Below are 910,722 nucleotides of genomic sequence, written 5' to 3'. Positions count from 1 at the left end.
CACAGATGGCCGACGCCACCCATTCGTCCGAACAGCTTCGTCTTTTCATCGAGCGCATCGAGCGCCTGGAAGAGGAAAAGAAGGCCATCGCGGACGACATCAAGCTGGTCTACGGCGAAGCGAAGGCTGAGGGTTTCGACCCCAAGACGATGCGGACGGTCGTCAGGCTGCGCGCGATGGACAAGAACGATCGGCAGGAACAGGAAGCGCTGCTCGACGCCTACAAGGCCGCCCTAGGTCTGGCGGAATAGACTTCGGGGCAGAACGACCCCGGCGAACCAGCCCCCCCCGAAAGTACGAGCGGGCACTTCGTGCTGTCTGCCGTCAGACCCACTTCCCTTCGCGGAACCACTTGGTGACCACATGCTTGCGGCCCATGATGACGTCCGTGCCTTCGTGGAAGGTGTTCGGGTTGGGCGCGCCATGCTGATCCATATTGTTCCACATCAGTAGCCGGCCCACAGCCGGTTTCACCTGGAAGCCCAGATTGTTGAAGCGCGTCTCCCCGCCCGAAATCGGCTGATTGAGAAAGATCATGGCGGTCCATGTCCGTTGTCCGCCCGTCGCGACAACCTGATCCCAGCCGGGCTGGTCGACCTGGAAGAAGTCGGGGTGGGGGCGGAAGAACTGGCCCGGCTCGTACCGCTGGCCTTGCATGGTCTCGCCCTGTTCCTCTGCAATTCCCAGAAGGTCGCAGATCCGCCGGTCGATGCCGCGAATGAAGGGATCCCAGCGATCGAAGTTCGAGGAGTGGCTGGTCCGCCGGTCGTCTATGCCCGTTTCGGTATAGGCGGCCGAACGCTGATTGTTGGCGTCGATGCGCGCGCACAGTTCGGCGCATGTGCCCTCGTCGATGAATTTGTCGATCACCGCGACCTGTGCGCGGCGCGCCTCGACGATCTTCAGGTCTTCGCGCTCCTTGAGGCGCGCCCAGACCTGCCGACCGATTTCCGCCCGCTCGTCGGAGCGCTGCTCTTCCAGCGGTGTTTGCGGTTGATAGCGGCGCATCGTCGATATCCTCCTTCTCGGTTACCCGCTCAGGCTGCGCGTTCCATGGCGAGGAACTTCTCCCGGCGCAGGCGCCGCAACTCCTCGGCAGATTTCGGCTCGAGCGACTTCAGCTCTTTGCGCAGCTGGGCACCGATTGCCTCCATCGCCGCCGCCGGATCGCGATGCGCGCCGCCGAGGGGTTCGCCGATGACCCCGTCCACGAGACCCAGCGATTTCAGGTCCTGCGCACTGATACGCATTGCCTGGGCAGCATCCTGCGCGCGGTCGCCCGAGCGCCAAAGGATGGACGCGCACCCCTCCGGAGAAATGACAGCGTAAAAGCTATGTTCGAGCATCAACACCCTATTGGCCGCGGCAAGGGCAAGGGCACCGCCGGAGCCGCCCTCGCCGGTAATCGTCGCGATCATCGGTACACCGAGGCGGAGGCAGGCGGCGGTGCCGCGCGCCAGCGCTTCGGCAGCGCCCCGCTCTTCGGCCTCGATCCCCGGAAAGGCCCCTGCGGTGTCGACGAAGGTCAGCACAGGAAAGCCGAACCGGTCGGCCATCTCCATCAGCCGAACGGCCTTGCGGTACCCTTCGGGCTTACCCATGCCGAAATTATGCTTCAGCCGGCTCTCGGTATCGCGCCCCTTTTCGTGGCCGATCACCATCACCGGCTTACCGTCGAAGCGGGCCATGCCGCCCTGGATGGCCGCGTCCTCGGCGAAATATCTGTCCCCGGCCAAAGGCTCGAAGTCGGTGAACAGCGCGCCGAGAATATCCGAGAAATGCGGCCTGTCGGGATGGCGTGCGACCATCGCCTTCTGCCACGGAGAGAGGTTCGCGTAGACGCTGCGCAGCTCGGCATCGACTTTCTTGCGCAGGCGCTTCACTTCCTGCCTTACGTCGACGGGCCCGTCGCGCGCGCCGGCCTCCAGCTCTTCAATCTGTTCCTGAAGCGCTGCGATCGGCTTCTCGAATTCAAGAAATTTTACCATGCCGCCCGGCTACGCCCCCTTGGGGTCTCTGGTCAATTCGCCGCGCCCTTTGCGCGGTCAGCTGCGCGGCGCCGATCGGCCAGCGGATGACGCTCGTTGACGAGCCGGATCAGCGTCTCCGGCTGGACATGGGTGTAGATTTGTGTCGTCGAAATGTCCGCATGTCCCAGCATGGACTGGAGGGCACGGAGGTCGGCGCCTCCTTCCAGAAGGTGCGAGGCGAACGCGTGGCGGAGAACGTGCGGACTTACCCGGGCGGGATCCAGGCCGGCTTCCGCCGCCAGAGACTTGACGATCTGGAACAGGCGCACGCGGCTGAGATGTCCGCCGCGGGAAGGAAAGAGATAGGTCTCACCGGACCCGAGGGTTTCCTGCCAGGCACGCGCGGCCTCGGCGGCCACGCTGCCGACGGGGACAAGGCGCTCCTTGCCCCCCTTCCCCCTCAGGATTGCAAAGGGCTTGTCCATCCCGACCGCACGGCGCGGCAAGGACACGAGTTCGGTGGCGCGCAGGCCCGAGCCATAAAGGAGCTCGATGAGCGCGCGGTCGCGCAATGCGCCCGGACGCGCCTCGGCCACGCGTCGCTGCGCCGCCTGCAGAAGCGCCTCCACCTCTGCGGCGCGAAGAACCTTCGGCAGCCTGCGTCCGCTGCTCGGCCCGGTCAGATCGGCAGCCGGATTGTCGTCACGCACTCCGTCCGCCTGCAGGAAGGCGAAGAAGCGCCGGACCGCCGACAGCTTGCGCGCCGTGGAACTCGCCGACAGGTCGGACCAGCAGCCCGGAAGCTCGTCCAAGCCGGATTGAGTCGCGCTGGCTAGCTTCCCATCCAGCGCCTCGCTGGCCTGACGCAGGTCGCGTTCATAGGCGGCAATGGTGTTTTCAGCGGCGCCGCGCTCTGCGCGCATCATGTCGAGAAAGGCCTGTATTCTCGCGCCGTCCCCTTGGCCGCTTTCGCCTGACCGCACGGAGGTCACGCGGCTCACGGGGCCCTCAGCACCGCCTCTATCGCCATCAGGCGAGCCTCTTCGGAAAGGCCAACCTCGTCCAAGGCGGTAAGTACCGGCCGGAGGTCCCGAGGGCGTGCCTTCGCCCAGGGGCCCTGCAGGCCGAGCGCAGACAGGATTGCGACCTCGCCGACCCGGCCGCGCTCCGCTGCCCGGTCAAGGGCCGAGGTGAAGGCGTCCCGTTTGCTATCCACCTCGAAATCTTCGAACACGCTATCCCACTGACCGCCGCCGATCCGCCCGAGACCGGCAAGACCGGCCGCCGTCCACTTCATGCGGCGGCGCGCGGACGCTTCGTCGGCTTCGGCAAGCTGCCGATAGGCCGCACGGAACAGCCCGGGACTCAGCGGGACCACATTCTCGTCGTCAGCAAGGACGAGAAGCGGCCAAAGGCGCATCTGCTGGCCCTCCTCTGCCGCCTCGACTACCGGCCACCAGGCGCGGGCGGCGGCGATCCGTCCGGAGGCAAGCAGAGCTTCGATGAGCAGCGGCGCCTGCTCCAGATAGTCGCTACTGGGAGGAATGAGGGCGGCGGCGGGAGCAGCAGTGAGCAGCCCGGCAAAGCGCTGCCCTTCGGCCGCGCGGTCCTCCACGATGGTCTCGATGGCGGCGAGGCGCTCTGCGACGGTCCGCCCGGTGTAAGCCGCGCGCAGCCGCTCGAGTTCCGACGGAAGGTCATCGGACGCTTCCAGTCGGTCGGCACGGACGCTAGCGATCGCGCTCAGTTCACGCGAGGACACCATTCCATAGGGCGCGGCCCGGCGCGCCGAAGCCGAGCGCTGTTCCAGCGAAAGCTCCGGAGCGCGGAATGCCCAGCCGTGAATGGCTGGCGGCGCGCTGGCCCAGATTTCCTCGGGCACCTCCACGCCGCCGGCTGCCGCAAAGCCGAACCTCAGCGGGCTGAGCTGCTCGGTGTCCTCCCAGTCGACATTGGCAGCCCGGTTCACGCCGCCCGCCAGGCTGGCAATCCGTTCGGCAAGTAGCAGGTCGATGGGCGGCACGGCCTCCTGCCGCCGAAGCTGGTTGAACAGCGAAACCGCCGTCACTTCGTCCCCCTCGATGCCCGAACAAACCGCAGCGGAAAGGTCCCAGAAGGGATCGTCGGAAACGGCGCGTGCCGTTGCCACCATCGGGCAGAGAGCCGGGATATCGGCCGAGGCGAGATGCACGCGCGCGGCAACCCCGTAGAGCCGCGGTGTGTACGTATCCAGGGGCAGGTTCGCGATCAGCAGCTTGGCGCCGTCCGCCTCACCCATGCGCACGAGAAGATCCGCCCGCGCGGCAACCCAGTCGGCATCGCGAATACCCGGGGGCGTGGGCGCCCGGCTGAGGAGTGCGCGGCGCAGGACGATATGCGCCCAGCGCGACGCCAGCGGCGTATCGATGCGGCGCATCCAGGCCGCGAAAAGCGCTCCATTGGTTCCGGAGAACAGACCCGATCCATAACCGCCGCGGGATGTATCGAGCGGTCCCACCAAGGAAATGTCCGCCGTTTCCGCTTCGGTCGCGAGATCGTCGCGATTCGTCGGCTCAGGCAGGGGCGGCGGCAGCGGCGCGGGGGCGGAAATATCCTCCCCCTGTCCCGCGGGGTCATCCTCCGCGGGAGGCGGCTCGCTCTGCCCGGGAACGACCGGTGTCGCCGGGATGGGCTGTGCGGGCTCTTCGGGCTCCTCTTCCAAGAAGCCGGGCAGCAGATTTTCCTGCCCTGCCGCGGCGGCAGGCAGCAGAAGCAAACAGCTGGAAAGCAGCGCGGTCCTAAAGGCCCAGCGTTTCACGATCCACCGGCTGCTCCACCACGGTCCGTTCGACGGTGTCCTCACTGAATCCGAAATAAAAGACCAGGCCCACAAGAGCCACGATCAGCACAATAACAAGCCACTTCAGAACCGAACCCACGTCGCATCTTTCCGAACATTTACAGGACCGACGGCACTTGGCTCGTCAGCGCGGATCGACGCGTGTATAGCCGCGGCTTCCATGCTCACGAAACGAAAAATCTGTCTGGACGGCAAAGCGTGCTCGTTGGCCCTGATCGGGCTGATGGGAACCGGCAAGTCCACGGTGGGTCAGCGGCTCGCCGCCACGGTCGGCCTGCCCTTCGTCGACGCCGACGACGAGATCGAGACGGCCGCCGGCATGAGCATAAACGAGATTTTCGACCGGTTCGGCGAAGCCTATTTCCGCGACGGCGAGCGCCGGGTGATCCGACGCATCGTCGAGGGCGAACCCTGCGTGCTGGCCACGGGCGGGGGCGCGTTCATGGACACGGACACGCGCGGGCTGCTTGCGGCGCAGACGGTCACTGTCTGGCTGAACGCCGATATCGAGACGCTCGCAGAGCGAGTTTCGCGCCGAGACAATCGCCCTCTCGTTAAAGGAAAGGATCCCGCAGCGGTCCTTCGCGATCTCGCTGCGGTTCGCAATCCCGTCTATGCGGAGGCGCGCATACATGTCCGCAGCGGCGCAGGCGCCCCCCAGATCACGGTCGATGCCATTCTGGAGCGGCTGGAAGAGGAGAAGCTGTTTTGTTGACCGTTCCCGTCGAGCTTGGGCCGGACAGCTACGACATCCTCATCGAACCGGGTCTCCTGCGCCGGGCGGCTGCCTATCTGCCGGTGCCCACGGCGGGGCGACCACTGGTGATCGTGACGGACGAGACTGTCGCCGAACGGCATCTTCCCGCCCTTTGCGAGGCTGTCGAAGCGGAAACGAAGGCGGTCGTCCTTCCTGCCGGTGAAGCGACCAAGTCCTGGGCCTCGCTGGAACGCGTCGTCGAGGAGCTGCTCGACCTCGGCGTGGAACGCGGCGACAGCATCGTGGCGCTGGGAGGAGGGGTGGTCGGAGACCTGACGGGGTTCGCAGCCGCCATCCTGCGGCGCGGCTGCGGCTTCGTGCAGGTCCCCACCACGCTTCTGGCGCAGGTCGATTCCTCGGTCGGCGGCAAGACCGCCATCAACGCCGCGGCGGGCAAGAACCTGGTCGGTGCGTTCCACCAGCCGCGCCAGGTCCTGATCGACCCCGAAGTCCTCGCCACGCTTCCGACCCGGCAACTGCGCGCAGGCTATGCCGAGGTCGTAAAATACGGCCTGATCGGCGATGAACCCTTTTTCGCCTGGTGCGAGGCAAATCATCAGACCGTTCTTGCGGGCAAGAGCGATGCGCTGAGCCTTGCGATCGAGACCTCCTGCCGCGCGAAGGCGGCTATCGTCGCCGAAGACGAGCGAGAAACGAGCGGCCGGCGCGCGCTTCTCAACCTCGGACATACGTTCGGCCATGCGCTCGAAGCGGAACTCGGCTTTTCGGACGCCCTTCTGCACGGCGAAGCTGTCGCCATCGGGATGCGCCTCGCCTTTGCCTACTCCGCGCGCCTCGGCCTCTGCGGCGTCGACGAGGCCGAGCGCGTGGAGACGCACCTGCTGGATGCCGGCCTGCCCGTCAGGATCCCTCCGGGGATTGGCAGTGCCGAAGCGCTCGTGGCGCATATGCGCCAAGACAAGAAGGCGAAGGCGGGCGCCGTCCCGCTCATCCTTGCGCGCGGGATTGGAGAGGCATTCGTCTGGCCGGAAGCCGACCTCACGGACGTCCACAACTTTCTGACCGAGGAACTCCGAGGTAAATGAGCCCTCCCTTCCTATCGGCGCAGGAAATATCCGTCCCGCATGGGTTCTTCGGCCGCGAAGGCGGCGTCTCGACGGGAAACATGGCCAGTCTGCAATGCGGACTTGGCGCCGATGACGATGCCGCGTCCGTGCGCAGGAACCGTGGGCTTGTGGCAAAAACCATTGCCCCGGGGACGGTACTTGCCACGCTAAGGCAGGTTCACGGGACCGCCGTCGTGCATGCCAAGGGAGAGCCGACAGACGATGAGCGACCGGAAGCCGACGCGCTCGTTACCGACCGGCCAGGCGTCCTTCTCGGCATCCTGACTGCGGACTGCGCACCGGTGCTGCTCGCCGATGAAGCGGCCGCCGTAGTCGGCGCGGCGCATGCCGGATGGAAAGGCGCACTGGCCGGGGTCACCGACGCTGTGATCGCGGGAATGCAGCAGCTCGGCGCCGACAGGTCGCGGATCGTAGCAGCCGTCGGACCGTGCATCGCGCGATCGAGCTATGAGGTGGACGACGCCTTCCGCCAGCGCTTCCTCGCTGCGGACGAGGAGAACTGGAGGTTCTTTTCCGAAGGACGGCAGGGGCATGCGCAATTCGATTTGGAAGCCTATGTCGCCGCCCGCTTGGCCCGCGCCGGGATCGGCCGCGTCGAATGCCTGGGGCAGGATACATATGCGCAGGAAGAGCGCTTCTATTCCTTTCGACGCTCGACCCACCGCGGCGAGCCATCCTATGGCCGCCAGATCAGCGTTATCGGCCTGCCGGTCACAAACTCGTCATGAATCGTTGCCGAGCGGCTGGCGGGGCTCTAGGCGGGACACGCATTCCGCTTCACCCAGATTAACGCTCGCGAGAGGAACGCCCTTCCCGTGAAGATCATCACCGGCAACAGCAACGTGCCGCTGGCGGAGGACATCTCCCGCTATCTCGAAATCCCCCTGACCCAGGCGAGCGTTCGCCGCTTTGCCGACGAAGAAATCTTCGTCGAAATTCAGGAGAATGTCAGGGGCGAAGACGTCTTCGTCATCCAGTCGACCGCTGCGCCGGCGAACGACAATCTGATGGAACTGCTCATCATGATCGATGCGCTGAAGCGGGCGAGCGCCCGGCGCATCACGGCAGTCATTCCCTATTATGGCTATGCGCGCCAGGACCGGAAACCGGGCCCGCGCACGCCCATCTCTGCGAAGCTGGTCGCGAACCTGATCACAACGGCAGGCGCCGACCGCGTTCTTTCCGTCGATCTGCACGCCGGTCAGATCCAGGGCTTCTTCGATATCCCGACCGACAATCTGTACGGCGCCCCGGTCATGGCGGAAGACATCAAGGCGCGCTTCAGCCTCGACAACCTGATGATCGTTTCGCCTGACGTCGGCGGTGTGGTGCGGGCCCGCGCATTGGCGAAGCGCCTCGACAACGCCCCGCTGGCCATCGTCGACAAGCGCCGCGAGCGCGCCGGCGAATCAGAGGTGATGAACATCATCGGCAACGTCTCCGGACGCTTCTGCATCCTGATCGACGATATCGTCGATTCGGCCGGTACGCTTTGCAATGCCGCCGGCGCGCTGCTGGAGGCCGGGGCGAAGGAAGTCACCGCTTATTGTACCCATGGGGTGCTGTCGGGCGGTGCGGTGGCGCGGGTCGCCGACTCCTCGCTGCGCGAACTGGTAATTACCGATTCGATTCCGATGCCCGAAAATCCGGGCAAGATCCGAAAGCTGACGATCGGCCCGCTCCTGGGGGAGGCAATCCGCAGGATTGCGGACGAGACCTCCGTGTCCAGCCTGTTCGACTAGGCCGATGTCCGGCCATGTCGCGGCGGACACTGGCCGAAAGGGTGAAGTGGCGGTCGTATTCCTGTCGGAGCGCACCGGGCAGGACGTGGACGGATATGCGGCAGCCGCCGAAGCGATGGCCGCGCTTGCGTCCGCTCAGCCGGGTTACAGAGGCATGGATCATGTAGCGGGCAAGGGCCGTGAAGCCGTCACCATCAGCTACTGGGCAAGCGAGGCAGACGCGGTCGCGTGGCGCCGGCACCCGGAACACCGAACCATTCGTGAACGCGGACGCGGCCGTTGGTACGCGCGTTACACGCTGCACGTAACGCGCATCATGCGGTCATATGAATGGGAAGCGCCCGCGGGTCTTGGCGAGAGCTAGCCGAGGCGTTCCTTCTTCTGGCGCTCGGCCAGAACCGGTCGGGCGTCGCAGTCGATGACCACCTCGGGATAGTCGAGTGCGGTAAGTCGATCGAGAATTGCCGGCGCAGCATCGAGACACTGATCGACGGTTTCGAAATCGGGATCCATGATCTTCAGCGTCTGACAGGCGCTGCCGGCATCGCCGCAGCCCAGAATCGCCATCGCCACAAAAACCCCGTCCATCTCGCTTGCCTTCATCGATTCGGTTCGTCGTATGAGACAAACGGTTCATCGACATCAGCGTTCCCACGGGACGAACTCGGTTCGGCTCAACTTCCCGGCTCGACGATGGCGAGGGTCTTGTCGAACGACGCCGAGTCCAGCGAATCCGGCGTCACGACGACGACCGCCCCTCCGGTCAATTCTTCGGCGAGTTGAGCGCGAAACTCTTTCGGAAGCATCAGCTTTGCCCGCTCCGACGGGCTGACTTCTTCCGAATGCTCCCCTTCCTCGAGCGGGACCGAGGCCCAGATAAATTCATCCCAGGCGGCGTCGGACCAGAAGAGCTGATAGATCTCGGTGTGCGTCACCGGACGTCCGATGCCGACGGGTGCCCGGCCGATCTCGACGCCGTTGCGGATGACCCTGATCTGCCGGTCGGCCGCACTGACCAGGATCGAAATCGGTCCCTCTTTCTGCAGCCACGGCCGCCACCGGACTTCTCCCGCCACCTTGCCGCCAGCCGGCAGGGCATCGTCGGACCCGGCCGCCTCCGGAGTGCGCGCCGCCACGCGGGGAATGTCGGGGCTGGCCGTCACGACGACGGTAATGCCGAGATCAGTGACGGCGAAGAGCTTTCGCGCAAACTCCTCGGGCAGACGAATACAGCCATGCGACGCCGGATGGCCCGGAAGCGTTCCCGCGTGAAGGGCAATGCCGTCCCAGGTCAGCCGCTGCATGAACGGCATGGGCGCGTTGTCATAAAGGTTGGAGTAATGCTCGCGCCGCTTCTGCAGAATGGTGAAGACCCCGGTCGGGGTTTCATGACCTTCGCGGCCGGTCGAGACGGTGGAAATGCCGATGAGGACACCGTTGCGATACACATAGGCGCGCTGGACCGGCAGGCTGACGAGAATGGTCACCGGCCCCTCGGGAGAGACGCGGTCGGCCCACAGGAAATCTCCGGGAGCCAGCGCCTCGGCAGCGGGCTCGATCGGCCCCGCCGGAAGCGGCAGTTCCTCCGCTGCCGCCGGTCCCGACCACAGGAGTGCGGCGAGCGGCAGCAGCGGCAGAAGGAAGCGCACCCTCAATGGGCGAACAGCACCGGGTGACGGTGCTGCCGAATCATCGACTGAGTCGCGCCGCCCAGAAGCATCTCCTGCAGACGGCCATGACCATAGGCACCCATCACGATGAGGTCCGCGCCGTACGCGCCCGCCTCTTCCAGAATCTGGTCGCCGATCTTGCCCGAACTCGGCACCTTGATGGTTTCCGCCTTCGCGCCGCCGCGGCTGAGATAGCTGGCGACATCCTTTTCGTCGGGCCGCCCGGCAGGAACGTCCCCGATCGACAGAATGCGAACGTCGGAGGCTCGGTCGATGAGCGGCAGCGCGGCGCGCAGTGCACGGCCCGCCTCATCGGAGCCGTTCCACAGAACGAGTATGCGGCCGTCATCCAGGCATTTCGGCCGGGCAGAGACAGCCATGAAGACCGGGCATGTCGCGTTGGCGAGCATGCGACCCACGAAGGTATCGCCGGCCTGGCCGGAGAAATCGTCTTTCAGCGGGCTGAGCATCAGAAGGTCGCCAAGGACGCCTTCCCGCGCGAATTCCCGCTCGGGCAGGCCGGAACGGATTTCCCAGTCATAAGTGACATCTTCGCCCTTCAGGAGGCGGTCGGCGACCTCGCGAAACTTCCGCTCGTCGGCCTTCAGCCGCTCCTCGGCTTCCGCAAAGGCGGCGCCCGTAAAGAGCCCTGCCGCGTAAGGCTCGCCGACAGAAGTGAAGTCCGGCCGGATATGCATGATGGTGAGATCGGCATCGTAGGTCCGCGCGAAGGCCATGGCAGCCTCCATGCGAGTTTCGAAGCCGGCATCGTCGAACGCGTGAACAATGATTCGCCGCATGTCGTTCTCTCCCCTGTTGAAATGACTCTGTATCTACAGCGTCCATTCTCCGCGAATGTTGCGCTGGATCAAGATGTCGCCCTTTCCCGGCGTGGCGAGAGCGCCCGGCGCTCCCTATGTCTGCTGCCGCATGACGTCCGAACGGCAGCTTTTGCTGCGCTTCCTGCCCTATCTCTGGCCTGCCGACCGCCCCGACCTCAGGCGGCGGATCGTGGGCGCCATGGCATTCGTCCTCGCCTCAAAGGCGGCCGTACTCCTGATGCCGTTTGCCTATAAGGCCGCGGTCGATGCGATGAGCGCCGAGGGGCCCGTTTCGGACGCTCTCATGGTCGGCCTGGCCATGGTCGCGGCCTATGCCGGTGCGCGGCTGGGCGGGACCTTGTTCGACAATCTGCGCAACGCCGTCTTCGAACGAGTCGGCCAGGTGGCCGCTACCCAGTTGGCCATCGACGTCTTCCGGCACATGCACCGGCTCTCCCTTCGCTATCATCTCGAACGGCGCACGGGCGCGCTGACCCGCATTATCGAGCGGGGGACCAAGTCCATCGACATGATGCTGTATTTCCTGCTCTTCAACATCGCCCCCACGGCGCTCGAACTGGTTGTCGTGTGCGGGATCTTCTGGGTGAAGCTCGGCCCTCCCGCAGTGGGAATGATGCTGGCCGCGGTCGCCGCCTACATTCTGTTTACCCAGCGGGTGACCGAGTGGCGGCAGAAGCTTCGCCGCCAGATGGTCGACGACGACAACCGGGCCGCCCAGCGGGCCGTCGACAGCCTGCTCAACTACGAGACGGTCAAATATTTCGGCAATGAGGGTCTGGAAGCGCGCAGCTACGAACAGGCAGCCCGGACCTTCCAGGAAAGCGCCGTACGCAGCGAAACGTCGCTCGCCTGGCTGAACATAGGCCAGGCGGTGATCCTCAACCTCACAATGGCCGGGGCGATGGGGTACACCGTGTGGGGCTGGAGCGAGGGCCGCATGACGGTGGGCGACCTCGTCCTCGTAAACACGCTCCTGATGCAGCTTTTCCGCCCGCTAGACGCGCTCGGCTGGGTCTACCGCTCGATCAAGCAGGGCCTGGTCGACATGGAGGAGATGTTTCGCCTGATCGACACAGAAACGGAGATCGAGGACGCCCCGGACGCCAGGCCACTGCAGGTGACCCGGGGTGAAATCAGCTTCGAGGACGTGGTCTTCTCCTACAGTGAGGAGCGGCAGATTCTCCACGGCGTAAGCTTCGCCGTGCCCGCCGGTGCGACCGTCGCCGTGGTGGGCGACAGCGGTGCCGGCAAATCCACGCTCGGCCGCATTCTCTACCGCTTCTACGAGATCGACAGCGGGCGGGTGAAAATCGACGGTCAGGATATCAGCAACGTCACGCAGGACAGCCTGCGGCGTGCCATCGGCATCGTCCCGCAGGACACGGTGCTGTTCAACGATACCGTGGGCTACAACATCGCCTATGGCCGCGAGGGAGCGACGCAGGAGGAAGTGGAAGCGGCGGCAAGAGCTGCGCAGATCCACGAGTTCATCTCAAGCCTGCCCGCCGGCTATGAAACGCTGGTCGGCGAGCGCGGCCTGAAACTCTCGGGCGGGGAAAAACAGCGGGTCGCCATTGCCCGCACGATCTTGAAGGATCCGCCCATCCTGCTTCTCGACGAAGCTACCAGCGCGCTCGACAGTCGCACCGAGGACGCGATCCAGACCAGCCTCAGGGAAGTCGAACGCGGACGAACGACCCTCGTCATCGCGCACCGTCTTTCGACGATTACCGACGCCGACGAAATCCTGGTCATGCGCGGCGGACGCATTGCTGAGCGCGGGACCCATGGCGAGCTGCTGGCCAGAGACGGTCATTATGCAGAGATGTGGGCGCGGCAACAGGCGGAAGAGCGCACCCGTCAATCTGGCGACTGACATAGCGGACGACTATGGCGCGCGCTTCGTCAGAAGGTCGCCAACACGCCCCGGACGATCATGGTTCCGAGGGCGACCCAGCTTAGGACGAAGACCAGGAATCGGACGATCACCACGTTTACCGACGCCTGGATGATCGAGTGAACCACCCGCAGGACGACGTAGCTCCAAGCGCAGATCACATGCAATTGATCGGCAAAACCGAGCAGGACCACCGCGATCGACACCGCGTAGAACAAGGTCGGCGCTTCGAACAGGTGGTTGTAATTGTCGGCGACCTGTCGAACCGAAGAAGGCAGCTCGTAGGTGCCCGGATGTTTGGCAGCCTGCGGCTTGATCCCGGCCTTGCTGAAGGCCGGCAAGCGCGTAGCGTACATCCACAGAAACATGATCAGCGTCAGCAGGCCCATGCACAGAACGGCCTGAAGCATAAGCGCGGCGTTTTCGGTCAATGGAATCATAGGGCCCCCTCTGTCCTCCATTGAAAACACTGACGTCACGGCGGCAAGAAAAAAGGCGCCGAATCAACATCCCGCGCCTTCTTTCCTGTTTCTTTTGCGAAGCCTCAGGCGCCTTCGGGCAGCCCGTCCGGCTCGTCACCGCCGCGCCGGCCGCTACGCTTGCCGGACTTCGGAATGGCCGAGACGCCGGCAGTTGAGATGACCGGCTTCGCCTTCGCGCTCGAGCGGTCGATCGACCCGCCATCCATCAGCGTCTTGATCTCGTCGCCGCTCAGGGTCTCATATTCCAGAAGCGCCCCCGCAAGAGCGTGGAGCTGCTCCTCATGTCCGCCCAGCACGTCCTTGGCACGCTGATAGCCCTCCTCGATGACGCGCTTCACCTCCGCATCGATCAGCTGCGCAGTGGCTTCGGACACATTCTTCTGCTGGCTGAGCTGTTGGCCGAGAAAGACTTCCTGCTGGTTCTCGGTCAGCATGACCGGCCCGACCTTGTCGGACATGCCCCACTGAGTGACCATGTTGCGGGCGAGGTCGGTGGCATATTGGATATCGCCCGACGCACCGGACGACACCTTGTCATAACCGAAGATGATCTCCTCGGCCACGCGTCCGCCCATGGCGACCGCCATGTTCGCGTGCATCTTGTCACGGTGATAGCTGTATTCGTCACGCTCGGGCAGACGCATAACCATACCGAGCGCACGGCCGCGCGGGATGATCGTCGCCTTGTGGATCGGGTCTGAGGCGGGCTCGTGCAGGGCGACAAGGGCATGGCCGGCCTCGTGATAGGCGGTCATCTTCTTCTCGTCCTCGGTCATGACCATGGTCTTTCGTTCGGACCCCATCATGACCTTGTCCTTGGCTTCCTCGAACTCGGCCATACCGACGAGGCGCTTGCCCTTGCGTGCGGCGAGAAGCGCTGCCTCGTTGACGAGATTGGCAAGATCGGCACCGGAAAAGCCCGGCGTACCGCGCGCGATGGTCCGGGCGACCACGTCGGGCGCCAACGGCACCTTTTTCATATGGACTTCGAGAATCTTCTCGCGGCCCTCGATGTCGGGGCGCGGCACGACAACCTGACGGTCGAAGCGGCCCGGACGCAGCAGCGCAGGGTCGAGCACATCGGGGCGGTTCGTCGCCGCGATGATGATGATGCCCTCGTTCGCGTCGAAGCCGTCCATCTCGACGAGCAGCTGGTTCAGCGTCTGTTCACGCTCGTCATTGCCGCCGCCAAGGCCGGCGCCGCGATGACGACCGACGGCATCGATCTCGTCGATGAAGATGATGCAGGGGGCAGACTTCTTCGCCTGTTCGAACATGTCGCGGACACGGCTGGCGCCCACGCCGACGAACATCTCGACGAAGTCGGAACCCGAAATCGTGAAGAAGGGGACCCCCGCCTCGCCTGCGATGGCGCGCGCCAGCAGCGTCTTACCGGTGCCCGGGGGGCCGACCAGCAGGGCGCCTTTCGGGATCTTGCCGCCCAAACGCGAAAATTTCGACGGGTCCTTGAGGAAGTCGACGATCTCCTCAAGCTCCTCGCGGGCCTCGTTGATCCCAGCGACGTCGTCGAAGGTCACGCGGCCATGCTTCTCGGTCAGCATCTTGGCGCGGCTCTTGCCGAAGCCCATGGCACCGCGTCCGGCACCGTTCTGCATCTGCCGCATAAAGAAGATCCAGATACCGATCAGCAGCAGCATGGGGAGCATGTTGATGAGGATCGCACCGAGCAGACTGCGGCTTTCCTCTGGCTGGGCGTTGAACGTAACGTCCTGATCTTCCAGCCGCTCGACGAGGCCAGGGTCTTCCGGCGCATAGGTCTGGAATTCCTGACCGTTCGTCATGCGCCCGGCGATCTCACGGCCGCGAATTTCGACCGCTTCGACCGAGCCCTCCTCCACTTTCTCGATGAAGTCGGAATAGGCGATGGCGGTGGCGCTGGAACTGCCCGATTGCCCACCGAACAGCGAAACGCCGACGATCAGAGCGAGAACGATGACCGCCCAGATAGCCAGGTTCTTAGTCCAGGGCGGGGGGCTCTTCTTGTTCGGGTCCTGATCGCTCATCGTCGTTACGAGTCCAATTCTGAATGCGTAGCGTCGAACATAGGCATTCCGCCGCCGCTTCCCAAGGCCCGCGACGGAAATGCCCGGCTAGGCACGGCGCGGATCGTTTTCCCGCCGGAAAGTCCACACTGCTCCCCCCGAAGCCTGCACATTGGACAGCGAAGCCCGGCCTCCACGTCCAAGCGTCTCCACGAGGCGCTGAGCCTGCGTCCCGCGAGGCAGTTCCCCGCCGAGGTCCAGGATGACGGAGCGGACGACCCTGAGCACGGTTTCGGAGGGGAGCCCTCGCGCATCGAAGCGAAGCTCGTCGCCCCTGCTCCAACAGCGCGTGCGGCGGGCCTCCTTGGCCAGCCAGGCCAGCGCCTCCTCGGCATCGGCAAGGTGCGATGCGGCGGCGGCCAGGCGCTCTGCGGGCAGCAAGTCCGTCCCCTCCAGAAGGGCGCGCACGCCGCTGCGGTCATAGGAGGGGTCGGAATTACTTGGGTCCTCTATGGGTATGAAGCCGGCAGCACGCGCAGCCTGATGCAATGTCTCACTCCGCATGCCGAGACAGGGACGCAGAAGGACAAGCTCGCCGATCCGCCGCCGCGCCCTGACCCCGGCGAGGCCCGAAAGGCCGCTACCGCGCGCCGCGCGCATCAGGAATGTTTCAGCCTGGTCGTCCGCGTGGTGAGCGGTTGCAAGCCAGGTAAGGCCGCGCTCGGCACAGGCAGCGGTGAGAACGCGATAGCGGGCCTCGCGCGCCTGGGCCTGGCGGTTCGATTGGGGAACGCCGCTGGGCCAGTCCAGGTCGATTCGCTCGGCCGGAATGCCGCGTACCGCGCAGGCGGACAGCACGGCTTCGCATTCCTGTCCGCTCGCGGCGCGCAGGCGGTGGTCGATGGTAAAAACCGTAATGCGATCGGGCAGCAGGTCCGCAGCAAGGGCGAGCATGCCGTAACTGTCGCCGCCGCCAGATACGGCCAGGGCCAGCCGTGCGGACGGCCCGAAGTCAGGAGCAAGCGCGGACAGCGCCGCGCCGAAGTCTCCGGCTAGCTGCAATTGGCCGCGAGACGGGATTCGACGAGGCCCGACGCGACCTCGTCCGACAGGCGGCCCTCATATTCCTCTTCCAGCCGGTCATAGGCCTGGCATGCCCGGTCGGAAACAGGCGGATCGAGGCTCATCAGCGAGCGGCCGACCCACAGCAGGCTGTCGGGCGCCCGCGGGGCATCGCGGTAGGTCTGATAATTCTCAAGAAATGTCCGCACGGCCTGAGCCGGCTGGTCCCGCGCAAGAAGAGACCGGCCGAGCCAATAGCCCGCGGCGCTGGCGCGCTCGTCATCGGGATTGGCTTCGAGAAAAGCGGAAAATCCGACCTGGGCACCCGCATAGTCGCCGCTGCGATACTGGGCGAGCGCTGCGTCGAACGGCCCTCCGTCCCCGGCGGCCGTTTCGGCCTCGCCGCCTGCGGACCCGCCCTCAAGCTGTTCTAGACGGAACGTGGCGTCGCTCTCGAACCGCTCCAGTCGCTCCTGCAACTGGCGAATGGCAAAGGCCTGTTCCTCGACCTGACCGGTAAGCGTCTGGACCTGCTGCTCCAGCGCATCCAGGCGCTCGGTCATGACGGTCGAAGGCGTGGCGGCAGGAACGCCGAAGCCGGGCTCCTCAGCCGGATCGCCGGTCCTCACTTCGGGCTCGAAAAAGCGCTCGTCCCCGCCCGGAAAGACCTCGCGTTGCAGCGCCCGGACTTCCTTCTCGACGCGCGTCACCCGCCGATCGAGCGTATCGACTGTCTGGGCCGAAACGGGGCCTGCGATCAGTCCCAGAACAAGTGCCGTGGCCGCTACGCGCATATTCTCTCTCTTCTCGAACCGTTCGAACTCAATGGCGATGGCGGAAAAGGCCTATCGCCCGGCGCATGACTGGGCGATGAAGATCGCCTCAGCCTTCCTCACCCGCATCGTCTTCATCCAGCGACGAGACATAGTCCTGGAGACCGGCAGGCGTCAGCGGCACCTCGCCGACGACCTCGTCATTGCCGCCGAGCCTGGGAAGCTCCTCCCCGCCTACCAGGATGGTCAACGCCCCTGCACGGCCGGTACGAAGCTGAAGATCATCGCGTCCCTCCGGAACTTCGAAGGTTTCGCCGGCCGTCATGATCCGCATCAGCAGCGTCTCGCCGCCGCCACGGATGCGCACCCAGGCATCCTCGTCGGCGCGAATGACCACCTGACCGCTCAGCGATGCGGACTGCTCTCCGTCCGCCGCTTCGGGTTCCTGTGGAGCGGTCAGCTCGGGCGGGGATGTACCGATCTCGCTTGCGACCTCGGTGGGGTCCGACAGAGGATCGAATTCGGGATCGGCGACATCATTCGGGCCGCCGAAAATCCCGGCCGCCCACAGCAACGCCACGATGACCACGATCGCAAGCAGCCCAAGGCCCAGGAATACCGCAGATTTAGGCGGCACCCGGCGCTCGTCGATCGGATTGATGTTGATCTCGACGGGCTCCCGAACGGTCAGGGTCGTCTCCGCGCGGAACTGCGCTGCGGCCTGGTCAGGGTCGATGCCGACCTCGCGGGCATAATTCTTCACGAACCCGATCGAATAGGGGATCGCCGGCAGGCTGGAATGGTCGCCGCTCTCGATCGCGGCCAGATGGCGGACGGGGATGCGCGTCAGATTGGCGATATCGGACAGTTCGCGCCCCTGTTCCAGCCGTGCTTCCTGAAGGATGGCGCCGATATGTTCGGGCTGGCGCGCCGGGGGGTGCGCGGGTGCATCTTCCATGGTGCCGGCCGCCGTATCTTCTTCCTGCATGAACTAGCCCTTCAACTCGGCCCCGCCAAAGCATCTCACTGCGGTGCGCGCCTATATTCCGTCAAGGGTACGCTTTGGTTTGCGGCGTCCCCCTCGCTTACCTAGTAATGAACCCGCGCGCTTCCCACATGCGGCGGCGAACGAAGGGAGATTTTATCATGGGCAGCCTCAGTATTTGGCATTGGCTCATCGTGGCACTCGTCATCATGCTGCTCTTCGGCAAGGGCCGGATTTCGGAGATGATGGGCGACCTCGGCAAGGGGATCAAAAGCTTCAAGCACGGTCTTGCCGACGACGACGGCACGCCCGAGTCGGAGCGCAAGGCGCTTTCCAGCGACTCCCATCCGAAGCATGCGGAAACGCCAGTCGAGCCCACACAGGCGGCACCGGCCTCCAGCGAGCGCGACCCCCGCTAGGACAACCGGGCCATGCCCTTTTTCGATCTGGGCGGCTTCGAGCTATTTTTCATCGCGATCGTCGCTCTTCTGGTGGTGGGACCAAAGGACCTGCCGCGGGTGATGAGAACGGTCGGCCGGGCCGCTGCGAAGGTTCGCGGGACCGCGCGCCATTTCAAATCCGGTATGGACGAGATGATCCGCCAGGCGGAGCTCGACGAGATGCGCGAGAAATGGGACCGCCACAATGCGGAAATCATGCGCGCGCACCCGAACGCACAGGCACCGGGCCTTCCCGACCCACCGCCCTCCTCAGCTCCCAAGCCGCCGGAAGACGGACCGCCGCCATCTTCGTCCGAGACACCGGGAACAGCGCCTGGCCCATCATCCCCGTCAGCTGACCGGAAGGGCGAGCCGTGAGCGATAGCCGCCCCGACGATATCGACGACTCGCGCGCGCCGCTGCTCGAACATCTGACGGAGCTGCGGACGCGGCTGCTGTGGTCGGTCGCGGCGCTGCTGCTCTTCTTCTTCGCCGCCTTTGCCGTTTCCGACGAGCTCCTTGCCTTTCTCGGCCAGCCGCTGCTGGAGGCCTATGACCGGGTGGGCGACGGAACGCGCCAGACGTTGATCTACACGAAGCTCTACGAGGCCTTCTTCACGAAGATAAAGGTCGCGTTCTTCGCGGCCTTTCTGTTCGCTTTCCCGATCATCGCAAACCAGGTCTGGGCCTTTGTCGCTCCCGGCCTGTACAAGAACGAGAAACGCGCGCTGCTGCCCTTCCTGATTGCGACGCCGGTGCTGTTCTTCCTCGGTGCAGCGCTCGCTTACTACATCGCCATGCCCACCGTGTTTACCTTCCTTCTCGAAATGCAGGGGGAAACGGCCGGGGTTTCGCTGCAGGCCCTTCCCGCGGTCGGCGACTATCTCAGCTTCGCAATGAGCCTGATCTTCGCCTTCGGCCTGTGCTTTCTCGTGCCGATCGCGCTGATGCTGGTCGAACGAGCGGGGCTGGTGACGCTCGAGCAGCTAAGGGGCTTTCGCCGCTACGCCATCGTGGCCGCCTTCGTCATCGCGGCCATTGTCACGCCGCCGGACGTCGTGTCGCAGTTCATGCTCGCCGTGCCGATGATCGTGCTTTACGAACTGTCGCTGGTCGCGATCCTCATCACACACCGCAGGGCCGCAAAGCTGGAGCGGGAAGCCGCTGAGTAGCCTGAATGGCCGCAGGCCATTCAGATAAACACCCATATCAGGGGCAAAGAAAAGGGGCGTACGCCGCACGGCGCCGCCCCTGTTTCGCATCTGGCTCAGTCGAGCTCAGTCAATCGCATCCTCACCGGCTTCGCCGACGGATTCGATGTCCTCGCCGACACCCTTGACCGTATTGCATGCTGCCGTGGCCAGGCCGAGCGCCAGCATCACAGGAAGAACTATCTTACGCATATCGCCTCCTTAGCGGTCCCCCGCCCGGAATGACGCACCGGACAGCGACCAGGTTCCCGGGCCGGGCCCTGCGCAGCCCTTCAGGCTGGCGCACTCGACGAGCAATGAACGCTAGGCGTCGCCGTCATTCACTTCGTCCGTGGCATCTTCGACGGCATCGCCGGCGCTTTCCACATCTTCGCCCATCCCGTCCCAGGTATTGCACCCGGCAAGCGCGAGGCCGAAGGCCATGGCGGCGGAAATATATACCTTTTTCATCGACGTAACTCCCTCTTTCCTACGGAGGTGAACAGCCCCAGGCGGGCATGGTTCCGTGCGTATGGAGGGGCGAGCCTGGTCGAACGCAGGGTCGTGCGCTGCAGGCGAGAGTTGGAAGCGGGGAAAATATGAAGCCCGGGTTCATGCCGGTTGGGGGGGAAGGGGCATGAACCCGGGCCTCTGTTATCAGACAGCGAGAGCGGGGGGGGGATATCATTCGCTATCTGACCCAAAGAACGACAAAAGAGGGCAGGTGTTCCGATCCGGTCCGAAAATTTTCCCCTCGTTCTTTTGTTAGCAAGCTGCCGTGTCGGTTGCTGCGGCCGGCGGCACTTCGGGGAACGCAGGCCCGCGACGCACCGTTCGAGAAACGGAAAGAGAGCGTGACTATGACCGACAATCGGAAACCACCTGAAAGCCCGCCCGAAGTCGAGCCTGCCGAAGACGAGGATGCGCAGCGGCCGAACGAGGAACTGAAGCGCGAGACCGAAAATCCCGGCGAGAGCGTCGATGAGGTTCAGGAAGACGAAAAGGGTCTCCCGCCCGGCAGCAAGACCAGTTGGAACTGAGCCGGTCGGAAAGACGCGCCGACTGGCCTCCTCACAACCCTGTTAATCTGATGCGTGGACCGGGGCCACGCACACGCTCATGGTCGCCCGATAACAGGGAGAGATTGACCATGGACTTCGCGCTACCGGCAGAACTGACGGACTATCTGAAGAAGCTGGACGACTTCATCGACGCGGAAATCAAACCGCTCGAAGAGGAAGACGACAATGATCGTTTTTTCGACCACCGGCGCGAATGGGCGCGCACCGATTTCGACAATGACGGCTTGCCGCGTCCGGAGTGGGAGCAACTGCTCAGGAAGGCCACGCGCAAGGCCGACGAGGCCGGCTTCTGGCGATTTTCCGCGCCGGAAAAGTTCGGCGGCCAGGGCGGATCGCATCTGTGGATGGCCGTCATTCGCGAATATCTCGCCGCGAAGGGGCTGGGCCTCCACAACGACCTGCAAAACGAGCATTCGGTCGTTGGCAACTTCCCGTTCGTCGAGATGTACGAACAGTTCGGGTCCGAGGAGCAGAAGAAAGAATTCATTCAAGGCGGGTTCGACGGCTCCCGGCGCGTGGCCTTTGGCCTGACCGAGCCGCATCACGGCTCCGACGCCACTCATATGGAGACGACCGCCACTCCGGAGGAGCGCGACGGAACGCCCGGCTATCTGGTGAAGGGCGAGAAGATGTGGACGACGGGCATGCACGTCGCAACGCACTGTGCCGTCTTCGCGCGCACTTCCGGCAAGGACGGCGATGCGCGCGGAATCAGCTGCCTGTTGGTGCCCGCAGACCAGATCGAAGTCGACGAGTATCTGTGGACCTACAATATGCCCACCGACCATCCGCGGGTTACGATCCCGGGAGTCTGGGTGCCGGAAACGGCGCTTCTCGGCCCGCTCGACGGCGGCCTCGCCATTGCCCAGAGTTTCGTTCACCAGAACCGCATCCGGCAGGCCGCCTCCTCGCTAGGCGCGGCGGTCTATTGTATCGAGGAAAGCGTGAAATATGCCCGCGCGCGAAAGCCGTTCGGGCAGGAGCTGTCACGCAACCAGGCCATTCAGTTCCCGCTGGTCGAGCTGTCCACCCAGGCCGAAATGCTGCGCTGGCTGATCCGCAAGACCGCATGGGACATGGACAACCTGCCCCATGTGGAGATCGAGAAGCAGATCTCCGACAAGGTGTCGATGTGCAATTACTGGGCGAACCGGCTTTGCTGTGAAGCCGCCGACCGTGCCATCCAGGTGCATGGCGGCCTTGGCTATTCCCGCCACAAGCCGTTCGAGCACATCTACCGCCACCACCGCCGCTACCGCATCACCGAGGGCGCCGAGGAAATCCAGATGCGCAAGGTGGGCGCCTATCTGTTCGGCTATCTCGGCCCCAAACGGAAAGAGCTGTCGGACGTCGACTATTCGGAGGTCGATCACAAGGTCTCCCAGATCCGGCCGCGCATGGGGGCTGCGCCAAAGTGAGTCTGGCAAGGCATTGGCTAGCTGCGTAGAGCCAGCCCATGCCTCGGCTTCTGATCGTCTATCATTCGAAGACCGGCGGAACCGCGCAGATGGCTCGGGCCGCCTTCGAGGCTGCAGACAAGGAGGAGACCGAAGCCCTCCTTGTGCAGGCGGAAAATGCCGGACCGGACGAGCTGCTCGCGGCGGACGGCTATCTGTTCGCCGCGCCTGAGAATCTCGCCGCCATTGCCGGCGTGATGAAGGATTTCTATGATCGCAGCTACTATCCCGTGCTCGGTAAGCTGGACGGGCGGCCATATGCGCAGATGGTCTGCGCGGGCTCGGACGGCGAGAATGCCGTGAAGCAGACGGCGCGCATTGCGAAGGGTTGGCGGCTGAAACCGGTAGCGGAGCCGATCATCATCTGCACTCACGCCGACTCGAAAGAGAAGATTCTCGCCGACAAGACGATCGCTCAGGCGGACCTCGACCGCTGCGCCGAAATGGGACAGGCGCTAGCCGCAGGCCTGGCTATGGGAGTTTTCTGAAGCGCGCTAAAGCGCGCCTGGCATCCTACTGTCAGCCTGCGAACGGATCGGTAACTAGGATCGTATCCTCGCGCTCGGGACTGGTCGAAACCAGCGCCACAGGTACACCGATCAGCTCTTCGATGCGGCGAATATATTTGATCGCCTGCGCCGGAAGATCGGCCCAGCGCCTCGCCCCGACAGTGGACTCGCTCCAGCCCTCGATCTCTTCATAGACCGGTATCGCGGCGAGCTGGTCTTCCGGACTGGCAGGCAGATAGTCGTAGTGGGTGCCGTTGACGTCGTAACCGACGCCGATCTTCAACGTCTCGAAACCGTCAAGCACATCGAGCTTCGTCAGTGCGATCCCGGTCACGCCCGAGACGACCATCGACTGTCTTACCAGGGCAGCATCGAACCAGCCGCACCGCCGCTGGCGACCGGTGACGGTGCCGAATTCATGCCCGCGTTCGCCAAGGCGCCTTCCGACCTCGTCTTCCAGCTCGGTCGGAAAGGGCCCGGAGCCAACGCGCGTCGTGTACGCCTTGACGATTCCGAGCACATAGCCAGCCGCGCCCGGCCCCAAGCCGGATCCGCTCGCCGCCGTTCCGGCAACTGTGTTCGAACTGGTGACGAAGGGATAGGTGCCGTGATCGACGTCGAGCAGCACGCCCTGCGCCCCCTCGAACAGGATGCGCTTCCCTTCGCCGCGCGCCTTCGCAAGGTCGTGCCAGACAGGCGCTGCATAGGGCAGTACCTTCGGCGCGATCTCTCTCAGATCCTCAAGCAGCCGGGCGCGGTCGATAGGCGGCTCACCGAAGCCCGCACGCAGGGCGTTGTGGTGCGCCTCGATGCGGTCGAGCTGCCGTTCCGCCCGCGCGGGATCGGCAAGATCCGCAATGCGAAGCGCCCGGCGGCCGACCTTGTCCTCGTAGGCCGGGCCGATACCGCGGCGGGTGGTGCCGATCTTGCCGACGCCCGACGCATCCTCACGCAGCGCATCTAGGTCCCGGTGAAAGGGCAAAATCAGGGGACAGGTTTCGGACACCCGAAAATTGTCGGGTGTGATCGTGACGCCCTGGCCCTGCAGCTTCTCGATTTCCGAAGCGAGCGCCCAGGGGTCGAGCACGACCCCGTTGCCGATGACCGACAGCGTCCCGCGCACGATACCTGAGGGGAGCAGGCTGAGCTTGTAGGTCTGGTCCCCGACCACCAGCGTGTGCCCGGCATTGTGGCCACCCTGAAACCGGACGACCACATCCGCGCGGGCCGACAACCAGTCGACGATCTTCCCCTTGCCTTCGTCGCCCCACTGCGCGCCGATGACGGTAACGTTGCTCATGAAAATCCTTCGTTTCTGCCCGCTGCGGGCTGCGGGAGCGGGCTAGGCCGCAGAGGGCCGGAGCGCAAGCGCGGAAGCCGGATCGGACGCGGCGGGCGGCGCGTTGAATCGGGGGAATCGAACTAGGCAGGACACAGATATACACATGATACAGACGTTGACGCTCAATGACGGACGCCGCATGCCGCAGCTCGGCTTCGGCACCTACAAGATCGACGATGATGCAGCCCCCGATGCCGTCCGGAGCGCCCTCGGGATCGGCTATGACCTGGTCGACACCGCGGCCGTCTATGGAAACGAGCAAGGCGTCGGAACGGCGCTGCAGGATTCGGACGCCTTCCTGACCACAAAGGTCTGGAACGAGAGCCAGGGTTTCGAGCGGGCGAAGAAGGCGTTCGAGAAGTCGCTGAGCCGCTTGGGGCGTGACAGCGTCGACCTGCTGCTGATCCATTGGCCGTGCCCGAAGCAGGATCTCTACGTCGAGACGTGGAAGGCCTTCATCGAGCTGCGGGAAGCGGGCAAGGCCAAGTCCATCGGGGTCTCGAATTTCCGCGAGGAAGACCTTGCCCGTATCATAACGGAAACCGGCGTGACCCCGGCCGTGAACCAGATCGAGCTTCACCCCGCCTTCCAGCAGCACGCGCTGCGGCGGCGACATAAGGATCTGGGCATCATTACACAAAGCTGGTCACCGCTCGGCCAGGGTGCGGGCCTAAGTGAGGCGGTTATTTCCGACATCGCAGCCGAAACGGGGCAGCCCGCGTCCGCGGTCGTTCTGCGCTGGCACCTTCAACACGGTCTGTCGCCGATTCCGAAGGCGTCCAAGCCAGACCATATGCAGGCAAACTTCACCGCCCTCTCCTTCGAACTGAGCGAAGAGCAGATGGCGCGGATCGACGAGCTCGACGATCAGAATGGGCGCATCGGCCCCGAGCCGGGCAGCTTCGGTTAGTCGCCCTTTACAGCGAGAGCGGCATGAACAGGCCGAGAATCGCGAGCGCGAGCGCCGCCGCAGCAACGAAGATGGCGACCGTCGAAATACTGGAAGCCTTTTGCGCCGTCCGGCGGAGTTCTTCTGCTTCCTCTTCGGTCATGGCGAGGGCTTCACAGTGCCTTTGGTGCGCCGTCCCAGACATGGGTACAGGCATTGGCTTCGGCAGTGTCCTCATCGAACAGCGCAGCTACCGTGACCCATCCGTCCGCGCGAAGCTGGCTTCCGACTTCGGAGCCGGTACCCAGCGGCAGGAAGATACGCGGCGTGTCGAGACTGCCGAGACCGGCTTCGACCAACGGATCGACATAAAGGGAAAACCCCACCGCCGGCTCCTCGCTGCCGTCCGGATGGCGGATCGTATAGGTTCCGCCGCGGCCGATCTCGCCGGCGACGCCCTCGGCATAAAGGCTGAAGCCAGCCCAGCTCTGATACTCGAAGCCCAGCCTCTCGGTGGGGTCGAGCGAGACCGCGCCGTAGCGTCCAGCTAGATCTGCAAGCGATTCGGCAGCCTGCAGCCGCGCATCGAAGTTCGCGCCCATATCGGCAGCGCGCAGCCGCGCCAGCGACCGGCCCACCGGCCCGGCAGCATCGATCAGGAAAGCATAGTCTCCGCCGTCCGCGGCGAGGAGCGCCGCCTGGTCCTTTCCGTCGAGCGCCGCCTTCACAGCTGCAAGATCGGCGACGGGCCAGCGTGTTTCCGCCAGTTCGTCGACCAGCGACGGCAGGGTGAGGTCAACCGAAATGCCGCTCGCCCCGCTCGCCGTCAGCGCCTCCAGCGCCACCATCAGCACCTCCTCGACGGCGCGCAGGTGGTCGCTGCCGATCAGTTCGGCGCCAAGCTGCATCGACTCGCGCGCCGAACTGACCTGTCGGCTGCGGACCCAGAGCACCGGGCCTGCATAGGCCAGGCGGACGGGCCGGGGCCGATGCGCCATACGCGTGGCTGCGATGCGGCCCACCTGGGCCGTAATATCGGGTCGTAGCGCCAGCGTACGCTGAGACAGCGGGTCGATCAGGCGCACCAGGTCCTGGGCCTGCGTACCGGCAAGCCGAGAGACGAGGCTGTCCTCGAACTCGACAAGGGGAGGCGAGACGCGGTCGTAACCGTGCGGCCGGATCGCCTCCAGCATTTCGGTGGTAAGCCGCATTGCGGCTCCCGCCCTGGGCGGGAGCCGGTCACGGAATCCCTCGGGCAGCAACCCGAGGGCGATCGGGTCCGCGCGCTCGTTCAAAATCGCAGCGCTTTCACGTCCTGGACGCCTTCGAGACGGCAGATGTCCCACAGCAGAGGTTCGGAAATCTCTCCGTCGACGGACACTAGCATGATCGCCTCGCCGCCGCCGCCGCGACGTCCGAGATTGAACGTGCCGATGTTGATGTCCGCCTTACCCAGGGTCGAGCCGACGGCTCCGATAAAGCCCGGCTTGTCAGCGTTTTCGACATAGAGCATCTGGCCGGACAGTTCGGCTTCCATGCCGATGCCGAACAGTTCGACGAGGCGCGGGTTGTTCTCGCCGAACAATGTGCCGGCGATGGAGCGGGCACCCTTCGAGGTTTCGACCGTCAGGCGGAGAAGGGTGTGATAGTCGCCCTCGCGCTCGTGCCGGACCTCGGCGATGTCGATGCCGCGATCGCGCGCAAGCACCGGCGCGTTCACCATGTTCACCGAATCCGACATCGGCCGCAGCAGGCCCGCCAGGACAGCGGAGGTGATCGGTTTCAGGTTCAGCTCCGACAACGCGCCCTCGGCCTCGACCGTGACCTTGGACAGACCTTCTTCGATCAGCTGGCCGGCAAGCAGACCCAGCTTCTCGGCAAGAACCATGTAGGGCTTCAGCTTCGGTGCATCCTCGGCACTTACCGATGGCGTGTTGAGCGCGTTGGTGACGGCGCCCGACAGCAGATAGTCGGACATCTGCTCGGCCACCTGGATGGCAACATTCACCTGCGCCTCGGTCGTCGACGCACCGAGATGCGGCGTCGCGACGAAACCGGGCGTGCCGAACAGCGGGTTTTCCTTGGCCGGCTCCTCGGCGAACACGTCGAGCGCCGCGCCCGCGACATGGCCGGATTCGAGGAGGTCCTTCAGCGCCGCCTCGTCGATAAGGCCGCCGCGCGCGCAGTTGACGATGCGCACACCCTTCTTGGTCTTCTCCAGATTCCCGCGGCTGAGGATGTTGCGGGTCTGGTCTGTCAGCGGCGTGTGCAGGGTGATGAAGTCGGCCTGGGCCAGCACCTCGTCCAGCGTACCCTTGCGAATGCCCAGCTCCTGCGCGCGCTCCTCGGTCAGGAAGGGGTCATAGGCAATGACCTTCATTCGAAGGCCAAGCGCGCGGCTGGCGACGATGGAGCCGATATTGCCCGCACCGATGAGCCCCAGCGTCTTGCCGGTCACTTCGACGCCCATGAAGCGGGACTTTTCCCACTTGCCGGCCTGGGTCGAGGCGTCGGCCTCGGGCAACTGACGTGCAACCGCGAACATCAGCGCAATGGCGTGTTCGGCGGTGGTGATGGAATTGCCGAACGGCGTATTCATGACGACGATACCGCGCGCGGAGGCGGCGTTCATGTCGATATTGTCCACGCCGATGCCGGCGCGGCCGATGACCTTCATATTGTCGGCGGCCGAGAGGATGTCCTCGTTCGGCTTCGTGGCGGAACGGACGGCGAGGCCGTCATACTCGCCGATGATCGCCTTCAGCTCTTCGGGGCTGAGGCCGGGCTTTTCGTCCACCTCGATCCCGCGATTGCGGAACACCTCGGCGGCTTTCGGGGACATTTTGTCGGAAATCAGAACCTTGGGCATGACGAAAATCTCCAATCAAGATTTTCGTCATTCCGGCGCAGCTCGCGGGCCGGGTGGCGAAAGGAAAGATACCCGTTCGCCCGCTCCGCCCGGCTGCCGCCGGAATGACTAATCAGTTTGCGTGCGAAGCCTTCACTTCTTCGAAGGCCCATTCGATCCAGGGCAGCAGGCGCTTCACATCTTCGGCGTCGACCGTGCCGCCGCACCAGATGCGCAGCGACGGCGGCGCGTCGCGATAGCCGTTGAAGTCATAGCCGACGCCGCGTTCTTCTAGCATCGAGACGATCTTCTTCGGAACGCCGGCCTTGTCCTCGTCGGACAGCGATTCGTACCAGTCGCCGCCAAAGACCATGCAGACGCCGGTATTGGTACGCTTTGCCGGATCGGAGACCATGTTGCTGATCCAGGGTGTCGCTTCGATCCACGCTTCGAGGATGCGCGCGTTTTCATTCGCCCGCTCGAACATCGCCTGGCGGCCGCCGATCGACTTCGCCCACTCAAGCGCGGCGATATAGTCTTCGGTCGCGAGCAGCGAAGGCGTGTTGATCGTCGCTCCTTCGAAGATGCCCTGGTTGATCTTGCCACCCTTCTTCAGGCGGAACAGCTTGGGCAACGGCCAGTCGGGGTCGTAGCTCTCGATACGCTCGATAGCCTTCGGCGACAGGATCAGCATGCCGTGCTGGGCCTCGGACCCCATGACCTTCTGCCAGGAATAGGTCGTGGCATCGAGCTTCGGCCAGTCCATCTCCTGCGCGAAGATGGCAGACGTGGCGTCGTTGATCGTCACGCCGGAACGTCCGGACTCAAGCCAGTCGGTATTCGGAATGCGCGCGCCCGACGTCGTCCCGTTCCAGGTGAAGACCACGTCGTTATCCTGGGGAATGGATGCCAGATCCGGAATTTCGCCATAGTCGGCATCGAGAGCGGTGAGGTTTTTCAGCTTGAGCTGCTTGACGGCGTCTTGGATCCATACGTTGCCGAAGCTTTCCCAGGCTGCGACCGTCGCGGGCTGCGGGCCGAGCATGGTCCACATCGCGCATTCCAGCGCGCCGGTATCGGAAGCCGGCAGGATACCGACGAGATAGTCGTCGGGGACGCCGAGAAGCTCCCGGCTGAGGTCGATGGCATATTTCAGACGCGCCTTGCCGATCTTCGACCGATGCGACCGGCCGAGCGATTCGGTCTTCAGCTTATCTAGGGACCAGCCCGGGAACTTTGCCGTGGGACCGGACGAGAAAAAGGGGCGCTCGGGTTTGAGCGTGGGTTCATTAGACACTGATATTCTCTCCTTACAGAGAGCGCGCGCCGCGTTGGGACGGCGTGGCCCGCCGCCGCAATTAGGGTCGGCAGTCCGCGAGTCAAATGTTCCTTTCGAGACATCCAAAGGCTGGACGGAGGCATGACGGGCGGAAACGGGCGCGTGCTCGCATTCCCCAAATCGACGAATGGAGCCCGGCGCGGGTTCCGCAGCCCCCAAGCAGATGCAGCAAGCAGATGACGTCGGCGCCTCTCCATTCTATCGAGCGGACATGCGGTCTCTTTCGATGCGTCCGGCCCCCGGCCTTGTTCTCACCGTAGCGCTTGTCGCCCTGGCCAGCGCCTGCGCCGGGCCGCGACCCGTTGTGCGATCGCAGCCCCCCGTCGACCGGCCCGCCGACACTCCGCCGCCATCCGGTGCACCTGCACCCGCCTGCTATGCCAGCCTCGACCGTCTTCCGATCGAATACCGGCCCCTGCCGCCCCGTCGTACGACCGAGGGTTGCGGTTTCGACGACGGCGTCCAATTGCTCGATATTGGCGTGCCCGTCCCCGGCCTGACCGCGATCTCCTGCCCGGCGGCGGCTTCGCTCTACAAATGGATCAGCGAAGACGTTCAGGGCGCGGCCGCAATCCATTTCGGCAGCCGCGTGGTGCGCATCCAAAGCTGGGGGACCTATTCCTGCCGCCCGGTCAATTCCCGGCCCGGCGGGCGGCTGTCCGAGCATTCCTACGGCAACGCCGTCGATATCGCCGCATTTCATCTGGAGAACGGGAAAGTGATTCAGGTGGAAAGCGGCTGGAAGGCAGGGGGCGACGAGACTGCCTTCCTGCGCGACGTTCACAAGGCGGCCTGCAACCGGTTCGAGATCGTCATCGGCCCGGACGGAGATGCGTTTCACCGCGATCATCTGCACATGGATATGGGACCGCGAGGCCCCTATTGCCGATGATCTGGTGCATCATGGCGAACGGGGGCGTCGGCGGGCAATGAGCGCGCCGCTAGCCGCGCCGACCACCGCCCGAGACCGACTCCCGTTCCTAGATGGTCTGCGCGGGATCGCGATTTGCGGTATCCTGTTCGTCAACATCTGGATCATGGGCAGCGTTGCGGGGATCGAGCGCGACCCGCGTATCGGACCCAGCTGGACAGGGCTCGACCAGGCCGTCTGGTGGTTTCAGATGGTGTTCGTGGAAGGGACGATGCGCGGCCTCCTCTCCATGCTTTTCGGGGCAGGCTTCGTTCTGATGGCAAGCCGGGGAATGGGCGCGGCGACCTACTACAGGCGCACCGTCCTCCTGATCCTGTTCGGCCTCGTGCATTCATACCTGCTGCTCTGGCCCGGGGACATCCTTCTCATCTACGGGCTGGCGGGCCTCCTTCTCTGGTTCGCCAAGGAGATGGAGCCGCGCCAGATGATCGGAGCTGGCGTTGCCGGGCTGGTCCTCCTGACCGGCCTCGGCCTCGGCGCAAGCGCCGGCCTCATGAACATGCGCGCGTTCGCGGAGGGGGCGGCAGCGCGCGGCGCGGACGAAACCGATCAGCGCGTGTCAGACTGGAGCGCCTATCTGGAGAAGCTCGCCCCCAGCGACGACCGCGTGGCCGAGTCCCGTCAGGCGCGAGCCGGCGGCGTTGCGGAGAATGTTCACTACAAGGTCGGCATTGCGAACGAGCTCAACAGCCTGTCCGCCTCACGCATCTGGCTGTTCGAGCCGATTGCGATGATGCTGCTCGGCGGCGCATTGATGCAGCTCGGCATCCTTTCGGGACAGGGCCAGCCCTCGGCCTATAGATGGATGCTTGCCGCCGGCTACGGCCTCGGCATTCCGCTCAATATCGCCGAATGGTGGCAGCAATGGCACAGCGGCTTCGCGGCCGAAATTCCCATGCTGCTCTGGTCCGACCAGCCGGGCCGCGTCCTTGTCACACTAGGACATCTTGGCGCGCTGGGCTGGCTCTACACCGCGGGCCGTGCCGACGGGCTCATGCGCCTCTTCGCCCCAGCCGGGCGACTCGCGCTCACGACCTATATCGGCCAGACGATGATCTGCCAGTGGCTGCTGTTCCCCGGCTTCGCCCTCGATCAATATGACCGGTTCGGAATCGCGGCTCTATGGGGCCTCGCCATTCTCATTCTGGGTCTGCAGATAGCGTTCAGCCACATCTGGCTGAAGCACTTCCGTTACGGTCCACTGGAATGGCTGTGGCGCTGGGGGACCTATGGCAGGCCCCCGCCCCTTACTCGCCTTCGCTGACCTCGTCGGCGTCGGTCGTGTCCTGATTTTCGGCAGCGGGGCCACCGATATTGCTCTCAGGCACCTCCTGCGCGTCCGCCAAGTCGGCTTCCGGCACGTCCTCAGCCTTCGCGGCCTCGGGGCCGGTGCCTTCCGGATCCTCGGCGGCGAGCTCTTCCGGCAGCGGCGGAGCGGGCAAGTCGATCTGGCCACCCATGTCATGCAGATAGGCGAAGAGGTTCGCGCGGTCCTGCACATCGGACAGGCCCGCGAAGGACATGACGTTGCCGGGAATCGCGGAACGCGGGCTCTCGATATAGGCGTTCAGCTTTTCCCAGTCCCAGTTGCCGGGCTCTTCCTCGAGCGCGCTGGAATAGGCAAAGCCAGCATGGCTGCCGACATCGCGTCCGACGACGGCCCACAGGTTGGGACCCTGCTTGTTCGCACCGCCCTGTTCGATCGTGTGGCAGGTCGCGCACTTCTTGAAAACGGCTTCGCCGCGGGCCGGATCGGCCTGCTGCATGGCGAGCGCCAGTTCGACCATCGGGTCGACTTCGTCTTCGGCAGCGCCGGCTTCCTCGGGAACGTCAACAAAGAAGCCCATTTCCTCGGGCCGGTCGGTATCGAACGCGGCGCCGGAAACGATGCTGAGGCCCAGGACGGCGATTGCCGCCGCCAGTACCCAGCCGATGATCTTGTTCCACTCGAAACTGTCCACGAGGTGTCGGTCCTTTGAGAAGATACAGGCCTGCGCCGCAACGGGCGCGCGAAATCGCCGCCTTCATAAGGAGACCGTGCAATCTTGCCAAGTCGGTGCGACTTGGTGAGGGAAGGCCGCGCCATGGATACCTACCCGCCGAAAGCCCGAGAGCTAGTATCGCGCCTGTCGCAAACCGCAGAGGCCTCCCCCGAAACCACCGCGGCGTTTCAGGGTGCACCCGGCGCCTATTCACATCAGGCTGTGCGTGAATTGTTTCCCGACTTCGCCCCGCTCCCCTGCGTCAGTTTCGGCGCGGCCATAGATGCCGTGAGCGAGGGCCGCGCACGTTACGCGGTGATTCCCATTGAGAATTCCCAGCATGGCCGCGTAGCCGACATCCACTTTCTGCTGCCCGAAAGCGGCCTGTCGATCACGCATGAGCATTTCGTCCGCGTGTCGCACTGCCTGCTCGCCCGTCCGGGAACGCGGCGCGAGGAGGTGCGCGAGGCGTTCAGCCATGCCCAGGCACTCGGCCAATGCCGCCGCCGCCTGGAAGCGTGGGACATAAAGCCCCGGCCCACATTCGACACCGCCGGGGCGGCCGCGCTTGTAGCCGAAGAGACAGCGCCCGGACGAGCGGCAATCGCGTCCGCGCTCGCCGCCGAACTCTACGGCCTCGACATCCTGGAGCGGGGTATCGAAGACGCAGAACATAATACCACGCGCTTCGTGGCCCTGTCCCGGAAACCGGCAAGTCTGCCGGCCGAAGCGGACGTCATGACCACTCTTATGTTCGAAGTACGCTCCGTTCCCGCCGCGCTGTTCAAAGCTCTGGGCGGCTTCGCCACCAATGGCGTCAACCTGACGAAGATCGAGAGCTACCTGCGCGACGGAGTTTTCCAGGCCGCCGAATTCTACATCGATATCGAGGGACATCCCGATCAGCCGGAAGTGGCCCGCGCCATGGACGAGCTTGGCTATTTCACCAAATGGGTTCGCGTCCTTGGGACATATGAGCGGGCACGCGCTCGGTAGCGCACCGCGGCGAGCCGCCTGAAAGGCGATCCAGCCAAGCGAAGCTACGCCCGCCGGGATTAGTCGAGCAGCGCTTTCACGACTTCCAGCATGCCGGTCCTTTCCCTCGGTTGCACGGGACGGCCCGCCATGTCGCAGCTGAGACACCGTGCCTGCATGGCCGGCCCCGCTGCCACCGCGGCTGCGTCGATGGCGGCCCGCTCAAGAACCGCCCGCTGCTGCGCTAGGCGCGTATCGATGGCGGAGTGGGGGATGGTGGCCGACACGCGCGCCTTCGCATCCATCTCGAGGAAGTCCTCGGCCAGCTGCACGAAGAACGGCTTCGGCTCGCGCACTTCCACGACCGCAAGCTCGCCGACCGAATAACCGGCGGCTTCCTCCGCCGCCGCGACAGCGTCTTCCAGCGAGCCGAACCGGTCGACGAGGCCGAGCTGCCGGGCGGCACCGCCGGACCAGACCCGGCCCTGGGCGATCTCGTCAACTCGCTCCGGGTCCAGGCCCCGGGCTTCTGCGACGATGCCTACGAACCGGCGGTAGATATCCTCAACCGACAGTTGCAGAAGCTCCTCTATCGGAGCGCTTAGTCCGTCGGCGAGGTCGGGAGCGCCGGACAGAGGGGTCGTCCCAACCCCATCGGCGTTCACACCGATCTCGGCAAGCGTGTCCTCGAAGGTCGGCAAGACCATGAAGACCCCGATGGAGCCGGTGATCGACGTCGGCGCCGCCACGACCGTATCTGCCGCGGTCGCCACCCAGTAGCCGCCGGATGCCGCCACCGGACCGAAGCGGGCGATGACGGGCAGGCCCTCCGCGCGCGCCTGCAGAAGCGCCTGACGGATCGTTTCCGAGGCAGTGACCGAACCGCCCGGGGAATCGATGTTGACGACCAGCGCCTTTATATCGCTGTCCGCGACGGCCAGTTCGACCAGGTTCGCGATCGTTTCGCCCCCGGCGGTGCCTGCCGGGGCTTCGCCATCGACGATCGTTCCCGTCACGTCGATGATGCCGACGGCATCGCCGCCCGGCTCGGAGACTGTCTCGAGATACGCCCAGAAGTCGGTCGCGAGATACCCGCCCGGCATGTCGTCGGCATCGCCCACCCGTTCGGCCATCAGCTGCTCGAAGGTCGCCCTGGTTTCGAGGCGGTCGACAAGCCCCGCCTCCAGTGCTGCGCGCGCAAAGTCGCCCCCGGCGTTTCTTACCTGGCCGGGAAGGTTCTCCACATAAGCAGAGAGGTTCGCCTGCGGCCGCGCGGCTTCCGCGTCCTGCAGATAGTTTGCCCACAGATCATCCGCGAGGGCCTGCCGCGCCCGGCGAGCCGGTTCCGACGCCTCGGTGAGCGTATAGGGCTCGACCGCGGACTTGTAGGTTCCCACGCGAAAGACGTTGACGTTGACGTTCAGCTTTTCCAGCGCCTCTCCAAAATAGAGCTGCGAGCCGCCGGGGCCCTGCACCAGCACCGTTCCGAGCGGCGCCAGGGAGACTTCGTCCGCATGGGCCGCGATCAGCCAGCCGGCGTCCAGATAGGCGCTGGCAAAGGCATAAACGGGCTTACCGCTTTCGCGGAACTCCACCACCGCGTCCGCCACCGCCTGCACGTTGGCGAGGCCGCCGCCGAGAAACCCGTCCATGTCGAGAACCACGGAGTCGATACGGTCGTCGCCGGCTGCCCGCTCCAGCATGCGCACCAGTTCGCGCGTTTCGATTTCCGGCGCGATCTCTGCACCTGTGAACAGCGCGACGGGATCGATGTCCTGCCGCTGGGTCACGAGGAACCCGGTCAATGGCACGGTCAGCGCACCGCCACCCGCCACCTGGGGAAGCTCCTCCTCCTGGTTCATAGCCGTGACGATACCGGCAAAGATCAGCACCATCAGGAGGAGGACGAGGAAGTCCTTGATGCCGACAAGAAGCTTCCAGAAGCCTTTTAGGAGAGCCATGGAGGAAATACTGCTTTCGCTAGGGTCTTGCCCACAAGGTAGTCACACACCAGCTTCAGTCCAACCGCGACGTAGCGTCTAGGGCAAATTGCCCGCTGGTTCACTCGCCCGGCCGGGCTGCCGGGTCACGAAAATTTCGCAATCGGCCAATGTTGACAGCGGATGAACTGCTGCACATATCGCTCGCCGTTGGCACTCTCCACGTTGGAGTGCCAACGCCAGTTTTTCACATCCATTCATAACGAGAAGGGTGACGCAACATGAACTTCCGTCCTCTGCACGACCGCGTTCTCGTCCGCCGTATCGAGGCCGACGAAAAGACCGCGGGCGGCATCATCATTCCGGACACCGCCAAGGAAAAGCCGCAGGAAGGCGAAGTCGTCGCTGCCGGTTCGGGCGCGCGCAACGATGCCGGCGAGATTTCCCCGCTCGAGGTGAAGGCAGGCGACAAGATCCTCTTCGGCAAATGGTCCGGTACCGAGGTCAAGATCGATGGCGAAGACCTGATCATCATGAAGGAAAGCGACATCCTCGGCATCATGGCCTGAGGCAGCGGCTTTTCTTCTTTTCTTCCAATCTATTACGAAAGGTAGTCAGACATGGCAGCCAAGGACGTAAAATTCGGACGCGATGCGCGCGAGCGCATTCTCAAGGGCGTCGACATCCTCGCCGATGCCGTCAAGGTCACGCTGGGTCCCAAGGGCCGCAACGTGGTCATCGAGAAGAGCTTCGGCGCGCCGCGCATCACCAAGGACGGTGTGACGGTCGCGAAGGAAATCGAACTTAAGGACAAGTTCGAGAATATGGGCGCGCAGATGGTGCGTGAAGTGGCCTCCAAGACCAACGACGTGGCCGGCGACGGCACGACGACGGCGACGGTTCTGGCCCAGGCGATCGTCCGCGAGGGCATGAAGTCGGTCTCCGCCGGCATGAACCCGATGGACCTGAAGCGCGGCATCGACCTCGCCGTCGACAAGGTCGTCGAGAACCTGAAGAGCCGCAGCCGCGAAGTTTCCGGTAACGAGGAAATCAAGCAGGTCGGCACGATTTCCGCGAATGGCGACGCCGAGGTCGGCGACATGATCGCCAAGGCCATGGACAAGGTCGGCAAGGAAGGTGTGATCACCGTCGAGGAAGCCAAGGGCCTCGTGTCCGAGCTCGAGACGGTCGAAGGCATGCAGTTCGACCGCGGCTACCTGTCGCCCTATTTCGTCACCAACCCCGAGAAGATGAACGTCGAGCTCGACAACCCGTACGTCCTCATCTTCGAGAAGAAGCTGTCGAACCTGCAGGCGATGCTCCCGATCCTGGAAGCCGTCGTCCAGTCCGGTCGTCCGCTGCTCATCATCGCGGAAGATGTCGAGGGCGAGGCGCTGGCCACCCTGGTGGTCAACAAGCTGCGCGGCGGCCTGAAGATCGCCGCGGTTAAGGCTCCGGGCTTCGGCGATCGCCGCAAGGCCATGCTCGAGGACATCGCCATCCTGACCAACGGTCAGATGATCAGCGAGGACCTCGGCATCAAGCTCGAGAACGTCACGCTCGACATGCTCGGCCAGGCTAAGCGCGTCACGATCGACAAGGACAATACGACGATCGTCGACGGTGCCGGCTCTGCCGACGACATCAAGGCGCGCGTCGAGCAGATCCGCGGCCAGATCGAGACCACCACGTCCGACTATGACAAGGAAAAGCTGCAAGAGCGTCTCGCAAAGCTCGCCGGCGGCGTTGCCGTGATCAAGGTCGGCGGTGCCACCGAGGTCGAGGTGAAAGAGAAGAAGGACCGCGTCGACGACGCGCTGCACGCCACGCGCGCGGCCGTCGAAGAAGGCATCGTCCCCGGCGGTGGTACCGCGCTTCTTTACGCCAAGACGGCTCTCGAGGGCCTGGAAGGCGCCAATGACGACCAGACGCGCGGCGTCGACATCGTTCGCAAGGCGCTCGAAGCTCCGGTGCGCCAGATCGCGCAAAACGCCGGATTCGACGGTGCCGTCGTGGCCGGCAAGCTGGTCGACGGCAAGGATGACACGCAGGGCTTCAACGCTGCGACCGACACCTATGAGAACCTGCTGAAGGCCGGTGTGGTCGACCCGACCAAGGTCGTGCGCGCCGCGCTGCAGGACGCCGCATCGGTTGCCGGCCTGCTCATCACCACCGAGGCCACCGTCTCCGAAGTCCCCGAAAAGGACAATGGCGGCGGCGGCATGCCCGGTGGCGGCATGGGCGGCATGGGCGGCATGGGCGGCATGGACTTCTAAGTCCGCCTCCCTCACCGCTCTGTCCATGGCAGAGCCAGTTTCGGCCCGGAAGGACACCCTCCTTCCGGGCCGTTTCATATCCTGCGTGCTGGACGGGTGCCGGACGAAATGCCACAAGGCGCACGGGGTCAAGAATCGGGGCGAATGTTTTGGAAAGGGCCGTGCCCGAGAGGCGCGGTCCCGAGGGAGTATTTCCGCATGGGCCCCCCGGCCAGTCCGAACAATTCGGCGTTCGTACGCGCAGCCATCGGCTTTGCGGTCTATTTCGGACTTTCCGCCGCCACGCTCGCCTTGTCGCGCGTGAATGGCGGTCTCGCGATCGTATGGCTGACGAACGGCGTCGTCGTGGCGGCTCTTCTGACCCTGCCGGCGAGGGAACGCTGGATGCATGTCGGCGCCGCGTTCATCGCCATCTGCATCGCATCCGCACTTTTCGGTATCCATCCCACCGTTTCGGCGCTTCTTGCACCCCTTGCCCCTCTCGAATGCGTCCTCACGGCCGAACTGCTGCGACGGCTGCGGCCGCGCATGGACTTTCTGGAGACGGTCGGCGGCGTCGTCGTTTTCACCTTTGTCGCGGGCGTACTCGTTCCAAGTGCAATCGCAGTACCGGCAGCGTTCGTTACCGTACCCTTCACCGATCAGCCCTTCTTCGACAGCTGGTTCCGCTGGGCGGCCGGTCATGGGCTAGGCACTCTCATCGTTATGCCGCTCGCGATCATGCTATGGCGCGGAGAGGTTGCCGACTGGTTCAGGACGAGCACCCGGCGCGAATATGTGGACGCCCTTGTGGCGTTCGTTGCGCTTTCGCTGTTCGCTCTTCTCGTCTTCCTGCAGCCCTTTCCGCTGCTGTTCGTGGCTGTGCTGCCGATGGTGTTCGCCACGCTCGTCGCCGGCAGGGTGGGCGCGTCTGTCGCCCTGGTGATCGTCGCCGCCATCGGGACGACCACGACCCTGATCGGTGTCGGTCCGATCGCCGCACTGGGTGTCTCCTCACCGATCCAGGTTCATGTCCTCCAGCTGTTCCTAGCGGTCACGTTCCTTACCGCCCTGCCCGTCTCGGCCGCTCTCAAGACTGTCCGCTCGCTCCTGCGCCGTGCGGAGGAAAACGAGTCGCACTTCCGGATGATGGCCAGTCATTCCGCCGACGGCACGCTGCGTCTCTCCGAATCGGGGCGCGTCACATACGCTTCGCCTGCCATGGGAAATCTTACCGGTATCGAAAGCGACCGTATGCTTGGCCGGTCCTTCCTGCTGTTTTTCCCAAGGAAAGATCGCGGCCGTGCAAAGTCTGCCATGACCTCCGCTCTGAGGGCCCCGGGCCGGGATGTGTCGCTGGAGCAGGCGTTCGACCGCGCCGATGGCGAACGAATCTATCTGGAGATGATCGCGCGGGCGGTTGAACATAAGGACGGCGGGAAGACGCTCGTCGGCTCGATACGCGACATCAGCGATCATCGCGAGGCGCAGCAAATGCTGTCGAAGCTGGTGCAGACCGACCCTCTGACGCAGATTCCGAACCGCCGTGCCTTCACGGAGAAGATGGGACAGCTGCTGCAGAATCTCCCGGCTACCAGTCCCGCGACGCTGGCGCTTTTCGACCTCGACCATTTCAAGCAGATCAACGACCGGCATGGGCACGCTTCGGGAGACGAGGTACTGAAGACCGTTGCCGCCACCGTCACATTGCAAAAGCGAAGCGGAGATCTGCTTGCCCGCATCGGCGGCGAAGAATTTGCGCTCATCCTGACCGGTGCGGGTCTGGAAGAGGCCGCCCGCGTGTGCGACCGCGTGCGACGCAAGCTCCACGGTCTGGATATCCTGGACGAGGACGGCGTGCCCATTTCCGTGTCGGCAAGCTTCGGTCTGCGACAGCTATGCCGCGGCGACAATCAGGATACGGTCCTGCGCGCTGCGGATGAAGCGCTCTACGCAGCAAAGGCGGCAGGACGAAACCGGGTCTACTGCGCCGAGATGCCGTTCGACGTACCGCGAAAGTCGAGCGGCGCAGCCTGACGGGCCTTTCCTACAATTCCGGAAGCCGCTGATCGGCTTCGCCCCAGCCCTCGAGCGCAGCCGAGGCTGCGCGCCGCTTGAGGCGGTCCAGGTCGTTGACGGAAAATGTGGCGCCGCTTTTATGATCCTTAAGTTCGTTCCAGGAGATCGGTGCCGCCACCGGTGCCCCTGCCCTTGCGCGCGGGCTGTAGGGGAGAATTGCAGTCGATCCGCGCTGGTTTCTCAACCAGTCGATGAAGATACGGCCCTTTCGCTTCGCCTTCGACATGGTGGCCGTAAACCGGTCCGGCTCTGCCTGCGCGATCGCGCGCGCAAAGCGGCTCGCAAAGTCCTTCACCTCCGGCCATTCGGCTGAGGGCGTCAACGGCGCGACGATATGAACGCCCTTGCCGCCCGTCAGCAGCGGGAAGCTGACCAGGCCGGTATCGGCGAGATGATCCCTAACCTCCAAGGCCGCTTTCCGGACGTCGGCGAAGTCCAACCCTTCGTCGGGATCGAGGTCGATGACCAGCCTGTCGGGCTTTTCCACATCCGCGATGCGCGCACCCCATCCATGAAATTCGATCGTGCCCATCTGCACGCAGGCCAGCAGGCCTTCAGCGGTTTCGACATAGAGATAGTCCTGTTTGTCGCCGTCCTTCTCCACGATGGGAACAGCGTGGACATGCGGACCGAAACTGCCGGGGTCGTGCTTTTGGAAGAAGCATTGTTTTTGGCGCCCCTGCGGGCAGCGGACCAGACTGATCGGCCGCTTTGCCGCCCAGGGCAGCATCATGGGCGCAGCGCCACGAACATAGTCGGCCAGTTCACCCTTGGTCACACCCGCATCCGGAAAGACGACGCGCTCCGCGCTCGAAATCTTCACGGCAGGAGCGTTCGCGACCTTCTCCGCGTCAACGGCCCGCTCGCTCTCGACATCTTCGGCATCCTTGTCGGCGCGCAGACCGAGGAAGCTGGCGTGGCGCGTCACGCCCTCCCCTGTCAGTTCCGCGAAGGCGACTTCCGCAACCAGCTTGGGGGTGAGCCACTGCGCCCCCTTCCCGGCGCTCTTCGGCACGTCCAGCGGTGCGGTCTTTCGCTCCAGCCGGCGCATTTTGCCTGCGAGGTCCTCCATCGTTCCTGGTCGAACCCCGTACCGACCTTTCCGCGATAGACGAGATCGCCGTCGTCATGCTGGGCCAAAAGCAGCGACGCGAACGGCCGTCCCGCCTTCGAACTTTTCGACCAGCCGACGATGACGAAATCCTGGCGCCGTGTGCATTTCACCTTCAGCCAGTTACGTGATCTCTTGCCGCGGTAGGGGGCATCCGCCCGTTTCGAGATGATGCCTTCCAGACCCTGCTCGCACATGGCGTCGAACAGCGCCTCGCCCTTGCCCAGAACATGGTCCGAGTAGCGGAGCGCCCCGAAGTTTTGGGGAATCAGCGCGGCAAGCCGTGCCTTGCGTTCCGCATTCGTCTGGCTTTTCAGATCGCGGCCGCCCTGTCGCAGCAGGTCGAAGGCGAAATAGACGACGTTCTCTGCTGCCTTCGATCCGTCGAGCGCCTGCTGCAGCCCCTGGAAACTCGGACGCCCGTCCTCGTCCAAGACGACCAATTCGCCATCGAGAAGCGCGGTCCCGAGCCCGGCAGCCGTTACGGCGTGAACCACGGCGGGGAATTTTTCCGTCCAGTCCTTGCCGTTGCGCGTGAAGATGCGGACTTCACCGTCCGCAGCGGCCACCAAGGCGCGGTAGCCGTCATATTTCATCTCGTGCAACCAGTCGTCACCCGGCGGGACGGCATCGGCTAGAGTGGCGAGCTGCGGCGATTCATATTTTGGCAGCGGCCGGTGGCTTTCCGTCTCGTTATTACCGCCAGCCGGTTCGGCGCCTTCGGCAATCTCTTCCATGGTGCGCCCGGTCTCGACGCTGGTCAGGTAGCGGCCGGTCAGTCCCTCGCTGCTGCCCTTGTGCTCGTCGTCCAGCTTGCGCAGCAGCCAGTTGTCGCGCTTCTCGCCCTTGCGCCGCTTCATGCGCACGAGCAGCCATTCCCCCTTCATGCGCTCGCCATCGAGGCAGAAGTGAAGATGTCCCTCGTCCAGATCGTTCTCGCTCTTGCCTTCGATCGGCTTCCAGGTCCCCCGGTCCCACAGCATGACGGTGCCGCCGCCATATTCCGCCTTCGGAATCGTCCCCTCGAACGTGGCGTAGCTCATGGGGTGATCTTCGGTCTGGACCGCGAGGCGCTTGTCGTCGGGGTCCAGCGACGGCCCCTTTGTAACGGCCCAGCTCTTCAGGACGCCGTCCTTTTCCAGTCTCAGGTCGTAGTGGAGGCGCGTCGCATCGTGCTTCTGCACCATGAAGATGCGGCTGCCCGCCTCTCCGGCTTCACCCGCCGGCTCGGCAGTCCTGGTGAAGTCGCGCTTGGAGTTATATTCCGCCAGCGGATCGGAACTATCTTTGCGCCTAGCCACTGGCCGCCTTTTTCTTGCGGCTGCGTTTCGGTTTCTCGCCGCCTTCGACAGACTGTTTCAGGGCCGCCATCAGGTCGACCACATTCCCGCGCGAAGCAGGTGCCTCTTCGCCCTCTTCCAGATCGACCTTACCGCTTTTCGACTGAAGCTTCTTGTCGATCAGGTCGTGCAGCGCCTCGGCGTAGCGGTCTTCGAACGCCTTCGCGTCGAACGGTGCAGTCTTCTTCTCGATAAGCGTCTCGGCAAGCTCGAGCAGCTCCTCCTGCGGCTCGTCATCGGATATGCTGGCGAAATAGCTTTCGGCATTCCGCACTTCATCGGCATAACGCAGCGTTTCGATGACCAGACCGCGTCCGCAGGCACGCACGCTCACCAGCGTCTCCTTGCCGCGCATGGCAAGCTGGCCCAGGCCTACCTTGCCGCTCGCCTTCAAGGCGTCCCGCAAAACCGTATAGGCTTCCTCGGCAAGCTCGTCCTGCGGTGCGACGAAATAGGGCTTCTCGAAATAAAAAACCGGAATCTCGCCCAGTTCGACGAACTGCGTCAGTTCCAGCGTGCGCTTCGATTCCAGCTTTACGGCGTCGATTTCCTCCGGGCTCAGAAGGACATAGCTGCCCTTTTCATATTCATAACCCTTCAGGATTTCGTCGCGATCGACCGGTCCGACGCCCGGCACCACCTTTTCATAGCGGATCGGCTTGCCGGTCGGCTCGTGGATCTGGCGAAAGGAGATCGAGGCGCCGCTCTTCGCTGCCGGGTAGAGTTCCACGGGGATCGACACCAGCGCCAGACGGATCTGACCCTTCCATACTGCACGCGCGGCCATGTCCGTTCTCCCGCCATCAACCTGACTCCAAAGAGGTTCCCGCCTCGTTGGTTCCGCCGCGGCGCTTTCCCTCTGGCCCGGCGCCCCGTAAGCGCGCACCATGTCGCAAGATGCAAAGCTGGTGCAGGGGTCGATCCGCAGCCACCTCCTCGAACAAACCCTGCCCATGATCTTCGGCGTCGCGGCGATCAGTTCGGTGGGTATCATCGATGCCTATTTCGTGGGTCAGATCGGCCCGCAGCCTCTTGCGGCGATCAGCTTCGCCTTTCCCGTCACCATCGCATTGACCAGCCTGGGCGTCGGCGTCCTGGTCGGCATCAATTCGGTCGTCTCGCGCGGTCTCGGATCCGGCCGCAGGGACCTAGCCGAACGCCGCGCGGGCCAGGGTGTGGCGCTGGCGGCGCTGGTGGGGTTGGCGCTTACCGCCGTCCTGATGCTGCTTCAGGGTCCGCTGTTTTCGCTCCTGGGGGCGAAAGGCGAAACGGCGGCACTGATCGACCGCTACATGTTCCCCTATCTTGCCGGCTATCCCTTCCTTCTGCTCTCTATGGGCAGCAACGGCGTGCTGCGCGCCCAGGGGGCCGCGAAGCGGTCGAGCGGCGTCCTCATCACGATGGCGGCCGCGAACTGGGTGCTCGATCCGCTGCTGATCACCGGATGGGGCCCCTTTCCCGCCTTTGGCATATCGGGGGCGGCGTACGCATCGGCGGGGTCCTTCGTCATTGCCGGGTTGACGGCCTCCACCTTCGCTGCGCGTAGCCAGCTCGGACTTCATCTCGCCCACCTGAAGGATGGCGACCTGCTGGCAGGCATGCGCGAACTTGCGGCGGTCGGGGCACCCGCCGCGGTTTCGAACGCCATCAACCCTGTCGGACTGACGGTCCTGACCGGCTTTCTGTCCTCTTATGGTGACGATGCGGTTGCCGCCTTCGGCGTGGCCGGACGCATCCAGACCTTCGCCGTCGTGCCGCTGCTGGCCATGTCGTCTTCCATCGGCGCGATCGTAGGCCAGAACTGGGGTGCCGGCCGGCCGGATCGCGCACGCAAGGCGCTGTGGGAGGCGGGGGGCTTCTGCCTCGCCTACGGCACCGCTATCGCCGCGCTGCTGGTCGCGTTCCGGGGCGAAGCCGCGCGCCTCTTCTCCGACGATCCGGCAATCATCGACGCGATCGGCCTTTACCTCCAGATCGCCGCCTGGGGGTTCGGCGGCTATGGCATTCTGATAGTAACGAACGGAGCGCTGAACGGCATTGGCCGCGCCGACCGCTCGTTCCTGCTCTCGGTCATCCGCGTTCTGGCAGTAATGGTGCCGGTCGCCTGGCTGGGCGGACACGTGGCCGCCGAAGCGGGCGTGTATGGCGGCGAACTGACGGCGAATCTCGCCGGGGCGGTCCTGGCCTATCTCTTCGCCAGGCGATACCTCCGCGAAGACTCCTGTCCCGCCGCGCAGAAAACAGCCGCCTGACGCCGGAGGGCGAGCCGGTCAGGAAAAGCCACTGACATGAAAAAGGGCCGCCGACAGAACCCGGCGACCCTCTTCATGTAACGATCCGCCAATGGCGGCGAAGCTTACATCTCTTCTTCGAGTTCCGCTTCCATTTCGTCGCCCATGGCCTCGGCATCCGCCTCGGCTTCGGCAGTGGCGGCATCGACTTCGGCGTCGAGTTCGTCGAACTCGCCTTCCATCTCGTTACCCATGGCATCCATGTCCTGGCCGACTTCATCCATACCGGATTCGATGTCGTCGATCGCTTCTTGGCCGGCCAGTTCCATGTCGTCGCCGGCGCTCTCGACGGTCGCCTCGGCGTTCTCTTCGGTACCCTCGGAGCAGGCGGCAAGACCGAGCCCGGCCACGAGTGCGACAGCCGCGAAACCCTTGGTCAGGTTCTTCATAACAATAACCCCTTTTCAGTCATACAGATGCATCACCTGCGGCGCAGGGTGCACCGCATGCATCATCGGCCCGAACGTTCCGTATGCCAATAGGTTTCACAAATGATGCGGTTGGCGCGACAGCAGACCGGGATCTCGCTCGTCCTACTCGCCGGGGCGCGGCTCATCGCTGGTGGATTCAGGTGCCGGATCGTCGAGGTCATCCGCCGTTTCGGGCATATCCGCACTGCCGGGCATCTCGGCGCCATCGCCAGAGACATCCTCTACGGGCGGCGCGCCATAATCCACCGGCTCGAACTCTTCCATTCCCGCGCCGACGGCGGAGGACGCCTCGCCGTCGGTAATCTGCGCCATGCGATTCTGCAGATAGGCGGACCGCTGGGCGACATAGGGGTCCAGAGCGCCCGCGAGTACGCTGTCGGCGGTACCGAGGAGACCCGCGCGCAGGTCGACGACGTCGATCACGCGCTCTGCCGCCTGTTCTTCGAAGCTGAGGTTGAGTTCGGAGCTTTCGAAGCGTGTCCAGGGGTTGGTCACCGTATCGACGCCGAAGCCTGCCGCATCGCGGAGGCTCGACGGACCCAGGATCGGCAAAACGAGGAAGGGCCCGGAACCGACGCCCCAGACGGCGAGCGTCTGGCCGAAATCCTCCGGCTGCTCCTCGAGGCCGAGCTCCGCTGCCCGGTCGATCGTGCCGAGGAAACCGTAGGTCGAGTTGATGACGAAGCGATCGACAGCACGGAAGGCGCGCTTGAATTTGCCCTGAAGGACGGCGTTCACGAAGCTGAGCGGCTCCTCGACATTGCCGAGGGCATTGCCGATTCCCTTGCGCGCGGGCGCAGGAACTGCGGCGACATAGCCTTGGGCCACGGGTTTGAGCACGGCATCATCGACTGCCTTGTTGAAACTGTAGACCCCGCGATTGAAGTCCTCCAGAGAGTCGCGCTGGGCTGTTTCATAGCCGGCAGGCGTCGTGGCGCAGGCGGACAGGACGGGAAGCAGGATGAGAAGGCTGGCGTAACGGCGCGTCATCCCGCCGACCTAGCGCAGCGCGCGAACGGTTGCGACGTGAAATGCGACCCTGAAGCCCACTTCATGCCGAATTGACATATAAAGATGTCTTTATATGTTCCGGCCGATGATCGCAGGTCCCGACCTTTTCCGCGCGCTTGGCGACGAGACGCGCCTGCGCATTCTGCATCTTGTGCGGCAGCTTGAGCTGACCGTCGGGGACCTGACCCGCGTCCTCGGCCAGTCGCAGCCGCGCGTCTCGAGGCATGTGCGTATTCTGGCGGAAGCGGGCCTACTCGAGCGCAACCGCGAAGGGGCATGGGTCTTCGTTCGCTACGCCGAGAGCGAACTCGCAGCCCGCGTCGCCGACGTGATCGACCTGCTTCCCTCGCAAGAAGAGGATACCGCCCGTCTGAACGATCTTCGCAGCGAACAACTGGAAGCTTCCACCTCCTATTTCAATGCGCAGGCGGAAACCTGGGACCGCTTCCGGCGGCTTCACGTGGCCGACGACGAGGTCGAACGGCGCATCGTGGCGCTATTGTCCGAACGTCCGGTCGGGCGGTTGCTCGACATCGGCACGGGCACCGGCCGTATGCTCGAACTGCTCGCGAACAAAGCGGACAGCGCTCTCGGTATCGACCGCAGCGTCGACATGCTGCGCGCTGCCCGCGCGAAGCTCGACAGTCTGGGCCTTGGAAATTGCGCCGTGCGCCAGGGCGATATGCATTCCCTTCCCTCGCTCGAGCGCGGCGCCGACACGATCATCATTCACCAGGCCCTGCACTTTGCCGAGCGCCCTTCGAAAGCAGTGGATGAGGCGGCGCGCGTCCTGTCGCCCGGCGGCCGTCTGCTGGTGGTGGACTTCGCGCCCCACGACCGCGAGGAACTGCGCAGCGAACATGCTCACTCACGTCTCGGCTTTGCCGATGAGACCTTGTGCCACTGGATGCGCCGCGCCGGGCTGGAACCGCTCGATCCCGAGCACCTGAAAGGTACGCTTACCGTGACAATCTGGACCGCGGACAAGCCCGCCATCGAAACGAGGAAAGTAGCATGAGCCTACAGCGCAGTGAGCGGGAACGTGCGTTCGCCTCACCTCTATTTGCCGATCTGGCCGGAGATATCTCCGTCTCATTCGAGTTCTTTCCGCCGAAGAGCGAAAGGATGGAGGAGACGCTGTGGAATTCGATCGCGGCGCTTGCCCCGCTGAAGCCGAACTTCGTCTCGGTGACGTACGGCGCCGGCGGCTCGACGCGCGAACGCACCCACGCCACGGTCGAACGGATCGTGAAAGAGACGGACCTGACGCCGGCGGCGCATCTGACATGCGTCGACGCCTCTCGCGGAGAGATCGAGGACATTGCGCGCGCCTATTGGGATGCCGGAATCCGTCACATCGTCGCCCTGCGGGGCGATCCGCCGCGGGAGGGGGAACGGTTCAGCGCCCATCCCGAGGGCTATGACTGCGCCGCGTCGCTGGTCGAGGGACTGAAGAAGGTGGCGGACTTCGAGATTTCCGTCGCCGCCTACCCCGAAATCCATCCGGAAGCGGAAAGCGCCAACGGCGATCTGGACAATCTGAAACGAAAGATCGACGCCGGCGCGACCAGGGCAATCACGCAGTTCTTCTTTTCGCCGGAAACGTTCCTCCGCTTTCGCGACGATGCCGTCGCTCACGGAATTTCCGCTCCGATCGTCCCGGGGATCCTGCCGGTGACGAACTTCAAGCAGACCAGCAAGTTCGCCGCGCTCAACGGGACGGACATGCCGGGCTGGCTGGAGCGGCTATTCGACGGACTGGAGGACAAGCAGGACGCTCGCAATCTTGTCGCCGCCACCGTCGCGGCCGAGTTGTGCCGGCGCCTTTACGCAGGCGGTGTCCGCCAGTTCCACTTCTACACGCTGAACCGTGCCGAGCTGAGCTATGCCATCTGCCATATGCTCGGCTTGCGACCATCGTCTCCCAAGATCGAAAGCCAGGCAGCATGAGCGTTCGCGACCGATTCCTGACCGCCGCAAAGCGCCGTATCCTGATCAAGGACGGCCCCTACGGAACGCAGGTACAAGCCCGCAAATTGCAGGAAGCCGACTATCGCGGCGACCTCGACCTGTCGGCCGATCAGAAGGGCAATAACGACCTTCTCAACGTCACCAGGCCCAAGCTGATCGAAGAGGTGGCGCACGACTACATCTCGGCGGGCGCCCACATTCTCGCGACGAACACGTTCAACGCCAACCGGATCAGCCAGGCCGACTATGCCGCCGAACATCTGGTCGGCGAGATCAATCGCTCCGCCGCCAGCATCCTCAGAAAGGCCGTGGATGCGCGGGACGACGGCATCGACCGGTTCGTCTGCGGCGCCGTAGGCCCCACCAACAAGACGCTGTCCATCTCGCCCGATGTAAACGATCCCGGCCATCGCGACGTCGGCTTCGACGAGATGAAAGCTGTCTACCGCGAGCAGATCGACGCGCTGATCGACGGTGGCTGCGACGTCGTCCTGATCGAGACCGTGTTCGATACGCTCAATGCCAAAGCCGCCGCCATGGCGACGATGGAAGCCGGCGAAGAGCTGGGCCGCGACATCCCGATGATGGTCTCGCTCACCCTGACCGACATGGCCGGCCGCAACCTCAGCGGACAGGGCATCGAGGCCTTCTGGTACTCCATGCGGCACGCGCGTCCGCTGACCATCGGGCTCAACTGCTCCTTCGGAGCGACCGAACTGCGCCCGCACGTGGCCGCCCTGTCGAAAATCGCCGACGCCGCGGTAATGGTCTATCCCAATGCCGGTTTGCCGAACGAGCTCGGCGAATATGATGAAGCTGCCGAAACCACCGCCGCGCTCGTGAAGGAGTGGGCAGGAAAGGGCTATGTGAACGCTGTCGGCGGTTGCTGCGGCACGACGCCGACGCACATCCGTGCGATCGCGGATGCGCTGGAGGGATGCTCGCCGCGGCGGATTCCCCAAATCCCGCCCGCGCTCAGGCTTGCCGGCCTCGACGCCTTTTCGGTGGCTGCCTGATGTCCTCCTCCACCAATTTCATCAATATCGGCGAACGCACCAACGTTACCGGTTCCGCCCGTTTCAAGAAGCTGATCATGGCGGACGACTATGAGACGGCGGTGGAAGTCGCGCGTCAGCAGGTCGAGAACGGCGCCCAGATCATCGACGTCAACATGGACGAGGGTCTCCTGGATTCGAAGGCGGCGATGGAAACATTCCTGAAGCTGATCGCGGCGGAACCCGACATTGCCCGCGTGCCGATCATGGTCGACAGTTCCAAATGGGACGTGATCGAGGCCGGGCTGAAATGCGTTGCGGGCAAGGCGATCGTCAATTCGATCAGTCTGAAGGAGGGCGAGGAGGACTTTCTCGCCGCCGCGCGCAAGATCCGCCGCTACGGTGCCGCCACGGTCGTCATGGCCTTCGATGAAGAGGGTCAGGCGGACACCAAGGCCCGCAAAGTCGAGATTTGCGACCGCGCCTACCGCCTGCTGACCGAAAACGGCTTTCCGGCCGAGGACATCATCTTCGATCCCAACATCTTCGCTATCGCGACCGGGATCGAGGAGCATGACAATTACGGCAACGACTTCATCGAAGCGTTGAAGGAGATCAAGGCACGCTGTCCGGGCGCCAAAACGTCAGGCGGCCTGTCCAATCTCAGCTTTTCGTTTCGTGGCAACGAGCCAGTGCGCCGCGCCATGCACTCGGTCTTTCTTTATCATGCGATCCCGGCCGGTCTCGACATGGCCATCGTCAACGCTGGCCAGCTCGACATCTATGACGAGATCGATCCCGAACTTCGTGAGGCAGCGGAGGACGTCGTCCTCAACCGCCGCGCCGACGCGACCGAGCGCATGCTGGCAATCGCCGACAAATATCGCGACGGCGGCGCGAAAACATCCGCGACGGACGATGCGTGGCGCGAGCAGCCGGTCGAAAAGCGCCTGGAACATGCGCTCGTAAAGGGCATCGACGCATATGTCGTCGAGGACACGGAAGAGGCGCGGCAACAGGCCGACAAGCCCATTCATGTGATCGAGGGACCGCTGATGGCGGGCATGAACGTTGTCGGCGATCTGTTCGGCGCGGGTAAGATGTTCCTGCCGCAGGTCGTGAAGTCGGCGCGCGTCATGAAAAAGGCGGTGGCGCACCTCATCCCTTATATCGAGGCGGAGAAGGAAGAGGGCGCGAAGGCCAAGGGCCGCATCGTCATGGCCACGGTCAAGGGCGACGTGCATGACATCGGCAAGAACATCGTCGGCGTCGTGCTCCAGTGCAATAACTTCGAAGTCATCGACATGGGGGTGATGGTCCCGTGGCAGGACATCCTTGAAACCGCGCGCAAGGAAGACGCCGATATCATCGGCCTGTCCGGCCTTATCACGCCGTCGCTCGACGAGATGGTCACCGTTGCGGAGGAGATGCAGAATGCCGGCTTCACCCTGCCGCTCCTCATCGGCGGGGCGACGACGAGCCGGGTGCATACCGCACTGCGAATCGAGCCGGCCTATGACGGCCCCACCTTGCATGTCCTGGACGCCAGCCGCGCCGTAGGCGTTGCCTCGAAACTCGTTTCCGAAACCGCGCGCGAGGAACTGGTCGAGGAAACGAGAAGCGCATATGCCGATATCCGCACCAGCCGCGAAGGCAAAGGCGAGAGCAAGCTCGTCTCTCTTGAGGAGGCCCGCGAGAACCGCTTCGTTCCGGATTTCGGCGGCTACGAGGCTCCGAAGCCCCAAAGTCCCGGGCTGACGCGGATCGAGGACGTGTCGGTAGACGACCTCATCCCCTTCATCGACTGGACGCCCTTCTTCCGCTCATGGGAGCTGCATGGCAATTATCCGCAGATTCTCGAAGATGAGACCGTCGGTGAAAGCGCCCGCTCTCTTTTCTCCGATGCCGAAGCGATGCTGCACCGGATCGCCGACGAAAATTGGCTCTCGCCACAGGCCGTGGCGGGATTCTGGCCCGCTCGTCCAGACGGGGACGATATCATGATCTCCGTCGATGGAGGCGAACGGCGTCTGCCCATGCTTCGCCAGCAGGTCGGAAAACGAGCAGGCCGCGCCAATTTCTGCCTGACCGACTTCCTGATGCCGGAAGGCGACTGGATCGGCGGCTTCTGCGTCACGTCGGGCTCGTTCGAGGAGCAGACGAAACGCTACAAGGCGGACAATGACGATTATTCCGACATCCTGTTGAAGGCGCTCGCCGACCGTCTTGCCGAAGCCTTTGCGGAATATCTGCACCACCGCGTTCGCACCCAGCTCTGGGGCTACGCACCCGACGAACAGCTGTCGATGGACGCGATCATCAAGGAAAAATATCGCGGCATTCGGCCTGCCCCCGGCTATCCCGCCTGCCCCGATCACACGTTGAAGCCAATCCTTTTCGACCTGCTGCAGGCAACGGACGCGACGGGCGTCACGCTGACGGAGTCGATGGCCATGCTGCCTGCCTCTAGCGTGTCGGGCCTCTACTTCGCGCATCCGGACAGCCAGTATTTCGGTGTTGCCACCATCGGCGAGGACCAGCTGACCGACTATGCCGCGCGGCGGGACATGCCGCTGGAAGAGGCTCGCCGCTGGCTGCGTCCCAATCTCGCCTGACGGTCCGCTCGGCAGCTCTGGCTCTAGGTACTTTGCCGCGGCTATAGGACCGTCATGGCGAGGCGGGAACGAAATCTGGAGGAACGACGCGCGCGGCTTGCGCGCCTGCAGGAGGGACTCGAGCGTAAGCGCTCCCGGGCGCACCGTCGGCGCAGGCTCGCCCTTGGCGGACTGGCTCTTGTAGCCGGCCTCGTTCTTGCGGGGCTCGTCGGACTCCAGTTTCTCGACCGACTTCCCTACGGGTCGCGGATCCTCGAAGTCGGGTGGGAACGTCTGGCACGGATACGCAGCAACTATCCCAGTCTGGACCCCGTCTGGACCGCCCTCGGTTGGGTCCTGCCGCAGGAAGGCAGCGGCCCGTTGGCGCACCAGCCGCGCTTTGCCGCGGATGCGCCCCTGCTCGATCCGCCGGTCCCAAACCTGACCGCGCGCGCGGGCACGGCCCGCTACCCGGATTATTTCCCCGTGGGCGGCCTGCTCGCTCCGCCGCTGCGCTATTTCATCTCCTGCGAGAATTCGAACCGCGCTGGCGAGCTGCGCACGCTCGCCGACCGCCCGGTCGATCCGCCGTCCCGCGGACTCCTCCGCGGCATGGAGTTCGTCTACGAGCCATGTCTTTACGACGGCATAGCACCGGCGCGAGTCCCGCGCGGACAATGGGCGGACGGTGCCCAGGTTATTCACCGCAGCGCGCTTGCGGGAGACCCCGCACGCTTCCGCCTCGAACGCGGCGGATCGCTTCGTATCAATCCGGGACGGGTCGGCGTGAACAAGTTCGACGTCGGCCGCTTCCACGCCGAAGTGAGCGATATCGAGGTCGATGTTCCCAACAGCGCAGACAGCGGAGCCCTCTGGTTCGAGGTTTTTCCCTCCGCAACCGATGATGTGCTGACGACTCTGGTCGTGCGCGACAGCAGCTTCAGCGGTGCGCGCAACGCCTTCTTCGTCCCGCCTGGGGCGACGATGCTCTATATCGAGCGGAGCCGCTTCGGACCCAATGGCGGGAGCGACTATGACCAGGAACACACGATCTACCTGAACGGCATCGTGTCCGCGCATTTCGTCGACAGTGTCATCTTCGGACAGCAGGCCAAGGGCAGCATCGGCGGTCATCTGCTGAAGGCCCGGCCCGCCCTTACCATTCTCGAAAATGTTGCCTTCGATACCGGCGGCTCACCGACCACACCGTCCAACCGTCCCATGGCAGACCTGCCTACCCTCGGATGGATCTGGGCGGAGGATCTAGCCTTTCGCCGGCGGCAGCCTGACAGTCCGACGACCCGCAACGCCGTCATCGGCTTGCGGCGAGACCGTTATGTAGGCGGAAGGGGGGCTCGCGGCCGCGTACAGGTGCCCTGGCCCACAGCGGCCGACTGGGAAATGCCCATGGCGCCCGGCGAATGCGACGAGGATGTCAGCGAGGATGTCTATCTACAGGTGTTTCGCGGCGTGCGCATCGAAAGCCACCGCATGGAACCGTTCGGTATTCGTCAAAGCGGTTTCGTCGACACGGAATTCAACGGCCTCAAGCCCGTGACGAGCAAGGAAGAGCTGTTGGGGCATCCACGCCGCAACCGCGCGCTGACACTTTACGGGTCGGTAACGGGGGACATCCGCGCCCCTGCCGCTGCGCAGGGCTATTTCGGTTCCACCTGGGGCCCGCCCTCCTATGTCTGCCCCATTTCGGACGTCACGAATCTCAACATGATTCGCGTCGTGCGCAGCCAGGACGCGTTCGTCGAAACCGCCCTGCGGAAAATCAGCCTGGCAAATGGAGACCTGATTCGCCGCGCCGAGATCAAGCGCTAGCCGGGCTGATCGCGGCAGCCTCTAGCTGCGTCGTTCCCATCCTGCCGGCGTCAGCGCTTCCAGCGGCTTGAACCGGTATTTGTAGTTCATCCGGTCGCAGCCATCGATCCAGTATCCCAGATAGACATAAGGCAGGCCCGCCTCGGCAGCGCGGCGGATATGGTCGAGGATAATGAAATTGCCGAGGCCTTTCCGCCGTTCCAGCTCTGGCTCGTAGAAGCTGTAGACCATGGACAGGCCGTCGGACTGCCTGTCGGTCAGACAGACCCCTACCAGCCGTCCCAGCCGTTTTCCCTCTTCGGGCGCCTCGCGATACTCCAGGATGACGGTGTCGACGGGCGTCTGCTCGACCATGTCGGCATAGTCATAGGCGTCCATCGACGCCATGCCGCCGTCGGGATGACGAATGTCGAGATAGCGCCGCAGCAGCGCGAACTGCTCGCTCGTCGTGCGCGGCGGACAGGCATCGACCACCAGATCGTCATGCTGACGCAGGATACGCCGCTGCGACGAACTCGGTTTGAATTCGCGTGTGAGGACACGGACGGAGACGCACAGGCGGCAACCGTCGCAGCTTGGCCGGTAGACGACGTTCTGCGACCGGCGAAACCCGATTCGCGACAGCGCTTCTGACAGTTGCGCGGCATCGGAGCCTCGCAGCTCGGTAAACACCTTCCGCTCCGTGCGCCCCGGCAGATAGGGGCACGGTGACGGCGCCGTCACGAAGAAGCGGGGAAAGCGGAAACTCTGGTCTGTCACAGGGCGACTATCGCGCGGAGGTTCATATCATGTCCAGAGGACGTTCGCCGGACGCGGACGAACCTATCAGATCAGACGCCAAGATTGGGTTAAGCCAGTTCCACCATACGTACCTCGTACCCGCGCGCCCGCAGGCCCTCGACCAGCCGGTCGAGATGCTCGGCGTCGCGCGTCTCGCACTCGATGTCGGTGATCAGTCCCTTGGCAGGCAGGTTGGTGAATACGCGCTGATGATAAACCTCAAGGATGTTCGCCTGATGCTCCTCGAACAGCCGCGCCACGTGATAGAGTTGGCCCGGCCGGTCCTTGAGACGAATGCGCAGACGGGCAAGACGGCCGTTTCGCGCCAGATCGCGCAGCAGGACGTTGGCGAGCAGGCGGGTATCGATATTGCCGCCACATAGAGGCAGGCCTACTTTGCGGCCGCGGAACTTGCGCGGATGCGCAAGCAGCGCTGCGAGGCCAGCGGCACCGGCGCCCTCGACGACCGTCTTTTCGATGCCGAGGAACAGGGCCACGGCGCGCTCCAGTTCACGCTCGGCCACCAGCACGATGTCGTCGACGAGTTCGCGGATGATCTCGAAGGTCATCTCGCCAGGTTTCTTGACGCTGATCCCCTCGGCCAGGCTGTCTCCATCACACACCACGGTTTCACCGCGCAGCTTGCCGTACATGGAAGGATAAAGGGCCGCCTGTACACCGACGATTTCCATGTCCGGCTTCATCGCCTTGGCGGCGGTCGCACAGCCGGAGATCAGCCCGCCGCCGCCGATCGGTACTACCAGCATGTCGAGTTCCGGCACATCCTGAAGCATTTCCAGGCCGACCGTTCCCTGACCGGCGATCACTTTCGGATCGTCGAAGGGGTGCACGAAGGTCAGCCCCCGCTCGGCCTCGAGCGTGCGGGCGAAGGCATAGGCATCGTCGAAACTTTCGCCTTCCAGTAGCACGTTCGCCCCATGCCCTTCGGTCTGCTTCACCTTCACCACGGGTGTGAACTGGGGCATCACGATGGTTACGGGCACACCGAGCCGAGAGGCATGATAGGCAAGGCCCTGCGAATGATTGCCGGCCGAGGCGGCGATCACACCCTTATCCCTTTGCTCCTTGCTGAGGGAGAGCAGTTTGTTGAGCGCGCCGCGCTCCTTGTACGCGGCGGTAAACTGCAGATTCTCGAACTTCAGCCAGACTTCCGCGCCGGTGATGTCCGACAAGGTCTGCGACTTCAGGCAAGGGGTACGGATAACGCTGCCGGAAATGGCCTCGGCGGCCGCTTCGACGTCGGAGAATGAGACGGGCAGGCCGCCGGTTTCGCTTGCTTTGGTTGCCATGATTCACCGGGTTCTAAGCGCCGGTCCACGCTGTGGCTATGCCCCTTCGCATGGCGGCGTTAGCCGAGCGCATCCCCGATCGAACAGGCTGCCGGACCCAGAATGACGATGAACAGGACGGGCAGGATGAACAGGATCAGCGGCACGGTCATGATCGCCGGAAGGCGCGCCGCCTTCTCTTCGGCCCGCATCATGCGTTCGTTACGGAACTCGCCGGAGAGAACCCGCAGGGCCGACGCCAGCGGGGTGCCATATTTTTCTGTCTGCACCAGGGTGGTGACCACGCCGCGCAGCGATTCCAGATCGACGCGCTGCGACAGGTTTTCATAAGCCTGCCTCCGCTCCTGAAGGAAGCCCAGCTCGATAGCGGTCAGGGCAAACTCGTCCGCCAGCTCGGGGAAACCCTTGCCGAGTTCCTTCGAGACCCGGTTGAAGGCCGCGTCGACGGTAAGGCCCGCCTCCGCGCAAATGACCAGCAGATCGAGTGCGTCGGGAAGCCCCTTGCGAATGGCATCCGTGCGCTTCGACTTCAGGTTCGTGACGAAGATGTCGGGAGCCTTGTAGCCAAGAAAAATGCCGCCCATGACCATGCCTGCCTGCACGGGGTCGGAATATCCCGCGGCAAGGTCCATGCCGTAGACGAGAAAAGCGGCCACTGCGCCGAAGGCGAAGGGGAGGACAAGACGGCAGAAAAGTAGCGTGACGACGGCATCCTTCGAACGGATGCCGGCCTGGGACAGCTGCACCGCCGCGACCTTCGCCTGCTCGTCCTGAAGCACTTTCAGCTTCTTCAGAACCTGCCGCATCTGGTTGGTGGCCTCGGCCTTCGCGGCCACCTTCGTACGGCGGCGCGAGGCGGTGATGCCCGCCTTCAGCTGTTCGCGGCGCTCCTGCAGCGCCTTTACCCGGCCGCGCATGGGATCGCGCACCGTGGCGACGGAATAGACCGCGACCAGCATCGCGAAGGCCGCGATGGCGGTCAGCACGGTGGCAATATCGATCGCCGTCAGCCCGAAAATCAGGGCATGAGTCGTGAGGTCGGTATTGGCTTCCATCCCCGCCCCCTAAATCTCGAAGCTGACCATCTTCGCCATGATGAAGGCGCCGATGGACATCCAGATTAGGCCGAAAATGCCGGCGATGATCAGGCGCGAATCCTCGAAGAAGCCGCCCGTGTAGGTCGGATCCATCGTATGGATCAGGCCGAAGACGATGAACGGCAACGAGCCGACGATATAGGCCGATGCCTTCGACTCGGAGCTCATGGCCTTGATCTTCAGCTTCATCTGCTGGCGCTTTCTCAGCACATCGGCCAGGTTGTTGAGCGTTTCCGCCAGATTGCCGCCCGTTTCCCGCTGGATATTCAGCGTGATGACGAAGAACTGGAACTCGGGAGTGCCGATCCGGTTCGCCGTCTCCTGCAGTGCCTGGTCCATGGTCCGGCCGATCCGCACCTTGTCGGACACCGCGCGGAATTCCTCGCCCACTACGCCCGGAATCTCACGGCCGACGACGATAACCGATTCGCCGATGGGAAGGCCTGAGCGAAGCCCCCGGGTCAGTAGTTCTATGGCGTCCGGGAACCGCGTCGTGAAATCATTGGTGCGGCGGGAAATCAGAAAGCCAACGGTGAAATGCGGGATGAACAGGCCAAGAGCGATGCCCAAGAGCAATGCCAGCATGCCCGGCAGCCCAAGCATGCTGAACACACCCGCAAGGAGCCCCACCAACAGCAGATTCGCCAGCATATATTGACCGACGCCCCACTTCTTGCCGGTCTTCGCCAGTCTGATGCGCAGGACCTCCTTGTTCGGAAGCACCCCCGAGAACATGGAATCGAGCTTCGTCTCGCGAGCAGCGACGATCTTGCGCATCTGCGCCTGCGTCTTCACTTCCGCAGAATCCGAATGACGCTCGCGCACCGCCGACAGGCGCTTGGCGGCCTTCTTCTTCCCGCCATCGCCGGAAAAGGCGAGGATCAGGAGCGCGAGGGTGGCGAAGATACCCCCGGCTACGATCAGTATGAGAACATCAAGGCTCATGCGCGGCCGCTATCCCTTATCTGGCGCCCGCAGCCTTGGCGGTACCCTTGCTGGGCAGAAGCGCCCGCATCTTGCCGAGGACCGACTCCTTCTCGCCTTCATCCTCTTCCTGCGGCGAGACGCTCGTCCGAAGCTGCTCCATCGCCGTTTTCAGCTTGCCAGTTGCGATCGCAGCCAGAGCCTTGCCCTGCTTCGCGGCGGCCGTGCATTGCTTCACGTCGAAGGGCAGCATGATATCCACCTTGCGCTCGATCGAAGCTTCGAAATCCCCCTTCGAGACCTCGGGCGGCGGCGACTGCTGCACCTTGTTGGCGGCGACGACGACCTTCGCCTGAGGCGCATGCTGGCGCAGGAAGCCGAGCAGGCGGATCGTGTCGCGCGTTGCGGCAAGCGAGAGGTCCGTGACCAGAACGACGTAGCCCGACTGGGCAAGAAGGTGCGGATGCTGCACGGCCATGGAGCGCGGCATGTCGACCACCAGCGCATCGAAGGCAGCCAGCATTTCCTCCTCCAGTTGATGCAGCGCCGTACCGTCCGCCAGCATGGGCTGATTGATCGGCGCCTCGGCCGACAGCACCGCCAGCTTGTCGTTCACGCGGGTCATCGCCCGTTCGATGAACAGTCCATCGATGCGGCTGGGATTCTCCAGCGCGTCGGTCAGGCCGCGTCCCGGTTCGAGGTCGAAGCTGAGAGCACCCGTGCCGAACTGCACGTCGAGGTCGAGCAGAGCCGTCGAGGACCCGGCACGGTCCCCCAGCATGAAGGCGAGCGACGTGGCGAGCGTTGACGCACCGACACCGCCGCGGGCCCCGATGACCGTCACACCGAGAGCGGGGCGATCGGCGGTTTCCTCTTCGGCGCCGCGCGGGGCCTGAAGCATGATCTGCGCCTGCAGCAGCGCTTCGCGAAGGACCTCCGGCTGCACCGGTTTCGTCAGGTAATCCTGAATGCCGCTTGCGACGAGGTCCCGGTACAGGCCGACATCGTTCACTGTCCCGGCGGCAAGCACGATGGTGCCCGGTTCGCACACTTCGGCCAGCGCGTTGATCTCGGTAATGGGGTCGGCAGCATCCGACAGATCGACGAACAGCACGGCGGGAGACGCAGTCACCGACAGGGTCTGCACCGCATTCTGCAATCCGCCGAGATTAACGTGGTCGTCGGGCCAACCGAGATCCGGCAGCACCGCCCGCATCGTCGAGGCGAGTTCGTCATCACCGACGAAAGCAGCAAAGACGTCGCGAGCTCCGGCGCTGAGTGGTGAGATGGCGTTCATCGATCTGCTTCCTCGTTTCAGTCGTCGAGCGCAGCGGCCGGCCCGGTTTCCGGAATGATAACCTGCCGCTCCTCCTCATAGGTCTTGCCGCTGAGGAGGTCGTTCGGATCGGCAATCATCTGGGTCAGCGCCGTGCTGGTCGCGCAGCCGAAATTGCTGCTCGTGGCATTGTCGTAATTGGTATCGTCCACCCCGCTATGGTTGGGACAGTCGGGGACGCTTGCCTCAGCGCGAACGAGCACCACGCGGGTCGCGCCGGCCGGTATCGCCGGCGACGTCACCGGTGCGATCCGCTGCAGCACCAAGCCCCGTTCGTTGACGATCGTCTCGACCTGCGCGCGGCGTTCTGGCGCGGCGAGAACGGCCTCCTGGTCGACACTGATCCGGTCGCCGTAGCGCGCTCCCACGCTGTTCAGCCACTCGCGCAGCTCGTCGCGCTGGGCGGCGGTCAACCCGGTGCCGGCAGGAGCTACAAGGTCGTAGGTCATGACATGCTGTTCCACGACCGGCGTATTGAGCGGGAAGTTCGTCTGGTTGAACTCCGGCGTCTGCTGCTGCGGGGCGCAGGCGGCGATCATGACGCCGACGAGGGCAAGGACGGTTGCGGCGGGAAGGACGTTCATCGCTTACCTCTCCTAGTCGATCGAAAAGCCGGGACGGGCCGGGGTCGTGCCCCCGTCCTTCGCGGATACCGGGACCTCTTCTGTCGGTGCGCCGACATCGCCGAGGAAATAGTTTTCCGCCTCGCTGGGGGCGCGCAGGCCGTCGAGCGGGGTCGCGATACGTTCGTTTACCGGCTTCACCAGATAGGGCGTAACGATGACCATCAGCTCGGTTTCGGCGCGGCGAAAGCTCTGGGAGCGGAACAGCGCGCCGAGAACCGGCAAGTCGCCCAGAAGCGGTGTTTTCTCCACGGCACTGTTCGTATTGTTACGGATCAGGCCGCCAAGGACGAAGCTCTGGCCGGAACCCAGTTCCACCGTCGTCGTCACCGTACGGGTCGACAGGGCCGGGATCGAAATGCCGTCGAGGACCACCGCGCCCGCGTCGGTCAACTCCGAGACCGTGGGTTCGACCTGCAGCCGGATGCGATTATCGGCCATCACTGTCGGCACGAAATCCAGCATCACGCCATATTCCTTGAACTGGACGTTGACGCCGCCGAGCCCGTTCGAAACCGCGATGGGGAATTCGCCGCCAGCGGTGAAGGTTGCGCGCGTACCGGAAATCGCGGTCAGGTTCGGCTCTGCCAGCACGGTCGCCAGACCGTCCTGCGCCAGTGCGTCGACAGCGACATTGAAGTCCAGGCCGAACAGGTCGCCGATGCCGTAGAGACTGTTGCCGCCGATTTCGAACTGGCCGCCGGTATCTGGCGTGTTCACGAAGGGATCCCCGGCCGGCCCGGTCACTGCTTCGCGCCCTCGGGTCAGGCCGAAGATGAAGCCGTCTTCCTCGTTGAGCAGTTGCAGGTTCACACCCAGATTCTTCGTCAGGTTACGATTGATCTCGACGAAGCGGACACGAAGGCTGACCTGCTGGGGGGTCGCCGCCTTTACGCGGTTGATGATATTCTGGCTGCCGGTGAAGGCCGTAACGAGGCGCTCGACTTCGCCCACCTCTTCCGGACTTGGCACCGTCCCATTGAGGAAGGTCACGCCGCCAACCGTCTGCACTTCGATGTCGAGACCGGGCATGGCGAGGCGCATCATTTCGCGAATCTGATCGATATTGCGCGTAACACGCACCGTTGCCTCGTAGACGGTCTCACCAGCGGCGTCGGTGGCGTAGAAGCTCGTCTCACCCCCCTGAATGCCGTAGATGAACAACTCGCGCGCCGAGCGCACCTCCACGTCGGCGATGCCAGGCGTCACCACGAAGAGGTCCGTTATGGAACGCGGCAAGGTTACGAACGTCCCCTTGCCCACGCCGACTTCGAGCGATGTGTCGGGGCTTGCCGCGCGCACCACGGTCCGCTGCGCCGCCGTGGGCACCGGCATGGCGACAGCAGCGAGACCGGCAAGTGCCGTTCCCAATGCGATGTCGCGAAAGAATGTCACAAGGTTCATGCGGCCCTCTCGAATTCGGGAATTCTAGTCGGCGATCCGCGGATCGCCGGCATCGGCATAGGCGTCGTCGGGAACGAGGCTGGGGTCTTCGGCTCCCCAGGCATCGGGGTCGTAACGCGAGGGCACGCCGGTCTGGCCGGCCTTCGCGTTTACGGCGGCTGCGAGCGCAGCGACCATGGCCTGCGGCATCTCACTGGAAACACTCGCCGCGGTCGGCCCGGCAGCTTCCTCCGCCACGCGGATGGTCTGCGGCGGACGGCGGCCGGTGCGCACCGTCACCTGCGGCCGGGAGTCCGCCTTTTCGCGGTGCATTTCCGCGAGCCGCTTGCGTACGTCATAGTCGAGCGCGAAGCGGGAGACCTCACCGCCTGTGGTGTAAGTCGGGCCGCGCTCGTCCGCGCCAGCCGTCGCCGCATAGGCCATGGCGAGGTCCTCGGCAGAGGTCTGCTCGTCGCCTACATCGACCTTTCCTTCGGCGATTGCCTGCTCGAGTGCCATGCGCTGATCCTTGATGGAGCGCAGCGAAAGCTGAATTTTCCCCATCATGCGCGCGACGGAGATCTTCTCGACCATCTTCGGGGTGACTTCGAACGTGACCGTTCGGCCCTGCTGGGGCGTCCCCTTCGTATTGTCGGTACGCTGGTCGATCGCGAGAACGCGCACGTTGCGCGCGATGGTCTCCGCCACCCGCAACGAGCTGACGCGAGTCAAAGCGCCGGTTTCGCCGCCCTCACGGATATTGTGCGTCAGCAGCATGTCGACACGGTCGCCCGGGAAGATGAACCCCGCCACGCCGGAAATATTGTCGATGGGCACGGTCACGGCCCTCATCCCGGGATTGAGCGCAGCCGCCAGGAAGCCGCTTTCGCCCGGCCCCACCAGGGCAGTGCGCGAAACGGGCTGCCCTGCGCTGATCGAGATGCGCACCACTTTGCCGATCAGATCTTCGGCCCCGACGGGCGGCGGCGCCGCAAGGTCGACCTTTTTCGCCCCGCGTCCGGCTTTGCCCTGTCCACCCCCCGGCGCAGCGGCTGCGTTCGCGGCATTGGCCTCGGCGGCATCGTCCGACTCGATATAGTACGCCTGCTGGACCATGTCCTTCGGCCATGGCTGATAGGCGATATGCTGGGGCGCGATGATCGTGCCGGTCGGCAGAGTGGTCTGCGCCACCAGAACGCGCGGGCCGTCCGGCTCGGCGACGGCATTCTTGATCGCATCGAGCGGCGCCGCCTCGACTGTCCGCGCACCCTGACCGCCGGACAGAAGCGCGCGAATCGCGAAGGCGGAGCCCGCGGCGACAACCAGCGCGACGACAAGCAGGATGATCTTCTTTACGTCCATGGCCCCAAAGCTCTCAGATTAGGATGACCCATCACCGGTTATGCCCCGAATTGCTTAACAATCAGTTCGCCGTGTACGGCGAACACCCCCGCGACGATCGCGAGGCCGTAGGGAACACGGGTAGGAAGCGGCCGCTTCCGCAGGCGGTTCTCCGCCAGCGCGACCAACGTGACGACGGCGCCTGCCAGCGCCATCCAGAACAGCATTTCCATATAGGGCGCGAGCGGCAGCCACAGCGTCAGGGCGGCCAGCAGCTTCAGGTCGCCGCCGCCCATCAGCCGCCGCCGCAACCAGTAGCCGGCCTGCCAGATCAGCAGCAGCAGCAGGATCGCCGCGCCCGCAAAGACCGCATGGCGCAGCAGGTCGGCATCCGCAGCGCCGCGTCCCAGCCAATAGGGTATGGCGAGAAGCGCAACGGACAGAGTCAGCCAGTTGGGGATTCGCCGGCTCGTCAGGTCGCTATAGACCGTATAGGCGAGCAGAACGGCGAGGCCGGCAATCGCAGTCCAGAACAGGAAAGGCAGCATGCCTTCGGCCCTTAAGAAGCAATCCTAAAGAAGCCGTAACCATGAGCCAGACAGTCGACACCGCGCCTTCTCCCTCCCCCAGTTCGGCACCCCCGAGAACCAGCCTTCCGGACGGCGGTGTGGAGCGCTTCCACCCCATGCCCGACGGCGCGCGCCTGCGCACCATGGAGTGGCCGGACGGTGAGGGCGTGCCGGTCCTGTTCATGGGCGGCAAGCGCGACTTTATCGAACGGCATGCCGAGGCTCTTTCGCGGATTCGCGAACGCGAGCGGCCGCTACTGGCGCTCGACTGGCGCGATCAGGGGCTTTCGTCACGCGCCTCCGTCCCCACCGCGCATCTGTTCGATCGGATGGAAACCGACCTGTCCCATCTGATGAACTATGCTGCCGAACGTATCGGCGCGCCCTTCGATGCGCTCGCCCATTCGATGGGCGCGCACATGCTGCTGAGGGTGTTGGCCTTCGACCCCGCCGCCGCGAAACTGGTGCGGCGCGCTGTCCTCACCGGTCCTATGATGGGTATCGGAAGCGGCGGCGCCGGACGCGCCGGACGTATCCTTATGCGGACAGCCGCCGAGGTCATGACGGGTCTAGGGTTCGGGGAGCACAGGCCGCCCGGTCAACCTGCTTACGGACCTGTTTATCGCAGCGAAGAGAGACGGCAGCGTCTGACGGGCGACACGGCGCGCTTTGCCGAAAGCTTCTTTCACATCGACAGCAACCCGCGACTGGCAGCCGGAGGCGCGACCTGGGGATGGCTACGCGCCGCGGTGCGCTCCATGCGGAAGCTAAGGCGCCCGGGCGTACTCGAAAGGATCGATACCCCCCTCCTCGTTTTCCTGGGAAGCGAGGAGAGGGTCGTGGACCCGGACGAGGTTCGCGCCGCTTCCACGCGATTGCCCCGCGCCCGCCTTCTCGACATCGAGGATGGCCATCACGAACTGTTCCTCGATACCGATGAGGTACAGCAGCTGCTCTGGCAGGAGATCTGGTCGTTTCTGGACTGACGAACACCCGGTTTGACGTTGCAGTCGTAGGAGCGGGGATGGCGGGCATCAGCCTCGCCGCCCTCCTGGCGCCGGAACGCAGCGTCGTCGTTTTGGAGCGTGAGGCCCATCCCGCCATGCACGCGACCGGACGCTCTGCCGCCTTCTACGCCGAAACCTATGGCGGGCCGGGCGTACAGCCCCTGACAACGGCGTCGCGGGACCTGCTCTTTTCGCCGCCACCGGAATTCTCAGAGCAGCCGCTTGTGTCGGATCGCGGCGCGCTTCATGTCGCCCGGCAGGGAAAGGAAGCTTTTCTCGACGCTCTCTCGACCGATTTCGACGGCACCGGCGTCAGAATCGAAACGCTGACTGCGGCGGAAACGGAAGCGAAGGCGCCGCTGCTGCGCGCCGACTGGCGGCGACAGTCTCTCTGGGAGCCAGGTTGCCGCGACATCGACGTCGCGGGACTGCACGCCGCCTATCTTCGGCAGGCCAGGCGCGCAGGGGCCCAGATCCTGACAGAGGCGGAGCTGGAAAGCGCCAGCTTTTTGGAGAATTGGCAGATCGAGACCCGCAGGGGCCGGGTACAGGCTGACCTTCTCGTCAATGCCGGCGGCGCGTGGGCGGATCATGTGGCGGCGGCCTGCGGCGTCTCCCCCATCGGCCTGCAGCCGCTTCGCCGGACGATGGTGGTCGCCGACCTCGACCGGCCGGTCGCGGACGACTGGCCGCTCACCGTCGATGCAGAAGGCGGCTTCTACTACAAACCCGACGCTGGCCGGCTCTGGATCAGCCCGCACGACGAAGTTCCCGCCCCGGCTGGCGATGCGCAGCCTGAGGAAATCGATATCGCCGTGGCTGTCGATCGTTTCGAAAGCGCGGCGGACGCGCATGTTGCCCGGATCGAGCGAAGCTGGGCCGGCCTCCGCACCTTTGCGCCCGACCGGCTGCCGGTCTACGGGTTCGAGGCGGCGGACAACCCCTTCTTCTGGTGTGCAGGTCAGGGAGGTTTCGGCATTCAGACCGCGCCGGCGGCAGCCGACTTGTGTGCCGCCTTGATCCTAGGCCGGCCCGTTCCGCACGGCCTGAACGCCGGGACTTACGCGGCGCGGCGCTTTCGCTGACGGACACCGACGCCGAGAAGTCCTAGTCCGAGCAGCGCAATCGGCGCGGGGCCGGGGACACCCGTAGGCGGCGTCGAGCCCTGCTGGTAAATATCGAAGGTCAGTTCATCGACCTTGAAGTAGTCGTCTTTATAGTCATTCTCGAACAGGTCCGCGGCGACCAGAACGACGTTGCCGGCATCGGCTTCGCCGAAATCGAAGCCGTCCTGAGTGATCCACCCGTTATACCCGCTGCCGCCGCTATAGTCGTTGTCGATGGCGTAACCGCTCTGCCAGTCCTCGAGCGCCTCCAGCGGGTTCGTATAGGCGTCAAGGCCGGTCGGAACATTGCCGATGACAACGGAGACGTCGGAGTCGGGCTGGTCCCCGAACAGCGCCAGCTTGACGCTTTCCAGCGTAACCTGCTCGCTGAATTCGAATGCGATATAGTCGCGCCAGCCGGAATTATCGACGGTGTGGGAATTGTCGCCGTCGCTGTTCACCACGCCAAGACCGGAGCTGTAGCGCTCCAGATCACCGCGCCTGTGCGTTCCGGAATCGAAACCGCTCCCGCCCTCGATGGTCCATGCGGTCGCGCGAACGTTCACCGACTGCCCACTGCCGTAAAAGGCCGTGTAGGTGCAGTCGTTTGAGGAAGAAGAGCAGGACCCGCTGTTCGACAGATCGAGGGTTACGTCGTCCCCGATCTTCGTCAGCGTCGCGCGCGCAGGCAGCGAAACTGCCAGTGCGGCTGCCAAAGCCAATCCTACCTTGCCGAACATCATAATTCCCCGAGACTCGTCTACCTTCTTGGCATGCAAGAGCCAAGCCAACTGCCCAATCAATTGATCTTAAGCGGAATTTCCTTATCAAGAGGTTGAAGGCGTAAAATCCTCCGACTCTTCGATATTAACGTTCGCTGCGCCGTTCGGCTACCGCACGATTGGCCAAGGCGTCCGCACGCTCGTTCCCAGGATCGCCAGCATGCCCTTTGACCCAGCGCCATTCGATGTCGTGCGGTGCCGTCGCCGCCAGCAGTCCCTCCCACAGATCGCGATTCTTCACATCCTTCTTTCCAGCCGTCTTCCAGCCCCGCTTCCGCCAGCCCGGCAGCCATTTCATAATGCCATCTCTGACATAGACGCTGTCAGTCGACAGGACGACGTTGCAGGGCCGTGCCAGAAGATTCAGCGCCTCGATCGCAGCCGTCAGTTCCATGCGGTTGTTCGTCGTGCTGGCCTCGAAGCCGAAAATCTCCTTTTCGGACTCGCCGAATTTCAGAAGCGCGCCCCAGCCGCCCGGCCCGGGGTTTCCCTTGCAGGCCCCGTCCGTCCATATCTCAACCTTGCGGCTCATGCGGCGCGATAATGTTCCAGTCGCCGGGCGAAGGCGAGTGGGTCCTTGCGCGTAACGAGCGCAGTGGGCGGCGTGTTGATCCAGTCGTAGGCGCGCGTCAGCAGGAAACGCAGCGCAGCGCCGCGGCATAGGTCGGGTAGCGCGCCGAGCTCGTCTTCCGACAAAGGACGCACGGCCTGATAGCCCGCGACAAGCGCCTCGCCGAGTTCGGGACGCGCCGCGCCGTCTCCATCGAATGCCCAGGCCGCGTGGGTCACGGCAAGATCGTATGCGAGCAGGTCGGTACAGGCGAAGTAGAAATCGATCACTCCGGAAATCCGGTCGCCGGAAAACAGGACATTGTCAGCGAAGAGGTCAGCATGGACGGTCCCGGCGAGCAGATGCTGCGGCCAGCACGCCGCTAAGTGCCGCAGTTCGTCCCCTACAAGCCGGTCCAGTCCGGGAGAAATGCCTCCGAGCTCCCCCTCCAGTTCATGATGAAGCGCTTGCCAGCCCGCCACCGACAGGTCGTTCGGACGCCGGTCAGCGAAGTCGGCAGCTGAAAGATGCATCTCCGCCAGCATCTGCCCGGCTGCCTGCGCATGGCGGACACCCGGCTCGTCCACCGACACGCCGGACAGGAACTCGATCAAACAGGCCTTGCGTCCGCAAAGGTCTTGGAGTGCGCGCCCTCGCCGGTCTTCGATCGGGGCAGGAACGGGTAACCCCTTCTCGGCCAGATGCGCCGTCAGAGAGAGGAAATAAGGAAGATCGGCCACGTCCACGCGCTTTTCGTACAGCGTCAGGATGAAGCGCGCCTGGCTGGTTTCGACGAAATAGTTCGTGTTTTCGACGCCCTCGGCGATTCCTTTGGCGCTTCGCAGCGTACCGACATCATATTCGGCCAGAAACTCTTCCAGCGTTTCCGCCGACACCTGCGTGTAGACCGCCACGAAAGGGTCAGCCGGCCAGCGCGCGAGGGAGTTTGAAGGTCACGTTCTCCTCAGCGGTTGTCAGCGACGAAACCTCCACGTCGCGGTGGGCGGAAAGGGCTTCGATCACTTCCTGAACCAGAACCTCCGGGGCTGATGCGCCGGCTGTGATCCCGACCGTTGACGCCCCGCCAACCATGTCTTCGGTCAGCGCACTTGCTCGCTCGACCAGATAGGCACGCGCGCCGCTGCGCTCCGCGACTTCCACAAGGCGGACCGAATTGGACGAATTTGGCGCGCCGATGACCAAGACCACGTCGGCCTGCTCGGCGAGCGCTTTCACCGCCTCCTGACGGTTCGAAGTCGCGTAGCAGATGTCTTCGCCGCGCGGTCCCTGAATCTCCGGGAAGCGTTCTTTCAGCTTCGCGACAATCTGCGCGGTATCGTCGACGGACAAAGTGGTCTGCGTCAGGAAACCCAGATTGGCAGGATCCTCGACCGAGACGGCCTCTGCATCCGCAACGGTCTCCACGAGCGTCATACGCCCCTCCGGCACTTGCCCGAACGTCCCGATCACCTCGGGGTGCCCCTCATGGCCGATGAACAGGATGTGCCGCTCCTGAGCGATCAAGCGCTCCGCCTGACGATGAACCTTCGAAACCAGGGGGCAGGTGGCGTCGACATAGAGGAGATTTCGCCGTTCGGCCTCAGCCGGGACGGACTTCGGAACACCATGGGCGGAGAAGATCACCGGAACATCCTCGGGAACCTGATCGAGTTCCTCGACGAAAACCGCACCCTTCTCCCGCAGACTGTCGACCACGAAGCGGTTGTGAACGATCTCGTGGCGCACATATACCGGCGGGCCGAACTTCTGGAGAGCGAGTTCGACGATCTGGATCGCCCGGTCGACGCCCGCGCAGAAGCCGCGCGGATTCGCGACGAGAATTCTCAGCGGAGCGGTGGCGGCGCCATTGCCGCCGCGCGAGGAAAGATTTGGGTCTCTATCTGCCATCTGTCCCGCGGAGATAAGCGTTTCCTTGCCGGTTAGAAACCCGGTTCCTATAGATCGCGGCTGATCAGTTCCGTTCTTCAGTTCGATTTGAAAGCCAAAACATGCGGCTTGTCCTCCTGCCCGTCCTCCTCGCCCCCCTGATTCTTGCCGGCTGCGGCCTCAACCGGAACCCGCTGCGGGTCGAACGCAGCGCCTGCCCGGCCGTCGGAGTGCTCGAATATGCGGGCGAGGCCACGCTCTTCAGCCCGGCCGGCAGCCGCGATGCCGACGCGATCGACGTGACGGCAGCCATCACCAACGTCCGCTCCACCTGCTTCGAACAGAGCGACACCATCGTCAGCAACGCCACCTACGAGGTCGTCGCCACGCGTATGCAAGCGGCAGGGGCGCGCACGGTGACACTGCCGGTTTTCTCGGCAGTGGTGCGCGGGGGCGACCGCCTACTGTCGAAGGACATTGGGTCGGTCACGCTTCAGTTCGCGGATGGCGCCCTGACCGCATCCGCGCAGTCGAGCGCACAATCGAGCATTGCCCGCAGTGCGGCGACGCTGCCGGATGACATCAACCGGGAAATCGACCGCCGGCGCAAACCGGGAGATCCCGACGCGGCGATCGATCCACTGGCGCGCCCGGAAGTGCGTAACGCGGTGCGCGAGGCCACCTTCGAGGTGCTTCTCGGGTTCAATCTCGACGAACCGGCGCTCGCCTACAACGTCGCTAAATAAAGGCGGCGAGATACAAAAAAGGGCCGGACTGCCCTGGCCTGTTCGTCGGGCCTGGGCGCACAGAACAGGCGAAGCTATTCCCGGAGAGCTTCTGCCCTTAGCGAGCTCTGTGCCGCCCACGCATCGCACCGCCAAGAACCGCCAGACCGAGTCCCAAAAGGGCAAGACCAGAGGGGGCCGGCACATCGGCGGAGCGGGCGAAATCGAACCGGACATTGTCCACTAGGACACCCGGAGAAAAGCCGGCAAATTCGATCCTGTCGAACGTACCTGCACTCTCGAAACCGAAAAATTCGAAGAAGCCGGAATTGCTGGTCACCGTCGTCGATTCGACCACGGTGCCGTCCAAAAGGAAGGAAACGGGGAGTGTGACCGCACTGGAGCCGCCCGTGTAGAATCCCGCCCGGAATACAGCCGAACCGAAGTCGATCGCGAATTCTGGCTGCGCGAAGTTTACCAGCGCCGCGGCGGTATCGCCGCAGCAGCCAAGCGTATTCCCCTGTAGATTGGACAGCGAATAGTCATAGGCCTGAAAGCCCGCGAATGTGGCGCCTTGCGCGGCGTAGGTCGCCCCCACGTCGGAATAGGTCGCCAGACCCTCGAAAGTGACGATGTTACCCTGCTCGAAATCACTTTCGAATGCCTGAGACAACGCCGCCTGCGCAGGACTCACTGCCAGGCAGCCCAGCACAACCAGGCCGATGCCAGTCATTGGCTTCATCGATTTCCTCCCCCTTGTAGCGCTCCGGGCCAACACCCCCTGCCGGCCGGTTCGCAAGGCCGTCCTTTACTGGACGGCAACCCCTTTGTCTTTCATCAGATCGCCCAGTTCGCCCGCCTCGTACATTTCCATCATGATGTCGCTGCCGCCCACGAACTCGCCCTTTACATAAAGCTGCGGGATGGTGGGCCAGTTCGAATAGGCCTTGATACCCTGACGGATCTCCGGGTCCTGCAGGACATCGGCACTTTCGAATTCGACGCCGACATGCTCGAGAATCGCGACGGCCCGACTGGAAAAGCCGCACTGCGGGAACAGCGGCGTGCCCTTCATGAACAGAAAGACGTCGCTGCCGCCCACCATGTCGTCAATGCGGGTCTTCGTTGCGTCGGAAAGTTCGGCCATGTCGAATTCTACTCCTGATCGGGTGTCTTGGTCGTCAGCTGCAACGCGTGCAGCTCCCCGCCCATGCGCCCGCCCAGTGCGTCGAACACCATCTGGTGCTGCTTTACGCGGCTGAGCCCGGCAAAGGCGGGCGAGGTCACGGTCGCGGCATAGTGATCGCCGTCGCCCGCCAAATCGGTGATCTCTACCTGTGCATCCGTGACATGCTCTTCAATGAGGGCGCGGATATCGCTGGCGGCCATGGGCATCTGTCAGGCCTGCTCGATGAACTGGCGGCGCGCTTCGACCATCTTCTCGCTCATGGCCTCGCGCACTTCGGCTTCGGTCACGCCGGTGTCCTTGGCGTTCAGATCACCCCAGACCTTGCGGAAAACATCCTCGTCGCCGACTTCTTCGAAATCTGCCGCCACGACAGACTTGGCATAGGCGTCCCGTTCCTCGGGCGTCAGGTCGAGGCGGTCCGCGGCCCATTCGCCGAGCAGGCGGTTGCGCCTGGCCGTAACCTTGAACTGCAACTCGGCATCCTTGGCGAATTTCGCCTCGAAGCTCTTCTTGCGTTCGTCGAAACTGCTGCTCATCGCCCTTGTCCCTGTCCTTGCTCAGCGCCTTCCGTTGCCACCAGATAGGCCGCCCGTGCGCCCGCCGCAACGGAGCCGCTTGCTTGAAATCCGCCGCTGGCTCTCGCAAGGAGGGAGGCGGGACTGCGGAAAGACGCAGGAGCGGGTATCTAATGAGCGAAACAGATGCAGTCGGAGCCTTTGTGACCGCAGGGCTCGTCGCCGGAGAGGTCGACGGCGGGCGCGGGCGCCACGCCTCCCATGCCGGCGTGAAGCACGAGGAATGCCCGAATTGCGGCACGCCCGCGCCGGGGCATTATTGCCCGGAGTGCGGTCAGCATGTTCATGTCGCCCGGTCGGTACGACATATTCTGCACGAGTTCGTTCACGGCGTGCTTCATCTCGACGGCAAGTTCTGGCGCACGCTCCCCAAACTGATCTTCAAGCCGGGGCATCTCACCCGCGACTATATCGAGGGTAAGCGCGCACGCTACGTCGCCCCCTTCGGCATTTTCCTGTTCACCATCTTCGCGATGTACTTCACGTTCGCGGTCTTCGGCCCGCCGGGCGTCGACCAGTATACGATGATCGACGGCGAAACCGGACAGGAGGTCACCGACCCCGCCGCCCGCGCACAGACGGCGGAGGATCTTCGCGCAGAGGCCGAGGGGCTGCGCGAGGCAATTGCGACGCTGGAGGAGACGCGGTCCGACCTTGCCGGAGACGGCGATGCAAACGCCGAAGCGATCGCCCAGATCGACGAAGAACTGCGAGAGCAGCGCTTGTCGCTGCGGATTGCCGAACGCACGATCGAGGCGATCGAGACCGGCCGGTTCGACTGGGAGGGCCAGATAGGCGATGTAATCGGCCTGGCCGCCGAAGGGGGAGAGACATCCGCAAGCTTGGGCGAGGCGGGTCCCGAAGAAAAATCCGAGGAACGCGTTCTTGAAAGCAGCGCAGCACCTGCAGGGCTGGAGGACTTCGACCAGGCCTACGCCGCAGCGCAGGGTTCTGCCGGCGAGCCAATGTCGGAGACGGCCGCCACGGAGGCTGACGCCCCCATAAGCCCTCCACCCGGGAACGAAGGCGAAGCCGATGTGCCAGCCGGCTCGGCACCTAGCGGCGACGCAAGCCCGGAGCCCGCCACCTCCTCAGGTACGGCACAGGAGGAGGAGGAGGAAGCAGCACCCAGCGGAGAAAATTTCGGATGGACGATCACTCCGGGGATCAAAGTGAACGAGAATGGCAGCTCCTTCCTCGGCATTGAGAAGATCGAACAGACGATCGACAGGAACCTGAAGAACAAGGAGTTTTTCTGGTACAAGGTGAAGCAGTCGGCCTATAAGTTCTCCTTCCTGCTACTGCCGATTTCACTTCCGTTCGTCTGGCTTCTCTTTTTCTGGCGCCGTGACCTTCACCTCTACGATCATACGGTGTTCATCCTCTATTCGCTTAGCTTCATGAGCCTTCTGACCATTACCCTGTGGGTCGGCATGGCCACCGGCCTGTGGGGCTGGGCGATTTTCTGGATCGGCCTGGTCTTCATCCCGCCCATCCACATGTACAAACAACTGAAATATGGATATGCGCTGTCGCGGACTGGCGCGCTGATCCGAACATGGTTCCTGGTCAACTTTGCTCTGATCGGCCTGGCGCTCTTCTTCGCGACTGTGGTGGCGCTCGGGGCGCTCTAGTCCGCAGGCCGACTATGGTGTAGGCGCGCGGGACAACCTATCTCTCCCGGGCGCCGGCTCGTCGGCTGCCACCGTCTTGTTTGAAAAGGGCACCCCCGCATGTCGCGCCGCCGCCAGATCTACGAGGGCAAGGCCAAGATTCTTTATGAAGGCCCCGAACCCGGCACGATCATCCAGTATTTCAAGGATGACGCCACGGCCTTCAACAACCAGAAGAAGGGCACGATCAACGGCAAGGGCGTCCTCAACAACCGGATTTCCGAGCATGTCTTCACACTTCTCGGTCAGATCGGCATTCCTACACATTTCATCCGCCGCCTGAACATGCGCGAACAGCTTGTGCGCCAGGTCGAAATCGTGCCGGTCGAGGTCATCGTCCGCAATGTGGCTGCGGGAACGCTTTCGAAGCGGCTCGGGATCGAAGAGGGCACCCCCCTTCCCCGCACAATCCTTGAATATTGCTACAAGGACGATGCCCTTGGCGATCCGATGATCACCGACGAGCACATCGCCTGCTTCGGCTGGGCCTCGCAGGATGAAATGCACGAGATTTCTGACATGGCAATCCGGGTGAACGACTTCCTCTCGGGTCTCTTCGCCGGGATCGGGATCAAGCTGGTGGACTTCAAGCTGGAGTTCGGCCGTGTCTGGGACGGAGATTTCAGCCGCATCATCCTGGCGGACGAGATTTCCCCTGACGGCTGCCGTTTGTGGGACATGAAGTCGAACGAGAAGCTCGACAAGGACCGCTTCCGGCGCGACCTGGGCGGCGAGGTCGAGGCTTATCAGGAAGTGGCCCGCCGCCTGGGCCTGATGCCGGACGAAGGCGCGGGGGCCGATACGGTCCTGAACTTCGCCGACGCCAAGAAGGCACGCGGTCCGGAATAACGGCGCTTATCCCGTCCTCGCGGCTTGCCCGGGGAGGGCTAAGGGCTCATATGGCGCCGCATGAAGGCGCAGATATTCATCACCCTTAAGTCCGGCGTGCTCGATCCGCAGGGCAAGGCCGTCCACCATGCGCTCGGCGCGCTCGGCTTCGAAGAGGCCGAGGATGTCCGCCAAGGCAAGTTTATCGAGATGGAGCTTGCCGACGGCACTCCTCGCGAGCGCATCGAACAGATGTGCGAGAAGCTGCTGGCGAACACCGTCATCGAAAATTACGACATTCGTATCCTTTCCGGCGAGGACGCGGCGTGAAGGCGGCGGTCGTCGTCTTTCCCGGATCCAACTGCGACCGCGACATGGCGGTCGCCATCGAAAAGATCGGCGGGGTGAAGCCGCAAATGGTCTGGCACGGCGAGACCGACCTGCCGGATGTGGACCTGATCGCTCTTCCCGGCGGCTTTTCCTACGGCGATTACCTGCGCACCGGGGCGATTGCCGCGAATTCGCCGATCATGTCGGCGGTGAAGAAGGCTGCAGAGGAAGGCCGACATGTGTTCGGTGTGTGCAACGGATTCCAGATGCTGGCTGAGGCGCAGATCCTTCCCGGCGCCCTCCTGCGCAATTCGGGCCTCGACTATGTCTGCCGCGATGTCGACCTGGTGGTCGAGGATTCCGAGACGCCCTTCACCCTGGCCTATGAAGGCGGCGAAACCATCCGCATCCCAGTTGCCCACCATGACGGCAACTATTTCGCCGATGAGGACACGTTGGACCGGCTGGAAGGCGAAGGTCAGGTCGTCTTTCGCTATGGCGAGGCGGTGAACGGCTCGCAGCGTAATATTGCAGGCATCCGGAACAAGCGCGGCAATGTGCTCGGCATGATGCCCCATCCCGAACGGCTGATCGAGGACGAGCTGGGCGGCGCGGACGGACGGCGCCTGTTCGAGGGACTCGCCAAGACCCTTAGCTAAACGCTCAGGGCAGCCCGCCGGCGATCGCCGCTCCCCCGGCCACCACCGCAGCGGCAAAGCCGCGTTCGAGTAGTTTCTGTCGGCCCGCGAGCCGCTTCTGAACCTGCAAGCCGATGGCCGCGCCGGCCGTACCGCCTGCGACGAGCATCAGTACCGCCGTCCAGTCGACGAGGCCCGAAAGCGCGTAGGAAGCGGCCGTAGTCGCACCAAGCACGGAGATGACCGCCAGCGACGACCCGATGGCCATAGCGATTGGCATCCTTGTGGCGAGAATTATCGCCGGGACGATCAGAAAACCTCCTCCGATACCGAAAAATCCGGCCATGACACCCACTCCCACGCCGAGGGGGAGAAGGCGTGGGAGCAATTCCCCCGCACTCGCACGCGTCAGGCGGACCTCCGCGTTGGCCGCAAGCCTGCGGCCCCGAAACATCAGGCCGCCGACGGCGATCATCAGAATACCGAACAGCGAGAGGAGGAGATCGGGCTCGGTCGCTTTGCCCAGCTCTGCGCCAGCAGCTGCGCCCGCCATGCCGCTGGCTCCGAAAACCAGAGCGCACGGCCATTTGACGGTACCGACGCGCGAATGGCCTATGACCGCGAGGAGGGCATTGAGCGACACGCCGACCGCAGCCGTCCCGATGGCAAGATGGGTGGAAAGTCCGGCAAAGCTTACGAGGAGAGGGACGGCTAGGATCGAGCCGCCGCCGCCGATCAGGGCCAGTACCGCGCCGATCAATCCGCCCACGGCAAGGGTTGCGATGGCGGTCTCCATGCCCGCTAGCTTCCGATCGCTACCGGCCGGTTCCACGGCATGGCCGCAAGCAGCCTCGCCATGCCGCACCATCCGGTGAGGCCGGCAAATGTCAGGCCTGCCCCCACAAAGGCGCTGAGCGCGAAGAACACCGGAGACGCGAAGACGCCGAGGAGCACGCCGGATAGAACCAGAAGTCCGGCGGCGATTTGAACCTGACGCATCAGTTCGAGCGGCTGTCGCCGGTCTTCCTGGATAGGAAGGCCGGTCCTTGCCCACGCTTCCAATCCGCCATGCAGCATGAAAGCACGCCCCCCTGCCGGGCAGGCAAGCCGGTCCGCATTGACCGCCGTACGGTTCCCCGAGCGGCAAAGGTAGATCACTTCGCGTGCGCCCGCCGGCAAAGCCTCCGGCACAAGATTGGTCGACCCCGGAATATGACGGCGAGCAAACTCGTCCGCGCCGCGAATGTCGATCAGCAGAGCGCCGCCAGCCTGCCGTTCAGCCGCCTCTCGGGGCCCGATAGGAGCAAGGTCTGTCATGTGATGTCCTCGCAATAGATGGCATGCAGGGAATCGAGCAGCCTGCCGAGACGCGGATCGGCCACTTCATACCAGAGCGTCTGACCATCGCGGCGAAAGCTGACGATGTCCTCGGCGCGCAGTTTCGCGAGATGCTGCGACGTTGCCGACTGAGACAGTCCGATCGCCTCCGCCAGGTCACCAACCGAGGCGGTACCAAGCTCGGCAAGTTTGCACAGGATCATAAGCCGGGCCCGGTTCCCCAGAAGCTTCAGAATATCCGCAACCTCTCCGGCCCGCGCCGCGAAAGCCTGCAGATCGGCCGTGTCCACCTTTAAGATGTCGAACTCCTTACATTAGATGTTGCTAATTTAGGCTGTTCTAATATATTGTCAAGGAAAGGAGCGTCGCCATGACCGAACCTGCAATCGAAGCTTTCTTTGACGAACCCACTCACACGATCAGCTACCTGGTCAGCGATCCGGAGACGAAGGACGCCGCCGTCATAGACCCGGTGCTGGACTTCGATCTGGACAGCGGGGAGGCGGACGTCCGCTCGGCGGATGCCATTCTGGAAGCGGCCGCACATCAGGGGCTGAACGTCCGCTACATTCTCGAAACGCACGCTCATGCGGATCACCTGTCCGCCGCGCCCTATCTGAAACAGAGAACCGGCGCGCTCATCGGCATCGGCGAACATATCCGCGACGTCCAGCGGATCTTCAGGCCCATGTTCGGCGCCGACGATATGAAGCCGGAGGGCGGCGACTTCGACAGGCTGTTCCGGGACGGCGAGACCTTCGAGATCGGCGATCTGGAAGTAAAAGTGCTTCACGTGCCCGGCCACACGCCCGCCGACATCGCCTATCTTATCGAGGACGCTCTGTTCGCCGGCGATACGATGTTCATGCCGGACTACGGGACCGCGCGGGCAGACTTTCCCGGCGGTGACGCGCGCCAGCTGTACCGCTCGATTCAGCGGTTGCTGGCGCTCCCCGGGGGCACGCGGGTGTTCCTCTGTCACGACTATAAGGCGCCCGGCCGCGACGAGTATCGCTGGGAGACCACGATTGCGGAGCAGCGCGCCGCAAATGTTCATGTCGGAGGAGGTGTCGGCGAGGAGGAATTCGTCGCGATGCGAGAATCGCGTGACGAGACCCTTCCCGTACCGCGCCTGCTGCTACCGTCGATCCAGGTGAACATCCGCGCCGGGAAGTTTCCTCCCGCCGAAGCCAACGGCGTCAGCTATCTGCGCATCCCTGTGAAGGCCGTGGGCAGGCTGAAGACGACGGATTGACCCGACGCGAGGCTTCGCTCCCGCTGGCTGGGATGCTAGCGGGAGCGCATGGACAAGAGCTGGCAATTTTGGATCGACCGCGGCGGCACCTTCACAGACATCGTCGCCCGCGCACCGGACGGGACGCTGCAAACGGACAAGCTGCTGTCCGAAAACCCGGAACAATATCAGGATGCTGCCGTCGAAGGCATCCACCGCCTGACGGGCACGGCCGCCGGGGCGGCCCTGCCGCCGCTTTCGGTGCGCATGGGGACGACCGTTGCCACAAATGCGCTTCTCGAACGGAAGGGGGAGCCCACGCTCCTCGTGGTCACCAAGGGGTTCGGGGACGCACTCGATATCGGCTACCAGGCGCGGCCGGACCTGTTCGCCAAGCATATCGAAAAGCCCGCGCCGATCTATGCAGGCGTTCTGGAAGTCAGCGAGCGCGTGTCCGCAAGCGGCGAGGTTGTCGCGCCCCTCGACGAGGGAGCGGCACGCAAAGGGCTGAAAGCGGCTGCGGAGCGCGGACTCACCTCCTGCGCGATTCTGTGCATGCATGGCTATGCCTGGCCGGACCATGAGCGCAGGCTGGCCGAAATCGCCCGCGAAGAAGGCTTCACCCAAATCTCCGTCAGCCATGAGGTAAACGCGCTCATCAAGTTGATCGGACGCGGCGACACCACGGTGGCCGATGCCTATCTGTCGCCCGTCCTACGGCGCTATGTCGACCGCGTCACGGCTGCGCTCGACGGCGTCGAACCACTCTTCATGCAGTCGTCGGGCGGCTTGACCGAAGGGACCTTGTTTCGCGGTAAGGATGCAATCCTCAGCGGTCCGGCGGGCGGGATCGTCGGCATGGTTCGCACCGGTGAGGCGGCCGGGCGCGAGCTTCTCATCGGCTTCGACATGGGCGGCACTTCGACCGACGTCTCTCACTATGCAGGCAGCTATGAGCTGACGAATGAGGCAGAGGTGGCCGGCACCCGCATCCGCGCACCGATGATGGCAATTCATACCGTTGCCGCAGGGGGCGGTTCGGTCTGCAGCTATGACGGCGCACGTTTCCTCGTCGGACCGGAAAGCGCGGGCGCCGTGCCCGGCCCCGCCTGCTATCGCCGCGGCGGACCGCTGACCGTCACGGACTGCAACCTAGTCCTCGGGAAAATTCAGCCGGCGCACTTCCCCCGCGTTTTCGGCCCGGAGGCCGACCAGCCCCTCGACCGTCAGGCTTCGATCGAACGGATCGAGGAGATTCGAGCGGCCATTGCAGCGTCGGAAGACCGCGATATGCCGGTCGCCGAAATCGCGCGCGGGTTTCTGGCCATTGCCGCCCAGAACATGGCCAACGCGATCAAGAAGATCAGCGTCGGGCGGGGGCGCGACGTCACGCGCTATACCCTCGCCAGCTTCGGCGGCGCAGGCGGTCAGCACGCCTGTCTCGTCGCCGACGCGCTCGGAATCGAGCGCATCATGCTGCACCCGTTCGCCGGCGTGCTCAGCGCGTTCGGCATGGGGCTGGCAGACCGCAGCGCCACGCGTGAACGCACCCTTCGCTGCGGCGCCGGAGAGACGAAGCGTCTGGATCAGGCACGCCGCGACCTCGACGCCGAAGCTCTCGCGGAGCTCGGCGAGGCCCGGCAGGGAGAACGTCCGCCCGAAACGAAGGCCCGCGTTTTCCTGAGATATGAAGGCACCGAACATGCCATCGGCGTCCCCTTCGGCAACGAAGACGACATGGTGGCTGCCTTCAACGAGGCGCACCGGGAAGAGTTCGGCTTCGTCGGTGAAGCGCCGCTTGTCGCAGAGATGATCCGCGTGGAGGCGAGCGCCTCCAGCGAGGCCGAAGTGGATGTCGGCGCTGCCGCTTCGGGCCCTGCCCGCCCTCTCGACCACGCCCGTGCCGACTTTGCCGAAAGCGGAGAGGCGCCGGTCTACGCTCGCGAAGCTCTAGCAGAAGGCCAGCGCGTCGCCGGCCCTGCCCTGATCGTCGATCCCAGTTCTACGACAGTTGTCGAACCGGGCTGGGAGGCGGCCCTCGACGCAGCAGCAAACCTTGTCCTCACGAAGGCCGATCGCAGCGACCCGGTGCGAATTTCTACCGAACGCGACCCCATCCGCCTCGAGATGATGGGCGCCCTGTTCATGGCCATCGCCGAGGAAATGGGCGCTGCGCTCCAGCATTCGGCCTCATCAGTGAACATCCGCGAACGGCTCGACTTCTCCTGCGCGGTCTTCGACGCAGCCGGCGCCTTGGTCGCCAATGCGCCGCACATGCCGGTTCATCTCGGGTCGATGGGCGAAAGCGTTCAGGCGGTCATGTCCGCCCGCGCCGCCGATGGCCGCGGCATCAGACCCGGCGACGTTTACGCGCTGAACAACCCCTATGCCGGCGGCACGCACCTGCCCGACATTACCGTGATTATGCCGGTCTTCCTGGAGACTGCCGATGCCAGCCCGGCATACTGGGTTGCCGCGCGCGGCCATCATGCGGATGTCGGCGGGGTGGCGCCCGGGTCCATGCCATCCGGGTCAAGCGACATTGCCGAAGAAGGGGTGGTCTTCGACAATCTCCTCATCGTCGAGGATGGCCGCTTCCTCGAAGAGGCGGTGCGCAGCGTTCTGGAGGGCGGCCCGTATCCGGCACGCACCCCGGCGCAGAACATCGCCGACCTGAAGGCACAGGTGGCCGCCTGCGCTCGGGGCGCAGCACAACTCGGCGAAGCGGCATCGCTGCACGGCCGCAATGTCGTCGATGCCTATATGGACCACCTGCAGGACTATGCCGCAGAAGCCGTGGGCCGGCTGCTGTCTCGCCTGGCGCCGGGCCGGAAGCGCGTCGACCTCGACAATGGCGCCGCCGTGGAGGTCGAGGTCCGCATCGACGCCGAGGGAGGTGGGGCCGTCGTGGACTTCAGCGGCTCATCGCCCCAGCTAGATTCCAACTTCAACGCACCCTTCGCGGTTACGCGCGCCGCCGTCCTGTACGTCCTACGCGTTCTCGTCGACGAGCCCATTCCGATGAACGACGGCTGCCTGCGCCCTGTGGAGATCGTCGCGCCCGAGGGAACGATGCTGAATCCCTTGCCGCCGGCGGCAGTGGTCGCAGGCAATGTCGAGACCAGCCAGGTCCTTTGCGATGCCCTGTTCGGCGCAGTCGGCGCCATGGCAGCTGCCCAGGGTACCATGAACAACTTCACCTTCGGTGACGGCGAGCGGCAATATTATGAAACCATCGCCGGCGGATCCGGAGCGGGTCCGGACTTTCCCGGCGCCGATGCGGTGCAGACCCATATGACCAACAGCCGGCTCACCGACCCCGAAGTGCTCGAGGACCGCTTTCCCGTCCGGCTTGAAGAATTCTCCATTCGACGCGGGTCGGGCGGAGGCGGCGCCCAGAGCGGCGGTGACGGCACCGTGCGGCGCATGCGCTTTCTCGCGCCCATGAGCGCGAACCTGCTCGCAAACCGGCGACGGGTGCCGCCTTTCGGCCTTGCCGGTGGCGCAAACGGGAAGCTCGGCCGCACCGAGATCCACCGCGCCGAGGGCCGCTGCGAGCAGCATGGAGGCACGGTCACGACCGAGCTTCTGCCCGGGGACGTCTTTCTGATCGAGACGCCCGGAGGCGGCGGCTACGGAACGCCGGACTAGGCCAAACGTCCTGGAAGCGGGACCAGCGTGTACGGCCCGCTTCCCCAACGGTCACGCGCGGGTCAGCCCTGATGGCGCCCGATATGTTCCTCGCGGTATTTTTCGCGCAGCGAAACCTTGTCGATCTTCGCAGAGCCGAGCTTGGGAAGCGGCTCTTTCACCATCCAGATGCGCTCGGGAATCTTGAAATTCGCCAAGTCGTCCGCAAGGAACCCGAGTAGGCTCTCGCGCTCCACCTGTTCGCCCGGCTTCAAATAGATAACGGCGCCGACAATCTCCCCCATGCGGTCATCCGGCAGGCCGAAGACGCTGGTCTCCGCAACCGCCGGATGGGCGTAGATCGCGGCTTCGACTTCCTGCGCCGCGATATTCTCGCCGCCGCGGATGATGATGTCCTTCTTGCGGTCGACGATGTAGAGATATTCGTCCTCGTCGAGATAGCCGATATCGCCGGTATGAAACCAGCCATCGGGAGAAAAGGACTCGGCTGTTGCCTGCGGATTGCGCCAATAGCCGCGGCAGTTGGCCGCCGAGCGGATGCATACTTCGCCGCGCTCGCCCTGCGGCAGCAAATTGCCGTCATCGTCCTGAATTCCGAGCTCGACCATCGGCTTCGACGCGCGGCCGGTGGATGACGGCTTTGCGACATAGTTGTCGCGCAGATTGCCCGCCCCCACGCCGTTCGTCTCGGTAAGGCCATAGCCGATGGCGGGCCGCGCTTCGAACGTCTCCTTCAGCCGCTTCACATGCTCGGCCGGTCGCGGCGCGCCGCCGGCGGCAATGTCCATCAGCGTCGAGGTGTCGTATTTGTCCCGGTCCGGATGCTGCATCAGTTCCAGCGACATCGTCGGAACGCCAACGAAGTAGGTCGCGCGTTCACGCTCGATCAGCTTCAGCGCCTCGGTCGGATCCCATTTGTACATGATGACCAGCTTGCGCCCGATGGCGATCGACACCAGCATGACAGGCACGGACCCGGTGATGTGAAACAGCGGGACGTTGAGCAGCATGACCTGTTGCTCGGGCAGTTCGGTTCCCTCTTTTTCCGCCAGGGCAAGCATCGCCAGTCCGCTGGCAAGATAGTTCATGGCGCCGTGCAGCAGGCCGCCATGTGTCGACACCGCACCCTTCGGATGACCCGTCGAGCCGGACGTATACATGATGGTGGCATCGTCCTCGCGTGTCAGCGGCGGAAGGTACCAGATGTCGTCGGGGCTGGCGGCGAGCGCGTCCTGCAGTCGGCGTGCGCCCAGCTCTTCGCTGATCTGCGCGCTCGTGCGGACCGTCACCACGTCGACCGGAAAGTTCTCGATTTTGCGGATGCGCCGCAGGCGTTCCTCGTCGGCGATGACTAGGCTGGTACCGCTATGCTGCAGGCCATATTCCAGCTCTTCGGTCGTCCACCAGGCATTGATCGGAACGACGACCGCGCCGAGATACATTGCGCCGACATAGGCACTGATCCACTCGGGATAGTTGCGCATGGCGATGGCGACGCGGTCGCCCTTCGCGATCCCATATTCATGCTGCAGCATTGCTGCGATCTGCTTAGCCTCGGCGTAGATATCTCCGAAGGTCCGCCGCTCCTCTTCGTAGACCGTGAATTCCTTCTCGGCCTGGGCTGCAAAAAAGAGGTCGTAAAATCCCCGCATGGAATCCGGTGCGTTCTTGAAGACCGGCATGGAGGTCCCCCGCACATCGCCATCAACCACCTCGAACATCGTGCCCTCGGCGGTCAGCTTGGCGAGTTCCTCCTCCATGGCGAGGTCGAGTTCGGTAGGCATGTCTGAAAGTCTCCCAAGGGCCGATTGTGCGAATTTGCGCTTCTCTTAGGGGATCGAACGGCGCTTTCGCAAACGACTATCATCGCTGCCAATGGCGCGCATATCTTGCGTCGCGTGGCGGTCTCGACGAAACGGGCCGCACGCCATCCTTCCCCCAGTCCGGAAAGCCCCCAGCCGATGTTCGACCCGATGGTCCTGATCGAGTATCCGCAGATCGACCCGGTCTGGTTCACCATCCCGACGCCGTTCGACGGGGTGGGACTTCCCATCCGCTGGTACAGCCTTTCCTACATCGCCGGCATCGTGTTCGGCTGGTGGTATGTGGCGCGCCTCGCCATGCAGCCCGGCTCGCCGATGGCGAAGCGCCACGTCGACGACCTGGTTACCTGGGCGACCATCGGAGTGATTCTTGGCGGCCGCCTCGCCTATGTCCTCTTTTACGACAGCGGCCGTTTCTTCGGGCCCGAGGGCAGCCTGGGGAACATCGTCCGTGTCTGGGAGGGCGGCATGTCCTTCCATGGCGGCGCCATCGGCGTCATCCTCGCCATATTCTTCTACTGCCGCTCACAGGGCCTGAACTGGGTTCGTGTCGGCGACTATGTCTGCTGCGCCGTGCCCGCAGGGCTGTTCTTCGGCCGGTTGGCGAACTTCATAAACGGGGAACTCTATGGCCGTCCGACCGACCTGCCCTGGGCCATGATCTTCCCATCCGATCCGCTGCAGACGCCGCGCCACCCCAGCCAACTCTACGAAGCGGCGCTAGAGGGTCTCGTCCTGTTCACGATCATGGCCGTTCTTTTCTGGCGCACGCGCGCACGTTACCAGCCCGGCTTTCTCGCGGGCACCTTCCTGCTGGGCTATGGTTCGTTTCGCTTTCTGGTCGAGTTCGTCCGCATGCCCGATGCACAGCTCGGCGTCCTTGGCTGGGGCCTCACCATGGGGCAGACTCTCTGCCTGCCGATGATCATCGCCGGCCTGTACCTGATCCTGACAGCGAAGGCGCGGCGCGAGCGCATAGACCCCATTGCCGGGACGACCGCGCAGCAGTGAATTTCACCGCAGATCTAAGAGACCGGATCGCTGCGGAGGGAAGCATTTCCGTCTGCGACTACATGGCCGCGTCGAACACGCACTATTACGCCGCGCGCGATCCGTTAGGCGCTGAGGGCGATTTCGTGACTGCGCCGGAAATCTCTCAGATCTTCGGAGAGCTGGTCGGCCTCGCGCTTGTCGACCTATGGGTGCGCGCAGGGTCCCCAGCACCTGTTTTCCTCTGCGAGCTAGGTCCCGGACGCGGCACGCTGATGTCCGATGCCTTACGCGCCGCCGGGCAGGTGCCGGGATTCCGCGAGGCCGCGCGCACACATCTGGTCGAAACCAGTCCGGCACTTCGCCGCGAACAGATCCGCCGACTGCCGGACGCCGTCCATCATGACCGGCTCGACACCCTTCCGGCGAGCGGCCCGCTCCTTCTCGTGGCGAACGAGTTCTTCGACGCGCTGCCTATCGCACAGCAGGTTCGCGTGGGCAGCGAATGGCAGGAGCGCCGCGTCACCGAGCGGAACGGCGATCTGGTCTTTTTGCCGGAGGGCGCCGAAATCCGCGAAACGGGCGACGCGGCGCAGACTGTCGCGGCAGCGCTCGCGACGCGCCTGACCGCGCAGGGCGGCGCCGCCTTGGTTATCGACTATGGCTATGCGGGCGGGGAAACCGGCGACACGCTGCAGGCGGTGCGCGCGCATCAAAAAGTGTCGCCGCTCGCGTTCCCGGGAGAGGCGGACCTGACCGCCCATGTCGATTTTGCGGCTCTTGCCGAGGCTGCACGCCGGAAAGGCGCAGAGGTCTCCGGACCGGTAAGTCAGGCAGCCTTTCTCTCCGCTCTCGGCATCGGCCTGCGCGCGGAGCGGCTGATGGCCGCCGCTCCCGGGCGCAGCGAAGAGATTTCCGCGGCCGTGCACCGCCTGACTGCGCCCAGCGAGATGGGCGCCCTGTTCAAGGTGCTGGCCTTGAGGGCGCCGGGATGGCCGCCAATAGCAGGAGTTGGGTAATGACGAGCTGGACGATCCGCGAACCCGAAGAGGCCGACCTGCCGGCGCTGAGAGAGGTGGGGCGCCGGACCTTCACGGACACCTTCGGCCCGCTTTACAAACCTTCTGACCTGCAGGCCTTTCTCGACCAGGTTTGGGGCGAGGAGCCTGTACGAGAGGAATACCGGGCGGGCGAACGAACCTTACGGATTGCGGAAACGCCGGACGGGATCGCCGGCTTCGTGAAGATCGGCAAGCCTTACATGGACCTCCCGGAGGCGAGGCCTGGCCGCTCGGCTATCGAACTGTGCCAGCTTTACGTCGACACGCCCTGGCAAGGGACCGGTCTGGCGCAGGAGTTGATGGACTGGGCGCTCGCAGAGGCACGGTCGCGCGGCCATGACGACATCTATCTCAGCGTCTATCACGACAATCTGCGCGCACAGCGCTTCTACAGCAAATATGGCTTCGTCGAAGTCGGGCGGCATATCTTCATGGTGGGCGATCAGGCCGACGATGACAGGATCTGGCACCTGAAGCTGCGGTGAGGCCTAGAGCCCGAGCGTCATCTGGGCGTCGCTTTCTGCGACATCCCGGCTGGTCAGACTGGACAAGGTCAGGCCCAGGAGACGCACACCCTTCGGCACCGGCAGTTCCCGCGCCAGAAGGTCCCGTCCGATCCGCTCGAACAGGCTTCGCTCGCCTACCGGCGTCTCGAACGACCGCGCGCGAGTGATCTGTTGAAAGTCGGCAAATTTCACCTTCAGGGTCACGGTTCTGCCCGCGGCGTCATTGCCCGCAATGCGTTCCCAGACCGCGTCGGTGACGCGGCCTAGAGCCTCCATCAGTTCGTTCTCGTCCGACAGGTCTTCGGAGAAGGTGCGTTCTGCGCCGATCGACTTGCGAATGCGGCTCGGCCTGACCGGACGGTCATCGACGCCCCGCGCCGCGTGATAGTAGTAGCGCGCCGACTTGCCGAAATTCGCCTGCAGGAATTCAAAACTCTGCGCCGCCAGATCGGCGCCGGTTTCGATCCCCAGGCGCACCATTTTTCTGGCGGTTACCGGGCCCACACCGTGAAAGCGCTTTACGGGAAGCTCGGCAACGAAGGCTGCCCCCTGTTCCGGCCGAATGACGCACAGCCCATCGGGTTTGTTCTGATCGCTGGCAATCTTTGCCAGGAACTTGTTGTAGCTGACGCCGGCGGACGCCGTCAGGTTGGTGGCGCTGCGAATTTCCCGTCGGATCGCCTTCGCGATTTCGGTGGCAGGCCGCTCGCTCGCGGTTACATCGAGATAAGCTTCGTCGAGGCTGAGCGGTTCGATCAGATCGGTATGGCGGCGAAAGATGTCGCGAATTTCCGCGCTGACCTCCCGATAGACGTCGAACCGCGACTTCACGAAGATGAGATCAGGGCAAAGCCGGGCGGCCGTCACCGAGGGCATGGCAGAGCGAACGCCGAAGACCCGCGCTTCGTAGCTGGCCGCCGCGACGACGCCGCGTGCCTTCGACCCGCCGACCGCTACAGGCTTGCCGCGCAACTCCGGATTGTCGCGCTGCTCGACGCTGGCGAAGAATGCATCCATGTCGACATGGATGATCTTACGCAGCGGGGGCGGGGCGGTGTCTGCCATAGGCGCAGACTAGCACTGCGGAACAGGGATTTCCCCTCCTTCGGGATCCCTTTCGCCTCAGGTCTTGGTCGGCGTATGCTCGTCGGCATCCTTGGGTGCGATGTCGCGTAGGCGAGCAAGCTCACGCTGGAACGCGGCGAGCTCGGCACCTTCCAGTTCAACACCGGTGGGCAAGCGCTGCGACTTCGGATTGACCCGCTTGCCGGCAACCATGACTTCATAATGTAGGTGCGGCCCTGTGGAGAGCCCGGTGGAGCCGACATAGCCGATCGTCTCGCCCTGCCCGACCCACTTGCCGCGGCTGACCGCAAAGCCTTTCATGTGGCTGTAGCTGGTGACGATGCCGTTCTTGTGCCGGATACGTACCTGGTTGCCATACCCGCCATTGCGACCGGCGAAGATGACTTCTCCCGGTGCGGTGGCCTGAATGGGCGTGCCGGAACGGGCGGCAAAATCGAGGCCGTTGTGCATGCGCCCCCGCTTCAGGATCGGGTGGCGACGCATGCCGAATCCGGAGGATTGGCGCGCGCCCGGAACCGGCGTCGAGGATAGCCCCTCCTTGATGCCGCGCCCGTCGGGGAGGAAATAATGCGGCTGCCCGTCCTTCTCCCACAGCGCGATTTCCAGGTCCTTCCCGTTCCCCTTCAGGCGGGCATAGAGCAGGTCTCCGGTTTGCGTTTCACCGGTTTCGGCAACCTTGTGCTCGACCACCAGGTCATATTCGTCGCTGGCGTAGACGTTGCGCTGGAAGTTAAGCCGCGGGCTCATGGCGCGGATGAAGTTGGCCACGACGCGGCTCGAGAGGCCCTCGGCGCGCGCGGACTGGTAGAGGCTGCTGCCGACGAACCCGCTGACGCGGATCGGCTCTTCCTTGATACGGATGGGTACGGCGCGTGCCTTCAGCACGCCGTCCTTGCTGCGGACAATGTCGATGCGCGTCTCGAAGTCGGCGCGAAAGGACAGTTCCTCCAGCGGACGAGCGGCGCCGGTACCGGGCCGGCGACCAAGGGTGATGTCGAAAGCCGTGCCCGGGCGCAGGCGGGCGATGTCCAGATGCTCGCCAACAAGCCCTGCGGCCAGGTTCATGTCCTTGGAGCTGACGCCGGCACGGCGAAGAGCAGCACCGAAGCTGTCGATTTCGCGCAGTTCGGCCACAAGTTCGATACGGGGACGTTCGGGCGCTTCGGACAGCGGCTTGACGAGGGCCGAGGGACCGCTGCGGCTGCCCGAAAACCCACCATTTGCCAGAGGCGCGATGCTGACCGCCTCGAACGCGGCGAGCTGGTCCTCCGCCGGGGGCAGGCTGGCATAGGCCGGCAGCTTCACAGGACTGAAGGCCAACCAGAAACAAAGAGCGAGCATGCCGAGGAGGGTCGCGACGCCGCGCCACCAATCCTTGCTGCCAATGCCCGTCCCAAGGTCCACGATCAGGCCGGGACTGACCCGGTGCCGGTGAAACTCGAAGTCGGCGAACGAAACCAAACTGACCCCCAATGTTCGCTGCGGACTGCCGCCGGTCGGCAGGTACGCAGAAGTAACAATCTCCAAAGTACCGATAGTTGCAGCCAAAAGTTAATGTCAATTGAAGGGAATCGCATGCGGATTCCCGCTGCGGCGAATGGCATCGTGCGTGCGCCGAGCCGAGCCCCGGGGGGTCTCCGAAGGTGCCGGACGGGCACAGTGCGGAACGCGTTTGCAAGCGTCCGCGCGGACTGGCAAGAATCCGGAATGGCCCAGTCCAGGCTGACGGCGGTCCTCGGACCCACCAATACCGGCAAGACCCATCTCGCCGTGACCCGCATGTGCGGATACGCCTCCGGCATGATGGGATTTCCGCTGCGCCTGCTCGCGCGCGAAGTCTACGACCGGGTCGTGGCGATCAAGGGTGCGCGGCAGGTTGCGCTGATCACCGGCGAAGAGCGCATCGTTCCGGAAGGCGCACGCTACTGGCTGTGCACCGTGGAGGCGATGCCCTCCCATATCCCCGCCGAGTTTCTTGCGATCGACGAGATTCAGCTCGCCGCCGATCCGGAGCGCGGCCATGTCTTCACCGACCGCTTGCTTCACCGGCGCGGAACCGCGGAAACGATGTTTCTGGGCGCGGCGACCATTGCGCCGCTCATTCGGCGATTGGTGCCGGAGGCCTTCATAGAGCAGCGTCCGCGCTTCTCGACGCTCAGTTTCGCCGGACCCCGAAAACTGTCTCGCCTGCCCCGGCGGTCGGCTGTCATCGCCTTTACGGCCGACGAGGTCTACGGCCTCGCCGAGATGCTAAGGCGGCAGAAGGGCGGCGCCGCGGTAGTGATGGGCGCGCTCAGCCCTCACACCCGGAACCGCCAGGTCGAGCTCTACCAGTCGGGAGAGGTCGATTATCTGGTCGCCACCGACGCGATCGGCATGGGCCTCAACATGGACATCGACCATGTGGCCTTCGCGAGCCTCTCGAAATTCGACGGTCAGCGGCAGCGCCGGCTGACCCCTGCGGAAATCGGCCAGATCGCGGGCCGTGCAGGCCGTTATCAGACCGATGGCAGCTTCGGTGCGCTCGCTCTTGGCGAGGATGACGACCCGCTTTTCACAGAGCCGGAAATCGCCGCGATTACGGAGCATGAGTTCCGCCGGCTGAAGCACCTGACCTGGCGCAACGCACGTCTCGACTGGGCTTCGCTTCCGCGCCTCCTTGCTTCCCTGGAACAGCAGCCTGACCATGACGATCTGGTCCGGGTTCGGCGGGCCACGGACGAGGCGGTCCTGCGCGAACTGGCGAAGGAGGAGGACATCGCCGCGCGCGCGTCATCGCCTGCGCGGTTGCAGCTGCTCTGGGATGCCTGCAACCTGCCCGACTACCGGAAGGCGGGCCAGAGGCGGCACGCGGCCCTGGTGGGCAAGCTCTTCACCGAGCTTACGCTGGGTGCGGGCCATGTCCCGCGGGCCTGGATCGGTCGCGAAATCTCCCGCCTCGATGACACCCAGGGCGGTATCGACGCACTTGCCGCGCGCATGTCTGCCGCGCGCACCTGGACCTACATCTCCCACCGGCAGGGATGGCTCGCCGACCAGGCCGAGTGGGCCGAGCGCACGCGCGCTCTTGAGGAGAAGCTTTCCGATGCGCTGCATGAACGACTGACCCAACGCTTCGTCGATCGCCGTACCTCCGTGCTGATGCGCGAACTGGCCGGCGACGTCTCCCGCCTGCCGCTGGAAATCGGAGAAGACGGCACCGTCGAGATGGGCGGCGAGGCTCTCGGTACGGTCGAAGGTTTCCGGTTCCAGGTCGACCCTGGCGCACGTGCGGGTGAGAAAAAGAAGCTGATCAACGCCGCGGAGCGAAGACTGGCGGGCGAATTCGCCGGACGGGCAACCGAGTTGGCGCACGCACCTGCGCACGATCTTTCGCTCACGCTCCCTGACGAGGGGCTACCGGAGGTCCGCTGGCAGAATGTTCTTGTCGGCCATCTGGCAGCCGGCGCCTCTCCGCTCGCGCCCGTGCTGCGCTTCGACGGCGCGCTGCGCAATCTTGAGCCGGAGCTTCAGCGCAAGGTGGATGTCCGCATTGGTGACTGGTTGTCGGACCGGATCGAAGCCGAATTGAAGCCGCTTGCCCGTATTGCGGCAACGGCGGCGCGAGGGGACGTCAACGCTGCGCCGCGCGGGCTGGCCGTGCAGCTTATTGAGGCATTCGGCATTCTCGACCGCGAAGCGGCGGCTCCGCTGCTGGCGACCATGGTCGATGCGGACCGGAAACTGCTTCATCGCGCGGGTATCCGCATCGGTGTCTCGCAACTTTTCGTACCGTCCCTGCTCCGCCCCGGCCCCACCCGTTGGCGGATCGCGCTGTGGGCGGCCTTCGCCGATGTCGCTTCGATTCCAGCGCTGCCCGGTCCCGGCCTCGTGTCCGTGGAACGCCAGGGCGGCGTCCCGGACGGCTTCTACAGGGTGGCCGGCTTCGGCCTCTTCGGCGGCCGCGCCGTGCGCCTCGACATGGTCGAGCGGCTGGCACGTGACCTCGCCAAGCGGCGCAAGGGGGCAGCGCCGCTTGTACCGCCCGCCGACTGGATGCACCGTCTGGGTGTCGATGCGGAAGATTTTTCGGCTGTGATGAAAGGCATCGGTTACCGCCGCACCACAAAGGGAGACAACGCCGCCTTCAGTTGGCGCGGTCATGGCGGCCGCCCGCCACACAAAAGCCGTCGTCGCTCACCGTCGCCGGCACCGCGCCACTCTCCCTTTGCCGTCCTTGCCGATCTGCATCGGGGCGGGGAATGAGTTCAGGCGGGAGTGGCGAGAGCCAGCGCGTCGACAAGTTTCTCTGGTTTTCCCGCCTTACCAAGACCCGCGGCGAAGCGCAGGCGCTGGCCGAAAGCCGTCGGCTGCGGATCGACGGCCGTGTGGTCAGCCGACCGTCCGCGCTGGTGCGGCCGGGATCCGTGCTCGCCTTTACACGCTTCGGGAAAGTCAGAATCGTCCGGGTGGACATATTGCCGACGCGGCGCGGCTCCGCTACTGATTCTCAGTTACTTTATTCAGACCTTACGCAGGATTGACCTCGACCTCGGAGCGCGCTTACGGAGACGAAAATTCGCTTCGAATCCCACGGGGAAGTTTCAGTTTATGACCTACGTCGTCACCGATGCCTGCATTAAGTGCAAATATACCGACTGCGTCGAGGTGTGCCCGGTCGACTGCTTCTACGAGGGCGAGAACATGCTCGTCATCAACCCCAGCGAGTGCATCGACTGCGGCGTGTGCGAGCCCGAGTGCCCGGCGGAGGCGATCCTTCCCGATACCGAGGACGGGCTCGAGAAATGGCTCGAATTGAACACGACCTATTCCGCCGAATGGCCGAACATCACGACGAAGAAGGACGAGCTGCCCGAAGCAGAGGAGCATAAGGGCGAAGAGGGCAAGTTCGAAAAGTACTTCTCGGCAGAACCCGGCGAGGGCTGAGCCCCGGCGTCTGGGCACAAGCTACCGGATATAGGCGCCTGATAGCGCCTTCTGACGGCCGTTGCGGATGGTATACCACTGCCCGTAGCGAAGCCTGCGCATTTATGTTATAATCCTGTCATCGACGGTACGGTTTGATCCTTCGCCCGAGTCGGCGCATGGAGCGGAGCGTATCTTTCCGACAGGGAATCGCCGCGGCGTCGTCCGCGCGCCGCCGGTTCCGGAGACTGGGTAAGCGGACGCCTCGACTTGCACATGACCGGCCTGATTTTCCCAATGGTTCTGGGGAGACCCGACGGGTCGTGTCACGTGCTGCGAGCCTAACAGGAGCAGTATATGGCAGCCAAGAAGCTGAGTTTCTCGCCGGGCGACTTCGTCGTGTATCCGAAGCACGGTGTCGGCCGGGTCATGGAAATTCAGAAGACGGAGATCGCCGGCGCCAGCCTCGAACTCTACGTCCTCCGGTTCGAGAAGGAGAAAATGACGCTCAGGGTTCCGACCCACAAGATCGACCAGGTCGGCATGCGCAAGCTGTCCAGTCAGGCCACGCTGGCCGACGCCATGTCCACGCTGAAGGGCAAGCCGAAGGTCAAGCGCACCATGTGGTCGCGCCGTGCCCAGGAATATGAAGCAAAGATCAATTCCGGCGACCTCGTCTCTATTGCCGAAGTCGTACGCGATCTGCACCGCGCTGAAGACCAGCCCGAGCAGAGCTACTCCGAACGACAGATTTACGAGGCCGCCATCGGCCGCCTCGCACGTGAACTCGCCGCTCTCGAAGGCACCGAGGAAAGCGAGGCGCAGGAAAAGATCGAGACCGTTCTGGTCCGCAAGGCCAAGGCCGCAGGCAAGGGGTCGGAGGAGCAGGCCGAAGCCGCCTGACACCACCCGTACCGGTACGCAAAAGGGGGCGGTTCGTCATTGGCGGCCCGCCCCTTTTTGTTGCCCCAATATGTCTTTGCCAGGAGCTGGACGCACCTGCTTGCAGCCATGCGAGTCGTCTGCTAACAGCGCCGCTCCTTTCCCGCCGGGCGTGCAAAACCCCGGCGAATCGCGGCGTGCGGTCGTGGCGGAATTGGTAGACGCGCAACGTTGAGGTCGTTGTGGGCGAGAGCCCGTGGAAGTTCGAGTCTTCTCGACCGCACCAAACAGTCCCAAGCCCTTGTTAGGCTTGGCTTTTATTTCTGTCGCGCGGCGAAACGCCCGCAGTTCTGCGGCGTTTCCGGAAGGCCGATTTTCAATTGCAGGGCGTTTTGTCTCTGAATGAGCCGCATCTCGCCGAGAACTCGGCCGCTGTCTCTGGTGGCCGAAATCATGACTGCAATTTGATTTCTAGATTCTTTGTGAGTCGCAGCCGATCGCATCGGTGCGGAGGTGGTCGTAATGGCTGGCGAAGCGTTTATTTCAGACTCGACGCTCGTCTATCCAGTCCAAAGCTGAAATCGTCTCTTCGAGACGGTTCAATTCGTTGACCTGAACAACCTACGAGAAACACGCCGTTTCTTTGAGGGCGAATTCGAAGTTGTTGCGGAAATTGGGCGAATTCGTGTCTTCTCTCGAGAGCACCATACAGTCCTTGTCTCCTGGGCCCTTTAGATACGGGCTGAGGATTGCCGACAGGAATGGCGCAGTTACGCGCCGTTCCTCCAGTCCAGAGACGCTACATGCAGTCGGAGACGGCTCGTACCGATGGACTTCTGACGCAGGAAGGAGCGTCGGTCTCAGGCGCCCGGAATTCCGACTGCAATATGATTTCGCAGCTCAGGAGAATCCGAACATTGTGCGCTGACCGGCCCAGTCGAGCGGCAGCGTCTTTCGACCAAGCGATCCCGCGTTGAGCGTATCAGGCTGCCGGCCTTCAATGATGGACTGAACGATATCGGGAGCCAGGCAAGAGAGCCGAACCAGCTTTCCGAGCCGGGTCCGGCAACGACCGTGCTCCTTTGCGATGCTGGCGATCGAGCGATCGGGCGTGTTCTCGACCAGCTCGCGCGCGGCCATCGCCTCCGCGACCAGCGCGATGAGCTTGCCGTCGCGACGCGCAGGCTTGGGCTGCGCGCTTCCATCCCCGGGAACGACCAGTCGCAGCTGGCGTCCGCGCCGGACTCTGGCCGCGGGAATGTTGATTGATATTCCATCGACCCGGATCAGCTCGGGCGACAGATCGAGTTCCGAGGCAAGGCCGGCTTCATCGAGGCGGACATTTACGCCAGCGTCTTTCAGATTTACTCGGGCAATAACTCGGTCGAGCAGGTCCGCCCTCAGGCTGATGTCTCTGCGTCGCAGCCGTGACGCCATGACGACTGCAGCCTTCCGGCAACGCTGCAATCGATCTGCCTGCAGATCGGCAGTCTTCCCTAGATTATCGAGGATGAACCGATCGGTCTCGATTCGCTCGGCCAGTTGCTCGCATACAAGCTGTTCGAGATCGTGAGCGTTGACCCGGCAAGCCTCGCTACCATCCACTTCTTCGGGCCGGGTCACATAATAGCGGTAGCGTTTCCTGCCTCGCTGCGCATGGCTCGGGGTCATTCTCCTGCCCTCGCCATCGAACACCTTTCCGATGAGTAGGCTCGGATGCTGGTGCCGTTTGCGACGGGACGACCCGCAGGCGTTCTCGGCGAGCTGTGCCTGCACCCGATCCCATAGATCCTGATCCACGATGGCCTCGTGCTCGCCAGCATAGGCCTCGCCCTTGTGGACGATCATTCCGCGATAGATGCGGTTCGAGAGCATGTGATAGAGCGTGCCGCGTCGAAAGATGCAGCCGCCCTTGTGAGGACCGCTTGCGCGACGCTGGACCTTCGTGCGGTAGCCCTGCTCGTTCAGCTCCTCGGCAAGCGCTGGCACGCTACCGAGCGCGCGGTAGCGCTGCATGATATGCCGGACCTGTTCCGCTTCGGCGTCGTTCACGACGAGCTTGCGATCGCGAACGTCGTAGCCGAGCGGAACCGGTCCGCCCATCCAGATGCCTTTCTTCTTCGATGCCGCGATCTTGTCGCGGATGCGTTCCCCGGTGACCTCGCGCTCGAACTGCGCGAAGCTCAACAGCATGTTGAGCGTCAGCCGCCCCATGCTGGTCGTGGTGTTGAAGCTCTGGGTGATGCTGACGAAGCTTGCCCCGGCGGCATCCATGACCTCGACGATCTTCGCGAAGTCAGCAAGACTTCGGGTGAGGCGATCGATCTTGTAGAGCAACACGATGTCGACCCGGCCCGCCTCGATATCGGCAAGCAGGCGCTTCAGGCCGGGGCGATCGATATTGCCGCCGGAAAAGCCGCCATCGTCATACCGCTCCTTTGCCAGCACCCATGCCGGGCAGCGTGGCAAGATCGGTATCGAGTTTGCTCACTTGCCCGAACCCCCGGGCGCCACTTTCGTGATCGAGTAGCGACTGGCACCGTCGACCTTCGTTCGCTCGATCACATGCCCTTTCTTCCTCAGGCCTGTCAGCGCGGCGCGAACGGTATGCTTCTGCCAGCCGGTTGCCCTGCCGATCTCGTCGATATCAGCGCCGTTCTTGCGCTCAAGCAATTCGATCACTGTCGCGATCTTCGGTTTGCCCGTATCCTTGGCAGCGCTCTTTGCCGTCGTTCTGGTTGTCATGGTTCGTTCTCCGGATCGTGGTGCAGCGGATTGCGGCTCCCACCACCGGAGGCCCCGTGTCGCGCAAAGCGCCGGGGCAGCGACCGCTCATCGGTCGCGATCGGGTGCGCACAGCAAGGCTCGCTTTGGCGGCGAAGTCGAATGGAAAGTGACCCGTCAAAGCTGCTTCAGGACGTCGCGAACAGCGAAAGCGTCTGTCGAGCCGTGGACAACGCCCTCAGCAAGCTGGCCATCCTGGTCTTCCCCCAAGTGGAGATGGCGATAGTGGATGAATGAGAGACCGCGCTCATTGTGGGAGCGTTACCGGGTTAGGAGTCCGGTCTGTCACCAACAGGAAGCAGAAGTGCTACAGCGGCTTTGAGCCGACATGTGCTCATGCTGACTGAATGGCCGCTTTGCGCCCCATCCCGGTCATTCGAGTAGTCACGATTTTCGCCCAAAAGCTGCCGTTGGTTCAGACTAGCGTCGATGGCAGCTATGCGCCCCAATAGCGGCCATAAAGTCAGGCGAGGACACGCTTGAAAGCTGCCGTTCCAAAGTTTCGTCTGATTGAGGAAAATAAGCCTTCAATCGCAATAGGTCGAAAAATTTTCTTCGCGATGCGTCTTGGTCGCTGAAGTGAGGCGCATGAAATCCTCGTTAAGTTCGGCTTTGCCGTATCGTGACCGTGCACGAATTAAGTTGCTCCTTCATTATGACTTTCGGATGAGCACCACCCCAGCAATCACAAGCGCGCCGCCAGCCAGAAGCCAGGATTGATCGACAAGCAACGCGCTAGCTATGATCAATGCGGCAGCTAGAGGGCCTTTCAAGGACTGACGCTCATTGCGAAGTCCAGCGAGCTGCTCGATACTGAGCGGATCGAGCTGAACCGGCACATATCCTGACTTTGCGATCGAGTTCGCAGTGGCAAGTATGTCGGGCAAGGACGCCGACAAACCCAGCAGCTGACCGCGAAGTCTCTTCAAACCCGACCGAGCGCTGCCGAGCGAGAACCGCTCGGCGAGAAGCTCCGTGATGATCGGCCGGGTCTCTTCGGCGATGTTGTAGTCCGGTGCCAGCGATCGGACGAAGCCCTCTGCAGTCAACAAGGTACGCAGAAGAATGGCCAGATCAGGTGGCAGAACCAGTCGATAATCCCGCAACAGGTCGAAAGCGCGGGAAAAAATCTGCGAGAACTCGATGCCAGATAGCACGGTCCCCCTGAACTCTCCGATCAACTGATCCAGATCCACCGCGAGCGCATCGCGATCCACCTTCGGCTCCCCCGCCCATGCGAGCAGGACATTCGCGACATCGCTGGTTTCCTCACCAGCGATCGCAAGGACGAGGCGGACGATCTCGTCGCGCCTGGCCTTGGTGAGCGTCCCGACCGATCCAAAGTCGATGAAGCCGACATCCTGCTCGCCGATCATGAAGACGTTACCGGGATGGGGGTCGCCGTGAAATTCGCCGTTCAGGATGATCATCCGCAGGACAGCGTTGGCATAGCTTTTAGCGAAAGCCGCCACCCGCGGGTCGCCCGATGGGCTGCCCAGCGAAGACGCGGGCCTGCCGTACAGGCGTTCCTGAACGTTCACCCGCAGCCCGGTCAGTTCCCAATGGATGGCCGGGGACCTGACGCCGATGGTATCGAGATATGCGCCGATCCGCTCGCAGGCTCGGGATTCCGCAGCGAGGTCCATCTCCCAGGCAAGATTGCGGCCGAAGGTCCGCAGAAACTCGACTGGCCGGTAACGCGCGATGTCCGGCGACCGTGCTTCCACGATCCCGGCAAGGCGTATAAGGAGGCGCACATCAGCCTCCATCCGAGCGGCAGTGCCTGGCCGCCGAACCTTCACGATGACCTCGCTTCCGTCCCGCAGTCTGGCGGAATAGGTTTGCGCTATGGAGGCAGAGGCCAAAGGCTTTTCGTCGAACTGCGCAAAGTCGCTCCGCCAGTCCTCACCCCAGCTTGAAGCAAGTACGGGCTCGATATCTGCGAAGGGCACTGACGACACCTGATCGTGCAGGGTTGAGAATGCCGTGATCCAGTGTTCGGTAAACAGATCGCTTCGGGTGGCGAGGAGTTGCCCCAGCTTTATGCCGACTGGCCCGATGTCACGGAGGAACGCCACAACTGCAGCCGGATGAAATTCGCGAGGATCGATGACATTGCTCGAAGAGGGAATAAATCCGAGGGCTCCGGCGAGATTCTTCGCGCCGTGCCTCACTAGGATTTGGCCGATCTCCGCGGCGCGAGCGATGCTGCTGATAGGCTTTTCCGGGGGCGATGCCATGATTTTACTCAGCCTCGGCCCGGAGTTGGTCCAGATTTTCCGATACCCTTTCAAGAGTCTGCTGCAACGTTTGCTTCTCGTCGGCGGCAATGTCGCGCCAAAGCAGACCATGAAGCCTATCCGCGGAGCCTCTCAGTTCGGGCAGCAGATCGTCAAGCTGCTCCGTGAGGATGAGCTGCCACGCTCGCCGATCCGTCTCAGCTCGAAGCCTTTTCATCAGCCCGCGTGCGCAAAGACCTGCAACCGCCTGGCCGATGGTCGCCGATTCCAGTTCCAGTTTCTTGGCGATTTCAGCCTGCGTAAGGGCAGGATCGCGAAGAAGTTGTCCGATGATCCTCCACTGTGTCTGATTGAGACCGATCCTGGCGACCCTCGCATCGTACACTCTGCGCGCGCCGCGACTGATCTCGTCCATAAGATAGAGAATGCGGTCATCATCGGTGATGACCTTCTGCCGACGCTGAGACCGTGACATGGTATCTGGTTTTTCATCCATAGCGCTGTGTAGTCGGATAGCCTCGGATGCCCAAATGCAAACTGCTAAATGCCTTTACTATCTGACTCACGGCTCATAGGGCGCGAGACGCGTTCACCTTTTACTGAGGCTGCCGAAAGAGTCAGATGACCGATAACTCCAACCAACCGGAGCAGGAGGGCACAACCCCAACGAAACCGCAATCGCGGCGTGGCTTGCGCATCGTGCTAATCATCGTTGGTCTTGCCGTGCTGCTTGGCGGGATCTGGTGGTACTACCGGCACGTAACCTACGGACAGTACATGCAGACGACCGATAACGCCTATGTCGCTGCCGACAGCGTCGTTATCTCTTCCAAGGTAGCGGGATACGTCGAAGAGGTCTTCGTGGGGGAGAACGAGCAGGTTGCTCGCGGCGGAGCCCTCGTACAACTGGATCTGCGGGATTATCAGGCGCAAGCGCAACAGGCGCGCGCACAGATCGCTGCGACCCTGGCCGGTGCCGACACAATCCGTTCTCAGGTAGCCGAACAGGATGCAGCCATTCGCCAGGCGCGGGGCCAACTCGCCGCCGCGCGCGCAGCACTGGACCTCGCGAACGACCAGGTGGCGCGATATCGGCCCCTTGCCGCGACAGGAGCCGAACCGCGGGAAAAGCTAGACCAGTATGAGGCGCAGGCGCGGCAAGCGCGGGCCGAACTCGTCGCCGCGCAGGCGGCGGTGGCTGCCGCGACCGCGCGCCGAGGGACCCTGTTCGAGCAGATCAACCAGACCCAGGCGCAGGCGGACGCTGCTCGCGCTCAGCTGGAAACAGCCGACCTTACGGTTGAATCGACCTTGCTGCGCGCCAGCAAGGCCGGCCGCGTCGGCGATCTCTCGGTGAGGGTGGGCCAGTTCGTGCAACCGGGTCAACGTTTGATGACGGTGGTTCCGGTGAGGGCGATCTACGTGACGGCAAACTTCAAGGAAACGCAGGTCGGCCTGATCCGGGCCGGCCAAAGCGTCAGGCTCGAAGTTGACGCCCTACCCGACCTTGAGATCGCGGGACGAGTGGTCAGCATATCGCCGGGAACGGGCGCGGAATTTTCCATCCTCCCCCCCGAAAATGCCACCGGCAACTTTACCAAGATCGTTCAACGGATACCCGTCCGCATCGGTATCGATGCTCCCCCTGAAGTGCGGCGTCTGCTCGTTCCCGGCATGTCGGTAGTGGCTACCGTCGACACCCGGAATGCTGCCGGCGAATTGGAAGAGATCTCGAGTCGGACTCAATGACCGAGATACTGGCAGCGCAGGACACTTCGATCGGGCCGGCCGGGGGCCGAAAGAACGCAGACGTGACTGCCTGGGTCGCTGTGGCCGCGGGCGCGCTTGGCGCCATGCTCGCGACGCTGGACATATCAATCGTCAATTCCGCACTCCCCGTCATTCAGGGCGAGATCGGTGCCACAGGCGCCGAAGGCACCTGGATTGCTACGTCATTTCTCGTTGCTGAAATCGTCGTCATTCCGCTGAGCGCTTGGCTCGAACGGCTGTTCGGTCTGCGAACCCTCCTCATCATCGCGGTTAGCGCGTTCACCGCATTTTCGGTGCTATGCGGGATTGCAACCGACCTTACGACCATGATCATCGGCCGAACGGGTCAGGGATTCACGGGCGGAGTCCTCATTCCGACCGCAATGACTATTGTGGCTAAACGATTACCGCCGCACCAACAGCCAATCGGAATGGCCCTGTTCGGCATGACTGTGGTTCTTGGCCCCGTGATGGGGCCATTGATCGGCGGCTGGCTGACCGAGAACCTGAGCTGGCACTATGCCTTTTTCGTCAATGTGCCAGTCTGCGCAATCCTGCTGCTCTTGCTGTTTATCGGGCTGCCTCACGAGAAGCCCAAGTGGGAATATCTCACGGACGCCGATTGGGCTGGCATTCTCGGGCTGATCCTCGGACTGGGCGGTCTGACTGTTGTACTCGAGGAAGGGCACCGTGAGGAATGGTTCGAGTCCTCACTCATTCGCTGGCTAACGGTGGTGACCATTATCGGCTTTGCCTGTTTGATTTACGGACAGGTGAAGGCACGCAAGCCAGTCTTGAAGTTGCAGCTCCTGTTCAATCGACAGTTCGCCAGCGTCGCGATCATGGCGCTCGCCCTGGGCATGGTGATGTATGGTTCGACCTATGTCATTCCGCAGTTTCTGGCGATCATCTCTGACTATAATGCTTTTCAGACGGGACTGGTCATCTTCTGGATGGGTGTCCCGGCCTTTCTCCTGATGCCGGTTCTGCCCCTGATGATCCGCAAGGTGGACATCCGCATTGCCGTCGGCACCGGAATGCTGCTGATGGCGATCAGCTGCTTTGTCAGCACGAGTCTGACCGCCGAATCCGGCGGCGCTGTCTTCACTGAAAGTCAGCTTATCCGCGGGGCCGGAATGATACTTGCGATGATGTTCCTGAATCAGGCAACGGTTGCGTCGGTGGCCAAGGAAGACGCGGGCGATGCCTCGGGCATTTTCAACGCGGCCCGCAATCTTGGCGGATCATTCGCCCTCTCGGCCCTCGCTTCGTTCCAGGACCAGCGAATTTGGCACCATACGAGGCGCATGGAAGAAACGCTGAATGCGAACAGCGTTTCGCTGCAGACCTATCTCGACGGACTGGCGCGAAGCTTGGGCGATATGGAACGAGCGATGGCGGCACTCGGCGGCACTCTCCAGCGCGAAGCGTTCATCATGACCTACAATGATGTCTTTCTGGTGATGGGACTTCTCACACTCGCGACAGTCCCGCTTGTTCTGTTCCTCAAGCCGCTTCCGGAAAATGTCTCCCTTTCGATGCACTGAGCCCGAGATTATGCGCCACTTGCTACCTCCGATTATCACTATCGCCTTGCTAGCTGGATGCACGGCTGGGCCCGATTATGCAGGCCCCCCGGAAGTTGTGTCAGCAGACACGGGCACTCGCTTTGTGCGCGCTGGCAGTGATGTGAGCGCATCTGATCCGGTTGTCGCTCAATGGTGGCTGCTGCTCGGCGATCCCGAGTTGACGCGGCTGGTGGAGGCTGCGCTGTCCGGCAACCCTTCGCTCGCCGCAGCGCAGGCGCGCATTGCCCAGGCACGGGCATCCATCAGGCAAGACCGTGCGGGTCGAATGCCATCGCTTGGGGCACAGGCCACCACCGTGCAGGGCCGGCTTCGTGGTCTCGACATTCAAGGCGGGGCGCCCCCCCCGTCAGAGCAAACCAATTCCGACGCAGAAACCGATGACTCGCTCAGCTTTTTCAATGTGGGCCTTAACGCCAACTGGGAGCTGGAGTTCGCCGGTGGCTCGCGCAGGCGCATTGAAGCCAGCAATGCCCAAGCTGCTGCAACGGTGGCCAATGCAGAGGACGCAAAGGTCCAGTTGACTGCCCAAGTGGCCAGCACCTACGTCAATTTGCGGGAGGCCCAATTCCGCGCAGAGCAATTTGAGGCGCAGATTTCGTTGCAGGAAGAGATCCTGGCGCTGACATACCAACGCTATCAGCGCGGTGCATTGCCGCTTTTCCCGGTAGGCACCGCGAATGCCGAACTGGAGATGCTCAAGTCACAACTTGCCGAAGCTGAAGCGGATATCGCAGTCCTGTCTGATGCACTCGCTATACTGACCGGACAGGTGCCGGGATCAGTTGATGCAGCGCTCACGACTGCGCATTCCATTCCCATGCCGCCAGAGCAGGTCGCGATCGGCGATCCGGCAAGCCTGGTGGCGCGTCGGCCTGACATAAGGGCGGCCGAACGGTCTCTTGCCGCGTCGACGGCGCGGATCGGGGTGGCCGAGGCGGCGCGGTTCCCGAAATTGTCCTTCACGGGGATCCTGGGCCTCGGCGGATCCTCGTTGGACGACGTTGTCGATGTCGGCGATTTCTCCGCACTCGCGATCCCACGCCTCCAGTGGAATTTTCTGGATTTCGGCAGGGTAGACGCTGCGATCGACCAAGCCGGGGCGGCGCGCAACGAAGCAGTCGCCAATTACCAGCAGACGGTGCTTCTGGCACTGCAAGACGCCGAACGTGCCTTGGCTCGCTTCGGCCAGCAGCGTGTGGCGCTCGCTGCCAGTATGCAAATCAAGAAGCAGGCTGACGGCGCGGCGGACCTGAACCGCCAACGTTTTGCCGCAGGAGCGATCTCGAAGGCTGACCTCAACCGGGCCCTGCGAGAACAGCAGCAGGCCTCAGCAGACCTCGTCCGGGCAAAAGGTGCCCTTACGCTGGCGTGGATCGCGCTGCAGAAGTCGCTGGGCCTTGGGTGGCAAGAGCCTGTTCGAGATCAATAGTCCCGCCGCGCTGATCAAGTGATCCGGTTGACGAGAAGTAGGCGCCCCTGCCGCTGGCGACCAACTTGTCGTCGGGCTCGAGAACCCGGGTTTCCGCCACCGAAATCTGTCGCCCGATCTTCACGATCTGTCCGTGAGCAGTGAGAGGTCCTGAGGTTGCAGGACGGTGGTAATCGACATGCAGATCGGCCGTCGCTCTCGCCGCGACGCCCCCGGCAAGCAGAGTATAAAGCCCGGTGAGGTCGACCAGTGAAGCCAGGATCCCTCCATGCGCCGACCCAATCATAGGGTTCGACACGATCTCTTCGCGCCATGGCATGGTGATCGCGATTCCCTGGTCGGAGCATGTTGCAATCTCCAGCCCAAGCCATCGATGAAACGGCGCGATATTCAGCATTTCCTGCAAGCGCTCTCGATCGATCATAGCTCCCTCGTCCCCTGTGGTTGAGCCGTATCGCAAGAGTGATGGGTTCGTAGGAAATCGACGATAGCGGCGGAGAAGGCATCGTTCGCATCGCCCACGACCATGTGCGTGGCATCGGCAATATCGGTGTATTCTGCATGGGGGGCGAGTTGTCGCAGATGCAAAACGGCCTCTTCGGAAACAAGATCGCTAGAGCCGCCTCGGATGAGGTGAAGCGGAAGCGTGAGATTCGCCGCAGCTTGGCTCAGCATTGCCGATTGACGTTCTTGGCTGTCTGGGTCGCCTTGTCTGGCTGACATTATATTACGGATAAACACCGGGTCCCAGTGCCAATAGAAGCGCCCATCCGACTTCTGCCGCAGATAGTTTTTCAGACCATCGCTCGCGCCCCGCTTGGGACGATGCGGCATGTAGCGAGCGATCACGTCGGCCGCCTCCTCTGGTGAGGCGAAGCCGCTATCGACATGCTCTTCCATGAAACCAACCACGCGCATCACACCGCTGGGCTCCATGCGCGGGGCAATGTCGACCAATGTGAGTGAAGCAAAGCTACCTGGAGCAAGCTCCCCTGCGGCAATCAGTCCAGCGAGCCCGCCCAGTGAAGCGCCAACCAGCGCTGGCTTCTGGTCCAGGCGCGACGCTGCAGCGACCAGATCCGCCGCGAAGTCGCGCATTTCATAAGCTCCGCATGGCGACCAATCGCTGTCTCCGTGACCGCGCATGTCGAAGGCGATTGCGCGAAAGCCGGCTTGAGCCAGCTCGCTGACCACCCTTCTCCACGCGCGCCGTGTCTGCCCGCCGCCGTGCGCAAGAAGGACGGGTTTAGCGTAGGCATCCCCCTCAGCCTCGGCTGTAAGAGAAATCGCGCCTGCGCCCTCAATCGTAAAGGTTTCTCTCGCCATCTCCGGATGGTAGGAAAGGCGCGCTAAATAGTAAACCAATTTAGTTTGTGGCTCTCGGCTCCGTGTTGGCTGTCCTGCAGGGGCGTTTCAACGACGGCAAAAGTCTATGCCAAGAGGGGTTTCTCCAGACCATTCTCTAATGCACCGGCTTGCGATTCGGTCAGCAGTCGCTGTCCGCTTAATCCGCTCAAAGATATAAAAGCTGCCTTTCCGCTTCCGGCCCAAAAAGCGACAACCTGAGCCTCTCAACTGACAGCGACATCGCGGCAATCATACGTCCGGCAGTGTTTGGTCGGCGAAACCCCAGCCAGTCAGGGTCTTGCTGTGCGCACGATCAAGTAGACGCTTAGCGTCATCGATCGAAAAAGACTGGTGCTGCGTCATCGATTTCAGCTCGTGCCAGGCGATCGGCGCCGCCACCGGTGCGCCAGGGCGGGCGCGAACGGAGTAGGGGACGACGGCAGTGCTGCCGCGCTGATTGCGCAGCCAGTCGATGAATATCTTTCCCTTGCGCTTCGCCTTGCTCGTCGTGGCCGTGAAGCGATCGGGTTCCGCAATGCTCAGCGCTTGGGCGAAGCGGCGCGCAAAATCCTTGTGCTCGCCCCATGAGTGACCGGTTTTGAGGGGCACCACGACGTGCACCCCCTTCCCGCCCGAAAGCAGAGCGAAGCTGACAAGCCCGATATCGGACAGCCGAGCCTGAATGTCATGCGCCGCTTGTTTGACGTCGTTGAAATCCAGACTTTCGTCGGGGTCGAGATCGAATACCATTCGGTCTGGTGCCTCGACATCGTCGCTGCGCGAGCCCCAGCCGTGGAATTCGATCGTCCCCATCTGCACGCATTGAAGGATGCCGCGCGCGTCCGCGACATAGAGATAGTCCTCGGTCCCGCCGTCCTTCTCGCGGATCGGGACAAGGTGGACAGCATCGCCGAAGGCGCCGCTATCGTGCTTCTGGAAGAAGCATTTCTTCGCGCGTCCCTGCGGGCAGCGCACCAGGCTGATCGGGCGCCGCCCGGCAAAAGGGAGCATGAGCGGCGCGATGGCGGTATAGTAATCGGCAAGCTCGCCCTTGGTCTGGCCGGTATCGGGAAAGACCACGCGGTCGCGGCTGGAGATGCTGATGGCGACGGCTGGCTTCGGGGCCAGTGCGGCCGTTTCCGGCGTTACCGATGCCGCGTCCTTGTCGCTCCTCAGGCCGAGATAGCTGCCATGGCGGATATTCCCGTTGGCGGTGAATTCGGCGAAGGCCACTTCGGCGACCAGCTTCGGCGTAAGCCAGGTGACGAGGCGCGCGCTCGTCTCGTCGGTCTTCACCGGCGGCGTCTTGCGCTCCAGCCGTTTCATCTTTGCCGCCAGCTCATCGAGGTCGTCGTTGGTGAACCCGGTGCCGACATTGCCCTTGTAGACCAGTTCATCGCCTTCATGCTGGGCCATCAGCAGGGAGGCGAACGGACGCCCCTTCGCCTTGCTTGCCTTCCACCCCACGATCACGAATTCCTGCCGCCGGGTGCATTTGACCTTCACCCACGCCTTGCTACGCGAATGGCGATAGGGCGCATCGATTTTCTTGGCGATGATGCCTTCCTGCCCGGCTCTGCACATGGAATCGTAAAGCTTTTCTCCCGCGCCAATGAGATGATCGGCGACATGGATCGGCGGCTCGGCGGTGGATAGCAGCGCTTCGAGATGCTCTTTGCGCTCGATATTGGGCAGCCTGGTCAGATCCTCGCCGTCGAGCGACAACAGATCGAAGGCGTGGAGAGAGAGCTCATTGCTCTTTGACTGGCTGCCATGGCCGCGCTTCAGGACGCGCTGCAGGGTCGAGAAATCGGGGTTGCCGTTTCCGTCGTAGGCGACGATCTCGCCGTCGATCAGGCAGGCCGGAAGATGGAGCGTCGCGATTGCCTCGACAAGCGGTGCAAACTTGTCGGTCCAGTCCTTGCCGCTGCGCGTAGAGACGCGCACGTCGCTGCCCTTGGCCGCGATCATCGTCCTGTACCCGTCAAACTTTATCTCGTGCATCCACCCGTTACCGGCGGGAACGTCGTCGACGAGTGTCGCCAACTGGGGCTTGGCAAATTTCGGAAGGGGCGCAGATTTTCGCTTTCTGCAGGCGCTGGCCTTCTTGGCACTTTGCGCCGAAGGCTTTTCCATCTGTTCGAGGAATGCCTTGCCCTTCTTCCGCGCAAACGGGTTTCCGCCTCTCTTCTCGGCCGCGATCTCGGCCATCGATCGCCCGGACAGCACGCTGGTTAGTTCGCGTTCGACCAGCATGTCGCCTTTCTGGGCGTGGTCATCCTGCAGTTTACGCAGAAGCCAGTTTTCGCGCCTTTCGCCTGGTTTCTTCCTGAGCCTGATGAGCAACCACTCGCCCCGCATCCGCTCGCCTTCGAGGCAGAAATGCAAATGCCCCTTATCGAGATCCTTAGCGCTCTTTCCCTCAATCGGGGCCCAGCTTCCGCGATCCCAAAGCATCACCGTGCCGCCGCCATATTCGCCCGTTGGGATCGTACCTTCGAACTCGGCGTAGGACATCGGGTGGTCCTCGGTCCGCACCGCCAGCCGCTTGATGTCCGGATCCGGCGAGGGCCCCTTGGTTACCGCCCAGCTCTTGAGCACGCCGTCGACTTCGAGACGCAGGTCCCAATGTAGCCGAGAGGCGTCGTGCTTCTGCACTATGAAGAGATCGCCGCTCTTGCTGCTTCGTGCCGCACCAGGCGGTTCGGGCGACTTCTCGAAATCGCGCTTGGCATTGTAAGTCGCAAGCGGATCGAAAGGCTTGCCCTGGGCCGCCATATCACGCGCTCTTTTTGCGTTTCGAACGCGACTTGCCGCTCGACGATTTCTTCTCCCCGACCGACTTCTTTAGTGCGGCCATCAGGTCGATCACGTTTCCACCGTCGCCGCCGTCGGGCTCGTCGACGTCCGTGACGATCGCCTTCTTGCTCCTAGATTTCGCCTTCTTGTCGATCAGCTCTCTCAGTGCATCGACATAGCGGTCCTCGAACTCGCTCGCATCAAACGGCGCGCTTTTCTCTTCGATCAGCGTCGTCGCGAGATCGAGCAGCTCCTTTTTCGGCTTCGCCTCGTCGATATCTTCAAAGAAGTCTTGACCCTTGCGCACCTCGTCGGCGTAACGCAGCGTTTCGAGCAGCAGGCCTTTGCCGCACGGCTTGAGCGCGACGAGCTTCTCGCTCCCGCGGACCGACAATTGCCCCAGCGCCACCTTTTTCGATTTTCGCAGAGCCTCTCGCAGCACGACGAAGGCCTCTTCGGCAAGATCGTCCTTCGGCGCGACATAATAGGGTTTCTCGAAGTAGAGCGGGTCGATCTCGCACGCCTCGACAAACTGGACGAGTTCGAGTGTCTTCCGACTCTCGATCTTCACCGCTTCGATCTCCTCGTCTTCGAGCAAGATGTACTCGCCCTTCGAAATCTCGTAGCCCTTGATGATCTCATCGCGATCAACCGGGCCGACTCCAGGAACGCTCTTCTCGTACTTGATCCGCTTTCCGCTCGGTTCGTGAATCTGATTGAACCGGATCTTCGCGCCGGATTTGCTAGCCGAGAATATCTCGACCGGAATTGAAACGAGGGCGAGCCTGATTTGTCCTTGCCAATATGCGCGTGCCGCCATCTAATCCTCCGTTCGCCAATTCAGCGAATGGGCGGCATTTTGGTTTCGGAGAGGGAACTGCCAGAAATGGCGCCGTCCACACCAGGGGGTATCGCTTAGTCTCGGTTCGGCCCCATTAGACTCATAGCGGACCGTCCGCTGAAGCCCCACGAACCGCCGGTCCCCTACGCGCCCCAATGTCGGACATCTTGGCCTGAAGCGACGGCACCCAAAAGCGGACGATCACCAATCTGATAGGCTCACGGCCCGAGCATTGGCAATCGGCAAGAACCTCTGCTGACCAATCTGTATGTACGGTCCAATGGTGCTGCTTGTGCCGCTCGCCGTCCGGTCGCGTGCCGCCTGTTCATTCGGATTGTCGTGTAGATCGAAACGCGCAATACTGATGTCGGGGAATTCGATGAAGAAGATCATTCCAAGAGGCGATCTGATCAAGCATTTACGCCTAGAGCTTGAACGCCTATCCACACAGAAAGAGATGGCGAACGAAATCGCTGTCAGCGTGCGAATGTTGCGCAAGATCGAGAATGAAAATGCCCTGATCGCCCCGGTGTTACTTGATCGTATCGCCAAGCTCCTTGGCGTCCATCGGAAAGCCATCACACTTACCCTGCCGACTCCGTTGGCCGCCATGGCGCGCACGGACGACGGCCCGCGGACGGACTTCGACAAGGAGAAACTCATCCCACGACATGATTGGGAATATGCCCAAGTAACATCAGACGACGGCGCGCTCTACAAGGAGGCCAGCAACGCGCACGATCTCGCTTGCGTAATTGAGGTGCCGCTGAACCCCGAGACCGGCACCTATGTTCAGGATATAGTCGACATGCTGACCGCGCTAACCTGGTCCCAGCGCGATATTCGCCACGACATTCCCGCCTCCGACCAGATCGCTACGCGCCGCCGGCTTCGTGAATTGATTGTCCTGCTGCGCGGCAATGACATCTGGATTTATCAGGCGAGGGTGCTGCGACGATTGCCCGAGCGCTACGATCTCCCGCCAGCTGGCGAGCCTTCTACAATGGAGTTCCGCCTCACGGTCGCGTTCGGGCCGCCCTGTGAATACGGCGAGACGAGCATGAAAGTACCAGTCGACCACGGCCAGCCCTTTGTACTGCCCGCTTGGTCGGCCTTCGTCGAAAAGCAGGGCGCGCCATGCTGACCGGGGTCAAGCGGATCAAGGGCTTGGGCGTGTTCGGCAACTTCGCCGCGCCCAGTGATTTGCCGCCCTTCGCGCGCTACAACATCATCTATGGCGAGAACGGGTCGGGCAAGACGACGCTGTCGCGCTTGTTCGCCGTGCTGGACACTGGCACCCATCCCGAGTTCGCCGGTCTCGAATATGCGCTCGATAGCCAGTTGGGTGCGCTGACCCAGGGCCAGCCTTATGACCGGAAGGTCCGCGTGTTCAACGCCGACTATGTCCAAGCGAACATCGGACAGTTCCAAGGGCCGCTGCGCCACATCCTCATCATCGGTGAGGAGAACAAGGCGCTCGCGGAGGAGGCCGCTACCGAGAAGGCGCTATACGATGAGCGGACGCGCGCGATTACCGCCGCGCAAGCGGCGGCGGCCAAGCTCGACGCCGACAAAGGCAAGATCTTTTCGGCGATTGCCAAGACAATAGGCGAAGCGACCAGCGGGAGTACACTCCGCAGCTATCGCAAGCCCGACGCCGAAAAGGCGTTCGGCAAGGTGCAGGCGTTCGCCACGCTCGATGAAGCCTCCCTCGAAGCCCATCGAGCGACGATCCATCAGGAGCAGTTGGACGCGGTCACGGAGCCCGAGTTGCCGTTGCCACCGCCCAAATCCGATGCCCCGTTCGCTGCCTTCGCCGAAGTCACTGAAGCACTTCCCGCTCAGGTCGCGGCGCTGCTCGCCCGCACCGCGCAGGCAGGCGCGCTGCGCCGGTTGGTCGAGGAACCGGAGGTCGCGCGATGGGTGGAGGAGGGCGTCGCGATCCATGGCCAGCACGGCTGGGATCGCTGCGAGTTTTGCGATCAGCCGCTTCCGGCCGAGCGCATGGCGCGGCTCGCCCAGCATTTCGGCATCGAGGACCAGCGACTCAAAGCCGACATCGAGAGCGCACGCCGCACGGTCCTAGCGCTCGGAGAGGGCTTGGCCGTTCTGGCGCTGCCCGTGCGGACCGCGCTCTATGGCGAGCTGCGGATCGAGTTCGACGCCGCCTGCGAGACGGTCGAACGCTGCCGGTCGGCATTGGCGGCCGAGATGGACGCGGTGCTGGAGCTGCTTGATGAAAAGCTGCTCCATCGCGCGACCGCTTATGAGCGCGACATAGCCCTCGATCCGGCGCCGCTGACCGCTGCGATCACGACCGTGTCCGCGATCGTCGCTCGCCACAATGCCAAGACCGCCGGATTCGAGCGCGCGCGGAGCGAAGCCCGCAAGGCCATCGAACTTCATTATCTTTCGACCATCGTCGACCAGGTCCGCGAGCACGAGCGCCAGATCGCTGGGCAGCAGGCGCTCTTCATGCGCTTGACCGACGGCGCGGTGGACCTGCCCGACCCGCGCGGCCTAGCCGTGCTCAAAGGCTCCTACGAGGCGAAGCAGGCAAAGGTCTCAAGCGAACATGCCGGCGGCGCCGCGCTGACTGAGCGCCTCAAGACGTTCCTCGGCCGCACAGACCTGCACTTCAAATCCGGCACTGACGGCTATCATGTGCAGCGCCGGGGAAGGCCGGCGAAGCGACTCTCGGAAGGCGAAAAGACCGCGATCGCCTTCCTCTATTTTATCGTCCAGCTTGGCGATCAGGATTTCGACCTCGCCGAGGGCATAGTGGTGATCGACGACCCGATCTCTAGCATGGACGCGGCGTCAATCTACCAAGCGTTCTCCTTCCTCAAGAACGCGGTCAGGGATGCCCGGCAGGTCTTCGTCCTGACCCACAATTTCGACTTCCTGAAGCTGCTATTGAACTGGGTCAGCCATTTCAGGAAAGCGGACAAGTCGCTCTATATGGTCATCTGCACCGAGAGTGGCGCTTCCCGCGATGCTGTGCTCAAGCCGCTCGACCCGCTGCTGCGCGACCATCCGACCGAATATTGCTACCTGTTCAAACTGCTTCACGACTTTGAGTCGGACGGCACCATCGTCGCATCCTACCATATTCCCAACATCGCGCGGAAAGTGCTAGAGACCTTTCTCGAATTCCAGCGGCCGCATGAGCGGACGCTGTACGCTCAGCTGGAAGCGGTTAATTTCGATCCGCACAAAAAGACTGCAATCTATAAGTTCGCCAACGACCTTTCCCATTTCACGGGCAAAGGCTTCGATCCAGCGCTGGTCGCCGAGACGCAGAAGAACGTCGCCTATTTGCTCGAGATGGTGCAGGCGGTCGCCCCAGAGCATTATGAGAGCCTGAAAAAGCTGGGTTCCGCTGCTTAAAACCGCACCGCAGATCAACACGGTTTCGGTCATCGCATATACAGAGGTCCGCAATTCGGGTGTCCGCGCCTGAAACCCTCCATTCCGCATCCGGCCCAGTTGCCGCCCGGCGGCTCTCAGAAAGGGCGGTTAGCCCGCATTGCGCCCCAATCTTAGACTTCCGAGATAATCAACCGCTCGCCCGAAAGCGGAAGTCACAAGGATATCGACTGAGCGGCAATGTTATCGGACGACCCTGAAAGTCAGCATTGAGTGCGCGGCCACAGCGGGAAGCCGATGGTTCTTTGACACCGCAACGTCCCTGCCTCCCATTTAAGGCATAAACTATGTGCTGACGACGTGACACACAGGCGGTATTTGCCCATAGAAGCCTCGGATAAACTGGCATATTGGACGAATGCCTGACGCTTTCGGCAAGGGAGTGGGACGATTGATTGAGAAGATTTCCGTCGAGGCCCGCGAAGAGGAGGTGCTGGCAACTCTTCGAGAGGAGCTGTCGCCGGACGAACTGGAGATGCTCGGTGTAACCCATATCGACACATCGGGTGATCCCTTTGACCCAAGCAAGCGTGGAGAAGGCATCACCTTCCTCACCGTAGTGATCTGGGTTGGACAGGCGGCTGCTGGCGGGATCGCCTATGACTTGATGAAAAAGGCTGGCAGTGCGCTCATCAGGCGGTTCGGAAGCGAACGCGTCATGGTAGATGATGCCCAGGCAGATTGACCCCTTCGAACCTCATCCGAGGTTCGAGAACGCCGCTGGCGCCCGCTTCTGGCCAGACACCCTCTTCGTCGATCTGTCGGCATACCCGGACGAGGTCCAAAGTTTCGACTACGACGAGATGCGACTGCTTGAGGAAGCGGATCTTAGCATTTTCGTCGCCGCCGCGGCGCGAACCCATGAGCAGCTGCACTGGCTACAATTGGCGGGCACCAGCTTTGGACGCTTCCTTGCTTTCAATCGCGTGACCACTGGCGACCTCGCCGATGCCATCCTGACCACAGCCACTCCGGCGGAACTCGCTGCGCTGAAGGATCAGAGAAATCGCGGCGTTGCGCCTGCCCAGCGTGATCGGCAGGGGCAACTCCGTCACGCATTTGGCTATTCGACCACCGTGCAGTCCCTGTTCGACCATTGGTGGGCGACCGTCGCGCTCGAGCACTTTCTGATTGACGATGGGATACCACTGCTCGGCCCCATTGACCCGCGTTTCATGGTCGGGCTCGGCCTACGCTATGTGGCAGCAGGCGAGGACCTGCGTTCGGTTTTCAATGCGCCCGACGAGACATTTCTCAAGACAACGCTGGCGCTTGGCCCGAGCGACGAGTTTTCCAGTTTTCCACGCCAATCTCGGCTGACGGTCCGTCACATCGAAGAGGCGGCTGCGCTCGTCGAGCAATATCTCTGCCACGCCGATTTCGCCCGCCAGCTGCCGGACGAACGTTCGGTCGAGTTCGGCGCCCGCGCACTGGCGGTAACGCTCGAACGATTCATGGACAAGCGTCATTCGCTCTACACCGAAGCGCTCAATTTCTATGTGCAGCACATCCCAGGCGACGACGTTCCACACTTCTTCGAGCTGTTCCTGCTGATATGCGACATTGCTCTCAATCCGGTGATTCCCAGCGATGGTTCCCCGCTCGATTGCACATGGGATGAATTTCACCCGGTCGGCAGGTTCGAGCGGCTCGTATCAGGCTTGGCGACTTTCAAACCGGTTTGCGGCGGACTAGAGAACGCCCCGGCAATGTGCTGGTGGCTGAATGAGAGGGAACGGCTCGTCACGCATGTCGGTTTGGGCGACGATCCGCACAGTGCTGCCTTCTACCCAACAGAGTTGCCCTCACTCGACCCCCTCCATCAGCCAAGCGATTGTTTGCGACAGTTCCTCGCAATGGCCGGAACTAATCTCTCCTCCCTGCGCCGCAAGTTCCCCGCGGCCATCGCGAGCCCGCTGCATTCGCTGCAGGACGACATGCAAGCATTTGTTGGCCTAGTCGATTCGCTCGAGGGGCCGGGTTTCGACCCCCCGCTCAATATAAAAAGCTTCGGCGATGGTGAGCGCTCACTTTCCATCAGCGCGAAGCTGTATGTCGAAACCCTGTTCGCTGTGACCGCCAGGCGCGCAGTCCATTCATGGCTAGTGCGCTCGGGTGACCTGAACTTTAGCGGCTTGCCAACCGACAGGGTCGGTCAACTAGCGCAAGAGGCGGCCGCCCAACGATTGCGCGATTTGTATGGCATTGTTGCGTAACGACTACCGAGGGTCGAACAGACTCCGTTGTCGATATGCGCATGGTCCCCCATCGCCTCCGCGATCAACGCTTTCTGCACGCCCAACGCAGAGATAGGACATCGCTTTCGCCACAAGCGCAATGAGCTTGCTGTCGCGACGCGCAGGCGGCGGCGCACTTTCGTCACTGGACATGATCAGACGAAGCTGGCGTTCCCGCCGGACCCTGACAGCGGAAACGGGGATCGAGAGCCTAGCGGCCAAACAAAGGCGCTGCGCATGGAAGATCGCTGGCGAGCATCCCGAGGACCAGACTTGGCGATCCAGAAGCCATGCATGCAGATAGGTTGCACGAACATAACCGCGCTAACAGCCGGTGGCTCTCTTGTTACCAAGGTTGGCCGCAGAACGGGTTTGCTTAGCTAACCGTTTAACCGGCCCGCTGGCGGCATTTGCCACGTCGCCGTCCCGGCAATTTCGACGGAAACCCACGAACCGCTCGTCCGTCCGCCACCGTCGGCGCGATGGGGAGAGGGGAATTAGTTTTGTGACTAGCTAATTTCATTTCGGCCTGATATCCATGGCTCGAGGCTCACGAGTGGAGGGAGAACTTCGCCGCACCGCCTCAAAAGACAGCACCGGACAACCGGTCGAAAATGGGGAGGATTTATGAGTGTTCGTCGCGCGCTCCTTGCGAGCGCTTCCTTGTTGGTTGGAAACCTTGTTCTGACGCCCGCCACGCTTGCGCAGGACGGTCAGGGTTCGCCCGATGTCCAGAGCGACGCGAGCGGCGCCCGAGCGCAGCCTCCCGAAGCCGCTTCGGCTTTGACAGAATCCGATCGGGGCAAGATCGACGTAATTGTCGTGACGGCGCAGAAGCGTACCGAACTCGTCAACGATATCGGCATGTCGATCAATGCGATCGGCGAAGAGCAGTTGACGCGGCTTGGTATCGACGACGTAGAAGACCTTTCGAAAGTCACTCCGGGCCTCAACTTCACTCCGTCCGCTTATGGTACGCCGATCTTCACCATACGCGGGGTCGGGTTCCAGGATACTTCGCTCGCGGCCTCTCCGACTGTCAGCGTCTATGTCGACGAGGTTCCGCTGCCCTTCTCGGTCATGACCGCAGGCGCGGCGCTCGATCTGCAACGCGTGGAGGTTTTGAAAGGGCCACAGGGCATTCTGTTCGGTCAAAACGCTACAGGCGGCGCGATCAACTATATAGCGAACAAGCCCACCGACATTCCTTCCGCCGGCGCGAAGATCAGCTATGGCCGTTTCGACCAGCTGGACGCCGAGGGGTTCGTATCCGGGCCGCTTGCGGATGGTCTGAATGCCCGCGTCGCCGTGCGCCGTCAGACGATGGACGACTGGCAGAAAGGTTACACGACGCCGCTTACCTCTGGACAGCGCGACCTATGGATCGGTCGCGTACTTCTGGAATACGAGCCCTCGGACAACTTTCGTGCGCTCCTCAACATCAATGGCTGGCGCGACAAGTCGGACTCGCAGGTGCCGCAGCTATATGGCATCGCGCCACTAAATCCGACGAATGGCGTCGATCCGCGTATCGACGCCTACCCACGTGCGCCCGAGAACCCCCGCGCGGCAGATCGCAGCATCTGCATCAACGAGTCTCCGTTCAACGAGCCGTTCAACACAATTCCGCCGCCCTACGGATACGATCCCCTACGGCCGACGACCGCGGACAACTGTACCAGCCTGGCCCGGGATAACAGTTTCTACCAGGGGGCCCTGCGCCTAGAATATGACGCCTCCGACGCAATCTCGCTGATCTCGTTGACTGCGTTCGAGCGCTTCGAGCGCGACCAGCCGGTCGAAGGCGACGGTATCATCTACCAGGACTACGAGTCGCAGCAGCGAGGCTATATCGAGACCTTCTACCAGGAGGTTCGGGCAACCGGGACATTCGGCCTAGACGGAAACTGGATCGTCGGCCTTAATTACGAGCACGACAAGACCTACGACAACTTCCTGCAAAGTTACGGAAATTCCGGCGCAGTTCCGACGCTCGGCATCCTTCTCGGCCCGACAAATCCGCAGAACCGGCAGGAAACCGATACCTACGCCGTATTCGGCAACATCAACCTTCCGCTGACGGATACCATCTCGGCCTATGGCGGATTGCGCTACACGAAGGTGAACAAGGACTATCAGGGTTGTGCGCACGATTCGGGCGATGGCACATGGTCGTTGGCCTCGTTGCAGATCCAGAACCTTCTGGCTTTCGTAAATGGGCTGATTACGCCGGAGCAGTACGCTGCAGGCGAAGGCCCCGGAATCAACCCCGGACCCGGGGCTTGCGCTACGACGGGACCGGCACCGACTTTCAATCCCGCGAGCCCCGATTTCTTCAACGAACTCGATCAGGACAACGTCTCGTTCCGCCTGGGGCTGGACTGGAAGCCGGTCGCGGATACGCTCATATATGCAAATGTCAGCCGGGGCTTCAAAGCAGGCGGATTTCCAACGGTTGCAACCAGCTCTTTCGAACAGCTGGAACCTGCGGTCCAAGAGCAGCTGACGGCCTATGAGGTCGGCGCGAAGAGCACGTTGTTCGATCGCCAGCTGCAGCTGAACGGCGCGCTGTTCTACTATGATTACAAGGACAAGCAGATTCTTGGCAGCCTGAACGATCCGGTATTCGGCGCCCTTCCGGCTCTGGTGAACGTACCGGAATCGGAGGTGAAGGGCTTCGAACTGTCGATGGTTGCCGCGCCGACGAGCAACATCAACCTGTCTGCCGGGGTAAGCTATGCCCACAGCCGGGTGATCGGGGATTATTTCAACTTCGATCCGTTCTCGCCGCAACCGGTGAACTTCAAGGACGAGCCCTTTCCAAACGCCCCGCCTTGGCAGGCATATGGCGATGCTGAGTATAACTTCCCGCTAAGCAGTTCGCTCGCCGCCTATGTCGGCGCGACGGTGAACTACCAGTCGAGCACACGGCAGTTCTTCTATGACCAGAGTCCCAATGCCCTGCAGCCGGACGATATTCTCGAGATCACCGAACGCACGCTGGTGGACCTGCGGGCCGGGATCGAGAGCGGACCGTGGACGCTGCAAATCTGGGGCCGGAACGTCTTCAACGAGTGGTACTGGACGCAGGCAGCGCGCACGAACGACGTCCTTGTCCGCTATACCGGAATGCCAGCTACCTACGGCCTGACCTTCACCTGGGAAATGTAGGAATACCTCACAGCTAGCCCCTCCGGTTGGCACATCCGACCGGAGGGGCGCGCGAAAGGTGAATATAATGAGCAAGAAAACCGCGCTAATCGTCGGCGCAAGCGGCGTCATCGGACAAGCGGCAGCCGAACGCTTTGCGAAGAGCGGGTTCGACCGTGTGATCGGCCTGTCGCGGAGACCGCCGGACCTGCCCCCCGAACTAGATGTCGAACATCTGGCGATCGATCTACTGGACGAAGAGGCTTGCGCGAACGCAGCTAGCGAACTCGGCGATCTCACCCATCTGGTTTACGCTGCTCTGTTCGAAAAACCGGGGCTCGTCGCCGGTTGGCATGAAGCGGACCAGATGCAAACGAACCTGGCGATGATGCGGAACCTGATGGAGCCGCTTCTCAGCAGTGCGACGAAACTGTCACATGTCAGCGCCCTGCAAGGCACGAAAGCCTATGGAGCGCATGTGCACGAGATCTCGGTCCCGGCTCGGGAAAGCCAGGCGCGCGACCCGCATGCCAATTTCTACTGGCTTCAGGAGGACTATCTGCGCGAGAAACGCGCAGGCGCGCCCTGGAGCCTGACCATCTGGCGGCCCCAAGTCGTGTTCGGGACGGCGACAGGCGCGGCGATGAACATCATTCCCGTCCTCGGTGCCTATGCCGCGATCCAACGGACACTCGGAAGGCCGCTGACCTATCCCGGCCGCCCTGGCGGCGTTGCGGAGGCAGTGTCTGCAGAGCTGGTGGCAGACGCCTTGTTCTGGGCTTCCGACGCCGTGGAAGCGGCCGATCAGATCTTCAACATTACCAATGGCGATGTCTTTACCTGGCAAGGCGTTTGGCCTGCAATTGCGCGCGCGCTGAAGATGGAACCGGCCTATGGTGAACCCTTCTCGCTGGCAGACTATCTGCTGCAGCATGCCGATGTCTGGGACGACGTCGTCGAAAAGTACGGACTGCGCCCCCAATCTCTAAAGGAACTGGTCGGCGAATCGCATCATTATGCTGACCTGCTCTTCGGTGTGGAGGCGCCGGCCGATGCCGCCAGGGCGCCAGTTCTGGTCAGCACAATCAAACTGCGTCAGGCTGGATTCGGGGCTTGCGAGGACACCGAAAAAATGTTCGCTCGGCTGCTGGACGAGGTGGCCGTCCTCGGCATCGTTCCCTCACCCTGACAGGCAGCGTCTCAGTCGCGCTTAACGGCGGGCTCCTCCCATTCGCTGTAGCCAGCATCGCTGGGTATACAAACGACCAAGCCGTCTCCGCGCTGCTCTACCCGCGGCGTCACCTTCACAATAGGTCTGGTTTCGCTGGCCGCGAAGGCATCGTCTACGCAACTCGTTTCATTCAGACGTAGCAGGTTCAGGCGGGTCGGGAACATGACGCCCCCCTTACCTTCCCGGCCCCGCTGCAGCGCCAGGTGCGGCTCGATCCATTCCAGGGCAACCGTCTCACCGCCGTCGCAAACCGCGACTTGCCCATCGGGAGCACGCGCGATGAAGAACTGGGTGTCGTACCGTTTTGGCGCGTCCTCCGGGGTTACCCAATGGCCGAAAAGCTGGAGCGCGGCGAGGTCCAGCTTTCCGCCGCTGGCAATCACTGCATGGCGGAACTCGGCGGGTGTTGAACTTGAGGGTGGTCCGAGAAAATCCCCTTCCGCACCGTCGACAATCAGTACGGATGCTTCTTCCCAAGTCTCGCGAAGCGCCGCAATGCGATGTGCCCGCTCCTCGGCAGAGAATGCATCGGCATTCACGCAGTGCTCGAGCCAGCTGTCACACGAGTCTTCGTCCTCCAGCAGCCCGCCGGGAAATACCAGCAAATGGGCGAACATCCCGCGCCCGTTGCGCCGCACCATCAGGACTTGGAGCGGATCGTCGCGGATCAGCAGCACGGTCGCGGCAAGGCGCGGAAGCACGGCTTCGCTGGGCATTTTCGGGTCCTATTCCTTGCTATACCGAGTTGCAGGGAAAGAGGGTTCGCCTCCAGGGCCCTTGCCGAAGCGCCGCCCTGGCTGCCTCAAGAGAAGCCGCGGCATGCAGTGCCGCAGAGGCCAGAAGTGTCCTCACCCTCCATTTTTCAGCGCCCCGTGAAGACCGGATCGCGCTTCTCAAGGAAGCTCGCCACACCCTCCTTGTGATCCTCGGTATCCATCAGTCGGCGGATGGTAGCGATGGCCCAGGCGCCGATCTCATGCGGGTCCCCGTAGGACGCGCGAGCCAGTCCCTGCTTCATAAAGCGCAGTGCCAATGGCGGATTGGCGGCGATACGGCCCGCAAGTTCATAGGCCGCCGGCAGCAGCCCGGCATGCGGAACGACCTCGGTAACGAGGCCGATCCGCAAAGCTTCCTCAGCATCGACGACGTCGCCAGTATAGAGCAATTCCGCCGCTTTGGCCGGGCCGACTATGGCCGGCAAACGGTAAAAACCGCCCACGTCGCAGACTAGCCCGCGCTTGATAAACATCTCCGAGAATTTAGCCTTTTCGGACGCAAGACGTATGTCGGCATAAAGGGCAAGTTCCATGCCCCAACCGATCGCTGCTCCGTTGACCGCGGCGATCATTGGCTTCTCACATTCAAGCGCGGCCATGGCAGCGGGTGTCGGCTGGTGCCTCACGGTGACGGCCCTGTTCTCCGCGGAGAAACTTTTCGGGCCGGCCATGATTTCCTGAACATCGTCGCCCGAGCAGAATGCCGGATCCGCGCCCGTGACGACCACACAGCGGACCTCGTTGTCGGCGGACGCATCCTTCAGACCCTTCTCGAGCTGCGCATACGCGTTCCAGCCCAGCGCATTGCGGCGGTGCGGCCGGTTAAGCGTGATGGTCGCGACATGATCTGCGACCTCGTAGATCACATCCTCTGGCGGCACTTCGTCCTTGTCGCTCATCTCGCGTCTCCCTTGTGCAATAACTCCAGCGCCTGCTCCGCCAGTATCGGGCAGCCATTCTCACCCACCTCCCCCGTCGGCGTAATGCCGGCGAGCGCGCGGGCATGTACACCGTGGCTGATGGAGGCGAGGCGGAAGACCGAAAAGGCAAGGAGGAAATTCCAGCCTACGATTTCGTCCCGCCCGGTTCGGCGGCGATAGGCCTCGACCCACTCGGCCTCAGTCGGAATGCCGCTCGTCTCCAAGTCGACCCCATCGAGCGAGCCCCAGACCGGACTATGCGAATGCCATAGGAAGCCGGAATAGCCGAGGTCGGCTAGGGGATGACCGATGGTCGAAAGTTCCCAGTCGAGAACAGCGACAAGTTTCGGCTCGGTCGGATGGAACATGACGTTTTCCAACCTGTAATCGCCATGCGCGATCGACACGGAATCGTCATCCGGAATGTGGTCGGGCAGTTCCTCGATCAACTGATCCATCGCGGGCACAGGGTCGAGCGGTGCATCGCGATACTGTCTCGCCCAGCGCGCAACCTGACGCTCGAAATAATTGCCGGGTTTGCCGAACCCTTCGAGGCCGACCGCTCGCCAATCGACCACATGCAGTTTCGCGAGGGTTGCGTTCAGTTCGTCATATATGGCCGCGCGTTCGTCCGGGCTCATCCCCGGCAGGGAGGCGTCGCGAAAGATGCGCCCCTCCAGGAAGTCCATGACGTAGAAGCTGGTGCCGATGACCTCCGGATCATCGCAGATGCCGCGCATGACGGGAACAGGAACGCCGGTTTCGCCGAGCGCTTTCATGACCCTATATTCGCGGTCGACCTGATGCGCGCTCTGCAACAGCTGACCGGGAGGCTTCTTGCGCAGGACATAGCGGTGGTCGCCGGACGTCAACAGGAATGTCGGGTTCGACGCCCCTCCTGCAAACTGCCGGACCTCCAGACTGCCGGCATAGCCGTCCACATTTGCCGACATCCACCGGTCGAGAGCAGATTCGTCAAAGCGGTGCTTCTCGCTGACCGGGCCCAGACGCTGGCCAACGCCGTTCGCTGCCTTTTCCACCTCAGCCATTCTTATCGCGCCCCAGCTTGGCGAGCAGTTCCTCGCGCAGCACCGGCTTCAGCGTCTTGCCGCTCGCATTGCGCGGAAACTCCTCGGTACGAATATCGATGTGGATCGGCACCTTAAACGGCGCGAGATGGTCGGCGACATAGGCGCGCAGCTCTTCCTCGCCGACGTCGGTCCCCGGTTTCAGCTGGACGACAGCACCGACCTCTTCCCCCAGGACCCGGTCCGGCAGGCCGACAACCGCAGCGTCGATCACGTTGCGATGCGCGACCAACACGCTCTCGACCTCTACGCAGTAGATATTCTCGCCGCCGCGGATCAGCATGTCCTTCTTGCGGTCGAGCAGATAGACGAAGCCATCCGGATCGATCCGGCAGACGTCTCCCGTATGGTACCAGCCGTCCGGGAAGGCGGCGGCAGTCTGCTCCGGGTTGTTCCAATAGCCGTGAACGACATTCGGTCCGCGTATGCACAGCTCGCCCGACATGCCGGCAGGAACTTCGTCGCCCTTCTCGTCCACGACCTTCAGGTCAACGCACGGGACCGGCAAGCCCACGCTGTCGGGGTGCAGGAGGTAATCCTCTGCGCTGTGTGCGACAGAGACGGAACTAGTCTCAGTCGCGCCATAGCCCTGACCGACGGGAAACCAGGGGAATTGTTCGACGAAGCGCATGGTGAGCTCCGGCGCGATGGCTGCCCCGCCATACCCATAGCCCTGTAGACTGGAGAGATCGTACTTATCGAAATCGGGCGATTCCAGAACTTGCCACACCATGGCGGGAACACCGGTCGTGCCGGTGACCCGCTCGCGCTCGATCAGTTCCAGGAAGCGTTCCGGATTCCACTTGTACATCAGCACGATCTTGGCTCCGCCGACGACGGCCGGGACCATCATCGAATTAATGCCGGTCACGTGGAAAAGCGGTACCGGGATCAGCGTTGCTGGCTGTGGGTCGTCGGGATCCGGCTCCGGCGTTTCCGGGATGCCTTCTCCCCGCCGCACGGCCGCACGGGCCCCGTTGAACGTAATGCTGACGAGGTTCGTCATGATATTGCGATGGGTGCCGAGAGCGCCCTTGGGCCGCCCCGTGGTCCCCGACGTGTAAAGGATGGTCGCGTAGTCGTCGGTTTGGAGACCAGGATCGGGCGGCGGGTCGTCCGGGAGGTCGTCGTAGCCTGAGGGCGTGCCCACCAGATCTTCGAGCGGCGTTGCACCGGCCGTCCCATCGGGCCCCGGGCGGGTAACGATCACTGCAGAGGTCTGGAGTCCGGGCAGATGAGGACGCAGCCTGTCCAGACGTTCACCGTCGACAAATACGACCTTAGCTCCCGAATCCAAGACGCCATACGCAAGCTCTTCACCGCTACCCCAGCCATTGAGAGGGGTAATGATCGCTCCGATCGAGGCAGCCGCCCAGAACGCCAGTGAGAATTCCGGCAAGTTGCGCATTGCAATGACCACGCGGTCGCCCTTCTTCACGCCATAGCGTTCAGAAAGGATGCGCCCCAGCCGCCCTGCAGCGCGGAAATGCTGACCGTAGGTCTGCCGCTCGTTCTCGAAGACCATATAGTCCCGCTCTCCCCATTCGCGGGCTTGGTCGAACACCTCGCGAAGCGTGCCGAGCGCGTTCTTGTAGACGCGGTAGGAGCGGCCCTGGACGGTCGCCTCCTCCATTTCGAAGGGCGCCCCGGGGGCGGTGAGGATCCTGTAGGTCTCCGGAATATCCACCTTCGGCCAGTCCGCCGGCGGCGTCCTTTGAGCTTGGCTAGCCATTCACTCCTCCGCTGTCGTTCGCACCGTTCCTCACCATTCCGGCGTCTCCTCCAGCGCCGCCCGGTATGACGCGTAGCGGGGCTGGTCGATTGCGAGCTTTTCCAGAGACGTCTGCCAAAGATGGCTGAGAAGCTTTGGCGCCTCTATGTCCATCCGGTCCTCTCGGATCGCGGCGGCAAGGTCCGCGTTCAGCTTCTCCAGCTCACCGTCATGGCCGAGAAGAGCAACGAGCCTCTCCTTTTCGGCGCAGTCGGAAGCTTCGCGCAGCTCGATTTCACGGCGCACAAGATCCACGGCGTTCGCTGCCACTCGCGCAGTGAAGGCGGCGTGGCCTTCCAGCTGCGGCATCGCAACGTCGCGCAGATAAGCGGCAACCGTTTCCAGGATTTCCGGGGACGTGGGTTGTTCCTGCATTGCCTACTCCTGCCCCGCGATCGCGCGCAGCAGATCGATTTCGTTTTCAGAAGCACGGCGGGCGATCATCGCCCGCTCCACAGATGGATCATGCCCGCGCAGCCAGTTGACCATGCCGGCAGTCGAAACCCCCCAGCGGAGCGATCCGAGGACCCGGAAAAAGCGCACGCGCTCGGGATCGACAGGCCAGCCCGTTTCTTCGGAATAGGCTTCGTAAAGCGTCTCTGGACGGCCGATGCCTCCGACCGGTTTCTCAAGATTGCCAAAACGCCAGGGCGGAACCTGCATCCAGGCAAGGTCCTCGGCCGGATCGCCGATATGCGCGATCTCCCAGTCGAGCACGGCGCGCAGGCCCTCGGGCCCGACGATGACATTGCCGATGCGGAAGTCGCCATGAAGCAGGCGCGGCTCTGCCGGGACGGGTATGCGGCGTCGCAGCCATTTCAACGCCAGTTCGAAAACCGGGCGGGGCTGCGCGCCCTCTTTGCGAAGTTCTTCTTCGAGACGGGTCAGCTGCGTCGCGATTTCGGTTTGCGGCAGCGGGGGAAGCCCTTCGAGCGGAAGAGAGTGAACTCGGGCGAGCGCACGGCCAAGCTGGCGGGTCAATTCGGGACCGTTTCCCGAGGTCTCGGTCATGCGGATAATCCTGCGCGGCAGCGTCTCGCCATCGATGCGCTGCATCAGGAAGCCATCACCGAGTTCGTCCTCGGATGTCAGGACGTGCCAAATGCTCGGCACGGCAAGACCGTGCTCACCAACCGCGCGGATGACAGCGGCCTCATCGGGAAGGGAAAGCGAGGCATTCGCCCGGCCGCCTGGAGAGCGGCGCAGGATCAGCGGAATCGTCTCGTTGGGAGCTTCGAGGTCGAGTGCGAATGTTTGCAGCGTTGCGCCGGCCGTGATGCGGCCGATGCCTGAGACCCCGGTAATGCGCGGATCGACGCGTCTTGCCATCGCTGCAAGCTTGGCGGCGAAGGTCCGTTCATCGTCCTCTGGCGGAGAGTCGCTTGGCAAATCGCTCTCGGCTGGCTCGGGTGCGCTCGCCACCTCCGCGGCCGTCCTCAGAAAATCGCTGTCGGATTCAGAGGCGAACCCGACGCGTTTGTGACATTGAGCGGCGGCGCGACCAGCATAAATTCCCAGCGCTGTTCTTCCGCGCAGACCGCTGCAAGATCTTCCAGCCACCAAATTTCACCCAGCGAAAGGCCGAGGTCGCGGATCAGACGCACATGCACCGGATAGGGCTTGTCGAAGGGCTCTTCGAACGGCTCCACCTCAATGGCGATATTGTCCATCGCGACGGCGGCGACCTCCTTCCGGTGCAGCCATTCCACCATCTCCATCGAAAGCCCTGGCGCGCCGGACCAGAACGATGATTTGTTCTCCAGTGAATAGAACCAGGGTACATGCCCCGTGCGAATGACGAGGATATCGCCGGTACCGATGGCAACGCCTTGTGCGGCGGCCGCCTCCTCGACCTGGCCAGGCGAAATCGCGTGGCCCTGCTGAAGCCGGTCAACCTCCTGGTGGCGGGGCAGGTCGATCAGGACGCCCCGCGATGTCAGACTGTCCTTCATGTTCTCGATGCCAAGCCGGGTCGCACCGCCGGAAGCCTCGACGACCCCGATCCAGAACCCGTTATAGAAGCAGTCGTCGGCGCCGATATGAGCGAGACCGTCCCACTGCGTACTGCCCTGCAGCGGCATCATGATATAGTCGTCGGTGCCCTGCAGCCCGGCATAGCTCTGCCCGGTCGAATTCCATGTCGCGTGGTCCGCGCCGGTGGCGGAATGCAGGTGGACGATGTTGGAGCGCGCAGGGTGCACAGGGCCGGTGGCGTCGAGCGGAATGGCGCAGCTGACGACACGCCCCGTCTTCACCAGTGCCGCCGCGGCAGCGACCTTAGCAGTCGTCACGAAATTGACTGTACCGCGCTGATCGAGTTCGCCCCAGCGCCCCCAATTGTTCGGTACGTTCGGGCAAACCGCGCCAACGACCTTCCCATTGTCGTCGACTACGAAATCGGGCGGCGACCATCCGCCTGCCCATTGTCCGCCAGCCGTCCTACCCATGACAGCACCTCCCCAAAAATGCCTTCCCTCTCCTGGGGAACGAGCGATGGCTTTGCCACTCGTTAGTTAACCAGTCAAACATTGTGAGATAGCCGCTAAGACAGTTAGGGACAGACCGAGCGACACCGAAAAGCCGGATGAACCGTGACGGTGCCGCAAACTTGGGGAGCGGTTCGTCGTCCACAGCGCGGCGGCGGGCCCGTGAGGAGAACAGACCATGCTGGTTGGCGAGATCCCGGCCGTAGCCGCTCATCACGCACCTGACAGGATCGCAGTACGGCTCGGTAAGCAGGCAATCAGCTTCGCCGAACTTCGCGACGATTGCTGGCGCCTCGGCAACGCCCTGCTGGAAGTGGCGAAGCCAGGCGACCGGGTCGCGATGCTGGCCGAAAACTGCATCGAATATGCGCTATGCTATTACGGCGTACCTTCCGCCGGTATGGCCCTGAATTTCCTGAACTACCGCCTGTCGCCGCGCGAACTTGCCTATATCATCGGCGATGCCGAGCCGACCGTGCTGATCGTGGAGGACAAGTATTTCTCCCTGATCGATAAGATCCGCGAGGAAATTCCCTCAGTGAAGACGATCATATCGGTCGGGGAAACGCAGCCCGGAACGACCTCCTTCGTCGACTTCCTGTCGCGCGGCGATGCCAGCGAGCCCGGCGTAGAGGCGAAGGACGACGATCTGGCCTGGCTGTTATACACTTCGGGCACCACGGGGCTGCCGAAGGGAGCGATGCTCAGCCACAAGAATGTCCTCGCCGCCGTTCTCAATGCGCTGGTTAGCTGGGACCGGTCGACAGACGACGATCCCGTCTATCTTCTCACCTTCCCCATGTATCATGTCGCTGGCTACGGCATGCTCGTTCAGCATCTCCGCAGCGTGCCGGTCGTCATCATGCAGAACTTCGATCCGGTGGGCTTTTTCTCAACCATCGAACAATATCAGGTGACCGCGACGGCAGCGGCGCCAACGATGATTGCCATGCTGCTCGACCATCCGGAGATGGAGAATTTCGACCTTAGCTCTCTTACGAATGTCGGCTACGGCGCCTCGGCCATGCCGGCGGCGGTACTGCTACGCGCGCGAGAGAAATGGCCGCAAGTCGAGTTCGGAACCGGCTTCGGCATGACCGAGCTGGCCGGCAACGTCATGTTCCTGACGGCGGAAGAGCATGATCGCGCATTAGACGAAGGGCTGCCGATTCTGAATTCGGTCGGCCAGCAGATGGCGCTCTCTCGCGTGCGCGTCGTCCGGGAGGACGGTACCGACGCCGCCCCAGGCGAGGAAGGAGAGATGTGGGTAAAGGGCGACCAGGTGCTCATCGGCTATTGGCGCGATCCGGAGGCGACGGAGAAGAGTTTCGCCGATGGCTGGTTCCAGACTGGCGACGTCGCCCGCTGGAACGACGAAGGCTATCTGTGGATCGTCGACCGAAAGAAGGACATGATCGTTACGGGCGGGGAAAATGTCTATCCGCGCGAGGTCGAGGAAGTTCTCTACAAACACCCCGCCGTACTGGAAGCCGCAGTCGTCGGAGCGGAACACGACACTTGGGGCGAGGAAGTCGTCGCCGTCCTGTCGTGCCGCGCAAACGAACGCGTCGAGCCGACCGAGATCATCGCATACTGCCGCGAGAATATCGCCAGCTACAAGAAGCCGCGCGCGGTCGCCTTCATTCAGGAACTGCCGAAAAACGCCTCCGGAAAGGTGCTGAAGCGCGAGCTGCGCGACATGATCGCCGATGGCTCTCTGGAATTGCTACGCTGAGGACCTGCTCCGCGACTATTCGGACGTCCACCACGGATAATTAGGCGGCATGTCGGTCGAGACTTTGCCTGGAAAGTCGGGTTTGCGTTTCTCGAGGAAGCTGGCGACCCCTTCCTTCACATCGTCCGTAGAGCCGCGTTCGAGCGCATAGGCGCCATCGATCTTCATCAGGTCGAAAGGCCCGCCATCCGATCCGAAACGCCAGATCAACTGTCGGGTAAGGGCGACGGACACCGGCGCGGTGTTGTCCGCAATGTCCATGGCGATCTCGCGGGCACGGTTCAGCAACATCTCGGCTGGAACCACCTCGCTGACGAGCCCTCCCTGCAGCGCCTCCTGCGCGTCGAATACATTTCCGCTGATCGCCCAGCGAAGCGCCTGCGCCATTCCGACGAGTTGCGGGAGGAACCATGCGCTGGCGGCTTCCGGAACGAGGCCCCGGCGTGCGAACACAAAGCCAAAGCGTGCGGTGTCCGAAGCGATCTTGATGTCCGTCGGAAGTGCCATGGTGGCGCCGACGCCGACAGCCGGGCCGTTGAACGCCGCAATAGTCGGTTTCTTCGAATTGAACAGGGCGTGGACGAAGCTCGACCCCTCCCCCCTATCTTGGCCGTCGCCGAAATTCTTCGCGCCCTCCCCGGACTTCGTATCGAAGCTGCCGGCGCCGGCAGAGATATCGGCGCCAGCGCAAAAACCGCGGCCGGCCCCCGTCAGGATTACCACGCGAATGTCGTCGTCCCGGTCAGCCCGCTGCAGCGCATCGGCCAGTTCGCGCCCCATCAGATTGGTAAAGGCGTTGAGCTTGTCTGGCCGGTTGAGCGTGACCGTAAGAACCGGACCGTCGACCTCGTAGAGAATATCCTCGTAAGTCATGGCAGCGGGCCTCCTCACGCGTTGTAGTTCAGCTTCAGGCCCGGTCGTGGCCACCGGCACTTGTAAAGCTTGCCGGTCGCCGAGCAGGTCACGAAGGCGGTCTGCATGTCTTCACCACCGAAGCAAATGTTAGTGGTGATCGGATCGGGAAACGCAAAATGCTCGTAGCTGCCATCCTTCGGGTCGAAGGCGGTGATGCCCCCATTAACGAGCGTGGCTACGCAGACATGACCGTCCGCTTCCACCGCTAGGCTGTCGAACATCTGATAGCCGGGTAGCGGGCCCATCACGTCGCCGGGTTCGAACAGATTGCCCGGCGCCGCGATCTGTCCCGGAGCCTCGATCGCGAAGGACCAGAGGCGGCCAGTCTGGGTTTCCGCGACGTGGACCTTCGTACCATCGGGCGACAGGCCCACGCCGTTCGGTGTGACCATGCTGTCGTTCGCACGGACGATCTTCGAGCCGTCCGGTTTGGCATAAAGCAAGTGACCGACATGGCTGACATCGCCGTCGCTCTTACCCAGATCGGTGAACCAGAAGCCGCCATCGGTATCGAAGACGATATCGTTGGGGCCTCGCAGTTTAGTGCCGTCGCATTCGTCGTAGAGCGTCGTGACCGAGCCGTCCGACAAGTCGATACGCTGGATCTTGCCAGTCTCATAAAAGTCCGGTGTGCCATGGGGAATCAGCATTCCCTCATTTTCGATCCATTCGAAGCCGCCATTGTTGCAGACGTAAACTGCGCCGTCGGGTCCAACTGCCGCGCCATTGGGGCCGCCGCCGAGTTCGGCAATGATTTCCTGGCTACCGTCAGGCTTCACGCGGGTTAGTGTCTGGCGCTTGATTTCAACGAGAATGATTGACCCGTCCGCCATCGCGATGGGACCTTCGGGAAACTCCAGCCCCTCGGTTACCAGTTCCATGTCCATTGATTGTCTCCCCAATATTGTCGCCGCCGCCGAATCCGGCCAGTTCCCGGCCGCAAGATGTCAGCGAATGCCGGGTACGTGCAGCTTGCCTTCTTCTTCTGTTTTCGCTCGGCTCTTCGCCGGGTCCGCTCCGTATTTGCTAAGCTCCATGCGGGCGATGGTACGGGCATGGACCTCGTCCGGACCGTCGGCGATGCGCAGGGATCGTTGGCCGGCATAGGCGCGGGCGAGTCCCGGATCGCTACTGACACCGGCCCCGCCAAAGGCCTGGATGGCATCATCGATGATCTGCAGCGCAATGTTCGGGGCCTGGACCTTGATCATCGCGATTTCCAGGCGAGCGAACTTGTTGCCCGCGCGGTCCATCATGTCGGCAGCTTTCAGACACAAAAGGCGCGTCGTTTCGATGTCGATGCGCGCCCTCGCGATGCGCTGCTCCCAGACCGAATGGGAAGCAATGGTCTTGCCGAAGGCGACACGCGACTGCAGCCGCCGCGCCATCTTCTCCAGCGCCACTTCGGCAACACCGACGGAGCGCATGCAATGGTGAATCCGCCCGGGGCCGAGACGGCCCTGCGCAATCTCGAAGCCGCGCCCCTCGCCCCAGATCAGGTTTTCCGCGGGCACGCGAACATTCTCCAGCAGCACCTCGGCATGCCCGTGCGGTGCGTCATCATAGCCAAACACCGGAAGCATGCGCAGAATCTTGATGCCCTGCGTGTCGAGCGGGACGAGAATCTGCGACTGCTGAGTATAACTGCCGGCCTCCGGGTCGGTCTTGCCCATCAGGATCGCAACCTTGCAGCGCGGATCGCCCACACCGGACGACCACCATTTACGACCATTGATGACATAATGGTCGCCATCGCGCTCGATCCGGGTCTCAATATTCGTGGCATCGGAGCTGGCCACGGCCGGCTCGGTCATCAGGAAGGCAGACCGGATTTCGCCGCGCATGAGCGGGCCAAGCCATTTCTCTTTCTGTTCACGCGTGCCGTAGCGGGCCAGGACCTCCATGTTGCCCGTGTCGGGCGCGGAGCAATTGAACACCTCGGAGGCGAAGCCGACGCGGCCCATCAGTTCGGCCACGGGCGCATATTCCAGATTGGTCAGCTGCTCCCCCTCGAACGCGAAGGTGTCGTCGACCGGCGGGTGCCCCGAATGCGGCGGCATGAACAAATTCCACAGGCCCGCCTCGCGCGCCTTCTGCTTCAGCTCTTCGACTACGGGAATGACCTTCCAGCGCTCGCCTTCCGCCTCCTGCCGCTCGTAGATCTCGACCGCTGGGTAGATATGTTCGTCCATGAAAGCGGATACGCGGTCGATCCAGTATTGCTGCCTGTCGCTGTAAGTGAAATCCATCGCTGCTTCCTTCGGCTGGACCGCTGCCACCCGGCACCGGCCACTCTCTCATTCGCGTAAGGGCCCCTCGGCGGACCTTCAGGAGTCGGCGGGGGGCCGCGTCGTCTCGATGGCCTGCCATCCACTACGAGGACGGATCTGCGGCTCCTTGCGGTAGTCGACGTCGTCGTAGGTGAGTTCGGAGAACTCTTTCCGTTTCGGACCCAGATAGCCGAACAGGAACGCGCCCACCTTGCGCATCTGGATTTCCTCGGTGCCCTCGGTGATGCGGTAACGGCGATGATGCCGGTAGATGTGCTCGAAGGGTTTGTGCCGCGAATAGCCCACGCCTCCATGCACTTGGATGGCCCGGTCGGCAGCCTCGCAGCACAGCCGGTTCGCCCAGTAATTGCACATCGATACCTTGTCGGAGATGCGCTTCTCGACCTCAGGGTGAGACATCTGATCCATTTCCCAGGCGGTCTTGCGGATTAGCTGGCGCACCATCTCGCACTGGGTATGCAGTTCAACCAGCGGGAACTGGATTGCCTGGTTGCGGGACAGTTCCTCACCGAACGGCTTCCGCAGGCGCGCATAGCGCACGCTCTCCTCGATACAGTAGACGGCGGAGCCGAGCGAACCGGCCGCCTGCCGGATGCGGTTCTCGTGCACGAACGACTGAGCGAGAGGCAAGCCGTTGTCGGGCGGGCCGAAAATCGCGCTATCGGGCACCCAGACATCGGTGAACGACACGCGCGGATGGTCCGTCGGCATGTTGAACGTCCACAGATACTGCTCCACCTTCACGCCCGGATCGTCGGCAGGCACAAGGAAGCAGGTGATCCCCTTCGCCGCACCGTCTTCGCCTGAAGTGCGGGCGAACAGCGCGCAGTGCGTTGCGACGTGCATGCCCGTCGTCCACATCTTTTCGCCATTGATCAGCCAGCCATCGACCCCGTCCCGTGTCTCTGGCACGGCACGCGTTTCCATGTGAGTGGCATCGGAGCCGTGATAGGGTTCGGTCAGGCCAAAGGTAATCCGGCGAGTCCCGTCGAACATGCCCTGAATGAATTCTGCGCGCTGCTCGTCGGTCCCGAAGTCGTCGAACATCTTCGCGAACGGATTGTTCGCCACGATCGAATGTTCATTCTGCTGATCATAGTGAAGGCCGAGGCCCTTCGCAGCCAGATATTCGCGGATGACGGTCATCCAAAGGTTGGACCCACCCTTGCCGCCGAATTTCGGATCCATGGCAAAGCGCAGGTAGCCCGCGTCGTCGGCGCGGCGCTTCGCCTCGCGCATCAAATCTTCCCACTCGGGCCGCGGTAGGCCGTCATTCTCGAAGTCGGTCCGCGCCCATTCGCGGCGATGATCGAAGAACCGGACGTTGTCGTCCTGCTCCTCAAGAGGCTTGATCTCTTTCTCGATAAAACTGTCGAGTTCATTGAGATAATCGAGAAGCTCCTGGGGCAAGCTGTAGTCCATGATCGTCCTCCGTCTGAATTATTCGGTCATGCGCTCGGGCGTCGCTGCAAAGGCGGCGCTTGCAGCGGGACCGGACTGTGCGGCTGTGTTCTGAGCGCGCATGGCGGCGGGGAAGAGATCATACCCTTCGGTACTCATCGCTCGGCCCTTCCCCCAATTCTGCGTAGTCGATTACCCGACTCGCTACTTTATTAAGTGATTAACTATAAGGCTGTGCCGAGCGAGGCAAGCGCGGGATTGCTAGCTTTTTGTCGAGGCTCTCCTGCCGATTTGAGGGGCGGCGACGAGGTTCGATCCCGTCTAAAGGAGCGAGTAGAGGCCGCCGTCCACGGAGCCTTGACGTCGATCAACGGGAGAGACGAAATGAGCGAGCGCGTATCCTTGGCCGTCGAGAGCGGCGTGGCCGACGTCCGTCTGGCGCGTCCAGATAAGATGAACGCCTTCGACGACGCCATGTTTGATGCCGTGAACAGCGCAATCGATGAGCTCTCCAAGATGACCGCCCTGCGGTGCGTCGTACTGTCGGGAGAAGGACGCGGCTTCTGCGCCGGTCTCGATCTGTCGAACTTCGGCAAAATGGCATCTGGCGAACGCAAGGGAGGGTCGGGCATTGTCGATACGCCGCGCTACGCCAACGGGGCAAACCGCGCGCAGCAGGTCTCCTTTGGATGGCGCGACCTTCCCGTTCCGGTTGTAGCCGCGGTACATGGAGTAGCGCTCGGCGCAGGTTTCCAGCTCGCCCTGGGAGCCGATCTGCGTTTCGTTGCGCATAGCGCGCGGCTGTCCGCGTTCGAAATGAACTGGGGCCTCGTTCCCGACATGGGCGCTTTCCCCCTGATGAAGGAATTGATGCGCGCCGATGTCGTTCGCGACCTCGTCTATACCGGCCGCATGGTGGAGGGCGGCGAAGCCGTCGAGATCGGGCTTGCAACGCGGCTGTGCGACGACCCACGCGCTGAGGCGTTGGAGTATGCGCGCGCCATTGCCAATTCGAGCCCGGATGCGATCCGGGCGGCGAAGCGGCTGCTCAATCTCTCGGCCGAAGCGGAACATCGCGATATTCTAGAGGCGGAGAGCGAAGAGATGAGCGCACTGATCGGCTCTCCGAACCAGATCGAAGCGGTCAATGCTCGTATGGAAAAGCGGGCACCGGTATTTTCGGATTGATCGGGGCGTGCGAGACGCGCGATGCACGAATTAGCGGGTCTGGCCTCCATCGACCGGCACGATGGCACCCGTCACGAAGCTGGCCTTCGGACTGAGAAGATATGCCGCGGCACTGCCAATTTCCTCCGGCCTGCCGAAGCGCTGCAGGGGAACCTCCCGCCGGATCCAGCGCCACCAAAGGTCGCCTCGCTCTCCGGTAGAACGCTCTTCCCAATCGCCCCCTGGAAAGATGATATTGCCCGGAGCGATCGCGTTAACTCGAACCCCGAAGGGACCGGATAGACGCGCCAATTCCTTGGTCATGTGATTCATTGCCGCTTTCGATGTGCCGTAGGTCAGCGGGCTACCGAGCGCCGCAAGACCGGCAATCGAGCTTATGAGAAGCAGCACCCCCTCGCCCCGCGGCTCCAATCGCTTCAGTAGCGCGCGCGACAGGCGATAGGCACTGTCGAGATTCTGGCTAAAGCCGCCCGACCACGTTTCGTCGTCGACATCATAACCCGGCGGGCACGGATAAAGGCCGACATTGGCAACGCCGCCCCAGATGGGTCCGAGCTCTTCCTCCGTTCGGTGCACGAAGGTCTCGATCGTAGCCGTGTCTCGAAGGTCCCCGGCCATCGACCAGATCCTGTCGCCCCCATATTCCCGGGCGAGACGGTCATGGACGTTCCGGAGCGCGTCTTCGCCTCGCGCCGCCAGCGCCACTTTCGCGCCCTCGGCAATACAGGCCTCGACAATTCCAAGACCGATGCCGCGGCTGGCGCCAGCGATAACGATCACCTTGCCGGCTAGCTCCAAGTCCATGGCTATTCTCCTGTGTGACTGAGAAGCCGTGCCTCAGCCGGCCGGCTTAGCTTCTTCAGGCTCGCTCCGCAGACCGTTCATGAGCAGGTTCGCAACATGCTCGGCGTAGCGATCGCGCAGCTTGTCATCGATCATATCGACGCCGACGAGTTCCAGCAGAGCAGAGCGGGAATGAAAGATACTGTCGCACGCCCCGATCAGCGAAAAATGAAACAGGATGGGATCGGTCGGACGGAAAACGCCCGCAGCTACCCCTTGCTCCAGAATGGCCCTCTCCGCTTCCACTACTGGCGTGGTGAACCTATCCATGATGTACCGGGCGATGTCGGTATCGCTCTCGCTCTGGAGCGCGATGAGGAGCCGGTTCAAATAAGGAACGCGCTGATAAAGGCGAATGACGCCGTGAATATGCAGCCGCATCTTCTGCACCGGATCCCAGTCCGTATGGACCAGTTTGTGCATCGCTTCGTAATTGTCGCCAGCATCGCGCTCCAACAGGGCTTCAAGCAGGCCTTGCTTGCTGCCGAAATGGTAACGTATGAGGGCAGCGTTGACGCCGGATTTGGCCGAAATCTCGCCGAAACTGACCGATGTAGTATTGTTCTCCGTCATCAAGGCGCCTGTGGCATCGAGAAGCTGGTCACGCGTAGAGCGTTTCTGTTCTGGCGCCTGCGCTACCGGCTCGGCAGCATTGACACTGTCCGCCAGATTTTCGGTACTCATTTCCGCATGTTGCTTTTCAGAGCCAAAGGCTCGAGCCCCTTTACCGCCGCCTGCTGTCTGATGTCGCGGCACGTTAATCACTTCCCTTACTAGGTCAATCAATTAAATACGGCGCGAAGAGCCCTTATGGTGCGTTCGAACCACCGCCGAAAATCGATCACTAGGGGCCAGAGGACGTTGCTCACATACGCTGGTTGCATCATCTACAAGCGCAGAGCTCTCCGTTCTGCGCGGTCATTCCTACCTGACGAAACGGCAATTGGCCGCACGGTCTTGGAACCGCACGGCCAACCACCGGCGTCGGGCCCATGGAGGGGGTGAACTAGAACCCGACCCGCAACGAGACTCGGCCCGCAATCGCGTACCGGCCTTGCTGTTCCTCTGCGTTGATTTCACCGCCCAGGGTGAAAAGGTCGTCGCCGCCGACCAGCCGCAGTCCGCCGACCCAGCCGTCGGTCCGCTCCTCGGCAGCCAGCGTGAACTCGTCGCCGCCTTCGAAGCTCGCGACGGTATCGCCCAGCGATCCGGAGAGGATCTGTCGGCGGCCGCCTTCGGCCTCGACGCGCATCCATCCGCCGCCCGGCCGGTCGCCGCCGAACATCAGGCCGGCGACCAAACGCCCGGTCGCAGCAAGTTCGTCGCTGGAGCGGTCTTCGACGGTCAGATTGAAGGCATCGCCGCCACCGGCCTCGGAATAGCCGCTCTCGTCGAGGCGGTAATAGTCGAGCGTCGCTGCGGGGCGCAGGCTGAAGCGTCCTGCCCTGAAGTCGTAGCTGAGGCCGCCGGACGCCGAATAGAGCCAGCCGTCCCATTCGCCGTCCGCCGTCCGGCTGATCGTCTCGCCGTCCAAATCTCCGGTGAACCCGCGCTCACTGTCGTAGGACACATAAGCCGCGGAGCCGCGCAGGTGCGCCTGCACGCCGTTCCAGTCGCCGCGCCAGTGAACCGCTCCTTCGAACTGATCAGCGATCACTTCGTTGCCGGTGCCGTCATCCTCAATGTCGCTGCTCAGATATGAGAAGGACAGACCGACCCCGCCAAAGCCGGTATCGCCGAATTCGAAGCCGCCTCCGGCCCCCCAACCGCCGATGTCGTAGGACGCGGTATCGTCCGAGTCGGACGACGTGCCCCAGGCCGCCTGCTGCAGCCAGTATCCCCAGCCGCCCAGATCGACATAGTGAGCCGATGGATCCTCCAGCACACGTGCTATCTGGCGCGAAGCGAGACTGACCGCCTCGAAGGTTCCGCCTGCATGGTCGGGCAGCATCTGCTGGAGCGACCCGCGGACGCCATTGCCATCGGCGAGGTTCAGGAAAACGCCTGCGACGTCCTCGTCATTGTCTAGCGCCTCGAAAACCGCGTCATAAGCCCGAGACTGAGACGTCGTCAGACCCAGAGCCTCGGCGGACTTCCGCGCGAGCGTCACGCTGACTTCACCTGCGGTCTCGTCGACAGAAACGCTGCCGTCGAACAGGAAGGGCAGGCTCGCGGTATTCTGGGCCAGATTGTCGGCGCCGACCAGCGTGTCCGCCGTCAGAACCAGAAATTCGCCCTCGGATGCAGCCGCACCCGTCAGACGCACGGAGAGGGCGGACCCCTCGGCGAAGCTGGCGGTCCCGCCGACGTCGAACAGGCTTTGTTCGGCCGTCTCGGGATTGACCGTCACGCCCAGGGTAGAGCCCTCGTTCAGAGAAAGAGAAGAGAGCGTTATCGTCCCGACATTGGCTGCATCGAGCGTGCCGCCGTTCACGGTTACGTCCAACGTGCCGCTGTGAGCCAGACCGCCGCGCAGCAGCGCGTCCTCTCCTATGACCAGCGTGCCCGCCCCGGTACCGAAGTCGATATCTCCGATGAACCGGGCACTGCCCGAGATGCTGACTTCGTCGTCGTCGGCACCGAAAACCGCATTCCCGGTGAAGCCAGCGTCGTTTCCGAGTACAAGCCGGTTCGCGCCGTCACCGAAACTGGCATCTCCCGTCACGGTCCCGCCAAGGACCTCGAACAGGTCGCCGCCCGTGCCGAAGCGGACATCGCCGTTCAGCTCCGCCGCAACGCCGCCGTCCTCCGTTTCCGTCTGGCGCACCACGGCGCCGGTCTGGTTTGCGGACAGGTCGATAGCGACGTTCCGGCCATCTTCGCCTCCGCGTGCCTCGAGTTCACCGCTGTTAACGATCAGGTCGAGCGAACCTGAGCGATCGTAAATCGCGTAGGCCGTGCCATCCTCGTCGGTAACCGCCTCAAGCTCGCCGCTGTTCACGACGCTCTCCAGGACTGCTCCTTCCTCAATAAGGAGAGCGACCGCCCGGCTGTCTTCTTCCGCGCCGCCTGAAGCGCGAACGATTCCCGAGTTCACGAATGTGGGGGAGGCGGCTCCCGCCGACAGCATTACGGCCTGCGCGTTCGAGTCTGTCGAGACCGCAGAAATCGTTCCCGCATTGCGGATGCCGCCTGCAATCTCGACGGCACCGCCAGCACCGCCGATCTCGATGGCCGTTGCGGTCGCGCCGTCATAGACACCCAGTCCGCGAACCCGGCCGTTCAGGTCCAGCCCGTAGCTTGGCTCGTCGCCAGCGGGGGCGCCGATAACAATATCCTCGGCAGCGCCGATCTCTATGGCAGCCGCCTCGCCGAAGGACGTAACGTCGGCATCGCTTTCCGCGCTGTCATCGACGCCGTCGCCGTCCTCGTCGTCTTCGTCCTCGTCTTCGTCGTCGGGAGCCACGTCGAGCAGAATGCCGCCGGCAACATTGCCAGCGATGCGGATGGCCGGCCCGCCCTGCAGCAGGTCGTCTTCGTCGAGGTCCTCGGTATCCGAAGGCGCGGTCAGGCTGCGATAGCCACTGGCCGCTACCGTGTTCTGGATAACCAGCTGACCGCCGATGTCGCCGGACAGGTCGACAGCCACCGAATTCTCGCCGCGCGCGATCACCGCACCCGTCACACTGACATCTCCGCTGACATCGCCTGCGCGGATGCCTTGGCCGTCGTCGCCGACCAGGTCGATGCTTCCGCTGCTCAGCAGCGACCCATCGAGAGCGCTGTCGATGGCGATGCCGGCGGAATCGTTGCCGAAGACATCTATAGTTCCGCTGTTGTCGACTGTGCCCGTGAACGTTCCGCCCTCCGCGATGCGGATGGCGTACCGGTCCGAGCCTTCTGCGAACGGCCCGTCTGCGTCGCCGTCGTCGTCGTCATCTTCTGCCTCATAATCCTCGTCGATCAGGATCGTGCCACTGTTGATGATGTCGCCCGTACGACCTGCCTCGGCGAGAATTCCCGCGCCGCCATCGGCATCGCTGACGGTAATATCGCCCTCGTTCGTCACATCGTTGTCGCTGTCGAGCGTCACGGCGACACCGCCCGTCAGGGTGACCGCGCCGTCCCCGTCGATCAGCAGGTCGTCGCCCGCACCATCCGCCAGTTCAGAGGTGAGGAGCGGCGTCGTCACTTCATCGTCGATAACGGTTTCGGCCTGCGCCGGAACGACCAGCCCAAGCACCGCGATCGGCGTGAGGCAGGTGCAGCAAAGCAGTCTACGCATAACTTCCCTTTTCTTTCGGAACGCTCGTGAGACGGCGGCCCTCGAGAACAAGGACGTTGTCGACGTCCCAGACCCGCAAGCTCAGCCGAGATTTTTTTCAACCCATGACGCCGTTGCGGGAAAGCGCGCCTTCAGAAACTGGCGTCGAAGCCCAGACGGACGGTGCGCGGTCGCAGGGGCGTGACCTGGGCCCGATGGTCTAGCGTGAAGGGCGTACCCACGGAAAACCGGTTTGCTGCGGTGTCGAACAGGTTTGTAACGCCCAGAGAAATGCCGTGGTTGTCGGTGCCGAGCCGGATATGGATTTCTGCTTCGGCATAGTCGCCCTGCGGCTGATCGGCCATGCCCGGAAGCCCGACCTGCGAACTGCCGACATAGTGAGCGGCCAGCGCCGCGTTCAGCCGCACGCCGTCCCGAAGGGGCGCTTCATAGGCGACACGGGCCTGAGCGCCCAGATCCGCGACGTTGGGAAGCCTGGCATCGTTCGCGAGGCGAAGGTCCGCGGCGGGCTCGGTCACCTCGCTATCGTTGAGGAACAGGCCGCCGCTGAGCGACAAACCCCGAAGGGGTTGCCATTCGCCGCGCAGGTCCAGGCTGTCTAGGCGACCGTCGCCGATATTGGCGGTCGTCGGAAAACCGCCCACCAGAATGATGTCGGCCTGGATATCGTCCCAGTCGGTATGTGCCAGCGTGGCAGAGAAGGAGAGGTGCGGCGCGGAAACGCGCAGCCCCGCTTCCACCGTGGCGACACGATCGTTCTTGAAACGCTGTACGAATTGGTTGCGTACCGCCAGCCCCCCGGGCCGGAACCCCTCCTGGTACCTGGCGAACAGACTGACGTCGCCGGTCGCGCGGTACAGCAGCCCGACCGAGGGAAGGAAGGTCGTTTCCTCACGCGCTGCGGCGGCCTCCGCAGCCTCGACAATGAACTGGGAGGCCACATTGCGGCCCCTACCCGTCAGCCGCGCATAGGTGGCTCGCCCGCCCGCAGTCAGCACCAGGCCATCCGCAGGCTCGACCGAGCCTTCTGCGAACAATGTGGCCTCCTCGACGTCATTCTCAACGCCTGTCAACGAGCTGCTGAGGTTCGCCGCAAAGGACGACCGCGTGGTACTCACCTCGTTGCGCAGCAGGCTCAGCCCGGCGACCCAGCCGAAACCGCCGTTCATATCCTTTGATATTCGGTTCTCGGTGGTGAGCAGCAGCGACTCGCTCGATTGCAGGAAGACGGCACTCGGCCCGTCCGGCGGCGAGGCATCATATTGTTCGTCGCGGTTCTGCCTGACCACACCGGTCGAGGAGACGAGACTGATGTCGCCCCAGTTTCCGGTAATGGTCAGGTCGGCAAGCACGAAATCGCTCGAATAGCCCTGTGAAACTGCGCTTTCCCTCGTCCAGGGCGGCGCGTCACGGTCGGCAAACTGACTGTCACGGGCATCGAGCGTCTGAAAGGCGCCGCTGACATCGACGACCCAATTCGCGCTCGGCGTCCAGCGGAGGGACGCCCGCCCGCCATAGGTTTCCACCCGGTTGATGTCTTCGAGCTGGCGGCCGGTATCGTCGATATACCCGCCTTCGATTGCACCGTAGCCAACCACCCGTACCGCTGCGCCGCCTGTGGCAATCGGCAGATTGAATGCCGCTCCGAGGTCGCCCCCCGGATCGCCATGCTGCGTCAGCGATGCGCCGCCATTCGCTTTCAGGGCGAGTTCGCCGGGATCGGGCGCGTTCGGTACAACGCGAATGACGCCGCCCAGCGAGCCTGCACCATAGAGCGTGCCTTGCGGCCCCTCGAGAATCTCGATCCGGCTGATGTCGTACAGCATCAGGTCGGGGTCGGGCGCGTTATAGTTCAGCCTCGTATCGCCAAGATACTGACCCACTGTCGCCTGTGTCGGCCCGAGAAAGCTCGAATCCGCGATGCCGCGGATGAAAAGCTTATTTCGGCCCGATCCTCCATGGGTGGAGGCGATTGTCGCAACCCGGTCGACGATCGCATCGGTCCCCGTCCCGGCATTGAAGAACTCGGTCTCGCTTTCGCCAAGGACGACGGCAGGCCCCGCGTAATTGGCAAAGGTGAGTCCGCGTTTGCTGGCCGTGATCGTTATCGGCGCAGCGGAGGCGAGCTGAATCTGGCTGGCTGTCTCGATCTGCATCTGGCGAGCAACAGGGCTTCGGTTGAGAGTCCCGGGATCGGCCTCGATCCGCCAGGCGCGTTCGCCCACCTGAACGATACGCACAGGCAGGCCCGCGAGCAGACGGACCAATGCCTTGCTACCCGCCATCCTTCCTCGCACGGCCGAGGCTGCAAGGCGCGCAACCGATCTGTCCGCAACGGAGATGCTTAGGCCAGCCTGCTCGGACAGGCGGGTCAGCGATTCGGCCAGAGGCCCTGCCGGCACATCAACATAAGGCGCCGCAGAAGGCCGCTCCCTCGCGATGAGAGGCGAGGACGCCAGAAGCGCAGCGCCCGCAATGGCAATCGACCATCTTCGCACGTCAGTCCTTTGAAAGGATCCAGACCGCGCCTTCGCGGCGCGCTTGGCCACCGGCAAGCCGCCCGATGACGGGCACGAGGTCCTCCGCCTTACCCTCCAGCTGGATCGTACCGGTGAAACTGGACCCCGCAAGACTGGCATCCAGGCGAATGTCCGTGCCGAGGTTGCGACCGACATCGCGCGCCACCAGGCTGAGCGGCGCGTTCGCATAGACCAGTCGGCCGCTGCGCCAACTCGCGACATTCTGCGGCGATACCTTGCGGCGCACGGCGCGGCTTCCGCTGATCGTCAGCGCCTCTCCGGCCTCAAGTTCGATCGCGCTGTCAGCCGGATCGACACTGACCCGCCCCTCCGATACCTCGATATCCAGAATGGACTGACCGACCGCTATGTTGAACGCCGTTCCCATATCGACCACGCGCCGCCCCTTGACTTCGACCACGAACGGCTGGCTCTCATCGTGAACGACTTCGAAATGCGCCTCCCCGGACAACAGCGTGGCGGACCGCCCGTCTGGCACATAGGCCAGCTGCGCCGGTCCGTTCAGTTCGATGCGGCTACCATCCTCCAACGTCACGCTCTGGCGCGCCCCGGCAGCCACTTCGACCCGCGACAGCTCTGGCTCGCTCTCGATCAGCGAATAGCCGCCGATGGACGCCAGCACGGCTGCCGCGACGGCGGCGCCGAAAAACGCGCGGCGCGGCATTGTCGTCCGCAAAGCTGCCGCTTGACCCTCGTCATTGGCAGGTCGCCCTGCATTCCAAGTTTCGAGCAGGCCGACCGCCTCCTCTTCCGCCAGCGCCATCTCGTCGAAGGTCGACGCGTTGCGGGGACTTCCTTCCAGCCACGCGGTAAAACCGTCCCAGTCCGCAAAGGCGGGGTCCCGCATGCGGATGATCCAAATCAGGGCTTCGTCTTCTCTGTGTGTCACGTCGGTCATGTCCTAGTCCCCACAGAGAAGACGGACTCGTTGGCTTTATTCCGCATCCCGCCTCCTCTTAAAGGCGATCAGGGCACGGTACGCCTTCTGCAGGTGCTTCTCGACGGCACTGAGGCTAAGGCCCTGCCGTTCGGCGATCCGCTTCTGCGGCATGCCGTCCAGACGATAGCTGCGAAAGATCGTCATTGTCGGCTCGCCCAGCTCCTCGAGCATCCGCTGCACCGCCTCGAGCTCACGCCGCGCGAGCAGCGCCTGTTCCGGAGACGGCTCATCGGACCGGTCCGGCACCGCATCGTCGAGCGGCCTGCTCCACTCCCGCTCGCGCCGGCGCCGGTCGCGGCCGGCTCTGGCGCGATCCAGCATCAGGTTGTTGGCAGCGCGGAACAGATAAGCGCGCGGGTCGGAGACCGGGCCGCGCGGCGGCGCACGGCGCAGTTTCAGCCACAGATCCTGAAGCAGGTCCTCCGCCTCGTCGCCTGCTCCGCGTGCGCGCAGGAACCGAAGCAGCGCGTCGCGCTCGGCGGCAAATACGGAAACCAGACCGTCCGCCATGTCGCTGATCCGCCACTCCGCCTTCGCCGGTGCGCGCCACCCCCATAGCCGCCCGCCTTCCCAAAACGATCAGCGCGGCTGCCGCCACGCTTCCGCGCAGCTAGCAATTGCCGCTGACTGCGTCACTACGGGTTCGCGGGATGCCCTAGTCGACCGAGTTAGTCGACCGAATCGGCGCCGTGATCGAAGATCAGGTCCACCGCGCCGTTCAGCATGCGGAAGAACATATCATCGCCGCGCGCCGTTTGCGTAACCAGCATGGCCGCCACATAGGCGGTGGTAAACAGCTGGTAAGCGCCTGCAATATAATGCCGGGTCAGCTCTTCGCGCCGATACGGCCCTGCTCCCTGCCGTTCCAACTCCGCCAGATAGGCACCGATCAGACTGTCTTCATGCTGTTTGCGCTCGTCGGGAGTCAGCGCCCCGGCAATGAAATAGCCGATGTCGGAGGCCGGCGGCCCATAGGCGAAGGACTGCCAGTCCACGACCGTGAGCGGGTCCCCGCCAGCCGGCGTAGCAAACAGCATATTGTCGGGTCGGAAGTCGGTATGGATCAGGCTGCGGTTTCCCGCCCTCATCGGCTCATGGGCTTCCATATCGGCCGTATAGCTGTCGCCGACGCGCTGCGCCCTTTCGGTCAGGCGATCACTATAGCGCTGCTTGAAGCCTTCCCACAGCTGCACGAACATCTCCGGCGCCAGGAGTTCCGGGGCGTTGCTGGTTCCCGAAACCCACGGATACTGGTCGAGGGTAGCGTCGTTCCAGAATGCCGCATGCAGTTTGGCGGCTTCGCCCATCACGGTCATCGCTTCGGCGATCGAGACGCCCGCCAACTGATCGCCCTGCTCAGCCGGCGAGGCGTCGGACATCAGCAGAACGAAGTCATGCGTGTTTTCGTCGACTTCCGCAAAATAGCTGTACGGCGTCGATATCCGCGCCCGGTCGCGCAGAATCTGGTAGAATTTCACTTCGCGGTGATAATTGCCCAGCGCCACCCCCGTGCTGCGGCTCTCTTCGCCCTCCGACGGGAATTTACCGACCAGAGTCCGCGGCGCCCCCTCAGGAGCGGACGCATAGTCGAGCTCGAACCGTACGCAGTCGCCGATCTGGCCCGTACCGACCCTTTGCGCCACAAAGCCCGCTACGTCGGCATCCAGGCCATCGGCCTTCAGAGCAGCCGTCAGCCAGGCTTCGTCGATCTGCTTCCATTCGCGGATGTCCGGGATCACGATGCGGCGCCCAGTTCGTGAACATAGACTTCGTTATGCCCGATCCTGTCTCCCTCGAAGAGGACGAGGTCGAAGCCGCGCAGAGCCGCTACTCCACCGACATGGCAATACCAGCGCCCGCAGAAGCCATTCTCGATCGCCCAGACCGTCTCGGGGCGATATTCCATGTCGGGAGTTCCCCCGAACAGTGCCGTCAGATAGCTGCGAAGGGCCTCATGACCCGTAATTCCGCCTGCGGTCTGCGGGTCGGCATAATAGGCCTCCGGATGGTAAAAGCCGAGCAGGCGTTCGACATCCTTGTCGGTCCAGGCTTGCAGCCAGTCGGCATTGAAGCGTTCGATATCCATCAGCTTGCCCTCCCCAGGACCCGGTTGCGGTGCGTCTCGGTGTAGAAATCTTCGGGAACGCTTTCCGGGCCGGCCATGATGGCGATACCATGCATGCCGACTTCCGGATCGGCCGCGCGGCGTTGGTGATAGGATAGCCTGCGCGCCTTCGCCTCCTCACCGAACTCCATATCCAGCGAGGCCTGGAGCTGCCCCGCGAACCGCAGGCGCCGCATACGTTCGGCACGCTCTTCGGCGAAGGGGCGGAAATCCGGGACCTGTCCCGCTCCTGCATCCTTCAGCAGGTCCGACACGATGCGCACATCGCGATAGGTGATCGACAGGCCCAGCCCGTTTATCGGATCGTTCCAGCCAGCCGCATCGCCGATCAGCACGGCCCCTTCCGCGAAGGGTTCATCGGTCCAGCTGTCATTGTTGTAGTAGGAAAATAGCGGACCTGCCGGAGTGCCCTCCGCAATGGCGTCGTTGGCGGGGGCGGAGCGAAAGCGAAAGGATTCCAGGAATTTTTTGGTTCCGTCCTTCGCCGCGAAGCGCTTCATTTCGTCGAGCGCATAACCGCCATAGACGCGCACCCGGCTGCCGCCCTGGGGAAAAGCGAGGAAGCCGAAGTCACCCTCCGTTCCGATGGACTGACGCGTTTCGTCGATGCCATGAACGTCGTCCACCAGCAGTCCGGCAAACCAGTGATGCGGCTTGTCCTGGTTCAGCGCGATCCCCGCAGCCTTGCGGACCTTCGACTGCCGCCCCTCGGCTCCGACCACAAGCGGCGCGGAAGCGGTGATGGTGCGCCCGTCATGCTCGTAGGTAACCGACGGCGAGGCGCCGAGTTCGATGCCTGTCACTTTCACCGGACGCAGCGCTTCGGCGCCGCGGCGCCCGGCTTCGTCGAAGAGGGTCTGGCAATGCACCGGATGGCGGATGCATAGCGGTCCGGGTACGCCGGGAAGCAGAGCGAGCGGCATGACAGCCTCCTCGGCGAGCTCCGGCGGAATGCTCTCGTCATATGTGACGTGCGAGGTCAGGTGATGGCCGCCAGCACCCTTCAGAAGGTCATACAGACCCAGGCGTTGGGTTTCCGCAACGCCCCAGGGAGAGATCCACTCTCCGCGCACGCGGTCTTCATACTCGGCTGATTTTTCCAGCAGCAGCACGGACCATCCGGCCCCGGCCATCGTGGCCGCCAGCGCGGAACCGCCGATGCCGCCGCCGACGACGATCAGATCGTACGCCATAAATTCCCCAAGTCCTCATTCGAGTTCGATTTGGTTTCGCGTCCGTTTCTGTGCGGACGTCGGCTTGCTATTTCCCGCCAATCGCGCGGAAAGCCTACCTGCCGATTTTGACCTGTCCCGGGCGCTCGGGTGGACGCGGGGCGGCCTCAGGTAGTAGTAAGATTGCCGAAATTACCGCTTCGAAAGACACATTCATGCCCGCCTATCGCTCCCGCACGACCACTCATGGCCGCAACATGGCTGGTGCGCGCGGCCTGTGGCGCGCCACAGGCATGGCCGAAGAGGATTTCGGCAAGCCCATCATCGCCGTTGCCAACAGCTTCACCCAGTTCGTCCCGGGACATGTTCACCTGAAGGATCTCGGCCAGCTCGTTTGCGAGGAGATCGCTGAGGCGGGCGGTGTCGGCCGGGAATTCAATACCATTGCTGTCGACGACGGCATCGCCATGGGTCACGCCGGCATGCTCTATTCTCTGCCGAGCCGGGAACTCATCGCCGACGCCGTCGAATATATGGCGAATGCCCACTGCGCAGACGCGCTCGTCTGCATTTCCAATTGCGACAAGATCACGCCCGGCATGCTGATGGCGGCCATGCGTCTCAACATTCCGGCCGTCTTCGTCTCCGGCGGGCCGATGGAGGCCGGCAAGGTGGTGTGGGCGGATGGCCGCGCACAGGCGCTCGACCTCGTTGATGCCATGGTCGCGGCAGCCGACGACAGCCGCACCGACGAGGAAGTACAGACCATCGAGCGTTCGGCCTGCCCGACCTGCGGCAGCTGCTCGGGAATGTTCACCGCCAACAGCATGAACTGCCTGACGGAGGCGCTGGGCCTGTCCCTTCCCGGCAACGGCTCGGTGCTCGCGACACATTCTGACCGCGAGGCGCTGTTCCGGCGTGCGGGCCGTCTGATCGTCGATGTGGCGCGCCGGCACTATGAGCGCGAGGACGAGAGCGTCCTGCCGCGCCAGGTCGCCAGCCGCACCGCGTTCGAAAACGCGATGTCGCTCGATATCGCCATGGGGGGCTCGACCAACACCGTGCTTCATCTCCTGGCGGCCGCCCGCGAAGGAGAGATCGACTTCGATATTTCCGATATCGACCGGCTGTCCCGCCGCGTGCCGTGTCTGTCGAAGGTAGCCCCCGCTCGGGGAGATGTTCACATGGAGGATGTGCACCGCGCCGGCGGCGTTATGGCGATCCTAGGCGAGCTGCAGCGCGCCGGCCTGCTGCAGGATGAGGTTCCGACCGTGCACGCCCCCACCATGAAGGCCGCGCTGGCGGAGTGGGACGTCATGCAGACCGAAAGTCCCGACGTGGTGCGGTTCTACCGCGCGGCGCCCGGAGGGGTCCCGACGCAGACTGCATTCAGTCAGGACCGTCGGTGGGAAGAACTCGATATCGACCGCGAGGGCGGCGTGATCCGGGACCAGGCTCATGCCTATTCGCAGGATGGCGGTCTGGCTGTCCTGTTCGGAAATCTCGCGCCGGAGGGATGTATCGTGAAGACCGCCGGCGTCGACGACAGCATCCTCACCTTTTCGGGCAAGGCACGTGTCTACGAGAGTCAGGACGCAGCCGTCGCCGGGATCCTAGGCGGCGAAGTCGTGGAAGGCGACGTCGTCATTATCCGCTATGAAGGCCCCCGCGGGGGTCCCGGCATGCAGGAAATGCTCTACCCTACCTCATATCTGAAGGCGAAGGGGCTCGGCGCAGCCTGCGCGCTTGTAACCGACGGCCGGTTTTCCGGTGGCACGTCGGGGCTTTCTATCGGTCACGTCTCCCCCGAAGCGGCCGAGGGCGGCCTGATTGCGCTCGTCGAACATGGCGATCCGATCGATATCGACATTCCCGGGCGGACGATCGAGCTTCTCGTGGACGCCGAAGAACTCGCCCGTCGCAAGGCTGCGCAGGAAGAACGTGGAGACCGTGCCTATACGCCGAAGGGCCGCAAACGGGAGGTTTCACGTGCGCTCAGGGCATATGCCCTCATGGCGTCAAATGCGTCCCAAGGGGCGGTTCGGCGCCTCCCCGGGGAATGATTCGGGGCGGCCGCGCATCTTTCTTCGCGGTAGCCTAACTTTTTACCTCGAAGGATTTCCTGCACAAGCCTCTGGTATCATTTCCCTTTTTCCTCATTTCCCCGAGAGGCGATTGCCCCTTAAGAATTTGTCAGGCCTACGGGTCTTGGAAATGTAATAAATCTCATGTTATGGCCACGCCCAGTCGGGAGCGACGAGGGCTCCACGGCGACAGTTTTCTTTGGAGGGTTTAATGCTGAAACTGACTGGCGCGCTTGTGGCCGCTTTGACCATGGCAGCCGTGACGACGGCTCCGGCCCGCTCGGCGGTAGCGCCCATCATCGTCGGCGTTATTGCCGTCGCTGGCGTGGTCGGCGGCGTGATCGCCGTAACCGACAATAATGATGACGATGACGACGACGCCGTCTCCAACGGCTAAACGCTGAGAAAATGACTGTTCGATGGGGCCCCGTCCGGGGCCCTTTTCTTTTGCCGAGATAAACTCAGCGCGCGATCCTCTCCATTGTCGCGCCTTCGCACCCGAATCGCTCGCCCAGCATCGGCCACGACACTGGTGGCCGCCGTAGCGGCGCCCCCGGACATCACCGCCGCAATCATGCTGGGTGACAATAATAAGAATGAGATTTCGTCGCAAAGGCAAGACCTGCGAGAGCCTTCTAGAGAAAGGGGCCTCGCAATTTTTTCATTCCGCCACGGAACCGCCGGCTCCTTACCTTGTTAATCAGCTGTAAACCTTGGCTGTGCTAGCCTTGGCGAGGGGGCAAACCTTTGGGACTGAGTATATGACTAAACTTATTCTGGCTCTGACGGCCGCCCTGTCCATGGCAGCCGTTACGACGGCTCCGGCCCGCTCGGCGGTAGCGCCCGTTATCGTGGGCGTTGTTGCCATTGCGGGCGTTATCGGCGGCGTGATCGCCGTAACCGACGATGATGATGACGACGATGATGCTGTGTCGAACGGCTGACCTGAGCCGACATATCAACTGAAAAGGGGTCCGATCGGGCCCCTTTTCTTTTTGAGGCCGATGCCAAAAGGACCGGTGCTCGCAGGCTGGCCCCGGATAAACGGACAGGGGCATAGCGTCGGCTTCGGGAAAGATTCGGGAAGAGTATGAAGGCGGGTCTGAAGGGCGGGTGGTGCCGCTTAGGTGACTCGAACACCTGACCCCATCATTACGAATGATGTGCTCTACCAACTGAGCTAAAGCGGCAAACCCGACGCTGCGACCTCTATCTTGAGAGACGCTTCCACCGTGGGAAGGCGCGCCCCTATCAAAAGCGCACTGGCTTCGCAAGACGCTCGCTCAGCTCCCACGCGCGCTTAACGCTCCATCAACTCCCCTCTGCCAGACGGGTCGGAAAAGGCGGACAGATCGGAGGGTCATGAATAGCGTGCGAGGCAGGACCTTCCTGGATCTCGAACCCGACTTCGACGCACCGCCGCAATTCCGGGAGGAGCGCGAGCGGCGCATGCATGTCCGCGCACGCCGGTACTGGGAGCAGGCGCGGGGGTCAAAGGTCGCGCCTGCCCTTGCAGATCTGGCCCCCTGGCCGAATGCGGACATCGCCGAAAATGCCTGTCTGATCCAACGAGCGGCGGAAACCGGCAAGGTCCGCATAGAATATGTGGGCGCACGCCTGCGCGAACAGGGCCGTCTTCCCCACGGGGAACTGGATGTCACGAAGCTTCCCGAGGAGTGCCTCGTCGTCCGGCTGCTCTCCGCCTGCCCGCCCCCTCCATCATTCCCCCATCCCGTCGATGTCGAGGAAGAGATAGATACTGATCAAGGCGGCCGGCTACTCTACCGCGGCGTCCTGCTGCCCCTATCGGAACGTGGGAAAGAGGCGGATAGCGTTCTCATAGTGGTGAACTGGAAAGAGGTTGCTGGCGATGAAATGATCGGCGACCTGCGCCGGGAAACGGAAAGGATCGCCGGTGATGACGCCCGGCGGGGTGATGCGGTCTTGGCGCGCCATCGTCGCACTCGGCTTGCGGACTGAACCGCGAAGGCGATAAGCGTGCAATTCAACGCCCTTCGCGCAAAAAAGGCCCGCTTATGGCGGCAGATCATGCCCCCTCAACGCCGCAATCTACTCGAATCGACCTGAAAGGCGCGCTCGTTGCGGGTGCGCTACCCGGCGAAGCCGACGATCTGGACGAGCAGCTGGCGAACGAAATTGCCGACTTCGCGCTCGAGGCGGCTCGCGGGCGCAAGCCGGGTGAGGCAAAGCTCGTCATCGCCGAGACGCCGGGCGAACGCCCGAGGCGCTCCACGTCGATCGCTATTTCAAACGACGACATGCCCTTCCTGGTGGACTCCGTAACCAACGCGATCAGCGCGCGGGGCTTTGCGATCAACCGCCTGCTCCACCCAATTCTGGACGTGGCTCGCGACGCTCATGGCGATATCCGCGGCCTCGCTCCGGCCGACCGCGAAATTCTCCCCGAAGGAACGAACCGCGAGTCGCTGATCTACCTGGAAATGACTCACCTTACCGAGGAAGAGCGTCAGGATCTCGAACGGGAACTCACCGAGGTTCTCGTGGACGTGCGCCTCGCGGTGGCGGACTGGCGCACCATGCTTTCGCGGCTCGCGCGCGCATCGGAGTCTCTGGGCGCCGCGCGCATTGCCGTTCCGGCTGACGAAGTCGTGGAAGCCAAGGCGTTTCTGGAATGGCTCGGCGACGACAATTTCACCTTTCTGGGCTTTGCGGCCTTCAGCTTCGCTTCGGCGCTGACCGACCATGACGCGGAACCGGAATTCGAGGACGGGCTGGGATTGCTCCGCGACCCCGATTTTCCACTATTTCGCGGCGCCAAGGGATATGAGCGCCTGCCGCCGGCCCTACGCGAGTTCATGGCCACCCCGCAGCCGCTGCTGATCACGAAATCGAACGCCGTCAGCCGCGTTCACCGCAATGTCTATTTCGACGCCGTCAGCGTGAAGCGCTTCGATGACCAGGGGCAGGTCTGCGGCGAATATCGCTTCATCGGCCTGTTCACCTCCGCCGCCCTCTCATCGCCCCCGAATTCCGTCCCTATCATCCGCCGCAAGGTGGCGGCGGTGCGCGAGCGCCTCGGCTTCGACCCCAGCGGCCATTCCGGCAAGGCGCTCAACCATGTCCTGGAAACCTTGCCGCGCGGTGAGCTCTTCCTGACCGATGAGGACCGCCTGACGGAAATGGCGCGCGGCATGCTCTCGCTGCTCGACCGCCCGCGTCCAAAGGTCTTTACCCGCGTCGACCCGTTCGAGCGCTTCGTCTCCGCCGTCGTCTTCATCCCACGAGAAATCTACACCAGCGAGTTGCGGCGAAAGGTCGGCGACATGCTTGCCGAGACGTTCAACGCCCGGCTTGCGCGTTTCGACGTGGAACTTCGCGCGCAGGGCCTCGCGCGCGTACAATTCTATCTGGGCACCGACCCCGGGCAGGTGCCCGACATTGCCGAAAAAGACCTCGACCGTCGTCTCGGCGAGCTGGTGCGCGGCTGGAACGAGCAGCTGGAGACGGAAGCGATTGCCCGCTTCGGCGACGAACGCGGCGAGACGCTCGCACGCGTCTACGAAGCGGCGCTGTCGACCAGCTACCGAGACCAGTTCAGTCCGGCCGAGGCGGTGAAGGACATCGAACATCTGGAGGCGCTCGAGGGCCCTGAAGACCGGGAAGTTCAGTTCTACCGCAAGTCGGGCGACGAGGGCCACGACCTCCGCATCAAGATCTACCGCCGCGGTAATATTATCCCGCTCAGCGAAATGGTCCCGGTGCTCGAAGCCTTTGGCTTCCAGGTCATCGAGGAATTTCCGTTCGATGCTCCGGCGGGCGATGGCGGCGGGTGGATCCACGACTTCCTCGTTCACCGTTCCGACGGAGAAGCGCTCGACCTCGACTTCCTGAAAACCACCGCGGCCGGGGCGCTACGCGCCGTTCTTCTGGGCGAACAGGAAAACGACGCCTTCAACTCGCTCGTCACGGCGGTGGAACTCGGTGTGGAGGAGGTCGCATGGCTGCGCGCCTATTTCCGCTACCTGCGCCAGTCTGTCCTCCCCTACGGCCTTGCCACCGTGGTCGAAGCGCTTGCCCGCAATCCGGTGACGACTCGCGCGCTGGTACAACTGTTCTGCGCCCGCTTCGCACTGGATGTCGAAGACCGGGCGGCGGCGATCGGGGCCGCGCAGGACGCGGTGACGGCAGGTCTTCGCGACGTCGAAGCCATCGACGAGGACCGCATTCTTCGTCGCTATGCAGCGGTTATCGGCGCCACGCTGCGCACCACGGCCTTCTGCGCCGCTTCGCGCACCCTGGCCTTCAAGATCGATTCGGGCGCCGTTCCCGGCCTGCCCGCTCCCGTGCCCTACCGGGAAATCTGGGTCTACAGCCCCCGCGTCGAAGGCGTACACCTGCGTGGTGGCCCCATTGCCCGCGGCGGCCTGCGCTGGTCGGACCGGCGCGACGACTTCCGCACGGAGATACTCGGCCTCGTGAAAGCACAGATGGTCAAGAATGCCGTCATCGTGCCGACGGGGGCCAAGGGCGGCTTTTATCCCAAGCAACTGCCGCCCATGTCCGACCGCGACGCCTGGCTGACCGAAGGTCAGGCTGCCTACCGGATTTTCATCGAGGCACTCCTGTCGCTGACGGACAATGTGAAAGGCAATGAGACGGTCCCACCGGAAGGCGTCGTCTGCCACGACGATCCCGACCCCTATCTTGTAGTGGCCGCGGACAAGGGCACGGCGACCTTTTCCGACCTCGCCAATTCCATCTCGCAGGAACACGGCTTCTGGCTCGGCGATGCCTTCGCTTCGGGAGGCGCGCATGGTTACGACCACAAGAAGATGGGCATTACCGCGCGCGGCGCCTGGGTCAGCGTACAGCGCCATTTCCGCGAGATGGGCATAGACATTCAATCGGACCCCGTCCGCGTGATCGGCGTTGGCGACATGTCGGGCGACGTCTTCGGCAATGGCATGCTGTTGTCCAAGACGCTGAAGCTCGTTGCCGCGTTCGACCATCGCCACATTTTCATCGACCCCGATCCTGATCCGGCGGCGTCATGGGCGGAACGCAGCCGAATGTTCGCGCTGCCGCGCAGCTCTTGGGAAGACTATGACCAGTCGCTCATCTCGAAGGGTGGCGGCGTCTTCTCGCGCGCCCAGAAATCTATCTCGCCCACGCCGGAAATGCAGGAACTTCTCGGCATCGGCGCGGACGACCTTGCCCCCACCGACCTTCTGTCGGCCATCCTGAAAGCGGACGCCGATCTCCTGTGGTTTGGAGGTATCGGCACCTATGTGAAAGCTGCCGGAGAAAGCGACGCCGATGTCGGCGACCGGGCCAACGACCCCATCCGCGTAAACGCCCGCGACCTGCGCGTCCGGGTGATCGGCGAGGGGGCCAATCTCGGCATCACCCAGCCGGGCCGTATTTCTTTCTCCGCAGCGGGCGGCCGCGTGAACACCGACTTCATCGACAATTCCGCAGGTGTCGACTGCTCGGACAATGAGGTGAACATCAAGGTGGCGCTGCAGGACCCGCTGCGCGCCGGCACGCTGGAAGAGGAGGACCGCAACGCGCTTCTCGCCGAAATGACCGAGGAAGTCGCCGCGCTGGTGCTGCGGGACAATGTCATGCAGACACAGGCCCTCTCGGTGGCAGAGGCCGGCGGCCCCGATATGCTGCCCTCCTTCCAGCGCGTGCTGCAGGAAATGGAGACGCAGGAGCGCATCGACCGTGTGGTCGAACAACTTCCCGGCGACGACCAGTTGCAGCAGCGCGCTGCTGGCGGCCGAGGGCTCGAACGACCCGAACTCGCTGTGCTGCTCGCGCATGCCAAGATCGCCCTTTACGAGGCGATCGTCGAAAGCCCGCTTCCCGACGACCCCGCCCTCGTGGAGGATCTGGAATTCGCCTTTCCCGATCGGCTAAAGGCCGAGTTTCTCGACCAGATTCACGCTCACCGACTCCGGCGTGAGATCATCGCTACGAAAATCGCCAACCAGATCGTCAACCGCGGCGGCATCGCCATCGCTTTCGAGTTGGCCGAAGAGCATTCCGTTCCGCTGGCGCGTGTGGCCGCCGCGTTCGTCACGGCGCGTGAGCTGTTCCGCTTTCGGACATTGTGGCGCACCATCGACGCCGCCGCTCTCGACCCGCGTATCCAGATCGCCCTTCACCGCCGGTCGGGTCAGGGCCTGCGAACGCATATGTCCGACCTGATCGACGCGCTTGGACCGGCGGCGATGCCGAGCGAGACAGTGGCGATGCTGCGGCCGGGCCTCGAAGAGCTTCGCGAGAGCGTCGGCGACATTTTGGGAGTGGAGCCGCGTGCCGCCATTGAGCGGGGCCGGCAAAGCCTCGCGGCCGAAGGCGCGCCTGAGGAGCTGACCGAGAAAATCCTCGAGATCGAATCGCTCGACGGCGCCGCTCTCATCGCCAAGCTCGCCCACGATAAAGGCATGACGGCGACCGGTGTGGCAAAGGCCTATACCCGGATCGGGAGCGCGCTCGGTCTCGACTGGGCGCACGCGACGGCCGCCTATCTGGAACCGGCCGATCCCTGGGAGCGACTGCTGGCGTCCAGCCTGGCGCGCGATTTCGAAGTCATGCGTCTCGATCTCGTCGGCAGCTTCCCCGCTGAAGATGGCGCAGATGCAGAGGCGGAGGCTGAACGCTGGCTCGAAAGCCGCAAGGACGCGGTAGCGAACCTGTCGGCGACAATCGACCGTGCGCGGGCATCCGGCGTGCAGACGCCCGCCATGCTTGCACATCTCGCCAGTCAGGCGCGCTCGGTGCTAAGCAGCGGGTTCTAGGTGGAGCCACGCCGCCGCAGCCGGCATTCCGGATGTTCATCGGCAATTCAGCGGCGCAGGCGTCATCTGCAACCGGAGGCCCCCTCCTTCGTTCGAAAGACAGATATGACCAGTCGCTTTCTCTTGCTGACAGGCCTGGGCTTCGCGCTCGGCATCTGTTCAATTCCCGCCTCCGCACAGACCGCTACCGATGCTGGACAGGCGGACCCGCCCACTGACAGCGGCGTGCTCGTCTCGCCGCGGCAGGAACGCATCCCTCTCGACCAGTTTCTGGTCCCGCTGCGCTGCCCGGAGGACGAGATTTGCGTCGAGGCCCCCTATGAAGAGGAAGAGGAAACTCCGCCCCCGACGCCGGGCGACCGTGAACTCGACGTTCAGGCAGAACGCCGCGCGCTGTCGACACTCGGAAATTCGGAGCTTCCGACGAGCTGTTCCGCCGTGGGCGCGGGAAACAGCGCCTGCGCGTTCGAACAATATGAAGTTTTCCGCGAGGAGCGGGAACTGCTCGACGCAAAGGTCCTTCCCCCCGAAGAGCCCGAATAAGGTCCGGCCGCTAGCGCCTTATCGGCCGAGCTGAACCTGATCCCCTCTTTCGCTCGGGCGGCGCGCTTACTAGCTCATAGTCATGCCGCGCCGCTTCGATTCCGTCACCGACCGCCGCGCGATCATTGATCGCCGCACCATCTTCTCCCGTGTGGAAGAGGCCCCGGCCGAGCGAAAATATTATGTCGAGATCCTTCGCGAGGCGCTCGCAGACGGCGCGGCCGAACTCCAAAAGCGTATCGATGCCGATCCCGGCGACGGCCGCGCGCACGCTTATGCCCGCGCCTATCTGATCGACCAGATCGTCCGCATCGCCTTCGAGGCGTCGGCGCGTTTCCTCTTTCCCAACCCCTCTCCCAGTTCCGGCGAACGCCTGACCATTTGCGCCGTGGGGGGTTATGGCCGGGGGGAAATGGCGCCCTATAGCGACGTAGACCTGCTCTTCGTCGTGCCCGGCAAGCTGTCCGCCTGGTCGGAACAGGTTGTCGAATCGGTCCTCTACACGCTTTGGGACCTCAGCCTGAAGGTCGGCCATGCGACCCGTTCGCCCCAGGAAATCGTCCGCCTTTCCCGCGAGGATACGACCATCCGCACGGCGATGCTGGAAACGCGTTTCATCTGCGGCGACCAGGATCTCTACGACGAAGCGGGCCGCGTCTACCGTAGCGAGGTCGTGCACGGCACGGAGCGGGATTTCATCCGCGAAAAGCTCGCCGAACGCGATGCGCGTCACAAGCGGATGGGCGACAGTCGCTATGTCGTCGAACCCAATGTGAAGGAAGGAAAGGGCGGCCTGAGGGACCTTCAGACGCTCTTCTGGATCGGCAAATATTGCCACCGGGTCGAGCGGGCCGCGGAACTTGTCGATGCCGGCCTGTTCGAACCCGAGGAATACCGCCTCTTCAACCGCGCCGAAGACTTCCTGCTCGCGGTCCGGACCCTTCTACACCATCTGAACGGCCGTGCTGAGGAACGGCTGACGTTCGACATGCAGCGCCGCATCGCCGAACTGCTCGGCTATCAGGACCGGGCGGGGGCCTCCGCCGTCGAGCGCTTCATGCGCCACTATTTCCTGATCGCGAAGTCCGTGGGCGACCTGACCGGCCTGTTCCTCGAACATATCGAAGAGGAATATGCCGGATTTCGCGAACGCATCCGCTCGCGCACCAGCGCGCCTTCACATCTCAACGGCTTTACGCTCAGTCGCGGCCGTATCGGGATTCCGGACGAGAGCTTCTTTCAGGACGAGCCGCGCCGTTTGCTGGAGTTGTTCGCCCTCGCAGAGGAACATGGGCACGAAATCCATCCCCTCGCCATGCGCCAGGCCAGCCGCGACGCCCAGCTTATCTCCGACCTTCAGGACGACGAGCGTGCGAACGATCTGTTCATGCAGGTTCTGACCTCTCCGCGCGATCCGGAAACCGTACTGCGCTGGATGAACGAGGCCGGGGTCTTCGGTCGGTTCGTACCCGACTTCGGCCGCGTGGTCGCTCGTATGCAGTTCGACATGTACCACCACTATACCGTCGACGAGCATACCATCAGGGCCGTCGGCCTGCTGTCGCAGATCGAGCGCGGCCTGCTGAAGGACGAGCACCCGATTTCGACCGATATCATGCAGAAGGTCGGGGCGCGTCAGGTGATCTACACGGCGGTGCTGCTACACGACATCGCCAAGGGGCGCGGCGGCGACCATTCCGAACTGGGGGCGGAGATTGCGCTGGAGCTATGTCCGCGGCTGGGCCTGGGGCCGGCAGAGACGGAAACCGTGTCTTGGCTGGTCCGCTATCATCTCCTGATGTCCGCAACGGCCTTCAAACGGGACCTCTCGGACGCAAAGACGATCGAGGATTTCGTCGCCGAAGTGCAAAGTCTGGAACGGCTGCGCCTGCTTACCGTCCTGACCGTCGTCGATATCCGGGCCGTTGGGCCGGGCACATGGACCGCCTGGAAGGCACAGCTCATCAGCAATCTCTTCACGCTGGCCGAGGAGCGTCTGCGGCTAGGCCACCAGCGCTACGGGCGCGAGGAGAAGATCGCCGCGAAGCAGCATGAGGCAGCCGAGCGGCTCGGCTGGGACGATGAGCGCATGGATGCCTATGCCGCGCGCTTCTTCGACAGCTACTGGATTGCCGAGGATATCGACACGCTGGTGGCGAATGCACGGCAGATCGAGACGCCGGAAGAGGCGATCTCGATCGAGTTCACGTTCGACGAGGATTCCGGCCTGACGCAGGTGCGTATCTGTTCGGAGGACCATCCCGGACTGCTGATGCGGATCGCCGGGGCGATCGGTCTGGCGGGCGCGGACATCGCGGACGCCCGCATTCACACGACGCGTGACGGCATGGCAATCAACAACCTGCTCGTCACCTCCTCGCGCACGGCGACCTTCACGGAACCGGATCAGCTCGAGCGCCTGAAACGCACCGTCTGCGATGCGCTGGCGGGCAAGGTGAGGCTCAAGGACAAGCTGGCCTCGAAGCCGCCCCCTCTCACGCGGGCGGAAGCCTTCAGTGTCGCGCCGCGGGTTCTCGTTCAGTCCGGAGCGTCCAATCGTTTTACCGTGATCGAAGTGAACGCGGCCGACCGCCCCGGCCTGCTGCACGCGCTTTTGAAGACGCTGTTCGACGCTCAGGTGAGCATCAATTCCGCACATATCACGACCTACGGCGAACGCGCGGTCGACACCTTCTACCTCACCGACCTGACCGGGCAGAAGCTCGACGGAACACAGCGCCTGAAGGATCTGGAAGCGCGGCTCCTCAACGCCGCGCGCACCGAATCGCGGGCTGCGCAGGCGGCCTGAGCCGCGGCAGAACAAAGGCACTGCGGCCCCGCAACTCGCATGTCGGGAATCGTGGAGGGGCTTCTGTTGCCCGGTGCCCTCCGAACCGCTGGACTGGCGCTTCTGTTGACAGGTGCGCCCCGAACCCCGCTTTTGGCCTGTGTAACGTTCGCCGTTAGGCTACTGGTTACGCAGCAAGAGCAAATGCCTCGTTGTCGTTGGCATTTATCGGTTTTGACCCAGTTTTACGGCTTATGTCAGGCCGGGCGAAGTCACCGTCTTTCAGCACATGTCGAAGCTGTTTCGGCCCCATCAGGAAGCGTCCATTGGAGATGCTGAACGCCTCGTGGTGGAGCCGCCGGGTACCGCCCCCGGGTCCATGCAACCTATTTCACGGCAAAGTTTATCGCCATAGCCGGCCGCTAAGCCGGCACTTGAGAAGATAGGCGCGATGATCCGACGCTTCAAGTTCGGCGCGCTGTAGTCTCGCGGATGCCGCTAGCTGCCGTGGCCGCCCGCGACGGCGAGATAGCGCTGCAGCAATCCCTCATTGATCGCATCCCAGTCATAAGCCTCGGCACGCTCCGCCCCCGCCGCCCCCGCGCGGCGCCGGGCCTCGGCATCGTTGAGATAATGCTGCAGCGCATCGGCCGACTGCTGGACATCGTCGGGAGCCGTCAGCATGCCGTTCAGACCTTCCTCCACAAGGCTCGTCGAACCCGTGGCCCGCGCGGCGACGACGGGCAGACCGCTCGCCATCGCCTCCAGCGTCACATTGCCGAACGTCTCGGTGGAGGAGGGGTTGAACATGACATCGGCGGACGCATAGGCCCGCGCCAGCTTCTCGCCGCCCAGGAAGCCGGTAAAGATGCCCTGAGGTGCGCGCTCTTCGATCCACTCGCGGGCAGGCCCGTCACCGACGAACAAAGCTTTGTAGCTTTGACCGCGCCGGTCGAGTTCCTTCAGCGTCGCCGCGAACACGTCGAGGCCTTTTTCCAGCACCAGCCGCCCCACGAACAGGATAACTACGTCGTCGTCGGCGAGGCCGAGACTTCGGCGCCAGGCCATATCACGCCGTGCAGGATCGTAGAGCTGCTGGTCGATACCGCGGCTCCAGATCAGAACCTCCCGGTTCATCCCCTGCTCGCGCAGGACATCGGCCATACTTTCGGACGGGGCGTAAATTTCTTCGCACTTGTTGTAGAGTCGGCGCAGGATCGCCTCGCCCGCCGACTGCAGCCAGCCCAGCTTGTAGTAGCGGAAATAGGTCTCGAATCTGGTGTGGACGGAGGCGACCAGTGGAACGCCGTGCCGTTCGGCCCAGACCGCGGCGCGGTGGCCGATGACATCGGGTGAGGAAATGTGCACTAGATTTGGCTTGAAAGCGGCCAGATCGTCGTGAGCGCCAATCAGGCCAAAGCCGAACCGATACTCGTCGCGCCCGGGCACGGGCACACTTTTGATCGACACCAGATCGCCTGTCGGCTCGAACGGTGGATTGTCGATTGTCGGCGAATAGATGCGCATGGTGACGCCGCGCGACAGCATATAGCCCGTCAGGCGGTTTAGCGCCTGGTTGGCGCCGTCCTTCACATAATTATAGTTGCCCGAGAACAGGGCGACCCGAAGGTCTTTTGGCTGCATGCGCGGGCGCATAGCGGGCGCCGGGGCGGAATGCCACAGGAACGGTGATCGCCGCCCCGCCGTTCGAGCGGAAAAGGAGATGCCCATGTCCAATTCGAACAGCTTCCAGACCGGCCAGTATGTGAAATGGAAATGGGGCGAGGACTATGCCCGCGGGCAGATCGACGAGCGATTCGAACGGGATGTCAAACGGACGATCGACGGCAATGAGGTGTCCCGCAACGGCAGCGAGGACAATCCCGCCTACCTGATCAAGCAGGAAGACGGGCAGAGTGTCCTCAAGAAAGGCTCCGAGCTCGAAGCTGACCCGCAGAACTAGGTCTCGCTATCCGCCAAGCTGACCGAGCAGGAAGGCAAGGACGAGACCTAGGGCCACGGCGACGCCGGTCATCTTGTGATCCTGCTTGTAGGCTTGGGGAAAGACTTCCGTTGCGAGCGAGGACACCACTGCGCCCGCGGCAAAGGCACGAATCAGACCAAGGAGTTTCGGATCCGTTCCGGCAAGAAGAAGGTTGCCCGCGATTGCGGCCAGCGACAGCAGACCTGCGGTCGCGGCCCACAGCAGCATGACGCGGCCCTTCGATCGGTCCTGCGCCGCCATTTCCTTCGCGCCGCCAGCCGCCTCGGGGAGGTTCGATAGCAGGATTGAGCCTGCCAGCGCCGCCACCTGCATTGGCCCGGCTCCGATCAGCGCAACGCCAAGCGCCAAATTCTCCGGAATTCCGTCGATCGTGATCGCCAGCAATAGGCCCGTGCCGCCACTTTCGCCGAACAACTTGTCGTTCAGCTTATCGAGTCCGACGAAGGCCAGCGCACCGACGAATACGGCGCTCATCACCATCCACACGGGGGCGTGCTCGGTGGCCGGTTCGATCAGTTCCGACATGACGGAGACGATCAGTGCGCCGCCCGCCATGGCCACCAGAAACCCTTCAAGTCGTTCCGGGAGACGACCGTAAAGCCCCCAGGCCGCCCCGGCCATCAGGGCCCCGGAGACGACGAGAACGACAGCCAAGGTGAGCAGCATGTTTGCGGCCTAGTGGCTCTCGCGGCAGCTTCCAATGCCGGAATGAAAAAGGGCCGCGCCGGATGTCCGGCGCGGCCCCTCTGCCTCGCAAAACCTGCCGACGTTACTCGGCCGCTTCTGTCTCCGTCTCGGCTTCGGCATTCGCCGCTTCCGCTTCGGCGGCTTCCAGTGCCTTGCGCTGCTTCTCGCGAAGCTTCGCGTCGCGCTGGCTCGCCTCCAGACGGGCACGGTTCATGGCCGCGCCGGTGCCTGCCGGGATCAGACGTCCGACGATGACGTTTTCCTTCAGGCCGTTCAGCGTATCGACCTTGCCCTGGACGGCCGCCTCGGTGAGGACACGCGTCGTTTCCTGGAAGGAAGCGGCGGAGATGAAGCTGCGGGTCTGCAGCGACGCCTTCGTGATGCCCAGAAGCACCGGCTTGCCCTCGGCCTTTTCCTGGCGCGCGGTCAGCTTGGCATTCTCTTCTTCCATCTCGGTCAGATCGACCTGTTCGCCAACCAGCAGGGTGGTGTCGCCGGACTTCGTGATCTCGACCTTCTGCAGCATCTGGCGAACGATCACCTCGATGTGCTTGTCGTTGATCTTCACGCCCTGCAGCCGGTAGACCTCCTGGATCTCCCAGACGAGATATTCGGCCAGCGCTTCGACGCCCATGACATCGAGAATGTCATGCGGATCGGGATTGCCGTCGATCAGATAGTCGCCCTTGCGCACGCTATCGCCGTCCTGGACCGCGATATGCTTGCCCTTCGGCACCATATACTCGACCGTGTCGCTGCCATCCTCGGGATGGATGTAGAGCCGCTTCTTGGTCTTGTAGTCGCGGCCGAACTCGATGCGACCGTCAATCGAGGCGATGACCGCATTGTCCTTCGGCTTGCGAGCCTCGAACAGTTCGGCAACGCGCGGCAGACCGCCGGTGATGTCGCGCGTCTTGGCAGCTTCACGCGGGATACGCGCGATGATGTCACCCGGCTTCACTTCGGCACCTTCGTCGACCGACAGGATCGAGCCCACGGACAGCTGGTAGACCTGCGCGTCTTCCGAATTGTCGCCCGTCAGAGTGATGCGCGGCTTCAGATCGCCCGACTTCGGTACCGCCTTCCAGTCCGCCACGGTCTTCGCCGTGATGCCGGTAGCTTCGTCGGCCTCTTCCGTCAGCGAGACGCCTTCGACGAGGTCCTGATACTTCACGACGCCGCCCTTATCGGCAATGACCGGAAGCGTGTACGGATCCCATTCGGCAAGCCGGTCGCCCTGCTTGACGATGTGACCGTCCTCCCAGGCGATGATCGCACCGTAGGGAATACGGTCGACCGAGCGCTCGCGACCCTCCATGTCGATGACGGCGATCTCGCCGGAACGACTTGCTGCGAGCAGGCGGCCCTTCTGGTCCTTGATCGAGTCGAGGTTGCGATACTCGACCCGGCCGTCGAACGAGCTTTCCAGCGTAGACTGCTCGGAAACCTGGGCTGCACCGCCGATATGGAAGGTCCGCATGGTCAGCTGCGTTCCCGGCTCACCGATCGACTGCGCGGCGATGACGCCCACGGCCTCGCCGATGTTCACCGGCGTACCACGCGCAAGGTCGCGGCCGTAGCAGGCGCCGCAGACGCCAATCTGCGCTTCGCAGACCAGCGGCGAGCGGATGTCGACCGATGCGGGTTCCACATCCTCGATCAGCTTCGTTTCGGCTTCGCCCAGCAGCGTTCCGGCTTCCATGACGGTCTCGCCGGTCTTGGCGTCGATGACGTCGTCCGCCAGCGTGCGGCCGAGGATACGCTCGCCCAGCGACACGATGGTGTTGCCACCCTCGACGATCGCCTTGACGTTCAGCGACTTGTCGGTGCCGCAATCCTCTTCCGTGATGGTGCAGTCCTGCGACACGTCGACGAGGCGGCGGGTCAGGTAGCCCGAGTTCGCCGTCTTCAGCGCGGTGTCGGCCAGACCCTTACGGGCACCGTGGGTCGAGTTGAAGTATTCAAGGACGGTCAGGCCTTCCTTGAAGTTACTGATGATCGGCGTCTCGATGATCTCGCCGGACGGCTTGGCCATGAGGCCGCGCATACCGGCCAGCTGCTTCATCTGCGCAGGCGAACCACGCGCACCGGAATGCGCCATCATGTAGATCGCGTTCACCGGCTTCTCGCGGCCGCCCTCGTCCAGTTCGTGCGCGGACAGTTTGCCCATCATGGCGTCGGCCACGCGGTCGCCGCAACGCGCCCACGCGTCGATGACCTTGTTGTACTTCTCGCCCTGCGTGATCAGGCCGTCCTGATACTGCTGTTCGAAGTCGGCGACGGTGGCACGGGTTTCGTTGACCATCTCCTCCTTCTCGAACGGGATGATCATGTCGTCCTTGCCGAACGAGATGCCCGCGGAGCAGGCATGCCGGAAGCCGAGATCCATGATCGCGTCGGCGAACAGGACCGTCTCCTTTTGCCCCGTCTCACGGTAGACGACGTCGATGACGTCGGCGATTTCGCGCTTGGTCAGCAGCCGGTTGATCAGCTCATAAGGCACGCGGTGCGTCTTCGGCAGCTTCTCGCCGATCAGCATGCGGCCCGGCGTCGTTTCGACGCGGAGCATGTACTCGTTGCCTTCTTCGTCCGTCTGCGGGACGCGGGCGGTGATCTTCGAGTGCAGGGTCACGAGGCCGGCGTCGAGAGCGTTGTGCACCTCGACGATGTCGGAGAGGACCATTCCCTCGCCCGGCTCGCCCTGCCGGTCCATCGACAGATAGTAGAGGCCGAGAATCATGTCCTGCGAGGGCACGATGATCGGTTTGCCATTGGCGGGCGACAGGATGTTGTTGGTCGACATCATGAGGACGCGCGCTTCCAGCTGTGCCTCTAGGCTCAGCGGCACGTGCACGGCCATCTGGTCGCCGTCAAAGTCGGCGTTGAAGGCCGAGCAAACCAGCGGGTGAAGCTGGATCGCCTTGCCTTCGATCAGCACGGGCTCGAACGCCTGAATGCCGAGGCGGTGGAGCGTCGGCGCGCGGTTCAGCAGGACCGGGTGCTCGCGGATCACCTCGTCCAGGATGTCCCAGACTTCCTTGCGTTCCTTCTCGACCCATTTCTTGGCCTGCTTCAGGGTCATGGAGAGACCCTTGGCGTCAAGGCGCGCGTAGATGAACGGCTTGAACAGCTCCAGCGCCATCTTCTTCGGCAGACCGCACTGATGCAGCTTCAGTTCCGGGCCGGTCACGATGACCGAGCGACCGGAATAGTCGACGCGCTTGCCGAGCAGATTCTGGCGGAAGCGGCCCTGCTTGCCCTTCAGCATGTCGGACAGCGACTTCAGCGGACGCTTGTTGGCGCCCGTGATGATGCGGCCGCGGCGACCATTGTCGAACAGCGCATCGACCGATTCCTGCAGCATGCGCTTCTCGTTGCGCACGATGATGTCAGGCGCGCGCAGTTCGATCAGCCGCTTCAGGCGGTTGTTGCGGTTGATCACACGGCGGTAGAGGTCGTTGAGATCCGACGTCGCGAAGCGGCCACCATCCAGCGGCACGAGCGGACGCAGGTCGGGCGGAATGACCGGGACGACCGACAGGATCATCCATTCGGGACGGTTGCCCGATTCCATGAAGCTCTCGATGACCTTCATGCGCTTGATGATCTTTTTCGGCTTCAGCTCGGACTTGGTGACGGCCAGCTCTTCCTCGAGGGCCTTGTGCTCGGCCTCCAGGTCCATCGTCTCCAGGATCTCGCGGATGGCCTCGGCGCCGATACCGGCGGTGAAGGCGTCCTCGCCGTATTCGTCCTGCGCGTCGAGCAGTTCGTCCTCGGTCAGAAGCTGCAGCTTCTCGAGCGGCGTCAAGCCCGGCTCGACGACGATGAAGCTCTCGAAATAAAGCACCTTCTCAAGCTGCTTCAGCTGGATGTCGAGCAGCATGCCGATGCGGCTCGGCAGCGACTTCAGGAACCAGATATGGGCAACCGGCGCGGCCAGTTCGATGTGGCCCATGCGATCGCGGCGCACCTTCGAAACGGTGACCTCGACGCCGCACTTCTCACAGACGATGCCCTTGTATTTCATCCGCTTATACTTGCCGCACAGGCACTCATAGTCCTTGATGGGACCGAAGATGCGCGCACAGAACAGGCCGTCACGCTCAGGCTTGAACGTGCGGTAGTTGATCGTTTCGGGCTTCTTGATCTCGCCGTAGGACCAGGACCGGATGCGCTCGGGAGAGGCAATGCCGATCTTGATCTGGTCGAACGTCTCCGGCTTCGCGGCCGGATTGTAGAAGTTCATGATTTCCTGGTTCATGCGATCTTCCTTCTGGTCCTTCGGGACCCTTGTTCCTGGTCCCGGCCATCAGCCGGGCTCCAATTCCTGACCTTCGTCCCGACGTGCGCCCGCCGGGTGGCGGCCCCGGCCTTCGCCGGGACCCCGGTCCCTATTCGGCTGCCTGCGGAAGCATGTCCTGGCCGTCCTCGTCGTCGTCCTCGTCCTGGTTCTTCAGATCAACGTTGAGGCCAAGTGAGCGCATTTCCTTCACGAGCACGTTGAAGCTCTCCGGGATGCCGGCTTCGAACGTGTCGTCGCCCTTCACGATGGCCTCGTAGACCTTCGTGCGGCCCGACACGTCGTCCGACTTCACCGTCAGCATTTCCTGCAGGGTGTAGGCTGCGCCGTAGGCCTGCAGCGCCCAGACTTCCATCTCGCCGAAGCGCTGGCCGCCGAACTGCGCCTTACCGCCCAGCGGCTGCTGGGTGACGAGCGAGTACGGGCCGATGGAGCGTGCGTGGATCTTGTCGTCCACCAGGTGGTGCAACTTCAGCATATAGATGTAGCCAACGGTCACCTTGCGGTCGAACTTCTCGCCGGTACGGCCGTCGTAGAGGTCCACCTGGCCAGAGCGGTCGAGACCCGCCTCTTCCAGAAGGTCCGCCACATCGGGTTCGCGGGCACCGTCGAACACGGGCGTTCCCATCGGGACGCCGCGCGACAGGTTGGTCGCCAGTTCGGTCAGCTCCTCGTCCGACTGCGGTGCGATTTCCTTGTCGTACTGCTTGCCGTAGATTCGCTTCAGCTTCTCGCGCAGTTCGTCCGAACTGCCGTTCTCGTGCATCTTCTCCAGCATGTCCCGGATCTGCACGCCCAGACCGCGAGCGGCCCAGCCAAGATGCGTCTCGAAGATCTGCCCGACGTTCATACGCGACGGCACGCCGAGCGGGTTCAGCACGATGTCGGCATGCGTACCATCTTCCAGGAACGGCATGTCCTCGATCGGCAGGATGCGGCTGATGACGCCCTTGTTTCCGTGGCGGCCGGCCATCTTGTCGCCAGGCTGCAGCTTGCGCTTCACCGCGACGAAGACCTTCACCATCTTCAGGACGCCCGGCAGCATCTCGTCGCCGGCCTGCAGCTTCTCGACCTTCTCCTCGAACCGGTCGCTGAGGCTCTTCATGGCCTCGTCATACTGGCCCTTCATGGCTTCGAGGTCGGACTGGACGCTGTCGTCGATGACGGCAAACTTCCACCAGTCGCGCCGGTTCTCGATGCCCGACAGCAGCTCTGCGGTGATCTCGCTGCCCTTCTTGACGCCCTTGGGCGCTGCGGCGGCGGTCTGGCCGATCAGAACTTCCTTCAGGCGGCCATAGGTCGCGCGGTCCAGGATCGCCCGTTCGGTATCGCGGTCGTTTTCGAGCCGCTCGATTTCCTCGCGCTCGATCTGGAGGGCACGCTCATCCTTGTCGATGCCGTGACGGTTGAACACGCGCACTTCGACGACCGTCCCGGCAACGCCCGGCGGCAGTTTCAGCGACGTGTCACGCACGTCGGAGGCCTTTTCGCCGAAGATGGCGCGAAGCAGCTTCTCCTCCGGCGTCATCGGGCTCTCGCCCTTCGGCGTGATCTTGCCGACCAGAATGTCGCCCGGCTCGATCTCGGCGCCGATATAGACGATGCCCGCTTCATCGAGGTTGCGCAGCGCCTCCTCGCCAACGTTCGGAATATCGCGCGTAATCTCTTCCGGCCCCAGCTTGGTATCGCGGGCCATCACCTCGAACTCCTCGATGTGGATCGAGGTGAAGACGTCGTCCTTCACGATGCGTTCGGAGATGAGGATCGAGTCCTCGTAGTTGTAACCGTTCCACGGCATGAACGCGACGAGCACGTTGCGGCCGAGCGCGAGCTCACCAAGTTCGGTCGACGGGCCGTCGGCAATGATATCGCCCTTCAGCACCTCGTCGCCCACCTTCACCAGCGGACGCTGGTTGATGGCGGTATTCTGGTTCGACCGCTGGAACTTCCTCAGCTTGTAAATGTCGACCGCGCTTTCGCCGGCCTGCACGTCCTCGGTGGCGCGCACGACGATGCGCTCGGCATCGACCTGGTCGATGATGCCGGTGCGACGGGCGGCAATGGCAGCGCCGGAATCGCGCGCCACCGTCCCTTCCATACCGGTACCGACGAACGGCGCCTCGGCACGTACGAGCGGCACGGCCTGGCGCTGCATGTTCGAGCCCATCAGCGCGCGGTTGGCGTCATCGTTTTCCAGGAACGGAATCAGCGAGGCCGCAACCGAAACCAGCTGCTTCGGCGACACGTCCATCAGCGTGATGATGTCACGCGGCGCCATCAGGAATTCGCCCGCCTGACGGCTGGACACGATTTCCTCGACGAAGCTGCCATCGTCGGTCAGCTCGGCATTGGCCTGCGCGATGGTGTGCTTCTGCTCTTCCATCGCCGACAGGTAGACGACTTCGTTCGTCACCTTGTTGTCGACCACCCGGCGGTACGGCGTCTCGATGAAACCGTACTTGTTCACCCGGCTGAAGGTCGCCAGCGAGTTGATCAGGCCGATGTTCGGACCTTCGGGCGTCTCGATCGGACAGATGCGGCCATAGTGGGTCGGGTGGACGTCGCGCACCTCGAAGCCCGCGCGCTCACGCGTCAGGCCGCCCGGCCCGAGTGCCGAGACGCGGCGCTTGTGGGTAATCTCGCCCAGCGGGTTCGTCTGGTCCATGAACTGCGACAGCTGCGACGAGCCGAAGAATTCGCGCACCGCGGCAACTGCCGGCTTGGCGTTGATCAGGTCGTTCGGCATCACCGTGTCGACGTCGACGGAGCTCATGCGCTCCTTCACGGCACGCTCCATGCGCAGCAGGCCGACGCGGTACTGGTTCTCCAGCAGTTCGCCCACCGAACGCACGCGGCGATTGCCGAGATTGTCGATGTCGTCGATCTCGCCCTTGCCGTCTTTCAGGCCGACCAGCGTCTGCACCACGGCCAGAATATCCTCCTGCCGCAGCGTGGTAAGATCGTCCGGCGCATCGAGATCGAGGCGCATGTTCATCTTCACGCGGCCGACGGCGCTCAGGTCATAGCGCTCCGGATCGAAGAACAGACCCTCGAACATACCCTCGGCGGTCTCGCGCGTGGGCGGCTCGCCGGGGCGCATGACGCGGTAGATTTCAGCAAGCGCAGTGTCGCGGTCCTCGGACTTGTCGACTTTCAGCGTGTTGCGGATCCACGGACCGACATTCTGATAGTCGATATCGAGGATCTCGATTTCCTTGATCTTCGCATCGTCAAGGCGCTGGATCACATCGGCGTCGATCTCGTCGCCGGCCTCGACATAGATGCGGCCGGTCTTCTCGTCGATCATATCCTTGGCAGCGAAGCGACCAGCCAGTTCCTCATCGGGAATCAGATACTCGTCCATGCCGTCCTGCGCAGCCTTGCGTGCGGCCCGCGGGCTCACCTTCTTGTTGGCAGGGAACAGGACTTCGCCCGACTTCGCATCGACGATGTCGAAGGTCGGCTTCTGGCCGCGCCAGTTGTCCGGATTGAACGGCGCCTTCCAACCCGTCTTGGACCGCTTGAAGGTCAGCTTGGCGTAGAACCGGTCGAGGATCTCTTCGGTAGAAAGACCCAGGGCATGCAGCAGTGTCGTGACCGGCTGCTTGCGCTTCCGGTCGATGCGCGCGTTGACGATGTCCTTGGCGTCGAACTCGAAGTCGAGCCAGGATCCGCGATAGGGAATGATGCGCGCGGCGAAGAGATACTTACCCGACGCATGGGTCTTGCCGCGATCATGGTCGAAGAAGACACCCGGGCTGCGGTGCATCTGAGAGACAATGACGCGCTCCGTACCGTTGACGAGGAACGTGCCGTTCTCCGTCATCAGCGGCATGTCGCCCATATAAACGTCCTGCTCCTTGATATCGAGCACGGAGCGGGCTTCGGTGTCGGGATCGATCTCGAATACGATCAACCGCAGCGTTACCTTCATCGGCGCCGAATAGGTCAGGCCGCGCTGACGGCATTCCTCGGTGTCGTACTTCGGCGCTTCCAGTTCGTAGTCGACGAAGTCGAGTTCGGCCGTACCGGCAAAGTCCTTGATCGGAAAGACGCTGCGCAGCGTCTTTTCCAGGCCGGAGACATAGCCGTCTTCCGGGCGCGAACGCAGGAAGTTCTCGTAGGATTCGCGCTGCACCTCGATGAGGTTAGGCATTTCGATCGCTTCGGTGATGTCACCGAACATCTTGCGAACCCGCTTTTTGCCGATGAAGCTGAGAGCCTGCTGCGTGGTGGCCATGGAGATCCTTTGGGTCTTTGCGTGTCTGGTCGAACTGGTTCGGGCACGAAAAAACGCGGCGCACATCGGGAGGGACTCCGGTACCGGGACCGGAATCCGCTATCTCTTGCACGTCGCGTGGGTCCCAATCCCGTCACCTTCCGTAGGCTGGCTGCGCGACGACCGGCCTGTCTCGTGATCGGGTGGGTAGGCGCTGCATATAGGAACGAGCCCGGGAGAGTCAAAGGCCGGACACCACCATTCCCAGGTGTCGGCCAATTTTACAGCACGCGATACTAACCTGCATTAGTACATCCCCAAGTGACTGACTCTTCGCGTAAGACGGATTCTGGCATCACTTTTGCTAGGAGCTGCCCAGAGACAGTTTCACCCAAGTGGCGTTGCGTACCGGTTTCACCCTTGTCGGGGATTAGACATGGACGTTCGTGGTTCTCTCCTTGCCCTTTCCGTCGCAGCGGCGCTTGCAGCTCCGGCCTCTGCCATTTCCGTCTCGGGAAACGAAACGGCCCTCGACCTCGCCTCGCAGATCGCCGGGTCGGGCATCACCATTACCGGCGCGACCTATGACAAGGGCGCATCCGCAACGGTCCAGTCCGGTACCTTTACGGGCGGCTCCGACGCGCTGCCCTTCGACACCGGCATCGTCCTGACGACCGGGAATGTCGCGCAGGTTACCGATACCGCCGGCCAAAACTACACGGAAACGCGCGGCGACGGCTTCAGCCCCGATGATAACATCAGCACCGTCACCGGCTCGGGCGGAACCCTCGCGATCCTGAACTCGACCGACTATGCGTCGCTCGAATTCACCTTCACCTTTACCAATCCGACAGACCCCAGCGCAGGCAATGTGAACTTCGCCTTCGCCTTCGCGTCGGAAGAATATATCGACTTCATCGGGACCGGCTTCAATGACGAGTTCCAGCTGCTGATCAACGGCACGAACGTGGGCACTACGACCGGTCAGGCTGGCGGAGATACGGTCAATATCAACAATGTGAACGACCAAGTTAACTCGTCGCTCTACGTCAACAACGTGGCGAATACGAACGGCATTCCGAATGCGAACCTCGCATTCGGGTTTGACGGCCGTACGGCGCAGATCAATGCCTTCATCTCCGGCCTCGACCCGTTCGCATCGCACACCGCCCAGTTCGTGGTCGCCGACGTCTTCGACGAACAGCTCGACTCCGCCGTCTTCATCAGCGGCGGCACGTTCAGTGTCGATGCGCCGCCGACCGCGACCGATGTCCCGGCGCCGGGTGCGCTCGGGCTTCTTGGCGTTGGCCTTCTCGCCATGGGTCGCCTGCGTCGGCGATAGCAACGCCACATCCGAAGGAAATTGGGCCGAGACGGCGCAAACCTCTATTTTCCGCGTGGCTGGTCGAGGCGCCCACACCTGATACACTGCCGCAATGAAGCCTGTGCGTATCGGGGTCCTTGTCGCTTGCCTGTCTCTCGCCGCCTGTGCGCAGCCACGAGCGGAAATGCCTGCATCTGCGGGCGTGGCGAACGACGGGCCGGGCCCGGTCGAGCGACAGATGATCGCCGAGAGGCGTGCGGAAGCCGAGGAACTGCGCGCCGCTATCGCCGACATGAACCGCGACCTGGCTGGAAGCGGCGCGCCCAATTCTCTGCAGGAGGGTCTCGAGGCCGCGCTGCGCGGCTTCGCCGAGGAACAGGCCAATCCGGACCTGTTCGCCGACTGTGCGAAACCCGACCTGCGACCCTTTACGGACCGCCGCCGTCCGGGCGTAGCTGCCCTCTCCTTTGTTCCCGACACCTGGCCCTATGACGACCCTGAAGACGGGTGGGAGGCCATGCTGACCGCTTACGACGAGGCCGCAGCCGAGCTCGACCAAGACGATGCGGACGCGCTCCTTTTGCAACTGCTTGTCGAGCTGGAACGGCAGGGGAGTGCGCTTGCCGCGAGCGAACTCGGGGCCGCGACCTACTTCTGCTATCTCGGCCTTGCGCAGGATATGACCCGCGCCGCCGGCTATCTTGCCAAGGCCGCCGCGGCAGGCGAAGAGACCGCCTCACGGACGTTGGCGCTAATGCGAGAGCGCGGGGAACTGCCGGCGTCCATTCGCTGATCTTTCGACGGATCGTCCAAGAGGGGGAATATACGCCGTGACCCGGTTCACCATCCTTGCCGCCATTCTGGCCGGCCTGCCGGCGGCCCCGCCCGCCGCAGCCGAGACGCTGCACTACAATATGCTGTCCGCGGGCGACGACGTCGGCGATCTCATCGTCGAGCGGGAGGGCGACCGCCTCGTCATCGACTATGATGTGAAGAACAACGGCCGCGGACCCACGATCGCCGAGACCATCGACCTCAATGCGGAGGGCTATCCGGTTGGCTGGCAGATCGAGGGCAACACGACCTTCGGCAACCAAGTGGACGAGTGGCTGCGCGTCGAGGGGGGCACCGCTCGCTGGCAGGATGCAACCGGCGAGGGCCAGGCGCCAGCCGCCCCGCTCGGCTTCTACGTGGACCAGAATGGCAGCCCCTATTCGCTCGCCTTGCTGGCGCGTGCGCTGCTTGCCGACGAGGACCGCAGCATCGCCGTCTATCCCTCCGGCACCGCCACTCTGCGGGAGCGCGAGACGATGACGTTCGATGGGCCGAATGGAGCCGTCACCGCAACGACCTACCAGATCAATGGCCTGTCGACGAACCCGGTCGACGTCACGCTCGATGCCGACGGCGAGCTGTTCGCCTTCGCAAGCCCGCGCAGCATTCTTGTCCGGGAAGGCTATGAGGACAGCGCCGACGAGGCTCTGCGGACTTATGTCGAGAAGCTCTCGACCGAGCGCTTCGTTGAAATCCAGGCCGAGACCGCCCACGACTATGAGGGGCCGGTTCGCATCCGCAACGTGCGGCTGTTCGATCCGAAGGCGAAGGCGCTGACGGCCGCTCATGACGTTGTGGTGTACCGCGGGCGCATTTCCAGCGTACAGGCCGCGAACAGTCCCGTCACTGAGGGCGAGACCGTGATCGACGGGGCCGGCGGCACGCTCGTTCCCGGCATGTACGAAATGCACGGCCATACGGGGCAGGAGGGCGCTCTTCTCAACATCGCCGCGGGCGTCACTTCGATCCGCGACATGGGCAATGAGAATGACATTCTCGAGGGCCTTATGGACCGTATCGCAGAGGGCACGATTGCCGGGCCGCGCATCACCCGCTCCTGCTTCATCGAGGGCGAGAGCGAGTTTTCCTCGCGAACCGGCGAAACCGTTTCCACCCCTGAAGAAGCGCTCGACATGGTCCGCTGGTGCGGCGCGCGCGACTTCCAGCAGGTGAAGCTCTACAACTCGATGCGCGGCGAATGGGCCGAGACGCTGGTGGACGAGGCACATGCACTCGGCATGAAGGTCGCCGGTCATGTTCCGGCGTTCTCGCGCGCCGACGACATGATCGAGGCGGGCTTCGACGAGATGACCCACATCAACCAGATCATGCTCGGCTGGGTGCTGGATGAGGGAGAGGATACGCGCACGCTGCTGCGTCTGACCGCGCTCGACCGCCTGCCCGACCTCGACCTGTCGAGCGCCCCGGTCGAACATACGCTGGCGATGATGGCGGAACGCGGCATCGCCCATGATCCGACGATCACGATTCACGAGAACCTGCTTCTCGGTCGTAACGGTACCGTCTCGCCCAGTTTTGCCGACATCGTCGACAATCTGCCCGTGTCCATGCAGCGCGAGCTGCGGACAGGCTGGACCGACGTGTCCGAGCCAGGCACGGACGAGGCCTATCGCGGCGCCTTCGACCAGATCATCTCCACGCTAAGGATGATGCACGAGCGCGGCATCTTTCTCGTACCGGGAACCGACATGGGCGGGTCCTTCGCCTATCACCGGGAGCTCGAGCTGTTCGAGCGGCTCGGCATGACGCCCGCGGAGGTGCTGGCGCGCGCTACGCTCGAAATGGCGGAATATCTCGGTCAGGCGGAGGATCTGGGCTCGATCGAAGACGGCAAATATGCCGATTTCTTCCTTGTCGCCGGCGATCCCACTCAGGATCTGAAGGAGATCAAGCGTATCCGGATGGTCGTTTCCGATGGCACGGTCTACTTCCCGTCCGAGGTTTATCCCGCCTTCGGCATCGAACCCTTCGCGGCGGCACCCGAAATCGTTACGCAGCCCTGACCGGCTGACCGCTCTCGACCGCCGGTGCTGAACGAACCCGCGCCGGCGGCGTTGGCGGAGCATGTCCATGTTCTCTCTACCGTCGCCGAAGCAGACCTGGCGGGCAGTTCGCGCGGCCTCCGACAATAATCTCGGACTCGTCGCTGCCGGCGTCGCCTTCTACGCCTTTCTTGCCTTTGTCCCGCTCCTGGCGGCACTGGTGCTGGCCTATGGGCTCGTCGCCGATCCCGCGACGGTCTCGCGCCACGCCCAGTCGCTCGGCACCGTCCTCCCCTCGGCGGCTGCGGAACTCATCACCGACCAGCTCGAAGCCGTCACCGGCGCGGATCAGGGACGCACCAGGCTCGGTCTCCTCCTGTCGCTGCTGGCCGCCCTGTGGGGCGCGTCGAAAGGGGCGAAGTCGATCATCATCGCCCTGAACATCGTCCATCATGTCGAGGAAACGCGGGGCTTCCTGGGGCAGACGCTGACGGCGCTTCTCATCACCGGCGCAACCATTCTCTCGATCGTCGCCGCCCTCGCCGCCATTACCGTCTTCGGCTTCGTCGAGAGTCTGCTGCCCATGATGCCGCTGGCACTGCACACCGCGGTGCAGCTGCTCTTCTGGGTCGCTGCCGGCCTTCTGGGCGCTGCGGCGATGGCGCTGATTTACCGGCACGCCCCCCACTGGGAGGGCGCCTCCTGGCGGCGGCTGTTTCCCGGGGCGCTCTTTGCCACCATCTTGTGGTTGGCGGCTACGTTCGCCTTTGGCCTCTATGTGGCCAGCTTCGGCAACTACAACGCGACCTACGGCGCGCTCGGGGCGGTCGTCGTGATGCTGATGTGGCTATACCTGAGTGCCTACGTCCTCCTCCTTGGTGCGGAAGTGAACGAGGTCCGCGGAGCGTCACGGGTCGGATAGCGAGCCTAGTTTAATCGTTTTTCGATAAATTGCTTGTCGTTTTTCGATATATTGTTATCGATTATCGGGAAACGAAAGGCGACTCCATGGCTAGCGAAGACCGGTTGCTGAATACGACCCAGCGCATCCTGGACCTTCTCAGGCTGCTCAACATCGCTGCGGCAGCGTTGCTCGTCGGCGCCCTCATTCTCAGCTTCGTCGCTCCCCAGCCCTCCCTTCAGGCGATCGCCGGAGAAATCGGTGATGGGAAGGAACTGGACTATCTTCGAACGATCAGAATGCTCTTCGGTCTGGGTGCGGCAATGGCGATCCCGGTCCATCTCATCTTCTCGGCGCTCCTAAGGATCTTGCGCGGGGCGCGGAGCGGCGATCCTTTCACCGCGCAGGCCGCACGCAGCCTCCGCACGACGGCCTGGCTATTCCTGCTGCTGCAGGTCGCCGACCTCTATTATGGCTACGTCGCGATTCGCTTCAGCCTCTCCTCGGGCGAGTATGCCGGCTGGTCGCCAGGCCTCACCGGCTGGCTGGCCGTCCTGCTGCTGTTCGTTCTGGCACGAATTTTCGAGCAGGGTGCTGCCCTGCGCGAGGAGGTGGAGGGAACGATCTGATGGCCATCCGGATCGATCTCGACGCCCGTCTTCACGAGCGGCGCATGACCCTCACGGAACTGTCGGAACGAGTGGGGATCACCATCGCCAACCTGTCGGTGCTTAAGACGGGCAAGGCAAAGGCGGTGCGCTTCTCCACTTTGAACGCACTCTGCCGCGAACTCGGCTGTCAGCCCGGAGAGCTCTTGCTCTACGAAGAGGAGGATGAGGAATGATCGAGGACCTGAAGACGATCTACCGCAGTGCATGGCGGTTCAGCCGTGATTGTCCGCTCCTCTTTCTCATCCCCGTCTTCGTGGAGATGGCCCAGCATATCGTGGAGCTCCACCTCGGCATGTACGCGTCCGAAGCCGGCGCGGTCGCAGCCGAGCAGCATCCATTTCGGCTCGCGCTCGGCTTTGCAAAGATCGTCGCCCTGACCCTGCCGGGCTATTGGTTCGTCCGCTACATGGCGTTCGGCGATGACCCGGCGGCCGCACGCCGGCTAGAGCGGAAGGCGGTCCTGCTCTGGGGCTCCCTCGCGCTTGCCGGGCTCGCCATCAGCGCGAACAACCTCTTCGGAACGCCGATAGCGGAAAAGCTCGGCGCGGCAGGAACCGAGGGTGCCCTGGTTTGGGGCATTTTGTCCTTTCTCGTCGGCGCGCTCTGCACGGTCTGGCTCGTTGCCTGGGCGCTCGGCAATTCTGCCATCGGCCCCCTTCGCTCCGCGCGGGTGATGCTGCCCCGGCTGCCGCGTTACGTGGCTTACTTCCTTGGTGGCATGGCACCGCTCATGGCGCTTCACTACGGGCTGGCCATTCTGGCGGTCACGGCTGCACCTGGGTGGCTCGACTGGGTTCTCATGATCCTCGATGCCGCTGTCGTCGGCTGGCTCGCGCTCACCCTGCGCGCACCCGACGTCATTATCAGCATGCGGGCCGCCGAAGAGACTTCGCTCGACCTTCAACCGGAACTGGCCGGGTCTCCTGCGCCCCAGCTAGTGCGTGGTGCGGTCGCTCCCTAGCACGGCGGCCAGCGCCGCGAGACTGAACGGTTTGCGCAGCACATCCATCCTGTCGCCGACCTTTTCCTCGATCTCCGCGAAGTCGGCGAAGCCGGTCGCCATGACCACACGAAGAGCGGGCTGCAGCTCCTTGGCCAGCCGCGCGAGTTCGGCACCATTCATGCCCGGCATGGCATAGTCGGACAGGAGGACGTCGAACTCATCCTCTTTCAGCCTGACCAGACCTCGCTCTCCGTCGGCCGCGAACTCCACTTCAGCCTCCAGCATGCGCAGCGCCTCGACCAAGCCGGCGCGCACGGCCTGGTCATCGTCGACGACCAGCACCCGCAGGCCCTTCAGGTCCGGGGCCACGTCCGGGGTTGCCACGCTCGCGGCGGGGCGCGCTTCATCCTCGGACAGCGGCAACAACATGGTCGCGACGGTTCCCCGTCCGGGTTCGGAATCGATCTCGATGGTCCCGCCATGCTGCTTCAGCAGGCTGTGCACCATGGAGAGCCCCAGCCCCGTGCCCCGGCCGGCCTCCTTGGTCGAGAAGAAGGGGTCGAAGACCCGTCTCAGGATGTCGGGCGGAATGCCCGTGCCATTGTCCGCCACCGAGACCGTCGCATAATGCCCGGCCGAGAGTTCCGGCCCCTCCGTCACCTCGACGATGTCCGAAGTCACGCGAATTTCGCCGCCTTCCGGCAGCGCATCGCGGGCGTTGATGACCAGGTTGAGAAGCGCCAGTTCGATCTGTGTACGGTCGATCGAGATCACCGCACCGCTTTCCGAGCGGATGTCGAGGTCGATGGAAGGCCCGAGAGAGCGTTCCAGCAAGTCCTGCATCCCCTCCAGCATGGGGTCGAGTTCGACGGGCTCGATGGCAGTCGCACGAACGCGCGAAAAAGTGAGCAGCTGGGCCGTGAGCCGTTCTGCCTTGGCCGTTGCCTCGCGCGCCATGGCCGACCAGCGCAGTACGCGATCGGGATCTTCCGGCGCCCGTTCGATCAGTTGCACGCTGGAACTGATCGCCTGAAGCAGGTTGTTGAAGTCGTGCGCAATGCCGCCCGTCAGCTGTCCCAGCGCCTCGATCTTCTGCGTCTGGACCAACTGCTCTTCGGCGCGTCGGCGTTCGGCCATTTCCTCGCGGAGCTGCTCGAGTGCGGTGTCGCGTGCCAGCAGGCTGGAGGTCAGCTCGTCGTTCGCCTCTTTCAGGGCGGACGGGCTGGGAATGGCCAGGGCGCGCGGCAGGAGCGGCCAGACCATCCACGCTGTCAGAACCGAGGCGACGGCGGTCACCGCCTTAATTCCCGCCTCATAGCCATAGTCGCTGTTCCACAGATTCCAGATGCTCATCAGATGCGTCGTGCCGCAGGCCATGATGAACAGGGCGAACAGCCAGAAGATGAAGCCGAACTCCAGATCCTGCCGCTTGCGGATGAAGGCGATCAGCGCCACCGGTATCGAGAAATAGGCCAGCGCGATCAGGCCATCGGAAATCACATGCGTCCAGATCAGCTCCGGCTTCCACAGCAGGCAGTAGCCATGCGGCGCATATAGGCCGTTCTCGGCCAGCGCTCCCAACCAGTCGAACATCCTCGTACCTCCCGGGACGCGGTTCGGGACCGCGGTCGTCACTCAGCCCTGCCCCCCCTATCACGAGAGCGGCATGTCCCCGAAACGAAGAAAGGGCGGCTCCGGTCTACCGAAGCCGCCCTTCCGTTCGGACGTTTCGTCGCTCGAGCTTACTTGAGCTCGACGGTACCGCCGGCCTCTTCGATCTTCTTCTTGATCTCTTCGGCCTCGTCCTTGCTGACGCCTTCCTTCAGCGGCTTCGGCGCGCCTTCGACGAGCGCCTTGGCATCGCCCAGGCCGAGACCCGTGATCGCACGGACTTCCTTGATGACCTGGATCTTCTTGCCGCCGTCGCCCGTCAGGACGACGTCGAACTCGGTCTTCTCTTCGGCCGCCGCGGCATCGCCGCCGCCGCCAGCCGCCGGAGCGGCCGCAACCGCAGCCGCGGCCGAAACGCCCCACTTCTCTTCGAGCATCTTCGAAAGGTCGGCCGCCTCAAGGACGGTCAGTTCGGACAGCTGCTCAACAAGCTTCTCAAGATCTGCCATGATAATATTCCTTCAAATTCAATCGGTTCGTTTGAAAAACGCTGGTACGCCTCAGGCGTCTTCCTTGGCGGCGTAAGCGCCGAAGACACGGGCAAGCTGACCGGCCGGAGCCGCTGCGATCTGCGCGATCTTGGTCGCCGGGGCCTGGACCAGGCCGACAATCTTCGCACGCAGTTCGTCGAGGCTCGGCAGCGACGCGAGCTGCTTAACCTCGTCGGACGACAGGATCTTTCCATCCATGCCACCGCCGATGATCTCGAGCTTGTCGTTCGTCTTGGCGAAGTCGTTCGCCGCCTTGGCCGCAGCCACCGGATCGCTCGATGTCGCCAGGGCCGTGGGACCAACGAGGAAATCGGCAAGGCCCTCATAGGGCGTGCCTTCCAGCGCGATCTTGGCAAGACGATTCTTCGCGACCTTGTAGCTGGCACCGGCGTCGCGCATCTTCGCACGAAGCTCTTCGACGTCGGCCACCGTCAGGCCATGGTTCTTGGTAACCACGACGACGGCGGACTCCGTGAAGGTGCCCTTCAGCTGATCGACCAGCGCATGTTTTTCTGCGCGATCCATGCTTCACTCCTACATGCCCGCGCGAACGAGGCAGGAGCGATACCCCCGCCGTCCGCGCGAACGGCTCATATTCGAACCAGCCCTATGAAAAGGGACCGATCCATACTGTCCGATGGAAGAGTGAGGGGGGCCGCCCACCGACGAAAGGTCAGGCCGGGCAGACCGGAAATTCTCTCTTCCGTCTATGCGGGCGGATTTTAAGCCGGCCTGACCCTGTGAAAGGTCTCCGGCGCCTGCAGTCTCGGACGGGCGTCCGCGCACGGGGCACGGACCGGCAGTCACCTAGGCGCACGCGTGCGAAAGTCAATGGCCTGTGCCCTGCGAAAGCTGGGGACATGTCCACCGTTGCACCACGAAGCCCTGCCGCTCGGCAATTAACTCCCGGATCGGTGGTAAAATTCCTACGCTGGAAAGGAAAATTCCCCGAAGGTCCCTCGCCGCGAGTGAAGGGAGGGGCCCCCTTGACTGTCGACCGGGAAGACGACCCGGACCCGGTATGGGTCCGGTACATAGGAACCGATGCGCGCGTCTCTGGCGCCTTGCAAGACGCATTGAGCGAACTGCAAGGTCTGGTGTTTAGAACGGCGAATGACGGCCGGCGTGGATTGCCGGAAATTCTGATCTTCGATGCGCGTGCCGGCCCCGGCGGCCGCCTTGCCCTTCCCGGAATGGCGCCCAGCGGAGCCGTCGCGCTTCCCCTCGTGTCCGAGGGCCGCTTTTCGCGGCACATGATCTTCGATCATGGCTATGCAGACTATCTTGTCTGGCCGCTGATCTCGGCCGAGCTTGCCATACGGCTGGCCGGCTGCAGAACCCTGTTCTTTCCGGCCAATACGGACGCACCCGAGGCACGCGATCCGCTGGTGGCAAGGTGCTGCGCCTATATGCGCCGCAATCTGGACCGTGACATCCAGCTCAGCGAAGTCGTACGCGAACTGGGCACAAACAGGTCCTCGCTTTCCGCGCATTTTCGGCAGACCCTTGGCTGTTCTCCGATCGCCTGGCTCAGGCAAACCCGGCTTGCGCGCGCGGCTGAACTCCTCGAGACCACGGCTCTCCCGGTGGCAGAGATCGGCGCCGCGGTCGGCTATGACGACAGCAACAATTTTTCGACCGCGTTCCGGCGGGAATATGGCGCCCCGCCTTCGCTGTTCCGCAATTCGCATATCCGCAAAGGAATGCCGGACTCCCGCAAAGGCGGGAGCTGAAACGGCCCGGTAGAAAAACAGGTGGGACGGACTGCCGGCAGAGGGCCAAATCAGGCCGGCAAGCCGCCCCGATACCGAAACCCACACAAAGGACGGGGCCGACCATGACGACCACATCAGCAGTAAACATTCCGCGCTTCGAGCAGAAGCATATCGATGAGCAGTACGACAAGGCGCAGGACTTCTTCCGGCCTCAGCCGCTTATGCTGCGCGGTGCCGCAGACGATTCTGGGAATGCGGACATCGCGACCGACCAGGGAACCGTGCAGTTTCACCTGATCGGCCAGAAGACGACCGATCCGGCCTACAGCAGCATCATGAACGATAATCAGGACAACCTTCTGGGAATCGGCGGCCTGATCCACAATTATATGACCGCCCACTATCCGACGGTGAACACGGCGAAGCTCGACATCAACACGTGGAACAATGTCGTCGGCAACGTCCCCGCTCTCTCGATCGGCAAGGCGGTGCAGAAGAAATATTCCGACAGCATCGCGGGCACGTCGGTCTCCGGGACTTTCCTGTCGATGATCGCAAAAGCGATCATCACGGACGGCGCCTCGCTTCTGACCGACTTCAACTCATTCCTCGAGCAGGTGGGGAACATCACGTTCAGCGCGCATACGAAGGACCAGTCCTACAAGGCGCTCACCTGTACCTATCAGAGCTACCTCGTCGATAACGGTGCCGGCGGGTATTACGACTATGGCGCGATCGTGCTGCGACAGATCGAGTTCAACGAATATTTCATGGATCTCAAGTCGTCCTGTTCCGAAACGAAGCTCGTGAACGTCGACATGTCGTATACGGAGATCACGAACCTGGTGCAGACGCGCCGCATTCGCTCTGGCGGAGCCGACTACAACAACTTCCAGTCGCTCATTAACGCGAACTCTACCGAGCAGTTCAAGAAGGCGCAGAACTTCTTCAACGGCGGGAACACTCCTCAGGACGACATCAAACCGCAGGTCTGATGCCACCCGGGTACCGGGAGGGCGCCTCGCGCCCCTCCCTGCCCACAGTCTTGAAAGGAATGGGCTATGACCCCCTTTGTAGAGCTTCGAGCAGGCATGTTCATCGTGATCGCGCCGAAGACGGCGAAGATCGTCGCTGCGGATAGGATCTGCAGCGCGATCATGGCGAAGCTGACAGCGTCACCGGCGACGGTGCTGGACGGCGATGCCTGGCAACGCGTGGTCCAGGTGGTGCCCGATCAGGGATCGCCATCGATTTCCTCCCAGACCCTCTCGCATTCGTTGCAGCCGGCCGGATTGTCCCGGGCGGTAGCCCACCTCTGCGCGAAGCCGGTCGCGGGCAGGATGGCCTCTAGCGTCGCCAACGCAGTGGCGTCTCGGATTCAGGCACTTGGCAGCGTCAACAGCTTCAACTGCCTGGTCCTCGATCAGTCGTCTCGGGAAACCATCGGCACCGCGCTGACCTGTCTCGAGATCAGGAGCGCGGGGGGCGGGTCCGCCAGTGACTACACGTTCGACGTGACCACCATGACGTCGTCGCTCGACCTCAGAAATGCCGGAACGGCGGCCGATCTTAGCCAGATTTTCGGCAATTTTTCGGTGCCGCGCGACGCCGTTGCCTTCACCCGCCTCACGGCATGAGCGACCGGGGCGGAACACGAGAAAGGAAACCATTATGATTATCGCAGTATGTACAGACGATCCCATGATCGAGAACGTCGCCCGCGAAGCGAGCCAGTCAAATCATGCAACCTTTGGAGACTGGCACCGCGTCTTCGACGATCCGCTTCCGGATCTGGGAAAAGATGAGGATCTCTTCATCGTCGCTCATGGCGCTGCATTCGGGGACGAGAACCAGCCGGTCATCGGCAGCGAGGCGAACGACTTTTACCTCACGGCCCGGGATCTCAACAGCAACCTTCATATCTTCCCGGAGGGTTACTCTGGCGGCGTCTACGTTTCGGCATGCGAGTCCGCAGCGCCAGGCGCGAACGGGCTTAGCTTCGTGCAGTCCTACATGAGGATCATCGGCCCCAGCTTCCCCAACATGACCGCATGGGGCCACAGGCAATCGCTCGGCGGGCCGCTTCCGCCGCCCGGCGACTCCTCCTGGACGCAGGCCAGCTAGGCCGGGCGCGGACGGGGCTCTACAGACCGCTCCCCATGCGGAAATGTCGAGCCCCGTTTTCCGTTTCAGCCCTTCCTAGCCTGCGAGAAAATCCTTCACCCGCCTTTGCACGTCCTTCGCTTCTCTCGTGAAGGTAAAGAGCATGAAGTCATGCGGCGCGCCGCCATATTCGAAATAGTCGAGCGCGGCACCCGCCTGGCGGACCTTCTCCGCGAAGGTTCGCGCGTCAACGACGAACATGTCGCGGTCGCCCTGAAAGACGATCATGGGCGGCAATCCCTCAAGATCGGCAAATAGCGGGCTGAGCAGCGGTCCCGCGGCATCCTCCGGGCCGGCCCAGGCTTCTCCGCACCAGCGCAGGCCTTCGGCGCTCAGCATCACATCCGAGCTCTCAATCTCCGCCGACGCGGGATCCGACATGGTCAGGTCCAGCCAGGGCGAGAACAGGATCAGCCGGTCCGGCAGGGCACGTCCCGCCGCGCCTTCGTTCAGCGTTGCGGCAAGCGCCAGGTTCGCCCCCGCACTGTCACCGGCCAGCGCAATCGGTCCGTCATGCGAGGCTCGGACGCGTTCCAGTACCGTTTCGGCCAGCGCATGAGCTGGCCTGTGGTCGAACTCCGGGGCCAGCCCGTAAAAGGGCAAGGTGACCGTGGCCCCCGTGCTCTCGATCAGCTTCCCGATCATCCGCCAGTGAAAGGGCGACATGGGAAGAACGAAGCCGCCGCCATGAAAATAGACGATATGCCAGGCACTTGCACCGGTTCGCGGGGTCAGGGTCAGGACGCGCTGGCCTGCCTCGACCACTTCCTGGGGCGTGCACAGCTTCAAGAGCGAGGACGGCAATTTGGCAGGCGCGGCATCGCGCTTTGCAAGCACCGGCTTCAGTTTCTCGGGCGCCGGAAAGACCTTCGGCATAAGGCCCAGGGCGCCGGTAACCAGGCGCAGCGCGGGGCTTGGAGTCTTGGTGACGAGCATGGGCCTCTCCTATCAGCGGAGGAACGAGCCTAGCCCGGCTCGGCTCCGCATCACACTCGCGCTTTTCTGCGGACGGCCGGGTCGCCCCGCCGTCAAACGAGAAGGAGAACGAACGCCGCGACCAGACCGATCGGCGTCGCCGCCTGCAGCCCGGCCTTCAGACGCACCCCGCCAGCCGAGGCGGCCGCGCCGCAGACGACGGCAAGAAGGCCGATCCAGAAGATCGCCGCGAAGGGCAGCGCGAAGCCGGCGAGGAAAAGCTCGTTGCCGAACAGCGCCCGCAGGACGAAGGTCAGCACCAGCATCGCGGGCGTCCCCCAGACCAGCCCGTCCCAGGCGGCCCGCAGGCGCGGTTCATGGACGCCCCGGCGCGCGCGTTTCCCGAACCAGATGGACATACCGGTTGCGGTGATGACAGTCAGCGCGAGGCCGAACAGGATGTAGGCCAGCTTCACGGCCAGGCCGCCATAGTCGCCGAAATGCAGGCTGTAGACGGAGGCGGACGTTTGCTGTCCGAGCGGCCCGTCGGACAGACCCGCCGTCCCTTCGAAGTCCCCCTCCGCATCGAACAGGAAATATTCGCCGAAAATCAGACGGCGTGGCGGCGCGGCGATCAGCTGCACATGCTGGCCGGCGGTCATCGGGTCGTGCGCGATGATATAGGTCGGCCGATGTTCGGGGTAGTTGTCCTTTATGTAGCGGAGCGCCGGGGCGACGTTCGGCATGGGGGCGGGCGCCGGGTCCTCCGCGCGTTCCGGGCCGAAGAGCGGGGCATAGACGGCAGCAACGTCCCCCTCGTAATAACGGTCAGCGAGGCCATAGGCAGCCACCGTCGCAAGCCCGATCACGGCGCCCGTCAGCGCGATGGCAATGCCGAAGGGCAGCGTCCATACGCCAAGCCGGTTGTGCCAGTCCGTTACCCCGACACCGCCCTTGTCTCGGGCGCGCAGGCGGAATGCGTCGCGGAAGATGCGCGGATGCGCGATGATACCGGTGATGATGAGGGCCAGCATGGCCGCTCCCAGCGCACCGACCAGCGTAATCCCCCAGAGCGCGGGCAGGTTCAGCCTGTAGTGAAGCGCGTAAAGAAACTCCGACCAGGCGTTTTCCTCCGGCATCGCCACGGCACCGTCGGCATCGACATGAACGGCCTGACTGTCGGTCGTGATTGTCGTGCGCGGCAGACCCTCGGTTGGGAAATGGACGTAGAGATGCGTCGTGGGCGGACTGTCCGCCTCGCTTGCCAGCACCGTCTCGATTGCACGCTGCACCGCGTCGGGACTCGGCGCCGCCATCTCCGGCGCATTGGGCTGCTCGGCCCGCTGCCACTCCTCGTAAAGCACCAGCACGGTACCCGACAGGCAGATGATGTAGAGCAGCACCGCCGTGACGAGGCCCAGCGTCGTGTGGGCGGCAAGGCCGGGTTTGACGATGCGCTTCAGGTTCATGCCTGCCATCCAAGCAGGATGGGCGCATAGGCCGCAAGTCCCGGCAGGGCGAAGGCACCCATTGTCGCGAACCGTGCTCGGGACCGCTCCTGCATCAGGAAAATGGTAAGCAGGATCGCCCAGGCGACCGGCACGATCAGCAGTGCCAGCGAATTCGCGTCGGCCTCCTCCCATCCGCCAAGGATAGCGAGGCCGCGGCTCGCAATGCCGAGACCGATGGACACGAGCAGGCCGCCCAGCCCCGTAGTCAGGAAGACGAGCGAGCGGTGCAGGATACGGCGATCCGCGCGTTCTCGTGCTCGGCCCGCCTCACGCGGCTGCCTCACCGGCTTGCCGGCGGGCGCGCGCCGCGCTGCATCGAGCAGGAAGGCGCCAGCAAGGCCCATGCCGAACAGGCTCGCCACCGCGATACCCCAGGCCCCGCCGGAAAGGCCTCCGGCGACGGAGGCGGCCGCAAGCGCCGCCCAGCCCGCCGCGGTCATCGCCGGCGAGCGGCCGGCCCTGCTCCATGCGGCGCGCAGCAGCGCCACGCCCGCCATCGCAAGAAGGGCGGCAAGGATCAGGAGAAGGGCCCAGGCCTCCATGCTAGAACTCGTACTTCAGCGTACCGAAGACCTGCCGTGCCTCGCCAAGGAAGCAGTCGCCGCGCGCCAGGCAGGAGGCGTAGAAGTCCTCGCCCAGAAGGTTCGTCGAATTGACCGCGAAGCTCCAGCGCTCCCAGCTCAGTTCGGCAAGCGCATCGACAAGGAAATAGTCCGGAGTCTCTAGGCCATTGGGGAAGGCAGGGCCAAAGGATTTGGCTTCGCCCACATACCGGCCGCCCGCCCCCAGACGCAGCGACATGGCATTGCCAAGATCAAAGGCCTTTGATCCCCACAGCGATGCGAGGTGCTTGGGCACATTGTCCAGCTGCTTGCCGATCAGCGGCGCGTTCGCGGCGTCGGTCTCACTCAGATAGGCCTCGTTGTAGGAATAGGCGGCGATCAGGGAGAAGTCGCCTGCGAAGCTCTTGCGGGCTTCCAGTTCGAAGCCCTTCGAGGTGGCTTCGCCCGCCTGGATGCGGTCGTTGGGATCCGCCGTGGAATCGTCGCTGATCGCACGGTTCGTTTCCTTGATGTGGAATGCGGTCGCGGTGATCAGGGTGGTGGGATCGGGATGGATTTTCACACCCGCCTCGAACTGGCGCCCCTGCTTGGGCTCATAGGCCGGGCCACCGGCGAACAGCGTGCCCGAAATCGGCTCGAAGCTCTCCGTGTAGCTGAAGAAGGGAGACACGCCGTCCACCACTTCACCGATGATACCGGCACGGAAGGAGGTCGCGTCGGCATCGACATCGGCGGTTCCGGGCTGAGAGGTCGTCACGTCGTCGTGCCGGACGCCCAGGACGACCGAAACCCGATCCCAGATGCGAATCTGATCCTGCAGGTAAAAGCCGAGCTGCTTCTGCGAGGTATCGCTCGAAGAAGCCGGTTGCGGGATGCCGCCGTCATAGTCCAACAGCGAGTCATAGTCGATGTCGTAGATATCTATGAACTCATAGCCATAGCCCTGCGTCTGCCGGACGCGGTTCCAGCGATAGTCGACGCCGGCCAGCAACCTATGCTCGATCTCGCTGCCGGTGGCGAAATCGACCTGGAGGTTGTTGTCGGTCGAGAAGATGTCCATCGAGCCGATCGACCCGCTCGCATAAAGGCCGATCGTCCGCTGTTCTTCGTCCAGGTACGGGTTCAGCGGGTTCGAATAACTATCGGCGTAGTGCGTGAAATAGGTGATGTCGCTGTCGATGTAGCGCGCTTTCAGGTTCAGGCGCAGTGTGTCGTTGAACTCGTGTCGCAGCATACCCGTGCCCTGAAGCAGGCGGCCGTCATATCGGTCCCAGCCGGGCTTACCAACGAAGAGGTCTTCGGGCAGTTCGCCATTGGGATTGGGCAGCAGGGTGCCGACGAGAGGCGGAAACTGGCTCGTCGAGCCTGTATCGTCCTCCTGATAGAGGCCGATCAGCGTGACTTCGGTCCGATCGGTGGGCTGCCAGGTCACGGACGGTGCCACCATGACACGGTCGTCGCCAACATAGTCCACTCGCGTATCGGAGTCGCGGACGCGCACGGCCAGCCGGCCCGCGACATCGCCTGCGATCGTGCCGGTCACATCGGCGAGCGCTTCCTTGCGGTCGTAGGTGCCGTAGCGCAGGGCCACCTCGCCGCTCGTCTCGAACTCCGGCGTCTTAGAGACGAGGTTGATGATGCCGCCCAGCGCGCCGGCCCCGAACAGGACGGAGGCCGGACCGCGAATGATCTCGACCTGGTCGAAGTTATACGGATCGGCACGGATGCTGACATAGTAGCTGAAGATGTCGCGCATGCCGTCACGGAACTGCAGCGGCGTGACGCCGCGAATGAAGCCGCCATCGACCCGGCTGTCCGGCCCGTAGGGGTTCGCAACGACGCCTGCCGCGTAGCGGACGGTGTCGGAGATGGACAGCGCGCCCTGCGACAGGAACTCGTCGTCTGTGATGACGGTAATCGGCTGCGGCACCTCGATCAGGGGCGTATCGGTCTTCGTCGCGCCTTCGGCCGAGCGCCGCGCCGCGGTCACGACGATCTGCTCGTCGCTGACCGTGTCCGTCGCGGCCATCGCCAGCAGTACAGGTGCCGTCGCCGGTTGGCTGTCCGCTTCGCTGGCGGCCGTATCCGCAGCCTGAACGCTAGTAGCCGCCATGGCCGTACATGCCAGAAGCATGGGCATCCGGAATGCCATCATTCCCCCTTTTTCAGAATTGCTCGCAAATGAAGTGACGCGGCGGTTAATGCGAGGCGTTTTCATTTGCAAGCGCAAAGGGCGCGACTGCAGCCTGCCTGCTGATTTCCAGCATGCGGACAAGAAAAAGGGGCCGAAGCGTCGCCGCTCCGGCCCCTCGATCAATTGGCTGGTCGCTGTCGACGGTCAGACGTTGGCGACGTCCGCCACATCGACGGCCACACCCGGACCCATAGAGCTCGTAAGCGCGATCTTGCGCACGAACTTGCCCTTGGCGCCCGAGGGCTTTGCCTTCACGACCGCATTCACGAATGCATCGAAATTCTCCTTGAGGTCGGCCTCGGAGAAGCTCGCCTTGCCAATCCCGGCGTGAACGATACCCGCCTTTTCGACGCGGTACTGCACCTGGCCTGCCTTGGCGTCCTGCACGGCCTTGGCGACATCGGGCGTCACCGTACCCAGCTTCGGGTTCGGCATCAGGCCCTTCGGACCCAGAACCTTACCAAGACGGCCAACGATGCCCATCATGTCGGGCGAGGCGATGACGCGGTCATAGTTCAGGTTACCGGCCTGCATGTCTTCCATCAGGTCCTCGGCGCCCACGACGTCCGCACCGGCTTCCTTGGCCTTCTCCGCATTGTCGCCCTTGGCGAATACGGCGACCTTCATTTCCTTGCCGGTACCCTTGGGCAGGGAAACCATGCCGCGAACCTGCTGGTCCGCATGGCGCGGGTCGACACCCAGGTTCATGGAGATCTCGATCGTCTCGTCGAACTTCGCCGTCGCCAGTTCCTTGACCAGCTTGATGGCGTCGTCCGCCGCGTAGAACTTCTCGCGGTCGACCTTCTCGAACTGCTCTTTCTGCTTCTTGCTCAGCTTTGCCATGATCTTAGCCCTCCACCACGACGAGGCCCATCGACCGGGCGGAGCCGGCGATGATCTTCTCGGCGGCGTCCAGGTCGTTCGCCGACAGGTCCTTCATCTTCTTCTCGGCGATGTCGCGCAGCACGGAGCGCTTGATCTCGCCGGCGACTTCGCTGCCAGGAGCCTTCGAGCCGGACTTCAGCTTCAGCGCCTGCTTGATGAAGTAGGTGGCGGGGGGCGTCTTGGTCTCGAACGTGAAGCTGCGGTCGGCATAGACCGTGATCTTCGTCGGGATCGGCGCGCCCTTTTCCATTTCCTGGGTGGCCGCGTTGAACGCCTTGGTGAATTCCATGATGTTGACGCCGCGCTGACCGAGGGCCGGGCCCAGCGGCGGCGACGGATTGGCGGCGCCCGCGGGCACCTGCAGGTTGATGTAACCTGCGATCTTCTTAGCCATTACCTTCGTCCTTTCTCAGACTTAGCGGTCAAACAGCGATCAGAGACCGCCTCCCGCACACACATCCCGGCCCGTCGTAGGACCGGGAATTCCTATTTCACCCGTTCGACCTGGTCGAAGTTCAGTTCCACCGGGGTCGCCCGGCCGAAGATCGAGACCGAAACCTTCACGCGGCCCTTCTCGAAATCGATTTCCTCGACGATGCCGTTGAAGCTGGCGAACGGCCCGTCCAGCACCTTCACCTCGTCGCCGATTTCGAAATCGACCTTGATCTGCTGCTTCGGCTTGGAGGCCTCGTCGTCCTTCGTCGCCATGATGCGGTCGGCCTCGGCCTGGCTGATTGGCGTGGGTTTCCCGCCGACACCCAGAAAGCCGGTTACCTTCGGCGTATTGTTGATCAGGTGGAAGACATCGTCCGTCATATGCACCTTGGCGAGGACGTAGCCCGGGAAATAGCGGCGCTCGGTCTGCACCTTCTTGCCGCGCTTGATCTCGGTAACCTGTTCGGTGGGCACCTCGATCGCCTCGACGAGCTGCTCCAGGCCCAGGCGCGCCGCCTCCGCGATCACCGCGTCCTTCACCTTGTTCTCGAAGCCCGAATAGGCCTGAACGATATACCAGCGCGCTGCCATGCCTGTCTCTTGTCCTCGCTACCCGTTTTCCGTGTGCGCCTAGGGCCGCAGCACCTAGCCGATATCCAGAACCAGCTGCACCAGCCGGCCCAGGACCTGATCGACGCCCAGGAAGAAGACGCTGAGAAGGCTGGTCATGATCAGCACCATGATGGTCGTCACGATCGTTTCCTGCCGAGTCGGCCATGTGACCTTCGACATTTCCTGCCGCACTTCGCGGACATATTTGCCCGGATTGAAGTTCGCCACGTTCGACCTCTCGTCTCGTTCCCGGATCCTGCCGCGCACCTCGGCGCACAAACAGGTACAGACCGCCCGCGCCCGCCCTTCACGATCGGGCGGCGGCGGCCGGCCAAACCTTCACCTAATGTCCCGTCTGCGACTGTTAAAGCCGCGCCCTGGCAGGGGCGGAGGGACTCGAACCCACGGCCCTCGGTTTTGGAGACCGATGCTCTACCAACTGAGCTACACCCCTAGAGCCCGGGACGCGGCTACTTAGGAACGCGCGCGTGGCTTTGCAAGAAAAACGGCGCGCGCCGATGAGAAGCCGCTACGCGCGGCTGCGGCGGGCGCCTTCAGAAGCAAACCGGGCTGCCCACGAGAAAGGGCCGCGCCCGCCTGAAGCGGACGCGGCCCCGGCAGTCAGCGACGAACTATGTCGCCGCGCACAGCTCTAGGCGGCGGCGCGGCTCTCGTCGTCCGCAGTCTCGCCTTCGATCGGGGTCGGCTGCTGCTTGCCGCCGATGTGGATCTTGCGCGGCTTCTTGTGCTCGGGAATTTCGCGCACGAGACCGATGTTCAGGAGGCCGTTTTCGAACGTGGCGTCGGTCACCTTGATGACGTCGGCCAGCTGGAAGCGACGTTCGAAGGCCCGCTTGGCGATTCCACGATGGAGGAATTCGCGGTCGTCGGCTTCCTCCGCCGCGCGGCCCGTCACGATCAGGACATTTTCCTGCACCGTCAGGTCCAGCTCGTCTTCGGCAAAGCCGGCAATGGCCATCTGGATCCGGTACTCGTTCTCGCCCAGCTTTTCGATATTGTAGGGCGGATAGGCGCTTCCCTCGTCGCGCATGGCGAAGTCGGCCATACGGCTGAGATTTTCAAAGCCGATGGAGCTGCGGAGAAGGGGGCTCAGGTCAAAACTACGCATGTCATCATCCTTTCATTCAAGCGATCATGCATCTATGTCTCCCGCCATGACGGCCGGGAGGGGTCGTTCGACGGAAGCGGGGCCCAGCCCCGAATGCGGGCGCTGAGCGTTTCCGTCCCTGAAGAAATGGGTTGTTAATTCTTCCGCTTCAAGAGGAGGAATACGGGGTCCAGACAGCCAAGTGAGGAGGACAGCCCGTGGAGCTGACCGAGAAACTTGTGGAGTCCCTGTATGTCGAGGCCATGCGCCTGGCCGACGACGCGCGTCTCTACTTCGACGAGGCCGGCAAGACGGACCGGGAGCGCCTGCTGCCGATGCAGCGCGTGCAGTTCTCCTGCGAAAGCCTGCGCGTCACCACCCGGCTGATGCATGCCGTGTCCTGGCTGCTCAACCGCAAGGCGGTCGCGGCGGGCGAACTCAGCGAGGAAGAGGGGCTTTCCCCCGAACGGCGGCTGGGCCGCGCCGGCGATGCCGCCTGCGACGAAGAAACGCTCGGTGCCCTGCCCGATCGCGCGCGCGAAATCATCGAAGCCAGCCGCGACCTTTATGAACGGGTGAAGCGACTCGACGCCACTCTTGCGGAGGATGCCCCGCCAAGTCCTGCGCGCAAGCTGATGGGCGACCTCGAAAAGCGCTTCTAAGCGGCTCGCGCTCCCCTTCTGCGCCGCGCTGGAGTAGACTGGGCCCGCTGGGCGTCCGCCACAGCGAGCGGCGCGCCCTTTCGGGGGAGATCGGCCATGGACTATATTTTCGACAATCTCGCCGCCATTCTCGCGGCGGCTGCGGCGGCCTGGCTGTTCGGCGCGGTCTGGTACGGGCTCCTCGGAACCCGGTGGATGAAGGCGGCGAGCCTTCAGGAAAGCGATATCCGCAGGCCGGACGGTTCGACCAGCAAACTGCCCTTCATTCTCGCGTTCATTTTCGAGGCCTGGATGGCCGCCGTCCTTGCGGGCGCGCTCATCCTCGCGCCCGTAGAAGCCGGCGGCTGGACGGTCGCGCTCGGCACCGCCTTCATCCTGTGGGTCGGTTTCGTCCTGCCGACGCAGCTTATCAATCACCGCTACACGATGAGGCCCTGGGCGCTTACCGCCATCGACACGGGCCACTGGCTCGGCGTTCTCCTTTTACAGGCGGCCGTGCTGACGCTGATCGGCGTGTCGCTGGCGCCGTAGCCTTCGCCCGGGCGCGCTGATAGGTCAGGCGCATGCCACCATTTCACCTCGCCTTCCCCGTCGACGACCTCGACGCCGCGCGCCGCTTTTATGGTCATCTGCTCGGCTGCCCCGAAGGACGCTCGTCGACCGAGTGGATCGACTTCGACTTTTTCGGCCACCAGATCGTGGCGCATCTCGCGCCGTCCCGGGTCGGCGACGCCCACGCCAATGCCGTCGACGGCGATGCCGTTCCAGTGCCGCATTTCGGCGCGGTGCTTTCGCCGGAGGTCTTTGCATCGCTGGCGGAACGTCTGAAGGAGGCGGGTACGGAGTTCGTCATTTCGCCGCGCACCCGCTTTGCCGGCACGGCCGGGGAACAGTCGACGATGTTCCTGCGCGACCCTGCCGGCAACGCGCTGGAATTCAAGGCGATGCGCAGTCCGGAAAATCTGTTTGCCAAGGATCCTGCATGACCGAGACCGACCAAAGCCGTTCCATCGCGCTCCTGATCGATGCCGACAATGCATCGCCGAACCATCTCGACCCCGTTCTCACGGTACTTGCCGAACTGGGCGAGGTGAATGTCCGCCGCGCCTACGGCAACTGGCGAAAGCAGGCGCTGAAGAGTTGGGCCGACCTCACCCTCGAATATGCCATCGAGCCCTACCAGCAGTTCGACATCGTCAAGAAGAAGAACGCGTCCGACATGCGCATCGTCATCGATGCCATGGACCTCCTCTTCGCCGGGAAGGTCGGCGGCTTCGGCATCATGTCTTCGGACTCCGACTTCATGCCGCTCGCCCAGCGCATCCGGCAGGACGGCCTTCCCGTCTACGGCTTCGGCACCGAGCGTGCGCCGCAGGCATTCCGCGCGGCCTGCACGCGCTTTATCGACGTGGCAGCCCTCCAGAAGGAGGAGGAATCGGAAAATGGTCCGGCACGCAAGCCCGCACGGAATCGCAAGAAGGCGGTGGATAAGGAGCTGCTGTCGCTGCTCGTCGACGCCTATGACAGCGTGAAGCGCGACGATGACGGCTGGGCACGGCTGTCCGAAGTCGGGCAGCGCGCCGGCAACCGGTCCAGCTTCGATGCCCGCAATTACGGTTATTCGCGGCTTTCGGACCTACTGACCGACGTGCCCCAGTTCGCCGTGGAGACCCGGTCCGACCGCCAGCAATATGTAAAGCGGCTACGCTAGCGCTACTTTGCGTCGCGCCGGTGCCCTGCGCGGGAATGCGACGAACGGTGCGCAGTCGCTCTTGTGACAGCCAGCCGTACAACTTATAACCCATGTTAACACTTTATTTGGCTCGTCCGGCAGGCCGCTCATGCCTTCCCGGATGTTCAAGCGCGGCGGACTGACGTGGCGCGGCGGACCCATATGTCCTTTTCCGCCCCCCGCTGTCCGCCTCCGCCTGAGCCGACGTCGCAGCCGGAACGCAGGAACTAGGCATGATCAAAAAGTCCAACCGAACCTTTCGGCTGGTCAGCGGAGCGGTGTTGGCTCTGGTGATGATGAGCGCCACACTGGTGGGCTGGCTAGTCCTCGGCCGGCATGTCGAGCTTGCCGACTTCCTTCTCGATGGAGGCTTCGGTTTCGTGGGCGGCTTCGTTCTTTCGGGCCTGCGCGACCGCCAACCTTTACCCTGAGGCCCGCCGTCCGGCGCCGCCGGAACCGCAGCATTCCAACGGTTCGCTATTTGGGATTGGCGACAGTGCGGCCGCAGGCCGGGCTAACCCTCCCGTCCGACTTCGTACAGGGCCACGGCCGCAGCGTTGGACACGTTCAGGCTCTCAACCGCCTGCGAGATAGGCAGGCGGGCCGTGACATCGCAATGCCCGGCCACATTGGGCCGCAGCCCCGACCCTTCCGCACCCAATACCAGGCAGGCGGGCATGTCACGCTGCGCCGCGGCCAGCGTCATGTCCGCCTCACCGGCGAGACCGATGCGCCAGTAGCCCGCATCCCCGATGTCTTCGAGGGCACGCGCAAGATTCGTGACCCGGGCCCAGGGCAGACGTTCGAGGGCACCGGAGGCGGCCTTTGCCAGCGCTCCCGATTCCGGCGGCGAGTGCCGGTCCTGCGTGACGATGCCGGCCGCGCCGAATGCGGCGGCGGAGCGAATGATCGCTCCCACATTATGCGGATCGGTCACTTGGTCGAGCACGAGGATCGGGCGCTTCCGGTCCGTCCCCAACCATAGTTCGTCGAGCGCGACCGGTTCCAGCGGGTCGCATTCCAGCACCAGGCCCTGGTGCGGCGCGCCCTCGGGAACCATGCGCGCCAGCGCCGCGCCGTCGCCCCGCTCGACGATGAAGTCGTCCGGCAGGTGATATTTCTGCGCGATGTCCGCCGTGACGAACAGCTTGCGGCAGTGACGCTCGGGATTGTCGAGCGCCGCTTCCACCGCATGTCGGCCATAAAGGCGCAGCTGACCGCTCTTGCCCTTCGCGCTGAGTTCGCGGCCCGCCCGGCCGCGCCTGATTTTTGATCGTGCCATAGGCGTCCGCTACAAGAGCACGGATGCCGTGACCAGCCGGTTGACTTGACGCCTGCCGTTCGCCAGATAGCGCGCCTTCTCGGACATGACGGTACGACGACGCCCCCTGGTTGGGCCCGGTCGTCCGCTCACCCGCTGTTGGAGGGGTGGCCGAGTGGTTAAAGGCAGCAGACTGTAAATCTGCCCGCGTATGCGTACACAGGTTCGAATCCTGTCCCCTCCACCACCTTCCCCGATCTGACGGCTCACCGCTCCTCTCGCTGGGTGCCAGGCGCGATCCTTCGATAGGGGGCGGACTCTCCCGCTCGCACCCGCTTGAGCTTCGCGCCGCGCATGTTCCCGGGGACCTCAGCCCTCCAGTTCGCTCAGCATCGTGTCGCAACGCTGGATTTCCGCGTTCAGCTGCCGGGCGCGCCGCGCCTGCCACAGCCACGTCGCACCCGCGACGCCAAGCCAGACCAGCGCGATGGGGACCGTTCCGGCGGCAGTTGCGTGGTCCGCGAGATGAAGACCTAGGAGCCCGGCCGCGCCCGCGCCGAGCAGCAACGCGGCGACGCGCGCGCTCCATAGCAGGTTGAGGGCGGCCTCGGCCTGGGTACGTGCTGCCCGCAGCGCGCCTTCCGGCGACGCGCCCGCGCCGAGCCTGGCCAGTTTCATCAGGCCGACCAGTTCCAAAAGCATCAGCGGAAACGCCGCCAGCAGGACGCCCCCCGCCAGGGCGAACGTAGACCCCTCGCCCGCAAAGGCCAGCCACAGGAACCAGAGGGCAATGGGAAGGGCGAGGATCGTCGCCGCAACCTTCCCAGTGAGCAGTAGCCGCGTCCGCCGCTGCCGTCGCTGGGTTCGCTCGTACAGCCGCTCGGTATCGACCGTCTGGCGCTGCCAGTCAGCTCTCAGCGCTCCCAGAATATCGTCGTCATCGGGCATCGAGCATCTCCCTCAGGCGGGCCTTCGCCCGGTTCACCCGCACCCCCACATTCGACACGCTGATGTCGAGCGCTTCGGCAATTTCCGCATAGCTCAGATCCTCGAGCACCAGCGTCATGACCTGGCGGTAGGGAAGCGGCAGTCTCCTCACCGCGGTCGTCACCATGCGGGCACGCTCGTCGGCGAGCAGCAATTGTTCGGGCGTTTCGGCCTGCCCCTCCGGCAGGTTCGGAAGGTCGCCCTTTCGCCGGGCCGCCTGGCGCATGACATGCGTCACGCTGCGATTATGAGCGATCCGGAAAACGAAGGGCGCCAGGCTTTCTGCCTGCTTGAGCGACGGCAACGATCCGTGGACCGCCACCAGAATGTCTTGCAACAGATCCTCCTGCAGCGCCGGGTCCGCTTCATAGGATGCCGCCACGCGGGCGAGCCCCGAGCCGTAGGCGGTGATGATGTCTCTTAGATCGGCCATGCGCGCGTTAAGTCGCCATTCTCGCCCGGTTTCTTACAAATTCTCTTTTCGGCGGATTCTGTAAGCCGCCGACTCTCGCGGGCGACTGAAAGGGCACAACCGCAAAGGAGCCTTTCATGCGCATTCGATCGTTCGCCTCCCTTCTTCTCGCCGCCGTTGCCCTGCCTGCCGTTGCCCTGCCTGCCGCCGCGCAGGACCTGTACCACGGGCTGACGATCCTCGATCCCGATACCGGCACCGCAAGTCCGGACAGCTATATCCTGGTCGAGGACGGGCATATCGCGGCGATCGGAACGGGACTTCCCGCCGCACATGGCGATGCGGTGCTGCACGACCTCGGCGGCCAGTGGGCCCTGCCCGGCCTGATCGACACGCACGCTCATCTGACGCTCGGCCCGACCGAGATCAGGGTCGAGGATGAGGTGCCGGTCATGCGCGCTGTTACCGATCAAGAAATCGTCACGCATGGCGCGCGCATGCTGCTTTCCTACGGGATCACGACCATCCGCAACCCCGGCGGCTCGACCGAGGAGAATGCGCGATATGCCGCTGAGCGGGAGGCGGGCGAGCGCCTCGGCCCGGAAATGGTGTGGGCGGGCGAGATCATCGACCGCGGCCCCTTCGCCTTCGAGAACCTGGTCACGCTCGTCACGCCGGAAGACTCCGTCGCGGATATCGTCGCCGCTCAGGCGGATGCCGGCGCACGCTACGCCAAGCTCTACACCGGCCTCGACGAAGACGACCTCGCGCAGGGAATTGGGATGGCTCACGAGCACGGCATGCAGACCATCGGCCATTTCGGCGATGTCAGCTGGACGCGCGCCGCCGACCTCGGCATCGACTCGATCGTCCATGCCATGCCGACCAGCCCGGACTTGCTGCCCGCGGACCGCCGCAAGACGTATCTGGAAACCCGCCGGCAAGGACCTCTCCAGTTCTTCGAATGGTATGAGGCTGCTGCCCTCGATGCCCCTGAGATCGCGCAGATGATCGAGACGCTGGCCCGAAACGACGTGACCTTCGATGCCACCTTGGTCGCCTTCGAGCCCGCCTTCTTCGGCGACGACGAACAGCTGCTCTCGTCGGTGGCCGAACATGCCCACCCGGACATGGTGAAGAACTGGCGCAGCGGCTTCCGTTTCGATGCCGGCTGGCAGGCCGACGACTATGCCCGCGCCCGCGCCATCTGGCCGAAGGCGCTCCAGTTGGTGCGCATGATGTACGAGGGCGGGGTGCCGATGACCATCGGGACGGACTTCGCCAATCCGTTCATTGCCCCGGGCCTCAGCATGTCGAGGGAGATGGCGCTGCACCAGCAGGCCGGTATCCCCGCCTCTGCGGTGCTGCGCATGGCAACCTCGGACGCGGCGCGTTCGCTGGGCCTCGACGACCGGATCGGCGCCATCCGGCCGGGTATGGAAGCGGACATATTGTTTCTCGCCGCCGACCCGCGCCCAGACCTGGCCCGCATCGCCAATGTGGAAGGGGTTATGAGCGACGGCATGCTGATGACGCCGAAGGATCTGCGCAGCGGCTTCTGACCGTCGGCGACCCCGTGATGGCGGCGGAGGGGCCTTTACAGGTCACTCGGCATGATCGGGGTCGCCATTCGCCAGGCAGTTCACCGTCGGGTCCAGCGTATTGATGCGTCCGCCGTCCGGCGCGCGCCGCCCGCCCACCAGGCGTATATAGGCGTCCAGCGCCTCGGCGATCGTGTCCCCCAGATCGAGGGCGGCGATCGCGCGCGTTCCGGCAAAATGGGTAAGCAGCTCGCGCGCAGCGCCCCGGTCCCCGCCGTCGATCATGGTTCCGGCCATGTGTTCGACCCAAGACAGGTCGGCCTGCGTCTCACGCTCGAAGCCGGTAAGCATCTCGGTGACGGGCCCCAGCAGGCGGTCCGGGTCCGAACAGGCGAAATACATCACCCGCTTGAATGTGCGTCCGGCGAAGCGGGTGGCTTCCTGTATCTGGTAATCGGGGTTGAGGAAGGTCGCGGCCGAATCCTTGGTCAGGTAGCGATGCTGAGCATACTCCATGGGCACCTTCTCGACGCCCAGCCACCAGACATTGAACGGCGCGGCAACCGAGCCGGTCGGTGCGTTCCAGACCCGGATGAGATCAGCGTCGGGCAAATCCTTTCTCAGGCTGACGACCTGTCCGTAACCGCTGTCGTCGTCTACAACCCGCGGATCGCGAACCCGCTGCATCAGGTCGCTTTCGCTGACGGGCGCCATCGCCCGGGTTGCCGCCTCCATGGCCGCAGGCGACATCAACTTGATGCCCGGCTCCCGGTAATCGCGAATGCTCTGGTCGCCATAGACATGCTGGACATTGAACGACTCGCCCGATGCCGGGTCGAACCAACCCCGTTCGACCGCGAAGGAAATGAAATTGTCAGAAGCGAGAAAGTCGGAATCGCTGGCAAGGTCGGTAGGAATGTCGCCAATCCCGCCCGGATAGAGCACGCGCACATCGTCCTCATGCAGGCGCTCTGCCACCCAAAGGCCCTGCCCGCCCGCGAACTCCCACACGACCCAGCCCTCATTCGGATCGGCGATCAGATGGGTGTTGCCGCCATAGGTCGCGAAGCCGTGCCGTGCGATCAGCTCGCCTATGATTTCGACCCCTTCGCGCGCCGTGCGGGCACGCTCCATGACGATACGTGCGAGATCGGAATATTGCAGGCCGCGCTGCGGGCGAGGCGTCATCTCGACCAGTTCCCGGCGGCTCGGCGCCCAGACATCGCGTACCGCAACCTGATGCTCGTTGACGCCGCCATTCGTCAGCGGCGGGGGAAAGCCCTCGAAGTCCGTGTAGGCCATATGCATGTAGCGGAAGGTGTGGGGGACCTGGGGGATCTCGATCAGCTCCCCGGGGATTACCGCCTCGGCTGTGACGCCGACCTTGATCGTGGCGCCGGACGGGTGACTTCTGGCGGGAACGATCTCAAGCCAGTGGCTCGACACCTCTTCTCCCGTACCGCCGACCAGCACGCTGCCATCGTCGGTCAGGTCCCTACCGACATAAAAGGCGTAGCTCGCTTGCGCCGCGGCGGCGGTAACCAGCGCAGCGCAGGCGAGTGCGGTCGAGGCGGCGCGCAGCAGGGATGGCAAGAAGAGAACCTCCTTCATCGCCGACAGATGCTGCTCCCGGTTGCCGCGGCGGGCTCTTCGAAGGCCGGTGCCGTCAGAAGACTTCTCCCCCCAACTTGTAGGTCAGCTGCAGATAGTAGCGCCGCCCGACCGCGTCGAACCAGGAACTGTTGTAGTAGGGATAGCTCGCATGGCTCGGATCATCCACCGGGTCGCGATCGAAAAGATTGTTGATCGTTCCTGACAGGCGCAGGCGATCGTTCAGGTCGTACTGGGCCGACAGGTTGAACCAGTAGCTCTCGTCGATCTTTCCGTCCCAGTTCCAGTTGGTCATTTTGCCGATACGGATACCGGTAAGCGTCGTGGAGAAGCGCGGCAGGCTCCATGTCAGGTACGCCTTGCCCTTGTCGCGGGGGATTTCGTAGCCGTTCAGCGGGACATATTTATCCAGCGTCGGATCGCCCGGATATTGCTGGATCTTGTGATCGATCACATAAGTGTAGTTTGCCCCCAGGGCGAGGTCGCCGGCCTTTCCGATGAAGAAGCGGCTATTGACGGCCACATCCACCCCCTCGACCCGCTCGCGCGCGACGTTGATCGGCACCACGCTGACCGATTCCAGTTCTCCTGCGGACGCGCCGGTCTCATAGCGCTGCACCCGGTCGAGGGCATCGATGCAGGTCGGTGAATTCGGGTCGACCGCGCCGCCATTCACGTCGGTGCCGAGGCGGCAGTTCGCCTCGTCGATAAGCAGGCTGTTGGTATCGAGGTTGAGAACTTGGTTCTCCATCCGGATGCGGAAATAGTCGACCGATACATCGAAGATCCGGTCCGGCGACCAGACGATACCGGCGGTCACCGACTGCGCGGTTTCGGGAAGGAGATCGCGGTTCCCACTGCGCCGCTGAATGAACCCCTCATACCGCGTATTCACGCAATCGGCGAGGGTCGGGTCGGCCTGCTCCAGACGGCAATTATAGTAATCCGCCCCGCCTCCGTTGACCGTTCCCGGCCCGCGATAGACGTAGTGCAGGTCCGGCGCGCGGAATCCCGTGCCGATCGCGCCGCGGACCAGAATACTCCTCGTGGGCCTTAGCTCTGCACCGGCATTATAGGTAAATTCGCCGAAGCTGTTGCCGGCATAGTTATAGCCATCATAGCGGCCCGCCCCGGTGAGGGTGAGAATTTCGAATAGCGGCACGCGGACCTCGCCGCCGATGCCCCAATGCTCCCGATCCCCTTCCCCGTCGGAATCCTCGATGCCGACATAATATTGGGTCAGCGCCTTCGGGTCGGGATTGATCTCGTAACCGGCCTGACCCAGTTCGGCGACTGCGGCAAAGCCCACCGGCCCCGCTGGAAGGTCGAAAAGGTTCACCGTACTGATATTGGCCTGAACGTTGTTCACCCAGGACTTGGGGTGGTAGACGGTGTATTCTTGGATTCCCGCATATTCAGCGGGGGTCAGCGCGGTGAACAGGCGGGCGGGATCCGCATCGAAACGCTGGTAACCGGTTGAGTTATTGGGATCGTCCACCGGCTGCCCCAGGAAGAAGTCGTTCGCCGCGTCGATAACGATTTCCGGCCACGCCATGCGCGACCGATATTCGGCATGGTTGAAGTAAACCTCATAATCCCACTCGCGGCCGCCCAGCTGGGTATTTCCGCGGATGCCCGGCGTTACGTTGAAGGTGTAGGACCGGTTCTTGATGACCCCGTTCTCGAACCCGCCGATTTCCTCGGGGGTGAAGGTTCGGTACCAGCCGTCCAGCTGATCGAGCCAGTAGGTGTCGATGGGCTCGAGATATTGCGGATTGTAGAACAGCCCTTCCTCATTGCCGTCCGGGGCCACGTAGAACCAGCTTTTGAATCCGTTGAAGAGCTCTAGGTTGGAATAGCCGAACTGGGCGTCGAGGAAGAGGTCGGTGCCGCCGCCGAGCTCATAGCCTGCGGAGGTGTAAAGGCTGACCTGGTCACGGTCGGACAGGATCTGGCCGTAGGCGATCGCCTCGTTGCTGCCGCAGAAATAGCCGTCGGTTGCGGCATAGCCGTTATCGACGTCGAAGCCGTACCCGGCGCGCGGGGCGTAGAAGGTGGTGCCCTCATTGGTGAACCCAAGGTCCGCGCAGGTCGAGGCACCCGGATCGATATAATAGCCCCCCGAATCGTAGCGCAGGAAGTTACGATAGGCGAGCGGCTGGTCCGTAGTCGGATTGTCCGCGGTCGAATCCTGAATGTCCCGCTCATAGCCCCAAAGCGGGCGCTGCGCGCTGTACTGCGCACCGATTAGGGCATGGAAAGGGCCGGAGCGAAACCCGGTCGAACCCGTGATGCGAAAGGACTCGCCGCCTCCGTCTTCGGTCAGGCCAAGCTGCGCATCGATCCGCGTGCCGTCCGGTTCCTGCTTCAACTGGAAATTGACCACACCCGAAATGGCGTCGGAGCCGTAAATGGCCGATGCCGCGCCGCTGAGGATCTCGACGCGTTCGATCAGTCCGACCGGAATGTTCGAAATATCCGCGACATTGCTGTTGCCGCCATAGGGCATGGGGAAGTCCGCAACGCGGCGCCCGTTGACGAGGACCAGAGTGTGGTTCGGACCCAGCCCCCGCAGGTCGACCTGCTTCGCACCCGGTGTGAACGTATTGGCGCCGTAGCTCTGCGTGCTCTGTGTTTCGCCGCTGTTTTGGGTAATCGACTTCATGAGTTCGGGCACATCCTGAAAGCCCTGCCTCAGAATGTCCGCCGCCTCGATGACCGTAACGGGTGCCGGACCCTCCAGTCCCGACCGGGGAATGCGCGAACCGAGGACCGTAATGACATTTTCTGCAGGAAGGGGCGCATCGTCGTCCCGAAGCGCAAGCGTGTCGTCGCTCGCATCTGCCGGGTAGGCACTCTCGGGATTCTGAGCCGCCGCGGCGGCGGCGAGTAGACTGGTGCCGACAAGGGCAATCGCGGTCGAGATTCGGCGCATAGAACTGTCCCCTCCCAGGCGCCGGGCGCCCGTGATCATGATGACTTCGCCCTCGCCGGGCGATCCTCCCCGCCCCGCGATCAAACGGAGCGTCCATCCTTCTCGCGCTGGCATGCTGTGCCCGCATACGCAGCAGCAGGATTTGCTATTGGGGAAACTATATCGTGCTCGGCGGGCGCCTTCTGGCCTTTGCAGCGTCGCCAAAGACAAATTTTGTCGTGGCGCGCCTTCACAACGCCCGATTATGCCAAGTCGTGGACAGGGAGCGGCCCACCGGACTTCACGACGCTCATGACGACGCTGGTCTTGAAGGTCTTGATCGGGTGCCGGTCGTAGAAAAAATCTCGGGTGAACTCGTCATATTCGTCCATATCGCGAGCCACCACGGTCAGAATGAAGTCCGCATCGCCGGTGATGTAGTAACCATTTGTGACTTGCGGGGTGTTGCGGATGTCCTGCTTGAAGCGGTCGATCACGCCCCGGTCCTCGCGGTCCAGGGTCACCATTACGAGCGCCATGATATTATAGCCGAGCGCCCGTGGGGAGATCATCGCAGCCTCGCGTTCGATGATCCCGTCGGCGCGAAGCCGTTTGAGCCGCTTCAGCGCCGCTGTGGGCGAAAGTCCGCACGCCTCGCCCAATTGGTCGGCCGTCAGATGCGCGTCCGATTGGACCGCCTCCAGCAGGCGCGCATCCGCCGCATCTATTTTCCTCATTTTGGCCTCTCCTGTCATTCAGACGACAAAATCGGTTCTCTACGCCGACCAATCGTCCAGATACGGTTCAACCTATCTGCGAAGCTGAAAATCGTCGAATCGGACAGAGAAGACCGGCCGGCCATGGGGGTCTGCTAACGGCCAATGGTTGGTATTTCTCGCTCGGTCGAAATCGGAGGGTCGGACACATGTATCCCAAACCGCTGCTCATCATGTTTCTGGCATCACTTACCATGCTGTTGCCGGGCATCGCTCGGGCGCAAAGCGATGCGGCCTACACCTACTACGAAGCAGGCGATGTCTCCGCGCCGACGCCCCGCACGCCGACGCCCGGGCTGATGCTGATCGGCGGAGGCGACTGGAGCGCCGAAGCCTGGCGCTGGTTCGCGAACAAGGCCGGCGGTGGTCATCTGGTAATCCTTCGCGCCTCTCAGGACGGCAGCGACGGCAACTGGCTGCTGGAAAATATCGGCGGCCTCGCTTCTGTTCAGACTCTGGTCTTCTCCGACCGCAGCGCGGCTTTCGATCCCCGCGTCGGCGAGCTCGTGGCAAAGGCGGACGGGATCTTCATCGCGGGCGGAGACCAGTCGAAATATGTCCGCTTCTGGAAGGATACCCCGGTCGCCGCCGCCCTGAACGCACATGTCGCGGGCGGTCGCCCCCTGGGCGGCACCAGCGCCGGTCTCGCGATCCTCGGCGGCACCGGCTACGGCGCGCTTGCCGCCGAAGCGGTCGGCTCCGCGGAGGCTCTCGCCGACCCGAGAGGCGCGAAGGTCACGCTGGTGAGCGACTTCCTGACCGTGCCGTTCCTCGAAAACATCGTCACCGATACACACTTCACCGAGCGCGGTCGGCTGGGCCGCTTGATTGCCTTCCTGGCGCAGGGGAGAGGGGCGGGGCAGACCGACCTGATCGGCCTCGGCATCGACGAAGACACCGCGCTTTGCGTGGAGGGTGATGGGACCGCACGCGTCTTCACCGAAAGCGGCGGCCATGCCTGGCTTGTAGAGCCCGAGGGAGCGCCGCGATTTGCTGCCGGCGGCGCGCTGGACTGGGATGCTGTGACACTGACCGGCCTGGGTCCGCACAGCCGTATCGACCTTACGAACATGACGGTGGACAACCCCGCCTTTGAAGGAACCGCGAAGGTCGCGGCGGGCGATTTGCGCGATGTTCCCGTACCGCCGCAGCGGCGCGACTGGGCGCTCGCCATTCACGGCGGTTCGGGGGTGATCGAGCGAGGGGATCTGACTGCGGAGATGGAGGCGGCCTACCGCGCCAGCCTTCAGGCCGCTCTCGCAACCGGGTCCGCCGTGCTCGAACAGGGCGGAACTAGCATCGAGGCGGTGGAAGCCACCTTGCGCATTCTGGAGGACGATCCGTTGTTCAACGCCGGGCGCGGCGCCGTATTCGATGCCGAAGGGCGCAACCAGCTCGACGCGGCGATCATGGACGGCGCGACCATGCAGGCAGGCGCCGTCGCGGCAGTCAGCATGACGAAGCATCCGGTCACGCTCGCCCGCGCAGTCATGGAAAAGTCGCGGCATGTGCTGCTCTCCGGCGAGGGCGCGGATCAGTTCGCGCGCGAACAGGACATCGAGCAGGTCGACCCGGGCTATTTCCGCACCGAACGCCGCTGGCAGCAGATCGAGGAATGGCGGCGGGACAATCTGTCCGCGCTTGCGCTCGACCCCACTCACCGCTTCGGTACCGTGGGAGCCGTAGCACTGGACAGGAACGGCAACCTTGCCGCCGCCACTTCCACCGGCGGCCTGACGGGCAAGCGTTGGGGGCGGATCGGCGATTCCCCCATCATCGGGGCAGGCACCTATGCCGCCAACGGTAAGTGCGCCGTCTCGGGTACGGGAACGGGGGAGTATTTCATCCGCGAAAGTGCCGGCCGCCAGGTGTGCGACCGCGTGGCCTGGAACGGGCAGAGCATCGCCGAGGCCGCCGACGCTACGATTGGATCGATCGGCGTGCTGGGCGGCGATGGCGGCCTGATCGCCATGGATGCGCTGGGCCGCATCGCCTTCGCCATGAACACAGAGGGAATGTACCGGGGCGCTGCCAGCAGCGATCACCCGGCCGAAGAGGCGATCTACGCCGACGAAACACTGGCGAACGAGGACTGATCGATGGCCGGTTCGCAATCCCCGCCCCCCACGAGAACTCAAGGGTCTACTATGTCGATTACCAGCCAGAAGCCGTCGACCATCGCCGTTTGGGCCGGAGAGGAACGGCCGCTCGCCTTCGGCGCGGCGCAGGTGCCGATCGTGCAGAGCGCGCCCTTCGCCTATGACGACATGGACGAATGGGGCGCCGTCGCGCTGGGCCAGGCCGAAGGGCATATCTACAGCCGCAACACGAATCCCACGGTCGGCGTCTTCGAGGAAAAGTGCCGCATCCTCGAAGGGGGCGAGAAGGCCATCGCGTTCGCCAGCGGCATGGCAGCGATTTCGAACACCCTGCTGTCGCTGCTGTCGCCGGGCGACCGCGTGGTCTCGATCAAGGACAGCTATGGCGGAACGAGCCGGCTGTTCATGGACACGCTGCCGCGCATGCAGATCGAGGTGGATCTGGTGGAAACGAGCGACAGCGATGCGATCGACGCGGCGATCGAGAAGGGCTGCCGGCTCGTATATCTGGAGACCCCGACCAACCCGACGCTGAAGATCATCGATCTGGACCGGGCCATCCGAACCGCCAAGGCGCACGGCGCGATCGTGGTGGTGGACAATACCTTCGCGACGCCGATCAACCAGCGGCCGCTCGGCTTCGGCGCGGACCTCGTCCTGCATTCGGCCACCAAATATCTCGGCGGGCACGACGATGCGATGGGCGGCGTGCTGATCGGACGCAAAGACCTGGTGACGACCGTCTACGAGCATCGCGAAATCTGCGGCGCGGTGCTGTCCGCCTTCTCGGCCTATCTTCTGCTGCGGGGGCTCAAGACGCTCGACCTGAGGGTCAGGAAGCAGAATGAGACCGGCCTTGCCGTCGCCCGCTTCCTCGCCGAGCATCCAAAGGTGGCCGCCGTCTTCTACCCCGGCCTCGAAACTCACGAGAAGCACGACGTCGCCAAGCGGCAGATGTCGGGTTTCGGCGGCATGCTGAGCTTTTCGGTCGACGGTGATTTCGACGCGCTCAAGCGATTCGTCGGCGAGCTGAAATATGTGCACCGGGCGGCCAGCCTGGGATCGGTCAACACGCTGATCGGCCCGCCGTCCGTCACCAGCCATGTCGAGTGCACCGCCGAACAGCGCGCGGCGCTCGGCATATCGGAGACCCTGCTGCGCTACTCCTGCGGCGTCGAGGATGCCGGCGACCTGATCGCCCAGCTCGACCAAGGGTTGAAGGCCGTCTGACGCCCCCCACCGGAGCACAAGAAGAGAGGCGCGCATCCGCGACACCCATGTTGACGGGGAAGCCACAGTGGTGGCAATGGGCGAGCGGCTGAGCAGGTCCGGTGTAAACCGCGCTGTAAACCTCACCTTGGGCGCCAAGCCCGGTCTGAGGAATTCCAGGGGCTTGCGGACGTAGTTCAATGGTAGAACCTTAGCCTTCCAAGCTAATGATGCCGGTTCGATCCCGGTCGTCCGCTCCATCCCTGCCCCCAGCCTCCCCGCCCTCAGCCTCCCGCTTCGAGCCCTTTCGCCCCGTTCTTTGCGCCCGCTCACGCCGGCGCCGCTCCGTCGCTTCGAGACCCGGGCCCCGCCACCTTTTCCCGGCGCCGCAACTTTCCGCGCGCCCGCTCCGTTCATGGAGAAACCCTGAACACGTCCCCAGACAGGAGCAGATTCCCATGTCCATCGTCGAAATGATCGCCGAACACCCCCATGTCGACGGCCATCTGAACGACCCGCTGGCCGAAGTAGTGAAGCACGCCATGTACGCCGCGCAGATCACCGCCAGCTGCGCCGATGCGTGCCTGGGCGAGGAGAGCGCCGCCGACCGCAAGGACTGCATCCGTTCGTGCCTCGACGCCTCCAACGCGTCCGAAGCGCTGGCCTATATCGCCGCGCGCCGCACCGGCTCCAACGAGCCCGTCATCAAGGCGGCGATGACCTTCGCCAAGGCGGCGCTGAAATCCTGCCACGCCGAATGTTCGAACCATGAGGACGCGCACTGCAAGCGCTGCGCGAAGATGTGCGAGGAACTGATCGCCGACATCGAAAAGGCCGAACTGTAAGAGGATCGGCGTTTCCGGGCCGCGGGCCGGAGTTCCGGCCTGCGGCCTGCATGCCCGCCGCACTGGTCGGGTCTTCGCGGCGCGCGTCAGATTTCCGGCCTGCGGCCTCGATGGCCGCCGCGCCGATTGGGTTTTCGCGGCGCGCGTCAGATTTCCGGCCTGCAGCCTCCATGGCCGCCGCGCTGGTTGGGTCTTCGCGGCGCGCGTCAGATTTCCGGCCTGCGGCCTCCATGGTCGCCGCGCGCAGGCTTCGCCAAATCCTATGTAGGTCACAGTAGGTCACACCTCAGCGCGCGCACGCGCGGGAACCCGTGCGCCTGTACGCGCGTTTGTGCGCAGGCGCGCGAGGGGCCGCACGGGCGCGGCCTCGCAAGCCCAGCCTGCCTGCCCAGCGGCAACCCGCCACTGGCTAGCGGATCCACCTCCGCGACCTCCTCTCGCATATATGGCCCCTGCCCGATCGAACGAGAAGGGAGTATGCCCGACCGCCCTGGCTGTAGGACAGAGCCATTCGGAAAGCCCTCCGGCGCAATCGCGCCGCGGTTACCTTACGGCCTGGCTGCACAGCGGGCGGTAGAGTTCGGCGCCCTGATAGCTGAGGAGGTCCTGCGCCGCCGCCTCGGTCGGGTCTTCAAGATACGCGTTGAGCCGCGGCAGCATCTTCGGGTCGGCCCCCGCCGTCCAAAGTGTCATCACCAGCGCGGCGCCGCAGTCGCAGAACGGACCCGAGGCCGCCTCTCCCTCCACCTTCGCTGCACAGTCGGTGCGGATGGCCTCGTCCACCGTTTCGAAATCCGGGTAGTTCGTCAGAAGCTCAGCCCGGCGTTCGCGCGCTTGCTCGGCCATGTCCAGAACCCTTGAATTGGCCGCCAATGCCGCCGAATGCGCCGTGGCCAGAAGAATGGCTGTTGCTGCCATTACGGTCGCGCGCCTGATCATGTTCTTCTCCCCACGCCTTCGCCCTGCATAGCCGACACGCTCTCCGCGGCCCACGGAACTTTCCAAAAGATGTCCGTCCGCCGCCGATCCCGAAGAGCAGCAGGGCCGACACGTCCCCGCGTGGGAACCCTAGCGCCCCCTTCGTGCATTGGCTAAGCGAGCCCCCGAACGCCGGGCGCCCGCACTCCCCTTGCGGCGCAAGAGCCCGGCGCAAAGTACCACTTTGCGACGAAGGAACATCATGACCCAGATCGGCCGCGACAGCCTGAACACCCGCCGGACCCTGAATGTAGGCGGCACGGACTATGCCTATTACTCGCTCGCCGCGGCGGCAGAGAAATATGGCGACTTCGCCCGCCTGCCGATGTCGATGAAGGTCCTTTTGGAAAACATGCTGCGCTTCGAGGACGGCGAGACGGTCAGCGCCGACGATGTCGAGGCCTTTGCCACCTTCCTGAAGGAAGGCGATGTGAACCGCGAAATCGCCTATCGCCCGGCGCGCGTGCTGATGCAGGACTTCACCGGCGTTCCCGCCGTCGTCGACCTGGCCGCGATGCGCGACGGCATCCTGAAGCTGGGCGGCGAGCCCGAGGCGATCAATCCGCTGGTCCCCGTAGACCTCGTCATCGACCACAGCGTCATGGTCGACGAATTCGGCACGCCGCAGGCCTTCGAAGCGAATGTCGAGCTGGAATATGAGCGCAACAAGGAGCGCTACGAGTTCCTGAAATGGGGCAGCCAGGCGTTCCGCAATTTCCGCGTGGTGCCGCCGGGCACGGGCATCTGCCACCAGGTGAACCTGGAATATCTGGGCCAGGCGGTGTGGTCTTCAGAAGGACCCGACGGCCAGATGGTCGCCTATCCCGACACGCTTGTCGGCACCGACAGCCACACGACCATGATCAACGGCCTGGGCGTCCTTGGCTGGGGCGTCGGCGGCATCGAGGCCGAGGCCGCGATGCTGGGTCAGCCGGTTTCGATGCTGATCCCCGAAGTCGTCGGCTTCAAGCTGACGGGCAAGCTGGCCGAGGGCATCACCGCGACCGACCTGGTGCTGACCGTGGTGGAAATGCTGCGCAAGAAGGGCGTCGTCGGCAAGTTCGTCGAATTCTACGGCGACGGCCTCGCCTCGATGACGCTGGCCGACCGCGCGACCATCGCCAACATGGCGCCCGAATATGGCGCGACCTGCGGCTTCTTCCCGATCGACGAGGAAACCATCCGCTACATGCGGTTCACGGGGCGCGAGGAATGGCGCTGCGACCTGGTCGAGGCCTATGCCAAGGAACAGGGCCTGTGGCACGACCACACGACGCCCGACCCGGTCTTCACCGACACGCTGTCGCTCGACCTCGGCGATGTCGTCGCCTCGCTGTCCGGGCCGAAGCGGCCGCAGGACCGCATCGACATGCCGGCCGTGGGCGACAGCTTCCGCCGCGACATGGCCGCCGGCACCTTCGCGCGCGAACGCGAGATGACGGGCAAGCGCTATCCGGTCGAGGGCGAGAATTTCGACTTCGGCGACGGCGACGTGGCGATCGCGGCGATCACCAGCTGCACCAACACCTCGAACCCCGACGTGCTGATCGCGGCCGGGCTCGTCGCGAAGAAGGCGCGTGAAAAGGGCATCGACGTGAAGCCGTGGGTGAAGACCTCGCTGGCGCCCGGCTCTCAGGTGGTGACCGACTATCTGGAGAAGACCGGCCTGCAGGACGATCTCGACGCGCTGGGCTTCGACCTGGTCGGCTATGGCTGCACGACCTGCATCGGCAATTCGGGCCCGCTGCCGCCCGCCATTTCGCGCGCGATCAACGATAACGACCTGGTGGCGACCTCGGTCCTCTCCGGCAACCGCAACTTCGAAGGCCGCGTGTCGCCCGACGTGCGCGCCAATTATCTCGCTTCGCCGCCGCTGGTGGTAGCCTATGCGCTGGCGGGTACGGTGACGAAGGACCTGACCAAGGAGCCGCTGGCCGAGGACCGCGACGGCAATCCCGTCTACCTGAAGGACATCTGGCCCTCCAACCGCGAGGTGAAGGAGGTCGTCGAGGGCGCGCTGTCGCCGGCGATGTTCAAGGAGCGCTACGGCGAGGTGTTCGACGGCGATGCGCGCTGGAAGGGCATCGACGTCGCGGGCGGGCGCACCTATTCGTTCAACGCCTCGAGCACCTATGTCCAGAACCCGCCCTATTTCGACGGCATGGACCTGGAACCGAAGGACCCCGAAGACATTGTCGGCGCCCGCGCGCTGGCGGTGTTCGGCGATTCGATCACGACCGATCACATCTCGCCGGCGGGCTCGATCAAGGCCGACAGCCCGGCGGGCGAATACCTCCTCGAGCGGCAGGTCGCGAAAAGCGACTTCAACAGCTATGGCAGCCGCCGCGGCAACCATGAGGTGATGATGCGCGGCACCTTCGCCAACATTCGCATCAAGAACACCATGGTTCCCGGCACCGAGGGCGGATACACGGTCCACATCCCCTCGGGCGAGGAACTGCCGATCTACGACGCGGCCATGCGCTACAAGTCCGAAGGCACTCCGCTCGTCGTGCTCGGCGGCAAGGAATATGGCACCGGCTCCTCGCGCGACTGGGCGGCGAAGGGCACGATCCTTCTCGGCGTGAAGGCGGTCATCGTCGAAAGCTACGAGCGCATCCACCGCTCGAACCTTGTCGGGATGGGCGTCCTGCCGCTGCAGTTCAAGGAAGGTGAAGGCCGCGAAACGCATGGCCTGACCGGCGACGAGGTGTTCACCATCCGCGGGCTGGCCGACCTGGAGCCGCGCCAGGACGTGACGGTCGATTTCGAACGCGCCGACGGCTCCACGGGCAGCTTCACCGCGCTGTGCCGCATCGATACGGCGAACGAGATGCACTATTACCGCAATGGCGGCATCCTGCATTACGTGCTCAGGAACCTCGCCAAGGCCGCCTGAGCAGGCACCGGATCGCGGACACCGCGCCGCGAAACCCGGGCCGCGAAAACCGGGCCTGGGCTTCAAGAGGGGGTGGACCGTCCGGGTTCGCCCCCTTTTTGATGGGCACCGGTTCCGGCCCTCTCCTGAAGCGCCGCGCCGGGAGCCCCTTCTTTTGGCGGGCTTGTTGCCCCTCTCCTCCCCGCGCAGTTTCGCGCCACGTTTCATCTCAGGAGGACTATCATGGCAGAGGCATATATCATCGACGCGGTGCGCACCCCGCGCGGCGTCGGGAAGACCGGCAAGGGCGCGCTGGCGCACATGCACCCGCAGCACCTCGCGGCGACGGTGCTGAAGGCGATCGCCGAGCGCAACAATCTCGACACGGCGGACGTCGACGACGTCATCTGGTCGACCTCCTCGCAGAAGGGCAAGCAGGGCGGCGACCTCGGCCGCATGGCGGCGCTCGACGCGGGCTATGACATCAAGACCTCGGGCACGACGCTCGACCGCTTCTGCGGCGGCGGCATCACCTCGGTGAACTTCGCCGCGGCGCAGATCATGTCGGGCATGGAAGACCTTGTCGTTGCGGGCGGCACCGAGATGATGAGCTACACCGCAGACCGGGGCCGCGAGGAAATGGCCGCCGGCCTCGGCGCGGCGATGATGGGCTCGGGCAACGAGCGCCTGCAGGAAACCCACCCGCAGTCGCACCAGGGCGTGTGCGGCGACGCCATCGCGTCGAAGGAAGGGTTCACGCGCGAGGAGCTCGACGAGGTCGGCTACAAGTCGCAGCAGAAGGCGCGCGTCGCCATCGAGGAAGGCCGCTTCGACAAGAGCCTCGTTCCCGTTACCGACGCCGACGGCAACATGGTGCTCGACCGCGAGGAGTTCCCGCGTCCGCAGACGACCATGGATACGCTGGCGCAGCTGGAACCCTCCTTCGTGAAGATCGCCGACATGCCGATCGACGAGAAGGGCACCACCTTCCGCAAGCTGATCAACCAGAAATATCCCGACCTGAAGATCGAGCATTTCCACCATGCGGGCAATTCGTCGGGCGTGGTCGACGGCGCCGCCGCGGTGCTGCTCGCCTCGAAGGAATATTGCGACAAGCACGGCCTGAAGCCGCGCGCGAAGATCATCCAGACTGCGAATATGGGCGACGACCCCACGCTGATGCTGAACGCGCCGGTCCCGGCCGCGAAGAAGGTGCTGGAGAAGGCGGGCCTTACCAAGGACGACATCGATCTTTGGGAGATCAACGAGGCGTTCGCCGTCGTTGCGGCGAAGTTCGTCCGCGACCTCGATCTCGACTGGGACAAGGTCAATGTGAACGGCGGCGCGATCGCGCTCGGCCATCCCATCGGCGCCACCGGCTCGATCCTTATCGGCACGGTGCTCGACGAGCTGGAACGCCGCGACCTGAAGCGCGGCCTCGTCACCATGTGCGCCGCGGGCGGCATGGCCCCGGCGATCATCATCGAACGCGTCTAAGCCAAAGCGCGGGAGCGGCCTTTCGAGCAAAGGCCCCTCCCGCCGCGAATCATCGCGGAACACGAAAAAGGGGGGAGCGGCCCGGCCGCTCCCCCCTTTTCCATGACGGTCGCCGGGGCGGCGACGTTTGCGGATCGCGGAAGCCCGGCCCTTCGGACGCGGGCCCCGCACGTCGAGCGGTGCTAGAGGCGTTCGACGATGGTGACGTTGGCGATGCCGCCGCCTTCGCACATCGTCTGCAGGCCGTATTTGCCGCCGCGGCGGTGAAGCTCGTGCACCAGGGTCGACATCAGCTTCGTGCCGGTCGCGCCGAGCGGATGACCGAGCGCGATGGCGCCGCCATTGACGTTGAGCTTTTCGGGGTCGGCGCCGGTATGCTCCAGCCAGGCCATCGGCACGGGGGCGAAGGCCTCGTTGACCTCGTAAAGGTCGATGTCGCCAATCTTCATGCCCGCGCGCTCGAGCGCCTTGTCGGTAGCGAACAGCGGCTCTTCGAGCATGACAACCGGATCGCCCGCCGTAACGGTGAGGTTCACGATGCGCGCGAGCGGCGTCAGGCCGTACTGCTTCAGCGCGCGCTCCGAGACGATCACGCAGGCGCTGGCGCCATCGGTGATCTGGCTGGAGGTGGCGGCGGTGATGACGCCGTTCTCGTCGAGCAGCTTCACACCGGCCATGCCCTCGGCACTGGCGTCCCAGCGGATGCCCTCATCGACCTTGTGCATGGCCTTTTCGCCCTCGGGCGTCTCGATCTCGAGCGGCACGATTTCGTCTTCGAAGCGGCCCTCGTTCACGGCCTGCTGCGCCTTTTCGTGGCTGTTGAGGCCGAAGGCGTCGAGCTGTTCGCGCTTGAAGCCCCACTTCTTGGCGATCATCTCCGCGCCCTTGAACTGGCTGAAGCCCTTCACGCCATATTTATCCTGGATGGACGGGGGGATCGGGTTCGACCCCTCGGGCGACCGAACGGCGGAGCCCATGGGCACGCGCGTCATGCTTTCGGTCCCGGCGGCGATGACGACGTCCATCGTCCCCGACATGACGGCCTGCGCGGCGAACTGGATGGCCTGCTGAGACGAGCCGCACTGGCGGTCGATGGTGACGGCCGGGACCTTTTCGGGAAGGTTCGAGGCAAGGACGCAGTGGCGCCCGACATGGAGCGACTGTTCGCCCGCCTGGCTGACGCAGCCGACGATGACATCCTCTACCGCATCGCCCGGAACGCCCGCGCGCTCGACCGCCGCATCGAGTACCTTCGCGCCCATGTCGACGGGATGCCAGCCCGCAAGACGTCCGCCCCTGCGGCCGCCGGCGGTGCGGCACGCGGCCACGATATATGCTGCTTCTGCCATGTGTCTTTCCTTCTCGTTCCTGGCTACGGCCGCTCAGAGCGAGCGGCTGATCACTTCCTTCATGATTTCGCTGGTGCCGCCGAAGATGCGGGTGACGCGCGCGTCGCGCCACAGGCGGGCGATGGGATATTCGTTCATGTAACCGGCGCCGCCATGGAGCTGCAGCGCGGCGTCGCATACGCGCCCCTGAAGCTCTGTATGCCAGAGCTTTGCCGAAGAGGCCTCCGCCGTGGTCAGTTCACCGTCCATGTGGCGCTTCAGCGCCCAGTCGAGATGCGCCCAGCCGACCTGCAGCTGCGCCGCGAGATCCGCGAGGGTGAACTTCGTGTTCTGGAACTGGAAGACGGTCGTTCCGAACGCCTTGCGGTCCTTCGTGAACTTAACCGCCTCGTCAAAGGCGCGCTGCGCACCGCCCTGCGCCGACACGGCGATGGAGAGGCGTTCCTGCGGCAGTTCCTCCATCAGATAGGCGAAGCCCCGCCCTTCCTCGCCGAGGATGTTGGTCATCGGCACGCGCACATCGTTGAAGAACAGTTCCGACGTATCGGCAGAATGCTGGCCGACCTTGTCGAGGTTGCGGCCGCGCTCGAACCCTTCGCTATCGGCATCGACGAGAACGAGGCTGATGCCCTTCGCGCCCGCATCGGGGTCGGTCTTCGCCACGACGATGACGAAATCGGCGTTCTGGCCGTTGGTGATGTAGGTCTTCGAGCCGTTGACGATGAGGTGATTGCCGTCCTTCTTCGCCGTCGTGCGGACGCCCTGGAGGTCGGAGCCGGTGCCCGGCTCGGTCATCGCGATGGCGGAGATAATCTCTCCCGAAACCATGCCGGGCAGATATTTCTTCTTCTGCTCCTCGGAGCCATATTGTTCGAGATAATTGGCGGTGATGTCGGACTGAAGCGTGAAGCCCGCCGACGAGCCGAGATAGGCGAGTTCCTCGTCGACGACGGCGTTGTAGCCGAAATCGAGGCCGAGGCCGCCATATTCCTCGCTGACGGTGGGGCAGAGCATGCCCGCGGCACCGACGGCCTTCCATTCCTCGCGCCCCACGACGCCTTCGGCCTCGTGCTGGTCGAGTTTCGGCTCCATGACGTCGCCGAGCACCTTGCGCACGGTGTCGCGAAACATTTCATGATCTTCGTTATAGGCGGTGCGCCCGGCGGTATTCAGCATAGAAATCTGGTCCACTTTGTGAGGTATCGCGCGCACCGTAGCCAGCTTGCTGCGGCGCGCCATTCTCCATTTTCACTGGTTCGCCCTAGCCGCGGCGAGTCCAGTCGCCCGACGCGATGCGAGCCTCTGGGTCGACCGCGGGCCGGTAGTGATAGGCCCAAACAGTGAGATTGGAGGCGAGCGTCCGCACGCGGCGGCGTTCGTAGAGCGAGGCGGCGAGGTCCCGGGGGTCGAAATCCTCGAACCGGTCGAGGGCGTCTAGATCGGCCGGCCGGGTGAGGCGCAGGAGATCGCCGGCGAGGGTGCCGGGCTCGTCCAGTTTCGCGCCGGGATAGGGGCCGAGGTCATAGAGCCGCCCGCGAATCTTGGCGCGTCCGGCGGCGGGAAGGTGATCCGCAAGGCCGAGTTCGGCGAGACCGCTCTCGCCGGGCCTGAGCAGGCCGTAGACGAAGATGAAGCCCGGAGAGAAGCCGGGAGTGCGCGCCGCGTCAGGCTGCAAGACGGCGCTCCAGCTCCTGCCGTCGGGCGGCGGTCACCCCGAGTACCTCATGGAGATAGCGGTCCAGAGATCCATGCTCCGCGCGAATCGCCGCAAAGGCGGTTTCGAGATATTCCGCCCGCACGCCGAGAAATTCGGCAAGCGCGTCCTCGCGAATGTCCCCGCCGTGCATGTCGCGCATGGCCGCGGCAGCAGCAGCCACGCGCGCCTCCACATTGCCCGCACTGTTCGTCAGCAGATAGTCGGCCATCATGTCGTCGCGGTGGACGCCCATGGCATGGTGGAACAGCGCGACAGCAAGGCCGGTACGGTCCTTCCCCGCCAGGCAGTGAATGAGAGTCGCGCCGTCTTCCTGGGCCAGAGCCTCGAAATAGAGGCCGAACAGGCGCTGCAGGTTCGGGCGGTAGGGCATGGCGCGATAGCCCTCGGTCAGCGCCTCGCGCGCTGCTGCGGGACTGTCGAAGGCGCGGGCATAGCGGGCGGCGTCGGCAGGGTTGATGGTCTCGTCGTCAACGAGGATTACGCGCGCGCCGAACCCGTCCGGCCGGGGACAGGGCGCGGCCTCCCGCTCCGACCGGCCGCGCAGGTCGATGACGGCGGCGAGGTCGAGGCCGGCAACCTTCTCCAGGTCGGGAGAGGAGGCTTCGCGGTGCTGCGCCGAGCGGAACAGCCGCCCGGTGACGAGACGGCCCGCAGACGCCTCGTAGCCGCCATAGTCGCGCAGGTTGTGGATGCCCTCGCAGGCGACGACGCGTTCGGACGCGGGCATGCCGGCCGCGTCGGTCATCGAAGGTGGTTCCGCGCCCGCCATGGCCTAACCGCCTATCCCGGCCGCCTATTCGAATTCCATGATGACATCGTCGACCGCCAGACTGTCGCCCTCCTCGCACTTGATGGCAGAGACGGTGGCGGACTTCTCGGCGCGCAGGATGTTCTCCATCTTCATCGCCTCGACAACCGCGAGCGGCTGGCCGGCCTCGACCTTGTCGCCCTCCGTGACATGGATCGTCATGACGAGACCGGGCATCGGGCAGAGCAGCATCTTCGACAGGTCAGGCGGCTCCTTCTCGATCATGTGCGAGGACAGTTCCCAGGTGCGCGGGGTGAGCGTGCGCACGTCGTGCCGGCTGCCGCCGATGCCGAACCGGTAACCGACGTCGAGGCGCTGAACCTCGAGCGCGAAGGGCTCTCCGTCCAGCTTGCCGGTGAAAAGGAGGTCGCCGGGCATGTAGCCGCTCTCGACTTCCATGGTGCTGCCGCCGAATTCGAGGTCCCAGTCGGGCGCCGAGCCGTCGATGGAGACTGGCACGCCCTCCCCGTCCAGAACGACAACCCAGTCGCTGCCGAAGGCCGGCTTGCCGTTGAGCTGGCCCGTCAGCTCGGAGGTGCGCGCGGTGTCGGTCGCCTGGATGACGGCGGCGGCGGCAATCACCTGCCTGCGCTGGAGGTCGGACAGCGGCGCGCCCTCGAAACCGTCGGGATATTCCTCGGCGATGAAATTGGTCGTGATCTCGCCCGAGCGGAAGCGGTCGTGCCGCATGAGAGCGGCGAGGAAGTCGATATTGTGGCTGATGCCACGGATCACATAGTGGTTCAGCGCCTCGAGATTGCGGTCGATCGCCTGTTCGCGCGTCTCGCCATAGGTGATCAGCTTCGCAATCATCGGGTCATAGAACATCGAGATCTCGCTGCCCGGAAGGACGCCCGTATCGACGCGCACGGCATTCTCGACTTCCTCGGGCGGCTGGTAGGCAGTCAGGCGGCCGATCGACGGCAGGAAGGACCGGTAGGGGTCCTCGGCATAGACCCGGCTCTCCATCGCCCACCCCGTGAGGGTAACGTCGTCCTGGCCGAAGGCGAGCTTTTCGCCCGCCGCGACGCGGATCATCTGCTCGACAAGGTCGAGACCGGTGACGAACTCGGTTACCGGATGCTCCACCTGCAGGCGGGTGTTCATCTCAAGGAAGTAGAAGCTGCGGTCGGCGCCGGCGATGAACTCAACCGTGCCGGCGCTGGTGTAGCCGACGGCCTTCGACAGCTCGACGGCCTGCTCGCCCATGGCCTTGCGCATTTCAGGCGTCACGAAGGGCGACGGCGCTTCCTCGACAACCTTCTGGTGGCGGCGCTGGATCGAGCATTCGCGCTCGCCCAGATAGACGCAGTTGCCATGCTTGTCGGCGAGCACCTGGATTTCGATGTGGCGCGGCTGCTCGACGAACTTCTCGATGAAGACCCGGTCGTCGCCGAAGCTGTTGAGCCCCTCCGACCGCACCGAGGGAAAGCCCTCGCGCACGTCCTTTTCCGACCAGGCGAGGCGCATCCCCTTGCCGCCGCCGCCCGCCGAGGCCTTCATCATGACCGGATAGCCGATGTCGTTCGCGATCTTCACCGCATGGTCGGTATCCTCGATCTCGCCGACGAAGCCGGGGACGACGTTGACGCCGGCTTCGCGCGCCAGCTTCTTCGATTCGATCTTGTCGCCCATCGCCGCGATGGCGTTCGGCGGCGGGCCGATGAAGGTGATCCCCGCCTCGTCGAGCAGCTTTGCGAAAGAGGCCCGCTCGGACAGGAAGCCATAGCCCGGATGAACGGCGTCGGCGCCGACATGTTTGCAGGTCTCGACGATCTTCTCGGCGACGAGATAGCTTTCGGAGGCCGCGGCCGGGCCGATCCGGACGGCCTCGTCGGCAAGCCTGACATGAAGCGCATCGGCATCGGCGTCGGAGTAGACGGCGACGGTCTCGATACCCATGCGCCTTGCCGTCTTGATGACACGGCAGGCGATTTCCCCGCGGTTGGCGATCAGAATCTTCTTCAGCACGGACAAGCGCTCCCTCTTTCGAGACGCGTCTTTGGCTGGGGAATGGTGGGGCGGTCAACTGTGCGCCCACTGGCACTTCTAACAAGTGTGTGAGTACGGATCGCCCGTCGCGGCCCCTCTACGGGCGGTTCGCGCTGTCAGGCTGGCGGGTCAGCCTTCCTTTTGGGCCAGCCAGGCCTCGAGCCACTTGATCGAATAGTCGCCCGCACGGACGTCGGGTTCGTCGACCAGCGCCTGATGCAGCGGGATCGTCGTCTTCGGGCCGTCGATCACATATTCGCGCAGCGCCCGCTTCAGGCGGAGCAGGCACGCCTCGCGGTCGTCGCCGTAGACGATCAGCTTTGAAATGAGCGAATCATAATAGGGCGGGATGCGGTAGCCGTCGTAAAGGCCGCTATCGACGCGGACATGCAGGCCGCCGGGCGCGTGATATTGTTCGACGAGGCCGGGCGAGGGGGCGAAGGTCGCGGGATCCTCGGCGTTGATGCGGCATTCGATGGCATGGCCGCGAAAGCGCACGTCGTCCTGAGTAAGCGAAAGCGGCAGGCCCGCCGCCACGCGAATCTGTTCGCGCACCAGATCGAGGCCGGTGATCGCTTCGGTAACGGGATGTTCGACCTGCAGGCGGGTGTTCATCTCGATGAAGTAGAAGCCGCCATCCTCGTAGAGGAATTCGATGGTGCCGGCGCCGCGATAGCCCATTTCGGCAATCGCCTTGCGGCACACTTCGCCCATTTCCGCGCGCTGCTCGGGGCTGATTGCGGGCGAGGGCGCCTCTTCGAACACCTTCTGGTGCCGCCGCTGCAGCGAACAGTCGCGTTCGCCGAGGTGAATGGCCCCGCCCTTGCCGTCGCCGAAGACCTGGAACTCGATGTGGCGCGGGTTGGAGAGATATTTCTCGATGTAGACGGTGTCGTCGCCGAAGGCCGCCTTCGCCTCTGCCTTGGCCTGGCTGAGCATCGCGGACAGCTTGTCTTCGCTTTCGACCACCTTCATGCCGCGGCCGCCGCCACCCGAGGCGGCCTTTACGAGGATCGGATAGCCGATCTCCCGACCGATCTCGCGTGCCTCGGCTTCGCTGGTTACCGCGCCGGGGGAACCGGGCACGAGCGGAAGGCCGACGGCGCCGGCGGTTTTCTTCGCCGCCACCTTGTCGCCCATGACGCGGATATGTTCGGGCGTCGGGCCGATGAAGGCGATCTCGTGCGCCTCGACGATTTCCGCGAACTTGGCGTTCTCGGACAGGAAGCCGTAGCCGGGATGGATCGCATCGGCGCCGGAAACCTCGGCAGCGGCCATGATGGTGGCCATGTTGAGATAGCTTTCGGCGGCGCTGGGCGGCCCGATACACACGGCCTCGTCGGCCAGCCGCACATGCTTGGCATCGGCGTCGGCGGTGGAGTGCACCGCGACCGTACCGATCCCAAGATCGTGACACGCCCTGAGAACCCGGAGCGCGATTTCGCCGCGATTGGCGATCAGGACTTTTTCAAACATCTATTCGACGATCAGCAGCACCTGGTCATATTCGACCGGCTCTTCATTCTCGACGCACACCTGCTTCACCGTCCCGGCCTTCGGCGCGGTAATCGGGTTCATGACCTTCATCGCCTCGACGATCAGCAGCGTGTCGCCCGCCGCGACCTGCGAGCCGGGGCTGACGAACGGCGGCTTGCCGGGTTCGGGCGACATGTAAGCGGTCCCCACCATGGGCGATTTCACCGCCCCGGGGTGCGCCTTCAGATCCTGCGCCGTTTCGGCAGGCGCCGCGCTCTCGGCTGCGGGAGCGGCGGCGGGCGGAGCAGAGGCGGGCGCATAGGCAGGCGCGGCCGCGGCCGCAGCCTGAAGCTTGCGGGCAACGCGGATCTTGCGGTCGCCGTCCTCCACCTCGATCTCGCTCAGCCCGGTATCGCCCAGCAGTTCGGCCAGCTCGCGCACGAGCGCGGTGTCCACGGACATGCCGCCCTTCGCCTTAGGCTCTGACATTTTTCAACTATCCCCTCTGTTCTTCGGCCGAACCAGCGGCCGTCTAAAGCGTCGCCGCGGCGCGAAGCGCCAAGCTGTACCCCTCTGCGCCCAGACCGGCAATGACACCGCGTGCGACCGGGCTGATGTGCGAGCGGTGGCGAAAGCGTTCGCGGGCATGCGGATTCGAGAGATGAACCTCGATCACCGGCACCGAGATCGCCGCAACCGCGTCGCGCAGCGCAACGCTGGTATGTGTGTAGGCGGCTGCGTTCAAGATCACCGCCCTTGCCTCGACCGAAGCCGCTTCGTGCAGCCAGTCGACCAGATGCCCTTCATGGTTCGACTGCCTGAGGTCCACGGCAACGCCCAGTTCGCGCGCCTCGTCCTCCAGCCGCCCGGCAATATCGTCGAGCGTCTCGGTCCCGTAGATATCGGGTTCCCGCGTCCCCAGCAGGTTCAGGTTGGGTCCGTTGAGGACCATGACGAGAGGCTTGTCGGAAATGGCTTCGGCTCTTGCGGTTGGTTCGGTTGACGCGCCTGCCTATATCCGGCGCCGACACTGAATGGAATGCCATGGACCGTACCCTTCCCATCACCGTGAACGGCGAACATCGCCGCATCCGCAAACCGGCGACCGTCGTCGACCTGCTGAACGAGCTCGGCCAAGATCCGAACTCGGTCGCCGTGGAGCGCAACCTGGAGATCGTGCCGAAGTCGGCCTACGAGACGACCGAACTGGCGAGCGGCGACGAAATCGAGGTGGTGCACTTCGTCGGCGGCGGCGATGCCGTTGCCGAGGAGTCGGCTACGGGAACGGAGGAGGAAGGCTGGACCGTTGCCGGACGCACCTTCCGCTCGCGCCTGATCGTCGGCACGGGAAAGTACAAGGACTACGAAACCAACGCCCGGGCCGTCGCGGCCGCGGGCGCGGAAATCGTCACCGTTGCCGTCCGGCGCGTCAATCTGAGCGATCCGGACAAGCCGCGCCTCACCGATTTCCTCGACCCCAGGGAAGTGACCTTCCTGCCGAATACCGCCGGGTGTTTCACGGCTGAAGACGCGATGCGCACCCTGCGCCTGGCGCGCGAAGCGGGCGGCTGGAACCTGGTGAAGCTGGAAGTTCTGGGCGAAGCCAAGTCGCTTTACCCGGACATGATCGAGACGATCCGTGCCACGGAGGAACTGGTAAAGGACGGCTTCGATGTCATGGTCTACTGCGCCGACGATCCGATCGCGGCGAAGCGCCTGGAGGATGTGGGTGCTTGCGCAATCATGCCGCTCGGCGCGCCGATCGGCTCCGGCCTGGGCATCCAGAACCCGGTGACCATCCGCATGATCGTCGAGCAATCAAGCGTCCCCGTACTGGTCGATGCCGGTGTCGGCTGCGCATCGGACGCGGCAGGCGCGATGGAACTGGGGTGTGACGGCGTGCTGATGAACACCGCCATTGCGGAAGCGAAGGATCCGGTCCTGATGGCGCGCGCCATGAAGCGCGCCGTCGAGGCGGGCCGCGATTCATACCTGGCAGGTCGCATGGCGAAACGGCGCTATGCCGATCCGTCCAGCCCGCTGGCAGGCCTGATCTGAAGCTTCACCTGCTCGGCGCGTCCGGAACGGGCACGACGACGCTCGGCCGGGCGCTGGCGCAGAAGCTCGGTGTCTTTCATGCGGACGCCGCCGATTATTACTGGGTCCCGACCGACCCGCCCTTCCTGCGCAAGCGCAGCTACAAGGAGCGGTTGAGGCTTCTGGACCTCGATCTGGACGATGATGCGGGCTGGGTCGTCAGCGGCTCGATGATGGACTGGGGCGAGGCCGTGGCCGACCGCGCCGACCATCTTATTTTCCTGACGCTCCCGACCGATCTTCGCATCGCCCGCCTGCGCGCGCGGGAGCAGCAGCGTTTCGGCGCGCGGATCGCCCCGGGCGGCGACATGTACCAGGCGCATGAGAACTTCATTCGCTGGGCCGAAGGCTATGACGATCCGTCATTCGGTGGGAGGACCCGCGCGCGCCACGAGGCGTGGCTTGGCGAGCGTGACGGGCGCGTCCTGAGGCTGGACGGCGCCGCGCCGATTGCCGAAAACCTCGCGCGAACCCTGGCGCGGGTCCCGCCAATTCTTTCGGAACAAAAACCTTGTGCTTCCGTTGGTTAGATGAGCGGACAACGAAGGCGCGCTAGCCGGACGAAGTTACCCGGCAGGCAGGCGCCGCAAACGAGAGGAGTATGTCTCATGGGTGAATTTTCCGACAAGATCAAAGGTAACGCCAACGAAGCTGCCGGTAATCTGAAGCAGGATATCGGTGACGCCACCGACAACCGCCAGATGGAACAGGAAGGCTTCGAGCAGGAACGCAAGGGCGAAGCCCAGCAGCTGCGCGGCGAACTGAAGGAAGATGCGAAGAAGACCGTCGACCGCATGTAGGCGGCCTCGCATCTAGACCGAAAAAGGGCGTCCCGTCTCGACGGGGCGCCCTTTTTCCGTGCGGCTAACGCAGCTGCTGAAAAAAGCCCCTTAAAAGCTCCGAGGCTGCGGACGCGCCGATCTCGGGATACACTTCGGGCCTGTGCAGACAGGTAGGAGACGAGAAGACGCGCGGGCCGTTCAACACGCCGCCGCCCTTCGGATCCTCCGCGCCGAAGTAAAGCCGCGCGAGCCGGGCATGCGAGATCGCGCCCGCACACATCGGGCAGGGTTCGAGCGTCACGTAGAGATCGCAGCCGGTCAGCCGTTCGCTGCCGAGCCTTGCCGCAGCCTCCCGAATGGCGAGCAGTTCCGCATGCGCCGTCGGGTCGGCGGCCTGCCGCGTCTCGTTGCCACGCGCGGCCAAAACGTCCTCCCCGCAAACGACAACGGCGCCCACGGGGACCTCCCCGCGGCGCGCCGCTGCTTCCGCCTGTTCGAGAGCCATGGTCATGAAGCCGTTCCCGGTCATGGCCATGGCTCTTAGATGCTTATCTTACATAATTCACGTAAAGAGCGTGGATCAGGCCCGGGACGTAGAAGATCAGCGTCAGGATCAAGTTGATCCAGAAATCCGCGCTGAGACCATGTTTGAGCGCCACGCCAAGCGGCGGGATCAGAATGGTCAGAATGAGAATGATAAGCGGCATAACGGTTCGTCTCCGGCCTGTGAGTTATTCTTCCCTGGTGTCTTCGTGCCCGAAGTTTATTCTTCGTCAGGCTCGCCGGCTTCCTCGACGTCGATCGTCGGAACTTCGACGACCTCTTCTTCGGTGCCGACCTCGATCTCGCCCGCATCCACATCGACGTCCGGAATGGAACCGCCCTCGGCGCTTACGTCGACATTCGGTGCTTCAAGCTCTCCTTCGACTTCAGCAGAGAAAAAGCCGAGTGCGTAGAGAATAATCAGAACGACGACCGCTAGAATAGCGATCCAAAGGATTGTGCGTCCGCCATTTCCCATGGTGATTCCTTTCCAGTGATTGCAGGGATAACGTGGCGTTTCATTGATGGTTGCATGGCATGCCCTCCCGGTTGGTTGTCGCGCCGAGGGGCGCTAAGGCGCGCTGAGAGCGCCGGAAGACCGGCGCGTTCCCTGTTCCCGAAAGGATGCACGTCCGACATGCCCGCCCCCCAGATGAAGCCATGGATCGCCGAAATCGCACCCTATGTGCCGGGCCGTTCGGGCGAAGCGGGCAAGCGGACGATCAAATTGTCGTCCAACGAGAACCCGCTCGGCCCCAGCCCCAAGGCGCTCGAGGCGCTGCGCGCAGGGACGGTGGACCCGCACCGCTATCCCGACGCGGCCAGCCACGAACTGCGCGAGGTTATCGCGGAGACCCATGACCTGGAAGCGGACCGGGTCGTCTGCGGCACCGGGTCCGACGAACTGCTGCAACTGCTTGCGCAGGCCTATGCCGGGCCGGGCGACGAGATCGTCCACATGCGCTACGGCTTCATGGTCTATCCCATCGCGGCGCGCCGTGCGGGCGCGGTTCCGGTCGCGGTGGAGGACGAGGACTATACCGCAGACGTCGATGCCATACTGGGCGCCGTCACCGACAAGACGAAGCTCGTCTATCTGGCGAACCCCAACAACCCGACGGGGACCGTCATTCCGCGCAACGAAGTCGAGCGGCTGCATACTGGTCTGAGGCCCGACATCCTGCTCGTTCTCGACGCCGCCTATGCGGAATATCAGGCGGGCGAGGCCGACTATGAGGATGGCATCGCCATGGCGCGCGTCCATCCGAACGTCGTCACGACGCGCACCTTCTCGAAGATATACGGCCTTGCCGGTGCACGCGTGGGCTGGGCGTACGGCCACCCCGACGTGATCGGGGCGCTCAACCGCATCCGCGGCCCGTTCAACGTGACGAGCGAAGCGCAGGCAGGCGCGATCGCCGCCGTCCGCGACCAGGACTGGGTCGAGCATTGCCGCACCGAAAACCGCCGCGAACGGGGCCGGCTGGAGGAGGCCCTCGCCGCACTCGGCAATCACGGAGTGCGCGCCGTGCCGTCGGCGGCGAACTTCGTGCTCGCCACCTTCCCGGAAACGGGCGACCATACGGCCGAGGCTGCCAACGCGTTTCTGAGCGAGCGCGGCATCCTGGTGCGCTGGCTGCCGCAAATGGGCCTGGGCCATGCCCTGCGCATCGGCGTGGGGACGACCGAGGAAACCGGCGAGCTGATCGAGGCGCTGCGCGCCTTTTTCGGCGAAGGCTAGGCGGCCGTGCTACCGTTCGAACGCGTCACCATTCTGGGGACGGGCCTGATCGGCTCGTCGCTCGCGCGGGCCATCCGGAACCGGATGCCCACCGTCCGCCTGACGGGGTATGACCGCGACGCGGCCGTCGCGGCCCGCGCGGACGAGCTTGGCCTGTTCGACGACATGGCGGACAGCGCCGGCGCCTCGGTCTGCGACGCCGACCTCGTCGTCTTCGCTGTACCAGTACGCGCCATCGGCGCGGCGGCCGAGGAGATTGCCGCCGACCTGCCGCGCGACGCAGTCGTCAGCGATGTCGGCTCGGTGAAGGCATCGGTGCTGAAGGCGATGGCCGCGGCCATCGAAGGGCCAGACCGGATCGTGCCGGCGCATCCCGTGGCGGGAACCGAACGCTCGGGTCCCGACGCCGGCTTTGCCGAACTCTTCGAGAATCGCTGGTGCATCCTCACGCCCGGCGCGGAGGCCGATGCGCGCAACGTCGAACGAGTGAGCGAATTCTGGCGCCGGCTGGGCAGCGAGGTCGAGCTGATGGAGGCCGGGCATCACGACATGGTGCTGGCTATCACCAGCCACCTGCCGCACCTGATCGCCTATACCATCGTCGGCACAGCCTCGGACATCGAGGATGTGACGAGCAGCGAAGTCATCAAATATTCCGCCGGCGGATTTCGCGACTTCACCCGGATCGCGGCGAGCGACCCGACCATGTGGCGCGACGTCTTCCTGGAGAACAAGGAGGCGGTGCTTTCAACCCTGCAGCGCTTTACCGAAGACCTGACGCAGCTGCAGCGGGCGATCCGCTGGGACGATGGCGATTTCCTGTTCGACAGGTTCCGCGAGACGCGCGACACCCGCCGCCGCGTCATCGACGCAGGTCAGGACACGGCGGCTCCCGACTTCGGGCGAGACCGCCGCTAGGCGTCGGCCGCTCGGTGAGGACGGGCTCGCGCAGCGTTCCCGACAGGCTGAACTGCGCAGGATTGCGGCGGCGGAATTCCTCCGCGGGGCGCGCGTCGCCCCCTACCAGCCAGCGCAGCGTCAGCGGACAGTCTGTGGTGAAGGTCCCGGACAGGGCGATGGAGCCCCCGGGAAGCGGCGCCGCAGTGGCATCGAAGCCCGCAAGAGGCGCCTCGTCCGCGCCGGTCAGGAGACCGCCGTCGATCTCGATCGTCCCGCCATCCTGCCATCCGCGCAGCGAAGAAAGCGGGGCGTCCGCCGCGATCGTCACAGGTAAGAGCAGCCGCAGCGCGACATCGTCGCCGAAGCGGAACAGGCCGGAGAGACGCGCCTCGGCCTGACCAGGTCCCGTCGGGCCGGCCGCCGGTGCTGCGGTGGGCGTTTCGCGGAAATGAAATTCCAGGTCGGTCACGCCGACCTGGCCCAGCAGAGGCGTCGCCGCGCGCGCCTTTTCGGCGACAACCGAAAGACGCTCGATCACGGGGCCGGCGCGCAGGCTGGCGAGCGCGAGCGGCGCGGAGAGGGTCATGCGCGCGTCCGGAAAGCCGGTGAGCGCGGCCTCGACCTCGGCAGACTCGACGGCGGTCACGCTGACGGCGGAGCGAAAGGGGCCGGTGCTGACTTCGGCCCGGCTGCCCGCGACCCGAATCCGCGCATCGTCACCGCGCGCGAGGGCGAGACCCGGCAGCTCGGCGCGCAGGCTGTAGGGAAAGCCGGACAGCGCGGGCCGCTCTCCCGCCACGCTCTCGACAAGCTGGGCGAAATCATTGGCCTGCGCGCGCCAGTAGAGCCAGTAGCCCCCGAGCCCGAGGGTCAGCGGGAGGAGGGCAAGACAGATTCGCTGCCAGCTTTTCATCGCGCGGCTTTCCTGAAAGGTCTCATTCGCTGCCGGTCAGGCAAGCTTGGGCTGTTCGGCATTGATCGCATCATGAAGGCGCATTTCGAACTCGCGGCGCTGCAGACCCGCGGGAATCTCCGGCATGACGCGCCAGCGCACTACCCCCGGCCGTTTCAGTCCCGACTTCGGCCACACGTGCGCCGAGGTCAGCGCAATCGGCACCACCGGCAGGTCGAGCATGCGGTAGAGCCCGGCAACGCCGCTGCGAATGGGCGGGGCTTCGCCCGGCGGCGCCCGGCTCCCCTCCGGAAAGATGAGGATCTCGCGCTCGGCGGCCCGCGCGGCCTTTGCCGCGGTCAGCATCGACCTCATCGCCTGGCCGCCGGCGGTGCGGTCCACGAAGATGGAGGCATGCCTCTGAACGAGGTCGCCCCAGACAGGGATGCGCGAGAGTTCGCGTTTCATGACGACGGCGGCATTGGGAAACAGGGCCGGCAGCATCAGCGCCTCGAAGAAGGATTCGTGCTTCGGCGCCACGATGCAGCGGCCGTGCGGAAGTTCGCCGTCGATCTCGATGCGAATGCCGAGGATGTACCGCGTGAGCCAGCGGACCCCGCGCGACCAGGCCGAAGCGCCGGGCAGGGCCGTCGAGGGTTTCACCAGCGAGACGATCCACAAGCCAATGCTGAAGACCGCGCTGAAGAGATAGAAGAGAACCGAGAAGACGATGTTGCGCAGGAGCGTCATCAGCCGCGCCCCACCAGCATCTGAAGACTGCGCACGGTATATTTGGAAAACTCCGTCGCGAGGGCACTCAGGCCCCATTTGGGCGCGACGGGGTCGGCCACCAAGGCGACCGAAGGTCCCAGCTCGCGTTCGATTTCGTGCAGCGCGCGGGGCATGTGGTCCGCCGCGGTCACGACGCGCAGCGAGGTATAGCCGTTGCGCCGCACCCAGGTGCCGATCTCGAAGGCGTTCCCCACCGTGTTCTCCGCCTGCTTGCCGAGGTCGATACAGCAGGTGAACAGCGCCTCGTCGACACCGAGTTCCTCCGCCAACTCGATAGGCCGCACCTTGGGATCCACGCCGGAAACGAGCAGGCGTTCGCCATATCCCTCCTGAAGCAGTTCCACCCCGTGGGCCACGCGCCCCGGGCCGCCCGTAAGCACCACGATGGCATCGGTTTCCACCTCGGCCTCCACGCCCGCCGGAAGCGACAGCAGAAACCACACGAAGCCCGCAAGCCAGAGAAGCGGAATGGCCAGCAGAAGGCGCAGCAGCAGTTTCACGGCTCAGCGCTGCTCCGCAAGGGCTCGCTGCACGGTCAGTCGCGAAGTCATCATGGCAAGAAACACCGCAACGACCGGAACGGTGCCGAGCAGAAGCCACGCGAGCGGCGAGAGGCCCGCAGACAGGAGCAGGCCGCTGCCGAGGCCGCCGACCAGTTCGGCGATGAGCAGGATAAGGAGTACCGCCAGCACGAAGCCGCCCGCGGCCCCGGCCAGAGCGGTAAGCGCAAACCTGTACTGAAATAGCCCGGCAATGGTTCGCTCCTCGGCGCCCAGGACATGAAGAATGCCAAGCGCCTCCCGGTGCCGACCGAGACCGGCGCGCACCCCCAGAACCACGATGGCCGCCATGGCGGCAAGAAGCAGGACCGCGAAACCCATGGCAAGGACCGCGAGGACCGTCCCGAGCTGTCCGACCGGCGCGAACCAGTCGGCGTGCGAATCGACGGTGATATCGGGATCCGCCGACCTGAGCTCCGCCGCCAGGCGCCGCGCCTCCACACCCGGGGCGAGCTCGACATCGATCATCGCCGGCATGACGAGGACGCCCGCGAGATCGGTGTCCCCCAGCCATGGCTCGAGCAGGCGCTGCATCTCGTCCCCGGGCACGCGCGCCGCGCTCACGACCCCTTCCCGGTCGGCGAGCCACGAAAGAAGCCGCTGCGAACGTTCGTCGCGCCGGTCGGGATTGCCGTCCGCAACCTGAATGGTGAACCCGCCCGACATCTGGTTGCCGAGCGCGGTCAGGCCCCCGACGAGCGAGAGACCCACCGCCATTCCGAGCGTGGCCAGGAGGACGGTAAGCGCCACGAGCCAGGGGAGCGACGTGCGCAGCACCGGTTCGGCGGGGAGGTAGCGGTAGCGCTCCGCCCGCGGCGCCCACCGGGCCATCAGACGCCTTCCGCCGCAGACAGGGTGGCCGCCGCGCGGTCGTCCGAGCCGTGCAGATAGGCCGAAGGGTCCTGCATGCGGCCACGCTCCAGCCGCATGATGGTCGCTGCCGGGATGCGGGGCAAAAGCTGCATGGCGTGCGTGGCGACGACGACCGTGGTGCCGAGCCTGTTGAGCTCCTGGAACAGGTGGAGGAGCCGCCCCGCCATCTCCGGATCGACATTTCCCGTAGGCTCGTCGCACAGGAGAAGATCGGGCCGGTTGATCACCGCGCGGGCGATGGCCAGCCGCTGCTGCTCACCCCCCGACAGGGTCTTGGGCCGCGCCGTGCGCTTCCGCGACAGGCCCACCCAGTCCAGCAGCTCTTCGACATGCGCCGCGACCTCCTCCTCCTCGACGCCGGCAATGCGAAGGGGAAGAGCGACATTCTCGAATGCGTTGAGATGGTCGAGCAGGCGGAAATCCTGGAAGACGACGCCCACACGGCGGCGCAGCGCGGGAAGCTCCTCGGGCGCTGCGGCGCCGACATCGGTACCGAACAGCGTCAGGCGTCCTCGCGTGGGCCGCTCGGCAAGGTACAGCAATTTCAGAAGCGACGTCTTGCCGGCGCCCGACGGCCCGGTGAGGAACATGAACGCGCCGCGGTCGAGCCGGAAGCTGAGATCGCGCAGCACTTCCGAATCGGTGCCGTAACGCAGCCCGACATTTTCGAACCGCGCAAGCGGACCCATCAGCCCTGCCCGTCCATCCAGTCCGGTACCGGCAGCCCCTTTTCACGCAACCACTGCGGATTCCAGAGCGTCGAAAGGTAGCGGAAGCCCGTATCGCACAGGACAGTGACGACGCTGTGCCCCGGCCCGAGTTTTCGCGCCAGAAGCTCGGCGCCCACGACATTGATACCCGAGGAAAGGCCGAGGCAAAGCCCCTCCTGCCGGTTCAGTTCGAAGACGGCCCGCGCCGCCTGCTCGTCCGAGACCCGGAACTGAGCGTCGATGGGGGCACCTTCCAGATTGCCGGTGATACGGCCCTGGCCGATGCCCTCCGCCACGGAAGACCCCTCGCCCTTCAGTTCGCCATGAGCGTAGTAATTGTAGAGCGCGGCGCCATGAGGGTCGGTCAGCGCGATGACGACATCCTTGCGGCGCTCCTTCAGGCCGATGCCGACGCCGGCAATGGTGCCGCCCGTTCCCGCCGCGCAGGTGAAGCCGTCGACGCGCCCGTCCAGCGCCGCCCAGATTTCCGCAGCGGTCGTTTCGACATGCGCCTGGCGGTTGGCGACATTGTCGAACTGCTGCGCCCAGACGGCATTGTCCCGCTCTTCGGCGATCCGCTGCGAGCGGTGCACGAAATGCTCCGGGTCGGCATATTTCGTCGGCGGCACCAGAACGAGTTCGGCCCCCAGCGCACGCAGGGTCGCCATTTTTTCGCCCGACTGGTTGTCCGGCATGACGATGATCGTGCGGTAGCCCTTTGCATTGGCGACGGTCGCGATGCCGATGCCGGTATTGCCGGCGGTTCCCTCGACGACGGTCCCGCCGGGGCGGAGATGTCCCCGGCGCTCGGCATCCTCGACGATGAACAGGGCGGCCCTGTCCTTTACAGACCCGCCCGGATTTTCGAACTCGCATTTGCCGTAGATATCGCAGCCGGTGCGCTCCGACGGCCCGGCAAGGCGGACCATTCGCGTATTCCCGATCAGGTGGAGCGCGCTGGCAGCAGCGGAGGACCGAACACTCGTCATGATGCAATCGCCTCTACGCCGGGCGGGGCCCGATGCGCAAATCTCCCGCGCTGCCACCTTGGCGCGGGAGGACGGCCTTTCTATTGAGGGCAGCCGTGCGCCGTCCCTTCGCCCTTGCCCTCGGCCTCTGCCTCGGTCTCAGCCTGCCCGCCTGCGATCTCGGCGCGGGTGACGAGGCGGGTGACCTGCTGCGCGTCACCCATGTCGCCGACGAGGGGCTTGACGTTGCCCCGCGCTCCGACCGCGAGCGCTTCGCCGAAGCCGCCACTCATGTCGGGCTGACCGCCTATGCGCCCGACGGGCGTATCGTGCCCGGCCTCGCCACGAGCTGGCGCGTTCTCGACGACGGCCGCACCTATGTCTTCAAACTGCGCGAGGCCTATTGGCCAGACGACCGGCAAATCCTGGCGGGAGACGTCGTTGCCGTGCTGCGCCGTCAGGTGGCACCGGGGGGAAGCTCGCCCTGGCGGCGCTACCTGCGCGACATCGAGGGCGCGGTGGCGGTCGCCGCCAACCGGGCGCCGGCGCGCATGCTGAGGGTCGACGATCCGCGCCCCGACACGGTGACGATCGAACTGTCGCAGCAGAATCCGAACCTGCTTGCCATTCTCGCCCAGCCATCGCTCGCCATCATCCGCTCGCGGGACAACCCGCCGCCGCCTTCGGGCGCCTATGTCGCGCGGTACGAGGATGGGGAGCTGCGCGCGCTCACGCCGAATCCGGACTATTATGGCCGCGACGAACGAGATGAGCTGGAAACCCTGCTTCTCGAACCGGAGACGGAGACCGAGGCGGCAATCGCCGCCTTCGAGGCGGACGCGACGGATCTCGTCCTCGGCGGGTCCACCGGGGGGTTGTTCCGCGTCCGCACCGACGAGCTGGCCCCCGCCCTGCGGCTCGCCGAAAGCTGGGGCATCTATGGCTATCTGGCGCGCACCGCCGCGCCCTCGCCGCTGGCCGATCCGCGCGTCAGGCAGGCGCTGGCGATGAGCATCGACCGGCAGACGATCATCGGCGGCGTTTTCGCGCTGAGCGGCATGCAGCCCGCCTTCGGGCCGCTGCCGCCCACCCTGCCGGCCGCCTATGCCGGCGCGGTACCCGACTGGGCGGTCTGGACCCAGGCCGACCGGATCGCCGAAGCGAGGCGCCTGCTTGCGGAAGCCGGCTATGGCCCGGAAACGCCGCTGAGGATCGATGCCGCCCTGCCGCGCGGCGAGGCGCACCGCCGCCTGCTTGCCGCCATCGCCGACCAGTGGGCCCCGCTCGGCATCCGCGTGCGCGGCTTTCGCCGCAGCGCGGCGGGACACCGGCAGGCGATCGAAGACGGCGAATTCGACCTGGCCGCCGTCGAGCGGATTTCGCCCGTCCCGGTCGCCGACTATTTCCTGCGGCCGTTCCGCTGCGAGGTGCGGCTGGGCGGCTTTTGCGATCCGGACGCCGACGCCCTGATGAGCGAGGCCGACGCCGCGCTCGACCTGGGCACCCGCATCGAAAAGGCGCGCCGCGCGGCGCGGGTGCTGGCCGACGACGCCCCCCTGATCCCGGTATTCTCGCCGGTCCACTGGATCCTGGTGCGGCCGGGCATTACCGGCGTGGAGGCGAACGTCCCCGGCATGCACCCGCCGCGTTATCTCGACGACGGGCGTTAGTGCGTTCCCGGCCGTCCCCCTACATGACGTCCCTATTCAATCAGAAAGGCAGACCCGAATGTCCTCAGAAAGCTCCGCAGATCCGATTGTCATCGTTGCCGCCAAGCGTACGCCCATGGGCGGCTTCCAGGGGGCGCTCGCCGGCGCGACCGCAACCGAGCTGGGCGCCGCGGCGATCAGCGCCGCGCTCGGTCAGGCGGGGCTGCATGCAGAGGATGTCGACCAGGGCATAATGGGCTGCGTCCTTCCCGCGGGACAGGGCCAGGCACCTGCGCGCCAAGCCCTGCTGGGTGCGGGCCTTCCCGAAAGCGTCGGCGCCGCGACGGTCAACAAGATGTGCGGATCCGGCATGAAAGCGGTGATGGATGCGCACGACCAGATCTATGCCGGGTCGGCGCGGATCATGGTCGCGGGCGGCATGGAGTCGATGACCAACGCCCCCTATCTTCTGCCGAAGGCGCGCGGCGGCTATCGCATGGGGCACGGCGAGGTGAAGGACCATATGTTCCTCGACGGGCTGGAGGATGCCTATGAACCCGGCCGGCTGATGGGGACGTTCGCAGAGGACTGCGCGCAGCACTACCAGTTCACTCGCGATGCGCAGGATGCCTATGCGATCCGCTCGCTGGAGCGCGCGAATGCGGCCATCGAGGGCGGCGACTTTGCCGACGAGGTCGTCCCGGTGACGGTGGCGGACCGCCGGGGCGAGAGCGTGGTGGAGACGGACGAGCAGCCCGGCAAGGCGCGGCCCGACAAGATTCCCCAGCTGAAGCCTGCCTTTCGCAAGGACGGGACGGTCACCGCAGCCAACGCCTCCTCGATTTCGGACGGCGCGGCTGCGCTTATCCTGATGAAGGAGAGCGAGGCTGCCGAGCGGGGCGTCGCTCCCCTTGCGCGCATTCATGCCCATGCCACCCATGCCCAGGCCCCGGCCTGGTTCACCACGGCGCCGATTGAGGCCTGCCGCAAGGTCCTGGACCGTGCCGGCTGGAGCAAGGACGAGGTCGATCTGTGGGAAATCAACGAGGCGTTCGCCGTCGTTGCCATGGCGGCCATCCGCGAGCTCGGTCTCGATGAGGACCGGGTCAATGTGAACGGCGGGGCCTGCGCGCTCGGCCATCCGATCGGCGCGTCGGGTGCGCGTATTCTGGTCACGCTGCTGCATGCGCTGAAGGCGCGCGGCGAAACGCGGGGCGTGGCCTCGCTGTGCATTGGCGGCGGCGAAGCGACGGCGATGGCGGTCGAGCTGCTCTCCTGAGCAGACGGCGGACTCGGCTGGCCGCGAAACGCGGCGAATATCGCTCTGCAAACGTCGGGAATCTTTACGAAAGCATTTCTGAAGAAACCTTAAGTCGGAGCCTCCTCAAGGCCTTGGTGCTGTTGGCATGATCGTTGCTCCTCCCCGGAAATATTCGCGCCGATCCGGGGAGGTTTCCATGCGTATTCTTGTTGCCGCCATCGTCAGTCTGCTGAGTAGCGGGGCAGCTCATGCGGCCATCGTTGCCAGCAGCCTTCCCTATCAAGGCACGCCCGACTGGACCGACGTGGTCTTCGGCAACACGTCGATGACGACCGACGGCAGCACGACCACGCTGACCACCAGTCCCTATGCGGGCGTCTATTTCGGCAACGTGCCCGGGCAGAACGCACCGGCTTGGAGTATCGGCAACAGCATGGACGGCAACCTCCTGACACTCGCGGCCAGGTTCGGACCGGGAACTGCGGACTTCAGCGCCTATTTCTCCGACGATACGAGCTTCGCGAGCATCCGTTTCGGCCCGACAGACTGCGTTCCGGGCAATTGCTACGGCGAAACCCCTTTGCCTGGCCTCAGCCTGACCTTTGCCGCACCGGGAGATCCGCAGTCGGGCGAAAACTACTTCGTTCCGCTCGACCTGACGCAGGACAACCTGTTCGAGATCGCAATGCGCGATGGGCTGGTGAGCTACCGCATCAATGGTACCGTCTATTCGGGAGCGGCCCAGTCGAGCAGTTCGCGGCTTCTGGTTATCGGCGACGGAAGCGGCAGTACGCGTACCGGCGAAGGCTCGATGACGATCAGCGAGATCAGCTTCGACAATGAATTTGCCGGAGTCCTCACCGGGCCGGACGGGTTTGCGCCTACCGACATACCCGGCCCCGCAGCTCCGGGCCTGCTGGGCATCGGCGTTTTCCTCCTGGCATGGCGCCGGCGCCCCGCCGCCCGGTAGCCCGCCCGGCTGCCAGCGAGACCCCCGCGCGGCTCGGCGTAGCAGCTTCATCCCGTGCATGATCGCACGCCTCGTCCGGAACCGTCCCCCCTTACGTTCAGTTGTTCGAGCAAGATCGCTCACAATGACGCAGAAAGGGGCCAGGATGAATATCTGGACACAAATCGAATCCGATCATGAAGAACTGAAGTCGCTCGGGAAGGACGTCCTCAACGCCATGGACGGCGAGGGACCGGCGAGCCGCGACAACCAGTTCGACCTGTTCGACACCAAGCTTCGCCGCCACCTTGCGGCCGTCGAGGACGTGGTGTTTCCGCCGCTGGAGAAACAGAAAGCAACCAGCGCGACGGTCCACGAGATCGAGCAGCATCACAAGTCGATGCGCCGCGACCTCTCCTGGCTCGACCGGCCCGGCAAGAACGAGCCGGACTGGACCGAGAGCTTCAAGGTGGCGCTGGAACAGCTCGACCGTCTATGCGGCCGGCACGAAGTCCTGATCGGCCAAGCGCAGCCGCTGGTGAACAGCGAAGAAGGCACGACGCTGGGCGAGCGCTATACCCGCGCCAAGCTGAAGCGCATTCCGGGCGGCAGCTGGGACTGGAACAAGATCGGCATGGGCGCAGGCGCCGCTCTCGGTGTGGCTGCGGTCGGTGCGGCCGCCGTCGCCGGATCCCGCGCCTACCGCAATCGTTCGACCGATCCGCGAACCGCCGATGCCGACGATTTCGAGCTTCGTCTGCAGACCGACGAGACCGTGCGCCTGATCGCCTCAGACAAGGTCGAGGGCACGAAGGTCGTCGACAAGGATGGCGACAAGATCGGGTCGGTGATGAACTTCATGGTCGACAAATATACCGGCCGCGTCGCCTATGCCGTGCTCGAATTCGGCGGTGTCGCGGGCCTCGGCGCGCATTATTACCCGCTTCCCTGGCCGGTGCTCGACTATGAGACGAAGCACGATGCCTATGTGCTGAACATCGACAAGGAACAGCTGAAGAGCGCCCCCAGCTTCGCAAAGGACGATTCGCCGAATTTCGACGACGCCGCCTTCCGCCGCGAAGTGCTGGTCTACTACCGCCCGTCCTGATCCCCGGACCGGATTTGAAAAAAGGGGCCGCAGCGCGACATGCGTTCCGGCCCCTTCTTCATGCTGTAGACCGTGCGGCGACTAACCGATGCGGTCGAGCTTTTCCTTCATCGCGGCCAGCTCTGCCTTCAATTCGGCGATTTCGTCGGGGCGGCCCGCTTCCGGCTCAGCGTCCTGCGTCTCGTTCTTGCCGCCGCTGAACGCCGCCTCGAACATCTTCAGATTCTGCTGGGCGAGCGCGCCGAAGGCGTTCCCGCCCATCATGGTCTTCGCGAACTGCTCCTGATTGCGGCGAAAGGCGGCCATGGACGCCTCAAGATAGCTGGGCAGCATGGCCTGCATCTGGTTGCCGTACATGGCGATGATCTCACGAAGGAAGCTGGTCGGCAGCATCGTCTGGCCGTTCGTTTCCTCGTCCATGATGATCTGCGTCAGCACGGTTCGCGTGATGTCCTCCCCGGACTTTGCGTCGATGACTTTGAACTCGGTTCCCTCGCGCGTCATCTGCGCCAGCGTGTCGAGCGTTATGTAGCTGGACGTGCCGGTGTTATAGAGGCGCCGGTTGGCATATTTCTTGATGATCGTCGGACCGTCGTCCTGACCATTCGTCTGCTTGGATCTGCGTGGCAAGACATCCCCCCTTTTTTGCGGATGCGAATAGGATAGCATGGAGCGCTGCTGCGCAGCAACGAGGCGAAGGCGCGCGCGGCCGAGGTCCTCACCCCCTCCCGCTGTTCCTGCATTTGCTGGAACGCGAGACGAACGGAGACCCCGCGCGCCGCAGACGTATCCTGGCCGCCGTCCGCCGATATCAGGAGACGGCACTGGACGCCCGGCCGGGGCAGTTCGATTCCGTCGCGGATACCGGGCTGGCAAAGCTGGCCCGCATCGGCGGGACAGGGCCGCCGCTGGTGTTCATTCCGTCGCTCGTCAATCCACCCTGGGTGCTCGACCTGGGCGAGCGGTCGCTTGCCCGTTTCCTCGCCGCGCAAGGCTGGGAGGTCTTTCTGGTTCACTGGCAGCGGCCCGCCGCGGGGAACGAGGGCCCTTCCCTGGCCGGGCTCGTAGAACAGCATCTGCTGCCCCTGCTGGGCGCGCTGGAACGCCCGGTACTCGCCGGCTATTGCCTCGGCAGCGTCTTCGCCGCCGCAGCGGCGCGTCTCCTGACCGTTCGCGGCCTGCTGACCCTTGCCTCGACCTGGACGCTGTCCGCTTATGGCGACACGGCCCGTGCCGAGCTGACGGCGTATTGGCGCGCCATAGAACCACTTGCCCGGAAGCTGGGCGCCGTCAGCATGGACCTGGTCCAGCCGGCCTTCTGGTCGCTCGACCCCGCCCTGCCCGTGAGGAAGTTCGAACGCTATGCGGCCATGCCGCCTGCCAGCGATGCCGCGGCCCGCTTCGAGCGGATGGAGGACTGGGCGAATGGCGGCACGCCGCTGCCCCTCGCCGCCGCCGCCGAACTGTTCGAACGCGGCTTCGGCGACTGCCTCTTCGAGCAGGGCTGGACCGTCGCCGGAACGACGATCACGCCCGAGGTCCTCTCCTGCCCATGGTTGGATATCCGCGCGGAAGCAGATCGCATCGTGCCCGCCGCCGCCGCCGCGCCCGCGCCCGAGCAGCTGACCGTTCCGCTGGGCCATGTCGGCATGATCGTCGGCAGCGAGGCTCCGCGCCACGTCTGGAATCCCGTCGCACAGTGGCTCGAAACCCTGTAGGTGGGGCGCAAACGGATATCGAAGGGACCAACTTTATGGTCGAAACCGTAATCGCAGCCGCGAAACGCACCCCCGTCGGCAGTTTTCTCGGCAGTTTCGCCGATACGCCGGCGCATGAACTGGGCCGCGCCGCCATCGTCGCCGCGATGGAGGAGGCCGGTGTGACGGGCGAGGATATCGCCGAAGTCATCCTGGGCCAGGTGCTTACCGCCGCCCAGGGCCAGAACCCGGCGCGGCAGGCCTCCATCGCCGCCGGTATCCACGAGGCGACGCCGGCCTATGGCGTGAACCAGGTGTGCGGATCAGGCCTGCGCGCCGTCGCGCTCGCCAGCCAGCAGATCGCGCTGGGCGAAGCGGACATCATGATCGCGGGCGGGCAGGAAAGCATGTCGCTCGCCCCACACGCGCAGCATCTTCGCCAGGGGCAGAAGATGGGCGACCTGAAACTGATCGACACGATGATCCGCGACGGACTGTGGGACGCGTTCAACGGCTATCATATGGGCCAGACCGCCGAGAACCTGGCGGAACGCTACCAGCTGACGCGCGAAGCGCAGGACAGTTTCGCGGCTGCCAGCCAGAACAAGGCGGAGGCGGCGCGAGGGTCCGGCCGGTTCAAGGACGAGATCGTTCCCGTCACCGTCAAGGAGCGGAAGGGCGAGCGGACCGTCGATACGGATGAATATATTCGCGAGGGCGTCACGGCCGAGGGACTCGCGGGCCTGCGCCCGGCCTTCACCAAGGACGGCTCGGTAACCGCCGCCAATGCCTCCGGCCTCAATGACGGGGCGGCGGCGCTGGTCCTGATGAGCGCGGCGGAGGCCGAACGCCGCGGCGCGCCGGTTCTCGGCAGGATCAAGAGCTGGGCGAGCTGCGGCGTGGACCCTGCCTATATGGGCATCGGCCCGGTCCCGGCCTCCAAGAAGGCGCTGGAAAAGGCCGGCTGGTCGATTTCGGACCTGGACCTGATCGAAGCCAATGAAGCCTTTGCCGCCCAGTCGCTCTCCGTCGGCAAGGAGCTGGGCTGGGACGACGAGCGCGTGAACGTCAATGGCGGCGCCATCGCCATCGGCCATCCCATCGGCGCCTCGGGTGCGCGCATCCTCGTGACCCTGCTGCACGAAATGAAGAAACGAGACGCGAAGAAGGGGCTCGCGACCCTGTGCATCGGCGGGGGGATGGGTATCGCGCTGACCATTGAGCGCTAGACCCGCCCCCAGCCGCGAGCGCCGGTCCCGGATCGCCAGCCTGTGGAAGCAAAGAACGCTGGCAACACAGGCCGCCGCGGTCCTGACAGCCAGCTTCTCGCTTGTCCTGCTGCTGGTTGCCGCCATCGCCTATTTCGAAGCGCGGCGAGCGGGCGTGGCGGCCGCGCTGAGCACGCTCGACGACTATAACCAGCAGGTTACGTCGCAGCAGGAGCAGGTGTTTCGCCGTATCAGCGCCGCCCACCAGGTGGCCGAGCGGTTGTTGCGGCGCGAAGCCGCCGGCCTCGATGACGGCGAGGCGCAGCGCCAGTTCGCGCAGCTGTTCCCCCGCCAAGGTGACGGTACGCGCCGCAGCGCCGATAAGCTGTACAACGGTGGCATCACCCCCGTCGGCTTTGTCGAGGGGGTAGGCGCGTTTATTCCCCCCGGTCTGTCGATCGAACCAGAGACGGCCATAGCGGCGCTGCGGGCGGTCTCGACAGTCGGCATGGCGTCGACCTTCGACCTGGAAAGTCTCTATTTCTTCACGCCCGAGAATGCGCTGGTGATCTTCGCGCCCGACCGGCCGGACGGCCTGCGCTACTATCGCGAAGACGCCCCCGCCGACCTGGACTTTCAGGACCGCGAATTCGCAACCGTGGTCCGTCCGGAACGCAACTCGGCCCGGACGATGCAGTGCACATCGCTGGGGCGCATCGAATATGACCAGACCGGCACCGTCTGGACTGCCGGTTGCATGACGCCGGTTGACGACCAAGGAGAGTTCGTCGGCGCCTTCGGGACCAGCATTCTTCTGGAGGATGTCCTGCCGGAAGGATTGGAAACCGCCATCCGCAGTTCCGAGACGATCATCGTGTCCGACGAGGGGCAGCTGATCCATCATCCCCGCTATCTGCGGCAGGACAGTTCGCGAACTGGCGATTTCCTGGACCTCCCCTCGACGGACGTGCCCGAGCTGCAAGCGCTCTGGAGGTTTATCGAAGCGCAGGGAGCCGATCCCTTTCTCGGCCGCGCCGACAGGCTGAACGCGCTGGTCGCCAAGCGATATGTCGACGCCCCGGGCTGGCATATCCTGTCGCTGCGTTCGCAGGATGAGATCGGCGCGCGCGCCGGCGAGGTCGCGCAGGGAATCCTGCGCATCGGCGTCCCGCTGCTTATCCTGCTGATGCTGATGACCTTCCTGATCGTTCGCAGCAGCGTGGTCGCCCCCCTGGGGGCCCTGCTCGGGCGTCTCGACGAGATACAGGCCCGCGTACTGCCGCATTCCAAGCCGGTTCAGGACAATCCGGCTGCGAACGAGCTGAAACGCATTTCCCAGCGATTCGCGCGCATGTCGCAGGAGATCATCGCCGCGCAGAACCGGCTGGAGGGGGAAGTCGCCGAACGGACCGAAGAGCTTCGCCGAACCAATGCGCAGTTGACCCGCCTGTCACAGCGCGATCCGCTGACCGACGTGCCGAACCGGCGTTACATCATGCAGCGGCTGGAACAGCACCTTTCGAATGCCCGGGCCCACCCGCTGAGCCTGTTGATCGTAGACCTGGACCATTTCAAGAGCGTCAACGACCGGCATGGCCACCCGGTCGGCGACGAGGTGCTGCGGCGCGCGGCGCGGCGGCTGCAGTCGACCCTGAGCGCCGACGCCGAACTGGGCCGGATCGGGGGCGAAGAATTCCTGATCCTGATCCCGGAGGGTGGCCGCGACGTTGCCGCGCGGACAGCCGCGCGCATCTGTCAGGCGATGCGCGAAGAACATCTGGAGCTTCCCTCGGGCGGGCGCATTCACATAACCGTCAGCATCGGCGGAGCGACGGAGCGCGACGGCGAAGAGCAGGCCAGCCTCTATTCGCGCGCCGATGCGAGGCTGTACCGGGCAAAAGCCAGGGGCCGCGACCGGGCAATCTGCATCCCCGAAGACGACTTCCCGCACGGCCCCGACGCTGGTCCGGATGACCGGCCATGACTCTTGCGGCCGAATTCCGCCAATATTACGAAAGCCGCCATGGTCGCCGTACGGCGCGCTCGCTCGCCTTTGCGATCGCACCGCTCGTGCGCCAGGAACCGCATGTCCGCCTGCTCGCGCTCGGCTATCCGCGCCCGCTTCTTACGGGGCTGCGCCCGGACCGGTTCGAGCGCGTCGCCATGCTGACGACAGAGGGCGCGCCGGTCCAATATTGGCCGCGCCATGCCGAGCGGAACTGCGCCGCGGCAGGCCATGCGGACGACCTGCCCTTTTCCGGCGCGATGTTCGACCAGATCCTGGTCGTTCATACGCTGGAACATGGCGACGCGAGGGCGATCCTAGCCGAAGTCGGCCGAGTCCTCGCGCCTGCCGGAGACCTGATCCTGATCGTGCCCAATCGCGCCGGCCTGTGGACGCACTTCGAGTCGACGCCGTTCGGGCGTGGTCACCCCTATGGCCGCGGTGAACTGACGCGGCTGCTCGCCGATGGTGGCTTCGCTCCGGAAACATGGCGAACCGTATTGTCGGCACCGCCGCTGAGAGGCTTTCGATGGCTAGAGCGGCCGCTGGCGGCGCTGCTGCCGCGCATGGGCGGGGTTCACTGCGTTCTGGCGCGGAAACAGGGCGGACCCGCCGCCGCCGCGATCAGTGCGCAGCCCGTGCGCGCGCGACGACCCGCCCTAGCGCCGACTTCGCCAGTCGGCGCTCGCGCCATGTCTTCACGCCGTCCACCAGGCTCGCCCCTGCGATGAGGACGGTGAGCATGCACGCGGCGAACAGCACCCAGCCGAAATTACCGGGAAACTTGTCCAGATAGGCTGCCCCGCGCGACGCGGCCCCCCAAGCGAGCGCATAAATCACCAGGCCGGCTTCGAAACCGTTCTTGAGAACGAAGAGGTTGCCGAGCTTGTGGATCATATCAGCGATACAGCAAGTTCCATGCCAGACGTGCGCCCGGCAGCTTTAGATGGTTAACACGGCGGCAAGCGTAAATCTTACCGACGCATTTACCATAACGCCTCAGCGAAGCGGAAGAGCCACGCCGTGCATCTCAGCCCAGCCTTCGAGAGCCGCGCGCATGTTGCGGCCGGCGCTTAACCAGCCGTCGAATTCGGGTTTCAGCGCCTGCAGGTCCAGCGAACGCACCATCGCCTTCACCGGCCCGACACCCGCGGGGGTGATCGAGACCCGCCGGTAGCCGAGCGCGAAGAGCGCCATGGCGGCAAGCGGACGCCCGCCCATCTCTCCGCAGACCGTGACGGGCTTTCCCGCCCTGTCGGCGGCATCGACGATGCGTTTCAGGAAACGCAGCGCGCTGATGCTGAGCCAGTCGTAACGCTCGGCCAGCAGGGGATGCGACCGGTCCGCCGCGAACAGGAACTGGAAGAGGTCGTTCGTGCCCACCGAGAGGAAATCCACCCGCTCGAGCAGTTCGGGAAGCACTTCCGCCAGGGCCGGCACCTCGAACATGGCGCCGTAGCGGACATGGTCGGGGACGGGCCGTCCGCGCTCTCCCAGCATGCGGCGCTGCTCTTCCACAAGGGCGCGCGCCGCATCGAATTCCCAGGGCTCGGAGACCATGGGAAACATCACATTGAGCGTCCGCCCCGCCGCTGCGTCGAGCAGCGCGCGCGCCTGCACCTTCATCAGCCCCTCGCGCCCGAGAGCGAGGCGGAGAGCCCGGTAGCCCATCGCCGGATTTTCCTCGCGCCCCGCCTGACTGACATAGGGAACCGCCTTGTCGCCGCCGATGTCGACGGTGCGGAAGGTGACGGGCCGGTCCCCTGCCGCCTCCAGCACGCTCTGATACAGCCGCGTCTGGCGTTCGCGGCGGGGCAGCGTCGCACTGACGAGGAACTGGAATTCGGTGCGGAACAGGCCAATGCCGTCCGCCCCCGACGTGTCCAGCTGCGGCAGGTCGCTGCGCAGACCGGCGTTGATCTGCAGGCTGACATCGGTTCCGCATACGGTCCGCGCGGGCTTGTCCACCAGCTTCGCATATTCGGCCTGGCGCCGAGCACGGGCGGCGATCTGCTCGGTGAACTGCTGGACGACGGCATCCTGCGGGCGCACGAAGACGAGACCGCGGCCCGCGTCCAATACCAGCGGATCGCCATCGGCGATCTGCGCGCGGATATCCTTCACCTGGCCGAGCACCGGCACACCCATGGCGCGCGCGATGATAATCACGTGCGCGGTGGCCGACCCCTCCTCGAGCACCACACCCTTCAGATAGCGGCGGTCATATTCGAGCAGTTCCGCCGGGCCGAGATTGCGCGCGAGCAAGATCGTGTCGCGGCGCAGCCCCAACTCGGCCGCCGTGCCCAGCTGTCCCGAAACGATGCGCAGAAGACGGTTGGACAAGTCGTCGAGGTCATGCAGCCGCTCGGCGAAGAAGGGGTCCTTCGCCTCCCGCAGCCGGCGGCGCGTCTTCATCTGCACCCGCTCGATGGCTGCCTCGGCTGTCAGGCCGTTCTCGATCGCCTCGGTGATGCGCCGGATCCAGCCCTCATCATAGGCGAACATCTTGTAGGTCTCGAGGATGTCGTCATGGTCGCCGGGCGCTGCGAATTCCGCCTTTCCCAGCATGTCGTCGATCTGGCCGCGCATGACCTGAAAGGCATGCGAGACGCGCTGCTTTTCCGCATCGACGTCCTCTGCAACGGTCTGCTCCACGACGATGCGCGGCTGGTGGTGTACCGCGCGGCCTCTGCCGATCCCGTCCACAAGGGGCAGCCCTTCCAGACGCAGCGGCCCCTCATGAGCGCGCACGCCGCTGATGCTGCGCTCGTCGATCAGGCCGGCAGCCGAAATCAGCTCCGACAGAACCATGGCCACGGTCTGCAGCGCCTCGATCTCGATGTCGTCATAGTCGCGCGGGTCAACATGCTGCACGCAGACGACGCCGACCGAGATTTCCTGCCGGATGATCGGCACGCCGGCGAAGCTGTGGTAAAGTTCTTCGCCCGTTTCGGGCTTGTACGCGAAGTCCGGGTGCGCCGCGGCTTCGGCGAGATTGAGCGGTTCCTTGTTGGCGGCGATGTGGCCGACGAGACCTTCGCCGATGGCCATGCGCGTGACATGGACAGAAGACTGCTTGAGACCGTGCGTTGCGAACAATTCGAGGACGCCGTCGCGCAGCAGATAGATCGAGCAGACCTCCGACGACAGCGAACGCGCGATGATGTTGACGACGCGATTCAGCTTCGCCTGAGCCGAGGATCGGCTGGCCATGACCTCGTGCAGACGCCGCAGGATGTCCCGCGCCGCCACACCGGCCGAGACTCTCGCGGGGGCGTTCATACAGCCGGACTAGCAGATGATCGTGCCGTCCTCAAAGACGCAGCATGCGCATTCTGCATAGGCCTGCCGAGACGCTGCTCGTAACGCAAACGCAACGGGACGGAGGCCAGCCGGCCCCCGCCCCGCACGTGAGACAGATCGTCCCGCGAGCTTAGAAGCCCATGCGCGCCGTCACGCCATAGTAGCGCGGCTGCGAGGGATAGATCGCGAAGGTGCCAGTCTGCTCCGGCACCGCGAAGCTCGCGACCGGATAGGTGCTCTCGAACAGGTTCTCCACGAACGCTTCCAGACGGAAGCGGTCGTCGGCCGTCACGATGCCGGCACGCATGTTCACCACCGCATAGGCCTTGGCATCGACGATGCCGCGCGAGGAGGCGGCGGTCGCCGTCTCGCTCTGGAAGCGGCCGTCGACGTGAACCAGCAGGTTGAGGTCGTCGTTCAGCGGCGGGGTCAGCGTGATCGACCCGGTGATCGCATGCTTCGGAATGCTGACGAGCTGCTGGCCCTCTTCACCCGCAAGCGGCGTTCCCGTCAGGTCGAGATCGTCGTCGAAGGCCGCGTCGGTGTAGGCATAGCCAAGGGCGATGTTGAAATCGCGCATCGGGCGAATGCTGGCATCGAGTTCGAGGCCCTTCGAGATGGTCTTCTCGACATTCTGCACGGCGAAGTTGGTGCCGGTGAAGACGAGCTGCTGGAAGTCCTTGAAGTCCTGGTAGAAGACCGCCGCGTTCAAGGTGAATTCGCGGCTGAGCTGGGACTTCACGCCGACTTCGAACGCGTCGACCGTTTCGGCCGCGAACTCGAGGTCGTCGATCTGCGCGCCGTCGCCGCCGACCAGAACCGAGTCGAACCCGGCGCGGTCGAGATTGTAGCCACCCGACTTATAACCGCGATCATAGCTGCCGTAGAGCAGCACTTCGCCGTTGATGTCGTAGGCGAGCTTTGCGGTGCCCGTGAACTCGTCGTCGCTGAAGCCGCCGTCGTAACTGCCGTTGAACTCGCTGTTCACGGCAGGGTTACAGCCCAGCAGGATCGCCGACGGCGCGACGGCCGCAAGCGTCTGTGTGTAGACCGCGTTGGCGGGGTTCAGGAAGAAGTCGCAGGTCGGGTTGGTGGCAAGAAGATCGGCGTCGAAGTCCTTCTCCTCGTGGTTCCAGCGCAGACCGACCGTCAGCGACAGGGCGTCGGTAATGTCGACGACATTGTGCGTGAACAGCGCGATGGCCTGCGTGTCGACGGTGTAGTTGTCGGCCTGCTGACCGAAGCCGTCCCCGCCGATGGGCAGCGGATTCACGAGCGAGGCAAGGAGTGCGGGATCCGCCGCTGCTGCTGCAGCGAGGTCGGCGTTGAACAGCGGGCTGCCGGGCGCGATGAGCAGCTGGCCGAACTCGGGCACCGCAGCACCGTAGGTATCGAACAGCTCGAACCCTGCGCGGCTGGCGAACAGCGTGTCGGGATAAGCCGCAGCCTGAGTGCCCGTACGGATCGTATCCGTGAGCGTCAGTTCCTCGTTCAGGTAGAAGGCACCGACGAGCCAGTCGAGGCGGTCGTCGAACGCCGTACCCTGCAGGCGCAGTTCCTGGGTGAAGTCCTTCAGCCCCGTCGTGTAATCATCACGATAGGCGCGGTCGGCACCGGAAAAGTCGATGTCCTGATCGCGCAGAGCGTCCCAGTCGCGGTACGCAGTGATCGACGTGAAGGTGGCGAAGTCGAACTCATAGTTCACTTCGGCGGAAATGCCCCAGTCCTCGACCTCTTCGGTCAGGTCCCGGTTCGGCGAGGCCGCCGCGCGGCGGTCGTCCCCGCTGGTCGGCGTGACGAGGCCGGTCAGGCCCGCGAAGCCCGCAATCGCATCGAGCGCCGGGCCGACGGGGCCGGGCACCGCGTTGACGGCGTAGCAGCATTCTTCGTCGGTCTTGTAATAGTCGCCGATGACGCGCACCGACAGGCGGTCGCTGTCGTCGAACAGGGCCTGGCCGCGCAGGCTGTAGCGGTCGATCGTGTTGAACTCACGGTCCGAGTTCACATCCTCGATATAGCCGTCGCGCTCGCGGTAGACGCCGTCGAGGCGCAGGGCGACCGTGTCGCTGACCGGACCGGTGGCCATGCCGCGAAATTCGAGCTGGCCCTCATTGCCATATTCGCCCTGAACAAAGCCGCCATAGGAGAATTCCGGCTCCTCGGTGATGATGTTGAGCGCGCCGGCGGACGTATTGCGGCCGAACAGCGTGCCCTGCGGGCCGCGCAGCACCTCGACGCGGTCGACGGGCGGCAGCTCGCTGATCGCGACGCCCGCACGGGCACGGTAGACGCCGTCGATGAAGACGCCGACGGCCGGCTCGAAGCCCGGATTGTCGCCGCCGGTACCGATGCCGCGAATGCTGAGCGAGGTGCCGGTCGCGGTGGACTGGCCCGTGCCGGTGCGAAGGCTGGGGCTGACCTGCTGCAGCGAGCGGACATCGTCGACGCCAGCATTCTCGATCAGCTCGCCGCCGACGACATTCACGGAAATCGGCACGTCCTGAATCGTCTCGGCGCGACGCGTCGCGGTGATGATGATCGCATTGCCGCTAAGGTCTTCGGATGCGGCGGTATTCGCGGGCGGGACGGCTTCGGGTGCCGTGGTGTCCTGAACCCCGGCGTCCTGTGCAATGGCGGGGGCGGCGACGGCAAAGGCCGCACCGGCAAGAAGAATGGCTTTCATGAGTTAGAACCCTCTGGATGACAGACAACAGAAAGGGTCCGGCGCCAACGGCCAGAACCCTCCCCGATTATTTGCTTGGGCCGCCTCTGCTGGGCGGATCGAATCGATCCCATAGGACAGCAGCGCAAAGGCTTCCATGGGGTGTTTCGCGGGCAAGAATATTGCCCAGGGGAGTGTTGCGCGAATGCAACATGCGCGAAAGCGAGAAGGTCAGGCGGCTTTGCGCGCCAGTGCCTCTTCGGCTTCGTCCACCAGTTCGGCCATGATCTCGGCAACCGGCGCTTCGGCCTTCACCATGCCGACCGACTGCCCGGCCATGACCGAGCCGCTTTCCACATCGCCGTCGATGACCGCGCGGCGCAGCGCGCCGGCCCAGTAATGTTCGATCTGGAGCTGCGCCTCGGACATCTCGACCTTCTCCTCGTCGAGAAGCGAAGCGACCTCGCGCTGCTTTGCCATGAACTCGTCGGACGCCTTGTTCTTGAGCGCGCGGACGGGAATTACCGGCAGGCGGCTGTCCAGCTGTACGCTGGTCACGGCATCGCGGGCCGAGGCGCGGATGAACGCCTTCTTGAACTTCTCATGCGCGACGCACTCGCTGGCGACGACGAAGCGCGTGCCGAGCTGTACCCCGGCCGCGCCCATTTCCAGAAAGGCCGCAATGGCGGCGCCCCGGCCGATACCGCCGGCCACGAAAATGGGAACGTCCTTGCCAAGCTCGGGCACGATTTCCTGCGCCAGCACGGCGGTCGAGACAGGGCCGATATGGCCGCCCGCCTCCATCCCCTCGACGACAAGCGCGTCGACGCCGGACCGCACGAGCTTCTTCGCAAGGCTGAGGGCGGGCGCGAAGCAAATCAGCTTTGCCGGGGTACCGGTCTCGGTACCCTTGATGGCGTCGATCGAGCCCTTGGGGGGCAAGCCGCCGGCAAGCGCGATATGGCTGACACCGGCCCGGCCGCAAATCTCGATCAGCTCGAACAGGTCGGGATGCATGGTGATGAGATTGACGCCGAAGGGGCGGTCGGTGCGCTTCGCGGTCTCGGCGATCTCCTCCTCCAGCATATGCGGCTCCATCGCCCCGCAGGCGATCATGCCGAAACCGCCGGCATTGGAGATGGCGGAAACGAGATGGCGGTCGGAAATCCAGCTCATCGCGCCGCCCATGATCGCGTAGTCGGTGCCGAGAAATTCCCGGCCGCGCGCCATCAGGCGCTGAAGACGCTCATGCGTCACGCCGTTTCCTCCTCCGCGGCGTCGAGGCCGTAGGCGGAGTGAAGGACGCGCACGGCGAGCTCGGTATATTCCTCGGCGATAAGGACGCTGATCTTGATCTCCGACGTGGTGATCGATTCGATGTTGATGCCGCGCTCGCCCAGCGCCTTGAACATGGTCGAGGCCACGCCGGTATGGCTCCGCATGCCGACGCCGACGACCGACAGCTTGCAGACCTTGTCGTTATAGCTGAGCGTTTCGTAGCCGATCTTGTCCTGCGCGCCCTTCAGCATTTCCATCACCCGCGGAATTTCGGTGCGGTTGACGGTGAAGGTCACGTCGGTGCGGCCCTGCTGGTCGGCGATGTTCTGGATGATCATGTCGACATTGACCTCGTGCTCGGCCAGCGGCTCGAAGATGGCGGCCACGCAGCCGGGCGTGTCGGGCACCTTGGTCAGCGTCACTTCCGCCTCGGCGCGGTTATAGGCGATGCCGGTGATCAGCTGGTCTTCCACGATCTCATCCTCATTCACGATGTCGGTGCCGGGGACGTCCCGGAAGCTGGAAAGCACGCGCAGCTGCACGCCCTGCTTCATGGCAAGTTCGACCGAGCGGGTCTGCAGCACCTTCGCGCCGACCGACGCCAGCTCCAGCATTTCCTCGAAGGTGATGCGGTCGAGCTTGCGGGCGCGCGGGACGATGCGCGGGTCGGTCGTGTAGACGCCGTCCACGTCGGTATAGATGTCGCACCGGTCGGCCTTGAGCGCCGCTGCCACGGCGACGGCCGAGGTGTCGGAGCCGCCCCGGCCCAGAGTGGTCACACGGCCGGATTCCGACAGCCCCTGGAACCCGGGCACGACGGCGACGACGCCATCCGCCATGGCGGCCAGCATCTTCTCGCTGTCGATGCCGCGAATGCGCGCCGAGCTGTGCGCGCTCGTCGTGTGCATGGGCATCTGCCAGCCGAGCCAGGAGCGGGCATTCACTTCCTTCGACTGCAGGACGATGGCGAGCAGGCCTGCGGTCACCTGTTCCCCGGAGGAGACCACCACGTCATATTCCTGCGGGTCGTGCAGCGGCGCCGCCTCCTGACAGAAGCGGACCAGCCGGTCGGTTTCGCCGGCCATGGCGCTGACCACCACGGCGACTTCGTTGCCGGCGTCGACTTCGCGCTTCACCCGGTCCGCAGCCGCGCGGATGCGTTCAAGGCCGGCCATCGAGGTGCCGCCGAATTTCATGACGATGCGTGCCATAGGGTCGAGCGCTCTAGGCGGCGCTGTGCGCCTGTGCAACGCCTTCGCGCAGTCCCGCCTGTTCTTCGACGATCCGGGCCGCAGTCGCGAGGTCGACACGCAGCACCTCGACATTGCCGGGAAAGACGGTGGTCAGCCGGGTGGGTACCGCACTGCCGAGAATGGCGAACACGCCCCGGTCGCTCGCCCTGCGGACAAGGCGGCCGAAAGCCTGTGCCAGCTTCCCGCCAGTAATGAGATTGTCGTAGCCCTTGCCGCCAAACGCCGCGCGCCGTGCCGCATGGAGGACAGTCGGCCGCGGCCACGGCACCCCCTCCATGACGACCAGCCGCAGCGACTCGCCGGGAACGTCGACGCCGTCCCTCAGCGCATCGGTCCCGAGGAGGCTGGCGCGCGGGTCGGCGCGAAACATGTCGACCAAGGTGCCCGCATCGACGGGATCGACATGCTGGGCATAGAGCGGCAGCCGCGCCTCCGCGAGCGGGCCGTGAATGCGGTGGTAGACCGCCTTCAGCCGCGCAATGGCGGTGAAGAGGCCGAGCGTCCCGCCGCCTGCGGCCTCGATCAGGCGCCGGTAGGCCCCGGCTAGCTGTGCGGTGTCGCCGCGCTTGATGTCGGTGACGACCAGGATCCTGGTCTGCGCGGCATAATCGAACGGGCTGTCGACCTGGAACCGCTTGGCGGGCAGCGAAAGATGGGCGGCGCCCGTCCTCATCTCGGAGACCTGCCAGTCGAAGTCGGCGGGCGCCTCCCCCTCGGCCACGCGGCCCCGCAATGTCGCTGACGTCACCACCACCCCGTGCGCCTGCTCCATGACCACCTTCGCAAGAGGCTTGGTGGGATCGAGCCAGTGCCGCCGGATGCCCATGTCGAGTTCGCGCCCCTCGAACCGGTCAAGCGCCAGCCAGTCGACGAAATCGGAATCGGGCGGACCACCGACGCGGGCCATCAGCGAAATCCAGCCCGACAGCGTCTGCAGGCGCCATTCCATGCCGCCGAGCGCACCCTCGACGCGCGCACGCGCCGGAGCGTCGAGCCAGTCAGGTGCTTCCTCGAGCAGGCGAACGAGCCGCGCGCCGAGGCGGCGGAGCGGCACAGCGAGATCCTCGAGCGCGCGCTCGCAGGCTGCCGCGGCCTCGACCAGCGCAGCGGGCGGTTCCACCAGTTCGGTTTCGAGGCCATAGCCTGCCTCGTTCGCCTTCGCGCGCGCCAGGACGAGCGCCCGCACCTCCGCCAACAGCAGCTCGACGGGACCGTCGGGCATGCCGTCGACGATCCGCTTCAGCCAGCCCTCGCCCGGAAGGATGCGCGCCCGTTCCACGGCCTCGTCGAGAAGCAGCGCACCTTCCTCCTCGAACGCGACGAGATCGCCGAGCCGGGCGGTCAGGCCGCGGCGGCGGCCCTTCGTCTTGCGTTCCGGCCCGATGATCCAGCGGCGCATCTCGATCGTCTCGGCGCCTGTGAAGTGAAGCGCGAAGGTGGAATCGGCGGCATCGAAGAGGTGATGCCCCTCATCGAAGACAAGCCGCGCCAATCCCCGCCCCTCGCTCTTGCCGCGTGCTGCATTGACCATCACCAGCGCATGGTTGGCGATAACGAGATCGGCATCGAGGCTCGCGCGCGCCGCGCGTTCGATGAAACAGCGGCGATAGTGCGGACAGGCGGCATAGACGCACTCGCCGCGCCGGTCGGTCAGCGCGGCCTGCGCAGTGCGACCGAACAGGCTCGTCAGCCAGCCGGGCAGGTCGCCGCCGATCATGTCGCCGCCGGCCGAATAGCGCGCCCAGCGCTCGACCAGCCGGGCGTAGATCGCCGCGCGGCCGCCGAAGCTTCCCTGCACGGCGTCTTCCAAATTGAGGAGGCAGAGGTAATTCTCGCGCCCCTTGCGAACGACCGCCCGTTTCTTGCGCTCCGCCTCGTCGGGATAGAGCCTGATCATCTCTCCATCGAGCTGCCGCTGCAGCGCCTTGGTATAGGTGGATAGCCAGACCGTGCCGCCGGCTTCCTCCGCCCAGCGGCTTGCCGGGGCCAGATAGCCGAGCGTCTTGCCGATGCCCGTTCCGGCCTCGGCAAGGACCATATTGGGGGCGCCCTCCACTTCCCGCGGCGCAAAGGCCCGGGAGACCGCGGCGGCATAGCTGCGCTGGCCGTCCCGCCGTTCGGCGTCCGGGCCGAGGAGCGCACTGAGACGGCGATCCACCTCCTCCTCTTCGAGGCGCACCGTCCTAGGCTGGGCGGGCGGCGGCCCTTCCTCCCATTGCGGCAGGGCGGTGAAGACGCTGCGCTCGGGGCGCGCCGGCGGCTCCATCGCCTGCAGGACGATATTCGCCCACCCCCAGCGCGCACGGGCGAGGGCCTGCGCGATCGGCCATGCCCCCTCTTTCTCGCGCCAGTCCGGCAACGACACCCTGCCGAGCAATGTTGCAGCCATGCTGCGCAGCATAATTGCTGCATCCGCGCCCGTTTCCGGACGGTCGAGTCCAAGGAAGTCCGCCATGCCCTCAACGGTCGGCACGCTGAACCGGGCCGGATGGACGAAGGCGAACAGCTCCAGAATGTCGAGACCGTCGAGTTCGGGGTAACCCAGCTTCGCAGCCACCAGCGGGACGTTCGCCATGATGGTGGGCGTCGACGTCAAAAGCCTGACGGCGTCGGCGCGGTCGACCTTCGCCGCACCCTCGGCATCGGCGATCCAGAAGCCGTCGAGCGCTGCGACGAGCGCCGGGTTCGGCAAGGCAGCTGCAGGGAACGGATCGGGAACGGCCATATCCTTCCCTTCGCGGGAAGGCGCACATCCTTCAAGCCCGCAAATGGCGGGCCCGAGAATGGGGGCCGCGGGCGTCAGTCCTCGCGAACGGTGGTCGTCGCGGCCTTGCGATGCGCTTCGCCGTTGGTGGGCTCGGGCGCGCGTGTCTTCGTGACCGTTGACATGATGCCGATCCCCACGAGTACGATGACGCCCACGCCGATCCATGTGGCGGGGACGCCCGCCAGGGTGGCGCCATAGGCAAGGCCCCCGATGACGATCAGGAAACCAATCAGATAGGCGATCGACGTGTTCATGGCGAACCAACTCCTTCGGGTCAGATACGCCGTAGCCGGCAATCCGGTTCCGGGCCCTCTAGCGGTGCGCCCGTGACGGAGAGCCGAAACGTCATGCCGCGGCCTTGCCCGTCGCGGCCTCTGCGCCTAGCTGCCGCCCATGACCACCATCGATCCCGAGCGGCGCGAAGCCGCGCTTACGAACAAGGCCTGGCCCTATCAGGAGGCGGGACGGGTTTTGAAACGCTATCCGGACGGCAAGCCTGACGGCGCGCCGATCCTGTTCGAGACGGGTTACGGGCCATCGGGCCTGCCGCATATCGGGACGTTCAACGAGGTACTTCGCACGACAATGGTGCGCCGGGCACTGGAGGAGATGTCCGGGCTCCCCACGCGGCTGATCGCCTTTTCCGACGACATGGACGGGCTTCGCAAGGTGCCGGACAACGTCCCGAACAAGGACATGCTGACCGAACATCTGGGCCGACCGCTGAGCCGCATTCCCGACCCCTTCGAAACGCATGAGAGCTTCGCGGCGCATAACAATGCCCGTCTGCGCGCCTTCCTCGACCAATATGGCTTCGACTACGACTTCATGTCGTCCACCGAGCAATATGCCTCGGGTGCGTTCGACGAGACGCTGAAGCTGGTGCTGCAGCGCTACGACAAGATCATGGGCGTGATGCTGCCGACGCTGCGCGAGGAACGCCGAGCAACCTATTCTCCGGTGCTTCCGGTCAGCCCGAAGAGCGGCGGCGTCCTGCAGGTGCCCGTGACCGTGCTGGATCCCGAGACGGGCATGATCCGGTTCGAGGACGAGGGCGAGAGCATCGAACAGTCGATCTTCGGCGGACAGGCGAAGCTCCAGTGGAAGGCGGACTGGGCCATGCGCTGGGTGGCGCTGGGCGTCGACTATGAAATGTACGGCAAGGACCTGACCGATTCGGGCGTGCAGTCCGGCAAGATCGCCAAGGTGCTCGGCGGCCGGAAGCCCGAGGGCATGATCTACGAGATGTTCCTCGACGCCCAGGGCGAGAAGATCTCCAAGTCGAAGGGCAACGGCCTCTCGATCGAGGAATGGCTGACCTATGGCCCGGAAGAGAGCCTGGCGTTCTACATCTACCGCGACCCGAAGGCGGCGAAGCAGCTGCACACAGGCCTGATCCCGAAGGTCATCGACGACTATTTCCAGATGCGCGCGAATTATCCCGCGCAGGGCTGGGACAAGCGGCTGGGCAATCCCGTCCACCACGTTCATGGCGGCGACGTGCCGGACGCAGCGCTTCCAGTGCCCTATTCGCTGCTCCTCAATCTGGTGGGGGTGATGGGCTCCGAAGCGGACGAGGCGGCGGTCTGGGCCTATCTGCAGAACTATGCCCCGGGGGCGACGCCGGAGACCGAACCCGAACTCGCGAAGCTGGTCGGTCACGCGGTACGCTATGTCCGCGAGATCGTCGCGCCCAGCCTGGAGAAGCGCGCACCGAGCGAGAAGGAAGCCGCCGCGCTGCGCGATCTGGACGACCGGCTGGCCGCGATGGACGCGGACGTTCAGGCCGAAGACATCCAGACCGCGGTATATGAGGTCGGGAAGGCCCATGACTTCGAGCCGCTGCGCGCCTGGTTTTCGGCGCTGTACGAGACGCTTCTCGGCAGTTCGCAGGGACCGCGCATGGGCAGTTTCGTAAGCCTGTACGGAATCGACAATACGCGCCGCCTGATCGCGGAGGCGCTGGAGAGATAGGGCTGATGACCTCAAGAATACTGTTTGCTGCGGTGCTGGCGGCCATACCGCTGGCGGGGACCGGCACGCTGCCGGAAGGTCTCGCCTTCCCCGCTGCCGCGCAGGCCGAGAGCGCCACTGCCCTCGCAAACTCCGCCGAGGCGAAGCTGGTCGAAGCCGCCTATCGCACCGCGGACGAGGCGGCGGCGCTGGCGACGCTCGAGGCCGCGCTTGCCGAGGCGAACCGGGCGCTTGCCCTTGCGCCCGCGCATGAGAATGCGCGGCTGCAAAAAGCGGCGGCTCTCGGCTACCGGGCGAAGCTGACCCGCAGCCGATCGGATGCGAAGGCCGCGCGCGCGCTGTTCCGCGAGATCGTCACCGACAACCCGCGCAGCGCAGCCGGCTGGGCCGGGCTGGGCGGCTGGCATGGCGAGGCGGTGACCAATATCGGCAAGTTCATGGCGGGTACCATGCTTGGCGCCAAGACAGACAGCGCGCTGGAGGCCTTTTCACGCGCGCACCGCCTCGCCCCCGACGACCCGGTCATCAGCACGCTCTACGCCATCAATGCGATCGGCCTGAAAGAACGCGACAGCGCTGCGGAAATCCGCGCCCTTCTCGAGCCGGTAGCGCGAGGGACGGGTGGGGGCCCGCTCGCAGAACTGATGCGCGCGAATGCCCGCAAGCTTCTCGGGGTGATCGACGACCCAGACGCGCTGCGCCGCAATGCCTATGACATGAGGCCGTTCGACCGCTTCGTCTGAGGGCGGCCACAGCCGCCCCCGTGTGTCAGTCCTTAGCCGTCCACCTCGTCGGGATCCTCGATGGGCACGAATTCGCCGAGGCCGCAGCTGCCATATTCCATGCCGCTGGTCGGGTCGAAGAAGCGCAGGATCTCTCCCCGGCACAGCTGCGAGGTCGGCACGCGGTAGGAAAAGGCCGCATCGCGCCGCGCGCCCGGACAGCGGTTCGGCAGCTCGTTGCGATAGAGGTCGCCTCCGCTGGTGCGGAACAGGATCGCGCCATCGGACAGCCCCCTCGTCGAGCGAATCTGCGTCGTCATCAGACAGGTGCGCGGTTCGCCCGTTGCGGCGGCCTCCAGATAGGGAATGGCGTCTTCGTCGGCGACCATGCGCCCTTCCGCGGAGTCGCCCGCGCCGGAATCGGTAGCGCAGGCCGCTAGGCCGAGAATCGGGGCAATGGCGGCGACCGCAATTGAAATGCGAGTCATGAACTTCCTCCTGACTGTCCCCTCGCCCGCATTAACGGACGAACGCGCGCAAAGCTCAACAGCTTAAATCAATAACCGGCAGCCTGGCCGTCCTTGCGCATTTCGCTGGCGCCCCAATAGACACCTGTTTCCGGGTCCTTCCAGATGGCCTGGTATCCGCCGAAGGGCCCGGTGGTGTATTCGACCTGGTGCCCGCGCGCCTCGAGCTGGCGCACCGTTTCCAGCGGCACTCCCGATTCGACCTGCAAAACGCCGCCGTCGCTCATGCGGCCGAGCGCCGTCGCGTCGTCGGCCTGAACATGGTGGAACCGGGCGGCATCGCCGGCAGCCTGCACGTTCATACCAAAGTCGACCATATTGACGACGATCTGCGCATGGCCCTGCGGCTGCATGGCGCCGCCCATCAGCCCGAAGCTCATCCACGGCTGGCCGTCCTTGGTGACGAAGGCCGGAATAATGGTGTGGAAAGGGCGCTTTCCGGGCGCGTAAACATTCGGATGCCCCTCGGCGAGCGCGAACTGGGCGCCGCGGTCCTGAAACATGAAACCGAGCGTATTGCCCTCGCCGTCGTCGGGGACCAGTCCCGACCCCATGCCGCGATAGTTGGACTGGATCAGGCTGACCATCATGCCGCTGGAATCGGCGGTCGTCAGATAGATGGTGTCGCCGACGGCAATGGCGCTGGTGTCGAGCCCGGGATCGGCCTCCATCATCGCCCGGTCGCCGATCAGTTCGCGGCGCTCGGCGGCGTAATCCTCAGACAGGAGCCGCTCGACCGGCGTCTCGACGAAATCGGGATCAGCGTAGAAGCGCGCCCGGTCGGCAAAGGCGAGCTTCTTCGCCTCGGTCATGAGATGCCAGAACTCATCCGAATCGCGCCCCATGGAGGCAAGATCGTAGCCTTCCAATATGGTCAGCATCTGCAAGGCTGCGATGCCCTGTCCATTGGGCGGCAGCTCCCAGACGTCATAGCCGCGATAGTCGACCGACACGGGCTCCACCCAGTTCGCCTCGTGAGACGCGAAGTCCTCGTAACGGTGAGGCGCGCCGATCCGTTCGAGATATGCTGCCATGTCGCGGGCAAGCTCGCCCTTGTAGAAGGCCTCGGGACCCTCGGCCGCGATGGTCTTCAGCGTCCGGGCGAGGTCTGGATTGGCAAAGACGTCGCCGACGTCGGGCGGGTTGTCGCCGCCGCCGAAATAGAGACGGTTGGCATTGTCGCATTCCTCTATGACGCCGGACGCACAGAAGTCGCGGTACCGGTCGGGACCGACGTTCCAATAGTAGGAGATCAGCTCAGAGACCGGAAAGCCGGTTTCCGCATAGTAGATGGCGGGAGCGAGCACCGCGGCGAACGGCATCCGGCCGAACCTCTCATGCAGTTTGCCCCAGCCCGACACGGCGCCGGGAATTGTGACCGAGCGCCAGCCGAATTCTGGGATGTCGTTGGCATCGCCGGCCTCCGCCGACGCGGCTCGCAATTGCTCGAGGGTCTGCCCCATCGGCGCGCGGCCGGAGGCGTTGAGGCCGTAAAGCTGCTCAGTTTCGGGATCCCAGACGATGGCGAACAGATCGCCGCCGATACCGTTGCCGGTCGGCTCCATCAGGCCGAGCGCCGCATTTGCCGCAATCGCCGCATCGACCGCCGAACCGCCCGCCTTCAGGACGTCGAGGCCGATCTGGGTCGCAAGCGGCTGTGAAGTGGCGACCATGCTGTTCTTGCCGAGAACGGGCGACCGCGTCTGACCCGAAAAGCCCGAATAGCGATCACCCAGATCCTTCGCGGCTGGCGCCGTAGCCGGACCCAGCTGTGCGGCCGCGGGCGCGCCGAGGGCAAGCACAGCGGCGGCGGCGAATGTCGTGGCGGAGACGCGGGGCAGCGCCCGGGACAGCTGGTGTTTCATGACCCCACCGATCCCACCACCGACCGGATTTTGCAAGCGAGCGCTGCCGCGCCGTCACGCATCTCTGTTCGACCCGCTCACTCTGACTGATCGGCTTTAATCGCTTTTTCCGATAGCAAAAACGGGTTATAAGCTGCTCACTGAATAAGACTCGCACCCCGAAGGAGGAGCTGCCGCATGAATATGGAAACCGGAAAGATCGAAGGCTGCCCGCTTGGCCATGACGGCGGCGTACGCGCGCTTCTCGGCCGCCAGAACAAGGACTGGTGGCCCGACCAGCTGCAGCTGGAAATCCTGACCCAGGGGGATCGCCGCGCCAGTCCCATGGACGAGGACTTCGACTATGTGCAGGCGTTCAAGTCGCTCGACTATGACGCGCTGAAGCAGGACCTTCACGCGCTGATGACCGACAGCCAGCCCTGGTGGCCGGCCGACTATGGTCATTACGGCCCCTTCTTCATCCGCATGGCCTGGCACTCGGCCGGCACCTACCGCACTGCCGACGGCCGCGGCGGGGGCGGCGAAGGCCAGCAGCGCTTCGCGCCGCTGAACAGCTGGCCCGACAATGCGAACCTCGACAAGGCACGGCGGCTGCTGTGGCCGATCAAGCAGAAGTACGGCAACAAGATCAGCTGGGCCGACCTGATGCTGCTGACCGGCAATGTCGCCATCGAGTCGATGGGCGGCCCGACCTTCGGCTTTGCCGGTGGCCGCGCCGACACGTACGAGCCGCAGCGCGACATCTATTGGGGTACCGAAGACCTGTGGGTGAACGAAGGCGTCCCGACCCGGATCGACCCGGAAGAGGGCAAGGCGCTCGAGAACCCGCTTGCCGCCATCCAGATGGGGCTGATCTACGTCAATCCGGAAGGACCCGGCGGAGAGCCCGACATCGAAGGCTCGGCGCGCGACATCCGCGAGACCTTCGCGCGCATGGCGATGAACGACGAGGAAACCGTCGCGCTGACCGCGGGCGGCCACACCTTCGGCAAGTGCCACGGCGCCGGTCCGGCCGAGAAGGTCGGCAAGGAGCCAGAAGCGTCGGACATCGCCGCGCAGGGCTTCGGCTGGCACAGCGAACATGAGAGCGGCATGGGCGGACACACCATCACCTCCGGCCTGGAAGGTGCATGGACCAACACGCCGATAAGCTGGGACATGAACTATTTCCGGCTGCTGCTCGATTATGACTATGAGCTCGTGACCAGCCCCGCCGGCGCCAAGCAGTGGCAGCCGATCGACCAGAAGGAAGAGGATATGGCGCCCGACGCGCACGATCCTTCCAAGCTGCGGCCCACCATGATGACAACGGCCGACCTGGCGATGAAGGTCGATCCGGAATACCGCAAGATTTCCGAGCGGTTCCGCGACAATCCCGATCAGTTCGCCGACGCCTTCGCCCGCGCCTGGTTCAAGCTGCTGCACCGCGACATGGGCCCCAAGGTCCGCTATCTCGGCCCGGAAGTGCCCGAGGAGGACCTGATCTGGCAGGATCCGGTTCCGGCCGGGCCCACCCCGGACGCAGGGCTGGTGTCTGAAATGAAGTCGGCCATCCTGGAAAGCGGCCTGACGACCTCGGAACTGGTGAAGGCCGCCTGGGCCTCTGCATCGACCTACCGCGTGTCCGACCATCGCGGCGGCGCAAACGGCGCCCGGGTCCGCCTGGCGCCGCAGAAGGACTGGCCGGTGAACGATCCGGACGAGCTGTCGAAGGTTCTGGCCAAGCTGGAGGACATCCGCGGCGACAAGGACATATCGGTCGCCGACATGATCGTCCTCGGCGGCACGGCGGCGGTCGAGAAGGCGGCAAAGGATGCCGGTTTCGCCGTCGAGGTACCGTTCAGCCCGGGCCGCGGCGATGCGACAGACGAGATGACCGATGCGGAGAGTTTCGAGCCGCTGGAGCCGAAGGCCGACGCTTTCCGCAACTATCTGCTGACGAAGCACTCGGTTCCGACCGAGCAGCTGATGCTCGACCGCGCCTCGCTTCTCGGCCTGTCGATTCCGGAAATGACCGCGCTTGTCGGCGGCCTGCGCGTCCTCGGCGCAAACGCAGGCGGGTCGGACCAAGGTATCTTCACCGACCGCCCCGGGCAGCTGACCACCGATTTCTTCGTCAACCTGCTCGACATGCGCACCGCATGGAAAGTGGTCGACACCTCAGGTGACGAGGAATTCGTCGGCGAGGACCGCGTGACCGGCGAAGAGCTGTGGCGCGCCAGCCGCACCGACCTGGTCTTCGGCTCGAACTCGCAGCTTCGCGCGGTGTCCGAAGTCTATGCCGAGCGCGGCAACGAAGAGAAGTTCGTGCGCGATTTCGTCAAGGCCTGGACGAAGGTGATGAACGCGGACCGGTTCGATCTGGACCCGCGCTACGCCTGAGGCTTTCGGAGCGTGCCGCTCCGAGGAAGGCCCGCCGGTTTCCTGCGCCGGCGGGCCTTTTCGCATGCAACGGACATCTAACGCGCCGCATTGAAGCCATTGGAAAGGGGACATTCCATGACCGATTCTGACCGAAATGAGGACGGACAGAAGGCGGGCGACAGCCATCAGGGCAGCAAATGGCTCACCTTCGCCGCGATGATCGCGACCTCGATCGTCACGATGTTCGTCCTGAAATATTCCAACGTCTACGAACCGGACCACATCTTCTTCAGCCAGACGCGCATGTGGATGGCGCTGATGATGGGCATGGCGATGATCGTCATCATGCTCGGCTTCATGTGGGGCATGTACAAGACGAAGACGGTGAAGTGGCTGGTGATAGCGGCGGCATCGCCGGCTTCTGCCTGTTCCTGTGGCTGGCGCGCAGCCAGTCCACCGTTGACGACGTCTCCTGGGCGGAGGCGATGATCCCGCACCACAGCATCGCCATCCTGACGAGCCGCCGCGCCGCAATCTCCGATCCGCGCATGCGCGAACTGGCCGACAAAATCATCGAGGCGCAGGTGAAGGAGATCGCCGAGATGAAGCTGATCCTGGCCGATATCGAGAAACGCGGAGAAATGGGGGACGGCACGCCGCTGCCCCCGCGCACGGCTGAACTGACGCCGAAGCTTTAGAAGAGGCGCTGAAGGGCCTGGAGCGGCCGTTGACCGACGACATCCGCGAGACGGTCGAGGTCGGCGAGTAGGAGCCAGCGGCGGACGGCGAGGCCCCGCCGCGCGAAGCGCGACGCCTAAAGGACTAGCTGCTGCGCCAGCTCCGCAGCGAGTGGGACCGGCGCAGGTGATGTCGTCACGACCTGATCGCCGAACATCACCTGTCCGGTCTGCGAATCGAAGTAGAGGTCGGCGCTTGTGCCTTCGAACGAAATCGCGGTGCGGTTCTCGGCCCCCGGCCCGATCGGTACGGTGAGGCCGATCGTATCGCTGTCGAACACGGCCACACTTCCCGAACGCACGGCAGTGAACCCGCCGGGCGGCGCATCGATGATGACGGTATCGGGGCCGACGTTGAACGACCCGTCGAGACGAATTTCGGAGGGACCAAGAATCTCGATGGTTTCGGCGACCCCTCGCACGCCAAATACATCGACATTTCCGCCGACCTGAGCGCTACCACCGGCAGACAGGGCCAAGCGCCCGGCGACGTCGGCGGACGTCATATCTTCTACAACGTTATCCGTACCCTCTGCCGTAATGGGCGCGGCCTCCGTCGTGACGGTCTGGTTCCCGATGCGCACCGCGCCGATATCGGCATCGAAGCGGAGCACCCGCGTACCATCCGCGAACTGAAGGTCGATCCCGACGACCCCGACTGGCAGCGTCAGCACGCGGCCCGCCGCCTCGCCGACCCCGGTAAGGGTCGCGGTCGAGCCCGACACGGCAATCGTGAAGCTGGATGCCTCGTCACTGAATATCAGGATGTCGCCGCCGCGGTTGAACGAGGGATCGTAGCTCAGGCGGCCGGCGCTGTCGCCGACCTGAAGAACCTGCTGCCCCGACGTACCGATGACGGTGCCACTTCCTCCGATTGCGCCCGTGAACCCGGTCGAGGCCTGAAACTGAAAGACCGGATCCTCAGAAGGAGTGGGCGTTGGGGTAGGGGTTGGCGTGGGAGTGGGTGTGGGAGTGGGTGTCGGTGTTGGTGTGGGGGTGGGCGTTGGTGTGGGGGTGGGCGTCGGTGTAGGCGTTGGCGTTGGGGTGCCTCCGCCCTCGGCAATCGCTTCCACCTCCTCGAGCGACCGGGAAACGCTGCCCGCAAACTCGAAAATCTCTACGCCCGTTACCGTATCGGTTCCGAGCCCCGGGACCGTCACAACCACCGTGTCCGGCGCGGCGGTACTGATGGAGAAGAGTGCGTTCTCAAGCAGTGCGTCGAAAACCGCGACATCGCCGTTTCCGGCGCCACCAGAGAGGATGTCGTCCCCCGCCCCGCCTTCCAGCCGGTCATTGCCTTCCATACCGCTGAGCTCGTCGTTACCGGAACCGCCGATCAGCGTATCGTCGCCCTCATTCCCCGTGAGGGTATCATTACCACCGTTCCCCCAGATGACATCGTCGCCGCCCAAGCCCGCCATAATGTCGGACCCGTTCGAGAGCGTGATATTGTCGTCGCCTGCAAGCTGGGTGAGGATCAGTTCGCGATCATCTGCAGTGGACGATGACAATACCGCACTTGCAACGGCAGCGACCGAAAGGGACAGGCCGCCAAAGGCATAAAGCACTCCCGTATCGCCGTCGTCCGACCCGCTTTCCGAAATGAACGTGACGGTTCCGGAGACGGGAACGAAACCGTCGAAAACGAGATCCTCACCGCGGACAATCAAAAGGAGTGAGGAGGACTGGTCCTCGGAAAACAGCGTGATGCCGTCAGCATCTACGGCCACGCCCTCGTTGTTTTCCACATACCAATTCAAACCGATATTTACGTAAAGATCGACAATATCGAAGGGCACGTAGATTTGAATATCGGCCATTCGGTCCCCCTGAACAGTTCGCCCACACACAGGTTACTAACCGAAGTTAGTAACCGAGCGCGACCATTCATCAAGTAATAAAGGCAAGAGACCGCAATTACCTAGCCACTGAAGGAGTCCTTCGCGTCGCGGCGGCGGCCGAGTTCCTCAGCATCGGACGCGCGGACGAAGGGGTTGGTGTCCAGTTCGGCGCCGATGGTGGTGGGCACCGTCGCTTCGCCGCGCTCACGCATCGCGATCACCTGGTCCTGACGGCGGCGGATCGCCTCGTTCTCCGGCTCGGCGGTCAGCGCAAAGCGCCCGTTCGCCTGGGTATATTCATGCGCGCAGTAGACCTTCGTGTCCGTGGGAAGCCCGGCAAGCTTCGCCAGACTGTCGTGCATCTGGGCGGGCGTCCCCTCGAACAGCCGGCCGCAGCCCATGGCGAACAGCGTATCGCCGCAGAACAGAACGCCCTCTCCGTCCTTGCCGGCGCCCTCGAAATAATAGGCGTTATGTCCCGCCGTATGCCCCGGCACGTCGATGACGCGTCCCTTGGCTGACCCGATCGCGACGCGGTCTCCTTCCACCACCGCGCGGTCGATGGCGACAATCTTTTCCTCTTCGCCCTTCGGCCCGGTGACCTTGCAGCCCGTCGCGTCCTTGATCTCGGCATTTCCGCCGACATGGTCGGGATGCCAGTGAGTGTTGAGGATCTGGGAAATCTCCCATCCCAGCTCCTCCGCCTTCGCCAGGGTGGGGGCAGCCTCCGCGGGGTCGATGACGGCGGCCTCACCGGTCTCGCTGTCGCGCGCGAGCCAGATGTAGTTGTCGCTGAGCGCGGGGATGCGGACGATGTCGAGCATGGCGCTTACCAGCTGCCCGTATTTTCCATGGATGCCCATGGTTCTGCCGGCGCGAGCGCATCGCCCTTCTGCAGAAGCTCGACGGAAATGCCGTCGGGCGAGCGGACGAAGGCCATGCGGCCGTCGCGCGGCGGGCGGTTGATGGTCACGCCGCCGTCCTGAAGCTCGCGGCACTTTTCGTAGATGTCGTCGACCGCATAGGCGAGATGGCCGAAATTGCGGCCGCCGGAATATTCCTCGGGATCCCAGTTATAGGTGAGTTCGACCTGTGCCTCCTCGTCGCCCGGTGCGGCCAGGAAGACGAGGGTGAAGCGACCGGCGTCGACATCGACGCGGCGCTGTTCCTCAAGCCCGAGCAGTTCGTAGAAGCGAATCGACGCGTCGAGGTCGCTGACGCGTACCATTGTGTGAAGATACTTCATGCGGCCTTCCTTTCGGCGCGCAGCTGGCGCCCTTCATAGTCCTCGAAAATCTGCACGATGCGATCCGGAACGGGCGAGGGCGGACTGCCGAGCTCGCCGACATGCACCGAGATCGATTCGCCGAGCGCGCGCAGGTCGTCGGCCTCGGCGCCGTTCGCAAAGCCGTGGATTTCCCACAGATACTGCATCGAGCTGGTACCGATGCGCGCGCAGCGCATGCAGACCTCGAACTCCTCGTCCCAGGCCAGCGGTTTCTTGTAGTCGACCGAGTTGCGCGCGACGTGGAACTCGGCATCGCCGCCGTCAGGCTGATCGAGATCGTGCAGACCCACGGCGCGGAAATATTCCGTCACGCCGACATCCATATATTCGAGGTAACGGGTGTTGAAGACGATGCGCTGGGCGTCGATTTCGGCGTAGCGGACGCGCATGCGGTGACGGAAGCGAAAGTCGGATCGTGCCATGCGCCCCTACCTAGGGAGAGCGAGGCGGCGGAGCTAGGCCGCAGGTTGGGTGCCTGTCAGCCGGCGGCATCCTCGATGCCGTGCATGTCCTCGTCCGAGAGGCCGAAATGATGCCCGACTTCGTGAATGAGTACGTGCGCAACGAGATGTTCGAGGCTCTCCTCATGCTCTGCCCAATAGTCGAGCAGCGGCCGGCGGTAGAGATAGACGGTGTCGGGAAGGTTGCCGGACAGCTCCACCGATTTCGCGATGGAATGCCCGTGATAGAGGCCGAGGATGTCGAAGGGAGAGGAAAGCTCCATCTCCGCGATGACATCCTCGTCGGGGAAATCGGCGACGACGAGGCGCACGCCGCCGAGATGCTCGCGGAACAGGTCGGGCAGCGTGTCGATGGCGGCCACGGCCAGCCGTTCGATATCTGCCAGGGTGGGCGCGAAGGTTCCTGAAGTCATGGGGGCCTGCGGTAACGATGTGCCTGCGGGGACGGGGGACTTGAGATAGGGGGTGCCGCAGCCCTAGGGAAGCGCATGGCCATTTCCAAACTGACCGGCGCCGAGCGCGCCGACCTGATCCCCTCCCTTCCCGGCTGGTCCGAAGTGGAGGGAGGCGACGCCATCCGGAAAAGCTTCCGCTTCGACGATTTCACGCGCGCCTTCGGCTTCATGGCGCAGGTGGCCCTGCTGGCGGAAAAGGCAGATCATCACCCCGAATGGTCGAACGTCTACAACAGGGTCGACATCGTCCTGACGACGCATGATGCCGACGGTCTGTCGATGCGCGACATCGACCTCGCGCGTCAGATCGAGGCGCTCTAGGGCCGGGCGGCACGCGCCTGCGGCAACGCGCCGGTCCCCGGGCAGGGACCCCTGCCGCCGCCTCCACCGTTGGCCGGGAAAGCCTGTTCGAACGGATCGGAGACCATGACGAAACTCTACACGCTGCCCGGCACCTGTGCGCTTGCGCCCAATATCGCGGCGCACTGGCTGAACGCGCCGGTCGAAATCGAAACGCTGGAACGCGGCCAGCAGAAAGAGGACTGGTATCTGGAGATCAACCCGCTGGGCCAGGTTCCCGCGCTGGTCTTCGACGACGGCGACGTGATGACCGAAGCCGCCGCGATCATGACCTATCTGGGCGCGGAATATGGCACCGAAGGCTATGCGCGCGACAAGCGGCTCGGCCGCTGCGAGGCCGAGGCCCTCTCCTACATGACCTCGGAAGTTCATGCCGACTATGCGGGCCACTTCGCGCCGGGCAGCCTGATCGCCGACGAAAGCCAGCATGAGGCCATCAAGGAGAAGACGTACGAAAAACTGCGCGGTCACTATCAGCGGCTGAACGATAGGATGGCGGGCGAATTCTACCTGTCCGAGCGCAGCTTCGCCGACGCCTATCTCTACGTCATCACACGCTGGATCGAGATGACGCCGCTGTCGATCGACGACTATCCGAAGCTGAAGGCCTTTCGCGCGCGGATGGAACGGGATGAGAGCGTGAAGACCGCTCTCGCCAAGCAGAAGATGGAGCCGGTCGCGGCGAGCTGACGGGCCCGCGTTTCCGCAAGAGCTGTCAAACAACAGGAAAGGGCCGCCGCCTCCTACATCGGGAGACGGCGGCCCTTCGCATGCCATCGAAGCCGGAGCCGCCTGACAGCTCAGGCCGACATCCGGCCAGATGGCTTAGTTGGACGGCTTAGTTGGATGGCGGCATGAGCACCGTGTCGATGACGTGGATGACGCCGTTCGAGGCCTTCACATCGGCCTTCACGACGCTGGCGTCGTTCACGCTCACGCCGTCTGTCGCGTCGATCGAAAGTTCGGCCCCGGCAGCGGTCGGCGCCATCATGGTCTTACCCTGCAGGTCGGCTGCCATGTAAGAGCCGGGCACCACATGGTAGGTCAGGATCTCGGTCAGCTTGTCCTTGTTTTCCGGCTGCAGCAGCATCTCGACAGTGCCCGCGGGCAGCTTCTCGAACGCAGCGTCGGTCGGGGCGAAGACCGTATAGGGCCCCGGGCCGGAAAGCGTGTCGGCGAGGTCGGCAGCGGTCACGGCCGCCACCAGCGTGCCGAACATGTCGTTGCCCGATGCGACATCGACGATGGTCCCGGCCTCTTCCATGCCGGCCGATTCATGATTGTCGAACGCCAATGCGGGCGCGGTCGTGGTCAGAAGCGCCGCGGCTGCGGCCATTGCGAAAGTCTTCATGTCAAACTCCCTCCAAAGAGTTCGCGTGCCGGGGGCGAGGATCGCGCACCGGTGACGCGATCCAAAGTACGAACGTGAAAGGAAGTCGGACGCGCGGCTGCGTCCACGCGCCGCGCGGCAGAACGGAGCAGGCGGCGCCCGCCCTCGCTACATGACCGAGCGGCGCAGTTTCGCCATGCCGCCGATCCAGCGGTCATAATCGGCGGCCTTCGCCTGCATATATCCGCGCACATGGGGATGCGGCGTCACCAGGAAGCGCCCTTCGGTCAGGCCCTCGAGCGCCGCGGCGGCCACCTCTTCGGGTTCGAGAATGCCGTCGACGTCGGCGCCGCCCTTCAGCTCCTCTTCCGGATTCTCGCCGATCATCGCCGTACGCACAGCCTGGGGGCACAGCGCGGTTACGCCGACACCGCTGTCCCGGCCGGTATAGGCAAGCGACTCGGCAAAGCCGATCGCGGCATGTTTGGAGACCGAGTAGGGCGCCGAACCGATCTGGCTGAGCAGCCCCGCGGCGCTGACCGTGTTCAGGAACCAGCCGCCGCCCTGCCGCAGATAGCGCGACATCATCACCTTCGCCGCGACGATGTGGGCGATGCAGTTGACGCGAAAGCAGCTTTCGAAGGCGTCGAGCGGGGCGGACGAGGCATCGGCGGGGTCGGGGTCGGCGATGCCGATTCCGGCATTGGCGCAAAAGAGGCCAACGGGCCCGGCAGCCTCCTCGACGGCCTCCACCATGTCACTGACGGCGGCGAAATCCGCGACGTCTATCGGAAAGGTAAGCCCGCCGATCTCGACCGCCGCTTCGGCCAACGCCGTCTCATCGAGGTCGGCAAGGGCGACATGAGCGGCGCCTGCCGCCTTAAGCGTGCGGGCAAGGGCGAGGCCGATGCCGTTCGCGCCGCCGGTGACGATGCAGACTGAGCCCTTCGGCTGGAAGGGAGTGGGGGCGGGCATGGGTGCGCTCCTCTAATTCAAGCTGTTTCCTCACGCCCCTGCCCGAATGGCGGCGCGGGATAAACAGCCCGGGTCCGAACGGAAGCGCGGCAAGAAAGGTGGTGCGGCGCCGCTGCTGCGGCGCCGCACCGGATCAGATCGCCGGGATCAACGCGGCGCCATGCGGATCGCGCCGTCGAGACGCACATCCTCGCCATTGAAGTAGGAATTGCGCACCATCTCGAGAGCGAGTGCGGCATATTCCTCGGGATTGCCGAGACGCTTCGGGAACGGCACCTGCGCGCCGAGTGCATCCTTCACGTTCTGCGGGGCGCCCTGGAGCAGCGGCGTGTTGAAAATTCCAGGAAGGATCGTGTTCACGCGAATGCCCTCCGACGACAGGTCGCGGGCGATCGGAAGGGTCATGCCGACGACGCCGCCCTTGGAAGCGGAATAAGCCGCCTGGCCGATCTGGCCGTCTTCGGCGGCGACCGACGCGGTGTTGACGATGGCGCCGCGCTCACCGCTCTCGTCGAGCGGATCCAGCGACAGCATGCCGGCCGCCGACTTCGCGATGCAGCGGAAGGTGCCGACGAGGTTGATCTGGATGATCAGGTTGAAGGCATCGAGCGGGAAATGCTTGATCGAGCCGTCGCTTTTCGAGCGGCTGGCGGTTTTCATCGCGTTACCCGTGCCGGCGCAGTTGATGAGAATGCGTTCCTGGCCGTTGGCGGCGCGCGCCTTCTCGAAACCGGCGTCGACGCTCTCTTCGTCGGTGACGTTCACATTGCAGAAGGTGAAGCCATGCTCGGACTCGACGGCCTTCCCCTTTTCCTCGTTGAGGTCGAAAACGGCGATCTTCACGCCCTGCGCGGCAAGCGTTTTCGCGGTTGCGAGGCCGAGACCGGAAACGCCGCCGGTGACGACTGCGGAAAGTCCATCGAGTTTCATCATGTTTCTCCCTGAAGTGTCGGTTGGAAAGCCTTACGTGACGCGCGGGGTAGAGGCGGCGCCGCGCCGCGACAACTGCGCTTCGCGGTAGGCCAGATAAATTGAAGAGGTGAGGATGATCCCTCCCCCCACCAGCACGGGCGCGCGGAGCGGCTCGTCGAACACGAGGACGCCGGCGGCGACGATGAAGCCGAAGCGGACGAAGTCGTAGGGCATGATCGCCGAGGCTTCCGCCAGCGAGAACGCCTTCACCATGGCGATCTGGCCGGTCAGCGTGAAGAGCGCGATGATGCCGAGATAGATCCACGTCTCGGGCCGCGGCCAGGTCCAGAAGAAACTGGCGGCGAGAAGCGCGGGCACGATCGGCAAAACGAAGCTCCAGGCGACGACGGTCACCGGGCGGTCGAAGCCGACCAGCTTCTTGATGGCGATAACGGTGAACGCCACCCCGACGGCTGCGACGATGGCCGCACTGATTCCCGGCGTCAGCGGCACGGCGCCCGGCTGGAGCACGATCAGCACCCCGGCGAAGCCGACGCCGAGTGCGGCGCAGCGCCGCCAGCGCAGCCGCTCACCCAGAAACAGCGCCGCCGCGACCGTGGCGAAGACGGGCGCCGCGAAGGTGATCGCCTGCACAGTGGCGATGGGGGCGTTCGCAAGCGCGTAGAAGGTCGCGAACATCGCGATGGTGCCCGAACTGGCGCGCACCACATGGCCGGGCAGACGGCTGAGCGGCATCTGCACGCGCCCGGCAGCGACGAACGGCATCAGAATGAGCGCACCTAGGAAGCAGCGCCAGAAGACGACGGCGAAGGGGTGGATGTCCTGTCCCGCCAGTTTGACGAAGGTAAACGCGACGCTGAACAGTAGCGAGGACACGATGGTCCAGCCCGCCCCCGCGAGGGTGGAGTTGCCCGCAGCGGGCCCAGTCACGAACGGAAACAGGAAGGGAGGCGCATCTGCGCCCCCCTTCCCGCATAAGCGCCCCCTTTGGAAGGGTTCAGGCGAAAATCGCGGCCTTTGCCACGATGGCGAAGATGCCGAAGGCGGCGAGGAGTGCCGGCAGCGGCAGAATCTGCCAGGCGGCTTCCTTCGCGCTGAGCCGGCCGCTGCCGGTGTCGACATCGGCATGCGGCCGCCGGGCCGTTGCCTCGCGCATCACATGCGTTCGCCAGATGGGCAGGAAATAGCCGGCGAAGCAAATGGCGAAGATGGCAAAGATCAGCGGGAAGGGCGCGGTGCCGAACGCCGGGGCCGCCAAAGCGCCAAGAAGGATCGCGAAGCAGCCCGTGAAGGTCATGAGCACACCGCGCGGGACGCCGCCCACGGGCCGGTTGTGACCGATGCGGGCAACCGGGTTCACCGCCTGCTGCTCTACCGCCACAGGCTGCGCCTGACGGCTGAGGCTGTCGAAATCGTGGAGCACATCCTGGCTCATATCCGCTCTCCTTGTCCGGGCCGCGATCGTCCGCGGCGTCGACAGTGAAGGTAGCGGAGGACCCCCCGGGAAGTTTGACCCGGGTCAACGGCGGCTGCGACATTTTGGCGGCGGCGAAAAGCAGTCCGCGTCCGGTCAACCAAGTGGCAGCGACAGCCGGATCGGGCCGCCCGGCGACAGCGGATCGACCTCGGCGCCCGCACGCGTACAGCGTAGCTCCCCCGCCGCCACGAGACGCGAGGCTTCGGTGCGTATGTCCGGCATCAGCACGCGCCAGTCTCCGTTTCCGCCGGGGGGCGCCGCAGAGACGAGCGCGCGCGCAGCCTCCGAGGGGCAGAAGCTCTTGTCTTGCCCGCGATCGCGGGCAAGACCGAGCAGCCTGTCCTCGATCTCAGCGGTAGAGGGCATCCAGCCGTTCGCCATAAACGCCGCGGATGATGTGGCGCCGAATCTTCATCGAGGGCGTCATCTGCTCGTTTTCGACGGTGAACTGGGCATCGGCGATAATGATGCGGCGCACCTTCTCTACCGTGGCCAGCGTCTTGTTCACGCGGTCGACGGCCTGAGTGACGGCGCGCACGAATTCTGGGTCGTCCTTCAATGTCAGAAGGTCTGCCGGCTTGCCGGTCTTCCCGGCCCATTCGGCCATCCATTCGGGGTCGGGAACGACCAGCCCAACGAGATAGGGCCGCTTGTCGCCCGACACCATCGCCTGCAGGATTTCGGGCTGCAGGGTAAGCATGCCCTCCACGCGCTGGGGCGCGATATTATCGCCCTTGTCGTTGACGATCAGGTCCTTCTTCCGGTCGGTGATGACTATGTGCCCGTCCTGATCGAAATGGCCGATGTCGCCGGTATGCAGCCAGCCGTCCGACAGAGTGCGCGCGCTTTCCTCAGGGTTGTTCCAATAGCCGTGCATGACGAGCTCGCCGGAGACGAGGATCTCGCCGTCTTCCGCAATGCGCACATCGACGCCCTTCAGCGGCGGTCCCACCGTGTGCATTTTTATTCCCGCCCGGGGCCGGTTGCAGGAAATGACGGGTGCGGCCTCGGTCTGACCATAGCCCTGGAGCAGGGTCACCCCCAATGCCTCGAAGAACAGGCCCACTTCGGGGTTGAGCGGCGCGCCGCCCGAGACCATCGCCTTCAGGCGGCCGCCCATGCGTCCCCGCACGCGTTTCCTGATCGTCCGTTCCAGAAGCATGTCGAGCGGACGTTCATGCAGGGGAAGGCGGCCCTTCTTCTCGCGGATTTCGCCAAGCCGGAGCGCCTGGTCGAGCATCCACTTGGCCGCACCGCCCTGCTTCTCGATGCTCTTGATGATGCGCTGGCGCAGCACCTCGAACAGACGCGGCACGACGACCATGATCGTCGGACCCGTTTCCTCGATATTCGCAGCCAAACGGTCGAGGCCCTGGCTGTAGTAGATTTCCGCGCCGCACATGATGGGCAGGAACTGGCCGCCGGTATGCTCATAGGCGTGGCTGAGCGGCAGGAAGGAGAGGAAGCGCTCGTCCGTTACACCGAAATCACTTTCCAGAATGTCGTATGCGCCCGCGGTCGAACACAGGATGGCACCGTGATGCTGGCGCACGCCGCGAGGGGCGCCGCCGGTGCCGCTGGTGTAGATAAGGCAGGCAAGTTCATCTCGTTTCACATTTTCCGCGAGTCGCGCCGCCTTCGCCACGTCGCCGGGCTGGCTGGAGAAGCAATCCTCCCACGACCGGACCTGCGGCCCGGAGGACTGGCCGATCGACAGCGGCTCGATACCGATGAGAAGCTCGCAGGTGTCGCTTTGATAGGCGGCTGGCAGAAAGGCCTTGGCCAGCTTCGTCGTCGAGACGATGGCGGCACGGGCATGCGAATCTTCAAGGATATGGAGGTGGTCGCGCTCCGTATTGGTCGTATAGGCCGGCACGGTAATGGCACCCGCCGCCATGATGCCGAGATCGGCCAGGCACCATTCGGGCCGGTTTTCCGAAATAAGCATCACGCGGTTGCCCGGACGGACGCCGAGTTCGAGCAGGCCCTCGGCAACCTGCGCCACCTGCCGGGCGGCTTCGCGCCAGCTGATCGTCTGCCATTCGTCGCCGACCTTGGTTCCGAGAAAGGGCGCATCGCCCTTCTTCTCCGCCTGGTCGAAAAACATCGTGACCAGGTTCGGCCAGCTATCCTTGTCGATCACGGACCGCATCTCCCCTTTTTCGCGCCGCTATAAAGCTCCAACGCGCGGCGCGCAAAAGCAGCTATCTGAGCCCGCGGACGGCGCCCTCCCCGCGCCCGTCGGCACCGCCGACCCAGCCGCGGCCCCGCCTTGCGAGCCCATTGGCCTTGAGCGGGAGCGAGCTGGTGGCGACCTGATGACCCATCTCCGACAAGGTATCGGCATAGGCGGCAACCTCGCTGCCCTCCTCCAGCACCACGGGACCAAGGGCGGCATAGAGCTGCGGTGCATCGATCGCCTCGTCGATCGACATGTCCCAGTCGACGACACCGATAATCGCCTTCGCCGTTTGCGCGATGATGGTCGGACCGCCGGCGGCGCCGATGGCAAAGGCCACCTCGCCGGACGGTGCGTAAACGATGGTCGGCGCCATCGAACTGCGCGGCCGCTTGCCCGCTGCAACGGCATTGGCGACCGGGCGGCCGTCTTTGGTCGGCAGGAAGCTGAAGTCGGTCAGCTCATTGTTGAGGAAATAGCCGTTGACGGTGAGGCCCGACCCCCAGACGCTTTCGATGGTGGAGGTCAGCGAGGCGACATCGCCGTCGCGGTCCGCGGCCACGAAATGCGATGTCCCGCCATCGGGCGGCTGGACGTGAAAGGCCATGTCGCCCGCGCCCGGCGGCGTGCCCGCCTCGACAGACTCGGCGGCCCGGGCCGGATCGATCAGTTGGCCCCGGCTGGTCGTATAGCCGTCGGCCACAAGGCCGGCAGTCGGTACGGAGACGAAATCGGGATCGCCGACATATTTCTCCCGGTCGGCGAAGGCGAGGCGCATCGATTCCGCGATGAGATGCCAGCTTTTCGGACTGTCCGGTCCCATGGCGGCGAGGTCGAAACGCTCGAGCTGCTTCAGGATGGCAAGCACCGTCGTGCCGCCCGAGGAGGGCGGCGGCATTCCGCATACACGGTAGCCGCGATAGTCGCCGCAGACCGGCTCGCGCCACTTCGCTTCATAATTGGACAGGTCGGCGGTCGTCATGCGCTGCGCGTTGACGGGAGCGGTCACCACGGCCTGGACGAGCAGGCTCGCCGGGCGGCCCGAATAGAAGGCGTTGGGTCCCTCCGCCTGGAGATGGCGCAGGAAATTGGCGAGCGCCGGATTGGTGAGGCGCGTACCTACCGGTTTCGGCTCGTTCGCCGCCGTGAAGAAGGTAGCCCGGGCCCACGGCGTAAGCGATGCACGCTCCTGCGAGCGCGTGAGCATCTCGTGCAGACGGGGGGTGACCTCCCAGCCCTCCTCCGCCAGCCGGATCGCCGGATCGAACAGCCGCGCCCAAGGCAGCTTGCCGAAGCGGCGATGCAGCTTCTGCATCAGCCTGACATTGCCGGGAACGCCGACCGATTTTCCGCCCACCTGGCTGGCGCGGTAGGGCAGCGCCTCGCCATTTTCATCGACGAACATGTCGGGCCGCGCGGCCTCGGGAGCCGTCTCGCGGCCGTCGAGCGCGAAGGTGCGGCCGCTTTCCGCGTCATGATAGATGAGGAACCCGCCGCCGCCGATGCCGGAACTTTGCGGCTCCACCACGGTGAGGGCGACGAGCGTCGCGAGCGCGGCATCGGCGGCGCTGCCCCCCTGACGGAGCATCTCCTTGCCCGCTTCGGCTGCCAGCGGATGCGCGGCCGAAACCAGCGCGGAATAAGTTTCCAGGCCGTCGGCCTGGCCGGATTCGACGGTCGCGGCAGAACCGAGCGCAGGAGCCTCGGTGGCGGCAGGTGCCGACGGCGCGGACGGTGCAGACGGTGCGCAGGCCGAAACGGCCAGGATTGCGGCACACAGGCCGGTAAGGAGGGGCGTTTTCATGCGCGGAGCCTAAGCGGCCAACGCTTCCTTCGCCAAGCCCTTCGATCTTCGGGCGGAATGAGGCTTGTTAGGGTGCGGCCACTTTTGGCGCATCGGCGCCCACCGCGTCCGCCACGCTGGAGAAGCCATCGGCGCGGAGATGATCGGCCAGTCCCTCCGCCATGTCCTTCGGCAGGCTGGGGCCCTCATAGACCAGAGCCGTGTAGAGCTGAACGAGCGAAGCTCCGGCGCGGATGCGCTCATAGGCGTCGTCGGCGGAGGCAATGCCGCCTACCCCGACAAGGGGGATCCGGCCCCCGGTCGCCTGCCGAAAGGCCTTCAGCACCGCGAGCGCCATTTCGCGCAGCGGCGGACCGCTGAGGCCGCCGGTTTCGCTGCTGGCGGAGGAGCGCAGGTCGGGCGCGCGAGACACGGTCGTATTGGTGCAGATGATGCCGTCGACGCCGGTCTCCTGAACAACTTCCGCGATGTCCGCGATATCGCGGTCGGTCAGGTCGGGGGCCACCTTCACGAACAGCGGCACTTCCCTGTGCTCACGCGCAATCAGGCAACGCGAGAGCAGTTCGTGCAGAGCGTCCTTCGACTGGAGTTCGCGCAGGCCCGGCGTATTTGGCGAGGAAATGTTGACGGTCAGATAGTCCGCGACCGGAGCGGCGAGCGTTATGCACGCCTCGTAGTCGGCGATGCGGTCCTCCGAATCCTTGTTCGCGCCGACATTGACGCCGGTGCGGGCCGAGCCGTGCGAAAAGCGCATCCGGCGCAGGCGTTTGACGCCCTTCTCGATCCCCTCATTCGGGAACCCCATGCGGTTGATGATGGCCTCGTCGTCCTTCAGCCGGAAGACCCGGGGCAGCGGATTGCCGACCTGCGGGCGCGGCGTCAGCGAGCCGACCTCCACAAAGCCGAAGCCCAGCCCGGCCGCCTGCATCGGGACCTCCGCATTCTTGTCGAAGCCCGCCGCAAGACCGATCGGATTCGGGAAACCGATCCCGGCGACCGTCGACGCAAGGATCGGGTCGTTGGCGCCGCGCGGGGACAGCGGCGCGAGCTTAAGCCCGGAGATGGCCAGCCGCACGGCCCGTTCGGGATCGATCCTGAACAGGAGGGGACGCAGAGCTGGATAAAAGACCTTCATCGGCGTTCGCCTAGTCAAAAGCGGTGCGCGTATCTACGCTACTCGCTTTCGGGGCCAATGATGAAAGAGAATCACATGTTTCGTACCTTCGCGTCCGTCGCCGCACTCGGCGCGCTGTCCGCCTGCGCCGGAACTATGCCGGCCGAGCCAGCAGGGACGGGGTCTGCAGTCGCGGCGACAGACCCGGCCGCGGTAGAATCCGCGTCGGCAGAGACAGCCGATGCGGCGCTGGCGCAGTTTTTCGAGGCGTATAACGACGCCGTTCTTGCGCGCTCGCCGACGACGAAGGCCTATCGCGGTATCGTCGACGAGGATTACGGCCGCTGGGGCGACATGTCCGACGCCGCGGACGTCGAACATTTCCAGGCCGACATGCGCTGGCTGGACGACATGCGCACCCGCTTTGCCGCTGCGGAACTGTCGGCGCAGTCCCGCCGCTCCTACGAACTGTTCGAGGCGATGATGGCACGCCGCGCGGCGGCCTTCCCCTTCCGCCGCAACCAATATGTCTTCGACCAGATGAACGGCGCGCATTCGGACCTGCCCGCCTTCCTGATCAACATTCACAAAGTGCGGAATGCCGAGGAGGCGCGCGCCTATGTCTCTCGCCTCGAAGGCATGGAAACGGTCATCGATACGCTGGTCGAGGAAGCGCAAATCCGCGCCCGGGCCGGCGTTCAGCCGCCCGATTGGGTCTATCCCTATGTCCTTAGCGATATCGACAATCTTCTGAGCGGGGCGCCCTTCACCGACGGCGAGCCGACGGCGCTGATGGAAGACCTGGAGGGCAAAGTGGCGGCGCTGGACATTCCGGCGACCGAACAGGCCGACATCGTCGCGGCGGGCCGCGCGGCGCTTCTAGACCATGTCGGACCCGCCTATCGTCGGCTGCGCAGCGCGATCGAGCAGCAGGCAGCGACCGCACCGACCGAAGACGGCATCCACCGGTTCGCCGACGGCGCGGCCTACTACAAGGAGCGGCTGGGCTATTACACGACGACCGACATGACCGCCGAAGAGGTGCACCAGCTGGGGCTGGAGCAGGTCGCGCGCATCCATGGCGAGATGGAAGAGATCATGGACCAGGTCGGCTTCGAGGGAAGCCGGAACGCGTTTTTCGAATCGCTGAGGAACGACCCGGCGATGTTCTACGACACGCGCGAGGCCTATCTGGCCGAGGCGCGGCGCACCATCGAGGCCATGCAGGAGAAGCTGCCCGCCTATTTCGCGACGCTGCCGGAAAATCCGGTCGTCGTGAAACCGGTCGAGGCGTTCCGCGAGAAGTCTGCGGGCAAGGCCTTCTACAATTCTCCCGCGCCGGACGGATCGCGCCCCGGCACCTATTATGTGAACCTCTACAATCTGCGCGACATGTCGAAGACCGAGCTGGAAGCGCTGGCCTATCATGAGGCGGTCCCCGGTCATCACCTCCAGCGTGCGCTGCAGGTCGAGCAGGAGGGGCTGCCCCCCTTCCGCCGCTTCGGCGGGTTCACGGCCTATACCGAGGGCTGGGGCCTCTATTCGGAGGAACTGGGCAAGGACATGGGCTTCTACACCGACCCCTATCGCGACTTCGGCCGCCTGGGCATGGAGCTTTGGCGTGCCTGCCGACTGGTGGTCGACACGGGCATCCATCACAAGGGATGGAGCCGCGAGGAGGCAATCCAGTACCTCAAGGACAACACGCCCAATCCCGAAGGCGACATCCGCAAGGCCATCGAGCGCTACATCGTCTATCCGGGCCAGGCGACGGCCTACATGATCGGCAAGCTGAAAATCATGGAGGTTCGGCAGAAGGCAATGGACCGTCTGGGGGACGATTTCGACTGGCGCGGCTTCCACGACGCCGTGCTGTCCTCGGGACCCGTGCCGCTCGATATGCTGGAACGCAATGTCGACCGCTGGATCGAAGAGGAAGCTGCCAAAAGCTGAGAAAAAACGGGCCGGTTAAACTGCCGCACGGGTTGGAGAGTCGGGGCAACCTTCCTATATCGGACCCGAATGGTACGATATGCTTAGACTCTCCAACCTCGCCGACTATGCGGTTCTCGCCTGTACGCAGCTGGCCCGTGCGGACGGACGCGTCAGCGCCGCGGACCTGGCCGATGCGACCCAGGTCCCCGCCCCCACCATGGCCAAGCTGACGGGGATACTCACCCGCGCCGGGCTGCTCGCCTCCTCGCGTGGGCCGTCCGGGGGCGTCATGCTGGCGCTGGAACCGGACGACATCAGCCTTGCCGACATCATCGAGGCCGTCGACGGGCCCATCGGCCTCGTCGCCTGCACTCACGCCAACGATGCCGAAGAGGAGGCCTGCCAGCTTTCCGCCACCTGCCAGGCAAAGCCGCACTGGGCGATCATCAACGACAGCGTGCGCAGCGCGCTTTCCAGCGCCACCTTGGCCGACCTCGCACGCGAGCAGGGCGCTGCAGAGGGCGCCGCGAACGATATGAAGGCCGATGACAGCGCGGCCGAACCCGGAAAGGTACTTGCCTGATATGGCACAGAATGCCGAAGCCCTCGCCGCCGCCGAAGAAGCCTCGAAGTATAAATGGGGCTTCTCGACCGACCTGGAGCAGGATTTCGCTCCGAAGGGACTGACCGAAGACACGGTCCGCTTCATCTCCATGAAGAAGGAAGAGCCGCAATGGATGCTGGACTGGCGTCTGAAGGCCTTTCGCCTTTGGCAGGAGATGAAGGAACCCGACTGGGCGATGCTCGACATCCCGATGATCGATTATCAGGATGCCTACTACTACGCCGAGCCGAAGAAGAAGCCGCAGCTGGACAGCCTGGACGATCTCGATCCGGCCATTCGCGACACCTATGAGAAGCTGGGTATCCCGCTCGAGGAGCAGAAGGTCCTCGCCAATGTGAAGGGATCGCGGAAAGTCGCCGTCGACGCCGTGTTCGACTCCGTTTCCGTCGCCACCACCTTCCGCGACGAACTGCAGAAGGCGGGCGTGATCTTCATGTCGATTTCCGAGGCAATCCGGGAACATCCCGAGCTTGTAAGGAAATTCCTTGGGTCGGTTGTGCCGCAACGCGACAACTATTTCGCCACCCTGAACGGGGCGGTCTTTTCCGACGGCACCTTCGTCTACATCCCCGAGGGCGTGCGCTGCCCGATGGAGCTGTCGACCTATTTCCGCATCAACGCGGAAAATACCGGCCAGTTCGAGCGCACGCTGATCGTTGCCGACAAGGGCAGCTATGTCAGCTACCTCGAAGGCTGCACCGCCCCGCAGCGTGACGAGAACCAGCTTCACGCCGCCGTCGTCGAACTGGTGGCGCTCGACGATGCCGAGATCAAATATTCGACCGTCCAGAACTGGTATCCCGGCGATGAGGACGGCAAGGGCGGGATCTACAATTTCGTCACCAAGCGCGGCCATTGCCGCGGCGCACGCTCGAAGATTTCGTGGACGCAGGTCGAGACCGGGTCCGCGATCACATGGAAATATCCTTCCTGCGTGCTCGCGGGGGAGGACAGCGTCGGCGAATTCTATTCCGTCGCCCTCACGAACAATGCGCAGCAGGCCGATACAGGCACCAAGATGATCCATCTGGGCAAGAACACGCGCTCGACCATCATTTCGAAGGGAATCAGCGCCGGTCGCTCCGACAATACCTATCGCGGGCTGGTGAAAGTGGCGGCGACGGCGGAGGGTGTGCGCAACTTCACCCAGTGCGACAGCCTGCTGCTCGGCGACCGCTGCGGCGCGCATACCGTCCCTTATATCGAGGTAAAGAACCCCTCGGCGCAGATCGAGCATGAGGCGACGACCTCGAAAATCTCCGACGACCAGCTGTTCTATGCGATGAGCCGCGGTCTCGACGAGGAAGAGGCGGTGGCGCTGATCGTCAACGGCTTCGCCAAGGAAGTGCTGCAGCAGCTGCCGATGGAATTCGCGGTGGAAGCGCAGAAATTGCTGGGGATCAGTCTGGAGGGGGCCGTTGGCTGATTCCACCTGGGCCTGGCTGCAGAGCTTCTACCGTTCCTTCTGCGACGGCGAATGGGAGCATACCAATGGCTGCCGCATCGAGAGCCTGAACAATCCCGGCTGGGTGTTCGAGTTCGACACCTTCGGCACGCCGCTGGCGAATACCAAGTTCAAGACGGTGACGAAGAATAGCATCAACGACCCGGACGGCTGGATCGATCTCCGCCGCCAGGACACCATGATCCAGGGCGCCTGCGGGCCCGAAGACCTGACCGAACTGGTCCAGCATTTCCGCGACTGGGCCGAAGCCAATCTCGAGCGGATCGCGGACATAGAGGGAGATAGGGTGACATGAAGGCCACGACTTTCCTGCTGGGAGCTGCGATGGCGGCTTTCGTCCCGAGCGCTGTGCAGGCGGACGTCCGTATCAGCGGCATCGCAACTCCGTTTCTGATGAAGTATGCCGTCTGTGCCTATGCTGAGCAAAGCGATCCGCCGGCCCAGGCATGCAAGGGGCAAGACAAAGCTCTCCGCGCCGCCGCCGAACCATTGATCCGTAGATATGTCGGGCCTTCCGAAGCGAAGGCCACTCTGCGCGACTGGTCGCGCGTCGTCTCGCTGATGAACGAGCAGGCCGAGACATTTCGCAGTGAGGGCCGCGCGGTCGATCCGCGAGTTCTGACTTGGTTGGAATGCGCGGCGGATGGCACGATCGATGGCCTAGTGGAGGATTTTCAGGTGGATCTGCGCCTTGTCGACGATGCCTGCGAACCTTTCGCCCTCCGCAGCCTGCGCGAGGACGGCGAGAACGTCCCCAAGCTGACCGAGCGCCGCTTTCAGGCGGTCGAGTTTACGCGCGCGCGGTCCGTCCGCCCCTACGCGATAACGAAGAGCCATTATCTCGGTCCGTGGATGACCAGCAACAGCGCCTCGCGCCGCGGCCATACATACACCAGTTTTGATCGCGGAGCGTTCAGGAACTGAGCCGGCAGGCGCTCGCGACAGGCGCGCGCCGTAAACCCACGCAGATGAAAAAGAAGAAGAATGCTTGATATCAAAGACCTGACCGCGGGCGTTGAGGGCAAGACCATCCTCAACGGCCTGTCGCTGACCCTGCCGAAGGGCGAAGTGCATGCCATCATGGGCCCCAACGGGTCGGGCAAGTCGACGCTCGCCTACACGCTGGCAGGCCGCGACGGCTATGAGGTGACGGGCGGCAGCGCCGCGCTCGACGGCCAGGACCTGCTCGACATGGAGCCGCATGAGCGCGCAGCCGCGGGCCTGTATCTGGGGCTACAATATCCGGTCGAGATTCCAGGTGTGTCCAACGTCAATTTCCTGCGCACTGCCGTGAACGCCCAGCGCCGTGCGCGCGGCGAAGAGGAAATTTCCGCCGGCGACTTCCTGCGCGCCATGCGCAAGGAAGCCGAAGCCTTCGACCTGACCATGGATCATATGAAGCGCGGCGTGAATGTCGGCTTTTCGGGCGGCGAGAAGAAGCGCAACGAGATGATCCAGATGGCGATGATCGAGCCCAAGGTCGCGGTCCTCGACGAGACCGACTCCGGTCTCGACATCGACGCGCTGCGCGTGGTGGCGAACGGCATCAACCGGCTGCGCTCAACCGACCGCTCAATCCTGATCATCACCCACTACCAGCGCCTGCTGGACTATGTGGAGCCCGACCGGATTCACGTGCTGAAGACGGGCCGAATCGCCACAAGCGGCGGTCCGGAGCTTGCCGCCGAGCTGGAACGCGAGGGCTATGACGCGATTTCGGCTGAGGCGGCTTAGGAAATGAGCGACTTCAGGGCCATGTCCCTTGCCGACGCGCGGCGCGACTATCTGGCGAATTCAACGACCGCGATGCCCATAGGCGGGCTGATCGCCTGGGGGTCACTGGCCGCGATCGCCTGGCATATGGGCGATGACCTGCCTGTGTGGATTCCGTTCACGGCCGCAGCGGCCCCGGTTCCGATTGCCCTGCTGATCGATCGAATTCGCGGCACGATCGGACGCTGGAAGCAGGGGAACGACAATCCGGTCGCAAAGCTGTTCATGCGCTTCATCTGGGTCATCACGCTCCTGTCGCCCTTCATCATCATTGCCGCGATGGAAGCCGGGGAGGTCGATCTCGTCATTCTGGGCATGGCGGTTTTCGCCGGCATGATCTGGGTCCCGCACGGCTGGGGTGCGGACGACCCCGCCGGCTTCATCCATTTCATCATGCGCGCGCTGCTCTGCTATGCCGCCTACCTGCTTGTTCCCGAGCCTGAACGCGGGGCCGCTGTCGCGGCTGCCCCAGCACTGACCTACGTCTACGCGATTCTCGCCATGAAAAAGCCGGAGAGCGCACAATGAGCGAACGGCCGACCAAAAAGGACGAAGCCTGGCGCTATGCCGATTTCGATGCGCTGAAGGAGCATTGGCCCGACAGCGCAGACCGGTGGGAAACCGTCGACGTAGCCGCCGGCGAGACCAAGCGCGAGCTGGTGCGCCTGCTGCCCGACCCCGATCTGGTATCGGATGTGACCCGGCTTAAGGTGACGGTCGGCGACGGCGGTCGCTACGAGCTGTTCGCGCTCGCCGCCCGGTCCCGCTATGGCCGTCTTGAAATCGAGGCGACGCTGGGCGACGGCGCGCATTTCGAGTTCGGCGGCGCGATCATCGGCAAGGCGCGCGCGACCAACGAGTTCATCGTGCGCGTGAACCATGAACAACCGAACGCCACTTCGAACCAAACGGTGCGCGCGGTGCTGGCCGACAAGGCCACCGGCAGCTTCCTGGGCAAGGTATACGTCGCGCGCGGGGCGCAGAAGACCGACGGGTCGCAATCGTCGAAGGCGATGCTGCTCGACCGCACCGCGACCGCCAATCTGAAGCCCGAACTGGAAATCTACGCCGACGACGTGAAGTGCGCGCATGGCGCCACGGTCGGCGAGCTGGACAAGCGGGCGCTGTTCTACATGGCCTCCCGCGGCATTCCGCCGGAGATTGCCGAGCGGCTGATGCTGCAGACTTTCGTCGCCGAAGGATTCGCCGAACTGGGCGACGACAAGGCGCGCGAGGCGCTGGAAGCCGACGCGCTCGGCGTGCTGGAAGCGCTGCGATGAGGCGCGCGCAGAAGTGAATGCCGAGACGCTCCTGACCCGCGATCGCCCCACCCGTGATCACCGCGCGGACTTCCCTGGTCTTGCCGGCGGCTGGTCCTATCTGGACAGTGCCGCGACCGCGCAGAAGCCCGCCCCGGTCATTGACGCCATCGCGAAGGCGTATGGTGAGGAATATGCCACGGTCCACCGCGGGGTCTACGCGCGCTCCGCCACCATGACCGAACGCTATGAGGCGGCGCGAGCACGCACCGCGCGCTTCATGGGCGCGGACTCGGCGAACGAAATCGTGTTCGTGCGGGGTGCGACGGAGGGCATCAACCTGGTCGCCGCCAGCTGGGGCGCCGCCAATATCGGCGCGGGCGACAGGATCGTCCTGTCGGCACTCGAACATCACTCTAACATCGTGCCCTGGCAGATGCTGGCCGAGCGCGTCGGAGCGGAAATCCTCGTCGCGCCGCTGACGAGCGATCAGCGTATCGACGAGGACCGGCTGGAAGAGATGCTGGACGAGCGCGTGAAGCTGGTTGCGCTTGCGCATGTCTCGAACGTGCTCGGCGGCATCCTCGACGTCGCGCGGATGGCAAAGGCCGCGCACGGGGTAGGTGCGAAGCTGCTGATCGACGGGTGCCAGGCCGCGCCGCGCATCCCGGTCGATGTGAGCGCATCGGGCGCCGACTTCTACGTCTGGTCGGGGCACAAGCTGTACGGCCCCACCGGCATCGGCGTTCTCTATGCCAAGGCGCCGCTGCTTGACGACATGGCCCCCTATCAGGGCGGCGGATCGATGATCGAAACGGTAAGCTGGGAGAGCACCAGCTACGCGCCGCCGCCGCAGCGCTTCGAAGCCGGCACGCCGCACATCGTCGGGGCCGTCGGCCTGCATGCCGCCATCGACTATGTCGACGCGATCGGGATCGAGGCGATCGACCGGCACGAGCGCGGTCTGGCGCGTGCCGCGCGAGACGCGTTGCACGGCATCAATTCGCTTACCCTGTTCGGGCCGGATGACGGGACGGGAATCCTCTCTTTCGCGATGAAGGGGGTTCATCCGCACGACATCGGCACCATCTTGGACGAGGAACAGGTCGCCATCCGCGCGGGGCATCATTGCTGCCAGCCGTTGATGGAGACGCTGGGCGTGCCCGCGACCGCGCGCGCCAGCTTCGGCATCTACAGCACCGCCGAAGACGTTGAAAAACTGGTGAAGGGCCTTTCGCGGGTCCAGAGGATATTCGGATCATGAGTGACAGCCGTCCCCGCCCCGTAGCGCCGAGCGCCGCCGACCTGGGTGCGCCGACCGACGAGGACCTGACGTCCACCGACCGGAAGCCGAACGAGTTCTTTTCGGGGCCGGAGGCTGGCGACGAGTCGGCGGACGACCCGGGCAATGCGCCGAAGCGGGACAAGGACTATCTGGACGGCTTCCTGAACGCACAGCCGAACACGCCCGTGAAGGGCATGCCCGGCGGCGAGCAATATGAAGCAGTCGTCGAAACGCTGCGCGAGATCTACGACCCGGAAATCCCGGTGAACATCTATGACTTGGGCCTGATCTACGGTGTCGATATCGTCGACGATCACGCCATCGTCACGATGACGCTGACGACGCCCCACTGCCCGGTCGCCGAGTCCATGCCGGCCGAGGTCGAAATCCGTACCAGCTCCGTGCCCGGGATCGCCTCTGCGGAAGTGAACCTGGTTTGGGACCCGCCGTGGGACCCGAACAAGATGAGCGACGAAGCGAAGCTGGAACTGGGGATGCTGTAAAGTTGGGCGATCCGTTCCACCCCGGCACAGCGAGGAAGAAGCGATGAGCACTGCAACCACAACGACAAAGCCGCGCCCGCCGCGTCCGGCGCCGATCACGCTGACCGACGGCGCGGTCGCGCGCATCGAGGAGCTGATGGAGGACGCGCCGGAGGGCACCGCAGGGGTGCGCCTGTCGACGCCCCGACGGGGCTGCTCGGGCCTTGCCTATTCCATCGACTATGTCGATGCGCCCGAGCCGACCGACGAGCTTATCGAGACCCCTGCGGGGCCGCTGTTCGTGGACGGCCCCTCGCTGCTTTACCTGATCGGCAGCCGTATGGACTGGAAGGAAGACGACTTCACCGCCGGCTTCGTCTTCGACAATCCCAACGCCACTGGCGTGTGCGGCTGCGGCGAAAGCTTTACCGTCTAGGACGTCACTCGCCGCCGGTCATGCCGGTGAAGACGAACTTCTGCACGCGGCGGCCGGTGCTGACCTCCGTCGTGTAGACGTTGCCCGCAGAGTCGGTGTCGACACTATGTAGCCAGGTGAACTGGCCCGGATAGCGGCCGTTGCGGCCGAACCAGCCGACAATCTCATGATCCGACCGCGTCAGGATCCAGACGCGGCCATTCATCATATCCGCGACATAGACATAGGTGCCGTCAGGCGAAAAGGCGACGTCGGAGGCGGTACGGGTGCCGCCCGTCTCGGGAGCGATGACGATGTCGCGCACGAAACTGACCGTACCGTCTTCCGCCTCGTGAAACAGCTGCAGGCGGTTGTTGCGCCGGTCGCAGACATAGATGGTGCTGTCCGGCCCGCGCACGACACAGTGGACGATATCGCCGAAACTGGCGGAGTCCGGGTCGGCACCGCCGTCGCCGGTACTGGTGGCCTGGCTCTGATCGAAGTCCTGTTCCCGGACTTCCGACCCCGGCGCCTCCGCATAGGCACCCCACAGGCGGGCAAAACCGCCCGTTCCGGCGTCGAAGGCGGCGATGCGCTTGTTGATATAGCCGTCCGCAACCAGAACGCTGCCGCCCTCACGGCTGATGTCGGCGGGATTGCCGAGGAACTCCTCGCTGAAATTGCCCTCGGTCCGCTCGCGGCGGCCGATCTGGCCGATATATTCGCCGTCGGCGGTGTAGTTGAGCACAACATGATCGCCGTCGCCGTTGCCACCGAGCCATATCGTACCCGCATCGTCGACATAGAGACCGTGGACGTTCGCCGGCCACTGGTTAATTCCCTCCATATCGGGTGCGAGCTCCGGCCCGCCCCAAGATGAGATTAGCTCGCCTGAGGGGGAAAATTGCAGCACGTGAGGCGCCGGCTTGCAGCAGGCGGCAATGGGCGGCGTCTCGGCAAGGCCCGTGTCCGTGCCGCCGAGCGAGTTGGGGCGGTGAAGAATCCAGACATCGTCCTCAGCATCGACCGCGAGGCCGGGCACCTGGCCGAAGATGAGATCGCCCGGCATGTCGGGCCAGGACGCATCGGCCTTGAAGGTCGGAATGGGCACCGCCTCGTTCAGATGGCCGCTTTCGATATCGACCAGCCCGGGGGCAGGCGCGCCATGCATATCGGCAGCGGCAGGCGCAGCTGCGCACAGACCCAGAGCGGCGAGTGAAGACAAGACGAACGACCGCGACATAAGGAACCTCCCACCTCGTGAACCCACACCAGTCCTAGCCGCCAGCCAGAGCCGCCGCTAGCGTCTGCGGCGCAGCACCACATAATGCGCGCCGCGCCCGCCATCGCGCTGATGCGCCGGGCGTATGGCGGCGATGTAGGGACGAAGGTCGTCGCCCTCGCACCAAAGGGGAAACATCTTCGACAGGATGCCGCGCGGCGCCTCGTCCGGACCTCGCGGTTTGCCCGTAATGACGAGGAGAACGCGGGCACCCGCCGTGTAGGCGGACTGCACCGCGCCCACCAGCTTGGCATGGGCACGCGCCTGCGTGTCCCCGTGCAGATCCACGGTCCGATCGGGATCGACGCGGCCCTTCCTGAACCGCCGGTCCCAGCCGCCGTCGAGGGGCGCACCAACCGGCGAGCGCACGGTCGAACCGGCCTGCGGCTGATCGGGCGCTTTAGGCCGCACAGTTACACGTGGAAGCGGATTGGCGCCCGCAGCCGGCTTCGGCCCGTCCAGCGGGCGAACTGTGGCGGCCACCCGCTGCCACAGTTCCGCGTCGCGGTCGGACAAGCGCCGGTCGCGGCGCGACCTCGCATCAGGCTTGGACGGAAGTTTGGGCGGGCGGGCCATCAGCCGCCCTTAGCCCAAAGTCAGTCGCCGATCAGCATGTCGCCGGAATGACGCAATGCCGCGGCGCGCGGCAGGAGGATATAGGCCGTGCCCTTTTCCGACATGCCGCCGGCGATCGTGCGCGCACGCTCGCCCGCCCCCCAGAACAGGTCGAAGCGGTTCGGGCCCTTGATCGCGCCGCCGGTATCCTGCGCCGCCATCAGTTTCGTGAAGGGCCGATAGCTACGCATGGCATCGAGATAGGTGGTCTTGAGAAAGACCGGCGCCCCGAGAGGGACGAAGCGCGGATCGGCAGCCAGCGTCACCTCAGGCGTGACGGCCACGTTCATGGCGCCGATGGGCCCGTCGCCCGTCAGCTCGCGAAAGAAGATGTAGCTCTTATTCTCGAACATCAGCGCACGACCATCCACGGGGTTGGCGCGCAGCCAGCGCATGATTCCCTGCATCGATGCTTCGCCCGGCGCGAGCGCATCCATCTCGCGAAGCCGGCGTCCTATGCCGACATATTCGCGGCCATTCTGGCCGTCATAGCCGATGCGCATGACCGAGCCGTCGTCCATGCGCAGGCGACCCGACCCCTGGATCTGCAGGAAGAAGAGTTCGACATAGTCCTTTGCGTAGGCGATCTCGAGGTTGCGGCCTGCGAGTGCGCCTGCCGCGATTGCCGCACGGTCGTGATAGAGCTGGTAGTCGCCGTTTACGTCGACGCGCCCGAGCGGGGTGATGGTTTCGCCCGGATTTTCCGGATCGGGCTGCTCGACGCGCACGAGATCCGAAGGTTTGGCATAGATGGGAACGTTGCAGTCTGGCTGCGGCGTGCGGCAGCCAGCGATCTCCGGCTCGTAATATCCGGTGACGAACGCCTCGGCGCCCGCCACGCGTACCGGTAGAAACTCGCGTTCGAAGAAGGCGCGGGCAGCCGCCGGCGTGGCCGCCACGGATTCGGCGGCACGGCAGGCAACGCCCCAGTCGGCAGGACGAGCCAGGCCGCTCGCGTCGTTGCGGCGCTGTACGGGGAAGCAGGATTTGCGGAAGGCCGCGAGCGCAGCCTCGACGTCAGCCTCCTGCCAGCCGGAAAGGTCGGCGAAGCGGACAAGCTCGACACCGGCCTCTAGCGCGGTTTCCGGGCCGGCGGGCTCCTCGGCGGGGCCGGGCTCGGCGGGAGCCTCCGGCTGCGCGGTTTCGGCGGGCGAGCCGGGAAGCGGCGGGCGCTCGGGTACCATGCAGGACGACAGGAAGAGAAGAACGGGCAGGAGCCGGGACGGGGTGAGCATCTAGACGTCTTTCGAAAAGGTGGACGCCGCCTCCGTTCCCCCGATTGGAGGCGGCGCCCTTGTTGTCAGCCAGGGATCAGCGCGGCCGCGTATATTGCGGTGGCAGCGCGCTCTCCTGAGCCGACGGATTGTAGCGGTCGCGAAGCCGGCGCTGACGGGTATCGAGCGGCTGCTCCACCCCGCCGATGAACAGCCGCACCGGCGCCGACGTGGCCTCCAGCGGGTCGCCGTCCCAGATGACGATGTCCGCAAGGGCGCCCGGCGCGAGACGCCCCGCATCCTCGAGTCCGATCATGTCGGCGGGAACGCTGGTGATCGCCTTCAGCGCCTCTGCATGGGTGACGCCGGTCGCGCCGGGGATGCGGGCCTGCGCCACCAGCTGCGCGGCCTGCTGCGCCAGCCGCGGCGTGATAGTGGAGGTGCCGATATCGACAACCGCAACCTCGACCCCGGCGTCGATCATGCGGCCGATGTTCGACTGGGTGGACGCCAGCGCCTCGAAGCTGACCGGAAGGTTCATCATGGGGACGGCCATGACGGGAACGCCCGCCGCAGCGATCTCGTCCGCGACGAGCCAGCCCTCCGACACTCCGAACAGCATCATGTCGAGGCGAGGATATTCCTCCTTCAGCGCGAGCACGCGGCGAATGTCGCTGGCGCGGTGGACGGAGACGAGCACGGGTGTGCGCCCCTCGATCACCTCGACGAGCGCCTCGGCATCGGCGCGGGTCAGCAGCGCGTCCTCGGTACGGCCGAAGTCGTAGCCCGCCCGGTTGCGGGCGAAGGCGCGCGCCTCCAGAAACGCATCGCGCAGCCGGGCATAGGCCGCCGTGCGTGCCCCGCCGGCAAGCTGTGCGCCGCCTTCACCCAAAGCCATGACCTGGAAGGCATCGCTTACGACCACCGGATCAGCAACACCCTCGGCCATTGTAATGACCGCGGCCTTGCCGCCGAAAATGTCGTTCCCCGGCGCAGGGACCGTCGCCACGCGGGTAATCCCGTCGGCGCGCGTGACACCGAGCGCTACGGACGAGGGATTGACCGCGTCGGCCGCATCGAGGGCAGCATTATAGGGACTGTCGTCCGCCTCGCGGTCGTCGGCGGAGCTGACGGCGTTCACCTCGGCAAGACCAAGGACGCTGTAGGCCGCGACGAGGCCCGGTGTCACCCAGGCGCCGTCCGCGTCTATCGCCCCGGCCGGAGCGGGCCCCGCCGAAATGGAGGAGATACGGCCTCCGCGCACGGTGATCGTACCGTGCACCGGCTCGCCGCCAAGGCCGTCGGCGATGTGCGCGTTGGAGATGGCGAAGTCCTGCGCAGCGAGAGGAGAGGAAGCGAACGCGCAGAGGCCGGCAGCAAGGCCGGAGGCAAGCATCGAACGGCGGCTCATTTCGTGTCTCCCTCACCCGGCTGGCCGAGTTCGAAATCGCTGACCGGACGCATGCCGGTCTCCACGTCGTACATCAGGGCGCCGTCGATCCAGACCTTCTCAGGGCGCGAATAGTTGGACAGCGGATCGCCGTTCCACAGGACCACATCGGCGCGCTTGCCCGGTTCGAGGCTGCCAATCTCATCCTCGAGGCCGATCGCCTTGGCAGCGTTGACGCCGACCCAGGTCCAGGCCGTCTCGGCGGGAATGTTCAGACCGGCGCGGTTGCCGTCGGCCCAGGCCTTGGCAGTTTCCTGGTTCAGGCGCTGGATGCCGATCTCGTCATCGGAATGGGTGATGGCGCAGGCGCCCTCCGCTTCGACGAAGGGGATGTTCTCCTGGATGCCGTCATAGCTTTCCATCTTGAAGCCCCACCAGTCGGCCCACATCGCCGCGCAGGTGTCGGCCTCCGCAAGCAGGTCGCCGATCTTGTAGGCCTCGACGGCGTGGTGGAAGGCCGACACATGGTAGCCGAACTCCTTGGCCAGATCGAGGATCAGCGCCATCTCGTCGGCGCGGTAGCAGTGGTTCTGCACGAGGATTTCGCCGTCAAGCACACCGCGCAGCGTTTCCATCTGCAGGTTGCGGTCGGGCATGTCGCTCGCCTTCGCCGTTCCGTTCTCGACCTTTTCCTCCCAGCGGTCCCACTTGCGGTCATATTCGACCGCGTCCTGCCAGGTTTTGCGATAGAGTGCGAAATTGCCCATGCGGCTGGCGGGCATGCGCCCGCGGCTGCCATAGACACGCTTCGGATTCTCGCCGCAGGCCATTTTCAGGCTGTACGGCGCATCGGGAAATTTCATGCCCTGGACGGTCCGCGCCGGAACGTTCCTGAGCGTGACGCCGCGCCCGCCGAAGAGGTTGGCGGAGCCCGGCAGGACGTGAAGCGTCGTGACACCTGCCGCCAGCGCGCGGCTGAAGCCCGGATCCTGCGGCCAGACCGCATGTTCGGCGTGGACCTCGGCAGTGACGGGGCCGGAAACCTCGTTGCCATCGGAATGTGCCATCACGCTGGGCGTCGGATAGTCGCCCAGATGCGAGTGAACGTCGATGACGCCCGGCGTGACCCATTTGCCTGCGGCGTCGATGGTTTCGGTTCCCGCAGGCGCCTCCACCGTCTGACCGATGGCAGCGACCTTGCCGTCGACCATCAGCACCTGCCCGCCCATGATGCGGCCGCCCGCGCCGTCGTAGATGTTGGCGCCGGTCAGCAGGGTCGGCACCGAACCATAGGGCCGGTAGGTCGAGGCGTACGGGTTCTTGTCGATGACGGGGATCGGCTCCGACGAGGCGGTGGCCGTTCCCGACTGGTTTGCATTCGCGGTCGCGCAGGCGCCGACGGCCAGCGCGCCGACCAGTGCGATGAGGTTACGCAATGCCCTTTTCCTCCTTCTCGGGATGCACGCCCGCGCCCGCCGGTTCCGCAAGTTCGCGTTCGCCCGCCAGGCTGTGGTCCACATCGTCAGTAAGCGTGTCGAGATGCATGAGTTTCTTGATCAGCGGCGATACCACCATGACGGCGATCCCGATGCCGACGGCATAAAGGCCGACGGTCTGATAGACGCTGAGGACGACTTCCTTCCCGGCCGTTTCGCCTTCGAGGCCCTCACCGCCCGTAGCCGACGCGATCAGGCCGGCCGCGAAATTGCCGGTGGCCGAAGCGAAGAACCAGGTGCCCATGATCAGCGAGGCCATATGGCCCGGCGACAGGCGGTTCATGGCGCTGAGGCCGACAGGGGACAGGCAAAGCTCGCCCATGGTGTGCAGCAGGTAGATAAGGAAGATGAAGATGACCGGCGTCGCGGCATTCACGCCGACGGCCTGCGCCCCCCAGACGAGAACGAGGAAGCCAAGCCCGACCTGAATGATGCCGAGGCCGAATTTCAGGGGGGCTGAGGGCTCGAGGCCGCGGCGCCCCAGAAGCGTCCAGATACCGGCGAAGACCGGGGCCAGGCAGACGATGTAGATCGCGTTCAGCGACTGGAACATCGCGGCCGGAACCCCTGCCGTGTCGACATGCCGGTCGGTGAAGAGGTTGAGCGAAGACCCCGCCTGCTCGAACAGCGCCCAGAAGACGATGGAGGCGAGGATCAGGAACATCGCCGCGAAAATGCGGTCGCGCTCATCGGCCGGCAGGCGCGTGACCGCGATGGCGAGCACGTAAAGGACAAGCGCGCCGCCGAACAGGCCGAGCACCCAGCCGACAAGGTCCTGATACTGGATGGCGAGGAAGCAGATGCCGACCATGACAAGGCCGGCGACATACATCCACCATTCGAGCTTCAGGCCTGCAACGGGGCGCTGCAGCGCGACGGGGTCCTTCGCTTCGCCGCGTCCGAGAAGGAGCGGGCGCTTCCACACGAAGACGATCAGGCCCGCCAGCATGCCGATGCCCGCGGCGCCGAAGCCATAGGCCCAGCCATAGGTCTGACCGAGATAGCCGCAGATCAGCGAACCGAGCGCGGCGCCGACGTTAATGCCCATGTAGAAGATGGTGTAGGCCGGGTCGCGGCGGATGTCGGTGCGAGGGTAGAGCTGGCCGACGATTACGGAGATGTTCGCCTTCAGAAAGCCGACGCCGACGATGATGAAGGCAAGCGCCAGCCAGAAGACCGACATCATCGGGTCGTCCTGTCCGCCCCCGCCTTCGAACGCCATCAGGCCGTGGCCGATGGTGAGCAGAACGGCCCCATATTGGACGGCCTTTCGCTGCCCGAGATAGCGGTCGGCCAGAAAGCCGCCGACGACCGGCGTGATGTACACGAGCGCAGTATAAGCGCCGTAGATGATCGACGCTTCGCTGTCCGAATAAAGCCAGTGCTGCACCAAGTAGAAAATGAGCAGCGCGCGCATGCCATAGTAGGAGAAGCGCTCCCACATTTCGGCGAAAAACAGCACGTAGAGACCGCGCGGATGCCCGAACAGGGTCCCCGCGCTGTCGCTGTCGGGCAGGCCCTGGGGCGCTGCCGCTTGAGGATTTGCCATGGAGTTCGTTCCCCGGAAACTCGACAAGGTTGACGGGTCGATGCGCCCTCCCTCGGCGCGGGCTCGACCCCCTAATGGGCCGAACCCTAGACGTCACAATTTGGTAAGGGAAGAGCGCGGTTCGACGAACCGCGTCAGCCGGTCCATTTCAGTCCTGCCCAGAGGGTGCGGGGCTGCGCGAGTGTCGTCGCGCCGCGCACATCGATCCCGTCCTCGACGCGCTCATCGAGCAAATTCTCGGCCGCCACCGTCAGGCTGAGGCCGCCGCGCAGCGGAAGCTCGGCAGACGCATCGACCACCAGCGCATCGCCCAGCGGGCGGGCCTCTAGGTCGTCCTCGAACTGCTCCGAGGTGTAGCGCAGACCCGCCCCCAGCCGCGCCGGCCCCAAATCGGCACGCGCCGACAGGCTGACCCGGTGTCGCGGCACCTGCGGCGGGGCAAAGCCGTCCTGCGCCGCAGTGTCGCCGCTGCCGTCAACCTCCGCGTCGGTAAGGGCATAGCTTGCGAAGAGGTCGAAGCCGCCGAGCCGCAGCTTGCCGGCCGCCTCGAGGCCCCAAGCCTCCACGGCATCGAGATTCAGGCGCTGGCGGTAGCTTCCGAAGACAAATCCCACGCCGGGGAAAACGCCCGGCCCCTCGGCAAGAGTTACATTGGCGATGGCGTTCTCGGCGCGAACCCGGAAGCCGGTAACGGACAGCGTCGCGGTCGAAAGCGGGCGGTAGTCGACGCCCACCTCCGCGCCGTAGCCGCGCTCCGGCTCCAGCGCTTCGTTCGCCGCGGTGGCATCGGGGCCGACGCGATAGGGGCGGTAGAGCTCGTTCAACGTGGGCAGGCGCCATGAACTGTAGGCCGAGGCGCGCAGGGTGACGGCGCCCGCCGGCTGGTAGGCGAGGCCGACCCGGCCGGATGGCTCCCACCCGTGGCGATCCGGGAACAGGCTGTCGCTGCGCGCCTCCGGACCCGGCAGACGGTCGATTTCGGTGCGCGAGCCGTTCGACAGCGACCAGCGGTCGACGCGTCCTTCGGCGGTGAGGGTCAGTCGCTCCCCCGCAGCGAAGGCACCGCCTGCGAAGGCGCCGGCGACGAGGCTCTCACCGCCCGCCCGGCGCAGGCTGACAAGGGTATCACCGTCGAAATCGTAGCGCTCGTTCGTCGATCCCTTGCGGTAGCGTAGATCCGCGCCGAGGGAGAGGCTGGCCGGGCCGATGACGGGTCGCACCTCGATCTTGCCCCCGGCACCGAGCCCGGGCGTGTTATACTGGTCGAGCGCAGGCTGCTCGGCCGACCGGTCCGCCTCCGTGCGGGCGAAGGTCGCGCGATATTCGCGGGCCTGCACATATCCGAGAAGCTCCAGCGGGAGGGCGCCGCGCCCCACATAGCGCAGCGATGCATCGGCTCCGTCCGTCCCTGAAGTCACGAGCCGCTGACCGCGCTGGCGCTCGTCGTAAAAGGCGGCAAAGCGAACCTGCAGTTCGCCGGCGAAGGCCGGAAAAACCCCGCGCGCGGCGATGCTGCCCTGCTCATAGGGCGAGCGCGTATCGACCGCGCCCCGGTCGGCGGGAGCGGTGGTGAAGAAGCCGTCGCCGCGGCCGAAATGAGCGTCCGCAGCCAGGAACCCTGCGCCTGCATCGACCAGCGCGCCGCCCTCCAGATCCAGGCTGTCGCGGCTGCCATAGCGGGCGTGGACGTAGTCCTCCCGCTGACCCGGTCCCGCCGACGATAGCTCGATGGTGCCCGTGAGGCCGCCGCCGAACGCGCCGCCGCCGCCACCCGTCACCGCCCGGACAGTGGCGAGCGATTCCGGCCGAAGCGCGGGCCAAGCGATCCAGCCGGCAAAGGGATCTTCCACCGGGACGCCGTCGAGTAGCACCAGCGCACGACTGGAGGCGTTGCCGCCGATACCGCGCAAGGTTGCCCCTTGGCTGGTCGGATTGGCGCTGCGCGCATCGGACCGGCGAAAGAGCTGGAAGCCGGGAATATCGCGCAGAGCGTTTTCGAGCTGGCCGGACGGATCGGCGACGAGCGCCTCGCGGTCCAGCACCACGGCGGCGAGCGCAGCCTCTCCGGGCATCGGGGATAGCGGGGCACCCGTAACGACGATCTCGTCCTGCGCCAGTGCGGCACCGGGCAGCGACGGGAAAAGCGTGGAGGCTGCCGCAACCAACAACACGGAAAATGGCTGAACCCGGGCGCGGGACGAACGAAAACATGGCATGAGCGCGGCTTTGTCAGAGGACGGACTGGCGCGCGCCTATCTCCATTGCCATATGAACGGCAAGTTGCGAGCCATTCTCAAAGATGCGGATATCCATGTTCAACGATCTCTCCTCCCCCCTCAGCCTTCTTGAAACTCGCCGTTCCGGCAAACCGCGCGACATGGTCGCACCCGGTCCGAGCGAGGAGGAGCTGGCGCGAATCCTGGCGGTCGCTGCACGCGTGCCGGACCATGGCAAGATCGCGCCCTGGCGCTTCCTGATTATCGGCCCCGACCGGCGGGACGCGTTTCAGGCCCTGCTGGAGGAGGTCTACCGCGAGGAGAAGCCCGAGGCCGGGCGGCTGGAACTCGAATCGGTGGCGCAGTTCGCGCAGCAGGCGCCGACGCTGATCGTCGTGCTGTACAAACCCAATGCGGAACGCTCCATCCCGTTGAGCGAACAGCGCGATTCGGCGGCCTGCGCGGCGATGCAGCTGGAAAACGCCGCGACGGCGAGCGGCTATGTATCCGGCTGGATCACCGGCTGGGCCGCCTTTTCCGACGGCGTCCACGCGCGCCTTTGCGAAGAGGGCGAGGAAATCGTCGGCTTCGTCTTCATGGGAACGCCGGGCAAACCGCTCGAGGAGCGGCCGCGCCCGGCGCTGAACGAGATCGTCAGGACCTGGTGAGGTCGAAAGAGCCGGGGATGCAGGTCCAGCCTGCACCTCCGGCCCTTACAGGGTCACTCGGTCTCGTCGATATGCGCGATCGGCATGATGCCTTCGGGCAGGCCGCGCTCGGCCTTCGCCGCCGCTACCATGTCGCGGACTTCGGCACGCAACGCTCCCGCATCGTAGAGGATGCCGTCCTTCACCGTGTACGCGATGCCGCCTCGGCGGACGACCTGGCCGGTCTCATCGTTCAGCTTCAGAGCGCCGGTGCCGAAAAGGAGTTTCATATTCTCCAGCGGGTTGCCCTCGACGATGGCGAGATCCGCCTTTCGGCCCACGCGAATGGTGCCGACCTCGTCGTCGACGCCGAGAACCTCGGCACCGACCTGCGTGGCCGCATGGATCACTTCTAGCGGGGTGAAACCGGCCTCCCGCAGCAACTCCATCTCCTGCATGTAGCCGAAGCCGTAGAGGTTATAGATATAGCCTGAGTCGCTGCCGACGGTCACAAGGCCGCCCTTGTTCTTGTACTCGTTCACGAACTGCATCCACAGGCGGTAGTTTTCCTTCCACGCCATCTCGTCCTCGGTGGTCCAGTCGAACCAGTAGGAGCCGTGATTGGTGCGACTGGGCCGGTACCAGTCCCAGAGCGCGGGCATGGTGTAGTCCTCGTGCCAGCGCGCACGGCTCATGCGCATGAAGTCGCGGCTGGTGAGATAGGCGGTGAAGGTCGGGCTGAGGGCGAAGTCACGCTCGAGCAGCGTGTCCATCACCTCTTCCCACTTCTCCGAGCCCGGCTCGGCAGCCTGGACCCAGAGCCGGCCGGCCTGGCCGAAACGCGCCTGCTCGTCGTTGTTGACGTAGTCGTTAGGCCATTTCTGCAGTTGGCGGTCGGTAAACATGGCTTCCGGCAGGCCGTACCAGTGCTCCATGGATTCAAGGCCGGCAGCGGACGTGTCGAGGACATCCGCATAGGACACGCTCGGCTGCGCATGGTGCATGGTCGTGTGAAGACCGATCTTCTCCGCCTCATCGATGGCGGCGAGCAGCGCATCCTCCGGACCGCCGATGAACTTGACGCCGTCGGCGCCGCGCTCCTTCGCTTGGCGGATGGCCATGCGACCCTCCTCGGCGGAGTTCGGCATGTGCCCCAGAATGTCATGGAACATCGGGTAGATTTCGATGCGCGGCGCAACGATCTGGTTCGCGGCGCTGCGTTCCTTCACGTCGACCAGCCATTCGATGGGCCGACCGCCGCTGCCGACATCGCGGACGGTGGTGACGCCGTGGCTCATCCACAGTTTCAGGATATAGTCGGACGGCACGCCCTGCCCATCCGACAGCGTGTGCAGGTGAACGTGACTGTCGACGAAACCGGGCATGACGTAGGCGCCGCCCAGATCGACGTCGTAGTCGCCTGCGGCAGGACGCCGGGAGTTGTCGATCGCCTTTGGCTCGCCGAGGAAGGCGATTTCGCTGATCGTGTCGCCCTCGATGACGATGTCGACCATACCCTGCGCGGGAGCGCCCGTGCCGTCGATGATGATCGCGTTGCGCAGCACCATCCGGTTGTACGGGCCGGCCCCCTCCGTCCGCTGCGGAATGGGATCGGCCACCGCCGCACCCGTTTCGGCCGCGAAAGCCGGCGGGTCCGCGACCGGCACCACCGCCAAGACGGCAGCGCCGAGCGAGAGGGCAAGGCCACCGAGCAGGGACCCGGCGCGAAGGGACTTCTTGTTCATCGAAACGCTTCCTCGACTGGAAAAAACAGGTGGGCGGGTGGGGGGAACCACCCGCCCTGGAGGCCCCTTTAGAAGTGGAGCCGGGCCCCCATCACGTAGCGGCGACCGAGGACGTCGTAGAGGCCGACGTCGACGTTGGCGTCGCCCGCAAGCGCCGTACCCAGGACTTCCGGCTGGTTGTCGGTCAGGTTGTTGATACCGCCGAACAGCTCGAGATTGTCGATGATGTCCACCTTGGCGAACAGGTCGACGTACCACTCGGCCGGAATGTGATCGACCGCGGCCGTCACCGTCTCGTTGAGGTCGAAGCTGCCGATCATGCGCGCCGCCGCCCGGAAGGTAACCGGACCGCTCTCATAGGTACCGGAGAAGTTGAACTTCAGGTCCGGGATGAGAATACGGCCGGTGCCGCCACCGCAACCGCCGCCGAGGACGCCGGCGCAGTCAAGTGCGCCCTGACCCTCGATGACCGTGATCGACCGTTCGAACAGCCAGCTGCCGACCCACTGAAGCGTCAGCGAGGACGGTCCGGCGATGTCGACCGCCGCCGGCAGGTTGAAGCGATAGTCGATCTGCGCGTCGAGACCTTCGGCCTTCAGATTGCCGAGGTTCGCCAGGTTGGTATCGATATAGTCGATCTGGCCGTTCGACAGGCGGTTGACCGCCTGACAGGTCGTGGCATCGAGGTCGAGCTTGTCAAAACAGTCGCGCAGCGTCTGATCGCCGTTGATCGAGGCAATCGCGTCATCCACTTCGACGTTGAAATAGTCGACGGTGATGTTCACCCCCGGCAGGAAGTAGGGCGTGACCACGGCACCGATGGTGTAGGTGCTGGACTCTTCCTCCTGCAGGTTCGGATTGCCGCCGGTTCGGATGGTGTAGCCGACCGTGCCCTGTGCGAAGTTGTCGATGTCCGCTGCCGGAACGCCTTGGAGGACGCAGAAATCCTTCTGCGCTTCGGTGGGATTCTCGGCTGCGGCACAGGGGTCGTTACCACCCGAATAGCCCGACGCGATCGGAGCGAAGAGCTCGTCCAGATTCGGCGCGCGGATGGCCTTGTTGAAGGCGCCGCGGAAGCGCATCCAGTCGACCGGGGCATATTCCGCACCGATCTTCCAGGTGAAGACGTTGCCGATGGTCGAATAGTCGGAGATACGGGCCGCACCCTCGAGCGCGAGCGTATCGGCAAACGCCATGTCCGACAGGATCGGAATCCGGATCTCGCCGAAGGCTTCCTTGACGTCATACTCACCGCCGGTCGCCGACTGGGAGCTGCTGCCATATTCGCCGGCGGCATCCTGCGGACTGGGCGTGAACTCATAATCGTCTTCGCGCCATTCGACGCCGAAGGCGAGCGCCACCGGTCCCGCCGGCAGGTCGAACAGCTCGCCGCTCAGCGAAGCGCCGGCCACCTGGCGGACGAAAATCTCGTACGAGTCGCGATCAGGCGTGATAAACTCGCCCGCTTCCGGCGTGATCGTGTCGTAGCCGAAGATGCTGACAGGCACACAGCCGCGCGACTGGTCGACGCAGACGACATTGCCGCTGGCATCGGTGGTCGCGTTGAGGGCCTGCGAGAGGCGAGCCTGCGAAATCTGGCCCGACTGGTGCTGGTCGGTGCGCGAGCGCTGCCTCTGGTAGAAGGCATCCCAGCGCCATGCGCGGTCCATGATGTCGAAGTCGCCGCGCAGGCCGCCCGTCACGGCATAGGACGTACGCTCGAACGCATAGTTGCGATAGCCGAGCTCGTCGGCGCGGCGGCCGGCCCCGACGATTTCCGCGTTGCCGTCGCCATCGGCGTCGAACACGTCGGCGTTGGCGACAAAGAAGTCGCGAACATTGTCCGACAGAACCGGGTTCGTGGCGTAATTCGGAAGGAGCAGCGTGCGTCCGCCCGGGATCGACGGCGTGACCGGACCGAAGGCCGCCGGAGCCTGCTGGTAGGCGTTCCGGTTGGTCATGAAGAAGCCTTCGGCATAGGCTGTGATATTGTTCGTCAGGTCATAGTGACCCAGCGCGGTGATCTGCGTGCGCTCGAGCGGACGCAGCAGATAGTTGCCCTCCGCATAGTCGAACGCGTTTTCCGGCGTACAGTAGGTCTGCGGTGCGCCGTCTTCGGCGAAGAAGATACCGGTGATCGACGTACAGTCACCCGAAGGAGCCGCCACGCCGACCAGGTTCGCGACGGTGCCACTGCTGAGACCGATACGGGTCCCGGGAACATTGCCCGACCCGCCAGGGACGAGTTCTCCGTTTACCGTATCGAGCGGCGGTGCGGAGAAGGAGCGGTCCTCCTGGAAGACGGGATCCTGGTTCGTGTAGCTGATGCCCATGACGACATTGCCGCGGCCATCATCGAACTCGGCGCCGGTCGTCAGGTCGAGCTTGTGCGAAATACCGTCGCCGCGCTCGTTGATGCCGTACATGTAGCCGGCTTCGAACCCGTTATAGTCTTCCTTCAGGACGAAGTTGATCGCACCCGCGATGGCGTCCGATCCGTAGACCGCCGAGGCGCCGCCGGTAATGATGTCGACCCGCTCGATCAGCGCATCGGGCACGCTCGACAGGTCGACCGTGCCGCTGGCGTCGGCAGGAATGAAGCGCCGGCCATTTACGAGAACGAGGGTCCGGGTTGCCCCGAGTCCGCGCAGGTTGGCCGTGAGGACGCCGGAACCGCCGCCCGAGTTCACGCTTGAGGTGTTGCCCGCAGCAAGCTGTGGGAATTCGTTCAGCGTATTCTCGATGGTGAAGTTACCGGACAGCTCGATATCCTCGGCCCCGACGACGGTCGTGGGGCTGGGAGCTTCGAGGTCGCTGCGCGACAGGCGCGACCCGGTTACGACGATAACGTTCGAGGCGACCGGCGGGGCGTCGGTGACCGGCGTGTCGGCCACCTGGGCAGCCGCAGGCACGGCCAGGGCGGCGAATGCTCCCGACAGGATGGTGGTGCCGAGGATGCGGCCGGCCAGCCGGCTCATCCGGGTTGCGGAAGACTCAATTTTCACAGATTACCCCCTTATATTTCAGTAGGTTGAAACTATCCCCTGGATCATTCCCTAGCTGTCAGATGTCGATCCACGCCCATTCTTCGCTCCACGGCAGGCGCGACATCTGGAGGGAGGGTCCCTCCTCGCGCACGATGAAGCCGTCGGAGAAGTTTGCGCCCGTTCCCGTGACGGGATCGAACAGGCCGGGCTCGACGGAGAACATCATTCCCGTGTCGAGCACCGTATGGTCGCCAAGCGAGAGGTAGGGCGGCTGGTGGCCCTCCATCCCCTCGCCATGCGCAGGCCGGTGATAGATGTAGTCCTGGACGCCCTCGCCGACTTGGAACTTGTGAATCTCGTAAGCGACGTCGGAACAGAGCGTGCCTTTGCGTGAGAGGTCCTTCTGCATCAGGCAGGCGTCCCGCGCGGCAGTCCAGAGCTTCTCCATATGCGCGGTGCGCGGCCCGATCATGTAGGGGCGGTAAAGTTCGCCGCCGCAGCCACCGATGCGAACCACGCCGGCGACCTGAAGCGCCTGCCCACGCTCGACCCGGTTATAATAGAACTGGTTGGGGTGCGGATATCCGGTGGGCTGCCCCGCCCGCACCGACACGCCGACGCGGACGCCCACCGCACTGTGCGGCTTTCCATCATGTTCGAGGTCGTTCATGATGAGATCCGTGCCGAACTTCTCGGCCGCGTTCGCGATCTCATAGTCGATCAAATCGGTGCCGTGCTGCAGGATGAGATCGCGTGCAAAAGCGTGAATGCGGTCGAAATAACCATATGCGCGCCGCGTCAGCGCCACCTCCAGCGGCGTCTTGCGCATGCGCATGTAAAGGCAGGCCTGCTGCGCATCGGCCATCGGCGCGCCGAGCACTTCGACCACCTTGTTCTGCTTGGTCGGAATGAGCTCCTGGTCGACCGCAAGCGGCTTCCCGGCAAAGCCGCGGCGCTTCAGCCCCTCGAGCAGCCACAGCCACAGATCGTGGGTCGGCCCCTTGAAGACCTCGCCGCGGTGCGGAAACGCGCCTTCGACGTCGAGCCAGTCGAAGTACATGTCGCCGTCTTCGAACCACCAGCTCCGGATCAGGTCGCGGTCCAGCGCCGGATAGAACCAGATCGGACTGTCACCCTCGGCCGGGATGAAACAGTGGATCATCCGCTCAGTCGTGGTGTGCCACAGACCGGTAAAATAGATGATGTTCCACTGGTTCGTCAGAAGGATGCCGTCGAGTCCGTTGGCGGCCAGCGTTTCCTGCAGCCTCTTCGTGCGCTCCTTGCTCCAGGAAAGCGGCAAGCGGTCCACATCGGCCGGCGCCACATCGTCGGGCGGAAGAAAGAGGCCAGCCGAACTGCTGCCATCGATGCCCTCCACGCGGGCACCCGAAGGCGCGCCGGCGAGTGCCGATGCTGCGCCGCTGGCAGCGAACGCGGCTGCCCCAGTGGCGCCCGAAAGCAAACTTCTTCTGTCGATCATCGTAACCCCCCGATCTCCAAAGCCAGATTCGTATATCAGATATCGTATACTTGCAAGGCAGCGAAGGCGGGCTAGATTTGTAATCCTGCGTCAGAATTGGACTTTTGCTAAGTCTATGTCGTCGATGTAGTTGCTTCGGCAACAATGATATAGGGTTACATCCCTCCAGCGATTCTCGTTAGATTTTCGACACTAAAGCGTAAGAAAAGAGGAATAAGACATGCCGATGAAGCCCAGTCCTTTGCGCGCCGCGCAACTAAGTGCGGCACGAATGTCACATCTCATATTTTCCGTAACGGCACTTATTGCCTCGGCAATTGCCGCGCCGGGACTCGCACAGGACGCGCAGCCCTTCGATACGAGCCAAGCGGTCGAGGCCGACTTCGTAATGGACGAATTCACCTTCGGGACCGGCGAGCGGCTGGAGGATGTCCGCCTGCACTACCGCACGCTCGGAACGCCGCACCGGGGCCCGGACGGCGAGATCGACAATGCCGTGATGATCCTCCACGGCACCGGCGGCACCGGCGCGCAGTTCCTGCGCCCCCGCTTCACCGACCTTCTGTTCGGCGAAGGCCAGCCGCTAGACACCTCGCGCTATTTCATCATCCTGCCCGACAATATCGGCCATGGCGGGTCGACCAAGCCGAGCGACGGCCTGCGCATGAACTTTCCTGCCTATGACTATGATGACATGGTCGAAGCGCAGCGCCGACTGCTCCGCGAGGGGCTCGGGATCGAGAAGCTGCGCCTCGCTTTCGGCACCTCAATGGGGTGCATGCATATCTTCATGTGGGCCGAGCGCGATCCGGACTTCGCCGATGCGGCCATGCCCATGGCCTGCCTTCCGGCCGAAATTGCGGGGCGCAACAGGATGTGGCGCATGGCGGCGATGGACATGATCAAGACCGACCCGGCCTGGCAGGGCGGAAACTACGAAACCCAGCCCGTGCACGGCATTCGCGGCGCTACCTATCTGGGGATCATCGCAGGATCGGCGCCCGTCTATCTGCAGAAGGAATATCCCACGCGCGAGGAGGCGGAAGCCTATCTGGAGGAGCGGATCGAGGCCGCCGTCCCCAACATCGATGCCAATGACTATCTCTATTATTTCAACTCTTCGCGGAACTATAATCCCTGGCCAGACCTGGAGAAGATCGAGGCTCCGATGACCTGGATGAATTCCGCCGACGACTTCATCAACCCGCCGGGCCTGCGTATGGCGGAGGCAGCTGCGGCGCGCATGCCGACCGTGCGCTACATCCTGATCCCCGAAGACGAGACGACGCAGGGACACAGTACGCACACCTGGGCGAAGTTCTGGCAGGACGAGTTGGTCGACCTTCTACAGCGGACGGAATAGCGCCACGGCCGGGCGGCCGCCTGCCTCAGCCTTTCCGGGGCGCGGCCGCCATTCCCGCAACGATCCGCACTTCATCTCCGGGCAGGAGCGTTTCGGGCGGTGAATCGACGACGCGGGCGCCGGCATCGAGACCTGACATGATCTCCACCACGCTGCCCTGATCGCGGCCGAGGACCACCGAGCGCATGGCGACGTGGTTCTCTCTATCCACGACCGCCACCGTCGGACCGTCCGCCCCGATGATGAGCGCACTGCCGGGGAGCTGCATGGCGCCGGCGACGCCGCTGACCGGCAAATCGACCTCCGCATAGGCCCCGGGCTTCAGAAGGCCGTCCGGATTGGCCGTTTCCAGCTCGACACGGACGGTGCCCGAAGCGGCGTTCACCGCGCCGGCATCGCGAACCAGCGTCGCCGTAAAGGTGCGGGCGGGATATTCCGGCAGACTGAGCTCTGCCTGCATGCCGGGCCGTACCTGCGACGAGACGCCCTGCGGAACCTCGACGAAAATACGCATCCGGTGGGTGTCGGCGATGGTGAAGAAAGGCGCCCCCGCCCCGCTCCCGGCGCGGGCCAGCGCCCCTACCTCGACGGCGCGTCCCGTAACGACCCCGGCGAAGGGCGCCCTGACCCTAGTATAGCCGTGCAGCACCTCCAGCCGCTCGACCGCCGCGCGGGCGGCCTCGGTCTCGGCCTGCCGGGCGGCGAGAGCACCGAGCTTCTCGTCTAGCGCCTGCACGGAAACCCATTCGGACGATCGCATCTCCTGCCAGCGGTCCGCGGTCGTGCGGGCAAGTTCTTCGTTCGCAAGCGCAGCCCGGTAATCCGCCTTGGCCTGCGCCAGTTCCTGTTCGATTTCGGGCGCCTCGATCACCGCCAGAAGAGCGCCTTCCTCGACCCTGTCGCCGATATTCGCCGTCCAGCGGCTCACATAACCGTCGACGCGGGGATAGATGGCCGCACTGTTATAGGCTTCGAGCCGGCCGGGCAGAACGAGCGCCTCGTCGCCGCTGGCGGGCTGCGGTTCCACGATCGCCACGGCGGGGACGGTCGCCTGCGCGGCTTCCTGCGCCAATTCATGCTCGGCGCCCGACCGCATGGCGATGCCCCCCGCAGCCAGCCCCAAGGCGATCACCCCGGCAAGAAGGCCGACTTTCTTAAGGCCCGGCGACAGCCCCGCCGCAGAGGCGGCCGTAAAATTGGACGCGGACGCGGATCCGGGCTCGGTCCGGGTTTCTGGATGCGGGTGGTTAGGCATGGGCAGGCTCCAGCTCTGCGGCGGCGGCCGGCTTCGACCGGCGATGCAGCATCGCGAAGATAACGGGAACGAAGAACAGGGTGGCAAAGGTCGCGAGCATCAGGCCGCCGACAACCGCACGTCCGAGCGGAGCATTCTGTTCGCCGCCTTCTCCCAGACCGAGCGCCACGGGGAGCATGCCGATGATCATCGCAAGCGCGGTCATGAGAACCGGGCGGAAGCGCACCAGCCCCGCCTCTACGGCCGCTTCGACCGCATCGACTCCCTCGGCCAGCCGCTCTCGCGCAAAGCTGACCATCAGGATGGAATTGGCCGTGGCGACGCCCATGCACATGATCGCGCCGGTCAGGGCAGGTACGCTGAGCGTCGTGCCGGTCAGGAACAGCATCCAGACGATGCCGGCCAGCGCACCCGGCAGCGCGGTGATGATGATGAAGGGGTCGCGCCAGCTTTGAAAGTTTACGACGATCAGCAGGTAGATGAGGAGAATTGCGCCCGCCAGCCCGAACCCGAGACCGCGAAAGGCCGTCTGCATGGTTTCATACTGGCCGCGAAGCGCGACTTCGGCGCCGAGGGGCACCTCGTCGGAAAGGGCGTCGATCTCGCGCTGGACGTCGGCAGCTACGGCGCCGAGGTCGCGGCCCTGAACGCCGGCATAGAGATTGATCGTCGGGCGCAGGTTATACTTCGTAACGACCGCCTGGGTGGATTCGCGCGAGATGGACGCAAGGCCGCCCAGCGTCTGCCCCACCTCTCCGTCGCCGCCGGAAATGGGAAGACTGCGTAGGTCGGCAATCGAGCTGACCGAATGTTCGGGCGCCTGCGCGACGACCTGATACTGGATGCCGCTGTCGGGATCGAGGAAGTAGACCGGCGACAGCTGCGACGTTCCTGCCAGCGCGCTCGACACGCTGGTGGTCACGTCGCGCTCCGTCATACCGTATTGCCCGATCCGCGCGCGGTCGACATCGACCTTGAGCTGCGGCGTGCCCGCAGGTTGCTGGATGCGCGCATCGACAAGACCCGGAACATGCTGCACGCGGCGCAGCAGCTTCAGCGCATAGGCGCGGCTCTCTTCCAGATTGCGGCCGCGCACCTCCACGTCGATGGGCGCGGGCGCACCGAAGTTGAGCGTCTGGCTGACGATATCGGCGGGCGGGAAGGAAAAGGTCGCGGTGGGAAAGGCACGCGGAAGTTCGCGCCGCAGTTCGGCCATGTAGTCCTCGGTCGGCGCATGGTCTTCCGCCAGCGCGATCATGATGTCGCCGTCCTGCGGCCCGATCGTCCCGGAATTGTTGTAGGTCGTGTTGATGCGGCTCATCGGGGTGCCGATATTGTCCGCCATCGAGGCCAGTTCGTCGGCCGGAATGATGGTGCGGATATGCTGCTGCACCCGGCCGAACAGCGCCGAAGTATCCTCGATCCGCGAGCCCACCGGCGCGCGGACGTGAAGGAGGATCTGACCGGAGTCCACGTTCGGGAAGAAGTTGCTGCCGAGGAACGGGATCAGCAGCATGGTTCCGACGACGAACGCAACGAACCCGCCGACGAATGCCCGCCTCCCCGCCACTGCCTGCCGCAATGTTCGCGCATAGGCCTCATTCACGCGTCGGAACCGGCGCTCGAATGCGCGCTGAAGCCGGACGAAGGGATTTTTCGACCCCGGCGCTCCGGCCATATGTTCGTCCTCGCCGGGTTTCAGCGGTTTCAACAGGTACATGGCGAGAGTGGGTACGAGCGTTCGCGAAAGCACGAACGATGCCACCATCGCGAAAATGACCGACAGCGCCATCGGTACGAACAAATAGCCCGACACGCCCGGCAGAAAGAACATGGGCAGAAAGGCGATGCAGATACATAGCAGCGATACGAAGGCCGGCGTGGCGATCTGCGCGGCGCCGTCGAGGATTGCCGGGATGACCGGCTTCCCCTTTTCGAGATGCCAGTTGATGTTCTCGATGGTGACCGTGGCGTCATCGACGAGGATGCCGATGGCGAGCGCAAGCCCTCCGAGCGTCATGACATTGAGAGTATGGCCGAAGGCGGCGAGTGCCGCGATGGCGGCAAGCACCGCCAGCGGGATCGACAGTGCGATGATGGCGGTCAGACGCCAGGATCCGAGGAACAGGAGGATCATCAGAGAGGTGAGAACCGCGGCAATCACGCCCTCGTGAACCACGCCCGACACGGCGGCCTGCACGAAGACCGACTGGTCGCCCATGGGCGACACCTCGAGCTCCCCGGGAAGCCCGGCGAGAATGGTGGGCAGCATCTTCTTCACGCCGTCGACGATGGCGAGAGTGGAGGTTTCGCCGCTCTTGAGGATGGTGAGGAGCACCGAGCGCGTCCCGTTCACATGCACCACATTTTCCTGCGGCGCGCTGCCGTCGAGGACATGGGCGACGTCGCGCATGCGAATGGTCGCGCCATCGACGACCTTCACCGGCAGATCGTTGAGCTCTTCGATCGATTCGGGAGCATTGTTCAGCTTTACCGGGAACTGGTTCGAGCCGATTTTGACGAAACCGCCCGGGCTGATCTGGTTCTGTTCGCCAAGCGCGGTGCTGACGTCGACGGGGGTCAGTCCCTTCGACTGCAACGCCTGGGTGTCCAGGTCGACCGCGATGCGGCGCTGCCGTCCGCCGGCCGCACCGGGTAGCGCTGCGCCGGGCACGGTGATGAGGCGCGGCCGGATCTGGTTCTGCCCCAGCTCGAACAGCTCCTGCTCGGACAGGCCGTCGCCGGACAGCGCGAGCTGGAGAATCGGCACCGTCGAGGCGTCATAGTTGAGGATGAGCGGGGGGTGCGCGTTGGGCGGCATCGAATTGAGCACCGTCTGCGCCACCGACGTAACCTGCGCAGTCGCAGTGCGGATGTCCGCCTCGGAGTGGAAGAAGATCTTGATGATGCCCTTCCCAGGAAGGGAACGGCTTTCGATATGCTCGATGTCGTTGACCGTGGTCGTGAGCACGCGCTCGAACGGGTAGACGACGCGGCTCGCCATCTCCTCCGGCGGAAGATTGCTGTAGTTCCACGCGACAGCGATGACCGGAATGCGGATGGCAGGGAAAATATCGACCGGCGCACGCAGCGCCGCCATGCTGCCGACGAGCGCGATGAGGATGGCCATGACGATAAACGTCAGCGGCCGCCTCAGCGCGATTTCCACCAGCCATTTCACGAGCGCCTACCGCCCTTCCCGCCTGCTGTCCGTGTCCCCTCCCCCGGGATCGTCGGAAGTGTCCCGGCGCTGGTCGCGCCACTGTCCCGCTTGCTTTCGGCTCACGCCGCGGGTTCCTACGGTATACGGTATTCTCTTTGCCCGTAAAGCATGTCTCTAGGTCAGCTGAAAGCCTTCCCAGTAGGGATCGTCTCGATCGACCCAGATGGTGTTGAATCCCGTCGAGATCGCACTGCCCTCGATCGACGGGAGAATGGCCGGAAAGTCTCCGACGCGCGCCTCGCCCTCGATCCTTCCGACGAAGCGGCTGCCGATATAGCTCTCGTGGATGAAGCGCTGACCGAGGGCCAGCAGGCCCTTGCCGTGAAGATGGGCCATGCGCGCCGAGGTGCCCGTTCCGCAGGGACTCCGGTCGATTGCCTTCTCGCCGTAGAAGACGGCGTTGCGTGCGTCGGCCCCCTCCCCGCTCGGCAGGTCCGTCCACAGGACATGGCTGACGCCGTGAATGGCCGGGTCTAGCGGATGAACGGGCTTGAACTTTTCGCGCACCAGCGCGCGCACCACCCGGCTGAGTTCCACCAGATGCGGCGCCGACATACCGTCGAGGCCGGTATAGCCGCCCTGCGGTTCGACGATGGTGTAGTAATTGCCGCCATAGGCGACATCGACCGTGAGCGGCCCAAGTCCAGGAACCTCGATGGAGATATCCCGCGCCGCGACGTAGGAGGGCACGTTGCTTAGGCGCACCGACGCTACGCGCGCGCCGGCCATGGTATAGCTGACATCGATGATGCCGGCAGGCACTTCCACCCGCAGGCGCCCTGGCGTGCGCGGCTGGATATAGCCATGCTCGAGGCCGAAGCTGATCATGCCGATCGTGCCATGGCCGCACATGGGAAGGCACCCGCTCGTCTCCATAAAGAGGAGGGCGATGTCGGCATCGGGCGTGAAGGGCGGATAGAGAAATCCGCCCGACATCTGGTCGTGACCTCGCGGCTCGAAGCAGAGGCTCGTACGGATCCAGTCGAACCGCTCGAGAAAGTCGAGCCGGCATTCGCCCATCGTGGCGCCGCGCACGGGCGGCGCCCCGCCGACCACGAGCCTGACGGGATTTCCCGCAGTATGGCCGTCGATACAAAAGAACGTGCTACGCATACCCTGGCGGGATCAGGCGCTCGTGCCGCCCAGCGTGGGACGTGTGGCGGCGCAGGTTTCGACGAACCGAACGACTTCCTCGCGGCGCGGGCCGGCAAGTGGCATGCGCGGCATCCGGACCGTTTCCGTACCGCGGCCCATGATCGTCTCGGCAAGCTTGATGGACTGCACAAGGTCGTGATCGGCATCGAGGTGAAGGAGCGGCATGAACCAGCGATAGATAGCGCGCGCGGTGTCCAGATCACCCTCGTCCAGCGCCTTCACCAGCGCGACCGATTCCTGCGGAAAGGCGCTCGTCAGGCCGGAAATCCAGCCATGTGCACCAAGGAGCAGCCCCTCGAGCGCGACATCGTCAAGCCCTGCCATCAGCACATAGCGGTCGCCGAATGCATTCAGAAGGTCGGTGAAGCGGCGCGTGTCCGGCGCGCTTTCCTTGATCGCCACGATATTGTCGTAGGCCGCAAGCTCTTCGAGAGCATCCATGCCGATGCTGACACGGTAGGCAGGCGGATTATTGTAGAGCATCAGCGGCAACGCGGTCGACTTTGCGACACTGGCGAAATGGGTAACCAGCTCCGGCAATTGCGGAACGTAAACCATGCACGGCAGCACCATCAGCGCATCGGCGCCGATCTTTTCCGCATCGGCGGCAAAGGCAGCGGCGTTCGGCGTCGTAAGCTCCGAGACTCCGACCACGATCGGCACACGCCCGTCGACGACCTCCACAGCCGCCGTCAGCAGCGCGCGTTTCTCCTCCGCGCTGAGCGAGTTATTCTCGCCGCAGGTACCAAGGACGACGAGACCATCGACGCCGTCCTCGATCAGCGCGTTCAGCGTCTTCTGCGATGCGTCGAGATCCACGAAAAAATCGTCGGCAAACTGGGTGGTTGCCGCGGGAAACACCCCGCGCCACGAAAGCTGCTTACTCAAAACTGCCCCCTATGCTGGAATTCGGTTTCTATTTTCGTATACGGTATCTGATCGAGTGGGCAAGTGGAAGTCGTCATGAGCAGGGATGCTGTCGTTGTCGGAGGCGGTCTGATCGGCCAGGCATGTGCCTGTGCGTTGGCGGCACGGGGGGCGAGGGTGCAGCTGGTCGAACAGTCCGCCGCGCCGCGCGCCGCCTCATGGGGAAATGCGGGCCATATTGCCGTGGAACAGGTGGAACCTCTCGCCTCGGCAAAGCTGGTCCGGAACCTGCCCACGAAGTTGTTCCTTCGTGGCGGACCGGTGGCACTTCCGCCCAGTCAGATCTTCGCCTGGCTTCCCTTTTCGCTGCGCCTGCTCGCCGCCGCCCGGTCGCAGCGGTTCCGCGCCGGCAAGTCCGCCCTGACCGCCGCGCTGCGCGAAGCGATGCCTGCTCTGCGAAGGCAGACAGCGCTGGTCGGCCGACCCGACCTGCTGTACGAAGAGGGTCACCTGCTATTGTGGGAAAGCACATCCGCCGCACACGCCGGACGGGCGCACTGGAGCGGCCTCCCAGCGGAAACGAGCGCCTTTCGCGAGCTCACCGAACAGGAAAGGGAAGCGCTGACAGCCCTGCTTGGCAGGCCACCTGCAGACGCGGTGCGCTTCCTGCATAGCGGACATATCGATCCCGGCGTCCTTGCCGACGCGCAGGCGGCCTGGCTAGCCGAGCACGGCGTCGAAATGGTGACAGCACGAGTGGCTGGCCTGGCTCGCAACGGCGCAGAATGTGCTGTGCAGCTCGACGGCGGCGAACGTCTGGCGGCGGGCATGGTCGTCGTCGCAGCAGGCCATACCTCGGCAGCCTTGCTCGCCCCGCTCGGCCACAAGGCGCCCATCATCGCCGAACGCGGTTACCATGTCGAAGCCGAGGCTGGCGACGAGTGGCCCGCCGACCTGCCGCCGCTGGTCTTCGAGGACCGCTCCATGATCGTCACCCGGTTCGAAGACAGGGTACGGGCCGGGGGGTTCGTCGAATTCGGACGTCCCGACGCGCCGCCCGATCCGCGAAAGTGGCAGCGCCTAAGGGCACATATCGCCGATCTTGGCCTGCCGGTCGACCTGCCCGGACGCAGCTGGATGGGAGTGCGTCCGACCCTGCCGGACTATCTACCCGCCATTGGACGCAGCGACGCGGCGTCCAATCTCTACTATGCGTTCGGCCATCAGCATCTGGGCCTGACGCTGTCGGCGCTGACCGGCGACCTGATCGCCGCTCTCGGCGCGGGCGAGCCGACGGCCGTCGACATTGCCCCCTTCTCCCTCGAAAGATTCACGAAAGGAGGTTTTTTATGAGCGCAATCGGAGGATCGAACCGCGAGGCCGAACTGGCGAACCTCTCGCCCTGGACCACGCCCGCGCCCGCCATCGCCCCGGAGGAATATCGCGCCCGCCTGCAGAAGGCACAGCACCTGACCGCGGAGATCGGGGCCGATGCCCTGGTCGTCGGTGCCGGGCAGAGCCTGCGCTACTTCGCCGGGGTGCCCTGGGGGGCGACCGAGCGCATGATCGCCATGATATTGCCGGTGAAGGGCGATCCGATCATCGTCTGCCCCTTTTTCGAACTCGGTTCGTTGCAGGCCGACCTGAAAATCGAGGCCGAAACGAGCCTGTGGCAGGAGGAGGAAAGCCCCGCAGCCTTGGTGGCTGATGCGCTTTCCGCCTGCGGCGGGAAGACCGTCGCGGTCGACCCCGACCTCTCCTTCGGCATGGCGGATTCCGTCGCCAAGGCAGCGCCGTCTCTCGACTATGTCAGCGGCGCGCCGGTCATCGACGGCTGCCGCCAGATCAAGTCGCCCGCCGAACTGGCGCTCATGCAGCAGGCAAAGTCGATGACGCTGGAAGTGCACAAGCGCACCGCGCGCATCATGCGAGAGGGAATTACAGCCACCGAAGTGCGGCGCTTCATCGAGGACGCCCACCGCGCCCTTGGCGCCGCGGGAAACAGTTTCTGTATCGTGCAGTTCGGCCGCTCCACCGCCTTCCCGCACGGCCTGCCCGGCGAGTCGGTTCTGGAACCGGGCGATCTCGTCCTGGTGGACACGGGCTGCCAGGTGGGCGGATATCATTCGGACATTACTCGCACCTATGCCTTCGGCACGCCCAGCGACGAGCAGCGGCGGATCTGGGACCTTGAGAAGGAAGCCCAGGCGGCTGCCTTTGCGGCGGCGAAACCGGGCGTTGCCGCGGAGGATGTCGATGCCGCCGCCCGCCAAGTGGTAGAAAAGGCCGGGCTGGGGCCCGACTACCGGCTTCCCGGCGTTCCGCACCGCACCGGGCACGGCATCGGCCTGTCGATTCACGAAGCGGCCTATCTGGTGCGCGGCGACCGCACCGAGCTGAAGCCCGGCATGTGCTTTTCCAATGAACCCATGATCGTCGTGCCCGACCGCTTCGGCGTCAGGCTCGAGGACCACTTCCACGTTACCGATACAGGCGCCGAGTGGTTCACGCCGCCGCAGCCCGCCATCGACCTGCCGGTCGCTTGATCCTCCCCAGAGGCCCGGCCACGGGGCCGTGAAGGCTTGCGCCCCCCCCCGCCTTGGTGCAGCATCGTATACGATTTTGTATGAGGGATTTCCGGGGAACCACTTATGACTTGCCGCACCATCCAGCCGACGCGCCGCGCCCTGTTGATGGGAGCGGCCGCGGGCGCAGTCGCAGCGGGCGTAGGCGGCGCAAAGGCGGTCATGGCGTCTTCTCGCCTGCCTTCTTCGGCGCAGCCGCTGCCTTTGGAGAGGGTCCGGCTACTGCCCTCTCCCTTTCTCGATGCGATCGAGGCGAACCGGGCCTATCTGCTGCGGCTCGAGCCCGACCGCCTGCTGCACAATTTTCGCAAACATGCGGGGTTGCCGGTATCGGGCGAGCCCTATGGCGGCTGGGAAAGCGACACGATCGCCGGGCATACGCTTGGCCATTATCTCACTGCCCTGTCGCTGATGCATGCGCAGACGGGAGATGCGGAGTGCGCGGCGCGGGTGAACTATATCGTGTCTGCGCTTGCAGAAGCGCAGGCTGCCGAAGGTGACGGCTACGTCGCCGGATTCACGCGGCGCGACGGCGACCTGATCGAGGACGGGCGCGCAATCTTCCCGGAAATCATGGCCGGCGACATCCGCTCGGCCGGATTCGACCTCAACGGCTGCTGGGTGCCCTTCTACAATTGGCACAAGCTGTTCGCGGGTCTGTTCCACGCGCAGGACCTCGTCGGGAACGAACAGGCGCTCGCGATCGCAGTTGGTCTCGGCGGCTATATCGAGTCGGTATTTGCCGCGCTGACCGACGCTGAAGTTCAGGAGGTTCTCGACTGCGAGCATGGCGGCATCAACGAGAGTTTCGCCGAACTGCACGCGCGTACGGGCGATGCGAATTGGCTCGCCCTTGCCGAGCGGCTGCGGCACCGAGAGATCCTCGACCCGCTGAGCGAACGCGAAAACCCGCTCTACTTCGTCCACGCCAACACGCAGATCCCGAAGGTCATCGGCCTCGCGCGGCTGCATGAACTGACCGGCAAGGCGTCGCACCGAACGGCAGCGGAATATTTCTGGACCACGGTAATCGAGGGCTACACCTATGTCATCGGGGGCAACGCCGACCGGGAATATTTCCCCTCGCCCAACACCATCTCGCAGCACATCACCGAACAGACCTGCGAGAGCTGCAACACCTACAACATGCTGAAGCTGAGCCGGCACCTGTTCGCCTGGACGCCGCAGGCCCGGCTGTTCGACTATTATGAGCGCGCCCACCTCAACCACATGCTCGCACATCAGGATCCGGAGACGGGGATGTTCGCCTATATGGTGCCGATCATGTCGGGCTCGCACCGCGAATGGTCGACACCGTTCGACAGCTTCTGGTGCTGCGTCGGGTCGGGGATGGAAACCCATGCCAAACACGGCGATTCGATCTGGTGGCAGGGCGGCGACACGATCTTCGCCAATCTCTACATCCCCTCAGTTGCGAGGGTCGACGCGGCGGGCGCCGTGCTGCGTATGGAGACTGGCTATCCCTTCTCCGAAACCATCGACATCCTGGTCGACGAAGTGAATGCGAATGCCGAGTTCACGCTCGCGCTGCGCATTCCCGGCTGGTGCGAGACTGCCGCCCTTTCGGTGAACGAAAAAAAAGTCAGCGCCGAAGCGCCCGACGGCTACGCCCTCATAAGACGTCGCTGGAAGACCGGCGATAAGGTGACGTTGATCCTGCCCATGGCGCTGCGGCTGGAGCCGACCCCGGACGACCCCGACATCGTCGCGCTCCTTCATGGGCCGCTTGTGCTGGCCGCGGACATGGGATCGACGCAGGCCCCCTTCGAGGGGCCCGCGCCGGCGCTCGTCTCTCCCGCAATTCTTCGCGACGTAAAAAAGGTGCCGGGCGGTGCGGCGACCTACCGGACGACGGCGGCGCGGCCCGAGGCCCTCGATTTCGCGCCGTTTTTTCAGCAGCGGCACCGGCGCACCGCCGTCTACTTCCCCCGGTTCGACGAAGCAGGATGGGCCGCGAGCCGCGAAGCCTATACCGCGGAACAAGCGCAATTGGCGGCGCTCGTGCGGCGCTCGGTCGATGTCATGCACCTGGGCGAAATGCAGCCCGAACGCGACCATCAGCTGGAGGCGAAATACAGCTACACCCATACCTATCGCGGGGTGCACGGCCGCGACGCGCGCGACGACGGCTTCTTCTCGTTCCGCATGGAGGTCGACGAGGGCCCGATGCTGCTGCAGGCCACCTATTGGGGTGAAGACCGCGACCGCACCTTCGACATCCTGGTCGACGGCGAACGGGTGGCCACACAGGAGCTGACCGGATCGCATCCGGGGGCCTTTTTCACCGAGAGTTACGCCTTGCCCGAACGCCTGACCGCGGGGCGCGAGTCGGTCCTGATTCGCTTCCAGCCAGCAGAGGGTCATGACCGCGCGGGGCCCGTGTTCGGCTGCCGCATGCTGCGCGCCGACGCGGCTTGACGTGATCAGTTGAGCGTATATCGTATACTCCATAATTGGGGACGATCCGGTTCGGCCGGGTATTCGCAAGGGGATATCGAACGTGACTCTCAGCAAAGCCGTTCTGCGCAGCATCGCCGCAGCTTTACTGGCCAGCGCAGCGAGTCCCGCACTCGCCCAGGCCGCGGCGGAAACGGTCGCAGCCACGGCCACGGACACGGCAACCGCGAGCGCCGCGACGGCCGAAGATGCGGCGCTGAAGGCGCTGTACGAAGCTGAATGGGCCTGGCGCGCGGATGAGTTCGCCCGCGAGGTCGACGAGAGCGGCAGGTCGACGGCCTCCGACCGCTTCCCCTCCGTGACGGCCGAAGCGCAGGCGCGCCGCCTCGCCTATTGGGACGACGTGCTGGCAAAGCTTGACGAGATCGATGTCGACGCGCTGTCTCCCGAAGAGCGCATCAACTACGCCGTTTTCCGCACCAAGCTGGAAGCCGAGGCGAACAACCTGCGCTACAAGCGCTACGAAGCGCCATTCAACAGCGACACCTTCTTCTGGGGCGGCCTGAATCCGCGCACGCCGCCGTCCGCGGTGGAAGACTACGAAAAGCTGCTGGGGCGCATGCGCGACATTCCGCGCTTCTTCGACGAGAATATCGTCAACATGCGCGCCGGTCTCGCGCGCGGCTACACTGTTCCGAAGGTCTCGACGATCGGTCGCGACGAAACGATGGTACCCTTCACCGCCGCAGGCGCCGACAACCCGTTCCTGAAGACCTTCCGCAACATGCCGTCTTCGATCCCGCCCGAGCAGCAGGCGGCGCTGCTGGCGGACGCGGAAACCGTGGTGCGCGAGCAGGTTGCACCGGCCTACACCAATCTCCTCGCCTTCATGCGCGAGGAATACATGCCGAATGCGCGCGACAATATCATGGCGGAATCGCTGCCCGACGGCCCCGCATTCTACCAGTCGCAGATCCGCGAATATACGACGCTCGACCTGACGGCCGAGGAGATCCACCAGATCGGCCTGGAGGAGGTGGCCCGCATTCGCGCCGACATGGAGCGGACGATTGCGGAGACAGGCTTCGAGGGCAGCTTCGACGAATTTCTCGAGTTTCTGCGCACCGATGCGCAATTCTATGCCGAAACGCCGAAGGAGCTCCTTTCCTTCTCGGCCTATGTGGCGAAGCGCGTCGACGGGAAGCTGAAGGACCTGTTCACGGTTCTGCCGCGCTACCGCTTTACGATCCTGCCAGTGCCGGACGAGATCGCGCCGATCTACACATCCGGACGCGGCGGGCTCGAATCCTGCCTGATGAACACCTACGACCTGCCGTCGCGGCCGCTCTACAACCTGACCGCGCTGACCCTGCACGAGTGCGTGCCCGGCCACAGCCACCAGGCAGCGATGGCGCTGGAAGCTCCCGACAGGCCCGACTTTCGCCGACAGACCTATTTTTCCGGCTATGGCGAGGGCTGGGGGCTTTACTGCGAGTGGCTGGGGACAGTCCTCGGCGTCTACGACACGCCCTATGAAGAGTTCGGCCGCCAGACCTTCGAGATGTGGCGCGCCGCGCGCCTCGTCATCGACACGGGAATCCATCATTATGGCTGGAGCCGGCAGCAGGCGATCGACTATCTGCTCGCCAACACCGCACTTGCCCAGGCCGATGTCGAGAATGAGATCGACCGGTATATCGCCTGGCCGGGACAGGCCCTTGCCTACAAGCTCGGCGAATTGACGATCCGCCGTCTCCGCGCCGAAGCGCAGGAAGAACTGGGCCCGGCCTTCGACCAGAGGCCGTTCCACGACACTCTCCTCAATCTCGGCTCAGTACCGCTCGATACGCTGGAAGCGGAAATGCGCCGCTGGATCGAGGACCAGAAGGCCCTGCACAATGTCGCGCCATAGCCGCCGGGGCTTCTCTGCGCTCCTTCCCGCCATGCTCCTGCTCGCGAGCTGCGATGCCGCCGGCGAGGTAAACGACGGAGACGGCGCCGCGCCGCAAGCGGCAAGCTTTGACGAGGAGGCCGAGAAGGCCGCCATCATCGCAGTGAGCGATCGCATGCAGGCGGCCTGGAACGTCGGCGACTACGAAGGCTATATGCAGGGGTTCCTGAACCCCGACATCGTGTTCGTCTCGCGGGGACGCTTCCAGGATGGCTGGCAGGGCACCCTCGATCATTACATCCGCGACTATGGCCGAGATCCCGAAAAACGCGGCACGTTGACCTTCTACGAACCGGAGGTGTGGATGCTGGCGCCCGACGCGGCGCAGCTCATCACGAAGTTCCACCTCGACCGGCCGGAACATCCGCTGTGGGGAATCAACACACGTCTGATGCGCAAGGTGGACGGCGACTGGGTCATCGCGCTCAATCATGTCTCGGCGGTCGAAACGCCCTTCGAGGAGGAAGGCGGGGAGGCGCCCGAAGAATCCGGGGAAACGGAAAGCTAGGCCGAGAGGGATCGGCCGGGAACGGGAGAAAAGGGGGACTTATGTCTGGTACATCATTCACGCGCGCGGCCGGATGGCTGACGCGAATTGCATTGCCGGCGCTCGCGCTGGCTGTGGCCGGAACGGCAATGCCCGCCGCCGCGCAAAAGGGCCCGGTCGCCCTCAAACCCAATCCAGCCGAAACGAAGACGTTCGGAAATCTGGCGCAGGGCCCCTACAAGCGGCTCGTGATTCGCAACGTCATGGTGGTGCCTGGAAATGGCGGCCCGCCGCGCGGACCCTATGACATCCTGATCACCGGCAACGTCATCAAGGAAATGCGGCGCTATTTCCCCTATGCCGAAAATGCAGAGGCTGACCGGCTGACCGGCGACCGCGTGATCGAGGGCGACGGCAAATATGTCATGCCCGGCATGCTGAACCTGCACCTGCATCTGCGCGAGGATGAGCTGCCGCTCGACTATATCTATTATCTCCAGCTCGCGACCGGCGTCACGTCCATCGGTCCGGCGGAGGAGCAGCGCGTGCGCGACCAGCTGGCCGACGAGCAGGCGAACCGCATTCTCGCGCCGCGTCTGTTCCCGCTTTACGGCTGGGGCAGCAAGACGGACTATACCGAAGAGCAGCTCGCCGACACCTCGCTGGCGCCGCAGATCGCGGAAGAGATGATCTCGAACGGCGTCCGCCAGGTCTATCTGAACCAGCTGGCGTGGAACCGCGACCTGTTCGGGGCTGCGGCGCAGGCGATCGACGCAGCCGGCGGGCTGACCGCACTGCACGTCCAGCCTTCCAGCACGTCGCAGATCCACGCGCTCGACGCCGCACAGCTCGGCGTGTCGATGATCGTCCACCATTATGGCTATGCCGAATCCGCGCTCGACCGCCGCGTGCAGGACTATCCGGCGGACTACAACTTCTTCGACGAGAACAAGCGCTTTCGCGAGGCGGCAATGGTCTGGGAAGAGGTCGGCCGCAATCCGGAAACGCGCGAACGCCTGCTGAACGACGTCGTCGACGACCTGCTGGAAACCGGTGTCGTCATGCAGCCGAACCGCGCGACCTATGAGGCGAACCGCGACATTATCCGGGCACAGGGCCTGCCTTGGCACGAGAAGTATACGCACCAGGCACTGTGGGACTGGCACCTGCCCAACCCCGACAACCACGCTGCCTTCCAGTATGACTGGACGTCGCAGGACGAGGCCGCATGGTTCTACATGTACGGCCTGTGGGGCGACCTGATCTACGAGTTCAACAATCGCGGTGGCACGGTCGCCTTCGGCACCGACGATAATTTCCAGTGGGCTACCGGCGGTTTCGGCAACATCCGCGAACTGCAGCTGCTGCTGGAAACCGGCATGCATCCGCTCGAGGTGCTGCAGGCCGCAACGTTCAACAGCGCGAAGACCATCAAGGAACCGAAGCTCGGCCTGATCCAGGAGGGCTATATCGCCGACCTTCTCCTCGTCGACGGGAACCCGGTGGAGAACTTCCGCTACCTGTACCCCTTCGGCGCGATCAAGATGGACGAAAATCGCAACATGTACCGCACGCAGGGCATCATCCACACGATCAAGGACGGCATCGTCATCGAGAACGCCGCCGTCATGGATGAAGTCGAGCGGATCGTGAAGGAATCGAAAGTCGGCGCACAGCCGGACATCGTCACCGAGCCCTTCCTGGTGGACTGATATCCGGCAGGGCGGGCGCGGCTGCCACTCCGCGCCCGCCGACTGCCCGACCAAGAATACGTAGCGCGGCCGGCCAGGAGCGCCGGCCGCAAGACATGCAACGGGACAAGAGGTATTTTCATGATTTCAGGGTCGGTCTTCGTCGGTGCGAGCGAAGAGCAGTCGGGGGACAAGTTTCGGGGCGTCAATCCGGCGACGGGGGAGACCCTGTCACCGGACTTTTGCGCGGCGACCGGCGACCAGGTCGCACGCGCCTGCAAGTTGGCCGACGAGGCCTTTCCCGTTTTTTCCGCGCTTGCGCCGCCGGACCGTGCTGCATTCCTCGAGCGCGCGGCCGACGAGATCATGGCCCTCGGCGACGAACTGATCGAGCGTTCGACCGCGGAAAGCGGCCTGCCCCGCGCGCGGCTGGAAGGCGAGCGCGGTCGCACCGTCGGACAGCTGCGCATGTTTGCCGCGCACCTGAAGAAGGGCGAATGGCTGCACGTCGCCATCAACCCCGCCATGCCGGACCGCGATCCGCTGCCGCGCGCCGACCTGCGTCGCCGGCATGTCGCGGTGGGCCCTGTTGCGGTGTTCGGCGCCAGCAACTTCCCGCTCGCCTTCTCCGTCGCAGGCGGCGACACCGCGTCGGGGCTGGCCGCCGGCTGCCCCGTCGTGGTAAAGGGCCACCCGGCACATCCGGGTACCGGCGAGCTGGTGGCGCGCGCGTTGCGGACCGCGGTCGCGGCCTGCGGTCTGCCCGACGGTGTCTTCTCCTATCTGCCCGGCCCCTCCAACGAGCTGGGTGCCGCCCTGGTGTCCGATCCCCATATCCGCGCCGTCGGCTTCACCGGCTCGCGCCCGGGCGGCCTGGCACTGATGCGCGTCGCGTCGGCGCGGCCGGTGCCGATTCCCGTCTTTGCGGAAATGAGCAGCATCAATCCGGTACTTCTTCTTCCCGGTGCCCTGGCCGCCCGCGCCGACGCGCTCGGCGAGGCGTTCGTCGGCTCGCTGACGCTGGGGTCGGGCCAGTTCTGCACCAATCCTGGCCTCGTACTCGCCCTTCGCGGCGAAGCTCTGGACCGGTTCCTCGCCTCGGCCGCCAAGGCCCTGGAAGGCGCCCCGCCCACGCCGATGCTGACGGCGGGAATTCACGACAGCTATGGCGGCGGCGTCGCGACGCTCGACGCGCACAAAGACGTCACCGCCGTCGGCCGGAGCGCCGAGACCGGCGGCGTGAACTGCGCGCAGCCGGCGCTTTATAGCTGCACCGCAAAAGCCTTCCTGTCCGACCCTGCCTTGGGGGCGGAAGTCTTCGGACCGGCGTCGCTGGTCGTCGCCTGCGACAGCCTGGACGAGATGGCGGCGATGATCGAAGGACTGGAAGGCCAGCTGACCGCGACGGTCCATCTGGAAGACGACGACAAGTCGGCCCTTGCAGAGCTGCTTCCGAAGCTCGAGCGGAAGGCGGGACGCATCCTCGCCAATGGCTGGCCCACGGGGGTCGAGGTCTGCGATGCAATGGTGCATGGCGGTCCCTATCCCGCAACCTCGGACGGCCAGAGCACCTCGGTCGGCACCTTGGCGATCGAGCGCTTCTTGAGGCCGGTCTGTTTTCAGGACATCCCTGACGACCTGTTGCCCCCGCCGCTGCGCAACGCCAATCCGTGGAATGTGCCGCGGCATGTCGATGGAGACCCGAAGCGGACCTGAGAGGCCGTTCAAACCTAAAGTATATTGTATACCCGGCGGGTTCATGGCACCCCTTGGGGTGAAGGGCCGAACGAGGTCCGGGATTTTCGTAGAAGGGGGTATGGGATGAAACGAGGAACGAAAACGGTTACCCGCACAGCGGCACTGATGCTGAGTGCGGCGCTGCTTGCCACGTCGGCAACCGGGTATGGTCAGTCGGCGCCCGCAGAGCCGGTACAGGCAGTGAAGCCGCGTGCAGGCGCAGACGCCGGCCCGGACCGCGGACCGAATGAGGGCTTTGGTCCTTACAACAAATGGGTCGTGCGTGCCGTGACGCTGATCGACGGCTCGGGCGCCCCGCCCCGCGGTCCCGTGGACATCGTCATCGAGGGCGACACCATCGCCGACATCCTGCCCGCCGGAACTCCCGGACTGCCGCTGAAGGATGGCCGCGAGCCGCGCGACTTCGACTATGAGCTCGACGCGACCGGCATGTTCATGCTTCCCGGATTCGTCGACATGCACGTCCATGGGTCGACCGACGACAAAGCGCCCGACCTGTCATATTCCTACAAGCTCTGGCTTGCCCATGGCGTGACCACGGTACGGGGTGTCGACCTTGCGCCGTTCGAAGTCTCGCTGAGCGAACAGGCCCGCTCCGAGCGCAACGAAATCGTCGCCCCGCGCATCTTCGTCTACCAGCGGCCCGGCCAGGGCGAGGGCTGGACGGGCGGCCGCACCAACACGCCGGAAAAGGCCCGCGCCTGGGTTCGCTGGGCAGCCGGCGAAGGCATCGACGGCATCAAGCTGTCGAACAACGAGGACCAGCCGCCGGAAGTGATCGAGGCGATCATCGACGAAGCCGAAAAGCAGGGTCTAGGCACCGTTGCGCACCTGTCGCAGATCGGCGTCGGCCGCCTGAACGCGCTCGAAGCCGGCCGCATGGGGCTCGATTCGGTCACGCACTATTACGGTCACTTCGAATCTCTACTGAAGAATGGCCCGGTGCAGGACTGGCCGGTCGACTACAACTATAATGACGAGCAGGACCGGTTCGGCAACGTCGCCAATCTCGCCGCGGAGAGCTTCGAGGCGGATTCGGAAGAATGGTGGGACTATCTGGAGGAGCAGAAGGAAAACAACGTCACCTTCGATCCTACGATGACCATCTACCTGGCGGGCCGCGACCTGATGCGCGCCAGAAACGCCGACTGGCATGACACTTACACGATGCCGCAGCTGTGGCAGTTTTATCAGTCGTCGCGCATCAACCATGGGTCCTATTTCTATGACTGGACCACGGCGACGGAAGTTAAGTGGAAGAATTTCTACCAGAAATTCATGCACCTGATTAACGACTACAAGAAGATCGGCGGCCGCGTCACGACCGGCTCCGACTCCGGCTTCATCTTCCAGCCCTATGGCTTCGGCTATATCCAGGAGCTGGAACTGCTGCAGGAAGCCGGCTTCAACCCGTCGCAGGTGATCCAGGCGGCCACGCTCAACGGCGCGCTGACGCTCTATGAGCCGAAAGGCCAGCCGGTCCCGCCGATCGGCACCGTACGCGTCGGCAAGCTCGCCGACATGGTGATCGTAAAGGAAAACCCGCTGCAGAACCTGAAAACGCTGTATGGCACGGGCTTCCTGCGCCTGAACGAAGAAACGCAGGAACTCGAGCGTGTCGGCGGTGTCAGCTACACGATCAAGGACGGCATCCTGTACGATTCCAAGCAGCTGCTGGCGGACGTGGCGGCCATGGTGCGTGCCGAAAAGGTCCGCATGGGCCTGCCAGAGGAAGGCGTCGTGCGCCGCTGATAGAGTTCAGTACCCGCGTATCTTTGTAATTTGCGTAACGTGGCGGCGTCCCGGCTTCGGCCGGGGCGCCGTTCGCGCGCTGACCTTGGTCAAAGCACTCCGGCCTAATCTAGTCTGGCGGCAAGCCCGCAGAGCGCAGCTGTGCTGATGCTTCTGACGAGCCGTCAGCTCTCGGCGTCGAGCTGCAGCGTCAGATCGTCGATGGTCCGCTGGATATGCAGCATCGCGAGGCGCGCAATGCCTTCCTCGTCGCGGCCCATCCAGCGATCCAGCATCTTCCTATGCTCTTCATTGGCCTGCTCGTCCCGGCCGAGCGGCTCCAGATGCTTGCGAACGTAGCGCTCCGACAGGATGTGGAGACGCTCCAGGATATTGGTGGTGAGCGTCTGGCCGCAGGGCCGGATCAGCGCCAGATGAAATGCCCTGTTGAAGGCGCCGACGCCTTCGCCGCCTTCCTCGGTGACCTGGTAGAGCGTGTCCAGCATCCGCCGCGCCAGCAGATGATCCTCTTCGGTCGCCTTGCGCGCGGCCAGGGCGATGACGTCGGGCTCGATCTTCATACGCAGGTTGAAGACTTCCTTGGCCTCGTCCGAGTTCATCGTGCGCACGAAATAGCCGCGATTGGCCTGCGAGCGCAGCAGCCCCTCTTCCTCGAGGCGGGCCAATGCCTCGCGCAGCGGAATTTTGCTGACCCCGAGTTCCGCGGCAAGCGCATCCTGGCGGATGGGCGCATCGGTCGGCACGCGCCCCGAAAGGATGCGGTCGCGCACCAGCTCGATAAGCTGGTCTGAGAGGTTCCTGACAACGAGACTCATGTGTGATGCCTACCCCAATGCGGCGCCCTGCCGCGCGATCCTGTGGGCATTCCTATCGCGCCGCCCCGGTGGCGACGCCCGCCTGCGGATGGCTGCCAGTTGCCCGCTGGCTGTTCGGTGGAGCCCCTTTTCCGGTGGACCCCTTTCCCAAGAGCAGGCTCGCACGCTCGTCCCGGGTTGCGAATGCGGCGGTGTAGCCCATCGCCCGGTCGCAGCGCCGACGACAGGATACGCCCCGTTACTCCTCCGGTTCCATTCTTAGGAGAACGGCAGAATTTGGGAAGAGTTGTTGGTGCCCAGGAGAGGACTAACCCTGCGCGATCAAACCTCATATAAAAACAAAGGGTTGCCGTAGCGGCGGAAACACCTCTGTAACAGGCTGTTGTAACAGGCGCAATCGCAGCCGCACTTCAGGATCGGAAATCAGCGTATTCACACGCGGTAGCCCTCCAACCGGAAGTTTGGCGTACTCCCCCCTCGCCCCCCACAGCGGCGTTTCCGACAGGACATTGACCTGAACCGGCGCGACTGTACACAGGTATACGTTGGTATATGTGTGAACGGGCTGGTCAATGAAAACTGACGCTTTGGCAATTTCCTATCTCCGCGTGTCGACTGATCGACAGGGACGGAGCGGCCTAGGCCTCGAAGCGCAAAGGGAAGCTGTGCGCCAATACGCCAGCGTGTCAGGGCTTCGCCTTGTAGATGAGTTCGTCGAAGTGGAGACTGGAAAAGGATCAAACGCGCTCGCGCGGCGACCCGAGCTTTTGGCCGCGCTGGGTGAGGCCAAGAGAACCAAGTCGAAGCTCGTCTTAGCAAAGCTGGACCGGCTCGCACGGAACGTTCACTTTATCTCAGGGCTCATGGAAACTGGAGTGGACTTCGCGGTGGCTGACATGCCGAACGCGGACCGGTTCCAACTTCACTTGTTCGCAGCCCTGGCTGAAAAGGAAGCAGAGGTTATCTCGCGGCGCACCAAGCAGGCTCTTGCGGCCGCAAAGGCAAGAGGGGCGAAACTCGGAAAGAACGGACCAGCACTTGCGAAACGCAACAAGGAATTGGCATTCCAGAGCTTGCAGCCCGTTGCACATCACTTTGAAGACATGAGAAAGGAAGGGCTGAGTATTCGTCAAATGGCTTCACGTTTGAACGAGCTGGGCGTCGTATCGCCCGGAGCAGGAAACTGGCATGCCACCAATGTGCACCGCGCTCTCAAACGATTGGAGATTTGACCTCTCCATAGCGCCGCATCACGAATTGCCAGACGTTGTCGACTTTCTCGTCCCATAGCGCTTGCGGATACGGTTCTTCAGGGAGCTCGTTAAGCCCCTGCCTGATTTGCGTCCAAACTGCTCCCCTCGTTTGCTGGCCATTCAGCCAATCAACGGCTGCCACAAGCTTCTGCAACTTCCGAAGCAACTGGCAAGCTACCCGCTTAACCTCCTGCTCCTGAGCCTTCGATAGCTTCGGCTCGGGCGACGTCAGCAAGTCGAAGATGGCAAGCTCAACCGGTGCATTGGCGAGGGCCTAAACTGGATCAATCATGGAGCGCATCCCGCACAGATTACCTCTGCGCTCGCCACCACCGGCGATTTCATTCAGAAGCAGGGGGAGATGTAGCCGGTGCGACGAAAATAAGAAGGTGATCAGGCGCGCGTAGCGGAGAACGCTGCCCCCGAATTTCTACCTCATTGTCTGAATTGATACCGTCTAGGATGGCCGAGAATTGAGGCTCCTGGACGAACTGAAGAACAACGGCCCCTCATCTGCCTTCGCAACCGCTTCGAGAAAGCCCTGCGCTAACAAATGTTCGTGAATGGGAACCTTGCGAGGTTTGTCTGTCTTAGTGCTCCCCGCTGCGGGAGTGATGTGCAGCGCCGCTACGGTCCCTTCGGTCATCACGTCCTCTTTGCGAAGCTGTAGCATCTCGCTGACCCTGGCCCCGGTATAGGCGCAAAGCCATGGAACCCATCGACGCGCAAAGCTCGTATGGTCAGCGGGGTCCGGGTCGCCCATTTTGAGGCTTGCGCCGAGCAGAGCGGTAGTCTCCTCCGGCCTGAACTCTCGTTCCCTCACCTGAACCGGTTTCCGAACGCGCGGAAGGGCGAGGTCCTTTGCGGGATTCTTTTCTAGCCTGCCGTCCGCTACTGCCTGCTGCAGCGCTTGCGCCAACGCTGGAAGGTAGGATTCCCGAACCGTTTTAGGGCTGAGCGCGCGTCTCCCTCGCCCTCCTTCGTTTTCCAGTTTTTTCAACCACGAGCGAACGTGAAGGGACGAGATTCGTCTCGCATCGTCATGGCCGATGAACTCGCAGAATGTTTCGACGTACGCTCGAAAGGACTTTACGGTTTGAGGGCGAGGCTTCGCTGCCACCGCGTATTCTTCAAAGAGGGATCGGATCGACAGAGCCGCCGAAGCATGGGGCGCCTCAACTATCGAGCCATAGCCGCTCGATGCCTTAAGCTTCTCAATTATGGCAGATTGCGCCTCAATGGCTGCCTTCAGCGCGGAAATGTCAGCGTCTCTTTCGCGAAGAAGGTCCCGATGTGCAGCCTCCTCTGGCGTCAATTCTGCGGTAGACAAAGCCATCCTCATCCGAAGCCCCGTGCGAAGCTCCTTTCGCTTTTCATGTCGCAGCTGCCGCTCGCGCTCCAACATCTCTTGCGCAGCCCGCTCTTCTGACTCCCGCGACCCTCCTTCCGAGATCGGGGCGACGGCACGCGCCCGCGCCTCATCAATCAGCCGGTCAGTCTCGACAGTATGCTCGGGTAACCTTCGCTTGGCCTCCTCGCGGTCTTTGGTCCCAAGCGAGATTACCCATTCGCGGCGGGCACTGCCTGATTGCGTGCGGATAAACGGACGAAGTTCAGACGGCACCGAACGTCGAAACCGGTAAACCCCGTTGTGTCTCTGCAGATAGGTGCACATAGCGCTTCAACCCTTACAAACGTAACAGCCGCTTGTAGGAAACGCTTTGTTTTACAATGAGTTTGAGGAATTTCAACCAAGTAGAATTGGTTGGTGCCCAGGAGAGGACTCGAACCTCCACGTCCATACGGACACTAGCACCTGAAGCTAGCGCGTCTACCAATTCCGCCACCTGGGCCGGCGCCCGCCGACTGTCGCGGCGGGGCGGGAGAGGAAGCGGGCAGGTACGGACGTTTCGCGCTATTGTCAATATCGGTCCGGCACGCTTAGGGCGGGCCATTCGCCATTCGCGCCGGCAGCCCGCCCAGCAGAGAGGTCCCGCATGTCCAAACTCGTAACCGTCTTCGGCGCCGCCGGCTTCATCGGCCGCTATGTCTGTCAGGAGCTGGCAAAGGCGGATGCGCGCATCCGCGCCGCTACCCGCGATCCGCACAGCGCCCAGTTCCTGCGGCCGCTGGCGGGTTTGGGGCAGATGGCGATCGTAAAGTCTTCCCTTTCTGCGCCCACTCCTGCCTGCGAAGGCGTCGATGCGGTCGTGAACCTGGTCGGCATCCTCGACGAAAGCGGCCAGTCGTTCGAGGCGGTCCATGTCGACGGCGCGCGCCGCGCCGCAGAAGCTGCGAAAGAGGCGGGGGCAAAGAGCTTCGTGCAGGTCAGCGCCATCGGCGCCGACCCCGAGGCGGAGGCGGACTATGCCCGCACGAAGGGCGAGGGCGAAGCGGCGGTGCGGGAGGTTTTCCCCGACGCGACGATTCTCCGCCCCTCGATCGTCTTCGGGCCCGAGGACGAGTTTCTGAACCGCTTCGCCAAGCTGATGAAGATCGCGCACGTCATGCCCGTCGTGGCCGGCGACGCCCGTTTCCAGCCCGTCTATGTCGGCGACCTGGCGGAAGCCGTTGCCAAAGCTGCGCTGGATCCCGCCGCCCATGGCGGCAAGATCTATGAGCTGGGCGGACCCAATGTGGTCACGATGCGCGAGCTGCTGCACTGGATCGCGCGAACGACCGGACAGGACGAGCGCTTCATCGAGGTTCCCGACGCCGTGACCGCACGCATGGTGAAGATGTTCGGCTGGCTGCCCGGCGCGCCCATGACGCAGGACCAGTGGAAAATGCTGCAGAGCCCGAATGTCGTCAGCGGGGAAAACGGCCTTTCGGCATTCGGCATCTCACCTACGCCGATGCAGGCCGTGGCCCCGAACTGGATGGTCCACTATCGTCGCCACGGACGCTTCACGAAACTGAGCGAGGGCTGATCCGGTCGGGACCGAGCTCCGTACCGGTTCAGGTGAAAAAGATCAGAAGCGCAGCGCCCATCGCGACGCGGTAGACGACGAAGACGGTCATCGAAGCGCGTTTCAGGAAGTTCATCAGGAACACCATGGTGAGGATCGCCGCGACGAAGGTCAGCGCGCCGGCGATGAGGGCGTCGCGCTGCATCGCAGCCGTCGCCTCCGCAAGATCGAGAACCGCCAGAAGACCCGCTCCGGCAATTGCCGGGATCGACAGGAGGAAGCTGAAGCGCGCCGATTCGACCCGGGTGTAGCCCAGGAAGCGCGCCGCGGTCATGGTGACGCCCGAGCGGCTGGTGCCGGGAATAAGGGCAAGGGCCTGAGCAAGCCCGACGATGACAGCGTCCTTCAGGCTGAGATCCTCGAAGCTCTTTTCCTGGCGTCCCACCCGGTCGGCGATGCCGAGGAGAACGCCGTAGATGATGAGGTTCACCGCCACGAGGGTTGTCGACCGGAAGCCCTCCAGATAGCCGCCCGTTTTCAGGAACAGGCCGAGAATGACGGCAGGTACCGTGCCCGCGGCGATGTACCAGAACAGGCGCCGCTCTGCCGGGGCCGTGCCGATACCCACGCTCGCAAAGCCTCCGCGCGCCAGACCCCAGGCGTCGCGCCAGAAATAGACGATAATGGCAGCGAGCGTCCCCACATGAACCGCGACATCGATCAACGGCCCCTGGTCGGGGAGATCGGTCAGCTTCGGAATCAGGATCAGATGGCCGGACGAACTGATCGGCAGGAACTCGGTCACGCCCTGAACGACGGCGATGAGCAGCAACTGTAGGAACGACATGCGCACTCCGCGGAAGGAACCGTGCGGCCTTTAGCATGACATGACGGAAAGCCGAGCCGTTTCCCTACGGTACCGTTTCGGTACAAATAACAATCGGCAGAAGAGCCGGGTGGCTGCCAAGGCGATCCTCCCTTCTACTTTAGTTACCCTACCCTGACCTTTTAGCCAGAAACGACGTGACTCGCAGCCGCCTCCACGCTATGGTTGCGCTCGAAATCCCCAATCAGGTTGTTTTTGGAATGCCGAAGGACATGCTGACCTTCACGAAGGTCGCGCAGGACTATCCCACGAAGCGCCCGGCCGAGGAGCGTGACGACGATTTTCTCGAAATCTCGCGCCCGTTCATCGTCGACAAGGCGGAGGAACAGGCGTCACGCTGTTCCCAGTGCGGCGTCCCTTTCTGCCAGGTGCATTGCCCGCTTCACAATCACATCCCCGACTGGCTGATGCTGACGGCGGAGGACCGGCTGCAGGAAGCTTATGAGATGGCGGCGTCCACCTCGACCATGCCGGAAATCTGCGGACGCATCTGCCCGCAGGACCGGCTGTGCGAGGGCAATTGCGTCATCGAACAGTCGGGACACGGCGCCGTTACCATCGGGTCGGTCGAGAAGTTCATCACCGACAAGGCGTGGGACGAAGGCTGGGTGAAGCCGATCCGTCCGGTGCGCGACCGCTCGCACCGGTCTGTCGGTATCATCGGCGCCGGCCCCGCCGGCCTGACCGCCGCCGAACTGCTGCGGAACAAAGGCTATTCCGTCACCGTCTACGACCGGTACGATCGGGGCGGCGGACTGCTGACCTACGGCATCCCCGGCTTCAAGCTGGAGAAATATGTCGTCGGACGCCGCCTGAAGCGGCTGGAAGAGGGCGGCATCGAGTTCCGCTACAATTTCGATGTCGGCACCGACGCGACGATGGACGAGCTGCGCGAAACCCATGACGCCATTCTGGTCGCCACCGGCGTCTACAAGGCCCGTGAACTGCAGGCCCCGGGCGTGGGCACGGGCGGCATCGTGCCGGCCCTCACCTATCTGATCGCCTCCAATCGCAAGGGCTTCGGCGACGAGGTTCCCGCCTTTGACTCCGGCAAACTCGACGCCGACGGCAAGCGCGTGGTGGTCATCGGCGGCGGCGATACGGCGATGGACTGCGTCCGCACGGCGGTGCGGCAGGGGGCGACGAGCGTGAAGTGCCTGTACCGCCGCGACCGCGAGAACATGCCGGGCTCCGCCCGCGAAGTGCAGAACGCCGAGGAAGAAGGCGTCGAGTTCGTCTGGTTGTCGGCGCCTACGGCGTTCGAGGACAAGGAGGGCGAAGACGGCCAGAAGATCGTGAGCGCGGTGCGCGGCACGAAGATGAAACTGGGCCCGCCCGGTCCCGACGGACGGCGCCAGCCCGAACCGGGCGGCGAGGAATTTCGCGAGGATGCCGACATCGTCGTTATGGCGCTGGGCTTCTCTCCCGAAGACCTGCCGACCATGTTCGGCGTGCCCGACCTCGGCATCACGCGCTGGGGAACGCTGAGGACCGATCACAAGACCCTGATGACCAGCCTCGACGGCGTCTTCGCGGCCGGCGACATCGTGCGCGGCGCCAGCCTGGTCGTGTGGGCCGTCCGCGATGGCCGCGACGTCGCCGCGAGCATGCACGCCTATCTGCAGGCGAAGGACGCCGAAGAGAAAGTGGCCGCGTAGAGAGGCTTTGCTCCCTCGAAGGGAGACGATCAGCGAAGCCCGGCGCAGTTAGAAGAGAGACGAAATGTACGAAACCGAACGCGAACGCCTTGCCCGCGAGGGGATGTACCGGCCCGAATTCGAGTCGGATGCCTGCGGCGTCGGCCTGATCGCGGCGACGGACGGCGTGGCGAGCCGCCGCGTCGTCCAGCTGGGCATCGACGCGCTGAAGGCCGTCTGGCATCGCGGAGCGGTCGATGCGGACGGGAAAACGGGCGACGGTGCCGGCATCCACGTCGAGCTGCCGGTCCAGTTCTTCAACAAGCATATCGAACGCACCGGCCATAAGCCGAAGAAGGACGCTCTTCTCGCCGTCGGCATGATCTTTCTGCCGCGCACCAATCTCGCCGACCAGGAAACCTGCCGCGCGATCGTCGAATCCGAAGTCATCGCCTTCGGTTACCGCATCTATGGCTGGCGCCAGGTGCCGGTGGAGCAGGGCGTCATCGGTGAAAAGGCACGCCGGACGCGCCCCGAAATCGAACAGATCATGATCGAGGGTCCCGACCCGGGCGAGAACTACGCCAACCAGGCGAAGATGGAGAAGGACCTGTACCTGATCCGCCGGCGTATCGAGAAGAAGGTCATCGCCGCGCAGGTGAAGGACTTCTACATCTGTTCGCTGTCGTCGCGGTCCATCATCTACAAGGGCCTGTTCCTAGCCGAGAGCCTGGCCGAATTCTATCCGGACCTGAAGGACGAGGATTTCGTCAGCCGGTTCGCCATTTTCCATCAGCGCTACTCCACCAACACCTTCCCCGAATGGTGGCTGGCTCAGCCCTTCCGCACGCTTGCCCATAATGGCGAGATCAACACCGTGCGCGGCAACAAGAACTGGATGAAGAGCCACGAGATCATGATGGCCGCCGAGGCGTTCGGCGACCTGTCGGAGGAAGTGAAGCCGGTCATCCCGGCGGGTGCCTCGGACACTGCGGCGCTCGACGCGACCTTCGAGGTGCTGGTGCGCTCGGGCCGTTCGGCGCCGATGGCGAAACTGATGATGATCCCGGAGGCCTGGTCGAAAGACTCGACGCTTCCCGACAATCACCGGGCCATGTACGCCTTTTTCGCCTCGGTCATGGAGCCGTGGGATGGGCCGGCCGCGCTCGCCATGACCGACGGGCGCTGGATGGTTGCGGGCGTCGACCGCAACGCGCTGCGGCCGATGCGCTACACCATTACCGGCGACAATCTGCTGCTCGTCGGCTCCGAGACGGGAATGGTGCCCGTCGCCGAAGCGAACGTCGTCGAGAAGGGCGCGCTCGGCCCCGGCCAGATGATTGCCGTCGACCTGGACGAGCAGCTTCTGCTGCACGATCAGGAGGTGAAGGACCTGGTCGCGGACGCAAAGGACTATGCGTCGCTGATCGCGAACTTCACGCTGTTCGAAAACATGCCCGGCGCGGAGCAGCCCGAGCCGCCCGCGGCCTATGAGACGGACGATGTGCGCCGCCGTCTCGTTGCCGCCGGCATGACGATGGAAGACATCGAGCTGATCCTGTCGCCGATGGTCGAAGATGCGAAGGAAGCGATCGGATCGATGGGCGACGACACCCCGCTGGGGGTGGTCAGTCCCAACCCGCGGGTGTTCAGCCATTTCTTCCGGCAGAATTTCAGCCAGGTCACCAACCCGCCGATCGATTCCCTACGCGAATCGCGGGTCATGAGCCTGAAGACGCGCTTTTCCAATTTCACCAATGTTCTCGACCAGGAAGCGGACCAGAAAGACGTCATGGTGGCGCGCTCGCCCGTGCTCACCAACCGTGACTGGAACCGGCTGAAGGCACATTTCGGCGACGCCGCGACGGAGATCGACTGTACCTTCGAAGTCGGCGAGGAAAACGGTCTGCGCCTGGCCGTTTCACGCGTTCAGGAAGAGGCCGAGCGCGCCGTGCGCCAGGGCCGCGCGCAGCTGTTCCTGACCGACGAGCATATCGGGCCCACGCGCCAGGGCATCACGATGATCCTGGCCGCAGCGGCCGTGCACACGCACCTCGTGAAGAAAGGCCTGCGTTCCTTCGCCTCGATCAACGTGCGCTCGGCGGAGTGCCTGGACACGCATTATTTCGCCGTTCTGATCGGGGTGGGGACGACGACGGTAAACGCCTATCTGGCGCAGGAAGCGATCAAGCAGCGGCACGAGAAGGGCCTGTTCGGCGACATCAGCTTCGAAGAGGCGATGCAGAGGTTCAAGCAGGCGATCGACGGCGGCCTGCTGAAGATCATGTCGAAGATGGGCATTTCCATCATCTCCTCCTACCGCGGTGGCTATAATTTCGAGGCGGTGGGCATCTCCCGCGCGCTGGTGAACGAGTTCTTCCCCGGCATGCCGGCGAAGATTTCCGGCGAGGGATTCAACTCGCTTCAGGTTTCGGCCATCGACCGGCACATGCTCGCCTTCGATGAGGACGTCACCGCGCTGCCGGTCGGCGGGCTCTACCGCTACCGCTCGGGCGGCGAACCGCATGCCTTTCAGGGCAATCTGATCCACCTCCTGCAGAAGGCGGTCGCGAGCGGCAGCTACACGCAATATTTGCAGTTCAGCCGCGGCTGCGCGGACCTGCCGCCCATCTACCTGCGCGACCTGTTGGATTTCACGCCGCAGGATCCGATTCCGATCGACGAGGTGGAATCCATCTCCGAAATCCGCAAACGTTTCCTGACGCCGGGCATGTCGATGGGCGCGTTGTCACCGGAGGCGCACGAAACGCTCGCCATCGCGATGAACCGCATCGGCGCCAAGGCGGTATCGGGCGAAGGCGGCGAGGATGTGCGGCGCTACACACCCTATGAGAATGGCGACAACGCCAATTCTGTCATCAAGCAGATCGCCTCGGGCCGCTTCGGCGTCACGGCGGAGTATCTGAACGCCTGCCAGGAAATCGAGATCAAGGTCGCACAGGGCGCGAAACCCGGCGAAGGCGGCCAGCTTCCCGGCTTCAAGGTCACCAAGCTGATCGCGAAGCTGCGCCACTCGACCCCCGGGGTGACGCTGATCAGCCCGCCGCCGCACCACGACATCTATTCGATCGAGGACCTTGCGCAGCTGATCTACGACCTGAAGCAGATCAATCCGAATGCGCGCGTCTGCGTGAAGCTGGTCTCGGAGGCCGGTATCGGCACGGTGGCCGCGGGCGTCGCCAAGGCGCATGCCGACACCATCCTGATCGCCGGACATACCGGCGGCACCGGCGCGAGCCCGCAGACGAGCATCAAATATGCCGGCACCCCATGGGAAATGGGGCTGTCCGAAGTGAACCAGGTGCTCTCGCTGAACGGCCTCAGAAGCCGCGTGAAGCTGCGCACCGACGGCGGTCTAAAGACGGGGCGCGATATCGTCATCGCCGCCATCCTGGGCGCCGAAGAGTTCGGCATCGGAACGCTGAGCCTGGTCGCCATGGGCTGCATCATGGTCCGGCAATGCCATTCGAACACCTGTCCGGTGGGCGTCTGCACGCAGGACGAGGCACTGCGCCAGAAGTTTACCGGCAGCCCGGAAAAGGTCATCAACCTGATCAGCTTCATGGCCGAGGAGGTGCGCGAAATCCTCGCGTCGCTGGGTGTGCGGTCGCTCGACGAGATCATCGGTCGCACCGAACTGCTGTCGCAGGTCAGCCGCGGCGCGGAGCATCTCGACGATCTCGATCTCAACCCGATCCTCGCCAAGCCCGGTTCGCCCGATGGCGGCAATCGGTTCGCCATCAACGGGTTCCGCAACGAAGTTCCCGACACGCTGGACGCGGAGATGGTGAAGGACGCCGCGCCGGTGTTCGAGCGCGGGGAAAAGATGCAGCTGACCTATGCGGTCAGGAACACGCACCGCGCCGTCGGCACACGCCTGTCGCACCACATCGTCAAGGCGTTCGGCATGCGCGGGCTCGCCCCCGGCCATGTCCATGTGCGCCTGCGCGGATCGGCCGGCCAGTCGCTGGGCGCCTTCGCGGTGCAGGGCCTGACCATCGAAGTGCTGGGCGATGCCAATGACTATGTCGGCAAGGGCCTGTCGGGCGGCGAGATCATCGTGCGCCCGCTTATTTCTTCGCCCCTGAAGACGAACGAGAATGTGATCATCGGCAATACCGTTCTCTACGGCGCAACGGCCGGAACGCTCTATGCCGCCGGCAAGGCCGGCGAACGCTTCGCCGTCCGCAATTCGGGCGCGACGGTCGTCGTCGAAGGCTGCGGGGCCAATGGCTGCGAATATATGACCGGGGGACTCGCCGTCATCCTCGGCAAGGTAGGAGACAATTTCGGTGCCGGCATGACCGGCGGCATGGCGTTCGTCTATGACGAGACCGGCGAGTTCAATGCCCGGGTCAATTCCGAAAGCCTGGTTTGGCAAGGCATCGAGACCGCGCATTGGGAAGGCGTCCTGCGCGGCGTGATCGAGGATTATGCCGCACGCACCGAAAGCGCCTGGGCGCGCAGCATTCTCGAGGACTGGCAGGACAAGCTGGCGAACTTCGTACAGGTCGTGCCGAAAGAGACGCTGCCGCACCTCGACATGCCGCTATCGGACGAGCCGGAGATCAGCGCCGCCGAGTAAGCCTGCCTTGTAAGCCAGGTTTGTCAGCTGTCAGCCCGCCGGAACCCCTGCCCTGCGCGTCAGGGGCCGCAGGTAAAGAAACCGGTATAGGTGCGCTCGCCGCCGTCGCCGCGCAGCACCGTCAGGGTGGCCGGGCGGACACTGCCTTCATGCTCCGCCCGGTCGGCGCCGGTGGGCTCGATGCGCAGCGCCAGGCCGCGCGCGGCAAGCGATATGCCGTCACTGAGGTCGGAGAAGCCCCCTGCCCGTCCCTGCATGGCCGGGTAGGGAGTCCCGCCCATCTTGTAGGCCGCCGATACGGCGCCGTCAGGCGTGACGTCCGCCCGCGCGAGCAGAAGCGGCGCCTCGCCTTTCTCGGTAGCAAAGCTGCAGGCAAGCTCACCGGCCGGGGCGATCCGCTCGATATCCGCTGCTCCGAGCGGCTGAAGAACGATCGACGAGCCATCGCCGCCGTTCGTTTCTCCACCCGATGGCCCCGGCAAATCGCGCTCGAGCGGCGGGTCGACCGGATCGACGAAGCCCTCGGCGGGGTTGGGCGGGCCCGCGCGGCCATCTTCCGCCTCCAGGTCAGACACGGGCGGCGCGGTGACAGGCGGGGGCGAGACAGCCGGGTCCCCGGCAGCAGCATCGCCGCGCTCCTCACCCGGCGCATTCCCGCACGCGGCAAGGCCGACAATCAGGGTCGGCAGAAGGAAGAGCCCCAACCGTGGGGCGGGGACATTCCGGTATGGAAGCGTGAGAATCATGCGGCAACAACGCCTCGGAACGTGCACCTGTTGCCGACCGCGCCGGTGTGCCCCCCTTTTCGCTTTTGTCCGGCCCGGCGACATGGCTAATGTCCGCGCCAAATGTGGACCCTCTACCAGTTCCCCCTCTGTCCGTTCAGCCGTAAGGTGCGCATCGCGCTCGCCGAGAAGAATGTCGATTTCGCGCTGGAGCTGGAATATCCTTGGGCACGTAGCGACCGTCTGCTGGGCCTGAACCAGGCCGGCCAGACCCCGGTGCTCGCAGGCGAGAAACCGGGACCGCTCGTTCATAGCCAGGCGATCTGCGAATATTTCGAGGAAACGGTCGAGAAGGCACCGCTTCTGGGCTCCGGCTCGGCGGCCCGCGCTGAAGTTCGCCGTCTGACCGCCTGGTTCGACGAGAAATGTTACGCCGAAGCGACGAACCCGCTGCTGCTCGAGCGCATGTACAAGCGCGTGGTGCTGCGCCAGCCGCCCGAGGCGCGGACCCTGCGCGCCGCATCGCAGGCGGTCGCCCTCCATCTTGACCGGATCGAGGCACTGCTCGGCGAACGCCGCTGGCTCGCCGGCGCAACCTTCAGCCTGGCGGATGTCGCCGCCTTCGCGCAGCTCTCTGTCGCGGACTATCTCGGCGGCCTGGGATTCTCGGGCTATCCCGATACGAAACAATGGTATTCCGCCGTGAAGTCGCGGCCGTCAGTCCGCCGCCTGCTTCCCGACCGGATGGAGGGCCTGGTCCCGCCGCCGCACTACGACAAGCTGGACTTCTGACCGTATCGGCGGGCGGTGCGGCCGCCTCAGCTAGCTATCCACTTTCCGCGGCACGTCGCCCCGCAGCCACACGCGCATGCTCATACCGAGGTCCTTCAGGCTGGGCGGCGGACCCGAGCGAAGAACGCCGTAGCGGAACAGGCGCGCGGCGACGAAGATCACGCCGCCTGCGAACAGCAGCAGCCACGCATAGGCGAACAGGTGAGGAAGCAGGGCCGTGCCCTCGGCCGCTCGCGCTGCCATCATGTATGGGGCCGACAGCGGGAACCAGCTTGCAATCGCGCGAAACGGACCCGGATCGGCGGAGATCGCCTGAAGCGTGACGACGAGGACGACCATCTGCAGGATCGTCACCGGCATGGAGAGGGTCTGAACCTCGCGAATCGAGGAGCAGAGACTGCCGATCCCAAGAAAGATCGCGCCGAAGATCAGATAGGCGCAGATGAAATAACCAAGGACCAGTGCGGCAAATTCCGGCCAGCCGCGCGCCGGGTCCGGAATGATGCCGGCCGGAAGCTGGCCGAGGAGCAGCGCCGCGCCGCCGCCGAAAATGACGCCCCACACCGCAATGCCGATCAGCGAGACGATCACCATCGCGATCAGCTTACCCGCAAAGATGGCGGGAATCGGCACCGAGGCGACGAGGATTTCGATCACCTTGTTGCCCTTCTCTTCCACCATGTTGGAAAGAAGCGCGCCCGCAAGCAGCGAGATGAGCATGAACAGGATCATGGTCGCGCCTGTGCCCAGGGCCTCTGCGGCGCGGTCGCGTGGTGCAGCGGGCGCGGGTCCGCCACTTTCTGCCACGGCCGCAAGCGTTTCCACCGACATGACGGGAGCGGAGCGCTGCAACTCATCCAATTGCGCGCTCAGGCCAAGCCGGTCGGCCGCACGGCGTTCCCAGGCCCGGTTAGCCAGCACCCTGACGCGTTCGATTCGCGTGGCGTCGCTTGCGCGGTAGATGGTGAGGCCGTCCTCGCGGGCGAGCAGGACCGCCCCGAACCGGCCCGCTGCCGGGTCCATCAGACGCTTCGCCTGCCCGGCCGGATCACCCTCGGCGGGCACCACCGTCAGCGCGGGCTCCCGCCGGTCCAGCCCGAGGGCCCGTGCGGCCTCGCCCGCGCCGAGTTCATGCTCGCTCTCGATGCGTTCGAGATCTCCGGATCCCAGTGCGCGCAGCTGGGACGTGGTGAGAAGGGCGGCGGGCGTTTCCAGGCGGGCGGGAAGCTCGTCCTCTGCCCGGATCGACTGGAACCGTCCGCGCAGGATGTCGTAGCGTCGGCGCGTCCGTTCCAGCCGGGCGGTTTCCTCGATCCAGTCGGCGAAGTCGCCGCCGGCGTCGATCACGGCGATGTTCGAAGGCCCGGCAGGCTCGGGGTCATCGCCGGTCAGAAGGCCGATGAGAAGACCGAAGCCGAGCGCAATGATGGGCGTCGCGAGCCAGACGAGAAATCCGCGGGACATGACGGTCGCGCCAACGTCGCGCCGGGCTATGACGGCAACCGCCCGCAGGAAACCTGGCGGCCTCATAGGACCTCGCCTGCCGGTGCGTCCACCGCCGCATCACGACGAGCGTCTTCCGCTTCGGGATCACCGACCATGGCCACGAAAGCATCGTGCAGCGTCGGGCGCTCGACGGAAAAGTCGCGGATGCCCACATCGGCGTCGAGAAGCGCGCGCAGCAGCCGGTCGACGCCGTCATCGGGTACCGAGAAGCGCCACTCGCCGCCCTCCGCGCGGTAGGCGTCGCCCGGAAGCAGGCCGGCCGGGACCGGGCGCTCCGCCAGCAGCGCGCCCACCGCAGGCAGCACGCCGCGCGCTTCGGCAACGGAGCCCGTGAACCGCGTCTGACCACCGGCGATCACCACGAGCCGGTCGCACAGGCGCTCCGCATGACCCATGATGTGCGTCGAAAAAAGGATGGTCGCACCGCGCTGCCGCTGTACGGAAATGATATCCTCCAGCGCCTGCTGGTTGACGGGGTCGAGTCCCGAAAACGGCTCATCGAGGATAATAAGGTCGGGTTCGTGCACGAAGCTGCCGAGGAGCTGCACTTTCTGCGCCATTCCCTTCGACAATGTGCGAATTTTCGCATCGACCTCGGCGCCCAACTGGTAGCGCTCGAGCAGTTCGGCAGCGCGGCGGCGACCGTCTGCAAGCGGCAGTCCGCGCAGCGCGCCCATGAAGGCGATCGTGTCCCGCGTCGTCATGGCAGGATAGAGGCCGCGCTCTTCGGGCAGATAGCCGATGCGATGGGCGATCTCGAGGGGGCGACGGCTCCCCAGGACCTCGCACTGCCCCGCGTCGGGCGAGAGAATCCCGAGGATCATGCGGATCGTCGTGGTCTTGCCGGCACCATTCTGGCCCAGGAAGCCGAGAATTTCTCCTTCGCGCGCGACTAGATCGATATCGCGCACGGCCAGCTTGTCGCCGAACCGTTTTTGCAAGGAGCGCGCCTCGATCGCGTACTGCACTCGCCACTTGTCCTTTCGGGATTCGCGCCTGCCGGGCATCCGGCGGTAGCATGCCGCATTGGGGACGCTACATGTAGGCGGTGGGCGATAACAAACTCTTGCACGATTTGCGACAGCAGGCCGAGGCGGCGGGCTTTGCCTCGCTCGGTATCTGCCGCGCCGACGCGACTCCGCGCGCAGGTCCGCGGCTCGACCGCTGGCTTGCAGAGGGCATGCACGGTGACATGGCGTGGATGGTCGAGAAGGCAGACCGCAGGCGCTCGCCGCAGGATTTATGGCCGGACTGCCGCAGCGTCGTCATATTGGGGATGAGCTATGCGCCCCCGGTCGACCCGCTGCGCCATCATGCCCAACGAGGGACCGGCGCGGTGTCGGTCTACGCACATGGGGCGGACTATCACAACATCGTCAAGAAGGCGCTGAAGCGCGTGGCGCGCTGGATCGTCGCCGAGCGACCGGACGCCGAAGTGAAGGTGTTCGTCGACACCGCCCCGGTCATGGAAAAACCACTGGCGGAAGCGGCCGGGATCGGCTGGCAGGGCAAGCATACCAATCTCGTATCGACCAGCGAGGGCTCATGGCTGTTCCTGGGCGCCATCTACACGACTCTGGAGCTGCCGCCCGACGAGCCGCACGGCGATCGCTGCGGCTCATGCCGCCGCTGTCAGGAGGCCTGCCCGACAGCTGCGTTCCCTGAGCCCTACCGGCTCGATGCGCGGCGCTGCCTGTCCTACCTGACCATCGAACATTCCGGCCCGATTCCGGAGGAGTTTCGCCGCGCGATGGGAAACCGCATTTACGGCTGCGACGACTGCCTTGCGGTCTGCCCCTGGAACAAGTTCGCCGAAACGTCGCGCGACCTGCGCTTCCACCCGCGCCGAGGACTGGACGATCCGGACCTCGCCGACCTCGCGCGGCTGGACGACGACGCCTTTCGCGAGCTGTTCTCGGGCTCGCCGGTGAAGCGCGTGGGACGGGAGCGGTTTGTGCGCAACGTCGCGATCGCGCTGGGCAATAGCGGCGACCCGGCAGCCAGAGCCGCGCTGGCGCCGCTGGTCGAGGACGGCAGCGAGGTCGTCAGGGAGGCGGCCCAGTGGGCGCTCGCTGAACTCGACAGGCAGGCAGCCGCCGCCTAGGCCCGGCTCATCTTTCCTAGCTACCCATTCCCGGAGACCTCCATGAGCGACGCGCCCCTCATCTGTATCGGCAACGCCATCGTCGACGTCATCTCGAAGGCCGACGACGCCTTCCTGGAGGAGCAGGATCTCGTAAAGGGCTCCATGCGGCTGATCGATGCGGATGAAGCCACGTCACTCTATCGCAAGATGGGTCCGGGACAGGAAAGTTCGGGAGGGTCCGGAGCGAACACCGCCGCCGGCATCGCAGCCCTCGGCGGTGCGGTCCATTTCATCGGCCGCGTTGCCGAGGATCAGCTCGGCGAAGTCTTCGGCCACGATATCCGCAGCGCCGGCGTCACCTTCACTACCCCGCCCTCCTCTTCCGGTCTGCCGACGGCACGCTGCCTGATCTGCGTAACGCCCGACGCACAGCGTACGATGAGCACCTTCCTCGGCACCAGCGCCGAACTGTCCGAAGCCGATGTAGACTATGACGCCGTGGCCGCCGCTCCGCTTACCTATCTGGAAGGCTATCTTTGGGATGCGCCCGACGCGCGCGCCGCAATGGTCAAAGCGCGCGACACCGCACGCGCAGCCGGACGCCGCGTCTCCTTCACCCTGTCCGATACATTCTGCGTCGAACGGCATCATGACGACTTTCGCGAGCTGGCCTCCGGCGGAGGTCGATCTCCTGTTTGCCAATGAAGCGGAATTGAAGGCCCTCCACAAAACGGACGATTTCGACGCGGCTGCAACCGCGCAGCGCGGCGCCTGCGAGATTTCGGTCGTGACCCGCAGCGAAAAGGGCGCCGTCGTGCTGACGAAGGACGACTATATCGAGGTTCCGGCGCAGCTGACCGGCCGCATCGTCGATACCACGGGTGCAGGCGACCTGTTTGCCGCAGGCTTTCTGGCAGGTATCCAGGATGACCGTCCCCTGCGCGACTGCGCAGTTCTCGGAACCGTCGCGGCCGGCGAGGTCATCTCGCACTTCGGCGCGCGGCCCCAGACGGACCTGAAGGCGCTCGCCGCGAAGCTGCTCTAAAAAGCGCCAGCCAGCCGGTTTCCCGCCCTCAGGCGCTCAGCGCGAAGCTCTCGCTTCGCCGCGACCTGGTTCGACCAGTCCGGACCCGGATCGACGATATGAATGTCGCCACCCGGGGTTGCGGTGCTAGCTCACGATGCCGACGATGAAGATACCGGCAAGCGCGACCGGACAGACATAGGCGATCAGGAACATCCACACCTTGTGCAGGCCGTCCGGAAGACCGCTTTCCGCGCGCACGAGCCGCTTGTCGATCTTCCAGCCAGTAAAGATCGCCGTCAGGAGCGCGGCCACGGGCAGCAGGACCTTCGCCGTGAAGGTATCGAGCACATCGAAGAAGCCCTGGTTCGCGAATAGCGACATACCGCCCAGCGGATGCCAGTCGGCGAGGACGTTGAAGCTGAGCGCCGCCAGCGTTCCGAGGATGAAGATGGCCAGACCGATACCGATGGCGGTCGACTGACGCTGCCAACCGAAGCGATCCACGCCCCAGACCACGGGCGCCTCGAGCAGGGCAACCGAACTCGTCAGAGCGGCGAAGAAGACCATGACAAAGAACAGCAGGCCGACGAGGCTGCCGACCGGGATCGCGCTGAAGGCCGCCGGCAGCGTCTGGAACATGAGGGTCGGACCCGCCGCGACGTCGAAGCCGGCAGCAAAGACGATCGGGAAGATGCACAGGCCGGCGATCAGGGCCACCGACGTATCCGCGCCCGCGATAATCGCCGAGGTCGATGCGAGGTTCGTCGTCCGGTCCGCATAGGCACCGTAGGTGATCATGATCGCGGAGCCGAGGGACAGTGAGAAGAAGGCCTGGCCAAGGCCGGCCAGCATGACGGAGCCCGTCAGCTTCTCCGGCTCGAACGTGAACAGGAAGTCGAGCGTTTCCGCAAAGGCGCCGGTAAACGCGCCGTAGATCGTAATGGCCAGAAACAGCAGGAAGAAGGCCGGCATCATGAAGGTGGCGACGAATTCGATCCCCTTGGTGACGCCGCGGGCCACGAAGAAGATGGTGATCGCCATGAAAACAGCGTGCAGCGCCACAAGCTTGACCGGGTCTTCGAGCAGGGCCGGAAGCAGGCCCTCGATCTCGCTGTCGCTCCAGCTCTGGAAGGCGCCCCCCAGGAAAGGGCTGGTAACCAGGTCGCCGGCGAAGACGCCGATATAGTTCAGAACCCAGCCGCCCAGCACGCTGTAGAAGCTGAGGATGAGGAAAGCGACGAGCATGCCTATGTCGCCGATGACGACCCATTTCTCGCTGGCGCCGGAATCGCGGGCGACCCGCACGACGCTTTCGGACGCGGAGCCCTGCCCGTGACGCCCGATAAGCACTTCGGACAATAGACTGGGAAGGCCGATCAGGACGACGCACAGGATGTAGAAGATCACGAAGGCGCCGCCGCCATTCGTGCCGGCCTCGGCGGGGAACCGCCAGAGGTTGCCGAGCCCGACCGCCGACCCGACGGCTGCAAGAATGAAGGCGGAACGGCTGGACCAGCCCTCCCGCGACGATTGCGTGGCTACCATTTACTTGCCCCCCATCCCTACGCGGCAAAGCGAACTGATTACATCAATTGCACGTCAAATGAAGGGCCGCCGGGAAAATTCGAAAGAGTTCCGCGAAAAGTTGGTTGCGTTCACTACAATCAACCGTTCGCACCGCCCGCCAGCATGGGGCCGAGCGGACGACCGGCGAACACATGTACGTGAAGATGCGGCACCATCTGATGGGCGTTCTTGCCGGCATTGACGAGCAACCGGTAGCCATCGTCCTCCAGCCCCAGTTCGCGCGCCACCGCGCCGACCGCCCGGATGAAGCCGGCAATCTCCTCGGCCGAGGCGCTCTCGGTAAAGTCGACCCATGAGCGGTACTTGCCCTTGGGAATGACAAGCACATGGGTAGGGGCCTGCGGATTGATGTCCTCGAAGGCATAGGACCACTCATCCTCATATACCTTCGTCGACGGAATCTCGCCGCGAAGAATCTTCGCGAAGATATTTTCGTCGTCATAGGGTCCGCGTGCGTCGACCGCTTCCATGGCTCAGTCCTCCCTCGACCGTTTTTCCTCTATGCCGCTCATGCCTTCCCGCCGCGCCAGCTCCGCGTCAATGTCGCCGGGCGTAAGCCCGGCATCGAACCAGAGAACGGAAAGATGGTAGAGAAGGTCGGCGCTTTCGCCGATCAGGGCGGCGCGGTCTTCCGCAACTGCGGCGATGACGGTCTCGACCGCTTCCTCGCCGACTTTCTGAGCGATCTTCCCGCGCCCCTTCTGCAACAGGGCTGCCGTGTGGCTTTCCCCGGCGGCCGCGTCCGCGCGGCTCGCCACGATGGTCGCCAGGCGTCCAAGAATGTCGGTCATGCCAGTTCCTCCTCCTCGATCCTGCGGACCGCGATCCCCGCCGCCGCCATGGCGGCTCGTGCTTCGGCCAGACTGACTTCGCCGAAATGAAAGATGGAGGCGGCGAGGACCGCGCTTGCGTGCCCCTCGACGACCCCCTCGACGAGGTGGCCGGCATGGCCGACACCGCCCGAGGCGATGACGGGCACGGCAACGGCATCGGCAATCGTGCGCGTCAGGTCCAGGTCGAAGCCGTCCTTGGTGCCGTCGCGGTCCATCGAGGTCAGCAGAATCTCGCCGGCGCCCTCGGCGACACAGCGGCGCGCATGGGCAAGCGCATCGACGCCGGTCGGCTCGCGCCCGCCATGAGTGAAGATCTCCCACGCCCCGGGGGAAACGCGCTTGGCATCGATCGCTGCAACCACACATTGCGAGCCGAAGCTCTCCGCCAGCTCGCCGATCAGTTCGGGACGCCTGACCGCGGCCGAATTGACGGCCACCTTGTCCGCCCCGGCCAGAAGCAACGCGCGCGCATCCTCGGCCGCGCGGACACCGCCGCCGACGGTAAGCGGCACGAAGCACTGGTCGGCCGTGCGGCGCACGACGTCGAGAAGGGTGCCGCGATTCTCGTGCGTGGCGGCAATATCGAGAAAGCAGATCTCGTCCGCACCTTGTGCATCATAGGCCTTGGCCACCTCGACCGGGTCGCCGGCATCACGCAGAGACACGAAATTGACGCCCTTGACGACGCGGCCGGCGGCCATGTCGAGACAGGGAATGATGCGGACGGCGGCCATCAGGTGGTGGCGGCGAGCGCCTGCTTCAGCTTCAGACGGCCGGTATAGATGGCGCGGCCGACGATCACGCCGCTGATGCCACTGCCCGATGCCTTCTTCAGCGCGCGGATATCGTCCATGCCGGCAACGCCGCCGGAGGCGATGACCGGTAGCTCGACCGCTTCGGCAAGGTCCTTCGTCGCTTCGATATTCACGCCGGAAAGCAGACCGTCGCGGCCCACATCGGTGAAGAGAAGCGCCGCGACGCCGGCATCCTCGAAGCGCCTGGCCAGGTCGACGACGGGCATGTCGGACGTCTCGGCCCATCCTTCGGTAGTGACGAAGCCGCCGCGCGCATCGACGGCGACGACGATCTGTCCGGGCAAGTCGGCGGCGGCCGATTTCACCAGGTCCGGGTCCTTCAGGGCCGCCGTGCCGAGGACGACCCGCTTCGCACCCGCCTCGATCCAGTTCATGATTGCCGAGCGGCTGCGGACGCCGCCGCCGACCTGAACACGTCCCGGAAAGGAGTTGATCGATTCCTCGATGACTTCGCGGTTCTTGGACTTGCCCTCCACGGCGCCGTTCAGATCGACGATGTGAAGCCATTCCGCACCGGCCTTGCCGAACATGGCCGCCTGCTCCGCAGGGTCGTCGCCATAGACGGTGGCACTGGCCATCTCGCCTTCGGACAGGCGCACGATCTGGCGGTCCTTCACGTCGATGGCGGGATAAACGGTGAACGGCATGGCGTCCCTTCGGATGTCGGCTTTTCGGGGCTCGCGGCGTGGGCCGCCCGTCCGGACCTAGGCTCGGCGGACTAGAGCGTCCAGTCGAGAAACGCCCGCAGGAAGCGCAGTCCGTAGGCCTGACTCTTCTCGGGATGGAACTGCGTACCGAGGATATTGTCCCGTCCGATGATCGCCGTCACGTCGCCGCCATAGTCGCACGTCGCCAGCACATGGTCGGGCCGCGCCGCCGCAAAGGCATAGGAATGGACGAAATAGGCCTCGCCGCCATCATGCAGTGCGCCGACGAGCGGATGCGCGCGTCCCGCGTCGGTGTGAAGGATCGGGCTCCAGCCCATATGCGGAATCTTGAGGGCGCGATCGCGGGGCTCGAGATGCGCCACCTCGCCCGAAATCCAGCCGAGTCCGGCATGCGCGCCGCGTTCCAAGCCCCGGTCGGCAAGAAGCTGCATGCCGACGCAGATACCGAGGAAGGGGCGGTCCTTTTCGAGGACCGCGTGCGTCAGGGCCTCGGTCATGCCCGGAACGGACTTCAGGGCCGCGGCGCAGTGGCCGAAGGCGCCCACGCCGGGAAGTACGATGCGGTCGGCGGCGGCGACGTCCTCCGGCGCGGCGGTGACATGGACATTGGTAGCGGTCGCAGCGTCGCACGCGGCGGTTTCGAGACCCTTCGCCACCGACCTGAGATTGCCCGCGCCATAGTCGATGACGGCGATGCGCTGTGCCATGACGTCAGAGCGTACCCTTTGTACTGGGGACCGCCCCGGCGTTCCGCGCATCGATCTCAAGCCCCATGCGAAGCGCGCGCGCAAATGCCTTGAACGCCGATTCGATGATGTGGTGCGAGTTTTCGCCGTAGAGCGTCTCGAGATGCAGGGTCAGACCGGCCGTCTGGGCCAGACTTTCGAAGAAGTGGGGGAACAGCTCGGTATCCATCTGCCCCAGATGCCCGTGCGGAATTTCGACCCGGTAGACCGTGTAGGGCCGGCCGGAAATGTCGAGCGCGCAGCGGGTCAGCGTTTCGTCCATGGGCGCATAGGCCTGGCCGTAGCGGCGAATGCCGCGCTTGTCGCCAAGCGCCACCTTCAGCGCCTCCCCCAGTGCAAGGCCCGTATCCTCGACCGTGTGATGCTGGTCGATGTGAAGGTCGCCCTTGGTCGTCAGCTTCAGGTCCACCAGCGAGTGGCGCGACAGCTGCTCAAGCATATGGTCGAAAAAGCCGATGCCGGTCGAAATCTCATAGGCGCCCGTGCCGTCGAGATCGAGATCGATGGCGATCTTCGTTTCCTTCGTGTCGCGTCGGACGGTGGCCGTTCGGCTGCTGGCAAATAAGCTCATAGACAGGGCCTTAGCGCCCCTCGGGGGCGACGCGCCAGACCCGGTTGCCCGCGTCGTCCGCAACGAGCAGTGCGCCGGTCGCGTCGAAGGCGACCCCCACCGGACGGCCCTTCGCCTCGCCGCCAACGAGGAAGCCGTCCAGGAGCACCTGCGGCAGGCCCGCCGGTTCACCGTCTTCGAACGGAACGTAGACGACCATGTAGCCCGAGGGCGGCTTGCGGTTCCAGGATCCGTGCTGTCCGACGATGGCGCCGCTGCCGGAGGACGTGAAGGCGAGGCCGAGCGAGGCGGTGTGCGGGCCGAGCGCATAGTCCGGCTTGATGGCGGTCTCGCGCGGAGGCGTTCCAGGTGCCCGGTCATCGGCAACGTTGCCATAATAGAGCCACGGCCAGCCGTAGAAGCCGCCCTCCTCCACGCTGGTCATATAGTCCGGCACGAGGTCGGAGCCGAGCGCATCGCGCTCGTTCACCGCCGTCCAGAGCTCCCCCGTTGCCGGGTTCCAGTCCATCCCGACCGGATTGCGTAGTCCCGTCGCGAACAGGCGCATCTCGCCGGTCTCGACGTCGAATTCATGAATGGCCGCGCGCCCTTCCTCCACCCCGAGGCCGCTTTCGCCGACATTCGAAACCGAACCGACGCTGACATAGAGTTTCCGCCCGTCCGGGCTGGCAAGGAGGTTGCGAGTCCAGTGCCCCGCCTTCTCGCCGCGGTCGGGGAATTCGGCAACGAGCTCGCCCTCGCCCCGCAGGCTCGTCGCGCCGTCCTCGTAAGGGAAGCGCAGAAGGCCGGCATAGTTGGCGACGTAGAAATCGCCCGCGACGAGAGCCATACCAAAGGGCGACGCCAGACCGTTGTCGGCCGTTGCGAAAACGTGCCGCTCGTCCACCTGCCCGTCGCGGTCGGAATCGCGCAGAAGCGTGATGCGGTTCGCGGTCTCCGCGCCGGCACCCGCGCTTGCCATCACCTTTTCCTCGATCCAGGCCATCAGCCCACCGCCCTGCCCCTTTGGCGGCTTGTTCGACTCCGCCACAAGCACATCGCCATTCGGCAAACGGTAGAGCCAGCGCGGGTGATCGAGGTCCGACGCGAAAGCACTGACGGTCAGGCCGGGCGCAGCCCGCGGCGCCTCACCGTCTCCCCAGCCCACGGCGTCGGCCGTGTTGACCGTCGGAAACACCGTCTCTGTCGGCTCGGGCAGGGCAGGGTCGGTCCCCATGCCCTGCGTTACCGGCAGCTCTGCGCTTTCGCCGCACGCCGTCAGTGCAAGCAGACCAGCGAAACATGAAATCAGTCGGCGCATATGATCTCCCCCTTGGCTGCGGACCAGCGATGCGGGCCCGTCCTTTGAAGCGCAGCGCTGCGCTACCTATATCCGCCGCCAACCTGCCGCCACTCCGGCGCGAACATCCATGAGGTGAAATGTCCGAAACTCCAGTGATGCACGGTACGACGATCCTGTCGGTCCGGCGCGGCGGCAAGGTCGTCATCGCCGGCGACGGCCAGGTCTCGATGGGCCAGACGGTCATGAAGGGAAATGCGAAGAAGGTGAGACCGCTGGGCGACGGCAGCGTCATCGGCGGCTTCGCCGGCGCGACTGCGGACGCCTTCACGCTGTTCGAGCGACTGGAGTCGAAGCTCGAGCGCTTTCCGGGCCAGTTGAAACGCGCCTGTGTGGAGCTCGCCAAGGACTGGCGCACCGACCGCTATCTGCGGCGGCTGGAAGCCATGATGATCGTGGCGGACAAGGACGTAACGCTTGTCCTCACCGGCACCGGCGATGTGCTGGAACCCACCCATGACGTTGCAGCCATCGGCTCGGGCGGCAATTACGCCCTGTCCGCCGCGCGCGCTCTGATGGACGCCACGGAGCTGGACGCGGAAGACGTTGCCCGCCGCGGCATGGCGATCGCCGCCGAAGTCTGCGTCTACACCAATGAAAATCTGACGGTCGAAAGTCTGGAGGCCGCTTGAGCCCTATGAATTCAGAAACCCCCATCGTCGCCGATCATGCCATCGAAGGCCTGACCCCGCGCGCCGTCGTCGCCGAGCTCGACCGCTATATCGTCGGCCAGGACGACGCCAAGCGCGCCGTTGCGGTCGCACTGCGCAATCGCTGGCGGCGCCAGCAGCTCCCTGCCGGACTGCGCGAGGAAGTAAGTCCGAAGAACATCCTGATGATCGGGCCGACCGGCTGCGGCAAGACCGAGATCAGCCGCCGCCTCGCGAAGCTGGCGGAGGCCCCCTTCATCAAGATCGAGGCGACCAAGTTCACCGAGGTCGGCTATGTCGGCCGAGACGTCGAGCAGATCGTGCGCGACCTTGTCGAAGAAGCGATCCGCTTGGTGCGCGAGCAGAAGCGCAAGGCGGTGAAGTCCGAGGCCGAGCGCGACGCCGAAGACCGGCTGATCGACGCCCTCGCGGGCAAGGACGCCTCATCGGCCACACGCGAGCGCATGCGCGAAAAGCTGATCGCGGGTGAACTGAGCGACAAGAAGATCGAGATCGAAGTCGAGGCGGCGCCGCAAATGCCGTTCGAAATGCCGGGCATGTCCGGCCAGATCGCCACGATCGATATCGGCAGCATGTTCGGCAAGATGGGGAAGCAAACCAAGCGCCGGAAGCTGAGCGTGGCGCAGGCCTTCGATGCGCTGCTGGCGGAAGAGTCCGACCGCCGCCTCGACGATGAGGAAATCGCCCGCGAGGCCATCGAGGCAGCCGAGCAGAACGGCATCGTCTTCCTGGATGAGATCGACAAGATCGCCGTTTCGGATGTTCGCGGCGGCTCGGTCAGCCGCGAGGGGGTCCAGCGCGACCTGCTGCCCCTGATCGAGGGCACGACCGTGACCACCAAGCATGGTGCGGTGAAGACCGACCATATCCTGTTCATCGCCTCCGGCGCCTTTCATGTCGCAAAGCCGTCGGACCTCCTGCCCGAACTGCAGGGACGCCTCCCCATCCGCGTCGAACTGAAGGGCCTGACGGAAGAGGATTTCCGTCACATCCTGAAGGACACCGAAGCCAGCCTGATCACTCAGTACCGCGCTCTGATCGGAACCGAGAATGTCACGCTCGACTTCACCGAGGAGGCGATCGACCGGATCGCCAAGCTGGCTGCAGAGGTGAATTCCGGTGTCGAGAATATCGGCGCGCGGCGTTTGCAGACCCTGCTGGAAAAGCTTGTCGAGAAGATCAGCTTCGAAGCCTCCGAACGCGGCGGCGACACAGTGACAATCGACGCCGCCTATGTCGACGAACAGCTCGACGAGATCGTCAAGGACCAGGACCTGTCGAAATACGTGCTTTGACGCGATAGCCCCGGGGTCCGCCCCCACACCAGCCGCCCGGGGCTTTCGTGCAGCGACGGCGCCATCTAAGCGTCGGCTATGCTTAGCGACCTGGGCGGCCTTCTGTCGGAATGGGGCGCCGTTCTCCTTACGACGGTGAACTGGGCGATCCGGATCGCCGCGCTGATCAATGTGCCTTACCGGCGCAGCGCCGATGCCGCGCGCGGCTGGCTGCTGCTGTTCTTCGTGCTGCCGATCCCCGCCGCGGTACTCTACTTCCTGATCGGGCGGGCGCGGCATCCGAAGGAGCGCCGCGAGCGCGTGAAGCAGCTTCGCAGTGTGCTGGAGAAGCTGACCGCGGATACAAGCGACGAGCTGCGCGCCTGCCGCGCCGACATCGCCGAACGCGACCTGCCCATCAGCCGTATCGCGGACGCCATCGGCGAGCTTCCCGCCTATGACGGCAACGAGGTGGAGGTGGAGGGCGATTATGACCGGATGATCGCCCGCCTGTGCGACGACATCGACCGCGCCCGCGATCACGTCCACCTGATGTTCTACATCTTCGCGGCCGACGATACCGGCGAGCAGGTCATCGAGGCGCTGCGCCGGGCGGCCGGACGCGGTGTCACCTGCCGCCTGATGTACGACGCCGTGGGCTCGCTGCGGTCGGCAGACGAGGTGGAGGCGCGGTTGCGAGGCTCCGGCGTGGAAGTGCGCGCAATGCTGCCGCTGCGCTTCTGGAAGCGCTGGACCCGCGCCGACATGCGCAATCACCGGAAAGTCGCCGTGATCGATGGCCGGATCGGCTGGACGGGATCGCAGAATATCATTCGCGCGAAGAGCGGCGCACAGCCGAACAAGGAACTGATGGCGCGGATCGAGGGACCCGCCGCCGCCCATTTGCAGCTCGTCTTCCTCGGCGATTATTTCCTGGAAACCGGCGACATCCCGAACGGCGCCGGGTTCTTTCCGCTACCCGCGCGGCAGGACGCGGACATGGCCGTGCAAATCGTACCGAGCGGCCCGGACTATCCCCATACGAGCATCGACATGCTGTTCTCGGCGCTGCTGTACCATGCACGGCGGCGCGCCACCCTGGTGACGCCCTATTTCATACCTTCGGACCCGCTCGTCATGGCCCTTCGCGCGACGGCCCAGCGCGGCGTCGATGTGAACCTGATTGTCAGCGCAGAAACCGACAGCAGGCTCGTCGATTTCGCTCAAGGCTCCTATTTCGGCGGACTGCTGGAAGCGGGCGTCCGCATCCACCTCTACGAACGGGAATTCCTCCACGCCAAGCATGTCAGCATTGACGATACGCTGACCCTGATCGGATCCAGCAATATCGACATGCGCTCGTTCGAACTCAATTCGGAGGTCGTCATGGTCGGGTATGACGAACGGCTGAACGCCCGGCTGCAAGAGGTGGAGGAGGGCTACCGGGCCGTCAGCCGGCAGTGCGATGCGGAAGCATGGCGCAACCGGCCGCTGCCGGAAAAGCTGCTGCAGAATATGGCGCGGCTCGTGGGCCCGCTGCTCTAACGGCCCGCCGAACCGGCAACCACGGGCTGAACATAGTCGATCAGCCCTTCGCTCGTGGGAAGCTCGATCGAGCTGACGGCATTCCCCCCGAAATAGACCGTGTTGGTCGCCACCGCCGCATCGGTCGAGGTGTAGGGATCCCCCATGCTGTTGAGGCTGCGCGCATAGTTCGGAAAATTGCTGGAGCTGACATGGACCCGCAGTCTGTGTCCCGTCTCGATACGCCGCGACAGCAGAATGGGCGGCAACTCGACATCGTAGCGCTGCCCGGCCTGCATCGGAACTTCACGGTCCATACCTTCCCGATAGCGCATGCGGAGAATCGTATCGCCGACGAGAAAGGCGCCGCCATCGGGAAAGACGTCGATGATCTTCACGGTGAAATCCGTGTCGGGACGATCGGACGCCACGGATAGCTTTACCCTGGCAAAGCCAAGCAGGTCCCGCGGCGCCCTAAATTCCGGCGAGGTGAAGACGAGAACGTCCTGGCGCGCCGCCTCGGGGCGCTGGTCGAAACTGCCGTCGACCTGGTCGTCCCCCACCCCGCCAATCTCGCCGCCGCGGCTGATGACAGGGTCGGCCGGATCGTAGCGGTAGCTGAGTTGGCCGGCCTGCGTCTCCGCGCTCGCCATCATGCCGTCGGGGCCAAGCCGCCATAAGGTCCCGCCGCCCGTGGGCATGTCGGCCCGGCCCGCCCAGTCGCCGTCGGCCAGATAAGCGCGGTAGGCGGGCACATCGTCCCACAGCCCGTCATTCCCCTTGCCGGTCCAACGGTGGATCCAAGACCGGAGCTCCGCCTCATAGGGATAGCGGGCATCGCCAAGCTGCAAGTCGCCGATGCTCGCCGCCTCGGTCTCGCGGCCGAAGCTGCAATGACCGCCCTGGGTGATGCGCATATGCTGGTTGTTGCGCGCTGCGGGCGAAAGCTCTGCAAGATTGCGGTCGAACCAGGCCACGGTCGAGCGGGCGGAAATGTCGTAGATCGCTTCGGCCCAAAGTCCCGGAACGCGGATCACGTCGGAATTCGTGACGCGGTTCGCCGCCCATGCCGGGTGAGACGGACCCCGTGCCAGATAGTCGTCGATCTCATTGTCGGTGGCGCCCATCTCCGTCATGATATCCACCATCGGAAGGTGCATTCGCGTGGCGACGAATTTTTCCGAAGCGTCCTCGTCGCGCACCAGGTCGACCTCGAAATTCGACAGCAGGATCTGCCGCTCTTCGTCCGACAGCCCCGCCGGAAAGTTCGGCCAGGGCTGCTTCATCGAACCGTAGAAATAGTTGAACCAGCCCTGCTGCCAGACGCCGCCGCGCCAGAAATTGCCCTGTTCGCGAAACGGGCCCGCTTCCGCGACGCCAACGCCGGCCGACATGGCGATCATTGCCTTGTGGGCGGGATGGCCCGCCGCGGCCAGCTTGAGCTGGTTTTCCGCCGATGAAGAGCAGCCGAGCGTCACCACCTGCCCGTCCGACCAGGACTGTTCGGCAATCCAGTCGAGTGTGTCCCAGCCATCTTCCGCCGGGCGCGGGAGCATGGTGAACTCGCCTTCCGAAAAATAGCGTCCGCGCTCATGCTGTTCCACGAGCGCGTAGCCGTCCTCGAGCAGGCGGTTGAAGAAGGCCGAGCGGCGACCGCCAACCTCTGTGTTGTACGGCGTGCGGATCAGAATGGCTGGAACCGGGCGCTCGCCGCCGAACGGCACGTAGATGTCAGTGTCGAGACGGGCGCCGTCGCGCATGGCCACCTGCACATGTTCCTCCACGAGGGCATCTGCGGGTGGGGAGAAGGCAGCCGGCTGCGGCGGTGCCTCGGCATCTCGCGTCGTGCACGCAGCGAGAAGGGCTGCGCCAAGCGCCAGGGAAACGAGAGCGGTGGGCGGCGGGCCGCCGGATCGGGCAGGAAAGCGCATTGGACCAGTCTTTCAGGTCAGCCGCACTTCAGCTCCAATACGTCATTCGTGCCGGCCTCCGTAACGATATTCAACCGGTCGGGACGGTAGTCCATCGTGACAGGCGCCCCCTCTTCATAAGCGCGGAGGGTCGCCGCGCCGCTGCGTGCCAGAATCCTTTCACGAAGGTCGGCGCGTAGCGGGCGCCCGAGCAGGTCGGCGACCTTTTCTGCGCCGCAGGGGTGGGCCTGGTCCGTTACGTCCGGAGAGGAGGCCGGGCCGTTCTCCTCACCGATATCGGCGACATTGGGATCGCCCGCGCGCGCGAACCGCAACGCGAAACGATCCGTCTCGCCGCGTACGGAGTCGTCGAAGACATTGATGCCGGGCTCGTCATCGGAATTATCGTGAAAACGCTCGCGTGCGACGAGGGCGAATCCGGCTTTCCGGAAGTCCTCGACCACCCGCTCCGGCGCGATCCGGTGGATGTCATACGCGATCTGCCGGGTATCGCCGTCGGCACCGACATGGTCGATGACGGTCACCGTTCCCCCCGGCCGCAGGGCGATGTTGAGCTGCGCAAGCACATCCTGCGGCTGGGTATGGGGCAGGCCGTAGTCGGCGCTGGTGACGTAAAGGTCGTGATAGACCAGGTGAAACAGCACGGCGTCCAGGCTCGCCGGGGCAAGCCTTAGGCGGTTGAAGTCACGGTAGAAGGCGGCGACGTTAGGTAGCCTGCCGGAACTGTAGCCGCGCGCCGCACCGGCCTCCTCCATCCGGTCGCGCATGCGAAAACTCGCAGGATTGTGCGCCAGGACGAAGCCCTCGGGTGCGACAGCGCGGGCAATGAGTTCGGAATAGTAGCCGCCGCCCGCAAACATATCGAGCACGCGGTCTCCCGGCTCGAGCTGCATGAAGGCAAGTGCGCGCGCCGGCTTACGGTCCTCGTCCATCGCCTGATCCCGGTCGCTGCGATCGGTGCGCGCGACAATGGCTTCGGCTTCGTCCAGCCCCAGGGGCTCGGCCATTGCAGGCATCGCCATCATCAAAGCGCCTGTCACTGCCATTCTGAGCATCGTGTCGCTCCCCGTCTTGCTTACGATTATGCCGCATCCTTCTAGCTCACGCGCATCGAATGGCGAAGCCGCCGCGTTCGGCGCATGACGGATTCGAACTGAACAAGCGGAGACTGCCTGCGATGGACCTGCCCGAGAGCCCCTTTTTCCGGATCTTTCACCGCGGACTGGCGGCGGCGGAACGGGGCCTCGACCGGCTGCGCTACCGCGGCGGCGGCGATGCGCAGGACAAGCTACGGCTGCTGACCTATGCCGGTTACCGTAGCGCCGAAGAGCTGCGCCTTTCGGGACGCATCGTGCGCTTTCGCGAGTCGCTCGACCCGGGGACAGGGACGCTGCCCCGCCTGCGCGCGATGCTGGCCATCTACGAAAGCGACGAGGTGCCCCGCGTTCCTGTGCGCATGGAGGGGTTCGGCGGCGTCCATGAGACCGAGAGCGACGACGAGGGCTATTTTCGGTTCTCCATTCCCATCGGCGCACATGATTTACCCCGACGCACCACCTGGGAAGAGGTCACCCTGTCGACGCCGGGCCGACTTTCCCACCGCGAGCGGGTGGCGGCGCCGGTCCTCGCTCCGGGAACCGATACACGGCTCGGTATCATCTCCGATATCGACGATACCATCGTCGAAACCGGGGCTACGAATTTCCTGAAGAACTGGAAGCGCGTGCTCGTCCACCAGCCGTCCGACCGTCTGGCGGTACCGGGTGCCTCGAAACTCTACCGCATGCTGGTGGTGGACCATGAGGCGCCCCGCCGACCAGTTTTCTATGTCTCTTCCAGCCCGTGGAACCTCTACGGCTTCCTCACCGAATTCATGGAACTGAACGATATCCCGCACGGGCCGATGTTCCTGAAGGACTATGGGATCGATCGGACGAAATTCATCGCCGGAGGGCATCGCACGCACAAGGTGGACGCGATCGAGACGATCCTCGCCTTCTACCCAGGCTTTCGTTTCCTCCTGATCGGCGACAATGGCCAGCGCGACGTCGAAGTGTACGCCAAGGTGGCGGCGGACTTCCCGGACAATGTCGCCGGCGTTTTCATCCGGGACGTTTCCGGCACCTGCCGCGACGGCGAAAACGGGAAGCTGCTTGCGGGGATCGAGGACCGGGACATCCCCGTCTATTGCGGCGAAGGCTTCGGCGATGCACTGGCAATGGTCGAGCAACTCGGCTTCGGCCCCGACAGCGCTGCGGCGAAAGCCGCGGTTCCCGAAAAAACGAAGAACACTCCCTGACCGCTCAGGCGGCGGGCTGGGCTGAGCCCGTTTTTCTGGAGCAGGGAAATGGTGCCCAGGGACAGAATCGAACTGCCGACACTGCGATTTTCAGTCGCATGCTCTACCAACTGAGCTACCTGGGCACACGCTCGGAAGCTGGCGAAGCGCGGGACATAAGGGCGGCGCGCAGGCTTGTCCAGCGCCAGCTACGCCGCAAAGCGCAGAATCAGGCCGAGCAGCAGAATGGCGGCAAGCCCGGCGACGAAAATCACACGCCGCCGCCGGCTGCGGAGGATGATCTCAGCACCCCGCACATCGCGCGCATCATGTGCCGCTCCTTGCTCGGCATTGTCTTTATGTGGGGGCGTGGGATCGGGCCTGGTCATACCCGGTCAATGCAAGCCTGTGCACGCTCGTTCCGATAACCAGCATGGCTAGAGCGCGGCTCAATCGCGGGGCGGCTCTTCCTCGGGCGCGACCGGGGCGCGGTAATCCTCGTTCATCCATTTCAGGAGATCGCGGTCCTTGCAGAGCTGCGAGCAGAAGGGGAGATGATCGGGCGAGGCGGGAGCCTTGCAGATCGGACAGCGCGGGCGCGGTTTAGACGGCGTGGACATCGCCTGCCCATAAGGGGTCGGACCCGTGGGCTTTCAAGGCAATGCGCAGATGCTGACGCGCCTCGAGCCGTTCGATGAGGTGTGGCCGCGCCGAGAGCCAGGCCGTCACAGCCTCTCCCGCCCTCAGTTCGAGAGAAGTCGCCGCTCCTGCGCCGCGCCCCGCGCGCCGCAGAAGGTCGAGCGCGCGCGATTCCGCCGGCAGGTTCTGCGCCAGTTCAAGGAGCGACGGGCGAAAGCGGGGCCGCACGACCTGCATCAGGCCGAAGCCGTTGATCGCTGTGCGTTCATGCTCGGCGTCGAAGGCATCGTCGAAGATCGCGGCGAGGCGGGTGCGGTCGCCCTTCCCTTCGAGAGAGGGAAAGTCGATGAGGATCGAGCCGCCGATATCGAGCCGGAGAATGGCGGCGGCAACAGCCTCGGCCCCGCGGCTGGCCAGCTCGCGGGGCGCGAGGTCGCCGTCTATGTCTATCGTCGTTCCCGCAGGGGTGGGCACGATCGACAAGGTACAGCCCAGGCGGGCAACGACGCCTGAACGCGCCTCCTCCATCAACTCTTCCCAGCCATGGTCCGACAAGTCACCCGGCCTCGCCCCTTCTGGTGCGGGAGGGTGCGGCTCGTCGGCCGCCATAGCCGGCCGCGCCTTGGCATCGCGCGGCCTCCCGCGTTCCGGAATGGCGCCGCGTGTGACGACCAGGTCCCGCTCTTCGCCTTCGGCGGCGCTGGCGGGCCAGGGATCGAGCTGAAGGACCTCGCCACCGGCCTCGGCGAGGCCGCGTTTTCCCTGCTTCGTCGTCAGGCGCGCGCGCACGACCTGGCCGGCGTGAAGGCGCCCTTCCCGGACGATCCTGGCCTCCGCGATCCCGCCTTTGCCGAGCCGGGCGGCCCGGATCTCTCCGATGCCGTCCTCGACGATCCAATCAGACATGGAGGCCCGCGGTCTCCAGGAGCGCGCGCGTTTCGAACAGCGGTAGACCTACGACGCCGCTGTAACTGCCGGACATGAAAGCGATCAGGCCTGCGGCGCGGCCCTGAATCGCATAACCTGCTGCCTTGCCGATACCCTCGCCGCTGGCGGCATAGGCTGCGATCTCGTCCGGGTGCAGGCGCTTGAAGCGCACGACGCTCTCGGCGACCCGGGCCCTTAGCACGCCCTCTGCGTCGATGAGCGCGACAGCGGCGAAGACCCGGTGGCGGCGCCCCGACAATAGCTCGAGAAACCGCGCCACATCCTCTTCCGACGCGGCGGGCGGGAAAATCCGCCGGCCCGCTGCCACAGTCGTATCGCCCGCAAGCAGGCACTCCCCGGCCTCACGCGGCACGGCGAGCGCCTTTTCCCGTGCCATGCGCTCAGCATAGACGCGCGGCGGCTCGGCCGGACGGGGCGTTTCGTCGATGTCTGGGGACTGGGTACGCGCCGGCAAGATGCCGATCTGCGCAAGCAGGTCGCGGCGCCGCGGGCTGGACGAGGCCAGGACAAGCGGCGGCTGCGCGACCTCGGTCACGCTATTTGAAGCGATATGTGATGCGGCCCTTGGTAAGATCGTAGGGCGTCAGCTCGACCAGCACTTCGTCGCCGACCAGGACGCGAATGCGATTCTTGCGCATCTTGCCCGCCGTATGACCGAGGATTTCATGGTCGTTTTCAAGCTGTACGCGGAACATGGCGTTCGGAAGCAATTCCGTCACCGTGCCGCGCATCTCTATCAGTTCTTCTTTAGCCATCCGGCTCCCTTAGCAGATTGTCTCGGAAAATGGGCGCGCAGCCCCTTTCGTCAAATGGGGCGGAAAGGCAAGAGAATCAATCCGCATGCCAATGCAGGTCAGTCCCGTGCGGATGGCCTTCGGCGAGATGCTCCTCGCCGCCTTCGGGCCAGGAGCGCAGGCCAAGGCGTGTCGGCTGCCCCGGACCGCCCGGGCCGGCCTCATACTGCAACCAGAAGAGCGGCGCGTCGGCGGAGGCGGCCGTTCCCCGCCGGTGGAGATGGTCCTCGATCCGCCGCTTGGTCTCCTCGGGGAAATATTGGAACGCGATTGAGTGAAAGACGACGGTCGCCGTGCCCGACCGCGGCTCCACCATGCGTTCGGTCCAGTCCGCCGCGTCCCCCTTGTCGATCGGGGGCGGATCCTTCGCGGCGAGGTCTAGGGCTGCCTCCAGCCGCGTGACCCGGTCGCTCTGGTCGGGCCAGCAAAACGCCATCAGCCGCTCGCGCACATCTGGGTCGGTGACGTCCAGAGGGGCCATATCGACGCCGCGCCGTTCGGCGACTTCGAGGGACGCGGAAAGGGGCGGCGACCCGGACCACTGAGGTTCGATCCGGACCGGGCTTCCGGTCCGGCCTGCCTCGATTCCGCCGAGGCGATACGCATAGTCGTCGAGCCGGAGATTGAGGCCAGCGCTCGCCCCGAGCTCGAACAGGCGCAGCGGCAGACCGGTCCGCGCCGCGATGAGCATCAGCCCGGGAAAGAGCGCCCCCGCCCGTCCGGTCTCATTCGTCTGCGGCGGCCCGTCGAGCCAGGGCAACAGGTCTTGGTCGAATTCTCCGAGGACGGAGCTGAGTACCTGTTCGAATTCCGGCAGCGGCGCGAGCGGCGCGGGCGGATAGAGAGAGGTCAGGCCCGGCGCGCGGCCGGTTCGGCGCAGAGCATTCAGCCCGCCCGTAACGCGCATCGGCATCGCATCGGTATGCGGGTCGCCGGGCCATTCCAGCACGCGCCGCCCGACTTCCGTCCTCTCGTCAAGGACGGTGTCGAGCGCGCGGCACAGCCGCTCCATGAATGGAGAATTCATCCGAAGGCACCAGTCCGCCTGCTCGGCGAAGGGGCGCCCGGCCAAGATCAGGCCCCGCGCAAACGCCGGGCGTTTGCCGTCGCGCGTTTGTGGATGGGATCCAGGAGGCGTTCGGCGGCATCCAGCGGATCGCGCGCCCGGCCCATGTCCGAGAGCCCCTCGTAGAAGGCGGCGGCCTTTTCCGGGACCATGCGGCCCAGTTCGTCCAGGTCTGCGTTCAGCGGATCCTCCGCCGCGCTCCACATCAGGCCGGTCCGCCGATTCACCACGAACGCGCTTGCCACCATCATCTCGGCCCAGCGCAGCGACAGATTCGCCCAGCGAAAACTTGCATCACAAAGGCTATCCAGATCGACCAGTCTTCTTCTCCCAACCCGCCCGCCTTGCGGGCGTCAGCCGCCCCGTATAGCAGCCGGACCAACAAAAACATCCCCGACCCCCGTGCCGGTTCATACCGACGCCGTCCGCAACCAGGTCTTATCAGTCTTATGAGCGAAACCCTCACCTTCGCGGTCCCGAAAGGCCGAATTCTCGACGAAGCCCTGCCCCTGATGGCGGCTGCCGGGATCGAACCCGCAGCGGATTTTCACGACGGCTCCAGCCGGGCCCTCCAGTTCGGATCGAATGTCGAAGGACTGTCGATCATCCGCGTTCGCGCCTTCGACGCGGCAACCTTCGTCGCTCACGGCGCGGCGGACTTCGGGATCGTCGGCAGCGACGTTGTCGACGAGTTTTCCTACGACGCCCTTTATGCGCCGGTCGATCTGGGCATCGGCGCGTGCCGTCTGTCGGTTGCGGAACCGAAGGCGCTTGCCGAAGACGACGATCCTCGCCTCTGGAGCCATGTGCGCGTCGCGACGAAGTATCCGAACACGACCAGCCGCCATTTCGCCGCGCGCGGCGTACAAGCAGAATGCGTGAAGCTGAACGGCGCCATGGAACTAGCTCCCGCGCTTGGCCTGACGAGCCGTATCGTCGATCTCGTCTCCTCGGGCGCAACGCTGAAGGCAAACGGCCTCGTCGAAGTCGAAACGATTTCGGAGGTGACGAGCCGCCTGATCGTCTCACGCACCGCGTTCAAGCGCAAAGGCGCCATCCTCTCCGACTGGATTTCACGATTCAGGGAGGCGGCCGATGCAGCGGCTTGACGCCGGGTCGGCAGACTTCGGGGCGAAATTCGCCGCGCTGGTCGCGGACCGCCGCGAAGCGTCGGACGACGTATCGGCGGTTGTGGCCGATATCGTGCGGCAGGTGGCCGCCCGCGGCGATGAGGCGCTGGCGGACTATTGCCGCCGCTTCGACGCCTTCGATCCCGCCGAGGGCGGACTGCGGGTACCGTCTGCCGACATTGAAAACGCGAAAGCGCACATCGACCCGGCCGTGGCCGATGCCATGGCGCTCGCCGCCGCGCGCATCCGCGCCTTTCACGAGGCTCAGATGCCTGCAGACCACAGCGAGACCGAAGATTCGGGTACGGTTCGCGGCTGGCGATACACGGCTGTGGAACGCGCTGGCATCTATGTGCCCGGGGGACGCGCGCCGCTATTCTCTTCCGTGCTGATGAACGCGATCCCGGCGAAGGTGGCGGGAGTCGAGCATTTGGTCATGACGACGCCCGCGCCGGGCGGGCGCATCGACCCCCACATCCTCGCTGCGGTCGATCTCGCGGGCATCGATGAAGTCTACCGTGTCGGCGGCGCGCAGGCGGTGGGCGCACTCGCCTTCGGCACCGAGACAATCCCCTCCGTCGACATGATCGCCGGGCCGGGCAACGCCTATGTCGCGGAGGCGAAGCGCCAGATGTTCGGGCGCGTCGGTATCGACATGGTCGCGGGCCCCTCCGAAATCCTCATCGTCGCAGACGAGGGGGCGGACCCGGAGGTCCTGGCCGCCGATCTCCTCAGCCAGGCCGAACACGATCCCACGAGCCAGTCGATCCTGATCACGGACAGCGCGAATCTGGCCGATGCGGTCGACGCCGCGTTGCCGGCGGCCTTTGCCGCCATCTCCACCGAAGCCGCGGCGCGGGAAAGCTGGGATGCAAACGGGGCCATCATCACGGTTTCAGCCCTGATGGACGCCGCGCCCCTGATCGACGCACTGGCTCCCGAACATCTGGCGCTTGCCATGGCGGATCCGGCCCCGCTGTTCGATGCGGTGCGTCACGCCGGCAGCGTGTTTCTCGGCTACCAGACGCCCGAGGCGATCGGCGACTATCTGGCCGGCCCCAATCATGTGCTGCCGACAGGGCGGCGGGCGCGCTTTTCCAGCGGACTGGGCACGGCGAGCTTCATGAAGCGCACGACCTTCCTCAACGTGTCCGCCGCGGGGATGGCCGAACTGGGGCCCGCCGCCGCCGCGCTCGCCCATGCCGAACAGCTTCCGGCGCATGCGCTCTCGATCGAACGGCGGCTGGCCCGGCGATGAGCGATGCGAAGACCGCGAGAGGCGCAAAGGACAGGCCGGACTTCCGCGGCGTGGAGACCTGGCTGTTCGATCTGGACAACACGCTCTATCCGGCGAGCGCGAACCTGTTCTCGCTGATCGACAAGAAGATGGGCGCTTTCATCGCGCGCGAGCTTGGCGTCGACGCTGTCGAAGCACGCAGGATCCAGAAGGATTTCTTTCACCGGCACGGCACCACGCTGCGCGGCCTGATGGACGAACATGGCGTCGATCCTCACCACTTCCTCGATTTCGTCCACGATATCGAGATGACCGCGCTGAGCGAGGATCCGCGGGTAGCGCGCGGCATCGAAGCGCTGCCCGGCCGCAAGCTGGTCTTCACCAATGGCGACGAGAGCTATGCGCGCCGGGTGCTGGAACGGCTCGGACTGCACGATCATTTCGAACACGTCCATGACATTCACGCCATGAACTACCGGCCCAAGCCTGACCCGGCCGTCTATGCCGATCTTTGCGACCGGCTGAGTATCGAGCCCCGGCGAGCGGCCTTCGTCGAAGACATGGCGCGGAACCTCGTCCCGGCAAAGGCGCTGGGGATGCGCACGATCTGGATCGACAATGGCAGCGAGAGCGCAGGGTACGACGCCGACCCCGGCGCGATCGATCTCGTCATCGAAGATCTCGGCGACTGGCTATCCGAATGGGAAACAAAATGAACGAAGCACTGATCGAAAAGGCGTGGGACGACCGCGCCAATATTTCGCCGGAAACCGGCGGCGAGCTGCGTGAGGCCGTGGAGGCGGCGCTGAGCGCGCTGGACCGCGGTGAGGCGCGCGTTTCCGAGCCTGACGGCGAGGGCGGCTGGCGCGTGAACGAATGGCTGAAGAAGGCTGTTCTGCTCTCCTTTCGCCTCAACGATATGGACCTGATCGAAGGCGGACCCGGCGGCGCGGTCTGGTTCGACAAGGTGCCGTCGAAATTCCTTGGCTGGACCGAAGAGGACTTCCGCCGCGCAGGTTTTCGCGCCGTTCCCGGCAGCCTTGTCAGGCGCGGCGCCCATATCGGCAAGGGCGCGGTGCTGATGCCTAGCTTCGTCAATATCGGTGCGCATGTGGGCGCAGGAACGATGATCGATACCTGGGCGTCCGTGGGAAGCTGCGCCCAGGTGGGCGAGAATTGCCATATCTCGGCGGGCGCCGGCATCGGCGGCGTGCTCGAACCGCTGCAGGCGACGCCGACGATCATCGAAGACGAGTGCTTCATCGGCGCGCGGTCCGAAATCGTCGAAGGCGTCCGCGTCGGGAAGGGCTCCGTGATCGGCATGGGGGTCTTCATCACCGCTTCCACGAAAATCGTACGCCGCGGCAGCGGTGAAGTCGTTCGCGGCGAAGTCCCGCCCTATTCCGTCGTGGTACCCGGCACCCTGCCGGACCCCGCCGGTGGTCCCTCGCTCGCCTGCGCAGTCATCATCAAGGAAGTCGACGCGCAGACGCGCTCGAAGACCTCCACCAACGAGCTGCTGCGTGATTGATCCCGTCGCGCTCGCCCGCGACCTGATCCGCGTGCCGAGCGTGACGCCCGACACCGGCGCCGCGCAAGCGGTGCTGGCGGACGCGCTGGAAAATGCGGGGTTCCGCGTCTGGCGCCATCTGGAGGGTGAAGCGCCGGATGGCCCGGTCGCAAACCTGTTCGCACGCAAGGGCGAGGGCGGCCCGCACCTTGCCTTCGCCGGTCACACCGACGTCGTGCCTCCGGGCGCGGAGGACGGCTGGAGCGCCCCGCCCTTCGAGGCGCGCGTCGAGAACGGCATCCTGATCGGGCGCGGCGCGAACGACATGAAGACAGCCATTGCCGCCTTCGCCGCGGCTGCTTCGGCGGCGGACACCGGGGACGGATCGCTAAGCTTCGTCATCACGGGCGACGAAGAAGGTCCGGCGACATTCGGCACCAAGGCGCTTCTGTCCTGGATGGAGGCCGAGAAGCAGATTCCCGATCACTGCCTGGTGGGCGAGCCCACGAGCCGGGAGCGGTTCGGCGACATGGTCAAGATCGGCCGGCGCGGTTCGGTCAATATCTGGATCGAGGTGAACGGTGCGCAGGGCCATGTCGCCTATCCGCACATGGCCGACAATCCGATCACGCACCTGGTAGAGATCCTGTCCCGTCTGAAGGCGCGTGTGCTCGACGAAGGCAATGAGTGGTTTCAGCCCTCTAATCTCGAGGTGACCGACCTCGAAGTCGGCAATCCGGCTCATAACGTCATTCCGGCGCAGGCACGGGCGCGACTGAACATTCGCTTCAACGATGGCCACCGGGGTGCCGACCTCGCCGCCTGGGTGGAGGAAACGGCCAAGGAGGTCACGGCGAAGGCGAACGTGACGCCGATCATCTCCGGCGAAGCCTTTTTTACCGGCCCGGGGGCGTTTGCCGACCTCATCGCCGCCAGCATCGAGGCGGAAACGGGTCGCGCTCCCGAGCTTTCGACATCCGGCGGCACGTCCGACGCGCGTTTCATCCGCAGCTATTGTCCGGTGATAGAGTTCGGTCTGGTCGGAAAGACGATGCACAAGTTCGACGAACTCACCACGGTCGCCGACATCGAAGCACTCGCGCGCGTCTACCGGCGGATTATCGAAGGCTATTTCGCCAGCCCTCCCGCCTGAACGCTGGCCGGCGCTCCGATCGTTTCGCCCTTAGCATTTTCTTCAGCCCCTCGCGGCTACACAGGCCGCAACCAAGGCCAGCAGGTCTGTCCGCAGTGTGCTGGTCGCAAGATAAAGGGGGCATTCCGGCAATGCACCGAATTTCGAACGGCGCATCCTGGGCGCGCACCGCGCTCAGCCTGATATTCCTGGCAATCTCCCTGCTGCTCGGCCTCCCGACGCTGGCGCCGGAACCGGCAACCGCGCAGCATAGCGGGTCAGTGGATCTGCCTCGCTAGCCGGCCGCGCAGCCGGTCGGCACGCGCGGCGCGGCGCCTCTCGCGGTCGCAGCTGGGGGCACGCCGCCCCCGCTCGAAATCGCTTCCTCGCGAAAAGCCGCGAACTCTTCCCACAACGCAGCCAGATCCGGTTCGCGCGACGCAAAGGCCTCGAGGTCGGCGAATTGCGCCCGGTAGATGGCAAGATCCGCCTCCATCGCCGCGAACTGAAGGAAACGGCTTTCGGCTCGCCCCATCAAGAGGTCGCGGCGAGCCCCGTTAGCACCCAGGATGTCGTCCCGTAGGCTGCGCCACTGCGCGCGCACGTCGGCGAAGCGGCTTGACAGCGCGTCCGGTTCGGGACGCGCGGCGATGTCGAACAGCCGGGCCGGTTCCTGCGCAGGTCCAGCTTCCCCGGATGCGGCAGCTTCGTCAGTTGCGGCGGTCCCGGGCATTGTCGTCAGCGGCGCGCACGACCCCGCCGGCATACCTGGTCGGACAGCCAGGCTGGGATACGGACCCTCTCCCGAAGATGCGCATGCGACAATGAGTCCCAGTGGCAGGACGGGCAACCATCGGGCAAAGGGCGGAAATCTTGTCATGTTGTGGCCGTTGTACGCGGCTTTCACATTCTGGCAAGTGCCTCGCAAACATTTGTTAAGACGGCGAAAAATTTCGCCGCTTGACTGCGTGTGTCACCCCACTAAGGGACCACGCTCAGTGCGCGCCCGTAGCTCAGCTGGATAGAGCACCAGACTACGAATCTGGGGGTCAGAGGTTCGAATCCTTTCGGGCGCGCCATGAACCATAACAAATGATAATTCGTAGATGGGTCTGACGTGTCGGACGTGGCGCGATCCCGGTTTGGGACAACCGGAATCTTTTGCCGAGTTCTGATATTTGCCTAGGCCCATACACCGTGTTTCCGGTATAGGTCCTATTAAGGGGTGGTGCCGTGGGCAAATCTGGCACGTCAGTGTACTAACTGATTAGTGTTACGAGGTTTTTTGTTATGTGCCAAGTTTGCTCGACGGGGATTGATTCGGCGGGGGCCACTTCTTTCCAGACAACCGGTTCGGGTATTCTTGCCGCAACCGACGTTATTGTCGCTTCATCTTCGCAGATCGCCAGTGTCGCCGATATCAATACGGCGCTTGTAGATCAGTTGGATAGCGGCAATTTCTGGTATCTCAGCAACGGCGGATATACCTCCCTCGGCCTCCCCAGCGAGATCAGCTTCGGATTTCCGACCAGCGGCGATTTTGCGTCCACCTATACCGAGTCCAACGGGTTCGCGGCCGCGACCGCAACCCAGCAGGAGGCCGCCCGTCTCGCTGTGCAGCTTTGGGACGATCTCATCCCCGTCTCGCTCGTCGAAGCCGCCGACGGTAACACCGCCGATATCAAGGTCTCGACCAGCAGCACCGGCGTAAGCTACGCCCACGCTTACTACCCCTCCCGCGCCGATATGCAGACGACGACGGTGGACCGCATCAGCGGTTCGGTCTGGCTGCGCGAGGGCCATGGAAATTTCAACAATCCGTCGCCAGGCAATTACGGCTTCCAGACGATTATCCACGAGCTTGGCCATGCGCTCGGACTGGATCATGCCGGCAACTACAACGGGGGCTCCCCCCAATATGGCAAGACCTCGGACGGGTGGATGTTCGCGGAGGACAGCTACCAATATACGGTGATGTCATATTTCACCGCCTCGAATACCGGGGCGGACTGGTTCGCGGGCACGAGCCTCAGGGCCCAGACGCCGATGCTGTACGATGTCATGGCCATCCAGCAGATCTACGGCGTCGATACCACGACCCGGACCGGCGATACGGTCTATGGCTTCAACCGCAATGACGGGCACAGGATCTTTGACTTCGCGGTCAACGCCAAGCCGATCCTGACCATCTGGGATGCGGGCGGCACCGATACGATCGACCTGAGCGGGTTCAGCGCCAACCAGACCCTCGACCTGCGCGAAGGGGCCTATTCCGACATTGCCGCCGATCTCTCCAGCAACCTCGCCATCGCATATGGCGCGGTGATCGAGAACGGCGTCGGCGGCTCCGGCGATGATACGATCACCGGAAACGATGCGGCCAATGTTCTGTCCGGCCTCGACGGACACGATATCCTGACGGGCGGTGCCGGCGACGACAGCCTCCTCGGCGGAGCGGGCGACGATATTCTTCGAGGCGGCGACGGGTACGACATCGTCACGATCGATGCCGTCAGCACCGAAGTCACGATCGCCGAAGCCAACGGAACGCTCTACATCAGCGGCGCGGACGGCTACGACACCCTGTTCGATGATATCGAAGCGGTGCAGTTCCGCGACACGCTCCTGACTTACGCAGCCTTGCTGGGCGAAGCCGAAACGGCGCAGGACGAGGTGTTCGACTTCGCCGCCGCCGCGATGTTCAGCTATGGCGGGACGGCGCAGGACGTGTCCGTCACCACGCTCGAGACTGGCAGCGGTTCGCTCGAGATTGGCGGCAACACCTGGAAGCTGTTCGGGCTGGACTACAACGTCACTGAAAATACGGTGCTTCGCTTCGAGTTCCGGACGTCCGCTGAGGGCGAGATCATGGGCATCGGGCTCGAAACCGACAGCAGCATCTCCAAAAACCTGTTCTTCCAGCTCGCAGGCAGTGATTCCTGGGGCACAGGCGGCTTTTCCTATACCGGCGACGGCGACTGGCAGGCCTTTGAAATCCCGGTGGGTGAGTTTTTCACCGGCAACTTCCCCTATCTCAGCATCGTCGTCGACGCCGATAGCGGCGCAGCCGGCCTCGCCGAGTTCCGCGACGTGCAGCTCATCGAGGATGCCGCCGCTCCCGTCGATCCGGTCGATGGCGGGATCCGTTTCGACTTCACCCAGTCCACAATCGGAAGTTTGGCCGACCAGGGCGAAACGGTCGCCGCGATCGAACGTACGGACAATTCCTTCCTGTTCACCGGAAATGGCTGGAAGACCTTCGATCTCAACTATGAGGTGACCGCGGATACCATCATCCGGTTCGACTTCCGCAGTTCCGTCGAAGGCGAAATCCAGGGTATCGGTTTCGACTCCGACGGCCGTACCGATGCGGACGAATTCTTCCAGCTCGCCGGAACCCAGAGCTACGGTATCAGCGGCTTCTCCTACACCGGTGACGGCGACTGGCAGACGTTCGAGATTTCGGTCGGTGACTATCTGCAGGGCTTCATGACCTCGCTGCTCGTCGTCAATGACGATGATGGGGCGAAACAGGCGAATATCGAAATTCGCGACCTCGTGATCTTCGAAGAGTCCGAGGGCCCGCCCTCCGCCTCCGACGAAACGCTCGATCTTTCCGCGCTCGCCATCTCTGGCTACGCAGGCCAGGACGACCGCGTCACGGCTCTCGAGCGCACCGAAGATAGCATCCTCCTTGAGGGAAATAGCTGGAAGTCGCTCGCTGTTGGCTACGACATTGATGAGAACAGCTACGTCTCGTTCCGGTTCCGTAGTGATGCTGTCGGTGAGATTATCGGCATCGGCTTCGATGACGACAATAGCCTCGACAAGACCGAACTTTTCCAGCTCGGTGGAAGCCAGAGCTTCGGTATCGACGATTTCGTCTATACGGGCGACGGTGAGTGGCAGGAATTCCTTATCCCCCTCGGAGAATATCTGAGCGGAACGAAGGACCGCATCTACTTTGCCGCGGACGACGACGGTAACGAGGCGGCCAGCGTCGAGCTTGCGGATATCCGCATCTTCCAGATGGACGATAGTCCCGCTTCTGCCTCCGATGCTTTCGCTGCCGAAACCCCGCCAGCCGATATACTGCCGCTGGTGGAAATGCTTCCGCCGGACATGCATATCGACGACCTGCCGTTCATCGCCTAAGCATCGCTGACGCGATCCGCGCCGCCGCGCGGATCGCGGTCATGATGTCAGGGGGACGATATCGGTGGCTGCAATGCGGCCGAAGCTGCTGCGGGGCGCCGGCTGGTTGATGGGAGCCCGTCTGGGCTTCAATCTCCTCGGCCTCGTCAGCACGCTGGTCCTGGCGCGGCTGCTGACACCGGCCGACTTCGGACTGGTGGCCATCGCCGTCTCGGTGAATGCCGTTCTCTCTTCGTTGTTTACGATGTCGGCCACGGCCGCTCTGGTCCGGCTCGACGAGGTTACCGACGACCATCTCGGTACGGCCTTTACCCTGACATTCGCACGCTCGCTTTTGATTGCGGCCGGCCTCGCCATTGCGGCTTGGCCGATGGCCCTTGTCTATGACGATCCCCGCCTTGCCCCCCTGATCCTCGTCATAGCAGGCGGGATGCTGCTGCCGGGACTCGCCAACCCCGCGCTGGTCGCGTTGCAGCGAAAGCTGCAATTCTGGCAGGAATTCGTCCTGCAGATCAGCGAGAAACTTGCCGCTGTCGTGGCTGCGATCCTCATTGCCTGGTTGACCGGCAGTTACTGGGCACTCGTTCTCGGGACGGTCGCCGGGCGCGCCGCCTCTCTGGTGGCGAGCTATGCAATCCTTCCCTACCTGCCGCGGCCAACCCTGAAGGAATGGCGCACGATCTGGGGGTTCACGGGCTGGCTGTCTGCAGGGACGGTGCTGTCGACGCTGAATTTCAGGCTCGACCAGTTCTTCATCGGCGGCATCCTGGGGCAGTCCGCGCTCGGGCAATATGTCGTCGGCGACGACCTCGCCGCCTTGCCGGTGCGGGAGGCCACGCGCCCGCTCACGTCGCTGCTCTATCCCGCCTTTTCGACCATGAAGGACCGCGCCGACCAGCTACGGCGCGTCTACCTCCAGTCGATGAGCGTCGTATTCGCCGTTGCAATGCCGCTTGGCATCGGCTTCGCGCTGGTGGCGGAACCCGTCATCCTTCTCCTGATGGGCGAGAAATGGTCTGGCGCGATCATCGTCATCGAAACGCTGGGCGTCTTCTTCGCCGCGCGCGCCTTTACTATGCCTTCCGAGCCCATCGCGATGACGGTCGGCGCAACGAAGATCCTGTTCTACCGGACCCTTATCAATTTCGTTGTGCGGGCTCCGCTGGCGCTGGGCGCGCTCTTCCTGGCGGGCCTGCCCGGACTCCTCGCCGCGCGGCTTTTCTCCGGATTCATGATGATCGCCCTGTCGGCGACGATGGTGCGCTATCTGATCGGCCTGAAACTCGCAGACCAGTTCGCCGCCGTCTGGCGCACGCTGATCGGCATCGCGGCAATGGCCGGTGCCGTGCTCGCCTGGCGCAGCCGTTTCGGATGGTCCGTAGAGACACCGGAGGCCATGTGGTTCGAATTGTTCGGCGTCGCTGCAGGCGGCGCCGTCATCTATGTCGCCGTGCATCTCGCCCTCTGGGTGGCTTGCGGACGGCCGCGGGGCGCCGAGCAGGAAATCCTCCGCCTCGTCTCCCAGCTTCTCGGAAAGGTATCGGGGCGGCGAGCGGTCTAGGCCGGAGCTGTGCCGATCTCCCTGACCGGTAACAGGGACAGTGCCTCCACTTCCGGCAGCCTCGCTTCGACATGGCTGCGGACATCGTCCGCTCTCGCAGCCATCTCTGCAAACAGCGACGTGACGCGCTCGGCCGTCATCGAGGGCAGATCGGTACAGAATTTCGCGGCGTCCAGTCCGAAATTCTGAAACAGTCCCTCGAACTTTCCCTGATAGACGAGCGCCGCGACCGGCGTCGCGCGGCCGAGCGCCGCGATGGCGAGGTGCATGCGCCCGGTAAAGACAAAGTCGAGATCGCCCGCCAGTGCCTTGACGTCCCAGGCGGAGGCGGTCTCCGGCAAGCGGTCGATGCGTTGCCCGAACTCCGGGGCAAGGCGGGCGGCGAGATCGCGCGACAAGGCCAGATCACCGCCGCCCTCGCCTCTGACGTCATGGTGCATCAGCAGAAGCCCGTCTTCCTTATGGTCGCGAAGCCAGGCGGCGAGCCCGTCCGCCACCGCTTCGACCTTCCCGGGACCCTGGCGCGTCACATGGGTGGAGATGTTCACGCCGATGGCGCGGCCGCCCGCAGCACCGCGCGCCGCGATCCAGTCGGCCGCCGGCACGCAGCAAGCCGTCAGTTCGGGAACCAGGCCGAAGGCGAGATCGGTGGCGAGATCGGGCCGGCGACCGGTATGCTTTTCGAAGCGGCGCGCCGAGACCGGATCACGCGCGTAGATTTTCAGCGCAGCCCGCGCAGCGAAGTCCCGAAGAACCTGCTCATTGGGCGTCTCTGATACGCTGAAGGGGCCGAGCCGGCAGTCCACTCCCGCAGCCGTCAGGGCGTCCGTCATGCGCAGAAACCAGCGCGGCGTGCCGGGCCCGTAGACCCCGTCGGCCACGTCGGCTCCTATGAAGATGGCATGCCGGCAACGCGAGGCGAGGCGATAGGCGAAGGCGGCAAAGCCGGCGCCGAAGCCGTCCGAGACAAGGCGCAGGACATTGGACCTGACGGGAATCGGATCCCAGTTTTCCTGCTGGACGACGATCGGCTCAAGACCGCGCGCGGCAATTCTCCGGGCGGTGGCGTCGACCATGGCCTGGTCGCCAAGACTGCCTCCGCTCGCGGGAGCGAAAATGGCCGCAGCCCCGCGGCCGTCCGGCGGATGGGAGATACGGAGCGGCGCGAGGGCGGCGCGAAGGGCCAGGCGTTTCATGACGCAAGGGTCTACCGCGACCGGCAGGCGTGTCCAGCGGGGGCGCAACCGCGCACGCTGCGCCCGCCTCTTCCGGCAGAGTGCAATGCACCTGCCATTTGCCAATTGCGGCTGCTAAGGCCGCTTCTGATGGCCGATTACCGCATTGCCGATGTGTCGCTCGACGACCGCACGATCCTGTGGCGGAATGCCGATATCGAGCAGGAACGGCGCGTGGCCATCTTCGACCTGCTTGAAGGCAATTCGTTTCGCGTGCTGACCGAGGCCGCGGCCGATTATCCGGGGCCCTATGTCATTTTCCTGCATGTGCAGGAGGGGCGCCTTGCCATCGACGTCAAGACCGAGGCAGGAGACGTTCTCGATACTGTGATCGTGCCGCTCTCGCCGTTCCGGCGCACGATCCGCGACTATTTCGCGATCTGCGAAAGCTATTATCAGGCCATTCGTGAGCGCGCGCCGCACGAGATCGAGACCATCGACATGGCAAGGCGCGGCATTCACAACGATGCCGCGGAACTGCTCCAGCAGCGGCTTGCCGAAAAGATCGAGGTCGATTTCGATACGGCCCGGCGTCTATTCACGCTGATCTGCGTGCTTCACATCAAGGGATGAGTTCGTGGCGGTAATGTCGGACAAGTGGATTCGCGAGCGCGCGCGGTCCGAAGGGATGATCGAACCGTTCGAGGACGGGCAGCGCCGGGAAGGCACAATTTCCTACGGGCTCAGCTCCTATGGTTACGATGCGCGCGTGGCGGAAGACTTCAAGATCTTCACCAATGTCGACAACGCCGTCGTCGACCCGAAGAATTTTCAGTCGAACAGCTTCGTGGATCGCAAGACGGACTGCTGCATCATCCCCCCGAACAGCTTCGCCCTGGCGCGCACGGTCGAGTATTTCCGTATTCCCCGTGACGTCCTGGTCATCTGCCTCGGGAAATCGACCTACGCCCGCTGCGGCATCATCGTGAACGTGACGCCGCTCGAGCCGGGCTGGGAGGGGCATGTGACGCTCGAATTTTCCAACACCACCCCCCTGCCCGCGCGCGTTTACGCCAATGAGGGGGCGTGCCAGTTCCTGTTCCTTCAGGGCAACGAACCCTGCGAGACCAGCTACGCGGACCGTGCCGGCAAATATCAGGGCCAGCGCGGGGTGACCCTTCCGAAACTGTAGCGATGCGCGAGGCCGAACGGCGCGCCGGCCTGCGAGCCGGGCTCGGCGCCTATGTCATGTGGGGCCTGATGCCCCTTTACATCAAACTCGCCCAAGGCGTGCCAGCCATGGACGTGCTCGCGCACCGGATCTTCTGGTCCAGCCTGACGATCCTGGCCGTGATCGCGGCGCTTTCCCGCTGGACGGCGCTAAGGCAGGCGCTGAGGCAACCGAAACTCCTTGCCTGGCTGGGCTTTTCCGCCGCGATGATCGGCGCGAACTGGTACCTCTATACCTGGTCGGTGCTCGATGGCCGCGTGCTCGATACAAGTCTCGGCTATTTCATCCAGCCGCTCTTCAATACCGCGCTCGGCGTTGCGCTGCTGGGAGAGCGGCTGAACCGATGGCAGAAGACGGCGATCGCCCTTGCGCTGACAGGAATCGGCGTGATGACCGTCGCCGCCGGCGGCGTCCCCCTCGTCAGCCTCGGGATCGCCGCGGCCTTCGCCCTTTACAGCTTCGCCCGCAACCGCGCTGCCGTCGATGCGCTCACCGGACTGTTCATCGAAACCGCGCTGCTGGCCCCCATCGCCTTGTTCTGGCTGCTGTCGCAGCCTGCCGGCCTGCTCGGTGAACCCTGGCCCCTGCCCGCCATCCTGATGCTGGCCGGAGTGGTGACGTGTACTCCGCTGGCGCTGTTCGGCCACGCCGCGCGCCGGCTCGCTCTCTCCACATTGGGGTTCCTGCAGTATATTGCTCCCAGCCTGGTATTTCTGCTCGGGGTCTTTCTGTACGGCGAGCCCATGGACCCGGTGCGTCTCGCCGCGTTCATGTTTATCTGGGCCGGACTTGCGGCCTTCTCTCTGGGAGGCTTCAAGGAACGCAAACCGCGCCCTGCGCGCTGAACGGCCGAACAGTTACGAAGGGGGTCGCCCGAGATATGGACAAGATCGTCATAAGGGGTGGGCAGTCGCTGAAAGGCCGGCTGCAGATCTCCGGGGCGAAAAACGCCGCCCTGACGCTGATTCCGGCGGCGCTACTGACCGAAGAACCGCTGACCCTGCGTAACCTTCCACGCCTCGCCGATGTGGATACTTTCGGCCATCTGGTTAACCAGCTTGGTACATCCACCGAGATCGAGGGCAAGCGGCCCGAAGTGTTCGGACGCGTCATGACGCTGAAGGCCGGGCGGATCACATCCACCACTGCCCCGCCCGATATCACGCGCAAGATGCGCGCTTCGATCCTCGTCCTCGGGCCGCTGCTCGGGCGTATGGGAGAGGCGAAAGTGCCGCTCCCCGGCGGCTGCGAGATCGGCGCGCGCCCGATCGACCTGCATCTGAAGGCGATGGAGGCGCTCGGCGCGGAGATCGACGTGGGCCAGAGCTTCGTCACCGCAAGGACGAAGAATGGTCTGAAGGGGGGCCGCATCGACTTCCCACTCGTCTCGGTCGGGGCGACCGAAAACGCCCTGATGGCAGCGGTGCTTGCGCAGGGAGACTCGGAAATCGTCAACGCGGCGCGCGAGCCGGAGATCGTCGACCTGGCGAACTGCCTGATCGGCATGGGCGCGAAGATCGAAGGCGCCGGAACCGACACCATACATATCAAGGGCGTTCCCACCCTGCACGGCGACACCTACCGGGTTATGTCTGACCGGATCGAGGCCGGCAGCTATGCCTGCGCCGCGGCGATTACCGGGGGCGATGTCGAACTGGCGGGCGCAGCGATCGAGGATTTCGAAGCGGTGGTGGACAAGCTGCGCGCAGCGGGCGTCACCCTCGAGCCCACCGAGGATGGGCTACGGGTGACCCGCGACGGCCCCATCGAACCGGTAGACATCACGACGGCTCCCTATCCCGATTTCCCGACCGACATGCAGGCGCAGATGATGGCCATGCTGACGCTGGCGCGCGGCTCCAGCGTCCTCACGGAAACGATTTTCGAGAACCGCTATATGCATGTCGGCGAGCTCGAGCGCATGGGCGCGGATATCCAGGTCTCGGGACGCACCGCCACCGTACGCGGCGTTTCCGGCCTCAAGGGCGCCGCTGTCATGGCAACCGACCTGCGCGCGTCGATGAGCCTGATCATCGCGGGCCTGGCCGCCGAAGGCACGACGGAAGTGCTGCGCGTCCAGCATCTCGACCGCGGTTATGAGCGGCTGGAAGAAAAACTGTCGGCGGTCGGCGCGGACATTCAGCGAGCTTCGGGAGACTGATCCAGCCATGGCAAGCCTGCTAGCCGCCGACCGCGAGGATCTCGATACCATCGCCGCACTGACCCAGGACTCGCTCCTGCGGGCCTGTGATACGCACTATGATGCGAAGCGGCGCACGCTCACGTTACTTCTCAACCGCTTTCGCTGGGAGGAGCAGGAGCCACGCCGCGGCTATTGCCTGCTGCGCCTGCTCGGGGTGGAGAAGGCGCAGCGCCGGTCATGGCCCGAAAATCGCGCGGCCGTCCTGGATCTGCTTCATATCGATGCGGACGACGACCTGGTCGAACTGGTCTTCGCCGGCGGCACCGCCATACGTTGCCGCGTCGAGGCCATCGATCTGCTGCTGGAAGATGTCGGCGCGCCATGGGAGGTGGACGGCCGTCCGGATCACGAGGACGACCCGGACCCGCCTGAAACCGACGACGGCGAAGCGGACGACACGCCAACGGCCTGAGGCGAGGCCTCCTCGGCCTCCGACAGGCGTGTGAAGAGCAGCCGGTCCGGCCCCTTGAATCCGAACACCCACATGATGCTGCCATAGACCATGATCAGGGCTGGCAGGCCGACCACGATCTGCCAGAAGTCCGGCAGGTAGGTCATGACCACATAGCCGGCCGCGGCCGTCACGAGCGTTGCCGACAGGAAGACCGGCCGCCAGCCGCTGACCTTCTCGCGTACCAGATGGTGCAGCAGAATGACTTTCATGATCGATGCCAGGGCGGCCGCAATGGCGAGGGCAAGGGCGGCACCGATACCCTGGACCGGCCGGTCTTCGCCGACGCCCGGAAAGGCCACGTCGAAGCCTGCAACGAAGGCAATGGTGAGCGCGATCTGCACACCGAGAGCGACCAGCGACGCGATCAGGTTTCGGTGCCGCGCCATGTAGACGAGCGCCCCTTCGGTCACGGCGGCGGTGACATAGAAGACCTCGGCCGCAAGCAGCAGGAAGAGCACGCCCGCCCCGGCGCCGAAGCCGCCGCCGATGACCTCCAGCGAGGCGTCACCGGTAAAGCCGAGAACAAGCGCGATGCCAAGCTGGGCGGCAATGATCCAGAAGCCTACCTGCCGCAGCTGCGCCGCCACGCCGGGGAAATCTTTCGCTCGCACGCCGTGCGCCACCACCGGCGCGAGGATCGGATCGAAGGTGACCTTCAACTTCTGCGGCAACGAGGCGAATTGCTGCGCCACATAGTAGACGCCGACGACGGCCGGGGCCGCGAACTGGCCGAGAATGATGACGTCGATGCGCCGCATGGCCCAGTCGACCGCATCGGCGCCCGCCAGTGGCCAGTTCTGCTTCGTCATCGCAAACAGTTCGGGAAGCTGCGGCTTCCAGGCGTGCGGCAGACCGAACATGCGAATCGCGGGGATCAGCGAGGCGACGAACGCCGCGAACATGGAAACCGCATAGGCGATGATCAGTCCATCGGGACGCCAGTCGGGAATCGCGGCGATCGCACCGGCTGCAATGGTGATCGTCCAAGGCTCCACCAGAGCGCGCGCGGTAACGGTGGCTTGCACGTTATGACGATAGGCAAGCGCCGCCAGCAGCACCTCAGAGCCGACAAAGAAAATGGCCGACAGGGGAAACAGCCTGTCGAGGCCGCTGATCTTGGAATTGGGGAACAGTAGCTCGGGGACGGCGATCAGGACCATTGCGCCCGCGAGAGACAGGGTGATGCCGAGAAGCAGAGCGTCGGCGATGGTTTCCACGGCCGGCCGCCGTTCCTTCGCCAGTTCGGCGGCGATGCCGCGGCGAAGGCCGAGCGTGGCGACCACCGCCATCAGTTCGACAATCATGACCGCATAGGCGAAGCGCCCCAGCGCCTCCGCGCCGTAAAGCTGACCGGCGATGATCAGAAAGGGTACGCGCGCCAAAAGACGCAGTACGAACCCGAAAAAGTTCGTTCGCCCCCCCTTGGCGAGCGCCCGCGTGTCCTCGCTGCGACCGCCCGGCCGCCCCAGATCCTCACCTGCGCTCACAATGCGCACCGGCTTAGCCCGCCTGCGGGGGGCACGGCAATGCGCGTTCGTACCGTCTGATAGGCGGAAATTTCTCCGCGACGCGCGATCCTGCCGTTCGTGGGTGGAACCCGGCCCTTCATCGAGCGCTCATGCTCGGACGGTAGAATGGGATTAGACACGGAGAGCCCGAGCCGTCAGGTCAATCGGAAGCATATGAGTAAGTCCAAGTCCCAACGCCCGTCGCGGCGCCGGTCCCTATGGCGTACCGCGTGGCGCAGCCTGCTGGTTCTAGGTATCGGCGCAGTGCTCCTGCTGGTCGGCGCGGTTGCGGTGACCATGACCACATTGCCCGGCTTCACCACGCTGATGAAATCGCCGAACGGTCAGGCCGTGCGGGTGGTTGCGCGCGACGGGACCGTGCTCGTCAATCAGGGGCCGTCCTATGGCGGCTGGCTGCGCCATGAGGAGATTCCCGACGTCATGAAGGGCGCCATGATCGCGGTGGAGGATCGCCGCTTTCATTCGCACTTCGGCGTCGATCCCATCGGTCTCGTCCGCGCGCTCTGGGTCGCCGCGGCGGATGGCGGCAATGTCCGCGCCACCTCGACGATCACGCAGCAGCTCGCCCGTAACCTGTTCCTGACCAACGAGCGGACGTTCGCGCGCAAGGGGCGCGAAGCGCTGCTCGCGCTTGCGATGGAGCGGCGTTTTTCGAAGGAAGAGATTCTCGAGCTCTACCTGAACCGCGTCTATTTCGGCGGCGGGGCCTATGGCATCGATGCCGCCTCGCGCCGCTTCTACGGCCATAGCGCCGAAGAGCTCAGTGCACCCGAAGCGGCAATCATCGCCGGGCTTGTGAAGGCGCCGTCGCGCTTTGCCCCCTCGTCCGACCCCGAACGCGCCCGTGACCGCGCCCGGGTGGTCGCGCTGACCATGGCCCGCGACGGCGTCGTGCCTAGCGCCGCCGCGCTGCAGGCCGACATCGAAGCGCTCGAATTCGCGCCGCAGCCGAAGCAGAACAATGTGCGCTACTTCACCGACTGGGTCCTGGCGCAGGTCGACGACCTCGTCAGCGAGCGGGTGAAGCCGCTGGTCGTCACGACCACCCTCGACGCCGATATGCAGCGAGCGGCCGAGGAGGCGGTGAAGACCAATGCGCCGGAGGAAGCGCAGGGCGCCCTCGTATCGATGACCCCCACCGGCGCTGTGCGCGCGATGATGGGCGGTCGCGACTATGTGAACTCGAACTACAACCGCGCCACCGTGGCGGAGCGCCAGCCCGGCTCGGCGTGGAAGCTGTTCGTCTATCTGACCGCCATCGAGAACGGCATCAGCCCGCGCGACTATGTCGAGGACGCTCCGGTGACGATCGATGGCTGGACGCCGCGCAACTATGGTCGCGGGCATCGCGGTACCGTCACGGTCACGCAGGCCTTCGCCGGGTCTTACAACACGGTCGCCGCCCGGCTGGCCGAGCGGGTCGGCTTCAACAATGTCGCGATGATGGCGCGGCGTCTCGGGATCGAGACCGACATATCGCGCCAGCCGGCGATGGCGCTCGGCACCTCGAGCGTGCGCTTGATCGAGATGACTGCCGCCTATGCAGCAGTCGCCAATGGCGGCCGCGCCGTCGACCCCTATGGCATCCAGAAGGTCGAGACGGCCGATGGCCGCGTGCTGTACGAACGACCGGCGGACAGCACGCGCGTGGTGCTGTCGCCCTGGGTGGTCACCAACATGACCTACCTGCTCGAATCGGTGATCAGCTCGGGGACCGGACGCGCTGCCGCGTTCGGGAAGCCCGCAGGCGGAAAGACGGGAACGACCAGCAACTACCAGGACGGCTATTTCGTCGGCTTCAGCCGCGATCTCGTTACGGGGGTCTGGATGGGCCGCGACGACAACCGACCCGTGGGGCGCCTGACCGGCGGCGGCAATCCGGCAAGGGCCTTTTCCGCCTACATGCGGCGTGCGAGCGAAGGTATGCCCGCCCGTGCGCTGGACAGCGACATCGGTGAGGATGACGACCTGTTCGCCGAGCCCGACATGGAGATCTACGGCGAAGGCTGGGAAGAGTTCGGCGAATATGACCGGGACTATGTCTACGATCCCGAAACCGGGGTAGGCGTTACGCCCGATGGCGACGTGGAATATGGCGACTCGGTCGAGATTCGCGACGTTTATCCGGCCGATCCGTCCGCTCGCGCCGAACTTCCCAGCCGCATGCGCAGTGCCGATGTGCCCACACGGCCGAGGGCCGACGGCAATAGCGGCGACCCGCCGCGCGGCGGTGATGGCTGGCTCGACGAACCCGTGGACAGCCGGCGCCGCCCTGCCCCCTCTACCTCTCAATCCCCCCCTGCGGCGGAAAATGAAGACGGCCCGACCAGCCTACTCCCGCCCGATCCAATGTAGCGCAGACCCGTTCGCCTTCAGCCAGGCATAGGCCGGCTCGGGCGATGTGTGCAGGATGCGCTCGGCCTCGCGGTGAAAGGCGCGGCTGTGATTGGGATGAACGATATGGGCGAGTTCGTGCGCCGCAATTGCCTGGCGGACGAAGACCGGCGCATGGATCAGGCGCCAGGCGAAGGATAGGGCCTTTCGCGCCGAGCAGCTGCCCCATTGCCGGCGCGTGTCTCGCACTGAGATCCGCCAGCCGCGAAGGTCGATCCCAGCAGGGCCGGCAAGCTCGTCGCACTCCGTAATGAAGGTGCGCCGCGCTTCGGACCGGAACCAGCGCTCTGCCCGCGCAGCGAACATCTCGGGAGGTCCGCCAATAACCAGTTCTCCCTCCGACTGCCGGGCGGGGCTGCGCGAGCCGGAAAGATGGCGCAGAACCAGCGTCTCATCGCCGAAGGGCAGCTTGGCGCCGTCGAGATAAGGCTTGGGCTGTGGAAAGCTCCGCACCCGGCTTTCGAGCCATGGCAGACGCGATTGGAGAAACTCTTCCGCGGTGCCTGCGGGCATGCGCGCAGGCATGCTGAGCCGTACGACGCCGCGGGCGGGATCGGCCGTCAATGTCATGCGCCGGGCCCGCGCCGTACGCCTGACCTCGAAGGGAACGTCGCGCCCAGCAAGGCGCAGCTGAGCCCCGACTGCCGCTGTCACAGCTCCCGCTCTACGATATGATGATCGAGGGGCCCGGCTTCCGATTCCGAGACGGTCCAGCCGCGTACGGAAATTCCGGCGCGGTGAACGCTGTCAGGATCGCCGGTTATCAGCGGGTGCCAGTCCGGAAGCGGCTCTCCTTCTGCCAGCAGGCGATAGGCGCAAGTGCGCGGCAACCAGTAGAATTGTTCAATTTTTTCCGGCGTCAGGCGGATGCAGTCCGGCACATGCGCGCGCCGGTGGCGATAGTTGGAACACAGGCAGCTGTTCAGGTCGAGCAGACGGCACGCGATGTTGGTCGGCGCCACCTCGCCCGTATCCTCGTCCTCGACCTTCATCAGGCAGCATTTGCCGCAGCCGTCGCACAGCGATTCCCACTCGGCCCGGCTCATATCGGCGAGCGCAGTCGTCTCCCAGAACCGCTCGCCGGCTTCGGTCACGCGCCCATCCACTTCCGGATATCGGCCGCAATGTCGGCCGCGCTTTGCGAATGATCGTAGAAGTTGATCGGATCGCCATTGCCGTCGAGCAGATAGATATAGGCGCTATGGTCCATCAGGTAGAAGCCGTCGTCCCGCACTTCGCCCTTGGCGCGGTAAGTGCGGAAGGCATCGCTTGCCGCGGCCACCTGCTCTTCAGAACCGCTGAGCCCGATCATGTCCGCGTTGAATGCGGAGGCGAACTGCTGCGCCGCCTCGGGGGTATCGCGCTCGGGGTCGATGGAAATGAAGATGGGCTGCAGCCTTTCGGCCAGTTCGGGTGCCTCTTCCTGCAGCTGCGAATAGGCGCCCGCCATGCGTTGCACGTCCGTGGGGCAAATGTCCGGGCAGTAGGTGTAACCGAAATAGACCAGCCGCCAATCGCCGGCAAAATCCTCGTCCGTCACCAGGTCTCCGTCGCCCCCGACCAGCTCGAAGGCCCCCCCGATGGGGCTACCGGCGAGCGGGGGCCGGTCGCCCCCCTCCTCGCCCGCCCCGCCGCAGGCCGACGCGACCAGCGTCGCGGCGAGGACGCCGGCGCGAAGGGGCAAACCCAGTTGTCGAATGTTCATGCGCGCATTCCTATATGTTAGGGACCGCCAAGCTATGACCCCGGGGGAACGGTTCAAGATGACAGGACGTCTGGTCCTCGCTCTTTGTGCATTCGCTGCCATGTTCGGTACGGCGCTACCGGCGCAGGCTCAGTTCAGCGACCGCTTCGAATTTTTCGAAGCCGTCCGCAAGGAGGACGGGGCAGCGGTCATCGAGTTTCTCGACAAGCCCGGGCAGACCTTCGTGAACGCCCGGGAGCCGAAGACAGGCAAGACCGCCCTGCATATCGTCACCGAGAACCAGGAACTCGGCTGGATCAACCTCCTTCAGAAACGCGGAGCCAGCGTCGACCTGCAGGACGATGAAGGCAATACACCGCTACTCATCGCCTCGAACATGAACTTCGTCGACGGCGTACGCCTTCTGCTGTTCTACGGCGCCGACCCGAATCTCGCCAATCGCCGCGGAGAAACGCCGCTGATCCGCGCCGTCCAGCGCCGCGATCACGAGATGGTAAGCGTCCTGCTCGAAGCCGGCGCCGACCCCGACATCAGGGACAATTATGCGGGCTTCTCCGCACGCGATTATGCCGAACGCGATCGGCGCGCGACGCGAATCCTCCAGATGATCGAATCGCAGGAGGAAGGCGAGGAAGAGGCCGAAGTCGAAGGGCCCGGCCTCTGACAAGTCAGCCGGCGCCGGGATTGCGGCGGCGAGAGCCTGGCGGAGCTCGCTCAGACGTCTAGCCGGGTCGCCTGTTCACATAGACCGTGCGCCAGTGACCGCCTGCGCCCTCCCCCGGCCGGTGGTCGATCCGCGAAACCGACAGATTGTCGACGCTGATGGTCAGCGCGCGGTCCGGCGGGATGCCAAGCGCATGGGCGAGCGCGGCGCGGAAGGTACCGCCATGGCCGACGAGGACGATGTTCCTGCCGACATGCGCGCGGCTCAGCTCCTCCAGGCCCGCCGCCACCCGTGCGCACTGATCGAGAAAGCTTTCCCCTCCCGGCGGCTGGTCCTCGGCGCCGTGAAACCAGAAATTATGCGCTGTGACGGGAGCGCCGCCGGCCAGGTCGGACCGCGAGGCGCCGTGCCAGTCGCCGTAGAACTGCTCTTGAAAACGCGGGTCTTCCATCCGTTCGGACGGAGAAAAGCCAGCCTCTACCATGGCATCGGCGGTCTGGTTCGTGCGCGCAAGGCCGCTGGTCACGAGCAGCGCGTCGGCAGGCAGCCAGCGCGCCAGGAATCCGAAGGAGTCCGCATCCGACGTGTCCGCCGGTTCGTCATGAGTCTTGTACAGAAGCCCCCGGGCCCCCTTTCCCGCCCCTATAACGGGAGCATGTCTTACGAGATGCCAGCGGGTTACCTGCGCGCTTTCGACCATTCGCCCTCTCTTTCGGCGGCCGGTATAGGCTGAGGAATGACAAGCGCGAGCCCCCAAATTCCTGCGGCTCTTGGCCAACCGGGCGTCCGCGTCCGCACGCTCGTGCTGATCCGCTGGCTCGCTATTGGCGGCCAGTCTCTCACCTTCCTGGTGGTCGGCCTGGGGCTTGGGTTCTCCTTTCCCTATTTCGGTGTGGCCTGCGCCCTGCTCTCGGCGGTGCTTCTCAATCTCGGTCTCGTCTATCTCTATCCGCGCACCGCGAGGCTGGTCGGAACCGAAGCCCTGCTGCATCTGGCCTTCGACCTCGTTCAGCTGGGCGTGCTCCTCTTCCTGACCGGCGGGATCAACAATCCCTTCGTCGTGCTCGCCATCGTCCCCGTAACCGTCTCGGCAACCCTGCTTACGCGGCGCGCCACCGTGACGCTGATGGCCGTGGCGATCGCGATCCTCCTCATCCTCTGGGCGTGGGCCGAGCCCCTGCCCTGGGACGGGGAGCCGCCCGCCATGCCGGTCACCTATGAGGTGGCGGTCTTCGCGTCGCTCGCCTTCTCGATCATCTTCATTTCCGGCTATGTCATGCAGGTCGCGCTGGAAGCCCGGCGCTGGCAGCAGGCGCTGGTAACGACTCAAGCCGTGCTGGAGCGGGAGACGAAGATGTCCGCGCTCGGTGCGCTGGCCGCCGCGGCTGCGCATGAACTGGGCGGCCCGCTGGGCACGATCAAGCTGATCGCAACTGACCTGAAATCGGAACTGGAGGGCGATCCCGACTTCGGCGCCGATGTCGAACTGCTCGCCAAGGAAGCCGATCGCTGCCGGTCCATCTTGCAGGGAATCGCCAGCCGGTCGGAGCGCGAAGCACCGTTCGAGCGCGTGTCCATCCGCACCCTGCTTCGCGAAATCGCGGACAGCTTCAACGATCCGCGGGTGCCGATCCGGGTTGCCGAGGCCGCTCAGGGACTGCCGGTGATCGAGCACAGCACCGAATTGAAGCACGGCCTTTTGAACCTAGTCGACAATGCGGTTCGCTTTGCCGATCGCGAAGTGGTTCTGGCCGCCACGGCCGATACCGACCAGGTCGCCATTTATGTCGAGGATGACGGTCCCGGTTTCCCGTCGGACCTGTTGCCGCACCTGGGGGAGCCCTATCTGGGCCCGTCGCGTTCCAGAGGGGGAGGAACGGGCCTCGGCGTCTTTATCGCGACGACCCTACTAGAGCGGACCGGCGCCCGGGTCCGCTTCCGCAACAGAACGCGGGGTGGGGCCCGCGTCGAGATCACCTGGCACCAAAACCCCGAGGAGGACGATCTATGAGTGAAGCCACAGGTGCTGCGCCGCAGGACGATACGCTGCCGGCGACAGGAAAGCTGCTGCTGGTGGACGACGACCAGAGTTTCCGCCAGCGGCTCGAGCTTATGCTGACCCGCAAGGGCTATGAGGTTTTCGCAGCGTCCAGCGTCGCCGAAGCGCGTACGCTGGCAGCGCAGGCCCAGCCCACCCATGCGGTCCTCGACATGAAGCTGGACGATGGCACGGGGCTCGATCTCGTGACCGAATTGCGGTCGATCCGGCCTGACATCCGCATCGTCATGCTGACCGGATATGGCAATCTCACCACGGCGGTGGCAGCAATCAAAGCCGGCGCGCTCGACTATCTGGCAAAACCCGCCGATCCCGACGACATCATCAAGGCCTTGAGCGCCGAAGGCGACGACAAGCCCGAACCGCCGGAAGATCCGATGTCCGCCGACCGGGTGCGCTGGGAACATATCCAGCGTGTCTACGAGCTGTGCGACCGGAACGTGTCGGAAACCGCGCGCCGCCTGAAAATGCACCGCCGCACGCTACAGCGTATCCTGGCGAAGCGCAGCCCGCGCTAGGGTCCCTATGCCGTCCGGTCGGCATACGGCAGGCCGTCAGCCGAAGCCGCCCTCGGCGCTACCGAGAAACTCGTCGGCTGCACGCATGACACGGGACGCTGCTGCGCGCGCAAAGAGCGCCGTGGCCTTCTTGCGCCGCGGCGCGGACAGCTTTTCCACCTGCGGAGTGCGAAGCGCGTCGGCCTCGTACCGATCGGCAATCAGCAGGCCGCAGCTGCCAGGTTCGTAACAATCCTCGTCGAGCAGCGCTGCGTCGAACCCCGCTGGAATGCCCCAGTAGAACCGGTCGCACCAAGCCAGATAGTCGGGCCATTTCCGGTCACCGCGCAAGTCCGCCACCGCGACCTTTATCTCGACGACCGAGAGCGTACCGTCGGAATGCAGCGCCATGACGTCAACCCGGCGCCCGCCGGGCAGAATGACTTCGGTCAGGCAGACTGCCTGGCGGTTCCAGAACCAGCGTGAGATTCCCCGCGCAACGTCCGCTGCCGAGAGCGGCGCGGGATCGGTGCTGGCGGATCGCTGTGCTGCAACTGCGGATCGGGTGGCCATGGCGGGAACATTAGCGGAACATCGGCAAAAGAAAAGGGCGGCCTAACAGCCGCCCCTCGCTTGGATCAGTTCTGCTTGGCAAGGCTTACCGGTAGAAGATGTGCCGGCCGATATTGGCCGTCTGGCGGAACGCCGTGCGCCATTTCGGGCTGACATAGTCGGCGTGATAATAGACAGCCTTCTCGGTCACATCGTCCCAGTTCTCCGTCGCAGCGACAATGGCGACGGCCTTCGCGCGCTGCCAGGTCGGACGCTCGGAATTCGGGAAGTCGGGCTTGCCGTCGAAGGTGAAGCTGAACTGGTAGCGCTGATAGACGACGCCGCAAATGGTGTCCGGCCAACGCGAATCCTCCGCGCGGTTCAGGACCACCTGCGCCACCGCAAGCTGACCCTCCAGCGGCTCGCCGCGGGCTTCGTTATAGACGGCGCTTGCAAGGCAGCGCATTTCTTCGTCGAGTTCGACCCCGCCATAGTCGACGATGTTGTCGACGAGCGTGCCGAGCGTGACGTCGGTTTCGGAACTTTCGACGAAGATCGGCGCTTCATATTCGACGGCTTCCGCGGCTACGGCGAGTTCGGGCTCGAGGCCCGCGGTCGCGTCGATGGCAGCATCGACGGCGCCGGCAGCCTGCAGATCAGGCGTCGTCTGAATGTCGGTCGGAAGATCGGCGGCAGCCATCAGGCCGAGAGCGGCCATGGCCGCTGCGACGGCCCGCTTGGATTTCAGCATGTCAGTATAAGTCCTGTGCTTCGAACAGCCCGGCGTTTGTAAAATCTTGCCTAAGCTTTAGTCTGGCGTCGCCTTGACTGTTTCGGTTCGCGTCAGGAACGCACCCCGCGCTCCACTGTGTTGCAGCGCTGATATGATGAACGAATACACAGGGTCAATTCATCGAAGCCAAATCCACGATGAACCGTGCAGGATCAGCGACATCCAGTTCAACGACCCATAAATCGGGATCGAACCGGATCTGTTTCGTAAGTATTTCCCGCAACTTATCGTCATTTTCGGGCAGCTCGTCCGACAGCGGACGCCACTCGGTGCTACCATCGCCCAGATTGGTGCGGCTGAACAGCGAGACCTCTCCCGCACGCGACCGGAGGACCAGTATGACGGCTCCGGCGCCCTCGTCACCCTTACGCAGGATGGTGACGAACTCGCCCTCGGCCGCGAGGCGGCGCCGCAGTCCGTCGACCCATAGCTTCGTCGGCAGCCGATCGTTCAGTTGGAGTCGCCCGCCATATCGTCACTTTCACGATAACCCGTCAGCGTAACCAAGGGGATTTTCGAGCGCATAAACGTCCCCGTCCCGCGGGCAATCTCCTCGCCGTCCTCCGTCAGCAGGCGGCTTTCGCCGACGAACAGGCGGCGCCGTCCGCTGACCATGCGCCCTTCCGCCCAGACCCGTCCCGCCGGGACCGGCCGCTCCATATGAAGGTTGAAGGCGGTCGTCAGGATGAAGACATCTTCCACGGCGGTATTGACGGCGTAGAAGGCCGCATCGTCGAGCATCTTGAAATAGATCGTGCCGTGCGCAGCCCCGGCAGCGTGGAAATGCTCTTCCGAGACTTCGAATTCCAGCCGAGACTCGCCGAGCGCGGGCAGGCTCAGCTTGGAAGGGAAGCTGCGGTTGATCGGTGCGGCATGATACAGCCGCTCCAGCGCGCGCAAATGCTTGTCGGTCGTCATGACAGCTTCAGGGTCGCCGCCAGCTCTCCCCACCGGTCGAGATTGCGCGGAGCGATGTCGAGAAAGGCCACCCCGGCCTTTCCGTCATTGCCCCAGGCGATCACGCCCTGGAAGTCGGGATGGCCCGGCACCGTCAGAGTGACGGGAGCGCCGGGCTCCAGCGGGGTGTCGGTCCTGATCCGCGCGCCGCCGGCGCTTACGTCGACGACCGTACAGGCCACCGGGCCCGAGCCGGTCAGCAGCTCACCGCGAAACAATACGCGCCGGCGCGGCCCCGCGCGCTCGTCATCCCGCCGCGGGGAATCGTCCTTGTCATCCATGGCATGTCCCATTGCGGGCCCTTATTTCGGCTCGACCCAGCCGATATGGCCGTCCGTACGGCGGTAAACCATGTTCAGCGAACCGGTCTGGCCATTGCGGAACATGAGAGCGGGGGTGTGCTTCAGGTCGAGCATCATCACCGCGTCGGAAACGCTCACCTCGGGAATATGCTCGTCCATATCCGCGATGATAAGCGGCGCGTCGTCTTCGGGCACCTCGTCTTCTTCGGGGTGGCTCTGGAGAACGCGATAGGTGGATTCGACCGCCGCAGCTTCCGGCTTCTTGCGCTCACGGTCGCGCAATTTGCGCTTGTAGCGCCGCAGCTGCTTCTCGATCCGCTCATACGCGCCTTCGAACGCCGCCTGCGCGCTCTGATACGCATGCGCATGCGACTTCATCAGCAGGCCCTGGGCCAGCTGCACGACAATGGTGGCATCGAATTCATGCTCGTGCGGGCCCGGCGCGAGCGTAACGGTCGAGCCGGTCACCCCCACGGAGAATTTTTCGGCCAGGTCGCCCATGCGCCCTTCGGCGTGCGCGGTCAGTGCCTCCCCGACGTCGAGCTGGTGGCCCGAAACGCGGATATCCATGCGTGGTCTCCTTCTGTGATTCAGTGGCGAAAGCCGGGCACCTCAGCCCAGAGCGGATCGCCAAGCTGGGACAGGAACGCGCGGTGGCGCTCCTTTTCCTCCTCGGAGGGAGAAAAAATTCGCACCGGCCAGTCGCGAACGGGCGCGCGTGCATAAACGCGGTCGCCCGGCTGGTCCTCCTCGGGACCCCCGAGCGCCATGCCGCGCTGCCGTCCCCCCATAAGTTCGACATAGACGCCGGCGAGAAGTTCGGAATCCAGCAGGGCTCCATGCTTCTCGCGTCGGGTCAGGTCGATGCTGAAACGGTTGCACAGGGCATCGAGCGTATGGCCCTTGCCTGGAAATTTCTCACGCGCGATGGCCAACGTGTCGACGATCCGCTCCACCGGCAGGGGGTCGTGACCGCACAGGGTAAGCTCCCTGTTCACGAAGCCCAGGTCGAACATCGCATTGTGCGCCACCAGCTTCGTATCGGTGCCGATAAACTCCAGGAAATCCTTCACGATCGCCGCGAACACAGGCTTGTCGGCCAGGCTCTCGTTGGTGTGGCCGTGAATGCGTGCGGCCTCGGCGGGCATGTCGCGGCATGGATTGATCAGGGCATGGAAGGTGCGTCCCGTCGGCATCTGCCCGAGAAGCTCCACCGCGCCGATCTCACAAATCCTGTGGCCCTCGTCCGGGTCTACGCCCGTCGTTTCGGTATCGAAGACGATCTCTCGCATTTCCGGCAATATTCTACGCTATGGCGCTTGAGGCAAGCGGTGAGACTACTCACTGCCAGCCGGCTGCGCCGCTTCCCAAGCCCCGTTTCGATCACGAAGTCGGCGCGGCGACGCTTTTCCGCATCGGGGACCTGCCGCGCAACGATATTCTCGAACTTTTCGCGGGTCATACCGGGGCGGGCCATGACCCGCGCGCGCTGGACGTGCGGCGGTGCGGACACCACGACGACTCCGTCGACGCGCTCCCACCCGCCCTTCTCATAGAGAAGCGGAATATCGAGCACGGCAAAGGGTGTCCGCGCCTGTCTGTACCGGCGCAGAAAGCGGGCCTGCGCATCGCCGACCAGCGGATGCATGATCCGTTCGAGACGGCGAAGCGCCTCGGTATCGCCGAAGACCGCCTTGCCAAGCGCAGCGCGGTCCAGACGACCGTCGACGACGACGCCCGGAAATGCCTCTTCTATCAAAGCCAGCGCGCGTCCGCCGGGGGCCTGTAGCCGATGCACTTCCGCGTCGGCGTCGAAGACCGGCACGCGTTCGGCGCGAAAGAATCCGGCGATCGTCGACTTGCCCATACCGATCGAGCCGGTGAGTCCGATCAGTTTCACGCGGTCAGCCGCTGCCGCAGCAGCTTGTCGTCGGTCATGGCCGGTTCCCTTCCGAAAAACATCGAGAAGGCCGATCTCGCCTGCCCGATCAGCATCGACAAGCCATCGATGGTAACAAGGCCGCGGGCGCGCGCATCCTGCAGAAGGGCGGTGTCGAGCGGCGCGTAAACGATGTCGTACACCGTCGCGCCCGGCAGCAGCGGAGACAAATCGAGTTTCAGCGGCGCCTGACCCGTCATGCCGAGGCTGGATGCGTTGACGAGGAGGTCCGCAGGCACGAGGCCAGCATCGATGCCGGCAGCGTCGCCCCTGCCCGGTGCCAATTCGTCGACGAGCGCACGCGCCTTCGCAGGCGTACGGTTAAGGACGGTGATCCGGTCGGCTCCGCGGTTCGCGAGTGCGTACACCACGGCACGCGCCGCTCCTCCCGCTCCGATCACCGCCGCGCGCTTGCCAACGAGATTGTCGCGGCCAAGCGGCTCCAGGAACCCGCCCACGTCGCTATTGTCCGACAGCAGCGCCCCGTCGCCCGCTGGCATGATGCAGTTGGCCGCCCCAACCGCTTCGGCGCCCGCGCTCCGGCGGTCGGCAAGCCGCAAAGCCGCCAGTTTGTGAGGGAGCGTTGCGTTGCACCCGCGCCATTCGGGATCCTTCCTGCGCGCATCGAAATACGCCTCCAGGTCCTCAGCAGGCACATGGGCGTGGCGGTAAGCCGCGTCGATGCCCAGCCGTTCGAGCCAGAAGCCATGGATGTCGGGAGATTTCGAATGAGAGATCGGATCGCCGATCACCTCCGCATAGGGCCGCCCCGCAGGCGGAAGCTCGCGCCAGTTCATGAGGCGATGACTCCGCGAATTCGCAGATAGGAGAGCAGCGGAAACAGCGGCAGGCCGCGAATGGTGAACTGGTCGCCCTGCACGCGCTCGAACAGCTGCGCGCCGCGCTCTTCGATACGGTAACCGCCAACGCCCCACAGGAGCTTTTCGCCTTCGGTCGCCAGATAGTCGTCGAGCCACTCCTCGCTGAACGGGCGTACCCAGAGGCGCGCGGAATCGAGGTGCCGCCAGACGGGTTCGCCATTTTCGGCGATGACAAGCGCCGAGCGGAGCAGGTGAGGCTTTGCGCGAAGGTCCATCAACTGCGCGCGCAGCGCCGCCATATCCTCCGCCTTGTCGAGAGCGCGGCCATCTTCGGTCTCGAGAATCTGGTCGCCGCCGAGCACCAGCGCACCGGGCCGGCGGCGAGATACTTTCACCGCCTTTGCCTCGGCCAGCGCATCGGCCTGATCTCGGGGCGCCAACCCCTCCCTCCTCAAGGACGCCTTCAGCATCTCCTCGTCGACCTGAGGAGCAATGGCTGTGAACTCCACGCCTGCGGCGCGCAGCAGCGCTTGCCGCGATTCGCTTGTCGAGCCGAGGATCAGGTCGGGAACGCGCTCGGTCACGTCTGCGACGCTTCTTCCCGGTTCATCAGGCGCATGACCGCGGCGGCAGTTTCCTCGATGGCCTTGCGGGTCACGTCGATGACCGGCCAGCCGCGGTCTGCGAACAGGCGCCGCGCTTCGGCAACCTCGCGCTTGATCTTCTCCTCGTCGACATAGTCGGTCTCGGGAGTCTGAGCGAGGCTCAGAAGGCGGTTCCGGCGCACCTCGATCAGCCGGTGCGGGGTCGTCGTCAGGCCGACGATGAAGGGTTTGGTCAGTTCGAAGAGGATCGGCGGGGGTTTGCGCTCGGGTACGAGCGGATAGTTCGCCGTCTTGAACCCCTTATTGGCAAGGTAGATGCTTGTTGGGGTCTTCGAGGTGCGCGACACGCCCAGCAGCAGGATGTCGGCTTCGTTCCAGTTCTCCGAGCCCTGCCCGTCGTCATGCGCCATCGTGTAATTGATCGCTTCGACGCGTGCAAAATAGGCCTCGTCCAGGCGGTGCTGCCGCCCCGGTCGGGCCGTCGCGGCCTTTCCGAGCATGATGGAGAGCCCGGCTACCACCGGATCGATCGCAGAGACCGCAGGAATGCCGAGCGCTTCGCAGCCGGCTTCCAGCCGGTTCCGGATTTCGCCGGTCGCAAGCGTGAACACGACCAGTCCCGGATGCTCGGCGACATCTTCGAGAACGCGGTCGAGATGGCCGGTCGACCTTACCAGCGGCCAGAAGTGCTTGACGGCCTCGACCTCCTCGAACCGGGCAAGGCTTGCTCGCGCGACTGATTCTAGCGTCTCGCCGGTACTGTCCGAAATCAGGTGGAGGTGAATGCGTTCTGCCATGGAGTACCGCCTTAACCACAGTGCGTGCCGCGGTCATCCGCGACGGGGACAAGCCTGTGGAAAACTACCCGCCGAATCGGTCCGGAAGTCGAGCGAAGAGGCCTGCCGTTGTCACCAAACCGAAATGATTATCGAGTCGTCCACAGGTCTGAAGCCCAGCAAACCTGCCCTGTTGAAATTTGAGGTTACAGAAATGCGACTCGCGAGACCTTCATGAGTCGCCCCTTTGCGAACCATGTTGGCAAGGCTGGGGATAGATCGATAAGCCCCATGATCCCCAGCCCCAATCACCACCACTATCTTTCTTAAAGAAAGAAATAAGAGAAAGAGGTTCGCTTGGCCGAGACGCCGTCCTTCCTGAAGGTTCTCAAGGGCGAGACCTGTTCCCCTCCTCCCGTCTGGTTCATGCGCCAAGCCGGTCGTTATCTGCCGGAGTATCGCGAGCTGCGCGCCGAGAAGGGCGGATTTCTCGATCTCGTCTACGATCCCCCGGCTGCCGCCGAAGTGACCCTCCAGCCGCTGCGCCGCTTCGGGTTCGACGCCGCAATCCTGTTTTCTGACATTCTCATCGTCCCTCACGCGCTCGGGCAGGACCTCAGGTTCGAGGCGGGCGAGGGGCCGCGTCTCAGTCCGCGAGTGGACGAAACCGATCTCGGATCGCTGTCTCCGTCGCTCGAACGGCTCGAACCGATTTACGAAACCGTCAGGCTCGTGCGGGGCGACCTGCCCGAAGGCGCGGCGCTGATCGGCTTTGCCGGTAGCCCCTGGACGGTGGCCACTTACATGGTCGCGGGCGAAGGCACGAAGGAGCAGGCGCCCGCGCGTCTGATGGCCTATCGCGACCGCCCTTCGTTCGAGTTGCTTATCGAGCGGCTGGTGGACACCACAAGCGCCTATCTGATCGGCCAGATCGAAGCCGGCGCACAGGCGGTGCAGCTGTTCGACAGCTGGTCGGGCTCGCTTGCCCCGGCCGAGTTCGACCGGTGGGTGATCGAGCCGACGCGCCGGATCGTCGACCGGCTAAGGCGCGACTACCCCTGCCTTCCCATAATCGGCTTTCCCAAAGGCGCCGGTGCGAGGCTCGCAGATTATGCCGCGGCAACCGGGATCGACGCGCTCGGTCTCGACGAAACCGTGGATCCCGACTGGGCGGCGAAGACGCTTCCCCGGGACCTTCCTCTGCAGGGGAATCTCGATCCGATGGCTCTGCTTGCCGGAGGTCCGGCGCTGACGGACTCGATCCGCCGAATTCGCGGCGCGTTTTCGGGGCGGCCGCATATCTTCAATCTCGGCCATGGAATCTCTAAGGATACGCCGATCGCCCATGTCGAGGCGGCGCTGCAGGAGATCAGGGCATGACGGGGTTCCTAGGCGGCTACACGCTGTGGGTTCTGTCCGCGAAGCTGGTCTTCGTCATCTTCTGGATGGCCGGTCTGTTCGCTCTCGGTCGCTATGTCGTCTATCATCGCGAATGCGACCCCGGCTCCCCGGAGGACGAGCTCTGGACCGAACGCACGGCCCGTCTCCGCCGGGTCATCGTGTCGCCATCGATGATCATCGCATGGGTCCTCGGGATTGCCCTCGTCGTGAATATCGGTCTTGCAGGGCAGGGCTGGCTGCATGCGAAGTTGTTGTTCCTCCTGCTTCTGACCGGCTGGTATGGCTGGGCCGTGTCGACATCGAAGAAACTTTCGCGCGGCGCACGGCCCTATTCCTCCCGCACCCTCAGAATCCTGAACGAGGCACCTGCCCTCGCGATCATCCTGATCGTGCCGCTTGGCCTGATGAAGCCGTTCTAGGCTGCGCTGTTGACAAGCGCCCGCCGGGCCCCTTCACACTCGCGCGCGGCTGATTTGCGCCGCTTTCGGGATGCCGGATACCCGGCACCCTGTTTGGAATTGCGTCCGTTCCGGGCGCCCGGAACTGTTTGTCGGCCAGGCAATGAGTAGGGGGTAGTGTATGGAAACCGGTACGATGATTTCACTCGGCATCTATTTTGCCGTGATGCTGGGGATCGGTCTCTATTCCTACCTGAAAACCAACAATGACGTGTCGGGCTACATGCTGGGCGGACGCCAGCTTGGCCCGGCGGTAACGGCGCTGTCGGCAGGCGCTTCCGACATGTCGGGCTGGATGCTTCTCGGTCTGCCCGGGGCCATGTTCGTTTCGGGGCTGTCGGCAGGCTGGATCGCCATTGGTCTGCTCATCGGCGCGCTCGCGAACTATCTTCTGGTGGCCCCTCGCCTCCGGGTTTACACCGAAACCGCCAAGGATGCGGTGACCATCCCGGATTATTTCGAGAAAAGGTTCGAGGATACCAGCCGTATCCTGCGTCTGGTCTCGGCTGTCGTCATCATCGTCTTCTTCACGCTCTACACCGCCTCCGGCGTCACCGCGGGAGGCAAGCTGTTCGAAAGCGCCTTCGGCTTCGACTATTCGGTGGGACTGTGGGTCACCGCGGGCGTCGTCGTCGCCTACACGCTGTTCGGCGGCTTCATGGCGGTGTCCATCACCGACTTCGTCCAGGGCTGCATCATGTTTGTCGCCCTTATCATGGTGCCGATCGTCGCCTACTCGCAGACTGGCGGCGGTGTCGGTGTGGGCGAGGAACTGCGCGCCATCGACCCCTCGCTTCTCGACTGGCTCGGCGGGGGCATCGGGCTGATCGCGATCATTTCGGCGATGAGCTGGGGCCTCGGCTATTTCGGGCAACCGCACATCATCGTTCGTTTCATGGCGATCCGCTCGGTGAAGGACATTCCGACCGCGCGCAATATCGGCATCGGCTGGATGGCGGTAACCATCGTGGGCGCCTGCGCGACAGGCCTGATCGGCCTCGCCTATGCGACCGAGTTCGGTCTCGCCATCGACGATCCCGAGACGATTTTCATCGTTCTGTCGCAGATACTCTTTCATCCGCTGGTGGGCGGTTTCCTGCTGGCGGCCATTCTGGCGGCCATCATGTCGACGATCTCCTCGCAGCTTCTGGTCGCGTCGAGCTCGCTTACGGAGGACATCTACAAGCTTCTGTTCCGCCGCGGTGCCTCGGACATCGAGCTCGTCCTGATCGGCCGTCTGGCGGTGCTCCTGGTGGCACTGACGGCCATCGGCCTCGCTTATGACCGTACTTCCAATGTCCTGACGCTCGTTTCGAACGCCTGGGCCGGCTTTGGCGCCGCCTTCGGCCCGCTGGTCATCCTCAGCCTGCGGTGGAAGCGCATGACGCGGGCAGGGGCTCTTGCCGGCATGGTCGTGGGCGCGGTGACAGTGCTTCTCTGGATCTATGGCGGTTTCACCATCGACGGCGAACCGCTGTCCGCGGTGATGTACGAGATCGTTCCCGGCTTCGTCCTCGCGACGATCGCCACTGTCGTCGTCAGCCTGCTGACGCCGGAGCCGTCGGCGGACATCCAGGCGACCTTCGAGGCCGTGGACCGCACGGTCGATCCGAACCGCGGAACTCCGATCAAGGCCTGAGCGCTTGACGTGGGAGAGGTGCCGTCCTAGCTGAACGGCACCTCCCGTTTCCTGCGGGAGTCGATCCCAACTCCAGGTCAGCCCCAGGTCAGCCATAGCCAGACAGGCGCTCGCTCGAAGCCCTAGCTGCCTGCATTTTTCCAGATCCGGAAGCCGTACGTCCATGCATCTACAGGACCTTAAAGACACGCCCCCTGCCGAACTCGTTGCCATGGCCGAAGAGCTTGGCGTCGAGAATGCCTCGACCCTGCGCAAGCAGGACCTGTTGTTCGGTATCCTCAAGGAGAAAGCCGATGAGGGCGAGGAGATCATCGGCGCCGGCACGATCGAAGTGCTTCCGGACGGCTTCGGTTTCCTGCGCTCGCCCGAGGCGAACTATCTTGCTGGTCCGGACGACATCTACGTGGCGCCGAACCAGGTGCGCCGCTTCAGCCTGCGCACCGGCGATACGGTCGAGGGGGAAATTCGCGCGCCCAAGGACGGCGAGCGTTATTTTGCGCTGACCAAGGTCACGAAGATCAATTTCGACGATCCGGACGTGGTTCGCACGCGCGTCAATTTCGACAATCTGACGCCGCTATATCCGGACGAGAAGCTCAATCTCGACGTCAACGATCCGACGGTGAAGGACAAGTCGAGCCGCGTGATCGACGTCGTCGCGCCGCAGGGCAAGGGGCAGCGGTCGCTGATCGTCGCGCCGCCCCGTACCGGCAAGACCGTGCTTCTGCAGAATATCGCGCGCGCGATCACCGAGAATCATCCCGAAGTCTTCCTGCTTGTCCTGCTGATCGACGAGCGTCCGGAAGAGGTGACCGACATGCAGCGGTCGGTGAAGGGCGAGGTGGTATCTTCGACCTTCGACGAGCCCGCGACGCGCCACGTCCAGGTCGCCGATATGGTCATCGAGAAGGCGAAGCGGCTCGTCGAGCACAAGAAGGATGTCGTTATCCTGCTCGACTCGATCACGCGCCTCGGCCGTGCCTACAACACCGTCGTTCCCAGTTCGGGCAAGGTGCTGACCGGCGGTGTCGATGCGAACGCACTTCAGCGGCCGAAGCGCTTCTTCGGCGCTGCGCGTAACGTCGAGGAGGGTGGCTCCCTCTCCATTATCGCCACGGCGCTGATCGATACGGGCAGCCGTATGGACGAGGTGATCTTCGAAGAGTTCAAGGGTACCGGCAACTCGGAGATCGTTCTTGACCGTAAGGTGTCCGACAAGCGCATCTTCCCCGCGATGGACGTCGGCAAGTCCGGCACGCGCAAGGAAGAGCTTCTCGTCGACAAGGACACGCTGTCGAAGATGTACGTTCTGCGCCGCATCCTCATGCAGATGGGTACCGTCGATGCGATGGAGTTCCTGCTCGACAAGATGAAGGACTCGAAGTCCAACGAGGAGTTCTTCTCCTCGATGAACCAGTAGCGGCCGCATTCCGCTGAAACCAACAGGTTAGGACCGACGCGCCATGGGCGAACTCTGGGGCCATATCGTCAACGATTTCAGCGGCCTGTTCGCCGGTGACGGTTCCGCATGGCTGGCTTTCGGCCAGGTTATCCTGATCGATATCGTCCTCGCGGGCGACAATGCCATCGTGGTGGGGGCTCTGGCTGCGGGGCTGCCCGCCGACCAGCGCAAGAAGGTCATCGCCATCGGCGTCATCGCGGCGCTGGTGCTGCGCATCGTTTTCGCGCTGATGGTCACCTGGCTGATGGGCATCGTCGGGCTGATCTTCGCCGGCGGACTGCTGCTGCTGTGGGTATCGTGGCGAATGTGGCGCGAGATCCAGCATGGCGGCGAGAGCCCCGGATCGCCGGAAATCGAGGGCGACGAGCATACCGGTATCCGCGCGCAGAAGAGCTTTGCGGGGGCCGCCTGGGCCGTGGCCGTCGCGGACGTCTCGATGAGCCTAGACAATGTCCTCGCGGTTGCGGGCGCCGCACGCGAGCATCCGGGCATCCTGATGGTTGGCCTAGTGATCGCGGTTGCCATGATGGGCGTCGCTGCGAATATCATCGCTAAATATATCGAGCGCTTCCGCTGGATCGCCTATATCGGCCTGGCCGTCATTCTCTACGTGGCCGTCAAGATGATCTACGAGGGCGTTGTGGACCCGGAAATCGGACTGACGACGCTGTCCGTATTCGGCGGCTGAACCCGCTGCCAGGGTGCTGCCGGGAAGGGGGTGCCGCGGTGGGCGCGCCTTAGCTCTTCAGCTGCGCTGCCATCTTCTCCCACAGCATCGTCACGGCCTTGTAGGGTCGCACCATGACCTTGAAGTCGGCGATAAGGCCGCCCTCCGTCCAGCGGATCATGTCGATCCCGTTGACGTGAATTCCGTCGATCTCGGCTTCGAATTCCAGCACCGTTTCGTCGCCATCCACAATGACCCGGACGTACCGGAATCCTGTGTCGGCAAAGACATGCCCGGCGGCGTCCAAATAGGCGAAGACCTTCTCGTGACCGGCCTGCGGGGTGTGGACGACCGGCGAATGAAACACCGCGTCATCGGCGATATGCGCCCGAAGCCACTCCCGGTCGTGCGTTTCGGCATGCCGGATCCACGCGGAAACACGTGGATCCGGGTGTGCAGGGAAGGCGTCCGCCATCAGCCCAGATGTTGCTTGAAGAAGGCCATGGTGCGTTCGTCGGCCAGTTTTGCCGCGGCCTCGACGCGGCTGATCCCGTCTTCGCGCGCGAAGGCGTGGTCGCAGCCCGGATAGTCGTGCAGCGTCACCTTGGGATGCGGATCGAGCGCTTGGTGCATCTTGGCCTGTGCATCCTTGTCGACGAAGCCGTCCTCTTCGGCGACGTGGAGCAGCAGCGGGTTGGCGATCGCCTTCGCTTCGTCGAGCATCTCGTCGATGCCGACGCCGTAATAGCCCACAGAGGCGTCGATATCAGTGCGCGCGGCGGTCATATAGGCGAGCTTGCCGCCCAGGCAGTAGCCGACGCAGCCGACCTTGTCGCCGGTGGCGTCATGACCCCGAACGACCTTGATGGTTGCTTCGATGTCCTCGACGCCCTTGTCTGCATCGAAGCCGTTCATCAGGTCGAAGGCGCGGTCCCATTCTTCCTTCGACTTGTCGGTCAGGTCGACGCCGGGCTCCTGGCGCCAGAACAGGTCGGGCGCGATGGCGACATATCCGTCGGCAGCGAGCTTGTCGCATTTCTTGCGAATACCCTCGTTTACCCCGAAGATTTCCTGGATCACGACGACGCTGGGGGCAGGTCCGTCCGTGGCGGGCTTCGCCAGATAGGCGGCGAACTCGCCGCTCCCGTCCAGCGCCTTGATGTTAACCGTCTCTCCCATGTTCCGTCCTCCTGTCGCGTTTCGAGTCGGGGGTGGTTAAAGCGGGGCGACTGGGTCCCCGCAAGGCTGGAGGCAAGGCCGTGAAAGTGAATGTGGAAATCGACTGCACTCCGGAAGAGGCGCGCCGCTTTTTCGGGCTTCCCGATCTCGGGCCGGTACACGAGGCCTATGTGGCGCGCATGACCCGGTTCGCAGAGGACGGCATGACGTCGGCGGACGTCGAAAAGGCGATGCAGGGCTGGATGGGCTCGGTCGGCGGCCTCGCCGATATGCAGCGGGCGATGTTTTCCGCCCTGACGAACGGCTTTACGGGCACCGCAGAGCCGAAGGACTGACGACGCGAGGGCCGGGAGGGCAGGTGTGACGCACAGCGGCACCATCTTTGCCTTGGCGAGTGGCGCCCTGCCGGCCGCCGTGGCGATCATTCGGGTATCCGGCGCGGAGGTGCGCAGTGTCCTGACTCGTCTGACGGGAGGCGCCCCCTTGCCGGAGCCGCGGCGCGCAGCGCTTCGTACTCTGCGGACCGGGGATGGGCAGGAGCTGGAGCGCGGGCTGATCCTGTTCTTTCCGGGGCCGGCCAGTTTTACGGGCGAAGATGTGGCCGAGCTTCAGGTTACGGGCAGCGTCGCGCTGGTCGAGCGGCTGTATGCCGAGTTATCACGCATTGAGGGGCTTAGGCTTGCCGAGGCCGGCGAGTTCGCGAGGCGTGCGGTTGCCAACGGCAAGCTCGACCTGACCGAGGCCGAAGGTCTTGCGGCTCTGATCGACGCTGAAACCGAGGCGCAGCTGGGTCAGGCACTGATGGCAGCCGGCGGCCGGTTTCGCCGCGCTGCCGAGGGGTGGCGGGCAGACTTGCTTGCCATTGCGGCGGATGCTGAGGCCGAACTCGATTTCGGCGAGGGAGAGGCGGACGTCGAAGACCGCATTCGTCAGGATGCCGAACTCAGGATCGACAGCCTGGCGGCCGACATCGAGACGGCCCTTGAGGGGCATGTCGGGGCGCGGCTGATCCGGCGCGGGGCGACGCTCGCGGTCTCGGGCCCTCCGAACGCCGGAAAATCTAGTCTTGTCAATGCGTTGTCAAGGTCCGATGCGGCGATCGTCTCCGACATTCCCGGGACCACTCGGGACGCCATAGAGGTGCCCCTCGACATCGCCGGCTTCCGGGTCACCCTGATCGATACTGCCGGTCTCAGGGATACCGACGATCCAATCGAGCGCATGGGGGTCGCCCGCGCACGTGAAAAGGCAGCGAATGCCGATCTGGTGCTTGATCTTGGTCCGGACGCGGTGGCGGATGAGCGGACACTCGTCATTGCGGCCAAGGCGGACTTGCACGGTTCGAATGTCCGCGGGCCGGGGATACCTGTTTCCGCACGGACGGGGGAGGGTATTGAGCAGCTTCTGTCCGCTATTGCCGAGTGGCTGCGGCAGCGCGCCCCGGGCGGCGACCTGGTAACTACGAGCGAGCGGCAGAAGGCGCATCTTGAAGACTGTGTTGCCGCTCTCCAACTTGCGGCGAAGGCGCCCGACCCGGTATTGCGAGCGGAAGAGCTTCGCGCGGCCCTGACCTCATTGGGCCGGTTGACCGGTGACGTCGAAACAGAAGAGTTGCTCGGTGCGATATTCTCGCGCTTCTGTATTGGGAAATAGTTTGAGCGCGCTGTTTCACGTGAAACAATTTAACCGGAGCGGTTGGTGAACGAGTTCGACGTTATAGTCGTGGGAGCGGGTCATGCCGGCGTCGAAGCAGCCGACGCCGCGGCGCGGCGCGGCGCGCGAGTGGCTCTCATCAGTTTCAGCAAGGCCGATCTCGGCAAGCTCAGCTGCAACCCCGCGATCGGCGGACTGGGCAAGGGACATATCGTGCGCGAGATCGATGCACTCGGCGGCGTGATGGGGCGCGCTGCGGATCGTGGCTCGATCGGCTATCGGCTTCTCAACCGCCGCAAGGGTCCGGCTGTTCGCGGTCCACGCGCGCAGATCGACCGCGACCTCTACCGCACGGCAATTGCAAATTGGCTTGCCCGGTCAGACGTGACCTTCGTTGCAGGCGAAGTCGCCGCGCTGACAACCACGGCTGGCCGGGTTACCGGCGTGTCGATGTCGGACGGGAGTGTATTGTCGGGAAGGGCGGTCGTGATCGCCTCGGGCACTTTCCTCGGTGGCCGATTGTTTCGCGGCGCAGAGCGTCTGGAAGGCGGGCGGATCGGCGACAGGGCGGCGACAAGCCTGGGCCGTCAGCTGCGCAGCCTCGGCCTGACGGTTCGCCGGCTCAAGACCGGGACACCTCCCCGGCTCGACGGGCGCACGATCGACTGGGCGCGTCTCGACTGGCAGCGGCCCGACGAGCGCCCGCACTATTTCTCGGCCCTGACGTCGCGAACCCACGCGCCCCAGATCAGCTGCGCGATCTCGCACACCAATGCCGAAACACATGACATCGTCGCCGCGCATATCGGCGAGAGCGCAACCTATTCAGGCGACATCGAGGGCACGGGCCCGCGCTATTGTCCTTCGATCGAGGATAAGGTCGTGCGGTTCGCGGACCGGGAGGCCCATCAGGTATTTCTGGAACCGGAAGCCCTTCGATCCTCGCTGATATATCCGAACGGGATTTCCACCGCGCTTCCTGCATCCGTTCAGCTGGACCTGGTGCGGACAATGCGGGGGTTGGAGCGCACGGAGATTGTCGAACCGGGCTATGCGGTGGAATATGATCATCTGTGCCCAACGCAGATGGACAGGTCGCTGCAATCTCGCGCGCTGAAAGGCTTGTATCTTGCCGGCCAGATCAACGGGACGACCGGCTATGAGGAAGCGGCAGGGCAGGGCCTCGTTGCCGGCGCGAACGCCGCAGCGGCGGCCCTCGATGAGGCAGCGCTCATGCTCGCCCGGGCCGATTCCTATATTGGCGTCATGGTGGACGATCTTGTAGGTCACGGCGTGAGCGAACCATATCGGATGTTTACGTCGCGGGCGGAGTTCCGCCTGTCGCTCCGCATAGACAACGCCCATCGGCGACTGACTCCGCTTGCGACCGAGTTGGGCTTGGCGACAGCCGATCTCACGACCTGGTTTGAACGTCACGCTGCCGACTATGACGTCGCGAGGAAATCGCTCCAAGAGAGCATATTCTCCCCCACCGAGCTTCGCGATGCGGGAATGGCGGTCAGGCAGGACGGAGTGAGGCGAGCTGCGTTCGAGTGGTTGCGCTTCCCCGATGTAAACGCCGAGGCGCTCTTTGACCTTGCCGGGGTCGGGAATGCGGGGGAGCTGTTGGAGAGCCTTGTCACCGACAGCACTTACCAGACCTATCTCGAACGGCAGGAGCGCGACGCCGCGCGGTTGCGTTCGGAAGATGACCAGCGCCTGCCCGAAGGGCTCGATTACCGGAGTCTCCCGGGCCTTTCTAACGAAATGGCCGAGCGCCTCGAGCGCGCCAAGCCCATGTCTGTGGGGGAGGCACGGGGCGTTCCCGGGATCACACCGGCGGCGCTTCTCATTCTCATGGCACGGGCCGCGTGAATGTTTCACGTGAAACACGGGCGGGACTAGCGCATTATATCGACTTGTTGCGGGAGTGGCAGGGCCGGATGAACCTGGTAGCCCCGTCCACGCTGGACGAGGCCTGGGATCGGCACATCGAAGACAGCCTGCAGCTTCTCGACTACCTTCCCGCTGCGAACCCCAGGCGCTGGGTCGACATGGGGTCGGGCGCGGGCTTCCCGGGCCTTGTCGCGGCTTACTGTCTCCCTGGCACCAAGGTGCATCTGATCGAGTCCCGGCAAAAAAAATGCCGGTTTCTCGAGACCGTCGCTGAAGCCCTCGCCATCAAGGACCGGGTGACGGTTCACGCCGAGCGGATCGAGTCACTCCGGGGTCCGAAGGCCGATATCATCTCGGCCCGGGCGTGCGCAGCGCTCACGAAGCTGTTTGACTGGGGACTCCGCTTTCAGGCAAAAGATACGCTCTGGATCCTGCCAAAAGGACGCAGTGCGGAGGAGGAAATCGAAACCGCCCGGGAGGGCTTCGATTTCGACCTGGCGGCGCAGCCGAGCAGAACGGACCCGGATGCGCGGATCCTGCTGGTCCGCGGGGTAAGGCGGAAGCGGTCTTAGGGAGGGAAACGGCGCGTGACGATCCTGGCTATCGCAAATCAGAAGGGCGGCGTGGGGAAGACCACGACGGCTATCAACTTGGCAACAGGGCTGGCCGCCACGGGGCGAAGCGTCCTATTGATCGACCTCGATCCGCAGGGAAACAGCTCGACCGGACTCGGTATCGGACAGACCGGCCGGAATCTGACGAGCTACGATCTGATCCTTGACCAGCGCGCCCTGTCGGCCTGCACCCAGGAAACTGAAATCGAGGGCCTCGACATCGTGCCGGCCACCGTCGACCTGTCTGGCGCGGAGGTCGAACTGGTCAGCGTGGACCGCCGTATGCACCGTCTGGCGGATGCGCTTGGGGCCGGTCGCCGATATGACTTCGTTCTGATCGACTGCCCGCCATCTCTCGGACTTCTGACCCTGAATGCGCTTGTGGCCTCCGATGCCCTCGTGGTCCCCCTCCAGTGCGAATTTTACGCCCTAGAAGGGCTGAGCCAGCTGTTGAAAACGGTCGAAAGGGTGCGCGCCGGGTTCAATCCGGACCTCGGCATCCTCGGCGTCGTCCTCACCATGTACGACCGCCGGAACAAGCTTTCGGAACAGGTCGCGGACGATGCACAGGCCGTGCTCGGGCAGACCGTTTTCCGGACCCGCATCCCCCGCAATGTCCGTCTCTCGGAGGCGCCCAGCCATGGCATTCCCGCGCTGATTTACGATCATCGCTGCCCCGGATCCGAGGCCTATATTGCCCTGGCGCAGGAGGTGCTCTCCCGCACAGGCGCGCCGGCTCCGCGGATTGCGGCATGAGTGAGCGCCGCCGACCCGGTCTCGGCCGCGGGCTTTCCGCACTTCTGGAAGAAATCGACAGCGGCGCCACGAATTCGCCGGTGGAAAGCCGGGGGCTGCAAAGCCAGATCGTCGCCCTCTCCCGCGTTCGTCCCAATCCGGGCCAGCCAAGGCGGCGCTTCGATGAAACCGCCCAGGCCGAACTGATCGAGTCGGTCCGCACGAAGGGCCTGCTCCAGCCCGTGCTTGTCCGCCCGGTCGACGGTGGCATGCTGGAGATCGTCGCCGGCGAACGGCGTTGGCGCGCCGCCCGGGCCGCCCAGCTGGAAGAAATCCCGGTCGTCGTTCGCGACCTCGACGATGGTGAGGCCTATGAGCTGGCGCTGATCGAGAATATCCAGCGGCAGGACCTGTCCCCGGTCGAAGAGGCTCGAGGCTATCAGCATCTGATGACCAGCTTCGGCCATACCCAGCAGACCGTTGCCTCCATGGTGGGCAAGTCGCGCAGCCATGTTGCCAATCTCGTCCGGCTTCTCGACCTTCCCGACCGCGTCCTCGCGCTTGTGGACGAGGGCGAACTTGGCATGGGCCACGCCCGGGCGTTGCTGGGGTCGCCCGACGCGCAGGCCCTGGCCGACAGAATCGTGGCGGAAGGGCTGACCGCGCGCGAGGCAGAGGCCCTGGGACAGGGGCGCACAGCTCCATCGGCATCCGCGCCATCGGCGTCAGGTCCGCGCGCCGCTCCCGAGCCCGAAGTGGCAGAGCTGGAAGCGCTCATTGCCGACAGTACCGGCCTGCGCGTCTCGCTGAAGCCGGGAAAGAGCGGCGGAAAGCTGGTCCTGTCCTATCGGACAGCGGCGGAGCTGGACGCTGCGGTGGCGCGGCTCACGGCGCGCTAGTCCGGCCCCGGTATATTCGGGCATACCGTCCTAGACCTCCCCATTTGCCTTCTTCAGCTCGTCGCGAATCTGCTTGAGGAGAATGATGTTTTCGGGCGGCGCAGTGGGCGTCTTCGCCTCCGTCTCCGGATCTTTCATGTTGATGCGGTTCACGGTGCGCACGAGCAGGAAGATAATGAAGGCCAGGATGACGAAATTGACCACGACCGTCGCGAACTGTCCGTAACCCCACAGAAGCACGCCCGCCTCCTTCAGTTCGGCATAATTGGTGAGCGAGCCCGCATATCCCTCCGGCACGGGGCCCAGCCGCACGAAGTAACCGGAAAAGTCGAAGCCTCCGAAGAGCCAGCTGACCAGCGGCATGATGATATCGTCCGTCAGCGACTTCGTGATGAGCGCGAAGGCACCGCCGATGATGACGCCCACGGCAAGGTCCATGACGTTGCCGCGCGAAATGAATTTCTTGAACTCGTCCAGCACCCGCGTCCTCCTCCAACTCCTGCGAGCGGACGAGTTTACAGCTCGATCAGGTGATCGGGCAACTCGTTCGGATTGTCGCCGCGCGGGGGGAAATGCCGCGACAGCACCTTGCTGCATTCGCCGACGGCAAAGGTGAAGGCCCCGGCAAAGTCATTCGCCTTTGCCCGTTCCAGCATGCCCTCCAGAGCGTCGGCCCAGACTTCCGGCTCGACGCGTTCGTAGATTCCCTCGTCGGCGATGATTTCAGCAAAGTGATCGCGCCGGGACAGGAAGATTAGGACCCCCGTACGGTCACGCGTATTATGAATGCCGTGCGCCAGGAAGCTCTCGGTTGCGACGCGTTCCGCATGACCGTGGCGTAGCGACTTGGGGGCGAGGGCAAAGCGGACGCGCATCGGCCAGGTGAGCGCCAGCGCCGCCAGAAAGAAGCCTGCCGAGAGCGCCGCATAGACGCTCGCAACAAAGGCCGGCGACAGGCTCGACGTATCGCGCCAGCCCGCGAACCATGCGGGGTCCACGATTCCCAGGATCAGGAGCAGCGGCGGCAGGCAGAGGGCGGCGAGCGAGGCTGCCGCCAGCGGAATGATCTTCAGGTCGTCCGCGGCTTCGGTGAAGACGCAGAAAATCTCGCCCGAGGTGGTCCGCTCGGCGTCCGCGATCGCGGCGCTGACTTGCGCGTGATCTCCGGGGTCGAGCGCCACTACCAGCCTCCGCTCGCACCGCCGCCGCCGAAGCTGCCGCCGCCGCCAGAGAAGCCCCCAAAACCGCCGCTGCCACCGAAGCCGCCGCCCCGGCCGCCGCCGAAACCGCCCATACCGGGCCCGAACAGGATGACCGGCCCGCGCCTGCGCCTGCGTCCCCGGCCGGGACCGGCCCGGTCGCCTGCGCGCGCGAGCAGCGGCAGAACGGTGAACATGACGATGAAGAGTATCCAGATCAGGCCGAACGGAAGCTGGCGCCCTCCGGAAGCTTCCTCCGCCTCGGCGAGCCGGGCGGCGGCCTCCTCCGGGGGCAGGGCGAGCTGTTCCAGAACGGCGCCGGCCCCCGCGGCAATTCCGGCAGGCAGATTGCCGTCGCGAAAGCGTGGCAGGATCTCGGACCTGATGATCCTCGAGGAGAGCGCATCGGTCATCACCCCTTCGAGGCCGTAGCCCACCTCGATCCGCACTTTGCGCTCATTTGGGGCAACAAGCAGCAGGATGCCGTCGTCTTCCTCCTCGGAACCCACTTCCCACTCGCGGCCGAGCCGGTAGCCATAGTCGGCGATGTCGTACCCCTGGAGGTCGGGAATGGTGGCGATCACGAACTGCCGGCCGGACTCGGCTTCGAACCGGGCGAGCCGCTGCTCGAGGGCTCGCTCGGCCTGCGGCGGCAGGACGTTGGCGGCGTCGGTGACATGGTCGTCCTCGACGCGCGGAAAGTCCTGCGCCGCCGCCCCGGCGCTAAGTGCAGCTGAGACGAAAACGAGAAAGAAAAGGCGCGAAAGACGGATCAGAATTCTACCGTCGGTGCTTCCTCGGCACCCTCCGTCGTGGCCTCATAGGGCTCCATCCGCTCGGAGCCATAGATGATGCGCGCGGCAATGAGGCTCGGGAATGTACGGATCTCGGTGTTATAGGCCCGCACGGCATCGTTATAGTCGCGCCGCGCCACGGCGATGCGGTTTTCCGTGCCTTCCAGCTGCGATTGAAGCTCGAGGAAGTTCTGCTGGCTGCGAAGCTCGGGATAGCGCTCCACCGTTACGAGAAGGCGGGAGAGCGCGCCCGACAGCTCGCCCTGGGCGGCCTGAAAACGCTGCATGGCCTGGGGATCGCTAAGATCGCCGGCATCGAGATTCACCTGTGAGGCAGAGGCGCGTGCTTCGGTGACCTCGGTCAGCACTTCGCGTTCCTGATCGGCAAAGCCGCGCACGGTGTTGACAAGGTTCGGCACGAGATCGGCGCGTCGCTGATACTGGTTCTCCACATCCGCCCACGCCGCGATCGCCTCCTCTTCGGCAGTCGGAATGCTGTTGACGCCGCAGGCAGACAGGCTGAGCGCCGCCAAGAGTGGAAGAAGAACCTTGCGCATGAAACCCCCGGTTAGAGTGTTACCCTAATAATACACATAGGCGCAGAGTCTCTCTGTGACAAGGCGGCGGCGCGTGGCATATTATACCGAAAGTGGGAGGATAAGATGACAAGAACACTGTTTGCCGCAGCCCTGCTGCTGTCGGCCTCGCCCCTGGCGGCCAAGACGCTTCAGGTGACCCCGGGGGACGATCCCTACGACGCACTGCAAACCGCGCTGATCGAGGCGGAGCCGGGGGATGTCGTGCATATCGCGGCGGGGACTTATGCGCTGACCGACGGGCTGTCGCTCGACGTCGACGATGTGACGGTGCGCGGCGATGGTCCGGCTGCGACCATTCTCAGCTTCAAGGGGCAGACCGGTGCGGGCGAGGGCCTGCTCATTACCTCCGACGGCGTGCTGGTTGCCGACTTCGCGGTCGAAGACACGCGCGGAGACGGCATTAAGACGAAGGGCGTCGACCGCTTCACGGCCGACAATGTCCGCGTCGAGTGGACGAACGGGCCCGACGCGCAGAACGGTGCCTATGGCCTCTATCCGGTCGAATCAACGAACATCCTCGTCCAGAACAGCGAAGTGATCGCCTGCTCCGACGCGGGCATCTATGTCGGCCAGTCGGACAATATCGTCGTGCGGAACAACCGCGTCAGCTACAATGTCGCGGGTATAGAGATCGAGAATTCCACGCGCGCGGACGTCTACGACAATGTCGCCTTCCACAATACCGGCGGCATCCTGGTTTTCGACTTGCCGAACCTGCCGAAGGGCGACGGCCACTCGACGCGCCTGTTTCGCAACGTCGTCGTGAACAACGACACCGATAATTTCGCGCCGGAGGGGAATATCGTTGCCGAGGTGCCGCGGGGGCTGGGCATCATGGTGATGGCCAATCGCAACGTGCACATTTTCGACAATGTGCTCGACGGCAATGACAGCGGCCAGATCATGATCGTGGCCTATGCCCGGCCTTATGAGGACACAGACTATAACCCGCTCCCGCGCGAGGTGGTGGTGCGCGACAATGTCTATGGCGAAGGTGGCGGGGCGCCCGCCTTTCCCGGCGGTGCGGAACTCGCAGCCGCGCTCGGCGGCGCGATCCCGCCGATCCTCTGGGACGGTGCCGCCGCCTATCGCAGGGGCGGGGAGACGCTTGAGGTCCCCGTACGCATGCACTTCGATGCCCCCGCCGTGACGCTGAATGTCGCGACGGCAGGCGACGACCGGCTGGGCGGCATGCCCTCCATGGTCACGGACGCGCACGCCGAAATCGAAGAGCCCGCCCCTGTCGTCCTGCCGGCGAACCAGCCCGGCCTTTCGGACGAGAAAGCACTTGCGCCCGCCAGTGACTAAGCTTGCCATGGGGATCGCCGCGCCGGCGGCCGTCCTCTTCCTCTCGTCGGCGGCCCCGGCCCCGCACGTGGCCGACGATGTTCTGATGGCGGAGGCTCCGCCGTCGGACTTCGCCGAATTCGGTCTGTTTCTCGACGCGGCGATGACCCGGCCGGCACCGCGCGTCACGCCTTACGAGCTGAATTCGGCGCTCTTTTCCGATTATGCCGACAAGGCGCGCTTCCTCTACGTTCCGGTCGGGAAGACCATCGACTACCGAGAGGAGGGCGTCCTCGGGATCCCGGTGGGTAGCGCTCTGGTCAAGCATTTCGGCTTCACCCGTGCCGACGGGTCGATGGACATGATCGAAACTCGCATCCTCATCCATCAGGCGGACGGGTGGAAGGCCTATCCCTATGTCTGGGATGCCGAGGATCGCACCGCCACGCTGAAAAAGGCCGGCGCTCGGCTCGATGTCGTGGGCCAGGACGACCGCGGCGTGAAGCTGGCGCTCGGCTGGAAGGTTCCGAACGTCAATCAGTGCAAGGGCTGCCATGCCGTTGACGGCGAACTGACCCCGATCGGACCCAAGGCCCGCAACCTTTCGGGAGAGACCGGAACACGTAACGACCTCGAACATCTCGCAGCCCTGGGTCTCCTGTCCGGTCTGCCGGGCGATCCGCCGCACATGCCCGATTGGCAGGATGGCCATGTGCCGACCGATGCACGGGCGCGCGCCTATCTCGACGTGAACTGCGCGCATTGCCACAACCCCGCCGGCCCGGCTTCGAATTCCGGTCTTTTTCTCAGCTGGGAAACCCCGTCCGGACCTGCCATCGGGATCGGCAAAGGTCCGGTGGCCGCAGGCCGGGGGTCCGGGGGCAGGCTGGTGGGTATCGAACCGGGAGATCCCGACGGGTCGATCCTGCTCTACCGGATGGATTCTACCGAACCCGGCGTGATGATGCCGGAACTTGCGCGCACGCAGCGCCACGACGAGGCCGTTGACCTGATGCGGGCCTGGATTGAGGAAATGACGCCATGAATGCAGAAACCAAGCACCCGCGCGAGGAAAGCGCCAAGGCCCGGCTGGACCGGATGCCGTCGATCCGTACCGGCGACGACTATGTCGACAGCCTGAGGAACCGCGGCGTCACCGTCTACCTGTTCGGTGAGACGGTTGCCGAGCCCGTAGACAATCCGATGATCCGTCCCTCGATCAATGCGCTGAAGGCGACTTACGATCTCGCGATTTCCGACCCGGACCTCGCGACGGCCCATTCTCCGATCATCGATGCGCCCGTGAACCGTTTCCTCCATATCCCGACGAGTTCGGAGGATCTGGTTACGAAGAACCGCATGCAGCGGCGTATGGGGCAGATCACCGGAACCTGTTTTCAGCGCTGCGCGGGGCTGGATACCGTTTCGGTGCTCCATTCGATCACCTACGACATCGATCAGAAGCATGGCACGGCCTATCATCGCCGCTTCCTCGACTTCCTCGCCGCGGCGCAGCGCGCCAACATCATTATCGGCGCCGGCATGACGGATCCGAAGGGAGACCGGTCGAAACGTCCGCACGAGCAGGCCGATCCCGACATGTTCCTCCACGTCACCCGCCGGACGGAGCGCGGCATCTATGTGACGGGCGCGAAGGCGCACATGACCGGAGGTCTCAATTCCCACTGGATCGCCGTCATGCCGACGATGAACCTCGGCGAAGAGGACAGCGACTATGCCGTCGTCGGGCTCGTCCCGGGCGATGCCGAGGGCATCAGCTATATCTACGGCCGGCAGTCGTGCGATGCGCGCGCCTTCGAAGCGGGCGAGATCGACAAGGGGAATGCCCGGTTCGGCGGCCAGGAAACGCTGACCGTGTTCGATGACGTCTTCATTCCCTGGGAACATGTGCTGATGGACGGCGAATATGAGTTCGCCCAGGAAATGGTCTCGCGCTTCACGGCATATCACCGCGCTTCCTATGTCTGCAAAACGGGCCTCGGTGACGTCATGGTGGGCGCCGCCGCTGCCATTGCGGAGATGAACGGAGCCGAGAAGGCAAGTCACATCAAGGACAAGCTGGTGGAGATGGTGCACCTGAACGAGACGATCTTCTCGTCGGGCATCGCGTCAAGCCATGAGGCAAAGCCGCTGCCTTCGGGAGCGTGGATGAACGATTCCATGCTTTCCAACGTCTGCAAGCACAATGTCACCCGCTTTCCCTACGAGATTTCGCGCATGGCGCAGGACATTGCGGGCGGGATCGTCGTCACCCTGCCGTCGGAGGCGGACTTCGAGCATGAGATCGCCGGGCCGATCCTGAAGAAATATATGAAGGGGAAGGACGACATTCCTGTCGAGCATCGCCAGCGCATGCTGCGGCTGATCGAGAATATGACGCTCGGCCGCAATGCCGTCGGCTACCTCACCGAAAGCCTGCACGGAGCGGGCAGCCCGCAGGCCCAGCGCATTCAGATCGCGCGCCAGATGGACGCGGAGGGCAAGAAGAAGCTCGCCCGCGATCTTGCCGGTATCCGGGACTGAGACGCAGCTTTTTGTGTTCGGCGGCGTTCTGATGGGAGATTAGGGACCCTTTCCGGGTCTCGCCCCGGGGACTGACGTAGCAAGATGATCCTTTCGGTGCCTGCCGAGTTCCAGCCTCTGGCCGGTCTCGCGCTCCTGCTCGTCCTTCTCATCGCTTTCGTGACGGAACGCTTCCCGCCCGTGACCGTCGCGGTTGCCGGCGCGGCGGCGACGCTGCTCTTCGGCTTCGTGCCGCCGGACCGGTTCGAAGACATTTTCAGCAATCCTGCGCCGATCACGATCGGCGCGATGTTCATCCTGTCGGGCGCGCTGGTGCGGACGGGCGTGATCGAGGCCATGGCGTCACGCGTTTCTGCCCGCGCGGCGTCGCGTCCCCGCCTGTCCGTAGCAGAGCTGTTCGGGTGCAGCTTCGCCGCCTCCTCGCTCGTGAACAACACCCCGGTTGTCCTTGTTCTCATTCCCATTGTCGCCCGTGTCGGGCGGGTCATCGGCTGGGGCGCGCGGCGGCTACTCATTCCGCTTAGCTATATCTCGATCCTAGGGGGAAGCATGACGCTGCTCGGGACGTCCACCAATCTGCTGGTCGACGGCGTGGCCCAACGCGCGGGCCAGCCCGCTTTTGGCATCTTCGAGCTGACGCCCGTTGGGATCGTTGCCGCGCTTGCCGGCGGTCTGACGCTGCTGCTCCTGTCGCGTCCCTTGCTTCCCGAAGCCGCGGGCGAGGGCGATGAACCTGCCGAGCCGCGCGAGCGGGCATATGTCACCGACATTCCCGTGACCGAGGACTCGCCGCTAAATGGTCTGACCCCTGCCGAATGGAGCCCTTTACGCCGCGGATCGGTCAGCCTGGCAGCCGTGAGGGCAGGGAACCGCTATCTTCGCGGCGACGACGCCGGAGAACGGCCGCTCAGACTTGGGGATGTCCTCGTCCTGCACGCCAGCGAGGAGGAACTGCTGTCGCTCCTCGACAATGCGGCGCTTACCGTGGGGACGGGGAGAGCGGACCGCAAGGAGGGCGAGCGCGCGGTGATGACCGCCAGCATCGACCCGGCGCATCCGGCCATCGGGCGCAGGCTGGCCGAAATTCCGTTCCTCGCCCGCGCGCCGCTGCGAGTGGCGGGTCTGGCGCGGGCACGGCACCGGCCCGGCCCCTCGCTGGCCGACGTTCGGCTGCGCGCCGGCGACCGGCTGCTCATCACGGGCGAGCGCCAGGCGCTTCACACCTTGCAGGCGAACGTGAACCTGATCGAGCTGGAAGAAGCCGAAACGCGGCCTTTCCGCCGGATGAAGGCGCCGATCGCGATCCTGACCATGGTCGCGATCATCCTGTTCGCCGCTCTCGGTGTCGCGAGTATTGAGATTCTTGCCATCCTGGGTGTGGCCGCCGTGCTTCTGACGCGCTGTATTGACGCCGAGGAGGCGTGGAGCGCGATCGATGGCAGCGTTCTCGTCCTGATCTTCGCCATGCTTGCCGTCGGGATCGGGTTGCAGAATACCGGAACGGTCGACCTGATCGTGTCCTGGGTACAGCCACTTCTCGAAAGCGCTCACCCGCTGGCAACGCTGCTTCTGATCTACGCGCTGACGTCGGCGCTGACCGAAGCCATCACCAACAACGCCGTCGCCGTCCTGATGACGCCCATCGTTCTCGGGCTGTCGGATCAGATTGGCGTTGATCCGCGCCCCTTGCTGCTGGCCGTCATGTTCGGCGCCAGCGCCAGTTTCGCCACGCCCATCGGCTATCAGACGAACACTTTGGTCTATTCGGCGGGCGGCTACCGCTTCGCCGACTTCCTGAAGATCGGCCTGCCCATGAACCTGGTCGTCGGCCTCACCACCTGCGTGACCCTCTATCTGTTCTACGTGTAGTCAGCCGTGGACGCTTGCGCCCGTGCCGCTAGAAGTGCGGGGATGACCCAGAACATGAAGACCTTTCCGTCCGCCGACACCGATCCGCGCGCCCTCTACAAGCTTCTCGTCAGCGCCGTGGTCCCGCGTCCGATCGGCTTCGTCAGCACGGTTTCGCTTGGCGGTGTCCGTAACCTGGCGCCGTTCAGCTGGTTCAATTTCTTCAGTTCCGCACCGCCTGTTGCCGTCTTTTCCCCCGCAGGGACGGGTGACAATGCGAAGGATACGCTGCGGAATATCCGCGAGGCCGGCGACTGCGTCATCCACATTGCCGACCGGTCGATAGCCGAGGCGCTCAACCAGACCAGTGCCAGCTATGCTCCGGAGGTCGATGAGTTCGAGGCATCGGGCCTGACCCCTGTTCCGGTGGACGGGTTGAAAGCCGACCGGGTGGAAGAAGCGAAGGTGGCGATGGCCTGTCGGCTGCGCCAGATCGTTCCGCTAGGCGAGGGACCCCGATCGGGTCATCTCGTTATTTGCGACATCGAGCGGATCATGGTGGACGGCAGCATTCTCGACGAATCGGGCGCCGTTGTGGACGCGAAGAAGTTCCGCGCCATCGCCCGGCTGGGCGGCGACTGGTATCTCGAAACGACGCCCGAGGCGCTGTTCGAGCTCGACCGCCCCGCATAGTCCACCGGGCCTCCTTCCCCTCAGCCCAGAATGGCGGGTTTCGCCAGCATCCAGACGCCCATGCCCATCATGGCGAGGTTTTCCGTCAGCGAGACGAAGCCCAGCGGCACGTTCGATCCGCCGCCGACGCAGGCGCACTTGAGTTCGCGCTTGTCGACATAGACGGCCTTGAACACGCTGACCGCGCCGACGGTGCCGATAAACAGGGCAAGGGGGGCGGAGATGAAGGTCAGGGCGCCGGAGATCATCAGGATCCCGGCAATCGCCTCTCCGAACGGATAAATGTAACCGTAGCGGACCCATCGGCGCGCCAGCAGGTCGTAGTTGAGGAACATGGTCGAGAAGCTGCGGATGTCCTGCAATTTCTGAACGGCCAGAAAGCACATGGAGAAGGCGACGAACCACTCGGCGGCTCGGATCGTCAGCAGCTCGTCGAAGGCGGCCCAGCTCGCCGCCAGCGCCATCAGTGCCGCGACGCAGAAGATCGCGATCACCGGCTGGTAGCTGGTCTCGTCCTCATCCTTGACGGGCTTGTCGAAAAAGCGCCGTACGTCCTCATAGCCGCCGATCCGGTCGTCTCCGACGAAGGTCTGCGGAGTTGTGCTGACGCCCCACTTTTCCTTGAAGGCGTCGGTTTCCTCGCGCGATTCGAGATGATGATCCTCGACCTGGTAGCCCTCGCGCTTCAGCAGGTCGACGGTCTTCAGGCCATAGGGACAGACATGGTCCGGCATGACCATACGGTAGACGGTAGCTCGCTTTTCCATAATCCTGCCAACGAGGCAGGCCGCGAAGTGTTCAGGGTTGCGGGACCCTGATACATGCAACGCCGGGCGGAGGTCAGCCCTTCGCCACCCCCATCAGCGTGAGCACTTCCTTGCGGCTGCGTTCGTCGTCGCGGAAGACGCCCATCATGCGGCTGGTCGTCATGGTGACGCCGGGCGTCCGGACGCCGCGTGCCGTCATACAGGCATGGCTTGCCTCGATCACGACGGCGACGCCCCGGGGCTGAAGCTTTTCCCAGATGCAGTCGGCCACCTCCGCCGTCAGCCGTTCCTGCACCTGCAGTCGGCGCGCAAAGCCGTGCAGCACGCGCGCGAGCTTCGAGATCCCGACGACGTAGTTTTCGGGCAGGTAGGCGATGTGCGCCTTGCCGATGATCGGCGCCATATGATGCTCGCAGTGCGACTGGAACGGGATGTCGCGCAGCAGGACGATCTCGTCATAACCGCCGACCTCTTCGAAGATTCGCGACAGGTGCGTGCCAGGGTCCTCTTCGTAGCCCTGACAATATTCTTTCCACGCCCGCGCCACCCGGCCCGGTGTGTCGACGAGACCCTCTCGGGCGGGATCGTCGCCGGTCCAGCGGATCAGCGTCTTTACGGCGGCCAGAACATCGTCCGGGATTTCGGCGTCGCGGTCAGGCGGCGAAACGAGATCGCCGTCCGCCGGATCAGGAGTGTCGGTCATCGGCCGAACGTAGGCAGGCGTCCGGTCCGCGCCAAGCTCAGAAAGGTCGCAGAAGTGCGAACAGGCAGAGGCTCTTGTCGATTGCCACGCCGCGTCCTGCAGCCTCCTCAAGGAAGGCCTGAATCTCTGCCAGCGGGACGAGATGGACGCGGATGTCCTCGTCGCCGACGCCGCCGCCCGGGCCCGTCCGCTCTAGGCCGCGCGCTTCGAACAGGCGAAATTGTTCGGACGCCAGTCCGGGGGTCGAGGTGAAGGTACCGTGATCGATCATCTGCGCGGCGCGCCAGCCGGTTTCTTCCTCAAGCTCGCGGCTCGCCGCCTCGGCAAACCCTTCGCCTTCGTCTTCGTCGCCGACAATGCCGGCGGGAAGCTCGATACAGGGTTTTCCGAGCGGGATACGGTACTGTTCGACCAGGATCAGCTCATCCGCCGGGGTGCGGGCGAAGATGACCGCCGCACCGGCGCCGCGGTTGCGCCGGACATACTCCCAGCGGCCCTCGGTCACCGCTTCCATGAAGCGGCCGCTCCAGACGACATCGGCCAAGTTCAGAACAGCCAGGTGGTGGGGTTCGGCATCGGTTCCCGGTTCGCCGCCTTCACCAGCGGGACGATCGACCGGATGATGACCCAGATCGGCAGCAGGGCGAGCAGGAAAATGCCGATCAGCAGGACGATGCCGATGACGCCGACCACCGCCAGCAGGAGGGAGACCCAGAAGGTGCGGATATGGTAGCTGTAATGCGTCAGTTCCCAGCTGCCGGCGGGGGCTTCCGCCTTGAACAGATAGGCCATGACCGCCGCGATCACGATCGGGACGCCGGTCAGGGCGCCGATCAGCATGACGATGGCGGTCGCCAGCGGCCGGTTCGATCCGGGACCCTGCTCTGTCGTCATAACGGCTTCCTTCCGGGTTCCTCTCGCCACGATCTTAGGGAGGGGCGCGGCGCCTTTCCATCCCCGCGGCCCTGGCCTAAGTCAGGCTTTGGGGATGATCGCACTACTCGCCACACGCCGTTTCGGGCCGCTTTTCGGCGTTCAGTTCCTGACCGCGTTCAACGACAATCTGTTCCGCTTCGGGCTGCTCTTCTACCTGACCTACGGACTGATGGCCGAGCGTCCGGATGCCGCCGCCCAGCTCGTTACCCTGGCGGGCGGCCTGTTCATCCTTCCCTTCGCACTGTTTTCCGGCCTCGCCGGCCAGATCGCCGATGCGGTGTGCAAGGCGCGCGCCGTGCGCTGGATCAAGCTGGCCGAAATCGGCGTCATGGCCTTCGGCGTCTGGGCGCTGTGGATCGGTTCGATCCCCTTCATGCTGGTCGTGCTGTTCTTCATGGGGCTGCAATCGACATTCTTCGGGCCGATCAAATATGCCATCCTGCCGCAGCATCTGAACGACACCGAAATCACCGGCGCGACTGCGCTGATCGAGGCGGGAACCTACACGGCGATCCTTACGGGCCAGCTGTCGGGCGGAATCGTGACCGCCGACCAGCTCATGGTCGCTGTGATCGGCGTGGCAGCGCTCGGTATCCTTGCAAGTTGGCCGCTACCGCCGGCGCCGCCGGTCGTCTCGCCGCCACCGACGATCAACTGGAACCCCCTGACCAGCAACTGGCGCGTGCTGAAGGCCCTGTGGCGCACGCCCTATCTCTGGTCCGCGGCGGTCTGCGGCTCCTGGTTCTGGCTGGTCGGAATCGTTTTCACGACCCTTTTCATTCCCCTGGTGAGGGGAACGATTGGCGGAACCGAGGGCGTCGCGAACCTCTTCGTTGCCACCTTCTCGGTCGGCGTCGCCATCGGTTCGCTGGTGATAGGGCGACTTCTGGGGCCGCGCATCACCGCGCGCAGCCTGCCCTGGTCGATGCTGCTGATGTCGCTGGCGGCCGTGGACCTGTATTTCGCCATAGGGACGTTCGGCACCGCCTCGGGGCCGCTTCTCTCCTCGGCGGACTTCCTGCAATTGCCGCAGGGAATCCGCATGCTGGTGGACCTCCTCGTCTTCTCGATGGCGGGCGGCAGTTATATCGTTCCGCTCTACGCCATTCTGGTGGCGCGCAGCGATGCTGCGGACCGGTCGCGCACCATCGCGGCCTACAATATCATGAATTCGCTGTTCATGGTCGTCGGCGCGCTCGGGGCGGGTCTGCTGCTCACCCTGGGGCTGGAGGTGGCGGAGGTGCTGCTCCTCGCCGGCGCCCTCAACCTCCTCATGCTGTTTCCCGCCTGGCGGCTCGAGCGGCAGCTCGTGGCGGCGGCGGGCCAAGTGCCCGGCTGACGCCGGCGGCGTTCTAGCCGCGGATCAGCGTGCCCGCGCCCTGATCGGTGAAGAATTCGATCAGCATGGCATGCGGGACGCGCCCGTCCAGAACGACCGATGCGGTCACGCCCGCTGCCAGCGCCGACATGCAGGTTTCCAGCTTGGGGATCATACCGCCCGATATGGTACCGTCCTCCATCAGTTCCGCGATGCGCGCCGCGCCCAGGTCGGTGAGCAGTTGCCCGTTCTTGTCGAGCACACCGGCCACGTCGGTCAGCAGCATCAGCCGCGCGGCCCCTAACGCCCCGGCGATCGCGCCCGCCATCGTGTCGGCATTGATATTGTAGGTCTGGCCGTCTTCGCCGGCTGCGATGGGGGCGACCACGGGGATCATACCGTCCTCTATGATGACGCGGAGCACGCGCGGATCGACCGAGGAAGGGTCGCCGACGAAGCCGAGGTCGATTTCCTGTTCGATCAGGCTGTCGGGATCGCGCCGGGTGCGCGTCAGCTTGGTTGCCGTGACAAGGCCGGCATCCTTGCCGCTCAGGCCGACCGCGCGCCCGCCCGCCGCGCCGATCCAGCGCACGATTTCCTTGTTGATGCCGCCCCCCAGGACCATCTCGGCGATCCGCGCGGTTTCGGCATCGGTGACGCGCAGGCCATCGACGAAGCTGCTTTCGACGCCGAGCCGGCCGAGCATCTCGCCGATCTGCGGGCCGCCTCCGTGCACAACGACCGGATGGATGCCCACGGTCTTCAGAAGCACGATGTCCTCGGCGAACTCCCGCGCCCGGTCGCCGTCCGCCATTGCATGCCCGCCGAACTTCACGACGAAGACGCGGCCGGCATATTTCTGGATATAGGGCAGCGCTTGGGTAAGCGTTTCGGCCTTGGCGAGAATGCGGGGATTTGGGCTGGTCATGGCGCGCGTCTCCTAGGGGGCCCCGACCCGCTTGAAAAGCAGCTGAAAGGACAGGCCCACGCCCGGTACGGGTGGGGACCACACCGCGGCACGGCATAGTGTCCGGCAGCTGACGTCATGGCGCCGAGTGCAACGCAGCAGTCTGCTCCGGGGAGTTGCTATTCCGATGCGGCGCGGCTGATAAGAGGTCTTCATGGGTATCGGCAACGATCACACGCACGAGCATGCACATAGCGACGGCGGTCACCATGGCCACGACCATCACGCGCCCGACGTGACCGCGCGCAACGCCCGCGCCGTTGGTATTGCGGCCCTTCTGACTGGCGGGTTCATGGTCGCCGAGTTCGTCGGCGGTCTCGTTTCGGGATCGCTCGCGCTGCTTGCGGATGCCGGCCACATGCTCACCGATTTCGGCGCCCTGTCGCTGGCCTGGGTGGGCTTTCGCCTCGCGCAGCGCCCGGCGGACTGGAAGCGCACCTACGGGTTCGACCGCTTCTCGGTCCTCGTCGCCTTCGTGAACGGCATTACGCTGTTCGTCATCGCCGGGCTTGTCTGCTGGGAAGCGGCGGAGCGGTTCGCCGAGCCGGTTCCGGTTCAGGGTGTCATGATGCTAGCGGTCGCCGTGCTGGGGCTGCTCGTAAATCTCGCGGCGCTCAGGCTGCTCGCCGGTGGTGACAAGGAGAATCTGAACATCCGCGCCGCGTCGCTGCATGTGCTCGGCGATCTGCTGGGGTCGGTGGCCGCCATCGCCGCGGCCGGCGTCATTCTCCTGACGGGCTGGAGTCCGATCGACCCTATTCTTTCGGTGCTCGTTGCGCTGATCATTTTGCGCGGCGCCTGGACGGTGACGAAGGAGAGCGCGCACATACTTCTCGAGGCGGCGCCTCCGGGCCTCGAAGGCGACCGTGTGGTAGACGATCTCGAAGCCGTCGCCGGAGTGACGCGCATTCACCACGTCCACGCTTGGTCCATTTCGAAGAAGCGGCCCATGGTGACGCTGCACGCAGAACTGAGCGAAGCCGCCAGCAGCGCCGAGGTGAAACAGGCTCTGCGAACCCGGCTTCATGATCGCTTCGGCGTCGAACATGCCACCATCGAAGTGGAGTGCTCAGGCGAAGGCGGTCAGGAAGGTTGCCCCTAGGTCGAGTGCTGCGTTCGCTTCGGCGCCGCCCGATCCTTCGCCGGAGCCGCCGCCAAGCCAGTTGAACGCCAGCACGACGCTCGCGCCGGTAACGATGAAGCCGAGAATCATCAGGATTCCGTCGCGCGCCGTCAGGCCCAGACCGAAAAACATGATCGCCGCAGCGGGAAGGGCGACGGCAAAGGGAATGGCCTCCAGCGGTACCATGAGCACGCTGAGACCGATACAGAACAGCGCCGCCAGCCACTGCGCGCCGCTCCCGGCGGCCCACTCCGCGCGCGTGCTGACAAGCTTGTCGATCCGGCGCAGCCAGTTGCCGAATTTGTCGCGCACCCGCTTCGCCTTTTCCTTCTCGAAGCCGATGCGTTTCAGCCGGCGGGGGATCCAGGGATCGTCGCGCCCGACCAGAAGCTGGATCGACATGAGCGAGATGAGGAGGCCGAGCAGCGCCGGAATGCCCGGCACGGCTCCGATCGGGGAGAGGGCGATCAGGCCCAAGATGGCGATGAGCGGCCCGAAGCTGCGCGTCCCATAGGCTTCGAGCAGGTCCTCTACCCGCAGTTCGTCGCCGTCCGCCGCGTCGATCGCTTCATCGAGCAGCGTCTCGAGCGGACGTTCCCTTTCCGCTTTCTCGTCGCGTCCCATCCCGGCCCTCTCTCCGGTTACTGTGCCGCTCGAACGCGGCACGGCCGGGTTGGGTCCCCGGACCTAGCGGGTCGGGACCGGGCTTTCTCCCGAATAGTCGTAGAACCCCTTGCCGGATTTGCGACCGTACCAGCCTGCCTCGACATATTTCCTCAACAGGGGTGCGGGCCGGTATTTCGGATCGCCGGTCTGCTCCTGCATCACCTCCATGATCGACAGCAGCGTATCCAGGCCGACGAAATCGGAAAGGGTTAGCGGCCCCATCGGATGGTTCGCGCCCAGCTTCATGCCCTTGTCGATATCCTCGATACTGCCAACCCCGTCACCGAGCGCGAAAATCGCTTCGTTCAGCATGGGGCAAAGCACGCGGTTCACGATGAACGCCGGCCGGTCCGCCGCTTCGATGGGGTCCTTGCCGATCCGCTCGCAGAACTGGCGTACTGCGCCGACCGTGGCTCCGGACGTGGCGAGGCCAGGGATGATCTCGACGAGCGACATCATCGGAACGGGGTTAAAAAAGTGAATGCCAATGAACCTATTCGGTTCGGAAGACGATGATGCGAGGTCGGTGATCGAGATCGACGAGGTGTTCGACGCAAGGATGGCCCCATCCTTTAGCGACAGGCTTTCGTAAATCTTGCGCTTCACCGCCTCATTCTCGGTGGCAGCCTCGATCACCAGGTCGCAGTCGGCCAGATCGCCATTGTCGCCCGTCGTCCCGATCCGCGCCAGAGCCTCGTCGGCGTCGCTCTGACCGATCTTCTCCTTCGCGACCATGCGCGCGAGGTTCTTCTCAACGATCGCCTTGCCGGCAGCCGCACGGTCTTCGTCGACATCCGACAGCATGACGTCATAGCCCGCCTGGGCGGCGACATGGGCGATGCCGTTCCCCATCAGGCCGGCGCCGATGACTCCGATCCTCTGCATTTCGATGTATCTCCTACGAAAAGGCCGCCCTTACCCGGGCGGGCAAGAGCGGCCTTGAAAGATTCGGACCGGTTCCGGTCAGAGTTTCGACGTCAGCTCGGGCACCGCCTCGTAAAGGTCGGCGACCAGGCCATAGTCGGCAACCTGGAAGATCGGGGCATCCTCGTCCTTGTTGATGGCGATGATGGTCTTCGAATCCTTCATGCCCGCAAGGTGCTGGATCGCGCCCGAAATGCCGATGGCAATATAGACTTCCGGCGCGACGATCTTGCCGGTCTGGCCGACCTGATAGTCGTTCGGGACATAGCCGGCATCGACGGCAGCGCGGCTGGCGCCGATCGCGGCGCCCAGCTTGTCGGCGAGCGGTTCGATGTACTTCTCGAAATTTTCGCCCGACTGCAGCGCGCGGCCACCGGAGACGATGACACTGGCCGAGGTCAGTTCCGGCCGCTCGCTTTCGGCGATTTCGGCCGAGACGAACTCGGTCTTGCCGCTGTCGCCCGGGCCGGACACAGCCTCGACGGAGGCGCTTCCGCCCTCGGCATTGGCCTTGTCGAACGCCGTGCCGCGTACGGTGATTACCTTCTTGGCATCGGACGTCTTTACCGTGGCGATGGCGTTGCCGGCATAGGTGGGCCGGTCAAAGGAGCCGTCGTCGTTGATGGCGATGATGTCGGAAATCTGCTGGATATCGAGCTTGGCGGCCACGCGCGGCATGACATTCTTGCCCATGCTCGTCGCGGGCGCGACGATATTCTCATAGTCGCCGGCCAGACCTTCGATCAGCGGCGCCAGGTTCTCCGCGACGCCGTGGCCGTAGGCCGCGTCGTCGGCATGCAGGACCTTTGCAACGCCCTCGACCTTCGCGGCCGCATCGGCAACGGCCTGACTGCCTTCGCCAGCGACCAGTACGGTGACGTCACCGCCCAGTTTCTGCGCGGCGGTGACCGCCACCAGCGTGGCGCTGCCCAGCTCGCTATTGTCGTGATCTGCAATGACGAGGGTGCTCATGCGGCGACTCCCATTTCCTTCAGCTTCGCGACAAGCGTGTCGACGTCCGGCACGATTTCGCCGGCCTCACGCTTGGGAGGTTCGGTGACCTTCAGCGTTTCCAGACGGGGCGAGATGTCGACACCGAAGTCGGCGGCGGTCTTCTCGTCGATCGGCTTCTTCTTCGCCTTCATGATGTTCGGCAGCGACGCATAGCGCGGCTCGTTGAGGCGCAGGTCGGTGGTGACGATGGCGGGGGTCGACAGCGCCAGCGTTTCCAGACCGCCGTCAATCTCGCGCGTCACCTTCAGCTTGTCGCCGTCCTGTTCCAGCTTCGATGCGAAGGTGCCCTGCGACCAGCCGAGAAGCGCGGCCAGCATCTGGCCCACCTGGTTGGAATCGTCGTCGATGGCCTGCTTGCCGAGAATGACGAGGTCGGGGCTTTCTTCCTCGGTGATCTTCGCAAGGATTTTGGCGATGCCGAGAGGCTCGGGCATGTCTTCGGTGACAACGAGAATGCCGCGATCGGCGCCCATGGCGAGCCCGGTGCGCAGCGTTTCCTGCGCCTTCTGCTCGCCGATCGAGACGACGACCACTTCCTCCGCCGTGCCAGCCTCTTTCAGGCGCACGGCTTCTTCGACGGCGATCTCGTCGAAGGGGTTCATGCTCATCTTCACATTCGCAAGGTCCACACCGGACTGGTCGGACTTGATGCGCGGTTTGACGTTATAGTCGATGACCCGTTTCACGGGCACGAGGATCTTCATGCCAATCCTTTCTTCTTAACGGAGGTCGCGCGCGGCGAGACGCCGGCGAGAACCGGGAAAGCGCCGCCGGTCATGGGCAGCGCCGCTTGGTCTGTCAACGCGGCAAAAGGGGGTGGAAGTTCCGGCGCCGTCGCTACCAGCTCAGATCGTCATCCATCGGCTGCCATAGCTGCAGCGAATAAATGCCCTCGTCGTCGGTCCAGGCATCCTTGCGCAAATAACCTGCCGCGCGTGCCAGGATCGCGGATTCCTCCAGCGAATATTTATGGCTGTTGGAGACATGGATGTGCTCTCCGGCGCTGAACTGCCAATGGTGGCCGGGCATGTCGATCGCGGTGTCCCGCCGCGCCTTCACGTGCATTTCGACGCGCCCCAGTTCGGGGTTCCAGAAACTGTCATAGGCCCAGTCGTCGATCTCGACGCCGGCGCCCAGATCCTCCTGCATGCGGCGCAGGATGCCGGTAATGAACTCCGCGGTAACGCCGCGGCTGTCGTCATAGGCGGCTTCCAGCATCTCGACCTCCTTCTTCAGGTCGATGCCGATGATCAGCGGAGCGCTGTCGCCCAGCGTGGCCCGGATGGCCCGCAGCAGGTCTACCGATTCGCGCGTCGACATGTTGCCGATCGTGCTGCCCGGAAAGAAGCCCAGCTTGCGGTCGTTCCTTGCCGCCTGGGGCAGCGCCAAAGGCTGGGTGAAGTCGCCCGGAAGCGGCAGCACATCGAGGTCCGGCATGGCGGCGCGCATATGCTTGGCGGCGGTTTCCAGGAAATGTGCGCTGATATCGATGGGGACATAGCGCGGCGCCCCCACGGCGCTGAGGAAGGGGGGCGTTTTCGCGCTTGAGCCAGACCCGAATTCGACGACGGTCCGGCCGCGGCCAACCTCTTCGCCGATCGCGGCCGCATGCCGCTGGATCAGCGAGATTTCCGTCCGCGTGGGGTAATATTCCGGCAGGTTGGTAATCTGCTCGAACAGGTCGGAGCCGGCACGGTCGTAAAGGAAGCGCGCGGGAATCTCGCGCTCCGCCTTGCTCAGCCCGGCGATGACCGCGTTCGCGAAATCCTCGAGAACGGCCCGTTCTGCGGTGATTGCGTTGCTCATAGCGTTTTCGCCAAGCGCAGGCCGGTAAACTGCCAGCGCTGATGCGGGTAGAAGAAGTTGCGATAGGTCGGCCGCTGATGGCCGGCGGGCGTAGCGATGGAGGACCCCCTCAGGACGAACTGTCCGCTCATGAATTTGCCATTATACTCGCCGACCGCGCCTGCGGCCGGTTTGAAGCGCGGATAGGGCAGATAGGCGCTCCCCGTCCACTGCCAGCATGATCCGAAGGCATCGGGCAGGTCAGGTGCGGCCACTTCCCACTCCGCTTCGGTGGGCAGGCGAAGGCCGGCCCACGTCGCAAAGGCCTCTGCTTCGAAATAGCTGATATGCGTGACGGGCGCGTCTGGATCGAGCGTGCGCCGCCCAGCCAGGCTGAACTGGCTGGGACGGTTGTCGCGTTCCGGTTGCCAGTAGAGCGGATGTGTAATGTCCTCGGCCTGCCGCCACGCCCAGCCGTCGGACAGCCACAGCGCCGCATTGTCATAGCCGCCATCGTCGATGAACTCGTCCCATTCGGCGTTGGTGACGAGCCGGGAGGCGAGCGCGAAGGGCTCCAGATAGGCCTCGTGCCGGGGTCCTTCGCAGTCATAGGCGAAGGAATCGCCCGCGTGCCCCAGGGTTACCATGCCGCCCTCATGCGACACCCACCCCAGCTGCCCGCCGGGACCGTGCAGCAGAGGCGCGTCTTCGTCGTAGACGGGCTCGACGGGGTTCTGCGCGAACAGGTGCAGAATATCCGTCCACAGCAGTTCCTGGTGCTGTTGCTCGTGATGAAGGCCCAGTTCGACGAGATTGCGCGCCTCGTCCGGCAGGCTGGGAAGCGCAGAGGTCAGTGCTTCGTCGACGGCGGCGCGATAGGCCAGCACCCGGTCGAGCGAGGGGCGCGTGATCAGCCCCCGGCGCGAGCGCGTATGTCGCGGCCCCGCGGCCTCGTAATAACTGTTGAACAGAAAGGCGAAGTCGGCGTCGAAGCAGATATAGCCATCGACATATGCGCTCAGGACGAAGGTTTCGAAGAACCAGCTCGTATGCGCCAGATGCCATTTGGCCGGGCTCGCATCTTCCATCGACTGCGGCGTGGCATCGGCGTCGCTGAGCGGTGCAGCGCGCCGCTCGGTTTCCGCGCGGACGGAGGCAAAGGCGTCCGCGAGGCGTTCTCTTGTCAGCGTCACGTGGCCCTCCCGTGTTCGCCTGTCCGGCGCGCCGCAAACCGGCGCGCATGTCGCTACGCTCTTGCCGGGAACCCTAGCGGCTGGATCCCGGAATCCACAACACATCGCCCGGGGCATGCTCGCCCTCGGCATTGGCTGAACGGGCAAGGACGAACAGATGATCCGAGAGCCGGTTCAAATAAGTCAGCGCCGGTGCGGAAATGGCTTCCTCCGCGGCGGCGGCAACCGCATCGCGCTCGGCGCGGCGGACGACCGCCCTGGCATGATGCAGATGCGCGGCCAGCGCCGTTCCTGCCGGCAGGACGAAACTCTTCAGCGGCTCCAGCGCCTCGTTCATCGCGTCGATTTCGCTCTCGAGCCGCTCGACCTGGCCAGTCGTGATACGCAGCGCTCCTTCGACGCCGCCGGGAGTGGACAGGTCCGCACCCAGATCGAACATTTCGTTCTGGATCCGCGCGAGCATCTCGTCATGGCGGCCCTCGGCGTGCAGGCGGGCGACGCCGATGACGGCATTCGCTTCGTCGACAGTCCCATAGGCTGTCACGCGCGCGGCCGTCTTGCGGACGCGGCTGCCGTCGGCGAGGCCGGTCGTCCCGTCATCGCCGGTCCGCGTGTAGATCTTGTTCAGCTTGACCATGTCAGTCGCGCGGCCCCCGCCGCTACAGCGCGCCCATGACGAAGGCGAGAAGGACGATCAGTCCGATCGTCGCAGCCTGAAGCCAGACACGTGCGTTCATCATCTTGTTCGACCGGCGGCCCGAGACATCCTTGCCGCTGGCCATGATCATGATGCCCCGTACCAGGACGAAAGCGGTGGCAAGCGCCGTCAGAATGATAAGGATGATGATGAACGTGTTCATGCCCCTCCATCTCGGATGTTTTCGGTCCCGCGGCAAGGGGCGCCGACCGGGGCGCGCGCCTTTGTCCCGGTCCGGCGGCGGGCGGGGCACCGAATGCGGCAAGGGTCTATGAAAGACAGGCGACCGCTTCGAACCCGGCTTGCGGCGTTCGCCGGCGCCGTCGCCGTTCTCGGCCTGTCTTTGTGGGCGATCGTCAGCGGACTTGCCGTCGGCTGGCTGCAGGAGGCTGCGGAAACCGTTTCTGCAGCCATATCGATCACCGCGCCGGATGAAGAGGCGACCGAAGAGGCTGCCTCCTTGGAAGAGGGTGCGTCGGCCGATCCCTCCTTTCGCGAAGTTCCAGTCGAAGTGGCGGCGCCCCCGCCGGACATCTTGCTGGAGCCCCCGCCCGTCCCGGCGGCCCCGGCGCCCGCGGAAGGTACCGCCACCGATAGCGGCGCGGCCGAGGAAGCCGGGCCGGGCAGCGGTGCAGGGGAAGGCGATGGGACAGGCGCAGGGGCAGGCGGCTTCGGACCCGGCGGCGGCGGTCAGACGTCCGCGCGCCTCGTGGCGGGCGAGATCGACGACCGGGGCGTCATCGACGCAGCGCTCGCACGGCAGCGGCGGACCGACATTGCTGAATATCGCTTCCTTGTCCTTCCCACCGGGCGCATTTTCGGCTGCCGGCCGCAGAAATCGAGCGGCAATGCGGCGCTCGACAAGCATATGTGCGACCTTCTCACTGCTCGGCTCCGCTACAAACCGGCGCGCAATGCCCGCGGCGACGCGGTCGTCGACGAAAAAGCCTATCGGCAGGACTGGCGCTAGGCCGCGCCGCCTTCAGAATGCGCGGCTATAGCCCGCCGATGAAGGCGCGCAGGTCGGCGGCCATCTTCGCAAGCTCGCCGGGATCCTCGAAGACGGAATGGCCGGCGGCATAGTAGTGCGTGCTGCGCCGCTCCCGCGGAATACCCTCCTGATCGAGCGCGAAGACGCCGGCGTAGGCCGGGGTGGTGATGTCGTAATAACCGCCCGCGGTGAAGATCTTGAGCCCCGGGTCGGCCTCGACAGCGGCGCGCAGGAACGGTGCGAACCGCGCCGCGCTGTAGCTTTCCGCGACCCCGGACCAGTCCCAGCGGAAGTTGATGCCGAGATTCAGGCTGCGATAGGGGCTGGGGACCTCATATCCGAGGTCGTCGGCGAGATAGGCCTCGATCAGGCGGCTCGTTTCGGTGCCCAGCGTCATGGAGGGGTCGTCGAAGGGCGGGTGAAAGTTCGATTCCGAGATCGCACGCGTGGCGCGGGCATCGAGCTGCCCGGTGCGGAGCCCCTCGCTGCCGAGAAGGGACAGCATGAAGGCCTGCTTGTCGAGCTGCAGGTCGGCCGCCGCAAGCTCTTCCGCGGGAAGGCCGATAAGGCTCGACAGGCGCTCGGCCACGGTGCGCAGTTCGCGTTCGGGCAAGGCGGCCCCGGCCGCCAGGGCCGGGACATAGTCGGTGCGCGCGAACGCGAGCGCGTCTTCGAAATGCTCCGCTACGCTGCGCCCACCGCGATCGATGGCTTCGTGATACCAGGCAACGGCGGCGAGCGTGGGGAGAAGGACAAGGTCCGAACTCAGCGGTCCGGAGCTTCCGCCGACCGCCAGGGAGAGCAGGATAACCCCTTGCGGCAGCGGCTTTCCGCTCTCCATGCGCTCCTTCAGGATGGCAAGCGCCCGGGCCGTGCCATAGCTCTCGCCCGCAATTGCCACCGGAGCATCCATGCGGCCGTTTGCCTCCAGCCATGTATCGATCATCGTCGACACGGCGCGGGCGTCGCCGGTCACGCCGAACAGGCTGGAGGCGTCTGCGCCTTCGACCGGCATGCTGGCGCCGGTGCCGGGCGGGTCGATGAAGACGAGGTCGGCGACATCGAGCAGGCTATGCTCGTTGTTGACCAAAATTGCCTCTTCGCCTTCGCCCTCGATGCGCCGCGGTCCGAAGGCCTTCATGTGAAGCGGGGAGGAGGAGGCGCCGGGGCCGCCGTTGAAAACGAAGAGGACCGGGCGCTGCGCCGCTCCCGGCTGTTGCCGGGCCACATAGGCATAGCTGACCGTGACGGCCGCCGGTTCGCCTGCCGCATTCGCGACGGGCAGTTCCGTCACGATCGCATCGTAGCTGACCCGTGTGCCGTTGAAGTCGCCCTCGTGCCGCGTGGTCACGACGCGGCTGCTCACTTCCGGGCGCGGGGTCATCGGCTCCATGGCCTGCAGGAACGCTGGCGGCATCGGCAGGTCCGGATTCTGCGCGGCGGCAGACCCCGCGGCGCAAAGCAGCAGGGCGGACGGGATCAAGCTCTTCAGAAAGCGGACGGGCATGGCAGGTCTCTCGGAAATTACGGGTCGGTCAGGCCGCGGGCAGGACGTCGATCAGCCGCTCGATGTCCTCGATGTCGTTGAACAGGGAGGGGCAGATGCGAAAGCGGTTGCGGGACAGGGTGATCTTTACGCCGGCTGCGGCGAGAGGTTCGGCGAGCCGGTTATAGGCACCTTCCAGCGTGCAGGTGAGAAGCGGCGCCCGGCCGCCGCGCGGTGTGACGACACTATATCCCTTGCCCGGCAGCGCCTCGTGCAGCCGTTCGAGCATCGGCAAGCGATGTGCCGCGATGCGCTCGATCCCGCATTCGAGGAGATAGGCGAGCGACCAGTCGAGCTGCACTGCAACCGCGTGGGAATGCGTGCCCATGGCGAAATGCCCCTGGGCGTCGGTGCGCGGAGCGATATCGGCGATGGGGCTGCCGGCATCGTCGGCCGGCGGGTCGAAGGGGTAGACGTGCGGCTGGAAGCGGGCAATCTGGTAGTAGCCGTAGCGCGGGCGGCGTATCCGCTCCAGAAGGTCGCTACGGACGTAGAGAAACCCCAGCCCGAAGTCGCCCATCAACCATTTGTAGCTCGCGGTTGCAGCGAAATCGACGCCGCTCGCCCGGACGTCGATGGGGACGGTTCCGGCGGCATGGATAATGTCGGCATAGACATGGGCGCCGCGGGCGTGCGCGATCTCGCAGATCGCCGCGAGGTCATGTTCGAAGCCGTTATAGGTGGAGACGAGAGACAGGCTGACCAGCCGGGTGTCGCGCTTGATGGCGCGCTCATACGCTTCGACATCGATTCTGCCCTCGGTCGGCCGCAGCCAGGTGACCGCCATGCCCTGACGCTCAAGCTGCTCGTAAAGGTAGAAGGAACCGAAGAAGTGCAGCGTGTCGGTGACGATCCGCCCGCCGCTCGCGGGTATGTCGAGCGCGTCGATCACCAGTTGCTCGCCGGCCGTCGTGCTCTGAACGAAGGCGAGCTCTTCGGGCGATGCGTTTATGAGCTTCGCGAAATTGGCTTTGACGCGGCTTTCCACCTCATGGGTCGGATAGCGTCCCCCGGCCGTCCGGGTCGCGAAGTAGGTCTGCACCGCCTCGAGCGCGCCCTGCGGAACGGGATGCATCGTTCCGGAGTCCAGATAGACACCGTCTACCGCTGCGAAAGGGCGGCGATCCGGAAGTGCGGGCGCCGCCGCCACGTCCGTGCCGTTCCCCGCTTCCGGGCCGCCCGCTCCGGAACTGCCGGCGGCTGCCGCCACTCGCGAGGCGAGCGATCCGACCGGCACTGCCCCCGCAGCGGCGAGAAGGGATCTGCGCGAAAGCCGGTTCGTCACGCGGTCGGACCTGTCGTTACATTCTGCATCACAAGCGGACTTTACCGACTTTGGCACGCATAAATCTTGCGCATTTTATCGGATGAATGCGTTCGCACTCTGGAGGCTGTGCAGCCGCGGTCGTCCATTGTCGAACTATGCGCATAAAAATTCTTCCTCGCCCGTCCTAGTCTGTCGGCAATGCGAACGACCGGGGACAAAGATGCAGCCGATCAAACTCTGTTTCCTTGCTGTGGCAGCTCTGCTCGCCTCCTGCGCCGAACCGCCTGCTTCTGTCGAAGACGTAACTCTGCCGGACTGCGCGGCGGGGGCGGCGATGTCGGATGGCACGCTTGCCGTTAACGGCGGGACGCTCGACTACCGTGCATGTGCGGGCCTGCTGTCGATCGAGGGTGAAGCCGGAAAGCTGCTCGGGACGCTTTTTTACACCGCCTATCTCGCACCGTCGGCGGATGGGGACCCGCGGCCTCTCAGCATCGTCTGGAACGGCGGACCCGGGGCGGATTCCCGTCTGCTTCATTTCCATGCCATCGGGCCGCGCAAGTTGGAGGAGGGAGAACTGGTGTCCAATCCGGCGTCGGTCCTTCCGGCCAGCGACCTGGTGTTTCTCGACCCGGCCGGAACCGGGTTCAGCCGGGCGGCTTCAGATGAGGCGGCCGAGCAGCTTTACAGCACGACCGGCGATCTCGCCGCGACGGTTGCGTTCGTCCGCAAGTTCCGCCGTGCGTACCGGCGCGAAACCTCGCCGCTCTACCTGGTGGGCGAGAGCTTCGGAACATGGCGCGCGGCAGGTGCGGCCGAAGCGCTGATCGACCAGGGCATTCCCGTCGACGGCATCGCCCTGGTGTCTGGCGGCATCCCTCTCGGCGATCTGCCAGACCGGGCGCTGTCCCGGGCGCTCTCGCTGCCCAACCGGGTCGCGGTCGCGCTCGCCTTCGGTCGGCTCGATGAGGCGTGGCAGGCGGATCCGGAAGCCACGCTTGCCGAGGCCGAACGCTGGGCGCGCGGGACATGGTACCCTGCCCTGAAAGACCCAGCCGCCGTGCCGGCGGAAACGCGCGCGGATATCGCGGCCCGCCTTGCCGCGTGGCACGGGCTGGCGGTGGAACAGGTCGATCCCGAAACCTTGTGGGTATCGCCCCGCGACTTCCGCACCGGCCTCCTTGCGGAGGGCGGCGAGACCCTGGATGTGTTCGACATGCGCAAGACCGGCGGGGCTGCGGCTGCCGACGATCCCGGGGATACGGCTATCCTGTCCTATTATCGCGACTCTCTCGGCTACAACGCCGGCTTCTACGCGGGCATCGAAAGCGAGGAGCTGCCCGTGGGGCAGTCCTGGCAGTATGATCAGGCGCCCATTACCGAGGAATCGCTCGCCCGCGCCTTGGCCGGAGAAGGGCCGCCCAGCCCCTCCCAGCCCTGGACGCTGCGCGCGATGCGCAAGGCACCGGACCTGCGCACCTGGGTGGCTGCGGGCATCTACGACTCGCTGAACAGCTGCGCAGCGAACCGCGCCGTCGTCGCTGATCTGCCTGACGACATCTCGCGGCGCATCTCGCTCAACTGTTATAAGGGCGGGCACATGATGTATGAGTCGGATGGGGTGGCGGCGCAATTCGCGGCTGACCTTTCCGCCTTTCTTCAGGAGGATTGATCTACATCTTCGAGAGGACGAGCATTCTCTATGCTCGTTCGCCGCGATTTACCGTCATGTTTGCAATCGAATCCCGCATCCGCCGGCTATGATGATCTATGTGCCGCTGGCGGACCCGGCGGCAGGATTTCGAGGTAAGGTGGGGAAAATCCATGTCGAAGCATTTGCCATGCCGCGTGAAGTGGCTGCTGCACTCAACGGCCACGACGGCGCTGCTCGCATGCGGCGCGCCCGCATTCGCTCAGGACGTGGCTACGCTGCCGACCGGCGCGAGCGCCGCGCCTGTCTCCGCCGCCGAACCCATCGTCATTACAGGCTCCCGCATTCGCCGGAATGTGTCGGACGAGACGGCGCCCCGCCTTGTCGTCGATGAACAGGTCGTCGAGGATCGCGGCTATACCGATGCGGCGCAGGCCCTCAACGAGATCACGTCGAACACTCCCATGCTGTCGCAGGCCGACGGCAGCGGCGAATCGAGCGGCTCCGGGCAGCAGTTTCCGGACCTTTTCGGCCTTGGGCCGGGGCGCACGCTCACGCTCGTCAACGGCCGCCGCATGGTCACCAGTTCCTCCGACCTCGGCGACGCCCAGGTCGACGCGAATATCATCCCGCTCGGTCTCCTCGACCGCGTCGAAGTCGTGCAGGGCGGGGGGGCGGCCGTCTACGGCTCGGATGCCATTGCCGGCGTGGTGAACTATGTCCTCAAGGAGGACTTCGAAGGACTCGAGTTCGACGCCCAGAGCGGCATCTCCAGTCGCGGAGACTATGAGACGCACAGCCTTCGCGCCACCGCCGGGACGAATTTCGCCGGCGGGCGCGGCAATGTCGCGGCGGACATTGGCTGGTCGACATCTCCCGTTCTGACATTCGCCGACCGGCCGCTTTCGGCCTTGTCCCGCGTGACGATCACAAATCCCGAGGATACCGGGCCGGACGACGGCATTCCGGCGGTCCGCGAACTGCTCGACGCGCGCTTCTGGCCGTTCAATCCCAACGGCGTTCTGTTCAACACGCCCGCGCCGGTCAGCCAGTTCCTGACCACGCTGGACGGCTCGCCGCTTCAGTTCGCGCCGGACGGCAGCGTGACAACTTACGATCCGGGAGAGATTGCCGGAATACCCTTTGCCGGCGGCGGCGACGGCTTTCCCTATTCCGAACTGGCAGGCCTGCGCACCGGCGTCGAGCGCCTGACGGGAACCGTCATAGGCAGTTACGACATTTCGGATTCGGTCACCTTCTCCACCGAGCTTCTCTATGCGCACACTGAGGGCGAGGAAATCCCGCAGGGGCAGAGCCGGACCATCCTCAACTACGGCACCTATGCCGGGCCGGTCGTCGTCACGGTCGACAATCCCTTTCTGACGGAGGAGGCGACGGCCACGCTGAGCGCGGCGAATCCCGGCTTCGCGTTCGGGGCGCCGCTGTTCCTCTCGAAATACTTCTACGATCTCACGCCCGACAACCTGCAAACCACCGAGACCGACACCTACCGCGCGGTAGCTGCGCTCGACGGAGACTTCATGCTGGGCGAGCGCGACTTCTACTGGTCCGTGTCCGGCAGCTACGCCCGCGTCGAGGGCGCGGAGCGGCGCTGGGATGTCGACAATGCCAAGTATAACAATGCCATCAACGCCGTGATGGCGGGCGGCGAAATCGTCTGCGCCATCAATGCCGATGCCGAAGCGTCCAACGACGATCCCGCATGTGCCCCCATCAATCCGTTCGGCAGCGGCAATGTCAGCGAGGCGGCGCAGAATTATGTCAGTGTCCGGGCAGGCTCCGACTATGTGAACGAGCAGGCGGATTTCCTGGCCACGCTGGGCGGTGATCTCTTCCGTCTGCCGGCCGGCGACCTGCAATTCAGCATCGCCTACGAACATCGTGACGAAAGTGCCGAGTTCGTTCCTCTCGCCGCCAACCAGCTCGGACTGTTCGGCAGCGGAACGATGGAGCAGCCGCAGGAGGGCAGTTACAATACAGACGAGTTGTCCGGCGAGCTGCTGATCCCGCTGGTCGACCGCGTGATGGGCGTGCCCCTGGTGCAGCTTCTGGAACTCAGCGCGGCCGGCCGGTTCGTCGACAACTCCATTGCGGGCGAGGAACAGGTCTGGGACCTGGGGGTCCGCTGGCAGCCCGTCGACGGCGTCACCCTGCGGGGGTCGCGCAGCCGCAATTTCCGCGCGCCGACCCTGACGCAGCTATTTGCGCCGTCCAGCACCAGCCTCGGCCCGATCGGCGAGGATCCTTGCGACGCCGACCGTATCGACAGCGGGCCCAACCCCGACGTGCGCTACCAGAACTGCCTCGCGCTGTTCGAGGCCAATCCCACCTATGGCGTCGGCGGACCGGAGGGTGTTCCGGAAGGGGCGTCGGCGGAGGAACGCCTTGCGAACTTCCAGGACCCGGCGGAAAATTTCGCGCGCGCCACGATCACCACAGGCGGCAATTCCGACCTTAGGAACGAGATTTCCGACACCTGGACGTATGGCATCGTGCTCCAGCCCGCCTTCGTCCCCGGCCTGACGATCAGCGCCGACCGGATCGAAATCGACCTGCAGGACGGGCTGTCCGCCTTCACGACCGAAGATTTCCTCGCGGCCTGTTACGACAATGTCAGTCCGGAAGCGGCGATTTGCGACGCCTTCACGCGCAGCGCCTCGTTCGACGACAGCAATCCCGGCGGGGCGATCGTTACCGGCACGACCACGACCTTCAACGCCGGCGTCGTGAAGTATCGCGGCGAAGTCTACATGGTCGACTATGGCTTCGAACTGGCCGACCTGTTTGGCGGTGCGGATGCCGGCGCCCTGCACCTGCGCCTGTCCGCGACGCACAACGACCTTTTGACCAGCTCGGTCACCGGCGAGACCTTCACCCGCATCGATGGCACGTATCTGAAGCCCGAGTGGGAAGGAAAGCTGAACGTCGACTATGCGCGCGGTCCGTACCGCATCAGCTACCAGGCCTATTTCCTCGACGAGGCGAAGGCCGACAGCGACGCCACCATCGAGAATAATCCAAATCCGATTCTCGACAGCAATCTGCGGCACAGCATTTCCGCGCAGATCGAGGCCGGGCCGATGACGTTCCGCCTCGGCGTGGACAATTTCACCGACGAGGAGCCGTCCTACCCGCAGATCGCCTATGGCGACATTCTCGGTCGGCGCTTCTGGGCGGGTGCGAAGCTGCGCTTCTGGTGAGAGCGGCGCGGGGCCTGATGTTCATGCGCGGCAGACCTCTTTCGGGTCGCGGCGCGCGGCGCCCGGCTTCGGCCGGACGGCGCCGGGCGCATCCGACAAAGGCCCGCTGAGGGCAGGCGATGGTATTCCAGTCACCTTCCAGCCACTGCACGTCCTATGCGCAATGGGTGCGACGCACGATCCGCCGGGTTCGCAGTTCGGGCAGCCTGATGGTCAGCCTGTTCGAAAGCTCGGTGCCCGAGCCCGTCGAACTGCTGCGCGAGATCGTCGAGGACGGTTTTTCGGAGCCGCTCACCTCGCGTTACACAAGTGCCTTTTCCAGCGGCAATCCCTTCGTACTCAGTCATCTGGCTGCGCATTACGGCCTGCCCGAATCGAGCATCCTCTGCACGACGGGCGCGACCGGTGCGCTGTCGCTGGTCTACCGTGCGCTGCTCGAGCCCGGCGACCGGATTCTCATCGAAAGCCCGTGCTTCGACCTGTTTCACACCATTGCCCAGTCCCAGGGCCATGCCGTCGACAGTTTCGAGCGGAGCGGCCCGGCGTTCGCGATCGACCCGGACGAGGTGGCGGCAAACATTCGTCCCGATACCCGGCTCATCGTGCTGTCGAACCTGCACAATCCTTCGGGGATGCTGGTCCCGGACGATGTCGTGAGAGACATCGCCACCAGGGCCGCCAAAGTGGGGGCCGCCGTGGTGGTCGACGAGGTCTACGCGTCATACGCCGACGGGGCCGGGCGCCGCACGCCTGCCGTGCATTTGGCCCCCAATGTGATTTCCATCGACAGCATGACGAAGCGGTTCGGCCTCAGCACGCTGCGCTGCGGCTGGCTGCTTGCGCACCCCCACCTGATGCGCCCGATCCGGGAGTTGAATGACGCGGTCGAGTTCAGCGTCTCGAACCTCGCCCATGCGGTTGCGGCGCTCGCGCTTGAGCGGAAAAGCGAGCTACACGCCTATTCCGACGGCATCCTGGACGCCGCGCGTCCGGTGATCGAGGCCTATCATGCCTATTGGCGTGCGCGCGAGCTGGTCGACGGAGAGCTGCCGCAATTCGGCTGCATCGCCTTTCCGCGGCTCATCGGCGTCGACGAGACCGAGGAGTTTTCCGACTGGCTCGCCGCGCGCGGCTCGGTCGTCGTGGCGCCCGGCGAGTATTTCGGCCGGGCGGGACATGTGCGTCTCGGCTTCGGCATCGGCAAGGCGCAGCTCGACTATGGCTTGCAGACGCTGACCGACGGACTTGTTACCTGGCGCGACAATGAAGCGGCACGCAGGCAGCCGGCCCGCACCCGACCGGCTGCCCCGACGGGAGGAATTGTGGAATGACCGGCGGAGCGAGCCTGAGATCGATCATCGGATCGGCAGCGATGACGCTTGCGGCCTTTCTCGCCGCCGCGGTCGCCACCGCGCATCCGGTGGCCGAGCTGCTGACACGGCGCGAGATCAGCGTGGCCGGCCCTACCGGGCCGTTTGCCATCACGGCGGAGGCCGGGTTGGTCCCGGTTGCCAGCGGGACGGACGGCCCCGACGCGACCGCCGGGTACATCTCCTACACCCTCCCCCTTGCGCAGCCCGACCGACCCGTGCTGTTCGCCTTCAATGGCGGGCCCGGCGCCTCGGCGGCATTTCTTCACATGGGCGCGCTCGGCCCGGTACGGGTTGAAGTGCCGCAGGACCCGGAAGCTGCGCTGCCGGCGGACCCTGCCGCGGCTCCCAACGACAACACGCTTCTCGATCTGGCGGACCTGGTGTTCATAGACCCGCCCGGCACGGGCTTTTCGGACCTTCCCGCGGACGCCGATCCGGACTTCTATCGGTCGGTGACGGGCGATGCGGCGGCGGCGTCCCAGCTCGTCTCTGCCTGGCTGTCGGCCCATGGGCGTCGCGATGCGCCCGTCTACATCCTCGGCGAAAGCTACGGCACGATCCGCGCCGCAGCCATGCTGCCCGCCCTTGCCGGCCTCGCCCCGGACCTGCGCGTCGGCGGCGTGATCCTTCTCGGTCAGGCCCTCAACATGATCGAGACGTCGCAGCGTCCCGACAATATCATCAGCTATGTCGTCTCGCTGCCCACACTGGCCGCCATCGCCTGCTATCACGGCAAATCGGTGCAGCCCTGCGACCCTGCCGCGCAAGCCCGCGAGGCGGCGGAATTTGCAGGCGAGGAGTATCTGCAGGCCCTTTTTGAAGGGCGCGATCTCGATTCCGCGCGGAAACGGCAGGTCGCGCGCCGGCTTGAAGAGTTCAGCGGCATTCCCGCCGACTATTATCTCGCGCACGACCTGCGCATTTCGAAGGAGCGGTTCCGGGTAGAACTGCTGCGCGGCGAAGGGCTGGTCGTGGGCCGCTACGACGCGCGCTACGTCGCACCCCGCCCTGCGGACGCCGGCGAGGTGGTCGGACCGGATGCCTTCTCGGCGGTGTCCGGACTCTATGGCCAGGCGATGCCCGACTATCTGGAAGGCGATCTCGGCATTGGCGGGGCGCAGGCCTACAAGGTGATCGTCCGCTCCGAGCGGCCATGGATCTATGGCGGGGCGGACTCCCCCTTCGCAAACTGGCCGTTCATGGATCTGATCGAGGCGGGCATGGAGCGGGACGAGGCGCTGCGCCTGTTCGTCGCCAGCGGTATCTTCGATCTCACCACCACGATCGGCGCCGCCGACTATCTGATCGATCAGTCCGATATCCCGGCCGATCGCTACACGGTGAAGCGCTACGAGGCGGGTCATGTCGTCTATTCGGACGATGAGAGCTGGCGCCGCCTCATTGCCGACCTGCGGGCCTTTCTGTCGTCCGCGTCCGCCGAGTGACCGGACCCGCGACGCAGGCGAACCCCCGCCTGGCGAAGGGCATCACGCTCTGGGGCGTCGTCTCCCTCGGGCTCGGCACGGCGGTCGGCGTCTCGATCTTTTCCGCCGTAGCGCCCGCCACCGCCCTGGCCGGCCCGGGCATGCTTCTGTCGGTCCTCGTCGCGGCCTTTCCCATGTATCTGATCGCGGTCAGCTATGCCTTTCTCGGCTCGGCGCTGCCCGTTTCGGGCGCCTCCTTCGTCTGGCCGGCCCGGTTCCTGCACCCGGCGCTCGGCTTCTTCATCGCCTGGATGCGCATCGTCGCGAATATGGGGGCGATGGTCGTCCTGGCCCTGGTGCTGGTGCGCTACCTCTCGATGGTCGTTCCGCTGCCGACCCGGCCCACCATGTTCGTCCTCCTGCTGCTCGCCCTGCTGGCGAACCTGTTCGGCGTGGGCATCGCCGCGCGCGTGCAGGGCCTCATGATGGTGTTCCTCCTCCTCCTGTTCGGTGCCTTCATATCGTGGGGAGGCGCGGCCGCGTTCGATCCGGCGCGCTTGGATCCTTTGCTTCCCGGCGGCTTTGGCGGCGTGGTCGCCGCCGCGCCGCTGCTGATGGGCCTGTTCTTCGGCATCGAAGCGGCGACCGAGGCGGGCGCGGAGGTGGTCGATGGCCGCCGGACGATTCCCGTCGGCATCGCCGTCGCCATCGGCTCGGCCAGCCTGCTTTATCTCGCCGTCTCCGCAGTGGCGCTCGGCATTTTGGGGCCGGCAAGGCTAGCGGCGAGCGATGCGCCCATTCTGGAGGCTGCGCAGGCGTTTATGGGGCCGGTCGCCGTTCCGCTAATCGTCTGCGCCGCCGTCATTGCCATCGGAACCAGCCTCAACGCGATCTTCACGCTGTTCAGTCGCAGTCTTCTCGCCATGGCGGAGGCCGACATGCTGCCCGTAGCGCTCGCGCGCGTGCATCCGCGGTGGAAGACGCCGTACCTTGCGCTTCTGACGGTCTTCGCGATCGGGTGCGTCGGCCTGTTCCTGCCGATGGAGCTTACCTTCCTGTTCCTGGCGGTGAACATTCCCAACCTCGTAAAATATGGCAGCATCTGTCTGTCGGCGGCGCGTGTTGCGCAAAGCCATCCCGAGATCGCCGCCCGGGCCAGCTTCCGCCCCTCCCCACGATATATCCGGATGTTCGGCTGGGCCGGTGCGCTATGCGCGGCAGGGCTCGTCCTTGCCGGATGGGAAGCGGACTGGCGCCCCTATCTCTTGCTTCTCGTCTGGTCTGCCGTCGGCGCGGTCTGGTACCTCTGGCGCCGCCAGCGGCGTTAGGTCCTCCGCGCCGGTCTCGCCGTTCAGGGAGAGGCCGGCATCGTGATCTCCGGCGGGCCCGCGAAGGGCTCGACGCCGACCGCCGTCCAGATGTCCGCCGGAAAGTAGACCGTGCCGTCCTTCACCACCATGCGGATGTCGTGCAGCAGAGCCAGGTCCTCCAGCGGGTTGCCGTCGATCAGCAGGAAGTCGGCCAGCTTGCCCTTCTCGATGCTGCCCAGCATCTGCTCCCGGCCGAGATAGGTTTCGGCGCCCAAAGTCGCGAGGCTCAGCACCTCGGCGGGCGGAATGCCCGCCTCGGCATAGATTTGCAGCTCCCGGTGGACGGACAGGCCGGTACCGTCATCGGTGCCGGGAAGGAGTTGCACGCCGCGGTCGTGCAGGCGTTTCACAAGCTCCTTGATGCGTTCGAAAGAGCCGCGATAGGCCGCGTCGTCGCGGCCGCTTTCAATGGGCGCGATGGCTTGCTGGCGCCGGCGCTGCAGCCCCACGGGCAGATGGTCGAAATAGTTCGCCACTGCCGGGCTGATCGCGCCGTCCCGGCTCAGCATCAGCAGTTCCAGGGTAACGGCGGTCGGGTCCAGCGCGACGCCCTCGCTCGCCATCGCGGCGACGGTACGCTCGACGCGCTCCGCTGACAGATCGAGGTCGGCGGTGCGCCGCATCGCGGTCAGGCGCAGCGGCGTCCGCGTGTCTTCTCCCTCGTCCAGGACCCAGCCCAGCATCAGCTGGTTGATATGCGTGATCTCGTCATAGCCCGCCGAAATCATCGCATCGGCGTCGGTGAAGGCGGGAATATGGCCCGTCACGCCCATGCCGAGACGCCTGGCCTCCCGAACGACCGCCGGCACCCAGTCGGGATTCAGGCTATTGTAGATCTTGATCTGCCAATAGCCGCGCGCGGCGTACCAGCGAACGGCATCGAGCGCGGCCGATTCGCTATCGACGATGAAACCATTGCGCGAGCTGTAGTCGCTCCGGCCCTCGAGGAAGCCGTTGCGGATAATGCGCGGGCCGGCCAGGTCGCCGCTCTCGATCCGGGCCTGCAGGTCCAGCAGAAAGCCGTTGTCATTGCCCATGTCGCGCACGGAGGTGACACCGGCAGCCAGGTAGAGGAGCGCCGACTGCAGGCCGACATGGGCATGCATGTCGTGGAGGCCTGGTACCAGCGTACCGCCGCCGCCGTCGATCAGGACTTCTCCCGGCGTGGGCGGGCTCGTCAGCGGTTCGACTGCGGCAATCCGGTCGCGGAAGACGAGCACCGAGACGGGCTCGCCCAATGTGCCACTCTCGGCGTCGAATATTCGGACATCGCGAATGCGGATGGGCGCATCGAAGTCCCGGGCGACCTCTGCCTGAATGGCCTCGAACCGCTCGGCGGTGCGCTCCGCGGCGATATTCTGCAGCTGTGCGGCATAGGCCTCTGCGTCGCTGCGGACCGTCACGCCCCGTGCCGACAGCACGGCGAACAGGCGATCGTGGCCGTCGAGCAGGACCATGTCGGGCGACAGGCCGATCCCCCGTACCCAGAAGGCACGGTAGCTCTCGCTACCTAAGGTCACGGGCGCCATCGGTTCCAGCGACAGCGTGCCGCCGGGAAGGGCCGCAATGCGCCGGTCCGGCCGGTCGAGAAGCACCCGGGCATAGAGCCCGAGCGCCCAGGGACTGGCATTCTGGGCGACGTAGAGTGTGGGCGCGTCGAGGGCGGCTTCACGCTGCCCCGTCGAATCGCTCCAGCGGGCTTCCCCGCCCTCGCGGACGAACCGTTCTTCGATTTCCCCGCCGAACGTCGCACTGCCTTTGATCGTCCAGCGCTGCGGCAGGCCCGCTTCGTCGAGGATAAGGACTTCGTCGGTGGTCGGCCCGCGCCCGTTATTCTTCAGGTCGTAATGGACGCGCACCTCACGGCCCGACCGGTCGGCCTCGACATGCCCGACCTGTTCCCCGTTGGCGATGATGGTCAGCCGCTCGGGCTGCGCCAGTGCCGGGCTTACCAGCAAGGCGCAGGACAACAGGACAAGGGCGGGGCGCAGCAGGGTAAGCATGCCGGGTTCTAACTCCGATAAAGATGCGCCGCGGCGGCCAGATCCTGAACGGCATGGCCTAGCGACTTGTAGACTGTGATGTCGGATGGCGATTCGCGGCCGGGTGCCCGGTTCAGCAGGACGTCGCCGATCTCCGCGAGGATATGGCTGTCGGCGACGGCGCCCTCGTCGCGCGCGACCAGGAATTCTGCCGCGGCGTCCAGCGCCGACGCCCGGCTGTCGACGAAGTAGCGCGATCTGGCGACGAGGGGGGTGTCCACTTCCACCGGGCCCGCCGCGCTCGATCCCACCAGGTTGATATGTGTGCCCGGCCGGATCCAGTCGCCGAACAGGAAGGGCTCTCGCGCGGTCGTCAGGGTACAGATCACATCCGCGCGCTCCGCTGCCGCCTTCAGCTCGCGGCAGGATGTGGCGGGAAGGCCGAGTTTTTCAGCGGCGTCCTGCGCCAGCGCCTCGGCCTTTGCCGGGTCGCGCCCCCAGATGACGACATGGTCGAACGTGCGGACGAGTGGCAGCGCGTGAAGGTGTGAGCGCGCCTGTCCTCCGGTGCCGGCGATCAGCAATGTGCGGGCATCCGGTTTTGCCAGCGCGTCGGTCGCCACGGCGCTGGCGGCGGCGGTCCGGATGTGCGTGATTTCTTCGGCGTCCGCGACGCAGACGGGGCGGCCGTTTTCGGGCTCGAACATCACCACCAGGCCCCGATGACGCCGGGTCCCGGGGCGGTCGGGATCGGCAAACACGCTGATCAGCTTTGCGCCGAACATGTCATCGTCGCCCAAGGTGCCCGGCATCTGCGCAAAAGTGCGGCCCTCGCCCATCTGGATCATGCTGCGCAGCAACTGCCTGGTCCTGCCCGCCGACAACGCCATCATCGCATCGCGCACGACCTTCAGGCAGCTTGGATAGTCCAGGTGGCGCCGCACGGCCTCACCGTCGAACGTGCGCAGCGCTTCGCCCGCCATATGCTGTCCGCCCGTTTGCATAGATGGGGTTAGCCTAGTCGATCACACTGGTGAATTCTTGTTCCTTTTCGCGAGTCTGCCTAGGTCTCGACATCGACTATTCGCGAATCCCGCTCGACAGGACATATTTATGGCGACTGAACTCGACCGGCTGGACCTAAAGATTCTCGACCGATTGCAGATCGATGCCTCTGAATCCTCCAGCGAGATCGCGGAACGGGTCGGGCTGTCGCAATCGCCCTGCTGGCGGCGGATCCAGCGCCTGAAGGACGAGGGCTACGTCAAGGAGCAGGTTTCGGTCCTCGACCGGGAAAAGTTCGGCGAAAGCATGTACATCTTCGCCCAGCTCAAGATGACTCGCCTCAGCGACGAGGACCGCGAGCGCTTCATTCGCTCGATCGAGAATATCCCCGAAATCACCGAGGCCTATACGCTGTTCGGAGAGATGGACGTGATGCTGAAGGTGCTCGCCCCGAACATCGCCTGGTACCAGAATTTCACCTTCCGCACCCTGCTGCGCTTGCCGGGCGTGGAGGACATCCGCTCGACCGCGACGCTGTCGGAAATGAAATGCACGCACCGGCTGCCGCTTCCGGCGGCATGACGAGCCCGCCGATCATCGGAAGAATTCCAGCTGTCGGACAGGACTGCCATGGCTGACCCGGAAAGCCTCGACCCCTATGAAAAGCGCATCCTCGCGCTGCTGCAGGAAGATGCTTCGCTTCCCACCGCCGCGATCGCCGAAAAGGTCGGCCTGTCGGCTTCGCCATGCTGGCGGCGGATCGACCGGCTGGAGAAGGAGGGCTTCATAAAGCGGCGCGTGGCGCTCATCGATCGTCACAAAATCGGTCTCAACGCCCATGTCTTCGCGCAGGTGAAGCTGAACACGCATGGGCGGAAACATCTCGACGAGTTCGCCGAAGCGATCCGCGCCTTTCCCGAAGTTCTCGAATGTTTCGTCCTGATGGGCTCGGTCGATTTCCTGCTGCGCATCGTCGCCACCGACATCGACGCCTATGAGCGCTTTTTCTTCGACCGCCTGTCGCAGCTTCCCGGCGTTCAGGAGGTGAATTCCACCGTCGCGCTCTCCGAAATCAAGTCGACGACCAGCCTGCCGATTCAATGAGCGGCCGCGAAGGAGGGAGAATTAACCCCGATTCGCAATGAACCGGGAAAGATTCTCCTCGGATTCTGCTTCTCGCGTCTGTTTTAGGTCAGACATTTCGCTCCCCACGGTCGAGAAGTGCGGAAGACGAAGGAGCGACAAGATGAGTGATTTCGACCAGGCCGCGGCTGTTCCCCCGGAAGCCGTCCACATGCTGAGCGACCCGGACTCGGGTCTCGAGGGCGTGATCGTGCTTCACTCGACACGGCTCGGCCCGGCGGCGGGCGGGTGCCGCTTCTGGACCTATCCCGGCCCGCAGGAGATGAGACGCGACGCCCTGCGCCTTGCCGAGGGCATGGCCTATAAGAATGCGATGGCCGACCTGCCGCTCGGCGGCGGCAAGGCGGTGATCCGTGCGCCCGAGGGTGGTTTCGACCGGGCAAGGCTGTTCGCCGCATTCGGCCGCGCGGTGGATAGGCTTCGCGGCACTTATGTCACCGCCGAGGACGCCGGAACCGGCGTCACCGACATGCAGGCGGTCAGCGGCGCGACCCGTCATGTCGCCGGTCTTGCTGCATCGGAAGGCCGGCCGGGCGGTGATCCGTCGCCCTGGACCGCCCTCGGTGTGTTCCTGGCGATGCAAGAGGCGGCCCGCCGCAAGCTCGGAACCGGTCTCGACGGGCTAACTGTCGCCGTCCAGGGCCTCGGCCATGTCGGATCGGCCCTGTGCGCCCTTCTCCACGAGGCGGGCGCCCGGCTGATCGTCTCGGAGCCGCGCTCCGACGTCGCGGCGCATGTGGCCTGCCGCTACGGAGCCATGATCTCGCACCCGCAAATGATCGTCGAAGCCAAGTGCGACGTGTTCGCGCCGTGCGCGCTCGGCGCGGTCCTCAACGCGCGCAGCATCCCGAAACTGCGGGCGGCAATAGTGTGCGGCGCTGCCAATAATGTCCTGGCGTCCGAGGAGGATGGCGACCGCCTCGCCGAGCGCGGGGTGCTCTACGCGCCCGACTATGTCGTCAACGCCGGGGGCATCATAAATGTCTGCGCCGAATATCTCGGATGGAGCCAGGAGGAGGTAGAGACCCGCGTTCGTTCCACAGGCGACCGGCTTGCCGCCGTTCTCGATCATGCAGAGCGCAGCGCGACGGCGCCGCACCGCGCTGCCGATGCCCTCGCGCGTCGCCGGATCGCGGCTGTCCACCCACGGGCGCACAGCCGGGCCGCCTGATCCGCCCTGGTTGCGGCTGCGATGGCGCCAGCCTGCGGCTATCCGGTCAGAAACCGTAGACCAGGCTCGCGCGCGTGATCGTATCGGTGGACTCGCGGCCGTCGGGCGGGTCGGTCTCGTGCAGCACATCGAAGCTCATGCGGGCCGACAGATTGCCGGCGAGCTTCGCCGTGGCTGCGGACTTGGAATATAAACTGCTGTTGCCGGTCGACAGGACGAAGCCGGCGCCCTGTGACAGCGTCACCGTCGAACTCGGTTTCCATTCCACATCGGTTCTTCCGAGCAGGTCCAGGCGGTTCTCGTCCTCTTGGTCGGTGAACCCTGTCTGGCGCAGGGCGGGGCCTCCTTCCACCGTCCAGCTCAGGTCGTCGCTGTCGGCCAATCGGTAGCCGAGACCCAGAGACTCGGTGAAGCGATATTCGATCCCGGAGAACCGGTCGCGCTCGAAGCTCAGCAGGCCGAACGAGAAGAACGCATCGCCGGACAGATCGAATCGGCCCGTATAGCCGGAATAGATCCGCTCCCGCCGAACCGTGCCGTTGGTCTCCAGATAGTCGAAGCTAAGACGGATATCATGTTCCCAGCGCGTCGTCCGCTTGTCGAGATTGAGCGAGGCCGACACGCCGAGTTCGTCGGTGTTCCCGGAGGAGAGGGAGCCGCCGATCGCGCCCTCGCCTGCCCAGCCGTCGAAGAACCCCTGCGAAGCGATGCGTTCCGCCTTCGCTTCCGCACGCGTCGTGCGAATCTCCTTCGCCAGCGCCGCGATCTCCTTCGCGCTGTCCGGCGCCGCGCGTTTCGCCAGCTTCTCGACCGTTGCCAGTTCGTCCGCCGACGCATCGCGCAGCATGGCTTCCACCACCTCCGGGATCGGCGCGGCGTCGGCGGAAAAGGATGTGCTGGCGAGAAGGAGCAGAAGGGCTGCGTGACGCGTCATGACTTGTCCCTGATATTCCTGTTGGCGGCCCGGTTAACGGTCGCCGTTCGATTTCGCGAGGGCGAGGAGCCGGGCGCGCACGGCTGCCGGGTCCGTCCCCCGGGCTCGCAGCCGCCTGAGCGGTTCGGCCCCGTTCCGTTTCGCCAGCCGCTTGCCATCTGCGCCGGTAAGCAGCGCGTGGTGGACATAGGCAGGTTCGGGCAGCCCGAGAAGAGCCTGCAGCAGCCGCTGCACATGCACGGACGGAAGCAGGTCTTCGCCCCTGACGATCAGACTGATCTCCTGTTCGGCGTCATCGAGCACCGAGGCGATCTGATAGCTTGCCGCCGCATCCTTCCGCGCCAGCACGACGTCGCCGAGCAGGCCGGGGGTCACCTCATGGCGCGTTCCGCGCTCGCTGTACTGCAATGGCCCGGCAAGCTGCGCGGCTCTTGCGCTGTCGAGGCGCAGCGCGAAGGCGTCGGTATCGCGGCGGTCCTGCCGCTCGGAATCCGTGAGGCTCCGGCACGTTCCAGGGTAAAGCGGGCCATCGGGCCCGTGCGGCGCCGCGCCGGCCTCCGCAATATCCTTTCTGGTACAGAAGCAGGGGTAGAGCACGCCGCACGCATCAAGCCTGGCGAGGGCGGCCCGGTAGGCTTCGGCGCGCTCCGACTGATAGAGAACGGGTCCCGTCCACTCGATGCCGAGCCAGGCGAGATCGTCGAAAATCGCTTCGACGAACTCGGGCCGGCTTCGGCCCTGATCGAGATCCTCGATCCGCAGTTGCAGGGCGTCGGACCGCTCTGCCGCAAGCAGCGCGGAATAGGCGTGTCCGTCGTGAAGATAGCCGGTGGGCGAGGGCGCAAAGCGGGAAATCATACGCAAACCGGCCTCAATCCACGAGTCGCGGCGAATTGACTGTTGACCAACTTTTCCCGCTCTGGTGTCATTCGCTCGTCATAGAGGGGCGTCATGGGCGCCCCAAGTCAAGAGTTCGGCGGGCCGGGACCAGCCCTGTCAGCCGTCTCCAGGGGCGTTTCCGGACGACCCGTGTGCGATGGGGTGCGGTGACGCGGCCGTTTCTGTTCGCCTTCTGGCGGCAGAGGGAGGGCTGTGTGACTGCAATGAACCATCCGGACCTGCACCGGGACAGGCGTCAGGCACTGGAAGCCTGCCCGGCCTTGGTCCTCAACGCGGACTATACGCCGCTTAGCTACTATCCGCTCAGTCTCTGGGCCTGGCAGACGGCGATCAAGGCCGTGTTTCTCGACCGTGTCGCCGTGGTCGCGGAATATGAGCGCGCCGTCTGCTCCCCGAGCTTCCAGATGAAGCTCCCCTCCGTCATTGCTCTGCGCGAATATGTAAAACCGGCCGCACACCCGGCGTTCACACGGTTCAACCTGTTCCTGCGCGACAGGTTTTCCTGCCAATATTGCGGCGAAACCAGCGACCTCACCTTCGATCACGTCATCCCGCGCGCCTATGGCGGCATGACCACATGGGAAAATGTCACCACCGCCTGCGCGCCGTGCAACCTGGCGAAAGGTGGCCGGACACCGCGGGAGGCGCATATGGAGTTGTTCTCCACACCGCGCAGGCCGACGACGCACGAACTCCAGTCCAACGGACGGGGCTTTCCGCCGCATTACTGCCACGAAACCTGGCGCGACTTCCTCTACTGGGACGTCGAACTGGAGAGCTGAGCCGCGTTGCCGTCCTTCGTCTCTTCTGTGGCGTTTGAACAACAGTTCGGGCCCTAAATCAGCCAGTCCCGGCCCGCGCCGGCGGAACAAATATTGCAGATCGCCTGTTCTCGTTGCGTAATTTGCCGCACATAAGCGGCGCGATTTGGACTTGACGATGAGACTGGCCTTGGCCCGGAACGACAGCAAACTGCCCGATGGCTTACGGCGTTCGGAGACGCTGGGTTCGCTGCTGGCGTCGCTCGACCGCCCTGTCGAACAGAGTGTCGTCCGCGGCGGTTACAACCGCCTTTCGGAATTTCTTCAGTCGACGGCACGGCGGCGTTAGCCCCGCGTCCTCGGTGCCGATTTCGGTGATCAGCGCAGGTTGCGCTGGCGCCGCTGCTGCCCCCTGCGCGCAAGAGCCAGAAATTCCTGCGCCGCACGCACGTCCCCATTTACCGAACCCGAGGATTTCAGCTTCGCTTCCAGAAAGCTGAGCCTGTCCAGTGCGCGCTCGGCATCCGCGAGCGGCCACAGGTCCATCTGCGCAGCGAGCGCCGGCTTGTCCTTCCAGAAAATCCGCCGCCCCAGACTGTCCAGATAGGCGCTTGCAGACTGACCCGGTGGTTTCGCGCCGTTCAGGTCGAGGATCTGGTGCAGCCGGCGCAGCAGCGCGCGCGTCTGCGCCACCGCGACCTTGCCTTCGGCTGTCAGCCGGCCCTGTTCGCGGATCGCAGTCTTCGGCCGGCCGCCGAGAACGCCGTCCACGAGCGTTCCGAAGGCCGCCTCCGCGAAGGCGGCTCCCAGAAGATCGAGCGTTTCGTCTTCCAGCGGCTGCGGGGTCTCCGGGGTCGCGCCGAGGTAAAGCGCATATTTGCGCAGTTCCTGTTCGGCGACGGCCTGGCTCGCCAATGCCGTTTCGGTCAGGCGAAGAAGGGCCGAACGGGTCGGTTCCAGTCCCATTTCGGCGCACATCGCCTTCACTGCCGCTTCTGCGTCGCGGGCGGAGGGGGCGTAGAAGCGAAGGGCGGCGCCCGCCTTGCTCGCCTGCACCAGCTTCACAAGTGCATGGGTCGGCTTCAGGTCGCCGGCGATCAGGATAGCGGGATTGTCGACACGCCCCGCTTCCAGCAAAGCCTCGGCCGCGGCGATGACCTGGTTCGCCCCGGCACCGGCAATCGGCTCGACCCAGCAGACCCGCTTGCCGCCGAACATCGAAATTGCGGCCCCCTCGTCGGCCAGCTTCGACGGGCTGTCCTTCAAATTGGCGGGCGAGAGATGCACCTTCTCCGTGTCTTCGCTGCCCGCGAGCGCCGAGAATAGCGACGCGGCGCTTGCCCGCGCGCTCGCTTCATCGGCACCATAAAAGAGGAACAGCCGCACATCGGCCGGTGGGTTCGCTGCGAACCGGGCGATCTCCGGTCGCTTGTCCAGCTTCATCCCGCTGTCCTGCGGCTCAGCAGGAGAGCGAGGCGCTGCGTGATATCCTCGGCGATGTCGCGGGACAGCCGCTCAAGCGCCGTCGATTCCGCTGCGACCACGGCATAGTCCGAGGACACGACGTCGATGCCGGCATCGCTGCGCGAGGTTGCGTCGATCAGGACTTCTCCCGTCGCCAGCTCCACCAGCTGCCAGCGTGCGCGCAGGGTGCGGCGCTCACGCGTGATGGAATCGTCGCCGCGCACGCCGAAGCCGGTGATGTCGTCGTCCAGGCGGATGTCGAGACGGTAGGCCTGCTCGCCTGCCGGGGTACCGAGCCGGTCGAGAAGCGCCTGTCTTACAAGGTAGCCCGAGCGTTCGGGGATCAACGGGACGTCGACCATGGCGAGGCCCGAGGCCGCCGCGCCGGATGCGCCGCCGCCATAAACGGGTTGCAGGCTGCATGCGGGCGCAGAGAGCGCGAGGAGTATCGCGAGAGAGGCCCGCGCCGCGATCATGCGACGACCAGATTCACCAGCCGGTCGGGGACGACGATCACCTTGCGGACGGTCTTGCCCTCGGTGGCCGCGGCGATCTTCTCGCGTGCCATGACGAGCGCCTCGATTTCCTCGCGGGGGGCGCCCTTCGCTGCGTCCACCGTATCGCGCAGCTTGCCGTTCACCTGAACCGCGATCGTCACGCTGTCGTCGACCAGCAGGGCGGGGTCGGCTTCGGGCCACGCGGCCTCGGCCACCAGCCCCTCGCCGCCAAGCGCGGCCCAGGCCTCTTCGGCGATATGCGGCATGGCCGGCGCAACGATCCGAACCAGCATGCGGATGGCCTCGCTGCGGCTTTTCGACGGCTTCGCCTTTTCGATCGCGCCCGTCAGCTCGTAGCAGCGCGCCACCAGCTTGTTGAAGCGTAGCGCTTCCAGGTCCTCGGTGACGCCTGCCAGTGCCCGGTGCGCCGCTTTCAGGACGGCTTCATCGTCACCCGTTCCGGCCTCCGCCGTGACCAGGCGCCACAGCCGGCCGACGAAGCGCGATGCGCCCTCGATGCCGGCTTCGGACCACTCCAGGTCGCGTTCGGGCGGCGAATCGGACAGGACGAACCAGCGCACCGCATCGGCGCCGTAGCGCTGGATGATTGGCTCGGGATCGACCGTGTTCTTCTTCGACTTCGACATCTTCTCGACGCGGCCTACGAGAACCTTCAATCCGGTAGACTTATCTATTAGTCCCTTGTCTGTGCGCTTGATCTCTGCAGGCGACCGCCATTCGGTGATGTAGTCGGCGCCTGGATCTTTGTCCCAGCCCCAGATCCGTCTGTCTTCGTCAGTTGCTGGACGAGTGACTGAGTAAGTCTCGTGCGTGACCATGCCTTGCGTGAACAGCTGTCGGAAGGGCTCGGTCAGACCCGATTCGATCATGCCGACATGGGCAAGCGCGCGCGTCCAGAAGCGGGCATAGAGCAGGTGCAGGATCGCATGCTCGACGCCGCCGATATACTGGTCGACCGGCAGCCAGGCGGCGATAGCCTTCGGATCGAACGGGCGGTCCTCCGGCTGCGATGCGAAGCGCAGGAAATACCAGGATGAATCGGCGAAGGTGTCGAGCGTGTCGGTTTCCCGCTCCGCCTTGCCGCCACAGGACGGACAGTCGACCTGCTTCCAGCTCGGATGGCGTACCAGCGGGTTTCCGGGCGTGCCGAAATCGACATCCTTCGGCAGTTCGACGGGAAGCTGGTCGGCTGGAACGGGGACGACGCCGCAGTCATCGCAGTGGATGATCGGGATTGGCGTGCCCCAATAGCGCTGGCGGCTGACGCCCCAGTCGCGCAGGCGGTACTGCGTCGTGCCTTCGCCCCAGCCTTCGGCCTCGGCTTTCTCGATGACGGCGGCAATGGCGTCCGCAACGTCCATCCCGGTCAGCCATTCCGAATTCACCAGCTTGCCGGGGCCGGTATAGGCCTCCTCACCGATCGGCGCGTTTTCTTCGCCCTCGGGGGCCACGACGCGCGGCACCGGCAGCGCATATTTGCGCGCAAAATCGAGATCGCGCTGATCGTGCGCCGGACAGCCGAAAATCGCGCCCGTGCCATAATCCATCAGGACGAAATTGGCGACGAAGACGGGCAGTGTGATCGTCTCGTCGAGCGGGTGGATCACGCGCAGGCCGGTATCGAAGCCGCGCTTCTCGGCGGTTTCCAGGTCGGCTTCCGACGTCCCCGACTTGCGGCACTCCTCGATGAAGGCCGCGAGCTGGGCGTTGTCCTCCGCCAGCTTTAGCGCCAGCGGATGATCGGCGGCAATGCCGGCGAAGCTTGCGCCGAACATGGTGTCGGGCCGGGTGGTATAGACTTCCAGCCCTTCGTCGCGGCCTTCGATGCGAAAGCGAAAGGTCAGGCCGCGGCTGCGCCCGATCCAGTTCGCCTGCATGGTGCGAACCTTGTCCGGCCAGTTTTCGAGGGTTCCGAGACCGTCGAGCAGCTCGTCCGCGAACTGGGTGATCTTCAGGAACCATTGCGACAGTTTCTTGCGCTCGACGGGCGCGCCGGATCGCCAGCCCTTGCCGTCGATGACCTGCTCGTTCGCAAGCACGGTCATGTCGACGGGATCCCAGTTCACATAGGCCTCGCGCCGATAGACGAGCCCGGCTTCCATGAACTTCAGGAACAGCGCCTGTTCATGGCCGTAATAGTCCGCGTCGCAGGTCGCGAATTCGCGGCTCCAGTCGATGGCGAGGCCCAGCGTCTGCAGCTGCGCGCGCATCGCCTCGATATTCGCCCGGGTCCAGCCTTCCGGATGGACCCCGCGCTCCATCGCGGCGTTTTCGGCCGGCATGCCGAACGCATCCCATCCCATCGGGTGCAGCACCTCGTCGCCGGCCATCTTGCGCCACCGGGCAAGCACGTCGCCCATGGTGTAATTGCGCACATGGCCCATGTGGATGCGCCCCGAGGGATAGGGGAACATCTCCAGAATGTAGCGTTTCGGGCGCTCCGAGGCCGTGTCGGCGCGAAACGTCTCGCGTCCCGCCCATTCGGCCTGCCACTTCCCGTCCGCCTTCGCGGGATCGAAGGATGTCATGACGCTTAGCCCGCGGTGGCGGCCCGGCGCAGGTCACGGGCGCGCGACAGGATCGCCTCCTCCAGCTTCTGCACCGTACCGGCGCGCACCGCCACATCGACCCAGTTTCCAGCGACGCTTTGCTGGCGCACCGCCGCCACGCGCACGCCGTCGGCACGCAGCTCACGGTCGAGAATGAAGACGGTGACTTTCACACGCTCTTCCGGCGCCTGCGGGTTGGCGTACCAGTCGGTGACGATGACGCCGCCCTGGCTGTCCACCTGCGCCATCGGCATGAAGGCAAGCGTTTCCAGGCTGGCCCGCCAGAGAAACCCGTTCACGCCGATATTCGTGACCTGGCGCGCGTTCGCCAGCGTTTGGACTTCGCGGTCTGCCCCGCCGCCTCCGCAGGCCAGCAGCGGGAGGGCAAGGAGGGCCGCGCCAAGCGGACGAAACACAGTGTGCAAGAAAGACATGAGGACGGATTTCCAACCGGACGATTACTCTGGCCGGCGCTTGTAGCGCGGCCGGGGCATGGGCGCAAAGCCCGCCTCGCCGGCAGGGTATCGCCGTGCGACCTACGTCATTTCCCCCATCATTTGCGCTATGACGTGGTGTTGCGGTCACAGCTTGCCGGAAATGTCACCGAATCTTCTCCGGAACCCTTTTTAAGACTCGGAACTTCAAGGGGGATCGGGCATGGCCGATGCGTATGGGACTTTGGCTGCAATGCGAGTGGGGAGTTTGCGATGACAAGTAAATCGTCTTTCATGCTCGCCGGCGCGTTCGCGCTGCTCCTTGCAGCTCCCGTTTTCGCCCAGGAGGATGCCGGTAAGGCGGGAGATGATGCCCGCGTGGCGGCCGGTACGCTCGGCAGCTTCACCCCGGCAGGAAAATCCGCCCGCACTCTTCCGGGCAGGATGTCCGAGATCGACAGCCGCTTTGCTTTCACGCCGTCGCGGCAGAAAAAGGACAAGGAGCGCGTGACGGTGGAGGTCATCCGCCGCGTCGACCGTGCCCGTACCCAGCCCGGCGGAACCGAACCGACTGCCTCGCGCGCATCGGCAGACACGCGCGCCGTAAAGGTCGCGACCGGCGTGGACGTCGGCTATGCCGGCTTCTCCCTCTCCGGCGAATATGACCGCGAGGAGGGCCGCGTCGAAGGGTCCGAGCGCGAGAGCGTCGCGGTCGGCCTCGGCTACGAGGCAAAGACCTGGCGTGCGGACGTGAAGGCCGGCGCCTCCCAGCCCGCCGACCAGAACATCTACGTGCCGACCCCGCTCGGCGAATCCGTCTCCGTCGAACTTGGCGGCGCCTTCGAGCTGAACCAGCGTCTCTCGCTGAAGGGCGGGGTGCGTTACGACCGGATCCGGCCGGAAGCCTTCACCCGCGACTTCGTCAACCGCGACGAGGACCGCGCGAAGGAAACCGGGACGGTCTATCTGGGAACGTCGCTCAGCTTCTGATCGGCTTCCAACCGGGTAACTTGCGCCCCGGTCCATTTTCATCCTGTTCCGGGATCCACGCGTCGATGGCCGCCCAACCGGCAGCCCCGAGCGGTTTCAGCCGCCTGAAGCGGTGCTCGTCCATGCCGCCGAGCGCCGCCACCGGGAGCGGGCTGCGACGTGCCATCCGGCCGAATCGGAGCGGTCCGAGCGCGGCGGCGGCCGCGTGCGAGCGCGTCGGAAATACCGGCGATAGAAAGGCAAGCGCCGCACCCAGCCTGGCGGCGCGCACCAGCTCGGCCGCATCATGTGCGGAGGCGGTCAGCGCGCCGGGCCTTCGGTCGCCGCGGTTGGCATGGCGCGGGCCCGTCCAGCCGGTCGGCGGGTCGGCTGCGACCAGCAGCAGCCCTTTGCGCACGGCGAGCGCGTCCACCTGTTCCAGGAGAGCAGCCCGGTTCGGTGTCCGATAGTGCCGGAACACGACGCCGCTGCCGCGCGGCAGGCGTTCGAGCGAAGTCCACAACCGATCGCCGATGCGCTCGTCGGTGAACAGCCAGCGGACGGGAAGGCGGTTGCAGCGTCTCATGCCGCATATATAGCGGGCGGCGATGGAAAAGGCCGAACAGAGACTCGAGGCGGTGAGAACCGCCATCACCCGCGCGGCAAAGGTCGCGGGCCGCGATCCCTCGAAGATCACCCTCATCGCGGTGTCGAAGATGCATGAGCCGGACCGGATCAGGCCCTTGCTGGAGGTCGGGCACCGCGATTTCGGCGAGAACCGCGTGCAGGAGGCGCAGCGCAAATGGCCTGCGCTGAAGGAGGAGTTTCCTGACGTACGCCTGCACATGGTCGGACGGCTGCAGTCCAACAAGGCGGCCGACGCTGCCGGGTTGTTCGACTGCATTCACTCGGTCGACCGGTCCTCGCTGGTGAAGGAACTGGGGAAGGCGGCCGCCGACCATCCCACCCGGACCTTCCTGCAGGTCGATATCGGGGAGGAAGAGCAGAAGGGCGGCTGCCCGATCGGCGAGATCGGCGCCCTGCATAGCCGGATGGAAGAGGCAGGGATCGCTCCCACCGGCCTCATGTGCATCCCGCCCGCCGGAACGGAGGCGGCACCCTATTTCGCACTGCTGGCGAAGCTTGCCGGGGAACAGGGTCTTGCCGATCTCTCCATGGGCATGAGCGCGGATTATGAGAGCGCTGTCATGCTCGGCGCCACGCATGTCCGTGTGGGGACGGCGCTGTTCGGCGATCGGCCCAGTCCATGAGCGGCGCGCCGGTTATTTTCGACTTCGACGGCGTCATCGTCGAAAGCGAGCTCGCCGGGAACCTGCATCTGGCGGACCTTCTCACCGATCTCGGCCGTCCCACGTCGCTCGCCGATGCGGTGCGCGAATTCACCGGCCTGTCTGGGACGAACTTCTTTCGCGCGCTCGAGGCCTGGCTGGGCGGACCCGTTCCCGAGGCTTTCCATACCAGGCGCGGCGAAGAGGACCGGCGAATCATGCGCGAAGGCGTCGAGCCGGTGGCCGGGGCGCTCGAATTCGTCGCCGACTTGCCTCCCGGCCGCCCTGTGGCGATCGTCTCGTCCAGCGACATGCGCTGGCTCGATGCGCATCTCGGCCACCACCGCATCAAGTCGCGTTTCGAGCCGCACATCTACAGCGGCAAAACTCATGTGGAGCATAGCAAGCCTGCTCCCGACATCTATCTCTACGCCGCCGAACAGCTGGCGGCGGATCCTGGCTCCTGTTTCGTCATCGAGGACTCGCCCGTCGGCGTGACCGCCGCGGCGAAGGCCGGGATGCAGGTGTGCGGCCTGCTGGCGGCGGGGCATGTGCTCGACGGTCATGGCGACCGGCTGCGGGAAGCGGGTGCACGCTGGCTCGCCAAGGATTATGAACAGGTGGCGGCGCACCTCGCTGCATTCGATGCGGAGGAACGAGCATGATCACCCTGTATTGGAGCCCGCAGACTCGCTCTGCGCGCGCATTCTGGATGCTGGAGGAAGTGGGGCGGCCCTATCGGCTGGAAGCAGTCGACATCCGCGCCGAGACGCGGCGAGACCCGAAGGGGTTCGCCGAGGCGAGTCCGCTCGGCAAAGTCCCGGCGCTTACCGACGGTGAGACGAGCGTCGCCGACTCGGCGGCAATCGCCCTTTATCTTGCCGATCGCTACGCCGCCGGCGATCTGGCGCCTCTTGCGGATGACCCGGCGCGCGGCGAGTTTCTCTACTGGCTGTTCTACACCCCGTCGGTGATCGAGCCGGCGATGGCTGAGAAGATCGCCGGGATCGCGCCCAATCCTGTCTCCTTTCCGTGGGGCAGTTTCGACAAGATGGTCGCCGCGCTCGAGCGCAGACTGGCAGACCGGGAGTGGGTCAGCGCCGGGCGCTTCACCATGGCGGATCTGCTGCTTGCCGGTTCGGTCGATTTTCTCGCCAGCTTCGGCATGCTGCAGCCGTCAAAGCCGCTGGCCGACTATCGCGACCGCTGCCTCGCCAGGCCTGCGGCTGTGCGGGCCCGCGAAAGGGAGGCGTCCGCGGCGGCGGGGGCTTAGCGCGGCATGAGCCTCCTTCTCTACGGCGCCTATGGCTATACCGGACGGCTGGTGACGGAGCGGGCGGCCGTGCGCGGCCTGTCTCCTCTCCTCGGGGGGCGCCGCGCCGAGCCGCTCAACGCGCTCGGCAGCAAGTACGGGCTCGAAACGCGCGACTTCGGCCTCTCCACCGATCCGGAAGCCCATCTGTCCGGCGTTACCACGGTGCTCAATCTTGCCGGTCCCTTTTCGAAGACCGCCCTCCCGCTCGCCCGGGCATGTCTGGCTCAGGGCATCAACTATCTCGACATAACCGGCGAAATTTCCGTCTTCGAATCGCTTTTCGGCCTCGACGGTGAAGCAAAGACGAGGGGGGTGGTCCTGCTGCCGGGTGCCGGCTTCGACGTCGTCCCCTCCGACTGTCTCGCAGCTCATGTTCACCGCCGGCTTCCGCACGCCCGCCAGCTTACGCTGGTGATCGGCGGGCTCGAGGAGGTCAGCCGCGGGACCGCCCGGACGGCGCTTGAGGGAATTGCGCGCGGAACCGCCGTGCGCCGCGCCGGGCAGATCGAATATCTCGAGGAGCCACCACGCAGTTCGGCCGATCTCGGCAACGGTGTTGTCCCGACGATGGCCGTGTCCTGGGGCGATGTGGCAACAGCTTACCATTCCACCGGCATTCCCGATATCGAAGTGCACTTCGTCCTCAACGACCAGCTGAAGCGGGCCGCGTCGCTGCCCGGCCCGGCCCGCTGGTTCATGGGCACGCGGCTTGGGCAGTGGCTTGGCCACAGGGCGATCGACCGCATGCCGGCCGGCCCGTCCGAGGAGGTCCGCAACCGGGCCCGCGCAGTGTTGGTGGCCGAGGCCGAAGCCGCCGACGGCACCCGCGCCGTCGCTGAACTGGAGACGCCCGAGGCCTATCGCCTTACGGCGCACACGGCGCTCGATGCTGCGCTCCGGGTGGACCGCGGAGACGCCGCCCCCGGGACCCACACGCCGTCGACGGCGTTCGGCCCCGACTTCGTCATGGGCTTTCCAGGCGTCGTCCGCCGCGACCTTTAGACGATGCTCAGATAGCTCTCCGCCGCCAGCAGCGGCAGCAGGGTGAGAAGGGCGCCGCGTTCCACCGCTACGCAGCCCGCCGTATGCGGCTTGGCTGCGGTACAGTGGAGGAAGACGGCACTGCCTGCGCCGGGAATGGCAGGCGTATTGTGCGATAGCGTTACCACGATGTCGTACAGGCCGTCGTCGCGCCACATCCGTTCGGCGGAATGGCGATGGGGGTGGCGCACCGGACGGTTGTAGGCGGGATCTTCGGGATCGTCGGACCATCCGTCGGCCTTCGCCGTCCAACGCCAAGGCAGGGCGATGCCCGGCGGCGGCACCACCCGGTCGGGCCGCATCAGGACTGTCGACAGCCTGTAGGTGCCGAGCGGTGTGGCGCGGTCGCCCTCACGCTTTTCACTCGCCGGTATGCCGCCGGCGGCCCCGATTAGGCAGGGAACGCTAATATCGCCCCCTACCAGCATTTGGCTCGCAACGCTGACGAGGAGATGCGACAGCCTAGCCATGACGGCACAGGCGGTCTTTTCCCCGCTCTCGTCCAAATTCGGCGTCGTCCAGAGTGGCCCCCCTATGACGGCGACACGGGGCCGGCGATACCGTCCCACGCAACGCAAACTAAACCCCTACTCGGCCCATACTGCACGAACGGTGCCATTGGACAACTTACTAATGAAAATAGTCACTTGGTGGACAAACCATTCGGCTAGTGTAAAGTATACCGACATAGGGAGTGCACTTCACCGCTTGACCGCTACGCGGTCGGTCGCGCATGGCGGCTTTGTCCCGGGAGGCCGGCTTAGCTCAGCTGGTAGAGCAACCGCCTTGTAAGCGGTAGGCCGTTGGTTCGAATCCGACAGCCGGCACCGGGAGGGCAATTTCGCTCAGGGCGAGGCGCGCAGTTTCTTCACGATCACCTTGCCCTCGGGCACCGCCGCAGACTCGGTGGCTTCGGGCGCAAGCGCATGCGGCGCTGCGGCGAGGCCGGAACCGGTCTGGCCCGGGACCCCGGTGAATTCGCCTATGGGTTTGGCAGCGGAGAACAGGAACCCCTGTGCCTGGCGGCACCCTTCGCGGGCGAGTTGTTCCATCTGCTCTTCAGATTCGACCCCCTCGGCCAGGGTGGTGATCCCGAGGTTCGAGGCAAGGTCGATCGTCGCCCGAAGCACGGCTAGGCTTTCCTTGCGGCTGGTGAATTCGCTGATGAAGCTCCGGTCGATCTTCACCTTGTCGAAGCGGAACTGGCGCAGATAATTCAGCGAGGCATACCCCGTGCCGAAGTCGTCGAGGGCGAGGCGCACGCCCATCTTCTGCAGAGTCTCAAGCGAGGCGCGCACGGCCGAAGAATCCTCCAGCACGACATTCTCCGTGATTTCCAGCTCAAGCCTGTGCCCCGGCTGGTCGCAGCTCGCCAGCGCCGACATGACCGTCGCGGGCAGGTTGCCGTCGCGAAGCTGTACCGGCGAGACGTTCACGGCAACACCGACATCGTCCGGGAAGTCGGCAAGCTGCCGCACGGCCTCGCGGATCACCCACTCGCCAAGCGGTACGATCAGGCCGCAGCGCTCTGCCAGCGGAATGAAGTCGTCCGGCATGATCAGGCGTCCGTCCGGGCGGCGCCAGCGCAGCAGCGCCTCATAGCCGATCGTCGCGCGCGTCTTCACGTCGATCAGCGGCTGGTAGTGGATTTCCAGCTGCTCGCTGTTCATCGCGTTCATCAGGTCGGCCTGAAGCGCCCGGCTTTCGTCGTCGCGCTCGCCGATTTCCGGGCGGAACGCGCACATCTGGCCTCTGCCCGAACGCTTCGCCTCGTACAGCGCGAGATCGGCCGCACGGATCAGGTCGCCCATCGTCTTGCCGTCGCGCGGCGCGACCGCCATGCCGATGCTCGTACCCACTTCGAGCCGGTGCGGACCTGCCGCCACCGGGTCGCGGTACGCATCGAAAATCCGGCGGGCGACGTCGCGGGCGCGCGCCTCCACGTCCCGGCCTTCGAGGAGGACGGCGAATTCGTCGCCGCCGAAGCGCGCAACGGTCAAAGCCTCGTCTAGGACGGTCTTCAGGCGGACGCCCGCCTCCGCCAGTACGCTGTCACCCACATCGTGGCCGTACAGATCGTTGATGGCCTTGAAGCGGTCGAGGTCGAGGAACAGCAGCGCGACCTGCTGCTGACCGCGCCGCCGCTCGAGAGATCTGGAGAAGTCCTGGTTGAACGTGGCGCGGTTCGCCAACCCGGTCAGCGCATCGAAATGCGCCATATAGGCGACTTTTGCTTCGGCCTCCCGCATTTCGGTAATGTCTGTAGCAAAGCCGCGGAACGCCACTCGGTCGCCATTTTCTACTGGCCTGCCGGAAAGTGACCACCAGCGGGTTTCGCCGTCGCGCGTGACGCGCACGGCAACGTTGCGAAAGGAGAGCTTCGCCTCCAGATAATGTACCAACTGGGTTCGTTCCGGGCCTTCGTCGAACAGGGCGTCGAGGGTCAGGCCGCGGAGCCACCCGATGCTTCGTCCCGCCGCCTCGGCGAAGCGGTAACCCGGATCGACGAGACGTCCGCCTGCGTCGAGCTCCCATAGCCAGTCCGTGCGGGCCCAGTCTGTTTCGCGCAGCAGCAGGCTGATGACGTCGCGCGAACGCCGCAGCGCGCGGGTCCGCAGGTGCGAGTTGCGGAAGGTGTGATAGCGCTGAACGATACCGCGCATCAGCATCAGCATCAGCGCGATCATCAGGGCAACGCCGCCGATCTCGCCTGCCGTGGCCATGGCGGCCATGCCGCCGGCGGCGATGCAACCGACGGAAATCGCAGCAGCCCTCGGCAGCGCCGACAGGCTGATCGCCTCGACACCCATCACGCCTGCTGCGGTAAAGCCAATCAGCATCAGTTCAGAGTGCGACGCCCCCTGGCCGAGAAGAAGCATCACGCACAGCCAGGCTGCGCCGAGACCGGCATTGGCCAGCTCCAGCAGGCGGGTGCGGCGTTTGATGGCGAGCCGGCCTTTCAGGTCGTGCTGTTTGGGAAGCGAACTTGCCGTGGCTAGGAAGCGCAGCGCGACGCCGATCAGAATGACCGACAGCGGGCTCAACAGCGCCGCACTGCTGTTCAGGTCGGCAAAGGTCAGCAGCAGGAGGCCGGCGAAGATCAGATTGCCCGCCGTCGCCATGGTAACGGACCGCTGGCAGGACTCGATTCCCCGCCGCTGCAAGTAGGACAGGATTTCCGCCCGTTTCACCAATTTCTGCGCGGATACCGCCATTGCCGTCCCCATCTCCTTCGGGAGGCGTAGACGCGACGTGGAAATATTCGGTTAAATTCGGTGTCTATCTTCGCTCGCTGCCGGGCCCTCAGACCCCGCCTTACTCAGGCGGGGGAGGAGTGCGGGTCAGTGCCGGAAATGCCGCATGCCGGTAAATGCCATGGCCAGCCCGCGTTCGTCGGCGGCGGCGATGACCTCCTCGTCCCGAACCGAGCCGCCGGGCTGGATCACCGACGTGGCGCCCGCCTCGGCGCAGGCGACCAGGCCGTCGGCGAACGGGAAAAAGGCGTCCGACGCGACGGCGCTTCCCTGCGTACGCGGCGCGTCCCATCCCGCTGCCTCCGCCGCATCACGTGCTTTCGAGGCGGCAATTCGCGCGGAATCGAGCCGGCTCATCTGGCCGGCGCCGATGGCGGCGGTCGACCCGCCCTTGGCGTAGATGACGGCGTTCGATTTCACATGTTTCGCAACGCGCCAGGCGAACATCATGTCGGCGCGTTCCGCGTCTGTCGGTGCACGCTTGGTGACGATGTTGAGGTCACTGCCGGAGGCGCCCGCCCCGCCGTCGACAAGTGCATTGTCGCGCGACTGCAGCAGCATGCCGCCGGCGATCGTCTTCAGCAGCAGGCCGGTGCGCGCCGCATCGGGAAGCTCTCCGGTCAGCAGCAGTCGCAGGTTCTTCTTTTTCGCGAAGATCTCCCGCGCGTCGGCATCGGCGTCGGGCGCGATGACGACTTCGGTGAAGATCCCCGTAATCGCCTCGGCGGCGGCGCCGTCGAGCGGCCGGTTCGCGGCGATGATACCGCCGAACGCGGAGACGGGGTCGCAGGCGAGCGCCGCGCGGTAGGCCGCCTCGACCGTCTCGTCCGTGGCGACGCCGCAGGGATTGGCATGTTTGATGATCGCGATGGTCGGCGCCTCGCCGCGAAACTCGCTGATCAGGTCGAGCGCGCCGTCCGCGTCGTTCAGATTGTTGTAGCTCAGCTCCTTGCCCTGGACCTGTTCGGCCTGGGCGACCCCGGCGGCGTGCGGGCCCATGGGCGTGTAGACCGCAGCCGCCTGGTGCGGGTTCTCGCCGTAGCGGAGTTCGCTCGACCGGGACATGGCGACCGTCATCGTCTCCGGGAACGCTTCGCCCTGGTCGGAAAAGGCGAACCAGCTGGAAATCGCGGAATCATAGGCGGCCGTGGCCGCATAGGCCTTGGCCGCGAGCCGCCGCCGCATGGCAAGGCTTGTCGCGCCGCCCTGTTCGTCGAGTTCGGCAGCGACCAGGGCATAGTCGGCGGGATCGGTGACGATGGTGACGGCGGCGTGGTTCTTTGCGGCCGAGCGCACCATCGAGGGACCGCCGATGTCGATATTCTCGATGATCTCGTCGCGGTCCGCGCCGCGCGCCACGGTCTCGCTGAAGGGGTAGAGATTGACGCAGACCAGGTCGATGGGGGCGATGTCGTGCGCCGCCATCGCGGCTTCATGTTCGGCGTTTCCGCGCACGCCGAGAAGCCCGCCATGGACCTTGGGGTGCAGCGTCTTCACGCGCCCGTCCATCATTTCCGGAAAGTCCGTCAGTTCGGAAATGTCCTTCACGTCCAGCCCGGTATCGCGCAGCGCGCGCGCCGTGCCGCCGGTGGAGACGAGCTCGACACCGTGCGTCGCCAGCTGCCTGGCGAAGTCCACCAGCCCGGACTTGTCCGAAACCGAAAGAAGCGCGCGCCGCACGGCGACCTTGTCCGTCATGTCTATCCCATCTTCCTGAACGTCCAGCGGCCCGACCAGCCGTCGGCAGGGGCTTCGTCCGAGACGACCAGCTGCCGGGTCCGAATTGCGCGGCCCTCCTCGCCGATCCAGAGGCTGTCGTCCACAGAAACCGTCCCGGAATCGGTCTTCAGCTGCCACAGAGCGCCCGACCGTGTCCGGACGAGCGCACCGCGAAGGTCCGCGGTCGGCGTGATGTCGAGGCCCGGCGCAAGGTGAAAGCGGATGGCGAGTTCCGCCGCCCGCCTGCGCTTGCGGCCTGCCGGGATCAGCCTGTCCACTCCCTCGATTTCCCGGCCGGTTTCGGACAGGCGCAGCGCCCGCTCGTGCAGAAAGCCGAAGGCGGCGCGGTAGCCGTCATGCGTTGCGGTGACGCGAAGGCCGTTATCTTCGTCCTCGCGCTCGACCGAGACCGTGTCGACGCCGGCGCCGAGGGGTTCGCCGCGCGCGACGGCGGACTGGTTCGTATCGGCGAGGATCAGGGTGGAATGCGCCGCGCTGTAGCGAACGGGGGTCTTCAAGCGGGCATCGAGCGCGCCGCGCAGGCCCCGGTCACCGCCCACATTGACGATGACCCGCTCTGCCTCGTCGCTCATTTCGAAGGCAAGCGCGCCGGCATGGGCCGCCTCATTGTCCGCGGGCTCGGGCGGGGGGCCTGCGTCGAAGAGGAGGACGGTCCTGCCGTTTTCCAGCCGCTGCAGCCCTGAATCCGCACCGGCACCGATGCCGCGCTGCGCCTGTCCCGGCCATCCGAGCGCATGATCGATGCGAGAGCGCCGGCAGATGTTTCCGCCGTGCAGCGCCGTCAGCCGTCCGTCGCCGAGGCGGGCGGCCTTCAGTCCCGCGCGTGCGCGGGCATCGAGCTCTTCCAGCGGCGGCGACAGCGGCTCGCGAACGGCCTGGTAGGCCAGACGGCAGACCTGGACCCATTCCAGCACCGCCAGCAGGTCCGCGGGCGCGCGGGAGGCGGGAAGGCCGTGCGGCAGGACCGTGCTCTCCGCCGCGTCGGCCTGCAATTTTTCCGCCCGCTTCGGGGCGGGGCCGCCGCCGTCGATCAGCAGCGCGCCCAGCGTGACACCGGCGGCGGCGTGCAGGCGCGGCATCCCCCTGGGCAGTTTCGAGCCGGTCCGCTCGGCATGCAGCGCGGACATCACCAGCGTCTTCAGGAGCGTTTTGCGGCGCTCGGCATCCGTGTTCAGGACCAGCGGGGCATGCAGGATCCAGAACGCCGCGCGCAGGCCGGCGCGGTCGGCGCGCCAGGCAAGATCGCCCGGATCGCCGTAGCGCGACAGCCAGCCATCGAGGATCGGCGACAGGAATTCGGTCGCTTCATCGGGCCGCATGGCGGCGGCCAGGTCGCGCAGCCAGGCAAAGCCGTGCACATGGGTGCGGAATGCCTCGGAGGCGGAGGGCAGGTCCCAGTCGCCCGAGCGCAGGACGAATCGCTCGCCGCGCCAGACGATCTCGCCTTTCAGAAGCGCGCGCGCCGCCTCCGCATCGCCTGGCACGGGATCGCCGAGGGTTGCGACCAGCCGAAGCGGAACGCGCCGCTTGAGACCGAACCTTTCGAGGAGGCTCACCTCTCCTCGCCGCGCAGGGCGGCGATGTTGTCGGCGTAGGCGGAGGGGCCGCCCTTGAATGTGGCGGAACCCGCCACCAGCGCATCGGCGCCGGCGTCGCGTACCCGCTGCGAGGTGTCGGCGTTGATGCCGCCGTCCACCTCCAGGTCGATATCGCGGCCGCTGGCATCGATGCGGCGGCGGATGTCCTCGATCTTGCGCAGCTGGCTGTCGATGAAGGACTGGCCGCCAAAGCCGGGATTGACGCTCATCACCAGGATCAGGTCCAGCTCGTCGATCAGGTAATCGAGCACGTTGGTCGGCGTGCCGGGGTTCAGCGAGAGTCCCGCCTTCTTCCCCAGCGCCTTGATCGTCTGGATCGTTCGGTGCGTGTGCGCGCCCGCTTCGGGGTGGACCGTCAGGATATCGGCGCCCGCCTCGGCGAACTCCTCCAGATAGGCATCGACCGGAGAGATCATCAGGTGGACGTCGAAGGTCTTCTCTGAATGCGGCCTCAGCGCCTTCACCACGGCGGGGCCGATGGTGATGTTCGGCACGAAATGGCCGTCCATGACGTCGACATGGATCCAGTCGGCGCCGGCATTGTCGACGGCGCGCACTTCTTCGCCAAGCTTGGCGAAATCTGCGGACAAAATGGAGGGGGCGATACGGATGGGCTTGGTCACGGGCGCGCCATAGCAGGACTCGCGCCGCGCTGTCAGCCCGGTGCGGTCAGCCGTGCCATGAAAAATCCATCCAGGCCGCCCTCGTCCGCCAACATGCCCGGAAGCGTTCGCACCGTCCCCGCCGCCTGGGCCGGAATATCGGCGGGCAACAGGCCCTCCGGCGCGCGGTCGACGGTCCAGCGCGGGTGTCGCTCGCAGAAGGCATTTACCTGCGCTTCGCCCTCTTCGGGTTCCAGCGAGCACACGGCATAGACCAGCCGACCGCCCGGCCGCAGCAGGCTGGCGGCATGGTCCAGAAGGGCGGCCTGGGTCGCCAGTGTCGCCTCCAGCCGTTCGGGATTGCGGATGTGCAGCACGTCCGGATGGCGGCGAAAGATCCCCGTGCCGCTACACGGTGCGTCCAGGAGGACTGCGTCGAACGTCTCGTCCGGGGTGAAGGCGCGCGCGTCGCTTTCGACGAGGCTGGCGGAAAGGCCCGTGCGCTCCAGATTCTCGGTCAGCCGCTGCAGGCGCCGCGAACTGTTGTCCACCGCCACGACCTCGGCTCCGGCGGCGGCGATCTGCATGGTCTTGCCGCCGGGCGCGGCGCACAGGTCGGCGATGCGCTCACCCGCCTGCGGTGCTAGCAACCGCACGGGAAGCGAGGCGGCGATGTCCTGGACCCAGACCGCCGTACCGGCGAAGCCCGGCACATCCTCGACCCTGGTATCGGCGGGTAGGCGCAGGTGGCCGGGAAGCAAGCTGCGGCCGTCGACGCCGGGACCGGCGCCGTCGGCATGACTCAGGTCGAGCGGCGGCGGCGCGGCGAGGCTGCGGGCCGCCGCCTTGGCCACCTCCTCGCCCCACGTCTCGCTCCAGCGCCTGTGCCAGAGCTCGGGCAGCGTCGGAGTGTCGGGAAGCGCGCTATCCTTCAGGGCGGCGGACAGGACGCCGTGCACCAGTCGGCGCGGGCCTCCCCCCACCAGGGGCAGCGCGGTTGCCACGACGGCATGGTGCGGGGTTTCCAGGACAAGCGCCTGCGCCAGCGCCATGCGCAAGACCATCCGGGCGCGGGCGTCGCCGGGCAGGGCCTGACGCGTGCGGCCGTCGATCAGGTCATCGAGGTCGGGCAGCCAGCGCAGTGTGGACGAGGCGATGTTGCGGGCGAGCGCGCGGTCGGACGGCGACTCGATTGCACGAAGGGCGCGCGGCAGGGCGGCCTCTAGGCTGCGTCCCTGCCACAGCACCGCCTGCAGCAGCGTGAGGGCGCCGCGCCGGGCGGGCAGGCCCGGCGTGTCCGCGTTCAGCGGGCGTGCGCCTTTTTGCCGCCCGCCTCCTGAGTTTCCGCCTTTTTGTCGTCGCTGCTGAGAAATGTCCCGATCCGTTTCCAGTAGCTGACCGGGAACAGCCGGGTCAGATAGTCGACCATGCGGGCATCCTTGCCGATCAGGACGCGGTGCTCCCCGCGCTCCATGCCGCGCACGATGGTTTCCGCCGCCTGTTCGGCGGTGGTGGGCGCATTTGCAAGGAAATCGTCGGGATCGTGCTGCATCGCCTCCGGGCCCTCGCCCAAACCGCGGATGAACTTCGAATTATGCGCGACGCGGGTCTTGATCCCGCCGGGATGCACCCTGACCACCTGCACCTCCGGATGTGTCAGCTGCATTTCCAGGTGCAGCGCTTCGGTAAAGCCGCGGACGGCATATTTCGAGGCATTGTAGGCGGTCTGGGTCGGGTAACCCATCATGCCGAACACGCTGGAGACATTGACGATCCAGCCATGTTCGCCGCCGATCAGGTGCGGCAGGGCTGCGCGGCATCCCCGCATGACCGCGTCGAAATTGACGGCCATCACGCGGTCGAACTCCTCCGGCGGGCAATGTTCGAAGGGGGCTACGACGCTCAGGCCGGCATTGTTGATGATGCCGTCCAGCCCGCCGAATTCCGCAGCGGCCGCATCGACCCAGTCTTCGAGCGCGCCGGGATCGGTGACATCGAAGACGGCGGTGGAATGCGGGTAGTTTCCCAGCAGCTTCGCCGTTTCTGCCAGGCCGTCCGCGTCGCGGTCGGCGAGGGCGAGCTTGGCGCCCTTTTCTGCCAGCAGGCGCGCCAGCGCCCGCCCGATCCCGCTGCCCGCGCCGGTCAGCGCGATGGTCCTGCCCGCAACCGAGTTGATGCTGGCCATGATCCTCTCCCCCCATTGTACGACAGGACGCGGCAATTCGTCCGAGTCGGTTTTCCTTTGCAACGGCCGCGTCTGTGCGGGCATTCGCTACATGTATGTCTGATGATGATCCCAAAGACGAGCCCGCGGCACCTGTGAACTCTGACGAGGTGGCCCAGCGGGAGGTGCCGACAGCCGCGGCGGGCGACGGGCGCGCGGATCCGCCCAAGGACGAGAAGGGCGGACCGAAGGGCAAGGAACCGACCCGCTACGGCGACTGGGAATCGAAGGGGATCGCCTGGGATTTCTAAGGCGTCGGCCGGCGGGGCGCGGCCTTAGTTCGCCTCGCTAGTTCGCCTCGCTTGTCAGCGGCCGCTGCAGCAGCGCTTTCATGGCGTCGCGCGGGGCCAGCCGTCCTTCGACCAAGGCCAGGACCGCTTCGGAGATCGGCATCTCCACGCCCAGGTCGCGCGCAAGCGATACCAGCACCGGGGCGGTATGGACGCCCTCGGCCACGGTTACCCGGTCCGCCAGCAGGGCTGCGGCGCTGTCGCCCTCGCCCAGCGCCTTGCCGAACGACATGTTGCGCGAGGCTTCCGAGGAACAGGTAAGCACGAGGTCGCCGAGGCCCGACAGTCCCGCCAGCGTTTCCTCGCGCGCGCCCTTCGCCGTCCCGAACCGGACCATTTCCGCAAATCCGCGGCTGATGAGCGCCGCCCGCGCATTCTTGCCGAGGCCCAGCCCGTCGGCCACCCCGCACGCAATGGCGAGCACGTTCTTCACCGCACCGCCGATTTCGGCGCCGAGTATGTCGTCGGAATGGTAGGGGCGGAACGCGCTGCCCGCGATCCGCCTGACGAGGCGATTGGCAAGCTCGCCATCGGCGCAGCTGAAGGTTACCGCCGCAGGCAGGCCTTTCGCGACTTCGTCGGCAAAGGTCGGGCCCGACAGAACGCAAAGCGGCGCGTCCGGCTGCACCTCTTCGGCGACTTCGCTCATCAGCCGCTTCGTCCCGGCTTCGATGCCCTTGCAGCAGAGGATGAGTGGGCGCTGCCAGGGCCCAAGCGCCTGCAGTGTTTTCGCCGCGTGCTGGGCGGGCGTGACCAGAAGGGCCGCGTCGCAGCTGTTCAGGGCGGCAAGGTCCGTCGTCGCGGCGATCTCCGGCGACAGCTTTATGCCGGGAAGGAAGGTCCGGTTTTCCCGGTGGTCGTTGATGTCGGCGACCGTCCGCTCTTCATGCGCCCAGATCAGTACCGGACCCGACTCGGCGCAGACCTGAGCCAGGGCCGTGCCCCACGCGCCTGCGCCGATAATGCCTATCTTCATGCTTTCGCTCCTGCCCCGCGCACGGCCTCTCCATCGGGATCGAGCGGCCAGCGCGCCCGCGCCGGCACATCCAGCCCGTCGAATTCGCCCGCCGGGAAACGCTCGATCCCGGCCCAGGCGATCATCGCGGCATTGTCGGTACACAGCGCCAGCGGCGGCGCGACCAGCGGCAGGTCGAATTCGCTCGCCAGGCCGGTGAGCGCGCTGCGGATGGTCTGGTTCGCCGCAACACCACCGGCGACGACGAAGGCGGTAACTCCGGGCGAGGCATCAAGAGCCTTGCGGCTTCGATCGACCAGGCAGTCGGCAGCCGCGCGCTGGAAGGATGCGGCAAGATCGGCAGGGTCGGGCGGGGGTGTCGCGTTCGCCGCGCGCAGCACCGCGCTTTTCAGCCCGGCAAAGCTGAAATGCGGCTCTGAGGATCCGGCCAGTGGACGTGGCAGCGCCACCGCGCCGTCATCGCCTTCGCGCGCCAGCGTCTCGATCGCCGGTCCGCCCGGATAGCCGAGGCCAAGGATCTTCGCGGACTTGTCGAACGCCTCGCCCGCCGCGTCGTCGATCGTGGTGGCGAGGCGCTTGTAACTCCCCGGCCCTTCGACGCGCAGCAGCTGCGTATGACCGCCCGATACGAGCAGCAGCAGGTAAGGAAAATCCAGCGAAGGCTCGGACAGGCGCGGGCTAAGCGCATGACCTTCGAGGTGATTGACCGCAATCAGCGGCTTTCCAGCCGCATAGGCGAGCGCCTTGCCGGTAACGAGGCCCACCATGACGCCGCCGATCAGCCCCGGCCCTGCGGTCGCCGCGACGGCATCGAGATCGGCCAGGCCGACGCCCGCTTCGGCCAGCGCCTGTCCGACGAGCGGGGTCAGCCGGTCGGAATGCGCGCGGGCGGCGATTTCCGGCACGACGCCGCCATAGGGCGCGTGGTCGTCATTCTGGCCCGCAACGAGGCTGGAATGGATGGTGCCCGCCGCGTCCACCAGCGCTGCAGCCGTATCGTCGCAGCTCGACTCCAGGCCCAGCACGAGCGGACGCACGATGCTGCGCGCGGCGGCGATGGCAGACGCGCCGCCGCGCGGTGCAGCCGGGGAAACGGCGGAAGGGGGATGTGCGCTCATTATTGTGTCCAGACAGCGACCTAGTTACGCCGCCTTCCGTGAACAAGCATAGCGATACCGAAAGACCGCTGCGCATCGGCACGCGCGGCTCGCCGCTCGCGCTGGTGCAGGCCGAGGCCGTCAAATGGGCGCTGGGCGGAGGCGAGATCGTCACCGTGTCCACCGCAGGCGACCGCGACCGCAAGGCCCGGCTGGCGGATCTGGGCGGCAAGGGCGTCTGGACGAAGGAGCTTGAGCGCGCGCTGATCGAGGGGGAGATCGATCTTGCCGTGCACTCGCTGAAGGATGTCGAAAGCGAGCGGCCCGCCGGGCTCGTGGTCTGTGCGACGCTGCCGCGCGCCGACGTCAGGGAACGGCTGATCGGCCCGCCCAGCCTGGACGACCTTGAATCCGGGATGCGGCTCGGGACATCGTCGCCGCGGCGCGAAGCCCAGCTTCGGCGCCGCATTCCCGGCCTGGTCGTGGAGCCGCTGCGCGGCAATGTCGATACACGCCTCGCCGCCATCGAGGAGGGCCGCTTCGACGCCACGCTGCTGGCATCCGCGGGCCTCGAGCGGCTCGGCCGCACGGGCGTCGGCGTGCCCGTTGCGGTCGCCGACATGCTGCCCGCCCCCGGGCAGGCGGCGATCGCCATCGAAACTCGCGCCGACGATGCGCAGGTTCGTGCTCGTGCTGCCGACATCTCGGACGCCGACACGTTTCTCGCCGTCTCGGCCGAACGCGCTTTTGCGCGCCGGCTTGGCGGCACCTGCCACAGTCCCGTCGCCGCGCTTGCCGTACGCAAGGAGGAGGGGTTCCTCTTGCGCGCAGAAATCCTCAGTGAGGATGGCGCAGACCTCTGCAGGGGAGCCGCGGAGTTCGCCGCCAGCGTCGGAGACGCGGAGACGGTGGGGGCCAGGCTCGCCGACGACCTGATGGCGGAGGCACCGGCCAGCATTCGCAGCCTCTTTTCATGGACATGACCGTGGCGGCGTTGCTCCCGCGCGCAGCGAGGAAGCGGGCGTGAAGATTCTCCTCACCCGGCCCCGCCCGGCCGCGGAGGAGACGGCGCGGCGCCTGCGATCGCTCGGGCATGAGGTTACCCTCTCACCGCTTCTGCAGATCGAACCCGTTCGCTGGACGCTGCCTGCCAAGGCCGTGCAAGCTGCGGCCGCGACCAGCGCCAATGCCTTTCGCGGCGGCGTGCCGGCGGAGTTGAAGAGGCTGCCGCTCTACGCGGTGGGCGCTGCAACCGCGGAGGCGGCGCGGCTGGCTGGGTTCCGGCATGTGGACGAGAGCGCGGGCGATGCAGCATCGCTGTTCGCGCGGCTTCGCGCCGAAGCTCCCGGCCGGCTGCTTTATCTTTCCGGCGAAACGGTCAGCCGGCCCATGCCGCACGATATCCTGCATGACCGGGTCGTGACCTACCGCGCGGCGGCGCGGCGCCTCGACCGGGACGCGGAGGAGCAGCTGCGTACCGGGACAATCGACATGGCGCTCTGCTACTCCGCGCGTACGCTCGCGCACTTCGCAAAGGAGTGCGCGCGTCTGGGGATCCAGCGGGAAAGTCTCTCGCTTGCGCTTCTGGGCAAGGGCGACCCCGGCGACCTTGAAGGGTGGCGCGCGCTTCACCGGCCCGGCGCACCGACCGAAGACGCGCTCTTTGCCGCGGCGCACCTGCTGTGCGAAGACGATGCCGAGGCTGGAAACGGATAACGAGCATGGACGAACGACGGACTTCCCCCAAACAGGGTCCCAAAGCCGGACCGAGGCCGCCTGCCCGCTCGGCAGAGAGCGAGTCCGGTCCCGCCATTCTGCCCTGGTTGGTGGTGTTTCTGCTGATCGCCTTCATCGGCGGCATGCTTCTCAGTCCCTGGTTCGAGCAGCAGGTCCGCCCGCGCCTGCCCTTTCCCTATGAACCCGACGTCGCCGAGGTGGTGACGGCGCGGCTCGACAGTCATGAGCAGGCGATCGAGCGGCTGGAATCGCGCGTGGCTGCGCTCGAGCAGCGCCCCGGCCTGCCGTCTCTTCCGGCTCAGACTGCGCGCGCCGAGGAAGGCGAGCAGCCCGCGCTCAACGATCCGGTCCTGGCTGCGGAGGTTGCCGAGCAGGCAAGCACGCAGATTACGCGCCTCGAAACCCGGGTGGATGCGCTCGACCGGCAGCAGTCGCAGCTTGGCGGCCGGGTCGACAACCTCTCCGCCGAGGTCGCGGGGCTTACGGTGCGCGTGCAGGATTCGCGCGGCGAATCGGCTGCCCGCGTCGCTCGCGCTGAGGAACTGGCCCGCGAAGCGCGCGCGGTCATCCTTATCGCCCAGGCCCGCCGCGCCTTTGCGGCGGGAGAGCCGCTCGGTCCGCTCGAACCGGCGCTCCGCTCCGCGCTCGGCGCCGATGCAGACGATGCGCTGGACGACCTCTCGGCCGGCATGCGCGGTCTGGTAAGACCGCCGGCGCTTGCGGCGCGTTTCGAGCGCCTTGCGCCGCAGCTCCTCGATTCGTCCGCTGCCGAAGGCGAACAGGGCTGGTGGCAGTCATTCACCGGCGGTCTGGCCGACATTTTCCAGGTCCGCCGCGCCGATACCGACAGCAGCGCCGAGCGCGCCGAGGACATCGTCGCCGAAGTCGAGGAAGAGATAGAGGCTGGCGACGTCGAAGGCGCGGTCGCGGCCTATCGGCGTCTTCCCGACGACATTCAGCGCCGCGGCGCGCGCTGGCTGCGCGACGCTCAGCGTTATGTGCAGACCGAGAATCTGCTGGCCCGGCTGGAAGCGCGGGTGGTCGATGCCTCGGGAGAGCTGACCGCCCCGCGGGAAGCGCCGGCACAGGACAGTTCGGGAACGACGCAGCTCTAAGGGGGGAGCGGCTTAGGGCGCCCGGCGGCAACGGCGCCGCCGCTGCTCCACCCTCCTTCGGGCTCTCCGGTTGCGCCTCGTGATCCCTAATCGCCGCCGTGCAGGGCGGGATAGGTCCACCACCAGGGGTAGCCTGTCTCGCCGAGTACGCGGCGGGCAAGCTCCGGGAAGACGATTTCGCTGCGGACGCTGTTGCCCAGGATCACCAGGCAGCGGTCGCGTTCTTCCTGGCAAAGCGCGATGTTGCCGGTCCAGCCCGGCTTTCGGCCGACAGGCCCTCGCCCGCCAGCATGCCCCGCCACATGCGCGCCTGGTCGGCGATGCTTGTGTCCATCGATCCTGCAGCGCTCACATTGCTGCGCTCGTCATGCGGCTCGAAGCTGCCGTCCATGGCGTAGCCGTCCGCTAGGTTATCGGCGAAGTCCTCGCGCCACTGCATGCTGGTATTCGGCATGTCGAACCGGTCGAAGATGCGCCGCTGCATCTCGGCCTTCACGTCGAGGCCGAGCCCCTCTTCCAGCATCAGTTGCAGGATCCAGAAGCCTTCGCCCGAATAGGCATAGGCCGTGCCCGGCGTGAAATGGAAACGCAGGTCCTGGTTCGGTTCGAAAAAGCGCAAGTTCGCAAGGCCGGTCGTGTGCGTCAGGACCATGCGCGGGGTCACCAGGCGCCATTCCTCGTCGCCTTCGAGGGAGGCATAGTCGGGATAGGCGGGCAGGGGCTTGTCGAGATAGTCGGCGACGGGGCGGTCCAGATCGACCAGCCCTTCGTCCACCAGCTGCATGATCATGTAGGAAAAGGCCGCCTTGGTCAGCGATGCCCCGTACATGATCGTGTCCGTTTCCAGCGGCATGCGCTGCTCGCGGTTGCGGTAGCCATAGGCGTTCACATGCGTGATCTCGCCGTCCTCGATCACCGCCACGGCCATGCCGACGATGTCCGCGTCCGCCATCAGCTGCCGGATCTGCGCGTCGAGTTCAGGCTTGGCGGCAGGCGCGGTCTCCGCGGTGGCAGCGGCGGGCGGTGTGGATACGGCGCCCGACCCGGTCGGCGCGCAGGCGGACAGCGCGGCAAGGCCGGCAAGGGCAACGGGCGTAAGGGGGCGGGGCGGCCAGCGAAGGGTCATGCGAAAAGCTCCTCTTGTCAGGGGTTCGAGTGATTGGGGGCAGCGGCGTTCTGCGAGGGGGGTGCGGTCAGCCCGCTTTGTCCCCCGGCCAGCGCCAGCCGACGAAGAAACAGGCGAGACCGCCGATGATTGCGGCGAAGGCGGGGACATAGGCCCAGGCGAAGCGCTGGGCAGGGCGGGGTTCGGACCCGCCCACCAGGTGCCAGACCCGGCGGCCGCCGGGGACGTCCTCGACGAAGCGCGGTCCCCGCATCTCGGTGACGGTCAACATGCGTTCGTCGACCCGGTCGAGCAGGTCGGTTCGCACCGATTCGTAATCCCCCGATTCGTCGTCCAGCGATCCCTCGTCCAGCGCCGCGAACACCTCCAACGGCTCGCCCGGGAGCACGATGCCGCGCGACTGGTAGCTATAGTCGCGCACCATGCGGCCGCGGTCGACCTGCGCCAGCCCGGCAAGGCCGCCGCCCAGCACCAGCAGGATCAGGCCGGCGACCAGCCAGCGCCGGGCGTCACGGCGCGTCTCTCGTGCCTGCCGCAGCAGCAGGGCGCGGACCTCGTCTATGTCCCGCAGCCGGTCTAGCTCGGCGGGAAACAGTACGCCGGCCATCGCCCCCGTGTTCAGCCCATAGGCCTCGACCAGCCGCGCATAGACATCGCCCGACGGGATCGACTTCCCGGTTTCCAGCTTCGACAGGTAGGATTGTTCGATCCCGGCCTTCGCCGCCGCCTCGGGCTGCGTCCAGCCGATCTCGGCGCGCCGGTCTTTCAGATAGTCGCCGAACTTCATGTTCGCTCCCTGCTGTTCCTGGCCATATTCACGGGCAGGAATGGCGCGACTGCAAGGGGAATAAGCGGGAATTTCCCGGAATATCGCGGTGTCGGCGCGGCCGCAGGCGACAGGCAGCGACTAGGCTGGCCCGCCCGCCTGGCCGTAACCTCGACGGCAGTGCGGCTGCGTCGGCCCGATGTCCTAGATGACTGTAAGCCGTTTCGAACGGCAGGACCGCTGGAGCGGGCGAAGGGATTCGAACCCTCGACCCCAACCTTGGCAAGGTTGTGCTCTACCCCTGAGCTACGCCCGCTCATGGCGTCGTCCGGGGCGGCGATTCGCGCCTTCTCCCCGGCTGAGGAAGCGGGCAGGTAACACTTGGACCGCAGGCTTGCAAGTCCTTTGCGAAATTGCCTTCGGCTCTCCATATTCGCGGAAACAGAGACGTTCGAGAAGGGAATTGCCGTGGCCACGCTGACGACACCGGAGGGGGAGCGCGCCGCCCTGGAAGCATTCCAGCGCGATGTGATCGAACCCAGCATGAGCTCGCTGGTGATCCTCGATTTCTTCGCCGAGTGGTGCGGACCCTGCAAGCAGGTCGGCCCGGTGCTGGAGAAGGTCGCGGCAGACTATGCCGACCGGGGCGTGAAGCTGGTGAAGATCGACGTCGACAAGAATCAGGCGGTGGCCGCTCAGTTCCGCGTGCAGTCGATCCCGCAGATCTACGCCATCTACCAGGGCCAGCCCGTCGCCGATCTCACCCAGGCGCGTACGGAGCCGCAATTCCGCCAGTTCCTCGACGAGATCCTGCCCAAAATCGGAATGGAAGGCGGCGGCGAGTCCGGCGAGGACGATGCGCTCGCCGAACATCTGTCGCAGGCGCGGCAGTTCCAGGCCGAAGGCGAGCATATCGAGGCGCTGAAACTCTACCAGGCGCTCATTCAGGCGCATCCGCAGGACGAAGCGGTGCTGGGCGGTGCGGCTGTCTCGCTGATCGCGCTCGGCGATACGGCGCAGGCCGAGGGGCTGATCGCCGCCATTCCGGAAGACTCGCAGACCGCCGAGGTCGTACAGGCGCGCAAGGCGCTCGCGCTGGGCGACAACGCCGTCGACAGCGCGGAACTCGGCACGCTGGCCGAGGCGGTCGAAGCGCAGCCCGACGATCATGACGCGCGCATCGCCTATGCCGATGCCCTGGCCGGCGCGGGTCGCGGCGAGGAGGCTGCCGACCATTATCTCGAATCGATCCGCCGCGACCGCGAGCATGACGAGGGCGCAGCGCGCAAGAAGCTGCTGGAGCTGTTCGAAGCCTCCGGCCTCGGCACGTCCTGGGTCATGGCGGCGCGGCGCAAGCTTTCGTCGCTGCTCTTTTCCTGATCGGCACGGCTGTGAGCGACCTTCGCCTCGATACGCTTCCCCCGGCCATTCCCATCTTTCCGCTGGAGGGGGCTGTGGTGCTGCCGCGCGGCAACCTGCCGCTCAACATCTTCGAGCCGCGCTATCTCGACATGGTGCGCGATGCGGTGGAGGGCCCGGGCCTGATCGGCATGGTGCAGCCGCGCGAGGACGGCGAGCTTTACGAGGTTGGCGGGCTCGGCCGTATCGAGAGCTGCGAGGAGACGCCCGACGGCCGCTATGAGATCATCCTTGCCGGTCTCATGCGCTTCCGCATTGCGGAGGAGCTGACCGTGATGACCTCCTACCGTCAGGTGTCGGCGCATTACCGGGAGTTTCTTGGCGATCTGAGGACGCCGACCCCCCTCGACGCGACGACGCGCGCTGCGCTCGAACAGGGGCTGAAGCTTTATCTCGACGAGCAGGGGCTCAGCGCCGACTGGGACGCGGTCACGCGATCCGACGACGAGACGATGGTGAACACGCTAGCCGCCGTGTGCCCCTTCGACCCGGCCGAAAAGCAGGCGCTTGTCGAAGCCGAAGACCTTCCGCGCCGGGCCGCGCTGCTCGAGGCGCTGATGCGCTTTCCCGGCGGCGACGATGCCGCCGGCGGACGGCAGGTCCACTGATGGCCGGCCCCGCCGAGCGACCGGGAAGCTGGGGCGAACGGCCGCGCGAAGTCGACCCGCGCCTTCTGGAAATCCTGGCCTGCCCCATCACCAAGCAGCCGCTCAGCTACGACCGCGAGCGGCAGGAGCTGGTCAGCCGCTCGGCGGGCCTTGCCTATCCCATCCGCGACGGCATTCCCATCATGCTGGTCGAGGAGGCGCGGCAGCTCGGCGAGGACGAGCAGCAGGCGGCCCGCTAGAGGGCCGTTCGCGACCAGCTCTCCGTCAGGCGGCGGCTTTGGCGCGCGCCGGGGCCGCCCGTGCGCCGCGCAGCAGCCGGCCCGGAAGGGCGCCGGTCGGGTGGCCGTCGCGGTAGGTCACGGCGCCTGCCACGATCGTCGCGATATAGCCGTCGGCGCGCTGCATCAGCCGCCGTCCGCCCGCGGGCATGTCGTGCACCACCTGCGGACTGCGCAGAGCCAGCCGGTCATAGTCGATGACGTTGAGGTCGGCGCGCAGGCCTGGCAGCAATTGGCCGCGGTCGTGCAGGCCCATCCACGCCGCCGTGTCCGCCGTCTGCATCTTCACCGCCTCTGCGAGGGAAAGGCGCGGTCCACGCGTGCGGTCGCGGGTCCAGTGGGTCAGCATCGAGGTCGGAAAGCTGCCGTCGCAGATCATGCCGACATGCGCGCCGCCGTCCGACAGGCCCGGAATCGTATCGCGGTGGCTCAGCATCTCGTGCGAGGCCGCCAGCGAGCCATAGCCATAGCTGAGGAACGGCATGTAGATCAGGCCGCGACCGCCGCGCTCGAGCAGGTGGTCGAGCGCGACCTCCTCGGGCGCCCGGCCTTGCGCTTCCGCCAGCGCGGCAACGCTGCGGCTCGCGTCGGGTTCGTAATCCGGCGCTTCGAAGCCAAGCGGGTACATGCCCGCCCAGTTCGCAAGGCCCACACCGCGCAGCGGGTGGTCGCTCGCCGGCTCTTCGGCCAGCAGAGCGGCGCGAAAGTCCGGGTCGCGCAGGCGCCCGACCTGGTCCTCCAGCGGCAGGTCCGCGAGCTCGGCATAGCGGGGGTGGGCGCTGAACGGGTTCACCGTCAGGTCGAGGCCGAACAGCACACCGACCGCGCGCGGGCTCACCTGCGCCTTCATCCGCGCCCCGTCATCGACCGCCTGTTCCAGCGCGGCGAGCAGCATGCGGTAGGAATCCGGGCTGCGATGATCCTGCGCCAGCGTGAAGCTGAGCGGCCGGCCCGACCGCTCCGAAATGCGCCGGAACATGGCGAACTCTTCCGCGGGGTCGGGGGAAAAGTCGCTGACGAACTGCAGGACGCCAGCGCCGCGCCCGCGAAATGCCCGCGACAGGCCCATGGCGATGCCCATCAGCTCGTCTTCCTCGGCCTTCAGCGTCGGCGTCGGTTCGCCTGCCTTGGTGCGGTGGTTGAGTGTGCGGCTGGTCGAAAAGCCGAACGCCCCCGCCTCGACTCCGGCCTTTGCGAGGTCGGCCATGCGGGCAATGTCTTCGGGTGTGGCGGGTTCGCGATACTCGCCGCGCTCGCCCATGACGTGGACGCGCAGCGCCGCATGCGGGACCTGCGCGCCGATATCCACGTCGAACTGGCGGGTGGACAGGCTGTCGAGATATTGCGGCAGGCTTTCCCAGTTCCATGGCAATCCCGCGGTCAGCACGGGGAAGGGCAGGTCCTCGACCCCTTCCATGAGGTAGACGAGCCGGTCGCGGTTCTCCTCCGTGCAGGGGGCGAAGCCGACGCCGCAATTTCCCATGACCACCGTCGTGACGCCGTGCCAGGAGGAGGGCTGCATGCGCTCGTCCCACGTTGCCTGCCCGTCATAATGGGTATGCACGTCGACGAAGCCCGGCGTCACGATCTGCCCGCGCGCGTCGATTTCCTCGGCGCCGCGTCCGTTGATCCCGCCGATCGCTGCGATTTCGCCGCCGCTGATTGCGACATCGGCCTCGAACGGTTCCGCGCCCGTGCCGTCCACAACGGTGCCGCCGCGAATGACGAGATCATAGGCATGTGTGCCCATCGATCGATCCTCCCAAGATTATGTTCTTGTCCGGCAGGCTAACCGCAGAGCCCCCGGCCGGCCACTGTCCGAACTGACCGGCCCAAGTTGTGGCAGCTTAGCGGCGCGCGGGGTCGAGCGTCCGGCGATAGGCGGCAGCCGCTTCGTACAGCGGCTCCCGCTCCTCGCGGCGCAGCCGTCTCGGCTCGGCGAAGGGCTCGCCGCTTTCCCGGTCGAACAGGGGGTGCGGCGCCCCGCTCAGCCGTGCCCGGATCAGCCATTTCGCGATGGGCAGGCCCATGCGCAGCATGCTTGCCGTGGGGACCGATGACAGGTCGCCGGCCCCCGAGGCGGTGAAGACGTGGCGCGGTATGCGCGCAACCTTCGACAGCTCGCGGGCGGACGGCCCGGACAGGATCATCGAATAGAAGGACCAGCGCGGGCTGCCGAGGGTATTGGCGAGCGGTGTGCGGCAGGTCCGGCAGGACCAGCGCACCAGGGAACCGTCGGTCAGGTGAATGGCCGAAAGGCCGTCCTTACCCTGATCAAGCCTCACGGCCCAGGCGGGCAGTTGCAGGATCTGCGTTCCGGCATGTCGGTCCAGCACCTCGTCCGCCCGCCCGCAGAAATGGGCGAAGGCCTGGCAGTCCGTGCAGTGGCAGACATAGGGCCGCGCGTCCGCGACTCCGGCGGGCGAGACGCTGCCCTTCACGGCGCCGCAGTCGCAGCCGAAATTGAGGCGGGCGCTCATGCCTCAGCGGATGGCTACGGGGTTTATGACGACCTGCACCGTGCCGGCGAAGCGCGGCTGGCCCAGGACGAACAGGAACTCGGTCGCGCCGTCCGCGGCAAGGGCATTGGTGTCGATATTTTCCAGCACATGCACGCCCGTCTTGGTCAGCAGGTGCTGGTGCACGCGAAAGGGCCGGTCCGGATCCTCGCCGGGCAGCGCCTCCAGTGCGGCGCTGTCTGCACCGACCATGACGACTCCCAGGTCCGCCAGATATTCCGCGCCCTCGAGGCCCAGGCCGGGCTGCGCTGCGATATAGGCTGCGGGGTCGCTCTCCGCCTTCGCCGCCATCCAGCCGGTGTGGAACAGGACGACGTCGCCCGAACCGATCTCGACGCCTGCGGCAGCCGCCGCGCGGTCGATCTCCTCGCGGTTGAAGGCCGTGTTGGCGGGCAGCGCGTCGACTCCGAAGAGCTTCGCCATGTCCAGGAGGATGCCTCTCGTCGCGGCGGGCGGGATATCCTGCGTTCCGTACATGCGCACGCCGTCGACGCCGTAGACCTCCGCCGCGGGGCGGCCGTTATAATAATGGTTGTCGATGCCCATATGGGCGAAGCCGTCGATCTGCGTGCCGATGCCCATATTGGCGACGATCAGGTCGTCATGCGTGACGATCCGGTCGGGGCCGAGCGGTTCGCCCGCGATGGCGCTCTGGGTGATGACGGCACGGTAACCGCGCCCGGGATAGCTCGGCGTTTCGGGACCGGTCACGACGCCGAGGGCATAGACTTTCCCTTCGCTTACCAGATCGGCAGCCGCGACTGTCTTGGCGGCCGACAGGTTGTTCATGGCGCCGATCCGGTCATCCGCGCCGTAGGGCGAAGGCGCCCATCCGGGCTCGCCCTGATCCCCGGCTGTCGTGGACTGTGCGAAAACGGGCAGTGCGGCCGCCGCAGCGGCGACAAGCGCCGCCAGGTAGAGCTGTTTCATGATTGTCTCCCCAATGGACGGGCACATGCTTGCCCGCCGTACGGGGAGAATCCAGCCCTAGTTGAGGGAGGGTTGCGAGGGGAGCGGCCAAAGAGCGCCCGCAAGTGCTAGGGGCGCTCTCCGCGCAAAAGCTGTGGCAGGTCGCCGGTGGCGCCGCGCGCTTCCTGCATGAAAAAGGTCTTCAGCGGGGGAATGCGCTCGACCGCGTTCAGGCCGAAGCTGCGCACCCGTTTCATGGTCTTGCCGGGAATTCCGAACAGGCGCGTCAGGAGGTCGGTCGAGGCGGCGACGGCGAAATTGTCGAAGCCGCGCCAGCGCTGGTACCGGTCGAGGACTTCCGGCTCGCCGATGTCGAGGCCGAGGCGGAGGCCTTCCCCGATCACCTCGGCAAGCGCCGCCGAATCGCGCAGACCCATATTTAGGCCTTGCCCGGCGATCGGATGGATGCCGTGCGCGCTGTCGCCCACCAGCGCCAGCCGCTCGGCCGTGTAGCGTTCGGCATGATGAAAGCCGAGCGGGTAGGACATGGGCGGGGCCGCCATTGCGGTTTTGCCGAGAACGCCCCCCATGCGCTTGTCGACTTCCGCCATGAAGGCTCGTTCGGGCAGGCCCAGCCACGCCTTCGCCTCTTCTCCCGGAACCGACCAGACGATCGCGGAGCGGGTACCCGGCAGCATGGGAAGCAGTGCGAAGGGTCCTGTCGGGTAGAAAATCTCATAGGCGACATGCCCATGATCCAGCTCATGGTCGATCATGCCGACGATGGCGGTGTGGCCATATTGCCAGCGCGCGGCGCGGATACCCGCCTCCTCGCGGATCCTGGACCGGCGACCGTCCGCCCCGATCAGCAGCGGCGCCTTCAGCGTTTCGCCGGACGACAGGCTGACCGAAACGCCGTGTTCCGCCCGCTCGATCGACAGGACGTCCTCGGGGGCGCGGATATCGATGTCTGCTGTGTCGCGCCCCGCTTCGATCAGCGCCTTCCGGATGAACCGGTTCTCGATCATGTGGCCGAGCGCTTCCTGTTCGCCGGTGTCGCTGTCGGCCCCGCGTCCGTCGAATGCCAGCCAGCGGCGGCTGACGCCTTCGCTCACGCGGATTTCCTCGATGGGGCACTCCACCTCGGCCAGCCGCTCTGCAATTCCCAGCGCGCCGAACATCCGCCAGGTCGCGCTGGCGATCGCGGTCGCCCGGCCGTCGAATCCCGCTTCCAGCGTCTTGTCCAGGTCGGCATTGTCGATGACGGCGGTGCGCGCGCCGAACGCGGACAGGGCGAGCGCGGTCGTCATTCCCACCAGGCCGCCGCCGACGATGATCGCATCTGTGGATCTGGTCATGGCGGCTCGTTTAGGGGCGAACGGGGCGATGCAAAAGCCGCTGCCGTGCCGCAGGGCGAAATGTCTGGAACGCCGGCCTTCGTCGTCCGTCGCCCCCGTGCCTGACTTTTGGGCAATACGTCATCCGCGCCCGCGCAATAGGCACGCAACATTGCCCCTCTTCCTTACCGAGCGAGTATAAATCCAAATTAAACAGAGAGATACGCATTTGGCACGGCCCTTGTAATGAAGCGGACGAGGAACCGGAGGCTCCGGTACCTTGCTCGCTCGGACCATCCTCCCAGATGTCCAGACAACGACTTGGCCGGCGCCTTCGGGCCCGGCCATTTTTTTGTGCCCTTTTCGTTCTTGTGCAGTCAGGTCGCCCTCTGCGATGCTAGCGCCATGGCTCAGGCGGCACAGGCAAAGCGCGCAGCCGCGTCGGCGCGCGCGGATACGGCCCGCATTCAGGCGGCGCGTGCAGGCTGGCGCCTGCTGGGCGCGGCGCTTCTCGCGGCGGCCTTTTTCCTGCTGCTCGCCTTTATCTCCTTCGACGCGATGGACCCCTCCCTCAACCGGTCGACGCTCGCCGCGCCGCAAAACTGGATGGGCGGGGCGGGAGCGTTGTTCGCCGATCTCTTCTACCAGCTTCTCGGGTTCGCCGCCTTTGTCCTGCTGCCTCTCCTGGCGGTTACGGGAGCGAGGCTGGTCCGCCTGACGCCGCGCCCCCGCCTCGGGCTGCGCATTCTTCTCACCGCCCTGGCCGTCCTGCTTGCGGCAACGGGCCTTGGCGCGCTGGAGACACAGGCGCTGCCCGCCGGTCCGGGCGGTCTCGCCGGCCTCGGCGGATCGGTGCTCGCGGACCTCCTTCTCGCCGCTGCTCCGGGCCTTCCGGAAGAGGCCGCGCGCATCGGCATGTGCGTGCTGTTCGGGATCGCCGCGGCGACCGGTGTCTATCTCGGCCTTGGTTTGCCGAAGGGGGCGATTGCCGCGCTGTTCGCGCGCCAGGCGGCCGAGCCTGTCCCGGCTGCCGCGCCGCGCCGGCGGGCGCGGAGGGCCGAGGAGGGCGATGCGTCAGCCGTTACCGCTGCCGATGCCGATGCGCTCGCGGCGCCTCCCGCGAGCGAGTCGGATGATACGCCGCCCCGGCGCAAGAAGCGCAAGGTCACCACCGCGCAGCCTGAGCGAACCCAGAGCGCGCGCACGGCGAAGGAACGCCAGCGCGGTCTCCAGCTCGGCGACGAATATGAGTTGCCCGCGCTTTCGCTCCTTGCGGAAGCCGACACCGACGGCCGCCCGAAGGTGGACGAGGCGGCGCTCGAACAGAATGCCCGGGTTCTCGAATCGGTGCTCGAGGATTTCGGCGTGAAGGGGGAGATCGTCGAAGTCCGGCCGGGCCCCGTCGTGACGATGTACGAGCTGGAGCCTGCGCCCGGCATCAAGTCCAGCCGCGTCATCGGCCTTGCCGACGACATCGCCCGCTCCATGTCGGCCGTCTCGGCACGCGTCGCCGTGGTCCCGGGCCGCAACGTGATCGGCATCGAACTGCCCAACCGCGACCGCGAGATGGTGGCGCTCTCCGAACTTCTCGAGGACCAGGCGTTCGAGGGGGCGAAGGGCGCGCTGCCGCTCGTGCTGGGCAAGAATATCTCCGGCGGCCCCGTCGTCGTCGATCTTGCGCCCATGCCGCACCTTCTCATCGCCGGCACGACGGGCTCGGGCAAGTCGGTGGGCCTCAACGCCATGATCCTGTCGCTTCTGTACCGGCTGCCGCCGGACCGGTGCCGCATGATCATGATCGACCCGAAGATGCTCGAACTCAGCGTCTATGACGGCATCCCGCACCTCCTGTCCCCTGTCGTGACGGAACCGCAAAAGGCCGTGCGCGCGCTGAAATGGGCGGTCGAGCAGATGGAGGAGCGTTACCGCATGATGGCCGCGGTGAACGTGCGCTCGCTTGCGGCCTTCAACCAGCGGCTGGAGGAGGCCAAGGCCGACGGCAAGCCGCTCGAGCGCCGCGTCCACACCGGCTACGACCCCGATTCGGGCCAGCCCGTCTACGAGACCGAAACGCTGGAGTTCGAACCGCTGCCCCTCGTCGTCGTCATCGTCGACGAACTGGCCGATCTGATGATGACCGCGGGCAAGGAGGTGGAATTCCTGATCCAGCGCCTGGCGCAGAAGGCCCGTGCCGCCGGCATCCATCTCATCATGGCGACGCAGCGCCCCTCGGTCGACGTCATTACCGGCGTCATCAAGGCGAACCTGCCGACGCGCATCAGTTTCTCCGTCACCTCGAAGATCGACAGCCGCACCATCCTCGGCGAGCAGGGCGCCGAACAGCTGCTCGGCAAGGGCGACATGCTCTACATGGCGGGCGGCAAGGGGCTGACCCGCGTACACGGGCCGTTCGTCTCCGACGAGGAGGTGGAGCGTGTCGCCGATCATTGGCGCGGCCAGGGCACCCCAGACTATGTCGAGGCCGTCACCGAGGAGCCGGAGGCCGAACTCGACCAGTTCGGCCTGCCCATCGGCAGCGGGGAAGGCGGCGAGGACGGCGATGCCGACAAGCTGAGGCAGGCGATCGAAACCGTCGCGCGCACGCAGAAGGCTTCGACCAGCCACATCCAGCGGCATCTGCGGATCGGCTATAACAATGCCGCACGTCTGATCGATCAGCTGGAGGAGATGGGCTTCGTCAGCGCCGCAGACCATGTGGGCCGCCGGGAAGTTCTCATAGACCAGAGCGGCAACAGGCTGTAGGGGCGCGCCTCGGACAGGTTGGGCAAACGTCAAGGGAACCGACGCTATGCTCAATTTCGATCAGACTATTTTCCTTACCGATGGCGGCATCGAGACGTCGCTCATCTATCGTCAGGGCATGACCCTGCCGCATTTCTCGGCCGTCATGCTGATGGACGGGGCAGAGGGACGGGCGGCGCTCGAGCGCTATTTCCGGCCATATCTCGACATCGCCGCGCGCGAAGGCACGGGGTTCATCCTCGAATCGCCAACCTGGCGCGCCAGTCCCGACTGGACCGGGCCGCTCGGCATCACCGCGGCGCATCTCGAAACGCTGAACGAAGCCGCCATGGATCTCATGCAGGCCCTCGCCGCGGAGTACCGGCCGCGCATCGACCGTCTCTATGTCAGCGGCTGTGTCGGCCCGTGCGGCGACGGCTATGATCCCGGCGCGGCGATGACCCCCGCTGAGGCCGCCGACTATCACGGCTTCCAGGCGCGCATCTTCGCCCGCAAGGGGGCCGACCTTCTGACTGCAATTACCATGACGAACAGTGCCGAGGCGCAGGGCGTGGCGCGCGCCGCCCATGCGGCGGGCCTGCCGTCGGTCATCGCCTTCACCGTGGAAACCGACGGCCGCCTGCCGACGGGCGAACCGCTCGCGGAGGCGATCGCGTCGGTCGATGCGGCGGGAGAGGCCGCGCCGCTGCACTATATGATCAATTGCGCGCATCCCGATCATTTCACGGGCACGCTGCGAAGCGGCGCGGATGAGGGCTGGACCCGCCGTATTCGCGGGCTGCGCAGCAATGCCTCGCGGCTCAGCCATGCCGAACTCGACGCCGCCGAGGAGCTCGACGCCGGCGATCCGGCACAGCTGGGCAGCGAGACCGCGCAGCTCGCCGGTCTTCTCGCATCGTTAACCGTATTCGGGGGGTGCTGCGGGACCGACGAGCGTCACATCGCGCAGATGGCTGGTGCGCTTCGGGCCAAGCAAGCCGCCTGAGCGGAGGTCAGCCGTCCCTGCGCGCCGCCGCGATGACGGCGCGCAGGTTCTTCTCCGGGACCGCGCCCTGAACCAGCGTATCGCCGACGATATAGGCCGGGGTCCCGGAGATCCCCAGCGCCTCGGACAGCTGACGGTTGCGCTGGAACAGCCGCGCCGCCTGCGGGGAGGGGGCGCCCAGGTCGACGCCCGCCAGGTCGACACCGGCCTCCGTGGCCGCGGCGCGAATGGCGGCTTCGTCGGCCCGGCCTTCGCGCGCGAACAGCGCGTCGTGAAAGGCGGTATATTTCCCCTGTTCGGCGGCCAGGATGGCGGCGTAGGCGGCCCGCTCGCTGTCGGGGCCGAGCACCGGCAGCTGGCGCCATACGATCTTCAGGTCCGGGTCGTCCTGCAGCAGCGATTTCACCGTTTCGTGCGAGCGGCGGCAATAGGGGCAATTGAAGTCGAAGAACTCGACCAGGGTGACGTCGCCGTCCGCATTTCCGGCCCAGGCGCTTTCATAGGGCGTCTCGATGACCGTGCGGTTCGCCTCGATCATCTGCGTCGCCTGGCGTCCGCGCAGAACGTCCATCGCTTCGGGGATGACTTCGGGGTGGGCAAGCAGATAGGCGCGCACCGCCTCGCCGGTGGGGGACGCCGCTATGGTATCTGCCGCACCGACCGGCCGTGGTCCGCGCAGTACGGCATAGCCGGCCAGCGCCAGCGCCGCGAGGGCGATCACAAGCGCGGCAGAAGCGATGCGGTTCACTGCGGGCGGCTTCAGACGTCGGACTAGGACGACGGATCGGTTACGCGCGCGCCGGTAACGTCGACCTCTTCGGCAAGGATTTCGCCTTTCAGGACGCCCTCGCCTTCATCGGGATCGATGGCGCCGTTCCAGATCGTCTTGACCGTTTCCATCCCTTCGACCACGCGGCCAAACACGGCATAGCCCGGCGTACCGTCGTCGCGGGCATCCCAAGCGGGCTGGTCGCCGACCATGATCAGGAAGTCGGCGTCGGCCGTCCCGGGCGCGCCGCGCACCATGGAAATGGCGCCGTCCTCGTGCGTCAGGCCGGTCTCGCTGGTGGGTTCATGCGCGATCGGGTCGAAGACATAATCGGGATGCTGGCGCAGGCCGAACTGGACGAAGCCCTTGGCGCCGCCGTCGGCTTTCTTGCTGGCGCGGTAGAAGGCTGCGTTCTCCAGCCGGCCGGCTTCGATATAGCGCAGGAAATTTGCCGCCGTAACGGGCGCCCGCTCGCTTTCGATCTCGAACACGATGGTGCCCGCTTCGGTCTCGAGCGCCACGCGCTCGGTCGCGAACGCGGTCTCGCCGGCCTCCTCGCCAAGGGCCGGCGGCGGCGGGCATTCGGGCGGCAGATCGGCGGCCGCATCTTCCGCAGCGCTCTCTTCCTCTGCCTCCTGCGCCGCGGCGGGAGCTGCCACCAGCATCGGCGCGAACAGGATAGCGGCGAAAAACGGGGCGAAAAACGGGGCGAAAAAAAAGGCGAGGATCGGGCGCATGGCGAAACGCTAGCACCGCGAGGGCCGGACAGAAAGAGGGGCGCTCCCGCGATGGGAACGCCCCTCTCGATTCAGGTTTGGGCCGGGCTTTACCAGGCAACCTGGAAGCCGGCGCGCGCGCCGACCTCGCCGGAATCGAAACCGACGCCGACACCGGCGGAGATGGACGACATTTCGCCCACCGCCGCCGAAATCGCCGAGGAAACGGCCGACTTGTTGTTGTAGTAGCCGACGCCGCCCGACAGGGCGAAGGACGCGCCGGCGGGAATGGCCGGCGTTTCCATCGACAGGGCGAGCGCGACGCCTTCATTGGCCCGGTCGGTTTCGCGCCGGTTGCTGTCGGCCAGGTCGAACATCGCCTGCGTCTGCTGCTGCAGCGCTTGGATTGCGCCCGTATTGGCCGCAATCGCGCTCTGGTTCGCCATGACGTCATTCGCCGAGGCGATGCCGCCTGCCATGCCGAGCGTGGAGGTGCCGAGCGTACCGCTGGCGTCGGCGGTCACCAGGCTCAGCGGGCCGGTCTGGCTTGCCGTGCTGCCCGACAGGCTGCTGACGACGACCTGATTTTCGCCCGTCGCCTGCGCCCCCGCACCGATGGCGACACTATTGGTGCCGCTCGCGGTGGCGCCGTCGCCCATGGCGATCGAATCGTCGCCGGAGGCCGTTGCGGCATTGCCGACCGCGATGGCCTGCGCGCCGCTTGCCACGGCATCTTCCGCGCCGGCGAAGCTCTGGTCGCCCGACGCTGTGGTCTGGTGACCGACGGCCGTGCCCATCGCGCCGGTGGCGCTCGCCTGCCAGCCAAGCGCGGTCGCGCCCGGCGTCATCGCCATCGACTCGCCGCCGACGGCGACGGTCGAGTTGCCGATGGCCTGCGCGCCGCCCGTCCCGTCGACGCCGCCGCCGATGGCCACGGCATCGACACCGTCTGCGACGGCGGCTTCACCGACGGCGGTAGAGGCAAGCCCGGTCGCGGAGGACAAGTGGCCGAGTGCGGTGGACCGCTCTGAATTGGCAGCGGCCTGCCAGCCGAAGGCGCTGGCACCGGGGCCGGTTGCAACGCCTTCTCCGCCGACGAGCGTGGTCGAGTTGCCGGTGGCGGTGGCATTCGCGCCAATGGCCACTGCGTCGACACCGTCCGCAACCGCGCCATCGCCCGTGCCATTGCCGTCCGAGCCCAGCGAGATCGCGCCGACCTGACGCGCTTCTGCGTCCGAGCCGAGTGCGATGCCGGCATCGTCGGTCGCCAGGGCGCCGAAGCTGCCGCCATCGGTATTGCCGCCGATGGCGATGCCGCCTGCACCCTGGGCAGCCGCAGCTTCACCCATGGCAGTCGAGTTGAAGCCGGACGCGGTGGACAGGTGGCCCACCGAGGTCGCCCGCTCGCCGGTCGCATTCGCGCGCCAGCCATAGGCCGAGGATCCCGCCTCGGTCGCGGTGGCCTGTCCGCCGACTGCGGTCGAGGATGCGCCGCTGGCGGTCGTTGCGCTGATGTCGTTGTCGGGATCCATGTCCTCGTTCACATCGGCAATGCCGTTTCCGTCGGCGTCCTCGAAGGACCGGTTGCCGCCGATGGCGACCGCGTCGCCGCCCGATGCCACGGCCATGTTGCCGATGGCGACGGCATTGTCGCCGCTGGCTACGGCATCTTCGGCGCCGGCGAAGCTCTGGTCGCCCGACGCGGTGGTCTGGTGGCCGACGGCGGTGCCCATGGCGCCGCTCGCTTCGGCCTGCCAGCCAAGCGCGGTCGCGCCCGGGGTGTTGGCGATCGATTCGCCGCCCACGGCTGTCGTCGAATTGCCGAGCGCCTGCGCGCCGCCGGAGCCATCGACGCCGCCGCCGATGGCAACTGCGTCAACGCCGTCTGCCACGGCGGCTTCACCGACGGCGTAGAGGCAAGTCCGGTTGCGGAGGACAGGTGGCCAAGCGCGGTGGCGCGCTCGGATGCGGCATCTGCACGCCAGCCATAGGAGGTTGCGCCCGGGCCGGTTGCATTCGACTGCCCACCGACGGCCGTGGTCGAGGGGCCGGTCGCGACTGCCGCCTGATTCCCATTGTCGTCGATACCGTCGCCATCTGCATCGACGAAGTCGCGGTTGCCGCCGATGGCGATGGCATCGCCGCCCGTCGCCACGGACTTGTTGCCGATGGCGATGGCATTACTGTCATCGGCAACCGCATCCTCGCCCACGGCTACCGACTGGTCGCCGGAGGCGGTGGTCTGGTGGCCGAGGGCCGTGCCCATCGCGCCCGATGCGTCGGCCTGCCAGCCAACGGCGGTAGCGCCCGGCGTCGTGGCGCTGGATTCGCCGCCGACGGCGACGGTGGAGGGACCGGTTGCGGTGGCCGGAGCGCTGCCGGCATCGTCCGAACCGACAGCGACAGCGTCGGTCCCGGTTGCAATCGCGCCATTTCCGACTGCGGTTGCGCCTGCCGCGCCGTCCGTCTCGGAATCGGTGCCGCATTCGGTACTGGCCGTGCCGGTTCCGTCATTGCAGGGGGCGGTCTCGTCCGCGAAGGCAGCCGTGCCCGTCAGCAGGGCGGCGGCGCCGGTCATGGACAGAAGCGCTGCCCGCGTCGTTGAAAATGTCACTGAAAGTTTCTCCCTCATTTGTGAATTGCGAGGGGAAAGCGGCCCCGACGGGGGGTCGGATTGCCGGGGCGCGCTCCCTCACAAATGAGAAGGGCAATCCACCCGCGGCGATCGGGAAGGGACCGCGGGGCTTTTCGTCCTCCACACCCGGTAAGCAACTAGGGTGCGAAAGGAGGTACGAGCCGTTCAGCGGTTCGGATGCATTTGAAAATGCTATCTTTTGTTAAGCGCTGTTAAGTCTGGAACCCGCCCGGTGCCGGCTTCGTTTGATCAGATGGCCGACAGCGTGCCGGTGCCGACAATCGGGCCTGTGGGCGCCCCCGTCGGCGACCCCCCTTCAGGCTCGATGGAGATGGCGAGAGTGGCCTCCCGGTCGAACCCGTCCGGAAGCTGCACGCGCGCACCGTCGGCGGCATCGATCAGGCCTAGCGACCTCGGTGTTCCGTCGCCCGGGATGAACCAGAGTTCCGGAACCTGCTCGCTGCCCGCCGCGATCGACACGGGCGCAACGACCAGTTCGCCGCTGTCGGGCAGATAGGTGATCACCGCGACCGGAATGCCCTCTTCGGGCGACACCCTCGCGGCCAGCACTTCGGCCGGTCCCTGCGGCCTCGCCGGGGCCTCGGCGCCGGTCGGCGGCATATATGTCCCATGTTCGGGCCTTTCCGGGGTGTCGAGCAGCAGGAAGGCGCCCAGCGTGGCCGCGATAAACGTCATCGCAACGCCGTAATTACGCCAGAAGGCGGGCACGACGTTCTTCGGATTGTCGTTGCTTGCGCGCCGCAGCGCGCCGCCCCGGTCGAGGCGCCGCTTCAGGCTCGCCAACACCTCTTCGGAGGGCGCGATTTCGGGACTGTCTTCGAAGAGCGGCGCGACGAACCGTTCCCAGCGCGCGACCTCCCTGCGGAACGCCTCGTCCGTTTGCAGGCGAACGCGCGCCTGCTGATGCTCCGCGTCGGACAGCAGGCCGAGGACGAACTCGGCTGCGTCGATCGACGGTCTGTCGGGGGCGGGAATGCCGTCGCTCATGGCTCCAGACACTCTTTCAGCCGCAGAAGCGTCCGCCGGATGCGGCTTTTCATCGTTCCCAGCGGCACCGAATCTCGCTTGGCGAGCGTTGCATAGGTTGCGCCTTCGAAAAAGGCGCGGTGGATCGCGCTGCGATGCCGGTCTTCCAGTGAATCGAGGCACTCGGCCAGAAGGCGTTCCTCGTCGGCCTGGAACGCCAGGGCCTCGGCATTGGGCGACTGGTCGGCGACCGACCGGTCCCACATGGCGAAGGGCGGGGTCGAGCTTTCCTTGCGCATCCAGTCGATGGCGCGGTTGCGCGCGATGGTGCACAGCCAGGTGATCACCGCGCCCTTGCCGCTGTCATAAGTGCGCGCGCCCTTCCAGACGGAGACATAAACCTGCTGCAGGATTTCTTCGGCTTCGTCGCGGTCTTTCACGATCGGCAGGATCACGCCGAACAGCTTGGCGGACGTACGGGAATAAAGCGGGCTCAGGGCGTTGCGGTCGCCGCTCGCAAGCGCGGTCAGCAACTCTGCCAGATCGTCGCTTCGTTCCATCGCCGTACCGCTTGGCGCATATTGTATGACGATTCCAGTATTTTTCTCCGGAACTTCTTGCCGGGAAAGGTCCTTTTCGTTCAGCCCGGTTTCGTTCATCCCGGCGCAATTCAAATCCCGTTCAACCGGGGTCTGTTAGATCCCGGACCAGTTCTTGTTGCAAAGGCTGTTCTATCAAGATGAAGAAGCTCCTCGCCATGCTTGCGCTGCTGACCGCAGTCGCCGCCCAACCGGCCTCCGCGACGCTGCAGCAGCTCACCTCGCACCTGCAGGCGACCGATACGATGACGGCGCGCTTTTCGCAGACCGGCGCCGACGGCCGCACGGTCAATGGCCGTCTCTATCTGGAGCGTCCCGGAAAGATCCGCTTCCAGTATCAGAAGGGCATTCCCCTTCTCGTCGTCGCGAACGGGCGCAGCCTCGATGTCGTCGACTATGAGGTCGACCAGGTGCAGCGCTATCCCATCGGGGAGACGCCGCTCTCGGTTCTGCTCGACCCGAATGCCGAGCTGGCCAAGTTCGCCGAAGTGAAATCCTCCTCGGCCGATGCGCTGGTGATCGAGGCGCGCGACCGGAAGCATCCCGAATATGGCATCATCACTCTGTTCTTCGAGCGCGATGGCGCCGCGCCGGGCGACCTGCTGCTGCACGGCTGGAACGTCGTCGATTCCCAGGGCAACAACACCCGCGTCGTCCTCTCCGACGTGAAGTTCAACGTCGACCTGCCGAAAAACGCCTTTCGCTACACCGATCCGCGCGGGCCGCGCCGCCGCCGCTGAGGGGTGCCTGCGCTCCGGCGCGTCGCGATGCTTGGAAAAGGCACGGACCGCCTGCTAGCAGGCGGCCATGCCCACACTCAAACTCGCCAGCTGGAATATCAATTCGGTCCGCGCGCGGCTGCCTATCGTGGGGCAGCTGATCGAAGCGGAGGCGCCGGACATCATCTGCCTGCAGGAAACGAAGGTTCGCGACAGCCAGTTTCCGCACGCCGACTTCGAAGAGGCCGGCTATGTCCACCGCTACCTGCATGGCCAGCCCATGCACCACGGCGTCGCCATTCTCTCGAAGGTGCCGCTGCAGGAGGAGCGCCGCTACGACTGGCAGGACAATGGCGAGGCGCGGCATATCGGCGTTCGCCTTCCGAACGGCGTGCTTTTGGAGAATGTCTATATTCCCGCGGGCGGCGACGTCCCCGATCGCGAGGAAAATCCCAAATTCGGCCAGAAGCTCGACTTCTATGAGCGCATGATCCGCTGGTCGGAGGCGCTCGACGTGCCGACGATCATGATGGGCGATTTCAACATCGCGCCGCTGGAATGCGACGTCTGGAGCCACAAGCAGCTTCTCGGTGTCGTCAGCCATACGCCGCTCGAATGTGAAACCATGGAACGGCTGCGCGCCAGCAACGACTGGGTCGACATCGGCCGCGAATTCGTTGCCGCGCCCGAGCGGCTCTACACCTGGTGGAGCTACCGGGCGAAGGACTGGAGGAAGTCCGACCGGGGCCGCCGGCTCGACCATGTCTGGGTCTCGCCCGAGCTGAAATCCCAGGTAAAGGCCCACCGGGTGCTCGAGGATGCGCGGTCCTGGGACCGGCCCTCCGACCATATTCCGCTGATCACCGAGCTGGAGCTCTGAAGGTCATGTCCGTCGCCGCGGAGCGCGTCCTCGACGAGTTGAAACGCGGCCGCGCCGTCCTCATCGGCGGCGCTGACGGACTGGCGGTGCTCAGTGTCGAGCTTGCCACCGAAGAGGCGCTGTCCCTGTTCGACGGCGACGGCCGCGCCGACCTCCTCATTACCGACAAGCGCGCCCAGTCGCTCAACCTCGCCAACCAGCGGCCCGCGGCGGGCATGCGCGCCGTCAGGCTTGCCCGGCCCGACTGGATCGACGCGGCCGGCTCGGTTGCCGTCGCCGACCCCGTTCTCGACTTGTCTTCGCCGCTGAAGGGCCCGTTCAGCACCCGGCCGGTCGGCGACGATTCGCTGGCTGCTGCCGCTTTGCAGGCGGCAAAGCTGGCAGGATTGCTGCCTGCCCTGCATGTGCGGGCGGCACGTCCTGCCGACGCGGAGTTGCTGTCGGTTCCCGCGGCTGAGATCATGTCGCTACGGGCGCCCGAGACCTTGCGGGAAATCGGCCGCGCGAAGCTGCCGGTAAAGGGCGCCGAGGACGGGCGCGTCGTCGCCTTCCGCAGTCCCGGCGGACCCGAGCATCTCGCGCTTCTCGTCGGCCGCTGGGACCGGGGCACGCCGCTGACCCGGCTGCACAGCGCCTGCCTCACCGGGGACGTGCTCGGCAGCCTGAAATGCGACTGCGGCGACCAGCTCCACGCGGCCGTTGCGGCGATGACCGAGGCCGGCGGCGGCATCCTCCTGTATCTCCAGCAGGAGGGGCGCGGCATCGGCCTGATCAACAAGCTGCGCGCCTACGCCCTTCAGGACCAGGGCTATGACACGGTCGATGCCAATCTGCGCCTCGGCTTCGAAATCGACGAGCGCGATTTCGGCATCGCCGCAGCCATGCTGAAGATGCTCGGCGTCTCATCGATCCGGCTCCTTACCAACAATCCCGGCAAGGTCAGCGGCCTGTCGGCGCTCGGTATCGACGTGACCGAGCGCGTTCCTCTGGTGGCCGGCCATGGGCCGCTCAACGAGGGCTATCTGGCTACCAAGCGCGACCGCACCGGCCACCAGTTCTGACAGCGGCCGGACTCGCATAGGGCCGGGCTCAGGGCGCCTCCGCCTTGATCCGCAGCGCGTGGATCCGGTCCATCAGGTCGCCGAGCGCGTTGAACACCGCGCGCTGCCTTGCCACCCGCGACAGCCCCTCGAACCGCGACGCGGCGATCTCCACCGCGAAATGGCTCTCGCCGCTGCCGTCGTCGCCGGCATGGCCGGCATGCAGCGCGCTCTCGTTTTTGACGGTCAGCCGGTCCGGCGCCAGTGCGGCTTCCAGCCGCCGGGTCATCTCGGCCTCTACCTGTCCGCTTGCCATAATCCGCTCCTTTCACAGCTCTGTTCGGCTCCTATATGGGGCTTGGTGAGCGAAGGACACGGAAGCCGCCCGGACAAAGATTCCCCGCCCCGCCGCCGCCGCGAGCGGTTCCATGGCAGGGTCGAGCGCGACGGGCTCTGCGAACGCCCCGGCTGCCGGGAACCCGGCGAGTTCCGTGCGCCCCGGTCCGGCAGCGGCAGCGGCGACGGTCCCCCCGACTGGCAGTATTTCTGTCTCGACCATGTGCGCGAGTTCAACGCCGGCTATTCCTGGCGCGGGGACGACGCGCGCAAGAGCCAGCGCACCTGGGATCGCGCGACCTCGGCCTTTGCGTCGAACGCCTACGCAGGTGCGTTCGACGACGAGCTCGGCATCATGCGCGGCCGCTTCGGTCCCGACGTGTTTCCGGAGACCGCAGCCGACAGCGGCGTTCGCCTGTCACCCGAGGACCACCGCGCGCTCGAGGCGTTCGGCCTCGACCGCAAGGCCTCGATGCGCGACATCCGCGCCCGCTACAAGGAGCTGGTGCGCCGCTTCCATCCGGACATGAACGGCGGCGACCGGTCGCATGAAGGCGAGTTGCAGGCCGTGATCGATGCCTATACGCAACTGCGGCGCAGCCCCGCCTTTTCCTGAACCCTTAGATTCCCCAGCCGCACAGACCCGCGAAAACGTCTAGAGGAGCCGTATGGCAACCCTTCCCGCCCAGAGCACCGCGCAGAACGAAGACAGTTCCACGCTGATGACCGCGCCCGACACGGAGGTCGATGCGCGCCAGACCTTCGGCGTCGATATCGACCTGAAGATCCCGGCCTTCAGCCAGGCGGACGAGCGCGTGCCCGACATGGACCCGGACTATGTGTTCGATCCCGACACGACGATGGCGATCCTCGCGGGCTTCGCCTTCAACCGGCGCGTCATGGTCCAGGGCTATCACGGCACCGGCAAGTCCACGCATATCGAGCAGGTGGCGGCGCGGCTGAACTGGCCCTGCATCCGCATCAACCTCGATTCGCATATCAGCCGTATCGACCTGGTCGGCAAGGATGCGATCGTTCTTCGCGACGGCCAGCAGGTCACCGAGTTCCGCGAGGGGCTGCTGCCCTGGGCGCTTCAGCATCCGGTCGCGCTCGTGTTCGACGAATATGATGCCGGCCGTCCCGACGTCATGTTCGTGATCCAGCGCATCCTTGAGGTCGAGGGCAAGCTGACGCTACTCGACCAGAACCGCGTCATCCGGCCGAACCCGTTCTTTCGCCTGTTCGCCACGTCGAACACGATCGGCCTGGGCGATACGTCGGGGCTCTATCACGGCACCCAGCAGATCAACCAGGGTCAGATGGACCGCTGGAACATCGTCACGACGCTCAACTATCTCGATGCCGATCACGAGATCGATATCGTCCATGCAAAGGCGGGCGACTCCTTCTCCGGCGGAGAGGGGCGCGAGAAGATCGAGCGAATGGTGCAGGTCGCCGACCTGACGCGGCAGGGCTTCATGAACGGCGACATCTCGACGGTGATGAGCCCCCGGACCGTGCTTACCTGGGCGCAGAATTCGGGCATTTTCGGCGATCTGGGCTTCGCCTTCCGCGTCAGCTTCCTCAACAAGTGCGACGAGCTGGAGCGGCCTCTGGTGGCGGAATATTACCAGCGCGTTTTCGGGGAGGACCTGCCCGAAAGCATCGTCGGCCAGGCGCGCAAATAGGCGCGCGCTTTTCCACGAATGCTCCTCGGCGTTCGACGGACGCTCTGGTTTGACGGTACTCATCGGCTATCAAGCCGGAATGATTGATATTTCGGGCCGCCGCGCCCTGTCCGCCCTGCCTGCTTTCGCCGCCTTGTCGGCTCTCGCCGTTGCTGCCTGCGCGCCCGCCGCCGCGCCCGGGCGCCTGGCGTCTGCGGAGGTTCCGGCCTCTGCGGAGGCCGAGGACGCCGATTTCGTGACTGCCAGCGGAAAGCCGCTTTCGGTTCGCCAGATCGATGCCTTCGTCGAGCGGCAGATGCGTGACCTCGACATGCCGGGGCTCACCGTGGCCGTCTTCGACGATGGCGAAATCGTTTACGAGGACGCGCGCGGCCTTGCGAACACGGCTACCGGCAGGCCGGTTGAGGACGGCTCCGTTTTCGAGGCGGCCTCCATGTCGAAGACCGTCTTTGCCTATATGGTGATGCGGCTTGCCGACCGCGGCATCATCGACCTCGACAGGCCGCTGCACGAATATCTGCCGATGGAGGAGCTGGCTCACGATCCGCGTTACCGCGAGATAACGGCCCGGATGGCGCTGTCGCATCGCACCGGCTTTCCCAACTGGCGCTGGTTCGACCCGGCGCCGGAGAGCTGGGGTATCCAGCGTGGCACCATGTATATGAAGGCCGATCCGGGGACCTACACCTATTCGGGTGAAGGCTACGCCTATCTGTCCGAAGTCGTGGCGAAGCTGACGGATACCGACATGACGACTCTAGACGGCGTGTTCCAGCGGGAGGTGGCAGAGCCGCTCGGCATGACGCAGTCTTCGTTCATCCGCACCGACTATGTCGCCGAGCATAAGGTGACCGGACATTTCGGGCGCGAGCCGTCGGACGAGGTATGGCCGCGATCTTATCCCGACGATACGCCGCTGACGTTCGGCGCCGCGGGCCGGCTGCACACCAATGCGCCCGAGTTCGCCCGCTTCCTGATCGCCCTGATGGAGGGTGAGGGGCTGTCGCCCGAGGCGCATCGCGACATGTTCGCCAAACATACCCAGGTGCCGCTGGACAGTGAAAATCACCGGATTACCGGCGAAACCGGATGGGGGCTGGGGATCGCCATCGAACCCACGCCTTACGGCACGCGCTACGAGCATGGCGGCAACAACGGCGAATTCCAGTCGGGCTACATAATCTTTCCGCAGCGGCGCATGGGCTTTGTCTTCATGACCAATTCCGACCGCGGTCAGGAATTCAACGCGGCGATCGAGCAGTTCCTCACGACGGGGGCTGAGGCATTGCCCTCTTCCGCGGTCGCTAGTCAGCCGGATCGGTAGGCGCGCGGTCCCGCTCGCGGGGGCTGAATTCGTACAGCAGCATCAATGCACCCCAGACGCACAGCGTTGGAAACAGGGTTTCGGGGATGGCGCCGACGGCTTCCTCGTAGATGAACAGATAATGATATGCTGCGAACATCAGCAGCATGCCGAAGGCGCTGTAGAGACGGCGGCGACTGTTCGCGACGGTCAGGATGGCGGCGATTAGCACCGCCGTCATGACCAGAAGGAGAGTATAGTCCGCCGTCGCCATGCTCTCGATCCGCGCGAAGGCGACGCCGACAATGGCCCCGAAGAACAGGTTCAGGCTGTCGACGGCGGCGCGATACTCCTCGCGCTGCATGATGTGTTGCTGGTTCAGCCAGCCATAAACCGCCTTCGCCTGTTTGCGCATGTTCGACCCTCCCGCCAGCCGGCGCCGAGGGCGCAGCCTAGCGGGGGATCGAGGCGCGGTGAAGTTGGCTTGCGAGTTTAGGCGGCAAGTGATTCCATGTGAAAGGCGCGGTTTTCCAGTCGCGGATCGACCAGCGCCTGCGCCATGATCGCCGCGACGTCGCCGCGCGCGGCCTTGCCCTCGACATCGACGTCGTCGCCCAGGCGTACCTTCCGGTCGCCGTCTTCCTGGGTCAGCGCCACGGGGCGCACGATGGTGTAGGTCAGCCCCGACGCCATCAGATGCTCGTCGGCCTCGTGCTTGGCGTCCATATAATGGGCAAGATCGCCTTCGAAGGGCGGATTACCGGCGCCGACGGCGCTCAGCATGATGAACTTGTCCGCATCCGACTTCGCCGCGATGTCGACCAGCCGTTTGGCGCCGTCGCGGTCGACCTTGTCGGTCATGTCGGGTCCGGTGCTGCTGCCGGAGCCGGCGGCGAAGACCACCGCTTCGACGCCGTCGCACTCGCCCCCTTGCAGGTCGGTCAGGTCGCCCTGCCTCAGCTCCGTACCTTCGGGAAGGGAGCTGGTGTCGGAGCTTTCGCGTACCAGGGCGACCGGGGTGTGCCCCGCCTCCGCCAGCTGGCGGGTAAGACGGAGGCCGGTATGTCCGGTGGCGCCTGCGATAAGAACTTTCATGATGAAACCTTTCGAACTCGGGTGAACGACCGGCGCCGCGCGCCTGGCCACTTTCCTGTTCAATTCCCGCGTCCGCCCGATCGTTTCATGGCGGGACATTTCGTCCGCGAAGGATATCTACCGCGCCGACAAGCCTAGCTGGTCGAGTCGAGGATGGCGGTGAAACCTTCCAGTTCCGGGTGGCCGAGATACATGGCGCGGTTGTCGCCGGCATTGCGGTGCGCCGCCCGAAAGGCCTCGGACTTGGTCCACGCCAGGAACGCGTCTTCGCTGTCCCATACCGTGTGCGTCGCATAGAGCACATGGTCGTCCCGCTCGGGCCCGCGCAGCAGCTGGAATTCGCGGTAGCCCGGCACACCGTCCAGATAGGTGTCGCGCTCGCGCCAGACCTGTTCGAAGTCGGCTTCGCTGCCCTTCGCGATACGAAAGCGGTTCATGGCGATGTACATGGGCGGGTCTCCTCTTCGTTCGGGGTCCACATGGGGCGCGCCGGCGGCTGCGTCACCCTCCCACCCTTGTAATGTTGGATTCTCTGGCCAAGCTTCGTCGCATGGCGTGCCTGCCCTCCAAGACGGATCTTTTCTTTCCTCCTGCCGCTGGCGGGTGCGCCCGTCCCTTGCGCGCCTACGCGTATGCCCGTCGCTTGCGCGCCTGCGCGTACGAGTGTGACCTTCTGTGACCTTCGGCAGGTTTGAAGCCACGGCCTCCAGCCCTTACGGGTGGTCTCGATGAGCAACGACAAGTCCAATCCCGTCGAGGAATTCCGCCAGGCGCTCGGCGCCGCCCTGCGTGCCATGGCGCGTACGGAGGAGTATGAGCTCAGCTACACGGCCGACAAGCCGTCGGGCTCGGACAAGGCCGGACGGATTCCGCAGCCTCCGCGCGGACTCCCCGAGCGCGAAGTGCGCGAAGCGCGCGGCTGGGCGGACAGCTTTGCGCTCAGGAAGCGGCATCACGACAGCCGCGCCCATATGAGCTCGCAGCCTGCCGCCGGAGTGGCGCGCGATGTCTTCAATGCGGCGGAGCAGGCGCGCATCGAGGCGCTCGGCGCGAACGCCATGCAGGGTTGCAAGGACAACCTTTCCGCCATGGTCGATGCGCGGGTGCGTATGGACCCGATTGCCCGTGCGCGCGACGTCGACGAAGTCCCGCTCTCGACCGCGGTCGGTCTCATCATGCGCGAACGCCTGACCGGTGCGCCGATCCCGAAGCAGGCCGAGACCGGCGTGGGTCTTGTGCGCGACTGGATCGAGGAAAGTGCGGGGCTTCACCTCGACGAACTGGTCGAGGCCGCGGGCGACCAGAAGGCTTTTGCCAGGCTGACCCGACAGATCCTTCAGGATCTCGACTTGGGCGAGGCCGAATCGGATGAGACCGAGGACTCCGACGAGGAAGACGAGGCCTCCGACGATCAGGACGATCAGGACGGCGACGATGAGAATGACGAGGAGGAGGGTGACGACAGCCCGTCCTCCGGTCAGGATTCGGCGCCCGATACGCGCGGCGAGGAAGAGGAGTCGGAGAGCGAGGAGGGCCAGCAGGACACTCAACTCGACGACGACATGCTGTCGGACGCGGAAATGGGCGACGAGGCCGACGACGGGATGATTCCCTTCCGGCCAAACGCACCGTGGCAGGATCTGCCCGGTCTGTTCGACTACAAGGCCTACACCACCGCCTATGACGAGGTACTGAGTGCCGAAGAGCTGTGCGATCCCGAAGAGCTTGCCCGCCTTCGCGTCTATCTCGACCAGCAGCTCACAAGCCTGCAGGGCGTCGTCGCAAAGCTTGCCAACCGGCTGCAGCGCCGCCTGCTGGCGCAGCAGAACCGCGCCTGGGACTTCGATCAGGAGGAGGGGCTTCTCGACACCGCGCGGCTGGCGCGGGTCGTCGTCAATCCCACTCAGTCGCTCAGCTACAAGATCGAGCGCGACACCGAATTCCGCGATACCGTCGTGACGCTCCTGATCGACAATTCTGGATCGATGCGCGGACGGCCCATTTCCATCGCGGCCATCTGTGCCGACATCCTCGCCCGGACGCTCGAACGCTGCGCGGTGAAGACGGAAATTCTCGGCTTCACCACCCGGGCGTGGAAGGGCGGGTCCAGCCGCGAACAATGGCTGGCGGACGGACGGCCCGCGAAGCCCGGGCGTCTCAACGACCTGCGCCATATCGTCTACAAGAAGGCCGACGAGCCGTGGCGGCGGGCGCGCAAGAATCTCGGACTGATGATGCGCGAGGGGCTGCTGAAGGAGAATATCGATGGGGAGGCGCTGCTCTGGGCGCACAACCGCATCGTATCGCGGCCGGAGGAGCGCCGCATTCTGATGGTGATCTCCGACGGCGCGCCCGTCGACGACTCGACCCTGTCCGTGAATAGCGGCGCCTATCTGGAAACCCACCTTCGGCAGGTGATTGACTGGATCGAGACTCGCTCGCCCGTCGAACTCAACGCGATCGGCATCGGCCATGACGTCACCCGCTATTACCGGCGTGCGGTGACCATCATGGACGCCGAACAACTTGGCGGGACGATGGTCGACCAGCTGGCCCAGCTCTTCGACGAGGACAAGCTTTCGGGCCGCTCCCGCGCCGCCTGATCTTCGTCGGCCAGTCGCCGCTGAATTACGCTGCACGCTTCCTGACTATACTATTCAGTCGGCGTTCAATGCCTCTGGCGCAGTCTTCGAACTGTGGTCGCGGGCATTTGTTAGTCCCCTGTTCCCGTCCGCGGCCACACCCAATGTATTTCGCGTATTCGAAGGGTAGCCAGCCATGTTGAAACCTTTCCTCATCGGAGCCGTCGCCGCGACCGGCTTCGCCGCCACGCCGGCCCTTGCCGACTGGAACGATAACCGCTGGGACAGCCGCGACCGGTACGAACGCGACTATCGCTACGATCATCGCGACCGGCGCGCAGACCTTGCCCGGTCGGCCTATTTCGACGGTCTCCGCGACGGCCGGCGCGGCGCACGCAACGACCGCCGCGACTACCGCGCCAAGTTCGCCCGTAGCGCCTATCAGCAGGGCTTTCGCGAGGGGCGCCAGCAATGGGCGGCCTCGCAGCGTTACCGCAGCCGCGACCGCCATCATTATCGCCGCGACCATCGCACCGACTATCGGCCGGTCTATTACCGCAGTTCGTCCGACTATCGCGGCACCTGGTATGGGCGCGACGACCGGCGCTATTCCAGCTACGAGCGCTGCCGGGCGGACAATGGCGTCAACACCGGCACGCTGGCGGGCGGCGCGATCGGCGGCCTCCTCGGCAACGAGATCGCGAGGCGCGGGGACAAGGTCGCCGGGACCATTATCGGGGCTGCCGTGGGCGCCGTGATCGGGCACGAGGTGGGCAAGGACGACGACCGCCGCCGCTACTGTTACTGAGCCGCGGATAGTCGTGACCTGCGCAGGAGGGCCGTCCGGTCGGCCGCCCTCCTGCGCGGGAATCGGCGCAGCGCGAAGGGTACGATCGCGTCGAGACAGGCGCTTGAAATTCATCTAGATCGCCGGTCGTCAGCTTCGTCCCGAGTCCCATCCAGTTTCAGGCGTATCCCTTGCTCAGCTTCTCCCTGCCGGTCGCTTCCCCATTCCGCGTCACCGCCTATCTTCTCGCCGTCTTCCTGTTCGGTCTGTCCGCCCTCGCCGCCCATGCCGAGGACGGGCCTGTCGATGTCGATGCCGAGCCGCTCCCGCTGCATGCCGAGGACCGGGCGATGGAGCGCGTGGGACGGCTTGCCTATCGCGGCGGGCTGGTCCTCTCCTCGGCGGAGGAGCGCTTCGGCGGCATTTCCGGGCTCCGCTGGCTGGGTGAGGGGAACCGCTTTCTCGCCGTGACCGACCAGGGCGACTGGCTGCGCCTCGACCTGGCCGAGACATCCGGCCTGCTGACGGGGATCGAGCAGGCAGAGATCGGTCTGATGACCGATGCCCGCGGCGCCCCCCTCATCGCCAAGCCGCTGGCGGATGCCGAAGCGCTGAACGTTCGTCGCCATGAGGACGGACTGACTGCCTCGGTCTGGTTCGAGCGGTCGCACCGGCGCCAGACCTTCCGCGTAACCGAGGAGGGTCGTCTGGGCGAGGTGCTGTCGGAAGTGCCGTTCGAGGCCGACCCGCCGCTTGCCGCCAATGGCGGCATCGAGGCGGCGACGAGCATCGACAGCGGCCTCTTTCTCTTCGCCGAGGGCGCCGAGAATAGCGAGGGCCGCATTCGGGCCTTTCGGCGCTGGGACTGCAATGAACCGCGTCCTTGTACCAAGCCGGTCTCGGTGCGCCTGCCCGCGCCTTATCGGCCGACCGACGCCGTCAGTCTTGGCGGCGACCGGCTGCTTCTCCTCAGCCGCCATTTCTCACCGGCAGACGGGGTCAGCGCCCGCATCGACGAGCTGACGTGGCGCCGGGGCACGACGAAAGACGGGAAGCCCTTTGGCGGCTTCTCTCTGAAGCCGGTCGCCTTCCTGAAGCCGCCGCTCGCGACCGACAATTTCGAGGGGATCGCCATTCGGCGCAGCGGCGAGCGCACCTACGTCTATCTGGTCAGCGACGACAATTTCAGCCCGCTGCAACGCACCCTTCTGCTCAAGTTCGAGCTGCTGCCGGAGGAGCGCGATGCCCCTGCAAGACCGAGCGAAGGAAATGCAGACAGGGGGAGCCGGGGCCCGCGCTAAAGCTTCGCTTCGATCGCGTCCCAGATCAGCGCCGGGGTATCGGTGCCGTTATAGCGGTCGATAGCGACGATCCCTGTCGGCGACGTCACGTTGATCTCTGTAAGGAGGCCGCCGATCACGTCGATGCCGACGAACAGCAGGCCGCGGTCCTTCAGGTCGGGGCCAATTCGGGCGCAGATTTCCAGTTCGCGTTCGGTCAGTTCCGTCCTGGCGCCCGATCCGCCCGCGGCGAAGTTGGAGCGGATCTCGCCCTTTGCGGGCAATCGGTTCACCCCGCCGACCGGTTCGCCGTTGACGAGGACGATACGCTTGTCGCCCTCCGACACGGCCGGGAGGAAGGCCTGGGCGATGAACGGCTCTTCGAAAATCGTGCCGAACAGTTCGACCAGCGCCCCCAGATTGCCGTCGCCTTCGTCCAGTTTGAACACCCCTTCGCCGCCCTTGCCGTGCAGCGGCTTCAGGACGATCGACCCATGCCGGTCGCGAAAGGCGCGAATTTCCTCCAGCGAGCGGGAAATCAGCGTGGGCGGCATCAGGTCGGCATAGCGCAGCACGAACAGTTTTTCCGGCGCGTTCCGGACCTCGACCGGATCGTTCACGACCAGCGTCTCGCCCTTCAGGCGCTCCAGAAGGTGGGTCGCCGTGATGTAGCCGATGTCGAACGGCGGATCCTGCCGCATCAGCACGACGTCCGCATCGCTGCCGAGGTCGATCGTCTCGGGCGCGCCCAGCTGGTAGTGATCCCCCTCGACGGCGCGGACCGTCACGGGATGCGCACGCGCCCTGACCCGTCCGCTTTCCCAGCTCAGCGCATCGGGCAGATAGTGCCACAGCCGGTGGCCGCGCTCCTGCGCCTTCAGCATCAGGGCGAAGGTGGAATCGCCCGCAATCTTTACATTCTGGATGGGGTCCATCTGGACGGCGACGTTCAGGCTCATGCCGGGCTCTCTAGTCGCCCGCCCGGCTGCAAGCCAGTCCGTCCGCGCCGCTCAGCCGACGCCAACAATATGAAGCGGCCAGCGGCGGGGAAGCAGGATCACTGCGTCGATGCGCGCGCCCTCCGCGCCCTCCGCGTAGCGCGGCCAAAGCTGCTCGGCGGCAGCGCGCACCCGGCTAAGACGTCCGGGCGCAATGGCGGCATCCGCCGCCGCTTCGTCCGGGCGTGCCTTCACTTCGACGAAGACGACCGTCGCGCCCCGCCGCGCCACCAGGTCGACTTCACCTGCGCGGACGCGGACCCTTCGGTCGAGAATCCGGTAGCCCTTGAACCGCAGGAACCAGGCGGCGGTGGTCTCGGCGCGGCGTCCACGGCGCTCGGCGGCGCGGCGGTCTTCGGCGCGCCCAGCTCTCATTCGGTCTTCAGTTCCAACGCGCGGGCATAAACCTGGCTGCGCGGCAGGCCGAGCTGCGCGGTCACTGCCTTGACCGCATCCTTCAGACTGGCGCTTTCCAGCGCTGCGCGAAGCGCTTCGTCGAGATCTTCGCCGGTGGCACCGCCTTCGCTTTCGGGTGGGCCGATCAGGACGACGATCTCCCCCTTCGGTGGGCCGCGCTCGGCATAATGCGCGGCGAGGCCCGGTAGCGGCTGAAACAGGAACTCCTCGTGCAGCTTGGTCAGCTCGCGGGCGACGCAGGCCTCGCGTTCGCCGAGAATGTCTGCCGCGGCGGACAGGAAGCGGCCGAGACGCGGTCCGGTTTCGTAGAAGACGAGCGTCGCCTTCACCCGTCCCAGTTCGCCGAGCTTATCTTTCAGGGCCTTTTCCTTGGGCGGCGGAAAGCCGGCGAAGAGGAAGCGGTCGGTCGGCAGGCCTGCGCCCGACAGCGCCGCCGTCACGGCCGAGACGCCGGGGACGGGGACGACGCGAACGCCCGCGGCGCGCGCTTCGCGCACCAGCCGGTACCCTGGATCGGAGATCAGCGGAGTGCCGGCGTCGGACACGATGGCAACCGCCTCTGTCTTCGCGCGTTCGATCAGTTCCGGACGCGCGCGCTCGGCGCTGTGTTCGTCATGCCGGATCATGGGGGCACGTGCACCGATATGTTTCAGAAGCTTGCCGGTCACCCGCGTGTCCTCCGCACCGATCAGCACCGCGGCGCGCAGCGTCTCGGCCGCACGCAGGGTCAGGTCGTTCAGGTTGCCGATAGGCGTCGCGACTATATAGAGCCCGGCGGCCGCTTCGGCAGACGGATCGGCATTGTGTTCTTGGGAAGTGTCCACGGCAGTAAAGGGGCTAGGCGATGATGAAGCGACGTACCAGCATGAAAGGAGCCGTGGCGACCGGCCGCCCGCTTCTCTGCGCCGCCCTCGCCATGCTGACCCTCTCTGCCTGCCAGTCCTTCGGCCCTTCCGACGACGACGCGCAGCCCGCTCCGCCGCCCCCGCCGGTCGAAGAAACCGAAGCCGCCCCGCCGCCCCCGCCGCCTGAGCCCGAAGAGGCGCCCGCGCATCAGGTGGCGCTGTTGCTGCCACTCAGCGGACAGAATGAGCGCGTCGGCCGCTCGCTGGCCAGCGCCGCGGCAATGGCGCTGGCCGATACCGGCAGCGAGGAAATCGAGCTCAGGACCTACGATACCGAGGGCTCGGGTGGCGCTGCGGGCGCCGCGCGCCGCGCGGTCGCTGACGGGGCGAAGCTCTTCCTCGGGCCGCTTCTCGCCGAACATGTGCGCGAGGTGCGCGGCGTGGCGAGTAGCGAGAGCATCCCCATCATCAGCTTTTCGAACGATGCCGGTGTTGCCGGCAACGGCGTCTACCTGCTGGGCTTCCAGCCCGATCAGAGCATTTCGCGTGTCGTGCGCTTCGCGCGCAGCCAGGGGGTGCGCGACTTCGCCGCCCTCGTTCCGCAGGGGATCTACGGCCGCCGCGCCAGCCAGGCATTCCTCGACGCGGTGCGCTCCGCCGGTGGGCGCGTCACCGCCATCGAGACGTTCGAGCGTCGACGCTCCGCCCTTGCCGGGGCCGCGCGCCGGCTGACCGACTATGACGCCCGCAGTGCCCGCGCGGCCGAAGGCGGCGTCGTCAGGCGCGACGGTACGGTGGCGAATGTCGAAGACCGGCTTCCCCCGGTTGCCTTCGACGCGCTTCTCATCGCCGACGGCGGCGAAATCGCAGCGGAATTCCTTACCAGCCTCGACCGTTTCGATGCCGGCCCCGGGGACGTTCGCTATCTCGGCACCGAACTGTGGAACGCCGATCCGCGCGTCGCCCGTATCGAGGGACTGCGTGGCAGCTGGTTCGCCAGCGTCTCCGATTCGCGATTTGCCCGTTTGGCGCAGCGTTTCGAACAGCGGTTCGGGGGGCGCCCGTCCCGGCTCGCCAGTCTTGCCTATGATGCCGTCCTCCTGACGGTCGGGCTGGCGGACGAGTGGCCAGAGGGCGGGGACTTCCCCGACTCGGCGCTTACCGATCCCGACGGCTTCGTCGGCATCGACGGGATTTTCCGCTTCGGCTCGAACGGCATCGCGCAGCGCGGCATGGAAGTGCAGGAAATCGGCCCGAACGGCGCGCGCGTCGTGGCGCCTGCCCCCAAGTCCTTCGAGCAGCGGATCAGTTCGCGAGAAGCTGCGCCGCGGCTCGAGGAGGAAGAGGTGGCGGTCGTGACGATCGATCCCGCACTGCCCGTCCTCATGGCTGCGCCCGCCCTCTGATTGGGGAGGCAGCGGCGCCGCCGCTGGGTGGCTAGACCGTGGCCATGACCCTGTTCGACGACTGGCGCGCCCGCTCTCCCTTCTACGATGAAACCCATAATGCGATTGCGCAGTCCGTGCGCCGCTTCGTCGAGAGGGAGGTGGCCCCCCATATCGACGAGTGGGAGGAGGCGCGCGAACTGCCCCGTTCGCTTCACAGAAAGGCTGCGGAGGCCGGCATTCTCGGCCTGGGGTATCCGGAGGAATATGGCGGCACGTCCGAGGGGATCGACGCCTTCCATACCATGACGCAGACCGACGAGCTGGCGCAGGTCGGCGCCGGCGGTCTCGGCGCCAGCCTGATGACGCACGGCATCGGCCTGCCGCCGATCCTCGCCATGGGCAGCGAGGAGATGAAGCGGCGCATCGCCCCGTCGGTGCTTACCGGCGAGAAGATCATCGCGCTCGGCATCACCGAGCCCTCGGGTGGGTCGGACGTCGCGAACATCCAGACGACGGCCCGGCGTGACGGCAACAAATATGTCGTTTCCGGCCAGAAGATGTTCATCACTTCCGGCATGCGCGCCGATTATATGACGACGGCCGTGCGGACCGGCGGCGCAGGCATGGGCGGCATTTCGCTGATGCTGATCGAGATGGACAGTCCGGGCGTCAGTCGTAGCCGGCTGGAAAAGATGGGCTGGCACTGTTCGGATACTGCCGCGATCTACCTCGACGAGGTGGAGGTGCCGCCGGAGAATCTCATCGGGCCCGAAAATGGCGGCTTCATGGGCATCATGCGGAATTTCAATTCCGAGCGGCTGGGCATGGCTCACGGCTGCTGCGCCTATGCGCGCGTGTGCCTGCAGGAGGCCGCGGCCTATGCGCAGGACCGCGAGACCTTCGGCCAGCCGCTTGTCGGGCACCAGTCCATCCGCATCAAGCTGGCCGACATGGCCCGGCAGATCGAGACGACGCAGGCATGGGTCGACCTTGCCGCCTGGCAGGTGCGCGAGGGGAAGGATGCGCCGGCAGACTACGCCATGCTGAAGGTTCAGGCGACCCGCATGCTCGAGGCGGTCGCGCGCGAGGCGGCGCAAGTGCTCGGCGGTGCCAGCTATCTGCGCGGTTCGAAGGTAGAGCGCATCTACCGCGAAGTGCGCGTCAACGCGATCGGAGGCGGGTCGGAGGAAATCATGCTTGACCTTGCCGGCCGGCAGATGTTCGCCCGGAGGTCATGACCGACCCCGAACTTCGCTTCTCAACCCGTGCGGGAACCCGCCTGGCCTACCGCCACCGCACCGGGGCAGGGCCTACTATCGTGTTCCTGCCCGGCTATATGTCCGACATGCTCGGCGGCAAGGCGACCGCACTCGATACCTGGGCGGCCGAGACGGGGCGGGCGATGCTGCGGCTCGACTATGCCGGCTGCGGCGAATCGGACGGCGAGTTCCGCGATCAGACGCTGGACAGCTGGCGTGACGACGTGGTCCATCTGGTCGAGGAGCTGATCGACGGCCCCGTCCTTCTTGTCGGGTCGTCCATGGGCGGCTGGCTGATGCTGCTCGCGGCGTTGGCGCTGAAGGACCGGGTCGCGGGCATCGTCGGCATCGCTGCCGCGCCCGATTTTACCGGCTGGGGCTTTACGGACGAGAAGCGGGCGGTCCTTGCAGCGGGCGAGACGCTCGAGGAACCATCCGATTATTCCGACGAGCCCTATGTGACGACCTCCGCCTTCTGGCTCTCTGGCGAGCGCAGCCGCCTGCTCGGGCGGCCCATTGCGCTTACCTGCCCGGTACGCCTGCTGCACGGCCAGGCCGACCCCGACGTTCCCTGGGACATCAGCCTGGACCTTGCCGATGCGCTGGAGGCGGACGATGTGCGCATCACGCTGATCAAGGACGGCGACCACCGGCTGTCGCGAGAGGAGGATATCGCGCTCCTCGTCCGTACAGTCAGTGACCTTCTTCCGAACGGATAAAGCCCATGTTTCATGTCATCGCGCTGGCGGCTGCCCTGCAGGCGGCGGTCGCCGCACAGGGACCGCAGCCCGGCGCGGCGGCGGCGGACGATCCCCCCGTCAGCGAGGCGACAGCCTACCGCGAATGCGTCGCCATGAGTGCTGCCGAGCCGGCGCGGGCGGAACGGATGGCGCGGCAATGGGTCGACCAGCTCGAGGGCGGCGTCCCTGCTCGTCATTGCCTCGGGCTGGCGCAGCTTGCATTGGGAAAGGCTGACGAAGCGCGCACGACCTTCGAATCGGCAGCGCGCATTGCGGAGGCGACGGGGCTCGCGCAGGCGTCCGACCTCTACCGTCTTGCCGGCGAAGCCGCGCTGGAGGGCGGCGATGGCGCCGCGGCGCTCGACCTAGCGAACCGTGCCGTCCTGGCGCTGCCCCGCGGAGACGGGCGGGCCTCTGCCGATGCCTATCTGTTCCGGGGCAGCCTGCACGGGGCGGCCGGGCGGCTCGATGAGGCGCGCGGGGATCTGCTTGCCGCCGTTCAAAACGACCGCGGTCGGCACGAGGCCTGGCTCCTCCTTGCGGCGGCGGAGCGGCGCGCGGGCAATCTGGCGGGGGCGGAAAGCGCGATACGCGAGGCGCTGAAGCTGGCTCCCGAGGACCCGGCGACGCAGCAGGAAGCCGCCGCCATCGCCGACGACCTGCCCTAGCCCGGCGTCTCAGCCATCCTCATCGCGCAGCGTCCGCAGATAGGCGGTCAGCCGCTCGATGTTCGGCACATCCATTTCGAACACAGGCATGTCGGGATGCCCCACCTGGATCCCCTCGGCGAAGGCCTCGCCCAGCATGTCCGGCGGATAGCGGTTCGCCGCGCGGGCGAAACTCGGCGCGTCCGGATGGGGCGAGGTGCCTTCGTCGATGTCGTGGCAGCTGGCGCAGTAGGTTTCGGCGAGCTGGCGTCCCTCGCGTGCCAGCTGGGCCTCTTCCATCTGCGCGTGGTCGGTGGTCGTGCAGGCCCCGAGGGCGACTGCGAGGGCGAGGCCCCCCGCGGCCGCGGGACCCCATGTCGAACAACTCATCTCTCGCTCCCTTTCCTTACCCTGCCGGCAGATAGCGTTGCGGATCGACCGGCCGCCGTCCTTGTCTTAGCTCAAAGTGAAGCTGCGGGCTGTCGACCGAGCCGCTCTGGCCCACATCGGCGATGCGCTCGCCGAGGTTCACCCGGTCGCCGCGCTCGACGTAAAAGGCCTGGTTATGGGCATAGGCGCTGACCCAGCTGTCGTCATGCTTGATCAGGATCAGGTTGCCCCAGCCCTCGACACCGTTTCCCGCATAGATGACCGTTCCCGAGGCGGCAGCGCGCACGGGGTCGCCCGCGCTCGCGGCGATGTTGATGCCGTCATTGTACAGCCCGCCGGCCTTCGCTCCATAGCCCGAGACGAGACGTCCCTTGGCTGGCCAGGAGAAACGTCCGTCGAAGGGCACGATTTCCCGCGGGCGCACCGTGTCTGCGGTCCCGGCCGGTTCGCCGCCGGAAATGATGTCGTCGATGTCGATGTCGAAGGCCGCCATGCGGATGTGTTCGCGGCCCGCTTCGGTCTGTTCGGTCCGGCCGGGCTGCGCCGGGGAGGCGGGGCCGCTACCGGGCAGGCGCAGGCGCTGGCCGACGCGCAGCAGAAAGGGAGGTTCGAGCCCGTTTGCGGCGACGATGCGGTCCCAGTCTACGCCATAGGCAAGCGCGATGGCGATGCCGGTCTCGCCCCGGTTCACGCGGTGATAACGGCCGCCCGGAATGCGAAGCTCCTGGCCCGGAAAGATGGTGTAGGGCGGCGCGAGACCGTTTGCGGCCGCGATCGCCGAGATCGACGCGCCGCTGCGCTCGGCGATCACGGACAGGCTGTCGCCCGGCCTGACCTCATAGCTGGACTCGTCGACCGGGCGGGCATTCGTGACGACATCCTGTGGCTGCCAGCGTTCGCGCACTGCCGTTTGGCTCTGGGCACGCTCGGACGGCGGCGAATAGCGTGGCCCGTCGGGCGGGACGCAGGCCGCGAGGGCGGAGGCGAGGGCAAGGATCACGGGGGCGGCGCGCATCGCACCGGTCTCTATCCCAATATCCGTGCTTGTGCAGGGCTTCGTCATCCGCCGCTCGCCGATCCGCCCTATTTGCCGGACAGGGCGCTCCTCAGCTTGTCCATGGTCGGATAGTGAGTGAGGTCGAGATGGAGCGGCGTGACCGAGACGGCGCCCTCGCGCATCGCCTTCAGGTCGGTTTCATGCCCCGGCTGCGGCGATTCGCGGCCCAGCCCGAACCAGAAATAGTCGAAGCCGCGCGTATCCTTGCGCTGCTCGATGGCCGTCTGGCCCAGGTCGCGAAAGCCTTGCTCGGCGACGCGCACGCCGGTCACCTCGCCTGCCGGAACTGGCGGGAAGTTGACGTTGAGGAGCACTCCCTTGCCCCAGTCGCCCATCTCCAGCAGCGGCCGGAGCACCTTTGCGCCCCAGGCGCGCGCGGTTTCGAAGGCTTCCAGGCCGGTCAGGTCCATCATGACCTGGCTCAGCGCAATCGAGCGCACGCCGTACAGCGTGCCTTCCATGGCGGCCGAGACCGTGCCGGAATAGGTCACATCCTCCGCCAGGTTGCCGCCGCGATTGACCCCGGAGAGAACCAGATCCGGCTTCACATCCTTCATGACGTGGCCCAGCGCCATCATGACGCTGTCGGTCGGCGTGCCGACGACGGCGTAGCGCCGCTCGCCATGCTCGCGCAGCCGGACAGGCACGGTCAGGGTCAGGGAGTGGCCGGCGCCGGACTGCTCCTCGGACGGCGCGACCACCCAGATATCGTCAGACAGCTCGCGCGCGATTTCCTCGAGTACCTTGAGGCCGGGGGCGTGAATGCCGTCGTCGTTGGTCAGCAGGATGCGCATGGTCAGCCCCGCGCGCCCGCAGCCGGAACGGGCGGGTAAGTGTCGCCCGGCTGGATGGGCGTCAACTTTTCAAGGCCCCGGGCATAGGGCTTCAGGGCATCGGGAATCAGCACCGACCCGTCCTCCTGCTGGTAGTTTTCGAGCACGGCGACCAGCGTGCGGCCGACGGCGAGGCCCGAGCCGTTCAGCGTGTGGACGAACTCCGGCTTCTTGGCACCTTCGGGCCGGAAGCGGGCATTCATGCGCCGCGCCTGATAGTCGCCGCAATTGGAGACGCTCGATATTTCCCGGTAAGTATCCTGGCCGGGCAGCCACACCTCGATATCGTAGGTCTTGCGCGCGCCTGCGCCCATGTCCCCCGCGCTCAGCAGCATGACCCGGTAGTGAATATCCAGCTTCTGCAGGATCGCCTCAGCATTGGCGAGCATGCGCTCGTGCATCGCGTCGCTGTCTTCTGGGCGCGTGACCGCGACCATCTCAACCTTTTCGAACTGGTGCTGGCGGATCAGCCCTTTCGTATCGCGCCCCGCCGCACCCGCTTCGGAACGGAAGCAGGGGGTCAGCGCGCTCATCGTCAGCGGCAGGAACCGCTCGTCGAGGATGCGCTCTCGCGCGATATTGGTCAGCGACACCTCGGCGGTCGAAATCAGCCAGCGCCCATCGTCGGTATGAAAGGCGTCCTCGCCGAACTTCGGCAGCTGGCCCGTCCCGTACATCGCCTCGTCGCGCACGAGCAGCGGCACCCAGGTTTCGCGAAAGCCATGCTCCTCGGACTGCACGTCCAGCATGAACTGCCCCAGCATGCGGTGCAGCTTCGCAAGGCTCTGGTGCAGGACGGCGAAGCGCGAGCCTGCAATCGCTGCGCTGGCTTCCATGTCCATGCCCAGCAGGTCGATCAGCTCGTCATGGGGTTTCGGCGTGAAGGAGAGCGACGGCTTTTCGCCCCAGTCCTTCACGAACTGGTTGTCGTCCTCGGTCAGCCCGTCGGGCACATCGGCAGCCGGCAGGTTGGGGAGGGCGGACATCACGCTGTCCAGCTCCGCCTTCAGCGTGCGTTCGCGCTCTTCCAGTTCGGGGATCCGGGCTTTCAGGCCCGCGACCTCGGCCTTCAGCCCTTCGGCTTCCTCGGTATTGCCCCCGGCCATCGCCTTGCCGATCAGCTTGGAGGCTTCGTTGCGGCGCGCCTGCGCGGCCTGCATCTCGGTCTGGACCTCGCGAAGCTGCGCGTCGGTCGCGACCAGTCCGGCGGCGACCGGCTCGACGCCGCGGCGGGCGAGCTGGCGGTCGAAGCCGCTCGGATCGTCCCTGATGAGTCGAATATCGTGCATGGCACAGGCTTTTGGAGCGCGTCACGGGCTCGCGCAACCGGGAAGCCGGGCGCCGCGTTGGGAGGGACACGACAGAACAGAACAGAGAAGGAGATTTCTCCCATGCAGCTCGACCACAAGACCCAGATTTGCGTCGTCGACGGCGAGAAGATGCTGATCTTGGTGAACGAGGGCGACCACGACTATCCCGACCTCGCCGTCGTGCGGAAGGAAAAGCAGGACAACCCGCCCGACCGCGAGCAGTCCGCCAATCGCCGCGGGCGTACGTCGGAAAGCAGCGGCAACCGGCGCTACGCCTATGACGACACGGATTTTCACCAGCTCGCCGAGGATCGCTTTGCGGCCGATGCGGCGGACATTCTCTATAAGCGGGCGCACCGGGGCGACATCGACAAGCTGATCCTGATCGCGCCGCCCAACACGCTTGGCGAGATCCGCCAGCACTATCACAAGGAGGTGGAGGATCGCCTGATCGGGGAAATCGACAAGGAGGCCACGAACCTTCCTCCCGACGATATCGCGAAGATGGTGAAGGCCGCCTAGGCGTTCGCAAAGCAAAAGCTGCGCCGCGTGCGGGCCGCGGGGATTGTTCCCCGGCCCGGGCGCGGCTACGCCCATGCGCGTCATGACAGCCCGTACCCCCGCCGCCCACCCTCCCGCCGCTTCTGCCGCCATTGAGATACGCGACCTCGAAAAGACCTATTCGGATGGCAAGCGCGCCCTGAAGGGCGTCAGTTTCGACGTGCCCCGCGGCTCCATCTTCGGCCTGCTCGGTCCGAACGGCGCGGGCAAGTCCACCCTGATCAACATCCTTGCCGGCTTGGTGAACAAGACAGGCGGTACTGCCCGCATCTGGGGCTTCGATATCGATGCCGACCGCCGCAATGCGAAACGCGCCATCGGCATCGTCCCGCAGGAGGTGCTGTTCGACGCCTTCTTCACCCCGCGCGAAACGATGGAGCTGCAGGCGGGTATGTACGGCATCGCGCCGAAGGACCGCCGGACGATGGAAATCCTCAATGCGGTGCGGCTGGGCGACAAGGCCGATGCCTATTCGCGCACCCTGTCGGGCGGCATGAAGCGGCGCCTGCTCATCGCGAAGGCGCTGGTCCACGATCCGCCCATCCTCATCCTCGACGAGCCGACGGCCGGCGTCGATATCGAACTGCGGCAGCAGCTATGGACCTATGTTCGCGAAATGCATGCCGCCGGCACGACCATTGTCCTTACCACCCACTATCTCGAAGAGGCCGAGGAGCTTTGCGACCGCATCGCAATCATCAATCATGGCGAGGTGGTGGCGAATGACGAGACCGGTACGCTTCTGAAACAGGCGCGCGAGAAGGTGCTGATCGCGGTCGTCGACCGTGACCTTTCCGAGGTTCCCGAGGGGCTTCCTGTGATGAAGGCGGAGCTGAAGGGGGCGCGCGAACTCGTTCTCACTTACGACCGCGCGGAAACGGGGGCCGGGCGGCTGCTGACCGCCCTCAGCGACCGGGGCCTGACGGTCGAAGACGTCTCGACGCGCGAGGCGGATCTGGAGGATGTGTTCCTACACCTGACCAAGTCGGGCGCGATCGATTCCGCACCCGGAACCGAGCCTGCCCCGGTCCGCACCGGCGCCGATGGCTAGCGCGGCGCCGCTCGAATTCGACGTCGTCATCGTCGGCTCGGGCGCGGCGGGGCTGACCTGCGCGCTCAACCTGGCCGAGACGAAGCGGGTCGCCGTCCTCTCGAAGGGCGACATTTCGGCGGGATCGACCGCCTGGGCTCAGGGCGGCATCGCGGCGGTGCTGGAACCCGGCGATACCTTCGAATCGCATATCGACGACACGATGGATGCCGGCGCGGGCCTCAACGACCGACAGACGGTCGAGTTCGTCGTCGAAAATGCGCCCGAGGCTATCGAGCGGCTCGCCGAACTGGGCGTACCCTTCAATCCCGGCGAGACCGTCTCCGAGCGCTGGCATCTGACGCGCGAGGGCGGCCATTCCGCGCGCCGCATCGTTCATGTCGACGATGCCACCGGCTGGGCGGTACAGGAAGCTCTCGAGCGCGCCGCGAGCGCGCATCCGAACATCACGCTTCTCCCCGACCTCGTCGCCATCGACCTCATCACCGAACGCCATGTGGAGGCGAAAGGCGCGCCGCGCGGCTGCCGGGGCATCTACGCGCTCAGGCGTTCGAAACGGCGGGTGGAGCGTATTCTCGGCGGCGCCACCGTGCTTGCCACCGGCGGCGCGAGCCGGGTCTACCAATATTCAACCAATCCGAACGGCTCGACGGGCGACGGCATCGCCATGGCGTGGCGCGCCGGTTGCCGCGTCGCCAACATGGAATTCAACCAGTTCCACCCGACCTGCCTCTATCATCCGGCGGTAAGGAATTTCCTTATTACCGAGGCGATGCGCGGCGAGGGCGCGCATCTGCGCCTTCCGGAAAAGGACGAGACCACCGGCGCGGTGACGGCGGGCGACCGCTTCATGCACCGGTTCGACGAGCGCGAGGAACTGGCCCCGCGCGACATCGTGGCGCGCGCCATCGATCATGAGATGAAGCGGCTTGGCATCGACCATGTCTTCCTCGACGCTCGCCATCTCGGCCAGGACTTCGTCGAGGAGCATTTCCCGACCATTACCACCCGCCTGCGCCAGCTCGGCATCGATCCGGCCACCCAGCCCATCCCCGTGGTCCCGGCAGCGCATTATTCCTGCGGCGGCGTCATGGTCGATCGGCATGGCCGCTCGGACCTGCCTCACCTCTACGCCATCGGCGAGGTGTCGATGTCCGGGCTGCACGGCGCCAATCGCATGGCCTCGAACTCGCTTCTGGAGTGCCTCGTCTACGGCCAAGCGGCAGCCGACGACATTCTGCGCAGCGAGCTTCCCGAAGTTTCCGCGCAGAAGGTGCGTCCCTGGGACGAAAGCCGCGTGACCGATGCGGACGAGCTTGTCGTCATCAGCCACAACTGGGCGGAGCTGCGCCGTTTCATGTGGGACTATGTCGGCATCGTGCGCACCGACAAGCGCCTCGACCGCGCCCGCCACAGGGTGCGGCTCCTCACTAGCGAAATCGAGGAATTCTACGGCAATTTCCGCGTGACGCCCGACCTTGTCGAGCTGCGTAACCTCGTGACCGTGGCCGAACTCATCATCAAGTCCGCAAAGCTCAGGCGCGAAAGCCGCGGCCTGCATTACAATGTGAATGTCCCCGACACGCTGCCCGTCGCGGCCGACACCATTCTCAGCTACAAGCGCGCCCGCTAGCGGGGATCGTCTGGCGCGCCCTCGATTGGCGCACGGCAAATCGACTGCAATGCGGCCCACTCCTCGTCGTTCAGCAGAGGGCGGAAGGCGCGGCCCTCTGCCGCCCTCGTGAACCGGGCGACTCGGCCATCGGGCGCCGGGTGCGTCCTCAGGAACTCGGGAAATCGGGACGCCGTCGTTCGCACAGGGTTCTGAGGTTCGTCTCCATCGCCTCCTTCATCGCGCTCGGCGCCGCCAACGCGCCGGAAAAAGTCTGCCGCTTCTGCAGGGCTGACATCGGCTGCCAGCATCGTGGCGATGGCGGCTCTGTCCGCCTCACGCTCTGCGGCGCGGGTGTGGGTCAGGCCGGTCATCTGCGTGACGGCGGTGCCGGCATTTCCGCCGACGGATGACAATAGCAGTCCAAAGCCGAAGTGGCGGATCAGCGCTTCTGTCACATGGCGCTTCTTCACATGCGCCATCTCGTGCGCGACGATACCGGCCAGCTCTTCCGGCGAACCGGCATTCTCGACGACCGGGCGAAACAGAACGATGTCGCCGCCCGGCAGCGCGGCGGCATTTTCGATCGGAACGTCCACCACCGTGATGAGATAGGGCTGTTCCGGTGACAGGCGCCGCTCGATCTTTGCAAGTGCTTGGCGGCCCGGCCCCGTCCAGCAGCCAAGGTCCGCCTCCATCTGACCCAGCCAGGTCGCGCCGAATTGCCGCTCCCAGGCCTGCGGAACCAGGGGCGCGAGCCAAGTCGGTGCAAACCACAGCAGTGCCAAGACCATCATCGTCACGAACACCCCTGCGGCGGCGAACTGCGGCAGACCTAGGCGGTCTATCCAGGCGCCGTAGATCTCGGCGGCGGGAAGCCGCGCGGCGACCTCCGGTGGGACCGGCCGGCGGAGGCCGAGCTGCCAGCCGTCGCTGTCTCTCCGGCCCAGTAGCACGGCATCGTCCCGCCGGTCTGTCTGGCGCAGGTCAACCGCCGCCACCTGCTCGGGCGGATGTTCCGGGCGGATGATGAGCAGACTGTCGGGGCGTTCTGAATCTGCCTCGACCCGTACCGGCCAGCGGCGCGCAGTTAGCCCGTCGTAAAGCCAGCCTTCAGCAGCAGGCGCGGGCGCCAAGCTCTGATGAGGCTGCTCCGACGGGCCCACCGTCGCCTCAGATCCCGCCGATATCGAAGGCCTCTGCCAGGCCCTCGGCATCCGTACGCATGCGCAGCTCCGACTGGCGAATGGCATCCGGGTCGATCGTTCCCGACGCTTCAAGGTGACGCACGAAAAAGGCCCAGTTGCGATAGCCGATGAACAGCAGGCCGAACCCAAGCGTCACAAGGACGAGGAGCGCATGGCCCAGGTACAGCTTGATCCAATCCAGCGTCGAGGCGGTGAACCGCAGGTCCACGCCCATCCAGCTCATTTCGCCGATCACCGATCGCATGAACTTTGCATAGTAGACGACGAAGAGGAGCGGCAGGCCGAAGTAGAACCCCAGTGTGAACAGAACGACGGTCACAAGAATCCAGCTTTCAGAGGACTCCGGGCTCGCGCTCATCCCGGCAAAGAAGCTCCCGAACAGGACAGCATAGAGACAGATGAATGCGCCGTAGATCAGCAGCCAGCGTCCGAACAGGCCGGGCGGGGTTTTGTCCAGGGTAACGCTGACCGGGGCATCCCCATATTGCATCTTGCCCCAGCGTTCTGACCAGAGGCTCACCTGCGCCGCCGGATAGGCGAGTCCGAGAGTGAATCCGGTCAGCAGGCTCATGACGATTGCCGTCACGCCATAGGACCAGCCGCCCTCTTCGCTACCCCCACGCAGGCCGTGCCAGCGCGTGCGACTGACCCGGTAGCGCAGAGCGCGGAACCGGGCGACTCCGATCAGATAGAAAAAGCCGGCGTAAATCAGTAGCACGCCAATGAGGGCGATCACGGGGCCGCCTCTCGAGACCAGGACTTGGAACACCGCGCCAGCCGGAACCAGGACCGCCAGCACAATCAGGAAGCCGAGGAACATCTCCTTCCCTGTTCCGGTCCACTCCAGCCGGTCGTCGATGAACTGGGTGCGGCTCCACAAATAGCTACGTTCGCGTGCCTTCGCCCAGAAGCGGTAGATCCCGAGCGTTACCAGTGTCAGGATCAGGTTCGTTGCAACGATGGGAAGGAATTCCCGCCAGTGCCCGTGGAACTCTATCCCCGGATACAGTCCCTTTTCCGGTCGCTCGAAATCCCGCTCCACCAATTGCCCCCGCATCATGGCCGGTGTCTGGGCGAACCCCCCGATTCGCCGCCACAGCCAGCCTGCAACGCGCGCGGTCGCGCCGCAAGCTGAAAGCCCTAGCGCCCAAGGCGTCCCGAGGTCGGCCGCCGCCTCACGGCGCCACCAGGATCATCCCCATTACCGCCAGCATGGACATGGCTGTGAAGACCAGGAAGGCGGGGTGGAAATTGCCCGATTCGCGCAGGCTGAATTCGGGCAGCCGCGCCTCCACCAGTTCGTCGTCGACGTCGACAAGCCCCAGCCGAAAGCCGCGCACGCCCTTCAGGGCATAGACTTCGGCGCCGCGCAGCCGCTCGACCGGATACAGGCACTGCGGATTGATGCTGCGCGCCGCCGCGCCGCCCTCCCGAAGGATCAGGCTGCCGCCCTGCGCTTCCACACTGACCGAGACGCGCTCGCCCGTCTCCGGATCAAAGACCCAGCCTCTGCACCCCATATTATCGACCCTCTTCGCCGCGATACGCTGCGGCATACTCGTCCATCCCTGACTATCGCGCGCAGTGCCTAAGGAACCGTTAACCGCCCGGCTGCGCTCAGTGGGCATGAGCAGGAGCGAGGACCTTATCGCCCGCCTTATCGCGGAACGCGGGACAACCTACGCCGACGAGATCGGCATCGATCTAGGCAAGAACACGCCCGCGCCGCTGTTTCAGTGGCTGAACGCATGCATTCTGATGAGCGCGCGGATCGCTGCCGACAAGGCGGTGGAGGCGGCCCGCGCCCTGATCGCCGACGGGCTCACGACGCCGGACCATATGTGCGACTCGAGCTGGGAGCACCGGGTTAAGGTGCTGAACCGCAACGGCTACGCACGCTACGACGAATCGACGGCGCGCTACCTCGCAGACACTGCCGATCTGGTGCGCCTGGATTATGGCGGCGATCTGCGCGACCTGCGCGCGAAGGCGAACGGAGAGGGCGACGGCATCCGCAAGCGGCTGAAGGCCTTCAAGGGCATAGGCGACCTCGGCGCGGACTTGTTCTGCCGCGAGGTGCAGGCGGTCTGGACTGAGCTTTATCCCTTTGCCGATGACCGCGCGCTCGAGGTCGCCGGCCGGCTTGGCTTGCCGCACACCCCGCGCGGGCTTGCCGCTCACGTGGGCGAGGCAGAGCTGCCGCGGCTCCTTGCCGCCCTCGTGCGCATCGATCTTGCAGGCAATATGGACGACTATAGCTGAGGCCCGGCGACCTCGCCCGCTGCCGCGCCGCTCAGTCCGGCTGGAAGATCTCCTCGATAGGAAGGGCGAACAGCGCCGCGATGCGGAAGGCGAGCGGCAGGGAGGGGTCATATTTCCCCGTCTCGATGGCATTCACGCTTTGGCGAGAGACGCCGAGCCGCTCGGCGAGCGCCGCCTGGCTGAGGTCGCGTTCTGCGCGCAGGACCTTGATCCTGTTCTTCACCAGATCGTGCCCCAGCTTCCGTGCGTTACCCTGGTCACGACGGCGCCGATGGCGAAGCCCAGGAACCACAGGAAGACCAGCCAGTAGGCAGCGATGTGCGGCACCAACCCATAGGTTTCCAGGAATCCCCAGACGGCTGCGACGCCGAGGGTCAGGCCCGTGGCGATCAGCGCCTGGTGGATGGTCAGCATGCGAATGAACTCGTCCCTTTCCGCGGCGATATAAAATCCAAGCGCGCCGACGGCCGCGGCAATGGCCAGTCCGGGCAGCAGCGCGAGGGCCCACAGGAAAAGGCCGCTTGTCTGGCCTGTCTTCACCAGCGTTTCGGCCGCGAACAGGGTGACGAGATAAAGCGCCATCGAGGCGGCGAGGCGGCGGACATAGCGGCGTCGCGCCGCTCTCACTTGCTCGGTCGCGAACTCGGGACAGTCGCCGACCATCTCAGGCTGCATCGCCACCGGCGGCATTGGCGGTTGCGGTGTCGCCGCAGGATTTCGGGCGCCGGAATCCCCCAAGGGAGAGGACGGCGAAGGCGGGGAGGACCAGCAGCATCAGCGCAACGTCAGCCTCACCGGCAAGGCCAAGCCTGCCCGCCATTGCCACGAGAATCATGGCAAACGCCCAGCGTATCGCCTTTCTGATCTTGGAATTGCTCACGTCAACGGTCCTTTCCTTAGTGACAAGTACGCTTTACCAAGGCACGCCCATTTGTGTCAAGGTAACCTGACATACCATACTTGTCTGGGAACGCTCGGCGTCCCTATATCCGGCCTCCGTGCCATCGGGCGCCCTTTCGGCCCGTGCGAAACTCTGCAATAGCCTCGCGCGACAGGACCGCGCAGGACCGGGCGACCCCGGCCCCGGTGAGCGATGACAAGAGACGGTGATGACTGAGCAGTTCAAGATTTCCCTTCCCGACGGGTCAGTGCGCGAAGTCGAGCCCGGTGCGACGCCGGCCGACATTGCCGCCGCCATCGGTCCCGGCCTCGCCAAGGCCGCGCTCGCAGCACGCGTCGATGGAGAGCTGCGCGATCTCAACCGCCCCTTCGAGGGTGATGCCGACCTCGCTCTCGTCACCTCGCGCGACGTGGACGACGCTCTGGAACTTGTTCGCCACGACTATGCGCATGTGCTGGCGGAGGCGGTGCAGAACCTGTTTCCGGGCACGCAGATCACCTTCGGCCCGTCCACCGACGACGGATTCTATTACGATTTCGCGCCGCCCGCCGATCATGGCCCCTTCACCGAAGAGGATCTGCCCAAGATCGAGGAGGAGATGCGTCGCATCATCGCGCGCGATACGCCGCTGGAACGGGAAGTCTGGACCCGCCAGCAGCTGATCCAGTGGTTCCGCGACAATGGCGAGACCTTCAAGGCCGAATGGGCCGCCGAGCTGCCGGAGGGCGAGGAGTTGACGGTCTACCGTGCCGGCGACTGGCTCGACATGTGCCGCGGCCCGCATCTTGCTTCGACGGGAAAGCTGAAGCCCGACGCGTTCAAGCTGACGCGCGTCTCGGGTGCCTACTGGCGCGGCGATCAGAAGAACGCGATGCTGAGCCGCATCTACGGCACAGGCTGGCTCGACAAGAAGCAGCTGAAGGAGCACCTCCACCGGCTTGAGGAGGCGGCGAAGCGCGACCACCGCAAGCTGGGCCGGGAGATGGACCTGTTCCACCTGCAGGAAGAGGCGCATGGCAGCGTCTTCTGGCATCCGAAGGGCTACCGGATCTGGCGCGAGCTGGAGGCCTATATGCGCCGCAAGATGGACGGCGCGGGCTACCGCGAGATCAAGACGCCGCAGGTGATGGACGCGCGCCAGTGGGAACAGTCCGGCCACTGGGGCAAGTACCGCGAGAACATGTTCGTCATCCCCGACGAGGTGCCGAACACGGCCGACGACGGCGCGCTCGTGTCCGACGAGGTCGACTGGATGGCGCTGAAGCCGATGAACTGCCCTGCGCACGTCCTCGTCTTCAAGCAGGGCATCACCAGCTACCGCGACCTTCCTATCCGTTTGGGCGAGATGGGGTGCTGCCACCGGAATGAGCCGCACGGCGCGCTGCACGGACTGATGCGCGTGCGCCAGTTCACGCAGGACGATGCGCACATCTTCTGCACCGAAGAGCAGATCGTCGAGGAGGTGCGTGCCTTCTGCGAACTCGCCGACACGGTCTACAAGGATTTCGGATTCACCTATTCGATCAAGCTGGCGCTGCGTCCGGAGCAGCGTTTCGGTTCGGACGAGGATTGGGACAAGGCCGAGGAAGAGCTGCGCAACGCCGTGCGCGAGGCCGGTATGGCGACCGACGAGTTCGGCTGGGAAGAGCTGCCGGGCGAGGGGGCCTTCTACGCGCCGAAGCTGGAGTGGCACCTGACCGACGCCATCGGCCGCACCTGGCAGGTGGGAACGATCCAGTCGGACCGCGTGCTGCCCGAACGGCTCGACGCGGCATATGTCGGCGAGGACGGCGAGAAACACCGCCCCGTCATGCTGCACCGGGCGATCTTCGGCAGTTACGAGCGGTTCATCGGCATCCTGATCGAGCATTTTGCGGGGCGGCTGCCCGCCTGGCTGGCGCCCGTGCAGGCGGTCGTCGCGACGATCGTGTCCGACGCCGACGATTATGCCGCCGAGGTAGCGGCGAAGCTGGCTGCTGCCGGCATTCGCGTCGAGACCGACACGCGCAACGAAAAGATCAACTACAAGGTGCGCGAGCACAGCCTTGCCAAGGTGCCCTATCTCCTCGTCGTGGGTAAGCGCGAGGCGGAGGAAGGCACGGTCGCCGTGCGCAAGCTCGGCAGCGACGAGCGTCAGCGCGTGACCGGCGTCGACGAGTTCCTCGCCGAGCTGAAGGGGGAGGCGGCGGCGCCCGATCATCGCGGCTGATGTTCGCCGTCCGCGCGAGCTGATATTCGGAGGGCGCCGCAACAAAGCGGCCCCCTTTCCGTTTTGCCCCCGATCCCTTACCTTAAGGGGACGACTCTGACAGAAATAACATGGAGACTTTGCTATTCGACCGCCCCTACGCCGCGGGAACGCCCCGCCGCCCTTCCAAGGACCGCGCTACAACGAGTTCATCCAAGAGAATAAGGTCCGGGTGATCGACGACGAGGGAGAGAATCTCGGCGTCATGTACACTAGGGAAGCCGTCGAACAGGCAAAGGATTCCGGGCTCGACCTCGTCGTCGTCAGCCCGAATGCCGATCCGCCCGTCGCGAAATTTCTCGACATCGGCAAGTACAAGTACGACGCCCAGAAAAAAGCCAACGCCGCCAAGAAGAAGCAGAAGACGCAGGAGATCAAGGAGATCAAGATGCGTCCGAACATCGACGACCATGATTACGGCGTGAAGATGAAGAAGGTCGTCGAGTTCATCGAGGATGGCGACAAGGTGAAGGTCACCTTGCGCTTCCGTGGCCGCGAAATGGCGCACCAGCAGCTCGGTATGCAGCTGCTGGACCGCGTGCGCGAGGATACCGACGAGATCGCCAAGGTCGAAGCGCGCCCGAAGCTTGAGGGCCGCCAGATGTTGATGGTCATCGCGCCCAAGACCAAGGGCCAGGCCTGACTTTCTCTTTTTTCGACTGAGGGGAAGGCCCGCCAGCTAAGGCCGGCCTTCCCGCTCAGCCGCGGTCAGCCGTTCAGGCGGCTGCGCTTTCCGTCCCGTCATAGGCGGGATAGTCGGTATATCCTTCCGGTCCCGGCGAATACCAGGTGCGGATATTGCTATCCGCCAGCGGCCAGCCGTTGCGGAAGCGGTCGGCCAAGTCCGGGTTCGAGATATAGGGCCGGCCGAAGGCGATGGCGTCCGCCTTGCCCGCCGCGATGGTCGCTGCGGCGCTTTCCGCCGAATAATCCTCGTTGAGGACGAGCGGTCCGTCGAACAGCACGCGGATCAGCGGGCCCATGGGCGGATCGTCGGAGCGGACGAAGCTGCTGTCGGGTCGCGACTCTCGCAGTTCCAGAAACGCCAGGCCGAGCTCGGACAGTTGCCGAGCCGCTTCGCCGAAGACGCGCTCCGGCCGCGGGTCGTAACTGTCCTGCACCATGCCGTTGGGCGACAGGCGAAGGGACGTGCGGTCCGCGCCCACTTCGCCCGTTACCGCCTCCATCACTTCCATCAGGAAGCGCACCCGGTTCTCGACGGAGCCGCCATAGTCGTCGCTGCGATGGTTGGTGTTCGGCTTCAGGAACTGGTCGATCAGATAGCCGTTCGCGCCGTGCACCTGCACGCCGTCGAAGCCCGCCTTCCTGGCGTTCGCGGCGGCAGCGACATAGTCCTCGACCGTCTGCTTGATGTCGTCCAGCGTCATCTCGCGCGGTGTTTCGTAGGGCTCCTTGCCCTTCGGCGTATGCGCATCGCCCTTGGCTGCGATCGCGCTCGCGGAGACGGGCTGCATGCCCATGGTGGAGGAGTGCGACAGACGGCCCATATGCCACAATTGCGAGACGATCAGGCCGCCCGCTCCATGTACCGCGTCGGTCACCGGCTTCCAGGCTTCGACCTGCTCGTCGGACCACAGGCCCGGCGCCGTCGGCCAGCCGAGGCCGATGCGGTTGATGCCCGTCGCCTCGGCGATGATCAGCCCGGCATTCGCCCGCTGGCGGTAATAATCGATCTTGTGTTCGGTCGGCACGCCGTCCAGCGAGGACCGGCCTCGCGTCAGCGGCGCCATCATGATGCGGTTCTTGAGTTCGAGTGCGCCAAAGCGCGCAGGCTGGAACAGGGGATCGAGGCTCATGTTCTTCTCCTCTAGTGATCTGAAGGATGTAGGAATGACCGAAACGGGGTTCGAATGAGGAAAGCTTGGGCTCCTGATAGTCCCGGTTCGTACAGCCGTTTCGGCAGGCGAGTCTGATGGGCGAGCGGTTCGGGGTCGAACCCTACCACATCCTGCTGGCCGGGTGCGGCCTCGTCATCGTGGCAGCCTATTGGATTCCCCGGTTCTTCTCCGGGCGGGAGCCGGCGGCCTCGGGACTGCTCATCCTCGGCGGTCTGCTGACCTTCGGCTTCCTGCCGGGCATGCCGGAGGCGTTCAGTCCGCTCGACCGTCCCGTATTCTGGGAGCTGACGAGCGAGTTCGCCGTCATCGTCGCCCTGTTCGGCACCGGCCTGCGCATCGACAGCGTCTACAATCGCGGCCTTTGGGCCTCCACCGCGCGGCTTCTCGGCATTGCCATGCCGCTCTGTATCATCGCCGTGGCGCTGATCGGCGTGGCTGCGGGCCTGACGCTGGCGGGGGCGGTACTGCTCGCCGCAGTTCTCGCGCCGACCGATCCGGTCCTTGCCGCCGACGTCCAGGTCGGGCCCCCGCTCGAAGGCGGCGAGCATCCGGTGCGCTTCGCCCTGACGACCGAGGCCGGTCTCAATGACGGCCTGGCCTTTCCCTTCGTCTACCTGGCGCTCTTCATCGCCAGCTATGGGTTCGCTCCGGCAGAATGGGGCCTCGACTGGGCGGGATTCTATCTCGTCTACAAGATCGCGGTGGGCACGGCCTTCGGTGCGGGCGCGGGGTGGGTGCTCGGCAAGATCATGTTCTCGGTGCCCGCGCGCAATATTCTCGCCAACACCGGCTCGGGCGTGGTCGCCATGGCGGGCGTTCTGCTCACCTACGGTCTGTGCGAGCTGATCGAGGGCTATGGCTTCATTGCCGCCTTCGTCATGGGACTGGTGCTCCGGCGGCAGGAGGCGGAGCACGAATTTCACGGCCGGCTGCACACCTTCTCCGAATCGATCGAGCACGCCGTAACAGCTATCCTTCTGGTGCTTCTCGGCGGCACCATTCCGACGCTGATGCCCTATCTCGACTGGCGGCATGCCCTCCTCGGCGCGGCGCTGATCTTCCTCATCCGCCCGGCGGCGGGAATGCTGTCGCTGGTGGGCTGCGACCTGTCCCTGCGCCAGCGCGGGGTGGTGGCCTTTTACGGCGTGCGGGGCATCGGCTCGATCTACTATCTCGGCTACGCGACGTCGCACATGGACTGGACCGACGAGGGGCCGCTCTGGGCGACGGTGGCCTTCACCGTCCTCCTGTCAACGATGGTTCACGGTTTCACGGCCGGCAGCGTGGTCTGGGCGGCCACGCACGAAGGTGAGGAAGAGGAGCCGGACGGCACCGAAGTGCGCCCGGACTCCTCGGGCTAGGCTCTATCGCGGCAGTTCGGCCTGCTCGTCATAGGGGGGATAGTCGGAATAGCCGTTTGCGCCTCCGACATAGGCCAGTTCCATATTCGGTTCGGCCAGCGGCTTTCCTTCGCGAATGCGATAGGCGAGGTCGGGATTGGCAATGAACGGACGGCCGAACACGATCGCGTCCGCCGCCTTGTCCGCGACATGCTTGGCGCCCGTCTCGGCGTCGAAGGCGCCGTTTTGCAGGATCGGCCCGGAATAGGAGCTGCGAAGGTCGCCTGCCACGGGCTCGTCCGGCATCGGCATGAAGCCTTCCTCGACCGGTTCGATCAGGTGCACATAGGCAAGCTTCGCCTGTTCCGCGACTCGGCCCACCTCCGCCGCGACCTCTGCCGGAGCTTCGTCGGACATGTCGTTGAAGCTGCTCGTGGGGCTGATCCGCACACCGACACGGCCCGGTGGCAGTTCCGCCAGCACGGCGTCGGTCACTTCCCTCAGGAAGCGCGCGCGGTTCTTTGCGCTTCCGCCATAGTCGTCGGTACGCCGATTGGTGCCGGATCGCAGGAACTGGTCGATCAGATAGCCGTTTGCCGCGTGAATCTCGACACCGTCGAAGCCAGCATCGCGGGCGTTGGCCGCGCCGCGGCCATAGGCGGCCACGGCCTCGTCGATGTCCGCCTGGTCCATCGCCTTCGGCTCTACATAGGGCCGGGCTCCCAGCTCGACCTGGCCTTCCACCGGCACGAACCCTTCCCCATCGGCGGTGACTGCGGACGGGGCAAGCGGTGCCTCGCCGCCGATATAAGTGGGCAGGACGACCCGTCCCATATGCCACAGCTGCAGGAAGACGCGGCCGCCGCGGGCATGCACCGCCTCGGTCACCGGCTTCCATGCCGCCACCATTTCGTTCGACCAGATTCCCGGCGCGCGGTACCAGCCCATGCCCTTCGGATGCACGCCCGTGGCTTCGGAGATGATCAGTCCGGCGCCCGCGCGCTGGGCGTAATAGTCGATCTGAAGATCGTTCGGGACGTGCGACTCCTCCGACCGGCCCCGGGTCAGCGGCGCCATGAGGATGCGGTTCGGAAGTTCGAGGTCGCCGAGTGTCAGCGGCTCGAACAGTGCATCTATGCTCACTTGCTTTGTCTCCAATGAATTCGCGTTCAAAGGATCAAAGCATGGGAGCCGAGGGGAGTTGCGCCCGGCAGTCTTTGTCGCAGCCGGGCGGGTCCTCCCTCGCTGCGCCCCTACAGCCGCGCCATCGACAGCCAGCCCGGTTCGCCCAGCCAGGCCTTGGCGAAGGCCGCCTCTGCCGCCGCGGCGGAGGCGGGCCGGCTCAGCGCCTCCTCCGCCCTCGCAAGACCCCACAGCGCCCAGCCATTGCCGGGCTGCGTCACCAGTGCCGCGCGGAACGCGTCGCGCGCCTTCGCCGCATCTCCCGTCATGTAGTGCGCCGCGCCCAGCGTCTGGCTGACCGGGTAATACCAGTAGGGCGGCTCCATATAGTTCACGTCGGCTTCCAGCGCGCGTGCCTCTTCCAGCAGCGGGATCGCGCGCTCCGGGGCGTTATTTGCCAGATGCAGGCGCGCCTGCGCGACCTTGTCCGCCAGCGCCAGCAGCACCGGAACGGGAACGCCGCCGTCGATCATCGCCGACCAGTCGGTCTCTGCGCCCAGCGCACGCATGGCGGTCAGTTCGGCGGCGAAGGACGCCTCGTCGCGCAGCAGGGCATAGGCCACCGCCCGGGCGTAGTGATGCGCCGCAACCACGTAGGGAAGGCGCGAATCGGGCGCTTCGAGCGCCAGGATGTCCTCGGGCGTGCCGAACTGGGCGTAGGCGAAATAGGGCGCCGCATCGACCGGCTGCGTCCAGGGGAACTGGCTCGTGACCTCTACCGACAGGATCTCGCGAAGCTTTTCCGCCTGCGACAGGGCCGTTTCCATATCCCCCGCCATCTGCGCCGAAGTGACGATGAAGTGCACATTGTGCGGATAATAGCCGAACCGGTAGAGGCCCTGGATCGGAGACGTCGCCAGATATTCTTCGTCGACGCGCGCAGCCTCGACATTTGCGCGGATCGAATCTGCGAAACGGCCGATGCGGTAGTAAAGATGCGCGGGCATGTGAACGAGGTGCCCGCTGTTCGGCACCAGCGGCGCGGCCAGCCGGTCGGCCGCCGCTTCGGCCTGCGCCGGGTTGGCGGACGATTCCATCAGGTGGATGTAGAGGTGAGAGGCCTGCGCATGGTTGGGGTCGCGCGCGATGATGCCCTCGACCAGCCGCAGCGCGTGGCCGATGCGGCCCTTCGGCGTGAACCCACCCGCGCCCCAGTAATCCCAGGGCTGGGTATTCATCTGGGCCTCGGCGGCAATGGCGGCGATATGATCGTCCAGCGGATACGCCGCTGCGACCTGCAGCATGGCGTCGGCAAAGGCGTCTTCGTCCGACTGCGCGTCGGCCTGTAAGTCGGTCTGCGCGCCGTTGCGGTACCGGATGGCGACTGCGTCGATCAGCATCCGTTCGCGCTCGCTGGCACCGATCTTCAGTTCCTCTGCACGGGCGAGCGCTGCCCGTGTGGCTCCCAGTACGCGCGGGTCCATCGGCGCATTGATGTTCGGACCGTGGGCAAAGGCCTCGCCCCAGAAACACATGGCGCAATCCGGATCGAGGCGCTGGGCTTCGCGAAAGGCACGAATGGCTTCCTGGTGGTTGAACCCGTAGAGCAGCGCGAAGCCCTGGTTGAAGTAGCGCTGGGCTTCTTCGCTCGCCGTGGTGATTTCGAAGCCGATGCCGCCAAGGTCGTCGTAAAGCGGGGGGCGGGTCTTGTACCACGCCTCCATGTCGCCCGCCTGCGCGAACTGTACGCGCTCGGGCAGCATCGACCGGGCGGTCTGGCCGCAGGACTGCAGGAACATGGCGCTCGGGTCGAGCAGACGCATCGCCTGCGGCGACAGATTGGCAGTCGCAGGCGTTGTGGCAGGCAGGCTGAAACATGCGGCGGCGCCCAAGAGCGCCGGTACTAGCTTGATTGCGGACATCGAAAGATCCCTTCGTCTTTCGTCCGCCCCATTCCCCGAGCGCACAATCATACCCCAGCGGGGTTCGCCGCACAAGCGGATCAGGGTTAGGGTTCGGCCAGGAGCGGAGTCAGGGTAGGAGCGCTGTCAGGCCAACGCCGCTGGCACTATCTCAGTCGAACAGGTGCGCGAATTCCGCAAGCACCTCGCGGTAGAGCTGTACCTTGAAGGGCACGATCTTGCGCGGCAGCGATTCCGGGGCGGCCCAGCGCCATTCGGAAAATTCCGGATGCTCCTGCTCGATGTCGACCTCGTCGTCGCTGCCGAGAAAGCGCATCGCGAACCATTTCTGGCTCTGACCGCAATATTTCCCTTTCCAGATCTTGCCGACCAGTTCGTCGGGCAGCGAATAGTGCAGCCACCCGCCGCTCTCGGCCAAGAGTTCGGCACGGTCCGGCGCGATGCCGGTTTCCTCGGTCAACTCGCGAAACGCGGCCTCGCGCGGGGATTCGCCGGGATCGATTCCGCCCTGCGGCATCTGCCAATAGTCGGCCGGATTATCGAGACGCCTTGCCGTGAAAACCCGGTTCTCGGCGTTCAGCAGCATGACCCCGGCGCAGGGGCGAAAGGGCAGGCCGGACGGATGCTCCGGCGTCTCGTCCGGCCGCTCCGTCACGCGGGCAGCGCTTCGTTCAGGAGGTGCTTCAGGTCGCGGATGCAGCCGGACAGATCCTCCTGCGCGCTCGGGATCGCCTGGCGCATGTTCATGCACCCATGGATCTGTCCCGGTGCCTCCCGGTAGACGGTCCGCACGCCCGCCTCGATCAGGCGCCCGGCATAGGCGCGGCCCTGGTCGCGCAGCGGATCGAGCCCGCAGGTGAAGACGAGCGCGCGCGGCTGCGAGGAGAGGTCCTCCGTCAGGATGGGGGAGGCGCGCACGTCGGTCAGGTCTTCCTCGCGTCCGAGATAATGCGCCGAAAACCACGCCATGCCCTCGCGGGTCAGCAGATAGCCTTCGGCGAATTCGTCCATCGAGCCGCCCGCGGCCTGGGTGTCGACGCCGGGATAGATCAGCCACTGCGCCAGGAACGGAATGTCCAGTCGCCCTGCCAGCTCCTGTGCGACCACGGCCGCCATATTTCCGCCGGCGCTGTCGCCCGCGACGACCAGGCCGGTGACCTTGTGGCCGATCTCTGCCGGCGATCCGGCGACCCAGCGCGTTGCCGCCACGCAATCCTCGCCGGCTGCGGGAAATTTATGTTCGGGAGCGAGCCGGTAGTCGACGCTGACCACGGTCATCCCCAGCTGGCGCGCAATCTCGGCGCACAGCCCGTCATGCGTGTCGAGGTCGCCGATCACCCAGCCGCCGCCATGATAATAGACGAGGACCGGGGCAGGGCCCGCCGGTGCTTCGGCGTGATAGACGCGCACGGGAATGTCATGGCCGTGGCCGGAGGGCGCCGCGGCGTCCTTTACCTCGGCCAGCTCGCCGCGCGGGCGTTCGGTCAGCGATCCCATGGCCAGCATCATCTGGCGCGCCTGCTCCGGTTCGACCTCGTGCATCTGCGGGCCGTCCTGCTGCGCGAGCATATCCAGCACAGCCTTCACATCGTCGCGTACGAACGGCTCGCTCATCTCTCACTCCCCATATGTTTATGTCGCCGCCGTTCTAGGCGGCAGGTGGCGGCGGACAAGGCTGGGAATCATGAGGGCCTGGAACAGACTGCGCGCAAGCAGGAACAGCGTGAAGCTGAGCCACAGGCCGGAATTCCCCAATGGCCAGGTCAGCCACAGGAGAATGGCGTAGAGCGCCGCCGCCGCGGCCATGCTGAGGAGGAGGGCCCTGGTCCAACTCGCGCCCACGAATACCCCGTCGAAAACGAAGCTGGCCGCCCCGGCAAAGGGGATCAGCATCAGCCAGATCGCCAGGCTCTGCGCTTCGGCGGCGACCGGCACGGTTGCGGCGAAGCTGGCGAGGATCGGATCGGCAAAGGCGGCGAACATCAAGGCCAGCAGCGCGGCGGCGCCGAAGCTGCGGACGGTGATGGCGCGAACATAGCGCAGGAAGCCGTCCCGGTCCTTCGCCCCGGCTCGTTCTCCATTGAGCACCTGCGCGGCATTCTCGAACCCGTCGAGGAAGAGGGCGCTGAGCACGAACAGCTGGTAAAGAATTCCGTTCGCAGCCAGCACGACCGCGCCGCGCTCGGCGCCCAGCCGGGTCAGGGCGGCCATGCCGATGGTCAGGATCAGTGTGCGCAGGAACAGGTCGCGGTTCACCGACAGGAAGGGCGCCAGCGCGCGCATGCGCAGAGCGGCGCGACTGCCAAGCGCGCGGCGCACAGCGCGTCCGTTTGCGCCCAGCAGGATGAACAGCGCCGTGCCGCCGAGCTTTGCATATTCCGCCGCGAAGCTCGACCAGCCTATGCCGGCAATGCCCAGGCCCTGTTGGAGCACGAACCACAGGCCCAGCCCGACGTTCAGCAGGTTGTACAGCACTTCGATCACCAGCGCCGCGCGAACCTGCCGACGGCCAACCAGATAGCCCACCAGCGCTAGGTTCGCGAAGACGCCCGGCGCCGTCCAATAACGGATATCCGCATAGATTCGCGCTTCGGTCAGCACCGCGCCTTCCGCGCCCAGCGCTCCGAGCAAAAGCGGCAGCAGCAGCGGCTTCAGGATAAGCAGGACCGCGGCGATGATCATGCCGATGAACAGGCCGCGCGTCAGTGTGGCGGCCTGCGCGTCTGCGCCGTCGCGCGTGCCGTCCTGCGCAACCAGTCCGGTCGTTCCCGTCTTCAGGAAGTTCATGACCGTGAACAGCAGCGCGAACAGCTTGGCGCCGATATCGACCGCCCCTTGCGCCGCGGCATCCTCCAGCCGCCCCACGATCCACATGTCGCCGACGCCGATCAGCGCGGTGGCGACGTTCGTCACCATCGCGGGCAGTGCGATGATCCAGATCATGCGCGGCGCATAGCTGCCGTTCGGGGACGAGGGGGCCTGTGCGGACATGACGCCCTCCTGCCGAAGCCCTCTCGGGAGTGCCAGCCGCCAAAGCGCTGCGGCACGGTTCGCGCCGACTCCCGGCAGGAACGGGACTATATTGGCTTAAGGACGATTGACGGAGAAGCTTGCGGTAATAGGTCGTTTGACCGGAGGGTGAGCGGCAAATGAATATCGAGACTTCGGCCTTTTTCTGGCTGCTGACGAGCCTTTACATCGTCTTTGCGCTCGCATTCCTGCTCATCTCCCGAGTCGTCCTGCTTCGCGGCCCGGCCCTGCTCGCCGCGGCTGCTGCCGCGATGGCGGCGCTGGGCCTTCCCATCGATCCGTTCGCGCAGCTCAGCCCCGGCCTCATGTACGGGACTGCGGTGGCGCTGCACCTGTTCGGCAATGCCGCTCTTGCATCCGGGCTCCTGATGCGCCGGGGCAGGCCGATCCCCGTGCGGATGTTCGTCCTTCTCGCGGGTCTCGGCACCGCCGCGACCTTCTTTTTCACGCTTGTCGTTACGGAAGTGTCGCTGCGCCGCGCGGGCGTCGCCCTCGCCGCTGCCGCCATCAGTCTCATCACCGCGGCCTGTCTGCGCGGCGACAACCGCACCGTCGTCGACCGGCTCATCCTCGGCGTCGTTCTCCTTTCGGCGCTCAACTATGCCGGCAGGATCCTTGTCGTGTCGGTGCCGCTTCTCGGCGGTCCGCTCAGCCCTGCGCAAGCGCAGGCGTTCCTGCCGCTGCATCTGGCCGGGATGGCGGTCGCCGGAACGGCGCTCAACATTCTGTTCCTGTCCGCGCTCGGTATCGATCTCATCCGCCGCCAGGCGCGCGAGATCGGCACCGACGCGCTTACCGGCCTCGCCAGCCGCCGCGCCTTCATGGACCGTCTGGAGAGCCTGGGCGGACGGCAGGGGCGGCGGGCCTTGCCTGCCCAACCGGGCCCCGTTGGCCTCATTCTCATCGATATCGACCGGTTCAAGGCGGTGAACGACCGCTTCGGCCACGCGGTGGGGGACGAGGTCCTGCGCCGCACCGGCGCCGCGCTAGCAGGGGCAGCACCCGGCCTGCCAGCGCGTATCGGCGGAGAGGAATTCGCCCTCCTCGTTCCGGCGCCCGGCCCCGCCGACGCCGCGCGCACGGCCGAAGACCTGCGCCGCGCCGTCGAAGCGGCGCTTGCCGGCGGGCTGCCCGATGGCGGCGACATCACCGTCAGCCTGGGCTGGGTGTGGAGCGGCGAACCGCACCGCGAGACCGCGTCGGCGTTGCTTCTCGCTGCCGACGACTTCCTCTACCGCGCAAAGGCGGACGGCCGGAACCGGGCCGTCGGCGGCGATATGGCCGGCATGGCCGGCGCGTCCGCGGCCGGTCCATCGCGAATCGGAAATGCCGGTGCGGCGGCGTGAGCCCTTGCCGCCCTCAGTTCCCTCGCGGCAAGATATGGCGGCGTGACCTTCACCCTGTTCCATCATCCCGACTATGTCGCGCCGCTTCCGGCGGGCAGCAGCTTCCCCATGAACAAATACGGCCTCCTCATACTCGCGCTGGAGGAGCTGGGCGCCGACATCGAGGTTGCTGCGCCGCGCGAAATGCCGGCCGAGTGGATCGCTGCCGTGCACGAGCCCGCCTATGTCGAGGAAGTGCTGGCCCAGGCAGTCCCGCGGGAAAAGGAGCGCCGGCTCGGCTTTCCGGTAACGTCCCGCGTCGCGCGCCGCGCCCAGCTATCGCTCGGCGGTACCTACGAGGCGGCGCTGGCGGCCCTCGCAGACGGCTACGCCGCGAACGGCGCGGGCGGCAGCCACCATGCCCTGCCGGCGACCGGTGCGGGTTACTGCGTCTTCAACGACCTTGCCGTTGCCGCCAACCGGCTGCTCGGGGAGGCGCACGCCGCCCGCATCATGATCGTCGACCTCGACGTGCACCAGGGCGACGGGACGGCGGTCATGCTGGCGGGCCGCCCGGACGTGTTCACCTATTCGCTGCACGCCGAGAAGAATTTCCCGGTCAGGAAGGCGCGGTCCTCGCTCGACGTCGGCCTTCCCGACGGGGTTTCGGACTCCGGCTATCTTGCTGCTCTCGACGAAACGCTCCCCGCCGCCGTGCAGGATTTCGCGCCGGACCTCGTCCTATACCAGGCGGGCGTCGACCCGCATGAGGGCGACCGGCTGGGCCGACTGGCGCTGACCGACGCGGGCCTTGCCGCGCGCGATGCCTATGTGCGCGATCTCTGCCGCGAAGAGGGCGTCCCGTTCGCGGCGGTTCTGGGCGGCGGCTATGCCGCCGATAGCGGCCGGATGGAGCTGGCCCGCCGCCACGCCCGCACCCTCATGACCTGCGCCGGCCAAGCTCCTCCTTTGACAAGCCCTAGCGAATCTTTGTTGGAAGCGGGCGGGTCGGCTCCCTAGATGCGAAGGCGACTGGTAACCGGACCGTCATGCAGGGCGGTCCGATACGGGAACAAGAGCGAACGGAACCGATGGCGACGAAACTGAAGGAAACCACCGCGCACGCCGAACAGCGCGAGGCCGTCACCGTGCGGTTCGCGGGCGATTCCGGTGACGGCATGCAGCTGACGGGCGGACAGTTCACCCAGTCGACCGCGCTGGCCGGCTCGGACCTTGCGACCTTCCCGGACTTTCCGGCCGAGATTCGGGCGCCGCAGGGCACAACGTTCGGCGTCAGCGCCTTCCAGATCAATTTCGGCTCTGAAGCGATCGAGACGGCGGGCGATGCCCCCGACATTCTCGTCGCCATGAATCCCGCGGCGCTGAAGACCAACCTCGCCGCGCTGAAGCCGGGCGGCCTCATCATCGCCGACACCGGCGAATTCGGCGCCCGCAACCTCAAGAAGGCGGGGTACGAGGAAAGCCCGCTCGAAACCGACGAGCTGAAGGACTATCAGCTCGTGGCGTTCGACATTTCCGCGCAGACGCTGGAGAGCGTGAAGGAATTCGGCCTCGGCAACAAGGAGGCGCTGCGGTCGAAGAATATGTGGACGCTCGGCCTTGTCCTCTGGATGTTCGACCGCGACCGCCAGCCGATCGTCGACTGGCTGAACGCGAAATTCCTCAAAAAGCCGGAAATCGCCGCCGCCAACATCGCCGCCCTCAACGCCGGCCATGCCTATGGCGAAACGGCTGAGGTGCAGCAGGGTCTCGGCCGCTACCAGGTCGGCGCGGCGGAAACCGAGCCCGGCCTCTACCGCACCGTGACGGGCGGCGAATCCCTAGCCCTCGGCCTCGTTGCGGGCGCCAGCCTCGTCGACCTGCCGATGTTCTTCGGCTCCTACCCGATCACGCCGGCCTCGCCGCTTCTCCACACCCTGTCGCGGCTGAAGGAGTTCGGTGTTACCACCTTCCAGGCCGAGGACGAGATCGCGGCCATCTGTTCGGCTATCGGCGCAAGCTATGCGGGCCAGCTCGGCGTCACCTCCTCCTCGGGGCCGGGCATTGCGCTGAAGGGCGAGGCGATGGGCCTTGCCGTCATGACCGAGCTTCCGCTCGTCATCGTCAATTCGCAGCGCGGCGGTCCCTCGACCGGCCTCCCGACGAAGACCGAGCAGTCCGATCTCTACCAGGCGCTCTACGGCCGCAACGGCGACGCGCCGATGCCGGTCATCGCTGCGCGTTCGCCGGTCGATGCGTTCGACTGCGCCATCGAGGCGTGCCGGATCGCGGTCGAATATATGACTCCCGTCATGCTGCTGACCGACGGCTATATCGGCAATGCCGCAGAGCCTTGGCGCGTGCCCTCCATCGACGATTACGAGCATCGTCCCGCCCGGCACTATGAGGGCGAGCCCGTCAGCCCCTACAGCCGCGACGAGAAGCTTGCGCGCGTCTGGATCAAGCCCGGTACCCCCGGTCTGATGCACCGCATCGGCGGCATCGAGAAGAATTACGAGACCGGCAACATCGACTACGCGCCGGCCAACCACCAGAAGATGACCGATACGCGCCAGGCGAAGGTCGAGGGCGTCGCGGACTCCATCCCCGACCAGGATTTCGAGATTGGCGGACCCGGGGACGACATGCTCGTCGTCGGCTGGGGGTCGACTTACGGTCCCATCCACCAGGCTGTGAAGCGTGCCCGCGCGGGCGGCGCGAATGTGGCGCAGCTCCACATCCGCCACCTCTGGCCCTTCCCGAAGAATCTCGGAATGCTGCTGCGCGGTTTCGACAAGATCCTCGTGCCGGAAATGAACACCGGCCAGCTGAAAACCGTCCTCCGCGACCAGTTCCTCGTCGACGCCCAGCCCCTCAACAAGGTCAGCGGCCAACCCTTCAAGATCGCCGAAATCGAAGCGGCCATCGCGGAGATGCTTGGGTGAGGCACTTGATGTCCTTGCTCAGGCCGTTTGTGCAATACGCCTTTATGAGTCTTTCCCTATGCGCAACGGCTTTCTTGATTGAAGCAATCGATATTTTGGCGCTTTTTGCGATATTTTTCTATGTTGTGCTTGGCGTTTTCCTAATCAGTGGAATTCGTCCGCAAGCAGCGAGACGGAATGCCTGGGCGCTCGGCCTGCCAATCACGCTCGGGACGCTTTTTCTTTTCGCAGAACAGCGCGACCCACTTCCTGACGCTCCATACGGACTGATACTCCTCTCAGTCTGGTTGCTATGTAGCATTCCTTTCATCCTGAGTTTCAGGCGTGCCGAGAAGGAAGGCCGTATAGTTCCAGCCCCGAGCTCATTCCGTACGATTGAGAAGCAAAGATGAACGACATGACCCCTCTCAAGCCGAATGACTTCGCCACCGATCAGGAGGTGCGCTGGTGCCCCGGCTGCGGCGACTATGCGATCCTGAAGGGCGTGCAGCGCACCATGGCGGAAATGGGCGCGCGGCCGGAAAACACCGTGTTCATTTCGGGCATCGGCTGCTCCTCGCGCTTTCCCTACTACATGGAGACCTACGGCTTCCACACGATCCACGGCCGCGCGCCCGCGCTCGCCACGGGCGTCAAGCTGGCCAATCCCGATCTCGACGTCTGGATCATTACCGGCGACGGCGACGGTCTGTCGATCGGCGGCAATCACATGATGCATGTGCTGCGCCGCAATCTCGACTGCCAGATCCTCCTGTTCAACAACGAGATTTACGGCCTCACCAAGGGTCAATATTCGCCTACCTCGCGCGAGGGGACGCGCAGCCCATCGACGCCCTATGGCTCGGTCGACCATCCGGCGGAGCCCGGCACCTTCGCGCTCGGTTCGGGCGCGCGCTTCATCGCGCGCTGCATCGACACCGCGCAAAAGCAGATGCCCGGCATCCTGAAGCGCGCCCATGCGCACAAGGGGGCCAGCTTCGTCGAACTCTACCAGAACTGCATCGTCTACAATGACGACGTCTTCGCGGGCTTTACCGAGAAGAAGCAGGCGCCCTTCACCCAGCTCTGGCTCGAACATGGCCAGCCCATGTTGTTCGCGAACGGCGAGAAGGGCATCGCGCTCGACGCCGATACGCTGTCTCTGAAGATCGTCCACGTGGTGGACGGCGACTGGGAAGCGGCGGGCGTCCGCGTACATGACGAGAAAAACCGCGTCATGGCGGGCCTCCTCGTCGCTATGCGGCACAATGAGGGCATGCCCGTCGCGCTCGGTGTCATCTACGAGGATCCGGCGCCCAGCTTCGAGGAAGATGTCCGCACCCAGAATGTCGAAGCCGCGAAGGGCAAGGTCGTCGACCTTGAGGCTCTCATCAAGAAGGGCCAGACCTGGGAAGTGAACCAGAAGAAGCTCCGCGAGGTCTGAACCGGGTGCGGAACCGGACCGGCGGCCCCGGCCGTCGCGCGTTTCCCGGTCCCGCCCCTCTACCACTTGAAAAATAGGCCTGCGTGCCGGAGGCTCTTTCCCTCATGCTTTCGGCATTCCAATCTTCCAGCTGCGCACGGTCTCGCATTCCTGGCGGGGACTACAGGACCTGCGCGGTCTCTCGCGTGCGTGCACGCGCGCAACGCACACGCGCACATGCGCACACGCGCGCGCTGAGGTGTGACCTATGTGACCTACAGCTGCGGGGCTCGGTCGCATCCCTTGCCGATTTGGCGCCTCCTGTGGACCTTACCGCCGCTGCCGCTCGCCTCTCTATTTCATCGGTTCGCCGCAACTGCGCGGGGGAGGGGACGGGCCCGGCCCGTATCCCCGTTCGATGCTGCAGGTGATGTCGGCGCCTTCACCGGGTGAGCCCTCGACGCTCATGGCGGACGTCGCGGCCGGCGACGACGAGGCCTTTCGCGCGCTGACCGAGGTTCTCTACGGTCCGGCGCTCGGAACCGCCATGAAAGTGCTGGGCAGCCGGGCCGAAGCCGAAGACGCCGTTCAGACCGCCTTGGTCAAGCTATGGCGGACGGCGGAGCGCTTCGATCCTGCCAAGGCGAAGGTCGAAACCTGGTTCCGGCGGATCGTCGTCAACTGCTGCATCGACAGGAAGCGAAGCCTGAAGCCGGTGGACCCCATCGACGAGGCGTTCGACCTGGAATCGGACGAGCCGGGGCCGGAAGCCGAGACCGCCGGACTGATGCGCGACAAGCGCGTCGGCGATGCGGTGATGAAGCTGCCGGCGCGCCAGCGGGCGGCAATCACGCTGTTCTACGGCGACGGCGCGACGATGAATGAAATTGCCGAGGCGCTCGAGACGACGCCGAAGGCGGTGGAAGGACTGCTGGCCCGTGCGCGGGCCGAACTAGCGAAGATGCTCGAAGGGTTGCGAGAGGAACTGTAGCCATGACCGGGGACTGGAATGTGAACCCGCCGTCGAACGACGAGGAACCGATCGACCGTCTGCTGACGGCCTGGGCGCGCGACCGCGATGTCGAGGTTGGCCCCGACGCGGCTCGCCTTGCTGCCGACCGTGCGCTCGCGGAAATCCACGCCGCGCCTCAGCGGCGCTGGATGCCGGCGGCGATCTTCGGCGGCAGCGTGGCCGCTGCCCTGGGCGGCGTTCTCCTGCTGTCGCCTGCCGACGATCCCTCCGGGTCCGGGGCGCCCGGAGCAGCGCCGGGTGTCGAACTCGCTTCCTCCTCCTCCTCCTCGGCCCCCGCGCCGGGCGCGGTGGACGACGGGCTGCCGCGCTTCGTGGGCACCGAGGCGGCGCTCGCCGCCCTGCCCGAGGATCTTCCCGATCTCGACGACCCCACCGACGATGCCCTGATGGCCAGCTATGTGTTTACGCTCGGTCCGGCAGAGGAGCCGATTTACTGATGATCCTGTCCCGCACCATGACCGGCGCCGCCGTCGCACTCTGCATCGCTGCCCCCGCGGCGGCCCAGCAGCAACCCTTTGGCGGCCTGTCCCCCGAGGGGCGTGCCCGGCTTGCCGGCGCCATGTCCGCCGAGCCCTCTCCCGGCTACAGTGCGAAGGTGGCGCAGGCGCGCTCGCGCGTTCTCGACCTTCTTGGCGCCGACGATCTCGATATCGACGAGATCGCCGAGGCGCAGCAGCAGGAGCGCGAACTGGTGATGAAGGAGCATGCCCGTGCCCATGCCCGCATGCGCGATGCCTATGAGGACCTCTCCGCCTCGGACCGAAAGGCCTTTGCACAGGCGCTGAAGCTGCGTGAGCAGCGGCTGCGCGCGCAGATGGCGCAGGCGAAGGACCGTATGGAGGCGATCGACCGGCTCATGCGCTACCAGGCACAGCGGGTTGCCGAAATCCAGCAGCAGCAGCGCGCCCGGGCACGCGCGGCCCGGCAGGTTTCGGAGCAGCAATAGCCGGCAGCGGCAGGCGGCCGGACAGCTCGCTCAGTCGCCGCCGGGACTGCCCGCGCGCGGCGTCCATCCGGTCTGGCGTTCGATTTCCTCCCACATCAGGCGGCAGGCGGTCAGGCTGGCCGGCCCGGGAGTGCCGTCGCCGACGGCCTCCCCGCCGATGCTGACGATGGGCATGACCGGAGAGGAGGTGGACGTGACGAACACCTCCGCGGCGTCCTTCAGCGCCGCCACATCGTAGCTCCGCTCGGCGACCGTTTCGCCGGCGTCTTCCAGCAGGCCGATCAACCGGCGGCGCTTCAGTCCCGGCAGGACGGCGTGGGAGAGCGGCCTTGTGACGATGGTGCCGTCCCGGTCGACGACCCAGACGGTCGTGCTCGACCCCTCGGTCACCGTCCCGTCGGGATCGATCATGATCGTTTCATAGGCCCCGGCTTCCTTGCCCGCCTGTTTGGCGATGACGTTGGGAAGAAGCGCGACCGACTTGATGTCCCGCCGGCTCCAGCGCTGGTCCGCCGCGGTGATCGCGGTCATGCCGACCTGCTGCTCGGGGACCCGCCGGGAAAAGTCGAAGGGGCGGGCAATCATGCTTAGGCCCGGCGGGGTGCGGGCGTCGGGAAAGGCATGGTCCCGCCTTGCTGCGCCGCGGGTGATCTGGAGGTAGAGCATGCCGGTCGACACGCCGCTTTTGCGGATCAGCCGTTCTGCGGCGATGCGTAGCGCGGCGTCCGACATGGGAGCGCGGATCTGCAGCTCGTTCAGGCTGCGCGCCATGCGTTCGAGGTGCAGCGGCCAGTCGAACAGGGCGCCGCCGAAGATGCTGGCGACCTCGTAGATGCCGTCGGCGAACAGGTAGGCGCGGTCCTCGATCGACACCGACGCCTGCGCCAGCGGCACGATGCGACCATTTACATAGGCAAGCCGCGGCAACTCCCGGTCTCCTCATCTCGTTGGGCGCCAAAAGGACTAGGGGAAAACATGACGTCGATCATCTGGTTTCGCGAGGATTTGCGCCTGTCCGACCAGGCGGCGCTGCGGGCGGCGGCGGACGAGGGACCGGTCATCCCGGTCTATGTCCTAGACGATGGGTCACCCGGCCACTGGAAGATGGGCGCCGCGCAGCGCTGGTGGCTCCACCATAGCCTCAGAAGCCTTGCCGCCGACCTCGACGAAAAGGGCTCCCGGCTCATTCTTCTCAGGGGCGAGGCTTCGGTGAAGGTCGGGGCCCTCGCGGACAAGCTCGGCATCGAGCGGGTCCACGCCCTGGAGCATTTCGAGCCCTGGTGGCGGAAGCAGCAGGACAAGCTGTCGGACCGGCTGGAGCTTTGCCTGCATCAGGGCAAGCTGCTGATGCCGCCGGGTACGGTGACGACCAATTCGGGGGATCCCTACAAGATCTTCACGCCCTTCTGGAAATCGCTGCAGCAGGTGCTCCCGCCCGGCGAGCCGCAGCGCACCCCGCAGCGACTGGAGGCGCCCGACGAATGGCCGGACAGCGACCGGCTGGACGACTGGAAGCTGCTGCCGGAGAGTCCGAACTGGGCGGAGGGCTTCGACGCGTGGACGCCGGGCGAAGCGGCGGCGCGGCGGGCCGTACGCGATTTTGCCGACCGGGTGGCCGACTATGACGACGGGCGCAACCTTCCATCGGAAGACCTTACCTCACAGCTCAGTCCGCACCTTCACATGGGCGAGGTGTCGCCTGCCTATGTTTGGCACAGCGTTGCTGCGAATCGGCAGTGGCAGACAGTCGAGACCTTCCTGTCCGAGCTCGCCTGGCGCGATTTCTGTAGCCAGACGATCACCATGTTCCCGGATTATGGCGACGAACATGGCCGCGACCAGTTCGAGAAGATGGACTGGACCGATACGTCGTCGGGCGAAGGCCGGGAGCATCTGCAGGCCTGGCAGCAGGGCCGGACCGGCTATCCCATCGTCGACGCCGGCATGCGCCAATTGTGGCACATCGGCTGGATGCACAACCGGGTGCGGATGATTGCCGCCCAGTTCCTGATCAAGCACCTCCTGATCGACTGGCGCGAGGGCGAGCGCTGGTTCTGGGACACGCTTGTCGATGCCGACTATGGCAATAATTCGCAGAACTGGCAGTGGAGCGCGGGCGCCGGGATCGACTCGCACCCGTTCCACCGCATGATGAACCCGAAGACGCAAAGTCCGAAATGGGAGGCCGCTGGCTATATCCGCGAATGGGTTCCCGAGCTCGCGGCGCTATCGGACAAGGATATCCATGTGCCCTGGGAAGCCGGGGAAGATGCGCTCGACGCGGCCGGGATCACTCTTGGGAAAGAGTATCCCGAGCCGGTCGTCGAACATCAGGCGGCCCGCGAACGGGCGCTGTCCACCTATCGCAAGGCGAAGGGCTAGAAGCGGAACTCGCCGGTGACGAACACGCGGCGCGGATCGCCGTAGAATGCGGTCAGCGTCCCCTCGAGGCCGAGGGTCGGCGTGACCGGTCCGCCATAGGGGGCATCTACGAAGTTATAGCCGGAGACGATGTAGCGTTCGTCGGTCAGGTTCTTCCCGTAGACGCCGATGCGGAAGCGGTCGTCGTCCGAGGCCCAGGCGATGCTGGCATCGATCAGGTAATAGCCATCCTGGTCGAGGAAGCGGTTGGGCGTCTCGAACTGGCTGGTATCGCTGCGCATGGAAATCTGCGAACCGATCAGGATCACGCCGGGACCGGCAGGGATGCCGATGTCGCCGCGGACGCTTCCGGTGAATTCCGGCGTGTTCTGGAATGTGCGCTGATCGGCGACGTCGTTGCCGAAGGCGTCGATGAACTGGTCGTATTCCGCGTCGAGCCAGCCGAAGCTGAGCCCGAGGTCGAAGGTAGAGCCGGTTCCGGCGAAGTCGCGACCCGCCCGCGCGGTGGCCTCGAACTCGATGCCGGAGATGGTGGCCGCGCCGGCGTTCGTCGTGACGCCGGTGAAGGTGTCGTTCACCCCGTCGCCGTCCGTGTCGCTGCCGATCGAGCCCGGGATCTGCACATCGGTATAGTCGGCATAGAAACCGGCCAGACTGATGTTGAGATCGTTGTCGAGAAGCGAGGCCTTCCAGCCGACCTCGTAGCTGTCGACGATTTCCGGGTCGAAACTGATGAATTCGAAGACCTCATCCTCGGACACGGTGCCGTCGCCGTCCAGATCGGGGGCCTCGGACGTCTGGCCACGCGGATCGAAGCCGCCGCCCTTGAAGCCTTTCGAATAGGTCGCGTAGAGATTGTGGTCCGGCGTCGGCTGGTAGCTGATCGAGACACGCGGAGTGAATTCTTCGAAGGTCTCCGACCCGTCGAAGTCCGATGTCACCGCAAAGGGAACCCCGCTGCCGCCGAAATAGTCGGAGAAGCCTCCGACAAGGGACTGGCGCAGGACGACGGACTCGCGCGTATCCCAAGTGTAGCGCCCGCCAACCGACACGCTCCACTGATCGGTGAGATCGTAGGTGAAATCGCCGAAGATGGCGAAGGTCTCGGTATCCACGTCGCCGAAGGTCTGCGCGTTAAAGCCGGGAAGGCCAAGCGACTGGCCCAGTACATCGAGAAGGGAGTCGAAGACGGTTAGGGCGTTGGCGCGCAGGTAATAGGCGCCGATAAGCCCGGCCAGTATTCCGTCGTCGTACAGGACCTGGAATTCCTCGGAGAACTGGTCGTTGTCGTAGATGGCGGGCACGTCGAGGTCCGCCGCGGGCAGCGAATCGAAGTCGATCGGCGTTGTCGAGGAGTCCTCGCGATAGGCGAGGATGTTGCGCAGCTGAATCGTATCGCTGACATCCGCCTCGACGGTGAGCGCGCCGCCATAAGCCTCGACCTCCTGATCGACGACGTCGAGCCCAGCGCGAGTGTCGTAGACATCATCCAGAACCGGCGCGCCCGACAGCAGGCCGGGAATGAGGCGGTGACCCTGGCGCGGCGCGCTGTCATCCTTCACATAATCGCCTGAGAGGCGGACAAAGACACCATAGGCGGGCTCCGCCTCAAGCGTTGCCCGGGCGGCCCAGACATCCTTGTTGTAGTTTTCCACGCCGTCCTGCACCAGATTGTCGCCGTAGCCGCCCCGGCTGAGGCGGGCGGCCGAGGCGCCAAAGCGAACCTCGTCGGTCAGAGGGACGGACCCCGAAAGGACGAGGTCGGCCTGGTCGTAGCTGCCATAGGTGCCGCGAACCTTGAATTCCGTGTCGGTCGGCAGGCGCCGGGTCACATATTTGATCGCGCCGCCAATGGTATTGCGGCCGTAGAGCGTGCCCTGCGGTCCACGCAGCACTTCGATCCGCTCGACATCGTAGACGTCCAGTACAGAGGCCTGCGGCCGGTTCAGATAGACGTCGTCCACATAGACGCCGACCCCCTGCTCGAAACCGGCGACCGGGTCCTGCTGGCCGACGCCGCGGATGAAGGCGGTGAGCGTGGTGTTCGTGCCGCGAGAGACCTCCAGCGTCACGTTCGGAACAGTCTGGGCAATCTCGGTGATGTCGAGAACGCCCTGTTCGGCCAGCTCGTCTCCGCTCAGCGAAGATACCGAAATCGGCACGTCGAGAAGCCGTTCCTCGCGCCGACGCGCGGTTACAACGATGACGTCGGAGGATATCCGGTCGCCGACTTGCTGGCTGTCGGCAACGGTCTCAGCTTCGCTCGGGGCGGTCGTCTGAGCCGAGACGGGTGCAGCCAACGCAATGCAGGTGGGAAGGGCGGTGCCGAGGAACAGTCCGCGGCGGATAGACGGGTAGCGCATTCAGAATATCCCCAAGGAGTGACGACGGGGTTCATCCCCGTTTCGGCGCCGGCAATATTGAAACATGAATCGCTTTTCAACTTTAAACCGAAGTTGAATGCGGGCAGGGAAGCGGGATGGCCCAGACTGCAGATCATGAAGAGCCCGGCCGCACGCCGAGGACGGCGCGCGGCGAACGGACCAAACAGGCGCTACTCGACGCCGCCGCCATCGAGTTCGGCGAGAAGGGGTTTCACGAGACGTCGATAACCACGATCACCAATCGTGCAGGAACCGCGCTCGGAAGCTTTTACACCTACTTCGAGTCGAAAGAGGAGATTTTTCGCGCTCTTGTGCAGTTCATGAGCGCCGAGGTGGCCCGGGCCGCGGGCGGTGCGCTGGAAGGGGAACGGGGGGTTTTCCAGCGAGAACAGGCCGCCCTGCGAAGCTTTCTGGCCTTCGCGGCGGAACATGGCGAAGTCTATCGTATCATCGACGAGGCTGAGTTCGTCGATCCGGCCGCCTGGCGATCACATTATGAAAAGACAGCCGCGCGGATCTGCAAGAGGCTCGAAGACGCAGCGGAGGCAGGGGAAATCCGCGAGGATGCCGGCGAACTTCACGCCTGGGCGCTGATGGGAATGAACGTCTTCCTTGGCCTGCGCTATGCGGTCTGGGATCGGGACAGGCAGCCGGCGGATGTCGCCGAAGCTGCCCGTGACCTGATCGAAAACGGTCTGCGGCGGCGCAAACCAGCCGATTCCTAGACGCGCAAACCGGACGTAAGGCTCAGTCTTGCAGGGCCATCATGTTCGGCTGCCCGTTCGATGCGCTGACCCCGCCGTCCACGGGGAGGTTCACGCCAGAGACAAAACGGGCATCGTCGGAAGCCAGGAACAGCACCGGACCCGCCACATCCTCGGGTTCGCCCGGCCGCCCGAGGGCGATCCGCTGTTTGAAGCGTGTCATGAGCTTGTCGTTGTCGAAAATTCCGCTGCTCATTTCGGAGCGGGTGATGGACGGGTTCACCGCGTTGACGCGAATGCCCTTCGCACCGAGTTCGAGCGCAAGCGCGCGGGTGAAGTTCGTCACCGCCCCCTTCGAGGCGTTGTAGATGGCCATGCCGAAGTCGCCGCCCGTACCCGACACGCTGGACGTGTTCACGATACACCCTTTCGTCTTGGCGAGTTCGGGAATGGCCGCCCGGCTCATCCGCATCAGGCCGCGGACGTTGACCGACAGCACCTTGTCGATGTCCTCGTCGGAGGCGTCCGCGAAAGGGCCGTTCACGGCGACACCGGCATTGTTGTGCAGAACATCGAGGGCACCGAACCGCTCTACGGTCTTCGACACGAGCTGTGCCGGGAAGCCATCTTCGGCAATGTCGCCTTCGACAATCAGGGTCCGATCCGCGGGCATGTTGGCGGCCACCTGTTCGAGGTCGCCGCGGCTGCGGCTGTTGATGACGATATTGGCCCCTTCTTGCGAAAACCGCTTTGCGACGGCCTCGCCGATTCCGCTCGACGATCCGGTAACGATGACGGTTTTGCCGGTGAAACGGGCCATAGGTGCAAAGACTCCTTGCTGGATTTCTGATTCACCGGGTGAACGGTTGGGCGGCGCGGACGTTTCAGGGGGGTGGGGAGCCGCCTCAATCCCTTGCCAGCCGCAAGCGGCGCGGATAGGGCGCTCTTCTGAAAGACAACAGAACTCCTAAGGGACTATGGATATGAGCGACATCGCTGAACGCGTGAAGAAAATCGTCGTCGAGCATCTCGGGGTGGAGCCGGAAAAGGTCACCGAAGACGCGAGCTTCATCGACGACCTGGGCGCGGACAGCCTCGATACGGTCGAGCTCGTCATGGCGTTCGAAGAAGAATTCGGCGTGGAGATTCCGGACGATGCGGCCGAGAAGATCCTGACCGTCCGCGACGCCATCAACTATATCAAGGAACATAAGGCGGACGCCTGAGGCGTAGCCTGTACCGTTCCCGGAAATTACCGGTAGCCGAGCGGCGGTCCTTCCGTGATGGTGAAGGGCCGCCGCCATTCGTTAGGGAGAACCTCCGATGCGCCGCGTAGTCGTTACGGGCCTCGGCCTTGTCACCCCGCTCGGCGGGGACGTCGAAACCAGCTGGAAGAACATTCTCGCCGGTAAGTCCGGCGCGGGCCGGATCACGCGCTTCGATCCAGAGGATCATGCGTGCAAGATCGCCTGCGAAGTGAAAATGGACGGCTCCGAGATGGCGCTCGACCTCTCGAAGCGGGTGGACCACAAGGTTCAGCGCCAGGTCGACCTGTTCATCCAGTTCGGCATCGATGCCGCAGGCCAGGCGATCGAAGATGCCGGCCTTCTCGACCTGTCGGATGAGGAGCGCCTGCGCGCGGGCTGCTCGATCGGGTCGGGCATCGGCGGGCTTCCCGGGATCGAGAAGGAATCCATCGTCCTTCACGAGCGCGGGCCGCGGCGCGTCAGTCCGCACTTCGTGCATGGGCGGCTGATCAACCTCGTCTCCGGCCAGGTTTCTATCAAATATGGGCTGGAGGGGCCGAACCATGCCGTCGTCACCGCCTGTTCGACCGGCGCGCATTCGATTGGCGACGCGGCGCGGATGATCGCGCTCGACGATGCCGACATAATGCTGGCGGGCGGCGCAGAATCTGCGATCTGCCCCCTCGGAATTGCCGGATTTGCCCAGGCCAAGGCGCTCTCCACGCGCAATGACGATCCCGAAGGCGCGAGCCGTCCCTATGACGAAGGCCGTGACGGCTTCGTCATGGGCGAGGGTGCCGGAATCGTCGTGCTGGAGGAGATGGAGCGGGCCAAGGCACGCGGCGCGACCATCTACGGCGAAGTCATCGGCTATGGCCTGACCGGCGACGCCTTCCACGTCACCGCACCGCACGAGGATGGCCGCGGCGGCTTCCGGGCCATGCAGAATGCACTCGCCCGGGCCGGTATGACGCCTGGCGATATCGATTATATCAACGCCCACGGCACTTCGACGCCGCTTGGCGACGAGATCGAACTGAACGCGGTGCGGCGCCTGTTCGGCAGCGCCATCGATCATGTGTCGATGTCGTCCACGAAAAGCGCCATCGGCCACCTTCTGGGCGGAGCCGGCGCGGTAGAGGCGATCTTCTGCCTGCTCGCCATGCGCGATCAGGTCGCGCCGCCGACGATCAATCTCGAAAATCCCTCCGAAGGCTGCAAGGGCGTGGACCTTGTGCCGCTGACGCCGAAGGAGCGGGAAATCCGTGCCGTCCTGAACAACAGCTTCGGGTTCGGCGGAACGAACGCATCCCTCGTGATGAAGCGCGTTTAGGCGGCGCCGGCCCGTGCGCGTTTTCATCCGCGTCCTGGTCGGCCTCCTCGTGCTTGGCGGAATCCTTGCCGCCGGCGCCTTCCTCTACGGCCGTAGCGAATGGGTCGAGCCGGGGCCGCTCGCGGAAGCCACGAACGTCGTCATCCCGCGCGGCAGTTCGCAGGCGCGGGCTGCGCTCTTGCTCGAGGAAGAAGGCGTGCTCGCCAATGCGGACCGCTTCCGCATCCTGTCGCGGGCCTTTGGAGAGACTGCTCCCATCCGCGCCGGCGAGTTCCGCTTCCCCGCCGAGGTCAGCGCTGCCGACGCGCTGAATATCTTGCAATATGCCGAACCCGTACAGCGGCGGATCACGATCCCGGAAGGGCTGCCGTCCGTGCTGGTGCACGAGCGGATCATGGCTGCGCCCTTCCTGACCGGAGAGATCGACGTGCCCGAAGAAGGCAGCGTCCTTCCGGCCACCTATAATTACGAGCGGGGGGAGCCGCGGTCCGCCCTTCTCGGCCGCATGCAGCAGGCTATGACGGAGACCGTCGCCGAACTGTGGGACGAGCGCAGCGAGGACACGCCGGTCGACACCCCGCGTGAGGCAGTGATCCTCGCCTCTATCGTGGAGAAGGAAACGGCGGACCCTGCCGAGCGGCCCACGGTTGCCGGTGTTTACCGAAACCGGCTGGAAATCGGCATGAGGCTGCAGGCCGATCCGACCATCATCTACCCCATTACCAAGGGGAGGCCGCTGGGGCGGCGGATCCGGCAGTCCGAGATCGACGCCGTCAACGGCTACAACACCTATTCCATGACGGGCTTGCCGGACGGGCCCATCGCCAATCCGGGTCGCGAATCGATCGAGGCGGTGCTGAACCCGGCCGAAACGGATGCGCTTTACTTCGTGGCTGACGGTTCCGGCGGACATGCATTCGCCGAGACGCTGGCCGAGCATAACGAGAATGTCCGAGCCTGGTTTGCCCTGCGCCGGGCGCGCGGGGAAATGGACTAGCGCCCCAGCAGGAAAACGGCGTGCTCGGCCATCAGATTGGCAAGCCGTCCTCCGGTGCGGTGGCCGCCCGAGAGGAACCAGGATTTCTCGATCCGGAACCCGAGATCGTCGACCAGCGCGCGGAAGTCGTCGATCGTCAGATGATGAATGTTGGGCGTGTCGTACCAGCGCGCGGGGAGCAGCCGCGTGACCGGCATGCGCCCGCCGAGCAGAAGCGACGTCCGGATGCGCCAGTGGGCGAAATTGGGAAAGGAAACGAAGGCGTGGCTGCCCAGGCGCATCAGGTCCTTGAGAATGAGGTCCGGCCGCCAGGTGGTCTGGAGGGTCTGCGACAGGATGGCGTAATCGAAACTTCCCGCGGGATAGGTGTCGAGGTCGGTATCGGCATTGCCCTGGACGACGGAAAGGCCTTTCGCGACGGCAGCCGCGACATTGTCCGCGTCGAGTTCCAGTCCGCGCGCATCGACCCCGCGCCGGGACACGAGTTCGGCCATCAGCGCGCCGTCGCCGCAGCCGATATCGAAAACACTCGAGCCCTCCGGGACATTGTCGGCAATGACGGCGAGGTCGGGACGAAGGCTCATGAAGGTGTTCCCGACAGGAAGCCGTCGACGATCCGGTAGAGGTCGGGGGACTCGAGGAGGAAGGCGTCATGTCCGTAGGGCGAAGACAGCTCCACGAAGCTGACGGGCGCTCGCACGCTGTTCAGCGCATGCACGACCCGGCGCGATTCGGAAGTCGGATAGAGCCAGTCGGTATTGAAGCTGATGACGCAGAACCGGGTACCGCTGCCGCGGAAGGCCTCCCCCAGAACCCCGCCATGACGTTCGGCAAGGTCGAAATAGTCCATGGCCCGAGTGATGTAGAGATATGAGTTGGCGTCGAACCGGTCGGTAAAGCTGCTACCCTGGTGGCGGAGGTAGGATTCGACCTGGAAATCGGCATCGAAGCCGAAGCTGATCGCCTCCCTGTCCTGCAGGCGGCGTCCGAATTTCTCGGTCAGCCCCTGTTCGGACATATAGGTGATATGCGCGGCCATGCGCGCCACCGACAGACCTGCAGCCGGGGCCGGGCCGCCATAATAGTCGCCGCCGGCCCAGGCGGGATCCGCCATGATGGCCTGTCGCCCCACCTCGTGAAAGGCGATGTTCTGCGCGCTGTGCCGCGCCGCGGTGGCGATTGCGACGGCCCTCTCCACCCGGTCCGGATAGAGGCTGGCCCATTGCAGCACCTGCATGCCTCCCATCGAGCCGCCGATCGCCGCGCAGAGCCGATCGATACCGAGATGGTCGAGCAGCTTCGCCTGCGCACGCACCATGTCCGCTATGGTGATGACGGGAAAGCGCAGACCCCAGGGCCGGCCATCCTCGTGCAGGCTTTTCGGACCCGTCGTTCCCATGCACGAGCCGAGGACGTTCGCGCAGATGATGAAATGTCGTTGCGGATCGAGCGAGCGGCCGGGACCGATCATGCGAGTCCACCAGCCGGGCTTTCCGGTCACCGGATGCCGGCTGGCCGCATATTGGTCCATGGTCAGCGCGTGACAGACGAGAACGGCATTGTCCCGCTGCGGCGAGAGCTCGCCATACGTCTCGAACGCCACCTGCAGCGACGGCAGCACGGCGCCGCCGTCGAGCGCCAGCTCTCCCAGCTCAACGGTCTGCGGTGAAGAGGTCACTCCTGTTCGGGAAGGACCTGGCGCCACGACGTCACGGCGACGCTGGCGAACAGGCCCGCCTGCGCATAGGGATCGGCCGCGGCAAAGGCGATGGCCTCCTTCCGGTCGGCAAAGTCGATGACCAGCAGCGACCCGATCGGGCTTCCTTCACCATCGAGCAGCGGTCCGGCAATCAGCACATCCTCGCCCTTGCTGCGGATATGGTCGAGATGGGCCGCCCGCGTTTCGGCGCGCAGGTCGCCCGCATGGGGCTTGTCGATGCAGTGGATCGCATAATGCGGCATAGGGGAGAACTCGATAGAGGGGCGCTCCATGGCTAGCAAGCAACTAGGATCGGCGGCGACATTCCTGGGCGGCGTCGCGGCGCTGTTCCTTGCGCGGGAAGTGGGCGTCATTCTCGCCCTGACCACCGGATTGCCGGTCCCGGCGGCAGTGCTGGGCCTGCTCCTGATCGCCCTTGCGAGCGGGGTCTCGCCATGGCTGCGCAGGTTGCTCGCAGCCGCCTCGTCGCTCTTCGTACGCTGGCTGGGCGCCTTCATCGTACCGCCCTTTGTGGGCCTCGCGATGTTCCTTCCTCTTCTCGGCGACCATGGGCCCGTAGTCTTCGGGATTCTGGTGCTGACGACGCTTCTGGGCGCGGGAACGACGGCGGGCTGCTATCTGCTGTTCCGGTCCCGCGGGGTCCGGGCATGACCATCGTCCTCATCGTCACTGCCGGGACATTGCTTGCCTATTGGGCGGCGCTCAAGGTCGCCGCGGCGGTCCCGCATCCGCTGGTAAATCCCGTCCTGCTGGCTGCCCTCGGCATTTGGCTTGCGCTATGGCTGACCGGAATGACCCCGTCGGCCTACCGGGCGGCGGCCGGGCCGCTCGTCCTCGCGCTGGAACTCGCGATCGTCGCGCTCGGCGTGCCGCTTGCCGACCGGTTAAAGGCGCTGAAGGGCCGCGCGCTTCCTGCCTTCTGCGCGCTTCTCGTCGGCACGTCAGTCACCATAGCGGCGGGAATCGGGCTTGCGCGGCTGGCGGGCCTTCCCGTCCCGCTTGTCGAGGCGCTATCGGCAAAGACCGTTTCAAGCGGGTTTGCCATCGCCATCATGGAACGGATCGGGGGTCCGGCTGCGCTTGCCGCGGGGCTGGTGGTCGCGACCGGCATGATCGGCGCACTGACGGTACCGCCGCTGTTTCGCCGGCTCGGCCTGACTGCGCCCGACGCGCTCGGACTGGCAGCGGGCCAGTCGGGGCATGTGGTCGCGACCGACGCCCTGCTCCGCACCGACCGGGCCAGCGGCGAATATTCGGCGCTCGCGCTGATCATTACCGGCCTGCTTGGATCAGTTCTCGTTCCCCTGCTCCTCGGCCTTCTCACCTGACCTTCCTTGCTTGACGTCGGCGCGGCCACGCCCTATGTGCGCGCAGCTTGAACGGGTGCCGTCCGGCGGTGCCCCGGCGCTTCTATGGAGCGTCTCAATGAAAATCGGATGCCAGAGGGTTTAGCGATGTCGCGCGTATGCGAACTGACCGGCAAGGGCCGGCTCGTGGGTAACAATGTCAGCCACGCCAACAACCGCACCAAGCGGGTGTTCCTGCCGAACCTGCAGAAGGTCTCGCTGATCTCCGACGCGCTCGGCCGGGCCGAGACGTTCAAGGTGTCGACGCACGGCCTGCGCTGCGTCGAGCATAATGGCGGCCTCGACAACTGGCTCCTCAAGACGAAGAACGAGAAGCTGTCCGACAAGGCGCAGAAGGTGAAGCGGAAGATCAAGAAGGCGCGCGAGCAGGCCGAAGCCGCCGCGTAACGCTTCTTGCAGGTGGCTGGTCGTTGCCGGCCGCCTGTCAGATAGTCACCAGTTCCGCATCCTCGGTCAGCGCGCCGACAAGCCCGCCTGTTTCCACTGCCGCGTACAGTCCCCTCTGCCGTGCGCCGGTCTGGTGAATTCCGGTCTCGCAGGCGACCAGCCTGACGCCCAGCTCACTGCACTGATCGAGAAGCTGGCGCACCGTCGCGATGCCATGCTCGCGCAGCGACGGATCCTTCGCCCAGCATCGGTCCGCGAGCACTGCGCGTACCGCTTCCCCCTGAAAGAACACCTGTACCGATCGTCCCATCGCGGCCGCAGTGGCGGCCAGCGTCAGTCCGCCATGCACCCGGGCATGCTCGTCGGACAGGACGACGAGGGTCAGGCCGCGTGGCATGCCGGGCAATCGGGGTCTTTGGGCAGGCGAACCGTGCGCATCCTTTGACCACACGCGTCGTAAAACAGCATGCGCCCCGCCATCGGCTCGCCGAAGGGAACGAGGCTGCGAATGACTTCCAGCGCCTGCATCGACCCCATGATCCCTGCAACCGCGCCCAGAATGCCGCGCTCGGCGCAGCTGTTTTCCGGACGGTCGGACGCGTTGCCGGCGAAGCAGCGCCAGCAGGGCTGATCTGCCTTCCAGCCTTCGAAGGTGCCGAGCTGGCCGTCGAACGGGCCGACGGCCGCGCTGACCAGCGGGGTCTTCAGCGCCAGGGCGGTATCCGCGACGACGCCGCGCGTCGCAAAGCTGTCGGACCCGTCGGCGATGACGTCATGACCGCCGAGCAGCTCTGCCGCATTCGCTCCGGTCAGGCGCTCCGCCTTCGGGTCGACGCGGACTTCCGCGTTCAGCGATTTGAGCGCGACCTTGGCGCTGGCGGTCTTCTTCATGCCGATGTCGGCGGTGCCGTGCAGCACCTGGCGCTGCAGATTGGACAGATCGACCTCGTCATCGTCGATCAGCGTGATGTAGCCGACGCCGGCCGCCGCCAGATACTGGAGCAGCGGAGCCCCCAAACCGCCCGCGCCGACGACCGCCACTCGCGCATCGACAAGGCGCTGCTGTCCGGCCCCGCCGATCTCGGGCAGCACAATATGACGGGCATACCGTTCAAGCTGCTGATCGGTGAGCGTCATTCTCAAGCGTTGCCTTTCCTAGCAAAGGCCCACGACACGCCGCCCGGCAGAGCCGAGTCCGGCGAAAAATCAAGCTGAAGAACTCGCCGCCGGTTAGAGGAGTTCGATGCACCAGAGCGGTGCACGATCAGCGTCTTGTAGAGCCAGATGTCTCCAGGATTGGCCAAGCAGATAGACCGAGTCCCCGTTTTGACGATTTCGGTGATTGCTCCAGACGTCAGTACGCCTCCGGCATGAGACGCCTCAAGTATCTCTAGAGGGCCGTTTGAATCATCGACAGGATCAAGATGCACACGGGCTGTCAGCATTCGGCGGAGCACCGGTAGCGGGGGTTGGCAGTGATCGACGCCGCTCTTTCGATTCCAGCATTTGTAGCCTGGGGGGCGACGCTCGCCAGATACTGCCACGGTCCGATCCTGATGCCACCCAAGGGACCAGTTGGAGGTCAGGCACTTGTCGAACAACGTTGCTCGAACCGCCTGCATTCGCACGCCCAACTGGTCGGATGCGAACGCCTCGAGCGTTTCCCGTAAACCGTTCAGTCCGGGCCTGTTCAGGTCGATTCGGAGCCCCGCAGCTTCCGGCCACGGCAGCTGCTCCAACTCGGGGAGCCAATCCTTCAACGAGCTGGGACAATGCGCTGACCCGGTTCTCTCGAGCTTTTCGGAGAGTGTTTCCGTCATTGCGTGGGGCGCCTAGCGCCCGGTGCTCCCGAAGCCGCCTTCGCCGCGCGCCGTCTCGGATAGCGTCTCTACTGCGGCGAAGACTGCGCGCTGAACGGGCGCCGGAACCAGCTGTGCAATGCGTTCGCCGCGGCGAACGGCGAAGGATTCGCTGCCGAGATTGGCGAGAATGACCTTCACTTCGCCGCGATAGTCGGAATCGATGGTGCCGGGCGTGTTCAGACAGGTAACGCCATGCTTCAGCGCCAGGCCTGAGCGGGGCCGGACCTGCACCTCATAGCCAGCAGGGATGGCCATGGCGAAGCCGGTCGCGACGGCGTGCCGTGCGCCGGGCTCAAGGTCGACATCCTCTGCCGCCACGACGTCCATGCCTGCCGCGCCGTCGGTCGCGTAGGCAGGTTCGGGAAGCCCCTCCGCATGGTCCAGCCGCTTGAGTTCTATCGTGATCGCGCTCATGCGCACTCCTTCGCGATTCGGTCGGCAAGGCGGCGGGCCACCTCGCTCTTGGGAAGGTCCGGCCAGTCCTCTACACCGCCCGCCGTTACCAGATGAACGCGGTTGTCCGCGCCGCCCATCACATCGCCGGATACGTCGTTTGCGACGATCCAGTCGCAGCCCTTGCGCGCAAGCTTCGCGGATGCGTGGTCCACGACATTGTCGGTTTCCGCGGCGAAGCCTACGACCAGTCGGGGCCGCCGGTCGTGCATCGACAGTTCCGCCAGAATGTCCGGATTTTCGGCAAGCGTCAGGGGTGGAAGGCTGGCGCCGTCCTTCTTCAGCTTGGTCGGCGCCTCCTCAGCGACGCGCCAGTCCGCGACCGCCGCCACCATCACCGCGATGTCGGCAGGCAGCGCATCTTCCACCGCCTGTCTCATCTCGCGGGCGCTTTCCACATCGATGCGCCGCACGTTTCGCGGGGCCGGCAGAGTTACCGGACCGGCGACAAGCGTGACGTCCGCTCCCAGCGCCGCCAGCGCCTCGGCAATGGCAAAACCCTGGCGTCCGCTCGACCGGTTGGCGATGTAGCGCACCGGATCGATCGGTTCATGCGTAGGCCCCGCGGTCACGACCGCGCGCTTTCCCGCAAGTGGCCGTGCGCCCTCCGGCGGGGGCAGCTTCGTTTCGGCACTAAGCTCGCTGCGGATGCGATCGACGATGGCGGGCGGTTCGGGCAGGCGGCCGGCGCCCCATTCGCCGCAGGCCATGCCGCCCTCGTCGGGGCTCATGACGTGCGCTCCATCCGCAGAGAGTTGGGCCACATTCCGCTTCGTGGCCGGGTGATGCCACATGCGCACATTCATCGCCGGGATCCAGAGAACGCGCGTGTCTGTCGCGAGAAGCAATGTCGTAGCCAGATCGTCGGCCAGGCCCTGCGCCGCCTTCGCCATCAGATTGGCCGTGGCGGGGCAGACAACCACCAGGTCGGCGTCGCGCGATAGCTGGATATGGCCGATCTCGGACTCTTCCGTCGCGTCCAGAATATTGCCAAAGACCCGGTCACCGGTGAGGACCGACAGGGACAGCGGCGTGACGAAGCTCTTGGCGCTTTCGGTCATGACCGCACGTACCTGCGCCCCCTCCCGGTTGAGGAGGCGCACAAGCTCGAGCGCCTTGTAGGCCGCAATGCCGCCGGAAACGATGAGGAGAATGCGCTTACCCTGCATAAGGAGACTGCGTTTAGACCGCGTGTCCTCTCGCGGCTAGCGCTCAGCTTCTTGCCGGACCGCGCTGCGCGACTTAGGGGTCTGAGCCGGGGGGTTGCGTTGCGTACGAGCGGGGAGCGGCGGCAACGTGCGATCGATTTTCATGGGCATAGGGCTGGCAGCGGCTGCGCTGACGAGCTGTTCGGACGGGGCATCGCTCGGCGATCGCACGCCTGCAGGCACTGGAGACGATGCGACTGCCGCGCCTCCGCCGCCCCCGCCCCCACCACCGCCGCCGCCGCCTCCACCACCACCGCCGCCTCCACCACCACCGCCCCCTCCACCACCACCGCCTCCGCCACCTCCTTCAGGCGCCGGTGAGGACGAAGGGTCGGCGGCACCGATTGCGCCCAGCGAACCCGTCGTGGTGGCAACCCCGGGTTCGGCCGGATCGCACCAAGACGAGGCGGACGACAGCGCGGTCTTCGCGCCCGCTGATTCGGCCGACGGTGAGACGGCCTCTGATTCCATAGAGGGGGCGGGGCCGGCGAGCTGCCCTAGCGGCGACCTCGACTGCGGGGGTGTTCGGATGGGCAGGGGCAGTTTCGCAGAGCCGCCCGACATGTGGGTGGGCGAACGGGCGCAGATTCGCTTCTTCGTGGCGGCAACGGATGCGGGGATCGAGCGCCAGGCCGGCACACGGACCGAGATTCTGCCGGCGCGCGATCTGCATATCGGCCGCTGCATGAAAGCCACCTTCGCCGCGCCGCCGTCGATCGACATTCTGAGTGAAAACGGCGTCGTCAAACCGCTCGCCCGCGATATGGGCCGGGCCGAGTGGCGCTGGACCGTGCTGCCCGAAGAGCCGGGCATCTATACGGCCAGCGTCGACGTGGAGGTGATGGAGGTGGCAGCCGACGGCAGGTGCGGAACGACGCGGCTCGACCGCTACGAGGAAAGTGTCGACCTGGAAATCAGCATCGGCTTCTGGGCGAATTTCCTGCGGGCGGTGGAGGAAGCGCGGAATGCGGGTGACCTTGTCTCCGCCCTCTTTGCCAGCTGGGAAAGGGCCCTCGTGTCCCTGGCCGCGCTGATCACGGCAGCCGGCGGTGTGCTGATCGCCATTCGGACGTTCGGCCGGTCGCGGCGACCGGAAGATCCATCCTAGACAGCAAGCCCCAGCCTAGAAGGTCAGCCCCAGCGCGAACAGGCCTGCCCCGATGCCGGAGCCAAGCAGGAGCCAGGGGATCGGTCCGGCGCGCCGCGGTTCCGGAAGCGGAGCGAGCGGCGGCAGGGGAGGCGCAGCGCCCGGGTCGGGCACGAGTGTCATGACGCGGCGCATGAAATCGGGCAACTCCAGAAGCGTCCGCCAGTCGCGCACGATCTTGTCTGCGAGCTGGCCTTCCGGGCCGAGTTCGTCGCGGCCCCATTCGAGGATCAGCGGTTCCGCGATCGCCTGCATGTTGACCTCGGGGTCGAGCGCATAGGCGACCCCTTCGACCATCACCATCGTCTTCTGGAGGAGGAGGAGATGCGGCTGGGTCACCATGTCGAACTGGCGTGTGATGGTGAACAGGCCGTCCAGCATCTGGCCGATCGAGATATCCTTCACCGGGAGGCCGCGAATCGGCTCGCCCACCGATCGCAGCGCGGTGATGAATTCGTTCATGTCGTGGTGCGGCGGCACGTAGCCCGCCTCGAAGTGAATCTCCGCCACCCGGCGATATTCGCCGTTGATGAGGCCGGCCATGATCTCGGCAAGCCACAGCCGCGCCTTGTGGTTGATGCGCCCCATGATGCCGAAGTCGATGGCGGCGATGCGGCCATCGGGAAGGGCGAAGAGATTTCCCTGGTGCAGGTCGGCGTGGAAGAAGCCGTTAATCACGGATTGACGCAGGAAGCCGCGCACGAGGATGGTGGCAAGCGCGCGCCGGTCGAGCCCGGCCTCGTCAATCGCCGCAAGATTCGTCATCTTGATGCCGTCAATCCATTCGACGGTCATCACTCGCCGCGCCGTGCGCTGCCAGTCGATTTCCGGGATGACGAAGCCAGGCTCCGCAGCCAGGTCCTGCTTTAGTTCCGAAGCGGAGGCGGCCTCGATGCGCAGGTTCAGCTCGCGCTCGGTCCAGCGGCGAAAATAAGCAATGGTGGCGCGTGGCCTCAGCCGCGCGAATTCCCCGCCCATCGTCTCGATCCGTGCCGCCAGCCATTCATAGGTTTCGATGGCTCTGGCGAATTCGTCCTCGATTCCCGGGCGCAGTACTTTCACGGCGACCGTGCGCCCGTCTGTCGTGACCGCCCGGTGGACCTGGGCGATGGAGGCCGACCCGACCGGCGTTTCCTCGATAGAGGCGAACAGTTCGGAGACCGGCCGCTCGAACGCGGCTTCGATGCTGGCGCACACATCGGAAAAGGCGAAGGGTTCTAGCTGATCCTGAAGCGTCGCCAGCTCGCGCGCGGCCGCCTCGCCCACGAGGTCGGGCCGCGTTGCGAGGGCCTGGCCGAGCTTGATGGCAGCCGGTCCGAGTTCCTGAAATGCCTGCTTGTAGCGCGGCTCTTTCGGCGCACCGGTGCCGAAGCGGGCTGCCTTCGCAAGCCTGCGCAGTTGCGGCGGCGAATGCGGGTGGGTTTCCAGCACGCGCAAAGCGCCGTGGCGTGCCAGGGTGCGCGCCCAGCTGAAGACGCGCCGCATATGCGTAAGGCGGGTGGTCAAAGCTTCCAGCCGGAGTGAATCGCCACCAGGCCGCCGAGAATGGGCCTTACCGACGTGCGCGCGAAGCCGGCCTCGCCGATCATCGCCCGAAATTCTTCCATCGGCGGGAAGCGCCGGATCGACTCGACGAGATACTGATAGGCTTCCTCGTCCTGAGCGACGATCTTGCCGATCTTCGGCACGACCTTCAGCGAATAGGCGTCGTACAGGTCGGCGGCGACCGGCCACTCCATGCGGCTGAACTCCAGGCAGTAGAAACGGCCGCCGAACTTCAGCACCCGGTGGGCCTCGCGCAGCGCCGCGGGAATGTCGGTCACATTGCGGATGCCGAAGGCGATCGTATAGGCGTCGAACCTGGCGGAGGAGAAGCTGAGCGTTTCGGCATTCTCTTCCTGCCAGGCGAGTAGGTCCGCCAATTTCGCGGGCGCCCGCTTGCGGCCTTCTTCGAGCATGTGCGGATTGATGTCGGAGACGGTCACATGCGCGCCGCGCCGCGCCATGCGAAAGGCGATGTCACCGGTTCCGCCTGCCATGTCGAGAATGCGCTCCCCGGGCCGCGGCGCGACCTTTTCGACGAATTCGTCCTTCCAGATTCGGTGCAGTCCGCCCGACATGAAATCGTTCATGATGTCGTAGCGGCGCGCCACGCGCTCGAAGACGGACCCGACGCGGCGGGTCTTTTCCTCCGGCGTTACGTCCTGGAAGCCATAGCTGACGGTGGTTTCGGTCATTCCCGGGCGCTTAGCCGCACCTTCATTCCGCGGCAAACGCGCCTTATGTCGCGAGGCGTCAATCAGAGCAGGCGATCTTCCCGGCCCAATGCCCGAACTTCCCGAGGTTGAAACGACGATGCGCGGCATCGGTGCCCATCTAAGGGGGCGGCGCCTGACGGAGGTAGAGGTGCGGCGCCCGGACCTTCGCTGGCCAGTATCGCCCGACTTTCGGCAGCAGCTGCAAGGTGCGCGCATTGTGGATGTCGGCCGCCGGGCGAAATACGGCCTTCTCCATACCGACCGCGGCGACAGCGTCATCCTGCACCTGGGCATGTCGGGCCGTATGCGCATCGCCCCAGAAGAGATCGCAAAGCACGACCATGTCATCTTCTCGACGGACGAGACTCGCATCGCGCTGAACGACCCGCGCCGCTTCGGTTCGCTCCACCTGGTGCGTACCGAGGAGCTCGCGGCGCATCCGCTGATCGCCGCCTGCGGGCCCGAGCCGCTCTCCGGAGAGCTGACCGCGGACTATCTGGCGGCGGTCATCCGTAACAGCAGGTCGCCCATCAAGGCGCTGCTCCTCGATGGACGGCGCATCGCCGGGCTTGGCAATATATATGTCTGCGAGGCGCTGTTCGAAGCGGGGGTGCGCCCCACCCGCAAGGGCGAGCGCGTGACCTACAGGGAGCTCGGCCGGCTGGCCGGGACGATCCCGGCGGTGCTGCGCCGCGCGATCCGGGCCGGCGGCTCGACGCTTCGCGACTTCGCCCAGCCTTCCGGAGACCTTGGATATTTCCAGCATGAGTTCAAAGTATATGGCCGCGAAGGCGAGCCTTGCCTGACCTGCGCACAGCCGATTCGGCGAATCGTCCAATCGGGGCGATCCAGCTTCTTCTGCCCCAGGTGCCAGCGCTGATACCGAGAAGCGCTTGACGCGGAAGAAGGCAGTCCCTATCTGCGCGCCTTTCGGTTCGCAGGGAAACCTGCGCACCGCCGTTAGCCCGCGCGAACTTCGCTGCGGCCTGACGGACGACCCGAAATTCGTAGCAGGACCAGTAAGAGCCGATGGCCAATACACCTCAGGCGCGCAAGCGCATTCGTCGCAACGACCGCCGTGCGGACATCAACCGCTCGCGCGTCAGCGAGATCCGCACTTATGTGAAGAAGATCGAGGCTGAGATTGCGGCGGGCGACAAGGATGCGGCCCGTCAGGCTCTTCAGACGGCGCAGCCGCACCTGCAGCGCGGGGCTGCCAAGGGCGTGCTTCACAAGAATACCGTGGCACGCAAACTGTCCCGTCTTTCGCACCGGATTCAGGCGATCGGCTAAAAGCTTCGTCTTTTCAAAAAACTAGGGCGTCGGGTTCATCTGGATCCGGCGCCCTTTTTCGTAAGAATCATGTCTTTTCAATGAGTCGCGGGCGATGGCCTGCGGTTCGCGGCGGCTCTGACGGCCTGTGCCAAGCAGCGAATCGCGGGCCTCCCTCTGTCAATTTATTTATTTAAGTTCTGTTGCAGCCGGACCCTTGAAAGGCAGGCCTCAGCCGACCTACAAAAGGACCTCGCCAGCACAGGCGGCCCAAGTCTTTCCAGTATTCCCATGCATTGGTGCCGGGAAGTGACCGCGAGAGAAGTATTCGCGGTAAACGGGTAAGCTGTATCTGAGTGAAGCAGGTTGCGTTTATTTAGATTCGGGGGGTTCTGTCTTTCGTGGTTCCTTCGTAGTTAGTGCGAAGCAGTTAGGCAGGGCCAACGTAACAGCAGGCAGTTCCAGACTCGCCGTTTCCCGGGAGACGGCGGCAGGAGATGCTTTGTCTGTTGCTGAGGCGGAAGCGCACGGCAGGGAGGTTCGGAAGTTGGCAAGTCTGCAGGCAGCGAGTGATGTGACGGAGGCTTTCGACTCGGCGGCGCGTTGGGGCCGGATCCGCGAGGCACTGAAGGCCGAATTCGGACCGCGCACCTTTTCTTCCTGGCTTTCCGAACTGACATTCGTCGGGATCGATCACGATACTGCGGTGCTGAACATGCCGACGGCGTTCAAGGCCGACTGGGTGCGCAGCCACTATGTCGAACGCCTGCGGCTGCTCTGGGGCGCCGGGGGAAGCCCGGTGCGTAACGTCCGGATCGAAAGCGGCGTCCGGACCGTGTCCGCAGTCCCCGACGCGCAGCATATCGAGGCCTCGGAACCCGTCGTGGGCAACCCGGCGGAATCTGCGAGTCGGCAGCAGGCAGCGTCGGACCCCGACGCGCAGAATGCTGCGGTTCTCAATCCGCGCTACACCTTCGAGGCTTTTGTGGTCGGGAAGGCCAACGAGCTGGCCTATGGTGCGGCCAAAGCCGTTGCCGAGGGCGGCGATATCACCTTCAACCCCCTGTTCCTGCACGGGATTACGGGGATCGGCAAAACCCACCTGATGCATGCGATCGGCTGGGAGTTTCGTCGCCGCGATCCCTCCGCGAAGGTCGTCTACATGTCGGCCGAGAAGTTCATGTGCGAATTCCTCGCTGCGATGCGCGCCAAGGATACGCTCAGCTTCAAGCGCCGTCTTCGAACCGCCGACCTTCTGCTGATCGACGATATCCAGTTCATCGGAGGCAAGGAGTCGACGCAGGAAGAGATGTTCCACACGATGAACGAGATCATCGCTGCGGAACGCCCCCTCGTGATTTCGGCGGACCGGCCGCCACAGGATCTCGACGGGATCGAGGCGCGCGTGCGCTCGCGCCTGGCCTGGGGGCTCGTCGCCGACATCAATCCGGCCGAATATGAGCTTCGGCTCAATATTCTGAACGAAAAGCTCACGCGCATGGGGTTCGAGAGCAACGCGCTCGTCAGCGAGGAGGTCGTCGACTTCCTGGCCCGCAAGGTAACCGGCAACATCCGCGAGCTCGAAGGGGCGCTGAACCGCGTGATCGCCTATTCGAAGACACGTGGGAGCGCGATCGACGTGGCGACGGCGCGCCAGGTCCTGTCGAGCGTTCTGCGCTCGCATTCCCGCCGGGTGACTGTTGACCGGATCCAGCGGGAAGTGGCGGAATTCTATCACATCAAGCTATCGGACATGCTGTCCGCGCGGCGCGCGCGAGATGTGGCCCGGCCACGGCAGATCGCCATGTACCTTGCCAAGCGGCTGACCCCGCGCAGCCTTCCCGACATCGGCAAGCGCTTCGGCGGGCGCGATCACACAACGGTCATGCATGCGGTGAAGCGCATCGAGGAACTTCGCGCCGGCGACGGTGAACTATCCGCCGACATCGAGCGGCTGGAACGCATCATCGACTGCTGAGTGGGACGTTCCCTTTGATCTCCGGCCCGGTCGCCGCAATTCTGTCTTCGTGAGTGGACTGAAAGCGGGGAAACGGGGAGGAGTCATCATCGTGCGGGTCCTGTTTCTTTTGATCCTCGCCATCTCGACCGTGACCGGTTTCTTTTGATCCTCGCCATCTCGACCGTGACCGGTTTCTTTTGATCCTCGCCATCTCGACCGTGACCGGTGAGACGGCCAGCGCCGCGAATGAGGACGAGATCGTCATCGAGGGAAAGCGGGCTGCCGAGGAGACCGCCGCGACCGCTCGTGCACTTGTGAGGGAGCTCGGCCTGACGCTCTACGATCGCCAGGTGGCCCGTTGGCATCGCCCTATCTGCGCACAGGTTTATGGTCTGACGGCTGCCGAATCGGATGCCGTCGCGAGGCGTATCCAGCTGATTGCCGAATCGCTTGGTGCCGGTCTCGCCGGACAGGACTGTTCGCCGAACCTGTCGGTCCTGTTCTCGCACGACCCGGATGAAGACCTCCGCGTGATGAAGACTAGCCGCCCGAGCCTATTTGCGGATGTACCGCCGACGAAGCGGGACGCCCTGTTCGCACCGGGCCGCCCGATCCGCTGGTGGTACGTTATCGAGCGGCGCGGCGAAAACGGACGGCGGCTGATGTCCGAACAGCCGGCGTTCATAGGTCGAACGTCGTCCGGGAAATCGGTACTCGGCGCGCGCGAAGGCACGACCTTCGGGAAGAGATGGACCTCCACCCTGCTTTCGGAGGGCGGTCGCCGGACGCTGCGCGCGGCCTCGGCTGTCATAGACCTAGAGCAGGTCGGGGATTTGCCGCTGCGTGGGCTGGCAGATCATGCCGCGCTGGTAACGCTCGCCGAGTTCGGGATCGAAATCCCGCCCTCGCGCGGCAGTGTGCTCGGCCTGTTCGAAGAAGACGGGGCGCAGCAACTGAGCCCCTGGGATTATTCCGTCCTGCAGGCCATTTACGCGGTCGACCGCGATCGCAGTGCCAGGGCCCAGCGGTCGCGGATGGTATCCGAACTGGTCGAACTGCGCGACGGCGACTGACGTTTTCAGGTCCCAGGTTGATCGAGCGGGTGTTCGGCTAGGAGAGGATTTCCTCGACCCAGGCCGGGACGAGCTGGCCGGCCGGTCCATGCCGCGCCTCGTCGAAGTAGAAGGTGCCTTCGGACGGATCGAGGTTCATTTCGAGCGTTCGCGCGCCATGCCCGGAGGCGATGCGGACGAAGCCGGCTGCCGGGTAGACCGCCCCCGACGTGCCGATGGAGACGAACAGGTCGGCCCGCTCCAGTGCGCGATCGATTTCCTCCATATGAAACGGCATTTCGCCGAACCAGACGATGTCGGGCCGCAGGTGCCCCGTGGCTTCGCAGGAGGAGCAGGCCGGCCGGTCGATCAGTGTTTGCGGAGCCTGCTGGCGCGCGCCGCAGGCCGTGCAGCGGGCGCGCTTCAGTTCGCCGTGCATGTGGCGCAGCCGCTTTGCCCCGCCGCGCTCGTGAAGGTCGTCGACATTCTGTGTGACGATCAGCAGTTCGCCGCCGAACTCCGCATCCAGCCGTCCCAGCGCGGCGTGCGCCGCATTCGGTTCCACCGTCTCGAGCGCTGCGCGGCGCGCGTCGTAGAATTTGAGGACGAGATCCGGATCGCGCCGAAAGGCTTCAGGTGTCGCGACCTCCTCGACCCGGTGACCTTCCCATAGCCCGTCAGGCCCCCGGAAAGTGGGCACGCCCGATTCGGCTGAGACCCCGGCCCCGGTAAGTATGACGATGGATCGCGGCTTGTCGCTCACAGTCCGTTCCTTCATCCTCGACGCTTTGACAGCGGACATCCCTAGGAAGAGAGGCGCGAGTGGCAAGTCGCATCGGCGTATTGGGCGCAGGCGGACGTATGGGCGAGACGATTCTCGCAGAACTTGGCGCCACCGAGGGGGCAGTGCTGGGCGGCGCCGCCGAAGCCGCAGGTCATCCGGCCGTCGGACGAGAGCTGGGCGCAGGCGATCTGACGATTTGTGCCAATACCTCTGCGCTTGCGCATCAGTGCGATGTTCTGGTGGACTTTACGGCGCCCGCAGCGCTGCAGGCCAATCTGGACGCCGCCATCGATGGGAAGGCCGCTCTCGTTATCGGGACTACCGGCCTTGGCGGCGAGCATCACGACATGATCGACCGGGCCGCGCGCGACATCGCCGTACTGCAGACGGCAAATACCAGCTTGGGGGTCACGATGCTGAAGGCGTTGGTGACCGAAACGGCCCGGCGCCTCGGCGACGACTGGGACATCGAGATCGTCGAGATGCATCACCGGCACAAGGTCGACGCGCCGTCCGGCACCGCTTTGGTCCTGGGCGAGGCGGCCGCCGATGGGCGGGGCGTCGACCTTGCCGCCGTATCGGCGCGCGGACGGGACGGCGCGGATGCGAAGCGCAAGGCGGGCGAGATCGGCTTTGCCGCGCTGAGGGGTGGATCGGTGGCCGGCGATCACCACATCGTCTTTGCAACAGACGGCGAGCGGCTCGAACTCGGTCACCGTGCGGAAAGCCGCGAGATTTTCGCTCGCGGCGCGATACGCGCGGCCCTTTGGATCAGCGGGAAAGAGCCGGGCCGGTACACGATGGAGGATGTCCTCGGCTTATGATTCCCTTTTCGGTTCTCGATCTTTCCCCGGTGGTAGAGGGCAGCGATGCTCGCACGGCGCTGCTCAACTCGCGAACCCTCGCGCAGAAAGCCGAAGCGCTTGGCTACAACCGCTTCTGGCTCGCCGAGCATCACGGCATGGAGGGCATTGCGAGCGCGGCGACCTCCGTGGCGATCGCACATGTAGCTGCCGGGACGGAACGGATCCGTGTCGGGGCGGGCGGTGTCATGCTGCCCAATCACGCGCCGCTGCTCATTGCCGAACAATTCGGCACGCTCGACGCCATTCATCCCGGGCGTATCGACCTGGGGCTCGGCAGGGCGCCGGGCTCCGACGGGAAGGTGGCGCAGGCGATGAAGCGCGATCTCTATGCAGCTGCGGAGAGGTTCCCCCAGGACGTTGCTGAACTGCTTGCCTATTTCGAAGGACGCGGGCCGGTAAAGGCGGTGCCGGGCGAGGGCGCCGAGGTTCCCGTCTGGATCCTGGGCTCAAGTCTCTACGGCGCACAGGTCGCCGCGCACTTCGGTCTCCCCTACGCCTTCGCCAGCCACTTCGCGCCGCAGGCGATGCATCAGGCTCTGGAAGTCTACCGGGAACGGTTCCAGCCCAGCCGCTACCTCGACAAGCCCTATGCCATGCTTGGCTTCAACATCGTCGCCGCCGACACTGACGAAGAAGCGCAGTATCTCGCGACCTCGCTGCTTCAGGCGTTCGTCAACCTTGGGCGAGGGATGCCGGGCAAACTGCCCGCGCCGGTGAAGGACTATGAAAAGGATTTGCCGGCGGATGCCCGCGCGCGCCTTTCGGCGGTTCTCTCGGCCAGCGCCATCGGCGCGCCGGCGACCGTCGCGAAGGCCGTTCAGGCATTTGCAGACGAGACGGGCGCGGATGAACTCATCATCTCGGCCTCGGTGCATGATTTCGAAAAGCGGGTCCGCAGCTTCGAGCTGGCGGCACAGGTGCGCGAAGAGCTGGCGCGGGCAGAGGCCGCCTAGCTGCCGACGACCACGCCTCCGTTCGGATGCAGTACCTGCCCGGACATGTATGACGAATCCTCGCATGCCAGAAAGAGAAAGGCAGGCGCGACTTCGTTCGGCTGCCCGGGGCGGCCCATGGGCGTATTCTCGCCGAAGTCCGGGATTTCCTCCGGCGGTTTGCCGCCCGATGGGTTTAGCGGTGTCCAGATCGGCCCCGGCGCGACGGCGTTTACCCGTATGCCGTCGTCGACGAGGTTTGCCGCCAGGCTGCGTGTAAAGGCGGTTATCGCTCCCTTCGTGCTGGAATAGTCCAGCAGTTCGGGCGAGCCCTTGTACATCGTTACGCTGGTGCAGTTCACGATGGCGGCGCCCCGTGAGAGGTGCGGGCGCGCAGCCTGCGTCATGAAGAACATCGAAAAGATGTTGGTCTGGAACGTGCGGCGGAGCTGCTCCTCGGTGATATCCTCCACAGCCTCGTCGGGATGCTGTTCGCCGGCATTGTTGACGAGAATGTCGAGAGAGCCGAATGCCGAGACGGTCTGCCCAACCACATCCTGAGCAAACGCCTTTGCGCCCAAGTCGCCGGCAATCGCGATCGCATTTGCGCCTTCCTCCTCGCACAGTGCCTTGGTTCGCGTGGCGTCCTCATGCTCGGAGAGGTAGACGAGAGCCACATTCGCCCCTTCGCGTGCGAACAGGACCGCGACGGCCCGGCCGATACCGCTGTCCCCGCCGGTGATAATGGCGGTCTTGCCGACCAGCCTGCCCGATCCGGGGTAGCGCGGGTGCCAGTCGGGCTTGTCCTGCATGCGGTTCTCATCGCCGGGGAGGCCAGGCTCCTCCGACGTAGGGGGCTGTTTCGGGCTCGGTGCGGAGGGCGGGGCGGTGTCGGTCATTGAGGCTCCTTCTTCGCTCCTCAACGAACGGACCGAGCCTGTGGTCCTTCCCACCGTTGCGTTGCGAGGCCGTCCCGGCCAAGGAAAGCCGTCACAGCAGTTCGTGCCGAGTTGGGGGGCGCCGTACATGATCAAGGCCTGGTTCCGCATTCCGTTGTGGCAGCGCGTCATCGGTGCGCTGATTCTGGGGGTCATCACCGGTCTGATCTGGGGTCCGGAGGCGGAGTCGATCAAATGGATCGGCGACCTGTTCATCAAGGCGATCAAGATGCTGGTCGTGCCGCTGATCTTCTTTTCCCTGGTGGCCGGCGTCGCGGCGATCGGCGACCTGAGGAAGCTGGGCTCGGTCGGCGGGCGCGCCATCCTGCTGTTCCTGGCGACGGGCGCCGCGTCGGTCATCCTGGGCCTGACGCTGGGCACCGTCATCGCTCCGGGCGCGGGTCTCGACATCAGCCTTCCGGCGGGAACCGTGGTTCCCGAACCTCAGGAGACGACGGCCATCGACATGATTCTGGGCATGGTCCCGGGAAATCCCGTCGAAGTGATGGTGAACACCGATGTCCTCCCCCTGATCGTCTTCGCTATCCTGTTCGGCATCGGTATCCTGATGGCGGGCGAGGACGGCGCCCCGATGACCAAGGCGATGGATGCAGGCTCCACCGTCATGCAGAAAATGACGATCCTGGTCATGGAGCTGACGCCCTTCGGCGTCTTCGCCCTCATTGCATGGGTCGCCGGCTCGCTGGGTCTGGAAGCGCTGCTGCCGCTCGCGAAGCTGCTGGCGCTCAACTATTTCGGATGCGGGTTGATCATCCTCATCATCTATCCGCTCGTCATCAAGCTGCTGACGAAGAACCTTCACATAGTCGACTTCTTCCGGGGCATCGTCGATGCGCAGGCGGTGGCCTATTCGACGGCAAGTTCCAACGCGACCCTGCCCGTCACGCTTCGCTGCGTGCAGCGAAATCTCGGCGTCTCGAAATCCGTCTCCAGCTTCGTCGTCGCCCTGGGCGCCACGGTCAACATGAACGGAACGGCGATGTACCTGGGGCTGGCGACGCTTTTCGGTGCGCAGGCCTTCGGCGTGACCCTGGGAGTGACCGAATATATTCTCGTCGCAATCACGGCGACGCTTGGGTCCGTGGGCGCGGCCGGCGTACCGGGCGCGGGGCTGATCATGATGAGCCTGGTGTTCGGCGTTGCCGGCGTGCCACTTGAAACCATCGCTCTCGTGGCAGGCATCGACAGGATCATGGACATGATGCGCACGATGACGAACATCACGGGCGACGCAACGGTTGCCGTGGCGGTTGGGCACATGATGGACGAGATCGATGTCGAAGAGTTCGAATCCGCCGACGACGTTTGAGCGCTGCGAGCGGCTGACGGTCCGCGGCCGCGTGCAGGGTGTGGGCTATCGCGCCTGGACCGTACGGGCGGCAAAGGAGGCCGGCGTGTCCGGCTGGGTCCGCAACATGGAGGATGGGACGGTGCAGGCGCTGCTGTGCGGCACGGCGCATGCAGTAGAGGCGCTGGCCGAGCGCATGCGCGCGGGTCCGCCCGCCGCAGGCGTGTCGGGACTGGACCGCGCGGCTACGGACGAGCTGTGCGTTGCCGGGTTCGAGCAGAGGCCGACCGCCTCGCGATAGACATTCGGCGCCGGGCCCGCCCTCGTCTTTGCGACTATTCGGCGGCTTGCCGAAGCGGACGGGCCGGCGTGAAGTCGAAGTCTTCCGGATCTGGCGCAAGCGTGGCGTTCCAATAGTCGACGAGGCGGAAGGGCCAGTTCTGGCTGACCCGCCCCTTCGCATTCTTGTACCAGCTGGAAACACCCGGCTGTCCCCAGGCCATCTTTTCGTTCTCCGCGTCGACCCGTTCGTTGAACCGGTCGTGCACCGAATGCTTAACATCGAGCGCGGCAGCACCTTGGCGGTCGAGTTCGGCAAGCGCGCCGACGACGTAGCGGACCGAGCATTCCGAGAAGAAGATGATCGAGCCATTGACGACGATGTTCGTGTTCGGGCCGTACAGCATGAAGAAGTTCGGAAAGTCGGGGACGGTCATTCCCAGATAGGCCCGGGCATCGCCCTGCCAGCGATCATGGAGTGAATGGCCCTCCCGTCCCCTTACTTCGATCCCGGAGAGGAAGTCGCTCGCCCGGAAGCCGGTGCCGTAGATCAGCACATCGGCATCATGGTGAACCCCGTCCTCGGTTTCGATGCCAGTGGCGGTGATGCGCGCGATGGGCACTTCGACCAGATCGACATCGGGCCGCTTTAGCGCGTCGATCCAAACGCCGTTGTCGCGAAGCGAGCGCTTTCCGCCGATGGGATATTCAGGCACGACGCCCGACAGCAGTTCCGGCTTGTCGGCGACCTGTTTGGAAATTTCTCCGACCAGAGCCTCGCGCAGCTCGGCATTTACGGCGCCGATCGTTCCCTTTGGACCATTCCAGCCTTCCTCGGCGCGGGCGGCGTCGAGAATTCCATCCGTCATCGTCCAGTTCAGCCAGAAGCGATACCAGCGCTCGTAAAAGGGCACATGTTCGAGCAGCCAGCTCTTCCCGCGGCTGACCTCGTCATGATAATTTTCAGTGGGTCCGAGCCATGGCGGCGTACGCTGGAACACCGACAGATGTTCGGCCTCGGGGGCGATTTCCGGCACGAACTGGAATGCGCTTGCCCCCGTGCCGATGACGGCGACCCGCTTTCCCGACAGTTCGACGTCGTCGGGCCAGCGCGCGGAATGGAACGCCGTACCGGCAAAGGAGTCGCGGCCCTCGATCTCCGGGTAGCGAGGCTGGTTCAACTGGCCGACCGCGCTGACTACTGCGTCGGCGTCCAGCGTTCCGGCATGCTCTCCGGACAGGTGCAGGGTCCAGCAGCACCGCGCCTCGTCCCACACACATTCCTCGACGCTCGTCCCGAACCGGATCAGCGGCCGCAGGTCATATTTATCGGCAACCCGCTGGAAATAGGACAGCAGCACATCTCCGGTCGAGTAATGCTGCGGCCAGTCGTGATTCGCCTCGAAACTGTAGGAGTAGAGATGGTTCGGGGTGTCTACGCGCACTCCGGGATAGCGGTTTTCCAGCCAGGTACCCCCGACATCCTCGTTCTTCTCGATGATGCTGACGTCGTGACCCGCCTGAACCAGTCGGATCGCCGCGAGCAGGCCCGACATGCCTGCCCCGATCACTGCGACCCGCTGCGGTGTCCGCACCGGTTCGGGTTTGCGGGTGTCCCCGCCCTCCAGCCGCAGTTCGTCGGTCAGGAAGGAGACGTAGTCCTCAGGGATTTCCGCTCCGGCGATGAAGTCCATCATGCGCCGGATCGTGGCAGGCGCGGGCTGCGGGGGAAGCCCGGCACCGCTGCAATAACGCTCCATCGCAGCAGCTGCCATGTTGCGGACGTCATCGACGAAATGGGGCGGCAGGTCGCCCTGGCCGTCACCGAAAAAGTCGTAGACCGGCTGCGGCCCCTCCAGCCACCGCGTATCGCCTGTCATATGCACCAGCGCGCATACCAGCGAGGGAATGTGGGCGTCTTGCAGATGCGCGGAAATGTCTTCGGTCATGCTGCGCAGCATAGCCGCACCATAGCCGTGCGCCGGACGCGCAATTTGACTAGGCGGACTCCGCCGCGCCGGAAATCGCCCGGCTGCGCAGCGTATAGATCGTCATCACGGCGAGCACCGCCGCGCTGAGGATATAGGGAAGCGGCTCGTAAAGCTGGTAGAGCGCAACCCCCACGGTAGGCGCGAGGATGAAGCTGGCCCCGTTGACCGCCGAGACGGTGCCGGCCGCTGCGCCCTGATCCTCGATGTCGACGGCAAGAGAGGCGCCCGCACTGAAGCCGGGCCGGGCGAAGCCATAGCCGAGCATTGCCAGCGCGAAGCTTAGGGTGATCGCGTAGAAGTCGGTGGAAAAGATCATCGTTGCCGTTCCGGCAAGCGCCATCACCGCCCCCCAGCGGCAGAGGTCGCGCGGCTCCATGCCGAACATGGAAATAAGCCCCCATTGCGCGAGCAGCGTGGCCCCGGCGCCTGCCATCATGGCGAGGCCGATGAAGGTCTGCGCCTCGGTCGGCGGCAGCGCCGTGGAATCGATGATGTGGAAGCCGAGTGTCTGACTAAGGACGGCCTGCATGTTCCCGGCGACGAGGCCGTAAAGGACGAAGGGCCGAATGCGCGGATCGAACCATGACAGCCGCTTGCGTCCTTCGCCGGCGACGCGCAGCCGTTCGATTTCGGCTGGGTCGTCCCGCGGGAGGTAGCGCTGCACCAGAATGATGGTCACCAACGCGATGGCGGTGAAGGCGAAGAGCGGGCCCGACAGCTCGACGAAGGGAAAGATGAAAAAAGGTGCCAGAGCCGGTCCGACGATGGTTCCGAGCCCGAACGCGCTCGCGAGAACGGCCAGCGCTCCGGTGCGACGGGACCGGTCTGTCCGCACCGCGACATAAGCCTGGGCGGCGGGGTTGGAGGCGCTGCCGAACAGTCCGAACAGCGACCGGAACGCTGCGAACAGGATGACGATGAGCAGCGGACCGAGGATGCCTACCAGCCCGCCCAGGATGACGAGCGCGCAGAAGGCGGTGGAGACCAGATATCCGCTCATTCCCAGCAGCACGAGCTTCTTGCGGCCGCGCTTGTCCGACTGGCGCGCCCAGAAGGGCGAGGACAAGGTCCACATCAGCGCCGACACACTGAAAATGGCTGCGATGGCGACGTCCGGGATTTCGAGTTCGCGTCCGATCGCAGGCAATACCGACTGAAGCGCGGTATTGCCCGCCGCGGTCACGAACAGGACGAGGAACAGCATGCGAAAGTCGGCGCGGGCGAAGGGGCGGTCGTGGCTCAAAACGCGCTCTGCTTACCCGCTGCGGGGCGCCGGCGTCCCCGCGAAACCAACAGGCAGCCGATCGCGATGATGGCGGCGCCCAGGAATATCTCCGGTCTCGGCATTTCGGCGAACAGGACCCAGCCAAACAGGGCTGCCCAGATAAGACCGGTATATTCGAAGATCATGACGAACTGCGCTTCCGCCTGCGCATAGGCACGGATCAAGCTGAAAATCCCGGCAGAGCCGAACGCCCCGGCTGCAAGTGCCGGCACTAGCGACCCGGCGTCGGGAAGCGGCGCGGCGAAGAGGCCGAGCGGGGTCAGGATCGCGAGCGGGACGATTGTCGCAAGCGCGGCGACCGATATCTCGTCGTCGATCTGCGCGCGCTGCCTGAGGATCAGCGATTGAAGCGAATAGCAGAGCGCGGACAGCAGGATCGATGCCACCGCATAGCCATGCGCCCCGCTCGCAGCAGCGCTCTCTTCGCGTCCCTGCAAGGTGACGAGGACGCCGGCAAAGCCGATTAGCGCCGCGAGAATGGCGCGGGGTTTCAGCCGCTCGCCGATCAAGAAGGCGGCGAGCGGAGGCGTCAGCAGCGGCGCTACGAAGGCAAGCGTGATCGCTTCAGCAAGCGGGAGGATTGAAATGCCGTAGAAGAAGGTGAGACTGGTCAGCGTCAGGAGGACGCCGCGAAGAGCATGAATGCGGAGGCCCGCGGGACCGGGAACCGGGCGCCGCATTAGCGCAGCGAGCGGCAGAAAGATCAGCGCGCCGCCTACATAGCGCAGCCATGTCGCCGTGAGCGCCCCCTCCTGCAGCGCTACGAGCTTCACGGCTGCATCCATGGCGCACAGCGAAGCAATGCCGAAGGTCGCATAGGCAATGGTGGCGGGGCGCATCATGGCTGTAAGCGCGCTTCCCCAGCTTGACGGCGAAGTCAATCGCGGCGCTGGCGGAAGGCCCGGTCCATGCCTTACATGATTACGTCATATCAATGCGGCAGACGCATTGGAAACTCCGGTCGCCCACGGGCGGCGCGCCGAAGAGGGAAATCAGATATGCGTCTTTTCACCGGTCTCGCGACCTGTCTCGTCCTGCTGAGCGGCTGTTCGGATGGCCCCGCCACAGGCGAAAACTCTTCTGCCGTAGCGGGCGGCGAGCCGATCCGTATCGTCGGCTCCTCCACCGTCTATCCCTTCACCACCGCGGTATCCGAGAATCTGAAGAACATGATGCCGGAAATCTCCACGCCGATCGTGGAGTCCACTGGGACGGGCGGCGGCTTGCAGCTCTTCTGTTCCGGGGTCGGGCTGCAATATCCGGACATTGCCAACGCCTCCCGCCGCATCAAGACGAGCGAGGTGGAGCGCTGCCGCCGGAACGGGGTAAACGACATTATCGAAATTCAGGTCGGCGTCGACGGAATCGCCTTCGCGCAAAGTCGCGATGCCCAGCCGATGGAACTGACCGCGCGCCAGCTCTACCGCGCCCTCGCCGCGACCACCCCGGAGGGGGAGGAGAATGAGGTCGAAAACTGGAACGAGGTCGACCCCGGCCTGCCCGACCGTCCCATCGAAGTTCTCGGCCCGCCGCCGACGTCCGGCACGCGCGATGCGTTCAACGAACTCGTCATGACCGTCGGCTGCGAGACCTATCCCGAGCTTGCCGCACTCGAGGAAACCGACGAGACCGAGTTCGAAACTCGGTGTACCAGGCTGCGCGAAGACGGCGCCTTCGTAGAATCGGGCGAGAACGACAATCTGATCGTGCAGAAGCTGGTGTCGAACCCGCGCGCCATCGGGATTTTCGGCTATTCCTATCTCGAAGAGAATCTCGACAAGGTCGAACCGCTCCAGCTCGACGGCGTTATGCCGACCTATGAAGCGATCGCCTCGAACGAATACGAGGCGGCGCGGCCGCTCTATATTTACGTGAAGGGCGAGCACCTGCCGGCGAAACCGGCGATCCGGGAATTCCTCGCGGAATATACCGCCGAGCGCACCACCGGACCCGATGGCTATCTGCGCGGGCGCGGCCTGATCGCGATGCCGGAAGCGCGCCGGACCGAAAATCGGCTCATCGCGGAGGAGGCGCGCGTACTCGACGCTTCCGAACTGTAGGCGGGAGCGGTTTCGCTCAGGGGTCTTTGGACGGGGGTGAGCCGATCACCCCCCTGCGCTGCAGTTCGGCTATCTCCGGCCCTTCGCGCCCCAGGCCCGAAAGAATCTCTTCGGAATGCTCGCCCAGCAGTGGAGGCGGCGTGAAGTCGACGATTGGTGTGGCGCCGAACTTGAGCGGCGAGCCGATCAGCTCGAGCTCCCCCGCAAGGGGGTGGGCGACCCGCTTCACCATGTCACGCGCCCGGGTTTCGGGCGCGGTTAGCGCCTCGCCCACACCGCGGACCTGTGCGCAAGGAATGCCGTGCCGGCGCATGCCGTCCAGCCAGTAGGTAGCCGGGCGCGCGGCGACCTCCGGACGCATTTCCCTCATGAGCGCATCGCGGTGTTCCACCCGCGCTGAATTGGCTGCGAACCGCGGATCGTCGGCTATGTCCGGGCGCTTCATCACCTCGGCGGCGAAACGCGCAAACTGGCGATCATTGCCAATGGCGATGACGATCGCGCCGTCCTTCGCATCGAAGAGGTCATAGGGGACGACTGTCGCGTGACCGTTGCCGTAACGCCCCGGCTCGTCGCCCGAAACGAGATAGGCGCTGCCGACATTGGCGAGCATCGCAAGCTGCGCATCGTAAAGTGCAATATCGAGATGCTGCCCTTCACCGTCGCGGTCGGCGGCGATCAATGCGGCAAGGCACGCCTGGGCGGCAGCCATGCCCGTGAACAGGTCCGCAACGGCAACACCGACCTTGTGGGGGGCGCCGTCTTTCGGGCCGGTAACGGACATCAGCCCCCCTTCGGCCTGGATGACATAGTCATAGCCGGCGCGTTCGCGGAGCGGACTGTCATGGCCGTAGCCTGTGACCGAACAATATACGAGGCGCGGGTTGATTTCCTTCAGGCTGTCATAGTCGAGGCCGTATTTTCGCAGGCCACCGGCTTTGTAGTTCTCGACCAGAATGTCGGCCTCGGCGGCGAGGGCGCGGACGATCTCCTGCCCCTCGGCCTTGCTGAAATCGAGGGCGATACTCTTCTTGTTGCGATTGGCGCAGAGATAATAGGCGGCCTCGCCGGCGGCGAAGGGCGGTCCCCAACCGCGCGTGTCGTCTCCGCCGTTCGGGTTTTCGACCTTCGTCACGTCTGCGCCGAGATCGCCGAGGATCATCGTGCACCACGGCCCCGCGAGCACCCGGCTGAGGTCGAGGACCTTGCGGCCGGTGAGGGGGGCTTGTCTTGTTCGCGTCATGGGCTGGCCATCAGTTACAGCGTGTATAAACCAGTGTTTCGCCCTCGAGTTCGCCGTCTAGGTCCTCGCGCTCGAGCGTTTCACCGCCGTCCGCCAGGTCGAGCCGCACTTCCCGGCTCCAGCTCTGCCCTTCACCGGAGAAGTCGAACACCGCGCGCAGCGTCTGGTCGCTGCGCTGCACCGATCGGCTGAGCGTCGCCCGGCTCTCATAGAAGTCGAGACCGTCCGTCGTGACCTCCATCATGCCCTTGGCGTCGCTGCGGGAAGGGTCGCAATCTGCCTCGACCAGTCCCCAGCGGCCTTGCAGCGCTTCGGGAATTGCCGCGACCGGCGTGGTCCCCGCTTCCGCCTCCGCTCCAGACGCCTCGCCATTCTCGACGATGAACGGGTCGGCAGGTGAATTCGCCCCTTCATCATGACCCACCACGCCCGTGTCGGCTTCGCCGCAGGATGTGAGCGGCAAGGCAATAAGGGCGAGGGCAATCAGGCTGGTACGCATCGAACTAGTCCTTCACCATGGTTTCGGCTCCGGGGCTCAACGCGCCACTCGGGCCGAAGGAGCCCCGCAGCGACGAACGTCCGTGCCTGCAGCAGGCTGACCGCCAGAGACCTCCCCTATCGCGGTCAGCCCATGGTCGGGATGACGAAGGCATTGCCGCCGTCGGCGCCGCCGTCCGGCCAGCGCTGCGTCACCGTCTTCAGCTTGGTCCAGAAGCGCACACCTTCCATGCCGTGCTGACCGTGATCGCCGAAGGCCGAACGCTTCCAGCCGCCAAAGCTGTGGTAGGCGACGGGGACGGGAATCGGTACGTTGATACCGACCATGCCCACGTCCACCCGCTGCGCGAATTCGCGCGCGGCATGGCCGTTTCGCGTGAAGATGGCGACGCCGTTTCCGTACTGGTGGGTGGTCGGAAGCGAGAGCGCCTCCTCGAAGCTCTCCGCGCGTACGAGCTGCAGCACCGGCCCGAAAATCTCTTCCTTGTAGCTCGACATGTCCGGCGTCACCCGGTCGAACAGCGAGGGGCCGATGAAAAAGCCGTCCTCATGGCCCTGAAGGCTGAATTCGCGGCCATCGACGACCAGTTCGGCGCCTTCCTCGACGCCCTTGCCGATCCAGTCCTTCACGCGCTCGCGGTGCTCGGGCGTGACGACCGGGCCATAGTCGGCATCCGGATCGGTGGACACGCCGACGCGGAGCTTCTCGATGGCAGGGATCATGGCTTCGCGCAGCTCGTTGGCTGTCTTCTCGCCCACCGGTACGGCAACGGGCAGCGCCATGCAGCGCTCGCCGGCCGACCCGAACGCGGCGCCCGCCAGATCGTTGACGACTTGGTCGAGGTCGGCATCGGGCATTACGATGCCGTGGTTCTTGGCGCCGCCCATGGCCTGCACGCGCTTCCCGTTCTCGGTACCGCGCCGATAGACATAATGCGCGATGTCCGATGAGCCGACGAAGCTGACGCCGGAAATGTCCGGATGGTCCAGAATGGCATCGACCATTTCCTTGTCGCCGTTCACGACCTGCAGAATGCCTTCCGGAGCGCCGGCTTCAAGCATGAGTTCCGCCAGCTTCATCGGCACGGACGGGTCTCTCTCCGACGGCTTGATGATCATCGCGTTACCGACGGCGATCGACACGCCGAACATCCACATCGGGATCATGGCGGGGAAGTTGAACGGCGTGATGCCCGCGCCGATGCCGAGCGGCTGGCGCATCGAATACACGTCGATGCCGGGGCCGGCGCCCTGAGTATAGTCACCCTTCAGGACATGGGGGATGCCGCAGGCGAACTCGATCACGTCCAGGCCGCGCTGAACGTCGCCGCGCGCGTCGGCAATGACCTTGCCATGCTCCGACGAGAGCAGTTCCGCCAACTCGTCCATGCGGCCCTCGACGATCCGCTTATAGTCGAACAGGACGCGTGCCCGCTTCTGGGGGTTTGTCGCGGCCCATGCCGGCTGCGCGGACTTGGCCTTTGCGACCGCTGCATCCAGTTCGGCCTTCGTGCCGAGCAGCACTTCGGCCTGGGTTTCCCCCGTAGAGGGGTTCCAGATCTTATGTCTGCGCGTACCGCCGCCGACCGACCCGCCGCCGATGAAATGCTCGATGGTGCGCATCTGCGCTCCTCCCGTTCGCTTGTTCGGTTCAATTTGTTTGGCGCGGCGCTTAGCAGGCGCGCCGCAGGCTTGCGAGGGGCGCCGCTCAGTCCCGGTCGTCGCTGCCGAGCCAGTCTGACCGGAACTCGAGCTGAGCGGGGGACGGCGTCCGCCCCGCGGCCTCATAGGTCTGCAGCGACAGGGCAGGGTCTGCCGCCAGAGTAAGCTCCGCGGTAACGACTTCACCCCGGCGCAGGAAGCGGATCGGCACGATGTCGCCGGGCGCCCAGCGCGCCAGTTCGCCCGTCCAGTCGTCTTCGCTGTCGACGTGGCGGCGGCCGAGCGCCAGTATCTCGTCGCCCCGGTCGAGGCCGGCTTCGTAAAGGGGGGTGCCGGGGCGTGTGTTGCCGTCGATCGTGACCACGGGACCGTCGGTCACAAGATCGTTCGGGCCGGCCCAGGCCGTATCGGGAGCCTTCGGCGACAGCACGATCCCGGCCCTCTCCAAGAGCGGCTCGAAATCGGGCAGGGCGTTGCCCTCGACCATCTGCGCGAAGAAGCGCCGCGCAAAGCTGGCGTCGCCGGTCACTTCGGCCAGGGCGGCCTCGAGATCTTCTTGCTCGTACGGAATCTCAGGGCGCCCGTGCGTGCGCCACAGCTGCTGCATCAGCGCATCGAGCGGAATGGCGAAGCGTGTGCGCATTTCCAGGTCGAGGGCGAGCGCCACGACAGCGCCATAGGGATAGTAAGACGTGAAGGTCTCGGAAAAGGGCGTGGGGTCGACCGCCGTGGCGGCATCGACGAAGGGCGCACGCAGGCTCATCGCCGCGGGCCCCCCGAAGCGGCGGCCCGGCGAATTGAGGACATAGGCGAGCGTCCCGGCGAGCTTGTCGAGATAGGTCTCGGTATCCCAGACATCCGCGCGGCGAATGGACAGCGGGCCATAATAGCTGGTGAAGCCCTCCGCGAACCACAAAAGGTCGGTGGGGTTCGCGCGCGTGAAATCGAAGGGCTCGAGGTCCTTCGGCCTTAACCGTTCCACGTTCCAGGCGTGGAAGAATTCATGGGCGGTCGTGCCAATTTGCGCGAAGTCGGCTTCGTATAGCGATGCGGGCCGGGTGATGACGGTCGAATTGCGGTGTTCCATGCCGTCACCGTCGACATGCGGCAGATAGTCGGCGAGAAAGGTGTAGGTGCCATAGTCGAATTGCGGATACTCGCCCCAGATGTCCGCCTGCGCCGCGACGATGCGGCGGGTTTCCTCGGCATAGCGGTCGAAGTCCTCGTCGTTGCCCTGATGATGCAGCGCTATGCGGATCGTCTGCTGGCGGTCCGGATCGCCGACCGACCATTCGCGCAAAGCAAATGACGAGATTTCAAGCGGGCTGTCGAAAAAGTAGGCCAGGTTCGGCGCCGTGAATGTCGTGCCGCCCCGACGGGAAAGCTGAGTTGCCACCTTCCAGTCAGGGACCGGTAGCTCGACCGTCAGCTCCACCGGGCGGTCGGCTTCGCCCTCCGCCCATATGAAGGTGGCTGGCATATTGAGGTGGGCATGCCGGTGGTCGACCTGCGCATAGGTGCCGTCCGCATGATCGGCGAACAGGGTATAGTGGAAGGTAATGCCCCCGCTATGGTCTGGCACCGTCCAGGCATAGGGTCCCGACCGGACAATCGGCAGATCCGCTCCGTCCTCTCCACTGGCCGATACGCCGTACACATTCTTGGCGAATTCATGCAGTGCGTAGCGGCCGGGCGACGACCGCGACATGCGGAAGGTGACGGGTCCGGTGGGGAGTCCGGTGTAGCGAACCGATATCTCGGCCTCGTGATGGACCGCATTGGGGAAGGCGATCCGGTACTGAGCCGGAGCGGGGGGCGAGGCGGACTGCGCCGCCGCAACCCCCGCGCCGAAGATCACCGCCGACAGCCAGAGAAGCGCGCCGGGAAGCCGTGGCCGCATCAATCCTCCCACCAATAGGGCATCCGTTCCTCGGTACCCGAAACCGTCTCGTTCATGGTCGCCGGATCGTAGACCCGGCCGCCGAGGACGACTCGGTACACCCGCTCGGTATTTCGGATATTCTCCGTGGGGTCGCCGTCGAGAATCAGGAGGTCGGCCAGCTTGCCCTGTTCAAGGGAGCCGATTTCGCGGTCCATTCCGAGCGACTGCGCCGCCATCAGCGTGGCCGTGTTCAGCGCCTCGATATTACTCAGCCCGCCCCGTGCGAACGACCAGATCTCCCAATGCGTGCCGATGCCTGCCTGCTGGCCATGGGCCCCGATCGACACCTTCACGCCGCGGTCCATCAGCTTCTTCGCCTCCCGCGCGGCCTCGTCATCGACGAAATTGCTTTCAGGGGCCGTCGTCCGGCGCGAGGTCTGCGCGCTGAGAAGCGCGGGCGGCGTATGCGCCTGCAGCAGCGGCTGCTCCCAGACATTTGTCGCCTGCCTCCAATAGGGATCGCCGGCCAGCCCGCCATAGGTCACCACCAGGGTCGGCGTATAGTTGGTGTCAGACTGCGAGAAGAACTGCAGCACGTCCTCGTAGAAGGTCTCCAAAGGCACATTGTGTTCAAGAGTGGAGTTGCCGTCGGCGACGAGGTTCATGTCCATGCCGTAGAGGCTGCCGCCCTCCGCAACGACGAGCATATCTTCCTGCCGCGCAGCTTCCACGACCATCTGTCGCTGCTCGCGGCGCGGCTGGTTGTAATTCTTCACCGAGCGCGCGCCTTCGGCCTTCAGCCGGCGCACATGGTCGAGCGCGTCGTCGAGCGAGTCGATCTGGGCGTAGACCCCGGGTGCCTTTGCGCCGTAGATTACCCGCCCGGTCGAGAACATCCGCGGGGCGAGAAGTTCGCCTGCCCGTTGCAGGTCGGCCGCCACGAAGAAGGCCGAGCTGGTCGAGGGATCGTGGATTGTTGTCGTACCAAGGGCGAGGTTCTGGACCAGCGACCAGTTCTGTTCCGGCACAAGTTCGTCGCTGGCTACCGGGCCGTGGGCATGGGCGTCGATGAAGCCTGGGACGATTGTCTTGCCGCTGGCATCGATTGTCGGGGTGCCCGCCGGATAGGTCATCGCGGCGGTCTCGCCGACGGCGGCGATCTTCCCGTCGGTGACGAGGATGGTGCCGTTTTCGATGATGCCGCCGTCGGTCTTTCCGTCGGCTCCGGCCGACATCGTGACGATCTTCGCCCCGGTAATCGCATAGGTTCCGCTATGCTGGGCGGCCTCGACGCGGCGCAGCATTGAGACGCCGGTTTCGGGCTGCGTGTAGGCGCTGGCCGTCTCTCCCTCCGGTGTAGGCGCCGTGCTGAAGAGGTCGCTGCGCATCGCGGTATAGAGCGTCGGGCCAAGCGACCAGTGCAGTCGTTCGCCGCCCGACGACCAGGTCATGTAGTCGCCGCCGGAATCGGACACTTCGACGATGGGCAGAGCCTTCGCCCCGGCCGAAATGGCCACGTCCTGGCCGCCCGGCATCAGCGGCATGGCGTAGACGTCATAGTCCTCGGTAAACGCGACGAAGCGGGCGTCGGGCGAGACGCGGTAGCCCGTGACCAGATCGCCATGCGCATGAACGCGGCGAGCCTCCCCGTTGAGATCGGTCGAAACGAGCTTCTGCGCCCCGCCTTCGCTGACCATCGAGAAGACCCGGTCGTTCGCAGACCCGAAATGCGGACTGGATCCGCTATCGCTGATCTGACTGATCGTGCCGCCCTCTACCGGAACCGAGTAGATCCCCGGATTTTCGGAATATTCCGGGGCCGTCAGATAACCGCCCTCACCCTTTTCGAAGACGATCGTGCGACCATCGGGAGAGAAGGCCGGGCGCGAATAATGGCCGGGCAGGCTGGTAAGCGTTCTCAGGTTGCGGCCCCGGGCGCCGATCGTGCGTAGCCGGCCGAGACCCTCGTCGGTCCAGTGCACGAAGGCAATGGTTTCGCCGTCCCGCGACCAGGTGGGGAACAGCTCGCGCCCTTCCTCGGTCGACGTCAGCCGCCGCGGCGTGCCTCCGCCTGCGGGCATGGTATAGAGCCTGCCGAGGCTCTCGAAAACGACCGTGCGTCCGTCGGGCGAGACGGCGGCGAACCTAGCCATGGTCGCCTCAACCGTGGGCTCGTAAACGGGGATGACCGGATGCGGCGCATCCGCAACGGCGCGCGTGTCATCGATGCGGAAGGGAATGACGGCGGCCCCCGACCCATCGGCGTCGATCCGGCGGATCTTGCCCTTCGCCCAGAATAGGATCGAGCGACTGTCGGGCGTCCAGGCCATGTTGGGATAGACACCGGTGACCGCCCAGGTCTCCTGCACGTCCTGGTCCAGGTCGTCGTAGATCTTGCGCTCTTCGCCGGTAAGGCGGTTCTTCACGTAGAGTTTGGAGCGGGTGTTTTCGCGCTTCACATAGGCGATCAGATTTCCATCGGGCGAGGGCTGCGGGCGGACCGCGCCGCCAAAACCGCCGACGGCCGTCTTGGTCTCGCCGGTTTCCAGGTCGTAACGCTCGATGTTGAACAGCTCGGTGTTCGAATCCTGCGCATATTCGAAGATCGGGCCCGGCGTGACGTTCCGCGTGAAGAAGATGCCCCCACCGCGCGGGTCGAAGACCGGCTCGCCGAGTTCCTTCTGGTGCTGCTCGTTGGGACGCGCGACCAGCTTCACCCCGCTGCCGCCCGACACATGATAGAGCCAGATCTCGCCCGTGCCGAGAGAACGGCCGGTCGTGAAATGCTTTTTCGCGGCGATAAACTGTCCGTCCGGAGACCAGGTCGGCTGGTTGAGCAGACGGAAATCCTCGTTCGTCAGCTGGCGCTTGTCCGACCCGTCAGCATTCATGAGCCAGATGTTGTTTCCACCGCCCCGGTCGCTGGTGAACGCGATGCGGCGCCCGTCGGGTGAAAAGCGCGGATGCACTTCCCAGGCCAGCCCCTCGGATATGCGGGTCGGCGTGCCGCCTGAGATCGGCATGGTGTAGATGTCGCCGAGGAGGGCAAACGCGATCAGATCGCCATTGGGGGAGACATCGACATCCATCCACGTGCCCTCGTCGACGCGAATGGCGACGTCGCGCAGCGCCACGCCGGGGGGCGCCATCACGTCCCACGCGTCCGCCTTCTCATCGGCCGAGGCCCCGCTGTCGCCGCCGCTTTCCGGGGTCTGCTCGGGCACCGCCTCGGGCGCGGAGACAGTGCGAAGATTCTCATCTTCCGTCGTTTCGCTTTCCTCGACCGGGTTCTCGCTCTCCGGTGCTGGAGACTGCGCCCAGGCGGCGCTCGTCAGCAGGCTCGCCACGAATAGGCGCGAAACGGTGCGAAAGGTCATGTTGGTCCCCCGGTCGAAGATTTTGCGTCGGCGCCAGTCATAAAAGCGGTCTCGAAAAGCACCAGACTTCATTGATCTGATGGCTGTTCAAGCTCTGGGCGCTGTCCTAGCGTGACCTCAAAACGTCCTGGGGAGGACATCGAATGAAGGAACCGGCCGGGCTGAACCAGGCCGCGCTTGAGCGCGAGCTTATTGCGGATGAACCCACGGGGGCATCCACCAAGGACAAGCCGTCTCTGTGGACCAAATTCGCATATGGCTTCGGCTCGGTTGCGTACGGCATCAAGGATCAGGGGTTCAAATATTTCCTGCTGTTGTTTTACGCGCAGGTTGTCGGACTGGACTCCCGCCTCGTCTCTCTGGCGATCATGGTGGCGCTGATCGCGGACGCCTTCTCAGACCCGCTCGTCGGATACTGGTCGGACAATCTCCGGTCACGCTGGGGGCGCCGACATCCATTCATGTATGGCGCAGCAATACCGATCGTCGTCACCTACTATTTCCTTTGGACGCCGCCGGACGGGCTCAGCCAGGCCCAGCTATTCTGGTATGTCGTCATCCTGTCGATTCTGATCCGGACGATCATCACCCTTTATGAAACGCCCGGGGCGGCGCTCGCGGCCGAACTGACGCAGGATTATGATCAAAGGTCGTCGCTTCTCAGCTGGCGCTATTTCTTCGGCTGGTCCGGCGGAAATATCATGACCGTGGTCAGCTTCGGACTGATCTTCGCCGCCTTCTCCACCGAAGCCATTCCGAACGGGCAGTTCAATCCAGAGGCTTACCGCGTCTATGCGCTTGCCGCCTGCTCGATCATCCTAATCTCGATTCTGGTGTCCTCGCTCGGTACCCATGCGCGCATCAAGGACCTGCCGAAGGCACCGCCTCAGCGCACCCTGACGCTTGGGATCATGTTCCGGGAAATCCTGGAGACTTTTCGCAGCCGGTCGTTCGCAGCTCTCTTCATCGCCTCGCTGCTCGGCTACATTGCCAGCGGCCTCGGCGCCGGCCTTGCTTTCTATTTCTCCACCTTCTTCTGGGGCTTCACCCCGATGGAGATCTTTTACATCACCGCCGGTGTGTTCCTGTCGGCGATCATCGGCGCGCCGATTGCGGCCTTCGTCAGCCGGACGATCGGCAAGAAGCGCGGCGCCGTCATCATCGGCCTGGTCGCATTCCTCGGCTCCCCCACTCCCGTCTTCCTGCGGCTGGTCGGGGTGATGCCGGAGAACGGCGATCCGCTGCTATTTCCGATCATCTTCGTCACCACGACGCTCGATGTGGCGCTGATCATCTGCTACCAGATCCTCGCCGCCTCGATGCTCGCCGATCTGGTGGAGGATGCGGAGCTTCGCACGCACCGCCGCTCTGAGGGGCTTTTCTTCGCCGCCGCCACGTTCATGCGAAAATGGGGCGAGGGGCTTGGGATCGTCGTGGCTGGGTTCGTGATCTCGCTGGCCGGCATTGCCACCGGTGCCCAGCAGGGCGAGGTATCGGACCTGACGCTCTTCCGTCTGGCGGTTATCTACATGCCGGTCTATCTGGGGTTCTATATGGCCATGATTTTCTGCATCAGCCGCTACCAGCTCAGTCGGGAAGGGCATGAAGAGAATCTTCGCCAGCTGGACGAGCGCCGACAAGCGCCGGCATGAGTGATCAGCCGGCAACCGGCCGGCCCGAGTTCGAACTCTTCGCGCCGGGGACCGACGCGCGGGATATTGGCGCGATGCCGCCGGGCGAACCCGATGCGCGGGAACGGCGGCTGATCGAGGGCGATATCGTCCCCACGCTGGCCGTCTTCGCGCTGCCCCTCCTGACGACGAACATCCTGCACTCTCTTGCCGGTACCTGGTCGGCCATCTGGGTCAGCAGGACCCTGGGCCCGGATTCGCTGATTGCCGTGGTCAACGCGAACGTCTTCATGTTCATGCTGATGGGCGCGGTGATGGGCATCGGCACCGCCGCCGGTATCGCCATCGGCCAGGCCTTCGGCGCCGGCGACAGCCATGCGGTGAAGCGGACGGTCGGCACCGCGCTCAGTTTCATCGCGGCTTTTTCCACGCTGCTGGCGGCTGCCGGCTGGGCCGCATGGCCCTATCTTCTCGTGGCCATCCAGATGCCGGACAGCGCGTTCGCGCAGGCTCTGACCTTCATGCGCTATACCTGTCTCGCCATTCCCTCGATCTTCACATTCATCGCCATGATGATGATGCTGCGCGGACGCGGGGATGCCCGCACGCCGTTCATCTTTTCCTGTGTTTGGATCGGTATCGCCGCCATCCTGGTGCCGCTCCTGATTACCGGGGCCTTCGGGTTCCCGCGCCTCGGGATCGCAGGCGCGGCGATCGGCAACCTGATTGGCAATTTCACCGCGCTTCTGGCGCTTGTCGGCTTCGTTTATCGCCGCAACCTTCCGATCGCGCTGCGACGCGGCGAATTCCATCACTTCGTGCCTCATCTGCCGACCTTGATGACGTTGGTACGCAAGGGCGCGCCCATGGCTGCGGAGATGATCATCGTGCAGGGCGCCTATTTCGTCCTACTCGGAATGGTGAACAGCTATGGCGCGACCGTTGCCGCCGCCTATAGCGCGGCGGCGCAGCTGTGGGGCTATGTGCAGATGCCGGCCATCGCCTTCGGTGCGTCGATTTCCGCCATGGCAGCGCAGAATATCGGCGCGGGCGCGTGGGACCGCGTCTCGCGCATCGCGCTTCGCGGTGTCCTCCTGTCGATGGGGTCGACCGGTCTGGTCTGCGCGCTCGTCTACCTGCTCGGCGACCTTCCGCTGCTCCTGTTCCTCCCCGAGGGCGGCGAAAGTCTGGAAATTGCCCTCGAAATCAACGAAATCGTATTGTGGTGCTGGATCGTTCTGGCGGTGACGACGGCGATGATAGGCATTGTGCGCGCAAATGGGGCGATGATCCCGCCGACGATCATCTATCTGGTCACCATGTGGGCGATGCGCATTCCCTTTGCGGAATATTTGCAGGCGAACCTTGGCGCGAACGCCATCTGGTGGAGTTTCCCGCTCGGCGCGGTCGCGTCCGCAATCCTCGCCTACGCCTACTACAAATTCGGCCGCTGGCGGGACAATGAGCTGATGGTCGAGGAGTCTGGTGCCCGCGGCCGGGATCGAACCGGCATGGGAGAACCTCCCGAGGGATTTTAAGTCCCTTGCGTCTACCAATTCCGCCACGCGGGCCCATGCGGGTCGGATGTGCCGCGGACATAGCGTTGTGTACGCAACTTGCGACAGGAAATTCGGAACCGAGGATGCCGAGGTTCGCTCTTGCTGTGGACGGACGTAACGGGAGGACGCGGCAGGCATGGAACGCATAACAAGATTACAGACTTTCGCCCGGATCGGGTTTCTGGCCCGGGGCGTGGTCTACATACTCCTCGGCTATTTTGCGCTGACGGCCCTCGGCTCGCAGGGGACGACCGACGTCCTGGGTGCGATCAAGGACGCGCCGCTGGGCAACGTGCTTCTCGCACTCGTCGGCATCGGCCTGCTCGGCTACGGGGTATACCGTCTCTATGGCGCGATGATCGGCATCGACGCGCCGGGAACCGGTGCGAAGGCGGCCGGCAAGCGAATCGGGCACGCCGCCAGCGGAGTTGCGCATCTCTTTCTGGGGTTCATCGCCCTGCGCGGCGTCTTTTCCAGTTCCAGTCCCGGCGGATCGGGCGGCAGTGGAACGGGTGAAGCCGCGGGCTTCGTCACGGACTTTCCCGGCGGGGAGATACTGCTCTGGATCATCGGGCTCGGTTTTTTGCTTGCTGCCGTTGCACAAGCGAAAAAAGCCATCACGGCCAAGTTCATGTACCGTCTAGATCCCGACGTGCCCGGCTTTGCGGAACCCGTGGGGCGGGCCGGCTTCGCAGCCCGTGCCGTCGTCTTCGTCGTGATCGGCTGGACCATCGTCCAGGCCATGCTCAACGGCAATCCCGAAGCCGTGGGCGGGATCGGCCAGGCACTGAACACGCTTCAGGGGACTGGCTGGCTGTTTACCGTGGTGGCTGTCGGCCTGCTTCTGTTCGGCGTCTTCAGCCTCATCATGGCCCGCTACCGGACGATCAGGGACGATGACATCATCGCTCGCCTGAAACGATAGCAGGGGTTCAGATTGCTCCGTCGACCGGCTCGGTGCCCCCTTCTCGCAGGGCAGTCATCAGGCGGTCGGCGGCGTCGTCGACGGCAGCCTGATCGCGTCCGCGTATGACGAAGTTGGACCCGACCTTGCCTTCGCGCCAGAACGGATAGGAGCCGATCTGGATACCCGGCTTTTCGCGCTCGACCGCAACCAGCACATCGGCAACCGCCGTCTCCCCCGTCCAGGCGCCGACCGTCCTGTCGACGACGGGCTGACCGCCTTCCAGCTGTCCTTGGAGTCCCGCCAGCATTCCCTGCGTGATCTTGGGCACGCCTGCCATCAGGAACAGCCGCCCGTCGATACGAATGCCCGGCGCACCCGAAACCGGGTTGGGCATCAGCTCCGCGCCCTCCGGTACCCTCGCCATGCGCAGGCGCGCTTCGGTGATGTCGTTGCCATAGTAGCTGCGCAGCGTCCGCTCGGCCTCGGGATGTATCACGACGCGCCGGTCAAGCGCTCTGGCGACGGCGTCTACGGTAATGTCGTCATGGGTCGGGCCGATGCCCCCCGTCGTGAAGACATAGTCATAGGCGTCGCGGGCGCGGTTGACCGCGCCGACGATGCGATCCATGTCGTCCGGGACGATCTCGACGCCTGCGAGGGCGATGCCCTCCACGTTCAGCCACTTGGCGAGATAGGCCGTGTTCGCGTCCTGTGTTCGCCCGGAAAGGATCTCGTCACCGATGACGATCAGGCCTGCGGTCCATATATTGTCTTCGGTTGGCATGGGGCGGCCTTAGCGCCGCGCGTCGCTGCAAGGAAGCGTTCAAGGGAAAGAGCTGATGGACCAGCTGGTCGATGACATGGAACTTAGCGAAGACGGCATCCGGCTTTACGGGCCTGCCGCGTTCGAGGGCATGCGCCGCGCCGGCCGGCTCGCCGCCGAAGCTCTCGACATGATCGCCCCTCATGTCGTGCCCGGCGCGGTCACCCGCGACCTGGACGACATGATCTATGATTTCGTGAAAGCGCGCGGGGCGGTTCCGGCGACGATCTTCTACCGCGGCTATTCCCACTCCAGCTGCATCAGTGTGAACCATGTCGTCTGTCACGGCATTCCGGGCCCGAAGAAGCTGCAAAAGGGCGACATCGCCAACATCGACATTACGGTGGTTCTCGACGGCTGGCATGGCGATACGAGCCGGATGTTCCCCGTCGGGCCCGTATCGAAGCGCGCAGAACGGCTGATCGACATAACATACGAATGTCTGATGCGGGGTATCGCCGTCGCCAAGCCGGGCGCCACCGTGGGCGACATCGGCCATGCGATCCAGACCTTTGCCGAGGGTGAGCGCTGCTCTGTCGTGCGCGACTTCTGCGGTCATGGTCTCGGGCGGGTATTCCACTCGGAGCCCAGCATCGTCCATGCCGGGCGCCCGGGCCAGGGTCCGGAGCTGCGGCCGGGAATGTTCTTCACAATCGAACCTATGATAAATCTCGGGAGGCACGATGTGAAAATCCTCTCCGATGGCTGGACTGCGGTCACGCGCGACCGACAATTGTCGGCGCAGTTTGAACACTCTATCGGAATTACAACCGATGGCGCGGAAGTATTTACCACCTCTCCCCAAGGCCTCCACTGCCCACCTTACAATCGTTAAGAAGGTTGACGTTGCGGTAATTATTCATCACCGCTTCATTTTCATTCGGCATAAGATTCTCGGCGCTTGGTAAATGTGCCGGAGAGCTTCTTCCGCCTCGTTCGCTCAACCATGGTTGGACGTGTCCGGCGGCATGACGGGAAAAGGGATCGAGCGATGCTGGGCGATGTGAGGGTAGACCTCTCTACGGCTATGTTTGCCCGGCTCATTTCGGCTTCCGAACAAGTTCTTGGCTGGAGCCGCTCTCGCAAGCGCCTGTTTGTCATGGCGCATGACGGGCTACTCTGTGTGCTCGCTTGCTGGCTGGCCTACTGGCTGCGCCTCAGTACCGTCAGTTTCGACCTGCGTCCCTTCGCTCTCACCGTCGTCGCCGCCTTGTTCTTCTGGCTGCCGATTTTCCGGGTCAGCGACATCTACCGCACGTTGTTCCGGTTTGCCGGGCCGGGCACGATGACCCGGCTGATGACGGCCGGGCTGTCCTATGCGGTCCCCATGGTCGTCCTCTTCCTGGTGGTTTCCGTGCCCACGGTCCCGCGCACGGTCGGCGTTCTTCAGCCGATCCTCTTCGTCGGCCTCCTTGGTCTTTCGCGCATTCTGGCGCGCTATGTGCTCGTCGACCTCCTGAACCAGCAGAATTTCAGCGGTCGGCGGCAAAGTGTGGCGATCTACGGTGCCGGAACCGCCGGTCAGCAGCTTGCCGCGTCGATGCGTCACGAACCGTCCATGCGGCTCTACGCGTTTTTCGACGACGATGTCCGCCTGGACAGGCAGACGCTGGAAGGCGTGCCGATCTACCATGCCAGCCGCTTGAGGGAGGCGATCGAGACGCTGGGGATCGACAGCGTTCTGATCGCGATTCCGTCCGTCAGCCGGACGCGGCGGAAGGCGATCATCGAATCGCTTGAGCCCTACCGGGTCGAAGTGCGAATCCTGCCGAACGTGCGCGATATCGTCGACGGCACGGTCGATGTCGAAAAGCTGCGCACCGTCTCTATCGACGACTTGCTCGGCCGGGACCCGGTGCCGCCGAACGAGGTGCTGCTCGCGCGCACGATCCTGGAGAAGACTGTGCTCATCACCGGCGCAGGCGGTTCCATCGGCAGCGAACTCTGCCGCCAGGCGGCTCAGTTGCGGCCCGCGAAGCTCGTGCTTGCCGAAATCTCCGAATTCGCGCTCTACAACATCGAGAGTGAGCTGCGCGAGATGCGCGAAGCGGGTGAATTCGGCGGAGAGTTCGAGATCGTTCCGCGCCTCGTCAACGTGGTCAGCGAGAGCGATATCCGCCGCCTTTATGAGGAGACGAAACCCGATACGGTCTTTCACGCCGCCGCATACAAGCATGTTCCCTTGGTCGAGGAGAATATGCTCGCGGGGGTCAGAAACAACGTCTTTGGGACATTGAACTGCGCGCGGCTCGCCAAGGAGGCGGGTGTAGAGCGCTTCATTCTCGTGAGCACCGACAAGGCGGTGCGGCCCACGAATGTGATGGGCGCCAGCAAGCGGGTCTGCGAACTCGTGCTGCAGGCGATGGCAAGCGAGCCGGGCGGTACGCGCTTTGCCATGGTGCGGTTCGGCAATGTGCTCGGGTCGTCCGGCTCGGTCGTTCCGCTCTTTGAGCGCCAGATCGCCGAGGGGGGGCCCGTCACTCTCACTCACCGGGACGTAACACGCTATTTCATGACGATTCCGGAGGCGGCGCAGCTCGTCATCCAGGCGGGCGCCATGGCAGACAGCGGCGAGGTCTATCTGCTCGACATGGGTAAGCCGGTGCGGATCGGCGACCTTGCCGAACTGATGGTGACACTGTCGGGACTTACGGTTCGCAACGAGCAGAATCCGGACGGAGACATAGAGATCCGCGAAGTCGGCCTCCGCCCCGGAGAGAAGCTTTATGAGGAGCTTCTGATCGATGCGGATGCCCAGCGCACCCACCATCCCTCGATCTCTCAGGGGAACGAGTTCTTCCTTCCCTGGGCGCAGCTACAGCAGGAGCTGAGCGGGCTGGATGCGGCAATTCGTTCGGGAGACGAGAGCTTCGCTCTTGCCACGCTCGTGCGCCTCGTTCCCGGTTTCGACAGACCGCTGATCGCGGAGGGCGCCCGCCCGCGCGCGGACAGTTTGGGTTTACCATCCTGAATTGCCCCGGTAACGGGCAAATAGGGGGACTTCGGAAACGTAAGGATGTGTCCAGTCGATGCGCGTTATACCGCTGATCGTTGCCGGTACGGCCCTGCTGATTTCCGCCTGCTCGGGTCCGAAGGAAGTGGGCCTTTCACCGGATGTTGTCTATGTCGGCCAGACCGAACTGGCCCCTCCTGAAGAGGGTGATCTCGTTGCGGCGAACCGCCCCTATCTGCTCGGGCCGTTCGACGAACTGACGATCGGAGTGTTCGGCATCGAGGAGCTCAGCAACCGGACAGTCCAGATCGATGCCAGCGGCCAGATTTCCTTTCCGCTTGCGGGGGTTGTCGAGGCTGCGGGGCTGACGTCTGCCCAGCTTGCCGCCGAACTCGAAGAGCGTTTGCGCGATAGTTATGTGCGCGACCCGCAGGTGACGGTGAATCTCGAAGAGACGGTCAGCCAGGTGGTCACCGTGGGCGGCGAAGTGGATTCGCCGGGCGTCTATCCCGTCGTCGGGAAAATGACGCTGCTGCGCGCCGTGGCGACTGCCGGCGGGACGACGGAGGACTCCGACCTCGATGACGTGATCATATTCCGCACGGTCGGCGGGCAGCGTTATGCGGGCCTGTATGACCTGGAAGCCGTGCGCCGCGGCAACTATCCCGACCCGGAAATCTACGCCAACGACATCGTCATGGTGGGCGATTCCTTCGCACGGGCGGCTTTCTCGGACCTGATTTCCATATCCCCGCTCATCACCACACCTCTTATCCTGCTGCTGAGGTAAGCCATGTCCAGTCTTGCCAGCGACGCCTCAGAGACCTCCTTCTTCGAAACGCGCGAGGATGCGGACCGGCGTCCTCCGATCGTTCTGCAGGTCTGGGCGGTCGTCCTGCGCCGCAAATGGCTTATCTTGGCGATCCTGCTCGCAGCCCTGGTGCTGGGGATGATCGCGACGGCTCTGGCGACACCTCAATATACCGGTGTGACCCGGGTCGAGATCAGTCGCAGCGCGCAGAACTTCGCGAATGTGGAGTCTATCGAGGACGACACGGCCGATGAGCTGGAATTCTACCAGACCCAATATGCCCTTCTAGAAGCGCGCACTGTGGCGGAGCGCGTCGCGAGAAGCCTGAACCTTGCAGCCGATCCGGAATTCGGGGCGGCGTTCTCTTTCGACGACCGTCTGTCCGAAGATCCCGGCGAAGAGTTGGAGCTTGTCGGGCAGAATGCGCGGTTCAAGCTGGCGGTCAGGACGCTTCTCGATGAGGTTTCGGTCCGCCCCCTGCGCGGATCGAGCCTTGTGGACGTCGCTTTCGAAACGCCCGACCCGGTCCTCTCCGCACGGCTTGCCAACCAGTGGGTGGAAGAATTCATCGCGCTGAGCCTGGAGCGCAGGGCGTCGACGAGCGTCGACGCGCGCCGGTTTCTCAGCAGGCGGCTGGAGGACCTGAGGCAGAGGCTTGAGGACAGCGAGCGGCGTCTCGTCAGCTATGCCGCCGAAAACGAAATCGTCAGCCTGCAGCAGACCGAAGGCGCCGACGGGAACACCCGTACCGAGCGAACTCTGGCGACGAGCGATCTCGAGACGCTGAACCGCGCCTTGGTGGAAGCGCGTGCGCGGCGACTTATGGCAGAGAGCCGTTTGCAGGGGGGCGGGGTCTCACGCGAGTCGATCACGAGCACCACGATCGGCCGCCTGCGCGAGGTGCGTGCCCAGGCCGCGGCGGAATATGCCAAGCTGATGGCGCAGTTCGAACCCGGTTATCCCGCCGCCAGGTCCTTGGCCGCGCAGATCCAAGAACTGGACGAGAGCATTGCTGAGGAAGAGGCGCGCATCCAAGGCAATCTGCAGACGGAGTATCGTGAAGCGCTCAGTCAGGAGCAGGCTCTCGAGGCCGAGGTGGCTGGCCTGAAAGAAGGTCTGATCGACCAGCAGCGCGACACGATCCAGTTCAACGTTCTGCAGCGGGAAGTCGATACCAATCGGCAACTCTATGACGGCCTGCTTCAGCGCTTCAAGGAAATCGGTGTCGCCGGCGTCGGCCAGAACAACATTGCGATCATCGACCGGGCTCTGCCCCCTTCGGAGCCCTCAAGTCCGAACCTCGCGCTCAACCTTCTGCTCTCGCTCGCGCTGGGGGCGCTTGCCGCCGCTGCGACCGTGTTGGCGCTCGAACAGCTCGACGAGCGCGTCAAGCACCCGGAAGACCTGCGCCGTGCCTTCGGATTGCCGATCCTCGGCGCTATCCCCAAAGTCGAGCGCACCGAACTTCTGGAAGATCTTCGCGACAAGCGGTCGCGAATCTACGAAGCTTATCTTTCGGTGCGAACGTCATTGTCGTTCAGCTCTGCTGAGGGAATGCCGGGCTCTCTGATGTTTACCAGTGCCAAGGAGGCGGAAGGCAAAAGTATGTCCGCCCTCGCCACGGCCGAACTTCTCGCCAGGGCCGGGAAGAAGGTGGTGCTGGTCGACGGCGATATGAGGTCGCCTTCGGTAAACAAGCTGCTCGACCTCGAGAATGATGCCGGGCTTTCGAATGCTCTCGTTGGGCAGGCGGCGCTCGATGTCCTTCTCAAGCCTACCCACCTTCCCGGGTTGCAGGCGCTGGTGGCGGGGCCCATGCCCCCCAATTCCGGCGAACTGCTGGCCGGCTCAAGGTTCGCCGATACGGTTGCCGAGCTGAAAACCCGGTTCGATCACGTCATCATTGACAGTCCGCCGCTGCTTGGACTGGCGGACGCGCCGCTGATCGCGCGCGCGGTCGACGGGGTTGTGTTCTCGGTCGCGCACAACCAGACCCGGCTGAGCGGTGTGCGGCATGCGCTTGAACGACTGCGCGCGGCCAATGTGCGTGTACTCGGCGCTCTTCTGACAAGCTTCGACAGCGAAATGTCATCCTATGGTTACGGCTATGGCTACGGCTACGGTTACGGCTATGGGCACGAATATGGCAAAAGCGATCGCGCTGAAGCGGAAGCGGTTTGATCGATTGTGAGTGAGTTGCGGCGTTGGTGGCCTGCCGTTTTGGGGGCTGCCCTTACGATTGTCCTGGCGGTCTTCGCCTTTCGAAACGCGGCGGGAAACATCTTGGCGCATAACAATCCCGCTGAGGGAATTTTATTCTCCCCGGACGATCCGGAGGCGCTCGCGAAGCGCGCGCAGGACCTCGCCGTTCCTATGTTGGAAAACCCGGCCCTCAAAGAGGATGTCGAACAGCTGGCGCGAAGGGCGCTGGTGTCGGACGCAGCCGAATATCGGGCTTATCGAACGTTGGCATGGGTCGCGCAGCGCGAGGACCGTGACGAGGACGCGGATCTTCTGATGAGACAAACCCTCGCCATTTCCAAAAGAGACTTGGGCGCTCGGCTGTATACGGTCAGGCAGTCGGGCGAAGCGGGAGAAATCCGCCAATTCGTCGAGGAGCTTCGGCTTGCGCTGCGCACCTCCGGTACAAGCCGTGCGATGCTACTGCCACTGCTTGCGGAAAGTCTCTCCGACCCTGCCTCGGCAGAACTTGTCGCCGATTTGTTAGCCAAGGACCCCGAATGGGCGTCGACCTTCTGGCGGGTGCTCCCTCAGGTTCCTGAGGCTTGGCCGGGTGTGGCGAGTCTTCTGGGCGCTGCAGAGCAGCGTGACGTTACGGTATTTCAGGGGCCAGTGCTCACGCTTATCAACCGCCTCGTCGCGGAAGAGAGAATACCGCTTGCCGTCGAGATTGGCACAGCGCTTCAGCAGGTGAAGCGCGAAGATCCGGATGCGCCCATCGCCCCGTTCGAGTGGGCTTATCAGACCGACGGCACGAAGGCTGTGTTTCCCGGCTCGAACGGCGAGTTTACCATCGATGCCGTCCCGGGCACCGGCGGTCCGGTCGCGCGCCGTCTGGTCATGATCCCCGACGGAGCCGCCCGCGTGGCGGCCAGCTATTCGCTCGAAAGGGCGACGACCTCGAGCGCCCCGCTGCCCTATCTCAGCCTTACCTGCATGGAACCGATGCGTCAGATTGGCGATCTCGAACCTGCAGACAGCGATGACCGAGAGCTTCGCGCGCAGGCGGAGTTCGACCTCGGCGGCGAGTGCGAATATGCACTTGCGCGGATTCTTGTTCCTTCGATCGAGCCGGGCGAGACCCTTGTCGCCCGTGTGTCCGGTCTCGATGTTCAGCCGGTGATGGACTGATGGCCCGGAAGCTGTCCGCTGCGCTCGATCATTTTCGGACTTCTCCGAATGTCTCCTTCTACCTGTTCGCCGGGTTTCTCATCCTGGTCTTCTTTCTGGGGGGGACCTCTCGCGATGACGCGATAACGCTAGCGATCCTGCGTCCGGCGGCCGTGATTGCTCTCGGCTTGGCGATTTACCGCACGAACAGGACCTTCATCTCTCCCTACGTCGTTCCGCTCGGGATTTTCGCAGGACTTCTCGCCATCGGGCTGATCCAGTTGATCCCGCTTCCGCCAGGTCTCTGGGCAGCGCTGCCGCTACGCGACAGATTGATGCCGGGCCTCGAGCTGCTCGGTCTCGACGAGATCTGGCGCCCCATCAGCCTCTCCCCGGCGAGGACTTGGAATGCGGTCTATGCTCTTACAGTACCGCTGACCGCGATCCTGCTGTTCTCTCGCCTCACGCGCGACCGGCTCCATCGGATCTTCGAACTGCTTGCCGCCCTTGTCGCCGCAAGCGCGTTCCTGTCGCTGATGCAGCTGCTGGGCTCGCGTAGCAGCCCGTTTTTCCTCTACGGTCCCAGTAACACGGGCGACCCCACGGGCATCTTCGCCAGCAGGAATCACAATAGCGTTCTCTTGGCGAGCGGTTTTGTTTTTCTCGCTGCGTTGTTTGCCGAACATCGCCGCCTCCGCCGACCGCTCGCGCAGTCGGCGATGTTCCTTCTCCTGGCAGTGCTTTTCCTGCTGATGATCGTTGCGGGCGGCTCACGCATGGGTCTCTTTCTCGGTGCGGGAGCGATTTTCCTGACGCCGTTCATCGTGCGGTTCGACCGCGCGGAGAGGGGGTGGATGGGGGCACTTGCCAGTCCGCTGATCGTCCTCGGCGCCGCCCTGTTTGTTGGATTGCTGCTGGTCTTTGGCGCGCAGACGGCCGCTTTCGACCGGCTTTTCGAACAATCGTCCATCGACGACTTCCGGTTCTCCCTGCTCCCGGTTGTCTGGGACATGGTGAAAAGCCTTTTTCCGTGGGGCGGTGGTCTTGGGGCGTTCGAGGATGTCTACCGAATGTTCGAACCCACGAACCTTTTGCGCGACAGCTATGTAAACCGGGCTCATAACGACCTTCTCGAGTTTCTGTTCGAGGCTGGTCTGGGTGCGGTCATTGTTCTCGTCGCCGGGGCCTATTGGTGGCTGAAGCGCGCCGCGGGCAGCTTGGCGAGCGGGTCTCCTACGACGCTTCGCATCGGCCTCGTTCTCAGCCTCGTCTGGCTGCTCGCATCCCTTCTCGAATATCCCGTGAGGACGCCGATCGGGTCGGTGACGTTTGCCTTTGCCCTGTGTCTCGTCGCCATGCCGAAGCCGGTGAGGCTGCGTCGTGGCCGCTGAGAATGCGGACGCGTTTTCCTTCGTCCCGCTGATCATTATCGGGGCGGGCCGTTCGGGAACGAACATCCTCCGGGACACACTGTGCCGTCTCGATGGCTTCGCCACGTGGGACTGCGACGAGATCAATCCCATTTGGCGGCATGGGAACCTGTCCGTTGCGCATGATGAATTCGGGCCGACCGAGGCCCGCCCGGCAGTCAGGAATTTCATCCGCGAGCAATTCCGGAAGGCTTGGCGCCGCCTGGGTCGGCCCCGCTATCTGGTCGAGAAAACCTGCGCCAATTCGCTTCGCGTGCCGTTCGTGGACGCCGTTCTGCCCGAAGCCAGATATGTCTTCATCTACCGCGACGGCGTCGATGTGGTGGCGTCGGCGCAGAAGCGCTGGCGCGGCGAAATGGAGGTGGAGAGCCTGCCATATTATTGGGCGAAGGCACGCAATACTCCGCTGCGCGACCTCCCCGTTTACGCTTACCGCTTCATCGCCACGCGTGTGTCTATGTTGCTGGGCCGCTCGCAGCACCTGTCTTCTTGGGGGCCGCGCTTCAAGGGAATGGACCGGCTGGCCGCCGCCGCCACGCTCGACGAACTGTGCGCCCACCAATGGTCGAAGTGCGTTGAGCGCAGCGCTGATGCTTTTGCCGAGATGCCGCCCGAGAAGCTGGTCCGCATCCGCTACGAATCGCTCGTCGAGGATCCGGATGCGGCCGTCTCGAAAATCCTCGATTTCCTTGGCGAGCATACTGATCGCCGGGCAATCTCGGAAGCGACCGCGGCTGTGTCGCGCCGGTCCGTGGGCAGGGGGCGGCGCTCGCTCGGCGCGCAGGCCAATCAGTTGATGGCTATCATGAAGGAACCGCTCGAGCGGCTCGGCTACGGAAAGGACCTCCCTGCCTGATGCGTATCTGGCTCTCGCGGCCGCATATGGGCGGTGCTGAACGTAGCTATGTGGATGCTGCGTTCGATAGCAACTTCATCGCGCCTCTCGGGCCGCAGCTCCAGGAGTTCGAGGAGCGGTTCGCAGAGTATCTGGGCGAAGGCGTTGACTGCCTGGGGCTTTCCAGCGGGTCCGCCGCCCTGCATCTCGCGCTGCATATGCTCGATCTCTCGCCCGGAGCGAAGGTCTGGGTCTCCTCCATGACGTTCGCGGGGGGCTGTTTCCCCATTCTCTATGAGCGCGCGGAGCCGGTTTTCTTCGACCTCGACCCAGGAAGCTGGACCCTCTGTCCGGACCTCGTCGAGGCCGAATTGAAGGCCGCCGCGAAGACCGGCGACCTTCCGGCAGCGATTGTGCCTACCGACCTGTATGGTCAGAGCTGCCATTTGGACCGGTTGGAGGCGCTGGCGGCCGAGTACGGCGTTCCGTTGATCGTCGACAGTGCGGAATCGGCCGGCGCCGAGTTCGGTCGAGGGCGGAAGGCCGGGACGGGGGGAACGATGTCCATCCTGTCTTTCAACGGCAACAAGATCATCACCACCGGCGGCGGCGGCATGCTCGTCTCGAGGGATCGGCACTTCATCGACAGAGCGCGCTTCCTGTCGACCCAGGCGCGCGACCCGGCACCGCACTATGAGCATTCGGTCTACGGCTTCAATTACCGCATGGGGAATATCCCCGCGGCGATCGGGCTTGGCCAGTTGGAAGTGCTCGACGCGCGGGCTGCGCGCCGGCGGGAGATCTTCGCGACTTACGAGGCGGCGCTGGGCGGTATGCCGGGCATTGCCTTTATGCCCGAACCGTCCTGGTCGAAGGCCACCCGCTGGCTCACCGCCATGCAGATCGACCCCGCCGAGGCCGGCGTCAGCCGCGAGGACATCCGGCTTGCCTTGCTCGATCATGAAATCGAGTCTCGTCCGCTGTGGAAGCCGATGCATATGCAGCCGCTGTTCGAGGGTAGCCGCTATGTCGGACGCGGCTTCGACGAGAGCCTGTTCGCCAACGGTCTCTGCCTGCCGTCTTCCAGCGACATGACCGACGCCGAACAGGACGAAGTGATTTCTGTCGTGCGCGCGGCCTTGGAGGGCTAAGCTGGGGTGGCCTGTCAGGCGAAAGCGTCGTCCCTGCTTGTCCTCAGCAATGGTGGTGCGAACCAGACGACCACACAGCTGTTATTGGCTTTGGGCACCTATATCGGCCGCGTCATGCCTTACGAAGTCAGGCCGCGCGGTCTGCCGTCTGGCAGAGTTGCCAAACTTGTCTCCGCCCTAAGGAGCGAAATTGGCAATGTGGCCGCACTCTTTCGGCACGCCATGGTCTTGAGCCACAGCGCCGCGGCGTTTTCATTGCCCACCCTCCTGGCGGCCAAGCTGACAGGCCGGCCGATCATTCTGGTGATCTGGGATATCTACCCTGAGAGTTTGGGGTGGGCGAGCCGGCACCGGCTGCTTTCCTGGTGCCTTTCGAAGCTCGAGAATGCCGCATATGCGCTGTCGGACCTAGTCCTGGTGAACAGCGAGGATTACCTCCAGCATGTTCGCAGGAAGGGCGCCGGCAATGTCAGAGTTGTTCCGATGTGGACCGTGGAGGAGCCACGTCCTGCACTCGGCCAACCCCGCCGTCCGTCGGATCCGCTGCGACTGGCCTGGGCAGGGCAGATCAATCCGCTTCGCGATCTTCCATCAACGGTTCGGCAAGTGCTCGATAGCTGCCGCGGCGAGGTCGAGCTTCACCTGTTCACATCCAGCGACATCCCGCCCGCTCTTGTGCAGCTTGCGCAAGCCGAGGGGCGCCTGACGCTCAAGGAGCGCGGCTTTCTCCCCCTCGAGAAATTGTACAGCGAACTGGGAAGGCTGGACTTCGGTCTCGTCAGCATCGACCCGCGGTTCGACATGCCATTCTTCCCGTCGAAAACGATGTCCTACCTTCTCGCTGGGATTCCCGTTCTCTTCGAAGGCCCTAGGACGCCGGCACTCGATCGCCTGTTCGATGCGGACGGGATCGGGTTACGAGTGGACGAAGTGACCGAAGAGCGGCTGTCTGCCCTTCATCAGGCCTTCCCGGAACGGCGTCGGCGCTACCTCGAACGGGTGGAAACCGAAGTAGCGGACTTCGCCGCGAACCTGCCGCGACTGCTGAACCGGCACTAGCCGCCGGCGCGTTTTTCGCGGCGGACGATCCCGTCCGCCCGGTCCTCCGCCATGAAGGAAGAAAAGGACTCCAACAGACCCGGATCGACCTCCTCGGCCGTTTCGTAGGGGATGACCCCTCGGTCGCCGAGCGAAACGGCCTCCAAAGTGCTGGCGAGCCGCCTGCGCAGGCCTCCTGGAAGGAGTCTCCTAGCCGCCTTGGCCCCCGGGAGGCTCGCGATCCGCTCACGCAGAGTGTATTTTCGGGTCACGATTCCCGCTGCCGTGGATCCACGCTGGTTTTCCGCGCCGAAATCCGCGGGGATCGTGATGTCCGCCGTCACGTCGCGGAGGATTGAAAAGCGCGTGCCGGTGAGCACGTCGAAGTCGACATAGTATCTGTCGCCGAAGCGGGCCAGTTCCGCGTCCACCGTCTCGAGGTCCGCAATCGCCGCCTGATTGGATCGGAGGAAAGCGGAGAATGTTCGATACCCCCCACTGACCTGTAGCTCGGCGTAGAGCGATCGAAGAAGCGCCGGCGGCTTGCGGCACGTGACGAGAAAGACGGGATCCATTGCTGCTAGCTCTTCGCCGATAAGGCGGAGCTTTTCCTGCCAGCGCAGATTTCCATCCACCAGCAGCATCTCGTTGGAGTAGATGAGCGGCGAAGGCTCCGGCGTGCCCGCCCCCGCAGCCTCCAGTTCCGCGCGAAGAGCCGATTTGCCGGTTTCGAGCAGTCGGTTGACCTCCCGGTGCACCGCGCTCTCGGCAGACCGGTACTTCCCCAGATAGATATGCTGGTTGGCCGGCTGGTCCAGAATGGCATATTGGAGCGTCGTAGTCGCCGTCTTCGGCTGGCCGATATGTATGAAGAGAGTCAGGGGTTCACTCGCCGGGTCTAGGAAAGCCGCGCAGAGGCTGATACCCGAGAGCAGGCGCCTACGGTAGCCTGACTGACCTTATTTTCCCCGGCCGGATAGGGAAGCATACCAGCCATGGACGCACGCACGGCCCCCACTAGCGTGACGCGCATTCTCGAATGGCGCTGGTTCAACGTCTCGATCGCGTTCTGGCTATCCTGTTTCGCGCTGTATCTTTTCGACCCGTATGACATCTATCCGCCAGCGGACAGCCTGATTAAGGTACTGATATTCCTTGCCTTGACGATCTTCTGTTTCGGCGTGGGGGCGGCCTTTGGGCGCGGGCAGTTTACACCGCTGATCAGTAGTAGCCGGACCGCCAAGCGGCTGTTCCTCGCCTCGTTGCTTCTGAATTTCATAATTCTCCCGCTGAATGTCAGTACCTACGCGGGCGTATCGCTTCTGGAAGTCCCCGGCCTGATCTTTGATCCGGCCTCGGCCTATTCCCAGATGCATGACTCTCTCGCGGCAGACAGGTCCGAGCGCATAGAACTGCTGGCGTTCAAAGCCATCTTCAGCTGGCTGCTCGTCCTGTTTCTACCCTTGGCGATCATTCTCTATCGCGAACGCAGGATCGGGCTGATCTCGTGCGGGCTCGCTTTTGGCTGTGCCGTCGTGTTTTCGATTGCTCGCGGTACCGACAAGGAGCTGTTCGACATCGCGATCCTGGTGTTCGCGTCGCTTCTGCTGCCGATCGACCGCCCGCAGGGAGACCGCTCGAAGGCAGGGCGTGTCGCGATCTGGCCCTATATCGTGGGCGGAGCGGGGCTGGTCTTCATTCTCGCTGCGTTTGTGTTCCGCAAGACCGAACGGCTGGCCCAGCTGACCTTCCATTGTTTTCAGAACACCAACAGCTGCATCTACCTCAATGACTATATCGAGGACCCCTTCACCTTCCTCTTCATCATGGGCTATCGCTATCTCACTCACGGCTTCAACGGGCTCGAAGCAGCCGTTGAGGGCGCCATGTCCTTCTGCCCCTTCTACGGTCATTCGCGGCCGCTGACCTATCTGGCAGAGCAGTTTGGAATGAACTGCGATGCCGGCATCGTGCAGCAGCTAGACTATCTGGGCTGGACCTCCCGCGGTGCATGGAGCACCGGTTTCGTCCAGCTCGGCAATGACTTTGGGCTCTGGCTCGTTCCCGTTTTCTTTCTGGCCTTCGGCTGGTACACTCGGCGCCTCTACAGGTCCGTGTCCCAAACCGGCTGTTACATTGCCAAGACGCTGTTCGTGTACAACATTTACACGCTTCTCTACATGGTCGGAAATCTGCAGCTCGCGCAGACCGGGGATATCTACTTCGGCTATCTCTTCTGGACGGCGGTCCTGTTCGGGTCCTCCCTCTTTATCCAGCGGCGCGCCTGATGTGACCGCGATGGTCCGGCGTCTCGCGGCGCTTGTTCTCAGCCCTTTCGCGCTCGCCAAGGTTATATTGGTCGGCGCCCTTTTCCTGACCATGCTGCGCTTCGGGGCGGCGTCCGAGGCAGCCGTGATCGGGCGGATCGCACTTCTTCATGCCGGCGCCATGTTCGCCATGGCGCTGACGAAGCTCGGCAGCGATGTGGAACTGGCGCGAGACGCTCGAGAGGCCGAGGCAGACGTCCGTAGGCTGCGTGGAGACTATGCCGTCTCCATCGGCGCCCGGTACCTGCTTTGCCTACCGGTCGCAGTCGGTCTGTCGTTTTTCTGGCCTGAGGTCGGCCCGCTCATGGCAGTGGCAACGACAACGCTCGGCTTTTCCCTCACGCTGGGGAACATGCTGCGCGTGTCGCTCAGTCCCAACGTTCAGATTTTCTACGACGCGACCTTTGTCCTGTTGGCCAACTTCTACCTGGCGCTGGTGCTGGGCCTCGACGTTGATCTGGTCTTTCTGGCATTCGCGTTTGCGCACGTGACCGCGACCCTCGTCTTTCTTGCGCGTCATAGCCACCTGACGTTCCGCAGGCCATCAGCCGCCCGGGCCAATCTCTTCTATTTCGGCTCGGAATTCACGATCCTCATCTACACGCAGATCGCCGTGATCTTGCTGGCGCTTGTTCTCACCGAACGTGAGGTGGGCGCTTACCGCGCGGTTGAGCGGCTGGCCTTCGCTGGGACTTTCCTGTTGTTCGTCGTGAACAACCGGGCGTTCTTCGATCTCATCAAGGACGGGATGGAGACCGTGACCGCGCGGCAGTATCTTCAGCGGTTCAGCTTGCCCTGCGCTACCTTCTACGTGGCGGTACTCGCAGCGTTGGCAGGGATCGCCGCGACGCCGTTCGGCAGTGTGCTGCGCGAATATTCGTCCTGGTTCCTTCTGCTGGCGGCGGGCCACTTCATGTCGGCCTTGGCAGGCCCGGCAAGCACGGTACTCAACGTTCTCCATCGCGAGCGGACTGTTCTTGCCATGAACATAGCGTCGGCCCTTCTGTTCGCCGGTATGTCCGCCGTGGCGATTTGGTGGGGCAGGCCGACGCTCATCGTCGCCGGCTCGGCGCTGGCGACCGGCGCTACGAACGGCGTCCTGTTTCTTTTATTGCTCCGGCTACTTGGCGCGGCTTCGCAGAGGCGCTGATCCTAGCTGTTCGATGGCGGCCACCCACTGATCCAGCCGGGCTTCGCGCGAATAAGCTTCGGAGTATAGCGAGAGAACGCGGCCCCGTTCTTCCGAATGAACGGCGCTCCGCTGTGCCAATGTCTCGATAGCTGCTGCAATGCTCGGCTCGTCGCGCTTGCCGATCACCATGCCTACGCGCGCATCGCGAACGAGCCGTCCGAGGTCGCTGTCCTCTTCTACCAACGCGATGATCGGGAGGCCGAGACCCAGATAGGTCAGAGTCTTTGAAGGGAAGGCATAACGGTGGATTCCGGGTTCGAGCGAGATCAGGCCGAAATCGTATTGGGCAATGATCTCCTTGGCCTCTTCGAAGGGTAGCTGAGGTATGAACCGGACGCGCGGATCGTCTTTTGCCAACTGCCTCAGATCGGCTGCCGCCTTTCCGTCACCCATGAAGGTCAGTCGGACAGGCGTCTCGGTCGCAGTGGCGATAAACCCCTGAAGGAACTCGGTCAGTCCCTGGAACTGCCCCATATTGCCGGCGAAGATGATATCGAGGGCCTCTTCGTCGCTCGACTCCCCGGCGACCGCCACCGGGAACGACAGATCGGGTCTATTCGTCTCCGCGGTTTCGTGGGCCGCGGGCTCGCTTTCCTTCGAGGCTCCGAAGTCCTCGAGCAGGAAATTGTTGATGATGACCGTACGTCTCGGCTCCGCTAGCGCGGTGACGGTTGTGCGCATGTCCTCGGACAGGGTGACGAGCAGGTCGGCGCGCTCGCGGTTTCGGCGCTCGATCGCCCTTGCCATCCTGCTGAGCGCACCTTCTTGCGTGATCATTCCCATATGCTCGGCAAGTTCGGGGTAGAGATCCTGGCAGTGATAGAGAAACTGTGAGCCGAAAAGCCGGGCCACGATGCGTCCGCACCATCCCTGGAGTACCGGCGGGATCGTCGCGGTCCATACCAGGTCGAAATCGTAGCCCGCGGCGCGTGCGGTCAGGGTCTTCACCAGGATTCGGGGCACGAACGCAAGCTTCGCCAGGGTTCGCACAAGTCCGGAACGGCTCCAGAAGGGGAGGCGGCGAAACCGTTCGACGTTTACGCCGTCGATAACCTCGCGCCGCGAAGGCGACAGGCTGCCGTCGCTCAGCTTGTAGCAGGGCATTTCGGCCCAGATCGTCACATCGTGCCCCTCCGCGGCCAGCCGCGCGGAAATGGACCGGAGCATGGAGGCATAGGGCGGCGAGTCCGGCCAGAAATGCCGGTAAATAATCAGGATCTTCATTCGCCGCGTACCGTGCGCCAGATCATCTTGATGTCGTCGGAGAGGCGGTAATTTTCTAGATATGCCAGATTGATGCGGACCTTGTCCGGCCAAATCACGTTGTCGTTGAAGGCAACGGGATCGTCCGCTGCGGCCAGCATATCCTGTTCCTCACGGTATTTGAGGGTTGCAGGGCCGGTGATGCCGGGTTTCAGCTCGAGTACCTTGCGATCCCGGCCTTCCAGCCGGTCGGCATAACCGGGAACATCGGGCCTGGGACCCACGAAGGACATGTCTCCCTTGAGGACGTTCCATAGCTGCGGGAGCTCATCCAGTTTCCAGCGGCGGAATTTCGCGCCCAAGGGGGTGATGCGCGCATCGTTCGCCGTTGTGATGCTGGTTCCGGAGACTGCTCGCATGGTACGCAGCTTGTACACTGTGAAGGGCCGGCCATGCTGGCCGATCCGGGTCTGTGCGAACAGCCCGGAGGCCTTCGTATCGCGCCGCGCCAGCACGATCGAAACGGCGATCACCGGCCAAAGGACAGCCAGTCCCGCTGCTGAGCCGGCGATATCGAGGCCGCGCTTAAATATGCGGTCGCGGCGCCTCATCGTCAGACATAATCGTGCATGCGGATGCCGTCCCACTGGTTGGACAGCTTCGCCGTCCCCAGGATGAGTTTCACGACCCGTTCCGAAGTATTGGTGATGCAATAGTCGTCCGGCACGGGAATGGGAGCGCCGCTTTCTTGGCGCTCCTGATGCATGGCCACCACGGCCTCGATCGCCTGCAGCATCGTGTCCTGGTCGAGGCCGGTGCTTACGATGCTGCCCGTGTCCAGTGCTTCGGGGCGTTCGATGGAATCGCGCGGCGTGATGGCCGGAAAGTCCAGCATTGAGCTTTCCTCCGCGATCGTGCCGCTGTCCGAAATGGCGCAATAGGCCTGCATCTGTAGATGGTTATAGTCATGGAAGCCGAACGGCTTCAGGTCGCGCACGCGCGGGTCGAGCTGCACGTCATCCAGCTGTTCGAGACGGTTTCGCGTGCGGGGATGTGTGGAGACGATCACCGGCATGTCGTAGCGCTCGGCAAGCGAGTTCAGCGTGCCAACGAGAGACCGTAGCCGCTCCTTGCTATCGACATTCTCCTCTCGGTGCATCGACACGATGAAATAACCCTGAGGCTTCAATTCCAGGCGCGACAGGATGTCGGAAGCCTCGATGCGACTGCGATAATGGTCGAGAACCTCGCGCATGGGCGATCCGGTGACGTACACGCGGCGGTGCTGCATGCCCTCGGACAGAAGATGTCGCCGCGCATGCTCGGTATAGGTCAGGTTGAAGTCGGCGATGTGGTCGACGAGGCGGCGGTTCGTCTCCTCGGGCACATTGCGGTCGAACGACCGGTTGCCGGCTTCCATATGATATATCGGAATCTTCAGGCGGCGCGCCATAATTGCGGCGATCGCGCTGTTTGTGTCGCCGAGAACCAGAAGGGCATCCGGCCGCTCTGCTTTCAGCACCTTTTCCGTTTCGATAAGGATGCCGCCGAGAACCGCCCCCAGGCTCGACGTATCGACCCCTAGGAAGTGATCCGGCTTCCTTACGTCGAGATCGGAGAAGAACACCTCGTTCAGCTCATAATCCCAGTTCTGGCCGGTATGGACGATCCGGTGGTCGGTGAATTCGTCTAGCCGCGCCAGCACGCGCGACAATCGGATGATTTCCGGCCGCGTGCCGAGAACCGTTGTCACCTTCAGCTTGCTCATCTCTGCAGCCTCATACGGGGTCGGCGTAAGTGTCTGGGTTGGCCGGATCGAACAGGTGATGCGACCAAAAGAACGTCACGACGTCTTCATCGCTGACATTTTCGATATGATGCGTGTGAAGCGGCGGCATATCGATCGCCGCCGGCTCGTCTCCGGCGACCGCGAATTCATGTACCTCGTCGGTGAGGACCCGGCGGATACGGATGACAGCCTGCCCCTGCACGACCAGGAACCGTTCCACGAGATCGTAGTGGAAATGGTCGCCGCGCGTCTTCCCCGGTTTCGTGGTGGAGATGAAGCTTTGCGGGGCGGTCCCGCCCTTCGCGGTTTCGAACAGAACACCGCGATGATCCGCATTCTTCTTGAGCATCAGCGGGTAATGCTCGGGATAGCCCCCGACCCGGTAGCTGTTGAACAGCGCGACGTCGAACGGGTCGGCCAGCGCGGGGAAGATATTCGCCCTGTATAGCTCGTGGAAGGAGCCGAGACGGTCGTACAGGTCGGTCACCCCGATATCACGGCCCTCCGGCGCGGTCCGCCCGGTGACGCCATTCACCGCCGCGTCGATCGCGATCTGCGCCGCTTCGCCCGCATGAAGAAGCTGGACCCGGCCCTCGGGGTTGAGGTCCGGTGTCTCGCCTTTCCACAGCTGGTCGATCAGCGTGGCGGTGACATTGTTGTAATAGGGCTTTGCGCATTCGCCAAAAATGTGCGGCAAGACCAGATCGGTGTACCGGTCCGCGAATTCGCCGAGGATGTCCCCGGCAATGCGTTTCGAGCGACCGTAGAAGGTATCGCGCGCGGCGTGGGTGCTGTTGGCGTAAACGATATGCGGCGCCGCGCCGGCGCTCTTGCAAGCGGCGACCAGCTTCCGCGCGATGGCGGGATTGGCTTCTTCCACCTCGCTTTCGGCACCGCGGTTGACGCCGGCGAAATGGAGGACCGCATCGGCGCCGCTCAGCGCCGCCGAGAGCGCCGCGTCATTCTCGAAGGTCTCGCGATCGACCTGTACCAGCTCGAAAGGGTCCGCATCGCCCTTGTAGCGGGCGGCGCAGTTCTGAGCGTGGATGCGTGCGCTGGCGTGCCACCCCAGCAGCCCCTTTGCACCGGTGACCGCGATCTTCACGAGCGATCCGCCTCCCAGGCTTTCAGTTCGCTCTGAACCTCGGGGAGCGAAAGGAGAAGGTCCTTCACGCCCTCGACATCCAGCCGCTGCGTGTTGTGGGAATGATAGTCTTCAAGCTCGGCGGTCGCCTCGTCGCCTTCCTTGAAATAGGCATTATAGTTGAGATCGCGCGTGTCGAGCTGCAGGCGGAAATAGTCGCCCATATCTTCGGCAGTCGCCAGCTCCTGAGCGCTTGCCAAGGTCTCGTATAGCTTCTCCGCGTGGCGCCATCCGATTTCCTGCACCTCGTGATCGGGAACCCCGAACAGTTCTTTCAGCGCGGTGACCAGGTCGGCGATGGTGGAGGCGCCCGCTTTCTTGATGAACAGGTCACCCTGGCGGGCATGATCGAACGCGAACTTCACCAGTGCGACCGAATCCCGGAGCGGCATCAGGAACCTCGTCATCTGCGGCTCGGTGACGGTGATCGGCCGGCCCGACTTGATCTGCTTGATGAACAGCGGGATGACCGACCCGCGCGAGTACATGACGTTTCCGTAGCGGACGCTCGAAAGCGTCGTCGCCGCACTATCGCCGATCTCCCGCGCGCGGGACTGGACAAGCTTCTCCATCAATGCCTTCGACATGCCCATCGCATTGACCGGCATGACGGCCTTGTCGGTCGACAGGCACACGACGCTCTTCACGTCCTGCTCGACGGCAGAGCGAATGACGTTTTCGGATCCGAGGATGTTCGTGCGCACCGCTTCCAGCGGAAAGAATTCACAGGAGGGCACCTGTTTCAGCGCTGCTGCGTGGAAGACGGCGTCGACGCCCTTCATGGCGCGGTCCACACTGTCGCGTTCGCGGATGTCGCCGATGTAGAAGCGCACGCGAGAGTCGGAGAGCTGGTTGCGAAGCGCGTCCTGCTTTTCCTCGTCGCGGCTGAGGACCCGGATCTCCGGCGTGCCCGCATCAAGGAGATCCTGCAGCATGGTCTTGCCGAAGGACCCCGTTCCCCCGGTAATCAGAATCGTCTGCATACACGCCTCATACTGTGGAGACTGGGATCACCCTGTCCTACGAGGGCGAAACAGTGGTTCGGCGTGGCGATAAAGCGGCCATGTGACGGTGTCGAGACCCGTAAGGTAAATTCGCGCCCATCGGCGCCGAACGAAGTTCTCGTTGGCCAGAGGATGAGAGCCGCCTAGACCATCCGTCGATGAGCGAGGGGGAACTACAGAAAAACCACCGCGAGCGGCTGCGCCGGCGCATGGCGGAGGCCGGGTTCGACGCCTTCCACGACTATGAACTGCTCGAATATCTGCTGGCTCTCGTCAATCGGCGCGGCGACACCAAGGCGCTGGCCAAGTCGCTGATCGCCGAGTTCGGTAGCTATGGTGCGGTATTCGCGGCCTCCCATGGCGAGTTGATGCGGGTGAAGGGACTCGGCGAGCGAGGGGTCGCCGCCATTCGATTCGTCAGCGCCGCGGCGTCGCAACTTTTGCGGGAGGAAGCCGCGGCCCGGCCGGTCCTTTCAAACTGGGCGGCCGTGGAGGATTATCTGCGCATCGCCATGGCGCAGCTGCCGCGCGAGCAGTTTCGCATATTGTTTCTCAATTCGAAGAACATGCTGATCCGCGACCATGCGCTCAGCGAGGGGACGGTCGATCAGACAGCCGTCCATGTGCGCGAACTCGTTCGCCTCGCCATCGAGACACGGGCCGCCGCGCTCATCATCGTTCATAATCATCCGTCTGGCGATCCCGGCCCTTCGCGAGCGGATATCGGTATGACGGAGACCATCAAACAGGCGCTCGCACCTCTCGGTATTGCGCTTCACGATCATATCGTCGTCGGGGCAAACGGCCAGTATAGCTTCCGGGCGAACGGGCTGCTCTAGGATCGGACCGCCCGCTGCCCCCGCGCGTTGCCGGGCCGGGATCGTCCTGCTAGGCGCGCGACCTCGAAAAGGAGCCCGCCGATGATCCCCCGCTATTCGCGCCCCGAGATGACGAAAATCTGGGAGCCGGAAACCAAGTTCCAGATCTGGTTCGAGATCGAAGCGCACGCGATGGATGCGCTCGCGGACCTCGGGGTCGTGCCGAAGGACGCCGCGAAAGCCGTCTGGGAACGCGGCGGCTTCGACGTGGACCGGATCGACGAAATCGAGCGCGAGGTGAAGCACGACGTCATCGCCTTCCTCACCAGCCTTCAGGAGCATGTCGGCGACGAGGCGCGCTTCGTCCATCAGGGCATGACCAGCTCGGATGTGCTCGACACCTGCCTCAATGTGCAGCTCGTGCGCGCGGCGGACATTCTGATCGCCGACCTCGACGAGCTCCTTGAGGTGCTGGAGCGGCGTGCGCGCGAGCACAAGCATACGGTTACCATCGGGCGCAGCCACGGTATCCACGCCGAACCCACCACCTTCGGCCTGAAACTGGCTCAGGCCTACGCCGAGTTCGACCGGTGCCGACGCCGCATGCTGATCGCTCGGGAGGAGGTGGCGACCTGCGCCATTTCCGGAGCGGTGGGGACATTTGCGAACATCGATCCCCGCGTCGAAGCGCATGTGGCGGAGAAGATGGGACTGGAACCGGAGCCGGTATCCACCCAGGTGATTCCGCGCGACCGGCACGCCATGTATTTCGCGACCTTGGGCGTCATCGCGTCGTCGGTCGAGCGCCTCGCCGTCGAAGTGCGCCATCTTCAGCGCACCGAAGTGCTGGAAGCCGAGGAGTATTTCTCGCCGGGCCAGAAGGGCTCTTCGGCGATGCCGCATAAGCGCAATCCCGTGCTGACGGAAAATCTGACCGGCCTCGCCAGGCTGGTGCGCGGCTACTCGATTCCGGCGATGGAGAATGTGGCGCTGTGGCATGAGCGCGATATCTCCCACTCCTCGGTCGAACGGCTGATCGGCCCCGACGCCACGGTCACGCTGGATTTCGCGCTGGTTCGCCTGACGGGTGTGATGGACAAGCTGCTCGTCTATCCAGATCGCATGCAGAAGAACCTCGACAGGATGGGCGGTCTGATTCATTCGCAGCGCGTTCTTTTGGCGCTGACGCAGGCGGGCGTCAGCCGCGAGGATGCCTACCGGCTGGTCCAGCGCAATGCCATGCGGGTGTGGGAGGCTGACGGCGATTTGAGCCTGATGGAGCTTCTCAAGGCCGACCCGGACGTGTCCGCCGCGCTGTCGGACGAGGAAATCGAAAGCCGGTTCGACCTCGACTACCACCTGAAACATGTCGACACGGTATTCGGCCGGGTCTTCCCCGACTAGGCAGTGGCACCCTCTGCTGATTGACCCGCCATGGTGCGGCGCCGGAAAAGGCGCTGTGGCCGGCGCCGGACTGCGCAAGCGGTCGCAGCAGGGAACGGAGGGCGGGCCCTTCGTATTTATAGACTATGTCTATCCTGAAGAGCTTTCGCAGTCGAAGCACGGACTTCGAAGTCAGCAAATCCGAGGCGCAGTGGCGGGAAGAGCTGACTCCCGAGCAGTTCGCGGTGCTGCGCAAAGAAGGAACCGAACCTGCCGGGTCCTCCCCGCTGAACGACGAAAAGCGCGGTGGAGTGTTTTTGTGTGCGGGCTGCGGCGCGGACCTTTTCCCCGCCGAGACGAAGTATGAGAGCGGTACGGGGTGGCCCAGCTTCTACCGTCCTCTCGACGAGGCGGTGGAGACTCGTACGGACTTCAAACTGGTGGTTCCTCGTACAGAGGTACACTGCGCGCGGTGCGGCGGGCATTTGGGACATGTGTTCGATGACGGCCCGCAGCCAACCGGCAAGCGGTATTGCCTGAACGGCGCAGCGCTCGAATTCCGTCCCGAGAGTAGCGGTTAGAAAAAATCTGTTGGCGGGAACCGAACCCGGCATTGTCGGTTCTTAAGTCTGACTCGCGATGATGCTTCCCCCCCCCCCCCGCTAGCGAGTCACCTGCCCAAGAGACGGGCCGCCGGAGCGAACGCCCCCCCCCTGAACGCTCCCGCGGCCCGCTCAATTTTACCGGTATATGTTGCGCGCAAATTTATTGAGAAAATGAAATGTCGGAGGCTGCGTCCGTTGCTGCCAGCATCGGGTGATCGGTAACCCGTCTATGCCGGGCGCCGAAACAACAACGAGGGAGAGGCAATGAGTAGCTCATACGACATAGCCATTATCGGTGCCGGCTCGGGTGGTTTGTCGGTTGCCGCAGGGGCAGCCCAGCTTGGCCTGAAGACGGTTCTCTTTGAGGCGCGGGAAATGGGCGGCGACTGCCTGAACTTCGGCTGTGTGCCGTCCAAATCTCTCATTGCGGCTGCCGACCGTGCTCACGCCGCGGCAAAATCCGGGGAGTTCGGTATCGAGGCATCGCCGCGCGTGAACTTTCCGCGTGTCATGGCTCATGTTCAGGAAGTGATCGCGTCGATTGCCCCCCATGACAGCGTGGAGCGATTCGAGAGGCTGGGCGCCGAGGTCGTGCGAGCACGCGCCCGGCTCGTCGGACGCAAGGAAATCGAGGCGGACGGCCGCCGTTTTGATGCCAGGCATATCGTTCTGGCGACTGGCTCTCGCCCGTTCATACCGCCGCTCGACGGATTGTCCGACATTCCCTTCCTGACCAACGAAACGATCTGGAATCTTTCCGAGCAGCCGGAGCATCTGGTCATCCTCGGCGGCGGCAATATCGGCGTCGAACTTGGACAGGCGTTCCGCCGCCTCGGTTCCGAGGTTACGATCGTCGAGCGTCATTCCATCATGGGCAATGACGATCCGGAGTTCGTCGAACATGTCCGCAACGCGCTGCGTGAAGACGGTGTGACGATCCGCGAGTCGAGCGAAGTCGCCCGCGCCTCCATGTCCGAAGCCGGCCCGGTGCTCCACCTCAAGGCTGGCGGAACGGTGAGCGGATCGCATTTGCTCGTGGCGGTCGGCCGGGACGCGAACATAGACGATCTGGGGCTGGACGCGGCCGGGGTCGAGGCAGACCGCGCCATCAAGGTCGACGACCGGCTGCGCACCAGCAACAAGTCGATCTTCGCGATCGGTGATTGCCGCGAAGGGCCGAAATTCACCCATGCGGCAGGATATGATGGCGGCATTGTCGTCCGGAACACGGTCTTTCGCCTTCCCGCCAAGGCCGACTGGAGCGCGATGCCCTGGTGTACCTATACTGACCCCGAACTGGCGCAGGTCGGTCTGACCGAAGCGAAGGCACGGGAAGCGAAGCCCGATGTCTCGACCGTGGGCGCAAGTTTTGCGGACAATGACCGGGCTCGCGCGGAACGGCGCACCGCAGGCAAGATCAAGCTGGTGCTGTCGAAAGGGAAGCTGGTCGGCTGCACCATCGTCGGACCGCATGCCGGCGAGTTGATCCATCCCTGGGCGCTGGCAATGGCAAAGGGGCTCTCGGTACGCGACATCACCAGCTATATCGCGCCCTACCCCACGCTGGGCGAAGTCTCGAAGGCGGCGGCGAACGGCCTGTATCGCGACAAGCTGTTTTCGCCGCTTGTCCGGCGCGCGGTCGGCTTTCTTTCCAAACTCCCCTAGTCGGCGGCGATTCTTCGCGGCAGAACCACCGCAAAAGGAGAGTTTCTATGCGTTTCGCCATTTTTGCCGCGCTGCTCGGCAGTGCCATTCCTGCGCCTGTCTTCGCAGACGAGGTGTCCGACTACGTCACTGGGGAAGCCGACGAACTCGTCTCCCTTTACAAGCATCTTCACCAGAATCCCGAATTGTCGGGACAGGAGGTCGAGACCGCGGCGCGCATGGCCGCAGAGCTCCGCGATGCAGGGTTCGATGTTACCGAAGGGGTGGGCGGCACAGGTGTCGTCGGGGTCATCGAGAACGGCACCGGGCCGGTGGTCATGCTACGCGCCGACATGGACGGCCTTCCTGTGACCGAGGAGACCGACCTGCCCTATGCCAGTACGAAGACCGTGACGCTGGAAAATGGTTCGCCGGCGGGTGTCATGCATGCCTGCGGCCATGATGTGCATATGACCAGCTGGGTCGGCGCCGCCCGTTATCTGGCAGCCAACCGGGACGAGTGGTCGGGAACGCTCGTGATGATCGCCCAGCCGGCGGAGGAAACCGGTCACGGCGCGCGGGCAATGCTGAACGATGGCCTCTACGAGCGCTTTCCGAGACCGGATCACGCCGTGGCATTGCACGATTCCGCGTCGATGCCGGCCGGCACGCTCGGCATGGCCTCGGGTTACGCAATGGCCAATGTCGATTCGGTCGACATCATCGTCAAAGGATCCGGTGGTCACGGCGCTTACCCGCATACGACGAAGGATCCCATCGTCCTCGCCTCCCGCATCGTGGGGGCGCTGCAGACGCTGGTGTCGCGGGAAACCGATCCGCAGGAGGCCGCCGTCGTGACCGTGGGGGCCTTCAATGCCGGCACGAAGCACAACATCATTCCCGACACCGCGCATCTGCAGCTCACCGTTCGCTCCTACACGGACGAACGCCGCGAGGCGCTCCTGTCCGGGATACAGCGCGTTGCACGCGGCGAGGCCATTTCGGCCGGGATCGAGGAAGAAAACTGGCCGGAAGTGACCTGGGACGAAATTTATACGCCGGCCCTGTTCAACACCGAGGAGCAGACTTCGGTCCTGATGAGCACTTTCGCTGATCGGTTCGGCGAGGATCGCGTCGTTGCCCTGGATCCTGTGATGGGGGGTGAGGACTTCGCCCGTTATCATCGCGCAGATCGCGACGTGGAATCGACATTGTTCTGGCTCGGTGCAGTCGACCGGGATGTTTATGAGGCGGCAGGTGGCGACGGCACCGGTCTTCCGTCGCTTCACAGTGCGAAATTCGCTCCCGACCCCCTTCCCACGCTCACCATGGGCACCGAGGCAATGATCGGGGCCGCGCTGCGACTGTTCGCAGCCGATTGATCAGTCGAGCAGTTCCAGACGCACTCGGGCGGTTCCCGAATTCAGCATTCCAAGTTCCCTGGCCGCGGCAACCGACAGGTCGATGATCCGGTTGCCGTGGAAGGGACCCCGGTCGTTGATGCGCACCGTTACGCTCTCTCCGCTGCGGCTGTGGGTCACCCGAACCATACTGCCGATGGGCAGGCTGCGATGGGCTGCGGTCAGTTTCTCGGGATCGAAGGTCTCGCCGCTCGCCGTGGGGTTCCCCTCGAGGCCCGGGCCGTAATAGCTAGCCTGACCTTCCCCCGCGGGGCTGGCCGGCGCCGCGACGTCGGCGTCGGGCAGGGCAGCTTCGGCGCTCGCCTCGGCAGCCGCGAGTTCCTCGGCCGCAGGTTCGGGCAGGTCGACGCCGGCCTTTCCGGCACCGAGGAGGACGGGACCATCGTCCGCCACCGGCTCGGGCGCCGACAAAAGTCGGAACATCATCAAACTTGCGGCAACGAACAGCAATATGGCGGCAATTCGCCAGGCGCGGGCTTCCGCTTTCAGCGCGACAAAGCGTTTCAGGCGCTCGCGCCGTGCCGGGAGCGCGCTTGCGGTTTGCAGAGAAGGCGACATTGCGGATGTTGAAGTGACCATCTCGCTTACGTAGCATAAATGGCCGAATTTCGCGAATTGCCGGAGGCTTGGTGCTGTTTAGATGCTGATTCTGACACCGGTTTTGAAGCGGCTGGTGAAGAAAGGCCGGCTCGTCGTTCGCAGTCCCGGGTGGCGCGAAGAATGCTTCGGTCCCGGCGGAGATACCGGCCCTGAAGTCACCGTCCGCTTTGCGCGCTCTTCGGTCGCGCGAAGGATTGCCCGCGACCCTGCGCTCGGCGCGGCCGAGGCCTATATGGAGGGCGATCTCCAGATTGTCGGCGACGACATAGAGGCGCTGCTTGAGCTGGTCAGTCTCAATGCGCGCTGGACCTACGACAACCGCGCGCGGGGGGGCATCGCAGAGACCGGACGGGCGCTGAACCGGTTGTACCAGCGCAACAAGCCGCGCATCGCCCGGCGGAATGTTGCCCATCACTACGACTTGTCTGACAGGCTCTACGACCTCTTTCTCGATGCCGACCGGCAATATAGCTGTGCCTACTACCGACCGGGCGTCGAAGACCTGGAAACCGCCCAGCACGACAAGAAGGCGCACATCGCCGCCAAACTGCTGCTCGAGGAAGGCCAGCATGTGCTCGACATTGGCTGCGGCTGGGGCGGGATGGCGCTCTACCTGAACCGGGTTGCGGGCGTGCAGGTCACGGGGGTCACGCTGTCAGAGGAGCAGCTTGCCGTCGCTCGGCGCCGCGCGGCGGAGGCCGACGTGGCGGACCAGGTCCGGTTCGAGCTCATCGACTACCGGCAACTTCCCGGCCGCTACGATCGCATCGTCTCCGTGGGCATGTTCGAACATGTGGGCGTGCCGCAATACCGGACCTTCTTCGGTAAGATCCGTGACCTCCTGACCGAAGACGGCGTCGCTCTCATTCATACGATCGGGCGCGCCGACGGTCCGGGCGAGACCGACAGTTTCACGCGAAAATATATCTTCCCCGGCGGCTATGCTCCCGCGCTCAGCGAGATCGCGCCGGCGATCGAGAACGAATATCTCTGGATCACCGATATCGAGGTGCTGCGGCTCCATTATGCCAAGACGCTGGATGCTTGGCTGCGCCGTACGAAATTCGCGCGTGAGGAAATCGTGCGCCTGTTCGACGAGCGTTTTTACCGGATGTGGCTGTTCTATCTCGCGGGTTCGCGCGGGGCGTTCGAGAATGGCGGCCATATGAACCTGCAGATCCAGCTTTCCCGGCACAGGGACGCCGTCCCGCTGACGCGCGACTACATGTTCGATGCCGAGCGGCGGCTGCTCCAGTCATCTGCGGAAGGCGCGGCGGGCAGCGCCAGCGAGGCCGCGACGCCGAGCTGATCCGGATAGCCGGGAACGCCGATGGGGAGCGCCTCGTCGTTCAGGTCCATACGGAAGCTGCCATGCAGGCGATCCCAGAAGCTGAGCCCGCTCGTCCAGTTGGAATCTGTGGCGTCGCGGCGCGCCATGTGGTGGATTCCATGCATGCGCGGCGTCGTCAGGACCCACGCAAGCCTCTCCTCCAGACCGCGAGGCAGCCGTACATTTGCATGGTGAAACAGGACGCTGGCGAAGAAGAAGAGATTCCAGCGAGCGTGCGCTCGCGCATCGGGTCCCACGAACAGGATCATTGCGGCGCGGGTCGGCGCTGACACCAACTGATCGAGGGCGTGAAACCGGATGGCCGTCGACATATCCAGGTCCAGGTCGACATGGTGCACGCGGTGCAGCCGCCACAATAGCGGTACCCTGTGAGTTGCGCGGTGCCACCAGTACATTGCCCAGTCCAGGGCGAGAAAGGCGGCAACCGGCCGGATGGAGGCCGGGAGCATGCGGACGGCGCCGCATCGTCCCGCATCCGCCTCGAGCAGGGGGCCCAGAAGTTGCCGTTGGACGACCTGTGCGGCGAGGAGGCTGCCGGCGCCTAGGATCAGGTTGTCGAACTGGCGCCGATGTGCCGGTAGGCGAGGCGTTCTCAGCGGTTTCCGGTCTTCCCGGCGCAGGGCCGCGGCCACGGCAAAGGCTGCCAGACCGAATATGGCGGCGCGGACAACGGGTCGTGACATCGTTCGGGTCTAGCCTGCGGCGTCTGCCGCGGCGAGGGGCGCCGGTCAAAGAAGCAGAAGAGGTTTGAGGTGGGATGAGCCGGTGCCTGTAGGGACGTAACTCGGCACCGGCTCTCCGTTGCGGCGCCACTTCGTGAACCGGGTAAGGGGCGAACCGGTTCGTGGCGCGTCAGATCGGCAGCGACCGGAGGTGGGGGACGTGGTTCGCTGCCGTCTTATCCTCTTTTACGATATGGGAAGCAGGCATCCCTTGCGCCCCCCGCCTTTTTTTTCGCAGAGGGTGTTCCTCTGCGTTTTTTTTCAGGAGCCCCATCTCCCTATGTCCCAAGTTTCCCGCGTTGTGCTCGCCTATTCGGGCGGCCTCGATACCAGTGTGATCCTGAAATGGCTGCAGGACCATTATGGCTGCGAAGTCGTGACCTTCACGGCCGACCTCGGCCAGGGCGAAGAACTGGACCCCGCGCGGGAGAAGGCGCTGGCAGCGGGCGTGAAGCCGGAACATATCTTCATCGAGGACCTGCGCGAGGAATTCGTGCGGGATTATGTCTACCCGATGATCAGGGCGAATGCGCTTTACGAAGGGCTCTATCTGCTCGGGACGGCGATCGCGCGTCCCCTGATCGCCAAACGGCAGATCGAGATCGCGCACGAGGTCGGCGCCGATGCCGTCGCCCACGGCGCAACCGGCAAGGGTAACGATCAGGTTCGCTTCGAACTCGGCTATTATGGTCTCGATCCCGATATCCGGGTGATCGCACCGTGGCGCGAATGGGACCTGACCAGCCGCACGAAGCTGATCGAATATGCAGAAGCCAACGGACTGTCGGTGCCGAAGGACAAGCGCGGGGAAGCGCCCTTTTCGACCGATGCCAACCTTCTTCACACGTCCTCGGAGGGGAAGGTGCTCGAAGATCCGTGGGAAGAAACGCCGGACTATGTCTACTCGCGGACGAACGATCCGGAATCCGCGCCCGACACGCCCGAATATATCACGCTCGGCTTCGGAAGCGGGGATGCGAACAGCCTGAACGGCGAAGCGATGTCGCCGGCCACCCTTCTGGCAAAGCTAAACGAGCTTGGCCGGACGCACGGAATTGGTCGTTTGGACCTCGTGGAAAACCGCTTCGTGGGCATGAAGTCGCGCGGCATGTACGAAACGCCGGGCGGCACGATCCTGCTGGCCGCGCACAGGGGGATTGAACAGCTCACGCTCGACCGGGGCGCGGCGCATCTGAAGGACGAACTGATGCCCCGCTATGCCGAGCTGATCTACAACGGTTTCTGGTTTTCGCCGGAACGCGAAATGATGCAGGCAGCGATCGACAAGAGCCAGGAAAACGTCTCGGGAACGGTACGCCTGAAGCTCTACAAGGGCCGCGCGGACGTCGTTGGCCGCAAGACGGACCGGAAGTTCAATCTCTACAGCCAGGACGTCGTTACGTTCGAAGAGGATGCGGGCCGGTACGACCAGCGCGATGCGCAGGGCTTCATTCGCCTCAATGCCCTGCGCCTGCGGCTTCTGGGGGAGCGTAACCGCGCCGAAACGGACGAATAGTCCGCCTCGCTCGTCCCGCGTCGCGGCAGAGCGCACGAACCGTTAACCTCGTCTTTAAACCTCCTCCCCCAGAAGGTCCTGAGCGTTGAGCGAAGGAGTGGGGCCGGATGACGAGCAAAAGTACGGACGTCGCGATTATCGGCGCGGGACCGGCGGGGCTGACCGCCGCTTACCTGCTGACGAAAGAGGGCTATTCCGTCACGGTCATCGAGAAGGATTCCACCTATGTCGGCGGCATCAGCCGCACGGTGGAACATGACGGTTACCGGTTCGACATTGGCGGACACCGCTTTTTCTCGAAGTCGAAGCAGGTCGTCGACCTCTGGAACGAGATCCTGCCGGACGACTTCATCCAGCGTCCGCGCATGAGCCGCATCTATTACGAAGGTAAGTTCTACTCCTATCCCCTGCGCGCCTTCGAGGCGCTCGGCAATCTGGGGATTCTCCGCTCGGCCTTCTGCATGCTCAGCTATGCGAAGGCGAAGCTGTTCCCGAAGAAAGACGTGAAGAGTTTCCAGGACTGGGTATCGAACCAGTTCGGCGAAAAGCTCTTCGGAATCTTCTTCAAGACCTACACCGAAAAGGTGTGGGGCATGCAGTGCGACGAGATTTCGGCCGACTGGGCGGCGCAGCGGATCAAGGGGCTTTCGCTCGGCGGGGCTGTACTCGACGGCGTGAAACGATCGCTTGGCCTGAACAAGCGCCCCAACGACGGCATGGAAGCAAAGACATTGCTCGAGACCTTTCGCTATCCGCGCAAGGGCCCCGGCATGATGTGGGAGGCCGCTCGCGATTCGGTGGTCGAGGGCGGCAATCAGGTCCTGATGGATCACTCGCTGCATCAGCTGTCTGAGGACAAGGCGAGCGGCAGGTGGCGTGTCCTTGCCAAGACGGGAGAAGGCGACGTCGTCACGATCAATGCGGCGCACGTCATCTCTTCCGCTCCCATGCGCGAGCTGGCCAGCCGCCTGCATCCGTTGCCGAAGACCACGACCAATGCGATGAACCTGAAATATCGCGACTTTCTGACTGTCGCCGTGATGGTGAAGTCGAAGGATCTGTTCCCCGACAACTGGATCTACATTCACGACCCGCGTGTCCTAGTCGGACGCATCCAGAACTTCCGCTCCTGGTCGCCGGAGATGATCCCCGACGACGATATGGCTTGCGTAGGCCTCGAATATTTCTGCTTCGAAGGCGACGGGCTCTGGTCTTCGAAGGATGCCGATCTCGTCGAACTCGCGAAGAAGGAACTTGCCCAGCTGGGGCTTTGCGACCCCGCCGATATCGAGGGCGGCCTCGTCGTGCGTCAGGAGAAGGCCTACCCCGTCTACGACGATGCCTATGCCGCGAATGTGGATGCCATGCGGGCCGAACTGGCCGAGGCCTATCCGACGCTTCACCTCGTTGGTCGCAACGGCATGCACAAATATAACAATCAGGACCACGCCATGATGACGGCAATGCTGACCGTCGAGAATATCAAGGCGGGCCGCATCAAGCACGATGTCTGGTGTGTGAACGAGGACGCCGAATATCATGAGGCCGGCGCGGAGGGCGAGCTTGAGGGGGCCGTGGAGGCACTGTCTTCGGTCCGCCAGGTGCCGCGCAAGCTGGCGGCCTGACGCACGCACGTGAAGGACGCTGACGCCACGCTGACCGGGGTTGTGGGCCGTCTGGGCCTCGACCGGAGTTTCGCGGCCTATGTCGCCGTGAGCGCGGCTGCGCTCGTCGCGGACGTGCTGACGCTGGACCGGCTGCTGGTCATTGGCGCGGACGAGCGGCTGGCGGCTGCCCTTGGCTATTCGCTGGGCATCCTGGTCCACTGGCTGCTGGCCTCCCGGTTGGTTTTCGCGTTGGAAGCCGCAGGTCGCGGCTCCGAGGAGCGGCGACGGCAAAAGGGCCTTTTCATCCTGTCAGCACTCGTCGGCCTTGCACTGACTACTGGAATTGTCGGGGCCGGGACGCAGCTCGGCTTCGACCCGCGGCTTGCCAAGCTGTTCGCGATCGGCGTCAGTTTCTTCGCTGTCTGGCTGATCAGGCGACTTTACATCTTCGCGCGCTAGACGGAGGTCGGCATGGCGAGCGCGGCGCCTCCGCGACCATATGAACGAGCCGGTGACGCCATGACCTCACCGCCCTGGCGCTTGGCTGTTCTGGCCACCTGGCTGTTCGTCACGGCCTTCATGTTGTTCGCGGCAAGGGGGCAGTTCGAACTGCCGGTGCCGCGCGGGCCGGATGACTTGCTGCGCATGGTGCAGGTGCGCGACTGGCTGGGCGGCCAGGCCTTTGCCGATGTCTCCCAGACGCGTCTAAACACCCCCTTGGGCGCCCCCATGCACTGGTCGCGCATTGTCGATGCGCCCATTGCCCTCGTCATCCTGCTTCTCTCGCCGCTGCTTGGGGAGGCGCAGGCCGAAGCGGCGGCCATGGTGGTCATTCCCGCACTGACCCTTCTGGCGGTGATCTACGCAGGAACGATGGTAGCGCGGCAGGTCTCCTCCGATCGCAGGTTGATCTTCCTGGCGCCCCTGTTCTTTGCGGCTGTGCCGCTCGTGGCGGTTCAGACCTGGCCGTTTCGCATCGACCATCATGGCTGGCAGATCGCGCTCGCCCTGTCGGCAACGGCGGCGATCGTTTCCGGCAAGCGCCTGACGCGGCCTGCCCTGGCGGGGCTTTTCATGGCGGTCGATCTGGCCATCTCGATCGAAGGCCTTCCGTATGCGGCTTTGCTGGCTGCGGCACTTGCGGTTCCGGCAATTCGCGACCGGGAGCAAGCCCTCGCGCTTGTCGTCTATGTTGCCGTCCTCGCGGTTGTATCGGCCGCCATCTTTGCGCTGACCCAGCCTGCGACCATGTGGTCGGCAACTTGGTGCGATGCGCTGATGCCGGTATATTTCGGGGCGTTCGCCGTCGCGGGGCTGGGGCTTCTCCCGCTCCTCAGTTCATATGTGGGCACGCCGCTGCGACGCGCGGGCGTCATTGCCGCGGCGGGGCTGGCGGCCTTCGCTGCGATCTTGGCTATCGAGCCCACCTGCGCCGCCGGTCCGTTCGCCCGCCTCGACCCGATCGTGCAGCAGCATTGGTATGGCCGTATCAACGAGGGGCTTCCTCTCTGGCACAGCTCGGGAACGCTTCAGTTCGGGACGGCGCTGCTTTTTCTGACGGGTGTCGCAGGCTATGTGCTTGCCCTGCGCAAACGATCCTCCAAGCATGTGCGGACGCTCGCCTTCCTGTTCTTCGGCGCGGCTATCCTCGGTATCTTGGTCATGCGCGCCTCCGCTCTGGCCACCGCGCTGGCGATACCCGGCATTCTCGTTCTGCTGGCGGCAGCGCTGGAGCGTACCGAGCGGGTGCGACGACCCTGGCGCCTGCTCGCGAGTTTCGGCGCGATCGTGATGCTCTTTCCGGCAACCCCGCTGATGGCTTGGACACTTGCGTCGGCGGCGGGGAAACAGTCCCATGATGACCCTGAAGCCGGCTCGGTGGAGGGCGGCGGCAATGGTGGCGCAGCGGCAGCAGTGTGCAAGCGGCCGTCCAGCTTCGATGCCCTCGCCTCCATGGCCCCCACCCGGCTTCTGACCCAGCTCGATATCGCTCCGGCGATCCTCTACCGGACCCCGCACGCGGTGGTGGCGAGCAGCCATCATCGCAACAATGACGGGATTGCCGCCACCTTGTCCGCGTTTCTGGGCGATGCCGAGGGCGATGAGGCCCGGCGTCTGATGCAGGAGCGCGGGTTGACGCACCTTGTTATCTGCGTGGGCAGCAAGGAGCTAAACAGTTACGGCAAGGCAAAGCCGGAAAGCTTTGCGGCCGCGCTAAACCGGGACGAGGCGCCGGCCTGGTTGACCCGCGTGCCCGCTAAAGGCGGGAACGCCGCTCTACGGATATACCAGCCGAGCGACTAGACGAACGTCGCCGCCAGCCCGTCGATCACATATTGCGCTGCGAGTGCGGCGAGGATGACGCCGAGCAAGCGGGTGATCATCGCCTCCATCTTGTTGCCCAGCACCCGCAAAATGGGTCCCGCTGCCAGAAGCGCGGCCAGGGTGAGCAGGAGGACTAGCCCCAGGGCCGCGAAGACGACGCCGCGCTCTGTCAGGCTGCCCGCCTCGCTCATCAGCAGCATAATCGAGGCGATCGAGCCCGGCCCGCCGATCATGGGGATTGCCATGGGAAAGACCGACACATCCTCGACTTCGGAATGGCCCACTTCCTCGGCCCGCGCTTCGCGGCGTTCGGTGCGTTTCTCGAACACCATTTCCAGCGCGATGATGAACAGCATGATGCCGCCCGCAACGCGGAAGGAATCGAGCGAAATGCCAAGCGCCCCGAGCAGCGCCTTGCCGAAGAAGGCGAAGACCAGCAGCACGGCTGCCGCGATCAGCACCGACCGAATTGCCATGGCACGGCGCTGCGCTGCGGACGCAGACGTCGTCAGGCTGTAGTAGATCGGCGCGCAGCCGGGCGGGTCGATCACGACGAACAGCGTCGCGAACGCGGAGATGAACAGCTCCATCACAGCGCGGGAGCAGTAAGCCCGGCTCTGCGGTGCGCGGCCTTCACGGTGTTGAGTAGCAGACCCGCGACGGTGGTGGGGCCGACCCCGCCCGGAACGGGCGTTATGGCCGCGGCGGCCTTAGCGGCCTCCTCATAGGCGACGTCGCCCAGCAGCCGGGTTTTGCCTTCGCCGCGTTCGGGGGCGGGAATACGGTTGATGCCGACATCGATCACCACGGCGCCGGGCTTTACCCAGTCGCCCTTCACCATTTCGGGCCTGCCGACCGCGACAACGAGGATGTCGGCCATGCGCGTAAGGTCCGGCAGGTCGGCGGTGCGCGAATGAGCCTGGATCACTGTGGCGTTGCGCTGGAGCAAAAGCTGCCCCATCGGCTTGCCGAACAGGTTCGAGCGACCGATCACGAGCGCAAGCTTGCCGCTCAGGTCTCCGCCCAGCTGCTGCGAAATCATCAGGTCGCAGCCCATGGGAGTGCACGGGACGATGCCGGGAAGTCCGCTGATCAGGCGGCCGGCGTTGACGACGGTGAGGCCGTCGACATCCTTGTCCGGATCTATGCGCTGGACGGCGCGGTCGGAATCGAGGTGTCGCGGCAGGGGCAGCTGGACGAGAATGCCGTCGACCTTGTCGTCGGCGTTCAGACTGTCGACCAGTGCCAGCAACTCGTCCTCGCCGGTGGTTTCAGGCAGCCGGTGCTCGAAGCTTTCCATTCCGGCGTCCATCGTCGTCTTCACCTTCGAGCGGACGTAGACGTCGCTTGCAGGGTCGTCCCCGACCAACACGACGGCGAGTCCCGCCCGTCGCCCGGCCTGGGCCTCAAACGCGCGGGCGGCCTCGGCGGCCTTGGCGCGCATGTCGGCGGCGAAGGCTTTGCCGTCGATACGCTCGGCCGGCATCAGGCCCCCAGAATCTGGCTGGCGACCCCTTTAAGGAGCTCTTGCGCAGCGATGAAGCCAAGGATCACGACCATCGGCGTCAGGTCGAGACCGCCGAGATCTGGCATCAGCCTTCGGATCGGGCGATAGACCGGCCCGAGGATGCGCTCGATGCCGTAGTAGATGCTACGCACGAAGTTGTTAGACATGTTGACCACGTTGAACGCGATCAGCCAGCTGAGAACCACCTGGGCGATGACGATCCAGATGCCGACCTGAAGCAGCATCTGCAGAATATTGATGAGGGCGAGGGCGATTTGCATGGCGCTCCGCTTTGGCGAACCGGGTTTCGGGAGGGGCGTGGGGACCATCTAGTGACTGCGGTACGATCCGGAAAGCTTCAGCTGTGGGAACGGTGAAGTTGCCACTCCCGTTGTCGTTTGAAAACGAGAGGTTGGACGGAAAATGGCCGACACGGAATCGCTCAAGGGCGCCATGCCCGCCGATATCGAGGAAATGGCCCAGAACCTGTTGAGTGCTGCGTGCGAGAAGGGTGTGCCGCTGGCGACTGCCGAAAGCTGTACGGGCGGCCTGCTGGCATCGCTACTCACCGATATTCCGGGGTGCAGTCATATTTTCGAACGCGGATTCGTCACCTACAGCGATGCAGCGAAGTGCGACCTGCTCGGTCTGCACCGCAAGCAGATCGACGAGTGCGGCGCGGTGAGCCGCGACGTGGCGATCGCGATGGCGCAGGGCGCGCTCGACCGCTCGAATGCGGGCCTGGTGGCCGCCCTGACGGGCTTTGCGGGTCCAGGCGGGGATGATGACGAGGAAGGGCTGGTTCACATCGCAGTGGCCCGCGCGAACGGTGAGCCGCGTCACGAGGAGTTTCATTTCGGTGCCAAGGGACGCGGACCGATCCGGCTCGAGGCCCTGCGGGCCGCCCTCGCCATGATGCACGAAGCGCTCTAGGCACGGGCCATGGCGACGCAGCATCCTTTTCATTCGCTCGGCCGGCAGGGGTTCGTCCGCATCGCCTGCGCGACCCCGCTCGGTACGGTGGGCGATATTTCCGAAAATGAGGAGGCGCATGTAACGCTTGCCCGCGACGCGCATGATCAGGGCGTCGACCTTCTGCTTTTCCCTGAGCTCAGTATCAGCTCCTACGCCCTCGACGATCTTCACCTTCAGGAAGCTCTTCTGGACCGGGTGGAGGGCGCGGTCGCCAGCATCTGCGAGGCGACGGCAAAGCTGCGTCCGGTCATCGTCGCGGGCGCCACGCTGCGGCGTGCGGACAGGCTCTACAATTGTGCGCTTGCCATTCAGGGCGGGCGAGTGCTTGGCGTCGTTCCCAAGAGCTTTCTCCCCAACTACCGGGAATATTACGAGAAACGCTGGTTCGCCCCGGGTGCGGGCTTGACCGGCCTCAGCATCGACGTCGCAGGAGAGGCTGTTCCGTTCGGAACCGACCTCATGTTCCGGTCCACCGTCCACCGGGACTTCTCTTTCGGCATCGAGATCTGCGAGGATTTTTGGGCGCCCGTCGTTCCGTCCACGGCCGCGGCCCTCGCCGGCGCGCATATCCTCTGCAACCTGTCGGGCTCGAACGTGACCATCGGCAAGTCGCGCGACCGCAAGCTGCTCGCCGCGGCTCAGTCGGCGCGTACGATGTCGATCTACGCATTTTCCGCCTGCGGGCCCGGGGAATCGACCACCGACATGGCCTGGGACGGGCAGGGGTTCGTCTATGAGCTGGGTGACCTCCTCAAGGAGTCCACGCGCTTCGACTGGCACGCCCAAACGCTGATATGCGATGTCGACGTTCAGCGAATCCGCCTTGAACGCATGCGGACGCCCACCTTCAATGATGCTGGACGCGCGCTCGACGCTCCCACCTTTCGGACCGTCGAGTTCACACCCGCCGAGGACGAGCCCGAACGTAGGCTGGACAGACCGCTGCGCCGCTTCCCCTTCGTTCCGAACGATCCGGAGAAGCTGGATGAGGACTGCTACGAAGCCTTCAACATTCAGGTCGAGGGGCTCGCGAAGCGATACCAGTCCACCGGCGGCGACAAGCTGGTTATCGGCATCTCGGGCGGGCTCGATTCCACCCATGCCCTCATCGTGGCCGCCAAGGCGTTCGACCGGCTGGGCATAGACCGGAAAAACATTCTCGGGTTCACCATGCCCGGTTTCGGGACGTCCGACCGCACCAAGTCGAATGCTCATGAACTGATGAGCGCGATGGGGATCACGGCGGAGGAGATCGACATACGCCCTTCGGCGCGCGACATGCTTGAGAAGATGGGCCATCCCTTCGCCGAAGGAGAACCTGTCTACGATTTGACGTTCGAGAATGTGCAGGCGGGCCTTCGCACGGACTATCTGTTCCGGCTCGCAGGGCAGCGTAGCGGCTTCGTCGTCGGGACGGGGGACCTTTCCGAACTTGCGCTCGGCTGGTGCACCTACGGTGTCGGCGATCAGATGAGCCATTACAACGTCAATGCCGGGGTTCCGAAGACGCTGATCCAGCACCTCATTCGCTGGTGCGTTTCAACGGACCAGTTCGACGAGGCGGCGGGGCGCGTTCTGACAGATATTCTGGGAACGGAGATCAGTCCGGAGCTTGTTCCGGCGGGCGAGGATGGCGAAATTCAGAGCACCGAGGACAAGATCGGTCCATATGCGCTGCACGATTTCTTCCTGTTCTACACCCTTCGCTACGGCCTGCCGCCTTCGAAGATCGCTTATATGGCATGGCACGCCTGGCGCGATGCCGAAGCGGGAAGCTGGCCGCAGGGAATTCCCGAGGATGCGCGACCCGAATATGACCTCGCCACGATCCGCAAATGGCTGGAGGTGTTCGCCGGCCGCTATTTCGGCTTTGCGCAGTTCAAGCGGTCTGCCCTGCCGAACGGTCCGAAAGTCTCCTGGGGCGGCAGCCTCAGCCCGCGAGCCGACTGGCGTGCGCCTTCGGATGGAACTGCCAAACTGTGGCTGGAAGAGCTGGGGACGAACGTTCCCGAGACCGGGTAACTAGTCCGCGTCCGGCCCCAGCGCCGGGTCGAGGTCTCGCGGCCGCACCAGCTTCTCGATGGTAGCGCAGCCCTCTTCGAGGCTGGTCCAGTCGTCGGTCTTGAGCGCCATGACGCACAGCGTCGCTGTGGGATATTTCACATCCACTTCGCGGCGGGCGGGGCCGTCATCCTTCGGCACGAGGTGGAATATCAGGTCCTCAAGGCCGGGATTGTGGCCGACAAGGAGCACCCGCTCCCCGGTACAGTGCGACAGGACGTCGAGCAGGCTTTGCACGTTCGCCATGTAGATATCGCGTTCGTCGCGCACGGAGAATGGCTGGCCGTAGCCGTCGGCGAAATGGGATATGGTCTCTCGCACTCGCCTGGCCGGAGATGCCACGGCTTCGTCCCAGCGTATTCCGGCACGGGCGGCATGTTCGCCCACGGTTCGTGCGGCGCGCGCGCCCTTGTCGTTAAGCGGGCGGTCGAAATCGGACTGTCCCTGGTCGTCCCAACTCGATTTGGCATGCCGCAGCAGGATCAGATGCTTCATATTGGCGATCCAGCTACTTCCTTTGTGACTGCGCGTCATGAGAAAGATCGGTGACGGCTCTCCCTCTCTTTCCTTCTTTCGCCGTTTTCGTCAAAGCTTTACCCACGGGTGATTCTTCATTTTCGGTGGGCCGATTTTATGATGCGTGTGTTGGGTACCTGGCTTGTCGCCGCGGCGGCGGCGATGTTCTCCGTTTCGGACGCGTCTGCGCAGGGTGGCGTTGGCGGGCCCTCCGAAGCGCTCGTGTCGCAGGTAGAGATTCCCTATGAGAGTTTCACGCTCGACAACGGTCTGCGCGTCATTACCCATACAGACCGGAAGGCGCCGATCGTCGCGGTCTCCATTTGGTACCATGTCGGTTCGAAAGACGAGCCGGAGGGAAAGACCGGCTTCGCCCACCTGTTCGAACATCTGATGTTCAACGGTACCGAACATGACGACCGCGACTATTTCGAGGCGCTGCAGGAAATCGGCGCGACCAGCTACAACGGAACCACCTGGTTCGACCGCACCAACTATTTCCAGAATGTCCCGACCCCTGCTCTGGAGCGGATCCTGTTTCTGGAATCGGACCGCATGGGTCACCTGCTGGGCGCCGTGACGCAGGAAAAGCTCGATGCGCAGATCGGGGTCGTCCAGAATGAAAAGCGGCAGGGCGACAACCAGCCCTTCGGAACCACTTGGTACCGCATATTGGAGGGACTGTTCCCGGAAGGACACCCCTATCGCCATTCGACGATCGGCTCGATGGAGGACCTGTCCAACGCCACGCTTGACGACGTGAAGGAGTGGTTCCGTAGCTGGTACGGGCCGAACAACGCCGTCCTCGTTCTGGCCGGCGATATCGATGCAGAGACCGCCCGGCCCCTGGTCGAGAAATATTTCGGCGACATTCCGCCTGGCCCTGCCAACCCGGGCCGACTGGAAGCGTGGGTGCCGACGCGCGAGGACACGGTGCGCGAAGTCATGCAGGACCGCGTTTCGAATGCCCGCGTCTATCGCAACTGGGCAGTTCCCGGTCTGCAGGACGAGGTTTCGAACGACCTGACGGTAGCGGCCGCTATCCTCGCCAACGGCCCGACCTCCCGGCTGTATCAGCGCCTGGTCCGCGACGAGCAGTTGGCGACCGGCGTGTCCGGAAATGTGCAAACGCTGGAAGCCGTCGGGATTCTCCAGCTGACCGTCGATGTGCAGCCCGGCGGCGATGTCGCGGCAGTGGAGCGCATCGTCGACGAGGAAATCGCGCGGTTTCGCCGCGACGGCCCGACCCCGGAGGAGGTCGCGCGCGTGGCGATGCGCATCGTCTCGGGAACGGTGCGCGGACTGGAATCGGTCGGCGGTTTCGGCGGCAAGGCGGTCACGCTGGCGCAGGGCGAGCTCTACTCGGAAAATCCCGAATATTATCGCGAGCAGCTCGAGGATTTCGTCGCGCTGACGCCGGAGGAAGTGCGCGCCGCCGCAGCCGAATGGATGGACACGGGTGGCTACGAGCTTGTCGTGACCCCCTATGGCCAGCTTGCGGCGTCCACCGAGGCCTACGACCGTTCGCAGCCGCCTGCCGTCGGCGATCTCCCCAGCCTCGATTTCCCCGATGTCGAGCGCGCCGAACTGTCGAACGGTATCGAGGTGACCTTCGCGCGGCGCACGGCCGTTCCCGTCGTCGAGATTGCGGCGGTTTTTGATGCCGGCGACGCAGCCGATCCGCGCGATGCCCTGGGCACGCAGGCGCTTCTCCTGTCGCTTCTCGACGAGGGGACCGAGACGCGCAGCGCCAACGAGATCGCCGAGGCCGAAGAGAGGCTCGGCGCAAGCATCGGCGCTTCCTCGGGAAGCGATACGACGCGCATTGGCCTGAGTGCCCTCACCTCCAATCTCGACGCCTCCCTGGAACTCTATGCCGATATCGTGCGCAATCCGGCCTTCGCGCAGGACGAACTCGACCGGGTGCGCAATATTCAGCTCGCCTCGATCGAACGGGAGATGACTCAGCCCCAGGGGCTTGCACTCCGGTTGCTGCCGCCGCTTATCTACGGCGAGACGCACCCCTACGGCATCCCCCTAACCGGAACCGGAACCGCAGAAGGTGTCCGTTCGGTCACGCGCGAGGACCTGTTCGCCTTCAGGGACAGCTGGCTGCGCCCGGACAATGCGGAGATTTTCGTCGTCGGGGACACCACCCTGGAGGAAATCCTGCCGAAGCTGGAGGCGCAGTTCGGCGACTGGCGCGCCTCCGGACCGGTGCGCGGAACCAAACTCTTCTCGGATGTCGAGCCGCCGGCGGAGAGCCGCATCGTTCTCGTCGACCGGCCGGAAAGCCCGCAAAGCTACATCTTCGCCGGTTATCCGCTCACCGTGAAGGGCCTCGACGACGACATCGCCCTGGCGGTCGCCAACGTACCGCTGGGCGGCATCTTCACGTCGCGGCTGAACATGAACCTGCGCGAAGAAAAGGGTTGGAGCTACGGAGTGCGCTCTTCGATTTCCGGCGTGCGCGAACAGGCGCCTTTTTACGTCACGGCGCCGGTGCAGTCGGACCGCACGGGCGAGGCCCTGGCCGAACTGCGCAGCGAGATTGCCGATTTCGTGGGCGGCGACCCGATCACCGAAGAGGAAACCGTCGAAACCATCGCCTTCCTGACCGGGCGGCTGCCGGGGGCCTATGAAAGCGCCTCCTCCGTGCTGGGGGCCCTGATCTCCAACGCAAATCTGGATCGGCCGGACGATTATCAGGAGACCTATGCCGAGCGGCTGCGGGCGCTGGACGCCGAGACGGTGGCGGCCCGGGCTCAGGCGGAGATCGATCCGGACAAGCTGATCTACGTCGTGGTCGGAGATGCGGCGGTCGTGCGCCCCCAACTTGAACAGCTCGGTCTGCCCATCGAGGAGCGCTAAGCCTCCCGCCTTTTAACGGGGGAGCGGCATATGGCTGTCAGGACGCGGGTGACCGAGATGCTGGGCATCGAAAAGCCCATCATCCAGGCGGCGATGGGCTGGATCGCGCGGGCGCAGCTGTCCTCGGCCGTCTCGAACGCTGGCGGCATGGGCATCATCGAGACTTCTTCAGGCGAGCTCGACGCGGTGCGCGAAGAGATCAAGAAGATGCGCACCCTCACCGACAAGCCGTTCGGCGTGAACGTCGCGCAGGCCTTCGTTCGCGATCCCGATATTGTGCAGTTCATCATCGATGAGGGGGTTCGCTTCGTGACGACATCCGCCGGCGATCCTCAGCGCTATACCGGCATCCTGAAAGAGGCGGGCCTTACTGTCTTCCACGTCGTTCCCAGCCTGTCGGGCGCGCTTCGCGCCGTGGAGGCGGGAGTCGACGGCCTGATCGTGGAGGGCGGCGAAGGCGGCGGCTTCAAGAATCCGAAGGATGTCTCCTCGATGGTGCTGATCCCCCAGGTCTGCGAGGCGGTCGACGTGCCTGTTGTCGCGGCCGGCGGGATCATGGACGGGCGGACGATGGCAGCAGCCTTGGCCCTTGGAGCGGAAGGCGTTCTGATGGGAACGCGAATCCTCGCATCCACCGAATCGCCGGTACACGCGAACTGGAAGGATAGGATCGTGGAGGCGGATGCCACCGATACCGTCTTTCTCAACCGGTCAGGGCCGGGACCCGCGCTGCGCGCGCTCAGGACCGAGCGAACCTCACGCCTGCAGGAAACCGGTTCGGACAATATCTTCGCCGAGTTCGCCGACACGCAGAAAGTCTATTTCGAAGGCGATCTGGAAGCGGGTATCGCGCTGACGGGCCAGGTGGCCGGGCGCATCTCCGACGTGAGGCCGGTGGGAGAGATTTTCGAGCGCACCATGGCAGAGTTCGACGAAGTTAGGGGCCGGATGTCGCGCCTCGGAGAGGGAACCGCATGAGCAAGGAATTCGACCCGGAGCAGATCGCCGAAGCCGACGCACCCGACGGGTTCAGGCCGCTCCCCTTCGCGGAAGGCTTCATCGAGGGGAACGGGCCGATTTTCGTACGCCCCGACTCCGTCGAGCCGGTGTTCGGGGTGCGGGTCGTGCCCCGCATGTGTAACCCGCTCGGCGTCATCCATGGGGGAATGGTGGCCACGCTTCTCGACATGGCGCTGCCGCTCACTCTGAGGTTTCAGGAGGAGTCATCGGGTGCGCCGCCGCGATTTCTGCTGACGGTGAACCTGACCGTCGATTTTCTGGCCGGGGCGCGTATCGGTTCCTGGCTCGAGGCCCGGTCGCGCGTACTTCGGCAGACCGGGCGCATGGCCTTTATCGACGGCACTTTGTCGACGAGGGAGGAAGGGCTCGTTGCCCGCGGCAGCGGCGTTTTCCGTCTCGGCAAGGCCGTCCCGGAAGTGCCGCCGCTCGTCATTGCGGACGATCAGGCCGGTTCGTAGGGCAGGTCGAGCGCCTTTGCGACGGCCTCGTGCCGGATCTTGCCGCCTGACACATTGAGGCCGTTGGCAAGATGCGGGTCCTTCGCCATCGCCTCTTCGGCGCCCACGCCCGCGAGGCGGATGATCAGCGGAAGCGTGGCATTGTTGAGGGCAAAGGTGGACGTTCGCGCGACGGCCCCCGGCATGTTCGCAACGCAATAGTGAATGACGTCTTCCTCGACATAGACAGGGTCCGCATGCGTGGTCGGACGTGAGGTTTCGAAGCAGCCTCCCTGATCGATCGCCACGTCGACGACGACCGATCCGCGGCGCATCGTCTTCAGCATTTCCCGCGTGACGAGCTTGGGCGCTGCGGCGCCGGGAATGAGCACTGCGCCGATCAGCAGATGCGAGTTCTCTACCGCCGTCTGCACGGCCGCCTGGCTGGCATAGACCGTCTTCACGCGGTTCTGGAACAGCTCGTCCAGTTCGGCGAGCCGGCTGGTGGAGACGTCATAGATGGTAACGTCGGCGCCGAGTCCTACCGCCATCTGCGCGGCGTTGAAGCCGGAGACGCCGCCGCCCAGGATCGAGACCTTCGCGGGCGCCACGCCTGGCACGCCGCCAAGGAGAATGCCGCGTCCGCCCTGAGCCTTCTCTAGATAATGTGCGCCGGCCTGGACGGACAGGCGTCCCGCGACCTGGCTCATGGGCGAAAGCAGGGGCAGCCCGCCGCGAGCGCTTGTCACCGTCTCGTAGGCGATCGCGGTCGCGCCGGATTTCATGATCGCCTCCGCCTGAGGCTTGTCCGCGGCGAGGTGGAGATAGGTGAAGAGGACCTGTCCGTCGCGCAGCCAGCCGCATTCGTGCAGCTGCGGTTCCTTGACCTTCACGATCATTTCGGCGGTCGCGAACACCTCCTCGGGGGTCTCGAGGATCTGGGCACCGACGGCCCGGTAGTCGTCGTCGGAAAAGTCGATACCGCCCCCGGCCTCCGTTTCCACGAAGACCTGATGCCCGTTCTGCACTGCCTCGAATGCCGCGGTAGGCGTCATGCCGACACGATATTCGTGGTTCTTGATTTCCTTGGGGACACCGATCTTCATGACATTACCTCTTTCGCGGGGGCAGGGGCACTGGAGGAGAAAGACGCCCGGCGGGCCGAACCGGACAGCCGGAATGCCCGCGCCTCTAGCGTAATTTTATTACTCCGCCAAACGAAGCGAGTCGGCTGCGGTGAACAGCCGGGATTTGCGCAGGCCCGAGGGTCATGCTAGGCGCGCGCCTCCGTTTTTGCAGATGCGAACGGCCACATTCGGTCCCATGTCCAGCGCTACAGCTCATACCGGCGAAGATCGCCACAAGGCCATTGCGAAACTCGCTCTCGGCGCCATCGGTATCGTCTTCGGCGACATCGGTACGTCGCCGCTATACGCGTTCCGCGAAACCTTCGTGGGCGCCCACCCGCTCGCGCTCGACCCGCTTCATGTCTACGGCGTCATCAGCCTGATTTTCTGGTCGATGACGCTGGTGGTGACGATCCAGTACGTCACCATCATGATGCAGGCGGACAATAAGGGGCAGGGCGGCAGCCTTGCCCTGTTGGCGCTCATCTCCCGGTCGGTGGAGCGAGCCCGGTTCGGGCGCATCATCGTCATTCTGGGCGTATTCGCCACGGCGCTCTTTTATGGCGACTCGATGATTACCCCGGCGATCTCCGTCCTTTCGGCGGTCGAGGGCCTCACGGTGGTCAACCCGGACCTGTCGAGCCTCGTCATTCCGATCGCGCTGGGGCTTCTCGTTTTCCTGTTCCTGATCCAGTCGCGCGGTACGGCAAAGGTGGGCGCGCTCTTCGGCCCCATCATGCTGGTATATTTCGTGACCATCGCGACGCTCGGCCTGGTTCACATTTCAGATCACCCGCAGATCGTCCTCCACACGCTGAACCCCTGGAATGCCGTGCAGTTCTTCATCACGGACGGATTCCTGGCCTTTCTGGCACTAGGCTCGGTCGTGCTGGCGGTCACGGGCGCGGAGGCGCTGTATTCCGACATGGGCCATTTCGGCCGTCGTCCGATGCGCATTTCCTGGCTCTGGTTCGTCATGCCGGCCCTCCTGCTCAACTATATGGGCCAGGCGGCGATGATCATGAGCCTGGACGCGGACGGTGCGACCGAAGCGATCAAGTCGCCCTTCTTCCTTCTTGCGCCGGACTATCTGCGCTTTCCGCTCGTCATTCTCGCGACCGTTGCGACTTTCATTGCCAGCCAGGCGGTGATCTCGGGCGCATTCTCCGTCACCCATCAGGCGATCCAGCTGGGCTTCATTCCGCGCCTGTCGACCGTGCACACCTCAGAATCGGAAGCGAACCAGATCTACATCCCGGTGATCAACTGGGCGCTGATGATCGCGGTGATCGTTCTGGTCCTGACCTTCCAGAACTCCTCCAATCTGGCCGCCGCCTATGGCATTGCCGTGACAGGAGCGATGTTCATCGACACCGCCCTTCTGGCCGTCCTCCTGCTCTCCGTATGGAAGTGGAAGCCCTGGATCGCCGTGCCGCTTCTCGCGATCTTCTTCATCGTCGACGGTGCCTATTTCACCGCGAACCTGACGAAGGTGCCGGAGGGCGGCTGGTTCCCGCTGGTCGTAGGCCTCTTCGCCTTCACGTTGCTGACGACCTGGGCCCGGGGCCGCGCCCTGATGCGCAGCCGCATGCAGGAAGCGGCAATGCCGATGGAGATTTTCGTGAAGTCGGCGGCTGCCGGGGCCACGCGGGTTCCCGGTACGGCGATCTTCATGTCCTCATCGTCGAAGGGTGTTCCGCATGCCCTTCTGCACAATATGAAGCATAACAAGGTGCTGCACGAGCGCGTCGTCATCCTGACGGTGCATATCCAGGAAGTGCCCTACATCCCTGTCGAGGACAGATGCGACGTGAAGGACCTGGGAGAGGGCTTCTTCCGCATCGTCCTCAGATACGGGTTCATGCAGGAAACCGATATTCCGCGCGCGCTCGGCCAGCTAAAGGATGTTTGCGGGCCCGAATTCGACATGATGACCACCAGCTTCTTCCTGTCGCGCCAGACTTTAATCGCCGCCGACCGACCCGGAATGGCCGTCTGGCGCGAGAAGCTGTTCGCCTGGATGCTGCGAAATTCGGCAACCGCGATGGAGTTTTTCCGCCTCCCGACGAACCGGGTTGTTGAACTGGGAAGCCAGGTCGAAATCTGAGGCTTTGACCAGAGGCCGCTACGAACGCAGAACAGGTCATCGCATTTCTGTTGAGGGGGGATGACCTTGTTCGCGCGCGCACTTCTTGCTGCTTTCCTGATGACCGCTCCTGTTCTGGCGCAGAACGATACCGACAGGGCGCGGGAACTCCTTTCCCAAGCGCCGGTCTTCGACGGGCACAATGATCTACCCTTCGCCATCCGTCTGGCGAACGAGCACCGCGTTTCCGACTTCCCCTATGAACGGCTGGACGACCGGTTCGCCGATGTGGTGACCGACGCCGAGCGGCTCGAGGCGGGTGGTCTCGGGGCGCAGTTCTGGTCGGTCTATGTCCCGGCCTCTTTGCCCGAGCCCGAAGCGGTCGTGACCGTGCTTGAACAGATCGATATCGCGGACCGGCTGATCGCTCAGCATCCCGATCTTCTCGAAAAGGCGAAAACCGCTGCGGATGTGCGCCGCATCATGGCCCAGGGGAAGGTTGCCAGCATGTACGGCGTCGAGGGCGGCCATGCGATCGCCAACTCGCTTGCCGTCCTTCGCAAGCTCTACGACCTCGGCGCGCGCTATATGACATTGACGCATTCGGCGTCACTCGACTGGGCCGACAGCAGCACGGATCAGCCCAAGTCCGACGGTCTTTCACCCTTCGGCGAGGAGGTCGTGCGCGAAATGAACCGGCTTGGGATGCTGGTCGACCTCAGCCACGTGTCCGAGGCGACGATGAACGATGCCCTCGACGTGGCCGAAGCGCCGGTTATCTTCTCGCACTCGTCGGCGCGGGGCGTCTCGGGGCACCCGCGGAACGTTCCCGACAGCGTGCTTCAGCGGCTGCCGGACAATGGCGGCGTGGTGATGATCACGTTCGTTGAACCGTTCCTCAACGAGGGGCGGCGTCAGTGGAGTGCACGGCAGGCGGCAGAGGAAGCGCGGCTGAAGTCGCTAAACCCCGGTTGGACCGACGAACAGGTCGACGCGGCCATGCCCGAGAGCGAGATGCCCAAGGCCAGCCTGTCTGATGCAGCCGACCATATCGACTATGTCCGCGATCTGATCGGCGTGGACCATATCGGGATCGGCGGCGATTTCGACGGCATCTCCACCTATCCCGAGGGGTTGGAAGATGTGTCTACTTACCCGGCGCTGTTCGCCGAATTGCTGCGGCGAGGCTATAGCGAGGAGGACCTCGCCAAGATCTCCAGCGGTAACATTCTCAGGGCCTTGGAAGCCGCGGAGACCGTCTCGACGCGGCTGAAGCGCGAGCGGGCCCCCAGCGAGCTTCTGTTCGTGGAAGACGAAACCGGAGAGGCGGGGCAGTAGCGCCCGCGTCTCCGGCTGTCTCACCCGCTTAGTTCTGCGGCTCGTCCATATCGCCGGTCATGGGGTCTGCCGGCTCTATGGCATCCGTCGACATGTCGTCCATCATGGGATCGCTTTCGAGGTTCTCCATGTCGGACATCATGTCGTCCTGTTCGCTCATGACGCTGCCATAGTCGTCCGCGCGGTCGTCCATCAGTTCGCCCATCTCTTCGGCCGGACCCTCGTCGAAGACGCCGTCGGCATTGTTCAGATCGTCGATCTCTTCGCCGGCTTCTTCGCGGGGGCCGTCACATGCTGCGAGCGTCAGTGCAGTCGCGGCGGCGGTCAGGATAGCAATCTTACGCATGGTCATTCTCCTCGTACCAAGACGGGAAGCTCAATCCGCTGCGATGCCTGCTAGTTCCCTGGGCCGCTTTACTTTCCCTGCCCCCTCCAGCGGTGAATAGTTCTCTCGAGGATTCCGGCTTCGTCTCCGGTTTCCTTCCAAAGCTTCGAAAATACAGGGTCTTCCGATGCCGGTCGCAGGTTCGCTTCCAGCGTGTCGAGCCGCACGCGGATGGGGATCGATACGCCTTCGCCGCAGATGACGCACTCGCGGTTTCTGAGTGCGGCGATGGAATCCAGGAACCCCTTGGCGCCTTCCGGCATGGCGTTGCGCACGTACATCTGGTCGCGCTCGTTGTTCAGCCGCATGGAGATGATCGTCCCGCACTGGGACAGCACGCCCTCGGCCAGGTCCGATGGTCTCTGCGTGATAAGCCCGAGCGAAACGCCATATTTGCGGCCTTCCTTGGCGATCGATTCCAGCACCTTCTTGACCGAACTCGGCGCCGCGTCCCGGTCCGACGGAATGTAACGGTGCGCCTCTTCGCAGACGAGCAGGATCGGGCGTTGCGGCTCGCGCCGCGACCAGACCGCGAAATCGAACGTCAAACGGCTGAGGACGGCGACGACGACGGTCACGATGTCGGTCGGAACGCCCGAGAGATCGATGATGGAGATCGGCTTGCCGTTGGCAGGCATGCGGAAGATCTTCGCCATGAACTCGGCCATGGTGTCCGACACCAGCAGCCCGTTGAACATGAAGGCGTAGCGAGGATCGGCCTTCAGCTCCTCGACCTTCGTCTTCAGGCGCATATAGGGCGCAACATCACCAGCCTTCTCCAATTGGCCCATGGCGGCGGAAAGCGCGGCGATCAGGTCACTGAGGAGATAGGGGACCGGGCTGTCGACCGTCAGCTTCCCGAGTGACGAGGCGATCCGGCTTTTCGATCTCGCTTGCAGGAGCGCCTTTGCGAGGACGTCCATGTCCCGGTCCCGCTCGGCGCCTTCGGTCGTGACGAGCACTTCGCAATGTTCTTCGAAGTTCATCAGCCAATAGGGCAGTTGCAGATTGTTCGCGTCGAAGATGCTGCCGTTCGACGAGAAAGCAGCCGAATATTCGCCGTGCGGGTCGAGCATGACCACATGGCCTTCCGGATTCTGCTGGACGATCCGGTGCAGCATCAGTGCGGTGGCGGTCGATTTGCCGGTGCCGGTGGAGCCCAGTAGTGCAAAATGCTTGCCGAGCAGCGCATCGATATAGAGCGCGCCCTTCACATCCTGGGTGGGATAGACGGTGCCGACGGAGATGTGGGCACGTCCGTCAGAGGCATAGATGGCGGTCAGGTCCTCCCGGCTGCAAGGCGACACCTTCGCCTGCGGAATCGGATATTGCGTTACGCCGCGCCGGAAATTGGCCATCTGGCCGCCGACGCCCTCTTCGCCTTCTCCCAGGAAGTCGATCTCGGCGATCACCGTATCGCCCGCATCGGGGTCGGCGGTGAGCGTCCGAACGGTTCCCACCAGCCAGAGTGGTCCGACGGCAACCTTGACCTGGCTGCCGATCTGCCCGGCGCTTGCAAGCGCCGGATCGCTGCTGGCCTGGAGCGTGCGCAGTGCCGAAAGGTCGATTCGAGCTGCCGCGGCGCCGCCCCGGATTTCGCTGATCTCGCCGATCGTGCGGCCTGCGGCTTCCTCGCTGCCCGCGCTGTCATATGAGGACGACGACGCCGATGTCGCCGAACCGAAACCCTGATCCATGCACCTGCCTCACTCTGGTCTTTCCAGAGCTTGTAGCGCAGCGCGCCTAAGGAACGGTTAGCGGCGGATCACGGCGCTCGCGGTCCACCCCAGGATCAGTGCCAGGGCGACGGACGCGATGCCATAGGCCAGGCTCTCGCGCTGCGCCGCGACATAGACGTCGCGCTCGAACCCGGACTTTTCGACGTCGATGGTGCGGGTGGTCGACGCGGCCACTTCGCCGTCCTGGATCAGGTGGATCTCGACAGTGTAGGTGCCGACGGGAACCGCGCTGGGGATGTCGATACGTGCCTGGTAGAGGACATTCTCGACCAGATCGACGCCGTCCGGACTCGATCCATAGAGTGCCGCCTCGATCCGGGACCGGAGAAATCCCTCTTCGAACGTCGCGACCTTGTCGGGGTCGGCGCCGGTTGGGGAAAGCTGCAGGAATTCCGGCGACAACTCGAAAATGGCTGCGGTACGTTCGTCGACCATGTCGAGGATCGGCCGGCTGGACGCCGCCCGAAAGAAGCTTGGCGCGGTTTCGAAGCGAACGGAGTCGGTATTGAGCCATAGACCGAGGACACGCGACTTGCGCCGAACCGTGATCGACTGCGGCGGCCCGCGCACCACGATGACGACATCGGGCGACTCTTCGGGCAGCCGGCCATCCGCATATTGCACCGCGCCGAAGACCAGCAGTTCGGCGCCGGCGAAGGTGTAGACGATATCGATCCGCGACTGGGACAGGTCTGCAATCAGACGCGGCGGAATCGCGCGGTCCTGCGCCCCTGCCGGCGCCGGAATGAAACAGAGGGCGGCGAGCAGCACGAAGAGGGGCTTCAAACTGCGCATCACATGCCGACCACGTCGACGCTGTAGAGGTTCTCCGGCTGCCAGGTCAGCCCGATCAGCAGCCGAATCGCGACGACAAGAACCAGGATGGCAAGCGCCATGCGAAGCTTCTCGGCCGGCAGGTTCATCGCCACGCGCGCACCGACCTGCGCGCCGATGACCCCGCCGACAAGGAGGAGGGCCGCTAACACGATATCGACTGTCTTCGACTGTACGGCGTGCAGCAGCGTGATCGCTGCCGTTGTGAAGACGATCTGAAAAAGGCTCGTGCCCACGACGGCCGTCACCGACATGCCGAGCATGTAGATGAGCACGGGCACCATGATGAGGCCTCCGCCGATGCCCATGACGAAGGTCAGCACGCCGACGAGCAGGCCGATGATGAACGGGGCGAGGGGCGAGATGTAAAGCCCGGCGGCGCGGAACCGCATCCGGCCCGGCAGGGCGGAAAGGATCGATCCGCGGCGCTTCGACTTCTTGGCTTTCTGGCCGGTCGCCTGCCGGCGGAGCGTGCGGGTCGTCTCGACGAGCATCGACACGCCGACGAGCGTCAGAAAGAAGACGTAGATCAGGGTGATGGTGACATCGATCTGGCCGATATTCTGTAGCGCGCGGAAAATCACCGAGCCGATACCCGCGCCCACGACGCCGCCCGCGACGAGGACGGCGCCCATCTTCACATCGACGCCGCCGCGGCGGAAATGCGCCATCGCACCCGACACGCTCGAGCCCGTAACCTGAGTGGCCGAAGAGGCCACGGCTACCGCGGGCGGGATACCGTAGAACATGAGGAGAGGCGTCGTGAGAAACCCGCCGCCGACGCCGAACAGGCCGGACATCATGCCCACGGCAAAGCCAAGGGCGACGATCACGGCGGCATTCACGCTCAGTTCCGCGATCGGCAGATAGATGTCCATGCGGAAGGGCTTAACGACAAGCATGACCGCTCGCCACCGTTGCGGCGGCGGGGGCGCGCGATTCCGCTCATCCTGTCGCTAGTAGGTCGCACCCAGGGTCAGGACCGGTCCGGAGGCCGGGTTGCTGTCCCCTGCCACACGCAGGCGATAGCTGGCGAAGGCCGACAGGGTCGCCGAACCGAGCGAGAGCCTTGCGCGAAGCTGCGGCCCCGCTTCAACGAATGGCTGCCGCCCGTCGCCGTCCTGCCAGCCGCTCCATAGACCGCCCCCCGCTATCAGGTTCGGAAGGACCCGGTAGCCGGCGAAGCCATGCCCGCCGGCAAAGAGAATAGGGTCCGAAAGCCCGGCCATGCCGGCATCCGCATAGGCGCTGAGCGTGAGACCAGTCGGATCCTCCGCCGTAAGGCCGCCGGAAAGCCTGAACTGCCACAGATTTTCTCCGCCGCTCAAAGCGAGGCGCCGTTCCGCAACAAGGTCGGGCCCGTTCGGCCCCAACGGCTGCCAGCCGATCCCTGGCGCGATCTCCTGAGAGCCTGTAGCTCCAGGGCTCCGCGTATAACGAAGTGATCCGAAGACCGGCCTGGCCGCCAGCGGGTCCGGGGTGAACCGCGCAGCGACAGCCTGCTGGCTGCCGCCCAGTCCCGGCAGAGACGCGGGATCGGCCGGAGACGGACCGGGGCGGTGCAATGCGAAGCCATTCACTCTGAAGCGCCGATTGAGGACGGCCAGTTGTGCCCTCCAACTGGCGGCAGCCGGATGGCTGGGCTCGGCAGCCAGCGCAGCGTCAAACTCTGCTGCCGCAGCGCGGCGATGTCCTTCGAGGAGAAGCTCGTAGGCTCGCTTTGCACGGGCGAAGGGCGAAGGCTCGCGGGCCTCTTCAGCTCCAGACGGCGCAAACGACGCGGCGACGGGGCTGGTGAGGTCCGCAGTCTGCGCTGCACGCCTCACCGATTGCTCGGGCGCGCTGCGTTCGCCCGGAGCGAACTCGCACACGCGAACCGGCAAGCGGGGTGCCACAAGCTTCGGCGGGCCACCGAAGGTCGGAAGGCGCGGCTCGGCAAACTCTCCTCCCGGCATGTCGGCGAGGAGATCGAAAACGGGCTCTTCGCGGGGAGGAGGGACAGCATCCGAACCGGGATCGCGCGCGGGTTCGGGCGACGCCTGGGCGTCGGCTCCGCCGTACAGGTCCGCGAACCGCTCTGCCGCAAAGGGAAGCCGCAGCCAGACCCAGATGGCGAGGGCGGCGGCGAGCAGCGAAAGGCCGATCAGGGGCCGCACAGGGCGTCGTCTGCCGGGAATCGATGCCGGGTCTTGTGCCAGACCAGGGGCTTTCGCCGGATTATGAGCTGCATCCATATGCCCGCGGCGCGGGCGGCGGTGGCCATGCTGATGGCGTTGGACACGACGCTGCGGGGAATGGAAAGGAGGCCCTGAACGGCGCCGTGCTGGCTCCAGGTGAACGCAACCCGGATTGCCGTTCTCCAGACAAGGGCGACGCTTGTGATGGTAAGCAGGCCAAGAAGCAGCGAGCCCTGTTCCGCAATCGGCGGGAAGTGCGAAAACTCCGGGACGACCTCACGGAGGCTCATGCACAGGACGCCAAGCGCGAGCCCCAGATAGGCAAACAGGATGACGGGCGCGCTCGCCAGTGCCTTTCTGTCGCGCAGGAACATATATTTGTCTGCAAGCGAGCCGTCCCAGCGCAGCCGGTCCCAGCCCTGATAGGCGATGCCGACGAGCCAGCGTGTTCGCTGTTTCAAGGCCGCGTCGAAGTCGGCGGGAAAATGCTCGCGAGTCGAGACGGCCTCGCCGCCATTTGCGGAAGGCAGGCGCACGAACGCGCCCTTTCCCCGGCGAGAGATGCGAATCCCCAGTTCATAGTCTTCGGTCAGGGAGGCGGGATCGAAGGGCGCGCCCTTCCTACTGGCGGCAACGTCGCCGATCGCACCTCGTTCGAAACAGCAGGCCACGCCCGCCGATGGCAGGGCGGCGCCCAAAAATTCCCGCACGATCAGGTTCTTGCCGTGATTCTCGGCGAACTCGTCGGCATAGGTGCCGCCGACCCATTGAGGGCCGTTGTCTAGGATTGGGACGACAGGCAGTTGCACCATCGTCTTGCGCGGAAGCAAATGATCGAAGATCGCAAGTTCGTCCCGGTGCACGACATCCTCTGCATCGTGGAGAACGATGCCCTTGTAGGGCGCACCGAGAGTTGCTTCTGAGGCGACCATTTCGCGCCACAGGCCGTTCAGGCAATCCGCCTTCGTTGTCGGGCCGGGATTGTCGACGGTGACGATGCGAACGCGACCGTCGGGAACCGCCGCCGCGGCGGAGCGGGTCTGGGGATCGTTCGGGTAGACGCCGACGAAGACGTCGAAGCGTTCGCCCGCCAGCGTCGCTGTCAGATGCCTCAGCATCGGGCCGATGACCTCTGCTTCGTCCCAAGCCGGCACGAGGATGTAGCGGTTCAAAAATTCGAATCACTAATTCGGCCGGGAAGCCGCACCGCGTGAACGCGGTCTTAGAGACCAATTCGAACCCGTTTGGTTATTGCGAAGAATGAGCGGTGGCAGCTTCGTCCGACTGTTTCATGGCGGATCGGGATGCCAAGCCCCCTGCGCTGTATCCGTTTCTGCAGTCGCTCGGCGCAGGTCGCAGTTCTCTGCCTGGGAGGGGCTGAAGCCCCAGTCCGTCTGACTAGATACCCAGGGAATCGGCGCGGCTATTCGCCGTGTCGGCGCGCGCTTGGATATCCCTCAGCTTGCCCTTCAGCTCTTCGCCTTCGGAGGCGTTCAGTTCTTTGGCGTCCTCGATGAAGTCGAGGACCCTTTCGATGGCCTTCAGCGCGAATTCGGCGAAGGCGAGGATGGCGGCAGTCTTCATGACGTTGTCCTTTCAATGCGGGTGCAAGGCAGGTTGAAGCGGGGTTGCAGGGGCGGATCAGCCGGGAGTGAAGGCGTCGACGATGGCCGAGAAGGCGTTGGCTTCGGCAAGCGCCAGCAGCGCCAGCTCCTTCACCGACTTCCCCTCTCCCAGCTCCTGCGCCTGCCGGGCCTTCAGGATGGCGGAGTAGGCTTTCAGCCGCGCCTGGCGGACGCGGTCCCCGGTTTCGCTGCCCGGAACGAGGACGCCGCTGTCGACGGCATCGATCGCAAGCTCCACCGAGTTCGCAAAGACGAGTTCGGCGTTCGCGAGCACCTGCTCATCGGTGTCGGTTTCGGCGAGAACCGGCCTGTCGTTGGAGAGCGCCCCTCCCACACCGGACAGGCCGGTGCCTCCACAGGCGGCAAGCGGAATGGCCGCCAGAAGCAGCAGGATTGCCGTGCCGATCGCTAGACAGCCGCGATCGAGCTTGTGGGTCAGTGACATAGTCGTTCTCCCTCTCAATGGTCGCGCGGCACCGCATCCGCGCGTGGATCATGCGTTCTGGATGCGGTGAAGAATCCAACCGACGAAGAAGCTCTCGAAGCCCGGGTCGCGCTCGGTGATCTCGGCGTAGTGGCGGAACTGGAGGCCATCGAGCGTCCGGACGAGCAGCTCCTCGGCGGCCGCGCCGCGCCGGGCCTTCAGCTCGGCCAGGGCGGCGCGTGTCTTCGGGCCGATGTCGCCGTCGACGACGAGGTCGGCGAAGTCGCGGCCTTTCCGGTTGAGGAGGTTCAGCCCCTGTTGCAGCCAGCGTGCGGAGCGGCCCGGCCCGGCATTGACGCCGCTGTCGACGACTTCGGCGCAGACGCGCGGCATGATCTCGAGCAACCGGTCGAAGCCCGGCGCGACGACATACTTCCGGTAGTAGATGTCATGGGCGCGGCTACGCGGCAGGTCGCGCATGTCGCCTTCGTAACCGTCAAGCCGGGCGTTCCGCTCGGTGATGCCGTACTTGGTCGCGCCGCCAGGATCGTCCGGATGATCGACGAAACCGCGCTCGCGCTCGATCACGCCGTCGATGATGTTCTGAAGAGAGGTCATAGCAGCCACCTGACAAGGCCGGCACAGGCAAGGAGGGCGGCACCGAGCGCGAGATAGCGCCGGCGGGGAAGCGCCTCGGCCGCCTGGTTGCGGCGGATTACGAGAAGGATGAGGATCAGCGTGGCAAAGCCTTCGTTCGCCACGACCACGGCCTGCTCCCAAGGGGCGAGCGCGCGCATCGCTGCGAGATATTCGGGCAGCGCGAAGAGGATACGGACGTCGGCGATCGACAGGTGCAGGATCAGGCACATGAGCAGGCCGGAGAGCTGCGCGTAGGGAGATTCGACCACCCCGCGCAGTCCGCCGCCGCGCCAGGCTTCGAGCACGAAGTCCCTGAAGCCGAAGGCGGCGAAAAGCGCACCGACGGCCGTCGCCAGCTGCAAGAAGAGCAGCAGCCCGATCACCTGTACCTCTCCAGTATGCCCTTCAGCGCCGGATCTCGGGCGATGCCGGTCCGGTCCATTACGGACTGGACGTCCTGGCGGCGGTCGGCGGCGCGCTTTGCCGCCGTGCCGTAAACGGCGGCGTCGAACGAGGCGTCGAACCAGCTCTCGATGCGGCGGCCGACCCACTCAAGCACGGGCAGTTCCGCGGACATGTTCTTTGATCGCCGCCAACTCGGCGAGGATGCCCGAGATGGCCTGGCTGTGGATGCGATCCGATTCATCGAGCTCGCCGGCCAGCAGGCGCGCGGCCTCCCGGTTGTCCTTTGCCGCACCGCGCCACAGCCGCGCGATCGCGACGACCAGCACCATCGAGCAGATGGTGACGAAGAGCAGGCTGAAGAGAGCGATGCCTGCGAGGTTCTCCGCCGAGGCGAAGATCCCGGCGAGGCCGGTCGTCGTTGAGCCGATTTCGGTTGCCACCTGGGTCATGGTGAGCTGTTTTATGGGTAGTAGCGGTCGCGGGAGGGCGTCCGCCAGCAGACGGGAGAAACTTATGGCAGACGCTGAATCGCCGGAAGCCGTGGCGCTTGAGCTGGTAAAGATGATTGCTAACGCGGAGGGGAAGATGCTCAGCGGCCCGAACGCCAACGTGGGAAAAGCCTGGGTGCTCAGGACCTATGCTTCGGCCATTCGGACGGTTCGGCAGCCCAATCTTGTTGGGGACTACGTTGAGGGACTGCCCGACTAGACCCATTCGCGCAGCTCGAAGGCCCAGCGGCTCTTCTCGCCTTCCCGGCGGCCATATCGTTCGAAGCGGCCGAACAGGCCGTAATGAACGCCGCGGGCGAAATAGGTCGCGCCGGCGTCGTCCTCTGCCACCACGAGCGGGTCTTCAGTCCCCAGCCGACCGGTCAGGTCCCAAATCGCGGCCAGCTCCTCGTCGGAAAGGTCACCCCAAGTCCAGCTGAGTTCGGCAAAGCGTGCACCTGGCTGGACTGCGAAGCCGCCGCTGGCGAGCCGTTCGGCCGAGCCCGTGCTCCCGCGTTTGCGACCGTAACCGAACTCGCGGTCCCAGCCGGTCGTCAGGGCGCGGCTGAGGACGATCCGCGCGCAGGCCGGGACGGCGGTCGTGGGGGTAAATGTGACCCGGAGATAGCGCTCGATCTGCAGGCCGGAAAATCGCCGGATGAAGCATCCCCGATGCGGGCTACCGATCTCCGCCAGCGCATCGCCAGGTAAGAGCTCTGTCTGGTAGCTGGCGCCGCCGTCGACCTCGACTGTCATTCCCGTCGCGACCGTATTCACGAACGCGATCGTGTCGAAGGCACGGGCGGCGCCGAGATCGATGTAGATTTCGGCCGGGTCGGAACTGCCGGCCCCGGTCCAGGATTCCTTGGGGTCGCGCGACTGGAAGAATTGGTCGCCGGTTCCGCTGTCCGCGGCGACGTCCGCGAAGGCGATCGGCTCCAGAAGAATAAGACCCATCAGCCGAGCCTCCGCAACACGGTGAGGAGGGTCGTTGTGCGACCGCGTTCCGGCCGCGCCCCCAGGACGAAGGCATCCTCGCCGTTGATCGAGACGGTACGGCCGACCAGCTCGTCATGCTCGCCGGCGACCCGGTGGCGTTCCTTCACCATCGGACCGGCGCGAAACGCGAGTTGCCGGCCCGCCTCCGCCTGCGCGTCCGCCCGCGCGACCAGCGGCGACGCGACCTCGACGCGCTGCGCTTCGGCTCCGAACGCGTCGGCATGTCCCGAGGACGCGCTCGCGACCAGGTTAGGCGCGCGGAGATAGCTGGCGGTACCGGCACTCAGGCTCATGGCCAGCCCTCCCCGACGCAGACGGCTGCCAACTCGGGATCGGTTTCGGCAGCGTCGATCTCGGCGCGCAGCTGCTGCGCGCGCTCGTGGCAAGCCATCAGGTGCCGGTCGAGCCCTGCGCCCAGCTCAACGACCCCCTCTGCATCGAGCGCGGCGGCGCTGTTGTCGGCAAGGGTCCAGGCGCGGAAAAAGGGCGCTTCGGCGGGCCGGGCGAGATAACCGAGTGCAGCGATGACAGCCGTGCGGATTCGGCTGCGCGAGACCGGGTCCGACTGGACCCGTCCGAAAGGCATGTCGAAGCCTGCATCCTCCGCGCGCAGGCGGCTTCGCCGGACACGGTGCCGGGAAGCGGCTTTCGCGGCGTCGAGCAGCGTAGCGGCCACGGCTGGTCCGTCGCGGACCGGCTCTTCGCCCGGAATGTCATAGAAGCCGCGGCGCGCGGGGTCCCAGGCGGTCGTCGGCGGCTGTTCCAGAGCCGAGCGCGGCACCCGCGCAACCTCCTCGCCCTGGCCGGGCACAGGCGGTTCGGGATGAAGGCCGCCGATCGGGGCCCCGGTCTGGCTTTCGAACAGGAGGAAGCGTCTCATACGCGCAGCTGGCTTTCGGCTTGGTTGACGGGACCGGTGCCGGTGTTGGACCGGAGGATCGTGCCGCGGATGCGGAAGCTCTTCGTCACGCTGGACGAATTGGTGATGATCAGGGTGTGGGTTGCGACCGCCGGACTGCCGGAGCTGTAGGTTTCGGTTTCGCCGGCATCGGCGGTCCAGGCACCGTTGATCTCGCCGTACTCGATCTCGCAGCTGAACCCGCCCGAGCCGGTCGGTGTCGGCAGACTCGCCTGGGCATAAACGGTTCGCGATTCCCCGGCCGCGAGGGCGAACTCGATGATCGACGACGTACCGAAGCCAAGGTTCACGGCGACGAACGCGGCGTCGTAGGGCAGTGGCTCGTGGAGAACGGGCTTCACTGTCACGTAGAAGGAACCGCCCTGCGCCCGCTCGCCGGCAACGATGAAGAGGGGGCCGAGCCCGCTTGCCAGTGCTGGATCCGAAACCCAGCCCGAGGGCGGCCAGCTGGTCGTACTGCCGGGCTTTGCCGGATCGGGCGATGTCGAGCGCTTGTAGGCGAAGCGCGTCTCGCCGCCATCGTCGCCCGCCTCGCCTTTCTTGACGACGCGGAAGGGCACGAAGAACCGGTCGCTTTCGCCCTGATGACTGACCAGGATCGAGATCGATCCGCTCTCCGCACTCACCGAGATGACGGAAAGCGTCTCGTCCGCTTCGTCGGCGACGCAGCCTGCACCCTGTACCGCGCTGTAGGAGGCGGAGGCTGTGATATCCTCGCTGCCGCGCTTCGCGGTCAGGGTGGTGAGGGCAGGAAGCGAACCGCTGACTGGATAGCCATTCTCGTCCGCCTCGATCAGAATAACCGGCGGGTCCGCTGTGATGCGAAAGGGCGAGGTGCCCTCGTCGCCCTTCTCGCCGTGCCGGGCGCCGACCCAGTCGATGCGAACCTCTCGGGTCTGACCGCGCGCGTAGAGGAGCGCCTGCATCGAGCCCTCGGTGTCGCCGGTGTCGATGTCGTCGAGGCGGAACGTCGTGCCGAAGATTGCCGCGTCGCAGTTCGTGTCGACCAGGGCCGAGAGGCTCGCGTCGCCGGTTATCTCTTCCTCGCCCTGAAACACCTTCAGAACCGAGTAGCGCGGGAGCGGGTCGATCGGCTGGCCCAGCTCGTCCAGCGAAAGCGATATGACCGGCGGGCTCGCATCGAAGGTGATCGGCGTTGTCCCGCCTTCTAGAACCAGTTCCCAGTAGGTCCCGTTCGGCGGCGCCAGGGACGGCCCCGAGACATGGTCGGCCTTTGCCCGCCAGCTCTTGTTCTCATGGGTGACGAAGTCGTTCGTCAGATAGGCGATGTTCGCCGATGACCACACACCGCGGAACCGCAGGCCGGTTTCGGCGAGCAGGACTTCCTTCCAGCGCGCCGCATCGTCGAGCGACGTCCCTGCGGCAGGCTCGGGATGAATATATTCGTAGAGGCTGCCTTCCTCGGACGCGATGTCGCCGCGCCGATATTCGCGCGTCTCGTCGAAGGGACCGACGAAGCGCTGCGCCGCCGCGTCGACGATCTCCCCTCCGCTGTGAACGCGGTAATTTTGCCGGTAGCCGAGATCCACCGCGGCGACCGGGGCAAAGGTCTGCAGCCGCTCATAGCCTTCGGAAGAAAAGGCAGCCTCCGGCGCGCCGAAGGTCCATTCGCCAAGCTCGATTTCCCCGTCTGGCGTCACACGCCAGAACAGCGAGACACCCGACAGCAGCAGCTGCAGGATCTCGGCAACGGTGGCGGCCTTGCCGACGTGCAGTCCTGCCGCACCGGGCCGTGCCGCTGTTGCCGCCGCGAGTGTGCCGGCTGCGAGGGCCGGACCGCCGCCCGCCGCAATCAGCTGGGCGGCAATCTCGGCCGCGGTCTCTGCGAAGCCGCCTTCTGTTTCGCCTTCGATGTCGGCGGTCAGCGGGCCGGAGGGCCGCGTCCACCATTTCACGCAGGCGATTGAAGGCGCGGCAGCACCGAGATGCGTGGTGCCCTCGCCCAGGTCGACGGCGCGGAGCGCGGCAAGCGTCGCGGCCATGCTTCCCTGCCACGAAACCTCCTGAATCTTCGCCGCGTCCGCCGGATAGCCGCGGTCGCGTATCTCTCCGAATGCCTGCAGCGGCCGTGCAGGGTCGCCGGCTTCGTACAGGTTCTCCGCGGCGATCAGCGGCAACAGCTCGACATTATGGACCGTCCCGAAACTACGGCGCTTCAGCCGTCCTTCGGCCCCCTCATCGCCTTCGAGATCGCCGGTTCCTGAGAAGCTTGTGCCGATGAGCGGGACCGCCAGATCCGCAACCCGGTCGGCGATGGTGAGGGACAGCTGCCCGTCCCGCCAGCTCTCCGCCGTCACGCGTCCGGTCAGAATGCGGGTAGCCGCGCCGGAGACGCCCTCTACCCGCCGTTCGAGAACGGCCTCCGCTCCCGGCCAGTAAAGGTCGCGCGCCAGCGCCGTCCTCGCCGCATCGCCCGGCGTCCAGACGGCGGTGAATTGCCGCGGCGCCATCTCGCCGCCAAGCCGCTGGCTGTCGTAGGACAGCTCGGCTCCGATCTCGGGCACCTCGGCAAGGCCGGCCCAGGTCGGAGGGTCGCCTTGCGGATAAGGGTCGCGCGCGCCGCCAGCTGCGATGCAGATCGGCGTAACCGCACCCGTCGAGGGGTCGCGCGGCCGCAATGTCAGGAGGGCGATCGCCGCGCTCATTAGGGCGCGCTCACGTTGAAGTTGTAGCCGCCGCGCCCGGAACCCCCGAACGCTCCGGCCTCGAAAGAACGGCGCAGGTCGGCGACGATCGTGTTCAGTTCGGCGACCTGGTCGTTGAGCTCGTCGAGCTGGGCCGTCTGCTTTTCGGCCTCCGCAAGCTGGCGTTCCGCTTCGCTGACGACGTCTGTTGCGGCGGCCCGGGCGTAGGCGCGATCCTCGGCCAGGCTGCCCGCCGTACCGCCCGCTTCGGCGGACAGGTCAAGAAACCGGCGCAGCAGCGAGGCGAGCCGCGCATTCGCCTCTGCGTCGGTCGGATCGAGATCGGCGCGCAGGGTCTCGATCTCCGACTTCACCTTCGCGCGCTGGTCCGTCGCCGAACCTTCGGCCAATGAGCCGAATTCCAGATCATCGAGAAAGGTCCTCAGCGACCCGACTTGCCTGTCGAGCAGCTGCTCGTGCAGCCGCACCCGGTCCTCGGCGTTCCTGCGCTCGATCTCGACCACATCGAAGCCATATTCACGGGCGATCCGAACGCGCTCGGCTGCCTGGCGCTCGAAGTCGGCCGTAGCTTCCAGGAACGGATTGAAAGCCGCATTCAGCTCGCCTTCAATCGCCTTGACCTGCAGCGCCTCCGCCAGCGCGTCTTCCAGGTCGGGCGAGGAACTCAACGCACGGCGGACGGCCGCACTGATTCCGGTGATGGCGCCGTCGGATATCAGGTCGGCGATCGCGGCGTTCTTGATGCCCTCCGCATCTTGGCCAAAGTCGATCGCGCCGTTCTTCGTGGAAGAGAGCGACCGGCCGGTCTTGTCGAGCCGGTAGTTGCCGTTTCGCACGCTGACGGAAACCGCTCCGCTGCCCACGTCGCCGCCCAGTGCCTGGGCAATATTCTGGATGCCCTCGGTCACCGCATTTGCAACAGCCACAGCGGCCGCGCGGTGCTCGTCGTCGTTCGATTCAATGCGTAGCGGGGCGCCGATCTGGTTGATCGTTGCCTCTCCGACGTCCTTTCCTCCGCCGAACAAGCCGCCCAGAAGGCCGCCAGCGACCGAGCCCAGCAGTGCGCCGACTGAACCGCCGACGAGCGCCCCGGCAGCGCCGCCCAGCGAAGCCCCTGTGCCGGACGAGTTGACACCCAGCAGGTCGAGCGCACCGCCGGCCAGCGTTCCGATCGCCGCGCCGCCCGCTGCCCGCCCGCCGATCGAGCCGAGCGATCCTTCGATCCCCAACCCGTTCAGCAGCGTCTCGATCCCGCCGGTGAGCTCGCCGCCGTCGGGAAGAATGCCGCCGAGCACTTCCTCGAGGCCGTCGCGGAATTCTCCATTCTTGCCGAAGATTTCCGCAAGAAGCGTCGCGGCACCGCCGGACCTGCCGCCCAGGGCGGTAAAGTCGCCCGACTGAGAGCCCGAGATGAGCCCAACCGCGACCGCGATCATGTCGCCGGCCTTGCCGCCGATCAGCTGTCCGATCGCTTCGGCGCGCACCAGCGCCTCGCGCGCGAATGCCGCGCCGGCGCGCGCTCCATTCTCTTCGAATATCTCTGGCGCCTGGTCGCGCAGATAGCGGTCGATCGCGTCGGCCTGCGCGGCACCGGCACCGGCGCGGTAGCGGTCGGCTTGTTCGGCGCTGATGCTGCCCAGGCGTTCGAAGCGCGCGATCTTCTCCAGTTCCTCGCGGTACTTCGCAGCGGCAACGGTAATAGGGTCATAGGCGGCGGCGAGGCGGTCCAGGTCCTGCTGCTGGCGCGCCAGATCCGTGTCGGCGATCTTCTCGATTTGCTCGATCCAGCGCGCGGTGGCGCCCTCGGCCCGTTCGGCCGCCCGGATGTCTGCCTCCGCAGCCTTTTCGGCGGCCTTCTCGCGACGGTCAGCCAGCCGCTCGGCGAGTTCCGCCTCGCGCTGGGTGCGCTTCTCCTCGCGCGCCGCCTGATCTTCCCGAATGGCTTCCAGCCGGGTCGAGGTCTTAATGACGGCAAGGTTAGCCTCGTCGACCGCCTTTCGAGCCAAGGCGAGCCGCTCCTCGGCAGCCGCGATCCGCGAGCCCTGGGCGGCGGAAACCGTTGCCGCTGCAACGCTTCCGCCGGCGCCATTCCCGCCGGCTACGGCACGGGCGATCCGCGCAAGTTCGGCGTCGGCCCTGGCCTTCTCCAACGCAGCCTGCGCAGCCGCGAGCGTCTGCAGCGATTCTTCCCGGCGCGAATAGGCGAGATCCAAGGCGGCAGCCGCTGCCTCTTCGGAGGTGAGCACGCTCTCGCCGAGCGCCGCCTTGTAGGCCCGCTCGACCTCCTCCGCGATCGTGGTGACGCGGATGACTTCCTTCGTGGCATCGGTGTGATCATCGGCAGCGGCGCGGCTTTGCAGGAAGGCCGTGGTAAGCGCCGCGACGACCGTGACCCCGCCGAGCATCGCCGCCCCGAACGGACCGGAGAGAAAGGCTGCCACGCGCCCCAGCCCGCCGCCCAGGCCCTGCATGGCATAGGCCACCTGTCCACCCTGCTGCGCAAAGATCGTCATCGGGCTGACGCCAAGAGCGAACTGTTGCGACACGTCCTGGATTTGGAAGGACAGGTTCTGCATCATCGCGCGCTGCTGACCGGCGCTTTGGGTCACCCGGTTCTGCGGAACCATCACACCGCGAAAAGCCTGCTCGAGTGACTTTGCGAGGCGCGCCTGTTCGCCCATCGACAGAGACGACTGGTCGATGCTGGCATCGAGTGCCCCGACTGCCCCGGCGGTGGCGCGTGCAGCTTCGGACAAATCTCGCTGACTGCGCGTGGCTGCTTCGGTCGACCGGCCGAGCTCCTGTGCGCTGCGGCCGGCCTGCCGTGCTTCCCGGTCGGCTGCCGTCATGCCCTGACTGCCGCGCTGGCCGGCTTCGCCCAGGCTCTCGACGGCCTCGGCTGCCTGGCGCACTTCCTGCCCGACCAGGCCGAAGCCGTCGGCGCGGAGCCGCAGCCTGAGATCGAGATCGGTCATGGCGCCCGCCCAGTCACCGCCGTGCGGCGTCGCGCAGCGCTTGCAGCCGCCGCTCCTGAAAGACCTTGATGGCGGCGCGCTCCATCGCGCGCAGTTCGGCCATGAACTGCGGACCGCCCGACAGGTTGAGGCCGTTCAGCTCTGCCACTGCCTGCAGCGCAGTGTAGTCGAGGCCCGTGCGGCAGCCGTCGCCGGTCCAGCGCCACTGCGTGTCCATCGCCAGAAACAGCAGCGCCACCTGCCCCTCCTCGTCGGCCTGAAGCTCCAGGCTGCTGTCGCCGCTGGAGGGACGGGGACCGAGCTGCGCTTCGATCTCGGCGGAACTCAGGTCCCATTCGGCGAGCGCTCGGGCGCGGTCGTCCCAGTCTGCCGGGTCGTCTCCGCCGCTTCGGTCGGTTCGGTCGCCGGCCCACCAGCGGGCGACCCTTTCAAGTTTCCCCGCCTGGTCTCCTCGATGCCGCCGGCGAACTTCATGTAGGCGAGCGACAGCGCCGCCATGAAGCCGGGCAACTCGATCATTTGACCGATATAGGGGTCGGCGCAGGGCAACTCGTTGCGGCCGTCCTCGTCGAGGAGGCCGCGCCAGCTCGAAACCAGCTCGTCAAAGATCAGCCTGTCCGTTGCCGGGTCGCCGAATTGCAGATCGAGGCCCTTCGAGGAACTGGCAGCTTCATAGGCCCCGCCGAAGATCCTCTTCAGGTCGCTTCGCTCTCGGCGCCGGAACTTCACGTCCAGCCGGTTCTCGACGATCGCACCGGGTTCCTCCGAGGAGGCGCCGTGCCAGACAACCGGCCACCAGACGGCCGCTTCGCGTTTCAGGACGAACATGGCGGCTCAGCTCGTCGTCAGAACGACGTCGATGTTGGTCGCGATCGGCACGAGCTTGTAGTCGGCCGTCATCATCAGCTGCCCCTGCTCGTCCGACAGCGAGATCGGCTTCAGGTGCATCTGGCCGCTGGCAATGCCGATGCGGCGGCCCTCTTCGCTGCCGTGAAGGAAGCTCAGCGATACGGGCGTCTGCTGATCGATCTGCTGGAAAAAGGACTTCACCGCCGGATCGGGCAACTCGGCGACGATGCGGCCGCCAAGCTCACGCCGGTCGCCGGACTGGTTGCTGTCGAAGATGACCCGCTTGCCGCCGACCAGGCTGCGAAAGCTCGTCTTCATGCCGAGATCGAGGGTGAAGGAGCGCAGCAGCAGCGCGAAGCCGTTGATCGCGAAGGAGGTGTTCTCGGTCGATACCGGCTCCGAGGCGGGCTCTGACGGATAGACCGGCGCGCCGGGGGCCTGCGACGTTGGAAGCGCAGGGAGGAGGCCCAGAAAGTCGGCTTCGCCATAGGGGGTCTGCCCTTCTTCGAAGACGAAGCGGTTGTTTCCGCGCACGCCCGCGGGGGTCATGCGAAGCTTGTCCTTCTGGCCGATCAGGGCAAGGCTTCCGCCATCCTCGCTGCTGAGCAGCGGATAATCGACCTTGTCGGCCGCAGGGACGGCTTCGCCGAACATCGAGGCGCGCAGGAACCGCGTCCAGCGCGGCGGAACCGTCGCCGTTCCGGATCCGCGCAGGTCATATTTGAAGACATGACGCTGCCGGCCGCGCGTCATCACCGCGGCGCGGGCGCCTGGGAAGATGCGGGCTGCCCGGCGCGGCTGTTCGTCGTAGATGGCGGGCTCCGGCCGGTAGTCGAAGATCTCCATCGTGTCGCTGGCGGCGGCCATCACCGGGGCGGTGCCGTAGGTGACCTCCGGAATGGCCAGCATGTAACTCAGGTCGCGCATAATAGGTCAGCCTTTCGCCTTGCGGCCGGCCGTTTCGGCGTCGGCGAGCGCTGCCGCCTCCGCCTTGTCGAACCGGTCCAGTTGCTCCGCGTGCAGCTCGCGGTGGTTCTTCGCCGCCGGGGACCGCGGTGCCCCGTCTTCGTCGAGGTAGAGGCCCGTCTCCTGTTCGAAGATCTGTCCGTCGGTCTGCCGGATGTGCTTGCGGCCATCGAACCAGGACGGGCGCGGCGACGGCTCGACCTCGTTCGGGGAGCGCTCCGAGACTGGGGCCTCCACCTTTGCGGGCTTGGGGTCCTCGACGGCTTTCGGCATAGCGCTTGTCCTCTTGCGAAAATGGCGGGTCAGTCGCCGGAAACGACGGGCTTGGTGAGCCTGCGGTAGGTCCTAAATCCGATGCCCCAGCCCAGCTCCCGTCCCCTGAGGGACAGGAGCTCTGCGCTGGTGAACTCGGTGGGGCGTCCTTCGGCGTCGGGATGTACCCAGCCGGCCAGGCAGTCGACGGCGAGGGCGGAATAGCGGTCATAGTCGCGGTCGATCGCGTCGGATTCCAGCCGCTCGCCGCCGACGATCAGGTAGATCAGGAAGTCCGCCCGGATCAGCTGGTCGTAGCGGCCGGTGATCGCGCGCGGCGCGTCCGGCTGCTGTCGCTCCGGCACGACGAAGCATGCCGGCAGGTAGTTCAGCGGCTGCTCGGAAATCAGGACGAAGGCGCCGACTTTGCCGACCCTGGGCATCCCCGCCGCCCGGAGGCGTTCGACGATCGGCTGGGCGTTCACAGCGCGGCCTCCAGATAGTCTTGGAGGATACCGCGCACGGCGCTGCGGTCGCCGGTCGAGAGGCCCAGGAACGGCCTCGCGGGAACGGTGACCGACTGCACGACGATCGACTCTCGTTTTCCTCCCGCAGTCGGCACCGAGAAGCGCAGGCCCTTCGCCGTCTTCGCCTTGATCGTGGCGCCGAACTGGTGAACCGCGGCGTAGACGCCGGGGCCGCCAGACCGACCCACGCCGACGGCGGCAAAGTCGCGGCCCGACTCCGAGCGGATCGCGCGAAGGAGCGCGCCTGTCTTCGTCAGCGTCCGGCCGCCTTCGACCTGCGCCCGGCGCGACGGGATCCACGTCGACCCGTCCGGCGCCCTCTCCTTTTCGAAGCGGCGCTGGGTGGTCAGTTCCAGATGCTGGGCGATCTCGGCCATTACGGGCGACGGATCCTCGAGCCGCGTAGCGAGCCGGGCGAGGTCGCCGACGACGTCCTTCAGGTCGAGGTCGATCGAAGCTGCCTCAGCCACGCGAAAACCGGTCGAGGCTGCCCGGCGGATACTGGCGGCCGCCGGAAGAGATCAGGATGGGGGAGCTGGACTGCGCGGGCGTCTGCGCGGCCGCGTTTGGAAGCTGCATCGCGCCGCTCGAGAGCCGGCGCAGCATCTCGCGCGCATCTTTCGCCCGCAGCCTGACCGCCTCGGGCGGCTCGCCGCGCTGGTAAAGCCGCGCCAGGGCGAGGTCATAGGTGATCGTCTCGACGATCTCTGGAACCGAGGCGAGCGGCGTCTCGTAGCGCCCGGCCAGGTTGGCATCGACTTCCGCCTCGGCGTCGGCGATCGCGCGGCCGAGGGTTTCCGGGTCGGGAGTTCCGCGGCCGAGCTCGTCGGTAAGCTGGACGGCCCGCTCGACGCCAGAGCGCTCGATGAAGCGCTGCAGCGAGAGGTAGCGGGCCGCACCGGACGGTGCGGACCAGGCTAGCGACAGGCCGGCGAACTCGCGCGCTAGCTGCAGCTTCTGGTCCGCCTGATCGCGGATTGTGACCGCCACGCGGTAGCGCCCGCCATCCGCGCCGCCCGACAGGCGGATCCTAACCGAGGTCCCGGCGATCGAAGACGCCTCGACGCTGAGCGCCGCGCCTTCGGCCGTTCCCGGCTGCAACTCGGAGGAGACCGACAGGATCTCGGCGATCGATCCGCCGGCGAGGTCGACCTTGAAGTCGAACGCGACGTCCAGCGTTTCCGCGACATCCTTGATGGTGGGGGTCATGGGCGCGTTTCCGGCAGGGTCCGGCTCAGTCGGCGGACAGCTTCGCCTTCACAAGTTCGACGAGCTTCGCCTTGTCGGCGTTGTCCGGGATCTCGACCTGAAGGCCGGTCAGCGCTTCGACCAGGAACGGGTCGGCCAGCCCTTCCAGATTGTCATCGCCGAAATAGCGGCGCGCGGTCTGCACAGCCTCGATCCGGTGGACGAGGTCCCTGTTCTTTTCGATGCCCGCGAGGTCGATGCCCGCCGCTTCGGCGGTGGCGCGCAGCTCTTCTTTCGTCTGTTTGCCGAGCGGCTTCTCGCCATCGCTCTGGGCACGGTCGCCCGAACCCTCGTCGGACGTGACCGGGCGTACGTTTACCGGCCGCAGCGCGGCGACGGCGAGGAGCGGTGCAGCTACGGTCGGATCGAGCGGCAAAATTGTGCCGACGGGGGTGGTGGGCTCGCCGGTCTCGAGGGCGATCGGCGTCAGCACTTCGTAGGTACGGGTCATGATGCGGCCCTTTCTTTCGTGGGGGAGGGCGGCATCCGGCGGGCGCTCATTCAGACGCATCCCGCCGGACCCTCGCTCTCGGGGTTGTTTCGGGTGTCGCGTCAGGCCTTCAGGCCGGCATTCTGCATGAGGAAGCCGCTGTCGTTGCCGACGACGTAGGGACGCTGTTCGCTCTTATACTTGCCCACCCAGCTGTCCGTCTTTCCGTCCCAGGTCATGGGCGTGACGAACGGATGGCCGCGCAGGCGGTAGGTGTAGCCGTAGGAGGGCAGCTCCATCTGCCGCCCCTCGCTGTCGTCGACGAAGGCGAGGACCGCGTCGGTTCCCCACACGTCGCTGAAGGCGTCGTTCGCGCCTGCGACGACCGCGTTGGCCACGACCAACTCCTCGACGTCGAAATAGCGGCGCAGCAGATCGTCATCGACTTGCGGCTGACCGACGGACTTCCGGTAGGCGACGACGTCGGGATGGACGCGCGCGGCCGAGCGGGCAGAGGCGGACAGGATCAGCTTGTTGGGTCGAAGGCCCGTCTTAGACCGGATCACTTCGGCGGCCGCCTCGACGTCGGCCTGCGGCTTCGACGCCGCGTTCCACCAGCTGGTGGCGTCCGTGTAGGCCAGCTTGTTGTCCGCCGCGTAGTTGGCCGCCGTCCTGGCAAGCGTCGCCGTCTCGACTTCGCGTTCCAGCTCGATCGAGTGGGAAACGACGCCGACCGCGCGCAGCTTCAGGTCGATTTTCGGCCCGGCCTCGGACTCTTCGACATGCTCGATGGGCACCGAGGCTTCCAGGCCGCGCTGGATCAGCGAGACGGTCTCCGCCTCATAGCCGAACTGGACGCGCTTATACTCGGCGCCCGGCGCGCGGACGGAATCGTAGATCCGCATCGCCTGCTTGCCGAAGATGATGCGCTTCGCTGCGCGGCTCGGCACGGTGACGTAGGGGAACAGCTTGTCGGCGACGAGACCCGGCTGGCGGTAGCCCGTCGCGTGGTTCGTAAGGACCGGGTCGACGACGCGGGCCTGGCCGGGGGACATGTCCATGTTCAGTTACCTTCCAACGGAATTGAAACGGGGGTTCAGGGCAGCGCGTGGCCGCTAGGGAATGAGGATCGCCTCGACGACGTCGCCGATCGCGCCGGCCTGCAGCGCACGGGCGTTCAGCGATCCGGCGCCGCCATGATCAACCGCCCGGCCGCTGGCATCGGCCTTCAGGCCCATACCCACGGTGACCGTGCCGCCCAGTTCGAGGAGCGTGGTGCCGATCACGTCGAGCGGCGCGGCTTCGCCCGCGGCGACGTCGTAGGGCGCGACGCCGAAGGCCTTTTCGCCGGCGCCGGTCTGCGATCCGTCATGGCTGACGAACCGGTTCTTCGTCAGCGCTTCGGCGGCGGCGACGCTAAGGGTGAGGATGGGCTTCTTCTGCACGGGTCTGGCTCCCTGAGAATGAATGGGGAAATGGCGTGGGTCAGGCGCTCGCGGGTCGGGTGCCGGCAAGCTCGCCCTCGGCGCGGATGGCCGCGTCGGCGTAGCTCAGCTTCGGATCGGCCTTCTGCAGGTCGAGCGCCTTGGCGTGCAGCGCCGCGCCGTCCTGGTCGATGTCGTGTCCGGCGGGCGCAGGCATAGAGACCGCGACTTTCGGGGGCGTCTTGTCGGCACCGGCAACCTCGCCGAACTCGACGAAGGGCTGCGCGCCTTCGAACAGCTTCCGGAAGGCCGCGGCGGGATCGAGGGTGATCGCCGCCCCACCTTCGGTTTCGGCGAACTCGACCGTGGCGCCGTCGCCGTCGACCTGGGCAGCGGTGTGAAGCGCGTCGAGTACGCCGACGACCAGCGGCGCGCCGGGCTTCAGTAGCTTGGCGTCCTTCACCAGCTGTTCGGCGAAGTCGACATGACCGCGGTGAACGGCGTCGGCGTCGCGCTTGTCGAGCGCCTGTTCGCGTTCCTTCAGCTCCTGCTCGCGGGCACTCAGCGCGCGTTCGCGCTCGGCAAAGTCGGCGGTGTTGGTGGCGGTGTTGGTGGCGGGGTCGGGCATGCTGGCTCCTTTGTCGGGACTGGCTGCGGAGCCGCCGGCACGCGTGGCGGCCCCGCCCCCCAGGGAGGGAGTGGAGAATTCGGTTTCGATTTCGGTGAGGTTCGCGCCCGCGTCGGCGAACTCGACGGCGGCAAGGCCCTTCACGCTGGGGGCGTGGGCGCCCAGCAGGCCGACATGGCGGAGATAATAGCCGGCGGGGTTCGGGCTGGCCGCCTCGCCGGGCAGGTAGAAACTGGAGGAGACGCGGCGAAAGCCCCTTGCCTCGTCGCTTTCTGCGAACTCGGCGGGAATGTCGCGGACGTCCGCGACCAGCACGTCGCCGTCCAGCCGCAGCTTGTCGACCCAGCCGAGCGCCCGGTCGGTCAGCTTCGGATGGCCGATGACCAGCGGCGCGGGATCCGTCGCCGGATCGTAATTGGCGATCAGGGTTTCGGCGTCCGCCTGGCTGAAGCTGACGGCCTTGCCGCTCCGGTCCCTGTGCTCGCCGAGCCGGAAAATCTCGATGGGGCGGGTGTTGTCCATGCCCCGGTCATAGGGGCGCTAGGAGCGGCCACTCCCCGTCCGCTAGGGGACGGGGAAGCAAACATTTGAAATTATCACCTTCATACCACTCGGCCCTTCGCAGACCTGAAGAAGAAGGTGCGCCTCAGTCAGACTACGTCAGATTGGCTCAAATTTCTCACGAATGCTCGACCGTCTTGGTTCTCGATGATCTTAATACATGGGGTATTTGTCATGGTATGAACAAAACAGTGATGCACTGTTAGAACATAGTCTTGTAATTTCTGGTTGTCCTCGAGTGCTTCAACAGTAACGCCTAAGTCACGTAGTCTGTCTATGTGAATGTGACGATCATGCCCTTTATGGTGGTCTGCGCTCGACAGATTGTCGACTATAGATGAAGCCCGGCTCGACTTATCCTCAAAACTGGAAAGCATGTTAATTTCGAGAGCCTCTTTAACGAACGTCTTAGACCACTCCACGGCATATTCACACTGTGTCAGAAACGAAGGGGTGTATCGGCCTAAAATAGGTGACCAGACGGGGGCGCGCCGTGGGTCATCTGTAATCTCCTTCAGCGCTCGCTTAAACTCCGTTACAACCACGTCAGCTGGAATGCCGCCGAGGTGTGGGTCGATGGGGCCTAGGGAAGATTGCTTGCCCATGAGTACGCTCTTGCATGAAAGCGCAATCATGGTTCCTGCTGACATCGATATTTGAGGAACGATCGCTCGTACATTGTTCCCGAACATGTCGCGAAGATACTGAACGAGCGATTCAGCCGCAGCGATTGATCCGCCCGGCGTATGAAGGATCAAGTCTAGACCCCTAGACCGGTCCATTTCATGAATACAAGTCATGAAAGCGTTTTTATCGTCTTCCGTAATATCGATTCCATCGACATTAGGCTTAGACAAAAACGAAGAGTAGTAAGCTATCGTGTTCCGGCTGGTTAGCTCGGCCAAGTTGCTTAGATGTTTCCGGCGTACCTGATCGAGTGCGCCCTGCGCTCGGCTTACTAGATCAGTTCGAGTATACTCAATTTCCTCGAGTACGTTGTGCCAGTTTGGCATCGTCTACCTCTACAAGATATTTCTTGATGTCGGTAGACGTATGGTTCGAATTGTAAACCGGCAATACCCGACGAGCGGTGGGGAATTCCATGCCGTTACCAGAATGAGGTGTCACAGCACCCCCGTCGATCAGGTCGGCCAGTTTGCTACCCAGTGGTGACAGTGCCGTGGTCATTTCAGGCCTTCCTCTATTGCTTGTGGCATAGCCTTTGATGAGCGCGCTCGCTACCTCATTTTCCGCGCGGTCTCTGACTAATATATCAACGAACTGCTGTCACTGTTCCGAATTGATAGCCTTTAATGGATCCCTAGTCCCCGCCTCCGCGCCGTAGATCCAGATCCGGACCCCGGCCAGGAAGAGCGCCAGCCCGGTCAGGCGCAGCGCCCAGGTCCGGCTCAGCAGCTGCAGATTGACCACCGTTTCCTCGATCCCGAACCGCCCCGAGGTCGGTACCCCGATCGGGGAAAAGAATGCCCACAGGACGAGGGCAAGCCCGAGGACGATCAGCGCCCCGCCGATGAACTTTGCATTCCCCCCCGGCTTGTCCGGTTCGACGGGAAAGGCGGGCGCGGCCGGAGGAAGCACAGTCTCCCCCTCCTCATCGGCCGGAGCCGGCTTCGGCTTGATGCCGGCCCGGTCCGCCGGCTCGAAATAGGCGTCCTTCAATCGTTGCCCGAACGTCTTGTTCTCACTCACACCGTTTCCCCTCCGGCCAGTAGCGATCCCAGCGTAGCGCGGCGCCTTCCGCGATCAAGGCGCAGGCGAGATCGCGCCCGTCCGCCAGCCGCACCTGAACGACCGGTCGGTCATATCTGTCGCGGTAGGAGATGCGGTAGCGGAAGCCGCCCCTCGTCAGCCGGTAGAGGACCTGCCGGGCCTCCTCGCCGCTCATCGCCGGACAGGGCGCGCGGCCGCGGCAATGACCGGCCAGCTCGCGCGCGTTCACGCCCTCGATTCTGAGGTCGAGGTCGCCGCAGAGAAGGTCGTCGCCATCCTTTGCCGCGATCGGCGCCGTGCAGGTGGTGAAGGCCAGGGCTGCGGCAAGAAGCATCACGAGGCGCGATTCCCGCGAAGGTAATGGCCGTTACGGACACGCGGGCGGCTTTTCCGGCAGTCCGGCCCCTCAAGCCGCCGAAACGTCCTCAGCGGCGCTAAATCAGCGTGCGGGCGGTCCACACCACTTTTCCGATGATCCGGAACGCGTCGGCGTCGGCCTTCAGGTCGATGACGATCGGGTCGTAGCTTTCGTTGGCGCTCTTCAGCTGCAGCTGGCCGGGCCGGGTGAGCTGCAGCCGCTTTATCAGCAGCATGTCGTCGATGCTGACCACGAACAGCCCTTCGTCGATCGCCGTCAGGCCGCGGTGGATCATGATGATCTGGCCGTCGTGCAGCAGCGGCTCCTGACTGTCGCCGCGCACCGTCAGCACTTCCAGCTTCGACGGGTCGCCGAACTTCGACCTCAGCCAGTCCGCCCGAAAGGCGAGCTCTTCCATCACCTCGGGACGGTCGACGACGCGCCCGTCACCGGCGGCGGCCTCTAGTTCGATTCGCGGAACTGGGAAAAACTTCCCCGATTCGGGATCGCTGTCTCCCTCCATCGTACCGGCACCCGTTAACAGCCAGTGAAGGTCGACTTCGCCCATTTCCGCGATCTCGGCCGTCAGCACGACCGACGGCGACGCTTCGCCATTCGCGTAACGATACAAAGCACTTAGGCTTGTTCCAGTGCGCTCGGCCACGGCCTTTTTTCCGCCGGCCAGCGTCATCGTCCGGTCCAGCCGCGCGCCGAATTCGCGCAGGGCGTCTTTCCTGATTTCGGGAAAATCGCTTGCGGAAGTTCCCGATTTAGAGAATACAGTTTCCCTAATCATGGAAAATGCCTTCTCCTTTCCGACCGGACAAAGTGATCCAGAGCTGATCGTAGCGGCAATTCGCCAGCGGCGCATCACACTTGGTGATCTTTCGCACCGACTGGGTCTCCCCGCCGGCGCCGTCTCGGCAGCCCTTCGCAAGCCTTATGCGGAGGCGGAGCTAAAGATTTCCCAATTCCTGGAAACGCCGGCAGCCACGCTGTGGCCGGAGCGGTACAATTCGGACGGAACGCGCAAACAGCCGCAACCGCCCGAAAATTACCGGCCGCGCCGCCGCTTCCGCTCCTACGCGCCGTCGAGCCGTACGGAGGTGGCATGACAGTCGGTCAGCCCCGCCGGAAACGCGGTCGGCCGAAGGGCACCGGCTATTTCGGGCGCAATCCCGACGTCGCCGACTTCGTCGAGCTGATCCTGTTCAAACATGGCTGGTCTGCGCCGAGGATCCTCGACCTTCTGCAGGTCCAGTTCGAGCATCCGCCCTCGATCCAGCAGCTGCGCCGCTTCATCCGCCGGCTGGAGGACAAGAAGGCGGCGATCTACGCGTCCAGCCGCGACCCCGATCTCTACAAGTCGAAATATCGCCTCGCCCTCGGCCGCGCCGACGGCGGCGTCGATTCCGCCCACCAGGTGTGGGAACTCGACACCACCAAGGCCGACGTGATGACGACCGAGGGGCGCGTTGCGATCCTCGGTCTGATCGACCGCTACTCACGGATGGCGCGGTTCATCGTCGCCGACAGCGAGTCCGGCCTGTCGGTCCGCCAGCTGCTGATCGACACCATCGAGGCGTGGGGAGTCCTTCCCGACGCGGTCGCGACCGACAACGGCTCGGGCTACGTCAACAAGGCCGTTCGCTCGGCGCTCAAGCTTCTCGACATCGAGCAGATCATCTGCCCGCCCGGCAGTCCCGAGAAGAAGCCGTTCGTCGAGCGGCTGTTCGGCACCTTCATGCGCTCGCGCGCCTCGATCCTGCCGGGCTTTACGGGGCACTCCGTCGCCGACGCTCAGCGCCTGCGCAGCCGCGCGAAGAAGGAGACCGGCCGGGCGGTGATCGAAGCCAGCCTGACGCCCCAGGAGCTTCAGCAGACGCTCAGCGCCTGGGTCGACGGCACCTATCATCACAGCCGCCACTCGGTTCTGCGGATGACGCCGCTGGCGAAGGCGGGGACCAGCCGGTCCCTGCCGCGGCGCGCGCCCGACGCCGCCCTGCTGCAGATCGCGCTCACCGACCTCGTCGGAACGCGCACGGTCGGAAAGCGCGGCGTCGAGTATCGGGGCGGCCGCTACTGGCATTCCGAGCTGGCCGCCTTCCTCGGCCGCGACGTCACCGTGCGCCGCGACGAGCGCGACCTGGGTGAACTGCTGATCTTCGACGAGGACGACCGCTTCGTCTGCCGCGCGCTCGACCATGAGCGCGCGGGTGTCAGCGAACAGGACTTTGCCGAGGCCGCGCGCCGGCACGTCGCCGACCATCGCAACCGGGAAGCCGCCCGCATCCGAGAGATCGGCCGCACCTTTTCGATCGACGACGCGGTCAGCGAGTTGCGGCGGCGGGAGATCGAGCGCGCGGAGAACGTCCGCACCCTTCCGACCAGGACGCGCGCCTACGACCCCGCCTTCGCGCCGCCGGATGCCGAGGAACTTCCGCCCGCGCCGCCCGAGGCCGAGGAGCTGCTCGCGGCTCGCCGGCCCGCACCCGAAACGCCGCGGCCGCTGACGCCCGCACAGAAAGTGCGCGACGCCGATCGGATCATCGCTGCCGCGGCGCGGGGCGAAACGGTCGACCAGGCGGAGCTGGCGCGCGCCCGGCTCTACGCCACCGGCGGCGAATACCGCGCCGAGAAAATGCTGACGGCCCACTTCGGCCCGTCGGCCGCCTCCACCGACAGAAAGGAAGCCAAGCTATGACCACACCGATTCCGGGCGTCGAGGCGAATGGAGGGCAGGGGGTCGCCCAGCTCACCAATATGAGCCTCGCGCTGAGTACCGTTCTCGACCTGCAGCAGGCGGGCTCGAACTCCCCGCGCATGGGCTGTTTCTACGGCGAGTCCGGCTACGGCAAGACCGTCGCCTCCGCCTTCGTCGCCGCGCAGCTCGACGCTGTCTACCTGAAGGCCTGCTCGGTCTGGACGGTAAAGACCTTCCTCAGCGAGCTATCGGTCGAGATCGGCCTCGCGAAGCCGCCGCGTACGGCCCCGGCGATGCTGGAAGCGATCGTCGAACAGATGACCACCTATCCCCGCCCGATCATCATCGACGAATTTGATTTTCTGGTGAAGCGGCAGTCGGTCGAAGTCGTGCGCGACATTCACGACGCGCTGTCGGAGCTGCCCGAAATCGCGATCCTGCTGATCGGCGAGGAGGCGCTGCCTCACAAGCTCAAACAGTGGGAGCGGTTTCACAACCGCATCCTCATGTTCACACCCGCTCAGCCCGCCAGTCCGGAGGACGCCCGGCGGCTTCGCGACCTCTACTGCCAGAAGATCAAGGTCGCCGACGACCTGGTCGAGCATATCCGGCGCGAGACGCGGGGCGTGACGCGGAGGATCCGGGTCAATCTCGAGGCCGCGCAGCGCTTCGGCATCGAGGCCGGCGAAATGACCGTCGACTGCAAGCTGTGGGGCGACCGCCGCCTCCTGATCGGCGAAGCGCCGCGCCGGCGGACGGCATGACATGCCCGGCTACCGCATCCGCAGGCCCGTCACCCGCAGCGGGCAAGGCAACATCCAGCGCCCGCTTCTCGACGAGCTTCGGCGGGCCGACCAGCCGCTCTCCGTGGCGGATTTGCACGTACGTCTTGGCGCGCCGCCAAAGGGCATCTCGCTGCGCCTATACCTGCTCGAACGGGCAGGCGCCGTCGAAGCCGTCTCCGCGCGCCCGAAGAGGTATATCTTGAAGCCCGGCAGCCCCAAGGACCTGCGCGGTACCGCACAGGGTCACCGCGCCCTGCGCGCGGGCTCCACGCAGCGCGACCGAATATGGCGCGCGATCCGCGTCCAGCGCACCTTCTCGCTGCCCGACATCGTCATGGCTGCAACCGTCTCGCGGCGCAGTTTCGAGACCTTCGTCAACGACCTGCTGCGCGCCGGCTACGTCAGGATCATCCGTCGCGGCGTTTCGAGCGCGGCGACGTGGACGGTCTACCGCCTGGTCGTGCGCTCGGGTCCGAAAACGCCCGTGACGCACAAGGTCCAGGGCTCGAACGCGAAGTTCCTCGACGACCCGAACACCGGTCAGCGCATCGACATCTCTCCGAATCCTCCCGCCGTGAAGGGAAAGCATCATGCCCGGACTTGACCGAGACCGGTTCGACAGTGCCTGGCAGGGGGATCCGCCTCGCTGGGTCCGGATCCTCGCCGCCGCCGTCGAGCGCAGCTCGCAGAACGAGGCCGGCCGACGCCTCGGCATCAGCGCCGGCTACGTGAACCGCGCCGTCTACAACAACTACGGGGCGAGCCTCGCCGAAATAGAGCGGAAGGTACTGGCGACCTTCGCCGACGACCGCATCATCTGCCCGGTCTGGAACGACGAAATCGGCCTGAGGGCCTGCATGCGCAATCGCCGCCGCAAGACCGCGCCGCGCAACAGCTTCCACCACGCCTACGACCGCGCCTGCCCGTCCTGCCCGCACAATACCGACCGCCCGGCGACCGAGGAGGGCGAGCTGTGAACGACCTCCTCCCCCTCTTTCGCCGCTCGCCGCGCTTCGTCCGGCCGGTCCCGGTCGGCACGGCCCGGCGAGGGCCGCTCCTCCGCTCCCGTCTCGGTCTCTTGCCCCTCACGCCGCGGCAGCGCCGGCGCTGGCGCCTTCTCGGCGATCTCGCCGTCGGCGCGGGCCTCGTTCTCGGCTTCGCCCTCATCGCCTGGATGGCGCGCGACCTCGCCGCGCTTGGCCTCTGAACCCCTGTTTCAACCCGAAGGAAGGACCTGTGAACATGACCAGAAAGAAGACGAAGGCGGTCAGCGCCGCCAGCTCGCGCGAGGAGGCGATAGCGCTCCTCGAGGAGTTCAAGTCGCGGACCGCCGTTGCTGCGCGGCTGGAGGCCGGGCGCCGCGATGCGCATGCGAAGATCGACGCCGACATCGATGCCCAGCTCGGTCCGGAGCGCGACCGGCTGAAGGAGATCACCGACCGGCTGCAGCCCTGGTGGGCGGTCCAGGGCAAGGCCGAGGCGGGCGGCAAGAGGTCGGTAGTCCTCGCCGGCTGCCAGATCGGCAACCGCAAGACCCCGGCGCGGGTCGTCCACCGCGGGCTGAAGGTCGCCGACGCCGTCGAAAAGCTGAAAGCCGCCGGCCTCCGCACCTTTCTCACCGTGAAGACGTCGCTCGACAAGTCCGCCCTATTGAAGGGGCTGCAGGCCAGCGACCCGGAAGAGACGGCACGGGGCGAGCAGCTCCGCGTCCTCGGCTTCGACCTGCAGGCGGACGACGAATTCTTCATCGATCCCGATCCGGCACGCGCCGGCCCGGCTCCCGAGAAGAAGGAGGCCGCCTGATGGCCGAGGAATATTTCAGCGGCACCGTCCTTCAGGCGCCGGTCACGCGCTACGACGACGAGGTCATTCCGGAGCGGACGGGCATGTTCGTCGCGCCCGTCCCGCGTGAGGGTGGGGGCACGGGCCTCCTCGTGGGGACCATCCACCCCGAATCCGGGAACGGCATCCTCCACCTTGCGGAGCTCACCCCCGACGAGGCGGACCAGCTCGCCGAGCAGATCCTCGTGGCCGCCAGCGCGGCGCGGTCCGCGACCAAGATCCCGCGCTCGCTGGTGAAGGTCGTGCAATGAACGCGCCCGCGGCAAACGCACCGTCTCGAGCCAGCGGGCTGCCCGTCTACCGGCCCGGCATCGGCTGCCCCACCTGCGGCGGGCAGATATGGTCGCTCGGACGCGGCACGGCCGAATGCCGGTCCTGTCACCTGCCGCTGCCCCGCGCGGGTGGAGGTGGCCGGTGACCGGTTCCCTCTCGCTTGAGGATCGGGTGACGGCGCTCGAAGACCGGTTCGAACGGCTCGACGGCGAGCGCCGCGCTCGCCTTCATACGCCGGCGGTCGACGAGCTGCTGCGCCTGGTTGCCGACGAGTTCTCGATCGCGCCGCTCGACATCCGGTCGCATCGCCGCGACATCGACACCACCGCCGCGCGCTGGCTCGTCTGCTGGCTCGCGCGGCGGCTGACGGCCTACTCCTATCCGCAGATCGGCCGTGCCCTGGGCCGCGACCATACGACGATCATGTCCGCGGTTCGCAAGGTCGATGACCGCCGCGCGAGCGATCCGGCCTACACCCGGATGACCGAGCGCCTGCTGGACCAGGCGCGCTGTCTCCTCGCGGATCCGGAGGGGCTCGATGGCTAGGCGGTCATCCCCGCCTTCCGGCGCGCCGCGTCCGTCCGGCCGCTCCGCGGATCCGCGCAAGCGGATGATCCAGGCTGTCATGGCGACCTGCCGGCGCCGAGGCATCGACGACGAGGCGCGCTACGCGCTGATCGAACGTCTGACCGGCAAGCGCTCCTCGCGCGCCCTCACTGTCGCCGAACTGAAGCGCGTCCTCGACGACCTGAAGCGGGACGAGCGCAAGGCCGCCCCGCGTCCCGCACCCTATGCCGCTCTCCACCGCAAGATCTCCGCCCTGTGGTGGAGCTGCTACTGGCTCGGCGCGCTCGACGTGCCGCCCGACGCCCAGCCGGTCGACGCCTTCGTCCGCCGCCAGGCGAAGGTCGACAGCCTCCGCTTCGTCACGCACCGCGAGGCGCCCGCCCTCATCGAGGCGCTCAAGGCCATCGCTGCGCGCTATGGCGTCCGCTGGCTGGGCGACAACGATACTGCCGGCGACGCGTTGGCAGAGCGAAGGGCGGTGGCCGTTGCGATCGGGGAGCGTCTCGCCGCGCTTCGGCCGGCGGGGCGCGGCACCGGGCGCCAGCTGGTCGACCCGATCGGTGCGGCCGCGTTCAAATATCAGCTTCCCCTCGACCGAGAGAGCTGGGGCGCTGCCGAGTGGGATCTCGTCATCCAGTGGCTCGGCGAGCGGCACCTGCGCGATCTGAAGGTGGCGGAGGATCGCTGATGCGCCGCCGCGGCACCTTAGGTCCCACAATCGAGGACATGCCCATCCCCAGGGATGCGCAGCCGGACTGCTACTGGACCGGCAACATGCTCGATATGGAGGCGGTCGTGGGCGCTTATGCCACTCTCCTCATCGTCGACGCTTATGGCGGCGACGAGATCGAGATACCCAGGCATCTCCAGCATGCCGGCGACCTGATCGACCTGGTCGGGACGCAGACCGCGAAGGCGTTCATCGACGTCTATGGCGGCTCGGCGCTTTACATCCCGCTCGCGCGCGAGGCGATCAAATGGGCGAAGGCGGAACCGGTCCTGCGCCAGGTCCGCGCGGCCGAAATCTCGATCACCGAGGCCAGCCGCCGCCTCCGCATGAAGCGTGCAAGTTTGTCTGAGTATCTAGCTAGGAACGGGAAGCGCCACAGTAGGCGGTGCACCCCTAAGAATCCAACTCTTCTATAGGGGTGCGTTTAAGCTAGGAGGGGTTACGCGGCCTTCTGGTTCGATCGTTCGAAGGCAGAGGGGAACATGGACATCTGTCGAATCGTGGAGATTCCCACTTCCCTGACAGCGTCACGAGTGGCGCGTTCAATGGCCTTCAAAACCATAGATTCAGTAGGTTTCACTGTGTGTCCTTCTACGTACGCTTGACGATATGTAACCAAGCACCGTGGTGCTTCACCTGCTCAAAAACGTTTTCGCCGTCAATTTTTTTCCCAAAGGCTGCAAAATAGACTTTGTCGGCAGGGCTACGAAGGTGGAACCGTATCTCCGTGGCCGGAAGCTCGTTTTCACTAAGCTTATAGACGCGAGAGGTTAACTCCACCAAAACGTCAGCATAAAAATCTTCATCCAGCTCACCGAAGTCCAAGCGCGGGCATACAGTCAACTGCCTCACCTTGAGAATGTGCCCCTTAACTCCCGGCGCCGGATGCCAATGAAGCACTGCAGCCACCATGTGTTGCTCATCCGAGTCGACCAGAGAAACCGCCTGCGATTTCCGATCAGAGCTCTGCATAACGGGGGTCTCGAGGCACGTACGTATCGCTGAGAAGGCATCCGGGGCATAACTATCAGGATTTTCATCGAGTTGCTCGCATTGCTGCTCCCAATTCTCTCTGAAACTCTTCCACGACCCGTCATTTTGGTTCAGATTAACAATTCTAAATGCCATTCTTTCCCTTCCTCTCCGTAGAACACTGTTCCTACTCAATCATCGCTTGCCCGCCCGCAACCTAGAAAACTCAATATGTTTGAGGGCTTGGGCCTTCTTAACGCTGTTTCAAAACAGTAGATCGGCGGCGCTGTTGTCCGGGTAAGGCATTGTGCCCGTCCCCCGGCGGACGGGAGAACGAACCCGATACCTGACCTAGTCCGGACCGCATGCTTCCCCATGCCGACCGGACCCTCCCGTGAACGACGTTCTCCGCTGGATCGAGATCTTCTCGCCCTGGGCGACGGCGCTGTTCGTCATCTCCGCGCCCTTCGCGATCGGCGCCGTCTACTGGCAGCTGCAGAAGCACTTCAAACCGCGCGCCGAGATCGAGGCGGCCGACCGCCAGATCGAGGCCAAGCTCGACACGCTGATCGAGAAGGTCGGCGAGATCACCGAGGACGGCCGCACGCTCCGTTCGCGCCTCGACGTGCTAGAGCGCCTCGAACAGGGTGAGCCGTCCCGCCACGAACTCAGCCGAGAGATCAGCGACCTCAAATCCGGCCTCGCCAGCGTCAACGCGGGGCAGGCCGGCCTGCGCGGCCAGGTCACCGCCATGGAGAACCACCTCCGCGGCCAGTTCAACACCATGGACGCCTATCTTCGCGACTTCATCGACCGCGAGGGGCGGAAGTCATGAGCGAGACCATCCGCCACATCGTCCGCCGCGCCATCCTCGAACTGCTCGCCGACATTGGCGGCCGACACAATGACGCCGAGCTGAAACTCCTTCTTCAGCCCATGGGGCACCGCGTGTCGGGCCGCGAGATCCGCGCCGACTTGCAGCAGCTGTGCGATGAGCGTCTCGTCGCGCTCGAGGCGGTCGGCGGCTATCTCATTGCGGAGATCACCGAGGACGGCCGCGACTGCGCTGAGGGCAACCTCGTCGCGCCCGGCGTCTACCGCCACCGGGTCATGCGCTGATGGGCGGCAAGTCGACCATCGAGCAATTGCCCGATCAGCTTCAGGGCGCCTGCCACGCCGCCATCCGGCGCGGCGCGACGATCGACGAGATCACTGGGCTTCTGAACGGTCTCGGCGCCGATGTCTCGCGTTCGGCCGTCGGCCGCTATACCAAGAACTACAGCGAGCTCGTTCGCCAGCAGCGCGACATGACCGCCATGGCGCAGGCCTTCGGGCGTGAGTTCGGTGAGGGCGATGATCGCACCGGGCTGATGATGACCCAGCTCATGCAGACCCTCATGACGCGCAGCTTGATCCCGCTCCTGTCCGGAGACGGCGAGGAGGAGCAGCTCGACCCGCTCGAGATCGGCCGCCTCGCCAAGGCGGTAAAGGACATCGCCGGCGCATCGAAGATCGACACCGACCGCATCCGCGCGATCCGCGCCGAGGAGCGCGAGGCGGCCAAGAAGGACGCGGCCGACGTCGCCGAAGGCGCCGCACGCAAGACCGGGGCCAGCGCCGAGACGATCCAGCAGATCCGGCGGGAGATTATGGGCCTGTGACCGGCGCCGCCCTCACTCCCCGCATGGCCGATTGCCTCTTCTGGATCGACGCCTTCCAGAAGCGCCATGGCGCCGCCCCCAGTTATCGGCAGATCGCCGACGGCCTTGGCGTGGCGTCGAAAGCCAGTGTCGCGCGCATGATCGCGCGGCTGGAGGAGCGCGGCTTTCTGCGCCGCCAGGCGAACCAGGCCCGGTCGGTCGAGATTCTCGGGCTCCCCGCTCGTGCCGAATCGCGGTGCCCGCATTGCCACCGCCCCTGGGACGACGCTCGATGAGCGCGGGGCCGCCGCCTCTCCGGTCGCTGGTCTGCGGGGCTGGCGGCGTCCCCCTCGCCGATCGCCAGGCAGCTGTGCCCGTCCTGGCACGCGCGATCGCGGCGCGGGCACGGCGGCGCGGCTTTGCGCCGGTGAAGCTGAAGCGCAGCCACAATCGCGGCTCGTGCAGCTGCTACCTGCATCTCACCCTGTTCGCGCAGCTTTGGATTATTCGCGTCAGCGACCATGAACGGCCGCACAGCGCCAACCCCGGCGACCTTCACTTCGAACTCGTCGCCCGCGACGGTCGCAGCGGCTTCGATCACGCCGTCTCCTGGCTCGACGAGATCGCAATCAGTGCGCATCTCTGGTGGGACGCCCGGCCGCGTCAGGCTCAGCCCCGGCCGCCCCGTCCACCCCGTCCGCGCCGCATTGCCGATGAAGAGGCCCATAATGTCCTCTGAACCTGCATTGCAATCGGCCGCGCCGCTTCCGCCCGTCCTCCTGCCCTATCAGGGCGAGGCGATTGCCCTGTCGCACCGCGAACCGCTCCTCGCGATCGAGAAGTCGCGCCGTACCGGCATCACCTGGGCGTTCGCGATGGAGGCCGTCCTGGTCGCCGGCGCCCGGCGCGGCGAGGGCGGGCAGGACGTCTTCTACATCGCCTACAATCTCGACATGACGCGCGAGTTCATCGGCTATTGCGCGGAATTCACGAAGAGCTTCGACATCGTCGCCGCCAGCGGCGAATTTCTCTACGACGACGGCTCGGAAAGGGGCATCCAGGCCTTTCGCATCGAGTTCCCCTCGGGTTTTGCCATTGTCGCCCTCTCCTCGAAGCCGCGCTCGCTGCGCGGCAAGCAGGGCCTGGTCATCATCGACGAGGCTGCCTTCCACGATGAGCTCGACGAGCTGCTGAAGGCCGCGCTCGCGCTTCTCATGTGGGGCGGCCGCGTCATCGTCATCTCGACGCATGACGGTGCCGACAATCCGTTCAACCTGCTGCTCGAGGAGATCCGCGACGGCAAGCGCGAGGGCGCGGTCTACCGGATCGATATCGCGCAGGCGCTCGCCGACGGTCTCTACAAGCGCATATGTTTGCGGACCGGCCAGGACTGGTCGCAGCAAGCCGAGCGTGCCTGGCTCGATGCTCTCGTCGCCCGCTACGGCGAAGGCGCGCAGGAGGAGCTCTACTGCATTCCGGCGCGCGGCTCCGGCTCCTATCTCGACCGTGCGGCTGTGTCGGCCGTCATGGGAGAGGGCGGCGCGGTCGTGCGCTATCGCGGGCCGGATGATTTCCTGTTGTGGAATGAGCGCCGCCAGGCCGATCATATCACCGGCTGGTTCGCTGAGGACATTGCCCCGCATCTCGCTGGGCTGCAGCCGAGCCGGCCCAGCTTTCTCGGCCAGGACTTCGCCCGCTCGTCCGACCTGACGGCCGTCGCCATCGGCCAGCTCGGTCAGACTCTCGTCCTCGACGTTCCCCTCATCATCGAACTGCGCAACACGCCCTTCCGCGAACAATTCTGGATCCTGTCGTCGATCATCCGCGCGCTGCCGCTGTTCACGGCCGGAAAGCTCGACGCGCGCGGCAACGGCCAGCAGCTTGCCGAGGATCTTGGCCGCGACTTCGGCGCCGACCGCGTCGTCTCGGTCATGACCTCGCAGCAGACCTATCTCGACGGCTTCCCGCGGCTGAAGGAACGGATCGAGGCGCGGACCATCGCCCTGCCAAGAGACGCCGACGTCCTCGACGATCACCGCATGGTGAAGCGCGTGCGCGGCGTCCCCATGATTCCCGACCGCTCCGTTTCGAAGGCCGACGGCGCGAAGGGGAAACGTCACGGCGACACGGCCATCGCGACCATGCTGCTTTGCCTTGCAGCCGAAGAGGACCTGGCGCCGATCGACCTCCATCGCGGCGCCGAGCGCACCTCGGCGCAGCTCGACGACTTCACCCTGACACAGACCGGCTTCGGCACCGTCCGCCGTGCGTCGCCGGCCGGAGGCTTCTGACATGCCGCTTCTCGATGCCGCCGGAAACCCGATGCCCAGCTCGGCCGCATCACGCCTGCCTGTTGGCCTGTCAGGAGAGATTGCGACCACCAGCGACGGCCGCGACATCTTCAGGGCCTTCGTGACGGGCCTGCAGCAGGACACGGATCCGCTGCTGCTCTCCTCGGCCGACTGGGGCGTCTACGACACCATCTTCCGCGATGACCAGGTGAAAAGCTGCTGGCAGCAGCGCACCACCGCGCTCACCAGCCGCGACTGGCGAGTTACCGCCGGCGGCGACCGCGAGATCGACCGGGCAGCCGCCGAACTGCTCGAACAGAATGTCCGCCGCATCGGCTGGGACAACCTCACCTCGAAAATGCACAAGGCAGTCTTCAACGGCTATGCGGTCGGCGAGGTCCTCTGGACGCGCGAGGACGGCTACATCCAGTTCGCCGCGATCAAGGTGCGCCATGCGCGGCGCTTTCGCCGCGACGCCGACGATCGTCTCCGCCTCCTCACCCTAGCGAACATGCAGGGGGAGCGGCTGCCCGAGCGCAAATTCTGGTTCCTGAAGGCGGGCGGCGACCATGACGACCTGCCCTACGGCCTCGGCCTCGCGCACTGGCTCTACTGGCCCGTCATGTTCAAGCGGAACGGCCTCAAATTCTGGAACACCTTCCTCGACAAATATGGCGCGCCGACCGCCATGGGCAAATACAGGCCGGGAACGCCCGAGGGCGACATTCAGAAACTGCTGCAGGCGCTCCAGTCGATTGCGACCGACACCGGCTTCGTGGTGCCCGAGGGGATGGCCGTCGAACTGCTCGAGGCGGCGCGCAGCGCCGGTGCCGACTATGACAAAATGGTCGACAAGATGGACCTCGCCATCGCCAAGGTCCTCCTGTCGCAGACGGGCACGGCCGAGAATCAGGCTTGGTCGGGCACCGCCGAAACCCATGCCGGCGTTCGCGACGACGTCGTCGATGCCGACGACGACCTGATCGCCGAAAGCTTCCGCGCCGGTCCGGCGGCCTGGCTGACCCGCATCAACTTCCCCGGCGCGCAGATTCCCGTTCTGACGCGCCGACATGAGGAAGAGGGGCAGGATCTGAACGAACTCGCCGACCTCGACGCGAAAATGCTGCCCCTCGGCTACCGCCGCAGCCGCGACAATGTCCGTGAGACCTATGGCGACGAATGGGAACCGGTGGACGCCTCGACCGGCCGAACGCGGCCTCCCTCACAGCGTCCGGGGGCCGAGGCGGAGTTTGCAGAGGGCGAGGATTCGCATACCCGCATCGATGCTGCCGTCGACGCGCTCATGGCCGATACCCGCGCGGCCCGCGCACTCGACCCCATGCTCCTTCCCCTTGTTGCGGCGCTTGAGCAGGCTGCCGATGCCGACGAGGCCCGCGCGCTTCTGGATCGCATCGCTCCGAATCTAAATGATGATGTCTTAAAAGAGATAATCGAAAGTGAAGCGTGGCAGATTTTGGCCCTCTGAGTTTAGTTGTTGCAAACTATTTTATTTCAAAGCCGACGAAATTTATAGAAATATTATCAACATCGAAATCGTCACCGCTGTTATCTTTATCAGTAAACACAAGTATAGTTCGTGAAGAGAATCCATGACCACCGGGGTGCCGATAAAAACAGAAGAACTTAAATTTATAAACAGACCTCTGACCACCATAAGCTCGACTACCTATCGCGCTTTCTTCTACGAAAATTCTTTCTTTTGGTTCAAATATCCTATACCTTTTCTTAAAGCGCGCAGGTTTATCCGAGTCAGTCAGTAAATTGTAGGGATCGCCTTTCAGGTCAGGCGCAGATACTAGAAAAACAATAATATCATATGCGGGATCAGGGCCATATTTTACTATATCCGCCTCCACTTTAATAGATAAGTTTGGATAATCATGTCGGCACTCCTTAAGCGTAATGTTAGATATGTCTATCCAAGGCCGTTTTGCTTCAGCCGCAAGGTCGACAGACCTAAGAACATACTCGTTAGCGCGCTCCTGTACTTCCAAAATTTGTTGCCCTTGCCGGATGGTGGCAAGCAACAGCAGCGCACCTATGGCGGTAAGCGGGATGCCGATCCCCGCGAAGATCGCGAGCCACACCGTAGCTTGAGCGGTTCGGATCGTCGCCACGTTCGACGCCGTCACCTCGGACGTGGAGGGGAACCAATTGGCTACATGCGGCCCGAAAGCCAGCGCAAGAAAGGCGAACGCGTAGACCGCGACAAAGGCCCAGCCAGCCGGCGTGGGCATATCCCGGCTCGGTTGGCGCGTCTTCTCCTCTCTAGTCACGTCCCGACTGTTCCCCCGACCTCGGTATCATCTCCCATAGTCGGGATAACCGCCGCCGCTCCGGTCGGGAACCCTGTTACCACTGCCCCGCAGGGTCAGGACCGCAGCGGGGTTTCAAAAGTCCCCGGTCATCTTCATCCGGGAGTCGGGGAACGGCCTAGCCAGCTTAGCTGCCTCCTCCCACGGCGCCGCCAGCCAGTCCTCTGCCATATCCTCGGTCAGAATGACGGGCATCGCCTTCGGATGAACGGCGCCGACGATCTGGTTCGGCGTACAGGTCAGGAAGGCAAAGCGTGGGCAGTCCGCTTCGACCGGCCGCCAGATCCCGGCAAAGGCGAACAACGGGCGGTCTTTGAGTTCGAACCACACTTTCCGCTTCGCGCCTGGCTTGCCTTCCCATTCGCAAAACGAGGTAACCGGGACCAGGCAGCGCCGGTCGGGCCGTTTCAACGCGCTCAGCCAGAACGGGCTGGTCAGGTTACGGACGTTGGTGACCGGGCGCTTCGCCTGGCCTGGTGGCGGGAAGCCCCAGGTAAAGATCTCCAGAGTGCGATCGCCGTCGATGCTACGAACGATCGGGGCGTCGCGATCCGGGTAGACCGCATCGAAGACTGGGAGGTTTCCCGCCGCGTTGCGCGCATTGAACAGGCTGCCGATCTCCGTAGCGTTCGACTTCATACGGTACAGATTGCACATTCGCGGAACCTCCTGCCCGGCCTGCGTCTACCAATCGGGATATCCGCCGCCGCTCCGGTCGGGAACCCTGTCCGTGCTCCGCGCCAGGCTCAACATGTCGCCCGCCATCTGGCCGATCGCATGAACCCGGTCGCTGCCCTTTACGAAGCTGAGCGAACATTGCTGGTCGCCCAGCGTGACCTGGATCAGGAAATGGCCCTCCGCATCTGGCAGGAAGGACAGCGACAGCGGGCGCCGGTGCGCCAGCGCATAGGCCGTCAGCGAATCGAGGGTCGAGGGAAGCCGGTACAGCGACATCTGTATATTGGAACAAAACAGGAACGATTCGTAAAGCCAGCATGCCGATCCGCCAGGATCGGGCGTTCGCTTTCCGTCGCATATCAGCGTCCTTTCAGAGTTGGACCTGAAGGATGCCCCGGACGGAGGCGTGCCGTTACGGCGGTAGGCGAATTCCATGCCTGAGCCCGAAATCCGCGCGTCGATCTTCATGGATCCCGGCGAGCCACTCGCGGCGTGGGAGCGGCGCGGCGACCTCCGCACCTCGGTCAACTGGCGTGAAGTCTGGCAGGACGAGCATGCCCGTGCCTTCACCGTGGCGAAGATCGCCAAGCTCGATCTGCTGAGCGACGTGCGCGAGAGTCTCGACAGCGTCATGCGGGAAGGCGGGACGTTCGAGGACTGGCAGAGGACCATCCGGCCCCGGCTCCAACGGGCGGGATGGTGGGGCCGCGTCCGCAACGCGGAGCTGACCGGCTCGGACGAAGAGATCTTCGTCGGCCCGCGCCGTCTCCGGACCATCTACCGCACCAATCTCGCCGTCAGTCAGGCTGCTGGTCAGTGGCAGCGCATCCAGGCGCGAAAAGAGATCGCGCCCTATCTCCGCTATGTGACCGTTGGCGACAATGCCGTCCGCGACCAGCATGCCCGCTGGCACGGGACCATTCTTTCCGTCGATCACCAGGCCTGGCAGTGGCTCTTCCCGCCGAACGACTGGGGGTGCCGCTGCACCGTCCAGCAGCTCACCGAGCGGCAGTTGAAAGCCTTCGGATATCGCGTCACGCCCGATGGCGAGATCCCCGACCCGCCTGTTCGCACCACCTTTCGTTTGAGCCGCGAGGGCCGCACCGTCCTGTCCAGCCGGGAGGAGGTCCGCGATGGCATCGGGCCGGGCTGGAATTACAATCCCGGCGCCGCCTCCCTTGTCGGCGTGGCGCGAAAAGCGCGGGAGAGTGTCGACCGTGCAGTTGCGCTCGGAAATGAAGAGGCCGCCGCGCGCGTGCTGCAGGAGCTCGTCGATTCGGACGACTTCGAGCATATGCTCAGAAACTTCATCCTCGTCGCGCCGGGCCGCCGGCCGCACTTCAAGACGGGCGAACCCACCGCATTTCCGGTCGCCATTCTGGGCGAACAGGAGGCCGCCGGCCTCGGCGTCCGCCGCACCGTCACGATGAGCGGCCGCACGACGATGAAACAGTTTTACAGCCGAACGGCCGACCGCGACGAGCTTGCCGACTTCGACCGTCAGGTGGCTTTCTACCGCCGCGTGCCGCGGCTCTTCCGCGGGCCGCATCTTGTCCTCCGCGGTAAGGGGGGTGAGGCCGAGGGCCGCTTCGTCGTCATGGCGCCTTGGTCGGAAACGCACTGGGCGCGCATCGTCATCGGTCCCTGGGACGATGAAGCGCTCGGCATCATTAGCGCCCACCCGACGCGGATCGATCAGGCGCTTGAGCTCGTGCGCAATTCGGAGGTCGTGGGCGACAGATGGCCGGGGCGGCCGCTGTGATCGAGCATGCGGCGCACCTCTCGGCCCGCTCGGGTGGCGCGGCAGGGACTCGCAGCTCCCTGCTGGGATTCTTCCGGCCCGTTGGGCCGGTCACCACGGCTATACGAGACTTCCGCGTACGCGCCGACAGCAAAGATAGGGGCGATTCGCGAACGACGCAAATCGCCCCTGTCCGTGACCTACGTCACAACCCCCGATTAAAGGTGGTCTGCCCAATTCGGCCGCGCGAAGTCGGGCATTACAGGGAACTCAAGAACGCGGGCATATCTCCACTTTCTCTCGCTCTCCGGAAGAACAAGTGCGATCTCTCTCATCTGTTCGAGCGACAGTTCCATTGGCTCACCCATCAGCTGAAAGCGACGAAGGGCCGGCAGATATTGGGGGCTCATGGGTTCGGTCAGGGAGGGCCAGTTCCCGCTATCTGCAATAAGCGACTGGAAGCGCGCTTTCTGCTCGATCAGTCGCATAGCAAACCGGTGACGAGGTTCGCTCTCGGCATATCCCCGGAAGACATAAGCGTCGGGTCGCCCACCGTTGCGGTCAAGCTCCTTCGCGTCGAGCCAGTCCTTGATGGCAGAAAACATAGCCAAGGTGGCGTCGACCTCCAATTCGGCCTCATCGAAGCTCATCGGCGATCCGATGCCTCCGTCTTCTCCGGTCCCTTTCATGACCGCGACCGAGCGATTCCAATAATAGTTGGCGCGCTCGGGATCTGCCGCCGCCGCCATTCTCAGCTGCGCAGCGGCCGTCGTCCGGTCGATCGTGTTCTGCACTTTCATCATGTCCTACTCCCTCCCTCTGTTTGTGGACGGGGGAAGCGGCGCGCCAACGCCGCTCACCGGCGGATAGCACCCGCCACGGCCTCCCGGATCCCAAGAGGTCCGCCCCGCCACCCGGTACCGGGCGGGGTCTGCTTAGAAACATTGCGAAAATGGAGTCTACCCAAAGTCTTACGTCGGTCGATGCGGTGCGCCCTGCGGCGGGTTATATCGGCGGCAAGCGCAACCTCGCGAAGCGCCTCGTCACGCGGATCGAGCAGGTCCCCCATACCCTTTATGCCGAGCCATTCGTGGGAATGGGAGGCGTCTTCCTGCGGCGCACCGCCAGGCCGAAGGCCGAGGTCATTAATGACATCTCCGAGGATGTGACGACCTTCTTTCGCATCCTGCAGCGCCACTATGTGGCCTTCCTGGACATGCTGCGCTTCCAATTGACCACGCGGGCAGGGTTCGAACGGCTGCAACGCACCGATCCGTCGACGCTCACAGATCTCGAGCGCGCCGCGCGTTTTCTCTATCTCCAGCGCACCGCGTTCGGCGGAAAGGTCAACGGCCGCTCCTTCGGCGTCGATGCCTCTTCGCCAGCGCGCTTCGACATCACCAAGCTTGGTCCGATGCTGGAGGCGTTGCACGAGCGGCTTGCAGGGGTGGCGATCGAGCGTCTCGGCTGGTCCGAATTCCTCTCGCGCTACGACCGGACATCGACGCTCTTCTACCTCGACCCGCCCTATTTCGGCTGCGAGGATGACTATGGCCCCGGCGTGTTCGATCCCGCTGATTTCGAACGCCTCGCGGCCCAGCTTCAGCAGCTGAACGGACGGTTCATCCTCAGTCTGAACGACTTGCCGGAGACGCGCGCGATCTTCGCCGCCTTCGACCAAGAGGTCGTTCCGGTCAGCTACACAGTTGGCGGCGGCGCGAAGGCCGTCAAACGAACCGAACTGGTAATCTCCAATTGACCGGCAGAATTGCTACTCTCTCACGGTCTTCGCCGCTGCCTCGGGATTGCGGCGATGAATCAGAAATTCGCGTTCCCATGTCGCGGTCGCCGGGATGTGCCCCGCTCAGTGGGCGGCCCGCCTAGCGATCACGAATCAGAAATTCGCCGGTCATCTACTGGCAGGCCTCAACAGGCCGGAAACCGCCTTGAAACCGCCATTCCGTCCCACTTTGTCCCGCCAAATCCGACCATATCCCGGCCGCCACCAATTAATGATCGGTCACAGAGGATCGCGAATCGGCCACCCCGCTTCCTCGGCAGGTCGCGTGCCGTATAACCCCGGCTTGCGCGCGGCAGGCGCAGCGAACGGCGCACCAGGCTCGAGAAGAACAGCAGATCGACGAACAATTCGTCGGCAGCGAAGACCAGTATGCCGATCGCGGCGAGCAGAAGCAGCTCGTGGGTCACGACCCACAGCCCCGCGCCGACCGCGACCAGGTCCATCGTCAGCCCCCCGATGTGCTCCGCCCGAAAGAAGGCCTAGCCGCTGCGAGCCTCCTTCACAATCGCCGGGACTTCGGGCAGGTTCGGCGCCGATCATGAAACAATATCACGACCTCATGCGCCGGGTGCTGTCGGAAGGTACCGAGCGCGGCGATCGCACCGGCACGGGTACGAAAAGCGTGTTCGGTCATCAGATGCGCTTCGACCTTGCTGACGGGTTCCCGCTACTGACGACGAAGAAACTTCATCTGAAATCGATCGTCCACGAACTGCTGTGGTTCATCGCTGGCGACACCAATATCCGCTATCTCAAGGACAATGGCGTCAGCATCTGGGATGAGTGGGCCGACGAGGACGGCGAACTCGGTCCCGTCTATGGGAAGCAGTGGCGGCGCTGGGAAAGCGCCGACGGCCGGGTGGTGGACCAGCTGTCGAATGTCCTGCGCCAAATTCGCGAGACTCCGAACTCCCGGCGCCTCGTCGTCAGCGCCTGGAATCCCGGCGAAGTCGACGACATGGCCTTGCCCCCCTGCCATCTGCTGTTCCAATTCTATGTCGCGGATGGGCGGCTGAGCTGCCAGCTTTACCAGCGGTCCGCGGACATCTTCCTCGGCGTGCCCTTCAACATCGCCAGCTACGCCCTCCTGACGATGATGATCGCGAAGGTCTCTGGGCTGGTGCCTGGCGACTTCGTCCATACACTCGGCGACGCCCACCTCTACCTCAACCATCTCGACCAGACGCGCGAGCAACTGACGCGTCAGCCGCGCAGCCTGCCGGAGATGCGCATTGCCGACCGCGACAGCCTGTTCGACTACCGGTTCGAGGATTTCGAACTGGTCGGATACGATCCCCATCCGCACATCAAGGCGCCGGTGGCGGTGTGACCATCGAACCCTACAGGCCCGAACTCGTGCTGGTCCTCGCACGGGCGGAGAACGGCGTGATCGGCCGCGACGGCTGGATGCCGTGGGACCTGCCGGAAGACCTGCGTCACTTCAAACGGCTGACCGTGGGGAAACCCTGCATCATGGGCCGCAAGACCTTCGAGAGCTTCGGTAAACCGCTTCCCGGCCGGCACAATATCGTCATGACGCGGCAGGCAGACTGGTGCGCGGACGGAGTGACGAGGGTTTCCAACTTCGCGGAAGCGATCGCGGCAGGCGGGCTTGATCCGCGCGCCAGAGCGCCCATCGTCGCAGTGATCGGCGGCGCCGAGGTTTACCGCCTGGCGCTTCCGTCGGCCACGCGCATCGAACTGACCGAAGTCCATGCCTCTCCGGAGGGCGACACGGTTTTCGACGACATTCGCCCGGAAGACTGGCGCGAAACGCACCGCGAGCGGCGTGACGGCCCGGAAGGACAGCCCGATTTCAGTTTCGTCACGCTGGAGCGGCGCTGATGGCGAAACCGGTGCGCAAGAAACCGGCGGCTGCTGCGGCTTCGCGAAAGCGCCCGGCCAGGCCGTCGGCGCACCGGCGCAAATGGCCGCTCTGGCTCGCCGGGGCACTGATCGTCCTTCTCGCTCTGGCCATCGCGTTTCTCGCGCTGGCTCCGGGCATCGCGGAACGGTCGATGAACCGGGTGGAGGGATCCGGTCTATGGCGGGTCGAACCCGAGGTAGCCGCGCTGCACGAGAATCTCCTCGTTGCCGACCTGCATGCCGATAGCCTGCTCTGGAACCGCGATCTGACGAGCGAAGCGGCGCGCGGGCATGTCGACCTCCCTCGCCTCGCAGAGGGGAATGTGGCGATCCAGGTCTTCGGCTCGGTTACGAAGACGCCCACCGGGCAGAACTACGATGCGAACAGTGCGGACAGCGACAACATCACCGCGCTCGTTGTCGCTCAGTTGCAGCCACCTCGCACCTGGACGTCGCTGCTGCAGCGCTCGCTTTATCATGCCGAGAAGCTGCATGCTGCGGAGCAGGGCGGCAGTCTCCGGGTTGTCAGGACGTCGGCAGACCTGCGTGACGTCCTTGCGGCGCGGGCAGGCGGCGCGGACGTGATCGCGGGGCTGCTGGCCGTCGAGGGACTGCATAATCTCGAGGGCGAGCTCGACAATCTCGACCGGCTGTTCGACGCGGGCTACCGCATGGCCGGGCTGACTCACTTCTTCGACAATGATCTCGCCGGGTCCATGCACGGCGTCGAGAAGGGCGGTCTTACGTCCCTCGGCCGCTCGGTTGTGCGCCGCATGGAAGCGCTCGGCATGACCGTGGACGTGGCGCATCTCAGTCACGAGGGCACGGCGGAGGTGCTGGCCATGGCGCGGCGCCCGGTGGTCGTCTCGCATGGCGGCGCGCAGGCCGTATGCGACGTCAATCGCAACCTGACCGACGAGGAGATTCGCGGCGTCGCGGCAACCGGCGGCGTGATCGGCGTCGGCTTCTGGGACGGTGCGGTCTGTCAGCCCACGCCGCAGGCCACGGCGCGGACGATTCGCTACATTCGCGACCTGGTCGGCATCGACCATGTCGGGCTCGGAAGCGACTTCGACGGTGCTGTGACCACGGGCTTCGATGCAGGCGGCATGGCGGCGGTTACGCAGGCGCTTGTCGACCAGGGGTTTACTCAACCGGAGATCCGCGCGGTCATGGGTGAAAATGTGCGCCGTCTCCTCATGGAAAACCTGCCCGCAGGCGGCTAAGGCCGCGGTGATGAAGCGGATATTCATGGACGATCCGCTGCCTCGCTCTCTGACCGGAGGTGTGGCGGCGCTCGGCAACTTCGACGGCTTCCATGCCGGCCACCAGGCCGTGGTGGGAGAGGCACGCTACCGCGCGCGGGCGAAGGATGGTCCGTCGCTCGTCATCACCTTCGACCCGCATCCGGTCCGCCTGTTCAAACCCGACATGCCGCCAATGGCGCTGACGACGATCGATCAGCGGCTCGACTATTTCGAGCGCTTCGGGATCGACGGCGCCGTCGTTCTGCGGTTCGACCGTGAAATGGCGGCCATGGAGCCGAAGGCGTTCGTTCGGGACGTCCTTGCCGACCGCCTGTCCCTGTCGGGCGTCGTGACCGGCGACGATTTCACCTTCGGGGCACGGGCATCCGGCACGATCGACGATCTGAGACGCCTTGGCGAAGCGGCTGAGATCGACGCCGCGACCGTCAGCGCCGTGAACGGTATTCACGGTCACCGGATCAGCTCGACGAAGATTCGCGAGGCGCTGCGGGAGGGAGACTGCGACGCTGCCGCCCGCATGCTGACCCGTCCCTTTACGATCCGCGCAGAGGTAGAGCATGGCGCCAAGCTCGGGCGCACCCTCGGCACGCCAACGGCAAATATGCGCCTCGGGACCTATGTACGGCCGAAATACGGGGTCTATGCAGTGCGGGGGTGCCTGCCGTCAGGTGAGTGCCTGGACGGCGTTGCGAACCTCGGGGTCCGGCCCATGATCGACCCGCCGGTCGAACTGCTCGAGAGCTGGTTCTTCGACTGGGAGGGCGACCTTTATGGACAGACCATCGACGTCGAACTGATCGCCTACCTTCGCGAAGAGCGGAAGCTCGATGGGCTCGAGGCCCTCAAGGAGCAGATCGCACGCGACGCGGAGGCCGCGAAGGCTGCCCTCGACGCTAGACCGGCCGACCGGTAAAGCTTCGACGATGCAAGGACTGACCGAACAGGAAGCCCGCGCTTTGGCGCCGGTGGACGGGCGCGCCGACGCCATGCTGGAGACGGTCTGTGCCTGGGCGAAGGTGAATTCCGGCAGCCGCAACCTTTCCGGGCTTCGCGAGATGGAAGAGCGTCTCGCCGAAGCGTTCGCACCGCTTGGCGGCGACATATCGGTTCTCGAGCCGGCCCCCGCCGAGACGTTGAACGAGGCCGGCGAGCGCGTCGCCCTCGCGCACGGGCGCAACGTCCATATTTCGCGCCCCGGTCGCGGCAATGCCCGCGTCATGCTGACGGGGCACATGGATACCGTCTTCCCGAAGGATCATCACTTTCAGGACGTTCGCTGGCTCGAAGACGGCGTCCTGAACGGTCCCGGCGTCGCCGACATGAAGGGCGGAATCGTCGTCATGCTTGAAGCGCTGAAGGCGCTGGAAGCGTCGGACCTCGGCGGACGACTGGGCTGGGAAGTGGTGCTCAACGCCGACGAGGAGGTTTCCTCGCTGGGATCGGCCCCGCTGCTGGCCGAGGTTGCGCAGCGCTGCCAGACCGGGCTGACCTTCGAGCCTTCCGCGGAACCGGACGGGACGCTTGCCGGCGGTCGCAAGGGCAGCGGCAACTTCGCCGCGAGGCTCGGCGGCCGCGCCGCGCATGCCGGACGCAATCCGGAAGATGGCCGCAACGCCGTCGTCGCGGCCGCCGACCTTGCCGTGCGGCTCGACGGGATGAAGCGCGAGCGCCCGAGCCTGTCGGTGAATCCCGCGCGCATCGATGGCGGCGGCCCGAACAATGTGGTCCCAGAACTGGCTGTCCTGCGCTGGAATGTCCGGCCTCTCACCCCCGAGGATCAGGCCTGGGCCGAAGAGGAACAGACGCGCATCCTGAAGGAAGTCGGCGCTGCTCATGAAGTCGAAATCGATGTCACCGGCAGCTTCGCCCGGCCGCCCAAGCCGCTCGACGCGAAACAGCAGGGTCTGTTCGATCTGGTGAAGGGGGCGGGCAGCGATCTCGGTTTCAGCATCGGCTGGAAAGACACCGGCGGCGTCTGCGACGGCAACAATCTGGCGGCCGCCGGTCTTGCTGTCGTCGATACGATGGGCGTGCGCGGCGGCTCCATCCATTCGGACCGCGAATTCCTGATCGTCGATTCGCTGACAGAACGCACGAAGCTGGCGGCGCTGACGCTGATGCGACTAGCAGAGGGGCGTTTGCCGCAGTGACGCTCTGGCACCTGCGCCCGGCACAGGTCGGCGATCTCGATTGTCTCCATGCGCTTGCCGAACAGACGGGTGCGGGATTCACCAACCTGCCGTCCGACAAGTCCGCGTTGCAGGCGCGGCTCGACTGGAACATGCGCAGCTTCGGACGCGAGGAGGAGACGCCGGAAAACGAGCTCTACATTCTCGTCCTGGAAGAGGCAGGGTCGGGGACCGTCGGCGGCTGCGGGATGATCTTCTCTCGCATCGGTGTCCGATGGCCCTTTTATTCCTATAAGGTGTCGCGTCTCAGCCAGCGGTCGGAAGAACTCGGCCGCACCGTGCCGCTGGACGTTCTCCACCTCGTCAACGACTTCAACGGCGTCAGTGAGGTGGGCGGGCTCTTCCTCAGTCCCGACCTCAGGTCGCTCGGGCTCGGCGGCCTCCTTGCCCGCAGTCGCTATCTGTTCATGGGCATGAACCGCCGCCGCTTTGCCGAAAAGGTCATTGCCGAGCTTCGCGGCCATATCGAGCCCGATGGCCGCTCGCCCTTCTGGGACGGCCTGGGCCGCAAATTTTTCGGCATGAGCTTTCAGGATGCCGACGAATTCAATTCGCAGCATGGCAACCAGTTCATCGCCGATCTGATGCCGAAATACCCGGTTTATACCGCGCTCCTTCCTCAGGAAGCGCAGGCCGCGATCGGCAGGCCGCACGACAATGGTGTGCCCGCCATGCGGATGCTGGAGAAAGAGGGTTTTTCCTTCACGGGCTATGTCGATATTTTCGACGCCGGTCCGACCATGGTGGCGGATACCGAACGCCTGCGGACAGTTCAGCAGATGCAGGTCCTGCCCGTTGCGGAGATCGTCGAGACGATTCCCGAAGACAGGCGCGGCTTCGCGGCGGCCGGGACGCTTGGCGATTTCCGGGCCTGGCGGACGGGCGCGCTGGTGGGCGAGCAGGGCCTGACCCTGACGGCCGAGGAGGCGTCCCTGATGAAGATCAATGCCGGAGACACGATCACCTATGTCGCATCCTGAACTGCTGTCCATCGATCCCGCGACGGGCGAAGAGGTGTGGCGCGGGCCTGCGGCGAGCGAGGCCGATGTGGACGCCGCTGTCGCCAAGGCGCGGGCGGCACAGCCGGCTTGGGAGCGCACGCCCTCGGCCGACCGGCGGGATGTCCTGCAGCGATACCAGAATGCGGTGCGCGACCGGGCCGACGAGCTTGCACGGATTATATCCCGCGAGACGGGAAAGCCGCTGTGGGAAACCAACGGCGAAGTGCAGGCAACGCAGGCGAAGGTCGATATCTCGATCACCGCCTACCAGGAGCGCACCGGCAGCCGGGAGAAGGAAGGCGATCAATTCCGTCAGGCACTGCGTCACCGCGCGCACGGCGTCCTCGCAGTTCTCGGCCCCTATAACTTCCCGGCGCACTTGCCGAACGGGCATATCGTGCCGGGCCTCCTGGCCGGGAACGCAATGGTCTTCAAACCGAGCGAACTGACGCCCGCGACGGCGGAATTCATGAAGGAATGCTGGACCGAGGCGGGGTTGCCCGACGGCTGTCTCCAGATCGTGCAGGGTGCAGGCGAAACCGGCCGCGCCCTCGCCGGCCATGCAGGCATCAACGGTCTGCTGTTTACGGGAAGCGCACGCACCGGGCACGCGCTCGCGCGTCAATTCGCGGAAACACCGGGGAAGATCCTCGCTCTTGAAATGGGCGGCAACAATCCGCTCGTCTGCTGGGACATCGCCCAGGCGAACGCCGAAGACGCGGCTGCCCTGGTTGCCCAGAGCGCCTTTCTCTCTGCGGGTCAGCGCTGCACCAATGCCCGGCGCCTCATCGTCGAGGAGCGGTCCCACGAGGCGCTGCTTGAGGCCTTGGTCGAGCTGAGCGGCGACCTGATCGTCGGCGCGCCTTTCGATGATCCGCAGCCCTTCATGGGGCCGGTTATCTCCAACGCAGCGGCGGACACGCTGCAGGAACAGTATCGCGGACTGGTCGCAGCCGGCGCGCGCGAAATCGTGCCGCTGACCCGTCCCGACCCTTCCCTCCCGTTTCTCACGCCCGCGATTCTCGACGTGACGTCTGTCGTCGACAGGCCGGACGAGGAGATGTTCGGTCCCGTTCTGCAGGTCGTGCGCGTACCGCACTTCAACGCGGCCGTGGCGGAGGCGAATGCCACTCGCTTCGGCCTGTCGGCGGGCCTGATCGCCTCCGACGCGGAGCTATATGAACGCTTCCGCCGCGAAATCCGCGCAGGGATCGTGAACTGGAACCGTCCGACCAATGGCGCGAGCTCGGCTGCCCCCTTCGGCGGGATCGGAGATAGCGGCAACCATCGGCCGAGCGCCTATTATGCGGCGGATTACTGCGCTTATCCCGTCGCCAGCCTGGAACATGACCGAATTTCCGGGGACATCGGCCTCGGCCGGAAGTCACTTCAGACGACCGAACCGGAATGACTTCCCCCAGCACCGACCCGCGCGAGGTTGTCGAACTCAACTTCGACGGCTTGATCGGGCCGTCCCACAATTATGCCGGCCTCAGTCTAGGAAATGTCGCGAGTGCGGGAAACAAGGGCAGCGTTTCCCGGCCCCGTCAGGCGGCACTGCAGGGCCTTGCGAAGATGCGCAGGGTCATGGGCTTGGGTCTCCCCCAAGGCTTCTTCCTTCCGCATGAGCGCCCGCATACATCCTGGCTGCGGACCCTGGGGTTTTCCGGGAGCGATACGCAGGTTTGTGCCGACGCGGTCGCCGCCGACCCGCAGCTGTTCGCCAATGCCGCCAGCGCCAGCGCCATGTGGACCGCGAACGCAGCCACGGTGTCGCCCGCCGCGGACACCCGGGACGGGCGCGTGCATCTGACGCCCGCCAACCTGTCTTCGATGACGCATCGCAGCCTGGAATGGACCGAGACGGTTCGACAGCTGAAACTGATGTTCGCTGACGAGCGGTTCTTCGCCGTTCACGATCCCGTGCCCGCCCGCTTCGGCGACGAGGGCGCGGCGAACTTCATGCGTCTGGCACGAAGCCATGGCGACCCGGGACTGGAAATCTTCGTGTTCGGAGAGGATCGCGGCGGTAAATATCCGGCGCGCCAGGCGCTGCGCGCGTCGGAGGCCGTGGCGCGCAAGCACGGCGTCGAAGAAGCGCTGTTCACCGCACAGTCCGCCGAGGCGATCGAGGCCGGCGCGTTTCACAACGATGTTGTCGCGGTGGCGAACGGCCGCGTGCTGTTCGCGCATGAACGCGCGTTCGAATATCGCGCCGAGCTGTTCGACGAGGTGCGCCGGCTGTTCCCCGAGGTCGAGATTATCGAGGTGCCGGACAGCGAGGTCAGCCTCGAGGACGCCATCGCCTCCTACCTGTTCAATTCGCAGCTACTCTCCCTCCCGGATGGATCGCAGCATCTCGTCCTGCCGACCGAGTGCCGCGATACGCCGTCGGTGAAGGCATGGCTCGGATCGAACATCGGCGGCAATGGGCCGATCCACGGCGCCAGCTTCCTCGATGTGCGCGAGTCGATGAGGAATGGCGGCGGTCCGGCCTGCCTGCGCCTGCGCGTGGCTGCCGGAGCCGAAGCGCGCGCCGCGATCGATACGCGCTTCCTTCTCGACGACGAAAAGGCCGACACACTCGAACGGCTGATCGAAGAATATTGGCCGGACAGCGTCTCGCCCGGCGACCTTGCCGCGCCCGACTTCTGGGAGGCATGCTGGGCAGCGCGCCGCGCGCTTCTCGCGCAGCTCGGCTTCTAGTCCAGAGGGGCGTGGGCGGCGCCCATGCGGCGCGCGGCCTCGACTTTTTCGTAAAGCGGTGTCCAGTCGTCCTTCTGGTCGATGGCGGCCCAAATCGCCTCGACCTCGTCGATCAGCATCGAGCAGGGCCGCTCGTCCGACCAATAGGGGTGATCCAGGGCTCCGGCAGCGGTCTCGAAGCCCTTCGCCGTTTCGGCGAACCGCCGAAATGCCTCACTCTCATATTGCGGGTCGTCACGGCGCAGACGGCCGCCGCGCCAGTCGAAGAAGGCGCGGTCGGGTTCGACGTCCGCCGTGGCCAGCGACTGCTCCCACTGCTGTACCAGCGCCGCATTCTCTTCGGCGGACTTCGCGTTCAGTCCCAGTCTCCAGACCATTCCCTTAGCCAGCGCCGCCTCATAGCGGTCGGCATAGGTCTTCAAGGCGGGGATCAGGCTGTCGGCCTCGCATTGGGTGCGCAGCGCCAGCGCGAGCTGATGCACGTTCCACTGCAGCGCCTCGGCCTGGCGGCCGAAGGAATAAAGGCCCCACTGGTCGAAATAGGCGGCGGTGAACTCCTCGTCCCACCTCGGCGCGAACCGCCATGGGCCATAGTCGAAACTTTCGGCCGTGATGTTGATATTGTCCGTGTTGAGAACGCCGTGAACGAAGCCGGCGACGCGGTAGGAGGCGGCCAGCCGAGCCGCGCCGGCGACGGCATAGTCCATCAGCGCCGCGAACGGATCGGCAGCCTCCGGATCGCCGACAAAATGCTCGAGGCAATAGGCCGTCAGCCGATGGATATTCTCGCCGTCGTCCAGATAGGCGAGCCGCTGGAAGCTGCCGTAGCGGATATGGGAATGGCTCAGGCGCACCATCACCGCCGACCGGGTCGGGCTGGGCTCGTCATTCCGGTCCAGCGCCTCCCCCGTTTCGACGAGTGACAATGTGCGGCTCGTCTCGACGCCCAGCGCCTCGAGCATCTCGGTTGCAAGCAGCTCGCGAACGCCGCCCTTCAAGGTCAGGCGACCGTCGCCGAAGCGGCTGAAGGGGGTTTGTCCCGACCCCTTCGTCCCAAGGTCGAGCAGCCGTCCCGTCTCGTCCCGAAACTGCGCGAACAGGAACCCGCGGCCGTCACCGATGTCCGGGTTGTAGGTGCGGAACTGGTGGCCATGATAGCGCAGCGCGAGCGGCGATGCGAGGCTGCCGGAGAAGGGCTCGAATCCGGCAAAACGCTCGAGCCATTCGGCGTCGCTGAGCGTCTCTAGCCCGATTTCTTTGGCGGCGCGGTCATTGCGGAATCGAAGCAGATGTTTCGGAAAGCGCGCAGGCGCGACACGATCGTAGAATGCCGGCCCGAGCGTCTCGATGGCGGTGGTGGGACGGGGACGGGCGATCAGCAGAGATGTTCGACGCCGCAGGCGGCGCAGACGAACCTTATCGTTTCATGTTCGATTTCCTTGCGCCGCTCCGGCGTTGCATCCTCGGCAAAAGCAAGGTCCAGCGCATCGCCGACGACCCCATAGGTCAGCGGTGCTGCGATATCGGGGTTGAAGTCCTTCAGGTCGTGGACTTCTTTCATCGCCTCGAACTGCCGCCGGCACCAGGTTACGACCGTTTCCTTGGAGGCGCGGTAGAATGGCTCGGCCTCGGGATTGGAACTCATGCCCTTCTTGGTGCCGTCGGGGCTGTCGTGCATCAGCTTTTCCCACGTCTTGTGGGTCTCGCAATAGGCGAAGCAGCGCTGGATGCTGATCGCCGGGGTCAGTTCGCCGAGGGCATCCCCGCCCTGCATGGCCTCGCACATGCGCTCCCCATACATGCGGCCCAGTTCTTCCAGCAGCGCTCGCTTCGAGCCGAAATGATAGAAGATCGAACCTTCGGAGACATTTGCCGCACGTGCGATGTCCGCCGTTCCGGTCTTCGAAAACCCCTGCTGCGAAAACAGGTTGTTCGCCGCCTCGAGCACCCGCGTACGCGTTTCGGCCGGGTCGTACCGGCGCGCCTTGGTATCCGCGACTTTGGTCGCCATGGTGAAACGCAATCCTTCCGGGCTTTTCGACCGATATTGGACGAACCGTGGCCGGTGTCAATTTCGAGCGAAGCTCAGTTCAGCTTGTCTTCGAGTTTCTGTGCGAGATATTCGAGGCCTGCGATGCGCCGATAGATGCCGCTGTCCCGCACATTCTGGACGCGGAAAAAGCGGCTCATATGGGGAAAGTGTAGGTCGATCACCCTGCCCAGATAACCGTTCGACAACAGGCCGCCATGTTCGTCCTCCATCGGACCGAGCCGTCGCCGCAGCGCGTAGGATCGCCGCCGCATCCAGGTCGGCCGGATGCGCGTGCCGAACTCCGCGAGCTGCTGCGACAGGGCGGGGGCGCGGTCGAACGCATAGCCATATCCCGACATGTAGCTCGCCAGCCGCGGGTCTATCGAACGGAGCAGCGCGCCCTCGAAAATACCGGCATTCTTCAGGCGCAGCGGGATTTCGAGCGCCGTTTCGACCACGCGCTGGTCGAAGAAGGGCATGGCATAAGGGCCATGGCTCCCGACCAGGCTGATCTCGCGCCCGAAAAAGGCGCGGCACCGCATCCGCGGGTATAGCTGCTCGATCAGGTTGCGCGGCAGCGGGCGCTCCGGGTCCGTTTCTCTCAGCGCCGCGAGCGCCTTGTTCTCGAGGTTGCTGAGAAATCTCTTGGAATTGAATGCCGGCCCCACATCGGCGGTCGTGAAGCGGGCGAAGAACGCGCCCACCACCTCACGAGCGGAGAGGGGACGGTCCGCGAGGAAAAAGAAGTTCCGGAACACCTCACCGCACCCGCCGGAAATGGGCAGCTGTCCGCCAGCCTGCCGGTTCCTGCGGGCGATCGCATTGCCGCCATTGTCGAACAGGCTGCCGTCGGTCGGCAGGGCATCCGTCTCGTGGAACTGGCGCTCGACGGTCTCCGCGAAGTCGTCCGGGGTAATCGTGGCCGCCCCCCCCTTGTCGAAGACCTCCAGAGGGAAGCCTTCCCGGTCGGCGATGGCCTGAGCGACGCTAACGTCGGCATCCCGGTGCGAGCCATAGACATAGACGTGTGGTGTCACGCCGGCCTCGCGCAGCAGCGCCAGTACGAGCCGGGAATCGAGACCGCCGGACAGCGGGCACTGGATGTCGTCGCCGTAGCTTTCAACGAAGGGAGCGATGGCCTGACGGAGCCGATCCGCATTCTGCCGCAGGCGGTCTTGGAGCGGAAGTTCCAGCGGTGCGGGCGGGAGCGGTTTTTCGACTTCGTTCCGTTCGACGTCCGGCTCCAGTTTCAGCTGAACATAGGGGCTGAGCCGCTTCAGCTGCTTCAGGACGCTGTCCGATCCGGTCGGGAAGACGTTGAAGGCGAACTCGTACACGCCCTGCGGGTCGAACTCGATCCGCTCCAGTGCGCCCGCTGCGGCGAGGAAGCTGGTCGAGAACAGGCTGTCGGCCTCGTCCCGGTAGAGGTGAAAGGCGGCGAAGAAGTCGGTGAGCAGGAACGTCTCGCCGTTTTTGCGCACGAGAAGAACGAACTGGCCTTGCAGGCGCGACCAGTCGTCGAAGGGAAAGGAAAAGGCGGCGAGAAGCGCGGAGAGCGCCCGCTCCCCCATCATGCCGTCATAGGTCAGGGTGCCGGCGACGGCGACGAAATCGTCTCCCCGGCTGAAGAAGGTTGCAGGTCCTCCATATTCGGGCTGCGCGTGAAAGCCGCGAAACGCGCCCGCGTCGATGGGCGTGACTCCACGATAGCCATGACGCTCGAACTGCGCCCTCGCACGCGCCAGGTCGGCATCGATGTCGATGCGCCCGTCCACTTTTCGCAAGTAAAGTCCGCCCATTGCCCCATGCGCATTATCGGCGCTACGCCGCGCTGACCACTAGGCTGTTGCGGGAAAAGCTGTAGACCGCTCCATCATGGCTGTGCCGACCGTCCTTCACCTGCATTCGACATTCGATCTTGGCGGCAAGGAAGCACGAGCGGTCAGGCTCATGAACGCTTTCGGCGACCGTTTCCGCCACCGCATCGTCTCTGCTATGCCCGGCGCGGTGGCGGCGATGGATGCCGTCGATCCCGAAATCGATGCGGAATTGCTGCCGGACTTTCCACCCTTGGCCGGCCGCAGCGGTCTCCGGCGCCTGCGCGGGCTTGCAAAGGCGATGCGGCCCTTCGACCTCATTCTCACCTATAATTTCGGGGCGATGGACGCGGTTATGGCGCGGCGGGCCTTCGGCGGCCCCCCTCTCATTCATCATGAGGATGGGTTCAACGAAGACGAGCGCGACGGGCAGAAACGCACGCGGATCGCATATCGCCGCATGGCATTGCCGGGGGCGAAGCGTCTCGTCGTGCCCTCGCATCTTCTCGAGAACATCGCTCTCAAGAGCTGGAAGCAGCCCGGTGGGCGCGTCTTGCGGATCCCCAATGGAATCGAAACGCGGCGGTTCGAAACGCCGCCGCCGCCGACGGCGATTCCCGGCGTCGTGAAGCGGGATGGAGAGGTCTGGATCGGCACGCTTGCCGGTCTGCGGCCTATCAAGAACCTGCCGCGCCTCGTCGAAGCCTACGCCTTTGCGCAGAAGATTCACGGTATGAACGCAAGGCTGGCAATCGTCGGCGAAGGGCCCGAACGGGAACGGATCGTAGAGGCGGCGCGTAAGGCAGGCGTCGAAGCGCAGCTTCTCCTGCCGGGCTTCATGGCAAATCCTTCCGCTTATGTAGGGCTGTTCGACATTTTCGCCCTGTCCTCCGATTCCGAGCAATTCCCCATCAGCCTGATCGAGGCGATGGCCGCGGGGCTTCCTGCGGCCTGCACTGCGGTGGGGGACATCCCCCGCATGGTGGCTGCGGAGAATCTTCCGCTTCTGGCACGGACCGCCGACCCGGATGCTCTGGGGCGCTCGCTCGCAAGGCTGATGGGGGACGACGGTCTGCGCCGCCGTGTCGGGTCGGCGAACCGGGACAAGGTTCGGGCGGACTATGAAGAGGCTGTCATGATCGACCGTTACGAGGCGCTTTACGCGGGCGCAGTGTCCGGTCAGGCTTGAACAGATTGAAAAGGATTCCCGACATGCAGCGCCAAGTATGGAAGCTGGCCAGCCGGCCCGAAGGCGATATCTCCGACGGCGATCTTCGCTATGAAACCGAGGAAATCGCGCCACTGAAGGACGGCGAGGCGCTCATTCAGACGCTCTACCTCTCCCTCGATCCCACCAACCGGATCTGGATGTCGGACCGCGAACAGTACATGCCGCCCGTCGAACTGGGTGCGGCGATGCGCGGCGGCATTGCCGGACGCGTGCTGGAGAGCCGCAACCCCGACCTTGCCGAAGGGACGATCGTGGCTGGCCTCGGCGAATGGGCGACCCATGTCACGGCGCCGGCGGGGACGGTCTCGCCCATGGCATTGCCCGACGGGGTCGATCTGGCAGCCGCATTCGGCACGTTCGGCGGTGTCGGCATGACGGCCTATTTCGGACTTCTCGACATCGGCCAGCCCAAGGAGGGGGAAACGCTGGTCGTGTCCGCAGCGGCCGGCGGCGTGGGCCAGATCGTTGGGCAGATCGGCAAGATCAAGGGATGCAAGGTGATCGGCATCGCCGGCGGTCCGGAGAAGTGCGGCTGGATTACCGACGATCTGGGGTTCGACCATGCCATCGACTACAAGGCGGAAGATGTCGGCGAAGCGCTGGACCGACTGGCGCCGGAGGGGATCGACATCGACTTCGAAAATGTCGGCGGCCCGATCATGGCGGCGGTGCTGGAGCGTATGAAGACCTTCGGCCGCATCCCGCTGTGCGGCCTGATCAGCCAGTACAACGAGACCGGGCAGACACAGGGCGGCGCCCCGGCCTTCTGGGAAACGATGCTGATGCGGCGCCTGACGGTAAGAGGCTTCATCGTCACCGACTTCGCACCGCGATTCGCTGAAGGAGCTGCTGCCCTTGGCGGCTGGATGGCCGAAGGGCGGCTGAAGACGCGCCAGGACGTTCGGAAAGACCTGGCGAAGGCCGACGAACACGTAAAGCTGCTGTATTCCGGCGGTAATTTCGGCAAGTTGCTCGTCGAGGTGTCCGAGCCCTGATGGCACCCAAAAAACCGAAACGGCAGCGCCCGGCGGGGCACAATATGCCGGGCCTCTTTTCGATGCGCGTCGATCCGGACCGCAACCTGCGGCTCCGCCGACCGGACAGGCTGTCGCCGTGGGGAAATATTCTCCTTCGCGGCGGCCTCGTCCTCGGCCTGATCCTGATCGCGCTGATCGGCCACTGGCTGCACAGGGAATCGCTCTCCGACGGCTTCGACGGCGAAGTCAGTTTCGTCGACATCATCTATTTCACCGCGGTCACCATCACGACCGTCGGCTATGGGGACATCACCCCGACCTCCGAGGGCGCGCGGCTGTTCGACGCTCTCGTCGTCACCCCCATCCGTCTCTTCATCTGGCTGCTTTTCATCGGGACAGCCTATAATTTCGTCGTCCGGCGAAGCTGGGAGCAATGGCGCATGAGAAGCGTACAGAAGTCGCTCGACAATCATATCATCGTTGCCGGCTACGGCACGACTGGCAGCGCTGCGGTGCATGAACTGGTCGAGAACGGTTTGGACCCGGAGGACATCCTCGTCATCGACCCTAATGAGAGCGCGCTGGAAAGTGCGCTCGGCGTCGGCTGCATCACGCTTCACGGCGATGCCACGCGCAACGCCACGCTGCGCATGGCGGCCATCGAGAAGGCGCGCAGCTTCATCGCCTGCGGCGGCCGGGACGACACGTCGGCGCTGCTCGTCATGTCGGCGCGGCAGCTCAACGAAGAGCTGTCGATCAGCGCGATCATCAAGTCGGAAGAGAATGAGTTCCTCGTCAAGAAGGCGGGTGCCGACACCGTCATCAACCCGGTTGCACTGGGCGGACACATGCTGGCCCGTGCCGCGACCGGCACCCACGTCGTCGACTATATCCAGGATCTCGTGGTGGCCTCCGGCAGGGTCCAGCTGATCGAGCGACCTGCAGAACTGGCGGAAGTCGGCGGGCCGCTGTCGCAGTGCAATGGCGGGCTGGCGGTACGGATCGTGCGCGACGGCCGCTATATCGGCTTCTGGGAGGATGACGCCCAGCGGCTGGAAGAGGGTGACATGATCGTCGAGATCGTCCCCGTCAGCGGCGACATGCGCGACAAGAGCCGTCTCGATCAATGAGCCGCGCCGCGGCAGGTTATCTTTCGACGCGCTGGCGCTTCCTTCTCGCCCAGTTCGTGAAGCGGATCTGGTTTCGCGCCTCGCTGTTCAGCTTCGGGGCGATCGCCATTGCGCTGTTCGGCACCTTGCTTCCGTCCGTCTATCACCTGCCGCTTGAGATCGAACTCGCGGCCGGCTCGGTAAACAGCATCCTCACCATCCTTGCCTCCTCCATGCTGGCGGTGACGACATTTTCTCTGTCGATCATGGTGAGCGCCTATGCCGCCGCGGCGAACAATTCGACGCCGCGCGCCACGTCGCTGCTGATCGAGGATTCGGTGGCCTCGAACACGCTGGCGACCTTCGTCGGCAGCTTCCTCTTTTCCATCGTCGGGATCGTCGGCCTGAGCGCGCAGCTGTATGGCCGCGAGGGGCGGTTGCTGCTGTTCTTCTCCACCTTGGTCGTCCTGTTCCTGGTGACCGCCGCGCTGCTGCGCTGGATCGAGCAGCTCACCCGCTTCGGCAGGGTCGCCGACACGATCCGCCGCGTCGAGCAGGCGGCGTCCCGGGCGGCCGGTCACTGGGCGCGGCAGCCTCGCCTGGGCGCCATGCCTGCCCCGGAGAGCTATCCCGAGGAGGCGGTGTCCCTGTACCGGGAGGCGGGGGGATATGTCCGGCATGTCGACATGGAGGCCCTGGACGGTCTGGCTCGGCAGGTGGAGACGAGCGTTCACGTCCTGATGATGCCCGGAGACTTCGTCAGTCCGGACACGGCGCTGGCGCTGGTGGAGACCGAGCCGGACAGTCATGTCCGCCATGAGATGGAACGCTGTTTTTCGATCGGGCCGGACAGATCCTACAATCAGGATCCGACCTTCGGCCTGGTGGTCCTGTCGGAAATTGCCAGCCGGGCGCTGTCGCCGGCGGTGAACGACCCCGGCACCGCGATTCAGGTCCTTGGGGCCGGAGTGCGGGTGTTCCAGAACTACTGCGACGGGCTGGACGAGGAACGCCAGGCGATGTTCGAGAGCGTGACGGCGCCGGACATGCCCTATGGCGAAATGCTGGAGGATTTCTTCGGGCCCATCGCCCGCGACGGCGCGGGGCTACTGGAAGTCCAGACGCGGCTGCAGCGCTGCCTGGAGATGATCGCGCTCGCCAACCGGACGCATTTCGGAGAGCCAGCCAAGCGACTGGCCGCCATCGCGCTGAAACGCGCGCTGGAGAAGCTCGACTCGCCGCTGGAGGAAGCGCGGCTGAAGCGAAGCTTTGGCTGGGAACTGCCCGATCCCGTGACGGGCCGCCGCGAAGGCGATGGCGAAGGTGGCCAGCGCTAGACAAAGCTGTAGGGGTCGATGTCGACGGTCAGCCTGACGTCGCGGGGCAGGTCTATGTTCCCGAGCCAGCGGCCCAGAACTTCGTCCAGGTCCACCCGCCGGGCGGCATGCGCGAGCAGGCGATGCCGGTAGCGTCCGCGTAGGAGGGAGAGGGGCGCAGGCGCCGGACCGATGACGCTGAACTGATCGACACTGCGCGGGGCGGCGGCGCCGATCATGCGCGCGGCCGACGCGACATTGGATTCGTCCGGACCCGACAGGATTAGCGCGGCAAGGCGACCGAAGGGCGGCATCGCGGCCTCTCGCCGTGCCTCGACCTCCGCGGCGTAGAAGCCCTCCGCATCGGCCCTGACGAGCGCCTCGATGACGGGAGCGTCGGGCTGGTGCGTCTGGATGATGACATGACCGGGCTTGGCACCGCGTCCGGCGCGGCCCGCCACCTGGACGATCTGCTGGAAAGTGCGCTCGCCCGCCCGCAGGTCGCCGCCCTGCAGGGCCAGGTCGGCGTCCACCACGCCCACCAGCGTGAGGTCGGGGAAATGATAGCCCTTCGTAATGAGCTGCGTTCCGATGAGGATATCGACGTCTCCGCGCTCCACGGAATCGACGAACGCGCGCGCCCGCGCCGGGCTGCCGATGGTGTCGGACGTGGCAAGAGCGATCCGCGCCTCGGGGAACCGGCGGGCGGCTTCCTCCGCGATCCGCTCGACACCCGGCCCGCACGGCACCAGCGTATCGGCCTCGCCGCATTCGGGGCAGGTCTCGGGTACCGGCTCGGCAAGACCGCAATGATGGCACATCAGGCGGCGGGTCAGGCGGTGCTCGACCAGCCATGCCGAGCAGTTCGGACATTCGATCCGCGTGCCGCAATGGCGGCAGAGGGTGAGGGGCGCATAGCCGCGCCGGTTGAGGAACAGCAGCGACTGCTCGCCGCGCTCGATCCGCTCGCCGACCGCTTCCACGAGCGGCTGCGACAGGAAGTTCTGGGCGGGCGGCACATGTTCGCGCAGGTCCACCGCCTCGATAGTGGGAAGCGAGGCGCCGCCATAGCGGCTGGGTAGGGTCAGTTCACTATAGGTGCCCTTTTCCGCCTGGACCCGGGCTTCGAGCGGCGGCGTCGCGGTCGCCAGAACGACCGGCACGGATTCGAGCTTGCCGCGCATCACGGCCACGTCGCGGGCATGGTAGAGGACGCCGTCCTCCTGCTTGAAACTGGTCTCGTGCGCCTCGTCGACAACGATGCAGCGCAGGTTGGGATAAGGCAGAAACAGGGCCGAGCGCGCGCCGACGGTAAGGCGTGCCTCGCCCTTCGCGATGGCGCGCCAGGCCGAGCGCCGTTCCGATTGACGCAGGTCGCTGTGCCATGAGACCGGCCGGACACCGAAGCGGGCCTCGATGCGCCGCTCGAGCGGTTCGGTGAGTGCGATCTCCGGCAGGAGGATGAGCGCCTGCCCGCCCGACTCGAGCGCCGCGGCGACGCTTTCGAGATAGGTCTCGGTTTTTCCCGAGCCGGTGACGCCGTGGAGCAGGAACGGTTCGAAACGCCGCGCGGTGACGGCCTCGGTCATGCGTGCCGACGCGGCTGCCTGGCCGGGGGCGAGGTCGGCCGGGGCGAAAGCCGGGTCGGGAAGCGGGGGGACGACATCCGCAGGCGCTTCGACGGGTTCGATGACCCCTGCCTTGACGAGGCCGCGAATGACGGCGTCCGATACGCCCGCCCAGCCGGCAAGCTCTCGCACCACGCCCTGACGGCCTGCAAGCAAGTCGAGAGCGGCCTGTCTTTGCGGCGTAAGCCGCCGGGGCACCTCCCCGGTCAGCCGGTATTCGGTCAGCGTCTTTTCGCTTAGCGCGGACGGCGACGGCATGGCCATGCGGACCACGGAGGAAAGCGGCGCATAATAGTAGCGGGCCGTCCATTCGCAGAGCCGGCGAAGCCGTTCCGGCAGCGGCGGTGCGTCGAAGGCGCCGTTGATCTTTCGCAGCTTCGCGTCCTCGACCGGCTTCACGGGCAGGAGGTCGGCTTCCCAGACGACGCCGATAATTTCTCGCGGGCCTAGCGGGACCCGTACAATGGTGCCGGGGGGCGCCGAAACCCCCTCTCGCGGGGCATAGTCGAGCGCGCCAAGGGCGGCGTTGAGGGTGAGGACGCGGAGGCGTGTCATGATAGCCGGCAGAGCCGCAGAATGTGCGCTTCGGAACTGCTGTAGGTCACAGTAGGTCACACCTCAGCGCGCGTATGCGCGCGACGTGCGCACCCATGCGCGTACGCGTGCGCGAGGCGGCGGTGCCGGATCGGCCCGGCGCGCGCAGGCGGGGGAAGCATGGGGAGCGATTTGGGCGGGCAGCGGCGCACATACCCCTATGTCGGGGAAGATTTCCGATTTTTGAAGGGAAAGCGCGCCCGTGCCGGACCGGCGGCGCGGCTGGACGGCCCGCGGCGTCGGCGCTAGGGCCGGAGCGACTGCCGCCCACCGGGACGAAACCGGGCGAAAGAGGAGCGCGAAGCCCATGAAATTCTTTGTCGATACCGCCGAAACTGCCGACATCCGCGAGCTTGCCGAACTCGGCCTGGTCGACGGAGTGACGACGAATCCCAGCCTGATTGCGAAGTCGGGCCGCAACTTCCTGGAAGTGATCGAAGAGATTGCGGATCTGGTCGATGGGCCGGTCAGCGCCGAAGTGGTCGCGCTGGACCATGAGACGATGCTGAAGGAAGCCGACAAGCTGCTGACACTGGGCAGCAACATCGCCATCAAGGTGCCGCTGACGCTCGACGGCCTGAAGACGTGCCGCGCGCTGGCGGATCGCGGCGTCGCGGTCAACGTGACGCTGTGCTTTTCGGCCAACCAGGCCCTGCTTGCCGCGAAGGCAGGGGCAGCGTTCATCTCGCCCTTTATCGGCCGCCACGACGATGTCGGCTTCGACGGCATGGCGCTGATCGCGGACATCCGCATGATCTACGACAATTACGATTTCGAGACGGAAATCCTTGCTGCCAGCATCCGCCATCCGATCCACGTGCTGGAAGCGGCGAAGATCGGCGCAGATGTCTCCACGCTGCCGCCCAAGGTGCTGAAGCAGCTGGCCAACCACCCGCTGACCGACAAGGGCATCGACGCCTTCACGGCGGACTGGGAGTCGACCGGCCAGTCGATCCTGTAAGCCGGGCGCGTCCCGGTCCGGCGGGCCCGGTCTTTACGGTCCGGACAGAAAACTTTCCGCCGGTTAAGCCTGTTCGCTGAGCAATCGGAAAGCCTCCCCGCGCCAAGGGGAGGCATGACCGTCATCAGCCTCGACCAGTATCGCCGCCGGCGCGCGCTGCGCACCGGGCAAGTTCATGCCGCACGCGCGGGCCAGTCGGCCCTGCCCAGCGCCGTATGCGAGCTTTCTGCCTATGCCGCCGGAGTGGATAGCCTGGACGCAGCCGTCCGGCGCTGCGTGCTCGGCCTGCTGGACGCACCGTCCTTTCAGGACATGGTCGATCAGGTGGTCCTTGGCTGGCCGGAAGAGCTGGGCTGTACGCGCACCGCCGTCGCCATCGCGGCGGGCGACGAGGCGGCCCTGTTCGCGAAGGGCGGTCCTTCGCCCCTTCCCGCGCGCCGGGTGAGAGCCTGGGCGGAAAGCTGCGCTGCTCCGCAGGTACGGCGGACGCATGGCAGTGTGCCAGTCTTCGGCGCGGCGGCGGCGACGGATGACCACGCGGCCCTGGTGGCGACGGTGCGCCTGGGCGTGAAGGACAGTGGATTTGCCGGGCTGCTGGCGTTCGGCATGGAAGAGGCCGGCCCGGCGCGTAGCGCGGTCCGGACGCCTGACAACGCGCTGCCCGACGTTCTTCTGGGCGGGACCGAACGGCTGGGGTTCCTAGGCGATGCGCTTTCGCGCATGATCGCCCGGTGGACGACCCGGAGCTCCTAGGCCAGTTTCTCGTCGCGCTGGGCGACCGGGAGCGGCGCTCGCCGCATACGATCCGCGCCTATCGCTCGACCCTTCGCAGATTCTGGGACTTCCTCGAACGCGGCGGCCCCGTCTGCCCCGACCGGCTCGGCGCGCTGACACCGGCAGATTTTCGCCGCTATCTCGGCGAGCGCCGCGCGGGCGGCCTGTCGAATCGTTCCGCGGCCCGGGAAGTTTCCGTCATTCGCGCCTTTTTTCGCTGGCTTCGCCGCACCCACGGCGTGACCTGCACGCCGGGCGAACATCTGTCCGCCCCGCGGGTGGAGCGGCGCGTGCCGCGGCCCGTGGCGCCCGATGCAGCCGCCGCGCTGGGCACAGCCGCGGACGATGCCGACTGGACGGAGAAGCGCGATGCCGCCGTCCTTCTGCTGCTTTACGGGGCGGGGCTGCGCATTTCCGAAGCCCTGAGCCTGTCGGCTGGGGACCTCTCCGGCGACCTCGTGCGCGTAATCGGCAAGGGCAACAAGGTGCGCGACGTGCCCGTATTGCCGGAAATTCGCCACGCCATCGGCGCCTATACCGAGGCCTGCCCGCTGGATCTGCCGGCGGACGGGCCGCTGTTCCGGGGCAAGAATGGGGGCCGCCTGTCGCCCGGGCTTGTGAGGAAGCGCATGCGCGAGGCGCGCGCCGCGCTCGGCCTTCCCGACAGCGCGACGCCCCATGCGCTGCGGCACAGCTTTGCCACGCACCTGCTGGCGCGCGGGGCGGACCTGCGCACGATCCAGGAACTGCTGGGACATGCGGACCTGGGCTCGACGCAAATCTATACCGAGGTCGATGCGGCGCATCTGCTAGACGTCTACCGGAACGCGCACCCGCGCTCCTGACGAATCAGTCGATGGCTTCGTCCGGGTAGACGCCCCACAGGTCGAGGGCGCGGATATAGCCCGAGCGGCCCTCGGCCTCGATGCGGCACCAACCCTCCGCGCAGAGCTGGACACGGGCGATGACGCCGGGCTCGGCCCGCCAGACGGGCGGGGCGTCCGCCTCAGGCCGGGCGCGCACCGTCGCGACCTTGTCGACGATCAGCGCATAGCGTGCGCCCGACAGGAGCGCCTTGTCCATCCAGCCCTCGGCCCCGTCGGGTCCGCGCACTTTCCGGTAGATGCCATATTCGTCGATGACTTCCATCGGCAGGGTGCGGCGCACGAACAGCCATTTCACCGGATAGTCGCGCCCGGGGCCCGCGCGCATCCGCGCCTCGCCGGCGCCGAGCGTCACGAAGCGCGGGATGGGGAGACCCGACCTGCCGCGCTCCGCCTCCGCCGACTGCGCACGGACAGGCGGCAGGTGAGCGGCCCCGGCAATCGCCAGAACCAAGAAGAGACAAAGGACCCGCATGGTCCAGACTAATGCGCGCTGGCCCGGCCGGGTTGCAAGAGTGTCATTTTCACGAGTGTCCCGGTTCGCTCGCTTGACCGCGTCGGGGTGCAGGCATAGCGCGAAGCGCATGGCTCACGACCGCGTCCCCGACCCGCAGATCTTCGTCTCCCGCCGCCTGCCGGACCAGACCGAAAGCCGCATGAGCGAATTGTTCTCCGGCGCGCAGCTGCGGACGGACGACCGCGCCTTGGAGCGCGACGAACTGGTGGCGCGGCTGCAGGATGTCGATGTCTTCGTGCCGACCGTTACCGATACGGTGGACGCCGACGTCATTTCACGCGCGGGACCACGCCTGAAGCTGATCGCGAATTTCGGCGTCGGGGTCGATCATATCGACCTGAAGGCCGCGCACGACCGGGGAATCATCGTCACCAACACGCCCGGCGTGCTGACCGAAGATACCGCCGACATGACGATGGCGCTGATCCTGTCGGTCGTACGGCGGATGCGCGAGGCCGGGCGCATGCTGCGCTCCGGCGACTGGGCGGGCTGGGCGCCGACCTCCCTGCGCGGACGCCGGATCGGCGGCAAGGCACTGGGCATCGTCGGCATGGGGCGGATCGGCGGCGCCGTGGCAGCGCGGGCGAACGCCTTCGGCATGAGCGTGCATTATCACAACCGGTCGCGCATGGCCGAAGCCGCCGAAACCGCGCTGCGGGCAACCTGGTGGGACGACCTGGACGCGATGCTGCCCGAAGTGGACATCCTGACGATCCACTGCCCGCTGACCGAGGAGACCGACGGCCTGATCGACGCGCGGCGGTTGGGGCTGATGAAAGAGGACGCCTATCTGGTCAATACGGCGCGCGGCGAGATCGTCGACGAGGCGGCGCTGGCGGCGGCGCTGAAGGCGGGAAAGCTGGCCGGCGCCGGCCTCGACGTCTTTTCCGACGAACCGAACGTGCCCGAGGCCCTGCTGGCGCTGCCCAATGTGACGCTGCAGCCGCATATGGGCTCGGCCACCGTCGAAGGGCGGCGCGCGATGGGCGACAAGGTGGTGACCAACATCCGCGTCTGGTCGGACGGCCACCGCCCGCCCGATCAGGTGCTGGAGGGATGGGCGCCGTAAGCCCAGGGCAGCCGGGCGAGGCTGCTTGCGAGATGTTCGATCAGTAGCGAAACCCGGCGTGGCCGCAGCGCCGAGGGCGGGGTGACGATATAGGCGCCGACGGGCGGCATCGACCAGGGCAGCATCACCTCCTCGAGCGTGCCGGATGCGAGATCGTCGTAAATGAAGAATTCGGGCTGCACCGTCAGGCCGAGGCCGGCGCGCAGCGCCTCGAGCCCCAAATCGCCATTGTCGACCGTGAGCCGGGGGCTCACCTCTACCGTGCGCTCGCCTTCCAGATCGTGGCGGAAGGTCCAGCGCGTCGGATCGCGCACCTGCGCATAGACGATGGCCTGGTGCCGCTTCAGGTCGTCGGGGTGCTGCGGCCGGCCCGCCGCTGCCAGATAGGCCGGCGCGGCGACGAGCGGCATGCGGATGTCGCAGAGCTTGCGCGCCTTCAGGCTGCTGTCGGGCAGGCGGCCGATGCGTAGCGCCAGATCGAAACCGCCGCCGACGAGGTCGATGGTCTCGTCGGAAATCCGCAGGTCGAGGTCGATGTCGGGCCAGTCGCGCAGGAAGGATGTCAGCGGCCCGCCGAGATGAGCGATGGAAAAGCTGACGGGTGCGGACATGCGGATGCGGCCGCCGGGCGCGCAGTCGCGCTCGCGCAGACTATCCTCCACGGCAGCGAGGCCGCGCACATGCTCGCGCGCGGACGGGAGCACGGTCTCGCCGGTCGGAGACAGGGCCAGCCGGCGCGAGGTCCGGTGAAACAGGCTGACGCCGAGCCGCCTTTCAAGCGCAGCAACGCGCTTCGAAACCGTGGGGACCGACCAGCCGAGCGACGATGCCCCTGCGGTGAACGTGCCGGTATCCGCCACGGCCACGAAAGCGCGCCAGTCGTCGAGGTCGAGCTGTTCCATTAAATTCTAGAAACGATCCATTTCTACCTTTGCCGTTTCATACAGGACGACCCTCGCCATATGAAGGGAAATCGAACTTAGGCAGAGGATGAGACAGATGATCGAAGTTCGTCCCTTTGGCGGGATCGGCGCGGCCGATCATGGCTGGCTGAATGCCCATCACCATTTTTCCTTCGCAGGTTATCACGACCCGGACCGCATGGGCTGGGGTGCGCTGCGCGTCTGGAACGACGACGAGATCGCGCCGCAGTCCGGCTTTCCGCCGCACCCGCACCGCGACATGGAAATCATCACCTATGTCCGCACGGGTGCGATCAGTCACAAGGACAGCCTGGGCAATAGCGGCCGCACCGCGGCGGGCGACGTGCAGGTGATGTCCGCAGGCAGCGGCATCACGCACGCCGAATATAATCTGGAAGACGAGCAGACGACCCTGTTCCAGATCTGGATCCTGCCATCGGAAGCCGGCGGCGCACCGTCCTGGGGTACGAAGCCCTTTCCGAAAGCGGACCGCACGGGCGCCTTCAAGACGCTGGCGAGCGGCATGCCGGGCGACGAGGAGGCGCTGCCGATCCGCACCGACGGACGCGTTGCCGCAGCCGCGCTGCGCGCGGGCGAAACGGCGCGTTACAATCTGGGCAGCGGACGCCGCGCCTATCTGGTGCCGGCTAGCGGCCGCATCGAGGTGAACGGCACCGAGGCGCAGGCGAGAGACGGCGTGGCGGTGAAGGACGAGACGAGCCTGACCGTGACCGCCATCGAGGACAGCGAAGTGGTCCTGGTGGACACGATCTGACGCAGCAATTCGAACGTAGAAGGAGAAAAGATATGACCAAGGTCCTGGTGCTTTATTACTCAAGCTACGGCCATACCGCGAAGATGGCGGACGCCGCGGCGGAAGGCGCGCGCAGCGCGGGCGCAGAGGCGGACGTGATGCGTGTGCCCGAAACCGTACCGGCGGACATCGTCGAGGCAGCGGGCTTCAACTATGACGACAACCACAAGGTCGCCTCGATCGAGGATCTGGCCGGCTATGATGCCATCATCGTCGGATCGCCAACCCGGTACGGCCGCATGGCGAGCCAGATGGCGGCCTTCTGGGACGCGACGGGTCCGCTGTGGATGGAAGGAAAGCTGATCGGCAAGGTCGGCGCCGCCTTTACCTCCACCGCGTCACAGCATGGCGGGCAGGAAACGACCCTGTTCAGCACGATCACGAACCTGTTGCATCACGGCCTTGTCATCGTCGGCCTGCCGTACAGTTTCCAGGACCAGATGGGCGTCGACGAAGTGAAGGGCGGCGCGCCCTATGGTGCGACCACGATTGCAGGCGGCGACGGCTCTCGCATGCCGTCCCAGACCGAACTGGACGGTGCCCGCTTCCAGGGCAAGCTGGTCGCGGAGACCGCGCAGAAACTGCACGGCTGAAGACCGAAAACCATCGAGGGAACCCTCTCTTCGTCTGCGGGCGGGGAGGGGGTTTCCCGGGGGTCCGGCGTCGAGGCGGCGGGATCAGATTCCCGCCCACCAGTCATAGTCGGAGCGATCCTCCCAATACCCACCCTTGCCCCCGGCGATGTTCGCGAAGCTGTCGATCGCTTCGATCCCCATGACGAACTTTGCATGCTTGTAGCCCAGCTGGCGTTCGGAGCGCAGGCGGAGCGGCGCCCCGTGCGGCACGGGCAGCAGCGCATCGTTCATGCCGTAGGCCAGGATCGTCTGCGGATGCAGCGCCTCGACCATGTCGATCGTTTCGTAATAGGGCACACCGCCGATTTCGTCGGCGCAGCGGAACAGCACATAGCGGGTCCGCTCGTTTGCACCGGCGAGGTCGAGGATCAGGCGGAGAGGCACGCCGTGCCACTTGCCGATGGCGCTCCATCCCTCAACGCAGTCGTGCCGGGTGATCTGGACCCGGCGCGGCATTTGGCGAAGCTGGTCGAGCGAAAGGCTGAGAGGGCGGGCAACGAGGCCGCCTATGGTGAGCCGCCAGTCGCGAAAGCCGGTGGCCCGGTGGGCCTGCCATTCGGCGCCCTGCGGCTCGCGCGAGCCGTTCGCCCGGAAGCGCGGGCTCATGTCGGCCTCCTCATATTCGCGCGCCAGCGCCGACCGGTTCGTGACAAGGCGCATGGCGCCGCGCGAAAAGCCGTCCGTCGCGTCGAAGAGCGACTGGGCGGGCGCCGTGCTGCCGATCCGCTCGCAGCCCGATAGCGCCAGACCCGCACCGATTCCGGCAAGAAGCTGCCGGCGGGGGATATCAGATGGGCTCATACAGTCTCTTCCCTGTCGATACGCAGACGTCCGGTTATCATCGAGCGGATTTCGCGCACCGGGCCGGCGGCGATGACCATCAGCAGATGCACGATGATGAAGGCGCCGATCAGTGTTGCGCAGATGAAGTGGACGGAGCGCGCAGACTGACGCCCGCCGAACATATCCAGAATCCAGGGCCAGGCCGCGTTCATATTGGGTGACATGCCGAGGCCGGTCAGGACCATCAGCGGCAGCAGTCCGAAGATGACCACTAGATAGCTGAGCTTCTGCAAGCTGTTGTAAGACCGGGCGGCATCCCCCTTCGGGAAGCGGAGGCGCGCATGGTCCTTCACCTCCTGCCAGAGATGGCGGGGTCTGAGTTCGGCGCGTCGCGGCAGAAGGGCACGCCGGGCATGACCGTTCAGCAGGCTGACGATCACATAGACGAGACCGGAGAGGCCGAAGACCCAGGCCGCAAACAGGTGGTAGCGGCGCCCATCCGCCAGCGAGTAATTCGCGGGGATCGTCAGATAATGCGGAAAGGCCCGGGTGCGCGTGCTGCCGTCCTTTTCGAAGACGCCCAGAAAGCCGGTGGTCTCGACCTCAATCCCGCCGATGCGAAGGAACCCCTCGCTCCCGCCGGCCCGGTCGTCGATTTCGAGCCAGGCGGGATCGAAATTCGCCCCGTAGCTGCCCCAATAGAGCCGCGGGTGCGCATTGAAGATCGTGAGGCCGCTGCCGATCAGGGTGAACACGGCGACCACATTGATCCAGTGCCACAGGCGAGTCGCCAGTCCGTGCCGCCTGACGACCTGTTCGGCTTGGTTCGAAATACCCTCTCTCCCCCGGACTGCCACCGTCTAGCGTCTGTTCGATGACGGGACACGCATGGTTACGCCGGGTGTAGCAAGCACGGCAGGCGCGGACCCGAAGCGCCTGGGCGTCAGGAGCCGGAGGCGATCCGCAGCTTCTGGTCCGTCGAGCCGGACGGAGGCGGATCGAGAAGGCCGTCCGAGGGTGACGTTCGGGCAGCCTCCTTGCGCTTGTAGAGGCCGCGATCAGCGGCTTCGTAAAGCTTCTGCGTGCTGCGCCCATCCTCGGGCCAGGCGGCGAAGCCGGCACTGGCGCTGACGCGCAGGACCTCGTCCTGCACCCGATATTCGCCGCACAGAACCCCGCGCAGCTGTTCGGCAAAATTCTCCTCAAGCAGGCGCGACCCGGTGGGAACGAGGACGGCGAATTCGTCGCCGCCGATCCTGGCCGCCAGTGCGTCGTCACCGCAGGCCGCCCGCAAGCGGTCGGCAACCTGGCAGAGAATGGCATCACCCACGGCATGGCCGTAGCGATCGTTGATCGGTTTGAATTCATCGAGGTCGATCAGCCCCATGATGAACATGTCGTCCTGCGCGGTCTGAGCCACCTGCGCGACGCGAACATCGAAGGCGCGCCGGTTGAGAAGGCCGGTCAGGGGGTCGGTCTCGGCCAGAATGCGGGTCTTTCGCTGCAGGAGGAGCAGATCGATCAGCTGGCCATGCTCTTTCCAGATCATGTGCAGAAGGAATGCGGTCGCCAAAATCAGGCTGGCCCCGCCGGCGAGGTTCATGCGGTCGCCCGACAGCAGCATGAGAATGGAAATGGGTGCCAGGCCGACCACGAGATTGAGAACGGCAGCGAGCCGGATGCTGGAGAGGCAATAGGCGGTAGCGAGAGAGCCCATGGCGAGGATGAGCGGATAATAGGCCCTCGTTCCCGGCGGCGCGGCGAGGAAACTTCCGACGCACCAGGCGCTGCAAACGGCCGCTAGCGGCGTCGACACGGTCGTCGCCTTGCCGACGAACGCCCGGGCGAGACGAACCGAGGCCGAATAGTCGATGCGGCGGAAGTAATCGAGCGCGCCCAGCAGACAGGCGAGACCCATGACGGCGGGAAGTCCGATCCGAATGAAAAACGGTGCGCCGGGCGCCGCAGCGTAGATCGACGTCGGCACTGTTAGAAGTAGAGCGATATAGAGGAGGCGCGTCTGGGCCTGAAGCCGGGCAGCCGTAAGTAGAGCGAATTCGTCCTCGATTTCCGCAGGAACAGGCGGAGCGATCTTCCTCCTCAGCCTGCTCAGAATTCCACTCACGCCCTCGTCCCCTTTCGGCGAAGTAAGTCCGCTGCCTCCAAGATTGTCAACACAACGTCAATGAAGCTACGGCAGACCGATAAAGAAAAACAGCTTATAGATGGTTAATTAAGTAGAACTCAAAAGATCAGGGGGCATTTATGAGACTGGCACCGTTACATCCGAGTCTTCCGCAGAACGACGATCCGGCGCAGCAGAAAGCGCGCGAGCAGCAGCTGGAAAAGGCGCGGGCCACCTATCAGTGGACCACGGAGATCCCCAGTCTGCCATCGGTTCCGCTGGCGACCGATGTACCGTCCGCCGACAAGCCGACGCTGGCCTGGCTATTGGTGGTCTTGGGCTATGCCATCGAAATCCTGCGCAACCAGATCTCGATCCTGCTGACCATGCATCAGCATCTGGGCACGAAACCCTCCGATCACGTTGCGCATGCGCAGGACCGGCTGGCCGCCATCGAAGCGTCGATGCATGAGATCGCACGCCGTCACGCGGTGGTCCATGCCGGCGCGGGATCGACGCTTCTGAACGAGGTGAAGGAAGCGGCGGACTGGGCCGAACATGGCAGTCACAACGACCTGCTTCATTCGCACGGGCAGGAACTTCGCGGCTTGATCGACGGGGGGATCCAGCTGATCGAAGAGCTGACCGCCAGGGCGGGGACAGCCACGCTGGACGATTTCCGGGGGCTGTTCCACAACCTGCCGCTGCCGGGCATGGCCTGGCTGTTCCAGGAGGACGACCAGTTCGCGCGCATGCGGGTCGCAGGACCCAACTGCATGCTGATCGAGCAGGTTGATGTTCTGCCGGACAGCTTTCCGCTGACCGAGGAGCAATATGCCGCAGTCGTGCCGGGCGATACGCTGTCGGCGGCGCTCAAGGAAAAGCGCGCGTTCCTGTGCGACTATAAGGAGCTGTCGATCCTTGTGCCGGGCGTCTGGAAGGACCTGGCGAAATATGTCTACCAGCCGATCGCGCTGTTCGCCCTGCCGCCGGGCGGCGCCGAGCTGGTGCCGGTGGCGATCCAGTGCGGTCAGGACCCCGACGAGTTTCCGATCTTCACGCCGTCTGTGGACCCGGCGAAGCTGTGGGGCTGGCAGATCGCCAAGACCATCGTGCAGGTGGCCGACGGCAATTATCACGAGCTGGTGTGCCACCTGGCGCGAACGCATCTGGTCATCGAATCGATCGCCGTGGCGACGCACCGGCAGCTTTCCAACCAGCATCCCATCTGGGCGCTGCTGGCGCCGCACTTTGAAGGAACGCTGTTCATCAATTACGACGCGGCGACCTCGCTGATCGCGCCCGGCGGCCCGATCGACCACATCTTCGGCGGCACGATGGAAACGAGCCAGGCGCTGGCGGTGAAGGGCCGGATGACCTTCCGCTTCCGCGAGAAGATGCTGCCGAACGACCTGAAAAATCGCGGCGTGGCGAAGGCGGACGTTCTTCCCGAATACCCTTATCGCGACGACGCGCTGCTGGTCTGGCACGCCATCGAGAGCTGGGCGGGCCAATATGTCGATATCTACTATGACAGCGACGAGGCGGTCACGCAGGACACCGAATTGAAGGCCTGGGTCGACGCCATCACGGCCGATGCCAAGGTCGAGGATTTCGGCGAACTGTCCACCCGGGACGAGCTTGTGAAGGCGTGCACGATGATCATGTTCACCGCCAGCGCGCAGCATGCCGCGGTGAACTTCCCCCAGCGCGGCGTGATGGACTTCGCCCCCTCGGTGACCGGCGGCGGCTGGGCGGACGTTCCGGCCTCGCAGCGCGGGCACAGCAAGAGCGACTGGCTGGCCTATATGCCGCCGCTGCCGCTGGCGACGCAGCAGCTGAACCTCCTGTTCCTGCTGGGCTCGGTGCATTATCGCCCGCTGGGCGACTATCGCAGCAACGAGTTTCCCTATCCGAACTGGTTCACCGATCCGCAGATCATTGGCGACGAAGGACCGCTTGCGCGCTTCCAGGCCATGCTGAAGGCGGCCGATGCCGAGATCGAAAGCCGCAACGCGGACCGGCGCTGGCCCTATCCCTATCTACAGCCCAGCCTGATCCCGACCAGCATCAATATCTGACGCGGGCGATAAACACGGACGGAGCGGGAGGCAGGAGCCTCCCGCCCGGAGGCGCGCTCTTTCGGGTCCGGCCTAGATATCGAGGTTGGATACCGAGAGCGCGTTTTCCTGAATGAACTCGCGGCGCGGTTCGACCACATCGCCCATCAGGCGGGTGAAGATATCGTCGGCCAGATCGGCCTGCTCGATGCGTACTTGCAGAAGCGAGCGGTTGTCGGGGTCGAGTGTCGTTTCCCAAAGCTGGTCGGCGTTCATCTCGCCGAGGCCCTTGTAGCGCTGGATCGAGAGGCCCTTGCGGCCTGCGGCGAGCACCGCCTCCAGAAGCTCGGAAGGGCGGCGCACGACAAGGTCTTCGCCGAGGCGGAAGGGCTGGTCGTAGATGCGCTCGCCGCCGACGATCTCGGCAAGCTTGCGGGCCTCTGCGGAGAGGAGCAGCTTTTCGTCGAGGATATAGGCATCGGTCACGCCGCGGAGTTCGCGCGTGATGGTGTAGCCCGCGCCGGAGGACGTCTCGCCGGGTTCGCTGCCGCCCTGCGTCGCGGTCACCGTCCATTCGCCGTCGTCGGCGACGTTCTGGAGCAGCGCCGCCAGCCGCGCGGCGGTCTCTTCCTCGGCGCGCTTGCCGAGCGCCCCGGCCAGGGCGGCCGCCTCGATCATGCGGTGGTCGTAACGGCCCGGGAAATAGCCCATCAGCGCCTTCATGCGCCGCGCCTGCTCGACGAGCGCGCGCAAATCCTCGCCCGAGCGCGGACCTTCGGACGTTTCGGCGACCATGCCGTCGAGCCCCTCGGCGATCAGATATTCATCCATCGCCGCCTGGTCCTTCAGATAGACCTCCGACTTGCCGCGCGCGACCTTGTAGAGCGGCGGCTGGGCGATGTAGAGATGACCGCGCTCGATCAGTTCGGGCATCTGGCGGTAGAAGAAGGTGAGGAGCAGCGTGCGGATATGCGCGCCGTCGACATCGGCGTCCGTCATGATGACGATCTTGTGATAACGCAGCTTCTCGACGTCGAAATCGTCGCGTCCGATGCCGGTGCCGAGCGCCTGGATCAGCGAGCCGATCTCCTTCGAGCCGAGCATGCGGTCGAAACGCGCGCGCTCGACGTTCAGGATCTTCCCGCGCAGCGGCAGGATAGCCTGATATTTGGAATCGCGCCCCTGCTTTGCCGAGCCGCCGGCGCTGTCGCCCTCGACCAGGAAAAGCTCGGACTTGGCAGGGTCCTTTTCCGAGCAGTCGTTGAGCTTGCCCGGGAGCGATGAGACGGTGAGGACCGACTTGCGGCTGGCCTCGCGCGCCTTGCGCGCGGCCTCACGCGCGATGGCGGCGCCGACGAACTTGTCGACGATGGTCTTCGCCGGGCCGGGATTTTCTTCCAGCCACTCGCCCAGTTTTTCGCCGATGAGGCTTTCGACGGGAGAGCGCACTTCGGACGAGACGAGCTTGTCCTTGGTCTGCGAGGAGAATTTGGGATCGGGCACCTTCACCGAAACGATCGCGGTCAGCCCCTCGCGCATGTCCTCGCCGGTAGGGGAGACCTTCTCCTTCTTGTAGGCGCCCGAACGCTCCGCATAGCCCCCGAGCGTGCGCGTCAGCGCGGAGCGGAAGGCCGCGAGATGCGTGCCGCCGTCGCGCTGGGGGATGTTGTTCGTGAAGGGCTGGACCTGTTCGTGATAGGAGTCGTTCCACTCCATCGCGACCTCGATGCCGATATCGCCCTGCTCGCCCTGGATCAGGATGGGCTCGGGGATCAGCGGCTCCTTGTTGCGGTCGAGGTAGCGCACGAATTCGGCCACGCCGCCCTCGAAATAAAGCTCGACTTCCTCGCGCTCGGCATGGCGCTCGTCCGCAAGCAGCAGGCGCACGCCGGAATTGAGGAAGGCCAGTTCGCGGTAGCGGTGCACCAGCTTGTCGAAGTCGAAGTCGGTGATCTTGAACGTCTCGGCGCTGGCATGGAATGTCACATGCGTGCCGGACTTGCCCTCCGCGTCGCCGACAACGTCGAGCGGCGCAACGGCGACACCGTTCTCGAAGCGCATGAAATGCTCCTTCCCGTTCCGGAAGATGCGCAGTTCGAGCCAGTCGCTGAGCGCGTTGACGACCGAGACGCCGACGCCGTGGAGACCGCCCGAGACCTTGTAGCTGTTCTGGTCGAACTTCCCGCCCGCGTGAAGCTGGGTCATGATGACTTCGGCAGCGGAGACACCCTCGCCCGCATGGATGTCGGTGGGAATGCCGCGGCCATTGTCGGTCACGGTGACGGAGCCGTCGGCATTCAGCGTCATGGTCACGAGGTCGCAGTGGCCGGCCAGCGCCTCGTCGATCGCGTTGTCCGACACCTCGAACACCATGTGATGGAGGCCGGAGCCGTCCTCCGTATCGCCGATATACATGCCCGGACGCTTCCTGACCGCGTCGAGGCCCTTCAGAACCTTGATGGACTCTGCGCCATATTCGGCGCCGGCACCGGTGGTTTCGTCAGCCAATTTCCGTCCTTCGTTTCCCGTACGATCATCGCCCCGGCAAGTGCCGGGACATGCCGCCAAGGGCCGGCGGCCGAGACATGATTCCGGCCCGCGCCGGAATGACTAGCCGGGAAAGCCGCCGCCCCTGACGACCGGCATCCCGTCAACCATTTCCATATAGGTCGCATCGCCGGAAATTGCACGGAAAAGCGCCTCGTCGGTTCCCGTCATCCAGACCTGCGAGCCGAGGTCCTGAAGCAGGGTGAAAAGCGCGGCGCGGCGCCCTTCGTCGAGATGCGCCAGCGCCTCGTCGAGGAGCAGGATGGGGCGGCGGCCCGTTTCCTCTGCCACAAGCCGCGCATGCGCAAGCACGAGACCCGTCAGAAGCGCTTTCTGCTCGCCGGTAGAGGCGCGTTCGGCGGGCTGGTCCTTCTCGACATGGCGAACCAAGAGGTCGTCGCGGTGCGGTCCCACGAGCGTCCTTCCGGCGCGGACATCCTCCGGCCTCGATGCGCCGATGGCCGACGAAAGGTCCTCCGGGTCGAGAGGCTGGAAGCCGTCGAGTTCGACGGCGGCGCGGGGGAAGGGACTGACCTGGGCGGCGAGAGCTGCCTGCAAGGAGCGGATCGTGGCGGCGCGCGCGCCCGACAGGCGCGAGCCGTATTTTCCCATCTCGATTTCGACGGCATTCAGCCAATAATCGTTCGCGCGTCCGTCCTGCAGCAGGCGGTTGCGTTCGCGCATCGCCGCCTCGTAGCGCGTGGCGGCCTGGGCGTGGTCGGGGTAGAGCGCGAGGGTCAGACGGTCGAGGAACCGCCGCCGGTCGGCAGCCGGTCCCGTGAAGAGGCGGTCCATGGCGGGGGTAAGCCACAGTACGGAGAGCCACTCCGACAGGCTGTTCGCACTGGCATTGGCGCCGTTCACGCGAACGATGCGGCGGCCCGAGCCGGGCTCGATTCCGGTACCGATCTCAACCGGTTCCCCGTCACCGGTCGAGATGCGGGCACTGACGGCGAAACCGCCCTTGCCACCAAGCCGCGCCATCTCCGCTAGCGCCGCGCGGCGAAGGCCGCGGCCCGGCACGAGGAGGGAGACCGCTTCGAGCAGGTTGGTCTTGCCCGCTCCATTCGGACCCGAGATCGCAACAAGGCCGCTGCCCGGCGCGATTTCGGCAGCGGCATATGAGCGGAAGTCGGTAAGACGCAGGGACGTGAGGGCGCGCGGATCGGGGGACACGCGCCCATATCATCGTCACGAGGCCGTTTGAGAAGGGGGACGGGCCCTAGCGGCTGCGCGCGTCGTCGCCGTAGACCGGGAAAGAACTCGCCTCGCCATAGTCCCTGATCGGGGCGACGGTCTTCAGCGCGTCCATGTCGTCGGCGGCGATCTCGAAGCCCACCTCGGCATTGGCGCGCATGTGCGACGGCGTGCCTGTCTTCGGCAGTGGCAGGAGGCCGAGCTGCAGGCAGTAGCGAATACAGAGCTGTGCAGTGCTCACGCCATATTTGTCGGCTATCGCCCGGATGTCGGGCCGGTCGAGAATTTCGCCGTGGCCCATGGGGGAATAGGCCTCCACGAGGATGTCGCGGCTCTCGCAATACTCGACCAGGTCGAAGGGGGTGTTCGCAACATGCGCGAGCACCTGGTTTACCGCTGGCGGCACGCTGCCATGATCGAGAATATTATCGATGTCGAGCGCCTCGAAATTAGAGACGCCGATAGCGCGCAGCTTGCCCGCCTGCAGCGCCTCTTCGAGGGCGCGCCACGCCTGAAGGTTGCCGTCGAAGAAGTGCTCGCCCTTGCGAAACTGGTCCCAAGGCTGCGGGCTGTGGATGATCATCATGTCGATCGTTTCAAGACCCATGGTCTCGAGCGATCCGTCGATGGCCTTCTTCGCCTCTTCGAACGACTTGATGCCAGCGTCGAGCTTGGTCGTCACGAACAGCTCGTCGCGCGGAACGCCGCACGTGCGCAGTCCGTCTCCGACACCCGCTTCGTTGCCATAGGCCTGAGCGGTATCGAAATGCCGGTACCCTATATCGGCGGCATCGCGCACGACCTGGGCGGCTCTCGCGTCGTCGATCATCCAGGTGCCGAAGCCAAGGCTAGGAACCGAGACGCCGTTGTTCAGCTGATAGGTTTGTTCAAAAATCACGTTGTTCGTCTTTCAGACCGAGGTGAGGCGGGGCCGTACGCATCGCGGTACGCGCCCGGGAAGATCGTCAGTCCTTTTTCGGACCGCGCAGATATTCTGCGTCGCTGACCTTCTCCATCCATTCGACATTCGTACCGGTTTCGTCGGTTTCCTGGATGGCGATATGAGTCATGGCTTCGTGCGGGGTCGCCCCGTGCCAGTGCTTCCTGTCCGCCGGGCACCACAATATGTCGCCCTCGTAGAATTCATGAACCTCGCCGTCTTCGAGTGCCGTCCAGCCCACGCCTTCGGTTACGATCAGCGTCTGCCCGCGCGGATGCTTGTGCCAGGCGGTGCGCGCGCCAGGCTCGAAATGAACGATGGCACCGGTGACGTTCGACGGATCCTCGCGGCTGAACTGGCCGGTGATCGTTGCCTTGCCGGTAAAGTACTCCTCGGGACCCTCGACGGTCTGCATGTCGGCCTTGCGGGTAATATCCATATCGGGTTGTTCCTCTGCTGCTGCGGAGGTGGCGCCGGTGGCCGTGAGAGCCAGCATCAACATGGCGTTTCGGATCATCGTGCGCTCCTCTTGGGTGTGATCATGGGAGCAGATGTAGGCTTTCCTCATTTCTCCTATTAGATCGACCAATCCGCAAGAGCTGTTGAGTATCTTTCACAAATGCCAAGACCGAATTTCAACGACCTGATCGCCTTTCGCGCCGTCGCGCAGCAGCGCAGTTTCACGCGCGCGGCGGCGCAGATGGGCCTCTCGCCTTCAGCGCTAAGCCATGCAGTTCGCGGGCTGGAGGAGCGCATCGGGGTGAGGCTGCTGACCAGGACAACCAGGAGCGTGTCGCCGACCCAGGCCGGCGAACGCCTGCTCGCCACGGTCGGCCCGAGTTTCGACGAGATCGAGGCCGAACTCGCGGCCATCGGTGAAATGCGCGACACGCCGGCAGGCACCATCCGCATCACCACCGGCGTCCACGCCGCGGAAACGACCCTCTGGCCGGTCCTGAAGCGGTTCCTGGCGGACTATCCGGACGTGGAGGTCGAGGTCAGCGTCGATGCCGGCCTGGTCGACATCGCGGCCAACCAGTTCGACGCGGGTATCCGCATGGGCGAAACGCTGGACCAGGACATGGTGGCGGTTCCGATCGGCCCCGATCTCCGCATGGCGGCAGTCGGTACGCCGTCCTATTTCGAGCGCCGGCCGCCCCCCGTCACTCCCGACGACCTGGCGGTCCACAATTGCATCAACCTGCGCTTCCCCACCTTTGGAGGACTGTACGCCTGGGAATTCGAGAAGGCGGGGCGCGAACTGAACGTCCGCGTCGACGGGCAGCTGATCGTCAACGAGATCGCGATGGCGCGGCAGGCCGCGCTCGATGGGGCGGGCATCGCCTACCTGCCGGAGGATTATGTCGCCGAGGACGTGTCGGACGGCCAGCTTCGACGCGTCCTGGAGGACTGGTGCCCGCCCTTTTCCGGCTATCATCTCTATTATCCAAGCCGCCGGCAGCAGTCGCAGGCCTTTTCCTTGCTGGTCGACGCGCTCCGCTACCGGGGAGGCTGAGGCAGCGGGCAAAGAAAGGGGGCTGCCGCCCACGCAGCAGCCCCGACGGCATGGGCGTAGGTCCGGCTATTCGGCCATGACCTGGATGCCCTTGATGTTGACGAACTCCTTCATGCCGAAGCCGCCATGTTCGCGGCCATATCCGGAATCCTTCACGCCGCCGAAGGGGATGTTCGGCGCGGCAAGGCCGAAGCCGTTGATGAAGACCATGCCGGTATCGAAGTCTTCCTTCGCCAGCGCGATGGCCTTCTCCGCATCGGCCGAGAACACGCCGCCGCCGAGACCGAAGCGGCTGTCATTGGCGATGCGGAAGGCGTCGTCGGCATCCTTTGCGCGGATCAGCGATGCGACAGGGCCGAACAGTTCATCGTCATATGCCGGCTGACCGGGCTCCACATTCTCAAGCACCGTGGCGGGATAGTAATAGCCTTTGCCGGACGGCTTCTCTCCGCCGCAAAGAATCCTGGCTCCATTTGCGACGCTCTTCTCGACCTGCTCATGCAACTGATCGCGCTGTTTTCCGGTAACCATCGGACCAAGGTCGCTGTCGTCGTCGAAGGGGTCGCCCGCCTTCAGCGCGCCCATTGCCTCGACGAAGGCGTCGCGAAACTTGTCGTAGACGGCATCGACTACAATGAACCGCTTCGCGGCGACGCAGGTCTCGCCATTATTGTAGATCCGGCCCGTTACGCACTGTTTCACGGCACGGTCGAGGTCGGCGTCCTCAAGCACGATATAGGCGTCGTTCGAGCCCAGCTCGAGCACGGTCTTCTTGAGCGCCGCGCCGGCCTTTTCGGCGACGTGGCTGCCCGCGCCGGGGCTGCCGGTCAACGTGACGCCGCGGACCTTCTCATAGGCGATGATCTCGTCCGACGTGTCGTGATCGATGAGAAGGACGGAGAAGAGATGTTCGGGAAGTCCGGCCTCTCGGAACAGCTTTTCGAGGGCCAGTCCCGAACCGGTGCAGCTTTCGGCGTGCTTCAGGAGGACGCCGTTTCCGGCCATCAGGTTTGCGATGGCATAGCGCACGACCTGGTAGCAGGGGAAATTCCACGGCTGGATGCCATAGACGACGCCGATGGGCGCATATTGGACGAGACCGCGGCTGCCGCTCTCAAGCGGGCGCTCTTCGCCGGCAAGTTCGGACGGACCGTTTTCGGCCGTGAAGTCGCAAATTCCGGCACAGAGGTCGATTTCACCATCGCCCTGCGCGCGGACCTTGCCCATTTCGCGGCTCATCAGGTCGGCAAGCTCGCCCTTCTTCTCGCGCAGCTTTGCGCCGATGGCCTTTATGACCTTCGCGCGGTCCTCGAGCGAAACCTTGCGCCATTCGCCGAACGCCTTGTGGCACCGGTCGACGACGGCCTTTGCGTCCTCGAGCGACATCAGCTCGTAGGTGTCGATCAGCTCTTCGGTCGCCGGGTTTACGGTTTTCATTTGACCCATGTTATTTTGTCTCCAAACGAATTCGATATGTCCGGAGAACGGTGGGCCGTCGGCAGCTGTTCCTTAAGATATGGGCGCTGAGGGGCGCCAGGCCCCTGTGCGACGACCCGGGTGCGACTAAACGCGCATCGGCATGAGGACGTAGAGCGCGTTCGCCTCGTCATTCTCGCGGATCAGCGTCGGCGCGGCGGCATCGGCCAGATGCACGTCGATCACGTCGCCTTCGACCTCGGAAAGAATGTCGAGCAGATATTTGGCGTTGAAGCCGACGTCGAACCCTTCGGAGGAATAGCTCGCCTCGACCTCTTCCTTTGCTTCGCCCATTTCGGGGCTGGTGACCGAAAGAATGACCTTGTCGGTATCGAGCGTGAGCTTCACCGCCTTGGTCTTTTCTGCGGCGATCGCCGACACGCGGTCGACACCTTGACTGAGCGTCTTTGGGTCGATCTTGAGGAGGCGGTCGTTCCCCGTCGGGATGACCCGGCTGTAATCGGGGAAGGTGCCGTCAATCAGCTTCGAAGTCAGCACCGCGGTACCGACGCGGAAGCGGACTTTCGAATCCGACAGGCCCACTTCGACGTCGCCGTCGGTCTCGTCGAGCAGCTTGCGAAGTTCGGAGACGCATTTGCGCGGGACGATCACGTCGGGCATGCCGTCGCTGCCCGCGGGCGGGTCGAGCGTGACGCGCGCGAGGCGGTGGCCATCGGTCGCGACGGCGTAAAGCTTGCCCTCCGACACGTGCATGTAGATGCCGTTCAGATAGTAGCGCGTCTCCTCGGTGGAGATGGCGAAACGGGTCTTGTCGATGATCTCCGCCAGCGTCTCGCCCGGGAGGGTGAAGCTGGTCGGAAGGTCGGTTTCCCCGATCATCGGGAAATCGTCCTTCGGCAGCGTCGACAGGCTGAACCGCGCGCGGCCGGCGCGGATCGTCATCTTCTCCTCGGCCGCGTCGAGCGCCACCTGGCTGCCGTCGGGCAGCTTGCGGACGATGTCGAACAGGGTGTGCGCGGAAACGGTAACGGCGCCGCCGGTCTCGACCTGAGCAGCGATGGAATCGACGACCTGGATGTCGAGGTCGGTCGCGGTCAGCTTCAGGCCGCCATCCTCGGCCTCGATAAGGACGTTCGACAGGATCGGGATCGTATTCCGGCGTTCCACCACCGACTGCACGTGACCCAGACACTTCAGCAGGGTCGCGCGCTCAACGGTTGCCTTCATGGATATCCCTTTCGCCCCCGGAAATTCAAATGTGGGTCACGGTCTCTAGCGGATTTGTCGGCTCGTTCAAACGGCGATTGGCCGAAGGCGTGCGATCCGCGTCGCGGGAGAGGACAGGGCGTCTATGAGGCCCTGCGAGGACCCCAGATTTCGAGATTGCCGCGCCGCTCGACGCGACGGTCGGTCCTGAGCGCCAGGATGTCGGTCAGGCCGACGCGGCCGAGCAGATCGTCGAGCTGCGCGCGCTGGGCGGGGCCGAGCGCGGCGGCGGCATCCTGAACCCGCTGCAGCAGCCAGAAGCGGTAGGGAAGGACCGCGGTAGTCAGCTCCGTGCCGCGCCAGGCGAAGCTGGCCTTGCCGAGCCGCCGCTCGCCCGGCCGGTCGAGCCCGTTCGTGCCCGCCTCGAGGTCCGGGCGCTCGGCAAGCCATCCGTTCGCAAAATCGATATGGGCCGCAAGCTCCGGCAGGAACTCGTCGGCGAAGAAGGCGAGCAGAGATACCAGCGTGTCGGGGATTTGGCCGGGCTGAAACAGGTCCGGCGTGGACCCGGCGTAACCTGGCGCGCCGTCTTCCGGCGCCGCCACCCGTTCGGTCCAGCGCCAGACGCCGGGCGCCTGCCGCTGCATCAGCCGGGCCGGATAGGGGTCGCGGCCCAGATGCGCGCAGAGCGGGCCGGCGAAGGCGTAGTCCGCGAGCGTCGGGCGGCCACCGAGAAGATAAGGCGCTTCGGCCAGATGGCGTTCGAACCGCGCGAGGAAGTCGAGATAGGCGGCCTCGACCAGTGCGTAGGTGTCGGGGCCGACCCCGAAGGAAGCCGCCGCCTTTCGCATGCGGCTACTGGAACGCGAAAAGGCCTCGCGCCTGTCTTCCGGCGAACCGGAAGCGCCGAGCGCGATGGAGAAATCGTCGGCGAGGAAGGAGAGATTCTCGTCGTCGAAATTCCAGCGGTAGTGCATGGCCGGACGCAGCAGTGCCTCGCCGCCGAACAGGGCGAGGAGATGCGCGAGCACAGTGAGGACCGACTGGTCGGGCACGGCGGGCAGGCGCGTATCGCGGCCCGCCTCGAAATGATCGATGATGTCGGCGCCGTCCTGCACGAGCGTGCCGTCCGGCAGTTCGAGAACGGGGATGATCCAGCGCTTCAGCGCAGGAACGACGGCGTCCTGGAAATGCGCCTCCCCCGGGGCACGTTCCTCGAACCCGATACGCTGCTTGCGCAGGTAGCTGCGCGCCTTCGCCGTATAGAGCGATGCGGGGGTTCCCCACAGGATAGGCTGGCCGCCGCTCATTAGCCGCGCTGAAGCGATGCGATGAAGGCGTTGGCCTCGCGAATGGCGCGGTCGAGGTCGGCCACGACCGCGTCGACGTCGCCTTCGATCCGCGCCGCCTCCCCCTTCATCTGGGCGAGCGCGGCAGCGTTGAGGTTGTGCTTCAGGTAGAGAACCCGGTCGCGCAGGGCGAACAGCACCGGGTCCATGCGCTGCTCGGTCTCGTCGAGCGTGCGTTCCAGCTCGGCGAACTGCCGGCGCGTCTCGTCGAGGCGGGCCTGCGAGGCGGCGCGCAGCTGGGCGTCCTGGTAAAGGTCGAGCTCCTGCTGCCACTCGGCGAACAGATCGTCGGCAACGCGTTTTACCGCGTCGATATCGCTTTCGACCGCCCGGACCTTGTCCTTGGCCTGGTCATAGGCACCGTTGAACCGGTCGTAGGCGCCTTCGAGATTGGCGAGATCGGCATCCGCGGTTTCTCGGTAGACGGTCATGGCGCTGCGAAAGGCTTCCTGCGCCTGCTCCTGGCTCGACCTCGTATCCTGAATGCGGTCGACGAGCAGGTCCCGCTTCTCGATGCCGACGACTTCCAGCGCGCGGTAATAGGGCGTGCTTTCGCATGCCGTCAGAAGGAAGCCGATCGCAATGCCGGTCAGGAGGGCTTTCATGCTGGAGATCCTGGACTAGACGGCGACCTCGAACGCCGCTTCGGTCTTGCTACGGACCTCGTCCACGGTGACCCCCGGCGCAAGTTCGATGAGGCGGAAGCCGCTGTCATGATCGGGCCGCCCGAAGACGCCCAGGTCGGTCACGATCATGTCCACGACGTCGGTCCCGGTCAGCGGCAGGGTGCAGGACTTCAGAAATTTCGGTTCGCCGGCCTTGTTGGTATGGTCCATCAGGACGACGATCTTCTTGACGCCGGCGACCAGGTCCATGGCGCCGCCCATGCCCTTCACCATCTTGCCCGGAATCATCCAGTTGGCGATGTCGCCATTCTCCGCCACTTCCATCGCGCCCAGGATGGACATGTCGATATGGCCGCCGCGGATCATCGCGAAGCTGTCATCAGAGCCGAAGTAGCTGGTGCGGCGCATCTGGGTGATCGTCTGCTTGCCGGCATTGATCAGGTCGGGATCGACTTCGTCTTCGGTAGGGTAGGGGCCCATACCGAGCATGCCGTTTTCCGACTGCAGCGTGATGTCGATATGCTCGGGAACATGGTTCGCCACGAGGGTGGGCATGCCGATGCCCAGATTGACGTAGAACCCGTCTTCAAGTTCTTCTGCCGCCCGCGCGGCCATCTGATCACGTGTCCAGGGCATTACGCTGCCTCCCTCACCGTACGCTGTTCGATGCGTTTCTCGAAATTCTTACCGACGATCAGGCGCTGGACGTAAATGCCGGGCGTATGGATGCAGTCCGCATCGAGGTCGCCGGGTTCGACGAGTTCCTCGACTTCCGCGACGGTAACCTTGCCTGCCGTGGCCATGACCGGGTTAAAGTTTCTCGCCGTCTTGCGGTAGACGAGATTGCCATATGGATCGGCCTTCCAGGCCTTCACGATCGACAGGTCGGCCACCAAGCCGGTTTCCATGATGTAGGTTTCGCCGCCGAATTCCCGGTGGTCCTTGCCCTCGGCAACCACCGTGCCGACGCCGGTCTTCGTATAGAAGCCGGGAATGCCGGCGCCGCCCGCCCGGCAGCGCTCCGCCAGTGTGCCCTGGGGGTTGAATTCCAGTTCCAGCTCGCCGCCGAGATATTGCCGCTCGAACTCCTTGTTCTCGCCGACATAGGAGCTGATCATTTTCTTGATCTGACGGCTCTGCAGCAGCAGGCCGAGGCCGAAATCGTCCACGCCGGCATTGTTGGAAATGCAGGTCAGGTCGTTCACGCCGCTGTTACGCAGGGCCGCGATCAGATGTTCGGGAATGCCGCAAAGTCCGAAGCCCCCGGCCATTACCGTCATGCCGTCGAACAAGAGGCCGTCGAGTGCAGCCTGAGCGGATTGAAAGAGCTTTTCTGCCATAGGGACGCATATTCCTGCAGCTTGCCTGGACCGATTGGCCGCCTGATAAGCATGCTCGGACCGCAGGTGCAATTGAGTGCGCATCCCTTTGGAAAGACTCTGCGATCACGGTGTCGGCACACTTTACACCCGGCGGCGCCGGAGAGGGGCGATGTCCCGAAGAAGCGCTGAAAATACTCGCGAAAACATTCTTGGCACGGCCTTTGCTAGGTGTTGGGGGAAATGTCTGTTCGCCGTCGCTTCGGTGTCAGACGAGAGAGATTTACACGTTGGGAGTTGTTCCGATGATCCGTTTTCTGCTTGCCGCCTCTGCCGCGACTCTCGCTGCGTCGGCTGCCTCCGCAGCGCCGATCACCATCGACGATTTCGAAAGCGGGTCTTTCGGCCCGCTGACGTCGTCTGCTGTTATTCCGGCTCCGACCGCCATTGGCGGCACGCGCTACCCGAATGTTTCCGCCTCGCAGGGCTCGATGCAGCTGTCGCTGACGGGCGGTGACGATGCGGTCGTGATCACCGGCGGTGCCAACGACACGGCGATCAAGGAAATCTGGTGGGGCGGCATCGCTCAGGCGCCGCGTCGTCTCAACGCCGACCTGACCGACGGCGGTACGAACAGCCGCTTCGAAGTTCAGTTCAGCGATGCCAGCGTTTCCTATTCGCTGCTGACCTACTCGCTGCGCGTCATCTCGATCGATGCGGTCCAGGAAGCGGTGAACCTGCCGTTTACGGTGGATCCGACCGGCTTCGCGTCGATCGATTTCGCAACCTTCGAGGCGCTGAACCCTGATCTCGACTTCACCGATATCGACTATATCCGGTTCAATGTGCGCGGCCTTGGCGATGGCGAAACACTCTCGCTTTCCGACATCACCGTCACCGGCGACCCGCTTCCGCCCGAAGCCGTGCCGGCTCCGGCGGCACTCGGTCTGCTCGGCCTCGGCCTGGCCGGCATCGGCTTCAGCCGTCGCAAGCGCCGCGGCTAATTCCATTCCGTGAAACCCTGTCTGCGGACAACGGGTTCGTCACAGGGTCTGTTAGCGCCGGCTCCGGATCGTCCGGGGCCGGCGTTTTCCGTATGCGGTGCCTCGCTCGTTGCACTGTCTCGGCGCCGCCCCTAGGTCCCGGGGCATGACCTTGCCGCCGCTTTATATCGCCCGCCATGCAGAGACGGTCTTCAATGCCGGCGCCCGCATGCAGGGAAACCATGCCCATACGCCGTTGACCCGACGCGGATTTTCCCAGGCCGAGGCGATGGGAGAGGCACTTGCCAAGCATTTCGGCAAGGCCCCCGAGGTCGATATCTGGGCATCGGCGGCGGGTCGCTGCCAGCAGACGGCGGGTATCATTGCCGAGCATCTGGGCCACAACTTCTTCGATGTGACCACCGACGAGCGGCTGTTCGAAATCGATGTCGGCCTGTGGGCGGGGCGCGACTATGCCGAGATCATGGAAGAGGCCGGGCGCCCCATCGTCGACGCCGAACGCGGCCTCTTCTGCGTCCGCCCTCCCGAGGGCGAATGGTATCCCGACATCCGGCGCCGGGTCGACGCGTGGCTTGCCGAATTGCCTGCCGGAGGGCCGGTCATCGTCGTCACGCATGGCATGACCGCACGCATCCTCCGCGGCGCGCTGGTAGGCGGAACACCTTTCGAGCCGGACTGCGTTCCCATCGCCGACGGCGCGCCGCAGGGCAGCATCCACCTGGTCGAGGACGGGCGCGAGACGCTCCTGTTCGAAGGCTCAGGCGCGCAGAAGATGCAAAAGGGCTACTGACTTTCCCCGGAGCGGCAGCGGGGAGGGCCAAGTGGACAATCTGGACGGAATGACCGCCTTCATCACGGGCGGCGCGAGCGGCATCGGCTTCGCCCTTGCCAAGGAATGCGCGTCCCGCGGGATGACGGTCCTCCTGGCGGACATCGAGGCCGCCGAGCTCGAGACTGCCCGGGCCAAGCTGGAAGCGCAGGGTGCCCGGGCGTTCGCCTACAGGCTCGATGTCTCCGACAAGGACCAGTACCGGGAGGTGGCCGCCGCCGTTCTGGCAGAGCACGGCGCGCCTTACATGCTATTCAACAATGCGGGCGTCGGCGGCGGGGGATCGGCCGCGCTGGGCAAGATCGGCGACTGGGAGTGGACCGTCCAGGTCAACATCCTCGGCGTTGCCTACGGCCTCAGTCTCTTCGTCCCGGCGATGATCGAGAGCGGCCAGCGCGGCTATGTCGTCAACACGGCATCACTCGCGGGGCTGATCACCGCGCCGTTCGGCATGGCCATCTATACGATGACGAAGCACGCGGTGGTCTCGCTGACCGAATCGCTCGCGCACGAGCTGAGAGAGCATGACATGCATGCCGCCGTAATCTGTCCGGGGCGCGTCTCGACCCGGATATATGCGGATGATCGCAACCGCCCCGGCGCGCACCGCGACGGCGACTTCACACCGCGGGACCCGGCGCTTCGCGATGTGTCGAAGGCGATGCTGGCAGACGGGCTTCCGCCCGAAGAGCTGGCCGCACGGACTTTCGTCGCGCTCGAAGAGCGGCGAACCTACGTCATCACCCATTCAGAATATCGGGAGTCGGTCGCCGCCAGGCACCGGCAGATCGAGGCGGCCATGCGCGGAGAGCCCGATACCGACGCCGACATCATCGCTCTTGGCCAAGCGGAGCGCCGTCTGGAGCCCCTGCTTTAGCGCCTCGAGGTCAGCCGCCGGTTTCGCGGCGGTAGAGCCACCAGCTATAGGCGAACGATATGAGGACGGTGATCGCTGCGCCCACCGACAGGAGGGCGATCGCCCAGCCGAGTGGCAGTAGGATCGCAGCGAGCAGAGTGAGACATCCCGTTGCCGTAAAGGCCATGCCGCCGACACGGTGTGTCCGGCGCCATACCTCGTCGCTGGAAAGGGTCCACGGCGTGCGGATCCCTACGGCGAAGTTGCTGCGCGCCTTGGTAAGGAAATTCCCGATCACCGCGAACAGGAGCCCGACGGCGCCGATCACGACCCGGGCGACGTCGAGGTCATATCCGAGGGCGCCGGCGATCGTGGCGCCGTGTACCGCCAGCAAAACAAGGGCTAGCGACCCGAGAATGAAGGAAAGGGCCGCCCGGCTCTGTTCGAGATTGCGGCGGCGTGGGTCGAGGTGCACCGCGACCAGCGCAATGGTCATGGTGAAGAGGAAAATGCCAGGCAGCAGCCAGACGGCCTCGGCCTTCGACCCATAGCGGTCGGCCTGTCCGGATGCGTCCCAATGAACCGGGTAAGGTCCCTCGGGCAGTGCCAACCAGGCATAGGCGGACAGGGCGATCATGGCGATGAACGCGCCGACAAGGACCAGGCGCGCGCCGGGCGACAGGAGCTTTGAAGACAGGATCATTCGGGAGCGTCCTTTTCGATGGCGAGCAGGGTCATGACGGAGGCGAGAACTTCCTCGGCGAGCGAGGCATTGAGGCTGTAGACGCGGCTGGTGCCGCGCCGCTCCTCGCGGATCAGGTCCGCCTCCTTCAAAATGGAGAAATGCCGCGACATGGTGGGCGCGGCCGCGTCGAACCGGGCGGCGAGATCTCCGGCGGTCAGGGATTCGCGCGCCAGGTATCGCAGCGCCTGGCGGCGTGCCGGATGGGCCAGGGCGTGAAAGACGCTCTCCATGAGCGTTATTTCGAATATAGGCTAATTAGAGTCAAGGCTAACAAGCGCCGTTCTCGCGCCCGCTGACAAAGCGGCGACAATTCCCTATATGCGGGCAATGCCGACCGCTGCGATGACCATTCCCGGCACGGACAGTCCCGTGCCCGTCCCCCGCGCCATTCCGGCGCGCGCCGACGGACGCGTCGACCTGCTGGGCCTGACCAAGGACGAACTGAGGGCCTGCCTGGAAGCGGGCGGGGTCGAGCAGAAGCGCGCAAAGATGCGCGCAAAACAGCTGTGGCACTGGATCTATCTGCGCGGCATCACCGATTTCTTCGCCATGACCGACATCGCCAAGGCCGACCGCGAGCGGTTCGAGCGGCAGTTCGTCATCGGCAGGCCGGACGTGACACAGGCGCTGGTCTCGACGGACGGTACGCGCAAGTGGCTGCTGAAGACCGATGACGGCCACGAGTTCGAGATGGTCTTCATTCCCGACCATGACCGCGGCACGCTGTGCGTCTCCAGCCAGGTCGGCTGCACGCTGAACTGCCGGTTCTGCCATACCGGCACGATGAAGCTGGTCAGGAACCTGACCGCGGGGGAAATCGCCGGTCAGGTCATGCTGGCGCGCGACGCGCTGGGCGAATGGCCGGCCGAAGGCGAGGAAATCACCGGCGATGCGCGCATGCTGACCAATATCGTCATGATGGGCATGGGCGAGCCGCTGTATAATTTCGACAATGTGAAGCAGGCGCTTGCGATCGTCATGGACGAGACGGGCCTGGGGCTGTCGAAACGGCGCATCACGCTCTCTACGTCCGGCGTCGTGCCGATGATGCAGCGCTGCGGCGATGAGCTGGGCGTGAATCTCGCCGTTTCGCTGCATGCGGTGAACAAGGAAACGCGCGACGAGATCGTCCCCCTCAACCGCAAATACGGCCTTGAGGAGCTGCTCGAAGCCTGCGCGGCCTATCCCAGCGCATCGAACGCGCGGCGGATCACCTTCGAATATGTGATGCTGAAGGGTGTGAACGACAGCGATGCGGACGCGCGCGAGCTGGTGCGGCTGATCCGCAAATACCGACTGCCGGCGAAGGTGAACCTTATCCCCTTCAACCCCTGGCCGGGCAGTGCATATGAATGTTCCGACCCGGCGCGCATCAAATCCTTTTCCGGCATCGTCTTCGACGCGGGCATCTCTGCGCCCGTCCGCACCCCGCGCGGCCAGGACATCATGGCAGCCTGCGGGCAGCTGAAGACTGCGGCGGAAAAGATGAGCCGCGCCGAGCGCGACCGGCTGGCGGCCGAGGCCAGCGCCGCCGCCTAGGGCGTCTGCCCCATTGAACCCACCGGGCTTTCCCGCGAAGAACCGGGACCAAACCAAAGGGGGTTCGATGAAATTCTGGTTGGCCGCGGTCCTGACGGGCCCGTTTCTGTTCCTGTCGGCACTGTCCGCCGATGCCCAGTCCATCCTTCCCGGCGACTTCGATCCGGCCATTCCGACCCTGGAAGAGGTGACCGGACACCGCACGGCGGAGGCGATCACCGATCCCGCCGAAATCATCGATTATGTCGAAGCGCTGCAGGCGGCGGCGCCCGACCGCATGCAGCTGGTTCAATATGCCGAAAGCTGGGAAGGACGTCCGCTCGTCTACGCCGTCATCTCGGCGCCCGAGAACATGGCGCGGCTGCCCGAGCTACGCGCGAACATGGCGCGCCTGGCCGACGGACCGTCCCCGGCGGAGGTCGACCGGCTGCTGCCCGAAACCCTGCCGGTCACCTGGCTGTCCTACGGCGTCCACGGCAACGAGATATCCTCCTCCGATGCCGGGCTGGCGCTCGCCTATCACCTGCTGGCGGCCCGAGGCGACGAGCGAGTCGAGACGATCCTCGATAACAGCATCGTCGTCATCGATCCGGCGCAGAATCCGGACGGACGCGCGCGCTTCGTTCACAGCTTCGAGCAGGCGCTCGGCCTGACGCCCTTTGCCGATCCCGACACCGCGGAACATGACGAGCCATGGCCCGGCGGACGCTACAACCATTATCTGTTCGATCTCAATCGCGACTGGTTCGCGGTGACCCAGCCGGAAACGGTCGGCAAGGTCGCCGCCGTGCGCGACTGGAACCCCGTCGCGCTGATCGATGCGCACGAGATGGGCGGCAACAGCACCTATTTCTTCCCGCCGTCCGCCGACCCGTTCAATCCGAACATCACCGAGATGCAAAAGCGCAAGCAGGAGCTGCTGGGCCGCAACCATGCCGCGTGGTTCGACAGCCGCGGCGAGCCCTATTTCACGCGCGAGGTCTATGACGCCTTTTACCCCGGTTATGGCGACAGCTGGCCGACCCTGACCGGGTCGATCGCCATGACGTTCGAGCAGGCAAGCGCGCGCGGTTTGCTGTTCGAGCGCAATGACGGTTCGATCCTGACCTATGGCGACGGCGTCGCGAACCATTTCATCGGCACGCTCTCGACCGCCGAAACGGTAGCCCGCAATGCAGACCAGTTCCTGCGCGACTATGCCGCCTATCGCCGGACCGCCGCAGCGGGCGAAGCGGGACGGGGAACCTATCTGATCGACCTGTCGGAGCGTCGCTGGAACGCGGAATCGCTGGCCCGCCGCTTGGTTCATCAGGGCATCGAGGTTACGCGGCGCGGCGGCGCCTTCAGTGCCTGCGGCAAGTCCTTCCCCGAGGGCGCGCTGATGGTCGACCGGTCGCAGCCCGAAGCGCGGCTGATCCGCAGCCTTCTCGATGAAAATACCCCGCTGCCGGCAGATTTCGTCGCCGAGCAGGAGGCGCGTCGCGACCGCGGCCTCAATCACCGCCTGTACGACGTCACGGCCTGGTCGCTGGGCCTGATGTCGGGGCTCGACGTGACGATGTGTTCGGCTGCGCCGGGCGGCGGCACGCAGGTTCTGGCGGACGCGCCGATTGCGCCGGTCCTTTCCGGGTCAGGCCGCTTCGGCATGGCGGTCCCATGGTCAGATACGGGTCAGGCACGGCTGGTCTTCGCGGCGCTGGCGGAAGGCCTGAATGCGCGTGCCACGGGCGAAGCCTTCCGGGCCGACGGGCAGGCCTTTCCCCGCGGAACGGTCGTATTTCCGCGCGGTCCCAACGACGACGCCCAGCTTGCCCGCCTCTCGGAGCTCGCAGCGGAGATCGGCGCGGAGGTCGTGGGGCTGGCCAGCGGCTGGGTCGAAGACGGCCCCAATCTGGGCAGCGGCAATTTCGTCAGCCTGGCCGCGCCGCGGATCGCCATGGCATGGGACGACGGGATTGCCCCCACATCGGCGGGGGCCCTGCGCTACGTCATCGAACGGCGGCTCGGCGTGCCGGTGGCGCCGATCCGCACCGCCCGTCTCTCCCGCGCCGACCTTGGCGAGTATGACGTGCTCCTCCTGCCGTCGGGATACGGTCCCGACGCGCTGGGCGGCGCGGGCGGGAAAGCCGCCATTCAAAGCTTTGCCGACCAGGGCGGCGTCGTCGTCGCGATCGGCGGCACCGTCGCGATGCTGGCAGAGGGCGAAAAGGCGATGTTCGCAACAGCCAGGGAAACGGCGCTGGGCGGCGAAGCACGTGGCAGCGAGACGTCGGGCGGTGAGGAGTCCGGCGGTTCGAGTGGCCCGGTCCCGGGGACGGCGATCGCAAGCGAGGCCGACTATCGTGAGCTGACCGGCGATCCGGCGGCGCTGCCGGACGAGATGCCGGGCGCGCTGCTCAATACCGCCATCGACCCGGAAAGCCTGCTGTCGGCGGGATATGGGGACGGTCCGGTGGTCCTGGTCGACGGCAGCCAGATCCTCACGCCGCTGAACGCCGCCGACGGCACGAACGTCGTGCGGTTCGCGGCCGCGGACGACCTGCTCGCCAGCGGTTACGTCTGGGACGAGAACCGCCGCCAGCTCGCGTTCAAGCCCTATATGATGGCGCAGCGCGCCGGGTCGGGCCTCGCCATCGGCTTTGCCTATGATCCGGCCACGCGCGGGTATCTGGACGGGCTCGACCTTCTGATCGCGAACAGCCTGCTCTTCGCGCCCGCAAGCGTTCGGTGAGCCGCGACAAACTGCGACAAGTTCGGCCGGCTGCGACAAAGCTTCGCGACATGGGGAGGCTAGGCCGGGACACGTAGTCGTCGATAGCGTGTCCCGGTCGGTCGGCGTCGCTCTAGTAAGGATCCGTCAGCGTGCCCCTCCCCCTTCTTCCCAAGCTTCGCCCCGCAAGTCCTCGCCTGATGGTTCGCCTGCTCGCGGCCAGCGCTCTTGCCACGCAGGGCGCCTCGACGATGGCGCAGGACGCGCCCGAGAGCGATGCGGGCGAGCTGACCGAGGCCGCGGCTGCCGCGGCCGATCCGATCATCATCACGGGGACGCGCCTGCGCGGTTCGGTGGATAGCGACATTCCCCCCGACATCGAACTGGGCGAAGAGGCCGTGGCGTCCTACGGGGCCAGTTCGATCGAGGACCTGCTGGACGCCATTGCCCCGCAGACGGGCTCTGCGCGCGGACGCGGCGGCGGGGGACGGCCGATCATCCTGCTGAACGGGCAGCGCATTTCAGGCTTTCGCGAACTGCGCGACCTGCCGCCCGAAGCCATCGAGCGGGTGCAGGTATTTCCCGAAGAGCTGGCGCTGGAATATGGTTATCGACCCGACCAGCGGGTGGTGAATTTCATCCTGAAGGACAATTTCGCGCAGCTGACCGGCGAAGTGGAAGCCGCCTTTCCGACCGGCGGCGGCTTCGCCGAAGGGGAAGTCGAAACGACCTATACGCGCATCACCGGCGGCGGCAGGCTGAACGTCGATCTGGAATATCGGCCCTCGTCCAGCCTGACCGAGGCCGAGCGCGGCATCGTGCAGGAGTCCGCGGGTGACTTGGACCTGGCCGATGAAGGCGAGTTTCGGACGCTTGTCGCCGAAAGCGATACCGTCGAGCTGAATGCCAATTGGAGCGGCCAGCTGTCGGAGGCGACATCGCTGACCCTGAGCGGCGAATTCTCGCACGATGAAAGCCGGTCGCTGCTGGGTCTTGCCGATGTCGACCTCACCATCCCGGCGGACAGTCCCTTCGCCCGCACAGACGAGCCCGAGGAGATTTCACGCCTGCTTCCGGCCTCCGGCGCGCTGACGCGCGAGAGCCGCAGCGACGACGTGGCGGTGGGCGGAGTGATGAACGGGCGGCTGGACGAGTATCGCTGGTCGCTGACCGCCAATTATTCGCGCAGCGCCTCGGAGACCGAAACCGAGCGTGAGGCAGGCACCGATGCGCTGACAGCGGTCGTCGCGGCCGGCGATCCCGCCGTCGATCCGTTCGATCCCGATCTCGGCAGCGGCCTGCTGCCCACGGTCGATACCAGCGAAAGCGTGAACCAGACGGTCGACCTCAACGGGAATATTTCGGGAGCGCCCCTGCTGCTCCCGGCCGGCGAACTGCGCACCAGCTTGACGGCGGGTTACAACTGGCTCGGCATCGATTCGGAGTCGGTCACGAACGGGACCGCGGCGGCAGCCGATCTCGGCCGCTCGGTGGTCTTTGCCCGCGCCAATATGGACATTCCGCTGACCAGCGTGCGCGAGGGCGTTCTCGACGCGGTCGGCGACATCAGCGTCAACGGCAATCTGGGCTATAGCGAGCTGAGCGATTTCGGCGGCCTGTACGAATATGGTTATGGCCTGCGCTGGGAGCCGGTCGACGGCCTGTCCTTCCTTGCCAGCGTCATCGGCGAGGAGGCCGCCCCGAGCGTGTCGCAGCTGGGCGACCCGATCGAAGTGACGCCGAACGTCACCACCTTCGACCTCGCCACCGGCAAGACGGTCCGCATCGACCGGACGACCGGCGGCAACCCCGACCTGCTGGCGGAATCGCGCCGCGACCTGAAGCTGACGCTGAACTGGTCGCCCGGCGGCGAGCGCGACCGGCAGGTGACGGTCGAATATATCCGCAACCATAGCGAGGACGTCACCAGCTCCTTCCCGCTGCTCACTCCCGCGATCGAGACGGCCTTTCCCGACCGGGTGACCCGCGATGCCAGCGGCCAACTGGTCGCGCTGGACGCGCGGCCGATCACCTTGTCCGAAGTCGATGCAGAGCGCCTGCGCTATGGGTTCAGCCTGCGCGGCGAGTTCGATCAGGAGGAGGAGAGGGGGCGCGGCCGGGGCGGTCCGCCCATGCCGGGCAGCGGCCCCTCCGGCGGACGGTGGAGCGTTTCGGCCTATCACACCTGGAGCCTGGACGAGACGGTACTCATCCGCCCAGGCCTGGATGAGCTCGACCTTCTGAACGGAGACGTCATCGGCGGCGGCACGCCGACCGCCCGCCACAATGTCGAGGTGGAAGGCGGGGTCTTCTGGAACGGCATGGGCCTGCGCGCGGATGCGACCTACACCGGTACGTCGGAGATTGCCGGCAGCGGTCTGCCCGGATCGAGCGACCTGTTCTTCGGCGACCTGCTGACGGTCGACCTGCGCGCCTTTTACAATTTCGAGAGCAATGAGGGTCTGATCGAGGACGTTCCGTTCCTCAAAGGGGCGCGGATGTCGCTGTCGGTCGACAATCTGTTCGGCGGCATTCGCCGTGTCGAGGACGAGACCGGAGCCGTGCCGCTGAGCTACCAGCCGGGCTATCTCGACCCGGAAGGGCGTATGATCGAGATCGAATTCCGCAAGCGCTTCTAGAACGGATTGAGAGTGTAGCCGTCGCGCTGCAATCGGGCATGGGCCGTCATCGCTGACAGCGCCATCTCGACGCCGGGCAGGAACTCTTCGCGTGCGAATCCCTGCGACTCCGCGCTCTGACCGCAGACCTGGATGGAGATGCTCTCCGCGATGAGCGCGGCCACGAGCGGGGCATTGGGGTTGTCTAACCCGTCGAAGCGAGAGGCGTAGCTGTCCGTCTTCAGAAGGCTGGCAAGGGCATCGCCGTGGACGACGAGCGCGACGGTCACATCCTGGTCGCGCGCACCCGATGCTGCATGCATGTTGAGGAAGCGCGCCGCCGTGACCAGCCCGCGGTTCAGCTCGCCGGGTTCGCTGCCCGCGGAAATGTCGAAGCTGTGCCGAAACTCCTCGCCCGCCTCGACCGGGTTGTCTTGGTCGACCGGTGCGGCCGGACCGTAGCCCTCGATACGCGGTCCGGTGACGAAGCTGTCGGGCAGGCCCTGTGCCGAAGCAGGCGCGGCGAGCAGGAGGAGGGCAGGAAGGGCGAAGCGCGCCGCAGCGAGACATGGGTGGGTCATGCCGGGAAGGTTAGAAGCTCGAGAGGCGGCAGACCAGTGGGCCGCCGCTTTTTCATGGGTTGTGAGGACAGCGCCGCTCGGCCATCCATCGGCGCTGACTAGAAGCTGCGAGATGCCTCATGACCGATCCGACCGTCGAAGAGTTCGCGCGTGACGCGGACGCCTGGTTTTCTGAAAACGTCCCGGAGGACCCGGGCTTCATGCTGCCGCTCACCTTCATGGAAGTGGGTGAGGACCGGCAGTTCGACTTCCTGCGCGACTGGCAGCGCAAGGTGTACGAGGCGGGCTATCTGGGCGCGGCCTGGCCGACCGAATATGGCGGCGGCGGGCTTTCCGAAGCGCACCAGAAGGCGGCCACCCGCGCCATGCGCAAATATCGCGGGCCCATTCTGCTCAACGCGATCGGCCTGAACTGGGCCGGGCCGCTGATCCTCGATATCGGCAGCGAGGAACAGAAGAGCGCCTATCTGAAGGACATCCTGTCGGCGGAAGACATCTGGTGCCAGGGCTTCTCAGAACCCGAGCATGGCTCCGACCTCGGCAATGCGCAGCTGAAGGCGGAGCGCGAGGGCGACGAGTTCGTCCTCAACGGGTCGAAAATCTGGACCACCCAGGGCAACTACGCGAAATACATGATCCTCCTGGCGCGGACCAATCCCGCCGCCGAGAATAAATATGCCGGCCTCAGCTTCTTCCTGTCGCCGATGAAGATCCCCGGAATTCGCACGCAGAAGATCAAGAAGCTGACCGGCGAATTCGGCTTTACCCAGACCTTTTTCGAGGATGCGCGCATCTCCGCGGACTGCCTGATCGGCGGGGAGGGGAATGGCTGGAAAGTCGCGATGCGCACGCTGGAATATGAGCGCGGCGCGCGCGGGGGACAGGCAGGCGGCTACGTCTCGATCCCGCCGGACCTGATGGAAATCGTCGAACTGGCGAAGACCGCGAAGCGCGACGGCGCCGCGGCGATGGACGATCCCGTGCTGAAGGACCGGATGGTCGACTATCTGATGGACATGCACGCCCTGTCGCTGGGCAATGAGCGCAAGCGCATGATGCCGCTGGTGGAGGATTATCCGAACGCCCTGCCGCTGATCAGCAAGCTGGAATTTTCCGAGCTGTACCGGGAATTGTCGGAATTCGCGCTGACGCTGCTGGGGCCGAAGGCGGCCTATTATGTCGGCGAGGAGAATTCCGCCGACGGCGGCTGGTGGGCGCGCAGCTATCTGAACGCCTTCTCCGCGACCATCGGCGGCGGCACCAGCCAGATTCAACGCAACATCATCGGCGAGCATGTGCTCGGCCTGCCGAAGACGCGGTAGGGGGACCTTCTCGAATGACTGATATTTCCGCATCGCTGGGACAGCTGGGCATCAGCGAGGAGCAGGTGGACCTGCTCCATGTCGCGACCGAATTCTGCCGCGACAAGTCCCCTGTCGAAGACGTCCGCAAGCTGATCGAGACCGACCGCGGCTATGACGAGAAGGTCTGGTCGGAAATCGCAGAACTGGGCTGGCTGGGGATCGCCGTCCCGGAAGAATTCGGCGGTTCGGGCCTCGGGGTCGGCGAGATCGTGCCGATTGCCGAACAGATGGGCCGCGCGCTGATGGCGACGCCCTTCATTCCCGCGACCGTGGCCGGGCAGCTGCTGGCAAAAGCCGGGACCGAGCGGCAGAAGGAGGAGGTCCTTCCGGCGCTCGCAGCGGGAGAGCGTTTCGCCACGACCGCGTTCGGCGAGCCCGGAGACGACATGGCCGCGCTGGGCGAGAACGAAGCCGGAGGCTTCCTCGTCAGCGGCACGACAAGACTTGTCGAATATGCCGCCGACGCGGACCTGATCATCCTTGCCTTTTCGCACGGCGGCAGCCGGCAGCTGGCGCTGGTCGAGCGCAGCGCACTGCCCGGCGAAGCGCTGCGCCGTGAAGCGATCATCGACGATACGCGCCGGGCCTATGAACTGCGGCTAGATACGTTCGAGGTCGCCGGGGATGCGGTGCTCGACCCGGACAAGGTCGAAGAGGCGCTTGCGCATGCCGACATGGTCGGCGCTCTGCTCTACGCGGCCGACATGGTGGGCGGCACGTTCCGCGTCGTCGACTATACCGCCGACTATCTGCGCACCCGCAAGCAGTTCGAGAAGGTGATCGGCAGCTTCCAGGCGTTGAAGCACCCGCTTGTCGATGCCTTTATCGGCCATGAGCGCGCGCGCTCGCACCTCTATGCGGCGGCGCATTCCTTCGGCGACCAGGGCCGCGGCGAGGTGGCGGTGCGCATGGCGAAGGCGCAGGGCGAGAAGGCCTATGCCTATGCCGCCGACCGGGCCATCCAGTTCCACGGCGGCTTCGGCTTCACCTATGACTGCGATGCCGGCCTGCACCGCCGGCGGGCGATCTGGAACGCGACGCGCTACGGCGACGCCCGCGCGCAGAAGCGGCGCCTGGCCGAACTGCTGTTCTGACCCGCCTTGTTGGCAGGCTTGCCAAACATGGTCGATTTATGGCGGTCATATCCGTAAGACGGTGGGGACAGGCGCCGCGTCTGCGGTCGGCCGTAAATGATGGACGTTCATGAAAGCTCTCAATTCCATACGCATGGGCGGCAAGGAAATTCTGCCGCTCGTCGAAGGCGGCAAAGGGGTCAGCGCCACGAACGGCGACAGTTCCGGCGCCTGGGCACGGGCCGGGGGGCTCGGAACGGTCAGCGCCGTCAATGCCGACAGCCATGACGAGGACGGCAATCTGATCCCGCAGGTCTATCGCGGACGCACACGCGGGGACCGGCACGAGGAACTGGTCGAATATGGCATTGCCGGCGGCACCGAGCAGGTGTTGCGGGCGCGCGAGATCTGCGGCGAAGACGGTGCGCTGAACGTCAATGTCCTGTGGGAGATGGGCGGCGCGCAGCGTATCCTGGAGGGAGTCTTTTCGGGCCCCGCCGGCGATGCGGTCGACGGCGTCACCTGCGGCGCGGGCATGCCGTACAAGCTGGCGGACATCGCCGCCAAATATGGCAAATATTATTATCCGATCGTCTCCTCCGGACGTGCGTTTCGTGCGCTGTGGAAGCGCAGCTACAGCAAGCATTCCGAGTGGATGGCCGCGGTGGTCTACGAGGATCCGTGGCTCGCGGGCGGCCATAACGGCCTGTCCAATGCCGAGGATCCCAACGAACCGCAGGATCCCTATCCCCGGGTAAAAGAGCTGCGAGAGGTCATGCGCGCCGGAGGGATTTCCGACGATGTGCCGATCATCATGGCCGGCGGCGTCTGGTTCCTGCGCGAATGGAGCGACTGGATCGACAATCCCGAACTGGGCACCATTGCCTTTCAGTTCGGGTCCCGACCGCTTCTGACCAAGGAAAGCCCGATCCCGGACATCTGGAAGGAACGCCTTCCGAAGCTGGAGAAGGGCGACATCCTGCTGCATCCCTTCTCGCCGACAGGCTTCTACTCCTCGGCGGTAAAGACACCGTTCCTGATGGACCTGAAGCACAGGTCGGAGCGGCAAATCGCGTTCGGGACCGAGCCGAGCGACGAGCGCACCCACAAGCTCGATGTCGGCTTCAAGGGCAACAAGTCGTTCTACGTGACGCGCGACGACCTGCTGAAGGCTCGCGGCTGGCACGGCGAAGGTTATACCGAGGGGCTGAAGACGCCCGACGATACGCTGGTCTTCGTGACCGCGGAGCAGGCGAAGGTCATCCGCAAAGACCAGGCGGACTGCATGGGCTGCCTGTCCCAGTGCAAGTTTTCGAGCTGGAACGAGCATGCGGACAACCACTCGACCGGCCGCCTTGCCGATCCACGGTCATTCTGCATCCAGAAAACGCTGCAGGATATCGCCCATGGCGGCGATCCAGACGACAATCTGACCTTCGCCGGGCATTCCGCCCATCATTTCTCGACCGACCCCTTCTATTCGAACGGGTTCGTGCCGACCGTAAAGCAACTCGTCGACCGGATCGTCACCGGCGACTAGCACCGGGAGCGAGGGAGCGCGTCATCCGCGGAACGGATCGTCGTCATCGTCCCAGTCGTCATCATCGTCATCGTCGGTGACTTCTTCCGCGACGGCACCGACACCGGCGCCCACGGCGGCGCCCGCAACAGGATCGTCTGTCAGCACTTCGCCCGCCGCAGCGCCGACGCCTGCGCCCGTGATGGCCGCATCGGCGGTGTCGTCGCCGGTCACCTGGCACGCAGTGGTTGCAATCAGCACGGCCGCTGCGGAGGCCCCCTTCAACATATTATAAGCCATTGAATAATCTCCCTTCGAACCTTCAACGGGCGAAGGGGATGGGAGTTGCGCGGCGAAGCGCCGCTAGGCTTCCTCATGCTTGATCAGATAGCGGTAGATGCCCAGCAGGTTGATGCCGAAGAGCACGACATTTTGAGCCGCGAGCGCATTGTCGCCCTCGCGCAGCCCGGCCACGATCCAGAGTACGGATCCGACCAGGAAAAGCACAAAGCCCCAGCCCGTGACGCGCGAACTGATGCGCAGCGCGATCATAAGCGCGGCGACCATGCCGATAATGGACGAACTCCATTCGATAACCTGTTGCATAAGCGATCCTGCTGGGGCTGATTGCGGTGACAACATCCAGCGGGGGCGAACGTTGCGTCACGCCCTCCGCGTCCGAAGGGGGCCGTCTTGCCGCAGGAGGGGAAACCGCAAGGCAGGGACGGCGTTGTCCCACAATCATCCGATTCATAACATGGGCCGAACAGCGCGCCCGGGGGAACAATGGAAGCCGACCTGACGATCAAGCTCGCCGCCATCGGCGCGATCGGTATCTCTGCGCAGTGGATTGCGTGGCGGACCGGCTGGCCGGCCATCGCGCTGATGCTCCTCGGCGGCATTCTGGCGGGTCCGGTCACGGGATATATCAACCCGATCGAGGACTTCGGCGAGCTATACCAGCCGGCGATCAAGCTGGCCGTCGCAGTCATCCTGTTCGAAGGCGGCCTAAGCCTCAATTTCCGCGAGCTCAGGCAATCGGGCTGGGCGGTCGGCAGGCTGGTGGTCATCGGGGCGCCGGTGGCCTGGACCCTCGGCGCAATCTGTCTTCACTTCGCCGCCGGGCTGCCGTGGGAGCCGGCCATCCTGTTCGCGGGCATCCTGGTCGTTACCGGCCCCACCGTGATCGGGCCCATGCTGAGACAGCTGCGCATCGGCAACCGGCCGCGCGACATCCTGAAATGGGAAGGGATCGTCAACGACCCGCTTGGCGCCCTGTTCGCGGTCGTGACGCTGGCCTGGATCACCTATGCGGACACGACGGGACAGGGCAGCGTCTGGGAGGATATCGGCCTTCACATCGGCGCGGCGAGCCTGTTCGCCATCGGTCTTGGCGTCGCGCTGGCCTATCTGATCAAGTTCCTGTTCCCGCGCGGGCACGTTCCAGAGTTCCTGAAGACGCCCGTCGTGTTCGGCCTGGTGATCGTGGGCTTCGTGCTGGCGGACTTCGTCGAGCATGAGACCGGCCTTCTGACCGTGACGGCCATGGGCATCGCGCTGGCAAACATGCGCCTCGACAGTTTCGGAGAGATGCGCCGCTTCAAGGAAAGCGTCACCATCCTCCTGCTGTCGGGCGTGTTCGTCATCCTGTCGGCGACGCTGAACATGGATATCCTGCAAAGTTTCGAACTGCGCTTCGTGGTCTTCCTTGCCCTGCTCCTGTTCTTCGTCCGCCCGGCATCGGTCCTTATCGCGCTCGCCTTCTCCAGCGTGCCCTGGCGCGAGCAGCTGTTCATCGCCTGGGTCGCGCCGCGCGGCGTCGTCTGCGTCGCGATTACCGGCCTGTTCGCGATCCGGCTGGAAGAGCTGGGCTATGTCTCGGCCGAGGCGCTGAACCCGCTGGCCTTCGCCGTCGTCATCGTCACGATCATCGCGCACGGTTTCTCCGCGAAGTTCGTTGCCCAGCGTCTCGGTATCGACCAGGGGCCCGGTCGGTCCACGCTGATCGTCGGCGCGAACCGCTGGTCGATCGAACTGGGCCAGGCGCTCGCCAAGCGAAACATCCCCGTGCACATCGCGGACACCAGCTATCTCGCGCTCCGCCGGGCGCGCCAGGCCGGGCTCGAAACGCATCATGGCGAGGCGCTGGAGGCCATTCATGCCGACCATCTCGACATCGGCAGCTTTCAGGCGGTCATCGCCGCCACCGACAATGACGCCTACAACTCGCTGATCTGCGCGGAGCTCGGCCCCGAAATCGGCCGCAACGCCGTGTTCCAGGTCGGCACCAGCGAGGCGGCCGGCACGGCGGCGCTTCCCGGTGCGCTGAAGGGCCGCGACCTTCTAAAATCGGGCGCGGGGCTGATGGAACTGCTGAACCGGCAGGAGAAGGGCTGGGAATTCCGCCAGACCCGTATCGGCGAGAAATACTCGCTGTCCGACCTGCGCAAGCGCCTGTCGCAGGAAAGCGAGCTGCTGGGCCATGTGAAACCATCCCTCGAACTGTCTTTCTTCACGAATGAAGGTCGTCCCGCGGTGGACGAGGGCGACTATGTCATCGCCTATGTTCCGCCCGGCGGCGACGCAGCGGACGAGGAGGACATGAAGGAGCGGCAGGACCGGGCGCGAGAGGCCAAGGGGCAGAAGGAGCGCAAGAACGCCAAGGCCGAGGCCGAGGCGGAGAGCGCTACGCAGCCCGAGACTGCCGGTAGCAGCGACTCCGGCGACGCTCCCGCGACGGAAGATGCGACCGGGGAGGGGCCGAAGCCGGTGTGACGGCTTTGTGGCCTCCGCATCGCGGAATAAATGGCCGCTGCCAGGCCCCGCCGCCTTGACCGACTCTGGTACGTGGTTCAGCTAGCGTCATATGAGCGACGACGAGACGCCCGAAAGCCTGATCCCCTATGACGAGCATGTGCAGAGCGCATTGCGCGGGGTGGTCTATAGCGTCCTGACGGACGTCGCCGCGACTGGCGGCCTGCCCGGCAACCATCATTTCTACATCGCCTTCAAGACGAATGCGCCCGGTGTCGACATCCCGCCGCACCTGAAGGAGCGCTATCCGGACGAGATGACGATCGTCGTCCAGCACCGCTTCTGGGACCTTGCCGTCGACCGCGAAGGGTTCGAAATCGGCCTGAGTTTCAACCAGGTGCCGGCCAAGCTGATCATCCCCTTTTCCGCCGTCGTAGGCTTCATCGATCCTTCGGTGAATTTCGCGCTGCAATTCCCGGCACCCGACCTGCCCGATGCGAAGCCGGGCCTTCGCGCCGTTTCCGAAGAGGAAGAGGACAGCGCACCCGAGGGCGAGGAAAAGGGCGGCTCCAACGTCGTAGAGATCGACTTCCGCAAGAAGTGATTGAGGCGCGCCGCGCGTCTGCCTATCACCGGCCCGACTTTTCCCAAGCCGACGCCCAGATCCGCGGAGACCCGTTCCATGAGTGATACCCGTACCGAAACCGACAGTATTGGCGCGATCGAGGTGCCTGCGGACGCCTATTGGGGCGCGCAGACGCAGCGCAGCGTGCAGAATTTCCCCTTCCCGCCGTCCGAGCGCATGCCGCTCGGCATCGTCTATGCTCAGGCCGCGGTGAAGCAGGCGGCCGCGCGGGTGAACCGCACGCACGGCATGGACGGCAAGCTGGCCGATGCCATCGAACAGGCCGCCGAGACCATCCGCGGCGGCGAACTGGACGACCAGTTCCCGCTCGCGATCTTCCAGACCGGGTCCGGCACCCAGACCAACATGAACGTGAACGAGGTCATCGCCGGCTATGCGAACGAAAAGCTGGCCGGCACGCGCGGCGGCAAGGAGCCGGTGCATCCGAACGATCATGTGAACCGCTCGCAAAGCTCGAACGACAGCTTCCCGACCGCGCTTCATGTGGCGACCGCCACGGCGACGCGCGACCGCCTGCTGCCCGCGCTGGAGACGCTGACTGCTTCGCTGGAGAAAAAGGCGAAGGCATGGTCCGACATCGTCAAGATCGGCCGCACCCACGTACAGGACGCCACGCCGCTGACGCTGGGCCAGGAATTTTCCGGTTATGTCGCGCAGCTGAAGAGCTGCAAGGCGCGCATCGAAGGTGCGCTCGACGGCAATATCCGCAAGCTCGCCATCGGCGGGACCGCGGTCGGCACAGGCCTTAACGCGCCCGACGGCTGGGCGGCCGACATGGTTGCGGCGCTGACCGACATTACGGGCATCGAATTCGAAGAAGCGCCGAACAAGTTCGAGCAGCTTGCCGCGAAGGACGGCCTCGTTTTCTTTTCGGGCGCGCTCAACACCCTCGCGGTGGCGCTCAACAAGATCGCCAACGACATCCGCTACCTGGGCTCCGGCCCGCGGTCCGGCCTTGGCGAACTCGACCTGCCGGCGAACGAGCCGGGCAGCTCGATCATGCCCGGCAAGGTCAATCCGACACAGTGCGAGATGCTGACCATGGTCGCCGGCCAGATCATCGGCAACCATCAGGCGGTGACCGTCGGGGGCATGCAGGGCGCATTCGAGCTGAACGTCTTCATGCCGTTGATCGGCTCCAACGTCCTGCGCTCGATCGAGCTTGCCGCGACGGGCATGGAGGGCTTCGCCGAGCGCTGCGTCGACGGCATCGAGCCGAACCGCGAGCGGATTTCCGAACTGGTGGAGCGCTCGCTGATGCTGGTGACGGCGCTCGCGCCCGAGATCGGCTATGACAATGCGGCCGCCATCGCCAAGAAGGCGCATAAGGACGGCACCACGCTGCTCGAAGCCGCGCTGTCGCTGGAGTTGATCTCCGAGGAGAAGTTCCGCGAGGTGGTGCGGCCGGAGACGATGACCGGCCAATGAAGCGCAAGGGCGTCCTGTTCGTGCTGTCCTCGCCGTCGGGCGCGGGCAAGAGCACGATGGCGAGAAAGCTGCTGGCCGCCGAGGCGAATATGGGTCTCAGCGTCTCGGCGACCACGCGCCCGCCGCGCGCCGGCGAGGTCGACGGCAGCGATTATTATTTCAAGACGGACGCCCAGTTCGCGGCGATGATCGAGGCCGACGAGTTCATCGAACATGCCCAGGTCTTCGATCATCGCTACGGCACGCCGCAGGCGCCGGTCGAGGAGGCCCTCGCAGCGGGACGCGACATGTTGTTCGACGTCGACTGGCAGGGCACCCGCGCGCTGAAGGGAAAATTGCAGAACGACGTGGTGTCGATCTTCCTGCTGCCGCCGTCGCTCGAGGAGCTGGAGCGGCGGCTGCGCGGCCGCGGCACCGATAGCGAAGAGGTGATCGAACGGCGCATGGCCCGTGCGACGAACGAAATCAGCCATTATGATTCCTACGACTATGTGTTCGTGAACGACGACCTCGACGGCTGCTTCCAGAATGTGCGGAAAGTGGTTGAGGCAGAGCGCCTGCGCGCAAGCCGGCGGGGGCCCTGGCTGGAAGAGTTCGTAAGAACCATGGAACGGCAGGACGACTGACCCCATTTCGAGCCCATGCGACTGAAGACCGTTCTCCTCGTCCTACTCGGCCTCCTGATCGGTGCGACCGGTGCCGTCCTGTTGCGCGACCATCTATCGGGTGCATTCGCCCAGCAGGCCGAACTGCTTGCGGAAACCGAGCCCTCCCTGCCAGAGGCGGACAGGCGGCTGGTTCCCGGCAGCCGGGAAGGAGTGCTGCTGTCCTACGCCCCGCTTGTGCAGGAGGTGTCGCCGGCAGTCGTCAACGTATATTCGGCGCGGCGCGGCCAGCGGCGGGTTGCGCAGAGCTTCTTCGATCAGTTTTTTGGGCGCATGCAGCGCCCCGAGCGCACCGAGCAGTCGCTCGGCTCAGGCGTGATCGTCGGCGGGGACGGCCTGATCGTCACCAACAATCACGTCGTCGAGAATGCCGAGCAGATCCTCGTCGCCCTGTCGGATCGGCGTGAGTTTTCCGCAGAACTCGTCTTCTCCGACCCGCAGCTGGACCTTGCGCTCCTGAAGGTCGACACGCGCGGAACGCCGCTTCCGACCGTTCCGCTCGGCGACAGCGACCAGGTCGAGGTGGGCGACATCGTGGTCGCCATCGGCAATCCCTTCGGCGTCGGCCAGACCGTCACGAGCGGGATCATCTCCGCCGTGGCGCGTACCGGCGTCGGCATCAGCGACTATCAGTTCTTCCTGCAGACCGACGCGGCCATCAATCCGGGAAATTCCGGCGGCGCGCTGATCGGCCTCGACGGCCAGCTCGTCGGCGTGAATACCGCCATCTATTCGCGCTCGGGCGGCTCGAACGGCATCGGGTTCGCTATTCCGGTGAACATGGTGCGTCAGTTCCTCTCCAGCGCAGCCGCCGGCCGGGTGATCCGGCCCTGGCTGGGCGCGGATACGCAGGCCGTGACGCGCGACATTGCCCGCTCCATCGGTCTCGACCGCCCCGCCGGCGTCATCGTCAGGCAGGTGACGCCCGGTTCGCCCGCCGACAATGCCGGGCTGGGCCAGGGGGATGTGGTGATCGCCGTAAACGAAGAGCCGGTGCTCGACCCCAATTCGCTCCGATATCTGACAGGCAGCCGGGGCATCGATACGCCCGTCGAGATGACGGTGCTGCGCGACGGTGAACGGCGGAGCCTGACGGCGCGGCTGATCGAGCCGCCCGAAACGCCCCCTCGCAACGAGACCATCATTTCCGGCCGGACGATCCTGACCGGGGTCAGGGTCGCCAATCTCAGCCCCCGGCTTGCCTCCGAACTGGGCGGCGGCACCCCCGAACGCGGCGTGATCGTCACGGGCATCGCGCGGGGCGCGCCGGCCTCACGGGTGAACTTCGTACGCACCGGCGACGTGATCGAGCGTGTGAACGGGCAGGATGTGACGTCGGTCAGGCAGCTTACCGAGCTTGCCGCCGATACCGAGCAGGAGGCGGAAGTGACCTTCTCCCGCCGGGGCCAGGTCGCGACCTGCTATTTCCAGGCGCCGTCCTTTTTCCGCTGCCAGTCCTGAGGGTCGGAGTGGCTGACGACGCCTGAGCTCAGGCCCAGTCCAGCTGGGTCCAGCCCCGATCGGACGACAGGCTCTTCATCGGGGATTTCCCGTTTACGGCAAAGGCTTCGTCGGCCCAGTCGAGGACCGGTGCATCGCTTTCATGGTCGGTGAAGAAGCGCACATGCGCCTCGTCGCGGTCGATGCCGCGCTCTTCGAAATAGGCCTCGATTTTCCGCAGCTTCGCGGGGCCGTAGCAATTCTCGCCGTCGATCTTCGCCAGAAGCCGGCCGGCTTCGTCGCGTTCGACCTCGGTCGCGATGACGTCCTCGGCCCGTAGCCTCCGCGCAATGGGGCGAACATAGAAGGCATAGGATGCCGTCGCGAGCATCACGCGCCGCCCTTCCGCCCGTTCCGCCTTGATGCGCTCGATGGCGGCAGGGAAACAATGTTCGGGGACGATGATCTCGGCGAAGCGCTCGGCCTCTTCCTCGGCGCGGGCGGCATCGACCCGGCGCCCCATCAGGAGGGCCTGGTTCAGTTCCTTCAGCCGGGCCCGGCCGACAGCGCGGGACAAATAGGCAAGGCCGGCCACACCGGTGGCCGGCAGCAGCACAGCGCGGTGGGGCGCACGGTTCCGGATCCAGTGCATCAGCCACTGGGAATATGTGCCGCCGCGCGTGATCGTGCGGTCCATATCGAAAATACTGATACGCTGCATCGTCGAACATGCCGGCACGAATGTCCGGCGCGCTGTCCCTCCCTAGACGGCTTTCAGGGCCTGATCGAAGTCAGCGATCAGATCGTCCTCATGTTCCACACCGATCGACACACGCACCAGATTGTCGCTGATGCCGAGCTCGGCCCGCCTGTCTTCGGGCACACTGAGATGCGTCATCGCAGCCGGGTGGCTGGCGAGCGATTCGGTGCCGCCGAGACTGACGGCCAGCTTCACCGTGCGCAGGTTGTCGAGCAGGCGGAACGCCTCCGGTTCGCCGCCCTTCACGATGACCGAGAAGGTCGAACCCGCGCCCGTGCAGTGGCGCTTGTAGATTTCGCCCTGCGACGACGAGGGGTCGAGAAAGCCCAGCCAGGAGACGCGCTCCACCTTCGGATGATCGCGCAGGAATTCGCCCACCGCGCGGGCATTCGACTCCGCCTTTTCCATCCGCAGCTGCACGGTTTCGAGCGACCTAAGCAGCATCCAGGCGGTGTTGGGGTCGGTAATCGTCCCGAGCGTGTTCCTGAGCGCCAGGATGGGCGCGAGCGCCTCACGGCTGCCGACACAGGCCCCGGCCACCAGATCCGAATGGCCGCCGACATATTTCGTCAGCGAATAGAGCGAGATGTCGGCGCCGTTCAGCGTCGGCGACTGGAAGCAGGGGCCCAGGAAGGTGTTGTCGCACATGATTACCGGTTTGTGCTCGGCATCGGCGAACAGCTCGTCGCGAATGGCCGCGACGGCCTCGATATCGACCAGGTCGTTGGTCGGGTTCGCGGGGCTTTCGAGGTAGATGACCGAAACGCGGCCTTGCCCGCGCGCGGCCTCGATGGTCGTCCGGATGTCTTCCGGGGAAGAATGAGCCGGGAAGTCGGCCCAGGTGACGCCGAACTTGCCGAGCATCGAATCGATCATCTTTTCCGTTGCGGCGTAGAGCGGGGCGGAATGGACGATGACGTCGCCGGGCTGGACATGCGCCATCAGCGACGTGCCGATGGCGGACATGCCCGAGGAGAAGCTGAGCGCTTCCTCGGCGCGCTCCCACTGGGCGAGCCGGTCCTCGAGGATTTCCTGGTTCGGCCCGTTGAACCGTCCGTAGACCAGCCCCTCGGAACCGCCGGGACGCTTGCCGGTGATCCCTTCGAAGAAGCGTTTGCCGTCCGCCGCGCTTTCGAAGGCATAGGTCGATGTCAGGAAGATAGGCGGCTTCAACGCGCCCTCGGACAGGCGCGGCTCGTAACCATAGCCCATCATCAGCGTGGAGGGATGAAGCTGCCGCCCGCCGAGTTCGGTGACCTGCGGCGGGGTTGGCTGACGCGACGGGCGTCCTTCGTCGAGCTTTTCGGGATCGTCTTCCATGGCAGGGGCCTAACAGATTGAAGCGGGCAGGGTAATCATTGTCGCCTAGCCTGCGTTCGCTAAGACGGACAGGATGCGACTCGCACCTGCCTTCGCAGTTTTCCTCTTACCGCTCGCCGCTTGCGAACCTGCCGACCCGCCGACGGCCGAGGAGCTGCGGGACGCCCAGGCACGCCTGCAGGAGGGGGTCGATGAGCGGATGGAAGGCGCCGACTTGTCGCCGGAGGTTGCGGAGGCGCGGCGCCGGGTCCGCCGGGCGGTGGCGGAACTGAAAGTCTCGCAGAAGATGAAGGAGGTCATCCGGGCCGAAGAAGGCGCCGTGAAAGAGGTCTACCGCGACATCACCGGTCTGCCGACCGTCGGAGTCGGTCATCTGGTCAGGCCGGAAGACGGACTGCGCGTCGGCGACAGGATCGACGACAGCCAGGTAATGCAGTTCCTGACAGACGACCTGAAGATCGCCGAAGAGGCGGTCCGCCGCGTCGTCGGCGACCTGCATCTGGACCAGTATGAATTCGATGCGCTCGTCGATCTCGCCTTCAATGTCGGCGAGAAGAACATCTCACCGGAGGCCTCGCCGCGGCTGAACCGGGCAATCAGGGAGGGCGACTACGATATGATCGCCAATGAACTGAACTATACGCTCGACCGTCTGGGCCGACAGGCCCCGGGTCTGGTAAACCGGAGCGAACGCCGCCGCCGCATATTCAAAGACAAGTCCTATGCCGATCCGCGTGAAAACTAATCTCCTCCCCCTTGCCGCCCTCCTGGCGTTCGCTGCTTGCGGTCAGCCCGATCCTGCAGACGAAGACATCGCGCGAGTCGGCGGCGACGGCGAGGAGGGGCCCGTCACCGCAGCGGGAGCCGACGCCGAAGCCGAGGCGATTTCAAGCTGCCTCGATCAGATCTGGGACGCGCAGACCGAGGAGCAGCGTGCCTTCGACCGCAGCCACGACGAAATCGGCGGCGTCAGCATCTCCTGCGGCATGTCGACCACCGCCAGCCAGTTCGTCGAAGCGCTCGATGCCTTGCGGGCGGCCGCCGAGGCCGAAGACCGTGCGGCCATACTCGATGCGCTCAACATTCCCTTCTATTATATCGATGCGGGCGGAGAGACGCGGCAGCTCGACGACCGGGATGAGATCAACCGCATTTTCGACGATATTTTCGACGAACGGATCATGACGCTGCTGAAGCGACTGGATCTGGCCGAAGTCACGGTCGTGCCCGGGGAGGGGGCCTTTCTGGAACTCGGCTCGCTCTGGCTGGTGGCAGACCATGATGGCGGCCAGCCGAAGATCGTGACGGTAAATCATGAAGCCCTGAGGGAAGCCGAGACCGTTCGGGCCGAGGTCATCGAGAGCGAGGCTGACGACTAGCCGAGCGTTGGGTCTCGCCGCACCTTACGCGGAACTGCTGCCGGGGACGTAGCGCATCGCGACGTTGGCGCGCGCGTAGCGGCTGGCAAAGCGCCGCGCCACGCCGTCGTCGTGGACGAAGCCCGACTTCTCGTAAAGCCGAATGGCAGGGCCGCAGTCGGTGTTGGTCAGGAGGTACAGTTCGTCGAACCGGCTGTCCTCGAACCTGCGCAAGGCCTCGTTGAGAAGTCTTTCGCCGATCTTCTGCCCCCGTACCGCGCCGGTAACGGCCATCTTCGTGAGTTCGACACTGCTGCCGCTTCCGTCGGGCTTCAAGGCGCAGGTGCCCACACATGTGTCGGCAGCATCCAGAGCGAAGAGAATCTGACCGCCGCGCGCGATGATCCGCTCATAGGGATGGTCGAGCACGTCGAGGTCACCCGCCTCCACCTCGAACATCGTCTCGAGCCATTCGAGATTGAGGCGCTTGAAGTCCGCTGCATGCTCCTCGCGGTAGCCGGTAATGCGGATATTGTCGGCCCCAGCGCCTGGCCCCTCGTTCAGCGCACGTTCGGCTAGCGAATTTTCGGCAAAGGCCGTTTCGATCCCGGCCAGCTGCTCGACGAACGTACCGGACAGACCCCCGAGCAGGCTCGACACGCCATGGGTAATCCGAGGCACGACTTCGCGGCGGAGGCGCCGAACCAGATGCTCGCCTTCACTTGTCAGACTGACAAGCCTCGTGCGCTTGTCGGCGGCGTCCGGCTCGATGGAAACAAGACCGCGTTTCTGCAGCGAAAGGGCGACGCGCGTCGCCGCTGGCTGGCTATAGCCAAGGGCGGCTGCCAACGCGCCGACGCTCAGCGGAGCGAGCCTGTCCGTGGTGACCAGCGCCGCGGCCTGCGGCGGTTGCAGGTCGAGCCCGCACTGCCTGAAAATCTCCGACGCGTCCGCCTGCATTCGTTCGGCCAGCCTCTTAAGGCGGCTTCCCATCAGGTAGAGACCTTCGTCCGCAAGGATATCCGGCATTGTCGCAAGCCTTTTCATAACAGGTAATATAACATGTTATATATAGAGCTTCGGACGTCCGTCAACCGGGCGGCTCCTGGCGGAAGCCACAAGAACGGCCCTTTCTATGAAGCGGCTTTCCTAGCGGAGGGTGGCGCCGCGCTTTTCCGCCGCCGCCACGACCTTCGCCGAGATCGCCGACAGCTCCTCATCGGTGAAGCTTTTGTCGCCCGGCTGCAACGTAACGCGAATCGCAACGGATACCTTACCCTCGGGAACGCCCGCGCCTTCGAAATAGTCGAACAACCGCACCTCGGTGATCGCGGACTTGTCTGCCCCAGCGACAGCCCGCACCAGGTCCGCGGTCGGAACGGCCTGGTCGAGCAGGAAGGCGAAGTCGCGCAGGACGGGCTGGAGCGCCGGGGGCGCGAAGGCGGGGCGGGCGCGCTTGCCCTTGGCGGCGGGGACGGCGTCGAGGAAGACTTCCGCTGCCGCCACACGGCCGCCGACGTCCATGGCGCGCGCCGTGCGGGGGTGAAGCTCGCCGAATTCGGCAAGGCAGGTCTTGGGGCCTAGCATCAGCCGGCCCGAGCGACCCGGATGATACCAGTCCGATGCGCCGGCCTGCACCTGCAGATTGTCGGTCGGCGCTCCGGCAGCAGCCAGGGCGGCGAGCGCCTCGGCCTTGGCATCGAATATGTCGAACCCGGCCTCGTTGCCCGTGCGCCAGTCCTTCTCGCGCGAGAGTCCCGCAAGGAGGATGCCGACAGTGGGGCGCTCGCCGTCGTCCAGATAGCGCCGGGCGAGTTCGAAGACGCGCACCGTGCGGGCCCCGCGGTCGAGATTCGTCCTCGCTGCCGACACGAGACTGGGCAGCGCCGAGCGCTTCATCGCCACGAGGTCGGCGGAAATCGGGTTCGCGAGCCGGAAGGAGGTACCGCCGAACGCCTCGGCTTCGGCGTCGGATACGAAGCTCCACGTAATCATCTCGTCGAGGCCGCGGGCGGCCAGCGCGCGGCGGACGCGCCGCTCCATCGTCTGGGCAGGTGTTGCCGTCGGCGCAGCCACGCCTTCGCCGCGCGGCAGCGGCGTCGATGGCACGGTATGGAGACCGTGGATGCGGATGACCTCCTCGACGATGTCCGCGGCGCCGTCCACATCGCGGCGCCATAGCGGCACCGTAACCGACCAGGGAAAGGCCCGGTCGACGTCGAAGCCCAGCTCCGAGAGGATGCGCGCCTGTTCGGCCTCGTCCACGTCCACCCCCGAGAGGGACGCGCAGAGTGCGGGATCGTAGCTGACGATCTTCTTCTCTGTAGGCGGGGTGCCCGCGCGGGCGATGTCGGATGCCTCGCCGCCGCACAGGTCGAGGACCAGCCTGGTGGCCAGCTCGATGCCGCCTTCGAGAAAGCCGGGATCGACGCCGCGTTCGAAACGGGCGCGGGCGTCCGAATAGAGGCTGAGCGCCTGGCCCGTGCGGGCGACCGAGACCGGATCGAAATAGGCGCACTCGATCAGCACGTCGGTGGTGTCCGCCGATACACCGGTGCGCTCGCCGCCCATGATGCCGCCAATGTCATGCGCGCCGGCGTCGTCGGCGAGGACGGTCATCGAAGGGGCGAGCTCGTAGGTCTTCTCGTTCAGCGCCTCGACGGTTTCTCCCGCCTTCGCCTTGCGCGCGACGAGCGGGCCATCGAGCTTCGCCAGGTCGTAGACATGAAGAGGCCGCGCCCGGTCGAGCATGAGATAGTTGGTGATATCGACGAGCGCGTCGATGGGGCGCAGGCCCACGGCGCGCAGCCGGCGCTGCATCCATGCCGGCGAACTGCCATTCTTCACGCCGCGCACGACGCGGCCGTAGAGCGCCGGGCACCCCTCCTCGTCTTCGGTGCGTATCTCGACGGGGCTGGGGAAAGCGGCAGGGACGAGTTCGACCGTGCCCTCCTTCAAAGTGCCGAGGCCGGCGGCGGCGAGGTCGCGCGCAATGCCGTGGACGCCAAGGCAGTCCTGCCGGTTGGGCGTGATGCCGATCTCGATGACCGGGTCGTCGAGACCCGCCCAGGACGCATAGGAGGTTCCAACGGGCGCATCGTCCGGAAGGTCGATGATCCCGTCATGATCCTCGGACAGTTCCAGCTCGCGCTCGGACACCATCATGCCGTTCGAGGCGACGCCGCGAATCTTGGTGGGCTTCAGCGTGATGCCGGTGCCCGGGACATAGCTGCCCTCTGCCGCGAAGACGCCCTTCATGCCCGCGCGGGCATTCGGTGCGCCGCACACGACCTGAAGCGGCTCGCCGGACCCGGTCTCGACGCGCAGCACGCGGAGCTTGTCGGCATCGGGATGCGCCTCTGCCGAGACGACTTCTGCAATGGTGAACGGAGCCAGCCGGGCCGCGGGGTCGTCGACCGATTCGACCTCGAGGCCTACAGCGGTGAGCGTGCGCACGATCTCGTCGAGGCTTGCCTCGGTCTCGAGATGATCCTTCAGCCAGGACAGGGTGAACTTCATGCGCCCACTCCCTGCGAGAGGGTGGGGACGGCAAAGGGCGAGAAGCCGTAATGGCCGCTCCAGCGCAGGTCGCCCTCGAAGAATTGCCTGAGGTCGGTCATGCCATATTTCAGCATGGCGAGACGGTCGATGCCGACGCCGAAGGCGAAACCCTGCCAGACCGACGGGTCGAGCCCGCACATCTCGATGACGCGCCGGTTCACCATCCCGGACCCGAGGATCTCCATCCAGTCGTCACCGTCGGACGTAATGGTCAGCTTGCCGCCGGCGAAGGAGCAGCGCACATCGACCTCCGCCGAGGGCTCGGTGAAGGGGAAGTAGCTGGGGCGCAGCCGCAGTTCGACGTCGTCGGTCTCGAAGAACGCCTTCACGAAGGTCTCCAGCGTCCATTTCAGGTGGCCCATATGGATGCCGCGGTCGATCACCAGCCCCTCGACTTGGTGGAACATGGGCGTGTGGGTCGCGTCGGAATCGGAACGGTAGACCCGGCCGGGCGCGATGATGCGGATCGGCGGCTCGCCGTCGGTCATGGTGCGGATCTGGACCGGCGAGGTGTGGGTACGCAGCAGCTTCGGCGCGTCTTCGCCCTCTTCCTTCGGAAACCAGAATGTATCGTGCATGGTCCGGGCGGGATGATGCTCGGGAATGTTGAGGGCGGTGAAATTGTGCCAGTCGTCCTCGATCTCGGGCCCCGTCGCGACGGCGAAGCCGAGGTCGGCGAAGATTTCCGCAAGCTCGTCCATCACCTGGCTGACCGGGTGAACGCTGCCTGTGCGGCCATGATCGACGGGCAGCGAGACGTCGACCGCCTCTTCGGTCAGCTTGCGATCCAGCTCGGCGGCCTCCAGCGCTTCCTTGCGAGACGTGAGCGCGGCCTGCACCTCCTGCCGCATCCTGTTGAGCGCGGCGCCCGTCGTCTGACGCTCTTCCGGGCTCATCTTGCCGAGGGTCTTCAGCTGCGCGGTGATCGCGCCCGACTTCCCGAGGGCCTCCACACGCAGGGCCTCCACATCGGAGGGGCTGTCGGCGGCCGCTATGCGGGCAAGCCAGTCGGCGGTCTGCTGGTCGATATCGGCAGTCATGAAATCTCGTCTGGTCAAACAAAAAGCGCGGGAAAGCCGGTCCCGGATGGGACGGCCTCCCCGCGCCTTCTAGCTGTAAGTGCCTGTGGGTCTAGGCGTTCGCTTAAGCGGCTTTGTCGAGCGCGGTCTGGGCCTGCTTGACGATCGACTTAAACGAGTCGGCCTCGTTCATGGCGAGGTCGGCGAGGACCTTGCGGTCAAGCTCGATGCCCGCCGCCTTCACGCCCGCCATGAAGCGCGAATAGGTCAGACCCTCTTCGCGAACGGCGGCGTTGATGCGCTGGATCCACAGAGCGCGGAAGTTCCGCTTCTTAACCTTGCGGTCACGGTAGGCGTACTGGCCGGCCTTGTCGACCGCCTGCATCGCGACGCGAATGGTGTTCTTGCGGCGGCCGGTATAGCCCTTCGCCTGCTTCAGAACCCGCTTGTGTTTGGCGTGCGTCTGCACACCGCGTTTGATACGTGCCATTGTCTAGTCTCCGCGTCTCTTAAAGCCCGTAGGGCGCCCACTTCTTGACGGTCTTCGTGTCCGCATCGGACAGGACCTTCGTGCCGCGGTTGGAGCGGATATATTTGGCGTTGTGCGAAATCAGGCGGTGGCGCTTGCCGACCACACCGTGCTTCACCTTGCCGGTGGCGGTGATCTTGAAGCGCTTCTTGACGCCGCTCTTCGTCTTCAGCTTGGGCATTTTCGTCTCCTGTCGTCTGGAACGATAAAAGACCGCCTCGGCAGCCCACACTGGCCGGACGGTCACGTCGAAGGGCGCTGACATAGCGGGCGCCCTCCGAAAATCAAGTATGGATGCCGGATGGCGGCGGCGGTCCTGCCGTCCCGTTCAGGAAAAAGGAACGCCCGGGCTGCATGGCGAAGCCGGGATCGAACTCGGCATAGTCGCAGGTCAGCTCCTCGCCCGCGGCGATGTCGCGAATGGCATAGCCTGTCTCGGGGTGCTGGAAGTCGGTATTCGGCGTCTCGCTGTGATTCATGAAGCGGCCATGGTCGAATTCCACCACCGTCAGGCCCGGGCGCGTCATGTGCGGATAGCCGTAGCGCTCGACAAAGCTGCGCTGGAGATCGGGAAGGCCGGCGAGGTCGTCTGGCGTCAGCAGCAGGTCGAATCGCTCGTCGAGCTGCCAGATGGACTGTCCGGCACGAATGGGGGCCGCGGCGAACAGGCCGACACCTTCGATGGAGCTGGGCCCGACGAACGTAGGAACGATCATCATGTGAGGGGCATTCCGGACGGAGCAGGAGGCGGCCGTCCACGCATCGGCGCAACGGCGCGCCGACGCGGACATTTTCCTACAGTTCGGATGCAGCCGCAATCATCATCCGCGCAGTCCCCCGGGCGGTGACATGTAACCTTGCGCGCAATATGTCCGAAGGGCGGCACATTGGCGATCAACAGGGAGTAGCGGCGCATGGCGACGAATATGGGCGAGGCGGTCGGGGGGCTTTACGGTGCCACGGCGCGCGGGGCAGCGGGAATCGACCGCGCTGCGGCGGACAGGGTTGCGGCAGCCTTCGGTTATAGCGCGGACGAACTGGCGGCGGTGCCCGAAGGTGCCAATCTCGGCCTGTCCTGCGGCAACCCGACCGCCACTGCGAAGCTTCGGCCCGGCGAAACCGTGGTCGATCTCGGTTCGGGCGGCGGCTTCGATGTCTTCCTGGCGGCGCGGGCCGTGGGTGCGGATGGCCGGGCGATCGGCATCGACATGAGCCCCGACATGCTTTCGCTTGCGCGCCGCAATGCGGAGAAGGCGGGAGTCCGCAATGCGGAGTTCCGCCTTGGGGGGATCGAAGCGTTGCCGCTTCCCGACGCCAGCGCCGACTGCGTCATCTCGAACTGTGTCATCAACCTGAGCGAGGACAAGGCCGCGGTGTTTCGCGAGATCGCGCGCGTCCTGAAGCCCGGCGGACGGGTCGCGATCAGCGACATCGCTCTGAAGCAAACGCTTCCCGCCCCGCTGAAGGAGTCCGTGGCCGCCTATGTCGGCTGCATTGCCGGCGCGATTCCCGCCTCAGCCTTTGTGGAGGGGCTTACGGCCGCCGGCCTTCGGGATGTTCTGGTGGTAAAGGACGGCACCGATCTCAACGCCTATGGCGAGGTGGACGGTCAGGCGGCCTGCTGCGCACCTGCCGCCGCGGAGGTGCAAAGCTCATGTTGCGGGCCGTCGTCTGCAGCGCAGCCGGAGGACGCTCATGCGGCGCTCAGGCAGATTCTCTCAAGCTACGATCTCAACGATTACGCCGGATCGGTGAAGGTCTACGCGGTGAAGCCCGCCTGAGCCGCTAGCGAAGCACGTCCAGCACATCTTCCAGCCGGGCGGGATCTCCGAGCGCGAGCACGCTGCCGTCCGACCCGGCGTGCAGAGGCTCGCCCGCCCAGTCGGTCATCATGCCGCCAGCACCCTCTACGATGGGAACGAGGGCGGCGAAGTCGTGCAACTTCAGTCCCGTTTCGGCGACGATGTCGAGATGGCCCGAGGCAAGCAGGCCGTAGTTGTAGCAGTCGCCCCCATAGACCATGCGCTTGTGGTCTGCCTGGCCGGCGAGGGCCATGAAGCGGTGGCCGTCTTCCTCCGAAAAGAGGTTCGGACTGGTGGTCGCGAGAACGGCCCGGTCCAACTTCGCACAGCGGCGCGATTCGACCGGGTTGCCGTTGAAGGTCGTGCCGTCGCCCGTACGGCCCGCCCAGCGCTCCTTTCCGATGGGCTGGTCGATAATGCCGAGGACCGGCCACCCATCCTCGAGAAGCGCGATCAGCGTGCCGAAGATCGGCCGTCCCGCCATGAAGCTGGTCGTGCCGTCGATGGGGTCGAGCACCCAGGTCCGGCGCGCACCCTCCCGGCTGGTGCCATATTCCTCGCCGACGATGCCATCGTCCGGCCGGTCTCTATCGATCAACTCGCGCATCGCCAGTTCGGCGGCGCGGTCGGCCGCCGTTACCGGCGACTGGTCGCCCTTAGACTCGACGGAAAAGGCGGACCGCCAATAGGGCCGGATGGCGGCGGCAGCGGCGTCTGCAAGGCGGTGCGCGAATCTTAGGTCGTTTTCCGTCATGCCTGTTCAGTGCCCGACGCCAGTCCCAGTTCCGCCAGGATCGCGGCGCGATGTTCATCGAGGGCAGGAGCCTTCGGCCGTGTAGCCGGATCGTCGAAGCCGCTGATCTTCACCGGGTTGCCCGCGGCCGTCAGCGGGGTGCCGTCCTCGAAGGCGGTGCGGATAGCCATGTTGCGTGCGCGCACCTGCGGATGGGCGAGCGCCTCGCCGACATCCTGCAGCGGACCGGCGGGAACACCCGCCTCGTCCAGCCGCGCGAGCCAGGTCGCGGCGTCGCCAGTCTCGAGCTGCGCCTCCATGACCGTATGGAGCGCCTCTGCATTCTCGCTGCGCGCATTGTTGCTGGCGAATCTGGGATTGCCCGGCAGGTCGGGCAGTCCCAGAACGTCGCAGAGTGCGCGGAACAGGCTGTCGTTCCCGGCGGCGATGACGATATGGGCGTCGCGGCAGCGAAAGGCGGCAAAGGGCGTGATCGACGGGTGCCGGGCCCCCAGCGGGCCGGGCGCCTCGCCCGTCACCGCATAGCGTGCGATGGCGTTTTCCAGGATCGCGATCTGCCCGTCGAGCATGGCGACATCGACGAAACGCCCGCTGCCGCTGTCCCTTCTGTCGTGAAGCGCGGACAGGATGCCTATGACGGTGAACAGGCCGGCGGTAATATCGCCGATGCTGGTGCCGACCCGCGTCGGCGGACCGCCGGGATGCCCGGTGACGCTCATGATGCCGCCCATGGCCTGCACCACCATGTCATAGGCTGCCTTGCGGCTGTCCGGCCCGCTATGCCCGAACCCGCTCGCCGCCGCATAGATCAGCTGAGGATAGCGCTCATGCAGGGCCGGCCAGCCATAGCCGAGCTTGTCAATCGTGCCGGGCCGGTAGTTTTCGACGAGGACGTCCGCGCGCTGCAGCAGCGCCTCGAAAACCTGCCGGTCGCCCGCATCCTTCAGGTCGAGGGCGATCGACTGCTTTCCGCGGTTGATAGAGGTGAAATAGGCGCTTTTGCCGTCCTTGAACGGCCCGATGCCGCGCGAATCGTCGCCCTCGCCCGGCCGCTCGACCTTGATCACCCGTGCACCTAGGTCGGCCAGCACCATCGTCGCATAGGGCCCGGCGAGGACCCGCGACAGATCGACGACCGTGATGCCCGACAGTGGACCCGGCGCGGGAGCTTCGGTATCGGTTCGGGAGTCTTGGGGGAAATCATCCATGAAGCTGTTCATGTCCTACACCTCGCCCTACGCGCGCAAGGTCCGTGTGTTCGTGCGGGAACTCGACATGGATCACCGGATCGACGAGGTGCCGGTGGATGCGCTCGCCGATCCCGATGAGCTGATCAGCGTCAATCCCGTCTCCAAGATCCCCGCGCTCGAGGTCGACGGCCAGTCGATTCACGACAGCCGCGTCATCCTGGGCTATCTGGCCTCCGTGCAGGAGGCGGGCGAGCTTTACCCCCAGCCTAACGACCCGAAGCGCTGGGCGGCCATGACTCTCGCCTCCCATATCGACGCGATCCTCGACGCCGCCGTCGCCTGGCGCATGGAAACCCAGCGCCAGCCGGGTGAGCGGTCGGTCTTCTGGCAGAACCGCTGGAAGGGGAAGATCGAGCGCGCGCTCGACGCGCTGCCCGAGATGCTGGCGGGCGCCCCCGCCTATGTCCCCTATGCCGAAATGCTGTCGGTCATCGCGCTCGAGTATCTCGACTTCCGGCACAGTATGATGGACTGGCGGCGCGGACGCCCCGCACTGGTCGAGCTGCACGACAAATGGGCGGCTAAGGGGTCGATGGTCTCGACCCAGTTCCCGCACGCCTAGCCTGCAGCGGTGGGGACCCGCCGCCGGGCCCGGTCTACCCACCAGCCCGCGAGTGTGACGACCGCGAAGACGGCGAGCGCCTGAAGCGCAAGGAGCGGCGGTGCGGTCGTTGCCGGTTCTGCGAACCAGTTGACGAGCTGTGCCCCCACCAGAGCGGCGACGAGCAGCCAGAGTCCGATCCGTCCTGCGCGCGTTGCCGACGGAACTGCGCGTGCGTAGAGCCAGGCGCCGCCGAGCAGAATGGCGAACTCCAGCGGTATCCCGACCGCCGGAACGTCCCACAGGCCAAAGCCGAATTTGGGCGGCGATCCCGTAAGTGTCAGGTCGGGCCGGTGGACGAGAAGATCGAGAGCCCAGTGCGATATGACGACGGCTGCCGCGACCCAGCCTACCGCCGGGCGCCGCAAGACCGCGCCCACCAGCAGGCCGAACAGGGCCGCCCAGCCGAATGTCGCCACCAGGCTGTGCGTCCAGGGCATGTGCATCAGGTCGAAGTCGGACAGCGCCATCAGCCCTTCGTCGACGCGGAACCGCTCGATCCCGAACAGGCTGAAGGTAAAGAAGGCATAGTCGGTCAGGCCCGCCCCGAAATGACCGACGAACATGTCAGCTGCCGCCCTGCACCGGGGGCGGCGGGCCGTCGTCGGGCAGGGGAATGCGCTCGTCGTCATCACCGGGGATGGATGGGAAGCGGTCATGCCGCCAGTCGTCCGCAGCCTTCTGGATACGCTCGGGATCAGAACTGACGAAATTCCACCAGATATGCCGCGGACCTTCGAGCGACGCTCCGCCGAGCAGCAGCAGGCGCGATGCGGAATGACAGCGCACGAGGTCGTCCGGCCCGGCAGCGTCGGCGAACATCATCTGCCCCTGTGAAAGGGTTTCGCCAAGCAGGCTGACCTGCCCGTGCGCCGCGTAAATGGCCATTTCCTCATGCCCCTCGGGCATGGCGAATTCCGCGCCCTGCTCCGCTGTGACGTCCACATAGAATATGCCGCCCGGATAGGCGACGGGACTGCTGTGCCCATAGGCGTCGCCTGCGATCAGGACGGCGCGCGCGCCCGGCCAGTCCCAGCGCGGCAGGCTGTCTGCGGAATGATGGCGAAAGGCTGGCTCTCCCTGTTCATGATCTCGCGGCATCGCCACCCAGGACTGGATGCCCTCCAGCGTCTGGCCGTTCTTTTGGCGCTCGTCGCTCGTCCGCTCCGAGTGCACGATGCCGGTCCCGGCCGTCATCCAGTTGACCGCGCCCGGCGTGATGGCCTGCTGCGAGCCCAGCGAGTCCCGGTGCATGATCTCGCCGTCGAACAGATAGGTGATGGTGGCAAGGTCGATATGCGGATGCGGCCGCACGTCGAACCGCTCGCCCGGCTCATAGGTCTTCGGACCGAAATGATCCCAGAAGACGAACGGGCCTACCGAACGACGCCTCGCACTGGGCAGAACCCGGCGGACCGCGAAGCCGCCGCCAAGGTCCCGCTGCCGCCCTTCGATGATCATGCCGCGACCCTTTCCCAAGAAAGGCCGGGCACCGGCGCCCTAGCCCATCTGCCGTTTTACGGTCTTCCTGAGAGCCTCGCCATAGGGCGGACGCATGCCGCCCATCTTCGCCACATCGAGCTTCGGCTGGGTGTAGATCGACTTGGCGTGGCTGAAGGTCTTGAACCCGTCATGGCCATGATAGCTGCCCATGCCGGAGGGGCCGATGCCGCCGAAGGGCAGGTCTTCGACCGACACGTGGAAAATGACGTCGTTCACCGTCACACCGCCCGAGATGGTCTGGTCGAGAACGCGCGTCTCTTCCTTCGAATCCGTCCCGAAATAATAAAGACCGAGCGGCCGGTCGTTGGCATTCACATAGCCGACCGCTTCTTCGAGCCGGTCATAGGTCTTGATGGGCAGGACGGGGCCGAAAATCTCTTCCTGCATCACCTTCATGTCGTCGGTGGGATTGCGGACGATCGTCAGCGGCATCTTGTTCGAGTTGGCGGAGGCGAAATCCTCGCCGGCAGGATTGACCTCGATGACCTCGGCACCCTTCTCGCGCGCATCGTCGACCAGGCCCTGAAGCCGCTCCCGGTGGCGGCCATTGACGATGGAAGTATAGTCGTCGTTCGAGAGGAGGCTCGGATACATCTCGACGGCCGCGCTGGTCAGTCCGCCGACCACGTCCCGCTCCTTCGAGCGCGGCACGAGCATGTAGTCGGGGGCAAGGCAGATCTGCCCGGCGTTCAGCATCTTGCCCATGGCGACCCGCTTCGTGGTGACATCGAGGTCGGCGCTCTCCCCGACGATGACCGGCGATTTCCCGCCGAGTTCAAGTGTCACCGGAACCAGGTTGTCGGCCGCGCCGTGAAGGATGTGCTTTGCGATGCCCGTGGCGCCGGTGAAGATCAGATGGTCGAAAGCGAGTCCCGAGAATTCCTTGCCGACCTCGGGGCCGCCGTTGATGAAGGCGAGTTCGGTCTCGTCGAAATATTTCGACGCCAGCCGGCTCATCAGGTCGGAGGTTTCCGGAGTGAATTCCGACGGCTTCACCATCGCACGGTTGCCCGCCGCGAAGATCTGGGCAAGCGGCGCGAAGGTGAGGTTCACGGGGAAGTTCCAGGGACTGATGACGCCGATGACGCCCTTCGGCTGGAACTCGATGCGGGCCTTGGCGCCCAGCAGGTTGAGCGGAAAATCGACCTTGCGCTTTTCCGGCTTCATCCAGTCGTCGACATGCTTCAGCGAATGTTTCAGCGGCCCGACCGAGCCGGCGATGTCCGTGAACATCGACTGGTCCTTCGACCGGTGTCCGAAATCCTCGGTCAGCGCCTCGACCAGCTCGGTCTGGTGCGTTTTCAGAAGGTCTATGGCGCGGCGTATGCGGTCCTTGCGAATGGCTGCGCCGACCGGCAGCTCGGCCATGAAGGCGGCGCGCTGACGGCGAAGAATGTCGTGCATGTCCGCGGCCTGCGGATTTTCCGTGGGAGCGATCTGCGTTGCCATGATGAATTCCTCCTGATCCCTATCGGCTGATATATCTAGCGCCTTGGGCCGGGGTGGTCACGCTCACCAATTGAGGCGGCATGCTTGAGGGCCGCCGCTGCCGGTGGCAAGGCGGGCCGATGCGGGAAAAGGAGCTTCGCCTTGCGCTGATCTGCTACGGGGGAATCAGCCTTGCCGTCTACATGCACGGCATCACCCGCGAGATCTGGAAACTGCTGAAGGCGTCCCGCGCGGTGGAGGCGAACGAGCCCGCGCCGGAGGGCGACAGCGAGCGGGTCTATTACGACCTGCTCAAAAGCCTCCGGCCGGGGGTGAACCTGAAGGTCAGCGTCGATATCATCGCCGGTGCCTCGGCGGGCGGAATCAACGGGATTCTTCTCGGCGAAGCGATCTCTTCCGGGGCCAGTCTGGATCCGCTCGTGGACCTGTGGCTCGACAAGGCCGACGTCGACGAGCTTCTCGATCCCGACGCCGTGCCCAAGTCGGCGTTCACCAAATTCTACGCTGCGCCGCTGCTACGCCTGCTCGCGAAGGATCGCAGCATCGACCTGACCAAGGAGGTGGTCGAGGCCGGCGCCCGCCGCGAGCTGCGCGAGAAGCTCTCCCGCTTCGTCAGGTCCCGCTGGTTCAAGCCGCCCTTTTCCGGGGCGCGGTTCAGCGGCTTCATTCTCGACGCGTTCGAGGCCATGCATGCAGGGCCGCACACCCCGCCTCTTTTGCCTGAGGGCTCCCCGCTCGACCTGTTCGTGACCGTCACGGACTTTTACGGGCATGATCAGGTGCTGACACTTCACTCCCCCCCGGTGGTGCGAGAGATCGAGCACCGTAAGGTGATCGCCTTTCGCGACAGAGGCCGGAATGTCGTCAGGTCGCTCGCCAGTTCGCAGTCGCTCGCCTCGGCGGCACGCGCCACGGCAAGCTTTCCGGGCGCTTTTCCGCCCTTCCAGGCTGCCGAGATGGATGAGCTGCTCGAGCGTCGCAACCAGAACTGGCCGGACCGCGGTGCCTTTCTGGCGAATGTGTTTCCCGAACGGGCAGGCGAGGAGGATCTCGACCTCGTGCCGCTTCTCGATGGCTCGATCCTCAACAATGCGCCCTTCCGGCCTGCGCTTGCCGCCCTGAAGAACAGAACGGCATATCGGGAGGTCGACCGGCGCTTCGTCTATATCGACCCGAAGCCCGGCATCCGGTCCATCGGCGTATCGCGCGGCCAGACGGAGGGGCCGCCGGGCTTCTTCACGACGATCATCCAGTCCCTCTCCGATATTCCGCGCGAACAGCCGATCCGGGACGATCTGGAGGCGCTCGACCGGCGGTCGCAGCGCGTACGCAAGCTCCGCTCGGTGCTCGACGGCATCGCGGACGACACCGATGCGGCGATCAATTCCGCTCTCGGTTCGCGAACGATGAACGCCAAGCCGTCCGCAGCGCGGCTGGAAACGCTGCGGGCGCAGGCAACGGCGGCGGCGGTAGAGAAGGCGGGTCTTGCCTATTCGCCCTACGCGCATCTGAAACTGGCGGAGGTCACGGCCTTTCTCGAGCGTATCATGGTGCAGCTCGCGCGGCCGGACAGCGCGGCCGGCGAAGCCGACGTTCGCGCCAGAATCCGCGAGTGGCGCCGCGACGAGGGGATCGAGGACATCACCCGCACGGTGAGGGCTAAGGATGCTGCGCGCGACCGATTCGTACGCTTCCTGCGCGCCTTCGACCTCAGCTACCGGATTCGCCGGCTGCGCTACGTCGTGCGGAAACTGAACGAGCTGACCGCGGAAGACGAGGCGCGCGAAGTCATGGCCTCTGCCGAACGTGCGCGCGGCGCGCTGTTCGAGATGCTCGGGCCGTTCCTCGACCGGGAAACAGTCGAATTCGCAGAGGACACAGTGGCCGACTGGAACGGCCTCCTGGCGAACGAGCCCGCCGAGGCAATCGCCCGCTACCGCGCCGAACTGGACCTCGCCAAGCTGGACACGGAGATCGACCGGAGAATCTCCGTCCTCATCCGGGCGCCCGCGACGATGCCCGTCGTTCGCCGCGCCATCCTGCGCGCCTATCTCGGCTTTCCGCTCTACGACATGGCGACCTTTCCGCTGCTGCAGGGCGAGGGGCTGGACGAATATGGCGAAGTGCGCATCGACCGCATTTCGCCGGAGGACGCCCACTTTCTGCGCAGCGGCGGGACAGAGGCGACCCTGAAGGGGATCCGGTTCAACTCCTTCGGGGCCTTCTTCAGCCGCGCCTACCGCGAGAACGACTATCTGTGGGGCCGTTTGCACGGCGCGGAGCGCATGATCGAAATCGTTCTGAGCGCCCTGTCGGCGTCCGAACAACCGGCGGGCCACGAAGTGACCGAAACGAAGCGCGCCTGTCTGTCGGCCATTCTCGACACCGAAGCCGACCATCTGGGCAAGGTCTCCGACCTGATCGAGCAGCTGCGCGGCGAATTGTGACGTTTCGCTAGCTGGCAGTCGGCGGGGACGATGTGTATCTGGGCCGCGAAAGGAACTCTTATGACCGAACGCGATCCGAAGATCGTCTCGATCCAGACCGATGTGAAGCCGGCCGCGAAGGGCCATGCGAATCCTGCCCTCTCGAGCGTGGACGAGATCATCGAGGAGGCCAGGAACGGCCGTATGTTCATCCTCGTCGACGACGAGGACCGCGAGAATGAAGGCGACCTCGTCATTCCGGCGCAGATGGCCACCCCCGACAAGATCGCTTTCATGGCGAAGAACGGCCGCGGGCTGATCTGCCTGTCGCTGACGCGCGAACGGGTGGACGAACTTGGCCTGAAGGCGATGACGCCGCGTAACGAGACACCGCTGGAGACTGCCTTCACCGTTTCCATCGAGGCGAAGGAAGGCATTACGACGGGGATCAGCGCGCACGACCGGGCGCGCACCATCTCGGTTGCGATCGACCCGCGCAACGGCCCCGACTCGATCGGCTCCCCCGGCCATGTCTTCCCGCTCGCGGCCCGCGACGGCGGTGTGCTGGTCCGCGCCGGCCACACCGAGGCTGCCGTCGACATCTCGCGCCTCGCCGGGCTGATCCCGGCGGGTGTGATCTGCGAGATCATGAAGGACGACGGCACGATGGCGCGCATGGACGACCTAGTCTCCTTCGCGCAGCTTCACGGCCTGAAGATCGGCACGATTCGCGATCTGATCGCCTATCGCCGCCGGCATGACAGTTTCGTCCGCCAGGTCGCCGAGGAAAGCTTCGAAAGCGAATGGGGCGGCCGCTGGCGCGCCATCCGCTTCAAGGATACCGTTTCCGACACCGACAAGCTGGCGCTGGTGAAGGGCGACCCGGGCGCCGAAGGTGTTCTGCCGCTGATCCGGATGCACCATTTCAACCTGTTCGACGACGCGTTCGCCAACATGTCGCCGCGCAGCGGACATCTGCGCCGCTCTATGGAAATGATCGCCGAAGCGGGCACCGGCGCCGTCGTGCTGATCAACAAGCCGGGCCGCTATACGGTCGAGACCAGCATGCGGGCGCTGGAACCGCGGCGTCCGTCCGGGGACGGCGAGATGGAAATCCGCGACTATGGCATCGGCGCGCAGATCCTCGCCCTCCTCGGGGTGCACGACATGGTGCTTCTAACCAATTCGAAGCAGAGCCTCGTCGGGCTTGGCGCCTACGGCCTCAACATCGTCGAACAGCGCGCCATCGACTGACGGGCAGGGGCGGCTGGCGGACCCGCGCTTCCCGGGGCGCCCGGTCCTGCCAGCCTCGCCAGCTTGTGAAGCTGCCGGGCCGGTCCTAAGTCTCACTCAGACCCTTAGGGAGGGGTGAGATATGGAAACTACCGACGTTCTCATCGTCGGCGCCGGCCTCAGCGGCATCGGCGCGGCCGTTCATCTGCAACGCGACTGTCCGTCGAAGGACTTCGTCATCGTCGAAGCCCGCGAGGCGATCGGCGGGACCTGGGACCTGTTCCGATATCCGGGCATCCGTTCCGACAGCGACATGCATACGCTGGGCTATGTCTTCAAACCCTGGACGAAGGCGAAGGCTATCGCCGACGGCCCCTCGATCCGCGACTATGTGAACGAGACGGCCGACGAGCATGGCGTGCGGGACAGGATTCGCTTCGGCCACAAGGTCGTCAGTGCGGACTGGTCGAGCGAGACGGCCCGCTGGACGTTGACCATGCTGCACGAGGGCGAGGAGCGGCAGATTTCCTGCGCCTTCCTGTTCATGAATTCGGGCTATTATAATTACAATCAGGGCTACCGCCCGGAATTCCCCGGCGAGGATGGCTATGAGGGGCGGTTCGTGCATCCGCAGCACTGGCCCGAAGACCTGGACTATAAGGACAAGCGCGTCGTCATCATCGGGTCCGGAGCCACGGCCGTGACGCTGGTGCCGGAGATTGCGAAAGAGGCGGCGCAGACGGTCATGTTGCAGCGCTCGCCGACATGGATGGTGTCGCGTCCGGCGCAGGACCGGCTGGGCAATCTCCTCCGCAAGCTGCTCGGCGAAGAGCGGGCCTACAGGCTGATCCGCTGGAAGAATGTGCGGCTGCAGGACTTCTTCTTCCGCCGCGCCCGCTCGCGCCCCGAAAAGGTTGGCGAGAAGCTGCTGGAGATGGTGAGAAAGCACCTGCCCGCCGACTATGACGTGAAGACCCACCTGACGCCCAGCTACAATCCCTGGGAAGAGCGGCTGTGCCTGGTCCCGGACGGCGACCTGTTCGAGGCGCTGAGCAACGGCTCGGCGGAAATCGTCACCGACCATATCGAGACGTTCGAAGCGGGCGGTATCCGGCTGAAATCGGGCAAGTTCCTGCAGGCCGACATCGTCGTTACGGCGACCGGCCTCAACCTGCAGCTGTTCGGCGGCGCCGAGCTGTCGCTCGACGGCAAGACGGTCGGGCCGCGCGAGACCTATCCCTATAAGGGCGTGATGTTCTCGGGCATTCCGAACCTGGCCGCCACCTTCGGCTATACCAATGCCAGCTGGACGCTGAAGGCCGATATCACCGCGCAATATGTCGCCCGCCTCCTCAACCTGATGGACGAGAAGGGAATGGCGGTCGCCACCCCCGACTTTCCGCATGGCGATTTCACCGAACAGCCCTTCTCCAACCTTTCGTCGGGCTATTTCAAACGCGCCGAGGACCGCGTTCCGCGGTCGACCGACAAGGCCCCGTGGCAGCAGCCGCACGATTATCTGAACGACCGCAAGTGGTTGCTGGACGGCGAGATCGAGGACGGGACCATCACCCTCTCGAAAGCCGCCGCACCGACCGCGCGGCAAGCCGATGGCGAGGTCTTCGCTATCGCCGCCGAATAGGGCGGGTCGCTACTCCTCCCCCGCCACCTCGCGCGCGAAGAAGCGGGCGACGGTGCGCATGAGGTGGAGTTCCCGGCCCTCGCCGCCGACGCGGTGCGTGGCGCCCGGATAGACCATGAGGTCGAAGGGGATGGCGGCCTGCTGCAGCCTGCCGATCAGAACGGTTGAGTTTTCGAAGACGACATTGTCGTCGGCCATGCCGTGGATGAGGAGGAGCGGATCCTCGATCCTCTCCGCATCGGCGAGCGCGCCGGCCCGTTCGTAGACGGCGGGGTCGGCATTGGGGTCGCCGAGGTAACGCTCGGTATAATGAGTGTCGTAGAGCGTCCAGTCGGTCACCGGCGCACCGGAAATCCCCGCGGCATAGGCGCCGGGAGCCGCCTCCAGCAGCTTCAGCGTCATGTAGCCGCCATAGGACCAGCCATAGACGCCGATCCGCTCGGGGTCGGCGAAGTCCTGCCGCTTCAGCCAGTCGAGCGCGGTCAGCTGGTCTTCCACCTCCGCCGTTCCCATGGCGCGGAAGATATTGTCCTCGAACGCCTTGCCGCGGTCGGGCGAACCGCGTCCGTCCACCGAGAAGACGGCATAGCCCTGGTCGACGAGCCACTGGTGGAAGAGGCCGTCGCGGCCATCCCATTTGCGCGTCACCTGGCGCCCGACTCCCGGTCCGCCATAGACCTGCACGAAGACGGGTGCGCGCTCACCGGGGGCGAGGTCGGGCAGCAGCAGCTTGTAGAGAAGTGCCGAACCGTCCGCCGCCTCGATCGTGCCGAAGCGCGGCGCGACATGGCCCCCGAGATAGGGCGCATAGGGGTGGGAGGCGTCGAGCGGATTGCGTTCGATCCAGGTGCGGTGGGTGAAGTCGCCCGAGGTGAGAAAGGTCTGCGGCGGCTGCGTGGGAGAGGAGCGCGTCACGACCGCCCCGTGGCCCTGCGAATCCATGTCCACCTCGTGCCACGCCCCCGCCTCGGTCAGGCGGACGGGCTCGCCGCCAGCCAGCGGACCGAGCCGGTAGAGATGGTTTTCGAGCGGCGTGTCGAGATTGCCGGTGAAGTACAGCGCGTCCGCCTGCGGGTCGTACGCCTCGATCTCGCCGACCATCCAGCTGCCCGAGGTCAACTTCGTCCACGCGCCGCCTGTCCAGCGGTAGATGTGCGAATAGCCGCTGCGCTCGGACGTCCAGAGCAGGTCGTCGGGACCGAGCAGCGTGAGGTTGTCGTGGAGGTTGAGCCAGCTGTCCTCCGCCGTCTCCGTGAAGAGACGCTCGCTGGCGCCGGTTGCGGGGTCGATGCGCAGCAGGTCGAGCGTCTGCTGGTCGCGCGACTGGCGCTGCACGAACAGCGCCGAGCCGTCCGGCGCCCAGTCGGCGCGCGCAAGGTAGATGTCGTCGTCGGGGCCGAGATCTACCTCAATCCGGTTTCCGCCGTCCGGGTCGATCAGGAACAGATCGACGACGGCGTTCGGCGTCCCTGCCGCCGGATAGCGCTGGTCGTAGACGCGCGTCCCCTCCGCGCCGATGGCGGTGCGGGTAACGACCTCGACCGGCGATTCGTCGACGCGCGCGACGGCGAGGCGGGATTCGCCGGGCGCCCACCAATGCCCGATATTGCGGCGCATTTCTTCCTGCGCGACGAATTCCGCGACGCCCCAGGAGACGGTGTCGCTGCCATCAGGCGAGACCTGCCGCGCGGCGCCGTCCTGCCGGTCGATGACGTGGAGCGCGCCGTCTATGACGAAGGAGACGTAGCGGCCGCCAGGCGATACCTGCGCGTCGAGCTCGGTGTCCTCCGTGTCGGTCAGCCGCTCGGTGGTGCCGTCCAGGCCCGCCAGGTAGAGATCGCCGTCGAGCGGCACGAGCACCGTCCTGCCGTCCGGCGCCCAGTCATAGGACACGATCCCGGTGAGGTCGCCGATCCGCGCGCGCTCGCGGCGCATCCGCTCCTCCTCCGACAGCGCCGCGCCGCTGCCGAGCTTCTTGGAGTCGACGAGCATGCGCTCCGCGCCCGTCTCGGTGTTCACCACCCACAGATCGTAGCGGGTGCGCTCGTCGGCGCGCGGTTTCAACAGGGCCGCCATGCGCCCGTCCGGCGACAGCTTCACCTGGCGCGGGATAGGGCCGGAGAGGGCGGGACTGGCGACAAGACGTTCCAGCGTCAGCTCGTCCTGCGCGGTGGCGGGATCCGCTGCGAGCATCGCGGCGAGAAGAGCGAGCAGGAGCGAAAGAGCGGAAACGCGCACGACCCCGCCGAAAGGCAGGCGCAGGCCCGCCACCCGAAAGTCACAAAGGTCACACTCGAACGCACGCATGTGCGGGTGCGCGCCTGCATGCGCGTGCGCAGAAGGGGCCCGTGTGCCTGCGGAGGCGAGGTGTCCGGTCGGGGCGGGCAGCGGCGCGGCGGTCCTGTGAAGCATGGTCATGGCGCCAAGCGTTGCCCAGTTCTGCCTATTTCGGAAGGGGGAAAATCGGCCCGCAAGGCTGTGTAGCGACCGCTTGGCGGTGCGCGCCGTGGCGGATAAGCGGAAGCGATGACCGACCTGCGCACCCTCTATCCGCCCATCCAGCCCTATGAGACCGGCATGCTCGACGTCGGCGACGGCCACAGCGTCTATTGGGAGCGGTGCGGCACGAAAGGGGCGAAGCCCGCCGTTTTCCTGCATAGCGGCCCGGGCGGCACGGCATCCGAGGATCACCGGCGCCAGTGGAACCCCGACAAGTACGACATCATGCTGTTCGACCAGCGCGGCTGCGGCCGCTCGACGCCGCACGCGTCGACCGAAGCGAACACGACCTGGCACCTGGTGGCGGACATCGAGAAGCTGCGCGCGCTGATGGGGGTGGAGCGCTGGCAGGTGTTCGGCGGGTCATGGGGTTCGACCCTCAGCCTCGCCTATGCCGAGGCGCATCCGGAGCGTGTCACGGAGCTGGTCCTGCGCGGCATCTTCACCTTTCGCGAGGAAGAGATCGACTGGTTCTACCGCAGCGGTGTGCCGAAGATGTTTCCGGACGCCTATGAGAAGTTCCTGGCGCCGATCCCCCAAGACCGGCGCGGCGAGGACCCGCTGGAGGTCTATCACGACCTCCTCACGTCCGACGACAAGGAGACACAGCTTGCCGCCGCGCAGGCCTTCGCGCTGTGGGAAGGGACGGTGGTGAAACTGCTGCCCGATGCGGACGTGACCGAGACATTCTCCGGCGGGCACTTCGCGCTCGCCTTCTCGCGCATCGAGCACCACTATATGCGCCATCGCGGCTGGCTGCGCGAGGGCCAGCTGCTGACCGAGGCGCGGAAGATCGCCGACATTCCCGGCGTCATCGTCCATGGGCGCTACGACATGCCGTGCCCGCTGAAAAATGCCTGGGACCTGAAGGCGGCGTGGCCGAAGGGCGACCTGAAGATCGTCGAGGGCGCGGGGCACAGCTATGACGAGCCGGGGATCCTGAGCGAGCTGGTGACGGCCACCGACCGGTTTGCCGCCGGCTAGCGCGGAGCGGCGCTCGCGCTGTACCGAGCCTTTGCCGGCCGCGATCGAGGCGGGCGGGGCTATCTAGAAGCCCACGAAGCGAACGGTGTCCTCGAGCGGCTTGCGGTTGGTATAGACGCGGTTCGCGGGAAAGTCCGGGTCCGGAAAGCCCATGGCGACGCAGATCATGATCACCTCCTCATCGGGAATGCCTGCATGTTCGCGCACCACAGGCGACTGCATGATACCCTGCGAATTGATCACGCAGCCAAGCCCGCGCGACCAGGCCGCGTTCACCAGTGCGTTGGTCACCGCGCCGCAGTCGAACGGCGCGATGTCTGAGCCGACCAGCTCCTTGTCGTAGCTGACGACGACGCTGACGGGCGCATCGAACTGGCGGAACCCGCGCATGACCCAGTCCTGCCGCCCCTCCTTGTCGTCGCGGGCGATCTCCATCTCTCCGAAGAGCTGCTTGGCGACCTCGATCTGGCGGTGACGGTGCGCCTCGGCGATCTCGCCGCCCTTCCGAAATTCGCGGCTGTCGGGCTTTCCGGCAAGGATGCCCTCGGTATTGCCCTGCCGAATATCGTCGAGCGGATCGCCGGTAACGACCGTGAAATGCCAGCACTGGTTGTTGAAGGACGACGGTGCGCGGCAGGCGAGCTCGACGATCTCCTGCAGAAGCTCCTGCGGCACCGGCTTGTCGAGGAAGCCGCGAATGGACTTTCGCCCGCGTACGATCTCTTCATAGGTTTCTTCGCTATTGCCGCCCATATGCGCTGCTCCTCTTTCCCATTGCCGCTGGCTACTGCCCTGTCTTGATACGCCAAGCCGTCAGGTGAGGGAGGGTTGCCGGATGGCCGATATGACAAGCGGTCGGCGCACTCTCCTGCTCACCTATGCAAAGAGAGCGTCAGCCGCGTGAAGCTGCATCCGGCGGCCTGTGTCACCACCCCCCCCCCCGAGCGTCGAGAAGATGCCGTCGCCCATCGCTCCGTTCCTCCCCGTCCGTGCCTGGTCGCTGGTCTCGAGACAGGCCTAGAGAGGGGTGGAATCGGTGTCGAGGGACGGCCCCACTAGCAAAAAAGAGCCGTGCAGAGAGCAGGGTGGCGAGCGGGGAGCGGTTGCGGGCGCTGCCAGGCTCAGTCGACGGAGGTCTCCACGGAGCAGGTCGTCGGGGGCGAGTCGCCGCGCAAGACGGCACCGACGCCCGCGCGAAAGCAGTCCGGCGCCGTCATCAGGATGAAGTGCGGCGCGCCCTCCACCGTGAGCAGGCGGGTGTCGCCGGCCTCCGTGAACCGCGAAATATGTTCGCGCGCGCCGGCATAGGGCGTTTTGGGGTCGAGCGTCCCGTGAAGGACGAGCGTCGGCGGCAGGCTGGCGGGCGGCCGGGCGAAGTGCTCGCCGCGCCGATAGGCGGGAAAGCCGCCCTGCAGCAGCTGGCCGGGCAGCGGGCTGGCGAAGAGATAGCCCTCCTCCTCCGCCGCGATCTGTTCGGCGGTGAGACCCGGCCGCGCATTATTCTCCGCGCGGCTGATCAGGCTGACGAGCGGGATCGAGGAAGGGGCCTGCGGATAGGGTGCGAAGCGGGCGCCGAGCGCCTCCAGCCGCGCCGTTGCGGCACCGAGCGGGCGGGTGTCGCCTGCCTTTAGCCCGGCGACGATCCGCGGCAGCATGGCGCGGGTTTCGGGCAGGTCGAGCAGAGCGCCCAGGAGATATTTCGGCCGCGGCCCCAGCGGGCCATCGGGCCCGGCCTCCTCGACCAGCGCGGCAAGGTCATCCTGCTGCTCCTCAGCGAGGACGGTGCGGCCGACGGCGTCCACGACCCCGGAGCGGCGGCTGAGATCGTAGCGTTCGGTATCTTCCGGCGGGACGAGCGAATCGAGGATGACGCCGTCGACGCCGGCGGGCGGGTCGATGGCCATGGTGCGAAGCACGAGCTGCGTGCCGTAGGAGACGCCGTAAAGCCAGGTTTCTCCACCCGACCCGAGGCGCTCCATCAGCTGCGACAGGTCATGTGCGGCATTGGTGATGGTAAAGGCGCGGGTGCGGGCAGCGTCGGCATTCAGCGCGCCGAAGCAGCTGCCCCATTCCGCGCCCACGAGGGCGGTGCCGCCGGGACTGTCCGCGCTTTCCTCCGCAGGGCAGAGCCGGGCGGAATAGCCGGTGCCGCGATGGTCGGGAATGAGAAGGTCGTAGCCGGGCGCCGCCGCGCGCAGCGTGTCGAGGAAGGGGTAGAAGGACGCGCCCGATTCGCCGGGTCCGCCCGCGACCAGCCAGAGCTCGCCCTGCGGTGCCCCGTCCGCCGGGAATTTCCGTACGAACAGCTCGACGCTGCCGTCTTGGGCGCCGTCTTGGGTGCCGTCTTGCGGTGCGGCATGGTCGAGCGGCACCTCGATCCGCGCGCATTCGGTCCCGGCGAGGGCGGGTGCGTCGGCGGCGTCGGGACATGGCGTGAAGGGAGACGGCGCTGCGGCGTGCGCCGTGGCGGCGCTGCCGCGTTCCGCCGGGGCGGCGCAGGACGCGAGGAGGCCGCCGGCGCAGGTGGCGAGCAGAAGGGCGCGGGAGAAAGAGGGCAACGACGTCTCCGGGAATGTGACGGCCGGCGGGGGGCGGCAGGAATGGGGCGCGCAGCCCTAGGTGGGCCGTCAGGCCGTGTCGAGTTTCGGCGCCTTGGCGTTCGACCGGGCTACGGATTCGGTCGATAAACGGCGAGGAACGCGGCGCGCACACGCCGCAACATGAAAAGGGCCCCGGCGCTTAGATGCGGCGGAGCCCCTGTTTCATGCCGTGACGGCAGCGTCGTTCGCAGGATCAGTCCTCGGACTTGATCTCTTCGACAGCTTCCTGCTTCTCGGCTTCGGTGGCGCTGGCGTCGGGCACCGGGCTGCCCTGCGTCGCCTCGGTCGGGCCGGTATAGCGGCGCTCGGCGATACGCGCCGACTTACCCGAGCGGCCACGCAGATAGTAGAGCTTCGCACGGCGCACGACACCGCGGCGCTTCAACTCGATCGAGGCAACATTGGGGCCGTAAAGCGGGAAGACGCGCTCGACACCCTCACCGAAGGAAACCTTGCGGACGGTGAAGTTGGAGCTGATGCCCTTGTTGGAGCGGGCGATGACGACGCCCTCGAAATACTGGATGCGCTCACGCGTGCCTTCGACAACGCGTACGCCCACGCGGACCGTGTCGCCGGCGCGGAATTCCGGAATGTCCTTCGTGGCGGCGAACTTCTCTACCTGTTCCGCCTCGATCTGCTGGATGAGGTTCATGCCTCGTCCTCCTCTTGCTTCTCTCGCCGCGCACCAGAGGGAGACTGGGCCCGAGCGCCGGTATGGCGCTCCCAAAGGTCCGGCCTCCGTAGCCGTGTCTGCTCTTCCGACTGGCGCTGGCGCCATGCCGAAATGCGCGCATGATCCCCCGATCGCAGCACTTCAGGGACCGTGCGGCCCTCCCATTCGGAAGGGCGGGTATATTGTGGGTATTCGAGGAGCCCGTTTTCGAACGATTCGTCCTCACCACTCGCGGCCGCGCCCATTACGCCGGGTACGAGCCGAATGCAAGCGTCGAGGAGCACCAGCGCCGCCATCTCGCCGCCCGACAGGATGTAGTCGCCGACCGACACCTCTTCAATCGGGCGGGCGTCCAGAAGGCGCTGGTCCACCCCCTCGAACCGGCCGCAGAGAAGGGAGACGCCGGGCCCCGCGGCGAGCGTGCGCACCCGGTGCTGCGTCAGCGGCGCGCCGCGCGGGCTCATGTAGAGAAGCGGTGCCTGCGGCCGCGCGGCGAGTGCATGGTCGCAGGCCCGGGCGAGGACATCGGCGCGCATCACCATGCCCGCGCCGCCGCCCGCGGGGGTGTCGTCGACATTGCGGTGCCGGCCCTCGGCGAAGTCGCGGATCTGCACCGTGTCGAGCGACCAGAGACCGTCACCCAGCGCGCGTCCTGCCATCGACTGACCGAGCGGCCCCGGGAACATGTCCGGATAGAGGGTAAGGACGGTCGCGGCGAAGGTCATGCCCTGCGGCCTATGCCGCGCGCGGCGCCGCGGTCAATCGGTGCGGCGGCGAAGTCCCATGGCCGCGACGCCGATGCCGAGGAGGCCCAGAGCGGCGGGTGCCGGAACGTCGGCGGGGCTTTCGAGAACCAGATTGTCGACGAGGACGACCGAGCGGCCATTGTCGAACTGGGGCGCTTCCGGCGCGTAGAGTTCGAGCCGCAGTTCGCGAAGCAATTCTCCATTGCCCAGAACCGGGATGAACGCGCCTTCCGTATTGTCGGGGAGCGACAAAGAGTCGAACCCACCCTCCATGCCGACATAGTAGAACCGGGTCCCGTCGGGCTGCTGGAGGAAGTCGCTGTGAAAGTCCGCCTGTCTGAAATAAAATCCGGCTCCGTCAGTACGCGTGATGGTGACGTACAGGCCGATCTCTCCATCGAATTCGTAGAACCCAAGCGCGGGTGAACTGTTGCCCAGGCTGGTGGTGATCGGCCCGGGAACCCCATCGAGGACCACGTCGAAGCGATACGCGCCAATCGTGAAATCGCCCGGAGTGGAGGCAGGCACCTCGTCAAAGGTAATCGGGACCGCCTGGGCCGTGGCTGCGGTGAGGGCCGCCGCAAAGGCAAGGACAGGTTTAAGCATGACCACCCTTCAAAAAACCGCGATTCATGACCGCAGACAGGCGCCGAGATGCGCAAAAGCTGTGCAATGCAAGAAGGGTGCCGGGAGTATAACGGCCTAGGAATCAGCATTATTTGAAGGCCGCGCGCGAAACTCTGTCAAGAATCTCGACAGGTCCGCTGCGGCCGGGCCCTTGGCGACGATCTGCGGCCTGTCTGGCACCCGCGTTTCGTAGAGATCCAAGGTAACCATTCCTTTCCGATTGGCGCCGTACAAAACTAACATGGGTCTAATTGGGGCATGGAGAGCGGGGCCGGGAGGCGACGTCGGCGGGGCACTGGCGGTTGTCGCGGTCGTGCTGCTCGCCGACTCGCCCGCTGCCGCCCAGATGGCCGTCAGTTTCGGCGATCATGTGCGGGTGGAAACCGCGCGGCTGGACTGGCTGGCGGTCGTCACCGGTATCTTCATCGGCATAACCCTGTTTCCGATCGCCTATAACCTCAGCTCCTATCATGTGCTGAAAGAGCGGTTCCTGCTGTGGCACAGCCTGCGCGCGCTCGGCATCGTGACGCTGGTCCTGGGGCATGCCCCCCTCGACCTGGCGCCGGTCGTCGCGGCAGGGACACTTGTCCATGCGATCATCCTCAACCTGGGCTTCGACCTTGCCATCGCCGCCTCCGGCCCCTTCCTGCGCAGCTATCTCGAGCCCGGCACCATCGGGCCGCGGACCCACCGGCTGCTCGGCTGGACGTTTCCCGCCACGCTGCTGACCACCCCGGCCATGCTGGTGCCGGATATTCCCGGCTATTTCGCGTTTCGGACCGTGATCCTCTGCCTGATCCTGGGCCTGCTGGTCTGGGCGCTGGGGGGCGCGCTACGCCGGGGAAGCCGGGCGGCGCGCTATCAGGCGGCGGCCTGGACGGGCGTTTTCGCCGTCTGCGCCATCAGCCTGTATCACGACCTGGTCCTCGGCGACTCCTTTCTCGCCTTCATTCCGCTGATCTTCGCGGCGCTGACCGTGGAGATCGTGGTCGGCGCCATGGGTGTCTCGGATCGCTTCATGACACTGAAGCTCGACCGCGACCGGGGGCTTGCGGAAGCGAGCGCGATGCGCAGCGCGGCGTTGTCCGATCCGCTGACAGGCCTTGCGAACCGGCGCGGACTGGAAGCGGAATATGCGCAGGGCGCCGCCAGCCTGACCGCCGTCGCGATCCTCGACCTCGACCATTTCAAGCGGGTGAACGACGGCTACGGCCATGATGTCGGGGACGACGTCCTCGTCGCCGCCGCGCGCGCGATGAGCTGGCATCCGGGCTGCTTCGCCGCGCGTCTGGGCGGAGAAGAGTTCGCGCTGTTCTTTTACGGCGAGGACGTGCGCGGAACGGCCGAACGGCTGCGCGCGCGTCTTCCGCGGACCATTCGCGATGCGGTGCCCGAGGTAGAGCACAGCGTTACCGCCAGCCTGGGCATCGCCTGGCCCGAGCCGGACGAGCCCTTTGCGGCGATCCTGAAACGCGCCGACGAGTGCCTCTACCTCGCCAAGGCCGCGGGACGGGACCGCTGCGTCTTCGCCCTGAAGGATAGCGGCACGGACCCGCTGGCGGCGACCGAGACCCTTGCGGATGCCGGCGCCGCCCCAGCCGCCGAAGTTCGGCCCGCGCGCCGCCTGACCGCCGCTGCGTAGCATATACCCCCGCGCCAACCGCGGACATGGGCCGACGGCCTATTCGACCGGAAGGCCGTGCAGTCTGAGGAAGGTCAGCCGGTCGAAATAACCCCGCTGAAACTGTATCCGACCGTCCCTGACGGTGAAGAAGCCGCAGCCGCGCAGGCCGAGCGGATCGCTCCATTCGAGGATGGCGACGTCGCCCGCTTCGTGAATAGCCTCTATCTGGCAAACCATCTTTGCAGCGGCCATCTCGCGGGCGAACATCCCGGCTATCGCCGTGCGCCCGCGGGCAGGGTCCTGTACCACCTGATGATTCACGGCGTCTTCATGGTAGAGTTGGGCAAGACCCTCCACATCGGCGGCATTGAAACGGTCCACCCAGAGTTCAACGAGCTGTTTCGGGGTCATCAAAGGCTCCTCCCCCAAACGATGATCGCAGCCGCGATCCTGACCGTCTATCGGGGAACGTTCCCTGATCGCCCGACGACATTCTGGTCTGGGACCAAGGCCGACATCACCCCGACCCCTTGGTCTTGGTCGCGCCCGCCTTCGCGTTGGCCGCGATATAATCGATGATCTGGCCGGCGATGTCCTTGCCGGTGGCATTCTCAATCCCCTCGAGCCCGGGCGAGGAATTGACCTCCATGATGACCGGACCGTGGTTCGAACGCAGCATGTCGACGCCGCAGACGTTGAGCCCCATCTTGCGCGCGGCGCGCACGGCGGTCTCGCGCTCGACCGGCGTAATCTTCACCGTCTTGGCGCTGCCGCCGCGATGGAGGTTGGAACGGAAGTCGCCCTCCGCGCCGGTGCGCATCATGGTGCCGACGACCTTTCCGCCGACGACGAAGCAGCGAAGGTCGGTCGCGCCCGCCTCCTTGATGAACTCCTGCACGAGCACGGAGACGTTGGCGCCCCGGAACGCCTCGATGACGGAGCGGGCGGACTTTTCCGTTTCCCCCAGCACGACACCGATGCCCTGCGTCCCCTCGAGCAGCTTGATGACCACAGGGGCGCCGCCGGCGATTTCCAGCACCTTGTCAGTCTGTTTGGGATCATAGGCAAAGGCGGTGACGGGAAGGCCGAGGCCGGCGCGGGCGAGAATCTGCAGCGAGCGCAGCTTGTCGCGGCTGCGACCGATCGCGACGCTTTCGTTCAACGGCCAGACGCCCATCATCTCGAACTGGCGCAGGACGGCGAGGCCGTAATGGGTGATGGACGCGCCGATGCGCGGAATGACCGCGTCATAACCCGACAAGGGTTGGCCGTCATAATAGGCCTGCGGCCGGTGCGAGGTGATGTTCATGTAGACGCGCAGCGTGTTGACGATGTCGAGCGTGTGCCCGCGCGCCTCCGCAGCCTCGACGAGCCGCTTGTGGGAATAAAGGCGCGGATTGCGCGCCAGCATCAGCAGTTTCATGACTTGCTTCCTTCGGGCGGCGTGTCGCCCTGCATGTAGGCGTGCGATACATCGACCAGGAACCGGTTTTTGAGCGCCGTCCTTCCCACCAGCATCGCATAGCCCATTTGCGAGCGGTTGGAGAGCGTGACTTCGGCGCGGAACCGCTTCCCGCCAATGACGAAACGCGTGCGGATGACGAAGCGTTTCTGCGTTTCGCCGTTCGAGCTCCTGACCTTCTTGATGCCGGCGAGCGGCGCTTCCACCCGGTGCTTCGAGCGGCCCTTCCTGGCGGGGACGGTGAAGCGTACCCATTCGCGCCCGTCCTTCTCGAAATGGTGCAGGCGGATGGCATGAAGTGCGGAGGTGCGCGCGCCGGTATCGACCTTTGCGCGGACGAAGGGAATGTCGAGGTCGGGAAGAGCCACAAGCTCGGCCCAGCCGACCGTGTCCAGAGTGCGCGCGCCGCGGGCCATGGCCGCAGCCATAGCCCATTGCAGAGGCCGTCGCCAGCCGCGTGCCTGGGCCCGCACAGCTCGTAACGGCGCGCCCATTCCGAGGCCGAGCGCGCGCTGAGGCGGGGATGCGCACATCCGGGCGGCCGGTTGTAAAACCTGCCGACACCTTGCCTCAGTCGGCGGCTTCGGCGCACTTGCGGAACAGGACGCCCTCTTCGAACAGGTTGCGGCTGCCGAGAACGGCGAGGCCGTCGGGCGGGGGGAAGACCCTGAGGCCCCCGTCTTCAAGCGCGATGGGCAGGTTCTTGGTCGGGTCGACGAAGCGAATGACCGAGTCCGCGCTGCGCAGGCGGCCGGTGCGGTCCCAACCGTTGAACTCCGCCTCGACGGCCGGACGCTCACCGCCATCGTCGGAGATGCGGAAGTCGGGCGCGGTGCAATCGCCGCCCTCGGTTGCCCAGGCACCCAGCGGTGCCTCGCCGCCGAGCTCGGAGATGCCGACGAAGCCGGCCGTCTCGGGCTGCTCCATTTCAGGCGCCTCGATGGTCTCCTCGCTGCAGGCAGCCATGAGCAGCAGCGCCGGAAGCGCCGCGCGCTGGAAGATCAGCCGGGGCATTTCACGAACACCATGCCGTCACCCCGAAGCGTGTACTGCGCGAACTCGATGCTTTCGCCGTCCGGCGCCATGACCGCGAGACCGTCGGGCCCCCGCGATTCGATGGGCAGCGGCGGGACGGGTGCGTCGAAATTGAAGGAGGGGTCCGGACCCACATCGACATAGCCGGTGGACGGCACACCGCGGACGCTGGTCTCGATGATGCTGCCGCCATTTTCGTTCGTCGTGATGTCGAAATCGGGTTTGCGGCAGTCGCCTTCCCCCTTCGCAGCCCAGGGCCCCTCCACATAGGAGGTGGTGATGCGCGTGCCCCCGCTGCGAGCGGGATCGCGGTCACGGGCCGGGGGATCTACCTGATCGATCCGGATGGGGATGATCGTCCCCTCGCCCTGCATGCAGAAAGAGGCGTCGGCGAGTTCGCCGTTCACCTGCACATAGTCGCCGGGGCCGACGTCCGCTTCGGCCAGACTGAGGGCGTAGGTAAGGCCGTCCGGCGTTTCGATGACGGGGCATTCGACCCCCTCGCCGATCCGTCCTTCCACCGTGACGACATTCTGCGGCTCGCCGGCAGGGCGCGTCCCGGCAGCAGGTGAAGAGGGTGGCGAAGAGGGAGCTTGGGCCCCGTTGTCGGGAGCGGGCGCGTCGCCGCCCCCGCTGCTACCGCCGCTACAGGCGGACATGAGAAGGGCGGGGAGAATGAGGGGAAGCGCTCTCGTTATCATGCCCGGGTCAACACGGGCGAACGGGCGCTTGTTTCATCGGGCGCGCAGAGGGGACTGCCGGCTTAGCCAAGGCCCTCCACGAATTCGTCGGCGATGAGGAGATCGGGATCGAGCTGCGGTACGGCCTCCGCCGTGAAGGGCACCATGAAGCGGCCGCCCTCCGGACGTTCGATTTCCAAGATGTCGCTGGCGCCGAAATTCTCGACGGCCACGACGCGGCCCAGCTCTGCGCCGGCGGCGGAGAAGGCGGGGCGGCCCACAAGGTCGGCGACGTAGATTTCATCGTCGCCGGGTTCGGGGAGGGCGGAGCGGGGAACGGTGAGGGGTGTGCCGCGCAGCGCCTCGGCGGCGTTGCGGTCGCCGACGCCCTCGAAACGGGCGACGATCCACTTGCCCGACTGTTTGAGCGATTTCAGGCGCAGCGGACGCCCGCCGGCGTCGAAGCGGCCGTGGCGCTTCAGGCTGTCGAGGCTCTCGGCGAAGAGCTTCAGACGCACCTCGCCCGTCACCCCATGCGCGCCCGCAATGGCGGCCAGAGTGACGGGCGGGTCGTTGGTTGCGCCGCTCATGCGCGGCCCTGAAGCAGGTTCAGGGCGGCAAACGGCACGCGCTTATTCCGTCTTTTCGGCGTCGGCGTCGGCTTCGGCTTCGGCGGCAGGCGCCTCCTCGGAAGCGGCCTCTTCTGCCGGAGCCTCTTCAGCGGATGCCTCCTCGGCGGGTGCTTCCTCAGCGGGGGCCGCTTCGGCTTCGGCCTTCGCGGCCTCTTCGGCTTCCTTGCGCTCGGCTTCCTTGGCGGCCTTCTCTTCGGCGCGTTCCTTCGCCTTGTCGCCCGGCTCGGCCTTGTTCGGGTTGTTGCGCGCCTTGCGTTCCATCAGGCCGGCGGCGTCGAGAAAGCGGGACACGCGGTCCGAGGGCACGGCGCCGTGGTCGAGCCAGTGCTTGGCACGCTCGGCGTCGAGCTTCACGCGGTCCTCGTGATCCTTCGGAAGGAGCGGGTTGTAGCTGCCCAGACGCTCCAGATATTTGCCGTCGCGCGGGGCGCGCTTGTCGGCCACGACGATCTTGTAGAAGGGCCGCTTCTTCGCGCCGCCCCGGGAAAGCCTCATTACAACTGCCATGATCTAGTCTTCCTTCGATTTCTCTTCCGGCCGGGGCCGGGATTCCGTTTCCACATTTACAAGTTGAGATCGGATCCCGGTTTGCGCCGGGACGATGAATTTGCCCGCCTTCACTTCCTGAACTTGTCGAATCCGGGCGGGAGCTGCGGCGTGCCGCCGGGCCCGCCGCCCATCATGTTCTGAAGCTCTGCGGGGTCGGGCATGCCGCCACCCATCCCGCCGGCACCGCCGCCCATGCCAAGCATCTTCATCATGCCCTTGATGCCGCCCATCTTCTTGATCTTCTTCATGGCGGTGGACATTTCCTTGTGCATCTTCAGGAGCTTGTTGACATCCTGAACCGTCGTGCCCGAGCCGTTGGCGATGCGGATCTTGCGCTTCGCATTGAGCAGCTGCGGCTTGTCGCGCTCCTTCGGCGTCATCGAATTGACGATGGCGATCATGCGCGAGAGCATGCTGTCGTCGGCGCCGGCGGCCTCGGCCTGGGCCTTCATCTTGCCCATGCCCGGCATCATGCCCATCAGCGCGCCCATGCCGCCCATCTTCTGCATCTGCAGAAGCTGCTGCTTCAGGTCGTTCATGTCGAACTGACCCTTGGCGAACTTCTTGGCGATCTTCTCGGCCTCTTCGGCCTCGACGACCTCGGCGGCCTTTTCGACCAGGCTGACGACGTCGCCCATGCCGAGGATGCGCCCGGACACCCGCTCGGGATCGAAGGCTTCGAGCGCGTCGATCTTCTCGCCGGTGCCGATGAACTTGATCGGACGGCCGGTGACGGCGCGCATCGACAGCGCCGCGCCGCCGCGCGCGTCGCCGTCCATCCGGGTGAGGACGACGCCGGTCAGCGGCACCTGCTCGGTAAAGCTGGAGGCGACGTTCACCGCGTCCTGACCGGTCAGCGCATCGACAACGAGCAGCGTCTCGGCAGGGGCCGCGATTTCGCCGATGGCCTGCATCTCGCTCATCAGCGGCTGGTCGACATGGAGGCGGCCCGCGGTATCGAGCATCAGGACGTCGAACCCCTGAAGCTTGGCTGCCTGAAGCGCCCGCTTCGCGATGTCGACGGGCTGCTGCCCCTCGATGATGGGGAGAGTCGCGACGTCGACCTGCTCGCCGAGCACGCGCAGCTGCTCCTGAGCGGCGGGCCGATTGACGTCGAGCGACGCCATCATGACCTTCTTGCGCTCTTTTTCCTTCAGGCGCCTTGCGATCTTCGCGGTGGTCGTCGTCTTACCCGAGCCCTGCAGGCCGACCATCATGATGACGGCGGGCGGCGTGACCGCGAGTTCGAGATCGGCCTGTTCGCCGCCGAGCATCGTCGTCAGTTCGTCGGAGACGATCTTGACGACCTGCTGGCCGGGCGTGACGGACTTGGTGACTTCGGCGCCGATGGCGCGCTCGGTCACGCGGGCGATGAAATCCTTCGCGACGGGCAGGGCGACGTCGGCCTCGAGAAGCGCAACGCGCACTTCCCGCATTGCCGTGCGCACGTCGGCCTCGCCGAGCGCACCGCGCCCTCTCAGCTTCTCGAATACGCCGCCAAGGCGGTCTGAAAGGCTCTCGAACAAACGTGTCTCCAGTCGCGAGTGCGGATCATATAGGCCCAACGCAAAAAACGCCGGCGGGCGAGTCTTCGCTGGCCGGCGGCGCCCCCGTTCAGAAACGGTGGACGTCGGGTATCTTCAATGTCCGCTTCGCTAAGTAAGCGGAGGGGCACATAGGGCCGGGGCGCGAGCGGGTCAAGATGGCGCGCGGAGGCGGGGCGTCCAGGGGGCGGGGCGTCCAGGGGGCGGGGCGTCCAGGGGGTTCGAGGTGAGGGGCTGGCGGGACGGGTTGGCGTCAGGCACCCCGCCCACCTATAGCGCGCGGACCTCGCCCTCGTCACGGAGCCCGCTTCCGCACCCCTATGACCGACCGCCCCGCCCAGCCCTATTTCGCGCAGCAGGCCGCCGACCTGGAAGCGCTGTCGTCGCGCGGGCGGCGGCGGGCCCTTGCCGTGCGGGCAGGGCGCGACTTTTCCTCGAACGACTATCTGGCGCTCGCGGAGGATCCGCGGCTGCGCGCTGCCCTTGGCGCGGCGATCGACGAGGGGGTTCCGGCCGGGTCGGGGGGATCGCGCCTCCTGCGGGGAAATCATTCAGAGCATGAAGCTCTGGAGGCCGACGCGGCGCGCCAGTTCGGCTGCGAAGCGGCGCTGTTCTTCGGCTCTGGCTTTGCCGCCAACATGGCGCTGCTCGGAACGCTGCCCCAGCGCGGCGACCGCATTTTCCACGACGACCTGGTCCATGCGAGCGCGCATGACGGCATGCGCCTGTCGCGCGCCCCGGCAGAGAGCTTCGCCCATAACGATGCGAATGCGCTGGAGCAGGCTATCTCCACATGGCGGGCAGCGGGCGGAACGGGGCGGTCCTGGATCGTCGCCGAAACCTTGTACAGCATGGACGGAGACCGGGCCCCGCTGGAGGAGTTCGCCGCTGTGGCGGACCGGCACGAGGCAATCCTGCTTCTGGACGAGGCGCATGCCACCGGCGTGTTCGGTCCGGGAGGGCGCGGGCTGGCGGCGGCACTTGCCGGGCGGGAAAACGCGATCTTCCTGCATACCTGCGGAAAGGCGCTGGGATGCGAGGGCGCGCTGGTCAGCGGCCCCGCGGTGGTGACCGACTTCCTTGTAAACCGCGCCCGGCCGTTCATCTTCTCCACGGCGCCCTCGCCGCTGATGGCGCGCGCGGTACGCGAAAGCCTGCGCATCGTTGCCGACGAGGACGAGCCGCGCGAGCGTCTAACCGACCTGTGCGCAGAGGCACGGCGGCTTCTGGTCCCGCTCGGCGCGGTTCGCACCTCCTCTCAGATCATTCCGCTGCTCCTTGGCGACGATGTGCGGACCATGCGCGCCGCCGGTGAGCTGCAACGGCGCGGCTTCGACGTACGCGGGATCCGTCCGCCCACCGTGCCCGCCGGAACCGCGCGGCTGCGCATCTCGATCACGCTGAACAGCAGCGCCGACGATATCGGGGAGCTGGCGGAGGCGCTGGCCGATGTGCTTCAGGCGGGGCCGGCATGACGGGACCCGCCTTCATCGTGACCGGCACCGATACCGAGATCGGCAAGACCGTCTTCGCGGCAGCGCTGACGCGCGCGCTGGACGCCCATTACTGGAAACCGGTGCAGGCCGGCCTGGAAGAAGATGGCGGCGACCGCGACCGGGTCGCGCGGCTGGCCGAACTTCCGCCCCACCGGGTGCTTTCCGACGGTTATCGCCTGTCGACGCCCTGTGCGCCCCATGTCGCGGCGCGCATCGACGGTGTGACGATAGACCCGGACCGGCTGGCGCTGCCGGAAGAGCGGCCGCTGGTGGTCGAGGGTGCGGGCGGAGCGCTGGTGCCGCTGGCGGGCGAGATGCTGTTCGCCGACGTGTTCGCGCGCTGGGGCCTGCCCGCGATCATCGCCGCGCGGACGGAGCTTGGCACGATCAACCATAGTTTGCTGACGGTCGAGGCGCTGCGCCGGCGCGGGGTGCCCATTGCCGGGATCGCCTTTATTGGCGAGGCCGTCCCCGACAGCGAGGAGGCGATCTGCCGTATCGGCCAGGTGCGCCGCCTCGGCCGCCTGCCGCGCCTCGATCCGCTGACCCCCGCGGCGCTTGCGCGCGCCTTCGACGAGAATTTCCGGATCGGCGAGTTTACATGAGCGACAAGCCCATATGGCATCCCTTCACCCAGCATGGGCTGGGCGACGACATTCCCGAAGTCGTGCGCGCGGAGGGCGCGGCGATTCATACGCGCGATGGGCAGCGCCTGATCGACGCCATCTCCTCCTGGTGGGTCACGACGCACGGCCACTGCCACCCGAAGATCATGACCGCGATCGCCGAGCAGGCGCAGCAGCTTGACCAGATCATCTTCGCCGGCTGGACGCACGAGCCGGCCGAGACGGTGGCGGCGGGCCTGCGCCGCATGTTGCCCGACGAGCTGACGCGCGTGTTCTTTTCGGATTCCGGTTCCACCAGCGTCGAGGTGGCGCTGAAAATGGCGCTGGGCTTCTGGGCGCATCGGGGCGAAGGCCGGCACCGCATCCTGGTGATGGAACACAGCTATCACGGCGATACGATCGGCGCGATGTCGGTCGGCGCCCGCGGAGTGTTCAACGCACCCTATGACCCGCTGCTGTTCGACGTCGGCCGGGTGCCGTTTCCGGAGGGGAACGGGCAGGAGACGCTCGATGCGCTGGAAGCGGAGTGTCGCAAGGGCGCGGCGGCCTTCATCGTCGAACCGCTGGTGCTGGGTGCCGGGGGAATGCTGATGTACGGCGCCGGGCTACTGGCCGAGATGCGCCGCATCTGCACCGCGCACGGCGTCTTGTTCATTGCCGACGAAGTGATGACCGGCTGGGGCCGCACCGGCACGCTGCTCGCCTGCGACCAAGCGAAGGTCGTTCCCGACATATTGTGCCTTTCGAAGGGGCTGACCGGCGGCGCCGTTCCCCTGGCGGTGACCATGGCGGCGGAGCCGATCTATGAGGCGCACCTGTCAGAGGACCGCGCGAAGATGTTCTACCACTCGTCGAGCTACACCGCGAACCCGCTGGCCTGCGCGGCGGCAGCGGCGAATATCGGCATCTGGAAAAGCGAGCCGGTCGAAGCGCGAATTCGCGACCTGTCGGCGCGGCAGGCCGACCATGCGCGGGCGCTGGAGGCTCTGCCCGCAGTGCGCAACGTGCGCTGGTGCGGGACCATCGCGGCGCTGGACCTAGGCGGTGAGGCGGCAAGCTATCTGTCGGACCTCGCCCCGCGGCTGATGCGCCGGTTCCGCGGCGAGGGGATCCTGCTGCGCCCGCTGGGGAATACGGTCTATGTCATGCCGCCCTATTGTATCGACGAGGCAGACCTGGGCCGGGTGTGGACGGCAATCGCCGAAGCTGCCGAAACCCTGGAATAATTCGCGCGACGGGGTGATCGTGCGCGAGGCCGGGTTAAGAGGGGGGATGCACGAGACCGCCGCCACCCTCAGTCCCTTCGACGCCGCCTCTATCGTCATCGTCGCGGCTGCGCTGCTCGGCTATCTCAATCACCGGCTGCTGAAGCTGCCGCACGTCATCGGCCTGACGGTGATGGGCGCCGGAGCCTCGCTGATCCTGATGGCGGCAAACTACCTGCTGCCGGGCGTGACCTTCGACGACGATGTCGAGCGGTTCCTGGTGTCTCTCGACTTCTCCGACACGCTGCTGCAGGGCATGCTGAGCTTCCTGCTGTTCGCGGGCGCGCTGCACGTCGATCTCGACGAGCTGAAGAAGGGCTGGCTGCCCATATTGGTGCTGTCGACCGTCGGCGTCATCCTGTCGACCTTCATCGTCGGGGCCGGCTTCTTCTTCCTCGCCGGGGTAGCGGGGGTGGACGTCCCCTTCATCTGGTGCCTCTTGTTCGGCGCCTTGATCAGCCCGACGGACCCGGTCTCCGTGCTCGGCATCCTGAAGCGCGCGGAGGTACCCGAGACGCTGCAGGCCACGGTGGCGGGCGAAAGCCTGTTCAACGACGGCGTCGGAGTCGTCGTCTTCTCGATCATCCTGTCGGCAGCGCTGTCGGGCGCGGACTTCTCGCTGGCCGCGGGCGCGGAACTGTTCGCCATCGAAGCGGGCGGCGGCATTCTGGTCGGCCTGGTCGCCGGGTTTCTCGCCTACAAGGCAATGGCGGCGATCGACGAATATGCGCTGGAAGTGCTGATCAGCCTGGCCGTCGTCATGGGCGGCTATGCGCTGTCGTCGCATCTCCATTTTGCCGGGCCGGTGGCGATGGCGGTGGCGGGGCTGCTGATCGGCAATCACGGCGTCACCTATGCGATGAGCGATACCACCCGCGACTATCTGCTGAAATTCTGGGAGCTGCTGGACGAGATGCTGAACAGCGTCCTGTTCCTCCTGATCGGGCTGGAGGTCATCGTGCTGACCCTGGCGCCCTCGCTGCTCTTCCTCGGCCTGATGTCGCTGCCGCTCGTGCTGCTGGCGCGGGCGCTGGCGGTCGGCGCGCCGCTCCTCGTGCTGCGGCCGGTAAAGAAGCTGGACCGGCCCGCCTATCCGATCCTGGTCTGGGGCGGCCTGCGCGGGGGCATTTCCATCGCACTCGCTCTGTCGCTGCCCTCGGGGCCCTTGCGCGATGCGCTCCTGATGGCGACGTTCGTCGTGGTGCTCTTTTCCGTATTGGTGCAGGGTGCCACGGTCGGAAAGCTTGTCGAACGCCTGAAGCGCCCATAGACCCAAACCGGCCGCCGGGGTGCCGATTTCGTGCAGCGGTTTGAACGTGATAAGGCGCCGGCGCAGCGGGAAGGGAAGTCGATGAGCCAGGATACGCGCGAGGCCAGCCTGACATGGCGCGTCACGCCGGACCTGATGTGCGTGCTCGACCTGGAAGGGCGCTTCGTCGCGCTGAATCCCTCCTGGTCGGCGGCGCTCGGCTGGACCCGCGCCGAGATGCTGGGTGCGGCGTACACGAAGTTCCTGCATCCGGACGATATCGAGCGGTCCGAGGAGGCGTTCGCGCAGGCCGTGCACGGCGATCCGGTCCTTCGCCTCGAGAATCGGTATCGCACCAGCACGGGCGACTATCGCTGGCTGTCCTGGGTGGCTGTGCCGGAAGGCGACCGGCTGGTCTGCACGGTACGCGACGTCACCGATCACAAGGCCCGCGCCGAGATTATCGAGGATCAGCAGGTGGAGGCTGACCTGCGCGAGCAGTTCCTGGCGATCCTGGGCCATGACCTTCGCAACCCGGTGGCCGCCATGACATCGGGTCTGTCGGTGCTCGAGCGACGCATCGACGACGAGAAGCTGATGGACGTGGTGAGGCAGATGCGGCTGAGCGCCGACCGCGCGTCCGAACTTATCGACAACATGATGGACTTCGCCCGCGTGCGCCTGGGCGACGGGATCGGTTTGAATCAGGTCGAGACCAACGGGCTGAACGACAGCATCGCCCAGGTGGTGCACGAGGTTGCGCTGGTGAATCCCGAGTTCCGGTTCGAGACCGAATTGGACCTGGACGAAACGGTGCGTTGCGACGTCTCGCGGCTGACGGAAGTCGTATCCAACCTCCTCGGGAATGCCGTCACTCACGGATCGGCGGACGAGCCGGTGCGCGTGGCGGCCAAGGTGGACGGCGAGCGCCTGCGCATTTCGGTCTGCAACGCCGGCCCGCCCATCCCGGAGGAGACGCGCGAGATGCTGTTCCAGCCCTTCTTTCGCGCGCAGGTGCGCAGCAGTCAGCAGGGCCTGGGGCTGGGGCTCTACATCTCGAACGAAATCGCAAAGGCGCATGGCGGCTGGCTGGAAGTGGCCTCCGACGAGAGCGAGACGCGCTTTACGATCAACATTCCCGCCTGAACGCGCCCGTCGGGGCGCCCCGTGCAGGTGGCTCAGCCATAGCTGACCACCTCATATTCGATGCCGTCGGCGTCGTGGAAATAGAAGCGGCTGCCGGGATCGTAGGTCTGGTGGGAATGCGGCTTCAGTCCGTAGTCCCGAACACGACGTTCGGCCGCTCCGAGGTCCTCGACGACGATTCCCAGATGGTTGAGCCCGCCGGGCGTGGCGTAGTTGTCCGGCCTGGCGCCGCGCTCCCCCTTCGAGAACAGCGCGACATAGCGGTCCTGCGTGCCGACATGGACGGTGCGACCGCCGGAAATGGACGGCCCCTCCCAGCGGCGCGTCCAGCCGAAGACGGCCTGCAGCATCGACGCCGTGCGGCCCGGATCGGCTACGGTGTAATTCACATGTTCGAGCAGTGCGGCAGGCGCGGGGTTGGTCTCGGAGCTTGCGGTTCGTTCTGTCATGGCGGCGTCCTTTCCTTGTGCGTCGACAGCGATCGATGGATTTCGATGCGCTTCGACTCGGTGCCGCTCCATTCTCTGCAACCTAAACCTTCATTGAGGTCAAGGTGTTTTTGCGTTACGGCCTCGGGTCAGGCAGCAATGGGACGGGAAAGGTGGCGGCATGGCCCTGAAACCGGGGGACATCATCTCTATCGGTGCGCTGGCCGAGCGGACGGGCGCGAGCGTTTCGGCGATCCGCTTCTACGAGAAGGAAGGCCTGATCACGCCGATGCGCTCGGGCGGCAACCAGCGCCGCTACCTTCGCGCCGACATCCGCCGCCTCAGCTTCATTCGCATCGCGCAGCAACTCGGCCTCAGCCTGGAGGACATTCGCGGCGCGCTGGCCTCGCTGCCTTATGGGCGCACGCCGAACGCAAAGGACTGGGCGAAGCTGGCGGCAGCGATCCGCGAAGATCTGAACCGGCGGATCGAGCGGCTGACGCGGCTGCGCGACAATCTGGACGGCTGCATCGGTTGCGGCTGCCTGTCGATGAAGACATGCGCCCTCTGGAATCCTGAAGACGCAGCACGGGAAAAGGGCGCGGGCCCCAGATGGGTGATCGGCGACCGGCCATCGCAGATGGCCCTGCCGAGAAAGGCCTAGACGGTCGGGCGCGTCCGAGCGCCTGTCCGGCCATCGCGGCCCGGGATCGCGAACGGGCTGTGGAGCCGCGCCGCGTCCATGGCTATCAACCGGTCATGCGGCACAGCCCCGATCATATGCGTGAAGCGAGGCAGGCGACCCACGGCGTTTACGAGCGGAACGCCGCGCATTGGAACAGGGCGCGGCTGACCAGTCTTTACGAGAAGCCCTGGCTGGACCGCTTCATCGCGGCGGTGCCCGCAGGCTGTAGCCTCCTCGATCTCGGATGCGGGTCCGGGGTTCCGATTGCCGGCTATTTGCTGGACCGGGGGTTCACACTGACGGGCATCGACTATTCGCCGGCGATGATCGGGCTTGCGCGCGAGAATTATCCAGGTGCCGACTGGCGAGTCGGCGACATGAAGACGCTGCCGCCGCGCGAGACCTTCGGAGGTATCTATAGCTGGGACGGCTTTTTCCACTTGTCGGTCGACGAACAGCGACTGGCAATTCCTGAGCTGTGCCGACTCACCCTGCCCGGCGGGGCGATCATGCTGACGGTCGGGACCGGCGAAGGAGAGGTCACGGGGACGGTCGCAGGCGAGAGCGTCTACCATGCCAGCCTGGCGCCAGAAGAATATGACCGCCGGTTTCGCGACGGGGGCTTTCAAACGGTCATCTATGTCGCCGAAGACCCTGAATGCCTGGGCAGGTCCATCTTGCTGGCTTCGGACCGACGACCCTAGCCGATCGCCGTGGTGGGCCGGCGCGATGGGTTCGACGAACCGAAGCTGAAGGGGCGGACCTGCAAGGCGCCGGCACCGTCTCCGGGCAGGCGGGGAATGACGGCTAGGCGCTAGATGCGCCTGCCGGGGGCGATCTCGCTCGGATCGGTGCGGCAGCAGATGAGGGCGGGCCCGTCGACGGCCAGCGCCTCCCGGAGTGCGGCGGCGAAATCCTCCGTCCTCTCGACGGTCCAGCCGGGGACGCCGAAGCTGGCGGCATAGGCCGCGAAATCGGGATTGGTGAGGCCGGTGCCGCTTTGCCGGCCGGGAAAGTCGCGTTCCTGATGCATGCGGATGGTGCCGAGCTGGCCATTGTCCATGACGACGAACAGCGTCTTCGCGCCGTACCGGACGGCGGTTGCAAGCTCCGACCCCGACATGAGGAAATCGCCGTCTCCCGCGACGCAGACGCTGCGGTTTCCGGTAACGAGTGCGGCCGCGATCGCCGCCGGGACCCCGTAGCCCATGGCGCCCGAGGTCGGCGCGAGCTGGGTGCCCACCTCGCGGTGATGGTGAAAGCGGTGCAGCCAGCCCGCGAAATTCCCCGCGCCGTTCGCGAAGACGGTCCCGGAAGGCAGGGCTTCCGACAGCTGGTGGATCACAGCGGCCGGATTGACCCCCGACTCGACGTCGGTGGGCCGGGTCCAGTCCTCATAGTCTGCCCGCGCGGAGGCAACCCAGTCGGTACGGGCGCTGCCGTCGATGACATAGCCGACTTCGGCCAGCGCCTTGGCGGCGAGGCGGCTGGAGGACTGGATGGCGAGAGCCGGGCGGCGCACATCGCCGAGCGTACCTGCATCGGGATGGATGTGTACGAGCGGCTGGCCGGGCTGCGGCACGGCGGGCAGTGTGTAGCCGAGACTCGTCACTTCTCCGAGGCGCGTGCCGAGCGCGATGATCAGGTCGCTCGACGTCACGCGCTCGACGAGCGTCGGATTGGCGCCCAGTCCGAGCTCGCCGGCATAGTGGGAATGGCCATTGTCGAAATGCGCCTTTCGCCGCCACGAGGTGACGACGGAGACGTTGGCGGCCTCCGCGAAGGTGCGGACATGCTCGCGGTCGTCGGCCGTCCAGTCCGGCCCGCCGAGCCAGAGTACGGGACGTTCCGCCGTTTCGAGCATGGCGGCAAGCTGAGCCACGGCGCCCGCATCGGGCGAGGGTTCGGGGCGCAGCGCGGGAGCGGCGAGAGCTGGCGGCGCGTCTGCGAGGAGCAGATCCTCGGGCAGGGTCACGACAACCGGCCCGGGGCGGCCCGACACCGCAAGCGCGAAGGCACGGGCCAGAAGTTCCGGCGTGCGCGCCGGCCTGTCGAGAGCGATCACCGCCTTGGCGAAGCTGCCGAAATAGCGGTTATAGTCGATTTCCTGAAAGGCCTCGCGGCCGGCCATGTCGGTGCCGACATCGCCCACGAACAGGACAAGCGGGGTCGAATCCTGAAAGGCGGTGTGTATGCCGATCGACGCGTGGGTGGCGCCGGGGCCGCGAGTGACCATGGCGACGCCGGCGCGGCCGGTCAGCTTTGCCTCTGCCTCCGCCATGTTGGTGGCGGCAGCCTCGTGGCGGCAGGTGATGAGATCGATGTCGTCGCGCGCGTCGTAGAGCGCATCGAGCACGGCGAGATAGGATTCGCCGGGAACGCAGAAGACGCGGGTGACGCCTTGGGCGCCGAGCGCCTTGACCAGCGTCTGGGAAACGGTCGGCATGACCGTTCGCCTATGCCAGCCGGTCCGGCCCCGCAAGCAGCGGGGTGCGAGGAACGGCGCCGCCTGTCGGAAGCGCCGTTCTCAAGCCTTAGCGGGAGGCGAGCTCCTGATACTTCTGCTCGTCGATGGTGTAGGCGACGGTTTCGCCTTCCCAGGTACCCTCGACCAGGCCGTCGCGCGAGACGGTCAGCTTGAAGGTCTCACCGGTGGCGGGGTGCTCACCGCGCAGGTAAAGCGTGCCGACCGCGGATTTGCGCGCCGTGACGTGGTAGCCGGTCGCTTCGTCGGTAAAGCTGAAGCGACGCGTGTCCAGCGGGCCACCGGCGACGGCCGGAACGGTTGCGGAAACGGTCGCTGCCAGCGCAGCTGCATAAATCCAGGTCTTCATCGTGAGACTCCCTTCACTCGTCTTGTGCGTTGCAACATACGCCCGTTCGATTTGAGTGAGAATTGAAACTGACGAGCGCCACCTTGCACATTTTGCAAACTCCCCTCATTGTAGAGAGGTCGCTGGCCGAATTGTGGTTCGGAAGCCGTGCGGGACAGGGGATCGCCGGTACAATGGGCGGGGACGAACATGATAGCGCTTGTTGCAGCGCAGCAATTCTGAGACGATTGCCTTTGAGGGGGAGGCGTGAAGGCGCAGTGCGCGCGAAGGAGAGCTCGCGAGGAGCATGAGACGGTTACCCCCAGCAGGCGCCCTGGAGGCGTTCATCACATCCGCCCGGGGCCGGACCCTGACGGAGGCGGCCAAGGAACTGAACCTGTCGGTCTCGGCCTTGAGCCGGCGCGTGCAGGCGCTCGAGACGCATACCGGCCGGCGCCTGTTCGACCGCCGCCATCACGAGCTGAAGCTGACCGAGGCGGGGCGCCAGCTCCTCGGCCTGATCGAAGAGCCATATGACGCGCTGGTCGGCGCGCTGGAAACGGTGAACGGCGACAGCGACCCCAGTATTGCCATCGGTGTGCCGCCCTCATTTGCGGGCGCCTGGCTGATGCCGCGGCTGCACCGCTTTCGCGAACGCTACCCCGACATCCGCATCAGCTTCGACTCGTCGGGCTCGCCGCGCGCGAAGCTGGGCATCAGCCTGGACGCGGTCATCATGTTCGCGAGCGACGCGGCCGCGCGGCCGGACATGCAGATCCTGAAGCCGCAGGCCGTGTCCGCGGTGGCGGCGCCGGGTCTCGTTCCCCCCGGCGAAGGAGTGGTCGACCGGCTGCAGGACCAGACGCTGCTCGTCCATTCGGGACTGGAGCAGCTGCTCCCGTCCTGGCTGGAGGGGATGAGCCTGGCCGAGCCGCCCGGCCGCCGGCTGGAAACGTACGACAGCGGACCGGTGATGGTCTCGGCGGCGGAAGCGAGCCTGGGGGTCGCGCTGGTGCTGGAAGACATGGTTGCCTTCTATCCCGGCCAGACACCGCGCCTCGAGCGCCCTTTCGGCGAGAAAATCCCCACGCCGTACAGCTATTATATCGCCATTCGCCCGGCCTCGGGCAGCCGCCAGTCGATCGTCAAGTTCCGCGACTGGGTGCTTGAGGAAGCGAGCGCCGACGCGGGGCATTAGGCCGGGCCGCGACGCCGCGCGGACCCGGGCTCGCCAATCTTCTCCAGACAAAAAAAGGGCCGGTGCGAGAAGCACCGGCCCAGAATGTATCCTTGGGGAGGATTGTCCTGCTGGACGACTATTGGATGGCCGATGACCGGCCTTTGTCGCAATTGCGAAAGCCTCTAACGACTTTGCATGTTTTGCAATGTTACCCGTTTTCCCTAGGGGGAGCAGGCAGTTGGCGCGTAGAACCTATGCTTTTCAGCAGGAGTTTGTGCGCGAATTAATTACGCTGCCGATAAGATTCGGGGCTCGGAGGAAGCCGCTAGTCCGGCCGTGGAGCGGTGCCGCGACGCGATTCGGTGCCGCCCCCACCGGGTCGGGGCAACGGCACCGATAACGGCCATGCTATCTCTGGGCGCGAAGCGCGGCCTGCGCCGCCGCAAGCCGGGCGATGGGTACGCGGTAAGGCGAGCAGCTGACATAGGCGAGGCCGGTCTTCTCGCAGAAGGCAATGGAGGCCGGGTCGCCGCCATGTTCGCCGCAAATGCCGAGCTTGATGTCGGGATTGGTGGCGCGGCCGCGCTCGGCGGCGAGCTCGACCAGTTCGCCCACGCCCGCTTCGTCGATGGAGACGAACGGATCGCGCGGTAGCAGCCCCTTGTCGACATATTGACCGAGGAAGCGGCCCGCATCGTCGCGGCTGATGCCGAGAGTGGTCTGCGTCAGGTCGTTGGTGCCGAAGCTGAAAAATTCGGCGTGCGAGGCGATGTCGTTGGCCCGAAGGGCGGCGCGCGGCAGCTCGATCATCGTGCCGACCAGATAGTCGATGCGGCTGCCCATTTCGGCAAACACCTCTTCTGCAGCCTTCTCGATCAGCTTGCGGATGGTCGCCAGTTCGCCGGGGCTCATGACCAGCGGCACCATGATTTCGGGAAGGACCGCCTCGTCCTCCGCCGAGACGGTGAGCGCCGCCTCGAAGATGGCGCGCGCCTGCATCTCGTAGATTTCGGGGTAGGTGATGCCAAGGCGGCAGCCGCGATGGCCGAGCATGGGGTTGAACTCGTGAAGTTCGGCCGCGCGGCGCTTCAGCTTGTCGACGGCCAGGCCCGACGCGCTCGCCACCTCGGCAAAGTCGGCATCGTCCTGCGGCATGAATTCATGCAGCGGCGGGTCGAGCAGGCGGATCGTGACGGGCAGGCCCGCCATGACGCGGAAGATCTGCTCGAAATCGCCGCGCTGTTCGGGGCGCAGCTTCTCGAGGGCGGCGCGGCGGCCCTTTTCGTCCTCGGCGAGGATCATCTCGCGCACGGAGGTGATGCGGCCCGCGTCGAAGAACATGTGCTCGGTGCGGCAGAGGCCGATCCCTTCGGCGCCGAATTCGCGCGCGGTGCGACATTCGGCCGGCGTTTCGGCATTGGTGCGCACCTTCATGCGCCGGTGCGCGTCGGCCCAGCCCATGAGCGTCGCGAAATCGCCGGCGAGCTTGGGCTGAACGGTCGCGACCTCGCCCGCCATCACCTCGCCGGTGCCGCCGTCGATGGTGAGCAGCTCACCCTCTTTGAAGGTTCGGCCTCCGACGGTCATCGTCTTCGCGTCGCGGTCGACCTGCAGCGTGCCAGCGCCAGAAACGCAGGGGCGGCCCATGCCGCGCGCCACCACGGCGGCGTGGCTGGTCATGCCGCCGCGCGCCGTCAGGATGCCGGTGGCCGCGTGCATGCCGTGAATGTCCTCGGGGCTGGTCTCGATCCGGACCAGGAGGACGTCCTCGCCAAGGCTGGCGCGGCGCTCGGCCTCGTCGGCGGTGAAGGCGATGACGCCGGCCGCCGCGCCCGGGGAGGCGGGAAGGCCGGTGGCGATCACGTCGCGCTTGGCGTCGGGGTCGAGCGTGGGGTGAAGAAGCTGGTCGAGCGCCTTCGGGTCGATGCGGCAGACGGCTTCTTCCTCGGAGATGATGCCGTCGGCGGCCATATCGACGGCGATCTTGAGCGCGGCGCTGGCGGTTCGCTTGCCGGTGCGCGTCTGCAGCAGCCAGAGCGTACCTTCCTCGACGGTGAATTCGATGTCCTGCATGTCGCGGTAGTGCGATTCGAGCAGGTCGAAGACCTTGGCGAGCTCGCCATAGACCTCGGGCATCGCCTCCTCCATCGAGGGCTTGTCGGCGCCCGCGGCGTCCTTTCCGGCCTTGGTCAGATATTGCGGCGTGCGGATGCCGGCGACGACATCCTCGCCCTGCGCATTGATCAGGAACTCGCCGTAAGTGGCGTTCTCGCCGGTGGAGGGGTCGCGCGTGAACGCCACGCCGGTCGCCGAGCGGTCGCCCATATTGCCGAAGACCATGGCCTGGACGTTCACGGCGGTGCCCCAGTCATGCGGAATGTCGTTGAGGCGGCGATAGACTTTCGCGCGCTCGGTATTCCAGCTGGCGAAGACGGCGCGAATGCCGCCCCACAGCTGCTGCTGCGGATCCTGCGGGAAGGGGTCGCCCTGCGCCTCGGCAACGATCTCCTGATAGCGGCGCACCAGCGCCTTCAGGTCTTCGGCGGTCAGCTCGGTATCGAGCGCGTACCCCTTGTCCTCCTTGGCGATCTCGAGCGCGTCCTCGAACAGATAATGATCGAGGCCGAGGACGACGTCGGAATACATCTGGATGAAGCGGCGATAGCTGTCCCAGGCGAAGCGTTCGTCGCCCGCGGCGCGGGCCAGCCCCTCGACGGTGGCATCGTTCAGCCCGAGGTTGAGGACGGTGTCCATCATGCCCGGCATCGAGGCGCGCGCGCCCGAGCGCACCGAGACGAGAAGCGGGTTTTCCGGCGCGCCGAAGCGCTTTTCGGTGATCGTTTCGATATGGTCGAGGCCGGCCTCGACTTCGGGCGTCAGATCGTCGGGGAAGGTCTCACCCAGTTCGTAGAAGCGGGTGCACATTTCGGTGGTGATGGTGAAGCCGGGCGGGACGGGCAGACCGATCCCGGCCATTTCGGCAAGATTCGCGCCCTTGCCGCCGAGAAGGTTCTTGTCGCCTGTGCCGCCATCGGCCTTGCCGCCGCCGAACTTGTAGACCCAATTCGCCATCTGGATTCCCTGCCTTCTTGAACTGCGGGCTGTCTTGCGCGCGCTTGTCTAGGTGCCGCGACGCCCTTCGCCAACCGCGGCTGATATTGCGAACAGGGCAATGGGCTTGCGCGTTCCAGATTTCCAGCGGGAACAGTGGCTTAACCTATGTAGCCCTGAAAGATTTACGAGCGGTCGCGGCAGGAAGGGCGCCGGCAGGCGGTCTAGCCCTCGATCCTAGAGAAGTCGGCGACCTGATGAACGGCGTCGCGGATGCGCGCGAGGAGGGCGAGGCGGTGCGCTCGCTTCTCCGCGTCGTCCGCATTCACGGTGACCTGGTCGAAGAACCGGTCGATCGGCGCGCGGAGGTTGGCGAGTGCGGCCATCGCATCCTCGAAGCGCTCGTCGCGGATGGCGTTCTCGGCCATCAGCATGACATCGCCGAGCACCGAGGCGAGATGCGCCTCCGCCGGGTCGGCCTCGTACGGGAAGTCGGTCGTTACCTCGTCCGCCCCCGGCCTGGCGGCATCGGGCAGGTCGCCCTTTTTGGCCTCGGCCTTGAGGATGTTGTTCGCGCGCTTGTAGCCGGCGAGAAGCGCCTCGCCGTCGGGGGTGCCGATGAACGACTGCAGCGCCTTCACCCGCGCGAGCAGCCGGACGATGTCGTCTTGACGCCCATTAGCAAACACCGCGTCTATCAGATCGTGACGGGTGCCTTCGCTTCGTTGCTGAAATTTTAGCCGATCTTGAATGAACGCCAGAAAGACTTCTTCAAATGACAAAAAGTCTGGCCACTCAATCAGGTCATAGTCTGCTCGCGCAATCACGTCTGGCTCAGCGCCTGTGGAAATGTCGCGGAAAGGTCCGGGCATCACGAACCAATTCTCTGCGAACCAATCTTCTGTGTCAGGAAACGTGGAAACTTCGAGGGTGCTCTGCGATTTAGGCACTTCCGGCTTGAACAAGCGATTGTCGCTACTTGCGCTACGAAGAAATGCCTTTGACGCGTCGTGCAGCGCATCGACAAGGTGTAGACGAAGTCTATTTTCTTGAATCGTTTGCATCACACCCATCATCGCGCGCCGAAGGGCGAAGGGGTCGCGAGATCCAGTTGGCTGCTGGCCGATCGCAAAGAACAGAGTGACAGTATCCAGCTTGTCGGCGACCGAGACCGCGACCGTCACGGGTGCAGTGGGCACCTCGTCAGTCTGGCCTACGGGTTTGTAATGGTCGCGGATGGCGGCGGCGACGTCGGGGTCTTCGCCGGCCTTTTGGGCATAATAGCCGCCCATGACCCCCTGCAATTCGGGGAATTCATAGACCATCTGGCTGACGAGGTCGGCCTTCGACAATCGGGCGGCGCGTTCGGCCTTCTCCGGGTCGCAGCCCGGCACGATGCCCTCGGACGCGAGCCACCGCGCGAGCTTCGCGACGCGCTCGACCTTGTCGGCGATGGTGCCGAGCTTTTCGTGGAAGACGATGTCGCCCAGTTTCGCGGCCATCGCGTCGAGGCCGGTCTTCAGGTCCTGTTCCCAGAAGAAGCGCGCATCCGACAGGCGCGCGGCAAGGACCTTCCGGTTGCCCGCGACGATCTGCTCGCCGCCATCGGGCGCCTCGATATTCGCCGTGCAGACGAAGGCGTTGGTGAGCGCGCCCGTCCGGTCCGCAACCGAGAAATATTTCTGGTGCACCTTCATGGCGAGCTGGATCGCCTCGGGCGGGACCTCGAGGAACGCCTCGTCGAAACGGCCGAGCAGCGGCACGGGCCATTCGGTAAGGCCCGCATTTTCCGCCAGCAGTGCGGCGTCCTCGATCAGCGTGAGGCCCGCCTCGGCGCACGCCGCCTTTGCCCGGTCGAGGATGATCGCCCGACGTTCCTCGGCGCGCAGGATGACGCGTGCGGCGCGCAGCTTGTCCTCATAATCGTCGGCCGAGGAGATCTCGATCTCGCCGCCGCCGAAGCCGTCGCCCGACATGAAGCGGTGGCCGACGGTGGTGCGGCCCGCGGCGATGCCGCCGACCTCGAAAGACACGGTCTCGCCGTCCAGAAGTGCGACGATGCCCTGCAGCGGGCGGACCCAGCGCAGCGCGTCGGTCGTGCGAGAGGCCTCGCCCCAGCGCATCGACTTCGGCCAGGGAAAGGCACGGACGATGGCCGGAACGGCCTCGGCAAGGATGTCTGCCGTCTTCCGCCCCGGCGTTTCGATGACGGCGAAGTAGAAGCGGCCCTTCTTCTCCTCGCGTACCTCGAGCTGGTCGCGGGTGAGGCCGGCGCCGCGCAGGAAGCCCTCGATGGCCTTGTCGGGCGCGTCCTCGCGCGGGCCGCGGCGCTCCTCGCTGACCGCCTGCGTTTCCGCAGGCAATCCGCGGGCGATGAGTGCGAGCCGGCGCGGGGTGGCGTGGGTTTCGATCGCGGAAGCCTTGAGACCGGCCGACGCCAGCTGGTCGGCGAACAGCTTTTCAAGGTCGTCGCAGGCCTTTGCCTGCATGCGGGCAGGAATTTCCTCGCAGCGCAGTTCGAGAAGGAAGTCGCTCATGCCGCCCACCCCGGGAAGCCGTCCGTCCACCGGGCCTCGTTCTTGGCGATATATGCCTCGCAGCTGCCCTTCGCGAGGTCGCGGATGCGGCCGATATAGGCCTGGCGCTCGGCAACCGAGATGACCCCGCGCGCATCGAGGAGGTTGAACAGATGGCTGGCGGCGATGGCTTGGTCATAGGCCGGCAGCGGCAGCTGCGCACCGATCAGCTTCGCGCATTCCTCCTGCGCGTTCCTGAATTCGGTGAACAGCTTGTCGGTCGTCGCATGTTCGAAATTATAGGCCGACTGCTGCTGTTCGTTCGCGAGGAACACGTCGCCATAGCTGACGCCGTGATCGTTGAAGGCGAGGTCGTAGACGCTGTCGACGCCCTGGATGTACATGGCGAGGCGTTCCAGCCCGTAGGTGAGCTCGCCCGCGACCGGCTTGCAGTCGAAGCCGCCGACCTGCTGGAAATAGGTGAACTGCGTCACCTCCATGCCGTCGCACCAGACTTCCCAGCCGAGGCCCCAGGCGCCCAGCGTGGGGCTTTCCCAGTCATCCTCGACGAAGCGGATGTCATGGCGCGCCATGTCGATGCCGATGGCGGCAAGGCTGCCGAGATAGAGATCCTGCAGGTCCGGCGGCGAGGGCTTCAGAATGGTCTGGAACTGGTAATAATGCTGCAGCCGGTTCGGGTTCTCGCCGTAGCGGCCGTCGGTGGGGCGGCGCGAGGGCTGCACGTAGGCCGCGCGCCACGCCTCGGGACCCAGCGCGCGAAGCGTGGTCGCGGGGTGGAACGTACCCGCGCCCATTTCCTTGTCGTAGGGCTGCAGGATGACGCAGCCGCGTTCGGACCAGTAGCGCTGCAGCGTAAGGATGATGTCTTGAAAGGATAGGGCCACGGGACGGCGTCTGTTTCCGGCTCTCGCTAAAATGAGCGCCGGGCTTAGACGCGGGCTCCGGCGCATTCAAGCAGCCGCCGGCGCGTGTCCCCGGTGAGCGCAGTTGCGAATCCGCGCGCGTTCGCCTATGTCGCCCGCGACCCCGCACGGCGCACATCCCTGGAGGGCGCCGTTGAGCGGGGCTTTTGCTATTGGAGATACATGATGAGTGACGCGATGACGATCGCGGCGCAGGTGCGCGAAAAGGCAGGCAAGGGAGCCTCCCGCGCGATGCGCCGTGAGGGCCGGGTGCCCGCGGTAATCTACGGCGACAAGAAGGACCCGATTTCGGTCCATGTCGAGGAAAAGGTCCTGATGAAGCTGCTGCAGACGGGGCATTTCCTGTCTTCGGTCGTGATGGTCGAGGTCGAAGGCGGTGACGAGCACCGCACGCTGCCGAAGGACGTGCAGCTTCACCCCGTCACCGACCGTCCGGTACATGTGGACTTCCTGCGCCTGAAGAAGGGCCAGGAAATCGCCGTCAACGTGCCGCTGCAGATCATCGACGAAGAGTCGTCGCCCGGCCTCGAGCGCGGCGGCGTCCTCAACGTCGTGCGTCACGAGCTGGAAGTGCACTGCCGCCCGTCGCTCATTCCGGAGTCGATCACGGTGTCGGTCGACGGCCTGCAGGTCGGCGATTCGGTTCACATCAGCGAAGTCACGCTGCCCGAAGGCGTCCGCGTCGACTGGGGCGATCACGACTTCACGGTGCTGACCATCGTGGCGCCGTCGGCCATGAAGTCCGAGGAAGACGAAGCCGAGGACGACGAGGAAGAGGTTGCCGCCGACGAGGTGCCGACCACCGAACAGGATGCCGACATCGACGCGTCCGACATGGACGGCAAGGACGACTGATCCTGTTGCCGGGGCCTAGCGGAGGGACGCCGTGCTGATCTTCGCTGGCCTCGGCAATCCGGGCGACAAATATCGCCTGAACCGGCACAATATCGGCTTCATGGCCGCCGACGTGATGCACGATGTGCACCGCTTCTCTCCCTGGACGCGCAAGTTCCAGGCGCAGGTGGCGGACGGCCGTATCGGCGGCCAGAAGGTGCTGCTGATGAAGCCGCAGACCTTCTACAACGAAAGCGGCCAGGCCATCGGCGAAGCCATGCGCTTCTACAAGCTGGGCCCCGAAGACGTCACCGTCTTCTACGACGAGCTCGACCTCGATCCGTTCAAGGTGAAGGTGAAGCGCGGCGGGGGCACCGCCGGCAATAACGGCATGCGCTCGACCGTTCGTCATATCGGCGAGAATTTCCGGCGCGTGCGCCTCGGCATCGGCCATCCCGGGCACAAGGACCGGGTGACCGGCCATGTCCTCGGCAACTTTGCCAAGGCCGAAGAGGACGACCTCGCCGACCTGCTCGCGGCGGTCGCCGCCGAAGCGCACTGGCTGGCCGAAGGCAACGATCCCCGCTTCCTCAGCGACGTCGCGCTGCGCCTGCAGTGATCCTCGGCATCTTCCCGGCATAATGCCGGGCAAGGCGGCCGCCCTTGGGGTGCCAGCCCCCGAGGCTTAGTTCAGCGAGCCGATCGGCATGCCGGGCGGAATGTCCGGGATGAGCTTCCGCTTTGCAATCGCCTCCCTCAGCGCGTCGGGATCGCGAAGAAGCTCGGCGAGGCCGCGCTGCCAGCTCGCCTGGGCGCTGTCGCCGCGCGTCTCGAGACGGTCGGCCAGCTGTTCGAGGCGGTCGGTGAGGGCAAAGGAAAGTGCAGGCCCGAGCTTGTCGTTCGCCGCCGTGCGCGCGACCGACAGCGCCGCGACGGTCGCGATGCGCCGCTGCACGGCGGCCTGACGCGCGTCGGCCCCGTCGAAGTCGAAGCCGGTGTCGATCACGGCGTCGACGACGTCGAGCGGTCCGGGAACGTCCGCATCGGCGGCATGCTGCGACTCCAGCCGCGCCAGGCGCTCGGGCGCCAGCAGCACGTCGAGCGGAACCGCAGCCGCGACCTCGGCAGCCTGAAGCGGATCGAACACCGCCGCGCCCAGCGTGGGCATGATTTCGATGGCGGTCTGGCGGTCGTAATCGCCGCTATAGCCTGCCGACAGATAGGGCAGGACGGCGTCCGGGACCGTGAGCGCGTCCGCATCGAGCGCGGCAAGCAGGGCCTGCATGGCATCGCGCTGAGCCACGCCGGGAACGGCGCTGGCGGCCCCGGTGCCGTCGCCGCGCAGGGCATAGCGATAGTCGACCCCGCCGAGCAGCTTGCCGGCGGCCTCCACCTGGTAGCGGTGGAGGAGCCAGATCGGCACGAAGGCGCGCTTCAGCTGCGAGAGGGGCTGTCCGGCGCCGAGGGCCTGCGGGCCAAACTGGGCCACCGCGGCCTCTCGCACGTCGAGCATGCGGCGAAGCTCGGCGACCGGATCGTCGAAATCGTCCCACAGGCTGCCTGCCGGATGCGCCGCGCCGAGGCCGCGCGCGTCGGCATCGGAGACAAAGCGCAGCCCCTCCGCAAGACCGGCCTGCATGACTTCGGCGGCTTCGGCCTCATTGTCGGCGCCGTAGAGCCAGTCGACGGCGAACTCGTCCCAGCGGCCGATACCGACACCATATGCATCGGTGATGTCGGGGCGGCCGTCGACCAGCGCGATGCGCGGGGCGGGATAGTCCATGACGGAGTAGCGGCCCTGGCCGCTGCCGGCGAAATTGTGCGCAAAGCCGAGCGCATGGCCGACCTCGTGCGCGCCGAGCTGGCGGATGCGGGCAAGCGCTGCGGTGACGGGATCGTTGGGGTCGCCCGTGCCGGTGAGATTGGCGCCGACCAGCGCCTCGAAGATCATGAGATCCTGACGCACCCGCAGCGAGCCGAGCAGTACGGTGCCGGTCACGATCTCGCCCGTACGGGGGTCGGTGACCGTCTGGCCGTAGGACCAGCCGCGCGTGGCCCGGTTGACCCAGTTGACGACATTGTAGCGGGCATCGAGAGGATCGGCGTCCTCCGGCAGATACTCGACCCGGAAGGCGTCGATCAGGCCGGCGGCGGCGAAGGCGTCGCTCCACCAGCTCACGCCCTCGTAAAGCGCGGTGCGGACAGGTTCGGGCGCCGATGGATCGATATGGAAGACGATCGGATCCCTCACCGGGGAGCTGGCCGCGGCGGGGTCGGTCTTTTCGAGCCGGAAGCGGTTGGCGAGTTCGTAGACCAGCGGCTGGCCGAGCGGAGCACCGAAATCGACCACCTGCGTCCCGAACGAACCGGCGCGTGGATCGAACCTGCGCGGCTGGTAGCCCGGCTCCGGCAGCGGCAGGAAGGAATGGCGCACGGCGATGGTGAGATTCCCCGAGACCGGGGTGATGTTCGAAACCTCGCGCCCGGGCTCGCTGCTGGTGAAGGTCAGGCGGCCGCGAAGTTCGACATTCTCCGGGAAGACCTTCACGAAATTCGTGTCCGCGACCGAGAGCTTGTCTTCGAGCTTGAACCCGCCTTCGCCTTTCAGCGCCGCCGCCAGGCCGAGATCGTCGCGCACGAGGAAGGACGAGATGTCCACGAGAACCCCGCCGGAGGCGGTGCGTGCCGCGACGTCGCCCGTCCAGATGGTCGAGACCGCGAAGCTGTTCTCCACCGACTGCCGTTCCAGGTCGGGCGCGCCGGCGGCGCGAAAGCGCAGATTCTCGACCTCGGCGATGACCTTGGAGCCGATGCGGCGAAAGGCGAGGACGCGGCCGCCGGAACTGCGCGCGCGGTCTATGCCGACAGGGGCCGATCCCAGGCCGGTTTCGACGGCGGACACATGCAGAAAGCGGCCGAGCAGGCCATCTTCGCCCGGGGCAGGCAGCTCCAGCAGGACCCGGCCGCTGTCGGCATCGACATGCACGGGCAAGAGACCGCCCTGCCGCTCGGTACCGGCGAGCACCTCGGCAGCCGGTTTCAGCTCCGCATGCGCCGGTGCGGCGACGCCCGCGGTCAGTGCGGCGAACGCCGCCGCCCCAAGCAGAATGCCTCGCATCTCAATCCCCCATTACCCATATGACCGACTTCGATTAGGAAGGCGTCCGCGCCCTGTCGAGGGCATGGCTGGCCTTCCGTGCGCGGATTTCCTATTCGCGCGTCAATCCGGGACGAGCGGGCGCTCGGGCAGCGCCCCGCAGAGTATTTTCAAGGAACGATCATGGGTTTCAAATGCGGCATTGTCGGCCTGCCGAACGTGGGCAAGTCGACGCTGTTCAACGCGCTGACCGAAACGGCGGCGGCGCAGGCAGCGAACTTCCCCTTCTGCACCATCGAGCCGAATGTGGGGAACGTCGCCGTTCCCGATCCGCGGCTCGACAAGATCGCCGCGATCTCGAAGTCGGCGAAGACGGTCCCGACGCAGCTCGCCTTCGTCGATATTGCCGGCCTCGTCGCAGGCGCCTCGAAGGGTGAGGGGCTGGGCAACCAGTTCCTCGGCAACATCCGCGAAGTGGACGCCATCGTCCATGTGCTGCGCTGTTTCGAGGATGACGACATCACCCATGTCGCCGGACGGGTCGATCCCGTCGCCGATGCCGAGGTCGTCGAGACCGAGCTGATGCTGTCGGACGTCGAATCGCTTGAGCGCCGCGTGCCCACCGCCGAGAAAAAGGCCGCGCAGGGCGACAAGGAGGCGAAGATCACCGCGTCCGTACTCGGCCAGGCGCTGACACTGCTGCGCGACGGCAAGCCGGCGCGGCTGACGCAGCCGAAAGACGCCGAGGAAGCCCGCGTCCTGAAGCAGGCGCAGCTGCTGACCGCGAAGCCCGTGCTTTACGTCTGCAATGTCGCCGAGGAAGACGCCGCCACCGGCAACGCCTATTCAAAGGCGGTCGAGGAGAAGGCGAGCGCCGAAGATGCCGAAACGGTCGTGATCTCTGCCGCCATCGAGGCCGAGATCGCCCAGATGGACCCGGCCGACCGTCCGGACTTCCTGGCCGAACTGGGGCTGGAGGAGACCGGCCTCGCGCGGATCATTCGCGCGGGTTATTCGCTTCTGGACCTCATCACCTTCTTTACCGCCGGGCCGAAGGAAGCGCGCGCCTGGACGACGCACAAGGGGGCGAGCGCACCCAACGCCGCGGGCGAAATCCATACCGACTTCGAGAAGGGATTCATCCGCGCCGAAACCATCGCCTATGACGATTTCGTCGAGCTGGGGGGCGAACAGGCGGCGAAGGACGCCGGCAGGCTGCGGCTGGAAGGCAAGGACTATGTCGTCAGGGACGGCGACGTGATGCACTTCCGCTTCAACGTCTAGCGGACTGTTGGGCAGCGCCGCCCGCGCAGGGTGGCGCTGCCGATCGTGCGACGCTCCTCAATCCTCGTCGGGGTCGTCATAGGCGAAGGGGTCGGTGCGGTTCGGCTCGGCCGGGAAGGGGACGCGCGGCAGTTCCTCGTCCGACATGGCCGCCTGGTAGAGCATGCCCGCGAGGACAACCGACATCTGGCGCATGTCCTCGGGCCGCATATGGTCGAGCGTGTCGGCGCTGGTGTGGTGCAGGCGTGAGCCGTAGTCGAGCGGGTCCTGCACGAACTGGAAGGCGGGCGCCCCCACGGCCTGCATGTAGACATGATCGGTGCCGCTGGTGTCCGACGTGACGACCTGCTCCGCCCCCAGCGGTGCGAAGGGCGACAGCCAGCTTTTCAGAAGGCGGGCGGCGGCGAGATTGCCCTCCGCGTAGATGCCGCGCAGGCGACCCGAGCCGTTGTCGATGTTGAAATAGGCCTTGAGGTCGTCATGGCCCGGCTTCTTCTCGAGCGGCCAGCGATAGCGCCAGCCATAGCGGTCCTCGATCAGGTCACCGGGTACGGCCGCGCGGTCCGCCAGATGCGCGCGGACGTAGGCCAGCGAACCATGCAGACCCTGTTCCTCGCCCGACCAGAGCGCGAAGCGGATGGTGCGCTTCGGCCTCACGCCGAGCTGGGACAGGATGCGCGCCGCCTCCATGATGGCGACCGAGCCCGCGCCGTTGTCGACGGCGCCGTCGCCGGCGACCCAGCTGTCGAAATGCGCCCCGGCCATGACATAGCCGGCCGAGCGGTCGGTGCCGGGAATCTCCGCGAAGAGGTTCTCCGCCTCCAGATCCTCGTCGTGGAAGCGGGCGTCGGAGTAGACCTCTATCGTGGGCGGCGTTCCCGTCTTCGCCAGCCGGGCCAGGCGGCGATAGTCCTCGGCGGCAAGCTCGAAGGCGGGTAGCGACGGCTGCAGGTCGGGCCAGTGGGTATAGCCGCTGCCGTGAACCAGCTTCCCGTCGCGGTAGGATTTCTTGACCCAGGCGAGCGCCCCTTCGGCGGCGAGAAACTCGTCGAGCAGCATGGGATTGCGCACTCGCTCCAGGCGGCGATTGGCCTCGTCCGGGTCGTAGGTCTCCTCCTCGAAGCGGTCGCGCTCGGCGATGTCCTTCGACTCGAGCCGGCGGAAGGCGGGCCGGGTCGGCTCGTCACCCGTGCCCGGCAGGCTGACGAGGACAATCTTTCCGGAAAGCTTGCCGCGCCATTCGTCGAAATGCTCGGGCTTCGACATCGGCGCGACGACGATCTCGGCGCGAATGGGCTCGGCGGTTCCCGGGGTCCAGGCGACGGGGATCATGGTCATGTCGACATGGCGGGGCTCGATCATCTGCGCATAGGCATTGTCGAAGCTCCAGCCCGGGCCGAACAGAAACGGTTCGGTGTGGATGTTCGTCAGCCCCCAGCCCGCGAACTTGTCGGCGGCCCATCCCTGGGCGCGGTGAAGGGCGGGCGAATTGGTCAGCCGGCCGCCAATCCCGTCCATCAGTTCATGCGCGAGCAACATCACCTCGGACTGGCTGGTGCCCTCGGCCACGATCTCGTCGATCCGGCCGTCTAGCTCATCGGCAGACACCGGTGTGGACACGGAGGCGCCGCCAAGAAGTGCGGCTGCCATGGCGATGCGAAGACATGTGCGGTGCAAGAAATACCCCCTTCTGTTCGAGCGTGCGCACGCTGCCCGACGCCAGATGGGTTGGGAAGCCCGGTATTTGCCCCCCTGCGCGCGCGTGCCCGCCGCGGGTTCATTTACAATTCAGGTTTCAAACGTCATGGCGCGAGCGGGGGTGAACGCTGTTCGGAAACCGGAGGCGTTCCATGGTTGAAGTTACCGACGTTCGGGCAATTTACGGCGGGTCGCTGGACGATACGCCCGGTCCCACGATCATCACCTATTCCTTCGACGACCAGGCGTCCTTCGACGCCGGCAATACGCCTTTTCAGGGGCCGGACGAGTTCCTGGAAACATTTCAGGAAGTGTCCGCCGCCGGCAAGGCGCTGGCCCGCGAGGCCTTTCGTCAGTGGGGCGAGGCGAGCGGGCTGGTGTTTCTGGAGGTTCCGGCCGGCATGGGCGACGTCCGCTTTGGCGTCTTCGACCTGTCGCTGTCAGACCGACTGCCCGATTCGGGTGCCTTCGCGGCCGGGCAGACCATCTACATCCGCGAGGGGCTGGACGACTGGCCGCATCTCTACCTGCATGAGATCGGTCATGCCGTCGGCCTGAAGCACTCGTTCGAGGGCGACTATGTCCTGCCGGAGGAGCTCGACAACTGGGAAGTGACCCAGATGAGCTACAATGCGGGCGACACCGACGGCACCACGCTGGGAACCCTGGACCTTGAGGCCATCGCGCTCATCTACGGCACCGACGCGGAAGACGGCGCGCATCTTGCGGACTGGGACTGGGATGCCGCCACCAGCACGCTGACGCAGGTCGGGTTCGACGGAGGACAGATCCTGACGGGGGTCGATGCCAACAATATCATCGTCGGCGGTGACGGCAGCGACAATATCCGTATCGAGCAGACCATCGGAAATGCCGAGGTCGAGGCAGGCGCCGGCGACGACTATGTGATCCTGGCCAATGAGGGAACGAGCAGCGTCGCCCTGGGCGCGGGCAACGACGTGCTGGTCGTCGGTGCGGGCGAACGGACCGTCGTCGATGCAGGAAGCGGTGACGACGAAGTCAGCGTCCTCGTCAGCCTCGACCGACAGGACGGCGATGTCCTCACCCTGGAGGGCGGGGAGGGCACCGATTCGCTCATCATCTTCCTCGGCGGAAACGACGGCAGCGCCGCCTTCATCTTCTCGCTGGCCGGCGGCGCGGGTTCGGGCCTGTCCATTTCCGGATTCGAGAGTGTCACCCTCGACGGCACCGGCAATGCCGACCGACTGACGGCCGGCGCGAGCGGGGCGACCCTGAACGGCTATGCCGGAAATGACCGGCTGACCGGCGGGGCCGGCGATGACGTCCTGAGCGGCGGGTTCGGCGACGACCTGCTGACCACGGGCGGGGGCGCGGACCTTGTCGAACTGGGGACGCCCGACGGGCTGGAGTTCGGGACGGACCGGGTCGCCGACTTCGACGCGCTTCTCGACAGGTTCGACCTGGGCGGCCGGCAGTTTTCCGGCGTGACCCAAGCAAATGGCAACAGCCTGCTGACGGTGGCGGGCGTGACGGGAACGATGATCGTCGAGGGGCTGACCGGCCTCGACCTCGCCGCCTGGAACGAGCTGGTTATCGGCGCGGTGGACCCGCGCGAAGGCCCCGACCCCTCCTATGTGCTGAGCATCCGGGACGGCTTTTCGGGCACGGTCGGCGGCAATGGTACCGTATTCGGGACCAATGTCGGTGCCGAGGACATCCGCATCGCGGACATGCCGGGCATCGTCCGGCTGGACCCGTCCTTCAACCAGGGCGGCGACGTCGTCCGGCTGGGCGGGAACGCGGCGGAATATGTGGCGGTGCGCGACGGATCCTCGGTCATCCTGGAACATGGCGAAACGTCGGTGCGCATCCCGGTAGGACCGGAAGGTCTCGGCCTGGTCTTCGCCGACGGAATGCGGACGCTCGTCTATGACGCCGACGACCAGGCGGTGCGCATCGGCGACCAGGAAATCGGCGAGTTCGGCGCCCCGGTCTTCGCGCAAAGCGAGGGGGCGGGGCCTGCGATCGCCGATGGCGGAGTCAACGGCCAGGCCGCGATGACCTCGGGCGGCGTTGCGTATCTGGGCGGCGACCTGACGGTCGTCGGGACTCGCGCCGGAGCGGAGACGTTATTCGTCGAGGAGGGCGCCCAGCTGACCTTCGACGCGACCTTCAACGAGGGCGGGGACAGGATTTCGCTGACCGGCGAGTTCGCGGAATATCAGGCGCTGCGGAGCGGCAGTTCGCTGATCCTGACAGCCGGTGACGGCACGCGCCTCTCGATCCCGGTCGGCGTTGCGGGCCTGGAGCTGCAGTTCGAGGACGGCAGCCAGACGCTCTATTTCGACCAGTCGCTGGGCCTCGTCTTCATCGGTAACTATCTGGTGGAGGAAGCGGACGTCGCAGCCGTCTCACCGCTCGTCGTCTAGCCGGGGGTACCTTCTCCGCCGGAAGGAGAGAGGTGCCGCTGGCGCCGCCGGGCGGGCGGTTGTAGGCCCGCCCCAGAGCGCAGAGCATGAAGGGCGAGTTATGGCGGATGCGGAGCTGAAATATCTGGAGGATATGGTCGTCGGAACGAAGGCCTCCTTTGGCAGCTATGAAGTGACGCGAGAGGAAGTCATAGACTTTGCGTCGAAATACGATCCGCAGCCCTTCCACCTCGACGACGAAGCTGCCGCGCAGACGCATTTCGGACGGATCAGCGCCAGCGGCTGGCACACCTGCGCCATGACGATGCGCATGATGGTCGAAAATCTTAAGGACCAGAAGCATGCCGGCTTGGGTTCGCCGGGAGTCGACGGGATTCGCTGGCTGAAGCCCGTCTATCCTGGCGACACGTTGCGGGTCGAAACGGTGCTGCAGGACATCCGCCCGTCCCGGTCGCGGCCGGAAATGGGGTCCATCCATTCCGACGTGACCGTCTTCAACCAGAAGGACGAGCCGGTCATGACGTGGAAGTCGGTCGGCCTGATGCGCACCCGCCCGAAGGGCTGAGGCGGACACGGCCCCTGGCGGGCGAGAAGCCTATTCCTCTTCCTCCGCGCCGTCGACAAACACCGCCTCCACCATACGCTCGGCGAGGTCGCGGCCGCGCAGCCGGGGCCGCCCCAGAGACGGGGCGAGCGCATGCCCGATCATCGCGTCGCCGAGCGCCATGAGAACGAGTTGGAGAACGGTGTCCTCGACGACGCCGGGCTCCAGCTCCGCACGCTCCTCCACGCCTTCGACCAGCGCACGGATGGCCTCGACGACAGGCTCGAAGGCGGCTTCGTTCCCCGTCATCATGATCCAGGAGGCGAGCGCACCGCCGCCGCCCTCGCGTCCGAACGCATCGAAGGTCAGGTCGACGATGTCCCGCGCGGAGGCGAGGCCCGCGCGCCGCTCCTGCATCGCCTTGCCGATCCGCGCGCAGGCCCGCTCCGCCAGATACTCCGCCAATGCGGTCTGAAGACCTGCCGCCGAGCCGAAATGATGAAGGAGGTTCTGATGTGTGCGGCCAACCCGTCCCGCCACGGCCTTCAACGTGACGGCGGTCGGCCCGCTTTCAAGCAGCAGCTCGCGGGCGGCGGCAAGTGCGGCTGCACGGCTCTCTTCCGGGGTAAGGCGCGCTCTTATTGACATTAGTGTAAGCAAGCCTATCTTTGCGCTGTGGAGGTACGGATCATGACGAATCGGCTAGGTACGAAGACGGCGGACCGCAAGGCGAAGACGCCCGAGGACCTGACCATTACGGTGCGCAACCAGCGCTTCGGGCGCGGTATCGAGCAGCGCCGCTGGTGGCTGAGCGGCGATCCGGTCGCGACGGCGTGGCACAATGCCCTGTCGGCGACATTCCCGCGCGGCGAAGCGTTTTTCATCGAGGCGGTAAAGGCGCACCGCGACGGCGCGCCGCCGAAGCTCGAGGCCGAGATCCGCGCGTTCGTGAAGCAGGAAATCAATCACACGCGCGAGCATATCGCCTTCAACAGGATGGCGGAGGATGCCGGTTACGACATGGCGCGCATCGACAAGCGGGTCGAGGAGCTGCTGGCACTGACGAAGGACCGGCCGGCGATCCTGAATCTCGCCGCGACCATGGCGCTGGAACATTATACCGCCATGATGGCGCATGAATTCCTGACCAATCCGCAGCATTTCGAAGGCGCCGACGCCGAGGCGGCCAACATGTGGCGCTGGCATGCGATCGAGGAAATCGAGCATAAGGGCGTGGCCTACGATACCTGGCTGCACGCGACGAAGGACTGGAGCCGGTGGAAGCGCTGGAAGGTGAAGTCGCTGATGATGCTGATTGTCACGGCCCGCTTCCTGAAGCACCGCGTCGAGGATACGCTCAACCTGCTCGCCCAGGACGGTCTGAGCGGTCCGAAAGTCAAGGCGCGGCTATTTGCCTATCTGCTGTGGAAGCCGGGCGTCCTGCGGCGTATCTTTCCGGCCTGGGTCAGCTATTTCCTGCCCGGATTCCACCCCTGGCGCCATGACGACCGCGCTCTCATCGCGAAAAGCGAAAGCGACTTTCCCGACGCGGTCTTGCCCGCCGCCGCCTGAGGACGGCGAGAACTTCTTCTATTCGGCATTACTCTCTGATCTTGCGACGCCGGTTCGCGAAGTTAATCTGGAATCGACGACGCAAAATAGCCCTTCCAAGCTTACCTGAATCAGTAGCGCTCTCGCACGACTGATGGCAGACTCACCATTCGGAGAGGATGGGGAAATCATGCCTGTTGTTAGTGATATGCGAGCTATTCTTGCTGGGTTTCACCTGAACAGTCTCGGAAGTTATTTTTCCGGGACTATATCCGGAACTCCGACATTCGCAACATACTCCTTCGAAACTGCCGATTCGATGGTTAGGGACCAATATCCGGACGACCCCGTTTTGTTCGATACGTTCCAAGAGCTGACTATCGAAGAAAAGGGCATCTTTCGCGATGCCTTCAGACAGTTCGACGAAGCAAGTGGGATTACTCTGATCGAAGTGCCCGCCGGTCTTGGCGATGTAAAGGTTGGTACATTCGATTTCTCGGCGGCCGGATACGATCTGGCAGAGTATTACGGATATTATTTGTGGGACATGATCTCGATCGGGCAGCGTTTTCCGCTGACCGAGCAAACCGCGCTTCACGAGATCGGGCATTTCGTTGGATTGGAGCATTCTTTCGAAGGCGAATACACCCTGCCTCTCTGGCAAGACACGTCCGATCACACCGTGATGAGTTATGCGGAGGGCTTTGGCCAGGCGGAAGGCCTTCGATCGCTAGACCTTCAGGCACTCCAATTTCTTTACGGATCGGACGAGACCGACGGCGAACAGGTGGCGAAATGGTCCTGGGACGAGGCAAGCCTGACTCTTGAACAGGTGGGCTTTTCGGATCGGGAAAACGTCATTCGCGGCGTCGGCGGAAACAACCTCATCAGCGCCGGGCCGGAGGCCGACTGGGTCAACATACTTCAGGGGGTGGGTACCAACTTCATAGATCTAGGGGCAGGTGACGACGAAGCCGTGATCGTGGGCTTTGGAGGCGAGCACACGGTCAACGGCGGCGACGGCGATGATCTTGTGATCGTGCCAATGGAGGGCCGTTTTCATTTGGATGGTGGCGCCGGCGAAGACACCGTGCTCATTTCCAATGCCGGGCTCTTTTCTTCGCACTTTTCCCTCGCTGGTGCGCTCGCCGGTGGGAATGACTTCACAGGCTTCGAACTTATCGGATTGTGGGGTGGCGGTGGCGACGACGTTCTCGAACTCTCGAGTGAGGACGGCACAATCTGGGGCGAAGCCGGCGCCGACATTCTGAAGGGCGGACATGGTGACGACGAACTGTTCGGGCAAACTGGTGACGATGTTCTGCGGGGAGGCTCGGCCGCGGACTTGCTGGACGGCGGCGATGGAAACGACCGGCTGAATGGCGGACGGGGCGACGATGTTCTCGTCGGAGGAGGTGGAGCGGACATCTTCGAGTTCTGGGATACCGGCTGGCTTCACGAATTTGGCAGCGACGTGATCGAGGACTTCGACAGCCGGGAAGACGGGTTCTATCTGGTAAACGGCGAATTCGATTCAGTTGAAGACACCCCCGACGGAGCCCTTCTGCAGCATGGCTGGTCAAGCATATTGGTTCGCGACGTCACGGGCCTGTCACTGGAACAATGGAATTCGTTGATACTGCCATTCGACGATCCGGACGACCTGATGACGTCCAGCCTGGATGTCGGAGACAAGATTTACTCTTCCAACGCTATGGTTCGATTTTCCTCTACCTTTGGGCCGATCTCTTTGGGGACGGGAACCATCGAACTGAGAACCGCTACCGGCGACGTCCTCGGCAGTTGGGATGTTGCCGACTATGCCGGGAGCTCTCCGCCCGACCGAACGCTAAGGTTCTCCGACCAGGGTTTTGAATTCAAACCCGAAGGACTGGAGATGGGCGGGTATTACGAGCTTTTCCTGCCGGAAGGCGTGCTCCTGCTGGATGGCGAGCCTGTCAGATTTGATCCCGATGGGAGCGACTTCGTTGCCTCGTTCCAAACGCAGTCGGCACCCGAAGACCATGGTGCGTCGTCATTCTTGCTGGTGGCGCCCGACGGCTGGCGGGGCGAGGTCGGCGGAACCGGCACAATCTTCGGAACGGGCGCGCAAGAAGCCGTTACGATCCTCTCAGGGAGCGACATCAGCTTGGACTCCTCGTTCAACCGGGGCGGTGACGAGATTTTCTTCGAACGGGACGCTGCCGAGTTCAGCGTCCGTCGCTCTGGCTCGACGGTGATTTTCAGTGCCGAAGGCTTCGAGGTGATCGTACCGGTAGGGCTGGAGAACACCTTCGTCAGCTTCGACGGCAGCGGCACCTACACGCTGTCCTACGACCCGCTACATGGGGAAATCCTGTTGGGCGGTCAGGTGGTTACCCAAGCAGGCAGCGCCCTCGGCAACGGCGACCTGGAGGAAGAGCTGGTGGCGGCTTCGCACAGCGGTACGGCACGCCTCAACCTGTCGGACGGTGCCATCGTGCACGTTCGGGGGCAGTACGATATATTCGGGACTGGTGGAGAGCAGGTGGTCGAAGTCAGCGGCAGCTACCAGATCAATCTCGACCCATCTTTCAACCGCGGTGGCGATGTGCTGCTGCTGAACGAAGAATTTACAAGCATCGGATTTCGCCGCGACGGCAGCACGGTTACGTTCGAGCACTCTTCCGGGCAGCAGGTCCGCGCACCGGTGGGCACTGCAGGGCTGGACGTCGTGTTTCTCGGAGACCAAGCGGTGCTCCGCTACGATACCGAGCTTGGCGACTTCTATTTCGGCGACAGGATTTTCGATACGCTGCCAGCCAACGGCGACGTTGTCGGCTGACTGTCGGACGGGCCGGTTGGCGTGGGGCGCTATTCGCCTTCGAAGGTGAGGAGGGCGTGGGTGTCGAGGCCGCTGTCGCGCAGGCGCTGGGCGCCGCCCAGGTCGGGCAAGTCGATGAGGAAGACCGCGCCGGCGACCTCCGCCCCCGCGTCTTCGATCAGGCGGCAGGAGGTCAGCGCGGTTCCCCCCGTGGCGATCAGATCGTCAACCAGCAGGACACGTGAACCCGCCGGGATCTGCCCGTCATGGATTTCCAGCCGGTCCTCGCCATATTCGAGCGCATAATCGCGGCCCATGGCGGGGCCGGGCAGCTTGCCGCCCTTGCGTACCATGAGGACGCCGGCGTCGATCTTGCCCGCAATGGCGCCGGCGAAGATGAACCCGCGCGCCTCGATTCCGGCGACAAGGTCGATATCCTGCGGCGCGATCGACGCCATGCGCTCCACCGCCTCCGCAAAGCCCGCCGCGTCGACGAGAAGCGAGGAGACGTCGCGAAAGCGGATGCCCGCCTTCGGGAAGTCGGGAATGGTGCGGATCAGCGACTTGAGATGCGCAAGACTCATCAGAGCACTCTCCCGGCGATCGAACGAAGCCGGTCCGCGGTCATCTGCGGCCAGAGCTCTTTCGGCGTGATGATGGCATGGTCGAGCGCGTGGTCGCAGCCTGCCTCGCAAGCCTCGCCGCTGGCCTTCCACGACCCGGCCAGCCGCATGACGATCCGGCGCGCATGGGCCACATTCTCGTGCATCACGGCAAGAATGTCGGTGACGGCCGCCCCGGCCGCGGCATCGCGCCAGCTATCCCAATCGGTCACCATGGCGAGGGTGGCGTAGCAAAGCTCGGCTTCACGCGCGAGCGCAGCCTCCGGCATGGCGGTCATGCCGATCACATCGAGGCCGGCCTGGCGATAGAGGCGGGATTCGGCCCGAGACGAGAAGGCGGGGCCCTCCATCGCGAGATAGGTTCCCCCATTCTGCACATCGACGCCTTCGCTCGCTGCCGCATCGGCGACCCGACCGCGCAGGCGTTTGCAGCTGGGGTCGGCAAGCGACACATGTGCCGCGATCCCGTCGCCGAAGAAGGTGCGCACGCGGTCGCGCGTCCGGTCGACATATTGGTCCACCAGCACGAATGCGCCCGGGGCCAGCTCTTCCCGAAAGGAACCGCAGGCGGCCACGGAGAGAATTTCGGTACAGCCGGCGAGTTTCAGCGCTGCGATATTGGCGCGGTAGTTGATCTCGTGCGGCAAGAGGCAGTGGCCGCGGCGGTGGCGCGGCAGGAACACGATCTCGGTTCCGTCGACTTCCGCGAAGAGGAGGTCGTCCGAGGGCTCTCCGAACGGAGTGGTTACCGGACGCCATTCGGCATGGCCGAGATCGTCGAGGTCGTAGAGGCCGCTGCCGCCGATGATACCGAGGGTCATAGGGGGTGCATCCCCAAAGAGGCGGCGCGATGCAAGCGGGAACGCCGTTCACCGCCGCCAAGACACGCATGCAGAACGCGCTTCGGTCCTGCCAATGAAAAAGGGGTGGCCGAGCCAGAGCTAGACCACCCCCTTGTTTCTCGTTCGACGACTGTGGCCCGAGAGCCGCGCAGCCCGGTCAGGCTTCGTGGTCGCCTTCACCCGGGGCGTCCGCGTGGATGCCCTTGTCGGCCCGGCCACCGCGCGTCCCGGGTCCGCCGACCTTCGAGGCCTTCACGTCCGCCCAGACGCGCTTGTAGGCGACGTAGGACAGGCTGGTGAACAGCAGCAGGAAGATCAGCACGCCGATACCTGCAGTCTTGCGCTCGACCATCTTCGGCTCGGCGGTCCAGTGCAGGAACGCCGCGACATCGGCCGCCATCTGCTCGGTCGTCGCTTCGGTGCCGTCGTCATAGGTGACGAGACCGTCCGAAAGCTGCGGCGGCATGGCGATCCACAGCGAGTGGAAATAGGGATTGTAGTGCAGGCTTTCCTGAACGCGGTCCTCTGGGAAGTCGGCCGGGACGGGCTGGTAGCCGGACATCAGAGAATAGATGTAGTTCGCACCGTCCGCGCGCGCCTTCGCCATCAACGAGAGGTCGGGCGGCGCCGCATTGTTGTTCGCCGCACGCGCCGCGATCTCGTTCGGATAGACGAGCGGGAACCGGTCGGCGGGAATGGCGGGCTCGGTAGTCGCCTCGCCGGTATCCGGATTGGTCGCCGCGACTTCCAGCGGCCACTCCTCGGCGATGACCTTCACCTCGGCCTCGCTGAAGCCGATGCCCTCCAGGTTGCGGAAGGAGACGTAGCGCAGCGAGTGACAGGCGGAGCAGACTTCGCGGAAGACCTTGAAGCCGCGCTGCAGCTGCTGGTTGTCGTAGCCGCCGAAGACGCCAAGGCCCAGCGGGCCGTCCCAGGACCAGCCGCCTTCCGGCGCGTGGGCATGGGCGTGGAATTCCTCGGTCGGATCCACCGGCACGTCCTCGCGCGGGGCGAGAGCGGCGAGGACCAGCACGAAGACGAAAACGGCGCCGGCGAGAATGCCTACAATGCGGACCATCGATACGTCCCTTATTCGGCGGGCTGCGGCGCTGCGGCCGTGCCCGTGTCCTTGATGCCGGCAGGTGCGCCGGTCGATTCCTTACCCTTCAGTACCGCTTCGGCGATCGAATTCGGCAGCGGTAGCGGCGTCTCGGACTTGGAGACGATCGGAAGGATGATGAGGAAGTGCGCGAAATAGTAGATCGAGGCGATCTGCGAGATGCGCACATAGGGCTCTTCCGCCGGCGCGCCGCCGCACCAGGCGAGGACGAGGACGTCGACAAGGAGGACCAGCGTCCACAGCTTCATCGTCGGCCGGTACTTCATCGACTTAACCGGGGACCGGTCGAGCCAGGGGAGGAAGAACATCAGGAGGATCGACGCGAACATCGCGATCACGCCCCACAGCTTCGCCGGCAGGATGAAGTCGACCGTGAAGGCGCGCAGGATCGCGTAGAACGGCCAGAAATACCACTCGGGTACGATGTGCGCCGGCGTCGAGAGCGCGTTTGCCTCGATATAGTTGTCCGGATGACCCAGCGCGTTCGGCATGAAGAATATGAAGATCGCTAAGATGATCAGGAACACGCCCAGACCGAAGGTGTCCTTCGCGGTGAAATAGGGGTGGAACGGAATGGTGTCCGCCGGTCCCTTCACTTCGACGCCCGTCGGATTGTTCGAGCCCGGAATGTGCAGCGACCAGATTTTCAGGATGGTCACGCCCGCGATCACGAACGGCAGCAGGAAGTGCAGCGAGAAGAAGCGGTTCAGCGTCGCATTGTCGACCGCAAACCCGCCCAGGAGGAAGGTCACGATCGTGTCGCCGACCACCGGAATGGCCGAGAACAGGTTGGTGATGACCGTCGCGCCCCAGAAGCTCATCTGACCCCAGGGCAGCACATAGCCCATGAAGGCGGTGGCCATCATCAGGAGGAAGATAACGAGGCCGAGCATCCAGACCAGCTCTCGCGGCGCCTTGTAGGAACCGTACCAGAGGCCGCGGGCGATATGGATGTAGACGACGATGAAGAAGAAGCTGGCGCCGTTGGCGTGCATGTAACGCAGCAACCAACCCCAGTTCACGTCGCGCATGATGTGCTCGACACTGGCGAAGGCGACGTCCGTATGCGCGGCATAGTGCATCGCAAGAACGATGCCGGTGGCGATCTGGATCACCAGGGCCACACCGGCGAGAACGCCGAAGTTCCAGAAATAATTGATGTTCTTCGGAACTTCATAACCGCCGCCGAGGCTGTTCCAGACAAGGCGGGGAACCGGAAGGCGTTCGTCGAACCACTTTCCGACACCGGTCTTCGGTTCGTAGGGTTTTGCCCAGGTAAACGACATTATCCGATCCTCACACTGGTGTCCGAGAGGAACTCATAGGCCGGGATCTCCAGGTTGGTCGGAGCCGGTCCCTTCCGGATGCGCCCGGCATTGTCATAGTGGGAGCCGTGACAGGGGCAGAAATAGCCGTTGTAATCGCCGCGCGGCTCGCCGTCGGCGATGCCCATGGGGATACAGCCGAGATGGGTGCAGACGCCGATCTGGATCAGCCATTGCCGGTGACCCTCCTGCGTGCGGTCGTCGAAGCTTTGCGGGTCGCGCAGGCTGGAAACGTCGGCCTGCTGCGCTTCCTGAACTTCGGCGGCGCGCATGTGCCGGATGAACACCGGCTTGCCGCGCCAGTTCACCTTGATGCCCTGACCCTCGGCGATCGGCGCGAGGTCGACTTCGACCGATGCCAGCGCCAGCACGTCCGCGGACGGGTTCATCTGGTCGAGAAACGGCCAGATCGCCGCCGCAGCGCCGATGCCGCCAAAGGCGGCGGTCGCAATGTAGATGAAGTCGCGGCGGCGGACGCCGTCCTCGGCGTGGGTCGCCGGCCGGTCCATGGCGTTGTCGGCAGTAGCCATCCCTGTTTCCTGCTTTTGGAGAACGAGCGCTGTCGCGGCGCGGCAGGCGCGGCACGGCGAGCCCGAACCCCAGTCCCGTGGTTCAAGATCGGGCGCCTGATAGCCGTTGGGGGCCTTGTCTTTCAATGGTCATTTTTGGCGCGGCGCGGCTTGCCGCGGGTTGCGGGCCATGGGTAAGCCGGTCCGGACATGACCGATGCCCTATCCAAAAAGGACCGCGCCGAAGCGTGGTTTGCCGCCTTGCGCGACCGAATTTGCGCAGAGTTCGAACGCCTTGAGGACGAAGCCGAGCATCTGCCGGGCGAGGCGGGCCGGTTCGAATATACCGCCTGGGACCGCGACGACCCGACGGGCGCGCCGGGCGGCGGCGGCGTGCGCGGCGCGATGACGGGCCGGCTGTTCGAGAAGGTCGGGGTGAATATTTCGCGGGTGGAAGGCGAGTTTCCCGCCGACTTCGCCGCCCAGATCCCGGGCGCCTCCGAAGACCCGCGCTTTTTCGCCACCGGGATCAGCCTGGTTGCCCACATGACGAGCCCTCACGTCCCGGCCGTCCATATGAATACGCGCTATCTGGCGACGACGCAGGACTGGTTCGGCGGCGGCGCCGACCTCAATCCGCCATTTCCCGTGGCGGAGGATACAGCCTCCTGGCTGGACGCGCTGGTCGGCTGCTGCGACCGGCACGACGTGGCGGACGGCAAGCGCTACAAGGAGTGGTGCGACGAATATTTCTACATTCCGCACAGGCAGCGGGCGCGCGGCGTCGGGGGCATTTTCTACGACAGGCTGAATTCCGGCGACTGGGAGGCGGACTTTGCCTTCACGCAGGATGTCGGCGAAACCTTTCTATCGGCCTATCCGCCCATCGTGCGGCGGAACATGCACCGTGAGTGGACCGAGGAGGAGCGGCTGGCGCAGCTACGCTATCGCGGGCTCTATGCCGAATTCAATCTGGTCTACGACCGGGGCACCACCTTCGGCCTGAAGACCGGCGGGAATGTCGATGCGATCCTGATGAGCCTGCCGCCGCTCGCCCGCTGGGACTGAGCGGCGCGCTGCGCCCCGTGTCAGGCGGCGACCGGCTCGGGCGCGCCCAACTGGACGTAGGCCGCAGCCTGAAAGACGGCCAGATAAAGCGAGAAGAGGCTCGCCACGAGCGCCGAGAGTAGCGACGTGACCAGCCCTTCGCCAGACGGGTCGAGCAGCGTGGTGACGATGCCGGCAATCAGGGCGACGAACATGAACGCCGCGACCAGAATCAGCCCCGCGAAAAAGAGCTTCCACCAGGCCCGCGGGGTCTGCGCCCAGGCGGTCCGAAACGCGTCGGCGAAGCGGCCCTGGTCCGCATAGGCCGGGAGCACGGTGAAGAGTCTGCCGATGAGATAGATGCCGGGCAGGACCAGCGCTGCCAGTCCGGCGGCGCTGATCGCGCCGAAGGCGAGGACGACGAGGATGCCAAGCGGCCAGAGCCGGGCAGCGCGGCGGATCGCGGCGCCCGCCGACCGGCCGGGCCACAGGAACAGCGCCATCACGCCAAGCTGGCCGAGGATCGACACCAGATTGACCGCCAGCGTTTCGGGCCTGCGCAGCTGGGCAAGCACCTCGCTCGCTTCGGTCGGCGCGGCGGTGAAATAATCGAGCAGCACATTCGGCAGGAATACGAACGCGGCGACGAGGAGGGCATAGTCGGCGGGCCGCGCGGCGATCGCCGCCTGGGTGGCTTCCCACGCCTTGCTTACCGAAAAGGACATTCGCGCTCCTGGAATTGCGGTAGTCCGATTGACTTTGAGCGCTGCGCCGCGCAAGGAATTTCCGTCGCCGGGCCGCAAGGTCCGGTGCCCGGAGCGGGAGATGCGGCCGGCCCTTTTCGCAAGGGGCGGACGCCGCCGAAGGAGCAAGCCTTCCCCGGAATCTCTCAGGCGCAAAGGGACCGCGCCGGGCATAGAAGCGGCAATCTGGAAAGTGTCCGGTCCGTGGTCTGGTCCGGTCCACCGAAGGGGTAAGGGCGAACCATGGCGTTCGCGCGAAACTCTCAGGTCCGATGACAGAGGGGAAGCGTTCGTTCAGAAGGGTCCGGAAAAGCCGGCCCGGCCGGACGATTCGTCTTCGCATTCCTCTGTCTGAAAGTCCCGCATGACCAAGACCGCCGATACGGCAAAACCGCTCCCGCTCGCAGACCTCCACCGCAAGCTCGGTGCGAAGATGGTGCCTTTCGCCGGCTATTCCATGCCGCTGCAATATGAGGGCATCGTCGCCGAGCATGAATGGGTCCGCGCGCATGCCGGCCTGTTCGACGTCAGCCATATGGGCCAGCTGGAAGTGCGGGGCCCCGATGCGGCCAAGGCATTGGAAGCCCTGATGCCGGGCGACTTCATCGGCTTGAAGGAAGGCCGGCTGCGCTATTCGCTGCTGCTGGACGACAATGGCGGGGTGATCGACGATTTGATGGTGACGCGCCGCGCCGACCATTTCTACCTGGTGGTGAATGCCGCCACGAAGAAGGCCGACCTTGCGCACATGACCCGGCGCCTGCCCGACGGCGTCAGCATCGAGGAACGCTCCGACCTGGCGCTCCTGGCGCTGCAGGGACCGGCGGCGGCCGACGTCATCACCCGTCTGGGCGGGGAAGTGTCGACCATGACCTTCATGCGCGGCAGCCCGATCCGCATCAAGGGCAGCGAAATCTGGATCAGCCGCTCGGGCTATACCGGCGAGGACGGGTTCGAGATTTCCGTGCCCGTCAAGAAGGCCGAGAAGCTGGCAAAGCTGATCCTCGACGACAAGGAGGTGAAGCCGATCGGCCTCGGCGCGCGCGATACGCTGCGCCTGGAAGCCGGCCTGCCGCTTTACGGCCAGGACCTGTCGCCCGTGTCGACGCCCGTGGAGGCGGGGATCACCTTCGCCATTTCCAAGCGGCGCAAGATGGAAGGCGGCTTTCCCGGCGACGAGCGCATTCGCCGCCAGATCGAGGACGGGGCGAAGGTCCGGCGCGTCGGACTGAAGCTGGAGGGCAAGCAGCCGGCACGCGAAGGTGCGGCGGTCTATTCCGGCGACGCCAAGACCGGCGTCGTCACGTCCGGCGGCTTTGCGCCCTCGGTCGGGGCGCCGATCGCGATGGCCTATGTGGCTGCCGCCGATGCCAAGGACGGCACCGAGCTGAAAATCGAGGTTCGCGGCAAGAAGCTGGCGGCGAAGGTCGTCCCGATGCCGTTCGTGCAACATCGCTACGTCAGGTAGGAAGGGAGGCCAGGCACCATGTCCATCTATTTCACGGAAAGCCATGAGTGGGTCCGCGTCGAGGGCGACAGCGCCACGGTCGGGATCACGCAATATGCCCAGGAACAGCTGGGCGACGTCGTCTTCGTCGAGCTGCCCGATAGCGGCAAGGACGTGAAGAAGGGCGACGAGATTGCCGTCGTCGAATCAGTGAAGGCCGCGAGCGAAGTCTACGCCCCCCTGTCGGGTAGCGTGACCGAAGCCAATTCGGCGCTGGACGACGACCCGGCACTGGTGAATTCGGCGCCGGAGACGGATGGCTGGTTCGTGAAGATGGTGTTGTCGGACAAGGGCGAACTGGACGGCCTGATGGACGAGGCCGCCTATAAGGACTTCGTGAAGAACCTGTGAGCGCCTTGCCGGGCCATAGCTGGGACGCTGCCGCCTATGCGCAGAACGCGGCCTTCGTGCCCGCGCTCGGCCAGGCCGTGCTCGACCTGTTGGCGCCCCGGCGCGGCGAACGCATCCTGGACCTTGGCTGCGGCGACGGCGTCCTGACCGAGCGGCTGCTCGACGCGGGTGCGGACGTGCTTGGCGTGGACGCCGACGGCGCGATGCTGGCCGCGGCGCGGCAGCGGGGCCTGGAGGTCCGGGAGGGCGACGGTCAGTCCCTCGGCTTCAAAGAGGAGTTCGACGCGGTCTTCTCGAACGCCGCGCTGCACTGGATGCCCGACCATGAGGCGGTGTTCGCAGGGGTCCATGAGGCTTTGAAACCGGGCGGCCGTTTCGTCGCGGAATGCGGCGGCCATGGCAATATCGCGGCCATGCGCACGGCCTTGCGCGCGGTGATGGCGCGGCGCGGCGTCGACGCCCCGGAAACGCAGAACTACGCCACGGTAGGTGCCACGGTGCGGCGTTTGGAGGCAGCGGGCTTTCAGGTCGAAAGCTGCGCCCTCATCTGTCGTCCGACCGCGCTTCCAGGCGGCATGGAGGACTGGTTCCTGACCTTCCGGCACGGGTTCCTGCCGCCAGAAGACGAAGACGAGATCGCGGCGGAGGCGTCGGCGCTGCTGGCGCCCTCGCTGCGCGACGACGAAGGCAACTGGACGGCGGACTATGTCCGTCTCCGCTTCAAGGCCATCAAGGCCTAAGGGACGATACGAGTTGAGATACCTCCCCCTTACCGACACCGACCGGCGGACCATGCTGGAAAGCATGGGCGCGGCGGATATCGACGACCTGTTTCGCGACGTGCCGGCAGCAGCGCGGCTCGACGGTCCGATCGGGGACCTGCCCGCCCATGCCAGCGAAATGGCGGTGGAACGCGACCTGGCGCGCATGGCGCGGCGCAACAAGACCGCCAGCGACACGCCCTTCTTCCTGGGCTGCGGCGCCTACAAGCATCACGTGCCCGCGACGGTCGACTATATCATCCAGCGCGGCGAATTCCTGACGAGCTATACGCCGTACCAGCCCGAAATCGCGCAGGGTACGCTGCAATATCTGTTCGAGTTCCAGTCGCAGGTGGCACGGCTGACCGGGATGGAGGTCGCCAATGCCTCCATGTATGACGGTTCGACGTCCTGCGTCGAAGCGATCTTCATGGCGCGGCGCGTGACGCGGCGGAAGAAGGCGGTGCTCTCGGGCGGACTGCATCCGCACTATGTCTCGGTCGCAAAGACGCTGACGCATTTCACCGACGACGAGCTGGACGTGATGGCGCCGAAGGTTCTGTCCGGTGCGCCCGGCGACGACCTCGACGATCTGCTGGCGCGGGTCGACGACGAGACGAGCTGCGTCGTCGTGCAGAATCCCAATCTGTTCGGCCATATCGCCGACCTTTCCGCGCTTGCAGAGCGGTGCCACGAGAAGGGCGCGCTGCTGATCGCGGTCGTGACGGAAGTGGTCTCGCTGGGGGCGATCAAGTCGCCTGGCGAGATGGGCGCCGACATTGTCGTGGGCGAGGGGCAGTCGATCGGCGGCGGCCTTAATTTCGGCGGGCCCTATCTGGGCCTGTTCGCCTGCAACCAGAAACATGTCCGGCAGATGCCCGGACGGCTGTGCGGCGAGACCGTCGATGCCGAGGGGCGGCGCGGCTATGTGCTGACGCTGTCGACCCGCGAGCAGCATATCCGCCGCGAGAAGGCGACGTCGAACATCTGTACCAATTCCGGCCTGATGGCGCTGGCCTTCACGGTGCATATGACCTTGCTGGGCGAAGAGGGCCTGCGCCGCCTGGCTGCCGTCAATCACAACCGCGCCGTCGAGGTGGCGGACCGGCTGGCCGCCATCGACGGCGTGACCGTATTGAACGACGCGTTTTTCAACGAATTCACCGTCCAGTTGGAGGGCGAGAGCCGCTCCCACCTGCGCCAGATGGCCGAGGCGGGTGTTCTCGGCGGCGTCTCACTCGGGCGACTCTACCCAGATGACGGGGCCATCGAGCGGTGCGCCGTCGTGGCGGTCACCGAAACCCAGACCGACGAGGATATCGGCGCGCTGATCGAGGCCTATGAAGGAGTGGCGGCATGAGCGGTATGAACCGGCAGGGCCGCGAGACCCGCGGCGATGCGCTGGCGGAGGCGCCCGAAACGATCAGTGGCAACCGCGCGCTGCAGCTTAACGAGCCGCTGAGCTTCGAGATCGGCAGCCGCACGAGGACCGGTGTCGACCTGCCCGAAGCAGAGCTGGAAACGTCGCGCCTGGGCGGCCTCGCCCGTACCGAACCGATGGACGTCCCGGGCCTCTCCGAGCCGGAGACGATGCGGCATTTCACGCGCCTGTCGCGCATGAACTACGCCATCGACATGGGACTGTTCCCGCTCGGCAGCTGCACCATGAAGCATAATCCGCGCCTGAATGAGAAGGCGGCGCGCATGAAGGGGTTCGCTGATATTCATCCATTGCAGCCGCAGGGGACGGTGCAGGGCGCGCTGCAGCTGATCGTCGAGCTTGCGGACTGGCTGAAGGCGCTGACGGGGATGCCCGAAGTCGCCATGTCGCCGAAAGCGGGCGCGCACGGCGAGCTATGCGGCATGCTTGCGATCCGTGCCGCACATGAGGCGAACGGCGACCCGCGAAAGACGGTGCTGGTTCCCGAGTCCGCCCACGGTACCAATCCCGCGACGGCCGCCTTCTGCGGCTATGACGTCGATTCGATTCCGGCGACGGCGGAAGGGCGGGTCGACCTGGAGGCGCTGAAGGGCAAGCTGGGGCCCCACGTGGCCGGCATCATGATCACGAACCCGAACACGTGCGGCCTGTTCGAGCGCGACATGATCGAGATCTGCAAGGCGGTCCACGAGGCTGGCGGCTATGTCTATTGCGACGGCGCGAACTTCAACGCGATCGTCGGCAAGGTGCGCCCCGGCGACCTCGGCATCGACGCCATGCACATCAACCTGCACAAGACCTTCTCGACGCCGCATGGCGGCGGCGGTCCCGGGTCCGGGCCGGTGGTCTTCTCCAGCCGGCTGGCGCCCTATGCGCCGCTGCCTTTCGTCAGGAAGGCGTCCGACGGGCAGTATGAGCTGATCGAGGAAGAGCAGGCCGCGAGCGGTTCGCACGGCGAGAGCTTTGGCCGCATGGTCGCCTTCCACGGGCAGATGGGCATGTTCGTACGCGCGCTTGCCTATATCAAATCGCACGGCGCGGACGGCCTGAAGCAGGTGGCGGAAGATGCCGTCCTCAACGCCAATTATATCCTGCGGCAACTGGAAGGCGTTCTCACCGCACCCTTCGCCGGTAGCGGTCCGTGCATGCACGAGGCGCTGTTCTCGGATGCGTGGATGAAGGGGTCCGGCCTGTCCACGCTCGACGTCGCGAAAGCGATGATCGACGAGGGCTATCACCCGATGACCATGTACTTCCCGCTGGTCGTGGATGGCGCGATGCTCGTCGAACCGACCGAGACGGAATCGAAGGCCGACCTCGACCAGTTCATCCATGTCCTGCGAGGTCTGGCGGCTGCGGTGAAGGACGGCGAGACCGAGCGGTTCAAGGGCGCACCCTTCTACGCTCCGCTGCGGCGGCTCGACGAGACGCAGGCGGCGCGGAAACCCCGTTTGACTCGGATGCACGACGAAGCGGCCTAGACCTGCTAAACGCTTGCCAAAGCAGAGCGCGGCGACAGCAGCGCCGCTCTCGAATTGACTGGCGCGGCGGAGCGCGTTCGCGCATAACATATGATAGTTATGGAAAAGCCCTTCGAACACGCCGCACGGGCTAGCTTCCGGCTGCTCGCGACGGCACCAGAAGAGCCCCTGTCGGCGATAACCCGCGTTGCCGCCACGCTTTTCGGAGTCGAAGGCGCGGTGATTCTGCTGCGCGGCGACGATGAGCTTATCCGCAAGGCGGCCATCGGCGAGGTCCCGGGCGACTTTCCGAAACCCTTTCCGGCCGTCGAACGGGTCATCGAAGACGGCCGGGTGTTGCAGAGCGGCGCCGAAGACCCGGTCCTCGGCGATCTCGTAACAGGTTTCTTCGCCGGCGGGCCGCTAAGCCACGGCCGGGAGACGACACTCGGAGCGCTGTGTCTCTTCGACCGGGCGGAAAGGCCTGCCCTCTCCAGCGATGAGCTTTCTCTCCTAAAAGGGCTTGCCGGGCTGGCGACGGAGATGCTGCTGGCGCTGGAAGACAGGGAAGCCGCACGCATTGCGGCCCTGATCAACGACACGGCATCCGATGCCGTCGTCCTGACCGATGACGAGGGATGTATCATCGGCTGGAATCCTGCCGCCGAGCATATGTTCGGATTTCCGGCCGAGGACATCATGGGCGAGCCCCTCCACCGGATCATTCCCGAGGCCGAGCAGGCGGATGCGGAGCTTTCGAGAGAGGAACTGGCCAAGCTTGCCGCCTCCTCCGCAGAGGGAGTCTGCGAGCTGAGAGGCATCCGGAAATCCGGAGAAGAGTTTCCCGTCGAGGCGTCGATCGCCAGCTGGCGGTCGCGCGAAGACCGACACCCGGTCGGATTTGCCCTGATCATGCGCGACACGTCCGAGCGCAAAAAACTGCTGGCCGATCGAAACCGGTCAAGACAGTTCCTCTCGATCATTTTCGAGAACGTTCCCTCCATGGTGTTCGTCAAGAACGCCCGGACCCGGCGCTTCGAATTCGTCAACCGCGGGGCCGAAGAGATGCTGGGCATCGGCCGCGATAAGATCGTCGGGCGTACCGACGCCGACCTGTTCGGCGTTCCGGGGTCCGCGGCCGTTCAGCAGGACGACCTCGTCGTCCGGACGGGCGAGCCCGTGGTGAGCGAGTTCGATTTCGAGAAGCCGGACGGCGACAAGCGCCGCATTCGGACGAAGCGGGTTCTGTTCCGCGATCTGGACGGCGCGGAATATATACTCGGGATTTCGGAGGACATCACGCTTCGCCACCGCGCGCAGGAGGAGCTTGCACGCAAGGGCATGCAGGACCCGCTGACGGGAATGCGCAACCGGATGGGTCTGCAAGAGGATTTCGATGCCATCGTCCGGCGCCCGGATTCGCATGCCGTTGCGATGGTTGCGATCAACCTGGACCGCTTCAAGAGCATAAACGAGCGCCATGGGGCCACGGTCGGCGACGATCTTCTCTGTCATGTCGCGAACCGGATTCTCGCGCTTCTGCCGCAGGGTTATCGTGCCGCCCGCACGGGTGGTGACGAGTTCGCCGTGCTGATCCGGGGGCGCTATGCCGAGCAGCGCGCGGAGCGGATCTCCGCGGCCATATTGCAGACGCTCGAGCGCCCGTTCGACCTTGGCGACGAGTCCGTGAGGCTGGGGGCGAGCCTGGGCATTGCCGTCAGCGAGAATGGCGACCGGCCGATGCAGCAATTGCTTGCCGATGCCGAGCACGCCGTGCGCCGCGCCAAGGGGGAGGGCGGCGGGCGCTTCTTCTTTTTCGACAAGCAGCTCGGCGCGGAAATCAGGCTTCTGCGGCAGCTGGAGGCGGACCTTCCCGCTGCAATCGAACACGACCAGATCGATATCTACTATCAGCCGGTCCTGAGGCTTTCGAACAACGAGGTGGCGGGGTTCGAAGCCCTGGCACGCTGGTGTCACCCGGCGCAGGGGCAGGTCAGCCCGGCGAAATTCATCAGTATCGCCGAGGAGACCGGCCTGATCGTCGAGCTGGGCGAGAAAGTGATGCGCAAGGGAATGCGCGAAGCCGCCTCCTGGCACAGCTCCACCTGGCTTTCGGTCAACCTGTCGCCGGTGCAGCTCGGCGAGGCGGGCTTTTGCGACCGTTTGAAGGAGGTGATGGCGTCCAGCGGGTTCGACCCCGGCTGCCTCGTCCTCGAAATTACGGAGAACACGCTGATCCGCGAATCCGCCGCCGAGGTTGCCCGAGAGCTGTTCCGGGAAATGCGGGATCTCGGCGTGCGCTTCGCGCTCGACGACTTCGGTACGGGCTATTCCTCGCTCAGCACGTTTCGCCGCTATCCCTTCGACAATATCAAGATCGACAAATCGTTCGTCCGCGACATGCTGACGAGCCCCGAGGCGCGCGCGATCGTACAGGCCGTGATCGGTCTGGGCCGGGGCCTGGGGCTGAAGGTCGTCGCCGAAGGGGTGGAGACGGAAGGTCAGCTCGAAGCGCTGCGGGACGATGGCTGCGAATATGCGCAAGGCTTCCTGATCGGCCGCCCGGCTCCGCGGTCAGCCTTCGGTGATTTGTCGCGTCCCTTCTTCCTGGGAGACCTGGCCAGCCGGGCCAACGGCTAGAGGTCGGTCTCTTCGAGGCGGCGGTTGCGCGCCTCCATCAGCGCATCGCGGCTCCAGACCGGAACGGGAACGAACCCGGTTTCGACAAGCAGGCCCTGATCGCCGGAGACTTCCTCGGCCAGGAAGGTATCGACGAAGACGCCGAGCGCCGGCTTTTCGGTAAACCGGTCGGCATTGACGTAGAGGTAGAGGCGCCGCGAGGCCGGATAGCCGCCCCCCATGATGGTCGCTTCGTTGGGAATGAACCGGTCGAGGGAAATCGGCTGCACGATTTCGGAATTGCTCTCGAGATAGCTGTAGCCCACCACGCCGATGGCATCAGGGTTCCCCGACACGGCTGCGACGATGGCGTTATCATCCTCGGCGCCCTCCGACACGGCATCGTCCGACCGGAGGGTGGTGCAGCGCTCTTCCGGAGCCTCTGCAAGACGAGGAATGTTGCGGCATCCCCTGAGCATGACGAGCTCCTCGAACTGCTGCCGCGTACCGCTGGTGGAGGGCGGGACGATGAACGAGATCGGCCGCTCGGGCAGGCCGGTCGAGATATCGCTCCAAAAGCTGGTCTCGTTCGGGCTGCCGTCCGCCGAAGTGGCGGCGAGCGCTTCGTAGATCTGCCGGGGCGTCAGGTCGAAGCGCTCATTCTCTTCCGCGTCGCCGGCCTGTTCGGCGCCCACCATGTCCTCCGGCGCGCTCGGCCGCGCTTCCACCAGGGCAATGCCATCGAGGCCGACGGTCAGCTCGCGGATATTGGTGACGCCGTTTTCGCGGCAGGTGCGAAATTCCTCCACCGTCATCCGGCGCGACGCATCGGCGATGTCGGGCGCGCCGGGCCCGCCGGCGCAAAAGGCTCCGATGCCCGCATTGGTCCCGGTGCTCGTGACTTCGGGTCGCCGTGCCCCGGGATAGGCGTCGGCAAAATACCCGGCGACGGCGCTTGTGAACGGGTAGACGGTCGAGGAGCCCGTGACTTCGACAGCCGGACCGGACACGTCCGCGTTCGGATCGCCGGGAATTGCCAGTTCGCCGGCCATCTCCTCATCTTCCGTGCCGCACGCGGCAAGCAGAACCAATAATCCCAACCCCAAGGCGCGCATGGCGTGCTCCCAATGCTTATTGCCTGCGCGCTACTTACACCGTTCTCGTGACAGAAATTTAAAGGGGCCGCTTTCTCCGCCGACGGTCAGCTGAGCTCGCTTTCGTCGAGGGCGTATTCGCCAAGCTTGCGGTAAAGGGTTGAGCGCCCGATGCCGAGCCGCCGGGCGACCTCGCTCATGCGGCCGCGATAGTGGATCAGGGCAAGCCGGATATGCTCCTTCTCGAGCGCCGCAAGCGAACGAACATGCCCGTCGGGGCCGATGGCGGCATGGCCGGGCCGGTCGCCCGCCTGGTCCGGCGTCTGTACGGCACCGGTATCGGCCAGCGGTGAATTGAGGAGGCCTTCATCGGCCAGACGGGCGATTTCGGGAAAGTCCTTTCGGCCGAGCGTATCGCCCTCGCACAGGACGCCCGCGCGAAAGACGGCATTCTGAAGCTGCCGCACATTCCCCGGCCAGTCGTAGGATGTTAGGACGTTCAGCGCTTCCTGATCCAGCTGCGAGGCCGGGATGTTCCCTTCCTCGTGCAGGCGTTCGGCGAAATGCCGGGCGAGCGGGGCGATATCGGCGCGGCGTTCCCGCAGCGGCGGTATGGTGATCGGCACCACGCCGAGGCGGTAGTAGAGGTCCTCGCGAAACCGGCCAGCGGCCACTTCCTCGCGCAGGTCGCGGTTGGTGGCTGCCACGATCCGCACGTCGACGGTCTTGTGCCCGCGCGCGCCGACGGGTTCGATCTGCCCCGTCTGCAGCGCGCGCAGAAGCTTGACCTGTGCATCGAGCGGCAGTTCGCCGATCTCGTCGAGGAACAGGGTACCGCCATCCGCTTCTTCGAACCGGCCGACATGTTTCGACGTCGCCCCGGTGAAGGCGCCCTTCTCATGCCCGAACAGGACGGATTCGACGAGGTTCGCGGGGATGGCGCCGCAGTTCACGATGACGAGCGGCTGGCCTGAACGGGGGCTGGCGGCGTGGATCGCGCCGGCGATGACCTCCTTGCCCGTCCCGCTCTCGCCCTCGACGAGGACCGGGACGTTCCGCTTGGCGGCCTTCGATGCGACCGACAGCGCCGACTGAAAGGCCGGGGCGCTGCCGACGATATTGTCGAAAGCAACGTCGAGCGGCAGCTTCTCACTCAGCGGCTGCAATTCGCCGGCGGCTTTTCCGCCTTCGAGCACGGCCTGGAGCGCGCCGACGATCTTGTCGGGCTTGGCAGGTTTGATGAGGAAGTCGGTCGCCCCCGCCTGCATCGCCTCCACGGCGATCTTCACGCTGGAGTGGGCAGTCAGCATGATGACCGGAAGGTCGCCATGCGACCGGCGCACCTCCGCGAGCATCTCAAGGCCGCTCATGTCGGGCATGGAATGGTCGAGGATGACGGCATCCACGGCGGGTCCGCCGCCTTGGACCATGTCGAGCGCGTCGAGGCCGCTTTCGGCCTCCGAAACCGTGTATCCGGCCTTTTCCGAAATGATCCGGACCAGCCTCCGCTGGCCGGGTTCGTCGTCGACGACAAGTACGTGACCCGACATAAACCTCCTTTGATAGGTCCCCTCTTGCCGCGGAAGAATTACCAGCAGGCAAACGGCAGCCGCTTCACAGGCTGCGACAAAACGGTATGAGGAGCACCACAAGTGCCTTATAGCACCCATGTATCAAAAAGGGACAGGCGGGATGAGTGTAAAAAAGCCTTACACCGACAAGGCCATGAAGGATCATGCGGACACCTATTTCGGGTTCAAGAACCTACTGAAATACGGAATTGGACTCGTCGTCGTCGTGCTGCTCGGTCTCGCGATCTTCGCAGCCTGAGGACATTCACATGAAAATCGCGGTTCTTGCCGAAGATGCGCCTGGCGAGGCGCGCGTCGCGGCCACGCCGGAAACGGTCAAGAAGTTCGCCGGCTGGGACGCCGAGGTCGCCGTCGAAGCGGGTGCCGGCGCGAAAGCGGGCGTCGCCGACGAACTGTACCGGGAAGCCGGTGCGACCGTTGCCCCGGACCGCGCCGCCGCCATCGCCGGCGCCGACGTCATCCTGGCGGTGCGTGCACCGGCAGCCGCGTCGCTGGCAGGCGCGAAGGACGGCGCGGTTCTCGCAGCCATCCTAAATCCGTTTCAGGCGCGCGAGACGCTGGATGCCTACGCACAGGCAGGGGTGACCGCGATCGCCATGGACTTCCTGCCGCGAATTACGCGCGCGCAGTCGATGGACGTGCTGTCGAGCCAGGCGAACCTGGCCGGATACAAGGCCGTCGTCGATGCTGCATCGGCCTATGGCCGCGCCTTTCCGATGATGATGACGGCGGCGGGCACCGTGTCCGCCGCGAAGGTCTTCATCATGGGCGTCGGCGTTGCCGGTCTGCAGGCCATAGCGACCGCAAGACGCCTCGGTGCGCAGGTCAGCGCCACCGACGTCCGCGCCGCCACCAAGGAACAGATCGAATCGCTGGGTGCAAAGGCCATCTTCGTCGAGGAGGTGGAGGGCATCGAGGGCGAGGGCACCGGCGGCTATGCCAGCGAAATGTCGGAGGAGTATCAGCAGGCACAGGCGAAGCTGGTATCCGAACATATCGCCAAGCAGGACATCGTGATCACGACCGCGCTGATTCCGGGGCGGCCGGCCCCGCGCCTAGTGTCGGATGCGCAGATTGCCTCGATGAAGCCCGGCGGCATCATCGTCGACCTGGCGGCGCCCCAGGGCGGCAATGTCGAGGGGATGCAGCCCGACCGGGTGGCGGAGGTGCACGGCGTACGCATCCTGGCGCCGACCAATATCAACTCGTCGCTGGCCGAGGTTTCGAGCCAGCTCTACGCCCGCAACATGTGGAATTTCTTCTCCGCCTTCTGGGACGAGGACGCAAAGGCGCTGGCGTGGCCGGACGACGACGAGATCGTCACCGGTGCGCGCGTGGTTCACGGCGGCGTGGTCGGCAATCCGCGGCTGGACGGCTAGTCGTGAGGGAAAGCCTAGTTGCGACCGGCATATGGCTGGCTGCGTTCGCCTCGGGCGCTAAGCCTGCAGCGGCGCAGGTTCCTGCCGCCGGGGCGGCGGATATGGCGGGAGACTGGACGGTGGACCTGCGGCCTTCCTTGGACGACGCAGCCTATTCGCAGCCCATGTCGCTTGCCGTCTCCGATGACCGGACGCTGAGCGGAGAATTTTACGGGAGCCCGATTCTCGCGGGGCGCGCAGGCACGAGCCAGGGCCGGACCTGCGCCGCGTTTCGGACGGAGGACGGGTCTGGCCCCTATCACCATTCGGCTTGCCTGGTGGAGGGCCGTTTGGTCGGACAAAGCTGGGGAGAAGGGCGGGGCTTCGTCCTCGCCTGGACTGCGGAGAGGGACTGATGGACTTTATTTCGATCCTGTCGATTTTCGTGCTGGCGTGTTTCGTCGGCTATTATGTCGTCTGGTCGGTTACGCCGGCGCTTCACACGCCCTTGATGGCGGTGACCAACGCGATTTCGTCGGTCATCATCGTGGGCGCCCTGATCGCCGCGGCCGCGGCGGGCGTGCCCGGCGCGAAATGGCTGGGCCTGATCGCGGTGACGCTGGCCAGCGTGAACATCTTCGGAGGCTTTGCCGTCACCGAACGCATGCTCGCCATGTACAAGAAAAAAGAGAAGAAAAAGTGATCGGCGCGGGGGGAACTCGGTAAATGGAACATGTTGCCACCACGCCCGCCTGGGCGATGATCGCCTATTTGGTCTCGGGCGTCTGCTTCATTCTTGCGCTGCGCGGCCTGTCGAGCCCCGAAACCAGCCGGGCGGGCAACCGCTACGGCATGGCCGGCATGGCCATTGCGGTCGTCACCACGCTGATCATGCAGGAACTGGCCGGGATCGTCGAAATCGCCATCGCGGTCGCGATCGGCGGTGCCATCGGCCTTGTCATCGCCCGCCGCATCGCCATGACGGCGATGCCGCAGCTGGTCGCCGCCTTTCACTCGCTGGTCGGTCTCGCCGCAGTGCTGGTTGCCATCGCGGCGTGGCTCAACCCGGGCGCGTTCGGCCTGCTGGATGCGGAGGGGCAGATCTTTGCGGTCAGCCGGATCGAGATGGCGCTGGGCGCCGCCATCGGTGCGGTCACCTTCTCTGGGTCTGTCATCGCCTTCGCGAAGCTGAACGGCAACATGTCCGGTGCCCCCATCCTGCTGCCCGCCCGCCATGTCATCAATTTCGGTGTCCTGGGGGCAATCATCGTCCTGATCGCGCTTTACGTGCTGTCGGGCGCGGGCGGTCCGGGCGAGGGGACGCTCGTCCCCATCATCGTGGCGCTCGCCTTTCTGGTCGGCTTCCTGCTGATCATTCCCATCGGCGGGGCCGACATGCCGGTCGTGGTGTCGATGCTGAACAGCTATTCGGGCTGGGCTGCGGCGGCGATGGGCTTCACCCTGTCGAACAGCGCCATGATCATCACGGGCGCGCTGGTCGGCTCGTCCGGCGCGATCCTCAGCTATATCATGTGCGCCGCCATGAACCGCAGCTTCATCAGCGTGATCGCGGGCGGGTTCGGTCAGGGCGATGCGGGCGGCGGCGACAAAGGGCCGGCCATCGACCGTCCCTACAAGAAGGGCAGCGCCGACGACGCCGCCTTCCTGCTGAAAAATGCCGAGAAGGTCATCATCGTGCCGGGCTACGGCATGGCGGTGGCCCAGGCGCAGCACGTGCTGCGCGAAATGGCGGAAGAGCTGGAGGAGCAGGGCGTCGACGTGCGCTATGCGATCCATCCGGTGGCAGGCCGCATGCCGGGCCATATGAACGTCCTCCTGGCCGAGGCGAACGTCCCCTATGACAAGGTGTTCGAGCTGGAGGACATCAATTCGGACTTCGGCCAGGCCGACGTCGCCTTCGTCATCGGCGCGAACGACGTCACCAACCCTGCCGCGAAGACCGACAAGACGTCGCCCATCTACGGGATGCCGGTCCTGGACGTCGAAAATGCGAAGACGACCTTGTTCATCAAGCGTTCGATGGGCGGCGCGGGCTATGCGGGCGTCGAGAACGAGCTATTCTTCCGCGACAACACGATGATGCTGCTGTCCGATGCCAAGAAGATGGTCGAGGAGATCGTGAAGGCGCTCTAGCTCGCCTTCATCCGGGCGGTGCGACGTATTGAACAAATCCCGGCCTTCCTCGTTCGGAAGGAAAAGGGAGATTTAAGATGAAAAGCGCTGGAATCCTTCTTGCGGCCGGAACGATGCTGGCCCTTGGGGCCTCGGTGACATCCTGCGCCTCGACCGGCTCGATGGACGAGGCCGCCGCGTCCGACGAGGAAAGCCTCGGAACGGTCACGGACCGCGCCTACGCCACCGCCGAGACGCCTGAAGGCGAAGCCGTTGCCCGCGCCGTGCTGGCCTGGGACGGCGACATGATCGAAGTGACGGCGCAGCTGCAGGACATGACGCCCGGCACCTATGCCGTGCATCTTCACGAAACAGGCGACTGTTCCGCGAGCGACTTCACGTCCGCAGGCGGCCACTGGAACCCGACGAACGAGGGCCATGGCTTCTCGGACGCCGAAGACGGCTTTCACAAGGGCGACCTGAAAAACGTCACGGTCGGCGCCGACGGCACCGGTTACAGCGTAACACTGGTCTCGGGCGTCAGCTGGGACGGCATGGCGAATTCGCTGTTCGACGAGGACGGCGCGGCGCTGATCGTCCATGCCCATGCCGACGACTATATGACCGACCCGGCCGGCGATGCGGGTCCGCGACGGGCCTGCGGCGTGTTGCAGCGTGGCTAAAGGCGCCCGCAGCTTCAGCGTCAATCAGGAGGCTCTCCAGGCTGCTCTCAGCGAGGTCGGCGAGGATGCACGCAGCCCCACTGCTGTGCGCCGCCGCCTCGAAGTCCTGGAAACCGTCCTGGAAAAATCCATCCGACTGCCTGCCCGGCTTCCCGTGGTCGGCGACCGGGTCGGTCTGGACGCGGTTCTGGGCTTCATTCCCGTGATCGGCGACATTATCGGCGGGCTGCTCGGCTCCTACCTGATCTGGGAAGCGCGCAACCTGGGCATGTCGAAGTTCCAGCTTGCCCGCATGGCGGCGAATACCGGTTTCGACACGGTAATCGGCTTCGTGCCTCTGGTCGGCGATGTGATCGATATCGGCTTCAAGTCGAACAGCCGGAACATGCGGATCATCCGTAAATATCTCGACAAGCATCATCCCGAAACGGGAATCATCGAGGCCGACCCGGTCTAGTTGCCGGTCTTACCCCCGCGCCAGATCGAGATACCTTCCTGCAGACTGTCGGCCGGTCCGTATTCCGCCGGTGCACAGGGCCTGGGCCGATAGTCGAGGTCCAGGCAGATGAAGACCTCTTCGAGCCATCCGCGCGCATTGATTTGAATGCCGACCGCCTGTTCGGGGAGCCCCTCATTCACCCGCGCGAAGGCGCGGCGCACGTCGGAAGGAACGAGCTCCGCGTCATAGCTGAGCCCGATCAGGTCCGGGCGCTCGAACCGCTGCCACAACATCGCCGCATCCCGGAAATAGCCCTCTGCCGTGTCCCACGCGCATGTGCCGTGGGCGGACCATTCGTGCTGAATGAGCCAGGCCGAGGGGGTCATGCAGAAATGCTCGCGGACAAGCTCCTCGGTCACCGGAGGGGCGAGCGCGCAGGCGCGCGGATGGGGGGCGGTCGTCGCCTGCGGCCAGAGCCCGTGCAAGATGAAGCCGAAGCGATTGTCGCCGCACTGCGAGGCATGTTCCGGGGCGTCGCCGCGAAAGCGGCAGAACTCCGGGGACCAGCTAAGCGCGAGCACATGCCCTGTGACAGGCGCATCCGGAATGCCGTCCGGCGGGGTCGGTTCGGTCGCCAGATCGAGGTTGGCGGGAATTGTACAGGCGGAGGAAGATGACAGGCCGGCTGGCGGCGCAGCCGCTTCGGGTTCGCAGCCCGCAAGCAGCCCGAGGATCAGGAGGCCGCTAGAGAGCCTGAAAATCAAGGCCTACATCCGCCGCGGGCGAAGACTGGATGATCCGCCCGACCGAAATGAAGTCGACGCCCGTTTCCGCGATCGCCCGGACCGTCTCGAGATTGACGCCGCCCGAGGCCTCCGTCGGTACGCGGCGTTCCACCAGCGCCAGAGCTTCGCGAAGCATGGCGGGGGGCATGTTGTCGAGCAGCAGGCGGTCTGCGCCAGCCTCGAGAGCGGGCCCGATCTGGTCGAGCCGGTCAACCTCCACCACGATATCCGTCAACCCTGCGGCCTTCGCCCGGCGTACCGCCTCGCCGACGGACCCGGCGACCGCGACGTGGTTGTCCTTGATCATTGGCTGCTCGCCGAGCGTCATCCTGTGGTTCGTGGCCCCGCCCGTGCGGACGGCGTATTTCTGAAGGACGCGCAGGCCCGGATGCGTCTTGCGCGTGTCGAGGATCACGGCGCCGGTCCCCTCGACTGCATCGACATAGCGGGAGGCCATCGTGGCGATCCCGCTGAGGTGCTGAACAGTGTTCAGCGCCGGACGCTCGGCTGTCAGCATCGCCCGGGCATTTCCTTCGATCCTCATCAGATCCGTGCCGGCCGCGACGCGCCGGCCATCCTCGACCAGAAGTTCGATGCCTGCATCCGGATCCAGATGGCGGAAGAAGGCAGCCGCGATATCGAGCCCGCACACGGTGATGGAATCGCGGCTGTCCATGACACCGGTGAAGCGCGCCGTGGCCGGGATCACGGCCTGCGACGTGATGTCCCCTGCCGCGCCGGCATCTTCGGCGAGCGTGGCGGCGACAAATGCGTCGAGGTCGAATTCGGTAATGTCGGTCATGCCCCGTCTTCCGGCGAGCGGTTGAACTTGTCGAGGGCCGCCGGCACGGCGCCGATCGCGAGGTCGAAAGAGCGGCGGGCCTTCTCGACCTGCGCGAGGTCCGCGCCCATCAGATGCAGCCGGGCGTCGAAGAGCAGATGGTCCGCCTCCTCGCGCACGAGCGACATGGCGCGAGCGTTGCTGCCGCCCTCGACGCCAACCGTGGCGAGAGCCTTCAGATAGGCCTCGGAGGCGAACACGGAGGAGGAGGCGTTCGCGCGGATGCGCCCGAACGTCTTGGCGAGATATTCGGCAAACCCCTCGGGCTCGGCATAGACACGAAAATCCCCGCTTTTCGTGCCGCGCCAGGGATGCGGGGCTTCGTTTCCGGCTAGCCGCCCGAGCGCCGCGCCTAGCCAGTCGAGGCATTCGGCGGCGGTCACGGGATCGTTGATCCCGGGAGACAGCGCCCGCAGCGCGATCTCGACAAGCTCGTCGGCAAGGAAGTCATTATCCTGCGAGGGTGTGCGCACCTTTGCCAGCGCGAACTGGTCGCGCATTTGCTGACGTTCCGCATCGGCGGGAGAGGGACCGTAAATGTCGGCCAATGCGCGGCCCTCCGGCACGAACTCGCCCGGCCGAACCCGCAGGCGTACATGGACATCGCACCTGCCGCCGATCGCTGCCAGCCGCGCGCCGTCGACGATCGAGAGGCGGCCCGAGGCGCCCGCAAGAAGCGGAGTGGATGTGCCGGTCCAAAGCGTTTCCGGGCGCGCGGGCGGCGCTGCCGGATAGCCGCAATTGGCCGGGAAGCGGGTGGCGATGTTACGCAGCAGGGTCTCGCCGATATTGGCGACCGCCTGGTTGATCCTGAGCGCGGCGGGCGCGTGGTGCAGGAAGTAGACGAGGGCGCCGACCGACAGCAGCGCGAGCAGCATCGCTCCGAGACCGGCAAGACCATGAACACGCTCTTCCCGGATCGCGGCATGGACGATGATGGCATAGACGAAGGTGGCGACGAAAACGCCGAGTGTCGTCTGGGTCGCGCGGTCGGCCAGGAAATTGGTGAGAAGGCGAGGGCCGTACTGGCTGGAGGCCGTAACCGACGCCGCAACGATGATCGAGAAGGCGACCGCCCCGGTGCTGATCGTCGCGCCCGCCATCATGGCGAGAAGCTCCCTCAGCGCGTCTGCGTCGGGGGCATCGGGCAGCCCGAGCGCGCCCGCCACCGCCGTTCCCCAGCTGTCCGGAGGCAGCAAGAGCAGCAGGGCGAGCAGGGCGGCCGCCACGCACATGAGCGCCGGAATGAAGCCGTAGCTGCTGCGAAGCTGGCCGGCCCAGTCCGTCAGCCGGGCCGCATATCGTTCCACCTGCGCCCGGCCCTATTTCAGAACGCGCCTGGCATAGGCCATCATCAGCGCCGCACGATATGCCTCCTCGCGCTGGTTGGCCGCACCGGCGTGACCGCCCTCGATATTCTCATAATAGTAGAAGGGTTTGCCGAACTCCTCCAGCCGGGCCGCCATCTTGCGGGCATGGGCCGGATGGACACGGTCGTCCTTCGTCGAGGTATAGATCATGGGTGCGGGATAGTCCGCGCCCGGCGTGAGGTTCTGGTAGGGCGAGTAGGTGCGCAGCGTCTCCCACTCGGCGGGTACGTCAGGGTCGCCATATTCGCCCGTCCAGGACGCGCCCGCGAGCAGCTTGTCGTAGCGCTGCATGTCGGCCAGCGGCACGCCCATGATGATGCCGTCGAACAGGTCGGGGCGCTGGGTCATCGCCACGCCCACCAGAAGGCCGCCGTTCGAGCGCCCGGAGGCTGCGAGAGTCGAGCTCAATCCGGCCTGCTTCAGATCCTCGCCAACGGCGTAGAGGTCGTCGAACACCTTCTGCCGGTTCTCTTTGAGCACACTCTCGTGCCAGTCGGGGCCGTATTCCCCGCCGCCGCGAATGTTGGCGAGAACGAAGCTGCCCCCCTCCTGCACCCAGAACAGGCCCATCGGGCCGATACGATAGGGATGCTTGATGAGGTAATCCGGCAGCTGTGCAATGCGGAACCCGCCATAGGCGTGCATGATCGTGGGGAGCGGCCCCTCGGCGCCCGCAGGACGCACCACGAAATAGGGGATTTTCGTCCCGTCGGAGGAGGTGGCGAAGCGCTGCTCGACGTCGATGCTGTCGGGGTCGAAGGCGGGACTGCGCGCTTCGATAAGCGCCGGCTCCTCGCCGGACTGGGTCGCGAAGAGCTGCGGCGGGTTGGCGAAGCTCTCTGCGGTGAAGAAGGCGATGTCGCGCTTTCCGCCAGCCGCCGCGACGTGGACCACGCCGTTCTCGGGAACAGGCACATCTTCGGCCTTCCAGTTCCGGTCGAGCGCGATCAGCCGACCGGAAACATCGTCGAGAAGGCTGATGTACAGGCGGTCGGCGCCGGCGGCGACCTGCTCGATGGCCTGCGTCTCGGACGGGGTGAAGACCGGCTCTATGCCGAAGCTGCCGTCGCGCACGAAGGCGTCGAGATCATAGGCAACGAGTGAGCCCGCGGGATAGTCGCCCCACCCCTCGTGCAGCCGCACGATCGCCTTGCCGTCGAAGACTTCGGTGATCGAGGCGGTGTCCGGCATCGGCACCTCGCGCAGGGTGCCGTCCTCAAGCACATGGTAGAAGCTGTGCAGCCAGAAGGTCTTGTTGCGCGAGATGATGGGATAGAGCGTCCCGTCGTCGGACGCCGTGAAGACGCTGAAGCCGACCTCGCTTGCGGGAATTTCGAGAAGTACGGGGGCATCCGACAGTGAAACGCCGCGCTGCCATATGCGCACCTGCCGTCCATAGCCGCTTTCGGTCAGACTATCGGGTCCGAAGTCGCTGGAGATGAGCAGCGTGTCGCGGTTCATCCATGTGACGTCGTGCTTTGCCTCGGGCAGCGTGAAGCCGCCTTCGATGAACCGGCCGGCGCTGAGGTCGAATTCGCGGACATAGCCGGCATCGCTGCCGCCGTCCGACAGCGACACCAGGCATCGCTGGTAAGCGGGAGCGAGGCAGTTGGCCCCCTTCCAGACCCAGTTGCGGTTTTCCTCGACCGACAGGGCATCGAGGTCGAGCACCGTCCGCCACATGGGAGTGCCGGCGAGCATGTCGTCGATGGTCGCGACGCGCCAGATGCCGTGAGTATGTTCGCTGTCGGTCCAGAAATTGGTAACCCGGTCGCCCAGGACACGGTTCGGCACCGACAGCCGGTCGGGATTGGCCAGGATCTCGTAAGCGCGTTCGCGGTAGGTCTCGAACGAGGCGTCTTCGGTGAGCGCCGCAGCGGTTTCGCCGTTCCACTCGCGCACCTGAGCGAGGGCAGCGTCGCTCTCGACTTCCTCCAGCCACAGATATGGGTCGCCCGAAACGGTTGGTCCGGTGTCGGAGGTCGTCGCCGCACAGCCGGCAAGCAAAGTCAGGAATGCAGCGGAAATCAGTTTCATCAACAGGCCCCTCGTACCTCAGCCGCGCCGCAACCTTGAGGCGGCGCGTCTACCGCCGGAGTCGTAACGGGAATCGGCCGGGGTTCAATCCCCGTCGATGGCGCCGAGATCGCCCTTTCCAACCGTCGCGCTGGCCATTTCCAGCATGCGGTCGAGTGACTTCTTGGCGCCTACCCGCACATCCTCGGGGATTTCGATACGCGGCTCCAGGTCACGCAGGCAGATGTAGAGCTTTTCCAGCGTGTTCATCGCCATGAACGGACACATGTTGCAGTTGCAGTTGCCGTCCGCGCCGGGAGCGCCGATGAACGTCTTCTGAGGCGCGGCCTTCTCCATCTGGTGAATGATGTGCGGTTCGGTGGCGACGATGATCGTCTCCGCTTCGAGGCCGAGCACATAGTCCAGAATCGAACTGGTCGACCCCACATGGTCGGCATGGTCGAGGATGTGGGGCGGGCATTCGGGGTGGGCCGCAACCGGCGCGCCGGGATGCTCGGCCTTCAGCTTCAGAAGTTCCTTTTCGCTGAAGGCCTCATGGACGATGCAGGCGCCCGGCCACAACAGCATGTCGCGGCCCAGCTTACGGCTGAAATAACCGCCGAGATGCCGGTCGGGCGCAAAGATGATCTTCTGGTCCTGCGGCAACTGGTTGAGAATCTTCTCCACCGATGACGACGTGACGATGATGTCCGACAGCGCCTTCACCTCTGCCGAGCAATTTATGTAGGTCAGCGCGATATGGTCGGGATGCTCCTCGCGAAACCTGCGAAAGGCGTCCGGCGGACAGCTGTCCTCGAGCGAACAGCCCGCGTCCATGTCGGGCAGCACGACGGTTTTTTCCGGCGACAGGATTTTCGCCGTTTCCGCCATGAAGCGAACACCGCAAAAGGCGATGACGTCGGCATCGGTCTCCGCCGCCTTCTTGGAGAGGTCGAGGCTGTCGCCGACGAAATCGGCCAGGTCCTGAATCTGCGGGTCCTGGTAGTAATGGGCCAGGATGACGGCGTTCCGGTCCTTCCGCAGCCGGTCGATCTCTTCGAGAAGGTCGAGACCGGCAAAATTTTCGCGGACGGGTGCGTTCATTTATTATTCCTCACATCGCGCTCCCGCTTTCGTCGGGGAACCTGACAATTACTTGGGCAGGGATGCCCGCGGCCTCAAGGGGAAGGCGGAAGCTGCGCGCCGCGGCAGAGCGCGCCGAATCGCGCGCCATCTGCAGCATCAGCTCGCTTCCGGCCTCTTCCATCACGGCGGCGCGTACCTTGCGGCGGTTGGCCCGGTCTAGCGCTTCGTTGGCGCCGCCGACGGTCAGGAGAACCGCGCCCTCGCCGTAGTCGCGTACGTCCGACATGTCGATTTCGGGTTCGGACAGTTCGATGGGCGGCAGGTCGACGACCATCCGTGCCGTCGCCGGATCCCAGCTGATGTCGCCGGCTGACAATTGCGAGTAGTCGATTTCATACTTCACCGTCGCCGGCACGATCATCGTCTTTTCGGCGGCAAAGCCCAGGCGTTCTGCCCTGCTGGTGACGGCCACGGTGAACCGGCCCGCAAAGACGGACAGGCGGTTCTGGGCGCGCACGGCGTCGAGGCTTGCCGCGGCGATCGTCTCGACCTGAGGCTCGAACAGGTCGTTTGCCGGCTTCAGAACCAGCCAGAGGGCTCCGGCGCCAAGCAGGAGTCCGGCCAGGAGGGCGAGGAAACTCCTCACGCTTTCGACCAGCGTTCCCCGGCGTCGCCGTCCTGCCGGCAAACGAGGCCGCGGCGTTCGAGGTCGATGAGGTGCGCCAGGACGGACCGGCCCGCGGCAGGGTGCAAGGCCTTGTTCACCATGGCGTACATCGTCTTCACGAATTCCTCGATGGTCTTCTCGCCGTCTTCGAGCAGCGTCAGGATCTGGTTTTCCCGCTGCTTTCGGTGAACGAGATAACCGCGCACGAGCTTCTTCGGGTCCCTTACGGCTTCGCCGTGCGTGGGATAATAGACCGTCTCCTCACGGCCCTGCAGCTTGCGCAGCGAGTCGAGATAGGCCGTCATGTCGCCGTCCGGCGGCGAGACCACGGTAGTCGACCAGCCCATGATGTGGTCGCCGGAAAAAAGCGCCTGCTCCTCGCTCAGCGCGAAGCAAAGATGGTTGGAGGTATGGCCGGGCGTATGCACGGCCTCGATGGTCCAGCCCTCTCCCGCTACCCGCTCGCCGTCCTCCATGACATGATCGGGCGCGTAGCTGGTATCGAACGCGGCGTCGGACCGCGGCCCGTCATCCTCGATCGCGAGCGGCGCGCATCCCCAGACCGCCGCGCCGGTGCGCTCGCTTAGCCGAACGGCAAGCGGGGAATGATCCTTGTGAGTGTGCGTGATAAGGATGTGCGAGACCTCGCCTTCCCCCACAGCCTCGAGGATCGACCGGAGGTGGGCATCGTCGTCGGGTCCGGGGTCGATCACGGCCACCTGATCCGTTCCAACCAGATAGGTGCCGGTGCCGAGATAGGTGAAGGCGCTGGGATTCTTCGCCAGAATGCGCCGGATGCGCGGCGACAGGCGTTCGCTTTCGCCATAGGGCGCGGCGGCGATGGCATCCTCGATGTTCATGAGCCGGGGTTTCCCGAAGATTGGCCGGTTGCGCAAGCGAGCGAAACTCGTGGGCCGAGAAGCTTAGCTAGAGCGGGCGGGGCCAGACATGAGTAAGCCGGATGCGGCCCCATACTGGACCGGATCCGGCGAGCTACTCTAACGTCACCAGTACGCTACGCGGTGACGATTATTTAGTTAACGGACCGATAATCGGTACGTTCCCGAAAAAAGGTGCAACCTTTATCAAGACGTTGATTCAAATTAGTAAAATGGGCGTCAGACGGGCTTCAATTCGTTGAAGGGCGTGTCCTTTGGCGGCCGCAGGTCGCCCGGCAGGCCGAGGACCCGTTCAGCGATGATGTTCCGCAGAATCTCGTCGGTACCGCCAGCGATACGCAGGCCGGCCGCGCCGAAATAGCTGGACTGGAAGCGATCGAGCTCGGACCCCGGCTCGGCTTTCACGAAGCCCTGGCTTTCGGACAGGTCGAGCGCGATGCGGCTGATCTCCTGCATCTGCTTGGCCACGACCACCTTCGAGATCGACTGCTCGGGTCCGGGCGTCTTGCCCTGGGAGAGGGCGGAGAGCGCCCGCTGCTGGGTCAGCTTCACGCCATGATCGTTGATATAGGCCTTGGCGATTTCCTCGCGCACGTCCGCCTGTTCGGAGGCCGGGCCGAGTACGGTCTCGATCTCCTTCGCCAGGTTGAGAAGCGCGCGCCAGTCGGGCGAGTAGCGCGGCTTGCCGCCGACGGCGAGACGCTCGTTCATCAGCGTCGTCAGCGCAACCTGCCAGCCCTGGCCCTCGTCACCCAGACGCCAGGCGTCGGGAACGCGAACATCGTCGAAGAACACCTCGTTGAAGTCGCTGCCGCCCGACATCTGCTTCAAGGGCCGAGCCTCGACGCCTTCGGAATGCATGTCGACGATGAACATCGTCAGGCCCTTGTGCTTCGGCGCCGACGGATCGGTACGGGTGACGATGATGCCATAGTCGCAAAGGTGGGCGTTGGTCGTCCAAACCTTCTGACCATTGATCACCCACTCGTCGCCGTCCTTCTCCGCCTTGGTGCGGATGCCGGCAAGATCGGAACCGGCCGCCGGCTCCGAGAAGAGCTGGCACCAGATTTCCTCGCCTTCGAGAGCGACGGGCACGAAGCGGTCGACGACCTCCTGCGATCCGTGGGTGAAGACGGTGGGAATGCACATGCCGAGGCCGATGGCGTAAAGGCCGGTGGGGGCAGCAGACTTGCCCTCCTCCTGGCTGAAGATGATCGATTCCATCGGGCCCTTGCCCTGACCGCCGAACTTCTTGGGCCAGGTGATGCCGGCATATCCCGCATCATATTTCTTCTTCTGCCAGCTCTTCTGGCGCGCAACGAACTCCTCGTTCGTCTTCGCGGCGCCCTGGCCTTCATATTCCTTGGTGTTTTCGGCGATCCAGGCACGCACCTTCTCGCGGTAGGCTGCCTCTTCGGCGGTATCGTTGAAATCCATGATCTATCCTCCGTGTCTCCTCCCCGCGGGGAGGGCTGTTCCTACGCCGCTTCCGCATTCCTATTCTCAAGCGAGCGGACCAGTCGATCCGACCAAAAGCCGCGGCTGCCGAGCATTGCCGAGATGGCGCGGGCACGGCGGTAGTAGAACTGGCAATTCGATTCCCATGTGTAGCCGATGCCGCCGTGCATCTGCACATTCTCCTCGGCAGTGTAGGTCACGGCATCGAGGCTTGCCGTGCGCGCGGCTGCTGCAGCCTGGCGAAGTTCGGGCGATCCCGCCTGAAAGGCCCATGCGCCGTGCATGGCGTGGGCACGGGCAAGCTCGCCCTTCACGTACATGTCGGCGGCATTGTGCTTGACGCCCTGGTAGCGGCCGATCCGCTGGCCGAACGCAACGCGCTCCTTGGCGTAATCGACGGCCATGCGCATGGCCGCGTCCTGCGTACCCAGCGCCTCGAAGGAAAGAAGCACCGCCGCGCGGTCGAGAAAGTCCTGATAGTCCGCCGACGTGCCAAGCGGCTCGGCCTCGACCCCCTTCAGTTCGATGGTGCCGTGGGGGCGGACGAGATCGAGCGTCTCCACGACCGTGACCCGGGCGTCGTCGCGGGACAGGTCGACCAGGGCGAGCGCGGGCCCGTCCTCGCCGGCATAGGATACGACCGCCGCATTCGCGATCGGCGCGTCGGCGACCGGGCTCTTGGTGCCGGTCAGGCCGCCCTTTGCCATGCGCGTATCGGGCATGGACGAGGGCAGCTGCGATGCGCCTTCGCCCCAGCCGAAGCAGCCGATGACGGAGCCGTCGGCTACGCCGGGAAGCCACTTCGCCTGCTGCTCCGCACTGCCCGCGATCAGCAGCGCCTCGGTAAAGAGCATGGTCGAGATGAGCGGTGCCGGAACCAGCCCGCGGCCGATTTCCTCCGCGATCAGGCAGGCCTCTTCGGCGCCGAGGCCGACGCCGCCATGCTCCTCTGGCACGCGGATCGCGGTCAGGCCGAGTTCGACAGCCTGCTTCCAGATCGCCTCGTCATAATGTTTGTCGGGATCGTTCATGACCGCGCGGGCGGCATCGGGCCCGGCGGTCTCGTCGAAGACGCGGCGGGCCTGGTCCTGCAAAGTCCGTGCGTCGTCGGAAAAATCGAAATTCATGCGGGTGCTCTCCCCATTGCCAATGCGCCGGTTATGCGCAGGTGGGCGCGGCCGCGCCGACCCTTACTTTGAAGGGGGCTCAGCTCTTGAAGAGGGAATCGGCCGCGGAGCGGAAGTCCTTCGCGCCCGCGAGTTTCGCCCGGGTTCGTTCGGTTTCCGCTTCCAGCATCCGGACCCGCGCCTCCAGTTCATGCACCGAAAACGGATCGAGGTCGGTCTTCATCACCGCCTCAAGGGGGTCGCCCGGCCTTGGAAGATCCTCTTCGTCCATGATGCGAGCTTAGTTGTCCTCTTCGAACTCTTCCAGCGGAGTCGTCTTGGCGACAACGGTACGGATAACCGTGAAGATGAGAACGACGGTCCCGACGACGAGCGCGCAGCAGAGGACGACGAGGGAAAAAAGGACGTTGTAGAGGATACTGAAGAAGTTCGGCGGAACGCCGTCCATTTCCTGAACGGGAATGGTGAGCGCGAGAAGCAGGACGACCGCCCCGACAAGCGACAGGGTCGCCATGATCGAAACCCGGTAGACGCGCCGGTACATATCTTCGTGAAATTCGCTGTCCGTATTTCGCGTCATGCTGAGGATGGTCAGCATGAGTGCAAGCATCGTCGCGGAGGCCGTGGCGATGCCTGAGCCGAGATAGAGACCGGAATCGGCGAGGGTGTCGATCAGGTCGGTTGCCTTGCCGCTGCTATAGACGCGGCCAATGGCGAAGCGGGCGGTCGCGCCCACCAGAACGATGAACAGTCCGCTGGCCCACGCCATTCGCTGGTCGACACGCATGGTTTGCTTCCTGCTTCATTTTACCGCAGCCTCTTCCCCCTGAACGGGTCGCCTAAGACACGGTTCCGAAGCGGATCAATGCCTTGTAAGGGCGCGGGCAAAAGGAGATGTCGTGACGGACCCGATACCAGACACGATGCGCGCCATCGATCCGCAGGAAAGCGGCGATGCCGACACGCTGCAGCTTCGCGACTGTCCCGTGCCTTCGCCGCAAACGGGCGAGGTGCTGATCCGCGTCGCGGCTGCCGGTATCAACCGACCCGACATCATGCAGCGCCAGGGAGCCTATCCCCCGCCGCCCGGCGCGCCGTCCATCCCCGGCCTGGAAGTGTCGGGGACCGTCGTCCGGCTGGGCGAGGGAGCCAGCGGTCTCTCAGAGGGCGACAAGGTCTGCGCGCTGGTCGCCGGCGGCGGGTATGCCGAATATGTCGCCGCGCCTGCCGGGTCGTGTCTGCCGGTCCCCGATAGAGTGTCGCTGATCGATGCCGCCGGCCTGCCGGAAACCTATTTCACGGTCTGGTCGAACCTCTTTGAGCGGGCGGCGGTGAAGGATGGCGAGACGGTGCTGATCCATGGCGGGACGAGCGGCATCGGCACGACCGCGACGCAGCTCTGCCGCGCGTTCGGTATCAAGTCGATCACCACGAATGGCAGCGACGAGAAATGCGCAGCCTCGCGGCGGGCGGGCGCCGATCACACCATCAACTACAAGTCTCAGGACTTCGTCGAGGAAGTGAAGCGCATCGCGCCGGACGGGGTAGATGCCGTGCTCGATATGGTCGGCGGCGATTACCTGCCCCGCAATATCGACTGCCTCGGGACTGCCGGCCGCCACGTATCCATCGCCATCCAGCGCGGCCCCACGGCAGAACTGCCGATCTGGAAGGTGATGCAGAAGCGGCTTATTCTGACGGGCTCGACGCTGCGCGCGCGAGAGCCGTCATTCAAGGCGCTGATCGCGGACGCGCTGCACCGCGACGTCTGGCCGCTGTTCGCCGGCGGGGACCTGAAGGCGCTGACGGACCGCACCTTCCCCCTTGCGAACGCCGCGGACGCCCACCGTCACATGGAGGCGGGCAGCCATGTCGGGAAAATCCTGCTGACCGTGTGACGTTTCTTCCCGGCGGCCCATGGCCCGCCCGGGTCAAATGCAAGATTATGGCGCAAAGTCCTCGCCTCCGCGTTCTTTCGAACATCATTGCGAATCATTCGATCACGGCAGTGTTCGTTTCAACTTGCCAATTCGAGACTAAAGTCGAATGAAGTAATCTTGAATCTTTCGTGACATCGGCGGAATTCCGCAAAAGCGTAACATAGTTCCGGTCTACGACATCCCGACTGAGTGGGGATTTGCTATGTTCGGTTGGAAGTCCAAGTCAGAAGAGATGGCCCGCCAGGTCCTGTCCGGCGGAGATGCGCGCCTCAGCGTCCCGGAGAAGCAGGACGGCGAGCGCACCCGCTACCGGACCATCTGGATTTCCGACGTTCACCTTGGCACGCGCGGGTGCAATGCCGACTTCCTGATCGACTTCCTGGACAGCGTCGACAGCGACCGGATGTACCTGGTCGGCGACATTATCGACGGATGGCGCCTCAGGAAGAACTGGTACTGGCCGGACAAGCATAACGACATCATCTGGCGCCTGCTGAAGCGGGCCCGGCGCGGCACCGAAGTCGTCTACATTCCGGGCAATCACGACGAGGCGTTCCGCCAGTTCGTGGGCCTGAATTTCGGCGGCGTGGAAATCAAGCGCACCGCCATACACGAGACGGCCGACGGGCGCCGGCTGCTGGTCTGCCATGGGGACGAGTTCGACGCGGTCGTCCTCTATGCCCGCTGGCTCGCGGTACTCGGCGACATGGCCTATGTCACCATGATGGAAATCAACCGGGTCCTGAACCTGGTGCGCCAGAAGCTGGGCATGCCCTACTGGTCGCTTTCCAAGCACGCCAAGCACAAGGTGAAGAACGCCGTTGAATTTATCGGCCGGTTCGAGGAGGCGGTCGCCAAGGCGGCGAGGTCGCGCGGTCTGGACGGCGTGGTCTGCGGCCATATCCACACGGCCGAAACGCGCGTCATCGACGGCGTCGAATATTATAACGACGGCGACTGGGTCGAAGGCTGCAATGCCCTGGTCGAACATCAGGACGGCCGCATGGAAATCCTCGACTGGACGCAGATCATGCGGGAACGCGACAAGCCGATCCTGCTACCCTCGGCCAAGGCGGCCTGAGCCGCGCCCATGTTCGTCGCGGCTCCTTCAAGCATCTCTGCGGCCTTCTGAGTAGAAAACGAGCCGATGCGCATCACCATCGTGACCGACGCCTGGATCCCGCAAGTGAACGGCGTGGTCCGCACCCTGCAGACGGTGAAATCGGAACTCGAGGCCATGGGCGACACGGTCGACGTGATCTCACCCGACCTGTTTCCGTCCTTTCCCTGCCCCTCCTATCCGGAGATCAGGCTCTCCATCGCCTGGTCCGGCCAGCTGGGGCGCCGGTTCCGCCGGTTCGTGCCGGATGCGATCCACATCGCCACCGAGGGGCCCTTGGGGATGGCGGCGCGGCGCTGGTGTACGCGTAAGACGCTGCCGTTCACAACAGCCTATCACACCCAGTTTCCCGACTATGTGAGCGCGCGTACCGGCGTTCCGGCGGCGCTTCTGTGGCGTTTCGAGCGCTGGTTCCACCGTCCGGCAGCGGCGACCCTTGCTGCCACTCCCAGCCTGCGCACCCAGCTGGCCGAGCAGGGAATCGGTCCGCTGCTTCCCTTCGGCAGGGGTGTGGATTTTTCCGCCTTTCCCGAGACGCCCCCGCCCCGGCCGGCGGCCTATGACGGTCTTCGCGGGCCGATCCAGCTCTATGTCGGCCGCGTCGCGGTCGAAAAGAACCTCGAAGCCTTTTTGCGGACATCGCAGCCGGGGACGAAGATCATCGTCGGCGACGGACCGGCCCGCGCGGCGCTGGCCCGGACATATCCCGATGCAGTCTTTCTCGGCGCACTGCACGGCGCGGACCTCGCCGCCGCCTATGCGCATGCCGATGTCTTCGTCTTTCCCAGCCGCACCGATACATTCGGTCTGGTCATCATCGAGGCGCTCGCCTGCGGAACGCCCGTCGCTGCCTATCCCGTTCAGGGTCCTATCGATTTGGTGGCGCCGCATGTCGGGGCGCTGTCCGAGGACCTAGATGCGGCGATCCGCGAGGCCCTGACGCGCGACCGCGCTGCCTGCAAGACCTATGGGCGCGGCTTTACCTGGGCGAGCGCGGCGCAGGAATTTCGCAGCGCGCTTGCCCGGTTCACCACGTCCGAACGGCAGGAAGCCTTCGCTCTCGACCCCGTGGCGGCCTGACCGAAGTGGGGCGGGCGAGGGCACGCGGCGAGCAATATTGATCGAGGGCAAGTGGGTTTCTATACTGGGCCCACGCCGGCCGTCCCTTTGGGGCGGCCCGTTTTTTATCCGGGAGACCCCTTATGGCGCAGGAGCATCCGCTCATGCCGCACGCCACCGCCGAATGGCTGGTGGACAATACGACGCTTTCCTTCGAGCAGATCGCCGAATTCTGCGGCCTGCATATTCTGGAGGTGCAGTCGATCGCGGACGAGACCGCCCAGCACAAGCATCTGCCCCGGAATCCGGTCGAAGCCGGCGAACTGACCCGCGAGGAAATCGAGAAGGGCCAGGTCGACGAGGCCTACCGCCTGAAGATTTCGAAGGGGCCGGAGCAGAAGCGCCGCACCAAGGGTCCGCGCTATACGCCGGTGTCGAAGCGTCAGGACAAGCCGGAAGGCATCGCCTGGCTGGTGCAGAACCATCCCGACATTCCCGATTCGAAAATCTCGAAGCTGATCGGCACGACCAAGAACACGATCCAGGCCATTCGCACGAAGCAGCACTGGAACATGGAAAATATCGTTCCGAAGGATCCGGTCGCGCTGGGTCTCTGCTCGCAGCGCGATCTGGACGCGCTGGTCGAGGAGGTCGCGAAGAAGCAGGGCGTCGAGATTACCGATCCGCGTTTCGAAAGCGACCGCGCCGCCATGCTCGAAGAGCTGCGCCGCGAACGTGCCGAGGCCGAAGAAGCCGCGCGCAAGGCCGCCGAAGCCGAAGCGCTGGGTCTCGACCCCGATGCGGGACCGCGCAGCCAGGACCAGGTCGATCCCTTCGCGAAGGGCTAGGATAGCAACGCATCCCGAAAAACAGATAGGCGCGCGGCCCGGTGCCGCCGCCTACACCCCGGACGCATGACCGACGTCTCCCTGACCACGCCGCCTGAAACGGGCGAGACCCGGCGCAAGCTGTTCTATCCGCACGGGCGGTGGCACCCGGAGCCGGGCGACCTGTTCGAAATCGCCGCCGGGGTCTTCTGGCTGCGCATGCCGATGCCGTTCAGTCTGGATCACATCAATCTGTGGATTCTGGACGGCGGTGCAGAGGGCTGGACGCTCGTCGACACCTCAATTCCCGCGTCCAGCTGCAAGGATGTCTGGCGGCCGGTCCTGAAGCGGCTGCAGGCCGAAAAGCCGGTCACCCGCTTGGTCTCCACCCACTATCACCCCGACCATCTCGGTCTGGCGGGCTGGCTCTGCAAGAAGACCGGCGCTTCCTTCGCCATGACGCAGACCGAGTATCTGATGGCGCGGATGCTGCTGTCCGACCAGCGCGACGAGCCGCCCGAGCAAGCCGTTCGCTTCAACGAAAAGGCGGGCTACCCGCTCGAAAAGCTGGAGGAAATGCGCCGGGAGGGCTGGGGCCGGTTCGCGCGTGCGATCTATCCGCTGCCGGACGAATATCTGCGCCTGAAGGAAGGTGACGTTCTGACCATCGGGGCGCGGGACTGGGAAATCGTCGTCGGCAGTGGCCACACGCCCGAACATGCCTGTCTGCTCGACCGGAAGGGGAAGGTCCTGATCGCCGGCGACCAGGTGCTGCCGCGCATCACGTCGAACATCTCGCTGCATCCGACGGAGCCCATGGCGAACCCGCTGGGCGATTGGCTGGATTCGATCGAGAAGCTGCGCGCGCTGCCGGACGACCTGCTGATCCTTCCGGCCCATGGCTTCCCCTTCAAGGGCCTGCACGAACGGCTGGATCAGCTTGAGCATGACCACAGGCACAAGCTCGGCCTGCTGCGCCGGTTTCTCTCCGATCCGCGGAAGGCAACGGATACGTTCGAAATCCTGTTCGGCCGGCCGATCGGGGACAGCGAATTCGGCATGGCGACGGGTGAGGCGCTGGCGCATCTCCGCTGGCTGGAAGCGGAAGGGTTGGCGATGCGCCAGGTCGAAGACGGAACCGCCGACCTGTGGCGGGCGGTCTAGCCGGGCGGAGCCTTCTTGTAATGCAGTCGGCAAGTGGCCAAGACGGCCCCATGCAGGAGTCAGCACCGCCCGAAGAGGAACCCGGTTTCGAGGTGGCGATGCGCCGCCTAGAGGAAATCGTGCAGAAGCTGGAGCGCGGCGAGGAGTCGCTGGAAGAGTCGCTTGCCCTCTACGAAGAGGGCTCCCGGCTCAAGAAGATCTGCGAAGAGAAGCTGGCCGCCGCCCGCGTTCGCGTGGAGAAGATGCGCCTAGGCCCGCGCGGCGAGCCCGAGGGAACCGAACCGCTCGACACGGCCGACCGTTGAACCCCAGCGCCCAGCTTCGACCGGCGCTCGACGCCATCGCCCAGGCCGTCGATACGCGGCTGGACCGGCTGCTGCCCGTTCCCGACGATCCGCGCGCCCGTCTCGTCGAAGCCATGCGCTATGCCTCCATGGCGGGCGGCAAGCGTATGCGGCCCCTTCTATGTGTCGCGGCAGGCGACTTGTTCGAGGTGGACAAGGAGCGGTCCTTGCGCGTGGCGGTCGCCGCCGAGTGCGTCCACGTCTACAGCCTGGTGCACGACGACCTGCCGTGCATGGACGATGACGACCAGCGGCGCGGCAAGCCGACGACGCATATCGAGTTCGACGAAGCGACCGCCGTCCTTGCCGGCGATGCATTGCAGGCCCTGGCCTATGAAGTGCTTGCCCACCCGGCGACGCATGACCTGGCCGAGGTCCGCGCGGAGCTGTGCCTGCAGCTTGCCAAGGCCAGCGGCACGGACGGCATGGCCGGCGGGCAGATGATGGACCTGGCGGCGGAAGACGGCGGCTTCGACCTGCCCATGACGACGCGGCTGCAGCAGCTGAAGACGGGTGCGCTGATCGGCTTTTCCGTCGAGGCCGGTGCCATCATGGGCAGTGCAGGCGCGTCCGAACGTACACAGCTGCGCGGTTATGCCCATGATCTGGGCCTCGCCTTTCAGATTGCCGACGACCTCCTCGATATCGAGGGGGATGAGGACAAGGCGGGCAAGGCGCTCGGCAAGGACGAAGCCGCCGGCAAGGCGACGTTCGTCTCGCTGATGGGGGTCGAGCGCGCGCGGTCGCAGGCGCAGATGCTGATCGACCAGGCGATCGACCATCTGCACGGGTTCGGCAGCGAGGCCGACCTGCTGCGCGCCGTCGCCCGCTTTGCGATTTCCAGGGACAGGTAGGGGGAAGACAGATGAGAATCGGTGTCTATCCGGGAACGTTCGATCCGATCACGCTCGGGCATCTCGATATTATTCGGCGCGGCGCGAAGCTGGTCGACAAGCTGCTCATCGGTCTCAGCACCAATCCGTCCAAGACGGCGCTGTTCGACCTCGAAGAACGCAAGGCGCAGATCGAAGCCGAGGTTTCGTCGATTGCCGACGGCACCATCGAGGTCGTGACGTTCAGCGGTCTGCTGATGAACTTCGCCGAAAGCGTCGATGCCTCGATGATCATTCGCGGTCTGCGGGCGGTCAGCGACTTCGAATATGAGTATCAGATGGCCGGCATGAACCAGCAGCTGAACGACGACATCGAGACGGTCTTCCTGATGGCGGACGTTGCTCTGCAGCCGATTGCGAGCCGCCTGGTCAAGGAGATCGCTCGTTTCGGCGGCGACATTTCGCCCTTCGTCACCCCCGCCATCGAGGAGGCCGTGCGCACCCGGATGGCGCAGCGCGCAGCGGCGGGCTGAACGAGCCGCGCCTTGACTTTCCCCGGTATGGGGGCGATGGGCCGCGCTACGTAATTTCCCGCACCACAGGATCAGCGCTGCTTTGAGCTTTCACCCCCTCGGCCTTTCGGACGAGCTCCTTTCCGCCGTTGCGGACAGCGGATACACCGAGCCAACCGATATCCAGCGTCAGGCGATTCCGCTCGTCCTGATGGGCAAGGACGTGGTCGGCGTCGCGCAGACCGGGACCGGCAAGACCGCCAGTTTCGTCCTGCCGCTGATCGATATCCTGGCGCAGGGCCGCAGCCGGGCGCGCATGCCTCGCAGCCTGATCATCGCGCCGACGCGCGAGCTGGCCGACCAGGTAGCGCAGAACTTCGAAAAATATGGCCGCAATCACAAGCTGACCATGGCGCTGCTGATCGGTGGCGTGGGCTTCGGGGATCAGGACAAGCTGCTGGAAAAGGGCGTCGATGTCCTGATTGCGACACCGGGCCGGCTGCTCGACCAGTTCGAGCGCGGGAAGATCCTGCTGTCCGGCGTCGACATTCTGGTCATCGACGAGGCGGATCGCATGCTCGACATGGGATTCATTCCCGATGTGGAGCGGATCTGCAGCCTGCTGGGTCGCAACCGCCAGACGCTGCTGTTCTCCGCGACCATGCCGCCGCCGATCAAGAAGCTGGCCGACAAGTTCATGTCGTCGCCCAAGCAGGTCGAAAGCGCGCGGCAAAGCTCCACCAACGAGAATATCGAGCAGCGCCTGCTCGAGGTGAACCCGCGGTCGAAGCGGGCGACGCTACGCAAGCTGCTGCGTCAGGACGAGGTGACCAGTTCCATCGTCTTCTCGAACCGCAAGCGCGATGTCCGCGAAATCGCGGCGATGCTGGAGAAGGAAGGCTTTGCGGTCGGCCAGATCCACGGCGACATGGACCAGAAGGACCGTCTGGCCACCATGGAGCGGTTCAAGGCCGGCGACGTGAACATCCTGGTGGCGTCGGATGTGGCCGCGCGCGGCCTCGACGTGAAGGGGGTGAGCCACGTCATCAATTATGACGTGCCCTACAATGCCGAAGACTATGTTCACCGTATCGGCCGGACGGGCCGCGCGGGCGCCAAGGGCGTATCCTACACGCTGGCGACCGAGAAGGACGCCGAATTCATCGCCGCGATCGAGAAGCTGATCGGCCGGAAAATCCAGACGACGACGCCCGGCGAAGAGGTCGAGGCGGCCAAGGGGGCAGCGCCCAGGGGAGCCGCTCCGAAGAGCGAAGCGGATGGCAGCGCTGAAGACTCCGATAGCGAGACCAAGGCGAAACCGAAGCGCCGCCGCTCGAAGTCCGGTGGACAGAGGTCACGTGCCAAGCAGCGGGACGCTGGCGAGTCGCCGGATGTTGCGGACGAGCCAACTTCCGATTCCGTAGAGCCTGCCGAGGAGAGCGACCGGCCCGCGCCCGAGAAGAAGCCGCGCCGCCGCAAGTCCCGAGCCAAGACCTCGCCCGCGAAGACGACGGAAGGCCCGGATAGCCGGGACGGCGAGGCGAGCCCTAAGGCGAAGCCGGCGGCGATCATCGATGAGCCGCTCTCGCCCGAGGATGCGGTCGAGGACTGGAACGGTCCCATCCCGGCATTCCTGTCGCGCTAAGGGCGGCTGCGGGGCCGGCCGCGCCGGCTCATCTCGCGTCTAGTTCCGAAAGCCGGGATCGATGCGGTCCAGCTTGCGCAGAAGAGCGGGCCAGGCGAGGCTTTCGCTGACCATCTTCATATTGTCCGGCGAACTTTGCTGCGCGACCTTCTCCTCGGTGCCCTGCGGCGGGGTGTTGAGGTTCTCGCGGCCGACGGACAGCATGTAGACCTGAGCCTCGCAGGCGCGCTCCAGGAAATACATCCGTAGAAACGCGTCCGCGACCGTTTCCCCGACCGTCAGCGTGCCGTGATTGCGAAGGATCATGGCGTGTTTCTCGCCAAGATCGTTCACCAGCCGCTCGCGCTCTTCCAGGTCCGTCGCGATCCCCTCATAGTCGTGATAGGCCACATTATGCTTGGCGATCATGGCGGTCTGCGTGTGCGGCAGCAGCCCCTCGTCCATGGCGCTGACCGCTTGGCCGTACGGCGTATGCAGGTGAAGGACGGCATGGGCGTCCTCGCGCGCCATGTGGATCGCCGAGTGGATGGTGAACCCCGCCGGGTTCGTCATGTACGGCGTTTCCATCACCGGATGCCCCTCGGTGTCGATCTTGACCAGCGAAGAGGCGGTGATCTCTTCGAACATCAGATTGTAGGGGTTGATGAGGAAATGGTGCTCCGGCCCCGGCACGCGCGCCGACAGATGCGTGAAGATGAGGTCGTCCCAGCCATAGTGGGCAACCAGCCGATAGGCGGCGGCCAGGTTGACGCGAACCTCCCATTCCTCCTCCGAAACCTGCGAGCGGACGTCTTCAGGGGTCCTGAGCTGCGTTGCCATTCGATCTTCCTCCCTCGTCGTTTCTGCCTGCCTTCGAGCGGCAGGCTTTCGAGCAGTATACAACATTCGGCCAGTCCCGCGCCCATTTCTTCCGCCAAGAGAAGGGACGGTCGCAGACCGGGCAGGTCTTTGTGGGCAGGTCGGCCTTTCGGCGCATCTTCGCCATCGCGCGCGAGGGTAGCGGCTTGATTGCCGCGCCGAAAGGCGGTCAGACGGCGCAAGGGCATGGCAGGCGGGAGGGAACCAGGATGCCGAAATGGATGCGGCCGGAAATGCTGATGGCCATCGCGGCGTTCGTAACCTCGATCGCAGCGGTCTGGGTGGCGTGGGAGCAGTCGCGCCTGATGCGGGTGCAGCAGCATGCCTCCATGCGGCCCATCCTGACGACGGCAGCGGGTATGAACGCGGGTCAGCTGACATTTCACGTCGCGAATGTCGGCGTCGGTCCGGCGCTGGTCCGGTCGGCGGAACTGGCATTCGGGAGCGAAGGCACCGCAGACTGGACTGCCTATCGGCAGAAGCTGTTCCCGGAGCTGGACGAGGGAGTGATTGCGGTGGTGAACGTCGATGCGATCGAGGGGCGTCCCATCGCGGCCGGCGAAAGCTTTTCCGCGCTGACGCTGCAGGTTCGGGAGGAAGCGCGGACGCCCGAGGTGTTTCGGCAGTTCTTCTCCCGGTTCAGATCCGCGGAGGAATGGCCCAATCTGCGCATCTGCTATTGCAGTGTGTTTGACCGCTGCTGGACCACCGAAGTGAGCGGAGAAGCGGCCCCCGTGAAGGAATGCCCCGCGCCGACGAATTGGCAGAGCGCCCCCCTTGCCTCGATGGCGGCGGTTAGCGGCGAGCCAGTCCCCGGTAGAGCCGGGCCAGGCGTTCCGGGGACAACCCCAGATGCCATCCCGCAAGCATCGCCTGATTGATCGCCACCGAACGAAGCGCCCCCTTCGACCGCCAGCGGCGGGGAGATGTTTCTACAAGTGCCTGCAGCGTGACCACGCGTCCTAGAGTGCGCGCGCGGCGGACCAGGTCGTAGTCCTCCATGATCGGCAGCGGCCGGAAGCCGCCAAGCCGGTCGAAGGCGTCGCGGCGCAGGAACAGCGCCTGATCGCCATAGGGCAGCCCAAAGCAGCGGCTGCGCAGGCTGGCCCCGGCGGCGATGACCTTCTCCGCGGGACGGGCGTCAGCAATGCGCAGTGAGAAAGCTCCCAATGCGGTGTCGGTCCGGGAGAGAAGCTGCTCGACGTCCTGCATCCAACCGGAGGGCAGGAGGGTGTCGGCATGAAGAAACAGCAGGGGATTTCCCGGCCCTGCCATAGCGGCGCCGGCATTCTGCTGCGCGCCCCGGCCGCCCGTCTCCTCGACCGCCTGCGCGCCGAGCCGCCGGGCAATTGCGACGGTGTCATCTCCGCTCCCGCCGTCGGCGACGATGATCTCGGCTCCGGCCGCCGACTCGATCGTGCGCGCGATCGCCCCGGCTTCGTTGAGGGCGGGTATGATAACGGTGATCGTCATCGCCGCGGGTCGAGCGCAGGCCAGCGCTCGAGGTCCTCCGGCCGGTCGAGGTCGGCGAGCGTGCCGATATGCCGGGTGCGCCAGCCGAGCCGGTCGGCGTTCGCGGTCACTTCGGAACAGGCCCGCTCGCGTCCCCAGGCCACGCCCTCGAACAACTTGGCGGGCCAGCTTTTCGCGGCGATCAGCCAGAAGCCGCCATCCTCTGCCGGGCCGAGAACGAGGTCGTTCGAATGAAGCGCCTGCGCCGCTTCGACAATCTGCGCCGGGTCGATGTCGGGAATGTCGCTGCCGACGATGAGTGCCGGCTCGTTGCGAGCGGCATGGCGCATGCGGGTCCCGAGGTCGCCGTTTCCCTGCGTGCGCAGTTCGATCGGTCCGAGCCAGCGGGCAAATGCATCAGGCTGCGCGCCGGTGGCGCTGAGGATCGGCGACAGGTCCGCGAGGCGCGCGAGGGTTCGTTCGACCAGCCGCCTGTGCAACTCCGCCGCGCCGTCGGCCCCCAGGGCCGGGATCAGGCGTGTCTTGCACTGGCCAGAGTGCGGGTATCGGGCGAAAATGATCGGCCGTAACGTCGCCGTCGGTAGTTTTTCTGTCACAGCCGCCGCCTATCAGGCCGGCGAACCCCGGGGGAGCCCTTCGATGACCATTGCCATTCGCCGCCGCCATTTCCTTGCCGCTTCGCTGGGAGGGGCCGCCGCGCTGGCGCTTCCCGCACAGGTTCGCGCCGCCACCATGGGGCGCGGCTTTACGCATGCCGTCGCGTCGGGCGAACCGGGACCCAATTCGGTCATGCTATGGACCCGCTACGCCGCACCGGCATCGGAGACCGAGCTTTCCTGGCAGGTCGCCGAGGATGCCGAATTCGGCCGCATCGTCGGCGAAGGCAGTTGCGCCGCCTCCGAAGCGACGGGGCACTGCGCAAAGGCCGCTGTGACCGGACTGAGCCCGGCGACCTGGTATTTCTATCGCTTTCGCGCGCCGAACGGCGATCTGTCACCCGTCGGCCGGACGCGGACGCTACCGGCGGAAGGCCTGTCGCCCTTCGCCATGGCCGTCTTCAGCTGCTCGAACCTGCCATTCGGCTACTTCAACGCCTACGCCCACGCGGCGCGTCGAAACGACATCCACCTCGCCGTGCACCTTGGCGACTATATCTACGAGTATCCCGCGGGGCGTTACCCCAGCGAGGAAGAGGTGGTCGGCGGCCGCGAGGTCGATCCGGAAACCGAAATCGTAAGCCTGAGCGACTATCACACGCGCTACTCGCTGTACCGCAGCGACCCGGACCTGCAGCGCCTGCACCAGATAGTCCCGATGATCTCCATCTGGGACGATCACGAAATCGCGAACGATGCCTGGATGCATGGCGCGGAGAATCACCAGCCCGAAAGCGAAGGCGACTGGGAGCAGAGGAAGGCAGCGGCGCTCGCGGCCTACCGGCACTGGCTGCCCATGTCTGACGAGCCCTACAAGGCGTATGAGATTGGCGACCTTGCCACCTTGTTCCGGCTCGACACGCGCCTGATCGGCCGCGACGAGCAAATCGATCCGGCGCGCATCCTTGCCGAGGCGGGGTCGATGGAGGCCGGAATTGCCCGCCTGCGCAACCAGGTCTGGAGCGATCCCGCTCGCCAGCTTCTCGGTGCGCAGCAGGAAGCCTGGCTGGCCAAGGGGCTCGCGGCATCGGCGGCGGCGAAGCGCTGGCAGGTGCTGGCTCAGCAGGTCGTCATGGGCTCTGCCTATACGCCGGTTCAGACCACCGAGTGGATCGATCCGGCATCTCCTCCGATGGTGATGCAGCGAGTGCAGGGGGCGCTGGCGCTGGCCCAGGTCGGCATCCCGGCCAATCTCGATGCCTGGGGCGGCTATCCGGCGGCGCGCTCGCGGTTGCTGTCAGCTGCGCAGCAGGCCGATGCGAACCTGATCGTCCTGGCAGGGGACAGCCATAATGCCTGGGCGTTCAACCTGGCCGAGGACGGAAGTCCGGCAGGCGTCGAATTCGGCGTTCAGTCGGTCACCTCTCCGGGGTTCGAGGCCTATTTCACCCGGACCGACCCGCAGGTGGTTGCCGGTGCGCTGATGGAAAGCTCGCCGGAGCTGGCCTGGTGCAACACCTCGCGGCGCGGATACGGCGTCGTCTCCCTCGGCGCCGAAGAGGCGCGCGGCGACTATATCTTCGTCGACACGATCAAGGAAAGGTCGGGCGCTGCCGCCACCGCCAAGTCTTTCACCGTCGCCCAAGGCAGAAAGACGCTGGCGGAAGCCTAGTCCCAAAGAGTTCCTGGGCCCCGAGAGCTAAGGGCGGCGGCGACCGAACGGCCAGTCGATCAGTTCCGCCGCCCACATGCAGGCCCAGAGAATCACAGGCTGAAACAGGAGGCGGGGCAGGTGGTAGGCGAGCGGCAGACCCGTGCCGTTCGTCAGGTCGATGATCGCGTGGTTGATGTTCGCCGGAAAGACGCAGACCGTATAGGCGGCAAGACCCCATCCGGCGGGGCCGCGCAAAGCAGGGACCATGAGTCCGGCCGCGCCGAGAAATTCCGCGATGCCGGTGAGCAGGATCACCTGCTCGGCCATGGGCACCCAGTCAGGGGTGATGACGAGGAACGGTTCGGGGCTGACGATGTGAAAATAGCCGGCAAGGGCGAAGACGATGGCAAGCAGCCAGCGGAGCGCGGTACGGACGGAGGCGATCATCCGCTCCGCCTAGCACAGCGCCCCCGCCGCCAGCGACCGGCGCGCAAAGAAAAGCCCGCTCCGGAAAAGGGAACCGGAGCGGGCGAGTTTTCCCCAGCGTAGGTCTGGTGGCGGCTATTCGGCCGCGAACTGGTTCATCGTGTTGTGCGCGCCGCCGGCCTTCAGCGCGGCCTCACCTGCGAAATACTCCTTGTGGTCGTCGCCGATGTCGGAGCCGGCCATGTTCTGGTGCTTCACACAGGCGATCTGCTGGCGGATTTCCTCGCGCTGGACGTTGAGGACATAACCGAGCATCGCCTCGTCGCCGAAGTAGCGCTTCGACAGGTTGTCCGTCGACAGCGCCGCCGTGTGATAGGTCGGCAGGGTGATGAGGTGATGGAAGATGCCGGCCTCGCGCGCGGCGTCCTTCTGGAAGCTCTGGATGCGGCGATCCGCTTCCTGTGCAAGCTCGGTGCCGTCATAGTCGACGCTCATCAGGCGCTCGCGGTCATATTGCGACACGTCCTTGCCCTCCTCGCTCCAGGTATCGAAGACCTGCTGGCGGAAGTTCAGCGTCCAGTTGAAGGACGGCGAATTGTTGTAGACCAGCTTCGCGTTCGGGATGACTTCGCGGATACGGCTGACCATGGCGCCGATCTGGCCGACATGCGGCTTCTCGGTCTCGATCCACAGAAGGTCGGCGCCGTTCTGCAGCGACGTGATGCAGTCGAGAACCACCCGGTCCTCACCCGTGCCGGCGCGGAACTGGTAGAGGTTGGAGGGCAGACGCTTCGGCTTCACCAGCTTCCCGTCGCGGCTGATGAGAACCTCGCCGTGTCCGACATTGTTCGCATCCACCTCTTCGACGTCGAGAAAGCTGTTATACTGGTCGGCAAGGTCGCCCGCCTCCTTCACATAGGCGATCTGCTTGGTGAGGCCGGCGCCGAGCGAGTCGGTGCGCGCCACGAGGACGCCGTCATCGACGCCCAGTTCGAGGAAGGCGTAGCGGACGGCGCGGATCTTCTGCAGGAAGTCCTCATGCGGGACGGTGACCTTGCCGTCCTGGTGTCCGCACTGCTTCTCGTCCGAAACCTGGTTTTCGATCTGGATGGCGCAGGCGCCCGCCTCGATCATCTGCTTGGCGAGAAGATAGGTCGCCTCCGCATTGCCGAAGCCGGCGTCGATGTCGGCGATAATCGGCACGACATGCGTCTGGAAATTGTCGATCTGGTTCTGGAGGTCCTGCGCCTTCACCTCGTCACCGGCTTCGCGCGCCTTGTCGAGGTCGCGGAACAGGCCGCCCAGTTCACGGGCGTCGGCCTGCTTCAGGAAGGTGTAAAGCTCTTCGATCAGGCCGGGAACGGCGGTCTTTTCGTGCATAGACTGGTCGGGCAGCGGGCCGAAGGCGGAGCGCAGCGCCGCGACCATCCAGCCGGACAGGTAGAGATATTTCCGCTTCGTGGAGCCGAAATGCTTCTTGATGGAGATCAGCTGCTGCTGGCCGATGAAGCCGTGCCAGGCACCGAGTGACTGGGTGTAGTTGGCGGGGTCAGCGTCATAGGCGGCCATGTCCTCGCGCATGATCTTCGCCGTGTAACGCGCGATGTCGAGACCGGTCTTGAACCGGTTCTGCAGCCGCATGCGGGCGACCGCTTCGGCCTCGATATCGTTCCAGGGGGCGCCGTTCTCACGGATCAGGCTCTCGGCCAAGCTGATTTCGCCGGTATAGGGTTGAATGCTGGACATGGGGGGCTCGCTTTCTCACTCGCGTGTTCGTTTGTTGACCCTCATGTGGCGGCAGAAAGGCCGCGGCGAAAGGCGAGGTGAAGTCGATCTGTAAATTCTTACAAGCGATTCCTGTAAGGTTGTAAGAATTGCACATCGCCGTTATGTAAGGACGGATATGGCCGAGAACCGTCCGCTTTTCCTGGGGCCGCGCCTGAGGCGGCTGCGCCGCGAGCTGGGGCTGACCCAGGCCGAAATGGCCGAGGATCTGGACATCTCCTCCTCCTATGTGGCGCTGCTGGAACGAAACCAGCGTCCGACGACCGCAAATCTGCTCATGCGGCTGGCCAAGACCTACCGGGTCGACATTGCGGACCTCGCTGCTGAGGAAAGCGAAGCGCGAAAGCGTCTGGCCGCGATCCTCAAGGACCCCATTTTCGAGGGAATCGAAGTCTCCCCGCTGGAGGTCGAGGACTTCGCTGCCAGTTTTCCTGCCGCGGCCGAGGCCATGCTGAGGCTGCACGCCGTATATGAAAAAAGCCAGTCGGCCCTGGCCGACGAAACCCTGGAAGGCCGCGAGGGCAATTTGCCCGACCCGGTGGCGCGGGTGCGCGATTTCCTGGCGGCACGGCGAAACTATTTCCCCGAGCTGGAGGCGAAAACGGGCAGCCTGTTCAACGCTGCCGGCGGGCCGGACGGCTTCACGGCTCGAATCCAGAAGCGTCACGGCCTGAAGGTCCGGCGCCTGCCGGCGGACGTGCTGGGCGGGTCGGTGCGCCGCTATGACCGCCACCGCAGTGAGGTGTTGTTTTCCGATGCCGTCGACGCCGCGACGCTGCGGTTCCAGACGGCGCTGCAGCTGGTCTACCTGGAATTGTCCGAAGACCTCGACCGGCTGACGTCGGGTAAGTTCGAGCTGAGCTCTACGGAGGAACTGGCCCGCCGTGCCCTCGCAAACTATGCGGCAGCGGCGCTCCTGATGCCCTATGACGGCTTTCGCGCCGAGACGCTGAAGCGCCGCTACGATGTCGAGGCGCTGGCGCGGAAATTCTCGGTCAGCTTCGAACAGGCGGCCCACCGGCTGACGACCCTGCAGAAGCCCGGCGCCGAGGGCGTGTCCTTCTTCTTCATCCGTATCGATCCGGCCGGCAATGTTTCGAAGCGCCTCGACGGCGCGGGTTTCCCGTTCGCGCGCTATGGCGGGGCCTGTCCGCTGTGGAATGTGCATGCCGTCTTCAAGACCCCTCGCCGCGTGCGGACGCAGTGGCTGGAGCTGCCCGACGGGGCGCGGTTCTTCTCGATCGCGCGGACGGTAACCTCCGGCGGCGGTTCGTGGGGCGCGCCGCGGGTCGAGGGGGCCGTGGCCCTGGGATGCGCGGCGGAGCAGGCACGGGAGCTCATCTATTCCGAGGGCGATAGCGGCTCGGCGGCGCCGACCCCGATCGGCATCGCCTGCCGCCTGTGCCAGCGCAGCAACTGCCCGGCCCGGGCCGTCCCGCCGGTCGGTCGCGATATTCTGCCCGACGACTATCACCGGGCGTCCTCGGCGTTGAACCTGGCCGAAGGCTGAGCCGCGTTTTGACACAGGACTGACACTGGCCTTCGGTCCCGCCGCGCGCTAGCGGCAAAGGCGACCCACCTCTCCTCGACAGGAAAGCGTTTCCCGCATGCGTCTCGCCATGATCGGCACCGGCTATGTCGGCCTTGTTTCAGGTGCCTGCTTCTCCGAATTCGGTCACCATGTCGTCTGCGTCGACAAGAACGAGAAGATCGTCGACCGGCTGAACGACGGCGAAATTCCGATTTACGAGCCGGGCCTCGAGGCACTGGTGGAGCGGAATGCGGCAGGCGGCCGCCTACGCTTTACGACCGATCTAAAAGACGCCGTGGCGGATGCCGACGCGGTCTTCATCGCGGTGGGTACCCCCAGCCGCCGCGGCGACGGCCATGCGGACCTTAGCTATGTCTATGCGGCCGCAGAGGAAATCGCGCGCGCGGCTTCGGGCAGCTGCGTCATCGTCAATAAGTCCACCGTCCCGGTCGGGACGGGGCAGGAGGTGCAGGCGATCGCGCGCCGCACCGCGCCCGAGAAACAGATCAGCGTCGCGTCCAATCCCGAGTTCCTGCGGGAAGGCTCCGCGATCGAGGACTTCATGCGGCCCGACCGCGTCGTGGTGGGCGTCGACAACGACCACGCCGAGCAGGTCATGCGGTCCATTTATCGGCCGCTATCCCTGCGCGAGGTGCCGCTGCTGGTCGCCGACCGCGAGACGGCCGAGCTGATCAAATATGCCGCCAATGCCTTCCTTGCCGTCAAGATCAGCTACATCAACGAGATGGCCGACCTGTGCGAGAAAGTCGGCGCAGACGTGCAGACGGTGGCGAAGGGGATCGGGCTCGACAACCGGATCGGTCCGAAATTCCTGCACCCCGGTCCTGGCTATGGCGGCTCGTGCTTTCCGAAGGATACGCTGGCGCTCCTGCGCACCTCCGAAGAGGCGGGGGCGCCCGTGCGCATCGTCCAGGCGACCGTCGACGTGAACGAACGGCGCAAGGAGGCGATGGCGGAGCGCGTGATCGCGGCGTGCGGCGGCGACGTGAGCGGCAAGCGGATCGCCGCGCTCGGCCTCGCCTTCAAGCCGAATACCGACGACATGCGCGAATCGCCCGCTTTGGAAATCCTCCCGCGCCTGCAGAAGGCGGGGGCGCAGGTCGCGGCCTTCGATCCCGCGGCGATGCAGCAGGCGACGCCGCTGCTTCCCGGCGTGGAAATGGCCGCTAGCGCCTATGACGCGGTCGAGGGGGCCGCCGCGGTGGTCCTGATCACCGAATGGAACGAGTTCCGCGCGCTCGACCTCGGCCGGGTAAAGGCCAGCATGGCCGATCCGGTCTTCGTCGACCTGAGGAACGTCTATCCGCCGGAGGATATGCGCAGCGCTGGCTTCCGCTACAGTTCGATCGGCCGGAAATAGGGCGCGGCCCGCTCGTCCCGGTGAGGGGGGCTGGCCCCTAGCCGTTCAGCGCGCGCGCCAGAACGTCGTAGACTTCGCGCCGTTCGCGTCGGTTGAGGTGCTTTCCGATCAGCATCCTCTTGCGCTTGTGACGCAGCCACAACCGGTCCTGCGGTGCATGCCGCTCAAGTTCCACGCGGGTCCAGGATCGCGGCAGCGTCCAGCGCCGCGTCCGCCCGTGCGGGTCGGTACGTTCGACGACCAGCTCCTGCCCCGCCAGCCGCAGCCGCTCGAAGGCGCGCGCTGCAGTGCGGCTGCTGCGAAAGGCCCAGACGAGCAGCGCAAGGTCGACGAGCAGGAACGGTAGTACCAGCCAGGCGCCGAGCAGCAGGAAGCGAAGCCCTGCGAACAGCATCACGAAGGCCGTCACCCCGATGACGAGTTTCGCCGACCCCAGGGGCAGGGGCGGTGGAGGGCGCAGGGTCAGGTCGAAATCGGTGGCCATTGCGGGGGAAACGTCTAGCGCGAAAATCTTGCCGCGGTAGGACGCGCGTCATGAAACCGCAGACCGTCCGAGAGTTCTTCCGCCGCCTGTCGGAGGCGATGCCCGCGCCGGAAACCGAGCTTGAATATGTCAACGACTACACCCTGCTGGTCGCCGTGGTGCTGTCGGCGCAGGCAACCGATGTCGGCGTCAACAAGGCGACGCGGGCTCTGTTCGACAAGGTGAAGACACCAGCCGCCATGGTCGAACTGGGAGAAGAGGAGCTGCGCGAGCACATCAAGACAATCGGCCTGTTCAACTCGAAGGCCAAGAACGTCATCGCGCTCAGCGAGATGCTGCTCGAACATCATGGCGGGTCGGTACCGCGCGACCGGGCCGCGCTCGAGGCGCTGCCGGGGGTGGGGCGGAAGACGGCGAACGTCGTTCTCAACACCGCGTTCGGCGAGCCGACCCTTGCCGTGGACACGCATGTATTCCGGGTCGGCAATCGGACGGGACTGGCGAAGGGGAAGACGCCGCGCGCCGTCGAAGACCGGCTGCTGAAGGTGATTCCGGACGACTATATCATGAACGCCCATCACTGGCTGATCCTGCATGGCCGCCACATCTGCAAGGCGCGGCGGCCGGAATGCTGGCGCTGTCCGGTCGAGGATCTGTGCGCCTATCCGGACAAGACGCCCGCGCCGGAAAGCTGATCCGGTCAGCGAGGGTTAAGCCAGGGGCCGCTACGTAGTGGCACTGCCGCAGTATGGCGGCACAGTAGCGTATCTGCGTATCCCAGGTCCGGCCCCCCGCGCCCCTCAGCGGGGCGGCCGGTCCCCCGCTTTCGCCGCCGATTTGGCCCGTGAATCTCCGGGCAGCCCCCCGGTGCGCGAAACACTGGTACGCGACCTGCGCTTTTGCTAAGCGCCCGCTTCCGGCCTCAGGCACCCGTAGCTCAGCTGGATAGAGCGCTGCCCTCCGAAGGCAGAGGTCACAGGTTCGAATCCTGTCGGGTGCGCCATTTGCAGCAAGAACGGTAGAACCGTTCCGCGGCTCTGATGTCTGCGGCAAGTCAGCGTTTCTGGCAGGCGCTCGCGTTCCGTTTGCCGCTCTGCCGCCGTTCCTCGCCTCAGCTGGGAGGATGCAGCCGGAAGTTCTTCGCCAGTTGCTCGGGGCGCCGTTCTTCTGCGGCGCGTTCCAATGACGCCCGGAAGGCTCCGCGGTCCTCTGCGACGATCTCCCGGTCGAGCGATCCGATCAAGGGGGGGATATCCTCCGCCTGTTCGACCAGATAGCCGATCGGCCCGTAGCGGCGTTCCCAGTCCAGCGTCACAGCCGTCCGCGTCGTGATGAGCGGAATGCCATAGGCGGCCGCGTCGAGAAGTGTTCCGCTCGCGGCATGGCTGTAGCGCACGGGATCGAGCGGCAGACAAATCAGGTCGCTGCGCTCGACGAGCGATGCAAACCAGTCGCGCGGCAGCTTTTCCCGCGCAGGCGGCACCTCGAACAGCACATCGTCCGCACTGTCATAGTCGTCGCCGAAGCGTGAGCCGACGACTGCGAAGCGGAAGCGGTCCTGATTGAGCCGCGCGGCCTCGAGGAACTGGTCGAAGCGCTTGGCGCGGAAGGTGCCGCCGAGGAAGGATATCGTCGGGCGCTCTGGCACGGGGCCCGGCTGGTGGGGCGCGGGCGCGCACGGGTGCGGCAGTGCGGTTGCCGCGCTCTTGGGGTGAAGTACGGCGTCAAGGCCGTCGAGGATTGCCGGTTCGAGCACCACCAGGCGCGCATTCGCGGGGAACCTGCGGGCAAGAAGGCCGAACATGTCGCGGCGGCGTACGAGCGGATTTCGCGAGCGCCAGCGCGCGGGCTCGGCGAGTTCGCTATGACCGACGAAGTCGAAGCCGGTGCCGGGCCGGGTCTTCGCGAGTTTCAGAAGAGCGCCGAAATAGTTCGCCCCCGCCCCGAGAACGACGGCATGATCGGCTTTGCCATGAGCGGCGATATAGGCTGCCTTCGCCGTACCCGCCCAGTCGCCATGGCCCGCGCGCACGAAGCTGACGGGGACGGGGTAGTCGAACGCATCTAGCGCGGCGATGTGCGCGTCCTCGCCGTGCATTTCGATGGAAATGCCGGGATGCGCGAGACCGATGATGCGGAGGAGGTCGCGGTTGAAGGGGACGTGGCTGAGACCCGAAACCTCCAGGTCGAAAACGTCCACCCTGGTCATGCCGCGCCGTAGGCCTCCGCCTGGGCGATGACGGTCTCGGCCTGTTTCAGGTGCGGCCGGTCGAGCATCTTGCCGTCGAGGCCCACGGTACCCGCGCCCGGCTGCGCCGCAAAGGCCGCGACCACGCTGCGGGCATGATCCACCTCCTCCGCCGAGGGAGAAAAGCTGGCGTTGATCGGCTCGACCTGCGCCGGATGAATGGCGAGGCGGCCGGTGAAGCCTTCGGACCGCGCCGCGCTGCTGGAGGCCCGAAGACCCTCTGCGTCGCGAAAATCCGCATGTAGCGTGTCCACCGCTTCGACCCCGGCCGCGTGTGCACCAAGGAGGGTCAGCGACCGGACGAGGCGGTAGGCGGGCGCAAAATCGCCGGACGCGTCGCGGTTCGTCGCCGCGCCGAGAGCGGCGGAGAGATCCTCCGCGCCCCAGCTGAGACCGCGCAGGCGGGGGAGGGCCAGATCGGCATAGTCGCCGAGACGAAAACAGGCCGCCGGCGTTTCGGTCGCCACCGGCAGGATGTCGATTTCGCCCTCCTTCAGGCCGGCGCGGACCTCGAGCGCGGAAAGGAAATCGGACAGACGAAGCAGGTCCTCGGGCCCTTCCGCCTTCGGAAGCACGACGCCGTCGGGGGCGCCCTCGACGATCGCTGCCAGGTCGACAAGCGCCAGACCGCTGTCCAGGGGGTTGATGCGGACCCAATATTCGGACCGGCGTTCGGCGGCGGGCGTGTCTTGCAGCAGGGCGGGAACCAGCTCGCGCGCCGCGTCCTTGCGCTCCGGAGCGACGGCGTCCTCAAGGTCGAAAATCAGCGCGTCGGCAGCCAGTCCGCCCGCTTTCGCCAGCTTCTTTTCGCTGTCGCCCGGGATGAAGAGCCACGAACGGTTCGGCGCCCGCCTGGAGGGCACGTCTTCGGCGGTCATTTGGCGCCTTTGGGCTTCATGTGCTGAAGGCCCGTGCGCTTGCAGCTGGCAACGAGCTCGTCATGCTGGTTGTAGGCGCGGTGCTGAAAGGTCACGATGCCCTGCCCGGGCCGCGACTTGCTTTCCCTGAGATCGAGGACTTCGGTCTCGATCCGAACGGTGTCGCCGTGAAACAGAGGCTTTGGAAATCGTACCTCGTCCCACCCCAGATTGGCGACCGCAGTGCCGAGCGTCGTGTCGTTGACCGAGATGCCGACCATCAGCGCGAGCGTGAAGGTGCTGTTGACCAGCCGTTGGCCATATTCGCTCTCGGTCTGCATGTAATGCTCGTCGAGATGAAGCTGCGCCGGATTATGCGTCATCGTCGTGAACAGCACATTGTCCGTTTCGGTAATCGTCCGGCGGATCGGGTGTTTGAAGACCTGGCCCACCTCAAGCTCGTCAAACCAGACGCCCGGCATTCCAGACCTCCCCTGCTATGCGGCGAACCCGCCTCGTAATATAGCGGTAAGGCCCGGGGCAAGCTCGGCGGCAGCCGGTCCGGAGACGGGGCGGCCAAATTCTTCGGCCGCCCCGTCTCTCTCCGGTCGATTGCCGATCAGGCGGAGGCGACGACCTCCGGCAGAGCGGCGGCGTATTTCTCGACGTCCTCCAGCTTTCCGGTGCTGACCCGCGACCAGGTCGTCCAGGCGCCATAGGCGCCGCGTATCATGATGCCGCGATCCGCCATCGCCGTCTGCACGGAGTCGGCATCGGGAACCTTCACATAGACGAAATTGGTCTGCGACGGCAGCGCCGTCAGCCCGGCGCGCTGGACTGCATCGAGGATCATCTGCCGCCCGGTCAGAATCTGCTTGCGCGAATAGTCGAGAAAGGGCTCGTCGTTATAGGACGCGATCGCGCCCGAGAGGCCCGCCGTATTCCCGCCAAAGCTCATCAGATAGCCGCGCATGGTCTCGACCTTTTCAGGGGCCGCCAGGGCATAGCCGACGCGCAGACCCGCCATGCCGTAGATCTTCGAGAAGGTGCGGCAGACGATCAGGTTCGGATGCGCCGCCACCATGTCGCTGACCGAGGTATATTCGGGCCGGTCGGTCAGCTCGTTATAGGCTTCGTCGATCAGGATCGTGACGCGCGGATCGACCTGGCGAATGAAGGTACGCAGTTCGTCGCCGTCGATGGCGATGCCCGTGGGGTTGTTGGGGTTGCAGATCTGCACCATGCCGACATCGGGGCCGATGGCCGCGAGCATGGCGGGCAGGTCGACCTCCATGTCGGCCGTCAGCGGCACGCGCTTGACTGCCGCGCCCTTGCGGGCGGCATAGTCGACCGTGGTATCCCAGAACAGGCCGGGGCAGAGGATCGCGCCCTCCTGCGGCATCGATAGCGCGGCGGCGCACAGAATCTCGGTGGACCCGCTGCTGATCGCCACATGGTCGCCGTCGAGGCCGAACCTCTCCGCGATCATGTCGGTCAGCGTGCGCAGGCCGCCATCGGCATAATAGCAACCCTTTGCCGCCGTATCGTAGATGGCGGCGACCGCGCTCGGGCTGGGGCCATAGGGGTTTTCGTTGCGCGACAGCAGCGCCACGCCGGGGGCCGGTCCGAAAACCGGCGGCTTCGCGGTCAGGTTCGGTTTCGCTTCGTTCAGCGGTGACTGCGCGAAGGCCGCCCCGCCGCCCGCCATCGCGGCGGTTCCCGCCGCCGCTGCGCCCAGAAAGGCGCGCCTGTTGAAATCCCTCATCTTCCTTCTCCCTCCTGTTCGACGATCAGCCTGTCACTCCCTTGCCGATCATCAGTCCTCCGATGAAAATCAGATATACGCCGAACACCCGCTTCAGCTTGTCGGCCGGCAGCCTGTGCGCCGCCGCCGCCCCCCAGGGGGCGGAAAACACCGACATCGAGACGATGGAGATAGCGGCGAGAAGATTGACGTAGCCCAGCGAGCCGATGGGCAGATCCTCCTTGCCGAGGCCGATAATGGCGAAGCCGATCGCGCTTGGCAGCGCGATCAGGAAGCCCACGCCGGACGCCGTGCCGATCGCGCTGTGAATAGAGCGGCCGCACAGCGTCATGACGATGACGGCCGGCGTGCCGCCGCCGATGCCGAGCAGCGAGGAGAAGGCGCCGAGCAGCGCGCCGATGGCTATCCTGCCTGCGCCGCCGGGAAGGTCGTCGCGCAAGGTCTTGGTCTTCAGGACCGGCCACAGAAAGTGAAGCGCCATGATGAGAACGCCGCCGCCGAAGATGACTGCCAGGCCGGCCCCATCGACCTGCGTGGCAAGCGCGACGCCGACGACATCGCCGGCGATCACCCAGGGTGCCCACGCTTTCAGCACAGCGAAATCGACCGAGTGGTGCCGGGCATGCGCCTGCACGGATCTGAGCGATGTGATGACGATGGTGGCGAGCGAGGTCCCAACCGCCACGTGGAAATATTCGTTCGGGTCGCCGCCCATGATCGGAAGCAGCGCCACCAGCGCGGGAACCACGACGAACCCGCCACCAATCCCGAACAGGCCGGCAACGAAGCCCGCGAACAGGCCGGCGCCGAGCATGATGGCGAGTAGCGGGAGAAACTCGAGAAGTGAGCCGTCGAGCATGAGCCGTACCTGGTCGCTCCCCTTACCGGCCGCCCCCGATCGGCAACCTCCCGGCCGCGAACGTTAATGTTGCGGCGCACAACAGCAAGCCCCGAATTCCGTGCATCCGCAAGCAGGCATATATCGGCCTGCGGAGGCTGGCGCCTAGCGCACGAGCGCCAGGCCAATGCGCAGGCGGGTCGTCTTTTGGTCGTAATCGAGCAGGTTCTCGCCGTAGCCCCTGAACCCCTGCGCCGTCAGATATAACTCCGGGCCGCCCCCGAGCAGGCGCGGCAGGGGATAGGTGGCCAGCGTTTCGAAACTTCCCTTGCCGGTCGAAAGGTTCATGCGGCCCATGCCGGAAATGCGCAGCCCTTCGGGATCGCCCAGTTCGGCGAACACGCCCGTATGGCCGCGGAAGCGGTCGATATCCTCGTTTTCTTCCTGGCTACCGACATAGGTCCAGAAGCGCGGGCCGGCGCGCAGCCGCCAAGTCTCCCCAAGACGCACCGCGAATGCGGGCTGGACGTAGACCGTGTTGACGCTGCGCGAGTCCTCTCCCGCCTGTCCGTTCGAGGTGTGCCGTATGCCTACCTGAACCCCCAGGTCGAGGTCGCGGGAGACTGCCGGCAGCGCCGCCGCGTAGAATAGTTCGGGCTCGAAATCGATGTTTCGGAACGGAAGGGATTCCGCCTCCAGGTCCCAGAACATGCGCTGGGTGTAGGCGAAGTAGATGCCGTCATAGCCGCCGGACAGAATGGCATCGGGCCCCGCGTCCCGACCGAACAGGCGGTATTTCAAGCTTAGCTGCAGGCGCGCCGCGGTATTCGTGCCCGGCCCGTAGACCCCATAAATGGGGGCATATTCCGACAGGTTGGCGAGAAACGGGTTGCCGGCCGACCGGTCCAGCGGCCGCGCGGCCTCGGATTCCGCCCCAACTCCGCGCTCTTGGCGGTCCTGAACGTCTTCATCGGTTTCGGCGCTGACTTGGGCGCCGGCAGGGGGAGCGAATGTCATGGCCAGAAGGAAAGTCGCCGCCAGGGCGCCGGCGCGCCGATGATACTGGTCTGCCTTCATCATCGCATTGCCCCTGCCTTTCGCGCCGCGCCATCTCATAGCCGTTCGGGGAGCGGCCGGGAAAGGCCCGTATTCGCTGGTCGGGACCGCTCGGCGGCCCTAGGCTGGAACTCCAGACCCTGGCTGAGGAGGTGTCTTGTGGCGACCTATATTCCGACGGAAACCATCGTTCTTTCAGATCTTTCCGAGCGAACGGCAAGGGCGAGTTCCATCTCGTTCGGCGACCAGGTGCTGGTAGTCTGGGCGTATTACGATGAACCTGGGGAGTTCGGGGCGCGCTATGTCGATTTCTCGGCCACGCCTCAGTCGGACCAGTTCCAGGTACCCCTGATGACCACTGGCGAACCCTCCCATCTTTCGGCAGCGCAAGCGGGCGATGGCTTCGCCATCAGCTTCTACGATTCCGGCTCCGAAGGTCTGCGCGCAGTCGTTTCCAATGAGTTCCTTACGGACACGACCATCGAGATTGCGTCCGCGGATGAATTGGCGGTTCGATCGTCTGCCAGCATTGCCGACGGTGCAGGATGGGCCACAGCGTATTTTTCCATCGGAGAGACTGCCAACGACCTGACCGTTGCCCGCTTCGGAGCGGACGGCGCCCTGTTGTCCCGGGCCACGGTCCTGGAAGGAGTGGGTACGGGATTTTCCGTGCCGCAGGTGGCGCGGCTAAGCGACGGGACGATGGTCGCTGCTGCCCGTACCGGCGACGGCAGCGTCGCCGATAGACCCAGCGTCGATGGAGTCCTTCTCGACAGCCAAGGCCTTGCCCTCTCCGGCTTTTCCGTGAACGCCGCGTCAGGTGGAGCAATCCTGGACTTCGCCATTGCCGAACTCGCCGGGGGCGGGTTCGTAGTTGTCACAAACGAACTGACCGAGGACGGCTCGCCCGACACCGTGATCCGGGCCCAGCGGTTCGACGAGGACGGAACGATCCTGGGAGAATCAAGGGTCCTTCAGGATTTGGGGATGGCCCTCTCCTGGCTCGACGTGGAGGGTCTGCCGGACGGCGGCTATATGGTGGGCTGGACACGGGGGGCGGAACATCCGTTTTTTCCTGGTCCCTATGTGGGCACTTACGGTCAGGCGTTCCAGGCTGACGGCGCTGCCGATAGCCTGATTTTCAGGGTCGACGATCCCTTTTCGGGTCTCGAAGCTGACATCCGTATCGAAGTAGATGATGCGGCAAATGTTCTGTTTGTCACCCCGGTCCTCGATCCGGACCTGTCGACAAATTTTGTCTTGGCAACAGCTCTGGAGGTGGCGGAACCGGGGCCCGTCTTCGGCGATGTGGACTTCGAGGTAAACGAGGACAGCGTATTGGTTCTCGATGTGCAGCCGGTCGAAGAATTCGATGGCACGGAGACCGTTCAATATACCGACCCGGCAAACGGCACGGTAGTGGGGGGCAGCCTTTCAACCCTGGAATATCGGCCCAACCCGAACTTTTTCGGGGAGGACAGCTTTGACCTGACGGTCGTGGACCCGCTTGGAAACCCGCGCACGGAAACGATCACCATCAGCGTGGCTCCGGTCAACGACGCTCCCTCTGCAACCTCGCAAACGGTCTTCGCCGGGACGCGATCGGTCGATGTTCAGGTCGAGGCAACGGACCCCGAGGGCGATCCGCTGACCTACCGGGCTCTTAGTGCGAATGGCGGGACCGTGACGGGCGGAGAGAACGGGCTGTTCACCTATACGTTCGGTCCCTTCAACGCGAACAACGAGAATTTTTTCAGTTTCGAAGTCGAGGATGCGTCGGGCGCCACTGCGATGGCGACCGTTCAGATCGAACTTGACGGTATTGCGCCGCCGGGACGCATCACCCTCCTGAACGATGGGGTAGACGAGGATGCCGAGGCGGGGACGGTTGTGGGGACCCTCTACGCCGAAGACGAGGATGGCGGGCCGCTTACCTATGAGCTCCTCGACGATGCGGACGGTATCTTTCGCCTCGGTGACGGCGGAGAGCTTATCCTGACGGAGGCCGGGCGGCTCGACCACGAAACCCAGCTCCTGTATCAGCTGTACGCCCAGGCCACAGACGACAGCGGCCTGTCGCGTATCAACAGCTTCGTGGTCTATGTCCGCGACGTCTATGAGGGGCCGGGCGTGGAAGCGCCTGACCTGGAAGGCTCGGCGCAGCTCATTCTGGGCCAAGGCCAAATTCTCGCGCTGATAGATGGCGCCCACACGATCTTCGGGTCGCGGGAGTCAGCGGAGACCGTCGTCGTGGGTACCGGTGAACAGGCGCGGTTCGACCCCTCATTCAATGCCGGGAGCGACCTGTTCATTCTGCGCGATCCGAGGTCCGCCTACGATATCGAGCTATTGGGGTCGGTTGTCCGGATCGGGGACGATCTGGGTACGTCGGTCGACATTCCCTTGGGCCCCGAGGGGCTGCGGCTTGCTTTCGAAGATGGTGAGCAGCTGATCACCTACGACGCGGAGACAGGGGGGCTGTCGTTCGAGCGCCTGTCCGACGAAGATACTCCCATTCCGGATTTCGATCCGCAAAATCCGGGAAGGGTGATCGTTTCGCCCGACGGCGAGGCGTCGGTTCCGCTCGGCGCGTTCGACATTTTCGGGACGGCGGGCACTGAAACGATCACGATTTCATTGGGTTCGCAGCTGACTTTCGATCCCTCCTTCAATCGCGGCGGCGACATTATCGAGGTAGAGAGATTCGCTTCGTCCGGGCTTCTGCGAGAGGCGTATCTCGACGGCTCTACCGCCTTGGTTGGATTCAACTCTCCCGGGAGCTTGGAGCTCACAATACCGGTCGGGACCGAGCCGATTACCTTTCGTTTCCTCGATGGGCAGCGGGAGCTCTACTACGACACCGACCTGGGCGAGCTGGTCTACACCGAACTGACGGCGCTGCCGCAGTCGGGCGTCTCCCAGGACGTCGCGGCCGTCGCCGACATGCCGCTCGTCCTGTAGCGCCCGGAGCGGCCCTCACCCCCGGTTATACGCCGCGCGCGAAACGCTCTGCGCGAATGGCCTGCGGCGGAACGGAGTGACAACGAAGAAGTGCGCGCGCGGCATCGATCATCGCGGGCGGGCCGCACAGATGGTAGGCGTGGCCGGCGGCGAAATCCTCGTCGGCAAGCGCCGCGAGCGCGGTGCCCCGATATATGCCGGGACGCTGCCCCTCCATCAGGGCGATACGAACTTCAAGCCGGGGGACGCGGCCCGCGAGCGCAGAAAGCTCTTCATGATAGAATAGCTCCTCCTCGCGGGTGCAGCCGAAAACCAGCAGCATATCGCGAGCCTCCTCCGCTTGCGCCCGGATCATGGACAGCACGGGTGCGAGCCCCGTTCCTCCTGCGATGAAGACTTGCCGGTCGGCGCTCGTATCCGCTGCAAAGCCGCCTAGCGGCGCCTGCAGGACGAGGCGGTCGCCCGGTGCGGCGGCGCTGCGCAGCCACTCGCTGACCTGGCCGCCGTCCAGGTGCCGGATCAGCAGTTCGATGTGCGGCAGGTCCGCCATGGTACTCGCGATCGAATAGGCGCGGGCGACGCGCAGTCCGGGGGGACGAAGCCGCAGATATTGGCCGGGCTGGAAGCGGAAGCCTTCCGCGTCGTCGAGTTCGATCAGCAGCCGGGAGACGGTCCCGCACAAGCGGTCATGGGCGGCGAGCTTCGCCCTGTACCGGGCCGGCTCCGACGGGGTGGGCTCCAACGGATAGTCGAACGAGAAGGCGGCGTCCGCGGTCATTCGTGTCTGGCATGTCGCCACCAGCCCTTCGGCGGCTTCCTCGGCGCTGATGATCGGCGCGGGGCCACTAGAAATGGACCGGGTCTGGCTGCACCGGCCGAGACACGCCCCGCACTCGCCGGTCGTGCAGTCATATCGGAGCGGAACGTCCTGACGCATCGCCGCTTCGACGACGGTTTCCTCCGGCTTCACCGGCAGCGCCAGCGTCGCGCCATCCTGAAACTTCAGCCTCGCCTCGAACATGGATACCTCGCCTAAAAAGCTGTTGAGATTGTCATACAATCATATAAACACAGTGCAAGGGAGACGCAGTTTGATGACGACGCAAGCGCTCGCCGAACGTCTGGATTCGGCCTATTCCACCGGCGTGGTGGCACCGATCGCGGGAGAGCTTTCCCCGTGCGATATTCCCACCGCCTATGCCGTACAGATGGCGCAGGTCGCCCGCTGGCAGGCGTCGGGCCGCCGGGTTGCGGGCCGCAAGATCGGGATCACTTCCTTCGCCGTTCAGCGGCAACTGGACGTCGACACGCCGGACTTCGGCCATGTCATGGCGGACATGATCTACGGCGACGGTGACGTGCTGCCCTATGAACGGCTGCAACAGCCGCGCGCAGAAGCAGAGGTGGCCCTGATTTTGGACCGGGACATCGACGTCGACTGCCCGAACGTCGCCGACATCGTCGCGTCGACGGGCTGGGTCATGCCCGCTCTCGAGATCGTCGGCAGTCGCATTGCCGACTGGAAGATCAGCATTTTCGACACGATTGCCGACAATGCCTCCTCGAACCTCGTGGTTCTTGGTGGCCCGGCGCGGCGTCTCGACGGCCTCGACCTGAGCGGGTGCGCGATGACGATGGAACTGAACGGCGAGACCGTCTCCAGCGGGCGCGGCAGCGACTGCCTCGGCAACCCCCTGAACGCGGCTGTGTGGCTGGCCCGCGCCGCGCGGGACTACGGCAGCCCGCTGAGGAAGGGCGAAGTCATCCTGACCGGTGCGCTCGGCCCGATGGTTTCGGTGGCTGCGGGCGACACCCTCCATGCCTCGATCGGCGGTCTCGGGACCGTCTCCACAAGTTTTTCGAACAGCGACCAGGAGACAAATGCGTGAGTGAAGAACCCCTAGTGAACCCTGAAGTCGCGAACATGGTCGGCGACTGGAAAGGCTATGTCGAGGCCAAGCTCGGGTTCCGCAATCACTGGTATCCCGTCCGCTTTTCCAAGGAGCTGGACGAGGGCGAATTGCAGGTCATTGAGCTGCTCGGCGAACGGCTGCTGCTGAAGCGGATCGAGGGGAAGGTCTACGCCATGCGTGACCGCTGTCTGCACCGCGGCGTGCCGCTGTCGCGCAAGCCAGACTGCTACACGAAGGACACGATCACCTGCTGGTATCACGGCTACACCTATCGCTTTCAGACCGGCGAACTGGTGAACATCCTCGCCGTGCCGGAAAGCCGCCTGTGCGGGCGGCGGAAGATCGTGACCTACCCGTGCGACGAAGCGAAGGGGCTGATCTTCGTGTTTTTGGGCGACGAGGACCAGGTTCACCCCCTCCACCGCGACGTGCCGCCGGGTTTCCTCGACGAAAATGTCCGTATCCTCGGCAAGCACCGCATCGTGGAATCGAACTGGCGCCTTGGCGCGGAGAACGGCTTCGACACGCTGCATATCTTCATCCACAAGGATTCCACGCTCCGCCACTTTCGCGAGTTCAACTTCCCGCTCGGCCACACCGCGCTCGACGGGGCGGTCACGACCGTGGAGGAGGAAGACGGGCCGAAGGGCGTCGAAGACGATTTCTCCAAGCATAATCCCGTGTGGGAAGGGGTCATCGACGGCAGCGTCGTGGTGAAAGGCCCGCGATCGGACAAGGTACAGGGGACGTCGGCCTCGGTCGGCACCTCGATCTGGCTGCCCGGCGTCCTGAAGGTAAACAGCTTCCCGGTTCCGGGCCTGACCCAGTTCGAATGGTATGTTCCGCTTGACGAGAAGCGCCACCTCTACGTGCAGACGCTCGGGCAGACCTGCGAGACCGAGGAAGAGTGGATCGACTTTCAGAACAAGTTCGAGACGCACTGGAAGCCGCATGGCCTCGATGGCTTCAACGGCGACGACATCTGGGCGCGCGAAGTCACCGAACCCTTTTACGCCGACGACTATGGCTGGGTCGACGAGATGCTGTGCGAGCCGGATTCCACCATCCTGGAATGGCGCCGGCTGGCCAGCCGCCATGGCCGCGGCATCCAGACCAAGCAGGATCTGCGCTGATGACGGAGATCGCCTCGCGCTTCGCCGACGCCAATGGCGTCCGCACCCATTATCTTGAGGCGGGCGACGGCGAGCCGCTGGTTCTGGTCCATGGCGGCGGGGCAGGCGCCGACAGCTGGGGCAACTGGAAGGACTGCATCCCTCTCCTGGCGAGGAAATTCCGCGTCATCGCCCCGGACATGATCGGCTTCGGCAAGACCGACAAACCCGCCCCCGAGAGCTACGTCTACGATCAGCCGGGCCGGAACCGGCACATGGCGGACTTCCTTGACGCGATGGGGCTTTCGGGCGCCGCCTATGTCGGCAATTCGATGGGCGGCGCAACAGGGATCGGCATCGCCGTGGACCGGCCCGACCTGATCTCTCGCATGGTCCTGATGGGAAGCGCCGGGCTGCCCATTCCGCCGAAGCCGTCGCCGGATCTGCTGCATAATCTGAAATATGACTTCACGATGGAGGGCATGCGCAGGGTCATCGGCGGGCTGACGGCCCCCGGGTTCGAGCCCACGCCTGAGATGGTCAAATATCGTTATGACCTGGTCGACGCACCCGAAGCCCAGGCTGCCCTCGCCGCGATCAACGCCGAAACGCGCAAGGGCACGCTCAACTATGCCGAAGAGGTGGTGGCGTCGATCAAACAGCCGGTGCTGGTGGTCAACGGCAAGCAGGACGGTGTGTCGATCCTGCCGCGTGCCTACAAGTTCCTCGAGCTGATCGAGAATAGCTGGGGCTACATCGTCCCCCATTGCGGTCATTGGGCGATGATCGAAGCGAGGGAAGACTTCTGCGCGGCGGTCGAGTCATTCCTCGAGCGGACGGCGGCGTAAGGTGGCACCTGCCGGTGTTACCGAGATGATCGAACATCTCGTCCGCAATCCCGCCGATCGTGCGCTGGTGAAAGAAGACCCCGACATCCTGTTCGACCGCTTCGGAGTGGAGCCCGCTACGCGCGAGCTGCTGCGGGGCGGCAGCAGGGACGAGCTGTCGAACAGCGGCATTCACGGCAATTACGTCATCAAATGGCTCATCTGGTCGGGGCGTCCGACGATGAAATTCTTTCCCATGAGCCACTTTTTCGACCGGAGATAATATGGGTCAGATCGTCGGCGCCTTCGCCATGTCTCATCAACTCGGCAGCCCGGAGGGCGTCGAGGACCAGTCGGAACGGGTCTTTCAGGGAATGCGGGAAGTGGGGCGCCGGATTCGCGCGCTCGATCCCGATCTGATCGTCATGATCACGAGCGATCATCTGAACAACTTCAGCCTTGCCTCGCCGGCTCCGTTCGCGGTTGGTACAGCCGCGGAGTTCACGCCGTGCGGCGACATGGGCCTGCCCCGCGATCCCTTTCCCGGCCATCCGGCCTTTGCCGAGGACCTGATCGGTTTTGCGCGCGGCGAGGATCTCGGCATCGCCCGCGCCGACCCGCTGCAACCCGATCACGGCGCGATGATCCCCCTCGGCATCGTCGACCCGGACCGCACCATTCCCGCCGTTCCGCTTTACGTGAATACGGTCTTCTATCCCCATCCGACGCCCGCGGAGAGCTATCGCCTGGGAGGCGTCCTGCGCGACTTCGTCGGGGCCGGTCGCCCGCAGGGTGAGAAAGTCGTACTGCTTGCGGGCGGCGGCCTGTCCCACTGGGTCGGCATGCCGCAGGAAGGCGTCATCAACGAGACGTGGGACCGCGCCTTTCTGGGAGATGTCCTGGCCGGTCGGGGTCAGGCGCTCGCCGGTCTCGACAACAGCGAGATTCTCGAGGTCGCGGGCAATGGCGGATTGGAGGTCGCGGCCTGGATCGCTCTTGCCGGCGCCGTTCCCGGCGCGAAAGGTGAAGAGATATTCTACGAGCCGATGCCCAGCTGGGCGACGGGCATGGCCGGGATCGAGCTGGAGGTAGCGTAGCAGCCTCGGCCTGTGAGCCTAGCGCGGTCGTTCACGAGATGCCGCGTCGCTCCTGAAACCCGTCATTCGGTCGGCCTGGGGCGGTCTACAGCGGAATGGCCGAGAATAGGGCGGGGAGCGGACTGTCTGGTTTTCGTCGAAGGATCGGGTCCTCTGCAGCCACTGAGAAAACCGGTTACTTAACTGGAAGGATTTCGACAAACGCGCTTTTACACTCGACGGGCGTGCTCTCTCGTCGTTGTTTAGCGGAACACCAGATGTATAGCTGCGCGAGGCGGTCCGGGCTAATATCTGACAGAAAAATCTCGATCCGCGCTGATCTGTCCAATCATGGAGTTCGCCGGTGAAACGTTTCTTGATGATCGCTAGCGCGTCAATTCTGGTATCGAGTGCGGCCTATTCTCAGCATCATTTCGAACCTGCCGTCGAAGTTTCAATCATGGGCTCGTCCGTCTATCCTGGAACTAACTTCTACCGCTACGCGAACGGCACGTGGCTGGAAACGACCGAGGTTCCTGCAGATCGCAGATCATTGAGCGGTGCCAACGCCGCTGCGCTCGATACCGGCGTCGTATTGAACGAGATCATAAACGATGCGGCCGCTTCGAATCCTGCTCAGGAGACGCCTGCATGGCGCGTCGCTACTTTATATCGAGCCTATCACTCGGCGGACGGGGCCTCGCTTTCAGCGCAGGAAAATGTGCGTGCCGGTTTGGACGAGATCCGCTCGCTCGCGACACACTACGATGTTGCGCGGTTCATGGCCGACCCGTTCTCCAACAGTATCGTGGGAGCGTATGTCTGGATCGACGCGGGTAATCCTTCGCGCCGCGAGATCACGATCGACCAAGAGATCTACCATCAAGGCGCGGTCGGCCTCAGAAACAAAGAGGCCTACCTTGCGGAGGACAAGGCGGAGTTGCGCGAAGCGTATAGAGAATATGTGACAGGCGTATTCGAGAAATTAGGGTATAGCTCTAGCGCAGATCGCGCCGATGCAATCATCGCATTCGAGACCGCTTTGGCAGATGGCATGTGGGACCAGGCCCAGATGCGCGACCGCACCCTGAATTATTCCCCGATGACTTTCGAAGCCTTGCAGGACTACGCACCAGGCTTCGAATGGCGGGGTTTCCTCGACGCGATGGGCGCGTCCAATCCACAGAATGTCATTTTGCGCCAAGACACCGGTGTTCGAGAGGCAGCACGCATCTTTGGTGAAACACCGGTCGAGGTTCTCAAGGACTACCTGGCCTTCCATTGGGTCGATAATCACTAGACCTATCTTGGCCCTGAACTACGCGCGCCGGCGGAAAGATTCCATCTCCAATGGCTCGCGGGCGGCGCCGGGCGCAGTCCGGTCGAAGCGCGAGCGCGTCGCGTGGTGTCGAGATATCTGGGCAGCGATCTCGCGCGCCTCTGGGTCGACGAAAACTTTTCCGAACAGGACCGGTCCCGTTCCGACGCGATCGGGACAGCGATGGTCGCGGCAACCCGATCGTGGCTGGAACGTGCCGAGTGGCTCGACGCTGAAACGCGCGCGCTTTCGCTCAATAAGATCGACGGATTCACTTTGAAACTGGGTGCGCCCGAGCATTACCGTCCTGTCCCGGAGGGCATAGTATCCGACGATCTTTACCGCAGCGTTCGCGGGCTCATGCTGGCGTCACGCGCTGAAGAATTCGATGGTATCGGTACGCCCCTGCCTTCGCAATATTGGTACGGCGTGCAGCCCTATACGGTCGATGCTGCAAATTCGCCCGATCGGCGCGCGCTGACCATCACCGCAGCCGTCATTCGCGGCGCACTCGAAAGCAACGATCCGGCTGCGTGGTTTGCAAGCGCGTTCGTTGTCGGTCACGAGATCGGCCATAGCTTCGACGACCAAGGCTCTAAGTTCGATCCGGACGGAATCCTTCAACCGTGGTGGAGCGAGGAGACGCGAGAGCGGTACGATGCCGAGGTCGCAAAGCTGAAAAGGCAGATCGCAGCCTGGGAACCGTCGCCTGGCGTATCAATGGACCCGGAGCAAACAATCGGCGAGGCGATTGGCGATCTCATAGGCCTGAAACTGGCCGAACATGCGCTCGACACCTATCTTGCCGAGCATCCCGAGCGAGCCGGTCCGGATGCCAGCGGGTTCACCGCGAAACAGCGTTTCTTTCTCGCATACGCGCAGAGCTTCCGGACAGTGTGGAGCCCGGGCGCGCTGGAAGAGCATATCGCGAGATCCTATCACCCGCCCGGTGAATTCCGCGTCAACGGCATCGTGCGCAATCTCGACGGGTGGTACGAGGCGTTCGATATCGAACCAAATGATCCAATGTATCTGCCGGTCGAAGAGCGTGTTGCACTTTAATAAGCACAGTACACCTACGTCTTAAGTGTGAGCACAACTGGGCCGTCTCTTGATCGTTATGTCCGCTTCAGGGGAAGGCTCAGAAGCAAGCGACCGTCCGCAATTGGGGTCAGGCGCTTGCCGGTCTCGACAACAGCCAGATTCTCGAGGTCGCGGGCAATGGCGGATTCGAGGTGGCGGCCTGGATCGCTCTTGCCGGCGCGGTTCCCGGCGCGAAAGGTGAAGAGATATTCTACGAGCCGATGCCCAGCTGGGCGACGGGCATGGCCGGGATCGAGCTGGAGGCGGCGTAGCAGCCTCGGCGTCGGCTTGGGGCGGTCTGCACCGGAGTGGCCGAGAATAGGGTGGGGAGCGGACGTCACTCTTCCTCGTGTTAAAACTGGCTCCTTCAGTGGTATGCCGCTGACACGGACACAGATGAACCGGAAAAATCGAAGCCAACTGTCCGTAAGCGGGCTGACGCTATCAAGCCATTTGTCTGCAAGAACCTGATAGCAGTAATCGAAAGCCCTTGCGATATTCAGAATATTGGGACGGTCATTCGCAACGTGAATGCGCTCGGCGTCGAAAAGGTTTATGTCGTCGATCCGAGAAGATCTCTGCCTGACGATTGGCAAGATATGCGTGGGCGAAAGTCATTAGCACGGACCTCTGTCTCCGCAGTGAAGTGGAGCTTCGTGAAGAGGTTCGACAGCACCGACGATTGCTTTGATCAATTAGAGAAGAACAACTTCCACTCGGTAGTCACATCACCTCACATTAAAGGCCAAAGAAACGTCTGGCTGCACGAAGGCGACTTCACAGAACACACGAAGCTCGCAGTGTGGTTTGGGAATGAAAAGCGCGGGATAAGCGATCGTGCTGTAGAACACAGTGATGCCTGCATTGCCATACCGATGTTTGGGATGATCGAAAGCCTTAACCTCGGCACATCATCGGGTATTGTGCTGTATGAGGTGACCAAGCAGCGCCGAGATTACCAGAGTCGATACCGCAAGGGTAAGCGGGCGAATCCTTTGCAGACCGTCATGGCAAGGGAAGAGGACTAACCGAAGAGAAATTCCGCAACGGGGTCGGAAGCTGCCGTTCCTAGAGTCCCGGTGGCCATTCCACGGCAGCTTTCCCCACCCAAAACCTACCGGTCCGTTTCCTACCCAAGCTGAGACATCGGTGGAGCGGCCTGACCGCCGGCCCAGCCGCTTCCATTAACCGCCCAGATGACGCTGGCGCGTGTCGAACAGCGTCTGGTCGGTGAAGCCCGCGACGTCGGGCTTGCCGCGGCCCAGCATGACCTGGAGATAGACGGGCTCGTCGGTATCGTTCTGATAGCCGTGGATCACGCCCGGCGGGCATGAGATCATTTCCCAGGGGCCAAGCTCGGCCGATTTGCGATTGCCGTCCTCATCCTCGATGAAAACGATGCAGCGGCCCTGCAGGATGAAGAACACCTCTTCCACCTCATGCGTATGCGGGGCATTGCCCTGGCCCGGCGGCACCAGCATGATCGACAGCGTGAAATTGCCCGCGGGCACGATGCCGCCATCGTCATGCTTGCCCGACGCGCCCGCGCCGACGAACCGATGCTGCGCCCGGCGATAGCCCTCGATATTGGCGTCGGCGAAGGCGTCCCAGTCGGCGGTGCGGTCGCCGAATTTGGCGACATAGCGATCCATGATCCGGTCGAGAGACCAGTCGGCGATCTCGGCCGGGCGCGGGTGGCGTGCGACATTGCTCATGGGCGGAGGCTCCTTACTCGACCGCTTCGGACGCGGTGTAGCTGTCGATCATGCACGCGCGCCGGATGAAGGCGTCGTGCAGATCGGGGGTTTCTGACGCGTGACGGATTTCGGCGAGCTTTGCCGCGCGCACCTCGGGGTCGCGTTCGGACAGCGTGTTCTTGTTGGCGATGCTTTGCGCCTGCACGCCGTCGATCTGCGCCTTGCGGCGCTGCCGCGTGTAGCGGGCGAAGAGCGCGGCGGCGTCAGCGCCCTCGTGCCATATCTTGGCGAGCTTTGCGGCAAGGTTCATCGCGTCGTGAATGCCGCCGTTCATGCCCATGCCGCCGACGGGGTTGTTCACATGAGCGGCGTCCCCGGCAAGCAGCACGCGACCGTGGTCGAAACTGGCGGCCACGCGCTGGTGAACCTTGTAGAGGGCGACGGTCACGATTTCGTAGGCCTCGTCGCGCGGGCAGAACTTCTGCAGCCGCGTCTGAATGGCCTCCGGATCGAGAATGTCGTCGTCGGACGCGTCGGGGTCGGTCGGACCGACCGCACGCCACATTCCCGAGCCATCTTCTCCGCGGGCCTTGAACAGGTTCATCCATTCGTCCGGGTCGGAGAAGTAGTTCCGGTTCGCGATATCCTGGCCCAGCGACTGAAAGTCGAAGCGGGTGTCGATCTTCAGAAAGCGCTCGGGCCAGGTGAATCCCTCGAACTCGACGCCCGTCTGCTTGCGGACGGTGCTGCGCCCGCCGTCGCAACCCACCAGATAGGCGCAGCTCAGGTCCTCGGTCTCGCCGCTCGCGGTGGTGACGGTTGCGGTGACGCCCTGATCGTCCTGCCGGTATTCGACTAGCCGCGTGTTCATCCGCGCCTCGAAACCGGGGTCATCCGACAGCCGTTCGAGAATGGTGTCGGCGATCTTATACTGTTCCCACTGCAGCACATAGGGGTGCTGGGGCGGGTCCTTCATGGCGCGCAGGTCGAAGCGGCCGACCACGCTACCGGTGACCCGGTCATGATAGTGGAAGACCGGCGAAACCAGACCCTGCTCGATGCCGTCCTGGAGGAGGTCGAGCTGTTCCAGCATCGCGATGGTCGGCGGATGGCACGATGCCGCCCGGCAGTCATGTTCGGGGCGCGGAAGAGCCTCGACCAGAAGGACCGGAATATCCGCGCGGCGCAACGCCAGAGCAAGAACCGTTCCCACGGGACCTGCCCCGACAATCAAAACCCGATCGCTGACCGACATAGCGTTCCTTCCCTGTTCGGGAGGAATAGCTAGCCTTTGCTAGTTTGTATGACAATCATAAAAAATGACGATCAAGACGCTTCCCGTTCCGCGTCGCGCTCGGCATTCAAACGCGAGACGATGGCCTGGCGCGATTCGCGGACATGCCGCGCCATGGCTTCCGCAGCGGCATCGGCATCGCGCCGTTCCACGGCGTCCATCATGGCATCCCATTCCTCCATGCCGCCTTCCAGACGGCCGGGCTCGGACATGGAGGCGAGGCGCAGGTAGCTCACCCGTTTCAGAAGCTGCAGGCCGGTATCGTGAATGACCTTGCTGCCGGAGCCGCGCAGCACCGCTTCGTTGAACGCTCCCGCCATCTTGGACAGGGTGGGCAGGTCGTTCTTGCGGATAGCTTTCTGCATATCCTTCCACAGGCCCGTCAGCTCGGAAATCACCGCCTGATCGTTACGGCGAACCAGGCGGTGGACCGCCTTGGCTTCGATCATTTCGCGCAGGACGTAAATGTCCTCCGCATCCTCCGGGCTGAGAACGGTGACGCTGATGTTGCGCCGCGGCCCGACGGTGACGAGATTCTCGGCCTGCAGCTGACGCATGGCCTCCCGCACGGACGTGCGGCTGACCCCCAGCGCCTCGCACAGTTCGCGTTCCACGAGCCGGGTTCCGGGCTTGTAGAAGCCGGTAGAGATGGCGTCCCGCAGCTTTTCGACGGCATGGTCGCGAACCAGTGTCGGGTTCTCGACGATGCGAAGGTCTTCGATTTTCATGCGTTCCGGCTCCCTGCTGCCCTTGCCACCCGGCCTTATTGCAACTGTCTATCAATAAAGCCGGTCCCGATCTACCATCATCCTACAATATTAGATTTGCGCTGGATCAAGGCGGAGATGGGCAGTCCCTGTTCCAGCCTGGCACATTGGAGAAGGCTGTAGGCGGTGAGCGCCGAGGTTTTCGGATTGTCGGGCGCGGCCAGCGCGAGGATGTCGAACCGGAACCGCCCGAATTTGCCCTCCGCCTCGATCACGCCGAGAGGGTCGTCGACCTTCCGCGAGGAGACAAGGCGTACCCGGGTGTCGTCTATGCCGATGCCGGCCAGTCCCACGGCGACCGCAACATTTGCATTTTTGGGATAGTCGCTAGCGGCCCGGCGCGCGGAGCCTTCGAAGAACATGATCTCATCCTCATCGTGATCAAGGTCGATCAATCGCTCGGCAGGGGTGCCCTGCCAGGCATGTGGAGGTTTGTGCGAGGAATAGGTCACATGGTCGATGCCGGCGAGGGCCGCGGCCACCAAGCCGTCGAGGCCCGCAATGGCACCCGCGGGGAGCAGCAGTCGTCCGCCGCCCCTGTGCTCGGCATCCAGCAGGGCGGCAGTCACGCTGTCATCGGCCAGGATTCCGACCGAGGACAGGATCAGGTCGATGCCTGCCTCCAGCAGCCCCGGTCCATAGCGCGCAGCCGCCGCCTGGCCGGCACATTCGATGACACAGCCGGGCCGGGCGCCGACGAGGGAGTCGATGAGCGCGTCGAGGGAGTGAACGCCGGCAGGGGCGCTGCGCCCCTGCCGAACGAGCGCTGCCGCAAGCCGGTCCTCTTCGCCCAAACGACCGAGCGCTCCGGTAATCTCCTGCCCGATCGCTCCATGGCCGATCAGACCGATGCGGCGCAGTCCCGACGAAACCTTCATGCTTCACCTCGACATCAATGTGTGATCGTCATACAATAGGACGTAACGCTGCGATTGGAAGGGCTCTGAATGTCACAAATGAAGGCCGCGATCGTCGGATCGGGAAACATCGGCACCGACCTGATGATCAAGCTTCTGAAGGATCCCGGGCCGCTCTCTCTTGCAGCGATGGTCGGCATCGATCCCCAGTCGCAGGGGCTGGCCATGGCGCGCGAACGGGGCGTCGCCACCACCCATGAAGGAGTGGAGGCGCTGCGCCAGATGCCTGACTATGCCGACATCGACATTGTCTTCGACGCCACGTCCGCCAGTGTTCATCCGCAGCACGACGCGCTTCTGCGCGCGGACGGCAAGCGGGTCATCGACCTTACCCCGGCTGCCATCGGGCCCTTTATCGTCCCCCCGGTGAACGGCGACGCGCTTCGCGACGTGCCGAATGTGAACATGGTGACGTGCGGGGGACAGGCGACGATACCCATGGTTGCCGCCGTCGCGCGCGTTGCCCCCGTTCGCTACGCCGAGATCGTCGCCTCGATCAGTTCGCGCTCGGCCGGCCCGGGCACCCGCGCCAATATCGACGAGTTCACACAGACGACCGCACGGGCGCTGGAGCAGGTTGGCTGTGCGGAACGGGCAAAGGCGATCATCATCCTGAACCCGGCCGAACCGCCGATGATCATGCGCGATACCGTCTTTACCCTGTGCGACTTCGCCGAAGAGGACGCGATCCGGGCCTCGGTCGCCGGGATGGTAGAGGAGGTCCGGCGCTATGTTCCCGGGTACCGACTGAAACAGGAGGTGCAGTTCGAACGCTTCGGCGACAATTCGAAGCTGCGCATTCCCGGGCACGGGGAGTTTGCCGGCCTGAAAGCCAGCATCTTTCTGGAAGTGGAAGGGGCGGGCGACTTTCTGCCCTCCTACTCCGGCAATCTCGATATCATGACGGCGGCCGCGAAGGCGACTGCCGACCGCATGGCGCGCGCCATGCTGGATGGAAAGGCGGCGGCAGCATGAGCTTCAACCCCGATACCGATCCGCTTTACATTCAGGACGTTACCCTGCGCGACGGCATGCATGCCATCCGGCATAGCTATGGGCTGGACCATGTCTGTGCCATCGCACGAGCGCTCGACAAGGCCGGCGTCCACGCCGTTGAGGTGGCCCATGGCGACGGTCTGTCCGGCGGAAGCTTCAACTATGGTTTCGGCGCCCATACCGACTGGGACTGGATCGAGGCGGTGGCCGGCGTTCTCAAAAACGCTGTCCTGACGACGCTGATCCTTCCCGGCGTGGGGACCGCGGAAGATCTGCGGCGCGCTCACGCGCTCGGCGTACGGTCGGTGCGGGTTGCCACGCACTGCACGGAGGCGGACGTCTCGAAGCAGCATATCGGCATCGCGCGCGACCTGGGCATGGACGTGTCCGGATTCCTGATGATGAGCCACATGATCGACGCGGAGCTGCTCGCCCAGCAAGCGGCGCTGATGGAGAGCTACGGCGCGCACTGCATCTACGTCACCGATAGCGGCGGCGCGCTGGATATGGACGGCGTACGGACACGTCTGGCCGCTTACGACAAGATCCTGCGACCGGAGACCCAGCGCGGTATTCACGCGCATCACAACCTGTCGCTGGGCGTTGCGAACTCGATCGTCGCCGCGCAGGCGGGCGCCGTCCGGATCGACGCCAGTCTGGCGGGCATGGGCGCAGGTGCCGGCAATGCTCCTCTGGAAGTTTTCGTCGCTGCCGCCGATCGCAAGGGCTGGAACCATGGCTGCGATCCGATGGCGCTGATGGATGCGGCGGAAGATCTCGTCCGCCCGCTTCAGGACCGACCGGTGCGGGTCGACCGCGAGACGCTGAGCCTCGGCTATGCCGGAGTCTATTCGAGCTTCCTGCGCCATGCCGAAAAAGCCGCGGCCGAATATGGTCTCGACACAAGGGCGATCCTGATCGAACTGGGCCGGCGCGGTATGGTCGGCGGTCAGGAAGACATGATCGTCGACGTGGCGCTGGATATGGTGCGGGCGGCGAAGCCGGCAGCCTGACGCTCAGCTCTCAGCGCTCGGCAAATCCCGATAGAAGCTGCGCACCCGTTCCAGGAAGCGCCGGGTCTGCGCTTCCGCGCGGTCAGGGTCGTTTTGCGTCAGCGCGTCGATCAGTTCGCGGTCTCCCGACAGCGTCACTTCGCGGTTGTCGCGGTCTTCATAAAGCTGGGCTCTTGCGCGGCGAAAGCTGTCGTCCACCATTTCGTTATGATGCGCGAGGACGGCATTGCCGCACTGTGTCCGAAGGAACTGGCGAAACTCCTTCTGCGCCGTGGCGAACGCCCGGGGCCGGTTGTTCCTGTGCGCCGTCAGGGCCTTCGCATAGAGCCGCTCCAGCCCCGCATCGCGCTCGGAAGAAGGGCGTGTCGCCACCCCGCGAACCATGGCCACGTCGAGGAGTTCGCGCACGGCGAGCCGGTCGGCGATGTCCTCCTGGCTGTCCATGAGCATGGCGTAGCCTCGGCCGGACTTCGCGACGAACCCTTCCCGGGCAAGCTGGACCAGAGCCTCACGAATGGGAGTCCGAGACACGCCGTAGCGCTCGGCCAGCTCGACCTCGACCAGACGCGAACCTGCATCGAACGCCCCGGTGCGAATGTCGTCGCGCAGCTTCTGATAGACCCGGTCCCGCAGCGTCCCCTGCCGGACGATTCGGTCGCTCGTTCGCGCCAATTCCAAAACCCCTTTGCCCTGAATCGTTACTGCCTTGCCCTCGGCATCGCAATTCACAAGCCTCAACAAATTGTTTGTATGCTGTATACAATGGTTGCGGCAAGCGCTGGCCGGATATAGTGTATGACAATATGATTTTAGAACTGGAAGAATAGGGAATTCTGCGGACCATGAGTTACGAGACTTTGACGGCGGAGCCGCTTACGCCGACGATCGGGGCGGTCGTTCAGGGCGTCGACCTGACCCAGCCGCTGTCCAACGCGCAGGTCGAGGACCTGCACGGGGCGCTGGCAGAGCATCAGGTCATCTTCTTTCGCGACCAGCAGCTTGACCCGGTGTCGCTGAAGCGCGTCGGTCAGCATTTCGGTGCCCTGCAGCGCCACGCGCTGAAGGGACTTCCGGATCATCCCGAAGTTCGGAAGCTGCACGCCGACGAAACGTCGAAGCATGTCGCCGGCGAGGAATGGCATACTGACATGTCGTGCGCCGAAAAGCCGCCCATGGGCAGTATCCTTTATCTCCATACCTTGCCGAAGCTGGGCGGGGACACGGTCTTCGCCAGCATGTATGCGGCCTATGACGCTCTGTCCGACCGCATGAAGGACTATCTCGAGGGGCTGACGGCCACTCATGACGGCCGGCTGGCTTTCGGCCGCTTCGACCCGAAAGGCGACTATCCGATCGCGACGCACCCGGTCATTCGGGCGCACCCGGTCACGGGACGCAAGGTCATCTATGTGAACCCGGGCTTCACGAGTCATATCAATGAGCTGTCGAAACAGGAAAGCGATGCGATCCTGCGCTTCCTGTTCCAGCACTGCGCGAACGAGTATTTCCAGGTGCGTTTTCGCTGGGAGCCGCACTCGGTGGCCTTCTGGGACAATCGCTGCACCTGGCATCTGGCGGTGTGGGACTATTTCCCGCAGCTCCGCTCCGGCTACCGCGTTCAGATCGAGGATGGGGACGTCCCCAAAGCTGCATAGCCCAAGTGGGTGTGCGAGCGAGCGGGCCCCGGATCGGCTTAGCCGGTCCGGGGCCTTTCTTTGGCGCTCGGTCAGGTCAGCGAGATGGCGCCGCCGCGGCGCTGCTCTTCATAGGGCTTGAGCAGCAGCACGAGGAGGTTTGCGGCAATGCAGATGGGCACGCCGAGCGCCAGGATCGCATCGTAGGACCCGGTGGCGTCGAAGACCATGCCGAAGGCGAGCGGCCCCAGGCCCATGGCCACCATGACCGCGGAAAACAGCACGGAGAAGATCTGCGCGAAACAACGAAGTCCGAAATATCGGCTCGTCAGATAGGCGAGCATATCCACCTCGGCGCCCAGGCTGCCGCCCAGTAGCACGGCGGTCAGGATCAGAAGGATCGGCGGTGCCGGCAAGGCGAGCACCAGCAGACCGACCGCCGACAGCGAGAAGAAGAGGAGGGCGATCCGCCGGGCATCGAACCTGTCGATCAGGAAGCCGATCAGCAAACGCCCGCCGAATGCCGCCAGTCCGAAGATGGACGCAATGGCCGCCGCTTCGCCGCTTTCGATGCCCCGGTCGGTGAGCATCGGGACAAGGTGGGGAATCAGCCCGTAAAGGACGAAGGCGAGCCCGACGAAGATCAGCCCGAGAACCCAGAAGTCGCGCGAGCGCAGCGCGTCGGTGACGCTCATGCCGACATCGGTTCTCGACGCTTCGCCTTCATGGGCGTGGCTGCCGCCATCGACCGACAGGCCCATGTCGGCCGGCTGCTCGCGGAGCACGAATATCGCGAGGGGCAGCGTCACGAGAAGGAGGATGAGGGCAAGGCCCACATAGCCGCCCTGCCAGCCGAAGCGCCCGACGAGCAGTTCGGTGACGATGGGAACATAGGCAAAACCGAGGCCGGTTCCGCTCCCGGCCACGCCGATGGCGAGCCCGCGAGAGCGGTCGAACCAGCATGTCAGGATGCGCATATAGGGAACCGAGTTGGTGCCGACGGCGACCGTGCCCATGGCCAGGTAGACCGCGATGAACTGCCAGTAGGCGGTCACGAATGGCATTGCGCCGAGGCACGCGGCGAGAAGTACGATCGACGGCAGCAGAACCCGTTTGGGGCCGAACTGGTCCACTAGCCGGCCCGCAACCGGCAATGTCACGGCGGTCGACAGCATCATCACCGAGACCGCGAAACTGATCTCGGTACGGCTCCAGCCATAGGCTTGCGACAACGGTTCGGCGAACAGGCCCATCGACGCCAGGCCGAAGGCGGCCGGCCCCGACGAGATGCCGAACAGGCAGACGGCGACGATCACCCAACCATAGAAAATACGTGGCGGGCGCGAAGAGGTGTCAGTCACTCTGGTTACTCGAACTGGTGTGGAAGCGCAGGGGTCGTAGCCCCGAAGGGCGCGCGCCGGGACCGGCCTGGTCCCGGCGCGCCCTGTCAGAAGTCAAAGGACGCCCGCAAGCCGATTGTGCGCGGCCGGGTCGTGTAGACGCGGTAGCCGTCTCCGCTGATGCGCAGCCCGATCTGGGGCACGGTATCGAGGATATTGTCGACGAACAGGCTGACATCGGCATGGTTGTCGAAGCGCACGCCGACTTGGCCATTCAGGAGGAAATAGTCGTCCAGCTCGGCATAGTTCGGATCACTGTCGTTGAAGCTGGTGGCCGACTCTCCGCGATAGTTGAAGTCGGTGGAGACGTAGCCTTCGACGGTCGAGGAAATTTCCCCTTCATAGCCTAGCTGGCCGGCGAAGGCCCATTTCGGCGAGTAGGGAAGCGTGTCGCCGTCGAGGCCCGCCACCTCGGCCGTCGACGGCATGTCTTCTGCCAGCGTCGAGTCGGTATAGGTCACCCCAAAACTGGTCGAGAGGCCCTTGGCCGGCTGGGCATTGATCTGCAATTCCACGCCGTTCACCTCGGTTTTGCCGGCATTGGAAATATAGACGAACGTACCGCCCGGGTCGGTCACGGAGATCTGCTGATTGCTCCAGTCGATGTGGTAGAGGGCAAGTTCGACATACAGCAGGCGGTCGAGCAGCCAGCTCTTTGCGCCGATTTCATAGTTCCACAGCTCGTCCGCCTCATATTGGGCGGGAACGGTGATGCCCTGATCCGCTGCGGCCGCGGCGTTGTTGGCACCGCCGGGGCGAAAGCCGGACGCGACGCGGCCGTAGAAGGTGGTGGCCGTCGTAGCTTCCCATGCCAGCGCGAAATTATAGCTGACCTTGTCCTCGCTCTCGTCCGTGTCGAGGGTCAGGACCTCCTCGGTCTGCACGGGCGAGGTGGGGAAGCGCAGACCCTGGGTCTGGATGGTCTGCTCGCGAATGTCGGCCTTGTAGTAGCGGGCGCCCACCGTACCCGTCAGGCCCGGGATGATCTCCAGGTTCGCTTCTCCGAAGACGGCATATTGGTCGGTGTCGACCGAGCCGTAACCGGAGTTGATGTCGGCGGCACCGAAGCCGAGCGCGCGGCATTCGCGTGCGTCGATGCACGGCGGCAGACCGGTATCCTCGTCGGCAACGAGCGCAGCGGTCGATTCGTCGACCCGCTGCTCGCCGTAGAAGCCTCCCAAAAGGAGCTGAAAGGGACCGGCGAAATCAGAGGAAAAACGCACTTCGCTGGTCCAGTTGGTCAGCTCCTGCCCTTCGACATAGGCCAGGTCGACCGGAATGCCGAAGCGGATCGCGGTCGGCGTGCTGTCGCGGCGCTGCAGCATGTCGCGTTCGAAATAGCTGCTCGTCGCCGTCAGGGTCCCGACGCCGACATCGACATCGGCGACGGCGCTGTAGAGGTCGATATTGTCGTCAAACGTCTCAACGGTCGGCGACGTGGCGTTATACGCGCCCTGGTCGAACTCGAAATATTGCGATCCGTCGGCGCCGGTTTCCTGGTGCAGCGCGGTGAAGGTCAGTGTCACCGCATCGGTTGGCTCAGCCAGGAAGATCGCCCGGCCGCCCCACACATCGCTATCGTTCACATCCTCGGCAGGGCGGTCGCCGATGCGGTCGATATAGCCGCCGCCGCTATTTCCCCAGACGACGGCGCGCACGCCGGCCGCGCCGCTGACGATCGGCGCGTCTAGAAATGCTTCGCCGCGCAGGAGGCCGTTGCCGTCCTCGACTAGCGCACCCGAGCCTGTGGCGCCGCCGCGAAACTCGTAAAGGTTCGGCTTGTTCGCGATCACCCGCACCGTACCGCTCATGGAGCTGGCGCCGAAGATCGTGCCCTGCGGCCCCTTCAGGACTTCGACCCGCTCGACGTCGTGGAGCTGGATATTGGGTTGGTTGTCGCTGCCGCCGTCGAGGCCGAGGCCGGTGATGATCGCTTCGTCGTAATACAGGCCGACCGTCGGCTTTCCGGCGGAGGAAATACCGCGCAGCACGATCTGATTGTCGCCGACGCCGCGATTGTTCACCTGAACCGACGGGTTGAGCCGGGCAAAGCTTTCGAAGCTATAGGCCGCCGCGTCGTCGACCGCCTCCCCGTCCACCGCGGTGATCGCGAGCGGGAGGTCCTGGGTCGATGCCTCGCGCCGGGTGGCGGTCACGACGATCGCGCCGCCCTGCGAATAGCTTGCCACCTGCGACCCGCCCGCTGCGGCCGGTGCGTCGATGGCGCTATCGGGCGCCTCCGCGGCTGCCTCCTGCGCGTACGCTGCAGATGCGAAGGTCAGTGTCGCCGCTGCGATCGCCAGCGCCGAACCGTTCAGCCTGACAGCGCGTCCGATGGACTGGCGAACCAAGATATTCATTTCGATACTCTCCCTTGCACCCCGCTACTGGCTTCCGTCGCAAGCGACGATCAGCCGTCTCCGATGTATACAGGATGCAGAATAAGCCAGCCGCAAGGTGCGTCAATATGTATTATGTATGACAATAAGACGAAGTGATGCAAAATTGCTGCACTTGCGAGAATATGGCTTGTTTCTGTTCCGAAAGGGAGGCGAGGCGTTCGCTCGGGATCGTCAAGGATGTCCGCGATTGGGCGGGTCACCGCGATATTGCCAGTTCGTCGTATTGTATGACATGAAAGACCGAACCGGCCGGCGGAGAGGTTCAGGCTCGTCGGCTGGGTCGAGGGAAAGCGCGCAAGGCGCCAGGCATAGGAGATTGTGATGGGTACAGTCGGTTCATTGTTGCGGTGGTTGCTGCCAGCTTTCATCCTGACGACGGCAGGCGCGGCAACTGCCGCCCAGGCGCCGCGCGCGCCCACCGATGCCGGGCTGGGTTCCACGTCAGATTGCGCGCGCTTCATGCGCACGGATCTCGGCGGCCTCGACTATCCGGCAATGCTGATGAGCTCTGAGATCGTCGAGGCGACCGACAGCCTGCCGGCCTTTTGCCGAGTGACCGGTGTCATCGAACCGCAGGTGCAGTTCGAGATGCGCCTGCCGCTGGCCTGGAACGGGCGCTATTATCAGCGCGGCTGCGGCGGGTTCTGCGGCGTCATCAGCATCGAGAAGTGCGCGCCGGCGCTGGCCGGAGACTTCGTGGTGGCCGCAAACAATATGGGCCATGTGGGAATGGTGGTGAAGGACCCTGTCTGGGGAACGTCCCCCGACCTCAGGCTCGACTATGGGTCGCTATCGACGCACAAACTGGCCGTCGTCGCGAAGGCCGTGACGGAGCTCTTTTACGGCAGGCGCCCCGCCTACAGCTACCTGGAGGGCTGTTCGACCGGCGGGCGCGAGGGACTCGGGTCGGCGCAGGACTATCCGGACGACTTCGACGGCATCGTTGCCGGCGACCCCGCCTTTCCCGGTCGGCTCGGCGCACTCGCGAACAACTGGGATGCACGTCACCTGCTGCGCCCCGATGGCTCCTCGGTCCTGACGGCGGAAGCCCAGGCGCTGCTGGCCGGCGCGGTCATGAGCGCCTGCGACGGCCTCGACGGCCTGGAGGACGGGATCATCATGGATCCGCGCGAATGCGCCTTCGAACCCGCCACTCTCGAATGTTCGGGTGCGGCCTCCCCCTCTTGCCTGACCGCCGAGCAGGTCGCGGCGGCCGAGGCGCTGTATCAAGGCCCGCGCAACTCGGCGGGCGAAGACCTGATGCCGGGTGCCACGCCTCATGGCAGCGAACTGTCGTGGAGCGGGGCCGGCCGGCTGGCGCTGGCGGGCGGCTACCTGCGCTACCTCGCCTTCGAGGAAAATCCTCCGGCCGACTGGAACTGGCGCGACTTCGACTTCGATGCCGATGTCGAGAAGGTCGAGGCGTCTGCCGCGCTGTACGACCCGGTCGCGCCCTATGAAGCGCCCGATCTCGGCGCCTTTCACCGCCGGGGCGGCAAGCTGATCGCCTATCATGGCTGGGCGGACGCGGGCGTCAGACCGCGCCCGCTGCTCGATGACGCGGCTTGGCCTCGGCCTCAGCGAAGAGATGAGCCTTGCCGATGCGCGTCAGGTCGTCCGCGCGGTCGAGGCGGCGGCGGCGCGTGACGACGTTGCGGGCGTGGTCGTCGCGCATGGCACCGATACGATGGAGGAGGTGTCGTTCTTGAGCGACCTGCTCGTGGGCACCGAAAAGCCGGTGGTCTTTACCGGAGCGCAGCGCGCGCCGGGAGCGCCCGGATTCGACGGCCTGGTGAACCTGCGCGATGCCTTGCATGTGGCGCTGTCTCCGGCCGGCCGCGGCCTCGGTACGGTCGTCGTGTTCGGCGGCAAGATCCTTTCCGCCCGCCATGCGGTAAAGACCGACACGAAGGCGCCGTCCGCCTTCGGTCCGGACTGGGCCGTGCTGGGCCGGGTGGACGAAGCGTCGGTCCACATCTGGGGGCGCCCGGTGCGCGGCCCTCTGCTCTCCTGCAGCGAACCGGCGCAGGATATCGAGCTTCTCACCACCGGGATCGGCATGGGCGCAGAGCTGCTGCGTCACGCCGCGCAAAGCTCGCGCGGCATTGTGCTGCAGGCGCTCGGACTCGGCAACGTACCGCCCGCCATGCTGGTCGAGGCCGAAGATATCTGTGCCGCAGGGGTCCCGCTCGTGATCGCGGCCGGGGCGGGCGCCGGCGGCACGATGCCCAGCTACCGCTCGGCGGCGCGGCTGCGCGCGGCGGGCGCGATCTTCGCGGAAAACCTTCCGGCGCGAAAGGCGCGCATCCTGCTTGCGGCCGCGCTGGCGGAGGATGGCGACGGTGTCGCGGCGGTGCAGGCCTATCTGGCAGCGATCCGCTCGCCCTGACACTCCGCCCCGACGCCCCCGACTAATGAATCATTTTCAATAGGGTACATGCCCCATCGGGGATACTCATTGCCGCTCCCGTTCGGCAGGAAAGGCGCTTATCACTTTGTGTTGAAGCCATTTGAGTGGAGGACATCATGTCTGGCCGGGATTTTCTTCGCGTAACGCGCCGAGGCGTTCTCGCGGGCGGGGTCGCGTCCGCGGCGCTGACGCGAACCGCCGCCGCGCAGGAGGGCGCCGATGCCTCCACCCGTCCGCCCGAACGAACGGATGTTCGCTTCACCGTGAACGGCAAGGCGCAGACGCTGGATCTCGATACCCGCGTCACGCTGCTCGATGCCCTCCGCGAACATCTTCACCTGACCGGGACGAAGAAGGGCTGCGACCACGGCCAGTGCGGTGCCTGCACGGTCAAGGTGAACGGGACCCGGGTGAATTCCTGTCTCAGCCTTGCCGTGATGCACGAGGGGGACGAGATCACCACCATCGAGGGCCTCGGCACGCCGGACGACCTGCATCCGATGCAGGCGGCTTTCGTCAAGCATGACGGTTATCAGTGCGGCTATTGCACGCCGGGTCAGATCTGCTCTGCCGTCGCCGTTCTGGAAGAGATCGAGCAGGGCATCCCCAGCCATGTCACCGATGACCTTACCGGTCCGATGCGGCCGACGAAGATCGAGATGCGTGAACGGATGAGCGGCAATATCTGCCGCTGCGGCGCTTATTCGAACATCGCCGACGCCATGGCCGATGTGGCGGAGGGCTAGGCGATGAGATCCTTTACCTACGAACGCGCGGTCACCCCCGCCGCGGCCGCAGCCGCCGTTGCGTCCAGCGAGGACGCGAAGTTCATCGCGGGCGGCACCAATCTCCTCGACCTGATGAAGCTGGAGATCGAGACGCCGCGCCACCTGGTCGACGTGCAGGACCTCGGTCTCGACAGGATCGAGGACACGCCGGGCGGCGGCCTGCGCATCGGAACGCTTGTCACCAACACTGCCCTCTCTGCGCATCCGCGCGTTCGCCGCGACTATGCGGTTCTGACCCGCGCCATCCAGGCCGGGGCGAGCGGCCAGCTGCGCAACAAGGCGACCACGGGCGGAAACCTGCTCCAGCGCACGCGCTGCGCCTATTTCTACGACCCGAACATGCCGTGCAACAAACGCAGGCCCGGCAGCGGCTGCGCCGCGCTTGGCGGCCATTCGCGCCAGCTGGGCGTGATTGGAACGTCGGACGCGTGCATCGCCACCTATCCGGGGGACATGGCCGTTGCCATGCGCGTGCTCGACGCAACGGTCGAGACGATCACTCCCGAGGGGCGCGAAAGGTCGATCCCGATCGCCGACTTCCATCGTCTGTGGGGAGACACGCCGCACATCGAAACGGTGCTCGAGCCGGGCGAACTGATTACCGCGGTCACCCTGCCGCGGCCTCCGGGCGGGCAGCATTTCTATCACAAGGTGCGCGACCGCCGTTCCTACGCCTTCGCGCTGGTCTCGGTGGCCGCGGTGATCCTGCCGGACGGCACCGGACGCGTCGCTTTCGGGGGCGTGGCGCCGAAGCCATGGCGCAGCGAGGCCGCCGACGCGCAGATCAGGAACGGCGCGGCAGCCGTGGTTCGAACCGCGTTCGCCGATGCGCGGCCTACCGAAGACAATGCCTTCAAGATCCCATTGGCCGAACGCACGCTCGCCGGCGTGCTGGCCGAAGCGAGGAGCTAGACCATGGATTTCAACGCTCCTGCGGGCGACAATCTGTTCGACCGCGCGACCGTCGTCGGAAAGTCGACGCCGCGTATCGATGGTCCGCTGAAGACCACTGGTACCGCTCCCTATGCCTATGAACGCCACGAGGTCGCTTCGAACGCCGCTTATGGCTGGATCGTTGGCTCCGCGATCGCGAAGGGCCGGATTTCGGCAATGAATGTGGAGGACGCGCGCCGGGCGCCGGGCGTCATTGCCGTGCTCGCCGCACCGGAGATGGAGCCCATCGGGTCGAGCAACTGGAACTACGCGCCGCTATTCGGCGGCCGCGAGGTGGCTCACTATCACCAGGCCGTCGCCTGCGTTGTGGCGGAGACGTTCGAACAGGCCCGCGCCGCTGCGGCGCTGATCCGTACGGACTATGAGCGGACAAGCGGCGAGTTCGACCTCGCGGCGGTGGCTCCGGACGCGCCCCTGGCGGGCAGCCAGGGCGGAGCCGAGGGCGGCGCCGGCGACCCGCGGACCCGCCGGGGCGATTTCGAGAGCGCCTTTGCTTCGGCTCCTGTCACTGTTGATCAGACCTATCATACGCCCGATGAGAGCCACGCGATGATGGAGCCCCACGCGACCATCGCCGCGTGGGAGGGCGATCAGCTGACGCTCTGGACGTCGAACCAGATGATCCAGTGGGCGAAGACCGGGATGGGCCAGATCCTGGGCATTTCGCCGGAAAATATCCGCGTCGATTCCCCCTACATCGGCGGCGGATTCGGCGGGAAGTTGTTCATCCGTGCGGATGCCGTCGTGGCAGCTTTGGCCTCCCGCGCTGCGAAGCGTCCGGTGAAGATCGCGCTCCAGCGTCCGCTGATGTTCAACAACACCACCCACCGTCACGCGACGATCCAGCGCATCAGGCTGGGCGCCGAGCGCGACGGACGGATCACCGCGATCGCGCATGAGAACTGGTCGGGCAACATCACCGGAACGGGCGGCGAGGACGGCACCTTGCAGACGCCGAAGCTGTACACCGCGCCGAACCGGATGACGGCCAATTATGTCGCCCAGCTCGACCTGCCCGAGGGCAATGCGATGCGCGCGCCGGGCGAAGCGCCGGGCCATATGGCGCTCGAAGTCGCGATGGACGAGCTTGCCGAGGCTCTTGGCATGGATCCGGTCGAACTGCGCCTGCGGAACGAACCGGAGGGCCGGGTTCCCGGTGATCCCGACACCCTGATCTCCGACCGCCATCTTGCCCGCTGTCTGCGCGAAGGGGCGGAGCGGTTCGGCTGGTCGGCGCGCAGTCCGACGCCGGGCGCGGTCCGGGAGGGGCGCTGGCTTATCGGCATGGGCGTCGCCGGCGGTTACCGCGCGGCGCCGGCACGGCAGTCGGCTGCCTTTGTCAGGCTGGGTGCGGACGGCCGCCTCGTCGTTGAAACCGACATGACCGACATCGGTACGGGAAGCTATACCATCATCGCCCAGACCGCCGCGGAAACGATGGGCGTCCCGCTCGACCGGGTAACGGTCGAGCTAGGCGACTCCCGCTATCCGGTCTCGGCTGGCTCCGGCGGGCAGTGGGGTGCGGCCAGTTCGACGGCGGGCGTCTACGCGGCCTGCGTCAACCTGCGCCGCGCGATCGGCGAGAAGCTGGGATTCGACGGCGACGCCGCCACGTTCGCCGACGGCTCGATCCGGGCCGGCGGGCGCAGCTTCGCGCTCACCGACGCCGGGCGCGTCAGCGCCGATGGTGAGATGACCTATGGCGACTTCAAGCGCGACTATGATGTCGGGACCTATGCCGGCCATTTCTGCGAAGTCGCGGTCGATGCCTATACCGGCGAGACCTATATCCGCCGTATGCTTGCGGTGTGCGATGCGGGCCGCATCCTCAACCCGCTGTCGGCGCGCAGCCAGGTCATCGGGGCCATGGTGATGGCGGCAGGCGCGGCGCTGACGGAGGAACTCGCGGTCGACACGCGCTTCGGCTATTTCGTCAATCACGACCTTGCCGGTTACGAGGTGCCGGTCCATGCCGACATTCCGCATCAGGAGGTCGTCTTCCTCGATACGCTCGATCCGATCATCTCGCCGATGAAGGCGAAGGGCGTGGGGGAGCTTGGTATCTGCGGACCGGCGGCGGCGGTCGCGAACGCGATCTACAACGCGACCGGAGTGCGGATTCGCGAATATCCCCTGACGCTCGACAAATATCTGGACCGGCTTCCGACGCCGGTCTGATCCGCGTTAGGTGATGGTGCGCCCGGAAGGAGAAACTTCGAACGCGCTATTCGACACTCTGGCTGAGTGGAATGACCATCTCAAATCCTCTGACTTGAAAGGACCTACCGGGCCGAAACCGTGAGGGGGTCGTCTCGCGATCCCTTCAACAGCGCGGCTGTCGGACAGCCGAGCGCTCCCGACTATGGGAAGCCGGTCTCAGTGCGTTTCACTGATGAGGAACGTGCGGAACTTGAACGCAAAGCGGGCGATCTGACTCTCAGCGCATACATCCGCTATCGCTGTATTGGTGATGCCGCCCCTGCTCATCGGACTCGGGGAAAGCGCCCCGTTAAAGACCATGAAGCACTGGCGCGCGTTCTGGGTGCACTTGGACGCTCCCAGCTTTCAAACAATCTGAATCAACTGGCTCGTGCCGCGAATAGCGGCACGCTGGGATTACCACATGAAACGCAGGCAGCGATTGAAGATGCCTCGAACGACATCGCCTTTATCCGTGAAGCATTGATTGAAGCGCTCGGGCTGCGGGATTCGGGGCCGTGATTTTCGTTGGCAACTCGCGAGCCAACGGGCAAAATCTAGCCCGCCACTTGATGAGCCCTGAGAATGAGCACGTCACGGTCCAGGAAATCTCAGGATTTGCTGGTGATGACCTGTCAAGCGCATTCAAAGAAGCGGAAGCTATGGCGCGAGGCACGCGGTGCCAGAAATATCTTTTCTCGCTTAGCCTCAATCCCCCGGCCTCACAAAAGGTCGGAACCGAAACCTTTTTGCAAACCATTTCACAGGCGGAAGAAAGGTTAGGTTTGCAAGGGCAGCCGCGCGCTATCGTCTTTCACGAAAAAGGCGATCGCAGGCACTGCCATGTCGTTTGGAGCCGAATCAACAGCGAGGAAATGAGGGCAATTCCTCTCTCATTCACGAAGCGAAAGTTGATGGAGCTGTCCAAGGAAATCTATTTGGAGCATGGATGGCAAATGCCTGATGGCTTCATCCAGCCGTCCTTGCGCGATCCCAAAAAGTCTCTCGCTAGCCGAATGGCAGCAAGCAAAGCGCGTAGGGCAGGATGCTCGTGAACTCAAGGCGATCTTCCAGTCTTGCTGGAAACAATCAGACGATCAGCGATCGTTTGCCCGCGCACTTCAGGAACATGGCCTCGCACTGGCCAAGGGTGATCAGCGTGGATTTGTTGCGACCGACCTCAATGGCGAAGTCTATGCCATTGCGCGCTTTTGCGGCGTCAGAACCAAAGACGTTCGGCAACGGCTGGGGCATCCCGAAACATTGCCTTCAGTCTCTTCAGCCAAGGAGGCTTTGGCAAAATCTGTCTTGCCTGGTGTCGAGAAGCTTAGGCAGGCTGAGGCTCGCAAGCTCGCCCAGGTCAAAGAGCATCAAAAAAAGCTTCTATGGCAGCTGACCGAGAAACATCAGGGAGAACGGAAGTCTCTGCTCGAACGGCACCAGGCGCGCTCCTTTGCCGAACTGAAGGCAAGACAGGACCGCTTCAATAAAGGACTTCGTGGCCTCTTTGATAGAATTACTGGAGCGTACGGCAAGACGAAGAAGCAAAATGAGCTTGAAGCCTACGAGGCTTTTAAGCGAGATCAGACCGAACGCGACAAGCTGGTTTACAGACAGCTTGGAGAAAAGCGTGACCATCTGAAACGCCAGCGCGACATTCTGCAAAAGGCTCAACAGCTCGGACGCGATCTGAAGAAGGACCTGAAGAACCTGCGCGACGATAGGGAGAATGATCGTTCAATGCGCGATGGTCCGCATAGATAAAGTACGACGCGATGAACCTTGCCTTCAACTCAGATTAGACTCCGGTTCAGACAAGTGGACACGCCTACATTAGTCTGGCCCATGAGGCAGCTCATCAGCCGCGATGAGCAACGAGCATCAAATCTGAAACGCAATGCAGGCCAAACCTAGAGTCAGAGGGTGGGAAGCCTTTCAATTTGCCCCGTATCGCCGTTGAAACGATAATTTGTGATAGTGCCATCAATTAAGCGCCTCACAGCTTCATCAATGCTCTCAACAGTTAGTAAAAACCATTCTCTCGGGCGGACTGATTTTCCAAAGCGGTCCTTGATCTCGATGTCGAGGCACGCTGAGGCAAAAAACTTATGGATTAGGTTTTCGAGTTTTACGCGATCGATATTGTAGAGGGAGTAAGTTTTGACAGGCTGAACTGGAGCCATGAGAAAGGTAGGATCGTCTTTCGCATTTTGTATGCGAGTTTCAATTCGGCTCTTCGTGAAGCCAATCTTGAACAAAGTGCCGTCTAAATCTTTAATCTGAGGGTCTTCTGAGAGGCTTTTCACGACGTACAAAATGCCAGTCTGCGTATCACCTTCCTCTGGCTTATCCGAGAAAAGCGGACCAGCCTCGATTTCTGTCACCCGACGTCCATGAGGGTCTTTATACAATTCGGTTGCCAGTGAGCGAAGTAGGTTATTTCCTTCCGTGCCGTTCCCAAAAATCAGGCGAAGACGGGCATTGCGTTTTCCATTCCGTATGTGGGGGTCGTGAACCTCAGCAACATAAACCATGATGCCGTTCAAAATGAAGAACTGACCCGCACCGATCTCCTGCTCATTGGCAAATTTGCGTGTTTTCCGCCGTCCCGATTTGATGTCGGCTGCGCATTCGTCAAACAACGGCTTGAATTGCTCAAATTCCTCACACTGCTTTCGTTCTGAAACTCTATCTGGCCGTGCCTTAGGCGGCTGTGCATGTTTGTATTCGAAGATAACATCAGAAGGAGTGCTTAAAATGTCGTCATCTTCGGCCAAGATATCATCCAGCGATTTTGGCGTCTCAATAACTTTCGATTCAGACAGTAGCCCGTGCTTGTCAATCAATGACAGCTCAGCGAGATAATCAGAATTGGATGAGATGCTATTCAAGCTAATTTGCAAGCTACGCTCAGAGACGGAAGGTTTCTCACCCTCCCCTGGGACGCGACCATACCTGTCAATGAAGGCGTTTATCTCTTCAAATTTTGCTCGAACTCGGTCGGCGTCAGTGGTGACATTGGAACTGCCAAGTTTGACGTTCAGCAAACCAAGCTCGTCATCTTCTTCAAAAATGTCATCAAGCGAGCGTTTTGGCATAACTTAGCTACCTAGAGCCTCACGCATTTTCTTCTTCTTGGCTTCACGTATCCACGCCAAGCCTTCTGCCATGCGGCGCTCCAGCGGGTTGGCGCTTGATAAGCTTGGTTCTCTGCCATTATCTTTTGTGAACGCTTTAATGCGCGGATAAAGAGTTACCGCCTCATCTTCAGTCATCGGTATTTTCTTCGCCGTGATCGTCTCATGAATACGCTTGAGAACATCGGCCGTTACCGATTTAGACATTACCTCATACGCAAGCTGAAATGGATTGATGGTGTCGATAAGGTCGATGTCGAGGTCTTCGATCTTGATGAATTTTTCAGCCATTTTGACAAAGCGCGTATTCGACTCTTGATCCTGCTCGGGAAGACCGCTTGGGTTCGAACCTTTCAAGAGCGCATTCGTCACGACATGCTGCCTGACCTCCTCGACCTCATCCTCGGTCAGATCAGGATATTTTGTCTCGATTACCTTGGGGATATAAACCTGATTGACGACCTCGGGCGGGATTTCCTCAGGGTTCATAGCCGCTTTCAAAACACGCTCGTCTTGGAAGATTGCCGCTGTCAGATCGGCTATATCATTCTCTAAAATCTGATACGTGCAGTTTGAGGATGGTTCGCGAAGCCCATTAATCGCAATCGTACTTTCATCAAAGGTGTATTCGATATCGACCGTCTTGGAGCCTCCATCTACATCGTCATCTGATGGTCTAGTTTTGAATTTGAAATTCGGTGCCAGCACTTGTTCCATCAACAACGAACATGCGATGGCCTTGAGCATGTCGTTTACTGCGTTGGTGACAACTTCAGCGCTGGTATCAGGCTCAGCAATCAGGTTTGTGAATTGAGCATGGGATTTGCCAGGGGCATCTCTAGTCGCTCGTCCGATAATTTGGATTATCTCAGTGAGGGAACCGCGATAGCCAACGGTCAGCGCGTGTTCGCAATAAATCCAATCGAAGCCTTCCTTAGCCATCCCAAGCGCGATGATGATGTCAACGTCTTCGGGCTTTTCGATATGCCGCAGGGCGTTGATAACAACGTCCCTCGTTTTCAACTCATCTTCAACCAAGTCAGCAACTTTGAGAATGTTGCCGTTGGCTTGCTTAACATGGTGGAAGCCCGTTTTGGGATCAGTCTCGACCACTTCGCCAAGCAGGTCGATTATGCGATCAACCTCGTCATATTTTTCCTTGGTGGACTCACCTGCATTCACATTCGGAATATGGATGATGGTCTTCTTGCTTGGGTCAAGAACTTCGGCAATCGCCTCAAGATAGCGACCACGATAAAAATGATATCCAATCCCTAGGGTTCGGAGATGCGAATAGCCATTGAGCTGCTCGTAGTAGGTGTAGCTAACTCGAGTGAACTTCTCTTCATCCTCCGCGCGCAATACGGGCAGCCTGTCACCGCGAAAATATGAGCCTGTCATAGCGACAATGTGAACATTGCCATCGGCCATCAGCGTCCTGACAACTTCACCCAATTTGTTGTCTGCATCAGCCGAAGCATGATGGAATTCATCGACTGCAACTAGGCAGTTGGAAAAGGGCTCAGCCCCGATTTGCTCAAATGCAAAGCGCAGAGTTGCATGGGTGCAAACCAAGACCTCTGCGTCAGATGCCATAAATTCCGCAAAGGCCTTCACTTTGCTCGCAGAGCCATCGCCCCCAGGTGTGCAAAGGTTCCAACGGTCATCCACCTGCCAGTCACGATAGAAACCATGCGACGTCAAATCAGTGGATTTGAACGATGATCCAATCGAGCGTTCTGGTACTGCAACGATGACTTTGCGCACGCCCTGATTTTCGAGTTTGTCCAAACCAATGAACATTAACGCTCGGGATTTTCCTGATGCTGGCGGAGCCTTCACCAGCAGATATTGTGCGCCTCTATCTTGATAAGCGCGCTCCTGCATTGCCCGCATACCCATGGCATTTGATTTTTGGCTATCTCCCGTTTGACCATAGGTGATGTTTACAAAATCAGGCATTCGCCCTCACTTTCTTTTTATCGTTTTTGGCGGTCATCTCCGCATACATTTTGAAGAGGTGTTCAAGTCGTTCAGTATCGTCCTTGAATGGACGACCGATATAAATTTTCTCTAGCGTGTCATCCAAGAGGCCGTGACATTCTTTTAATCCATTCGGCATGGTCTTTGGATCGTAGAGCCATGCTAGCGAAGCGCCTGCATGGCTTTCCCTTTCTTGTAAGATTTGCCACCCAATGTTTTCTAATTCAGAAAGTTGGCGACCTTCCAGTTTCGGCAGCGGGAAGGCATTATAGCCCATAGTATTTGAATACCGATAATCGGATTTTAGTTTGCCACAAACTGCCTTTACCCACGTAATGTGCATTAGGCTGCTCAGTATCGCAAAAACCGCGATGCTGCCCTCATAGATTGCAAAAGCAGAATCTAGGACGATCCCTTGGTCAGAGACCAGGCCCACGGGCAGATACTTTCTTCGATCCGTAGTCACTCTAGGAATAACTATGACGTGCTCCGCATCACAATTGCCTTGTACTTGACGAAATCTGTAAGCGAACTTTGCAAAATCCCGCGTTGATTCTGCTTTGCTCTCCTCTCTAAATTTTCTGACCGCTTCCACCCGCTTTGCTATCTGAGGGATTTGCATTGCTTCGTCGGTAGCAGAGTCATTTATCCAAACGCACCATCTCTCGATGCCTTTTACGATCTCCTGCGACCCGTATAATCTCCTCAAGAATTTAGAGGCCTTTGGAGAGGCCTCGACGATTTCCTCGTGTTCAACTGGTGTTAGTATGAGGTTCCCACCATCGGTTGGCTTGTTTCCATAGTCCATTGTCGGGAAACCCTGTATCGGCTTTCTAGTCTTAGAAACAATTATATCTGGCATCTCAATAAGATATGGCCCGATGTTCTTTACCCGCCTCGCAATCTGATCAGAGAACAGAAGCTTAGCTGCATTGGACCTTTGTCGAATGCCGACAATTACACAGAATACAGCAGCGTTCTTGGACGCAAGGTTGCGCCAAGGAAAGGATTGATGAGCGAAAGATATCTCCAGATTTCTAGAGAAAATTAGAGGCCAAAGCAGGCCTACTGAGTCACCTTGGCACAAAGAGTTTGTTGCAACAAAAGCAGCGTGCCCGCCTGCAATGTTGATGAAATCAGAAGCCTTTAGATACCAAGCTGAAACATAGTCCAGATTCTTGTAACTGCTTGAGAAGGAGGAAAAGACCAGCTCCATATCTCTTTTTTGCTCTGCGTTTTGATAAGTGCTGCCGAGGTATGGCGGGTTTCCGCAAAGATACGTTTCTACCTCCTCGTCATCAGCGGGTGGGCAAACCTCCAGCCAGTTTTCCCTGAGAGCGTTTCCGTGAACTATGTTTCCGCCCTCAGTAAGTGGAAGCGGGGATGGCGCTTCGCCAAACATCTCTTTGAAGCGCACATTCATTTGATACTCGGCGATCCAAAGAGATAGCTTTGCAGTCTCGGCGGCGAAGTCTGCATACTCAATACCGAAGAAGTTTGAGAGTTTGATCCCGCTTTCCCAGCGGACTTTTGTCTGGCCACCCTCTAGCTCATCCTCTCGTTGGAAGATGCGCATCTCGATCTGTCGGAGTTCGCGGTAAGCGATAATCAGGAAGTTTCCCGATCCACAGGCTGGATCAAAGACGCGGATTTTTGAGATACGGTTGCGCAGCTTCTTGAGCATGGACCGCTCTTCACGATGACCATGCGCCTCTGCCAGCTCCTCCTCCAATGACATAAGGAAGAGCGGCTGCAATACCTTCATAATATTCGGGACCGAGGTATAATGCATGCCCAGATCGCCGCGCATTTCCTCATCAACCACAGCCTGGATCATTGATCCGAAAATGTCGGGATTGATTTCGCGCCAGTCGAGCTCTGATGCCTCCAACATATAACGCGTGGCACGCTTGCTGAATGTCGGAACTTCGGTCTGGTCAGCGAACAAACCGCCATTGACGAAAGGAAACGCATTGATATGCGTTGCCCCGCCATCTCTGTCACTCTCGGCAACATTCATTACATCGAAAATCTGCTTGAGAACGATGCGCAGTGAGCTGCCGTCTGGACCTCCCCACTCGGTGACCGTTTTGGAAAACAAGTTCTCAGGAATGATCCCTGTGTCTTCCGCATACATGCAAAAGAGAATTCGGGTCATGAACAGGTTCAGCTCATGCCGCTTTCCCTCGTCTGCCCACTCGGGATTGGCACGAATGATTTCATCGTGGAATTTTGCAAGACGTCCAGCCGCCTTAATGTCGGCGGGGTTTTCCTCAATTGCTTCGAATTTCTCGATGCCAGCCAACGGCAAGAAGAAATCGAAATTGTCATTCAGCTCGCCATAAGCGCAGTGAACGGACTCGTCGGCTTTGGTGTCGAATGCCGAAAATTCTGCCCCATCGGTAGAAATGAGAAAACGGGGACTCTCCGTTCGGGCAAATTTGCGTGCTTTCAGCTCTTCGAGTGTTTCGGCTGACTGTCCGCTATCGGCTGGCTGAAAGTAGTATTTCTTCTTCCATAAAAATCCGCCGAACAAATCTTGTTTGCCGTCTTGGCTATTGCGGAGCTTTGTGAGTGTGGCTTTCGGGGCGTGGTAGATTTCTGCGAACGCGAAAGGGAACTCAGCGCCGTCAAAGGGCTCTGCGACCAACTCGCTGAGTTTAAGTTCAATTTCCGCTACGTTCATTCGCTAGCTTTCATGCATTAATAGCTGTCTAGGTTATTCTGTTGATTTCACGTAAAAAAGTGAAACTTAATATACCTAAGAATGCCTCGAATATCTCACATTTGTCTAGTCTTGCGTGCTCTTTTTTTGAAGCCAATTCATATCCCTGACTGATATCCAAGCTCAAGCTTGGTTTTGGCCTACTCTGTGGCGACCTGACAGCGGATTGTCAGGTCACCCGTAGGTGATGCAACGGCCAGACGCTTGCGACATGGTTAGGTCCAGGTGGAGAGGGCATTCTCCAAAATATGGTCGGCGGTTCAGGGATTCGAAAGTCCCCGACGGCATCCAATCGGCGAACGGTTGGTCGGGGGTGTCCAGAGGGGCTGCGAAACGCCCCTTTCGGTCATGGGGTCGAGGGGAGCCGACACGCTCCCATTGTCGATGGGATTTCACAAGGGAGCTGCCGAAACGCTCCCTTTGATCTTTCTGAAAGAAGCGATGGGTTTGCAAAGGGAGAGCGAAGTCTCCCTTGCGAGTGATTGACCGACGATACGGTCTTTGGTGCGGAATATGGCTCCGACGTCTGGCAATCAGGCCAGATCCTCGGGATGCCTACTTTTCGCACCAACTGCGAGAGGGATGCAACGGGAGAGCGCTTAGCGTCTCCCTTGCCAAGGTAGCTTTGTAATACAAAGCACACCTTGCGTTCTGCCTTATCCAAGAATTGTAATACAAAAAATCTATGTAGGACAAAGCCGCCGCGCCGGTGGCCGTCTTATCTGGAAGGCAAAAAAATAGCTCCGCCGCGAACGACGGAGCCAGGTGGTACGCAGATTACTGCGAACTTATGGTTTTTTGCGCTCGTCCAGTATCTGAAGGTAGGCGTCGATAATCTGAACCCGAGGGTCTTCCATCCGCCTGCCCGACAGAAAGCCGTAGATGTTTTTTGGCTGGAGCTGCTCAGCATACACGCCCAGCTCGCCTGAGGGTTTGCAGACCCTCTTCCTATGCGCGGACACCAGGTCATGGATTTCTGCAAGAAGCGTCGGGACGCCAACGTCCAGCTCCAGCTTCCGCTCGGTCAAAGCCTGTCGAAGCGCGTCGCGCTCTGACGGGGAATAGATATATTTGACCTCAATGATTTGCTTTTCGGTATTGGCCAGACTGGTATGTAGCACTGCGCACCTCCATGCGTTTTGGATTTGATGTGCCACGCGACGTGACAGTGCCGCACCAACTATGGGTAAAATGCATTCCGGGGAAACGAACAACGAAAGAAGAGCCCGGAATTCTCGAAAAATTCCGGGAAGCAAATGGCTGAAAAAACGCAGAAAAATCGACGCTCGCGCAACGCAAAAATTTCAGAATATCGACTGCGGAAATTGGTGATGTGCTTCGCCAAAAATCTGACTGCGCGGGAAACCGCAGTGGCCACCAAGTTATCTGAGCCGACCGTCCGCCACCGCTTCATGCAAATCAGGCAATTGCTTTTCGATCATGGCCCTATGCGGGTGGACGTTCAAAATGTCGAAGGAAGGCCACCGAAAGATCGGCCTGCTAAATATATTTATGAACGCCACTACAAAGGCGTGAAACAGGAATATGCTCACCTCTTTGAAATTGAGGTGCTGAACCGAATCTTTGCGACCAAGAACGTCAACAAAGTCCATCGGTTTGCCGCGTGGAATGACGGTCACATGAAAGAGGTCATGCGGTATGTCGATTACAACAAGCTTCATGCAAAATACGACATCGTCGAAATTCTCAATGATGCTTCGGGCGTGCCGCATTCACAGCGAGAGCAAAGGCCGTTTGAACCTTTAGATTATAAGACCGACAGCCTCATTGTTGTGAACGAGCACAATATCGCGCCCGACGCGGCCTTCTTCAGGGTCATCTGGGAATTGATGCGCAAATTCCCCCTGCAAGATAATGAGGGGCAGGCTTAGCCCATTCATGGGATGCCGGGGGCCAATCCTGGTCCCGCCACCGTCAGGCATCTTCCGAGCATCAATTCAGCTCGGAGATTACATCGATGAATCACGACAATATGAAAGCAAACCGTCCGCGTGACTTTGCTCAAGCACCAGCGGGTGGGGGCAGTACGGCTGCCCCGCCACACAGAGCTCAGCCTATGCAACCGGTCGCGGTTCCGAGAAACTGGGCGCGTCTCATTCTGACGATGGGCGCTCCTGGCGTTCTGCTCTTCATCCTGCTCGGTGTGACGCAACTGGTTTTGCCGTATGATTGGAAGCCAAGCGTACTGGTGGGCAAGGCAATCGCGACATATGAGGTCACGATCCTGCGCGGCACTGTAATGGATCGCTCTCAGGCAGAGCAGCAGATTTCCGAAGCGCGCGCTGAGGGTGAACGCGCTGCCGAGCTCGCCTTTCAGGAAAAACTGAAAGAGGTGGAGCTGGCCTACAATGTCGAGCTTCAGGAAACACAAGCTCGCCTGCAAAGTGGTGTTGAGGCCTACAAGTCTCTTTATGACCGGGCGAATATGATCCAGCAGGCCGTCTATCAGATGGAAGGCACCATGCTGCAATTCCGGCAACAAGCAATTCGCGATACCCAATCGGGAAATGCCTTCATAGCTAACGCTGCTGATATCGGGTGCATTTTCATGCCCGAATTCTGCCAGGTCGGCAATCATATCCGGTCAGATATGGCCGACCAACTTAACGATGCAGGCCGTCGTGGAGCGGGCAGCCTCAGCCAAGACTATCTGCGCGGCCTCCCCGATCCTGCTCAATTTCAGGGGCAATTGCTGACGCCTTTAGAGCAGCAAGAGCGCTAGGGCTGACGTGCCCACCCAGCCGCCTCGCGTTCATACGCGGGGCGGCTTCTTTATGGAGAGCCGACATGACCAATCGGAACACGTCTTTCGCACATCAACTTGACCGGTCGGCCTCGAAAAAGGTCCGAAGCGCGAGCCCGGCCAATTCCAATCAGGCTCCATCGCCTCATTCGTCGAGGCCATCTTTCGACACCGCCAAGTCGCAGACATTGCAGGCTAAAGCGGCGAAGATAGCGCGCAAGGCAGACAAGGAATTTGGGCCAGCGCCTGAGCGATCACCCCAGCCGCGTGGCATGGGTGCGCACGGCGTAAATTGGCAGGCGCATATCAAGCGGGCCGAAGCGCTGCGTGATAAAGTCGAGGGTGTAAAAAACCAGCCTCGAAAACCGCCCACGCAATTGCTCGACAAGGCAAAAAAGGCAGCACGGGATAACCGCGCCGCCTCACCTTCATTCGATCGATCTGCTTCGCGCTAGTCGCGCTTCAGCAACTCGGTGAAAGCCTCGTCCGCGAAATATGGGGTTCGGTTGATCGCGTAAGGCCCCTTGCCACTGACAAAGGCAATCATGCGGCCAGTTTCGCGGGCAAAGTGCGCGGCGATCTCATCGACTGTCATCAGGCCTGTTTTGATGATCTGCTCTGATCGTGATCGGCCTGCCGTTGTGGACGAACTTTCAGCCGTCGAATGAGATTCTGATTTCTGGCTCGATGCGCCTTCGCTTCTCCCCGTCTGGTGGCTCTGTGCTGTCGATTTTTCAAAGCGCCTGGTGAAGACATCGAAAATGGATTGCCCGCCCTGAACTGTTGCGAGTTGGCTGAGCGGAGCCATGTCGGCTTCGGTTTGTGACCGGGTGTCGGTGTAGCTCTCGCCTTCCTGCTGGCTGGTGCCATTGGTCTCGCTCGTGCCCTTGGTTTCCGATGTTGAGCTGCCCTTATTTTCGCGAATGACCTCGGTTTCGCCCATACGTTTGGAGAGCCATTCCAGTGTGGTCAGATCACTGTTCGCGAAGAATGTCATCGCGCCTGCATTGGCGAGAAACGTCTCCCAGCTTTCGCGGTAGTGCTTCTTGATCTGAGTGAGGTCCTGGACGATCGGCCACAGCTTCACGCCATAACCTGCCATGAGGCCAGCGGCCTTTTCCAGCATGTCCATATGGCCCAGCGATGCAAATTCATCGAGAATGAACAGGACTGAATGTCCGCTGGCCGGTTTTTCCAGCCCGATCTCCTCCATGCGGTAGAGCAGCATCGAGATGATAAGCCGCAGATAGCGCGCATGTGTCGGAAACACCCACAGCGGTAGATGATGCGACGGCCCGCGATGGTGGCGGCAGTATACGGCTTCTTTCTTTGGAAAGGTCGAAATACCGGAAATATAGTGCCGGCCGACCCTCGCCATCTGAGGAGGTCGACAGCAGTCGACCGCTACACCGTTCGGCCATCCTATCATCGGCTATCCCCGGCTAAGGCCCGAGCGATCCGAGTGAGACCGCCGTTGTCTCGCAGGTGTTCGAATCCGCGCTTCATCTCGCTCACGTTTCCCAACTCAGGAGGCATGCTCGACCAAGCCTTCTTTGTTGAAGCCTTCCAGATGATTCCGTTGATGAGTGATCGGTCGTTAAGGCATCGCCGGGAGGTCCGGCAGCACGGGATAAGATTGCTGAGCTTCGCAAACTCCCCGTCGCTCAGGGGCCGTACACCGGTTCCGGTTCGCTGGCGGAACAGAGATGGAGTATCTGTAAGTACGTCAAGATCTCTGAAAAGCGTGCCGAAGGCATCGCCCCTGCGCCAGAAACTACCACCGAATCGAGGTTTGTATCCAGCGCGTTTGAGTTCAGCGCTAATCTCTCGGCAGGGAAGCCCATAGTAAGCCGAGATTTCCTTTGTTGAGGCATAGGTCTGCGCAAATGCGTGGACGTCGCGAATTCCAAAGTTTTCGGTGTCCCTCCGCGCCCTGAGGGCAGGTTTCACGTGGTCGTAAAAAGCATTGGGCGTGCAATTGAGGTAACCCATGGCATCGAGGTCTCCGATCATGAAGCCATCGGGAAGTTCGTCAGCAAGATCCCATTTCCCATCCGAGTTCATTCTCTTGATGTGCCAGGATTCCGAGCGCCGGAGGTATAGCCCGTCTAGGCGCAGCGTACCGCTGGTCGTGCCAAGGTAGTAAAATCGGCTTTCGAGGACCCGTTGCAGTAGAGCCGCCCACGGCTTCGGACGTCCGCCCACCATCTGGAGTGCGGTGTCCAATTTGATCCAGCCGCTCGTCTCCTCAATTCGCTCAACTGCGGGGGAGAGTTCCTCAATAAAATCGTCGATGCTTTGGCGCGAGTAGAATCCCGCACCAGAAACAAACGAAACTTCCGGGCTTTGGCAGCGATCAATCAGTCCTGACGCCGCGAGCTGAGCGGCTTGAAGGGGCGCAATCCCGTATACCGACTTCAAGGACCACGGCGAGATCGCGTCACGAAATATGCAGGAAAGGCGGGCGGCTTCCGCTCTAGTAACCCAAGCGATCTTGCGTTCGTTGCCTCCTATGCGATGAACCTCCATCAAACTGGCGTCACGAAGGGCTGCCGCTTCTGAGGCGCTTATTCCTATGCGCTTTACCGCGTCCTTTAGGGTCAGAAGGTTCTCATGTTTTCGAGCTAGCGACAGCCGGGTCGCGTAGGGGAGAGGCCTATCCCATGACCGGAGTACGGCTCTAAGCTCCTCGCGAATCCCAGCTGGCAGCTCCGATGTCTTCGCGAGCCTCCGCAGCCTGCCGAGCGCCGGACTCGTCTGTTCAGGATGAGGCAACTGAGCCTGCGCGGCGTCAATGGCCGCCGAGAGGCTTTCTGGAAAGCTCTGAAGGAGTTGGGCGCCAGTGCCTAGGCGCCAAACGGCCCCATCTTCGCCTTGGCACGGCGTGTTTATCGCGCCGCCTAGAAGCCAGGCGACCCTGACGATATCTCCCGACGACTTCGATGCAAGTACTCTTACGACCGCTCGTATGACTACTCGCTCCCTGCTGCTCGCTAGCGTCCATCATCGCAGCCATCAGTGGCTAGCGGCCTCTGCCTCGACAAGGCGGCCTTCACGCCACGATTACGTATGCGCAGCTTGCCGCACGCCTGAGCCGACAATGCACTAACGACCAACACCGACCACTCCGTGGGGGCCGGTCACCTGGTCGAGCATCGCATCAGCCAGAAGTCGCTTGAGCTTCGCGTTCTCGCACTCGAGCTTCTTCAGCCGCCGGGCCTCGGACAACTCCAGCCTGGCGTACTTCGACTTCCAGTTGTAGATCGTCGCTTCGGAGACACCGTGCCGCCGCGCTAGGTCGGCGGTCTTCGCTCCCGCCTCAGCTTCCTTCAGCACACTCTAATCGAGACTGGAGGAAAATCAGGGGGTCAGGTCACGAAAAAATCAATTTTAGTCATGGTCAGCCTCTGTGACACATATGATACTAGAGGCTGCTTGGCACCATCGGCTTGGTTGCGACGAGCAATTCAATATTGCTTATCAGGCACGTGCAGCACAAGTCCATCCAGAATTGACTTCATGTTAATTTGACATGCCAAACGACTAAATTCCGTCGTACCCTCGGCGAACTGCAGAAGGTCGGCTTCCATGCTGCCGTCCGTCAAACGGCCGACCTTGTCGATCCATTCGGGGTCGACGTGTACATGACAGGTCGCGCAAGCACACACCCCTCCGCAATCGCCATCGATACCCGGCACGTCGTTGTACAGTGCCGCTTCCCTGGCTGTCTCGCCTTCCTCAATTTCGACCTTCCGCCGCTCTCCGTCGCTCGCCACGAACGTGATGTTGATCATCTTGAACTCCGCATTTCGGTATCGAGGGTCAGCGGGCGTGCAGCCGCACCGGCATTCTGGTGATCCCGCGTACGAGATTTGAATAAAGTCGCTCCGGCTCGCCAGTGACTTCGACCCGGGAAAAACGCTTGTGAATTTCCTCCCAGATGATCCGCAGCTGCAGTTCCGCGAGCCGGTTTCCCATGCACCGGTGGATGCCATAGCCGAATGAAAGGTGATGACGCGGATTTTTCCGGTCGATGATGAACTGGTCCGCGCGTTCGATCGCACTCTCGTCGCGGTTGCCCGAGAGATACCACATCACCACCTTATCGCCCTTCCTGATCGGCTTGCCGCCGATCTCCCAATCCTCCAGCGCGGTTCGGCGCATATGGGTGAGCGGGGTCTGCCAACGGATAATTTCCGGAACCATCTTCCCAATGAGCGAAGGATCCGAATCGAGTTTCGCGTACTCGTCCGGGTTTTGGTTCAGGGCGAGCACCCCGCCGCTGATGGAATTACGGGTCGTGTCGTTTCCGCCGACGATCAGTAGCATCAGATTTCCGAGAAACTCGAGGAACGGCATGTCGCGCGTCGCGGGAGAATGAGCCATCATCGAGATAAGGTCGTTCTTCGGTTCCTCGTTTATCCGTTCGTCCCACAAAGTTTTGAAATACATTGCGCAACCGATCAGTTCTTCGCGCCGCGCCTCGTAAGATTCGACGATCCCGGTTTCAGGTGCCGCCGTTGCCACATCGGACCAGCGCGTCAGCTTGCGCCGTTCCTTCCAAGGGAAATCGAACAGGGTCGCCAGCGTCATCGTCGTCAGTTCGACTGCAACCCTGTCCACCCAGTCGAAATCTTCGCCAACCGGGAGTTCATCGAGAATCTCTCCTGCGCGTTCACGGATGACCGGTTCGAGCAGCTGCAGGTTGGAGGGAGCAACGGCCGGCGTCACCGCCTTGCGCTGCTGGTCGTGCTTGGGCGGGTCCATCGCTATGAACATCTCGAGTTCCAGCGCGCCCTCCGCCGAATGCATGTCCTGGATCGCGATCCCGCCGAGCTTCGCCTCCGAGGAGAATACCTTGTGATTGGTGTCCACCGCCATGATGTCGTCGAACTTGGTGATGGACCAGTAGGGGCCGACATGGCTCTCGCGGCAGTAGTGGACGGGATCTTCGGCGCGCAACCTGTCGAAAAACAGGCCGATCGTATCGTTCTGAAACAGGCTCGGCCGGGCCACGTCGATTTCCTCGATCGGAATTGACGCGATCCTCGCCGCGGCATCCGGCTCGGCGATCTGGCTGTCCATAAGCGGTCGCTTCCTTTCACATTTCAGGCCCGATCGACCTAAGCAATCCATAAGGCAGAGATCTCACGCAGTCAATAAACCGTATACTCTTTTAGCCACTTGCTTCCGCCAGCCCCGTCGGATAGTGAGCCGAGACGGCAAAGGGTTGCAGCAATCCTTATACCGTTTTTTAAATCAGGTGCGGGTGTGCTGATGGGTGGCAGATGCCAGCGGTAAAGAAGGCCAAGCGTGCCCTTTCTCTTGCGCAAAGCATTGTGCGGGACATCGAAGCAGGCCGTCATAACCCGGGTGACAGGCTTCCGCGCGAAGATGAAATGCTCGCGCGCTATGAGGTTGCGCGCGCAACTTTGCGGGAGGCTTTGCGGTTCCTGGAGTTGCAGGGAGTCATCCATCTCCAGCTCGGCCGTGGTGGAGGTCCTGTCGTCGCTCGGCCGCAGACCGGCGATTTTGCAAACAGCCTTTCGCTGATACTCCATTTCATGGAAGCCGATCTGCGTGGTTTGCTTGAGTTGCGCGAAGCAATCGCACCCGATGTGGCCGCGTATGCCGCGCAACGTGCGACCACCGCCGATCTCAGTGCACTGGCAGGGTGTCTGGCGGAATTGAGGCGTCATGAAGCTTCCGATCAGTTCGAGGAACTTAATCGCAGGTTTCACGACTTGCTGGGTTGGGCGAGCGGCAATCCACTGTTCGGTCTGATGACCTCTGCGATGCATCTATTGACGCGCGAATTTTCCAATTCGCTGGGATATTCGGCACAGGAACGGGCAATGCAGATCAAATTCCTGGTGCGGATTTTCGAGGCGGTGCGGACTGGCGACAGCCCCGCGGCGCGTCGCGCAATGGGCCGGTTGGTGGCGGGCTCTGCCGTATATCTTTCGGAGCGCAGTCCGGAGCTGGTTTCACAGCGGGTGAGGTGGGGGCAGCTGTAGAATTTCGAATGGTTTTGAGCGTGTCTGCGGACACTGATTGGGAAGGAAAAATGGCGTTGAAAAGCCGAATTTGCGAAATGTTGGGTATCCGGTACCCGATCCTGCTTGCCGGCATGGGTGGGGCGAGCGTTCCTGCGCTGGCGGCCGCGGTTTCGAATGCCGGGGGGCTCGGGGTCCTGGGTGCTGCGGCGTGCTCTCCCGATCAGTTGCGCGACTGGATTCGCCAGACCCGGGAATTGACCGACAAACCTTTCGGTGTCGATACGCTGCTCCCCGCGTCGGTCAGGCGCGGCTCTGCCCCTCAAAGCGGTGCTGCACCCCAAAATCCCATGGATCTGATGGGCGAATATCAGCAGTTCACGCGCGACTTCATGGATCGTGAAGAGCTTCCGGAGGTCGATGCCGCCGCCGCCATGCGGGCGGCGGGCGCGCCTGAAATGGGCAAGGGCGGCCCGCAGTTGTTCTCGAAGGAATTCTTCGAAGCGCAGATGGAAGTGGTGATCGAGGAAAAGGTGCCGGTTTATGCTGCCGGCCTTGGCAATCCTGAACCGTGGATGGATCGGCTCCATGCCAATGGCACCAAGGTCATGGCGGTGATTGGCAAGGTCAAGCACGCCGAGCAAGTCGTTGGATCGGGCATCGACATGATCGTCGCGCAAGGTCACGATGGCGGCGGTCACAACTCGCCGATCGGGACAATTTCGTTGATTCCCCAGGTGGTCGATGCCGTTGGCGATCGTGTTCCCGTCCTCGGGGCCGGCGGTATCTCGGATGGCCGGGGTGTTGCCGCTGCGATGATGCTGGGGGCAGAGGGCGCGTGGGTCGGCACGGCATTTCTCGCGACCGAGGAAGCGGGCATCGAGCGCTTCCAGAAAGAGGCGATCACCGAAAGCGGCGACGCCGATACGGTCGTTAGTCGATCGCTTACCGGCAAACCGGCGCGCATGATCCGCAACAAGTGGGCCGACGCCTGGGTGCAGGCCGGAAAGGAACCTCTGCCGATGCCCTATCAGTCGATGATTTCTGGCCCGGTCATGGCCTCCGGGATCAGGGCCGAGCGCAAGGATGTCATCCCCGGCTTCGCGGGGCAAGGCATCGGCCTGATCGATTCGATCCGACCTGCCGCCGAAGTGATGCGCGACCTGGTCGATGGAGCCGAGAAGGCATTGGGTCGCGCCGGCACCTTTAAGTAGCGCGAAGGAGGTAAGGACATGGCTTACGCCAAAGGTCACGAATTGCGCCGCCCCGTAAGGCCGCTCGAGGCACTGGAAGCCATGCGGCAGCTGATCGCCGACAAGGAGGACACGGCGCAGATATTCCGTATCGTCAGGGCGTTGTCGGGCAATTCCTACTACAGGAACTTCAATCGCTTCATGGGCTCGCGCGAGGGACGGCGCATCGCTTCCGACCGGGCCGACCTGCTGGAGACCTTGTGTGATCGCAAGCGCCTTGCGACCTGTGCGCCCGGAACGCTTGGCCGGACCTATCTCGATTTTGTTTACGGCGAGGGCCTCACGGCGGAAGGTCTGGCGCAGGCCAGCGAGGCGGGGGGACTGCAGAACTTCGACGACCCTGATGTCTCACTCTATCGCAGACGCCTGCGCGATGCGCATGACCTGTTTCATGTCGTCACCGGGTACGGCAGGGACGCGCTGGGTGAATTGTGCGTGCTTTCGTTCGGAAACGCGCAATTTTATAATCACGGCATCGCCTTCATTGTGGGCGTCGGCATTCCCAAGATGAAACTGGAAGCTACCCAGTTGCCAGTGGCCCGTGCTGCATTTGAAGCGTGGCGCCGGGGCCGGGCGGCGGCCGATCTGACCACCTTCTACTGGGAAGAAAATCTCGATCGTCCGTTGGAGGATGTCCGCCGCGAGTTGCGACTGCGTCCGCCAGAGACCTATCAGAGGGTGCGCGCTCTTTCCGAACAGCTCGAACGCGATTACCAGGCGGTCAGGCAGGCATGAGCTTCAGCGACAAATCAGCCATCACCGGAGTGGGCGAAACCGCTTTCGTGAAAGGCACCGAGAAAACCGCGGTCGACATGATGCTGGAAGCATCGCGCAAGGCCATAGCAGATGCAGGGCTGAAGCCGTCGGATATCGACGGCATGGTTCCTCCGCCGATCTACACCACCTCGGAAGAAATGGCGGCTAACCTCGGTATCGAAGTTCTGCGCTATGCCTCTACGGTCCACATGGGCGGGGCGAGCCCTACCACGGCACTCCAGAACGCCGCGATGGCAATTGCCAGCGGCTTATGCGACCATGTGCTGGTGACGCTCGGCTGGAACGGTTATTCCGCCTTGCGGCCCAAGCCTGGCGCACCGCTGACGCGGCCGATGAACATGAACACCCTGACGAATACGATCCAGGGCTATTACATTCCGTATGGCGTGTTCCTGCCGGTGCAGATGTATGCCTGGCTCGCCACCCGGCACTCCAGAATTTACGATATCGGCCCGGAAGCGATGGCGGCCGTTGCACTGGCGAGCCGTCGCCATGCGCAGATGAATCAGCAGGCCTTCACTTATGGCCGGGAACTGGATGCCGAAACCTACCATTCCGCGCGCTGGATATCCGAACCCTTTCGCCTCTACGATTGCTGTCTGGAGACTGACGGAGCATGCGCAGTCGTGGTTTCGCGAATGGACCGCGCCAGGGACATGCCGCATGTTCCCGTGAGCATCGCCGGTGCGGCTGAAGGGCATCCTTACCCCGCCGACGATATCCCTTCGCGTCCCGACCCCTTCAAGATCGGCCTGAGCTACGCCGCGCCGCGCGCATTCGAGATGGCGGGGGTCGATCGCGAGGACATGGATTTTCTGCAGATCTACGACTGCTTCACCTATGTGGTTCTTCTGCAGTTGGAAGCGCTGGGTTACTGCGAACCCGGCGGACAGGCGGAGTTCGTCGCGAACGGCCAGATCGAGCTGGGCGGGCGCTATCCCGTCAACACTCATGGTGGCCTTCTGAGCGAAGCCCACGTCTGGGGCCTGAACCATGTCGTCGAGGCCGTGCGCCAGCTGCGCCACGATTGCGGAGAGCGGCAAGTCGAAGACGCCCAGACCGGTCTGGTTACCGGCTGGGGCGATCTGGGTGACGGCAGTATAGCGATTTTGAGGAGGTTTGCGTGAGCGACGAGAAAGACCTGCCGCCCAAGATGCGCGCCCCGGCACGGGCGGCACCTCCCAAACCGAAGCCCTGCCCACAGGATCCCGTCGAACAGGAATTCTGGAAGCGGTGTCAGGACGGCAGTCTCCACTTTCAGCAGTGCGGCGAGTGCGCCACTTTTCGCCATCTGCCGCGCTATATGTGCGCTCGGTGCGGTTCGCCGGAGTTTTCCTGGCAGCGCAGCAGCGGCAAGGGGACGCTGTTCACCTGGACCGTCACGCATCAGGCCCTGCATCCGGCCTTTGCCGACGACATCCCCTTTATCGCGGCGGTAGTCGAGCTCGAAGAGGGCGTGCGCATGGCGACGCGCCTGATCGACTGCGACCCGGACGGGCTGGAACTGGACCTTCCTGTGACGCTCGACTTCGAGCCGGTGGGAACGGATTTTCGCCTGCCCGTCTTCCGTCCTGATACGGACAGGCTCGACAAGGAAGAGGCGCCCGATGGATCTTGAATACGGCGCCGAATACGACGCTTTTCGCGAAGAAGTTAGGCAGTTCCTCGAAGCCCATGGGCACCGCGCCCCGGCCGGGCAGGACCGCGCGGCGCGTCCTTCGGCCGATGCCGTCAAATGGCAGGCGCTGCTGATCGAACATGGCTATACCGCGCGCACGATTCCGAGCGAATACGGGGGCTACGGGGCAGAACCGGACATTCTGAAATCGCGTATCATCGCCGAGGAATTCTCGCGCGCGGGCATTCCGGGCGGCCTTGCGAACCAGGGCATCTCGATGCTGGTGCCCACACTTCTAGAGCTGGGAACCGAGGAGCAGAAACGCCGGTGGATCGAGCCCACGCTGAAGGGGGAGATCGTTTGGTGCCAGGGCTATTCGGAACCCGGCGCAGGATCGGACCTTGCCGCGCTCAAAACGAGCGCGAGGGTCGAAGGTGGTGAGTTCGTCATAAATGGCCAGAAAATATGGACCAGCACGGCCAAACAGGCAGACATGATCTTTTGCCTGGTCAGAACGGAACATGAAGCGCCCAAGCATGGCGGTATCTCCTACCTCATCTTCTCCATGGACACGCCCGGGATCGAGGTGCGCCCCCTGAAGACCATGACCGGCCATGCGGAGTTCAACGAAACCTTCTTCACCGAAGTGCGCGTGCCCGTGGACCAGATCGTCGGCGAGCGCGGCCAGGGCTGGTTCGTCGCCAACGCGACACTGGGCCACGAACGTAGCATGCTGGGCGATCCGGACGCGCTCGAGAACCGGCTTCAGGCGCTCGTCAACCTGATGCGGGAGGAACGTGTCGGCAAAGACCGCGCGATCGACAGTCCGGTGCTTCGCGACCGGCTGGCCGCCCTCCAGGCGGAGGTTGCAGCAATGAAATACAATGGCATGCGCATATTGTCCAACAGCCTGCGCGGTGACCCAGGCGGTATGGCAAAGCTGATCGTCAAGCTGCAAAGCTGCGAACTTGCGCACCAGATCTCTGCGCTCGCCATCGACGCGATGGGCGAGATAGGCATCCTTTACCATGGGAGCCCGCGTGAGCGGGCACGGGGTGCCTGGCAACGGAACTATATGTTCCAGCTCGGCCTCATCATCGGCGGCGGCACCGCGCAGATCCAAAGGAACATCATCGCCGAGCGCGGACTCGGCATGCCGCGCGAACCGAGGCTACCCAAACCCGCCGCGGTCGAGCGGAGCGCCGTCGCGGACGGCCGCAAACAGGAGACTGCCTGATGCATTTCGGACTTTCCGAGGACCAGCGGATGCTTCGCGATTCCGTCGCGCGCAGCCTTTCCGACAACTGCCCCCTCGATCATGTGCGG

Annotated in this window: 855 protein-coding genes, 12 tRNA genes, 1 other RNA gene, 7 pseudogenes and 2 riboswitches (1 of these 877 cut by a window edge); of the genes and pseudogenes, 413 read left to right on the top strand and 462 right to left on the bottom strand. The window is 64.8% G+C overall.

Annotation, left to right across the window (positions count from 1 at the left end; translation table 11 throughout):
- The first annotated feature begins 5 nt into the window (after positions 1–5).
- On the top strand, positions 6–251 hold the full coding sequence (locus KCN53_RS04945) for a DUF2312 domain-containing protein (protein ID WP_088711175.1): 246 nt from the start codon (positions 6–8) through the stop codon (positions 249–251).
- Positions 252–324: 73 nt separating this feature from the next.
- Here the strand turns inward: KCN53_RS04945 and KCN53_RS04940 are convergent, their stop codons facing one another.
- From KCN53_RS04940 to KCN53_RS04920, 5 genes are read right to left on the bottom strand one after another with little or no spacing between them, the layout of a single operon-like run.
- A complete protein-coding gene (locus KCN53_RS04940; RefSeq protein WP_088711176.1) occupies positions 325–1,008 on the bottom strand; it encodes a prolyl hydroxylase family protein in 684 nt (227 codons plus the stop codon).
- A gap of 29 nt (positions 1,009–1,037) precedes the next feature.
- Positions 1,038–1,988 (bottom strand): acetyl-CoA carboxylase carboxyltransferase subunit alpha, encoded by a 951-nt coding sequence (locus KCN53_RS04935; protein ID WP_088711177.1) that lies wholly within the window; start codon positions 1,986–1,988, stop codon positions 1,038–1,040.
- A 32-nt stretch (positions 1,989–2,020) separates the two neighbouring features.
- Entirely contained in the window at positions 2,021–2,962 is a 942-nt protein-coding gene (locus KCN53_RS04930; protein WP_279379592.1) for a site-specific tyrosine recombinase XerD, read from the bottom strand.
- Between the two features lie 5 nt (positions 2,963–2,967).
- On the bottom strand, positions 2,968–4,767 hold the full coding sequence (locus KCN53_RS04925; RefSeq protein ID WP_143712161.1) for a hypothetical protein: 1,800 nt from the start codon (positions 4,765–4,767) through the stop codon (positions 2,968–2,970).
- Positions 4,748–4,888 (bottom strand): hypothetical protein, encoded by a 141-nt coding sequence (locus KCN53_RS04920; RefSeq protein WP_172406146.1) that lies wholly within the window; start codon positions 4,886–4,888, stop codon positions 4,748–4,750. The genes KCN53_RS04925 and KCN53_RS04920 overlap by 20 nt, the downstream gene beginning before the upstream one ends.
- Before the next feature lie 81 nt (positions 4,889–4,969).
- Between KCN53_RS04920 and KCN53_RS04915 the strand changes: the two genes are divergently transcribed.
- The 5 genes from KCN53_RS04915 (at position 4,970) to KCN53_RS04895 (ending at position 8,760) form a co-directional block, all read left to right on the top strand.
- Positions 4,970–5,524: a shikimate kinase gene (locus KCN53_RS04915; protein ID WP_088711179.1), complete on the top strand. Its 555-nt coding sequence runs from the start codon at positions 4,970–4,972 to the stop codon at positions 5,522–5,524.
- Positions 5,518–6,612, top strand: a complete 1,095-nt coding sequence (gene aroB, locus KCN53_RS04910) for a 3-dehydroquinate synthase (RefSeq protein WP_088711180.1) — start codon at positions 5,518–5,520, stop codon at positions 6,610–6,612. Before KCN53_RS04915 ends, aroB begins: the two co-directional genes overlap by 7 nt.
- Positions 6,609–7,382: a peptidoglycan editing factor PgeF gene (gene pgeF, locus KCN53_RS04905; RefSeq protein ID WP_088711181.1), complete on the top strand. Its 774-nt coding sequence runs from the start codon at positions 6,609–6,611 to the stop codon at positions 7,380–7,382. The genes aroB and pgeF overlap by 4 nt, the downstream gene beginning before the upstream one ends.
- Before the next feature lie 87 nt (positions 7,383–7,469).
- The gene (locus KCN53_RS04900; RefSeq protein WP_088711182.1) at positions 7,470–8,396 is read left to right on the top strand and encodes a ribose-phosphate pyrophosphokinase; all 927 of its coding nucleotides are present in this window, start codon (positions 7,470–7,472) and stop codon (positions 8,394–8,396) included.
- A gap of 46 nt (positions 8,397–8,442) precedes the next feature.
- Positions 8,443–8,760 carry an antibiotic biosynthesis monooxygenase family protein gene (locus tag KCN53_RS04895; RefSeq protein WP_224199370.1) on the top strand — a complete coding sequence of 106 codons (318 nt, stop codon included), beginning with the start codon at positions 8,443–8,445 and terminating at the stop codon, positions 8,758–8,760.
- Here KCN53_RS04895 and KCN53_RS04890 read toward each other — a convergent pair.
- The 3 genes from KCN53_RS04890 to KCN53_RS04880 form a co-directional block, all read right to left on the bottom strand.
- Positions 8,757–8,984 carry a hypothetical protein gene (locus KCN53_RS04890; RefSeq protein ID WP_143712162.1) on the bottom strand — a complete coding sequence of 76 codons (228 nt, stop codon included), beginning with the start codon at positions 8,982–8,984 and terminating at the stop codon, positions 8,757–8,759. The genes KCN53_RS04895 and KCN53_RS04890 overlap by 4 nt on opposite strands.
- 86 nt (positions 8,985–9,070) lie before the next feature.
- Complete coding sequence (locus tag KCN53_RS04885; protein WP_224199369.1) at positions 9,071–10,045, bottom strand: L,D-transpeptidase; 975 nt, start codon at positions 10,043–10,045, stop codon at positions 9,071–9,073.
- 2 nt (positions 10,046–10,047) lie between these two features.
- Positions 10,048–10,866, bottom strand: a complete 819-nt coding sequence (locus KCN53_RS04880; protein ID WP_088711185.1) for a universal stress protein — start codon at positions 10,864–10,866, stop codon at positions 10,048–10,050.
- A 130-nt stretch (positions 10,867–10,996) separates the two neighbouring features.
- Here KCN53_RS04880 and KCN53_RS04875 point away from each other — a divergent pair, with 130 nt between their 5' ends.
- Positions 10,997–12,784, top strand: coding sequence for an ABCB family ABC transporter ATP-binding protein/permease (locus KCN53_RS04875; RefSeq protein ID WP_088713293.1), 1,788 nt, complete (start codon positions 10,997–10,999; stop codon positions 12,782–12,784).
- Positions 12,785–12,813: 29 nt separating this feature from the next.
- On the opposite strand, the gene KCN53_RS04870 is transcribed toward KCN53_RS04875, so the two are convergent.
- From KCN53_RS04870 to KCN53_RS04850, 5 genes are all read right to left on the bottom strand, one after another.
- The gene (locus KCN53_RS04870) at positions 12,814–13,245 is read right to left on the bottom strand and encodes an MAPEG family protein (RefSeq protein ID WP_224199368.1); all 432 of its coding nucleotides are present in this window, start codon (positions 13,243–13,245) and stop codon (positions 12,814–12,816) included.
- Between the two features lie 104 nt (positions 13,246–13,349).
- Complete coding sequence (ftsH, locus tag KCN53_RS04865; RefSeq protein WP_088711186.1) at positions 13,350–15,311, bottom strand: ATP-dependent zinc metalloprotease FtsH; 1,962 nt, start codon at positions 15,309–15,311, stop codon at positions 13,350–13,352.
- Positions 15,312–15,398: 87 nt separating this feature from the next.
- Positions 15,399–16,352, bottom strand: coding sequence for a tRNA lysidine(34) synthetase TilS (gene tilS / locus KCN53_RS04860; protein ID WP_088711187.1), 954 nt, complete (start codon positions 16,350–16,352; stop codon positions 15,399–15,401).
- On the bottom strand, positions 16,343–17,146 hold the full coding sequence (locus KCN53_RS04855) for a YbgF trimerization domain-containing protein (protein WP_088711188.1): 804 nt from the start codon (positions 17,144–17,146) through the stop codon (positions 16,343–16,345). Before KCN53_RS04855 ends, tilS begins: the two co-directional genes overlap by 10 nt.
- A gap of 88 nt (positions 17,147–17,234) precedes the next feature.
- Positions 17,235–18,113, bottom strand: coding sequence for a helix-turn-helix domain-containing protein (locus KCN53_RS04850; RefSeq protein WP_088711189.1), 879 nt, complete (start codon positions 18,111–18,113; stop codon positions 17,235–17,237).
- A gap of 158 nt (positions 18,114–18,271) precedes the next feature.
- Here KCN53_RS04850 and KCN53_RS04845 point away from each other — a divergent pair, with 158 nt between their 5' ends.
- Genes KCN53_RS04845 through tatC form a run of 3 tightly spaced genes read left to right on the top strand, consistent with a single transcriptional unit; the run spans position 18,272 to position 19,722 of the window.
- A complete protein-coding gene (locus KCN53_RS04845) occupies positions 18,272–18,529 on the top strand; it encodes a twin-arginine translocase TatA/TatE family subunit (RefSeq protein WP_088711190.1) in 258 nt (85 codons plus the stop codon).
- A gap of 12 nt (positions 18,530–18,541) precedes the next feature.
- Positions 18,542–18,928 (top strand): Sec-independent protein translocase protein TatB, encoded by a 387-nt coding sequence (gene tatB / locus KCN53_RS04840; RefSeq protein WP_088711191.1) that lies wholly within the window; start codon positions 18,542–18,544, stop codon positions 18,926–18,928.
- Positions 18,925–19,722: a twin-arginine translocase subunit TatC gene (gene tatC, locus KCN53_RS04835; RefSeq protein ID WP_088711192.1), complete on the top strand. Its 798-nt coding sequence runs from the start codon at positions 18,925–18,927 to the stop codon at positions 19,720–19,722. The genes tatB and tatC overlap by 4 nt, the downstream gene beginning before the upstream one ends.
- A 105-nt stretch (positions 19,723–19,827) precedes the next feature.
- Here tatC and KCN53_RS04830 read toward each other — a convergent pair whose 3' ends face one another.
- Positions 19,828–19,953, bottom strand: coding sequence for an entericidin A/B family lipoprotein (locus KCN53_RS04830; protein ID WP_088711193.1), 126 nt, complete (start codon positions 19,951–19,953; stop codon positions 19,828–19,830).
- Positions 19,954–20,064: 111 nt separating this feature from the next.
- The gene (locus tag KCN53_RS04825) at positions 20,065–20,211 is read right to left on the bottom strand and encodes an entericidin A/B family lipoprotein (protein WP_088711194.1); all 147 of its coding nucleotides are present in this window, start codon (positions 20,209–20,211) and stop codon (positions 20,065–20,067) included.
- A gap of 389 nt (positions 20,212–20,600) precedes the next feature.
- On the opposite strand from KCN53_RS04825, the gene KCN53_RS04820 reads away from it, so the two are divergent.
- The 3 genes from KCN53_RS04820 (at position 20,601) to KCN53_RS04810 (ending at position 22,767) form a co-directional block, all read left to right on the top strand.
- Positions 20,601–20,780: a hypothetical protein gene (locus KCN53_RS04820; RefSeq protein WP_088711195.1), complete on the top strand. Its 180-nt coding sequence runs from the start codon at positions 20,601–20,603 to the stop codon at positions 20,778–20,780.
- A gap of 110 nt (positions 20,781–20,890) precedes the next feature.
- Positions 20,891–22,240, top strand: coding sequence for an acyl-CoA dehydrogenase family protein (locus KCN53_RS04815; protein WP_088711196.1), 1,350 nt, complete (start codon positions 20,891–20,893; stop codon positions 22,238–22,240).
- A gap of 38 nt (positions 22,241–22,278) precedes the next feature.
- Positions 22,279–22,767 (top strand): flavodoxin family protein, encoded by a 489-nt coding sequence (locus KCN53_RS04810; protein WP_088711197.1) that lies wholly within the window; start codon positions 22,279–22,281, stop codon positions 22,765–22,767.
- A 31-nt stretch (positions 22,768–22,798) separates the two neighbouring features.
- Here KCN53_RS04810 and KCN53_RS04805 read toward each other — a convergent pair whose 3' ends face one another.
- A complete protein-coding gene (locus tag KCN53_RS04805; RefSeq protein ID WP_088711198.1) occupies positions 22,799–24,088 on the bottom strand; it encodes an adenylosuccinate synthase in 1,290 nt (429 codons plus the stop codon).
- A 145-nt stretch (positions 24,089–24,233) separates the two neighbouring features.
- Here KCN53_RS04805 and KCN53_RS04800 point away from each other — a divergent pair, with 145 nt between their 5' ends.
- On the top strand, positions 24,234–25,040 hold the full coding sequence (locus KCN53_RS04800; RefSeq protein ID WP_088711199.1) for an aldo/keto reductase: 807 nt from the start codon (positions 24,234–24,236) through the stop codon (positions 25,038–25,040).
- A gap of 7 nt (positions 25,041–25,047) precedes the next feature.
- Here the strand turns inward: KCN53_RS04800 and KCN53_RS16015 are convergent, their stop codons facing one another.
- The 4 genes from KCN53_RS16015 to KCN53_RS04785 form a co-directional block, all read right to left on the bottom strand.
- Positions 25,048–25,182, bottom strand: a complete 135-nt coding sequence (locus KCN53_RS16015) for a hypothetical protein (RefSeq protein ID WP_263434957.1) — start codon at positions 25,180–25,182, stop codon at positions 25,048–25,050.
- A gap of 10 nt (positions 25,183–25,192) precedes the next feature.
- The gene (locus tag KCN53_RS04795; protein ID WP_263434956.1) at positions 25,193–26,314 is read right to left on the bottom strand and encodes an ATP phosphoribosyltransferase regulatory subunit; all 1,122 of its coding nucleotides are present in this window, start codon (positions 26,312–26,314) and stop codon (positions 25,193–25,195) included.
- Positions 26,311–27,888 (bottom strand): phosphoglycerate dehydrogenase, encoded by a 1,578-nt coding sequence (gene serA, locus KCN53_RS04790; RefSeq protein ID WP_088713296.1) that lies wholly within the window; start codon positions 27,886–27,888, stop codon positions 26,311–26,313. Before serA ends, KCN53_RS04795 begins: the two co-directional genes overlap by 4 nt.
- 112 nt (positions 27,889–28,000) lie before the next feature.
- Positions 28,001–29,170 carry a phosphoserine transaminase gene (locus tag KCN53_RS04785; protein WP_088713297.1) on the bottom strand — a complete coding sequence of 390 codons (1,170 nt, stop codon included), beginning with the start codon at positions 29,168–29,170 and terminating at the stop codon, positions 28,001–28,003.
- Positions 29,171–29,417: 247 nt separating this feature from the next.
- On the opposite strand from KCN53_RS04785, the gene KCN53_RS04780 reads away from it, so the two are divergent.
- Together KCN53_RS04780 and KCN53_RS04775 are read left to right on the top strand one after the other, a co-directional pair.
- A complete protein-coding gene (locus KCN53_RS04780) occupies positions 29,418–30,098 on the top strand; it encodes an extensin-like domain-containing protein (protein ID WP_224199366.1) in 681 nt (226 codons plus the stop codon).
- Between the two features lie 37 nt (positions 30,099–30,135).
- A complete protein-coding gene (locus KCN53_RS04775) occupies positions 30,136–31,401 on the top strand; it encodes a DUF418 domain-containing protein (protein WP_172406147.1) in 1,266 nt (421 codons plus the stop codon).
- Here KCN53_RS04775 and KCN53_RS04770 read toward each other — a convergent pair.
- Positions 31,385–32,098, bottom strand: coding sequence for a c-type cytochrome (locus KCN53_RS04770; RefSeq protein WP_088711201.1), 714 nt, complete (start codon positions 32,096–32,098; stop codon positions 31,385–31,387). The two genes, KCN53_RS04775 and KCN53_RS04770, sit on opposite strands and share 17 nt — an antisense overlap.
- A gap of 123 nt (positions 32,099–32,221) precedes the next feature.
- On the opposite strand from KCN53_RS04770, the gene KCN53_RS04765 reads away from it, so the two are divergent.
- Positions 32,222–33,115, top strand: a complete 894-nt coding sequence (locus tag KCN53_RS04765; protein WP_088711202.1) for a prephenate dehydratase — start codon at positions 32,222–32,224, stop codon at positions 33,113–33,115.
- A 59-nt stretch (positions 33,116–33,174) separates the two neighbouring features.
- Here KCN53_RS04765 and sppA read toward each other — a convergent pair whose 3' ends face one another.
- On the bottom strand, positions 33,175–35,055 hold the full coding sequence (gene sppA, locus KCN53_RS04760; RefSeq protein ID WP_088711203.1) for a signal peptide peptidase SppA: 1,881 nt from the start codon (positions 35,053–35,055) through the stop codon (positions 33,175–33,177).
- A gap of 260 nt (positions 35,056–35,315) precedes the next feature.
- On the opposite strand from sppA, the gene groES reads away from it, so the two are divergent.
- The 3 genes from groES (at position 35,316) to KCN53_RS04745 (ending at position 39,326) form a co-directional block, all read left to right on the top strand.
- Positions 35,316–35,603, top strand: coding sequence for a co-chaperone GroES (gene groES, locus KCN53_RS04755; protein WP_088711204.1), 288 nt, complete (start codon positions 35,316–35,318; stop codon positions 35,601–35,603).
- Positions 35,604–35,654: 51 nt separating this feature from the next.
- The gene (gene groL / locus KCN53_RS04750) at positions 35,655–37,310 is read left to right on the top strand and encodes a chaperonin GroEL (RefSeq protein ID WP_088711205.1); all 1,656 of its coding nucleotides are present in this window, start codon (positions 35,655–35,657) and stop codon (positions 37,308–37,310) included.
- A 198-nt stretch (positions 37,311–37,508) separates the two neighbouring features.
- The gene (locus tag KCN53_RS04745; protein WP_172406148.1) at positions 37,509–39,326 is read left to right on the top strand and encodes a sensor domain-containing diguanylate cyclase; all 1,818 of its coding nucleotides are present in this window, start codon (positions 37,509–37,511) and stop codon (positions 39,324–39,326) included.
- A 10-nt stretch (positions 39,327–39,336) separates the two neighbouring features.
- Here KCN53_RS04745 and ligD (KCN53_RS16010) read toward each other — a convergent pair.
- Together ligD (KCN53_RS16010) and ku (KCN53_RS04730) are read right to left on the bottom strand one after the other, a co-directional pair.
- Positions 39,337–41,780, bottom strand: a pseudogene (gene ligD, locus KCN53_RS16010) (DNA ligase D).
- A complete protein-coding gene (ku, locus tag KCN53_RS04730; RefSeq protein ID WP_088711207.1) occupies positions 41,773–42,606 on the bottom strand; it encodes a non-homologous end joining protein Ku in 834 nt (277 codons plus the stop codon). Before ku (KCN53_RS04730) ends, ligD (KCN53_RS16010) begins: the two are co-directional and overlap by 8 nt.
- Positions 42,607–42,706: 100 nt before the next feature.
- Between ku (KCN53_RS04730) and KCN53_RS04725 the strand changes: the two genes are divergently transcribed.
- Positions 42,707–44,071, top strand: coding sequence for an MATE family efflux transporter (locus KCN53_RS04725; protein WP_224199361.1), 1,365 nt, complete (start codon positions 42,707–42,709; stop codon positions 44,069–44,071).
- A gap of 104 nt (positions 44,072–44,175) precedes the next feature.
- On the opposite strand, the gene KCN53_RS04720 is transcribed toward KCN53_RS04725, so the two are convergent.
- Entirely contained in the window at positions 44,176–44,499 is a 324-nt protein-coding gene (locus tag KCN53_RS04720; protein WP_088711208.1) for a hypothetical protein, read from the bottom strand.
- A 144-nt stretch (positions 44,500–44,643) separates the two neighbouring features.
- Positions 44,644–45,531 carry an MlaA family lipoprotein gene (locus tag KCN53_RS04715; protein WP_088711209.1) on the bottom strand — a complete coding sequence of 296 codons (888 nt, stop codon included), beginning with the start codon at positions 45,529–45,531 and terminating at the stop codon, positions 44,644–44,646.
- 94 nt (positions 45,532–45,625) lie between these two features.
- On the opposite strand from KCN53_RS04715, the gene KCN53_RS04710 reads away from it, so the two are divergent.
- The 5 genes from KCN53_RS04710 to KCN53_RS04690 are packed head-to-tail and all read left to right on the top strand — an operon-like array spanning position 45,626 to position 52,942.
- Complete coding sequence (locus tag KCN53_RS04710) at positions 45,626–46,570, top strand: ArsR/SmtB family transcription factor (protein WP_088711210.1); 945 nt, start codon at positions 45,626–45,628, stop codon at positions 46,568–46,570.
- The gene (metF, locus tag KCN53_RS04705) at positions 46,567–47,502 is read left to right on the top strand and encodes a methylenetetrahydrofolate reductase (protein ID WP_088711211.1); all 936 of its coding nucleotides are present in this window, start codon (positions 46,567–46,569) and stop codon (positions 47,500–47,502) included. Before KCN53_RS04710 ends, metF begins: the two co-directional genes overlap by 4 nt.
- Positions 47,499–48,539, top strand: coding sequence for a homocysteine S-methyltransferase family protein (locus tag KCN53_RS04700; protein ID WP_088711212.1), 1,041 nt, complete (start codon positions 47,499–47,501; stop codon positions 48,537–48,539). Before metF ends, KCN53_RS04700 begins: the two co-directional genes overlap by 4 nt.
- Positions 48,539–51,133: a methionine synthase gene (metH, locus tag KCN53_RS04695; protein WP_088711213.1), complete on the top strand. Its 2,595-nt coding sequence runs from the start codon at positions 48,539–48,541 to the stop codon at positions 51,131–51,133. The genes KCN53_RS04700 and metH overlap by 1 nt, the downstream gene beginning before the upstream one ends.
- Before the next feature lie 54 nt (positions 51,134–51,187).
- Complete coding sequence (locus KCN53_RS04690) at positions 51,188–52,942, top strand: hypothetical protein (RefSeq protein WP_088711214.1); 1,755 nt, start codon at positions 51,188–51,190, stop codon at positions 52,940–52,942.
- Positions 52,943–52,963: 21 nt separating this feature from the next.
- On the opposite strand, the gene KCN53_RS04685 is transcribed toward KCN53_RS04690, so the two are convergent.
- From KCN53_RS04685 to KCN53_RS04645, 9 genes are all read right to left on the bottom strand, one after another.
- Entirely contained in the window at positions 52,964–53,701 is a 738-nt protein-coding gene (locus KCN53_RS04685) for an arginyltransferase (protein ID WP_088711215.1), read from the bottom strand.
- A gap of 89 nt (positions 53,702–53,790) precedes the next feature.
- Positions 53,791–55,032 (bottom strand): threonine ammonia-lyase, encoded by a 1,242-nt coding sequence (locus KCN53_RS04680; protein WP_088711216.1) that lies wholly within the window; start codon positions 55,030–55,032, stop codon positions 53,791–53,793.
- Positions 55,033–55,091: 59 nt separating this feature from the next.
- Positions 55,092–56,087 carry a type II secretion system F family protein gene (locus KCN53_RS04675; RefSeq protein WP_088711217.1) on the bottom strand — a complete coding sequence of 332 codons (996 nt, stop codon included), beginning with the start codon at positions 56,085–56,087 and terminating at the stop codon, positions 55,092–55,094.
- A 9-nt stretch (positions 56,088–56,096) separates the two neighbouring features.
- Positions 56,097–57,074 carry a type II secretion system F family protein gene (locus KCN53_RS04670; protein WP_088711218.1) on the bottom strand — a complete coding sequence of 326 codons (978 nt, stop codon included), beginning with the start codon at positions 57,072–57,074 and terminating at the stop codon, positions 56,097–56,099.
- A gap of 16 nt (positions 57,075–57,090) precedes the next feature.
- Positions 57,091–58,350, bottom strand: coding sequence for a pilus assembly protein CpaE (locus KCN53_RS04665; RefSeq protein WP_088711219.1), 1,260 nt, complete (start codon positions 58,348–58,350; stop codon positions 57,091–57,093).
- A gap of 17 nt (positions 58,351–58,367) precedes the next feature.
- Entirely contained in the window at positions 58,368–58,973 is a 606-nt protein-coding gene (locus KCN53_RS04660; RefSeq protein ID WP_088711220.1) for a CpaD family pilus assembly lipoprotein, read from the bottom strand.
- A 12-nt stretch (positions 58,974–58,985) separates the two neighbouring features.
- Positions 58,986–60,416 (bottom strand): type II and III secretion system protein family protein, encoded by a 1,431-nt coding sequence (locus tag KCN53_RS04655; RefSeq protein ID WP_088711221.1) that lies wholly within the window; start codon positions 60,414–60,416, stop codon positions 58,986–58,988.
- Positions 60,417–60,440: 24 nt separating this feature from the next.
- Entirely contained in the window at positions 60,441–61,757 is a 1,317-nt protein-coding gene (gene cpaB, locus KCN53_RS04650; protein WP_088711222.1) for a Flp pilus assembly protein CpaB, read from the bottom strand.
- Positions 61,758–61,795: 38 nt separating this feature from the next.
- Positions 61,796–62,284, bottom strand: coding sequence for an A24 family peptidase (locus KCN53_RS04645; protein ID WP_088711223.1), 489 nt, complete (start codon positions 62,282–62,284; stop codon positions 61,796–61,798).
- A 41-nt stretch (positions 62,285–62,325) separates the two neighbouring features.
- Here KCN53_RS04645 and KCN53_RS04640 point away from each other — a divergent pair, with 41 nt between their 5' ends.
- Positions 62,326–63,291 carry an alpha/beta hydrolase gene (locus tag KCN53_RS04640; protein WP_088711224.1) on the top strand — a complete coding sequence of 322 codons (966 nt, stop codon included), beginning with the start codon at positions 62,326–62,328 and terminating at the stop codon, positions 63,289–63,291.
- Positions 63,261–64,397 carry an NAD(P)/FAD-dependent oxidoreductase gene (locus KCN53_RS04635; protein ID WP_317988410.1) on the top strand — a complete coding sequence of 379 codons (1,137 nt, stop codon included), beginning with the start codon at positions 63,261–63,263 and terminating at the stop codon, positions 64,395–64,397. The genes KCN53_RS04640 and KCN53_RS04635 overlap by 31 nt, the downstream gene beginning before the upstream one ends.
- Here KCN53_RS04635 and KCN53_RS04630 read toward each other — a convergent pair.
- From KCN53_RS04630 to ispH, 4 genes are all read right to left on the bottom strand, one after another.
- On the bottom strand, positions 64,373–65,158 hold the full coding sequence (locus tag KCN53_RS04630) for a hypothetical protein (protein WP_143712163.1): 786 nt from the start codon (positions 65,156–65,158) through the stop codon (positions 64,373–64,375). The two genes, KCN53_RS04635 and KCN53_RS04630, sit on opposite strands and share 25 nt — an antisense overlap.
- A 127-nt stretch (positions 65,159–65,285) precedes the next feature.
- A complete protein-coding gene (gene rnhA / locus KCN53_RS04625; protein ID WP_088711227.1) occupies positions 65,286–65,732 on the bottom strand; it encodes a ribonuclease HI in 447 nt (148 codons plus the stop codon).
- A complete protein-coding gene (gene thrB, locus KCN53_RS04620; RefSeq protein WP_088711228.1) occupies positions 65,729–66,664 on the bottom strand; it encodes a homoserine kinase in 936 nt (311 codons plus the stop codon). Before thrB ends, rnhA begins: the two co-directional genes overlap by 4 nt.
- A 7-nt stretch (positions 66,665–66,671) precedes the next feature.
- Positions 66,672–67,658 carry a 4-hydroxy-3-methylbut-2-enyl diphosphate reductase gene (gene ispH, locus KCN53_RS04615; RefSeq protein WP_088711229.1) on the bottom strand — a complete coding sequence of 329 codons (987 nt, stop codon included), beginning with the start codon at positions 67,656–67,658 and terminating at the stop codon, positions 66,672–66,674.
- 101 nt (positions 67,659–67,759) lie between these two features.
- On the opposite strand from ispH, the gene KCN53_RS04610 reads away from it, so the two are divergent.
- A complete protein-coding gene (locus KCN53_RS04610; protein ID WP_088711230.1) occupies positions 67,760–68,383 on the top strand; it encodes a hypothetical protein in 624 nt (207 codons plus the stop codon).
- 97 nt (positions 68,384–68,480) lie between these two features.
- Here the strand turns inward: KCN53_RS04610 and KCN53_RS04605 are convergent, their stop codons facing one another.
- The 4 genes from KCN53_RS04605 to KCN53_RS04590 form a co-directional block, all read right to left on the bottom strand.
- Positions 68,481–69,104, bottom strand: coding sequence for a hypothetical protein (locus KCN53_RS04605; RefSeq protein ID WP_143712164.1), 624 nt, complete (start codon positions 69,102–69,104; stop codon positions 68,481–68,483).
- A 66-nt stretch (positions 69,105–69,170) separates the two neighbouring features.
- A complete protein-coding gene (gene grxD / locus KCN53_RS04600; RefSeq protein ID WP_088711232.1) occupies positions 69,171–69,509 on the bottom strand; it encodes a Grx4 family monothiol glutaredoxin in 339 nt (112 codons plus the stop codon).
- An 8-nt stretch (positions 69,510–69,517) separates the two neighbouring features.
- Positions 69,518–69,757: a BolA family protein gene (locus KCN53_RS04595; RefSeq protein WP_088711233.1), complete on the bottom strand. Its 240-nt coding sequence runs from the start codon at positions 69,755–69,757 to the stop codon at positions 69,518–69,520.
- A gap of 3 nt (positions 69,758–69,760) precedes the next feature.
- Positions 69,761–70,087: a DUF1476 domain-containing protein gene (locus KCN53_RS04590; protein ID WP_088711234.1), complete on the bottom strand. Its 327-nt coding sequence runs from the start codon at positions 70,085–70,087 to the stop codon at positions 69,761–69,763.
- 152 nt (positions 70,088–70,239) lie between these two features.
- Between KCN53_RS04590 and KCN53_RS04585 the strand changes: the two genes are divergently transcribed.
- The 4 genes from KCN53_RS04585 (at position 70,240) to purQ (ending at position 73,616) form a co-directional block, all read left to right on the top strand.
- The gene (locus tag KCN53_RS04585) at positions 70,240–71,760 is read left to right on the top strand and encodes a DUF3667 domain-containing protein (RefSeq protein ID WP_088711235.1); all 1,521 of its coding nucleotides are present in this window, start codon (positions 70,240–70,242) and stop codon (positions 71,758–71,760) included.
- A 99-nt stretch (positions 71,761–71,859) separates the two neighbouring features.
- Complete coding sequence (gene purC / locus KCN53_RS04580; protein ID WP_088711236.1) at positions 71,860–72,648, top strand: phosphoribosylaminoimidazolesuccinocarboxamide synthase; 789 nt, start codon at positions 71,860–71,862, stop codon at positions 72,646–72,648.
- A 60-nt stretch (positions 72,649–72,708) separates the two neighbouring features.
- Entirely contained in the window at positions 72,709–72,957 is a 249-nt protein-coding gene (purS, locus tag KCN53_RS04575) for a phosphoribosylformylglycinamidine synthase subunit PurS (RefSeq protein ID WP_088711237.1), read from the top strand.
- On the top strand, positions 72,954–73,616 hold the full coding sequence (gene purQ / locus KCN53_RS04570; protein WP_088711238.1) for a phosphoribosylformylglycinamidine synthase subunit PurQ: 663 nt from the start codon (positions 72,954–72,956) through the stop codon (positions 73,614–73,616). Before purS ends, purQ begins: the two co-directional genes overlap by 4 nt.
- Positions 73,617–73,620: 4 nt before the next feature.
- On the opposite strand, the gene KCN53_RS04565 is transcribed toward purQ, so the two are convergent.
- The 3 genes from KCN53_RS04565 to KCN53_RS04555 are packed head-to-tail and all read right to left on the bottom strand — an operon-like array spanning position 73,621 to position 75,223.
- Positions 73,621–74,391: a sulfite exporter TauE/SafE family protein gene (locus KCN53_RS04565; RefSeq protein ID WP_088711239.1), complete on the bottom strand. Its 771-nt coding sequence runs from the start codon at positions 74,389–74,391 to the stop codon at positions 73,621–73,623.
- A gap of 5 nt (positions 74,392–74,396) precedes the next feature.
- Entirely contained in the window at positions 74,397–74,912 is a 516-nt protein-coding gene (locus KCN53_RS04560) for a rhodanese family protein (protein WP_088711240.1), read from the bottom strand.
- A complete protein-coding gene (locus KCN53_RS04555) occupies positions 74,909–75,223 on the bottom strand; it encodes an ArsR/SmtB family transcription factor (protein ID WP_224199359.1) in 315 nt (104 codons plus the stop codon). The genes KCN53_RS04560 and KCN53_RS04555 overlap by 4 nt, the downstream gene beginning before the upstream one ends.
- An 80-nt stretch (positions 75,224–75,303) precedes the next feature.
- On the opposite strand from KCN53_RS04555, the gene KCN53_RS04550 reads away from it, so the two are divergent.
- Both KCN53_RS04550 and KCN53_RS04545 read left to right on the top strand, forming a co-directional pair.
- Positions 75,304–76,188: an MBL fold metallo-hydrolase gene (locus KCN53_RS04550; protein WP_088711242.1), complete on the top strand. Its 885-nt coding sequence runs from the start codon at positions 75,304–75,306 to the stop codon at positions 76,186–76,188.
- A 48-nt stretch (positions 76,189–76,236) separates the two neighbouring features.
- On the top strand, positions 76,237–79,818 hold the full coding sequence (locus tag KCN53_RS04545) for a hydantoinase B/oxoprolinase family protein (protein ID WP_088711243.1): 3,582 nt from the start codon (positions 76,237–76,239) through the stop codon (positions 79,816–79,818).
- A 62-nt stretch (positions 79,819–79,880) separates the two neighbouring features.
- Here the strand turns inward: KCN53_RS04545 and KCN53_RS04540 are convergent, their stop codons facing one another.
- A complete protein-coding gene (locus KCN53_RS04540; protein WP_088711244.1) occupies positions 79,881–81,602 on the bottom strand; it encodes a class I adenylate-forming enzyme family protein in 1,722 nt (573 codons plus the stop codon).
- Between the two features lie 177 nt (positions 81,603–81,779).
- Between KCN53_RS04540 and lgt the strand changes: the two genes are divergently transcribed.
- Genes lgt through KCN53_RS04525 form a run of 3 tightly spaced genes read left to right on the top strand, consistent with a single transcriptional unit; the run spans position 81,780 to position 84,177 of the window.
- The gene (lgt, locus tag KCN53_RS04535; protein WP_088711245.1) at positions 81,780–82,652 is read left to right on the top strand and encodes a prolipoprotein diacylglyceryl transferase; all 873 of its coding nucleotides are present in this window, start codon (positions 81,780–81,782) and stop codon (positions 82,650–82,652) included.
- Positions 82,649–83,650, top strand: coding sequence for a class I SAM-dependent methyltransferase (locus KCN53_RS04530; protein WP_397333598.1), 1,002 nt, complete (start codon positions 82,649–82,651; stop codon positions 83,648–83,650). The genes lgt and KCN53_RS04530 overlap by 4 nt, the downstream gene beginning before the upstream one ends.
- On the top strand, positions 83,650–84,177 hold the full coding sequence (locus KCN53_RS04525) for a GNAT family N-acetyltransferase (protein WP_088711246.1): 528 nt from the start codon (positions 83,650–83,652) through the stop codon (positions 84,175–84,177). The genes KCN53_RS04530 and KCN53_RS04525 overlap by 1 nt, the downstream gene beginning before the upstream one ends.
- A gap of 3 nt (positions 84,178–84,180) precedes the next feature.
- On the opposite strand, the gene dinB is transcribed toward KCN53_RS04525, so the two are convergent.
- Positions 84,181–85,263, bottom strand: coding sequence for a DNA polymerase IV (gene dinB, locus KCN53_RS04520; protein ID WP_088711247.1), 1,083 nt, complete (start codon positions 85,261–85,263; stop codon positions 84,181–84,183).
- Positions 85,264–85,320: 57 nt separating this feature from the next.
- Positions 85,321–86,745: a M23 family metallopeptidase gene (locus tag KCN53_RS04515; protein ID WP_088711248.1), complete on the bottom strand. Its 1,425-nt coding sequence runs from the start codon at positions 86,743–86,745 to the stop codon at positions 85,321–85,323.
- Between the two features lie 246 nt (positions 86,746–86,991).
- On the opposite strand from KCN53_RS04515, the gene KCN53_RS04510 reads away from it, so the two are divergent.
- The 5 genes from KCN53_RS04510 to KCN53_RS04490 all read left to right on the top strand — a co-directional run bounded on the left by KCN53_RS04510 (position 86,992) and on the right by KCN53_RS04490 (position 91,357).
- Positions 86,992–89,529 carry a DEAD/DEAH box helicase gene (locus KCN53_RS04510; protein ID WP_088711249.1) on the top strand — a complete coding sequence of 846 codons (2,538 nt, stop codon included), beginning with the start codon at positions 86,992–86,994 and terminating at the stop codon, positions 89,527–89,529.
- A complete protein-coding gene (locus KCN53_RS04505; protein WP_088711250.1) occupies positions 89,526–89,807 on the top strand; it encodes an RNA-binding S4 domain-containing protein in 282 nt (93 codons plus the stop codon). The genes KCN53_RS04510 and KCN53_RS04505 overlap by 4 nt, the downstream gene beginning before the upstream one ends.
- Before the next feature lie 67 nt (positions 89,808–89,874).
- On the top strand, positions 89,875–90,210 hold the full coding sequence (fdxA, locus tag KCN53_RS04500) for a ferredoxin FdxA (protein WP_088711251.1): 336 nt from the start codon (positions 89,875–89,877) through the stop codon (positions 90,208–90,210).
- Positions 90,211–90,546: 336 nt separating this feature from the next.
- Complete coding sequence (locus KCN53_RS04495; protein ID WP_088711252.1) at positions 90,547–91,092, top strand: CarD family transcriptional regulator; 546 nt, start codon at positions 90,547–90,549, stop codon at positions 91,090–91,092.
- Between the two features lie 178 nt (positions 91,093–91,270).
- Positions 91,271–91,357, top strand: a tRNA-Leu gene (locus KCN53_RS04490).
- Between the two features lie 614 nt (positions 91,358–91,971).
- Here the strand turns inward: KCN53_RS04490 and KCN53_RS04485 are convergent.
- From KCN53_RS04485 to KCN53_RS16240, 4 genes are all read right to left on the bottom strand, one after another.
- Entirely contained in the window at positions 91,972–93,540 is a 1,569-nt protein-coding gene (locus tag KCN53_RS04485; protein ID WP_088711253.1) for a recombinase family protein, read from the bottom strand.
- 18 nt (positions 93,541–93,558) lie between these two features.
- Positions 93,559–93,816, bottom strand: a complete 258-nt coding sequence (locus KCN53_RS04480) for a DUF3489 domain-containing protein (RefSeq protein WP_088711254.1) — start codon at positions 93,814–93,816, stop codon at positions 93,559–93,561.
- 692 nt (positions 93,817–94,508) lie between these two features.
- Positions 94,509–96,095 carry an ABC1 kinase family protein gene (locus tag KCN53_RS04475; protein ID WP_088711255.1) on the bottom strand — a complete coding sequence of 529 codons (1,587 nt, stop codon included), beginning with the start codon at positions 96,093–96,095 and terminating at the stop codon, positions 94,509–94,511.
- 4 nt (positions 96,096–96,099) lie between these two features.
- Positions 96,100–96,510, bottom strand: a complete 411-nt coding sequence (locus KCN53_RS16240) for a MarR family winged helix-turn-helix transcriptional regulator (protein WP_224199439.1) — start codon at positions 96,508–96,510, stop codon at positions 96,100–96,102.
- Positions 96,511–96,716: 206 nt separating this feature from the next.
- Between KCN53_RS16240 and KCN53_RS04465 the strand changes: the two genes are divergently transcribed.
- Genes KCN53_RS04465 through KCN53_RS04455 form a run of 3 tightly spaced genes read left to right on the top strand, consistent with a single transcriptional unit; the run spans position 96,717 to position 100,883 of the window.
- Positions 96,717–97,844, top strand: coding sequence for an HlyD family secretion protein (locus tag KCN53_RS04465; protein ID WP_061926347.1), 1,128 nt, complete (start codon positions 96,717–96,719; stop codon positions 97,842–97,844).
- Positions 97,841–99,412, top strand: coding sequence for an MDR family MFS transporter (locus KCN53_RS04460; RefSeq protein WP_051051456.1), 1,572 nt, complete (start codon positions 97,841–97,843; stop codon positions 99,410–99,412). Before KCN53_RS04465 ends, KCN53_RS04460 begins: the two co-directional genes overlap by 4 nt.
- A 10-nt stretch (positions 99,413–99,422) precedes the next feature.
- Entirely contained in the window at positions 99,423–100,883 is a 1,461-nt protein-coding gene (locus KCN53_RS04455) for an efflux transporter outer membrane subunit (RefSeq protein ID WP_088711257.1), read from the top strand.
- Here KCN53_RS04455 and KCN53_RS04450 read toward each other — a convergent pair.
- From KCN53_RS04450 to KCN53_RS04430, 5 genes are all read right to left on the bottom strand, one after another.
- The gene (locus KCN53_RS04450; RefSeq protein ID WP_082745685.1) at positions 100,813–101,307 is read right to left on the bottom strand and encodes a hotdog fold thioesterase; all 495 of its coding nucleotides are present in this window, start codon (positions 101,305–101,307) and stop codon (positions 100,813–100,815) included. The two genes, KCN53_RS04455 and KCN53_RS04450, sit on opposite strands and share 71 nt — an antisense overlap.
- A complete protein-coding gene (locus KCN53_RS04445; protein WP_088713301.1) occupies positions 101,304–102,209 on the bottom strand; it encodes an alpha/beta fold hydrolase in 906 nt (301 codons plus the stop codon). The genes KCN53_RS04450 and KCN53_RS04445 overlap by 4 nt, the downstream gene beginning before the upstream one ends.
- A 270-nt stretch (positions 102,210–102,479) precedes the next feature.
- Positions 102,480–105,008 carry a DNA ligase D gene (ligD, locus tag KCN53_RS04440; RefSeq protein ID WP_088711258.1) on the bottom strand — a complete coding sequence of 843 codons (2,529 nt, stop codon included), beginning with the start codon at positions 105,006–105,008 and terminating at the stop codon, positions 102,480–102,482.
- A gap of 1 nt (position 105,009) precedes the next feature.
- Entirely contained in the window at positions 105,010–105,849 is an 840-nt protein-coding gene (gene ku / locus KCN53_RS04435; protein WP_088711259.1) for a non-homologous end joining protein Ku, read from the bottom strand.
- Between the two features lie 222 nt (positions 105,850–106,071).
- Complete coding sequence (locus tag KCN53_RS04430; protein WP_143712165.1) at positions 106,072–106,263, bottom strand: hypothetical protein; 192 nt, start codon at positions 106,261–106,263, stop codon at positions 106,072–106,074.
- On the opposite strand from KCN53_RS04430, the gene KCN53_RS04425 reads away from it, so the two are divergent.
- The 6 genes from KCN53_RS04425 (at position 106,250) to KCN53_RS04400 (ending at position 115,875) form a co-directional block, all read left to right on the top strand.
- On the top strand, positions 106,250–107,014 hold the full coding sequence (locus KCN53_RS04425; protein ID WP_088713302.1) for a helix-turn-helix transcriptional regulator: 765 nt from the start codon (positions 106,250–106,252) through the stop codon (positions 107,012–107,014). The two genes, KCN53_RS04430 and KCN53_RS04425, sit on opposite strands and share 14 nt — an antisense overlap.
- Positions 107,008–109,260, top strand: a complete 2,253-nt coding sequence (locus tag KCN53_RS04420) for an AAA family ATPase (protein ID WP_088711260.1) — start codon at positions 107,008–107,010, stop codon at positions 109,258–109,260. The genes KCN53_RS04425 and KCN53_RS04420 overlap by 7 nt, the downstream gene beginning before the upstream one ends.
- Before the next feature lie 430 nt (positions 109,261–109,690).
- Positions 109,691–109,984 carry a hypothetical protein gene (locus KCN53_RS04415; protein ID WP_088711261.1) on the top strand — a complete coding sequence of 98 codons (294 nt, stop codon included), beginning with the start codon at positions 109,691–109,693 and terminating at the stop codon, positions 109,982–109,984.
- A complete protein-coding gene (locus KCN53_RS04410; RefSeq protein ID WP_088711262.1) occupies positions 109,965–111,515 on the top strand; it encodes a hypothetical protein in 1,551 nt (516 codons plus the stop codon). The genes KCN53_RS04415 and KCN53_RS04410 overlap by 20 nt, the downstream gene beginning before the upstream one ends.
- A gap of 648 nt (positions 111,516–112,163) precedes the next feature.
- Positions 112,164–114,707: a TonB-dependent receptor gene (locus KCN53_RS04405; RefSeq protein WP_088711263.1), complete on the top strand. Its 2,544-nt coding sequence runs from the start codon at positions 112,164–112,166 to the stop codon at positions 114,705–114,707.
- Between the two features lie 67 nt (positions 114,708–114,774).
- Positions 114,775–115,875: an SDR family oxidoreductase gene (locus KCN53_RS04400; RefSeq protein WP_088711264.1), complete on the top strand. Its 1,101-nt coding sequence runs from the start codon at positions 114,775–114,777 to the stop codon at positions 115,873–115,875.
- 11 nt (positions 115,876–115,886) lie between these two features.
- Here KCN53_RS04400 and KCN53_RS04395 read toward each other — a convergent pair whose 3' ends face one another.
- From KCN53_RS04395 to KCN53_RS04365, 7 genes are all read right to left on the bottom strand, one after another.
- The gene (locus KCN53_RS04395; RefSeq protein ID WP_088711265.1) at positions 115,887–116,633 is read right to left on the bottom strand and encodes an NUDIX hydrolase; all 747 of its coding nucleotides are present in this window, start codon (positions 116,631–116,633) and stop codon (positions 115,887–115,889) included.
- 146 nt (positions 116,634–116,779) lie between these two features.
- Positions 116,780–117,592 (bottom strand): enoyl-CoA hydratase/isomerase family protein, encoded by an 813-nt coding sequence (locus tag KCN53_RS04390; protein WP_088711266.1) that lies wholly within the window; start codon positions 117,590–117,592, stop codon positions 116,780–116,782.
- Positions 117,589–118,662 (bottom strand): phosphotransferase family protein, encoded by a 1,074-nt coding sequence (locus KCN53_RS04385; protein WP_088711267.1) that lies wholly within the window; start codon positions 118,660–118,662, stop codon positions 117,589–117,591. Before KCN53_RS04385 ends, KCN53_RS04390 begins: the two co-directional genes overlap by 4 nt.
- Complete coding sequence (locus KCN53_RS04380; RefSeq protein ID WP_088711268.1) at positions 118,655–120,433, bottom strand: class I adenylate-forming enzyme family protein; 1,779 nt, start codon at positions 120,431–120,433, stop codon at positions 118,655–118,657. The genes KCN53_RS04385 and KCN53_RS04380 overlap by 8 nt, the downstream gene beginning before the upstream one ends.
- Positions 120,434–120,463: 30 nt before the next feature.
- The gene (locus KCN53_RS04375; protein WP_088711269.1) at positions 120,464–120,847 is read right to left on the bottom strand and encodes a DUF6285 domain-containing protein; all 384 of its coding nucleotides are present in this window, start codon (positions 120,845–120,847) and stop codon (positions 120,464–120,466) included.
- A 3-nt stretch (positions 120,848–120,850) separates the two neighbouring features.
- Positions 120,851–121,894 carry a phosphotransferase family protein gene (locus KCN53_RS04370; RefSeq protein ID WP_207790588.1) on the bottom strand — a complete coding sequence of 348 codons (1,044 nt, stop codon included), beginning with the start codon at positions 121,892–121,894 and terminating at the stop codon, positions 120,851–120,853.
- Positions 121,895–121,908: 14 nt separating this feature from the next.
- On the bottom strand, positions 121,909–122,919 hold the full coding sequence (locus KCN53_RS04365) for a cyclase family protein (RefSeq protein WP_088711271.1): 1,011 nt from the start codon (positions 122,917–122,919) through the stop codon (positions 121,909–121,911).
- A gap of 217 nt (positions 122,920–123,136) precedes the next feature.
- On the opposite strand from KCN53_RS04365, the gene KCN53_RS04360 reads away from it, so the two are divergent.
- Complete coding sequence (locus KCN53_RS04360) at positions 123,137–124,693, top strand: acyl-CoA synthetase (RefSeq protein WP_088711272.1); 1,557 nt, start codon at positions 123,137–123,139, stop codon at positions 124,691–124,693.
- Between the two features lie 15 nt (positions 124,694–124,708).
- On the opposite strand, the gene KCN53_RS04355 is transcribed toward KCN53_RS04360, so the two are convergent.
- The 4 genes from KCN53_RS04355 to KCN53_RS04340 all read right to left on the bottom strand — a co-directional run bounded on the left by KCN53_RS04355 (position 124,709) and on the right by KCN53_RS04340 (position 129,321).
- A complete protein-coding gene (locus KCN53_RS04355) occupies positions 124,709–125,566 on the bottom strand; it encodes an enoyl-CoA hydratase-related protein (RefSeq protein ID WP_088711273.1) in 858 nt (285 codons plus the stop codon).
- Positions 125,567–125,580: 14 nt separating this feature from the next.
- The gene (locus tag KCN53_RS04350) at positions 125,581–126,495 is read right to left on the bottom strand and encodes an SMP-30/gluconolactonase/LRE family protein (RefSeq protein WP_088711274.1); all 915 of its coding nucleotides are present in this window, start codon (positions 126,493–126,495) and stop codon (positions 125,581–125,583) included.
- Positions 126,496–126,555: 60 nt separating this feature from the next.
- Positions 126,556–127,857 (bottom strand): acyl-CoA dehydrogenase family protein, encoded by a 1,302-nt coding sequence (locus KCN53_RS04345; protein WP_088711275.1) that lies wholly within the window; start codon positions 127,855–127,857, stop codon positions 126,556–126,558.
- Between the two features lie 78 nt (positions 127,858–127,935).
- Positions 127,936–129,321: an acyl-CoA dehydrogenase family protein gene (locus tag KCN53_RS04340; protein ID WP_088711276.1), complete on the bottom strand. Its 1,386-nt coding sequence runs from the start codon at positions 129,319–129,321 to the stop codon at positions 127,936–127,938.
- 363 nt (positions 129,322–129,684) lie between these two features.
- Between KCN53_RS04340 and KCN53_RS04335 the strand changes: the two genes are divergently transcribed.
- Positions 129,685–130,488, top strand: coding sequence for a crotonase/enoyl-CoA hydratase family protein (locus KCN53_RS04335; RefSeq protein ID WP_088711277.1), 804 nt, complete (start codon positions 129,685–129,687; stop codon positions 130,486–130,488).
- A gap of 30 nt (positions 130,489–130,518) precedes the next feature.
- Here KCN53_RS04335 and KCN53_RS04330 read toward each other — a convergent pair whose 3' ends face one another.
- The 9 genes from KCN53_RS04330 to KCN53_RS04290 form a co-directional block, all read right to left on the bottom strand.
- On the bottom strand, positions 130,519–131,292 hold the full coding sequence (locus tag KCN53_RS04330; RefSeq protein WP_088711278.1) for an SDR family NAD(P)-dependent oxidoreductase: 774 nt from the start codon (positions 131,290–131,292) through the stop codon (positions 130,519–130,521).
- 33 nt (positions 131,293–131,325) lie between these two features.
- Positions 131,326–132,015 carry a TetR family transcriptional regulator gene (locus tag KCN53_RS04325; protein ID WP_088711279.1) on the bottom strand — a complete coding sequence of 230 codons (690 nt, stop codon included), beginning with the start codon at positions 132,013–132,015 and terminating at the stop codon, positions 131,326–131,328.
- A gap of 322 nt (positions 132,016–132,337) precedes the next feature.
- Entirely contained in the window at positions 132,338–135,556 is a 3,219-nt protein-coding gene (locus tag KCN53_RS04320; RefSeq protein ID WP_088711280.1) for an autotransporter outer membrane beta-barrel domain-containing protein, read from the bottom strand.
- Between the two features lie 131 nt (positions 135,557–135,687).
- Positions 135,688–137,841, bottom strand: coding sequence for a TonB-dependent receptor (locus KCN53_RS04315; protein WP_172406150.1), 2,154 nt, complete (start codon positions 137,839–137,841; stop codon positions 135,688–135,690).
- A gap of 214 nt (positions 137,842–138,055) precedes the next feature.
- A complete protein-coding gene (locus tag KCN53_RS04310) occupies positions 138,056–138,994 on the bottom strand; it encodes a FecR family protein (RefSeq protein ID WP_088711282.1) in 939 nt (312 codons plus the stop codon).
- 36 nt (positions 138,995–139,030) lie between these two features.
- Positions 139,031–139,546, bottom strand: coding sequence for an RNA polymerase sigma factor (locus tag KCN53_RS04305; RefSeq protein WP_088711283.1), 516 nt, complete (start codon positions 139,544–139,546; stop codon positions 139,031–139,033).
- Between the two features lie 158 nt (positions 139,547–139,704).
- Entirely contained in the window at positions 139,705–140,775 is a 1,071-nt protein-coding gene (locus KCN53_RS04300) for a phosphotransferase (protein ID WP_172406151.1), read from the bottom strand.
- Positions 140,772–141,122, bottom strand: a complete 351-nt coding sequence (locus KCN53_RS04295; RefSeq protein WP_088711285.1) for a nuclear transport factor 2 family protein — start codon at positions 141,120–141,122, stop codon at positions 140,772–140,774. The genes KCN53_RS04300 and KCN53_RS04295 overlap by 4 nt, the downstream gene beginning before the upstream one ends.
- Positions 141,122–142,354: an FAD-dependent oxidoreductase gene (locus KCN53_RS04290; RefSeq protein ID WP_088711286.1), complete on the bottom strand. Its 1,233-nt coding sequence runs from the start codon at positions 142,352–142,354 to the stop codon at positions 141,122–141,124. Before KCN53_RS04290 ends, KCN53_RS04295 begins: the two co-directional genes overlap by 1 nt.
- Positions 142,355–142,548: 194 nt before the next feature.
- Between KCN53_RS04290 and ilvD the strand changes: the two genes are divergently transcribed.
- From ilvD to KCN53_RS04275, 3 genes are all read left to right on the top strand, one after another.
- Entirely contained in the window at positions 142,549–144,396 is a 1,848-nt protein-coding gene (gene ilvD, locus KCN53_RS04285) for a dihydroxy-acid dehydratase (RefSeq protein ID WP_088711287.1), read from the top strand.
- Between the two features lie 232 nt (positions 144,397–144,628).
- Positions 144,629–144,814 carry a hypothetical protein gene (locus tag KCN53_RS04280; protein ID WP_088711288.1) on the top strand — a complete coding sequence of 62 codons (186 nt, stop codon included), beginning with the start codon at positions 144,629–144,631 and terminating at the stop codon, positions 144,812–144,814.
- Between the two features lie 364 nt (positions 144,815–145,178).
- On the top strand, positions 145,179–145,361 hold the full coding sequence (locus KCN53_RS04275) for a hypothetical protein (protein WP_088711289.1): 183 nt from the start codon (positions 145,179–145,181) through the stop codon (positions 145,359–145,361).
- A gap of 170 nt (positions 145,362–145,531) precedes the next feature.
- Here KCN53_RS04275 and KCN53_RS04270 read toward each other — a convergent pair.
- Positions 145,532–145,607 (bottom strand) — tRNA-Thr (locus KCN53_RS04270).
- A 172-nt stretch (positions 145,608–145,779) separates the two neighbouring features.
- On the opposite strand from KCN53_RS04270, the gene KCN53_RS04265 reads away from it, so the two are divergent.
- From KCN53_RS04265 to KCN53_RS04250, 4 genes are all read left to right on the top strand, one after another.
- Positions 145,780–146,397: a PAS domain-containing protein gene (locus tag KCN53_RS04265; protein WP_088711290.1), complete on the top strand. Its 618-nt coding sequence runs from the start codon at positions 145,780–145,782 to the stop codon at positions 146,395–146,397.
- Positions 146,398–146,453: 56 nt separating this feature from the next.
- Positions 146,454–151,205, top strand: a complete 4,752-nt coding sequence (locus tag KCN53_RS04260) for an NAD-glutamate dehydrogenase (protein WP_088711291.1) — start codon at positions 146,454–146,456, stop codon at positions 151,203–151,205.
- Between the two features lie 105 nt (positions 151,206–151,310).
- Complete coding sequence (locus tag KCN53_RS04255) at positions 151,311–151,748, top strand: hypothetical protein (protein ID WP_088711292.1); 438 nt, start codon at positions 151,311–151,313, stop codon at positions 151,746–151,748.
- 82 nt (positions 151,749–151,830) lie between these two features.
- Positions 151,831–154,557, top strand: a complete 2,727-nt coding sequence (locus KCN53_RS04250) for a [protein-PII] uridylyltransferase (protein WP_088711293.1) — start codon at positions 151,831–151,833, stop codon at positions 154,555–154,557.
- 90 nt (positions 154,558–154,647) lie between these two features.
- Here the strand turns inward: KCN53_RS04250 and ssrA are convergent.
- Positions 154,648–155,008, bottom strand: a transfer-messenger RNA (tmRNA) gene (gene ssrA / locus KCN53_RS04245).
- A 26-nt stretch (positions 155,009–155,034) separates the two neighbouring features.
- Positions 155,035–156,180, bottom strand: a complete 1,146-nt coding sequence (locus tag KCN53_RS04240) for a glycosyltransferase family 4 protein (RefSeq protein WP_088713303.1) — start codon at positions 156,178–156,180, stop codon at positions 155,035–155,037.
- An 85-nt stretch (positions 156,181–156,265) separates the two neighbouring features.
- Here KCN53_RS04240 and KCN53_RS04235 point away from each other — a divergent pair, with 85 nt between their 5' ends.
- Entirely contained in the window at positions 156,266–156,499 is a 234-nt protein-coding gene (locus KCN53_RS04235) for a hypervirulence associated TUDOR domain-containing protein (protein WP_088711294.1), read from the top strand.
- Between the two features lie 6 nt (positions 156,500–156,505).
- Here the strand turns inward: KCN53_RS04235 and KCN53_RS04230 are convergent, their stop codons facing one another.
- The 3 genes from KCN53_RS04230 to rpoB all read right to left on the bottom strand — a co-directional run bounded on the left by KCN53_RS04230 (position 156,506) and on the right by rpoB (position 165,768).
- The gene (locus tag KCN53_RS04230) at positions 156,506–157,207 is read right to left on the bottom strand and encodes a ZIP family metal transporter (protein ID WP_088711295.1); all 702 of its coding nucleotides are present in this window, start codon (positions 157,205–157,207) and stop codon (positions 156,506–156,508) included.
- Positions 157,208–157,310: 103 nt separating this feature from the next.
- Positions 157,311–161,489 (bottom strand): DNA-directed RNA polymerase subunit beta', encoded by a 4,179-nt coding sequence (gene rpoC, locus KCN53_RS04225; protein ID WP_088711296.1) that lies wholly within the window; start codon positions 161,487–161,489, stop codon positions 157,311–157,313.
- Positions 161,490–161,619: 130 nt separating this feature from the next.
- The gene (gene rpoB, locus KCN53_RS04220; protein WP_088711297.1) at positions 161,620–165,768 is read right to left on the bottom strand and encodes a DNA-directed RNA polymerase subunit beta; all 4,149 of its coding nucleotides are present in this window, start codon (positions 165,766–165,768) and stop codon (positions 161,620–161,622) included.
- A gap of 415 nt (positions 165,769–166,183) precedes the next feature.
- On the opposite strand from rpoB, the gene KCN53_RS04215 reads away from it, so the two are divergent.
- From KCN53_RS04215 to KCN53_RS04185, 7 genes are all read left to right on the top strand, one after another.
- A complete protein-coding gene (locus KCN53_RS04215; RefSeq protein ID WP_088711298.1) occupies positions 166,184–167,089 on the top strand; it encodes a choice-of-anchor L domain-containing protein in 906 nt (301 codons plus the stop codon).
- A 166-nt stretch (positions 167,090–167,255) separates the two neighbouring features.
- Positions 167,256–167,864 carry a hypothetical protein gene (locus tag KCN53_RS04210; RefSeq protein ID WP_143712166.1) on the top strand — a complete coding sequence of 203 codons (609 nt, stop codon included), beginning with the start codon at positions 167,256–167,258 and terminating at the stop codon, positions 167,862–167,864.
- A gap of 37 nt (positions 167,865–167,901) precedes the next feature.
- Positions 167,902–169,929 carry an amidohydrolase family protein gene (locus tag KCN53_RS04205; RefSeq protein ID WP_224199354.1) on the top strand — a complete coding sequence of 676 codons (2,028 nt, stop codon included), beginning with the start codon at positions 167,902–167,904 and terminating at the stop codon, positions 169,927–169,929.
- Between the two features lie 67 nt (positions 169,930–169,996).
- Positions 169,997–170,830 carry a YihY/virulence factor BrkB family protein gene (locus KCN53_RS04200; protein ID WP_088711300.1) on the top strand — a complete coding sequence of 278 codons (834 nt, stop codon included), beginning with the start codon at positions 169,997–169,999 and terminating at the stop codon, positions 170,828–170,830.
- An 86-nt stretch (positions 170,831–170,916) separates the two neighbouring features.
- Positions 170,917–171,438 carry a DUF2975 domain-containing protein gene (locus tag KCN53_RS04195; RefSeq protein WP_088711301.1) on the top strand — a complete coding sequence of 174 codons (522 nt, stop codon included), beginning with the start codon at positions 170,917–170,919 and terminating at the stop codon, positions 171,436–171,438.
- The gene (locus tag KCN53_RS04190; protein ID WP_088711302.1) at positions 171,438–171,653 is read left to right on the top strand and encodes a helix-turn-helix domain-containing protein; all 216 of its coding nucleotides are present in this window, start codon (positions 171,438–171,440) and stop codon (positions 171,651–171,653) included. The genes KCN53_RS04195 and KCN53_RS04190 overlap by 1 nt, the downstream gene beginning before the upstream one ends.
- A complete protein-coding gene (locus tag KCN53_RS04185) occupies positions 171,650–172,441 on the top strand; it encodes a hypothetical protein (RefSeq protein WP_088711303.1) in 792 nt (263 codons plus the stop codon). Before KCN53_RS04190 ends, KCN53_RS04185 begins: the two co-directional genes overlap by 4 nt.
- Here KCN53_RS04185 and KCN53_RS04180 read toward each other — a convergent pair.
- The 3 genes from KCN53_RS04180 to rplJ form a co-directional block, all read right to left on the bottom strand.
- Positions 172,415–174,058 carry an ATP-binding protein gene (locus tag KCN53_RS04180; protein ID WP_224199352.1) on the bottom strand — a complete coding sequence of 548 codons (1,644 nt, stop codon included), beginning with the start codon at positions 174,056–174,058 and terminating at the stop codon, positions 172,415–172,417. The two genes, KCN53_RS04185 and KCN53_RS04180, sit on opposite strands and share 27 nt — an antisense overlap.
- Positions 174,059–174,165: 107 nt before the next feature.
- A complete protein-coding gene (gene rplL / locus KCN53_RS04175; protein WP_088711305.1) occupies positions 174,166–174,543 on the bottom strand; it encodes a 50S ribosomal protein L7/L12 in 378 nt (125 codons plus the stop codon).
- 51 nt (positions 174,544–174,594) lie between these two features.
- Entirely contained in the window at positions 174,595–175,110 is a 516-nt protein-coding gene (rplJ, locus tag KCN53_RS04170) for a 50S ribosomal protein L10 (protein ID WP_088711306.1), read from the bottom strand.
- Positions 175,111–175,661: 551 nt separating this feature from the next.
- On the opposite strand from rplJ, the gene KCN53_RS04165 reads away from it, so the two are divergent.
- The 4 genes from KCN53_RS04165 (at position 175,662) to KCN53_RS04150 (ending at position 178,424) form a co-directional block, all read left to right on the top strand.
- Positions 175,662–176,318, top strand: coding sequence for a helix-turn-helix domain-containing protein (locus KCN53_RS04165; protein ID WP_172406152.1), 657 nt, complete (start codon positions 175,662–175,664; stop codon positions 176,316–176,318).
- A 104-nt stretch (positions 176,319–176,422) separates the two neighbouring features.
- Complete coding sequence (locus tag KCN53_RS04160) at positions 176,423–177,295, top strand: hypothetical protein (RefSeq protein ID WP_088711308.1); 873 nt, start codon at positions 176,423–176,425, stop codon at positions 177,293–177,295.
- A 66-nt stretch (positions 177,296–177,361) separates the two neighbouring features.
- Positions 177,362–177,937: a hypothetical protein gene (locus KCN53_RS04155; protein ID WP_088711309.1), complete on the top strand. Its 576-nt coding sequence runs from the start codon at positions 177,362–177,364 to the stop codon at positions 177,935–177,937.
- Positions 177,938–177,971: 34 nt separating this feature from the next.
- Positions 177,972–178,424 (top strand): hypothetical protein, encoded by a 453-nt coding sequence (locus tag KCN53_RS04150; RefSeq protein ID WP_088711310.1) that lies wholly within the window; start codon positions 177,972–177,974, stop codon positions 178,422–178,424.
- Between the two features lie 75 nt (positions 178,425–178,499).
- On the opposite strand, the gene KCN53_RS04145 is transcribed toward KCN53_RS04150, so the two are convergent.
- The 10 genes from KCN53_RS04145 to KCN53_RS04100 form a co-directional block, all read right to left on the bottom strand.
- Positions 178,500–179,399, bottom strand: coding sequence for an alpha/beta hydrolase (locus tag KCN53_RS04145; RefSeq protein ID WP_088711311.1), 900 nt, complete (start codon positions 179,397–179,399; stop codon positions 178,500–178,502).
- A 92-nt stretch (positions 179,400–179,491) separates the two neighbouring features.
- Entirely contained in the window at positions 179,492–180,847 is a 1,356-nt protein-coding gene (locus KCN53_RS04140; protein ID WP_224199350.1) for a PepSY-associated TM helix domain-containing protein, read from the bottom strand.
- Positions 180,844–181,431 (bottom strand): hypothetical protein, encoded by a 588-nt coding sequence (locus tag KCN53_RS04135; RefSeq protein WP_088711313.1) that lies wholly within the window; start codon positions 181,429–181,431, stop codon positions 180,844–180,846. The genes KCN53_RS04140 and KCN53_RS04135 overlap by 4 nt, the downstream gene beginning before the upstream one ends.
- A 1-nt stretch (position 181,432) precedes the next feature.
- Entirely contained in the window at positions 181,433–183,607 is a 2,175-nt protein-coding gene (locus KCN53_RS04130; protein ID WP_088711314.1) for a TonB-dependent siderophore receptor, read from the bottom strand.
- A 183-nt stretch (positions 183,608–183,790) separates the two neighbouring features.
- Complete coding sequence (rplA, locus tag KCN53_RS04125; protein WP_088711315.1) at positions 183,791–184,489, bottom strand: 50S ribosomal protein L1; 699 nt, start codon at positions 184,487–184,489, stop codon at positions 183,791–183,793.
- A 4-nt stretch (positions 184,490–184,493) separates the two neighbouring features.
- Entirely contained in the window at positions 184,494–184,925 is a 432-nt protein-coding gene (gene rplK, locus KCN53_RS04120) for a 50S ribosomal protein L11 (RefSeq protein ID WP_088711316.1), read from the bottom strand.
- A gap of 92 nt (positions 184,926–185,017) precedes the next feature.
- The gene (gene nusG, locus KCN53_RS04115) at positions 185,018–185,557 is read right to left on the bottom strand and encodes a transcription termination/antitermination protein NusG (RefSeq protein ID WP_088711317.1); all 540 of its coding nucleotides are present in this window, start codon (positions 185,555–185,557) and stop codon (positions 185,018–185,020) included.
- 54 nt (positions 185,558–185,611) lie between these two features.
- Positions 185,612–185,806 carry a preprotein translocase subunit SecE gene (gene secE, locus KCN53_RS04110; protein ID WP_088711318.1) on the bottom strand — a complete coding sequence of 65 codons (195 nt, stop codon included), beginning with the start codon at positions 185,804–185,806 and terminating at the stop codon, positions 185,612–185,614.
- A 150-nt stretch (positions 185,807–185,956) separates the two neighbouring features.
- A tRNA-Trp gene (locus KCN53_RS04105) sits at positions 185,957–186,032 on the bottom strand.
- Positions 186,033–186,230: 198 nt separating this feature from the next.
- Complete coding sequence (locus KCN53_RS04100) at positions 186,231–186,707, bottom strand: Hsp20 family protein (RefSeq protein WP_088711319.1); 477 nt, start codon at positions 186,705–186,707, stop codon at positions 186,231–186,233.
- A 197-nt stretch (positions 186,708–186,904) separates the two neighbouring features.
- On the opposite strand from KCN53_RS04100, the gene KCN53_RS04095 reads away from it, so the two are divergent.
- From KCN53_RS04095 to KCN53_RS04075, 5 genes are all read left to right on the top strand, one after another.
- On the top strand, positions 186,905–187,348 hold the full coding sequence (locus KCN53_RS04095; RefSeq protein ID WP_224199348.1) for a DUF1465 family protein: 444 nt from the start codon (positions 186,905–186,907) through the stop codon (positions 187,346–187,348).
- A 96-nt stretch (positions 187,349–187,444) separates the two neighbouring features.
- Positions 187,445–187,879, top strand: coding sequence for a DUF1761 domain-containing protein (locus KCN53_RS04090; RefSeq protein ID WP_088711320.1), 435 nt, complete (start codon positions 187,445–187,447; stop codon positions 187,877–187,879).
- Between the two features lie 32 nt (positions 187,880–187,911).
- Complete coding sequence (locus KCN53_RS04085; RefSeq protein ID WP_088711321.1) at positions 187,912–188,334, top strand: VOC family protein; 423 nt, start codon at positions 187,912–187,914, stop codon at positions 188,332–188,334.
- Positions 188,331–189,059, top strand: coding sequence for an NYN domain-containing protein (locus KCN53_RS04080; RefSeq protein ID WP_088711322.1), 729 nt, complete (start codon positions 188,331–188,333; stop codon positions 189,057–189,059). The genes KCN53_RS04085 and KCN53_RS04080 overlap by 4 nt, the downstream gene beginning before the upstream one ends.
- Positions 189,060–189,313: 254 nt before the next feature.
- On the top strand, positions 189,314–189,511 hold the full coding sequence (locus KCN53_RS04075; protein WP_088711323.1) for a hypothetical protein: 198 nt from the start codon (positions 189,314–189,316) through the stop codon (positions 189,509–189,511).
- Positions 189,512–189,594: 83 nt separating this feature from the next.
- Here the strand turns inward: KCN53_RS04075 and rlmB are convergent, their stop codons facing one another.
- Positions 189,595–190,362 (bottom strand): 23S rRNA (guanosine(2251)-2'-O)-methyltransferase RlmB, encoded by a 768-nt coding sequence (gene rlmB, locus KCN53_RS04070; RefSeq protein ID WP_088711324.1) that lies wholly within the window; start codon positions 190,360–190,362, stop codon positions 189,595–189,597.
- Between the two features lie 140 nt (positions 190,363–190,502).
- Here rlmB and KCN53_RS04065 point away from each other — a divergent pair.
- Positions 190,503–190,588: transfer RNA gene (locus KCN53_RS04065), tRNA-Tyr, on the top strand.
- A 122-nt stretch (positions 190,589–190,710) separates the two neighbouring features.
- Here KCN53_RS04065 and KCN53_RS04060 read toward each other — a convergent pair.
- Positions 190,711–191,289 (bottom strand): hypothetical protein, encoded by a 579-nt coding sequence (locus tag KCN53_RS04060; RefSeq protein WP_088711325.1) that lies wholly within the window; start codon positions 191,287–191,289, stop codon positions 190,711–190,713.
- A complete protein-coding gene (locus KCN53_RS04055) occupies positions 191,279–191,761 on the bottom strand; it encodes an RNA polymerase sigma factor (RefSeq protein ID WP_088711326.1) in 483 nt (160 codons plus the stop codon). Before KCN53_RS04055 ends, KCN53_RS04060 begins: the two co-directional genes overlap by 11 nt.
- Before the next feature lie 116 nt (positions 191,762–191,877).
- On the opposite strand from KCN53_RS04055, the gene KCN53_RS04050 reads away from it, so the two are divergent.
- Entirely contained in the window at positions 191,878–193,302 is a 1,425-nt protein-coding gene (locus KCN53_RS04050; protein WP_088711327.1) for an amidohydrolase family protein, read from the top strand.
- Between the two features lie 42 nt (positions 193,303–193,344).
- Here the strand turns inward: KCN53_RS04050 and KCN53_RS04045 are convergent, their stop codons facing one another.
- The 3 genes from KCN53_RS04045 to KCN53_RS04035 all read right to left on the bottom strand — a co-directional run bounded on the left by KCN53_RS04045 (position 193,345) and on the right by KCN53_RS04035 (position 198,543).
- Complete coding sequence (locus KCN53_RS04045) at positions 193,345–194,874, bottom strand: C69 family dipeptidase (protein ID WP_224199346.1); 1,530 nt, start codon at positions 194,872–194,874, stop codon at positions 193,345–193,347.
- Positions 194,875–194,947: 73 nt separating this feature from the next.
- On the bottom strand, positions 194,948–197,827 hold the full coding sequence (locus KCN53_RS04040) for a TonB-dependent receptor domain-containing protein (protein ID WP_172406153.1): 2,880 nt from the start codon (positions 197,825–197,827) through the stop codon (positions 194,948–194,950).
- Positions 197,828–198,069: 242 nt separating this feature from the next.
- Positions 198,070–198,543 (bottom strand): Lrp/AsnC family transcriptional regulator, encoded by a 474-nt coding sequence (locus KCN53_RS04035; RefSeq protein WP_088711330.1) that lies wholly within the window; start codon positions 198,541–198,543, stop codon positions 198,070–198,072.
- A 188-nt stretch (positions 198,544–198,731) separates the two neighbouring features.
- Here KCN53_RS04035 and KCN53_RS04030 point away from each other — a divergent pair, with 188 nt between their 5' ends.
- The 4 genes from KCN53_RS04030 to KCN53_RS04015 all read left to right on the top strand — a co-directional run bounded on the left by KCN53_RS04030 (position 198,732) and on the right by KCN53_RS04015 (position 202,735).
- A complete protein-coding gene (locus KCN53_RS04030; protein WP_224199343.1) occupies positions 198,732–200,678 on the top strand; it encodes an isoaspartyl peptidase/L-asparaginase in 1,947 nt (648 codons plus the stop codon).
- 51 nt (positions 200,679–200,729) lie between these two features.
- Positions 200,730–201,911 (top strand): cystathionine gamma-synthase family protein, encoded by a 1,182-nt coding sequence (locus tag KCN53_RS04025; RefSeq protein ID WP_088711331.1) that lies wholly within the window; start codon positions 200,730–200,732, stop codon positions 201,909–201,911.
- A gap of 165 nt (positions 201,912–202,076) precedes the next feature.
- Positions 202,077–202,150 (top strand) — tRNA-Gly (locus KCN53_RS04020).
- Positions 202,151–202,348: 198 nt separating this feature from the next.
- Positions 202,349–202,735: a four-helix bundle copper-binding protein gene (locus KCN53_RS04015; protein ID WP_088711332.1), complete on the top strand. Its 387-nt coding sequence runs from the start codon at positions 202,349–202,351 to the stop codon at positions 202,733–202,735.
- Positions 202,736–203,278: 543 nt separating this feature from the next.
- Here the strand turns inward: KCN53_RS04015 and KCN53_RS04010 are convergent.
- Positions 203,279–203,674 (bottom strand): hypothetical protein, encoded by a 396-nt coding sequence (locus KCN53_RS04010; protein WP_088711333.1) that lies wholly within the window; start codon positions 203,672–203,674, stop codon positions 203,279–203,281.
- Positions 203,675–203,915: 241 nt separating this feature from the next.
- Here KCN53_RS04010 and acnA point away from each other — a divergent pair, with 241 nt between their 5' ends.
- Complete coding sequence (gene acnA / locus KCN53_RS04005) at positions 203,916–206,612, top strand: aconitate hydratase AcnA (RefSeq protein ID WP_088711334.1); 2,697 nt, start codon at positions 203,916–203,918, stop codon at positions 206,610–206,612.
- A gap of 222 nt (positions 206,613–206,834) precedes the next feature.
- Positions 206,835–208,088, top strand: coding sequence for an acetyl-CoA C-acetyltransferase (locus tag KCN53_RS04000; protein WP_088711335.1), 1,254 nt, complete (start codon positions 206,835–206,837; stop codon positions 208,086–208,088).
- Positions 208,089–208,270: 182 nt separating this feature from the next.
- On the opposite strand, the gene KCN53_RS03995 is transcribed toward KCN53_RS04000, so the two are convergent.
- The 8 genes from KCN53_RS03995 to aroQ form a co-directional block, all read right to left on the bottom strand.
- Positions 208,271–209,437, bottom strand: coding sequence for an acetyl-CoA C-acetyltransferase (locus KCN53_RS03995; protein WP_088711336.1), 1,167 nt, complete (start codon positions 209,435–209,437; stop codon positions 208,271–208,273).
- A gap of 33 nt (positions 209,438–209,470) precedes the next feature.
- Positions 209,471–210,613: an acyl-CoA dehydrogenase family protein gene (locus KCN53_RS03990; protein ID WP_088713307.1), complete on the bottom strand. Its 1,143-nt coding sequence runs from the start codon at positions 210,611–210,613 to the stop codon at positions 209,471–209,473.
- A gap of 85 nt (positions 210,614–210,698) precedes the next feature.
- Positions 210,699–211,112 carry a gamma-glutamylcyclotransferase family protein gene (locus tag KCN53_RS03985; RefSeq protein ID WP_088711337.1) on the bottom strand — a complete coding sequence of 138 codons (414 nt, stop codon included), beginning with the start codon at positions 211,110–211,112 and terminating at the stop codon, positions 210,699–210,701.
- Positions 211,102–211,899, bottom strand: a complete 798-nt coding sequence (locus KCN53_RS03980) for a tyrosine-protein phosphatase (protein ID WP_224199341.1) — start codon at positions 211,897–211,899, stop codon at positions 211,102–211,104. Before KCN53_RS03980 ends, KCN53_RS03985 begins: the two co-directional genes overlap by 11 nt.
- Before the next feature lie 48 nt (positions 211,900–211,947).
- Positions 211,948–213,933 carry an acetyl-CoA carboxylase biotin carboxylase subunit gene (locus KCN53_RS03975; protein WP_088713309.1) on the bottom strand — a complete coding sequence of 662 codons (1,986 nt, stop codon included), beginning with the start codon at positions 213,931–213,933 and terminating at the stop codon, positions 211,948–211,950.
- Positions 213,934–214,083: 150 nt separating this feature from the next.
- A complete protein-coding gene (gene accC, locus KCN53_RS03970; RefSeq protein ID WP_088711338.1) occupies positions 214,084–215,430 on the bottom strand; it encodes an acetyl-CoA carboxylase biotin carboxylase subunit in 1,347 nt (448 codons plus the stop codon).
- Positions 215,431–215,892, bottom strand: a complete 462-nt coding sequence (gene accB / locus KCN53_RS03965; RefSeq protein WP_088711339.1) for an acetyl-CoA carboxylase biotin carboxyl carrier protein — start codon at positions 215,890–215,892, stop codon at positions 215,431–215,433.
- Positions 215,893–215,962: 70 nt separating this feature from the next.
- Positions 215,963–216,382 (bottom strand): type II 3-dehydroquinate dehydratase, encoded by a 420-nt coding sequence (gene aroQ, locus KCN53_RS03960; RefSeq protein ID WP_172406155.1) that lies wholly within the window; start codon positions 216,380–216,382, stop codon positions 215,963–215,965.
- Between the two features lie 92 nt (positions 216,383–216,474).
- Here aroQ and thiS point away from each other — a divergent pair, with 92 nt between their 5' ends.
- The 3 genes from thiS to KCN53_RS03945 all read left to right on the top strand — a co-directional run bounded on the left by thiS (position 216,475) and on the right by KCN53_RS03945 (position 218,327).
- Complete coding sequence (thiS, locus tag KCN53_RS03955) at positions 216,475–217,488, top strand: sulfur carrier protein ThiS (protein WP_088713310.1); 1,014 nt, start codon at positions 216,475–216,477, stop codon at positions 217,486–217,488.
- Positions 217,419–218,057: a P-loop NTPase family protein gene (locus KCN53_RS03950; RefSeq protein ID WP_207790633.1), complete on the top strand. Its 639-nt coding sequence runs from the start codon at positions 217,419–217,421 to the stop codon at positions 218,055–218,057. The genes thiS and KCN53_RS03950 overlap by 70 nt, the downstream gene beginning before the upstream one ends.
- A 78-nt stretch (positions 218,058–218,135) precedes the next feature.
- Complete coding sequence (locus KCN53_RS03945; protein WP_088711342.1) at positions 218,136–218,327, top strand: CsbD family protein; 192 nt, start codon at positions 218,136–218,138, stop codon at positions 218,325–218,327.
- Positions 218,328–218,391: 64 nt separating this feature from the next.
- On the opposite strand, the gene KCN53_RS03940 is transcribed toward KCN53_RS03945, so the two are convergent.
- From KCN53_RS03940 to KCN53_RS03930, 3 genes are read right to left on the bottom strand one after another with little or no spacing between them, the layout of a single operon-like run.
- Positions 218,392–218,844, bottom strand: a complete 453-nt coding sequence (locus KCN53_RS03940) for a nucleoside deaminase (protein WP_224199340.1) — start codon at positions 218,842–218,844, stop codon at positions 218,392–218,394.
- Positions 218,845–218,857: 13 nt separating this feature from the next.
- Positions 218,858–219,016 carry a YqaE/Pmp3 family membrane protein gene (locus KCN53_RS03935; protein WP_088711343.1) on the bottom strand — a complete coding sequence of 53 codons (159 nt, stop codon included), beginning with the start codon at positions 219,014–219,016 and terminating at the stop codon, positions 218,858–218,860.
- Positions 219,017–219,072: 56 nt separating this feature from the next.
- Positions 219,073–219,330 carry a hypothetical protein gene (locus KCN53_RS03930; RefSeq protein WP_088711344.1) on the bottom strand — a complete coding sequence of 86 codons (258 nt, stop codon included), beginning with the start codon at positions 219,328–219,330 and terminating at the stop codon, positions 219,073–219,075.
- A 159-nt stretch (positions 219,331–219,489) separates the two neighbouring features.
- On the opposite strand from KCN53_RS03930, the gene hisC reads away from it, so the two are divergent.
- The gene (hisC, locus tag KCN53_RS03925; RefSeq protein ID WP_088711345.1) at positions 219,490–220,593 is read left to right on the top strand and encodes a histidinol-phosphate transaminase; all 1,104 of its coding nucleotides are present in this window, start codon (positions 219,490–219,492) and stop codon (positions 220,591–220,593) included.
- Between the two features lie 6 nt (positions 220,594–220,599).
- Positions 220,600–221,511 (top strand): prephenate/arogenate dehydrogenase family protein, encoded by a 912-nt coding sequence (locus KCN53_RS03920; RefSeq protein WP_088711346.1) that lies wholly within the window; start codon positions 220,600–220,602, stop codon positions 221,509–221,511.
- Here the strand turns inward: KCN53_RS03920 and KCN53_RS03915 are convergent.
- Genes KCN53_RS03915 through KCN53_RS03890 form a run of 6 tightly spaced genes read right to left on the bottom strand, consistent with a single transcriptional unit; the run spans position 221,456 to position 226,309 of the window.
- On the bottom strand, positions 221,456–222,406 hold the full coding sequence (locus KCN53_RS03915) for a hypothetical protein (protein ID WP_088711347.1): 951 nt from the start codon (positions 222,404–222,406) through the stop codon (positions 221,456–221,458). The two genes, KCN53_RS03920 and KCN53_RS03915, sit on opposite strands and share 56 nt — an antisense overlap.
- Positions 222,407–222,442: 36 nt before the next feature.
- On the bottom strand, positions 222,443–223,135 hold the full coding sequence (locus KCN53_RS03910) for a lysophospholipid acyltransferase family protein (protein ID WP_088711348.1): 693 nt from the start codon (positions 223,133–223,135) through the stop codon (positions 222,443–222,445).
- Positions 223,135–223,677 carry a YdcF family protein gene (locus KCN53_RS03905; RefSeq protein WP_224199339.1) on the bottom strand — a complete coding sequence of 181 codons (543 nt, stop codon included), beginning with the start codon at positions 223,675–223,677 and terminating at the stop codon, positions 223,135–223,137. Before KCN53_RS03905 ends, KCN53_RS03910 begins: the two co-directional genes overlap by 1 nt.
- Before the next feature lie 3 nt (positions 223,678–223,680).
- The gene (locus KCN53_RS03900; protein WP_088711349.1) at positions 223,681–224,568 is read right to left on the bottom strand and encodes a cell division protein FtsX; all 888 of its coding nucleotides are present in this window, start codon (positions 224,566–224,568) and stop codon (positions 223,681–223,683) included.
- Positions 224,568–225,299, bottom strand: coding sequence for a cell division ATP-binding protein FtsE (gene ftsE, locus KCN53_RS03895; RefSeq protein WP_088711350.1), 732 nt, complete (start codon positions 225,297–225,299; stop codon positions 224,568–224,570). Before ftsE ends, KCN53_RS03900 begins: the two co-directional genes overlap by 1 nt.
- On the bottom strand, positions 225,299–226,309 hold the full coding sequence (locus KCN53_RS03890; RefSeq protein ID WP_088711351.1) for a cysteine synthase A: 1,011 nt from the start codon (positions 226,307–226,309) through the stop codon (positions 225,299–225,301). Before KCN53_RS03890 ends, ftsE begins: the two co-directional genes overlap by 1 nt.
- A gap of 95 nt (positions 226,310–226,404) precedes the next feature.
- Between KCN53_RS03890 and KCN53_RS03885 the strand changes: the two genes are divergently transcribed.
- The 4 genes from KCN53_RS03885 to KCN53_RS03870 all read left to right on the top strand — a co-directional run bounded on the left by KCN53_RS03885 (position 226,405) and on the right by KCN53_RS03870 (position 231,255).
- Positions 226,405–227,958, top strand: coding sequence for a peptide ABC transporter substrate-binding protein (locus KCN53_RS03885; protein WP_172406156.1), 1,554 nt, complete (start codon positions 226,405–226,407; stop codon positions 227,956–227,958).
- A 58-nt stretch (positions 227,959–228,016) separates the two neighbouring features.
- The gene (locus KCN53_RS03880) at positions 228,017–229,216 is read left to right on the top strand and encodes an acetyl-CoA C-acyltransferase (protein ID WP_088711353.1); all 1,200 of its coding nucleotides are present in this window, start codon (positions 228,017–228,019) and stop codon (positions 229,214–229,216) included.
- A gap of 178 nt (positions 229,217–229,394) precedes the next feature.
- Positions 229,395–230,168 carry a hypothetical protein gene (locus tag KCN53_RS03875; protein ID WP_088711354.1) on the top strand — a complete coding sequence of 258 codons (774 nt, stop codon included), beginning with the start codon at positions 229,395–229,397 and terminating at the stop codon, positions 230,166–230,168.
- 145 nt (positions 230,169–230,313) lie between these two features.
- Positions 230,314–231,255 carry a PRC-barrel domain-containing protein gene (locus tag KCN53_RS03870; protein ID WP_172406157.1) on the top strand — a complete coding sequence of 314 codons (942 nt, stop codon included), beginning with the start codon at positions 230,314–230,316 and terminating at the stop codon, positions 231,253–231,255.
- A gap of 81 nt (positions 231,256–231,336) precedes the next feature.
- Here KCN53_RS03870 and phaR read toward each other — a convergent pair whose 3' ends face one another.
- Positions 231,337–231,885, bottom strand: coding sequence for a polyhydroxyalkanoate synthesis repressor PhaR (phaR, locus tag KCN53_RS03865; RefSeq protein ID WP_224199338.1), 549 nt, complete (start codon positions 231,883–231,885; stop codon positions 231,337–231,339).
- A gap of 113 nt (positions 231,886–231,998) precedes the next feature.
- Between phaR and KCN53_RS03860 the strand changes: the two genes are divergently transcribed.
- The 4 genes from KCN53_RS03860 to KCN53_RS03845 are packed head-to-tail and all read left to right on the top strand — an operon-like array spanning position 231,999 to position 236,896.
- Positions 231,999–232,973, top strand: a complete 975-nt coding sequence (locus KCN53_RS03860; RefSeq protein WP_088711356.1) for an alpha/beta hydrolase — start codon at positions 231,999–232,001, stop codon at positions 232,971–232,973.
- Between the two features lie 35 nt (positions 232,974–233,008).
- On the top strand, positions 233,009–234,181 hold the full coding sequence (locus tag KCN53_RS03855; RefSeq protein WP_088711357.1) for an acetyl-CoA C-acetyltransferase: 1,173 nt from the start codon (positions 233,009–233,011) through the stop codon (positions 234,179–234,181).
- Positions 234,171–236,144: a GGDEF domain-containing protein gene (locus KCN53_RS03850; protein WP_088711358.1), complete on the top strand. Its 1,974-nt coding sequence runs from the start codon at positions 234,171–234,173 to the stop codon at positions 236,142–236,144. Before KCN53_RS03855 ends, KCN53_RS03850 begins: the two co-directional genes overlap by 11 nt.
- On the top strand, positions 236,141–236,896 hold the full coding sequence (locus KCN53_RS03845; RefSeq protein WP_088711359.1) for a methyltransferase domain-containing protein: 756 nt from the start codon (positions 236,141–236,143) through the stop codon (positions 236,894–236,896). Before KCN53_RS03850 ends, KCN53_RS03845 begins: the two co-directional genes overlap by 4 nt.
- A 268-nt stretch (positions 236,897–237,164) precedes the next feature.
- Here the strand turns inward: KCN53_RS03845 and ptsP are convergent, their stop codons facing one another.
- The 6 genes from ptsP to KCN53_RS03815 form a co-directional block, all read right to left on the bottom strand.
- Entirely contained in the window at positions 237,165–239,447 is a 2,283-nt protein-coding gene (gene ptsP / locus KCN53_RS03840; protein ID WP_088711360.1) for a phosphoenolpyruvate--protein phosphotransferase, read from the bottom strand.
- Between the two features lie 151 nt (positions 239,448–239,598).
- Complete coding sequence (locus KCN53_RS03835) at positions 239,599–242,151, bottom strand: TonB-dependent receptor (RefSeq protein WP_088711361.1); 2,553 nt, start codon at positions 242,149–242,151, stop codon at positions 239,599–239,601.
- A gap of 210 nt (positions 242,152–242,361) precedes the next feature.
- A complete protein-coding gene (locus tag KCN53_RS03830) occupies positions 242,362–243,360 on the bottom strand; it encodes an NAD(P)H-dependent flavin oxidoreductase (RefSeq protein WP_172406296.1) in 999 nt (332 codons plus the stop codon).
- 23 nt (positions 243,361–243,383) lie between these two features.
- Positions 243,384–244,619 carry an aspartate kinase gene (locus tag KCN53_RS03825; protein ID WP_088711363.1) on the bottom strand — a complete coding sequence of 412 codons (1,236 nt, stop codon included), beginning with the start codon at positions 244,617–244,619 and terminating at the stop codon, positions 243,384–243,386.
- A gap of 13 nt (positions 244,620–244,632) precedes the next feature.
- A complete protein-coding gene (locus tag KCN53_RS03820; protein ID WP_088711364.1) occupies positions 244,633–247,386 on the bottom strand; it encodes an ATP-dependent DNA helicase in 2,754 nt (917 codons plus the stop codon).
- 74 nt (positions 247,387–247,460) lie between these two features.
- The gene (locus KCN53_RS03815; protein ID WP_088711365.1) at positions 247,461–247,682 is read right to left on the bottom strand and encodes a hypothetical protein; all 222 of its coding nucleotides are present in this window, start codon (positions 247,680–247,682) and stop codon (positions 247,461–247,463) included.
- Between the two features lie 139 nt (positions 247,683–247,821).
- On the opposite strand from KCN53_RS03815, the gene KCN53_RS03810 reads away from it, so the two are divergent.
- On the top strand, positions 247,822–249,402 hold the full coding sequence (locus KCN53_RS03810) for a lysine--tRNA ligase (protein WP_088711366.1): 1,581 nt from the start codon (positions 247,822–247,824) through the stop codon (positions 249,400–249,402).
- A 5-nt stretch (positions 249,403–249,407) separates the two neighbouring features.
- The gene (locus KCN53_RS03805; RefSeq protein WP_088711367.1) at positions 249,408–250,145 is read left to right on the top strand and encodes a tetratricopeptide repeat protein; all 738 of its coding nucleotides are present in this window, start codon (positions 249,408–249,410) and stop codon (positions 250,143–250,145) included.
- Positions 250,146–250,177: 32 nt separating this feature from the next.
- On the opposite strand, the gene KCN53_RS03800 is transcribed toward KCN53_RS03805, so the two are convergent.
- Both KCN53_RS03800 and KCN53_RS03795 read right to left on the bottom strand, forming a co-directional pair.
- The gene (locus KCN53_RS03800; protein WP_088711368.1) at positions 250,178–250,612 is read right to left on the bottom strand and encodes a hypothetical protein; all 435 of its coding nucleotides are present in this window, start codon (positions 250,610–250,612) and stop codon (positions 250,178–250,180) included.
- A 68-nt stretch (positions 250,613–250,680) separates the two neighbouring features.
- Positions 250,681–252,516, bottom strand: coding sequence for a gamma-glutamyltransferase family protein (locus KCN53_RS03795; RefSeq protein WP_088711369.1), 1,836 nt, complete (start codon positions 252,514–252,516; stop codon positions 250,681–250,683).
- Positions 252,517–252,693: 177 nt separating this feature from the next.
- Between KCN53_RS03795 and katG the strand changes: the two genes are divergently transcribed.
- The 3 genes from katG to KCN53_RS16120 all read left to right on the top strand — a co-directional run bounded on the left by katG (position 252,694) and on the right by KCN53_RS16120 (position 255,578).
- Positions 252,694–254,898 (top strand): catalase/peroxidase HPI, encoded by a 2,205-nt coding sequence (gene katG / locus KCN53_RS03790; protein WP_088711370.1) that lies wholly within the window; start codon positions 252,694–252,696, stop codon positions 254,896–254,898.
- Between the two features lie 117 nt (positions 254,899–255,015).
- Entirely contained in the window at positions 255,016–255,369 is a 354-nt protein-coding gene (locus KCN53_RS16125) for a hypothetical protein (protein WP_317988404.1), read from the top strand.
- The gene (locus KCN53_RS16120) at positions 255,366–255,578 is read left to right on the top strand and encodes a DUF305 domain-containing protein (RefSeq protein ID WP_317988403.1); all 213 of its coding nucleotides are present in this window, start codon (positions 255,366–255,368) and stop codon (positions 255,576–255,578) included. The genes KCN53_RS16125 and KCN53_RS16120 overlap by 4 nt, the downstream gene beginning before the upstream one ends.
- A 116-nt stretch (positions 255,579–255,694) precedes the next feature.
- Here the strand turns inward: KCN53_RS16120 and KCN53_RS03780 are convergent, their stop codons facing one another.
- From KCN53_RS03780 to KCN53_RS03760, 5 genes are all read right to left on the bottom strand, one after another.
- Positions 255,695–257,437: a calcium-binding protein gene (locus tag KCN53_RS03780; protein WP_207790590.1), complete on the bottom strand. Its 1,743-nt coding sequence runs from the start codon at positions 257,435–257,437 to the stop codon at positions 255,695–255,697.
- Between the two features lie 101 nt (positions 257,438–257,538).
- Positions 257,539–258,282: a hydroxyacylglutathione hydrolase gene (gene gloB, locus KCN53_RS03775; protein ID WP_088711371.1), complete on the bottom strand. Its 744-nt coding sequence runs from the start codon at positions 258,280–258,282 to the stop codon at positions 257,539–257,541.
- 5 nt (positions 258,283–258,287) lie between these two features.
- The gene (locus KCN53_RS03770) at positions 258,288–258,704 is read right to left on the bottom strand and encodes a VOC family protein (protein ID WP_088711372.1); all 417 of its coding nucleotides are present in this window, start codon (positions 258,702–258,704) and stop codon (positions 258,288–258,290) included.
- Positions 258,701–259,168: an acyl-CoA thioesterase gene (locus KCN53_RS03765; protein WP_088711373.1), complete on the bottom strand. Its 468-nt coding sequence runs from the start codon at positions 259,166–259,168 to the stop codon at positions 258,701–258,703. The genes KCN53_RS03770 and KCN53_RS03765 overlap by 4 nt, the downstream gene beginning before the upstream one ends.
- 56 nt (positions 259,169–259,224) lie before the next feature.
- Positions 259,225–259,620 (bottom strand): metallopeptidase family protein, encoded by a 396-nt coding sequence (locus KCN53_RS03760; RefSeq protein ID WP_088711374.1) that lies wholly within the window; start codon positions 259,618–259,620, stop codon positions 259,225–259,227.
- Between the two features lie 75 nt (positions 259,621–259,695).
- Between KCN53_RS03760 and KCN53_RS03755 the strand changes: the two genes are divergently transcribed.
- Both KCN53_RS03755 and KCN53_RS03750 read left to right on the top strand, forming a co-directional pair.
- A complete protein-coding gene (locus tag KCN53_RS03755) occupies positions 259,696–259,983 on the top strand; it encodes a 4a-hydroxytetrahydrobiopterin dehydratase (RefSeq protein WP_088711375.1) in 288 nt (95 codons plus the stop codon).
- Positions 259,984–260,088: 105 nt separating this feature from the next.
- On the top strand, positions 260,089–260,712 hold the full coding sequence (locus KCN53_RS03750; RefSeq protein WP_088711376.1) for a glutathione S-transferase family protein: 624 nt from the start codon (positions 260,089–260,091) through the stop codon (positions 260,710–260,712).
- A gap of 148 nt (positions 260,713–260,860) precedes the next feature.
- On the opposite strand, the gene KCN53_RS03745 is transcribed toward KCN53_RS03750, so the two are convergent.
- The 9 genes from KCN53_RS03745 to KCN53_RS03705 form a co-directional block, all read right to left on the bottom strand.
- A complete protein-coding gene (locus KCN53_RS03745) occupies positions 260,861–261,373 on the bottom strand; it encodes a fasciclin domain-containing protein (RefSeq protein ID WP_088711377.1) in 513 nt (170 codons plus the stop codon).
- Between the two features lie 147 nt (positions 261,374–261,520).
- Positions 261,521–262,327, bottom strand: coding sequence for an SDR family oxidoreductase (locus tag KCN53_RS03740; protein WP_088711378.1), 807 nt, complete (start codon positions 262,325–262,327; stop codon positions 261,521–261,523).
- Between the two features lie 147 nt (positions 262,328–262,474).
- Positions 262,475–263,257 carry an SDR family NAD(P)-dependent oxidoreductase gene (locus KCN53_RS03735; RefSeq protein WP_088713314.1) on the bottom strand — a complete coding sequence of 261 codons (783 nt, stop codon included), beginning with the start codon at positions 263,255–263,257 and terminating at the stop codon, positions 262,475–262,477.
- A 33-nt stretch (positions 263,258–263,290) separates the two neighbouring features.
- Positions 263,291–264,190 (bottom strand): DMT family transporter, encoded by a 900-nt coding sequence (locus KCN53_RS03730; RefSeq protein WP_172406158.1) that lies wholly within the window; start codon positions 264,188–264,190, stop codon positions 263,291–263,293.
- A 67-nt stretch (positions 264,191–264,257) separates the two neighbouring features.
- Entirely contained in the window at positions 264,258–264,695 is a 438-nt protein-coding gene (locus tag KCN53_RS03725) for a hypothetical protein (RefSeq protein WP_172406159.1), read from the bottom strand.
- Between the two features lie 135 nt (positions 264,696–264,830).
- A complete protein-coding gene (locus KCN53_RS03720) occupies positions 264,831–265,103 on the bottom strand; it encodes a DUF3253 domain-containing protein (protein ID WP_088713315.1) in 273 nt (90 codons plus the stop codon).
- Positions 265,087–266,889, bottom strand: coding sequence for an AMP-dependent synthetase/ligase (locus KCN53_RS03715; RefSeq protein ID WP_088711380.1), 1,803 nt, complete (start codon positions 266,887–266,889; stop codon positions 265,087–265,089). The genes KCN53_RS03720 and KCN53_RS03715 overlap by 17 nt, the downstream gene beginning before the upstream one ends.
- A gap of 52 nt (positions 266,890–266,941) precedes the next feature.
- Positions 266,942–268,720 carry a gamma-glutamyltransferase gene (gene ggt / locus KCN53_RS03710; RefSeq protein ID WP_088711381.1) on the bottom strand — a complete coding sequence of 593 codons (1,779 nt, stop codon included), beginning with the start codon at positions 268,718–268,720 and terminating at the stop codon, positions 266,942–266,944.
- A gap of 67 nt (positions 268,721–268,787) precedes the next feature.
- Positions 268,788–269,855, bottom strand: coding sequence for a quinone-dependent dihydroorotate dehydrogenase (locus KCN53_RS03705; protein ID WP_088711382.1), 1,068 nt, complete (start codon positions 269,853–269,855; stop codon positions 268,788–268,790).
- A gap of 75 nt (positions 269,856–269,930) precedes the next feature.
- Between KCN53_RS03705 and KCN53_RS03700 the strand changes: the two genes are divergently transcribed.
- The 11 genes from KCN53_RS03700 to KCN53_RS03650 all read left to right on the top strand — a co-directional run bounded on the left by KCN53_RS03700 (position 269,931) and on the right by KCN53_RS03650 (position 279,094).
- The gene (locus tag KCN53_RS03700; protein WP_088711383.1) at positions 269,931–271,787 is read left to right on the top strand and encodes a DUF885 domain-containing protein; all 1,857 of its coding nucleotides are present in this window, start codon (positions 269,931–269,933) and stop codon (positions 271,785–271,787) included.
- A gap of 79 nt (positions 271,788–271,866) precedes the next feature.
- Positions 271,867–272,352, top strand: coding sequence for an SUF system Fe-S cluster assembly regulator (locus KCN53_RS03695; RefSeq protein WP_088711384.1), 486 nt, complete (start codon positions 271,867–271,869; stop codon positions 272,350–272,352).
- Between the two features lies 1 nt (position 272,353).
- Entirely contained in the window at positions 272,354–273,820 is a 1,467-nt protein-coding gene (gene sufB, locus KCN53_RS03690) for a Fe-S cluster assembly protein SufB (RefSeq protein WP_088711385.1), read from the top strand.
- Positions 273,813–274,154, top strand: a complete 342-nt coding sequence (locus tag KCN53_RS03685; RefSeq protein WP_088711386.1) for an Imm53 family immunity protein — start codon at positions 273,813–273,815, stop codon at positions 274,152–274,154. The genes sufB and KCN53_RS03685 overlap by 8 nt, the downstream gene beginning before the upstream one ends.
- Complete coding sequence (locus tag KCN53_RS03680) at positions 274,151–274,783, top strand: hypothetical protein (RefSeq protein WP_088711387.1); 633 nt, start codon at positions 274,151–274,153, stop codon at positions 274,781–274,783. The genes KCN53_RS03685 and KCN53_RS03680 overlap by 4 nt, the downstream gene beginning before the upstream one ends.
- Before the next feature lie 60 nt (positions 274,784–274,843).
- Positions 274,844–275,593 carry a Fe-S cluster assembly ATPase SufC gene (gene sufC / locus KCN53_RS03675; RefSeq protein WP_088711388.1) on the top strand — a complete coding sequence of 250 codons (750 nt, stop codon included), beginning with the start codon at positions 274,844–274,846 and terminating at the stop codon, positions 275,591–275,593.
- A 3-nt stretch (positions 275,594–275,596) separates the two neighbouring features.
- Positions 275,597–276,160 (top strand): DUF7010 family protein, encoded by a 564-nt coding sequence (locus KCN53_RS03670; RefSeq protein ID WP_088711389.1) that lies wholly within the window; start codon positions 275,597–275,599, stop codon positions 276,158–276,160.
- On the top strand, positions 276,157–276,912 hold the full coding sequence (locus KCN53_RS03665; protein WP_088711390.1) for a SufD family Fe-S cluster assembly protein: 756 nt from the start codon (positions 276,157–276,159) through the stop codon (positions 276,910–276,912). Before KCN53_RS03670 ends, KCN53_RS03665 begins: the two co-directional genes overlap by 4 nt.
- 13 nt (positions 276,913–276,925) lie before the next feature.
- Positions 276,926–278,155 (top strand): aminotransferase class V-fold PLP-dependent enzyme, encoded by a 1,230-nt coding sequence (locus KCN53_RS03660; RefSeq protein WP_224199337.1) that lies wholly within the window; start codon positions 276,926–276,928, stop codon positions 278,153–278,155.
- Positions 278,152–278,679: a DUF59 domain-containing protein gene (locus KCN53_RS03655; protein WP_088711391.1), complete on the top strand. Its 528-nt coding sequence runs from the start codon at positions 278,152–278,154 to the stop codon at positions 278,677–278,679. The genes KCN53_RS03660 and KCN53_RS03655 overlap by 4 nt, the downstream gene beginning before the upstream one ends.
- A gap of 43 nt (positions 278,680–278,722) precedes the next feature.
- Positions 278,723–279,094, top strand: a complete 372-nt coding sequence (locus KCN53_RS03650; RefSeq protein ID WP_088711392.1) for a HesB/IscA family protein — start codon at positions 278,723–278,725, stop codon at positions 279,092–279,094.
- A 4-nt stretch (positions 279,095–279,098) separates the two neighbouring features.
- Here KCN53_RS03650 and KCN53_RS03645 read toward each other — a convergent pair whose 3' ends face one another.
- From KCN53_RS03645 to KCN53_RS03615, 7 genes are all read right to left on the bottom strand, one after another.
- The gene (locus KCN53_RS03645) at positions 279,099–280,316 is read right to left on the bottom strand and encodes an NHL repeat-containing protein (protein ID WP_088711393.1); all 1,218 of its coding nucleotides are present in this window, start codon (positions 280,314–280,316) and stop codon (positions 279,099–279,101) included.
- Positions 280,317–280,373: 57 nt separating this feature from the next.
- A complete protein-coding gene (locus KCN53_RS03640; RefSeq protein WP_088711394.1) occupies positions 280,374–280,931 on the bottom strand; it encodes a Smr/MutS family protein in 558 nt (185 codons plus the stop codon).
- A gap of 20 nt (positions 280,932–280,951) precedes the next feature.
- Complete coding sequence (gene mltA / locus KCN53_RS03635; protein WP_088711395.1) at positions 280,952–282,205, bottom strand: murein transglycosylase A; 1,254 nt, start codon at positions 282,203–282,205, stop codon at positions 280,952–280,954.
- Between the two features lie 76 nt (positions 282,206–282,281).
- The gene (locus tag KCN53_RS03630; RefSeq protein ID WP_088711396.1) at positions 282,282–283,595 is read right to left on the bottom strand and encodes an amidohydrolase family protein; all 1,314 of its coding nucleotides are present in this window, start codon (positions 283,593–283,595) and stop codon (positions 282,282–282,284) included.
- Positions 283,592–285,010, bottom strand: a complete 1,419-nt coding sequence (locus KCN53_RS03625; RefSeq protein WP_088711397.1) for an amidohydrolase — start codon at positions 285,008–285,010, stop codon at positions 283,592–283,594. Before KCN53_RS03625 ends, KCN53_RS03630 begins: the two co-directional genes overlap by 4 nt.
- Complete coding sequence (locus KCN53_RS03620) at positions 285,003–286,619, bottom strand: peptide MFS transporter (protein WP_088711398.1); 1,617 nt, start codon at positions 286,617–286,619, stop codon at positions 285,003–285,005. The genes KCN53_RS03625 and KCN53_RS03620 overlap by 8 nt, the downstream gene beginning before the upstream one ends.
- A 134-nt stretch (positions 286,620–286,753) precedes the next feature.
- Complete coding sequence (locus KCN53_RS03615; protein WP_224199336.1) at positions 286,754–288,790, bottom strand: TonB-dependent receptor; 2,037 nt, start codon at positions 288,788–288,790, stop codon at positions 286,754–286,756.
- Between the two features lie 140 nt (positions 288,791–288,930).
- Between KCN53_RS03615 and KCN53_RS03610 the strand changes: the two genes are divergently transcribed.
- Positions 288,931–289,503, top strand: coding sequence for a nitroreductase family protein (locus KCN53_RS03610; protein WP_088711400.1), 573 nt, complete (start codon positions 288,931–288,933; stop codon positions 289,501–289,503).
- Between the two features lie 53 nt (positions 289,504–289,556).
- On the opposite strand, the gene KCN53_RS03605 is transcribed toward KCN53_RS03610, so the two are convergent.
- The 3 genes from KCN53_RS03605 to KCN53_RS03595 all read right to left on the bottom strand — a co-directional run bounded on the left by KCN53_RS03605 (position 289,557) and on the right by KCN53_RS03595 (position 295,694).
- Positions 289,557–291,227: an amidohydrolase family protein gene (locus KCN53_RS03605; protein ID WP_088711401.1), complete on the bottom strand. Its 1,671-nt coding sequence runs from the start codon at positions 291,225–291,227 to the stop codon at positions 289,557–289,559.
- A 68-nt stretch (positions 291,228–291,295) separates the two neighbouring features.
- The gene (locus KCN53_RS03600) at positions 291,296–294,232 is read right to left on the bottom strand and encodes a TonB-dependent receptor plug domain-containing protein (protein ID WP_224199335.1); all 2,937 of its coding nucleotides are present in this window, start codon (positions 294,230–294,232) and stop codon (positions 291,296–291,298) included.
- A gap of 58 nt (positions 294,233–294,290) precedes the next feature.
- Positions 294,291–295,694 carry a M24 family metallopeptidase gene (locus KCN53_RS03595; protein ID WP_088711403.1) on the bottom strand — a complete coding sequence of 468 codons (1,404 nt, stop codon included), beginning with the start codon at positions 295,692–295,694 and terminating at the stop codon, positions 294,291–294,293.
- 271 nt (positions 295,695–295,965) lie between these two features.
- Here KCN53_RS03595 and KCN53_RS03590 point away from each other — a divergent pair, with 271 nt between their 5' ends.
- Positions 295,966–297,057 (top strand): alpha/beta fold hydrolase, encoded by a 1,092-nt coding sequence (locus tag KCN53_RS03590; RefSeq protein ID WP_088711404.1) that lies wholly within the window; start codon positions 295,966–295,968, stop codon positions 297,055–297,057.
- Positions 297,058–297,082: 25 nt separating this feature from the next.
- Here the strand turns inward: KCN53_RS03590 and KCN53_RS03585 are convergent, their stop codons facing one another.
- The 4 genes from KCN53_RS03585 to KCN53_RS03570 all read right to left on the bottom strand — a co-directional run bounded on the left by KCN53_RS03585 (position 297,083) and on the right by KCN53_RS03570 (position 303,578).
- Positions 297,083–298,312: an efflux RND transporter periplasmic adaptor subunit gene (locus tag KCN53_RS03585; RefSeq protein ID WP_088711405.1), complete on the bottom strand. Its 1,230-nt coding sequence runs from the start codon at positions 298,310–298,312 to the stop codon at positions 297,083–297,085.
- A complete protein-coding gene (locus KCN53_RS03580; RefSeq protein WP_088711406.1) occupies positions 298,305–301,493 on the bottom strand; it encodes an efflux RND transporter permease subunit in 3,189 nt (1,062 codons plus the stop codon). The genes KCN53_RS03585 and KCN53_RS03580 overlap by 8 nt, the downstream gene beginning before the upstream one ends.
- A gap of 156 nt (positions 301,494–301,649) precedes the next feature.
- Complete coding sequence (locus KCN53_RS03575) at positions 301,650–302,648, bottom strand: 4-hydroxyproline epimerase (protein ID WP_088711407.1); 999 nt, start codon at positions 302,646–302,648, stop codon at positions 301,650–301,652.
- 12 nt (positions 302,649–302,660) lie between these two features.
- Entirely contained in the window at positions 302,661–303,578 is a 918-nt protein-coding gene (locus KCN53_RS03570) for a dihydrodipicolinate synthase family protein (RefSeq protein WP_088711408.1), read from the bottom strand.
- 75 nt (positions 303,579–303,653) lie between these two features.
- Between KCN53_RS03570 and KCN53_RS03565 the strand changes: the two genes are divergently transcribed.
- From KCN53_RS03565 to KCN53_RS03530, 8 genes are all read left to right on the top strand, one after another.
- Positions 303,654–304,910 (top strand): NAD(P)/FAD-dependent oxidoreductase, encoded by a 1,257-nt coding sequence (locus tag KCN53_RS03565; protein ID WP_088711409.1) that lies wholly within the window; start codon positions 303,654–303,656, stop codon positions 304,908–304,910.
- A complete protein-coding gene (locus KCN53_RS03560) occupies positions 304,907–306,103 on the top strand; it encodes a M24 family metallopeptidase (RefSeq protein ID WP_088711410.1) in 1,197 nt (398 codons plus the stop codon). The genes KCN53_RS03565 and KCN53_RS03560 overlap by 4 nt, the downstream gene beginning before the upstream one ends.
- A gap of 105 nt (positions 306,104–306,208) precedes the next feature.
- Entirely contained in the window at positions 306,209–308,581 is a 2,373-nt protein-coding gene (locus KCN53_RS03555; protein ID WP_088711411.1) for a glycoside hydrolase family 127 protein, read from the top strand.
- 82 nt (positions 308,582–308,663) lie between these two features.
- A complete protein-coding gene (locus KCN53_RS03550) occupies positions 308,664–310,472 on the top strand; it encodes a DUF885 domain-containing protein (RefSeq protein WP_224199332.1) in 1,809 nt (602 codons plus the stop codon).
- Positions 310,473–310,503: 31 nt separating this feature from the next.
- Positions 310,504–311,019, top strand: coding sequence for a YybH family protein (locus KCN53_RS03545; RefSeq protein WP_088713318.1), 516 nt, complete (start codon positions 310,504–310,506; stop codon positions 311,017–311,019).
- Positions 311,020–311,060: 41 nt separating this feature from the next.
- A complete protein-coding gene (locus KCN53_RS03540; protein WP_088711412.1) occupies positions 311,061–312,710 on the top strand; it encodes an amidohydrolase family protein in 1,650 nt (549 codons plus the stop codon).
- Positions 312,711–312,830: 120 nt separating this feature from the next.
- Positions 312,831–314,405 carry an aldehyde dehydrogenase (NADP(+)) gene (locus KCN53_RS03535; protein WP_088711413.1) on the top strand — a complete coding sequence of 525 codons (1,575 nt, stop codon included), beginning with the start codon at positions 312,831–312,833 and terminating at the stop codon, positions 314,403–314,405.
- A 105-nt stretch (positions 314,406–314,510) separates the two neighbouring features.
- Positions 314,511–316,199, top strand: coding sequence for an amidohydrolase family protein (locus KCN53_RS03530; RefSeq protein WP_224199329.1), 1,689 nt, complete (start codon positions 314,511–314,513; stop codon positions 316,197–316,199).
- A gap of 164 nt (positions 316,200–316,363) precedes the next feature.
- On the opposite strand, the gene KCN53_RS03525 is transcribed toward KCN53_RS03530, so the two are convergent.
- Positions 316,364–317,014 (bottom strand): GntR family transcriptional regulator, encoded by a 651-nt coding sequence (locus KCN53_RS03525; protein WP_088711415.1) that lies wholly within the window; start codon positions 317,012–317,014, stop codon positions 316,364–316,366.
- 572 nt (positions 317,015–317,586) lie between these two features.
- Here KCN53_RS03525 and KCN53_RS03520 point away from each other — a divergent pair.
- Positions 317,587–318,246 (top strand): recombinase family protein, encoded by a 660-nt coding sequence (locus KCN53_RS03520; protein ID WP_088711416.1) that lies wholly within the window; start codon positions 317,587–317,589, stop codon positions 318,244–318,246.
- A gap of 478 nt (positions 318,247–318,724) precedes the next feature.
- On the opposite strand, the gene KCN53_RS03515 is transcribed toward KCN53_RS03520, so the two are convergent.
- Positions 318,725–319,942: a DUF6538 domain-containing protein gene (locus tag KCN53_RS03515; RefSeq protein WP_088711417.1), complete on the bottom strand. Its 1,218-nt coding sequence runs from the start codon at positions 319,940–319,942 to the stop codon at positions 318,725–318,727.
- Positions 319,943–320,033: 91 nt separating this feature from the next.
- Positions 320,034–320,120, bottom strand: a tRNA-Leu gene (locus KCN53_RS03510).
- Between the two features lie 144 nt (positions 320,121–320,264).
- On the opposite strand from KCN53_RS03510, the gene KCN53_RS03505 reads away from it, so the two are divergent.
- Positions 320,265–321,197, top strand: a complete 933-nt coding sequence (locus tag KCN53_RS03505; RefSeq protein WP_088711418.1) for a complex I NDUFA9 subunit family protein — start codon at positions 320,265–320,267, stop codon at positions 321,195–321,197.
- Between the two features lie 28 nt (positions 321,198–321,225).
- Here the strand turns inward: KCN53_RS03505 and KCN53_RS03500 are convergent, their stop codons facing one another.
- A complete protein-coding gene (locus tag KCN53_RS03500; protein ID WP_088711419.1) occupies positions 321,226–322,023 on the bottom strand; it encodes an undecaprenyl-diphosphate phosphatase in 798 nt (265 codons plus the stop codon).
- A gap of 239 nt (positions 322,024–322,262) precedes the next feature.
- Between KCN53_RS03500 and KCN53_RS03495 the strand changes: the two genes are divergently transcribed.
- The gene (locus KCN53_RS03495) at positions 322,263–323,720 is read left to right on the top strand and encodes an NAD(P)-dependent oxidoreductase (RefSeq protein WP_088713319.1); all 1,458 of its coding nucleotides are present in this window, start codon (positions 322,263–322,265) and stop codon (positions 323,718–323,720) included.
- 64 nt (positions 323,721–323,784) lie between these two features.
- A complete protein-coding gene (gene gltB / locus KCN53_RS03490; protein WP_088711420.1) occupies positions 323,785–328,305 on the top strand; it encodes a glutamate synthase large subunit in 4,521 nt (1,506 codons plus the stop codon).
- Positions 328,306–328,364: 59 nt separating this feature from the next.
- Here gltB and KCN53_RS03485 read toward each other — a convergent pair whose 3' ends face one another.
- Positions 328,365–329,051 (bottom strand): hypothetical protein, encoded by a 687-nt coding sequence (locus KCN53_RS03485; protein WP_088711421.1) that lies wholly within the window; start codon positions 329,049–329,051, stop codon positions 328,365–328,367.
- 102 nt (positions 329,052–329,153) lie between these two features.
- Between KCN53_RS03485 and KCN53_RS03480 the strand changes: the two genes are divergently transcribed.
- Positions 329,154–329,822, top strand: a complete 669-nt coding sequence (locus tag KCN53_RS03480) for a glutathione S-transferase family protein (protein WP_088711422.1) — start codon at positions 329,154–329,156, stop codon at positions 329,820–329,822.
- A 30-nt stretch (positions 329,823–329,852) separates the two neighbouring features.
- On the opposite strand, the gene KCN53_RS03475 is transcribed toward KCN53_RS03480, so the two are convergent.
- Both KCN53_RS03475 and KCN53_RS03470 read right to left on the bottom strand, forming a co-directional pair.
- Positions 329,853–331,352: an ABC transporter permease gene (locus KCN53_RS03475; protein WP_088711423.1), complete on the bottom strand. Its 1,500-nt coding sequence runs from the start codon at positions 331,350–331,352 to the stop codon at positions 329,853–329,855.
- Positions 331,349–332,296 (bottom strand): ABC transporter ATP-binding protein, encoded by a 948-nt coding sequence (locus KCN53_RS03470; RefSeq protein ID WP_224199327.1) that lies wholly within the window; start codon positions 332,294–332,296, stop codon positions 331,349–331,351. Before KCN53_RS03470 ends, KCN53_RS03475 begins: the two co-directional genes overlap by 4 nt.
- 80 nt (positions 332,297–332,376) lie before the next feature.
- Between KCN53_RS03470 and queG the strand changes: the two genes are divergently transcribed.
- Both queG and KCN53_RS03460 read left to right on the top strand, forming a co-directional pair.
- Positions 332,377–333,432, top strand: coding sequence for a tRNA epoxyqueuosine(34) reductase QueG (gene queG / locus KCN53_RS03465; RefSeq protein WP_088711425.1), 1,056 nt, complete (start codon positions 332,377–332,379; stop codon positions 333,430–333,432).
- 42 nt (positions 333,433–333,474) lie between these two features.
- A pseudogene (locus KCN53_RS03460) lies at positions 333,475–334,459 on the top strand (adenosine kinase).
- 126 nt (positions 334,460–334,585) lie between these two features.
- Here KCN53_RS03460 and KCN53_RS03455 read toward each other — a convergent pair.
- From KCN53_RS03455 to KCN53_RS03420, 8 genes are all read right to left on the bottom strand, one after another.
- A complete protein-coding gene (locus tag KCN53_RS03455; protein ID WP_088711427.1) occupies positions 334,586–335,986 on the bottom strand; it encodes a sodium-dependent transporter in 1,401 nt (466 codons plus the stop codon).
- Positions 335,987–336,105: 119 nt separating this feature from the next.
- Positions 336,106–336,498: a histidine triad nucleotide-binding protein gene (locus KCN53_RS03450; RefSeq protein ID WP_088711428.1), complete on the bottom strand. Its 393-nt coding sequence runs from the start codon at positions 336,496–336,498 to the stop codon at positions 336,106–336,108.
- A gap of 3 nt (positions 336,499–336,501) precedes the next feature.
- Positions 336,502–336,819 (bottom strand): phosphoribosyl-ATP diphosphatase, encoded by a 318-nt coding sequence (locus KCN53_RS03445; protein ID WP_088711429.1) that lies wholly within the window; start codon positions 336,817–336,819, stop codon positions 336,502–336,504.
- On the bottom strand, positions 336,816–337,595 hold the full coding sequence (gene hisF / locus KCN53_RS03440) for an imidazole glycerol phosphate synthase subunit HisF (protein ID WP_172406160.1): 780 nt from the start codon (positions 337,593–337,595) through the stop codon (positions 336,816–336,818). Before hisF ends, KCN53_RS03445 begins: the two co-directional genes overlap by 4 nt.
- A complete protein-coding gene (hisA, locus tag KCN53_RS03435; protein ID WP_088711430.1) occupies positions 337,595–338,323 on the bottom strand; it encodes a 1-(5-phosphoribosyl)-5-[(5-phosphoribosylamino)methylideneamino]imidazole-4-carboxamide isomerase in 729 nt (242 codons plus the stop codon). Before hisA ends, hisF begins: the two co-directional genes overlap by 1 nt.
- A gap of 71 nt (positions 338,324–338,394) precedes the next feature.
- The gene (hisH, locus tag KCN53_RS03430; RefSeq protein ID WP_088711431.1) at positions 338,395–339,051 is read right to left on the bottom strand and encodes an imidazole glycerol phosphate synthase subunit HisH; all 657 of its coding nucleotides are present in this window, start codon (positions 339,049–339,051) and stop codon (positions 338,395–338,397) included.
- 4 nt (positions 339,052–339,055) lie between these two features.
- Positions 339,056–339,661 carry an imidazoleglycerol-phosphate dehydratase HisB gene (gene hisB, locus KCN53_RS03425; RefSeq protein WP_088711432.1) on the bottom strand — a complete coding sequence of 202 codons (606 nt, stop codon included), beginning with the start codon at positions 339,659–339,661 and terminating at the stop codon, positions 339,056–339,058.
- 10 nt (positions 339,662–339,671) lie between these two features.
- Entirely contained in the window at positions 339,672–340,961 is a 1,290-nt protein-coding gene (locus tag KCN53_RS03420; RefSeq protein WP_088711433.1) for a PQQ-dependent sugar dehydrogenase, read from the bottom strand.
- Positions 340,962–341,080: 119 nt separating this feature from the next.
- On the opposite strand from KCN53_RS03420, the gene hslV reads away from it, so the two are divergent.
- From hslV to cls, 3 genes are all read left to right on the top strand, one after another.
- Positions 341,081–341,632, top strand: a complete 552-nt coding sequence (hslV, locus tag KCN53_RS03415) for an ATP-dependent protease subunit HslV (RefSeq protein ID WP_088711434.1) — start codon at positions 341,081–341,083, stop codon at positions 341,630–341,632.
- Between the two features lie 5 nt (positions 341,633–341,637).
- On the top strand, positions 341,638–342,966 hold the full coding sequence (hslU, locus tag KCN53_RS03410; protein WP_088711435.1) for an ATP-dependent protease ATPase subunit HslU: 1,329 nt from the start codon (positions 341,638–341,640) through the stop codon (positions 342,964–342,966).
- A 78-nt stretch (positions 342,967–343,044) separates the two neighbouring features.
- Complete coding sequence (gene cls / locus KCN53_RS03405) at positions 343,045–344,490, top strand: cardiolipin synthase (RefSeq protein WP_088711436.1); 1,446 nt, start codon at positions 343,045–343,047, stop codon at positions 344,488–344,490.
- On the opposite strand, the gene KCN53_RS03400 is transcribed toward cls, so the two are convergent.
- Positions 344,487–346,400, bottom strand: coding sequence for a CocE/NonD family hydrolase (locus tag KCN53_RS03400; RefSeq protein ID WP_088711437.1), 1,914 nt, complete (start codon positions 346,398–346,400; stop codon positions 344,487–344,489). The two genes, cls and KCN53_RS03400, sit on opposite strands and share 4 nt — an antisense overlap.
- Before the next feature lie 17 nt (positions 346,401–346,417).
- Positions 346,418–347,407, bottom strand: a complete 990-nt coding sequence (locus KCN53_RS03395; protein WP_172406161.1) for an I78 family peptidase inhibitor — start codon at positions 347,405–347,407, stop codon at positions 346,418–346,420.
- A 107-nt stretch (positions 347,408–347,514) separates the two neighbouring features.
- Between KCN53_RS03395 and KCN53_RS03390 the strand changes: the two genes are divergently transcribed.
- Entirely contained in the window at positions 347,515–348,699 is a 1,185-nt protein-coding gene (locus tag KCN53_RS03390) for an App1 family protein (protein WP_088711439.1), read from the top strand.
- A gap of 49 nt (positions 348,700–348,748) precedes the next feature.
- On the opposite strand, the gene KCN53_RS03385 is transcribed toward KCN53_RS03390, so the two are convergent.
- The 8 genes from KCN53_RS03385 to KCN53_RS03350 all read right to left on the bottom strand — a co-directional run bounded on the left by KCN53_RS03385 (position 348,749) and on the right by KCN53_RS03350 (position 352,352).
- Positions 348,749–348,824: transfer RNA gene (locus KCN53_RS03385), tRNA-Phe, on the bottom strand.
- A gap of 63 nt (positions 348,825–348,887) precedes the next feature.
- Positions 348,888–349,067, bottom strand: coding sequence for a hypothetical protein (locus KCN53_RS03380; RefSeq protein ID WP_224199325.1), 180 nt, complete (start codon positions 349,065–349,067; stop codon positions 348,888–348,890).
- Between the two features lie 60 nt (positions 349,068–349,127).
- Entirely contained in the window at positions 349,128–349,298 is a 171-nt protein-coding gene (gene yacG, locus KCN53_RS03375; protein ID WP_088711440.1) for a DNA gyrase inhibitor YacG, read from the bottom strand.
- Positions 349,282–350,223 carry an Rne/Rng family ribonuclease gene (locus KCN53_RS03370; protein ID WP_088711441.1) on the bottom strand — a complete coding sequence of 314 codons (942 nt, stop codon included), beginning with the start codon at positions 350,221–350,223 and terminating at the stop codon, positions 349,282–349,284. The genes yacG and KCN53_RS03370 overlap by 17 nt, the downstream gene beginning before the upstream one ends.
- A complete protein-coding gene (locus KCN53_RS03365) occupies positions 350,216–350,800 on the bottom strand; it encodes a Maf family protein (protein ID WP_088711442.1) in 585 nt (194 codons plus the stop codon). The genes KCN53_RS03370 and KCN53_RS03365 overlap by 8 nt, the downstream gene beginning before the upstream one ends.
- A gap of 1 nt (position 350,801) precedes the next feature.
- Entirely contained in the window at positions 350,802–351,020 is a 219-nt protein-coding gene (gene infA, locus KCN53_RS03360) for a translation initiation factor IF-1 (RefSeq protein WP_088711443.1), read from the bottom strand.
- Between the two features lie 76 nt (positions 351,021–351,096).
- Complete coding sequence (locus KCN53_RS03355; RefSeq protein ID WP_088711444.1) at positions 351,097–352,131, bottom strand: DUF2332 domain-containing protein; 1,035 nt, start codon at positions 352,129–352,131, stop codon at positions 351,097–351,099.
- A 2-nt stretch (positions 352,132–352,133) separates the two neighbouring features.
- Positions 352,134–352,352 (bottom strand): hypothetical protein, encoded by a 219-nt coding sequence (locus KCN53_RS03350; protein ID WP_172406162.1) that lies wholly within the window; start codon positions 352,350–352,352, stop codon positions 352,134–352,136.
- A gap of 222 nt (positions 352,353–352,574) precedes the next feature.
- Here KCN53_RS03350 and hisG point away from each other — a divergent pair, with 222 nt between their 5' ends.
- From hisG to KCN53_RS03320, 6 genes are all read left to right on the top strand, one after another.
- Entirely contained in the window at positions 352,575–353,234 is a 660-nt protein-coding gene (gene hisG / locus KCN53_RS03345; RefSeq protein WP_088711446.1) for an ATP phosphoribosyltransferase, read from the top strand.
- Complete coding sequence (gene hisD, locus KCN53_RS03340) at positions 353,221–354,513, top strand: histidinol dehydrogenase (RefSeq protein ID WP_088711447.1); 1,293 nt, start codon at positions 353,221–353,223, stop codon at positions 354,511–354,513. The genes hisG and hisD overlap by 14 nt, the downstream gene beginning before the upstream one ends.
- Positions 354,510–355,208, top strand: a complete 699-nt coding sequence (locus KCN53_RS03335; protein ID WP_088711448.1) for a pyrimidine 5'-nucleotidase — start codon at positions 354,510–354,512, stop codon at positions 355,206–355,208. Before hisD ends, KCN53_RS03335 begins: the two co-directional genes overlap by 4 nt.
- Positions 355,205–356,023: a 2,3,4,5-tetrahydropyridine-2,6-dicarboxylate N-succinyltransferase gene (dapD, locus tag KCN53_RS03330; RefSeq protein ID WP_088711449.1), complete on the top strand. Its 819-nt coding sequence runs from the start codon at positions 355,205–355,207 to the stop codon at positions 356,021–356,023. The genes KCN53_RS03335 and dapD overlap by 4 nt, the downstream gene beginning before the upstream one ends.
- Complete coding sequence (gene dapE, locus KCN53_RS03325) at positions 356,016–357,155, top strand: succinyl-diaminopimelate desuccinylase (protein ID WP_088711450.1); 1,140 nt, start codon at positions 356,016–356,018, stop codon at positions 357,153–357,155. The genes dapD and dapE overlap by 8 nt, the downstream gene beginning before the upstream one ends.
- Positions 357,156–357,286: 131 nt before the next feature.
- Entirely contained in the window at positions 357,287–357,433 is a 147-nt protein-coding gene (locus KCN53_RS03320; RefSeq protein WP_172406163.1) for a hypothetical protein, read from the top strand.
- Here KCN53_RS03320 and KCN53_RS03315 read toward each other — a convergent pair.
- Positions 357,430–357,867 (bottom strand): hypothetical protein, encoded by a 438-nt coding sequence (locus tag KCN53_RS03315; RefSeq protein WP_143712169.1) that lies wholly within the window; start codon positions 357,865–357,867, stop codon positions 357,430–357,432. The two genes, KCN53_RS03320 and KCN53_RS03315, sit on opposite strands and share 4 nt — an antisense overlap.
- 269 nt (positions 357,868–358,136) lie before the next feature.
- On the opposite strand from KCN53_RS03315, the gene KCN53_RS03310 reads away from it, so the two are divergent.
- The 3 genes from KCN53_RS03310 to KCN53_RS03295 all read left to right on the top strand — a co-directional run bounded on the left by KCN53_RS03310 (position 358,137) and on the right by KCN53_RS03295 (position 362,850).
- Positions 358,137–358,213 (top strand) — tRNA-Arg (locus KCN53_RS03310).
- Between the two features lie 364 nt (positions 358,214–358,577).
- Positions 358,578–361,289: a M10 family metallopeptidase gene (locus KCN53_RS03300; protein ID WP_172406164.1), complete on the top strand. Its 2,712-nt coding sequence runs from the start codon at positions 358,578–358,580 to the stop codon at positions 361,287–361,289.
- 73 nt (positions 361,290–361,362) lie between these two features.
- Positions 361,363–362,850: a lipopolysaccharide biosynthesis protein gene (locus KCN53_RS03295; protein ID WP_088711453.1), complete on the top strand. Its 1,488-nt coding sequence runs from the start codon at positions 361,363–361,365 to the stop codon at positions 362,848–362,850.
- Here the strand turns inward: KCN53_RS03295 and KCN53_RS03290 are convergent.
- The gene (locus KCN53_RS03290) at positions 362,847–364,046 is read right to left on the bottom strand and encodes a polysaccharide pyruvyl transferase family protein (RefSeq protein WP_088711454.1); all 1,200 of its coding nucleotides are present in this window, start codon (positions 364,044–364,046) and stop codon (positions 362,847–362,849) included. The two genes, KCN53_RS03295 and KCN53_RS03290, sit on opposite strands and share 4 nt — an antisense overlap.
- A 129-nt stretch (positions 364,047–364,175) precedes the next feature.
- Between KCN53_RS03290 and KCN53_RS03285 the strand changes: the two genes are divergently transcribed.
- Genes KCN53_RS03285 through KCN53_RS03265 form a run of 5 tightly spaced genes read left to right on the top strand, consistent with a single transcriptional unit; the run spans position 364,176 to position 367,871 of the window.
- Positions 364,176–364,658, top strand: a complete 483-nt coding sequence (locus tag KCN53_RS03285; protein WP_088713322.1) for a UPF0262 family protein — start codon at positions 364,176–364,178, stop codon at positions 364,656–364,658.
- Between the two features lie 4 nt (positions 364,659–364,662).
- The gene (gene dcd / locus KCN53_RS03280) at positions 364,663–365,217 is read left to right on the top strand and encodes a dCTP deaminase (protein ID WP_088711455.1); all 555 of its coding nucleotides are present in this window, start codon (positions 364,663–364,665) and stop codon (positions 365,215–365,217) included.
- Between the two features lie 2 nt (positions 365,218–365,219).
- Positions 365,220–366,101 (top strand): EamA family transporter RarD, encoded by an 882-nt coding sequence (gene rarD / locus KCN53_RS03275; protein ID WP_088711456.1) that lies wholly within the window; start codon positions 365,220–365,222, stop codon positions 366,099–366,101.
- Between the two features lie 35 nt (positions 366,102–366,136).
- Positions 366,137–367,417 carry a UDP-N-acetylglucosamine 1-carboxyvinyltransferase gene (murA, locus tag KCN53_RS03270; RefSeq protein ID WP_088711457.1) on the top strand — a complete coding sequence of 427 codons (1,281 nt, stop codon included), beginning with the start codon at positions 366,137–366,139 and terminating at the stop codon, positions 367,415–367,417.
- Between the two features lie 7 nt (positions 367,418–367,424).
- The gene (locus KCN53_RS03265) at positions 367,425–367,871 is read left to right on the top strand and encodes a DUF2948 family protein (protein ID WP_172406165.1); all 447 of its coding nucleotides are present in this window, start codon (positions 367,425–367,427) and stop codon (positions 367,869–367,871) included.
- Here KCN53_RS03265 and KCN53_RS03260 read toward each other — a convergent pair.
- Positions 367,805–369,409, bottom strand: coding sequence for a lipopolysaccharide biosynthesis protein (locus KCN53_RS03260; RefSeq protein WP_143712171.1), 1,605 nt, complete (start codon positions 369,407–369,409; stop codon positions 367,805–367,807). The genes KCN53_RS03265 and KCN53_RS03260 overlap by 67 nt on opposite strands.
- 186 nt (positions 369,410–369,595) lie before the next feature.
- On the opposite strand from KCN53_RS03260, the gene KCN53_RS03255 reads away from it, so the two are divergent.
- A complete protein-coding gene (locus tag KCN53_RS03255) occupies positions 369,596–371,797 on the top strand; it encodes a transglycosylase domain-containing protein (protein ID WP_088711459.1) in 2,202 nt (733 codons plus the stop codon).
- Here the strand turns inward: KCN53_RS03255 and KCN53_RS03250 are convergent.
- From KCN53_RS03250 to KCN53_RS03240, 3 genes are read right to left on the bottom strand one after another with little or no spacing between them, the layout of a single operon-like run.
- Positions 371,774–372,490 carry a M48 family metallopeptidase gene (locus KCN53_RS03250; RefSeq protein WP_088711460.1) on the bottom strand — a complete coding sequence of 239 codons (717 nt, stop codon included), beginning with the start codon at positions 372,488–372,490 and terminating at the stop codon, positions 371,774–371,776. The genes KCN53_RS03255 and KCN53_RS03250 overlap by 24 nt on opposite strands.
- Complete coding sequence (locus KCN53_RS03245; RefSeq protein WP_088713324.1) at positions 372,487–372,930, bottom strand: YcgN family cysteine cluster protein; 444 nt, start codon at positions 372,928–372,930, stop codon at positions 372,487–372,489. Before KCN53_RS03245 ends, KCN53_RS03250 begins: the two co-directional genes overlap by 4 nt.
- Positions 372,927–373,541, bottom strand: coding sequence for an SCO family protein (locus KCN53_RS03240; protein ID WP_088711461.1), 615 nt, complete (start codon positions 373,539–373,541; stop codon positions 372,927–372,929). The genes KCN53_RS03245 and KCN53_RS03240 overlap by 4 nt, the downstream gene beginning before the upstream one ends.
- Before the next feature lie 34 nt (positions 373,542–373,575).
- Here KCN53_RS03240 and KCN53_RS03235 point away from each other — a divergent pair, with 34 nt between their 5' ends.
- On the top strand, positions 373,576–374,205 hold the full coding sequence (locus KCN53_RS03235) for an ankyrin repeat domain-containing protein (protein WP_172406166.1): 630 nt from the start codon (positions 373,576–373,578) through the stop codon (positions 374,203–374,205).
- 58 nt (positions 374,206–374,263) lie between these two features.
- Here the strand turns inward: KCN53_RS03235 and KCN53_RS03230 are convergent, their stop codons facing one another.
- Entirely contained in the window at positions 374,264–374,905 is a 642-nt protein-coding gene (locus KCN53_RS03230; RefSeq protein ID WP_088711462.1) for a histidine phosphatase family protein, read from the bottom strand.
- Between the two features lie 36 nt (positions 374,906–374,941).
- On the opposite strand from KCN53_RS03230, the gene KCN53_RS03225 reads away from it, so the two are divergent.
- Positions 374,942–376,216, top strand: a complete 1,275-nt coding sequence (locus tag KCN53_RS03225) for an ActS/PrrB/RegB family redox-sensitive histidine kinase (protein ID WP_088711463.1) — start codon at positions 374,942–374,944, stop codon at positions 376,214–376,216.
- A complete protein-coding gene (locus tag KCN53_RS03220; RefSeq protein WP_088711464.1) occupies positions 376,213–376,782 on the top strand; it encodes an ActR/PrrA/RegA family redox response regulator transcription factor in 570 nt (189 codons plus the stop codon). The genes KCN53_RS03225 and KCN53_RS03220 overlap by 4 nt, the downstream gene beginning before the upstream one ends.
- 36 nt (positions 376,783–376,818) lie before the next feature.
- On the opposite strand, the gene KCN53_RS03215 is transcribed toward KCN53_RS03220, so the two are convergent.
- The 11 genes from KCN53_RS03215 to KCN53_RS03165 form a co-directional block, all read right to left on the bottom strand.
- The gene (locus KCN53_RS03215; RefSeq protein WP_088711465.1) at positions 376,819–377,334 is read right to left on the bottom strand and encodes an MmcB family DNA repair protein; all 516 of its coding nucleotides are present in this window, start codon (positions 377,332–377,334) and stop codon (positions 376,819–376,821) included.
- A gap of 85 nt (positions 377,335–377,419) precedes the next feature.
- Positions 377,420–378,064 (bottom strand): cell wall hydrolase, encoded by a 645-nt coding sequence (locus KCN53_RS03210; RefSeq protein WP_088711466.1) that lies wholly within the window; start codon positions 378,062–378,064, stop codon positions 377,420–377,422.
- 154 nt (positions 378,065–378,218) lie between these two features.
- Positions 378,219–378,548, bottom strand: a complete 330-nt coding sequence (locus KCN53_RS16235; protein WP_224199429.1) for a DUF1491 family protein — start codon at positions 378,546–378,548, stop codon at positions 378,219–378,221.
- 8 nt (positions 378,549–378,556) lie between these two features.
- Positions 378,557–379,024 (bottom strand): PaaI family thioesterase, encoded by a 468-nt coding sequence (locus KCN53_RS03200; protein WP_088711468.1) that lies wholly within the window; start codon positions 379,022–379,024, stop codon positions 378,557–378,559.
- The gene (locus KCN53_RS03195) at positions 379,021–379,356 is read right to left on the bottom strand and encodes a PilZ domain-containing protein (protein ID WP_088711469.1); all 336 of its coding nucleotides are present in this window, start codon (positions 379,354–379,356) and stop codon (positions 379,021–379,023) included. The genes KCN53_RS03200 and KCN53_RS03195 overlap by 4 nt, the downstream gene beginning before the upstream one ends.
- Before the next feature lie 9 nt (positions 379,357–379,365).
- Positions 379,366–379,935 carry a ribosome hibernation promotion factor gene (locus tag KCN53_RS03190; RefSeq protein WP_088711470.1) on the bottom strand — a complete coding sequence of 190 codons (570 nt, stop codon included), beginning with the start codon at positions 379,933–379,935 and terminating at the stop codon, positions 379,366–379,368.
- A 20-nt stretch (positions 379,936–379,955) separates the two neighbouring features.
- Complete coding sequence (gene dnaQ / locus KCN53_RS03185) at positions 379,956–380,657, bottom strand: DNA polymerase III subunit epsilon (protein WP_088711471.1); 702 nt, start codon at positions 380,655–380,657, stop codon at positions 379,956–379,958.
- Positions 380,618–381,265: a dephospho-CoA kinase gene (gene coaE / locus KCN53_RS03180; RefSeq protein ID WP_088711472.1), complete on the bottom strand. Its 648-nt coding sequence runs from the start codon at positions 381,263–381,265 to the stop codon at positions 380,618–380,620. Before coaE ends, dnaQ begins: the two co-directional genes overlap by 40 nt.
- Positions 381,262–382,101 carry a shikimate dehydrogenase family protein gene (locus KCN53_RS03175; RefSeq protein ID WP_088711473.1) on the bottom strand — a complete coding sequence of 280 codons (840 nt, stop codon included), beginning with the start codon at positions 382,099–382,101 and terminating at the stop codon, positions 381,262–381,264. The genes coaE and KCN53_RS03175 overlap by 4 nt, the downstream gene beginning before the upstream one ends.
- Positions 382,098–382,709 carry a Maf family protein gene (locus tag KCN53_RS03170; protein ID WP_224199323.1) on the bottom strand — a complete coding sequence of 204 codons (612 nt, stop codon included), beginning with the start codon at positions 382,707–382,709 and terminating at the stop codon, positions 382,098–382,100. The genes KCN53_RS03175 and KCN53_RS03170 overlap by 4 nt, the downstream gene beginning before the upstream one ends.
- Positions 382,706–383,527 (bottom strand): pyruvate, water dikinase regulatory protein, encoded by an 822-nt coding sequence (locus KCN53_RS03165; RefSeq protein WP_088711474.1) that lies wholly within the window; start codon positions 383,525–383,527, stop codon positions 382,706–382,708. The genes KCN53_RS03170 and KCN53_RS03165 overlap by 4 nt, the downstream gene beginning before the upstream one ends.
- 336 nt (positions 383,528–383,863) lie before the next feature.
- On the opposite strand from KCN53_RS03165, the gene hemE reads away from it, so the two are divergent.
- The 5 genes from hemE (at position 383,864) to KCN53_RS03140 (ending at position 389,154) form a co-directional block, all read left to right on the top strand.
- The gene (hemE, locus tag KCN53_RS03160) at positions 383,864–384,886 is read left to right on the top strand and encodes a uroporphyrinogen decarboxylase (protein ID WP_088711475.1); all 1,023 of its coding nucleotides are present in this window, start codon (positions 383,864–383,866) and stop codon (positions 384,884–384,886) included.
- Positions 384,883–385,326: a CopD family protein gene (locus KCN53_RS03155; protein WP_088711476.1), complete on the top strand. Its 444-nt coding sequence runs from the start codon at positions 384,883–384,885 to the stop codon at positions 385,324–385,326. The genes hemE and KCN53_RS03155 overlap by 4 nt, the downstream gene beginning before the upstream one ends.
- A gap of 160 nt (positions 385,327–385,486) precedes the next feature.
- Positions 385,487–387,004, top strand: a complete 1,518-nt coding sequence (gene putP / locus KCN53_RS03150) for a sodium/proline symporter PutP (protein ID WP_088711477.1) — start codon at positions 385,487–385,489, stop codon at positions 387,002–387,004.
- A 163-nt stretch (positions 387,005–387,167) separates the two neighbouring features.
- A complete protein-coding gene (gene rho, locus KCN53_RS03145) occupies positions 387,168–388,424 on the top strand; it encodes a transcription termination factor Rho (RefSeq protein WP_088711478.1) in 1,257 nt (418 codons plus the stop codon).
- A 43-nt stretch (positions 388,425–388,467) separates the two neighbouring features.
- Positions 388,468–389,154 carry a TerC family protein gene (locus tag KCN53_RS03140; RefSeq protein WP_088711479.1) on the top strand — a complete coding sequence of 229 codons (687 nt, stop codon included), beginning with the start codon at positions 388,468–388,470 and terminating at the stop codon, positions 389,152–389,154.
- Positions 389,155–389,203: 49 nt separating this feature from the next.
- Here KCN53_RS03140 and KCN53_RS03135 read toward each other — a convergent pair whose 3' ends face one another.
- Complete coding sequence (locus KCN53_RS03135; RefSeq protein WP_088711480.1) at positions 389,204–389,608, bottom strand: nuclear transport factor 2 family protein; 405 nt, start codon at positions 389,606–389,608, stop codon at positions 389,204–389,206.
- Positions 389,608–390,312: a dienelactone hydrolase family protein gene (locus tag KCN53_RS03130; protein ID WP_088711481.1), complete on the bottom strand. Its 705-nt coding sequence runs from the start codon at positions 390,310–390,312 to the stop codon at positions 389,608–389,610. Before KCN53_RS03130 ends, KCN53_RS03135 begins: the two co-directional genes overlap by 1 nt.
- Before the next feature lie 80 nt (positions 390,313–390,392).
- Here KCN53_RS03130 and KCN53_RS03125 point away from each other — a divergent pair, with 80 nt between their 5' ends.
- From KCN53_RS03125 to KCN53_RS03100, 6 genes are read left to right on the top strand one after another with little or no spacing between them, the layout of a single operon-like run.
- A complete protein-coding gene (locus tag KCN53_RS03125) occupies positions 390,393–390,647 on the top strand; it encodes a DUF6489 family protein (RefSeq protein ID WP_088711482.1) in 255 nt (84 codons plus the stop codon).
- Positions 390,648–390,672: 25 nt separating this feature from the next.
- A complete protein-coding gene (gene mnmE / locus KCN53_RS03120) occupies positions 390,673–391,965 on the top strand; it encodes a tRNA uridine-5-carboxymethylaminomethyl(34) synthesis GTPase MnmE (RefSeq protein WP_088711483.1) in 1,293 nt (430 codons plus the stop codon).
- Positions 391,966–392,007: 42 nt separating this feature from the next.
- Positions 392,008–393,840: a tRNA uridine-5-carboxymethylaminomethyl(34) synthesis enzyme MnmG gene (gene mnmG / locus KCN53_RS03115; protein WP_088711484.1), complete on the top strand. Its 1,833-nt coding sequence runs from the start codon at positions 392,008–392,010 to the stop codon at positions 393,838–393,840.
- Positions 393,837–394,433 carry a 16S rRNA (guanine(527)-N(7))-methyltransferase RsmG gene (gene rsmG / locus KCN53_RS03110; protein WP_207790591.1) on the top strand — a complete coding sequence of 199 codons (597 nt, stop codon included), beginning with the start codon at positions 393,837–393,839 and terminating at the stop codon, positions 394,431–394,433. Before mnmG ends, rsmG begins: the two co-directional genes overlap by 4 nt.
- Positions 394,434–394,448: 15 nt before the next feature.
- The gene (locus KCN53_RS03105; protein WP_088711486.1) at positions 394,449–395,231 is read left to right on the top strand and encodes a ParA family protein; all 783 of its coding nucleotides are present in this window, start codon (positions 394,449–394,451) and stop codon (positions 395,229–395,231) included.
- On the top strand, positions 395,228–396,109 hold the full coding sequence (locus tag KCN53_RS03100; protein ID WP_088711487.1) for a ParB/RepB/Spo0J family partition protein: 882 nt from the start codon (positions 395,228–395,230) through the stop codon (positions 396,107–396,109). The genes KCN53_RS03105 and KCN53_RS03100 overlap by 4 nt, the downstream gene beginning before the upstream one ends.
- A 30-nt stretch (positions 396,110–396,139) precedes the next feature.
- Here the strand turns inward: KCN53_RS03100 and mscL are convergent, their stop codons facing one another.
- The 4 genes from mscL to KCN53_RS03080 are packed head-to-tail and all read right to left on the bottom strand — an operon-like array spanning position 396,140 to position 398,659.
- Positions 396,140–396,589, bottom strand: a complete 450-nt coding sequence (gene mscL / locus KCN53_RS03095) for a large conductance mechanosensitive channel protein MscL (RefSeq protein WP_224199321.1) — start codon at positions 396,587–396,589, stop codon at positions 396,140–396,142.
- 35 nt (positions 396,590–396,624) lie between these two features.
- Entirely contained in the window at positions 396,625–397,290 is a 666-nt protein-coding gene (locus KCN53_RS03090) for a TPM domain-containing protein (RefSeq protein WP_088711489.1), read from the bottom strand.
- Positions 397,290–398,081, bottom strand: a complete 792-nt coding sequence (locus tag KCN53_RS03085; protein WP_088711490.1) for a TPM domain-containing protein — start codon at positions 398,079–398,081, stop codon at positions 397,290–397,292. Before KCN53_RS03085 ends, KCN53_RS03090 begins: the two co-directional genes overlap by 1 nt.
- Positions 398,081–398,659 carry a LemA family protein gene (locus KCN53_RS03080; RefSeq protein WP_088711491.1) on the bottom strand — a complete coding sequence of 193 codons (579 nt, stop codon included), beginning with the start codon at positions 398,657–398,659 and terminating at the stop codon, positions 398,081–398,083. Before KCN53_RS03080 ends, KCN53_RS03085 begins: the two co-directional genes overlap by 1 nt.
- Before the next feature lie 105 nt (positions 398,660–398,764).
- Here KCN53_RS03080 and KCN53_RS03075 point away from each other — a divergent pair, with 105 nt between their 5' ends.
- The 5 genes from KCN53_RS03075 (at position 398,765) to KCN53_RS03055 (ending at position 405,073) form a co-directional block, all read left to right on the top strand.
- Positions 398,765–400,009, top strand: coding sequence for a parallel beta-helix domain-containing protein (locus KCN53_RS03075; protein WP_088711492.1), 1,245 nt, complete (start codon positions 398,765–398,767; stop codon positions 400,007–400,009).
- Positions 400,002–401,033: an SO2930 family diheme c-type cytochrome gene (locus KCN53_RS03070; protein ID WP_224199319.1), complete on the top strand. Its 1,032-nt coding sequence runs from the start codon at positions 400,002–400,004 to the stop codon at positions 401,031–401,033. The genes KCN53_RS03075 and KCN53_RS03070 overlap by 8 nt, the downstream gene beginning before the upstream one ends.
- Positions 401,030–402,532, top strand: coding sequence for a 4-hydroxyphenylacetate 3-hydroxylase family protein (locus KCN53_RS03065; protein WP_088711494.1), 1,503 nt, complete (start codon positions 401,030–401,032; stop codon positions 402,530–402,532). The genes KCN53_RS03070 and KCN53_RS03065 overlap by 4 nt, the downstream gene beginning before the upstream one ends.
- Positions 402,533–402,616: 84 nt before the next feature.
- Complete coding sequence (locus tag KCN53_RS03060) at positions 402,617–404,401, top strand: SLC13 family permease (protein ID WP_088711495.1); 1,785 nt, start codon at positions 402,617–402,619, stop codon at positions 404,399–404,401.
- Positions 404,402–404,443: 42 nt separating this feature from the next.
- Positions 404,444–405,073 (top strand): flavin reductase family protein, encoded by a 630-nt coding sequence (locus KCN53_RS03055; RefSeq protein ID WP_088711496.1) that lies wholly within the window; start codon positions 404,444–404,446, stop codon positions 405,071–405,073.
- A 20-nt stretch (positions 405,074–405,093) separates the two neighbouring features.
- Here KCN53_RS03055 and KCN53_RS03050 read toward each other — a convergent pair whose 3' ends face one another.
- The 4 genes from KCN53_RS03050 to KCN53_RS03035 all read right to left on the bottom strand — a co-directional run bounded on the left by KCN53_RS03050 (position 405,094) and on the right by KCN53_RS03035 (position 407,437).
- Positions 405,094–405,840, bottom strand: a complete 747-nt coding sequence (locus KCN53_RS03050) for a glutaredoxin family protein (RefSeq protein ID WP_088711497.1) — start codon at positions 405,838–405,840, stop codon at positions 405,094–405,096.
- A gap of 73 nt (positions 405,841–405,913) precedes the next feature.
- A complete protein-coding gene (folE, locus tag KCN53_RS03045; RefSeq protein ID WP_088711498.1) occupies positions 405,914–406,543 on the bottom strand; it encodes a GTP cyclohydrolase I FolE in 630 nt (209 codons plus the stop codon).
- Between the two features lie 37 nt (positions 406,544–406,580).
- Entirely contained in the window at positions 406,581–407,087 is a 507-nt protein-coding gene (locus KCN53_RS03040; RefSeq protein ID WP_224199317.1) for an NUDIX hydrolase, read from the bottom strand.
- A 2-nt stretch (positions 407,088–407,089) separates the two neighbouring features.
- Positions 407,090–407,437 (bottom strand): DUF4870 family protein, encoded by a 348-nt coding sequence (locus KCN53_RS03035; RefSeq protein WP_172406167.1) that lies wholly within the window; start codon positions 407,435–407,437, stop codon positions 407,090–407,092.
- Positions 407,438–407,531: 94 nt separating this feature from the next.
- Between KCN53_RS03035 and KCN53_RS03030 the strand changes: the two genes are divergently transcribed.
- On the top strand, positions 407,532–408,818 hold the full coding sequence (locus KCN53_RS03030) for an MFS transporter (protein WP_172406168.1): 1,287 nt from the start codon (positions 407,532–407,534) through the stop codon (positions 408,816–408,818).
- A gap of 13 nt (positions 408,819–408,831) precedes the next feature.
- On the opposite strand, the gene argB is transcribed toward KCN53_RS03030, so the two are convergent.
- Positions 408,832–409,725 (bottom strand): acetylglutamate kinase, encoded by an 894-nt coding sequence (gene argB / locus KCN53_RS03025; RefSeq protein ID WP_088711501.1) that lies wholly within the window; start codon positions 409,723–409,725, stop codon positions 408,832–408,834.
- Between the two features lie 193 nt (positions 409,726–409,918).
- Between argB and KCN53_RS03020 the strand changes: the two genes are divergently transcribed.
- On the top strand, positions 409,919–410,866 hold the full coding sequence (locus KCN53_RS03020) for a cation diffusion facilitator family transporter (RefSeq protein ID WP_088711502.1): 948 nt from the start codon (positions 409,919–409,921) through the stop codon (positions 410,864–410,866).
- Here the strand turns inward: KCN53_RS03020 and KCN53_RS03015 are convergent.
- From KCN53_RS03015 to KCN53_RS02980, 8 genes are all read right to left on the bottom strand, one after another.
- Positions 410,834–411,511, bottom strand: a complete 678-nt coding sequence (locus KCN53_RS03015) for an exopolysaccharide biosynthesis protein (protein ID WP_088711503.1) — start codon at positions 411,509–411,511, stop codon at positions 410,834–410,836. The two genes, KCN53_RS03020 and KCN53_RS03015, sit on opposite strands and share 33 nt — an antisense overlap.
- Before the next feature lie 63 nt (positions 411,512–411,574).
- Positions 411,575–412,438, bottom strand: coding sequence for a 3-hydroxybutyryl-CoA dehydrogenase (locus KCN53_RS03010; protein ID WP_088711504.1), 864 nt, complete (start codon positions 412,436–412,438; stop codon positions 411,575–411,577).
- 78 nt (positions 412,439–412,516) lie between these two features.
- Complete coding sequence (locus KCN53_RS03005; RefSeq protein ID WP_088711505.1) at positions 412,517–413,449, bottom strand: electron transfer flavoprotein subunit alpha/FixB family protein; 933 nt, start codon at positions 413,447–413,449, stop codon at positions 412,517–412,519.
- Positions 413,446–414,195 (bottom strand): electron transfer flavoprotein subunit beta/FixA family protein, encoded by a 750-nt coding sequence (locus tag KCN53_RS03000; RefSeq protein ID WP_088711506.1) that lies wholly within the window; start codon positions 414,193–414,195, stop codon positions 413,446–413,448. Before KCN53_RS03000 ends, KCN53_RS03005 begins: the two co-directional genes overlap by 4 nt.
- 133 nt (positions 414,196–414,328) lie before the next feature.
- Positions 414,329–415,297: an L-histidine N(alpha)-methyltransferase gene (gene egtD / locus KCN53_RS02995; RefSeq protein WP_088711507.1), complete on the bottom strand. Its 969-nt coding sequence runs from the start codon at positions 415,295–415,297 to the stop codon at positions 414,329–414,331.
- Positions 415,294–416,469: an ergothioneine biosynthesis protein EgtB gene (gene egtB / locus KCN53_RS02990; protein ID WP_224199314.1), complete on the bottom strand. Its 1,176-nt coding sequence runs from the start codon at positions 416,467–416,469 to the stop codon at positions 415,294–415,296. The genes egtD and egtB overlap by 4 nt, the downstream gene beginning before the upstream one ends.
- Positions 416,470–416,542: 73 nt before the next feature.
- Positions 416,543–417,106: a cob(I)yrinic acid a,c-diamide adenosyltransferase gene (locus KCN53_RS02985; RefSeq protein ID WP_088711509.1), complete on the bottom strand. Its 564-nt coding sequence runs from the start codon at positions 417,104–417,106 to the stop codon at positions 416,543–416,545.
- Between the two features lie 22 nt (positions 417,107–417,128).
- Positions 417,129–417,329: a twin transmembrane helix small protein gene (locus tag KCN53_RS02980; protein ID WP_088711510.1), complete on the bottom strand. Its 201-nt coding sequence runs from the start codon at positions 417,327–417,329 to the stop codon at positions 417,129–417,131.
- Between the two features lie 108 nt (positions 417,330–417,437).
- Between KCN53_RS02980 and KCN53_RS02975 the strand changes: the two genes are divergently transcribed.
- Complete coding sequence (locus KCN53_RS02975; RefSeq protein ID WP_088711511.1) at positions 417,438–418,136, top strand: energy transducer TonB; 699 nt, start codon at positions 417,438–417,440, stop codon at positions 418,134–418,136.
- Between the two features lie 25 nt (positions 418,137–418,161).
- Here KCN53_RS02975 and KCN53_RS02970 read toward each other — a convergent pair whose 3' ends face one another.
- Positions 418,162–419,664 (bottom strand): S10 family serine carboxypeptidase-like protein, encoded by a 1,503-nt coding sequence (locus KCN53_RS02970; RefSeq protein WP_088711512.1) that lies wholly within the window; start codon positions 419,662–419,664, stop codon positions 418,162–418,164.
- A 28-nt stretch (positions 419,665–419,692) separates the two neighbouring features.
- A complete protein-coding gene (locus tag KCN53_RS02965) occupies positions 419,693–420,988 on the bottom strand; it encodes an aminotransferase class V-fold PLP-dependent enzyme (protein WP_088711513.1) in 1,296 nt (431 codons plus the stop codon).
- 202 nt (positions 420,989–421,190) lie between these two features.
- On the opposite strand from KCN53_RS02965, the gene KCN53_RS02960 reads away from it, so the two are divergent.
- From KCN53_RS02960 to KCN53_RS02940, 5 genes are all read left to right on the top strand, one after another.
- Positions 421,191–422,642 (top strand): S10 family serine carboxypeptidase-like protein, encoded by a 1,452-nt coding sequence (locus KCN53_RS02960; RefSeq protein ID WP_224199312.1) that lies wholly within the window; start codon positions 421,191–421,193, stop codon positions 422,640–422,642.
- 152 nt (positions 422,643–422,794) lie between these two features.
- On the top strand, positions 422,795–425,842 hold the full coding sequence (locus tag KCN53_RS02955) for a TonB-dependent receptor domain-containing protein (protein ID WP_088711514.1): 3,048 nt from the start codon (positions 422,795–422,797) through the stop codon (positions 425,840–425,842).
- 119 nt (positions 425,843–425,961) lie between these two features.
- Entirely contained in the window at positions 425,962–427,173 is a 1,212-nt protein-coding gene (locus KCN53_RS02950) for a pyridoxal phosphate-dependent aminotransferase (protein ID WP_088711515.1), read from the top strand.
- The gene (locus KCN53_RS02945; RefSeq protein ID WP_088711516.1) at positions 427,170–428,660 is read left to right on the top strand and encodes a S10 family serine carboxypeptidase-like protein; all 1,491 of its coding nucleotides are present in this window, start codon (positions 427,170–427,172) and stop codon (positions 428,658–428,660) included. The genes KCN53_RS02950 and KCN53_RS02945 overlap by 4 nt, the downstream gene beginning before the upstream one ends.
- Positions 428,657–429,967: an APC family permease gene (locus KCN53_RS02940; protein WP_224199310.1), complete on the top strand. Its 1,311-nt coding sequence runs from the start codon at positions 428,657–428,659 to the stop codon at positions 429,965–429,967. The genes KCN53_RS02945 and KCN53_RS02940 overlap by 4 nt, the downstream gene beginning before the upstream one ends.
- 23 nt (positions 429,968–429,990) lie before the next feature.
- Here the strand turns inward: KCN53_RS02940 and KCN53_RS02935 are convergent, their stop codons facing one another.
- Both KCN53_RS02935 and KCN53_RS02930 read right to left on the bottom strand, forming a co-directional pair.
- Entirely contained in the window at positions 429,991–432,012 is a 2,022-nt protein-coding gene (locus KCN53_RS02935; protein WP_088711517.1) for an amidohydrolase family protein, read from the bottom strand.
- Between the two features lie 8 nt (positions 432,013–432,020).
- On the bottom strand, positions 432,021–432,974 hold the full coding sequence (locus tag KCN53_RS02930; RefSeq protein WP_088711518.1) for an ornithine cyclodeaminase family protein: 954 nt from the start codon (positions 432,972–432,974) through the stop codon (positions 432,021–432,023).
- 130 nt (positions 432,975–433,104) lie between these two features.
- On the opposite strand from KCN53_RS02930, the gene KCN53_RS02925 reads away from it, so the two are divergent.
- From KCN53_RS02925 to KCN53_RS02915, 3 genes are all read left to right on the top strand, one after another.
- Positions 433,105–433,578: an Lrp/AsnC family transcriptional regulator gene (locus KCN53_RS02925; RefSeq protein ID WP_088711519.1), complete on the top strand. Its 474-nt coding sequence runs from the start codon at positions 433,105–433,107 to the stop codon at positions 433,576–433,578.
- Between the two features lie 48 nt (positions 433,579–433,626).
- Positions 433,627–434,100 carry an Lrp/AsnC family transcriptional regulator gene (locus tag KCN53_RS02920; RefSeq protein ID WP_088711520.1) on the top strand — a complete coding sequence of 158 codons (474 nt, stop codon included), beginning with the start codon at positions 433,627–433,629 and terminating at the stop codon, positions 434,098–434,100.
- 142 nt (positions 434,101–434,242) lie between these two features.
- Complete coding sequence (locus KCN53_RS02915; RefSeq protein ID WP_088711521.1) at positions 434,243–435,310, top strand: Glu/Leu/Phe/Val family dehydrogenase; 1,068 nt, start codon at positions 434,243–434,245, stop codon at positions 435,308–435,310.
- A 46-nt stretch (positions 435,311–435,356) separates the two neighbouring features.
- Here KCN53_RS02915 and KCN53_RS02910 read toward each other — a convergent pair whose 3' ends face one another.
- Complete coding sequence (locus KCN53_RS02910; RefSeq protein WP_088711522.1) at positions 435,357–436,244, bottom strand: DUF481 domain-containing protein; 888 nt, start codon at positions 436,242–436,244, stop codon at positions 435,357–435,359.
- Positions 436,245–436,277: 33 nt separating this feature from the next.
- On the bottom strand, positions 436,278–437,102 hold the full coding sequence (gluQRS, locus tag KCN53_RS02905; protein ID WP_088711523.1) for a tRNA glutamyl-Q(34) synthetase GluQRS: 825 nt from the start codon (positions 437,100–437,102) through the stop codon (positions 436,278–436,280).
- Between the two features lie 245 nt (positions 437,103–437,347).
- Between gluQRS and KCN53_RS02900 the strand changes: the two genes are divergently transcribed.
- Entirely contained in the window at positions 437,348–437,926 is a 579-nt protein-coding gene (locus tag KCN53_RS02900; protein WP_088711524.1) for an HNH endonuclease, read from the top strand.
- 357 nt (positions 437,927–438,283) lie between these two features.
- Here the strand turns inward: KCN53_RS02900 and holA are convergent, their stop codons facing one another.
- From holA to KCN53_RS02880, 4 genes are read right to left on the bottom strand one after another with little or no spacing between them, the layout of a single operon-like run.
- Positions 438,284–439,348: a DNA polymerase III subunit delta gene (holA, locus tag KCN53_RS02895; RefSeq protein WP_088711525.1), complete on the bottom strand. Its 1,065-nt coding sequence runs from the start codon at positions 439,346–439,348 to the stop codon at positions 438,284–438,286.
- Positions 439,345–439,845, bottom strand: coding sequence for an LPS assembly lipoprotein LptE (gene lptE / locus KCN53_RS02890; protein WP_088711526.1), 501 nt, complete (start codon positions 439,843–439,845; stop codon positions 439,345–439,347). The genes holA and lptE overlap by 4 nt, the downstream gene beginning before the upstream one ends.
- The gene (leuS, locus tag KCN53_RS02885) at positions 439,842–442,415 is read right to left on the bottom strand and encodes a leucine--tRNA ligase (RefSeq protein WP_088711527.1); all 2,574 of its coding nucleotides are present in this window, start codon (positions 442,413–442,415) and stop codon (positions 439,842–439,844) included. The genes lptE and leuS overlap by 4 nt, the downstream gene beginning before the upstream one ends.
- A gap of 5 nt (positions 442,416–442,420) precedes the next feature.
- The gene (locus KCN53_RS02880; RefSeq protein WP_088711528.1) at positions 442,421–442,870 is read right to left on the bottom strand and encodes a DUF3576 domain-containing protein; all 450 of its coding nucleotides are present in this window, start codon (positions 442,868–442,870) and stop codon (positions 442,421–442,423) included.
- Positions 442,871–443,143: 273 nt separating this feature from the next.
- Here KCN53_RS02880 and KCN53_RS02875 point away from each other — a divergent pair, with 273 nt between their 5' ends.
- Positions 443,144–443,860, top strand: a complete 717-nt coding sequence (locus KCN53_RS02875; RefSeq protein WP_143712173.1) for a hypothetical protein — start codon at positions 443,144–443,146, stop codon at positions 443,858–443,860.
- Here the strand turns inward: KCN53_RS02875 and KCN53_RS02870 are convergent.
- On the bottom strand, positions 443,850–444,425 hold the full coding sequence (locus KCN53_RS02870) for a thiamine phosphate synthase (RefSeq protein WP_088711530.1): 576 nt from the start codon (positions 444,423–444,425) through the stop codon (positions 443,850–443,852). The two genes, KCN53_RS02875 and KCN53_RS02870, sit on opposite strands and share 11 nt — an antisense overlap.
- A gap of 22 nt (positions 444,426–444,447) precedes the next feature.
- Here KCN53_RS02870 and KCN53_RS02865 point away from each other — a divergent pair, with 22 nt between their 5' ends.
- The 4 genes from KCN53_RS02865 to KCN53_RS02850 are packed head-to-tail and all read left to right on the top strand — an operon-like array spanning position 444,448 to position 447,445.
- Positions 444,448–445,110, top strand: coding sequence for a YggS family pyridoxal phosphate-dependent enzyme (locus KCN53_RS02865; protein ID WP_088711531.1), 663 nt, complete (start codon positions 444,448–444,450; stop codon positions 445,108–445,110).
- On the top strand, positions 445,107–445,793 hold the full coding sequence (locus KCN53_RS02860) for an HAD family hydrolase (RefSeq protein ID WP_088711532.1): 687 nt from the start codon (positions 445,107–445,109) through the stop codon (positions 445,791–445,793). The genes KCN53_RS02865 and KCN53_RS02860 overlap by 4 nt, the downstream gene beginning before the upstream one ends.
- On the top strand, positions 445,790–446,401 hold the full coding sequence (locus KCN53_RS02855; protein WP_088711533.1) for a glutathione S-transferase family protein: 612 nt from the start codon (positions 445,790–445,792) through the stop codon (positions 446,399–446,401). The genes KCN53_RS02860 and KCN53_RS02855 overlap by 4 nt, the downstream gene beginning before the upstream one ends.
- A gap of 6 nt (positions 446,402–446,407) precedes the next feature.
- Positions 446,408–447,445 (top strand): saccharopine dehydrogenase family protein, encoded by a 1,038-nt coding sequence (locus KCN53_RS02850; RefSeq protein WP_088711534.1) that lies wholly within the window; start codon positions 446,408–446,410, stop codon positions 447,443–447,445.
- Here KCN53_RS02850 and KCN53_RS02845 read toward each other — a convergent pair.
- Positions 447,442–447,945 carry a L,D-transpeptidase family protein gene (locus KCN53_RS02845; RefSeq protein ID WP_224199427.1) on the bottom strand — a complete coding sequence of 168 codons (504 nt, stop codon included), beginning with the start codon at positions 447,943–447,945 and terminating at the stop codon, positions 447,442–447,444. The genes KCN53_RS02850 and KCN53_RS02845 overlap by 4 nt on opposite strands.
- Positions 447,946–448,238: 293 nt before the next feature.
- Between KCN53_RS02845 and KCN53_RS02840 the strand changes: the two genes are divergently transcribed.
- Positions 448,239–448,311: transfer RNA gene (locus tag KCN53_RS02840), tRNA-Thr, on the top strand.
- An 18-nt stretch (positions 448,312–448,329) separates the two neighbouring features.
- Here the strand turns inward: KCN53_RS02840 and KCN53_RS02835 are convergent.
- The 6 genes from KCN53_RS02835 to KCN53_RS02810 all read right to left on the bottom strand — a co-directional run bounded on the left by KCN53_RS02835 (position 448,330) and on the right by KCN53_RS02810 (position 456,863).
- Complete coding sequence (locus tag KCN53_RS02835; protein WP_172406170.1) at positions 448,330–450,699, bottom strand: putative bifunctional diguanylate cyclase/phosphodiesterase; 2,370 nt, start codon at positions 450,697–450,699, stop codon at positions 448,330–448,332.
- A 126-nt stretch (positions 450,700–450,825) separates the two neighbouring features.
- Positions 450,826–452,436: a bifunctional phosphoribosylaminoimidazolecarboxamide formyltransferase/IMP cyclohydrolase gene (gene purH / locus KCN53_RS02830; protein WP_088711537.1), complete on the bottom strand. Its 1,611-nt coding sequence runs from the start codon at positions 452,434–452,436 to the stop codon at positions 450,826–450,828.
- Between the two features lie 2 nt (positions 452,437–452,438).
- On the bottom strand, positions 452,439–454,034 hold the full coding sequence (locus KCN53_RS02825) for a heparinase II/III family protein (protein WP_088711538.1): 1,596 nt from the start codon (positions 454,032–454,034) through the stop codon (positions 452,439–452,441).
- Entirely contained in the window at positions 454,031–454,699 is a 669-nt protein-coding gene (gene rpe / locus KCN53_RS02820) for a ribulose-phosphate 3-epimerase (RefSeq protein WP_088711539.1), read from the bottom strand. Before rpe ends, KCN53_RS02825 begins: the two co-directional genes overlap by 4 nt.
- 32 nt (positions 454,700–454,731) lie before the next feature.
- Positions 454,732–455,925, bottom strand: a complete 1,194-nt coding sequence (locus KCN53_RS02815) for an RsmB/NOP family class I SAM-dependent RNA methyltransferase (RefSeq protein WP_243444620.1) — start codon at positions 455,923–455,925, stop codon at positions 454,732–454,734.
- Between the two features lie 56 nt (positions 455,926–455,981).
- A complete protein-coding gene (locus tag KCN53_RS02810) occupies positions 455,982–456,863 on the bottom strand; it encodes an SDR family NAD(P)-dependent oxidoreductase (protein WP_088711541.1) in 882 nt (293 codons plus the stop codon).
- Between the two features lie 134 nt (positions 456,864–456,997).
- Here KCN53_RS02810 and KCN53_RS02805 point away from each other — a divergent pair, with 134 nt between their 5' ends.
- On the top strand, positions 456,998–457,153 hold the full coding sequence (locus KCN53_RS02805; protein ID WP_224199308.1) for a DUF1674 domain-containing protein: 156 nt from the start codon (positions 456,998–457,000) through the stop codon (positions 457,151–457,153).
- 37 nt (positions 457,154–457,190) lie between these two features.
- Here the strand turns inward: KCN53_RS02805 and KCN53_RS02800 are convergent, their stop codons facing one another.
- On the bottom strand, positions 457,191–458,168 hold the full coding sequence (locus KCN53_RS02800; protein ID WP_088711543.1) for an NAD(P)H-dependent glycerol-3-phosphate dehydrogenase: 978 nt from the start codon (positions 458,166–458,168) through the stop codon (positions 457,191–457,193).
- The gene (tsaD, locus tag KCN53_RS02795; protein WP_088711544.1) at positions 458,165–459,286 is read right to left on the bottom strand and encodes a tRNA (adenosine(37)-N6)-threonylcarbamoyltransferase complex transferase subunit TsaD; all 1,122 of its coding nucleotides are present in this window, start codon (positions 459,284–459,286) and stop codon (positions 458,165–458,167) included. Before tsaD ends, KCN53_RS02800 begins: the two co-directional genes overlap by 4 nt.
- 38 nt (positions 459,287–459,324) lie before the next feature.
- Between tsaD and hemC the strand changes: the two genes are divergently transcribed.
- From hemC to KCN53_RS02780, 3 genes are read left to right on the top strand one after another with little or no spacing between them, the layout of a single operon-like run.
- The gene (hemC, locus tag KCN53_RS02790; RefSeq protein WP_172406171.1) at positions 459,325–460,248 is read left to right on the top strand and encodes a hydroxymethylbilane synthase; all 924 of its coding nucleotides are present in this window, start codon (positions 459,325–459,327) and stop codon (positions 460,246–460,248) included.
- Between the two features lie 40 nt (positions 460,249–460,288).
- The gene (locus KCN53_RS02785; protein ID WP_088711545.1) at positions 460,289–460,981 is read left to right on the top strand and encodes a uroporphyrinogen-III synthase; all 693 of its coding nucleotides are present in this window, start codon (positions 460,289–460,291) and stop codon (positions 460,979–460,981) included.
- Between the two features lie 5 nt (positions 460,982–460,986).
- Positions 460,987–462,117, top strand: a complete 1,131-nt coding sequence (locus KCN53_RS02780; protein ID WP_143712174.1) for a COG4223 family protein — start codon at positions 460,987–460,989, stop codon at positions 462,115–462,117.
- Between the two features lie 202 nt (positions 462,118–462,319).
- Here the strand turns inward: KCN53_RS02780 and KCN53_RS02775 are convergent, their stop codons facing one another.
- The 3 genes from KCN53_RS02775 to KCN53_RS02765 all read right to left on the bottom strand — a co-directional run bounded on the left by KCN53_RS02775 (position 462,320) and on the right by KCN53_RS02765 (position 464,325).
- Positions 462,320–463,243, bottom strand: a complete 924-nt coding sequence (locus tag KCN53_RS02775; protein ID WP_207790592.1) for a serine hydrolase domain-containing protein — start codon at positions 463,241–463,243, stop codon at positions 462,320–462,322.
- A 67-nt stretch (positions 463,244–463,310) separates the two neighbouring features.
- The gene (locus tag KCN53_RS02770; RefSeq protein ID WP_088711547.1) at positions 463,311–464,030 is read right to left on the bottom strand and encodes a helix-turn-helix domain-containing protein; all 720 of its coding nucleotides are present in this window, start codon (positions 464,028–464,030) and stop codon (positions 463,311–463,313) included.
- Between the two features lie 220 nt (positions 464,031–464,250).
- A tRNA-Gly gene (locus tag KCN53_RS02765) sits at positions 464,251–464,325 on the bottom strand.
- 152 nt (positions 464,326–464,477) lie between these two features.
- Between KCN53_RS02765 and KCN53_RS02760 the strand changes: the two genes are divergently transcribed.
- From KCN53_RS02760 to KCN53_RS02750, 3 genes are read left to right on the top strand one after another with little or no spacing between them, the layout of a single operon-like run.
- Entirely contained in the window at positions 464,478–465,389 is a 912-nt protein-coding gene (locus KCN53_RS02760; protein ID WP_088711548.1) for a tetratricopeptide repeat protein, read from the top strand.
- A gap of 11 nt (positions 465,390–465,400) precedes the next feature.
- Entirely contained in the window at positions 465,401–466,036 is a 636-nt protein-coding gene (locus KCN53_RS02755) for an LON peptidase substrate-binding domain-containing protein (RefSeq protein WP_088711549.1), read from the top strand.
- A complete protein-coding gene (locus KCN53_RS02750) occupies positions 466,036–466,275 on the top strand; it encodes a Trm112 family protein (RefSeq protein WP_088711550.1) in 240 nt (79 codons plus the stop codon). Before KCN53_RS02755 ends, KCN53_RS02750 begins: the two co-directional genes overlap by 1 nt.
- A gap of 25 nt (positions 466,276–466,300) precedes the next feature.
- On the opposite strand, the gene KCN53_RS02745 is transcribed toward KCN53_RS02750, so the two are convergent.
- The 4 genes from KCN53_RS02745 to KCN53_RS02730 all read right to left on the bottom strand — a co-directional run bounded on the left by KCN53_RS02745 (position 466,301) and on the right by KCN53_RS02730 (position 471,100).
- The gene (locus KCN53_RS02745) at positions 466,301–468,064 is read right to left on the bottom strand and encodes an N-acyl-D-amino-acid deacylase family protein (RefSeq protein ID WP_088711551.1); all 1,764 of its coding nucleotides are present in this window, start codon (positions 468,062–468,064) and stop codon (positions 466,301–466,303) included.
- Between the two features lie 97 nt (positions 468,065–468,161).
- Positions 468,162–468,794: a DUF6151 family protein gene (locus tag KCN53_RS02740; protein WP_088711552.1), complete on the bottom strand. Its 633-nt coding sequence runs from the start codon at positions 468,792–468,794 to the stop codon at positions 468,162–468,164.
- 3 nt (positions 468,795–468,797) lie between these two features.
- Entirely contained in the window at positions 468,798–469,763 is a 966-nt protein-coding gene (locus tag KCN53_RS02735; protein ID WP_088711553.1) for a cyclase family protein, read from the bottom strand.
- A 107-nt stretch (positions 469,764–469,870) separates the two neighbouring features.
- Positions 469,871–471,100: a UbiH/UbiF/VisC/COQ6 family ubiquinone biosynthesis hydroxylase gene (locus KCN53_RS02730; RefSeq protein WP_088711554.1), complete on the bottom strand. Its 1,230-nt coding sequence runs from the start codon at positions 471,098–471,100 to the stop codon at positions 469,871–469,873.
- Between the two features lie 384 nt (positions 471,101–471,484).
- Between KCN53_RS02730 and KCN53_RS02725 the strand changes: the two genes are divergently transcribed.
- The gene (locus KCN53_RS02725; protein WP_088713331.1) at positions 471,485–473,842 is read left to right on the top strand and encodes an FtsK/SpoIIIE family DNA translocase; all 2,358 of its coding nucleotides are present in this window, start codon (positions 471,485–471,487) and stop codon (positions 473,840–473,842) included.
- Between the two features lie 46 nt (positions 473,843–473,888).
- Positions 473,889–474,827, top strand: a complete 939-nt coding sequence (locus KCN53_RS02720) for a homocysteine S-methyltransferase family protein (RefSeq protein WP_088711555.1) — start codon at positions 473,889–473,891, stop codon at positions 474,825–474,827.
- A 7-nt stretch (positions 474,828–474,834) separates the two neighbouring features.
- Here KCN53_RS02720 and KCN53_RS02715 read toward each other — a convergent pair whose 3' ends face one another.
- The 6 genes and pseudogenes from KCN53_RS02715 to KCN53_RS02690 all read right to left on the bottom strand — a co-directional run bounded on the left by KCN53_RS02715 (position 474,835) and on the right by KCN53_RS02690 (position 480,494).
- On the bottom strand, positions 474,835–475,575 hold the full coding sequence (locus KCN53_RS02715) for a DsbA family protein (RefSeq protein WP_088711556.1): 741 nt from the start codon (positions 475,573–475,575) through the stop codon (positions 474,835–474,837).
- 23 nt (positions 475,576–475,598) lie between these two features.
- Positions 475,599–476,333 (bottom strand): peptidylprolyl isomerase, encoded by a 735-nt coding sequence (locus tag KCN53_RS02710; RefSeq protein WP_088711557.1) that lies wholly within the window; start codon positions 476,331–476,333, stop codon positions 475,599–475,601.
- 89 nt (positions 476,334–476,422) lie between these two features.
- Positions 476,423–478,204 (bottom strand): YadA-like family protein, encoded by a 1,782-nt coding sequence (locus tag KCN53_RS02705; protein ID WP_172406172.1) that lies wholly within the window; start codon positions 478,202–478,204, stop codon positions 476,423–476,425.
- A gap of 95 nt (positions 478,205–478,299) precedes the next feature.
- Positions 478,300–478,890: pseudogene (locus KCN53_RS16230) on the bottom strand (hypothetical protein); the annotation flags it as partial.
- 306 nt (positions 478,891–479,196) lie between these two features.
- A complete protein-coding gene (locus KCN53_RS02695) occupies positions 479,197–479,955 on the bottom strand; it encodes an anti-sigma factor (RefSeq protein WP_088711560.1) in 759 nt (252 codons plus the stop codon).
- Positions 479,952–480,494: a sigma-70 family RNA polymerase sigma factor gene (locus KCN53_RS02690; protein ID WP_088713332.1), complete on the bottom strand. Its 543-nt coding sequence runs from the start codon at positions 480,492–480,494 to the stop codon at positions 479,952–479,954. The genes KCN53_RS02695 and KCN53_RS02690 overlap by 4 nt, the downstream gene beginning before the upstream one ends.
- A 179-nt stretch (positions 480,495–480,673) precedes the next feature.
- Between KCN53_RS02690 and KCN53_RS02685 the strand changes: the two genes are divergently transcribed.
- The 3 genes from KCN53_RS02685 to ribA all read left to right on the top strand — a co-directional run bounded on the left by KCN53_RS02685 (position 480,674) and on the right by ribA (position 483,193).
- Complete coding sequence (locus tag KCN53_RS02685) at positions 480,674–481,273, top strand: LolA family protein (RefSeq protein ID WP_088711561.1); 600 nt, start codon at positions 480,674–480,676, stop codon at positions 481,271–481,273.
- A gap of 67 nt (positions 481,274–481,340) precedes the next feature.
- On the top strand, positions 481,341–482,132 hold the full coding sequence (xth, locus tag KCN53_RS02680) for an exodeoxyribonuclease III (protein ID WP_088711562.1): 792 nt from the start codon (positions 481,341–481,343) through the stop codon (positions 482,130–482,132).
- Positions 482,133–482,137: 5 nt separating this feature from the next.
- The gene (gene ribA / locus KCN53_RS02675) at positions 482,138–483,193 is read left to right on the top strand and encodes a GTP cyclohydrolase II (RefSeq protein ID WP_088711563.1); all 1,056 of its coding nucleotides are present in this window, start codon (positions 482,138–482,140) and stop codon (positions 483,191–483,193) included.
- Between the two features lie 28 nt (positions 483,194–483,221).
- On the opposite strand, the gene KCN53_RS02670 is transcribed toward ribA, so the two are convergent.
- The gene (locus tag KCN53_RS02670; RefSeq protein WP_088711564.1) at positions 483,222–483,488 is read right to left on the bottom strand and encodes a BolA family protein; all 267 of its coding nucleotides are present in this window, start codon (positions 483,486–483,488) and stop codon (positions 483,222–483,224) included.
- 45 nt (positions 483,489–483,533) lie between these two features.
- Between KCN53_RS02670 and KCN53_RS02665 the strand changes: the two genes are divergently transcribed.
- The 3 genes from KCN53_RS02665 to KCN53_RS02655 all read left to right on the top strand — a co-directional run bounded on the left by KCN53_RS02665 (position 483,534) and on the right by KCN53_RS02655 (position 486,520).
- Entirely contained in the window at positions 483,534–484,124 is a 591-nt protein-coding gene (locus tag KCN53_RS02665) for a J domain-containing protein (RefSeq protein WP_088711565.1), read from the top strand.
- A 52-nt stretch (positions 484,125–484,176) separates the two neighbouring features.
- Positions 484,177–485,196 carry a cobaltochelatase subunit CobS gene (cobS, locus tag KCN53_RS02660; protein ID WP_088711566.1) on the top strand — a complete coding sequence of 340 codons (1,020 nt, stop codon included), beginning with the start codon at positions 484,177–484,179 and terminating at the stop codon, positions 485,194–485,196.
- A gap of 79 nt (positions 485,197–485,275) precedes the next feature.
- On the top strand, positions 485,276–486,520 hold the full coding sequence (locus tag KCN53_RS02655) for a serine hydrolase domain-containing protein (RefSeq protein ID WP_143712176.1): 1,245 nt from the start codon (positions 485,276–485,278) through the stop codon (positions 486,518–486,520).
- Here the strand turns inward: KCN53_RS02655 and KCN53_RS02650 are convergent.
- The 3 genes from KCN53_RS02650 to KCN53_RS02640 form a co-directional block, all read right to left on the bottom strand.
- Positions 486,501–486,914, bottom strand: a complete 414-nt coding sequence (locus tag KCN53_RS02650; RefSeq protein WP_088711568.1) for a hypothetical protein — start codon at positions 486,912–486,914, stop codon at positions 486,501–486,503. The two genes, KCN53_RS02655 and KCN53_RS02650, sit on opposite strands and share 20 nt — an antisense overlap.
- Positions 486,915–486,991: 77 nt before the next feature.
- The gene (locus tag KCN53_RS02645) at positions 486,992–487,594 is read right to left on the bottom strand and encodes an SDR family oxidoreductase (protein WP_088713333.1); all 603 of its coding nucleotides are present in this window, start codon (positions 487,592–487,594) and stop codon (positions 486,992–486,994) included.
- Positions 487,595–487,728: 134 nt separating this feature from the next.
- Positions 487,729–488,043, bottom strand: coding sequence for an antibiotic biosynthesis monooxygenase family protein (locus KCN53_RS02640; protein ID WP_088711569.1), 315 nt, complete (start codon positions 488,041–488,043; stop codon positions 487,729–487,731).
- A gap of 279 nt (positions 488,044–488,322) precedes the next feature.
- On the opposite strand from KCN53_RS02640, the gene cobT reads away from it, so the two are divergent.
- The 3 genes from cobT to KCN53_RS02625 all read left to right on the top strand — a co-directional run bounded on the left by cobT (position 488,323) and on the right by KCN53_RS02625 (position 492,264).
- A complete protein-coding gene (cobT, locus tag KCN53_RS02635; RefSeq protein ID WP_088713334.1) occupies positions 488,323–490,197 on the top strand; it encodes a cobaltochelatase subunit CobT in 1,875 nt (624 codons plus the stop codon).
- Between the two features lie 175 nt (positions 490,198–490,372).
- Entirely contained in the window at positions 490,373–490,984 is a 612-nt protein-coding gene (locus tag KCN53_RS02630; protein WP_088711570.1) for a glycine zipper 2TM domain-containing protein, read from the top strand.
- A 170-nt stretch (positions 490,985–491,154) separates the two neighbouring features.
- Positions 491,155–492,264: an esterase-like activity of phytase family protein gene (locus tag KCN53_RS02625; RefSeq protein WP_088711571.1), complete on the top strand. Its 1,110-nt coding sequence runs from the start codon at positions 491,155–491,157 to the stop codon at positions 492,262–492,264.
- Here KCN53_RS02625 and gshB read toward each other — a convergent pair.
- The 3 genes from gshB to rsmI are packed head-to-tail and all read right to left on the bottom strand — an operon-like array spanning position 492,261 to position 494,482.
- Positions 492,261–493,202, bottom strand: a complete 942-nt coding sequence (gshB, locus tag KCN53_RS02620) for a glutathione synthase (RefSeq protein WP_088711572.1) — start codon at positions 493,200–493,202, stop codon at positions 492,261–492,263. The two genes, KCN53_RS02625 and gshB, sit on opposite strands and share 4 nt — an antisense overlap.
- Before the next feature lie 51 nt (positions 493,203–493,253).
- A complete protein-coding gene (locus tag KCN53_RS02615; protein WP_088711573.1) occupies positions 493,254–493,616 on the bottom strand; it encodes a YraN family protein in 363 nt (120 codons plus the stop codon).
- Positions 493,613–494,482, bottom strand: a complete 870-nt coding sequence (gene rsmI, locus KCN53_RS02610) for a 16S rRNA (cytidine(1402)-2'-O)-methyltransferase (RefSeq protein ID WP_088711574.1) — start codon at positions 494,480–494,482, stop codon at positions 493,613–493,615. Before rsmI ends, KCN53_RS02615 begins: the two co-directional genes overlap by 4 nt.
- A gap of 20 nt (positions 494,483–494,502) precedes the next feature.
- Between rsmI and KCN53_RS02605 the strand changes: the two genes are divergently transcribed.
- Genes KCN53_RS02605 through KCN53_RS02590 form a run of 4 tightly spaced genes read left to right on the top strand, consistent with a single transcriptional unit; the run spans position 494,503 to position 498,558 of the window.
- Complete coding sequence (locus KCN53_RS02605; protein ID WP_088711575.1) at positions 494,503–495,909, top strand: penicillin-binding protein activator; 1,407 nt, start codon at positions 494,503–494,505, stop codon at positions 495,907–495,909.
- A gap of 44 nt (positions 495,910–495,953) precedes the next feature.
- Positions 495,954–497,129, top strand: coding sequence for an acyl-CoA dehydrogenase family protein (locus KCN53_RS02600; protein ID WP_088711576.1), 1,176 nt, complete (start codon positions 495,954–495,956; stop codon positions 497,127–497,129).
- Complete coding sequence (locus KCN53_RS02595; protein ID WP_088711577.1) at positions 497,126–497,869, top strand: alpha/beta hydrolase; 744 nt, start codon at positions 497,126–497,128, stop codon at positions 497,867–497,869. Before KCN53_RS02600 ends, KCN53_RS02595 begins: the two co-directional genes overlap by 4 nt.
- Before the next feature lie 5 nt (positions 497,870–497,874).
- Positions 497,875–498,558 (top strand): tetratricopeptide repeat protein, encoded by a 684-nt coding sequence (locus KCN53_RS02590; RefSeq protein ID WP_088711578.1) that lies wholly within the window; start codon positions 497,875–497,877, stop codon positions 498,556–498,558.
- 9 nt (positions 498,559–498,567) lie between these two features.
- On the opposite strand, the gene KCN53_RS02585 is transcribed toward KCN53_RS02590, so the two are convergent.
- From KCN53_RS02585 to serS, 4 genes are all read right to left on the bottom strand, one after another.
- Positions 498,568–498,927, bottom strand: coding sequence for a c-type cytochrome (locus KCN53_RS02585; RefSeq protein ID WP_172406175.1), 360 nt, complete (start codon positions 498,925–498,927; stop codon positions 498,568–498,570).
- Positions 498,928–498,943: 16 nt separating this feature from the next.
- Positions 498,944–499,942 (bottom strand): M23 family metallopeptidase, encoded by a 999-nt coding sequence (locus KCN53_RS02580; protein WP_088711579.1) that lies wholly within the window; start codon positions 499,940–499,942, stop codon positions 498,944–498,946.
- 68 nt (positions 499,943–500,010) lie between these two features.
- Positions 500,011–500,778, bottom strand: a complete 768-nt coding sequence (surE, locus tag KCN53_RS02575) for a 5'/3'-nucleotidase SurE (protein WP_088711580.1) — start codon at positions 500,776–500,778, stop codon at positions 500,011–500,013.
- 2 nt (positions 500,779–500,780) lie between these two features.
- Entirely contained in the window at positions 500,781–502,106 is a 1,326-nt protein-coding gene (gene serS / locus KCN53_RS02570; protein ID WP_088711581.1) for a serine--tRNA ligase, read from the bottom strand.
- Positions 502,107–502,208: 102 nt separating this feature from the next.
- Here serS and KCN53_RS02565 point away from each other — a divergent pair, with 102 nt between their 5' ends.
- The 3 genes from KCN53_RS02565 (at position 502,209) to nadB (ending at position 505,372) form a co-directional block, all read left to right on the top strand.
- Positions 502,209–502,649: a host attachment family protein gene (locus KCN53_RS02565; protein ID WP_088711582.1), complete on the top strand. Its 441-nt coding sequence runs from the start codon at positions 502,209–502,211 to the stop codon at positions 502,647–502,649.
- Positions 502,650–502,731: 82 nt separating this feature from the next.
- Entirely contained in the window at positions 502,732–503,739 is a 1,008-nt protein-coding gene (locus tag KCN53_RS02560) for an ABC transporter ATP-binding protein (RefSeq protein ID WP_172406176.1), read from the top strand.
- A complete protein-coding gene (gene nadB, locus KCN53_RS02555; RefSeq protein ID WP_088711584.1) occupies positions 503,732–505,372 on the top strand; it encodes an L-aspartate oxidase in 1,641 nt (546 codons plus the stop codon). The genes KCN53_RS02560 and nadB overlap by 8 nt, the downstream gene beginning before the upstream one ends.
- Here nadB and KCN53_RS02550 read toward each other — a convergent pair.
- The 3 genes from KCN53_RS02550 to KCN53_RS02540 all read right to left on the bottom strand — a co-directional run bounded on the left by KCN53_RS02550 (position 505,369) and on the right by KCN53_RS02540 (position 508,115).
- On the bottom strand, positions 505,369–506,487 hold the full coding sequence (locus KCN53_RS02550) for a M48 family metallopeptidase (protein ID WP_172406177.1): 1,119 nt from the start codon (positions 506,485–506,487) through the stop codon (positions 505,369–505,371). The genes nadB and KCN53_RS02550 overlap by 4 nt on opposite strands.
- Before the next feature lie 37 nt (positions 506,488–506,524).
- Positions 506,525–507,619: a YjgN family protein gene (locus KCN53_RS02545; protein ID WP_088711586.1), complete on the bottom strand. Its 1,095-nt coding sequence runs from the start codon at positions 507,617–507,619 to the stop codon at positions 506,525–506,527.
- Between the two features lie 115 nt (positions 507,620–507,734).
- Positions 507,735–508,115 (bottom strand): hypothetical protein, encoded by a 381-nt coding sequence (locus tag KCN53_RS02540; RefSeq protein ID WP_143712177.1) that lies wholly within the window; start codon positions 508,113–508,115, stop codon positions 507,735–507,737.
- Positions 508,116–508,185: 70 nt separating this feature from the next.
- On the opposite strand from KCN53_RS02540, the gene KCN53_RS02535 reads away from it, so the two are divergent.
- On the top strand, positions 508,186–508,821 hold the full coding sequence (locus KCN53_RS02535) for an HhH-GDP family DNA glycosylase (protein ID WP_088711588.1): 636 nt from the start codon (positions 508,186–508,188) through the stop codon (positions 508,819–508,821).
- Between the two features lie 31 nt (positions 508,822–508,852).
- Here KCN53_RS02535 and KCN53_RS02530 read toward each other — a convergent pair whose 3' ends face one another.
- The 3 genes from KCN53_RS02530 to KCN53_RS02520 are packed head-to-tail and all read right to left on the bottom strand — an operon-like array spanning position 508,853 to position 509,701.
- On the bottom strand, positions 508,853–509,044 hold the full coding sequence (locus tag KCN53_RS02530; protein ID WP_088711589.1) for a helix-turn-helix transcriptional regulator: 192 nt from the start codon (positions 509,042–509,044) through the stop codon (positions 508,853–508,855).
- Positions 509,041–509,496: a hypothetical protein gene (locus KCN53_RS02525; RefSeq protein ID WP_143712178.1), complete on the bottom strand. Its 456-nt coding sequence runs from the start codon at positions 509,494–509,496 to the stop codon at positions 509,041–509,043. Before KCN53_RS02525 ends, KCN53_RS02530 begins: the two co-directional genes overlap by 4 nt.
- The gene (locus KCN53_RS02520) at positions 509,486–509,701 is read right to left on the bottom strand and encodes a hypothetical protein (protein WP_088711591.1); all 216 of its coding nucleotides are present in this window, start codon (positions 509,699–509,701) and stop codon (positions 509,486–509,488) included. The genes KCN53_RS02525 and KCN53_RS02520 overlap by 11 nt, the downstream gene beginning before the upstream one ends.
- Before the next feature lie 229 nt (positions 509,702–509,930).
- Here KCN53_RS02520 and thrS point away from each other — a divergent pair, with 229 nt between their 5' ends.
- Entirely contained in the window at positions 509,931–511,931 is a 2,001-nt protein-coding gene (gene thrS, locus KCN53_RS02515) for a threonine--tRNA ligase (RefSeq protein WP_088711592.1), read from the top strand.
- 124 nt (positions 511,932–512,055) lie between these two features.
- A complete protein-coding gene (infC, locus tag KCN53_RS02510; RefSeq protein ID WP_088711593.1) occupies positions 512,056–512,613 on the top strand; it encodes a translation initiation factor IF-3 in 558 nt (185 codons plus the stop codon).
- A gap of 73 nt (positions 512,614–512,686) precedes the next feature.
- Here infC and KCN53_RS02505 read toward each other — a convergent pair whose 3' ends face one another.
- The gene (locus tag KCN53_RS02505) at positions 512,687–513,787 is read right to left on the bottom strand and encodes an alkene reductase (RefSeq protein WP_088711594.1); all 1,101 of its coding nucleotides are present in this window, start codon (positions 513,785–513,787) and stop codon (positions 512,687–512,689) included.
- 116 nt (positions 513,788–513,903) lie between these two features.
- Between KCN53_RS02505 and KCN53_RS02500 the strand changes: the two genes are divergently transcribed.
- Positions 513,904–515,190, top strand: a complete 1,287-nt coding sequence (locus KCN53_RS02500) for a cation:proton antiporter (protein ID WP_088711595.1) — start codon at positions 513,904–513,906, stop codon at positions 515,188–515,190.
- Between the two features lie 3 nt (positions 515,191–515,193).
- Here the strand turns inward: KCN53_RS02500 and KCN53_RS02495 are convergent, their stop codons facing one another.
- The 5 genes from KCN53_RS02495 to KCN53_RS02475 all read right to left on the bottom strand — a co-directional run bounded on the left by KCN53_RS02495 (position 515,194) and on the right by KCN53_RS02475 (position 521,204).
- On the bottom strand, positions 515,194–516,312 hold the full coding sequence (locus tag KCN53_RS02495) for an alkene reductase (protein WP_224199305.1): 1,119 nt from the start codon (positions 516,310–516,312) through the stop codon (positions 515,194–515,196).
- Positions 516,313–516,422: 110 nt separating this feature from the next.
- Positions 516,423–518,213 carry a tetratricopeptide repeat protein gene (locus KCN53_RS02490; protein ID WP_088711597.1) on the bottom strand — a complete coding sequence of 597 codons (1,791 nt, stop codon included), beginning with the start codon at positions 518,211–518,213 and terminating at the stop codon, positions 516,423–516,425.
- 151 nt (positions 518,214–518,364) lie between these two features.
- The gene (locus KCN53_RS02485; RefSeq protein ID WP_224199303.1) at positions 518,365–518,868 is read right to left on the bottom strand and encodes an RNA pyrophosphohydrolase; all 504 of its coding nucleotides are present in this window, start codon (positions 518,866–518,868) and stop codon (positions 518,365–518,367) included.
- The gene (locus tag KCN53_RS02480; RefSeq protein ID WP_088711598.1) at positions 518,865–519,827 is read right to left on the bottom strand and encodes an alpha/beta hydrolase; all 963 of its coding nucleotides are present in this window, start codon (positions 519,825–519,827) and stop codon (positions 518,865–518,867) included. The genes KCN53_RS02485 and KCN53_RS02480 overlap by 4 nt, the downstream gene beginning before the upstream one ends.
- 18 nt (positions 519,828–519,845) lie before the next feature.
- Positions 519,846–521,204 carry an MATE family efflux transporter gene (locus KCN53_RS02475; RefSeq protein ID WP_088711599.1) on the bottom strand — a complete coding sequence of 453 codons (1,359 nt, stop codon included), beginning with the start codon at positions 521,202–521,204 and terminating at the stop codon, positions 519,846–519,848.
- Between the two features lie 158 nt (positions 521,205–521,362).
- Here KCN53_RS02475 and KCN53_RS02470 point away from each other — a divergent pair, with 158 nt between their 5' ends.
- From KCN53_RS02470 to KCN53_RS02440, 7 genes are all read left to right on the top strand, one after another.
- Positions 521,363–522,589 (top strand): GGDEF domain-containing protein, encoded by a 1,227-nt coding sequence (locus KCN53_RS02470; protein ID WP_088711600.1) that lies wholly within the window; start codon positions 521,363–521,365, stop codon positions 522,587–522,589.
- A gap of 42 nt (positions 522,590–522,631) precedes the next feature.
- Positions 522,632–523,588, top strand: coding sequence for a histone deacetylase family protein (locus tag KCN53_RS02465; RefSeq protein WP_397333596.1), 957 nt, complete (start codon positions 522,632–522,634; stop codon positions 523,586–523,588).
- 71 nt (positions 523,589–523,659) lie between these two features.
- Positions 523,660–525,513, top strand: a complete 1,854-nt coding sequence (locus KCN53_RS02460) for a 2-oxoacid:acceptor oxidoreductase subunit alpha (RefSeq protein ID WP_088711601.1) — start codon at positions 523,660–523,662, stop codon at positions 525,511–525,513.
- Positions 525,514–525,901: 388 nt separating this feature from the next.
- On the top strand, positions 525,902–526,936 hold the full coding sequence (locus KCN53_RS02455; protein WP_088711603.1) for a 2-oxoacid:ferredoxin oxidoreductase subunit beta: 1,035 nt from the start codon (positions 525,902–525,904) through the stop codon (positions 526,934–526,936).
- 445 nt (positions 526,937–527,381) lie between these two features.
- Positions 527,382–527,906, top strand: a complete 525-nt coding sequence (locus tag KCN53_RS02450) for a sigma-70 family RNA polymerase sigma factor (RefSeq protein WP_224199301.1) — start codon at positions 527,382–527,384, stop codon at positions 527,904–527,906.
- Positions 527,907–527,908: 2 nt separating this feature from the next.
- Positions 527,909–528,385, top strand: coding sequence for a hypothetical protein (locus KCN53_RS02445; protein ID WP_088711605.1), 477 nt, complete (start codon positions 527,909–527,911; stop codon positions 528,383–528,385).
- Positions 528,385–528,894 (top strand): hypothetical protein, encoded by a 510-nt coding sequence (locus KCN53_RS02440; protein WP_088711606.1) that lies wholly within the window; start codon positions 528,385–528,387, stop codon positions 528,892–528,894. The genes KCN53_RS02445 and KCN53_RS02440 overlap by 1 nt, the downstream gene beginning before the upstream one ends.
- Positions 528,895–528,924: 30 nt before the next feature.
- On the opposite strand, the gene KCN53_RS02435 is transcribed toward KCN53_RS02440, so the two are convergent.
- Complete coding sequence (locus KCN53_RS02435) at positions 528,925–529,821, bottom strand: D-amino-acid transaminase (protein WP_088711607.1); 897 nt, start codon at positions 529,819–529,821, stop codon at positions 528,925–528,927.
- Between the two features lie 48 nt (positions 529,822–529,869).
- Here KCN53_RS02435 and KCN53_RS02430 point away from each other — a divergent pair, with 48 nt between their 5' ends.
- A complete protein-coding gene (locus tag KCN53_RS02430) occupies positions 529,870–531,276 on the top strand; it encodes a cryptochrome/photolyase family protein (RefSeq protein ID WP_088711608.1) in 1,407 nt (468 codons plus the stop codon).
- On the opposite strand, the gene KCN53_RS02425 is transcribed toward KCN53_RS02430, so the two are convergent.
- On the bottom strand, positions 531,273–533,639 hold the full coding sequence (locus tag KCN53_RS02425; RefSeq protein WP_088711609.1) for a TonB-dependent receptor: 2,367 nt from the start codon (positions 533,637–533,639) through the stop codon (positions 531,273–531,275). The genes KCN53_RS02430 and KCN53_RS02425 overlap by 4 nt on opposite strands.
- Before the next feature lie 116 nt (positions 533,640–533,755).
- On the opposite strand from KCN53_RS02425, the gene KCN53_RS02420 reads away from it, so the two are divergent.
- On the top strand, positions 533,756–534,385 hold the full coding sequence (locus tag KCN53_RS02420) for a TetR/AcrR family transcriptional regulator (RefSeq protein WP_088711610.1): 630 nt from the start codon (positions 533,756–533,758) through the stop codon (positions 534,383–534,385).
- 22 nt (positions 534,386–534,407) lie between these two features.
- Here the strand turns inward: KCN53_RS02420 and KCN53_RS02415 are convergent, their stop codons facing one another.
- A complete protein-coding gene (locus KCN53_RS02415; RefSeq protein WP_088711611.1) occupies positions 534,408–535,184 on the bottom strand; it encodes an SDR family NAD(P)-dependent oxidoreductase in 777 nt (258 codons plus the stop codon).
- 163 nt (positions 535,185–535,347) lie between these two features.
- Here KCN53_RS02415 and KCN53_RS02410 point away from each other — a divergent pair, with 163 nt between their 5' ends.
- The 3 genes from KCN53_RS02410 to mltG all read left to right on the top strand — a co-directional run bounded on the left by KCN53_RS02410 (position 535,348) and on the right by mltG (position 537,941).
- Positions 535,348–535,590, top strand: a complete 243-nt coding sequence (locus KCN53_RS02410; RefSeq protein WP_088713338.1) for an acyl carrier protein — start codon at positions 535,348–535,350, stop codon at positions 535,588–535,590.
- A 97-nt stretch (positions 535,591–535,687) separates the two neighbouring features.
- Positions 535,688–536,944, top strand: coding sequence for a beta-ketoacyl-ACP synthase II (gene fabF, locus KCN53_RS02405; RefSeq protein WP_088711612.1), 1,257 nt, complete (start codon positions 535,688–535,690; stop codon positions 536,942–536,944).
- A 13-nt stretch (positions 536,945–536,957) separates the two neighbouring features.
- The gene (gene mltG, locus KCN53_RS02400; RefSeq protein ID WP_224199299.1) at positions 536,958–537,941 is read left to right on the top strand and encodes an endolytic transglycosylase MltG; all 984 of its coding nucleotides are present in this window, start codon (positions 536,958–536,960) and stop codon (positions 537,939–537,941) included.
- Here mltG and metW read toward each other — a convergent pair.
- The 3 genes from metW to KCN53_RS02385 are packed head-to-tail and all read right to left on the bottom strand — an operon-like array spanning position 537,938 to position 539,903.
- Entirely contained in the window at positions 537,938–538,525 is a 588-nt protein-coding gene (gene metW, locus KCN53_RS02395; RefSeq protein ID WP_088711613.1) for a methionine biosynthesis protein MetW, read from the bottom strand. The two genes, mltG and metW, sit on opposite strands and share 4 nt — an antisense overlap.
- Entirely contained in the window at positions 538,522–539,619 is a 1,098-nt protein-coding gene (gene metX / locus KCN53_RS02390; RefSeq protein ID WP_088711614.1) for a homoserine O-acetyltransferase MetX, read from the bottom strand. Before metX ends, metW begins: the two co-directional genes overlap by 4 nt.
- Positions 539,616–539,903: a YciI family protein gene (locus KCN53_RS02385; RefSeq protein WP_088711615.1), complete on the bottom strand. Its 288-nt coding sequence runs from the start codon at positions 539,901–539,903 to the stop codon at positions 539,616–539,618. The genes metX and KCN53_RS02385 overlap by 4 nt, the downstream gene beginning before the upstream one ends.
- Positions 539,904–539,931: 28 nt before the next feature.
- On the opposite strand from KCN53_RS02385, the gene KCN53_RS02380 reads away from it, so the two are divergent.
- The 3 genes from KCN53_RS02380 (at position 539,932) to rpmB (ending at position 541,415) form a co-directional block, all read left to right on the top strand.
- Positions 539,932–540,312, top strand: a complete 381-nt coding sequence (locus tag KCN53_RS02380; protein WP_088711616.1) for a CidA/LrgA family protein — start codon at positions 539,932–539,934, stop codon at positions 540,310–540,312.
- Positions 540,309–540,989 carry an LrgB family protein gene (locus tag KCN53_RS02375; protein ID WP_088711617.1) on the top strand — a complete coding sequence of 227 codons (681 nt, stop codon included), beginning with the start codon at positions 540,309–540,311 and terminating at the stop codon, positions 540,987–540,989. Before KCN53_RS02380 ends, KCN53_RS02375 begins: the two co-directional genes overlap by 4 nt.
- A gap of 126 nt (positions 540,990–541,115) precedes the next feature.
- A complete protein-coding gene (gene rpmB, locus KCN53_RS02370) occupies positions 541,116–541,415 on the top strand; it encodes a 50S ribosomal protein L28 (RefSeq protein WP_088711618.1) in 300 nt (99 codons plus the stop codon).
- Positions 541,416–541,452: 37 nt separating this feature from the next.
- On the opposite strand, the gene KCN53_RS02365 is transcribed toward rpmB, so the two are convergent.
- From KCN53_RS02365 to coaBC, 5 genes are read right to left on the bottom strand one after another with little or no spacing between them, the layout of a single operon-like run.
- Positions 541,453–541,812: a DsrE family protein gene (locus tag KCN53_RS02365; protein ID WP_088711619.1), complete on the bottom strand. Its 360-nt coding sequence runs from the start codon at positions 541,810–541,812 to the stop codon at positions 541,453–541,455.
- Positions 541,797–542,552: a HesA/MoeB/ThiF family protein gene (locus tag KCN53_RS02360; protein WP_088711620.1), complete on the bottom strand. Its 756-nt coding sequence runs from the start codon at positions 542,550–542,552 to the stop codon at positions 541,797–541,799. The genes KCN53_RS02365 and KCN53_RS02360 overlap by 16 nt, the downstream gene beginning before the upstream one ends.
- Positions 542,553–542,554: 2 nt before the next feature.
- Positions 542,555–543,235 (bottom strand): phytanoyl-CoA dioxygenase family protein, encoded by a 681-nt coding sequence (locus KCN53_RS02355; protein WP_143712180.1) that lies wholly within the window; start codon positions 543,233–543,235, stop codon positions 542,555–542,557.
- Between the two features lie 12 nt (positions 543,236–543,247).
- Complete coding sequence (gene dut / locus KCN53_RS02350; protein ID WP_088711621.1) at positions 543,248–543,691, bottom strand: dUTP diphosphatase; 444 nt, start codon at positions 543,689–543,691, stop codon at positions 543,248–543,250.
- A complete protein-coding gene (gene coaBC / locus KCN53_RS02345; RefSeq protein WP_088711622.1) occupies positions 543,688–544,899 on the bottom strand; it encodes a bifunctional phosphopantothenoylcysteine decarboxylase/phosphopantothenate--cysteine ligase CoaBC in 1,212 nt (403 codons plus the stop codon). Before coaBC ends, dut begins: the two co-directional genes overlap by 4 nt.
- 568 nt (positions 544,900–545,467) lie before the next feature.
- Between coaBC and KCN53_RS02340 the strand changes: the two genes are divergently transcribed.
- Entirely contained in the window at positions 545,468–546,046 is a 579-nt protein-coding gene (locus KCN53_RS02340) for a hypothetical protein (RefSeq protein ID WP_172406116.1), read from the top strand.
- A gap of 15 nt (positions 546,047–546,061) precedes the next feature.
- Here KCN53_RS02340 and ubiB read toward each other — a convergent pair whose 3' ends face one another.
- Together ubiB and KCN53_RS02330 are read right to left on the bottom strand one after the other, a co-directional pair.
- Positions 546,062–547,591, bottom strand: a complete 1,530-nt coding sequence (gene ubiB, locus KCN53_RS02335) for a 2-polyprenylphenol 6-hydroxylase (protein ID WP_088711624.1) — start codon at positions 547,589–547,591, stop codon at positions 546,062–546,064.
- The gene (locus tag KCN53_RS02330) at positions 547,588–548,322 is read right to left on the bottom strand and encodes a class I SAM-dependent methyltransferase (protein ID WP_088711625.1); all 735 of its coding nucleotides are present in this window, start codon (positions 548,320–548,322) and stop codon (positions 547,588–547,590) included. Before KCN53_RS02330 ends, ubiB begins: the two co-directional genes overlap by 4 nt.
- Before the next feature lie 88 nt (positions 548,323–548,410).
- Between KCN53_RS02330 and mutM the strand changes: the two genes are divergently transcribed.
- The 4 genes from mutM to KCN53_RS02310 all read left to right on the top strand — a co-directional run bounded on the left by mutM (position 548,411) and on the right by KCN53_RS02310 (position 552,648).
- On the top strand, positions 548,411–549,223 hold the full coding sequence (gene mutM / locus KCN53_RS02325) for a bifunctional DNA-formamidopyrimidine glycosylase/DNA-(apurinic or apyrimidinic site) lyase (RefSeq protein WP_088711626.1): 813 nt from the start codon (positions 548,411–548,413) through the stop codon (positions 549,221–549,223).
- Between the two features lie 149 nt (positions 549,224–549,372).
- Positions 549,373–549,636 carry a 30S ribosomal protein S20 gene (rpsT, locus tag KCN53_RS02320; RefSeq protein WP_088711627.1) on the top strand — a complete coding sequence of 88 codons (264 nt, stop codon included), beginning with the start codon at positions 549,373–549,375 and terminating at the stop codon, positions 549,634–549,636.
- 526 nt (positions 549,637–550,162) lie between these two features.
- Positions 550,163–551,593, top strand: coding sequence for a chromosomal replication initiator protein DnaA (gene dnaA, locus KCN53_RS02315; protein ID WP_088711628.1), 1,431 nt, complete (start codon positions 550,163–550,165; stop codon positions 551,591–551,593).
- Between the two features lie 179 nt (positions 551,594–551,772).
- Entirely contained in the window at positions 551,773–552,648 is an 876-nt protein-coding gene (locus tag KCN53_RS02310; RefSeq protein ID WP_088711629.1) for a hypothetical protein, read from the top strand.
- Positions 552,649–552,685: 37 nt separating this feature from the next.
- On the opposite strand, the gene KCN53_RS02305 is transcribed toward KCN53_RS02310, so the two are convergent.
- The gene (locus KCN53_RS02305; RefSeq protein WP_224199297.1) at positions 552,686–553,390 is read right to left on the bottom strand and encodes an NAD-dependent deacylase; all 705 of its coding nucleotides are present in this window, start codon (positions 553,388–553,390) and stop codon (positions 552,686–552,688) included.
- A gap of 59 nt (positions 553,391–553,449) precedes the next feature.
- On the opposite strand from KCN53_RS02305, the gene dapB reads away from it, so the two are divergent.
- Both dapB and KCN53_RS02295 read left to right on the top strand, forming a co-directional pair.
- Entirely contained in the window at positions 553,450–554,235 is a 786-nt protein-coding gene (dapB, locus tag KCN53_RS02300; protein ID WP_224199295.1) for a 4-hydroxy-tetrahydrodipicolinate reductase, read from the top strand.
- On the top strand, positions 554,232–555,230 hold the full coding sequence (locus KCN53_RS02295; RefSeq protein ID WP_088711631.1) for an LLM class flavin-dependent oxidoreductase: 999 nt from the start codon (positions 554,232–554,234) through the stop codon (positions 555,228–555,230). The genes dapB and KCN53_RS02295 overlap by 4 nt, the downstream gene beginning before the upstream one ends.
- On the opposite strand, the gene KCN53_RS02290 is transcribed toward KCN53_RS02295, so the two are convergent.
- On the bottom strand, positions 555,227–556,108 hold the full coding sequence (locus KCN53_RS02290) for a glucose 1-dehydrogenase (RefSeq protein WP_088711632.1): 882 nt from the start codon (positions 556,106–556,108) through the stop codon (positions 555,227–555,229). The genes KCN53_RS02295 and KCN53_RS02290 overlap by 4 nt on opposite strands.
- Positions 556,109–556,235: 127 nt before the next feature.
- Here KCN53_RS02290 and KCN53_RS02285 point away from each other — a divergent pair, with 127 nt between their 5' ends.
- Both KCN53_RS02285 and KCN53_RS02280 read left to right on the top strand, forming a co-directional pair.
- Positions 556,236–557,477 carry a dicarboxylate/amino acid:cation symporter gene (locus tag KCN53_RS02285; RefSeq protein WP_088711633.1) on the top strand — a complete coding sequence of 414 codons (1,242 nt, stop codon included), beginning with the start codon at positions 556,236–556,238 and terminating at the stop codon, positions 557,475–557,477.
- The gene (locus KCN53_RS02280) at positions 557,443–557,757 is read left to right on the top strand and encodes an acylphosphatase (protein WP_088711634.1); all 315 of its coding nucleotides are present in this window, start codon (positions 557,443–557,445) and stop codon (positions 557,755–557,757) included. Before KCN53_RS02285 ends, KCN53_RS02280 begins: the two co-directional genes overlap by 35 nt.
- A 34-nt stretch (positions 557,758–557,791) precedes the next feature.
- Here the strand turns inward: KCN53_RS02280 and KCN53_RS02275 are convergent, their stop codons facing one another.
- Genes KCN53_RS02275 through KCN53_RS02265 form a run of 3 tightly spaced genes read right to left on the bottom strand, consistent with a single transcriptional unit; the run spans position 557,792 to position 561,853 of the window.
- On the bottom strand, positions 557,792–559,696 hold the full coding sequence (locus KCN53_RS02275) for a flavin-containing monooxygenase (RefSeq protein ID WP_088711635.1): 1,905 nt from the start codon (positions 559,694–559,696) through the stop codon (positions 557,792–557,794).
- A 37-nt stretch (positions 559,697–559,733) separates the two neighbouring features.
- Positions 559,734–560,969 carry an MFS transporter gene (locus tag KCN53_RS02270; RefSeq protein WP_224199292.1) on the bottom strand — a complete coding sequence of 412 codons (1,236 nt, stop codon included), beginning with the start codon at positions 560,967–560,969 and terminating at the stop codon, positions 559,734–559,736.
- On the bottom strand, positions 560,966–561,853 hold the full coding sequence (locus KCN53_RS02265; protein WP_088711636.1) for a DMT family transporter: 888 nt from the start codon (positions 561,851–561,853) through the stop codon (positions 560,966–560,968). The genes KCN53_RS02270 and KCN53_RS02265 overlap by 4 nt, the downstream gene beginning before the upstream one ends.
- Before the next feature lie 156 nt (positions 561,854–562,009).
- Here KCN53_RS02265 and KCN53_RS02260 point away from each other — a divergent pair, with 156 nt between their 5' ends.
- Entirely contained in the window at positions 562,010–563,071 is a 1,062-nt protein-coding gene (locus tag KCN53_RS02260; protein ID WP_088711637.1) for a substrate-binding domain-containing protein, read from the top strand.
- Positions 563,072–563,087: 16 nt separating this feature from the next.
- Here KCN53_RS02260 and KCN53_RS02255 read toward each other — a convergent pair whose 3' ends face one another.
- From KCN53_RS02255 to KCN53_RS02235, 5 genes are all read right to left on the bottom strand, one after another.
- Positions 563,088–564,314: a CaiB/BaiF CoA transferase family protein gene (locus KCN53_RS02255; RefSeq protein ID WP_088711638.1), complete on the bottom strand. Its 1,227-nt coding sequence runs from the start codon at positions 564,312–564,314 to the stop codon at positions 563,088–563,090.
- Positions 564,315–564,324: 10 nt separating this feature from the next.
- Positions 564,325–564,813, bottom strand: coding sequence for a hypothetical protein (locus KCN53_RS02250; RefSeq protein ID WP_088711639.1), 489 nt, complete (start codon positions 564,811–564,813; stop codon positions 564,325–564,327).
- 125 nt (positions 564,814–564,938) lie between these two features.
- On the bottom strand, positions 564,939–566,435 hold the full coding sequence (locus KCN53_RS02245) for a CoA-acylating methylmalonate-semialdehyde dehydrogenase (RefSeq protein ID WP_088711640.1): 1,497 nt from the start codon (positions 566,433–566,435) through the stop codon (positions 564,939–564,941).
- An 85-nt stretch (positions 566,436–566,520) separates the two neighbouring features.
- Positions 566,521–568,374, bottom strand: a complete 1,854-nt coding sequence (locus KCN53_RS02240) for a M61 family metallopeptidase (protein ID WP_088711641.1) — start codon at positions 568,372–568,374, stop codon at positions 566,521–566,523.
- Complete coding sequence (locus KCN53_RS02235; RefSeq protein WP_088713342.1) at positions 568,374–571,733, bottom strand: amidohydrolase family protein; 3,360 nt, start codon at positions 571,731–571,733, stop codon at positions 568,374–568,376. The genes KCN53_RS02240 and KCN53_RS02235 overlap by 1 nt, the downstream gene beginning before the upstream one ends.
- Positions 571,734–571,876: 143 nt before the next feature.
- Here KCN53_RS02235 and KCN53_RS02230 point away from each other — a divergent pair, with 143 nt between their 5' ends.
- Together KCN53_RS02230 and KCN53_RS16225 are read left to right on the top strand one after the other, a co-directional pair.
- Positions 571,877–573,385 carry an MFS transporter gene (locus KCN53_RS02230; RefSeq protein WP_088711642.1) on the top strand — a complete coding sequence of 503 codons (1,509 nt, stop codon included), beginning with the start codon at positions 571,877–571,879 and terminating at the stop codon, positions 573,383–573,385.
- Positions 573,382–574,698 (top strand): annotated as a pseudogene (locus KCN53_RS16225) (MATE family efflux transporter); the annotation flags it as partial. The gene KCN53_RS02230 and the pseudogene KCN53_RS16225, both read left to right, overlap by 4 nt.
- A 149-nt stretch (positions 574,699–574,847) precedes the next feature.
- Here KCN53_RS16225 and KCN53_RS02220 read toward each other — a convergent pair.
- Positions 574,848–574,935 (bottom strand) — tRNA-Leu (locus KCN53_RS02220).
- A 124-nt stretch (positions 574,936–575,059) separates the two neighbouring features.
- Here KCN53_RS02220 and KCN53_RS02215 point away from each other — a divergent pair.
- Positions 575,060–575,848 carry a DUF1206 domain-containing protein gene (locus KCN53_RS02215; RefSeq protein WP_088711643.1) on the top strand — a complete coding sequence of 263 codons (789 nt, stop codon included), beginning with the start codon at positions 575,060–575,062 and terminating at the stop codon, positions 575,846–575,848.
- A gap of 7 nt (positions 575,849–575,855) precedes the next feature.
- Here the strand turns inward: KCN53_RS02215 and KCN53_RS02210 are convergent, their stop codons facing one another.
- Positions 575,856–576,614, bottom strand: a complete 759-nt coding sequence (locus KCN53_RS02210) for a competence/damage-inducible protein A (RefSeq protein ID WP_088711644.1) — start codon at positions 576,612–576,614, stop codon at positions 575,856–575,858.
- 55 nt (positions 576,615–576,669) lie between these two features.
- Between KCN53_RS02210 and map the strand changes: the two genes are divergently transcribed.
- The 9 genes from map (at position 576,670) to KCN53_RS02165 (ending at position 588,243) form a co-directional block, all read left to right on the top strand.
- Complete coding sequence (map, locus tag KCN53_RS02205) at positions 576,670–577,488, top strand: type I methionyl aminopeptidase (RefSeq protein ID WP_088711645.1); 819 nt, start codon at positions 576,670–576,672, stop codon at positions 577,486–577,488.
- A gap of 156 nt (positions 577,489–577,644) precedes the next feature.
- The gene (locus tag KCN53_RS02200; RefSeq protein WP_172406179.1) at positions 577,645–579,624 is read left to right on the top strand and encodes a polysaccharide biosynthesis protein; all 1,980 of its coding nucleotides are present in this window, start codon (positions 577,645–577,647) and stop codon (positions 579,622–579,624) included.
- Positions 579,625–579,682: 58 nt separating this feature from the next.
- Positions 579,683–580,396, top strand: coding sequence for a polysaccharide biosynthesis/export family protein (locus KCN53_RS02195; RefSeq protein WP_143712182.1), 714 nt, complete (start codon positions 579,683–579,685; stop codon positions 580,394–580,396).
- A 3-nt stretch (positions 580,397–580,399) separates the two neighbouring features.
- Positions 580,400–582,598 carry a GumC family protein gene (locus KCN53_RS02190; RefSeq protein WP_088711647.1) on the top strand — a complete coding sequence of 733 codons (2,199 nt, stop codon included), beginning with the start codon at positions 580,400–580,402 and terminating at the stop codon, positions 582,596–582,598.
- Between the two features lie 102 nt (positions 582,599–582,700).
- Complete coding sequence (locus KCN53_RS02185) at positions 582,701–583,789, top strand: hypothetical protein (protein ID WP_143712183.1); 1,089 nt, start codon at positions 582,701–582,703, stop codon at positions 583,787–583,789.
- Complete coding sequence (locus tag KCN53_RS02180; protein WP_088711649.1) at positions 583,789–585,159, top strand: O-antigen ligase family protein; 1,371 nt, start codon at positions 583,789–583,791, stop codon at positions 585,157–585,159. The genes KCN53_RS02185 and KCN53_RS02180 overlap by 1 nt, the downstream gene beginning before the upstream one ends.
- Entirely contained in the window at positions 585,149–586,054 is a 906-nt protein-coding gene (locus tag KCN53_RS02175) for a sulfotransferase family protein (RefSeq protein ID WP_088711650.1), read from the top strand. The genes KCN53_RS02180 and KCN53_RS02175 overlap by 11 nt, the downstream gene beginning before the upstream one ends.
- Complete coding sequence (locus KCN53_RS02170; protein ID WP_088711651.1) at positions 586,054–587,184, top strand: DegT/DnrJ/EryC1/StrS family aminotransferase; 1,131 nt, start codon at positions 586,054–586,056, stop codon at positions 587,182–587,184. Before KCN53_RS02175 ends, KCN53_RS02170 begins: the two co-directional genes overlap by 1 nt.
- 114 nt (positions 587,185–587,298) lie before the next feature.
- Positions 587,299–588,243, top strand: a complete 945-nt coding sequence (locus KCN53_RS02165) for a glycosyltransferase (protein ID WP_224199420.1) — start codon at positions 587,299–587,301, stop codon at positions 588,241–588,243.
- Here the strand turns inward: KCN53_RS02165 and KCN53_RS02160 are convergent.
- Entirely contained in the window at positions 588,240–588,980 is a 741-nt protein-coding gene (locus KCN53_RS02160; protein WP_088711653.1) for a hypothetical protein, read from the bottom strand. The two genes, KCN53_RS02165 and KCN53_RS02160, sit on opposite strands and share 4 nt — an antisense overlap.
- A 237-nt stretch (positions 588,981–589,217) precedes the next feature.
- Between KCN53_RS02160 and KCN53_RS02155 the strand changes: the two genes are divergently transcribed.
- Both KCN53_RS02155 and KCN53_RS02150 read left to right on the top strand, forming a co-directional pair.
- Positions 589,218–590,510, top strand: a complete 1,293-nt coding sequence (locus KCN53_RS02155) for a hypothetical protein (protein WP_088711654.1) — start codon at positions 589,218–589,220, stop codon at positions 590,508–590,510.
- Position 590,511: 1 nt separating this feature from the next.
- Positions 590,512–591,699 (top strand): polysaccharide biosynthesis protein, encoded by a 1,188-nt coding sequence (locus KCN53_RS02150; RefSeq protein ID WP_088711655.1) that lies wholly within the window; start codon positions 590,512–590,514, stop codon positions 591,697–591,699.
- Here KCN53_RS02150 and KCN53_RS02145 read toward each other — a convergent pair.
- Genes KCN53_RS02145 through KCN53_RS02125 form a run of 5 tightly spaced genes read right to left on the bottom strand, consistent with a single transcriptional unit; the run spans position 591,670 to position 596,860 of the window.
- Complete coding sequence (locus KCN53_RS02145; RefSeq protein ID WP_088711656.1) at positions 591,670–592,965, bottom strand: glycosyltransferase family 4 protein; 1,296 nt, start codon at positions 592,963–592,965, stop codon at positions 591,670–591,672. The two genes, KCN53_RS02150 and KCN53_RS02145, sit on opposite strands and share 30 nt — an antisense overlap.
- A complete protein-coding gene (locus tag KCN53_RS02140; protein WP_088711657.1) occupies positions 592,962–593,555 on the bottom strand; it encodes a sugar transferase in 594 nt (197 codons plus the stop codon). Before KCN53_RS02140 ends, KCN53_RS02145 begins: the two co-directional genes overlap by 4 nt.
- 2 nt (positions 593,556–593,557) lie before the next feature.
- Positions 593,558–594,712: a non-hydrolyzing UDP-N-acetylglucosamine 2-epimerase gene (gene wecB / locus KCN53_RS02135; protein WP_088711658.1), complete on the bottom strand. Its 1,155-nt coding sequence runs from the start codon at positions 594,710–594,712 to the stop codon at positions 593,558–593,560.
- Between the two features lie 10 nt (positions 594,713–594,722).
- On the bottom strand, positions 594,723–595,838 hold the full coding sequence (locus KCN53_RS02130; RefSeq protein WP_088711659.1) for a polysaccharide biosynthesis C-terminal domain-containing protein: 1,116 nt from the start codon (positions 595,836–595,838) through the stop codon (positions 594,723–594,725).
- Positions 595,835–596,860, bottom strand: coding sequence for an SDR family NAD(P)-dependent oxidoreductase (locus tag KCN53_RS02125; protein ID WP_088711660.1), 1,026 nt, complete (start codon positions 596,858–596,860; stop codon positions 595,835–595,837). The genes KCN53_RS02130 and KCN53_RS02125 overlap by 4 nt, the downstream gene beginning before the upstream one ends.
- A gap of 179 nt (positions 596,861–597,039) precedes the next feature.
- Between KCN53_RS02125 and radC the strand changes: the two genes are divergently transcribed.
- The 5 genes from radC to KCN53_RS02100 all read left to right on the top strand — a co-directional run bounded on the left by radC (position 597,040) and on the right by KCN53_RS02100 (position 602,713).
- Entirely contained in the window at positions 597,040–597,720 is a 681-nt protein-coding gene (radC, locus tag KCN53_RS02120; protein ID WP_088711661.1) for a RadC family protein, read from the top strand.
- Between the two features lie 81 nt (positions 597,721–597,801).
- On the top strand, positions 597,802–599,103 hold the full coding sequence (gene purB / locus KCN53_RS02115; protein ID WP_088711662.1) for an adenylosuccinate lyase: 1,302 nt from the start codon (positions 597,802–597,804) through the stop codon (positions 599,101–599,103).
- Between the two features lie 125 nt (positions 599,104–599,228).
- On the top strand, positions 599,229–599,663 hold the full coding sequence (gene msrB, locus KCN53_RS02110; RefSeq protein WP_088711663.1) for a peptide-methionine (R)-S-oxide reductase MsrB: 435 nt from the start codon (positions 599,229–599,231) through the stop codon (positions 599,661–599,663).
- Positions 599,664–599,951: 288 nt separating this feature from the next.
- Positions 599,952–601,352, top strand: coding sequence for a dihydrolipoyl dehydrogenase family protein (locus KCN53_RS02105; protein WP_088711664.1), 1,401 nt, complete (start codon positions 599,952–599,954; stop codon positions 601,350–601,352).
- Positions 601,353–601,399: 47 nt separating this feature from the next.
- The gene (locus KCN53_RS02100; protein ID WP_088711665.1) at positions 601,400–602,713 is read left to right on the top strand and encodes an amidohydrolase; all 1,314 of its coding nucleotides are present in this window, start codon (positions 601,400–601,402) and stop codon (positions 602,711–602,713) included.
- Here KCN53_RS02100 and KCN53_RS02095 read toward each other — a convergent pair whose 3' ends face one another.
- Positions 602,714–603,310 carry a septal ring lytic transglycosylase RlpA family protein gene (locus tag KCN53_RS02095; protein WP_224199290.1) on the bottom strand — a complete coding sequence of 199 codons (597 nt, stop codon included), beginning with the start codon at positions 603,308–603,310 and terminating at the stop codon, positions 602,714–602,716.
- An 82-nt stretch (positions 603,311–603,392) separates the two neighbouring features.
- On the opposite strand from KCN53_RS02095, the gene KCN53_RS02090 reads away from it, so the two are divergent.
- Entirely contained in the window at positions 603,393–604,661 is a 1,269-nt protein-coding gene (locus KCN53_RS02090; protein ID WP_088711667.1) for an SAM-dependent methyltransferase, read from the top strand.
- On the opposite strand, the gene KCN53_RS02085 is transcribed toward KCN53_RS02090, so the two are convergent.
- Positions 604,574–605,386, bottom strand: a complete 813-nt coding sequence (locus KCN53_RS02085; RefSeq protein ID WP_088711668.1) for a sterol desaturase family protein — start codon at positions 605,384–605,386, stop codon at positions 604,574–604,576. The two genes, KCN53_RS02090 and KCN53_RS02085, sit on opposite strands and share 88 nt — an antisense overlap.
- 319 nt (positions 605,387–605,705) lie before the next feature.
- Between KCN53_RS02085 and KCN53_RS02080 the strand changes: the two genes are divergently transcribed.
- The 4 genes from KCN53_RS02080 (at position 605,706) to KCN53_RS02065 (ending at position 610,852) form a co-directional block, all read left to right on the top strand.
- Positions 605,706–606,941: an argininosuccinate synthase gene (locus KCN53_RS02080; protein ID WP_088711669.1), complete on the top strand. Its 1,236-nt coding sequence runs from the start codon at positions 605,706–605,708 to the stop codon at positions 606,939–606,941.
- Positions 606,942–607,048: 107 nt separating this feature from the next.
- Positions 607,049–608,566 (top strand): NAD(P)/FAD-dependent oxidoreductase, encoded by a 1,518-nt coding sequence (locus KCN53_RS02075; protein WP_088711670.1) that lies wholly within the window; start codon positions 607,049–607,051, stop codon positions 608,564–608,566.
- Between the two features lie 9 nt (positions 608,567–608,575).
- Entirely contained in the window at positions 608,576–609,007 is a 432-nt protein-coding gene (locus tag KCN53_RS02070; protein ID WP_224199289.1) for a GtrA family protein, read from the top strand.
- 60 nt (positions 609,008–609,067) lie between these two features.
- Positions 609,068–610,852, top strand: coding sequence for a hypothetical protein (locus KCN53_RS02065; RefSeq protein ID WP_088711671.1), 1,785 nt, complete (start codon positions 609,068–609,070; stop codon positions 610,850–610,852).
- Here KCN53_RS02065 and KCN53_RS02060 read toward each other — a convergent pair.
- The 3 genes from KCN53_RS02060 to KCN53_RS02050 are packed head-to-tail and all read right to left on the bottom strand — an operon-like array spanning position 610,849 to position 612,655.
- On the bottom strand, positions 610,849–611,466 hold the full coding sequence (locus tag KCN53_RS02060; RefSeq protein ID WP_088711672.1) for a MarC family protein: 618 nt from the start codon (positions 611,464–611,466) through the stop codon (positions 610,849–610,851). The two genes, KCN53_RS02065 and KCN53_RS02060, sit on opposite strands and share 4 nt — an antisense overlap.
- On the bottom strand, positions 611,463–612,359 hold the full coding sequence (gene folD / locus KCN53_RS02055; protein WP_088711673.1) for a bifunctional methylenetetrahydrofolate dehydrogenase/methenyltetrahydrofolate cyclohydrolase FolD: 897 nt from the start codon (positions 612,357–612,359) through the stop codon (positions 611,463–611,465). The genes KCN53_RS02060 and folD overlap by 4 nt, the downstream gene beginning before the upstream one ends.
- Positions 612,359–612,655, bottom strand: a complete 297-nt coding sequence (locus KCN53_RS02050) for a YggT family protein (protein WP_088713345.1) — start codon at positions 612,653–612,655, stop codon at positions 612,359–612,361. Before KCN53_RS02050 ends, folD begins: the two co-directional genes overlap by 1 nt.
- 148 nt (positions 612,656–612,803) lie before the next feature.
- Here KCN53_RS02050 and KCN53_RS02045 point away from each other — a divergent pair, with 148 nt between their 5' ends.
- Positions 612,804–613,313, top strand: coding sequence for a CinA family protein (locus KCN53_RS02045; RefSeq protein ID WP_088711674.1), 510 nt, complete (start codon positions 612,804–612,806; stop codon positions 613,311–613,313).
- Positions 613,314–613,322: 9 nt separating this feature from the next.
- The gene (locus KCN53_RS02040) at positions 613,323–615,377 is read left to right on the top strand and encodes an NAD(+) synthase (protein WP_088711675.1); all 2,055 of its coding nucleotides are present in this window, start codon (positions 613,323–613,325) and stop codon (positions 615,375–615,377) included.
- On the opposite strand, the gene KCN53_RS02035 is transcribed toward KCN53_RS02040, so the two are convergent.
- The gene (locus KCN53_RS02035; RefSeq protein WP_088713346.1) at positions 615,378–615,911 is read right to left on the bottom strand and encodes a SixA phosphatase family protein; all 534 of its coding nucleotides are present in this window, start codon (positions 615,909–615,911) and stop codon (positions 615,378–615,380) included. It lies immediately after the preceding gene.
- A gap of 138 nt (positions 615,912–616,049) precedes the next feature.
- Between KCN53_RS02035 and KCN53_RS02030 the strand changes: the two genes are divergently transcribed.
- The 3 genes from KCN53_RS02030 to KCN53_RS02020 are packed head-to-tail and all read left to right on the top strand — an operon-like array spanning position 616,050 to position 620,281.
- The gene (locus KCN53_RS02030) at positions 616,050–618,803 is read left to right on the top strand and encodes a M16 family metallopeptidase (RefSeq protein ID WP_088711676.1); all 2,754 of its coding nucleotides are present in this window, start codon (positions 616,050–616,052) and stop codon (positions 618,801–618,803) included.
- Between the two features lie 30 nt (positions 618,804–618,833).
- The gene (locus tag KCN53_RS02025; protein ID WP_088711677.1) at positions 618,834–619,781 is read left to right on the top strand and encodes an NAD(P)H-dependent flavin oxidoreductase; all 948 of its coding nucleotides are present in this window, start codon (positions 618,834–618,836) and stop codon (positions 619,779–619,781) included.
- On the top strand, positions 619,778–620,281 hold the full coding sequence (locus tag KCN53_RS02020) for a PaaI family thioesterase (RefSeq protein WP_088711678.1): 504 nt from the start codon (positions 619,778–619,780) through the stop codon (positions 620,279–620,281). Before KCN53_RS02025 ends, KCN53_RS02020 begins: the two co-directional genes overlap by 4 nt.
- Here the strand turns inward: KCN53_RS02020 and ald are convergent.
- Positions 620,266–621,366, bottom strand: a complete 1,101-nt coding sequence (gene ald / locus KCN53_RS02015; RefSeq protein ID WP_088711679.1) for an alanine dehydrogenase — start codon at positions 621,364–621,366, stop codon at positions 620,266–620,268. The genes KCN53_RS02020 and ald overlap by 16 nt on opposite strands.
- Before the next feature lie 217 nt (positions 621,367–621,583).
- Here ald and KCN53_RS02010 point away from each other — a divergent pair, with 217 nt between their 5' ends.
- Complete coding sequence (locus KCN53_RS02010) at positions 621,584–623,494, top strand: potassium transporter Kup (RefSeq protein ID WP_088711680.1); 1,911 nt, start codon at positions 621,584–621,586, stop codon at positions 623,492–623,494.
- Between the two features lie 60 nt (positions 623,495–623,554).
- Complete coding sequence (locus KCN53_RS02005; RefSeq protein WP_172406180.1) at positions 623,555–624,811, top strand: dipeptidase; 1,257 nt, start codon at positions 623,555–623,557, stop codon at positions 624,809–624,811.
- 28 nt (positions 624,812–624,839) lie between these two features.
- Here the strand turns inward: KCN53_RS02005 and KCN53_RS02000 are convergent, their stop codons facing one another.
- The 12 genes from KCN53_RS02000 to KCN53_RS01945 form a co-directional block, all read right to left on the bottom strand.
- The gene (locus tag KCN53_RS02000; RefSeq protein ID WP_088711681.1) at positions 624,840–625,157 is read right to left on the bottom strand and encodes a hypothetical protein; all 318 of its coding nucleotides are present in this window, start codon (positions 625,155–625,157) and stop codon (positions 624,840–624,842) included.
- A 68-nt stretch (positions 625,158–625,225) separates the two neighbouring features.
- Positions 625,226–626,893, bottom strand: a complete 1,668-nt coding sequence (locus tag KCN53_RS01995) for an ATP-binding protein (RefSeq protein WP_088711682.1) — start codon at positions 626,891–626,893, stop codon at positions 625,226–625,228.
- Positions 626,894–626,950: 57 nt separating this feature from the next.
- Positions 626,951–627,730 carry a TIGR02186 family protein gene (locus KCN53_RS01990; protein WP_224199288.1) on the bottom strand — a complete coding sequence of 260 codons (780 nt, stop codon included), beginning with the start codon at positions 627,728–627,730 and terminating at the stop codon, positions 626,951–626,953.
- Positions 627,730–628,647, bottom strand: a complete 918-nt coding sequence (locus KCN53_RS01985) for a sulfite exporter TauE/SafE family protein (protein ID WP_088713349.1) — start codon at positions 628,645–628,647, stop codon at positions 627,730–627,732. Before KCN53_RS01985 ends, KCN53_RS01990 begins: the two co-directional genes overlap by 1 nt.
- A 78-nt stretch (positions 628,648–628,725) precedes the next feature.
- A complete protein-coding gene (locus KCN53_RS01980) occupies positions 628,726–629,925 on the bottom strand; it encodes a hypothetical protein (protein ID WP_088711683.1) in 1,200 nt (399 codons plus the stop codon).
- On the bottom strand, positions 629,913–631,118 hold the full coding sequence (locus KCN53_RS01975) for a glycosyltransferase (protein ID WP_088711684.1): 1,206 nt from the start codon (positions 631,116–631,118) through the stop codon (positions 629,913–629,915). The genes KCN53_RS01980 and KCN53_RS01975 overlap by 13 nt, the downstream gene beginning before the upstream one ends.
- Positions 631,119–631,344: 226 nt before the next feature.
- On the bottom strand, positions 631,345–631,530 hold the full coding sequence (locus tag KCN53_RS01970; RefSeq protein WP_088711685.1) for a hypothetical protein: 186 nt from the start codon (positions 631,528–631,530) through the stop codon (positions 631,345–631,347).
- Between the two features lie 57 nt (positions 631,531–631,587).
- A complete protein-coding gene (locus KCN53_RS01965; protein ID WP_088711686.1) occupies positions 631,588–632,016 on the bottom strand; it encodes a hypothetical protein in 429 nt (142 codons plus the stop codon).
- 48 nt (positions 632,017–632,064) lie between these two features.
- Positions 632,065–632,613 (bottom strand): glycoside hydrolase family 108 protein, encoded by a 549-nt coding sequence (locus tag KCN53_RS01960; RefSeq protein WP_088711687.1) that lies wholly within the window; start codon positions 632,611–632,613, stop codon positions 632,065–632,067.
- Complete coding sequence (locus KCN53_RS01955) at positions 632,610–633,017, bottom strand: hypothetical protein (RefSeq protein WP_088711688.1); 408 nt, start codon at positions 633,015–633,017, stop codon at positions 632,610–632,612. Before KCN53_RS01955 ends, KCN53_RS01960 begins: the two co-directional genes overlap by 4 nt.
- The gene (locus KCN53_RS01950) at positions 633,014–633,193 is read right to left on the bottom strand and encodes a hypothetical protein (RefSeq protein ID WP_143712184.1); all 180 of its coding nucleotides are present in this window, start codon (positions 633,191–633,193) and stop codon (positions 633,014–633,016) included. The genes KCN53_RS01955 and KCN53_RS01950 overlap by 4 nt, the downstream gene beginning before the upstream one ends.
- Positions 633,186–633,488, bottom strand: coding sequence for a hypothetical protein (locus KCN53_RS01945; RefSeq protein WP_088711690.1), 303 nt, complete (start codon positions 633,486–633,488; stop codon positions 633,186–633,188). Before KCN53_RS01945 ends, KCN53_RS01950 begins: the two co-directional genes overlap by 8 nt.
- 64 nt (positions 633,489–633,552) lie before the next feature.
- On the opposite strand from KCN53_RS01945, the gene KCN53_RS01940 reads away from it, so the two are divergent.
- Positions 633,553–633,747 carry a hypothetical protein gene (locus KCN53_RS01940; RefSeq protein WP_088711691.1) on the top strand — a complete coding sequence of 65 codons (195 nt, stop codon included), beginning with the start codon at positions 633,553–633,555 and terminating at the stop codon, positions 633,745–633,747.
- Here the strand turns inward: KCN53_RS01940 and KCN53_RS01935 are convergent.
- From KCN53_RS01935 to KCN53_RS01835, 21 genes are all read right to left on the bottom strand, one after another.
- Positions 633,744–634,484 carry a hypothetical protein gene (locus KCN53_RS01935; protein WP_088711692.1) on the bottom strand — a complete coding sequence of 247 codons (741 nt, stop codon included), beginning with the start codon at positions 634,482–634,484 and terminating at the stop codon, positions 633,744–633,746. The two genes, KCN53_RS01940 and KCN53_RS01935, sit on opposite strands and share 4 nt — an antisense overlap.
- The gene (locus KCN53_RS01930) at positions 634,484–634,819 is read right to left on the bottom strand and encodes a hypothetical protein (protein ID WP_088711693.1); all 336 of its coding nucleotides are present in this window, start codon (positions 634,817–634,819) and stop codon (positions 634,484–634,486) included. Before KCN53_RS01930 ends, KCN53_RS01935 begins: the two co-directional genes overlap by 1 nt.
- Entirely contained in the window at positions 634,816–635,406 is a 591-nt protein-coding gene (locus KCN53_RS01925) for a DUF4376 domain-containing protein (protein ID WP_088711694.1), read from the bottom strand. The genes KCN53_RS01930 and KCN53_RS01925 overlap by 4 nt, the downstream gene beginning before the upstream one ends.
- On the bottom strand, positions 635,403–638,111 hold the full coding sequence (locus KCN53_RS01920; RefSeq protein ID WP_088711695.1) for a hypothetical protein: 2,709 nt from the start codon (positions 638,109–638,111) through the stop codon (positions 635,403–635,405). The genes KCN53_RS01925 and KCN53_RS01920 overlap by 4 nt, the downstream gene beginning before the upstream one ends.
- A complete protein-coding gene (locus KCN53_RS01915) occupies positions 638,111–641,086 on the bottom strand; it encodes a phage tail length tape measure family protein (RefSeq protein WP_088711696.1) in 2,976 nt (991 codons plus the stop codon). Before KCN53_RS01915 ends, KCN53_RS01920 begins: the two co-directional genes overlap by 1 nt.
- Positions 641,087–641,099: 13 nt before the next feature.
- On the bottom strand, positions 641,100–641,324 hold the full coding sequence (locus KCN53_RS01910; RefSeq protein WP_088711697.1) for a DUF1799 domain-containing protein: 225 nt from the start codon (positions 641,322–641,324) through the stop codon (positions 641,100–641,102).
- Positions 641,325–641,410: 86 nt separating this feature from the next.
- Entirely contained in the window at positions 641,411–641,914 is a 504-nt protein-coding gene (locus tag KCN53_RS01905) for a hypothetical protein (protein ID WP_088711698.1), read from the bottom strand.
- Between the two features lie 6 nt (positions 641,915–641,920).
- On the bottom strand, positions 641,921–642,862 hold the full coding sequence (locus tag KCN53_RS01900; protein ID WP_088711699.1) for a hypothetical protein: 942 nt from the start codon (positions 642,860–642,862) through the stop codon (positions 641,921–641,923).
- A gap of 6 nt (positions 642,863–642,868) precedes the next feature.
- The gene (locus KCN53_RS01895; protein WP_088711700.1) at positions 642,869–643,174 is read right to left on the bottom strand and encodes a hypothetical protein; all 306 of its coding nucleotides are present in this window, start codon (positions 643,172–643,174) and stop codon (positions 642,869–642,871) included.
- Positions 643,175–643,203: 29 nt separating this feature from the next.
- Positions 643,204–643,638 carry a phage tail terminator protein gene (locus tag KCN53_RS01890; protein ID WP_088711701.1) on the bottom strand — a complete coding sequence of 145 codons (435 nt, stop codon included), beginning with the start codon at positions 643,636–643,638 and terminating at the stop codon, positions 643,204–643,206.
- Positions 643,635–644,150, bottom strand: coding sequence for a phage virion morphogenesis protein (locus tag KCN53_RS01885; protein WP_172406181.1), 516 nt, complete (start codon positions 644,148–644,150; stop codon positions 643,635–643,637). The genes KCN53_RS01890 and KCN53_RS01885 overlap by 4 nt, the downstream gene beginning before the upstream one ends.
- Complete coding sequence (locus tag KCN53_RS01880) at positions 644,143–644,889, bottom strand: gp436 family protein (RefSeq protein WP_088711703.1); 747 nt, start codon at positions 644,887–644,889, stop codon at positions 644,143–644,145. Before KCN53_RS01880 ends, KCN53_RS01885 begins: the two co-directional genes overlap by 8 nt.
- A gap of 25 nt (positions 644,890–644,914) precedes the next feature.
- Positions 644,915–645,379 (bottom strand): hypothetical protein, encoded by a 465-nt coding sequence (locus KCN53_RS01875; protein WP_143712185.1) that lies wholly within the window; start codon positions 645,377–645,379, stop codon positions 644,915–644,917.
- 101 nt (positions 645,380–645,480) lie between these two features.
- On the bottom strand, positions 645,481–646,419 hold the full coding sequence (locus KCN53_RS01870) for a hypothetical protein (protein ID WP_088711705.1): 939 nt from the start codon (positions 646,417–646,419) through the stop codon (positions 645,481–645,483).
- 54 nt (positions 646,420–646,473) lie between these two features.
- Positions 646,474–646,803, bottom strand: coding sequence for a capsid cement protein (locus KCN53_RS01865; RefSeq protein ID WP_088711706.1), 330 nt, complete (start codon positions 646,801–646,803; stop codon positions 646,474–646,476).
- Positions 646,804–646,843: 40 nt separating this feature from the next.
- Positions 646,844–647,932 carry a hypothetical protein gene (locus KCN53_RS01860; RefSeq protein ID WP_088711707.1) on the bottom strand — a complete coding sequence of 363 codons (1,089 nt, stop codon included), beginning with the start codon at positions 647,930–647,932 and terminating at the stop codon, positions 646,844–646,846.
- Between the two features lie 128 nt (positions 647,933–648,060).
- Positions 648,061–648,984, bottom strand: coding sequence for an SDH family Clp fold serine proteinase (locus tag KCN53_RS01855; protein WP_088711708.1), 924 nt, complete (start codon positions 648,982–648,984; stop codon positions 648,061–648,063).
- The gene (locus KCN53_RS01850; RefSeq protein ID WP_143712186.1) at positions 648,950–649,159 is read right to left on the bottom strand and encodes a hypothetical protein; all 210 of its coding nucleotides are present in this window, start codon (positions 649,157–649,159) and stop codon (positions 648,950–648,952) included. Before KCN53_RS01850 ends, KCN53_RS01855 begins: the two co-directional genes overlap by 35 nt.
- Positions 649,160–649,258: 99 nt before the next feature.
- Positions 649,259–649,681 carry a hypothetical protein gene (locus KCN53_RS01845; protein ID WP_088711709.1) on the bottom strand — a complete coding sequence of 141 codons (423 nt, stop codon included), beginning with the start codon at positions 649,679–649,681 and terminating at the stop codon, positions 649,259–649,261.
- Positions 649,674–650,039, bottom strand: coding sequence for a thermonuclease family protein (locus KCN53_RS01840; protein WP_143712187.1), 366 nt, complete (start codon positions 650,037–650,039; stop codon positions 649,674–649,676). Before KCN53_RS01840 ends, KCN53_RS01845 begins: the two co-directional genes overlap by 8 nt.
- Positions 650,040–650,136: 97 nt before the next feature.
- On the bottom strand, positions 650,137–650,856 hold the full coding sequence (locus KCN53_RS01835) for an XRE family transcriptional regulator (protein ID WP_172406182.1): 720 nt from the start codon (positions 650,854–650,856) through the stop codon (positions 650,137–650,139).
- Here KCN53_RS01835 and KCN53_RS01830 point away from each other — a divergent pair.
- The 11 genes from KCN53_RS01830 to KCN53_RS01780 all read left to right on the top strand — a co-directional run bounded on the left by KCN53_RS01830 (position 650,855) and on the right by KCN53_RS01780 (position 657,377).
- Complete coding sequence (locus KCN53_RS01830) at positions 650,855–651,175, top strand: helix-turn-helix domain-containing protein (RefSeq protein WP_088711712.1); 321 nt, start codon at positions 650,855–650,857, stop codon at positions 651,173–651,175. The two genes, KCN53_RS01835 and KCN53_RS01830, sit on opposite strands and share 2 nt — an antisense overlap.
- Positions 651,172–652,764, top strand: a complete 1,593-nt coding sequence (locus tag KCN53_RS01825; protein ID WP_088711713.1) for a DDE-type integrase/transposase/recombinase — start codon at positions 651,172–651,174, stop codon at positions 652,762–652,764. Before KCN53_RS01830 ends, KCN53_RS01825 begins: the two co-directional genes overlap by 4 nt.
- The gene (locus KCN53_RS01820; RefSeq protein WP_088711714.1) at positions 652,761–653,528 is read left to right on the top strand and encodes an AAA family ATPase; all 768 of its coding nucleotides are present in this window, start codon (positions 652,761–652,763) and stop codon (positions 653,526–653,528) included. The genes KCN53_RS01825 and KCN53_RS01820 overlap by 4 nt, the downstream gene beginning before the upstream one ends.
- Before the next feature lies 1 nt (position 653,529).
- Positions 653,530–654,153 carry a hypothetical protein gene (locus KCN53_RS01815; RefSeq protein WP_088711715.1) on the top strand — a complete coding sequence of 208 codons (624 nt, stop codon included), beginning with the start codon at positions 653,530–653,532 and terminating at the stop codon, positions 654,151–654,153.
- On the top strand, positions 654,140–654,526 hold the full coding sequence (locus KCN53_RS01810) for a hypothetical protein (protein WP_088711716.1): 387 nt from the start codon (positions 654,140–654,142) through the stop codon (positions 654,524–654,526). The genes KCN53_RS01815 and KCN53_RS01810 overlap by 14 nt, the downstream gene beginning before the upstream one ends.
- On the top strand, positions 654,523–654,756 hold the full coding sequence (locus KCN53_RS01805) for a hypothetical protein (RefSeq protein ID WP_088711717.1): 234 nt from the start codon (positions 654,523–654,525) through the stop codon (positions 654,754–654,756). Before KCN53_RS01810 ends, KCN53_RS01805 begins: the two co-directional genes overlap by 4 nt.
- Before the next feature lie 35 nt (positions 654,757–654,791).
- Positions 654,792–655,352 (top strand): host-nuclease inhibitor Gam family protein, encoded by a 561-nt coding sequence (locus KCN53_RS01800; RefSeq protein WP_088711718.1) that lies wholly within the window; start codon positions 654,792–654,794, stop codon positions 655,350–655,352.
- A complete protein-coding gene (locus KCN53_RS01795; protein WP_088711719.1) occupies positions 655,352–655,642 on the top strand; it encodes a hypothetical protein in 291 nt (96 codons plus the stop codon). The genes KCN53_RS01800 and KCN53_RS01795 overlap by 1 nt, the downstream gene beginning before the upstream one ends.
- 163 nt (positions 655,643–655,805) lie before the next feature.
- On the top strand, positions 655,806–656,210 hold the full coding sequence (locus tag KCN53_RS01790) for a helix-turn-helix domain-containing protein (RefSeq protein WP_172406183.1): 405 nt from the start codon (positions 655,806–655,808) through the stop codon (positions 656,208–656,210).
- Positions 656,203–656,919 carry a regulatory protein GemA gene (locus tag KCN53_RS01785; protein WP_088711721.1) on the top strand — a complete coding sequence of 239 codons (717 nt, stop codon included), beginning with the start codon at positions 656,203–656,205 and terminating at the stop codon, positions 656,917–656,919. The genes KCN53_RS01790 and KCN53_RS01785 overlap by 8 nt, the downstream gene beginning before the upstream one ends.
- On the top strand, positions 656,919–657,377 hold the full coding sequence (locus KCN53_RS01780; RefSeq protein ID WP_088711722.1) for a hypothetical protein: 459 nt from the start codon (positions 656,919–656,921) through the stop codon (positions 657,375–657,377). The genes KCN53_RS01785 and KCN53_RS01780 overlap by 1 nt, the downstream gene beginning before the upstream one ends.
- Positions 657,378–657,552: 175 nt before the next feature.
- On the opposite strand, the gene KCN53_RS01775 is transcribed toward KCN53_RS01780, so the two are convergent.
- A complete protein-coding gene (locus tag KCN53_RS01775) occupies positions 657,553–658,089 on the bottom strand; it encodes a hypothetical protein (protein ID WP_088711723.1) in 537 nt (178 codons plus the stop codon).
- A gap of 238 nt (positions 658,090–658,327) precedes the next feature.
- Between KCN53_RS01775 and KCN53_RS01770 the strand changes: the two genes are divergently transcribed.
- From KCN53_RS01770 to KCN53_RS01740, 7 genes are read left to right on the top strand one after another with little or no spacing between them, the layout of a single operon-like run.
- On the top strand, positions 658,328–658,768 hold the full coding sequence (locus KCN53_RS01770; protein WP_088711724.1) for a hypothetical protein: 441 nt from the start codon (positions 658,328–658,330) through the stop codon (positions 658,766–658,768).
- Positions 658,765–659,052: a hypothetical protein gene (locus KCN53_RS01765; RefSeq protein ID WP_088711725.1), complete on the top strand. Its 288-nt coding sequence runs from the start codon at positions 658,765–658,767 to the stop codon at positions 659,050–659,052. Before KCN53_RS01770 ends, KCN53_RS01765 begins: the two co-directional genes overlap by 4 nt.
- Positions 659,052–659,594, top strand: a complete 543-nt coding sequence (locus KCN53_RS01760) for a phage protein Gp27 family protein (protein WP_088711726.1) — start codon at positions 659,052–659,054, stop codon at positions 659,592–659,594. Before KCN53_RS01765 ends, KCN53_RS01760 begins: the two co-directional genes overlap by 1 nt.
- Positions 659,591–659,869, top strand: coding sequence for a LexA family protein (locus tag KCN53_RS01755; protein WP_088711727.1), 279 nt, complete (start codon positions 659,591–659,593; stop codon positions 659,867–659,869). Before KCN53_RS01760 ends, KCN53_RS01755 begins: the two co-directional genes overlap by 4 nt.
- A complete protein-coding gene (locus tag KCN53_RS01750) occupies positions 659,866–660,312 on the top strand; it encodes a hypothetical protein (RefSeq protein WP_088711728.1) in 447 nt (148 codons plus the stop codon). The genes KCN53_RS01755 and KCN53_RS01750 overlap by 4 nt, the downstream gene beginning before the upstream one ends.
- The gene (locus tag KCN53_RS01745; RefSeq protein ID WP_088711729.1) at positions 660,302–661,864 is read left to right on the top strand and encodes a terminase large subunit domain-containing protein; all 1,563 of its coding nucleotides are present in this window, start codon (positions 660,302–660,304) and stop codon (positions 661,862–661,864) included. The genes KCN53_RS01750 and KCN53_RS01745 overlap by 11 nt, the downstream gene beginning before the upstream one ends.
- Before the next feature lies 1 nt (position 661,865).
- Entirely contained in the window at positions 661,866–663,350 is a 1,485-nt protein-coding gene (locus KCN53_RS01740) for a phage portal protein family protein (protein WP_088711730.1), read from the top strand.
- A gap of 16 nt (positions 663,351–663,366) precedes the next feature.
- On the opposite strand, the gene KCN53_RS01735 is transcribed toward KCN53_RS01740, so the two are convergent.
- From KCN53_RS01735 to KCN53_RS01725, 3 genes are all read right to left on the bottom strand, one after another.
- A complete protein-coding gene (locus KCN53_RS01735; protein WP_143712188.1) occupies positions 663,367–664,161 on the bottom strand; it encodes a hypothetical protein in 795 nt (264 codons plus the stop codon).
- A gap of 114 nt (positions 664,162–664,275) precedes the next feature.
- Complete coding sequence (locus KCN53_RS01730) at positions 664,276–664,857, bottom strand: SOS response-associated peptidase (RefSeq protein WP_088711732.1); 582 nt, start codon at positions 664,855–664,857, stop codon at positions 664,276–664,278.
- 27 nt (positions 664,858–664,884) lie between these two features.
- The gene (locus tag KCN53_RS01725; RefSeq protein WP_143712189.1) at positions 664,885–665,154 is read right to left on the bottom strand and encodes a hypothetical protein; all 270 of its coding nucleotides are present in this window, start codon (positions 665,152–665,154) and stop codon (positions 664,885–664,887) included.
- Positions 665,155–665,311: 157 nt separating this feature from the next.
- Between KCN53_RS01725 and KCN53_RS01720 the strand changes: the two genes are divergently transcribed.
- A complete protein-coding gene (locus KCN53_RS01720) occupies positions 665,312–666,640 on the top strand; it encodes a phage head morphogenesis protein (RefSeq protein ID WP_088711734.1) in 1,329 nt (442 codons plus the stop codon).
- Positions 666,641–666,837: 197 nt separating this feature from the next.
- On the opposite strand, the gene KCN53_RS01715 is transcribed toward KCN53_RS01720, so the two are convergent.
- The gene (locus KCN53_RS01715) at positions 666,838–667,422 is read right to left on the bottom strand and encodes a hypothetical protein (protein ID WP_088711735.1); all 585 of its coding nucleotides are present in this window, start codon (positions 667,420–667,422) and stop codon (positions 666,838–666,840) included.
- Positions 667,423–667,571: 149 nt separating this feature from the next.
- Between KCN53_RS01715 and KCN53_RS01710 the strand changes: the two genes are divergently transcribed.
- The gene (locus tag KCN53_RS01710; RefSeq protein WP_088711736.1) at positions 667,572–668,378 is read left to right on the top strand and encodes a DNA adenine methylase; all 807 of its coding nucleotides are present in this window, start codon (positions 667,572–667,574) and stop codon (positions 668,376–668,378) included.
- A gap of 167 nt (positions 668,379–668,545) precedes the next feature.
- Here KCN53_RS01710 and KCN53_RS01705 read toward each other — a convergent pair whose 3' ends face one another.
- The gene (locus tag KCN53_RS01705; protein ID WP_088711737.1) at positions 668,546–668,863 is read right to left on the bottom strand and encodes a hypothetical protein; all 318 of its coding nucleotides are present in this window, start codon (positions 668,861–668,863) and stop codon (positions 668,546–668,548) included.
- A gap of 95 nt (positions 668,864–668,958) precedes the next feature.
- Here KCN53_RS01705 and KCN53_RS01700 point away from each other — a divergent pair, with 95 nt between their 5' ends.
- The 8 genes from KCN53_RS01700 to KCN53_RS01665 are packed head-to-tail and all read left to right on the top strand — an operon-like array spanning position 668,959 to position 677,450.
- A complete protein-coding gene (locus KCN53_RS01700) occupies positions 668,959–669,750 on the top strand; it encodes a thymidylate synthase (RefSeq protein ID WP_088711738.1) in 792 nt (263 codons plus the stop codon).
- Entirely contained in the window at positions 669,747–670,265 is a 519-nt protein-coding gene (locus KCN53_RS01695; protein WP_088711739.1) for a dihydrofolate reductase, read from the top strand. Before KCN53_RS01700 ends, KCN53_RS01695 begins: the two co-directional genes overlap by 4 nt.
- Positions 670,265–671,512 (top strand): dipeptidase, encoded by a 1,248-nt coding sequence (locus tag KCN53_RS01690; protein WP_088711740.1) that lies wholly within the window; start codon positions 670,265–670,267, stop codon positions 671,510–671,512. Before KCN53_RS01695 ends, KCN53_RS01690 begins: the two co-directional genes overlap by 1 nt.
- 10 nt (positions 671,513–671,522) lie before the next feature.
- Positions 671,523–672,467: a bifunctional riboflavin kinase/FAD synthetase gene (locus tag KCN53_RS01685; protein ID WP_088711741.1), complete on the top strand. Its 945-nt coding sequence runs from the start codon at positions 671,523–671,525 to the stop codon at positions 672,465–672,467.
- A 10-nt stretch (positions 672,468–672,477) separates the two neighbouring features.
- Entirely contained in the window at positions 672,478–673,704 is a 1,227-nt protein-coding gene (locus KCN53_RS01680; protein WP_088711742.1) for a hydrolase, read from the top strand.
- The gene (locus KCN53_RS01675) at positions 673,701–674,723 is read left to right on the top strand and encodes an arginine N-succinyltransferase (protein ID WP_088711743.1); all 1,023 of its coding nucleotides are present in this window, start codon (positions 673,701–673,703) and stop codon (positions 674,721–674,723) included. Before KCN53_RS01680 ends, KCN53_RS01675 begins: the two co-directional genes overlap by 4 nt.
- Positions 674,710–676,155 carry a succinylglutamate-semialdehyde dehydrogenase gene (astD, locus tag KCN53_RS01670; RefSeq protein ID WP_088711744.1) on the top strand — a complete coding sequence of 482 codons (1,446 nt, stop codon included), beginning with the start codon at positions 674,710–674,712 and terminating at the stop codon, positions 676,153–676,155. The genes KCN53_RS01675 and astD overlap by 14 nt, the downstream gene beginning before the upstream one ends.
- The gene (locus KCN53_RS01665) at positions 676,152–677,450 is read left to right on the top strand and encodes an N-succinylarginine dihydrolase (RefSeq protein ID WP_088711745.1); all 1,299 of its coding nucleotides are present in this window, start codon (positions 676,152–676,154) and stop codon (positions 677,448–677,450) included. The genes astD and KCN53_RS01665 overlap by 4 nt, the downstream gene beginning before the upstream one ends.
- Here the strand turns inward: KCN53_RS01665 and KCN53_RS01660 are convergent.
- The 3 genes from KCN53_RS01660 to KCN53_RS01650 all read right to left on the bottom strand — a co-directional run bounded on the left by KCN53_RS01660 (position 677,447) and on the right by KCN53_RS01650 (position 681,281).
- Positions 677,447–678,850: a protein adenylyltransferase SelO family protein gene (locus KCN53_RS01660; protein ID WP_397333614.1), complete on the bottom strand. Its 1,404-nt coding sequence runs from the start codon at positions 678,848–678,850 to the stop codon at positions 677,447–677,449. The two genes, KCN53_RS01665 and KCN53_RS01660, sit on opposite strands and share 4 nt — an antisense overlap.
- Positions 678,826–679,461, bottom strand: coding sequence for a TetR/AcrR family transcriptional regulator (locus KCN53_RS01655; RefSeq protein WP_088711747.1), 636 nt, complete (start codon positions 679,459–679,461; stop codon positions 678,826–678,828). The genes KCN53_RS01660 and KCN53_RS01655 overlap by 25 nt, the downstream gene beginning before the upstream one ends.
- Positions 679,462–679,535: 74 nt before the next feature.
- A complete protein-coding gene (locus KCN53_RS01650) occupies positions 679,536–681,281 on the bottom strand; it encodes an asparagine synthetase B family protein (protein WP_143712190.1) in 1,746 nt (581 codons plus the stop codon).
- Positions 681,282–681,357: 76 nt separating this feature from the next.
- Here KCN53_RS01650 and KCN53_RS01645 point away from each other — a divergent pair, with 76 nt between their 5' ends.
- From KCN53_RS01645 to KCN53_RS01630, 4 genes are read left to right on the top strand one after another with little or no spacing between them, the layout of a single operon-like run.
- Complete coding sequence (locus KCN53_RS01645; protein WP_088711749.1) at positions 681,358–682,488, top strand: glycosyltransferase family 4 protein; 1,131 nt, start codon at positions 681,358–681,360, stop codon at positions 682,486–682,488.
- A gap of 23 nt (positions 682,489–682,511) precedes the next feature.
- Positions 682,512–683,525 carry an NADP-dependent oxidoreductase gene (locus KCN53_RS01640; RefSeq protein ID WP_088711750.1) on the top strand — a complete coding sequence of 338 codons (1,014 nt, stop codon included), beginning with the start codon at positions 682,512–682,514 and terminating at the stop codon, positions 683,523–683,525.
- The gene (locus KCN53_RS01635; protein ID WP_224199287.1) at positions 683,525–684,637 is read left to right on the top strand and encodes a potassium channel family protein; all 1,113 of its coding nucleotides are present in this window, start codon (positions 683,525–683,527) and stop codon (positions 684,635–684,637) included. The genes KCN53_RS01640 and KCN53_RS01635 overlap by 1 nt, the downstream gene beginning before the upstream one ends.
- Positions 684,634–685,953, top strand: coding sequence for a DUF2254 domain-containing protein (locus KCN53_RS01630; RefSeq protein ID WP_088711752.1), 1,320 nt, complete (start codon positions 684,634–684,636; stop codon positions 685,951–685,953). Before KCN53_RS01635 ends, KCN53_RS01630 begins: the two co-directional genes overlap by 4 nt.
- Here KCN53_RS01630 and KCN53_RS01625 read toward each other — a convergent pair.
- Positions 685,950–688,115 (bottom strand): primosomal protein N', encoded by a 2,166-nt coding sequence (locus KCN53_RS01625; protein WP_088711753.1) that lies wholly within the window; start codon positions 688,113–688,115, stop codon positions 685,950–685,952. The genes KCN53_RS01630 and KCN53_RS01625 overlap by 4 nt on opposite strands.
- A gap of 346 nt (positions 688,116–688,461) precedes the next feature.
- Here KCN53_RS01625 and fsa point away from each other — a divergent pair, with 346 nt between their 5' ends.
- From fsa to KCN53_RS16115, 3 genes are all read left to right on the top strand, one after another.
- A complete protein-coding gene (fsa, locus tag KCN53_RS01620; RefSeq protein ID WP_088711754.1) occupies positions 688,462–689,115 on the top strand; it encodes a fructose-6-phosphate aldolase in 654 nt (217 codons plus the stop codon).
- A 114-nt stretch (positions 689,116–689,229) separates the two neighbouring features.
- The gene (locus tag KCN53_RS01615) at positions 689,230–689,868 is read left to right on the top strand and encodes a hypothetical protein (protein WP_088711755.1); all 639 of its coding nucleotides are present in this window, start codon (positions 689,230–689,232) and stop codon (positions 689,866–689,868) included.
- Positions 689,847–690,734, top strand: a complete 888-nt coding sequence (locus KCN53_RS16115; protein ID WP_088711756.1) for a tyrosine recombinase XerC — start codon at positions 689,847–689,849, stop codon at positions 690,732–690,734. Before KCN53_RS01615 ends, KCN53_RS16115 begins: the two co-directional genes overlap by 22 nt.
- Positions 690,735–690,738: 4 nt before the next feature.
- Here the strand turns inward: KCN53_RS16115 and KCN53_RS01605 are convergent, their stop codons facing one another.
- Positions 690,739–691,248, bottom strand: a complete 510-nt coding sequence (locus KCN53_RS01605; protein ID WP_172406184.1) for an SH3 domain-containing protein — start codon at positions 691,246–691,248, stop codon at positions 690,739–690,741.
- 109 nt (positions 691,249–691,357) lie between these two features.
- Here KCN53_RS01605 and KCN53_RS01600 point away from each other — a divergent pair, with 109 nt between their 5' ends.
- Entirely contained in the window at positions 691,358–692,359 is a 1,002-nt protein-coding gene (locus KCN53_RS01600; protein ID WP_088711758.1) for a 2-hydroxyacid dehydrogenase, read from the top strand.
- Here KCN53_RS01600 and KCN53_RS01595 read toward each other — a convergent pair.
- Positions 692,332–693,261 carry a LysR family transcriptional regulator gene (locus KCN53_RS01595; RefSeq protein ID WP_088711759.1) on the bottom strand — a complete coding sequence of 310 codons (930 nt, stop codon included), beginning with the start codon at positions 693,259–693,261 and terminating at the stop codon, positions 692,332–692,334. The genes KCN53_RS01600 and KCN53_RS01595 overlap by 28 nt on opposite strands.
- A 97-nt stretch (positions 693,262–693,358) precedes the next feature.
- Here KCN53_RS01595 and KCN53_RS01590 point away from each other — a divergent pair, with 97 nt between their 5' ends.
- Together KCN53_RS01590 and wrbA are read left to right on the top strand one after the other, a co-directional pair.
- Positions 693,359–694,057, top strand: coding sequence for a pirin family protein (locus KCN53_RS01590; RefSeq protein ID WP_088711760.1), 699 nt, complete (start codon positions 693,359–693,361; stop codon positions 694,055–694,057).
- 32 nt (positions 694,058–694,089) lie between these two features.
- Entirely contained in the window at positions 694,090–694,689 is a 600-nt protein-coding gene (gene wrbA / locus KCN53_RS01585) for an NAD(P)H:quinone oxidoreductase (protein WP_088711761.1), read from the top strand.
- 84 nt (positions 694,690–694,773) lie between these two features.
- On the opposite strand, the gene KCN53_RS01580 is transcribed toward wrbA, so the two are convergent.
- The 3 genes from KCN53_RS01580 to KCN53_RS16110 all read right to left on the bottom strand — a co-directional run bounded on the left by KCN53_RS01580 (position 694,774) and on the right by KCN53_RS16110 (position 697,639).
- Positions 694,774–695,532, bottom strand: a complete 759-nt coding sequence (locus KCN53_RS01580; protein ID WP_088711762.1) for a molybdopterin-dependent oxidoreductase — start codon at positions 695,530–695,532, stop codon at positions 694,774–694,776.
- On the bottom strand, positions 695,529–696,371 hold the full coding sequence (locus tag KCN53_RS01575; RefSeq protein ID WP_088711763.1) for a cytochrome b/b6 domain-containing protein: 843 nt from the start codon (positions 696,369–696,371) through the stop codon (positions 695,529–695,531). The genes KCN53_RS01580 and KCN53_RS01575 overlap by 4 nt, the downstream gene beginning before the upstream one ends.
- Before the next feature lie 86 nt (positions 696,372–696,457).
- Positions 696,458–697,639 carry a GGDEF domain-containing protein gene (locus KCN53_RS16110; RefSeq protein ID WP_088711764.1) on the bottom strand — a complete coding sequence of 394 codons (1,182 nt, stop codon included), beginning with the start codon at positions 697,637–697,639 and terminating at the stop codon, positions 696,458–696,460.
- Between the two features lie 140 nt (positions 697,640–697,779).
- On the opposite strand from KCN53_RS16110, the gene KCN53_RS01565 reads away from it, so the two are divergent.
- Positions 697,780–699,720 carry a lipoxygenase family protein gene (locus KCN53_RS01565; RefSeq protein WP_088711765.1) on the top strand — a complete coding sequence of 647 codons (1,941 nt, stop codon included), beginning with the start codon at positions 697,780–697,782 and terminating at the stop codon, positions 699,718–699,720.
- A 72-nt stretch (positions 699,721–699,792) separates the two neighbouring features.
- Here KCN53_RS01565 and gyrB read toward each other — a convergent pair whose 3' ends face one another.
- From gyrB to KCN53_RS01545, 4 genes are all read right to left on the bottom strand, one after another.
- Complete coding sequence (gyrB, locus tag KCN53_RS01560; protein ID WP_088711766.1) at positions 699,793–702,207, bottom strand: DNA topoisomerase (ATP-hydrolyzing) subunit B; 2,415 nt, start codon at positions 702,205–702,207, stop codon at positions 699,793–699,795.
- 102 nt (positions 702,208–702,309) lie between these two features.
- Positions 702,310–703,422, bottom strand: coding sequence for a DNA replication/repair protein RecF (recF, locus tag KCN53_RS01555; RefSeq protein WP_088711767.1), 1,113 nt, complete (start codon positions 703,420–703,422; stop codon positions 702,310–702,312).
- 46 nt (positions 703,423–703,468) lie between these two features.
- Entirely contained in the window at positions 703,469–704,341 is an 873-nt protein-coding gene (locus tag KCN53_RS01550) for an aldo/keto reductase (protein WP_088711768.1), read from the bottom strand.
- Positions 704,342–704,408: 67 nt separating this feature from the next.
- Positions 704,409–704,900 (bottom strand): (R)-mandelonitrile lyase, encoded by a 492-nt coding sequence (locus KCN53_RS01545; protein ID WP_224199286.1) that lies wholly within the window; start codon positions 704,898–704,900, stop codon positions 704,409–704,411.
- A 102-nt stretch (positions 704,901–705,002) separates the two neighbouring features.
- On the opposite strand from KCN53_RS01545, the gene KCN53_RS01540 reads away from it, so the two are divergent.
- A complete protein-coding gene (locus tag KCN53_RS01540) occupies positions 705,003–705,899 on the top strand; it encodes a LysR family transcriptional regulator (protein ID WP_088711769.1) in 897 nt (298 codons plus the stop codon).
- Positions 705,900–705,965: 66 nt separating this feature from the next.
- On the opposite strand, the gene KCN53_RS01535 is transcribed toward KCN53_RS01540, so the two are convergent.
- From KCN53_RS01535 to KCN53_RS01510, 6 genes are all read right to left on the bottom strand, one after another.
- Positions 705,966–707,372, bottom strand: coding sequence for an NAD-dependent succinate-semialdehyde dehydrogenase (locus KCN53_RS01535; protein WP_279379594.1), 1,407 nt, complete (start codon positions 707,370–707,372; stop codon positions 705,966–705,968).
- Positions 707,373–707,462: 90 nt separating this feature from the next.
- Positions 707,463–708,563: a DNA polymerase III subunit beta gene (gene dnaN, locus KCN53_RS01530; protein ID WP_088711771.1), complete on the bottom strand. Its 1,101-nt coding sequence runs from the start codon at positions 708,561–708,563 to the stop codon at positions 707,463–707,465.
- 122 nt (positions 708,564–708,685) lie between these two features.
- Complete coding sequence (locus KCN53_RS01525; protein ID WP_088711772.1) at positions 708,686–709,852, bottom strand: glutathione S-transferase C-terminal domain-containing protein; 1,167 nt, start codon at positions 709,850–709,852, stop codon at positions 708,686–708,688.
- Positions 709,852–710,496: a DUF2959 family protein gene (locus KCN53_RS01520; RefSeq protein WP_088711773.1), complete on the bottom strand. Its 645-nt coding sequence runs from the start codon at positions 710,494–710,496 to the stop codon at positions 709,852–709,854. Before KCN53_RS01520 ends, KCN53_RS01525 begins: the two co-directional genes overlap by 1 nt.
- Positions 710,497–710,511: 15 nt before the next feature.
- Positions 710,512–711,153: a CoA transferase subunit B gene (locus KCN53_RS01515; RefSeq protein WP_088711774.1), complete on the bottom strand. Its 642-nt coding sequence runs from the start codon at positions 711,151–711,153 to the stop codon at positions 710,512–710,514.
- Entirely contained in the window at positions 711,153–711,857 is a 705-nt protein-coding gene (locus KCN53_RS01510) for a CoA transferase subunit A (RefSeq protein WP_088711775.1), read from the bottom strand. Before KCN53_RS01510 ends, KCN53_RS01515 begins: the two co-directional genes overlap by 1 nt.
- A gap of 284 nt (positions 711,858–712,141) precedes the next feature.
- Here KCN53_RS01510 and KCN53_RS01505 point away from each other — a divergent pair, with 284 nt between their 5' ends.
- From KCN53_RS01505 to KCN53_RS01495, 3 genes are all read left to right on the top strand, one after another.
- Positions 712,142–712,840, top strand: a complete 699-nt coding sequence (locus tag KCN53_RS01505; RefSeq protein ID WP_088711776.1) for a PEP-CTERM sorting domain-containing protein — start codon at positions 712,142–712,144, stop codon at positions 712,838–712,840.
- A 145-nt stretch (positions 712,841–712,985) separates the two neighbouring features.
- The gene (locus KCN53_RS01500; protein ID WP_088711777.1) at positions 712,986–713,630 is read left to right on the top strand and encodes a histidine phosphatase family protein; all 645 of its coding nucleotides are present in this window, start codon (positions 712,986–712,988) and stop codon (positions 713,628–713,630) included.
- A gap of 31 nt (positions 713,631–713,661) precedes the next feature.
- Positions 713,662–714,546 (top strand): SDR family NAD(P)-dependent oxidoreductase, encoded by an 885-nt coding sequence (locus KCN53_RS01495; protein WP_088711778.1) that lies wholly within the window; start codon positions 713,662–713,664, stop codon positions 714,544–714,546.
- A 10-nt stretch (positions 714,547–714,556) separates the two neighbouring features.
- On the opposite strand, the gene KCN53_RS01490 is transcribed toward KCN53_RS01495, so the two are convergent.
- Together KCN53_RS01490 and KCN53_RS01485 are read right to left on the bottom strand one after the other, a co-directional pair.
- Complete coding sequence (locus KCN53_RS01490; protein WP_088711779.1) at positions 714,557–715,228, bottom strand: SdpI family protein; 672 nt, start codon at positions 715,226–715,228, stop codon at positions 714,557–714,559.
- The gene (locus KCN53_RS01485) at positions 715,225–715,500 is read right to left on the bottom strand and encodes a metalloregulator ArsR/SmtB family transcription factor (RefSeq protein WP_088711780.1); all 276 of its coding nucleotides are present in this window, start codon (positions 715,498–715,500) and stop codon (positions 715,225–715,227) included. Before KCN53_RS01485 ends, KCN53_RS01490 begins: the two co-directional genes overlap by 4 nt.
- Before the next feature lie 97 nt (positions 715,501–715,597).
- Between KCN53_RS01485 and rlmN the strand changes: the two genes are divergently transcribed.
- The 3 genes from rlmN to KCN53_RS01470 all read left to right on the top strand — a co-directional run bounded on the left by rlmN (position 715,598) and on the right by KCN53_RS01470 (position 722,158).
- Positions 715,598–716,809 carry a 23S rRNA (adenine(2503)-C(2))-methyltransferase RlmN gene (gene rlmN, locus KCN53_RS01480; RefSeq protein ID WP_224199285.1) on the top strand — a complete coding sequence of 404 codons (1,212 nt, stop codon included), beginning with the start codon at positions 715,598–715,600 and terminating at the stop codon, positions 716,807–716,809.
- A 67-nt stretch (positions 716,810–716,876) separates the two neighbouring features.
- On the top strand, positions 716,877–719,540 hold the full coding sequence (locus tag KCN53_RS01475; RefSeq protein ID WP_088711781.1) for a M14 family zinc carboxypeptidase: 2,664 nt from the start codon (positions 716,877–716,879) through the stop codon (positions 719,538–719,540).
- A gap of 179 nt (positions 719,541–719,719) precedes the next feature.
- Positions 719,720–722,158, top strand: coding sequence for a TonB-dependent receptor (locus tag KCN53_RS01470; RefSeq protein ID WP_088711782.1), 2,439 nt, complete (start codon positions 719,720–719,722; stop codon positions 722,156–722,158).
- Here KCN53_RS01470 and KCN53_RS01465 read toward each other — a convergent pair.
- Entirely contained in the window at positions 722,155–722,718 is a 564-nt protein-coding gene (locus KCN53_RS01465) for a DsrE family protein (RefSeq protein ID WP_088711783.1), read from the bottom strand. The two genes, KCN53_RS01470 and KCN53_RS01465, sit on opposite strands and share 4 nt — an antisense overlap.
- Before the next feature lie 119 nt (positions 722,719–722,837).
- Between KCN53_RS01465 and KCN53_RS01460 the strand changes: the two genes are divergently transcribed.
- The 3 genes from KCN53_RS01460 to KCN53_RS01450 all read left to right on the top strand — a co-directional run bounded on the left by KCN53_RS01460 (position 722,838) and on the right by KCN53_RS01450 (position 726,695).
- The gene (locus KCN53_RS01460; RefSeq protein WP_088711784.1) at positions 722,838–724,040 is read left to right on the top strand and encodes an acyl-CoA dehydrogenase family protein; all 1,203 of its coding nucleotides are present in this window, start codon (positions 722,838–722,840) and stop codon (positions 724,038–724,040) included.
- A gap of 14 nt (positions 724,041–724,054) precedes the next feature.
- Positions 724,055–725,176 carry an acyl-CoA dehydrogenase family protein gene (locus KCN53_RS01455; protein ID WP_088711785.1) on the top strand — a complete coding sequence of 374 codons (1,122 nt, stop codon included), beginning with the start codon at positions 724,055–724,057 and terminating at the stop codon, positions 725,174–725,176.
- 109 nt (positions 725,177–725,285) lie between these two features.
- A complete protein-coding gene (locus KCN53_RS01450; protein WP_088711786.1) occupies positions 725,286–726,695 on the top strand; it encodes an NAD(P)H-dependent flavin oxidoreductase in 1,410 nt (469 codons plus the stop codon).
- A 21-nt stretch (positions 726,696–726,716) separates the two neighbouring features.
- Here KCN53_RS01450 and KCN53_RS01445 read toward each other — a convergent pair whose 3' ends face one another.
- Entirely contained in the window at positions 726,717–726,974 is a 258-nt protein-coding gene (locus KCN53_RS01445) for a hypothetical protein (protein ID WP_088711787.1), read from the bottom strand.
- Between the two features lie 63 nt (positions 726,975–727,037).
- Positions 727,038–727,280 (bottom strand): hypothetical protein, encoded by a 243-nt coding sequence (locus KCN53_RS01440; RefSeq protein WP_088711788.1) that lies wholly within the window; start codon positions 727,278–727,280, stop codon positions 727,038–727,040.
- 180 nt (positions 727,281–727,460) lie between these two features.
- Between KCN53_RS01440 and KCN53_RS01435 the strand changes: the two genes are divergently transcribed.
- The 5 genes from KCN53_RS01435 to KCN53_RS01415 all read left to right on the top strand — a co-directional run bounded on the left by KCN53_RS01435 (position 727,461) and on the right by KCN53_RS01415 (position 733,628).
- Positions 727,461–729,449, top strand: coding sequence for a cation:proton antiporter (locus tag KCN53_RS01435; protein WP_088711789.1), 1,989 nt, complete (start codon positions 727,461–727,463; stop codon positions 729,447–729,449).
- Positions 729,450–729,540: 91 nt separating this feature from the next.
- The gene (locus KCN53_RS01430) at positions 729,541–730,032 is read left to right on the top strand and encodes an SspB family protein (RefSeq protein ID WP_088711790.1); all 492 of its coding nucleotides are present in this window, start codon (positions 729,541–729,543) and stop codon (positions 730,030–730,032) included.
- A gap of 78 nt (positions 730,033–730,110) precedes the next feature.
- Entirely contained in the window at positions 730,111–731,502 is a 1,392-nt protein-coding gene (gene fumC, locus KCN53_RS01425; protein ID WP_088711791.1) for a class II fumarate hydratase, read from the top strand.
- Positions 731,499–732,128, top strand: a complete 630-nt coding sequence (gene gmk, locus KCN53_RS01420; RefSeq protein WP_088711792.1) for a guanylate kinase — start codon at positions 731,499–731,501, stop codon at positions 732,126–732,128. Before fumC ends, gmk begins: the two co-directional genes overlap by 4 nt.
- A 15-nt stretch (positions 732,129–732,143) precedes the next feature.
- Positions 732,144–733,628 (top strand): Do family serine endopeptidase, encoded by a 1,485-nt coding sequence (locus tag KCN53_RS01415; protein WP_088711793.1) that lies wholly within the window; start codon positions 732,144–732,146, stop codon positions 733,626–733,628.
- A gap of 28 nt (positions 733,629–733,656) precedes the next feature.
- On the opposite strand, the gene KCN53_RS01410 is transcribed toward KCN53_RS01415, so the two are convergent.
- Positions 733,657–734,328, bottom strand: a complete 672-nt coding sequence (locus tag KCN53_RS01410; protein ID WP_088711794.1) for an HAD family hydrolase — start codon at positions 734,326–734,328, stop codon at positions 733,657–733,659.
- 42 nt (positions 734,329–734,370) lie between these two features.
- Entirely contained in the window at positions 734,371–735,687 is a 1,317-nt protein-coding gene (locus tag KCN53_RS01405; protein WP_088711795.1) for a cystathionine gamma-synthase family protein, read from the bottom strand.
- Positions 735,688–735,760: 73 nt separating this feature from the next.
- On the opposite strand from KCN53_RS01405, the gene KCN53_RS01400 reads away from it, so the two are divergent.
- Both KCN53_RS01400 and KCN53_RS01395 read left to right on the top strand, forming a co-directional pair.
- Positions 735,761–736,432 carry a lysozyme gene (locus KCN53_RS01400; RefSeq protein ID WP_088711796.1) on the top strand — a complete coding sequence of 224 codons (672 nt, stop codon included), beginning with the start codon at positions 735,761–735,763 and terminating at the stop codon, positions 736,430–736,432.
- Positions 736,422–737,066 (top strand): hypothetical protein, encoded by a 645-nt coding sequence (locus KCN53_RS01395; RefSeq protein ID WP_143712191.1) that lies wholly within the window; start codon positions 736,422–736,424, stop codon positions 737,064–737,066. The genes KCN53_RS01400 and KCN53_RS01395 overlap by 11 nt, the downstream gene beginning before the upstream one ends.
- Before the next feature lie 24 nt (positions 737,067–737,090).
- Here KCN53_RS01395 and KCN53_RS01390 read toward each other — a convergent pair whose 3' ends face one another.
- From KCN53_RS01390 to KCN53_RS01365, 6 genes are all read right to left on the bottom strand, one after another.
- Positions 737,091–738,074 carry a bifunctional helix-turn-helix transcriptional regulator/GNAT family N-acetyltransferase gene (locus tag KCN53_RS01390; RefSeq protein WP_172406185.1) on the bottom strand — a complete coding sequence of 328 codons (984 nt, stop codon included), beginning with the start codon at positions 738,072–738,074 and terminating at the stop codon, positions 737,091–737,093.
- Positions 738,075–738,194: 120 nt separating this feature from the next.
- Positions 738,195–740,564: a phenylalanine--tRNA ligase subunit beta gene (gene pheT / locus KCN53_RS01385; protein WP_088711799.1), complete on the bottom strand. Its 2,370-nt coding sequence runs from the start codon at positions 740,562–740,564 to the stop codon at positions 738,195–738,197.
- A complete protein-coding gene (gene pheS, locus KCN53_RS01380; RefSeq protein ID WP_088711800.1) occupies positions 740,561–741,646 on the bottom strand; it encodes a phenylalanine--tRNA ligase subunit alpha in 1,086 nt (361 codons plus the stop codon). Before pheS ends, pheT begins: the two co-directional genes overlap by 4 nt.
- 103 nt (positions 741,647–741,749) lie before the next feature.
- Positions 741,750–742,115, bottom strand: coding sequence for a 50S ribosomal protein L20 (gene rplT / locus KCN53_RS01375; RefSeq protein WP_088711801.1), 366 nt, complete (start codon positions 742,113–742,115; stop codon positions 741,750–741,752).
- A gap of 19 nt (positions 742,116–742,134) precedes the next feature.
- Positions 742,135–742,335, bottom strand: a complete 201-nt coding sequence (gene rpmI, locus KCN53_RS01370) for a 50S ribosomal protein L35 (RefSeq protein ID WP_088713352.1) — start codon at positions 742,333–742,335, stop codon at positions 742,135–742,137.
- 103 nt (positions 742,336–742,438) lie between these two features.
- Positions 742,439–742,873, bottom strand: coding sequence for an SET domain-containing protein (locus KCN53_RS01365; RefSeq protein ID WP_088711802.1), 435 nt, complete (start codon positions 742,871–742,873; stop codon positions 742,439–742,441).
- Positions 742,874–743,068: 195 nt separating this feature from the next.
- On the opposite strand from KCN53_RS01365, the gene arsM reads away from it, so the two are divergent.
- A complete protein-coding gene (gene arsM / locus KCN53_RS01360; protein ID WP_088711803.1) occupies positions 743,069–743,935 on the top strand; it encodes an arsenite methyltransferase in 867 nt (288 codons plus the stop codon).
- A gap of 4 nt (positions 743,936–743,939) precedes the next feature.
- Here the strand turns inward: arsM and hisN are convergent, their stop codons facing one another.
- The gene (hisN, locus tag KCN53_RS01355; protein ID WP_088711804.1) at positions 743,940–744,710 is read right to left on the bottom strand and encodes a histidinol-phosphatase; all 771 of its coding nucleotides are present in this window, start codon (positions 744,708–744,710) and stop codon (positions 743,940–743,942) included.
- On the bottom strand, positions 744,707–745,930 hold the full coding sequence (locus KCN53_RS01350; RefSeq protein ID WP_207790594.1) for a CaiB/BaiF CoA transferase family protein: 1,224 nt from the start codon (positions 745,928–745,930) through the stop codon (positions 744,707–744,709). Before KCN53_RS01350 ends, hisN begins: the two co-directional genes overlap by 4 nt.
- On the opposite strand from KCN53_RS01350, the gene KCN53_RS01345 reads away from it, so the two are divergent.
- Positions 745,917–746,522: a glutathione S-transferase N-terminal domain-containing protein gene (locus KCN53_RS01345; RefSeq protein ID WP_172406186.1), complete on the top strand. Its 606-nt coding sequence runs from the start codon at positions 745,917–745,919 to the stop codon at positions 746,520–746,522. The two genes, KCN53_RS01350 and KCN53_RS01345, sit on opposite strands and share 14 nt — an antisense overlap.
- Here KCN53_RS01345 and KCN53_RS01340 read toward each other — a convergent pair.
- The 3 genes from KCN53_RS01340 to KCN53_RS01330 are packed head-to-tail and all read right to left on the bottom strand — an operon-like array spanning position 746,519 to position 749,513.
- Entirely contained in the window at positions 746,519–747,127 is a 609-nt protein-coding gene (locus tag KCN53_RS01340; protein WP_088711805.1) for a hypothetical protein, read from the bottom strand. The genes KCN53_RS01345 and KCN53_RS01340 overlap by 4 nt on opposite strands.
- A gap of 1 nt (position 747,128) precedes the next feature.
- Positions 747,129–748,022 carry a pirin family protein gene (locus KCN53_RS01335; RefSeq protein WP_088711806.1) on the bottom strand — a complete coding sequence of 298 codons (894 nt, stop codon included), beginning with the start codon at positions 748,020–748,022 and terminating at the stop codon, positions 747,129–747,131.
- A gap of 39 nt (positions 748,023–748,061) precedes the next feature.
- Entirely contained in the window at positions 748,062–749,513 is a 1,452-nt protein-coding gene (locus tag KCN53_RS01330; RefSeq protein WP_088711807.1) for a coniferyl aldehyde dehydrogenase, read from the bottom strand.
- A gap of 119 nt (positions 749,514–749,632) precedes the next feature.
- Between KCN53_RS01330 and KCN53_RS01325 the strand changes: the two genes are divergently transcribed.
- The 3 genes from KCN53_RS01325 (at position 749,633) to KCN53_RS01315 (ending at position 754,814) form a co-directional block, all read left to right on the top strand.
- On the top strand, positions 749,633–751,960 hold the full coding sequence (locus KCN53_RS01325; protein WP_088711808.1) for a patatin-like protein: 2,328 nt from the start codon (positions 749,633–749,635) through the stop codon (positions 751,958–751,960).
- Positions 751,961–752,020: 60 nt separating this feature from the next.
- Positions 752,021–753,193: a 3,4-dihydroxy-2-butanone-4-phosphate synthase gene (gene ribB, locus KCN53_RS01320; protein WP_088711809.1), complete on the top strand. Its 1,173-nt coding sequence runs from the start codon at positions 752,021–752,023 to the stop codon at positions 753,191–753,193.
- A gap of 121 nt (positions 753,194–753,314) precedes the next feature.
- Complete coding sequence (locus KCN53_RS01315; RefSeq protein ID WP_088711810.1) at positions 753,315–754,814, top strand: flavin-containing monooxygenase; 1,500 nt, start codon at positions 753,315–753,317, stop codon at positions 754,812–754,814.
- A 9-nt stretch (positions 754,815–754,823) separates the two neighbouring features.
- Here the strand turns inward: KCN53_RS01315 and KCN53_RS01310 are convergent, their stop codons facing one another.
- Complete coding sequence (locus KCN53_RS01310; protein ID WP_224199418.1) at positions 754,824–757,007, bottom strand: S9 family peptidase; 2,184 nt, start codon at positions 757,005–757,007, stop codon at positions 754,824–754,826.
- Between the two features lie 333 nt (positions 757,008–757,340).
- On the opposite strand from KCN53_RS01310, the gene pip reads away from it, so the two are divergent.
- Positions 757,341–758,297 carry a prolyl aminopeptidase gene (gene pip / locus KCN53_RS01305; protein WP_172406187.1) on the top strand — a complete coding sequence of 319 codons (957 nt, stop codon included), beginning with the start codon at positions 757,341–757,343 and terminating at the stop codon, positions 758,295–758,297.
- 63 nt (positions 758,298–758,360) lie between these two features.
- Here pip and KCN53_RS01300 read toward each other — a convergent pair whose 3' ends face one another.
- The 5 genes and pseudogenes from KCN53_RS01300 to KCN53_RS01280 all read right to left on the bottom strand — a co-directional run bounded on the left by KCN53_RS01300 (position 758,361) and on the right by KCN53_RS01280 (position 762,922).
- A complete protein-coding gene (locus KCN53_RS01300) occupies positions 758,361–759,050 on the bottom strand; it encodes a nitroreductase (protein WP_088711811.1) in 690 nt (229 codons plus the stop codon).
- Positions 759,051–759,418: 368 nt separating this feature from the next.
- On the bottom strand, positions 759,419–760,855 hold the full coding sequence (locus KCN53_RS01295; protein ID WP_088711812.1) for an alpha/beta fold hydrolase: 1,437 nt from the start codon (positions 760,853–760,855) through the stop codon (positions 759,419–759,421).
- Positions 760,856–761,168: 313 nt separating this feature from the next.
- Positions 761,169–761,549: pseudogene (rplS, locus tag KCN53_RS01290) on the bottom strand (50S ribosomal protein L19); the annotation flags it as partial.
- Complete coding sequence (trmD, locus tag KCN53_RS01285; RefSeq protein ID WP_088711814.1) at positions 761,546–762,295, bottom strand: tRNA (guanosine(37)-N1)-methyltransferase TrmD; 750 nt, start codon at positions 762,293–762,295, stop codon at positions 761,546–761,548. The pseudogene rplS and the gene trmD, both read right to left, overlap by 4 nt.
- A gap of 33 nt (positions 762,296–762,328) precedes the next feature.
- The gene (locus KCN53_RS01280) at positions 762,329–762,922 is read right to left on the bottom strand and encodes a PEP-CTERM sorting domain-containing protein (protein ID WP_088711815.1); all 594 of its coding nucleotides are present in this window, start codon (positions 762,920–762,922) and stop codon (positions 762,329–762,331) included.
- Positions 762,923–763,184: 262 nt separating this feature from the next.
- Here KCN53_RS01280 and KCN53_RS01275 point away from each other — a divergent pair, with 262 nt between their 5' ends.
- Positions 763,185–764,585: a GGDEF domain-containing protein gene (locus KCN53_RS01275; RefSeq protein ID WP_088711816.1), complete on the top strand. Its 1,401-nt coding sequence runs from the start codon at positions 763,185–763,187 to the stop codon at positions 764,583–764,585.
- Between the two features lie 39 nt (positions 764,586–764,624).
- Here the strand turns inward: KCN53_RS01275 and KCN53_RS01270 are convergent, their stop codons facing one another.
- The 8 genes from KCN53_RS01270 to ffh all read right to left on the bottom strand — a co-directional run bounded on the left by KCN53_RS01270 (position 764,625) and on the right by ffh (position 770,451).
- Positions 764,625–764,978 (bottom strand): nuclear transport factor 2 family protein, encoded by a 354-nt coding sequence (locus tag KCN53_RS01270; protein WP_088711817.1) that lies wholly within the window; start codon positions 764,976–764,978, stop codon positions 764,625–764,627.
- 106 nt (positions 764,979–765,084) lie between these two features.
- Positions 765,085–765,990 (bottom strand): 30S ribosomal protein S6--L-glutamate ligase, encoded by a 906-nt coding sequence (rimK, locus tag KCN53_RS01265; RefSeq protein ID WP_088711818.1) that lies wholly within the window; start codon positions 765,988–765,990, stop codon positions 765,085–765,087.
- The gene (locus KCN53_RS01260) at positions 765,987–766,457 is read right to left on the bottom strand and encodes an ATP-dependent zinc protease family protein (protein ID WP_224199284.1); all 471 of its coding nucleotides are present in this window, start codon (positions 766,455–766,457) and stop codon (positions 765,987–765,989) included. The genes rimK and KCN53_RS01260 overlap by 4 nt, the downstream gene beginning before the upstream one ends.
- A gap of 142 nt (positions 766,458–766,599) precedes the next feature.
- Positions 766,600–767,043, bottom strand: coding sequence for a hypothetical protein (locus KCN53_RS01255; protein WP_088711819.1), 444 nt, complete (start codon positions 767,041–767,043; stop codon positions 766,600–766,602).
- Entirely contained in the window at positions 767,031–767,765 is a 735-nt protein-coding gene (locus KCN53_RS01250) for a DUF5818 domain-containing protein (RefSeq protein WP_088711820.1), read from the bottom strand. Before KCN53_RS01250 ends, KCN53_RS01255 begins: the two co-directional genes overlap by 13 nt.
- A gap of 62 nt (positions 767,766–767,827) precedes the next feature.
- The gene (rimM, locus tag KCN53_RS01245; RefSeq protein WP_088711821.1) at positions 767,828–768,334 is read right to left on the bottom strand and encodes a ribosome maturation factor RimM; all 507 of its coding nucleotides are present in this window, start codon (positions 768,332–768,334) and stop codon (positions 767,828–767,830) included.
- A gap of 42 nt (positions 768,335–768,376) precedes the next feature.
- Positions 768,377–768,883, bottom strand: coding sequence for a 30S ribosomal protein S16 (gene rpsP / locus KCN53_RS01240; protein ID WP_088711822.1), 507 nt, complete (start codon positions 768,881–768,883; stop codon positions 768,377–768,379).
- A gap of 110 nt (positions 768,884–768,993) precedes the next feature.
- Positions 768,994–770,451, bottom strand: a complete 1,458-nt coding sequence (gene ffh / locus KCN53_RS01235) for a signal recognition particle protein (RefSeq protein ID WP_088711823.1) — start codon at positions 770,449–770,451, stop codon at positions 768,994–768,996.
- 338 nt (positions 770,452–770,789) lie between these two features.
- Between ffh and KCN53_RS01230 the strand changes: the two genes are divergently transcribed.
- The 5 genes from KCN53_RS01230 (at position 770,790) to KCN53_RS01210 (ending at position 776,251) form a co-directional block, all read left to right on the top strand.
- Complete coding sequence (locus KCN53_RS01230) at positions 770,790–771,944, top strand: 8-amino-7-oxononanoate synthase (protein ID WP_088711824.1); 1,155 nt, start codon at positions 770,790–770,792, stop codon at positions 771,942–771,944.
- Positions 771,941–772,570 carry a dethiobiotin synthase gene (gene bioD / locus KCN53_RS01225; RefSeq protein WP_088711825.1) on the top strand — a complete coding sequence of 210 codons (630 nt, stop codon included), beginning with the start codon at positions 771,941–771,943 and terminating at the stop codon, positions 772,568–772,570. Before KCN53_RS01230 ends, bioD begins: the two co-directional genes overlap by 4 nt.
- Positions 772,567–773,817, top strand: a complete 1,251-nt coding sequence (locus KCN53_RS01220; protein ID WP_088711826.1) for an adenosylmethionine--8-amino-7-oxononanoate transaminase — start codon at positions 772,567–772,569, stop codon at positions 773,815–773,817. The genes bioD and KCN53_RS01220 overlap by 4 nt, the downstream gene beginning before the upstream one ends.
- A gap of 46 nt (positions 773,818–773,863) precedes the next feature.
- Positions 773,864–775,126, top strand: a complete 1,263-nt coding sequence (locus KCN53_RS01215) for a cation:proton antiporter (protein ID WP_088711827.1) — start codon at positions 773,864–773,866, stop codon at positions 775,124–775,126.
- 81 nt (positions 775,127–775,207) lie between these two features.
- Positions 775,208–776,251 (top strand): sensor histidine kinase, encoded by a 1,044-nt coding sequence (locus tag KCN53_RS01210; protein ID WP_088711828.1) that lies wholly within the window; start codon positions 775,208–775,210, stop codon positions 776,249–776,251.
- Positions 776,252–776,283: 32 nt separating this feature from the next.
- On the opposite strand, the gene KCN53_RS01205 is transcribed toward KCN53_RS01210, so the two are convergent.
- Positions 776,284–776,700 (bottom strand): VOC family protein, encoded by a 417-nt coding sequence (locus tag KCN53_RS01205; RefSeq protein ID WP_088713358.1) that lies wholly within the window; start codon positions 776,698–776,700, stop codon positions 776,284–776,286.
- A 160-nt stretch (positions 776,701–776,860) separates the two neighbouring features.
- On the opposite strand from KCN53_RS01205, the gene soxR reads away from it, so the two are divergent.
- Together soxR and KCN53_RS01195 are read left to right on the top strand one after the other, a co-directional pair.
- Positions 776,861–777,343: a redox-sensitive transcriptional activator SoxR gene (gene soxR, locus KCN53_RS01200; protein WP_088711829.1), complete on the top strand. Its 483-nt coding sequence runs from the start codon at positions 776,861–776,863 to the stop codon at positions 777,341–777,343.
- A 59-nt stretch (positions 777,344–777,402) separates the two neighbouring features.
- Positions 777,403–778,068: a class I SAM-dependent methyltransferase gene (locus KCN53_RS01195; RefSeq protein ID WP_224199281.1), complete on the top strand. Its 666-nt coding sequence runs from the start codon at positions 777,403–777,405 to the stop codon at positions 778,066–778,068.
- Between the two features lie 110 nt (positions 778,069–778,178).
- On the opposite strand, the gene KCN53_RS01190 is transcribed toward KCN53_RS01195, so the two are convergent.
- On the bottom strand, positions 778,179–779,810 hold the full coding sequence (locus tag KCN53_RS01190) for a thiamine pyrophosphate-dependent enzyme (RefSeq protein WP_088711831.1): 1,632 nt from the start codon (positions 779,808–779,810) through the stop codon (positions 778,179–778,181).
- Between the two features lie 88 nt (positions 779,811–779,898).
- Positions 779,899–780,198, bottom strand: coding sequence for a hypothetical protein (locus KCN53_RS01185; protein ID WP_088711832.1), 300 nt, complete (start codon positions 780,196–780,198; stop codon positions 779,899–779,901).
- 286 nt (positions 780,199–780,484) lie between these two features.
- Between KCN53_RS01185 and KCN53_RS01180 the strand changes: the two genes are divergently transcribed.
- A complete protein-coding gene (locus KCN53_RS01180) occupies positions 780,485–781,375 on the top strand; it encodes a LysR substrate-binding domain-containing protein (RefSeq protein ID WP_088711833.1) in 891 nt (296 codons plus the stop codon).
- Positions 781,376–781,765: 390 nt separating this feature from the next.
- Here the strand turns inward: KCN53_RS01180 and ppdK are convergent, their stop codons facing one another.
- From ppdK to KCN53_RS01165, 3 genes are all read right to left on the bottom strand, one after another.
- Positions 781,766–784,429 carry a pyruvate, phosphate dikinase gene (gene ppdK / locus KCN53_RS01175; RefSeq protein ID WP_088711834.1) on the bottom strand — a complete coding sequence of 888 codons (2,664 nt, stop codon included), beginning with the start codon at positions 784,427–784,429 and terminating at the stop codon, positions 781,766–781,768.
- Positions 784,430–784,632: 203 nt separating this feature from the next.
- Entirely contained in the window at positions 784,633–786,945 is a 2,313-nt protein-coding gene (gene glyS / locus KCN53_RS01170; RefSeq protein ID WP_088713359.1) for a glycine--tRNA ligase subunit beta, read from the bottom strand.
- Positions 786,942–787,829, bottom strand: coding sequence for a glycine--tRNA ligase subunit alpha (locus tag KCN53_RS01165; protein ID WP_088711835.1), 888 nt, complete (start codon positions 787,827–787,829; stop codon positions 786,942–786,944). The genes glyS and KCN53_RS01165 overlap by 4 nt, the downstream gene beginning before the upstream one ends.
- A gap of 204 nt (positions 787,830–788,033) precedes the next feature.
- Between KCN53_RS01165 and KCN53_RS01160 the strand changes: the two genes are divergently transcribed.
- Together KCN53_RS01160 and pth are read left to right on the top strand one after the other, a co-directional pair.
- The gene (locus KCN53_RS01160) at positions 788,034–788,723 is read left to right on the top strand and encodes a 50S ribosomal protein L25/general stress protein Ctc (protein ID WP_088713360.1); all 690 of its coding nucleotides are present in this window, start codon (positions 788,034–788,036) and stop codon (positions 788,721–788,723) included.
- A 31-nt stretch (positions 788,724–788,754) separates the two neighbouring features.
- Positions 788,755–789,321 carry an aminoacyl-tRNA hydrolase gene (pth, locus tag KCN53_RS01155; protein ID WP_088711836.1) on the top strand — a complete coding sequence of 189 codons (567 nt, stop codon included), beginning with the start codon at positions 788,755–788,757 and terminating at the stop codon, positions 789,319–789,321.
- 66 nt (positions 789,322–789,387) lie between these two features.
- Here the strand turns inward: pth and KCN53_RS01150 are convergent, their stop codons facing one another.
- Positions 789,388–791,820 carry a zinc-dependent metalloprotease gene (locus KCN53_RS01150; RefSeq protein ID WP_088711837.1) on the bottom strand — a complete coding sequence of 811 codons (2,433 nt, stop codon included), beginning with the start codon at positions 791,818–791,820 and terminating at the stop codon, positions 789,388–789,390.
- 162 nt (positions 791,821–791,982) lie between these two features.
- On the opposite strand from KCN53_RS01150, the gene ychF reads away from it, so the two are divergent.
- On the top strand, positions 791,983–793,083 hold the full coding sequence (gene ychF / locus KCN53_RS01145) for a redox-regulated ATPase YchF (RefSeq protein WP_088711838.1): 1,101 nt from the start codon (positions 791,983–791,985) through the stop codon (positions 793,081–793,083).
- A 57-nt stretch (positions 793,084–793,140) separates the two neighbouring features.
- On the opposite strand, the gene KCN53_RS01140 is transcribed toward ychF, so the two are convergent.
- Positions 793,141–794,733: a M20/M25/M40 family metallo-hydrolase gene (locus KCN53_RS01140; RefSeq protein WP_088713361.1), complete on the bottom strand. Its 1,593-nt coding sequence runs from the start codon at positions 794,731–794,733 to the stop codon at positions 793,141–793,143.
- Positions 794,734–794,933: 200 nt separating this feature from the next.
- On the opposite strand from KCN53_RS01140, the gene KCN53_RS01135 reads away from it, so the two are divergent.
- Positions 794,934–797,192, top strand: coding sequence for a hypothetical protein (locus KCN53_RS01135; RefSeq protein ID WP_088711839.1), 2,259 nt, complete (start codon positions 794,934–794,936; stop codon positions 797,190–797,192).
- Between the two features lie 115 nt (positions 797,193–797,307).
- Positions 797,308–797,757 carry a MaoC family dehydratase gene (locus tag KCN53_RS01130; protein ID WP_088713362.1) on the top strand — a complete coding sequence of 150 codons (450 nt, stop codon included), beginning with the start codon at positions 797,308–797,310 and terminating at the stop codon, positions 797,755–797,757.
- A 30-nt stretch (positions 797,758–797,787) separates the two neighbouring features.
- Here the strand turns inward: KCN53_RS01130 and KCN53_RS01125 are convergent, their stop codons facing one another.
- A complete protein-coding gene (locus KCN53_RS01125; RefSeq protein ID WP_088711840.1) occupies positions 797,788–798,384 on the bottom strand; it encodes a TetR family transcriptional regulator in 597 nt (198 codons plus the stop codon).
- Positions 798,385–798,426: 42 nt separating this feature from the next.
- On the opposite strand from KCN53_RS01125, the gene KCN53_RS01120 reads away from it, so the two are divergent.
- Together KCN53_RS01120 and KCN53_RS01115 are read left to right on the top strand one after the other, a co-directional pair.
- Positions 798,427–799,308, top strand: a complete 882-nt coding sequence (locus KCN53_RS01120; RefSeq protein WP_088711841.1) for a metal-dependent hydrolase — start codon at positions 798,427–798,429, stop codon at positions 799,306–799,308.
- 298 nt (positions 799,309–799,606) lie between these two features.
- Positions 799,607–802,111, top strand: a complete 2,505-nt coding sequence (locus KCN53_RS01115) for a hypothetical protein (RefSeq protein WP_088711842.1) — start codon at positions 799,607–799,609, stop codon at positions 802,109–802,111.
- A gap of 29 nt (positions 802,112–802,140) precedes the next feature.
- On the opposite strand, the gene KCN53_RS01110 is transcribed toward KCN53_RS01115, so the two are convergent.
- The 5 genes from KCN53_RS01110 to petA form a co-directional block, all read right to left on the bottom strand.
- Positions 802,141–802,674, bottom strand: coding sequence for an adenine phosphoribosyltransferase (locus KCN53_RS01110; protein ID WP_088711843.1), 534 nt, complete (start codon positions 802,672–802,674; stop codon positions 802,141–802,143).
- On the bottom strand, positions 802,674–803,534 hold the full coding sequence (gene mtnP / locus KCN53_RS01105; RefSeq protein ID WP_088711844.1) for an S-methyl-5'-thioadenosine phosphorylase: 861 nt from the start codon (positions 803,532–803,534) through the stop codon (positions 802,674–802,676). Before mtnP ends, KCN53_RS01110 begins: the two co-directional genes overlap by 1 nt.
- Positions 803,535–803,712: 178 nt before the next feature.
- Positions 803,713–804,633 (bottom strand): cytochrome c1, encoded by a 921-nt coding sequence (locus tag KCN53_RS01100; RefSeq protein WP_088711845.1) that lies wholly within the window; start codon positions 804,631–804,633, stop codon positions 803,713–803,715.
- Positions 804,634–804,644: 11 nt separating this feature from the next.
- The gene (locus tag KCN53_RS01095; RefSeq protein WP_088711846.1) at positions 804,645–805,961 is read right to left on the bottom strand and encodes a cytochrome b; all 1,317 of its coding nucleotides are present in this window, start codon (positions 805,959–805,961) and stop codon (positions 804,645–804,647) included.
- Positions 805,961–806,530, bottom strand: coding sequence for a ubiquinol-cytochrome c reductase iron-sulfur subunit (gene petA / locus KCN53_RS01090; protein WP_088711847.1), 570 nt, complete (start codon positions 806,528–806,530; stop codon positions 805,961–805,963). Before petA ends, KCN53_RS01095 begins: the two co-directional genes overlap by 1 nt.
- A 189-nt stretch (positions 806,531–806,719) precedes the next feature.
- Between petA and hemF the strand changes: the two genes are divergently transcribed.
- Positions 806,720–807,577, top strand: coding sequence for an oxygen-dependent coproporphyrinogen oxidase (hemF, locus tag KCN53_RS01085; protein ID WP_088711848.1), 858 nt, complete (start codon positions 806,720–806,722; stop codon positions 807,575–807,577).
- A gap of 20 nt (positions 807,578–807,597) precedes the next feature.
- Here the strand turns inward: hemF and KCN53_RS01080 are convergent, their stop codons facing one another.
- Positions 807,598–808,281, bottom strand: a complete 684-nt coding sequence (locus KCN53_RS01080) for a hypothetical protein (RefSeq protein ID WP_088711849.1) — start codon at positions 808,279–808,281, stop codon at positions 807,598–807,600.
- An 84-nt stretch (positions 808,282–808,365) separates the two neighbouring features.
- Positions 808,366–808,473, top strand: a riboswitch (glycine riboswitch).
- Positions 808,474–808,475: 2 nt separating this feature from the next.
- Positions 808,476–808,588: riboswitch (glycine riboswitch) on the top strand.
- 75 nt (positions 808,589–808,663) lie between these two features.
- On the opposite strand from KCN53_RS01080, the gene gcvT reads away from it, so the two are divergent.
- The 6 genes from gcvT (at position 808,664) to KCN53_RS01050 (ending at position 816,459) form a co-directional block, all read left to right on the top strand.
- Positions 808,664–809,767: a glycine cleavage system aminomethyltransferase GcvT gene (gcvT, locus tag KCN53_RS01075; RefSeq protein WP_088711850.1), complete on the top strand. Its 1,104-nt coding sequence runs from the start codon at positions 808,664–808,666 to the stop codon at positions 809,765–809,767.
- An 18-nt stretch (positions 809,768–809,785) separates the two neighbouring features.
- Entirely contained in the window at positions 809,786–810,157 is a 372-nt protein-coding gene (gene gcvH / locus KCN53_RS01070) for a glycine cleavage system protein GcvH (protein WP_088711851.1), read from the top strand.
- A complete protein-coding gene (locus tag KCN53_RS01065; RefSeq protein ID WP_088711852.1) occupies positions 810,154–810,897 on the top strand; it encodes a class I SAM-dependent methyltransferase in 744 nt (247 codons plus the stop codon). Before gcvH ends, KCN53_RS01065 begins: the two co-directional genes overlap by 4 nt.
- Positions 810,898–810,910: 13 nt before the next feature.
- Positions 810,911–812,278 carry an aminomethyl-transferring glycine dehydrogenase subunit GcvPA gene (gene gcvPA / locus KCN53_RS01060; RefSeq protein WP_088711853.1) on the top strand — a complete coding sequence of 456 codons (1,368 nt, stop codon included), beginning with the start codon at positions 810,911–810,913 and terminating at the stop codon, positions 812,276–812,278.
- Between the two features lie 5 nt (positions 812,279–812,283).
- Complete coding sequence (gene gcvPB / locus KCN53_RS01055; protein ID WP_397333611.1) at positions 812,284–813,840, top strand: aminomethyl-transferring glycine dehydrogenase subunit GcvPB; 1,557 nt, start codon at positions 812,284–812,286, stop codon at positions 813,838–813,840.
- 99 nt (positions 813,841–813,939) lie between these two features.
- Positions 813,940–816,459, top strand: coding sequence for a bifunctional diguanylate cyclase/phosphodiesterase (locus KCN53_RS01050; protein ID WP_172406188.1), 2,520 nt, complete (start codon positions 813,940–813,942; stop codon positions 816,457–816,459).
- Here KCN53_RS01050 and KCN53_RS01045 read toward each other — a convergent pair.
- Together KCN53_RS01045 and KCN53_RS01040 are read right to left on the bottom strand one after the other, a co-directional pair.
- A complete protein-coding gene (locus KCN53_RS01045; RefSeq protein WP_088711856.1) occupies positions 816,456–817,553 on the bottom strand; it encodes a PstS family phosphate ABC transporter substrate-binding protein in 1,098 nt (365 codons plus the stop codon). The two genes, KCN53_RS01050 and KCN53_RS01045, sit on opposite strands and share 4 nt — an antisense overlap.
- Positions 817,554–817,639: 86 nt before the next feature.
- Positions 817,640–819,082, bottom strand: coding sequence for a sigma-54-dependent transcriptional regulator (locus KCN53_RS01040; protein ID WP_088711857.1), 1,443 nt, complete (start codon positions 819,080–819,082; stop codon positions 817,640–817,642).
- A 142-nt stretch (positions 819,083–819,224) separates the two neighbouring features.
- On the opposite strand from KCN53_RS01040, the gene KCN53_RS01035 reads away from it, so the two are divergent.
- The 7 genes from KCN53_RS01035 to KCN53_RS01005 all read left to right on the top strand — a co-directional run bounded on the left by KCN53_RS01035 (position 819,225) and on the right by KCN53_RS01005 (position 823,755).
- Entirely contained in the window at positions 819,225–819,362 is a 138-nt protein-coding gene (locus tag KCN53_RS01035) for an aa3-type cytochrome c oxidase subunit IV (protein ID WP_172406189.1), read from the top strand.
- A gap of 10 nt (positions 819,363–819,372) precedes the next feature.
- Positions 819,373–820,503, top strand: a complete 1,131-nt coding sequence (locus KCN53_RS01030) for a Re/Si-specific NAD(P)(+) transhydrogenase subunit alpha (protein ID WP_088711858.1) — start codon at positions 819,373–819,375, stop codon at positions 820,501–820,503.
- Positions 820,504–820,505: 2 nt separating this feature from the next.
- A complete protein-coding gene (locus KCN53_RS01025; protein WP_207790595.1) occupies positions 820,506–820,898 on the top strand; it encodes a hypothetical protein in 393 nt (130 codons plus the stop codon).
- The gene (locus KCN53_RS01020) at positions 820,898–821,185 is read left to right on the top strand and encodes an NAD(P) transhydrogenase subunit alpha (protein WP_088711859.1); all 288 of its coding nucleotides are present in this window, start codon (positions 820,898–820,900) and stop codon (positions 821,183–821,185) included. The genes KCN53_RS01025 and KCN53_RS01020 overlap by 1 nt, the downstream gene beginning before the upstream one ends.
- A 23-nt stretch (positions 821,186–821,208) precedes the next feature.
- Positions 821,209–822,636, top strand: a complete 1,428-nt coding sequence (locus KCN53_RS01015; RefSeq protein ID WP_088711860.1) for an NAD(P)(+) transhydrogenase (Re/Si-specific) subunit beta — start codon at positions 821,209–821,211, stop codon at positions 822,634–822,636.
- 77 nt (positions 822,637–822,713) lie between these two features.
- Positions 822,714–823,298 (top strand): superoxide dismutase family protein, encoded by a 585-nt coding sequence (locus KCN53_RS01010; protein WP_088711861.1) that lies wholly within the window; start codon positions 822,714–822,716, stop codon positions 823,296–823,298.
- The gene (locus KCN53_RS01005; RefSeq protein ID WP_224199279.1) at positions 823,291–823,755 is read left to right on the top strand and encodes a DUF4112 domain-containing protein; all 465 of its coding nucleotides are present in this window, start codon (positions 823,291–823,293) and stop codon (positions 823,753–823,755) included. The genes KCN53_RS01010 and KCN53_RS01005 overlap by 8 nt, the downstream gene beginning before the upstream one ends.
- Here KCN53_RS01005 and KCN53_RS01000 read toward each other — a convergent pair.
- The 11 genes from KCN53_RS01000 to KCN53_RS00950 form a co-directional block, all read right to left on the bottom strand.
- Positions 823,752–824,501 (bottom strand): ribonuclease T2 family protein, encoded by a 750-nt coding sequence (locus tag KCN53_RS01000; RefSeq protein ID WP_088711863.1) that lies wholly within the window; start codon positions 824,499–824,501, stop codon positions 823,752–823,754. The two genes, KCN53_RS01005 and KCN53_RS01000, sit on opposite strands and share 4 nt — an antisense overlap.
- Positions 824,482–825,324 (bottom strand): carboxylating nicotinate-nucleotide diphosphorylase, encoded by an 843-nt coding sequence (gene nadC / locus KCN53_RS00995; RefSeq protein WP_088711864.1) that lies wholly within the window; start codon positions 825,322–825,324, stop codon positions 824,482–824,484. The genes KCN53_RS01000 and nadC overlap by 20 nt, the downstream gene beginning before the upstream one ends.
- Positions 825,321–826,673, bottom strand: coding sequence for a DUF2254 domain-containing protein (locus KCN53_RS00990; RefSeq protein WP_088711865.1), 1,353 nt, complete (start codon positions 826,671–826,673; stop codon positions 825,321–825,323). The genes nadC and KCN53_RS00990 overlap by 4 nt, the downstream gene beginning before the upstream one ends.
- A 12-nt stretch (positions 826,674–826,685) precedes the next feature.
- Complete coding sequence (locus KCN53_RS00985; RefSeq protein ID WP_088711866.1) at positions 826,686–828,770, bottom strand: prolyl oligopeptidase family serine peptidase; 2,085 nt, start codon at positions 828,768–828,770, stop codon at positions 826,686–826,688.
- 84 nt (positions 828,771–828,854) lie between these two features.
- Entirely contained in the window at positions 828,855–829,853 is a 999-nt protein-coding gene (nadA, locus tag KCN53_RS00980; protein WP_088711867.1) for a quinolinate synthase NadA, read from the bottom strand.
- A 10-nt stretch (positions 829,854–829,863) separates the two neighbouring features.
- Complete coding sequence (locus KCN53_RS00975; protein WP_172406190.1) at positions 829,864–830,481, bottom strand: DUF4230 domain-containing protein; 618 nt, start codon at positions 830,479–830,481, stop codon at positions 829,864–829,866.
- Positions 830,478–831,362, bottom strand: coding sequence for an MBL fold metallo-hydrolase (locus tag KCN53_RS00970; RefSeq protein WP_088711869.1), 885 nt, complete (start codon positions 831,360–831,362; stop codon positions 830,478–830,480). Before KCN53_RS00970 ends, KCN53_RS00975 begins: the two co-directional genes overlap by 4 nt.
- A 258-nt stretch (positions 831,363–831,620) precedes the next feature.
- Positions 831,621–832,838, bottom strand: coding sequence for an acyl-CoA dehydrogenase family protein (locus KCN53_RS00965; protein ID WP_088711870.1), 1,218 nt, complete (start codon positions 832,836–832,838; stop codon positions 831,621–831,623).
- Between the two features lie 41 nt (positions 832,839–832,879).
- On the bottom strand, positions 832,880–833,986 hold the full coding sequence (locus tag KCN53_RS00960; RefSeq protein ID WP_088711871.1) for an acyl-CoA dehydrogenase family protein: 1,107 nt from the start codon (positions 833,984–833,986) through the stop codon (positions 832,880–832,882).
- 79 nt (positions 833,987–834,065) lie between these two features.
- Positions 834,066–834,257 (bottom strand): DUF1192 domain-containing protein, encoded by a 192-nt coding sequence (locus KCN53_RS00955; protein ID WP_088711872.1) that lies wholly within the window; start codon positions 834,255–834,257, stop codon positions 834,066–834,068.
- Positions 834,258–834,266: 9 nt separating this feature from the next.
- Positions 834,267–834,773, bottom strand: a complete 507-nt coding sequence (locus KCN53_RS00950) for a hypothetical protein (RefSeq protein ID WP_088711873.1) — start codon at positions 834,771–834,773, stop codon at positions 834,267–834,269.
- Between the two features lie 136 nt (positions 834,774–834,909).
- On the opposite strand from KCN53_RS00950, the gene KCN53_RS00945 reads away from it, so the two are divergent.
- The 9 genes from KCN53_RS00945 to KCN53_RS00905 all read left to right on the top strand — a co-directional run bounded on the left by KCN53_RS00945 (position 834,910) and on the right by KCN53_RS00905 (position 843,430).
- Positions 834,910–835,884 (top strand): NAD(P)H-quinone oxidoreductase, encoded by a 975-nt coding sequence (locus tag KCN53_RS00945; RefSeq protein ID WP_088711874.1) that lies wholly within the window; start codon positions 834,910–834,912, stop codon positions 835,882–835,884.
- Between the two features lie 244 nt (positions 835,885–836,128).
- Positions 836,129–837,007, top strand: coding sequence for a UDP-2,3-diacylglucosamine diphosphatase (locus KCN53_RS00940; protein ID WP_172406191.1), 879 nt, complete (start codon positions 836,129–836,131; stop codon positions 837,005–837,007).
- Positions 837,008–837,073: 66 nt separating this feature from the next.
- Positions 837,074–838,126: a glycosyltransferase family 4 protein gene (locus tag KCN53_RS00935; RefSeq protein WP_088711876.1), complete on the top strand. Its 1,053-nt coding sequence runs from the start codon at positions 837,074–837,076 to the stop codon at positions 838,124–838,126.
- A 122-nt stretch (positions 838,127–838,248) separates the two neighbouring features.
- Complete coding sequence (locus tag KCN53_RS00930) at positions 838,249–838,953, top strand: DUF1013 domain-containing protein (protein WP_088711877.1); 705 nt, start codon at positions 838,249–838,251, stop codon at positions 838,951–838,953.
- A 66-nt stretch (positions 838,954–839,019) separates the two neighbouring features.
- Positions 839,020–840,096, top strand: coding sequence for an MBL fold metallo-hydrolase (locus KCN53_RS00925; protein ID WP_088711878.1), 1,077 nt, complete (start codon positions 839,020–839,022; stop codon positions 840,094–840,096).
- A gap of 50 nt (positions 840,097–840,146) precedes the next feature.
- Positions 840,147–840,401 (top strand): exodeoxyribonuclease VII small subunit, encoded by a 255-nt coding sequence (locus tag KCN53_RS00920; RefSeq protein ID WP_088711879.1) that lies wholly within the window; start codon positions 840,147–840,149, stop codon positions 840,399–840,401.
- Positions 840,398–841,294: a polyprenyl synthetase family protein gene (locus KCN53_RS00915; RefSeq protein ID WP_088711880.1), complete on the top strand. Its 897-nt coding sequence runs from the start codon at positions 840,398–840,400 to the stop codon at positions 841,292–841,294. The genes KCN53_RS00920 and KCN53_RS00915 overlap by 4 nt, the downstream gene beginning before the upstream one ends.
- 11 nt (positions 841,295–841,305) lie before the next feature.
- Positions 841,306–841,806 carry a pantetheine-phosphate adenylyltransferase gene (gene coaD / locus KCN53_RS00910; RefSeq protein ID WP_088711881.1) on the top strand — a complete coding sequence of 167 codons (501 nt, stop codon included), beginning with the start codon at positions 841,306–841,308 and terminating at the stop codon, positions 841,804–841,806.
- 82 nt (positions 841,807–841,888) lie between these two features.
- Entirely contained in the window at positions 841,889–843,430 is a 1,542-nt protein-coding gene (locus KCN53_RS00905) for a DEAD/DEAH box helicase (RefSeq protein ID WP_088711882.1), read from the top strand.
- Positions 843,431–843,469: 39 nt separating this feature from the next.
- Here the strand turns inward: KCN53_RS00905 and KCN53_RS00900 are convergent, their stop codons facing one another.
- Positions 843,470–844,249 (bottom strand): class II aldolase/adducin family protein, encoded by a 780-nt coding sequence (locus tag KCN53_RS00900; protein WP_088711883.1) that lies wholly within the window; start codon positions 844,247–844,249, stop codon positions 843,470–843,472.
- Positions 844,224–844,415 (bottom strand): DUF2256 domain-containing protein, encoded by a 192-nt coding sequence (locus KCN53_RS00895; RefSeq protein ID WP_088711884.1) that lies wholly within the window; start codon positions 844,413–844,415, stop codon positions 844,224–844,226. Before KCN53_RS00895 ends, KCN53_RS00900 begins: the two co-directional genes overlap by 26 nt.
- Positions 844,416–844,497: 82 nt before the next feature.
- Between KCN53_RS00895 and KCN53_RS00890 the strand changes: the two genes are divergently transcribed.
- A complete protein-coding gene (locus KCN53_RS00890) occupies positions 844,498–845,169 on the top strand; it encodes a hypothetical protein (protein WP_088711885.1) in 672 nt (223 codons plus the stop codon).
- On the opposite strand, the gene KCN53_RS00885 is transcribed toward KCN53_RS00890, so the two are convergent.
- Together KCN53_RS00885 and KCN53_RS00880 are read right to left on the bottom strand one after the other, a co-directional pair.
- Positions 845,084–845,761, bottom strand: coding sequence for a TIGR04283 family arsenosugar biosynthesis glycosyltransferase (locus KCN53_RS00885; RefSeq protein WP_088711886.1), 678 nt, complete (start codon positions 845,759–845,761; stop codon positions 845,084–845,086). The two genes, KCN53_RS00890 and KCN53_RS00885, sit on opposite strands and share 86 nt — an antisense overlap.
- Entirely contained in the window at positions 845,758–846,357 is a 600-nt protein-coding gene (locus KCN53_RS00880; protein ID WP_088711887.1) for a TIGR04282 family arsenosugar biosynthesis glycosyltransferase, read from the bottom strand. The genes KCN53_RS00885 and KCN53_RS00880 overlap by 4 nt, the downstream gene beginning before the upstream one ends.
- A gap of 43 nt (positions 846,358–846,400) precedes the next feature.
- Between KCN53_RS00880 and KCN53_RS00875 the strand changes: the two genes are divergently transcribed.
- The gene (locus KCN53_RS00875; protein WP_172406192.1) at positions 846,401–848,029 is read left to right on the top strand and encodes an alkaline phosphatase D family protein; all 1,629 of its coding nucleotides are present in this window, start codon (positions 846,401–846,403) and stop codon (positions 848,027–848,029) included.
- 27 nt (positions 848,030–848,056) lie between these two features.
- Here the strand turns inward: KCN53_RS00875 and KCN53_RS00870 are convergent, their stop codons facing one another.
- Complete coding sequence (locus tag KCN53_RS00870) at positions 848,057–848,458, bottom strand: DoxX family protein (protein WP_088711888.1); 402 nt, start codon at positions 848,456–848,458, stop codon at positions 848,057–848,059.
- A gap of 114 nt (positions 848,459–848,572) precedes the next feature.
- Positions 848,573–850,183, bottom strand: coding sequence for an isocitrate lyase (locus KCN53_RS00865; protein WP_088711889.1), 1,611 nt, complete (start codon positions 850,181–850,183; stop codon positions 848,573–848,575).
- A 157-nt stretch (positions 850,184–850,340) separates the two neighbouring features.
- Here KCN53_RS00865 and KCN53_RS00860 point away from each other — a divergent pair, with 157 nt between their 5' ends.
- Entirely contained in the window at positions 850,341–851,732 is a 1,392-nt protein-coding gene (locus KCN53_RS00860) for a helix-turn-helix domain-containing protein (protein ID WP_088711890.1), read from the top strand.
- A 97-nt stretch (positions 851,733–851,829) separates the two neighbouring features.
- The gene (locus KCN53_RS00855; protein ID WP_088711891.1) at positions 851,830–853,134 is read left to right on the top strand and encodes a UDP-glucose dehydrogenase family protein; all 1,305 of its coding nucleotides are present in this window, start codon (positions 851,830–851,832) and stop codon (positions 853,132–853,134) included.
- Positions 853,135–853,171: 37 nt separating this feature from the next.
- Here KCN53_RS00855 and KCN53_RS00850 read toward each other — a convergent pair whose 3' ends face one another.
- Positions 853,172–853,618 (bottom strand): DUF2244 domain-containing protein, encoded by a 447-nt coding sequence (locus KCN53_RS00850; protein WP_088711892.1) that lies wholly within the window; start codon positions 853,616–853,618, stop codon positions 853,172–853,174.
- A gap of 50 nt (positions 853,619–853,668) precedes the next feature.
- Here KCN53_RS00850 and nth point away from each other — a divergent pair, with 50 nt between their 5' ends.
- Positions 853,669–854,313, top strand: a complete 645-nt coding sequence (gene nth / locus KCN53_RS00845) for an endonuclease III (protein ID WP_088711893.1) — start codon at positions 853,669–853,671, stop codon at positions 854,311–854,313.
- 231 nt (positions 854,314–854,544) lie between these two features.
- A tRNA-Arg gene (locus KCN53_RS00840) sits at positions 854,545–854,621 on the top strand.
- A 108-nt stretch (positions 854,622–854,729) separates the two neighbouring features.
- Here the strand turns inward: KCN53_RS00840 and KCN53_RS00835 are convergent.
- The 6 genes from KCN53_RS00835 to KCN53_RS00810 all read right to left on the bottom strand — a co-directional run bounded on the left by KCN53_RS00835 (position 854,730) and on the right by KCN53_RS00810 (position 860,406).
- Complete coding sequence (locus tag KCN53_RS00835) at positions 854,730–855,827, bottom strand: glycosyltransferase family protein (RefSeq protein ID WP_088711894.1); 1,098 nt, start codon at positions 855,825–855,827, stop codon at positions 854,730–854,732.
- Positions 855,824–856,744, bottom strand: a complete 921-nt coding sequence (locus KCN53_RS00830; protein WP_088711895.1) for an HpcH/HpaI aldolase/citrate lyase family protein — start codon at positions 856,742–856,744, stop codon at positions 855,824–855,826. The genes KCN53_RS00835 and KCN53_RS00830 overlap by 4 nt, the downstream gene beginning before the upstream one ends.
- A complete protein-coding gene (locus tag KCN53_RS00825; protein WP_088711896.1) occupies positions 856,741–857,205 on the bottom strand; it encodes a MaoC family dehydratase in 465 nt (154 codons plus the stop codon). The genes KCN53_RS00830 and KCN53_RS00825 overlap by 4 nt, the downstream gene beginning before the upstream one ends.
- A 137-nt stretch (positions 857,206–857,342) precedes the next feature.
- Complete coding sequence (locus KCN53_RS00820) at positions 857,343–858,488, bottom strand: pyridoxal phosphate-dependent aminotransferase (protein ID WP_088711897.1); 1,146 nt, start codon at positions 858,486–858,488, stop codon at positions 857,343–857,345.
- A 25-nt stretch (positions 858,489–858,513) separates the two neighbouring features.
- Positions 858,514–859,347 (bottom strand): sulfite exporter TauE/SafE family protein, encoded by an 834-nt coding sequence (locus KCN53_RS00815; RefSeq protein ID WP_088711898.1) that lies wholly within the window; start codon positions 859,345–859,347, stop codon positions 858,514–858,516.
- Between the two features lie 144 nt (positions 859,348–859,491).
- Positions 859,492–860,406 carry a phospholipase A gene (locus KCN53_RS00810; RefSeq protein WP_172406193.1) on the bottom strand — a complete coding sequence of 305 codons (915 nt, stop codon included), beginning with the start codon at positions 860,404–860,406 and terminating at the stop codon, positions 859,492–859,494.
- Between the two features lie 135 nt (positions 860,407–860,541).
- Between KCN53_RS00810 and KCN53_RS00805 the strand changes: the two genes are divergently transcribed.
- Positions 860,542–863,343 carry an Ig-like domain-containing protein gene (locus KCN53_RS00805; protein WP_088711900.1) on the top strand — a complete coding sequence of 934 codons (2,802 nt, stop codon included), beginning with the start codon at positions 860,542–860,544 and terminating at the stop codon, positions 863,341–863,343.
- A gap of 25 nt (positions 863,344–863,368) precedes the next feature.
- On the opposite strand, the gene KCN53_RS00800 is transcribed toward KCN53_RS00805, so the two are convergent.
- Positions 863,369–864,364, bottom strand: a complete 996-nt coding sequence (locus KCN53_RS00800) for a 2Fe-2S iron-sulfur cluster binding domain-containing protein (protein ID WP_088711901.1) — start codon at positions 864,362–864,364, stop codon at positions 863,369–863,371.
- A gap of 73 nt (positions 864,365–864,437) precedes the next feature.
- Between KCN53_RS00800 and KCN53_RS00795 the strand changes: the two genes are divergently transcribed.
- From KCN53_RS00795 to KCN53_RS00760, 8 genes and pseudogenes are all read left to right on the top strand, one after another.
- Positions 864,438–865,232: a 2-keto-4-pentenoate hydratase gene (locus tag KCN53_RS00795; RefSeq protein WP_088711902.1), complete on the top strand. Its 795-nt coding sequence runs from the start codon at positions 864,438–864,440 to the stop codon at positions 865,230–865,232.
- Complete coding sequence (locus KCN53_RS00790; RefSeq protein WP_207790596.1) at positions 865,229–866,389, top strand: Rieske 2Fe-2S domain-containing protein; 1,161 nt, start codon at positions 865,229–865,231, stop codon at positions 866,387–866,389. The genes KCN53_RS00795 and KCN53_RS00790 overlap by 4 nt, the downstream gene beginning before the upstream one ends.
- Positions 866,389–867,216, top strand: coding sequence for an alpha/beta fold hydrolase (locus KCN53_RS00785; RefSeq protein ID WP_088711903.1), 828 nt, complete (start codon positions 866,389–866,391; stop codon positions 867,214–867,216). Before KCN53_RS00790 ends, KCN53_RS00785 begins: the two co-directional genes overlap by 1 nt.
- Position 867,217: 1 nt before the next feature.
- Positions 867,218–867,478: a hypothetical protein gene (locus KCN53_RS00780; protein WP_224199277.1), complete on the top strand. Its 261-nt coding sequence runs from the start codon at positions 867,218–867,220 to the stop codon at positions 867,476–867,478.
- Position 867,479: 1 nt separating this feature from the next.
- A complete protein-coding gene (locus tag KCN53_RS00775) occupies positions 867,480–868,292 on the top strand; it encodes a DODA-type extradiol aromatic ring-opening family dioxygenase (RefSeq protein ID WP_088711904.1) in 813 nt (270 codons plus the stop codon).
- Positions 868,293–868,650: 358 nt separating this feature from the next.
- A pseudogene (locus tag KCN53_RS00770) lies at positions 868,651–869,871 on the top strand (hypothetical protein); the annotation flags it as partial.
- Positions 869,872–869,949: 78 nt separating this feature from the next.
- Positions 869,950–870,651: a M13-type metalloendopeptidase gene (locus KCN53_RS00765; protein ID WP_224199416.1), complete on the top strand. Its 702-nt coding sequence runs from the start codon at positions 869,950–869,952 to the stop codon at positions 870,649–870,651.
- 464 nt (positions 870,652–871,115) lie between these two features.
- A complete protein-coding gene (locus tag KCN53_RS00760; RefSeq protein WP_172406301.1) occupies positions 871,116–871,700 on the top strand; it encodes a TrmH family RNA methyltransferase in 585 nt (194 codons plus the stop codon).
- A 156-nt stretch (positions 871,701–871,856) separates the two neighbouring features.
- On the opposite strand, the gene KCN53_RS00755 is transcribed toward KCN53_RS00760, so the two are convergent.
- From KCN53_RS00755 to KCN53_RS00740, 4 genes are all read right to left on the bottom strand, one after another.
- Positions 871,857–872,387, bottom strand: a complete 531-nt coding sequence (locus KCN53_RS00755; RefSeq protein ID WP_088711908.1) for a cupin domain-containing protein — start codon at positions 872,385–872,387, stop codon at positions 871,857–871,859.
- Positions 872,388–872,400: 13 nt separating this feature from the next.
- On the bottom strand, positions 872,401–873,624 hold the full coding sequence (locus KCN53_RS00750) for an FAD-dependent oxidoreductase (protein WP_088711909.1): 1,224 nt from the start codon (positions 873,622–873,624) through the stop codon (positions 872,401–872,403).
- A gap of 71 nt (positions 873,625–873,695) precedes the next feature.
- On the bottom strand, positions 873,696–874,391 hold the full coding sequence (locus KCN53_RS00745) for a GntR family transcriptional regulator (RefSeq protein ID WP_088711910.1): 696 nt from the start codon (positions 874,389–874,391) through the stop codon (positions 873,696–873,698).
- A 77-nt stretch (positions 874,392–874,468) separates the two neighbouring features.
- Entirely contained in the window at positions 874,469–875,308 is an 840-nt protein-coding gene (locus tag KCN53_RS00740) for an aspartate dehydrogenase (RefSeq protein ID WP_088711911.1), read from the bottom strand.
- 69 nt (positions 875,309–875,377) lie between these two features.
- Between KCN53_RS00740 and KCN53_RS00735 the strand changes: the two genes are divergently transcribed.
- Both KCN53_RS00735 and dmpG read left to right on the top strand, forming a co-directional pair.
- Positions 875,378–876,322, top strand: coding sequence for an acetaldehyde dehydrogenase (acetylating) (locus KCN53_RS00735; protein ID WP_088711912.1), 945 nt, complete (start codon positions 875,378–875,380; stop codon positions 876,320–876,322).
- Positions 876,319–877,356, top strand: a complete 1,038-nt coding sequence (gene dmpG, locus KCN53_RS00730) for a 4-hydroxy-2-oxovalerate aldolase (RefSeq protein ID WP_088711913.1) — start codon at positions 876,319–876,321, stop codon at positions 877,354–877,356. Before KCN53_RS00735 ends, dmpG begins: the two co-directional genes overlap by 4 nt.
- 3 nt (positions 877,357–877,359) lie before the next feature.
- Here dmpG and KCN53_RS00725 read toward each other — a convergent pair whose 3' ends face one another.
- Positions 877,360–878,028: a GntR family transcriptional regulator gene (locus KCN53_RS00725; protein ID WP_143712196.1), complete on the bottom strand. Its 669-nt coding sequence runs from the start codon at positions 878,026–878,028 to the stop codon at positions 877,360–877,362.
- 170 nt (positions 878,029–878,198) lie between these two features.
- Between KCN53_RS00725 and KCN53_RS00720 the strand changes: the two genes are divergently transcribed.
- Positions 878,199–879,011 carry a TauD/TfdA dioxygenase family protein gene (locus KCN53_RS00720; RefSeq protein WP_088711915.1) on the top strand — a complete coding sequence of 271 codons (813 nt, stop codon included), beginning with the start codon at positions 878,199–878,201 and terminating at the stop codon, positions 879,009–879,011.
- Positions 879,012–879,082: 71 nt separating this feature from the next.
- On the opposite strand, the gene KCN53_RS00715 is transcribed toward KCN53_RS00720, so the two are convergent.
- On the bottom strand, positions 879,083–880,351 hold the full coding sequence (locus KCN53_RS00715) for an MFS transporter (protein ID WP_224199275.1): 1,269 nt from the start codon (positions 880,349–880,351) through the stop codon (positions 879,083–879,085).
- A gap of 86 nt (positions 880,352–880,437) precedes the next feature.
- Positions 880,438–882,750 (bottom strand): TonB-dependent receptor, encoded by a 2,313-nt coding sequence (locus KCN53_RS00710; RefSeq protein WP_088711916.1) that lies wholly within the window; start codon positions 882,748–882,750, stop codon positions 880,438–880,440.
- 363 nt (positions 882,751–883,113) lie between these two features.
- On the opposite strand from KCN53_RS00710, the gene KCN53_RS00705 reads away from it, so the two are divergent.
- The 8 genes from KCN53_RS00705 (at position 883,114) to KCN53_RS00670 (ending at position 890,907) form a co-directional block, all read left to right on the top strand.
- Positions 883,114–884,439 carry a tannase/feruloyl esterase family alpha/beta hydrolase gene (locus KCN53_RS00705; RefSeq protein ID WP_088711917.1) on the top strand — a complete coding sequence of 442 codons (1,326 nt, stop codon included), beginning with the start codon at positions 883,114–883,116 and terminating at the stop codon, positions 884,437–884,439.
- The gene (locus KCN53_RS00700) at positions 884,381–885,181 is read left to right on the top strand and encodes an asparaginase (protein WP_172406194.1); all 801 of its coding nucleotides are present in this window, start codon (positions 884,381–884,383) and stop codon (positions 885,179–885,181) included. The genes KCN53_RS00705 and KCN53_RS00700 overlap by 59 nt, the downstream gene beginning before the upstream one ends.
- Positions 885,182–885,318: 137 nt before the next feature.
- Complete coding sequence (gene paoA, locus KCN53_RS00695; RefSeq protein WP_088713368.1) at positions 885,319–885,948, top strand: aldehyde dehydrogenase iron-sulfur subunit PaoA; 630 nt, start codon at positions 885,319–885,321, stop codon at positions 885,946–885,948.
- A gap of 3 nt (positions 885,949–885,951) precedes the next feature.
- Complete coding sequence (locus KCN53_RS00690; protein ID WP_088711919.1) at positions 885,952–886,902, top strand: FAD binding domain-containing protein; 951 nt, start codon at positions 885,952–885,954, stop codon at positions 886,900–886,902.
- A 3-nt stretch (positions 886,903–886,905) separates the two neighbouring features.
- Complete coding sequence (gene paoC, locus KCN53_RS00685) at positions 886,906–889,122, top strand: aldehyde oxidoreductase molybdenum-binding subunit PaoC (RefSeq protein ID WP_088711920.1); 2,217 nt, start codon at positions 886,906–886,908, stop codon at positions 889,120–889,122.
- Between the two features lie 201 nt (positions 889,123–889,323).
- Positions 889,324–889,665, top strand: a complete 342-nt coding sequence (locus KCN53_RS00680) for a plasmid mobilization protein (protein WP_207790597.1) — start codon at positions 889,324–889,326, stop codon at positions 889,663–889,665.
- Positions 889,666–889,715: 50 nt separating this feature from the next.
- Entirely contained in the window at positions 889,716–890,198 is a 483-nt protein-coding gene (locus KCN53_RS16220) for a relaxase/mobilization nuclease domain-containing protein (protein WP_088711922.1), read from the top strand.
- Positions 890,107–890,907, top strand: coding sequence for a hypothetical protein (locus KCN53_RS00670; RefSeq protein WP_143712197.1), 801 nt, complete (start codon positions 890,107–890,109; stop codon positions 890,905–890,907). Before KCN53_RS16220 ends, KCN53_RS00670 begins: the two co-directional genes overlap by 92 nt.
- 152 nt (positions 890,908–891,059) lie before the next feature.
- Here the strand turns inward: KCN53_RS00670 and KCN53_RS00665 are convergent, their stop codons facing one another.
- The 4 genes from KCN53_RS00665 to KCN53_RS00650 form a co-directional block, all read right to left on the bottom strand.
- Positions 891,060–892,241 carry a GIY-YIG nuclease family protein gene (locus KCN53_RS00665; RefSeq protein ID WP_088711924.1) on the bottom strand — a complete coding sequence of 394 codons (1,182 nt, stop codon included), beginning with the start codon at positions 892,239–892,241 and terminating at the stop codon, positions 891,060–891,062.
- A 3-nt stretch (positions 892,242–892,244) separates the two neighbouring features.
- Positions 892,245–894,242 carry a DEAD/DEAH box helicase gene (locus KCN53_RS00660; protein ID WP_088711925.1) on the bottom strand — a complete coding sequence of 666 codons (1,998 nt, stop codon included), beginning with the start codon at positions 894,240–894,242 and terminating at the stop codon, positions 892,245–892,247.
- A complete protein-coding gene (locus KCN53_RS00655; protein WP_088711926.1) occupies positions 894,235–896,949 on the bottom strand; it encodes a class I SAM-dependent DNA methyltransferase in 2,715 nt (904 codons plus the stop codon). The genes KCN53_RS00660 and KCN53_RS00655 overlap by 8 nt, the downstream gene beginning before the upstream one ends.
- A gap of 827 nt (positions 896,950–897,776) precedes the next feature.
- On the bottom strand, positions 897,777–898,109 hold the full coding sequence (locus tag KCN53_RS00650) for a hypothetical protein (RefSeq protein WP_088711927.1): 333 nt from the start codon (positions 898,107–898,109) through the stop codon (positions 897,777–897,779).
- 135 nt (positions 898,110–898,244) lie between these two features.
- Between KCN53_RS00650 and KCN53_RS00645 the strand changes: the two genes are divergently transcribed.
- From KCN53_RS00645 to KCN53_RS00635, 3 genes are all read left to right on the top strand, one after another.
- Complete coding sequence (locus tag KCN53_RS00645) at positions 898,245–898,880, top strand: hypothetical protein (RefSeq protein WP_088711928.1); 636 nt, start codon at positions 898,245–898,247, stop codon at positions 898,878–898,880.
- Between the two features lie 185 nt (positions 898,881–899,065).
- Complete coding sequence (locus KCN53_RS00640) at positions 899,066–899,731, top strand: hypothetical protein (RefSeq protein WP_143712198.1); 666 nt, start codon at positions 899,066–899,068, stop codon at positions 899,729–899,731.
- A 65-nt stretch (positions 899,732–899,796) separates the two neighbouring features.
- Positions 899,797–900,207: a hypothetical protein gene (locus tag KCN53_RS00635; protein ID WP_143712199.1), complete on the top strand. Its 411-nt coding sequence runs from the start codon at positions 899,797–899,799 to the stop codon at positions 900,205–900,207.
- Here the strand turns inward: KCN53_RS00635 and KCN53_RS00630 are convergent.
- The 5 genes and pseudogenes from KCN53_RS00630 to KCN53_RS00610 all read right to left on the bottom strand — a co-directional run bounded on the left by KCN53_RS00630 (position 900,204) and on the right by KCN53_RS00610 (position 904,837).
- The gene (locus KCN53_RS00630; protein ID WP_172406195.1) at positions 900,204–901,130 is read right to left on the bottom strand and encodes a type IV secretory system conjugative DNA transfer family protein; all 927 of its coding nucleotides are present in this window, start codon (positions 901,128–901,130) and stop codon (positions 900,204–900,206) included. The genes KCN53_RS00635 and KCN53_RS00630 overlap by 4 nt on opposite strands.
- Positions 901,131–901,177: 47 nt before the next feature.
- Entirely contained in the window at positions 901,178–902,281 is a 1,104-nt protein-coding gene (locus KCN53_RS00625) for a transposase (protein WP_088711931.1), read from the bottom strand.
- A 618-nt stretch (positions 902,282–902,899) separates the two neighbouring features.
- Positions 902,900–903,088 (bottom strand): annotated as a pseudogene (locus KCN53_RS00620) (transposase); the annotation flags it as partial.
- Positions 903,089–903,219: 131 nt separating this feature from the next.
- Positions 903,220–903,546 carry a 2Fe-2S iron-sulfur cluster-binding protein gene (locus tag KCN53_RS00615; protein WP_088711932.1) on the bottom strand — a complete coding sequence of 109 codons (327 nt, stop codon included), beginning with the start codon at positions 903,544–903,546 and terminating at the stop codon, positions 903,220–903,222.
- 28 nt (positions 903,547–903,574) lie between these two features.
- Complete coding sequence (locus KCN53_RS00610; protein WP_088711933.1) at positions 903,575–904,837, bottom strand: cytochrome P450; 1,263 nt, start codon at positions 904,835–904,837, stop codon at positions 903,575–903,577.
- A gap of 203 nt (positions 904,838–905,040) precedes the next feature.
- Between KCN53_RS00610 and KCN53_RS00605 the strand changes: the two genes are divergently transcribed.
- The 7 genes in view from KCN53_RS00605 to KCN53_RS00575 are tightly spaced (at most 18 nt apart) and all read left to right on the top strand, a layout consistent with a single transcriptional unit that may run on beyond the window.
- The gene (locus KCN53_RS00605) at positions 905,041–905,769 is read left to right on the top strand and encodes a FadR/GntR family transcriptional regulator (RefSeq protein ID WP_088711934.1); all 729 of its coding nucleotides are present in this window, start codon (positions 905,041–905,043) and stop codon (positions 905,767–905,769) included.
- Between the two features lie 8 nt (positions 905,770–905,777).
- Complete coding sequence (locus KCN53_RS00600) at positions 905,778–906,962, top strand: NAD(P)H-dependent flavin oxidoreductase (RefSeq protein ID WP_224199271.1); 1,185 nt, start codon at positions 905,778–905,780, stop codon at positions 906,960–906,962.
- An 18-nt stretch (positions 906,963–906,980) separates the two neighbouring features.
- The gene (locus tag KCN53_RS00595) at positions 906,981–907,736 is read left to right on the top strand and encodes a ubiquinone biosynthesis protein COQ4 (RefSeq protein WP_224199269.1); all 756 of its coding nucleotides are present in this window, start codon (positions 906,981–906,983) and stop codon (positions 907,734–907,736) included.
- Positions 907,733–908,905 (top strand): thiolase C-terminal domain-containing protein, encoded by a 1,173-nt coding sequence (locus KCN53_RS00590; RefSeq protein WP_088711936.1) that lies wholly within the window; start codon positions 907,733–907,735, stop codon positions 908,903–908,905. The genes KCN53_RS00595 and KCN53_RS00590 overlap by 4 nt, the downstream gene beginning before the upstream one ends.
- Positions 908,902–909,396 carry a Zn-ribbon domain-containing OB-fold protein gene (locus tag KCN53_RS00585; protein ID WP_088711937.1) on the top strand — a complete coding sequence of 165 codons (495 nt, stop codon included), beginning with the start codon at positions 908,902–908,904 and terminating at the stop codon, positions 909,394–909,396. The genes KCN53_RS00590 and KCN53_RS00585 overlap by 4 nt, the downstream gene beginning before the upstream one ends.
- Complete coding sequence (locus KCN53_RS00580; protein ID WP_088711938.1) at positions 909,386–910,633, top strand: acyl-CoA dehydrogenase family protein; 1,248 nt, start codon at positions 909,386–909,388, stop codon at positions 910,631–910,633. Before KCN53_RS00585 ends, KCN53_RS00580 begins: the two co-directional genes overlap by 11 nt.
- A protein-coding gene (locus tag KCN53_RS00575; RefSeq protein ID WP_088711939.1) for an acyl-CoA dehydrogenase family protein crosses the window boundary here: on the top strand, positions 910,633–910,722 show its 5' portion. The gene runs 1,002 nt beyond the window's last position; the window shows 90 of its 1,092 coding nt (coding positions 1–90); it begins with the start codon at positions 910,633–910,635; the stop codon falls past the right edge of the window. Before KCN53_RS00580 ends, KCN53_RS00575 begins: the two co-directional genes overlap by 1 nt.

The organism is Pacificimonas aurantium, assembly GCF_020092905.1.
In the GTDB taxonomy this organism is placed as follows: Bacteria; Pseudomonadota; Alphaproteobacteria; order Sphingomonadales; family Sphingomonadaceae; genus Pacificimonas; species Pacificimonas aurantium.
Note: the sequence above shows the minus strand (reverse complement) of the source record. Positions and strands in the feature narration are given on the sequence as shown.

Coding starts and splice junctions, on each gene's coding strand:
- KCN53_RS03900 (WP_088711349.1), bottom strand. CDS start 224,568: ATGGCCCGGTGGGCGCCGCGGGCGGAGCGCTACCGCTACCTCCCCGCC.
- KCN53_RS03060 (WP_088711495.1), top strand. CDS start 402,617: ATGATCCTTTCGGTGCCTGCCGAGTTCCAGCCTCTGGCCGGTCTCGCG.
- KCN53_RS03450 (WP_088711428.1), bottom strand. CDS start 336,498: ATGGAAGCGGTCGACGCACGCGGACCCTATGACGACGAAAATATCTTC.
- KCN53_RS04325 (WP_088711279.1), bottom strand. CDS start 132,015: ATGAGTACCGAAAATCTGGCGGACAGTGTCAATGCTGCCGAGCCGGTA.
- KCN53_RS04010 (WP_088711333.1), bottom strand. CDS start 203,674: ATGATCAGGCGCGCGACCGTAATGGCAGCAACAGCCATTCTTCTGGCC.
- KCN53_RS01895 (WP_088711700.1), bottom strand. CDS start 643,174: ATGCCGAAAGCCGTCGAGGACCCCAAGCCCGCAAAGGTGGAGGCCCCA.
- KCN53_RS04195 (WP_088711301.1), top strand. CDS start 170,917: ATGGCTAGCGAAGACCGGTTGCTGAATACGACCCAGCGCATCCTGGAC.
- KCN53_RS03190 (WP_088711470.1), bottom strand. CDS start 379,935: ATGGATATCCGCGTTTCGGGCCACCAGCTCGACGTCGGGGAGGCACTG.
- KCN53_RS03020 (WP_088711502.1), top strand. CDS start 409,919: ATGGGTATCGGCAACGATCACACGCACGAGCATGCACATAGCGACGGC.
- KCN53_RS02245 (WP_088711640.1), bottom strand. CDS start 566,435: ATGCGCACCATCGAGCATTTCATCGGCGGCGGGTCGGTCGGCGGCGGT.
- KCN53_RS00745 (WP_088711910.1), bottom strand. CDS start 874,391: ATGAAAATCGAAGACCTTCGCATCGTCGAGAACCCGACACTGGTTCGC.
- KCN53_RS02045 (WP_088711674.1), top strand. CDS start 612,804: ATGGCCGACACGGAATCGCTCAAGGGCGCCATGCCCGCCGATATCGAG.
- KCN53_RS02445 (WP_088711605.1), top strand. CDS start 527,909: ATGACCGGGGACTGGAATGTGAACCCGCCGTCGAACGACGAGGAACCG.
- KCN53_RS00935 (WP_088711876.1), top strand. CDS start 837,074: ATGCGCATCACCATCGTGACCGACGCCTGGATCCCGCAAGTGAACGGC.
- KCN53_RS03210 (WP_088711466.1), bottom strand. CDS start 378,064: ATGCTGAAATCCAAGCGGGCCGTCGCAGCGGCCATGGCCGCTCTCGGC.
- KCN53_RS03630 (WP_088711396.1), bottom strand. CDS start 283,595: ATGAGCCGCCGTTCGATGCTTGCCTCCGGCCTTGCTGCCGGCCTCTGC.
- KCN53_RS01880 (WP_088711703.1), bottom strand. CDS start 644,889: ATGACCCCCACCATCAAGGATGTCGCGGAAACGCTGGACGTCGCGTTC.
- KCN53_RS02355 (WP_143712180.1), bottom strand. CDS start 543,235: ATGACGGAAACACTCTCCGAAAAGCTCGAGAGAACCGGGTCAGCGCAT.
- KCN53_RS03755 (WP_088711375.1), top strand. CDS start 259,696: ATGGCCATTTCCAAACTGACCGGCGCCGAGCGCGCCGACCTGATCCCC.
- gloB (WP_088711371.1), bottom strand. CDS start 258,282: ATGCTCGACATCGTCCGCATCCCCGCGCTCAGCGACAACTACATCTGG.
- KCN53_RS03335 (WP_088711448.1), top strand. CDS start 354,510: ATGAGCGATGCGAAGACCGCGAGAGGCGCAAAGGACAGGCCGGACTTC.
- KCN53_RS02195 (WP_143712182.1), top strand. CDS start 579,683: ATGCGCGTTATACCGCTGATCGTTGCCGGTACGGCCCTGCTGATTTCC.
- KCN53_RS01725 (WP_143712189.1), bottom strand. CDS start 665,154: ATGTCGCTGTACCGGCTTCCCTCGACCCTCGATTCGCTGACGGCCTAT.
- nadB (WP_088711584.1), top strand. CDS start 503,732: ATGGCTAGCGCGGCGCCGCTCGAATTCGACGTCGTCATCGTCGGCTCG.
- KCN53_RS03680 (WP_088711387.1), top strand. CDS start 274,151: ATGAAGGCCACGACTTTCCTGCTGGGAGCTGCGATGGCGGCTTTCGTC.
- KCN53_RS00855 (WP_088711891.1), top strand. CDS start 851,830: ATGCGTCTCGCCATGATCGGCACCGGCTATGTCGGCCTTGTTTCAGGT.
- KCN53_RS03585 (WP_088711405.1), bottom strand. CDS start 298,312: ATGCCTAACCACCCGCATCCAGAAACCCGGACCGAGCCCGGATCCGCG.
- KCN53_RS00630 (WP_172406195.1), bottom strand. CDS start 901,130: ATGGCGAGGGTCGGCCGGCACTATATTTCCGGTATTTCGACCTTTCCA.
- nusG (WP_088711317.1), bottom strand. CDS start 185,557: ATGGCAGCGCGCTGGTATATCGTTCAGGCCTATTCGGGCTTCGAGAAC.
- KCN53_RS03650 (WP_088711392.1), top strand. CDS start 278,723: ATGAGCACTGCAACCACAACGACAAAGCCGCGCCCGCCGCGTCCGGCG.
- KCN53_RS04845 (WP_088711190.1), top strand. CDS start 18,272: ATGGGCAGCCTCAGTATTTGGCATTGGCTCATCGTGGCACTCGTCATC.
- KCN53_RS02540 (WP_143712177.1), bottom strand. CDS start 508,115: ATGCCGCAGCGTATCGCGGCGAAGAGGGTCGATAATATGGGGTGCAGA.
- KCN53_RS01310 (WP_224199418.1), bottom strand. CDS start 757,007: ATGCTCGCAGCGGATCCCGCCACCGCGCAGGACGAGCTGACGCTGGAA.
- KCN53_RS02780 (WP_143712174.1), top strand. CDS start 460,987: ATGGACGAACGACGGACTTCCCCCAAACAGGGTCCCAAAGCCGGACCG.
- KCN53_RS02415 (WP_088711611.1), bottom strand. CDS start 535,184: ATGGCCCGTTTCACCGGCAAAACCGTCATCGTTACCGGATCGTCGAGC.
- KCN53_RS02685 (WP_088711561.1), top strand. CDS start 480,674: ATGAAGAAGCTCCTCGCCATGCTTGCGCTGCTGACCGCAGTCGCCGCC.
- KCN53_RS03595 (WP_088711403.1), bottom strand. CDS start 295,694: ATGATCGACAGAAGAAGTTTGCTTTCGGGCGCCACTGGGGCAGCCGCG.
- bioD (WP_088711825.1), top strand. CDS start 771,941: ATGACGGGACCCGCCTTCATCGTGACCGGCACCGATACCGAGATCGGC.
- hisA (WP_088711430.1), bottom strand. CDS start 338,323: ATGCCGTTCACCGTTTATCCCGCCATCGACGTGAAGGACCGCCAGATC.
- KCN53_RS03825 (WP_088711363.1), bottom strand. CDS start 244,619: ATGGCACGCATCGTCATGAAATTCGGCGGCACCTCGATGGCCGGCCTT.
- KCN53_RS04310 (WP_088711282.1), bottom strand. CDS start 138,994: ATGACCGACGTGACACACAGAGAAGACGAAGCCCTGATTTGGATCATC.
- KCN53_RS04305 (WP_088711283.1), bottom strand. CDS start 139,546: ATGGCGGACGGTCTGGTTTCCGTATTTGCCGCCGAGCGCGACGCGCTG.
- KCN53_RS02260 (WP_088711637.1), top strand. CDS start 562,010: ATGCGTCTTTTCACCGGTCTCGCGACCTGTCTCGTCCTGCTGAGCGGC.
- rimK (WP_088711818.1), bottom strand. CDS start 765,990: ATGAAACTGCTGATGCTGGCGCGCAATCCGCGCCTTTATTCCCACAAG.
- purB (WP_088711662.1), top strand. CDS start 597,802: ATGATCCCCCGCTATTCGCGCCCCGAGATGACGAAAATCTGGGAGCCG.
- metW (WP_088711613.1), bottom strand. CDS start 538,525: ATGAGCCTTCGTCCCGACCTCGCCGTCATTGCCGACAATGTCCCGGAG.
- gltB (WP_088711420.1), top strand. CDS start 323,785: ATGTACGAAACCGAACGCGAACGCCTTGCCCGCGAGGGGATGTACCGG.
- KCN53_RS04275 (WP_088711289.1), top strand. CDS start 145,179: ATGACTAAACTTATTCTGGCTCTGACGGCCGCCCTGTCCATGGCAGCC.
- KCN53_RS03740 (WP_088711378.1), bottom strand. CDS start 262,327: ATGCCCGCCCCCACTCCCTTCCAGCCGAAGGGCTCAGTCTGCATCGTC.
- KCN53_RS03035 (WP_172406167.1), bottom strand. CDS start 407,437: ATGACGACAGAGCAGGGTCCCGGATCGAACCGGCCGCTGGCGACCGCC.
- KCN53_RS03520 (WP_088711416.1), top strand. CDS start 317,587: ATGAAAACTGACGCTTTGGCAATTTCCTATCTCCGCGTGTCGACTGAT.
- rpsT (WP_088711627.1), top strand. CDS start 549,373: ATGGCCAATACACCTCAGGCGCGCAAGCGCATTCGTCGCAACGACCGC.
- KCN53_RS01500 (WP_088711777.1), top strand. CDS start 712,986: ATGACCTTGCCGCCGCTTTATATCGCCCGCCATGCAGAGACGGTCTTC.
- cls (WP_088711436.1), top strand. CDS start 343,045: ATGCTTAGCGACCTGGGCGGCCTTCTGTCGGAATGGGGCGCCGTTCTC.
- thiS (WP_088713310.1), top strand. CDS start 216,475: ATGGACCGTACCCTTCCCATCACCGTGAACGGCGAACATCGCCGCATC.
- KCN53_RS04460 (WP_051051456.1), top strand. CDS start 97,841: ATGACCGAGATACTGGCAGCGCAGGACACTTCGATCGGGCCGGCCGGG.
- KCN53_RS03995 (WP_088711336.1), bottom strand. CDS start 209,437: ATGGCAGAAGCAGCATATATCGTGGCCGCGTGCCGCACCGCCGGCGGC.
- ftsE (WP_088711350.1), bottom strand. CDS start 225,299: ATGGGTCCGCTTGCGCGGTTCGAAAATGTCGGGCTGCGTTACGGCACC.
- KCN53_RS02375 (WP_088711617.1), top strand. CDS start 540,309: ATGACCATCGTCCTCATCGTCACTGCCGGGACATTGCTTGCCTATTGG.
- KCN53_RS01010 (WP_088711861.1), top strand. CDS start 822,714: ATGAAAAGCGCTGGAATCCTTCTTGCGGCCGGAACGATGCTGGCCCTT.
- wrbA (WP_088711761.1), top strand. CDS start 694,090: ATGACCAAGGTCCTGGTGCTTTATTACTCAAGCTACGGCCATACCGCG.
- KCN53_RS03795 (WP_088711369.1), bottom strand. CDS start 252,516: ATGAAACACCAGCTGTCCCGGGCGCTGCCCCGCGTCTCCGCCACGACA.
- tsaD (WP_088711544.1), bottom strand. CDS start 459,286: ATGAGCGCACATCCCCCTTCCGCCGTTTCCCCGGCTGCACCGCGCGGC.
- KCN53_RS04720 (WP_088711208.1), bottom strand. CDS start 44,499: ATGAAGAACCTGACCAAGGGTTTCGCGGCTGTCGCACTCGTGGCCGGG.
- glyS (WP_088713359.1), bottom strand. CDS start 786,945: ATGAGCGACTTCCTTCTCGAACTGCGCTGCGAGGAAATTCCTGCCCGC.
- KCN53_RS01625 (WP_088711753.1), bottom strand. CDS start 688,115: ATGACACGCCTCCGCGTCCTCACCCTCAACGCCGCCCTTGGCGCGCTC.
- KCN53_RS03640 (WP_088711394.1), bottom strand. CDS start 280,931: ATGGCCCGCCCGCCCAAACTTCCGTCCAAGCCTGATGCGAGGTCGCGC.
- rimM (WP_088711821.1), bottom strand. CDS start 768,334: ATGAGCGGCGCAACCAACGACCCGCCCGTCACTCTGGCCGCCATTGCG.
- radC (WP_088711661.1), top strand. CDS start 597,040: ATGAGCGAGGGGGAACTACAGAAAAACCACCGCGAGCGGCTGCGCCGG.
- KCN53_RS16220 (WP_088711922.1), top strand. CDS start 889,716: ATGAGCCCTGAGAATGAGCACGTCACGGTCCAGGAAATCTCAGGATTT.
- KCN53_RS04630 (WP_143712163.1), bottom strand. CDS start 65,158: ATGTTCGGCAAGGTAGGATTGGCTTTGGCAGCCGCACTGGCAGTTTCG.
- ptsP (WP_088711360.1), bottom strand. CDS start 239,447: ATGAACGCCCCCGCGAGAGTCTCGGCCGGTGTGGCGGCGCGGGACATC.
- pheT (WP_088711799.1), bottom strand. CDS start 740,564: ATGAAGTTCACCCTGTCCTGGCTGAAGGATCATCTCGAGACCGAGGCA.
- KCN53_RS04640 (WP_088711224.1), top strand. CDS start 62,326: ATGAGCCAGACAGTCGACACCGCGCCTTCTCCCTCCCCCAGTTCGGCA.
- KCN53_RS02750 (WP_088711550.1), top strand. CDS start 466,036: ATGGCCGGCCCCGCCGAGCGACCGGGAAGCTGGGGCGAACGGCCGCGC.
- pheS (WP_088711800.1), bottom strand. CDS start 741,646: ATGACTGCCGATATCGACCAGCAGACCGCCGACTGGCTTGCCCGCATA.
- KCN53_RS01255 (WP_088711819.1), bottom strand. CDS start 767,043: ATGCCCCGGCTGATCTTCCAGCGCGCGGCGCTTCCGGCGCTGCTGCTC.
- KCN53_RS03940 (WP_224199340.1), bottom strand. CDS start 218,844: ATGGCCATGACCGGGAACGGCTTCATGACCATGGCTCTCGAACAGGCG.
- rplJ (WP_088711306.1), bottom strand. CDS start 175,110: ATGGATCGCGCAGAAAAACATGCGCTGGTCGATCAGCTGAAGGGCACC.
- KCN53_RS00985 (WP_088711866.1), bottom strand. CDS start 828,770: ATGAAACTGATTTCCGCTGCATTCCTGACTTTGCTTGCCGGCTGTGCG.
- KCN53_RS01540 (WP_088711769.1), top strand. CDS start 705,003: ATGCCAAGACCGAATTTCAACGACCTGATCGCCTTTCGCGCCGTCGCG.
- KCN53_RS02020 (WP_088711678.1), top strand. CDS start 619,778: ATGAGCAAGGAATTCGACCCGGAGCAGATCGCCGAAGCCGACGCACCC.
- KCN53_RS03540 (WP_088711412.1), top strand. CDS start 311,061: ATGTCTGGTACATCATTCACGCGCGCGGCCGGATGGCTGACGCGAATT.
- KCN53_RS02290 (WP_088711632.1), bottom strand. CDS start 556,108: ATGACCGACACCGCCCCGCCCTCCGCACCGAGCCCGAAACAGCCCCCT.
- sppA (WP_088711203.1), bottom strand. CDS start 35,055: ATGGCTCTCCTAAAAGGCTTCTGGAAGCTTCTTGTCGGCATCAAGGAC.
- KCN53_RS02340 (WP_172406116.1), top strand. CDS start 545,468: ATGGGCAGGGGCAGTTTCGCAGAGCCGCCCGACATGTGGGTGGGCGAA.
- KCN53_RS04365 (WP_088711271.1), bottom strand. CDS start 122,919: ATGGGTAGGACGGCTGGCGGACAATGGGCAGGCGGATGGTCGCCGCCC.
- KCN53_RS00710 (WP_088711916.1), bottom strand. CDS start 882,750: ATGAATATCTTGGTTCGCCAGTCCATCGGACGCGCTGTCAGGCTGAAC.
- KCN53_RS00660 (WP_088711925.1), bottom strand. CDS start 894,242: ATGCCTGATTTTGTAAACATCACCTATGGTCAAACGGGAGATAGCCAA.
- KCN53_RS04800 (WP_088711199.1), top strand. CDS start 24,234: ATGATACAGACGTTGACGCTCAATGACGGACGCCGCATGCCGCAGCTC.
- KCN53_RS03735 (WP_088713314.1), bottom strand. CDS start 263,257: ATGAAACTCGATGGACTTTCCGCAGTCGTCACCGGCGGCGTTTCCGGT.
- rho (WP_088711478.1), top strand. CDS start 387,168: ATGCATCTACAGGACCTTAAAGACACGCCCCCTGCCGAACTCGTTGCC.
- KCN53_RS00580 (WP_088711938.1), top strand. CDS start 909,386: ATGGATCTTGAATACGGCGCCGAATACGACGCTTTTCGCGAAGAAGTT.
- KCN53_RS04055 (WP_088711326.1), bottom strand. CDS start 191,761: ATGGCCGATCTAAGAGACATCATCACCGCCTACGGCTCGGGGCTCGCC.
- mutM (WP_088711626.1), top strand. CDS start 548,411: ATGCCCGAACTTCCCGAGGTTGAAACGACGATGCGCGGCATCGGTGCC.
- KCN53_RS01335 (WP_088711806.1), bottom strand. CDS start 748,022: ATGATCATCGAAGGGCGGCAGCGGGACCTTGGCGGCGGCTTCGCGGTC.
- accB (WP_088711339.1), bottom strand. CDS start 215,892: ATGTCCGTGGACACCGCGCTCGTGCGCGAGCTGGCCGAACTGCTGGGC.
- KCN53_RS01205 (WP_088713358.1), bottom strand. CDS start 776,700: ATGACAGAACGAACCGCAAGCTCCGAGACCAACCCCGCGCCTGCCGCA.
- KCN53_RS04215 (WP_088711298.1), top strand. CDS start 166,184: ATGGACGTTCGTGGTTCTCTCCTTGCCCTTTCCGTCGCAGCGGCGCTT.
- KCN53_RS02100 (WP_088711665.1), top strand. CDS start 601,400: ATGCGTTTCGCCATTTTTGCCGCGCTGCTCGGCAGTGCCATTCCTGCG.
- KCN53_RS04690 (WP_088711214.1), top strand. CDS start 51,188: ATGGCGAGGCGGGAACGAAATCTGGAGGAACGACGCGCGCGGCTTGCG.
- KCN53_RS01990 (WP_224199288.1), bottom strand. CDS start 627,730: ATGCGCAGTTTGAAGCCCCTCTTCGTGCTGCTCGCCGCCCTCTGTTTC.
- KCN53_RS00825 (WP_088711896.1), bottom strand. CDS start 857,205: ATGCCGGGCGTCTGGTTTGACGAGCTTGAGGTGGGCCAGGTCTTCAAA.
- rplT (WP_088711801.1), bottom strand. CDS start 742,115: ATGGCACGTATCAAACGCGGTGTGCAGACGCACGCCAAACACAAGCGG.
- KCN53_RS02275 (WP_088711635.1), bottom strand. CDS start 559,696: ATGCTGCGCAGCATGACCGAAGACATTTCCGCGCATCTGCAAGACGCC.
- dut (WP_088711621.1), bottom strand. CDS start 543,691: ATGAGCGCGATCACGATAGAACTCAAGCGGCTGGACCATGCGGAGGGG.
- KCN53_RS00785 (WP_088711903.1), top strand. CDS start 866,389: ATGACGGAGATCGCCTCGCGCTTCGCCGACGCCAATGGCGTCCGCACC.
- KCN53_RS02725 (WP_088713331.1), top strand. CDS start 471,485: ATGGCTCAGGCGGCACAGGCAAAGCGCGCAGCCGCGTCGGCGCGCGCG.
- KCN53_RS01150 (WP_088711837.1), bottom strand. CDS start 791,820: ATGCGAGGCATTCTGCTTGGGGCGGCGGCGTTCGCCGCACTGACCGCG.
- KCN53_RS02770 (WP_088711547.1), bottom strand. CDS start 464,030: ATGAAGTTCGGCGACTATCTGAAAGACCGGCGCGCCGAGATCGGCTGG.
- KCN53_RS02295 (WP_088711631.1), top strand. CDS start 554,232: ATGATTCCCTTTTCGGTTCTCGATCTTTCCCCGGTGGTAGAGGGCAGC.
- KCN53_RS04550 (WP_088711242.1), top strand. CDS start 75,304: ATGACCGAACCTGCAATCGAAGCTTTCTTTGACGAACCCACTCACACG.
- KCN53_RS00895 (WP_088711884.1), bottom strand. CDS start 844,415: ATGGCGAAGATGCGCCGAAAGGCCGACCTGCCCACAAAGACCTGCCCG.
- KCN53_RS02585 (WP_172406175.1), bottom strand. CDS start 498,927: ATGAGTTGTTCGACATGGGGTCCCGCGGCCGCGGGGGGCCTCGCCCTC.
- KCN53_RS01430 (WP_088711790.1), top strand. CDS start 729,541: ATGAGCGACGACGAGACGCCCGAAAGCCTGATCCCCTATGACGAGCAT.
- KCN53_RS04525 (WP_088711246.1), top strand. CDS start 83,650: ATGACGAGCTGGACGATCCGCGAACCCGAAGAGGCCGACCTGCCGGCG.
- tatB (WP_088711191.1), top strand. CDS start 18,542: ATGCCCTTTTTCGATCTGGGCGGCTTCGAGCTATTTTTCATCGCGATC.
- argB (WP_088711501.1), bottom strand. CDS start 409,725: ATGACCAGCCCAAATCCCCGCATTCTCGCCAAGGCCGAAACGCTTACC.
- KCN53_RS02450 (WP_224199301.1), top strand. CDS start 527,382: ATGGCGGACGTCGCGGCCGGCGACGACGAGGCCTTTCGCGCGCTGACC.
- KCN53_RS03265 (WP_172406165.1), top strand. CDS start 367,425: ATGGCAAGCCTGCTAGCCGCCGACCGCGAGGATCTCGATACCATCGCC.
- KCN53_RS02900 (WP_088711524.1), top strand. CDS start 437,348: ATGAACCATCCGGACCTGCACCGGGACAGGCGTCAGGCACTGGAAGCC.
- astD (WP_088711744.1), top strand. CDS start 674,710: ATGTCGCATCCTGAACTGCTGTCCATCGATCCCGCGACGGGCGAAGAG.
- hisN (WP_088711804.1), bottom strand. CDS start 744,710: ATGACGGAAAACGACCTAAGATTCGCGCACCGCCTTGCAGACGCCGCT.
- KCN53_RS02190 (WP_088711647.1), top strand. CDS start 580,400: ATGTCCAGTCTTGCCAGCGACGCCTCAGAGACCTCCTTCTTCGAAACG.
- KCN53_RS01160 (WP_088713360.1), top strand. CDS start 788,034: ATGAGTGACGCGATGACGATCGCGGCGCAGGTGCGCGAAAAGGCAGGC.
- KCN53_RS04675 (WP_088711217.1), bottom strand. CDS start 56,087: ATGGAAGCCAATACCGACCTCACGACTCATGCCCTGATTTTCGGGCTG.
- KCN53_RS01455 (WP_088711785.1), top strand. CDS start 724,055: ATGACTGATATTTCCGCATCGCTGGGACAGCTGGGCATCAGCGAGGAG.
- KCN53_RS02180 (WP_088711649.1), top strand. CDS start 583,789: ATGGCCCGGAAGCTGTCCGCTGCGCTCGATCATTTTCGGACTTCTCCG.
- fdxA (WP_088711251.1), top strand. CDS start 89,875: ATGACCTACGTCGTCACCGATGCCTGCATTAAGTGCAAATATACCGAC.
- KCN53_RS03315 (WP_143712169.1), bottom strand. CDS start 357,867: ATGCCCGGGACCGCCGCAACTGACGAAGCTGCCGCATCCGGGGAAGCT.
- KCN53_RS02235 (WP_088713342.1), bottom strand. CDS start 571,733: ATGACCTTTCGCACCGTTTCGCGCCTATTCGTGGCGAGCCTGCTGACG.
- KCN53_RS04820 (WP_088711195.1), top strand. CDS start 20,601: ATGACCGACAATCGGAAACCACCTGAAAGCCCGCCCGAAGTCGAGCCT.
- KCN53_RS02690 (WP_088713332.1), bottom strand. CDS start 480,494: ATGGAACGAAGCGACGATCTGGCAGAGTTGCTGACCGCGCTTGCGAGC.
- ppdK (WP_088711834.1), bottom strand. CDS start 784,429: ATGGCGAATTGGGTCTACAAGTTCGGCGGCGGCAAGGCCGATGGCGGC.
- KCN53_RS04595 (WP_088711233.1), bottom strand. CDS start 69,757: ATGCCCATGGCCGCCAGCGATATCCGCGCCCTCATTGAAGAGCATGTC.
- murA (WP_088711457.1), top strand. CDS start 366,137: ATGGACAAGATCGTCATAAGGGGTGGGCAGTCGCTGAAAGGCCGGCTG.
- KCN53_RS04870 (WP_224199368.1), bottom strand. CDS start 13,245: ATGATTCCATTGACCGAAAACGCCGCGCTTATGCTTCAGGCCGTTCTG.
- KCN53_RS01830 (WP_088711712.1), top strand. CDS start 650,855: ATGGAAAATGCCTTCTCCTTTCCGACCGGACAAAGTGATCCAGAGCTG.
- KCN53_RS00970 (WP_088711869.1), bottom strand. CDS start 831,362: ATGAACATCGAGGATGCCATCGCCGCCGCGCCCTATGGCGAAAGCGAA.
- KCN53_RS01185 (WP_088711832.1), bottom strand. CDS start 780,198: ATGAAGACCTGGATTTATGCAGCTGCGCTGGCAGCGACCGTTTCCGCA.
- petA (WP_088711847.1), bottom strand. CDS start 806,530: ATGGCTACTGCCGACAACGCCATGGACCGGCCGGCGACCCACGCCGAG.
- KCN53_RS01920 (WP_088711695.1), bottom strand. CDS start 638,111: ATGAGCGCGGCGATCGCCCTCCTGACATTGCGGCCGCGCGACCCCTCG.
- KCN53_RS02280 (WP_088711634.1), top strand. CDS start 557,443: ATGTCGAAGAGTTCGAATCCGCCGACGACGTTTGAGCGCTGCGAGCGG.
- KCN53_RS02285 (WP_088711633.1), top strand. CDS start 556,236: ATGATCAAGGCCTGGTTCCGCATTCCGTTGTGGCAGCGCGTCATCGGT.
- KCN53_RS01440 (WP_088711788.1), bottom strand. CDS start 727,280: ATGCAACAGGTTATCGAATGGAGTTCGTCCATTATCGGCATGGTCGCC.
- KCN53_RS04560 (WP_088711240.1), bottom strand. CDS start 74,912: ATGACAGACCTTGCTCCTATCGGGCCCCGAGAGGCGGCTGAACGGCAG.
- KCN53_RS01275 (WP_088711816.1), top strand. CDS start 763,185: ATGGGTCTAATTGGGGCATGGAGAGCGGGGCCGGGAGGCGACGTCGGC.
- KCN53_RS04030 (WP_224199343.1), top strand. CDS start 198,732: ATGTATCCCAAACCGCTGCTCATCATGTTTCTGGCATCACTTACCATG.
- KCN53_RS03475 (WP_088711423.1), bottom strand. CDS start 331,352: ATGAGGCCGCCAGGTTTCCTGCGGGCGGTTGCCGTCATAGCCCGGCGC.
- KCN53_RS04015 (WP_088711332.1), top strand. CDS start 202,349: ATGTCCATCGTCGAAATGATCGCCGAACACCCCCATGTCGACGGCCAT.
- KCN53_RS02580 (WP_088711579.1), bottom strand. CDS start 499,942: ATGCGCGCCGCCCCCGTGATCCTTGCCCTCGCCTCCGCCCTCGCGGCC.
- paoA (WP_088713368.1), top strand. CDS start 885,319: ATGTCTGGCCGGGATTTTCTTCGCGTAACGCGCCGAGGCGTTCTCGCG.
- KCN53_RS02030 (WP_088711676.1), top strand. CDS start 616,050: ATGATGCGTGTGTTGGGTACCTGGCTTGTCGCCGCGGCGGCGGCGATG.
- KCN53_RS00875 (WP_172406192.1), top strand. CDS start 846,401: ATGACCATTGCCATTCGCCGCCGCCATTTCCTTGCCGCTTCGCTGGGA.
- groES (WP_088711204.1), top strand. CDS start 35,316: ATGAACTTCCGTCCTCTGCACGACCGCGTTCTCGTCCGCCGTATCGAG.
- KCN53_RS04455 (WP_088711257.1), top strand. CDS start 99,423: ATGCGCCACTTGCTACCTCCGATTATCACTATCGCCTTGCTAGCTGGA.
- KCN53_RS01710 (WP_088711736.1), top strand. CDS start 667,572: ATGGAGTCTACCCAAAGTCTTACGTCGGTCGATGCGGTGCGCCCTGCG.
- KCN53_RS03495 (WP_088713319.1), top strand. CDS start 322,263: ATGCCGAAGGACATGCTGACCTTCACGAAGGTCGCGCAGGACTATCCC.
- KCN53_RS03610 (WP_088711400.1), top strand. CDS start 288,931: ATGTTCAACGATCTCTCCTCCCCCCTCAGCCTTCTTGAAACTCGCCGT.
- KCN53_RS04420 (WP_088711260.1), top strand. CDS start 107,008: ATGCTGACCGGGGTCAAGCGGATCAAGGGCTTGGGCGTGTTCGGCAAC.
- rarD (WP_088711456.1), top strand. CDS start 365,220: ATGCGCGAGGCCGAACGGCGCGCCGGCCTGCGAGCCGGGCTCGGCGCC.
- KCN53_RS01640 (WP_088711750.1), top strand. CDS start 682,512: ATGCAGCGCCAAGTATGGAAGCTGGCCAGCCGGCCCGAAGGCGATATC.
- KCN53_RS01720 (WP_088711734.1), top strand. CDS start 665,312: ATGCCTGAGCCCGAAATCCGCGCGTCGATCTTCATGGATCCCGGCGAG.
- KCN53_RS00890 (WP_088711885.1), top strand. CDS start 844,498: ATGCCGAAATGGATGCGGCCGGAAATGCTGATGGCCATCGCGGCGTTC.
- KCN53_RS00940 (WP_172406191.1), top strand. CDS start 836,129: ATGTTCGGTTGGAAGTCCAAGTCAGAAGAGATGGCCCGCCAGGTCCTG.
- KCN53_RS04715 (WP_088711209.1), bottom strand. CDS start 45,531: ATGACGCGCCGTTACGCCAGCCTTCTCATCCTGCTTCCCGTCCTGTCC.
- KCN53_RS03175 (WP_088711473.1), bottom strand. CDS start 382,101: ATGAACTGGCGCGAGCTTCCGCCTGCGGGGCGGCCCTATGCGGAGGTG.
- KCN53_RS00755 (WP_088711908.1), bottom strand. CDS start 872,387: ATGAGCAATGTCGCACGCCACCCGCGCCCGGCCGAGATCGCCGACTGG.
- KCN53_RS01350 (WP_207790594.1), bottom strand. CDS start 745,930: ATGAACAGCTTCATGGATGATTTCCCCCAAGACTCCCGAACCGATACC.
- fsa (WP_088711754.1), top strand. CDS start 688,462: ATGAAATTCTTTGTCGATACCGCCGAAACTGCCGACATCCGCGAGCTT.
- KCN53_RS00850 (WP_088711892.1), bottom strand. CDS start 853,618: ATGGCCACCGATTTCGACCTGACCCTGCGCCCTCCACCGCCCCTGCCC.
- KCN53_RS02595 (WP_088711577.1), top strand. CDS start 497,126: ATGACCGACCCCGAACTTCGCTTCTCAACCCGTGCGGGAACCCGCCTG.
- KCN53_RS04200 (WP_088711300.1), top strand. CDS start 169,997: ATGTTCTCTCTACCGTCGCCGAAGCAGACCTGGCGGGCAGTTCGCGCG.
- KCN53_RS01180 (WP_088711833.1), top strand. CDS start 780,485: ATGAGACGGTTACCCCCAGCAGGCGCCCTGGAGGCGTTCATCACATCC.
- aroQ (WP_172406155.1), bottom strand. CDS start 216,382: ATGGTCCTCAACGGACCCAACCTGAACCTGCTGGGGACGCGGGAACCC.
- KCN53_RS04585 (WP_088711235.1), top strand. CDS start 70,240: ATGAGCGAAACAGATGCAGTCGGAGCCTTTGTGACCGCAGGGCTCGTC.
- KCN53_RS02460 (WP_088711601.1), top strand. CDS start 523,660: ATGGCGACGAAACTGAAGGAAACCACCGCGCACGCCGAACAGCGCGAG.
- KCN53_RS01020 (WP_088711859.1), top strand. CDS start 820,898: ATGGACTTTATTTCGATCCTGTCGATTTTCGTGCTGGCGTGTTTCGTC.
- KCN53_RS01220 (WP_088711826.1), top strand. CDS start 772,567: ATGAGCGACAAGCCCATATGGCATCCCTTCACCCAGCATGGGCTGGGC.
- KCN53_RS03810 (WP_088711366.1), top strand. CDS start 247,822: ATGACCACCATCGATCCCGAGCGGCGCGAAGCCGCGCTTACGAACAAG.
- KCN53_RS02925 (WP_088711519.1), top strand. CDS start 433,105: ATGGCGACTGAACTCGACCGGCTGGACCTAAAGATTCTCGACCGATTG.
- fumC (WP_088711791.1), top strand. CDS start 730,111: ATGAGTGATACCCGTACCGAAACCGACAGTATTGGCGCGATCGAGGTG.
- KCN53_RS03915 (WP_088711347.1), bottom strand. CDS start 222,406: ATGAAAAGCTGGCAGCGAATCTGTCTTGCCCTCCTCCCGCTGACCCTC.
- KCN53_RS04710 (WP_088711210.1), top strand. CDS start 45,626: ATGTTCCGGCCGATGATCGCAGGTCCCGACCTTTTCCGCGCGCTTGGC.
- KCN53_RS03800 (WP_088711368.1), bottom strand. CDS start 250,612: ATGACTCGCATTTCAATTGCGGTCGCCGCCATTGCCCCGATTCTCGGC.
- hemF (WP_088711848.1), top strand. CDS start 806,720: ATGACCGATGCCCTATCCAAAAAGGACCGCGCCGAAGCGTGGTTTGCC.
- lptE (WP_088711526.1), bottom strand. CDS start 439,845: ATGATCGCGGCGCGGGCCTCTCTCGCGATACTCCTCGCGCTCTCTGCG.
- KCN53_RS00740 (WP_088711911.1), bottom strand. CDS start 875,308: ATGAAGGTTTCGTCGGGACTGCGCCGCATCGGTCTGATCGGCCATGGA.
- ku (WP_088711207.1), bottom strand. CDS start 42,606: ATGGCCGCGCGTGCAGTATGGAAGGGTCAGATCCGTCTGGCGCTGGTG.
- ligD (WP_088711258.1), bottom strand. CDS start 105,008: ATGGCGGCCCAGGGCAAGCCTTTCGATCCGCTTGCGACTTACAATGCC.
- KCN53_RS03745 (WP_088711377.1), bottom strand. CDS start 261,373: ATGAAGACTTTCGCAATGGCCGCAGCCGCGGCGCTTCTGACCACGACC.
- grxD (WP_088711232.1), bottom strand. CDS start 69,509: ATGGCCGAACTTTCCGACGCAACGAAGACCCGCATTGACGACATGGTG.
- KCN53_RS04660 (WP_088711220.1), bottom strand. CDS start 58,973: ATGAACGTCCTTCCCGCCGCAACCGTCCTTGCCCTCGTCGGCGTCATG.
- rlmN (WP_224199285.1), top strand. CDS start 715,598: ATGCCGACCGCTGCGATGACCATTCCCGGCACGGACAGTCCCGTGCCC.
- folD (WP_088711673.1), bottom strand. CDS start 612,359: ATGCCGGCCGAGCGTATCGACGGCAAAGCCTTCGCCGCCGACATGCGC.
- KCN53_RS04425 (WP_088713302.1), top strand. CDS start 106,250: ATGAAGAAGATCATTCCAAGAGGCGATCTGATCAAGCATTTACGCCTA.
- KCN53_RS04135 (WP_088711313.1), bottom strand. CDS start 181,431: ATGGAGGCCTGGGCCCTTCTCCTGATCCTTGCCGCCCTTCTTGCGATG.
- KCN53_RS02035 (WP_088713346.1), bottom strand. CDS start 615,911: ATGAAGCATCTGATCCTGCTGCGGCATGCCAAATCGAGTTGGGACGAC.
- pgeF (WP_088711181.1), top strand. CDS start 6,609: ATGAGCCCTCCCTTCCTATCGGCGCAGGAAATATCCGTCCCGCATGGG.
- KCN53_RS02425 (WP_088711609.1), bottom strand. CDS start 533,639: ATGCGCTACCCGTCTATCCGCCGCGGACTGTTCCTCGGCACCGCCCTT.
- KCN53_RS01400 (WP_088711796.1), top strand. CDS start 735,761: ATGCGACTCGCACCTGCCTTCGCAGTTTTCCTCTTACCGCTCGCCGCT.
- KCN53_RS04725 (WP_224199361.1), top strand. CDS start 42,707: ATGTCGCAAGATGCAAAGCTGGTGCAGGGGTCGATCCGCAGCCACCTC.
- KCN53_RS01870 (WP_088711705.1), bottom strand. CDS start 646,419: ATGGACATGTCCCCCGGCCAGGCCCGCGTCGTCGACCCGGTCCTTACG.
- KCN53_RS01780 (WP_088711722.1), top strand. CDS start 656,919: ATGCGCCGCCGCGGCACCTTAGGTCCCACAATCGAGGACATGCCCATC.
- KCN53_RS03220 (WP_088711464.1), top strand. CDS start 376,213: ATGAGTGAAGCCACAGGTGCTGCGCCGCAGGACGATACGCTGCCGGCG.
- KCN53_RS03505 (WP_088711418.1), top strand. CDS start 320,265: ATGTCCAAACTCGTAACCGTCTTCGGCGCCGCCGGCTTCATCGGCCGC.
- KCN53_RS02930 (WP_088711518.1), bottom strand. CDS start 432,974: ATGGCGGGCGAAGCGCTGCGCACGTTCGACGGTGAGGCCGTGCGGCGC.
- KCN53_RS01510 (WP_088711775.1), bottom strand. CDS start 711,857: ATGGCAGAAAAGCTCTTTCAATCCGCTCAGGCTGCACTCGACGGCCTC.
- KCN53_RS04880 (WP_088711185.1), bottom strand. CDS start 10,866: ATGCGGCGAATCATTGTTCACGCGTTCGACGATGCCGGCTTCGAAACT.
- sufC (WP_088711388.1), top strand. CDS start 274,844: ATGCTTGATATCAAAGACCTGACCGCGGGCGTTGAGGGCAAGACCATC.
- dapD (WP_088711449.1), top strand. CDS start 355,205: ATGAACGAAGCACTGATCGAAAAGGCGTGGGACGACCGCGCCAATATT.
- KCN53_RS03760 (WP_088711374.1), bottom strand. CDS start 259,620: ATGACTTCAGGAACCTTCGCGCCCACCCTGGCAGATATCGAACGGCTG.
- KCN53_RS04645 (WP_088711223.1), bottom strand. CDS start 62,284: ATGCTGCCTTTCCTGTTCTGGACTGCGATTGCCGGCCTCGCCGTTCTG.
- KCN53_RS04230 (WP_088711295.1), bottom strand. CDS start 157,207: ATGCTGCTCACCTTGGCTGTCGTTCTCGTCGTCTCCGGGGCCCTGATG.
- KCN53_RS00700 (WP_172406194.1), top strand. CDS start 884,381: ATGAGCCTTGCCGATGCGCGTCAGGTCGTCCGCGCGGTCGAGGCGGCG.
- KCN53_RS01775 (WP_088711723.1), bottom strand. CDS start 658,089: ATGGCATTTAGAATTGTTAATCTGAACCAAAATGACGGGTCGTGGAAG.
- KCN53_RS03195 (WP_088711469.1), bottom strand. CDS start 379,356: ATGGGACATGCCATGGATGACAAGGACGATTCCCCGCGGCGGGATGAC.
- KCN53_RS01855 (WP_088711708.1), bottom strand. CDS start 648,984: ATGCCAAACTGGCACAACGTACTCGAGGAAATTGAGTATACTCGAACT.
- KCN53_RS03645 (WP_088711393.1), bottom strand. CDS start 280,316: ATGTCGCGGTCGTTCGTCTTGTCTTCACTCGCCGCTCTGGGTCTGTGC.
- KCN53_RS02065 (WP_088711671.1), top strand. CDS start 609,068: ATGACCTCACCGCCCTGGCGCTTGGCTGTTCTGGCCACCTGGCTGTTC.
- KCN53_RS02630 (WP_088711570.1), top strand. CDS start 490,373: ATGTTGAAACCTTTCCTCATCGGAGCCGTCGCCGCGACCGGCTTCGCC.
- coaBC (WP_088711622.1), bottom strand. CDS start 544,899: ATGCAGGGTAAGCGCATTCTCCTCATCGTTTCCGGCGGCATTGCGGCC.
- KCN53_RS01600 (WP_088711758.1), top strand. CDS start 691,358: ATGGCTCACGACCGCGTCCCCGACCCGCAGATCTTCGTCTCCCGCCGC.
- ald (WP_088711679.1), bottom strand. CDS start 621,366: ATGAAGATCGGTGTCCCCAAGGAAATCAAGAACCACGAATATCGTGTC.
- KCN53_RS01140 (WP_088713361.1), bottom strand. CDS start 794,733: ATGGCAGCCGCACTTCTTGGCGGCGCCTCCGTGTCCACACCGGTGTCT.
- acnA (WP_088711334.1), top strand. CDS start 203,916: ATGACCCAGATCGGCCGCGACAGCCTGAACACCCGCCGGACCCTGAAT.
- KCN53_RS00605 (WP_088711934.1), top strand. CDS start 905,041: ATGCCAGCGGTAAAGAAGGCCAAGCGTGCCCTTTCTCTTGCGCAAAGC.
- KCN53_RS03870 (WP_172406157.1), top strand. CDS start 230,314: ATGAATATCTGGACACAAATCGAATCCGATCATGAAGAACTGAAGTCG.
- KCN53_RS04265 (WP_088711290.1), top strand. CDS start 145,780: ATGAATAGCGTGCGAGGCAGGACCTTCCTGGATCTCGAACCCGACTTC.
- KCN53_RS00800 (WP_088711901.1), bottom strand. CDS start 864,364: ATGTTCGAGGCGAGGCTGAAGTTTCAGGATGGCGCGACGCTGGCGCTG.
- KCN53_RS02440 (WP_088711606.1), top strand. CDS start 528,385: ATGATCCTGTCCCGCACCATGACCGGCGCCGCCGTCGCACTCTGCATC.
- KCN53_RS04480 (WP_088711254.1), bottom strand. CDS start 93,816: ATGACAACCAGAACGACGGCAAAGAGCGCTGCCAAGGATACGGGCAAA.
- KCN53_RS04610 (WP_088711230.1), top strand. CDS start 67,760: ATGCGGCTTGTCCTCCTGCCCGTCCTCCTCGCCCCCCTGATTCTTGCC.
- KCN53_RS04150 (WP_088711310.1), top strand. CDS start 177,972: ATGATTATCGCAGTATGTACAGACGATCCCATGATCGAGAACGTCGCC.
- folE (WP_088711498.1), bottom strand. CDS start 406,543: ATGACCGACACTCCTGATCCGGCGGACGGCGATCTCGTTTCGCCGCCT.
- KCN53_RS00900 (WP_088711883.1), bottom strand. CDS start 844,249: ATGGCAACGCAGCTCAGGACCCCTGAAGACGTCCGCTCGCAGGTTTCG.
- KCN53_RS01545 (WP_224199286.1), bottom strand. CDS start 704,900: ATGATCCGAAACGCCATGTTGATGCTGGCTCTCACGGCCACCGGCGCC.
- KCN53_RS01525 (WP_088711772.1), bottom strand. CDS start 709,852: ATGAGCGGCGGCCAGCCTATCCTGTGGGGAACCCCCGCATCGCTCTAT.
- KCN53_RS00835 (WP_088711894.1), bottom strand. CDS start 855,827: ATGACCAGGGTGGACGTTTTCGACCTGGAGGTTTCGGGTCTCAGCCAC.
- KCN53_RS01960 (WP_088711687.1), bottom strand. CDS start 632,613: ATGACCTCTCTTCAGAACATCATCGACGGCGTGATCGAGCGCGAGCGC.
- groL (WP_088711205.1), top strand. CDS start 35,655: ATGGCAGCCAAGGACGTAAAATTCGGACGCGATGCGCGCGAGCGCATT.
- KCN53_RS03235 (WP_172406166.1), top strand. CDS start 373,576: ATGACCCCGGGGGAACGGTTCAAGATGACAGGACGTCTGGTCCTCGCT.
- KCN53_RS03050 (WP_088711497.1), bottom strand. CDS start 405,840: ATGGAAAAGCGAGCTACCGTCTACCGTATGGTCATGCCGGACCATGTC.
- KCN53_RS16120 (WP_317988403.1), top strand. CDS start 255,366: ATGATCCCGCACCACAGCATCGCCATCCTGACGAGCCGCCGCGCCGCA.
- KCN53_RS00750 (WP_088711909.1), bottom strand. CDS start 873,624: ATGTCGGTCAGCGATCGGGTTTTGATTGTCGGGGCAGGTCCCGTGGGA.
- KCN53_RS01080 (WP_088711849.1), bottom strand. CDS start 808,281: ATGTCCTTTTCGGTAAGCAAGGCGTGGGAAGCCACCCAGGCGGCGATC.
- KCN53_RS04240 (WP_088713303.1), bottom strand. CDS start 156,180: ATGCAGCCAAAAGACCTTCGGGTCGCCCTGTTCTCGGGCAACTATAAT.
- KCN53_RS03855 (WP_088711357.1), top strand. CDS start 233,009: ATGGTCGAAACCGTAATCGCAGCCGCGAAACGCACCCCCGTCGGCAGT.
- KCN53_RS03575 (WP_088711407.1), bottom strand. CDS start 302,648: ATGCGTAGCACGTTCTTTTGTATCGACGGCCATACTGCGGGAAATCCC.
- KCN53_RS02005 (WP_172406180.1), top strand. CDS start 623,555: ATGACCTTGTTCGCGCGCGCACTTCTTGCTGCTTTCCTGATGACCGCT.
- KCN53_RS00705 (WP_088711917.1), top strand. CDS start 883,114: ATGGGTACAGTCGGTTCATTGTTGCGGTGGTTGCTGCCAGCTTTCATC.
- dinB (WP_088711247.1), bottom strand. CDS start 85,263: ATGGCAGACACCGCCCCGCCCCCGCTGCGTAAGATCATCCATGTCGAC.
- lgt (WP_088711245.1), top strand. CDS start 81,780: ATGTTCGACCCGATGGTCCTGATCGAGTATCCGCAGATCGACCCGGTC.
- KCN53_RS02980 (WP_088711510.1), bottom strand. CDS start 417,329: ATGAACACGTTCATCATCATCCTTATCATTCTGACGGCGCTTGCCACC.
- KCN53_RS04190 (WP_088711302.1), top strand. CDS start 171,438: ATGGCCATCCGGATCGATCTCGACGCCCGTCTTCACGAGCGGCGCATG.
- KCN53_RS03880 (WP_088711353.1), top strand. CDS start 228,017: ATGTCCTCAGAAAGCTCCGCAGATCCGATTGTCATCGTTGCCGCCAAG.
- KCN53_RS04855 (WP_088711188.1), bottom strand. CDS start 17,146: ATGCGCGTAGCGGCCACGGCACTTGTTCTGGGACTGATCGCAGGCCCC.
- KCN53_RS02835 (WP_172406170.1), bottom strand. CDS start 450,699: ATGGCGGTATCCGCGCAGAAATTGGTGAAACGGGCGGAAATCCTGTCC.
- holA (WP_088711525.1), bottom strand. CDS start 439,348: ATGAAGCTGGACAAGCGACCGGAGATCGCCCGGTTCGCAGCGAACCCA.
- KCN53_RS04670 (WP_088711218.1), bottom strand. CDS start 57,074: ATGAGCCTTGATGTTCTCATACTGATCGTAGCCGGGGGTATCTTCGCC.
- KCN53_RS00930 (WP_088711877.1), top strand. CDS start 838,249: ATGGCGCAGGAGCATCCGCTCATGCCGCACGCCACCGCCGAATGGCTG.
- KCN53_RS01015 (WP_088711860.1), top strand. CDS start 821,209: ATGGAACATGTTGCCACCACGCCCGCCTGGGCGATGATCGCCTATTTG.
- KCN53_RS00640 (WP_143712198.1), top strand. CDS start 899,066: ATGCAACCGGTCGCGGTTCCGAGAAACTGGGCGCGTCTCATTCTGACG.
- KCN53_RS03695 (WP_088711384.1), top strand. CDS start 271,867: ATGCTTAGACTCTCCAACCTCGCCGACTATGCGGTTCTCGCCTGTACG.
- KCN53_RS00925 (WP_088711878.1), top strand. CDS start 839,020: ATGACCGACGTCTCCCTGACCACGCCGCCTGAAACGGGCGAGACCCGG.
- KCN53_RS01850 (WP_143712186.1), bottom strand. CDS start 649,159: ATGACCACGGCACTGTCACCACTGGGTAGCAAACTGGCCGACCTGATC.
- KCN53_RS02920 (WP_088711520.1), top strand. CDS start 433,627: ATGGCTGACCCGGAAAGCCTCGACCCCTATGAAAAGCGCATCCTCGCG.
- KCN53_RS04375 (WP_088711269.1), bottom strand. CDS start 120,847: ATGCAGGAACAACCCACGTCCCCGGAAATCCTGGAAACGGTTGCCGCT.
- KCN53_RS01490 (WP_088711779.1), bottom strand. CDS start 715,228: ATGATCCTGTCTTCAAAGCTCCTGTCGCCCGGCGCGCGCCTGGTCCTT.
- KCN53_RS02590 (WP_088711578.1), top strand. CDS start 497,875: ATGTTTCATGTCATCGCGCTGGCGGCTGCCCTGCAGGCGGCGGTCGCC.
- rpoC (WP_088711296.1), bottom strand. CDS start 161,489: ATGAACCAGGAAATCATGAACTTCTACAATCCGGCCGCGAAGCCGGAG.
- KCN53_RS02360 (WP_088711620.1), bottom strand. CDS start 542,552: ATGACGCTCACCGATCAGCAGCTTGAACGGTATGCCCGTCATATTGTG.
- KCN53_RS03535 (WP_088711413.1), top strand. CDS start 312,831: ATGATTTCAGGGTCGGTCTTCGTCGGTGCGAGCGAAGAGCAGTCGGGG.
- KCN53_RS03130 (WP_088711481.1), bottom strand. CDS start 390,312: ATGGGAGAGACGGTTAACATCAAGGCGCTGGACGGGAGCGGCGAGTTC.
- KCN53_RS03295 (WP_088711453.1), top strand. CDS start 361,363: ATGCGGCCGAAGCTGCTGCGGGGCGCCGGCTGGTTGATGGGAGCCCGT.
- KCN53_RS02740 (WP_088711552.1), bottom strand. CDS start 468,794: ATGAGCGCCCGCCTCAATTTCGGCTGCGACTGCGGCGCCGTGAAGGGC.
- soxR (WP_088711829.1), top strand. CDS start 776,861: ATGGCCCTGAAACCGGGGGACATCATCTCTATCGGTGCGCTGGCCGAG.
- KCN53_RS02255 (WP_088711638.1), bottom strand. CDS start 564,314: ATGACGCGAACAAGACAAGCCCCCCTCACCGGCCGCAAGGTCCTCGAC.
- KCN53_RS03990 (WP_088713307.1), bottom strand. CDS start 210,613: ATGCTGAATACCGCCGGGCGCACCGCCTATAACGAAGATCATGAAATG.
- KCN53_RS03100 (WP_088711487.1), top strand. CDS start 395,228: ATGAGTGAGCGCCGCCGACCCGGTCTCGGCCGCGGGCTTTCCGCACTT.
- KCN53_RS02560 (WP_172406176.1), top strand. CDS start 502,732: ATGACAGCCCGTACCCCCGCCGCCCACCCTCCCGCCGCTTCTGCCGCC.
- KCN53_RS01945 (WP_088711690.1), bottom strand. CDS start 633,488: ATGACCCAGGTGGCAACCGAAATCGGCTCAACGACGACCGGCCTCGCC.
- KCN53_RS02970 (WP_088711512.1), bottom strand. CDS start 419,664: ATGCCCGTCCGCTTTCTGAAGAGCTTGATCCCGTCCGCCCTGCTGCTT.
- hisH (WP_088711431.1), bottom strand. CDS start 339,051: ATGGCACAGCGCATCGCCGTCATCGACTATGGCGCGGGCAATCTCAGG.
- KCN53_RS02640 (WP_088711569.1), bottom strand. CDS start 488,043: ATGTACATCGCCATGAACCGCTTTCGTATCGCGAAGGGCAGCGAAGCC.
- KCN53_RS01800 (WP_088711718.1), top strand. CDS start 654,792: ATGACCAGAAAGAAGACGAAGGCGGTCAGCGCCGCCAGCTCGCGCGAG.
- KCN53_RS01995 (WP_088711682.1), bottom strand. CDS start 626,893: ATGGATCAGGGTTTCGGTTCGGCGACATCGGCGTCGTCGTCCTCATAT.
- KCN53_RS03390 (WP_088711439.1), top strand. CDS start 347,515: ATGGCGAAGCCGCCGCGTTCGGCGCATGACGGATTCGAACTGAACAAG.
- KCN53_RS04400 (WP_088711264.1), top strand. CDS start 114,775: ATGAGCAAGAAAACCGCGCTAATCGTCGGCGCAAGCGGCGTCATCGGA.
- KCN53_RS03240 (WP_088711461.1), bottom strand. CDS start 373,541: ATGAACATTCGACAACTGGGTTTGCCCCTTCGCGCCGGCGTCCTCGCC.
- KCN53_RS03705 (WP_088711382.1), bottom strand. CDS start 269,855: ATGAAGGTCTTTTATCCAGCTCTGCGTCCCCTCCTGTTCAGGATCGAT.
- KCN53_RS02025 (WP_088711677.1), top strand. CDS start 618,834: ATGGCTGTCAGGACGCGGGTGACCGAGATGCTGGGCATCGAAAAGCCC.
- KCN53_RS03980 (WP_224199341.1), bottom strand. CDS start 211,899: ATGACCGACGCGGCCGGCATGCCCGCGTCCGAACGCGTCGTCGCCTGC.
- KCN53_RS04330 (WP_088711278.1), bottom strand. CDS start 131,292: ATGGACTTGGAGCTAGCCGGCAAGGTGATCGTTATCGCTGGCGCCAGC.
- KCN53_RS02670 (WP_088711564.1), bottom strand. CDS start 483,488: ATGGCAAGCGGACAGGTAGAGGCCGAGATGACCCGGCGGCTGGAAGCC.
- KCN53_RS00595 (WP_224199269.1), top strand. CDS start 906,981: ATGGCTTACGCCAAAGGTCACGAATTGCGCCGCCCCGTAAGGCCGCTC.
- KCN53_RS04085 (WP_088711321.1), top strand. CDS start 187,912: ATGCCACCATTTCACCTCGCCTTCCCCGTCGACGACCTCGACGCCGCG.
- KCN53_RS03400 (WP_088711437.1), bottom strand. CDS start 346,400: ATGCGCTTTCCTGCCCGATCCGGCGGCCCGCCGCCCACCGCTCTCGTT.
- KCN53_RS03725 (WP_172406159.1), bottom strand. CDS start 264,695: ATGAGCCAGGATGTGCTCCACGATTTCGACAGCCTCAGCCGTCAGGCG.
- KCN53_RS02955 (WP_088711514.1), top strand. CDS start 422,795: ATGTCGAAGCATTTGCCATGCCGCGTGAAGTGGCTGCTGCACTCAACG.
- KCN53_RS04295 (WP_088711285.1), bottom strand. CDS start 141,122: ATGGATATCGAACGCTTCAATGCCGACTGGCTGCAAGCCTGGACCGAC.
- KCN53_RS01595 (WP_088711759.1), bottom strand. CDS start 693,261: ATGGAACAGCTCGACCTCGACGACTGGCGCGCTTTCGTGGCCGTGGCG.
- KCN53_RS03445 (WP_088711429.1), bottom strand. CDS start 336,819: ATGACCGACATTCTTGGACGCCTGGCGACCATCGTGGCGAGCCGCGCG.
- KCN53_RS03555 (WP_088711411.1), top strand. CDS start 306,209: ATGACTTGCCGCACCATCCAGCCGACGCGCCGCGCCCTGTTGATGGGA.
- gcvT (WP_088711850.1), top strand. CDS start 808,664: ATGACCAAGACCGCCGATACGGCAAAACCGCTCCCGCTCGCAGACCTC.
- KCN53_RS04100 (WP_088711319.1), bottom strand. CDS start 186,707: ATGCGTAGTTTTGACCTGAGCCCCCTTCTCCGCAGCTCCATCGGCTTT.
- ggt (WP_088711381.1), bottom strand. CDS start 268,720: ATGAAAACGCCCCTCCTTACCGGCCTGTGTGCCGCAATCCTGGCCGTT.
- KCN53_RS00830 (WP_088711895.1), bottom strand. CDS start 856,744: ATGACCGCCGAAGACGTGCCCTCCAGGCGGGCGCCGAACCGTTCGTGG.
- KCN53_RS01475 (WP_088711781.1), top strand. CDS start 716,877: ATGAAATTCTGGTTGGCCGCGGTCCTGACGGGCCCGTTTCTGTTCCTG.
- KCN53_RS04355 (WP_088711273.1), bottom strand. CDS start 125,566: ATGACTTACGAGGATATTCTCTACGAGGTCGACGGTCCGGTTCTTACG.
- KCN53_RS02000 (WP_088711681.1), bottom strand. CDS start 625,157: ATGCGTAAGATTGCTATCCTGACCGCCGCCGCGACTGCACTGACGCTC.
- KCN53_RS02420 (WP_088711610.1), top strand. CDS start 533,756: ATGGCCCAGACTGCAGATCATGAAGAGCCCGGCCGCACGCCGAGGACG.
- KCN53_RS02875 (WP_143712173.1), top strand. CDS start 443,144: ATGACAAGTAAATCGTCTTTCATGCTCGCCGGCGCGTTCGCGCTGCTC.
- KCN53_RS04000 (WP_088711335.1), top strand. CDS start 206,835: ATGGCAGAGGCATATATCATCGACGCGGTGCGCACCCCGCGCGGCGTC.
- KCN53_RS02695 (WP_088711560.1), bottom strand. CDS start 479,955: ATGAGCGACGGCATTCCCGCCCCCGACAGACCGTCGATCGACGCAGCC.
- KCN53_RS02915 (WP_088711521.1), top strand. CDS start 434,243: ATGAGTGATTTCGACCAGGCCGCGGCTGTTCCCCCGGAAGCCGTCCAC.
- KCN53_RS01035 (WP_172406189.1), top strand. CDS start 819,225: ATGAGTGTAAAAAAGCCTTACACCGACAAGGCCATGAAGGATCATGCG.
- KCN53_RS02730 (WP_088711554.1), bottom strand. CDS start 471,100: ATGACCAGATCCACAGATGCGATCATCGTCGGCGGCGGCCTGGTGGGA.
- KCN53_RS01690 (WP_088711740.1), top strand. CDS start 670,265: ATGGCGAAACCGGTGCGCAAGAAACCGGCGGCTGCTGCGGCTTCGCGA.
- KCN53_RS04390 (WP_088711266.1), bottom strand. CDS start 117,592: ATGAGCGACAAGGACGAAGTGCCGCCAGAGGATGTGATCTACGAGGTC.
- KCN53_RS01280 (WP_088711815.1), bottom strand. CDS start 762,922: ATGCTTAAACCTGTCCTTGCCTTTGCGGCGGCCCTCACCGCAGCCACG.
- KCN53_RS03485 (WP_088711421.1), bottom strand. CDS start 329,051: ATGATTCTCACGCTTCCATACCGGAATGTCCCCGCCCCACGGTTGGGG.
- KCN53_RS03230 (WP_088711462.1), bottom strand. CDS start 374,905: ATGGTCGAAAGCGCGCAGGTAACCCGCTGGCATCTCGTAAGACATGCT.
- KCN53_RS01095 (WP_088711846.1), bottom strand. CDS start 805,961: ATGTCGTTTACCTGGGCAAAACCCTACGAACCGAAGACCGGTGTCGGA.
- KCN53_RS04510 (WP_088711249.1), top strand. CDS start 86,992: ATGGCCCAGTCCAGGCTGACGGCGGTCCTCGGACCCACCAATACCGGC.
- KCN53_RS04945 (WP_088711175.1), top strand. CDS start 6: ATGGCCGACGCCACCCATTCGTCCGAACAGCTTCGTCTTTTCATCGAG.
- KCN53_RS04405 (WP_088711263.1), top strand. CDS start 112,164: ATGAGTGTTCGTCGCGCGCTCCTTGCGAGCGCTTCCTTGTTGGTTGGA.
- ribA (WP_088711563.1), top strand. CDS start 482,138: ATGTCCGTCGCCGCGGAGCGCGTCCTCGACGAGTTGAAACGCGGCCGC.
- KCN53_RS01985 (WP_088713349.1), bottom strand. CDS start 628,647: ATGGACATCTATCTGCCGATCGCGGAACTGAGCGTGAATGCCGCCGTG.
- trmD (WP_088711814.1), bottom strand. CDS start 762,295: ATGACCTTCGCCGCGACCGTCCTTACCCTCTATCCGGACATGTTCCCG.
- KCN53_RS01300 (WP_088711811.1), bottom strand. CDS start 759,050: ATGGGCGGCAATAGCGAAGAAACCTATGAAGAGATCGTACGCGGGCGA.
- KCN53_RS04450 (WP_082745685.1), bottom strand. CDS start 101,307: ATGATCGATCGAGAGCGCTTGCAGGAAATGCTGAATATCGCGCCGTTT.
- KCN53_RS01745 (WP_088711729.1), top strand. CDS start 660,302: ATGTCCTCTGAACCTGCATTGCAATCGGCCGCGCCGCTTCCGCCCGTC.
- rpoB (WP_088711297.1), bottom strand. CDS start 165,768: ATGGCCACCACGCAGCAGGCTCTCAGCTTCATCGGCAAAAAGCGGGTT.
- KCN53_RS04160 (WP_088711308.1), top strand. CDS start 176,423: ATGACGACCACATCAGCAGTAAACATTCCGCGCTTCGAGCAGAAGCAT.
- KCN53_RS01470 (WP_088711782.1), top strand. CDS start 719,720: ATGGTTCGCCTGCTCGCGGCCAGCGCTCTTGCCACGCAGGGCGCCTCG.
- KCN53_RS04875 (WP_088713293.1), top strand. CDS start 10,997: ATGACGTCCGAACGGCAGCTTTTGCTGCGCTTCCTGCCCTATCTCTGG.
- KCN53_RS01900 (WP_088711699.1), bottom strand. CDS start 642,862: ATGCGCGACCTGAGTTACATGCTGGCCATTCCGGAGGTCACCTACGGC.
- sufB (WP_088711385.1), top strand. CDS start 272,354: ATGGCACAGAATGCCGAAGCCCTCGCCGCCGCCGAAGAAGCCTCGAAG.
- dnaN (WP_088711771.1), bottom strand. CDS start 708,563: ATGAAGGCAACCGTTGAGCGCGCGACCCTGCTGAAGTGTCTGGGTCAC.
- KCN53_RS03370 (WP_088711441.1), bottom strand. CDS start 350,223: ATGTCTGATTGGATCGTCGAGGACGGCATCGGAGAGATCCGGGCCGCC.
- KCN53_RS01835 (WP_172406182.1), bottom strand. CDS start 650,856: ATGATTAGGGAAACTGTATTCTCTAAATCGGGAACTTCCGCAAGCGAT.
- KCN53_RS02140 (WP_088711657.1), bottom strand. CDS start 593,555: ATGAGGCGCCGCGACCGCATATTTAAGCGCGGCCTCGATATCGCCGGC.
- KCN53_RS02230 (WP_088711642.1), top strand. CDS start 571,877: ATGAAGGAACCGGCCGGGCTGAACCAGGCCGCGCTTGAGCGCGAGCTT.
- KCN53_RS00955 (WP_088711872.1), bottom strand. CDS start 834,257: ATGGACGAAGAGGATCTTCCAAGGCCGGGCGACCCCCTTGAGGCGGTG.
- KCN53_RS04130 (WP_088711314.1), bottom strand. CDS start 183,607: ATGATGGCATTCCGGATGCCCATGCTTCTGGCATGTACGGCCATGGCG.
- KCN53_RS03715 (WP_088711380.1), bottom strand. CDS start 266,889: ATGCGGTCCGTGATCGACAAGGATAGCTGGCCGAACCTGGTCACGATG.
- KCN53_RS00815 (WP_088711898.1), bottom strand. CDS start 859,347: ATGCTCGACGGCTCACTTCTCGAGTTTCTCCCGCTACTCGCCATCATG.
- accC (WP_088711338.1), bottom strand. CDS start 215,430: ATGTTTGAAAAAGTCCTGATCGCCAATCGCGGCGAAATCGCGCTCCGG.
- KCN53_RS01325 (WP_088711808.1), top strand. CDS start 749,633: ATGCGGGAAAAGGAGCTTCGCCTTGCGCTGATCTGCTACGGGGGAATC.
- KCN53_RS02145 (WP_088711656.1), bottom strand. CDS start 592,965: ATGAAGATCCTGATTATTTACCGGCATTTCTGGCCGGACTCGCCGCCC.
- KCN53_RS02985 (WP_088711509.1), bottom strand. CDS start 417,106: ATGGTCAAGCTGAACAAGATCTACACGCGGACCGGCGATGACGGGACG.
- KCN53_RS01340 (WP_088711805.1), bottom strand. CDS start 747,127: ATGTTCGTCGGTCATTTCGGGGCGGGCCTGACCGACTATGCCTTCTTT.
- ilvD (WP_088711287.1), top strand. CDS start 142,549: ATGCCCGCCTATCGCTCCCGCACGACCACTCATGGCCGCAACATGGCT.
- KCN53_RS00870 (WP_088711888.1), bottom strand. CDS start 848,458: ATGATCGCCTCCGTCCGTACCGCGCTCCGCTGGCTGCTTGCCATCGTC.
- KCN53_RS03140 (WP_088711479.1), top strand. CDS start 388,468: ATGGGCGAACTCTGGGGCCATATCGTCAACGATTTCAGCGGCCTGTTC.
- rnhA (WP_088711227.1), bottom strand. CDS start 65,732: ATGAGCCGCAAGGTTGAGATATGGACGGACGGGGCCTGCAAGGGAAAC.
- KCN53_RS01605 (WP_172406184.1), bottom strand. CDS start 691,248: ATGCGGGTCCTTTGTCTCTTCTTGGTTCTGGCGATTGCCGGGGCCGCT.
- KCN53_RS01730 (WP_088711732.1), bottom strand. CDS start 664,857: ATGTGCAATCTGTACCGTATGAAGTCGAACGCTACGGAGATCGGCAGC.
- KCN53_RS03030 (WP_172406168.1), top strand. CDS start 407,532: ATGATCGCACTACTCGCCACACGCCGTTTCGGGCCGCTTTTCGGCGTT.
- KCN53_RS03055 (WP_088711496.1), top strand. CDS start 404,444: ATGACCCAGAACATGAAGACCTTTCCGTCCGCCGACACCGATCCGCGC.
- KCN53_RS02960 (WP_224199312.1), top strand. CDS start 421,191: ATGCAGCCGATCAAACTCTGTTTCCTTGCTGTGGCAGCTCTGCTCGCC.
- KCN53_RS01115 (WP_088711842.1), top strand. CDS start 799,607: ATGGTTAGGGACCAATATCCGGACGACCCCGTTTTGTTCGATACGTTC.
- KCN53_RS03665 (WP_088711390.1), top strand. CDS start 276,157: ATGAGCGAACGGCCGACCAAAAAGGACGAAGCCTGGCGCTATGCCGAT.
- KCN53_RS00655 (WP_088711926.1), bottom strand. CDS start 896,949: ATGAACGTAGCGGAAATTGAACTTAAACTCAGCGAGTTGGTCGCAGAG.
- KCN53_RS02430 (WP_088711608.1), top strand. CDS start 529,870: ATGACGTCGATCATCTGGTTTCGCGAGGATTTGCGCCTGTCCGACCAG.
- KCN53_RS04250 (WP_088711293.1), top strand. CDS start 151,831: ATGCCGCGCCGCTTCGATTCCGTCACCGACCGCCGCGCGATCATTGAT.
- KCN53_RS04475 (WP_088711255.1), bottom strand. CDS start 96,095: ATGGCATCGCCCCCGGAAAAGCCTATCAGCAGCATCGCTCGCGCCGCG.
- KCN53_RS03285 (WP_088713322.1), top strand. CDS start 364,176: ATGGCCGATTACCGCATTGCCGATGTGTCGCTCGACGACCGCACGATC.
- KCN53_RS01765 (WP_088711725.1), top strand. CDS start 658,765: ATGAGCGAGACCATCCGCCACATCGTCCGCCGCGCCATCCTCGAACTG.
- KCN53_RS00945 (WP_088711874.1), top strand. CDS start 834,910: ATGCGCGCCATCGATCCGCAGGAAAGCGGCGATGCCGACACGCTGCAG.
- KCN53_RS04235 (WP_088711294.1), top strand. CDS start 156,266: ATGTCCAATTCGAACAGCTTCCAGACCGGCCAGTATGTGAAATGGAAA.
- KCN53_RS01345 (WP_172406186.1), top strand. CDS start 745,917: ATGAAGCTGTTCATGTCCTACACCTCGCCCTACGCGCGCAAGGTCCGT.
- KCN53_RS00950 (WP_088711873.1), bottom strand. CDS start 834,773: ATGCGTGTCGACCAGCGAATGGCGTGGGCCAGCGGACTGTTCATCGTT.
- KCN53_RS02265 (WP_088711636.1), bottom strand. CDS start 561,853: ATGATGCGCCCCGCCACCATTGCCTATGCGACCTTCGGCATTGCTTCG.
- KCN53_RS00645 (WP_088711928.1), top strand. CDS start 898,245: ATGGCTGAAAAAACGCAGAAAAATCGACGCTCGCGCAACGCAAAAATT.
- KCN53_RS03620 (WP_088711398.1), bottom strand. CDS start 286,619: ATGGCAAATCCTCAAGCGGCAGCGCCCCAGGGCCTGCCCGACAGCGAC.
- KCN53_RS03780 (WP_207790590.1), bottom strand. CDS start 257,437: ATGGCCGATATTCAAATCTACGTGCCCTTCGATATTGTCGATCTTTAC.
- KCN53_RS02075 (WP_088711670.1), top strand. CDS start 607,049: ATGACGAGCAAAAGTACGGACGTCGCGATTATCGGCGCGGGACCGGCG.
- KCN53_RS03820 (WP_088711364.1), bottom strand. CDS start 247,386: ATGGCCGTTCCCGATCCGTTCCCTGCAGCTGCCTTGCCGAACCCGGCG.
- KCN53_RS01460 (WP_088711784.1), top strand. CDS start 722,838: ATGACCGATCCGACCGTCGAAGAGTTCGCGCGTGACGCGGACGCCTGG.
- KCN53_RS02615 (WP_088711573.1), bottom strand. CDS start 493,616: ATGAGAGCTGGGCGCGCCGAAGACCGCCGCGCCGCCGAGCGCCGTGGA.
- KCN53_RS04810 (WP_088711197.1), top strand. CDS start 22,279: ATGCCTCGGCTTCTGATCGTCTATCATTCGAAGACCGGCGGAACCGCG.
- KCN53_RS02170 (WP_088711651.1), top strand. CDS start 586,054: ATGCGTATCTGGCTCTCGCGGCCGCATATGGGCGGTGCTGAACGTAGC.
- KCN53_RS02810 (WP_088711541.1), bottom strand. CDS start 456,863: ATGGCCAGCATCAACTCGGTTGCGGGCAGGACCATCGCGCTGACCGGC.
- KCN53_RS04665 (WP_088711219.1), bottom strand. CDS start 58,350: ATGAACGCCATCTCACCACTCAGCGCCGGAGCTCGCGACGTCTTTGCT.
- KCN53_RS03935 (WP_088711343.1), bottom strand. CDS start 219,016: ATGCCGCTTATCATTCTCATTCTGACCATTCTGATCCCGCCGCTTGGC.
- KCN53_RS04655 (WP_088711221.1), bottom strand. CDS start 60,416: ATGAACCTTGTGACATTCTTTCGCGACATCGCATTGGGAACGGCACTT.
- KCN53_RS02105 (WP_088711664.1), top strand. CDS start 599,952: ATGAGTAGCTCATACGACATAGCCATTATCGGTGCCGGCTCGGGTGGT.
- KCN53_RS03670 (WP_088711389.1), top strand. CDS start 275,597: ATGAGCGACTTCAGGGCCATGTCCCTTGCCGACGCGCGGCGCGACTAT.
- KCN53_RS04075 (WP_088711323.1), top strand. CDS start 189,314: ATGATCAAAAAGTCCAACCGAACCTTTCGGCTGGTCAGCGGAGCGGTG.
- KCN53_RS01965 (WP_088711686.1), bottom strand. CDS start 632,016: ATGTCACTGACCCACAAGCTCGATCGCGGCTGTCTAGCGATCGGCACG.
- KCN53_RS02215 (WP_088711643.1), top strand. CDS start 575,060: ATGGAACGCATAACAAGATTACAGACTTTCGCCCGGATCGGGTTTCTG.
- KCN53_RS04350 (WP_088711274.1), bottom strand. CDS start 126,495: ATGGACATGGAACTGGTAACCGAGGGGCTGGAGTTTCCCGAAGGTCCC.
- KCN53_RS00820 (WP_088711897.1), bottom strand. CDS start 858,488: ATGAGGGATTTCAACAGGCGCGCCTTTCTGGGCGCAGCGGCGGCGGGA.
- KCN53_RS01450 (WP_088711786.1), top strand. CDS start 725,286: ATGAAAGCTCTCAATTCCATACGCATGGGCGGCAAGGAAATTCTGCCG.
- KCN53_RS01435 (WP_088711789.1), top strand. CDS start 727,461: ATGGAAGCCGACCTGACGATCAAGCTCGCCGCCATCGGCGCGATCGGT.
- paoC (WP_088711920.1), top strand. CDS start 886,906: ATGGATTTCAACGCTCCTGCGGGCGACAATCTGTTCGACCGCGCGACC.
- KCN53_RS01520 (WP_088711773.1), bottom strand. CDS start 710,496: ATGAAAGCCCTCCTGACCGGCATTGCGATCGGCTTCCTTCTGACGGCA.
- cpaB (WP_088711222.1), bottom strand. CDS start 61,757: ATGGACGTAAAGAAGATCATCCTGCTTGTCGTCGCGCTGGTTGTCGCC.
- thrS (WP_088711592.1), top strand. CDS start 509,931: ATGACTGAGCAGTTCAAGATTTCCCTTCCCGACGGGTCAGTGCGCGAA.
- KCN53_RS04680 (WP_088711216.1), bottom strand. CDS start 55,032: ATGGCAACCAAAGCAAGCGAAACCGGCGGCCTGCCCGTCTCATTCTCC.
- KCN53_RS02240 (WP_088711641.1), bottom strand. CDS start 568,374: ATGCGGCCACGGCTTCCCGGCGCGCTTCTCTGGCTGTCGGCGGTGATC.
- KCN53_RS01505 (WP_088711776.1), top strand. CDS start 712,142: ATGATCCGTTTTCTGCTTGCCGCCTCTGCCGCGACTCTCGCTGCGTCG.
- metF (WP_088711211.1), top strand. CDS start 46,567: ATGAGCCTACAGCGCAGTGAGCGGGAACGTGCGTTCGCCTCACCTCTA.
- rpmI (WP_088713352.1), bottom strand. CDS start 742,335: ATGCCCAAGCTGAAGACGAAGAGCGGCGTCAAGAAGCGCTTCAAGATC.
- KCN53_RS04320 (WP_088711280.1), bottom strand. CDS start 135,556: ATGCGTAGACTGCTTTGCTGCACCTGCCTCACGCCGATCGCGGTGCTT.
- KCN53_RS01590 (WP_088711760.1), top strand. CDS start 693,359: ATGATCGAAGTTCGTCCCTTTGGCGGGATCGGCGCGGCCGATCATGGC.
- KCN53_RS01445 (WP_088711787.1), bottom strand. CDS start 726,974: ATGGCTTATAATATGTTGAAGGGGGCCTCCGCAGCGGCCGTGCTGATT.
- rplA (WP_088711315.1), bottom strand. CDS start 184,489: ATGGCAAAGCTGAGCAAGAAGCAGAAAGAGCAGTTCGAGAAGGTCGAC.
- KCN53_RS04465 (WP_061926347.1), top strand. CDS start 96,717: ATGACCGATAACTCCAACCAACCGGAGCAGGAGGGCACAACCCCAACG.
- egtD (WP_088711507.1), bottom strand. CDS start 415,297: ATGAGCAACGCAATCACCGCAGAACGGGCCGTTCTCGAGGATTTCGCG.
- KCN53_RS01685 (WP_088711741.1), top strand. CDS start 671,523: ATGAAGCGGATATTCATGGACGATCCGCTGCCTCGCTCTCTGACCGGA.
- KCN53_RS01030 (WP_088711858.1), top strand. CDS start 819,373: ATGAAAATCGCGGTTCTTGCCGAAGATGCGCCTGGCGAGGCGCGCGTC.
- katG (WP_088711370.1), top strand. CDS start 252,694: ATGAATATGGAAACCGGAAAGATCGAAGGCTGCCCGCTTGGCCATGAC.
- KCN53_RS04255 (WP_088711292.1), top strand. CDS start 151,311: ATGACCAGTCGCTTTCTCTTGCTGACAGGCCTGGGCTTCGCGCTCGGC.
- KCN53_RS16125 (WP_317988404.1), top strand. CDS start 255,016: ATGACCGATTCTGACCGAAATGAGGACGGACAGAAGGCGGGCGACAGC.
- KCN53_RS04590 (WP_088711234.1), bottom strand. CDS start 70,087: ATGAGCAGCAGTTTCGACGAACGCAAGAAGAGCTTCGAGGCGAAATTC.
- KCN53_RS02800 (WP_088711543.1), bottom strand. CDS start 458,168: ATGAAGATAGGCATTATCGGCGCAGGCGCGTGGGGCACGGCCCTGGCT.
- KCN53_RS03000 (WP_088711506.1), bottom strand. CDS start 414,195: ATGAAGATCCTCGTGCCCGTGAAACGGGTCATCGACTATAACGTCAAA.
- KCN53_RS03215 (WP_088711465.1), bottom strand. CDS start 377,334: ATGGCCACCCGATCCGCAGTTGCAGCACAGCGATCCGCCAGCACCGAT.
- KCN53_RS02600 (WP_088711576.1), top strand. CDS start 495,954: ATGACCCTGTTCGACGACTGGCGCGCCCGCTCTCCCTTCTACGATGAA.
- KCN53_RS02010 (WP_088711680.1), top strand. CDS start 621,584: ATGTCCAGCGCTACAGCTCATACCGGCGAAGATCGCCACAAGGCCATT.
- KCN53_RS04815 (WP_088711196.1), top strand. CDS start 20,891: ATGGACTTCGCGCTACCGGCAGAACTGACGGACTATCTGAAGAAGCTG.
- purC (WP_088711236.1), top strand. CDS start 71,860: ATGTCGCGCCGCCGCCAGATCTACGAGGGCAAGGCCAAGATTCTTTAT.
- hisF (WP_172406160.1), bottom strand. CDS start 337,595: ATGGCCGCCGTCCGCATCATTCCCTGTCTCGACATGGCCGCCGGCCGC.
- KCN53_RS01410 (WP_088711794.1), bottom strand. CDS start 734,328: ATGCAGCGTATCAGTATTTTCGATATGGACCGCACGATCACGCGCGGC.
- KCN53_RS01815 (WP_088711715.1), top strand. CDS start 653,530: ATGCCCGGCTACCGCATCCGCAGGCCCGTCACCCGCAGCGGGCAAGGC.
- KCN53_RS03395 (WP_172406161.1), bottom strand. CDS start 347,407: ATGGCCGAGCCCCTGGGGCTGGACGAAGCCGAAGCCATTGTCGCGCGC.
- KCN53_RS03945 (WP_088711342.1), top strand. CDS start 218,136: ATGGGTGAATTTTCCGACAAGATCAAAGGTAACGCCAACGAAGCTGCC.
- KCN53_RS01615 (WP_088711755.1), top strand. CDS start 689,230: ATGACCGTCATCAGCCTCGACCAGTATCGCCGCCGGCGCGCGCTGCGC.
- gcvH (WP_088711851.1), top strand. CDS start 809,786: ATGTCCATCTATTTCACGGAAAGCCATGAGTGGGTCCGCGTCGAGGGC.
- KCN53_RS03545 (WP_088713318.1), top strand. CDS start 310,504: ATGCTCCTGCTCGCGAGCTGCGATGCCGCCGGCGAGGTAAACGACGGA.
- KCN53_RS02950 (WP_088711515.1), top strand. CDS start 425,962: ATGGTATTCCAGTCACCTTCCAGCCACTGCACGTCCTATGCGCAATGG.
- KCN53_RS00670 (WP_143712197.1), top strand. CDS start 890,107: ATGGCTTCATCCAGCCGTCCTTGCGCGATCCCAAAAAGTCTCTCGCTA.
- KCN53_RS03005 (WP_088711505.1), bottom strand. CDS start 413,449: ATGAGCACCCTCGTCATTGCAGATCACGACAATAGCGAGCTGGGCAGC.
- KCN53_RS01915 (WP_088711696.1), bottom strand. CDS start 641,086: ATGACCGATCTCGATCTCAGGCTGCGGCTCCGCGCCGACGGCTTCGGC.
- KCN53_RS02850 (WP_088711534.1), top strand. CDS start 446,408: ATGAGCCTCCTTCTCTACGGCGCCTATGGCTATACCGGACGGCTGGTG.
- KCN53_RS02525 (WP_143712178.1), bottom strand. CDS start 509,496: ATGCAGCCTGAGATGGTCGGCGACTGTCCCGAGTTCGCGACCGAGCAA.
- KCN53_RS04155 (WP_088711309.1), top strand. CDS start 177,362: ATGACCCCCTTTGTAGAGCTTCGAGCAGGCATGTTCATCGTGATCGCG.
- ychF (WP_088711838.1), top strand. CDS start 791,983: ATGGGTTTCAAATGCGGCATTGTCGGCCTGCCGAACGTGGGCAAGTCG.
- KCN53_RS01405 (WP_088711795.1), bottom strand. CDS start 735,687: ATGGAAGACGATCCCGAAAAGCTCGACGAAGGACGCCCGTCGCGTCAG.
- KCN53_RS01970 (WP_088711685.1), bottom strand. CDS start 631,530: ATGAAGACTGCCGCCATCCTCGCCTTCGCCGAATTCGCGCTGAAGGCC.
- KCN53_RS01825 (WP_088711713.1), top strand. CDS start 651,172: ATGACAGTCGGTCAGCCCCGCCGGAAACGCGGTCGGCCGAAGGGCACC.
- KCN53_RS02095 (WP_224199290.1), bottom strand. CDS start 603,310: ATGTCGCCTTCTCTGCAAACCGCAAGCGCGCTCCCGGCACGGCGCGAG.
- KCN53_RS03320 (WP_172406163.1), top strand. CDS start 357,287: ATGCACCGAATTTCGAACGGCGCATCCTGGGCGCGCACCGCGCTCAGC.
- KCN53_RS03845 (WP_088711359.1), top strand. CDS start 236,141: ATGACTCTTGCGGCCGAATTCCGCCAATATTACGAAAGCCGCCATGGT.
- KCN53_RS02945 (WP_088711516.1), top strand. CDS start 427,170: ATGACCGGCGGAGCGAGCCTGAGATCGATCATCGGATCGGCAGCGATG.
- hisC (WP_088711345.1), top strand. CDS start 219,490: ATGCCCGCCCCCCAGATGAAGCCATGGATCGCCGAAATCGCACCCTAT.
- KCN53_RS00665 (WP_088711924.1), bottom strand. CDS start 892,241: ATGCCAAAACGCTCGCTTGATGACATTTTTGAAGAAGATGACGAGCTT.
- KCN53_RS04915 (WP_088711179.1), top strand. CDS start 4,970: ATGCTCACGAAACGAAAAATCTGTCTGGACGGCAAAGCGTGCTCGTTG.
- KCN53_RS03910 (WP_088711348.1), bottom strand. CDS start 223,135: ATGACGCTCCTGCGCAACATCGTCTTCTCGGTTCTCTTCTATCTCTTC.
- KCN53_RS03165 (WP_088711474.1), bottom strand. CDS start 383,527: ATGGCAGAACGCATTCACCTCCACCTGATTTCGGACAGTACCGGCGAG.
- KCN53_RS02505 (WP_088711594.1), bottom strand. CDS start 513,787: ATGAGCCTCGATCCCCTGTTCCAGCCTGCGCGCTTTGGCGCACTCGAA.
- KCN53_RS02500 (WP_088711595.1), top strand. CDS start 513,904: ATGGGCGAGCGGTTCGGGGTCGAACCCTACCACATCCTGCTGGCCGGG.
- KCN53_RS02605 (WP_088711575.1), top strand. CDS start 494,503: ATGATGAAGCGACGTACCAGCATGAAAGGAGCCGTGGCGACCGGCCGC.
- KCN53_RS02475 (WP_088711599.1), bottom strand. CDS start 521,204: ATGTCCGCACAGGCCCCCTCGTCCCCGAACGGCAGCTATGCGCCGCGC.
- KCN53_RS02330 (WP_088711625.1), bottom strand. CDS start 548,322: ATGACCGAAACCACCGTCAGCTATGGCTTCCAGGACGTAACGCCGGAG.
- KCN53_RS01120 (WP_088711841.1), top strand. CDS start 798,427: ATGACGAATCGGCTAGGTACGAAGACGGCGGACCGCAAGGCGAAGACG.
- fabF (WP_088711612.1), top strand. CDS start 535,688: ATGCGCCGCGTAGTCGTTACGGGCCTCGGCCTTGTCACCCCGCTCGGC.
- KCN53_RS01565 (WP_088711765.1), top strand. CDS start 697,780: ATGAGACTGGCACCGTTACATCCGAGTCTTCCGCAGAACGACGATCCG.
- KCN53_RS02910 (WP_088711522.1), bottom strand. CDS start 436,244: ATGACGCGTCACGCAGCCCTTCTGCTCCTTCTCGCCAGCACATCCTTT.
- KCN53_RS02655 (WP_143712176.1), top strand. CDS start 485,276: ATGATTGATATTTCGGGCCGCCGCGCCCTGTCCGCCCTGCCTGCTTTC.
- KCN53_RS03565 (WP_088711409.1), top strand. CDS start 303,654: ATGAGCAGGGATGCTGTCGTTGTCGGAGGCGGTCTGATCGGCCAGGCA.
- KCN53_RS02380 (WP_088711616.1), top strand. CDS start 539,932: ATGGCTAGCAAGCAACTAGGATCGGCGGCGACATTCCTGGGCGGCGTC.
- KCN53_RS03065 (WP_088711494.1), top strand. CDS start 401,030: ATGAATGCAGAAACCAAGCACCCGCGCGAGGAAAGCGCCAAGGCCCGG.
- ftsH (WP_088711186.1), bottom strand. CDS start 15,311: ATGAGCGATCAGGACCCGAACAAGAAGAGCCCCCCGCCCTGGACTAAG.
- nth (WP_088711893.1), top strand. CDS start 853,669: ATGAAACCGCAGACCGTCCGAGAGTTCTTCCGCCGCCTGTCGGAGGCG.
- hslU (WP_088711435.1), top strand. CDS start 341,638: ATGAATTCAGAAACCCCCATCGTCGCCGATCATGCCATCGAAGGCCTG.
- KCN53_RS04210 (WP_143712166.1), top strand. CDS start 167,256: ATGCCTGCATCTGCGGGCGTGGCGAACGACGGGCCGGGCCCGGTCGAG.
- KCN53_RS00885 (WP_088711886.1), bottom strand. CDS start 845,761: ATGACGATCACCGTTATCATACCCGCCCTCAACGAAGCCGGGGCGATC.
- leuS (WP_088711527.1), bottom strand. CDS start 442,415: ATGACATCCTTCGATCCCGCGAAGGCGGACGGGAAGTGGCAGGCCGAA.
- KCN53_RS02200 (WP_172406179.1), top strand. CDS start 577,645: ATGCTGGGCGATGTGAGGGTAGACCTCTCTACGGCTATGTTTGCCCGG.
- hisD (WP_088711447.1), top strand. CDS start 353,221: ATGCAGCGGCTTGACGCCGGGTCGGCAGACTTCGGGGCGAAATTCGCC.
- KCN53_RS02455 (WP_088711603.1), top strand. CDS start 525,902: ATGAACGACATGACCCCTCTCAAGCCGAATGACTTCGCCACCGATCAG.
- KCN53_RS01925 (WP_088711694.1), bottom strand. CDS start 635,406: ATGAGACGCTTCCTCCTGTTCGAAAGCCAGACCGGGGCCCCGATCGGC.
- KCN53_RS01050 (WP_172406188.1), top strand. CDS start 813,940: ATGGAAAAGCCCTTCGAACACGCCGCACGGGCTAGCTTCCGGCTGCTC.
- metH (WP_088711213.1), top strand. CDS start 48,539: ATGTCCTCCTCCACCAATTTCATCAATATCGGCGAACGCACCAACGTT.
- KCN53_RS00775 (WP_088711904.1), top strand. CDS start 867,480: ATGGGTCAGATCGTCGGCGCCTTCGCCATGTCTCATCAACTCGGCAGC.
- KCN53_RS03875 (WP_088711354.1), top strand. CDS start 229,395: ATGCGTATTCTTGTTGCCGCCATCGTCAGTCTGCTGAGTAGCGGGGCA.
- KCN53_RS03655 (WP_088711391.1), top strand. CDS start 278,152: ATGAGTGACAGCCGTCCCCGCCCCGTAGCGCCGAGCGCCGCCGACCTG.
- KCN53_RS04745 (WP_172406148.1), top strand. CDS start 37,509: ATGGGCCCCCCGGCCAGTCCGAACAATTCGGCGTTCGTACGCGCAGCC.
- KCN53_RS03015 (WP_088711503.1), bottom strand. CDS start 411,511: ATGGGACGCGACGAGAAAGCGGAAAGGGAACGTCCGCTCGAGACGCTG.
- KCN53_RS01515 (WP_088711774.1), bottom strand. CDS start 711,153: ATGCCCTGGACACGTGATCAGATGGCCGCGCGGGCGGCAGAAGAACTT.
- KCN53_RS04040 (WP_172406153.1), bottom strand. CDS start 197,827: ATGCGCCGAATCTCGACCGCGATTGCCCTTGTCGGCACCAGTCTACTC.
- KCN53_RS04185 (WP_088711303.1), top strand. CDS start 171,650: ATGATCGAGGACCTGAAGACGATCTACCGCAGTGCATGGCGGTTCAGC.
- KCN53_RS01930 (WP_088711693.1), bottom strand. CDS start 634,819: ATGAGCCTGAGTGCCGGTACCGCCAGCTATCTCCGCGCGCCTAACCTG.
- KCN53_RS02470 (WP_088711600.1), top strand. CDS start 521,363: ATGAATATCGAGACTTCGGCCTTTTTCTGGCTGCTGACGAGCCTTTAC.
- KCN53_RS01485 (WP_088711780.1), bottom strand. CDS start 715,500: ATGGAGAGCGTCTTTCACGCCCTGGCCCATCCGGCACGCCGCCAGGCG.
- KCN53_RS00795 (WP_088711902.1), top strand. CDS start 864,438: ATGACGACGCAAGCGCTCGCCGAACGTCTGGATTCGGCCTATTCCACC.
- KCN53_RS00860 (WP_088711890.1), top strand. CDS start 850,341: ATGGCCGAGAACCGTCCGCTTTTCCTGGGGCCGCGCCTGAGGCGGCTG.
- KCN53_RS02085 (WP_088711668.1), bottom strand. CDS start 605,386: ATGTCACGACCCGTTGTCCGCGCCGCCATATTCGGTCTGGCAGCCTTT.
- KCN53_RS04280 (WP_088711288.1), top strand. CDS start 144,629: ATGCTGAAACTGACTGGCGCGCTTGTGGCCGCTTTGACCATGGCAGCC.
- KCN53_RS02860 (WP_088711532.1), top strand. CDS start 445,107: ATGAGCGGCGCGCCGGTTATTTTCGACTTCGACGGCGTCATCGTCGAA.
- KCN53_RS04540 (WP_088711244.1), bottom strand. CDS start 81,602: ATGCCTACCGAACTCGACCTCGCCATGGAGGAGGAACTCGCCAAGCTG.
- KCN53_RS01100 (WP_088711845.1), bottom strand. CDS start 804,633: ATGGTCCGCATTGTAGGCATTCTCGCCGGCGCCGTTTTCGTCTTCGTG.
- purH (WP_088711537.1), bottom strand. CDS start 452,436: ATGACGGACAAGGTCGCCGTGCGGCGCGCGCTTCTTTCGGTTTCGGAC.
- KCN53_RS03420 (WP_088711433.1), bottom strand. CDS start 340,961: ATGCGCCGACTGATTTCATGTTTCGCTGGTCTGCTTGCACTGACGGCG.
- dnaQ (WP_088711471.1), bottom strand. CDS start 380,657: ATGCGAGAGATCGTCTTCGATACCGAAACGACGGGCGTAGACCCGGAC.
- KCN53_RS04140 (WP_224199350.1), bottom strand. CDS start 180,847: ATGAACCTGAAGCGCATCGTCAAACCCGGCCTTGCCGCCCACACGACG.
- KCN53_RS04050 (WP_088711327.1), top strand. CDS start 191,878: ATGCGCATTCGATCGTTCGCCTCCCTTCTTCTCGCCGCCGTTGCCCTG.
- KCN53_RS04445 (WP_088713301.1), bottom strand. CDS start 102,209: ATGGCGAGAGAAACCTTTACGATTGAGGGCGCAGGCGCGATTTCTCTT.
- KCN53_RS04780 (WP_224199366.1), top strand. CDS start 29,418: ATGCGGTCTCTTTCGATGCGTCCGGCCCCCGGCCTTGTTCTCACCGTA.
- coaD (WP_088711881.1), top strand. CDS start 841,306: ATGAGAATCGGTGTCTATCCGGGAACGTTCGATCCGATCACGCTCGGG.
- KCN53_RS02210 (WP_088711644.1), bottom strand. CDS start 576,614: ATGCCAACCGAAGACAATATATGGACCGCAGGCCTGATCGTCATCGGT.
- KCN53_RS04935 (WP_088711177.1), bottom strand. CDS start 1,988: ATGGTAAAATTTCTTGAATTCGAGAAGCCGATCGCAGCGCTTCAGGAA.
- KCN53_RS03200 (WP_088711468.1), bottom strand. CDS start 379,024: ATGACGACCGACAAGCATTTGCGCGCGCTGGAGCGGCTGTATCATGCC.
- purS (WP_088711237.1), top strand. CDS start 72,709: ATGAAGGCGCAGATATTCATCACCCTTAAGTCCGGCGTGCTCGATCCG.
- KCN53_RS04565 (WP_088711239.1), bottom strand. CDS start 74,391: ATGGAGACCGCCATCGCAACCCTTGCCGTGGGCGGATTGATCGGCGCG.
- KCN53_RS04830 (WP_088711193.1), bottom strand. CDS start 19,953: ATGCGTAAGATAGTTCTTCCTGTGATGCTGGCGCTCGGCCTGGCCACG.
- KCN53_RS00735 (WP_088711912.1), top strand. CDS start 875,378: ATGTCACAAATGAAGGCCGCGATCGTCGGATCGGGAAACATCGGCACC.
- KCN53_RS01680 (WP_088711742.1), top strand. CDS start 672,478: ATGCAAGGACTGACCGAACAGGAAGCCCGCGCTTTGGCGCCGGTGGAC.
- KCN53_RS03075 (WP_088711492.1), top strand. CDS start 398,765: ATGACAAGAACACTGTTTGCCGCAGCCCTGCTGCTGTCGGCCTCGCCC.
- KCN53_RS02565 (WP_088711582.1), top strand. CDS start 502,209: ATGCAGCTCGACCACAAGACCCAGATTTGCGTCGTCGACGGCGAGAAG.
- KCN53_RS04805 (WP_088711198.1), bottom strand. CDS start 24,088: ATGAGCAACGTTACCGTCATCGGCGCGCAGTGGGGCGACGAAGGCAAG.
- KCN53_RS04025 (WP_088711331.1), top strand. CDS start 200,730: ATGTCGATTACCAGCCAGAAGCCGTCGACCATCGCCGTTTGGGCCGGA.
- KCN53_RS02735 (WP_088711553.1), bottom strand. CDS start 469,763: ATGAAACAGCTCTACCTGGCGGCGCTTGTCGCCGCTGCGGCGGCCGCA.
- KCN53_RS04335 (WP_088711277.1), top strand. CDS start 129,685: ATGAGCGAGCGCGTATCCTTGGCCGTCGAGAGCGGCGTGGCCGACGTC.
- KCN53_RS02870 (WP_088711530.1), bottom strand. CDS start 444,425: ATGAGACGCTGCAACCGCCTTCCCGTCCGCTGGCTGTTCACCGACGAG.
- rpmB (WP_088711618.1), top strand. CDS start 541,116: ATGTCGCGCGTATGCGAACTGACCGGCAAGGGCCGGCTCGTGGGTAAC.
- KCN53_RS02720 (WP_088711555.1), top strand. CDS start 473,889: ATGCTCAATTTCGATCAGACTATTTTCCTTACCGATGGCGGCATCGAG.
- KCN53_RS04890 (WP_143712162.1), bottom strand. CDS start 8,984: ATGGACGGGGTTTTTGTGGCGATGGCGATTCTGGGCTGCGGCGATGCC.
- KCN53_RS01250 (WP_088711820.1), bottom strand. CDS start 767,765: ATGATAACGAGAGCGCTTCCCCTCATTCTCCCCGCCCTTCTCATGTCC.
- KCN53_RS01465 (WP_088711783.1), bottom strand. CDS start 722,718: ATGACCCACCCATGTCTCGCTGCGGCGCGCTTCGCCCTTCCTGCCCTC.
- KCN53_RS01315 (WP_088711810.1), top strand. CDS start 753,315: ATGGAAACTACCGACGTTCTCATCGTCGGCGCCGGCCTCAGCGGCATC.
- pip (WP_172406187.1), top strand. CDS start 757,341: ATGACCGACCTGCGCACCCTCTATCCGCCCATCCAGCCCTATGAGACC.
- KCN53_RS02480 (WP_088711598.1), bottom strand. CDS start 519,827: ATGAGCGAGCCGTTCGTACGCGACGATGTGAAGGCTGTGCTGGATATG.
- hisB (WP_088711432.1), bottom strand. CDS start 339,661: ATGAGCTTATTTGCCAGCAGCCGAACGGCCACCGTCCGACGCGACACG.
- KCN53_RS16015 (WP_263434957.1), bottom strand. CDS start 25,182: ATGACCGAAGAGGAAGCAGAAGAACTCCGCCGGACGGCGCAAAAGGCT.
- KCN53_RS02855 (WP_088711533.1), top strand. CDS start 445,790: ATGATCACCCTGTATTGGAGCCCGCAGACTCGCTCTGCGCGCGCATTC.
- ispH (WP_088711229.1), bottom strand. CDS start 67,658: ATGGCAGATAGAGACCCAAATCTTTCCTCGCGCGGCGGCAATGGCGCC.
- KCN53_RS04605 (WP_143712164.1), bottom strand. CDS start 69,104: ATGAAGCCAATGACTGGCATCGGCCTGGTTGTGCTGGGCTGCCTGGCA.
- KCN53_RS01040 (WP_088711857.1), bottom strand. CDS start 819,082: ATGTCGGGTCACGTACTTGTCGTCGACGACGAACCCGGCCAGCGGAGG.
- KCN53_RS01740 (WP_088711730.1), top strand. CDS start 661,866: ATGCCGCTTCTCGATGCCGCCGGAAACCCGATGCCCAGCTCGGCCGCA.
- gcvPB (WP_397333611.1), top strand. CDS start 812,284: ATGAACCGGCAGGGCCGCGAGACCCGCGGCGATGCGCTGGCGGAGGCG.
- KCN53_RS02250 (WP_088711639.1), bottom strand. CDS start 564,813: ATGCGTACCAGCCTGATTGCCCTCGCCCTTATTGCCTTGCCGCTCACA.
- KCN53_RS01580 (WP_088711762.1), bottom strand. CDS start 695,532: ATGAGCCCATCTGATATCCCCCGCCGGCAGCTTCTTGCCGGAATCGGT.
- KCN53_RS01045 (WP_088711856.1), bottom strand. CDS start 817,553: ATGCGCGCCTTGGGGTTGGGATTATTGGTTCTGCTTGCCGCGTGCGGC.
- KCN53_RS04495 (WP_088711252.1), top strand. CDS start 90,547: ATGGCAGCCAAGAAGCTGAGTTTCTCGCCGGGCGACTTCGTCGTGTAT.
- KCN53_RS01810 (WP_088711716.1), top strand. CDS start 654,140: ATGCCCGGACTTGACCGAGACCGGTTCGACAGTGCCTGGCAGGGGGAT.
- rpsP (WP_088711822.1), bottom strand. CDS start 768,883: ATGGCAGTTGTAATGAGGCTTTCCCGGGGCGGCGCGAAGAAGCGGCCC.
- KCN53_RS04060 (WP_088711325.1), bottom strand. CDS start 191,289: ATGCCCGATGACGACGATATTCTGGGAGCGCTGAGAGCTGACTGGCAG.
- KCN53_RS01665 (WP_088711745.1), top strand. CDS start 676,152: ATGACTTCCCCCAGCACCGACCCGCGCGAGGTTGTCGAACTCAACTTC.
- yacG (WP_088711440.1), bottom strand. CDS start 349,298: ATGTCCACGCCGTCTAAACCGCGCCCGCGCTGTCCGATCTGCAAGGCT.
- arsM (WP_088711803.1), top strand. CDS start 743,069: ATGGCGACGAATATGGGCGAGGCGGTCGGGGGGCTTTACGGTGCCACG.
- map (WP_088711645.1), top strand. CDS start 576,670: ATGGACCAGCTGGTCGATGACATGGAACTTAGCGAAGACGGCATCCGG.
- KCN53_RS02080 (WP_088711669.1), top strand. CDS start 605,706: ATGTCCCAAGTTTCCCGCGTTGTGCTCGCCTATTCGGGCGGCCTCGAT.
- KCN53_RS03720 (WP_088713315.1), bottom strand. CDS start 265,103: ATGCCCTCTACCGCTGAGATCGAGGACAGGCTGCTCGGTCTTGCCCGC.
- KCN53_RS01135 (WP_088711839.1), top strand. CDS start 794,934: ATGGTTGAAGTTACCGACGTTCGGGCAATTTACGGCGGGTCGCTGGAC.
- KCN53_RS03590 (WP_088711404.1), top strand. CDS start 295,966: ATGTCACATCTCATATTTTCCGTAACGGCACTTATTGCCTCGGCAATT.
- KCN53_RS04145 (WP_088711311.1), bottom strand. CDS start 179,399: ATGCTCGTCACCAAGACTCCAAGCCCCGCGCTGCGCCTGGTTACCGGC.
- KCN53_RS02490 (WP_088711597.1), bottom strand. CDS start 518,213: ATGTCCGCAATCAAGCTAGTACCGGCGCTCTTGGGCGCCGCCGCATGT.
- KCN53_RS04825 (WP_088711194.1), bottom strand. CDS start 20,211: ATGAAAAAGGTATATATTTCCGCCGCCATGGCCTTCGGCCTCGCGCTT.
- KCN53_RS02165 (WP_224199420.1), top strand. CDS start 587,299: ATGCCTTACGAAGTCAGGCCGCGCGGTCTGCCGTCTGGCAGAGTTGCC.
- KCN53_RS02410 (WP_088713338.1), top strand. CDS start 535,348: ATGAGCGACATCGCTGAACGCGTGAAGAAAATCGTCGTCGAGCATCTC.
- KCN53_RS04090 (WP_088711320.1), top strand. CDS start 187,445: ATGGACTATATTTTCGACAATCTCGCCGCCATTCTCGCGGCGGCTGCG.
- KCN53_RS03080 (WP_088711491.1), bottom strand. CDS start 398,659: ATGCGCAAGGTTCTTCTTCCACTCTTGGCGGCGCTCAGCCTGTCTGCC.
- KCN53_RS04360 (WP_088711272.1), top strand. CDS start 123,137: ATGCTGGTTGGCGAGATCCCGGCCGTAGCCGCTCATCACGCACCTGAC.
- KCN53_RS03560 (WP_088711410.1), top strand. CDS start 304,907: ATGAGCGCAATCGGAGGATCGAACCGCGAGGCCGAACTGGCGAACCTC.
- KCN53_RS00810 (WP_172406193.1), bottom strand. CDS start 860,406: ATGATGAAGGCAGACCAGTATCATCGGCGCGCCGGCGCCCTGGCGGCG.
- KCN53_RS02975 (WP_088711511.1), top strand. CDS start 417,438: ATGAAAGACAGGCGACCGCTTCGAACCCGGCTTGCGGCGTTCGCCGGC.
- wecB (WP_088711658.1), bottom strand. CDS start 594,712: ATGAGCAAGCTGAAGGTGACAACGGTTCTCGGCACGCGGCCGGAAATC.
- cobS (WP_088711566.1), top strand. CDS start 484,177: ATGGCAACCCTTCCCGCCCAGAGCACCGCGCAGAACGAAGACAGTTCC.
- dmpG (WP_088711913.1), top strand. CDS start 876,319: ATGAGCTTCAACCCCGATACCGATCCGCTTTACATTCAGGACGTTACC.
- KCN53_RS01650 (WP_143712190.1), bottom strand. CDS start 681,281: ATGGGCGGACTTTACTTGCGAAAAGTGGACGGGCGCATCGACATCGAT.
- KCN53_RS01785 (WP_088711721.1), top strand. CDS start 656,203: ATGGCTAGGCGGTCATCCCCGCCTTCCGGCGCGCCGCGTCCGTCCGGC.
- KCN53_RS01700 (WP_088711738.1), top strand. CDS start 668,959: ATGAAACAATATCACGACCTCATGCGCCGGGTGCTGTCGGAAGGTACC.
- putP (WP_088711477.1), top strand. CDS start 385,487: ATGGAAACCGGTACGATGATTTCACTCGGCATCTATTTTGCCGTGATG.
- ku (WP_088711259.1), bottom strand. CDS start 105,849: ATGGCGGCACGCGCATATTGGCAAGGACAAATCAGGCTCGCCCTCGTT.
- nadA (WP_088711867.1), bottom strand. CDS start 829,853: ATGAACGCACCCGTCCGCGAAAATTTTGCCGGTCTCGACCTTCTCGAA.
- nadC (WP_088711864.1), bottom strand. CDS start 825,324: ATGACCGACATTACCGAATTCGACCTCGACGCATTTGTCGCCGCCACG.
- KCN53_RS00720 (WP_088711915.1), top strand. CDS start 878,199: ATGAGTTACGAGACTTTGACGGCGGAGCCGCTTACGCCGACGATCGGG.
- KCN53_RS04940 (WP_088711176.1), bottom strand. CDS start 1,008: ATGCGCCGCTATCAACCGCAAACACCGCTGGAAGAGCAGCGCTCCGAC.
- KCN53_RS02880 (WP_088711528.1), bottom strand. CDS start 442,870: ATGTCTTTCTTGCACACTGTGTTTCGTCCGCTTGGCGCGGCCCTCCTT.
- KCN53_RS01215 (WP_088711827.1), top strand. CDS start 773,864: ATGCACGAGACCGCCGCCACCCTCAGTCCCTTCGACGCCGCCTCTATC.
- KCN53_RS01940 (WP_088711691.1), top strand. CDS start 633,553: ATGGCAGACGCTGAATCGCCGGAAGCCGTGGCGCTTGAGCTGGTAAAG.
- KCN53_RS00960 (WP_088711871.1), bottom strand. CDS start 833,986: ATGAATTTCGATTTTTCCGACGACGCACGGACTTTGCAGGACCAGGCC.
- KCN53_RS04410 (WP_088711262.1), top strand. CDS start 109,965: ATGATGCCCAGGCAGATTGACCCCTTCGAACCTCATCCGAGGTTCGAG.
- KCN53_RS03815 (WP_088711365.1), bottom strand. CDS start 247,682: ATGAACACGTCGATCGCCTATCTGATTGGTTTCCTGATCGTCATCGGG.
- KCN53_RS03135 (WP_088711480.1), bottom strand. CDS start 389,608: ATGGCGGACGCCTTCCCTGCACACCCGGATCCACGTGTTTCCGCGTGG.
- KCN53_RS01645 (WP_088711749.1), top strand. CDS start 681,358: ATGGCTGTGCCGACCGTCCTTCACCTGCATTCGACATTCGATCTTGGC.
- KCN53_RS04340 (WP_088711276.1), bottom strand. CDS start 129,321: ATGGACTACAGCTTGCCCCAGGAGCTTCTCGATTATCTCAATGAACTC.
- surE (WP_088711580.1), bottom strand. CDS start 500,778: ATGCGCATCCTGCTGACCAACGACGACGGCATTCACGCCCCCGGCCTC.
- KCN53_RS01795 (WP_088711719.1), top strand. CDS start 655,352: ATGGCCGAGGAATATTTCAGCGGCACCGTCCTTCAGGCGCCGGTCACG.
- KCN53_RS01750 (WP_088711728.1), top strand. CDS start 659,866: ATGAGCGCGGGGCCGCCGCCTCTCCGGTCGCTGGTCTGCGGGGCTGGC.
- KCN53_RS03480 (WP_088711422.1), top strand. CDS start 329,154: ATGTGGACCCTCTACCAGTTCCCCCTCTGTCCGTTCAGCCGTAAGGTG.
- KCN53_RS04260 (WP_088711291.1), top strand. CDS start 146,454: ATGGCGGCAGATCATGCCCCCTCAACGCCGCAATCTACTCGAATCGAC.
- KCN53_RS01820 (WP_088711714.1), top strand. CDS start 652,761: ATGACCACACCGATTCCGGGCGTCGAGGCGAATGGAGGGCAGGGGGTC.
- KCN53_RS03500 (WP_088711419.1), bottom strand. CDS start 322,023: ATGTCGTTCCTACAGTTGCTGCTCATCGCCGTCGTTCAGGGCGTGACC.
- KCN53_RS02385 (WP_088711615.1), bottom strand. CDS start 539,903: ATGCCGCATTATGCGATCCACTGCATCGACAAGCCCCATGCGGGCGAC.
- KCN53_RS03525 (WP_088711415.1), bottom strand. CDS start 317,014: ATGAGTCTCGTTGTCAGGAACCTCTCAGACCAGCTTATCGAGCTGGTG.
- KCN53_RS01715 (WP_088711735.1), bottom strand. CDS start 667,422: ATGATGAAAGTGCAGAACACGATCGACCGGACGACGGCCGCTGCGCAG.
- KCN53_RS03515 (WP_088711417.1), bottom strand. CDS start 319,942: ATGTGCACCTATCTGCAGAGACACAACGGGGTTTACCGGTTTCGACGT.
- KCN53_RS01630 (WP_088711752.1), top strand. CDS start 684,634: ATGAGCCGCGCCGCGGCAGGTTATCTTTCGACGCGCTGGCGCTTCCTT.
- KCN53_RS04080 (WP_088711322.1), top strand. CDS start 188,331: ATGACCGAGACCGACCAAAGCCGTTCCATCGCGCTCCTGATCGATGCC.
- mtnP (WP_088711844.1), bottom strand. CDS start 803,534: ATGACCCTCGGTATCATCGGCGGCAGCGGCCTCTACGACCTCGACGAT.
- KCN53_RS01230 (WP_088711824.1), top strand. CDS start 770,790: ATGACCGACCGCCCCGCCCAGCCCTATTTCGCGCAGCAGGCCGCCGAC.
- KCN53_RS02650 (WP_088711568.1), bottom strand. CDS start 486,914: ATGCGCAAACAGGCGAAGGCGGTTTATGGCTGGCTGAACCAGCAACAC.
- KCN53_RS04380 (WP_088711268.1), bottom strand. CDS start 120,433: ATGGCTAGCCAAGCTCAAAGGACGCCGCCGGCGGACTGGCCGAAGGTG.
- KCN53_RS01190 (WP_088711831.1), bottom strand. CDS start 779,810: ATGCCGACCGTTTCCCAGACGCTGGTCAAGGCGCTCGGCGCCCAAGGC.
- KCN53_RS03010 (WP_088711504.1), bottom strand. CDS start 412,438: ATGCAGAGGATCGGAGTCATCGGCGCCGGCCTGATGGGGAACGGCATC.
- KCN53_RS03765 (WP_088711373.1), bottom strand. CDS start 259,168: ATGGCACGATCCGACTTTCGCTTCCGTCACCGCATGCGCGTCCGCTAC.
- KCN53_RS00625 (WP_088711931.1), bottom strand. CDS start 902,281: ATGGAGGTTCATCGCATAGGAGGCAACGAACGCAAGATCGCTTGGGTT.
- KCN53_RS04290 (WP_088711286.1), bottom strand. CDS start 142,354: ATGGCGTACGATCTGATCGTCGTCGGCGGCGGCATCGGCGGTTCCGCG.
- KCN53_RS03225 (WP_088711463.1), top strand. CDS start 374,942: ATGACAAGCGCGAGCCCCCAAATTCCTGCGGCTCTTGGCCAACCGGGC.
- KCN53_RS01655 (WP_088711747.1), bottom strand. CDS start 679,461: ATGGCGACCAAAGTCGCGGATACCAAGGCGCGCCGGTACGACCCGGCC.
- serA (WP_088713296.1), bottom strand. CDS start 27,888: ATGCCCAAGGTTCTGATTTCCGACAAAATGTCCCCGAAAGCCGCCGAG.
- KCN53_RS01760 (WP_088711726.1), top strand. CDS start 659,052: ATGGGCGGCAAGTCGACCATCGAGCAATTGCCCGATCAGCTTCAGGGC.
- KCN53_RS01415 (WP_088711793.1), top strand. CDS start 732,144: ATGCGACTGAAGACCGTTCTCCTCGTCCTACTCGGCCTCCTGATCGGT.
- cobT (WP_088713334.1), top strand. CDS start 488,323: ATGAGCAACGACAAGTCCAATCCCGTCGAGGAATTCCGCCAGGCGCTC.
- hisG (WP_088711446.1), top strand. CDS start 352,575: ATGAGCGAAACCCTCACCTTCGCGGTCCCGAAAGGCCGAATTCTCGAC.
- KCN53_RS03830 (WP_172406296.1), bottom strand. CDS start 243,360: ATGGCGCGCGGCCGGGAATTTCTCGGCACCGACTACGCGATCATGGGC.
- KCN53_RS16240 (WP_224199439.1), bottom strand. CDS start 96,510: ATGGACGAGATCAGTCGCGGCGCGCGCAGAGTGTACGATGCGAGGGTC.
- KCN53_RS03530 (WP_224199329.1), top strand. CDS start 314,511: ATGAAACGAGGAACGAAAACGGTTACCCGCACAGCGGCACTGATGCTG.
- KCN53_RS02710 (WP_088711557.1), bottom strand. CDS start 476,333: ATGCGCCCGATCCTCGCCTTTTTTTTCGCCCCGTTTTTCGCCCCGTTT.
- KCN53_RS02775 (WP_207790592.1), bottom strand. CDS start 463,243: ATGACCCTTCGCTGGCCGCCCCGCCCCCTTACGCCCGTTGCCCTTGCC.
- KCN53_RS01860 (WP_088711707.1), bottom strand. CDS start 647,932: ATGGACAACACCCGCCCCATCGAGATTTTCCGGCTCGGCGAGCACAGG.
- KCN53_RS03700 (WP_088711383.1), top strand. CDS start 269,931: ATGTTTCGTACCTTCGCGTCCGTCGCCGCACTCGGCGCGCTGTCCGCC.
- KCN53_RS03750 (WP_088711376.1), top strand. CDS start 260,089: ATGACGAAACTCTACACGCTGCCCGGCACCTGTGCGCTTGCGCCCAAT.
- msrB (WP_088711663.1), top strand. CDS start 599,229: ATGTCTATCCTGAAGAGCTTTCGCAGTCGAAGCACGGACTTCGAAGTC.
- KCN53_RS02365 (WP_088711619.1), bottom strand. CDS start 541,812: ATGCCACGCGGCCTGACCCTCGTCGTCCTGTCCGACGAGCATGCCCGG.
- KCN53_RS04505 (WP_088711250.1), top strand. CDS start 89,526: ATGAGTTCAGGCGGGAGTGGCGAGAGCCAGCGCGTCGACAAGTTTCTC.
- hslV (WP_088711434.1), top strand. CDS start 341,081: ATGTCCGAAACTCCAGTGATGCACGGTACGACGATCCTGTCGGTCCGG.
- KCN53_RS01365 (WP_088711802.1), bottom strand. CDS start 742,873: ATGATGATCGTTCCTACGTTCGTCGGGCCCAGCTCCATCGAAGGTGTC.
- KCN53_RS00590 (WP_088711936.1), top strand. CDS start 907,733: ATGAGCTTCAGCGACAAATCAGCCATCACCGGAGTGGGCGAAACCGCT.
- KCN53_RS03290 (WP_088711454.1), bottom strand. CDS start 364,046: ATGAAACGCCTGGCCCTTCGCGCCGCCCTCGCGCCGCTCCGTATCTCC.
- KCN53_RS01125 (WP_088711840.1), bottom strand. CDS start 798,384: ATGTCAATAAGAGCGCGCCTTACCCCGGAAGAGAGCCGTGCAGCCGCA.
- KCN53_RS02645 (WP_088713333.1), bottom strand. CDS start 487,594: ATGAAAGTTCTTATCGCAGGCGCCACCGGACATACCGGCCTCCGTCTT.
- KCN53_RS01270 (WP_088711817.1), bottom strand. CDS start 764,978: ATGACCCCGAAACAGCTCGTTGAACTCTGGGTGGACCGTTTCAATGCC.
- KCN53_RS02535 (WP_088711588.1), top strand. CDS start 508,186: ATGAGCAGGAGCGAGGACCTTATCGCCCGCCTTATCGCGGAACGCGGG.
- KCN53_RS04700 (WP_088711212.1), top strand. CDS start 47,499: ATGAGCGTTCGCGACCGATTCCTGACCGCCGCAAAGCGCCGTATCCTG.
- KCN53_RS02090 (WP_088711667.1), top strand. CDS start 603,393: ATGCTGATTCTGACACCGGTTTTGAAGCGGCTGGTGAAGAAAGGCCGG.
- KCN53_RS04850 (WP_088711189.1), bottom strand. CDS start 18,113: ATGCAGGAAGAAGATACGGCGGCCGGCACCATGGAAGATGCACCCGCG.
- KCN53_RS00615 (WP_088711932.1), bottom strand. CDS start 903,546: ATGATCAACATCACGTTCGTGGCGAGCGACGGAGAGCGGCGGAAGGTC.
- infA (WP_088711443.1), bottom strand. CDS start 351,020: ATGGCTAAAGAAGAACTGATAGAGATGCGCGGCACGGTGACGGAATTG.
- KCN53_RS00610 (WP_088711933.1), bottom strand. CDS start 904,837: ATGGACAGCCAGATCGCCGAGCCGGATGCCGCGGCGAGGATCGCGTCA.
- rplK (WP_088711316.1), bottom strand. CDS start 184,925: ATGGCTAAGAAGATCGCAGGTTACATCAACCTGCAGGTGCCCGCGGGC.
- KCN53_RS04545 (WP_088711243.1), top strand. CDS start 76,237: ATGGACAAGAGCTGGCAATTTTGGATCGACCGCGGCGGCACCTTCACA.
- KCN53_RS04385 (WP_088711267.1), bottom strand. CDS start 118,662: ATGGCTGAGGTGGAAAAGGCAGCGAACGGCGTTGGCCAGCGTCTGGGC.
- KCN53_RS01390 (WP_172406185.1), bottom strand. CDS start 738,074: ATGCCGGATATCCTTGCGGACGAAGGTCTCTACCTGATGGGAAGCCGC.
- serS (WP_088711581.1), bottom strand. CDS start 502,106: ATGCACGATATTCGACTCATCAGGGACGATCCGAGCGGCTTCGACCGC.
- ribB (WP_088711809.1), top strand. CDS start 752,021: ATGACCGAACGCGATCCGAAGATCGTCTCGATCCAGACCGATGTGAAG.
- KCN53_RS04035 (WP_088711330.1), bottom strand. CDS start 198,543: ATGAGGAAAATAGATGCGGCGGATGCGCGCCTGCTGGAGGCGGTCCAA.
- rlmB (WP_088711324.1), bottom strand. CDS start 190,362: ATGGCACGATCAAAAATCAGGCGCGGCCGGGCGGGCCGCGAACTCAGC.
- KCN53_RS02040 (WP_088711675.1), top strand. CDS start 613,323: ATGGCGACGCAGCATCCTTTTCATTCGCTCGGCCGGCAGGGGTTCGTC.
- KCN53_RS03930 (WP_088711344.1), bottom strand. CDS start 219,330: ATGGGAAATGGCGGACGCACAATCCTTTGGATCGCTATTCTAGCGGTC.
- KCN53_RS01210 (WP_088711828.1), top strand. CDS start 775,208: ATGAGCCAGGATACGCGCGAGGCCAGCCTGACATGGCGCGTCACGCCG.
- xth (WP_088711562.1), top strand. CDS start 481,341: ATGCCCACACTCAAACTCGCCAGCTGGAATATCAATTCGGTCCGCGCG.
- KCN53_RS03155 (WP_088711476.1), top strand. CDS start 384,883: ATGACGGGGTTCCTAGGCGGCTACACGCTGTGGGTTCTGTCCGCGAAG.
- KCN53_RS04765 (WP_088711202.1), top strand. CDS start 32,222: ATGGATACCTACCCGCCGAAAGCCCGAGAGCTAGTATCGCGCCTGTCG.
- KCN53_RS04345 (WP_088711275.1), bottom strand. CDS start 127,857: ATGGATTTCACTTACAGCGACAGGCAGCAATACTGGATCGACCGCGTA.
- KCN53_RS02745 (WP_088711551.1), bottom strand. CDS start 468,064: ATGGGCACACATGCCTATGATCTCGTCATTCGCGGCGGCACCGTTGTG.
- KCN53_RS01330 (WP_088711807.1), bottom strand. CDS start 749,513: ATGGCAACGCAGATCGCTCCCACGGAAAATCCGCAGGCCGCGGACATG.
- KCN53_RS03805 (WP_088711367.1), top strand. CDS start 249,408: ATGACCTCAAGAATACTGTTTGCTGCGGTGCTGGCGGCCATACCGCTG.
- KCN53_RS01875 (WP_143712185.1), bottom strand. CDS start 645,379: ATGACCCGTACCTACGAAGTGCTGACGCCGATCGCCCTCGAGACCGGC.
- rplL (WP_088711305.1), bottom strand. CDS start 174,543: ATGGCAGATCTTGAGAAGCTTGTTGAGCAGCTGTCCGAACTGACCGTC.
- KCN53_RS02155 (WP_088711654.1), top strand. CDS start 589,218: ATGGACGCACGCACGGCCCCCACTAGCGTGACGCGCATTCTCGAATGG.
- KCN53_RS03255 (WP_088711459.1), top strand. CDS start 369,596: ATGAGTAAGTCCAAGTCCCAACGCCCGTCGCGGCGCCGGTCCCTATGG.
- KCN53_RS01905 (WP_088711698.1), bottom strand. CDS start 641,914: ATGTTCGTCCTGAAACGCGAAGCGGCCGTCTGGTGGCCGGTTGTCTGG.
- KCN53_RS01705 (WP_088711737.1), bottom strand. CDS start 668,863: ATGGACCTGGTCGCGGTCGGCGCGGGGCTGTGGGTCGTGACCCACGAG.
- KCN53_RS03605 (WP_088711401.1), bottom strand. CDS start 291,227: ATGAACAAGAAGTCCCTTCGCGCCGGGTCCCTGCTCGGTGGCCTTGCC.
- KCN53_RS00920 (WP_088711879.1), top strand. CDS start 840,147: ATGCAGGAGTCAGCACCGCCCGAAGAGGAACCCGGTTTCGAGGTGGCG.
- KCN53_RS01635 (WP_224199287.1), top strand. CDS start 683,525: ATGGCACCCAAAAAACCGAAACGGCAGCGCCCGGCGGGGCACAATATG.
- KCN53_RS00865 (WP_088711889.1), bottom strand. CDS start 850,183: ATGTCCAGCATTCAACCCTATACCGGCGAAATCAGCTTGGCCGAGAGC.
- KCN53_RS03890 (WP_088711351.1), bottom strand. CDS start 226,309: ATGACGAGTGTTCGGTCCTCCGCTGCTGCCAGCGCGCTCCACCTGATC.
- gmk (WP_088711792.1), top strand. CDS start 731,499: ATGAAGCGCAAGGGCGTCCTGTTCGTGCTGTCCTCGCCGTCGGGCGCG.
- KCN53_RS01110 (WP_088711843.1), bottom strand. CDS start 802,674: ATGAGTCTTGCGCATCTCAAGTCGCTGATCCGCACCATTCCCGACTTC.
- KCN53_RS00600 (WP_224199271.1), top strand. CDS start 905,778: ATGGTTTTGAGCGTGTCTGCGGACACTGATTGGGAAGGAAAAATGGCG.
- mltA (WP_088711395.1), bottom strand. CDS start 282,205: ATGCTCACCCCGTCCCGGCTCCTGCCCGTTCTTCTCTTCCTGTCGTCC.
- KCN53_RS02125 (WP_088711660.1), bottom strand. CDS start 596,860: ATGCAGACGATTCTGATTACCGGGGGAACGGGGTCCTTCGGCAAGACC.
- KCN53_RS03380 (WP_224199325.1), bottom strand. CDS start 349,067: ATGACCAGGCCCGATCCCACGCCCCCACATAAAGACAATGCCGAGCAA.
- KCN53_RS00965 (WP_088711870.1), bottom strand. CDS start 832,838: ATGGATTTCAACGATACCGCCGAAGAGGCAGCCTACCGCGAGAAGGTG.
- KCN53_RS00690 (WP_088711919.1), top strand. CDS start 885,952: ATGAGATCCTTTACCTACGAACGCGCGGTCACCCCCGCCGCGGCCGCA.
- KCN53_RS00765 (WP_224199416.1), top strand. CDS start 869,950: ATGCTGGCGTCACGCGCTGAAGAATTCGATGGTATCGGTACGCCCCTG.
- KCN53_RS01935 (WP_088711692.1), bottom strand. CDS start 634,484: ATGGGTCTTATTCTTCTGGAGCCGATCGCCTTCGCGGACGTCGCCGCG.
- KCN53_RS04315 (WP_172406150.1), bottom strand. CDS start 137,841: ATGGCGGGTAGCAAGGCATTGGTCCGTCTGCTCGCGGGCCTGCCTGTG.
- KCN53_RS04430 (WP_143712165.1), bottom strand. CDS start 106,263: ATGATCTTCTTCATCGAATTCCCCGACATCAGTATTGCGCGTTTCGAT.
- KCN53_RS03455 (WP_088711427.1), bottom strand. CDS start 335,986: ATGGTAGCCACGCAATCGTCGCGGGAGGGCTGGTCCAGCCGTTCCGCC.
- KCN53_RS02865 (WP_088711531.1), top strand. CDS start 444,448: ATGGAAAAGGCCGAACAGAGACTCGAGGCGGTGAGAACCGCCATCACC.
- KCN53_RS04395 (WP_088711265.1), bottom strand. CDS start 116,633: ATGCCCAGCGAAGCCGTGCTTCCGCGCCTTGCCGCGACCGTGCTGCTG.
- KCN53_RS00635 (WP_143712199.1), top strand. CDS start 899,797: ATGACCAATCGGAACACGTCTTTCGCACATCAACTTGACCGGTCGGCC.
- KCN53_RS01260 (WP_224199284.1), bottom strand. CDS start 766,457: ATGGCTGCGGCCATGGCCCGCGGCGCGCGCACTCTGGACACGGTCGGC.
- gluQRS (WP_088711523.1), bottom strand. CDS start 437,102: ATGATTTCCCGCTTTGCGCCCTCGCCCACCGGCTATCTTCACGACGGA.
- KCN53_RS02545 (WP_088711586.1), bottom strand. CDS start 507,619: ATGATGCGGGGGCAATTGGTGGAGCGGGATTTCGAGCGACCGGAAAAG.
- KCN53_RS02935 (WP_088711517.1), bottom strand. CDS start 432,012: ATGCTTACCCTGCTGCGCCCCGCCCTTGTCCTGTTGTCCTGCGCCTTG.
- KCN53_RS03770 (WP_088711372.1), bottom strand. CDS start 258,704: ATGAAGTATCTTCACACAATGGTACGCGTCAGCGACCTCGACGCGTCG.
- KCN53_RS03835 (WP_088711361.1), bottom strand. CDS start 242,151: ATGAAAGCCATTCTTCTTGCCGGTGCGGCCTTTGCCGTCGCCGCCCCC.
- gshB (WP_088711572.1), bottom strand. CDS start 493,202: ATGAGCCTGAACGTCGCCGTCCAGATGGACCCCATCCAGAATGTAAAG.
- KCN53_RS04775 (WP_172406147.1), top strand. CDS start 30,136: ATGAGCGCGCCGCTAGCCGCGCCGACCACCGCCCGAGACCGACTCCCG.